The organism is Flavobacterium sp. KKT103 (assembly GCF_055640565.1).
The window spans coordinates 749,729-1,672,474 of record NZ_CM145766.1 but is presented as its reverse complement, the minus strand read 5'-3'; the positions used below and the strand labels follow the sequence as shown (position 1 = coordinate 1,672,474).

At 35.5% G+C, this 922,746-nt stretch carries 774 protein-coding genes, 13 tRNA genes, 3 rRNA genes, 9 pseudogenes and 2 riboswitches (2 of these 801 only partly in view); of the genes and pseudogenes, 322 read left to right on the top strand and 477 right to left on the bottom strand.

Features of this window, described 5'->3' with window-relative positions; all coding sequences use genetic code 11:
* Window positions 1–673, bottom strand: partial view of a TonB-dependent receptor gene (locus tag ACZ2G0_RS07215; RefSeq protein ID WP_470309659.1) — the beginning only. Its footprint begins 2,453 nt before the window's first position; only the first 673 of its 3,126 coding nucleotides appear in the window; its start codon is at window positions 671–673; its stop codon lies off the left edge, out of view.
* Between the two features lie 178 nt (window positions 674–851).
* On the opposite strand from ACZ2G0_RS07215, the gene ACZ2G0_RS07210 reads away from it, so the two are divergent.
* Complete coding sequence (locus ACZ2G0_RS07210) at window positions 852–1,184, top strand: ArsR/SmtB family transcription factor (protein ID WP_300288227.1); 333 nt, start codon at window positions 852–854, stop codon at window positions 1,182–1,184.
* 43 nt (window positions 1,185–1,227) lie between these two features.
* Here the strand turns inward: ACZ2G0_RS07210 and ACZ2G0_RS07205 are convergent, their stop codons facing one another.
* On the bottom strand, window positions 1,228–1,668 hold the full coding sequence (locus ACZ2G0_RS07205) for a VOC family protein (protein ID WP_470309658.1): 441 nt from the start codon (window positions 1,666–1,668) through the stop codon (window positions 1,228–1,230).
* Window positions 1,669–2,218: 550 nt separating this feature from the next.
* Here ACZ2G0_RS07205 and ACZ2G0_RS07200 point away from each other — a divergent pair.
* From ACZ2G0_RS07200 to ACZ2G0_RS07185, 4 genes are all read left to right on the top strand, one after another.
* Entirely contained in the window at window positions 2,219–3,325 is a 1,107-nt protein-coding gene (locus tag ACZ2G0_RS07200) for a hypothetical protein (protein ID WP_470309657.1), read from the top strand.
* Window positions 3,326–3,352: 27 nt separating this feature from the next.
* The gene (locus tag ACZ2G0_RS07195; protein WP_470309656.1) at window positions 3,353–4,084 is read left to right on the top strand and encodes a DUF2490 domain-containing protein; all 732 of its coding nucleotides are present in this window, start codon (window positions 3,353–3,355) and stop codon (window positions 4,082–4,084) included.
* A 208-nt stretch (window positions 4,085–4,292) separates the two neighbouring features.
* Complete coding sequence (locus ACZ2G0_RS07190; protein WP_470309655.1) at window positions 4,293–4,883, top strand: SOUL family heme-binding protein; 591 nt, start codon at window positions 4,293–4,295, stop codon at window positions 4,881–4,883.
* Window positions 4,884–4,984: 101 nt separating this feature from the next.
* Complete coding sequence (locus tag ACZ2G0_RS07185; protein ID WP_300288231.1) at window positions 4,985–5,377, top strand: DUF2721 domain-containing protein; 393 nt, start codon at window positions 4,985–4,987, stop codon at window positions 5,375–5,377.
* A 74-nt stretch (window positions 5,378–5,451) separates the two neighbouring features.
* Here ACZ2G0_RS07185 and ACZ2G0_RS07180 read toward each other — a convergent pair whose 3' ends face one another.
* Complete coding sequence (locus tag ACZ2G0_RS07180) at window positions 5,452–7,569, bottom strand: TonB-dependent receptor domain-containing protein (RefSeq protein ID WP_470309654.1); 2,118 nt, start codon at window positions 7,567–7,569, stop codon at window positions 5,452–5,454.
* 142 nt (window positions 7,570–7,711) lie between these two features.
* Here ACZ2G0_RS07180 and ACZ2G0_RS07175 point away from each other — a divergent pair, with 142 nt between their 5' ends.
* The 11 genes from ACZ2G0_RS07175 (at window position 7,712) to ACZ2G0_RS07125 (ending at window position 21,660) form a co-directional block, all read left to right on the top strand.
* Window positions 7,712–9,097, top strand: a complete 1,386-nt coding sequence (locus tag ACZ2G0_RS07175; RefSeq protein WP_470309653.1) for a DUF1800 domain-containing protein — start codon at window positions 7,712–7,714, stop codon at window positions 9,095–9,097.
* A 24-nt stretch (window positions 9,098–9,121) separates the two neighbouring features.
* A complete protein-coding gene (locus ACZ2G0_RS07170) occupies window positions 9,122–10,288 on the top strand; it encodes a DUF1501 domain-containing protein (RefSeq protein WP_470309652.1) in 1,167 nt (388 codons plus the stop codon).
* Between the two features lie 69 nt (window positions 10,289–10,357).
* Window positions 10,358–11,257, top strand: coding sequence for an EamA family transporter (locus tag ACZ2G0_RS07165; protein WP_470309651.1), 900 nt, complete (start codon window positions 10,358–10,360; stop codon window positions 11,255–11,257).
* 84 nt (window positions 11,258–11,341) lie between these two features.
* A complete protein-coding gene (locus ACZ2G0_RS07160) occupies window positions 11,342–11,701 on the top strand; it encodes a DoxX family protein (RefSeq protein WP_470309650.1) in 360 nt (119 codons plus the stop codon).
* A gap of 218 nt (window positions 11,702–11,919) precedes the next feature.
* Complete coding sequence (locus ACZ2G0_RS07155; protein ID WP_300287685.1) at window positions 11,920–12,198, top strand: DUF2805 domain-containing protein; 279 nt, start codon at window positions 11,920–11,922, stop codon at window positions 12,196–12,198.
* Window positions 12,199–12,302: 104 nt separating this feature from the next.
* A complete protein-coding gene (locus tag ACZ2G0_RS07150) occupies window positions 12,303–14,162 on the top strand; it encodes a M61 family metallopeptidase (protein ID WP_470309649.1) in 1,860 nt (619 codons plus the stop codon).
* Window positions 14,163–14,277: 115 nt separating this feature from the next.
* A complete protein-coding gene (locus tag ACZ2G0_RS07145; RefSeq protein WP_470309648.1) occupies window positions 14,278–14,988 on the top strand; it encodes a DUF4369 domain-containing protein in 711 nt (236 codons plus the stop codon).
* A 156-nt stretch (window positions 14,989–15,144) separates the two neighbouring features.
* Window positions 15,145–19,203, top strand: a complete 4,059-nt coding sequence (locus ACZ2G0_RS07140) for a response regulator (protein ID WP_470309647.1) — start codon at window positions 15,145–15,147, stop codon at window positions 19,201–19,203.
* The gene (locus ACZ2G0_RS07135; RefSeq protein WP_470309646.1) at window positions 19,204–20,016 is read left to right on the top strand and encodes a CheR family methyltransferase; all 813 of its coding nucleotides are present in this window, start codon (window positions 19,204–19,206) and stop codon (window positions 20,014–20,016) included.
* On the top strand, window positions 20,016–20,576 hold the full coding sequence (locus ACZ2G0_RS07130) for a chemotaxis protein CheB (RefSeq protein WP_470309645.1): 561 nt from the start codon (window positions 20,016–20,018) through the stop codon (window positions 20,574–20,576). The genes ACZ2G0_RS07135 and ACZ2G0_RS07130 overlap by 1 nt, the downstream gene beginning before the upstream one ends.
* The gene (locus ACZ2G0_RS07125; protein WP_470309644.1) at window positions 20,563–21,660 is read left to right on the top strand and encodes a sensor histidine kinase; all 1,098 of its coding nucleotides are present in this window, start codon (window positions 20,563–20,565) and stop codon (window positions 21,658–21,660) included. The genes ACZ2G0_RS07130 and ACZ2G0_RS07125 overlap by 14 nt, the downstream gene beginning before the upstream one ends.
* Window positions 21,661–21,766: 106 nt before the next feature.
* Here the strand turns inward: ACZ2G0_RS07125 and ACZ2G0_RS07120 are convergent.
* From ACZ2G0_RS07120 to idi, 7 genes are all read right to left on the bottom strand, one after another.
* Window positions 21,767–21,840 (bottom strand) — tRNA-Thr (locus ACZ2G0_RS07120).
* 139 nt (window positions 21,841–21,979) lie between these two features.
* A tRNA-Thr gene (locus ACZ2G0_RS07115) sits at window positions 21,980–22,053 on the bottom strand.
* 78 nt (window positions 22,054–22,131) lie between these two features.
* Complete coding sequence (locus ACZ2G0_RS07110) at window positions 22,132–22,398, bottom strand: hypothetical protein (protein WP_072944384.1); 267 nt, start codon at window positions 22,396–22,398, stop codon at window positions 22,132–22,134.
* Window positions 22,399–22,455: 57 nt separating this feature from the next.
* A complete protein-coding gene (locus ACZ2G0_RS07105) occupies window positions 22,456–23,418 on the bottom strand; it encodes a type I phosphomannose isomerase catalytic subunit (protein ID WP_470309643.1) in 963 nt (320 codons plus the stop codon).
* Between the two features lie 58 nt (window positions 23,419–23,476).
* Complete coding sequence (locus tag ACZ2G0_RS07100; RefSeq protein WP_470309641.1) at window positions 23,477–23,935, bottom strand: peroxiredoxin; 459 nt, start codon at window positions 23,933–23,935, stop codon at window positions 23,477–23,479.
* Complete coding sequence (locus ACZ2G0_RS07095; RefSeq protein ID WP_470309640.1) at window positions 23,935–24,345, bottom strand: 6-pyruvoyl trahydropterin synthase family protein; 411 nt, start codon at window positions 24,343–24,345, stop codon at window positions 23,935–23,937. Before ACZ2G0_RS07095 ends, ACZ2G0_RS07100 begins: the two co-directional genes overlap by 1 nt.
* Before the next feature lie 34 nt (window positions 24,346–24,379).
* On the bottom strand, window positions 24,380–24,907 hold the full coding sequence (gene idi / locus ACZ2G0_RS07090; protein ID WP_470309639.1) for an isopentenyl-diphosphate Delta-isomerase: 528 nt from the start codon (window positions 24,905–24,907) through the stop codon (window positions 24,380–24,382).
* A gap of 368 nt (window positions 24,908–25,275) precedes the next feature.
* On the opposite strand from idi, the gene ACZ2G0_RS07085 reads away from it, so the two are divergent.
* Entirely contained in the window at window positions 25,276–26,583 is a 1,308-nt protein-coding gene (locus ACZ2G0_RS07085) for an amidohydrolase (protein WP_470309638.1), read from the top strand.
* 65 nt (window positions 26,584–26,648) lie between these two features.
* Here the strand turns inward: ACZ2G0_RS07085 and ACZ2G0_RS07080 are convergent, their stop codons facing one another.
* On the bottom strand, window positions 26,649–28,226 hold the full coding sequence (locus tag ACZ2G0_RS07080) for an NAD(P)/FAD-dependent oxidoreductase (protein ID WP_470309637.1): 1,578 nt from the start codon (window positions 28,224–28,226) through the stop codon (window positions 26,649–26,651).
* A gap of 152 nt (window positions 28,227–28,378) precedes the next feature.
* On the opposite strand from ACZ2G0_RS07080, the gene ACZ2G0_RS07075 reads away from it, so the two are divergent.
* The 3 genes from ACZ2G0_RS07075 to ACZ2G0_RS07065 all read left to right on the top strand — a co-directional run bounded on the left by ACZ2G0_RS07075 (window position 28,379) and on the right by ACZ2G0_RS07065 (window position 30,534).
* Window positions 28,379–28,621 (top strand): hypothetical protein, encoded by a 243-nt coding sequence (locus ACZ2G0_RS07075; RefSeq protein WP_470309636.1) that lies wholly within the window; start codon window positions 28,379–28,381, stop codon window positions 28,619–28,621.
* Window positions 28,622–28,802: 181 nt separating this feature from the next.
* Window positions 28,803–29,558 (top strand): DUF547 domain-containing protein, encoded by a 756-nt coding sequence (locus ACZ2G0_RS07070; protein ID WP_470309635.1) that lies wholly within the window; start codon window positions 28,803–28,805, stop codon window positions 29,556–29,558.
* Window positions 29,559–29,595: 37 nt separating this feature from the next.
* The gene (locus ACZ2G0_RS07065) at window positions 29,596–30,534 is read left to right on the top strand and encodes a 1-acyl-sn-glycerol-3-phosphate acyltransferase (protein WP_470309634.1); all 939 of its coding nucleotides are present in this window, start codon (window positions 29,596–29,598) and stop codon (window positions 30,532–30,534) included.
* 1 nt (window position 30,535) lies between these two features.
* On the opposite strand, the gene ACZ2G0_RS07060 is transcribed toward ACZ2G0_RS07065, so the two are convergent.
* Genes ACZ2G0_RS07060 through ACZ2G0_RS07045 form a run of 4 tightly spaced genes read right to left on the bottom strand, consistent with a single transcriptional unit; the run spans window position 30,536 to window position 35,296 of the window.
* Window positions 30,536–31,564, bottom strand: coding sequence for a VOC family protein (locus tag ACZ2G0_RS07060; protein ID WP_470309633.1), 1,029 nt, complete (start codon window positions 31,562–31,564; stop codon window positions 30,536–30,538).
* 9 nt (window positions 31,565–31,573) lie between these two features.
* Complete coding sequence (locus tag ACZ2G0_RS07055) at window positions 31,574–32,368, bottom strand: SDR family oxidoreductase (RefSeq protein ID WP_470309632.1); 795 nt, start codon at window positions 32,366–32,368, stop codon at window positions 31,574–31,576.
* Window positions 32,358–33,062 carry a TIGR04283 family arsenosugar biosynthesis glycosyltransferase gene (locus tag ACZ2G0_RS07050; protein ID WP_470309631.1) on the bottom strand — a complete coding sequence of 235 codons (705 nt, stop codon included), beginning with the start codon at window positions 33,060–33,062 and terminating at the stop codon, window positions 32,358–32,360. Before ACZ2G0_RS07050 ends, ACZ2G0_RS07055 begins: the two co-directional genes overlap by 11 nt.
* A 38-nt stretch (window positions 33,063–33,100) precedes the next feature.
* On the bottom strand, window positions 33,101–35,296 hold the full coding sequence (locus ACZ2G0_RS07045) for a RecQ family ATP-dependent DNA helicase (RefSeq protein WP_470309630.1): 2,196 nt from the start codon (window positions 35,294–35,296) through the stop codon (window positions 33,101–33,103).
* 86 nt (window positions 35,297–35,382) lie between these two features.
* Between ACZ2G0_RS07045 and ACZ2G0_RS07040 the strand changes: the two genes are divergently transcribed.
* The 5 genes from ACZ2G0_RS07040 to ACZ2G0_RS07020 all read left to right on the top strand — a co-directional run bounded on the left by ACZ2G0_RS07040 (window position 35,383) and on the right by ACZ2G0_RS07020 (window position 38,670).
* Window positions 35,383–36,348 carry a KpsF/GutQ family sugar-phosphate isomerase gene (locus ACZ2G0_RS07040; RefSeq protein ID WP_470309629.1) on the top strand — a complete coding sequence of 322 codons (966 nt, stop codon included), beginning with the start codon at window positions 35,383–35,385 and terminating at the stop codon, window positions 36,346–36,348.
* Window positions 36,348–37,154 carry a twin-arginine translocase subunit TatC gene (gene tatC / locus ACZ2G0_RS07035; protein ID WP_470309628.1) on the top strand — a complete coding sequence of 269 codons (807 nt, stop codon included), beginning with the start codon at window positions 36,348–36,350 and terminating at the stop codon, window positions 37,152–37,154. The genes ACZ2G0_RS07040 and tatC overlap by 1 nt, the downstream gene beginning before the upstream one ends.
* Window position 37,155: 1 nt before the next feature.
* Entirely contained in the window at window positions 37,156–37,509 is a 354-nt protein-coding gene (locus ACZ2G0_RS07030; protein ID WP_300285260.1) for a carboxymuconolactone decarboxylase family protein, read from the top strand.
* A 159-nt stretch (window positions 37,510–37,668) separates the two neighbouring features.
* On the top strand, window positions 37,669–38,409 hold the full coding sequence (gene lptB, locus ACZ2G0_RS07025; RefSeq protein ID WP_300285257.1) for an LPS export ABC transporter ATP-binding protein: 741 nt from the start codon (window positions 37,669–37,671) through the stop codon (window positions 38,407–38,409).
* Between the two features lie 33 nt (window positions 38,410–38,442).
* Entirely contained in the window at window positions 38,443–38,670 is a 228-nt protein-coding gene (locus ACZ2G0_RS07020) for a DUF5808 domain-containing protein (protein ID WP_470309627.1), read from the top strand.
* A 157-nt stretch (window positions 38,671–38,827) separates the two neighbouring features.
* On the opposite strand, the gene ACZ2G0_RS07015 is transcribed toward ACZ2G0_RS07020, so the two are convergent.
* Together ACZ2G0_RS07015 and ACZ2G0_RS07010 are read right to left on the bottom strand one after the other, a co-directional pair.
* Window positions 38,828–39,454 (bottom strand): glycoside hydrolase family 25 protein, encoded by a 627-nt coding sequence (locus ACZ2G0_RS07015; RefSeq protein WP_470309626.1) that lies wholly within the window; start codon window positions 39,452–39,454, stop codon window positions 38,828–38,830.
* Window positions 39,455–39,665: 211 nt separating this feature from the next.
* A complete protein-coding gene (locus ACZ2G0_RS07010) occupies window positions 39,666–40,391 on the bottom strand; it encodes a CDP-alcohol phosphatidyltransferase family protein (RefSeq protein WP_470309625.1) in 726 nt (241 codons plus the stop codon).
* A gap of 194 nt (window positions 40,392–40,585) precedes the next feature.
* Between ACZ2G0_RS07010 and ACZ2G0_RS07005 the strand changes: the two genes are divergently transcribed.
* Window positions 40,586–41,656 carry a putative type IX sorting system protein PorV2 gene (locus ACZ2G0_RS07005; protein ID WP_470309624.1) on the top strand — a complete coding sequence of 357 codons (1,071 nt, stop codon included), beginning with the start codon at window positions 40,586–40,588 and terminating at the stop codon, window positions 41,654–41,656.
* Between the two features lie 13 nt (window positions 41,657–41,669).
* Window positions 41,670–42,815 (top strand): lipoprotein N-acyltransferase Lnb domain-containing protein, encoded by a 1,146-nt coding sequence (locus tag ACZ2G0_RS07000; RefSeq protein ID WP_470309623.1) that lies wholly within the window; start codon window positions 41,670–41,672, stop codon window positions 42,813–42,815.
* 39 nt (window positions 42,816–42,854) lie between these two features.
* On the opposite strand, the gene ACZ2G0_RS06995 is transcribed toward ACZ2G0_RS07000, so the two are convergent.
* From ACZ2G0_RS06995 to ACZ2G0_RS06820, 36 genes are all read right to left on the bottom strand, one after another.
* Window positions 42,855–44,246: an exopolysaccharide biosynthesis polyprenyl glycosylphosphotransferase gene (locus ACZ2G0_RS06995; protein ID WP_470309622.1), complete on the bottom strand. Its 1,392-nt coding sequence runs from the start codon at window positions 44,244–44,246 to the stop codon at window positions 42,855–42,857.
* A 103-nt stretch (window positions 44,247–44,349) separates the two neighbouring features.
* Entirely contained in the window at window positions 44,350–45,696 is a 1,347-nt protein-coding gene (locus ACZ2G0_RS06990; protein WP_470309621.1) for an O-antigen ligase family protein, read from the bottom strand.
* On the bottom strand, window positions 45,693–46,769 hold the full coding sequence (locus ACZ2G0_RS06985) for a glycosyltransferase (protein WP_470309620.1): 1,077 nt from the start codon (window positions 46,767–46,769) through the stop codon (window positions 45,693–45,695). Before ACZ2G0_RS06985 ends, ACZ2G0_RS06990 begins: the two co-directional genes overlap by 4 nt.
* Window positions 46,766–47,884, bottom strand: a complete 1,119-nt coding sequence (locus ACZ2G0_RS06980; RefSeq protein WP_470309619.1) for a glycosyltransferase family 4 protein — start codon at window positions 47,882–47,884, stop codon at window positions 46,766–46,768. The genes ACZ2G0_RS06985 and ACZ2G0_RS06980 overlap by 4 nt, the downstream gene beginning before the upstream one ends.
* Window positions 47,881–48,633, bottom strand: coding sequence for an FkbM family methyltransferase (locus tag ACZ2G0_RS06975; RefSeq protein ID WP_470309618.1), 753 nt, complete (start codon window positions 48,631–48,633; stop codon window positions 47,881–47,883). The genes ACZ2G0_RS06980 and ACZ2G0_RS06975 overlap by 4 nt, the downstream gene beginning before the upstream one ends.
* Window positions 48,634–49,626: a hypothetical protein gene (locus ACZ2G0_RS06970; protein ID WP_470309617.1), complete on the bottom strand. Its 993-nt coding sequence runs from the start codon at window positions 49,624–49,626 to the stop codon at window positions 48,634–48,636.
* A gap of 30 nt (window positions 49,627–49,656) precedes the next feature.
* A complete protein-coding gene (locus ACZ2G0_RS06965) occupies window positions 49,657–50,658 on the bottom strand; it encodes a glycosyltransferase family 2 protein (RefSeq protein WP_470309616.1) in 1,002 nt (333 codons plus the stop codon).
* Window positions 50,659–50,660: 2 nt separating this feature from the next.
* Window positions 50,661–52,196: a glycosyltransferase family 2 protein gene (locus tag ACZ2G0_RS06960; protein ID WP_470309615.1), complete on the bottom strand. Its 1,536-nt coding sequence runs from the start codon at window positions 52,194–52,196 to the stop codon at window positions 50,661–50,663.
* Window positions 52,197–52,199: 3 nt separating this feature from the next.
* Complete coding sequence (locus ACZ2G0_RS06955) at window positions 52,200–53,345, bottom strand: glycosyltransferase family 4 protein (protein WP_470309614.1); 1,146 nt, start codon at window positions 53,343–53,345, stop codon at window positions 52,200–52,202.
* A complete protein-coding gene (locus ACZ2G0_RS06950) occupies window positions 53,345–54,229 on the bottom strand; it encodes a hypothetical protein (protein ID WP_470309613.1) in 885 nt (294 codons plus the stop codon). The genes ACZ2G0_RS06955 and ACZ2G0_RS06950 overlap by 1 nt, the downstream gene beginning before the upstream one ends.
* 19 nt (window positions 54,230–54,248) lie before the next feature.
* Entirely contained in the window at window positions 54,249–55,682 is a 1,434-nt protein-coding gene (locus ACZ2G0_RS06945; protein ID WP_470309612.1) for an MBOAT family O-acyltransferase, read from the bottom strand.
* A 41-nt stretch (window positions 55,683–55,723) separates the two neighbouring features.
* Window positions 55,724–56,287 carry a serine O-acetyltransferase gene (locus ACZ2G0_RS06940; RefSeq protein ID WP_470309611.1) on the bottom strand — a complete coding sequence of 188 codons (564 nt, stop codon included), beginning with the start codon at window positions 56,285–56,287 and terminating at the stop codon, window positions 55,724–55,726.
* 2 nt (window positions 56,288–56,289) lie between these two features.
* Window positions 56,290–57,687, bottom strand: coding sequence for a UDP-glycosyltransferase (locus ACZ2G0_RS06935; RefSeq protein ID WP_470309610.1), 1,398 nt, complete (start codon window positions 57,685–57,687; stop codon window positions 56,290–56,292).
* 10 nt (window positions 57,688–57,697) lie between these two features.
* Complete coding sequence (locus tag ACZ2G0_RS06930) at window positions 57,698–58,531, bottom strand: GNAT family N-acetyltransferase (RefSeq protein ID WP_470309609.1); 834 nt, start codon at window positions 58,529–58,531, stop codon at window positions 57,698–57,700.
* A gap of 6 nt (window positions 58,532–58,537) precedes the next feature.
* On the bottom strand, window positions 58,538–59,371 hold the full coding sequence (locus ACZ2G0_RS06925) for a polysaccharide deacetylase family protein (protein WP_470309608.1): 834 nt from the start codon (window positions 59,369–59,371) through the stop codon (window positions 58,538–58,540).
* A 105-nt stretch (window positions 59,372–59,476) separates the two neighbouring features.
* On the bottom strand, window positions 59,477–60,598 hold the full coding sequence (gene neuC / locus ACZ2G0_RS06920) for a UDP-N-acetylglucosamine 2-epimerase (protein ID WP_470309607.1): 1,122 nt from the start codon (window positions 60,596–60,598) through the stop codon (window positions 59,477–59,479).
* Between the two features lie 608 nt (window positions 60,599–61,206).
* Window positions 61,207–61,548: a GIY-YIG nuclease family protein gene (locus tag ACZ2G0_RS06915; protein WP_470309606.1), complete on the bottom strand. Its 342-nt coding sequence runs from the start codon at window positions 61,546–61,548 to the stop codon at window positions 61,207–61,209.
* 956 nt (window positions 61,549–62,504) lie between these two features.
* On the bottom strand, window positions 62,505–62,846 hold the full coding sequence (locus tag ACZ2G0_RS06910; RefSeq protein WP_470309606.1) for a GIY-YIG nuclease family protein: 342 nt from the start codon (window positions 62,844–62,846) through the stop codon (window positions 62,505–62,507).
* A 790-nt stretch (window positions 62,847–63,636) separates the two neighbouring features.
* Window positions 63,637–64,674 (bottom strand): N-acetylneuraminate synthase, encoded by a 1,038-nt coding sequence (neuB, locus tag ACZ2G0_RS06905; protein ID WP_470309605.1) that lies wholly within the window; start codon window positions 64,672–64,674, stop codon window positions 63,637–63,639.
* Window positions 64,675–64,691: 17 nt separating this feature from the next.
* Window positions 64,692–65,354, bottom strand: a complete 663-nt coding sequence (locus tag ACZ2G0_RS06900; RefSeq protein ID WP_470309604.1) for an acylneuraminate cytidylyltransferase family protein — start codon at window positions 65,352–65,354, stop codon at window positions 64,692–64,694.
* A gap of 4 nt (window positions 65,355–65,358) precedes the next feature.
* A complete protein-coding gene (locus ACZ2G0_RS06895) occupies window positions 65,359–66,288 on the bottom strand; it encodes a glycosyltransferase family 2 protein (protein ID WP_470309603.1) in 930 nt (309 codons plus the stop codon).
* Between the two features lie 18 nt (window positions 66,289–66,306).
* Window positions 66,307–67,350: a glycosyltransferase family A protein gene (locus ACZ2G0_RS06890; RefSeq protein ID WP_470309602.1), complete on the bottom strand. Its 1,044-nt coding sequence runs from the start codon at window positions 67,348–67,350 to the stop codon at window positions 66,307–66,309.
* Window positions 67,341–68,483 (bottom strand): glycosyltransferase, encoded by a 1,143-nt coding sequence (locus tag ACZ2G0_RS06885; protein WP_470309601.1) that lies wholly within the window; start codon window positions 68,481–68,483, stop codon window positions 67,341–67,343. Before ACZ2G0_RS06885 ends, ACZ2G0_RS06890 begins: the two co-directional genes overlap by 10 nt.
* A 6-nt stretch (window positions 68,484–68,489) precedes the next feature.
* Complete coding sequence (locus tag ACZ2G0_RS06880; RefSeq protein WP_470309600.1) at window positions 68,490–69,419, bottom strand: class I SAM-dependent methyltransferase; 930 nt, start codon at window positions 69,417–69,419, stop codon at window positions 68,490–68,492.
* 104 nt (window positions 69,420–69,523) lie between these two features.
* A complete protein-coding gene (locus tag ACZ2G0_RS06875; RefSeq protein ID WP_470309599.1) occupies window positions 69,524–70,225 on the bottom strand; it encodes a class I SAM-dependent methyltransferase in 702 nt (233 codons plus the stop codon).
* A gap of 69 nt (window positions 70,226–70,294) precedes the next feature.
* Window positions 70,295–71,500 carry a hypothetical protein gene (locus tag ACZ2G0_RS06870; protein WP_470309598.1) on the bottom strand — a complete coding sequence of 402 codons (1,206 nt, stop codon included), beginning with the start codon at window positions 71,498–71,500 and terminating at the stop codon, window positions 70,295–70,297.
* Window position 71,501: 1 nt separating this feature from the next.
* On the bottom strand, window positions 71,502–72,428 hold the full coding sequence (locus ACZ2G0_RS06865) for a glycosyltransferase family 2 protein (protein WP_470309597.1): 927 nt from the start codon (window positions 72,426–72,428) through the stop codon (window positions 71,502–71,504).
* On the bottom strand, window positions 72,428–73,444 hold the full coding sequence (locus ACZ2G0_RS06860) for a glycosyltransferase family 2 protein (protein ID WP_470309596.1): 1,017 nt from the start codon (window positions 73,442–73,444) through the stop codon (window positions 72,428–72,430). Before ACZ2G0_RS06860 ends, ACZ2G0_RS06865 begins: the two co-directional genes overlap by 1 nt.
* A 7-nt stretch (window positions 73,445–73,451) precedes the next feature.
* The gene (locus tag ACZ2G0_RS06855; RefSeq protein ID WP_470309595.1) at window positions 73,452–74,390 is read right to left on the bottom strand and encodes a glycosyltransferase family 2 protein; all 939 of its coding nucleotides are present in this window, start codon (window positions 74,388–74,390) and stop codon (window positions 73,452–73,454) included.
* Window positions 74,391–74,470: 80 nt separating this feature from the next.
* Window positions 74,471–75,367 carry a glycosyltransferase family 2 protein gene (locus ACZ2G0_RS06850; RefSeq protein ID WP_470309594.1) on the bottom strand — a complete coding sequence of 299 codons (897 nt, stop codon included), beginning with the start codon at window positions 75,365–75,367 and terminating at the stop codon, window positions 74,471–74,473.
* A gap of 47 nt (window positions 75,368–75,414) precedes the next feature.
* Complete coding sequence (locus tag ACZ2G0_RS06845; protein ID WP_470309593.1) at window positions 75,415–76,560, bottom strand: glycosyltransferase family 4 protein; 1,146 nt, start codon at window positions 76,558–76,560, stop codon at window positions 75,415–75,417.
* Window positions 76,561–76,590: 30 nt separating this feature from the next.
* Window positions 76,591–77,586, bottom strand: a complete 996-nt coding sequence (locus ACZ2G0_RS06840; protein ID WP_470309592.1) for a glycosyltransferase family 2 protein — start codon at window positions 77,584–77,586, stop codon at window positions 76,591–76,593.
* Complete coding sequence (locus ACZ2G0_RS06835) at window positions 77,577–78,389, bottom strand: glycosyltransferase family 2 protein (protein WP_470309591.1); 813 nt, start codon at window positions 78,387–78,389, stop codon at window positions 77,577–77,579. The genes ACZ2G0_RS06840 and ACZ2G0_RS06835 overlap by 10 nt, the downstream gene beginning before the upstream one ends.
* A complete protein-coding gene (locus ACZ2G0_RS06830; protein ID WP_470309590.1) occupies window positions 78,386–79,132 on the bottom strand; it encodes a class I SAM-dependent methyltransferase in 747 nt (248 codons plus the stop codon). Before ACZ2G0_RS06830 ends, ACZ2G0_RS06835 begins: the two co-directional genes overlap by 4 nt.
* A gap of 184 nt (window positions 79,133–79,316) precedes the next feature.
* A complete protein-coding gene (locus tag ACZ2G0_RS06825; protein ID WP_470309589.1) occupies window positions 79,317–80,603 on the bottom strand; it encodes an ABC transporter ATP-binding protein in 1,287 nt (428 codons plus the stop codon).
* On the bottom strand, window positions 80,604–81,473 hold the full coding sequence (locus ACZ2G0_RS06820) for an ABC transporter permease (protein ID WP_470309588.1): 870 nt from the start codon (window positions 81,471–81,473) through the stop codon (window positions 80,604–80,606).
* Window positions 81,474–82,287: 814 nt separating this feature from the next.
* On the opposite strand from ACZ2G0_RS06820, the gene ACZ2G0_RS06815 reads away from it, so the two are divergent.
* Window positions 82,288–83,025: a tyrosine-protein phosphatase gene (locus ACZ2G0_RS06815; protein ID WP_470309587.1), complete on the top strand. Its 738-nt coding sequence runs from the start codon at window positions 82,288–82,290 to the stop codon at window positions 83,023–83,025.
* Between the two features lie 30 nt (window positions 83,026–83,055).
* Here the strand turns inward: ACZ2G0_RS06815 and ACZ2G0_RS06810 are convergent, their stop codons facing one another.
* The 50 genes from ACZ2G0_RS06810 to ACZ2G0_RS06565 all read right to left on the bottom strand — a co-directional run bounded on the left by ACZ2G0_RS06810 (window position 83,056) and on the right by ACZ2G0_RS06565 (window position 135,104).
* Window positions 83,056–85,029 (bottom strand): polysaccharide biosynthesis protein, encoded by a 1,974-nt coding sequence (locus ACZ2G0_RS06810; RefSeq protein WP_470309586.1) that lies wholly within the window; start codon window positions 85,027–85,029, stop codon window positions 83,056–83,058.
* Between the two features lie 287 nt (window positions 85,030–85,316).
* Complete coding sequence (rfbA, locus tag ACZ2G0_RS06805; RefSeq protein ID WP_470309585.1) at window positions 85,317–86,186, bottom strand: glucose-1-phosphate thymidylyltransferase RfbA; 870 nt, start codon at window positions 86,184–86,186, stop codon at window positions 85,317–85,319.
* 46 nt (window positions 86,187–86,232) lie between these two features.
* Entirely contained in the window at window positions 86,233–87,282 is a 1,050-nt protein-coding gene (rfbB, locus tag ACZ2G0_RS06800) for a dTDP-glucose 4,6-dehydratase (RefSeq protein ID WP_470309584.1), read from the bottom strand.
* A 99-nt stretch (window positions 87,283–87,381) separates the two neighbouring features.
* Window positions 87,382–88,239, bottom strand: a complete 858-nt coding sequence (rfbD, locus tag ACZ2G0_RS06795; protein ID WP_470309583.1) for a dTDP-4-dehydrorhamnose reductase — start codon at window positions 88,237–88,239, stop codon at window positions 87,382–87,384.
* Between the two features lie 50 nt (window positions 88,240–88,289).
* Entirely contained in the window at window positions 88,290–88,829 is a 540-nt protein-coding gene (gene rfbC / locus ACZ2G0_RS06790) for a dTDP-4-dehydrorhamnose 3,5-epimerase (protein ID WP_470309582.1), read from the bottom strand.
* Window positions 88,830–88,922: 93 nt separating this feature from the next.
* Window positions 88,923–91,271, bottom strand: coding sequence for a GumC family protein (locus ACZ2G0_RS06785; RefSeq protein ID WP_470309581.1), 2,349 nt, complete (start codon window positions 91,269–91,271; stop codon window positions 88,923–88,925).
* A 4-nt stretch (window positions 91,272–91,275) separates the two neighbouring features.
* The gene (locus ACZ2G0_RS06780; protein WP_470309580.1) at window positions 91,276–91,965 is read right to left on the bottom strand and encodes a polysaccharide biosynthesis/export family protein; all 690 of its coding nucleotides are present in this window, start codon (window positions 91,963–91,965) and stop codon (window positions 91,276–91,278) included.
* A 320-nt stretch (window positions 91,966–92,285) separates the two neighbouring features.
* Complete coding sequence (locus ACZ2G0_RS06775) at window positions 92,286–93,425, bottom strand: DegT/DnrJ/EryC1/StrS family aminotransferase (protein ID WP_470309578.1); 1,140 nt, start codon at window positions 93,423–93,425, stop codon at window positions 92,286–92,288.
* Window positions 93,426–93,431: 6 nt separating this feature from the next.
* Entirely contained in the window at window positions 93,432–94,040 is a 609-nt protein-coding gene (locus tag ACZ2G0_RS06770; protein ID WP_470309577.1) for an acetyltransferase, read from the bottom strand.
* Entirely contained in the window at window positions 94,030–94,632 is a 603-nt protein-coding gene (locus ACZ2G0_RS06765; protein WP_470309576.1) for a sugar transferase, read from the bottom strand. The genes ACZ2G0_RS06770 and ACZ2G0_RS06765 overlap by 11 nt, the downstream gene beginning before the upstream one ends.
* Window positions 94,625–95,776: a glycosyltransferase family 4 protein gene (locus ACZ2G0_RS06760; protein WP_470309575.1), complete on the bottom strand. Its 1,152-nt coding sequence runs from the start codon at window positions 95,774–95,776 to the stop codon at window positions 94,625–94,627. Before ACZ2G0_RS06760 ends, ACZ2G0_RS06765 begins: the two co-directional genes overlap by 8 nt.
* Before the next feature lie 28 nt (window positions 95,777–95,804).
* On the bottom strand, window positions 95,805–96,896 hold the full coding sequence (locus ACZ2G0_RS06755) for an acyltransferase family protein (protein WP_470309574.1): 1,092 nt from the start codon (window positions 96,894–96,896) through the stop codon (window positions 95,805–95,807).
* Window positions 96,893–97,765: a glycosyltransferase family 2 protein gene (locus ACZ2G0_RS06750; protein WP_470309573.1), complete on the bottom strand. Its 873-nt coding sequence runs from the start codon at window positions 97,763–97,765 to the stop codon at window positions 96,893–96,895. Before ACZ2G0_RS06750 ends, ACZ2G0_RS06755 begins: the two co-directional genes overlap by 4 nt.
* Window positions 97,762–98,877 (bottom strand): glycosyltransferase family 1 protein, encoded by a 1,116-nt coding sequence (locus tag ACZ2G0_RS06745; protein WP_470309572.1) that lies wholly within the window; start codon window positions 98,875–98,877, stop codon window positions 97,762–97,764. Before ACZ2G0_RS06745 ends, ACZ2G0_RS06750 begins: the two co-directional genes overlap by 4 nt.
* Window positions 98,878–98,879: 2 nt before the next feature.
* The gene (locus ACZ2G0_RS06740) at window positions 98,880–99,914 is read right to left on the bottom strand and encodes a glycosyltransferase family 2 protein (protein ID WP_470309571.1); all 1,035 of its coding nucleotides are present in this window, start codon (window positions 99,912–99,914) and stop codon (window positions 98,880–98,882) included.
* A gap of 16 nt (window positions 99,915–99,930) precedes the next feature.
* The gene (locus ACZ2G0_RS06735; protein ID WP_470309569.1) at window positions 99,931–101,028 is read right to left on the bottom strand and encodes an EpsG family protein; all 1,098 of its coding nucleotides are present in this window, start codon (window positions 101,026–101,028) and stop codon (window positions 99,931–99,933) included.
* Between the two features lie 49 nt (window positions 101,029–101,077).
* Entirely contained in the window at window positions 101,078–101,617 is a 540-nt protein-coding gene (locus tag ACZ2G0_RS06730) for a serine acetyltransferase (protein ID WP_470309568.1), read from the bottom strand.
* Window positions 101,614–102,708: a glycosyltransferase gene (locus ACZ2G0_RS06725; RefSeq protein ID WP_470309567.1), complete on the bottom strand. Its 1,095-nt coding sequence runs from the start codon at window positions 102,706–102,708 to the stop codon at window positions 101,614–101,616. The genes ACZ2G0_RS06730 and ACZ2G0_RS06725 overlap by 4 nt, the downstream gene beginning before the upstream one ends.
* Window positions 102,705–103,802: a glycosyltransferase family 4 protein gene (locus tag ACZ2G0_RS06720; protein WP_470309566.1), complete on the bottom strand. Its 1,098-nt coding sequence runs from the start codon at window positions 103,800–103,802 to the stop codon at window positions 102,705–102,707. The genes ACZ2G0_RS06725 and ACZ2G0_RS06720 overlap by 4 nt, the downstream gene beginning before the upstream one ends.
* A complete protein-coding gene (locus ACZ2G0_RS06715; protein WP_470309565.1) occupies window positions 103,799–104,962 on the bottom strand; it encodes a glycoside hydrolase family 88 protein in 1,164 nt (387 codons plus the stop codon). The genes ACZ2G0_RS06720 and ACZ2G0_RS06715 overlap by 4 nt, the downstream gene beginning before the upstream one ends.
* Before the next feature lie 34 nt (window positions 104,963–104,996).
* Window positions 104,997–105,557 (bottom strand): acyltransferase, encoded by a 561-nt coding sequence (locus ACZ2G0_RS06710; protein ID WP_470309564.1) that lies wholly within the window; start codon window positions 105,555–105,557, stop codon window positions 104,997–104,999.
* Window positions 105,558–105,573: 16 nt separating this feature from the next.
* Window positions 105,574–106,467, bottom strand: coding sequence for a glycosyltransferase family 2 protein (locus ACZ2G0_RS06705; protein WP_470309563.1), 894 nt, complete (start codon window positions 106,465–106,467; stop codon window positions 105,574–105,576).
* A 3-nt stretch (window positions 106,468–106,470) separates the two neighbouring features.
* Complete coding sequence (locus ACZ2G0_RS06700) at window positions 106,471–107,664, bottom strand: glycosyltransferase (protein WP_470309562.1); 1,194 nt, start codon at window positions 107,662–107,664, stop codon at window positions 106,471–106,473.
* The gene (locus ACZ2G0_RS06695) at window positions 107,657–108,853 is read right to left on the bottom strand and encodes a glycosyltransferase (protein ID WP_470309561.1); all 1,197 of its coding nucleotides are present in this window, start codon (window positions 108,851–108,853) and stop codon (window positions 107,657–107,659) included. Before ACZ2G0_RS06695 ends, ACZ2G0_RS06700 begins: the two co-directional genes overlap by 8 nt.
* Window positions 108,853–110,010, bottom strand: coding sequence for a polysaccharide pyruvyl transferase family protein (locus tag ACZ2G0_RS06690; RefSeq protein ID WP_470309560.1), 1,158 nt, complete (start codon window positions 110,008–110,010; stop codon window positions 108,853–108,855). Before ACZ2G0_RS06690 ends, ACZ2G0_RS06695 begins: the two co-directional genes overlap by 1 nt.
* A 4-nt stretch (window positions 110,011–110,014) precedes the next feature.
* Window positions 110,015–111,049, bottom strand: a complete 1,035-nt coding sequence (locus ACZ2G0_RS06685; protein ID WP_470309559.1) for a glycosyltransferase — start codon at window positions 111,047–111,049, stop codon at window positions 110,015–110,017.
* Between the two features lie 20 nt (window positions 111,050–111,069).
* Window positions 111,070–112,194, bottom strand: a complete 1,125-nt coding sequence (rffA, locus tag ACZ2G0_RS06680) for a dTDP-4-amino-4,6-dideoxygalactose transaminase (protein WP_470309558.1) — start codon at window positions 112,192–112,194, stop codon at window positions 111,070–111,072.
* A gap of 6 nt (window positions 112,195–112,200) precedes the next feature.
* Window positions 112,201–113,127 carry a glycosyltransferase gene (locus ACZ2G0_RS06675; protein WP_470309557.1) on the bottom strand — a complete coding sequence of 309 codons (927 nt, stop codon included), beginning with the start codon at window positions 113,125–113,127 and terminating at the stop codon, window positions 112,201–112,203.
* Between the two features lie 196 nt (window positions 113,128–113,323).
* Window positions 113,324–113,959: a NeuD/PglB/VioB family sugar acetyltransferase gene (locus tag ACZ2G0_RS06670; protein ID WP_470309556.1), complete on the bottom strand. Its 636-nt coding sequence runs from the start codon at window positions 113,957–113,959 to the stop codon at window positions 113,324–113,326.
* A complete protein-coding gene (locus ACZ2G0_RS06665) occupies window positions 113,960–114,967 on the bottom strand; it encodes a ketoacyl-ACP synthase III (RefSeq protein ID WP_470309555.1) in 1,008 nt (335 codons plus the stop codon).
* Between the two features lie 4 nt (window positions 114,968–114,971).
* The gene (locus ACZ2G0_RS06660) at window positions 114,972–115,721 is read right to left on the bottom strand and encodes an SDR family NAD(P)-dependent oxidoreductase (protein ID WP_470309554.1); all 750 of its coding nucleotides are present in this window, start codon (window positions 115,719–115,721) and stop codon (window positions 114,972–114,974) included.
* Between the two features lie 2 nt (window positions 115,722–115,723).
* Window positions 115,724–116,806 carry an aromatic ring-hydroxylating oxygenase subunit alpha gene (locus ACZ2G0_RS06655; RefSeq protein ID WP_470309553.1) on the bottom strand — a complete coding sequence of 361 codons (1,083 nt, stop codon included), beginning with the start codon at window positions 116,804–116,806 and terminating at the stop codon, window positions 115,724–115,726.
* The gene (locus ACZ2G0_RS06650) at window positions 116,796–117,857 is read right to left on the bottom strand and encodes a ketoacyl-ACP synthase III (RefSeq protein ID WP_470309552.1); all 1,062 of its coding nucleotides are present in this window, start codon (window positions 117,855–117,857) and stop codon (window positions 116,796–116,798) included. Before ACZ2G0_RS06650 ends, ACZ2G0_RS06655 begins: the two co-directional genes overlap by 11 nt.
* 7 nt (window positions 117,858–117,864) lie before the next feature.
* A complete protein-coding gene (locus ACZ2G0_RS06645; protein WP_470309551.1) occupies window positions 117,865–118,095 on the bottom strand; it encodes an acyl carrier protein in 231 nt (76 codons plus the stop codon).
* Between the two features lie 8 nt (window positions 118,096–118,103).
* A complete protein-coding gene (locus tag ACZ2G0_RS06640) occupies window positions 118,104–119,186 on the bottom strand; it encodes a DegT/DnrJ/EryC1/StrS family aminotransferase (RefSeq protein WP_470309550.1) in 1,083 nt (360 codons plus the stop codon).
* Window positions 119,187–119,207: 21 nt separating this feature from the next.
* A complete protein-coding gene (locus tag ACZ2G0_RS06635) occupies window positions 119,208–120,011 on the bottom strand; it encodes a GT-D fold domain-containing glycosyltransferase (protein ID WP_470309549.1) in 804 nt (267 codons plus the stop codon).
* A gap of 95 nt (window positions 120,012–120,106) precedes the next feature.
* On the bottom strand, window positions 120,107–121,024 hold the full coding sequence (locus ACZ2G0_RS06630; protein WP_470309548.1) for a glycosyltransferase: 918 nt from the start codon (window positions 121,022–121,024) through the stop codon (window positions 120,107–120,109).
* A gap of 29 nt (window positions 121,025–121,053) precedes the next feature.
* On the bottom strand, window positions 121,054–121,662 hold the full coding sequence (locus ACZ2G0_RS06625) for an acyltransferase (protein WP_470309547.1): 609 nt from the start codon (window positions 121,660–121,662) through the stop codon (window positions 121,054–121,056).
* Between the two features lie 2 nt (window positions 121,663–121,664).
* Window positions 121,665–122,969 carry an ABC transporter ATP-binding protein gene (locus ACZ2G0_RS06620; protein ID WP_470309546.1) on the bottom strand — a complete coding sequence of 435 codons (1,305 nt, stop codon included), beginning with the start codon at window positions 122,967–122,969 and terminating at the stop codon, window positions 121,665–121,667.
* A 52-nt stretch (window positions 122,970–123,021) separates the two neighbouring features.
* Window positions 123,022–123,873, bottom strand: a complete 852-nt coding sequence (locus ACZ2G0_RS06615; RefSeq protein WP_470309545.1) for an ABC transporter permease — start codon at window positions 123,871–123,873, stop codon at window positions 123,022–123,024.
* A gap of 82 nt (window positions 123,874–123,955) precedes the next feature.
* Window positions 123,956–124,906 (bottom strand): UDP-glucuronic acid decarboxylase family protein, encoded by a 951-nt coding sequence (locus ACZ2G0_RS06610; protein WP_470309544.1) that lies wholly within the window; start codon window positions 124,904–124,906, stop codon window positions 123,956–123,958.
* Between the two features lie 96 nt (window positions 124,907–125,002).
* On the bottom strand, window positions 125,003–126,007 hold the full coding sequence (locus ACZ2G0_RS06605; protein ID WP_470309543.1) for a mannose-1-phosphate guanylyltransferase: 1,005 nt from the start codon (window positions 126,005–126,007) through the stop codon (window positions 125,003–125,005).
* Between the two features lie 38 nt (window positions 126,008–126,045).
* On the bottom strand, window positions 126,046–127,329 hold the full coding sequence (locus ACZ2G0_RS06600) for a nucleotide sugar dehydrogenase (protein ID WP_470309828.1): 1,284 nt from the start codon (window positions 127,327–127,329) through the stop codon (window positions 126,046–126,048).
* Between the two features lie 293 nt (window positions 127,330–127,622).
* Window positions 127,623–128,093 (bottom strand): UpxY family transcription antiterminator, encoded by a 471-nt coding sequence (locus tag ACZ2G0_RS06595; RefSeq protein WP_470309542.1) that lies wholly within the window; start codon window positions 128,091–128,093, stop codon window positions 127,623–127,625.
* 64 nt (window positions 128,094–128,157) lie between these two features.
* On the bottom strand, window positions 128,158–129,549 hold the full coding sequence (locus ACZ2G0_RS06590) for a nucleotide sugar dehydrogenase (protein ID WP_470309541.1): 1,392 nt from the start codon (window positions 129,547–129,549) through the stop codon (window positions 128,158–128,160).
* Between the two features lie 42 nt (window positions 129,550–129,591).
* On the bottom strand, window positions 129,592–130,575 hold the full coding sequence (locus ACZ2G0_RS06585; RefSeq protein WP_470309540.1) for an SDR family oxidoreductase: 984 nt from the start codon (window positions 130,573–130,575) through the stop codon (window positions 129,592–129,594).
* Window positions 130,576–130,592: 17 nt separating this feature from the next.
* The gene (locus tag ACZ2G0_RS06580) at window positions 130,593–133,064 is read right to left on the bottom strand and encodes a polysaccharide biosynthesis tyrosine autokinase (protein WP_470309539.1); all 2,472 of its coding nucleotides are present in this window, start codon (window positions 133,062–133,064) and stop codon (window positions 130,593–130,595) included.
* Window positions 133,065–133,079: 15 nt separating this feature from the next.
* Window positions 133,080–133,871 (bottom strand): polysaccharide biosynthesis/export family protein, encoded by a 792-nt coding sequence (locus tag ACZ2G0_RS06575; RefSeq protein WP_470309538.1) that lies wholly within the window; start codon window positions 133,869–133,871, stop codon window positions 133,080–133,082.
* A gap of 72 nt (window positions 133,872–133,943) precedes the next feature.
* Window positions 133,944–134,564, bottom strand: a complete 621-nt coding sequence (gene recR, locus ACZ2G0_RS06570) for a recombination mediator RecR (RefSeq protein ID WP_470309537.1) — start codon at window positions 134,562–134,564, stop codon at window positions 133,944–133,946.
* A gap of 174 nt (window positions 134,565–134,738) precedes the next feature.
* Entirely contained in the window at window positions 134,739–135,104 is a 366-nt protein-coding gene (locus ACZ2G0_RS06565) for a CoA-binding protein (RefSeq protein WP_470309536.1), read from the bottom strand.
* A gap of 177 nt (window positions 135,105–135,281) precedes the next feature.
* Here ACZ2G0_RS06565 and ACZ2G0_RS06560 point away from each other — a divergent pair, with 177 nt between their 5' ends.
* On the top strand, window positions 135,282–135,911 hold the full coding sequence (locus tag ACZ2G0_RS06560; protein ID WP_470309535.1) for a MarC family NAAT transporter: 630 nt from the start codon (window positions 135,282–135,284) through the stop codon (window positions 135,909–135,911).
* Between the two features lie 53 nt (window positions 135,912–135,964).
* On the opposite strand, the gene ctlX is transcribed toward ACZ2G0_RS06560, so the two are convergent.
* The 37 genes from ctlX to rpsL all read right to left on the bottom strand — a co-directional run bounded on the left by ctlX (window position 135,965) and on the right by rpsL (window position 159,480).
* The gene (ctlX, locus tag ACZ2G0_RS06555) at window positions 135,965–136,900 is read right to left on the bottom strand and encodes a citrulline utilization hydrolase CtlX (protein ID WP_470309534.1); all 936 of its coding nucleotides are present in this window, start codon (window positions 136,898–136,900) and stop codon (window positions 135,965–135,967) included.
* A gap of 76 nt (window positions 136,901–136,976) precedes the next feature.
* Window positions 136,977–137,891, bottom strand: a complete 915-nt coding sequence (locus ACZ2G0_RS06550; protein ID WP_470309533.1) for a dimethylarginine dimethylaminohydrolase family protein — start codon at window positions 137,889–137,891, stop codon at window positions 136,977–136,979.
* A 74-nt stretch (window positions 137,892–137,965) separates the two neighbouring features.
* Complete coding sequence (locus ACZ2G0_RS06545; RefSeq protein ID WP_300283895.1) at window positions 137,966–139,249, bottom strand: citrate synthase; 1,284 nt, start codon at window positions 139,247–139,249, stop codon at window positions 137,966–137,968.
* 156 nt (window positions 139,250–139,405) lie between these two features.
* Window positions 139,406–140,698: a phosphopyruvate hydratase gene (gene eno, locus ACZ2G0_RS06540; RefSeq protein WP_470309532.1), complete on the bottom strand. Its 1,293-nt coding sequence runs from the start codon at window positions 140,696–140,698 to the stop codon at window positions 139,406–139,408.
* A gap of 313 nt (window positions 140,699–141,011) precedes the next feature.
* Complete coding sequence (carA, locus tag ACZ2G0_RS06535) at window positions 141,012–142,112, bottom strand: glutamine-hydrolyzing carbamoyl-phosphate synthase small subunit (RefSeq protein ID WP_470309531.1); 1,101 nt, start codon at window positions 142,110–142,112, stop codon at window positions 141,012–141,014.
* 192 nt (window positions 142,113–142,304) lie between these two features.
* The gene (rplQ, locus tag ACZ2G0_RS06530; protein ID WP_470309530.1) at window positions 142,305–142,793 is read right to left on the bottom strand and encodes a 50S ribosomal protein L17; all 489 of its coding nucleotides are present in this window, start codon (window positions 142,791–142,793) and stop codon (window positions 142,305–142,307) included.
* A 62-nt stretch (window positions 142,794–142,855) separates the two neighbouring features.
* Entirely contained in the window at window positions 142,856–143,848 is a 993-nt protein-coding gene (locus tag ACZ2G0_RS06525) for a DNA-directed RNA polymerase subunit alpha (RefSeq protein WP_187010088.1), read from the bottom strand.
* Between the two features lie 21 nt (window positions 143,849–143,869).
* Window positions 143,870–144,475, bottom strand: coding sequence for a 30S ribosomal protein S4 (gene rpsD / locus ACZ2G0_RS06520; RefSeq protein ID WP_470309529.1), 606 nt, complete (start codon window positions 144,473–144,475; stop codon window positions 143,870–143,872).
* 91 nt (window positions 144,476–144,566) lie between these two features.
* Window positions 144,567–144,950 (bottom strand): 30S ribosomal protein S11, encoded by a 384-nt coding sequence (gene rpsK, locus ACZ2G0_RS06515; RefSeq protein ID WP_024981527.1) that lies wholly within the window; start codon window positions 144,948–144,950, stop codon window positions 144,567–144,569.
* 8 nt (window positions 144,951–144,958) lie between these two features.
* On the bottom strand, window positions 144,959–145,333 hold the full coding sequence (rpsM, locus tag ACZ2G0_RS06510; RefSeq protein ID WP_470309528.1) for a 30S ribosomal protein S13: 375 nt from the start codon (window positions 145,331–145,333) through the stop codon (window positions 144,959–144,961).
* Window positions 145,334–145,335: 2 nt separating this feature from the next.
* Window positions 145,336–145,452 carry a type B 50S ribosomal protein L36 gene (ykgO, locus tag ACZ2G0_RS06505; RefSeq protein WP_072945378.1) on the bottom strand — a complete coding sequence of 39 codons (117 nt, stop codon included), beginning with the start codon at window positions 145,450–145,452 and terminating at the stop codon, window positions 145,336–145,338.
* Window positions 145,453–145,464: 12 nt separating this feature from the next.
* Window positions 145,465–145,680 (bottom strand): translation initiation factor IF-1, encoded by a 216-nt coding sequence (gene infA, locus ACZ2G0_RS06500; protein ID WP_007136545.1) that lies wholly within the window; start codon window positions 145,678–145,680, stop codon window positions 145,465–145,467.
* Window positions 145,681–145,684: 4 nt separating this feature from the next.
* Window positions 145,685–147,031, bottom strand: coding sequence for a preprotein translocase subunit SecY (gene secY / locus ACZ2G0_RS06495; RefSeq protein ID WP_470309527.1), 1,347 nt, complete (start codon window positions 147,029–147,031; stop codon window positions 145,685–145,687).
* A gap of 11 nt (window positions 147,032–147,042) precedes the next feature.
* A complete protein-coding gene (gene rplO / locus ACZ2G0_RS06490) occupies window positions 147,043–147,495 on the bottom strand; it encodes a 50S ribosomal protein L15 (protein ID WP_187010091.1) in 453 nt (150 codons plus the stop codon).
* A gap of 11 nt (window positions 147,496–147,506) precedes the next feature.
* Window positions 147,507–147,689, bottom strand: a complete 183-nt coding sequence (rpmD, locus tag ACZ2G0_RS06485; protein WP_026707002.1) for a 50S ribosomal protein L30 — start codon at window positions 147,687–147,689, stop codon at window positions 147,507–147,509.
* A gap of 12 nt (window positions 147,690–147,701) precedes the next feature.
* Window positions 147,702–148,229, bottom strand: coding sequence for a 30S ribosomal protein S5 (rpsE, locus tag ACZ2G0_RS06480; RefSeq protein ID WP_144256165.1), 528 nt, complete (start codon window positions 148,227–148,229; stop codon window positions 147,702–147,704).
* Window positions 148,230–148,235: 6 nt separating this feature from the next.
* Window positions 148,236–148,586: a 50S ribosomal protein L18 gene (gene rplR / locus ACZ2G0_RS06475; RefSeq protein WP_470309526.1), complete on the bottom strand. Its 351-nt coding sequence runs from the start codon at window positions 148,584–148,586 to the stop codon at window positions 148,236–148,238.
* An 11-nt stretch (window positions 148,587–148,597) separates the two neighbouring features.
* A complete protein-coding gene (gene rplF / locus ACZ2G0_RS06470) occupies window positions 148,598–149,140 on the bottom strand; it encodes a 50S ribosomal protein L6 (RefSeq protein WP_470309525.1) in 543 nt (180 codons plus the stop codon).
* A 15-nt stretch (window positions 149,141–149,155) separates the two neighbouring features.
* The gene (gene rpsH, locus ACZ2G0_RS06465) at window positions 149,156–149,554 is read right to left on the bottom strand and encodes a 30S ribosomal protein S8 (protein ID WP_072945389.1); all 399 of its coding nucleotides are present in this window, start codon (window positions 149,552–149,554) and stop codon (window positions 149,156–149,158) included.
* 71 nt (window positions 149,555–149,625) lie between these two features.
* A complete protein-coding gene (gene rpsN / locus ACZ2G0_RS06460) occupies window positions 149,626–149,895 on the bottom strand; it encodes a 30S ribosomal protein S14 (protein ID WP_026707007.1) in 270 nt (89 codons plus the stop codon).
* Between the two features lie 3 nt (window positions 149,896–149,898).
* Window positions 149,899–150,450, bottom strand: a complete 552-nt coding sequence (gene rplE / locus ACZ2G0_RS06455; RefSeq protein WP_470309523.1) for a 50S ribosomal protein L5 — start codon at window positions 150,448–150,450, stop codon at window positions 149,899–149,901.
* Between the two features lie 2 nt (window positions 150,451–150,452).
* Complete coding sequence (rplX, locus tag ACZ2G0_RS06450; RefSeq protein ID WP_470309522.1) at window positions 150,453–150,767, bottom strand: 50S ribosomal protein L24; 315 nt, start codon at window positions 150,765–150,767, stop codon at window positions 150,453–150,455.
* Window positions 150,768–150,778: 11 nt separating this feature from the next.
* Window positions 150,779–151,147: a 50S ribosomal protein L14 gene (gene rplN / locus ACZ2G0_RS06445; protein ID WP_007136556.1), complete on the bottom strand. Its 369-nt coding sequence runs from the start codon at window positions 151,145–151,147 to the stop codon at window positions 150,779–150,781.
* Window positions 151,148–151,149: 2 nt separating this feature from the next.
* Window positions 151,150–151,410, bottom strand: coding sequence for a 30S ribosomal protein S17 (rpsQ, locus tag ACZ2G0_RS06440; RefSeq protein ID WP_239868221.1), 261 nt, complete (start codon window positions 151,408–151,410; stop codon window positions 151,150–151,152).
* Between the two features lie 17 nt (window positions 151,411–151,427).
* Window positions 151,428–151,619, bottom strand: coding sequence for a 50S ribosomal protein L29 (rpmC, locus tag ACZ2G0_RS06435; protein ID WP_470309521.1), 192 nt, complete (start codon window positions 151,617–151,619; stop codon window positions 151,428–151,430).
* Window positions 151,620–151,632: 13 nt separating this feature from the next.
* On the bottom strand, window positions 151,633–152,058 hold the full coding sequence (rplP, locus tag ACZ2G0_RS06430; protein ID WP_016989325.1) for a 50S ribosomal protein L16: 426 nt from the start codon (window positions 152,056–152,058) through the stop codon (window positions 151,633–151,635).
* Between the two features lie 18 nt (window positions 152,059–152,076).
* Window positions 152,077–152,826: a 30S ribosomal protein S3 gene (gene rpsC, locus ACZ2G0_RS06425; RefSeq protein ID WP_470309520.1), complete on the bottom strand. Its 750-nt coding sequence runs from the start codon at window positions 152,824–152,826 to the stop codon at window positions 152,077–152,079.
* A gap of 6 nt (window positions 152,827–152,832) precedes the next feature.
* On the bottom strand, window positions 152,833–153,243 hold the full coding sequence (gene rplV / locus ACZ2G0_RS06420) for a 50S ribosomal protein L22 (RefSeq protein ID WP_470309519.1): 411 nt from the start codon (window positions 153,241–153,243) through the stop codon (window positions 152,833–152,835).
* Window positions 153,244–153,249: 6 nt separating this feature from the next.
* Window positions 153,250–153,528 (bottom strand): 30S ribosomal protein S19, encoded by a 279-nt coding sequence (gene rpsS / locus ACZ2G0_RS06415; protein ID WP_007136562.1) that lies wholly within the window; start codon window positions 153,526–153,528, stop codon window positions 153,250–153,252.
* A gap of 6 nt (window positions 153,529–153,534) precedes the next feature.
* Window positions 153,535–154,359, bottom strand: a complete 825-nt coding sequence (gene rplB, locus ACZ2G0_RS06410) for a 50S ribosomal protein L2 (protein ID WP_470309518.1) — start codon at window positions 154,357–154,359, stop codon at window positions 153,535–153,537.
* 9 nt (window positions 154,360–154,368) lie between these two features.
* Window positions 154,369–154,659, bottom strand: coding sequence for a 50S ribosomal protein L23 (rplW, locus tag ACZ2G0_RS06405; protein ID WP_264566653.1), 291 nt, complete (start codon window positions 154,657–154,659; stop codon window positions 154,369–154,371).
* A 6-nt stretch (window positions 154,660–154,665) separates the two neighbouring features.
* On the bottom strand, window positions 154,666–155,295 hold the full coding sequence (gene rplD / locus ACZ2G0_RS06400; protein WP_470309517.1) for a 50S ribosomal protein L4: 630 nt from the start codon (window positions 155,293–155,295) through the stop codon (window positions 154,666–154,668).
* Window positions 155,295–155,912, bottom strand: coding sequence for a 50S ribosomal protein L3 (gene rplC / locus ACZ2G0_RS06395; RefSeq protein ID WP_470309516.1), 618 nt, complete (start codon window positions 155,910–155,912; stop codon window positions 155,295–155,297). Before rplC ends, rplD begins: the two co-directional genes overlap by 1 nt.
* 153 nt (window positions 155,913–156,065) lie before the next feature.
* Window positions 156,066–156,371 (bottom strand): 30S ribosomal protein S10, encoded by a 306-nt coding sequence (gene rpsJ, locus ACZ2G0_RS06390; protein ID WP_011963470.1) that lies wholly within the window; start codon window positions 156,369–156,371, stop codon window positions 156,066–156,068.
* A gap of 10 nt (window positions 156,372–156,381) precedes the next feature.
* Complete coding sequence (fusA, locus tag ACZ2G0_RS06385) at window positions 156,382–158,538, bottom strand: elongation factor G (RefSeq protein WP_470309515.1); 2,157 nt, start codon at window positions 158,536–158,538, stop codon at window positions 156,382–156,384.
* 10 nt (window positions 158,539–158,548) lie between these two features.
* Complete coding sequence (gene rpsG, locus ACZ2G0_RS06380) at window positions 158,549–159,025, bottom strand: 30S ribosomal protein S7 (protein WP_173852647.1); 477 nt, start codon at window positions 159,023–159,025, stop codon at window positions 158,549–158,551.
* A 71-nt stretch (window positions 159,026–159,096) separates the two neighbouring features.
* Window positions 159,097–159,480 carry a 30S ribosomal protein S12 gene (rpsL, locus tag ACZ2G0_RS06375; protein ID WP_007136570.1) on the bottom strand — a complete coding sequence of 128 codons (384 nt, stop codon included), beginning with the start codon at window positions 159,478–159,480 and terminating at the stop codon, window positions 159,097–159,099.
* 181 nt (window positions 159,481–159,661) lie between these two features.
* On the opposite strand from rpsL, the gene ACZ2G0_RS06370 reads away from it, so the two are divergent.
* From ACZ2G0_RS06370 to rlmB, 6 genes are all read left to right on the top strand, one after another.
* Window positions 159,662–161,362: a BamA/TamA family outer membrane protein gene (locus ACZ2G0_RS06370; RefSeq protein ID WP_470309514.1), complete on the top strand. Its 1,701-nt coding sequence runs from the start codon at window positions 159,662–159,664 to the stop codon at window positions 161,360–161,362.
* A gap of 82 nt (window positions 161,363–161,444) precedes the next feature.
* A complete protein-coding gene (locus tag ACZ2G0_RS06365) occupies window positions 161,445–164,657 on the top strand; it encodes a SusC/RagA family TonB-linked outer membrane protein (protein ID WP_470309513.1) in 3,213 nt (1,070 codons plus the stop codon).
* 4 nt (window positions 164,658–164,661) lie between these two features.
* The gene (locus ACZ2G0_RS06360; protein ID WP_470309512.1) at window positions 164,662–166,119 is read left to right on the top strand and encodes a SusD/RagB family nutrient-binding outer membrane lipoprotein; all 1,458 of its coding nucleotides are present in this window, start codon (window positions 164,662–164,664) and stop codon (window positions 166,117–166,119) included.
* Window positions 166,120–166,590: 471 nt separating this feature from the next.
* Window positions 166,591–169,686, top strand: coding sequence for a SusC/RagA family TonB-linked outer membrane protein (locus ACZ2G0_RS06355; RefSeq protein WP_470309511.1), 3,096 nt, complete (start codon window positions 166,591–166,593; stop codon window positions 169,684–169,686).
* 10 nt (window positions 169,687–169,696) lie between these two features.
* Window positions 169,697–171,247: a SusD/RagB family nutrient-binding outer membrane lipoprotein gene (locus tag ACZ2G0_RS06350; RefSeq protein WP_470309510.1), complete on the top strand. Its 1,551-nt coding sequence runs from the start codon at window positions 169,697–169,699 to the stop codon at window positions 171,245–171,247.
* A gap of 75 nt (window positions 171,248–171,322) precedes the next feature.
* Window positions 171,323–172,057 (top strand): 23S rRNA (guanosine(2251)-2'-O)-methyltransferase RlmB, encoded by a 735-nt coding sequence (gene rlmB, locus ACZ2G0_RS06345; protein WP_470309509.1) that lies wholly within the window; start codon window positions 171,323–171,325, stop codon window positions 172,055–172,057.
* Window positions 172,058–172,101: 44 nt separating this feature from the next.
* Here rlmB and ACZ2G0_RS06340 read toward each other — a convergent pair whose 3' ends face one another.
* The gene (locus ACZ2G0_RS06340; protein WP_470309508.1) at window positions 172,102–172,848 is read right to left on the bottom strand and encodes a rhomboid family intramembrane serine protease; all 747 of its coding nucleotides are present in this window, start codon (window positions 172,846–172,848) and stop codon (window positions 172,102–172,104) included.
* A gap of 226 nt (window positions 172,849–173,074) precedes the next feature.
* Between ACZ2G0_RS06340 and ACZ2G0_RS06335 the strand changes: the two genes are divergently transcribed.
* Complete coding sequence (locus ACZ2G0_RS06335; protein WP_470309506.1) at window positions 173,075–174,352, top strand: replication-associated recombination protein A; 1,278 nt, start codon at window positions 173,075–173,077, stop codon at window positions 174,350–174,352.
* Between the two features lie 52 nt (window positions 174,353–174,404).
* Here the strand turns inward: ACZ2G0_RS06335 and ACZ2G0_RS06330 are convergent, their stop codons facing one another.
* From ACZ2G0_RS06330 to radC, 3 genes are read right to left on the bottom strand one after another with little or no spacing between them, the layout of a single operon-like run.
* Entirely contained in the window at window positions 174,405–175,178 is a 774-nt protein-coding gene (locus ACZ2G0_RS06330; protein ID WP_470309505.1) for a hypothetical protein, read from the bottom strand.
* Between the two features lie 2 nt (window positions 175,179–175,180).
* Window positions 175,181–175,870, bottom strand: coding sequence for a YjjG family noncanonical pyrimidine nucleotidase (locus ACZ2G0_RS06325; protein ID WP_470309504.1), 690 nt, complete (start codon window positions 175,868–175,870; stop codon window positions 175,181–175,183).
* Between the two features lie 11 nt (window positions 175,871–175,881).
* Window positions 175,882–176,574: a RadC family protein gene (gene radC, locus ACZ2G0_RS06320; RefSeq protein WP_470309503.1), complete on the bottom strand. Its 693-nt coding sequence runs from the start codon at window positions 176,572–176,574 to the stop codon at window positions 175,882–175,884.
* A 190-nt stretch (window positions 176,575–176,764) separates the two neighbouring features.
* Between radC and ACZ2G0_RS06315 the strand changes: the two genes are divergently transcribed.
* Window positions 176,765–177,319, top strand: coding sequence for a DUF1287 domain-containing protein (locus tag ACZ2G0_RS06315; RefSeq protein WP_470309827.1), 555 nt, complete (start codon window positions 176,765–176,767; stop codon window positions 177,317–177,319).
* Between the two features lie 39 nt (window positions 177,320–177,358).
* Here ACZ2G0_RS06315 and ACZ2G0_RS06310 read toward each other — a convergent pair whose 3' ends face one another.
* The 3 genes from ACZ2G0_RS06310 to ACZ2G0_RS06300 form a co-directional block, all read right to left on the bottom strand.
* Entirely contained in the window at window positions 177,359–177,817 is a 459-nt protein-coding gene (locus ACZ2G0_RS06310) for a GNAT family N-acetyltransferase (protein WP_470309502.1), read from the bottom strand.
* Between the two features lie 5 nt (window positions 177,818–177,822).
* Window positions 177,823–179,178, bottom strand: coding sequence for a UDP-N-acetylmuramate--L-alanine ligase (locus ACZ2G0_RS06305; RefSeq protein ID WP_470309501.1), 1,356 nt, complete (start codon window positions 179,176–179,178; stop codon window positions 177,823–177,825).
* A 76-nt stretch (window positions 179,179–179,254) separates the two neighbouring features.
* The gene (locus ACZ2G0_RS06300; protein WP_470309500.1) at window positions 179,255–179,968 is read right to left on the bottom strand and encodes a tetratricopeptide repeat protein; all 714 of its coding nucleotides are present in this window, start codon (window positions 179,966–179,968) and stop codon (window positions 179,255–179,257) included.
* Window positions 179,969–180,151: 183 nt separating this feature from the next.
* Here ACZ2G0_RS06300 and ACZ2G0_RS06295 point away from each other — a divergent pair, with 183 nt between their 5' ends.
* The 3 genes from ACZ2G0_RS06295 (at window position 180,152) to ACZ2G0_RS06285 (ending at window position 188,369) form a co-directional block, all read left to right on the top strand.
* Complete coding sequence (locus ACZ2G0_RS06295; RefSeq protein ID WP_470309499.1) at window positions 180,152–181,144, top strand: glycosyltransferase family protein; 993 nt, start codon at window positions 180,152–180,154, stop codon at window positions 181,142–181,144.
* Between the two features lie 200 nt (window positions 181,145–181,344).
* Window positions 181,345–181,806, top strand: coding sequence for an Mpo1 family 2-hydroxy fatty acid dioxygenase (locus ACZ2G0_RS06290; RefSeq protein WP_470309498.1), 462 nt, complete (start codon window positions 181,345–181,347; stop codon window positions 181,804–181,806).
* Between the two features lie 269 nt (window positions 181,807–182,075).
* On the top strand, window positions 182,076–188,369 hold the full coding sequence (locus tag ACZ2G0_RS06285; RefSeq protein WP_470309497.1) for an alpha-2-macroglobulin family protein: 6,294 nt from the start codon (window positions 182,076–182,078) through the stop codon (window positions 188,367–188,369).
* A gap of 76 nt (window positions 188,370–188,445) precedes the next feature.
* On the opposite strand, the gene obgE is transcribed toward ACZ2G0_RS06285, so the two are convergent.
* From obgE to hpt, 4 genes are all read right to left on the bottom strand, one after another.
* Entirely contained in the window at window positions 188,446–189,447 is a 1,002-nt protein-coding gene (gene obgE, locus ACZ2G0_RS06280) for a GTPase ObgE (RefSeq protein ID WP_300289031.1), read from the bottom strand.
* Window positions 189,448–189,588: 141 nt separating this feature from the next.
* Window positions 189,589–190,812: a hemolysin family protein gene (locus tag ACZ2G0_RS06275; RefSeq protein WP_470309825.1), complete on the bottom strand. Its 1,224-nt coding sequence runs from the start codon at window positions 190,810–190,812 to the stop codon at window positions 189,589–189,591.
* Between the two features lie 203 nt (window positions 190,813–191,015).
* Window positions 191,016–191,588: an adenylate kinase gene (locus tag ACZ2G0_RS06270; RefSeq protein ID WP_300289029.1), complete on the bottom strand. Its 573-nt coding sequence runs from the start codon at window positions 191,586–191,588 to the stop codon at window positions 191,016–191,018.
* Window positions 191,589–191,615: 27 nt separating this feature from the next.
* Window positions 191,616–192,146, bottom strand: coding sequence for a hypoxanthine phosphoribosyltransferase (gene hpt / locus ACZ2G0_RS06265; protein WP_470309496.1), 531 nt, complete (start codon window positions 192,144–192,146; stop codon window positions 191,616–191,618).
* A 112-nt stretch (window positions 192,147–192,258) separates the two neighbouring features.
* Between hpt and ACZ2G0_RS06260 the strand changes: the two genes are divergently transcribed.
* The 3 genes from ACZ2G0_RS06260 to purE are packed head-to-tail and all read left to right on the top strand — an operon-like array spanning window position 192,259 to window position 194,525.
* Window positions 192,259–192,789 (top strand): hypothetical protein, encoded by a 531-nt coding sequence (locus ACZ2G0_RS06260; RefSeq protein WP_470309495.1) that lies wholly within the window; start codon window positions 192,259–192,261, stop codon window positions 192,787–192,789.
* A 55-nt stretch (window positions 192,790–192,844) separates the two neighbouring features.
* The gene (locus tag ACZ2G0_RS06255) at window positions 192,845–193,996 is read left to right on the top strand and encodes a 5-(carboxyamino)imidazole ribonucleotide synthase (RefSeq protein ID WP_470309494.1); all 1,152 of its coding nucleotides are present in this window, start codon (window positions 192,845–192,847) and stop codon (window positions 193,994–193,996) included.
* A gap of 43 nt (window positions 193,997–194,039) precedes the next feature.
* Window positions 194,040–194,525: a 5-(carboxyamino)imidazole ribonucleotide mutase gene (gene purE / locus ACZ2G0_RS06250; RefSeq protein ID WP_470309493.1), complete on the top strand. Its 486-nt coding sequence runs from the start codon at window positions 194,040–194,042 to the stop codon at window positions 194,523–194,525.
* Between the two features lie 121 nt (window positions 194,526–194,646).
* Here purE and ACZ2G0_RS06245 read toward each other — a convergent pair whose 3' ends face one another.
* On the bottom strand, window positions 194,647–195,315 hold the full coding sequence (locus tag ACZ2G0_RS06245) for a hypothetical protein (protein ID WP_470309492.1): 669 nt from the start codon (window positions 195,313–195,315) through the stop codon (window positions 194,647–194,649).
* Window positions 195,316–195,519: 204 nt separating this feature from the next.
* Here ACZ2G0_RS06245 and ACZ2G0_RS06240 point away from each other — a divergent pair, with 204 nt between their 5' ends.
* From ACZ2G0_RS06240 to ACZ2G0_RS06220, 5 genes and pseudogenes are all read left to right on the top strand, one after another.
* A complete protein-coding gene (locus ACZ2G0_RS06240; protein WP_470309490.1) occupies window positions 195,520–197,547 on the top strand; it encodes a M3 family metallopeptidase in 2,028 nt (675 codons plus the stop codon).
* A gap of 121 nt (window positions 197,548–197,668) precedes the next feature.
* Window positions 197,669–197,892, top strand: a pseudogene (locus ACZ2G0_RS06235) (M3 family metallopeptidase); the annotation flags it as partial.
* 121 nt (window positions 197,893–198,013) lie between these two features.
* Window positions 198,014–198,238, top strand: a pseudogene (locus tag ACZ2G0_RS06230) (M3 family metallopeptidase); the annotation flags it as partial.
* Between the two features lie 124 nt (window positions 198,239–198,362).
* Window positions 198,363–198,584, top strand: a pseudogene (locus ACZ2G0_RS06225) (M3 family metallopeptidase); the annotation flags it as partial.
* A 124-nt stretch (window positions 198,585–198,708) separates the two neighbouring features.
* A pseudogene (locus ACZ2G0_RS06220) lies at window positions 198,709–198,930 on the top strand (M3 family metallopeptidase); the annotation flags it as partial.
* 98 nt (window positions 198,931–199,028) lie between these two features.
* On the opposite strand, the gene ACZ2G0_RS06215 reads toward ACZ2G0_RS06220, so the two are convergent.
* The gene (locus ACZ2G0_RS06215; protein ID WP_470309489.1) at window positions 199,029–199,841 is read right to left on the bottom strand and encodes a hypothetical protein; all 813 of its coding nucleotides are present in this window, start codon (window positions 199,839–199,841) and stop codon (window positions 199,029–199,031) included.
* Window positions 199,842–199,979: 138 nt separating this feature from the next.
* Between ACZ2G0_RS06215 and gcvP the strand changes: the two genes are divergently transcribed.
* The 6 genes from gcvP (at window position 199,980) to ACZ2G0_RS06185 (ending at window position 207,533) form a co-directional block, all read left to right on the top strand.
* On the top strand, window positions 199,980–202,823 hold the full coding sequence (gene gcvP / locus ACZ2G0_RS06210; protein ID WP_470309488.1) for an aminomethyl-transferring glycine dehydrogenase: 2,844 nt from the start codon (window positions 199,980–199,982) through the stop codon (window positions 202,821–202,823).
* Window positions 202,824–203,116: 293 nt separating this feature from the next.
* Window positions 203,117–204,175 (top strand): 3-oxoacyl-ACP synthase III family protein, encoded by a 1,059-nt coding sequence (locus tag ACZ2G0_RS06205; protein ID WP_470309487.1) that lies wholly within the window; start codon window positions 203,117–203,119, stop codon window positions 204,173–204,175.
* Between the two features lie 199 nt (window positions 204,176–204,374).
* The gene (locus ACZ2G0_RS06200; protein WP_470309824.1) at window positions 204,375–204,917 is read left to right on the top strand and encodes a methyltransferase; all 543 of its coding nucleotides are present in this window, start codon (window positions 204,375–204,377) and stop codon (window positions 204,915–204,917) included.
* A gap of 27 nt (window positions 204,918–204,944) precedes the next feature.
* Window positions 204,945–205,844, top strand: a complete 900-nt coding sequence (locus ACZ2G0_RS06195) for a glycosyltransferase family 2 protein (RefSeq protein WP_470309486.1) — start codon at window positions 204,945–204,947, stop codon at window positions 205,842–205,844.
* Window positions 205,845–206,025: 181 nt separating this feature from the next.
* Window positions 206,026–206,775 carry an MlaE family ABC transporter permease gene (locus ACZ2G0_RS06190; RefSeq protein ID WP_470309485.1) on the top strand — a complete coding sequence of 250 codons (750 nt, stop codon included), beginning with the start codon at window positions 206,026–206,028 and terminating at the stop codon, window positions 206,773–206,775.
* A complete protein-coding gene (locus tag ACZ2G0_RS06185) occupies window positions 206,772–207,533 on the top strand; it encodes an ABC transporter ATP-binding protein (protein WP_300287208.1) in 762 nt (253 codons plus the stop codon). Before ACZ2G0_RS06190 ends, ACZ2G0_RS06185 begins: the two co-directional genes overlap by 4 nt.
* Before the next feature lie 149 nt (window positions 207,534–207,682).
* On the opposite strand, the gene ACZ2G0_RS06180 is transcribed toward ACZ2G0_RS06185, so the two are convergent.
* The 12 genes from ACZ2G0_RS06180 to ACZ2G0_RS06125 all read right to left on the bottom strand — a co-directional run bounded on the left by ACZ2G0_RS06180 (window position 207,683) and on the right by ACZ2G0_RS06125 (window position 217,057).
* Entirely contained in the window at window positions 207,683–207,805 is a 123-nt protein-coding gene (locus tag ACZ2G0_RS06180; RefSeq protein ID WP_470309484.1) for a hypothetical protein, read from the bottom strand.
* A gap of 56 nt (window positions 207,806–207,861) precedes the next feature.
* A complete protein-coding gene (locus ACZ2G0_RS06175) occupies window positions 207,862–208,527 on the bottom strand; it encodes a hypothetical protein (RefSeq protein ID WP_470309483.1) in 666 nt (221 codons plus the stop codon).
* Between the two features lie 219 nt (window positions 208,528–208,746).
* Window positions 208,747–209,133, bottom strand: coding sequence for a hypothetical protein (locus ACZ2G0_RS06170; RefSeq protein ID WP_470309482.1), 387 nt, complete (start codon window positions 209,131–209,133; stop codon window positions 208,747–208,749).
* Between the two features lie 170 nt (window positions 209,134–209,303).
* Window positions 209,304–209,654, bottom strand: a complete 351-nt coding sequence (locus tag ACZ2G0_RS06165; RefSeq protein WP_470309481.1) for a bleomycin resistance protein — start codon at window positions 209,652–209,654, stop codon at window positions 209,304–209,306.
* Window positions 209,655–209,882: 228 nt separating this feature from the next.
* Window positions 209,883–210,395, bottom strand: a complete 513-nt coding sequence (locus ACZ2G0_RS06160) for a hypothetical protein (RefSeq protein WP_470309480.1) — start codon at window positions 210,393–210,395, stop codon at window positions 209,883–209,885.
* A gap of 233 nt (window positions 210,396–210,628) precedes the next feature.
* Window positions 210,629–211,186 (bottom strand): hypothetical protein, encoded by a 558-nt coding sequence (locus ACZ2G0_RS06155; RefSeq protein WP_470309479.1) that lies wholly within the window; start codon window positions 211,184–211,186, stop codon window positions 210,629–210,631.
* A gap of 180 nt (window positions 211,187–211,366) precedes the next feature.
* Window positions 211,367–211,819: a hypothetical protein gene (locus ACZ2G0_RS06150; protein WP_470309478.1), complete on the bottom strand. Its 453-nt coding sequence runs from the start codon at window positions 211,817–211,819 to the stop codon at window positions 211,367–211,369.
* A 155-nt stretch (window positions 211,820–211,974) separates the two neighbouring features.
* Window positions 211,975–213,009 carry a redoxin domain-containing protein gene (locus ACZ2G0_RS06145; RefSeq protein WP_470309477.1) on the bottom strand — a complete coding sequence of 345 codons (1,035 nt, stop codon included), beginning with the start codon at window positions 213,007–213,009 and terminating at the stop codon, window positions 211,975–211,977.
* A 171-nt stretch (window positions 213,010–213,180) separates the two neighbouring features.
* Window positions 213,181–213,732 carry a DUF695 domain-containing protein gene (locus ACZ2G0_RS06140; protein ID WP_470309476.1) on the bottom strand — a complete coding sequence of 184 codons (552 nt, stop codon included), beginning with the start codon at window positions 213,730–213,732 and terminating at the stop codon, window positions 213,181–213,183.
* A 172-nt stretch (window positions 213,733–213,904) separates the two neighbouring features.
* Entirely contained in the window at window positions 213,905–215,455 is a 1,551-nt protein-coding gene (locus ACZ2G0_RS06135) for an RNA-directed DNA polymerase (protein ID WP_470309475.1), read from the bottom strand.
* Between the two features lie 312 nt (window positions 215,456–215,767).
* The gene (locus ACZ2G0_RS06130; protein ID WP_470309474.1) at window positions 215,768–216,370 is read right to left on the bottom strand and encodes a SprT-like domain-containing protein; all 603 of its coding nucleotides are present in this window, start codon (window positions 216,368–216,370) and stop codon (window positions 215,768–215,770) included.
* Window positions 216,371–216,379: 9 nt separating this feature from the next.
* Entirely contained in the window at window positions 216,380–217,057 is a 678-nt protein-coding gene (locus ACZ2G0_RS06125; protein WP_470309473.1) for an SDR family NAD(P)-dependent oxidoreductase, read from the bottom strand.
* 120 nt (window positions 217,058–217,177) lie between these two features.
* Here ACZ2G0_RS06125 and ACZ2G0_RS06120 point away from each other — a divergent pair, with 120 nt between their 5' ends.
* Window positions 217,178–217,765 carry a GNAT family acetyltransferase gene (locus ACZ2G0_RS06120; RefSeq protein ID WP_470309472.1) on the top strand — a complete coding sequence of 196 codons (588 nt, stop codon included), beginning with the start codon at window positions 217,178–217,180 and terminating at the stop codon, window positions 217,763–217,765.
* Between the two features lie 18 nt (window positions 217,766–217,783).
* Here ACZ2G0_RS06120 and ACZ2G0_RS06115 read toward each other — a convergent pair whose 3' ends face one another.
* The 6 genes from ACZ2G0_RS06115 to ACZ2G0_RS06090 form a co-directional block, all read right to left on the bottom strand.
* Window positions 217,784–218,428, bottom strand: coding sequence for a hypothetical protein (locus tag ACZ2G0_RS06115; RefSeq protein WP_470309471.1), 645 nt, complete (start codon window positions 218,426–218,428; stop codon window positions 217,784–217,786).
* Between the two features lie 3 nt (window positions 218,429–218,431).
* Window positions 218,432–219,484, bottom strand: coding sequence for a D-alanine--D-alanine ligase (locus ACZ2G0_RS06110; RefSeq protein ID WP_470309470.1), 1,053 nt, complete (start codon window positions 219,482–219,484; stop codon window positions 218,432–218,434).
* Complete coding sequence (locus ACZ2G0_RS06105; protein WP_470309469.1) at window positions 219,471–220,205, bottom strand: NRDE family protein; 735 nt, start codon at window positions 220,203–220,205, stop codon at window positions 219,471–219,473. The genes ACZ2G0_RS06110 and ACZ2G0_RS06105 overlap by 14 nt, the downstream gene beginning before the upstream one ends.
* Window positions 220,193–220,681 (bottom strand): DinB family protein, encoded by a 489-nt coding sequence (locus ACZ2G0_RS06100; RefSeq protein ID WP_470309468.1) that lies wholly within the window; start codon window positions 220,679–220,681, stop codon window positions 220,193–220,195. Before ACZ2G0_RS06100 ends, ACZ2G0_RS06105 begins: the two co-directional genes overlap by 13 nt.
* Before the next feature lie 257 nt (window positions 220,682–220,938).
* Window positions 220,939–221,397 carry a YHS domain-containing (seleno)protein gene (locus ACZ2G0_RS06095; RefSeq protein ID WP_470309467.1) on the bottom strand — a complete coding sequence of 153 codons (459 nt, stop codon included), beginning with the start codon at window positions 221,395–221,397 and terminating at the stop codon, window positions 220,939–220,941.
* A gap of 210 nt (window positions 221,398–221,607) precedes the next feature.
* A complete protein-coding gene (locus tag ACZ2G0_RS06090) occupies window positions 221,608–222,744 on the bottom strand; it encodes an acyl-CoA dehydrogenase family protein (RefSeq protein ID WP_470309466.1) in 1,137 nt (378 codons plus the stop codon).
* Window positions 222,745–222,834: 90 nt separating this feature from the next.
* On the opposite strand from ACZ2G0_RS06090, the gene ACZ2G0_RS06085 reads away from it, so the two are divergent.
* From ACZ2G0_RS06085 to ACZ2G0_RS06055, 7 genes are all read left to right on the top strand, one after another.
* The gene (locus tag ACZ2G0_RS06085; RefSeq protein ID WP_470309465.1) at window positions 222,835–223,905 is read left to right on the top strand and encodes an anhydro-N-acetylmuramic acid kinase; all 1,071 of its coding nucleotides are present in this window, start codon (window positions 222,835–222,837) and stop codon (window positions 223,903–223,905) included.
* A gap of 68 nt (window positions 223,906–223,973) precedes the next feature.
* Window positions 223,974–225,200: a Glu/Leu/Phe/Val dehydrogenase dimerization domain-containing protein gene (locus ACZ2G0_RS06080; RefSeq protein WP_470309464.1), complete on the top strand. Its 1,227-nt coding sequence runs from the start codon at window positions 223,974–223,976 to the stop codon at window positions 225,198–225,200.
* Window positions 225,201–225,415: 215 nt separating this feature from the next.
* Window positions 225,416–226,120 (top strand): MotA/TolQ/ExbB proton channel family protein, encoded by a 705-nt coding sequence (locus ACZ2G0_RS06075; RefSeq protein ID WP_470309463.1) that lies wholly within the window; start codon window positions 225,416–225,418, stop codon window positions 226,118–226,120.
* 2 nt (window positions 226,121–226,122) lie between these two features.
* On the top strand, window positions 226,123–226,515 hold the full coding sequence (locus ACZ2G0_RS06070) for an ExbD/TolR family protein (RefSeq protein WP_470309462.1): 393 nt from the start codon (window positions 226,123–226,125) through the stop codon (window positions 226,513–226,515).
* Window positions 226,516–226,549: 34 nt separating this feature from the next.
* Window positions 226,550–227,347 carry an energy transducer TonB gene (locus ACZ2G0_RS06065; protein WP_300286012.1) on the top strand — a complete coding sequence of 266 codons (798 nt, stop codon included), beginning with the start codon at window positions 226,550–226,552 and terminating at the stop codon, window positions 227,345–227,347.
* A 31-nt stretch (window positions 227,348–227,378) separates the two neighbouring features.
* Entirely contained in the window at window positions 227,379–228,614 is a 1,236-nt protein-coding gene (locus ACZ2G0_RS06060) for a bifunctional folylpolyglutamate synthase/dihydrofolate synthase (protein WP_470309461.1), read from the top strand.
* A 157-nt stretch (window positions 228,615–228,771) separates the two neighbouring features.
* Window positions 228,772–228,846 (top strand) — tRNA-Val (locus tag ACZ2G0_RS06055).
* Between the two features lie 160 nt (window positions 228,847–229,006).
* Here the strand turns inward: ACZ2G0_RS06055 and ACZ2G0_RS06050 are convergent.
* The 3 genes from ACZ2G0_RS06050 to gldJ all read right to left on the bottom strand — a co-directional run bounded on the left by ACZ2G0_RS06050 (window position 229,007) and on the right by gldJ (window position 233,797).
* Window positions 229,007–230,461 (bottom strand): glycoside hydrolase family 30 protein, encoded by a 1,455-nt coding sequence (locus ACZ2G0_RS06050; RefSeq protein WP_470309460.1) that lies wholly within the window; start codon window positions 230,459–230,461, stop codon window positions 229,007–229,009.
* A gap of 304 nt (window positions 230,462–230,765) precedes the next feature.
* Window positions 230,766–232,049, bottom strand: a complete 1,284-nt coding sequence (locus tag ACZ2G0_RS06045) for a UDP-N-acetylmuramoyl-tripeptide--D-alanyl-D-alanine ligase (protein WP_470309459.1) — start codon at window positions 232,047–232,049, stop codon at window positions 230,766–230,768.
* A 65-nt stretch (window positions 232,050–232,114) separates the two neighbouring features.
* On the bottom strand, window positions 232,115–233,797 hold the full coding sequence (gene gldJ / locus ACZ2G0_RS06040; protein WP_470309458.1) for a gliding motility lipoprotein GldJ: 1,683 nt from the start codon (window positions 233,795–233,797) through the stop codon (window positions 232,115–232,117).
* Window positions 233,798–234,009: 212 nt separating this feature from the next.
* On the opposite strand from gldJ, the gene porU reads away from it, so the two are divergent.
* The 6 genes from porU to ACZ2G0_RS06010 all read left to right on the top strand — a co-directional run bounded on the left by porU (window position 234,010) and on the right by ACZ2G0_RS06010 (window position 243,074).
* Window positions 234,010–237,843, top strand: a complete 3,834-nt coding sequence (porU, locus tag ACZ2G0_RS06035) for a type IX secretion system sortase PorU (RefSeq protein WP_470309457.1) — start codon at window positions 234,010–234,012, stop codon at window positions 237,841–237,843.
* 39 nt (window positions 237,844–237,882) lie between these two features.
* Window positions 237,883–239,079 carry a type IX secretion system outer membrane channel protein PorV gene (gene porV, locus ACZ2G0_RS06030; RefSeq protein WP_470309456.1) on the top strand — a complete coding sequence of 399 codons (1,197 nt, stop codon included), beginning with the start codon at window positions 237,883–237,885 and terminating at the stop codon, window positions 239,077–239,079.
* A gap of 71 nt (window positions 239,080–239,150) precedes the next feature.
* Complete coding sequence (gene cdd, locus ACZ2G0_RS06025; protein ID WP_470309455.1) at window positions 239,151–239,633, top strand: cytidine deaminase; 483 nt, start codon at window positions 239,151–239,153, stop codon at window positions 239,631–239,633.
* A 143-nt stretch (window positions 239,634–239,776) separates the two neighbouring features.
* Window positions 239,777–240,775, top strand: a complete 999-nt coding sequence (gene pdhA, locus ACZ2G0_RS06020; RefSeq protein WP_300285996.1) for a pyruvate dehydrogenase (acetyl-transferring) E1 component subunit alpha — start codon at window positions 239,777–239,779, stop codon at window positions 240,773–240,775.
* 2 nt (window positions 240,776–240,777) lie between these two features.
* Complete coding sequence (locus ACZ2G0_RS06015) at window positions 240,778–242,433, top strand: dihydrolipoamide acetyltransferase family protein (RefSeq protein WP_470309454.1); 1,656 nt, start codon at window positions 240,778–240,780, stop codon at window positions 242,431–242,433.
* 260 nt (window positions 242,434–242,693) lie between these two features.
* Window positions 242,694–243,074, top strand: a complete 381-nt coding sequence (locus ACZ2G0_RS06010) for a RidA family protein (protein ID WP_470309453.1) — start codon at window positions 242,694–242,696, stop codon at window positions 243,072–243,074.
* A gap of 2,294 nt (window positions 243,075–245,368) precedes the next feature.
* Here the strand turns inward: ACZ2G0_RS06010 and ACZ2G0_RS06005 are convergent.
* A complete protein-coding gene (locus ACZ2G0_RS06005) occupies window positions 245,369–246,601 on the bottom strand; it encodes a glycosyltransferase (protein ID WP_470309452.1) in 1,233 nt (410 codons plus the stop codon).
* Window positions 246,602–246,912: 311 nt separating this feature from the next.
* Here ACZ2G0_RS06005 and ACZ2G0_RS06000 point away from each other — a divergent pair, with 311 nt between their 5' ends.
* Window positions 246,913–247,494 carry a MiaE family protein gene (locus tag ACZ2G0_RS06000; RefSeq protein WP_470309451.1) on the top strand — a complete coding sequence of 194 codons (582 nt, stop codon included), beginning with the start codon at window positions 246,913–246,915 and terminating at the stop codon, window positions 247,492–247,494.
* A gap of 79 nt (window positions 247,495–247,573) precedes the next feature.
* Here the strand turns inward: ACZ2G0_RS06000 and ACZ2G0_RS05995 are convergent, their stop codons facing one another.
* From ACZ2G0_RS05995 to ACZ2G0_RS05985, 3 genes are all read right to left on the bottom strand, one after another.
* Window positions 247,574–249,442, bottom strand: coding sequence for an OmpA family protein (locus ACZ2G0_RS05995; RefSeq protein ID WP_470309450.1), 1,869 nt, complete (start codon window positions 249,440–249,442; stop codon window positions 247,574–247,576).
* Window positions 249,443–249,460: 18 nt separating this feature from the next.
* Window positions 249,461–250,378: a PorP/SprF family type IX secretion system membrane protein gene (locus ACZ2G0_RS05990; protein ID WP_470309449.1), complete on the bottom strand. Its 918-nt coding sequence runs from the start codon at window positions 250,376–250,378 to the stop codon at window positions 249,461–249,463.
* Window positions 250,379–250,442: 64 nt separating this feature from the next.
* Window positions 250,443–254,804 (bottom strand): Ig-like domain-containing protein, encoded by a 4,362-nt coding sequence (locus tag ACZ2G0_RS05985; protein ID WP_470309448.1) that lies wholly within the window; start codon window positions 254,802–254,804, stop codon window positions 250,443–250,445.
* Between the two features lie 763 nt (window positions 254,805–255,567).
* Between ACZ2G0_RS05985 and ACZ2G0_RS05980 the strand changes: the two genes are divergently transcribed.
* Together ACZ2G0_RS05980 and ACZ2G0_RS05975 are read left to right on the top strand one after the other, a co-directional pair.
* Complete coding sequence (locus ACZ2G0_RS05980; RefSeq protein WP_470307583.1) at window positions 255,568–255,915, top strand: ISAon1 family transposase N-terminal region protein; 348 nt, start codon at window positions 255,568–255,570, stop codon at window positions 255,913–255,915.
* Window positions 255,908–256,891 (top strand): ISAon1 family transposase, encoded by a 984-nt coding sequence (locus tag ACZ2G0_RS05975; protein WP_470309823.1) that lies wholly within the window; start codon window positions 255,908–255,910, stop codon window positions 256,889–256,891. Before ACZ2G0_RS05980 ends, ACZ2G0_RS05975 begins: the two co-directional genes overlap by 8 nt.
* A gap of 100 nt (window positions 256,892–256,991) precedes the next feature.
* On the opposite strand, the gene rrf is transcribed toward ACZ2G0_RS05975, so the two are convergent.
* The 7 genes from rrf to ACZ2G0_RS05940 all read right to left on the bottom strand — a co-directional run bounded on the left by rrf (window position 256,992) and on the right by ACZ2G0_RS05940 (window position 265,529).
* A 5S ribosomal RNA gene (gene rrf / locus ACZ2G0_RS05970) occupies window positions 256,992–257,101 on the bottom strand.
* A gap of 155 nt (window positions 257,102–257,256) precedes the next feature.
* Window positions 257,257–260,141 (bottom strand): 23S ribosomal RNA (locus ACZ2G0_RS05965).
* 190 nt (window positions 260,142–260,331) lie between these two features.
* A tRNA-Ala gene (locus ACZ2G0_RS05960) sits at window positions 260,332–260,405 on the bottom strand.
* A gap of 91 nt (window positions 260,406–260,496) precedes the next feature.
* Window positions 260,497–260,570 (bottom strand) — tRNA-Ile (locus tag ACZ2G0_RS05955).
* A 140-nt stretch (window positions 260,571–260,710) separates the two neighbouring features.
* Window positions 260,711–262,224 (bottom strand): 16S ribosomal RNA (locus tag ACZ2G0_RS05950).
* The 16S, 23S and 5S rRNA genes sit together here with 2 tRNA genes alongside, the layout of an rRNA operon.
* 1,355 nt (window positions 262,225–263,579) lie before the next feature.
* On the bottom strand, window positions 263,580–264,815 hold the full coding sequence (locus tag ACZ2G0_RS05945) for an ABC transporter permease (protein WP_470309447.1): 1,236 nt from the start codon (window positions 264,813–264,815) through the stop codon (window positions 263,580–263,582).
* 216 nt (window positions 264,816–265,031) lie between these two features.
* Window positions 265,032–265,529, bottom strand: a complete 498-nt coding sequence (locus ACZ2G0_RS05940) for a YkgJ family cysteine cluster protein (protein WP_470309446.1) — start codon at window positions 265,527–265,529, stop codon at window positions 265,032–265,034.
* A gap of 87 nt (window positions 265,530–265,616) precedes the next feature.
* Here ACZ2G0_RS05940 and ACZ2G0_RS05935 point away from each other — a divergent pair, with 87 nt between their 5' ends.
* A complete protein-coding gene (locus tag ACZ2G0_RS05935; protein ID WP_470309445.1) occupies window positions 265,617–266,333 on the top strand; it encodes a class I SAM-dependent methyltransferase in 717 nt (238 codons plus the stop codon).
* A 98-nt stretch (window positions 266,334–266,431) separates the two neighbouring features.
* Here ACZ2G0_RS05935 and ACZ2G0_RS05930 read toward each other — a convergent pair whose 3' ends face one another.
* The 8 genes from ACZ2G0_RS05930 to ACZ2G0_RS05895 all read right to left on the bottom strand — a co-directional run bounded on the left by ACZ2G0_RS05930 (window position 266,432) and on the right by ACZ2G0_RS05895 (window position 272,920).
* Window positions 266,432–267,064, bottom strand: a complete 633-nt coding sequence (locus tag ACZ2G0_RS05930) for a 7-carboxy-7-deazaguanine synthase QueE (protein ID WP_470309444.1) — start codon at window positions 267,062–267,064, stop codon at window positions 266,432–266,434.
* Between the two features lie 126 nt (window positions 267,065–267,190).
* A complete protein-coding gene (locus tag ACZ2G0_RS05925; RefSeq protein WP_470309443.1) occupies window positions 267,191–268,858 on the bottom strand; it encodes a tetratricopeptide repeat protein in 1,668 nt (555 codons plus the stop codon).
* A 16-nt stretch (window positions 268,859–268,874) separates the two neighbouring features.
* A complete protein-coding gene (locus ACZ2G0_RS05920; RefSeq protein WP_470309442.1) occupies window positions 268,875–269,810 on the bottom strand; it encodes a PstS family phosphate ABC transporter substrate-binding protein in 936 nt (311 codons plus the stop codon).
* A gap of 3 nt (window positions 269,811–269,813) precedes the next feature.
* Window positions 269,814–269,963, bottom strand: a complete 150-nt coding sequence (locus ACZ2G0_RS05915) for a hypothetical protein (protein WP_470309441.1) — start codon at window positions 269,961–269,963, stop codon at window positions 269,814–269,816.
* 80 nt (window positions 269,964–270,043) lie between these two features.
* Window positions 270,044–270,841 carry an energy transducer TonB gene (locus tag ACZ2G0_RS05910; RefSeq protein WP_470309440.1) on the bottom strand — a complete coding sequence of 266 codons (798 nt, stop codon included), beginning with the start codon at window positions 270,839–270,841 and terminating at the stop codon, window positions 270,044–270,046.
* 40 nt (window positions 270,842–270,881) lie between these two features.
* The gene (locus ACZ2G0_RS05905; protein WP_470309439.1) at window positions 270,882–271,433 is read right to left on the bottom strand and encodes an ExbD/TolR family protein; all 552 of its coding nucleotides are present in this window, start codon (window positions 271,431–271,433) and stop codon (window positions 270,882–270,884) included.
* A gap of 19 nt (window positions 271,434–271,452) precedes the next feature.
* Complete coding sequence (locus ACZ2G0_RS05900; protein WP_470309438.1) at window positions 271,453–272,064, bottom strand: ExbD/TolR family protein; 612 nt, start codon at window positions 272,062–272,064, stop codon at window positions 271,453–271,455.
* A gap of 37 nt (window positions 272,065–272,101) precedes the next feature.
* A complete protein-coding gene (locus ACZ2G0_RS05895; protein WP_470309437.1) occupies window positions 272,102–272,920 on the bottom strand; it encodes a MotA/TolQ/ExbB proton channel family protein in 819 nt (272 codons plus the stop codon).
* 373 nt (window positions 272,921–273,293) lie between these two features.
* Here ACZ2G0_RS05895 and ACZ2G0_RS05890 point away from each other — a divergent pair, with 373 nt between their 5' ends.
* Entirely contained in the window at window positions 273,294–274,841 is a 1,548-nt protein-coding gene (locus ACZ2G0_RS05890; protein ID WP_470309436.1) for a helicase HerA-like domain-containing protein, read from the top strand.
* 1 nt (window position 274,842) lies between these two features.
* Window positions 274,843–275,205 (top strand): cupin domain-containing protein, encoded by a 363-nt coding sequence (locus tag ACZ2G0_RS05885; RefSeq protein ID WP_470309435.1) that lies wholly within the window; start codon window positions 274,843–274,845, stop codon window positions 275,203–275,205.
* A 63-nt stretch (window positions 275,206–275,268) separates the two neighbouring features.
* Here the strand turns inward: ACZ2G0_RS05885 and ACZ2G0_RS05880 are convergent, their stop codons facing one another.
* Window positions 275,269–276,606 (bottom strand): FAD-dependent oxidoreductase, encoded by a 1,338-nt coding sequence (locus tag ACZ2G0_RS05880; RefSeq protein WP_470309434.1) that lies wholly within the window; start codon window positions 276,604–276,606, stop codon window positions 275,269–275,271.
* A gap of 60 nt (window positions 276,607–276,666) precedes the next feature.
* Window positions 276,667–279,057 (bottom strand): penicillin acylase family protein, encoded by a 2,391-nt coding sequence (locus tag ACZ2G0_RS05875; RefSeq protein WP_470309433.1) that lies wholly within the window; start codon window positions 279,055–279,057, stop codon window positions 276,667–276,669.
* A gap of 103 nt (window positions 279,058–279,160) precedes the next feature.
* On the opposite strand from ACZ2G0_RS05875, the gene ACZ2G0_RS05870 reads away from it, so the two are divergent.
* A complete protein-coding gene (locus tag ACZ2G0_RS05870; RefSeq protein ID WP_470309432.1) occupies window positions 279,161–279,799 on the top strand; it encodes a flavin reductase family protein in 639 nt (212 codons plus the stop codon).
* Window positions 279,800–279,892: 93 nt separating this feature from the next.
* Here ACZ2G0_RS05870 and kynU read toward each other — a convergent pair whose 3' ends face one another.
* The gene (kynU, locus tag ACZ2G0_RS05865; RefSeq protein WP_470309431.1) at window positions 279,893–281,170 is read right to left on the bottom strand and encodes a kynureninase; all 1,278 of its coding nucleotides are present in this window, start codon (window positions 281,168–281,170) and stop codon (window positions 279,893–279,895) included.
* Window positions 281,171–281,462: 292 nt separating this feature from the next.
* On the opposite strand from kynU, the gene ACZ2G0_RS05860 reads away from it, so the two are divergent.
* A complete protein-coding gene (locus ACZ2G0_RS05860) occupies window positions 281,463–282,197 on the top strand; it encodes an SIMPL domain-containing protein (protein ID WP_470309430.1) in 735 nt (244 codons plus the stop codon).
* A 213-nt stretch (window positions 282,198–282,410) separates the two neighbouring features.
* Here ACZ2G0_RS05860 and queA read toward each other — a convergent pair whose 3' ends face one another.
* The 14 genes from queA to ACZ2G0_RS05790 form a co-directional block, all read right to left on the bottom strand.
* Window positions 282,411–283,460 (bottom strand): tRNA preQ1(34) S-adenosylmethionine ribosyltransferase-isomerase QueA, encoded by a 1,050-nt coding sequence (queA, locus tag ACZ2G0_RS05855; RefSeq protein ID WP_470309429.1) that lies wholly within the window; start codon window positions 283,458–283,460, stop codon window positions 282,411–282,413.
* 172 nt (window positions 283,461–283,632) lie between these two features.
* Window positions 283,633–284,862, bottom strand: coding sequence for a 3-phosphoshikimate 1-carboxyvinyltransferase (gene aroA / locus ACZ2G0_RS05850; protein WP_470309428.1), 1,230 nt, complete (start codon window positions 284,860–284,862; stop codon window positions 283,633–283,635).
* Window positions 284,863–284,981: 119 nt separating this feature from the next.
* Window positions 284,982–285,308, bottom strand: coding sequence for a nucleotide pyrophosphohydrolase (locus ACZ2G0_RS05845; protein WP_196851471.1), 327 nt, complete (start codon window positions 285,306–285,308; stop codon window positions 284,982–284,984).
* A gap of 42 nt (window positions 285,309–285,350) precedes the next feature.
* Window positions 285,351–287,429, bottom strand: a complete 2,079-nt coding sequence (locus tag ACZ2G0_RS05840) for a DUF3857 domain-containing protein (protein ID WP_470309426.1) — start codon at window positions 287,427–287,429, stop codon at window positions 285,351–285,353.
* A 3-nt stretch (window positions 287,430–287,432) separates the two neighbouring features.
* Window positions 287,433–289,445, bottom strand: coding sequence for a DUF3857 and transglutaminase domain-containing protein (locus tag ACZ2G0_RS05835; RefSeq protein WP_470309425.1), 2,013 nt, complete (start codon window positions 289,443–289,445; stop codon window positions 287,433–287,435).
* A gap of 3 nt (window positions 289,446–289,448) precedes the next feature.
* Entirely contained in the window at window positions 289,449–291,362 is a 1,914-nt protein-coding gene (locus tag ACZ2G0_RS05830) for a DUF3857 domain-containing protein (RefSeq protein ID WP_470309424.1), read from the bottom strand.
* Window positions 291,363–291,499: 137 nt separating this feature from the next.
* Complete coding sequence (gene dtd / locus ACZ2G0_RS05825) at window positions 291,500–291,952, bottom strand: D-aminoacyl-tRNA deacylase (RefSeq protein ID WP_470309423.1); 453 nt, start codon at window positions 291,950–291,952, stop codon at window positions 291,500–291,502.
* Window positions 291,949–292,929 (bottom strand): ribosome small subunit-dependent GTPase A, encoded by a 981-nt coding sequence (rsgA, locus tag ACZ2G0_RS05820; RefSeq protein WP_470309422.1) that lies wholly within the window; start codon window positions 292,927–292,929, stop codon window positions 291,949–291,951. Before rsgA ends, dtd begins: the two co-directional genes overlap by 4 nt.
* 123 nt (window positions 292,930–293,052) lie before the next feature.
* Window positions 293,053–293,682, bottom strand: coding sequence for a hypothetical protein (locus ACZ2G0_RS05815; RefSeq protein ID WP_470309421.1), 630 nt, complete (start codon window positions 293,680–293,682; stop codon window positions 293,053–293,055).
* Between the two features lie 102 nt (window positions 293,683–293,784).
* On the bottom strand, window positions 293,785–294,867 hold the full coding sequence (locus ACZ2G0_RS05810; RefSeq protein WP_470309419.1) for a chorismate mutase: 1,083 nt from the start codon (window positions 294,865–294,867) through the stop codon (window positions 293,785–293,787).
* A gap of 31 nt (window positions 294,868–294,898) precedes the next feature.
* Complete coding sequence (locus ACZ2G0_RS05805) at window positions 294,899–295,756, bottom strand: prephenate dehydrogenase (RefSeq protein ID WP_470309418.1); 858 nt, start codon at window positions 295,754–295,756, stop codon at window positions 294,899–294,901.
* 128 nt (window positions 295,757–295,884) lie between these two features.
* Window positions 295,885–297,042, bottom strand: coding sequence for a pyridoxal phosphate-dependent aminotransferase (locus tag ACZ2G0_RS05800; protein WP_470309417.1), 1,158 nt, complete (start codon window positions 297,040–297,042; stop codon window positions 295,885–295,887).
* 48 nt (window positions 297,043–297,090) lie between these two features.
* Window positions 297,091–297,924, bottom strand: coding sequence for a prephenate dehydratase (locus ACZ2G0_RS05795; RefSeq protein WP_470309416.1), 834 nt, complete (start codon window positions 297,922–297,924; stop codon window positions 297,091–297,093).
* A 330-nt stretch (window positions 297,925–298,254) separates the two neighbouring features.
* Window positions 298,255–299,502, bottom strand: coding sequence for a dicarboxylate/amino acid:cation symporter (locus ACZ2G0_RS05790; protein ID WP_470309415.1), 1,248 nt, complete (start codon window positions 299,500–299,502; stop codon window positions 298,255–298,257).
* Between the two features lie 166 nt (window positions 299,503–299,668).
* Here ACZ2G0_RS05790 and gldA point away from each other — a divergent pair, with 166 nt between their 5' ends.
* Window positions 299,669–300,565 carry a gliding motility-associated ABC transporter ATP-binding subunit GldA gene (gene gldA, locus ACZ2G0_RS05785; RefSeq protein ID WP_470309414.1) on the top strand — a complete coding sequence of 299 codons (897 nt, stop codon included), beginning with the start codon at window positions 299,669–299,671 and terminating at the stop codon, window positions 300,563–300,565.
* 114 nt (window positions 300,566–300,679) lie between these two features.
* Here gldA and ACZ2G0_RS05780 read toward each other — a convergent pair whose 3' ends face one another.
* The 11 genes from ACZ2G0_RS05780 to ACZ2G0_RS05730 form a co-directional block, all read right to left on the bottom strand.
* Entirely contained in the window at window positions 300,680–301,207 is a 528-nt protein-coding gene (locus tag ACZ2G0_RS05780; RefSeq protein ID WP_470309413.1) for a hypothetical protein, read from the bottom strand.
* Window positions 301,208–301,424: 217 nt separating this feature from the next.
* A complete protein-coding gene (gene metF / locus ACZ2G0_RS05775; RefSeq protein WP_300287784.1) occupies window positions 301,425–302,381 on the bottom strand; it encodes a methylenetetrahydrofolate reductase [NAD(P)H] in 957 nt (318 codons plus the stop codon).
* A gap of 80 nt (window positions 302,382–302,461) precedes the next feature.
* A complete protein-coding gene (metH, locus tag ACZ2G0_RS05770) occupies window positions 302,462–305,143 on the bottom strand; it encodes a methionine synthase (RefSeq protein WP_470309412.1) in 2,682 nt (893 codons plus the stop codon).
* A 664-nt stretch (window positions 305,144–305,807) separates the two neighbouring features.
* Window positions 305,808–306,809: a homocysteine S-methyltransferase family protein gene (locus tag ACZ2G0_RS05765; protein ID WP_470309411.1), complete on the bottom strand. Its 1,002-nt coding sequence runs from the start codon at window positions 306,807–306,809 to the stop codon at window positions 305,808–305,810.
* A 246-nt stretch (window positions 306,810–307,055) separates the two neighbouring features.
* Window positions 307,056–307,171: riboswitch (SAM riboswitch) on the bottom strand.
* 92 nt (window positions 307,172–307,263) lie between these two features.
* Window positions 307,264–308,316 carry an NAD(P)/FAD-dependent oxidoreductase gene (locus ACZ2G0_RS05760; protein ID WP_470309410.1) on the bottom strand — a complete coding sequence of 351 codons (1,053 nt, stop codon included), beginning with the start codon at window positions 308,314–308,316 and terminating at the stop codon, window positions 307,264–307,266.
* Window positions 308,317–308,463: 147 nt separating this feature from the next.
* Window positions 308,464–309,054 (bottom strand): precorrin-2 dehydrogenase/sirohydrochlorin ferrochelatase family protein, encoded by a 591-nt coding sequence (locus ACZ2G0_RS05755; RefSeq protein ID WP_470309409.1) that lies wholly within the window; start codon window positions 309,052–309,054, stop codon window positions 308,464–308,466.
* Window positions 309,041–309,835, bottom strand: a complete 795-nt coding sequence (gene cobA, locus ACZ2G0_RS05750; protein WP_470309407.1) for a uroporphyrinogen-III C-methyltransferase — start codon at window positions 309,833–309,835, stop codon at window positions 309,041–309,043. The genes ACZ2G0_RS05755 and cobA overlap by 14 nt, the downstream gene beginning before the upstream one ends.
* On the bottom strand, window positions 309,828–311,918 hold the full coding sequence (locus ACZ2G0_RS05745; RefSeq protein WP_470309406.1) for a nitrite reductase: 2,091 nt from the start codon (window positions 311,916–311,918) through the stop codon (window positions 309,828–309,830). The genes cobA and ACZ2G0_RS05745 overlap by 8 nt, the downstream gene beginning before the upstream one ends.
* Window positions 311,919–312,057: 139 nt before the next feature.
* The gene (locus ACZ2G0_RS05740) at window positions 312,058–313,302 is read right to left on the bottom strand and encodes a sulfate adenylyltransferase subunit 1 (RefSeq protein ID WP_470309405.1); all 1,245 of its coding nucleotides are present in this window, start codon (window positions 313,300–313,302) and stop codon (window positions 312,058–312,060) included.
* A 90-nt stretch (window positions 313,303–313,392) separates the two neighbouring features.
* Window positions 313,393–314,292 (bottom strand): sulfate adenylyltransferase subunit CysD, encoded by a 900-nt coding sequence (cysD, locus tag ACZ2G0_RS05735; RefSeq protein WP_173839282.1) that lies wholly within the window; start codon window positions 314,290–314,292, stop codon window positions 313,393–313,395.
* Between the two features lie 100 nt (window positions 314,293–314,392).
* Window positions 314,393–315,094 carry a phosphoadenylyl-sulfate reductase gene (locus ACZ2G0_RS05730; protein WP_470309404.1) on the bottom strand — a complete coding sequence of 234 codons (702 nt, stop codon included), beginning with the start codon at window positions 315,092–315,094 and terminating at the stop codon, window positions 314,393–314,395.
* A gap of 351 nt (window positions 315,095–315,445) precedes the next feature.
* Here ACZ2G0_RS05730 and ACZ2G0_RS05725 point away from each other — a divergent pair, with 351 nt between their 5' ends.
* On the top strand, window positions 315,446–316,228 hold the full coding sequence (locus tag ACZ2G0_RS05725) for a sulfite exporter TauE/SafE family protein (RefSeq protein ID WP_470309403.1): 783 nt from the start codon (window positions 315,446–315,448) through the stop codon (window positions 316,226–316,228).
* 78 nt (window positions 316,229–316,306) lie between these two features.
* Here the strand turns inward: ACZ2G0_RS05725 and ACZ2G0_RS05720 are convergent, their stop codons facing one another.
* The 6 genes from ACZ2G0_RS05720 to ACZ2G0_RS05695 all read right to left on the bottom strand — a co-directional run bounded on the left by ACZ2G0_RS05720 (window position 316,307) and on the right by ACZ2G0_RS05695 (window position 324,155).
* Entirely contained in the window at window positions 316,307–316,717 is a 411-nt protein-coding gene (locus tag ACZ2G0_RS05720; RefSeq protein WP_470309402.1) for an RrF2 family transcriptional regulator, read from the bottom strand.
* Window positions 316,718–316,937: 220 nt separating this feature from the next.
* Window positions 316,938–318,137: a hypothetical protein gene (locus ACZ2G0_RS05715; protein WP_470309401.1), complete on the bottom strand. Its 1,200-nt coding sequence runs from the start codon at window positions 318,135–318,137 to the stop codon at window positions 316,938–316,940.
* A 130-nt stretch (window positions 318,138–318,267) separates the two neighbouring features.
* On the bottom strand, window positions 318,268–319,440 hold the full coding sequence (locus tag ACZ2G0_RS05710) for a trans-sulfuration enzyme family protein (protein ID WP_470309400.1): 1,173 nt from the start codon (window positions 319,438–319,440) through the stop codon (window positions 318,268–318,270).
* Window positions 319,441–319,523: 83 nt separating this feature from the next.
* Window positions 319,524–319,973: an OsmC family protein gene (locus ACZ2G0_RS05705; RefSeq protein ID WP_470309399.1), complete on the bottom strand. Its 450-nt coding sequence runs from the start codon at window positions 319,971–319,973 to the stop codon at window positions 319,524–319,526.
* 226 nt (window positions 319,974–320,199) lie between these two features.
* Complete coding sequence (thrA, locus tag ACZ2G0_RS05700; protein WP_470309822.1) at window positions 320,200–323,463, bottom strand: bifunctional aspartate kinase/homoserine dehydrogenase I; 3,264 nt, start codon at window positions 323,461–323,463, stop codon at window positions 320,200–320,202.
* 201 nt (window positions 323,464–323,664) lie between these two features.
* Window positions 323,665–323,773, bottom strand: a riboswitch (SAM riboswitch).
* Window positions 323,774–323,951: 178 nt separating this feature from the next.
* A complete protein-coding gene (locus ACZ2G0_RS05695; RefSeq protein ID WP_470309398.1) occupies window positions 323,952–324,155 on the bottom strand; it encodes a hypothetical protein in 204 nt (67 codons plus the stop codon).
* A 692-nt stretch (window positions 324,156–324,847) separates the two neighbouring features.
* Between ACZ2G0_RS05695 and metK the strand changes: the two genes are divergently transcribed.
* Window positions 324,848–326,098 carry a methionine adenosyltransferase gene (metK, locus tag ACZ2G0_RS05690; protein WP_470309397.1) on the top strand — a complete coding sequence of 417 codons (1,251 nt, stop codon included), beginning with the start codon at window positions 324,848–324,850 and terminating at the stop codon, window positions 326,096–326,098.
* A 171-nt stretch (window positions 326,099–326,269) separates the two neighbouring features.
* Here the strand turns inward: metK and ACZ2G0_RS05685 are convergent, their stop codons facing one another.
* The 3 genes from ACZ2G0_RS05685 to ACZ2G0_RS05675 all read right to left on the bottom strand — a co-directional run bounded on the left by ACZ2G0_RS05685 (window position 326,270) and on the right by ACZ2G0_RS05675 (window position 330,585).
* Entirely contained in the window at window positions 326,270–326,782 is a 513-nt protein-coding gene (locus tag ACZ2G0_RS05685; RefSeq protein ID WP_470309396.1) for an outer membrane beta-barrel protein, read from the bottom strand.
* A gap of 128 nt (window positions 326,783–326,910) precedes the next feature.
* A complete protein-coding gene (locus ACZ2G0_RS05680) occupies window positions 326,911–329,646 on the bottom strand; it encodes a carboxypeptidase-like regulatory domain-containing protein (protein ID WP_470309395.1) in 2,736 nt (911 codons plus the stop codon).
* 42 nt (window positions 329,647–329,688) lie between these two features.
* Entirely contained in the window at window positions 329,689–330,585 is an 897-nt protein-coding gene (locus ACZ2G0_RS05675; protein ID WP_470309394.1) for a GLPGLI family protein, read from the bottom strand.
* A 111-nt stretch (window positions 330,586–330,696) separates the two neighbouring features.
* Between ACZ2G0_RS05675 and ACZ2G0_RS05670 the strand changes: the two genes are divergently transcribed.
* A complete protein-coding gene (locus ACZ2G0_RS05670) occupies window positions 330,697–331,488 on the top strand; it encodes a hypothetical protein (protein WP_470309392.1) in 792 nt (263 codons plus the stop codon).
* Window positions 331,488–332,102 (top strand): deoxynucleoside kinase, encoded by a 615-nt coding sequence (locus tag ACZ2G0_RS05665; RefSeq protein WP_300288479.1) that lies wholly within the window; start codon window positions 331,488–331,490, stop codon window positions 332,100–332,102. The genes ACZ2G0_RS05670 and ACZ2G0_RS05665 overlap by 1 nt, the downstream gene beginning before the upstream one ends.
* Before the next feature lie 96 nt (window positions 332,103–332,198).
* Here ACZ2G0_RS05665 and ACZ2G0_RS05660 read toward each other — a convergent pair whose 3' ends face one another.
* The 4 genes from ACZ2G0_RS05660 to ACZ2G0_RS05645 form a co-directional block, all read right to left on the bottom strand.
* Window positions 332,199–334,667: a sodium-translocating pyrophosphatase gene (locus ACZ2G0_RS05660; RefSeq protein ID WP_470309391.1), complete on the bottom strand. Its 2,469-nt coding sequence runs from the start codon at window positions 334,665–334,667 to the stop codon at window positions 332,199–332,201.
* 118 nt (window positions 334,668–334,785) lie between these two features.
* The gene (locus ACZ2G0_RS05655; RefSeq protein ID WP_470309390.1) at window positions 334,786–335,316 is read right to left on the bottom strand and encodes an inorganic diphosphatase; all 531 of its coding nucleotides are present in this window, start codon (window positions 335,314–335,316) and stop codon (window positions 334,786–334,788) included.
* A 117-nt stretch (window positions 335,317–335,433) separates the two neighbouring features.
* On the bottom strand, window positions 335,434–337,920 hold the full coding sequence (locus ACZ2G0_RS05650; RefSeq protein WP_470309389.1) for a DUF5686 and carboxypeptidase-like regulatory domain-containing protein: 2,487 nt from the start codon (window positions 337,918–337,920) through the stop codon (window positions 335,434–335,436).
* A gap of 76 nt (window positions 337,921–337,996) precedes the next feature.
* Window positions 337,997–338,974, bottom strand: a complete 978-nt coding sequence (locus ACZ2G0_RS05645; protein ID WP_187009510.1) for a pyruvate dehydrogenase complex E1 component subunit beta — start codon at window positions 338,972–338,974, stop codon at window positions 337,997–337,999.
* A 348-nt stretch (window positions 338,975–339,322) separates the two neighbouring features.
* On the opposite strand from ACZ2G0_RS05645, the gene ACZ2G0_RS05640 reads away from it, so the two are divergent.
* From ACZ2G0_RS05640 to ACZ2G0_RS05615, 6 genes are all read left to right on the top strand, one after another.
* Window positions 339,323–340,012, top strand: coding sequence for a GLPGLI family protein (locus tag ACZ2G0_RS05640; protein WP_470309388.1), 690 nt, complete (start codon window positions 339,323–339,325; stop codon window positions 340,010–340,012).
* Entirely contained in the window at window positions 340,012–342,660 is a 2,649-nt protein-coding gene (locus ACZ2G0_RS05635; RefSeq protein ID WP_470309387.1) for a carboxypeptidase-like regulatory domain-containing protein, read from the top strand. Before ACZ2G0_RS05640 ends, ACZ2G0_RS05635 begins: the two co-directional genes overlap by 1 nt.
* A 110-nt stretch (window positions 342,661–342,770) precedes the next feature.
* The gene (locus tag ACZ2G0_RS05630; RefSeq protein ID WP_470309386.1) at window positions 342,771–343,517 is read left to right on the top strand and encodes an electron transfer flavoprotein subunit beta/FixA family protein; all 747 of its coding nucleotides are present in this window, start codon (window positions 342,771–342,773) and stop codon (window positions 343,515–343,517) included.
* Window positions 343,518–343,617: 100 nt separating this feature from the next.
* On the top strand, window positions 343,618–344,586 hold the full coding sequence (locus ACZ2G0_RS05625; protein WP_470309385.1) for an electron transfer flavoprotein subunit alpha/FixB family protein: 969 nt from the start codon (window positions 343,618–343,620) through the stop codon (window positions 344,584–344,586).
* 164 nt (window positions 344,587–344,750) lie between these two features.
* Window positions 344,751–345,377 carry a bifunctional nuclease family protein gene (locus ACZ2G0_RS05620; protein ID WP_470309384.1) on the top strand — a complete coding sequence of 209 codons (627 nt, stop codon included), beginning with the start codon at window positions 344,751–344,753 and terminating at the stop codon, window positions 345,375–345,377.
* Between the two features lie 69 nt (window positions 345,378–345,446).
* Entirely contained in the window at window positions 345,447–346,271 is an 825-nt protein-coding gene (locus ACZ2G0_RS05615) for a thymidylate synthase (RefSeq protein WP_470309383.1), read from the top strand.
* A gap of 6 nt (window positions 346,272–346,277) precedes the next feature.
* On the opposite strand, the gene ACZ2G0_RS05610 is transcribed toward ACZ2G0_RS05615, so the two are convergent.
* Window positions 346,278–346,574 (bottom strand): isoamylase early set domain-containing protein, encoded by a 297-nt coding sequence (locus ACZ2G0_RS05610; protein WP_300285109.1) that lies wholly within the window; start codon window positions 346,572–346,574, stop codon window positions 346,278–346,280.
* Between the two features lie 236 nt (window positions 346,575–346,810).
* Here ACZ2G0_RS05610 and ACZ2G0_RS05605 point away from each other — a divergent pair, with 236 nt between their 5' ends.
* The 4 genes from ACZ2G0_RS05605 (at window position 346,811) to porT (ending at window position 349,661) form a co-directional block, all read left to right on the top strand.
* Complete coding sequence (locus ACZ2G0_RS05605) at window positions 346,811–347,146, top strand: 2TM domain-containing protein (RefSeq protein WP_470309382.1); 336 nt, start codon at window positions 346,811–346,813, stop codon at window positions 347,144–347,146.
* 9 nt (window positions 347,147–347,155) lie between these two features.
* Window positions 347,156–347,638, top strand: a complete 483-nt coding sequence (locus tag ACZ2G0_RS05600) for a dihydrofolate reductase (protein WP_470309381.1) — start codon at window positions 347,156–347,158, stop codon at window positions 347,636–347,638.
* 572 nt (window positions 347,639–348,210) lie between these two features.
* Window positions 348,211–348,942, top strand: coding sequence for a bifunctional demethylmenaquinone methyltransferase/2-methoxy-6-polyprenyl-1,4-benzoquinol methylase UbiE (ubiE, locus tag ACZ2G0_RS05595; RefSeq protein WP_470309380.1), 732 nt, complete (start codon window positions 348,211–348,213; stop codon window positions 348,940–348,942).
* A gap of 17 nt (window positions 348,943–348,959) precedes the next feature.
* Window positions 348,960–349,661: a type IX secretion/gliding motility protein PorT/SprT gene (gene porT, locus ACZ2G0_RS05590; protein ID WP_470309379.1), complete on the top strand. Its 702-nt coding sequence runs from the start codon at window positions 348,960–348,962 to the stop codon at window positions 349,659–349,661.
* Window positions 349,662–349,681: 20 nt separating this feature from the next.
* Here porT and ACZ2G0_RS05585 read toward each other — a convergent pair whose 3' ends face one another.
* Window positions 349,682–350,413 carry a TrmH family RNA methyltransferase gene (locus tag ACZ2G0_RS05585; RefSeq protein WP_470309378.1) on the bottom strand — a complete coding sequence of 244 codons (732 nt, stop codon included), beginning with the start codon at window positions 350,411–350,413 and terminating at the stop codon, window positions 349,682–349,684.
* A 37-nt stretch (window positions 350,414–350,450) separates the two neighbouring features.
* Here ACZ2G0_RS05585 and tamL point away from each other — a divergent pair, with 37 nt between their 5' ends.
* From tamL to accD, 3 genes are all read left to right on the top strand, one after another.
* On the top strand, window positions 350,451–353,015 hold the full coding sequence (tamL, locus tag ACZ2G0_RS05580; RefSeq protein WP_470309377.1) for a translocation and assembly module lipoprotein TamL: 2,565 nt from the start codon (window positions 350,451–350,453) through the stop codon (window positions 353,013–353,015).
* Between the two features lie 66 nt (window positions 353,016–353,081).
* Window positions 353,082–354,149, top strand: a complete 1,068-nt coding sequence (fbaA, locus tag ACZ2G0_RS05575; protein ID WP_300285130.1) for a class II fructose-bisphosphate aldolase — start codon at window positions 353,082–353,084, stop codon at window positions 354,147–354,149.
* A gap of 111 nt (window positions 354,150–354,260) precedes the next feature.
* Window positions 354,261–355,115, top strand: a complete 855-nt coding sequence (gene accD / locus ACZ2G0_RS05570; protein WP_470309376.1) for an acetyl-CoA carboxylase, carboxyltransferase subunit beta — start codon at window positions 354,261–354,263, stop codon at window positions 355,113–355,115.
* Window positions 355,116–355,231: 116 nt separating this feature from the next.
* On the opposite strand, the gene ACZ2G0_RS05565 is transcribed toward accD, so the two are convergent.
* On the bottom strand, window positions 355,232–356,482 hold the full coding sequence (locus tag ACZ2G0_RS05565; protein ID WP_470309375.1) for an ABC transporter permease: 1,251 nt from the start codon (window positions 356,480–356,482) through the stop codon (window positions 355,232–355,234).
* Window positions 356,483–356,679: 197 nt separating this feature from the next.
* Between ACZ2G0_RS05565 and purH the strand changes: the two genes are divergently transcribed.
* The 6 genes from purH (at window position 356,680) to rodA (ending at window position 363,891) form a co-directional block, all read left to right on the top strand.
* A complete protein-coding gene (purH, locus tag ACZ2G0_RS05560) occupies window positions 356,680–358,206 on the top strand; it encodes a bifunctional phosphoribosylaminoimidazolecarboxamide formyltransferase/IMP cyclohydrolase (protein WP_470309374.1) in 1,527 nt (508 codons plus the stop codon).
* Between the two features lie 54 nt (window positions 358,207–358,260).
* On the top strand, window positions 358,261–359,289 hold the full coding sequence (locus tag ACZ2G0_RS05555; RefSeq protein WP_187009493.1) for a rod shape-determining protein: 1,029 nt from the start codon (window positions 358,261–358,263) through the stop codon (window positions 359,287–359,289).
* Between the two features lie 93 nt (window positions 359,290–359,382).
* Entirely contained in the window at window positions 359,383–360,207 is an 825-nt protein-coding gene (gene mreC, locus ACZ2G0_RS05550) for a rod shape-determining protein MreC (RefSeq protein ID WP_470309373.1), read from the top strand.
* Window positions 360,200–360,706 carry a rod shape-determining protein MreD gene (locus ACZ2G0_RS05545; protein WP_470309372.1) on the top strand — a complete coding sequence of 169 codons (507 nt, stop codon included), beginning with the start codon at window positions 360,200–360,202 and terminating at the stop codon, window positions 360,704–360,706. The genes mreC and ACZ2G0_RS05545 overlap by 8 nt, the downstream gene beginning before the upstream one ends.
* Window positions 360,703–362,643 (top strand): penicillin-binding protein 2, encoded by a 1,941-nt coding sequence (gene mrdA / locus ACZ2G0_RS05540; RefSeq protein ID WP_470309371.1) that lies wholly within the window; start codon window positions 360,703–360,705, stop codon window positions 362,641–362,643. Before ACZ2G0_RS05545 ends, mrdA begins: the two co-directional genes overlap by 4 nt.
* Before the next feature lie 12 nt (window positions 362,644–362,655).
* Entirely contained in the window at window positions 362,656–363,891 is a 1,236-nt protein-coding gene (gene rodA, locus ACZ2G0_RS05535; RefSeq protein WP_470309370.1) for a rod shape-determining protein RodA, read from the top strand.
* 8 nt (window positions 363,892–363,899) lie between these two features.
* Here rodA and ACZ2G0_RS05530 read toward each other — a convergent pair whose 3' ends face one another.
* Together ACZ2G0_RS05530 and ACZ2G0_RS05525 are read right to left on the bottom strand one after the other, a co-directional pair.
* On the bottom strand, window positions 363,900–364,733 hold the full coding sequence (locus tag ACZ2G0_RS05530) for a DNA/RNA non-specific endonuclease (RefSeq protein WP_470309369.1): 834 nt from the start codon (window positions 364,731–364,733) through the stop codon (window positions 363,900–363,902).
* A 113-nt stretch (window positions 364,734–364,846) separates the two neighbouring features.
* Entirely contained in the window at window positions 364,847–367,102 is a 2,256-nt protein-coding gene (locus ACZ2G0_RS05525; protein ID WP_470309368.1) for a carboxy terminal-processing peptidase, read from the bottom strand.
* A 177-nt stretch (window positions 367,103–367,279) separates the two neighbouring features.
* Between ACZ2G0_RS05525 and surE the strand changes: the two genes are divergently transcribed.
* The 5 genes from surE (at window position 367,280) to ACZ2G0_RS05500 (ending at window position 372,106) form a co-directional block, all read left to right on the top strand.
* Window positions 367,280–368,059: a 5'/3'-nucleotidase SurE gene (gene surE, locus ACZ2G0_RS05520; RefSeq protein WP_470309367.1), complete on the top strand. Its 780-nt coding sequence runs from the start codon at window positions 367,280–367,282 to the stop codon at window positions 368,057–368,059.
* Window positions 368,052–368,324, top strand: a complete 273-nt coding sequence (locus tag ACZ2G0_RS05515) for a hypothetical protein (protein ID WP_470309366.1) — start codon at window positions 368,052–368,054, stop codon at window positions 368,322–368,324. The genes surE and ACZ2G0_RS05515 overlap by 8 nt, the downstream gene beginning before the upstream one ends.
* A gap of 80 nt (window positions 368,325–368,404) precedes the next feature.
* Window positions 368,405–369,520 carry a lipid-A-disaccharide synthase gene (gene lpxB, locus ACZ2G0_RS05510; RefSeq protein ID WP_470309365.1) on the top strand — a complete coding sequence of 372 codons (1,116 nt, stop codon included), beginning with the start codon at window positions 368,405–368,407 and terminating at the stop codon, window positions 369,518–369,520.
* A gap of 12 nt (window positions 369,521–369,532) precedes the next feature.
* Entirely contained in the window at window positions 369,533–370,030 is a 498-nt protein-coding gene (locus ACZ2G0_RS05505) for a C40 family peptidase (protein ID WP_470309364.1), read from the top strand.
* Window positions 370,031–370,069: 39 nt separating this feature from the next.
* Complete coding sequence (locus ACZ2G0_RS05500) at window positions 370,070–372,106, top strand: ComEC/Rec2 family competence protein (RefSeq protein ID WP_470309363.1); 2,037 nt, start codon at window positions 370,070–370,072, stop codon at window positions 372,104–372,106.
* Window positions 372,107–372,108: 2 nt separating this feature from the next.
* On the opposite strand, the gene ACZ2G0_RS05495 is transcribed toward ACZ2G0_RS05500, so the two are convergent.
* The 4 genes from ACZ2G0_RS05495 to ACZ2G0_RS05480 form a co-directional block, all read right to left on the bottom strand.
* Entirely contained in the window at window positions 372,109–372,600 is a 492-nt protein-coding gene (locus tag ACZ2G0_RS05495) for a thioredoxin family protein (RefSeq protein WP_470309362.1), read from the bottom strand.
* Between the two features lie 50 nt (window positions 372,601–372,650).
* Complete coding sequence (locus ACZ2G0_RS05490; protein ID WP_470309361.1) at window positions 372,651–374,192, bottom strand: peptide MFS transporter; 1,542 nt, start codon at window positions 374,190–374,192, stop codon at window positions 372,651–372,653.
* 31 nt (window positions 374,193–374,223) lie between these two features.
* Complete coding sequence (locus ACZ2G0_RS05485) at window positions 374,224–375,738, bottom strand: peptide MFS transporter (protein ID WP_470309359.1); 1,515 nt, start codon at window positions 375,736–375,738, stop codon at window positions 374,224–374,226.
* A gap of 92 nt (window positions 375,739–375,830) precedes the next feature.
* Complete coding sequence (locus ACZ2G0_RS05480) at window positions 375,831–377,999, bottom strand: S9 family peptidase (RefSeq protein ID WP_470309358.1); 2,169 nt, start codon at window positions 377,997–377,999, stop codon at window positions 375,831–375,833.
* Window positions 378,000–378,180: 181 nt separating this feature from the next.
* On the opposite strand from ACZ2G0_RS05480, the gene ACZ2G0_RS05475 reads away from it, so the two are divergent.
* Window positions 378,181–379,497 (top strand): hydroxymethylglutaryl-CoA reductase, degradative, encoded by a 1,317-nt coding sequence (locus tag ACZ2G0_RS05475; protein WP_470309357.1) that lies wholly within the window; start codon window positions 378,181–378,183, stop codon window positions 379,495–379,497.
* Window positions 379,498–379,644: 147 nt separating this feature from the next.
* On the top strand, window positions 379,645–380,565 hold the full coding sequence (locus ACZ2G0_RS05470; RefSeq protein WP_470309356.1) for a GYDIA family GHMP kinase: 921 nt from the start codon (window positions 379,645–379,647) through the stop codon (window positions 380,563–380,565).
* 70 nt (window positions 380,566–380,635) lie between these two features.
* On the opposite strand, the gene ACZ2G0_RS05465 is transcribed toward ACZ2G0_RS05470, so the two are convergent.
* The 8 genes from ACZ2G0_RS05465 to ACZ2G0_RS05430 all read right to left on the bottom strand — a co-directional run bounded on the left by ACZ2G0_RS05465 (window position 380,636) and on the right by ACZ2G0_RS05430 (window position 388,377).
* Window positions 380,636–381,181: a hypothetical protein gene (locus ACZ2G0_RS05465; RefSeq protein ID WP_470309355.1), complete on the bottom strand. Its 546-nt coding sequence runs from the start codon at window positions 381,179–381,181 to the stop codon at window positions 380,636–380,638.
* 14 nt (window positions 381,182–381,195) lie between these two features.
* Window positions 381,196–381,798: a hypothetical protein gene (locus tag ACZ2G0_RS05460; protein ID WP_470309354.1), complete on the bottom strand. Its 603-nt coding sequence runs from the start codon at window positions 381,796–381,798 to the stop codon at window positions 381,196–381,198.
* A 311-nt stretch (window positions 381,799–382,109) separates the two neighbouring features.
* On the bottom strand, window positions 382,110–384,209 hold the full coding sequence (locus tag ACZ2G0_RS05455; protein WP_470309353.1) for a peptidylprolyl isomerase: 2,100 nt from the start codon (window positions 384,207–384,209) through the stop codon (window positions 382,110–382,112).
* A 107-nt stretch (window positions 384,210–384,316) separates the two neighbouring features.
* Window positions 384,317–385,576: a hemolysin family protein gene (locus tag ACZ2G0_RS05450; protein ID WP_470309352.1), complete on the bottom strand. Its 1,260-nt coding sequence runs from the start codon at window positions 385,574–385,576 to the stop codon at window positions 384,317–384,319.
* 3 nt (window positions 385,577–385,579) lie between these two features.
* Complete coding sequence (locus ACZ2G0_RS05445) at window positions 385,580–385,774, bottom strand: hypothetical protein (protein WP_470309351.1); 195 nt, start codon at window positions 385,772–385,774, stop codon at window positions 385,580–385,582.
* A 19-nt stretch (window positions 385,775–385,793) separates the two neighbouring features.
* Window positions 385,794–386,348: an LPS export ABC transporter periplasmic protein LptC gene (gene lptC / locus ACZ2G0_RS05440; protein WP_470309350.1), complete on the bottom strand. Its 555-nt coding sequence runs from the start codon at window positions 386,346–386,348 to the stop codon at window positions 385,794–385,796.
* 51 nt (window positions 386,349–386,399) lie between these two features.
* Window positions 386,400–387,650: a hypothetical protein gene (locus tag ACZ2G0_RS05435; protein ID WP_470309349.1), complete on the bottom strand. Its 1,251-nt coding sequence runs from the start codon at window positions 387,648–387,650 to the stop codon at window positions 386,400–386,402.
* On the bottom strand, window positions 387,643–388,377 hold the full coding sequence (locus ACZ2G0_RS05430; protein WP_470309347.1) for a type III pantothenate kinase: 735 nt from the start codon (window positions 388,375–388,377) through the stop codon (window positions 387,643–387,645). The genes ACZ2G0_RS05435 and ACZ2G0_RS05430 overlap by 8 nt, the downstream gene beginning before the upstream one ends.
* 99 nt (window positions 388,378–388,476) lie before the next feature.
* Here ACZ2G0_RS05430 and ACZ2G0_RS05425 point away from each other — a divergent pair.
* The 10 genes from ACZ2G0_RS05425 to ACZ2G0_RS05380 all read left to right on the top strand — a co-directional run bounded on the left by ACZ2G0_RS05425 (window position 388,477) and on the right by ACZ2G0_RS05380 (window position 401,664).
* Window positions 388,477–388,552 (top strand) — tRNA-Phe (locus ACZ2G0_RS05425).
* 407 nt (window positions 388,553–388,959) lie between these two features.
* On the top strand, window positions 388,960–389,379 hold the full coding sequence (locus ACZ2G0_RS05420; protein ID WP_470309346.1) for an IS1/IS1595 family N-terminal zinc-binding domain-containing protein: 420 nt from the start codon (window positions 388,960–388,962) through the stop codon (window positions 389,377–389,379).
* Between the two features lie 104 nt (window positions 389,380–389,483).
* Window positions 389,484–390,863, top strand: coding sequence for a porin (locus ACZ2G0_RS05415; RefSeq protein WP_470309345.1), 1,380 nt, complete (start codon window positions 389,484–389,486; stop codon window positions 390,861–390,863).
* Between the two features lie 26 nt (window positions 390,864–390,889).
* Window positions 390,890–392,428 carry an MFS transporter gene (locus ACZ2G0_RS05410; RefSeq protein WP_470309344.1) on the top strand — a complete coding sequence of 513 codons (1,539 nt, stop codon included), beginning with the start codon at window positions 390,890–390,892 and terminating at the stop codon, window positions 392,426–392,428.
* Between the two features lie 9 nt (window positions 392,429–392,437).
* Window positions 392,438–392,662 (top strand): DUF6814 family protein, encoded by a 225-nt coding sequence (locus ACZ2G0_RS05405; RefSeq protein ID WP_470309343.1) that lies wholly within the window; start codon window positions 392,438–392,440, stop codon window positions 392,660–392,662.
* A gap of 292 nt (window positions 392,663–392,954) precedes the next feature.
* Window positions 392,955–395,660 (top strand): ATP-binding protein, encoded by a 2,706-nt coding sequence (locus tag ACZ2G0_RS05400; RefSeq protein WP_470309342.1) that lies wholly within the window; start codon window positions 392,955–392,957, stop codon window positions 395,658–395,660.
* A gap of 4 nt (window positions 395,661–395,664) precedes the next feature.
* Window positions 395,665–396,027: a response regulator transcription factor gene (locus ACZ2G0_RS05395; RefSeq protein ID WP_470309341.1), complete on the top strand. Its 363-nt coding sequence runs from the start codon at window positions 395,665–395,667 to the stop codon at window positions 396,025–396,027.
* A 14-nt stretch (window positions 396,028–396,041) separates the two neighbouring features.
* Complete coding sequence (locus ACZ2G0_RS05390) at window positions 396,042–397,940, top strand: acetate--CoA ligase (protein ID WP_470309340.1); 1,899 nt, start codon at window positions 396,042–396,044, stop codon at window positions 397,938–397,940.
* 13 nt (window positions 397,941–397,953) lie between these two features.
* Entirely contained in the window at window positions 397,954–399,861 is a 1,908-nt protein-coding gene (gene acs / locus ACZ2G0_RS05385; protein ID WP_470309339.1) for an acetate--CoA ligase, read from the top strand.
* Between the two features lie 237 nt (window positions 399,862–400,098).
* Complete coding sequence (locus tag ACZ2G0_RS05380; RefSeq protein WP_470309338.1) at window positions 400,099–401,664, top strand: hypothetical protein; 1,566 nt, start codon at window positions 400,099–400,101, stop codon at window positions 401,662–401,664.
* Between the two features lie 59 nt (window positions 401,665–401,723).
* On the opposite strand, the gene ACZ2G0_RS05375 is transcribed toward ACZ2G0_RS05380, so the two are convergent.
* From ACZ2G0_RS05375 to ACZ2G0_RS05360, 4 genes are all read right to left on the bottom strand, one after another.
* Window positions 401,724–404,603: an alpha-amylase family glycosyl hydrolase gene (locus ACZ2G0_RS05375; RefSeq protein ID WP_470309337.1), complete on the bottom strand. Its 2,880-nt coding sequence runs from the start codon at window positions 404,601–404,603 to the stop codon at window positions 401,724–401,726.
* 70 nt (window positions 404,604–404,673) lie between these two features.
* On the bottom strand, window positions 404,674–405,795 hold the full coding sequence (locus tag ACZ2G0_RS05370; protein ID WP_470309336.1) for a SusE domain-containing protein: 1,122 nt from the start codon (window positions 405,793–405,795) through the stop codon (window positions 404,674–404,676).
* Window positions 405,796–405,815: 20 nt separating this feature from the next.
* On the bottom strand, window positions 405,816–407,408 hold the full coding sequence (locus tag ACZ2G0_RS05365; protein WP_470309335.1) for a RagB/SusD family nutrient uptake outer membrane protein: 1,593 nt from the start codon (window positions 407,406–407,408) through the stop codon (window positions 405,816–405,818).
* Between the two features lie 17 nt (window positions 407,409–407,425).
* A complete protein-coding gene (locus ACZ2G0_RS05360) occupies window positions 407,426–410,365 on the bottom strand; it encodes a SusC/RagA family TonB-linked outer membrane protein (protein WP_470309334.1) in 2,940 nt (979 codons plus the stop codon).
* A 226-nt stretch (window positions 410,366–410,591) separates the two neighbouring features.
* Between ACZ2G0_RS05360 and ACZ2G0_RS05355 the strand changes: the two genes are divergently transcribed.
* The 12 genes from ACZ2G0_RS05355 (at window position 410,592) to ACZ2G0_RS05300 (ending at window position 426,002) form a co-directional block, all read left to right on the top strand.
* The gene (locus ACZ2G0_RS05355; protein ID WP_470309333.1) at window positions 410,592–411,623 is read left to right on the top strand and encodes a LacI family DNA-binding transcriptional regulator; all 1,032 of its coding nucleotides are present in this window, start codon (window positions 410,592–410,594) and stop codon (window positions 411,621–411,623) included.
* A 195-nt stretch (window positions 411,624–411,818) separates the two neighbouring features.
* Window positions 411,819–413,225: an MFS transporter gene (locus ACZ2G0_RS05350; protein WP_470309332.1), complete on the top strand. Its 1,407-nt coding sequence runs from the start codon at window positions 411,819–411,821 to the stop codon at window positions 413,223–413,225.
* 10 nt (window positions 413,226–413,235) lie between these two features.
* Window positions 413,236–413,895 (top strand): beta-phosphoglucomutase, encoded by a 660-nt coding sequence (pgmB, locus tag ACZ2G0_RS05345; RefSeq protein WP_470309331.1) that lies wholly within the window; start codon window positions 413,236–413,238, stop codon window positions 413,893–413,895.
* 86 nt (window positions 413,896–413,981) lie between these two features.
* A complete protein-coding gene (locus ACZ2G0_RS05340; RefSeq protein WP_470309330.1) occupies window positions 413,982–416,282 on the top strand; it encodes a glycoside hydrolase family 65 protein in 2,301 nt (766 codons plus the stop codon).
* 196 nt (window positions 416,283–416,478) lie between these two features.
* Window positions 416,479–418,338, top strand: coding sequence for a glycoside hydrolase family 13 protein (locus ACZ2G0_RS05335; protein ID WP_470309329.1), 1,860 nt, complete (start codon window positions 416,479–416,481; stop codon window positions 418,336–418,338).
* A 23-nt stretch (window positions 418,339–418,361) separates the two neighbouring features.
* Window positions 418,362–420,038: an alpha-amylase family glycosyl hydrolase gene (locus ACZ2G0_RS05330; RefSeq protein ID WP_470309328.1), complete on the top strand. Its 1,677-nt coding sequence runs from the start codon at window positions 418,362–418,364 to the stop codon at window positions 420,036–420,038.
* A 137-nt stretch (window positions 420,039–420,175) separates the two neighbouring features.
* On the top strand, window positions 420,176–420,733 hold the full coding sequence (locus ACZ2G0_RS05325) for an NfeD family protein (protein WP_470309327.1): 558 nt from the start codon (window positions 420,176–420,178) through the stop codon (window positions 420,731–420,733).
* Between the two features lie 13 nt (window positions 420,734–420,746).
* The gene (locus ACZ2G0_RS05320) at window positions 420,747–422,270 is read left to right on the top strand and encodes a flotillin family protein (RefSeq protein ID WP_470309326.1); all 1,524 of its coding nucleotides are present in this window, start codon (window positions 420,747–420,749) and stop codon (window positions 422,268–422,270) included.
* A 111-nt stretch (window positions 422,271–422,381) separates the two neighbouring features.
* Window positions 422,382–423,059: a glycerophosphodiester phosphodiesterase gene (locus ACZ2G0_RS05315; protein ID WP_470309325.1), complete on the top strand. Its 678-nt coding sequence runs from the start codon at window positions 422,382–422,384 to the stop codon at window positions 423,057–423,059.
* A 29-nt stretch (window positions 423,060–423,088) separates the two neighbouring features.
* Window positions 423,089–424,297 (top strand): BaiN/RdsA family NAD(P)/FAD-dependent oxidoreductase, encoded by a 1,209-nt coding sequence (locus tag ACZ2G0_RS05310; RefSeq protein WP_470309324.1) that lies wholly within the window; start codon window positions 423,089–423,091, stop codon window positions 424,295–424,297.
* Window positions 424,298–424,388: 91 nt separating this feature from the next.
* Window positions 424,389–425,117: a hypothetical protein gene (locus ACZ2G0_RS05305; protein WP_470309323.1), complete on the top strand. Its 729-nt coding sequence runs from the start codon at window positions 424,389–424,391 to the stop codon at window positions 425,115–425,117.
* A gap of 153 nt (window positions 425,118–425,270) precedes the next feature.
* Window positions 425,271–426,002 (top strand): carboxypeptidase-like regulatory domain-containing protein, encoded by a 732-nt coding sequence (locus ACZ2G0_RS05300; protein ID WP_470309322.1) that lies wholly within the window; start codon window positions 425,271–425,273, stop codon window positions 426,000–426,002.
* A gap of 113 nt (window positions 426,003–426,115) precedes the next feature.
* Here the strand turns inward: ACZ2G0_RS05300 and ACZ2G0_RS05295 are convergent, their stop codons facing one another.
* The 3 genes from ACZ2G0_RS05295 to ACZ2G0_RS05285 all read right to left on the bottom strand — a co-directional run bounded on the left by ACZ2G0_RS05295 (window position 426,116) and on the right by ACZ2G0_RS05285 (window position 428,443).
* Window positions 426,116–426,592, bottom strand: coding sequence for a TspO/MBR family protein (locus tag ACZ2G0_RS05295; protein WP_470309321.1), 477 nt, complete (start codon window positions 426,590–426,592; stop codon window positions 426,116–426,118).
* A gap of 76 nt (window positions 426,593–426,668) precedes the next feature.
* Window positions 426,669–427,394, bottom strand: coding sequence for a LytR/AlgR family response regulator transcription factor (locus ACZ2G0_RS05290; RefSeq protein ID WP_470309320.1), 726 nt, complete (start codon window positions 427,392–427,394; stop codon window positions 426,669–426,671).
* Window positions 427,391–428,443, bottom strand: coding sequence for a sensor histidine kinase (locus ACZ2G0_RS05285; protein ID WP_470309319.1), 1,053 nt, complete (start codon window positions 428,441–428,443; stop codon window positions 427,391–427,393). Before ACZ2G0_RS05285 ends, ACZ2G0_RS05290 begins: the two co-directional genes overlap by 4 nt.
* Before the next feature lie 203 nt (window positions 428,444–428,646).
* Between ACZ2G0_RS05285 and ACZ2G0_RS05280 the strand changes: the two genes are divergently transcribed.
* From ACZ2G0_RS05280 to ACZ2G0_RS05210, 15 genes and pseudogenes are all read left to right on the top strand, one after another.
* Window positions 428,647–431,046: an outer membrane beta-barrel protein gene (locus tag ACZ2G0_RS05280; RefSeq protein ID WP_470309318.1), complete on the top strand. Its 2,400-nt coding sequence runs from the start codon at window positions 428,647–428,649 to the stop codon at window positions 431,044–431,046.
* 112 nt (window positions 431,047–431,158) lie between these two features.
* On the top strand, window positions 431,159–432,265 hold the full coding sequence (locus ACZ2G0_RS05275) for a diphosphomevalonate decarboxylase (RefSeq protein ID WP_470309317.1): 1,107 nt from the start codon (window positions 431,159–431,161) through the stop codon (window positions 432,263–432,265).
* Window positions 432,266–432,307: 42 nt separating this feature from the next.
* Entirely contained in the window at window positions 432,308–432,526 is a 219-nt protein-coding gene (locus ACZ2G0_RS05270) for a hypothetical protein (RefSeq protein WP_300283768.1), read from the top strand.
* Window positions 432,526–432,822, top strand: coding sequence for a type II toxin-antitoxin system RelE/ParE family toxin (locus tag ACZ2G0_RS05265; protein WP_470309316.1), 297 nt, complete (start codon window positions 432,526–432,528; stop codon window positions 432,820–432,822). The genes ACZ2G0_RS05270 and ACZ2G0_RS05265 overlap by 1 nt, the downstream gene beginning before the upstream one ends.
* A gap of 32 nt (window positions 432,823–432,854) precedes the next feature.
* On the top strand, window positions 432,855–433,793 hold the full coding sequence (locus ACZ2G0_RS05260) for a mevalonate kinase family protein (RefSeq protein ID WP_470309315.1): 939 nt from the start codon (window positions 432,855–432,857) through the stop codon (window positions 433,791–433,793).
* Between the two features lie 142 nt (window positions 433,794–433,935).
* The gene (locus tag ACZ2G0_RS05255; RefSeq protein WP_470309314.1) at window positions 433,936–435,369 is read left to right on the top strand and encodes a sensor histidine kinase; all 1,434 of its coding nucleotides are present in this window, start codon (window positions 433,936–433,938) and stop codon (window positions 435,367–435,369) included.
* On the top strand, window positions 435,353–435,763 hold the full coding sequence (locus tag ACZ2G0_RS05250) for a response regulator (protein WP_470309313.1): 411 nt from the start codon (window positions 435,353–435,355) through the stop codon (window positions 435,761–435,763). Before ACZ2G0_RS05255 ends, ACZ2G0_RS05250 begins: the two co-directional genes overlap by 17 nt.
* 153 nt (window positions 435,764–435,916) lie before the next feature.
* Window positions 435,917–436,873 (top strand): geranylgeranylglycerol-phosphate geranylgeranyltransferase, encoded by a 957-nt coding sequence (locus ACZ2G0_RS05245; RefSeq protein ID WP_470309312.1) that lies wholly within the window; start codon window positions 435,917–435,919, stop codon window positions 436,871–436,873.
* A gap of 230 nt (window positions 436,874–437,103) precedes the next feature.
* Window positions 437,104–438,012 carry a pseudouridine synthase gene (locus tag ACZ2G0_RS05240; protein ID WP_300285665.1) on the top strand — a complete coding sequence of 303 codons (909 nt, stop codon included), beginning with the start codon at window positions 437,104–437,106 and terminating at the stop codon, window positions 438,010–438,012.
* A gap of 212 nt (window positions 438,013–438,224) precedes the next feature.
* The gene (locus tag ACZ2G0_RS05235; RefSeq protein WP_470309311.1) at window positions 438,225–439,991 is read left to right on the top strand and encodes a DUF885 domain-containing protein; all 1,767 of its coding nucleotides are present in this window, start codon (window positions 438,225–438,227) and stop codon (window positions 439,989–439,991) included.
* 5 nt (window positions 439,992–439,996) lie between these two features.
* Window positions 439,997–440,683, top strand: coding sequence for a hypothetical protein (locus tag ACZ2G0_RS05230; RefSeq protein ID WP_470309310.1), 687 nt, complete (start codon window positions 439,997–439,999; stop codon window positions 440,681–440,683).
* Window positions 440,684–441,153: 470 nt separating this feature from the next.
* A pseudogene (locus ACZ2G0_RS05225) lies at window positions 441,154–441,351 on the top strand (DUF885 family protein); the annotation flags it as partial.
* Between the two features lie 33 nt (window positions 441,352–441,384).
* A complete protein-coding gene (locus ACZ2G0_RS05220; protein WP_470309309.1) occupies window positions 441,385–441,831 on the top strand; it encodes a hypothetical protein in 447 nt (148 codons plus the stop codon).
* Between the two features lie 111 nt (window positions 441,832–441,942).
* Window positions 441,943–442,056 carry a hypothetical protein gene (locus ACZ2G0_RS05215; protein ID WP_470309308.1) on the top strand — a complete coding sequence of 38 codons (114 nt, stop codon included), beginning with the start codon at window positions 441,943–441,945 and terminating at the stop codon, window positions 442,054–442,056.
* Between the two features lie 228 nt (window positions 442,057–442,284).
* On the top strand, window positions 442,285–444,543 hold the full coding sequence (locus ACZ2G0_RS05210; protein WP_470309307.1) for a glycoside hydrolase family 3 N-terminal domain-containing protein: 2,259 nt from the start codon (window positions 442,285–442,287) through the stop codon (window positions 444,541–444,543).
* A gap of 162 nt (window positions 444,544–444,705) precedes the next feature.
* On the opposite strand, the gene ACZ2G0_RS05205 is transcribed toward ACZ2G0_RS05210, so the two are convergent.
* Window positions 444,706–444,787 (bottom strand) — tRNA-Leu (locus ACZ2G0_RS05205).
* A 113-nt stretch (window positions 444,788–444,900) separates the two neighbouring features.
* On the opposite strand from ACZ2G0_RS05205, the gene ACZ2G0_RS05200 reads away from it, so the two are divergent.
* Window positions 444,901–446,289, top strand: a complete 1,389-nt coding sequence (locus tag ACZ2G0_RS05200; protein ID WP_470309306.1) for a dipeptidase — start codon at window positions 444,901–444,903, stop codon at window positions 446,287–446,289.
* A 149-nt stretch (window positions 446,290–446,438) separates the two neighbouring features.
* Here ACZ2G0_RS05200 and ACZ2G0_RS05195 read toward each other — a convergent pair whose 3' ends face one another.
* Window positions 446,439–447,014 (bottom strand): hypothetical protein, encoded by a 576-nt coding sequence (locus ACZ2G0_RS05195; RefSeq protein WP_470309305.1) that lies wholly within the window; start codon window positions 447,012–447,014, stop codon window positions 446,439–446,441.
* A gap of 231 nt (window positions 447,015–447,245) precedes the next feature.
* On the opposite strand from ACZ2G0_RS05195, the gene ACZ2G0_RS05190 reads away from it, so the two are divergent.
* Genes ACZ2G0_RS05190 through ACZ2G0_RS05180 form a run of 3 tightly spaced genes read left to right on the top strand, consistent with a single transcriptional unit; the run spans window position 447,246 to window position 449,526 of the window.
* Entirely contained in the window at window positions 447,246–447,677 is a 432-nt protein-coding gene (locus tag ACZ2G0_RS05190) for a toxin-antitoxin system YwqK family antitoxin (protein ID WP_470309304.1), read from the top strand.
* Between the two features lie 11 nt (window positions 447,678–447,688).
* Window positions 447,689–448,063, top strand: coding sequence for a BlaI/MecI/CopY family transcriptional regulator (locus ACZ2G0_RS05185; protein ID WP_300285650.1), 375 nt, complete (start codon window positions 447,689–447,691; stop codon window positions 448,061–448,063).
* On the top strand, window positions 448,060–449,526 hold the full coding sequence (locus tag ACZ2G0_RS05180) for a M56 family metallopeptidase (RefSeq protein WP_470309303.1): 1,467 nt from the start codon (window positions 448,060–448,062) through the stop codon (window positions 449,524–449,526). The genes ACZ2G0_RS05185 and ACZ2G0_RS05180 overlap by 4 nt, the downstream gene beginning before the upstream one ends.
* 70 nt (window positions 449,527–449,596) lie before the next feature.
* Here ACZ2G0_RS05180 and ACZ2G0_RS05175 read toward each other — a convergent pair whose 3' ends face one another.
* A complete protein-coding gene (locus ACZ2G0_RS05175) occupies window positions 449,597–450,955 on the bottom strand; it encodes a saccharopine dehydrogenase family protein (RefSeq protein ID WP_470309302.1) in 1,359 nt (452 codons plus the stop codon).
* A gap of 160 nt (window positions 450,956–451,115) precedes the next feature.
* Between ACZ2G0_RS05175 and ACZ2G0_RS05170 the strand changes: the two genes are divergently transcribed.
* From ACZ2G0_RS05170 to ACZ2G0_RS05160, 3 genes are all read left to right on the top strand, one after another.
* The gene (locus tag ACZ2G0_RS05170) at window positions 451,116–451,502 is read left to right on the top strand and encodes a DUF423 domain-containing protein (RefSeq protein WP_470309301.1); all 387 of its coding nucleotides are present in this window, start codon (window positions 451,116–451,118) and stop codon (window positions 451,500–451,502) included.
* A 78-nt stretch (window positions 451,503–451,580) separates the two neighbouring features.
* Complete coding sequence (pckA, locus tag ACZ2G0_RS05165; RefSeq protein ID WP_470309300.1) at window positions 451,581–453,182, top strand: phosphoenolpyruvate carboxykinase (ATP); 1,602 nt, start codon at window positions 451,581–451,583, stop codon at window positions 453,180–453,182.
* Between the two features lie 156 nt (window positions 453,183–453,338).
* Window positions 453,339–454,439 carry a DUF4407 domain-containing protein gene (locus tag ACZ2G0_RS05160; RefSeq protein WP_470309299.1) on the top strand — a complete coding sequence of 367 codons (1,101 nt, stop codon included), beginning with the start codon at window positions 453,339–453,341 and terminating at the stop codon, window positions 454,437–454,439.
* Window positions 454,440–454,647: 208 nt separating this feature from the next.
* Here the strand turns inward: ACZ2G0_RS05160 and ACZ2G0_RS05155 are convergent, their stop codons facing one another.
* From ACZ2G0_RS05155 to ruvC, 6 genes are all read right to left on the bottom strand, one after another.
* Window positions 454,648–455,340 (bottom strand): PH domain-containing protein, encoded by a 693-nt coding sequence (locus ACZ2G0_RS05155; protein WP_470309298.1) that lies wholly within the window; start codon window positions 455,338–455,340, stop codon window positions 454,648–454,650.
* A gap of 71 nt (window positions 455,341–455,411) precedes the next feature.
* Window positions 455,412–455,777 (bottom strand): MmcQ/YjbR family DNA-binding protein, encoded by a 366-nt coding sequence (locus ACZ2G0_RS05150; protein WP_470309297.1) that lies wholly within the window; start codon window positions 455,775–455,777, stop codon window positions 455,412–455,414.
* A gap of 12 nt (window positions 455,778–455,789) precedes the next feature.
* A complete protein-coding gene (locus ACZ2G0_RS05145) occupies window positions 455,790–456,191 on the bottom strand; it encodes a GNAT family N-acetyltransferase (protein WP_470309296.1) in 402 nt (133 codons plus the stop codon).
* Complete coding sequence (locus ACZ2G0_RS05140; RefSeq protein WP_470309295.1) at window positions 456,188–456,940, bottom strand: cyclase family protein; 753 nt, start codon at window positions 456,938–456,940, stop codon at window positions 456,188–456,190. The genes ACZ2G0_RS05145 and ACZ2G0_RS05140 overlap by 4 nt, the downstream gene beginning before the upstream one ends.
* Before the next feature lie 93 nt (window positions 456,941–457,033).
* A complete protein-coding gene (gene hemW, locus ACZ2G0_RS05135; protein WP_470309294.1) occupies window positions 457,034–458,167 on the bottom strand; it encodes a radical SAM family heme chaperone HemW in 1,134 nt (377 codons plus the stop codon).
* A 72-nt stretch (window positions 458,168–458,239) separates the two neighbouring features.
* A complete protein-coding gene (gene ruvC, locus ACZ2G0_RS05130) occupies window positions 458,240–458,794 on the bottom strand; it encodes a crossover junction endodeoxyribonuclease RuvC (RefSeq protein WP_470309293.1) in 555 nt (184 codons plus the stop codon).
* Between the two features lie 54 nt (window positions 458,795–458,848).
* On the opposite strand from ruvC, the gene ACZ2G0_RS05125 reads away from it, so the two are divergent.
* Both ACZ2G0_RS05125 and ACZ2G0_RS05120 read left to right on the top strand, forming a co-directional pair.
* On the top strand, window positions 458,849–459,793 hold the full coding sequence (locus ACZ2G0_RS05125) for a hypothetical protein (protein ID WP_470309292.1): 945 nt from the start codon (window positions 458,849–458,851) through the stop codon (window positions 459,791–459,793).
* A complete protein-coding gene (locus tag ACZ2G0_RS05120) occupies window positions 459,790–460,887 on the top strand; it encodes a glycosyltransferase family 2 protein (protein WP_470309291.1) in 1,098 nt (365 codons plus the stop codon). Before ACZ2G0_RS05125 ends, ACZ2G0_RS05120 begins: the two co-directional genes overlap by 4 nt.
* Before the next feature lie 125 nt (window positions 460,888–461,012).
* Here the strand turns inward: ACZ2G0_RS05120 and ACZ2G0_RS05115 are convergent, their stop codons facing one another.
* Both ACZ2G0_RS05115 and ACZ2G0_RS05110 read right to left on the bottom strand, forming a co-directional pair.
* On the bottom strand, window positions 461,013–461,489 hold the full coding sequence (locus ACZ2G0_RS05115) for a hypothetical protein (RefSeq protein WP_470309290.1): 477 nt from the start codon (window positions 461,487–461,489) through the stop codon (window positions 461,013–461,015).
* Between the two features lie 43 nt (window positions 461,490–461,532).
* On the bottom strand, window positions 461,533–461,904 hold the full coding sequence (locus tag ACZ2G0_RS05110) for a hypothetical protein (RefSeq protein WP_470309289.1): 372 nt from the start codon (window positions 461,902–461,904) through the stop codon (window positions 461,533–461,535).
* Window positions 461,905–461,961: 57 nt separating this feature from the next.
* Between ACZ2G0_RS05110 and ACZ2G0_RS05105 the strand changes: the two genes are divergently transcribed.
* Window positions 461,962–462,459, top strand: a complete 498-nt coding sequence (locus tag ACZ2G0_RS05105; RefSeq protein ID WP_470309288.1) for a DUF456 domain-containing protein — start codon at window positions 461,962–461,964, stop codon at window positions 462,457–462,459.
* Window positions 462,460–462,630: 171 nt separating this feature from the next.
* On the opposite strand, the gene ACZ2G0_RS05100 is transcribed toward ACZ2G0_RS05105, so the two are convergent.
* The 19 genes from ACZ2G0_RS05100 to ACZ2G0_RS05010 all read right to left on the bottom strand — a co-directional run bounded on the left by ACZ2G0_RS05100 (window position 462,631) and on the right by ACZ2G0_RS05010 (window position 511,025).
* Window positions 462,631–481,191 (bottom strand): Ig-like domain-containing protein, encoded by an 18,561-nt coding sequence (locus tag ACZ2G0_RS05100; RefSeq protein ID WP_470309287.1) that lies wholly within the window; start codon window positions 481,189–481,191, stop codon window positions 462,631–462,633.
* A 112-nt stretch (window positions 481,192–481,303) separates the two neighbouring features.
* Window positions 481,304–484,642: a hypothetical protein gene (locus ACZ2G0_RS05095; RefSeq protein ID WP_470309286.1), complete on the bottom strand. Its 3,339-nt coding sequence runs from the start codon at window positions 484,640–484,642 to the stop codon at window positions 481,304–481,306.
* On the bottom strand, window positions 484,642–485,172 hold the full coding sequence (locus ACZ2G0_RS05090) for a DUF4402 domain-containing protein (protein WP_470309285.1): 531 nt from the start codon (window positions 485,170–485,172) through the stop codon (window positions 484,642–484,644). Before ACZ2G0_RS05090 ends, ACZ2G0_RS05095 begins: the two co-directional genes overlap by 1 nt.
* Window positions 485,173–485,228: 56 nt before the next feature.
* A complete protein-coding gene (locus ACZ2G0_RS05085; protein WP_470309284.1) occupies window positions 485,229–486,080 on the bottom strand; it encodes a fimbrial biogenesis chaperone in 852 nt (283 codons plus the stop codon).
* A 187-nt stretch (window positions 486,081–486,267) separates the two neighbouring features.
* Window positions 486,268–486,717, bottom strand: a complete 450-nt coding sequence (locus ACZ2G0_RS05080; RefSeq protein WP_470309283.1) for a DUF4402 domain-containing protein — start codon at window positions 486,715–486,717, stop codon at window positions 486,268–486,270.
* Window positions 486,718–487,811: 1,094 nt separating this feature from the next.
* Window positions 487,812–487,885 (bottom strand) — tRNA-Asp (locus tag ACZ2G0_RS05075).
* A 207-nt stretch (window positions 487,886–488,092) separates the two neighbouring features.
* A tRNA-Asp gene (locus tag ACZ2G0_RS05070) sits at window positions 488,093–488,166 on the bottom strand.
* Window positions 488,167–488,253: 87 nt separating this feature from the next.
* Window positions 488,254–489,180 (bottom strand): DUF58 domain-containing protein, encoded by a 927-nt coding sequence (locus tag ACZ2G0_RS05065; RefSeq protein WP_470309282.1) that lies wholly within the window; start codon window positions 489,178–489,180, stop codon window positions 488,254–488,256.
* Between the two features lie 161 nt (window positions 489,181–489,341).
* Complete coding sequence (trxA, locus tag ACZ2G0_RS05060; RefSeq protein ID WP_300285850.1) at window positions 489,342–489,659, bottom strand: thioredoxin; 318 nt, start codon at window positions 489,657–489,659, stop codon at window positions 489,342–489,344.
* A gap of 330 nt (window positions 489,660–489,989) precedes the next feature.
* Window positions 489,990–490,910 carry an outer membrane beta-barrel protein gene (locus tag ACZ2G0_RS05055; protein ID WP_470309281.1) on the bottom strand — a complete coding sequence of 307 codons (921 nt, stop codon included), beginning with the start codon at window positions 490,908–490,910 and terminating at the stop codon, window positions 489,990–489,992.
* Window positions 490,911–491,083: 173 nt separating this feature from the next.
* Window positions 491,084–495,622, bottom strand: a complete 4,539-nt coding sequence (gene dnaE / locus ACZ2G0_RS05050; RefSeq protein ID WP_470309280.1) for a DNA polymerase III subunit alpha — start codon at window positions 495,620–495,622, stop codon at window positions 491,084–491,086.
* A 207-nt stretch (window positions 495,623–495,829) separates the two neighbouring features.
* A complete protein-coding gene (locus tag ACZ2G0_RS05045; protein WP_470309279.1) occupies window positions 495,830–498,007 on the bottom strand; it encodes a tetratricopeptide repeat protein in 2,178 nt (725 codons plus the stop codon).
* Window positions 498,008–498,297: 290 nt separating this feature from the next.
* Window positions 498,298–500,658, bottom strand: coding sequence for a DUF2309 domain-containing protein (locus ACZ2G0_RS05040; RefSeq protein ID WP_470309278.1), 2,361 nt, complete (start codon window positions 500,656–500,658; stop codon window positions 498,298–498,300).
* 7 nt (window positions 500,659–500,665) lie between these two features.
* Complete coding sequence (locus ACZ2G0_RS05035; RefSeq protein WP_470309277.1) at window positions 500,666–502,090, bottom strand: proton-conducting transporter transmembrane domain-containing protein; 1,425 nt, start codon at window positions 502,088–502,090, stop codon at window positions 500,666–500,668.
* A 208-nt stretch (window positions 502,091–502,298) separates the two neighbouring features.
* Window positions 502,299–503,132 carry a hypothetical protein gene (locus ACZ2G0_RS05030; RefSeq protein ID WP_470309276.1) on the bottom strand — a complete coding sequence of 278 codons (834 nt, stop codon included), beginning with the start codon at window positions 503,130–503,132 and terminating at the stop codon, window positions 502,299–502,301.
* A 75-nt stretch (window positions 503,133–503,207) separates the two neighbouring features.
* On the bottom strand, window positions 503,208–509,153 hold the full coding sequence (locus ACZ2G0_RS05025) for a beta strand repeat-containing protein (protein WP_470309275.1): 5,946 nt from the start codon (window positions 509,151–509,153) through the stop codon (window positions 503,208–503,210).
* Between the two features lie 13 nt (window positions 509,154–509,166).
* Entirely contained in the window at window positions 509,167–509,766 is a 600-nt protein-coding gene (locus ACZ2G0_RS05020; protein WP_470309274.1) for a phage tail protein, read from the bottom strand.
* A 10-nt stretch (window positions 509,767–509,776) separates the two neighbouring features.
* A complete protein-coding gene (locus tag ACZ2G0_RS05015; RefSeq protein WP_470309273.1) occupies window positions 509,777–510,394 on the bottom strand; it encodes a phage tail protein in 618 nt (205 codons plus the stop codon).
* A gap of 31 nt (window positions 510,395–510,425) precedes the next feature.
* Entirely contained in the window at window positions 510,426–511,025 is a 600-nt protein-coding gene (locus ACZ2G0_RS05010) for a phage tail protein (protein WP_470309272.1), read from the bottom strand.
* A gap of 852 nt (window positions 511,026–511,877) precedes the next feature.
* Between ACZ2G0_RS05010 and leuC the strand changes: the two genes are divergently transcribed.
* The 6 genes and pseudogenes from leuC (at window position 511,878) to leuB (ending at window position 517,624) form a co-directional block, all read left to right on the top strand.
* Window positions 511,878–513,272 (top strand): 3-isopropylmalate dehydratase large subunit, encoded by a 1,395-nt coding sequence (gene leuC, locus ACZ2G0_RS05005; RefSeq protein WP_470309271.1) that lies wholly within the window; start codon window positions 511,878–511,880, stop codon window positions 513,270–513,272.
* Window positions 513,273–513,340: 68 nt separating this feature from the next.
* Window positions 513,341–513,694 (top strand): annotated as a pseudogene (locus ACZ2G0_RS05000) (four helix bundle protein).
* 60 nt (window positions 513,695–513,754) lie between these two features.
* The gene (leuD, locus tag ACZ2G0_RS04995) at window positions 513,755–514,351 is read left to right on the top strand and encodes a 3-isopropylmalate dehydratase small subunit (protein WP_470309270.1); all 597 of its coding nucleotides are present in this window, start codon (window positions 513,755–513,757) and stop codon (window positions 514,349–514,351) included.
* A 43-nt stretch (window positions 514,352–514,394) separates the two neighbouring features.
* Complete coding sequence (locus tag ACZ2G0_RS04990) at window positions 514,395–514,904, top strand: GNAT family N-acetyltransferase (protein ID WP_470309269.1); 510 nt, start codon at window positions 514,395–514,397, stop codon at window positions 514,902–514,904.
* Between the two features lie 40 nt (window positions 514,905–514,944).
* Window positions 514,945–516,462, top strand: coding sequence for an alpha-isopropylmalate synthase regulatory domain-containing protein (locus ACZ2G0_RS04985; protein ID WP_470309268.1), 1,518 nt, complete (start codon window positions 514,945–514,947; stop codon window positions 516,460–516,462).
* A 100-nt stretch (window positions 516,463–516,562) separates the two neighbouring features.
* Window positions 516,563–517,624: a 3-isopropylmalate dehydrogenase gene (gene leuB, locus ACZ2G0_RS04980; protein ID WP_470309267.1), complete on the top strand. Its 1,062-nt coding sequence runs from the start codon at window positions 516,563–516,565 to the stop codon at window positions 517,622–517,624.
* 385 nt (window positions 517,625–518,009) lie between these two features.
* Here leuB and ACZ2G0_RS04975 read toward each other — a convergent pair whose 3' ends face one another.
* Both ACZ2G0_RS04975 and ACZ2G0_RS04970 read right to left on the bottom strand, forming a co-directional pair.
* A complete protein-coding gene (locus ACZ2G0_RS04975) occupies window positions 518,010–518,681 on the bottom strand; it encodes a LytR/AlgR family response regulator transcription factor (protein ID WP_470309266.1) in 672 nt (223 codons plus the stop codon).
* Window positions 518,674–519,723 carry a sensor histidine kinase gene (locus ACZ2G0_RS04970; RefSeq protein ID WP_470309265.1) on the bottom strand — a complete coding sequence of 350 codons (1,050 nt, stop codon included), beginning with the start codon at window positions 519,721–519,723 and terminating at the stop codon, window positions 518,674–518,676. The genes ACZ2G0_RS04975 and ACZ2G0_RS04970 overlap by 8 nt, the downstream gene beginning before the upstream one ends.
* Window positions 519,724–519,902: 179 nt before the next feature.
* Here ACZ2G0_RS04970 and ACZ2G0_RS04965 point away from each other — a divergent pair, with 179 nt between their 5' ends.
* Genes ACZ2G0_RS04965 through ACZ2G0_RS04950 form a run of 4 tightly spaced genes read left to right on the top strand, consistent with a single transcriptional unit; the run spans window position 519,903 to window position 522,232 of the window.
* On the top strand, window positions 519,903–520,190 hold the full coding sequence (locus ACZ2G0_RS04965) for an EF-hand domain-containing protein (RefSeq protein WP_470309264.1): 288 nt from the start codon (window positions 519,903–519,905) through the stop codon (window positions 520,188–520,190).
* A 27-nt stretch (window positions 520,191–520,217) separates the two neighbouring features.
* A complete protein-coding gene (locus ACZ2G0_RS04960; protein WP_470309263.1) occupies window positions 520,218–520,997 on the top strand; it encodes a YHYH protein in 780 nt (259 codons plus the stop codon).
* 49 nt (window positions 520,998–521,046) lie between these two features.
* A complete protein-coding gene (locus ACZ2G0_RS04955) occupies window positions 521,047–521,613 on the top strand; it encodes a toxin-antitoxin system YwqK family antitoxin (protein ID WP_470309262.1) in 567 nt (188 codons plus the stop codon).
* A complete protein-coding gene (locus ACZ2G0_RS04950) occupies window positions 521,600–522,232 on the top strand; it encodes an SCO family protein (RefSeq protein WP_470309261.1) in 633 nt (210 codons plus the stop codon). The genes ACZ2G0_RS04955 and ACZ2G0_RS04950 overlap by 14 nt, the downstream gene beginning before the upstream one ends.
* Before the next feature lie 86 nt (window positions 522,233–522,318).
* On the opposite strand, the gene ACZ2G0_RS04945 is transcribed toward ACZ2G0_RS04950, so the two are convergent.
* Both ACZ2G0_RS04945 and ACZ2G0_RS04940 read right to left on the bottom strand, forming a co-directional pair.
* Window positions 522,319–522,666 carry an RNA recognition motif domain-containing protein gene (locus tag ACZ2G0_RS04945; RefSeq protein ID WP_300287934.1) on the bottom strand — a complete coding sequence of 116 codons (348 nt, stop codon included), beginning with the start codon at window positions 522,664–522,666 and terminating at the stop codon, window positions 522,319–522,321.
* A gap of 153 nt (window positions 522,667–522,819) precedes the next feature.
* Complete coding sequence (locus tag ACZ2G0_RS04940) at window positions 522,820–523,305, bottom strand: DUF6252 domain-containing protein (protein ID WP_470309260.1); 486 nt, start codon at window positions 523,303–523,305, stop codon at window positions 522,820–522,822.
* Window positions 523,306–523,502: 197 nt separating this feature from the next.
* Between ACZ2G0_RS04940 and ACZ2G0_RS04935 the strand changes: the two genes are divergently transcribed.
* The 7 genes from ACZ2G0_RS04935 to ACZ2G0_RS04905 all read left to right on the top strand — a co-directional run bounded on the left by ACZ2G0_RS04935 (window position 523,503) and on the right by ACZ2G0_RS04905 (window position 529,032).
* Complete coding sequence (locus ACZ2G0_RS04935) at window positions 523,503–524,063, top strand: 30S ribosomal protein S16 (protein ID WP_470309259.1); 561 nt, start codon at window positions 523,503–523,505, stop codon at window positions 524,061–524,063.
* Window positions 524,064–524,077: 14 nt separating this feature from the next.
* Window positions 524,078–524,602 (top strand): ribosome maturation factor RimM, encoded by a 525-nt coding sequence (rimM, locus tag ACZ2G0_RS04930; RefSeq protein WP_470309258.1) that lies wholly within the window; start codon window positions 524,078–524,080, stop codon window positions 524,600–524,602.
* 101 nt (window positions 524,603–524,703) lie between these two features.
* Entirely contained in the window at window positions 524,704–524,937 is a 234-nt protein-coding gene (locus ACZ2G0_RS04925) for a four helix bundle protein (protein WP_470309257.1), read from the top strand.
* Window positions 524,938–525,233: 296 nt separating this feature from the next.
* Entirely contained in the window at window positions 525,234–525,941 is a 708-nt protein-coding gene (locus ACZ2G0_RS04920) for a tRNA1(Val) (adenine(37)-N6)-methyltransferase (protein ID WP_470309256.1), read from the top strand.
* A gap of 145 nt (window positions 525,942–526,086) precedes the next feature.
* The gene (locus ACZ2G0_RS04915) at window positions 526,087–527,265 is read left to right on the top strand and encodes an acyl-CoA dehydrogenase family protein (protein WP_470309255.1); all 1,179 of its coding nucleotides are present in this window, start codon (window positions 526,087–526,089) and stop codon (window positions 527,263–527,265) included.
* A gap of 165 nt (window positions 527,266–527,430) precedes the next feature.
* Window positions 527,431–528,210, top strand: coding sequence for a DUF3050 domain-containing protein (locus tag ACZ2G0_RS04910; RefSeq protein ID WP_470309254.1), 780 nt, complete (start codon window positions 527,431–527,433; stop codon window positions 528,208–528,210).
* Window positions 528,211–528,273: 63 nt separating this feature from the next.
* Window positions 528,274–529,032, top strand: coding sequence for an SGNH/GDSL hydrolase family protein (locus tag ACZ2G0_RS04905; RefSeq protein ID WP_470309253.1), 759 nt, complete (start codon window positions 528,274–528,276; stop codon window positions 529,030–529,032).
* A gap of 30 nt (window positions 529,033–529,062) precedes the next feature.
* On the opposite strand, the gene ACZ2G0_RS04900 is transcribed toward ACZ2G0_RS04905, so the two are convergent.
* The 7 genes from ACZ2G0_RS04900 to ACZ2G0_RS04870 all read right to left on the bottom strand — a co-directional run bounded on the left by ACZ2G0_RS04900 (window position 529,063) and on the right by ACZ2G0_RS04870 (window position 533,498).
* Window positions 529,063–529,380 (bottom strand): 2Fe-2S iron-sulfur cluster-binding protein, encoded by a 318-nt coding sequence (locus ACZ2G0_RS04900; protein WP_470309252.1) that lies wholly within the window; start codon window positions 529,378–529,380, stop codon window positions 529,063–529,065.
* 167 nt (window positions 529,381–529,547) lie between these two features.
* On the bottom strand, window positions 529,548–529,787 hold the full coding sequence (locus ACZ2G0_RS04895) for a NifU family protein (protein ID WP_187009359.1): 240 nt from the start codon (window positions 529,785–529,787) through the stop codon (window positions 529,548–529,550).
* Between the two features lie 37 nt (window positions 529,788–529,824).
* Window positions 529,825–530,952, bottom strand: coding sequence for an Mrp/NBP35 family ATP-binding protein (locus tag ACZ2G0_RS04890; protein WP_300287925.1), 1,128 nt, complete (start codon window positions 530,950–530,952; stop codon window positions 529,825–529,827).
* 186 nt (window positions 530,953–531,138) lie between these two features.
* Window positions 531,139–531,474 (bottom strand): MGMT family protein, encoded by a 336-nt coding sequence (locus ACZ2G0_RS04885; protein WP_470309251.1) that lies wholly within the window; start codon window positions 531,472–531,474, stop codon window positions 531,139–531,141.
* 16 nt (window positions 531,475–531,490) lie between these two features.
* Window positions 531,491–532,123: a LysE family transporter gene (locus ACZ2G0_RS04880; RefSeq protein WP_300287922.1), complete on the bottom strand. Its 633-nt coding sequence runs from the start codon at window positions 532,121–532,123 to the stop codon at window positions 531,491–531,493.
* A 50-nt stretch (window positions 532,124–532,173) separates the two neighbouring features.
* Window positions 532,174–532,851, bottom strand: a complete 678-nt coding sequence (gene trmB / locus ACZ2G0_RS04875) for a tRNA (guanosine(46)-N7)-methyltransferase TrmB (protein ID WP_470309250.1) — start codon at window positions 532,849–532,851, stop codon at window positions 532,174–532,176.
* Between the two features lie 137 nt (window positions 532,852–532,988).
* Window positions 532,989–533,498, bottom strand: coding sequence for a nuclear transport factor 2 family protein (locus tag ACZ2G0_RS04870; RefSeq protein WP_470309249.1), 510 nt, complete (start codon window positions 533,496–533,498; stop codon window positions 532,989–532,991).
* A gap of 160 nt (window positions 533,499–533,658) precedes the next feature.
* Here ACZ2G0_RS04870 and ACZ2G0_RS04865 point away from each other — a divergent pair, with 160 nt between their 5' ends.
* On the top strand, window positions 533,659–535,248 hold the full coding sequence (locus ACZ2G0_RS04865; protein WP_470309248.1) for a L,D-transpeptidase family protein: 1,590 nt from the start codon (window positions 533,659–533,661) through the stop codon (window positions 535,246–535,248).
* 97 nt (window positions 535,249–535,345) lie between these two features.
* Here the strand turns inward: ACZ2G0_RS04865 and ACZ2G0_RS04860 are convergent, their stop codons facing one another.
* From ACZ2G0_RS04860 to ACZ2G0_RS04805, 12 genes are all read right to left on the bottom strand, one after another.
* A complete protein-coding gene (locus ACZ2G0_RS04860; RefSeq protein WP_300287917.1) occupies window positions 535,346–535,660 on the bottom strand; it encodes an HPF/RaiA family ribosome-associated protein in 315 nt (104 codons plus the stop codon).
* 302 nt (window positions 535,661–535,962) lie between these two features.
* Window positions 535,963–538,053, bottom strand: coding sequence for a prolyl oligopeptidase family serine peptidase (locus tag ACZ2G0_RS04855; RefSeq protein WP_470309821.1), 2,091 nt, complete (start codon window positions 538,051–538,053; stop codon window positions 535,963–535,965).
* A gap of 719 nt (window positions 538,054–538,772) precedes the next feature.
* Window positions 538,773–540,062, bottom strand: coding sequence for a DASH family cryptochrome (locus ACZ2G0_RS04850; protein ID WP_470309247.1), 1,290 nt, complete (start codon window positions 540,060–540,062; stop codon window positions 538,773–538,775).
* A 45-nt stretch (window positions 540,063–540,107) separates the two neighbouring features.
* The gene (locus ACZ2G0_RS04845) at window positions 540,108–541,643 is read right to left on the bottom strand and encodes a cryptochrome/photolyase family protein (RefSeq protein WP_470309246.1); all 1,536 of its coding nucleotides are present in this window, start codon (window positions 541,641–541,643) and stop codon (window positions 540,108–540,110) included.
* A 4-nt stretch (window positions 541,644–541,647) separates the two neighbouring features.
* The gene (locus tag ACZ2G0_RS04840) at window positions 541,648–541,749 is read right to left on the bottom strand and encodes a DUF2256 domain-containing protein (RefSeq protein ID WP_470309820.1); all 102 of its coding nucleotides are present in this window, start codon (window positions 541,747–541,749) and stop codon (window positions 541,648–541,650) included.
* Window positions 541,750–541,771: 22 nt separating this feature from the next.
* Window positions 541,772–542,506, bottom strand: coding sequence for a YqjF family protein (locus ACZ2G0_RS04835; RefSeq protein ID WP_470309245.1), 735 nt, complete (start codon window positions 542,504–542,506; stop codon window positions 541,772–541,774).
* The gene (locus ACZ2G0_RS04830; RefSeq protein WP_470309244.1) at window positions 542,506–544,059 is read right to left on the bottom strand and encodes a cryptochrome/deoxyribodipyrimidine photo-lyase family protein; all 1,554 of its coding nucleotides are present in this window, start codon (window positions 544,057–544,059) and stop codon (window positions 542,506–542,508) included. The genes ACZ2G0_RS04835 and ACZ2G0_RS04830 overlap by 1 nt, the downstream gene beginning before the upstream one ends.
* A 186-nt stretch (window positions 544,060–544,245) precedes the next feature.
* The gene (locus ACZ2G0_RS04825) at window positions 544,246–546,453 is read right to left on the bottom strand and encodes a TonB-dependent receptor (protein WP_470309243.1); all 2,208 of its coding nucleotides are present in this window, start codon (window positions 546,451–546,453) and stop codon (window positions 544,246–544,248) included.
* Window positions 546,454–546,665: 212 nt separating this feature from the next.
* Window positions 546,666–547,019, bottom strand: a complete 354-nt coding sequence (locus tag ACZ2G0_RS04820) for a hypothetical protein (protein WP_470309242.1) — start codon at window positions 547,017–547,019, stop codon at window positions 546,666–546,668.
* Window positions 547,020–547,118: 99 nt separating this feature from the next.
* Window positions 547,119–548,114, bottom strand: coding sequence for an aspartate-semialdehyde dehydrogenase (locus tag ACZ2G0_RS04815; RefSeq protein WP_470309241.1), 996 nt, complete (start codon window positions 548,112–548,114; stop codon window positions 547,119–547,121).
* 162 nt (window positions 548,115–548,276) lie between these two features.
* Window positions 548,277–548,699: a large conductance mechanosensitive channel protein MscL gene (gene mscL / locus ACZ2G0_RS04810; RefSeq protein ID WP_470309240.1), complete on the bottom strand. Its 423-nt coding sequence runs from the start codon at window positions 548,697–548,699 to the stop codon at window positions 548,277–548,279.
* Between the two features lie 92 nt (window positions 548,700–548,791).
* A complete protein-coding gene (locus ACZ2G0_RS04805; protein WP_470309239.1) occupies window positions 548,792–551,236 on the bottom strand; it encodes a bifunctional UDP-N-acetylmuramoyl-tripeptide:D-alanyl-D-alanine ligase/alanine racemase in 2,445 nt (814 codons plus the stop codon).
* A gap of 221 nt (window positions 551,237–551,457) precedes the next feature.
* Here ACZ2G0_RS04805 and ACZ2G0_RS04800 point away from each other — a divergent pair, with 221 nt between their 5' ends.
* A complete protein-coding gene (locus tag ACZ2G0_RS04800; RefSeq protein WP_470309238.1) occupies window positions 551,458–552,063 on the top strand; it encodes a hypothetical protein in 606 nt (201 codons plus the stop codon).
* Here the strand turns inward: ACZ2G0_RS04800 and ACZ2G0_RS04795 are convergent.
* The 13 genes and pseudogenes from ACZ2G0_RS04795 to ACZ2G0_RS04735 form a co-directional block, all read right to left on the bottom strand.
* Window positions 552,058–552,780 carry a porin family protein gene (locus ACZ2G0_RS04795; protein ID WP_470309237.1) on the bottom strand — a complete coding sequence of 241 codons (723 nt, stop codon included), beginning with the start codon at window positions 552,778–552,780 and terminating at the stop codon, window positions 552,058–552,060. The genes ACZ2G0_RS04800 and ACZ2G0_RS04795 overlap by 6 nt on opposite strands.
* Window positions 552,781–553,628: 848 nt before the next feature.
* Window positions 553,629–554,072: an SMI1/KNR4 family protein gene (locus ACZ2G0_RS04790; protein ID WP_470309236.1), complete on the bottom strand. Its 444-nt coding sequence runs from the start codon at window positions 554,070–554,072 to the stop codon at window positions 553,629–553,631.
* A gap of 18 nt (window positions 554,073–554,090) precedes the next feature.
* Window positions 554,091–554,789: an HNH endonuclease gene (locus ACZ2G0_RS04785; RefSeq protein ID WP_470309235.1), complete on the bottom strand. Its 699-nt coding sequence runs from the start codon at window positions 554,787–554,789 to the stop codon at window positions 554,091–554,093.
* Window positions 554,790–554,937: 148 nt separating this feature from the next.
* Window positions 554,938–555,093: a hypothetical protein gene (locus ACZ2G0_RS04780; RefSeq protein WP_470309234.1), complete on the bottom strand. Its 156-nt coding sequence runs from the start codon at window positions 555,091–555,093 to the stop codon at window positions 554,938–554,940.
* A gap of 490 nt (window positions 555,094–555,583) precedes the next feature.
* On the bottom strand, window positions 555,584–556,237 hold the full coding sequence (locus ACZ2G0_RS04775; protein ID WP_470309233.1) for an imm11 family protein: 654 nt from the start codon (window positions 556,235–556,237) through the stop codon (window positions 555,584–555,586).
* Window positions 556,238–556,376: 139 nt separating this feature from the next.
* A pseudogene (locus ACZ2G0_RS04770) lies at window positions 556,377–556,938 on the bottom strand (transposase).
* Window positions 556,939–557,030: 92 nt separating this feature from the next.
* Entirely contained in the window at window positions 557,031–557,435 is a 405-nt protein-coding gene (locus tag ACZ2G0_RS04765) for a hypothetical protein (protein ID WP_470309232.1), read from the bottom strand.
* A 911-nt stretch (window positions 557,436–558,346) separates the two neighbouring features.
* Window positions 558,347–558,431: transfer RNA gene (locus ACZ2G0_RS04760), tRNA-Ser, on the bottom strand.
* Window positions 558,432–558,487: 56 nt separating this feature from the next.
* Window positions 558,488–559,516: an asparaginase gene (locus tag ACZ2G0_RS04755; protein ID WP_470309231.1), complete on the bottom strand. Its 1,029-nt coding sequence runs from the start codon at window positions 559,514–559,516 to the stop codon at window positions 558,488–558,490.
* Window positions 559,500–560,642 carry a 1-acyl-sn-glycerol-3-phosphate acyltransferase gene (locus ACZ2G0_RS04750; protein WP_470309230.1) on the bottom strand — a complete coding sequence of 381 codons (1,143 nt, stop codon included), beginning with the start codon at window positions 560,640–560,642 and terminating at the stop codon, window positions 559,500–559,502. Before ACZ2G0_RS04750 ends, ACZ2G0_RS04755 begins: the two co-directional genes overlap by 17 nt.
* Window positions 560,643–560,703: 61 nt before the next feature.
* A complete protein-coding gene (locus tag ACZ2G0_RS04745; RefSeq protein ID WP_470309229.1) occupies window positions 560,704–561,471 on the bottom strand; it encodes a TatD family hydrolase in 768 nt (255 codons plus the stop codon).
* 140 nt (window positions 561,472–561,611) lie between these two features.
* A complete protein-coding gene (locus ACZ2G0_RS04740) occupies window positions 561,612–562,337 on the bottom strand; it encodes a tetratricopeptide repeat protein (RefSeq protein ID WP_470309228.1) in 726 nt (241 codons plus the stop codon).
* Window positions 562,338–562,339: 2 nt separating this feature from the next.
* Window positions 562,340–562,924, bottom strand: a complete 585-nt coding sequence (locus ACZ2G0_RS04735; protein ID WP_300284314.1) for an RNA polymerase sigma factor — start codon at window positions 562,922–562,924, stop codon at window positions 562,340–562,342.
* 434 nt (window positions 562,925–563,358) lie between these two features.
* Between ACZ2G0_RS04735 and ACZ2G0_RS04730 the strand changes: the two genes are divergently transcribed.
* The 6 genes from ACZ2G0_RS04730 to ACZ2G0_RS04705 all read left to right on the top strand — a co-directional run bounded on the left by ACZ2G0_RS04730 (window position 563,359) and on the right by ACZ2G0_RS04705 (window position 572,513).
* Window positions 563,359–565,236 (top strand): OmpA family protein, encoded by a 1,878-nt coding sequence (locus ACZ2G0_RS04730; protein ID WP_470309227.1) that lies wholly within the window; start codon window positions 563,359–563,361, stop codon window positions 565,234–565,236.
* Window positions 565,237–565,473: 237 nt separating this feature from the next.
* Complete coding sequence (locus ACZ2G0_RS04725) at window positions 565,474–566,106, top strand: hypothetical protein (RefSeq protein WP_470309226.1); 633 nt, start codon at window positions 565,474–565,476, stop codon at window positions 566,104–566,106.
* Window positions 566,107–566,175: 69 nt separating this feature from the next.
* Window positions 566,176–567,186, top strand: a complete 1,011-nt coding sequence (locus ACZ2G0_RS04720; RefSeq protein WP_470309225.1) for a hypothetical protein — start codon at window positions 566,176–566,178, stop codon at window positions 567,184–567,186.
* 188 nt (window positions 567,187–567,374) lie between these two features.
* Entirely contained in the window at window positions 567,375–569,333 is a 1,959-nt protein-coding gene (locus ACZ2G0_RS04715) for a DUF7849 domain-containing protein (RefSeq protein WP_470309224.1), read from the top strand.
* A gap of 55 nt (window positions 569,334–569,388) precedes the next feature.
* A complete protein-coding gene (locus ACZ2G0_RS04710) occupies window positions 569,389–572,076 on the top strand; it encodes a CHAT domain-containing protein (protein WP_470309223.1) in 2,688 nt (895 codons plus the stop codon).
* Window positions 572,073–572,513 (top strand): retropepsin-like aspartic protease, encoded by a 441-nt coding sequence (locus ACZ2G0_RS04705; protein WP_470309222.1) that lies wholly within the window; start codon window positions 572,073–572,075, stop codon window positions 572,511–572,513. The genes ACZ2G0_RS04710 and ACZ2G0_RS04705 overlap by 4 nt, the downstream gene beginning before the upstream one ends.
* 172 nt (window positions 572,514–572,685) lie before the next feature.
* Here the strand turns inward: ACZ2G0_RS04705 and odhB are convergent, their stop codons facing one another.
* Both odhB and ACZ2G0_RS04695 read right to left on the bottom strand, forming a co-directional pair.
* The gene (gene odhB, locus ACZ2G0_RS04700) at window positions 572,686–573,909 is read right to left on the bottom strand and encodes a 2-oxoglutarate dehydrogenase complex dihydrolipoyllysine-residue succinyltransferase (protein ID WP_470309221.1); all 1,224 of its coding nucleotides are present in this window, start codon (window positions 573,907–573,909) and stop codon (window positions 572,686–572,688) included.
* A 144-nt stretch (window positions 573,910–574,053) separates the two neighbouring features.
* On the bottom strand, window positions 574,054–576,828 hold the full coding sequence (locus tag ACZ2G0_RS04695; protein ID WP_470309220.1) for a 2-oxoglutarate dehydrogenase E1 component: 2,775 nt from the start codon (window positions 576,826–576,828) through the stop codon (window positions 574,054–574,056).
* Between the two features lie 117 nt (window positions 576,829–576,945).
* On the opposite strand from ACZ2G0_RS04695, the gene ACZ2G0_RS04690 reads away from it, so the two are divergent.
* Both ACZ2G0_RS04690 and ACZ2G0_RS04685 read left to right on the top strand, forming a co-directional pair.
* A complete protein-coding gene (locus ACZ2G0_RS04690; RefSeq protein WP_470309219.1) occupies window positions 576,946–577,491 on the top strand; it encodes a hypothetical protein in 546 nt (181 codons plus the stop codon).
* A gap of 302 nt (window positions 577,492–577,793) precedes the next feature.
* The gene (locus tag ACZ2G0_RS04685; protein ID WP_470309218.1) at window positions 577,794–578,399 is read left to right on the top strand and encodes a hypothetical protein; all 606 of its coding nucleotides are present in this window, start codon (window positions 577,794–577,796) and stop codon (window positions 578,397–578,399) included.
* 127 nt (window positions 578,400–578,526) lie between these two features.
* Here ACZ2G0_RS04685 and ACZ2G0_RS04680 read toward each other — a convergent pair whose 3' ends face one another.
* A complete protein-coding gene (locus ACZ2G0_RS04680) occupies window positions 578,527–578,880 on the bottom strand; it encodes a hypothetical protein (RefSeq protein WP_470309217.1) in 354 nt (117 codons plus the stop codon).
* 38 nt (window positions 578,881–578,918) lie between these two features.
* Window positions 578,919–579,893: a polyprenyl synthetase family protein gene (locus ACZ2G0_RS04675; protein WP_470309216.1), complete on the bottom strand. Its 975-nt coding sequence runs from the start codon at window positions 579,891–579,893 to the stop codon at window positions 578,919–578,921.
* A 206-nt stretch (window positions 579,894–580,099) separates the two neighbouring features.
* On the opposite strand from ACZ2G0_RS04675, the gene ACZ2G0_RS04670 reads away from it, so the two are divergent.
* From ACZ2G0_RS04670 to ACZ2G0_RS04650, 5 genes are all read left to right on the top strand, one after another.
* Window positions 580,100–580,621, top strand: coding sequence for a YceI family protein (locus ACZ2G0_RS04670; RefSeq protein ID WP_470309215.1), 522 nt, complete (start codon window positions 580,100–580,102; stop codon window positions 580,619–580,621).
* A gap of 131 nt (window positions 580,622–580,752) precedes the next feature.
* Window positions 580,753–581,346 (top strand): TetR/AcrR family transcriptional regulator, encoded by a 594-nt coding sequence (locus ACZ2G0_RS04665; RefSeq protein ID WP_470309214.1) that lies wholly within the window; start codon window positions 580,753–580,755, stop codon window positions 581,344–581,346.
* Between the two features lies 1 nt (window position 581,347).
* A complete protein-coding gene (locus ACZ2G0_RS04660; RefSeq protein ID WP_470309213.1) occupies window positions 581,348–582,688 on the top strand; it encodes a TolC family protein in 1,341 nt (446 codons plus the stop codon).
* A 1-nt stretch (window position 582,689) separates the two neighbouring features.
* On the top strand, window positions 582,690–583,757 hold the full coding sequence (locus tag ACZ2G0_RS04655; protein WP_470309212.1) for an efflux RND transporter periplasmic adaptor subunit: 1,068 nt from the start codon (window positions 582,690–582,692) through the stop codon (window positions 583,755–583,757).
* 90 nt (window positions 583,758–583,847) lie between these two features.
* On the top strand, window positions 583,848–587,018 hold the full coding sequence (locus ACZ2G0_RS04650) for an efflux RND transporter permease subunit (RefSeq protein ID WP_470309211.1): 3,171 nt from the start codon (window positions 583,848–583,850) through the stop codon (window positions 587,016–587,018).
* A gap of 83 nt (window positions 587,019–587,101) precedes the next feature.
* On the opposite strand, the gene ACZ2G0_RS04645 is transcribed toward ACZ2G0_RS04650, so the two are convergent.
* From ACZ2G0_RS04645 to aspS, 24 genes are all read right to left on the bottom strand, one after another.
* Window positions 587,102–589,732 carry a carboxypeptidase regulatory-like domain-containing protein gene (locus ACZ2G0_RS04645; protein ID WP_470309210.1) on the bottom strand — a complete coding sequence of 877 codons (2,631 nt, stop codon included), beginning with the start codon at window positions 589,730–589,732 and terminating at the stop codon, window positions 587,102–587,104.
* Window positions 589,732–590,550 carry a GLPGLI family protein gene (locus ACZ2G0_RS04640; RefSeq protein ID WP_470309209.1) on the bottom strand — a complete coding sequence of 273 codons (819 nt, stop codon included), beginning with the start codon at window positions 590,548–590,550 and terminating at the stop codon, window positions 589,732–589,734. Before ACZ2G0_RS04640 ends, ACZ2G0_RS04645 begins: the two co-directional genes overlap by 1 nt.
* Window positions 590,551–590,607: 57 nt before the next feature.
* Window positions 590,608–590,907 (bottom strand): hypothetical protein, encoded by a 300-nt coding sequence (locus tag ACZ2G0_RS04635; RefSeq protein WP_470309208.1) that lies wholly within the window; start codon window positions 590,905–590,907, stop codon window positions 590,608–590,610.
* A gap of 526 nt (window positions 590,908–591,433) precedes the next feature.
* The gene (locus ACZ2G0_RS04630) at window positions 591,434–592,150 is read right to left on the bottom strand and encodes a DsbA family oxidoreductase (protein ID WP_470309207.1); all 717 of its coding nucleotides are present in this window, start codon (window positions 592,148–592,150) and stop codon (window positions 591,434–591,436) included.
* A gap of 250 nt (window positions 592,151–592,400) precedes the next feature.
* On the bottom strand, window positions 592,401–593,771 hold the full coding sequence (locus ACZ2G0_RS04625; RefSeq protein ID WP_470309206.1) for an NADH-quinone oxidoreductase subunit N: 1,371 nt from the start codon (window positions 593,769–593,771) through the stop codon (window positions 592,401–592,403).
* Window positions 593,772–593,783: 12 nt separating this feature from the next.
* Window positions 593,784–595,226, bottom strand: coding sequence for a complex I subunit 4 family protein (locus tag ACZ2G0_RS04620; protein ID WP_470309205.1), 1,443 nt, complete (start codon window positions 595,224–595,226; stop codon window positions 593,784–593,786).
* 9 nt (window positions 595,227–595,235) lie between these two features.
* Entirely contained in the window at window positions 595,236–597,119 is a 1,884-nt protein-coding gene (nuoL, locus tag ACZ2G0_RS04615; protein ID WP_470309204.1) for an NADH-quinone oxidoreductase subunit L, read from the bottom strand.
* 6 nt (window positions 597,120–597,125) lie between these two features.
* Window positions 597,126–597,446 carry an NADH-quinone oxidoreductase subunit NuoK gene (nuoK, locus tag ACZ2G0_RS04610; RefSeq protein WP_300288012.1) on the bottom strand — a complete coding sequence of 107 codons (321 nt, stop codon included), beginning with the start codon at window positions 597,444–597,446 and terminating at the stop codon, window positions 597,126–597,128.
* Window position 597,447: 1 nt separating this feature from the next.
* Window positions 597,448–597,960 carry an NADH-quinone oxidoreductase subunit J family protein gene (locus ACZ2G0_RS04605; protein ID WP_300288011.1) on the bottom strand — a complete coding sequence of 171 codons (513 nt, stop codon included), beginning with the start codon at window positions 597,958–597,960 and terminating at the stop codon, window positions 597,448–597,450.
* Window positions 597,960–598,505, bottom strand: a complete 546-nt coding sequence (locus ACZ2G0_RS04600) for a NuoI/complex I 23 kDa subunit family protein (RefSeq protein WP_300288010.1) — start codon at window positions 598,503–598,505, stop codon at window positions 597,960–597,962. The genes ACZ2G0_RS04605 and ACZ2G0_RS04600 overlap by 1 nt, the downstream gene beginning before the upstream one ends.
* A 134-nt stretch (window positions 598,506–598,639) precedes the next feature.
* Window positions 598,640–599,692, bottom strand: coding sequence for an NADH-quinone oxidoreductase subunit NuoH (nuoH, locus tag ACZ2G0_RS04595; RefSeq protein WP_300288009.1), 1,053 nt, complete (start codon window positions 599,690–599,692; stop codon window positions 598,640–598,642).
* A gap of 3 nt (window positions 599,693–599,695) precedes the next feature.
* Window positions 599,696–600,745 (bottom strand): NADH-quinone oxidoreductase subunit G, encoded by a 1,050-nt coding sequence (locus ACZ2G0_RS04590; protein WP_300288008.1) that lies wholly within the window; start codon window positions 600,743–600,745, stop codon window positions 599,696–599,698.
* 51 nt (window positions 600,746–600,796) lie between these two features.
* Window positions 600,797–601,171, bottom strand: coding sequence for a four helix bundle protein (locus ACZ2G0_RS04585; protein WP_300288007.1), 375 nt, complete (start codon window positions 601,169–601,171; stop codon window positions 600,797–600,799).
* Between the two features lie 11 nt (window positions 601,172–601,182).
* Window positions 601,183–602,544, bottom strand: a complete 1,362-nt coding sequence (nuoF, locus tag ACZ2G0_RS04580; protein ID WP_470309203.1) for an NADH-quinone oxidoreductase subunit NuoF — start codon at window positions 602,542–602,544, stop codon at window positions 601,183–601,185.
* Window position 602,545: 1 nt separating this feature from the next.
* On the bottom strand, window positions 602,546–603,076 hold the full coding sequence (locus ACZ2G0_RS04575; RefSeq protein WP_470309202.1) for an NADH-quinone oxidoreductase subunit NuoE family protein: 531 nt from the start codon (window positions 603,074–603,076) through the stop codon (window positions 602,546–602,548).
* Between the two features lie 28 nt (window positions 603,077–603,104).
* Window positions 603,105–604,343: an NADH-quinone oxidoreductase subunit D gene (locus ACZ2G0_RS04570; RefSeq protein WP_470309201.1), complete on the bottom strand. Its 1,239-nt coding sequence runs from the start codon at window positions 604,341–604,343 to the stop codon at window positions 603,105–603,107.
* Between the two features lie 32 nt (window positions 604,344–604,375).
* Window positions 604,376–604,897 carry an NADH-quinone oxidoreductase subunit C gene (locus tag ACZ2G0_RS04565; RefSeq protein WP_300288002.1) on the bottom strand — a complete coding sequence of 174 codons (522 nt, stop codon included), beginning with the start codon at window positions 604,895–604,897 and terminating at the stop codon, window positions 604,376–604,378.
* A 1-nt stretch (window position 604,898) separates the two neighbouring features.
* Entirely contained in the window at window positions 604,899–605,447 is a 549-nt protein-coding gene (locus ACZ2G0_RS04560; RefSeq protein WP_300288014.1) for an NADH-quinone oxidoreductase subunit B, read from the bottom strand.
* A gap of 88 nt (window positions 605,448–605,535) precedes the next feature.
* On the bottom strand, window positions 605,536–605,901 hold the full coding sequence (locus ACZ2G0_RS04555; protein WP_300288001.1) for an NADH-quinone oxidoreductase subunit A: 366 nt from the start codon (window positions 605,899–605,901) through the stop codon (window positions 605,536–605,538).
* Between the two features lie 229 nt (window positions 605,902–606,130).
* On the bottom strand, window positions 606,131–606,325 hold the full coding sequence (locus ACZ2G0_RS04550; protein ID WP_007137066.1) for a cold-shock protein: 195 nt from the start codon (window positions 606,323–606,325) through the stop codon (window positions 606,131–606,133).
* A gap of 191 nt (window positions 606,326–606,516) precedes the next feature.
* The gene (locus tag ACZ2G0_RS04545) at window positions 606,517–608,874 is read right to left on the bottom strand and encodes a hypothetical protein (protein WP_470309200.1); all 2,358 of its coding nucleotides are present in this window, start codon (window positions 608,872–608,874) and stop codon (window positions 606,517–606,519) included.
* 163 nt (window positions 608,875–609,037) lie between these two features.
* Window positions 609,038–609,658 carry a response regulator gene (locus ACZ2G0_RS04540; protein ID WP_470309199.1) on the bottom strand — a complete coding sequence of 207 codons (621 nt, stop codon included), beginning with the start codon at window positions 609,656–609,658 and terminating at the stop codon, window positions 609,038–609,040.
* Between the two features lie 44 nt (window positions 609,659–609,702).
* Entirely contained in the window at window positions 609,703–612,417 is a 2,715-nt protein-coding gene (locus tag ACZ2G0_RS04535) for a sensor histidine kinase (RefSeq protein WP_470309198.1), read from the bottom strand.
* A gap of 197 nt (window positions 612,418–612,614) precedes the next feature.
* Window positions 612,615–614,366 (bottom strand): aspartate--tRNA ligase, encoded by a 1,752-nt coding sequence (aspS, locus tag ACZ2G0_RS04530; RefSeq protein ID WP_470309197.1) that lies wholly within the window; start codon window positions 614,364–614,366, stop codon window positions 612,615–612,617.
* Between the two features lie 192 nt (window positions 614,367–614,558).
* Between aspS and ACZ2G0_RS04525 the strand changes: the two genes are divergently transcribed.
* Window positions 614,559–615,554: a TlpA family protein disulfide reductase gene (locus ACZ2G0_RS04525; protein WP_470309196.1), complete on the top strand. Its 996-nt coding sequence runs from the start codon at window positions 614,559–614,561 to the stop codon at window positions 615,552–615,554.
* A gap of 220 nt (window positions 615,555–615,774) precedes the next feature.
* A complete protein-coding gene (locus ACZ2G0_RS04520) occupies window positions 615,775–616,122 on the top strand; it encodes a toxin-antitoxin system YwqK family antitoxin (protein WP_470309195.1) in 348 nt (115 codons plus the stop codon).
* Window positions 616,123–616,335: 213 nt separating this feature from the next.
* Here ACZ2G0_RS04520 and ACZ2G0_RS04515 read toward each other — a convergent pair.
* A tRNA-Leu gene (locus ACZ2G0_RS04515) sits at window positions 616,336–616,415 on the bottom strand.
* 288 nt (window positions 616,416–616,703) lie between these two features.
* Here ACZ2G0_RS04515 and ACZ2G0_RS04510 point away from each other — a divergent pair.
* The 3 genes from ACZ2G0_RS04510 (at window position 616,704) to pth (ending at window position 619,484) form a co-directional block, all read left to right on the top strand.
* Window positions 616,704–617,645, top strand: coding sequence for a ribose-phosphate pyrophosphokinase (locus tag ACZ2G0_RS04510; protein ID WP_470309194.1), 942 nt, complete (start codon window positions 616,704–616,706; stop codon window positions 617,643–617,645).
* 188 nt (window positions 617,646–617,833) lie between these two features.
* Window positions 617,834–618,448 carry a 50S ribosomal protein L25/general stress protein Ctc gene (locus ACZ2G0_RS04505; RefSeq protein WP_470309193.1) on the top strand — a complete coding sequence of 205 codons (615 nt, stop codon included), beginning with the start codon at window positions 617,834–617,836 and terminating at the stop codon, window positions 618,446–618,448.
* A 361-nt stretch (window positions 618,449–618,809) separates the two neighbouring features.
* Complete coding sequence (gene pth / locus ACZ2G0_RS04500) at window positions 618,810–619,484, top strand: aminoacyl-tRNA hydrolase (RefSeq protein ID WP_470309192.1); 675 nt, start codon at window positions 618,810–618,812, stop codon at window positions 619,482–619,484.
* A 52-nt stretch (window positions 619,485–619,536) separates the two neighbouring features.
* Here the strand turns inward: pth and ACZ2G0_RS04495 are convergent, their stop codons facing one another.
* Window positions 619,537–622,227, bottom strand: coding sequence for a zinc-dependent metalloprotease (locus ACZ2G0_RS04495; RefSeq protein ID WP_470309191.1), 2,691 nt, complete (start codon window positions 622,225–622,227; stop codon window positions 619,537–619,539).
* A 216-nt stretch (window positions 622,228–622,443) separates the two neighbouring features.
* Between ACZ2G0_RS04495 and ACZ2G0_RS04490 the strand changes: the two genes are divergently transcribed.
* The 3 genes from ACZ2G0_RS04490 to bioB all read left to right on the top strand — a co-directional run bounded on the left by ACZ2G0_RS04490 (window position 622,444) and on the right by bioB (window position 625,101).
* The gene (locus ACZ2G0_RS04490; protein ID WP_470309190.1) at window positions 622,444–623,373 is read left to right on the top strand and encodes a bifunctional riboflavin kinase/FAD synthetase; all 930 of its coding nucleotides are present in this window, start codon (window positions 622,444–622,446) and stop codon (window positions 623,371–623,373) included.
* A gap of 102 nt (window positions 623,374–623,475) precedes the next feature.
* Window positions 623,476–623,913 (top strand): hypothetical protein, encoded by a 438-nt coding sequence (locus ACZ2G0_RS04485; RefSeq protein WP_470309189.1) that lies wholly within the window; start codon window positions 623,476–623,478, stop codon window positions 623,911–623,913.
* A 102-nt stretch (window positions 623,914–624,015) separates the two neighbouring features.
* The gene (gene bioB, locus ACZ2G0_RS04480) at window positions 624,016–625,101 is read left to right on the top strand and encodes a biotin synthase BioB (protein WP_470309188.1); all 1,086 of its coding nucleotides are present in this window, start codon (window positions 624,016–624,018) and stop codon (window positions 625,099–625,101) included.
* Window positions 625,102–625,160: 59 nt separating this feature from the next.
* On the opposite strand, the gene ACZ2G0_RS04475 is transcribed toward bioB, so the two are convergent.
* The 3 genes from ACZ2G0_RS04475 to ACZ2G0_RS04465 form a co-directional block, all read right to left on the bottom strand.
* Window positions 625,161–630,194, bottom strand: a complete 5,034-nt coding sequence (locus tag ACZ2G0_RS04475) for a T9SS sorting signal type C domain-containing protein (protein WP_470309187.1) — start codon at window positions 630,192–630,194, stop codon at window positions 625,161–625,163.
* A 147-nt stretch (window positions 630,195–630,341) separates the two neighbouring features.
* Window positions 630,342–634,952 (bottom strand): GEVED domain-containing protein, encoded by a 4,611-nt coding sequence (locus ACZ2G0_RS04470; protein ID WP_470309186.1) that lies wholly within the window; start codon window positions 634,950–634,952, stop codon window positions 630,342–630,344.
* A 462-nt stretch (window positions 634,953–635,414) separates the two neighbouring features.
* Window positions 635,415–638,828: a hypothetical protein gene (locus tag ACZ2G0_RS04465; protein ID WP_470309185.1), complete on the bottom strand. Its 3,414-nt coding sequence runs from the start codon at window positions 638,826–638,828 to the stop codon at window positions 635,415–635,417.
* A 233-nt stretch (window positions 638,829–639,061) separates the two neighbouring features.
* On the opposite strand from ACZ2G0_RS04465, the gene ACZ2G0_RS04460 reads away from it, so the two are divergent.
* On the top strand, window positions 639,062–639,535 hold the full coding sequence (locus tag ACZ2G0_RS04460; protein ID WP_470309818.1) for a regulatory protein RecX: 474 nt from the start codon (window positions 639,062–639,064) through the stop codon (window positions 639,533–639,535).
* Between the two features lie 438 nt (window positions 639,536–639,973).
* Here ACZ2G0_RS04460 and ACZ2G0_RS04455 read toward each other — a convergent pair whose 3' ends face one another.
* The 14 genes from ACZ2G0_RS04455 to ACZ2G0_RS04390 all read right to left on the bottom strand — a co-directional run bounded on the left by ACZ2G0_RS04455 (window position 639,974) and on the right by ACZ2G0_RS04390 (window position 657,967).
* Window positions 639,974–641,128 carry a beta-ketoacyl synthase N-terminal-like domain-containing protein gene (locus ACZ2G0_RS04455; protein ID WP_470309184.1) on the bottom strand — a complete coding sequence of 385 codons (1,155 nt, stop codon included), beginning with the start codon at window positions 641,126–641,128 and terminating at the stop codon, window positions 639,974–639,976.
* A gap of 317 nt (window positions 641,129–641,445) precedes the next feature.
* Window positions 641,446–642,717 (bottom strand): adenosylmethionine--8-amino-7-oxononanoate transaminase, encoded by a 1,272-nt coding sequence (bioA, locus tag ACZ2G0_RS04450; RefSeq protein WP_470309183.1) that lies wholly within the window; start codon window positions 642,715–642,717, stop codon window positions 641,446–641,448.
* A 75-nt stretch (window positions 642,718–642,792) separates the two neighbouring features.
* The gene (gene bioD / locus ACZ2G0_RS04445; protein WP_470309182.1) at window positions 642,793–643,410 is read right to left on the bottom strand and encodes a dethiobiotin synthase; all 618 of its coding nucleotides are present in this window, start codon (window positions 643,408–643,410) and stop codon (window positions 642,793–642,795) included.
* Between the two features lie 52 nt (window positions 643,411–643,462).
* Window positions 643,463–644,077, bottom strand: a complete 615-nt coding sequence (locus ACZ2G0_RS04440) for a hypothetical protein (protein WP_470309181.1) — start codon at window positions 644,075–644,077, stop codon at window positions 643,463–643,465.
* Window positions 644,067–644,570, bottom strand: a complete 504-nt coding sequence (locus ACZ2G0_RS04435) for an RNA polymerase sigma factor (protein WP_470309180.1) — start codon at window positions 644,568–644,570, stop codon at window positions 644,067–644,069. Before ACZ2G0_RS04435 ends, ACZ2G0_RS04440 begins: the two co-directional genes overlap by 11 nt.
* Window positions 644,571–644,577: 7 nt before the next feature.
* Window positions 644,578–645,441, bottom strand: coding sequence for a TraB/GumN family protein (locus tag ACZ2G0_RS04430; protein ID WP_470309179.1), 864 nt, complete (start codon window positions 645,439–645,441; stop codon window positions 644,578–644,580).
* 187 nt (window positions 645,442–645,628) lie between these two features.
* Window positions 645,629–646,765 carry an aminotransferase class I/II-fold pyridoxal phosphate-dependent enzyme gene (locus ACZ2G0_RS04425; protein ID WP_470309178.1) on the bottom strand — a complete coding sequence of 379 codons (1,137 nt, stop codon included), beginning with the start codon at window positions 646,763–646,765 and terminating at the stop codon, window positions 645,629–645,631.
* A gap of 180 nt (window positions 646,766–646,945) precedes the next feature.
* Window positions 646,946–647,227 (bottom strand): FoF1 ATP synthase subunit delta/epsilon, encoded by a 282-nt coding sequence (locus tag ACZ2G0_RS04420; RefSeq protein WP_470309177.1) that lies wholly within the window; start codon window positions 647,225–647,227, stop codon window positions 646,946–646,948.
* Between the two features lie 81 nt (window positions 647,228–647,308).
* A complete protein-coding gene (gene atpD, locus ACZ2G0_RS04415; RefSeq protein WP_187009231.1) occupies window positions 647,309–648,820 on the bottom strand; it encodes a F0F1 ATP synthase subunit beta in 1,512 nt (503 codons plus the stop codon).
* A gap of 241 nt (window positions 648,821–649,061) precedes the next feature.
* Window positions 649,062–650,522 (bottom strand): G-D-S-L family lipolytic protein, encoded by a 1,461-nt coding sequence (locus tag ACZ2G0_RS04410; RefSeq protein WP_470309176.1) that lies wholly within the window; start codon window positions 650,520–650,522, stop codon window positions 649,062–649,064.
* Between the two features lie 27 nt (window positions 650,523–650,549).
* Entirely contained in the window at window positions 650,550–653,375 is a 2,826-nt protein-coding gene (locus ACZ2G0_RS04405; RefSeq protein WP_470309175.1) for a TonB-dependent receptor domain-containing protein, read from the bottom strand.
* 291 nt (window positions 653,376–653,666) lie between these two features.
* On the bottom strand, window positions 653,667–655,514 hold the full coding sequence (gene glmS / locus ACZ2G0_RS04400; RefSeq protein ID WP_470309174.1) for a glutamine--fructose-6-phosphate transaminase (isomerizing): 1,848 nt from the start codon (window positions 655,512–655,514) through the stop codon (window positions 653,667–653,669).
* 3 nt (window positions 655,515–655,517) lie between these two features.
* Entirely contained in the window at window positions 655,518–657,143 is a 1,626-nt protein-coding gene (locus ACZ2G0_RS04395; RefSeq protein WP_470309173.1) for a DUF4270 domain-containing protein, read from the bottom strand.
* A gap of 20 nt (window positions 657,144–657,163) precedes the next feature.
* Window positions 657,164–657,967 (bottom strand): glycogen/starch synthase, encoded by an 804-nt coding sequence (locus ACZ2G0_RS04390; protein ID WP_470309172.1) that lies wholly within the window; start codon window positions 657,965–657,967, stop codon window positions 657,164–657,166.
* Window positions 657,968–658,045: 78 nt separating this feature from the next.
* Between ACZ2G0_RS04390 and panC the strand changes: the two genes are divergently transcribed.
* From panC to ACZ2G0_RS04365, 5 genes are all read left to right on the top strand, one after another.
* Entirely contained in the window at window positions 658,046–658,924 is an 879-nt protein-coding gene (gene panC / locus ACZ2G0_RS04385; RefSeq protein ID WP_470309171.1) for a pantoate--beta-alanine ligase, read from the top strand.
* A 14-nt stretch (window positions 658,925–658,938) separates the two neighbouring features.
* Window positions 658,939–659,289: an aspartate 1-decarboxylase gene (gene panD / locus ACZ2G0_RS04380; protein WP_470309170.1), complete on the top strand. Its 351-nt coding sequence runs from the start codon at window positions 658,939–658,941 to the stop codon at window positions 659,287–659,289.
* Between the two features lie 176 nt (window positions 659,290–659,465).
* On the top strand, window positions 659,466–660,614 hold the full coding sequence (locus tag ACZ2G0_RS04375; RefSeq protein ID WP_470309169.1) for an alpha/beta hydrolase: 1,149 nt from the start codon (window positions 659,466–659,468) through the stop codon (window positions 660,612–660,614).
* Window positions 660,614–661,975, top strand: coding sequence for a DNA repair protein RadA (radA, locus tag ACZ2G0_RS04370; RefSeq protein ID WP_470309168.1), 1,362 nt, complete (start codon window positions 660,614–660,616; stop codon window positions 661,973–661,975). The genes ACZ2G0_RS04375 and radA overlap by 1 nt, the downstream gene beginning before the upstream one ends.
* Window positions 661,976–662,031: 56 nt before the next feature.
* Window positions 662,032–663,993: a biosynthetic peptidoglycan transglycosylase gene (locus ACZ2G0_RS04365; RefSeq protein WP_470309167.1), complete on the top strand. Its 1,962-nt coding sequence runs from the start codon at window positions 662,032–662,034 to the stop codon at window positions 663,991–663,993.
* Window positions 663,994–664,069: 76 nt separating this feature from the next.
* On the opposite strand, the gene ACZ2G0_RS04360 is transcribed toward ACZ2G0_RS04365, so the two are convergent.
* From ACZ2G0_RS04360 to ACZ2G0_RS04350, 3 genes are all read right to left on the bottom strand, one after another.
* Window positions 664,070–665,107: an aldo/keto reductase gene (locus ACZ2G0_RS04360; protein ID WP_470309166.1), complete on the bottom strand. Its 1,038-nt coding sequence runs from the start codon at window positions 665,105–665,107 to the stop codon at window positions 664,070–664,072.
* Between the two features lie 113 nt (window positions 665,108–665,220).
* Window positions 665,221–666,162: an OmpA/MotB family protein gene (locus tag ACZ2G0_RS04355; protein WP_470309165.1), complete on the bottom strand. Its 942-nt coding sequence runs from the start codon at window positions 666,160–666,162 to the stop codon at window positions 665,221–665,223.
* 26 nt (window positions 666,163–666,188) lie between these two features.
* On the bottom strand, window positions 666,189–666,953 hold the full coding sequence (locus tag ACZ2G0_RS04350) for an exodeoxyribonuclease III (RefSeq protein WP_470309164.1): 765 nt from the start codon (window positions 666,951–666,953) through the stop codon (window positions 666,189–666,191).
* 136 nt (window positions 666,954–667,089) lie between these two features.
* Here ACZ2G0_RS04350 and ACZ2G0_RS04345 point away from each other — a divergent pair, with 136 nt between their 5' ends.
* Window positions 667,090–668,892: a GNAT family N-acyltransferase gene (locus tag ACZ2G0_RS04345; RefSeq protein WP_470309163.1), complete on the top strand. Its 1,803-nt coding sequence runs from the start codon at window positions 667,090–667,092 to the stop codon at window positions 668,890–668,892.
* Between the two features lies 1 nt (window position 668,893).
* Here ACZ2G0_RS04345 and ACZ2G0_RS04340 read toward each other — a convergent pair whose 3' ends face one another.
* From ACZ2G0_RS04340 to serS, 10 genes and pseudogenes are all read right to left on the bottom strand, one after another.
* Entirely contained in the window at window positions 668,894–669,358 is a 465-nt protein-coding gene (locus ACZ2G0_RS04340) for a DUF2752 domain-containing protein (protein WP_470309162.1), read from the bottom strand.
* Complete coding sequence (locus ACZ2G0_RS04335) at window positions 669,333–669,716, bottom strand: DUF4234 domain-containing protein (protein WP_300283723.1); 384 nt, start codon at window positions 669,714–669,716, stop codon at window positions 669,333–669,335. Before ACZ2G0_RS04335 ends, ACZ2G0_RS04340 begins: the two co-directional genes overlap by 26 nt.
* A 28-nt stretch (window positions 669,717–669,744) precedes the next feature.
* Window positions 669,745–670,068, bottom strand: coding sequence for a VOC family protein (locus tag ACZ2G0_RS04330; RefSeq protein ID WP_470309817.1), 324 nt, complete (start codon window positions 670,066–670,068; stop codon window positions 669,745–669,747).
* Window positions 670,069–670,155: 87 nt separating this feature from the next.
* Window positions 670,156–671,049, bottom strand: a pseudogene (locus ACZ2G0_RS04325) (2-hydroxyacid dehydrogenase); the annotation flags it as partial.
* A gap of 659 nt (window positions 671,050–671,708) precedes the next feature.
* Window positions 671,709–672,485 carry a pyrroline-5-carboxylate reductase gene (gene proC, locus ACZ2G0_RS04320; RefSeq protein ID WP_470309161.1) on the bottom strand — a complete coding sequence of 259 codons (777 nt, stop codon included), beginning with the start codon at window positions 672,483–672,485 and terminating at the stop codon, window positions 671,709–671,711.
* Between the two features lie 50 nt (window positions 672,486–672,535).
* Window positions 672,536–673,888 (bottom strand): magnesium transporter, encoded by a 1,353-nt coding sequence (gene mgtE, locus ACZ2G0_RS04315; RefSeq protein ID WP_300283727.1) that lies wholly within the window; start codon window positions 673,886–673,888, stop codon window positions 672,536–672,538.
* Entirely contained in the window at window positions 673,878–674,657 is a 780-nt protein-coding gene (gene rsmA / locus ACZ2G0_RS04310; protein ID WP_470309160.1) for a 16S rRNA (adenine(1518)-N(6)/adenine(1519)-N(6))-dimethyltransferase RsmA, read from the bottom strand. Before rsmA ends, mgtE begins: the two co-directional genes overlap by 11 nt.
* A 106-nt stretch (window positions 674,658–674,763) precedes the next feature.
* A complete protein-coding gene (locus ACZ2G0_RS04305) occupies window positions 674,764–675,075 on the bottom strand; it encodes a DUF4286 family protein (protein WP_470309159.1) in 312 nt (103 codons plus the stop codon).
* A 71-nt stretch (window positions 675,076–675,146) separates the two neighbouring features.
* The gene (locus ACZ2G0_RS04300; protein WP_470309158.1) at window positions 675,147–676,925 is read right to left on the bottom strand and encodes a tetratricopeptide repeat protein; all 1,779 of its coding nucleotides are present in this window, start codon (window positions 676,923–676,925) and stop codon (window positions 675,147–675,149) included.
* Window positions 676,926–677,050: 125 nt separating this feature from the next.
* Complete coding sequence (gene serS / locus ACZ2G0_RS04295; RefSeq protein WP_470309157.1) at window positions 677,051–678,322, bottom strand: serine--tRNA ligase; 1,272 nt, start codon at window positions 678,320–678,322, stop codon at window positions 677,051–677,053.
* Between the two features lie 211 nt (window positions 678,323–678,533).
* On the opposite strand from serS, the gene ACZ2G0_RS04290 reads away from it, so the two are divergent.
* The 6 genes from ACZ2G0_RS04290 to ACZ2G0_RS04265 all read left to right on the top strand — a co-directional run bounded on the left by ACZ2G0_RS04290 (window position 678,534) and on the right by ACZ2G0_RS04265 (window position 689,684).
* A complete protein-coding gene (locus ACZ2G0_RS04290; RefSeq protein WP_470309156.1) occupies window positions 678,534–679,151 on the top strand; it encodes an outer membrane beta-barrel protein in 618 nt (205 codons plus the stop codon).
* Window positions 679,152–679,730: 579 nt separating this feature from the next.
* On the top strand, window positions 679,731–682,055 hold the full coding sequence (locus ACZ2G0_RS04285; protein ID WP_470309155.1) for a chondroitinase-B domain-containing protein: 2,325 nt from the start codon (window positions 679,731–679,733) through the stop codon (window positions 682,053–682,055).
* Window positions 682,056–682,067: 12 nt separating this feature from the next.
* Window positions 682,068–684,320, top strand: coding sequence for a heparinase II/III family protein (locus tag ACZ2G0_RS04280; RefSeq protein WP_470309154.1), 2,253 nt, complete (start codon window positions 682,068–682,070; stop codon window positions 684,318–684,320).
* A 531-nt stretch (window positions 684,321–684,851) separates the two neighbouring features.
* Window positions 684,852–687,668 carry a SusC/RagA family TonB-linked outer membrane protein gene (locus ACZ2G0_RS04275; RefSeq protein WP_470309153.1) on the top strand — a complete coding sequence of 939 codons (2,817 nt, stop codon included), beginning with the start codon at window positions 684,852–684,854 and terminating at the stop codon, window positions 687,666–687,668.
* Entirely contained in the window at window positions 687,669–688,022 is a 354-nt protein-coding gene (locus ACZ2G0_RS04270) for a hypothetical protein (protein WP_470309152.1), read from the top strand.
* Between the two features lie 57 nt (window positions 688,023–688,079).
* The gene (locus ACZ2G0_RS04265) at window positions 688,080–689,684 is read left to right on the top strand and encodes a RagB/SusD family nutrient uptake outer membrane protein (RefSeq protein WP_470309151.1); all 1,605 of its coding nucleotides are present in this window, start codon (window positions 688,080–688,082) and stop codon (window positions 689,682–689,684) included.
* 302 nt (window positions 689,685–689,986) lie between these two features.
* Here the strand turns inward: ACZ2G0_RS04265 and ACZ2G0_RS04260 are convergent, their stop codons facing one another.
* From ACZ2G0_RS04260 to ACZ2G0_RS04225, 8 genes are all read right to left on the bottom strand, one after another.
* Entirely contained in the window at window positions 689,987–690,658 is a 672-nt protein-coding gene (locus tag ACZ2G0_RS04260) for a bifunctional 4-hydroxy-2-oxoglutarate aldolase/2-dehydro-3-deoxy-phosphogluconate aldolase (protein WP_470309150.1), read from the bottom strand.
* 12 nt (window positions 690,659–690,670) lie between these two features.
* Complete coding sequence (locus ACZ2G0_RS04255; RefSeq protein WP_470309149.1) at window positions 690,671–691,693, bottom strand: PfkB family carbohydrate kinase; 1,023 nt, start codon at window positions 691,691–691,693, stop codon at window positions 690,671–690,673.
* Between the two features lie 237 nt (window positions 691,694–691,930).
* Window positions 691,931–692,695, bottom strand: a complete 765-nt coding sequence (locus tag ACZ2G0_RS04250) for an SDR family NAD(P)-dependent oxidoreductase (protein WP_470309148.1) — start codon at window positions 692,693–692,695, stop codon at window positions 691,931–691,933.
* A 12-nt stretch (window positions 692,696–692,707) separates the two neighbouring features.
* The gene (locus tag ACZ2G0_RS04245; protein WP_470309147.1) at window positions 692,708–694,006 is read right to left on the bottom strand and encodes an MFS transporter; all 1,299 of its coding nucleotides are present in this window, start codon (window positions 694,004–694,006) and stop codon (window positions 692,708–692,710) included.
* A gap of 177 nt (window positions 694,007–694,183) precedes the next feature.
* Window positions 694,184–694,891 (bottom strand): FadR/GntR family transcriptional regulator, encoded by a 708-nt coding sequence (locus ACZ2G0_RS04240; RefSeq protein ID WP_470309146.1) that lies wholly within the window; start codon window positions 694,889–694,891, stop codon window positions 694,184–694,186.
* Window positions 694,892–695,004: 113 nt separating this feature from the next.
* Window positions 695,005–695,868, bottom strand: coding sequence for a polysaccharide lyase family 7 protein (locus tag ACZ2G0_RS04235; protein ID WP_470309145.1), 864 nt, complete (start codon window positions 695,866–695,868; stop codon window positions 695,005–695,007).
* 286 nt (window positions 695,869–696,154) lie between these two features.
* The gene (locus ACZ2G0_RS04230; RefSeq protein WP_470309144.1) at window positions 696,155–696,505 is read right to left on the bottom strand and encodes a cupin domain-containing protein; all 351 of its coding nucleotides are present in this window, start codon (window positions 696,503–696,505) and stop codon (window positions 696,155–696,157) included.
* A gap of 10 nt (window positions 696,506–696,515) precedes the next feature.
* Window positions 696,516–698,777: a heparinase II/III domain-containing protein gene (locus ACZ2G0_RS04225; RefSeq protein WP_470309143.1), complete on the bottom strand. Its 2,262-nt coding sequence runs from the start codon at window positions 698,775–698,777 to the stop codon at window positions 696,516–696,518.
* Between the two features lie 305 nt (window positions 698,778–699,082).
* Here ACZ2G0_RS04225 and ACZ2G0_RS04220 point away from each other — a divergent pair, with 305 nt between their 5' ends.
* Window positions 699,083–700,618: an aldehyde dehydrogenase (NADP(+)) gene (locus tag ACZ2G0_RS04220; RefSeq protein WP_470309142.1), complete on the top strand. Its 1,536-nt coding sequence runs from the start codon at window positions 699,083–699,085 to the stop codon at window positions 700,616–700,618.
* Between the two features lie 82 nt (window positions 700,619–700,700).
* On the opposite strand, the gene ACZ2G0_RS04215 is transcribed toward ACZ2G0_RS04220, so the two are convergent.
* The 3 genes from ACZ2G0_RS04215 to ACZ2G0_RS04205 form a co-directional block, all read right to left on the bottom strand.
* A complete protein-coding gene (locus ACZ2G0_RS04215) occupies window positions 700,701–701,417 on the bottom strand; it encodes a ribonuclease activity regulator RraA (protein WP_470309141.1) in 717 nt (238 codons plus the stop codon).
* A gap of 665 nt (window positions 701,418–702,082) precedes the next feature.
* Window positions 702,083–702,622 (bottom strand): DMP19 family protein, encoded by a 540-nt coding sequence (locus ACZ2G0_RS04210; RefSeq protein ID WP_300283739.1) that lies wholly within the window; start codon window positions 702,620–702,622, stop codon window positions 702,083–702,085.
* 128 nt (window positions 702,623–702,750) lie between these two features.
* A complete protein-coding gene (locus ACZ2G0_RS04205) occupies window positions 702,751–702,912 on the bottom strand; it encodes a hypothetical protein (RefSeq protein ID WP_300283741.1) in 162 nt (53 codons plus the stop codon).
* 561 nt (window positions 702,913–703,473) lie between these two features.
* On the opposite strand from ACZ2G0_RS04205, the gene metG reads away from it, so the two are divergent.
* The 5 genes from metG (at window position 703,474) to ACZ2G0_RS04180 (ending at window position 709,470) form a co-directional block, all read left to right on the top strand.
* Window positions 703,474–705,570, top strand: a complete 2,097-nt coding sequence (gene metG / locus ACZ2G0_RS04200) for a methionine--tRNA ligase (RefSeq protein WP_470309140.1) — start codon at window positions 703,474–703,476, stop codon at window positions 705,568–705,570.
* A 751-nt stretch (window positions 705,571–706,321) separates the two neighbouring features.
* Window positions 706,322–707,227 carry a DMT family transporter gene (locus ACZ2G0_RS04195; RefSeq protein ID WP_470309139.1) on the top strand — a complete coding sequence of 302 codons (906 nt, stop codon included), beginning with the start codon at window positions 706,322–706,324 and terminating at the stop codon, window positions 707,225–707,227.
* A gap of 1 nt (window position 707,228) precedes the next feature.
* Window positions 707,229–707,918: an HAD family hydrolase gene (locus ACZ2G0_RS04190; protein WP_300286065.1), complete on the top strand. Its 690-nt coding sequence runs from the start codon at window positions 707,229–707,231 to the stop codon at window positions 707,916–707,918.
* 7 nt (window positions 707,919–707,925) lie between these two features.
* Window positions 707,926–708,555 (top strand): CatA-like O-acetyltransferase, encoded by a 630-nt coding sequence (locus tag ACZ2G0_RS04185; RefSeq protein WP_470309138.1) that lies wholly within the window; start codon window positions 707,926–707,928, stop codon window positions 708,553–708,555.
* A 15-nt stretch (window positions 708,556–708,570) separates the two neighbouring features.
* Window positions 708,571–709,470, top strand: a complete 900-nt coding sequence (locus ACZ2G0_RS04180) for a histone deacetylase family protein (protein ID WP_470309137.1) — start codon at window positions 708,571–708,573, stop codon at window positions 709,468–709,470.
* 56 nt (window positions 709,471–709,526) lie between these two features.
* Here ACZ2G0_RS04180 and ACZ2G0_RS04175 read toward each other — a convergent pair whose 3' ends face one another.
* Complete coding sequence (locus tag ACZ2G0_RS04175) at window positions 709,527–709,856, bottom strand: single-stranded DNA-binding protein (protein ID WP_470309136.1); 330 nt, start codon at window positions 709,854–709,856, stop codon at window positions 709,527–709,529.
* A 216-nt stretch (window positions 709,857–710,072) separates the two neighbouring features.
* Between ACZ2G0_RS04175 and ACZ2G0_RS04170 the strand changes: the two genes are divergently transcribed.
* The 9 genes from ACZ2G0_RS04170 (at window position 710,073) to ACZ2G0_RS04130 (ending at window position 723,448) form a co-directional block, all read left to right on the top strand.
* Window positions 710,073–711,599, top strand: a complete 1,527-nt coding sequence (locus tag ACZ2G0_RS04170; RefSeq protein ID WP_470309135.1) for a GNAT family N-acetyltransferase — start codon at window positions 710,073–710,075, stop codon at window positions 711,597–711,599.
* Window positions 711,599–711,946 carry a hypothetical protein gene (locus ACZ2G0_RS04165; RefSeq protein ID WP_300286053.1) on the top strand — a complete coding sequence of 116 codons (348 nt, stop codon included), beginning with the start codon at window positions 711,599–711,601 and terminating at the stop codon, window positions 711,944–711,946. Before ACZ2G0_RS04170 ends, ACZ2G0_RS04165 begins: the two co-directional genes overlap by 1 nt.
* A 40-nt stretch (window positions 711,947–711,986) precedes the next feature.
* Window positions 711,987–714,377 (top strand): M28 family peptidase, encoded by a 2,391-nt coding sequence (locus ACZ2G0_RS04160; RefSeq protein WP_470309134.1) that lies wholly within the window; start codon window positions 711,987–711,989, stop codon window positions 714,375–714,377.
* 39 nt (window positions 714,378–714,416) lie between these two features.
* Window positions 714,417–715,220 (top strand): SDR family oxidoreductase, encoded by an 804-nt coding sequence (locus tag ACZ2G0_RS04155; protein ID WP_470309133.1) that lies wholly within the window; start codon window positions 714,417–714,419, stop codon window positions 715,218–715,220.
* 1 nt (window position 715,221) lies between these two features.
* Window positions 715,222–716,166: a DMT family transporter gene (locus ACZ2G0_RS04150; protein ID WP_470309132.1), complete on the top strand. Its 945-nt coding sequence runs from the start codon at window positions 715,222–715,224 to the stop codon at window positions 716,164–716,166.
* Window positions 716,167–716,977: 811 nt separating this feature from the next.
* Window positions 716,978–718,888, top strand: a complete 1,911-nt coding sequence (locus ACZ2G0_RS04145; protein ID WP_470309131.1) for a hypothetical protein — start codon at window positions 716,978–716,980, stop codon at window positions 718,886–718,888.
* A gap of 7 nt (window positions 718,889–718,895) precedes the next feature.
* Window positions 718,896–719,375, top strand: a complete 480-nt coding sequence (locus tag ACZ2G0_RS04140) for a hypothetical protein (RefSeq protein WP_404761940.1) — start codon at window positions 718,896–718,898, stop codon at window positions 719,373–719,375.
* A gap of 1,672 nt (window positions 719,376–721,047) precedes the next feature.
* On the top strand, window positions 721,048–722,955 hold the full coding sequence (locus tag ACZ2G0_RS04135; protein WP_470309130.1) for a hypothetical protein: 1,908 nt from the start codon (window positions 721,048–721,050) through the stop codon (window positions 722,953–722,955).
* Window positions 722,956–722,959: 4 nt separating this feature from the next.
* Window positions 722,960–723,448 (top strand): hypothetical protein, encoded by a 489-nt coding sequence (locus ACZ2G0_RS04130; RefSeq protein WP_470309129.1) that lies wholly within the window; start codon window positions 722,960–722,962, stop codon window positions 723,446–723,448.
* Between the two features lie 565 nt (window positions 723,449–724,013).
* Here ACZ2G0_RS04130 and ACZ2G0_RS04125 read toward each other — a convergent pair.
* Window positions 724,014–726,077, bottom strand: coding sequence for a M13 family metallopeptidase (locus ACZ2G0_RS04125; RefSeq protein ID WP_470309128.1), 2,064 nt, complete (start codon window positions 726,075–726,077; stop codon window positions 724,014–724,016).
* Window positions 726,078–726,250: 173 nt separating this feature from the next.
* Entirely contained in the window at window positions 726,251–728,314 is a 2,064-nt protein-coding gene (locus ACZ2G0_RS04120) for a M13 family metallopeptidase (protein ID WP_470309127.1), read from the bottom strand.
* A gap of 134 nt (window positions 728,315–728,448) precedes the next feature.
* Here ACZ2G0_RS04120 and ACZ2G0_RS04115 point away from each other — a divergent pair, with 134 nt between their 5' ends.
* From ACZ2G0_RS04115 to ACZ2G0_RS04090, 6 genes are all read left to right on the top strand, one after another.
* A complete protein-coding gene (locus ACZ2G0_RS04115) occupies window positions 728,449–729,114 on the top strand; it encodes an SCO family protein (RefSeq protein ID WP_470309126.1) in 666 nt (221 codons plus the stop codon).
* A gap of 135 nt (window positions 729,115–729,249) precedes the next feature.
* Complete coding sequence (locus ACZ2G0_RS04110) at window positions 729,250–729,837, top strand: DUF6134 family protein (RefSeq protein WP_470309125.1); 588 nt, start codon at window positions 729,250–729,252, stop codon at window positions 729,835–729,837.
* A gap of 234 nt (window positions 729,838–730,071) precedes the next feature.
* On the top strand, window positions 730,072–730,311 hold the full coding sequence (locus ACZ2G0_RS04105) for a FeoA family protein (RefSeq protein WP_300286039.1): 240 nt from the start codon (window positions 730,072–730,074) through the stop codon (window positions 730,309–730,311).
* Complete coding sequence (gene feoB, locus ACZ2G0_RS04100; RefSeq protein ID WP_470309124.1) at window positions 730,311–732,410, top strand: ferrous iron transport protein B; 2,100 nt, start codon at window positions 730,311–730,313, stop codon at window positions 732,408–732,410. The genes ACZ2G0_RS04105 and feoB overlap by 1 nt, the downstream gene beginning before the upstream one ends.
* A gap of 121 nt (window positions 732,411–732,531) precedes the next feature.
* Window positions 732,532–734,760, top strand: coding sequence for a TonB-dependent receptor family protein (locus ACZ2G0_RS04095; RefSeq protein WP_470309123.1), 2,229 nt, complete (start codon window positions 732,532–732,534; stop codon window positions 734,758–734,760).
* Window positions 734,761–734,825: 65 nt separating this feature from the next.
* Entirely contained in the window at window positions 734,826–734,954 is a 129-nt protein-coding gene (locus tag ACZ2G0_RS04090; protein WP_470309122.1) for a FeoB-associated Cys-rich membrane protein, read from the top strand.
* Between the two features lies 1 nt (window position 734,955).
* Here ACZ2G0_RS04090 and ACZ2G0_RS04085 read toward each other — a convergent pair whose 3' ends face one another.
* The 3 genes from ACZ2G0_RS04085 to ACZ2G0_RS04075 form a co-directional block, all read right to left on the bottom strand.
* Window positions 734,956–735,363: a hypothetical protein gene (locus ACZ2G0_RS04085; protein ID WP_470309121.1), complete on the bottom strand. Its 408-nt coding sequence runs from the start codon at window positions 735,361–735,363 to the stop codon at window positions 734,956–734,958.
* Window positions 735,364–735,403: 40 nt separating this feature from the next.
* On the bottom strand, window positions 735,404–736,057 hold the full coding sequence (locus ACZ2G0_RS04080) for a metal-dependent transcriptional regulator (RefSeq protein ID WP_470309120.1): 654 nt from the start codon (window positions 736,055–736,057) through the stop codon (window positions 735,404–735,406).
* Between the two features lie 113 nt (window positions 736,058–736,170).
* Entirely contained in the window at window positions 736,171–738,042 is a 1,872-nt protein-coding gene (locus tag ACZ2G0_RS04075; RefSeq protein ID WP_470309119.1) for an Nramp family divalent metal transporter, read from the bottom strand.
* 110 nt (window positions 738,043–738,152) lie between these two features.
* Here ACZ2G0_RS04075 and ACZ2G0_RS04070 point away from each other — a divergent pair, with 110 nt between their 5' ends.
* The 7 genes from ACZ2G0_RS04070 (at window position 738,153) to ACZ2G0_RS04040 (ending at window position 745,091) form a co-directional block, all read left to right on the top strand.
* Complete coding sequence (locus ACZ2G0_RS04070) at window positions 738,153–740,405, top strand: TonB-dependent receptor (protein ID WP_470309118.1); 2,253 nt, start codon at window positions 738,153–738,155, stop codon at window positions 740,403–740,405.
* A 121-nt stretch (window positions 740,406–740,526) separates the two neighbouring features.
* Window positions 740,527–741,006 (top strand): thioredoxin family protein, encoded by a 480-nt coding sequence (locus tag ACZ2G0_RS04065; RefSeq protein ID WP_470309117.1) that lies wholly within the window; start codon window positions 740,527–740,529, stop codon window positions 741,004–741,006.
* A gap of 247 nt (window positions 741,007–741,253) precedes the next feature.
* Window positions 741,254–741,643: a hypothetical protein gene (locus tag ACZ2G0_RS04060; protein WP_470309116.1), complete on the top strand. Its 390-nt coding sequence runs from the start codon at window positions 741,254–741,256 to the stop codon at window positions 741,641–741,643.
* 82 nt (window positions 741,644–741,725) lie between these two features.
* Window positions 741,726–742,553: an HAEPLYID family protein gene (locus tag ACZ2G0_RS04055; protein ID WP_470309816.1), complete on the top strand. Its 828-nt coding sequence runs from the start codon at window positions 741,726–741,728 to the stop codon at window positions 742,551–742,553.
* Between the two features lie 27 nt (window positions 742,554–742,580).
* On the top strand, window positions 742,581–743,726 hold the full coding sequence (locus ACZ2G0_RS04050) for a lycopene cyclase family protein (RefSeq protein ID WP_470309115.1): 1,146 nt from the start codon (window positions 742,581–742,583) through the stop codon (window positions 743,724–743,726).
* Window positions 743,727–743,836: 110 nt separating this feature from the next.
* A complete protein-coding gene (locus ACZ2G0_RS04045) occupies window positions 743,837–744,247 on the top strand; it encodes a BrxA/BrxB family bacilliredoxin (protein WP_300288820.1) in 411 nt (136 codons plus the stop codon).
* Between the two features lie 235 nt (window positions 744,248–744,482).
* Window positions 744,483–745,091 (top strand): hypothetical protein, encoded by a 609-nt coding sequence (locus ACZ2G0_RS04040; protein WP_470309114.1) that lies wholly within the window; start codon window positions 744,483–744,485, stop codon window positions 745,089–745,091.
* Window positions 745,092–745,738: 647 nt separating this feature from the next.
* On the opposite strand, the gene ACZ2G0_RS04035 is transcribed toward ACZ2G0_RS04040, so the two are convergent.
* A complete protein-coding gene (locus tag ACZ2G0_RS04035) occupies window positions 745,739–747,628 on the bottom strand; it encodes a peptidase U32 family protein (protein WP_470309113.1) in 1,890 nt (629 codons plus the stop codon).
* Window positions 747,629–747,876: 248 nt separating this feature from the next.
* On the opposite strand from ACZ2G0_RS04035, the gene ACZ2G0_RS04030 reads away from it, so the two are divergent.
* The 9 genes from ACZ2G0_RS04030 (at window position 747,877) to ACZ2G0_RS03990 (ending at window position 760,216) form a co-directional block, all read left to right on the top strand.
* A complete protein-coding gene (locus tag ACZ2G0_RS04030) occupies window positions 747,877–748,572 on the top strand; it encodes a DUF6624 domain-containing protein (protein WP_470309112.1) in 696 nt (231 codons plus the stop codon).
* Window positions 748,573–748,720: 148 nt separating this feature from the next.
* The gene (locus ACZ2G0_RS04025) at window positions 748,721–749,506 is read left to right on the top strand and encodes a DUF6503 family protein (protein WP_470309111.1); all 786 of its coding nucleotides are present in this window, start codon (window positions 748,721–748,723) and stop codon (window positions 749,504–749,506) included.
* Window positions 749,507–749,894: 388 nt separating this feature from the next.
* Window positions 749,895–751,271, top strand: a complete 1,377-nt coding sequence (gene trhO / locus ACZ2G0_RS04020; protein WP_470309110.1) for an oxygen-dependent tRNA uridine(34) hydroxylase TrhO — start codon at window positions 749,895–749,897, stop codon at window positions 751,269–751,271.
* A 180-nt stretch (window positions 751,272–751,451) separates the two neighbouring features.
* Window positions 751,452–752,759: a PSP1 domain-containing protein gene (locus tag ACZ2G0_RS04015; RefSeq protein ID WP_470309109.1), complete on the top strand. Its 1,308-nt coding sequence runs from the start codon at window positions 751,452–751,454 to the stop codon at window positions 752,757–752,759.
* Window positions 752,743–753,222, top strand: a complete 480-nt coding sequence (locus ACZ2G0_RS04010) for a gliding motility lipoprotein GldH (protein WP_470309108.1) — start codon at window positions 752,743–752,745, stop codon at window positions 753,220–753,222. The genes ACZ2G0_RS04015 and ACZ2G0_RS04010 overlap by 17 nt, the downstream gene beginning before the upstream one ends.
* Before the next feature lie 8 nt (window positions 753,223–753,230).
* A complete protein-coding gene (locus ACZ2G0_RS04005; RefSeq protein ID WP_470309107.1) occupies window positions 753,231–755,534 on the top strand; it encodes a penicillin-binding protein 1A in 2,304 nt (767 codons plus the stop codon).
* Between the two features lie 127 nt (window positions 755,535–755,661).
* Complete coding sequence (locus ACZ2G0_RS04000; RefSeq protein WP_470309106.1) at window positions 755,662–756,360, top strand: CoA transferase subunit A; 699 nt, start codon at window positions 755,662–755,664, stop codon at window positions 756,358–756,360.
* Between the two features lie 65 nt (window positions 756,361–756,425).
* Entirely contained in the window at window positions 756,426–757,082 is a 657-nt protein-coding gene (locus ACZ2G0_RS03995; protein WP_470309105.1) for a 3-oxoacid CoA-transferase subunit B, read from the top strand.
* Between the two features lie 374 nt (window positions 757,083–757,456).
* Complete coding sequence (locus ACZ2G0_RS03990; protein WP_470309104.1) at window positions 757,457–760,216, top strand: M4 family metallopeptidase; 2,760 nt, start codon at window positions 757,457–757,459, stop codon at window positions 760,214–760,216.
* Window positions 760,217–760,436: 220 nt separating this feature from the next.
* On the opposite strand, the gene ACZ2G0_RS03985 is transcribed toward ACZ2G0_RS03990, so the two are convergent.
* From ACZ2G0_RS03985 to hemA, 14 genes are all read right to left on the bottom strand, one after another.
* Window positions 760,437–762,038: a fumarate hydratase gene (locus ACZ2G0_RS03985; RefSeq protein ID WP_470309103.1), complete on the bottom strand. Its 1,602-nt coding sequence runs from the start codon at window positions 762,036–762,038 to the stop codon at window positions 760,437–760,439.
* 417 nt (window positions 762,039–762,455) lie between these two features.
* Window positions 762,456–763,895, bottom strand: a complete 1,440-nt coding sequence (locus ACZ2G0_RS03980; protein WP_470309102.1) for a nucleoside recognition domain-containing protein — start codon at window positions 763,893–763,895, stop codon at window positions 762,456–762,458.
* Between the two features lie 100 nt (window positions 763,896–763,995).
* Window positions 763,996–764,709, bottom strand: coding sequence for a 3'-5' exonuclease (locus tag ACZ2G0_RS03975; protein ID WP_470309101.1), 714 nt, complete (start codon window positions 764,707–764,709; stop codon window positions 763,996–763,998).
* 106 nt (window positions 764,710–764,815) lie between these two features.
* Entirely contained in the window at window positions 764,816–765,286 is a 471-nt protein-coding gene (locus ACZ2G0_RS03970) for a methylated-DNA--[protein]-cysteine S-methyltransferase (protein WP_470309100.1), read from the bottom strand.
* 165 nt (window positions 765,287–765,451) lie between these two features.
* Complete coding sequence (locus ACZ2G0_RS03965; protein ID WP_470309099.1) at window positions 765,452–765,850, bottom strand: c-type cytochrome; 399 nt, start codon at window positions 765,848–765,850, stop codon at window positions 765,452–765,454.
* A gap of 89 nt (window positions 765,851–765,939) precedes the next feature.
* Window positions 765,940–766,938, bottom strand: a complete 999-nt coding sequence (gene hemB / locus ACZ2G0_RS03960; protein WP_470309098.1) for a porphobilinogen synthase — start codon at window positions 766,936–766,938, stop codon at window positions 765,940–765,942.
* A 93-nt stretch (window positions 766,939–767,031) separates the two neighbouring features.
* On the bottom strand, window positions 767,032–767,490 hold the full coding sequence (tnpA, locus tag ACZ2G0_RS03955) for an IS200/IS605 family transposase (protein WP_470309097.1): 459 nt from the start codon (window positions 767,488–767,490) through the stop codon (window positions 767,032–767,034).
* A gap of 251 nt (window positions 767,491–767,741) precedes the next feature.
* On the bottom strand, window positions 767,742–768,644 hold the full coding sequence (gene hemF / locus ACZ2G0_RS03950) for an oxygen-dependent coproporphyrinogen oxidase (RefSeq protein ID WP_470309096.1): 903 nt from the start codon (window positions 768,642–768,644) through the stop codon (window positions 767,742–767,744).
* Entirely contained in the window at window positions 768,644–769,024 is a 381-nt protein-coding gene (locus ACZ2G0_RS03945; protein ID WP_470309095.1) for a hypothetical protein, read from the bottom strand. The genes hemF and ACZ2G0_RS03945 overlap by 1 nt, the downstream gene beginning before the upstream one ends.
* Before the next feature lie 6 nt (window positions 769,025–769,030).
* Window positions 769,031–770,056, bottom strand: a complete 1,026-nt coding sequence (gene hemE / locus ACZ2G0_RS03940) for a uroporphyrinogen decarboxylase (protein WP_173851646.1) — start codon at window positions 770,054–770,056, stop codon at window positions 769,031–769,033.
* Between the two features lie 62 nt (window positions 770,057–770,118).
* The gene (locus ACZ2G0_RS03935) at window positions 770,119–770,811 is read right to left on the bottom strand and encodes a uroporphyrinogen-III synthase (protein WP_300285888.1); all 693 of its coding nucleotides are present in this window, start codon (window positions 770,809–770,811) and stop codon (window positions 770,119–770,121) included.
* Window positions 770,811–771,737 (bottom strand): hydroxymethylbilane synthase, encoded by a 927-nt coding sequence (gene hemC, locus ACZ2G0_RS03930; RefSeq protein WP_470309094.1) that lies wholly within the window; start codon window positions 771,735–771,737, stop codon window positions 770,811–770,813. The genes ACZ2G0_RS03935 and hemC overlap by 1 nt, the downstream gene beginning before the upstream one ends.
* A 466-nt stretch (window positions 771,738–772,203) precedes the next feature.
* Window positions 772,204–772,611, bottom strand: coding sequence for a GxxExxY protein (locus tag ACZ2G0_RS03925; RefSeq protein ID WP_470309093.1), 408 nt, complete (start codon window positions 772,609–772,611; stop codon window positions 772,204–772,206).
* 113 nt (window positions 772,612–772,724) lie between these two features.
* Complete coding sequence (gene hemA / locus ACZ2G0_RS03920; RefSeq protein WP_470309092.1) at window positions 772,725–773,981, bottom strand: glutamyl-tRNA reductase; 1,257 nt, start codon at window positions 773,979–773,981, stop codon at window positions 772,725–772,727.
* A 228-nt stretch (window positions 773,982–774,209) separates the two neighbouring features.
* Here hemA and ACZ2G0_RS03915 point away from each other — a divergent pair, with 228 nt between their 5' ends.
* From ACZ2G0_RS03915 to ACZ2G0_RS03885, 7 genes are all read left to right on the top strand, one after another.
* On the top strand, window positions 774,210–775,082 hold the full coding sequence (locus tag ACZ2G0_RS03915) for a helix-turn-helix domain-containing protein (RefSeq protein WP_470309091.1): 873 nt from the start codon (window positions 774,210–774,212) through the stop codon (window positions 775,080–775,082).
* Window positions 775,083–775,182: 100 nt separating this feature from the next.
* Window positions 775,183–776,214: a ferrochelatase gene (hemH, locus tag ACZ2G0_RS03910; protein ID WP_470309090.1), complete on the top strand. Its 1,032-nt coding sequence runs from the start codon at window positions 775,183–775,185 to the stop codon at window positions 776,212–776,214.
* Window positions 776,215–777,570 carry an MATE family efflux transporter gene (locus tag ACZ2G0_RS03905; RefSeq protein WP_470309089.1) on the top strand — a complete coding sequence of 452 codons (1,356 nt, stop codon included), beginning with the start codon at window positions 776,215–776,217 and terminating at the stop codon, window positions 777,568–777,570.
* A complete protein-coding gene (locus ACZ2G0_RS03900) occupies window positions 777,557–778,111 on the top strand; it encodes a CopD family protein (RefSeq protein WP_300285900.1) in 555 nt (184 codons plus the stop codon). The genes ACZ2G0_RS03905 and ACZ2G0_RS03900 overlap by 14 nt, the downstream gene beginning before the upstream one ends.
* Before the next feature lie 3 nt (window positions 778,112–778,114).
* On the top strand, window positions 778,115–779,587 hold the full coding sequence (locus tag ACZ2G0_RS03895) for a sensor histidine kinase (protein WP_470309088.1): 1,473 nt from the start codon (window positions 778,115–778,117) through the stop codon (window positions 779,585–779,587).
* A gap of 9 nt (window positions 779,588–779,596) precedes the next feature.
* Window positions 779,597–780,379 (top strand): enoyl-CoA hydratase/isomerase family protein, encoded by a 783-nt coding sequence (locus tag ACZ2G0_RS03890; RefSeq protein WP_470309087.1) that lies wholly within the window; start codon window positions 779,597–779,599, stop codon window positions 780,377–780,379.
* Window positions 780,380–780,538: 159 nt separating this feature from the next.
* Complete coding sequence (locus ACZ2G0_RS03885) at window positions 780,539–780,943, top strand: hypothetical protein (RefSeq protein ID WP_470309086.1); 405 nt, start codon at window positions 780,539–780,541, stop codon at window positions 780,941–780,943.
* A 49-nt stretch (window positions 780,944–780,992) separates the two neighbouring features.
* Here ACZ2G0_RS03885 and ACZ2G0_RS03880 read toward each other — a convergent pair whose 3' ends face one another.
* From ACZ2G0_RS03880 to ACZ2G0_RS03870, 3 genes are all read right to left on the bottom strand, one after another.
* A complete protein-coding gene (locus ACZ2G0_RS03880) occupies window positions 780,993–781,646 on the bottom strand; it encodes an HD domain-containing protein (RefSeq protein WP_470309085.1) in 654 nt (217 codons plus the stop codon).
* 83 nt (window positions 781,647–781,729) lie between these two features.
* The gene (locus ACZ2G0_RS03875) at window positions 781,730–782,716 is read right to left on the bottom strand and encodes an acyl-ACP desaturase (RefSeq protein ID WP_470309084.1); all 987 of its coding nucleotides are present in this window, start codon (window positions 782,714–782,716) and stop codon (window positions 781,730–781,732) included.
* Window positions 782,717–782,726: 10 nt separating this feature from the next.
* Window positions 782,727–783,461 carry a lysophospholipid acyltransferase family protein gene (locus tag ACZ2G0_RS03870; RefSeq protein ID WP_470309083.1) on the bottom strand — a complete coding sequence of 245 codons (735 nt, stop codon included), beginning with the start codon at window positions 783,459–783,461 and terminating at the stop codon, window positions 782,727–782,729.
* 125 nt (window positions 783,462–783,586) lie between these two features.
* Between ACZ2G0_RS03870 and rnpA the strand changes: the two genes are divergently transcribed.
* Genes rnpA through ACZ2G0_RS03850 form a run of 4 tightly spaced genes read left to right on the top strand, consistent with a single transcriptional unit; the run spans window position 783,587 to window position 787,262 of the window.
* A complete protein-coding gene (gene rnpA / locus ACZ2G0_RS03865) occupies window positions 783,587–783,970 on the top strand; it encodes a ribonuclease P protein component (RefSeq protein WP_470309082.1) in 384 nt (127 codons plus the stop codon).
* Between the two features lie 42 nt (window positions 783,971–784,012).
* On the top strand, window positions 784,013–784,819 hold the full coding sequence (locus tag ACZ2G0_RS03860) for a DUF4349 domain-containing protein (RefSeq protein WP_300285947.1): 807 nt from the start codon (window positions 784,013–784,015) through the stop codon (window positions 784,817–784,819).
* Window positions 784,819–786,456: a S41 family peptidase gene (locus ACZ2G0_RS03855; RefSeq protein ID WP_470309081.1), complete on the top strand. Its 1,638-nt coding sequence runs from the start codon at window positions 784,819–784,821 to the stop codon at window positions 786,454–786,456. The genes ACZ2G0_RS03860 and ACZ2G0_RS03855 overlap by 1 nt, the downstream gene beginning before the upstream one ends.
* Window positions 786,456–787,262 (top strand): OmpA family protein, encoded by an 807-nt coding sequence (locus tag ACZ2G0_RS03850; protein WP_470309080.1) that lies wholly within the window; start codon window positions 786,456–786,458, stop codon window positions 787,260–787,262. The genes ACZ2G0_RS03855 and ACZ2G0_RS03850 overlap by 1 nt, the downstream gene beginning before the upstream one ends.
* A 1-nt stretch (window position 787,263) precedes the next feature.
* On the opposite strand, the gene ACZ2G0_RS03845 is transcribed toward ACZ2G0_RS03850, so the two are convergent.
* The 4 genes from ACZ2G0_RS03845 to ACZ2G0_RS03830 form a co-directional block, all read right to left on the bottom strand.
* Window positions 787,264–787,710, bottom strand: coding sequence for a GNAT family N-acetyltransferase (locus tag ACZ2G0_RS03845; RefSeq protein WP_470309079.1), 447 nt, complete (start codon window positions 787,708–787,710; stop codon window positions 787,264–787,266).
* Window positions 787,711–787,752: 42 nt separating this feature from the next.
* Window positions 787,753–788,733, bottom strand: coding sequence for a DUF4837 family protein (locus ACZ2G0_RS03840; protein WP_470309078.1), 981 nt, complete (start codon window positions 788,731–788,733; stop codon window positions 787,753–787,755).
* A gap of 199 nt (window positions 788,734–788,932) precedes the next feature.
* Window positions 788,933–790,954 carry a lytic transglycosylase domain-containing protein gene (locus ACZ2G0_RS03835; RefSeq protein ID WP_470309077.1) on the bottom strand — a complete coding sequence of 674 codons (2,022 nt, stop codon included), beginning with the start codon at window positions 790,952–790,954 and terminating at the stop codon, window positions 788,933–788,935.
* Window positions 790,955–791,059: 105 nt separating this feature from the next.
* Entirely contained in the window at window positions 791,060–792,247 is a 1,188-nt protein-coding gene (locus ACZ2G0_RS03830) for a phosphoglycerate kinase (protein WP_470309076.1), read from the bottom strand.
* A 274-nt stretch (window positions 792,248–792,521) separates the two neighbouring features.
* Between ACZ2G0_RS03830 and ACZ2G0_RS03825 the strand changes: the two genes are divergently transcribed.
* The 4 genes from ACZ2G0_RS03825 (at window position 792,522) to recA (ending at window position 795,786) form a co-directional block, all read left to right on the top strand.
* A complete protein-coding gene (locus tag ACZ2G0_RS03825; protein ID WP_470309075.1) occupies window positions 792,522–793,670 on the top strand; it encodes a DNA polymerase III subunit in 1,149 nt (382 codons plus the stop codon).
* A gap of 5 nt (window positions 793,671–793,675) precedes the next feature.
* Window positions 793,676–794,059 carry a DoxX family protein gene (locus tag ACZ2G0_RS03820; RefSeq protein ID WP_470309074.1) on the top strand — a complete coding sequence of 128 codons (384 nt, stop codon included), beginning with the start codon at window positions 793,676–793,678 and terminating at the stop codon, window positions 794,057–794,059.
* 39 nt (window positions 794,060–794,098) lie between these two features.
* Entirely contained in the window at window positions 794,099–794,608 is a 510-nt protein-coding gene (locus tag ACZ2G0_RS03815; RefSeq protein WP_300284071.1) for an acyl-CoA thioesterase, read from the top strand.
* 170 nt (window positions 794,609–794,778) lie between these two features.
* A complete protein-coding gene (gene recA, locus ACZ2G0_RS03810; protein ID WP_470309815.1) occupies window positions 794,779–795,786 on the top strand; it encodes a recombinase RecA in 1,008 nt (335 codons plus the stop codon).
* 35 nt (window positions 795,787–795,821) lie between these two features.
* On the opposite strand, the gene ACZ2G0_RS03805 is transcribed toward recA, so the two are convergent.
* Complete coding sequence (locus ACZ2G0_RS03805; protein WP_470309073.1) at window positions 795,822–796,598, bottom strand: lysophospholipid acyltransferase family protein; 777 nt, start codon at window positions 796,596–796,598, stop codon at window positions 795,822–795,824.
* 121 nt (window positions 796,599–796,719) lie between these two features.
* On the opposite strand from ACZ2G0_RS03805, the gene trpS reads away from it, so the two are divergent.
* Window positions 796,720–797,694 (top strand): tryptophan--tRNA ligase, encoded by a 975-nt coding sequence (gene trpS, locus ACZ2G0_RS03800; protein WP_470309072.1) that lies wholly within the window; start codon window positions 796,720–796,722, stop codon window positions 797,692–797,694.
* A 502-nt stretch (window positions 797,695–798,196) separates the two neighbouring features.
* Here the strand turns inward: trpS and dprA are convergent.
* Window positions 798,197–799,297, bottom strand: a complete 1,101-nt coding sequence (dprA, locus tag ACZ2G0_RS03795; RefSeq protein WP_470309071.1) for a DNA-processing protein DprA — start codon at window positions 799,295–799,297, stop codon at window positions 798,197–798,199.
* A 103-nt stretch (window positions 799,298–799,400) separates the two neighbouring features.
* Here dprA and ACZ2G0_RS03790 point away from each other — a divergent pair, with 103 nt between their 5' ends.
* Both ACZ2G0_RS03790 and ACZ2G0_RS03785 read left to right on the top strand, forming a co-directional pair.
* Window positions 799,401–800,336 (top strand): HU domain-containing protein, encoded by a 936-nt coding sequence (locus ACZ2G0_RS03790; protein WP_470309070.1) that lies wholly within the window; start codon window positions 799,401–799,403, stop codon window positions 800,334–800,336.
* 1,175 nt (window positions 800,337–801,511) lie between these two features.
* Complete coding sequence (locus ACZ2G0_RS03785) at window positions 801,512–801,634, top strand: hypothetical protein (RefSeq protein ID WP_470309069.1); 123 nt, start codon at window positions 801,512–801,514, stop codon at window positions 801,632–801,634.
* A gap of 285 nt (window positions 801,635–801,919) precedes the next feature.
* Here ACZ2G0_RS03785 and ACZ2G0_RS03780 read toward each other — a convergent pair whose 3' ends face one another.
* The 10 genes from ACZ2G0_RS03780 to ACZ2G0_RS03735 form a co-directional block, all read right to left on the bottom strand.
* Window positions 801,920–802,228: an EthD family reductase gene (locus tag ACZ2G0_RS03780; protein WP_470309068.1), complete on the bottom strand. Its 309-nt coding sequence runs from the start codon at window positions 802,226–802,228 to the stop codon at window positions 801,920–801,922.
* Window positions 802,229–802,431: 203 nt separating this feature from the next.
* Entirely contained in the window at window positions 802,432–802,983 is a 552-nt protein-coding gene (locus ACZ2G0_RS03775; protein ID WP_470309067.1) for a carboxymuconolactone decarboxylase family protein, read from the bottom strand.
* Between the two features lie 74 nt (window positions 802,984–803,057).
* On the bottom strand, window positions 803,058–803,621 hold the full coding sequence (locus ACZ2G0_RS03770) for a TetR/AcrR family transcriptional regulator (RefSeq protein WP_470309066.1): 564 nt from the start codon (window positions 803,619–803,621) through the stop codon (window positions 803,058–803,060).
* 281 nt (window positions 803,622–803,902) lie between these two features.
* Window positions 803,903–806,173 carry a helix-turn-helix domain-containing protein gene (locus tag ACZ2G0_RS03765; RefSeq protein ID WP_470309065.1) on the bottom strand — a complete coding sequence of 757 codons (2,271 nt, stop codon included), beginning with the start codon at window positions 806,171–806,173 and terminating at the stop codon, window positions 803,903–803,905.
* Between the two features lie 47 nt (window positions 806,174–806,220).
* The gene (locus ACZ2G0_RS03760; protein ID WP_470309064.1) at window positions 806,221–807,993 is read right to left on the bottom strand and encodes an ABC transporter ATP-binding protein; all 1,773 of its coding nucleotides are present in this window, start codon (window positions 807,991–807,993) and stop codon (window positions 806,221–806,223) included.
* A 6-nt stretch (window positions 807,994–807,999) separates the two neighbouring features.
* The gene (cysC, locus tag ACZ2G0_RS03755) at window positions 808,000–808,620 is read right to left on the bottom strand and encodes an adenylyl-sulfate kinase (RefSeq protein WP_470309063.1); all 621 of its coding nucleotides are present in this window, start codon (window positions 808,618–808,620) and stop codon (window positions 808,000–808,002) included.
* A gap of 358 nt (window positions 808,621–808,978) precedes the next feature.
* Window positions 808,979–809,416 carry a lasso peptide biosynthesis B2 protein gene (locus tag ACZ2G0_RS03750; RefSeq protein WP_470309062.1) on the bottom strand — a complete coding sequence of 146 codons (438 nt, stop codon included), beginning with the start codon at window positions 809,414–809,416 and terminating at the stop codon, window positions 808,979–808,981.
* Window positions 809,400–809,678 carry a PqqD family protein gene (locus ACZ2G0_RS03745; protein ID WP_470309061.1) on the bottom strand — a complete coding sequence of 93 codons (279 nt, stop codon included), beginning with the start codon at window positions 809,676–809,678 and terminating at the stop codon, window positions 809,400–809,402. Before ACZ2G0_RS03745 ends, ACZ2G0_RS03750 begins: the two co-directional genes overlap by 17 nt.
* The gene (locus tag ACZ2G0_RS03740; protein WP_470309060.1) at window positions 809,659–810,540 is read right to left on the bottom strand and encodes a sulfotransferase domain-containing protein; all 882 of its coding nucleotides are present in this window, start codon (window positions 810,538–810,540) and stop codon (window positions 809,659–809,661) included. Before ACZ2G0_RS03740 ends, ACZ2G0_RS03745 begins: the two co-directional genes overlap by 20 nt.
* Window positions 810,530–811,444 (bottom strand): hypothetical protein, encoded by a 915-nt coding sequence (locus tag ACZ2G0_RS03735; protein ID WP_470309059.1) that lies wholly within the window; start codon window positions 811,442–811,444, stop codon window positions 810,530–810,532. Before ACZ2G0_RS03735 ends, ACZ2G0_RS03740 begins: the two co-directional genes overlap by 11 nt.
* A 57-nt stretch (window positions 811,445–811,501) precedes the next feature.
* Between ACZ2G0_RS03735 and ACZ2G0_RS03730 the strand changes: the two genes are divergently transcribed.
* Both ACZ2G0_RS03730 and ACZ2G0_RS03725 read left to right on the top strand, forming a co-directional pair.
* Entirely contained in the window at window positions 811,502–813,301 is a 1,800-nt protein-coding gene (locus tag ACZ2G0_RS03730) for an asparagine synthase-related protein (protein WP_470309058.1), read from the top strand.
* A 57-nt stretch (window positions 813,302–813,358) separates the two neighbouring features.
* Complete coding sequence (locus ACZ2G0_RS03725; protein ID WP_470309057.1) at window positions 813,359–814,594, top strand: nucleotidyltransferase family protein; 1,236 nt, start codon at window positions 813,359–813,361, stop codon at window positions 814,592–814,594.
* Between the two features lie 64 nt (window positions 814,595–814,658).
* Here the strand turns inward: ACZ2G0_RS03725 and ACZ2G0_RS03720 are convergent, their stop codons facing one another.
* The 5 genes from ACZ2G0_RS03720 to ACZ2G0_RS03700 form a co-directional block, all read right to left on the bottom strand.
* A complete protein-coding gene (locus ACZ2G0_RS03720) occupies window positions 814,659–815,234 on the bottom strand; it encodes an OmpH/Skp family outer membrane protein (protein ID WP_470309056.1) in 576 nt (191 codons plus the stop codon).
* A gap of 242 nt (window positions 815,235–815,476) precedes the next feature.
* On the bottom strand, window positions 815,477–816,325 hold the full coding sequence (locus tag ACZ2G0_RS03715) for a class I SAM-dependent methyltransferase (RefSeq protein ID WP_470309055.1): 849 nt from the start codon (window positions 816,323–816,325) through the stop codon (window positions 815,477–815,479).
* Between the two features lie 247 nt (window positions 816,326–816,572).
* Window positions 816,573–818,444, bottom strand: coding sequence for a tRNA uridine-5-carboxymethylaminomethyl(34) synthesis enzyme MnmG (mnmG, locus tag ACZ2G0_RS03710; RefSeq protein ID WP_470309054.1), 1,872 nt, complete (start codon window positions 818,442–818,444; stop codon window positions 816,573–816,575).
* A 220-nt stretch (window positions 818,445–818,664) separates the two neighbouring features.
* The gene (ybeY, locus tag ACZ2G0_RS03705; RefSeq protein ID WP_470309053.1) at window positions 818,665–819,084 is read right to left on the bottom strand and encodes an rRNA maturation RNase YbeY; all 420 of its coding nucleotides are present in this window, start codon (window positions 819,082–819,084) and stop codon (window positions 818,665–818,667) included.
* Entirely contained in the window at window positions 819,084–822,362 is a 3,279-nt protein-coding gene (locus ACZ2G0_RS03700; protein WP_470309052.1) for a hypothetical protein, read from the bottom strand. The genes ybeY and ACZ2G0_RS03700 overlap by 1 nt, the downstream gene beginning before the upstream one ends.
* A 153-nt stretch (window positions 822,363–822,515) precedes the next feature.
* Between ACZ2G0_RS03700 and gltX the strand changes: the two genes are divergently transcribed.
* A complete protein-coding gene (gene gltX / locus ACZ2G0_RS03695) occupies window positions 822,516–824,027 on the top strand; it encodes a glutamate--tRNA ligase (RefSeq protein WP_470309051.1) in 1,512 nt (503 codons plus the stop codon).
* A 36-nt stretch (window positions 824,028–824,063) separates the two neighbouring features.
* Here the strand turns inward: gltX and ACZ2G0_RS03690 are convergent, their stop codons facing one another.
* A complete protein-coding gene (locus ACZ2G0_RS03690) occupies window positions 824,064–824,705 on the bottom strand; it encodes an outer membrane beta-barrel protein (RefSeq protein ID WP_470309050.1) in 642 nt (213 codons plus the stop codon).
* A 77-nt stretch (window positions 824,706–824,782) separates the two neighbouring features.
* Here ACZ2G0_RS03690 and ACZ2G0_RS03685 point away from each other — a divergent pair, with 77 nt between their 5' ends.
* Complete coding sequence (locus ACZ2G0_RS03685) at window positions 824,783–825,763, top strand: SPFH domain-containing protein (RefSeq protein WP_300286437.1); 981 nt, start codon at window positions 824,783–824,785, stop codon at window positions 825,761–825,763.
* A gap of 25 nt (window positions 825,764–825,788) precedes the next feature.
* Here ACZ2G0_RS03685 and ACZ2G0_RS03680 read toward each other — a convergent pair whose 3' ends face one another.
* The 5 genes from ACZ2G0_RS03680 to ACZ2G0_RS03660 form a co-directional block, all read right to left on the bottom strand.
* On the bottom strand, window positions 825,789–826,043 hold the full coding sequence (locus ACZ2G0_RS03680; RefSeq protein WP_300286439.1) for a DUF6327 family protein: 255 nt from the start codon (window positions 826,041–826,043) through the stop codon (window positions 825,789–825,791).
* Between the two features lie 3 nt (window positions 826,044–826,046).
* A complete protein-coding gene (locus tag ACZ2G0_RS03675) occupies window positions 826,047–826,397 on the bottom strand; it encodes a competence protein (RefSeq protein WP_470309049.1) in 351 nt (116 codons plus the stop codon).
* Window positions 826,398–826,423: 26 nt separating this feature from the next.
* Window positions 826,424–826,753: a YtxH domain-containing protein gene (locus ACZ2G0_RS03670; protein WP_300286443.1), complete on the bottom strand. Its 330-nt coding sequence runs from the start codon at window positions 826,751–826,753 to the stop codon at window positions 826,424–826,426.
* A gap of 119 nt (window positions 826,754–826,872) precedes the next feature.
* Entirely contained in the window at window positions 826,873–827,355 is a 483-nt protein-coding gene (locus ACZ2G0_RS03665) for a hypothetical protein (RefSeq protein WP_470309048.1), read from the bottom strand.
* A 427-nt stretch (window positions 827,356–827,782) separates the two neighbouring features.
* On the bottom strand, window positions 827,783–829,906 hold the full coding sequence (locus tag ACZ2G0_RS03660; RefSeq protein WP_470309047.1) for a glutamine--tRNA ligase/YqeY domain fusion protein: 2,124 nt from the start codon (window positions 829,904–829,906) through the stop codon (window positions 827,783–827,785).
* A gap of 101 nt (window positions 829,907–830,007) precedes the next feature.
* Between ACZ2G0_RS03660 and folB the strand changes: the two genes are divergently transcribed.
* Window positions 830,008–830,367, top strand: coding sequence for a dihydroneopterin aldolase (gene folB, locus ACZ2G0_RS03655; protein WP_300286448.1), 360 nt, complete (start codon window positions 830,008–830,010; stop codon window positions 830,365–830,367).
* 126 nt (window positions 830,368–830,493) lie between these two features.
* A tRNA-Cys gene (locus ACZ2G0_RS03650) sits at window positions 830,494–830,564 on the top strand.
* Window positions 830,565–831,898: 1,334 nt separating this feature from the next.
* On the opposite strand, the gene ACZ2G0_RS03645 is transcribed toward ACZ2G0_RS03650, so the two are convergent.
* From ACZ2G0_RS03645 to rnr, 3 genes are read right to left on the bottom strand one after another with little or no spacing between them, the layout of a single operon-like run.
* A complete protein-coding gene (locus ACZ2G0_RS03645) occupies window positions 831,899–832,582 on the bottom strand; it encodes a LysE family translocator (RefSeq protein ID WP_470309046.1) in 684 nt (227 codons plus the stop codon).
* 37 nt (window positions 832,583–832,619) lie between these two features.
* Window positions 832,620–833,288 carry a head GIN domain-containing protein gene (locus ACZ2G0_RS03640; protein WP_470309045.1) on the bottom strand — a complete coding sequence of 223 codons (669 nt, stop codon included), beginning with the start codon at window positions 833,286–833,288 and terminating at the stop codon, window positions 832,620–832,622.
* Window positions 833,289–833,293: 5 nt separating this feature from the next.
* Window positions 833,294–835,483, bottom strand: a complete 2,190-nt coding sequence (gene rnr, locus ACZ2G0_RS03635; protein ID WP_470309044.1) for a ribonuclease R — start codon at window positions 835,481–835,483, stop codon at window positions 833,294–833,296.
* 121 nt (window positions 835,484–835,604) lie between these two features.
* On the opposite strand from rnr, the gene ACZ2G0_RS03630 reads away from it, so the two are divergent.
* The 3 genes from ACZ2G0_RS03630 to ACZ2G0_RS03620 all read left to right on the top strand — a co-directional run bounded on the left by ACZ2G0_RS03630 (window position 835,605) and on the right by ACZ2G0_RS03620 (window position 838,394).
* Window positions 835,605–835,844, top strand: a complete 240-nt coding sequence (locus ACZ2G0_RS03630) for a DUF2007 domain-containing protein (protein ID WP_470309043.1) — start codon at window positions 835,605–835,607, stop codon at window positions 835,842–835,844.
* Between the two features lie 684 nt (window positions 835,845–836,528).
* Window positions 836,529–836,960 (top strand): ribose 5-phosphate isomerase B, encoded by a 432-nt coding sequence (rpiB, locus tag ACZ2G0_RS03625; RefSeq protein WP_470309042.1) that lies wholly within the window; start codon window positions 836,529–836,531, stop codon window positions 836,958–836,960.
* Between the two features lie 291 nt (window positions 836,961–837,251).
* On the top strand, window positions 837,252–838,394 hold the full coding sequence (locus ACZ2G0_RS03620; RefSeq protein ID WP_470309041.1) for an ATP-binding protein: 1,143 nt from the start codon (window positions 837,252–837,254) through the stop codon (window positions 838,392–838,394).
* Here the strand turns inward: ACZ2G0_RS03620 and ACZ2G0_RS03615 are convergent, their stop codons facing one another.
* The gene (locus tag ACZ2G0_RS03615) at window positions 838,395–838,670 is read right to left on the bottom strand and encodes a DUF1294 domain-containing protein (protein WP_470309040.1); all 276 of its coding nucleotides are present in this window, start codon (window positions 838,668–838,670) and stop codon (window positions 838,395–838,397) included.
* A 54-nt stretch (window positions 838,671–838,724) separates the two neighbouring features.
* Here ACZ2G0_RS03615 and ACZ2G0_RS03610 point away from each other — a divergent pair, with 54 nt between their 5' ends.
* Complete coding sequence (locus ACZ2G0_RS03610; protein WP_470309039.1) at window positions 838,725–840,848, top strand: Tex family protein; 2,124 nt, start codon at window positions 838,725–838,727, stop codon at window positions 840,846–840,848.
* Window positions 840,849–841,003: 155 nt separating this feature from the next.
* Here ACZ2G0_RS03610 and ACZ2G0_RS03605 read toward each other — a convergent pair whose 3' ends face one another.
* From ACZ2G0_RS03605 to ACZ2G0_RS03575, 7 genes are read right to left on the bottom strand one after another with little or no spacing between them, the layout of a single operon-like run.
* Window positions 841,004–842,020: a hypothetical protein gene (locus tag ACZ2G0_RS03605; protein WP_470309038.1), complete on the bottom strand. Its 1,017-nt coding sequence runs from the start codon at window positions 842,018–842,020 to the stop codon at window positions 841,004–841,006.
* Entirely contained in the window at window positions 841,998–843,626 is a 1,629-nt protein-coding gene (locus ACZ2G0_RS03600) for an NAD(P)-binding protein (protein WP_470309037.1), read from the bottom strand. The genes ACZ2G0_RS03605 and ACZ2G0_RS03600 overlap by 23 nt, the downstream gene beginning before the upstream one ends.
* Window positions 843,601–845,121 (bottom strand): polyamine aminopropyltransferase, encoded by a 1,521-nt coding sequence (locus ACZ2G0_RS03595; protein WP_470309036.1) that lies wholly within the window; start codon window positions 845,119–845,121, stop codon window positions 843,601–843,603. The genes ACZ2G0_RS03600 and ACZ2G0_RS03595 overlap by 26 nt, the downstream gene beginning before the upstream one ends.
* The gene (locus tag ACZ2G0_RS03590) at window positions 845,114–845,329 is read right to left on the bottom strand and encodes a DUF350 domain-containing protein (RefSeq protein WP_300286662.1); all 216 of its coding nucleotides are present in this window, start codon (window positions 845,327–845,329) and stop codon (window positions 845,114–845,116) included. Before ACZ2G0_RS03590 ends, ACZ2G0_RS03595 begins: the two co-directional genes overlap by 8 nt.
* 16 nt (window positions 845,330–845,345) lie before the next feature.
* The gene (locus ACZ2G0_RS03585; protein WP_300286664.1) at window positions 845,346–845,528 is read right to left on the bottom strand and encodes a hypothetical protein; all 183 of its coding nucleotides are present in this window, start codon (window positions 845,526–845,528) and stop codon (window positions 845,346–845,348) included.
* A complete protein-coding gene (locus ACZ2G0_RS03580; protein ID WP_470309035.1) occupies window positions 845,516–846,715 on the bottom strand; it encodes a DUF4178 domain-containing protein in 1,200 nt (399 codons plus the stop codon). The genes ACZ2G0_RS03585 and ACZ2G0_RS03580 overlap by 13 nt, the downstream gene beginning before the upstream one ends.
* Before the next feature lie 3 nt (window positions 846,716–846,718).
* Window positions 846,719–847,081, bottom strand: coding sequence for an S-adenosylmethionine decarboxylase family protein (locus ACZ2G0_RS03575; protein ID WP_470309034.1), 363 nt, complete (start codon window positions 847,079–847,081; stop codon window positions 846,719–846,721).
* A 135-nt stretch (window positions 847,082–847,216) separates the two neighbouring features.
* Between ACZ2G0_RS03575 and ACZ2G0_RS03570 the strand changes: the two are divergent.
* Window positions 847,217–847,336, top strand: a pseudogene (locus ACZ2G0_RS03570) (S1 RNA-binding domain-containing protein); the annotation flags it as partial.
* An 81-nt stretch (window positions 847,337–847,417) separates the two neighbouring features.
* Here ACZ2G0_RS03570 and ACZ2G0_RS03565 read toward each other — a convergent pair.
* The 5 genes from ACZ2G0_RS03565 to tatA all read right to left on the bottom strand — a co-directional run bounded on the left by ACZ2G0_RS03565 (window position 847,418) and on the right by tatA (window position 850,744).
* A complete protein-coding gene (locus ACZ2G0_RS03565) occupies window positions 847,418–847,981 on the bottom strand; it encodes a hypothetical protein (protein ID WP_470309033.1) in 564 nt (187 codons plus the stop codon).
* Between the two features lie 170 nt (window positions 847,982–848,151).
* Window positions 848,152–849,489: an alpha/beta hydrolase family protein gene (locus ACZ2G0_RS03560; protein ID WP_470309032.1), complete on the bottom strand. Its 1,338-nt coding sequence runs from the start codon at window positions 849,487–849,489 to the stop codon at window positions 848,152–848,154.
* A gap of 32 nt (window positions 849,490–849,521) precedes the next feature.
* Window positions 849,522–850,109 carry a YIP1 family protein gene (locus ACZ2G0_RS03555; protein WP_470309031.1) on the bottom strand — a complete coding sequence of 196 codons (588 nt, stop codon included), beginning with the start codon at window positions 850,107–850,109 and terminating at the stop codon, window positions 849,522–849,524.
* Window positions 850,110–850,111: 2 nt separating this feature from the next.
* Window positions 850,112–850,378 (bottom strand): DUF2089 family protein, encoded by a 267-nt coding sequence (locus ACZ2G0_RS03550; protein WP_470309030.1) that lies wholly within the window; start codon window positions 850,376–850,378, stop codon window positions 850,112–850,114.
* A 192-nt stretch (window positions 850,379–850,570) separates the two neighbouring features.
* Complete coding sequence (gene tatA / locus ACZ2G0_RS03545; protein WP_300288067.1) at window positions 850,571–850,744, bottom strand: twin-arginine translocase TatA/TatE family subunit; 174 nt, start codon at window positions 850,742–850,744, stop codon at window positions 850,571–850,573.
* Window positions 850,745–850,960: 216 nt separating this feature from the next.
* Between tatA and ACZ2G0_RS03540 the strand changes: the two genes are divergently transcribed.
* The 8 genes from ACZ2G0_RS03540 to ACZ2G0_RS03505 all read left to right on the top strand — a co-directional run bounded on the left by ACZ2G0_RS03540 (window position 850,961) and on the right by ACZ2G0_RS03505 (window position 860,560).
* Window positions 850,961–851,467 (top strand): peptidase, encoded by a 507-nt coding sequence (locus ACZ2G0_RS03540; RefSeq protein WP_470309029.1) that lies wholly within the window; start codon window positions 850,961–850,963, stop codon window positions 851,465–851,467.
* An 82-nt stretch (window positions 851,468–851,549) separates the two neighbouring features.
* Complete coding sequence (locus ACZ2G0_RS03535; protein WP_470309028.1) at window positions 851,550–853,037, top strand: GH3 auxin-responsive promoter family protein; 1,488 nt, start codon at window positions 851,550–851,552, stop codon at window positions 853,035–853,037.
* A gap of 35 nt (window positions 853,038–853,072) precedes the next feature.
* Complete coding sequence (locus ACZ2G0_RS03530; RefSeq protein ID WP_470309027.1) at window positions 853,073–854,752, top strand: DUF6909 family protein; 1,680 nt, start codon at window positions 853,073–853,075, stop codon at window positions 854,750–854,752.
* Between the two features lie 7 nt (window positions 854,753–854,759).
* Window positions 854,760–855,737, top strand: coding sequence for a hypothetical protein (locus ACZ2G0_RS03525; RefSeq protein WP_470309026.1), 978 nt, complete (start codon window positions 854,760–854,762; stop codon window positions 855,735–855,737).
* A 50-nt stretch (window positions 855,738–855,787) separates the two neighbouring features.
* On the top strand, window positions 855,788–857,098 hold the full coding sequence (locus ACZ2G0_RS03520; RefSeq protein ID WP_300288062.1) for a lipopolysaccharide biosynthesis protein: 1,311 nt from the start codon (window positions 855,788–855,790) through the stop codon (window positions 857,096–857,098).
* Window positions 857,099–857,133: 35 nt separating this feature from the next.
* A complete protein-coding gene (locus tag ACZ2G0_RS03515) occupies window positions 857,134–858,216 on the top strand; it encodes a glycosyltransferase (protein WP_470309025.1) in 1,083 nt (360 codons plus the stop codon).
* Window positions 858,217–859,284: a hypothetical protein gene (locus ACZ2G0_RS03510; RefSeq protein ID WP_470309024.1), complete on the top strand. Its 1,068-nt coding sequence runs from the start codon at window positions 858,217–858,219 to the stop codon at window positions 859,282–859,284.
* A 109-nt stretch (window positions 859,285–859,393) separates the two neighbouring features.
* A complete protein-coding gene (locus tag ACZ2G0_RS03505) occupies window positions 859,394–860,560 on the top strand; it encodes an O-antigen ligase family protein (RefSeq protein ID WP_470309023.1) in 1,167 nt (388 codons plus the stop codon).
* Here ACZ2G0_RS03505 and ACZ2G0_RS03500 read toward each other — a convergent pair.
* The gene (locus tag ACZ2G0_RS03500) at window positions 860,529–861,608 is read right to left on the bottom strand and encodes a glycosyltransferase (RefSeq protein WP_470309022.1); all 1,080 of its coding nucleotides are present in this window, start codon (window positions 861,606–861,608) and stop codon (window positions 860,529–860,531) included. The genes ACZ2G0_RS03505 and ACZ2G0_RS03500 overlap by 32 nt on opposite strands.
* Before the next feature lie 235 nt (window positions 861,609–861,843).
* On the opposite strand from ACZ2G0_RS03500, the gene ACZ2G0_RS03495 reads away from it, so the two are divergent.
* Together ACZ2G0_RS03495 and ACZ2G0_RS03490 are read left to right on the top strand one after the other, a co-directional pair.
* Window positions 861,844–863,211, top strand: a complete 1,368-nt coding sequence (locus ACZ2G0_RS03495; protein ID WP_470309021.1) for an exopolysaccharide biosynthesis polyprenyl glycosylphosphotransferase — start codon at window positions 861,844–861,846, stop codon at window positions 863,209–863,211.
* 1 nt (window position 863,212) lies between these two features.
* Window positions 863,213–863,995 carry a glycosyltransferase family 2 protein gene (locus ACZ2G0_RS03490; RefSeq protein WP_470309020.1) on the top strand — a complete coding sequence of 261 codons (783 nt, stop codon included), beginning with the start codon at window positions 863,213–863,215 and terminating at the stop codon, window positions 863,993–863,995.
* Here ACZ2G0_RS03490 and ACZ2G0_RS03485 read toward each other — a convergent pair.
* Window positions 863,979–865,289 carry a phenylacetate--CoA ligase family protein gene (locus ACZ2G0_RS03485; protein WP_470309019.1) on the bottom strand — a complete coding sequence of 437 codons (1,311 nt, stop codon included), beginning with the start codon at window positions 865,287–865,289 and terminating at the stop codon, window positions 863,979–863,981. The genes ACZ2G0_RS03490 and ACZ2G0_RS03485 overlap by 17 nt on opposite strands.
* Before the next feature lie 151 nt (window positions 865,290–865,440).
* Here ACZ2G0_RS03485 and purD point away from each other — a divergent pair, with 151 nt between their 5' ends.
* Window positions 865,441–866,715, top strand: coding sequence for a phosphoribosylamine--glycine ligase (gene purD, locus ACZ2G0_RS03480; RefSeq protein WP_470309018.1), 1,275 nt, complete (start codon window positions 865,441–865,443; stop codon window positions 866,713–866,715).
* 21 nt (window positions 866,716–866,736) lie between these two features.
* On the opposite strand, the gene ACZ2G0_RS03475 is transcribed toward purD, so the two are convergent.
* Window positions 866,737–866,967 (bottom strand): DUF6341 family protein, encoded by a 231-nt coding sequence (locus ACZ2G0_RS03475; RefSeq protein WP_300288053.1) that lies wholly within the window; start codon window positions 866,965–866,967, stop codon window positions 866,737–866,739.
* Between the two features lie 133 nt (window positions 866,968–867,100).
* On the opposite strand from ACZ2G0_RS03475, the gene ACZ2G0_RS03470 reads away from it, so the two are divergent.
* On the top strand, window positions 867,101–868,030 hold the full coding sequence (locus ACZ2G0_RS03470; RefSeq protein WP_470309017.1) for a DUF6427 family protein: 930 nt from the start codon (window positions 867,101–867,103) through the stop codon (window positions 868,028–868,030).
* Here the strand turns inward: ACZ2G0_RS03470 and upp are convergent.
* Entirely contained in the window at window positions 868,025–868,678 is a 654-nt protein-coding gene (upp, locus tag ACZ2G0_RS03465; protein WP_300288050.1) for a uracil phosphoribosyltransferase, read from the bottom strand. The two genes, ACZ2G0_RS03470 and upp, sit on opposite strands and share 6 nt — an antisense overlap.
* Window positions 868,679–868,799: 121 nt before the next feature.
* Between upp and ACZ2G0_RS03460 the strand changes: the two genes are divergently transcribed.
* From ACZ2G0_RS03460 to ACZ2G0_RS03450, 3 genes are read left to right on the top strand one after another with little or no spacing between them, the layout of a single operon-like run.
* Window positions 868,800–869,405, top strand: coding sequence for a DUF4254 domain-containing protein (locus ACZ2G0_RS03460; protein ID WP_470309016.1), 606 nt, complete (start codon window positions 868,800–868,802; stop codon window positions 869,403–869,405).
* A gap of 1 nt (window position 869,406) precedes the next feature.
* The gene (locus ACZ2G0_RS03455; protein ID WP_470309015.1) at window positions 869,407–869,640 is read left to right on the top strand and encodes a hypothetical protein; all 234 of its coding nucleotides are present in this window, start codon (window positions 869,407–869,409) and stop codon (window positions 869,638–869,640) included.
* 31 nt (window positions 869,641–869,671) lie between these two features.
* Entirely contained in the window at window positions 869,672–870,679 is a 1,008-nt protein-coding gene (locus tag ACZ2G0_RS03450; protein WP_470309814.1) for a glycosyltransferase family 9 protein, read from the top strand.
* 130 nt (window positions 870,680–870,809) lie between these two features.
* Here the strand turns inward: ACZ2G0_RS03450 and ACZ2G0_RS03445 are convergent, their stop codons facing one another.
* Complete coding sequence (locus ACZ2G0_RS03445) at window positions 870,810–871,142, bottom strand: hypothetical protein (protein ID WP_470309014.1); 333 nt, start codon at window positions 871,140–871,142, stop codon at window positions 870,810–870,812.
* Between the two features lie 271 nt (window positions 871,143–871,413).
* On the bottom strand, window positions 871,414–872,463 hold the full coding sequence (locus tag ACZ2G0_RS03440) for a 2Fe-2S iron-sulfur cluster-binding protein (protein WP_470309013.1): 1,050 nt from the start codon (window positions 872,461–872,463) through the stop codon (window positions 871,414–871,416).
* A gap of 129 nt (window positions 872,464–872,592) precedes the next feature.
* Here ACZ2G0_RS03440 and ACZ2G0_RS03435 point away from each other — a divergent pair, with 129 nt between their 5' ends.
* The 26 genes from ACZ2G0_RS03435 to ACZ2G0_RS03310 all read left to right on the top strand — a co-directional run bounded on the left by ACZ2G0_RS03435 (window position 872,593) and on the right by ACZ2G0_RS03310 (window position 898,139).
* A complete protein-coding gene (locus ACZ2G0_RS03435) occupies window positions 872,593–872,934 on the top strand; it encodes a PadR family transcriptional regulator (RefSeq protein ID WP_300288041.1) in 342 nt (113 codons plus the stop codon).
* Window positions 872,935–872,944: 10 nt separating this feature from the next.
* The gene (locus ACZ2G0_RS03430; RefSeq protein WP_470309012.1) at window positions 872,945–873,616 is read left to right on the top strand and encodes a hypothetical protein; all 672 of its coding nucleotides are present in this window, start codon (window positions 872,945–872,947) and stop codon (window positions 873,614–873,616) included.
* Window positions 873,617–873,619: 3 nt separating this feature from the next.
* Window positions 873,620–874,276 carry a hypothetical protein gene (locus ACZ2G0_RS03425; RefSeq protein WP_470309011.1) on the top strand — a complete coding sequence of 219 codons (657 nt, stop codon included), beginning with the start codon at window positions 873,620–873,622 and terminating at the stop codon, window positions 874,274–874,276.
* A gap of 643 nt (window positions 874,277–874,919) precedes the next feature.
* The gene (locus tag ACZ2G0_RS03420; RefSeq protein WP_470309010.1) at window positions 874,920–875,231 is read left to right on the top strand and encodes a GIY-YIG nuclease family protein; all 312 of its coding nucleotides are present in this window, start codon (window positions 874,920–874,922) and stop codon (window positions 875,229–875,231) included.
* A gap of 202 nt (window positions 875,232–875,433) precedes the next feature.
* Window positions 875,434–876,102 carry a hypothetical protein gene (locus ACZ2G0_RS03415; RefSeq protein ID WP_470309009.1) on the top strand — a complete coding sequence of 223 codons (669 nt, stop codon included), beginning with the start codon at window positions 875,434–875,436 and terminating at the stop codon, window positions 876,100–876,102.
* A 200-nt stretch (window positions 876,103–876,302) separates the two neighbouring features.
* Entirely contained in the window at window positions 876,303–877,010 is a 708-nt protein-coding gene (locus tag ACZ2G0_RS03410; protein ID WP_470309008.1) for a hypothetical protein, read from the top strand.
* 48 nt (window positions 877,011–877,058) lie between these two features.
* The gene (locus tag ACZ2G0_RS03405) at window positions 877,059–878,528 is read left to right on the top strand and encodes a DUF5687 family protein (protein ID WP_470309007.1); all 1,470 of its coding nucleotides are present in this window, start codon (window positions 877,059–877,061) and stop codon (window positions 878,526–878,528) included.
* Between the two features lie 50 nt (window positions 878,529–878,578).
* Window positions 878,579–879,274, top strand: a complete 696-nt coding sequence (locus tag ACZ2G0_RS03400) for an ABC transporter ATP-binding protein (RefSeq protein WP_470309006.1) — start codon at window positions 878,579–878,581, stop codon at window positions 879,272–879,274.
* A 227-nt stretch (window positions 879,275–879,501) separates the two neighbouring features.
* Window positions 879,502–882,132, top strand: a complete 2,631-nt coding sequence (gene porW, locus ACZ2G0_RS03395; RefSeq protein WP_470309005.1) for a type IX secretion system periplasmic lipoprotein PorW/SprE — start codon at window positions 879,502–879,504, stop codon at window positions 882,130–882,132.
* A 4-nt stretch (window positions 882,133–882,136) separates the two neighbouring features.
* Window positions 882,137–882,544 (top strand): bactofilin family protein, encoded by a 408-nt coding sequence (locus tag ACZ2G0_RS03390; RefSeq protein ID WP_470309813.1) that lies wholly within the window; start codon window positions 882,137–882,139, stop codon window positions 882,542–882,544.
* On the top strand, window positions 882,513–882,740 hold the full coding sequence (locus tag ACZ2G0_RS03385) for an AtpZ/AtpI family protein (protein ID WP_470309004.1): 228 nt from the start codon (window positions 882,513–882,515) through the stop codon (window positions 882,738–882,740). Before ACZ2G0_RS03390 ends, ACZ2G0_RS03385 begins: the two co-directional genes overlap by 32 nt.
* Window positions 882,741–882,775: 35 nt before the next feature.
* On the top strand, window positions 882,776–883,168 hold the full coding sequence (locus tag ACZ2G0_RS03380; protein ID WP_470309003.1) for a hypothetical protein: 393 nt from the start codon (window positions 882,776–882,778) through the stop codon (window positions 883,166–883,168).
* Window positions 883,169–883,287: 119 nt separating this feature from the next.
* Window positions 883,288–884,445: a F0F1 ATP synthase subunit A gene (gene atpB, locus ACZ2G0_RS03375; protein WP_470309812.1), complete on the top strand. Its 1,158-nt coding sequence runs from the start codon at window positions 883,288–883,290 to the stop codon at window positions 884,443–884,445.
* A 100-nt stretch (window positions 884,446–884,545) separates the two neighbouring features.
* On the top strand, window positions 884,546–884,737 hold the full coding sequence (gene atpE / locus ACZ2G0_RS03370; RefSeq protein ID WP_470309002.1) for an ATP synthase F0 subunit C: 192 nt from the start codon (window positions 884,546–884,548) through the stop codon (window positions 884,735–884,737).
* Window positions 884,738–884,855: 118 nt separating this feature from the next.
* Window positions 884,856–885,356, top strand: a complete 501-nt coding sequence (locus ACZ2G0_RS03365; RefSeq protein WP_300288027.1) for a F0F1 ATP synthase subunit B — start codon at window positions 884,856–884,858, stop codon at window positions 885,354–885,356.
* Window positions 885,357–885,362: 6 nt separating this feature from the next.
* Complete coding sequence (gene atpH, locus ACZ2G0_RS03360) at window positions 885,363–885,896, top strand: ATP synthase F1 subunit delta (RefSeq protein WP_470309001.1); 534 nt, start codon at window positions 885,363–885,365, stop codon at window positions 885,894–885,896.
* 36 nt (window positions 885,897–885,932) lie between these two features.
* The gene (gene atpA / locus ACZ2G0_RS03355) at window positions 885,933–887,510 is read left to right on the top strand and encodes a F0F1 ATP synthase subunit alpha (RefSeq protein ID WP_187009041.1); all 1,578 of its coding nucleotides are present in this window, start codon (window positions 885,933–885,935) and stop codon (window positions 887,508–887,510) included.
* Window positions 887,511–887,583: 73 nt separating this feature from the next.
* Window positions 887,584–888,444, top strand: coding sequence for an ATP synthase F1 subunit gamma (gene atpG / locus ACZ2G0_RS03350; protein ID WP_470309000.1), 861 nt, complete (start codon window positions 887,584–887,586; stop codon window positions 888,442–888,444).
* 127 nt (window positions 888,445–888,571) lie between these two features.
* Window positions 888,572–888,976: a GNAT family N-acetyltransferase gene (locus tag ACZ2G0_RS03345; RefSeq protein WP_470309811.1), complete on the top strand. Its 405-nt coding sequence runs from the start codon at window positions 888,572–888,574 to the stop codon at window positions 888,974–888,976.
* Window positions 888,977–889,088: 112 nt separating this feature from the next.
* Window positions 889,089–890,546 (top strand): lipopolysaccharide biosynthesis protein, encoded by a 1,458-nt coding sequence (locus ACZ2G0_RS03340; protein ID WP_470308999.1) that lies wholly within the window; start codon window positions 889,089–889,091, stop codon window positions 890,544–890,546.
* A gap of 137 nt (window positions 890,547–890,683) precedes the next feature.
* Window positions 890,684–891,118: a dUTP diphosphatase gene (dut, locus tag ACZ2G0_RS03335; protein ID WP_470308998.1), complete on the top strand. Its 435-nt coding sequence runs from the start codon at window positions 890,684–890,686 to the stop codon at window positions 891,116–891,118.
* A gap of 233 nt (window positions 891,119–891,351) precedes the next feature.
* Entirely contained in the window at window positions 891,352–892,368 is a 1,017-nt protein-coding gene (locus ACZ2G0_RS03330) for a sugar phosphate nucleotidyltransferase (RefSeq protein WP_470308997.1), read from the top strand.
* 46 nt (window positions 892,369–892,414) lie between these two features.
* Entirely contained in the window at window positions 892,415–893,764 is a 1,350-nt protein-coding gene (locus tag ACZ2G0_RS03325) for a tetratricopeptide repeat protein (RefSeq protein WP_470308996.1), read from the top strand.
* A 1-nt stretch (window position 893,765) separates the two neighbouring features.
* Complete coding sequence (lolB1, locus tag ACZ2G0_RS03320; protein WP_470308995.1) at window positions 893,766–894,569, top strand: lipoprotein insertase outer membrane protein LolB1; 804 nt, start codon at window positions 893,766–893,768, stop codon at window positions 894,567–894,569.
* 23 nt (window positions 894,570–894,592) lie between these two features.
* Window positions 894,593–895,879: a murein hydrolase activator EnvC family protein gene (locus ACZ2G0_RS03315; protein WP_470308994.1), complete on the top strand. Its 1,287-nt coding sequence runs from the start codon at window positions 894,593–894,595 to the stop codon at window positions 895,877–895,879.
* A 181-nt stretch (window positions 895,880–896,060) separates the two neighbouring features.
* Window positions 896,061–898,139, top strand: coding sequence for a TonB-dependent receptor family protein (locus tag ACZ2G0_RS03310; protein ID WP_470308993.1), 2,079 nt, complete (start codon window positions 896,061–896,063; stop codon window positions 898,137–898,139).
* A 13-nt stretch (window positions 898,140–898,152) separates the two neighbouring features.
* Here ACZ2G0_RS03310 and ACZ2G0_RS03305 read toward each other — a convergent pair whose 3' ends face one another.
* Window positions 898,153–898,617 (bottom strand): c-type cytochrome, encoded by a 465-nt coding sequence (locus ACZ2G0_RS03305; RefSeq protein ID WP_470308992.1) that lies wholly within the window; start codon window positions 898,615–898,617, stop codon window positions 898,153–898,155.
* Window position 898,618: 1 nt separating this feature from the next.
* Entirely contained in the window at window positions 898,619–899,734 is a 1,116-nt protein-coding gene (locus ACZ2G0_RS03300; protein ID WP_470308991.1) for a PQQ-dependent sugar dehydrogenase, read from the bottom strand.
* A 272-nt stretch (window positions 899,735–900,006) separates the two neighbouring features.
* Here ACZ2G0_RS03300 and ACZ2G0_RS03295 point away from each other — a divergent pair, with 272 nt between their 5' ends.
* On the top strand, window positions 900,007–902,052 hold the full coding sequence (locus tag ACZ2G0_RS03295; RefSeq protein WP_470308990.1) for a tetratricopeptide repeat-containing sensor histidine kinase: 2,046 nt from the start codon (window positions 900,007–900,009) through the stop codon (window positions 902,050–902,052).
* Between the two features lie 74 nt (window positions 902,053–902,126).
* Here the strand turns inward: ACZ2G0_RS03295 and ACZ2G0_RS03290 are convergent, their stop codons facing one another.
* Together ACZ2G0_RS03290 and ACZ2G0_RS03285 are read right to left on the bottom strand one after the other, a co-directional pair.
* On the bottom strand, window positions 902,127–904,466 hold the full coding sequence (locus ACZ2G0_RS03290; protein WP_470308989.1) for a DUF2357 domain-containing protein: 2,340 nt from the start codon (window positions 904,464–904,466) through the stop codon (window positions 902,127–902,129).
* Window positions 904,467–904,472: 6 nt separating this feature from the next.
* Window positions 904,473–906,203: an McrB family protein gene (locus ACZ2G0_RS03285; RefSeq protein ID WP_470308988.1), complete on the bottom strand. Its 1,731-nt coding sequence runs from the start codon at window positions 906,201–906,203 to the stop codon at window positions 904,473–904,475.
* A 753-nt stretch (window positions 906,204–906,956) separates the two neighbouring features.
* On the opposite strand from ACZ2G0_RS03285, the gene ACZ2G0_RS03280 reads away from it, so the two are divergent.
* Window positions 906,957–907,376 carry a DUF2452 domain-containing protein gene (locus ACZ2G0_RS03280; protein ID WP_300284115.1) on the top strand — a complete coding sequence of 140 codons (420 nt, stop codon included), beginning with the start codon at window positions 906,957–906,959 and terminating at the stop codon, window positions 907,374–907,376.
* A 509-nt stretch (window positions 907,377–907,885) separates the two neighbouring features.
* Here ACZ2G0_RS03280 and ACZ2G0_RS03275 read toward each other — a convergent pair.
* The 5 genes from ACZ2G0_RS03275 to rseP all read right to left on the bottom strand — a co-directional run bounded on the left by ACZ2G0_RS03275 (window position 907,886) and on the right by rseP (window position 913,294).
* On the bottom strand, window positions 907,886–909,529 hold the full coding sequence (locus tag ACZ2G0_RS03275) for an amidase family protein (RefSeq protein ID WP_470308987.1): 1,644 nt from the start codon (window positions 909,527–909,529) through the stop codon (window positions 907,886–907,888).
* Between the two features lie 738 nt (window positions 909,530–910,267).
* Complete coding sequence (locus ACZ2G0_RS03270) at window positions 910,268–911,221, bottom strand: ISAon1 family transposase (protein ID WP_470309810.1); 954 nt, start codon at window positions 911,219–911,221, stop codon at window positions 910,268–910,270.
* 22 nt (window positions 911,222–911,243) lie between these two features.
* Window positions 911,244–911,591 carry an ISAon1 family transposase N-terminal region protein gene (locus tag ACZ2G0_RS03265; RefSeq protein WP_470307361.1) on the bottom strand — a complete coding sequence of 116 codons (348 nt, stop codon included), beginning with the start codon at window positions 911,589–911,591 and terminating at the stop codon, window positions 911,244–911,246.
* Between the two features lie 146 nt (window positions 911,592–911,737).
* A tRNA-Asn gene (locus tag ACZ2G0_RS03260) sits at window positions 911,738–911,811 on the bottom strand.
* A 139-nt stretch (window positions 911,812–911,950) separates the two neighbouring features.
* Window positions 911,951–913,294 (bottom strand): RIP metalloprotease RseP, encoded by a 1,344-nt coding sequence (gene rseP / locus ACZ2G0_RS03255; RefSeq protein ID WP_470308986.1) that lies wholly within the window; start codon window positions 913,292–913,294, stop codon window positions 911,951–911,953.
* 238 nt (window positions 913,295–913,532) lie between these two features.
* On the opposite strand from rseP, the gene ACZ2G0_RS03250 reads away from it, so the two are divergent.
* From ACZ2G0_RS03250 to ACZ2G0_RS03225, 6 genes are all read left to right on the top strand, one after another.
* The gene (locus ACZ2G0_RS03250) at window positions 913,533–914,600 is read left to right on the top strand and encodes an NADH:flavin oxidoreductase/NADH oxidase (RefSeq protein WP_470308985.1); all 1,068 of its coding nucleotides are present in this window, start codon (window positions 913,533–913,535) and stop codon (window positions 914,598–914,600) included.
* Window positions 914,601–915,167: 567 nt separating this feature from the next.
* Window positions 915,168–916,208: a Gfo/Idh/MocA family protein gene (locus tag ACZ2G0_RS03245; RefSeq protein WP_470308984.1), complete on the top strand. Its 1,041-nt coding sequence runs from the start codon at window positions 915,168–915,170 to the stop codon at window positions 916,206–916,208.
* A 170-nt stretch (window positions 916,209–916,378) separates the two neighbouring features.
* Window positions 916,379–917,593, top strand: a complete 1,215-nt coding sequence (locus tag ACZ2G0_RS03240) for an MFS transporter (protein WP_470308983.1) — start codon at window positions 916,379–916,381, stop codon at window positions 917,591–917,593.
* Between the two features lie 428 nt (window positions 917,594–918,021).
* Entirely contained in the window at window positions 918,022–920,859 is a 2,838-nt protein-coding gene (locus ACZ2G0_RS03235) for a carboxypeptidase-like regulatory domain-containing protein (RefSeq protein ID WP_470308982.1), read from the top strand.
* A 17-nt stretch (window positions 920,860–920,876) separates the two neighbouring features.
* A complete protein-coding gene (locus ACZ2G0_RS03230) occupies window positions 920,877–922,229 on the top strand; it encodes a DUF5689 domain-containing protein (protein ID WP_470308981.1) in 1,353 nt (450 codons plus the stop codon).
* A 79-nt stretch (window positions 922,230–922,308) separates the two neighbouring features.
* Window positions 922,309–922,746 carry the 5' portion of an FKBP-type peptidyl-prolyl cis-trans isomerase gene (locus ACZ2G0_RS03225; RefSeq protein WP_470308980.1) on the top strand. It continues 21 nt past the right edge of the window, so only the first 438 of its 459 coding nucleotides appear in the window; it begins with the start codon at window positions 922,309–922,311; its stop codon lies off the right edge, out of view.

The window sequence follows — 922,746 nt, the reverse complement described above, 5'->3', positions numbered from 1 at the left end:
CATCAAATGGTGCTGTTTTCACAGACAAAGCACTAATAGCTCCGAAACCAATTGGCTGCGTACCTGCTAAACCTCCAGGTGTACCTGAAGCTGAAGATCCTGCAGCACCACTAGCAGGCTCTTGAAACCCAAGAACATCGTTAGTAGCACTCCCATCAATGGACAAGTTATTAAAGCGGTAATTGGCACCACCAAAAGAATTCAAGTTTGCCTCAGGCAGTAATCGCGTTGCGTCTTGTATACTGCGGTTGGCGCTAGGAAGATTAGTAATTACATCTATTTTCAATCGCTTTTCATTGCCTTTCTTAGAAGCTGTATTTTTAATCTCGACGTTCTCTAATTCATTTAGAGCTGAAAGCATGGTAAAGTTCAGACTAGTATTTTTTCCAAGTTGAATTTGAATAGCAGAAACTATCAACTCGGTAAATCCTACATAGCTGACTTTGGCTTCATAATCAGAGGCCGGCTGTAATTGATTGAATTCGTAATAACCATCTTGTTGTGATTGCGTGTTATAATGAATGCCTGTCGACTTTTGCTGAATAAGAACGGTAGCAAAAGGAATTGGATTATTATTGGCATCCTTTACTACCCCTTTTAAGATACCGGTAGTCTCTTGTGCAAATAAAAATCCTGTGCAAAAAAGCAGGGCAAGCGTAAGTCTTAGTTTCATGTGGTTTGTGATATAGTTCTTAAAACTACGTAAGTTGTTGTGATGTAGTTTTAATTTATTATCGTACGTTTACGATTAATTACAACGATAAAATATTTAAGTCATTATTTATCACTATTTTACAAAAAATATTTAATTTAATTTTTGTAATTTAATTCATCTACTAATTACGATTAATATGAAAAAAGAAAGCAGTTTTCATTCCTTTGAAATAGAATTTGCACAAGCGGCCAAATGTTTAGCGCATCCTGCTAGAATACAAATTATAACACTACTATCTAAGCACAAGGATCGAACTTGTAAAGAGATAGTTGCGGAGTTACCGCTTTCGCAATCGACAGTTTCCAAACACTTGAAAGATTTACTAGAGGATCATTTTATTTGCCGGAAAATTAGTGGCACTCAGTCTCTTTATACCTTAGAGTGGAATAAAGTAGGAAGAGTTTTTGATTTATTTGAAAGGTACCAGGCCAAAACTATGATGAACCGACCTAAGAGAAATTGTTGTTAAACTATATTTTGACGCACTTTATAATTAAAGATTGCACAAAGACTTAGTTGATTTCAGCACGATAATTAGGATCATAATCAACCATCCACTCAATTCCAAACTGATCACGCAACATACCAAAATAGGATCCCCAAGGACTTGCAGCCAAAGGCATTTCGACTTCACCTCCTTCAGAAAGTCCTTTGAATATAGATTCTGCTTCTACTAAGTCCTTTGCACTGACTGCAATTTTAGATCTGTTTTCTTTTTCATCTACCACTCCTAGAATGGCGGGAACGTCATTCCCCATTAAAATATTGCTTCCAATCTGCAACGCAATGTGCATGATTTTGTTTGCTTCAGCAGCATCAAAGGAATGTCCCATCGCGGCCATATCTTTAAAGCGAACGACTTTTACAAATTCTCCTCCAAAAATCGCTTTATAAAAATTAAAAGCAACTTCAGCATTTCCATTAAAATTGATATGCGGGTTGATAAAAGCCATAATTAAAATAGTAAGGTAAATAGAAGGCCAAGTGACAATCAAAGATAGTATACTGTTTTATAAAAATTGATTTTAGGACCATAAGTTTCAGTTACTTTCTTTACTGTAAGCAAATAAGTTTTGATAGATGTTTACAAAACTGTTTTAACGGTCACACTGCCTATTTGTTTACTTTACTTAGTATTAGTGTAATAATCCTTACCAACATAACTTTAAATTTTTACAGAAGATAATCCGTCCCGTTTTTCTACTATCTAAAAAATTAATGCAGTGCTATTTAAAAGTAAAACATCCAAATCTATAACTATATTAATCGTATTTAATAGATTAATATTATTTGTTAAACTATTACGATATTCAAACACTAAAACACTACAAATCAGTTTATTAAATTTTTATCGAGATGGTATAATCGTAAATAAACGATTAATAAATAAAACCAAAAACCAATTACTTCGTATCTTCATATGGCGTTATTAAACTCCAATTGTGAAATAAAAAGTAAAAATTAATTTATCTAAAAAATGTATCCTAACTAAACACTAAAATTATGCAAACAACTACGACGTTAAATCCTTGGATTAGAACTCCCTTTTTTGATTACAGTCTTATAATGGGGGGCGCTTTTTTTACCTTATTAATTGCTGTATTGAGCTTTCAATTTCCAACTATGGTACCTATTTTCTTCTGGATTTGGGTTGTTTTTTTTGAAGGAAGTCACTTTTGGGCAACATACAGCCGAACCTATATTGATGATAAGTATAGGAGAGAAAATTCAAAAGTCTTATTTAATAGCTTAGTTTTTTTTATTTTCCCTTTAATAGCTATTATTCTGCAAAATCAATTTAAAACAATTTCTTTTACTGTTTTTTATGGATTCTTCATATTTGTTTGGTCACTGTATCACAATGCCAAACAACATTATGGTTTTTTATCAATTTACGCTGCAAAAATAAAAATGGAGTTTGATGAAAAAACAAAAATGAAAAATTCATTGTATGCGGTTATTATATTTTCACAAATTTATTTTTTGTTGAACTTCAAATTACAAGGAACATTTTCTGTTAGTTCAACACTTGAATGGTCACCTACCCTAAATTTTTTAGCAACTAAAATGTTTTATATTTTAACAGGCCTCGGAACCGTTTATTTTTTATTCCAAGCAAGTATCTTGTTCAAAAAGTACGGTAAAAATATTTTACCAATCCTATCTTATATTGTCACCTGCTTAATCTTTTATAGTACGATGTTTTATTATATCGCACAAACTGACCAATTTATTACAAAAGATGGCGTAAGTGTTTTAATTCTAATTGCCATTATGAATTCCCTATTTCACAATATACAGTACCATGCAATCGTGTGGCACTACGGTCAAGCTAGATATAATAAGGAAGAGAATGAAAAATATGGTATTGCAAAATTTGTAAATGGAAAAACTTTAAATTATTTGTGTGTAGCATTGCTATTAGGAATTGTTTTTGGATTTATTGTATGGAATGTTGGATCCTCACCCGATCTAAATGGAAGTTTTACCTCAAATGCAAACAATTGGGCTTATATTTTATTTTTTGGAATAATAGGACACCATTTTTACTTAGATCAAAAAATTTGGAGACCTAGTAAACAGACTGAGTTACAATCTTATCTTTCCTAAGCTGCAACTAAATTAATTTTTTCCCTTATGAATAGTAAACACAAATTAATGCTGTTGACATTTTTTATGTTTCAATTGAGTAATGCACAAGATACCAACCATATTGGTGTTTTTCCTACAATCGATCATAGTGGTTCGTTAACAGATAACTTAGAATATAGCTTATATTATTTTGGAGCTTTCCATTTACTAAACTCCAAAATCGATGGAGTGTCTGAACCCTCAAAATTATCTTTTTATTATGCTGAGCAAGCGCTTACCTATCATTTTAATTCAAATTTATCTTTTACTGGCAGCTATGTTTTTGAGAAAGTAAATCCTGGAAAAAACAATTATAGAAACGAAAATCGATTTTATTTGCAAACAGGGTATCAATATAATTTAAATAGATCTACTATCAAACATCGCTTGCGTTTCGATGGAAGATTTATTCAAGATAGAGTTACTAGCGAAAGACCTTTTACCTCACGATTGCGTTACAAAATTGGTTTAGACACACCCATAAGCAAAGATAACAACGTGTACTTATCATTGTACAATGAATTTTTCTTTAATCTTGACAAAAGCGCTACTGCTATTTACGGGGAGAACTGGGCCTATGCAGGTATTGGTTTTAAAATTGATAAAAACAATAAGATTGAAACTGGCCCTTTATACATATTTGGAGTAAGTAATAAACAAAATGATCTTGATAAATCATACTATTTACAACTAACTTGGATCAATCACCTCGATTTTAGAAAAACTAAAAAGATTTAAATTTAAAAAGTTCATATAGCCAAACAAATATTAATCCATCAGCAGGATAGTTTTTTTTTTAAATTATACTGCTGATTTTTTACATAAAATTAAGATGAGGGTTTAGTAGTACAATTACTGTTTAAATCAAATACGAACTGAATTCCCTAAACTAATTCATGATTGAGCTAAACTAATTTTATCGTACATTACTGCGTAAATTAAAACCATGAAAGCACTATACATTATTCTCGCCGTTGTTCTAGTAATTTTTATTGGAAGTCAAATTTTTGCTTGGAACAGTCAGCGCAACATAGAAACCTACGATTACAAAGTGGTAAAGCAATATGATAAGTTCGAAATAAGGACCTATGAACCTACTTTATTTACATCAGTTCAATTATCTACTAGTGCTTATAAAGAATCCTCGAGTAAAGGGTTTTCGATCTTAGCAGGATATATTTTTGGCGGAAATAACAAAAACGAAAAAATTGCAATGACTTCACCTGTGAGTATGTCATTGGACAGCACGATGACTATGATGTTTATGGTGCCGAAGAAATTTCAAAAAGAGACCTTGCCAAAACCCAATGAATCTAAAATTAAATTTATTGAAGAACCTGCTAAAACCGTTGCGGCAATCCGCTTTGGAGGTTGGGCAAACGAAGAAACCATTGCGAAATATAAAAAAAAATTAATCGCTGCGCTTGAGTCCAAAGGCATAAAATATACCAATCGCTTTTATTTCTTAGGATACAATGCTCCTTATGAGTTATTTAATCGCAAAAATGAAATTATAATTGAACTTAAAAAACAATAAAAATCGCACTATTCGAGATTCAATTGTTTTAAATTCTTAGAAGATAAAAGTAGATTGTGTGCTAAGTTTATCGAAATTTGTACTTCTAAACTTAACGACACATGACTTTACATATAGAAACTCCAGCTTTACTATTTTCAGCCACATCCTTAATACTTTTAGCCTATACGAATCGGTTCTTAACCATTGCTACTATCGTACGAAGCTTAAAAAAGACGTATGATGAACACGAAAATAAAAGTATTTTGATCGAAATTAAAAACCTCAACTTACGGTTAACCCTCATTAGATACATGCAACTTTTTGGAGTGCTAAGTTTGTTTTTATCGGTTTTTGCTATGCTGCTATTGTTCTTTGATATTCAGTTAGCTGGCTTGTATTTCTTTGGATTTAGCTTATTGAGTTTACTCATTTCATTAGCACTTTCTTTTTGGGAAATTAGCATTTCAGTCAAAGCGTTACAAGTCCATTTAAGCGACTTGATTCAAAAATAAGTATCAATAAAGTTTACAAAAAAAGAGCTGTGTATCAAATACACAGCTCTTTTTCGTTGATCTATTATAGAAAGTTATTGGTTTAAAAGACCGCCTTCTTCTTTCTTTTCATTATTTAATAAGTTAGGATTTTCTTTAGCTAACTTGTTCTTCGTCGGGATTTTATAATTCAAACTAAAACCAAATTTTCTTGTATCTTGTTTACTAGCTATTAAGAGTGGTGTCCCAAAAGAATTAAATCCGTTTTTATTGGTATTTAACAAATCATCTGCATAAATCGACAACGTTAATTGATCCTTCAAGAATTTTTTCGAGAAAGTAAAATCAAGTGAATTTCGTATTGGCTCCGTTGCAATAAAGTAAAAATAATTTCCTTTAGGAAAAATATAATTGTAATTCGCCACAAATTTTATCTTGGACGGAAGTACTATTTGAGACATCAAATTAATCATCCAAAAACCATTAGTATCTAAATTAGGAATTTGGTGGTACTGATACCCTCCGTATACATAAAGAAAATTCATTGTATCCGGATTTACATTCATTTTTAAAGTTTCTTCAAGACCTTTTGTAAATAACATATATGGTATTGGCATTCCTGCACTAAAATTATGAATCTTAACTGCCGGAATATTTTCATTCGTATTAACCACGACATTATTATCAAGAGAGACTCTATTAATCACTTGATTTTTAGCTGAGCTAATATTGTAGCTAATAAAAGCGTAATCAAAAGCGCTTAACTTCACTTCATAATTATTAAAAATGGTAGGCTGCAAGTTAGGATTACCTGAATAATCAACATTTGGGTTTTGGTAATTGGTATTGTTCGGGTTTAAAGCCGATGTACTTGGAAGCGTAATTTTTTTATTGTAATTCATATTAAAATTGACTGAATTACTAAAATTATATTGCGCACTGGCATTCGGAAAAAAGCGAAATTGCTTGAATGGAGACAAAGTAGCTACATCTGTAGTACCCGTAATATTATAATCCTCAGCTCGACCACCTAAGATAAAATTGAATTTATCAAATTTGGTTTGCACCTCAACATAAGAGGCTGCTGTTCGCCTTTTATAATCAAGATTCACAGTCCCTCTGCTTGCTGCTTCAAAAAGTAACTCTTCATACAAACTACCAAAACTTAACTTTCCTTCGTCAGAAAACTTCAATGGTTGTGAGTAATCAAATTTAAAATTATAAAAATTTTGATTAGAGGTGTTTGCTAAAGTTACAGTTGAATTACTAACTGGACTTAGCTCAAAATCGTTAGTATTGTTATTGTAATTGAATTTAAACTCTAACTTTTTAGCGCTGTTAGTAAATTTCTTTTGGTACGTAACCACAGCATCTTGGCGTAAGCCTACACTTGTAGATGCGTCATTATTCACAAAACCTGGCCCGGTACCTAGCGTAGTACTGTTGTTATTATTTTGAGTTATATCATAATTTAGTAGCAAGCGGTCTTTGCCTATGTCAAAAGTCAATGCCGATTTGATAAAATTATTTCTTCCCGTTCGATCCGTGTTAGTGCTTGACAGCAATGAGTTCATACCGTTTTCTTGCTTATCTAACGAAGTCCATGTTGCACTTTCTCGATAATTTTGCCCAACATTTAATTGCCATCCAAAATATTTATTCTTGGCACTCAATAAAAGGCTGTTATTTACTCTCATACGAAACGAATCATAATTCGTAAAACTTGTACTGTTGGTATACGTAGCACTCAAATAATTTTTAGCATTTTTATTGGTAATTATATTTAAAATAGCACCACCTGAAGTTGCTGGAAACTCCGCACCAGGTTGGGTAATAATTTCTATTTTTTCAATTGCATTAGCGGGCATTCCCTCTAAAAAAGCATTAAGCTCCGTAGTAGAAATATTAAGCGGTCTACCATCCATAAAAACATCCAGCTGTTTTCCTTGGTACATCATTCCAGCAATATCCGAAGCAATTAATCCCGGTAATTTTTTGATCCCTTCTAGAACAGAACCGGTGTTTAAACTCGGTTGGTCTGAAAAATTAAAAATAGTACGATCCGCTTTTTGCTCAATCGCTTTTTTAGTTTTCACGATGGTTACCTCATTTAACTCGGTAGATTTTTCCGCTGGTTTTTCGGGATTGGTTTGAGCGCTACTCGTAGCTATACTTCCTACAGTCAATAGCAGCCCTAAATAAAAATTTTTCATGTTGTTTATATCAGTTATCCCATAAGTACGCGTTAGAGTGAATATGTTACAATAGAACCCCAAACTTATCTTCAATACGCATTAAACCTTTACGCTTTTACCGCATCTAACCTTAAAGGTTGTTCACTTTAAAATAGTTGTCATGAATCAAAATACACTGTGGTCCATTCGATTGGGATTTTCGAATAAAGAGAGCCAAGCCATTGCTAAAAAAGGAATTTCAGCTTTTTTGACTGCTTCTTATCAGGTTCCCTTTGACGCTAGTATTCCCGATTTTCTAGAGCAAAGTCCAAAGACCATTCAAGAACTAAAAACGCAACGCCATCTCCTGAAAGACGGATCAGAGGAGGAAAAGAAAATGGCGCGAAAAGCTGAAAACACGACATCGCAAGCCATGAAACAATGGTGGATTGATCGTATGATCACAGCTGAATTCCCTTTACAAGAAAAAATGACATTGCTGTTGCACAATCATTTTGTAGCTACATTTCAAAAAGTAAAAGTGAATTATTGGGTTTTCCAACACAACCAAATTTTGCGAAAGAATGCTTTTGGTAATTTTAAAACGCTAACCAAGGAAATTTTGAAAAGCAATGCGATGGTCCGCTACCTTGATAATAATGATAATCGCAAAGGAAAACTTAACGAAAACTTAAGTCGCGAATTATTAGAGTTATTCACCTTGGGTATTGGAAACTATAGCGAAGAGGATATAAAAAATGGAGCCAAAGGATTAGCCGGACTCACTTTGGGAGAGAACGGCGCTGAATATCGTAGGTTTCTGCAAGATGATACACCAATAAGCTACTTTGGCAAAAATGGTGTTTTTAAAGCAGATGAAATGGTCGATATTATTTTTGAACAGAAAAACATTCCGTATCTAATGACGAGAAAAATTCTGGAATGGTTTATTTATGACAATCCAAACGAAGCACTTGTTCGCTATTATGGGGATTATTTCAGGACTGTGAATTTTGAATTCAAGCCCTTACTTACCAAAATTTTCACTGAAGAATTTGATAAAAAATCGGCGGGGTCCAAAATTAAAAACCCACTCGAATTCAGTTTGCAATTAGTGCACGAACTCCAGCTGCCTAATGTAAAAAGTAATTTAATCGCGCTGCTTTTGAAACAACAAAGTATGGACTTATTCAATCAACCCAATGTCAAAGGTTGGGAAGGCGGTCAATCGTGGCTTACTTCTCAAATTTACTTACAACGTGCTTCTGTAGCAGATGCTTTTTGTCAAGGTCGACGCTTGACAAGGGCTACCGATAACCAAGAAATGGAAGTAAGAAACACTAATGTAAAAGAAAGAGAAACCCAATTACAATGGCAAAAAGGAACTAATAAAGCAATTATTAAAGAACTTACTGATCGCCTACTCTTTGCGGTAAGCCCCGATATGCAAAAGGATTTTGAAACCGTTTTAAAATACGATTTCGATGCCAATGCGCCCAATAGCAACCAAGCCGTTGTACGATTATTCAACACCATTATAAAAGAACCAGAGTTTCAGTTAATCTAGTCCTACTATCCAACACGTACAATTATGAACAGAAGAAGCTTTTTATCCCTTACAGGTACATTAACAGGAGGTTCGTTATTATTACCTGATTTTCTATTTGCTTTTAGCAAACAAGAAAACTTAATTATTGGCGAGCAATCGGTGGTTTTTGTTCAGCTTAATGGAGGAAATGATGGTTTGAATACTTTTATACCCTATCTCGACCCACTCTATTATGAAATGCGACCTAAAATAGCACTGTCAAAAGAGGAAGTGATTGCCGGTGACAAAGAAATGGCCTTTCATCCTGCATTAAAAGGGTTTGCTCAAATGCAACAAAATGGTGACCTCACTGTGATTCAAAATGTGGGTTATCCTGAACCTAACCGTTCTCATTTTAGAAGTCAAGAGATTTGGCAAACCGCAACAGATTCTAATCAATACATCAACGAAGGTTGGCTGGGACGCTACCTGGACTTGCAATGCCACACCCACACTCCTACAGCGGGAATTAATATCGATACCATAGACAATTTAGCACTAAAAGGGAAAGAGCCAAATGCGATCACAATTAAAGATCCCGAAAAATTTAAAATTAAAAATGGAAAAGAAGAAAGCGCTCTTTTATCTGACAATCCCGAGTTAGATTTTGTTCGAAAAATAGCCAATTCTGCAATCGAAGGATCTGATTTGATTCAAAAAGCACTTGCGCAATCTAGCGCCGAAACAACGTATCCAACAACAGGCTTAGCAAAAAACTTAGCTTGGGTAGCTCGCCTCATTAAAGGTAATTTAAATTCAAAAGTATACTACACTTCTTTAGGTGGTTTTGATACGCATGATAATCAATTGGCCATTCACAAAAATAAATTAACCGAATTAAATGACTCCTTATTTAGTTTTTATACCGATTTAAAAAAAGCAAACCTATTGCAAAATGTAACCATAGTTGTTTTCTCAGAGTTTGGTCGCCGTGTAAAGGACAATAGAAACGGAACCGATCATGGCGCAGCAGCTCCAATGTTTATAATTGGCGGCAATAACAAAGGAAATGTAATTGGCGGCAATCCTAATTTAGCTGATTTGTATCAAGGTGATTTAAAGCACCAAATTGATTTTAGAAGTGTCTATGCCAACTTATTACAAAATAAATTAGATTTAAATCCTGCCTCAATTGGAATCAAAAATCCAGTACTGAACGGATTATTCTAAAAAAAAGTTCGCATATGAAGCCACCTTCAAGATGAAAGCCTATCTTTGCCCGCTTTAAAAAATAAAATAATGATTAAAAATAATGTCTTAAAAGGCGTTTTCTTAGTAGGATTAGGTGCAACAACTTATGGTATGCTTGCTACATTTGTTAAAATGGCATACACTGAAAACTATACAACCGCAGAGGTAACAAGTTCTCAATTTATATTGGGAATTATTGGAATATTACTGATCAATTTATTTCAAAAAATAAAAAATAAAAATACAACCAAAAAAGCGAGTTCTCGCAATATTTTTCAATTAATGCTTGCTGGAACATCTCTAGGAATGACAAGCGTTTTTTACTATTTAGCTGTAAAATACATTCCTGTATCCATAGGAATTGTTCTTTTGATGCAAACCGTTTGGATGGGCGTTTTATTAGAAATGATTTTGGAGAAAAAACTTCCTTCGAAACAAAAGGTACTTTCAGTAGGTATCGTTTTAATCGGAACCGTTCTTGCAACTAATTTAATAAACAACGAAGTTCAGTTAGATTGGCACGGCATTATGTGGGGAATGTTAGCGGCAGCCTCATTTACCACTACTATGTTCACTGCTAACAGTGTTGCTACTAATATTTCGTCAGCACAACGTAGTTTATACATGCTGCTAGGTGGTGCGATTATCGTATTTGGTTTTTCGATTGCTACTCAAGTGACACCTTTTAATTATGCTATTTTTGCAAAGTGGGGTATCGTTCTAGCGTTATTTGGAACCATCATTCCTCCTATGTTAATGAATGCGGGTTTCCCGCTAACAGGAATCGGACTAGGTAGTATTGTATCGGCTCTAGAATTACCCGTATCAGTGATGATGGCTTATGTATTATTAAATGAAGAGGTAAACAGCACACAATGGTTAGGAATCATCTTAATTATTGCCGCTATTGTGATCATGAATATAAATTGGAAAAAAAGCAAAGGATAATTTTTTATTGTTTGTTGGGAATTTATGGGCTACTTTTCAAGTATATATCGTTAATTTAGCGATTAACATTTAAACTTAAAAAACATGACACTACCGTGGCACCTCTATTTAATGGCTGTAATATATTGTGTTGCAGGACTAAATCATTTTAGAAACCCGAGGTTATACGTAAAAATTATACCTCCCTATCTACCCAATCCTAAAGCCTTAAATACGATTAGTGGTTTGGCTGAAATCATTCTTGGCATCGCATTAATGATTCCTATTTTAACCAATAGTGCTGCTTGGGGAGTTATTGCGTTATTAATTGCTGTTTTCCCAACACACGTTTATATGTATCAAAATCCTAAAGCAAGAATGGGTTTACCGCTTTGGGCTTTGATTTTAAGAATGCCGCTTCAATTGGTATTAATATTTTGGGCTTATCAATACACGTTGCTATAAGTTTAAAAAATGCTCTTCATTCCACTTCTTTATCGAATCGCTTATTAGATTTTACAGCACTGCAGCTACCTAATTAGACAAAATCTAAAAAAGAAGGATTTAATGAAAAAAAAATCTGTTTTATTCCAAAGTACTATTTTTTTTTATTAATATTGAAGTCTTATAAACAAGCTATTAGATTACTAATTATAAAACCTATTTGAATTAATTTTCACGTGATGAAAAAGAGTAACCGCAAAGAACTGACCTGGGAGCAAACAGAAAAACTTGTTACGCTAGCTTTAGAAGAAAAAAATCCTTTTGAAATTATTAAAAAGGAATTCGGACTAGCAGAAAAAGAGGTTCTGGAAATCATGAAAAAAAAGATGCCTGCTGAAAAATTTGAGATGTGGAAGAAAAAAGCAGCAGCTAACAAGCCAAAACCCAAACCAATTAAAATTGACGATTTTGACGAAGATTTGGATGGAAAATATTACATCAAAAACAAATTTGACTAAAATAGCAACACTCTTACTCAAGAGTGTTTTTTTATAACTAATTACCAACAAATAAAAAGCTTGTGCGATGTTGCAAGTTTAAAGAGCAAATCAATAGTAAAATAATGAAAAGAATTTTTTATACACTAGCCTTAGTGCCCTTTTTTTGGAGCTGTAAACCCACCAACTCAGCCATTGCACCTGCAAAAACAGAAATTGAAGTAGCCATTAATTTAAATGATATTAAAGAGGATAAAGTGATGGTAACCGTTAATGCGCCTACCATAACCACGGATCAAATAACGTATCATATCCCTAAAACAGTTCCTGGGACTTACTCTGAAGATAATTACGGCAGGTTCATTGAAGATTTAAAAGCTTTTGACAAAAAAGGCAACCCATTAGTTGTTAAAAAAACAGATGAAAACTCTTGGTCAATAGCCAATGCTAAAACTTTAGATAAAGTAACGTATTTGGTAAACGACTCATTCGATACTGAAAAAGGAGGTAGTTTTGGAGGAGATGATGTATTCTCACCAGCGGGATCCAATATATTGGCAGGCGAGAACATCATGTTAAACACGCACTGCTTTGTAGGTTACTTTACTAATTTCATGACCATTCCGTATAAAGTTACGATTTCACATCCTGAAACTTTATGGGGAAGCACATCAATGACTGATAGAGATGCTAGCGCTACCTCGGACACTTTTATTACCTCTCGCTATGCTGAATTAGTTGAAAACCCTATCATGTATTCAAAGCCAGACTATACTACTTTTAATGTAGATGGAATGGACATCCTAATTAGTGTTTACTCTCCTACTGGCAAAGTTACCGCTGAGAGTATCACTCCAGAGATGAAGACCATGATGACGGCACAAAAAACATTTTTAGGAAAAATTAATGCCACTAAAAAATACAGCGTTCTCCTATACTTATCGTCATTGACCCAAGAGGATGCTAAAGGTTTTGGTGCTTTAGAACACCCAACAGCTACAACAGTTGTTTTACCTGAAGTAATGTCAAAGGAAGAATTAGTAAAATCAATGATGGATGTGGTATCCCATGAATTCTTTCACATTGTAACCCCTTTGAGTATTCATTCCAAAGAAATTCAAGATTTTGATTATAACGATCCCAAAATGTCTAAACATTTATGGATGTATGAAGGTGTAACTGAATATTTTGCAAACCTTTTTCAAATCAACCAAGGTTTGATTGACGAGGAGGATTATTACTCCCGACTTTCTGACCAAATTGATCGCGCGAAAACCATGAATGACACCATGTCTTTTACGACCATGAGTGCTAATGTTTTAGAGCAACCCTACAAAGATCAATACATTAATGTATATCAAAAAGGAGCTCTTATTGGAATGTGTATCGATATCATCATCCGTGAAAAAAGTAATGGCGAGAGAGGAATTTTAGACCTGATGCAAAAACTTTCGAGTGAATATGGCGTTAACAAGGCTTTTAATGACGAAGAACTTTTTGATAAAATCACAGCCTTAACCTACCCTGAAGTGGGTGATTTTTTAAACACTTACGTAGCAGGAACATCACCAATACCTTATGATTATTATTTTGCAAAAGTTGGCGTAAGCCCTGCAGTTGTAAAAAGTCCAGCTGGCATATTTTTAAAAGGACAAGTACCTTACATCACCGTAAATCAAGAGACCAAAGAGATTATCGTAATCCCTAACATTGAGCTTAATTCGTTTTTTACTAGTCTTGGTTTAAAAGGAGGAGATAGTATCGAATCAATCAATGATAAAACCTACAATCTAGACACGATTTACGATATGATTAATGATAGTCAAAACTGGAAAGATAAAAGTGTTATGACCGTTAAGGTGAAACGAGATGGCGTTGTTAAGATACTTAAAGCTCCCGTTAGCCTTCCTCTTGAAGACAAGCAAGTCCTTAAAGCAACTGATGCTTCCAAAGCAAGCCTGCGACAAGCCTGGTTGAAAAATTAATAGCATAAACTACAATCCCAATTTAGAAATAGATTGGGATTTTTTTTTAAATAACCTTGATTAAGTACCCACACATTCCAACTATTTTCTTTATTTTGCGGCAAAATTGAAACCAATGAAAAAAACCATTCTCGCTCTAGTAACACTGGCGATCGTAGCATCTTGTAATAAAACGGATTCCAAAACAAACGTTCATATCACTGGAAATATCAAAGGATTAAAAAATGGAACTTTGTATATCCAACGCATTGTTGACACTGCGCTTGTAGCAATAGACACCATTACTATTGACGGTAGCTCTACATTTACTAGTGACCTTGATTTGAAATCTCCCGAAATGCTTTATTTATTTTTGGATAGAGGGGTGAGTAACTCAATGGACAATAATTTAGTGTTTTTTGCTGAGCCAGGAAACATTACTATTGAAACTAATTTAGACTCCTATATTACCTCTGCAAAGGTAACAGGATCAAAAAATCATGAGCTTTATGACGAGTACAAAAAAATAAATAGTCGTTTTAAAGATGAAAATCTGACTTTATTAGAACAAAAATTTAAAGCGATCAAAAGACAAAATGCAAAAGCAATTGACAGCTTGACATTAAAACAAGATTCAAATACAAAGAGAAGTTATTTATTTGCAACTAATTTTGCCATCAATCATAGAGATTATGAAATAGCACCATATATTGCCTTATCTGAAATTTATGATATCAACATAAAATATTTAGATACCATTCAAAAGTCGATGACTCCAAAAGTAGCTAACTCCTTATATGGTAAAAAGCTAACTAATTACATCAACGAAATAAAAAAACAACAATAAACAATTGACTAAATAAAAAGCAAGAGCATTTCAGCACGTCTGAAATGCTCTTTTTTTATGAAACAAAATCAAAGAGTGTTCAAATGTAAATTTGTTTAAATAAAAAGCTAATGTCAAATAAAATAAATATCTTAGCTAGATAACCTACCAAGAACTATGTGGAACAAATTACCATTTAAGAGACAGATTATTTTAATTTTATTAATTCCAATTTCTGGATTAATCTATTTTAATATTTCACATCTGATAACAACTTACACTGATTATCAAAGAATTGATCACAGTTTAAAAAACTTAAATACAATTGCACAATTATCTAAAATAAAAACTTTGGTTAATGACGAAAGAATCCTTTTTGAGTATTCAAAATTCAATACGTCTAAAATACCGGACTTTCATACTAAAATAGCCGAAACATCAAGTTGGTTTTCATCCTATCAATCAACAGACACGACGGCCACAAAAAATATTTTGGCTGCCAAAGAAATCTTAGACGATTTACACGTCAACAAAAACAATACGGCACTACCCACCATCGAAGTCTACCGAAAGTACACTGATATAAACTCCATCATTAATAATTTAATCGATCGAGAAATTATTTATTGTGAAGACGTAGAACTTGCCAAACTTGCCAATAATTTACGATGCTATATTGAGACAAAAGCAGCGGCAAATTTTTTAAGAGGAGTGATATTAGATAAATTAACTCAAGTAAACACAGCCACTACTGATGTTACCTTGTATTACGACAATGCAATAAACATTAATAAAAACGCTGACTTCAAGCTTACTCTTTTCAATTCAATTGATAACAACGAAGTAATATTAAAATATAAAAATAGTACCGAATTCAAGTTGTTTTTATCCACTGCAGCAGCCGTGATGAACAACTCCATCAAGATAACACCTGAATCATGGTGGAAAACTTCAACCGCAGTAAACGATAATTTGAAATCTCTGAGGGATAAAAAGGTGAATTATATAATCCAATACGCACATCAGCAAGAGAAGGTAGTTTTTAACAGAACGATTATAACCTGTTTTTTTCTGATTTTACTTTTATTGACAACCGCTCTTTTAGTTTACAAATTGATACGTAAAACTTCTACTGCCTTAAATGTAATCACGACCTCTATAAAAAAACTAGCAGTAGGTGACAGCAAATTAACCAACCAATTAACCGGAAACAAAGAATTCAATGCCATTAATTTCTCCCTAAACAGTCTTGTGCATGCTATAAAAGAACAAGTCGATTTGTCTGAGAAAATCAGTCATGGAAATTTTGGTGATCAAATTGGATTACGCAGCAAAGTAGATATTTTAAACAAATCACTAAATACCATGTCACTTGATTTGAAAAAATTTAATGACGAAGCTATTGAGAACAACTTGTTGAAAAAAAATATCATTGAAATCAATAAAATTATTATCGATTCTAAAACTATCAAAGAATTTGGATCAAATCTTTGCGAAGCATTAATCAATCAAACTAATTCGTGTCAAGCTAGTTTTTACATGACCGACTATTTGGAGAAGCAAGATCGCTTATTAAAGATGGGAACTTATGCAGGAAATAGTGACACGCCTGAAATAATAAAAATAGGAGAAGGTCTTATAGGAGAAGCTGCAAAAAACAACAAGCAAAAATATTTTAGTGACTTAGACTACACCTATTCTTCTATAAGTTCCTCTTTAGGCGCATCGGCAATTTACAACATTTTGATTACACCGATAGCCTATAAAAATAAGGTGATGGCAGTTATTGAACTTGGATCGTTACACCATTTTACTAATGCTGACCAATTGCTACTAGCTACACTCCAAGAAACCATTGGAAGCGCTCTCGAAGTATTCATCAGGAACGAAGAGTTGAAAGCTTCCGTCGAAGAGATTAACCGTAAAAACAGTATTTTAGTTGTCCAAGAAGAGGAGCTACGACAAAACAATGAAGAATTAAACAAAAACGCTCAATTACTACAACAGTCTGAGGAAGAGTTGAAAAATCAAGCAGCTGAACTAGAACAAACGAATGCTTATTTGGAGGAAAAAGGAAGAGAGCTCGAAAATAAAAATCATGAGATAGAGAAAAAAAATAGCGATTTAATTATCGCTCAAGAAGAATTAAACATCAAATCCGATGAAATCGCAAAAGCGAGTTCTTATAAATCAGAGTTTTTAGCTAACATGTCACATGAATTACGAACGCCATTAAATAGTATCCTTATCTTATCTGATTTATTAAAAGACAATACAGCTGGAAATTTAAGTACTGCACAAATTGAAAACTTATCCGTGATTAATTCCTCAGGAAAGGATTTATTGAATCTAATTACTGATATTTTAGACATCTCCAAAATAGAGGCTGGAAAAGTAGAAATTTATCCCGAAGAAACAGTCGTAGAGCGCATATTCTCTGACATGGATAGCTTGTTCAGGGTACAAATGCAGAAAAAGAATATTATCTTCACTACTAAAATTACTGATGATTGTCCAAAAGCATTGTTTACTGATATTGGAAAAATCGAACAAGTGCTGAAGAATTTTTTATCTAATGCAATGAAATTCACTCCAAATAGCGGGACAGTATCCATGACCTTTGGGCAACCGGATCAAGATTATCAATTCACCTCTTCGACTCTCGCTACACTACCAACTAATGCTATTTTAGCCATTACAATAAAGGACAGTGGTATTGGAATTTCCGAGGAAAATAAGAAAAAATTATTTCAAAGTTTTCAGCAAGCAGATAGCTCTACTAGTCGCAAATATGGCGGAACTGGGCTTGGGCTCTATATCTCGAAACAGCTCGCCTATTTAATGGGAGGAGAAGTCTTTTTTGACAGCATCCTTAATCAAGGAAGTACTTTTGGCGTTTTAATACCCGCTCGATATCCAACAACAACTTCCGAACATACAGAGATAGTGCTTCCGCAAAAAATGGAAGAAAGAACAATCGAAAGCGAATATCCTAATCCAAATGATGAATTTGTTGATCTATCAGCCGACATCGCAGATGATAGAAACAAAGCCGGTATTGACGACAAAACAATTTTAATTATCGAAGACGATCCATCATTTGCCGAGGTACTACTTCAGGTAGCACATAACAATGGGTTCAAAGCCATTATAGCGCATCAAGGTGAAACTGGTTTTCAATACGCCAAGAAGTACAAACCAAAAGCAATTATTCTGGATATGAAATTACCCGGAATAGATGGATGGACCGTTTTAAAATGGCTCAAAGACGACAAGGAGCTTCAACACATTCCCGTTCACGTAATGTCCGGAATGAAGAGAGAAAAATTAGCCAAGGAAATGGGTGCATTTGATTTCTTAGTAAAACCAATTACTCCCGAAAAACTAAAAGCGGCATTTGAATCTATTGACAACCAAATAAACAAAGTCTTTAAAAAAATACTAGTACTCGAAGACGACGAAAAACTCAACTATTCTATTAAGCAACTGCTGCATTCCAATGACAATAACGTAATTTGCTTACAAGCCTACTCTAGACAGGAAGCAGAAACCATTTTGAGAAATGATGATATAGATTGTGCCATTGTTGACCTTGGACTACCTGATTCTGATAACATCAAAGCAGTATCGCAACTTAAGTCTATTTCAAAAAACAGAGATATAAAAATTATTATTAATACCGGAAAATCATTATCGGAGCAAGAGCAATTAGAATTAGAAAAAAGTGTAGACAGTATCATTATTAAAACTAATAATGCGACGGAACGCCTCAAAGATGAATTGCTGCTGTTTTTAAATAAAATAGAAACCACCACTGAAACAAGTTACGTTGCAGCACCTAACCTTGCGGGAGGTGAAGTATTAAAAGACAAAAACATTCTAATTGTAGATGATGATATTAGAAACATTTACGCTTTATCAGCAGCGCTTACTGGCAAAGGCGCCAACATTACTACAGCATTTAACGGTATCGAAGCGTTAGAAGCTTTGGAAAACAATGGTAATACGGATATCGTTTTAATGGACATCATGATGCCCGAAATGGATGGCTTTGAAGCAACACGAAAAATCAGGGAAAATATACGCTGGAAAAACCTACCAATTATTGCTTTAACTGCTAAAGCCATGAAAGGAGATCGTGACGAAATCATAAATGCAGGAGCATCGGATTATCAATCTAAACCCATTGATATTCAAAAACTTATTTCATTAATTAGTATCTGGATTTATAAATAAATGCTACATTTATCTGACTTAGACGAATTGCTCTTTGCAATACAAAAGCGATTTGATTATGATTTTTCTAATTATTCTAAAGCGTCAATGCTTAGGAGAATTAATCGGTTTATGGACTTAAACGGAATGAAAAATAGTGTGGATTTGACATTTGAGCTTGTCAATAATCCCATCATTTTTAAAACGTTTATTAACGAAATTGTAGTGAATGTTAGTGAGTTTTTTAGAGACCCTAGTTTTTACAAATCATTAGTAGATAGCGTTTTTCCTTATTTAGACAGCTATCCTAATATTACTATTTGGAGTGCAGGCTGCTCTTTTGGTGAAGAGACCTACTCACTCAATATTTTATTAAAAGAAAACAACCTTATTCATAAAACACGATTATACGCCACTGACATTAGCAGTAATGCAATCGAAAAATCGCGCAAAGGCATATACTCTAATATCAACTTTAAAGAATACACTAAAAACTATTTTGACTGTGGTGGAAAAAACTCTTTAAACGATTATTTCGTATCTGATGGAAAGGATTCAATTATTAATTCAGAATTAAAGGAAAACATTCTATTTACCAATCATAATTTAGTTACTGACGGCGTGTTTAAGGAATGCCAACTTATATTATGCCGCAACGTATTAATCTATTTTGATAATGAATTGCAAGACAAAGTTTTAAAACTATTTTATGCTAGTTCACCTATTCATGGTTTCTTAGTGTTAGGTAAAAAAGAATCATTACGTTTTAGTAGTATTTATGCTAATTTTAAAGAGATCGATGCAAATGAGAAAATATATCAAAAAATAAAATAATGGCAGAGGTAATTCTTATTGGTGGATCAGCAGGCGCATTCAATTGTATACTCTCAATTTTAAAAGGAATTGACAGATCATTAGATATACCTATTGTTGTCATTTTACATCGATTAAAAAACGCCGAAACTAACTTTGAATCTATTTTACAAATGAATACCCATTATACTGTAAAAGAAATCGAAGATAAAGAACCCATTCAAAGGGGAATGCTCTACACAGCACCGCCAGACTATCACGTATTCCTGGAAGAGGATCGTACTCTTTCATTGGACGTTTCTGAAGCCGTAAATTATAGCCGCCCTTCAATAGATGTGATTTTTGAATCTTTTTCTTTAGTATTGAAAGAAAAATGCATGGGTATCCTTTTATCAGGAGCGAATGGTGATGGAGCAAAAGGTTTACAACTCATGGCTGAATTAAATGGTAAAACAGTCATACAAGATTGCATAGAAGCTGACTTTAATAACATGCCCAAAGCTGCAAAAGCTAGATACAAACAACACCAAGAACTAACCATAGAAAATATTATAAAATTACTTAATAATGAGTACAAGTAAAAAAAAGCACACTTTATTATTGATTGACGACATGCCAGCCAATTTGATTTCTTTAAAAAGTATGCTAGAAAATGAGAACCGAGAAATCATTTGTTGCTTATCTGCTAATGAAGGCCTACAAGTATTATTAAAAGAAAAAATTTCTTTAATTCTAGTAGATGTTCAAATGCCAGAAATGGATGGTTACGAATTTGTGGAAATTATAAAACAACACCCTAATACCTCTAATATCCCCACAATTTTTGTAACTGCAATAAGCGATGAACCAAAACATATTAATAAAGCATATGACTTAGGAGCTATTGATTTTCTATTTAAACCATTAGTAACTGAGGTAACTCGAAAAAAAGTAGATTCCTTCCTGAGAATTTGGGATTATGATCAAGAATTAAAGAAAGTAAACAATCAATTACTTGAAAAGAATAAAGAATTAGAGCAATTTGCTAATATCATCGCACACGATTTAAAAACCCCATTAGGCAACATTAAATCATTGATAGAGTTTATTGAGGAAGATCACATTCTAGACCTAAACGAAGGTGCTTCAGATTTATTTGAAATGGTAAAATCATCCGCATCTTCCATGTCAAAATTAATTGATGATTTGCTTTATTATTCTAAAAATGTAGAGAATAACGAAGGGAAAATGGATGTACAAATTCAAGCAGAAGTCGAAGCTGTCATTAAATTAATTCGTATTGATAACGAGATTCAAATTGATAAAATTAATTTAAATCACAGGATAGCGTTTCAACCCATCGCATTTAAGCAAATTATTCAAAATTTAATTTCGAATGCCATTAAATACAATGATAAGGAAGTAACTAAAATTACGATTACCTACTCCCAAGAAGAAAGAACGATTACAATCCAAGATAATGGACCTGGTATTCCAGCAGGACAAGAAACAAAAGTCTTTGACATGTTTTATACTTTAGGCCAAACTTCAAGAGGTGATTCTAGTACAGGAATTGGATTGAACCTAGTAAAAAAATTAGCGGAACGCAATAACGCAACAGTTCATTTTAACGCGAATAGATCAGAAGGAGCTGAAGTTGTTATATCCAATGTAGAGCAACGCTAAAAATAGCTTTAATCGCAAAAAAAGGAATTAGATGAACTCTAATTCCTTTTTTTATTTAGTAGCCTATAAAAAAAACCACCTAACAAAGTTAGATGGTTTTAGGATGAGCCGGCGGAGGGACTCGAACCCACGACCTGCTGATTACAAATCAGCTGCTCTAGCCAACTGAGCTACGCTGGCGTCTCATTTCGAGTGCAAATATAATGATGAATTTTAATTCTCCAAAGTAAAAGCTATTTATTTTAAAATTCTTTTTTCTCCTCTTAAAAAGAGCCAAAATAAAAAAACCACCTAACAAAAGTTAGATGGCTTTACGATGAGCCGGCGGAGGGACTCGAACCCACGACCTGCTGATTACAAATCAGCTGCTCTAGCCAACTGAGCTACGCTGGCGTCTCATTACGGGTGCAAATATACAGATCAATTCGTGTTTTCCAAATAAAATCTATATTTTTTTATCGTTTTTTTTGACTACAATTCGTTGATTTTAGCAATCAATTGATTTGCAGTTTGTTCCAATTCTACATTGATTTGTTTGAAGTGTGCTTTTTTGTTTTCAACATTTTTAGCATTCACTTTTGCGATCAAAACATCAAAAGCAGCGATAGCTTCGTCAATTAAATCATTAGTTTCTGTTGTTGGTTTTCCAGTTGTAGAAATTTCGAACAAGTAAACTGCTTCAATAATATCTCCAAGTACGTAGTTAATGTCTTTTTTTAAATTCTTAACGTTTGCCATTTTTATTTAAATTTTAATTTGCGTTTGCAAAAGTACATATAATCTTTCTATTAGCGACTATGAAATGTAAATTTCTAAAATTGAAGCTTTTCCATTTAAAAGATAGGATGGAATCGAAGCTGGAATCAAAACCGTATCACCTGTTTCGTAGCGATAACTTACAGCATCATAGTCAATTGAAAAACTTCCTGCTACACACATATACACTCTAAAAGAAGCAGTTGTTTTATCAACCGACAACTCCCCATCCAGCGGAATAAAATTAGTTATGAAATAAGGACAATCCACAATAGTGTTCGACTCGTTAACCAAATCCGTATATGGTTTGCGCGTATCTATTTTATTATAATTAATCGCTTCTAATGCTAAATCTATATGCAACTCTCTTGTATTTCCATTAGCATCTTTTCTATCAAAATCATATAAACGATACGTGATATCTGAGGTTTGTTGAATTTCGGCTATTACCAATCCAGCTCCAATAGCGTGAACGGTTCCTGTTTCAAGAAAAAAAGCATCTCCTTCCTTAACTTTTACAGTATCAAGAAGAGAAAGCAATTGTTTATTATTCAAATGCGCTACATACTCAGCTGCATTAGAATCTTTTTGAAATCCTACAATAATACGTGCATCCGCATCGGCTTGCATGACATACCACATTTCAGTTTTACCAAATGAGTTGTGTCTCTCTTGAGCCAAAGCATCATTTGGATGCACCTGAATAGATAAATCTTCCCTAGCATCAAGGAATTTAAATAATAACGGAAACTGTTTGCCAAAAGTCTCATATACTGAGCTACCCAGAACTTCTACTGGAGACGCATTGATAATATCTACAAGCGATTTGCCTTTAAGTGCACCATTTGACACCACACTTATATCACCTTCAACAGCAGACAACTCCCAACTTTCTCCCGTAGTATTTGAGTTGATGGATTTATTAAGAAGTGTTTTTAGCTTTTTTCCTCCCCAAATTCTTTCTTTTAAAATGGGTTCAAACTGTAAAGGGTATAAATACATGTGTACGATTTATTAGCACAATGCCAAGATTAAGGATGGCAAAGATAGGTACTGTTTTTTACTTTACAGCGCTTTTAATAGCTCTAAGTGCTTTTGGAATATGATTAGCGGCCATCATATTATTGAAAACCATAATAATGATTCCGTTTTTATCCGCAACGTACGTCACCCTACCTGGAAGCATACCAAACAAAGCTTTTGGTACTCCAAATAGTTTTTGGATTTTTTTGTTCTCATCAGATAGCAGAATAAACGGTAATTTATATTGCTTTTGGAATTTTTCATGAGAAGCTAGACCATCGCTACTGATTCCGATAACTTCAGCACCTAACACTTTAAAATCCTCATATTTATCTCTAAAACTACAAGCTTGAGCTGTACATTGAGAGGTGTTATCTTTGGGGTAAAAATAAATAACTACAGGCGTTTGACCAACTACTGATGAGCTGGAAAAAGTAGAACCATCTACTCGCAATGCTGAAAAATCAGGAATTTTATCTCCTACTTGTAGTGCCATTATAATCCTTTATAAGTTACAAAATTGCGTGGTGTTTCATAGAGAACAACTTCTAGATCAAATCTTTCTTCCATTTTGACCCTTAGTTTATTCCAAATCACAACCGCTATATTTTCAGCTGTTGGATTTAAATCTTGAAAATCAGGAACGTCTAAGTTCAGGTTTTTGTGATCAAATTTATTTTCTATTTCTTCTTTGATCAGATCAGCTAAGATTTTTACATCCATTACAAAACCAGTTTCAGGATCTATATCACCGGTTACATTAACGATTAATTCGTAATTATGTCCATGATAATTGGGGTTATTACACTTACCAAAAATAAGGTCGTTTTTTTCAAAAGTCCAATCTTTTCGATATAATCTGTGCGCTGCGTTAAAATGTGCTTTTCTACTTATTGTAACCCTCATCGTGATTTATTGTTATAAAAAATTATAGAAACCTTTAAATTTTGTGGTCTTCCAAGAAATGATAGAATTCATCAAAAATAATCTTGAACCACACTGTATATTGCTCTGGAGATGAAACCATATCTGCTTTGACGTCATCAATTCCCATCCATTTCCACGCTTCAACTTCTTCGGGATTTATTGACGGGGCTTCATTATAATAGCCAATCATCACATGATCCAATTCATGCTCTGTCAAGCCGTTATCAAATGGAGCTTTGTAGATAAAATGGAAAAGTTCTTTTAGTTCAGCTTTAAATCCCATTTCTTCAAATAAGCGACGGCTACCCGCCTGAATATTGGTTTCACCAGCGCGTTGATGACTACAACAGGTATTAGTCCATAACAAAGGCGAATGATATTTATGATGCGCTCTTTGCTGCAGCATGATTTCATTTTTACTATTTAAAATAAAAACAGAAAAAGCGCGATGCAAAACTGCTTTTTCATGAGCTTCCAATTTTGGCATAAGCCCAATTTGTTCGTCTTGCTCGTTTACTAATATTACGTTTTCTTCTATCATAGGATTGTTTAGCCCAACAAAAATACAAAAAAAAGGCAGACATCATTGTGCCTTTTAACGTTCTATTTCGAATTGTTCAACAGTTGCTATTTTGCTTTTTCGACCTATTTTGCAAAGTACAATCAATCAAATCTAAAATTTATTTCTACCATTTATCAAAGTTCAATTATTGCGTTTTACAAAGTTAAACGCCAAAATCATAGTTGGCAATTGAGTATTCAAGTCAATCCTCTTTTAGCTAGTACGACTTTACAGAAAAAACAAAACTAACTATCACAACTCCATAGCTTAAAAATAGTTTTTGCCTATATTTGTTTGATTGCCTTTAAGGTCAAACCGATAATAAAACGTTTCTAAACTAAACCAACATGAATAAAATTATAGCAAGCAGTATTCTTCTTTTAACACTTTATAGTGGTAATGCTCAAAATAGCGCATTAAAAACAAAGATCAGCACCAAAGCCGAGGCAATCGAATCCAAAGTAATTGAGTGGCGAAGAGACTTTCACCAGAATCCAGAATTGGGTAATCGCGAATTTAAAACTGCTGAAAAAATTGCTGCTCATTTACGATCACTTGGAATCGAGGTTCAAACTGGTGTTGCTAAAACAGGCGTTGTTGGAATATTAAAAGGAGGAAAACCTGGTCCTGTAGTAGCACTTAGAGCCGACATCGATGCCTTGCCTGTAAAGGAAAGAGTCAACATTCCGTTTGCGTCAAAGGTGGAGGGAGAATACAACGGACAAAAGGTTAGCGTCATGCACGCTTGTGGTCACGACACCCATACCGCAATGCTTATGGGAACGGCAGAAGTTTTAGCCTCGATAAGAAAAGACCTTAAAGGAACCGTGAAATTCATCTTTCAACCTTCGGAAGAAGGCGCTCCTGATGGCGAAGAAGGTGGAGCGGAATTGATGGTAAAAGAAGGTGTCCTTTTGAATCCTAAAGTTGATGTAATATTTGGATTGCATATCAATGCCCAAACCGAGGTGGGTACTATAAAATACCGTCCAGAAGGTACTATGGCTGCATCGGATTGGTTCAAAATAAAAATTAGTGGTAAACAAACGCATGGTGCGTATCCTTGGTTAGGTATCGACCCAATTGTTACCGCTTCACAAATTGTTCTCGGCTTACAAACAATCATCAGCAGAAATCTAAATATCGCCGAAACTGGTGCTGTAATTAGCGTAGGTAAAATTGATGCTGGAGTTCGAAGCAATGTAATTCCTGAGGAACTGACCATGAACGGAACAATTCGTACCCTCGATAGTAAGGTACAAGATATGATACATAAAAGAGTAAAGGAAGTAGTCAATGCTATTGCCGAAAGTGCTGGAGCCAAAGCAGATATTGTTATTACGAAACAAACATTGGTCACATACAATGACCCTAATTTAACAGAGAAAATGCTTCCTACCTTAAGAGGTTTGGCAGGGAAAGACAAAGTAGTGTTAACTCCTGCAGTGATGGGTGCTGAAGATTTTTCGTTTTACCAAGATAAAATTCCTGGTTTGTATTTCTTTTTAGGTGGCGCTCCAAAAGGAAAACCAATTTCAGAAACGGCACCTCATCATACACCCGACTTTTATATCGATGAAAGCGGATTTGTATTGGGTGTAAAAACAATGGCAAATCTTGCCGTAGATTATATGGAAATGCAATCAAAAAAATAACTACTTAAACTACTTTTCCAGCGCTTACCAAAACGTAAAAGCTGGAAAAGTAAAAATTGATTTGATTAGTGATTTAACACACTATCTCCTAATGAAGCAGCGATCATTTGTGCACATTTTTCTCCGTCAATAGCTGCAGAAATGATTCCGCCTGCATAACCCGCTCCTTCACCACAAGGATACAATCCTTTTATTTGCAAATGCTCATAAGTTATTGGATCTCTGGGGATACGAACCGGTGACGAAGTTCTCGATTCAGGCGCGTGTAAAATCGCTTCGTTGGTCAAATAACCACGCATTGATTTTCCAAACTCCGTAAATCCTTCGCGTAATATTTGCGTTAAAAAACCAGGGAAAACTTGACCTAATTCCACTGACGTGGTACCAGGAACATATGATGTTTTAGGAATATCAGTTGAAATTTTCGACTTTGTAAAGTCAATCATGCGCTGCGCAGGTACTTTTTGAGTTTCCCCTGCAAGCTGCCATGCTTTTTGTTCTATACTTTTTTGGAATTCCAAACCAGCCAGAGCACCATACTTCGCAAAAGGTTTATAATCTTCTAGCTTTAATTCAACCACAATTCCAGAGTTAGCAGTCGCTTGATCTCTTTTAGACGGCGACCATCCGTTAGTAACAACCTCGCCCGGACTTGTCGCACAAGGTGCAATTATTCCGCCGGGACACATACAAAAAGAGTACATTCCCCTACCTCCTACTTGCTTGACAATACTGTAAGGTGCAGGCGGTAATAATTCCCCTCGGTAATCACAACTGTACTGAATACTGTCAATCAAAGATTGTGGATGCTCCGCTCTAACGCCCAAGGCAAAGGGTTTCGCTTCGATAAAAACTTTTTTTCTGTCTAATAATTCAAAAATATCTCTGGCCGAATGTCCTGTGGCTAAAATCAATTTATTAGCAACTATCGTCTCTCCACGATTAGTTAGCACACCTTCAATCTCGTTATTTTTGATTAGAATATCAGTCACTCTCGTTTCAAACAAAACCACACCGCCACACTCAATTATTTTCTCTCGAATATCTTGAATAATTTGGGGCAGCTTATTTGTACCAATATGCGGATGTGCATCCACAAGAATATCTGGAGTTGCGCCATAAGCTACTAACAATTCTAAAATACGTGTGACGTCTCCTCTTTTTTTAGAACGGGTATATAATTTACCATCTGAGTAGGTTCCTGCTCCTCCTTCTCCAAAACAATAATTCGAATCCTCATTGACAAGGTGATCTACATTTATGGCTTTCAAATCACGACGACGACCTCTAACATCCTTTCCTCGCTCGATTACTATAGGCTTTAAGCCCAGCTCTATCAACTGCAAAGCTGCAAATAATCCAGCAGGACCAGCACCTACAACAATCACTTCCTGCTGACTAGCCACATTAGGATACTCAGGCAACCTAATTTTTGATTCCTCAATTGCATCTCCTACTAAGTAAATCAGTACTTTCAAATTGATCTTGATCGCTTTTTGACGTGCATCGATAGAGCGCTTCAAAACAACGACTTGTTGAATCGTTTTGGGAGCAACTTTTAGTTGCTTTCCAAGGTATTCTTTGAGCAAAATTTCATTTGCAGCTATTTCTGGTGTTACCTGTACTAAGAGTTCTTGAGCCATTCTCGTTCTTGTAATGCATTATTGTTTCAAAATATTCTAAAACAGGTTGCAAAAATACAGTTTTGAAGTGGATTTTATTCTTTGTTGACTGTCTTTTCAATTTAACACCATAAACTTTGTAACTTTGTTTACTAACTATTTATTATTTGAAGATGTCCAGACAAATAAAATTAATATGGGATTTTAGAGGTCCTGCAGCCGCAAAAACAGCTGAACACCATGAAATTCACTTAAAAGAATTTATAGCTATTGAAAAATTTCCTCTCACTATTACTGGATTTGAGGTAAAAGGCGAAATGCAAGCATTGGCATTCATGGTCGTTACTGATGAGTATATGATACAAGTTAGGGATACTTTAAAACCACATCGCGGTGAACTATACAATGAAAACTAACACGCATAACTGCTTAATAGCAAAACTATAAACTAAAAAAGCATTCCTTATCTCGGCAATTTTTATTGTAATATGTAAATGATAAACTGCTACTTTAAAAAAGTTAATGTTTTCCCATTTTCACTTTATCAAAAACTTATCAACGTAAATTACGTACATAGTTAAAACAAAACATATTATCATGAAAAAAATTCTCACAATACTTTTGCTGTTAACCATTCAGTTTGGTTTTTCACAAACAACAGACTACATCGCTATCTCAAAAAAACTAGTAGAGGCTGCCAAAACTAAAAACATAAAGGAGGCCACCAATTATATGGACCTCATTGCTAAGGCCGATGAAAACACATTAATTAAGCAATTAGAAGGTGATACTGCAAAAAAAGCTTTTTTTATCAATGTGTATAACGGTTTTACCAATATTTCGCTACGCAAAAATCCAGAGCAATATAAGGACAGAGGAGCATTTTTTAAATCCGAACAATTTGTAATTGCAGGAAATAAGGTGAGCTTAGATATTATCGAACACGGTTTTTTAAGAAGATCGAGCATTAAATGGAGTTTAGGAACTTTACACAAACTTTTCCCGTCTAAACTAGATCAAAAATTTCGAGTGAAAGATGTAGATTACCGCATTCACTTTAGTTTAAACTGTGGAGCTAAAAGTTGTCCTCCTGTTGGAATGTATGATGCGAAAAATTTAGAAGAACAATTGAATGCTTCAACAGACAAATACTTAAAAGGGAATACCACTTATAATAAAGAAAAAAACACCTTAGAAGTCCCTGCTTTAATGAGTTGGTTTAGAGGTGATTTTGGTTGCAAAAAAGGAGTCATCAAAATTTGTAAACAATTCAAAATAATTCCAAACGATGCAAAGCCTGATTTAAGTTACAAAGACTATGATTGGACAATAGCCTTGGATAACTTTTTATAAGCCTAAAATTAATTCAGACTCATAAATAACATATAATTTGTATTCATTTTTTAAATTAGGAGCACAATTAGCAATGCAAATTTATTGCAGTAAAACTGTTGTAAATTTTGATAAGAATACGACTTTTAATCATCCGAAAATAATTGGGGCTAATCACCCCAATTCTTTTTTTGACGCTATAGTCATTGCCGTCAGCTATCCTAAGCCTATTTATTTCCTGGCAAGAGGAGATGCTTTCGATAAACCCATTGTAGCTAAGTTTTTAACTGCACTACACCTCATTCCAATTTACAGACTTAGCGAAGGAAAAAGTAACCTAGGAAAAAATGAGGACACATTTAAACGCTGTTTGGATTTATTAAAGAAAAACCAAACCATATTGATTTTCTCAGAAGGCTTATGCGTTAATGAATGGAAATTAAGACCTTTAAAAAAAGGTAGCGGTCGATTAGCTTTAATGGCTATTCAAGAGGCAATTCCTAATGTAAAAATTCAACCTACAAACCTAAACTACTCCTCATTTAGTTCCAATCCAAAACAAGTTTTGGTGAATTTTAACGCTGAATTTGAAGTTACATTAAAGGACAAGGAATCCGAGTTTTACCATAACTTCAATCAAAAACTAAAAGAAGGTTTGACCGAAAATCTGATCATCCAATCAGAAAAAGAAAAGATTCACTTATTTACAAGACCTACATCGGTTCTAAAAAAAGTACTGTTATTCCTTCCTGCTGGTATAGGCTATGCCCTTAATTGGGGAATTTATCATGTTTTTAAAAACATTGCGTACAAAAAAACCAAAAATACCGTATTTTACGACTCGGTTCTTTTTGGCTTATTGTTGATTTTTTATCCTGTCATCGTACTACTGCTTTCAGTAATAGTTGGACTGCTTTTTAACGCTACGGTCGCAATAATCGTGTTTTTGAGTTTTCCGCTATCCGCTTGGTGTTACTCGCAGTACAAAGGAAATTAATTTATTTGACCTTACTTAAAGCTAGCATTTTAATCATCCATTTAGGCAATGGTTTCTCTTGATCTCGTTTTCGTAAATCTAAAAACCATCCTATTTTTTTCAAAATTGGAACTTTGTGGGTTTCGACTAATTCAATTAAGGTACCATCAGGATCTTCGACATAACAAAAACGACCTGAGGCGTTATCCATTTCAAAAGTATTATTGCTGTCAACGGTGAAGAAATAGTGATGGCTTTCGGCATGATTTTTTAAACTATCCATGTCTAAAACATCAAAACACAAGTGAATAAAACCACAATCGCCCCAAAAACGGTTTTCGTATATTTTTTTAGCGACTTTGCCTTTGACCTGCACTAACTCGATAGTTACATCGCCCAGTAATTTATTAAAAGCACCCTTTCCTGTGGCTTTTTTACTAAGACCAACTTTATGATACGAAAGTCCATCTTGTTTGTATTCAAAATCATAAAGAACCGTATCAATTCCAATTACATTTTGGTAAAAAAACAGCGACTTTTCCATGTTTGAAACACCAATAACACCACCTACTACACCACCTAAATCATGATTACCTGATTGAAACCAATCTTGTGAAGGGATTATTTTAAATGTATTTTTATTAGCATCCGTTGCCCAAAAATAGCTCCCACTATCTGGACAGTCTACGATAGCTGAAACTTCAATTTCTTTTGTATGCTGTAATCTTGCGTATGAGGTTTTTAGATTCGCTGATTTTAAAATCACAGCATTGATTCCTAGATCACCTACTTCAATTGGCTGTGATTCCGATGGTGTTCTGTTTAAATATTGCCATATTTCTAAGCCGCCACCACCTTGAAGATTCATCGTTAAAATGGCTCGGCGATTATAAACTGCCCCTCCTGTATACTGCGTCATCAAAGCAGCCTTGGCCTCATCGTCAAAGATTAAAACATCCATTCCAAATAAGTGCTTGTACATGTGCATTGCAGCTGGTGCATTAGCCACTCCTATTCCTACTTGTTGAATCCCTGATAAAAATTGATGCATCTGCTTTTTTTATTTGTTCTGTAATCCCTTGGCGTAAGCAATTTTATAATAGAGTGCCGGAATAAACCACCACAACCAAAATAAAATTCGCTCTGCTTTAACAATGATAATTGACTTTTGGTTCGTGCGTAATCCTTTTATAATTTTGCTGACACACACCTCTACCGCCATACCTACCTCATTATTTTCATCAGTAGCGCCATGTTGCTGTCCGTTACCAATAAGGGCATTTTTAGAAATATTAGTATTAATTCTTCCTGGATATACGAGAGAAATAGTAAGGTTGGTTTTATACAATTCGCATTGAAGCGTTTCAAAATAGCCTTTGATTGCATGTTTAGACGCTGCATACCCTGAACGCAAAGGGAATCCAATTAGTCCTGCAATGCTACTGATTACGGTAATATTACCCGTATTTCGCTCCTTAAAATGAGGTAAAATAGCTTGAGTAAGGGCTACAGGCGCAAAATAATTAATATCCATTAATTTTTTATAAACCTCCATCGACGTATCACTAGCCACTGCACGCTGACTGATGCCTGCGCTTTGAATAACACAGTCAATTTTTCCTTCCAAAGAAATAGCGGTAGTAACTAAATCAGGAATGGCATCTATATCTAATAAATTGAAAGGTAAAACATGAACTACTGTATTCTTTAGTTCTTGTTTCATTTGATTCAATACCAATTCGTTTGTGGCGGTCAGAATTAGAATTACGTCTTCTTTTGCTAATTGATAAGCTAGTTCTTGACCAATTCCAGAGGAGGCACCGGTAATCCAAATGATTTTATTTTTAAAATGCATTTTTTCTGTACCTTAGAAGTTCTTTGTATTTAGTGATCATTTCCATTTGCGAAGCGCCATTTTTATACATCCTAACTATTTTTAAATTGGCCAATTGGACCTTGAGCCAAGAGTTATCTTCATATTTACGGGCAGAAACTAGAGTGGCTTTTGGAATTAATTTAAAAACGCCCTCTTTCCACAAGCGAGCAATGTAGTCATAATCTTCCATGATGACCATTTCTTCCTTGTATTCTCCAATTTGATTCCATAATTTCTTAGTAACAAAGACACCTTGGTCTCCACCTCTAAAAAACAAGTAATTGAATCGCGTGAAATAGGCATTTATTTTTAAAAGGAAGCTGGGACTATCAAAGGTTGTTCTAAAACTACCACAGTTATATCCTTTTTCAATTGAACTTGCTATTTCAGTATAAAATGTAAGTACCGGACTGCTATCAGCGTGCAGAAAAAAATAAACATCGCCAATTGCATTCCTTACCCCGTGATTCATTTGTCCTGCACGTCCTTTCACGGGAGCAACAAAAACCTTCGCTCCAAGATTTTGAGCAATTTCTAGTGTTTGATCATTACTCCCACCATCAGAAACAATAATTTCGACATTATTGTCTACTACATTACATTGGAGAAATTGAATTAAATCACCAATTATTTTAGCTTCATTGTAAGTTGGAATAATAATACTTAACATCATAAAGGAAGAAGGAAAAGGATTTTCTTTTAAAGTTTTTTTTAGTTAGCGACTTCACTAATGAATTTTATTCGCATAAATCGTAATTCATCGATATCGTAATCTCCTTCAAATTCTTTCAAAGCATCCTCTATTTTATCCGTTACTGACTCCATAAAATAATCTTGAATTTCTTCTTGCTGATCGTCGTCTAGTAAGTCGTCAATCCAATATTTTATATTTAGTTTAGTACCTGAATAAACGATTTGCTCCATCTCTTTTATCAAGGCATCCATGGTAAGCCCTTTGGCTTTCGCAATATCATCTAATGATAATTTACGGTCGATATTTTGGATAATATATAATTTGTTTACTGAGTTTGTTCCAGTCGATTTCACAACAAGATCATCGGGTCTTACAATATCATTTTCCTCCACATACCTGTTAATCAAAGCAATAAATTCAGCACCATATTTTTTAGCTTTTCCTTCCCCTACACCGTGAATATTAATTAACTCTACTTGAGAAATAGGATATTTTAGGGCCATATCTTCTAGTGAAGGCTCTTGAAAAACAACAAATGGAGGGACACCTAATTTTTTAGCTACTTTTTTACGTAAATCACGCAGCATATCCATTAAAACTTCATCCACTACTCCCGAAGATTTAGCCGCAGTAACGATGGCTTCATCTCCAACTTCATTATACTCATGATCCTCAGACATCATAAAAGAGGTAGGATTATCAATAAAATCCAATCCCTTTTCAGTAATTTTCACAATACCATAAGTTTCGATATCCTTCGATAAAAAGCCTGAAACTAACACTTGTCTCAGCAAAGCCATCCAGTATTTCTCGTCATGTTTAATACCACAACCAAAAAAAGATTGTACATCTGTTCGATGTGCTTTTATGACAGCATTGACTCTACCAATTAAGGTAAAAACAATTTCTTTAGATTTATATAAATGTTTCGTATCTCTTACAACTTTTAGCAATTGAACCACTTGATCTTGTGCTTCAATTTTGGTTTTAGGGTTACGAACATTATCATCCATATCAGCGCCTTCTCCGTTTTCGCCATCAAATTCTTCTCCAAAATAATGGAGCAAGAATTTACGTCTAGACATGGAAGTTTCGGCATAAGCCACCACTTCTTGCAACAATGCAAAACCTATTTCTTGTTCAGCGACGGGCTTACCTGACATAAATTTCTCTAGCTTCTCTACATCTTTATAAGAGTAATAGGCTAGACAATGTCCTTCACCTCCATCACGACCTGCACGACCTGTTTCTTGGTAATAACTTTCGAGCGATTTAGGAATATCATGATGAATCACAAAACGAACATCGGGTTTATCGATCCCCATTCCAAAGGCAATTGTAGCCACAACCACTTCAACATCTTCCATCAAAAACATGTCTTGGTGTTTTGCCCGTGTTTTGGCATCAAGACCAGCATGATACGGAACGGCACTAATGCCATTCACCTGCAAAACTTCGGCAATTGCTTCTACTTTTTTACGACTCAAGCAGTAAATAATACCTGATTTCCCCTTGTGTTGTTTAATGAATCGAATAATATCTGACTCGATATTCTTAGTTTTTGTTCGGACCTCATAGTACAAATTAGGTCTATTAAACGAAGCCTTAAAAGTTTTGGCCTGAGCCATATCCAAGTTTTTTAGGATATCCTCTTGCACTTTTGGCGTAGCCGTAGCGGTAAGTCCAATAATTGGCACATCACCTAACTGCTTGATTATGTTTTTTAAATTTCGATATTCGGGTCTAAAATCATGTCCCCATTCGGAAATACAATGGGCTTCATCAATAGCAACAAATGAGATGGTTACATTTTTAAGAAACTGAACATTCTCCTCTTTGGTTAAGGATTCTGGAGCGACATACAACAGCTTGGTTAAGCCGGAGGTAATGTCTTTTTTAACCTGAGTAATTTCAGTTTTGGTTAACGATGAATTTAAAACATGTGCAATTCCATTTTCCGAAGACAAACTTCTAATGGCATCGACCTGATTTTTCATCAAAGCGATCAAAGGCGACACAACAATTGCGGTTCCTTCCTTAGTTAAAGCGGGTAACTGGTAGCAAAGCGATTTTCCACCGCCTGTTGGCATAATGACAAAAGTGTTTTGCCCTGCTAACAAACTTTGGATTACTTGCTCCTGCAATCCTTTAAATTGGCTAAAGCCAAAATATTTCTTTAATTCTTTATGGATATCAATTTCGTTTGAATTCATTCTTTATTATAATGGTATTTTGTATAAATTTGCACTACATAAAGATACTAAATTCTTTTACACACGCAAATTTTAAACATTCTGTTTTGATATCAAAAGAAAATATATTGGCGATTGCCAAAAAAACGATTCTAACTGAGAGTGAATCCATTATAAAGTTGGCCTCCTATTTAGATGAAAATTTCTCCAATGCAACAGAAGCAATTTACAAATCCAAAGGTCGATTAATTGTAACAGGGATTGGAAAAAGCGCCATCATTGCGCAAAAAATGGTTGCTACTTTTAATTCGACTGGAACACCATCCTTATTCCTTCACGCTTCAGAAGCGATACATGGCGACTTGGGAATGATGCAAAAGGAGGACATTGTAATTTGCATATCAAAAAGCGGGAATAGCCCCGAAATTAAAGTTTTAGTTCCCCTCTTAAAAAGATTTGAGAACACCTTGATTGCTATTACTGGAAACATGACTTCATTCCTAGCAAAAGGAGCGGATCACATCTTGAATACAACGGTTGATCAAGAAGCTTGTCCCATTAATTTAGCGCCTACGAGTAGTACCACTGCGCAACTTGTAATGGGAGATGCCATCGCAGTGTGTTTAATGGAACTTCGAAATTTTACAGCCGAAGATTTTGCCATCTATCACCCAGGAGGTGCATTAGGCAAAAAATTACTACTTCGCGTAAAAGACATGTTGGAACATACGTTAAAACCAATGGTTCCTCTTGATGCTCCAATTAAAAAAGTTATTTTTGAAATCTCAGAAAAAAGACTGGGAGTTACTGCAGTTGTAGAAAACGAAAAGGTAGTTGGAATCATAACTGACGGTGATATTCGTAGAATGCTGAATGACCGAGACACCTTCGCTGATTTGACTGCGAAAGACATTATGACCAAAAACCCTAAGATGATCGAATCGAATGACATGGTAATTGACGCCTTTAATATCCTCGAGGATAACGCCATCACTCAATTAGTAGTAGTCGATAAGGGAATTTATCAAGGCGTACTGCATTTACACGATATTTTAAAAGAAGGAATAGTATAATGGCTAAGAAAAACATAAACGAGATGTCCTTTTTAGATCATCTTGAAGATCTAAGATGGCTACTAGTACGAAGTACCATTGCTGTAATTGTAATGGCGATAGTAACTTATTTTATTAGTGACTATTTATTTGACACTATCATTTTTGGACCTACACGACCTACTTTTTTTACCTATACTTTCTTTTGTGAGCTATCGAGTTATTTAGGAATAGGTGACACGATTTGTATCACTGAAATGCCGTTTATCATTCAAAACACAGAGATGGAAGGCCAAGTAAATGTGTTTATTTGGATTTGTATTCTCGCTGGTTTCATCCTTAGTTTCCCATATATTTTATGGGAAGTTTGGAAATTCATAGGTCCTGCCTTGTATGAGAAAGAAAAGAAAAATGCTAAGGTGTTCATCTTTTTCTCGTCGATACTCTTCTTTTTAGGAGTGCTATTTGGCTACTTTGTGGTAATCCCAATGTCCGTTAACTTCGTAGCCACTTTTACAGTGAGTGATGTAGTTAAAAATCAGTTTACTTTAGACTCTTATATTGGTATGGTCAAAACATCGGTGCTCGCTAGTGGCCTGTTTTTTGAATTACCAATTATCATCTTCTTTTTGACAAAACTAGGTCTTGTAACACCTAATTTTTTAAGAACGTATCGAAAATATGCTATTGTATTGGTACTTATTATTGCGGCAATTGTTACGCCTCCTGATGTAGTAAGCCAAACGATAGTTGCAATCCCAATGTTATTAATCTACGAAGCAAGTATATGGATATCCGTATTTGTTTCAAAAACTAAACAAGAATAAAATGGCTGATATTATCGAAGAATTCAACGAATACCGTTCTAGAATGAACGAAAAACTTTTGGCAGACAACAATAAAATTGTCAAAAGAATATTTAATCTAGATACAAACGCTTACGCTGCGGGAGCTTTAGATGTTAAAACAAAAGAATTACTTGGTTTAGTGGCTTCGGCTGTTTTACGTTGTGACGACTGTGTAAAATACCATTTAGAAACTAGCCATAAAGAAGGTGTGACTAAAGAAGAAATGATGGAAGCTATGGGAATCGCCACCTTGGTTGGCGGTACAATTGTTGTGCCTCATTTACGTAGAGCTTACGAGTTTTGGGAAGCTTTAGAGGAAAATAGCTCAAAATAAACTTCCTTGTTGGTGCACTAACTAGTTTATTACCTAAGGTCTCAGAGACTAAAATAGTGTTAAGATTTTAAATAGTTCCTTTGTTTATTCGTTTATTTGTAACGACTAAGCAAAGGAATCTTTCAATTTAGTATTCCTTGCCCGTTTAAAACGAAAAACATGATATTAAGAGCAGACAATTTAATAAAAACATATAAAGGGCGAAGCGTCGTTAAAGGCATTTCGGTTGAAGTAAATCAAGGCGAAATTGTTGGTTTATTAGGACCCAATGGAGCGGGAAAAACTACTTCTTTTTATATGATTGTTGGATTAGTGAAACCGAATTCAGGAAATATTTATTTGGATGATTTAAATATCACTGATTACCCAATGTACAAACGAGCACAACAGGGAATAGGTTATCTTGCGCAAGAAGCATCGGTTTTTAGAAAACTGAGTATCGAGGATAATATTTTAAGCGTATTGCAATTGACCACTCTTTCTAAGGAAGAGCAGGTCGCTAAAATGGAAAGCTTAATTTCAGAATTTAGCTTGGAGCATATTCGTACCAATCGTGGGGATTTATTGTCAGGAGGAGAACGCCGCCGAACAGAGATTGCGCGCTGCTTAGCCACGGACCCTAAATTTATTTTACTGGACGAACCTTTTGCGGGTGTCGACCCCGTAGCGGTTGAGGACATACAGCGTATTGTAGCTCAGTTAAAAAACAAAAATATAGGTATCTTGATTACTGATCATAATGTGCAAGAAACCTTAGCGATTACTGATAAAACGTATTTGATGTTTGAAGGAGGAATCTTGAAAGCAGGTGTTCCGGAAGAATTAGTTGAAGATGAAATGGTTCGCCGTGTTTATCTAGGACAAAACTTCGAACTACGTAAAAAGAAGTTGGAATTTTAAATCAATCCTTACAAACTATTTAACAGCAAGGAAATGAGTAAACCCGAAAAGCCATCGAAAGAGACGCTTGAAAAATGGCACAAAGATCCTAACAATTGGAGATTTGGAATCTTTTATTTCAATAAAGAAGACAAAAGATTATTACCTCCTAAAAGACAAGAATGGATGGGCTGGACGGTTAATTTAGCTAATTTTAAATCGATTTTGTTATTAGTTGGAATAATCCTTTTTTTCATAATACTAAATCTGCTCATAGGATAAAGCACCAACCTTGCCTCGTTATTGCGTGAGGGATAGTAGTGGAAATCCTTTTTTGGGCTTTTTTCGCCCAAAAAAGATTGAATCGTATAGCCCGACACAACTGGAACGATAGTGGAAGTTGTGGCACGCCCAAAACACTAATTCCTTAAAATTACTTTTATTCCAGGGTGATAAACTGCAATTGCTGCAAATCGCCGTTGTAAATATTGACATCAACATTACCTTTTATTCCGGGAACAGTTCCTTTTTCGGTGAATTGCCAAAACAACCAATCGTCCTCTATTTTTTCGCGGTAAAAGTTATAATTAGCAATCCAAAAAAGATAATCGGAGAATTCCTCTTTTAAAAAATCATCATAGTATTTTTCGCCTGTATAAATGATTGGTTTCATTTTATAATGGCCTTCGACCGCCTCTAACCAGCGTCTTAATCCAATTTTTAAACGCGTCATGGACTGATTTTGGGATAATTTTTCGATATCTAACACCGGTGGCAAATCGCCTTTATGCAAATGCACCGTTTTTATAAACAATGCCGCTTGCTCCAATGAATTTTCATTAGGACGGTAGTAATGATAGGCGCCTCTGATGAGTTTATTTTTCTTGGCTGCAAGCCAATTTTCCTCAAATGCTTGGTCTACTCGATCCATCCCAACGGTGGCACGGATAAATGCAAAGCGAATGGCGTACTTGCTTTCTAGCGTATCTACCTGGGTCCAATCAATCGTTCCTTGGTATTCAGATACATCAATTCCTACTGCTTTGACCCCCTTGTTTTCTAACACTTGAAAATTTCGAACGTCGGAAATGCGTTTTTGTTCGGCCGATTCTCTGGCTATCTTATTGGATTTAAAGCTCAAATAATAGGCTAAACCATGACGATAGTGATAAGCAGCCGCAACCACAAAAACAACAAGCAGCGCGTATACGAGATACTTAATTACTATTTGCCGAAACGATTTTTTTTTAATTACCCTTCGAGCTTGCGGCTTTCGTCTAACGCTTTGTCTTTTCATCTAACGAGAACCGATTGCTGATTATAGATAATAGGACATAGGTAAGAATGATTAGCGGTATTGCCAAATACTGTAAAACGACTAGCAAAACCATCGCGAAGGTTAGAAACAGAATTTGAAGTGTATTGTCCTTTAAATTGAACTTTTTGATTTTTAATGAAAACAGCGGAATCTCAGCATTTAAAATATAAGCACTGAAAAGAGTAATGAGCAACAATACCCATTGATTGGTCAGTATCTCCAAAACCATCAAGGAATCTGAATACAAAACCACTAGCGGTAAGCTCATGATAAACAAGGTATTGGCTGGAGTTGGTAAGCCAATAAAGGAATTCGTTTGCCTGATATCTATATTAAAATTAGCCAGACGATAGCAAGAGCCTAAGGTTATAATGAATCCTAAAAATGGCAGATAGGGATTGGTTGAAATTTCGTGTTGACTATTTGACAATAAAAAATACATCACAAAACCGGGTGCTACACCGCTAGTAACCATATCAGCTAGAGAATCTAATTGCAATCCTAAGGGACCCGCAACTTTTAATAATCGAGCGAAAAAACCATCGAAAAAATCAAAAAATATTCCCAAACTCACAAAGTAAAAAGCCTTTTCAAAATCTAATTTAGCGATGAAAACAACTGCTATACAACCACAAAAAAGGTTAATAAGTGTAATAAAGTTAGGGATGTGTTTTTTAATATTCATAGTTTGTGTGCTTTAATAATAAGTTGACACAAATTTAGCATAATAAGTGAGTTTAATGTCCGTTTTGAATAGAGATTATTAACAGTCAAGCTGGTTTCTTATATATTCCCACAAATCACGATCTCAGCTCAATAAAAAATTATATTTTTGATAAAAATAGCAGTTTTAGCTGCCGACGATAAAAAACACCCGCTTTGAAAAAAAAGTTTTCTCTTATTTTACTTCTCCTTACTGGTATTTCTTACGGGCAAACCGCTAGGAAATACTCGAATGAGTTTATGAATATTGGTGTTGATGCGGCGGCGCTTGGTATGGCTAATACCGTTAGTGCCTCGACTGGCGACGTTAATTCAGGCTACTGGAATCCGGCTGGATTAATGCGATTAGAGGAAAAGCAAGTCGCTTTGATGCATGCCAGTTATTTTGCGAACATTGCTCAATACGACTATCTTGCCTATGCAAGTCCAATCGATGATCAATCGGCTTGGGGAATATCATTAATTCGTTTTGGAGTTGATGATATTTTAAACACCACTGAATTAATTGATAGCGAAGGCAATATTGACTACAACCGAATTAGTCTTTTCTCTACGGCTGACTACGGATTTACCTTTTCGTATGCTCGTAAACTTCCGGTTCAAGGATTTCAATATGGTGTTAATGCTAAAATAATCCGAAGAGTTATTGGAAAATTTGCTGATTCTTGGGGTTTTGGTTTTGATGTGGGTCTACAATTTGAAAAAAATGATTGGAATTTTGGTTTGATGTTACGCGATGTGACCACTACTTATAATGTATGGAATATTAATGAAAAGGAGTATCAAAAAATTGCAGATGCTGTTCCTGGACAAAACCAAGAATTACCAGAAAGCACCGAGATTACCCTGCCAAAAGTACAACTAGGAATTTCTAAAAAATTTATCATTCGGTACGACTATAGCCTTATGGCTGCTGCCAATGCTACGATGCGGTTTACCAAAACAAATGATATAATTGCCACGGATTACGTAAGTATCGATCCTGCTTTAGGTTTCGAATTTGGCTATACTGATCTTGTTTTTGTACGAGCAGGTGTTGGTAATTTCCAGAATGTACAACAACTCGATAATTCCGAAAAAATAGGCTTTCAGCCCAATATAGGCCTTGGTTTCAAATACAAAGGCATTCAAATTGACTATGCCTTAACAGACCTTGGAAATCAAAGTACTGCTTTGTATTCCAATATTTTTTCATTAAAAATAGATTTATCTCTTTTTACCAACTGATAAAAAACAAACAATGATTGCATCCAATTTTCGATTCACAAAAGTGTTCTACTTCATAGCACTATTTTTAGTAACATCTATTAGCTTTAGTCAAACTAGGTTGCTGTCTGAAAACAGTAAGGTTAGCGTATTAACCTGCGGAACCGGTAATGAATCCTACTCTCTTTTTGGGCATACGGCAATCCGAATTTCGGATCCCGATAATTTTATTGATGCCGTATTTAATTACGGAGCTTTTGATTTCAACACGCCGAATTTTGTTCCAAAATTTGCTAAAGGAGATTTAGAATATTTCGCAGTAGCGCATTCCTATGCTGATTTCATAAACGAATACACCTATGAAAAAAGATCGGTTTATGAGCAAGAATTAGTGATGCCTCAAGATTTAAGGCAACAACTATTTGACAACTTAACCACTTCATTAGCATCAGGAGAAAGCCATTACACCTACAAATTCATAGATAAAAACTGTACCTCAATGGTGGTGGACATGATAAATAAAACGCTTGGAAGTGCGATAATTACTAAAAAAGTAGACACTGACAAAACCTATCGGTCTATTTTATATCCTTATTTTGACAATCACTTTTATGAAAAGTTAGGCACAAGTATCATCTTTGGAACCAAAGTAGACGAAGTAGGAACACATATTTTTTTACCATTCGAATTGCTGACCAATTTAAAAGCAACTCGTTACAATAATCAATTATTGACCAAACAACCCATGACCTTATTACAGTATCAAGAACCGACTCCTTTTTCATGGTGGAATAATGGGTACAGCTATCTATTGCTTTTGTTGGTTGTTGTGACTTTAAACAAAAAAGCATTGAACCAATTTTATTTTATTATGATGGGATTGCTGGGTGTGTTCTTTGTTTTTATGGGTTTTTATTCCAATCATTTAGAATTAGCCAACAACTACAACGCTTTACTGTTTAACCCTAGTTTACTTTTATTAGCAGTCTTTTATTTTACCAATAACACCAGATGGACATATAAATTAGCTGTCTTTAACGTGCTATGTTTATTTGCTTATGTTTTACTTTTAATTAATAAAGCACACTTTTTAATTGTACTACCCCTAATCATATCTAGTGCGGCACTACTAATTCGAGTAGCGTTAAAAAACAAAAAGCGAATCCCTATTATTATTTAGGATTCGCTTTGGTATTTTAGTAGAAAATTAATGTAGGAACTATTGCCCTCTATAAAATAAAACGGTGGTAATTGTTTTAAGAGCTATGTTTAAATCTAGATAAAAACTTCTGTGTTTTATATAATACAAGTCGTATTGTAATTTTATCAAGCTGTCTTCGATCGTTTCTCCATAACTATAATTTACCTGAGCCCAACCGGTAAGTCCCGGTTTAATGATGTGCCTTGTTTCATAAAAAGGCATTCTATCCGCTATTTCTTTAACAAAATTAGGTCTTTCAGGACGTGGACCAATTACTGCCATTTCTCCTTTTAAGATATTTATACATTGCGGGATTTCGTCTATTCTCGTCTTTCGTAAAAAATTACCAAACAAGGTTATTCTGCTATCATTCACCGTTGCAAACACGGCTCCATTGGCTTCAGCATTTTTCACCATAGTTCTGAACTTGATAATATTGAAAACGACCCCGTCTCGGCCCACCCTTTTTTGACGGTAAAACAATTGACCTTTATTGGCGATAGCATTTCCAATAAAAACAAGAGGAATTAATAAAATACCAAACGCTATCCCTAATACTGCTAAAACGATCTCAATGATTCGCACGATAGTCAAATACAATTTATTTTGGTTGCTCCTACTAAACGGAAAAAATCCATAAAAATCTTTTGCCATGTAATGCACTGGAATGCGTTGGGTTTTACTTTCATACACTTGCGTATACTCTCTAATAATTTTACCTGACTCCAAGAGATGCAATAATTGTTGGTATAAAGTAGGGGTGATACCATTTGTTTTTTGGGTGGCAACCACTATTTCGGTTACTTTATTTTCTTTGACAAAAGTGGATAAATTATCGCGCTCAATTTGTTCTACATAATGGTTTCTAGAGTCATCTAGTTCAATAGTATCAATGCTTACATAGCCGATAATTTTATAATGTGGATCTATATTCTCTAAGCCCAATATTAGCTCTTCTACTTCACAATTTTCGCAAATCAAAACGGCATTTTGCATAAAACGATTTGAAGCTAAAAAACGAACATAAAAAAGTCTCCAAGAAATCAAACTAAAAAAAAGAACAAGAAAAAAGGTTAAAATTTGGAGTCGATTGGTTGGTAAAAGAGGAGAGAAAACGGGAGTAAGTAAATAGACCAGAGCTGTGGTAGTAGAAGTTAAAATCGTACTTCTTACAATTAAAAACTGATTGCTTGCCACTTGTAGTTTATACATCTCGAAAATAACACCCAAAACACTTAGATAAAGTCCAAGAACAAAGGCAGCTGAAAATTGAGTAGCAATGGTCTGTAGATATTCTAATTCGAAAAAATAAGATGCTAGGTACAACCACAACCAAACAAAAAAGAGATCGAATAGATAAAGAATCATCTTTCGTTCTGATATTTCAAAATGGATTTTATTGCTTGACATAGGTTTTGGGACTTGCTGCTGCAATGTAATAATTTTGATGCAAGTACCTTTATCCTTCGATTAAAACTATTAACTAATTATTAACATCCCACTGCCAAAATCACTAGACCTCCTTTTTTGGTGGTGTTCTAGGTGTTAATTGCACATTTAATAGCGACAAGGAATAAACAAAAGCAGGAATAGCAGTTCGCATCGCGGCATGATTGATGGTGAAAAACCAAAACGCGACAAAGCAAAGCATATACATGTTAAACTTATTTTCTAAATAAAGGACTAAAGGCGTTACAAACAATATTAGTAAACCTAGCGCACCTAAAGACCCATGCTCCGCTAACATTCGTGTAATTTCATCATGGGACAATACAAAAATACCGGTTTGTTTTTTACGTATTTCTACTCCCTTACCCACTCCTGCTCCAAAAATTGGATAAGCAAAAAAGGTTTCGATTTCATTTTGAGCAATATCCTCTCTACCTGTAAACTGACTTTGCTTAGCTCTACCTGCTGCGTCCTGATTGGCGTATCTTTTTTCTATTAACCCTCCCGTTTGGTAAGACGTATAACTCCAAATTGCAACCATGGCAACAACTATTACAGCGAAAACATAACTCAATTTTACCTTTCCTTTCAAATTAGATTTGAAATACAGAAAAGACAATAATAATAAGATCATCAAAAAACCAGTTACCATTCCTCCTCTTGAAAAAGTTACCATACCACGATAAGTCATATTAGTAGCAACGATCAAATTAATGATTAGGAGGACCTTTGACCGCGACTCTAAAATAATACGGGAAAAGAAGATAAACATTCCTAATCCTAAAAAAGTAGCTACTTGATTTGGTCCGAATCCACCCGAAGTTTCAAAATTTGACTCTGTCCCCGTTACAACATCCTGAACGCTTGGCGTGTAAAGAATGAGGTATGCAACACAGCTAATTATGGGTAAGCCTAAACAAAGTAAAATATTGTTTATTTGTTCTAATGTAATTTTTCTTCGGTAGGTGTATAAAGCAGAAAAAGCCAAACAAACCGGTCCCGAAATATTAAAAGCAATTGAATTTTTAATGTCTGAATCCAAATCCAATACAAACCCCGTCATAACCACTCCAGGAACTAGCAGAAGCAGAAAGATCCAATAAGGTACAGCTCCTTTTGAAAATCCTTTGTAAAACATTCCCATGAAGATAAAAATCAAAACTTCATATTTAGAGAATTCATAGGTAATATTCCCTCCTGTCATTCTAAGTAAAAGTTCACTACCCACCACATAACCGGCTACTAGTAAGCACTCGTCATTCCTGTTTTGTGATTTGATAACTACATAAATTCCTGTCAAGAAAATTGCATATCCATATAGAGAAGATAGCACCGGAAAAGCATAGATAAGTATTCCAATAAAAACATGGAATAGTATTAAATAAAAATATATTTGTTCCTCTTTTTTCATTTACAATTTCCTCTAATCCACTTTATATAGGATTGAATAATAAAATTTTCTCCAAATTTGTTTTGTATCGTAATAGCGAGCCTTTCGGCAAAAATAGCTTGTTTCTGTTTATCTTCCATAAGACACACTAATTTTTGGTAAAAGTGTTGCTCATCGACTGGCACTAGGTAACCACTATTATCATTTTCAATTACAGCTGGCAACTCACCTACATTCGTAACAACCACAGGAACCTTAGCCATACCATACTCCAACAACGCAAGAGGCAAGCCTTCAGAAGTAGACGTTAAAATACCAATGGTACTTTGAGTCAAAATATATTGGACATCGTCTTTACTCCCGTAGACATGAACAGTTTGCTGTAAACCATCGTTCCTAATTACGTCCTTGATTTGCTTGGAGTAGGCGTCACCAAAATCTTTTCCTACTAAGTGAAATGTCCAATCAGGATGAGAAATCTTAATTCTCTTTGCAATTTGGAGCAACATAAAATGATTTTTCTGAGGTCTCAAGTTGGCCAAAGCTAAAATACGTTTACCTTCTAGACCTTTCAACTTTGTGGTAACTAAAGTTGGTTGTATGGCAGTAGAAAAATTTGGTAAATAAATACCATTTTTAAAATGTAAATTGTGGACTGTCCAGTCTTTTAATTTTTGATTAACACTGATGACGCCTTCATAAAAAGGAAGACCAAACTTGTAAACCCACTTGCTCCTTGAGGACAGAAACTCACTGTCTCCATAGTGGTCGTGCCAAATTAGTTTTACCGACGGACACAACAATTTAAGTAAAACTGCCATAAAAAACGAAGTACTATGAACATGCAGCCACTCCACTTTGTTAACTCGAATGTACTTTCTTAATCTCCAAAGCGCCTTTAAATCAAAAGTACTTTTCTTATTTAAAAACAGATAATTAACCGTACTACTTAATTGTTGCTTTAATGGCCCTTGTTTACGTGTACTCACCAAACCCGAAAATTCGATTTGTTCAGCAAGAGCATTAGCGTAATTCACTGCCATACGTTCGGCACCACCTGCCTCGAGGGAATCTATAAGTTGCAGAATTCTCATGAGTGTAATAGCTGTTTAATTTCAGCTTCAAAACGCTCTAAAGTGTATTTTGTCGACCAATTATAGGCTTCGACTCTTTTTTCGTTCATCAGCTCATGGGAAGTTAGTAAATGACTTAAAGTTTGACTGTCTTTGTTTAAATTACCTTCTACTAAAACACCTCTTTTACCATAATCTAACATAAAAGGAACGCAAGAAACAGCAGTTGCAATAGGAACGCAACCCCAAAACATACCTTCGGCTATTGCTTTAGGCCAACCTTCACTATCAGAAGGCAGGATAACAAATTGACTTTCTTGATAAGCTGTCTTCAGGTCAGCTCTACTCGTATTACCTTTCAAGGAAATATAGGAATGCAATTTATTAATTGAAATATACTGTTCTAAATTATTTCTTTCAATCCCTTCTCCATATAACTTTAAAGAAACATCATGGCCTTTTTGCTTCAATTCTTGTATCAATTGAATCGCATAGAGCGGATTTTTACCTTTAACTAAAGTACCTACAAATACAAATTGAAACGGATTTTTCTCTATCGGATTTTGAAACGGAATAATCTCCTTTTGGGAATAGGTTGCTGTAAAGAAGGATTTTATGTTTTTGGTCTGCTGCTCCCATTGCCCGTAAACCAGTACTTGCATATTCTTGGTTATCGAGACATTGGATAGTATTTGCTGTTGCAATCGGTACGTCCAGGGTTTAGGCGCTTTGCTATCCCAATTTCCCGCATATTTTGCTGTCTTTATTTTTTTTGGAAACAGTAGTTGTACACAACAACCAATCAATCCCATATTGCCGGGACAACGCAGGTGAATGTGGTCGCAAGCTTTCATCGCCTTAAAAACTTTAAAGCTTATTACTGGTAGTTTAATCAAAGACTTAAAAGAGTTGGATACCGTTAATAAATCAAAATTTTCAACCGGAATAAACTCAATATTAGGGTGCGTGTATGCGCTATCAATTGCTGTTGTTTCACCCGTTATCAAAGGTGCAATAATCACTAATTTGTTGACATATGTTGCCCAAATATTCATCTCATTCACATACGGCGCATAGGCGCAGTAGTGATTGCCTTCCTTACGGTGGGGGACATGTGTGACAATTAGAAAATTCATAAATTATTATTTATGAATAATAAGTTTTCTCCTCTATTAAAAAAAGAAAAATCATACTTAGAAATAGCACTAAAGAAGCTTTTCGAACAGCCCTTATCTATACCATCATGCAATTCTATTATTATACACCTTGTTCTAGGCAACCAATTCTCATAATTACTTTTAAAAAGGTCTTTCTCTCCTCCTTCAATATCTACTTTAAGAACGTCCAAAATCGATAAATCATATTTAATTAAAATATCATCAATCGTAATTGTCTGAACTTTATCAAGTACTTCTTTTTTAATAGTAGTGGCTACTTTTTTAGCAACAAAACCCCAATTACCACAACCTCCATCTACTATGTCCATGGTAACATTTGATTGATTGTATAATGCTTTTTTTTCTAGTTTTATATTAGGATAAAATGCGGTATTTTTTTCTAATAATTTAAAATTGGATTGTTCTGGTTCAATTGCTACTATGTCAGCATCGGGGAATTTATTAGAAAAATAAACAGCTGACAACCCTATGTTTGCACCCGCATCTACTATAAAACTTGGACTAAAACCTAAATTCATACCGTACTCCTGAAATGTAAATATTTGATGAAAAGCCAAAACATCTGTAGATTTTGTTCGGAGAAATAATGGAAATTTTAATTCAGGAATACAAATTTTATCCTTCCCTAATGATGTAATTAGATTTATATACGCAAATCTAAACCCTTGCTTTAAGCGAATTTGAATTCTATTGATAATGTTTTTCATTTAGATAAGAGAAAGTATTCTTTTAATATAATTTTGGGGATGGAGGTAGTAATCACTCCATTCTTTATTTAAAATCCCCATCTCAAGATACCGTTTGTTTTTCAATAAATCTTCTATTTTTTCTGGTAGTTCTTCAAATGAAGAACGGCTGGACAAAACTTCATAGTTTATTGTTGGCTTAAAATTATCCAACACTATATTTATTGGCGTTGTAACTACTGCTTTACTGTACAGCAAATACTCTCCAATTTTCCATCCAGGATTATCTTTCAAACCATCGTCTGCAATTCCTATATCATGATTTTTTAAATTATTCAAATAGGCACTTTTGTTTGAATCCCTCTTTTTCAACAATAAATCAGGAGCCATTTGACTCGATAATTTATCTGCAAAAAGACCAACTGACGCATGCTCGAAATTATTTTTTATTACCCTACAAGCGTTTATTCTAAAGTCATTTTGAAGATATCTTCTTTCTTTCTCTTCATTATCAGGATGATTATCTGGGTTCCATAATCTTGTATGAAAAAGCACTTTCCCCCCATTGTCGCTGGTTAACTTTGGGTATCTGTCTATATCTAAAATATGATGAGATGATTTAAAAACTAATCCAAAAAAGTCTAAAGCTTTTAAAACTTCCATTCTACTCCACTTATCAAACAATAGGTCAGTCTTTAAGTTTAAAAGAAGCAAATGCGACTTGTACGATAAAGGGATATTAAAATTCAATGGCCTTACATTATCCTTAAAAGAATCAATACGAAGTGATCTTTTAAAGTAGTAATCAAATTTTTCAGCTTTGTCAATAAATGCAGAATCATCTGAGTAATCAAAAAAAACTAACTTGCCATCTACAATCAAAATTGCTCCATTGTGAACTACATTTTTGTCATGATAAATAGCTACCGTAAGATTTTCATTTTTACAAAAATATAAATACGAATAAATCAAATGATTTAAATGATGCGTCCAAGTAGATATAATTAATTGCATATTTCTTTTCCTGTATTGGTTTAAAGAAGATCAGTTACTTGATTTTGGTGTACTAATCAACAGACTCCACCAACCAATAGTACGTCCCACTGCTTCGGTCAAAGCCTCTTTTTTGTTTTGTGCAGTAAACATATTGGTAAATCGGATTAATATTAAAACGATCGTGATTGCATGCCATTTAAACTGATCCATAAAATTAGGATTCGGATTTTTTACCCTCCACACGTACCAACCGTTTCGAACTACCATTTTACCGTAATGGTATTGATTGGGACGACCCGAAGGCTCGTGGTTATGATACAATTGAGCTTTGGTATTAACATACAATTGGCCTGTTTTAGACGTCCTTAAAGAAAAATCGGCATCTTCATATAGTCCATAGCCTTCAAAATAGGTAGAAAATTGAACTGTTTTAAACACTGATTTCTTAAAGGACGAAACACCACCCATAAGCATCTCAACTTGATATGTTTTACCGCTAGGAGGTAAAAACCCCACACTTCGTCCATGCGAATACAACGAAGAATAACCTGGAGGACAATCACTATCTAATCCTAACTTTTTTCGAAGCACAAATCGACTTCCTTCTTTTTGTATCCAACCGTCATAATAAAACTCATTAACTGACGGTTGATATCCATCTCCTACATATTTCCATTCTTTTTCATTTACAATCGATCCTCCTACACCCAATGCTTTTGGATATAATTGGTACGTTTGTAGTAACTCCTTAAAATAATCCATTTCAAGAACTATATCATCATCTAGAAAACAGACTACCTCTATCTCCGTTCCCACACGCTCCACACCATAATTGCGTTGCTTGGTCAGCCCACGATCATTATCTAATACCTTAAAGTACTTAAGATTTTCAAAACTATGTTCCTGTAAAACAATAGCTGTCAACTCATTAGTAGAACCATCAACGATTAAAATCTCATCTGGATAAACGGACTGCTGTTTAACGGACTGTAATAGCTTGAGCAATGGTTGCGCACGCATGTAGGTACAAATTATTAGAGAAAATTTCATTATTATACATTTAATTTACCTGCCCAATAAAGGCTACGACTCCATTGCTTCTTGAAGGTGCTATAATATTTAATAGGATTTTTTATTGGTTGTTGACTGTAATATTTAAGAAATAAAATAGTTTGATATCCCCAGTTTTGCTCTTTTGTTTTGTATGACATTTGAAATAACATAACTGTAGGTGAAGGTTTGGGCTGAACTTCATCATTACTCCAACTTAAAAACGGCTTTGTCCTAAAACCGCCAATAGGAGCTTTTAAATGCAGTATTTCAGGTTGCGGAAAATACAAAACATCATGCCCTAGATTCCGTAATTGCATCCCAAAATCATTATCTTCTCCATAACCAAACTCGTAGCCTGTGTCGAAACGACATTGCATACTACTTTTAGCAGCTATCATACTACAGCCAGAACCAAAGGCACCCCATTGCATATAGGTATTTAATTGAGTTTTCTCTCCTTTTTGTAAACAACAGAAGGAAGCTGCTTCTGATCCATATTGTTCGATAGAATAGAAAGCATTCTCAAAAAAATTAGCATTAAAAACAATATCATCATCTGCGAGAAAAACCCATTCATGCTCTACTTCTTTTAGAGCCAAATTTCGAGCATTACAAGCTCCAGCTTGCCGTGTGAAAATATGTTTAATTTGAAAAGGCCAATTCTCATTGGTTAGATAATCTAATTCAGATATACTATTCTGTAAAGGGTTTTGTTCTACGACGATTACTTTTTTTGGAAGTAGTGACTGCTTCGCTAAGTCCTGCAAAACAGCATACAAATAGTCTTTGCGTCCGATGGTAGGAATAATTACGTCTATAGTTTTCTCCGCAATTACTTTTCTTGACGAAGCTACTTTTATAGAATCAATTTTTATACTATCTGCATTTCTTTTCGTATAAAAAATCGTATGTATAAATGGCAAAAGTGCCCATTTCTTTTCGTAAATAATAAAATTTAAAAACAACAAAAACACCCATCTCGTTTTGTAATGTTGTTTCACAAAACGGAAAAGAGTAAAAATGGATTGTTCATTAAAATCATTTACTTTATGCACTTTTAGAAGCTTGGGTTCCGAATAGCAAAAAAGTCCTTTTGGCATTAGTAATTTGGACAAAGAGTGTAAATAATAGTCGAAACTAGAATTAAATGAAATTTCCGCACCAACTTCTATTAAAACTGAAGCATGAATCATTCCTACAGTACTGCTCATTTGCCAAGTTGGAAAAGATACCTTTTTATTAACTTTTATAAAGAGTGATTCATCAACGTAACCAATACTATTTCCTAAATAAGTATCCTTTTTCGGATTGTAGGAGAGCATTAATCTATCGTGATGAAAAAGTGTATGTAGTCCTTCTACATTTAAATACTCCTGGTACTCTATCGCACACCAAACAATAGAACTATTAGGATACTTTAAAGCAATTTGTAGCAGTCCTTTAACAATCGAAACTTGTTCGTCAAAGAGCAGTGCGTTCCCTAATTGATCTTCAATTTTTAAAATTTTATTAGCGTTGTGAAAAATAAAAATCAAAGGCTACTGTATTAATGATTTATAAAAAAACACACTCTTTTTCGCCACAATATCGATACCAAACTTCTGAACTATTTGCCGTCTTGCAGCGGAACCTATTTTTAGTTGTTCCTTACTATTCTCAAGTAAAGAGTTAATTGCTTTGGCATATCTAACATGCTCCTTTGGATGTATCAAAAACCCACTTATTCCATTCTCTATAACATCAGTTGCCCAACCAATATTCGAAGCCACAACTGGCTTTTCCATTGCCATTGCTTCAATCCAAGAAACGGGTAATGCTTCGGCAAAAGAGGGAAACACACATACAGCAGCTTGATTTACATGTTTTTGAATCTCACTATAGGGAACACTACCTAAATATGAAACCTTAGATATTGCATCTTTACTAAACAAATCCTGCATCATTCCCCAGGTTGACTGACTGCCTGAAATGACATCAATCACATCTTTACCTACTAAAATTAATTGAGCAGACGGATTATCTTTTATGACTTCATTAAAAATAAGTGGCAGTTCTAACAATCCTTTTTTGCGAATTAAACTTCCAAAATATAAAATGGTATTGGGCACTATTTCTACTTGCTGAATTCTTCGAAAAGAGGCTACATTAATAGAATTAGGAATAATGGTAAAGCTTTTATTTAATCCAAAAACTTTATTGGTCATATCAGCCGTAAACTGACTTACCGCAAGCAGTCCATCTGCTTTTTGCAAAGCTCTTTTTTCATGGAATTTATTCTTCCATTTCACAGGACGGTCATCTAAATGACAAAAATAAGTGTCCGATCCATTCAATCGAATAACAATTGGACATTTTTTAGGGGAGATAAAAGAGGTTATTCCTGTCCAATCAGGCGCTTCAACTAACTCTATCTGATGACTGTCGTACAATTGGTTAATTATTCGTTCTAGTTTTTTTCTAGTAAAAAACCATGACAATCCTTTGATCTTAACATTCTTAATTCGTTGTACTGTAATACCGTTCTCTTCAAAAACCTCATCATACTCTTGGCCGTATACCAAAATCCTAACGGCACAACCTGCAGCAACAAGACCAATGGCTAGATTTTCAATACTAGTACCGATACCTCCCGAAGTACCCGTTCTAGGATGTGGATATTCAGGAGTTAAAAATGCTATTTTCATTATTTAGATTTAAAAAAGTCTTGAATGATCGCATTGGTAAAAATCCGAGCACCTGCATCGTTCATGTGTCCGCAGGACGAAAAGTATTTGTTTTGAATAACTACATTTTCATAATTATGAATCTCTGGGTACGATTTATGCACTTTTTCAAAATAATCCATACCTACTACATTTTCACACATAGGAGTCATAACGGCAATAAAATTGATATTATTTGCTTTGCAAACTGCTTTAATCTCTTCATAATATTTATTATTTGGTAAAGGCTTTAGCTTTGAAATATTATTTTTCATGTTCCCCTTGGATTTTATTCCTAAAGCATAGTAGCCTCCATTCGATGTCAAACTAGATTTTTTATGAATACTTGCAAAAAAAGTTTCTCTAAAGCCAATTCTTGTTTCGAACTTTAGATACCTATAAAACGGAATGTAATATAGTTCGACAAAATCTTTTTCATTTTTAAAGTGATTTTTAACTATTTGCGAACTGTGTAGGTAAGGCAAAAACTTAGCAGCTATACCATCTGCCCGCTTATCATTGGCCAAATTCAAGTCGGCTTCAAGAATCACATTTTTAATTTCGTACTTTCTTTCAATCATTAATTTAAGGATCAAGGAAGCTTCGTGTAAATGACCTCCACTCATACCGTAATTAAATGTTTTCAGTCCGTTCTTTTCAAATAATTCGGTTACAAAATGATTATTAGCTCTTGAAGAACCCAGAACAACCACATCATAGGTACGAGCGGTTGAGTTAAAAACATAGTCGATTTTTCCTCTATTTTTTGATCTTTCATAAACGATTGTGTAACCAAAGTCAAGCACTACCGCTAGAAATAGAACCAGAATAACTATTTTTAAAATAAAAAGCAGAAACTTTTTCATGATTGATTCACTATAATTTTTAAAACTGAAAGTAGATAAATTCCTTATAATCTGAGTAGGTTCCTAAGGCTAAAATTGCAGCAACGGCAAAACTAAGACGCAGCCAACTATTTTTGCCTGAAATAGGTTCCTCTTTCAATCTATTATTCCACTCTACTAATACAAACAACCCAATCATTAGTAACATCTCATAATTATAGCGTTCGTTAGTTAAGTATTGCGAACTAAAATGTCCTTCAGTAAAAATTCTTTTGATATATTGGACTGCATCCGTTATGGAATTCGCTCGAAAGAAAATCCATGCCAAACAAGCTAATAAAAAGGTATAAAAAATTTGGAAAACTACTTTTACAGAATCGAAGTTCCAATTTAATTGTACCATTTCGATATTGGACCTGTTTGTATTTAGCAATAATAAAGGCAAAAAATACAAGGCGTTTATAAAACCCCAAGCCAAATAAGTCCAATTCGCACCGTGCCAGAAACCACTAACTACAAATATGATAAAAGTATTCCGTACTTGTTGTGACTTCCCGCCTTTGCTACCACCAAGCGGAATATAAAGGTAATCCTTGAACCAAGATGATAGTGAAATGTGCCAGCGACGCCAAAACTCGGCGATATCTCTAGAAAAATAAGGATAATTGAAATTACGCAATAAATTGATTCCAAATAATTTTGACATCCCCAATGCCATATCTGAATATCCTGAGAAATCACCATAAATTTGAAAAGCAAAATAAACAGCTCCTAAAATTAGTGACCAAGAATTCATGCTGCTGTAATTGTCAAAAATAGCATTAGCATAGGTTGCACAAGTATCAGCAATAACTACTTTTTTAACCAATCCCCATATGAATTGAAACAAACCTTGCTTGGCCAGCTCAAAATCAAAGCTTCGTTTTACTTTTACTTGCGGTAGCAAGTGAGTAGCCCTCTCAATGGGACCAGCAACTAACAAAGGAAAATAGGATACAAAAAGGGAGTAATCAACAAAATCATATTCGGCCTTAATTCTTTTTTTGTAAATATCGATGACATAAGACAAACCGTGAAAAGTATAAAATGAAATGCCCACTGGTAGTACTACGTCCAGTAAAAAAGGAGAGGACTTTAAACCAAAATCATTTAGCAATTCAGTAAATGAGCTAGCAAAAAAATTATAATATTTAAATACTCCGAGAAAACCCAAATTAATTCCAATACTCAACCAAAACCAAAATTTCCTCGTTTTCTCTTTCTCACTTTTCTCAATTTGGATGCCTGTGTAATAATCCAAAAAAGTAGAAAAAACCAATAAAAACAAAAAACGCCAATCCCAACAAGAATAGAAATAATAGCTCGCCAAAATAAGCAGTAAATTTTGAGTCTTCTTTGTTTTATTAAAAACAAACCAGTACAGCAGAAATACAATAGGCAAAAAAACCGCGAAGGTCAAGGAATTAAAAAACATAGAAAGATGCGAATTTGAAGGTGCGAATTTAAGTTTTTTATTTACAAATTAGTGTTGTGAATATAAAAGGACGAAAGATCTTTCTCTATAACGATTACATCCGCACAAGTGACAGTCAAACATCTTGAAATACTTTTCGTTACAACAGCATTTGCTCCTATTGTCACATTATCACCAATGTTAATTGCTCCAAAAACGCAGGCACCGGGCCCAACAAAAACATTATTCCCTATGGTCGGAACCCCTTTTTTCTCTCCATAATTGCTTACCCCAAAAGTAATTCCTTGTGATATATTGCAATTATCACCAATGACTGTATCACCGTGAATTACAATACCACCAAAATGACCAATGTAAAATCCGCTTCCAATTTTTGTACGATATGAAATATCAAAACCATACTTGACTTTCAACCTTCGTAACCACATATAGAAAACATAAAATAACAATCTATTGCGTCTCCTATAATGCTGTGTTAAACGAAAAATGGTCATAAATTTTAAGCCTGGATTGGGCATGATTATAAAAGTTTTTAAAATTGCTGAAAAACTAAGCTTTTTAATACCACATCTTTTGTAATCCGATAGAATAATTTCTTTTAACATTTTTATTTATTACAAATTTCAGCTATTGCTTGCCAAATTCTCTTTGAAGCCTCATCAGCGGGATGCTGATTTATAATTTGAAACCATTTTTGAGCATTCTTTACTATTTTTAAGGCTTGATCTCCCAACATTATTTCAATTTTATCTGCCATTTCATCTGGAGAATCAAACCATACAACTGCATCATCAAGCATCGAACGAAAATGAACATATTTGTAGCATTCGTGTAAATCCCAATTAGTATTTGATCTGTTTTTTTGATTGTAATTAAAGTAGGCGCAAGGCTTTCCTTGAGTTGCAAAATCAAAAACCATCGATGATCCTAAGTTGACAACCAATTCAGAATGTGCAATAGTATTTGATAATAAAGCAACATCCTCTTTAGTTGGTAAAATGGTGTTCCACGCATTATCGATATTCTTCCATTGTGGTGCAATTTCGACAATTAAGCCTTTGTATTTATCGATAATAGATTGATACCTTCCCGAAATATCGACAGGACATCTTCTAAAGACAATTCCAAGATTATAACCTTTTAAATTTAATTGTGACACCGCTTGGGCAAAATCATTTAAATATGCTGGATCGTCTGGAGAAGTAGTGATGTCATCTCCAGAAAAACAAAGATATTTTTTCTCAACATCTAAATCATAAGTATTAAAAAAACTATCTTTAGTTTGAAAAGTATCTTTTTGAAAGTGATTTTCAAACTGAGGAGTACCAGTAACAATTACCTGACTTTCATTTACATAAGAACAATAATACAGTAGCTCTTTTTTCATAAAATCACTCCACACAAAGTAATAATCAGTTTCTACGACCATTGTACCTTTTGGCATATTATCCCAAGAAAAAACAAACGTAGCTGTTGGAATTTTTAAATCTTGAGCAGCTAGCAAAGGAGCTATAGCGGCACTTATTCTTTGATTCGTACAAAATACCATTTTAGGTTTCTCCTTAATCAGTGTAGCTAAACATTGTTCATAGTAAGGCGTTTTACGTTCTGTCCATACAATCATCTGCCTAACCTTTTTTAAACCACTTTTGGAGGAAAAAAAAGTGGTTACAAAATTAATAGCAATATTTTTTACAGTTGATTTGAAGGTTTTGTAAGAATTTGGAAATCGGTACGAATTGTAAACACCATCATTTGCCTTTTTAATATTTAAATTTAACTCAATACTTTTCCTTGCATTTTTTAAAACATCTGTTATCGGATGCGTTTTAGCATTCGAAATTTTAATTTCATCCAACCCTAAATCCGTTAAAGGAAATAGAGTATTATTCCAGTAAACGATTTCGAAATTTTCCTTTTTTCCCAAATCATAAAAATCAGAATACGCAAAATTTCGTAAGCCAATTCCATCGGGGAGTAATACTAATATTTTATTTTGATTCATTTACTAACTTTTAAATACTCCCAACTCTACCATGATCCGAAAAATTTCTTTTAACAACAAACTCCTTATCCAAAGGCTGCTCAGATAAAAAAGTAATATCACAAAAGTAATTTTCTTCGACAGGGTTCAATCGCCAAGGGACTACATTTTTGTAATCTAAAGTCCAATTATTTTTCTCTAAACTAACAATATGCAAATCGTTCCAAGAGGTCACATAATCAATCCAATTGTATCCTAAATGCCAAGCCTGAGTTTCTAGATCATTTAGATTTTCTATTTCGACTAATCGTAAGCCTCCAGCACTTTCTTGACTAACGGCTCTCGACCCATCTGACAATACAATTCCTTTTAATGAAGGCTGTTTAAAATAATGTGTATCAGCAACTCTCCATTTTTCTACATCAACACTTATATTTTTACAAACACTTTTAAAACTTTTATCTTCTAAATTTGGATTGACTTTAACATATCGCACTAAGTCAAAATACCTGAACCAACGCATATTTCTATACAGCCCCAAGCCAGCCTCATTTGCTGCAGTTGCTGCTAAGGGATAATAGTTTCTAGCAAGACTATAAAGTTGTCCTAAAACACCTTGACCACGATATTCCTTATCAAGGAAAACATTAATAATCCAGGAAAGTTCACCGGCAAAACTAGCTCCTACATGCCCAACAACCATTCCATCAGCATTCAAACAGATAAATGATCTGCCAAAGGCTTTATCCCCAAATTGCCAAGCCCAAAATTCTTTATTGTGCAACGGATGATGTGCCCTATAGATTTTCTTAAAAAAAAGCTCTAACACATCCCAATCTTTAAGCTCAGCTTCACGTATAATCATAAAAATTTATTTAAAATTCTTTCCGCCAATACTGTCATTACAATCAAATCGATTTAATAAAAGATAATCAACTTTGTTTTCATTTATTAATGGTTTAGTTGTAAAACCAAATTTATATCCTACTTCTCTTGCAGTACTCACAACAAGTTGTGAAACAGCTTCCGCCGTTCCATAGGGATAAGACACACATTCTATTTTTTTATTTCCTAGATTTTCCAGATACGTTTTTGATATGTTTAACTCTCTTTTTATTGTTTTTTCATCGTAAAGTCCTAAAGGTATATGAGAATGGGTATGGCTACCCACAAAACCTCGATCAATCAATTCCTTTAATTGATTTGTACTCATGTATAAATCCTCCACAACTAGTTTTTCGTCAAAGTAGTTGTTGAAAATTTGATTAATAAATGCTTCTTGGGTCTTATAATCTAATACAACATTTAAGAAATATTTAAATTCAGCACTTTCCTTACGATCAAAACGATAAAAATGCATTGAATCTTGAATTTGGTCATTGGTAAGTGTTCTATTTGTGAATTTTTTAATTCTATCATATAAAATAGCTGTAGATACCACTGATCTTACTAAATGTATTTTGTGTACGAGACTAACTTTTTTTTCGACATGATTCAGTGTATTGATAAAAAACAGAGCTGGAATTCCTAATTTTTCGAGTATTGGTAAAGCCAAATCAAACTGCTCCTTTAATCCATCATCAAATGTAATTAAAATATAATTTTCATTTGATGCTATTATTTTTTCTGGATCAAGTACTAATTCATTTGGATGTATGAAGGTGCCTGTTTTTTGTAAAGCATCTAATTGCTTTTCAAATTCCATAGGTTTGATCCCAAAAATACTGGGATAAGAGGCTTCAAAATTAGTCCGAATGTAATGATAGTTAGTTACAGAAAGCATTTGTTGACTTGATATAAAATCTAATAATTAAATTTCTCTAAATTGTTTTTGATGATTAATTGCCCACAAATTATCATTTTCGATGGCGTCTAAAAACAATTGTGTGCTATTTCCTTTTCCAAAATCACCCACAGCTTCATTTTCGCTATGGCAATCTATTGTTTTTAAAGCGTTGATTATAGCTGCTTTTTCGTAGTCAATATTAATAATATCAGCATGAACTGCTCTATTTTGTTGGCGTGTCCCAATATTAATAATAGGTATAGCGTAATAAGGTGCTTCTCTTATACCTGCACTACTGTTACCTATTATAAATTGTGCGTTTTTAAGTAAAGTCAAAAAATATTCAAAACGCAACGATGGAAAAACTCTAAAACGACTGTTATTTTTCAACCTTTTATATTGTTCTAGTATAAAGCCACTTCCTAGGTCATTGTTAGGGTAGATTACTACATAATTATGATTGTCTTCCAATAAACTACTAACAAAATTTGTAGCGTACTCCTTCATTTCACTTGCCTCAGTGGTTACGGGATGAAACATAACTATTGCATATTTTTCAAATTCAATTTGGTAATACTCCTTGACAACAGTTAGATTTGGTAGGTCTTCTGAGAACATAATATCAATATCAGGAGAACCAATAGTAAAAACAGAAGATTCTGTTTCGCCCATCTGCAATAATCGCTTGGCAGCATCCTCGTTAGAAACAAAGTGAATATGGCTCAATTTACTAACACTGTGCCTGATTAATTCGTCGACAGTTCCTGATAACTCACCTCCCTCAACATGTGCAACTAAAATATTATTTAAAGAGCCTACTATCGCGCCAGCCAAAGTCTCTACTCTATCACCGTGCACCACAATTAAATCGGGATTTATCTTTTTAGTAAAACCCGACAAACCTTCTATAGTCTTAGCTAAAGTCAAGTCCATAGTAGTTTCATGGGTATGATTTTCAAATGTATGAATGTTTTTAAAATCACAGCGTTGAATTTCTAACAAGGTATAACCATATTCTATTTGCAAATGCATCCCAGTGACAACCACATGCACTTCAAAATCGGGATGCACATCCAATACTGAAATTAGTGATTTTATTTTACCAAAATCAGCACGAGTGCCGGTTAAGAATATTATTTTTTTCATTGCTTTATTTGCTATCGTCAGGCTGAGTGAAGTCGAAGCCCTTGTTTTATTATTCACGTTTTATTATGAATAAATTCTCGACTCCGCTCGAATTGACAATCGTTGTTTTAAATACCACTGTCAGGCTGAGCGGAGTCGAAGCTCTTGTTTTATTATTCCCGTTTTATTATAAATAGATTCTCGACTCCACTCGAATTGACAATCGTTGCTTCAAGTATCTTCGTCAGGCTGAGCGGAGCCGAAGCCTTTGTTTTATTATTAATCTTTCACCATAACTAGATTCTCGACTCCGCTCGAATTGACAATCGTTGTTTTAAATACCACTGTCAGGCTGAGCGGAGTCGAAGCTCTTGTTTTATTATTCCCGTTTTATTATAAATAGATTCTCGACTCCGCTCGAATTGACAATCGTTGTTTAAAGTACTACTGTTCGGCTAAGCAAAGTAGAAGCTCTTGTTTTATTATGAATAGATTCTTGACTCCGCTCGAATTGACAATCGTTGTTTCAATCACCACTGTCAGGCTGAGCGGAGTCGAAGCCTTTGTTTTATTATTCATCTTTCACCATAAATAGATTCTCGACTCCGCTCGAATTGACAATCGTTGTTTTAAATACCACTGTCAGGATGAGCGGTGTCGAAGCCTTTGTTTTTTGAATGTGATTCGTTTTTACACTCTGATAGAAAAGGCAACAGATCAAAATCATCTTTTATAAGCGCTTCTTTCTTAGCTCTACTCCATTTTTTTATTTTCTTTTCAAACTCGATTGCTTGATTAGGATCTGTAAATTCTTGATACCACATTAACGCCACAGGTCTACGTTTAAAAGTATATGCATCAGGATAATTCCCTGCGTTGTGCTCCACTAATCGCCTATCTATATCTGATGTGATTCCTACATAATAAGAATCATCTTTACATTTTAATAAATAAACATAATAAAATTTCATTAGAGCACTTTTTATATTTTGAGATTCTCGACTCCGCTCGAATTGACAATCGTTGTTTAAAGTACTACTGTCAGGCTAAGCAAAATAGAAGCTCTTGTTTTATTATTCACGTTTTTACTAAAGTAGATTCTCGACTCCGCTCGAATTGACAATAGTTGTTTTAAATTCCACTGTCAGGGTGAGCGGAGTCGAAACTCTTGTTCAATTATTCCCGTTCTATCATAAATAGATTCTCGACTCCGCTCGAATTGACAATCGTTGTTTAAAGTACTACTGTCAGGCTAAGCAAAGTAGAAGCTCTTGTTTTATTATGAATAGATTCTTGACTCCGCTCGAATTGACAATAGTTGTTTTAAATTCCACTGTCAGGGTGAGCGGAGTCGAAACTCTTGTTCAATTATTCCCGTTCTATCATAAATAGATTCTCGACTACACTCGAATTGACAATCGTTGCTTCAAATATCATTGTCAAGCTAAGCGGAGTCGAAGCCTTTGTTTTATTATTCATCTTTCACCATAAATAGATTCTCGACTACACTCGAATTGACAATCGTTGCTTCAAATATCATTGTCAAGCTAAGCGGAGTCGAAGCCTTTGTTTTATTATTCATCTTTCACCATAAATAGATTCTCGACTCCGCTCGAATTGACAATCGTTATTTAAAGTACCACTGTTCGGCTAAGCAAAGTAGAAGCTCTTGTTTTATTATGAATAGATTCTTGACTCCGCTCGAATTGACAATCGTTGTTTCAATCACCACTGTCAGGCTGAGCGGAGTCGAAGCCTTTGTTTTATTATTCATCTTTCACCATAAATAGATTCTCGACTCCGCTCGAATTGACAATCGTTGTTTTAAATACCACTGTTCGGCTAAGCAAAGTAGAAGCTCTTGTTTTATTATTAATCTTTCACCATAACTAGATTCTCGACTCCGCTCGAATTGACAATCGTTGTTTTAAATACCACTGTCAGGATGAGCGGTGTCGAAGCCTTTGTTTTTTGAATGTGATTCGTTTTTACACTCTGATAGAAAAGGCAACAGATCAAAATCATCTTTTATAAGCGCTTCTTTCTTAGCTCTACTCCATTTTTTTATTTTCTTTTCAAACTCGATTGCTTGATTAGGATCTGTAAATTCTTGATACCACATTAACGCCACAGGTCTACGTTTAAAAGTATATGCATCAGGATAATTCCCTGCGTTGTGCTCCACTAATCGCCTATCTATATCTGATGTGATTCCTACATAATAAGAATCATCTTTACATTTTAATAAATAAACATAATAAAATTTCATTAGAGCACTTTTTATATTTTGAGATTCTCGACTCCGCTCGAATTGACAATCGTTGTTTAAAGTACTACTGTCAGGCTAAGCAAAATAGAAGCTCTTGTTTTATTATTCACGTTTTTACTAAAGTAGATTCTCGACTCCGCTCGAATTGACAATAGTTGTTTTAAATTCCACTGTCAGGGTGAGCGGAGTCGAAACTCTTGTTCAATTATTCCCGTTCTATCATAAATAGATTCTCGACTCCGCTCGAATTGACAATAGTTGTTTTAAATTCCACTGTCAGGGTGAGCGGAGTCGAAACTCTTGTTTTATTATGAATAGATTCTTGACTCCGCTCGAATTGACAATCGTTGTTTAAAATACCACTGTCAGGCTGAGCGGAGTCGAAGCCTTTGTTTTATTATTCATCTTTCACCATAAATAGATTCTCGACTCCGCTCGAATTGACAATCGTTGTTTCAAGTACCACTGTTCGGCTAAGCAAAGTAGAAGCTCTTGTTTTATTATGAATAGATTCTTGACTCCGCTCGAATTGACAATCGTTGTTTAAAATACCACTGTCAGGCTGAGCGGAGTCGAAGCCTTTGTTTTATTATTCATCTTTCACCATAAATAGATTCTCGACTCCGCTCGAATTGACAATCGTTGTTTTAAATACCACTGTCAGGATGAGCGGAGTTGAAACCCTTGTTCAATTATTCCCGTTCTATCATAAATAGATTCTCGACTACACTCGAATTGACAATCGTTGCTTCAAATATCATTGTCAAGCTAAGCGGAGTCGAAGCCCTTATCATTTAAAATCTTCAAAATTTAACTGCTCATCATTATCAATATCTCTACTTGCTATTTTCCCGATTAGGTCGTTAAAATGAATTGCTAATATTGCACCTGTTCCAGGTCGTTTTACCCAAATATTATCCATAGTCAGTAAATCTCCTTTTTTAATAGGTGCAATACTGCAAACCGTAGCAAAAGCAAAATCAATTGTAACCTGTTCCTCCTTAGCTGGTTCTTTACTACCACCTCGCATTTGCCAAATTTCATTTGAGGCTACAATTAAATTTGCGCAAGCATTTTCGTCCATGCTACACACAATATCTGGACCTGTACGTTGCATCGTATCCGTAAAATGACGCTCTAGAATACTAGCTCCCAAAGCTACAGCACCCAAACAGGCATTGTTATTTAAAGTATGATCTGACAATCCAAAAACTTTGTCTGGGAAAGCCTCGTGCAATTGTGTCATCGCTCCAAAACGAACTAAATTTACAGGTGTGGGATATAAATTAGTGGTATGTAAAAGTGCTACAGGAACTTTATGCTTATCGAAAATTGCAACTGCTTTGGCGACACTTTCAATGGTATTCATTCCGGTACTTAAAATTACCGGTTTTCCAAAAGAAGCGATGTGCTCTAACAAAGGATAATTATTGCACTCCCCCGAACCAATTTTATAAGCTTGAACTCCAAATTTTTCTAATCTATCAGCGGCAGCTCTAGAAAATGGTGTCGAAATAAAAATCATTCCTTTGCTTTCGACATACTTTTTTAATTCAAGTTCATCGCTTTCATTTAGTGAACAGCGTTCCATAATTTCATAAATAGAAACGGTAGCATTGCCCGGAATTACTTTTTTGGCAGCACCACTCATTTCATCCTCGACAATATGGGTTTGGTGTTTTACGACTTCTACCCCTGCACGCTTTGCGGCATCGACCATCTCTTTGGCTATAGCCAATGACCCTTCATGATTAATCCCTATTTCAGCAATTACTAAAGGTGGAAAATCGGTGCCTATTTTTCGTCCAGCTATTTCTATATAATTCATAAATTTTATTCTCTACGCTATTTAAGTTTCTCTATTAAATACTCTGCATACTCTAAATCATCTTGGGTATCGATATCGACTTTGGCAAAAACATGATCTACTTCAAATGGAAAACTGTTTTCAGAAATAATTGTTCCTTTACTTATCAAAACCGCTTTTGCAATATAAAGCAATCCATTTTCAAAAAACAAAGGTTCTAAATCTTGAGAACGCTGTCCAATTTCATAATTGAAAGGATGGAATCTATTTCCCGCAATTTTCCCCAACTTTTGATGACTTCGAGTTACTGAAAAAAGACTCTCAAGAGCGCCACTTTTGTATTTTTCAAAAGCTTCATTTAGTAAGTTTTCTGGTCGTAACGGATTTGTCGGCTGTAGTAAAATAACGGATTCGATTTTATCATCGATACTTTTTAAAACATGTTGCAAGGCACTAACCGTTGGTTCCAGATCACCCGAAATTTCGATCGGCCTATCAATAACTTTTGCACCGTAGGCAATTGCAATCTTCTTTATAGTAGCGTCATCTGTTGATACATATACCTCATCTATCACTTTGACATTTGCTTGGGCGTACAAAATGGAATGAGCAATAAGTGGCATACCATTTAGCAATATAACATTTTTATTTGGTAACCGTTTTGAACCTCCGCGAGCAGGAATTATAGCTATCGTTTTCATATCTCTACTGATTTTCAACCAAGTTAACTTCGTTCGGGATCCAATATATTTTAGTCTTAGGTAGTTGTTGATACAACAAAAATTCTTTTTTACTTAATCGATTACTACCTTTTAAAATTTTAGGTAACGCACAAATTAAATCAAAAATTGCCAGTAAAAGTGCCTTCAAAGCCATTTTGTCACCTTTAAAAATTTTTAATTGCACTTGCTTCCAAACAGAATAAATAAATTTTCTAGGAATTAAATAGATTGGTGTAAACATAAAAAGCAAATACCAACCTGAACTTAATGAGTTTCTTAAACGACTACTATAATCCGTTTTATCTTTACGTAATTGAAGCGCTACCCGATGCTGTACCAACACTTCAGGTAAGTAATGAACAAACCATTTTTTCTTAAATAAATGATAGGATGCAAAATCTTCCTCACCGTAGAACTCAAACCACTCTGGATAAGCAACTATACTATGCCATGCATCCATTCGCCAAACATGTCCACAGCCTACGAATCCTTGAACAGGGATTGCAACTTCATCACAAGTCCTATTTTCAGGCAAGTTCAATCCCCAAAAAATACGCAGAGCAATCACACCACAATTAGGATTTTGAGTAAAATGTTTTTTTATACACTCAAGCGGGTTTTCAGTAACAAAATGGGCGTCATCATCTAAAGATATCGCGTAGGCTGCAGTTGTGTGCTGTAGTAATACATTTCTACAATATAAATACCCTTTTGAATTTTCGTTTCTCTGCAGCTTGATTTGTGGGTAGTTATTTTTAACAAAATCAAATGTATCATCAATAGAACCGTCATCATAAATACAACATTCGACATCTTCACGTTGCAACAAATGTTGAATTTTACGCAACGTTAGCGACAGGTCTTCACGTCTGTTTTTTGTAGTTATTAAAATAGAAAATAGTATCGTTGCCATAATTAATATACAAATAACCTAAAGCTGTGATTTAGGAATGGCCGAAATAGTATTATAGTTCCTTACCATTTGTTTTGGCAACTTCTTGTAACTATAAAACCATTTTGAAATTAAGGAGTTAAGTAAAAAACTTTTAACGAACCTCCTCTTTAATAACATGATTACCTTACTTGATGGCAGACGGATAGGAAAACTGGAGGGTACTATTTCTTGGTGATTTAATTTGTCAAATTTAATTTCATGCATCCAGTTCTCCAAGGTATTACCCATGTGATATGCGTAGTTATCATAGGTCGTCACTCTCCAATAATCACTTTTTAAAGCAACCGTATCTAAATAATTCTCAGAGTTTCCTCCTAATTTAAAATTAAAATAGGTTGGTATTTGTTCGAACATTTGCTTCTTATAGGTCGCTGCAAAATGTCCAGAGCCAACATAAACTGTAGTTTTTTTATACTTTAATCCTAAACTGTATTCTAGGAAGTCCTTATTATAGTGCTCGTCCCATCCAATACTTTTGTAGAAGTTAATCAAACCTTCTCTGGACTTTACAGGAATAAATTGTAAAACAGAAGAGAATAGCTTATCGCAAATAATATTTTCACAATTGGCCTTAAACATATTAAACTGAGGCACGATACCCACGACTCCCACTTTAGGGATTTCTCTAAATACGGTTAGCGTTTCGTTTTGCCAGTTGGGTAAAAAAAGCACATCGGCATCTGTTATGGTAACTAACTCTATATTGTTTCCTGCGAGTCCTTTTAGTACTGAATTCAATTTACCTATACTTCCTGTATGAATAATTTCATGAATTTTATGCTGTTCGAATAATTGGTTCAAATAATTAATAACGGCATCGCAACTACCATTATTTACAACCGTAATAAATGTTCTATTGTGAATAGTAGCTAAAATTGAATCTAAACTAAGTTGTAAAATGGCATAACTATCCTTAAAATAACCCTCTAGATTTGGGATATAAACGGGCATAATAATTTGATGCACGTAAGCGGTGGCTTCGAGCAGTTGATCTTTATGTGGGTTTAAGCCTAGTCGCATTTTAAAACAGTATCGTATAGTAGATTTATTTTTGCTTTATTAACATTATAATCTAATTTTTGATTTGCTAAATGTAGATTGTAAATGTGAGCACTTTCGATAAGATTAATATCTCCTAAAGCATTACTAACTTTTAGCTTTATATCCTCAATATCTTCTGCATCTTGTATTAAAAAACCATTAACTCCATCCTCTATAATCTCGGATGAAGCATTACCAGGATTGGATTGGATAGGAAAAGCTCCCATTATTATCGCTTCTAAAAGCGTATTAGGCATACCATCAGAGATGTTGTTTCCTATATATAACAATGATTTACCCATAAGTTGCAAAAGTTCGTCATGAGGTAAATCATTTCTACCATAAACTTTAAAAGGTAAACTATTATTAATAACATAGGACATTGTAGCTTGATGTGCTCCAAATACAACAAATTCAAAAGATGGATAATTCAAATAAATAGACTCAATTGCTTTAATTACATTTATCGCTCTACCAAATACATGTTGATAACCTTTAATTAAAATTATTTTTCTGTCCTTGATTATTTGTTTATATAGTGATAATTTCGTCAAATCATAACCACCTCCTGTAGGAATAACTCCTAAAAAAGAACCATTAAATCCTAAATGTTTTGCAATTGTAAAATCTCTTAAACAATCTGCATGCATATAATCCACTCGGGTCAGAATTTGATTTATTTTGGATTGATGGTATTTGATTTTTCCGTAAAAATATAAGTCATTACCCCAACATGAATAAATCCATTTTATGTTGGGATGTTTCTTCATAGTATTAAGAATGGGATAAGAACATGCTTGCATTTCAAAACTATGTATACAATCTGGTTTTATTTCATTTATAATACTTTCTAACGATTCATTGGGAGTCACTTCCAGAAATTTCTTCAAGTAATTATATAAACCGGGAAATCTCCTTGACAAAAAGTACTCTCCCTTTAAATAGCTGACTTTACGACTGTTTTTAGAATAATATTGGGTCACTGCTGGAAATATTTTTAATTCCCCTCTATTTAACACATCGTACCAATATAACTCATGCTCGCTTTCCTTTAAATTTTCAATCCAACGAATAGCATGAATAGAAGGCATCGAAATAAAAAGTATTTTCATTTTTAATTAGTTTTTCTTTGCAACCATTAAAATATTTTTTCCTACATAATTATTTGCACTAAATAAAGTATAAAGCTTAAACGATCTATTTATTTTCTTTACAACCTTACTTATCAAATTAAGCTTTTTAGGATCACATAAAATTTTATGCTTGGGATTTACAAGATTAATTAAATTCGTAATTATTTTTTTTTCCAAATAATCCATGGAGCTTATTATTTCTTCATGAAAGACATATTCCAGAGTCAAGTCAAAAGTTTGACAGATGGCTTCAATTGTACATTTACTCCATCGTGTTGTGTGATGAGGTGGAATATTTAAAACATGATTATGGTTTTTAGTGTAATAAGAATCAGCACAGGGGAACGCACATATAAAATAGCCTCCTTTTTTGATAGTTTTAAGTGAACTTTCAATAAATGAATATGGATTTTGAACATGTTCTAATACATGAAAAGAACACACCACATCAAATTTCTGAAGTTCTAATTTCGAAAAATCTTCTATAGAAATTTTCTTTAATGTTATCTCTTTTAACTTTGCTTTAGCAATAGCCTCATCGTTAAATTCTAAACCAACGTAATTATTGTTATTCAATAATTTTGCAAATAAAGCGTCACCCGCTCCTATTTCCAGTACTTTATCAGTTGGAAGAATAAATTTAAAGGCTTCAAAAAATTCGGGTCTAACTGAAGAATAGTAAGATTTAGATGATTTCTGCAAATTTTCATAAAAAATTTCAGATCCAGCTATAGTAGGACTAAAAAACACAAGATGACATTTTGCACATTGGATTGCATCAATTGCTACCAAATCCTTAAATTCACTAATCACATCTATATTTAATTCTGATTTATATAAATCAGCAATCCATCTGACGGGGATTTTTTGTACTTTTTTTACCGATGTGCTTTTACAAAATAAACATTTGGTCATAAAAACTCGCTATTTCACTTTTTATTACTTTACCTGTACTTTTTAAGTAAAAACAGATAACTATTCAATTAAAAACTTTATTGATTCAAAGAGAAAATTCTCTTTTAAAACGGTTTTCTTACTGTACCAGTTAAACCAACTATCATTGTTGATTTTTTAAAGTTTAATGGTGGTTTGTCGTTCTTGTAAAGGATACTAATAATGGGTTGAACAATTATTCTCATTAATTTTTTCTTGTTACCCCACAAAAACATATTCACCCATAGACCAAGCATATGAGCAACAGCTGCATGGTAACCACCCATTGGTTTAATTTTTATGGTGTCAAATTCTACCTTTTTGAAAATACGATCTAATGCGTAAGGAGTGTATCTATAATAATCATGAGGAACTTCATGCAAAGACATTAAAAATGGAACCGTAAAAAAAAAAGATCCTCCTGGCTTTAAAACTCTTTTTACCTCATGTAAATATAAATAAGGATCTGCAATATGTTCTAGCACTTCAGTAGAAATAACGACATCAAAATGATTATCATCGAACGGCATTACTACGCCATCCCATAGTATATCCGGCTTTACATTACTGTAATTTAAGCCATATTCAATATCCATCCCAACGTACTTTTTAACTAGTTTGTTTTTCAAAACTAATTCTTTGTAAGGCATGCATCCACATCCTGAATCTAAAACTTCACCATGAAACGTTGGTATAGCGACTGAAATTGCTTTTAAAATTTCCGATCTAATAATAAATGATTCTAGGTTATTTTTTGATAATTTTAAATCGGTAAATTCGTTTATCATAGAAGATATATAAAAAATATTGTTTTGGTATTTGTATGGACCGATACAATAGTATATTTGGTGAATACACTATTGTAAATGAAGAACTTTATCTAACAACTTTGTGAAATTTTCGTCAGTAAAATAATCTCCAAAAGGATAAACTGGTTCATCAGTAGCCATTCGATTTACAATTAAATTTTCTAATTTTTCTTTAATTTCTTCTTTATCATCACACTGAGCAATAAACTGCTCGTCTTTTATTATTCTGCGCATTTCACTTCTTCCTGGCGATAGAGAAAATACGGGTTTATTAAAAGATGCCAAAAAGGGTGCTTTACCAACCAAAATATTACAATACAAAGGGCCATTTTCAAGAATAACATTTATATCTGTCAAATGAATTTGTTCATAAGCTGAATTTGAAAAATTTACAGTATCTAAAATTATAATATTTGGAACTGTTGCATAGCGCGCTTTTAAAAACTTTATATTTATTCCTTTTACTCTTAAAATAAACTCCGTTTCATCCTTGAATTTGGAATTAGTTTCTAGCAAAGCACGATAAGCATCTAGGAGAATCAAAATATCTCTACCAAATTGGATTGCACCGTGGTAAGAGATTGTAATTTTTTTTTCTTTTTTAAAGACTTGACTAATTTCTGTCAAATCAAAAATATCCTCAGAGTATTGGTGCGGTAATACATAAAATTTCTTTTTTGAGCCATATAAATAGGATAAATCTTCAGAGAGTAAAGCATTGGCCATACAGCATTTTGCCTGTGAAACCACTTCTTGCATTTTTTTTAATCTAAAAAGCTCTAAATTAGACAAGCTATTGTGGGTCCCTGCACACCAAAAAACAGGGTAAGGCTCATGAAAAGTGAGAACTGCCCTTTTTAAAATTGGTAAGTCTTTCGATCCTAATATGGTTTCATGCTCCAAACCTGCACTTCTAATGAATATATGTTCGTACTGTTCGAAATCAATTTTAGCAATGTAAGATCCATATGTTTTATGAATATATTGCTCTTTTAAAGAAACATGAAATAATCGCCAATATATTTTATTAAACCATTTAACTGTAAATGGAATTTTTAGATCTAAAATGTGCTCTTGAATTGAATTAACTGGTAATAATTCCAGTTGATCATCACTTACGTATTGTTTTAAATAAACCACATCGATTATCGAATGTGGTTTCGCCATTCTTAATTTCGATAAAAATGACCTTGATATAATACCTTGACTGGTCCCAGAGACACGTAAATCTTGTTCGATTATTAAAAATTTCATTTTATAACTTTGATCGTTTTTTAATACTGTATAATTTCAACCTAAGCGGTAAAGTTGCATAAAACAATTGCCATTTGCCCTTATAAAATCCAGTTAACGCTAGTTCTTTCATAATTCTGTGGTAAAGATTGTATTGTTTGTATCCAATAGAGAGTGAAATAAAATATCTTATAATCGAATTAGTGAGTTGTCCTTTCTCTTTCAAATTTTTGCAAGCCAATAAAATAGCCTCTGCATAAGATGAAGTTTGAACACTGTTGTAGCAGTAAAATTCTCCTGTAAGTGAATGACGGTGTTTGCGCCCGTAAAACAAACATTTATCTATAGAAACGCCTTCAAATCCGCAGGAAACAATCCTTGAATATAATTCCCAGTCCTCGGCATACATTAAAGATTCTACGAATCTATTGCTTTCAAAACATTCTCTCTTCCACATGATAGCACAAGAGTTAAAAAAAAGTTCATATTTCAATATTTTCTCAACATCTTTTACACCAATACTGAAAAACGAATAGGTTGTCCCGTAGTCAAAATTATAATGAAATTCACCAAAAAAAGCATCACGGATGTACCTGCAAAAAGAAATATCTTTTGTTTGTAATTCATGTACGCACAATTGCAAATTTTGAGGATGAGCAATATCATCATCATCAAAAAAAATAATATAATCGCCTTTAGCAAGATCCAAGCCGTAATTCCTGCTTCCTGGTAATCCTTTTTGATATTGATCTGGTCTTTTTAGATACTGAAATCGATCATCTTCTTGCAATAATGGTTGAATAATTTGTATTGTATTATCAGATCCACCATCATCTATTATCAAACACTCCCAATCATGAAAGGTTTGGTTTTGAATTGATTTTAGTGATTCAAGAATATAATCTGCCCTATTATAGGTAGCCAGAATTATGGAAACTATTGGCATCATTATTTTTTAAAAAAAGAATACTTGATCATTGTTTTTATGGCTTTCTTATCAAGTACCAAACCGTATTTTTTAATGATATAAAGTGATTTGAAAAAATTACTTTTATACCCTTTATCTTGAACCATTAGTTCGACTGCTTTATTCATAAAAACTTTGTCTATGGCAATTTTACTTTTAAAATTTTCATTTAAGGCCAGTTTCTCAGTGAACCTTTTAATCAATGCTTCATTTTCTATAATCCATTTAAAAGGAATTTGTTGATAGTTCAGCGATTTAGCTAAAAATTCTGCCATTGATTCTGCCTCTTTATCTAAAAAAATGGTGGTGAAAGCATTATACATCTTAGCAACACTGCTATTCCAAAGCTGTTTTTTATCGGGATTAACTGCAATTTGATGTGTTAAACTAGTATCATGTTTTCTATAACGGTACAGCTTTTTTTTGCATTGATAAAACAGGCTATGCTCTATGGATCTTAACCAAAAATCGTAATCCTCAACTAAAAAGCAATTTTCATCATATCCCTTATTTCTAGAAAAAACATCTTTTTTATAAAGGAAACAGTTTCCAAAGTAATTTCTAAAAAGAACATTTTCAAAATTAAGAAAAAGGTAGTCTCTGCATTTTTTTCCAGTATCGTCAATAATAATCATATCAGTGTACACGACATCCACCTTATTATCGATCATTGCTGACATCATAATCCTAAGGGCATCGTGTTCGTAAATATTGTCATCACTGGTCCATGAAAACAAATCACCTGTCGCAGCAGTATGCCCAATATTTAAAGCCGCTGGTAAGTTTTGCTTCTCCTCATTAATAATAATTTTAATCCTATTGTCTAGAGTAGCATATTTATTTATAATTGCTAATGTGTTATCAACCGAATGTTCATAAACAATAATTAATTCAATGTTTTTATAAGATTGATTTAAGCAACTTTCAATTGATTCAGAAAGAAACTTCGCTCCATTGTATACTGGCAGAATTATGGAAATAAGGGGAAGAGTGACCACTATTTAATTATTTATTTTTAATAAATTTTACAATATCCAAAGTCATATACGCCGAAACTTTCCATAAATTATACTTTGCGTTTTTAACTACACACTCGAAATACAATTTACTAGCAGTAAGAAAAGCTCCTTCATTAATTTTACTTTTAATTAATTTAAGTACAGTTTGACGGTATCTTTGATGAAATACGAAGGCGTATTCTTTTAAATTTATGCGATTGTAATACTTAAAAATTTGCCAAAAAGTATTTTTGTGTTGGTAATTTTTCTCTATGTCTGATATCATGCTGGTTACTCCTTTACTATGTTGCCTGTAAGAAGCGGGTATGATCTCATCTTGAAACTTGCTTTTACCAAAATGACCTAATAAACTGATATGAAAAATATCAAAATTCACAACGGAATAAATCTCTGGCGGTAGTGTTCTAATAACATTTCTATAACACATTGTTACCGGCATTATAAATGCGCCACTAATAAGCTTACCTTTTGAATAATCATTCTTTTGTAAGTCGTTAAAAATCGAATCTTTAATTTTTACTCCATTTTCGTTTACTAGATTAGTATCATGACAACTAATAACGTAATCCGGATTTGACTCTAAAAACTCTACTTGTTTTTGTAGTTTCGTAGGGTCATTCCAGAAGTCATCTCCTTCACAAGATGCAATATATTTTCCTTTGGATTTTTGTAGTACAAAATAGCAATTAGGGCCCATGCCTATATTACGTTCATGTCGAGTGTAAGAAATTATAGAGGCTCTTGAATCAGTAAGTAAAATATTTTGTATTACCGCATCTGTGTCATCAGGCGAACAATCATTGGCTATAATTAGTTCAATTGGAAAAGTACATTGTTGCATCAGTACACTTTTTATTGCTCTTTCAATAAATTTTTCGTGACCATAGGTAATCATACAAACACTTACGGTAGGATATTGTTCCATTTATAATTTTCTAATTCGCATCTGTTGGTAAATAAACCTATACACTAGTTCTGATTTAACAGTGCTCTTGGTTAGTAATTTTATCTTTTTTTAGCAATTTTATCTTTAAAATAAATAATAAAATTCCTTGGCACGATTAGCTTCAGTAGATATATAAATATTGGAGGTACAAAGCCAATTGTACTATATTTCGACACTCTTGAATTTACTGAATTACTTATTTCATTTTTAAGGATTGAGAATTCTTTGTCATATTCATATTCCAAATAAGCGTTGTAGCTATCTATGCAGTTAATTAGACTTTCCTTTTTTTTGTTTTCGGGCATTTTTGACCATTCGCCATTTCCATGAACTCTCCGTACTGAAGTGAGCTCTTTCAAAATTGCAATAAAACCGTTTTTACTTAAAACTAATCCCAGCATCCAATCTGCAATATCTAGCTCGTAAAAATCAGATTTTATTTTATTAATCTCTGATTTTCTGAAGACACATGCAGAAAGATTTCCTAATTTATTTCCACTTGCCATGTCTCTAGCAGTGATGTACTTATAATTATCCACTGAACTCCAACCGCTGTTTGTTATCGTATTTAACTGCTCATCAAATTGTAAATACCTATTCATAGACATAACGCATTCTCGATGAGTATCTAAGAAATCAACATGGGTTAACAAGCGTTGGGGACTGGTCCAGTAGTCATCGCCTTCCATCACCGCAATATATTCGCCTTGACAAGATTCAAAAGCTCTTTTATAATTTTTAGATATACCCAAATTTGTGGTATGATCTAGTATTTTTAAATTTTGAATACTACCTATAAACTTGTTTTTTACTATAGTAAGGGTATTGTCCATTGATGCGTCATCTGCAACAATAACCTCAAATTCAAACGGAATATTTTGAAATAAAATACTATCAAGACATTGATTAATATATTCCTCCTGATTGTAACAAATAAGTAAAATACTTAATTTCATTATCTATTTATATTATTAATTCAACTGAATTTTACCCAAGTCAAACTTTAAAGTTTTTTAATACAATTATATAATTCGGGTGCTAACCTGTCCGAAACAAATTCAGCAAAATTAACTTTATTAAGTTCTCCATCTTTAAGCCTCAATTCATCATTATTGTAATAGACCATCAGTTTTTCAGCCATTGCTGCACAATCTAAATAAGGCACTACAAAGCCTCCACCGTTAATAATAACCTCAGCAGTACCTGTTGCTTTTTCAAAACATATTATAGGCACACCCATTTTGCCTACCTCAATACAAACCAAAGGAAAGGGATCTTCGCGCGAAGTCATTAAAAAGACATCAAACTTCTCAAAATAAATTTCGGGCTCAACTTGTTCTCCAACAAAAAAAACAACCTCTTGTAAACCAGATTTTTCTAAATCTGCCTCAATCAATAATCTTTGCGGGTAAGAAATATAGCCTATCCAAGTGAATTTAATTTTTATATCTGGATATACTTTTTTTATGTGGTGCGCCACTTGAATAAACAAATCATAACCTTTTCTAGAAAAAACTACACCACAGGCGCCTACTTCGAAAATCTTTTCCTTTAATAGATTATCTTCTCTTGGTATATTTTTATTAAATTTCTTATCTGAAAACGCATAAACAAGTTGGTTCTTGGAAGGAGCTACCAGCCAGTTTGCTGTTAAGCTTTCTTTTACTATTTTAGAAACTGAGATAAACTGATCAACATGTGGAATATAATCTTTGAAATTTGGCAAAAGTCCCTTTATGGCGGTATTTAATTCATGAATATGAGCCACCAATTTCGGGTTGTTTGTACTGCTTTTTTTTATTTCGGTTGCAAGTGCAACTGAAGCTATTGTATTAGCGTAAATCAGGTCATAATTTTGATTTGCAATAGAATTAATAAAGACTTGCTTACGACTACCTTTTCCTAAAAGTTTTCTCTTTGTGTAAAAATACAGTTTTGGGAAGAGTTCTTTTTTTTCAGTAACATCAGCATAACTATAAACTGTATCAGTGAACTCAACAAAATCGTTTTCCAAATGTCCACCTTCTAAAAAAACTATATCTAAAATAAGATTCTTGTGTGTAACTTTTAGCCATTTAATGAATAAGAGTAAAACGTAGGGCGCACCTGTTAATGAAGCCGTATTAGAAATAAAAATAATTTTTTTCATAAAAATTTAAAAACAATTAAATCTAAATTATTATTTCCTCTTAAATAGGCGATCCATTCTTAAAATAAAATTTCTTCGGAATTGATACTTCTTCATAAACGTTGGTATTATAGTAATAAGGATTAATAACCCATTTACTTTTTGAGTATTTCTAAACAAATAAAACGCTTTATCATATTTTAAAGTATTGGTTATCTCTGAATTTATTTTTAAAATAGTTCCCAAATTATTGGGTTTTTTACTCCTCAAGAAAAAAGCCATCATTTTCCTAAGATTAATATCCATTCCATTATAGGACAAAAATTTACCTGTTTTATGCGCAATCGTAATAACACTTTGAGAATGATAACGGTAATAATTTAATTTTTTAGGATTGTAAGCGATTTTATTATTGGTAAGTAATTTTAAATACAATAACCAATCACCACAGTATTTAAGAAAGCTATGCACATCTAATGGCCCTAGCTCTTCCACAATACTTTTTCTGAATACAACTCCGCTTGCATTAGGAATTACATTCCAATAAATTAGGAAACGCTCAATAAATTTATTGCCATCCAAACAAAAATTTTCAAGAAATAATTTTGAGTCTAGACTATCTGTATGATTAAGCCAATCGCCCGTACAATTATTAAATTCGTCTACTCTATTAGATTGACAGTAGGACAAGGAAATTTTCTTATTTTCGATTAGTGGCTTAAGCACAACTTCTAAAAAATTGAGTTCACAAAAATCATCCGATTCAGCAATCCAAATATATTCTCCTTTAGCTAGACTAATACCTTTATTCCATTGCATAAAAGTGTTTCCTGAATTCACTTTATTTATAAGGCAATGACTGACTTTTTTATTGTGAGCATATTGCGATAAAATTGCTGCACTACCATCGCTACTACAGTCATCCAACAAAATAACTTCGATGTTACTATAACTTTGATTAAATATGCTTTCTAACCGCTGAACCAAATATTTTTCATGGTTGTAGTTAGGAACGATTACAGATATCAAAGGAAGTTTTATTTCCATAAACGTCTTTTTATCCTTCTCAATACTGTTTTAATTAAACTTTTTGAAGTTTTGTTTTGAATTAATTGAGAAAAAAAGCGTTGATTTTTCATCCATGAATCAGCATAATACTTGTGATATAATCTTGGGTATTTTTGAACTATGTAATCCTGATTTGCTAACATCATATCTTCATTAAATGTTGAAATCATTGATTCTCTTGAAACGAAATAACCAAACGTAACTTGATTTAAATGATAAAAATTAGCATTTAAAATTCCTGATGCTATCCAGAATTCCCAATCTTCATGACCTTGATACGGTAAGTTTTCATCATATCCTCCTACTTTTTCCCATAGATTTTTTCTATAAATTGCACAAGCGTCAATGTAGTTGTGAACTAAAATTTTATTTAAATCAAATGTATCAACTTGCCACAATCCGGTTTTTTCTCCAAAATATTTAGCGTGACCATGAACTACACTAATTTCTTTTATCGATTCTAAAATTTTAATTGCTTGAACACCAAAATTTTTTTCAACTAAATTATCTGAATCCAATGGCAATATGTATTTCCCAACTGATTTATTTATACCATAATTTCTTGCAGAACCTAGTCCACCGTTTTCTTTCTTAAAATAAACAAATCTCGAATCTTTATTTACGTACTCTAAAGCTATTTTTTCAAGATTATCTGGAGAGCCGTCATTTACTAGTATCCCTTCCCAGTCCTGATAATCTTGTTCTATAACTGACTTTAACGTTGCTTCTAATGTCTTTTCTGTTTTATAGCAAGGTATAACTATGGATAAAATTGGCTTCATAGTTTACTTACAAACCTTTTTATAATGCGTTTCAAATATTTTTTTGGACTTGTAGAACCTTTTGATGCCAAAGGTAATTTATCAGCCTTCATGCATTTATATGCAAACAATTCAGGGTGGATATAGGTATTGCGAAATTTATCTTTTGGAATTAAATCGTATATATTGTTTACCAATTCATCTTTCTTAATAAAAATTAATATATTTTGTCTGTACCACCAACTTATTTTTTGATTATTCCAAATTTCATGTCTTAAAAAATCAACACATTCAAAATTGTTTTGAGCAAATAAATTAACCCAATATTCATTATATTGTTCATTAAAATGTAAAGTTCCCTCCTGACCAGGAATAGCAGCAGAAAACAAAACTATATCTCCGTGCAAGCATAGAGAATCTATGAAATTCCTAGCATTTTCGGGTAGTATGTGCTCAGCGACTTCTAGTGAAGTAACTAAATCAAACTTTTTTTTCAGATTTAAATTAAGATTCAAATCATAATCTAAAAATTTATTTCTATCAATTATCAAATCCTCAACCTTAACATAATCGCCATCTACTCCAAAAATATCGCAATTATTTTCTTCAAATATTTTTAACCACGTACCTAAACCACAACCCACATCCAAAACCGTCTTAGCTTCAAAGTACCTAAGAAATAAAGGAACTACTTCCTTTGCAGAATTTAAAGATTCTTGAAAATGAACGTTATGAAAATTATCCTTATAATCAACTGGTGTCATATGTTTAAAATTTTTGTTCGCTTACATAAAGCACTTTCGAACAAAGTTTATTTGTTTTCTATTTTTTTATTAGCATGTTGGTTTGATACTATTTCTAAAAAAATATAAAATCTATTCTTATAGTAAATAAATCAAAATATAATTGCTTTTACAATACTTGAGACTGCTAATTCCCCAGTAAATACTAGTGAAATTTAATTTCTGAATCATAAAAAAAATTTAACTTTTCTTGTATCGGCTTCCTACCGTCCATCGTTTTTAAAACGTCAAAACTAAAAGCATCTACAATAGTATCCACATTGTTTTCTTCATCTCCAAAATAGATATCAACACTGTACTGATTTGATTTTATTAATCTAAAAACTGGAAAAGTTATGGTGATTACACCTTCTGTATATTCCAAATTCAATTGATCATTTGTATTTCTATTGTTCAATCCCACAATTTCCAAATCGTTGGAGTCTTTAATAACAATACCTAAAACACCTTCTTTATATTTGTAACTAGTTTTATATTTAAATTTGAACTCAACGAAGCTTCCTGTAACTAAAGTGCTTGTTCTTCTGCTATCACAAAGTATTTCAACAGATACAATTCCTTCATTTTTAATACTCTTATTTGGATGGTTACTAATGTCATAAAAGCCTGATTCCTTTAACCCGAAGACTTTTCTATTTAAATTTAGACTAAGATAGTAATCAACTGTATCATCAATTCCTCCTTCAAAAACAACTTTACCATGCTCCAACAATATCCCTCTCGTACATAAACTTTTTACAGCCACCATATTATGACTCACGAACAAAACCGTTCTCCCACCTTGCCTTGAAATATCTTGCATTTTACCAATAGCTTTTTTCTGGAACTCGGCATCACCGACTGCTAGAACCTCATCGATAATTAATATTTCAGGCTCTAAGAAAGCCGCAACAGCAAATGCCAATCGCACTGTCATTCCTGAGCTGTATCGTTTTACAGGAGTATCGATGTAACGCTCACAACCGGAGAATTCGATAATTTCATCAATTTTTGAGGCAATTTCTTTTTTGGTCATACCTAGTATAGCACCATTGAGGTATACATTTTCTCGGCCGGTCATTTCACCATTAAAGCCTGTTCCTACTTCCAGTAGGGAAGCAACTCGACCGCCAAACTTTATACTACCGGTTGTAGGCGCCGTAACACGGGATAATATTTTTAACAAGGTAGATTTTCCAGCACCGTTTTTCCCTATTATTCCTAATACCTCTCCTCGCTCCACCTCAAAATTAATATCTTGTAAAGCCCATACGTAGTCACTTTCGCCCTTAGTGGAGCGGTCATTCAACTCTCCAATTTTCAAATACGGATTTTCTTTTCCACGTATCTTATGCCACCAACGGTTTAAGTCATGACTCAATGTACCAGTACCAACTTGACCTAGGCGGTATTGCTTGGAGATGTTTTCAGCCTTTAAAATAATGTCTTTCATTTATACAGTGTCAATAAAACTTTTTTCTGTTTTGTTAAAAAGTAGTACGCCTACTAAAAATAAAACGATCGCCACTACTACCGTGTAAACCAATCCTTGTAATGAAATTTCACCTACATTCAATAGCATATAGCGGGTACTTTCAATTATATATGCCAGCGGATTGTATTGTACTAACCACGCATATTCTGGCATTTTTTCTTGTACCAAAGCAATTGGATAAACCACTGCCGAAACATACATTAAGAGCTGTACTCCAAAACTAATCAAATAACTAAAGTCTCTGTATTTAGTAACTAGTGATGATATTATCATTCCTAAACCCAATCCAAGTATACCCATTAAAACAATTAAAACAGGAAACAGTAAGCTCCAACTATTGAAACTGATTTGCGCTCCTTGAAAATAAAAGTAGAGATAGAAAGCGATAAAAATAAAGAATTGAATTCCGAATTTCAATAAATTAGAAACTACAATTGACAATGGGACAATAATACGAGGAAAATAAACTTTGCCAAAAATTCCTGCATTGGCACCAAAAGTATTGGAGGTTCCTGTAAGGCAGGATGTGAAATAATTCCAGATAGTAATTCCTGCTAAATTAAATAAAAAAGGAGGAACTGCCCCCGTATTGATTCCTGCCAAATTATTAAAAATGATGGTAAACGTAATGGAGGTAAACAAAGGTTGAATTAAATACCATAATGGCCCTAAGACAGTTTGTTTGTAGGCCGTTACTACGTCCCGCTTTACAAACAGCGTAAGTAAGTCACGGTACTGCCAGACCTCTTTAAAATTCAATGAAAAAAAGTTGTTTTTAGGAGTGATTTCAAACAGCCATTCGGTGTTTTTATCTTGGGATTGTTTCATTATGGGAAGGAAAAAAAGAAAATTCTTTCGTAATAAATTAGCTTGTGGTGTTTACGTTCACACTGAGTACCAATGCTCACGCCCTCTACCTCCCAAAGGAAGCGAGGCCGAAGCCAAATATAATAATTTAAAGGTAAAAAGGCCTTTTAACTAGAAGCCTTTTTTAAGTTCGATCAGGGTGGATATTTCAGTATAGGGTGAGGCTGTTGGTATTAATCTAATCATAAAGAAAAAGCAAATACCCACTAGACTGACAATTAGTATCCTATGTAATTATTGCGATACAAAAGGGCAGAAAATACTAAAATGAAATAAATCATAAAAAAGAGTAAGTAGGTACTAGTCTTTCTGTTTTTCTGAATTTAGTGCTTCAGCTACTTACTTGAGCTGAAAGTCTTACTACATTTCGTACTAAGTTGATTTCAATTGGATGTCGCTATCTTTAACTCATCTAAAAATAAAGTAATAACTGCATACGTAATTGCCAAAGGTAAAAATGTAGATTACTTTATTGGCGAAGGTAGAGACTTACCGCACATCTGTAAGAAGACGCTAAACTAAGTAGGTCTAAAATTTAAAAAAACAATTTCATTTAGGTGGCAATTACTTATCCCCCATTTTAAAACTGGATATAACGGAATGAACATACAAACCCTTCAATGAACCGTATCATTGGAACGATTCACAATACTAAAAAAAAGCATCGTTCCATTTGCCAATAAAAAAGGCAAGGAGAACGATGCTAAAAAGAATAAAACATGAAATAGCTCACAAATATTCTGTTACTTTGCAAACCAACTATAAAATATAAATTGTGTTTTTCTTCTCTAAAAATAAAGCGGTTTTAAAAGATTTGATTCCGGACAATCATGTGGATATCCATTCGCATTTATTACCTGGTATTGATGACGGTGCAAGGACATTTACAGATAGCCTTAGACTTACACAATCGTTGCAGAGCTTTGGAATTACTCAAATTATAACTACGCCACATATCATCCAGAACGTGTGGGACAATACACAAGAACAAATTCAAGCTTTGGAAAAAGAGACTGTGACAAAATTAGCTGCAGCCAACATAAGCATGCATTTTAAAGCTGCCGCCGAATATTTGATGGATGATCAATTCATACGCCTTTTTCAATCTCAAAATCTATTGACATTAAAAGATAATTATGTATTAGTAGAGATGTCCTACATCAATGCTCCAATTCAATTGTACACAATACTTTTTGATTTACAAGTGGCGGGATATATTCCGGTTTTAGCACATCCAGAGCGCTATTTATTTTATCAAAATAATTTTAGCGAATACAAAAAACTGAAACGAGCAGGTTGCCTGTTTCAGCTTAATTTGTTAGCAGTTGTGGGGTATTATGGTGGTCAAATTAGTAAGACTGCGGAGAAATTACTCGCTGCAGGCTTGTATGATTATGTTGGGTCAGATGTGCATCATGACAACCACATTGCTGCTTTTAGCGAGAAAATCACATTTAAAGATGTGCTGCCTTTACAAGAAATAATAAAGAATAATCAGTTTTTTAAACAGTAGCACTTTGGAAGTTAGTACATCTAAAATGAACTACACAACCTGAACCTTATCTAAAAGCTCGAAATTAGAATTCATACTTTTAAATTCAGGTACGATATCTTTCATAATACGCACGGTTTCATCATTATTATATTGCTTGGCGCTATGTAATAATTTATCAATACTACATTGCAAATTTATATACTCCTCTGAAATCTCCTCCGCAATCATGATTTTTTCGTGGTGAGTAGGTATTGTTTTAGAAGTATCGTTTAATAATTCTTCGTACAATTTTTCACCAGGTCGCAAGCCAACAATCTTGATTTTAATATCTACTTCAGGAATAAAGCCCGCTAATTTGATCATTTTGCGCGCCAAATCTATAATTTTCACTGGTTTTCCCATGTCAAAAATGTAGATCTCGCCTCCATTACCCATTACACCTGCCTCCAAAACTAGCTGACAAGCTTCTTGGATGGTCATAAAATACCTTATAATATCCGGATGGGTGATTGTAATTGGCCCTCCTGTTTCAATTTGTTTAGTAAACAATGGCACCACGGAACCGTTAGAACCTAAAACATTTCCAAAACGAGTAGTGATAAATTTAGTATTGTGTTGGTCTGGATTCAGTACACTTTGCAACTGCAAAGATTGGACGTACTTTTCAGCAATCCTTTTACTAGCGCCCATCACATTACTAGGATTTACTGCTTTATCAGTAGAAACCATGACAAATTTTTTGACTTTGTATTGGCAAGAAAGATCAGCTATAATTTTAGTGCCTTCAATATTAGTTAAAATTGCTTGCGATGGATTTTCTTCCATCAAAGGCACGTGTTTATAAGCAGCGGCATGAAAAACAACCTGTGGTCTATATGTGCTAAAAACATGGTCCATGGCTTCTTGATTTCTAATGTCAGCAACAACGAATTGCATTTTAGTTTTTGATTCGGTGGCATTCATTTCTAAGTACAAATGATGCAAAGGTGTTTCAGCTTGGTCCAAAACAACAATCTTCTTTGGATTAAAGAGCATAACTTGCCTAACAATCTCGCTACCAATGGAACCAGCAGCTCCAGTTACTAAAATTGTTTTATCCTTTAATTGTTTCGATATGGATTTAGTATTCAAAACAATTGGTTTCCGTTCCAGTAAATCTTCGATTTCTAACTTTTTTACCTTTTGTGAAATTTCTTTTTGATTTTCCCAATCGGTAATTAGCGGTACAATATATACCTTATAATTAAATTCTAGACATTGTTCTACGATCAGTAAGCGTTCCTCTTTTGACAAACTTTTATCCGCTATAATTACTCCTTCTGCCCCAATAGATCGCATGAGAGTAGGTAACTTTTTCTTTTGAGTTAAAATGGGCAAATCAAGCATCCTCTTTGAAGCATTCTGATTATTTTTGTCAACAAATGCTACAATTTTAAAACGAGTTGGAACCTCTAATTTTAATGCTTTGGCAACTGAAATAGCATTAGCATCCGTGCCAAAAATGATCGTTCTAATGAGTTCAACATTACTTTTTTCGGCAAAATAATGTTCGAATACCTGCTTAACCGCAACCCGATACAAAAACAACCCACAAAAAGCGAGTACCATATTGATAAACAAACCTGTGTTTAAAAATATTTTAGTACCATAAAAAACCTCATGTAAAAAATTAACTAACACTAGCGTGATTAATACTCCTACTTGAGAAAATAATAATTTTAATGCATCAATATAAGAGGAGTGTCTAATAATACCCGAGTAAGTACGAAACAACCAGAAGAAAAAAATATTGATTGAGAATAACATCCCAACAAATGTAAAGTTACGATTGGTTAAAATATAATCCAATCCAGTACCCTTAAACAATATATAAGTACCAAAAAATGCCAAAACTAGAACCGAAATATCAAAAAGCACAATTATCCAGCGCGGTAAATAGCTAAGATTTCGAATATTAAACCTTAAATTTTCACGAGAAAAAAAATCAGAAGTAAACGTTCTTAGGCTCATTATATGTTTCATTTAAATCTTTAAAATATTAGAAAACCCTACACGACTGTCATATAAAAGATCTTATATTTTACTATTTTAATAATTTTGATACCAGAAAGAAACAAATTATGATTTCTTATCTTAAAAACAAGAGTTTATTTGTACTTTCTAACTATTCGTTGGTAAGTGGACAACAAATATATGTAAAATACGGTACTTTACGCATCTAAATGGTTACCATCGTCAAAACTGCATTATTACCTAACTTGTTATCTTTGATACTAAAGCAGAACAAAATAAAAAAAAAGTATTGCACTTTAAATTCCAAATTTAAGCAACCCTACAAGATATTCACCGTAGCCTGATTTTTTTAATGGTTCAGCCAAAGCTTTTAACTTTTCGTCATTAATAAAACCCTGTCGCCAAGCTATCTCTTCAATACAACCTACTTTTAGGCCTTGTCGTTCTTCTATAACTTGTACAAATTGTCCCGCTTGCATTAAACTATTAAAAGTTCCCGTATCGAGCCAAGCTGTACCACGACTTAGTATACCCACTTTTAATTTACCTTGTTCTAAATACGCTTTATTGACATCGGTAATTTCATATTCCCCTCTAGCACTTGGTTGGATATTTTTTGCAATTTCAACTACCGAATTATCGTAAAAATAAAGTCCCGGTACTGCAAAATTTGATTTTGGAACAACAGGCTTCTCTTCTATAGAGACCGCATTCAAATTCTTATCAAATTCTACTACTCCATAACGCTCTGGATCAGAAACGTGGTAAGCGAATACCACCCCTCCCTCTGGATTACGATTGGACTGTAGGAGTTCATCCATGTTAGACCCGAAGAAAATATTATCTCCTAATACCAAAGCTACACTGTCTTTCCCTATAAATTCTTCACCAATTACAAATGCTTGTGCTAATCCGTTAGGAACAGCTTGCTCAGCATAACTAAATTTACAACCAAGATTAGCTCCGTCACCCAATAATTTTTTAAAATTAGGTAAATCGTGCGGCGTTGATATTATTAAGATTTCGTTAATACCTGCAGTCATAAGTGTCGACAATGGGTAATAAATCATTGGTTTGTCATAAACTGGCATCATTTGTTTGCTCATAGCGAGCGTTAATGGATGCAAACGCGTTCCAGAACCTCCTGCTAATATAATTCCTTTCATAAGATCTTAGTTTTAAGAGTTGCTTTTAAAATACGACTTAATGGGATTAATTTTCGTATTGCTTTAGATAATAGGTTGAATAGGCTCCCGAGGTCACATTGTCTAACCATGTTTGATTATCCAAATACCAGCTTACTGTTTTCTCTAGACCTTCCTCAAAAGTAACTGATGGTTTCCAGCCTAACTCTTTGTTGATCTTGCTAGCATCAATAGCGTAGCGCAAATCATGTCCAGGACGATCTTTGACGTAAGCAATCAATTTTTCAGATGTTCCTACTTCTCGACCCAACTTCTCATCCATTATTTTACAAAGCAACTTCACTAAATCAATATTTTGCCACTCGTTGAAACCTCCAATGTTATAGGTGTCATGATTGATACCTTTATGAAAAACCAAATCAATAGCAACAGCGTGGTCTTCTACAAATAGCCAATCACGAGTATATTTTCCGTCGCCATAAACAGGTAAAGGTTTATTTTGTATAATGTTATTTATAAACAAAGGAATCAATTTCTCAGGAAAATGAAAAGGACCATAATTATTTGAGCAGTTTGTAAGTACATAAGGCAGGCCATAAGTTTCTCCATACGCTCTAACAAAATGATCCGAACTTGCTTTAGAAGCGGAGTAAGGTGAATTAGGATCATAAGCCGTGGTCTCTGTAAATAACCCCTCTGAACCTAAGCTTCCATAAACCTCATCAGTACTAATATGGTAAAAACGTTTGCCTTCCATCTTATCTTTCCAGATGGTCTTTGCTGCATTTAACAAATTCATCGTACCAATAACATTTGTTTTCACAAAGGCCAATGGATCAGTAATTGATCGATCCACATGTGATTCCGCTGCCAAATGAAGTACCCCTTCAAATTGATGCTCTAGAAATAAAGCATCGATAAAAGCAGCATCAACAATATCACCTTTTATAAAAGTATAATTGTCGGCTTGCTCAATATCAGCAATATTTTCTAGGTTACCAGCATAAGTTAATGCATCTAAATTAACTATGTGGTAATCAGGGTAATTATTTACGAAACGACGTACGACATGCGAGCCAATAAAGCCTGCACCACCAGTAATTAGTATTTTTTTCATTTAAAAGCGTATTTAAATATTTGATTATAGCGAGAATGTAAATTAATACAGTACTCTTTTCGTTTTATGATTAAAGTTTCAATCAATTATGAATTAGTGTTAACTTAACAACTTAGCCATACATTTTTTCAAACTTATTTCGTATTGAGGTATGACTAAATGAAAAGTGTTTTTGATTTTACTTTTATTTAAAAGGGAGAATGCTGGTCTTTTAGCAGGCGTCGGATAACGAGCTGTTGGTATACCAATCACTTCACAATCAAACTTGCCATAAATTTTAATTGCTTTTGCAAAATCGTACCAACTGATGGCTCCTTCATTAGAATAATGATAGATACCCGGTTCCCATACTGAAGACTTAATTATCTTAATCATGACCTCAGCTAAGTCAGCTGCATAAGTTGGACTACCAATTTGATCATCGACAACGCTAATTTGTTCTCGCTCTTTCATCAAACGAATCATCGTTTTGACAAAGTTATTGCCAAATTCTGAGTACACCCAGGATGTTCTAATTATAATAGCATTAGGGTTATGAAGCATTGCCGCTTTTTCTCCTGCTCGTTTTGTTGATCCGTACACGTTGATAGGGTCAGTTGGTTCCTCTTCTAATAGAGGCCTATCTTCATTACCCTTAAATACATAATCAGTAGAAACATGAATAAACGGAATATTATTTAGGTATGAAAATTTAGCCAATATTCCCACTGCTAAATGGTTAATGGTATTTGCTAGATCATATTCTTCTTCGGCTTTATCAACTGCAGTATACGCAGCGCAATTCAATAAAAAATCAGGTTTTAAAAACTTTAACTGAGCCTCTAATCCCAATAATCCGTCTAAACTAAGTTGTGTTCTATCAGCAAATATCCATTCATACTCGGTATAATTGGCAGATATCAATTTTAATTCAGACCCCAATTGACCATTGGCCCCACTAACTACTATTCTTTTCATTGTTAAAAATACTTTATCAGAAAATTAAAGCTGAGAACACGACAGAAATTTTACTTTTGAGCACCCCAATAAGGTAGTACTACATCTTTTTCAGACACGATAATCTCACTGGCTTCAATTTGCCAATCGATATTAAGTATTGGGTCATCAAAACGAATTCCTCCTTCACTATCCTTATGATATACTTGATCCACTTTATACAATACAGATGCAGTTTCACTTAAAACAGAAAATCCGTGAGCAAAACCTGCAGGCACAAGTAGTTGCTTTTTATTTTCGGCACTAAGCACTACACTAAAATGGTGCCCAAAAGTTTCAGAATCAGGACGCATATCAACGGCAACATCAAGAATTTCTCCATGTAGAACACGTACCAGCTTAGTTTGCGCGTAAGGTTCTAATTGATAGTGAAGTCCTCTAATTACTCCCTTGGTCGAAAAAGACTGGTTATCTTGAATAAAATCATAAACCAAATCATTAACTAGAAATTGATCTTTGTTATAGGACTCAAAAAAATAACCACGATCATCTTTGAAGATAGAAGGGGTAATTACAGTCAAGTCTTTAATAGCAGTTTTTTCGAAAATCATCTTTAATTATAATTAAAAGCAAAAATAGCATCTTGATAATTTAAAGAAATACTTTGCTACCATTTGATACTACTTTAAATTTTTTGAAAGTGTTTATTTTTTAAATATGCTTCTATACCAAGGCTCGTTGACAACCTTACTTCCATAACCGTAACCATATCCGTAGCCCTTGCTCGAATCAGTATCATTAAGCAGCAAACACATATTCGGTAACTTTTGTTCTTTATAAAGACTGTTAGGGATATCTAACATTTTCTTTTCTAAAAAGTTAGCTCGTGCTACATAAATGAATGTATCTGCATTTTTCGCTATTAATAAAGTATCCGTTACTAAACTTACTGGAGCCGTATCTACGATAATATAATCATATTCTTTTTTTAAACTCTCGAATAAAGCATCTACTTTTTTATTCATCAAAATCTCAGCAGGGTTAGGTGGTATAACTCCTGCAGGCAGAATATGAAAATGCTCATAACCTGCATACTTAATTATTAAATCCTCTATTTTTAAAGTATTAGAAGAAAGGTAATTTGTAAATCCTCTTTCAGGAATAGAAAGATACTCATCTAAACGAGGATTTCTAATATCCATACCAATTAGTAATACTTTTTTTCCAGACAGCGCGAAAGTGGCAGCTAAATTCACAGAAACAAAGGTTTTACCCTCTTTTGGAAAAGTAGAGGTTAAAAATATAGTTTTAGCAATTCCCTCTGGAACCTTATTTAACATGAATTCTAAATTGGTTCGGATAATACGTAACGCTTCTGCTGAACTTGTACGGCTTTCCGATTGTATGATTTGGTTTGGAGTTTCTGATGTAGGAACGTCACCAATAAATGGAATCAACGTTTTACCCTCTAAATCCAAACGGCTTTTTATTTTAGTATCTAAAAAGTCTATTAAAAATATAATACCAAATGGAACCAAAAGACCTAAAAGTAATCCGCCCATATAGATAATACTACTTTTTGTAGATACTGCACCTGTAGATAATGCCGCATCAATCACTTTTGCATTAGGCTCGGTTGATGATAACGCCAAAGCTGTTTCTTCTCTTTTTTGAAGTAAATACAAATACAACTCTTCCTTCACTTTTTGTTGACGCTCTATCACTCTGAATTGACGCTCTTGAGATGGAATTTTTTGTATCTTTCCATTGAACATATTTTCATTTTGTTCAATATTTCGTTGTTGGATTGTTAAAACCGAACGACTATTTTCTAAACTTCGTAGGAGTGTCTGCCTTAAATTAGTGATTTGCTGGTCTAATTTAACCAAACTTGGGTTCGAAACTGTTGCCGATTTTAACATTCTCGCCCTATCTATAATCATCTCATTGTAAGTACTTATCAATGAAGAGACATCTCCAGAAACACCCGAAAAAAGATTGGCCGGTAACGAGGTTTCATTGTTACTCTTTTTTACATAATCTAAAACTGAGTTTAATATGTTTTGTTGTACCTGAATATCAATTGCTTTACTGCTAAATTCGGTAACACCGGTAACAAACCGTTGTCCCTCTGACTGCACATCAGTCAAGTTGTTACTAACTTTAAATTGCTCAACGTCTCGCTCAACTCCTTCGAGTTCTTTATTGATCAATTGTAACCTATTTGAAACAAAGACAGAAGTATTCTTTGAAATAAATTCTTTGTCACTGACTGCATTTTCATTGTAAGCCTGAACTAAAGCATCTAAAAAAATCACCGCTTTCTGCTCAACCTCATCAAACAAACTAAGTACTATCACACCGCTACCTTTAGTCAAGGGCGCTATGCTTAATCTTCCTCTAAAACTTCCAGCAACACTTTGTATTGGACTCACGACAATAGTTAATGAATTATCATTTGTTAAATCACCACCGTTAAGTTTAGTGATAATCATATCACCGTACTTCGTCTTTATATTTTGTCCGTATCTAAAAGAATTTGCCTTGGTTAGTAGTACACCCTCGTTAGTGCTAAGTGAAAAGAGTCCCGTAGGCAGTTCAGAGAAATTAAATACCATGTAACTTTCATCAAATCCAGCAACCTGGTTGATAAATTGAACTTTAATTGGAGAGTCCGCAAAAAGTTCTTTTTCCAACACCTTCCCTTTTGCAATAATAGATATATTGAAATTTAATTTCTTCACAACCTCTTCTAATAAGGTTCGTGAGCGCATTATTTCTATTTCATCATCTACGTTTCTAGCACCACTATTAATACCTAAATCCGAAAAAGCAGCAGCCTCCGAAAGCCTACCTCCTTTTTTAGTATCCTTCATCAGTATTGTTGAAGATGCATTATACACAGGCACTACATACCTCACCTTAAAAAAAGCGAAACAAAGCGCGATAAGAACACTAACTACAAACCATTTCCAATGAATTATGTATTTTTGAATTTCTGCTTTTAAATCAAACTCTTGTTCAAACTCTTCGCTCGAGCTATTCTTTTCCATATAATTATCTTGTGAATATTAAAATAAAAGATAGTAGTGTCAATGCCAACGATGTAAAAGTTGTAACTAATGTTACATCTGGGCTTATTGTTCTGTACTTTGGTTCAACGTAAACCACATCATTTTGAGCCATATAATAATAGGGAGAATTAATAAAGTCTGCCTTGGTTACATCCACTCTATGATGCGACTTAACTCCATCGATATCGCGTATAACTAAAATATTATCGCGTCTAGAAGTAGGCTTTAAATCACCCGCCATTGTTAGTGCTTCTATTAATGTAAAACGATCGGAGTTGACTTGAAGTACTGATGGACCTCCTACTTCTCCTTGAACTACCACCTTAAAATTTTCCAAACGAATGGTAATAATAGGATTTTTAATATAGGCAGAAATTTTCTTTTTAAAAAGGGCTAAAACTTCTGATCGAGTCATACCACTCAATTTCAATCTCCCTAATTCTGGAAAGTCAATATAACCATCAGCGTCTACTAAATAGTTTTTAATTGAAGAACTACTACCTCCAGCACCGCCGCCTGTTGACCCTACAATTGAAGGATTCAAATTAAAAGGAGCCGTAATCGATGGATCCTCTGCAGATATATTAATATTTAACAAATCATCAGGTTGAATTGTTATTTCGTAGGAGTTCAATTTTTCTTGAGCCAAAGTCTCAATATTTTGATAATACAAGATATCTTTTTTTGGGGTACAAGAAAAAACTAAGGCAAACAAAAAAAGCAAATAAGCTTTTTTTGACAAAAAATTATATTTCATAACAGTATAGATGTTGTTTTAAAGCGGTATTAAATAGGCTATTCTCAAGCTTCACAAGACATAAGATCAGCATTTTTTTACTAATTTTGCGTCAATATGGCGCAAATATAGGGATAAACTCCTAATCGTAACTACTTTTTTAAATAGAGAATATTATTTTGTTGTTTATCAAAAAGATGTCATACCATATTCGTGTCACTATTTAATATGATTTAGCACGTTAATCATTCTTTAATTTACGAAAGTAAAGAAACAAAAGCTTTTTTTATTCTTCGGCGATCATCGTCTGAAAGGTTAGAACCTGAAGGCAAACACAAGCCTGTATTAAAAAGTGTTTCTGACACGTTGCTGCCGTAATAGGGATATTTAGCAAAAACAGGTTGTAAGTGCATTGGTTTCCATAATGGTCTTGACTCTATATTTTCTTTATCTAAGGCAAGTCTAATCTCTTCCGAACTCAATCCATTCAATTTTATCGAATCAACTAAAATTGCAGACAACCACTGATTACTGTAAAAATCATCGTCTAAAGAGCTAAAAAGTGATATCCCTTCAATTTCTTGAAACAATTCTTGATAAAAGAAATGCATATTTCTTCTTAAACCAATATGCTTATCTAACACTTCCATTTGACCGCGACCAATACCCGCACAAATATTACTCATTCTGTAATTATAACCAACTTCAGAGTGTTGGTAGTGTGGTGCATCATCTCTGGCTTGAGTAGCAAGAAAAATAGCTTTATCTTTTAAAACTTGATTCGATGTAACAATAGCTCCACCGCCTGAAGTGGTAATAATCTTATTTCCGTTAAAGGATAAAACTCCTATATCTCCAAACGTTCCGCATTTTTGTCCTTTGTATGAACTACCCAATGCTTCTGCACTATCTTCTAAAATTGGAATATTGTATTTATCTGCAATAGCTCTAACGGCATCAACTTTATAAGGCATACCATATAAGTGAACTGCAATAATTGCTTTTGGTTTTTTACCTTTAGCCATTCGATCTAGAATTGCCTCTTCTAAAGCATGAGGGCATATATTCCACGTTTCTTTTTCACTATCAATAAAAACAGGCGTTGCACCTAGATATAAAATAGGATTGGCAGAAGCGGAGAAAGTCATACTTTGACAAATTACCTCATCACCAGCTTGTACATCCAAAAGAACAAGTCCTAAATGGATAGCCGCTGTTCCAGAACTTAAAGCTCCAACATGGCAATTACTGCCTAAATAATTTTGTAAATCTATTTCAAGTCCATTCACATTAGGTCCTAAAGGCGCTACCCAATTCGTATCAAAAGCCTCCTGTACAAATTTTTGTTCACTACCTCCCATATGAGGTGAAGAGAGCCATATTTTGGAATTATTCATTTATTTTTAATTTATTTTTATAATTCTGCCAGGATTACCTACCACAACAGCATAATCCGGAACATCTCGTATAATTACGGTACCTGCTCCAATTGTTGACCATTTCCCTATAGTAACTCCTTGAATGATAGAAGCACCTGCGCCTATGTGAGCGCCTTCTTTTACCGTTACCGCACCGCTAAGTGTTGCATTGGGAGAAATATGAACAAAATCCTCTAGCAAGCAGTCATGTTCTAAAACGGAAGCTGTATTGATAATACAATGTTTACCAACAGATACGCCTGCATTAATAACAACAGCTGGCATCACTACAGTGCCTTCCCCAATGGACGAATAAAAAGAAATAATGGATTTGGGATGTATCGCACTGTGGAAAAAGGAGTCGATTTTATCAACTACACCCTTTCTAATAAGATTATTCCCAATAGCCACTATCCATTTTTGGCTATCGTCCCTAACAAACGTATCAGAATGAATTACTGCAATTCCTAATAATTCTTTTTTAGCTAGATCGTCATCAATAATTGCACCGATACTTTCCTGATTTTCACGTAAAATATCAATTACCACCTTACCATGACCACTAGCGCCGTACAAATATATTTTATTGTCCATTAAATGGTTCAATTGTGGCAGCATTGGCTGCATTTATCCCTTCACTTTTTATCACTTTTAAAATCGTTTTAAGCAAAATTTTTACATCTAGTAAGAACGAAATATGATCTACGTACCATACATCTAGCTCAAACTTCTTGTCCCAGCTAATCGCATTCCTGCCATTCACTTGTGCCCACCCAGTAATTCCTGGTCTCACTTCATGACGTCTTTTTTGGCTGTCTGAATATAGATGCAGGTATTGCACCAATAATGGTCGAGGGCCTATTAAACTCATATCTCCTTTTATAACATTCAATAATTGTGGAATTTCATCCAGGGATGTTTTACGGACAAAACTACCAATTTTAGTTAAACGAGTTGCATCCGAAAGTAAAAGTCCATTTGTGTCCTTCTTATCGTTCATGGTTTTGAACTTGATAATCTTAAAAATTTTTCCGTTTTTACCCGGTCGTAACTGAAAGAAAAAAGGTCTGCCTTGGTTGGAAAAAAACAATCCCAAAGTAATTACTATAAAAACAGGGCTTAAGAGTATAAAACCCGAGATAGAACTGAGTAGATCAAATATTCTTTTAAAAAAACCTTTATACATTGTTAATCAAAATTTTATATTCTGCCATAATTGCATTCCACACTAAATTTTGTTCGTAACTCGATTCAATCATTTTCCTACTATTAACTTTCAACAGGTTTTGAAGAGTAGTATTTGAAACTAGTTCGTTCATGGCTTGATAAATAGCCTCCTGATCTTTACTGGGAATAATAATACCATTTTTCAAATCTACTATTATTTCATTACAACCGCTAATATTAGTGACAATGCTAGACAACCCCATCGCACCTGCTTGTAACACAACATTTGGAAATCCTTCGCGATAACTAGGAAAGACTAATGCGTCTGCAATTGCGTAATAGGAACGTACATCGGATTGAAAACCAACTTCAATAATTAATTTATTGGATTTTAGTATCTCTAAAGTACCTCCAAACAACGGGTCTAAGTCAACTTCTTGCGGACCTACTAAAAGCAATTTCACCTTCTGATTTACCTTTGAATATCGATTAAAAGCTGCAACTAACTCATTTATACCTTTGTCAGTTACAATACGGCCTACAAAAATAAAAACAAAATCATCTTGTAAAATCCCTAAACGCCTACGGAGTTCTTCTTTATCAGTTGTTGGAATAGTATTAGGATCAAAATAGGTAGTATCTATACCATTTACATTCCCATTAGCTAACACCTTTAGAGGCTTGCTAGTGATTTGAAAATCGACTAAATCTTTTTTAACACCTTCACCCTCTGGATAAATATTGGTTGCAAAAAGACAAAGCACTTTATCCATAAAAATTAACAATTGCTGCAATAGACCCGTTTTTGAGGGAAATATTAATCCGGTAAATGTGTGAATACGTATTGGAACTCCAGCAAAATAGGCAGCAGTCATTGATAAAAGACCAGCTTTAGGTGTAATTGAATGTACAATCAAAGGCTTTTCTTTACGAAACAACCTAAATAATTTCCACAAAGAGACCAAATCTTTAAGTGGACGTATCTGCCGTTCCATTTTGACAGCGACCGTTCTAACTCCTTCTCGATGAGCGACATTTTCTAAATGTTTATCAGGACCAGAAACGGCTACCAGCTCGAAATGTTTATCTAAAAATGCTAATTGTCCTTGGAGTAAATAATCTAAGGACATAGCGACAGTAGAAGTACGAATAATTTTCTTCAAATTAAATTCCATTAAAATCCACACTAAATTACTTAAACGAGAGAAAAACATTTATCTTACTGCTAATGAATCGATATGCTTTGATTTCTACCAAGTAAGAAAATAATACGCAAATTATCATGTACAATAACAACCTAAGCGAATCATTATCAAGAAACTCAAGATATTTAGCATCACAAACTAAAAACCAATGGGATATGTAAATCCCAAATGATATAGGAGCGACAGACACAAAAGGTTTAAATATGAAGTCAAAACCAATCCAATCTATTCTTTTCCATACAATAGCTAATATAACTAGCAATATAGTGAATAAAAAATGTCTTAATTCTATAAAAGGATATACACTAATCCAACCGGGTTTAAGATTCACATTTAATCCATTTTGATACAAGATATTAATAAATAAAATTACAGATATTAGAACTAATTGAGTGATTACTAACCTACAGTTTTTAAAATTAAAGTTTTTTTTACTAACATATAACTTCGCAACATCAACGCCTACCCACCAAATACCAAAATACATAAGCTCCCTATTTATAAAATTTGGATAAAAACAATATGAAATTGACGAAATAATAGCTATCACGTAAACAGCTTTAGAGGATTGATTTAACTTTTTAAAAACAAAGAAAAAAATCAGATAAAAATACCACTCAAAAGACAACGACCATAAAGGTATATTACCTAGAAAAGGGCTAACCAAAACATTAGGCCTTTTATCTGGTAAATCTTGCAACATCAAAATATTCCCAACCAATTGCCTTACATCTATTCCAATAAAGTACCCCGCATAATAACAAAGTAGCAGGTAATTGGTAATAAATACAATTATGAGAGGAATAAAAATCCGTAAAACTCTCTTTTTTAAAAAAAGTTTGAATGATTGGTCTTTTGATCTTTCAAATGAATAGTAAATCACAAAACCGGACAATACAAAAAATAATATTACCGCCTCTTGTCCAAAACGAAATAAGAAAGAAAAATTAAAGTTAAAAATCACAAACCCAGATGCAAATAAATGATGAAATACAACATAAATTGCTGCAAAACCTCGTAATGCCTCAAGTTTATATAATTTGTTACTAACTAATTCTACTTTTTTACTACCTGTCATCTTTTAGCTTTGTGTTTAATCAATAAATAAAGGGCGATCCCAAAAGGAATTGCTACTACCGTTAACAACTTTTCTGGAGAATCTTTTAAAAAATCTTTTTTCCTAGTAATAATACTACTAGAGATATAATGTATCGCTTCAATAAACTTACGTTTAGTAGATTTCGAATACTGCATTGTCGTAATGCGATTGTAAATAAATCCTTTGGGATATTTTAAATATTGAGCAAACATCGTATTACTAGAGCCCGTCGCTTGATAGTCTACTATCACCAAGACTTCATTGATCGTAGCTAGCTCGTAATCCTTATCAATAAACAAATATTTGGTACCAAGTCCCACATATTTTTCTCCTTCAAAAACAGGGTATTCGGGATATTTTTTTATGATATCCGTTCGGTAAACCATTTTTTTATCTCCCTTACCCCCTTTTAAATAAAAATCTTCTAAGGTGGTCAGTTCTGAAACAAATTTAGTCCCTATAATATTTCCCGTTGGAACAGCATCTAAACCTATAATACCTGCCACCTTATTGCTATCTACGGTTTCCCATTTTTTCAAAATAAGATCAACAGCATTAATAGGCATATAATCATCCGAATCGATACAGGTATTCAATTCAGTAATTATGTTCTTGTAAGCAGTATTGTGTGCTCCATGCATCCCTTGGTTTTCTTGATAGATATATTGGATTGCAATTCTCCCCTCCTTTATCCATCCATCAACTACTAGTTTAGTCTCATCAATAGATCCATCATCGATGATTAACCAATTAAAATTACTATTCGTTTGATCACACAAACTTTGATACAGTCGAGCTAATAAATGTGCTCTATTGTATGCAGGAGTAAAAACGGTTAACCTCTTCATAATTTTTCTTGTATAAGTGCTTGGTATTTTTGCTCTAGTAGTTTGATGTTAGTATTGATATCGTATCCTTTATTTATTATTTGTGAAGCAACATTTTTCTTTATCAACTCGCGATCTTTATAAATTGTAGCTGCCCATTTAGTTTTGTCATCACCTAATGAAAGTACTTTAATATTCTCGGTAACTATAATTGACTCTTTTGGAATTCCATCTGAGATGTAACATTGTAATCCTGCAGCCTGCGCCTCCACTAGAGCCACGGGTAGACCTTCAAAAAAAGAGGGAAACAAAAACACATCCATACCTTGCAAAATTTGATTAACATCACTTCTGCTGCCTAAAAAAATAACTTTAGCTTCAATTCCTAACTGTTTTACTTTAGCTTCAATTATTGGCTTTAATTCTCCTTCACCTACTAAAAACAATTTATAATTTGATTCTGTCTTCAAAAGTTCATTGAAAACTTCGATTAGAAAATCGTGATTTTTTTGTTCGTTAAAGCGACCAACGTGTATAATGTTTAGACTTTGTTCCGCATCCATTTCTTTCCGTACTAATTTTGAATCTTCACTATCGTATGCAAACATACTAGAGTCTATTGCATTGGTCATGGTAAATGCCTTGTGTGCATTTTTTTTACCAAAAAGCCAAACACTAGCTTCGTCTCCGCAGGTGAAATAGGTATTGACATATTGCATCATTTTTTTCTTTAACAACCATCGCATAGGAGACTTTAGGTCCCATTTAGGATTTGAATTGTGTCCATGAGCAATAATAACAGGTACACCTCTTCGACTGGCTTCTTTGTAAAAAAAATACCCCAATTCAGAACACTGCCCATGAATAACTAAATACTTATTTTCATCAAAAAAGACTTTGATTTTTTGTTGGTACTCGTTCAGATTATTCCAACTTAACGCTGGAAAACGAAAAATAGAAGCACCAAGTGAAATAGCCTCTGTTTCATAAGCTCCTTCGTCTGCCCTATGCACTGCAAAATCAAATTGAAATTTTGTTTTATCTAATTTCCTATAATAATTCATCACATTGGTTTCGGCACCTCCACGATTAAGAATAGTAAAAATCTGTAAAATCCTAATTGGGTTAGACATGTTTATTTTCTAATGATTCGTTTAATTACTACTAGCATAAAATACAGTGGTACTACCATGTGGTATTTTGCAAAAAAGAAAAATAGTTTCCAGTGGACTGGAAAATAATTCAAACTAAGTTTCGCTAGCGCTTCTTTATGATAACGAGAATTAAGTACTGCCTTTATATTTTTTAGCTTAACAAAGAAAGACGCTTTGTTATATGTTTCAATTATACCTAAACCAATTACACTCAGACATATTCTGTTGGAAAAAGCGTTATAAAATTCTTGGCTTTTATTGTTCAATTGTAGATTAGCACTCATCAAATCAAAAAGATGAAGCGTTTTATCTAAAAATCCTTCCTTATAATTGGACGTCATTGAAGCAGGATTGAATTTTCGGTAATTATAAAAGGGACTATCTAAAACATAAACTGATTCTGCCTGATTTAAATACTCCCAACTAAACAAACCATCTTCCCAGGCTCCAATTTCATTAATATTTTTAGCAAATATATTATTTTCTTTGATGATGGAAGTTTTATATATTTTACCCCAAGCGGTCACAAAAGTTTCTAAATGACTAGGATCATGCAACTCTTGTTTCATGAGGCCTGTAATTCTTCTTTGAAGAAAAGAAGCTTTATATTCACCACTAAGTTCCATAGAACGAACTACTTGATGACTAGGGTATTGTTTAATGAAAGAAAAACAGACTAAATCTACTGAATCCATAAACGGAAAAACAGTTTCTATGGTATTTAAAGCCAACCAATCATCACTATCTACAAAAAGCAAGTAGTCTGCCGTCGTGGTTTGGATTCCAGTATTTCTTGCTGCAGCAAGTCCTTTATTTTCTTGCGAAACTAATACAATTCTATTATCAAGGATCTCATATTCCCGACATATTGCAAGGCTATCATCTGTAGAGCCATCATTAATTAAGATAATTTCTAAATTTTTATAGGTTTGTCCCACAATGCTGTCCAAACATTGCCTCAGATATTTAGAGACATTGTAAACGGGAACGATAACACTTATTAATTTTTCATTCATATTTTAACAAAACTATTTAATTTTCAGGCAAAATTACTTCAAGCAGATACGTAAAGGCAAAATAGCCTAAAATCATGGTACCTATTATTTGATGTTGTTTCTTAAAAAATTCTTTTTTCAGTAAAGGATAAATAATGACCAAGCCCATCATAAACCAAGATAAGTAGGCGAAACGATTAGAAAAATTCGCTCGAATCACTAATATCCAAAACCCATTGCAAATCAAATAAACATTTAGTAATTGATTATATAGAGGATCCTTAAAATTCTTTTTGAACACAAAATACCAACCTGCATAAGTAGCTAGAGCACTATATAATAAGAAATCCCACCGAAAGCCCGTATTAATAACCTGGTCATTGATGTTTTCATCACTAAAATACTTTAATCGATCATCATCAAATCCTAGTCCAGCGAACAATGCTTCGAAACTCCCACCTGCAGCAAGAGACAAAGGAATACATAGCAACCAAAAATAAAAAAGTTTTTTGCTGTCCTTATAAAACAATGTAATGATGTAGGCTCCTATTGGTAGTAACATTGACTTATGAAAATTTACCGCCAAAAGCATCAATACTATCATAATATGCTTTTTATCCGTATAGGCAAGCGCTAGAAGCATAATAGAGGTAGCCATTCCATTACGTAGACCGTTTGTACCAAAAGACCAAAACATAAAAGAACAAATCAGAATAAAAAAAGAATAAAACCAATATTCCTTAAAAAGTCGCTTCGAAGCTAGGTACAGTGGTACGATATAGATGATTGCACAAACCAAAAAGAAAAAATTGACAGTCATGATCTGGGCACATTGATACATAAAATAATCAAAGGCAATTTCTCTACTCAAAATCAGGGGATAACCATCTGCATATTTCTGAAAAGAGGCAGCATACACCCCCATATCGCCAAAACGGTATGCACTCACAGGTCTTAAACCTATGTAAACGGTAATAATTAAAAGTATAAAGACACCTAACACTCCTTTATTATTTAGGCTTTTACTATTGGTTAGCTTCGATCTATTGGAACTCAACCAAACAACAAAAACCATAAACAACATGAAATTGTAATAAAATAATTTATAAAATTGAATAGGCACAAAATCAATCATAATCTCGAATAGTTTTTTTCTAAAACTTAACTTTTAAATATTTCCTAAATTAGCGGGCTAAATATCGATTTGTAGCGCCCACAACGACCGTATTGTCTGGCACATCCTTGGTAACAACTGTACCTGCTCCAATAATAACATTATTACCAATTGTAATTCCTCCTATAATAGTACAGTTTGCATGTAATTCAACATTATTACCTATTATTGGCTTTTTGCCATTTTTCTCACCGATGGTTACCAGATGATTGATATACAAATTATCACCAATACTCGCTGCATTTATAATCGTTCCGTAAGGGTGTGCAGCTGTTATCCCTCCACCAATAGTACTACTCCTATCTATTATAAAATATTTTTCTTTTGGATAAAACATTCTTAAAACATTTGTAAAAAAACCTCTAGTCCTGTGATAAAATATCGTTCGAAAGTACACATCAGTTCCTATCATGTATATAAATAGGGCATCAATGTTGTTTGTTGCCGAAGGATTTTTTGCAAACATATCTTTAATGATAAGATTTTTTTGCTGTGCCGTTTTAAATCGCATCAAAAGCGGAAAATAAAGCAGGTATCTCAATATAATCATTTACTAAAAACTTTATTGTTCCACAGATCCATAATATTTTGGATCGAATATTTTTGAGCTGTCAGTAGTGCATTTTCACGCCAGTGGGACTCCGTCGATTCGCTATCTGCAAACTTGTTTAATGCGATTGTAAATTCTTCCACATTTGTGTTTTCAATCAACCTGCCATCGTATCCGTCAGTTAAAATATTTCTAGGTCCAGTAGGGCAATCAAAACTAAAAACGGGTACACCCTGTGAAAGTGATTCTAAAATAACTAAAGGAAAACATTCTTGATGAGAGGTTAGGAGCATTATTTGTGCTGTATTGATCGCTTGTAAAACATCTTTAGTTCTTCCTTTAAAAATAATTGTATCACTTAAACCAAGTGACTCTACTTTAGCTTTAATCAATAAAGCATAAGGATCATTGTAGTCGCCATAAATCTCCAAAAACCAATCACTATGTTTTTTATGAAACAAAGACCAAATTTCGATCATCGCTTCTAGGTTTTTTACTGGTGCCAATCTCCCCATAAAAATAGCTTTCTTTTTTTTTTCTTGGTCTTTATCTCGTAGGAGAGGTTGACTCTCGACAGGATTAGGTAAAACAATAGTGTTATTTGATCTAAAAAAATTCTCTTCCTCAGTGCTTAAAACCGCTAAAAAATCATACTGCTTGTACATTTGATCTTCAAGTTTACCTCTTAGACCTGCTGGCTCGTTAAATTTTGTAAAATGAAATTCTTTAATCGTCTTAGCTTTACCTTTAAAAAAATTAATACAATAAGTAATGGGTATATGAGATGCTACAAGGATGAAATCAGGTTGCATCTTACGCAACTCTTTTTTTAGTTTCCAAATATTGGCTAGGAATTTAAATAGATTTCGAGACCCAAAATAGCTACTAGTTCGATCAAAGTCAATTTTTAAATCAATGAAGCTAACATTTTTTGATAAAGGATATGAAAAAGCTTTGTTCTGTTGTTCTGTGCTAATCAGCGTCACCGAATATCCAAAAACATCTGACCAGTAATTTGCTTTTAGAGCTACCAATCGCTCGATACCCCCAACACTATGTAATTGATCAATTAAAATTACAATTTGTTTCATCGTACTAAATTTTTAAACAAATTGTCCCATTCGTGTAAGACGATAGAAGGTAAATATCTTTTCACATTTTCCTTTGCCTTAGCACCCATAGCTTGACGCAAGGATTGATCCTCAATCAAAAAAATTATTTTTTCGGCCAATGCTATGTGATTTTGCTCTTCTACAATATAACCATCTTCATTATTTGTAATAATATCACTTGGCCCATAATTACAGTTAAAAGATACACAAGGCACTCCACAGGCCATCGCCTCTATTAAAACCATTCCAAAACCTTCAAAACGAGATGACATTACGTACATAGAAGATTCAAGATACTTTTGTTCAATCATTTGTTCCGGCTGATTAAAAGAAATAGCAGATTCTATATTTAAGTCTTTAGCTAATTCTTCTAGTCCCATTGCACTTTCTCTTTTCCCGTAAATCTCTAACGTCCAATCAGGGTGCTTTTTATTTACTAAAGCCCATGACTTTAGCAACAAATCATACCCTTTTTGATAACTGTGTTTACCTACACTAATAACCTTCTTGTTTACAAGACTACTAGAATCTTTTGGATAAAAGGAAAGGGGATTTGAAATTACTTTCAGATTTTTTAGGCCAAACCATTCTTTTCTATTTCCTTCAGTTAAAACGACAAAAGCATTAAATTTTTTTGCTAATGTATCCATCAAAAGCCATTTCAATTTAATTACGCTTTTTTTAATGAATGAAAAATCATGATGCATTTCAATTAACTTCGACACGTGACGTTCATACACTACAACCCTGCTCTTCTTAAAAATAATAGGAAGTAAAAAACCTTTTAATCCATCATCACATACAATAATGATATCAGGATTGCTTTTATTTACGACAGCTAATAATTCTTGTATGTAACGTTTTAAGTACACTATAGGTGCTCCGTAAACAGATACATCAGAGATCTTGATTTTTGGGCTAAAGTGATAAAACAAAGATTCTTTACTTGAATTTAAAGTCACTATTTCTACCTCATAGTCTAAGTTTTCAACTAAATAACTTGCTTTAATTGATAATACACGCTCTAAGCCACCAGAGCCATGAATGGCATTTGTAATATATAGCAGTTTCATAAATAAGTAGCCCTCAAAGCGAAACCTTGTGCAAAAGGTAAAATATCAAATTCCTGTGAATGAACCCCTATAGCTTTTGTATCTCCTTGAGAGAAATCAACGGCTCCGTCTCTTCTAGTAACCGTTTGTAAATAGGAAAGTGCTTTATCACTAGCTTCTAAAGCTAAAGATTTTATTTCAGGAATCTTAGCTGCATTTCTAAAAAACCATGCTAAAGTAGCCGTAGTTGAAGAATCAGCATTTGCCTCTTTAACAGAAACAATCCAATTCCAACTGCCATTTTCATTTTGAAATGACTTTGCCATCTCTGCAAATTTTGTAACGCTGGCAGTTAATACACCTTTATCCATGTGTTCCTCTGGCAAAGCGGTCCATGAATCGATAAGCCCAATAGCATACCAACCTAATCCTCTACCCCATCCAAATAGTCCTACGGGAGTAGTAGTATTAATTTGGTAGGCATGACAAGGAATAAACTTATCTGCTAACATACCAAATTCATTAAACTGTGTTATCTGTTTAATACTCAATTTTATCGCTTCCTCATTTTGAAACGTAACACCGTAACTAATCAAAAAAGGGCAAATAAAGCCAATCGTATCAACGAAACGATAATTACCACTGTATGCTTTATATGCCACCGTACCATCTGTTCCCTTTAGCCCGCGAACTAGCTCCCAAATACAATCGAAAGCTGGCTTGAATTTATGGTGATCAATGTCCTTTAAGTTAATAATAGCGTAGGCCAAAATCACTCCGTCAATTTCTTTCGGAGGTATTTTCCACATTCCTTTACTATCGATTTTCTTATCGAGGTATGTATTAATTTTTAATTTAATTTGTTCATTTTGCGTTTTATTGTACGCCTCTGTCAGTCCCAAAATTAAAGCAGCTTCTTGCCAATGCTGTATGGCAGCTCTTTTGTAGTTCCCTCTCAACATATCTATAAGTAGCAACCTTTTATTATCAGTAAGTTTGATCACTGGCGTCCTATGCAGCCAAGACAGCGCACGTTCTTGCATTTTAACCATCCAAATTTCTTTTGAATTAAAACGACCAATGTGAATGCGGCTTTGCCATGTGTAAAACTGTGGAAACAAATCCAAAGAGAGGATTAGTAAAAGTAAAAATATAAAAACGAAAAAAACGAATAAAAGCATAAATTGAGATCTTAACTTTTTTTTAAAAAAATAATTAGACGATGTAACCCGTCGTGTTCTTCAAGTCACTACTCATTTGATCACGCATTTCAGCCGTAATTCCTTCTTGCATTAACCAACTTTTGTCATATACAGGTGCAGTTTTCATTAATTCTTGATGTTTCATTTTATAGTCGCTAACAGTAGTAATAAATTTGGCGGGATTCCCTCCTACAACGGTATTTTCAGGAACAGACTTAGTGACAACGCTTGCAGCTGCAACTATAGAATTTTTACCTACAGTTACACCAGGCATAATCAATGCTCTTGCCCCTATAAAAACATTGTCTTCAATTACTACTTTCGCAATTTTAGTATAATCGACTAACTTTTGGGTACTAGCATCATGTGCTAGCAAGTATACTTCAGGTGCAAAAGTCACATTATCACCAATTTCTATTAACCAACAATGCGCATAATCAAGCATACAGGCTGCTACACCATGATTGTTTTTACCTAATTTCATTCCCATTTTTAAACAAGCCTCTACATTAAGCTCACCTGCGGATATATATCCTAATCGGAATTTAAGCGATTTTATAATTCTTTTGATCATTGCTGTTTTTTAAAATTTAATTTACAATTAATTTTTTCATGTTTAGATATGAATAATAAGCTCTCGGAAACACAATCCAACACCAAACCTTCTGATAAAATGACCCTAATTTACTAGTGTAATTCTGTCCTATTAAAAGGGAGTACATCATTAAATAAACATAGTTCCAAATAAATACTTTTGGATACTTTCTAAATGGATGTGTCTTATTTTTTACTAGTTGAAAATAGGAAAAAGCCATAGATTGAAGATACCATTTTTTATAAGAGCTGTCCGAAAGTCCTTTTGTTTGGTATTCGACAATTTGAGTGATTGTATTGATACAACGTACTTTGTACTTCTTAGCCATTTCATGCCAGACTACAGCTTCAAACACGAGTCGAATACCCTCTTGCTCAGGAAACGGGAATTCTTTTAAAGCGCTTGTTTTAAACGCCACTGATTTGTCGCCTGTTAGATTGTATTTATAATATATATCTGAAAAATATACATCCCAGTTTTCTTCTAAAAATCTTGTACCTACTATTTTTCCGTCTGTAAAACTAGACAATCCTACTATCCCGCAAATGAGATTATTGTCTTTAACCTGCACCCATTGTTTTGCTATGGCTTCTAGAGCGCCTTTAGCAAAAACATCGTCGCTATCGATAATAATAAATAATTCATAATTTGCCTTAGCAACCCCTACATTTATAGCAGTATGTTTACCTCCATTTTCTTTTACAAAATAACGTATTACCATTTCTCCTCTAGATATCAACTCTTGAACTACCTCATCAGTACCATCTGTACTGCCATCATCTACAATAAGCCATTCAAAATCGGTGATCTGTTGATCTAATAAACTTTGATAAATTAAGGGAAGGAACTTTTTTCTATTAAAAGTAGGAGTAAATATAGTGAAACTCATCTGTTAGTTTTCTAGAAATTCGTACAGTTTTTCAATCTCCTTTTCAGTCCCGTAATCATTACTACTCAAATTATGGCTAAGTCGATTTCTTAAACTATCATTATCAATAAGCTCCATTAAATTATCGGCTATGGACTCGGCTGTCAATTCGGCTATCATTCCTGTTTCGTTATTGGTAATCTGATCATTAACGGTGCTAAAATTGGTTACTAAAATAGGTTTGTTCAAAATTTTCGCTTCATCAATTGAAATCGATTTTCCTTCAAAACGGGACGTTTGCATAAATAAGTCGGCCTGTTTAACATACGGGTAATGATTTTCTTTTATTCCAACTAACTGAATTTCATCATGTAAGTTATTAGCGGTAATTTGTTTTACTAATTGCTCCTTTAACTCTCCATTTCCTAAGATTATCCATTGGAACTTATATCCCTTTTCTTTTATTATTTTAACGGCATCTATTGCTAAGTCATATCCCTTTTGATAACTAAATCTACCAACAGATACAATAGTAAATTTCTCAAAAGTTTCATTTATTTGCTCTAAAGCCAATTTCCTGATTAAAGTAGGAGAAACAACGTTATTGAGTACTTGAAATTTACCGTTAAACATTTCAAAATTATTCTCCAAAACAACCTTACATGCCTCTGAATCTGTAAAAATATAATCTAAAGCTGAAAAAAAAGGAATATCTATCTCTCTAGACATTTGCATTTTGTCATAATCATTATGAATCCAACCAAGCTTTTTGTTCGCATCTACTTTTTCGACACAAAAATAATTCGGTCCTTTTTCGATACATCCCACTGCGTAATCAAATTTCTTTTCTAATTTAGGGAGGCAATTGCTGATATACTTCCAAGTTAATTGTTCTTTCCGATAGACATTTTTCTCGTATTTCATTACTAAACTAGACGCAATTCGATTAAAAATAACATCAAATCTACCCAACTTTAAACAAGTAATAAAGACTTCTTTAAAAGGCATGTCAAAAAATTGAAATTCTATTCGCTCGGGAAGAATATGTACATTTTCATGTACTTGTTTTAAAAACAAACCCCGATTTCTAAAAAGCTGTAGATAAACATTGTACTTATCATAATCTATCACTTGCAATAAGGAAACTAATGCTTTCTCGGCTCCTCCACATTGCATTTCATGTGTAATAAATAAAATATCTTTTTTGCCGTTATTCATTTAAAATGGTGTAAAGCTTATTAATTTCATTTTCTGTACCTAAATCCTCATTGCCTAAATTTGAAGATAGCTGTAATTGCAGTGGCGTATCGTTTAATAAATTCTGAATCGCGGTTGCAAGACCCTTCGCGGTCATTTCAGCAATAATGCCGGTTCTACCTGATTTTATTTGATCTTTTGCTGTAGAAAAATCTGTAACAACTATTGGCTTTAGTAAAATTTTAGCTTCTTCAATTGCTATTGACTTTCCTTCATATCGAGAAGGCTGAACATAAATAGTACATCCACTAACATAAGGATAGGGGTTCTCTTTTAATCCAATCAAAAAAACATGTTCTCCTAAATGGTATTCATTAATTTTATTTTCTAGCTTAACCCGCTCACTCCCCTCACCAATAATGAACCACTTGAAAGCAATCGTATTCTCTTTCATAATCCTACTCGCCTCGATGGCTAAATCGCAACCTTTTTCCTGACTGAGTCTCGCTACCGTAACTAGAATAGGTACACCGTCGTTAAATCTACCATCTATATTTTCCGTTTTTTGCGATAACGAACGGATAATGTCTGGTGAGACAATATTGTAAATCGTTGCAATTTTCGAAGAAAACTCAGGGAAATTTAGTTTTAAATTGTCGTTGCATTCTGGCGAAACCGCTATTAAGGCTTTGAGTTGACTAAAGTATGGGCTGTCAAACTTAGAGCTCATACCTGAGCTAGAGTAGTTGGTATGAATCCAGCCTATTTTTAAAGGGGCATTTATTTTCTCAACAGTAAAATAAATGGATGATTTTTCTAAAAAAGCAATGGCTGCATCATACTTTTTTGGGAAACTTGGAATAGAACTACTTATATTGAGCCAAGAACATTGTTCTGCTTTTGCTTTATTTATAATCCGTTTGTTTTTGATATAAAACGATAACCTGTGCGCTAGCGAACGCATTTTAAACTTAATAAAAAAAGCAATTATAGATTGAAAAAGTCCCTTTGTAAAATCAATATAATCTCCTTGAATAGGTACAATTGTAACTTCTTTGGGTATTGAATTTAAGAAAATTCCCTGTTTTTTAAAAAGTATCAAATCAACATCGTAAAGGCTAAAATCTATACAATTCAACAAATTAACCAAACTTTTTTCACCACCACCTGCCGCTAAGCTAGGAATTACAAAAGCTATATTTTTCTTCATTAGTTGATTTCAAAAAGCAATTCTGCACCTTTACGAGACATATTTTTAATCTCTGGAATTCTGGCATTTAAAATGTTCTTAATATCCGTTTCCTCAGCAACCATTTCGTCAAACCTAGCTTTTAGTTTATCACTGTCCGATATCTCTTCAAGATGCAAGACCAACTTCTCTGAACCAAAAATATCTTTTGCAATTCCTTTCGACTTTACACTATACCCTAAAACCATTGTAGGAACACAATTAGAATAAGCTGCAATTGTTGCATGCGTTCTAGCTCCTATAAAAAAGCGCATTCTAGCGATATACCCTTTATACTGAATGGCGGTTAAATAATTTGGTAGTAGCAATACTCTTCCATTGTCTTTGAATTCATTATAAAATGCAAGTAAACCTGCATAGTCATCATTACCCTCCTCAATAACATGAGGGGTAAAAGCAATGGTCATGGTAGTGGTGTCTAAAATATGTTGGATCAATTTTTTTGCCGCCTCGTACGAATTTTTATTTTTTCGCTGAACTAAAGGACTATAATTAAATCCTATCGTATTTCCTTCCTGCCATCCTTCTGGAAGTGGTAACTCTTCTTTATCCATAGTAAAAGCCCCATCAGCGCAAAGCTTAACATTTTGCAAACCATTATTATTTAATATCTCTAAAGTTAAGCTCTCTCTTGCAAGTATTAAATCAAAATTTTGTAAGTCTTTTAATTTTTCAGCTGATAGATCTTCTGTTCCTATCGAAGCACCCCAGAGTACTAACTTTTTACCTGCCTTTTTGATGCAACGATCGATTTCATAAAATCCAGGTTGTTCTCCGTAACAATAATTATCTCCCCCAATTGAAAGAAAAATATCATAATTAGGTATTTTATCTATAATGTCTTTGTGAATCTGTCTGAAAGCAAAAGTATCGTCCTTGAATAACTTTAGTCGCAAATAACTTTGGAACCAGTTCAAAGAATATTTAGGTATTGCCCTTCTAGTATCTAGATAAATAGTATCTATAAGTGGAATAATAGTATCTGTTTCTGGGTGCAAAGAGATTAAATCAACCACTGCCTTTGGGTTTTGCTTTTTAATTAAGGCAACACCCGAGCGAACAATTGCTTCACATCCTCTATTACGACTACCGCCATGCAAAAACATTAATATTTTCATAATTTTATTTATTTCTCATCCTGCTATAGCTAGTTGCCAAAGCAAGCATAAGTACTGATTTATTTTTTATTGAACTTAAGATTAATTTTTCAAATCTTCCTTTATTTTGAATAACAACATCGTATTGCTCCTTCAAGACTGTCACTAAAATTGTATTATTTAGCATTTTTTTTACTAGTTTCAATCTCTTGAAAAATGAAACCTCAGGTCTTGGGATAAAATATAGATGAACTAGAGAGATCGTATTATTGATTAATTTCTCTCCTTTTATAATCGCAATTTGATCGTCAGTCAACTTTAAATCGAGATAAATTTTAAAGTTAAAATGATAAAGCGAAATTATATTTTCAAAGTAATTATGTCCTAGCATGTTTCTCATGGCACTACCGGCAACCTCTCGGTAATGATAACCCGCATAATCTAGGTATAGGAACTTATTTATTTTACCAAAATACTTAAGATTAAAAATATTATCCTCAGATAGTGCATTTCCCTCGGGAAAAGTTATTGCATAGTCTTGAATAATTGCATTTTTAAATAATTTGTTACAAGAAGAATACAAATCATCTTTCTCTATTAAATAAGGCCATAATTCATTTTGAATAAAGCTAAAGTCTAAGGATTTATCTGAAGGAAAATGATAATTGAGAACCGATTTTTTTCCGTCAACGTAACCAAACATATTGCATAAAACTAGATCGGCATCATTTTTTTGTATGCCTTCTAATAGTGTTTGATACATATCTAACTCTACCCAATCATCTGAATCTACGAAACCTATGTATTCGCCCTTAGCAACTACTAGTCCAGCGTTTCTTGCAACGCTTACTCCCTGATTGATTTGGTTTATAAGTGTAATTCGGGAATCGAGCGCTAGATAAGACTCAATTATAGCTTTTGAATTATCTTTAGACCCATCATTGACGAAAATAAATTCAATATCTCTAAACGTTTGATGTAGCAAGGATTCGATACATTCTTGAATATATAATTCAACATTATATACCGGGATGATAACACTAATTTTTGGAATGTACATTGTTTTAAAGTAATCAAATACTAGAAACAGCTAGTCACTAATCGTTCTACATCACTTACATCAAGGTCATAAAAAAGAGGTAATCGCAACAAACAATCTGTGAATTTATCGCTGTTTTTTAAGTCTCTACCATCGTGTTGACCTTCAAAATAATCGCTTTTGTGTAAGGATAAATAATGAAAAACAGAGTAGAATCCGTTTTGTTTTAATTTTTGAATGAGTTGATCTCTACTCTCAATATCTTTGGTAACTACATAAAACATATGTCCGTTTTTACTAGCATAAGTTGGGATTTCAGGCAAACGAATATTTAAATTACTTATTTTACTAAAGCAATCCTTGTAGGCGTTCCAAAGGGCAATTCTCTTGGACTGGATTTGGTCTAGCTGCTCTAATTGTGCCCATAAAAAAGCAGCAATTAGCTCAGAGGGTAAGAACGAAGAACCTGTATCTACCCAGCCGTACTTATTTACCTCTCCTCTAAAAAAACTCGCTCTATTAGTTCCTTTCTCCCAGATAATCTCTGATCTCTTAATGAAGCGATCGTCATTTATGGCTAATAATCCTCCTTCTCCGGCTACAATGTTTTTAGTCTCGTGAAACGAAAATGCTGCTAAATGACCTATTGATCCTAAAGCCTTTTTAACGCCTAACTTATCCGTGTAGAAACTATCAATCGCTTGGGCTGCATCTTCAATTACCAATATATTGTATTTTGCAGCGATCTCCATAATTTTGTCCATGTCACAAGCAACACCTGCATAGTGCACAGGAACGATTGCCTTTGTTTTTGGAGTGATTAGGGCTTCAATTTTATCTGCATCTATATTAGGATTGTCAGCATAGGAATCTGCAAAAACAATGGTGGCACCCTGTCTTACAAAAGCGATTGCTGTCGATACAAAGGTGTAACTAGGAACGATCACCTCATCTCCAGCCTTAATATTTGCCAAGATCGCACACATTTCCAATGCATCCGTACAGGAGGTGGTTAGCAAGGTCTTTTTAAAACCGTATTTGTTTTCGAAGAAGGATTGGCACAATTTAGAAAACTTACCGTTACCAGCAATTTTACCACTCGCTATTGCTTGATCGATATATTTTAATTCTTTCCCGGTGCTGTACACCTTATTAAATGGAATCATTTTGAACTATTTGTATATTGTTTTAACCGCTTTTTTAACATCTGATTTCACTCTGTTACCAATTGCAATTAGCTTTAATTTATTTGATAACTTGTACTTCTTGAAAAGGAATTTTAAAAATGTAGTATCTTGTAAATTATTATTGATAATCCTTACAAACAATAATTGCTTTAATTCATCTAAGCTAACACTTTCATCAATCTTTTCTCTAGCAATTGTATTTAGAAATTGTAAAGATTGGTCGATATGTAATGTTATTTTTTCTTGTTCGGAGAACTTAGACCATACACCGAGTCCATTGTGCCTGTAAACCGCTGTAATATCAGATATAGATTGTACTTTACCTTTTAAACAATAGAAATAGCCGATGATTTTATCAAAACCAAAACTATCTGGAAATAAACTAATGAATTTCATGAGTTCTACTTGATAATTCCTTCCTACCATGGTTTGCGTGGGAAAAACAGATCCATAGGCATAAATGTCATTTTTAGTCCAGAATCTATCCTGACAAATACTGTTTGTTTCACTCAAATCAGCTTCTTGTATTATTCGCGATGTAAAGGTCAAAACCACTTCTGGATTACTTATCAAAAGATCTATTTGTTTTTGAAGTTTAAATGGATCAATCCAGTAATCATCTCCCTCACACATTGCAATATAATCACCATTACAATTTTCTAAATTTAAAACTGAATTGCAGTAAATTCCTTTATTAACAGGTTGTCTTATGTATTTAATAATATCACCACGAGGATGCGATTGCATTTTTTTGACAACTGCTTCTGTATTATCTGTAGAACAATCATCTGTAATCACCAATTCCATATCGTAGTTGCACTCTTGGTTTAATACGCCTAGAATAGCTTCTTCTATAAATTGTTCATGATTGTAAGTAATCATGGAAACAGTTACTAAGGGTTTTGATATCATATAAATAATGTAAGTAGCACGGTGTATTTAGAATAAATTATTATCCGTTAGGTTGTCCTTTATTTTATGCAAAAGCAATTTAAATCAAGAGCTTTTGCCGTGTATAAATATTTTCTATTTTTTTCAAAGTAATATAAGTTAAACTATCAATCGATTATTTACTTTCTCTATTACTGCTAAAAGGTATAAGGTATTTTTAAAACTCTATTTTTTTTGCTGGATTACCAAATACCGTGGTATTTTCTTTAACATTACGTATTACTACACTTCCTGCTCCAATTATCGCTTTCTTACCTACACGTAATCTATCTAAAATTGTCGCCCTAACATGCACTGCTGCTTCATCTTCAATGACCGAAAAACCACCTAAGAAACAATGAGCGCCAATATTAACATATTTACCAATTTGTACATCATGTCCGAAATTTGTAAAAGGATGAATTGTAACAAAATCATTGATACTAATATCATTACTTAAAATTACATTTTCACTAATAATACAGCCTAAGCCAATACTTACGTTTTCATTTACTATGATTGATTTATCGATCAAATTTATAAATTCACCTCCACGAGAAAGCACAATATCTACGTAATACTTTTTCCACCTTGTTGAACCTAAGGCACAAATAAAAACATCAGACTCAGAAATAACAAAATCTTCAACGCTACCCAAAATAGGCGGATAATTTAAAAAACCATCTAAAGCATCAAGTTTATCGTCTAAAAAGCCCTTTATTTTGAAGTCCTTATTATACCCAATCGATCTTTTGGCCAATGAATAAATTTCTCTTCCAAATCCTCTAGCTCCAATAATCAATAACTCTTTCATTTACGATTGAATTAAATTACAACTTGCCCAAGAATAGCCAACACCAAAACCCGACAAAATGATATTTTTACAGCCTACGATTCTTTTGGATGCAATTGCTTCGTACAAGGCAATTGGAATCGTTGAAGAAACAGTATTACCACAATGCTCCATAGCTAGAAAAAACTTATCTTGTGGAATACCAATTTTTTTTCGTAAATGATTAAGCATGTATTTGTTAGCTTGATGAAAAACGAATAAATCGATGCCCTCTATTGTTTTACCAATTTTATCTAAAATAGCAGTATTTAATTGCGGTACTGACTCGCTTGTAAAGCTAAAAATTTCTGTACCGTTCATATATAGATTGTTGTCGTTGCGCACGTTTCCGTATTCATCGACCACATCAGCATTTTCTTGAATCTTGTTACGGGTTGCCCCATTCTTTACAATGAGATTTTCAGCACCTTTACCGTCTGTTCCAAAAACAAAATCTCCAATTTCTAAAGTACCTGAATCGGCACAAACTAATGTGGCTGCTGCAGCATCTCCAAAAATAGTTTTGTTACTTTTATCCTTAGGATGAATGAATTTAGAATAAGTTTCGGCTGTTATTAATAAAACATTTGTCGCCATATTAGCGGCGATTAATCCTTTGGCTAAACTTAGCCCATATACATAACCAGAGCAACCCAAGTTAAAGTCTAACGCTCCAATAGAAGTTTTTAATCCTAACTTATCTTGAAGAATACAGGCAGTTGTTGGTAAAAAGTAATCAGGTGATTGCGTACATAATAATAAAAAATCAATTTCATTTTTATCAATTAAATGCTCATCGAACAATTTATTAGCAGCATGTACTGCCATGTCTGATGTAAATTCATCATCGCTACTAATATGCCTAGCATTAATCCCCGTCTTAGAGCTTATCTTAGCTATATCCCAAACTGGAAACTCCTCGTGAATCAATTCATTCGATAAGATTTTTTCGGGTAAATAGTACGATATGTGTTTAATAAATGCTTTCATTTTTTTAAATTACTGCTGTTCTACCGCCATCTAAAACAATATTTTGACCTGTTATCCATTTACTTCCTTCAGACAATAAAAAAACTATTGGATTGGCAACATCTTCAGCGTCTCCATAACCAAGGGGATATTTTTTTTCATCTTCTTCAATAACTTCTCGAGATAAATCAGTAATTGATCGATTCGTAATTTCTGTTCTTACCATCCCTGGCGAAACACAATTTACTCTAATTTTCATAGAAGCAAATTCATTAGCCCACACTTTGGAGATTGCAATTAAAGCTCCTTTTGTTCCTGCATAAATTCCGTTTCCTTTCATGCCGAATAGACCTGCCAGTGATGCTACAAGTACAATTGAGCTGCCTTTATTAACTTTTTTCTTTTTAAATAATAGATTAACCAAGTTTAATATTGAGTCGTAATTGACAACTCTAATATCTTCCATTAGTTTTTGATTATAAAATTTTACAGGTGCTAAACTAACAATTCCTGCACAATGAACTAAACCGTCTATTTTATCAACAGAATTTATTATTGAAAGAATATCTTCTTCTTTGGTTAAGTCAGCAATAATAAACCTATTACTATCACTTGTTTTAGAGACCAACTCCAAGAGCAAATCCGCTCTTCTAGCAATTGCAATAAAATTTCCACCCTGTCTATTAATAGCCATACAAGTTTCATAACCAATCCCGGAGGAAGCACCAGTCACTAATATTATTTTATTAGCTAAACTAAATGAATCAATTTTCATAACTATATTAAGTTTTTGAATTCTTGCTTATAAAATTTGTAAAAATCAATAATTCTAAATTCTTCAGTTCCAAAAAGAGGATCTAAGTACTCTTCTTTTGATATGTTTTTTTGGATGTTCTCTAAAATATTTTTGTCTTCATTCAATACCAAATCCAAGGCCGATTTTGAACTTTCGTTAATGAATTCAATCAAATTAAGGTTAGATTCCTCGCTAATATTATGAAATTTAGAAGAAAAATAGCGAACCCTTAAATCCGTACTATTTTGATCATCCGCATTCATTAGCCCCATATAGAAGCCCTTTCCCTCAACCGTACTTATAAATGTACTTGGATAAATATAAAAATGTTTATACCCTTGAGTTTTATATGTCCTGTTCTTCAAGACCTTCTCTACAATTTTATTCTGAGCAACCTCTTCTGATCTTGGAAATTCACACCAACTATGAGCATTATATTTTTTAAAATTAATAGGAGTATCAAAACCATAACCAAGTTTAGCAAACGAATTTTGGTGGATGGAAGAACAGTGGTAACACTCAAGAACATTTTCAACTAACAATTTCCAATTTGCTTTGTGATGCTTACTATAATCTGTTATTCTGTCGCCGAAATTTAAACTAAAATCTTGCAAATCTTCAAACATATCGCCTAAAAAAGATTTTAGAGTAATGCTAGAATTCGAAAAATTTACAAAAATAAAATCCCCACAAAAGTTCAATTGATAACTTTTTAATTTCTTTTCTTTGACATCTACTCCATTAAAAGAATTCCTGCATTTAAAGCCGACCACATTTCCACTTTTACCATAAAGCCAATCATGATATAAACATGATGAAACTCTATTACCGTTCGCCTCTTCATGGATGGTGTTAAACCTGTGCAAACAAACATTTTCAAAACATCTAATTTCTCCATTATAATTTTGAATAAATACAGATTTCTCTAAATAATTAATTGTAATAAAGTCATTGTTATTTTTGACTTCATTCTTATGACCTAAAAGGATCCAGCAATTATCTAAAAAAGTAGCTTTTTCCTCTTCTAAAACAATTGGGTCTGAATATATATTTTTAATCTTCATATTCTACGATCTCTATGATCACTGTTTTTTTTAAGGTTAAAAATACACTACCCCATGATAATCCGACTCCAAAACCACAAAAGATAAAATTTAAATCTTTTTCTTTCAGCTGATTTTTTACTTCTGTAGCTACCGTTAAAGGAATAGTAGCTGAAGAGGTGTTACCAAAATATTTTAAGGAATAAGGTACTTTCTCTGCAGGTAATTTTAATTTTTTAGCAATCATTTTGTTCATCATCAGATTGGCTTGATGAAAAACAAAGTAATCAACTTGCTCTTTTTCAATAGCAAAAGCTTCCATCAACTTATTGACCGTTTTAGGTGCTTGAGAAATACCGAAGGAAAACACATCCATTCCCTCTAAAGCTAGTTGGCATTGATTTCTCGTAATTCCGGCGCCATACTCTACTTGCTCGAATGACGCATCAGTAATACTGTTTTTTGAACCACCGTGGGGAACAATGATTGCTTTATATCCTGAACCATCAGTACCCAAATCGAAATTAATGGTAGAATTTATAACATCTGTTTCAAATAGCGTTGCGGTTCCTGCATCGCCAAATAAAGGATAGGTACTTTTATCATTTTTGGAAACTAATTTACTACTGGTATCTCCTGCTAATAGAACCCCTCTATTAAGACCAAAAGCCTTCATCATACCTGTAATAACAGAGATACCGTAAACATAACCAGAACATCCTAGGGGAATATCAAATGCGATACAATCCTTAGAGAAGCCTAATCGATCTTGTAACATGGCGGAAGTAACGGGTAATATATAATCGGCTGTTTGTGAAACAAACACAAGTATTTCTATAGATTCTTTTTCCCATTGGACTGCGCTTAAAGCCTTTGTCGCTGCCTGCATACATAGATCAGAGGTACAAACATCTGCATCTGCTATTCGACGCTCTTCAACTCCTGTAACATCGATAAACTTTTGTATATCTTCTGCCGGTTGATTTTGAATATCAACATTACGTTCTACTCTAGCAGGTACGCAGCAAGAGATACCTTTTATAGAAATTCCGTCTACAGTTATAGTTGCCATAATTGTATTATAATTTAGTACTTACTTTTTCAAATAAGTCATTAATAGTCGTTGACGACTTAATATCATCACCGGCTAGTTTAACTGCATATTCATCATCAACCATCGCAATCAATGATAATGCTGTCAAAGAATCCCATTCGTCTAAATCTCTAAAAACCGCATCTCCAGTAATTAAAGCTGCATCAGTATCGTCTAACATGTCTGCAAAGTGTTGTAAAAAAGTTGTAATTTCCATATACTATTTTATTTAATATTTAATTTTATTGATTCTATGATCGTTTCAATTGCTTCCTGATTTAAACTATAGTACAAAGGTAAACATAAAACGCTACTTGCAATATTTTCTGAAATCTCCATATTCACATTAGTTACATAATTAATGGTATTTAGAGAAGGGTAAAAATACCTTCTAGGAAAAATTTGAACTTGGTTCAGAGATTTCTGTACTTGCAATAAATCCTCCTCACTTTCAAATAAAACAGGGTAATAGCTGTAATTCCAAATTGTTCCTTCGCGTAATTTCAATTTAGATAGTTTAGTAAAATCTAGATGAGTGTCGTAAAAGTCAGCAATTTTTTTTCGCCCCTTTAAAATTTCATTCATATACGGAAAAACAGCCAATCCCATGGCCGCATGCAGCTCTGATATTTTACCGTTAATACCTAATCCGAAAAAATCAACAGGCCCATTGTGTCCAAAATTGTGACTGTAAAAAATTTGATGAAACAATTCAGGATCCTTGCAAAAAACTGCTCCGCCTTCACCGGTATGAAATAACTTAGTAGCATGAAAGCTACAGGTACTTACATCACCATATTCAAAAATAGACTTACCGTTATACTGTACTCCAAAACAATGAGCAGCATCATAAATTACTTTTAAATTGTGCTTTTGAGCGATTTTTTCGATTGCTTCTATATTGCAAGCATTACCAAAAACGTGAGTAGCTAATATACAAGTTGTCTTGCTAGTGATTGCCTCCTCAATTTTGCTTTCGTCAATTGTTAAGTAATCCGGATGAATATCTACAAATACTGGTGTGCAATTTTCCCACACAATAGCGGCCGTAGTAGCAACATAACTAAATGGAGTTGTAATAATCTCGCCTCCTTTTCCTACCAATTTTAGGGCAATTTGTAATGGAATCGTACCGTTATTTGTTATTAATATTTTACTATTTTCAAGCTTCAAATAAGTCGTTAACTTATCTTCAAGTTCTCTTACTAACTCGCCTCTATTGGTTAGCCATTCGTTATCGTAAACACGCTGTATTTGCGCAGTGTACTCATCGATTGGTGGTAAAAATGTTTTAGTTACGTTAATCATAATTTAGTATAAAAGCATTAATTAGAGCGATAAATCTAATAGTATTGATTCTTTGTAAGGAGCCACAAATTCAGGATCTAGCTCGTATCCTTCGGTATTATGAGATTCGTGAACATACCTTCCTTTTACTGAAGTCCTGCCTTTGGAGTCCATCAACATCCACATGTATTCAACATCAATATGACCAATGTCAATTGCCCAATAGCCTAAATCACTAAGATCTGAACAAAGTACAGTAGCTGTAGGTCCTAAGGCACACAGAATTAATTTATTCTCTCCTAATTTTAATGCTGCGCTTTTAATTTGATCGTATTTATCAAAAGTATTTTTTCCTGGACAAATAATTCTTTTTAAACTAGTAGCGTTATCAAATAAATCATTCCCTACTCCTAATCGTGATAAATCACCCTCAACTATTAAAATATCTTGCTTTTCCCAAATGGCTCTCAATTTATCAAAAAGCAGTTTCGCTTGGGATTGGTCTACGGCACCTGCGTAAGGCCTAGTCATATTGGCATTACCATACTGATAATCTACACTTAAAAATTTTGAAAGCCTTTTACCGTGAGTATTTATAAACATCAACCAATGAACTTTGGCAAATCGTTTATGATTTTTAGTTGTAACAATACTATGTGGCACAGCAACCAATAATTTAGGATTGCGATTATTTAAAACCGCTGCTAATTTATCAGCTAATTGCACATCTAGTTTTTGAAAACCAAGATCCCTTTCCTTTAATAGCAGTAAAAATTCGCCATCACCAAAACGGGCGATACTTTTTTTATTATTTACTAAATCATTCACTGTTTCCTCAAAAGTCATGACTTTATACTTAGGAAAGTTCCAACGTAAAGGTAATGTCCTGTAAATCCAATAAATTAAGTAGAGGTAATTTTTCATAAAAGATAATAGCAGCTTTATTCTGGTTTTGAAACTAATTTGTGAAGTAAAGACTGTAGCTGTTTAACAGCATATTGAATTCCAAAATACTTGATTGATAGCTGCAATAAATAGCTACTATGTTTTAATTGTAATGAAGCTGATCTATAAATCAAGTTTTCATAAAGTGCAACGAAAAGCTTGATTTGCTCTCGACTCATTTTAGAGCTGTAATCCTTAAGTAAATCATGAGTACCCAACAGACGTCCGCTAATTTTTTCTTGAATATTATCCTTCCCACCAGAGATATTAAGATCTGACATTCTTACATACACTATAGCATCCGTCGAAAATATCGGTTTTCCACTAGAGAAATCGATAATAGCTCGGTCATCACTGCTCCAAGCTAATTTGTAATCTTTAAACCCGTATTTTTTGTAGGCACTTGTTCTAAAAATATGTTCAGACAACGAACTTCTGGTTTCATTATTCAATTTTCTGCAATAAGAAGCAATTGCCTCTTCGTATTGCGGATGTTTGTATACAGGAGAGATAGGATCACCCTCTTGATTTATTAAAAGGCTGGCATTACGAATTACAGTAGCATCGTTAGTGTCAACTGCAATAGCATTATAAAATTCCTCAACAACATTATTCCCTAAATAATCATCATCACCTAAGATCATGAACCATTCCTCCTTTGCCTTCAAACTAATACATCGATCCCATTGTTGTGTCAGAGCAGTACCTCCCATATTAGAAGTAAACCGATGGTACTTCAAGTTGAACCTATCTTTGTATTTAGCAATTAGAGAAGAGCAGTCTTCCGGACTAGCATCATCGCCTATGTAAACCGTAAACTCTTTAGACGTTTGATTAGCCAAAGAAACTAAAGTATCTTCGAAGAAAGTAAGCTTAAAAAAGGGGATTATTATTGCTAAATTAAATGATTGCATAATTTACCTTAAGAAGTGAAATTAAAGATTTACGAATACATTTTTATAACCTTTGCTGGCACTCCTGCAGCGACACTGTTTGGAGGAATACTTTTTGTTACAACTGCATTTGTTGCAATTATACTATTCTCACCAATAGTGACATTAGGCATTATAGCTACACCTTCACCGACCCAAACATTATTTCCTATAATAACTGGACCACTACTTAGCAAAGGCCTATCTTTCGGTGCTAATTTTACCATTTCTTTTGTAGCGTTTCCATGATAATGATCCGTGATGAAAATTCTACTAGCAAATAGGCAATCATTCCCTATTTCTACCTTATTTATACAACCAATATGAATATCTGTATGAAAAATTACATTATCTCCTATTATGACTTGTGGCGAAAATTTTTGTTCTCCAAAACTTTCTGCTACTTCCAATCTAAACCGACTAGAAGCTCTAAAATTTTGGCCGATTTCAACATAATTTGGATTTAAAATTCTAAAGTCAGAACCTAAATTAAAATTTTTACCTACTTTTTTCAGACTTCTCTTTACAGCTTCAATTTCTAAATCAAATTTATAGTCTTGCACTGAATTAAATACTTTGAGAAAGATTTTTATAAATAGATTATATATCCTATTTGCCATAACTAGGATTTAGATATTTTCCACTCTAGATCTGGTCTCACTAATCCAGGCCATTTACCAGTAGTGTCTTTTTTAACAGAATTCAAAACATCTGAAGATTCTACTACTGAAAATTTAAGCGCATCATCTAGCCGAACATGTATCATATTAGGATTGTAATTCCCAATTGCAATAAATACAGTGTAATCACCATCTGCAAGGAAGTTTCGCGGGATTTTACAAGTTGCTTTTATAATTCCCGTACCATCATGAAGTTCATTCCAATTCAAAGCACTAAACTCATTACTTGCAAAAAGCACTTGTTCATCTTCATTTGATACATGAACAATTGCAGTTGACTTAAATTGCGAATTAAAATCCCAGTATTCTATGTCTATAAAAATATCGTCAGTCGTAGAATATTCTCGTTGTGGAACAGCTCCTATTCCACTAACCATAATTTTTTTTAATTTGGTAAGATCATTCCCCGGAGCTTCATTACAATTTGTCCACTCTTGAATGATTTTAAAATGGTCTTTGTTTTTGATATAATTCTTTACTGCTTTTTCCGTATCACCATAGTAAACCAAATTTCCATTTTCCATCACCAAACAATTATCAGTCAATTTTCTAATTGCTTCCATGTTATGACTAACGAATAATACAGTTCGACCTTCTCCTTTTGAAACATCGCCCATTTTCCCTAAACATTTCTTTTGAAACTCGGCATCTCCTACTGCAAGAACTTCATCAACAATTAAAATTTCAGATTCAAGATGCGCTGCTACCGCGAAAGCCAAACGCACATACATACCCGATGAATACCGTTTTACTGGTGTATCTATGTATTTTTCCACACCAGAGAAGGCCACTATTTCGTCAAACTTACGAGTGATTTCATGACGACGCATCCCTAACATTGCACCATTCATATAGATGTTTTCTCTACCGGTCATCTCCGGGTTAAAGCCCGTTCCAACCTCCAACAAAGATGCTATACGTCCATTAATTTTAAAATTACCAGTCGTAGGTTTAGTAACCTTACTTAATAATTTCAACAATGTACTTTTTCCTGCTCCGTTTTTACCAATTATACCAACTGCATCCCCTTGCTCAATTTCAAAATTAATATCTTTTAGAGACCAAACATAATCACTACCACCACTTGCAGTACGGTCATTCGTATCACCTATTTTTGTGTAAGGGTCCTCTTTTCCTCTGAGCTTATTCCAAAATCGATTTAAATCATGAGTTAATGTACCTGTTCCTACTTCTCCAAGTCGGTACTGCTTTGATATATTTTCTGCTTGAATGGCTAATTGTTTCATTTTACGTTTTTCAATTTTGAGGTAATTTTCATGTAAGTTGCTTCCATTAGATTTAAACCGTATCCATGAAACTTTTCTCTACTTTATTAAAGATGATAATGCCAATAGTTAGTATTACAGAAATCAATAGGGTACTCATTCCTAGATTAAAGATCTCAAAACTTCCAGAACCTAAATAGCCGTATCGAAAGCATTCAAATATACCTGTTAGAGGATTGGCATTAATGATCCACATGTATTTTTCTGGCATAGCCGAAATAGGATAGACTACAGGAGTAGCGTACATGGCTAACTGTACCCCAAAGGCAAGTAAAAAACTTAAATCCTTATATTTAGTGGTTAGCGCCGAAAAAATCATCCCTAATCCAAGAGCGAAACCAGCCATTAACAAAATTAAAAAAGGGGTAGCTAGAACCCAAATATTAGGTCGAATAGTTCCTTCTACAAATGTATAGTACAATACCACGACAATAAACAAACTGAATTGAACTGCAAATTTCATTAATGCTGAACAGACAACTGACAAAGGAATTATTAATCTAGGAAAATAGACTTTACCAAAAACCGAAGCATTGTCTCTAAAAACGGTGGAAGTTTTAGTTAGGGCCTCAGAAAAATAGCCCCAAATGGTAATTCCTGCCAGATAGAAAGCTACTTGAGGTAATCCATCTGTAGACAACTTAGCAATTTGCCCAAAAAGCACCACATACATGACCATTGTTATTAGTGGCTGCACAAAAAACCAAAGTGGCCCCAATATAGTTTGCTTGTAAAAAGTAATGAAATCTCTTTTTATAAGTAAAAACAGCAAATCTCTATATTGCCATACTTCTTGTAAATTAACTGAAAACAAGGAATCCTTGGATTTAATTTCTTCCGTCCAAGTTTGTTGTGTATTATCCATCAATGCTATATTATTGTATTTGATTTAGAGTAAATCGTATTGTTTTAGTAACCTACTTGATTAGGTAAAAACTGACTTATTTTCATTTAACTTCTTGGTCGACAATCTGCTTAAAATAAGCAATCGTCTTTATCAAGCCTTCGTTCAATTGTACTTTTGGTTCCCAACCGTTCAACTTCGCTTTGGCCAAACTAATATCCGGTTGTCTTTGCTTAGGATCATCTTGTGGTAGCGGGAAGTGAATAATTTTTGACTTTGAATCCGTTAAAGCTATAACAGCTTCAGCCAATTCTAGCATAGTAAATTCATTTGGGTTCCCAATATTAACGGGACCTAAAAAACCATCCTCTGAATTCATCATTCGAATCATTCCTTCAACTAAATCGTCTACATATTGAAAAGACCGTGTTTGTAAACCATCTCCAAAAATAGTAATATCTTCTCCTCTTAATGCTTGCACAATAAAATTAGAAACCACACGTCCATCAGCAGGATTCATACTTGGACCATAGGTATTAAAAATTCTAATGATTTTAATATCAACTTGGTTTTGATTGTGGTAATCCATAAACAACGTTTCCGCACAACGCTTCCCTTCGTCGTAGCAGGAACGAATCCCAATAGGGTTTACATTACCCCAATAGGTTTCGGGTTGCGGATGTACCGTTGGATCACCATACACCTCACTGGTACTTGCCTGTAAAATCTTCGCTTTGACGCGCTTTGCTAGTCCCAAAGTATTAATCGCTCCCATAACCGATGTTTTAATCGTTTTGATAGGATTGTACTGGTAATGGACAGGAGAGGCCGGACAAGCTAAGTTATAGATTTCGTCTACCTCAGCATAAAAAGGCTCTGTAATATCATGACGAACTAACTCGAAACGGGGATTACCCATCAAGTGTAAAATATTTTTTTTGTCACCAGTGAAATAATTATCTAAACAAATCACATCATGCCCCTCGTTAATTAAACGAGTACATAAATGTGAACCAACGAAACCAGCTCCACCGGTTACTAATATTTTTTTCATATGATTATCTTGAGATCGTTTTTAGATGTAAGTTACTAGATAAGTTACTTGATTATTTTAAAACAATATATACTAGAAAACTAACCTTCTGAAGTGCTAATTTAACAAATCAGAATTTTGTCTTTCTAATGCCGTGTACACATTTTTTACATCCTGTGAATATTGCTTCTGCAAAATAAGGTTGGCAGTTGGAGTATAGACAAAAATAGTATCTCTTACTCCCACAAAAGCTGTATAATTATTAGTACCAATTACCATATTACCATGCTTGTCTACTGGATGCCCAATCGTTTTCAAATAATCATAAACGGATTCAAAAGAACCCAAATCTGACCATGAGAATTGTGCCGAAACTACTTTTATCTTTCTGCTGCGTTCCATTACAGCATAGTCAATACTGATGGAAGGAATTTCTAGTGAAAGTTCCAAGTTTAAATTACCATCCTTATTGTTTTCCCAAGCTATTTTTGATTTCTCATAAACCTCGGGTGTATATTTTTGTAATTCTTCAAGAAAAACATTTGCTTTAAAGCAAAACATACCGCTATTCCATAGAAAATTTCCTTTTTCTATAAAGTCAGTTGCTGTAACTTGATTCGGTTTTTCTCTAAAAGAAAGTACATTGTCTCCTTTACGTTCGATATAACCATAACCTGTTTCAGGCTTAGTAGGCACAATCCCAAAGGTTACAATAAAACCATTAGATGCCTTTTCGATTGCCTCTTGAATAGACTGTTCGTATAAATCAGCATCTCCAATAATATGATCAGAAGGAGTTACAATTAAAATGTCATTTGGTTGTGAAGCAAAAGCGGCAAATGCAATTGCTGCTGCCGTATTTCTAGGTGTTGATTCCACAATATCAATATAGGATGTATTCGATTTCTCAAATACTTTTTCGCTCAAATGACGGTTGTCAATATTCCCTACAACCATCACCTGATCAGCAATGTTTTTATTGCGTTCCACAGTCATTTCAAACAGGGACTTTCCGCCAAAAATATCAAGATATTGTTTGGGTTGGCTTTTGCGAGAAAGTGGCCACAATCGACTACCTACTCCTCCCGTTAAAATTACATGTGTAATGGATTTATTTTCCATAATAAGCTATACTTTTCATTTAGTTATAAAAAGAGACACTATAAACGTCCATCCGCTTGGTCCCCTAAAATTCCTTTGACGTCGTACAAAACACTCAAAGGCTTTAATAAAGTTGCGATTTCAAGCGATAAGAAAGCATTATGAGAAACACCTAGTACAACAGCGTCAAATGTTATAGTAGGCAAATTTGTCAGTGTAATAATCCCATATTCCTTTAATACCGCCTCAGGATTAGCAACAGGATCGTAGGTCGTAACACTAATTCCGTAATCGCTCAAAGCTTCGATTACATTAATTATCTTCGTATTTCTAACATCAGGACAATTTTCCTTAAAGGTCATTCCTAACATCAATAAGGAAGCTCCATTTATGGATATCCCTTTTTTAATCATCAATTTTACGATTTGTGAGGCGACATACTCAGCCATACTATCGTTTAATCGTCTCCCGGCTAATATAATTTCAGGATGGTAGCCAAATTCCTGAGCGCGTTGCGCCAAGTAATACGGATCTACTCCTATACAATGCCCTCCAACCAAACCCGGTTTAAAGGGTAAAAAATTCCACTTGGTACCGGCAGCTTTCAGCACTGCTTGGGTATCAATATTCATTAGATTAAATATCTTGGCTAATTCATTCACAAAAGCGATATTAATATCTCGTTGCGAATTTTCGATTACTTTCGCTGCTTCAGCTACTTTTATCGATGGTGCTAAATGTGTACCAGCCGATATTACCGAGCGGTACAATGCGTCTATTTTTTGTCCCGCTTCTTGTGTAGAACCAGACGTAACCTTTAGTATTTTATCAACCGTATGTTCTTTGTCTCCTGGGTTGATTCGTTCAGGTGAGTACCCGACATAAAAATCACTATTGTACTTTAGGCCAGAAATACGTTCTAAAACAGGAACACATTCTTCCTCCGTCGCTCCAGGAAATACGGTGGACTCATATATAACGATAGCTCCTTTTTTTACTACTTTCCCAACGGTCTCACTCGCTTTATACAAAGGTGTTAAATCTGGTCGGTTATTTTTATCAACTGGCGTAGGAACCGTAATAATATAGTAGTCACAATCTTTAATATCCGCTATTGCACTTGTCACAAATAGACCTTGAGTTGCGTTTAGATCTTGAACCAAAACCTTCTTTAAAGCACTAGAATCTATCTCTAAAGTAGCATCTACTGCTGATTGCAATTCTGACACTCTACCAAGATTGATATCAAATCCTACAACAGCGTATTTCGTTGCAAAAAGTCTTGCTAGCGGCAAGCCGACATATCCAAGACCAATTACTGCTATTTTTGAATTAGGGTTCATTAATTTCATGTTTTCGTAACAACTGTACACAGCTTCGCGATTCAAACTCACATAATTAAGTTCAAATTCACGCCTATTTTAGGGCAAATATAATGACAATTAGCCGTAATTCCCTCACTTTTGGAAAGTCAAAAATAAGAAAACTTTATACTTATATACTTTAAATCTATAACAGACTAACCTTCAAGACCTCTCTGTAAACAAACTACATAGTTGTCTTTTAAAAATCACTAATATTAGTGACCAAAATAAAATTGCCAACTGATTAGATTATTAATTAGTTGGCAATTATTTTATTCTTTATTAATTTTCATTTTTAGTACACATCCCAACGATTCCAACACCAAAATATAATTAGTATTAGTAACTTCCTGGACGATTGCTTTTTGAGATAAAAAAGGTCCTGACTCTACCTCGACTTCATCTCCAACTTTATACTTAGCGACAGAAATATCAGCATCAAAGCCCGTATTAAGCCATTTTTTAATAACATCAATTTCTTCTGACCGGACGATTGCGGGTTTACTTAACCAAAAAAGATAACGAACCACACCCGGAGAACTAAAAACGATATTCCTATCTGCCTCGGGTAGTTGAACAAAAACATACGAATTAAAAAGAGGTACTTCTACCTTTTTTTTACGATCTGACCATTGCCGTACCTTAATTACGGTTGGACAGTAGCATTCTATTCCATTCTTCGTTAATTGTTCAGCTACCTTTTTTTCCCATTTTGGTTTTGTATATAGCACGTACCAATTCATATTATCTTTTTTTCTAGAACTGTTATTATCCACCGTTGACCATTGAATATAATTTTCTTTTATTTCAAGAACCAATTGCTTGGTACACGAAACCAATTGCTTTTAAAGCCGGTCCGTTTAATACGTTTCTACCATCAAAGATAAAGGCTGGTTTTTGCATGGAATCATAAATCCCTTGCCAATCATAATCCGTAAATTCATCCCATTCTGTCAAAACAGCTATAGCATGAGCCTCTTTACATGCTTCATATGGAGCTGCAAAAGACTGAATACTTTTTTCATTAACAATAGCGTCTCTAGTTTGTAACTCATTCAAGTCAGCCAGTACTTTTTTTCTTGAAACTTTAGGGTCATAAACTGCTATAGTTGCATTTTCATTTATTAAGTCATCTGCAACATAAATTGATGCCGACTCTCTAGTATCATTAGTATCTTTTTTAAAGGCCCAACCTAGAAAAGTTATTTTTTTACCCGAAACCGTATTATATAATGTCTGCACAATATTGTTTGAAAAGCGTCTCTTTTGATGATCATTCATAATAATCACCTGTTCCCAATAATCCGCCACTTCATTTAAACCATACGATTTAGCAATGTACACTAAATTCAAAATATCCTTTTGAAAACAAGATCCTCCAAAACCAACAGACGCTTTTAAAAATTTAGAACCTATTCGACTATCCATTCCTATTGCTCTTGCCACTTCATTGACATCAGCACCAGTTTTTTCGCACAACTCTGACATTGCATTGATAGACGAAATTCGCTGCGCTAAGAAAGCATTTGCAGTAAGCTTAGAAAGCTCTGACGACCACACATTAGTCGTTAATATTTTATCAGTAGAAACCCAATTAGCATATACCTCCACCAAGGATTGCATTGCCTCTTGCCCTTCCTTAGAACTATCACCACCAATTAATATACGGTCTGGATTCAACAAATCATCTACAGCAGTACCTTCAGCAAGGAATTCTGGATTTGATAATATTTGGAACTGTACTCCGTTTCCTGTATTGTCTAAAATACTCTTTATTGCCTCGGCGGTACGAACGGGTAAAGTCGATTTTTCAACAACAATTTTGTCAGTTTTAGCTACTTTGGCAATTTGCCTAGCGCATAGCTCAATGTATTTTAAATCAGCAGCCATCCCTTTTCCTTTTCCGTAGGTCTTGGTTGGGGTGTTAACCGAAATAAAAATAACTTGCGCTTCGTCAATTGCTTTTTCAACATCCGTAGAGAAAAACAAGTTTCTGTTTCGAGCTTCGGCAACTACAGCTGCCAAACCTGGTTCATATATTGGAATATTATTGACATCTTTATCATTCCAAGCCGCAATTCGTTCTTCATTTAAATCAACGACGGTTACATCAATATGCGGACATTTTTGAGCGATGATTGCCATAGTGGGACCTCCAACATATCCAGCACCGATACAGCAAATCTTAGTAATTTTCATTTATTTATATTTTCAATTATTTAATAGTCCTTTCGAACTTTTCTATTTAAGATTATTCCAGTACCAATCAATAGCTTCCTTCAAGCCTTTCTCTAATGAAAACTGTGGGTCATACCCCAGTACTGTTTTTGCCTTATCGATACTTGCTAATGAATGCGGTATATCTCCCACTCTATTAGGACCGTACAAAATTGGAACATCAATTATTCTTGGGTCAAAAACAGCTAATTCCCGCTTTAAGTAACCAACCAAATCATTTAGCGTGTTACGGTCGCCGTAGGCTGTATTATAAACCGTATTGATTGCTGCCTTATCTTGGGTAAGTATAGCTAACTCATTCATTTGAATGACATTATCAATATAAGTAAAGTCACGAGAGTAGTTTCCATCGCCATTAATTTGAGGACTCTCATGATTCATTAATTGCATAACAAACTTAGGAATAACCGCAGCATAAGCTCCTTGCGGATCTTGCTTTCGCCCAAAAACGTTAAAATAACGCAAACCAATAGTTTCTAAGCCATATGTTCTACTAAAAATATCAGCGTACAATTCATTTACATATTTTGTAATTGCATAAGGCGATAGCGGTTTACCAATTACCTCTTCCACTTTAGGCAAACCTACTGAATCTCCATAAGTAGAAGAACTCGCTGCATAAACAAAACGCTTAACTTTAGCATCACTTGCTGCAACCAGCATATTTAGAAAACCCGACACATTAACCTCATTTGTAGTAACTGGATCTTTAATCGATCTAGGTACAGAGCCTAATGCCGCTTGGTGTAGCACGTAATCAACTCCTTGTACTGCTTTTTGACAGTCAGCTGAATTGCGAATATCACCCTCGATTAAAAGAAAATTAGGATTATCAATAAAGTCCTTTAAGTTATGAAGGTGCCCAGTTGCAAAATTATCTAAACAAACTACTTTGTTCCCTTTGGATAAAAAGTACTCACATAAGTTAGACCCAATAAATCCGGCACCTCCAGTTATTAAAATCGTATTTATTGTATTCTTCTCCATTTTCTTTTATTTATAATTTAAGCATTCTTCCACCTTTTAATCAGCTCTTTTTTTAATTTTTTATACAGTGATTTCGGCTTCTCATCTTCGTGGTATCCATTAGAATACGGACCATAACCATAACCGTATCCATACCCGTATCCATATCCTGCACCATATTTTGCTTTATTTTCAAAACCATTAAATATAATACTTGTATTGGCAATTTCTCCACGCTTAACTCTATTGTTAAGCAGTGTAATCATTTCCTTTTTGGAAAAGTTTTGCCTAACGATGTAAAGTGTAACATCAGCATATTGCGATAACTCCAAGGCATCAGAAACCAAGCCAACAGGAGGCGTATCTAGGATGATGTAATCATATTCTTTCTTTAACTGCTCCATTAACTCGCCCATTGCCTCGGTTAATATTAACTCCGAAGGATTGGGTGGCACTGGTCCCGAAAGTATCACATCTAGATACGGAATTTCAGTTGTATTAACGATATCTTTTAGCTCTTTTTGACCAATGAGGTAGTTTACAATCCCTATTTCATTTGTAAGATTAAATTCAGCAGATAATTTAGGCTTGCGCAAATCTAAACCTACAACCACCGTTTTTTTTCCGCTCAAGGCAAAAACTGTAGCGATGTTTAGGGAACAAAATGTTTTTCCCTCTCCACTAACAGAAGAGGTAATCATTAGTGTCTTTCCACCTTCAACCTTCTGTTTTTTATACAAAAATTGCAAAGAAGATCGAATTGCTCTAAATGACTCCGATAATGCTGATTTAGGCTTGTCAAAAACTGCTAATTCAGAGACTTCTTTATTTAGCCCCACAACCCCAATTAGCGGTATAGAGGTTAGCTTAGAAATATCCTCCGTGTTTTGAATCGCATTATTGATAAAGAAAATTGTAAAAACAAATATCAACGGAATCAAAATACCTAAAAACAACGCCAAGATGTAATTAACAGATGTTTTTGGTCCAACTAAACCACCTCCCACATCCTTTGCTGGATCAATAAAATGAATATCAGATAAATTGGCCGCTTTAACAATATCCGCTTCACTCCTTTTTTGCAAAAAAGTATTGTAAATATTATCACTTAAATCATATTTCCTTTTAATTTTAATCAATTCTTGCTGATCTTCGGGTAATTTTCTAATTACCCCTTCTGCTTGATTAATTTTACTCGCAATTATTCCCAAGTCGTATTGTAAGGAAGTCTTAACAGAAGCTATATTCTCCAACAACACGCTTTTTACAGCTTCCATTTGATTATCAAAATCTTTGAATATTTTTTCGCTTTTTACTGCATAAGCCATCTCTGACCTCTGAGTAGACAGCGCAATCAATCTCGAAACGTTACCTACGATATTAGGATCATCGATTCCCGCTACTGATGGTGCAGGCAACCTCGAGTAATCCACACTATTTTTTAAATAGGCTTTTAATGAATTACAATACGCTATTTTTCGGGCTATTTCATCTTTTTGAACATCGTAATCAGAAATTTTCTCCGAGTATTTAGCGCCTCCATCCTCAACATCAATCATGTTTCTATCCTTTCGGAACGACTTTAACTCATCACCTGTTTCTCTTAGTTGGGACTCCATGGCGACTAATGTACTATCAATAAAACTGATTGTATTGGTTGCAAATTGATTTTTGCTATCCAATTGTCTTTTGATCAACATTTTAACGGTGGCATTTAAATACTCTACCATTCTTGCTTTATTGGTGCCCTGCATCCCCAAGGTAATTATAGATACACCTCGATCATCTGAACTCACATTGATTCCCTTGTATTGCCCTACAGTACCGTCAAAATCATTAAAGCGAACAAAATATTCGTTGCCTTTATACATTCCAGGATTGTCTTTGATCTCCAACTTCCAGTTTAAAAAAGGCAATGCAACCTGTTGCCCTACCTTGTATCTTTTTACAAAATCTCCCGGTGCTACAGCAGTGCTTCCATATGAATTATCTGCGTAGGTTATGGTTGTAGCTGAGTTTCCTGCAAATGGTATTTTTAATTCATATTCTGAATCACTTATAAAAGTAATACTGATCAAACTACCCGCAATTTGTCCTCTAGTTTTATCTATATTGACATAAAAAGGCACAGCACCATATGCGTCAACTAAATTGTACTTTCCTTGCGATAAATAGTCAATGTAGTATTGCAATTTGTCCACTACTAATTCATTGTGAGATCGAGATTGAAGCGTTGTTGATATGGTTTGAACTTGATCTGAAGTACCTCCCCAGTTGAAGGTTAAACTGGTGTTAGAGGTGAACAATGGGTTACTTTCTTCCTTTACAGAAATCAGCGTCTCCATCGCATATATTTTTTCTTTACGAATATTAACTTGATAAGCAATTGTATAAGAAATGATTAAACTAACCAAAAACCATTTCCAATAACTCCCTATTTTAATTAAAAACCCTTTGAAGTCAAAACTTACCTGGTTTTCAAAAATTGAAAAATCTTTTATGTCCAACATGTTCTGAAAAGGTTTTTAATTTTTAAATAATAAAAAATAAGTTGTTGTTGCCAATGAAAGTAGAGAAACCAATGTGGTTAAAGATTCAATACCTGTTTTCCCCGTCCCCCAAGTCTTTTGTTTAAGAGGTTTAATATAAATATAATCGTTGGGTTGTAAGTAGAAATAAGGCGATTTCATGACATTAATATCTGTTAAATCAATATCATGCATTTCAGTACCCGTAGGAGTTTTACGGATAATAGTGACTGCTTTTCTATCACCAGTAATAGCAATATCTCCAGAGTTAGCTATAGCCTCTAAAATATTTACATGCTCTTGAAATAAAACCTTTGTTCCTGTACCACCAATCTCACCGTTAATGGTATACCTAAATCCTGCTAATTTTGCTGTAACAAATATATTTGCTTCTTTCCTGAAATAAGTCTCTAACAATTGTTTTTCAATATTAAGTCGCACTTCATCAAGTGTGTAGCCTATTACATTTATTTCGCCTAAAATTGGGAATCTAATATTCCCATGATCATCTACAGTAAAACCATCAAAGTACAAGGCACCTTCTGACTTCCCTGCTTCCCCTCCGTTAGTAGTGTTAAAAATCTCAACTAATTTAGGATCACTAGCTTTTATCGTGATGCTTAATACATCATTAGTTTGTAGTCGGTATGGTTTTGATACCACTTGAGTAATTGTACTTTCTGCTGCTGATTTGTCTTTATTTTGAAGATAAATTAAATCTCTCGTAGAAATACACGATGTTAATAAAACACTAATAGTTAGCACTACATATAATACCCTTTTGTTCATTTTTCTAATTTAGATAACAAATATAGCTTTTCATTTACTATATAAAAAGTTTAGTTTTTCATTTACTATTCATTAATTACTTTTTAATGATTTCTCAAAAGGAACTCTTTGCAATATACTTCGTCCCAATGTTACTTCATCAGCATATTCCAACTCATCCCCAACAGCAATTCCTCTTGCAATGGTCGAAACAATTATATTCGCCTCGGCTATTTGCCTATAAATAAAAAAGTTGGTCGTATCCCCTTCCATTGTTGAACTCAAGGCAAAAATAATCTCAGATATAGCACCTTGATTTACTTTACTTACCAAACTTGCAATCTTTAATTGACTCGGTCCTACGCCATCGATTGGAGAAATCTTACCACCTAAAACATGATATATCCCTCGAAATTGTCCCGTGTTTTCGATAGCCATTACATCACGAATATCTTCAACGACACAAACGAGTTGATGGTTTCTATTTTTATTTGCACAAATCTCACAAGTATCCGTATCCGAAATATTATGACAACTAACACAATATTTAATATCGTTGCGCATATCCAATAGGGATTGTGTCAAAAAACCAATTTGTTCCTTAGGTTGTTTTAATAAATGTAGTGCCAAGCGTAAGGCTGTCCTTTTGCCAATTCCAGGTAATTGAGCAATTTCGGCCACTGCTTTTTCCAATAATTTTGAAGAAAATTCCATAATTACAAATGTACTACTTTGATTAATTACCGTTTTTGTTGATTTCTAAATTCGAGTGCGGCAAAGCACTGCTTTTACTAGACCACAGTTTTCAGTTGCTGAACACTCTGCATGTAAAACAACTTCGAACAAGTCTACACTAAGCTTGTGTTTAATTTTAGTGCTAATTTAGATTTAGTATTGGTTTGTGCTCAACAAAACTAGAGTACAAGCTACTTCTGATTTAATATCATTCAACTCTAGTAATTGATAAAATTCAGGATTCTCAGTACCCGGATTGAAGATAACACGCTTGGGTCTAGCTTCAATGATGTAATTGTAATAATCGCGCTGACGTAATGGATTTAAGTATAAACTTATCGTATCTATATTTTTTAGCGGAATGGCCTTAGTTTGTATTTTAATGCCAGCAACTTCTCCTGAATTTTGTCCAATTGCAAGAACGGAATGTCCTTTTTCAACAAGCATATTCACTGCTTTGTAGGCATATCTATCTGATTTGGTACTAGCTCCTAACACTAAAGTTTTCTTATTTTTCATTTTAAATCTTATTTTTTACAAAAGTACTAAAATAGTGTAGTCCCATTTCAATTTAAATTAATATCTTTCGATGTGGTTTTAGTACACAGAGAACAAGCGGTTGCCACAAGTTAACTATTTCTTAATCGAAAAAAAGCCTTTCTCCTAGATACAAACTTTTAATTTCGTCAAAAAAACATGGAACTTTTTATTTACTTATTTGCTGCATTATTTTCTGTTTTAAACCCCATTGGAACGGTGCCTATCTTTGTGGGACTCACCATGGACGACAATGCAAAAGAACGCTCTAGAATTTCTTTATGGACTGCAATCAATGTGTTTATCATATTAATAATTTCATTCTTCTTAGGAGAATATGTTTTAACTTTTTTTGGAATTAGCATCGAAGCACTGCGAATTGCGGGAGGAATCGTAATTGCAACCTCTGGATTTTCACTACTAACAGGTAATTTCAACAAAAAAAGAGGGGTAAACAAGAAAGTAGAAAGTGATGCGCAAAAAAGAAACGACATTGCGTTAACACCATTAGCAATCCCAATGCTAGCTGGACCAGGTTCTATATCCTTGTTAATTGCATTTTATCACGAACACCATAGTATACCTGACATCATCTTCTCCATTTTAGCTATTTTTGCTGTAGCAGTAGCCATTTTTATTGTCTTAAAAAGCGCACACTATTTAGCTAAAATCCTTGGAGCCTCCGGAATTGTAGCAATTTCACGAATTGTTGGTTTTATTGTCATTGCAATTGGTGTTCAATATATCATTAGTTCCATTATCACCATCGTCAAGACTAATATTTTATAAATAAAATATCTAATAGTAAAGAAGACCTTCATCGCTGAAGGTCTTCTTTATTTTTATATTCTTGGCAAGAAAATCTCAGCCATCATGCATCGGGCACTTCCGCCCCCACAGGCTTCAATCGTATCCAAACTTGAACTCAATATAGTTGCGTGCTTTTCTAATTGCTGCACTTGATTAGCTGTCAAACTTTGATGAGCTGAAGCACTCATCACTAAATACCTTTTATCATTAGTTCCTTTTACCTCTAACATGTTTCCGGCAAAATTATTAACCTGATCTTCGGTAATTAAGATAATTTCTTTATTATCACTTTTTAAACTATCAAGAACCATTTTTCGTTCCTTTTTGTCATCAATGCAATCTGCACATATAACTGCAAAAGTCTCACCCAAGCACATCATAACATTAGTATGATAAATTAACTTACGTTCTCCATTTACGGTTTGAAAAGCTTCAAAAAGAACTGGTGCAAAATCAAAATCTTCACAAAACTCGATAAACAATTCCTCATCTGCCCTTGGTGAAAGCGCACAATAGGCTTTTTCATTGGCTCTATCTAAAAGTAAGCTTCCTGTTCCTTCTAAGAAAATACCATCTTGCTCCGCTTCGGTATAATCCATGATGCTATCGATCTTGAAACCTTGATCTTCCAAAACATCTAAAATTTCTTCACGACGCTCTGCTCTTCTATTTTCGGCAAACATAGGATATAATGCCACTTCTCCATTTTCGTGAAAGGAAATCCAATTATTTGGAAAAATACTGTCGGGAGTATCTGGATCTAAAGTATCCTCAATAACGGTAACCTCTACACCTACTGCTCTCAACTTCTCCACAAAAATATCAAATTCTTGTTGTGCCTTAGCATTAACAGTCTCAGGCAACAGTCCATCAAGGACTTTTTGATAGTAATTATTTACTGCTGTTTGCTCGTTCATCCTAAAAGCAACAGGACGAATCATTACGATTGCATTAGTAGTTTGTTTCATATATTATTCTTTTTAGTTCAAGTGATAACAATAAAATATTAAAAAACATTAAACTTTAATCACCTGCAACAATTATTTAATCTCTAATTAAAGGCAAGGTAGAACAACGCAGCAATCCTTCTTGTTTCGAAATTTCAGCATATGGAATCTCTTCAACTACAAAACCGTTCGCTCTTAACCAATTATTTAGCCTTGTAAAATTTCTTTCAGAAACTACCACATTAGTATCAATCGAAAAAACGTTAGAATTCATATGATACATCTCATCTCTAGTGATATGAAATAAATTTTCTTCACCAAAGAGTTCCACTAGATAGCGGTAATCTGCCTCTTCTCTAAAACCACTTTTATAGATTATTGCCTTATTGGTACCTACCGGTTGAAAACAACAATCCAAGTGCAATGCGTTATCTCTCGCTTCTAGCTTAGATTTTACTAAGTCAAACTCTTTCACAACTTTATTTGGAAACAAATCTTTGATATATTGCACTCCTTCTAAATTCGTTCTTGCTGTTATATAGTCTTTATAATCACTTCCTTTATAGGTCCCAATAAAAATATGATCGTTCCACAACATAACATCTCCACCTTCAATATGCACTTCCTCAGGAGGACGCACTACATTTTTAGGATTAATTTGATCAATTACAAATTGTATCGCATCCAATTCTAGCTCTCTTTCAGGTAGTATATTGGATTTGATAAAAATATCATCAATTACAAAACCAATATCACGTGTGAAAATTTGATTGCAACTTTCAATAAGTTGCGGTCTGTATACAGTCACATCATATTTTTGAAGCACTTTATTAAAAGCGTCCATCTCAACAACCATATCAACTTCTTTGGGATAGGTTCCCGCTAAAATATGCTCTAAGGATTTTGGATCGTAAGCTTCCTCAACAGTTGGTTCCGGACCATTATCGATTGCCGACCCTAAAACTACAGCCCGTAGCCTCGAAGTTTCGTTTTTTACATTTAATTCTAACATATTTTTATAAATTGGCTTTACAGCAAAGATAAAAAAAAGCTTCACTAATTTGTGAAGCTTTTACATTTTGAAAATTATCTTTTTTCTACAGATTGAAATTCTCTAAGAGGCGACCCAGTGTAGACTTGTCTCGGTCTTCCGATAGGCTCTTTATTTTCTCTCATTTCCTTCCATTGTGCGATCCAACCTGGTAATCTACCAATAGCGAACATAACAGTGAACATATCAGTTGGGATACCTAAAGCTCTATAAATAATACCTGAGTAAAAATCAACATTAGGATACAAACTTCTAGATTTGAAGTACTCATCTTCAAGTGCCAATGCTTCTAATTTCTTAGCAATCGCCAAAATTGGATCATCAACTCCTAACGTTTCTAGAACTTCATCTGCGGCTTTTTTAATGATTTTTGCACGAGGGTCAAAATTCTTGTATACTCTGTGACCAAATCCCATTAAACGGAATGGATCATTTTTATCTTTGGCTTTAGCCATGTAAACATCAGCATCTCCACCATTTTGATGAATTTCTTCTAGCATTTCAAGTACTGCTTGATTCGCTCCTCCATGTAATGGTCCCCAAAGTGCAGAAACACCTGAAGAGATAGAAGCAAATAAACCTGCATGCGAAGAACCTACCATTCTTACTGTAGATGTAGAGCAGTTTTGCTCGTGATCAGCATGTAATATGAATAATTTATCTAAGGCATCGATAACCACTGGATTAGCTGAGTAAGGACCTGTAGGTAATTCGAACATTAATTTCATGAAATTCTCTACATATCCTTTTGTATTATCGTAATAATTCAAAGGATAACCCATACTTTTTCTATACGTCCAAGTAGCAATTACAAGAAATTTACCCATTGTTTTACAAACAGCGTGGTACATCTCTTTTTCATTATCAACGTTTACTGATTTTGGATTAAACGCAGTTAGTGCGCTAGTCAAAGCAGCCAAAACACCCATTGGATGTGCTGTTCTAGGAAAACCATCTATGATGTTTTTCATTTCCTCGTTGACTAATGTATGTTTTCTAATATCGTTTTCGAACTGCTCCAACTGAGTTGCTGTTGGTAATTCTCCAAAGATTAAAAGAAAAGAAACTTCTAGAAAATCAGCTTTATCTGCTAAATCTTCAATTGCGTAACCACGGTAACGCAATATTCCCAATTCACCATCTAAAAAAGTAATTTTACTTGTACATGAACCTGAATTTTTATATCCTGGATCTAAAGTAATTACACCTGATAAATCTCTTAATTTGTTAATATCAATAGCCTCTTCGTTTTCACTTCCTTTAACTATCGGAAACTCATACTTTTTGCCATCAATGTCTAGTATAGCTGTTTTTGACATAATATTTTGGTAATAAATCTTAATATTTAATAATTTACCAAATCTAAGAATTAAAACATGAATTAAAAAGAGAAATCTACAATGAAGTTGTTAAATTTAAGCAAAAAAAGCCATCCAAATTAATGGACGGCTTTAAAGCACTACTTAATGTAGCAATTATTTTATTTTAAATGCTTTTTGACCTGGAAAATAGGCAGTATCTCCTAATTCTTCCTCGATTCTTAACAATTGATTGTACTTAGCCATACGATCAGATCGAGAAGCAGAACCAGTCTTAATTTGCCCACAATTTAAGGCAACTGCAAGATCCGCAATCGTATTGTCCTCTGTTTCTCCTGAACGGTGTGACATTACTGATGTGTAACCCGCATTTTTAGCCATATTTACGGCTGCTATAGTTTCAGTTAATGTACCAATTTGGTTTACTTTAATCAAAATAGAATTAGCAATTCCTTTTTCGATACCAGTTGCTAAACGCTCAACATTTGTTACAAACAAATCATCACCAACAAGCTGCACTTTATCACCTATTTTCTCAGTTAATAACTTCCAGCCATCCCAGTCATTTTCATCCATTCCATCTTCGATAGAAATAATTGGATATTTTGCTGCTAATTCTGCTAAATATTCTACTTGCTCTGCAGAAGTTCTTACTTTTCCTGTTTCGCCTTCAAATTTAGAGTAATCGTATTTACCATCTACATAAAATTCTGCAGCAGCACAATCCAAAGCAATCATGATTTCATCTCCAAAAGAATAACCAGCATTTTCAACTGCTTTTTTAATGGTATCTAAAGCGTCCTCAGTTCCTCCAGCTAAATTGGGAGCAAAACCACCTTCATCACCTACTGCTGTGCTCAATCCACGGTCATGTAAAACCTTTTTTAGACTATGAAATATTTCAGTTCCCATTTGCATGGCCTGCGAAAAAGAAGTTGCTTTTACAGGGAAAATCATAAATTCCTGAAAAGCGATAGGAGCATCAGAATGTGACCCTCCGTTAATTATATTCATCATTGGAACAGGCAAGGTATTCGCTGAAACACCTCCAACGTAACGATACAAAGGAAGTCCTAACTCATTGGCAGCCGCTTTTGCAACAGCAAGAGAAACCCCCAAAATGGCATTAGCACCTAAATTAGATTTATTAGCTGTACCATCTAAGTTAATCATTGTTTGGTCAATCAAGTTTTGCTCAAAAACAGAGGTACCTACTAACTCATCCGCAATAATAGTATTAACATTTTTCACAGCATTTAAAACTCCTTTTCCTAAAAAGGCTTTTCCACCATCTCGTAACTCAACAGCTTCATGCTCTCCAGTCGATGCTCCTGACGGCACTGCTGCTCTACCTAAAACACCATTATCAGTGATAACATCAACCTCGATAGTTGGATTACCTCTAGAATCAAAAATTTGTCTTGCGTGAATTTTAATTATAATACTCATATTACTTTAATTTTAAATTTGATTATACAAATATATTCTATCTTTTGGATTCCCATAATGAAAATCATGAATGTTATTAACGAAAACGATATAACTATCTGTTAAAAATTGCATTAAGAACTTTATATTAACACACAACCGAAAAACACACTTATTACAGTACCAGCTATTTTTATTTACATTGATTTAAAAATTAAACTTTACACCACTACTATCTATCAAAGAAAAACATGGAACCTTTACCAATTGAAAAAAACTGTTAAACAAAAAAAGGCGGACTATTAGTCCGCCTTTTACAATCACAATGCAAAATTTATGATCGAATACTTTCTATATACTGATCAAATAGATAGGACGAGTCATGTGGACCTGGACTAGCTTCTGGATGATACTGCACAGAAAAACAATTCTTATCCTTAACTCTCATACCCGCAACAGTACCATCATTTAAATGCACATGAGTAATTTCCATAGCACTATTGGCTTCTAATTCTTCTTTATTAACAGCGAAACCATGATTTTGTGAAGTAATTTCCCCTTTACCCGTTATTAGGTTTTTTACAGGATGATTAATTCCCCTATGACCGTTAAACATCTTGTAAGTAGAGATTCCGTTTGCCAATCCGATGATCTGATGCCCGAGACAAATACCGAATAACGGTTTATTACTAGCTAAAATTTCCTTTGCAACCTGAATTGCACTAGATAACGGTTCCGGATCACCAGGACCGTTAGACAGAAAATATCCATCAGGATTGAAAGCTGCCATCTCGTTAAAACTAGCATCGAAAGGAAAAACCTTAATATAACAATCTCTTTTAGCTAAATTTCTTAGAATATTAGTTTTTATACCTAAGTCTAATGCAGCGACTTTGTAAGTAGCATTTTCATCACCATAAAAATAAGCTTCTTTAGTAGATACTTTTGATGCTAATTCCAAACCTTTCATGTCTGGAACAGCCGCTAAAGCCTTTTTAAGATCTTCTATAGCAGTGCCATCTGTACATATAACCGCATTCATCGCTCCATTATCTCTAATATAACTTACTAATGCTCTTGTATCCACATCAGATATGCAAATTAAATTTTGCTTTGTAAAGTAATCCTCTAAACTTCCCGAAGCATCAGACCTTGAGTAATTGAAACTAAAGTTTTTACAAACCAACCCAGCTATTTTCACGCTATCTGATTCTACATCTTTGTCATTAACACCATAATTCCCAATATGAGGATTAGTGGCAACCATGATTTGACCAAAATAAGAAGGATCAGTAAAGATTTCCTGATATCCCGTCATTCCCGTATTAAAACAAACCTCTCCAAATGTAGTTCCACTGATACCAATTGATTTCCCGTGAAAAATGGTACCATCACTAAGTAGTAAAACTGCGCTATTTCTTGTTGTGTATTTCATGTGTAGTTAAATATGATACAAATTTAAATTATAATACCAGCGAAACCAAATTTTAAAACAGTATTCAATTTTAAAAGTTTGGTGTGCTAAGCACTTACTTGTTGTTGTTTTTCAAAAAAGAAAAAAACAAAAAAAAAAGGATAAACTATAAATAGTTTATCCTTTAATATTATTGAATGATTATTTTCATAATTACTCAGCAGCGTCAGTTGTAGTTTCAGTTTCATCAGCTGGAGCTTCAGTAGCCTCATCTGCTTTCTTAGCTTTACCACCACGACGGCTTTTTGCTTTCTTAACTTCTTTTTTACCTCCGTTGTAAAGTTCATTGAAATCTACTAATTCGATCATTGCCATATCAGCATTATCTCCTAAACGATTTCCAACTTTAATGATACGAGTGTATCCACCTGGACGATCACCTACTTTAGCAGCTACATCTCTGAATAAATCAGTTACAGCATACTTGCTACGTAAGCTAGCAAAACATAAACGACGATTGTGAGTCGTATCGTTTTTTGATTTTGTAATTAAAGGCTCAACAAATTGTTTAAGCGCTTTTGCTTTAGCAACAGTAGTATTAATACGTTTGTGCTCGATAAGAGAACAAGCCATATTAGCTAACATAGATTTTCTATGTGCTGTCTGTCTGCTTAAGTGATTGAATTTTTTTCCGTGTCTCATGACGTGTTTTTTTAAACCCTCATCTTGCTACTATCCTCTATGGAGAGCAAAATATGAGTAATTTATTCTTTATCTAGTTTGTATTTTGCTAAATCCATACCAAAATTAAGGTTCTTAACTGCAACAAGTTCATCAAGTTCAGTTAAAGATTTTTTACCAAAATTACGGAATTTCATTAGGTCATTTTTGTTGAACGATACTAAATCACCAAGTGTATCAACTTCAGCCGCTTTCAAACAATTTAATGCTCTTACAGACAGATCCATATCAACAAGCTTAGTTTTAAGCAATTGTCTCATATGTAATGATTCTTCATCATACGATTCTGTTTGTGCGATCTCATCAGCCTCTAGAGTGATTCTTTCGTCAGAAAACAACATGAAGTGGTGAATTAAAACCTTAGCAGCTTCAGTAAGTGCATCTTTTGGATTGATAGAACCATCAGTTTTAATTTCAAAAACTAATTTCTCATAATCTGTTTTTTGCTCTACACGGAAGTTTTCGATTGCGTATTTTACGTTCTTTACCGGAGTAAAGATAGAATCCGTAAAAATGGTTCCAATTGCAGCATTTTGCTTTTTGTTCTCCTCAGCAGGAACGTATCCTCTACCTTTTTCGATCGTTAAATCGAAATTCAGTTTGATTTTAGAATCTAAATTACAGATAACTAGTTCTGGATTCAAAACTTGGAAACCTGAAATAAATTTTTGAAAATCACCAGCTGTTAACTGATCTTTACCTGAAACAGAAATAGTAACTGCTTCGTTATCGATATCTTCAATTTGACGTTTGAAACGTACTTGTTTTAGATTAAGAATAATTTCGGTAACATCTTCAACAACTCCTGCTATAGTAGAAAACTCATGATCTACACCTTCGATACGAACAGATGTAATTGCATAACCTTCTAATGCAGAAAGCAAGACTCTTCTAAGTGCATTACCTACGGTCAATCCGTAACCAGGTTCTAAAGGTCTAAATTCAAATTTACCTTCAAAATCGGTTGAATCGATCATGATAACTTTATCGGGCTTCTGAAAATTAAATATTGCCATAAATTTCGACTAAGTCAATTATTATTTGTTGTACAACTCTACGATTAATTGCTCTTTAATATTTTCTGGAATCTGAAGTCTAGCCGGTACGGTTACAAAAGTACCTTCTTTAACGTCATTATTCCAAGTAATCCATTCATAAACTTGACTAGCATTAGATAAAGAACGTTCGATAGCTTCTAAAGATTTAGATTTCTCACGAACTGCAACTTTATCACCTGGCTTAAGGTGGTAAGAAGGAATATTTACAACTTCACCATTTACAGTAATGTGTCTGTGAGAAACTAATTGTCTCGCACCTCTTCTAGAAGGAGCTACACCCATTCTAAAAACCACATTATCCAATCTTGCCTCACATAATTGTAAAAGAACTTCACCAGTAACACCTTTAGTAGCTGATGCTTTTTTGAATAAACCTCTAAATTGCTTTTCTAAAATACCATAAGAGTATTTTGCTTTTTGCTTCTCCATCAACTGGACAGCATATTCAGATTTTTTACCTCTTTTTTTAGCCATCCCGTGTTGTCCAGGTGGGTAATTTCTTCTTTCGAATGATTTATCATCTCCGAAAATTGCTTCGCCAAATTTACGAGCAATTCTAGTTTTTGGACCAGTATATCTTGCCATTTCTAAAAAATTAATTAAGGTAGAGATTATGAATTCAGGTCATATCCTTCGATAATCGTTAATTCTACCTTGTTATACTTAAATTATATTATTAAACTCTACGTCTTTTTGGAGGACGACATCCGTTGTGAGGCATTGGAGTAACATCAATGATTTCAGTTACTTCAATTCCACCGTTATGTAAAGAACGGATAGCAGACTCACGTCCGTTTCCTGGTCCTTTTACATACACCTTAACTTTTTTCAATCCAGCTTCAAGAGCTACTTTACTACAATCTTCTGCTGCCATTTGGGCTGCGTATGGAGTATTCTTTTTAGAACCTCTAAAACCCATTTTACCAGCTGAAGACCAAGAAATAACTTCACCTTTTTTGTTTGTTAACGAAATAATGATGTTATTGAAGGTAGCAGAAATATGAGCTTCTCCCGTTGATTCAACGATAACTTTACGTTTTTTTGCAGTTGCTTTAGCCATATTACTTATTATTTAGTTGCTTTTTTCTTGTTAGCAACAGTTTTTCTTTTACCTTTTCTTGTTCTAGAGTTGTTCTTAGTTCTTTGTCCTCTTAATGGAAGACCAGTTCTATGACGAATTCCTCTATAACAACCAATATCCATTAAACGTTTGATGTTTAAAGAAACCTCAGAACGTAATTCTCCTTCAATTTTGAAAACTGATACTGCCTCACGAATTGCTCCGATCTCATCATCATTCCAATCTTGAACTTTTTTGTCTTGGCTAACTTGAGCTTTTTCTAAAATCTCAATAGCTCTACTTTTTCCTAATCCAAAGATGTAGGTAAGTGCTATAACACCTCTCTTATTTTTTGGGATATCTACCCCTGCTATTCTTGCCATAACTATCCTTGTCTTTGTTTAAATCTAGGATTCTTTTTGTTTATAACGTATAATCTCCCTTTTCTACGCACAATAATGCACTCGGGACTTCTCTTCTTTACTGATGCTCTAACTTTCATTGTGAATATCCTTTAATATCTATAAGTAATTCTTGCTTTTGACAAATCGTAAGGGCTCATTTCTAGTTTCACTTTATCACCAGGTAATAATTTGATATAATGCATACGCATTTTTCCAGATATATGAGCAATGACTATATGTCCATTCTCTAATTCTACACGGAACATCGCATTTGATAATGCTTCAATGATCGAACCGTCTTGTTCTATTGCTGATTGTTTTGCCATAAAATTAAGCTACTGCTTTTCTATTTTTACCACTTTTCATCAACCCATCGTAGTGCTTGTTTAGCAAGTACGAATTAATCTGTTGAATAGTGTCAATTGCTACACCAACCATAATGATTAATGAGGTACCCCCAAAAAACATTGCCCATGATTGCTGCACATCCATAAGACTTACTACAATCGCTGGGAACACAGCAATTAATGCAAGAAATAAAGATCCTGGAAAAGTAATCAAAGACATCACCTTATCTAGATAATCGCTAGTTTCAGCACCTGGCCTAACACCTGGTATAAAACCACCGCTTCTCTTCAGATCATCAGACATTTTATTAGTAGGAACGGTAATCGCGGTGTAAAAGTAAGTAAAAACAACGATTAAAGTTGCAAAAACTACATTATACCACAAACCGAAAATATTACTAAATGCACCAACGATTGATTGTGAAGCATCTGACTTTGATAAACCTGCAACAGCAGCAGGTATAAACATGATTGCTTGAGCGAAAATGATAGGCATAACCCCAGAAGCATTAAGCTTTAATGGAATCCATTGTCTATTACCTCCCATCATGTCTTGTTCAAAATCCCCTGATGCAGTACGACGAGCGTACTGTACCGGAATTTTTCGAATAGCCATGGTTAAAAGAACACAAGCAATGATCACTAGAAGCCAAATAATAATTTCGATAACCAATAACATTGGTCCTCCGTTATTGTTTGTCACTCTTGTTGTAAACTCTTGAATAAATGCTTGCGGAAATCTTGCAAGTATTCCAACCATAATTAATAGCGAAATACCATTTCCGATTCCCTTATCAGTTATCTTTTCTCCTAACCACATGGCAAAAATTGTACCTGTAACTAGAATAATTACTGAAGAAAATAAGAATTCAAAAGAATTAAACCCTAATAAAAATGCACTACTAGGTAAAGTTCTATAAAGATTGTAGATATACGTAGGACCTTGAAATAATGTAATAACAATAGTCAACCAACGCGTAATCTGATTAATCTTTTTTCTACCGCTCTCACCATCACTTTGTAATTTTTGTAGATAAGGAATAGCTATTCCCATCAACTGAACTACGATAGATGCCGAAATGTAAGGCATGATTCCTAGAGCAAAAACTGACGCTTTAGAAAAAGCACCACCAGTAAACATGTCTAAAATAGATCCAATACCACTTTTGGTTTGGCCTGCTAAAGAGTTCAACTGAGTAGCATCAATTCCTGGAAGCGTAACATGTGCTCCAAAACGATAAACTAAAAGCAGACCCAATGTAATTAGGATTCTGTTTTTTAGTTCCTCGATTTTCCAAACATTACTTATTGATTCAATAAATTTCTTCATAAATTGAAAAATTATATTGTTACAGCTTCTCCACCAGCAGCTTCAATAGCAGCTTTTGCAGTCGCAGTAAATTTGTGAGCAGTTACTTTTAATTTTGCTTTCAATTCTCCTCTTCCTAAAATCTTCACGATTTCATTTTTAGTAGCCAAACGATTTGCAACATAAGTTGTCATATCGATAGAATCAGTTACGATTCCATTGTCCACTAAAAGTTGAAGTGTATCAAGATTCACACCTTCGTATTCTTTACGATTGATGTTTGTAAAACCAAACTTAGGTACACGTCTTTGAAGTGGCATTTGCCCTCCTTCAAAACCAATCTTTTTAGAATAACCAGAACGAGATTTTGCTCCTTTGTGACCTCTTGCAGAAGTACCACCTTTTCCAGAACCTTCTCCTCTACCTAATCTTTTATTTTGATTGTGCGTTGACCCTTCAGCTGGTTGTAAGTTACTTAAATTCATAACAGTATTTGTTATTTAGCTTCTTCAACAGAAACTAAGTGTTTAACTTTGTTTATCATCCCAAGGATTGCAGGGTTCGAGTCATGTTCTACAACTTGACCCATTTTACGTAGACCTAAAGCCTCTAATCCTCTTTTTTGATCAAGTGGACAGTTGATTTTACTTCTAACTTGTTTTACTAATAATTTAGCCATAATTTCCTTGAATTAACCTTTAAAAACTTTTTCTAAAGAAACTCCTCTTTGTTTTGCAACAGTGTGAGCACTTCTCATTTGTAACAAAGCATCAAAAGTTGCTTTAACTACGTTGTGAGGATTTGATGATCCTTGAGATTTAGATAATACATCGTGAATACCTACTGACTCTAAAACTGAACGAACAGCTCCACCAGCAATAACTCCAGTACCATGAGAGGCTGGAATTAAGAATACACGTGCACCACCAAATTTACCTTTTTGTTCGTGAGGAACTGATTGACCATTCAAAGGAATTTTTACTAAATTTTTCTTAGCATCTTCTACTGCTTTCGCAATTGCTTCAGAAACATCTTTAGACTTTCCTAATCCATGTCCAACTACTCCATTTTCATCACCTACAACTACAATAGCAGAAAAACCGAAAGCTCTACCCCCTTTTGTAACTTTAGTAACACGATTAACACTCACCAAACGATCTTTTAATTCAAGACCACTTGGTTTTACTAACTCTACATTCTTGTATTTACTATTAGACATACTATATTAGAATTTAAGTCCAGCCGCTCTCGCGCCTTCTGCTAATGATTTAATACGACCGTGATATAAATAACCTCCTCTATCGAAAGTTACTACTTCAATCCCAGCTTTTAACGCTTTCTCTGCAACAAGTTTTCCAACTGCTGTTGCAACGTCTACGTTTGTACCTTTTCCTATTTCTTTTTCTCTTGAAGAAGCAGCTAATAAAGTAACACCGTTTACGTCATCAATAAGTTGTGCGTAAATTTCTTTGTTACTTCTAAATACAGATAGTCTCGGATTAGTGGCAGTACCACTAATTGATTTTCTAATTCTGAATCTAATTCTCTGTCTTCTTTCAGGTTTTGTTAATGACATAATGTTATTTTTTAAGCTGATTTACCTGCTTTTCTTCTTAATACTTCACCTACAAATTTAACACCTTTTCCTTTGTACGGCTCTGGTTTACGGAAACCTCTAATTTTTGCCGCAATTTGACCTAAAAGTTGTTTATCAAATGATGTTAGCTTTACAATTGGGTTTTTACCTTTTTCAGATATAGTTTCTAAAGTAACTTCTGGAGCCACTTCTAAAACGATATTGTGAGAAAAACCTAAAGCTAAATCTAATTTTTGACCTTGATTTGAAGCTCTGTAACCTACTCCTACCAACTCTAGTGATTTAGTAAAACCATCTGTAACACCGATAATCATGTTGTTGATTAAAGATCGGTACAAACCGTGTTTTGCTCTTTGGTCCTTATGATCAGATGATCTGTCTACTTGAACTATCCCATCTTCAACTGTAACAGTAACGTCCGAAAACTCCTGTGTAAGTTGACCACCTTTTCCTTTTACTGTAATAATACCATCTTTAACTTCTACAGTTACTCCAGCAGGGATTACAATTGGATTTTTACCTATTCTTGACATCTTATAGTCTTTTTATTAGTATACGTAACAAATTACTTCTCCACCAACGTTAAGTTGTTTGGCTTTCTTTCCAGTCATCAAACCTTTTGATGTTGAAACGATAGCAATTCCTAATCCGTTAAGGATTCTTGGAATAGAAGCTGAACTTGAATATTTACGTAAACCTGGTTTACTAATTCTTTGGATATCTTTAATTACTGACTCTTTAGTATCTTTATCATACTTCAAAGCAATTTTGATTGAACCCTGAACAGCGTTGTCTTCAAATTTGTAACTTAAGATATAACCTTGATCAAATAAGATCTTAGTTATTTCTTTCTTTAGATTAGATGCAGGAATTTCGACAACTTTGTGGTTTGCAGCCACAGCGTTTCTAACTCTTGTTAAATAATCCGCAATAGGATCTGTATACATATGTATAATTTTGCGATTATGGTTTTCTCCGGACTTTCCTTCGAACCTTTAACCAATTAAAATTCACTTTTTTACCAGCTGGCTTTCTTTACTCCTGGTATCAATCCGTTGTTTGCCATCTCACGAAATGTAACACGAGAAATTCCGAATTGACGCATGTACCCTCTAGGTCTACCTGTTAATTTACATCTGTTGTGCAAACGAACTGGTGAAGCGTTTTTTGGTAATTTCTGCAAACCTACGAAATCTCCAGCCTCTAACAAAGCTTTTCTTTTCTCAGCATACTTTGCTACCGTTTTTTCTCTCTTCACCTCACGGGCTTTCATTGATTCTTTAGCCATATCTTAATTCTTTTTAAAAGGTAACCCCAGTTCAGTTAATAACGATTTTGCTTCCTTATCTGTCTGAGCAGTAGTAACAAAAGTGATATCCATTCCTGAAATCTTATTTACTTTATCAATGTCTATTTCAGGAAAAATGATTTGCTCTAACACTCCAAGGTTATAATTTCCTCTTCCGTCAAAACCTGTAGCTTTAATCCCACTAAAGTCTCTAACACGTGGCAAAGCTGAAGTAATAAGTCTATCTAAAAACTCATACATTCTTTCTCCACGTAATGTTACTTTAGCTCCAATAGGCATTCCTTTTCTCAATTTAAAAGACGCAACGTCCTTTTTTGAAATAGTAGAAACTGCTTTTTGACCAGTAATTTTAGTTAATTCATCAACCGCATAATCGATTAATTTTTTATCTGAAACTGCTGCTCCAACTCCACGGCTCAAAACGATTTTTTCCAATTTTGGAACTTGCATTACGTTTGTGTATCCGTACTCCTCTTTAAGAGCAGAGATTACTCTGTTCTTATATTCCTCTTTTAGTCTAGGTATATACGCCATTACTATAGTACTTGATTAGATTTTTTTGAAAATCTTACTTTCTTATCTCCTTCAACTCTAACTCCTACTCTAGTTGTTTCCTTAGTTTTAGGATCAATTAAAGAGATATTAGATATTTGAATAAGAGCTTCTTTCTTTACAATACCACCTTGAGGGCTTTTTGCACTTGGTTTCGTGTGTTTTGAAACCATGTTTACACCTTCTACGATCGCTTTGTTTTTCTCACGGTCAACACGTAATACTTTACCTTCAGCACCTTTATGGTCTCCAGCAATTACTCTTACGATGTCTCCTGTTTTTATTTTTAGCTTTATCATCTTAAAACGAATTAAAGCACTTCTGGTGCTAATGATACAATTTTCATGAATTGTTTTTCACGAAGTTCTCTTGCTACCGGTCCAAAAACACGAGTTCCTCTCATTTCCCCTGCAGCGTTCAAAAGAACACATGCATTGTCATCGAAACGGATATAAGAACCATCGGCTCTTCTCACTTCTTTTCTGGTACGTACTACAACTGCAGTTGATACAGCTCCTTTTTTAACGCTTCCGTTTGGAGTTGTGTCTTTGATAGAAACTACAATCTTGTCACCAACAGAGGCATACCTTCTTTTGGTACCTCCTAAAACACGGATAGTTAAAACTTCCTTTGCTCCAGTATTGTCTGCTACTTTTAGTCTTGATTCTTGTTGTACCATAATTATTTAGCTCTTTCTAGGATTTCAACTAATCTCCAACATTTAGTTTTACTTAAAGGACGTGTTTCACTAATCCTTACTGTATCTCCAATGTTACAATTGTTCGTTTCGTCGTGTGCATGATACTTTTTAGTTTTCAATACAAACTTACCGTATAACGGGTGTTTTACTTTGGTAACTTGCGCAACAACAATAGACTTATCCATTTTGTTTGAAGTTACAACACCAATTCTCTCTTTTCTTAAATTTCTTTTTTCTTCCATCTTTCAGCAGATTACAATTATTGCAATTCTCTTTTAGTTAACTCAGTAGCTAATCTCGCAACTGTTCTTCTTGCGCTTCTAATTTGAAGCGGATTCTCAATTGGAGAAATAGCATGAGCCATTTTTAGGTCAGCATATGTTTTCTTAGCCAAGCTAAGGTTTTCTTGCAACTGCGCTGCAGAAAGATCTTTTATTTCTGATTGTTTCATAATATAATATAGATTATGCTTCGAAATCTCTAGCAACGACGAACTTAGTTTTTACTGGAAGCTTTTGAGCTGCAAGACGTAACGCCTCTTTAGCAACTGACAAAGGAACTCCTCCAACTTCAAACATAATTCTTCCGGGTTTAACAACGGCAGCCCAATACTCAACTGCTCCTTTACCTTTACCCATACGTACCTCAAGAGGCTTCTTAGTAATTGGTTTGTCTGGAAATATTTTGATCCATAATTGCCCCTCTCTTTTCATGAAACGAGTTGCAGCGATACGTGCAGCTTCAATTTGACGAGAAGTTAGGAACATACCATCTTCATGTACAGATTTAATACCAAACATTCCATTAGAAAGTTCATGCCCTCTTCCAGAGTTCCCTTTCATTTTACCTTTTTGTACCTTACGGTATTTTGTTCTTTTAGGCTGTAACATTTTTCTTTAATTTAAAAATTACTTTCTTTTACGAGCGTCTGGTTTTCCACCTTTATTAAAGTTAGATTTCCCACGAGGAGAATCTCCACCTTTTCCGCCAGATTGTTTCTTGTCCATTCCAGCAAGCGGAGAAAGATCTCTCTTTCCGTAAACTTCACCTTTCATGATCCACACTTTGATACCCATTCTACCATAAGTAGTATGCGCTTCAGCTAATGCATAATCAATATCGGCTCTGAAAGTTGATAAAGGAACTCTTCCTTCTTTGAAACCTTCCGAACGTGCCATCTCAGCACCATTCAAACGACCAGAAATCAAAACTTTGATACCTTCAGCGTTCATACGCATAGAAGCAGCAATAGCCATTTTGATTGCACGTCTGTAAGAAATACGGCTTTCGATTTGACGACAGATGCTTGTAGCAACTAGATACGCGTCAAGCTCCGGTCTTTTAATTTCAAAGATGTTAATTTGAACCTCTTTGTCAGTAACTTTCTTAAGTTCTTCTTTTAACTTGTCTACCTCTTGCCCACCTTTTCCGATAATAATACCAGGTCTAGCAGTAGTGATAGTAACGGTTACAAGTTTTAAAGTTCTCTCGATGATTACTTTTGATACACTAGCTTTTGATAAACGAGCATGGATGTACTTTCTGATTTTGTGATCTTCGGCAAGTTTATCACCATAATCATTTCCACCATACCAGTTTGAGTCCCATCCTCTGATGATACCAAGTCTATTTCCAATTGGATTTGTCTTTTGTCCCATCTTGTATTAAATTGCTTGTGTGTTATTAATAGATCCTAATACGATTGTTACGTGATTAGAACGTTTTCTTATTCTGTGTGCACGACCTTGTGGTGCTGGACGAAGTCTTTTCAACATCATTCCACCATCAACTGTAATCGTTTTAACAAATAAACCTGCTTCTTCGATACTAGCATCAGGATTTTTCTGCTCCCAGTTGTTGATTGCAGATAAAACTAATTTCTCTAATTTTCTTGAAGCTTCTTTAGAACTAAATCTTAAGATGTTTAATGCTCTCTCTACCTTCTGACCTCTTACCAAGTCCGCTACTAAGCGCATTTTTCTAGGTGAAGTAGGGCAGTTATTCAATTTTGCGAAAGCAATAGACTTATTAGCCTCTTTTCTCGCATCTGCTGTTTCTCTTTTACGAACTCCCATTGCTTCTTATTTTTTACCTTTATTTTTTGCTCCAGCATGACCTCTAAAAGATCTAGTTGGTGAAAATTCTCCTAATTTGTGACCTACCATGTTTTCTGTTACGTAAACTGGTACAAATTGACGACCGTTATGAACTGCGATAGTTTGCCCAACAAAGTCTGGAGTAATCATAGAAGCTCTAGACCAAGTCTTTACTACTCCTTTATTTCCACCAGCGATGTTTTCTTGAACTTTCTTGTCTAACTTATAATGAACAAAAGGTCCTTTTTTTAATGAACGTGCCATATCTTATTATTTCTTTCTACGTTCTACGATATACTTGTTACTCGGGTTTTTCTTAGAACGAGTTCTATAACCTTTTGCTGGTATTCCATTTCTTGAACGTGGATGTCCACCAGAAGAACGTCCTTCACCACCACCCATTGGGTGATCGACAGGGTTCATTGCTACAGGTCTTGTTCTTGGTCTTCTACCTAACCATCTTGTTCTACCTGCTTTACCAGATACAACCAATTGGTGGTCAGAATTAGATACTGCTCCAATTGTTGCTGAACACGTTAGCAAGATTAATCTTGTTTCACCTGAAGGCATTTTAATTGTTGCATATTTTCCATCTCTTGCCATTAATTGAGCAAATGTTCCAGCAGAACGAGCGATTACAGCTCCTTGTCCTGGTCTCAATTCGATACAAGAAATCACAGTTCCTAGTGGAACTCTACTTAAAGGCATTGTATTACCAATTTCCGGTTGAGCTTCAGCACCAGAAACTAATTTCTGACCCACTTTCAATCCGTTTTGAGCAATAATATACGTTTTCTCTCCATCAGCATAAGCTAATAAAGCGATAAATGCAGTACGATTTGGATCGTATTCGATTGATTTAACCGTCGCAGGAATTCCGTCCTTAGTACGTTTAAAATCAATAATACGATATCTCTGCTTGTGACCACCACCTACGTAGCGCATGGTCATCTTTCCTTGACTATTTCTACCTCCAGAGTTTTTTATCGGCGCTATCAAAGAGCGTTCCGGCTTATCAGTTGTAATAGCGTCATAACCATTCACAACTCTAAATCGCTGACCTGGGGTAATAGGTTTTAATTTTCTTACTGACATTTTTCTATCTTAGATATTGTTGTAAAAATCAATTGTTTCTCCTTCTTGTACTTGAACAATTGCTTTTTTGATTGCATTCGTCTTTCCACTGATTAAACCACTTTTAGTGTATTTTGTAGTTCTATCCGGTCTTACGTTCATCGTGTTAACACTCAAAATAGTTACTCCATAAGCAGCTTCAACAGCTTTCTTAATCTCAACTTTATTTGCTTTTTTGTTAACAACGAATCCGAAGCGGTTTAAAACTTCACTTTCTTTGGTTACTTTTTCCGTTACTATAGGTTTAATTATGATGCTCATATCCTATTATTTACTTAAATTTTCTTCAATTACTTCCAAAGAACTCTCCAAAAGCACTAAATTATTAGCATTTAATATAGCATAAGTGCTTAATTCTAAGCTACTTACAACATTAGCTGCCTTTAAATTGCGTGACGACAAATATACATTTTTATTTGAAGCACCCAATACAAATAGTGATTTTTTATTTTCTAACTCTAAAGCTTTCAAAACATTAATGAAATTTTTAGTGTTTGGAGTTTCAAAATTAAAGTCTTCAAGAACGATAATATTTGATTCTTTTGCTTTGATAGAGAAAGCAGATTTTCTTGCCAATCTTTTCAAGCTTTTATTCAATTTAAATGAATAACTTCTTGGTCTTGGTCCAAAAACTGTTCCTCCTCCTTTAAACAAAGGGTTTTTTGCACTACCCGCACGAGCAGTACCTGTTCCTTTTTGTTTTTTAATCTTACGTGTACTTCCCGCTACTTCAGCTCTCTCTTTAGCTTTGTGCGTTCCTTGACGTTGGTTAGCAAGATATTGCTTAACATCAAGATATACTGCGTGATTGTTTGGCTCTATACCGAATACTGAATCAGAAAGTTGAACTTTTCTTCCAGTATCTTTTCCATTGAAATCTAATACTTTTGCTTCCATTACTTCTGAATGATTACATAAGAGTTGTTATGACCAGGAACACATCCTTTTATAACTAGTAGGTTCTTTTCAGCAACTACTTTTAAAACTCTAAGGTTTTGAACTTTTACATTATCTCCTCCCATACGTCCAGCCATACGCATTCCTTTGAATACTCTAGATGGATAAGAAGAAGCTCCTACAGAACCTGGCGCTCTTAAACGGTTATGTTGACCGTGAGTCGCTTGTCCAACACCACCAAAACCGTGACGTTTAACAACCCCTTGGAAACCTTTACCTTTAGATACACCTTGTACATCTACAAATTCTCCTTCTGCAAAAATAGAAACATCAATAAGATCTCCTAATTTTTGTTCTGTTGCGAAATCTTGGAATTCAACGACCTTTTTCTTAGCTACAGTTCCCGCTTTTTTAAAGTGACCTAAAGCCGCTTTTGTGGAATGTTTCTCGTTTTTGTCATCGAAACCAAGTTGCAACGCTTCGTACCCGTCAACACCTTTGGTTCTGACTTGGGTAACAACACATGGACCCGCCTCAATTACAGTACAAGGAATGTTTTTCCCGTTCTCGTCAAAAAGACTAGTCATGCCGATTTTTCTACCAATTAACCCAGACATAAATATTAATTATTAATTATTAAATATAAAAATAGAACACAATCATTTAAGTGACCTATTTTTTTTAGTGGTGCAAAAGTATAACTTATTTACACACAAACCAAAAAAAACTTTTCACTTAAATGAAGTGCTCTTTTTACTCTTGAAAGATACTTAAACTTTGATCTCTACTTCAACTCCACTAGGCAATTCTAATTTCATTAAAGCATCAATAGTTTTAGATGAAGATGAATAAATATCAATTAATCTCTTATATGACATTACTTCAAATTGTTCTCTAGCTTTTTTATTAACGTGCGGAGAACGCAGTACTGTAAAAAGTTTCTTGTGAGTAGGCAATGGAATTGGTCCTGTTACTACTGCACCGGTACTCTTAACCGTTTTTACAATCTTTTCAGCAGACTTGTCTACCAACATATGATCGTAAGATTTTAGTTTTATTCTGATTTTTTGACTCATTTTCTTAAAATTAAGCGTTTCCTTTTGCTTTTTTGATTACTGCTTCTGAAATATTAGAAGGAGTTTCCGCGTAGTGTGAAAATTCCATTGTAGATGTTGCTCTACCAGATGACAATGTTCTTAATGTAGTTACATAACCAAACATTTCTGATAATGGCACATCTGCCTTAATAGTTTTAGCACCGTTTCTGTCTCCCATGTCATTTACCTGACCTCTACGACGGTTGATATCACCTACGATATCTCCCATGTTTTCTTCTGGTGTAATAACTTCCATCTTCATGATTGGCTCAAGAATTACAGCTCCAGCAGCTTTAGCTACTTCTCTGTATCCCATTCTTGCTGCTAATTCAAAAGATAAAGCATCTGAATCGACTGGGTGGAAAGATCCATCCAACAAAGTTACTTTTAAGCTATCAACTTGGTATCCTGCTAAAGGACCTGTTTTCATCGCTTCTCTAAAACCTTTCTCTACAGAAGGAATATATTCTTTAGGAACGTTTCCTCCTTTTACAGAATTAACAAACTGCAATCCAACTGGAGCTTTACCATCAACTTCATCAGCAGGCTCTAAAACAAACACGATATCACCGAATTTACCACGACCTCCAGATTGTTTCTTGTACGTCTCTCTATGTTGAGCACTTCTTGTAAACGCTTCTTTATATTCAACTTGAGGCTCACCTTGGTTCACTTCAACTTTAAATTCACGACGCATTCTATCAACTAGGATATCTAAGTGAAGCTCACCCATACCTGAGATAATTGTTTGCCCTGAAGCCTCATCAGTTCTAACTGTAAACGTTGGATCTTCTTCTGCTAATTTAGCTAAAGCCATACCCATTTTATCTACGTCAGCCTTAGTTTTAGGCTCAATTGCAATACCAATTACTGGTGCAGGGAATTTCATAGACTCAAGAATAATTGGGTGTTTTTCATCACACAATGTATCTCCAGTTTTAATATCTTTAAATCCAACTGCTGCTCCAATATCACCTGCCTCGATATACTCGATTGGGTTTTGCTTGTTAGCGTGCATTTGATAGATACGAGAAATTCTTTCTTTGTTACCTGAACGTGTGTTTAAAACATACGAACCTGCATCTAAACGACCTGAATAAGCACGGAAGAAAGCTAAACGACCTACGAATGGGTCAGTAGCGATTTTAAATGCTAAAGCAGCGAATGGCTCTTTAACATCTGGCTTACGCAAGATTTTAGTTTGATCTTCTTCTAACAACTCAGCATCATCAGGGTGAATTCCTTCAATTCCTTCTTTATCCATTGGAGATGGTAAGTACTTACATACTGCATCTAACATGAATTGAACACCTTTGTTTTTGAAAGAAGAACCAGCGATCATAGGAATGATAGCCATATCCATTACAGCAGCTCTTAAAGCAATATTGATTTCCTCCTCTGTGATAGAATCAGGATTTTCCATATACTTGTCAAGCAAATTCTCATCATAATCAGCAACTGCTTCGATAAGAATATCTCTGTATTCTTTTACTTCTTCAACCATATCAGCAGGAATATCAACAACTTCATAAGTTGCTCCCATTCCAGCATCATCCCAAACAATAGCTTGGTTTCTTACTAAATCCACAACACCTTTGAAATCATTTTCTTCACCAATTGGTAAAGTGATCGCAACTGCATTTGATTTTAGCATATCTCTTACTTGTTGACAAACCATCAAAAAGTTAGAACCTTGTCTATCCATTTTATTAACAAAACCGATACGTGGCACTCTGTATTGATCAGCTAATCTCCAGTTAGTTTCTGATTGTGGCTCAACACCATCAACAGCACTAAACAAGAAAACCAAACCATCAAGTACACGTAAAGAACGGTTTACTTCAACTGTAAAGTCAACGTGTCCTGGGGTATCGATAATATTAAAGTGATAAGGCAAAGTCTCAGGTAAAATTTTACCTTGAGTCGTTGGGAAATTCCATTCACAAGTAGTAGCTGCAGAAGTTATTGTAATACCTCTTTCTTGCTCTTGTGCCATCCAGTCCATTGTTGCAGCACCATCGTGTACTTCACCAATTTTGTGTGATTTTCCTGTATAGAATAATATACGCTCTGTTGTTGTTGTTTTACCAGCATCAATGTGAGCAGCAATTCCTATGTTTCTTGTATATTTAAGTTCTCTAGCCATTTCTTAAGAATTAAAATCTAAAGTGAGAGAAAGCTTTGTTAGCTTCTGCCATTTTGTGAGTATCCATTCTTTTCTTAACAGCAGCACCTTCTTCTTTAGCCGCAGCTAAACATTCGTTTGCCAATCTCTGAGCCATTGATTTTTCGTTTCTTCTTCTTGAATAAAGAATCAACCATTTCATAGCCATAGAAATTTTTCTGTCTGGACGAATTTGCATTGGAATTTGGAATGTAGCTCCACCTACTCTACGACTACGTACTTCTACGTGAGGCATAACGTTAGTTAAAGCATCTTTCCATATTTCTAATGATGGTTTTTCAGCATCTTGTTTCTTAGACTCAATGATGTCAATTGCATCATAAAATACTTTAAACGCTGTCGATTTTTTTCCATCCCACATTAAGTTGTTCACAAAACGTGTTACCAGTTGGTCATTAAACCTTGGATCTGGTAAAAGTGGTCTTTTCTTTGCCGCTCTTTTTCTCATGTCTTTTTTTTAAAAAAAGGTATAACCCCCAAACAAACAGTAACTATTTATTTACGAGTACACTTTTTAAATTACTTTTTTGCTTCTTTTGGGCGTTTAGCACCATACTTAGATCTTCTTTGCGTTCTTCCTGCTACTCCTGACGTATCAAGTGCACCACGAACGATGTGATATCTAACTCCTGGTAAATCTTTTACCCTTCCACCCCTAACTAATACTATCGAGTGCTCTTGTAAATTGTGTCCTTCACCAGGGATGTAGGCATTTACTTCGTTACCATTTGTCAAACGTACACGCGCTACTTTACGCATTGCAGAGTTTGGTTTTTTAGGTGTCGTAGTGTAAACACGCGTACAAACCCCTCTTCTTTGAGGACAAGAATCTAAAGCAACCGATTTACTCTTCTTAGTTATCTGAGTTCTTCCTGTTCTTACTAATTGTTGAATTGTTGGCATAATTAATACTAAAAATTTATTATGTATATTTAATTCCCGCTTTTTACGGGGTTGCAAATGTATAAATTATTTTTTACTCTACAAATGTTAATCCATTAATTTTCAATAAGATTATTTAGCTATTTGATTTTAACCGTAAAGATTGGATATTTGTATTCCAGTAACTTAAATCGAAACCCGTTTGAAAAAGATTAGCTTCCTCCTTTTAATAATCATTTCAAACTTGTCTTGTTTTGCACAAAAATACCATCTTACCATAGAAGGAAAGACCGTGAATGAAACAAAATCTATTGATTCTTTAAACTACCAAACGAAACATCAAGACATAGGTCACCTTTTGGCTGAAATCTCAAAAACGCAAAACTACCTCATACAAAAGGGCTTTCTTGAAACCCTCTTGGTCAACCAAGTTAAAATAAACGATAGCTCCTACATTGCTAACCTAGATCTTGGTAAAAGAATCACCACTATTAAGGTTACCAGCTCAATAAATCCTAGTTTAAAGAAAATTCTACAAATAACGCAGGATACAATGATTGTAAAGTACTCGCAAATCTCAAATTTTTTAAATAACAAAAAACAATTATTAAATAACGAAGGCTATCCTCTCGCGACTGTTAACCTAACCGATCTAAAAAAGGGAGCTTCTTCCCTGATCGCAACTCTAGTAATAAATCAAAACAGACAGAAACAAATAAATACTATAATTGTTGCAAAAAATAATGAAACCAAATTTCAATTCCCTAAAGGACATTTAAATCAAATTGTAAAAAAATTCAAAAATAATCTACTATCTGACAACACTATCAATAAAATCAAAGAAGAGTTTGATAAACACAACTTTGTTACGCAATCAAAATACCCGGAAACATTATTCACCAATGATTCCACCAAAATATACGTTTACTTAGAAAAACAACGCGCCAATACCTTTGACGGATTCATAGGATTTAACACTAATGAAAATCAAAAATTAACCTTAAGTGGCTATTTAGATTTACAACTTGAAAATATTTTAAATGCCGGTGAGGAATTTAGACTGAACTGGAAAAGCAACGGAAACAACCAAACAACCTTTAATAGCACACTAGAACTACCGTACCTTTTTGGCAGTCCAATTGGACTGAAAGCTCAACTCAACATTCTTAAACAAGACAGCACTTTTCAAAACACTAAAACCGCACTCGAAGCCAGTTACTACATAAAGTACAACACCCGAATTTATATAGGAAGAGAAACGACTAGCTCCAGCGACATCCAGAATATCAATAATGGCGAAATCAGCGATTTTAAAAGCACGTTTTACACAAGCTCACTTTCATTCAAGCTTAAAGAGCGAAGCAATTCAATGAACCCAATTAAAAGCTATATCGATTTAAAACTAGGAATTGGCAAAAGAGAAAACACAAATGAGTTTTCAGTCAACACTATAAATCAACAGAAATTCATAGCACTTAACGCTTCAAACACCTTTCACCTAAATCAAAAAAACCATTTTAACACCAAAGCACTTTTTCATTCACTGATCAGTACTGAATATAGTCAAAACGAACTGTATCGTTTTGGCGGCATGAACAGTATAAGAGGTTTTCAAGAAAATAGTATTTTAGCCAAAACTTATTTCGTCCTTGCAACAGAATACCGCTACCTGCTTAACGACAATTTTTACCTAACGACAGTTGCTGATTACAGCCATTTTAATTTACCAAATCAAAAAACCACAAACAAATACCAACAAAATTTATATAGTTTGGGGCTAGGAATAGGACTACGTACCAAAAACGGAATACTAAAATTTTATGCAGTAAAGAACTACAATTATGAAGTTAAAACAACCATTTACAACACATTAGTGCATTTAAGTTATAATATTACATTTTAAAAGAGCAAACAAAGACCACTTTTAATTAGGATTTTTAACGTTTTTTTATGATTTTTGTTATTACTAATCAAAACAAATAAAAATGAAACTAAAATTCAATGGAATCTTGGTACTACTATTAGTACTTGTAGCGCAATTGACTTTTGCGCAAGAAAGAACCGTTACAGGTGTTGTTTCTGATGAATCAGGGATGCCAATACCGGGTGTTAGTGTTCTATTAAAAGGAACAACTTCAGGCACGCAAACGGATTTCGATGGTAAATTCACTATCAAAGCTTCTGCTTCTCAAGTTTTAACATTCAGTTATATCGGAATGAAAACTCAAGAAATAAAAGCTACATCATCAACAATAAATGTTAAAATGATGGGTAGTGCCTTAGAACTAGAAGGTGTTACTATAAACGTTTTAGGTATTGAAGTAAAGAAAAACGAAACTGCATCAGCATTTTCAAAAGTAAAAGGTGATGTCCTTACGAATTCTGGAGAAACTTCATTACTAAAAGGATTATCTGCAAAGGCATCTGGTGTTAGCATCGTATCAAACTCTGGAGATCCAGGATCAGGAGCTTACGTACAAATTAGAGGTCAAAACTCAATAACTGGTTCGACACAACCATTATACGTTGTAGATGGAATCCCAGTATCAAGTGATGAGCTAGGAAGTGGTGTTGACGGTGTAGGACAACAAAGCAGAATGAATGACATTAACCCTAATGATATCGAATCTGTAAAAGTACTTAAAGGAGCTTCAGCAGCAGCATTATGGGGATATAGAGCCTCTAACGGTGTAGTTTTAATAACTACTAAAAAAGGAAAAAAAGGAAAAATTTCTGTAGATGTTAATTCAAGCGTTTCCTTTGATAAAGTAAACATTAAATTCAAAACGCAAGACATTTACGGACAGGGATCAGGTGGCGTTTGGAGCGGTGCTTCATTCAGATCAGGTTCATTTGGTGATAAAATTTCCACAAGATCAGGAGCAGCTGATGTATTTAACACCGCAGGACAATCATTTGTATCTGATAGCGGAAATACATACTTTCCAATAACAACCAAAAACAGTACCGCTAACTTTAATGATTCCAACTACAATGCCGTTGTAAACAATGGACAATCTATAAACAACCACGTATCTATAAGTGGTGGTAGCGAGAACACAAGCTTTTACCTTGGATTAGGAAGCAATGTTCAAGAGGGAATTGTTCGAGGTTCTGATTACGAGAGAACAAGTATCGATTTTACTTCTGACTCTAAAATTGGTGATAAATTATCTTTTAAAAGTAAATTTAGCTACTCTTCAAGTAACTCGAATAGAATTCAACAAGGTTCCAATTTATCAGGATTATTTTTAGGACTTTATCGTACTCCTGCTGATTTTGACAACAGCGACTTTAAAGGAACAAGCTTTACAAACGGGATTCCTTCGCTTAACAGCCAAAGAGCCTACAGACAAGCAGTTGGTACAAATGCAGGAGATAGAAATCCTAGTTACAACAACCCTCTATGGACGACTGACGTTCAAAAAAACCCAAATACAGTTGACAGATATATTGCTGGATTCGAAATTAAGCAAGAGGTATCTAGCTGGTTAACATTATTAGGTAGATTAGGACTTGACGGTTATTCAGACAAAAGATCAAGTATGTTTCCTATGAATTCATCGGAAAATGCTGGAAATGGATTTGCTACAGAAAGTGTAACTGACTTCAAATCATATAACGTAGATTTAATCGCTTTAGGAAACTTACAAATCAACGAAAGTATAGGATTAACTTATTTAACAGGTATAAACTTTTCATCAAGTGAATACGACCAAAGAGGGGGGTCTTACAAAAATTTCTTGATAGATAGTGATAAATTCGCTTATGATAATGCATTAATAGTAGATAAAACAACTTTCTTAAATAGAACCTATTCAAAACTAAGCGGAGGTTATTTTTCAGCAGCATTTGATTATAAGGATTACTTATACTTAACAGTTGGAGGACGTTTAGAGACTGCTTCAACGTATAGCCCTAACTTAAAATCATATTTTTACCCAACAGCTGAAGCAGCTTATAAATTTACTAAAAACTCCAATAGTGAAATTTTAACTAATGGAAAAGCAAGAGTTACTTTTGGTCAAATAGCATCTATACCAAGACCATACGCTGGAACAACCTATTTTGCTTCAGCAGCAGGTGCTGAAGGATACGGACCCGCATATGATTCAGGGGCTTACAACGGATCGTTTCAAAGGTCAGCTGGTAGAGGAAATCCAAACCTTAAACCTGAGATTAAAACAGAAACAGAATTTGGCGCTGACTTAGAATTCTTCCATAGACTATCGATCAACGCAACTTATTATGCAAATGAAACTAAAAACTTACTTGTCGATGTACCTTTAAATGGTTCTTCTACTTACTCTAGTATTTACGGTAATTTTGCAACGATACAAAACAGAGGAATAGAAGTTGAATTTGATGCTAATCTACTATCCTCAGCATCGGCTGTAAAATGGAATTTATTTGGTAACTGGAGTAGAAACCGAAATAAAGTAACCCAATTAGAAGGAACCGAATCTTTATTTTTAGATGGTTTTGCTGGCTCCTCTTCTCGTGCGGTACTTGGTCAGCCATTAGGAGTTTTATGGGGAGGTACATTTGCAAAAGATGCAAATAACTCTTTAATACTGGATTCAAATGGTTTCCCGACTGTAGCACCAGTTGAAGGAGTTATAGGAGATCCTAATCCAAATTGGAGAGGTGCAATTGGAACATCAGTAAGTTATAAAAACCTTACGCTTAGCACATTATTTGACGCCTCAATAGGTGGCCAACTTTGGGACGGAACAAATGGAGCCTTAAACAATTTTGGTAAAACAATAGAATCTGCTAATGAAGTAACATTAACAAGCCCGACGGTAAACTACGATGGAGATCTTATTCCTGCAGGAACAGTAAGAGGTAACTTGAGAGACTTTGGAGCTGGAAATGTATTGTTAGATGAGTCTTGGTACACACAATTAGGTGGTGGATTCGGACCTGTTAGTTCGCAATTCGTTAAATCTGCATCATGGGTTAAATGGAGAGAACTAAGTCTATCTTACTTATTAAAATTCAAAAATAAAAATGTAGGGTTCGAAAGCATTACTTTTACAGGAACTGGTAGAAATTTATGGTTATGGACTGAAGACAAAACATTAGGACAAGATCCTGAAACTAATCTTACAGGAGGATCAAACGGAAGAGGACTACAATACTTTAATAGTCCAAACTCTAAATCTATAATCTTTAGTGTTAATTTAAAATTCTAAGAAAATGAAAAATATAAATATAAAAATAGTAACATTCTGCGCACTGCTTGCTTCGATAGTTGGTTGTACCAGTTATGTAGATGATCTAAATGTTGATCCAGATCTTTTACTAGATTCTAATGCCAAAAACCTACTTCAAGGAGTAATGCTAGCCAATCAATTTTTTCAAACGAGCTCTAATACCAGAGACGTAATGATTTGGTTGAACCAAGCCAACGGTGAAGACAGACAGTACGTAGCCTTAAACAACTGGAATAATTCAGCAGCATCGTCATTTGATGATAGCTGGAACAATGCCTATGTTAATGTTATTACACAAGCTAAAATCACTTCTACTAAAGCACTGGCTGAAGGTAGCCCAAGAACTGCAGGAGTTGCACAAGTTTTAGAAGCTCATTGTATAGGAACCGTTACTTCGCTTTGGGGAGATGTACCTTATTCTGAAATAGATATATCAGGAAAAAACTTAACTCCAAAATATGATTCGCAAGCTAATGTTTACAAAAGTATTCAAGATCTTTTGGATAAAGCAATTGTAAACCTTCAAAAAACTACTGGACCTGCTATAAATACCGATTCAGATCTATATTACAAGGGCGATACGTCGAAATGGATAAAACTTGCATATTCTTTAAAAGCTAGATATTACTTGCATACTAAAGAATATATTCTTGCTAAAAACAATGCGACATTTGGAATCGACTCAGCCAGCGGAGATTTCGTTGCTAAATTTGGAACTAGTTCTGGTCAAAGTTTTAACCCTTACTATTCTTTTCTAATTTACGATAGAGATTCTTACATGTCAGGTGATAGCTACGCAGCAAGATTGCTAGATCCATCAGCAACCCTATATAGAGGAAATGCCAAGACAAATGAATCAGCGAGATTTGGTTACACCTACTCAACTGAAGAATTCTATTTCGCACCATACGAACTCAATTTCTTTAGTCAATTTGACTGGGGAGAAACTGATGGTAAATTTGGTACTGAGACTGGCATTCCTTTAGTAACATATGGCGAAATGCTATTAATAAAAGCTGAAATCGACGCTAGAACATCAGTAGCAACAGGTATAACATCTTACAATGAATACAGAGCATTATTAAATACGGGGTATTCTATAGGAATTGACAATACCGGATTTAACGGTCAAGCAATAAGCTACCTACCCTATGTGCTTGCTGATTTCACAGCGGGAGGAATGGAAAATCCAAGCCCAAGCATCTCACAACAAGAAGCACTATTAAGAGAGATTTTTCAAGAAAGATATATTTACTTCATGGGAACCTATGAAACATTAAATGATTTTGGAAGATCAAACAACATGGCAGGGATTCAATTAAAAACAGGATTTGCAGGTTCACCTCAAAGACTACTTTACCCACAAGTGGAGGTTAACTCTAACCCAAATACACCAAACCCAATACCAAAAATAACGGTTAAAACACCAGTTCATAACTAACGTTAATAATCAAACAAGAAAGCCACTCAATGAGTGGCTTTTTTTATATAAATTAATTTCAATCTTGCACAAGATAAAAATTCAACAACAAACGAAAGTCTATAAAAATAAATTCAATTAAAAGAATAATAAATAAATCACGACAAAATTTATTGCAAAAAGACTATCTCAAAATCATAAAATAAACACAAAATAAAACTGCCTACAACCAAAAGAAACACCATTAAGTACTTACAAAGCAACGAAATAACCCTAAATAAGACAATTAAAACATTATGAATTGTATTATATATTTTTCAAAAAAAGGAGTAAAAAACTACATCAGTAAACTTAAAACAGTTTTTTATAACAAATTGTTCCATATAGGTTAAAATGTTAAATTTCACTATTATTTTTGAATTTTAAGTTTTTATATTAGGTAAGTTAACAAATTATTAAGATTTTTGTTTCACTAATTAAAAATTTTAAAAAATGAAACTAAAGTTCAATGGAATCTTGGTACTACTATTAGTACTTGTAGCGCAACTAACTTTTGCGCAGGAAAGAACCGTTACTGGTACTGTTTCTGACAAAACAGGAATGCCATTACCTGGCGTAAGTGTTTTAGTTAAAGGGACAAAATCGGGAACACAAACTGATTTCGATGGTAAATATACCATCAAAGCAGCACCCAGTCAAATTTTGATGTTTAGCTACATTGGAATGAAAGGTCAAGAACTGACTGCAAATGCAACCACTGTAAATGTAAAATTGCAAGATGACTCCATCGAACTAGAAGGAGTTATTGTTGGAGCATTAGGTATTAAAAGATCAAAAGATGCAGTAACATCTGCTTCACAAATTGTAAACAAAAAGGAGCTTACACAAGCAGCAAATCCAAATGTTGTACAATCTTTAGTAGGTAAAGTATCTGGTTTACAGATTAACAGAACCTCAGGTGGAGTAAATGGAGGAACAAGAATCGTGCTTAGGGGATCTCGCTCTATCACAGGAAACAATGAAGCTTTAGTAGTAATTGACAACGCAATTTCTACAGCAGCAGCATTACAACAATTACCACCAGAATTAGTAGAAAGTCTTAACGTGTTAAAAGGTGCACAAGGTGCTGCTTTATACGGAGAGCAAGGTGTAAACGGAGTAATAATTGTAAATACAGTTAGAGGAGCACAAGATGGCGGTAAATTAACGGTAAGTGTAAACTCAGTTGTAGACTTTGAAACAATTGCTTACGTTCCTACTACTCAAAAAAAATACGGACAAGGTTGGTTTGGAGGACATGATCCTACAGAAAATGGTTCTTGGGGTGAATTATTTGACGGAACTATAAGAGACACCGGATTACCGCAAGCCGATGGAAATTCATTACAACTTCCATATTCGTATATAAAAGACAATGTAAAACAATTCTACCAAACAGGTACAACTTTCCAAAATGGTTTTTCATTGAACGCAGGTAGTACTGACTCTTACGTTGTGTTTTCAGCAAACAACTTGAAAACAGAATTTGTAGTTAATGGAGATAAATTAGAAAGAAACAGCTTTTTGTTTAAAGCAGGAAAAAAAGTTGGTAAATTTAGTATCGATGGTAACATCAACTATAACTATCAAAGTTCTACTGAAACTTCAGCAGGATTGCTAAGTGATTTAATTCAAACACCAGGAAACATTCCTATATCTCAATTTGCTAATTCAGGAAACGAAGGTCACTGGACTATTTATTACCAAAGCCCTTACTGGACTCAAGCTAATAATAGAAGCGATGCAACAAGATCATTTGTAAACGCTATAGCAGCATTAAAGTATGACATTAATAAAAACATTAATGTTAGCTACACTGGAAACTTACAGTTTACTTCTAGTGATGGACAGTCACATATAAATAGTTACAAAGAAAATGCATACTTAATCAGCCAAGGTGCGAACAGAGATCAAACTTCAGAGTACTATGCTAGCCAATCTTTTAATAGAAAATATTATGGAGATTTATTGGTTAACTTAAACTATGACTTGACAGATGATTTGAATTTGAAAGCAAACATCGGAAGCAATATGCAAGACAACTCTTATAGAGTTACTTCACAAGGTGGAACAAATTTAGACATCCCAGGTTTTTATAACATCAAAAATGTTTTAAGCCCTGCAAATCCCTCTACGCTTGACAATAGATATTTGAAGTCAAACAGAGCTTCAGCTTTGGCAAACGTTGATTTAGGATATAAAGACTTTTTATTCTTAAACTTAACAGGAAGAAATGATTGGTCATCAGTTTTACCAAAAAACAATAACAACTTCTTTTACAGCAGTGCTGGAGTTTCATTTATTCCTACACTTGCATTTGAGAACCTAAGAGGCAAAGCGCTAAACTACGCTAAGATTGCTGCCAACATTACCAAAGTAGGTAACTCATCAGCAGTAGGAACTTATGCAATAAATGAAATTGGAGTTTCTCCAACAGGTTTCCCTTATGGTAACCTAGGTTCATATATAGCTAATCAAAATCCTACTAACAAAAACATCAGACCTGAGTTTGTTACAACCGCTGAGTTAGATGTTAATTTAGGTTTTCTAAACAACAGAATTACTTTAGACGGATCTGTTTATAAAGCAAAAACTAAAGATTTGATTACTGCTGCAACAACATCTTCAGCATCTGGATTGTCAACTGCACAATCTAATATTGGAGACATGACAACTACAGGTTTTGAAATTGATTTAGGTTTAGTACCTTTCAAAACTGACAACTTCAACTGGAATTTACGCGCAAGTTACGCTACAAATAAATCAGTAATAAATTCATTAGCTCAAGGAGCTAGCGAAATTAACTTACTAACTAATGCGGCGACAGGAACAGGTATTTTTGCACAAGTAGGAGAAGAATTCCCTTTAATTAAAGGAACTACTTTTGTAAGAGACGCAAATGGTAGCATCATTGTAAACGCTCAAGGTTTACCTTCAAGAACATCTTCAAATTCAATTTTAGGAAAAGCAACTCCTGATTACATATTAGGGCTTACCAACTCTTTTGAATACAAAGGGATAAAATTAACTGTTGTTATGGATTATAGAACAGGACACTCTATAATTTCGGGTACTAAATATGCATTGACATGGCCAGGAAGATTAGAAGAATCAGCTAATTTCGATAGAGATGCAGGTTTTATACTTCCAAACTCAGTTATAGAAACTGCGCCAGGATCAGGAGTTTATGCTCCTAATACCACTGTAGCATCTGCAAAAGGATACGGAACTAATGGTGTAATTGACTATTATGATGCTTTAAGTAGAACAGGAGAACACAACGTAATTGACGCAACAGCATTCAAAGTTCGTGAACTAGCGTTAAGTTATACATTACCTACTACTACAATAAGTAAATTAGGCTTAACATCATTGAGAGTTGGTGTTAACGCTAGAAACCCATTTGTGGTTTTAGCAAAAGGAAACAAAGGATATACTGACCCAGAGGCCTCTTCTGCTGGATCTGGAAGTAATGCAGCAGGTTATTCAAGCACTGGTCAATATCCTACTACTAGAACCGTTGGTGGAAGCATCAATTTAACTTTTTAATACAAATAAGATGAAAAAAATAAGTTTAATACTAGCTATTTTCGCTATATCACTTACTTCATGTAATGATTACCTGGACGAGAATATCACACCTAACTCTGCACTAGCAGAAAATTTACCACCAAGATTGGTTCTTCCAGGAGCTCAAGCGCAAGCTTTTAGAGTTCAATCTATCACTATGAATAGATTAGGAAGTGTTATGGCAAACTCTTGGGGTGGAAACATTTATCAATTTACTAACCCGTTGCGTTTAGAGTATTCGTACAATTTTGACAATACTACATATTCAGCGATATGGGATGGATTATATAGAAGTGTAAACAATTTTCAACAAATAATTGAGACACCGCTACCTAATCAGCAAAATTATATTGCAATTTCAAAAATCATGAAAGCGCATTATATGCAATACATCGTTGATTTATATGGTGACGCTCCCTATTTTGAAGCATTTAAAGGACAAAATAACACTACTCCTGCTTACACAGACGATGCAGTTATCTACAAAGAATTAATTAAAGAGCTAGAAGAAGCTAGAGCATTAATTGCTAGTCCAACACCAACTACAGAGGGTGTTACAACTGATATTGTTTTTGCTGGAAACATGGCAAAGTGGACTAAATTAGCCAACACTATCGAATTAAGAATTTTATTGAGACAAAGTCAATTAACCGATGCAGCAACTGTAGCTTATGTAAACAGTAAATATGCAACATTACAAACTTTAAATAATTTTGTTGATGCAGACGTACTGATAAATCCAGGATATTCATCAGCTAACAACGACCAACAAAACCCATTTTTTGGAGCAAACGTTAGAGATGCAGCAGGATCAACATCAAATACAAACTACACATTTTTCACATCTTCAAAATACTTTGCAGACATATTAAATGGTGAAACAGGTAGTGCAACTGCAGGAGTTGTTGACCCAAGAGGTTTAAGATTCTGGCTTGCAGTAGGTGGAAAAGTAGTAGGTACAGATCAAGGACAAACAGCGCTTACTGGTCAAACTAATGCTACTAACCCTACATCAAGATTTGGTTTAGGAATCACCAATTATGTAGGAGCAAATACTGCAGAACGTACTGCTGCTGGTTCTTCAAAAGCAGGAGTACTAATGTTATTAGCAGAAAGTAAATTTTTACAAGCGGAAGCAGTAGAAAGAGGAAAATTAACTGGAGTTGCTAAGACGCTTTTTGATCAAGGTGTTACAGCTTCTTTTACTTATCTTGGAGCAACTATAGGAACGTATTTGACAGATATCAATCTTAAACCAGGATATGGATACGATGGAACTACAAATAAAATCCAAGCAATTTTATCTCAAAAATGGATTGCCTTAAGTGGTATTCATGGTGTAGAAAATTACATTAACTTTACGAGAACAGGTTTTCCAACAATTCCTGGTACTATAAATAATGCTAATATTCAACCAACAAGACCAAAAAGATTAATCTATCCATTATCAGAGTACAATGCCAACTCTGCTAACGTGCCTATTTTAACATCAGCACAGGTTACTACACAAGGTCCGTTTTGGTATGTTCCAACTCCATAATTATTTGGAATATCAAATTAATAAACTTAAAAACCATCAGTTAACACTGATGGTTTTTTTTTATATCTTTGCGCCATGGAAAAAGAACATCAGATATTTGGGATTAGAGCCATCATTGAGGCAATCCAAGCAGGAAACACAATAGATAAAGTATACATACAAAAAGAAGCTAGTGGCGAACTAATGAAGGACTTAATGAAAGTCATGAAAAGAGCGAACATTAACTTTTCCTATGTTCCTGTTGAAAAATTAAATCGTCTTACTCCCAACAATCATCAAGGTGCCGTTGCAAGCATCTCTCCTATTTCTTTTTTCGATTTAGAAACATTAATTGATACGGTTGTTGAAAACGGAAAAAAACCTTTGTTTTTAATTTTAGATCAAATATCAGATGCTAGAAATTTTGGAGCTATCATCAGAACAGCAGAATGTACTGGGGTAAACGGAATTATTGTGCAAAAAGCAGGATCAGCTCCTGTAAATGGCGATACTGTTAAGACTTCGGCTGGTGCAGTATTTAATATTCCGATTTGCAAAGTAGAACACATCAAAGACGCTATTTTTCTTTTACAAGCAAGCGGTATAAAAACGGTTGCTGCTACTGAGAAAACAGATCAAAACATCTATGATATTTCACTTAACGAACCTGTTGCTATCATAATGGGATCAGAGGACCGAGGTGTTAATCCATCAGTACTTAAAATAGTTGACGAAAAAGCAAAACTACCTATGTTTGGAACCATTGGATCCCTAAATGTATCAGTAGCTTGTGGTGCTTTTTTATATGAAGCAGTTAGACAAAGAAGCTAAATTAAAAAATACTTATTACAAAAAAACGAATTAAGACTTAGGTCCTAATTCGTTTTTTTTGTTTCAGTAATTTCATAATGTACATCCCAATCGCTATAAAAATAGGGATCAATCACCTCTTCCTCGATTGGTAAATTGAAAAAATTCCCGTTTTCGTCAAAGCGCTGCATGAATTTATCAGCAGATGCATCATAATCAGCTTGTTCCCAATCGTACTTAGGTTCCTTTTTATATTCTGTAGTCTTATAAACAAACGCTAAAAAGCAGCCAGCAATAAAGCCTCCTAAATGACCTTCCCAAGAAATAGCATCATCAACCTTTGGGAATACATACCACACCATCCCACCGTAAATCATAATAACGGCTAATGATAATGCCATCAAACGGTAATATTGCGTTAGCAACCCTTTAAAAAAGATAAAGCTAAATAGTACGTAAATAAGTCCGCTTGCTCCAATATGGTAGCTGTGACGACCTATCAACCAAGTAATCATTCCTGAAATTAATATTCCAAAAGTTATAACACCAAAACTTTGTTTAGGGTAAAAGAATTGCAAGGCAGCCAATAAAATCAATAAAGGAATTGAATTATTATAGAGGTGAACTAGATCACTATGAATAAAGGGACTAAACAACACTCCTTGCAAACCTGAAATGCTTCTTGGATAAATACCGTTTTCTACAAAGTCATAATCAAATCTGATTTCTAACCAATATAGAAACCAAAGCAGTAGCACAAAAAAAAGCGGGAGTCCAATGACTGCGTTAGTAAATTTAAAATGTTTATCCATTATGCTACTTTCTATGATTGAATCAAATTTGTGACCAAAACTAAATTAGTGCTATTTTGTCAGACTGAAACAAGGAATTGTGTTTGATTTAAAACTAAATCGTTTTTAGCCCAGATCGAAACGGCATCCTTTAGGCTATTGTCTCGATTTTTAAAATCGAGACAATAGCCTAAAGATATAGTGGAGAGCTGGAATAGCTTCAAATAAAAAACAGTAATTTTGTACTATGGAAGCACCATTAGCAGAACGCATACGACCACAAAAGCTAGAAGATTATATTAGTCAGGCACATTTAATAGGGCCGGATGGTTCATTGACACAACAAATTTCGAAAGGAATTATTCCGTCCTTGATTTTTTGGGGACCGCCTGGTACCGGTAAAACAACCTTAGCACAAATTATTGCACAGGAATCGCAACGTCCTTTTTTTATCTTGAGCGCTATTAACTCTGGCGTTAAGGATATTCGGGAGGTTATTGACAAAGCAAAACAAAGTGGAGGCATGTTTACTGCCAAAAATCCTATTTTATTCATTGATGAGATTCACCGATTTAGCAAATCACAACAAGATTCGTTATTAGCGGCTGTCGAAAAAGGCTGGATTACATTAATAGGAGCCACTACTGAAAACCCGAGTTTTGAGGTGATTCCTGCACTACTTTCGAGATGTCAGGTTTATGTATTAAATGCCTTTACAGCAGCAGATCTTGAAGCCCTATTACAAAGAGCGATGCATACAGATGCCTTGTTGAAAACTAAAAATATAGAACTCAAAGAAACAGAGGCTTTATTGCGCCTATCGGGCGGCGATGGACGTAAATTGTTAAATATATTTGAGCTGGTTATTAATGCATCAGCGGACGAAAGGGTTACAATTACTAACGAACGTGTGTTTGCTTTAGTACAGCAAAATACTGTTTTATATGACAAAACAGGAGAACAGCATTACGATATTGTATCGGCTTTTATTAAATCGATAAGAGGTAGCGATCCTAATGGTGCCGTTTACTGGCTTGCTCGCATGATTGAAGGAGGTGAAGATGTGAAATTTATTGCTAGGCGAATGCTTATCTTATCGAGTGAAGATATTGGTAACGCGAATCCTACTGCTTTTATAATGGCCAACAATACGTTTCAGGCAGTGGCTACAATTGGCTATCCTGAAAGCCGCATTATTCTTAGTCAATGCGCTATTTATCTTGCTACATCACCTAAAAGTAATGCTTCATACCTAGCGATAGGTACAGCACAACAATTGGTAAAACAAACGGGCGACTTATCAGTCCCGATACATTTGCGAAATGCACCAACGAAACTCATGAAGGAATTAGGCTATGGCGAAGAGTACAAATATTCGCATGATTACCAAAATAATTTTACTGATCAGGAATACCTGCCTGATGCTTTAAAAAATACTCCTATCTACATTCCGGGCACAAACGCTAGAGAAAATACGACCAGAGATTTTTTAAAAAATAGATGGAAAGACAAATACGACTATTAATAAAAAAAGCAAGTACGACCGTACTTGCTTTTTTTTTATTGTAGCCTAATTTTTAAAACTTAACGGCAACGGTTTCTGACATTAAGGTTTCTCCCTGATAATATTCAAAAACCCACATACTGTCTTTTTTATACATTACCCCATTTGTGTTTCCTTTTTGAGCTAGAAAATAATCGGCTTTGGCTGTCTTTTGAATTTTAAAAACAACAGTTGGCGTACTGTCTATTAATTGAAAACCACTTGCCGTAGGCTGAGCATATAAAACGGCTGAACTTGGAACTGTAACGGCAACCGCAGCAGCTGAACTCACAGCAGTTTGAGACTCCCCACTAACACTTTCGGCCCTTACATCTGCTACTTTAATAACATCGGATTTAGGAGTAGCACTAGTAGCCACAGCATTTCCATTATATTTGTAATTTAAAGCGGTTACTGATTCGAATGCATTATTTAAAGCCTCCTTATAAGCGGTTTCATAATTTTTTTCTCTACTTTTTCCGATTTCAGATGTAAATACGACTTTTCCGTAACAGTCTTTAAAAACAACATAAAGTTTTGTAGTTAAAAATGCATTCTCTTTCACCACATCAACATTCAATAAATTGCAACGATCTCCATATTCTAAAGGTTTATCCTCATTAGCATAATAAGCTTCAAAACCTGCGTTGTTTAAATTAACCTTCGTTAAAGTAGCGATACGGTATTGATTATCTGTCTTCATAAACTCATATTTTAATGGTATGATGACTGCTTTATAGTCGTTGATAGATTGGCCGATTGCTAAACCCGACAGTAATAGGGCGATAAAAACTAGTTTCTTTTTCATAATTATAAATATTTTTTTAATTCTAACAAATGACTCACCTGCTTAATGTGAGCCGCTGTTTGCAACTGACTCTCATTAAAGAAAATCGCTTCTAATCCAATTTCCAAAGCACCTTCTACATCGGCATCGAGCGAATCGCCAATCATGATACTCTGTTCCTTCGTAGCATTAGCCACACGCAAAGCGTGTTCAAAAATAATTGGATTTGGTTTTTTGACACCCGCAGTCTCAGAATTTGTCACCGAGATAAAATAATGCTCTAAACGGGAATTTTTTATTTTTCGATCTTGCACATCTGCAAAACCATTGGTTATAATGTGAAGTTGATATTTCTCCTTTAAATAGTCTAAAATTTCGAAAGCGCCTTCAAAAAGATGATTGTTATCCGGTAACATATCAATGTAATCTTGAGCTATTACCGCGATAGCCTCATCTGATATTTCATATTCGATTGCATCAAAGGATTGCTTTAATCGATTGTACCGTAATTCTTCATGCGTTATTTTATCGTATTGGTACAACTGCCAACAGGCTTGATTGATTGGAACATATTTTTCGATAAAAGCTGCAACCGCTATCTCGGGATGCTTTTCTGCAAATATTTTAGCAAAAGTTAATTCTGAATTTTTTTCGAAATCCCATAACGTGTGGTCTAAATCAAAGAATACATCTTTAATATTTTCAATTTTCATACATTTTTATTTTAAAAAATACCTTCATCTACAAAACTGAAATAGTTAGTTTCAGTAATAATAAGATGGTCGAGTACTTTTATTTCCAGGCTATCACCTGCAAGCTTTAATTTTTTAGTTATTTGTTTATCAGCATCACTAGGAACGAGCGTACCTGAAGGATGGTTGTGACACAAAATTAATCCCGTTGCTCCCATTTCCAGTGCTGATTTAAAAACAATTCTAACATCAACCAGTGTTCCTGTAATACCGCCTTTACTCAATTGAGATTTCGATAAAATTTTATTTGAATTATTCAGATAAACGATCCAAAACTCCTCATGAGGCAACTCCCCTATTAAGGGCTGCATAATCTCAAATACCACTTTACTAGAAGTCACCTTTGTCATCACAACCGCATCTTCTGTTCTTCGGCGACGCCCTAATTCCATTGCGGCAATTATCGAAATCGCTTTGGCCTCACCAATACCCTTAAACAGCATTAATTGCGCTATTGTTAATTTCCCTAAAGCATTTAAATTGTTGTCTACACTTTTTAAAATCCTTTTACTAAGATCAACCGCCGACTCATTCCTACTCCCCGAACCAATTAAAATAGCAATTAACTCGGCATCACTGAGCGCAGCCTTGCCTTTAAGCATAAGCTTTTCTCTAGGTTTGTCGTCCTCGGACCAGTTTGTGATAGGGAAATTAGTGTGTTCCATCTAATAAAATAAATCAGGAGCATATATATTTGAGCTAAATTACGTAAAAAATTAGAATACGATACCGATAAAAAATGCAAACCTCTCAAAAATTATTTATCTTAGATAAAAAAACATGAAGCATATTCTACTAATAGTCATGGCAATAGTAGCTATAAACTGTATAAAAAAAGAGGGAATCCAATCCTCTATGGCAGTTGAGCATATTACTCCTCCTCAAACCTTTGAAGAAAAACTTTCCTCAGCAGCGATTTCCATAATTGACCCAATGGTTGTTTATGACCCTTCCTACATTAGCATTAAGTACCCTAATGGCGATGTCCCAGCCACTAAAGGTGTTTGCACTGATGTAATCATACGTGCTTACCGCAAGCTAAATATCGATTTACAAAAAGAAGTTCATGAAGACATGAAAACTAATTTTGCCAAATATCCCAACTTAAAAAAATGGGGAATGAGCAAAACAGACACGAATATTGACCATAGACGGGTTCCAAACCTAGAGACATTTTTTGAACGTAAAGGACAAAAACTAGCTGTAACTACTAATCCCTTAGACTACAAGACGGGTGAAATCGTAAGCTGGATGATTAATGGTAAACTACCACACATTGGTATTATCACCTCTAAAAAATCAGCTGACGGAAAAAGAAATTTGATTGTACATAACGTTGGCGGCGGCCAAGTCTTATCAGACTGCCTTTTCGATTACGAAATTGTTGGACACTTTAAATACAAAAAGTAAAAAAACAGCACTACTTATCGCAGTTCTATTTTAATCCTTCTAAATCCCTTTTCTCATGCAAATGCTATCTGCATAACCAACATAAGGAGGATAATTATCCGTAATAACATAGCCTGCTTTTTTATATAAACTAATTGCCTCGTCTTGCTTATACAGTGTTTCTAAAACAATCACAGAATATTTCAATTCTTTCGCCCAACCTTCCAATTGGGTAATTAGCAATTTTGCAAAACCTAATCCGCGAGCACTTTCTAGAACAAACATTCGTTTTAATTCGACTGTGCTTTCATCTTTTTCTTTAAAACAACCACAGCCTACCGCTATTTCATCCTGATAGATTAAGACTACATGAGGATTGAATTCGATAATATTATTTCCCCAATAATCAGGACCTGCCTCCGTATATCGTTCCCATAATCCTTTATCAAGCTGAGCAATTAAACTTCTAAAATCAAGATTATCGCTGGTCGTTCTAACGACAGTTACATTATCTTCCATTCGTCCTATTTCAATAACTCCTTTACTTCGTCAAAATTCAAACCACCGTAATTTCCTGAGCTCATCAATAATAAAGCCGAATTATCTAAATTCTTATTGAACAGATAATCTTTAAATTCAGCCGGATTGGTATAGATAACCAAATCTTTTCTGTTAAAAGCAGTCGCTATTTGATCATAAGTAACCTCTTCAAGTTGTTTTATTTTAACTGCATCGGGTGAGTAAAAAACAACTGCTTCATCAGCATAGTCTAATGCTCCTTCGTACTCCTTCAAAAACTCCGCATTTAAACTACTATACGTATGCAATTCCAAACATGCCACAACGGTTCTGTCAGGATATTGCTCTTTTACTGCTTTTGTAGTAGCTGCCACTTTACTAGGCGAATGCGCAAAATCTTTGTATGCTACTGCGCTTTTCGATTCGGCAATTTTTTCTAGTCTTTTAGACGCGCCTTTAAAACTTGCAATTGCTTCGTAAAATTCGGCTTCGTCTACGCCCATATTTTGGCAAATCCATTTGGCTCCAGCCAAATTATTCAGGTTGTGAGCGCCAAAAACTTCAATTGGCATATCTCCTTCGGGAGTTTCTAACAAAGTAGTTCCGTTTTCAACCTTGTAATTAGGCGTGCTGTAGGGTAATTTCCGAATAGGTTTAGTCGCAGCTTCGGCAACACGTTTTACTTCAGGATCGTTCTCGTTGTAAACTAAAATCCCTCCGTTAACTAACTTGCCAATAAAAATCTCAAACTGTTCAACATAGTTTTCATAAGTTGGAAAAACATTGATATGATCCCATGCAATACCGGAAATCAAGGCAATATTAGGCTGGTATAAATGAAATTTTGGTCGGCGATCAATTGGTGACGATAGGTACTCATCGCCTTCAAGCACGATAAAATCATTCTCTTCCGTTAAGTGAACCATAGTATCAAATCCTTCCAACTGTGCTCCTACCATGTAATCAACAGCAATGTCGTGATAATGCATCACGTGCAAAATCATCGAAGTGATGGTTGTTTTACCATGAGAACCACCTATGACAACTCTAGTTTTTGATTTAGACTGTTCGTATAAAAACTCTGGATAGGAATATATTTTCAATCCTAATTCCTGCGCCTTAAGTAGCTCCGGATTATCCGCCTTAGCGTGCATTCCTAGTATTACAGCTTCTATGTCTTTTGTGATTTTTTCAGGAAACCACCCAAGAGTTGCTGGCAAAATGCCTTTTTTTTCTAATCTTGACTTCGAAGGCTCAAAAATAGCATCATCGCTGCCCGTAACTTGATATCCTTTGTTGTGTAACGCCAAGGCTAAATTGTGCATCGCACTACCACCAATGGCTATAAAATGAGTTTTCATATTCTATTTGTCTATTTAAAGCCCTTACTTTTCTGTATTATTCGTTTGCAATCCTTTTTCTATACCGTATGATTCCTTACATATTTTTCTTACCGCTAGCTACTGCATTTTTATATTGCAATAAAGTTTCGGATGCCTTTGCAGGATCGTTCATTTTATTTCGATATAAGTCGGCTAATTTTTGATAACTAACCTTAGAATTTCCAATAGCAATTGCTTTTTTATAATATTGTTCGGCCTTACTGTATCTATTAAAATATTCCTCAATGTGACCTCTAGATAAATTTCCATCTACAGGAGACAATCGCATTAATTCCCCTGAATACCTAATTGCCTTTGACTCACTACCTCCTACTATACCAGGAAGTTTTAAATACAATTCTATCAATGCCCACCTTGCATCTATATGCTTAGGATCTATTTTAATCGCTTTTTCAAACGAACCTTTAACCTCATCAATCATCCCTAAGGCTCTAAATTTATTAACCTCAAGCGCTTTCATTCCTAACGCACCACCATATTTATAAAAATAATCGGCTTCAGTAGGTTTCGCAATTTTCAATTTTCCATAGTAAACTACCGCATCATCCCAAGATTTGTTCTGACCTGCAATATCACCTAAGTACTCAATGGCTTTTAAATTGCTTGGTTCTGTTTTTAAAATAGATTTAAAAACAAGTTCAGCTTGATCTGTTCTCCCTTCATCAAACAAACGCTGTCCTCTCTCTAAGTTAGTTTGCGACATAACAAGTATAGGTAGTACTAAAAAGATGATTAAAAAATATTTCATAGTTCAAAAATAAGTAAATTTTAAAGGATAAGGGAAATTTTGCCTCACATAAAAAAGCCAAAATTATCAAAATCAAATTGTAATGAAATAGAAAACTTTAAACAACCTTCCCATAACATACAACCAATACCTTAGTGCAATAATGATACCCGTATATTACTACGTGAAAAAAAACTACTGTAAATGAAAATATTTTACGCAATCCAAGCAACCGGAAACGGCCACATCAGTAGAGCCATGCAACTCTATCCTTATTTAAAAAAATATGGAAATGTAGACTTTATGCTAAGTGGTAATAATGCCACATTGGACGTGAAACTACCTATTAAATACAAAAGCATGGGATGTAGTTTACACTATAGCAAATGCGGAGGACTTAATTATTGGGACATTTTAAGAAACATTAAACCGCGTCAAATCTTTAAAGATTCCGATTCCTTACCATTAAAAAACTATGACATTATCATCAATGACTTTGACGCTATAACAGCTCTGAGCTGCAAAATGCAAAAAGTACATTCTGTTCAGCTAGGCCATCAGGCGAGTTTTACCTCAGCAGCTACGCCTAGACCCGATAAAAAAAGTTTAGTTGGCGAAATGATTCTAAAACATTATGCATCATCGCCTAAAAACATAGGATTGCATTTTCAACCCTACGATTCGTTTATCCTGCCACCCATTATTAAAGATGAAATTATAAAAGCAATACCTCAAAATCTAAATCACATCACGGTTTACCTCCCATCCTTTGATCAGGATTGCTTGGAAATGGCCTTTAATAAGTTACCATCTGTGCAATTTCATTGGTTTTTACATGGCACCACTGCAAAACACACCATTAAAAACATAACGTATTATCCGGTACAGCAAAAAACATTCAATAAAAGTTTAATTCAGTGCAACGGTATTATAACCGGTGGCGGATTCGAAACGCCAGCTGAAGCGCTATACCTAAAGAAGAAAGTTTTAAGCATACCAATTCGTAATCATTATGAGCAAGAATGTAACGCAGCAGCCTTAAAAAAAATGGGAGTTCCAATTGCGTACTCAGTCGATAAAAATTTTGACCAAATCATCGAAAACTGGCTCAACAACAAAATCACATATCCCAACATCCAAGCAAATAACATACCGGAAACACTAGAATATCTTTTTGACACCTACCACCAATTCTGAGATTAGTTTGGGAATGTCCCGCCAAAAAGCGGGTCGGGCTATACGCTTCAATCTTTTTTCGGTAAAAACCTCAAAAAGGATTTCCGCTACTATCCCTCATTCAAAAGTACATTTGCATTAAAATCAGCACCAATTACTCCCAAATTAACCTTCATAGCTTGCATTTCAGTTTTTTTACTACATTAGTAAAAAATAAAAACATGAAAACATTAGCACAATGGTTTGAGGAATATGGCGTAAGTCATAAAAATCTAACAAACAAAAAAATTCATTACATCTGTGTTCCACTCATCTTTTTTTCAGTAGTGGGGCTTTTTATGAGTATTCCTAGTTCGGTTTTGACTCCCTTGGCGAGCCTGCACCCTATTTTTGCTAATTGGGCATTTATTGTACTCCTTTTTGTACTCCTTTTTTATCTTAGATTATCTCTAAAAATGGGATTGCAAATGTTAGTATTCACTACCATTTGCTTAGTTGGAAATTTTATCATTGCACAGTTCTTACCTTTGTTATGGTTCTCAATTGGTCTATTTACTGTTGGTTGGATTGGGCAGTTTTACGGTCATAAAATCGAAGGTGTAAAACCATCGTTTATTAAAGACTTACAATTTTTATTAATTGGACCAGCTTGGGTAATCCATTCGGTTTTCAAGATAAATTAACTACCGCATAGCGTTAGCTTACTCATAAAATGCAGTATAATTTAAAAGTGGTTCTCCTTTTTTATAGGAATGAACCACTTTTTTGTTTTTACAGTTACAGCTAGATATATTGCTCGCCATATTTACACCATTTACGTCGAGCTGTACAATGACTACTTCCAAAAAGTAAGAAAAAACAATATTTAATTAATAGATATCTAATTAAAAAATAGTAATTTGTTCCTCATTTAAAGAAGTTCACTGATTACCAATCTTTTGAAAGCGCTATTATGAAAAACTTATTTTTGCTGTTCCTTTTACTCTCAACTGCTGCTTTTTCACAACAATTTGATAAAAAATGGAGTGAGGTTGTGGCAAACGAAAAGCTAGGCAAAATAAAAACGGCTAATGCCATTGTTAGTAAAATTTACAGCAAAGCAATAAAACAGCATGACGAAGTAGCAATCATCAAATGCTTTTTCTATCGTTCCAAATTCAGGCAAGTGCTCGAAGAAAATGCACAAAATAAAATTCTTACTGATTTAAATCAACAAATAAGCACAACAACAGGACCTACAAAAGCACTGCTGAATTTAATTTATTACAGCAGTTTACGAGATTACTACAATGAAAACGGCTATCTAATACACCGACGAACTAATTTAATATCAGATAGCGAGGATTTTTTAACTTGGACTGTCGCTGACTTTGAAACTAAAACACAACTTGCTATTGAGGCCACACTAGCCGACGAAGCTGTGCTCAAGAATACCCCTTTAACTGCGTATGAAGCAATTTTTGATTTTTTTACCATTGAAAAATTTAAAACTGATAACCTATACCATTATCTTTTAAAGGAAAACATACAATACTATACCTCCAAACTCAGTACTTGGGAATTCCAAAAAGACACTTTTGAATATAGTAAAAACCAGCTACTAGGAACAACAGCTGCTTTTACTACTCTAAAACTCGATTTTATTGAAAATACCAAACTCCAAAAGGTGCTGTCTTATTATCAAAAATTAGAAAAAGAAGAACCAACCTTCAAAAACATTCTCGATAGGCTGCAATTCTGTAATGAATATTTGATTGAGTCAGATGAGGATTTGCTTACTAGCTTAGCACAATTTAAAAAACAACTACAACAGCCAGCCGAGAATCAAAGACTGAATTTAGAAATGGCTATTTTATATGCTCAAACCGCTTCCAAAGAAAAGCATCCGGATTACAATACAAAAGCAATGACGTTATTGGATAGCATCATAATGACAAAAGATCGCTCCAATACCTATAAAAGAGCCATTCAAAAAAAGGAAGAAATAGGCACCAAATCGGTAACCATTCAACTACAAAAACAGCTGTACAATAATGAAAACGCTAGAGCATTTATTCGTCATCAAAACACGGATAATATCATTATTTCCTATTACAAGATATCAAACGCTATCGCAACCGATTTAGGCATTTACAGGTCAAATAGAGATAGTATTGTAAAATCTATCAGAAAAAGCTACAAACCAATTGTCTCTAAAAAATATGATCTTCGAGATAAAAAAGATTATTTTGAGTACACTACAGAAGTACTTTTGCCACAATTAGAAACCGGAAATTACCTTGTTTATTTTGAAAGTGCTCTTAATGCGAATGAAACAAAAGGATTTGGATATGATAACATAACCATATCAAATTTATCTTTGCTAGCCAACACAAAGGAAAACACAGAATACTACACAGTTCTCGATCGAAAAACGGGAAAACCTCTTGAAAATGTTACCATCACATCAATGGAGTTCAAACTTAAAACCAATGCTAAAGGTGTAGTAAAGTACAAGAAAACAATTGCTAAAAACAACTACTACAACTATTCCTCATTACAACTTAGCACCGCTACAGATACGCTTACAATTAATAAAGATTATTTAATAACTGCAGAAGATTATGCGCTTGATAGTGAACGAAATTTTGACGGAAAAGTAGAATTCTTCCTAGATCGCGCTATCTACCGTCCCGGCCAAACCGTTTATTACAAGGGAATCGCTGTTCAAAAAAAGGACAACCAAACCACAATTGTTCCTAAAACTACTTTTACGATAATTATTGAAGACCCTAATGGAACCGAACTGAAAGAATTTAATGTAGTTACCAACGATTTCGGTTCTTTCTTTGGTGAATTTGTACTACCAACAACTGGTTTGACTGGGAATTTTACGATTCGAGCTGAAGAGCCCGACGAATATGAAAAAGACGCTACTTATGATGTAGACAAGGACGAGCATCCGTTTTGGGATAATGTCAATTTTAATTATTCGACCATTGGATTTAAAGTAGAAGAATACAAGCGACCAAAATTTGAAATTAGTATCGACCAAATAAAAGAAACGGTTTTAGTGAACCAAACGATAAAAGCAATTGGAAAAGCAAATGCTTTTTCAGGCAGTACCATCTCTAACGCTAAAGTAACCTACACCATTGAGAGAATGGTTTTTAATCCAATCGCCTATAGATACGGCAACTATGAAAAGCCAGAAATTATTACCTCTAAAACTACTGAAACCGATGCGAACGGGAAATTTGATATTGAATTCATAGCGGTACCTTCAACTCAATCTAAAAAAGCAGATCAACCTATCTTTAGCTATTTTATCGAAGCTGATATTACTGATAGCAATGGCGAAACGCGTTCGCTTCGTACATTAATTGCCAAGGCAGGTTATCATGCATTAGAGTTAAAAGCAACTTTAGCTGCAAAAATAGAAACCGCAGATGTAAACGAGATCAAACTATCAAGTCAAAATTTAAACGGTCAATTTGTCCCAACTAAAGGACAAGTTAAGTTGTACTTACTTAAACCTACCAGTCCTACTTTCAAGTCCAGAGTTTGGTCTTATCCTGATTATTCTACTATTTCAAGTACCGAATTTGCACGGTTATTCCCTTATGAAATAAACAATGATCCACAATTGGAGAAAGAACTAGTCCCAACATTATTGTTTACAAAAAACGTGGACACTAAAACAGACAAAGCTATTCCGCTGGACTTCATCAAAAACTATCAGTCAGGGTCGTATAAAATTGTCTTCACAGCTTTAGATGAATTTAAAAATGAAGTAGAAGGCGTAACCGAATTCCAAATTCACCAATCAACAGAAAAGACAACGACTAATGAGCTATTTACGCTCAAACAAATCAACAAAAACCCTAAAAAAGACGGTTTTGTTACCATTGAAATTCGTTCTGTAATCGATACGTTACATATGAAGGCGGTTGCAAACTATGCTAGCGGCACTTTTTATGAAAATACGGTAACGGTACAAAATCACATTGCCACAGTTACCATTCCGGTGCGAAAAGAATTTGAGAATGAATTCAAAATTGGCTTCGAAACAATTTTCGAAAATCAATTATTTACAAACCAAATTGCCATTGCATTGGAATCCATTGAAACCAAATTGGACTTTGAAGTAGAAAGCTTTAGAAACAAATTAGAACCGGGAAACCTAGAAAACTGGTCTTTTAAACTCAATGCCACCAATACCCAAAAAGAGACCGAAATCCTAGCCTCTATGTACGATAGTTCCTTAGATCAATTTACAAAAACAGATTGGCGTGGTGCCGAATTCCCCACCTATAATTACAATTATATTGAAAACAGAACGGCTTTGGGATTTGACGAGACTTATACGGATCTAGAATTCAATGACAGTAACTACACTGTATTTGATATCCAGGATGAATTAACTACACTCAAGTGGTTTGGCTTCAATATAAATGAATCTAATTATGAAAAGTTTGATACTAACCCTAATAAACTTAGTGCCGATGATAATGTAATTTTATCTGAAACATTAAAAGGAGACCCTGACGCTGTGCTTTCATTTGCACCAAGCGCAAAAGTTGATCAAGTGAAATTTGTCAAACCAGTTACTGCCAAAGCAGAAGAACTTAATGAAATAGTAGCAGTAGGCTACGGAACTAAAAGTAAAAAAGCGCTAGCAGGAAGTGTCGCAGGAGTGCAAATTCGCGGTGCTAGTTCTGGGAACGGCTCTGCATCTATTTTATATATTGTCGATGGAGTTGAAACTTCGGCTGATGATGCTGGCAGAATAAATCCAACTGACATTCTATCGGTCGAAGTCTTGAAAGATGCAAAAGCGACTGCTCTTTACGGAAGCAAAGGTAAAAACGGAGTCATCCTAGTGACTACTAAAAAAGCGCTCGAAGCACTAACGCAGGTAAAAGCCCGAACGAACCTCGCAGAAACTGCCTTTTTCTATCCTGATTTAAAAACGGATAAGAACGGAAAACTGAGCTTTAGCTTTACTTCACCTGAAGCATTAACGGCTTGGAAATTACGTTTGCTTGCACACAATAAAAATGCAGTGAGTGGCTATTTAGAAAAAACAGTTATCACACAAAAGGAACTGATGGTAACTCCTAATTTTCCTCGTTTTCTACGTGAGAAAGATACGATTATTATAATTACTAAAATTGCTAATGCAACTGCTACTCCTAAAGCGGGCATTGCCATTTTACAACTTTTTGATGCTTCAACAATGCAATCGATCGATGCAAAAATGTTAAATGTAAAAACCACCAAAAATTTTGCTATTGGCGCCTTTGGCAATACCACCGCTAGTTGGCAAATAGTGATCCCCGAAGGTTTACAAGGAGTACAATACCGCGTTTTGGCAAAAGCGGGAAATGTTTCTGATGGAGAAGAGAATATCCTACCTGTGCTTACCAATGCGATGCTGGTAACAGAAAGTATTCCGGTTTGGGTACGTGAAAACACTAAAAAGGAATACACTTTTGAAAACTTAAAAAACAATACCTCAACAACCTTACGCAATCACCAGTTTACTTTGGAATACACTTCAAATCCTACCTGGTTAGCATTGCAATCCCTTCCGTATTTGATGGAATACGAACATGAATGTGCTGAACAAACATTGGCTCGTTTCTACGCCAATGCTTTAGCGACTACCATCATTAACAGCAACCCTAAAATTGCAACTGTATTTGAGGACTGGAGAAAAAACGGAAAATTAACTTCTAAATTAGAAGTAAATGAGCAACTAAAGTCGATTATTCTAGCAGAAACTCCTTGGATAAACGATGCAAAATCAGAAGAGGAAAAGAAGCAAAAATTAGCGACTCTATTCGATCTAGATAAGATGAAACAAAGCCAAGATGCTACTTTCACTAAATTAAAACAAAAGCAAAAACCATCCGGTGCATTTAGCTGGTTTGACGGCGGCGAAGATAACGAATACATTACCAGACACATTGTTGCTGGTTTAGGCCATCTCGAAAAATTACAATCCGATACTCTCGCAAGTGCTACAATTAAAGCAATTACAAAGACAGCTGTGCCTTATCTCGACGCAAAGTTTTTGGACTATTACAAACGATCCCTTTCTAACCAAAATAAAAATGAGAAATTAGTTTGGATGAATCCGAATTCAGGACTGCATTATCTATACGCCCGCTCTTTCCAACTAAAGGCATACCCGCTATCAGACAGTTTAAAGAAAGTCACAACGGTATTCCTTACTAATATTAAAGAAAATTGGTTAGACTATTCCTTGTACGAAAAAGGAATGGCAGCTTTAGCACTGAATCGCTACGGAGAAGCAACTGCTGCTAAAAAAATTATCGAGAATCTCAAAGAAACTGCTTCTAGTAATGAAGATTGGGGCATGTATTGGATTGCCAATAATGCGGGCTGGTATTGGTACCAAGCACCTATCGAAACGCAAGCTTTGCTGATAGAGGCTTTTGCCGAAGTTAGCGCTGATACCAAATCAGTTGATGCGATGAAGGTGTGGTTATTAAAAAACAAACAGACGAAAAACTGGCCTACCACCAAATCTACTACCGAAGCGGTCTATGCCTTATTGTTGCAAGGCAGCGATTGGCTGAGCGTAAAAGACAATACGGTTATAAAGATAGGTGATGAAAAAATCCTAACTAAAAAACTATCCGCTGCTGTAAAGGAAGCAGAAACGGGTTACATCAAAATCAATTGGAAAGGGGACGAAATCAAGAAAGAAATGGCTTCTATTACAATCGACAATAAAAGTAAGGTTCCGGGATTTGGTGGGATTTATTGGCAATATTTTGAGGACCTAGATAAAATAAAGAACAATTCGGCTGCTAGTTTATCGGTTCAAAAAGAGCTCTATTTTAAAATCACCACCAACAAAGAAGCCGTTTTAGAAAAGTTCAGCACCAAGAAACCGCTGAAAATAGGCGATTTACTAACAGTACGACTAATTATTAAAGCTACCGAAAACATGGAATTTGTGCATTTAAAAGATATGAAAGCCTCTTGTTTTGAACCTGTTGATGTTTTATCTGGTTACGAATACACATCTGGTTTAGGATTTTACAAAAGCACTAGAGATGCAGCTACTCATTTCTTTTTTGACCAAATTAATAAAGGTACTTATGTTTTAGAATATGATATTCGAGTAAACAATCTAGGGGACTTCTCCAACGGAATCACGACCATACAAAGTATGTATGCTCCTGAATTCTCTAGTCACACGCAAGGCAAACGGGTACATGTAAAAGAATAAATACAACGAAGTAAACAATAAAAAAATCCGCTTCAAGAGACTTGAAGCGGATTTTGTATTAATAATGACTAACTAATTAGTCGTTCAGCATTTTCCAAAGTTTGTCTTTTAACTCCGTCAACCCAATTTGAGCTACTGAGGAAATAAACATATACGGAACCTCTTTGAATGACACATCCAACTCGGCTTTAAGTTCTGCTCTCAATTCATCATCAAGCATGTCAATTTTAGAAATCACTAGTAAACGTTCTTTATCCAACATTTCAGGATTGTACTTCGTTAGCTCGTTTACTAAAATATCATATTCACCTTTAATATCTGGTGTATCAACAGGAACTAGGAATAGCAAAGTCGAATTTCTTTCGATATGTCTCAAGAAATAGTGTCCTAATCCTTTTCCTTCGGCAGCACCTTCGATAATTCCAGGAATATCTGCAATTACAAACGATTGATAATCTCTGTATGCTACAATTCCTAAGTTAGGTTTCAACGTTGTAAACGGATAATCAGCAATTTTTGGCTTAGCCGAAGTCAATACGGAAAGCAAAGTTGATTTCCCTGCATTAGGAAAACCTACTAAACCTACATCAGCCAAAACTTTAAGTTCTAGAATAACGTCCATCTCGACACCCGGTAATCCCGGTTGTGAGTAACGAGGCGTTTGGTTAGTCGAACTTCTAAAATGCCAGTTTCCTAAACCACCTTTACCTCCTCTTGAAAGTACTTGCTTCTCTCCATCCTCAGTAATTTCGAATAAGATCTCGCCTGTTTCTTTGTCTTTTACTACCGTTCCTAATGGTACTTCGATGAATTTATCATCACCATCAGCTCCTGTACTTCTATCACCACTACCATCACCACCATTTCCGGCTTTGATATGACGTGCAAATTTTAAGTGAAACAAAGTCCAAAGCCCTTTGTTACCTACAAGAAAAACGTGTCCTCCACGACCTCCATCTCCTCCATCAGGACCTCCTTTTTCAATAAATTTCTCTCTGTGTAAGTGCGTAGATCCTTTTCCTCCTTTACCGGATGAAACAAATATTTTTACATAATCTACGAAATTCCCTTCTGTCATAACTCTTTATTTAATTGTAATAATCCCTAGCTAATCGCCTACTACTTTTTGCAATTCGGCTGTAAGCACTGATTATCATTTCTATGTTTGATTATAGCTTGGCAAATGCCTACTAGTAATCAAGTTGTATTCCTTATACTTTTAATTCCGTAGTGATTTCACAATCACTTTATCAATTTTGACACCATCCATATCGATGACTTCTAACTCAAAGTCATTCCAAAATAGTTTTTCACCTTGTTTTGGGATATGTGATAATTCAGTCATTATTAATCCACTTACTGTTGTAACATCGTAATCATTTATCAAATCATCTAACTCAAAATAGGTTAAAAAATCGTGTAATGAATAATGACCATCTACTAACCAGCTACCGTCTTCGCGTTCTACTAACTGAAAATCATCTTTGTAAAACTCAGCAGCATCACCCACTAAAGCTTCTAAAATATCATTTAGTGTAATAACTCCTTGAAAACTTCCGTACTCATCAGCGACAAATGCATAATGAATACCGGTTTTTTTAAATTGCTCTAAAGCCGTGTAAGCCGTAGTATGTTCCATTAAAAACGGCGCATCTGATGTGATATTTTTTAAACTAAAATCAGGATTGTCGATCGTTGCAAAAATGTTTTTTAAGTTCGCTACGCCAACAATATCATCATAATTTTTATTGTAAACGGGATAAATCGAATGCAGCTCTTCCAGCATCGATTCTTTTACCGCTTGCTTATTAGCGCCAACTTCTAAAAACACTACCGATTTACGGTGTGTCATTAAGGAGTTGATTTTTCGGTCGCCAATATGAAAAACACGTTCTACAATATCTTGTTCAATCTCTTGTACTTCACCGCCTTCAGTTCCTTCTTTTATAATGGCTTTAATTTCCTCTTCGGTTACTTTGCCGTCAGCCGAAGGGCGTATTTGTAATACCTTCAAAAGGAATTCCGTTGAGTGTGTCAATAACCAAATAAAAGGAGCTGTTACTATTGAAACAACCTTCATAGGCATCGCCACCGCTTTAGCAATAGCTTCTGGATGATTCAACCCAATACGTTTAGGCAATAGTTCCCCTAAAACCAAAGAGAAAAAAGTCAAAATCACAACTACTACACCTACAGCAATCGTGGGTGCATAGGGTTTTAAGATTTCAAACGAGCTAACAAACAATTGCACATCAGTCGTGATTTTATCACCACTATAAATACCGGTTAAAATACCAATTAGGGTAATCCCTATTTGCACTGCCGATAAAAACTTGTTTGGCGAATTAGCCAACTCTAAAGCAACTTGCGCACTTTTATTTCCTTTTTTTGCTGCGGATTCTAGTCTGGTTTTTCGAGCTGAGATCAACGCGATTTCAGACATCGAAAAGAGTCCGTTTAGTAAAATCAGAAAAAGTATGATTAGTATTTCCATATTTTTTTTAGCCCAGATGGAAGCAAAAAGTGCGAAACTTGTAAAACTCTATTTTTCTCGATAAAAAAGAGCGACCAACGGAAGCTCCTTTTTTATAATAGAAAAATAGTTTTACGAGCGAGAACTTGTCGCGTACAGCTGGAAATTGCTTCTTATAAATTATCAATAACTGCACTTAAACGAAGGGTGATTTCGTCGATCGACCCTATACCGTTTACGGCATGAAACTTTCCTTGCTCTTTGTAATACCCCATTAAAGGAGCTGTTTTTTCATTGTATTCTTGGTAACGATTTCTGATTTTCTCTTCGTCTTGATCGTCTGGTCTGCCTGATGTTTTTCCGCGATCTAGTAATCGTGCGACTAGGATCTCATCATCAGCTTCTAAGGCGATTGTTGCCGTAATACTTTGTTCTTTTGATTCTAAAAACACATCTAGCGCTTGGGCTTGAGAAAGCGTTCTTGGAAAACCGTCGAATAAAAAACCTGCTGAATCTGGATTGTTATCAACCTCAGCTTGTAGCATTTTAATGGTTACATCATCCGGAACTAACTCCCCTTCATTCATGAATGTTTGCGCTAGTTTCCCTAAATCGGTTCCATTTTTAATGTTGTATCTAAAAATATCTCCAGTAGAAAGATGTGTTAGATTGTATTTTCCTTTTAAAAATTCGGCCTGAGTTCCTTTTCCTGCTCCTGGTTTCCCAAATAAAACAATGTTAATCATAATGTTGTTGCGTAGTTATAATTGTAGTTATTCTTTTAGTTTGTATACTTCGGGTAAGTTGCGTCCTAGACCATCGTAGTCTAGACCAAATCCTACGATAAATTTATTAGGAATACGGATCCCTACATAATCGATTGGAAAGTCTTTTTTGTACGCTTCAGGCTTAAAAAAAAGTGTAGCTACTTTTAATTGCTTCACGTTTTGCTTGCTAAATATATGGTGTAATTCTTCGATCGTATTTCCTGTGTCTACGATATCCTCGATAATCACCACTGACCTACCTGCAAGATCTTGATTGATTCCAATAAGTTGCTTTACATCATTAGTGGAACTAGTACCTTGATACGAAGCCATTTTCACAAAGCTCAGTTCGCAATTTCCTTTATAATTTTTCATAAAATCAGAAACAACCATAAAAGAACCGTTTAGTACACCAATAAAAACGGGTACTTCATCTTTAAAATCAGCCTCAACTTGTGCGGTCATTTTTGCTATTGCATGACCAATTTCCTCACTAGAAAGAAATGGAACAAATTGTTTATCGTGTAGTTGAATCATTATTTTTGTGTTTAAAATAATGCGCAAAGATAGGGATTTCAAAATTTAGAATTCAGAATAAAAATCATAAGAATAGACTTCCAATGAAAATAAAAGGTATTTTTACTTCAATATGAATGAGGAGCTTTATAAAAAGATAGCAAATAGCAGTGCGTATCGTGCAAGTCGAGATGAGAATGCAAATGAAATTTTAAGTAATCCTCATTTATTCTGTGATTTAGTAGCCATAGCTTTAAACACCTCTGATGCGAATCACTTTAAGGCTTGCTGGATTATGGAAATTGTTTTAGAACAACAATTGTTTTTACTAACTGGCTTTTTAAACACCTTTTGCGATCAACTGCCCCATTATAATAACGAAAGTGCGTTGCGCTCGATTTCAAAGATTTGTTTATTTATAAGTCAGCATCTTGCTTTAAGTCCTCAACAAGAGGAACAAATTACCGAATCTTGCCTGGATTGGCTCATTGACGAAAAAAGAAAAGTAGCCACAAAGGCCTACGCTATTCGAACCTTATTTGAATTAGGCAAAACAAGAAAATGGATTTACCCTGAGTTAAAACGAATTTTAACTGACGATTATGGCAAATATTCTGCTGGGTACCAAGCAGTCGCAAAGGAAATCGTCAAGAAAATAAAATAGCGTTTTCGCATTTGATACAGAAAAAGTATCTTTACACGCAACAAACAACTACACAATGAATTATTTTTCTTCTGATTTCAAACTAGGAATTTTAGGAGGTGGACAATTAGGTAAAATGCTCCTATTTGAAACCCGAAAATTCGATATCCAAACCTACGTTTTAGACCCAAGCGACGAAGCTCCTTCAAGAATGGCTTGCAACCAATTTTACAAAGGCGACTTAATGAACTTTGAAACAGTTTACCAATTCGGAAAAATGGTTGATGTATTAACCATCGAAATTGAATTAGTTAATCTAGAGGCTCTGGAAAAGTTAGAAAGTGAGGGTTTAAAAGTATATCCATCACCAAAAACCTTAAAAGCCATTCAGAACAAAGGAAAGCAAAAGGATTTTTATGTTAAAAATAACATCCCTACTTCAAAACACCTTCGTTTTGTAGATTTAGCCGACTTGAAAATGGCGTTAGAAAAAGAAGAGCTTGAAATGCCATTTGTATGGAAGTGTGCCGAATTTGGTTATGACGGAAATGGGGTTAAAATTGTTCGATCGACGCTTGATCTAATTAACTTACCTGATGTAGAATGTATTGCCGAGGACATGGTTCCTTTTAAAAACGAACTTGCGGTAATTGTTTGTCGCAATCCATCGGGCGAAATTAAAACCTATCCTGTGGTCGAAATGGAATTTCATCCTGAGGCCAATCAAGTAGAATATGTAATTTGTCCCGCTCGAATCGATACTCAAGTAGCTGAAAAAGCAAGAGCGATTGCCCTGAATGTTTCAGAGCAATTTAATCATGTTGGCCTACTTGCCGTCGAAATGTTCCAATCGAAAGATGACGAAATTTTAGTGAACGAAGTAGCTCCTCGCCCACACAACTCCGGTCATTACTCGATAGAAGCTAGTTATACCTCCCAATTTGAGAATCACATTCGCGCCGTTTTAAATCTCCCCCTTGGAAATACAGATAGTAAGGTGGCAGGAATCATGGTAAACCTAGTGGGTGAAGATGGATTTACTGGAAATGTAATCTATAAAAATATTGAAACTATACTGGGATGGAATGGTGTAACACCACATATCTATGGTAAAAAACAAACTCGCCCTTTTAGAAAAATGGGACATGTTACCATTGTAAATGAAGACATGGCTACAGCTCGAAAAATTGCTGAAGATGTTAAGAATACTATTCGAGTAATCGCTTAAATAAATTGAATAATTAAAAGATTCAACCTTTAAATAACAAAAAATGAAAGTAGCCGTAATCATGGGAAGCATCTCTGATATGCCAGTCATGCAAGATGCCATCACTATACTAAAAGAATTTGGAATCGAAACAGAGGTAGACATTGTCTCTGCACATAGAACTCCTGAAAAACTATTTGATTTTAGTCAAAATGCACATACTCGCGGAATCGCAGTTGTGATTGCTGGTGCCGGTGGTGCTGCACATTTACCAGGAATGGTCGCTTCGATGTCACCGTTACCTGTAATAGGTGTGCCTGTAAAATCGAGCAATTCAATTGATGGATGGGATTCGGTTTTATCAATACTTCAAATGCCTGGTGGTGTTCCAGTAGCAACTGTTGCCTTAAATGGCGCCAAAAATGCAGGGATATTAGCTGCTCAAATTATAGGTTCGTCTAACAAAGACGTTTTAGATAAAATTATAGCTTACAAACTTGGACTGAAAGAAACAGTGCTTTTGGCTTCGGAAAGTCTGCATAAAAAATAGTCTCGCTTTCGCAGAGATTCGATAAGAAAAAAACAAAGATTCGCTAAGAAGATTTCGATACTACTCACAGAAAAATTTGTGAATTGTGGCGAACCCTTAGCGAATCTCTGTGTAAGAAAACCTAATCTTCTTCCTCGATTTCTTCCAATACCGCTTCATATTCAGATGCAATGATATCATCATTGTTAATCCAATTTTCAGAAGTAACTAAACTGTAATTCACATTATCAGTCGTATTTAATTCCCAAATAATGGCTGCTGCATTGGGAAACGGAATATTCTGAGTCATTTGGTCGTCGAATAAGCGCTTAATCAAATTACGGTCAGATAAACCGTTATTCAATAATTTCAAAACATTTTCGGCTGTTAATTCTTTTGGCTCACCATCTACCGGAGTCATTGCATAATGGACAACCGAGGCTTTTGCATTGGGAAATTTACCATTATAAGCTTTAAAAAGTAATTGATTGATATGAAACAATCGGCCTTGCATGTGAATTTCAGGATACTCCTCACATACTTTATCAATTAGCATATTATGAGATATCTGCTCGATTTGTCCTTCATTTAACTCTTCTCCCAACTTATAATCCAATATTATTGCAGCTGCTTCGTGTGGTTCATAATCAGAGATTGCCATGCCTAATAATTCTGGTAAATTCTTCACCTCAGCAGTAGCCGCATCAGGAAAATTAAATCGTTCACATAACTGAATTAAGTCTTCGGTAGACCAATATCCTTCCACTTCATTTACGGTATCAATTCTTTTTATTGCTATTTTGTAATTCATTTTTATCTTTTATGTTAGTAAATAAACGCTTCTTGTTCTATTTCGAAGCTTTGTTACAAGATAGTAAATTCGACTGCTTATTTGCTACGATTTTTGTTAAGTTTAACAGTAATGAGGTGGTAACTACCACTTGCTTTTTTAATTAATCCTTACCTTTGCAAGGATAACTATTTATTCTATTTAATGATTATTAAGAACAAAATAATGACTGTACTTACTCAAAAATTTACCACAAAATACGATACTGCCCCTTTTTCACAAATAAAAAACGAAGATTACCTTCCTGCTCTAAAAGAAGGAATAGCTTTGGCAAAAGCTGAAATCGATGCTATTGCAAATAATCCCGAACTGCCGACCTTCGAAAATACCATCGTTGCAATGGATTTCGCTGGTGACATCTTAGATCGTGCTTCAAGTATTTTCTTTAATTTGAACTCGGCAGAGACCAATGACGAATTGCAAAAAATCGCTCAAGAGATTTCTCCGTTATTATCAGAATTCGGAAATGACATCACGCTAAATCCAACTTTGTTCGCACGTGTAAAAGCGGTTTATGATTCGAAAGATTCACTTGCACTTACTCCAGAGCAAGCCACTTTATTGGACAAAAAATACAAAGGTTTTTCTCGGAATGGAGCTAACTTACCAGAGGACAAAAAAGACCAACTCCGTGCGATTGACAAAGAATTATCAAAATTAAGCTTGCAGTTTGGCGAAAATATTTTAGCAGAAACCAATGCTTTCGAAATGCATTTAACCGACGAAAAGGATTTGGCCGGACTACCAGAAGGAACTATCGAAGCGGCTCGTTCTTTGGCGAAAGCCCAAGACAAAGAAGGTTGGATTTTTACTTTGGATCACCCTAGCTACGTTCCGTTTATGACATACGCAGATAATCGTGAATTGCGTAAAAAATTGGCAATCGCTTTTGGAGCAAGAGGATTTCAAAATAACGAATTCGACAATCAAGAAATTGTTTTAAAAATTGCTAAACTCCGTTTTGAGCGTGCACAATTACTAGGTTATGCAACGCATGCTCACTTTGTATTGGAAGAACGTATGGCGCAAACTCCAGATCAAGTTTTCTCTTTCTCCAATAATTTATTAGAAAAAGCAAAACCAGCTGCCTTGAAAGAATTTGCAGAATTGCAGGCTTTCGCCAAAGAAACAGACGGAATCGAGACTCTAGAAAAATGGGACGGTAGTTACTATTCAGAAAAATTAAAGCAAAAATTATTTGATTTTGATGACGAAAAGTTGAAGCCTTACTTTCAATTAGAAAAAGTACTAAACGGTGCTTTTACAATTGCTCAAAAATTATACGGATTGACTTTTACCGAAGTATTTGACATTGACAAATACCATCCCGAAGTAATGACCTACGAAGTTACTGATGAGAAAAAAGAGTTAGTCGCTATTTTCTATGCCGATTTCTTCCCGAGAAAAGGAAAACGAAACGGTGCTTGGATGACTTCATTCAAATCGCAATATGTAAAAAACGGGATTAACGAAAGACCGCATGTGTCTAATGTTTGTAATTTCACTAAACCAACAGAAACCAAACCATCCCTATTAACATTTAATGAAGTGACCACTTTATTTCATGAATTTGGACATGGATTGCACGGCATGTTAGCCAATACAACTTACCCAAGTTTATCAGGAACATCCGTTTTTTGGGATTTTGTAGAATTGCCAAGTCAAGTGATGGAAAACTGGTGCTACGAGCCTGAGGCTTTGGCTTTGTTCGCAACGCATTACCAAACAGGTGAGGTTATTCCGCAAGAATATGTAGAGAAAATCAAAGCGAGCGCGAGTTTTCAAGAAGGATTGGCAACGATGCGACAGTTGAGTTTTGGATTATTAGACATGGGATGGCATGGTCAAGACCCAACCAACATAACAGATGTTAAGGCTTTTGAAACCGAACAATTTGAATCTACTCGATTATACCCAGAGGTTGCCGAAAATGCTATGAGCACTGCTTTCTCACATATTTTTCAAGGTGGTTATTCATCAGGATATTATAGCTATAAATGGGCAGAAGTATTAGATGCTGACGCTTTTGAATTGTTCCAAGAAAAAGGAATTTTCAATAGAGAAGTTGCTACAAAATTCAAAGACAATGTACTTTCAAAAGGAGGAACAGAACCACCAATGGAATTATACAAACGCTTTAGAGGACAAGAACCGAAGCCTGATGCTTTATTGAAAAGAGCGGGACTGTTGTAAACTTTAAAAGCATTTTTTTTACCATTAAGAAATTAAGATAATTAAGCAACAACTGCTTAACTAAACTTAATTCCTTAATGGTTTTTTATTTTATTTAGGTTTAAGTAAAGTACTTCAAGCTATTTTTTCATCAGGATATTACAGCTATAAATAGACAGAAGTATTAGATGCTGATGCATTTAAATTTTCCAAGAAAAAGAAATTTTCAATAGAGAATTTGCTACCAAATTCAAAGATAACGTACTTTCAAAAGGAGGAACTGAACCACCAATGGAATTGTACAAACACTTTAGAGGACAAGCACCGAAGCCCAATGTTTTATTGAAAAGAGCGGGATTGTTTTAAACTTTAAAAGCATTTTTTTAACCATTAAGAGATTAAGATAATTAAGCAACAACTACTTAACTAAACTTAATTTCTTAATGGTTTTTTATTTTCTGTAGGTTTAAGTAATGTACTTCAAGCTATTTTTTCATCAGGATATTACAGCTATAAATAGACAGAAGTATTAGATGCTGATGCATTTTAATTTTTCCAAGAAAAAGGAATTTTCAATAGAGAAGTTGCTACCAAATTCAAAGATAACGTACTCTCAAAAGGAGGAACTGAACCACCAATGGAATTGTACAAACGCTTTAGAGGACAAGAACCGAAGCCTGATGCTTTATTGAAAAGAGCGGGATTGTTGTAAACTTTAAAAGCATTTTTTTAACCATTAAGAGATTAAGATAATTAAGCAACAACTACTTAACTAAACTTAATTTCTTAATGGTTTTTTATTTTATTTAGGTTTAAGTAAAGTACTTCTAGCTATTTTTTCATCCGGATATTACAGCTATAAATGGGTAGAAGTGTTAGATGCTGATGCATTTGAATTTTTCCAAGAAAAAGGAATTTTCAATAGAGAAGTTGCTACCAAATTCAAAGATAACGTACTATCAAAAGGAGGAACTGAACCACCAATGGAATTGCACAAACGCTTTAGAGGACAAGAACCGAAGCCTGATGCTTTATTGAAAAGAGCGGGACTGTTTTAAACTTTAAAAGCATTTTTTTTTTACCATTAAGAGATTATGATAATTAAGCAACAACTGCTTAACTAAACTTAATTTCTTAATGGTTTTATATTTTCTGTAGGTTTAAGTAAGATACTTCAAGCTATTTTCATCAGGATATTACAGCTATAAATGGGCAGAAGTTTTGGATGCTGATGCTTTTGAATTATTCCAAGAAAAAGGAATTTTCAATAGAGAAGTTGCTACCAAATTCAAAGATAACGTACTTTCAAAAGGAGGAATAGAACCACCAATGGAATTGTACAAACGCTTTAGAGGACAAGAATCGAAGCCTGATGCTTTATTGAAAAGAGCGGGATTGTTGTAAACTTTAAAAGCATTTTTTTTTACCATTAAGAGATTAAGATAATTAAGCAACAACTGCTTAACTAAACTTAATTTCTTAATGGTTTTTTATTTTTAAAATCAAAAAAACACTACCATCAACCACCAAAAAATCGGAATACTTTCGACCCAAAAAGAAGTGTAGTATTTTGACCGTTTCTCGTTGGCGAAAGCCAAAAACAAAGCAAGTACTAGCACCAACACCGCATTGACAATTAACTGCTCTTGTATAAAATGATGCTTTAGAAATTCTAATGCATAAAAAGGAATAAGAAGTAGCAGACCAACCATTTTAGTGTTCTTCACCCCTATTTGCTGTGGAACGGTCTGCAAATGCGGATCATCATTGGACAAATCAATGATCTCAAAAACAAGGATAAGATTAAAAACTAAGATAAATCTTTGGATACATTTTAAGTAAAAATCGGCTTCAAGTGGAACACCTGCGTTTATCAGTGGCAGCACGAGCGTTACTCCCACCCAGCACAAAGCCACTATGTAAATTTTCACTCCAGCCCAATTCCGGGCGTTTTTCCTATTTGGGAAAGCGGGTAATGTATACAAAAGTGTCAAAGTCAAAAAAACAAGAGACACAATTTGCGTATGAAGCTGCAATTGAAAAAAATAATAACCTACGCCAAATAACGAAAACAAACTAAGAATAGCGATTAACTTTAACTCTGTTCGCATTTGCTTTTTTTTGGCTCTAGCCAAAGCATCATATTTCACAAAATTATATCCCACAATAGTACCCAAAAAAGCAAAATTAGCCATAGGGGTATCTTGAGAAATGTTGAACATAAAATGCGTCATTCGTACCAGTGCATAGACCGATAAAGCCACGTGAATACTGCTTCTGAGATAAAAATCAACTATTTTTTTGAAACTAACCATTAAACAAATTTAGTCAATTGTGAATAAACATACTTATTAGTTGATAAATTGATAAAAAATCACAACTAAAACGGGAATTAAATTATTATTAATACTTATTTTTGTGCCACTTAAAAAACACAACTTTAGTATACTTACATGAAAACAGACTCATTTGCTTTAAGACACTTAGGACCAAGGGAAAACGATTTGCCAAAAATGTTGGAAACCATAGGTGTTGAAACTTTAGATCAGTTAATATACGAAACTATTCCTACTGACATCCGTTTAAAAGATCCTTTGGAATTGGAGCACATTATGACCGAGTACGAATATGCGAACCACATTAGGTTGTTAGGTCGTACCAATAAAGTGTACAAATCCTATATTGGTTTAGGGTATCACCCAACAATAGTTCCTCCTGCGATTCAAAGAAATATTTTTGAAAACCCAGGTTGGTACACTGCTTACACGCCTTACCAAGCTGAAATTGCTCAAGGTCGTCTTGAAGCGATTTTAAATTTCCAAACGATGGTTATTGAATTAACCGGAATGGAAATCGCTAATGCTTCGTTACTTGATGAAAGTACTGCTGCTGCTGAAGCTATGGCATTGTTATTTGATGTTCGTTCAAGAGATCAGAAAAAAAATAATGTATGTAAGTTTTTCGTTTCCGAAGAAATTTTACCACAAACATTATCTGTTTTACAAACGCGTTCTACTCCAATTGGTGTGGAATTAGTTATTGGAAATCACCAAGAATTTGATTTTTCAACCGATTTTTTTGGAGCGATACTGCAATATCCAGGAAAGTACGGTCAAGTATACGATTACGCTGATTTCATTAAAAAAGCAGCAAATAGCGAGATAAAAGTAGCTGTTGCGGCTGATATTTTATCATTAGTTAAACTAACGCCTCCAGGAGAAATGGGCGCTGCAGTAGTGGTAGGAACTACGCAACGTTTTGGAATTCCAATGGGTTACGGTGGACCACACGCGGCCTACTTTGCTACTAAAGAGGAATACAAACGTTCTATGCCAGGACGAATCATTGGTGTATCGCAAGATGCTGATGGAAATCGCGCCTTACGTATGGCATTGCAAACACGTGAGCAACACATTAAACGTGAAAAAGCAACATCTAATATCTGTACTGCTCAAGTATTATTGTCAGTAATGGCAGGAATGTTTGCTGTTTATCATGGACCAAAAGGATTGCAATATATCGCTGATAAAGTGCACGGAATGGCATCTACTTTAGCAAATGCCTTAAATAAATTAGGAGTATACCAAACCAATACCGCTTTCTTTGACACGATTGTTGTTAAGGCCGATGCGCAGAAAGTAAAAGCAATTGCGGAAGGTAAAGAAGTAAATTTCTTTTACATTGATAACGATACCATCTCGATTTCATTGAATGAAACGATTTTGTTTAGCGATGTCAATGAAGTGATTGCCATTTTTGCAGAAGCAGTAGGAAAAGAAGCATTTGAAGTTTCGGAATATGTTTTAGAAAACAATTACCCGATGCTATTGAATAGAAAATCAGAGTTTTTGACGCATGACGTTTTCAACAAATACCACTCTGAAACAAGTTTGATGCGTTACATCAAAAAATTAGAGCGCAAAGATTTGTCATTGACACACTCAATGATAGCCTTAGGTTCTTGTACCATGAAATTAAACGCAGCTGCTGAAATGTTACCATTAAGTATGCCTTACTGGAACACCATTCACCCATTTGCACCATTGGATCAAGTACAAGGGTACACCAAAATGCTTAAAAAATTAGAGCACCAATTAAATGTAATTACTGGTTTTGCAGGAACGACTTTGCAACCTAACTCTGGAGCACAGGGAGAATACGCTGGTTTAATGACTATTCGTGCGTACCACCATTCAAGAGGAGATCAAAAAAGAACAATCTGTTTGATCCCAGCATCAGCACATGGAACCAATCCAGCATCAGCTGCCATGGCAGGAATGACGATTATCGTTACCAAAACAATGGAAAACGGTAATATCGATGTTGAAGATGTTCGTGAAAAAGCATTGAAATACAAAGACGAATTGTCTTGTTTAATGGTAACGTATCCATCTACACATGGTGTATTTGAAAGTGCTATTAGAGAAATCACTCAAATCATCCACGATAACGGTGGTTTAGTTTACATGGACGGTGCCAACATGAATGCACAAGTAGGATTGACAAATCCTGCTACTATTGGTGCTGATGTATGTCACTTAAACTTACACAAAACGTTTGCTATCCCTCACGGTGGTGGTGGACCAGGTGTAGGACCAATTTGTGTAAACGAAAAATTAGTTCCGTTTTTACCATCTAATCCTTTAGTACAAGTTGGAGGTGATCAAGCAATCACTGCCATTTCAGGTGCGCCTTACGGGTCCGCTTTGGTGTGCCTAATCTCTTACGGTTACATTTGCATGTTAGGTGCTGAGGGAATAACGAACGCTACTAAATATGCCATCCTAAACGCAAACTACATGAAAGCCCGTTTAGAGGAGCACTACCCTATTTTATACGTTGGAGAAAAAGGAAGAGCGGCACATGAAATGATTTTGGACTGTAGATCTTTCAAAGAAAAAGGAATTGAGGTATCGGATATCGCTAAGCGTTTAATGGATTACGGTTACCACGCACCAACTGTTTCTTTCCCGGTAGCAGGAACTTTAATGATTGAACCAACAGAGTCAGAAGATGTAGCCGAATTAGATCGTTTTTGTGATGCTATGATTGCTATTCGCAAAGAAATCGAAACCGCATCGATTGACGAGCCAAACAATATCTTGAAAAATGCGCCACATACGTTAAATATGTTAACGGCTGATACTTGGCTTTTACCATACACAAGAGAAAAAGCAGCCTATCCGTTAGAGTATGTTGCTGAAAATAAATTCTGGCCTAGTGTTCGTCGTGTAGATGAAACTTATGGTGACAGAAACTTAGTTTGCAGCTGTGCTCCAATTGAAGCATACATGTAAGACTAACAATAAATATTATTGAAAAAGCCTCGATTTACTCGAGGCTTTTTTTTTGATTAAAAAATTAAAATACAATTTCTTCAATACTAATCCAATAGTGCTTTTAGCAGTAAATTAAAAAAGTCCAAGCAAACCCTCTAGCTTCCCCACGGTATTTTAACATTTCATTGTCAAATAAGCAGTATTAAGGTTAAAAATCTACAATTCCATAATTATATGCACGCATAGTAAATATCATAGCTCGATTTATTTTATTATCTTTAAATTAGCATAAATTTTTGGAAAACAATTCGATGAAAATAAAAATAACTGGAATAGGGAGCTACATTCCTGAAAAGAAAGTAAGCAATACCGACTTTGGAAATCATGTTTTTTTAAATGAAGATGGAAGTCCTTTTGGACGCCCTAATGATATTATTATAAATAAATTCAAAGGGATTACAGGAATAGAGCACAGAAGGTATGCTGAGACGAACCAAACTTCATCTGATTTAGCATACTTAGCTTCCGTAAAGGCGATTGCTAATGCTGGAATCGACGCTGAAACTATTGACTATATTATTTTTGCTCACAACTTTGGAGATGTAAAAGCAGGGACTACCCAGTCAGATATGCTTCCCAGTCTAGCAACTAGAGTTAAAAATAAACTCCAAATCAAGAATCCTAAATGTGTAGCTTACGACATCCTTTTTGGCTGTCCAGGCTGGATAGAAGGCGTTCTACAAGCCAATGCCTTTATTAAATCAGGGATGGCAAAACGCTGCTTGGTTATAGGATCAGAAACTTTATCTAGAGTGGTAGATGATCATGACAGAGATTCTATGATCTATTCTGATGGAGCAGGAGTTGCAATTATTGAAGCATCAGAAGACGAAACCGGAATGTTGTCTTATGAAAGTGGGACTTATGCCGCAGATGAAGCTAATTATTTGTTCTTCGGAAAATCCTATAATACTGATTTGGATCCTGACACACGTTACATCAAAATGCACGGACGTAAGATATACGAATTTGCGTTAACTACCGTTCCAGCGGCTATGAAAAGCTGTTTGGACAAAAGCGGAATTGACATTGACGACGTGAAAAAAATCCTAATTCACCAAGCTAATGAAAAAATGGATGAAGCGATTATCGATCGTTTTTACAAATTATATGACCGTCCGGTACCGCAAGATATCATGCCAATGAGTATTCACGAGTTAGGAAACAGCAGCGTAGCCACCGTACCTACTTTATTTGATTTATTGATTCGAGGCGAAATAAAAGACCAAAGCATCAGCAAAGGAGACATTTTACTTTTTGCTTCGGTTGGAGCAGGAATGAATGTCAATGCATTTGTTTATCGATATTAAAACATAAAATTACATTTATACTAAATCCGCTAGGTTCTCCTAGCGGATTTTTTTATGCGACCTTTTCCTATTTGGTCCTATTCTATTTCAATACAGAGACAAACAGCATAAAATTCTGCTTTAGAAGAAATATATCTTTGTACATTTGCACTTTATAAACCAAAACGAATGAAATTTGTTTTCATTCCTCGCCATGACTATGTACGAAAAAACGTTTCCCAATAAAAGATTCAAGCATACCCTAGCCTTTTTAAAAAACCACGTTAAAACTAGCGAAACCATCTTCGATTTAGGTGTACCCAATCCGTTTTCAAAAATCATGATCGAAAATGGTTATACCCTAAAGAACACAACTGGAGAAGATCTAGACACGAATCAAACGGCCCTACAAACCGAATCCTATACAGTGTTTACCGCCTTCGAAATTTTTGAACATTTACTAAATCCGTTTACCATCCTAGAAAATGTAAAATGTGATAAATTGCTAATTTCTATTCCGTTGCGCCTTTGGTTTTCTCCCGCATACCGCAGTAAAACTGATATGTGGGACAGGCATTACCACGAGTTTGAAGATTGGCAATTGGATTGGCTTTTAGAAAAAACAGGGTGGAAAATTGTAGCCAGAGAAAAATTCACACATCCCGTTAAAAAAATAGGTTTCCGACCTTTATTGCGTTATTTCACACCGCGTTATTATATGGTTTACGCTGAGAGAAGCCCCCTAACCCCCACGGGGGAATAAAATAGATTACCAATAAATTTATTTAAAATGTCTGATAAAAATTCAAATAACATTTCAAACTCCCCTCTCAGGGCTTGGGGGGATTTTTATATCGTTATACCTGCGCATAACGAAGCAGCATTGATAGGTTTGACACTGGAGTCTTTAGTAACTCAAACACTTCTTCCTAAAAAAGTAGTGATTGTAAACGATAATTCGACAGACAATACCGCCGATATTGTTTTGGCTTTCGCCAAAGAGCATCCGTTTATCAGTTTGGTGGAGAAAAAATCATCTGCGATTCATTTGCCTGGAAGCAAGGTCATCCACGCCTTTAATGCAGGTTTAGAAACGTTAGATGAAGAATATGATGTATTAATGAAGGCCGATGCAGATTTAATTTTTCCAGCTAATTATTTTGAAACGATCAGCACGCATTTTCAATCTGATCCAACGATTGGAATGGTAGGAGGTTTTTGTTACATAGAAAAAAATGGAGATTGGATTCTTGAAAACCTAACTGACAAAGACCATATTCGTGGGGCTTTGAAAGCCTACCGAAAAGAGACATTTAAGCAAATAGGAGGTTTAAAAGCACAAATGGGCTGGGATACCGTTGATGAATTGCTGTGTAAATTTTACAATTGGAAAGTAGTAACCGATGCTTCTTTGCATGTAAAACACCTAAAACCTACGGGAGCTAATTACAACAAAACAGCGCGTTATAAGCAAGGCGAAGCTTTTTATACACTAGGTTATGGTTTTTTGATTACAGCCATTGCATCAGCTAAGTTGTCGTTCATGAAAAAGAAACCGTTTTTGTTTTTTGATTACATTCAAGGATTCCGCAAGGCAAAAGCTGCCAAAACTCCTTTAATGGTAACTACAGAGCAGGCAAAATTCATCCGAAGCTACCGTTTAAAGAAGATGAAGGAAAAGCTTTTTTAAGCCCTAAATTTTTTTCAACATGCAAATAGCGAGTTACTAGTAACTTTCACTAGTTACTAATTACTAATCACCAATTACTAGTTACTAGCTACCAATCACCATTAACTAATTACTAGTTACTAATCACTATTAACTAATTACTATTCACTAATTTTGTAATTTAGCCCATATTCACACAATTATGATGCTCATTCGATATATAACGCAGCTAGGACGCTATTTTTTAATGCTAAAAGAGGTTTTCAGCAAGCAAACCAAATGGTCTGTGATGCGCAATCTTATTTTCAAAGAAATAGACGATCTAATCATTGATTCACTTGGAATTGTAGCTTTCATCTCTTTCTTCGTAGGAGGTGTTGTTGCTATTCAAACGGCTTTAAACCTTACCAATCCTTTAATACCTAAATACCTTATTGGCTTTGCCACAAGGCAATCGGTTATTTTAGAGTTTGCGCCCACATTTATTTCGGTTATTATGGCTGGGAAAATGGGTTCCTTTATAACTTCCAGTATTGGAACGATGCGAGTAACGGAACAAATCGACGCTTTAGAAGTTATGGGTGTGAACTCTGTTAACTATCTTGTTTTTCCAAAAATTGTAGCCTTGTTATTATACCCTTTCGTCATAGGGATTAGTATGTTTTTAGGAATCCTTGGCGGATGGATGGCTGGAGTTTACGGCGGATTCACCTCTAGTGCTGAATTTATTGACGGAGCACAACGTGATTTCATTCCTTTTCACATTGCTTATGCTTTTATTAAAACATTTATTTTCGCCTTACTACTAGCAACTATACCTTCTTTTCATGGATACTATATGAAAGGTGGAGCTCTAGAGGTAGGTAAAGCCAGTACGGTAGCCTTTGTATGGACTTCAGTTTGCATCATACTCTTTAATTATATACTAACGCAATTGTTACTAGGATCATGATAGAAGTAAAAAACATCGAAAAATCATTTGGAGAAAGCAAAATTCTTAAAGGAATCTCAACTGTTTTTGAAACTGGAAAAACCAATCTTATCATTGGTCAAAGTGGATCTGGGAAAACAGTTTTATTAAAAAGCTTATTAGGAATTCACCGTCCTGAAGTAGGAACTATAGAGTTTGATGGTCGCGTATACGGTAATTTAGATGATGAAGAAAGAAGAGAGCTACGTACCGAAATAGGCATGGTATTTCAAGGAAGTGCCTTGTTCGATTCGATGACCGTAGCTGAAAACGTTGCTTTCCCTCTCAAAATGTTCACTCGCGACAACAAAGCAAAAATAAAAGAACGCGTTGACTTTGTACTGAACAGAGTCGCTTTGAACGACGCGCATCATAAACTGCCTTCAGAAATCTCCGGAGGTATGCAAAAAAGGGTTGCAATTGCAAGAGCCATTGTAAATAAACCGAAATATCTTTTTTGTGATGAACCTAACTCGGGTCTAGATCCTAATACGGCTACCTTGATCGACAACCTCATCAAAGAAATCACCGAAGAATATGACATTACTACCGTGATTAACACCCACGATATGAACTCGGTTATGGAAATTGGCGATAATATTCTTTTCCTAAAAAATGGTGTAAAGGCGTGGCAAGGAAACAAAGAAGAAATTTTTAGAACGGATAATGAAGCAGTAGTTGACTTTGTGTACTCCTCTAACCTGTTTAGAAAAGTGAGAGAAGCGTATTTAAAAGAGTAAGTTTATATATTAAGGTACTCTCGGCTCTTTCTACCATTTTTTCAATTATTATTCAAGCATAAAAAAAGTACAGCTAGTCTCTCAGACTACTGTACTTTTTTATTTACCCTATAAACTAGCATTAGCATCAAGCATGCTGCTAATTCAAATTACTGATACATATCTGGTTTAACACCAAATTGTTTTACAAACGCACCATTTTGATCAGAATAGTAGTAGTTTATCGTTACTTCGTTTTCTCTAAATAATTGCATACCGAGATTCGTCTTCACATTTTCTTTTATTCCTATTTTGTCTTTACGTCAGTAAAACAACTCACAGTTGACACTTAAAACTTTGTTTTAAACGTAACTAACGATTTATCGATAGCCTCTTGAATCGCATTGGTCAGGTTTGCATAGTCATCCCCTTTTTTCCAGTTGCCCTGCATTTTTGTCGCTGTTTGAAATGTTTCTAGTCCTAGCAGTGAATTATCACTCAAATCAACTAACTCACTAGTGATATTGGTATACCCTTGCTTATCTAATTCAATCATTCCATAATAGCTTACTAAAATCCCGTACTTAACTTTTACGTATAGAATTTCGTCTACATTATTTGTGGCTTTTAGCTTTCTGAAATCTCTCTTGCTGTATTTCTTATCCGAATTTGGTTTATCAAATTTATCCAAAGCTGTATAATTTACTGTTTCAGTAATGAATTGAAATTGTTTGTTTTTTGATTTCAAAATGGCTGCAACTTCAGCTTCCATTTTTTCTTGTAAATTAAATTTGGGCTCAATTTGTTTTAAAGGCTCCGAGAATCTATTCCCTGACGTTAAAGCAACATCCAATAAACCTTGCCCTCCAACTCTAGCCATTCCTATGCTATCAACTTGAACAATTACACCTACTTTCTTCGTATTGTAAAATTGTTGATTTAAAGGCATCGTCGTCACACAACTTGTAATTGTAGCTAGGAATAAAAAACAGATGGATAATTTTAGTAGTTTCATTTTTGATTAAATTAAGGGTTTGATTTGTAAACACATAAAGTTTCAAATTTATAATTTTCCCTTACTATTTACTACATTTTTCATTATCAATTTTAAAAAAAACTTCTAATTATATGCAGCACTAATTTTTAAGTACAAGATGAAACGGTATTATAAAAGATTTAGCGTATCGGTTAAACCAAAATTGTATTTTGGCCTAATTACAATACAACCCAAAGATTATATAGAAAGACATGCAAACAAGGCAACAATTACGGTTATCACACCAATCACAATTCTGAACTTTCTCTGTTGTTCCGCCTTCCTGATATAGCCGTCTTTGCGTAAATCCCAACTAATTAAAATTTCTAGGATTGTTTCGAATGGTTCTAAAATAAAATCACAATAATCATAGCTTAAGTTCGCTTTGGCTTTGGCTTCTAATCTGACTCTTTTTAGTGCTAAATATTTAGCTGTTTTTGTTTTTTGCGGATCAACATTTCTCCTTTGCAGCTCATTAGTAGCAATTACAACAGCTCTAGGATTCCACTTTGTAGGTGAACCAACTATTTCTAATAGTTCCCGTTCCGATCGATTATTTATAAGAGGAATAAACTCGTCTATCATTTTTTATTTATAAGTAGCAATCTTTCTAGATTCGGGCATTTAGGTCGCAAAACCTAACAAGGTAGCTACCAAGATTATTAAGCTAAGATATAATTTCCTACGAATTCTAAGAACATTTACAATCAAATTTGTAGACTTTTACTACTATTAATTACTAATCCTTTTATACTCTACACATTTTGACCAAATGTTAGCAAATTCTTATCTGGATCGAGCATTGAAAACTCTTTTTGTCCCCAAGGCTGCACTTTTAATTTCCCATTAGGGTAAATTGTGATTTTATTTTCTTGAACTTCTTGATATAGAGTTTCAATATCATTGGTTCGGATATAAACTTGACCGTAATTTTCAAAAACATTGAGCTCTTTAAATTCAAAAAAATGAATCTCTATCTGGTCCTTTTTTACCATTAAGTAACCATCATAATCACCTAATTGTTCAAAGCCTAACTGTTCAACATAGAATTCCCTAGTTGTAATTTTATTTCGCATCGCTAATTTTGGATGTACAGCTGTCAGCATATTGGGTCTTTTAAATTGTTATATTCTCATTCTTTAACAATAGTTTCAACCTCAATACTGTTTCTACTAATTCTTTCAGTTGTATTAGTTTTTCCTTTTAGCAAAACTACTTATAAAGTTAATACCTAATTTCATTAGAAGCTTATCAAACACATTCAAGTCAAATAACTAGCACTAAAAAGCACACTACAGCAGTCCTACTTTGCAAACCAATGGTAAGTATTGATTTCATTTTTCTTTTTGTCTATCAATAAATCTTGAAATTCCGTTACTATTCGTAATTAATAGGTATCCAATTAATGTATTAATACTGTGAAAAATCAGCCAAGCTACATCTCGATAATTTTTCAGTAGTTCATTTTGCTGTAGAAATTGAATAATTTCTCGCACTAAGTTTGGGAAACTATTAATTAAAGTTATGCCGCCAAATAATATTATAATAATTTTCAAGACGGTATTTTGTGAGATGGTGATGTCGATTCTACTTTCTGTAAAATGTCTTTCTAATTTTAATCTTGAAACAATCCATTCTGATTTAAAAAGAAAAAGTGATGAAATAAACAAATAGGAAATCAATGCAAATATTCCAAAAAGCATTTCAGGAATAAAGGTATTCCATCCAAGTCCGATTTGAGATGTTAAGAGTAACGAGGCAATTTGAGGAAATATATAGAGGCAATTCATAAAAAGCCAAAGTCCGATTCCTTTTAGCACAATATTCCAAAAAGTATTAATTTTCATTTATTCCCATTTAGTTTAGGTAAATCTATCGTTTATTGGCTTCTACTGTTTGAGGCAAAAGACTATTTTATTAAAAGCGATTGTGTAATAGTAGAAAAACCCTAATTATTTATTTTGGTAAAGAAATCGAGACACGAAAGATAAACTTATTTCGAGCACCTAATTACATCATTTTTGCAAAAGACTCATTAACACCTGGCTTTTCATACCTGGTTAGTATTTTTCAACAGTTGTCAAAATATATCCTTGTCTTTACCGTCAATATTATGATTTATTTTCTGTCCCATACTTGAAGTAACATATCCTGCAACCCTTTCTTCCTTTCGTTGACCGTTTGATAAATAGCCAACGTTTATGGAGCAGTCTCCTGTAATGTCAATCCAAACGGTTTTACTTTGTCCTATTTCTAATTTGTCAATCTGTCCGCCGCCACAGCCCACAATAGTAATGTCGGTCAAAGTTGTCTGCGTTGCGTTCGTAAATGTTATTCTCATGGTGCCAAGAAGAACAATTACAATCCAACAATAAAAAAACATAATTGGTATGTTCAATAACATTAGCCCACCAATTTTTAAAAGTTTCATTTCATTATTTTTATCCTTGTTCGCTTTTAACACTATTAAGATTAAAATTCCAGAATTTATTAGTCCAGCAAATACAATAAAGCCGAGACCAAGTAAAACTACGTCGAACGAAGATATCAAGAAGTAAAGTCCAAAAATAATTGTCCCGAGCAGGAATGAAACTAATGCAGTTAGTCGTCCAATTTTTATATGTTGTTCAGTTGTCATGCGCTTGGTGCTATGTTTTGGTGAGTGGAGTTGTTGGAAACTTATGAAACCGAGTATTTTTCAGCTTAACGAAAACTTGATGCGAAACATTAAAACAAGTAAACTACAGCTAGATCAGAATGGCAGCTAGCAGTTACCTTTTAGCATGCGTTTGATCTTTCCAAAGAAAGACAGTTTCCCTTATTTAAGTTTAATTTCTGATTTTTTGACAGGATTAAAACTACTTTCAAAAGCTGTTTCCATTATTGTTTTTTTCGGTTTATATATTTTTCGGGTTTCGTCTTCTAAATAAGGGTAACAATAAATTATCCGCGTCATATTTGTTGAGTCTATTGGGATTTCAAAACGCATTATTGCTTTTTTTATAAAAGACATTTCAAAGCCGTTATTTCTCAGTTCGGTTTGTATTATAAATTTTAGTTTTTCAATGTCTGCCAAAAGAGGTTTTATCTCAACTTCTTTTGGAATTACTTTTTTGTTTAAAATATCTATTTCAATTTCGGCTACATTTTTTTCTCTAGCAATATAGTTTATCCAGTCAGCCATGTAGCCACCGTCATAATATCCAAGTGTACTCAAATAACTAAGGGCTAAATTTCCAGGAAGTCCATTTAATTTTTTTGCTTTCGACATTTTTTCTTTAAGGTTACAAATTACGTTTTGCTGCTATAAGAAGTGGCAAACTACGGAACTTCCTACTTTCTGCTAAGATAAAATTCCTTACGGAAAATAAAGGTGAATTTTGAATTTTTTTCTTAATCTATTGTAAACGAAGTTACCAGCAATATTTATATCTCTTTTAACGTTTTTATTAATTCATCAATTGAAACGTCTTTTGCAACTATTTTTCCTTCTGGATTGATTAAGAAATTCATTGGAATTTGATCAACATTATATTTTATTGATGTTTTCCCTTCAAAACCTCTATTTTCATTTACGTTAATCCATTTAAGGTTTTCAACATCTAAAGCTTTTTTCCATTTGGTACTATCTTCATCAATTGAAACACCAATAATTTCAAAATTTAAATCCTTATTTGATTCGTATATTTTTTTTAATTCGGGTAATTGTTTTCTACATGGCCCACACCAACTTGCCCAAAAATCTATCAAAATCCATTTTCCTTTTAATGTTTTTGTATTATGAGTTATGTTATTTCTATCTGGAAGTTCAAAATCAATTATCATATCATTAATGTCTACAAGTAATTCGGGGAATAGACGATTTTCAATAACTCTTTTAGTTATTTTGTTTATTTTCGATTTGTCGAGTTTGCTGTATATATATTTTAATCTACTTTTATCTAAAGTATCATTCCCAGTTAGTCCACAAAGGATACCAGCACTAAAAGGGTTTTTAGGATTACGATCAACTATACTTTCTACCTTTTCAAGCATTTTTGTATAATAATTATTTTTATCTTGAAAATTCTTTTTATGATTTTCGTATTCTTCTTGGATGATTGCGGTTTTAGTTCCCTTAACTTTAGTTATGTCAATTATTGCTAATGTATAATCTTGAACTTTTCTGTCTTCAATAGTTAAGTCGATAAATATTTTAGATTTTTCTAAATATAAAGTTGGTATAGTATTCTTCTTATTCTTAAAAGAGAAACTAGCTTGAACAATTTCATTTTTAATTTTTCCTTTGAAAAGGAAATGATTATTTTTAATTAAACAACTATCAACTTTGTCTTCATAATTTAAATAGATGTAGCCTGAATAATTATTTTTAATACTACCATCTAAAGTAAAATTGTTTTGACCAAATAAATTGGATATCGAAAATAATGCAAATATACATATTGTATTTATTAGTCTCATTGATGCTTTTTTAGTTTTTTGAGGGGAAAGTGCTGGTAAAGTGGCGCAGCTTGCAGAAGTGGAGAACTTCGCAGCCGAGAATTTTCGTCTTAACTTAAATGTGGTAAAAAAATGCTAATTCCATAAAATCTCCAATCTTGGCAAACCACTGTTACCAGTAGTTTTTTTGATTTAGAATGATTTGTATGTTTTCCAATTTTCATCATTTTTATTGTAACTCGTAAGTTCGTATTGCTTATATTTTTCTTTTAGTTTCGAAAATCTGATTTGAAATTCAGATAAGTCTTTTGTATAAATTACATATTCTCTAAATCCAGAAGTTGTAATTACTATTGGTACAATTGAGTTTAAATCTGTTTCGAAAATTTCAAAAATATCATCTTCCAAAATATTTAATTCAGGTTCTTTTTCTGCATTCGGCAAGCCATTTTCATCAGGAAACTTTAATTCAAATGCAATTCCACAACTAGTAGGATAATTTTTATTTCCTGCAATTTTATCACAACCGACATTTTTTCGGATTAACATTAGTTTACCGTCATTTTCTGATTGTAAGATTGACCAACTTTCAGGAATATGTGTAATTTCTTCGTTATTTTCGGTTCCTTTCTTATTAAAAAGTTTGTCAAATATTCCCATTTTAGTGTTTTTTGAGTTTTCGCAACTTGTTAAAGTTAAGATTATTATAAGTATTAAATAGAGTTTTTCAATGTTTCTTTTCATCCGTTTTTCTGTTTTCTGAGGCAAAATTACTGGTAGCGTTTGGTCGCTTGGCGTTGTATCGGTTTAAGGAAGCAAAATCGTTCGGTTTAAGGTTAATTATTCCAAGTACAAAACCAACTTCAAATTAAACCAAATCTCGCCATATTGCCAAACGCCTTTTAGTGGCTGTATTTTATTCTTCAATTTCGTTTTTAAATATTGCTAAGTGTTTTAAAAGTAAAATATTTTTTGTTGGTTTCTTTATTGTGTCAAATAATTTTATGTCAGTTGGAATTGATTTAAAAAATTCTGGTCTATTACTTTTTAGACTTTTAATCAATTCTGAATTAACTTTTTTTGGAAATGTTACTGTAAATAAATCTAGTGATTTAACAAAGTAAATTAGCCAAAGTAAGTCATATTGATTGTCGTCAAAATTTTTAAGTTTTTCATTCAGTAAGTTTTCAATTAAAGAACTTATTTTTGAAATTATTCTTGCTTTTCCCTTATTCTGTTCAACAATTTGTTCAATAATTCCGAGTATTTGTGGAAATGATTTATTTCTTCTTTCTTTTAACATTAGCAAAAGACTGATTGCTTTTAATAAATCTTTGTCTTTAAAGTTGAATTTTAGCTCTTGGTTTTTTGTATAAAGTTCTGACAAGAATCGGTCAACGACTCCTGTCCCTTCAAATTTTTTATCCACTTTTAGAGTTCCACGAAAGGAATTTTCAAAGCGTTTATAGCTTATCTTTTTTCTGTACCTTAAGGAGAATGTTTGATATTCAGCAGTCCATTCCCTAAATAAACCTTCAGGAAGTTCAATTGCTTGTGATTTACTTTCGTTGAGTGTAAGGTTGAATAACGCCATTTGCTTTTGCAAAGTTTTGATAATTAACTTTGCATCTTCCTTAGAGTGACATAAAAAACGATAGTCATCTTTGAATCGAACTCCAATAAAATCTATTCCTTTCGCAGCTATAACTTTGGAGCATTCTGTATCAACAGCACTTAAAATAACTTCTGCAATTAGGTCTGAGATCGCTGGACCGATTGCAATACCGTTTGTGCAACCGTCATTTGAGTATTGAAAAAGTTTATCTAACACCAAGCCAACATAATCATTGAATTTATTTCTATTTCCTTTTTTTCTGATTGTTTCTTTTGTGTGAATAGCCCAAGCAATGCTATGAGTATAAATTGATGGATAAAAATTTTTAATGTCGGATTTTAAAATATATTTATAGTTATAAGCTTCAGCCACCAAATCATTCTCTGCCATTTCCAAATACTCATATATCATACGTCCAGCTCTCAGATTTCCTAATTCACCTTCACTTTTTGAAGTTATAGGAATAGGAAAACTGTATGAATGAATTTTGTTGTTAGTTCTGAACAAAGATTTCAAAATATTGTCCCAATCGTTTATTAAATACCAAACAATGTCGTGATAAATTTTGGGCGCTATAATACCAAATGTTCTGTCCGTGAGTTCTGTTTTTGGAAATGAAATATTTAATAATTCGTCTTTCTCAGGTTCAAATTTTGGTTGCGCAGCTATGCTGTTATCAATAGCAAAATATGGATTTGCCTTTAGATCAAATTTATTAACCTTAAAACTTGGCGGAACGATATATTGTTCTGGATAGTAACCTTCTTCCAAAAGCCATTTTGCAATTTTGTCTTTAGAAACCTTTTTAAGTAACCTTTTAGTTTCTGCTGTATGTTCTTTTGGTAAACTCACTTTGTTATATTTGGTTTGTCGATTTACGGTCGCGCTCTAAAATGGCTGCTAACTACTAAATAACCCAAATATATACAACTTTTCCTTATCCGAAGGAAACTGCAGCAAGTTTTTTCTGAGGTTTTGAGTCGTGACTAAACGTGAATAGGACTACACTCGTTCTGCCCCTGACAGTAGCGGCAACCCCGCCTGTAGCGCGCCTATTTTTTATGGAAGTAGCAAAGCGACCGGAGGAAGCTCTTGGTACGACCTAATAAAAAATGGCGCACAAAGGTGGGTTATAGCGTATGGCAGGATTAGGCCCTACAAAAATTAATGAGATGGCAAAAGTTCAACCTCGGCATTTGGGTTAAAAAGGTACAAGCGACCGGAACTAATTTCTAGGCACTCATAGCGCTTGGTGCGAACGGCGATTTTTTTGAATACTTTTCCGTTTTTGATTCTGAATACACTGCCGTACGGAATCTCGAATACGTAGTTTTTATCGTTTTGCTGATCGAATTGCTTTAAGGCAAGCGACAAAGTAGTATCGGTATCGCTACTGGCGCTGGGGTTTCTAAAATGCCTAGCGAGTAAGGGTAATAATTGGTTGGGGAAAATTTCGGGACGTATGTAAGGCACCATCAATTGCTGAAAGGTGTGTTTCCATTCGTGCCCATGGGGTTTGATGTTGCGACCGTACTTTTCGAAAGCGACTAGATGCGCAATTTCGTGTATGAGGGTAATCAGGAATCGGTATTTATTGAGGCTTCCGTTTACGGTTATTTCGTGCTTGCCACTGAGCCCTTTTCTATAATCGCCATGACGAGTTGAACGTTCATTTACAATTTTCAAATGGACGCCGTGTGTCACAATCAGCTCAAAAGCGGGCTTGACTGCGTGATCAGGAAGAAATTTAGCTAGGGTATCGCTCAAGTTGGTTGTTTAAGGATTTGTAGAAGACACTTGCAATACTTTTCCGTTGAAATAAGCATTTCCAGTTAGGGTGAAATCATAAATGTACTGCGCCATTCCTTCGGCTGAAATAGGTGCTTGGTATCCTGGAAAAGCTTCTTCGAGCATCTCGGTTTGTACGGATCCTAAGGCCAAAACATTGAAGGCAATGCCTTGCTCTTTGTACTCCTCGGCTAGTAATTCAGACAAGGTGATCACAGCGCCTTTACTTGAACTGTAGGCGGCTAAGCCCGGAAATTTTAAGCTTCCTTGAATACCTCCCATCGAACTAATGGTTACTACGTGGCTTCCCTTAGGTAAAAATGGAATGCAAACTCTGGTTAAGTTAGCTACTCCAAAGACGTTTACTTTGTAGACATTTTCAAAATCGGTTTGGGTAAGCTCCGTAAACGGTTTATTGACTAAACTTCCTGCGTTATGTACGATGGCATCTACGGTTTTCCAACTGCTAGTAATAAATTTTTCTACGGCTTGAACATCGGTCTCAACGGCTAAATCGACTGATAGGCAACTGATGTTGGCATGCTCTAAAAGTGCTTTGGGTGTTTTTCTAGAAATAGCAAGTACTTGATGACCTGCATTTGCAAATTTCAAGGCCAACTCAAAACCTATTCCCCTACTCGTTCCGGTAACTATAATGTTTTTCATACCACAAAAATAAGCAAAATCATTAAAAATACCGTCATGAAAAAGAGTTGGTTTAGGAAAAGGAAAAGGGTTCTTTTTTTCTGTTTTTTTTAGTACTATTACAATCTAAAGAGGAAGCTTATGAACACAGTCACCTTGCCTACAATTGCCTATAAAATTGCTGACGCAACTCATATTCCAGGTATACTCGCTTTGCAAGAATTGTACTTGGTCGATAATTTATCTCAAGAGGAAAAACAAGCGGGCTTTGTAACAACCCGGTTTTCAACGGACCAATTGACTACCATTATTGAGCAGCGCGGTTTATTTATTGGTCTTGATCAAAATCAAATCGTTGCTTATATTTTTGCGGGAGACTGGGAATACTACCGCCAATGGCCCATTTTTGAACACATGATTACCTATTTCCCGACTTTAGAATTCAAAAACTTTGCAATCAACACCGCCCAAAGTTTCCAATACGGTCCCATATGCATTCATGCTGCTTATCGGGGTCAGGGATTGATTGTTCCGTTTTTTGAATTTATGAGAAAGGAGATGGTGAAACGATTTCCGTTAGGATTGACTTTTATCAATCAGGCAAATCTCCCGTCTCTTCGAGCTCATACGGCAAAATTACATTGGACGGTTATAGGTGCATTTAAATACAACAACAATCAGTACCGTATTCTGGCTTATGACATGAGCGAAAGTGTGCTAGGCGGCTAACTCATAACTTAATAACACCTACGTTAGCAGGTACTTTTTTACCACTTTATACAGTTGGAATAAGGCCAAGAGAACAAAAATCGATGGAACAACAACAGGCATTAAGTAGCTAGTGAGTCCAGTCGTATTTTTTGAAATAGCCTGTAGAATGGTAACAAAGGCAATCATTCCTGAAAAAGTGCCAACGATAGTTCCTACCAAGTAGCACATTTTTAAGCGAAGGTTTGCCACCCTGATGTAATTATTGTTTAACAAATACAGGTTCCAGGCGGTCCAAAAGGGAAGTTGCAAGAAATTCAAACTACTTAATAGCACACCCAATAAAAAAGGACTGTAAGCAATATAGGCGTTAATATAACCTTTTTCGATAGTGGCTTTTTGCGAATGAGCATAAAATGAATAGGCTAAAAACAGTAGAAAGAAGATGCCTAAAACATCGATTACCTTCATTAATTTAGTGTTCTGAACTAGTGTACGAGCAAAAATTAAAGTGAAATAAATTACAACTGCTTCAATGATTACCACCCCTAATAAATACAAAAGCAAACTCTCTAACCCGAGACTATTATATGTTTCAAAACCAACAATATTTAAATACCCCAAAGGTATGGAGCCAACAAAACTTACTATAAAACCAACTATACTGTTTTTTAGTAGTTTCATTTTTTAAAAATTTGTGATTTTATTGCTTTGTTGTATGTGCAATTTATACTCTCGTACTCCATCTTTATGCTGTAAGTAGGCTGCACCATTTTTATGATTGATCACACTAATTTCATACATGTAGGTGATGTGTCTCATTAGTTCCTTCCATGCAAAAAACAAGGAATGCTTGGGGTCGTAAATGTGTGTTGGTTCGCTTCCGGCACCATTTAATTCAACAATTGAAAAGTTGTTCCCTTGTTCTAAATCGGCAAAGCTGTCATACATTATGTCTAGTCTTCCAAAATAAAAACCATCAATTTGCAAACAGATGGTATTCATCATCGCTTCTAATTTAGGCGTAATCCAATGACTACCATCTATAAATTTAGCACCTCTGGCATGATTGCCATAAGGTACCAAGTTTAACTTTTGGCCTTGAGCCAAAACGGTGTTTAACATGGAGCCATACTCTCTTTGTAAGGAAGGGAGTTGCATTTCGAATCGTGGATTGAGTCGCACTAATTGCTCAACTGTCAGCACTCCATCGCCTTCAACTATCAAAAACTCTTTGGAAACTATTCCGGTAATCTTGCCCGTCTTTTGATTTGGATAGCGAACATAAAAAATGCCAACTTCATTTGTATATGGAATCAGATTTTGAATAACATAATCAAAATTTGCCTTGGAAGCATAGGTTTCCAAATCAGTGCAATTCTCTATTTTTTTCACGCCTGAACCTCGTAATCCTATGTCGGGCTTTGCAATAAAAGGATACTTTATCCCTGCATCAATCGCTACTTTTTGAACTGCTGTCGCGGCATTGCCTTCTTTGATAAGTTCAGTTTTAGGATAAAATTGCGGCGGAATTAAATCATATATTTCCTTTTTAGATTCCATCATAAAACCGCCATTGGTGATGGATGGATTAGCAGCATTAAAAAAGAAAAGGGATTTTGCTTTTACTGCATAATAAAGCCATAAAAAATAAACAGGAATATAAACCACTTGAAATGGCCAATATTCCCAATGCAAAATTTTATGGACTGCTAACCTAATTTTTCTAAATACTATCACTTTGTACTTTTTTTTCGATTACAAATGATGAAGCATATTCTTGTTCCGCTATTAAATCAAAGTAGCGTAAATCTAACGCACTATCCTTTAAAACAGCTTGCGTAATACTCAATGTTTTTAATGCATCATTCCGGTTGATAATTAAACCATTCTCGCTGTCTTCGACATCAGTATACCTGTGAAATTGGTACATTGCTTGTGCATCAATGAACTCGTTTTTTTGCAAAAAGGAATAAAACAACTGCTCTCTTTCTTTTCGAATTGCGGCACTGTATAGGGGCGATGAGGACCAAATATGTTTTTTATTGGAATCTAAAACTAATTTTTCTTTTTCAAGTCCGTCCCAACGCAATTGATACAGCACCTCTTTTTCAAATAAAACAATAGTAAAGGGTTCTATCTTTTCTAATAAAATACCGTCCCATTCGAGTATAGGTGACAAGGCACTAATTAATTCAAGGACTATCAGACCTCTGCTTTTTCGATAAGGAGGATTAATGATATGCTTTTCACGTGCTCCATTTAAAAGAACGAGTACAGTGCCGTCATTGTCTACAACATACCAGGTACCTCCAGCTTGAGGATCCTTTGGGTACATTATTTTCTTACCGGCTAGCGCATAGACTAAAGGTGGCTCAGCACTTGGCCTAAGAACACGCTCGTCCCTGTTTGAGGTGATGATTACCGTATGGTTTGTTTTAACGAAGCTTACTGTGCACATGTCTTTTTATAATCGATTGTAGAACGTGCAACACCAAAATCAGCAGCTACGGAAACCGTATCGCTTTGCAAAACTGCCACTTTAATCAAGGCTTGATGATGAATGCAGTGTTCTAAATTATAAAGAAGTTCTCTATGATAATTGCTATCTATTCGAACTTCTTCCCCGTCTAAATAGTGTACGATGGCTATTTTTTTATTTTCTTTATCTAAAGCCTGTTGAATGGCATGAATTTGACTGATTGCAAATGCCGTATCCGTTTCAATACTTTTATTTCGTTTTCGATTATCGTAGTTTACAAGACCCAAATCATAATTTGCTTCTAAACATTGAAACATTTCAATTATATGTCTTGTGTGTTCTCCAATGGAGGAATTACTTAAAAAAGTACAAGGAGTCGCATATTCAGCATCTTCTAGTTCTTCGAGCAAACCTTTTAATTGGTTCAAACTACTTATTATGGAGGGTACAAGCATAGTAATATTCGGTTATGGTGAAGCTGTAGCGTTTTAAACTACGTAACAAAATGAACAACAAATAAAGTCAAATTAAATGAATTTAATCACTTCTGCTTCGTGTCACGATGCTAATTTTATGTTAAACAAAACAAAGACGGTTGGAACAGTAGTACTAAAAACCAAAAATAGATCTAAAAGTAAACTGGAGGTATTTAAAAAAATAACTGCTTTTCACTCTTACTAAATGCCTTTTTTAAAACTCTAAAACAGCCCGTTTATCGCATGATCTTCATCCAATTAGTATCTGCTTTTTTGTTTAAATCCGCTTGGTTTTTGTTCCACGTTTTTAAAGTATTGTTTAAAAACGAATTGTAAAAAAGGTATAATTTTCCGTTTACAATTTTAAAAGTTGTGGGATTTATTGCTACTTTATCCCCTGTTTCTCCCATCGCGTATGCGCACCAGCCACCATATTGCGGCTCGTATGCCAAAGGATTTTTGATAAAAGCTTGTTTGTTACTTTCACTAGAAAAATAATAAAGTACACCTTCCTGTTGTACCGATAGCTGCTTTTGTCCTTTTATTGCTTTTGCTTGTTTGAAATAGGCCACTGGATCGTATCCCTGAATAGCAATACCATTATCAATGTTAAGCTGCAATTTCTTAATCGTTTTGACCTGCGCTATCACTCCAACCGAAAGCAAAAGGCAGCAACTTATAATCCAGTTTTTCATTTTCAAACTTTTTTTAAATGTACAACATTTACTTTTCAAAATAGGAGGCAATAAACCTTCTAGACTTGGAAATTAGCAAGTTACTAATTTCTTTTTCAGCTCTTTAACCTTAAACAAATTCCGGCACCGATAAAGTGCAATTAGCTTCCAATAAAAAAAGCCCTTTCCAACTAGAATTGGAAAGGGCTTTTACCATATATTTTGATCTGACTATACTAAACCTCTAGAGATCACGATACGTTGTATCTCCGAAGTTCCTTCATAAATTTGAGTAATTTTTGAGTCACGCATCATACGCTCTACATGGTATTCAGCCACATAACCGTTTCCACCGTGAATTTGAACTGCTTCGTTAGCTACTTCTAAAGCAATTTCAGAAGCATATAATTTAGCCATTGCCCCAGAGTGTGCGATATCCATACCTGCATCTTTCTCACAAGCTGCTTTCATTACTAACAATTTAGCCGCAGTAACTTTTACATACATATCCGCTAATTTAAAAGCAATTGCTTGGTGCTTGAAAATTTCTTTTCCAAACGCTTTTCTTTCGTGAGCATATTTCAAGGCAGTTTCGTATGCTCCAGTAGCGATTCCTAAAGCTTGAGAAGCAATACCGATTCTTCCACCATTTAAAACATTCATAGCAAAAGCAAATCCGAAACCGTCTTCGCCAATTCTATTTTCTTTAGGCACTTTCACATCATTAAACATTAATGAATGTGTATCTGACCCACGAATTCCCATTTTCTTTTCTTTTGGACCAATATCGAAACCAGCCCAACCTTTTTCAACGATGAACGCATTGATTCCTTTGTGTCCTTTTTCAATATCTGTTTGTGCAATTACAATGTAAGTCGATGCGGTTGACCCATTAGTAATCCAGTTTTTAGTTCCATTTAAAAGGTAATGATCGCCTTTGTCAATTGCCGTTGTTTTCTGAGACGTAGCATCAGATCCCGCTTCTGGCTCTGACAAACAAAAAGCTCCAATCACTTCTCCTTTGGCAAGTGGTACTAAATATTTCATTTTTTGCTCTTCGTTACAGTATTTTTCCAAACCTGCACAAACAAGTGAATTATTTACAGACATAATCACCGCAGCCGAAGCATCAATTTTAGCTATTTCAGTCATTGCTAAAACATAGGAAATACTATCCAATCCTGACCCACCGTATTTAGGATCTACCATCATCCCCATAAAGCCTAAATCAGCCATCATTTTCACTTGCTCTGTTGGAAATTTTGAATGCTCATCGCGTTCAATAACTCCCGGTAATAACTCTGCTACAGCAAAATCTTTAGCAGCTTGCTGAATCATTAAATGCTCTTCGGTTAGATTAAAATCCATATTATTTTATTGTAAATTAAATGTTCTTAAATTTGTTCACAAAAGTAATTATTTTATCTCGGTTTTCAAACGATTTCGTAATTTTAGCCAATGTTTAAAGAAAAGTATACAGTAGTAGGAGTGATGTCAGGTACATCATTAGACGGAATTGATTTGGCACATATTGTTTTTACAGTACATGACAACCAATGGGATTTTGAGATAGCAGCATGTGAAACTGTCGCTTACTCGACTGATTGGTTAAACAAATTAAAAACTGCTATTACCCTTTCAGATGCCGATTTAGCCCAATTAAACCAAGACTACACGGAACTTTTAGCAACTGTAATCACCTCATTTATTGATAAAAATCAGTTAAAAAACTTAGATGCCATTTGCTCTCACGGGCACACGATTTTGCACCAACCCCAGAACGGATTTACCCTTCAAATTGGGAACTTAGCAGCGATTGCTACCTTGACTAATCAAACTGTTGTATGTGATTTTAGAGTTCAAGATGTTCAACTAGGAGGTCAAGGTGCGCCGCTAGTACCCATTGGAGACCAAATTTTGTTTCAAGAATACGACTATTGCATGAACTTGGGCGGGTTTTCAAACATTTCCTTCGTTGCAAATAAACAACGAGTTGCTTTTGATATTTCAGCAGTAAATACCGTTTTGAATCACTATGCATCTACTTTAGGATTTGATTATGATGACAAAGGAGCAATTGCTAAAAGCGGAAACTGCCATGATGAATTACTAACAGAGTTGAACGCACTTCCATTCTACCAACTACCCTACCCAAAATCGCTAGGTTTTGAATTTGTAAAGGAAATTGCACTGCCACTAATGGAGCGCTTTACTATTCCGATTCAAGATAAACTCAACACCTTTACACAGCATATCGCACAACAAATAGCGGCTGCACTACCAGAGAAAAAAGGTAAAATGTTAATTACTGGCGGCGGGACGTACAACACATTTTTAATCGAAAAGATAAAAGAAAATGTACCCGAAATGGAAATAATTATCCCTGATGCCAAAACAATTGAATTTAAAGAAGCCTTAATTTTTGGTTTGTTAGGAGTTCTAAAATTACGGAATGAAGTAAATGTTTTAAGCAGTGTTACAGGCGCAAAAACAGACCATAGTTCCGGGATTATTTACAGCCAAAAATAATCAGCGAATTATCTATTTCTCATTATTCTATTTTTTATATTTGCTAAAAATAAACATATCGCAATAAAATGAAAGATTTACTACATAAATTCGAAAATAAAGAGCCTGAAATTGTTTTTAATTGGAAAGATACCGAAACGGAAGCAGAAGGTTGGACCGTAATTAATTCCTTAAGAGGTGGTGCTGCCGGTGGTGGAACCCGTATGAGAAAAGGACTTGACATGAACGAAGTACTGTCTCTTGCCAAAACAATGGAAGTTAAATTTTCGGTTTCTGGTCCAGCCATTGGCGGAGCTAAATCTGGAATTAATTTTGACCCTAATGACCCGAGAAAAAAAGGAGTTTTACAACGCTGGTACAAAGCGGTATCGCCTTTATTGAAAAGTTATTATGGAACAGGAGGCGATTTAAATGTAGATGAAATTCACGAAGTAATTCCTATGACTGAGGAATGTGGTGTATGGCATCCGCAAGAAGGGGTTTTTAACGGACACTTTAAACCTACTGAAGCAGATAAAATTAACCGCATCGGACAATTGCGTCAAGGAGTAGTAAAGGTGATCGAAAATCCAAAATTCTCACCTGATGTTGCAAGAAAATACACAATCGCTGACATGATCACAGGTTATGGTGTTGCCGAAGCAGTTCGTCATTATTACAGCATTTACGGTGGTGATGTAAAAGGCAAAAAAGCAATTGTTCAAGGGTTTGGAAATGTGGGATCAGCAGCCGCTTTTTACTTAGCCGAAATGGGTGCTAAAATAATTGGTATCATCGATCGCGATGGTGGATTAATTAACGAAGAGGGTTTTACCTACGACGAGATCAAAACTTTATTTTTAAACAAAGACGGTAATAAATTAGTTGCTGAAAATATGATTCCGTTTGACGAAATCAATGAAAAAATATGGACAATTGGCGCGGAAATTTTTACACCATGTGCTGCCTCTCGTTTAGTGGCGCAATCGCAAATTGATAGCTTAATTGCCAATGGCTTAGAAGTTATTTCTTGTGGAGCCAACGTTCCTTTTGCTGATAAAGCAATCTTTTTTGGTCCAATTATGGAAAACGTAGATAACAAAGTGAGCTTAATTCCAGATTTCATTTCTAACTGTGGTATGGCTCGCGTATTTGCTTACTTCATGGAGAAAAAAGTTCAAATGACTGATGAGGCTGTTTTTCAGGACACTTCAGAAATCATCAAAAATGCAATCGAAAAAGCACACGCTATAAATAATTCCAAAACAAACATAAGTGCTACCGCATTTGAAATAGCTTTGAAACAATTAGTATAATATAAGCTCTCCTTTTGTTCGAAGCAAAAACAACAAATTGCTTCCTATGAATGCAACAATCAGTTTGATAAAAATACAGTACTGTAAATTTATCAAACTGATTTTTTTATTTCCTAACAACTAGACTGCATACTATCTAATTTCTTTAGGATTTTAATCTGAAAAACTAACAATTTTTATAATATATTAGCGTTTCAATAACAAAGAAAAATTATATGAGCCTATTGTTACAAGCAGATACTTTATCTGTTGCCAATGAAAACCTAGCGGACGCAGTTCCTGTTGAGAAAACATTATCCATCATTGAGTTACTAACTAGCGGAGGATTAGCCGGTCAAGTTATTATGGTCGCCTTGTTTTTAATGTTTTTCGTAGCACTTTATCTTTACTTTGAGCGTTTGATGGCAATCAATGCAGCATCACAGATCGATAGTAATTTCATGAGTCAAATTAGAGATAATATCAGAAACGGTCGTATCGACAATGCTAAAATAGCTTGCGCCCACTCTAAATCGCCTGTTGCACGATTAATCGAAAAAGGAATTTCACGCATCGGAAAACCCTTAGAAGATATCAATACCGCTATTGAAAACGCAGGAAAACTTGAAATCTATAAATTAGAAAAAAATGTAAGTATGCTTGCCACTATTTCTGGTGCTGGCCCGATGACAGGTTTCTTAGGAACAGTTGTAGGAATGATACAAGCGTTTCACAAAATGGCTAGTGCCGGTGGACAAATCGAAGTTGGTGCCTTGTCAGAAGGGATATACACCGCAATGACAACAACAGTTGTTGGACTTGTTGTAGGGATTATTGCTTACGTAGGATACAACCACCTAGTAGTGAAAACTGATAAAATCGTACATCAAATGGAAGCTAATGCTGTTGACTTCTTAGATTTACTTAATGACCCAGCCTAATTATGAATTTACGAGGAAGAAATAAGGTTAGTGCCGAATTCAACATGTCATCCATGACAGATATCGTTTTTTTACTTTTGATATTTTTCATGCTAACATCGACGATGGTAACTACGAACGCATTGGATTTAGTTTTGCCAAAAGCGAAAGGAAAGACCGATAGCAACAAAAATATCGCGGTAAGTATCAATAAAAAACTAGAATTTTTTATTGATAAAGAACCAGTTGCAGAAGGAGAATTAGAGTTAAAATTACTATCTCTTTTTACAGCTGACAACACTAAAGCTATTATTTTACGAGCTGAAGAAGGGGTACCAATTGAAAAAGCGGTGAATGTTTTAGACATCGCAAATAGAAATCAAATTAAAGTAGTTTTAGCCGTAAGGCCAAAATAATACCAACAGAAATTTAGCAACCGATTCCTTCTACATGAAATATTTAGATACAAAAGAAGAAAAGAAATCATTTGTCATCACATCAATAATTTTTGTGATTCTTTTTGTTTTGTTTTTCTATTTAGGATTAACATCTTTAGACCCGCCACCAGAAAACGGAATTGCCATTAATTTTGGTACCACTGAATTTGGCTCTGGAGACATTCAACCTACTGAACCCATTCAATCAGCACCGCAGCCAACCGCAGCTAAATCAGCCGCGTCAAGTGACGACGAAGTATTATCTCAAGATATAGAAGAGGCAGTTGTTATTAAGGAAGTAAAAAAAGCACAACCTACAAAACAGGTCGCGACTGAAGAAGTTAAACCCAAGCCTAAAGAAAACCCTAAACCATCTAAAAGCACCTCTGATGCGCTATCAAGCTTAATTAATGGTCCAAAATCAGATGGAAAAGCACAAGGTGGCGAAGGACCTGACAATACTGCTGGCGACAAAGGTAGCATAAACGGCAATCCATATGCCAATAGCTACTATGGATCCGGTGGCGGAACAGGAAATGGAAGCGGTTGGGGACTGAACGGGCGAAGCATTAGCTCGAGAGGAAAAGAAGTACAAAAGTGCAATGAATTCGGTACGGTTGTCGTGCAAATCACTGTAAACCGAAGCGGAAATGTGATTGCAGCTAAATACACAAAAGGAACAACCAATACTAATCCTTGTTTAGTCGAGCCCGCTTTGGCAACAGCCAGAAAGTATAAATGGCAACCAGACTCTAACGCACCCGAAACACAAATAGGTTTTATCACTGTGAACTTTAAACTAGGCGAATAAGTAAATCTCTTTGGACGTCAAAAACACTCAAATGAATTATCAAGAAACAACGGATTGGATGTTCAGTCAACTTCCAATGTACCAACTCCAAGGCGCATCGGCTTATAAAAAAGACTTGACAAATACCGTTCGGTTGTTAGACCATCTCAATAACCCACAACAAGATCTAAAGTGCATTCATGTGGCGGGAACCAACGGGAAAGGCTCAACTTCGCACATGCTAGCCTCCGTATTACAAGAAGCAAACTACAAAGTAGGCCTTTATACTTCACCACACCTTAAAGACTACAGAGAACGCATTAAAATTAACGGAATCGAAATATCGGAAGATTTTGTTTGTTCGTTTATCAATGAGAACAAGGCCTTTTTTGAAGCGAACGATATTAGTTTTTTTGAAATGAGTGTAGGATTAGCGTTTTCTTATTTCAAACATGAAAAAGTAGACATCGCTATAATCGAAGTAGGCATGGGTGGCCGACTTGATGCCACCAACGTAATTAATCCGTTGGTGTCAGTCATAACCAATATAGGATTGGATCATACGCAGTTTTTAGGAAACACCATCCCATTAATTGCTCAGGAAAAAGCCGGCATTATAAAACCAAATGTCCCAGTTGTAATTGGAGAGTACACAACGGAAACTAAGGACGTTTTTTTGGCCAAAGCCAAAGATAATACAGCATCGATTTATTTTGCATCCGATCTAATACAAACTTCATATGAATCCGATTTACTTGGTGACTACCAAGAACAAAATAAAAAAACAGTACTGCAAACACTTGTAATCCTTAACAAAACAACAGAATTCAAAGTTAATGAGGAATGCATAAAAACTGGTTTAGCACAGGTTGTTTCTAATACAGGCTTACAAGGAAGATGGCAACAAATAAACGCTAAACCTAAAACCATCGTTGACACTGCACACAATGCAGAAGGATTAACGATTGTTCTCAATCAAATTAAAAGAGAAAAATACCAAAAATTACATATCGTATTTGGAGTTGTTAATGACAAGAACCTAGACGAAGTATTGCCCCTATTTCCTAAAGAAGCCATCTACTATTTTTGCAAACCCAATATTCCTCGTGGATTAGATGCTACAGTTTTACAAACCAAAGCAGCGGAATTCTCCCTTATAGGCAACCTATACCATTCTGTTTCAAATGCCTACGAGGCCGCCATGGAAAACGCTTCCAAAAATGACTTTATATACATTGGTGGCAGCACCTTCGTTGTAGCAGAAGTACCGGTAAACACGCAGTTGTAATCGTATTTATTTTAGCAACTACAACTATTTACGATTCAGACACATATAAAAAAAGCAATACGTATTAGTAAAATAATTGCAAAAACATTTTGCAGAAACGAAAAACAACTATATATTTGCACTCGCAATCAGGAAATGATAGCAACCTAGTAAAATAGGGCGATTAGCTCAGCTGGTTCAGAGCACCTCGTTTACACCGAGGGGGTCGGGGGTTCGAACCCCTCATCGCCCACAAAAAACTCCTTAAGAAATTAAGGAGTTTTTTTTTGGAATAATTTCATTTTTTTTGAAATTCAAGAACTTTGTATTAATTCAAATTGAAGAATTACAAGAGCATAACCGAATTATCTTTATCGAACACACCTTATGCTACAGGTTTATAAAATTCCTATTTAGAACAGTATTGTTTGAATAGCATGTGGCTGAATTTTTATTGATGTCGCTTGAGTTCCAATACATAGCTTATAGTCTAGTTCTTTATCTGTTTTATTCATAACAATGGTTACCACCTTCCCATCTTGATTTAAAAAAGAGGTCGTAATTAACGCACTGCGGCTAGATACACTGCTAACTCTTTTAGCATCCTTCCCTATAAATTTTGAAAAATGACCAATATAATAATAGGAAGGCGTATAAATTAAAGCACCCGTTCTTGTATCTCCATGAAGCGGCGCAAAGCAAAAATTACCCACATGATTAGGACCTCCATTTTGATCTAGTAAAACATTCCAATCTGTCCAACCTACAGTACCATTATTAAAATCATGAATCATAGACTCACCATAACGTTCACCATTTGCCCAAAGCTGCAATTTGGGATAGTCAAACTTCTCAACACAACCTTCGGTAAACAATAAATTTTTGTCAGGATACATTTCATGAACTTTCCCAACATTTTCAAACATAGATGCTCCCCCACTCCAGCTTTCATACCAATGAAAACCAATACCCCAAACATATTTACTAGCCTCTGGATCATCAAGAATTGTAGACGCTCTTTGTGTCAATAAATCGCGATTATGATCCCACACGGTAAGCTTTCTATCCCCTAACCCCGCTTTTTTAAGCGATGGCCCTAAAAAGTTTTTTACAAAATCGCGCTCCTCTTCAGCCGTGTAAATACAAGACTCCCACGTTTGTTTTGCCATTGGCTCATTCTGAACCGTTAACCCCCAAATAGGAATCCCCTCTTTTTCGTAGCTCTTAATAAATTTTATGTAATAATTAGCCCAAGCCTGATAATACTCCGGAAGCAACTTACCTCCTTGCAGCATACTGTTAGTATCCTTCATAAATGCAGGAGGACTCCACGGACTAGCATAAACCGTAGCTTTACCACCAGCGGTAGCAATGGCTTTTTTAATCAATGGTATTCTATACGTCTTATCGTGATCGATATTGAATGTATTTAAATCTTTATCCCCCTCAGCTACATAGGTGTAACTTCCTGAACTAAAATCACAACTATGAATATTGGTCCTAATAATAGAATATCCGATCCCTTTTTCTTTATCGTAGTAGGCCTTTAAAAATTCTTGTTGATTTTCTTTGGTCAATTTAGCAAAAACTTCTGCACTGGCATCTGTTATAGCCCCTCCAATTCCAAGATAGGCTTGAAAGGTTTTAGTTGGATTGACAAAAACGCAAAGTTGCGTTTCCATTGGTTGCTTCAATTCTTTAAATTGCAAATCTACCTGCGTCTTTTGTAATCTTAAATTGGTGTTTTCCGCCGTTGTAAACACAGTAGCCGTTTTACCCTTCATACTAAAAACATCTACTTTTTTTAACGTTTGGGAGAACCCACTAAAACAAAAGAATATCAAAAAAACTGGACTTCCTATTTTCATAATAATGGATTTTAAAAGCTGTTTTATAATAAAAACGAGTATAACTTAACATGATCACGTCTACAACCATTTCCTTAGCTAAAATTACACTAAAAAAAATAAAAACCGATACCATCTTAGTAAAAAGGCAACTATCTTGAAACAGGTAGCAAAAAGCATTCTAAAGTAATTTAACAGAAACACCCCCTAGGCTGTTCGTTACCAAAGAGAAATTACTTGAGTAAAAATTGGATTTCTACAAAAAGAAAACACCCACTTCAAAAAAAGAAATAGGTGTTTAAAAATTTTAGTAAGCACTCATTAATTATAGAAAATCTAAAGTACGTTCCAGCGCCATACCTCTACTACCTTTAATTAAAATAATACTATTTTTAATAGCTAGATTCTTTAAATAAATTACAAACTCTTCAAAAGAAGGAAAGAATTTCAAATGAGCTTCTGCCACTCTATTCGAATAAAAATCAGACCCTATTAGATAACAATCACAGTCTTTTATTCTTGATAACCTATCAACAATCATCCTGTGTTCTAACAAGCTTTCTGTACCTAATTCAAACATATCACCCAGAACCATTACTTTATTAGGTTCACCCAATTGCACAAAATTATCAATAGCAACTGCCATACTGCTCGGGTTTGCATTGTACGCATCTAGTATGATTTGACTACTCCCTTTCTTCAACATTTGCGATCTGTTGTTTTCCGGGACATACGACTCTAGCGCTTGCTTGATTAGATAATCACTAACTTTAAAGTATTTACCAATTGCAATAGCCGCATTTAAATTATTCGCATTGTACAAACCTATTAAATGCGAAGCAATAGTAATCTCCCCATAGGAAATAACAACAAAAGGATTAGCTGTAACCGAATCAATTTTTAGATCAACATTGGTATTATTTAAACCAAATGAAAAAACATTCATTTGATTGGATCTATTAAGCTGAATCGCATCGTCACTGTTTACAAAAACTAATTTGTTATGTAGTTTCAAATTTTGATACATTTCACTTTTACCTTCAATGACACCTTCTACTCCTCCAAAACCCTCGAGATGCGCTTTACCAAAATTGGTAATATACCCATAATCTGGAAGCGCTAAATCACATAAAAATTCAATTTCTTTTTTATGGTTAGCACCCATTTCTACAATACCAATTTCAGTATCTGCTGTAAAGGAAAGCAAAGTCAATGGAACTCCAATATGATTGTTTAAGTTTCCAATTGTTGCTTTAGTATTGTATTTTTTAGCTAACACAACATGAATAAGCTCCTTAGTTGTGGTCTTACCATTACTCCCAGTTAATGCAATTATTGGAAGTTTTAAATAGGTACGATGAAACTTTGCCAGCTCTTGGAGTGCTTTTAGGCTATCGTTGACAAGAATTGTTCTTTCATCAATATAATAGGATTCATTATCAATAATAACATACAATGCCCCTTTCTCCAAAGCCTCTTTTGCAAACGTATTGGCATCAAAATTATCACCTTTAATCGCTACAAATAAAGAGTTTTTTTCAATTTTTCTTGTATCTATTGAAATGGAACTACATTTCAAAAACAAACCGTGAATAGTACTAATATCCATTAAAAAGTGATTTAAAAATAAAAAGCCCTAATGAAAGGGCTTTTTACTGTTATTTTATATAAAAATTAATTTCTAGCTGATTTCTTCTTTTCTGCTTTTGGACCAACTTTCGACATTGCACATCTAAATCCAATGTAATCTGTTGCCATATCCTGAGGAAAATATCTACGTTGTGCTGGATCTAACCAATACGCTCTGTCTCTCCAAGACCCACCTTTATAAACTCTTACTTCATCATTAATCAAAGTAGTTCTCTTGCTAGATCTATCGTACTTTCTAATCATTGCTCCCAAACTATCCGTAGTTACGTTATGCTTAGGCGAGTTGTACATTTTGTCAATCTTCTTGTCAGCATCATCTGATTCTGATTCTCCAAAGTTGTAATACTTAGAAGACTGCTTATCACCATCTCGATAATTAATGTTATTACTTTTATTAAAGTTTTGTCTTAAGTACGTTTCTTGTTCATCAACTGGAACTTGTGCGATTTGACCTGGAAAACTTCTAACAATGATTTTACCATTGCTCAATGTATCCCTTTTCATTGTCTCAAGAGTTACAATCTCCACTTTACCGTCTGCACCAATCTTATTTTTAGTGTATTTATTACCTCTAAAATAGTTGAAGTCATTTGCTTCGTTATCAATTATTGGACGATAAACATCGGCAACCCATTCCGCCACATTTCCTGCCATATCATACAAACCAAAGTCATTTGCTGGATATTTTTTCACTTCATTTGTGATATCAGCACCATCATCAGACCAACCTGCGATTCCACCATAATCACCATTCCCTTGTTTAAAGTTGGCTAACTGATCTCCTTTGGATTGTCTTTTTCCAGAACGAGTATAGCTCCCTGACCAAGGATATTTCTTTTGACCTTTGTAAATATTGTATTCTCTTTGACCTACATCCGCTGCAGCAGCATATTCCCATTCTGCTTCAGTTGGAAGTCTATATTCTGGCAAAAGAATACCAGATGAACGTTGCGCATAGACATTCTTTGGCTCCGTTACTTTACCATCTTTACCAGCCTTAGGTGCTTTTCTAGCTCCTTTTGGTCCTTTTAAAACAATATCTTCATTACCTCCATAAGTCATTGTTGGAGCAGCTAAATAAGTATCTGTATTAAAAGAACTTTCAGCTGTAACATCATTAGTTTTAGCATTTTTCTTCAAATACCCTTTCTTTTCAAGTATCGCTTCGTTTACACGATCCGTTCTCCATTTACTAAATTCATTAGCTTGAATCCAGTTCACACCTACAACAGGATAATAGGCATATGAAGGATGTCTTAAATAATTGTTAGTCATTGTTTCATTATAACCTAACCTATTTCTCCATACCAACGTATCAGGTGAAGCACCTTCATATATATGTCTGTAATTCTCTTCATCTGGGGGGAAAACACTTTTTAACCAATCTAAGTACTCCAAGTACATAAAATTAGTAACCTCAGTTTCATCCATGTAAAAAGATTGAACATGCTGCTGCGTTGGCGTATTATTCCAATCGTGCATCACGTCATCTTGTACTTTACCCATGGTGAATGTACCGCCTTCAACAAATACTAAACCAGGTCCAGCCTCTTGTTTTTTAGCAGCTTGTACTTTTTTGCTATCTACGTTCCACCCAGTTCCTCTAGATGTGTTATTAGAACTAGACTTTTTACTACAACTTGCAAAACCTATGACCATAAGCATTGACAACATCAATCGTAAGGCTATAACTTTGTTTACTTTCATACTGATTATAAAGTGAAATTTAGGTGACGCAATATAATAATTAACCATTACCCTGCAATACCAATTTTTAATAAATTTAGATTTTGAAATTATCTAATGACAATTATACAAAACAAACGCAAATTTATACTATTTATTATTTATTTTTATGGTAAAAGCCATATTTTTACCCAATTTACTAAATATAGTTTCATCTCTTTGCCCTAAAAAAAATGAAAAACCTGCTTTTATGTGCATTATTCTTACTTTCAATTACCTCTATTGCACAAAATAGTGGTGATGTTGTCATTGAATGGAATAAAAAAACAGCACTTCAGTACGGAAGCTACACCATAAATATCCCGCAATTCAATGGAGATTCATTCCAATATGACCCTGCCAAAAAAGCCATTTTATACAGCAACAAAATAACAAACATAACTACCTCAGAAGGAGCTTCCGTACTACTAGAAAACGTTGTTTACGAAAATATCGCCACAAATGACTTGGGAGACCTACTAAAAGAAAGCCTTCCTGGAAGCCCACAAGCTTTTGTCAAAACTGCCCAATCTAGAAACAAGTTCGAAACTTTTTTATCAGTAACTCCAATTGTAAATGATGAATTTGGACTTAGAAGAATTCGATCTTTTACCTACCAAATCGTAAATAACCAAAGCTCAAAAAACAACTTACAAAGCAAAACAACAAGTGCGATAACCAACTCCGTTCTTGCATCAGGTGATTGGTACCGATTTTACATTGAAAAATCAGGGGTATACAAGATTTCTAAAAAGTTTTTAGATGATCTAGGCATGAATACCAACTCCATAGATCCTAGACGAATTAGCTTGTATGGCGCAGGAGGCAGAATGCTTCCACTATCTAATAATATTCCGTATCCTACGGACTTAACCGAAAACGCAATAAAAATTATTGGAGAGCAAGACGGCACATTCAACAGCGAAGACTACATCTTATTTTATGGTGAAGGCATTGAAAATTGGAACTCTGAAAGCCAAACCAATCTAAACTTATATGACAGCAAGTCCTACTATTATATTAGCACATCATCAGTCAATGGAAAACGAATCCAAAATAATGTCCAACCCACAGTAAATAGCACACTTCAAATCGACAGTTTTGATGACCATCAGTTTCACGAAATTGACGCAATCAACATCAGCAGACTAGGAAGACAATGGTTTGGTGAAGCATTTGATTTTAAATCTGAACAAGAATTCAGTTTCAACTTCCCCAATATCGACGCTACTATTCCTCTCAAAATTAGTGCAACATTTGCAGCAGCAGCCTTTACCCAAACTTCTTTTACTGTAAATGTAAATGGGCAAAATAATGGCAGCGCCTCCATAGCTGCAATTACTGCCAACTCTGGAATCAACTTTAATGTCGGCTCCTTGCCCAATAACACCACCGCCACAGGAAGTGAAAATACTACAATTAAAATTACCTACAATAATAATGGTGTGCCCGGATCCAAAGGGTATCTGGACTACATTAACGTCATTGCTAAAAGAAAACTTCAAGGCTACGGAAAGCAGTTCCATTTTCAATACGATCTTGCAGCTAACAACTCAGGCGTTATTCAATACAATTTCAGCAACGCTGCCGGACTAAATGAAATTTGGGACATCACTGACCTAACCACCATCAGCACTATTTTAAATGATAAAAAAGATCTATTGTCATTTAAGGCTAATTTAGGTGCTCTAAAAAAATACATTGCGATTGATCCATCAGATTACTATAGCCCTTTACGAGAAAACAAAACTAAAATCCAGAATCAAAACATTAAAGGGACCGTTTTTAAGAATAATCAAGGCCAATTTACAGATGTAGATTACGTCATAATTACACCTACTAGCTTGAGTATGCAGGCCGAAAAATTAGCTAATTTCCATCGCTCCTATACGAATCTAAATGTAAAAGTGCTTACTACCGAATCTATTTATCAAGAATTTTCATCAGGTAAACAAGACATTGCAGCAATACGTAACTGCATAAAATACATATATGACAATGCCTCCGCTGCTGATAAAAAATTAAAATACGTTAATCTTTTCGGAGATGCCTCTTATGACTACAAAAACAGAATCCCAAACAATACCAATGTTGTTCCTATCTATCATGCTTTAAATAGTAATTCGATCGGAGAATCTTGTTTTGCTTCAGATGATTTTTACGGATTAATGGATACAAACGAAGGCAATATCATTTCTTTTTTTGGAGGAATTGATATTACAGTAGGACGCATGTTAGTTAATGACGCACTTCAAGCTGAGGAGATGGTCAATAAAGTGTTGCAATACCACGATACAAAAGCACTTGGCAATTGGAGAAATAACGTTGTGATTATAAGTGACGATTCTGACATCCCTTCTGATGCTAGTTTACAAGAGCGCCAAAATAATTTGGCAGATATGATTGCTACTAAGAAACCATTCTTAAATATAAATAAAATAATTTTGGACTCCTACGCCCAAGAGGCATCTGCAGGAGGATTTAGGTATCCCAAAGCTAGGACCGATATTTTCAATGCATTCGAAAAAGGGGCATTAATCTTTAACTATCTTGGTCATGGAGGTGAGGACGGATTGGCAGCTGAACGGATTTGGGAAAAATCTGATAGCCAAAACCTAAGTAACCAATACAAATACCCTTTATTTATTACGATAACTTGTGAGTTTTCTCGATTTGACAATCCATACAGACCTACAGCAGGAGAATACACCTATTGGAATCCAAAAGGTGGAGCAATAGCCATGATAACCACTATCAGAGAAATATCGCAGTTCAATGGCGAAAATTTTAATGACAGATTAAATGCTACCCTACTATCGTACGACTCCAACGAATATACTTCAATTGCAGAGGCATTGCGAATTGCTAAAAACAACAACCCCAACTCTTCGACTAACGTAGTTTTTTACATTGGCGATCCAGCCATAAAATTGGCAATCCCGAAACCAAAAATCAGGCTAACTAAGGTGAATGACGTACCTATTTCACAAACCATTGATGATTTAAAATCATTAGCACGGATTAAGCTATCTGGAGAAATAACAGATGAAAACGATACCGTACTAACTAATTATACCGGAACTGTAGCCACAGCAATTTTCGATAAAAATAGCACCCAAACCACCTTCAACAATGACAATAATAGTCCTCAAATTAATTTTACCACCTTAGGTGAAACAATCTTTAGAGGAAATGCATCTGTAACCAATGGGTTATTTGAGTTTAATTTTGTCGTTCCCAGAGACATTAGGATCCCTCTCAACAGTGGAAGAATTAGCTTTTACGCATCAAAAACGGGAACTACTGAAAACCAAACTGGATACGACACCACTATTAAGGTAGGCGGAATAAACCAAAATGCGGTTCAAGACAATATTAGTCCAAAAGTAAAGTTATATATGAATGACGAAACTTTTGTTTCGGGCGGGATAACAAACAGCTCTCCTTTTTTATTGGTTTTATTAGAAGATGAGAACGGGATAAACACCGCGAGCGGTATTGGTCACGATATTACCGCTGTTTTAGACGGAGATATTAACAATACCTTTAAATTAAATGACTACTATCAAACCAATAGTGATGATTTTACGAAAGGCAGCCTGAGGTTCCCTTTAAGAAATATTGCTCCCGGTTTGCACACCATAGTCGTCAAAGCATGGGATGTATACAACAACCCTACCACTGTAGAGATTCAATTTTTAGTGGTTTCCGATGAAGGAATTACGCTAACAAACGTTCTTAATTATCCCAATCCTTTTGTAAATTACACTGAATTTTGGTTTACACACAACCGACCATTTGAACCGCTCGAGGTACAAATTCAAGTTATAACAATCACAGGAAAAGTGGTTTGGACAAAAAACCAATTAATTACAACGGATGGTTTTTTATCGAGAGAGCTTACTTGGGATGGTAAAGATGATTTTGGAAGCAGAATAGGAAAAGGAGTTTACATCTATAAATTGACAGTGAAATCCAGCTTAACAAATAACAAAGCAGAAAAGTTTGAAAAACTTGTAATACTTTAAGAAAATACTATATTTGTCCAATGATTTTTAAATTATAAAATGAAAAAAACGCTATTTTTATTAATTTGCATTTACTCTATACAAAGCGTTACGGCGCAGGACAGAGTGATCACAACAGCCTTACCTTTTTTACTAGTAGCTGCAGATGCGAGAGCAGCCGGTATGGCCGATAATGGTGTAGCAACTTCAACTGATGCATTCTCCCAGCAGTGGAATCCTGCAAAATATGCTTTCTCTACCGAAAAGCAGGGATTTTCTGTGAGTTATACTCCATATTTAACAGGTCTAGCTAACGACATCTCATTAGGACAAGCAACTTATTTCAACAAAATAAGTGACCGAGCTGCTTTTGCGGGAAGTTTACGCTATTTTGGCTTTGGAGACATTGAACTAAGACAAACCAGTGACCCTACAGAAGACGTAAGAATTGTATCCCCAAATGAATTTGCACTTGATGGATCGTACTCCCTAAAACTGAGTGAGAAATTCTCAATGGCAGTGGCTGGTCGATACATTAGATCCAATTTAAAAGTAGGCACTGACACAGGAGATGGTACAGCAGCGAATACATTCGCTATTGACATCGCTGGTTTTTACCAGTCTGAAGAAATTGCATACAATGAATTTAATGGTAGATGGAGAGCTGGATTTAATATTCAAAATATTGGACCTAAAATTAGCTACGATAACGATCAGATCAACTCCAACTTCACTCCTGCGAACTTAAAATTAGGTACTGGATTTGATTTCATCCTAGACGATTACAATAAGGTGGCACTGAATGTTGAATTTAGTAAATTATTAGTTCCTACTCCTCAAGTTGGTTATAACGGAACTGCTTACACAGGAAAGGACTTCAACAATGACGGTACAGTTGATGCAACTGACTTTGACCTAGCAACACAAGAATATAAATCTATTGGTTGGGTTTCTGGAATATTTAAATCATTTGGAGACGCACCATCGGGAATTAAAGAAGAAATAAAAGAAGTAACCTATTCCGTTGGAGCTGAATATTCTTACCAAGATTCATTTGCCATGCGTTTGGGGTATTTCCATGAAAGTCCTGACAAAGGAGCTAGAAGATTTTTCTCTTTAGGAGCTGGCTTTAAATATACCTCAGTAAACATTGATGTAGCATACTTATTCTCTGCTTCAAAAATCCCTAATCCTTTAGAAAACACATTGCGTTTTTCTTTAACATTCAACTTTGGAGACAAATACGAAACGTATTAATTTAATAAATACTCAAAATAATCATCCAAATTTCAGCAATTGAAATTTGGATTTTTTTTCCTCAAAACATTATGAAAAACATAACAATTACAACTGAATTATCAGTTTATAATGCAGTAACAGAACTTCCTGTTGCTACTCAAGAACTTATGGCGCTAGCAGTAACTAGTAGAAAAAAAGCCTATGCGCCTTACTCAAAATTTAAAGTTGGAACAGCAATCCTACTGGACAATGGTGAAGTAATTTTAGGTTCCAACCAAGAAAATGCTGCCTACCCTTCTGGTCTATGTGCGGAGAGAGTAGCTATTTTCTATGCCGGATCTATGTATCCCGATGCCAAAATAGTTCAAATGGCTATAACAGCTGCTTCAGACACTAATAAAACAGAGTCACCAATTCCGCCTTGTGGAGCTTGCAGACAGTCTATTGCCGAATATGAAATTAAGCAAGAGCAACCTATCGAAATCTACTTCATGGGCGAATCAGGAGACATCTATAAATCATCTTCATTAAAAAACTTATTGCCTTTAATGTTCGATAAAAACTTCTTATAAAAAACGCTAAAAATTAGCTTTTAAATTTTAGTTCTCAGTTGGAATGTCTTATTTTTGCGTTTCGCAAACTTGGATGAGGAACTTTTTTGCGTTATAGGTACTAATTGATAACACAATAAAACTTTAGCAAAAGAACATTAGAGATGAAAGAAGTTACAAAAGAGGTTTATTTAAAGTGGTATGAAGATATGCTACTGTGGAGAAAGTTTGAAGACAAACTTGCAGCATTATACATACAACAAAAAGTAAGAGGTTTTCTTCACTTATACAATGGCCAAGAAGCGGTCCTTGCCGGAGCATTACATGCAATGGATTTAACGAAGGACAAAATGATTACAGCATACAGAAACCACGTACAACCAATTGGTATGGGTGTAGACCCAAAACGTGTTATGGCTGAACTTTTAGGTAAGGTAACAGGTACGTCAAAAGGTATGGGAGGTTCAATGCATATATTTTCGAAAGAACACCGTTTTTATGGTGGTCACGGAATTGTAGGTGGACAAATCCCAGTAGGAGCTGGTTTAGCTTTTGCTGATAAATATTTTGAAACGGGCGGTGTAACTATGACCTACTTTGGTGATGGTGCTGCACGTCAAGGCTCACTACACGAAGCTTTTAACATGGCAATGCTATGGAAATTACCCGTAGTTTTTATTGTAGAAAACAATGGATACGCAATGGGAACTTCAGTAGAAAGAACAGCAAATCATACTGATATCTGGAAATTAGGTTTAGGTTACGAAATGCCTTGTGGACCAGTTGACGGAATGAATCCTGTAAAAGTTGCTGAAGCCATGACAGAGGCAATTGATAGAGCACGTCGCGGAGACGGACCTACTTTCTTAGAAATGAAAACGTACCGTTACAGAGGACACTCCATGTCCGATGCGCAATTGTACCGTTCTAAAGAAGAAGTAGAAGAATACAAAAAAATCGATCCAATTACACAAGTTTTAGATGTAATCATGGAAAACAAATACGCTACCGAAGAAGAAATCGAACTAATTGAACAAAGAGTAAAAGATCTAGTTCAAGAATGTGTTGATTTTGCTGAGGAGTCTGATTATCCACCAGTACAGCAATTGTACGACGTGGTGTACGAACAAGAAAACTATCCATTCATCCCTCATAAACTATAATTATGGCAATCAAAGTAACAATGCCTCGATTGAGCGACACTATGACGGAAGGAACAGTAGCAACTTGGCTTAAAAACGTAGGAGATAAAGTAAGCGAAGGAGATATCCTAGCAGAAATAGAAACAGACAAGGCGACAATGGAATTTGAATCCTTTAATGAAGGGATCTTATTACATATCGGAATACCTGCTGGAGAAACTGCACCAGTAGACTCTTTACTAGCAATTATTGGTAAAGAAGGAGAAGATATTTCAGCATTATTGGCTGGAGGAGATGCTCCTGCAACTGAAAAAACAGAAGAGCCAGCAACTAGCGAAGCACCAAAAGAAGAAACTTCAACTAAATCAGCTTCTTTACCAAAAGGAGTTGTTGTAGTAACTATGCCGCGTTTAAGTGATACGATGACTGAAGGTACCGTAGCAACTTGGTTAAAGAATGTTGGAGACAAAGTAAATGAAGGAGACATCTTAGCTGAAATCGAAACGGATAAAGCAACAATGGAGTTCGAATCATTCAACGAAGGAACTTTATTGCACATCGGAATCGAAGCGGGTAGCACAGCTCCAATTGATAGCTTATTAGCAATCATTGGACCTGCAGGAACTGATATCTCAGGAATTGCATCCAACTTTAAAGCGGGTGCAAAAACAGAAGAAACTGAAAGCACTACAGAGTCTGCAAAAGCAGACAACGAAACAACTACAGCTCCAACTGTACAAGAAGAAAGTACTGACGGAAAAAGAATATTAGCATCTCCACTAGCTAAAAAAATTGCTAGTGACAAAGGAATACAATTAAACCAAGTTAAAGGTTCGGGAGAAAACGGACGTATCATCAAAAGCGATATCGAAAACTTCACACCAGCAACTAATACGACGCAACAGCCGGCTGCTGCACCAATTGCAGCTCCAACCCCTACTGAAACAGCTAGCGCAGCTGCTGCTCCTGCACCAAAAGTGTTCGTGCCTGCTGGAGAAGTATTTACTGAAGAGATCAAGAATTCGCAAATGCGTAAAATCATTGCGAAAAGATTGGCTGAATCATTGTTTACAGCACCTCATTACAACTTAACTATCGAAGTTACGATGGATGATGCTATGCAAGCAAGAACAGCTATCAATAGCCTACCAGATACAAAAGTTTCATTCAACGATATGGTTATCAAAGCATGTGCAATGGCTTTGAAAAAACATCCAAAAATCAACTCTCAGTGGAAAGAAGATGCAATCACCATTAATCACCATGTGAATATTGGAGTTGCAGTAGCTGTAGAAGATGGATTAGTTGTTCCTGTATTAAAATTCACCGATGCAATGAGCTTGTCTCAAATTGGTGGAAGCGTGAGAGATTTAGCTGGAAGAGCGAAAAACAAAAAACTACTACCTACTGAAATGGAAGGAAGTACGTTTACCGTTTCTAACTTAGGAATGTTTGGAATCGTAGAATTTAATTCTATCATCAACCAACCTAACTCAGCAATACTATCTGTAGGAGCAATTGTAGAGAAACCAGTCGTTAAAAACGGCCAAATTGTTGTAGGTAACACCATGATGCTTTCATTAGCTTGCGACCACCGTACCATCGATGGAGCCACGGGAGCACAGTTTTTACAAACACTAAAACAATACATTGAAAGCCCAGTAACTATGCTTGCGTAACTACTGCTATTTTATAAAAACCAAACCCGTCTTGAGTAATCTTGACGGGTTTTTTATTTTGGCATGACCCCACTTCCACTACCGTTCCAGCGAGGTCGGGCTTTACGCTAAATCTTTTATTTCGTTCTCACTTCATAAAAGGATACCGCTGCAATCCCTCATGCAAAAGAAACATACTACAGATTATATTTTTAACTTCGTCACTGACAATGTTACTTTTATTATCTTTAAAAAGAACATTATATAAAACCGCTATCTCTATGAAGAAATCTTTTATCGAGCCAAATGAAGGCTTCTCACAAGCAGTCATTACCGAGACCACATCTACTAAAACAATTCACATATCCGGCCAAATTGGAGACGGCAACAACCTCGAAAGCCAAACGTTTAGTACATTCCGAAACCTAGAACAACAGCTATTAAATTGCAATGCAACCTTTAAGGATGTGGTAAAAATGACAACATACATCGTCAACTTTAATCCTGAGCAAGACTTACCTATTTTTAGAAAAGTGAGAAAAGAGTTTTTAGGAGAAAGCAATTATCCTGCTAGTACATTAGTTGGTGTTTCCATACTAGGAAAAAGAGAATGGTTAATCGAAATAGAAGCAATCGCAATAATTGAAAAAACTAACCTCTAAGATTTCTAACTAAAAAGCGAAAAATGGAGTATTAATTATGCTTCTGCGCTACTTTAAAATGATAAAGCAATACTATAAACATCAACGACATGATCACTACTTAGTTGTTACTCTAACGAAGAAAGAATTCAAACAACGCGCTGACATAATAGAGATTCTTTATCAGTAAATACCATAAAATAATCATATAAAAACTCACAACATGCTACCTACTATTTGTCATTCTGACGAAGGAAGAATCTAAACAACACGCTCACATAATGGAGATTCTTCGTTCCTCAGAATGACAAAATAGCTAAATAACAAAAATTGTAGTTCCGACTTTAGAGAACACCAAACTATAAGAGCGCATAATGTAGTTTCTTCGTTCATCGGTAAACCAAAGTTGTGCTGGAATAAAATCATTGTAATCCATCCCCCAATATTTGTCATTCTGACGAAGGAAGAATCTAAACAACGCGCTCACATAATGGAGATTCTTCGTTCCTCAGAAAACCAAAGTATCCTCAAACAAACTAAATATCGATCATCCCCTACTATTTGTCATTCTGACGAAGAAAGAATCCAAACAAAGTGCTCACATAACGGAGATTCTTCGTTCCTCAGAATGACAAAATAAACGAATCATAATTCTAGACAATTTCAACCATATACACCCAATATTGTCATTCTGACGAAGGAAGAATCCAAACAACGCGCTCACAAAACGGAGATTCTTCGTTCCTCAGAAAAACAAAATAGCTTAATACCAAAAATTGTAGTTCCGACCTAAGAGAGCACTTAATAATAGGCTCACATAATGGAGATTCCTCGTTCCTCAGAAAACCAAAGTTATGCTGCAATAAAATCATTGTAATCCATCCCCCAATATTTGTCATTCTGACGAAGGAAGAATCTAAACAACGCGCTCACATAATGGAGATTCTTAGTTCCTCAGAATGACAAAATAGCTAAATACCAAAAATTGTAGTTCCGACTTTAGAGAACACTTAATAATAAATGCTCATAACGGAGATTCTTCGTTCATCGGTAAACCAAAGTTGTTCTGGAATAAAATCATTGTAATTCATTCCCCAAAATTGTCATTCTGACGAAGGAAGAATCTAAACAACGCGCTCACATAATGGAGATTCTTCGTTCCTCAGAATGACAAAATAAACGAATCATGATTCTAGACAATTTCTATCAAATACACCCAATATTGTCATTCTGACGAAGGAAGAATCCAAACAACGCGCTCACAAAACGGAGATTCTTCGTTCCTCAGAAAAACAAAATAGCTTAATACCAAAAATTGTAGTTCCGACCTAAGAGAGCACTTAATAATAGGCTCACATAATGGAGATTCCTCGTTCCTCAGAATGACAAAATAGCTAAATACCAAAAATTGTAGTTCCGACTTTAGAGAACACTTAATAATAAATGCTCATAACGGAGATTCTTCGTTCATCGGTAAACCAAAGTTGTTCTGGAATAAAATCATTGTAATTCATCCCCAACTATTTGTCATTCTGACGAAGGAAGAATCTAAACAACGCGCTCACATAATGGAGATTCTTCGTTCCTCAGAATGACAAAATAGCTAAATACCAAAAATTGTAACTCGGACTTTAGATAGCACCAAACTATAAGAACACATAATGTAGTTTCTTCGTTCATCGGTAAACCAAAGTTGTGCTGGAATAAAATCATTGTAATTCATCCCCCACTATTTGTCATTCTGACGAAGGAAGAATCTAAACAACGCGCTCACATGATGGAGATTCTTCGTCCCTCAGAATGACAAAATAGCTAAATACCAAAAATTGTAACTCGGAGTTTAGATAGCACCAAACTATAAGAGCGCATAATGTACTTTCTTCGTTCATCGGTAAACCAAAATTGTGCTGGAATAAAATCATTGTAATTCATCCCCCACTATTTGTCATTCTGACGAAGGAAGAATCTAAACAACGCGCTCACATAATGGAGATTCTTCGTTCCTCAGAATGACAAAATAGCTAAATACCAAAAATTGTAACTCGGACTTTAGATAGCACCAAACTATAAGAACACATAATGTAGTTTCTTCGTTCCTCAGAATGACAAAATAAACGACTCATGATTCAAGACAATTTCTACCATATACACCCAATATTGTCATTCTGACGAAGGAAGAATCCACACAACGCGCTCACATAATGGAGATTCTTCGTTCCTCAGAATGACAAATAAACAGGAACAAACTATTCATCATAAGAAACTTCAAATTAAAAAATAATAGAACAAAGCACATCAGCAATACTACTCTCTTGCTACTTATTCTTTTCCTCAATCCATTTAGACATGTACTTCGTGCTTCTTAACGTATGATGCTGCAAAAGCTCTCCCATAAAATTATTCAAACGATGTTGTGGTAGTTCCTTCAATAGTTTTTGAATCTGGGATTCAAAATTGACCTCGAACACGCTTTTTAAGTAGCGCTTCCTAACTATTTCTAAGCCTTTAATTTGAGCAGATTCCCATAGTTTTTCATTACCATACAATTCAACTGCTTTTTCAACAAAAATGAGAGGATCATCAGCGACTGCTCCATTCCAAGGCAACGCTCCATGCATGGATTCAGCACCTATGGAAGTAGTAACACTAGGCGTACCACATTGCATTGCTTCCAACAATTTACCTTTTATTCCGGCTCCAAATCGCAAAGGCGCGAGAACAATACGTGCCTTCATTACAACCTCTTTGGCATCAGCGGCACGACCGTGAATTAAAAATCCATTTTTTACATCGTGTAACTGCAACACCTTTTGCGAAGGATAAGCTCCATAAATATTTAAAATCGCATCCGGCAGCTGCTTTAGTATCAACGGCCAAATCACTTCTTTGAGATACTGAACTGCATTCCAATTGGGCTCATGAAGAAAATTACCAATAAAAACAAAACCAACCCTATCATTAAATTTCGGTAAACTATCGAGATTAAGAAAATCATGATCGTCCTGTAGTAATGGAAGATAAAATAATAATGAAGGATCAATCTTAAAGGTAGTTTGTAACAGCTCCATTTCGTATTCCGAAATCATTAAGGTTAAGTCGCAACGCAGAATACTTGCTATTTCCCGCTTGGCTACTTCCTCAATTAGTAGATCATTAATTGTAAAATGGCGGTTTTGCTTAACTGCTTTTTGTCGTGCTAAACGCAAACAATGTAAGTCTTCAGTATCTAAAAGACGGACTGCTGTAGGGCAACTGTCCGCAACACGCCAACCAAATTGCTCTTCGATCATAAACCGATCGAATAAAACTATGGAAGGATTCAATTCTTTCACAAACGAATCAAAGCTGTCAGAGTTCAGTACAATTGATTCTTTATGGACATCAAATGCACTCAAATCAATCATAAATTCGCTGTCCTGCGCTGGACTTGCAAAAGTAATGGTATACCCTTGTTTTTGAAACAATGCAATTAATTGCATCATTCGCCCACCCGCTGCAGAGGAATTAGGCTCAGGCCAAACAAAACCAATAATTAAAAGTGATTGCACGGTATAGCGATATAAATTAGTAGTGCAAAGTAAATGTATTTCCAATGAAATACGCTTGCCTTAAATTATATATTAAACAGCTAATTCAAATTATCATTTTTAAAAAAATATTCTAGTGGGGATTTTGCGTGAGGGACAGCAGTGAAAATCCTTTTTTGGGGCTTTTTTTAGCCCCAAAAAAGATTGTAGCGTATTGCCCGACCCGCGCTTTTTAGCGGGTCACGCCCTAAAGAACAAAATAGGATTGCGTTATGAAACTTTACTTATTTAGAAAGAAAACCTTAATTTTGTAAAAACTAAAAAGTTAGGAGATGCTTGGATTAAAATTAGTAACAGACCCACGATGGGTAAATATAGTGGAATCAAATATTGAAGAGATACTGACTGATCACGCATGGTGCGAGCAAAAAGCAGCTTCGAATGCCATAAGTTTGATCACCCAAAACTCTGAAAAAGAAGAATTAATAACCGAATTAATGATTATTGCTAGGGAAGAATTAGAGCATTTACAAATGGTTCACGACCTAATTAAAAGCAAAGGATTGAGTTTGGGTCGCGAACGTAAGGATCATTATGTTAATGAATTATTTAAATTCATGAAAAAAGATGGTAGCCGCAACGATGCATTATGTGAACGATTACTGTTTTCAGCTATGATTGAAGCAAGAAGTTGTGAACGTTTCAAGGTTTTGTCTGAAAATATTAAAGATGCAGAACTCGCTAAATTTTACCGTGATTTAATGATTAGTGAGGCGGGACATTACACCACATTTTTGGGTTTCGCCCGCAAATACGCCGACAATGTTGACGTGGACAAACGATGGAAAGAATGGATTGAATTTGAAACATCGATTATTACCAACTATGGTAAAAACGAAACCATTCACGGCTAATTTAAAGCAGTTAGACTTATTCTAATAAAAAAAAAGGATACCGTTTTTGAACCGTATCCTTTTTTTATTTGTTATGCTTTTATTTTACAATCATGAACTCGGAACGCCTGTTTAGAGCGTGTTCTTCTTCGGTACAATTCTCACCGCAATTCACTTTCGGCTCCGTTTCACCAAAACCTTTACCAGTTACTCTTTCGGCGGAGATTCCTTTTGAAATAATGTAAGCGATAGTGGAGTCAACTCGATGATCAGACAATCTCATATTGTAATCATCTTGTCCTCTAAAATCAGTATGCGATTTAACGAATATCTTAAGGTCATTATTTTGCCCCATGATGTATACCAACTTATCCAGCTCTTCAGCTCCTTGTGTGGTTATATTACTCTTATTGTTTTCAAAATAAATTGGATTTAAAACAATTTCCGTCTCCGTAACTACCACGTCAATTGGATCTACTGCTGCGTCAAGTGCGATTATTCCGGCTTGTAATTCGTCAAGGCTGAATTCCTTAGTAATATATCCATCCTTATAAACAGCCACTATATATTTTTTAGTACATTCTCCTTTGTACAAGTATTTACCTTCGGAATCAGAAAACTGAGTTTCTAACACATTTTTATTGGTGTCCATCACAACAATTTTGGCTCCAGCAATTAAGTCTAATGTTTTGGCATTTTTAACAATAGTCAACACTTGCACTTTACAAATTGCTGTCGTAGAATAAATGGCATCCTTTCCTAACCTATTACTAGAAACATAACCTGCTTTATTTTCGCTATCAATTGAAAACGAAAAATCATCCTTGTTCGAATTTATAGGAGATCCTAAATTAATAGCTTTAGATGGCCCATCAAGTTTAATAGCGTAAACATCTAAACCACCTAAGCCCAATAGCCTATTTGAGGAAAAATACAATGTATTATCATCTGCTATAAAAGGGAAATTCTCATCAGCTTCTGTATTCACTTCTGGACCTATATTTTCAGGAGTTCCATAACTACCATCAGCATTAACAGTCACTTTCCAAATATCGGTTCCACCTATGGAACCCGGCATATTGGAAGCAAAGTACAAGATTTTCCCTGTGGAATCAATAGAAGGATTACCTGTAGAATAGCTTTTGTCATTAAATGGCAGTGGAGTTATAGCGGTCCAAACGTTATTGTCCTTAACTGCTTTATATAAAGAAACTTGCCCAAACTTCAACTTCTTAACTTTGTCTTTCTCAAAAAGTTTATCTTTGAAACTTTCGCTTGAGAAATAAATGGTTTTTCCATCCTTAGTCATTGTTAAAGGCCCTTCATGATACACTGAATTCAATTCGGAAATACCCGTTGGAACTCCATACGTATTGTCTTGCTTGTTAAATTCTGATTGATATAAGTCTAAAAAAGGTTCTTCATTCCAACCATAAATTCTAGTTCCTTCTTTTTTTGCTGCTGCAAAATAAAGTGTGTTACCGTACAACACAGCTCCAAAATTAGAATTCTCAGCATTAAGATTGATTTTATTGACTTCAAAAAGTGGTTCCTTATTCTTGAGTATATTCAAGTAATCAGGATTACTTTTATAAGCCAAAGCTCTCGTATCGTTTGGAAATTGGTTAGCAAATGACTTCATTTGGGTGTTCGCTTCGTCATACTTCCCGTTGTATTTTAAAACTTGAATGTAGTTATAAAGCGTTTCTGCATCTTTAGATGATTTCACCGTCAAAGCATACCATTTTTCTGCTTCGGCAGTTTTTTCAATCTTAAAATAAGATTCAGCTAGCTGCTTATAAACATACTCACTTTTATTTCCTTTGTCAACCAAAGCCATATAGGCTTTTGCTGCACTTCCATATTCATACCTATCAAACAGTTGGTCGGCTTCTTTGGTCTCCTTCGTTTGTGCTGTACTAACAACACTAAAAAGAACAAAAAGTAGTATTTGGCTATATATCTTCATTACGATTATAATTAAATTTTAGAAAAATCTAGGAGAACGTGAAACTTTTTTAGGCGTAAACAAATCATACAATAGTATAAATTCATGTGAGGACGGAGCGCTAACTCTTAAATCAGAAATAGTGCGGTCATAGGCATACCCTATGCGTAACTCAGGAGTGACTAAAAAATTAACCATACCTCCAAAACTATCTTGTAATCTATAGGTTGCTCCTATTTCTATTTGCTCTTTGTATAGAAAATTAGCAGACAAATCTAGCGAAGGTCTTATATTCAATGCCGACTTAAGCATAAAAGAAGGTTTGAATTTAACATCATAATCAAGATCAAAAACATAACCTCCCGTCAAAAAGTAATGACTCACATCAGACCCATACTCTCTTCCGTTATAATCCAAATGAGCTGATTTTAACATATTAGGAACAGATAAAGCAACATAATATTTATCTGTGTAATAAAATGCTCCGGTACCAATATTTAGATTAACATCACTGATATCTTGCCCAAAGATTCCCTCGTTTGGATCTGGTAAACTTGACTGAATTGATCTCAATCCTACTTTATGGAATGTAGCTCCCGCTTTTATACCCAATGCTAAAGTTCGGTTTTCTCCCAATTGTAAAGAATACGAAAAATCACCGTATACATTTTGCTCAGAAATCGGTCCAATTTTATCCGATAAAAAAGACAATCCTATCCCAACGTTATTACCCACTGCTCCATGACCTGAAAAAGAGAAAGAACTTGGTGCTCCCTCAATATTAGCCCATTGTTTTCGATACAGCATTCCCAAAGAGATATTTTCTTTAGAACCTGCGTAAGCGGGATTTACAATATTCATGTTATACATGTATTGCGTATATTGTGGATCCTGTTGTGCCTTCATATCTGCAAATGCTAGGAGCACTAATAGAGTAGTCAAAAATATTTTATTCATATTTACTTAATTTTGGATTTATTGGCAGTTCAAAAACCATGAACCAATAAATTATATTGTTTTACTATTTTTCTCTGATTAAATAAATCCAACCTGTCTTAGTTTGACCATTGTTGAATTGAATCACATAGTAATATGTTGCACTAGGTAACTCCTCGCCTTTATTAGTTTGGCCTTTCCACTGATTCTTATAATTAGGCATGGAATATACTTTAAGTCCATATCTATTAAAGATTTCTAAATTGCGGACATCCATTAATGAAAGGTCTAAAAATTCATTTGAACCATTTCCGTCCGGCGAGATTCCTTTTTGAATATTACAGTAAATCCCATTAATAAGTACCGATTTTGTAGTCTCACAACCAGTTCCAACAGACTTAATAGTCAAAGTATAAGTAAGAGGAAAAATAGCTTGACTAGTTTTAGATGCAATTACGCTAGACACATTCAATTCACTAGCATTAGTCCCTACTTGCTGTCCATTTTCATCTTTCCAAATATATTCAACTGTGGCTGCATCATATGAATTTGCAACTGATTTTGCCGTAAGAATGTAATCATCCGAAACACATTCTCCAGCGACATCAAACTGAATAGTAGCTGGAACAGCATTAATTCGTTGTGCAGCAACTGCATTCACTGGGCATGCTGTATTATTTAAAAAGCGAACGCTAATCGTGTAGTTACCAGGAGCCACATTTTGGAAAACATTACTTTGCTGAAATCCATTTCCAATACTATATTCAGTATTAGCTTGTGGAGTAACAGTTATCCTACCCGAAGGAACAGAACAAGTTGGTTGCACTGCAGAAAGTACTGTGGGTACAGCTGGAATAGCTGAAATAGTTAGAACAACTCTAGTTCGGGCCGCGCTTGTACAATTCCCCACTGAAGATTCCGCATAATAAGTAGCACTTCCTACACCTACTTGAGTTGGATTCGCTACAATTGATCCGCCTGTTAAAGCTGTATACCAAGTTATGGTATTTCCAGAAGCTGTTGCCGTCAATGTTTGATTGCTATTCCCATTAGAACAAACAGTTTGATCTGCTGCTGTAGGATTTGGTACAACACCTACTATAGTTAAAGTTACGGCAGTTCTTGAAAAACTGGTACAGAGTCCATTGGACGCTTCAGCATAATAAGTTACAGTCCCAACACCAACTTGATTTGGATTAGAAACAAACGTACCGCCTGTAGCAGCAGTATACCAAGTAACAGAAGAGCCAAATGCTGTTGCTGTTAGTGTTTGTGTCGTACTGCCATTAGTACAAACCGTTTGATTCCCTCCACTGATTGGATTTGCTGGTCTAGCATTTATCGTTAAAACCACTGCTGTTCTTGAATTACTAAAACAACCTGTGGCATCATTAACTGCTTCCGCATAATAAGTAATCGTTCCAATTGAATTTAAAGTAGGATTAGCTACAACAGTTCCTCCGGTAGCGGCAGTATACCACTTAATAGATGACCCCACAACCGTTGTTGCTGTAGCAGTAAGTGTTTGAAGCGGGGATGCTTCGCATTCCGTTTTGTTCCCACCACTAACTGGCGCTAATGGAATTGGGTTTATCGTTAAAACAACTGCAGTACGAGAAGGACTAGGACAACTTGAAGCTGTATTAACCGTTTCAGCATAATAGGTTTTTGTTCCAATAACATTCAATGTTGGATTTGTAATCAGGTTTCCTCCTATTCCTGCATCATACCAAACTACCGTAGCACCCGAAGCGACCGTAGCTGTAGCCGTCAATGTTTGTAAAGGACTTTGCGCACATTCTGTTTTATTTCCACCACTTACAGGAGCTAAAGGTCTCGCGTTAATAGTTAAGACCACTGCTGTTCTTGAATTACTAAAACAACCTGTAGCATCATTAACTGCTTCCGCATAATAAGTAATGGTTCCTATTGAATTTAAAGTAGGAGTAGCTACGACAGTTCCGCCTGTAGCGGCAGTATACCACTTAATAGACAAACCCACAGCCGTTGTTGCTGTAGCAGTAAGTGTTTGAAGCGGCGACGCCTCGCATTCCGTTTTGTTGCCGCCACTAACTGGTCCTAATGGAATTGGGTTTATCGTTAAAACAACTGCAGTACGAGAAGGACTAGGACAACTTGAAGCTGTATTAACCGTTTCAGCATAATAGGTTTTTGTTCCAATAACATTCAATGTTGGATTTGTAATCAGGTTTCCTCCTGTTGCTGCATCATACCAAACTACCGAAGCACCCGAAGCGACCGTAGCTGTAGCCGTCAATGTTTGTAAAGGACTTTGCGCACATTCAGTTTTATTACCACCACTTACAGGAGCCAAAGGTTTCGCGTTAATAGTTAAGACCACTGCTGTTCTAGAATTACTAAAACAACCTGTGGCATCATTAACTGCTTCTGCATAATAAGTAATCGTTTCAATTGAATTTAAAGTAGGATTAGCTACAACAGTTCCTCCTGTAGCGGCAGTATACCACTTAACAGAAAACCCCACAGCGGTTGTTGCTGTAGCAGTAAGTGTTTGAAGCGGCGACGCCTCGCATTCCGTTTTATTTCCACCACTAACTGGTGCTAATGGAATTGGATTTATCGTTAAAACAACTGCAGTACGTGAAGGACTAGGACAACTTGAAGCCGTATTAACCGCCTCAGCATAATAGGTTCTTGTTCCGATAGCATTCAATGTTGGATTTGAAACCACGCTTCCTCCTGTTGCTGCATCATACCATTTTAATGTCGATCCCGCTACAACAGTTGCTGTGGCAGTTAACGTTTGTATAGGGTTTTGTGCACATTCCGTTTGGTTACTCCCTACTGGAGGCACAGGAGGTACATCAAAACGCACCGTAATATCGGCCGTTGAAGGATCGCAATTACCATTTGATATTGTCCAAGTAAAAACATAAGTACCCACTACATCAACTGTTGCAGTGCTACTACTACTATTGATGTTACTGAAAGTTACTGTACCTGGACCCGATTTTACTGACCATTTTCCGGTTCCAACAGTTGGTGTATTACCACCTAAGGAAGTACTAGTCAGCGAACAATTTATTTGATTACTACCTACAGTTGCAGTAGTAGGCTTCTCAACAATAGTTACAGAAAGTGTAGCTTCCTTGTAACAAGGTATAAAGGCATCAGCAGAAACTACAACCGCCTTCGCATCACTTAAATTAAAATTTATTGGTCCAGGCCCGAAATCTAAAGTAGATGCTCTTTCCGGACTAAGAAACGAATTTGTTATACTAAAAGCAGCTTCAGAATCATCTTTCATGGTAAATCCAAAAGATTTAATATCACCAGTAACATAACCAATTTGAGATTTCAAAACCGAAACTTCAAAACCCAACGACAAATCATTTATATCTGTATTACCGTTATTAACACCAAAGTTAGCAGACGGATTTCCATTAGAAGCAGTTCCTAAGCTAACTTTTGTCGAAGTACCAGTCTTAAGCTCTATAATATCAGCGAAATAGGTCAATCCACCATCTTTAGTAGATATTGCCAAGCAATAATCAGGTAAAAAATAGGAATCAAAAGTGCTTGGATTGTTATTGAAATAATTAAACCCATTAACCGAGGGATTAACGGTCACTTCGTCACCATAGTTTCCAATATTGAAACCACCAGGTTTCGTATCCAAAAACAACAATGTACTTCTATTTGCATTTAATTTACCAGTTATCCCAAAAATCAAATTATCTTCTGTACCACTAATCTTTATACTGGTCAGGTATCCATCAACTGCATTTGGCGATAGTGCAGCGCTCAAAGTATTATCTTCAAACGCACCCGTACCCCAAGCAGCTTCGGAAACTGTCCCATCAAAGTTAACAGCATACCTCGTTCTAACTTTAACAACTTGTCCCGAATTCAAAGTTGTGGTCGTATACACCTTACTACTTGACATAGGTTGAACCACAACATTATCGACTAAAAACTCAAACAAATCTCCACCACCCGTTGCAGTAAAAGTCAAAGGAACACCTTTACAAATTGGACTATTAGTAGGAGATACAGCTAAGGAAACATTTGGGGGAGCATTAAAAACTGAAGCCACAACAGGAACCCTTACACTTAAGTCACTTCCAGAACGACTTTGTACATAAAAAGTAGTTGTTTTACTGATAAACGGACTGTAAATAGACCCAGTACGTAAAACAGTAGTAGACTCCTGGCTGTCAAACCATTCTATAATATCTCCGCTATTTCCTGACGCAGTAACAAAAACCCTAACCGTAGCATCTGCTACTTCCTTACATGAACTTCCTGCAGTAGCCAAGGGTGCAGGAATAAGTGCCTTTGTTTTTGCTACTGATGTTGAAGAAGTATTTCCAGAATTTTTATTATTGACCTTACTATTTTGAGCGAGAATAGCATTTCCCAGAAATGAAAAGAATAACAATAAATAGAGTAATTTATGTTTCATATATGAATTTTTTATTATCAAATTGAGATTTGTATATACAACCACTAAAAGTAGGTAATATATACGACAATGAATACAATTTTTTAATATAAAATTAACAAATCATGTAATGACAGTCACCAACTTCTAAATATTCGAATCACTAAAGATACCTAGAGAAATTGACATCAGGCAACTTCTTACAATTTCAATACCTTACCAATCATTAAAATTAAATACTAGTACAGAGCGTAACCTAAAAGAAAACACTTTCTATGACCAAGACATACAATAATATAATTATATAAAAGCTTACTACTAAAATGACCAAGATTTAAATTAGTTTATACAAACTAAAAAAGCCAAAGTAAACGACACAAAAAATAACAACAAATAATTATCTCAAACAACTTAGTAAATAAGAAAACACTATAACAAAAACAATCGAAACAGGATAAGTTAAACGGATTAAGAATAACAAAAATGAGTTAACTAATTATTCCAAATTCATGGGCCTGCCGCTACTTCCACTGCGTTCCAGTACCGTCGGGCTATTCGTTACAATCTTTTTTGCGACTAAAAAAAAGCCTCAAAAAAGGATTTTCACTACTATCCCTCAGGCAAAAAATCAGTTTTCACAAGAAAATCAGCTGAAAAACAGAAGAAACTAACTCCGATGAATCAGGATTATAACAAAGAAAGGCAACGAACCAAGGGATCAGGAACAAAACCTGGGGAGGGATTTAATAAAAATATAGATATTTACAGAGTAAAACAATAACAAATGGATTCTGTCGAACTTTTAAAATTTGTTCTTCCCGATTTTCTAGTAGATAACTTTGAAATAGTTTCTGCTCTCAATTCTGAGGAAAACCTACATCTCTATTTTGAAGAAAAATCAAAACCTCCCAAAGAGTTTGATTCTTTAGAATTAGTATCCAAAGGGTTTTTGGATGAAATCACAATTCAGGATTTCCCGCTAAGGGGTAAATTTGTTTTCTTACACATTAAACGTCGTCGTTGGACAAATAAAACCAATGGCGAGATTGTTAAAAGAGATTGGCAGTTAGTTGCCAAGGGAACACGTATGACGCAAGAGTTTGCGACTTTTTTAAAAGAAATTAATAGATAATACCGCTATTAATTGTAACACTATTGGAGGGTTCTTTGGTGTTGATGGTAAAAAACTTCAAAGACAGTATAAAAATCACTTAAGTTCTTTTAATACTTGGGAACCTAGAAAACATGCCCATAACTGGATTATCTACCCCGAAAACATAGGTATTCACCTCGCTATAGACGAAGTTGCCTTATCCCAAGGAGAACTTTATACTATTGTCACCAATAAAAAAGCCAAAGGCAAAAAAGGATCATTAGTGGCTATTGTTGCTGGCACTAAAACAGAACAGGTAATTGAACAAGTCAGTAAAATCGACTTAAAAAAAAGACAAGAAGTTGTAGAAATCACTCTTGATATGGCAAATTCCATGAAGTTGATAGCTAAAAAATGTTTTCCAAAAGCCATACAAGTAACGGATCGCTTTCATGTACAGAAATTAGCCTTAGAGGCTTTACAAGAAATCAGAATCAAGTACCGTTGGGAAGCAATGGATAGAGAGAATCAGGCGATACTAAATGCTAAATCCCAAAACAAAACATACACTCCACAACTCTTAAACAATGGTGAAACCGTAAAACAGTTATTAGCCAGAAGTCGCTATTTACTATATAAATCAAGAGAAAAGTGGACTAACAGCCAAGTAGAAAGAGCACAGCTTCTTTTTGAAATCTATCCTGATTTAAAAACAGCATATATTTTGTCTCAGCAACTAAGAGCCATATACAACAGTAACAACGATCAAAATATTGCTATGCTAAAATTAGCGCATTGGTATAGAAAAGTAGAAGAATCGGGATTTAAAAACTTCAATATTGTACTTAATACGATAACAATTAACTATCAATCAATTTTAAATTACTTTGACAATCGTAGTACAAATGCTTCAGCAGAATCCTTCAATGCAAAAATAAAGGCATTTAGATCTCAATTTAGAGGAGTTAGAAAAATTGATTTCTTCTTATTTAGATTATCTAATCTTTTTGCTTAATCCCCAACTTTTGATCTTGATCCGAACCAAGCCGCTGTTTCAGTACGAAACAACTATAAAACAAAAAACCCTGATTCGATTGAATCAGGGTTTTTAAAAAGAAAGGCGACGACATACTCTCCCACATAACTGCAGTACCATCTGCGCAGGCGGGCTTAACTACTCTGTTCGGGATGGGAAGAGGTGAGCCCCGCCGCAATAACCACCTTAAGGTCGTTTTGCAATGGGTAAATTAGCTATTTGCTAATTAACATTACATAATATCTTAACACATTGAGATAAAGAAAAAAGTATTAATCTTGACTTGCCCTGAGCGAAGTCGAAGGGAGAAAGTTTCTCCCTGCGGGTTACCCCGCAGGAAAAGTGTACATAAGCTTACGGATTATTAGTACTACTCGACTATGACATTACTGCCTTTACATCTATAGCCTATCAACGTGGTCATCTCCCACGATCCTTAAAAGAAATCTCATCTTATGGTGGGTTTCGCGCTTATATGCTTTCAGCGCTTATCCCTTCCCAACGTAGCTACTCTGCGGTGCCACTGGCGTGACAACAGATACACTAGAGGTTAGTCCAATTCGGTCCTCTCGTACTAGAATCAGATCCATTCAAATTTCTTGCGCCCACAGTAGATAGAGACCGAACTGTCTCACGACGTTCTGAACCCAGCTCGCGTGCCACTTTAATGGGCGAACAGCCCAACCCTTGGGACCTTCTCCAGCCCCAGGATGTGACGAGCCGACATCGAGGTGCCAAACCCCCCCGTCGATATGAGCTCTTGGGGGAGATCAGCCTGTTATCCCCGGCGTACCTTTTATCCTTTGAGCGATGGCCCTTCCATGCGGAACCACCGGATCACTATGCTCTACTTTCGTACCTGATCGACCTGTATGTCTCTCAGTCAAGCTCCCTTATGCCATTGCACTCTACGCACGGTTACCAAGCGTACTGAGGGAACCTTTAGAAGCCTCCGTTACTCTTTTGGAGGCGACCACCCCAGTCAAACTACCCACCAAGCAATGTCCCCCGCAATCGCGGGGTTAGGCCTCAGATAAACAAAGGGTTGTATTTCAACAATGACTCCACAACGCCTAGCGACGCCACTTCACAGTCTCCAACCTATCCTACACATCATTTATCCAAGGTCAATACTAAGCTATAGTAAAGGTGCACAGGGTCTTTTCGTCCCACTGCGGGTAAACGGCATCTTCACCGTTACTACAATTTCACCGAGCTCATGGCTGAGACAGTGTCCAGATCGTTACACCATTCGTGCAGGTCGGAACTTACCCGACAAGGAATTTCGCTACCTTAGGACCGTTATAGTTACGGCCGCCGTTTACTGGGGCTTCAATTCAATGCTTCTCCGAAGATAACATCTCCTCTTAACCTTCCAGCACCGGGCAGGTGTCAGGCCCTATACTTCATCTTACGATTTTGCAGAGCCCTGTGTTTTTGATAAACAGTCGCCTGGACCTCTTCACTGCGGCCAGCATTGCTGCTGGCGACCCTTCTCCCGAAGTTACGGGTCTATTTTGCCTAATTCCTTAGCCATGAATCTCTCGAGCACCTTAGAATTCTCATCTCGACTACCTGTGTCGGTTTGCGGTACGGGTACTATTAACCTGAAGTTTAGAGGTTTTTCTTGGAAGCCCTTAGGTGCACTATCTCTTTGTCCGAAGACGCCGAGTACTATCGTATTTCCCCAAAGCCCGTGGATTTGCCTGCGGGCCTTATAGGTAGGTACTTCAACGAACTATTCCGTCAGTTCGCGGCACTTTCATCACTCCGTCACCCCATCACAGTTAACAGTAGTACGGGAATATTAACCCGTTGTCCATCGACTGTCCCTTTCGGGTTCGCCTTAGGTCCCGACTAACCCACAGCTGATTAGCATAGCTGTGGAAACCTTAGTCTTTCGGTGTGCGGGTTTCTCGCCCGCATTATCGTTACTTATGCCTACATTTTCTTTTCTATCCAGTCCAGCATGCTTTACAACACACCTTCTACCCTGATAGAATGCTCCCCTACCACTTACAATAAATTGTAAATCCATAGCTTCGGTAATATACTTATGCCCGATTATTATCCATGCTCGTCCGCTCGACTAGTGAGCTGTTACGCACTCTTTAAATGAATGGCTGCTTCCAAGCCAACATCCTAGCTGTCTATGCAGACAAACCGCGTTCTTTCAACTTAGTATATATTTGGGGACCTTAGCTGATGGTCTGGGTTCTTTCCCTCTCGGACTTGGACCTTAGCACCCAAGCCCTCACTGTTAGTGAACATTATATAGCATTCGGAGTTTGTCAGGAATTGGTAGGCGGTGAAGCCCCCGCATCCAATCAGTAGCTCTACCTCTATATAACTTTATAACTAACGCTGCACCTAAATGCATTTCGGGGAGTACGAGCTATTTCCGAGTTTGATTGGCCTTTCACCCCTACCCACAGGTCATCCGAAGACTTTTCAACGTCAACCGGTTCGGACCTCCACACTGTGTTACCAGCGCTTCATCCTGCCCATGGGTAGATCACACGGTTTCGCGTCTAACACTACTGACTAAAGCGCCCTATTCAGACTCGCTTTCGCTACGGATCCGTGGCTTAACCACTTATCCTTGCCAGCAACGTTAACTCGTAGGCTCATTATGCAAAAGGCACGCCGTCACCCCACGAAAGGGCTCCGACCGCTTGTAAGCGTATGGTTTCAGGATCTATTTCACTCCGTTATTCACGGTTCTTTTCACCTTTCCCTCACGGTACTGGTTCACTATCGGTCTCTCAGGAGTATTTAGCCTTAGCGGATGGTCCCGCCAAATTCAGACAGGATTTCTCGTGTCCCGCCCTACTCAGGATACCACTATCTATTATATTCATTACTTATACAGGGCTATCACCTTCTATGGCTCTACTTTCCAGTAGATTCTAATTCTTCATACATAAAATGTCGTGGTCCTACAACCCCAACATTGCCGTAACAACATTGGTTTGGGCTAATCCGCGTTCGCTCGCCACTACTTACGGAATCACTTTTGTTTTCTTCTCCTCCGCCTACTTAGATGTTTCAGTTCAGCGGGTTTGCCCACCCGTAGGTGTACTAGATCTTCAATCTAGTGGGTTGCCCCATTCAGGTATTTACGGATCATATTGTGTGTGCCAATCCCCGTAACTTTTCGCAGCTTATCACGCCTTTCATCGCCTCTGAGAGCCAAGGCATCCCCCATACGCCCTTATTTTGCTTATTGTACCAACATTCAGTTAAGAATGCCGTTCTTTCTACTTGCCTAATGATAAACAAGTAAAATGCTTTCTACTTTTTAATATTTTTCTTATCTCAATATGTCAATGAACTTTATTTAGTCTAAAATCGTAAAGTCAAATGTCTTAAAGTCTAGGACTTTGGACTATCGACTTTGGACTTTATGACCAAATTCGTGGAGAATAACGGAGTCGAACCGTTGACCTCCTGCGTGCAAGGCAGGCGCTCTAGCCAGCTGAGCTAATCCCCCATTTCATGAGTGACTAGTGAACAGTAATTAGTGACTAGCACTAATTTTTGTTGCTTTTCAACTCTAGAATTTCCTTATTTAAGGTAAATAGTTGTCTCGGACAGACTCGAACTGTCGACCCCTACATTATCAGTGTAGTACTCTAACCAGCTGAGCTACGAGACACTCTTATTCTTAAATTCTTTTATTCAATTTTTTTATAAATTAACAGCAAGAGTAATAAAATCTTAAAACTAAAAAACCTTTAGGTCTTTTCGTCTTTTTCCCTAACGTGTTGATAAATCAACTAACAATTAAGGCTCTAGAAAGGAGGTGTTCCAGCCGCACCTTCCGGTACGGCTACCTTGTTACGACTTAGCCCTAGTTACCAGTTTTACCCTAGGCAGCTCCTTGCGGTCACCGACTTCAGGCACCCCCAGCTTCCATGGCTTGACGGGCGGTGTGTACAAGGCCCGGGAACGTATTCACCGGATCATGGCTGATATCCGATTACTAGCGATTCCAGCTTCACGGAGTCGAGTTGCAGACTCCGATCCGAACTGAGAACGGTTTTGTAGATTCGCTCCTGGTTGCCCAGTGGCTGCTCTCTGTACCGTCCATTGTAGCACGTGTGTAGCCCAAGGCGTAAGGGCCGTGATGATTTGACGTCATCCCCACCTTCCTCACAGTTTACACTGGCAGTCTTGTTAGAGTTCCCGACTTGACTCGCTGGCAACTAACAACAGGGGTTGCGCTCGTTATAGGACTTAACCTGACACCTCACGGCACGAGCTGACGACAACCATGCAGCACCTTGTAAATTGTCTTGCGAAAAGTCTGTTTCCAAACCGGTCAATCTACATTTAAGCCTTGGTAAGGTTCCTCGCGTATCATCGAATTAAACCACATGCTCCACCGCTTGTGCGGGCCCCCGTCAATTCCTTTGAGTTTCAAACTTGCGTTCGTACTCCCCAGGTGGGATACTTATCACTTTCGCTTAGCCACTGAACTTGCGCCCAACAGCTAGTATCCATCGTTTACGGCGTGGACTACCAGGGTATCTAATCCTGTTCGCTACCCACGCTTTCGTCCATCAGCGTCAATCAATTAGTAGTAACCTGCCTTCGCAATTGGTATTCCATGTAATCTCTAAGCATTTCACCGCTACACTACATATTCTAGTTACTTCCTAATAATTCAAGTCTAGCAGTATCAATGGCCGTTCCACCGTTGAGCGATGGGCTTTCACCACTGACTTACTAAACCGCCTACGGACCCTTTAAACCCAATGATTCCGGATAACGCTTGGATCCTCCGTATTACCGCGGCTGCTGGCACGGAGTTAGCCGATCCTTATTCTTACAGTACCGTCAAGACTCTACACGTAGAGTGGTTTCTTCCTGTATAAAAGCAGTTTACAATCCATAGGACCGTCATCCTGCACGCGGCATGGCTGGATCAGGCTTGCGCCCATTGTCCAATATTCCTCACTGCTGCCTCCCGTAGGAGTCTGGTCCGTGTCTCAGTACCAGTGTGGGGGATCTCCCTCTCAGGACCCCTACCCATCGTAGCCTTGGTAAGCCGTTACCTTACCAACTAGCTAATGGGACGCATGCTCATCTTTCACCGATAAATCTTTAATTATAAAGTGATGCCACTCTATAATACTATGAGGTATTAATCCAAATTTCTCTGGGCTATCCCTCTGTGAAAGGTAGATTGCATACGCGTTACGCACCCGTGCGCCGGTCTCTAGTTCCGAAGAACTATACCCCTCGACTTGCATGTGTTAAGCCTGCCGCTAGCGTTCATCCTGAGCCAGGATCAAACTCTTCATCGTATATTATTTGCTTATTACTAAGCTATTTATTTTTGACTGAAGATCTATCGGTTCATTTTTTAATCTCTCGATCTCATTACTCTTATTCTTTTGTTTCAAGATTTCTCTTAAAACGGCTGTCAATTCAATATGTCTACGAACGTGTGTATCTTTTTTTTTCCACTCCTTGACTCACTGTGTGTGTCGCTGGAAGCGGGTGCAAAAGTAATAAACTCTTTTACTTCTCACAAGCTTTTTTGAAAATAATTTGAAAATAAATTTTCAACTCCCTTTTCGTTTGCTTGTCATTATGTAAAGAACTTTGTCGCTGTTGCGGGTGCAAAAGTAGTGAGTCTTTACCGTTAAACAATACTTTACAACACACTTTTTTTAATCTTTTTTTATCACTCGTTTTAAAACTCTGAAAAACAACATTGTTACTGTTTATTGAAATTTGGTGATTTTTACATTTGTAAGAAAAAAGTAAGTGAATTAGCGGGTTTGTTCTTGTGTTGCTAGTGTTTGGATGGTGTTCGAAAGCTAATTTTATATGTGAGTGACTTGTGCTTAGAACTATTGGCAGGGTGATTTAGCGGGTTTGCTGTTTTTGGTGTGTAATTTAGGTAACTGAGCTACTATATATGTAGGTTGTGATTGTGTTTAGAATTATTGGAACGCGGATGACGCGGATATAGCGGATTTATTGTTTTTGAAGTGTTTTGAATATGATTGCGTACATATATGTATGTATGCTATGATTGTGTTTGGATACATTAGCACGCAGATTTCGCAGATTCTAGCAGATTGACTGATCGTAGAAGGTTTTGTAAATAATAATGATACTATATATGTAAACTGTAATTGTGTTTCGAAATATTGAAACGCGGATGACGCGGATTTAGCGGATTTATTGTTTTTGGTGTGTTTCGAGATATTGGCACGCAGATATCGCAGATTCTAGCAGATTTACTAACCGTAGAGAGTTTTGGATATAATTACGATACTACATATGTAAGCTGTAATTGTGTTTCGAAATATTGGAACACGCATGTCGCGGACTTTAGCAGATTGGCCCTTATATCCTGGATTGCGCGCAGAAGCATTTTAATCGCTACTATATATAAGGTATCTATGAAAACAAGATAAGGAGAATAAATCAGTGTGGTTCAAATGGTACATAGATGTTCTTGAACACTACAACTCACCTAGCCCTGATAGAAGTGGAAATCCTTTTATGGGGATTTTTATCCCCGTAAAAGATTGAAACGGATAGCAGGACACGAGCGAAGCGAACTGACGAAGTAAATAGCTCCTAAGAAATACAATCTAAATACCTGACGCTTGCCTTTACGCGGATATTTAGTAAAAGCGCTAGATCAATCGTATCGAATTGCTTTAACGGGTGAAATTTTAGTAATGATATAAGATGGAATTAAAAGAACTAAGAAGCAAATCACAATGGTACCTAGGTTTAATAATAAGATGTACCAGATATTGAAATAAACTGGTGCTTGAGAAACATAGTAATTCTCGGGATTCAGGGTGACGACGCCGAAATATTTTTGAATTAACAAAATTGAAATTCCAATTAGATTCCCCCAAAATAATCCACGTGCAATCAGATAGGAGGCATTGTATAAAAATACTTTTCTAACAGTCCAATTAGACGCTCCTAATGCTTTTAATATTCCGATCATTTGAGTTCGTTCCAAAATAAGCACTAGCAACGCAACCACCATATTAATGGTAGCCACTATTATCATGACTATCAATATGACGATGATGTTGAAATCAAATAATTGAAGCCACTCAAAGATATAGCTGTATTTTTCAATTATGGTTTTAGAGTCTAAAGTGGATCCTGTTTCTTCATAGACCTGTTCGCCTATTTTTGAAATATTATCGAAGTCGTCTACAAAAACTTCAAAAGCACCAACTTGGTCTGACTTCCATTTATTGATGCGCTGCATGTGTCTGATATCTCCTAATATATAGGTTGCATCAAACTCTTGAAAACCAGAGTTAAATATACCAACCACTTTAAAGCGCCTGCTGTTAGGTAACTTGTTCTCTCCTTCTTTCATAAAAAAGGTATTGAACTTATCTCCTACTTTTAAATTCAACCGATTCGCAAGAAATTGAGAAATTAAAACATCTTCGTTTAATTTAGAGGAAAAATCAGGAAGAACACCCGCTACAAGATATTCCTTTATGTTATCCCATTTATAATCCGAACCGACTCCTTTAAAAACAATGCCTTCGAAAGCAGTTTCAGTTCTAATTATTCCCGCTTTGCTTGCTATTGCTTGAATATGACTAACCGCCGGAACAGCATTAAACTTAGGATAGAAGGATTGCTTTTTAGAAATAGGGGTTAATGTTGCATCTGACTGATTACTGTCGAAATTTGAAATAATAATATGACCATTAAAAGCAGCAATTTTTTCTCTGATCTTTTCCTGTAAGCCCACGCCTGTGGCCACGGAAACAATCATCATTATCATACCAATAGCAATAGCTGAAATTGCTATTTTAATAATAGGTGCTGATATGCTACTTTTATAATCCTTTGCAGTGATTAGTCTTTTGGCTATAAAATATTCTAAATTCAATTGTATTATTTTAAATAAGATGAGTACTATTTTGAGACTCCTTGTTTGCTTTTCAAAAATACAGCTAATAGACGACTTGCGTTAACCTATTTACAATAGTTTTAAGAAATAAAATGTATTTACGTTCTTTTAGCTAACTGGCAACTAACTAATTTTGATAAAATTCATCGCTTGCTAATTAGCTACTTAATACTGTGATTGAAATTAATTAGCTCCTTACAAGGGAAGCTTTTTCTTCATTTCTTCGACAATATTGTAGGCAGCAGGACAAACAGGAATATTTTTTAGTGTAAGGTCAGTAATTTGCTGGAATTTTTTTCTGTCCGTATGCGGGAATTCCCGACACGCCTTGGGACGAACATCATAGATAAAACAACTATTATCCGTATCTAAAAAAGAACAAGGAACAGACTGCAAGACATAATCTTGATCTTCGTCGATACGAAGGTACTGCGCAATAAACTGTTGTGGTTTTTGACGAAGGTGTTTTGAAATTCGCTCAATATCAGCTAAGGTAAACAATGGACCCGTCGTTTTACAACAATTAGCACATTCAAGACAGTTGGTTCGTTTGAACACGGCGTCATGAATGTCTTGCATTACATAATCTAAATTTTTAGGCGTTTTCTTTTTTAGCTTGTCGAAATACTTTTTAGTCTCCAGTTGATTATCTTTGGCAAGTTTTCCAAGTTCGTTTAACGAAGGTTTGAGCATTTTAATTTACGGTTTTAATGATTTACATTATCGAAACAAAATTACTCAATTGAAAGCAACATTTAATACATTACCCAATAAACTATCATGAAAGACCTATTTGGACAAGCTATCTTAGATTACCAAACTCAAAACGCGCCAGAAGATCTACTTACAGAGACTTCGATATCCGAAGAGGATGAAATGAGTGTTTCCTATTTATTTAGATCATTTGACGAAATGCCACTACTAGAACAAAAAGCACTTGCATTAACCAAAGGTAAAACCTTAGATGTGGGCGCTGGAGCTGGAAGTCATAGCTTGTACTTACAGAATGATAAAAATATTGCCATTACCGCCATTGATATCTCACCACAAGCAATTGAAACGTGTCGCTTACGCGGAATAAAGAATGCATTGGTAGCTGATATCTTGACCTTGCAGCCTGAAAAATACGATACCATTTTACTGCTCATGAATGGAACCGGTATTTTTGGCACCTTAAAACAAACCGCTACCTATTTACAAAAACTACAATCGTTACTACAACCGGGTGGACAAATATTAATCGATAGCTCTGACATCATTTATATGTTTGACCAAGACGAAGATGGTGCCTATGCCGTTCCTGCAGATCACTACTACGGAGAATTAGATTTCACCATTACCTATAAAGGAATAAAAGAAGAACCCTTCCCTTGGCTTTACATAGATTACAATACATTACAAAACATTGCTATGGATAATAATTTACAATGTGAATTAATAACTGAAGGAGAACATTATGACTATCTTGCTAGGCTAACGATCCAACCAAAAGCATAACTGGGTCTTTTGACATCATTATAATCATACTATTAGAACGCATAAAAAAAGACTAAACAACAACTGTTTAGTCTTTTTTTATATCATTAAAACGATTGTTATGGAATATTAAGGTATTTATGCGTTTGCAAGGATACTCTCCATTTTGGATTATTCATTACATAATCAACAATCAAAGGAGTCATCTCCTCTTTTTTACTCCATTCTGGTTGCAAAAATAAAATAGCTCCATCATTAACTAATTCAGCTTGCTCTTCAGCAAATATAAAATCGTGCTTGTTGTGAATGATTACCTTCAATTCATGTGCCGCCTCGTAAACTGTCTCAGTAGGTAGCTTATTTTTTTTAGGAGAAAGACAAATCCAATCCCAAGTTCCAGATAAAGGATAAGCACCTGACGTTTCTATATGAACCTTGCGCCCAACATTTTTTAATTTAGCAGTTAACAAACTCATATCCCACATCAACGGTTCGCCGCCGGTCACTACTACTGTTTCGGCATACTTGCTTGCATTTGCAACAATCACATCAACTTCTGTTGGAGGATGTAACTCTGCATTCCAACTTTCTTTAACATCACACCAATGACAACCAACATCACAGCCACCTATTCGTATAAAATACGCAGCGGTACCTGTATGGTATCCTTCTCCCTGAATGGTATAAAATTCCTCCATTAACGGGAGCATTGCTCCTTTATTAACTTCTAATTGTATTTCTTTTGATAACATTATTTTAATTTAAAGTGCAAAGATAGTTAATTTGAAAAGGAGTTAATTTATAAAGTTGAAAATGCTTCTAAAACAAAAAAACCGATAGCTTACAGCTATCGGTCCTATATTAATAAAACTTTGAAACTATTTAATAGTTTTCAATGATTGAGTAGCGTATCCATTTGCAGGATCAATAGCCAACGTTTTGTTGAAATACTCTCTTGCTTTAACTTTATCGAAGTTAACGTATCCAGCAGCCATTGTATTGTAAGCTTCAACTAATTTTGCCTTTACAGCTGGTTTAGCCATTTCTTCAGCCCCTTTTTCAGTTACTTTATCTACATACATTTGGTAATATTTGATCATTTCTTGATCATTATCCATCAATGTATTTGTTCTTGCACGATATACATAAGCATCAATAGTTTCTGGGGAAGCCTCTACAACATTTCCAAAAGCAATATCCGCTTTTGCTAAAGCTTCCATGTCTTTCACTGCATCAGCAGGAGCATTGTTGAAGTAAATAGAGTTACCTAGGTAAAAATTATCTAACAAATAGCTTTTAGATTCTTTGTTTGTAGTTGCAATTTCAAACACTAAAGCTGCTTCTTTATACAATCTTTGCTCGTATAATGATTTCCCTAAATCTCCTAATTGTCCAGCAAAGTAGATATCCATATCAACCGCTTTTTTAATAAAAGAGATCCCTTCTTTATATAAAACTGGTTCAATTGTAGTTCCATCAGCACTTGTTGCTTTTTTAATTTTGGCTTGACCTAAATAAAAATAATCCTGAGCAATAATTTTATTAGTTGGAGCACTAATATATTCATTCAAAGAGCTAATAGCTGCGTCTAAATTACCATTTTCATAAGCTGCATATCCCAAGTATCTTAAGATTCTTGGATTAACTTTATCCAACTCTTTCATTTTAAGAGCTTCTGCTTCTAATGCTTTATAATCTTTAGCTAAGATTAAGAAATCAGCATGACGCATACGAGAAGCAAGAGAATAATCTGTTAACTCCATATATTTCTCATAGTATGAAAGTGCTTGTTTAATATACTGATCGTATCTTCCAGGAACGTTATTTGCCCAGTAGTAATAAGTTTCAGCAAGTTCACGATATACTGGTCCATAAGAAGGGCTAGTAGCGATAACGTTGTCATATGCTGCAACAGCTTCTGTATAGGCTTTAGCTCCTTTTAAAAGAACTCCTAACTGCATTTTAGCTCTAATCAAAGAAGCATCAGCTTGAAAAGCGTTTCTGTAAGCAGAAAAAGCAGCATTTTGATTTTTATCACCATAATAAGCGTCACCCATTGCCAATAACACTTGTGGCTCCATTTCATTTTTTTCTTTAGCAAGTTCTAAAGTTGCTAAAGCACTTTTATAATCCGGTTTATTAGCGTTCATATAGGCTCTTGCGATGTACACATACTCTTCAAAATCCTTTTTACGCATTTCTTTTTTTGCTAACTCAAAGTTTGCTTTGGCGGCAGCCACATTATTGTTATCTAAATCTAATTGACCAAGACCAATGTAGTTCAAATGCGCTTCTTTCTTAGCATTTAAACCTGCTTTGTATGAAATTGCAGCTGAGTCAGCTACATTTTGAGCCAAATATACGTTTCCTAAAAGAAAGTAAGCTGCTCCATTAGATGAGTCGTCTTTTACTATTGATTTTAAAGATGTTTTAGCAGCCTGAAATTGTTCAGCGTCTATTGCTTTTTTAATTTGGTTGATATCCTGCGCTTGCACAGAGCAAACGGAAGCCAAAAAGGCAACACTTAAAAATTTAAATTTATTCATTGTAACTTTATTTGATTTATTCATTTTCTTTTTCTTTTTTCTTGTTTGTAATAAAATTAACTTTTCTACCAGGAGTTCTAATTGGAAGCAAACCTGATTTTAAAATTATTCGTTGCCCAATATCTCCTGCAACAAATGAAGCAAACCCCATTCCTAATCCAGAGTATCCCTGACAGTTTATTATATACAAATCACGTGCCAAAGGATACGTCCCTTCGGCTAGGTTATTTTGAGAGGGAGCAAAATATTGAGTCTTTCCTTTACCTTTAACACTCAAAACATTGATGTTCTTTAGATTACTAGCAACAACTTCTGATGGTTGATACAAATAATTTAGACCAACAAAACCAATCATCCCCTCATTTTCAGCGATAAATTTGACTACTTCTTCATTGGTTTTAACCGAATACACGTTTTTAGCAGGCAGAGCAGTCAACCCAGCTAATTCATTCATAATCCTAACTGTACTTGAGTTGGGATTATCAAAGACTAACCCTTTTAAACCTTTAATCTCTTTCCCTTGCATAAAACTAATAACATCTTCTAACGCGATCAAAGTATCATTATTGCCCTTGTTAGCAATAAGTGCAATAGCGTCTTTACCTATTGGTGTAACTTTAGGTTTAATTTTTAATTGCTCAAAATACTTATTTTCATTAGCTGAAAGCAACCTAGACAAAACAACAATTCTACTCGTGTCTTTTAAGAAAGACTGTATTAATTCATTTTCTGATTTGCCTTCGATTGTAATCTTAGCTTTGTAATTACTTTCAAATATAATAGCTTGATCCTCTATTAACGGTTGAAAAGTTTCATCAACTAAAATCGTTGTTTTCCCTTTCAGGATCGTCTCCTTAGTATCGTCCTTAGTTGACTGCTTGCACGCAACAGCAAAACCAACCAACAAGATAATAATAACCAAATACCTTAGATTTACAGCACTTTTTTTCATTTTCTAATCTTTATTTTCATTAATTAGACGTACACCACGGTAGGCCGAATACAACATCATAAGCAATCCAAAAGCCCATCGATATTCCGTTGCCATATCCAGCGGGAAGTTATCCATAAAGATAATCAATAATCCCAAAACGAAATAAAACATAAAAAACAAAAATGCTATAACGAGAAGAAATCGCTCTCTAAGCGATTTCTTCTGTATATTTCTATAAATATTTCCTAACATTAGTCCGCTGTTTGAATAGTAATTGGCAAAGAGTACAATACCCTTACTGGCTTACCATTTTGAACACCTGGATTCCATCTTGGACATTTTTGTAACACTCTGATTGCTTCTTTTCCTGTTCCGTATCCGATATCTCTTAAAACTTTAATATCAGTTAATGAACCATCTTTTTCAACAACAAAAGTCACATAAACTTTTCCTTTCAAACCTTCTTCTTCTGGTGCACGGTAATTCTTAGATACATATCCGTAGAACTTGTCCATACCACCAGGAAATTCTGGTTTTACTTCAATACCTGCGTTGTTATAAATTTGGTTATCCTCTTCAACAACTTGTTGCTTTGGACCGTTACCAACTGGAGCAACACTTAAAACAGCATCTGGATCTCCTTTTATAGTTTCAGCACCTAATTTTTTCTCCTTAATTTCCACGATTTTTGGCGGTTCTTCTGTTACTTCAGCTGCTTTAGCAACAACTGGCTTAACAAATTTTACCTGATCAACCTTTGGAGGAGGTGGTGGTGGTGGTGGAACGAACTTTTTAGGTTCTTCTTTTTTAGGAGGTAATTTTATTGCAGTGATTTTCACATCTCTAACAACATCATCTTCCTCTCCTTTAGGGATAAGGTCTAGGATAAGTGGAGCACCAACAGCCAAACTAAAGAATAAAGCACCAATAATCAATGCTTTAATCGTAGTACTTCTGTTGGTTTTTCTCAACTCATAAGCTCCGTACACTTTGTTACGGCCCTCAAAGACGATTTCCAACCACTGGTTTTTAATAATATCTAATTTCATATTTCTTAATTATTAGGTTATTGAGACAACAAGACAAGTCTTATTTTCCTTCTAACAATTTTAATTCCGCAGGAGTAATATCATTTACGATTGTGTACGTAGGAACGCCTGATATTGCCATTTCATCCAAAACATCAACCACATTTTTGTAGTTTGATTTTTTACCTGGTTTGATGATCACAATCATTCCTTGGTCTGGCTTCCCTTTAGCAGTTGAATAGGCAAGAACTTCCTCTTTTCTTTTCAACAATTCTTTACGAAGACCATCTTTAGAATACGCAATATCTTTTGGACCAGCAAGTGGAGTTTCTAACAATCCCATATAGAACGTCAATTTGTTATTGTCTCCTAACAATAAAGTTACCGTACGATTTTCATCAACTTTGATATCTTGATTGTCATCTTTTTCGTTTTTATCTGGCAATCCCAAATTCATCGATTGGGGTTTAGACAACGTGGTGGTCAACATGAAAAAAGTGATTAATAAAAAAGCCAAATCAACCATGGCAGTTAAATCTACCTTCGCATTCGCTTTTTTAGCTCTTACCTTACCACCTTTTTCGCCACCGCTGTCGGTATTTAATTCAGCCATTGTAGTATATTTTTTTTAATTAAAAATCTTTACCTCTCAAACCAGTAACCAAACTAAAACTGTTGATTTTCTGATCCTGACAAATATCCATTACCTTTCTGATTGCAGGATACTCTTCTTTTGAATCACCTTTGATAGCGATTTGCAATTCCTTGTCATTAACCTCGATATTAGCAATACGTGCATTGTATATCCAATCTTTCAACTGATTATCTGTTGAATCCATAGGTACACCTGGCTGCCCAGCTTTACTCCTATCAGGTGCTTTCATTTCAATGATTTGCTTAAGACTTGCCATTGGCACACCAAAGTCATCCATTAATGAAAACATTGTCTTATCTGCATCAGAAAAAGTTTCACCATACTTCTCAGCCATTAATTCTAATGTTCTGATACGTACTTGTCTTCCTTTTAAATCAAAGAAAACTTTTCCGTCACCAACAATTATCGTAGCTAAATCAGATTCAGGTAATTTAGTCTGAACTGTTGAAGCCGGCGTGTCTACAGGAAGTGCTTCCGGTATTTTAGCCGTTGAAGTCATTACAAAGAAGGTAAGCAAAAGGAATGCAACATCACACATAGCGGTCATATCAGTAGACCCCGGATTTTTCTTTATTTTTATTTTAGCCATTCTTTTTGTTTTTTAATTGATATAAATATCAATATAATTATTGCTTCAAACTTCCTCTGAATCTTCTGTAAGAGTTTACAATAGATACAGCAGCCTCATCAATAGAGTACGTTAAATCATCAATTTTAGATGTAAAGAAGTTGTAAGAGATAATAGCTACTGCTGAAGTTCCAATACCTGTTGCAGTATTAATAAGTGCTTCAGAGATACCTGCTGCAAGTGCTGCTTGATCTGGAGTTCCAGCTGCTGCTAATGCACCAAACGCTTTAATCATCCCTGATACTGTTCCTAACAATCCAATAAGTGTTCCTAAAGATACTAATGAAGAAATAATCGTCATGTTCTTTTGTAACATTGGCATTTCAAGTGAAGTAGCTTCTTCAATTTCTTTGTGGATAGTTTCTGCTGCTTCCTCAGAATTGAATCCTTCTTTTTTAACTGCTTGGTATTTAATTAAAGCTGATTTAATTGCATTTGCAACTGAACCTTGTTGTTTATCACATGTTGCGATAGCTTCTTCAATTTCTCCTTGTTTGATACTAGCTTGGATTTTAGTCATAAAAGTATCTAAGTTAGTTTTACCTGCTGCTTTTGAAATAACGAAGAATCTCTCGATTGAGAAAACAAGTACCATCAATAACATTCCTAATAATACTGGTACAACAGCACCACCATGATAAACTTGACCTAAAGTATTCAACGGAGTACCTGTTTCTATATTTCCTCCTTCAAAGTTTTCAGGATTACCCATGATAAATTTCCAAATTACAACACCTACACCAATACATGCAGCAATAATAATTCCTGAAACCATTCCACCACCGTTCGAAGTGCTTTCTTTTTTAACGTTTGCCATTTTCTTTAATTTTAATAGTTTTAAATAATTTCTTTTAGTTATAATAAACTTGTAGTCCCGCAAATTTATATGTTTAGTTCAAATAAAAAAATTTTTTTTAGTTTAATTCTAAATAATTTTAAAGAAAAAAAATTTTTAATTTTCAATAATATCACATTTCATTAAAATGCAGAACCAATTTACTTCTTTTCCCACTAATAAACTGTATTTTTAAGAGTAAATCTGTTTTTTTTTCAAAAAATCACCCTACAAAAGAAGTTAGCTTTTTTTCACAATTAGCAATAAAACACAAATTTTATTACACTTTAGGACTAATATCCACTGTTTCGGAAAATAATAATATATTGCATAAGAATTCAATACAGCAAAAACCATGAATAGTCAAGAAACCTTTACAAAACTCATTAATGAAGGCTACACCTCAAAAGGAGACAGCATCATACTTGGCGGTGCCATTTATAATGGAGAAGCAATAGCAGATACTTTAGTAAAAATACCATTAAAAACTTTAAATCGTCACGGTTTAATTGCAGGAGCAACCGGAACCGGAAAAACTAAAACTATACAAGTATTGTGCGAGCAATTGTCTGCCGCTGGAGTTCCTACTTTAATGATGGATATCAAAGGTGATTTTAGTGGGATTGCCAAAGAAGGAATCGAAAAATCATTTATAACTGAACGCCATGCTAAAATTAACCTGCCATATAGCGTTGCTAAGTTTCCAGTAGAATTATTAACGCTTTCCGAGCAAGGTGGCGTAAGACTTCGTGCTACGGTTTCAGAATTCGGACCTGTATTGTTCTCGCGAATACTAGACTTAAATGATACCCAAGCAGGAGTAGTTTCTATCATTTTTAAATACTGTGATGATAACAAGATGCCTCTTCTTGACTTAAAAGACTTTAAAAAAGTAATCAATTATATTACTGAGGAAGGAAAAGATGAAATCACTTCAGAATATGGACGAATATCTACTTCGACGACCGGAATAATTTTGAGAAAAATAATTGAATTAGAACAACAAGGAGCGGAATTATTCTTTGGCGAAATGTCATTTGATATTGATGATTTGATGCGTATCGACGAAAACGGAAAAGGATATGTCAATATTCTGCGTTTAACAGATATTCAAGATAAGCCCAAGTTATTTTCGACTTTCATGTTGAGTTTACTTGCTGAAATTTATCAGCAAATGCCTGAAAAAGGAGATGCGGAGCAGCCGGAACTTGTGATTTTTATTGACGAAGCGCATTTGATTTTCAAGGAAGCCAGTAAAGCCTTATTGGAACAAATTGAAACAATTGTAAAACTGATTCGATCTAAAGGAATTGGAATTTATTTTATCACTCAAAACCCAATGGACGTTCCTAGCGGTGTCCTTGCTCAATTAGGTTTAAAAATACAACATGCTTTGAGAGCGTTTACCGCAAAAGACAGACAATCCATTAAGCAAACTGCTGATAACTACCCTACATCAGAGTACTACGAAACTAGTGAAGTTTTGACAAGCCTAGGAATTGGAGAAGCTTTAGTCACTGCATTAAATGAAAAAGGAATACCAACACCATTAGTTGCAACTATGTTACGTGCTCCAATGAGCCGAATGGATATATTAAGCGAAAGCGAAATTCAAGAAATCAATATCAACTCTAAATTAGTTAAAAAATACAGTGAACTCATCGATCGCGAGAGTGCCTATGAACTATTGAATAAAAAAATTGCTTTGGCAGAAGCGGAAGCAACGAAAAAAGAAGTAGCCCTTGAAAAAGAAAAAGAAGCGGTAAAAACAACTAAAACGACCACTAAACAAGGACCAAGCACAGGTGAAGTAGTGGGTAAATCGGTTTTAAAAGTGCTCACGAGCGCTACTTTTATTAGGGGCGCTTTAGGCATCTTGTCTAAAATGCTAAAAAGCAAATAACATGAAGAAATACATTATTCAAAAAAGCCCATTTGTAGTTCCCACCACTGATGGTAAATTAATTGAAGAGCATCACGGCTTAGCAGCTACCTCTAATGCTGCGATTTCTATTGCTCATATGGTTGCCCCGCCTCATTGGAGTGAACCTTACCAAACGCCTGAATTTGAGGAATACACCTATATCATTAGAGGTAAGAAACAATTTATTATTGAAGATGAAATAGTGATTCTTGAAGCAGGACAATCGATTAAGATTGAAAAAAATACGCGTGTACAATACTCTAATCCTTTTGATCAAGAGTGTGAATACATCGCGATTTGTACCCCTGCATTTGATTTTACTAAGGTACATCGAGAACAATAATTTCATAAAAAAGCCAACTTAATCTATTGAATAAGTTGGCTTTTAAATTTTAGGTAATTGCTATTATCCTAGCAGTTCTAAGATTTTATCTTCCACCTCTTTACTATCCCAAATTTTTTCGATATCCTTGGTCAAGAGCACTTTTTGCATGATTTCATTCTGCAAATCACCTATGGCTAATGCTTCGCTATACGGCCTATCGCTAAAGGTTACACGACTGTATAACGGAATCCACTTATCAGGATGCCTATCTGAGAATACTTTTTCTATTTTTTTCTGCAAAAGAAATTTATCATCTGCCGTTTTTGAACTCATTTCAAGGAAATTACGATAAGACAACTCAGCAATAGCATCAGCATTCGGCTTACGCGATTTTTCATATTCAGAAAAAACCATTTCCCAATCTTCTCCGTATTTCTCCATCATTTCATACAAAATCGAAATATCTTCAAAGCCTGCGTTCATTCCTTGACCATAAAAGGGAACAATTGCATGACAAGCATCCCCTATCAGAGCTACTTTGTCGCCATAAGTCCAGGGAAAACATTTCATTGTTACCAATGTACTCGTTGGATTTTTAAAGAAGTCTTCGGCTAATTCCGGAATAACATCGATAGAATCTGGAAAATTCGTTTCGAAAAAAGACACAACGTCTTTCCTTTCTTTAAGCAAATCAAAAGAGTTCTCTCCTTCAAACGGCATAAACAAAGTACAGGTAAAACTTCCGTCTAAATTGGGTAATGCAATTAACATGTACTCGCCTCTAGGCCAAATATGGAAGGAGTTTTTATCTAATTTATGAGAACCATCTGCATTTGCTGGTATATTTAATTCTTTGTATCCAATATTTAAAAATTCTTGCGAATAATTGAACATGCTTTGGCGTTGCATTCTATGACGAATTCTAGAGAAAGCACCATCAGCACCAAAGACCATGTCATACTTTTTATCTTCCCACGCTCCTCGTTCTGTTTCGCCAATATGTAAGGTTGCATCTGCTAGAGTAACATCCCAAATTTTTTGCTCAAAGAAAAATTCAGCACCTGCTGCTTCTGCTAAATCAATCATTTTTCGATTTAAAATACCTCTAGAAATCGAATAGATACTCTCTCCTTCCTGACCGTAGTTTTGAAAATTGAGCTTATCAACAAGGTGAATTGCTCTTTTATCCATTGGGATTGCAATCTCACGAACAGCATCTCCTATCCCTACTCCGTCTAATGCTTTCCATCCACGGTTAGACATCGCTAAATTAATAGAGCGTCCTGAAAATTGTATTTGTCTAATATCCGGGCTTCTGTCATAAATATGAACGGTATGCCCTGCTTTGCGTAGGTAAATAGCCAAAAGGGATCCTACTAAACCGGAACCAACAACTGCTATTTGTTTTGAAGTTTGCATTGTAATGTATAAAAGTTAGGCTAAAATAAACATTTAATATTTCAAGGTGTCTTTTACACCCTAGTTTTTCGCCGGTTTAAAGATTAATTTTGTTCCTGATTTTATAATTTCTTCCTTGTTCATTTTCATCTTTCTGAACTTTCCAGCATTGTATAATTCCGCTTGATCCTTGTAATGAACACTAAACGGGTTACCAGATTGCCCAGTTGGCAATATGCTCCAACTATTTTCAATATCTGAAAAATCGACTATTCGTCTTGTTGATGGACCTCCTTTTACGGTATAATTAGGCGTATCTCCATAAGTATAAAACTGATTATCAATCACTTCATTTGCTCCCGCTGTCGCAAAAGGACCAACGTTAAACAATTGACGAAAAGCGGCGATCTTACCAATAGGGTGCTCAAATTCAACAAGGTGTACTTTGTCCCACGTCCAACCTTCAACCGAAGAACCTAACTGCTTTTCTAAAGATACTATAGTTTCCTTAAATGACTTTGTAATGATTTCAGCTCGCGTCTCCTTTTTATTTTTAGTATTGGTATTATCCCACCATACTGACTCTTCCTTGCTTATTTGATTTGCTATGACTTGTTTCATGATATGCGTATCTAAAAAACGCTTGAAACCTTCCGCTCCTAGCTCATCTTCAAAAGTATTCTTTAAATAAAAATACACCCATTTATTGTAAATAGTTGGAGCAACATCTTTTAGGTTATTTGTCCCTTGCCATTTTTTTAGTATCGCAATCGTGCTACGTTCCTTGTCTGAAAGTTTATTTTGATCTACAATCGCAACGAACTGCTTAACAACTTGAGGAGATACCATTGAGGTATTATCCACCATCATTTTGCTGACTGCTTCTTTATCCCAGTTCGGTTTCGCATCCAGTAAAGTTGTAATTCTCTTGGCTCTATCTTCTGGTAAGTAATAACCAGGATATAGAAACCCATCTACCGCTTCAGGCTGATTATTTGCTGAATAAACATAACCCCAGTCTGGATTTTCGGCTGAAGGATTTTTGGAGAAATCCAAAAACTCCGTAATATCATCATTGCCCGAGGCACCATTTAGAATAAAGTTAGGATTAACCCCTTCTTTGTGTTTGTATAATTTTCCAGTTGCCCACCATGCTACATTTCCTTTTGCATCACCATACATAACATTAAGTCCTGGAGCCGAAATTAACGAAACCCCATTTTGAAAATCAGCCTTGCTTTTAGCATGTGACAATTTATAAACCGCTTCTAAGATATGCAACGGCTGCTGCGTATAAATCCATGACATCGCCACTGGTTTTTTAGCATCCAAGCCATCAATTAAATCATTCATAAGGGGTCCGTGACGAGTCGTTTTTACATTCAAAACCACATCACTAGAATCCTTCACTTTAATTGTTCTTTCAGCCACAGCGTAATCATCAAAACCTGTTGGTGTTTTATACTGTTTGGCGTTGGCCGGATTATTCTCTTCTTGGTACAAATCGATATCATCGTTTTCGAACATGGTTAAACCATAGGCGTATTCCCGATTGTGACCTAAAAGCGGATAAGGTGTACCTGCTAAATAACAGCCGTATAACTCCATTTCAGGTGTGACGATATGCGCTTCATACCATGTTCCCGGTTGTGAAAATCCAATATGGGGATCGTTAGCAAAAATAACCTTACCGCTCTTGGTTTTTTGAGGAGCGATTACCCAACTATTACTACCTATAAAAGGCGGAATAGGGGAATTATCGAGCAGTGCAGCCACCGCTTTTGAAATAGCAGCATATTCTTGCTGCTGCCCTTTGGCATTTTTTATTTGTAAACTAGCAAAAGATCCATCAAGACCTAAATCCTTTAAATAATCCATTCCATACTTGTCACGGATATCCGTCATTAAAGGATCTGATTTTTGTGCCATTGCAAAACTAAAAGACATATAACCATATATATTGTAAACGTCTTCGATAGTAAATTTCTGTTTTGGCACTCCTATCAATTGAAATTCAATTGGAGTAGGTCCGTTTTCTAAAAAATCATTGATTCCGTCGAGGTAGGCCATCGTTAGCTGGTAGCTTTCACTATTTTTATCTAAAGCAGCGATCGCTTTTGCAGAAGCAGCTTCAATCCCCAAGCCACTAAAAAATTTATCGTTTTTGAGTGCTACATTTCCAAAGAGCTCAGAAAGTCGACCCGGTGCAATGCGACGCATTAATTCCATTTGCCATAAACGATCTTGTGCGTGTACATACCCAAGAGCAGTAATAGCGTCTTTATTAGAAGCGGCGTAAATATGTGGCACGCCAAAGTCATCAAAATATACTGTAGTCTCCTTTTGAATGTGCTGCAATGTTAGTTCTCCCTCGTATTTTGGCTTAAGATAAAATACATAAGATGCACCTGCTAATGCGCCGGCAACCAAAAGAACAACCAAGACTAAAACGATCTTTTTTACTATTTTCATTGAATTGGAAATTTATAGAACAAATATAATTTTTAAAACTGACTTAGGATTAAATAATATTGTTTATTATTTTTGTATTTTTGTTAAACAAAATTATCAAAATATGATTGCATTTGCAACCGAAGACTTAGAAAAGTTAGAAAAAGTAGCGCGACTCAATTTAATCAATTCCTGCACAGGATACAAATCAGCTAACTTGCTGGCTACTGTATCCAAAGAAGGCATCACTAATGTGGCTGTTTTTAGTAGCATTACGCATTTAGGAAGTAGTCCCGCCATGCTTGGATTCATTGTTCGCCCTACCACTGTCCCTCGTGACACCTATAAAAACATAAAGGAAACAGGTTACTTCACGGTTAATCATATTACAGTAAGTATGATTGCTGATGCACACCATAGCTCAGCGAACTACGATGACTCGGTTTCAGAGTTTGACAAAACTAACCTTGAAGCTGAGTTTAAAGAAGGTATCCCTACTCCCTTTGTTAAAGGAAGTCCCGTACAATTGCATTGCAAATACCTAAATGAATATTATATCGAAGAAAACAATACCATTCATATTATCGCTGCAATTGAAAAAGTATATTTTGACGAAGATCTTAAACACAAAGATGGCTGGCTGCAACTAGACAAAGGGAAGGTGATTGCCTTAAACGGTCTCGATGGGTATTGCCTACCTCAATTAGTAGATCGTTTTGAATATGCTAGAAAAGACACTCCAACGAAATCATTTTACAAGTAAAACTCCAATAAAATACTTAATCGCTTACTTGGCTACAAATAAAAACAAAAAACCCATTGTCTTATTATAAATAAATGACAATGGGTTTCTTATTTAATGTATAGAATGAATTCCTTCTTTCAATATTTGTCCAAAATCATACATATCTTCAAAAGAACAGTATAATGGCACAGGCGCTAACCGAATCACATTGGGTTCTCTCCAATCCGTGATTACACCATTTTTCATCAGGTAGTCGAACAAGCTACGTCCTTCGCCATGTAAAAAAACAGAAAGTTGACACCCTCTTTCGGCTGGATCAGCTGGAGTTATAATTTCAAAGGTACTATCGACTTCCTTATCAATTTCTTGGAGTACAAATTCAAGATAGGCTGTGATTTTATTTCTTTTTTCGATGATGGCATCCATTCCTACCTCGTCGAACATATCCACAGATGCTAAATAAGGCGCTAAAGATAATATGGGCAAGTTACTTATTTGCCAACCTTCGGCTCCTTTCACGGCATCAAATTGCGGCTCCATTTTAAAGCGACGCTCTTTGTTGTGTCCCCACCAACCTGCAAATCGTGGTAAAGAAGCATTGTGGTGTTTTTCGTGAATAAAGCAACCCGAAGCATTTCCAGGACCTGAATTCATGTATTTGTAACTGCACCAAGAAGCAAAATCAACGTTCCAATCGTGTAGTTCTAATTTTATATTTCCAGCGGCATGTGCCAAATCCCATCCTACGATAGCACCCGCTTTGTGACCTGCGGCAGTAATCGTTTTCATATCAAAAACTTGGCCTGTGTAATAATTCACTCCGCCTATTAATACCAAAGCGAGTTCATCACCTACCTCTTCAATTTTAGCCAAAACATCTTCGAGGCGAATGTTATGCTCTCCTTCTCGTCGTTTTATTTCAACTATGGCATCATCAGAAGCATAACCATGAAAATCTACCTGACTTTGAAACATATATTGATCCGATGGAAACGCTTTTTCTTCACAAATAATTTTGTATCTCGTTTTAGTAGGACGATAAAAAGAAACCATTAGTAAATGTAAGTTAACAGTCAAGGTGTTCATAACTGTAACTTCAGAAGGTAGTGCTCCTACGATTTTACTCAATGGTTTTGCAAAACGTTCGTGGTAATCCCACCAAGGTTTATCGGCATAGAAATGTCCTTCGACAGCAAGATTGGCCCAATCGTTCATGACTTCATCCACATAGCATTTAGTACGTTTAGGTTGCAAACCAAGTGAATTACCCGTGAAATAGATTACTTGTTTGTCATTTACTTTAGGGAAGTGAAATTCAGATCGGTATTTATGTAAGTTGTCTTGTGCATCAAGTTCTTGCGCAAAAGATCTCGTATTTTCGAATTGCATAATTTGATTTTTGTTTTGTAAAAATAACAATTATAAACGGCATGCCAAATCAATACCGGCTGCTTTAACAGAAATAAAAGTCGAAGTTGATCGTTAGGTCAAGAAAGGCAAACCTATAAAACAGAACGTGGGAAATTTATAAAGCAATTTAGTGGTCGTAAAGCTTTTTATAAAAAACGGCTTTCAAATCTCAGGTATACTAAAATAATGTAATTATCGTTGTACTATACGGAATACCATTGCTAAAAGTCTTACTTTTATACTAACACTTCTCAACATAAATAATTTACCCATGCTTAAAAACAATCTCAATGCTATTCTTTTTTCTTTTGCCTTGATAGTATCCGCCTATCTATTTTCTAATGCGTTCCAAAATCGCAATAAAAACACTGACACAATAAGTGTTACGGGTTTAGGTAAAATAGATTTTGTCTCGGACTTGATTGTTTGGAGCGGTTCATTCAGCCGTAAAAGCGCAACCCTGAAAGAAGCCTATGCACTACTCGATACGGACAGAGCAAAAATTAAAACCTATTTAAACGGAAAAGGGATTAGCGATAAAGACATCGTATTCTCAGCAGTTAACTTCAATAAAGATTTTGAAACTACCTATAATGAAAATGGCACTGTGAGACAGACCGTTTTTTCAGGATTTACACTGAGTCAGAATGTGAATATACAATCCAAACAAGTAAATGAAATCGAAGAAATATCACGCCAATCGAGTGAACTGATTAATTCAGGTGTCGAATTCTATTCCAATGCCCCGGAATACTACTATACCAAGTTAGCTGAATTAAAAATAAAGATGATTGCTGAGGCTACTAAAGACGCGAGTTCTAGAGCAAAAAGTATCGCTGAAAACGCTGATGCTAGTTTAGGCAACTTAAAAAAATCGGATATGGGAGTTTTCCAGATCATTGCACAAAACTCTTCAGAAGATTTTTCATACGGTGGATCATTTAACACTAACTCCAAAAATAAAACAGCCACCATCACTGTAAAACTGGTTTATCAAGTAAACTAGATCAGGCTAGGTGTTTCACGTGAGTGATTGCTTTGCTAATTCGCTATCGCTCGTGTGAAGTGAAAATCGATTTATAGTAAGTAGCGGAAAACTAAAAAAGATTGTAGCGTATAGCAGATTCGCCGCAGCGAAAACGCCCAAATTCAAAAATGGCAACTACAAAAAAACCTCGCCATTACTGACGAGGTTTTTAGAGAATTAACCTTATTTTTATTAGATGATCAACATGGCATCACCGTAAGAATAGAATTTATAAGATTCTTTGATTGCTTCTTCGTACGCTTTTTTCATTAAATCATGTCCGCAAAAAGCAGAAACCATCATTAACAAAGTCGATTTAGGTGTATGAAAATTAGTGATCATACAAGTAGGAATCGTGAAATCGTGTGGAGGAAAAACAAATTTATTAGTCCATCCGTCAAAAGGGTTTAAGGTATTTTGAGATGAAACTGAACTCTCTACCGCACGCATAGAAGTCGTTCCAACGGTACAGATACGTTTTTTCTTTGCTTTGGCAGCATTGACGATATCACAAGCTTCTTGAGTAATTTTAAGCTCCTCAGAGTCCATTTTGTGCTTTGACAAATCTTCTACCTCAACTGGATTAAAGGTACCTAAACCTACGTGAAGTGTAACCTCAGCAAATTTAATTCCTTTGATCTCTAATCTTTTTAATAAATGTCTTGAGAAGTGTAATCCTGCTGTAGGTGCTGCAACAGCTCCTTCTTCTTTAGCATAAATCGTTTGGTAACGGTCTGCATCTTCTGGAGTTACGTCTCTGCTTATGTATTTAGGAATTGGAGTTTCTCCAAGTTCCGTTAATTTTTTTCTGAATTCTTCATAAGAACCATCGTAAAGGAAACGCAATGTTCTACCACGAGAAGTTGTATTGTCAATAACCTCAGCTACTAATGAATCATCATCACCAAAGTACAATTTATTTCCAATACGAATTTTACGTGCTGGATCTACTAATACATCCCAAAGGCGTTGCTCAGCATTCAATTCTCTTAATAAGAAAACTTCAATTCTAGCTCCAGTTTTTTCTTTGTTCCCGTACAAACGAGCAGGAAAAACTTTAGTATTATTTAGGATTAAAACATCACCATCATCAAAATAGTCTATAACGTCTTTGAATAACTTATGTTCAATTGTTTGTTTTTTGCGATCAATCACCATTAGACGTGCCTCATCTCTATTCTCAGATGGGTATTCGGCTAAAAGTTCTTTGGGTAGATCAAATTGAAAATGTGATAATTTCATCTGTATTTTTTGTTTAAGTTTAAAGTTTCAGATAACGAGCACGTTACCTAAACTCAGCGAGTGCAAATATACGACTGTGAGATAGGCGATGTCAAGTGTTTTGCTATTTAATTTAAATATATTATCAATGTAGGAGATAGCAATACTGCTACGTGCCTATAAACATTAACAATTAGGAAATAATTTCGGATACTTTGAAGCCAAGTTTTTCCATATCGTCCCAAAAATCAGGGTACGATTTAGAGACTACATTTGCATCAGCGATAATAATAGGCACTCTTAAGGCTAATGGCGCAAAAGCCATCGCCATCCTATGATCATTATAAGTAGCTATTTTAATATTAGAATTGATTGTAGTGCCTGCTTCTAGTGTAAGTGAATCATTTGTAACGGTAATAGTTGCTCCTAATTTGGTAAGTTCCGTTTTTAAAGCCTCTAATCGGTCTGTTTCTTTAATTTTCAAGGTATGCAAACCTGTTAAATGGCAACCTATTCCAAGACCTAAGCAAGTAACAACGATGGTTTGTGCTATATCTGGTGTGTTATTTAAATCAAAATTGATATCTGTAGGCTGAAAACCCTTTTGTTTGGACAACACTAAAGTAGTATCTTCAAAAAAGGAATCCACTCCCATTTCTTTGTACAATGACACTAAAGCAGAATCTCCTTGCAAGCTGTTTTCTTTATAGCTTGTTAATTTAATAGCTGCTGTATCAGACAAAGCTACTAAACTAAAAAAGTAGCTAGCCGAACTCCAATCAGACTCTACTGTCATAACTTTGGGCAGCACCTCTTGCTTTGGAGTAACAGTAATTTTATTTCCAATAAAACTGGTTTCTATTCCTAAATCCGTTAGTAACGCTAACGTCATTTTAATGTAAGGAACAGAGGTGATTTCTCCTTCTAATGTTAACTCGATTCCATTTTCCAGCTTTGCAGCCACTAATAATAATGCTGAAATGTATTGACTGCTTACATTAGCAGCCATAGTAACCTTTGAATTTGTTATTTTTTGACCTTTAATTTTAATTGGTGGGTAACCAACCTCTTTTAAGTAACTAATTTGAGCTCCTAATTGTTCCAGCGCTTCGATTAAAATTTTAACGGGACGCTCTTGCATTCTGCTCGATCCTGTTAAAGTAACATTACGATCTTCCTGAACCGCAAAGTAAGCAGTTAGAAAACGCATGGCAGTTCCAGCATGATGAATATCTATCAATTCCTCGTTACCACTCAATGGCATTTGCATTACTTCACTATCATCAGAATTAGAGGTGTTTTCCAAAGTAATTGCAGGAAACAAGGCCTGCAACAGTAGCAATCTATTGGTTTCACTTTTTGAGCCTGTGACCGCTATTTGCGCTTGTAAGTCTTTATGAGAAGTTTGTAGGAGTAAATTCATATTTATCTTTATCAGTTGGAACCCGTGATTGTAAGTGTACGGTTAGCCAATATCAACTAACAATTACAAGCCGCAATTTAGCTATACCTGATTATATAACATAATTAATAGGTTGCAAATTATTTCAGTTTCTCGTTGTTTTTGTGACGATCCTTATCTCTAACAGACTTTAAATCCATCTTTTTATCAAAAGCAGCTTGAAGATCAATTCCTGTTTGATTAGCAAGACATAAAACCACGAAAACAACATCGGCTAGTTCCTCTCCTAGATCTTTGTTCTTATCACTTTCTTTTTCAGATTGTTCACCATAACGACGAGCGATAATACGAGCTACCTCGCCTACCTCCTCTGTCAATTGAGCCATATTAGTTAACTCATTAAAATAGCGAACACCATGTTCTTTGATCCAATTATCTACTTCTAGTTGGGAATTTTTTAAGTTCATTATCTTTATATTTTCTTCAAAGATACAAAGTTGGGGTTGTTCTTATATTTTTCTCAAAACAATTTTCTCGTTTTGTTTGTCTACTATTTTTTGAGTGAAATCTTTCAGAGTTTCATAAAATGAAGCAGGAAAATAATCACCATTTAATTCGTTCTTTATCGCAAACTGAATACTATTATCTTGGACCAAAACATTCATACTAAAAATAGCCTCTTTACCTTCTGTTGCAATTATCATTGGTTTTGGAATTGACTCTACTTGATAACCTTCAGGTATCACAAAATTGATATTATATCGTTCCTGTTTGGGATAATCTAAGCAAATTATCATCTCTCTACTGTCTTGCGTAAAAGGGTTTTTAGACTGTGCGAAAAAAAGCATTGGTTTGACGTACATCTTCTCCCCTATTACCTCACAAAAGTTATTTGTTGAAAAATCAAATCGTTCTACAACTGGTTTTTCTAAATTTGTAAGTTTATTTTCGACTTTATAATTAGAAATATCAACATTATTCAAATTATTTTCGAGCTTTTCGACATAACTTTCTTCGTTTAAAACACCATATTTTTCTCTAAAATTATAAGCGTCATAATCATTTCGTTGCAAGGATAACTGCCCTGATACATTTCCAGAAGCACTTATTTGAACAGAAATCGAATGATTTTTCACCGTAGACAACTTGGGTGACAAATTAACTTCTTCAGAAGTTCCGTCCTCCCTAATTAGCCTTCCATTTTGATTCAAGACCCTAATAGGCAATACATTAGAATTGGTATACTTATCTGTTGCATCTAATAAAACTTGCTTCCCATCAATTTCTGCAGCAGCTATTAAATAATTAAACGCAGTTCTATTTGGAAATTTAGCAATGCCATTGGAGCGTGTACTCAAAAGGACAGGATTAACTTTTATTCCTGCAAGTTTCAACATGTTGATCAAAACAATATTTATTTCAGCACAGTTTCCGGTGTTTTCAGAATAAGCCTTTTCAACACCCTTATTGGGATAATAACCTAATCTCCCATCCCATTTCAATTTTTGTTGCACAAATTTAAAAACCACCTCCATCTTTTCACTTTGCGACAGTTCACTATTGCCATCATTGTTCAATACTCTTTTAATATCTTGTAATAAATAACCTTGTTTCGTAAATTCATTCGCAAACTCTTTGTTGTCGAAAATTGATTTAACAACCCCTTCCCATGTTGATGAATAGTCTTTCACTGGCTGATCATAAAACTGGGTTTTTTCTAATTCATGATTTATATACGAACGATAATTTTCTAAATTATCCACGAATGGTTCTGGTTTTAGCGCTGGTATTAAATAGCCAGTGAACTTACTATTTACTTGTTTAAAGTTAAAACTGTTGGTTTTAGTACCATCATTTTCATTAGCAAATCTAAGTAAGCCATCTTCAATTTTTGATTCATTTTCTATTTTTATCAGACCTCCTAAAATTGCTTTATAAACAAAAAAACCTGGTATCTCAGTTTTATATTCGGAATAATTCACAGGAACATCATATTGGAAATTAAATCTTGGCAACTTTACTATATCTTCAGATTTTATAACATATTTAAACTCAATAACTGAGCCTACTTTTACATTCGGCATTGTTATCCCCTTTTCACTCCAGTACTTGTTAACCTTATTTGTAAAGACACCTTCACTTTTTAATTTTGTCTTTACTATTTGGTTATCCTCTAAATTGTAAGTTACTGCATTTGAAAACTCGACTATATCATCATTAAATGTTTCGTAACCTACATAATAACTTACCTGATGATTAGCCCATCTTAGACCTTCTTTTTTATAAATCTTAACACGCATCTCAAATTCTGTATTTATAGAATAACCATTGATTGCATTATAGGTGAAAAAAGTCCTTGCTTTATTGTAAAGAATAGATGCCACTGCTGTTGTGTCGTTTGCATTTACCAATTCCTTAAGTTCAGCCATAGAGACCTTCCCCAATTCATATTTTTGAGAAAATGAATTAGATATTGTTAGTGTAAAAATGATAGTCAGAATTATATTTTTCAATTGCTTTTTATAAAAATTACGATCTGCTTTTATAAAATTTATTCCAAACTGTAAAGCAGCTTTCTCGATTGCCAAAAGTTATATTTTTCTCAAAACAATTTTCTCGTTTTGTTTGTCGGTTAATTTTTGAAAATAATCTTTTAGCGTCGAATAGTATTCCGCCGCTACGATTGGCATATTAATTTGGTTAATTAACATAACTTGAATTGCGTTTCCAGAAATACTACTTAAACATTTAAAAACACCAATCTCATTCTCAAACACCAAATTAATAGGTTCAGGAATACTTTCAACAGTATAACCTTCAGGAATGGCAATATTTACGACGTACTTGTCCATAAATGGAAAACCAAAATCAACTGGATACAACCTGTTTTCTTGTTTAAATGGGTTTTGTGATCCAGCAAATGACAACAATGGTTTAATGTAAATCTTACCACCAATAATTTCACTAAAATTGGCTCCAGTAAAACTTAGTGACTCAGTAAGAGGTAAGTGCAGTTCTTTCTCATTAGTTCTACTGTACTCGTTAATTTCAATTTTATTATTATCATTTTCTAGTTTTTCGATATACGCCTCTTCTTTAAGATTCTTAAATGAATTTCTAAAAACAAGTGCATTATGTTCATCACGTTGACGTCTTAACTTTCCGCTTACAACCCCTTTTTCATCTATTTTATAAAAAATTGTTGTTACATCATTAGATAATTTCGATGGCATTAAGTCTATATCGACAGAGGTCCCGTCTTTTCTAATTAATCTCCCATACCAATTCAATGCTCTGATAGGCAACACATTTGGAGTAGAATACAAATCTGAGGCATCTAATAGAGTATATGTATCTCCATTTTCTACTGCGGCAATTACATAATTAAATGCAGTCCTGTTAGGAAACATCGCTATACCGTTGGACCTTGTACTAACTAAAACAGGGTTAGCATTTAAACCTGCATAACGCAACATGGCAGTTAGTATCAAATTAATTTCAGCTACATTACCAGTTCTATCTTTGTATGCCTTTCTCACACCTTCATTACAAGAATAACCATAATAATCATTCCATTTTATAGTTGCTTTAACGTATTTTAATATTGCTTGTATTTTATCCTCGGGGCTAGTTATACCAGTTAATAAGACTTTAAGATCGTCTTCAAAATAACCTGTTTTATTAAGTTCAGAACCAAAATCATCATTTTCATAAATTGTTTTCACAACAGAAGCCCAATCAGTAGAATAAAAGGTTGGTGGTTTATTAGGGTATTTAGTCATTGATAGTTCTTGAACAATCCTCGAAGTGTAATTTCCTGAATTATTAACAAACACTTCCTCTTTTACTGCTGGCAGGTTTTCTAAAACGTAGGTTGTTCTAGTCTCTAAATATTCCACTTTTTCACTTGAAAAAGAGGTTGTTACAGCTCTACCATCACTCACTCGCTCCTTTGAATTTAAAGTAAATGAGTTCATAACTTTTTCAACAGTTACTTTTGGATTATAAAACCCTTTCAAGTTTGTATTATAAGTAAAATATTCTGGTATATTGGATTTATATTCAGAGTAATTTACTGGGATACTTTTTTGAAAATACCAATCATGCGGACTTGAAATACTTTCTGTCTTATAAACATAAGTGTACTCAATTACAGACCCTTCTTTTACATTTGGCATTGTGATTTTTTTTTGCCCCCAATATTTATTGACTTCTTCATCAAATATTCCATCACTTTTTAATTTAGTTTTTTCAATTTTACCGTCAACCAAATTATAGGTTACTGCATCTGCAATGGAAAGCTTTTCTAAAGCTCCAGAGCCTATATAGTACCTTAAACTAATATTTGCCCAATCATATCCTTCTTTCTTGTAAATCTTTATTCGTGCTTTGACTTCAGTAGTCATGACAAAACCTTTGCTTTCTGAATATTCAAAACTATTTTTTCCTTTTTCAAAAAGAATAGCCGCTACCGCGTCTGATTCCCTCGGATGACTTTTTTCTTGAAGTTCAGCAATTGACACTTTTCCTAATTCAAAATTTTGAGCGTTTGTCTGTGCGACAACAACCAAGAGGATCACTAGAATTATTTTTTTAAATTTCATAGGTTATTTGTTTTGGGTTAAAATCATTTTGGCATTATCATTTTTGGCTACTTGTTCCATAAAGAGACGATAATCATCATACTCAGAGGCTAGATACATTCCTTTTTTAATCGAAAGAGAGCGTTTGTAAGTAACACTATTATTGGTCGTCTTTGAGAACTCTATTGAATACGCCCCAAACTTATTTTTTAGTTCATAATTTGTGGGCATATGTTCGATGGAAAACCCAGCAGGTAATTCAACAGTAATTTGATCCGTATCTAGATAACCTCTATGGATTTCAAAAGGGTTTTTTCTGTTTCTGATTCTTTTTACAGAACCCAAATATTGATTATAAGCATTAACTGCGAACATCATTTTTCCGCCCGAAAGATTACCGTAGTTAGCAGCGCTCAGTTCAACGTTTTCAGTAAAACTAACTTTAGCTTTATCATTGGTAAATGCTATTGATTTCATCTTCAAGTTTTGTATGTTTCTCCAATACCCCTTATAATGATCGTCTCTCTCCGATGGTTGCTCGTTTTCTAAAGTCGCTTTATTAACAAACTGAGAACCACGTGACACAATAGCTATCGACCCAATTAAATCACCGGTCGCAGAAATTGCGTATTTACCGGTACTTAACTGCGAGTTGGTATTATCATCATAAACATCTGTATGGACGATTTCGCCACCCTCAGGTTTCACTACAAGAACATCTCGATCATCTGTAAAACTACCTTGAAAACCAAAAGGATCATCTTGACTCGTGCATTCAAGCCAAGTATACTTGTTGCCGTTGGGAATTGCTAAGATCATATGATTGCCCTGCATGGAAACAAAATCAGTTTGTATGTTTTTTTTGGTAGTGTCTCCATACAATATCACGTTATAAGAAGGCACTTCTACCGCGGCTAATAAAGCTTTGGTATAATTAGTAAGTGCTTTACAATCGCCATAACCAAGGCGGTCTACATCAGTGGCTAGCATTGGTTTCCATCCTCCAATACCAACTTGAATACTAACATACCTTGATTTCTTTTGTACAAAATCGTAAATCAAACGCGCTTTTTTTATGGGGTCTTTTTCATCACCTACAAGTGCTTTCATTTTAGCTTTCGTCTCCTCTGGCAAATCAGTTGTTCCTGATAATATTTGACTAGAGTACCATTCTCCAAATTCTTTCCAAGATTTGGCTTTACCATCCACTCCTTCTAAATGAAACTGCTCTAGTCCCATCATTACTTTTGGGAAAATAGAGCTAAATACAGGAGTATAATCTTCCATCTTTTGTACTGGAATAGCAGTAGCACTGTAAGAAAGTTGTGTTGGAGTATCGACCGTTTTTTGAATAGTAAAGTCTCCAAAATTATATTCCATTTTCTTGAAACCCAAATTATCTGGGTAATTCACATTGAGAATACTTTTCTCGACGCTTACATAATAATTGGAAAAAGGATACCATTGCGGAATAAATGCTGTTGTAGAGGTTTGCAGTTCGCTCTTATAAACCACCGTAAAAGGATACTGAATGGGAGTATAATCCAAGTACAAATATCGACTATCTGAAAATAATGTACTGCCACCAGCAGCACTTTCATCCTTAAAATCTTTTCGTTTGATTTTTTTTATTTCTCGACCTAAAATATCATAAACCGTTGCTTCGATATCTTTTATAACGGTTCTTTTATTATAATTTTCGACCGCATCAATGGCTGACAATCCTTTTTCGTTAAGGACAGTTATGACTCTCAACGTGTTAATTTTCATTTCCCGCTGAGACGCTATTATAATATCAACCTGATTTAATCGCACTACAGCATTAGCGTTGTCTTTAAGACTATCTGCTATATTTAATGCACTGTATTCAATTTTTTGCGCTTTAGTTGCAATTGAAAAGAAAAGAATAAGAAGAAATACTATTTTTTTAAACACCATTTTTTTTAAGTAAAATTAAAGCCAAATAATTGGCACAAAATAACCAGATCAAGTTGCTTTGATCTTCTATTTTGTTTTTGGCATTTAATTATTTGTGGCTTCCAAAAATAAATAAAATCTTATGATAAACAAGAAATTTACTCTCTATTTTTACTATCTATCATTATAGTTACAGGACCGTCATTCACTAAAGCTACTTTCATATCAGCTCCAAAAACTCCAGTTTGAATTTGTTTACCTAGAGCAAACTGCATCTTTTGTACAAAATTCTCGTAAAGCGGAATGGCGATTTCAGGCTTGGATGCCTTTATATAGGAAGGGCGATTACCTTTTTTTGTGGCTGCGTGAAGTGTAAATTGACTAACAACGATAATATCTCCGCCTGCATCTAGGACTGATAAATTCATAACCTCATTAACATCTGCAAAGATTCGCAAATTGACAATTTTGCCCACCAACCAATCAATATCATTTTGGGAGTCGGCATCTTCAATTCCTACCAGCACCAGCAGACCTTTTTTTATATCGGCTACAATTTTTGAATCAATTGTAACGGATGCTGATACTACTCGCTGTAATACTACTCTCATAGACCTCTTGTTTTGTCACTCTCTTTTCGGTCCTCATCATAGTTATCTGTACGGTAGTTTTCGTCATCACCTTCTAATAATTTAAGGTAACTATTGTAGCGGGACCATGCTATTTCATCTTTTTCCAATGCATCCTTTACCGCACATTTAGGTTCGTCCTTATGTATGCAGTTATTGAATTTACATTGATCTTTTAATTTGAAAAACTCAGGAAAGTAACCGCTAATTTCAACTGGCTCCATATCGACTACCCCAAAACCTTTGATTCCGGGAGTATCAATAATTCGTGCCCCAAAAGCTAGATCATACATTTCAGCAAAAGTGGTGGTGTGTTGCCCTTGTTTACTAGCTTCAGATATAGTTTTAGTTTTAAGATGCAAGGTTGGCTCCATGGCATTCACTAAAGTTGACTTACCAACACCTGAGTGTCCTGAAAACATACTCACTTTATCTAGCATCATTTCTTTCAACTTTTCGATTCCCTTCATTTCAGTAGAGGAAACTCTAAGACATTTATATCCAATTTCTTGATAGACATGTTGCATGTATAACTGCTCATCCAAGGTCGCCTCGTCAAAAGTATCTATTTTATTAAACACTAAAATAGTTTCGATACCATAAGCTTCAGCAGTTACTAGAAAACGATCAATAAAGTTGAAAGTCGTAGGTGGATTGTTTATGGTAATCAATAAAAAAACACGATCAATATTACTGGCAATAATATGCATTTGATGTGATAAATTAACCGACTTGCGCACGATGTAATTTTTCCTTTCATGGATATTAAAAATAGTTCCCGTGATTGCATCCGAGGTCTCATCTATTTCATAATCTACAACATCTCCAACCGCGATTGGATTGGTGCTTTTAATTCCTTTTATACGGAATTTACCTTTTATACGGCATTCAATAAAATCCCCTTGTTCTGATTTTACGGTATACCAACTTCCTGTAGATTTATAAACGAGTCCTGTCATGCAGCAAAGGTAAAATTTTGTTTCAAGTTTAAAGTTCAAAGTTCAAAGTTTTTTAAACTTCGCTAAAAGCAAAATCCCCTCAACTTAATAAGCCAAGGGGATTTGTATCTTGAGATGCATACCTTATTTTTCGTAAGGAAAATTTCTAGACACTTTACGCATCATGCTTTCTACTATGTCATCAGTGGAAGAAGCCAAACCTTGATCCATAGTTTTGAAAAATCTCCATAGCAAATCTCCGTCCTTACCATTATTTATGGTCATCGTTAATGTTCCCGTTCCTGTTTTTCCTCCAAAACCTCCAAATAAAACTGCTGATGCGATTGCCCCTGCTTCAGATTTTGATTGTTCTGTTTCAAATGTCCCACCTATAATTCCATCAACTCCGAGAATTTTTGCAATTTCATCTTTTGTAAATTCATCAAGTTTATCTAAAGCTCCTGCCTTTTTTAATAGAATATTAGTTTTATCAACATCCTGAAAACCTACGCTGTAATTATCTACTTTTCGCAGTAAAAAAGTATACATACTTGATTGAATTGATTTAGACATTTTAGCTTCTTGCTCACTATTAGCTTCCGCATTAAAATTTTTAGGTTGTTTTTTGTAAGTAATCTTAACTGTAAAAGGAATAATAGCAACTGTTTTGTGCTCTTTAATTAATGTAGCCATTTGTGGATTTTCAAAAATTTGTTTTTGAGAATACCCAAGAAAACTTAAGAATAAGAATGATAATGCGATTAGTTTTTTCATAAAAAAAAGGTTGATGTAAATATTTGAAATAAATTAAGGTGCAATAGTACAAAAAAAACCTACACGAATGTAGGTTTTTTATTATTTTGCTAAAATATTTAATTAAGCGTTTAGCACCTTATCTTGATGACCAATACTTTCTTGGTGAATGGCTTTAAACATTCTGAGTACAAACTCTTCAGTAAGTCCTTTTTTCTCTCCTTCAAGAATCATTTTCCCTAAAATTTCATTCCAACGCTTGTTTTGCAATACAGCAACGTTAGCGTCTTTTTTTACCTGACCTATTTCATCAGCTACTTTCATACGCTTCCCAAGCAACTCCAACAAGTTAGCATCAAGCACATCAATAGTTGCTCGTAGCTTTGTCATTTTTGTAGTGTATTCATCTGAATCTACACTCACGTTACGCACTCTCAAATCCTTGAAAATTTGTTTTAACGCATCTGGAGTTACCTGTTGCGCAGCATCACTCCAAGCATTATCTGGGTCAATGTGCGTTTCGATAATCATACCATCATAATTCAAATCTAGCGCTTCTTGTGTTACCTCCAAAATCATTTCGCGATTACCTGTAATATGCGACGGATCGATAAGTAGCGGTAAATCAGGGAATTTATTTTGCAACTCAATAGGAATCTGCCATTCTGGAATGTTACGGTATTTGGTTTTTTCATACGTAGAAAAACCTCTGTGAATTACTCCTAAGTTTTTTATTCCTGCAGCGTACAAACGCTCTACACCACCTAACCATAAAGCCATATCAGGATTTACAGGATTCTTAATTAAAACAATCTTATCCGTCCCTGCGAGTGTATCTGCAATTTCTTGCACTGCAAACGGATTTGCAGTAGTACGTGCGCCAACCCATAAAACATCAATATCATGCTCTAATGCTAGCTTACAGTGAGCAGCAGTAGCTACCTCAGTCCCCATTAGCAAACCTGTTTCGGCCTTCGCTTTTTGCAACCATTTTAATCCTATCTCTCCAACACCTTCAAATCCTCCTGGACGCGTTCTTGGTTTCCAGATACCCGCTCTAAAAACACTTACATCTGAATTTTTTAACTCATGAGCAATTTTCAATACTTGATCTTCTGTCTCAGCACTACAAGGTCCTGCTATCACAAATGGGTGAGTTAAATTAAATTCATTCAACCAATTTCTCATTTCTTTCTTGTTTTCCATCTTTCTAGTTTTTATTCTTTAATTTTTAGTTTTATCTTTTTACGTTCATTCCGTTTAGTATTCCTTTTATCTTATTAACGCTCTGCATTTCTTGATAAATCGCCTCGTAATCATCATTGATTAACAAATCCTTGAATTGCGTCAAATTCGAGATGTATTCCTCTAGTGTTTCGACTACCTGTTCCTTATTTTGCTTAAAAATGGGTGTCCACATTGCTGGGGAACTTTTAGCCAATCGCACTGTACTTTCAAATCCGGAGCCCGCCATATCAAAAATATCTTGCTCGTGTTTCTCTTTTTCTATGACTGTTTTTCCTAACATAAAAGCACTAATATGCGATAAGTGTGAAACGTAGGCGATGTGCTTATCATGCGAGTTAGGATCCATATACCTAATGCGCATACCTAATGCTTTAAACAACTCTAATGCTTTTTCTTGTAGCTTAAAAGCCGTACGCTCTACTTCACAAATAATATTTGTTTTTCCTTCAAACAATCCCAAAATCGCTGCTGACGGACCTGAGAACTCAGTTCCCGCAATCGGATGCGTAGCAATAAAATTTCGGCGTTTCGGATGCAAGGCTACTGCTTTACAAATAGGCGCCTTAGTCGATCCAACTTCAAATACAATCGTCTCATCACCTATCGAATCTAAAACCTGTGGCAAAACAACTAGCGCCCCATCCACTGGAACGGAAACTATCACAAAATCCGCCATATGGAGCTCGTCCATTTTTCCTGCCAGGTCAACAACTCCCAAAGCTATTGCCTCTTGCAAATGTGTTTCATTTGTATCAACGCCATAAACAGTCGCTTCAGGATGCAGCCGTTTTATATCCAAGACCATTGATCCTCCAATTAATCCTATTCCTATAACAAATACGTTCATTTTTTATTTTTTAGTAGCCATTCCTGCTATCCGTTTCAATCTTTTTTGCCTCCCTAAACCTATCGGTTCGGCATAAAAGGATTTCCTCTACTATCAGGGCTAGGCCAATCGCTTATTACCGACTTTTATCATTTCACCACACTAAATCGATCAATAGCCTCTTGAATTTTTTCTTCTTTAACACAAAGTGCAAACCGAATATAACCCTCTCCATTACTCCCAAAAATTGTTCCTGGAGTGATAAAAATATGCTTTTGGTACAAAATGTCATTTATAAAATCTTCTGCTGATGTAATTCCCGCTGGTAGTTTCGCCCAAACAAAGAGTCCAACACCTTCTTTATACACTTGGCAACCTAACTTTTCGGCTAATTGCTCTGTCAGGACACGTCGCTTTTGGTAAATTGTATTCATCGATTCAAACCACGAAGCATCACTTTTTAAAGCTGCGATAGCTCCTTTTTGTACCGGATAAAACATCCCGCTATCCATGTTGCTTTTTACTTTTAAAACCGCATCAATCGCCTGAGCATTTCCAACCACCATTCCCACGCGCCATCCAGCCATGTTAAACGTTTTACTTAAAGAATTCAGCTCTAAAGCGACATCCATTGCACCCTTTACTTGCAATAAACTCATAGGATTATCGTTCAAAACAAAACTATAAGGGTTGTCGTTTACCAATAGAATATGATGCTTTTTAGCGAAAGCTACTAACTTTTCAAATAACGCTAAACTCCCTCTTGCACCAGTAGGCATATGAGGATAACCTATCCACATTAACTTCACTTTTGATAAATCTAACCTCTCAAGTGCATCAAAATCTGGTTCCCAATTGCTAGCTTCTGTTAGATCATAATATACAGGTACCGCTCCTACTAAATTCGTGACTGAGGTATAGGTGGGATAACCGGGATTCGGAATCAAAACGGCATCGCCTTCGTTTAAAAAAGCCATCGAAATATGCATAATACCTTCCTTAGATCCCATCAAGGGTAAAATTTCAGTAACGGGACTAACGGCAACACTATAATTATTTAAATAAAAATCAGCCATGGCTAGACGTAGCTCTGGCAAACCCTGATAACTTTGATATTGATGTGCACTATCATCTTGCATCGCAGCGGCAATAGCAGCAACTACTTTTTGTGGCGGATTCAAATCAGGGCTTCCAATTCCCATATTAATAATAGGATTTCCCTCAGCGGCAAGCTGTCGCACCTCTCTCAATTTACTTGAGAAATAATATTCTTCAACAATATCTAATCGTTTTGCGGTAGTAATCATGTGATGCTTTCTTTATTATTTTCCTTTTCAGGATTTTATTCTATTTAATTAAAGTAGTGGTTTACTATTTTTATACTCTCCCAAAACCTTTAAATACTCCGCCATAATTTCTAAAAGTGACTTGGCTTTTGCATAATCTTCATACTTATCAAAAGTAACATCGACAAAAAAGGAATATTTCCAGGGTGTTTCAATTTTAGGTAAGGACTGGATTTTTGTTAAATTCATCTTGCAATCACTAAGCACATTTAAAACTGCTGCTAGACTGCCTCTTTTATGATCCAATTCAAACTTTAATGATGCTCTATTAATCTCCTCTTTTGACACAAAGGAATTTTGTTTTTTCAAAATCACAAATCGTGTCATGTTGTGATTAATAGTTTGAATCTCGGCTGCTAAAATTGTCAATCCATACATTTTTGCGGCTGTTTTACTAGCAATCGCTGCAATTCCCTTAATTTCATTTCCTTGAATTCTTCGCGCTGTTTCAGCCGTATCCTTATCTTCAACCAACTTTATCGCCGGATACTTCTTTAAGAATTCCATACATTGCAGCAAAGCCATTGGATGCGAATGCACCTCCGTGATATCTTCCATTTTCTGTCCCTCTAAGGCCATTAAATTTTGATGAATTCGCAAATAATGTTCTCCAATAATGTGTAAATTATTTTTATCGATTAAAGCATAATTAGGAATAATAGGTCCTGCAATAGAGTTCTCAATTGCCATAACAGCCTGCTCTGTTTTTCCAGACAAAATACTATCTACAAGTTCATCAAAAGACAAACACTCATCTACCTCAACCTTTTCTCCAAAGTATTCTTGCGCTACTTGATGATGAAACGAACCTTTTATTCCCTGTATTGCGACTTTTACTTCCATTTATTCCAAAAAAAAATCCCGATTTTCATCGGGATTGTATATTTATAATTATGATTTAATTCTATCAATTAAATAACCATATAACAATCCCTATCCTCTTTCCAGAAGAAATAATAAGTATTGCTAAAATAAAATCGGTTAGTAGTCATTAGGACTTTTTTACTTTTAATTCTTTGCTAATGTATTAATTATTTTTAAGGCCATCAAAAAAAAAGTTCATTTTAAGTAACTAAAAAGGAATTCTCTAAAAAACTAGTTTTAAATTACATAATAAGTAAAAAAACACTCGTAAATCACTACCAATCAAAAGAGTTTAATAGTTTATTCGGTCTAATTTTTAAATTCAGCTGCTTCCAAAAGCCAATTTTTACCATTAGAAATCCTTGTAATCACCATAGCCGAGACAACATCTCCATTTGCATTTAACAAAGTCGCCATAGGATCAACCAAAGTTCCAACAATCATGGCTGCAGGTAGCGCTTGCTCCATAGGAAAACCATAAATTGTAATGGCCAAAATTTCTCCAATATAACCACCATTTGGAATCCCTCCTTCAACCACTGAAACAATTACTGTTATTCCTAATGCGGTAAGCAAGGTCATTGGGTCAGTAAAATCCTTGCCGAACATAGCAAAAATAACTGCTATCTTAATAATTGAAGACATACTTGAACCATCCTTATGCAGTGGCGCGCCTAACGGAATAGCCACATTCCTAATATAAGCTGGAACTTTCATCTTTTCTGCAGCTTCTAGGTTAGCGGGTATCGTAGCAATGCTACTACAGGTTCCTAAAGCCGTTAAAGCAGGTGTTATGTTATTGGTCCAAAATGTTTTCAACCCTAATTTACCTCCAGCTATAAAAGCATACAAGCTAAAAAATACCACAAAATAAAAGGCGCAAACACCATAATACAAACCTAATGGTTTTGCATAGGCACCAAATAATTGAGGCCCAAATATCCCTACTTGGTATGCAAAATAAGCACCTAGACCTATGGGAGCTGTTTTCATGATCAGATGCAATAACTGTTTCATAACCTCATTTCCTGAATTTAGAAAATTTCTAAAACTCTCCCCTTTTTCGGCTGACCTTAAACTAGAGAATCCAATAAGAAAGGAGAAAATTATTAAGGCAAGCATAGATTTTCTGGAAAGTAGTTCATAAAAATCGTTGGCAGTTAAAAGCTGTGTAATTTGAGAGCCTCCGTCAGTTGCTACCATATCTTCAACTGGCAGTGTCGAAATCACAATATCTTGATGAATTGGAAAAACCATTACGCCAACCATCATTAGCATGGCAGAAATTAATACCGTACCTAAAAAAACAATAATCACTATAAAAAAAAGTCTACCGAGCTTTTCCGACTTCTCTAAACTAGCGATCGAGGAAGCAATCGTAAAAAATATCAATGGAATAATTGCAGTAAAAAGCAAATTCAAAAAGATATCACCCAAAGGCTTAATAATTGCAACTTCTTTTCCAAAAACAAGCCCTAATATGCTTCCAACTGTAATACCGCACAAAAGCCAAATAATACTGCTATAGGTTTTAAATAAACTTTTACTTTCTTCCATGAGATGGTTTTTAATAGATTTAGGTTAAATATATCATTCTATTTTCAATTAACAATTTCAGTTGTCAATTATAAAGTAGATGGAACCCGGACCAGAATGCTAGTTTGTTTCATAAAAACTACAAATCAATCCTTTTTCTTTTTACTTTTGCTACAAATCGCGCATCATGTCAATCGAAGTTCAAAATATCTCTAAAAGTTACGGTGCTCAAAAAGCATTGGACAATGTTTCCTTTTCGATAAAAAAAGGAGAAATCGTTGGTTTTCTTGGTCCCAATGGAGCAGGTAAATCTACTTTGATGAAAATACTAACCACTTATTTAGCCGCAGATGAAGGAACTGCATTGGTTAATGACCATGATGTAAACGGTAATCCAAAAGCAGTACAGCAATCAATTGGGTATCTACCAGAGCATAATCCGTTGTATTTAGACTTATATGTTAGGGAATATTTGGCTTTTAATGCCGATGTTTATAAGGTTGCCAAAGAAAGAATTGAAGAAGTAATCACACTAACTGGTTTAACAGCAGAGAGTAATAAAAAAATCGGGCAATTATCGAAAGGATACCGACAAAGAGTAGGACTTGCCAATGCCTTACTTCACAATCCCGACGTACTGATTCTTGATGAACCTACCACTGGTTTAGATCCTAATCAATTACTAGAAATTCGTTCCGTGATTAAAAATGCGGGTAAGGACAAAACTGTTTTCTTATCGACACACATCATGCAAGAGGTTGAGGCGATTTGTGATCGTGTGATTATCATCAATAAAGGACAAATTGTTGCCGATAAAAAATTAGATCATTTGATAACGGCTGATAAGGAGCAAGTAATCGAAGTTGAATTTGATTATAAAATCGAAGAGGAAGCGATTGCCAGAATGCCTCATTTAAAGTCTTACAAAAATACACATGACTTCTCATGGGAACTAGTTTTTTTAGCTGATAAAGACATGCGTCCTACCGTTTTTGATTTTGCTCATGATAATGGATTAAAAACATTACAGTTAAATCAAAAAAATAAAAATCTAGAAGCTATTTTTAGAGAAATCACAAACTAATATTTTTTAGATCCGAAAATTGAAACCAAAAAAATGCCCTCTTCAAAACCTATTGAAGAGGGCATTTTTTTAATGTCGTTTTGCTTTACTGCAAAACTATTTTTTTTGACTTTTTTATTCTTTATAGGTAGATAATAAAGCAGGTAATGGAGTAGAGCCGTTTTGATCTTGCGGAGCATCCGGATTTTCAGTGGCTACTTTTGTATTCAGTGGCGCACCTACTGGAATATCACATCTATGATTTTTTTCTCCGTGTGGCGGATTCATCCCTTTGGCTGTGACCTGCTTGGGTGCTGAAGACACCACAGTTTGCTGTATTGGCGCGGCAGTTGCAGTGGTTGCGGTAGCCGATCCAGCCGAGTTCAGCGGTGCTCCTACGGGAATATCACACCTATGATTGGGCTGACCGTGAGCAGGATTTACGTTAATCGCTCCAGCTGAAGCTGTCGTTTCATTGTTTTCTCGAAATAAATTATGGCTTTGAGCCGTTGCTGCAGGTGTAGCTTGACTATTAAGACCTGAAGCTGTTTGTTGTGTAAAAGGAACTACTTGCCTTGAATCACTTACGGATCCAGTTTCTTCTTTCTTGCAAGAAGCTATTAAAAAAGTAATACCTAACAGTAAGCTAAGAGAATATTTCATTTTGACATTATTACGTTACTATCTTCAAATATAAGGTTTAAAAAGGAATCATCAAAAGTGTTGCAAATTCAATTACGTTCCCATGCGCTCTTCTCCTATTATTTCTGTACAAAACTAATCTTGTACAAACATTTGATTTTTAGCCCAGATGGCAGCGGCATCCTTTTTATTTTTTCTTTAAAAATAAAAAGATAAAGCGGACAGCTGGATCAAGCTCCTAAAAAAGAGCACTCGCAATTTGCCTGATATTCTCTGATTTCCCCATAGAATAATAATGCAATACCGGCACGCCGGCCGCTTTCAACTCTTTGGATTGCTGAATTGCCCATTCGATTCCAACTTGTTTCACATCGGCATTGGATTTACATGCATCCACCGCGTCAATCAAATCCTCAGGTAAATCAATACGGAAAATTTGAGGTAAGATTTGTAAATGTCTTTGTACGGCAAGCGGCTTGATTCCCGGAATAATGGGTACTGTAATTCCCATTTCGCGCGCTTTAGCTACAAATTCGAAATATTTAGCGTTGTCAAAAAACATTTGAGTAACTACGTAATCAGCGCCTGCATCGACTTTCTCTTTTAGTCTTTTTAAATCTGATAAAAGCGATGGAGATTCTAAATGTTTCTCCGGATAACCCGCCACACCTATGCAAAAATCAGCTTTATTATCCACATGAATGACATCATGCAAATACTTGCCCTCATTTAATAATTTAACTTGTTGCACAAGATCTATGGCATATTTATGACCACCATCTTTAGCTACAAAGGATTGTTCGTCCTTCATGGCGTCGCCTCGCAAAGCCATTATATTATTGATTCCTAGGTAATGACAATCTACCAATAAATACTCAGTTTCCTCCTTTGTAAAACCACCACACAATACATGAGGAACCGTATCGACATTGTACTTATGCGTAATCGAAGCACAAATCCCTAAAGTCCCAGGACGCATTCTGGTTAGTTTTTTATCCAACAAACCATTTCCTTTATCGACATAAATAAACTCCTCGCGAGAGGTAGTCACGTCAATAAACGGCGGCTTGAACTCCATCAAAGGATCAATATTGTCATATAATTCTTGAATACTCTTCCCCTTTTGAGGTGGTATAATTTCAAAGGAGAATAAGGTATTCCCGTTTGCTGCTGCTATATGTTCTGTTACTTTCATAGTAAAGTCTTAAAGTTTGAAAGCCGAAGGTCGAAAGTCATGCCCTTTGGACTTTATGACTTATGACTTTGCGACTGGTATTAATCTGCTATATTCGGGTTTAACCATTTAGTAGCCATATCTGTAGAGATACTTCTTCGCTTGGCGTAATCGATTACTTGATCTTCTTTTATTTTCCCAAGTCCGAAATACTTGCTTTCAGGATTCCCAAAATAATATCCCGAAACTGATGATGCTGGCCACATTGCCATACTCTCGGTTAAGGTTACTCCTATTTCTTTTTCGACATTTAGTAATTTCCAGATCGTCGGCTTTTCTAAATGGTCGGGACAAGCAGGATATCCTGGTGCAGGACGAATTCCTTTGTACTCTTCAGCAATCATCGCCTCCGTACTTATGTTTTCATCCGGTGCGTATCCCCAAATTTCTTTACGAATTTTCTCGTGTAAATATTCCGCAAAGGCTTCGGCAAAACGATCGGCCAATGCTTTAACCATAATCGAATTGTAATCGTCTAAATCTTTTTCGAATTCAGCCGCCCATTCATCAACTCCAAAACCAGTAGTCACACAAAAAGCACCCATGTAATCTGTTTTACCCGAATCTTTTGGCGCGATAAAATCTGCCAAAGCGATATTTGGAGCTCCTTTTGTTTTTTGTGATTGTTGGCGAAGCGTTAAGAACGTTTGTAATGGCTTTCCGTTTTCATCTGTCAGCTCAATATCATCATCATTGATTTGATTAGCAGGGAAAATTCCGTAAATTCCTTTGGCCGTCAATTTCTTTTCTTTCAAAATAACCGCTAACATTTCCTGTGCATCCTCAAAAACCGAAGTCGCTTGCTCCCCAACTACTTCATCCGTTAAAATCGCTGGATATTTACCAAACAATTCCCATGTTCTAAAAAAGGGCGTCCAGTCAATAAAAGGGACCAATACATCGAGCTCTACTTCAATAACTTGTTCACCAATTATATTTGGTTTCACAGGCGTGAAATTATCCCAATCTAATTGCAGTTTATTTTTACGTGCTTGTTCAATAGTCAAGAAGTTTTTGTCACGAGAACGGTTTAAAAACGTTTCTCTAAACGCATCATATTCCGCTCTTATATCGCTTGCATATATTTTTTTATCCTTGTTCAACAAACTTCCAGCAACGGTTACGGCTCTCGAAGCATCATTTACATGGATAACTGTTTCTCTATACTGAGGTGCAATCTTAACGGCGGTATGCGCGCGCGAAGTCGTTGCCCCACCAATCATTACCGGAATTTTCATTCCGCGTTTGTCTAATTCTTTAGCTAGATAAACCATTTCGTCTAGCGAAGGTGTAATCAAACCACTTAACCCAATAATATCTACTTCGTGTTCGATCGCTGCAGCAATAATTTTTTCAGGAGGCACCATCACACCCAAATCCACAATCTCATAATTATTACACGCCAACACCACCGAAACAATATTTTTACCAATATCATGGACATCTCCTTTTACAGTTGCCATTAATATTTTCCCATTCCCTTGTTTCTCTCCCGCTTGTTTACTCGCTTCGATGTATGGTAATAAATACGCTACCGCTTTTTTCATCACACGCGCCGATTTTACCACTTGCGGCAAAAACATTTTCCCCGAACCAAATAAATCTCCCACCACGTTCATTCCCGTCATCAAATTGATTTCGATTACCTCGATAGGTTTTGTGGCAGCCTGTCGCGCTTCTTCAACGTCTAATTCTATAAAAGCATCTACTCCTTTTACAAGCGAGTGCGTAATTCTTTCTTGCACCGTACCTGAGCGCCATTCTTGAATTGCCTTTTCATTGCTCTTTACATCGCCTTTTACATTTTCGGCAAAATCTAGCAAGCGTTCCGTAGCATCATCGCGTCTGTTTAAAATTACATCTTCAACATGCTCTAATAAATCTTTCGGGATATCATCATAAATCGTCAACATCTCTGGGTTTACAATCCCCATTGTCATTCCGTTTTTAATTGCATGATACAAGAAAACCGAGTGCATCGCTTCCCTAACCGTATCATTCCCTCTAAACGAAAACGACACATTACTCACCCCACCGCTTATGTGCGCGTGTGGTAAATTTTCGCGAACCCATTTGGTTCCTCTAAAGAAATCCAAGGCGTTCAATCGGTGCTCTTCCATTCCTGTAGCAACCGGAAATATATTTAAATCAAAAATGATATCCTGAGGCGGAAAACCCACTTTATCAACCAAAATATCATACGAACGTTGACATATTTCTACTCTACGATCGTAATTATCAGCCTGACCGGTTTCGTCAAAAGCCATGATAATCGCCGCAGCACCGTAACGCTTAATCAATTTAGCATGATGAATAAAAGCCTCTTCGCCTTCTTTTAACGAAATCGAGTTTACGACACTTTTTCCTTGTACGACTTTTAGTCCGGCCTCAATAATGTGCCATTTCGAACTATCGATCATAATAGGCACACGCGAAATATCGGGTTCGGCAGCAATTAAATTCAAGAATTTGGTCATGGCATATTCACCATCCAGCATCCCTTCATCCATATTAATATCGATGATTTGCGCGCCACCTTCCACTTGCTCCTTAGCAATACTTAGTGCTTCTTCGTATTTTTCTTCCTTGATTAATCGAAGAAATTTTCTAGAACCTGTTACATTGGTACGCTCCCCAATATTCACAAATACGCTATCTGGCGTAATGATCAAAGGCTCTAATCCCGCTAACACAAGGTTTCTTCTAGTTTCTTGTTCTGCCATTTTTATTTTTTATTTTTTCAACAGACTTAAAATCTGGTGCTATAAAATTCCTTTTTCTTTTGGGCGTGTCCCTCCGCTTCTCTTCGGGTCAGGCTTTACGTTTCAAGTCCTCGCTACGTTTCGCTATCGCTACACTTCACTGTGGGCTTTTCACTGCACACGAGCGGAGCGAACTGGCGAAGCAATCCTTCACGTAGATTTTTGAATTCGATGTCATTGCCATTTCAATTGTCATTCTTATTCCTGTTTGTCATTGCGAGGAACGAAGCAATCTTACTACTACCTCAACGGTATTAATTCTACAGCCTTGTCCTTTGACGAAAAAGAATCTCCGCTATTGGAGCAACTTGATGAGATTCTTCCTTCGTCAGAATGACAAATCCGGTTTTCTTGCTATTGCGAGGAACGACGCAATCGGATCCAACATTTCCTTTCATATAATCTCCTCTTTTTGATTCAAATTAAGAATCACCTCAGTTGCTCTCGTAATATGATTCCTTCGTTCCTCGGAATGACAAACGTGTGCTTTCTTGTCATTGCGAGGAACGACGCAATCTCACTCAGCATATCTCATCAACATTATTTCTATTATCTGACTTCCTTTAAGGAAGAATTACTTCAGTTACTATCGCTACGTGATTCCTTCGTTCCTCGGAATGACAAACTACATCACTGCCTCCGAAACTCTTGGTTTGTAATCCTTAGCGATATCTGCAATTAACCTAATATGTTCTGGTGTTGTACCACAACATCCACCTATGATGTTTACTAAATTATCGTCGAGATAGGTTTTTATTTGGGCTTGCATTTCTTCTGGGGTTTCGTCGTATTCTCCAAAAGCGTTTGGCAATCCTGCATTAGGATGCGCTGATACATTGAATGCGGTGTTTTGTGACAAGGTTTGTAAGTAGGGTTTCAATAAATCCGCTCCAAGAGCGCAATTGAAACCCACACTCAACAACGGAATATGCGACACCGAAACTAAAAAAGCTTCTACCGTTTGTCCAGAAAGTGTTCTTCCTGAGGCATCGGTAATCGTTCCAGAAACCATGATTGGAATATCGATATTGCGATCGTCTTTTACTTCTTCAATGGCAAAAAGTGCGGCTTTGGCATTTAGTGTGTCAAAAATAGTTTCGACTAATAAAATATCGCTTCCGCCGTCAATTAACGCTTCGACTTGCTGCTTGTACGCAATACGCAAATCATCAAAAGTTACTGCTCTGTATCCTGGATCGTTTACGTCTGGTGACATACTCGCTGTTCTATTTGTTGGCCCTATTGAACCCGCTACAAAACGCGGTTTGTTGGGATTTTTGGCGGTGAATTCATCGGCTACTTCGCGGGCCAGTTTAGCCGACTCATAATTCAATTCGTACACGTATTCTTCCAAGAAATAATCGGCCATACCGATGGTGGTTCCTGAGAACGTATTGGTTTCAACGATATCAGCTCCGGCTTCAAAATACGCAGCGTGCACCGCTTTTATGGCTTGTGGCTGTGTTAGTGATAGTAAATCGTTGTTCCCTTTTAGAGAATGTGGAAAATCTTTAAAACGTTCTCCTCTAAAATCTTCTTCAGAGAAATTGTAACGTTGCAACATGGTTCCCATGGCTCCATCGAGGATGAGTATGTTTTTTTTAATGGCTTCGTGAATGCTTGACATAACTTTTTATTTCTTGTAAATCACAATATGAATTGAGATAAATACTTTTGATTAATAGTTCTTAAAGTTCACTATTGTTTGTCTTTAGCCCTGATGGAAGCGGCATCCTATTGTGCCGGTGTTCGGCGCAATAGATATAGCGTACAGCAGGAGGGATCGTGGTTAAAATGCACCGTTGATCTGCTCTAAAAAAAATATCGATATGTTGTCAAGAAAATTGTTGAGAAATACGTGAGACGTATTCTTGTGTTATCTATCTTAGATACTGTGTTCAGCATTAAGTAGAATGTAGCACCTTCTTTATAAGATAAAGGGTTGCTAAGGTTTCATCGGGTCTTTCCCTCCGCCTTTCGTGATAACTTTCAATAAATATAGGAACACTGCAAAGAAAAGATAAAGCGCTAATACTCGCAAGTATTAGCGCTTAATTTTTTAACTTGTATAGGTAATTTTGTTAAACTATTGCTTTAACAACAGCTTTTGGAGCTTCTTTACGAGTTCCATCAAATCCGTCTACTCCTGAAACTGTAGTGTATTTCAACACATAACGTTTTCCTGGATTGATGATTTGGTAGGCCGCTTGGCACATTAATGTAGCCTCATGGAAACCACAAAGAATCAACTTTAATTTACCCGGGTAAGTATTGACATCTCCAATGGCAAAAATTCCTGGAATGTTCGTTTGGTAGTCTAAAGCGTTGTTTACTTTGATAGCGTTTTTCTCAATTTCAAGTCCCCAATTTCCAATAGGACCTAACTTAGGTGTAAGACCAAAAAGCGGAATAAAATAATCGGTGTCAATGGTACGGTTAGCTCCATTCTCGTCGATAACAATCGACTCGATGTGCTCTGCTCCGTTCAATCCTACTACCTCAGCTGGTGTAATCATGCGAATTTTTCCAGCATCTTTTAATTCTTGTACTTTTTCAACAGAATCTAATGCACCACGGAATTCATTACGACGGTGAATCAAAGTCACCTCTGAAGCGACATCTGTCAAGAAAATACTCCAGTCTAATGCTGAATCTCCTCCACCGGCAATAACCACTCTTTTATCTCTAAACTCTTCTGGATCTTTGATAAAATATTTGATTCCTTTATTTTCGTAGAAATTGATTCCCTCGATTAATGGTTTTCTAGGCTCAAAACTTCCTAACCCTCCAGCAATTGCAATTACCTTAGCATGGAATTTAGTCCCTTCATTTGAAGTCACAATAAAACTTCCGTCTTCTTGTTTATCGATAGTCTCAGCGCGTTCTCCAAGAGTAAAACCTGGCTCGAACTGCTTGATTTGTTCCATTAAATTATCTACTAAATCTCCTGCTAATACTTCAGGAAAACCTGGAATATCATAAATAGGTTTTTTAGGATATAACTCAGATAACTGCCCACCTGCTTGTGGCAAAGCATCTAATATATGGCATTTTAATTTTAATAATCCTGCTTCAAAAACTGCAAAAAGACCGGTTGGGCCTGCTCCTATTATTAGGATATCTGTTTCAATCATCTTATTTTGAATTAATCCCTCGCCATTATTTCAGGACTTTTGGGAACGTTTTATTTGTTGACAATTTACAAAGTAACGAATGAGTTTAGCTTAAACAAATGATAAAAATCATTCAATTCCTTGTTGTTTTTTTCTTAATTTTTTATTCTAATTCGCTTCCTTACTTTTAGATAAAGTAGCTGTAATTTCATTCATTTTTTGCACTTTCTCCTCAAAATCTCCTTTTAAGGTTTTGCGATATTCGTTTAGGTTTTCGACCATTTTATTAATATCCTCTGGAATTACCTCTTCAAAAAACTGGCGCAATCGCTTGGCCGTAGTAGGTGATTTTCCATTGGTTGAAATGGCAATTTTGACATTCCCTTTGGTAACAATTCCGCCTAAATAATAGTCACACAAAGGTGGAGTATCGGCAATGTTACAAATCAAATATTTTTTTCTGCACAAATCGTAAATCCGTTTATTGACTTTCAAATCATCGGTACATGCAATGACCATGTGGCGTTTGCGAAGCATCCAGCGATTGAATTTCCTTGACGTTAACTTTACTGAATCGTGCTTTGCTGCTAGTAACTCTAACTCAGGCAAAAAACGCGGTGCAACTACCTCAACATTAGCATTAGGACTGGATTTTAATAAAAACGATAGCTTTTCTAAACCTACATTCCCGCCTCCAACAATCAAGACATTCAGATTATTCAGTTTTAGAAAAATAGGATACAATTCATTCCTTTCCATAAACTACTTGTTGCTTACCAATCGCTTTTATTTCTTCATAAAATCGATCGATTTTCTTACTATCTCTTACTACCTCTCCTATTACAATAATAGCAGGAGAACTTAATTTTTGTTCAAAAACTACTTGCTGAATCGAGCTTATCGTTCCCATTCCTGTTTTCTCTTCAGGTGTGGTTCCGTTTTGAATGATTGCAACAGGCGTTTCTCCCTTTCCTTCCTTTTGAAAAATAGCAACAATTTCATCTAACTTACTCATGCCCATCAAAACTACTACCGTAGCAGATGATTGTGCTGCCAACGCTACATCAGTTGAAAGCTTGCGCGCCGAAGTAGTTCCGGTAATTACCCAAAAGCTTTCTGAAACCCCTCTTTTTGTCAAAGAAATTCCACTAGATGCAGGTACCGCGATTGAAGATGAAATTCCAGGCACGACAAAGGTAGGAATTCCAAAGCTTTCTACATAGTCAATTTCCTCACCACCTCTTCCAAAAATAAACGGATCACCACCTTTTAGACGAACTACATGACCGTAGGTTAGGGCGTTGTCTACTATTAGTTGATTGATTTGGTCTTGGGTATAGGCATGAAATCCTTTCCTTTTTCCAACAAATATTTTAAGTGCTCGTTTAGGAGCGTAGCTCAAAAGTTCTTCATTTGCTAAAGCATCATATAAAACCACATTGGCTTCAGCGAGTGCTTTTGCTCCTTTTATGGTCAGCAAGTCTGGGTCTCCAGGTCCTGCACCAACTAAAGTTACGATGGGTTTTACTATTTTATGCATTAGCTAGGTCGTTTGCTCTGTAGGCTTCAATATTTTGAAAGAATGCAATTGCCTCTTCTATATATTTTTTGGCGAAAGCCTCAGAAGGTTCGTTTTGATTTATTTGATACACCAAGTCTTTAAAAGTTGACTCTAAAGTTATTTTGTTAGTGTCGACAAAAACGGTGTCGAACAAATTGATGATTCCCGCATGGTGGTTTGTCTTTTCGTTCTCCGCTAGCAATAAAGCCTTGGCTCCATTTACGAAACCGGCATACGCCAAATAAATCGCGTCAGCCCAGTTTTTATCTTCGAATGCTTCTTGTGCAAACGTCAATTTATCTTTGGCCTCTAATATTAAAGTAGCTACCAAGTCAATTACAACTCCTGCGCATTCTCCAATACCAACGGCTTTAACATAATTATCAGCATTTCCCCAGTCGATGAAATCTTCGTCTGTCAGATTAGTCACATCTGCCAAAGGTTTCAAGAATTCATAAAAATACTTTTCGCCTTGCGCATCATAATAATCTAAGAAAGATTTCCCGTTCGCATTGGCTTCGAAATCATTTAAAATGTAACGCAATGCATCTGGTCCTCTACGACTTGGAATTTTGATTACTTTATCGGAAAAACGTCCTTTTCCATCACCTAAAACCCCACCACCAAGCAATACTTGTAAAGCCGGCGCTACTAGTTTACCAGAGTTGATCGACATTCCTTGAAAACCAATTGATGACATGTTGTGTTGACCACAAGCATTCATACATCCACTGATTTTGATGGTGATTTCACGATTGTCTTTGTATTGCGGAAACTCTAATTTCAATACGCGTTCTAGCTCCTCAGCAATTCCGGTACTACTTGCAATTCCAAGGTTACAGGTATCTGTTCCTGGGCAAGCGGTAATGTCATTAATTGTATCGTACCCTAAGGTTACAAAATCTAGTTTGGCTAATTCTTGGTAGAAGAAAGGTAAATTCTCTTCTTTTATATTTCTCAGCACAATGTTTTGCTTTAATGAAAAACGCAATTCATTGGCTCCGTAATTTTTAATTAATTCGGCTAAAGCTCTTGCTTTGTCTGTATAAAAATCTCCTAAAAGTACTTTGATACCAATCGCAACATAACCTACTTGTTTTTGAGCAATCACATTCGATTTTTTCCAAGCCTCGTAAGCTGCTACATCATCAATAGTTACTGAAGGCACTTCTAATAAAGTTGCTGGAATAGCACCATCAAAAGCGGTAGTGTCAATTTCGTATGACTGGTACGACAATGCTTTTTTCTCTTCGTCAACTAATCGTAAGAATTCCTCTTTTCCAATGTCTTTGATTAAGAATTTCATACGTGCTTTTAAACGCTTGGCTCTTTCACCATGACGGTCAAAAACTCTCAAAACTCCTTCGGTAGTTGGGATAATTTGGTTTACCGGAATAAATTCTGATAACAGCTCAGCGTGATGTGGTTGCGAACCTAATCCTCCACCTAACATTACTTTAAATCCACGTTCGCCGTTTACAATCTTTGGAATAAATCCTAAATCATGTAAATAACTCAAAGCAGTATCTTTATCCGAAGAAGAAAATGACATTTTAAATTTACGTCCCATTTCTTGCGAAATAGGATTCCTCAAGAAAAATTGAAACATAGCATGCGCATAAGGCGAAACATCAAAAGGTTCGTCTACATCTACACCCGCTAATTCACTCGCTGTGATATTACGCACGGTATTCCCGCAGGCTTCCCGAAGTGTAATATCGTCTTTGGCAAGGTTCGCCCAAAGCTCTGGAGTTCTGTCTAAACTCACATAGTGAATTTGGATATCCTGACGCGTTGTGATGTGCAAACGCCCTGTTGAGTACTCATCAGAAACTTTAGTAATACGCACTAACTGTTCGCTCGTCACCTTTCCAAATGGTAATTTAATACGAATCATTTGTACGCCTTCTTGACGCTGACCATAAACTCCACGCGCTAAACGCAGACTACGAAAACGCTCATCATCAATTTTACCATCCTTGAATAACGCAATTTTTCTTTCTAAATCGATTATTTCTTTTTGAACAATCGGATCTTCTATTTCGGTTCTAAAACTTTCCATATTTTTTGAGCTTTGAGCCATGAGCTTTGAGCTTTAGACTACTAGGTGATTTTTTATTATTAACTATTGATAAAAACGCAATGTTAATCTCTTCAAATTTATAAGCTCTAGGCACAAGGCCCAAAGCCGATAGCCTATACTATCGAATAAATCCTACTCCTGCTGTTGTATTGGTTGCTGCATCAATTAAGATAAAAGCACCATTTGATTTATTATCGTTGTAAGCATCAAAATAAATTGCTTTGCTAAGTTTGATGTTTACTTCTCCTATTTCGTTAATTGCTAATTGAGACGCTTCGGTAGTTCCTGAAAAATCAGTTGCGATCACGTTTTTTACGCTATCAATTTTAGCTAAAACTCTGTTGGTGTTGTGTTGTACAAAATACTTTGCCCCAGGAACTAGTTTTTTACTATCCATCCAACAAACGGTAGTATTGATATCTTTCTCTACTTTAGGTAATTCCGATGATTTTACAATCATGTCGCCTCTCGTTACATTGATATCATTTTCTAATTCGATAGTAACAGACGAACCTATTGAGGCTTCGTCAAATTGCTTATCAAAAAAGTGAATGTTGGTTATTTTCGATTCTGTTAAAGATGGCAATACTGTTACCACATCTCCTACTTTAATATTGTTTCCGTATAATTTACCAGCATATCCTCTAAAATCATGGTATTGCTCTGTTTTCGGACGGATAACGGTTTGAACTGGGAAACGTGCTTTTCCTATTTCGTAAACATCAGCAGGCTCTAAAGCCTCTAGGTGTTCTAGAATTGTTTGTCCTTCGTACCAAGGCATTCCGCCTAAAGATTCCACGACATTATCGCCCGTCAAAGCGCTCAACGGAATATAGCTTACGTTTTGTTCTTTGAACGTACTTTTAGCGTTTAACGCTTCAAAGTCGGCTTTGATTTTATTAAAAACTTCTTCAGAATAATCAACTAAATCCATTTTATTTATAGCAACAATTACCTCTTTTACTCTCAACAAATTATTGATAAAAAAGTGACGGTAGGTTTGCTCAATTACTCCTTTACGAGCATCAATTAAAATGATAGAAACTTGTGAAGTCGAAGCTCCTGTAACCATGTTCCGTGTGTACTCAACATGTCCTGGAGTATCAGCAATAATGTAACTTTTCTTAGCAGTAGAAAAATAAATATGCGCCACATCAATCGTGATTCCTTGTTCTCTTTCAGCCACTAAACCATCAGTAGCCAGCGAAAAATCAAGATAATCATATCCTTTTTGCTTGCTGCTTTTTTCAATTGCTTCTAATTTATCTGTAGTCAAAGATTGTGTATCGTACAATAATCTTCCAATTAAGGTGCTTTTTCCGTCATCTACACTTCCTGCTGTTGCTATTTTTAAAACTTCCATTATTATTTTGTTTAAAGTTTAAGGTTTAAAAGTTTAAACCCTAAATCGAACTGACTTAATACTTACTTCTTCTGACTTAATACTTTTTTCCTAAAAGTATCCTTGTTGTTTTCTTTTCTCCATCGCTGCCTCTGATCGTTTATCGTCAATTCGAGCACCTCTTTCTGAGATTGTAGAAGCTCTGATTTCGCCTACCACTTCAGAGATTGTTGCTGCATACGAATCAACTGCTGCAGTGCAACTCATATCACCCACTGTTCTAAAACGAACAATGCGTTCTTCAATTTCTTCGTTTTCTTCTTGGTACACATAAGGAGAGTGTGACCAAATCATTCCGTCTCTCAAGAATACTTTACGCTTGTGAGAGAAGTATATTGATGGAATCTCGATTTGTTCTTGTTCTATGTAACTCCAAACATCTAATTCTGTCCAATTCGAAATTGGAAAAACACGTACGTTTTGACCGTTTTCGATTTTACCATTCAATAAATCAAACAATTCTGGACGTTGGTTTTTTTCATCCCATTGACCAAAGTCATCACGTACAGAAAAAATACGTTCTTTTGCTCTCGCTTTTTCTTCATCACGACGCGCACCACCAATACAAGCATCAAATTTAAACTCTTCGATTGCATCTAATAAAGTGGTTGTTTGCAAACTGTTTCTACTCGAATATTTACCCGTTTCCTCAACTACTTTCCCTTCATCAATGGCGTCTTGCACATTACGAACAATCAATTCTAGACCTAATTCTTTTACTAATCGGTCTCTAAATTCAATGGTCTCCGGAAAATTATGACCGGTGTCAACGTGTAATAATGGAAACGGAATTTTTGCAGGGAAAAACGCTTTTTGCGCTAGGCGAACTAAGGTGATTGAATCTTTTCCTCCAGAAAAAAGCAGTACTGGCTTATCAAATTGAGAGATAACCTCTCTGAAAATGTATATTGCTTCGCTTTCTAATGCGTTTGTTTTTAATATTGAACTCATGTCTTTTGTTTAAAAGTTTAAGGTTTTAAGTTAGTGCAACCCAAAGAAATCCCTTAACTATTTATATTTTTTCTAATTACTCTTTACTTTTCACTAATTACTACTTCCCGTGCAAACCACATTCTTTATGACTGGATTCCCACCACCATCTTCCGGCTCTTATGTCTTCACCTTCGGCAATTGCTCTGGTACAAGGTGCACAACCAATGCTTACGAATCCTTTTTTATGTAAAGCGTTTTGAGGCACGTTGTTTTTTTCTAAATAATCTTCTACTTCTTTCAATGTCCATTTTAATAATGGATTGAATTTGATGATTTCAAAATTAGAATCGTATTCAAAAAGGTGCAAGTCGTTTCTATTCTCAGATTGCTCTGCTCTTAATCCTGTAATCCAAACTGAATTTCCTTTTAAGGCTTTAGTCAAGGGCGCTACTTTTCGAATAAAACAACATTCTTTTCTATTATCAACCGATTCATAAAAACTATTTGGTCCTTTTGAATTCAACAAATTCTGTACAGCTGTCGCTTCAGGAAAATAAACTTCGATCTGTTTTTTATACTTCTTCAATGTTTTATGAAAAACATCATAGGTTTCTTGGAATAACCGGGCCGTATCTAAAGTAAAAATAGTGATCGCAGCATTACTCTCTGCTATCATAGCTGTTATTACCTGATCTTCTTGCCCAAATGAAGTTGAAAAAACCACCTTATTAGGGAATTGATTGGTCAAAAAAGCAAAAGTTTCTTCGATTGAAAGGTCTTTTGTTCTAGCTATTAAGTCATTCGTTTGGCTGAGATTCATATTCTTTATACCTATTTAAAACTATTACCCTATCGGTTTAGTAGATTACTTCGCAAAAGTAAAACAAATATCGCTATTACAAAAATATTTAAACGGAAAATTACTTTAAATAGTTTAGTAATTGGAAAAAGGCGCCCTTTGGTTTAAAACCTAATAATCAGCAGCTGACAAAAATCAGAATAGAAGCAATTAAAAAATAAAATTCATACTAGTTTTAGTATAACTTTGTCGCTGCAACGACTGAGTAAAAACGCTATATTTGATTTTTTTTTCATAAAAATCATATAACCCTACTAAATCGATAGGATTATTATAAATTAGTTTATACTTTTGGCAAAAATTATTTAAGTTATGGATTTTCAATTAGGGTTTATAGTTGCTGGTTTAGTTGTTGGTTTTATTGTTGGATTAACCGGAGTTGGTGGAGGTTCTTTAATGACACCCATATTACTTTGGTTTGGAATCCCTCCTACTACTGCAGTTGGAACGGATTTGTTGTATGCCGCTTTTACCAAAATGGGTGGCGTTTTCGTACATCACAAGAAAAAAAACATCAATTGGTCAATTACCGGCTGGCTCAGTTTAGGAAGTGTACCTGCTGCTGTTGTCACGTTGTGGGTTTTAAACAGTATTAAAACTGATATATCATCCATTAATTCCATCATTAAGTATAGTTTAGGTTGGGCGCTCCTTTTTACTTCAATTGCAGTGCTTTTCAAAAAGAAGTTACTTGTTTTTTCTCAAAAGCACTCTGGTGATAAATTTCATTCAGAAAGTAAAACACAAAATTTACTTACTGTATCAATCGGTGTTTTACTTGGAGTAACTGTAACACTTACTTCAATTGGTGCAGGAGCTTTAGGCACCGTTACGTTATTTTTTCTATTCCCCTTACTACCAACACCAAAATTAGTTGGTACTGAAATTGCTCATGCAGTACCTTTAACATTGGTAGCAGGCCTTGGACATGCTTCTATGGGAAATTTAGATGTAACTTTGCTCGTTCAGTTACTTATGGGTTCACTTCCTGGTATTTTTATCGGTAGTATGCTAAGTGGAAAAGTGCCCGACTTACTGCTGCGCAATGCCATCGCAATCATGTTGTTCTTTGTAGGCTATAATTTAGTATTCTAAAAAATCTAAAACCATAAAAAAATCCCTTTTGATACCACAACGGTTATCACAAGGGATTTCTTAGTACTGGTCAGTCGACTAAACAATAATATCTGCTAAACTGTTATTCTCTAAAATTTTAAGCGTATTGTCTCTGACTTCAGTCATTAATTTTCGGACAGCACAGGCTGCCTCATCTTGACAGTCATCACATTTTTCATAAAAATTATGTGATGCACAGGGCAATAAAGCGATTGGACCTTCGAGAATGCGGTATACTTTAGCCATGTTAATATCCTTTGGCTCTTTGATTAGATAATAACCGCCTCCTTTTCCTTTTTTTGCACCCAAAAAACCAGAATGACGCAAAAGCAATAAAATACTTTCCAGAAATTTAACCGAAATAGTTTCGCTTTTTGCAATATCAGCAATAGACACAGGAGTTTGATCTTCTTGGCGCGCCAAAAAAGTCAATGCTTTTATTCCGTATTTGGTTTTCTTTGAAAGCATACATTTTACACTAATCATTAATTTATTAGTGATTCCAAAGCTACAATCAAAAATCGTTAATCACAAATCTTAGTACAACCTTACAACTTATAGTAAATGACTAGTATACCTTTTAATTATTTTCACTACACAACTATTACAACATTTAGATTTACTTTACGATAGTTTTATACCATATCTTAGGTAATATAAAACTACTCTTTTCTAAAACAGTTTACAGTTAAATAATTGTCATGCCATAAAATGAGACTTCCCATCCTTTATCAGTTTTTTTAATCAAATAAGTATGCGTAGACATGCATTCAAAAGTTTCAACTATATATACATTTTGTTCATTATCGCATAAAAACATTTTAGAATAATTTTTAGCTTTAAAAGAAAAAGGATATTTTAATTTATAAGTATTGTACTCTTTAGAAGTCATTACTATTAAAGTTTCATTATCTAGTTCAAGACCTTTTATAGTATCATCGTCCGTAACAAAAATAGCTATTGATTTATCTGTTTGTGGATAGTGATTCTTTAGTGGCTGTAAACTAGACAAATCAATTTGATAGTTGCTGTTATCTTTAAATGAGTATTTACCCATTAAGGCTTCATACAAAATAGATCTCGCCGTTTTCTTATTTTTAAATCTTGGATTTTTATCTTTTGAGTCAATAATCCCGTCTCCATCTGTATCAGGATTTTTAGGATCTAAAAGCATTCTTTCTTCAAAAATATCAGTCAAACCATCATTGTCAGAATCTAAAATGATTTTTGAGATATCAAACTCGATCGCTAAACCGTTACGTACTAGTCCGAATTCTTCCGATTTACTCGGAAGAATTCTATCTGATGTTTTCTTTACTTTTGCAGCTTCAACTTGAAGCACATTAAAATTTTTCCATAAAGGAATTTTAGAATTCTGTTTGAGATGATAATTTTTATTTACTGTAAGACCCGTAAAATAATGTTTCCAATGAATTCCCCTATCATTTGAAATGGTTATCCAATAATCACTTTCAAAACAGCCATTAAATTTGCTATCAACATATATAATAGCCTGATTGTTTTTTAAATTTCCATATTTAATGGCGTCCTTTTCAATAATTGGACCTACTTTAGTTTTTTCAACTTCGTTAAATAATTTAGTCAACCCGTTTTCATTTTGGAAATCAATTTTTTTTGCTTTTGCCAAAGAATCGTAATACTCATTTGGCGTTTTTAGAATAAAAATGGATGGATTTTTTATTGGAATAATAGAAATAAAATCACTTTCAATTTCGAAAGGTTTTTTCTCCCTGAATTTCTCTAATTTCCAACTTTTTGAAACACTATCAAAATAGGCATCACGAGCTGAACTCGTATAATTCCCTGGAAATTGCTTACAAGAAGAAAACTGAATAAGAAGTACAAAAAACAGAATCTGAGATTTCATGATATCATATATAAGAATTTAAAAATACAGATTTTTGATTGAAAATGTAAAAAACTTTTTAACCCTAAACACAAAACCCACGATTGAAACCGTGGGCTATTTTATAAATGAATCAATTATAATTTTGGTATTAACCTAAAGCCTGCTTCAAATCAGCAATCACATCTTCGACAGTTTCTAATCCAACTGAAACACGCACTAAACCATCTGTAATACTCACAGCAAGCCTTTCTTCCACTGATAATTTAGTGTGCGTTGTAGAGGCAGGATGTGTCACGATTGTTCTTGTGTCACCTAAATTTGGTGAAAGCGAACACAGTTTTATCTTATCTAAAAAGTTTCGACCCGCTTCTAAGCCACCTTTTATCTCAAAGGCAACAATATTTCCTCCAGCTTTCATTTGCTTTTTTGCAATTTCATATTGAGGATGCGACTTCAAAAAGGGATATTTCACCTTATTTACATTGGGATGCTGTTCTAAAAACTCTGCAACTTTCATTGCATTTTCGCAATGTCTGTCTAATCGAATAGCCAAAGTCTCCAAACTCTTAGACAAAACCCAAGCGTTAAACGGTGACAATGAGGGACCAGTTAAACGACTAAATAAATATATTTTTTGAATTAATTCCGGATCACCAACTGTAATTCCGCCTAAGACTCTACCTTGTCCATCCATTAACTTCGTTGCCGAATGCACTACTAAATGTGCTCCCCATTTTATCGGCTGTTGCAAATAAGGTGTAGCAAAACAATTATCGATTATTAAAATCAGATTATGCTTTTTGGCAATGGTACCAAGCAATTCCAAATCGATGATATCAACTGCAGGATTTGTAGGAGACTCGGCAAAAAGAATTTTAGTATTGGGTTTGATACAACCTTCTATGGTTTCTGGTTGGTTGATATCAAAATAAGTCGTTTCGATATTCCACTTGGGGAAATAATTAACGAATAAAGAATGTGTTGCTCCAAAAACACTACTTGAAGACACAATATGATCTCCCGATACCAATAAGGCAGCCATAGTCGAATAAACCGCAGCCATACCTGATGAGAAGGCAAAACCGGCTTGTGCGCCTTCCATCGCGCAGACTTTATTTATAAATTCATTGTTATTAGGATTGCTATAACGACTGTAAATATTGCGCTCTTTCTCTTCAGCAAAAGAAGCACGCATGTCTTCAGCATCCTCAAAAACAAAACTCGACGTTAAGTATAAAGGAACCGAATGTTCTAAATACTGTGTTCTTTCTAGTTGATTGCGGATGGCTTGGGTTTCAAAACCAAAATTATTATTTTCCATAAATAAGCCCCCTAACCCCCATAGGGGGAATTGTGTTGGGGTTGATTTGTTTGTTACTAAATTTAAAATTTATAACTCAACTATTAGTTACTAGTTCCCCCTTCGGGGGTTAGGGGGCTCCCGTTCAAAACCACTTTATAGTGAATTGTCGCTGTTGGCTCTAATGTTTTAGAAACCGAGCAATATTTTTCGAACGAAAGTTGTGCTGCTTTTGCCGCCTTGTCTTCTTTTATATTGCCTTCCAAATAAAAAACAACATGGATATCTTTGAATGGTTTGGCTTCACCAACTTGTACACGCTCGCCTTCGACCTCAGCCTTGAAAGAAGTGATTTCTTGACGTTGCTTTTTTAGAATCGAAATCATATCAATGGCGCTACAACCTGCAACACCCATTAATACCAATTCCATTGGGCTTGGTCCTTGATCATCGCCTCCAAATTCGGGACGGCTATCAACATTTACTATATGTCCACGTTCATTTTTTAATTCGAAATGGAAATTGTCGTTTACTCTATTTAATGTAATTTTCATGTTATTTGTGTTTATGAACGTTGCTTTCGCTTTTTATAGAACGCGGATAACGCGGATTTAAAAACGATCACAACGGATTTTTTCTTTTTTTTCTAGTACTATAAACTCATCACTTTTTTAGAATGCGGATAAAACGCAACTACTTTCGCAAAAATGCGGGTTTTAAACACCTATTAATTATTTAATTCCACTTTATTGCTATTCCCACTTCGGGGGTTAGGGGGCTTTATCCTTTATCCGATAATCTCAAAATATCTCCAAAAACACCTCTCGCAGTAACCGCTGACCCAGCTCCGGCTCCTTGTATTACAATTGGTCGGTCTCCGTAGGATTCTGTGTAGATTTCGAAGAAGGAATCCGATCCTTTTAATCCACCCAAAGCGGTATCCGAAGGTACGGAAACTAATTTTACTTCCAAAATCCCTTTCTCATTTTGCAAATCTCCGGACAACTCTCCTATGTATCTCAAAACGTGATTTGGTTTTTGGACTTTCTTTATTTTATCATAAATAGGATCAAACTCTTTTAGTTTCGTTAAGAAATCGGCAGCGCTACCTTCACGTAAGTGTTCCGGAATTAAATTCTGGATAGCTACCTCATCAAACTCGTTCTGTAAATCCAATTCTCTAGCTAAGATCAATAGTTTTCGACCTACATCATTCCCACACAAATCTTCTCTTGGGTCGGGTTCTGTGAATCCACTATCAATTGCTTCTTTTAATATTTCGCTAAACGGAACCTCTTTGGCAGAAAAATGATTGAATAAATAACTCAACGTTCCAGAAAATACTCCTTTAATTTTAGTGATGTTTTCCCCCGAAAGATGCAATAATTTAATCGTATCAATAAGCGGTAAGCCAGCACCAACATTAGTTTCGTATAAATAATTCTTTTGATTTTCGGCTAGTACATTTCGCAATTCTTTATAAAAACCATAGCTCAAGGTGTTGGCTACTTTATTGGACGAAATCAAATCAAAACTATGCTCTGCTAATGGAATATAATTTTCTACAAAAGTAGCACTCGCAGTATTATCAACTGCAATCAAATTTTCTAAATGGTGCTCTTTTGCGAAAGCAATCACGTCATCAATAGTATAGGAAACGCCGTTAGTATCAATTTGGTTTTTCCAGTCAGCAGCAACTCCGTTTTTATTTAAAAGTACTTTCTTAGAGTTGGCTATGGCAAAAACATTCAGCTTAACGTCTTTTCTTTTTTCAATTGCTTTTGCCGATTCCAGAATTTGGTTAATCAAAGTCCCGCCAACCAATCCATGTCCGAAAATAGCAATATTGATTTTCTTTGCTACGCCAAAAATCTCTCCGTGAATTACGTTTAAGGCTTTGTTGAGCTCAGACTTTTTTACCACCAAACTCACGTTTTTACCCGTCACGGTATTGTTGAACAAGATAGGAACGATTTTGTTTTTGATCAAAGCCGTATACGGTTTGTGAAACGTACTCAAATCTTGACCAATTATCGAAATCACCGATACATTATCAACTACAGTAATTTTATTGACATCTTTAGAATAGAAGTCATTCTCGAATTCTTTTTCTAATTCGGTTTTGGCTTTTGACGCTTTATCCGCAGCAACCACAAGACCAATTCCGCGTTCTGATGAACCTTGCGAAATAATACTTACGCTAATATCATTATCGCCCATAACTCTAAAAATACGCGCATCAACACCAGTTTTCCCCAACAATCCTCTTCCTTCAAGGTTAACCAAAGACACATTCTCAAGAACAGACAATGTTTTGATTCCGCTTTCGGATGAAGTAGCCGTAATTAAAGTCCCTTTGTTCTCATGATTGAAAGTGTTCAAAATACGCAACGGAATGTTTTTTTCTAACAACGGAATAATCGTTTTAGCGTGCAGTATAGTCGCTCCAAAATTCGCCATCTCATTCGCCTCATTATAGGATAAGGTTTCAATTTTTTTTGCATCGAGAACTAATTCGGGGTTTGCCGTATAAATTCCGTCTACATGCGTGAAGTTTTGCAATTCTTCGGCATTGATATAATTAGCGATTAAAGAGGCGGTATAATTGCTACCGTTTCTACCTAGCGTCGTAGTTTCGTTTTTACTGTTGGAACCAATAAAACCAGTTACCACTACCACTGCCTCTTTATTTTCATTAAAGAATTGGATACAATTCTTTTTCGAAATAGCCTCCAATGGCTGTGCATCTCCAAAATTTGAGTCGGTAATAATCAGTTCTCTTGTATCGGCTAGCTTTGCAGGAATGTTTTTTTGGTTTAACAAAAACACCACTAATTTTGCCGCAAGTACTTCGCCTTGCGCTAAGATTTGATCTTTGATTTTATTGCTATAATCACCAATCAAGCTTACGCCTTCCAATAATTTGTCAAGCTTATCAAATTCTGCCGAAAAATCGACTGCATCAAAACCATCTTTTTGATAGGATTTAAAACTCTCTAGCAAAGGCTTATAGTTTCCGTTTTTAGCAGCGATAGTCAAAATATCCTCTAATTCATCAGTTGCTTTGCCTCGCGCTGAAACGACCACAGCAATCTTTTCCTCTTGGTTTATTTTACTTTCAATAATATTTAAAACCGCATTAATTCCATCTCCATTTGCTAACGATTTACCACCGAATTTTACTATTTTCATCTGTTTTTTATTTTTGAAAACAACTTCTAATAAATTGTCTAATTGTTCGTATTCCATCAAAAAAGCGTCGTGACCGTGCTGCGAGTCAATTTCGCTATAAAATACATTACTTTTAAATTTCTTGATTTCGACATAGGTATCCCTATTTTCTTTGGCGGTAAAGAATAAATCTGAATTGATTCCCACGATATAGATGTTCGCCTCCACTTTCGCAATTATACTTTCCAGCGATTCATGATTTCGGGTAATATCAATCGTTTTAAGCAATTGATTCATCATTTTGTAGGCCGCTAGCTGAAACCTTTTTTCTAATTTTTCGCCATGGTAGTTCAACCAACTTTCCACTTTAAAAGTTTCTAATTCGGCATTGATATCGCGATTAAATTTTTCCTTGAATGATTCGGGCGTACGGTAACACAACATAGCATGTATGCGTGCATCTTCGATTGGCTTTTTAGAATTATTCAAGATTTGCTCTTGCAAATAACAATTAGCAATCAGCCAGTCAGTGGCTTTCCAATCAGTAGCAATGGGAATAAAATTTTGCGCTAGTTTAGGTTCTAAGGCCAAAATTTCCCAGGCGATACCGCCACCTACTGAACCTCCGATGAGAGCAAATAAAGAATCAATCTTGAGAACACCAAGTCCTTCGATAAATATTCGAGCGATATCTCTAGCAATAAAATCTCTGTAGTTCTCAATGGTATCCGAGTTAAAGCCGTTTCCAGGCACATCAAAAGATACAATGGTATATTTTCGGGTATCAATTGTTTTGTCTATGCCTACAATATCATTCCACCATCCTGATTCGCCAATTACTTGCGAATTTCCCGTTAAGGCATGATTAATCATAACAATTGGAGCGGTATGCAAAGGAGCTCCAAAAATTTGATAACTTAAGTTTAGGGAAGCATAAAAAGCACCATTGTGAGTGGTGAAATTGTGTAAGGTAAGCTGTGTTGGTTTTTTATCCAATGTCAAATCTTTTATTGTTTGATTTGTATTTGGAAATATTAAAAAGAAAAAACTAGGTGTATTCTAGAAAAATTCTTGTTGTTATCTTTCCACTTTTGGGAGTGGTAGAATGCAGCACCTTCTTCGATTACTCGAAGGGTTGCTAAGGATTCATCGGGTCTATTCCCTCTTCCTTTCTTTATAACATTTCAATACGTGTATGAACTACGAAAGGCAAATTAACTACTTATTTTTTTTATTTGCAACTATATTCAGCTTTGATTTCGTTTTAGTCTTAAGCTAAAATAAAAACGCAAGGAAAAAATGAAGTTCGAAATTCATTTCACCTTGCGTGTGTTAGACAAAAAAGTATAGCGTACATCACTTTAGATAAAAAGTGTATCATTCTCTTTTGAGTACATCAAAACCTGTAGAGAATTTGGTGTCTTACTGCTGTTTTTCACTTCAAAATCGTTGATTCCAAACCTTGGATTGATTAAATCATCTACTGTAAAGATAATTGGACTTTTCTTTGTTCTTAGGTTTTTAAAAAAACCTATTGCTTTAGATATGCTATTAATTGCTTTCATATTTTTATCGAATTAGTTGTTGTTTTTAATACTTACTGCTTTTGTCGAGTTTCCTTCAAGTTAAAAAAAAAGCCTCCCAAATATTGGGAGGCTGCTGCAAACTTATATATAGTGTAAGGCAATCACTTCCCAATGGATGATTTCGATTTCATTTTTAAACTAACAAGAAGAATTAAATTCATTTTTGGTATTTTATTTTCACAAATTTCAAGAATTTTTACATCTCTACCTAATGATTTACAGTATTTTAACATTGATTTAATCAAAATAGTATAATTTCATAACATAGACCTAAAATAGTATAACAATTACGCTTTGTATTCTGAACAAATTGTTAAAATCGCACACTGTTCTTTTAAAAAGACCCTACAATCGTACCTAAATTTCAACGATTACTCTCTTAAAAGTGCCTTGTACATAAAAATCATTCCAATTGAAAACTATAAAATCTACCCCAAAATATTTTTAGAACAAAAAAGAGCGGTTTAATTTGTAATTCAAAATGGTTTCCTACCTTTGCATTCGAATACAAGAGGAAAAATTTGAACTGATTGCAACCTCTTCATAATGAATGGAATTCATTATGACTACTGAAAAAAAATTCAGTAGAAAAAATGCTAAAGCAGAAACTCTCCTTTAGCCTTTGTAGTTGCATTGTTTTTTCCTCGCTTAATTTAAAAATACTATATATTATGGCTTATTTATTTACGTCAGAATCTGTGAGTGAAGGACATCCAGACAAAATTGCAGATCAAATTTCAGACGCATTAATTGACAACTTTTTAGCTTTTGATGCCAACTCAAAGGTAGCTTGTGAAACTTTAGTAACTACAGGTCAAGTTATATTGGCTGGAGAAGTAAAGTCTAACACCTATTTAGATGTACAACAAATTGCACGTGATGTAATCAAAAAAATTGGCTACACGAAGTCAGAATATATGTTTGAGGCAAACTCTTGTGGTATTCTTTCTGCTATTCACGAGCAATCTGCTGATATTAATCAAGGAGTTGATCGTTCTAGCCCAGAAGAACAGGGAGCTGGAGATCAAGGAATGATGTTTGGTTATGCTACTAATGAAACAGAAAATTTCATGCCATTAGCATTAGACCTTTCTCATAAACTATTGCAAGAATTAGCAATTTTAAGAAGAGAAAATAACGAAATCACTTATTTACGTCCTGACGCTAAATCACAAGTGACTTTAGAATATAGCGACGACAACAAGCCTACTCGTATTGACGCGATTGTTATTTCGACACAACACGATGATTTTGACGAAGAAGCAACGATGCTTGCTAAAATCAAAAAAGATATTGTAGAGATCCTAATTCCCAGAATCATTGCAAAAAATCCAACAAATGCTCATTTATTTAATGACGCAATTACATACCACATCAACCCTACTGGAAAATTTGTAATTGGTGGACCGCACGGAGATACTGGTTTAACTGGTAGAAAAATCATCGTAGATACTTACGGAGGAAAAGGTGCTCACGGTGGTGGTGCATTCTCAGGTAAAGATCCATCTAAGGTTGATAGAAGTGCTGCTTATGCTACACGTCACATTGCTAAAAACTTAGTTGCTGCAGGTGTTGCTGACGAAATTTTAGTACAAGTTTCTTATGCTATTGGTGTTGCAAAACCAATGGGGATTTTTATTGAGACTTACGGAACATCAAAAGTAGACTTGACAGATGGACAAATTGCGAAAAAAGTAGAAGCTATTTTTGACATGCGCCCTTACTTTATTGAGCAACGTTTAAAATTAAGAAATCCAATTTATAGCGAAACTGCTGCTTACGGGCACATGGGACGCACACCAGAAACAGTAACAAAAACATTTTCTGCACCAGGAGGATTAACTAAAACAGTTGAAGTAGAATTGTTTACTTGGGAAAAACTAGACTTTGTTGATCAAGTTAAAGCTGAATTTGGATTGTAATTGACCCTACCATTTATATATAAAGGCTGCTTTTAATTAAGTAGCCTTTTTTTATGTCTCAATTTTTGTTAGCACACAGCATAAAAGCAGCAATCACTTTAAACTAAAAGCTGATTATAAAGCATAAAAAAGGCTGCCTAAAAAGACAGCCTTTTAAATAGTTTACAAAACTTATAATTTATAGGTAATACCTAATTTAGCACCACTTACAACGTTACCGCCACCTAATTGAAGATTTACTCCAAAATTCTCATTGAAGAAATAACGACCACCAACTTGCAACCCTAAACCGAAATTATCAGCTCCTGCATAATTGTATGAATTTCCATTTTGCTTAGATGACCAATTGTAGTAATTTAAGTTAGCTCCTGCATAAAAATCCCACTCACTAGGAATATCTAATATTTCATTAAAATGGTAATTCCCATTTGCTTGGATTCCAAAAATTGAACTTTTTACATCTCCAAATCCACCACCAATACTTTGGTTATAAGACTGATAAGAAAGCTCACCACCAATAGTAAAGTTGGTCGCGATACCATAATCAAGTCCTGCATAAACAGGCGTTCCCCATCCTGAAGTTCCTAATCCAGCGTTTAATTGTAATCCACCTTCTTCTAGAGGTGCTTGCGCATTTGTAAATCCAAATGCAAAAAATGCTACTAATAAAGCAATTTTTTTCATAATCTGTTTCTTTGTTTGTTTGTTATTTCTTTGCCAGCAAACGCTATAGCATTCCAAATGCGAAAATAGTAATTTCCCTTCTACTTACGCCTCAGTTTTACTGAAAATTATAAGAATTTAGCAACAAATTACAAATTATATTTCAAACTAAATATTATATATCGAGGTTGCACCATATACTGCGAAGTTCTAAAACCTGTTTGGCTAAAACTATCGTCATTCAAGGTTTTAGTATTTAATAAATTGGTCGCCGCTACCGTATACTCCATTTTCGCATCTTTTTTACGGAAGTTTAAACTTGCATTAAGGAACTCGTACTTATTGTTGACTGTCCCTTGAGAATTAGAATAATTGTATTTATTATAATCAGCGGTAAATGAAAAACTTTTCAAGAAAAGGTAATCCACTTTAGCAAAAGGTTGCTTGGTTTTAAAAATCGTATTTTGGTAATCATTTAACGATAATGAATACCCTACTTCTAGGTTAGGCCAAACTTTAAACTGTGTTCCTAATGAACCTCTATAGCTTTGAGTAAAACTATTAGTCGTTTGCACAAAATCAATAGTAGGATTCGTTGGATCACTCGGATTCGCTCGTAAACTGTTGAATTTTGACCAATTTAAGTTTACATTAACCGATGCCTTGTAATATTTCAGAAAAGAACGTTGGTACCCTACTATTCCGTTTAAGCTCTCATTCTCAAAATCGGCATTCACTTTTTCACTAATTTGATTTATACCTGTAAAATAAGCTCTGTTTACAACAGGATTGGTTGTTTTACTGTAATTAATATTACCAAACATCGTAGTGAAATTATACAGATTGTATTTAAAATAACGCAAGGAATGTGTTTCTTGCAATGCGTTTTCTAAAAATCGATTTCCTCTACTAAAGGAGTTAAAGTTAGAAAAAACATATCCCTGTACAAATGAGCTAATGTCATTAAAAACATTGGCTTTTCTAAAGTTGTACGTGATCGATTCTGATTTTTTAATTTGATATTGTGCAAATAGATCTGGCAAGAATCTGCCAAAATTATCCTCTTGCTTGCTACCTAATTGCTGGTTGTTTGTATTGTATTGGTGAAAACTCACTCCTGGATTAATTGTAAATTTACCCGTAATAAATTTATAATGTGCTCCCAAGTAGGCGTCGTTAAAACGGTATTGTACATCGTTTCTATAATCTGGGTCATTTAACAGTGATTGTGTACCATTATCCAATAACTGATAGATTGACGAATTATAATCTTGAAACGAGTTTGTGTTTCCTACCGTAATGTTCACATTACTTTTAGCGGTCAAGGAATAATAGTAATCCGCTTTTACATCCAGCTTGTTTGTTTTCACAAAACGATCTTGATTGATATTAAAACTACTTTGATTGCCGTTAAAACCTAAAAAAGGAAAAGGATCTCTTAATAGATCTGGGTTATAAAACGGGTCTTCATCTTGATATAAATGTTGCATTTCTAGAGACCAAGTGCTTTTTTTGTTTTGTGTCCAAAACATATTCACACTTTGATTGACCGCTACTGGTTCTTGTTTTTTAAAGGATTTAATGATGTTATTTTGAGAAACATTCCCGTTAGGATTAAATGTAACCGAATTAGTAACGACATCATTGTCCTCTGTTTGGGTCGACTTTCGGTATGAAACATCATAATCGAATTGAAAATTGGTATTAGGCTTGAATTTAGAACCTAATTTAAAGATTGCTAAATTGTTTCTTAGATTAGAATTATCCGTTCTATTCTCTGTGGTACTGATGTCTGTTGAATTAGGTTGAAAAATACCACTTTTACTTTGGGTGTTGGTCAATGTTTTATTTGAAGAAAGCACTCCAAAAGCACTTAAACTCCATTTTTTAGACATTTGATGCGTCAAGTTCATTGCTCCAAATCTATTGTCGATATCCGCAGCTCTATTATCGCGAGCCGTAGATATTCCCAAATCATTCGTCGAAACATTAAAATTAGTTCCACTTTTACCAATCGTATTTCTTGACCCTCCAGTTAATCTAAAATAATCTCTAATGGAAAACGGCACATCTCCAATATTATTAAAATTAGTCAATACATTGACACTTGTTTTAGGGCTGTAGTAAAATAATTTTGGATTGATGATAAATCGCTCGCCAAAATCAGTTCCTGCTGAAATATCTCCAAACCAAAAATTCTTCTTTCCTGATTTTAACTTGATATTAATAGCTACATCATCGTTGTTGTTTTCTAGCCCTTTTAACTGACTTACATCGCTAAAATTTCGCAATACTTGGATTTTATCAACTGCATCAGAAGGGATGTTTTTAGAACCTAACTTTGTATCTCCTTCAAAAAATTTCTTCCCATCAACTAACAATTGAGTAACCTTTTTCCCTTCGACTTCGATTTCACCATCAGCATTTACCTCAACACCTGGCAATCTTTTTAAAACGTCCTCTAATTTTTTTTCAGTTCCTGTTTTAAAAGAATCGGCATTATAAACAATCGTATCTCCTTTTATTGACACTGGCATTTCACGTACAATTTCAACTCCGTCCAATTCGATTCCCCCTTCATCAAGAACTACCGTTTTAGTAATATTCTCGGCAGCGGTTGTTAATTGAATCTCTTTATTCTGCATTCCTAAAAAACTTACCTTAATCGTGTAAGCGGTATTAGCTTTCAAATTAAGAGAGAATTTCCCTTTGTCGTTCGTAATCGCATAGGCATCCATGGCCTTTGTAGTGGTGTTAACGGCCATGACATTTGCCATTTCTAGACCTGTTGCCTTAGAGTCTGTAATGACTCCCTCCAACTTAACAGATTGACTAAAAGAAAATAAGCTCGTGAAAAAGAATAAAAGAAGTAGTGATTTTTTCATAATGATTGTATTAAAAAAGATAGTATTATCGAAAGTTGCTGTTTAATTACCAATTCTAAATTGTCCACCGCCATTACCACCTCGGCCTTGGTACATCTCTCTCATTTCTTGCATCTTTTTTAAGTTAGTTTCATCAAATTCTTTTTGACTAATTACCTTACCTTTAGTTGGTGCTTTGATCTCAGTTTTAGTTTTTGGATTTAAAACCACCTTAGAACACAAGATAACCGTAGTACCATCATTTACTTCCAAAATCAATCCTGGTAATCCCCAATATTTGTCAGGACCTTGGTTTACAGGAATTTCTGGAGTGTACCAAGCGGTAACAATTTTATCTTTTGGCATTTCAAGGTTATCCATGAAATTGGTTTTCTTCTCTTTATCCTCTTTTTTGTCGGCAATTGCGGTTTTGTCATCGTCTTTTTTTGATCTCAAGTTTCTGAAATCACTTTGACTAACCGGAATAACAGCAGTTGCTTTAAAACAATTGTAGCCACCTATTACTCTAGTTTCGCTTTCCATTTTCCAATTTAAACTGGAAAGAGAATCCTTTACTAAAAACTCTTTACCCATCAAATCTTTATCAATAGAATAGTATTTCTCTTTAACATTTTTATACAAGGTACCTCCACCACCGGTCATAGACATAATAAATCTCATTCCACCTCCTTGTGTCGGACCTTCTAATCGCTCTTCTTCTTTATAAATAGATGCCGTTTTATCAAAATTTAACATGAAGGTTTTTTCAAACATGGCTTTCATACCTTCTTCCATGTTTTTTTGCATTTCAGGAGTCACATTCCTGTTTCCTGCCATTCTGTTTTTAAACTCAGCCGTACTGGTTTTAGACTCATAGACTGCCATACCCTGAAAAGATTGAGCATTAGCTCCCAAATAGGTTAAAAAAATCAACCCTAAAGTTCCCATTATTTTATACATAGCTTTATAATTTTTAAAGTAAGACTATTCGTAAACTGTTTTGTTACACTGCATCTAAAAAATAATAAGACTCTGTAAATGGTAAAAGGTTTAATTGTACTTTAGCTTTTGATGAAAAAAATAGTTTTACTCTTTACTATTCTCCTACCCTTTGGTGTTTTTGCTCAAAATAAAATGAGTGAAGTCACGCTACTAAATACTATGACATTAGTAGCTGACCAAATAATTGGCCAAGATCAATTTGGCTTTACCTATTATAGGACTAACAATGTTTTTTATAAAATGAAAGATGGTATATCCTTCGAGTACAAAAACATTTCATTAGGAACAATAACCAAAGTTGATATTAAAAATCCACTGAGGATACTACTGTATTACGAGAACTTCAACACGGTTATCCTGTTAGACAACCAACTGAACGAAATTCAAAAAATTAATTTTTCTGAAACTAACAATTCTCTTCTAGTAAGTAAAATTGGAATCGCTTCTCAAAATCAATTGTGGGTGTTTAATGAATTGTTGCAACAAATAGGGCTCTATGATTATTTAAAAAATGAATACAAATCGATTTCAACGCCCTTAACTGTTAAGATAAAAAAATACCAAACTAACTTCAACTCTTTTGAGTGGATCGATGAAAACAACATTTGGTATCGTTGTGATTTATTTGGAAAAGTAACGAAAGAAACCAAAGTGCCTGATTTTGATCAGTTGCTATTGCTTAGTGACAAGGAACTAATTTATGCATCAAATCAGCATTTGTATCATTTTGACGGAACTAAAAACGAAGTTAGCCCACTCAAAATTTTAGAAAAAAGCTTCACTAATTTTGATTACAAAGACCAAATTTTATCTATTTTTACAACCGAAGGAATTATCAATTATAAAATCACAAGACCGTAATGCACATAGCAGTAGCAGGAAATATAGGTTCAGGAAAAACAACATTAACACGCTTACTGGCAAAACACTTTAAATGGGAGCCTCATTTTGAAGACGTAGTAGACAATCCGTACTTGGATGACTTTTACCATCAAATGGAACGTTGGTCGTTTAATTTACAAATCTATTTCTTGAATAGTCGTTTTCGTCAGGTAATGCAAATTCGCGAAAGCGGTAAGAAAATCATTCAAGACCGAACCATATATGAAGATGCTCATATTTTTGCGCCTAACCTTTATTCTATGGGGTTGATGACAAATAGAGATTTTCAAAATTATTCGTCTCTTTTTGAGCTGATGGAATCTACGGTAAAAGCACCTGATTTGCTAATTTACCTAAGAAGCTCTATTCCTAATTTAGTGGGACAAATTCACAAACGAGGACGAGAATACGAAAACTCTATTTCGATTGATTACTTAAGCCGATTGAACGAGCGGTACGAAGCTTGGATTCATTCTTATGACCGCGGTAAATTACTAATTATAGATGTAGACAACATTAATTTTGTAGACAATCCCGAAGATCTAGGAAACATCATTACTAAAATTGATGGGGAATTAAACGGATTGTTTTAGTTTTTTCTGCTTCACAATTTTTCAAAAAGCACCACATAACAATAAAAAATGCCTCATTTTCATGAGGCATTTTTTTGTTATTACATAAAGATAGTATTACTTGAGTCCATCAATTTTAGACTGTACTTCAGCCTCTGTCCCTTCAAATTTTTGAACATCTTGTTTACCGTCTATAGTTGTTTTAACCGTTGCTGTAACTTTTCCATCAACATTAGTTTTTTCGATAGTAACTTCTTTAGACATTGTTTTAGTAGTTTCTCCTGTTGCATTCATAAACTTACAGGTAGCGCTTTTACATCCTTTCGCCATACACTCCTCTTTTGACATTGAAGTACATTCCTTCATAGACATACAACAAGATGCCATACCTTTATCAGTGATCGTGTGACTTCCACTTCCTAAAATTGGCGCCATTACTAAACCTATCAAACAGGTTAATTTGATTAAAATATTCATTGATGGACCCGAAGTATCTTTAAATGGATCACCAACTGTATCTCCCGTAACCGCGGCTTTGTGTGCATCTGAACCTTTGTAGGTCATCTCGCCGTTGATCATCACTCCTGCTTCGAAAGATTTTTTAGCATTGTCCCAAGCTCCTCCTGCATTGTTTTGAAAAACAGCCCAAAGCACTCCTGAAACCGTTACACCCGCCATATAACCACCAAGCATTTCAGCAATTAGTTGGTTATTATCTGCGTAAACTAGTTTGCCCAACAGTACAATAGCAATAGGAAAACCAATCGTCATAATACCTGGTAGCATCATTTCGCGTAAAGCGGCTTTAGTTGAAATATCTACACATTTAGCGTATTCAGGCTTGCCTGTACCTTCCATAATACCGGGAATTTCCTTGAATTGACGACGCACTTCATATACCATATCCATCGCTGCTTTCCCAACCGAATTCATCGCTAAAGCGGAGAAAACCACAGGAATCATTCCACCCACAAATAGCATAGCAAGAACGGGAGCTTTAAAAATATTAATTCCGTCGATTCCTGTAAACGTTACATAAGCCGCAAATAAAGCCAGTGAAGTCAAAGCTGCCGAAGCAATTGCAAACCCTTTTCCTGTTGCTGCTGTTGTGTTTCCAACAGAATCCAAGATATCGGTTCTGGTACGGACTTCTTTAGGTAATTCGCTCATCTCAGCAATTCCACCTGCATTGTCTGATATTGGTCCAAAAGCATCAATTGCCAATTGCATTGCTGTAGTAGCCATCATAGCTGATGCTGCCAATGCAACACCGTAAAAGCCAGCTAGTGCATAAGTAGACCATATTGCTGCTGCAAATAATAAAACGGTTGGGAAAGTCGAAATCATTCCGGTAGCTAAACCTGCAATTACGTTTGTCCCCGCTCCAGTTGACGATTTTTGAACAATGGCCATCACTGGTTTTGTTCCTAATCCTGTATAGTATTCCGTTACTGAAGAAATAGCTCCACCCACAAATAATCCAATTAAAGTTGCATAAAACACTCTCATAGAAGAAATGTCTTGGCTTCCTTCACCAAAGAATTCCATTTTCATAGTTTCTGGCAACATATATTGTACTAAGAAATAGCAAGCGATAGCTGTTAGACCAATTGAAACCCAATTTCCTATATTTAATGCTTTTTGAACTTGTGGTTCTTTAGCATTGTCATCTGTAATTTTAACTAACAGTGTTCCAATGATTGAAAATAAAATACCGAAACCTGCTATGGCCATGGGTAATAAAATAGGTCCTATTCCACCAAAGGCATCAGCAATACTACCTCCCATATCTTTAATCACATAATTACCTAATACCATTGCAGCTAAAACGGTTGCTACATAGGATCCAAATAAATCGGCTCCCATACCGGCTACATCTCCAACATTGTCACCCACATTATCTGCAATTGTTGCTGGATTTCTTGGATCATCTTCGGGTATTCCTGCTTCGACTTTACCTACTAAATCAGCACCTACATCCGCAGCTTTGGTATAGATTCCACCACCTACACGGGCGAACAATGCAATCGACTCAGCTCCCAATGAAAAACCAGCAAGTGTTTCCAAAACAACCGTCATATCTTCTGAGCTAGTCCAAACCCCGTTCATAAAATAATGAAAAAAGAAAATAAAGAAACCGGTCAAGCCAAGTACAGCCAATCCTGCAACTCCTAATCCCATCACCGTTCCTCCACCAAAGGATACTTTTAAAGCTTGCGGTAAACTAGTACGCGCAGCCTGAGTTGTTCTAACATTAGTTTTGGTGGCTATTTTCATTCCCATATTCCCTGCTAAGGCCGAGAAAAACGCACCAAAAACAAAGGCAATAACTATAAATAAATGCGTTTGAACGCCTTCGATTTGTGTAATTCCGGCTAACACAACACTTGCAATAACTACAAAAATAGCGAGCAACCGGTATTCGGCTTTTAAGAAAGCTAATGCGCCTTCATAGATGTAATCTGAAATCTCTTTCATCTTTCCATCTCCGGCATCTTGTTTTAATACCCACGATCGTTTCATCCACATGAAAAGCAGTCCTACCACAGCCATAACTATTGGCAAATAAATCATAATTGAATTCATAAATTTGGTTTTTTTTTGGTTGTTGGTTAATAATCAATAAAGTATGAAAACGAATTTAAACAAAAAAGCAACACTCTTCACAGAATGTTGCTTTTTTTATAAATTATCGGGGGATTTATTACTTAATACTGAATAATCCCTGTGGTTTATTTTCAATTTGATCAAAACGTTCGGTACATTTTTTAATAATGTCGTAAGCTTCATCAACATTTCCCCATCCGCCTACGTCAACCGTTTTATTTTCAAGGTCTTTGTACACTTGAAAAAAGTGCTCGATTTCTTTAAGTAAGTGCGGATTCATATCTGATAAATCATTCAATGAATTCCAAATAGGATCAGATACAGGAACACAAATTACTTTTTCATCTGGTCCTTTATCATCTGCCATATGAAAAACTCCAATTGGCTTAACTTCCATTACGCAACCAGGAAAAGTTGGCTCAGTCAATAAAACTAAAACATCTAATGGATCACCATCTAAAGCAAGCGTTTCAGGAATAAAACCATAATCAGCTGGATACATCATTGACGAGAATAACATTCTATCAAAACGCATTCTTTTGATTTCGAAATCGTATTCATATTTATTTCTGCTTCCTCTAGGGATTTCGATTAAGACATCGAAAGTTATTATTTTGTCTGTAGTCATTTTATTAATTATCTAAAGTTCATTTAATGTGGATGCAAAAGTAACTCAAATACCCTTTTATTACAAAAAAATTTATATTTAATACATATGGTGATTTTAACCTACCATTTTTAGCTGCTAAAAGTAGAAACCAAACGAACCTTTAACAGTGAAATTTTGCGCATCGGGATTGTTCAAATAATTACCTCTCCAAGCAAAATCAAGTCTAAAAACCTTAAAGATATTACCTATACCTGCACTATATTCCCAATACGCTTTCTCAGGAGCTACGTAGGTCAAGCCCGATGCATTAATTGCACGGTTTGCATCTGATATCGTTCCATAAACAGTTCGCGCTCCTATAATTTCTCTCCAATTCAACTTTCGCATAAACGGAATTCTAGCAAACAAACGCCCTCCAAAATTATGCTCCCATTGTAAAGTGGCATATTGATCTGTAACAAACTCATAGAAGTTTAGGTTACTAAAAGTGTTTTCGATACTAAAGTAGGTTTGATTTCCTGGTATCACATTCATCAACCCTAAAGGAATCGTCCCAAATGTTTTACCCAACTCTACAATAACATTTGATCGACCTAATGGCCCAATTATAATAGGTTGCTTGTAATATAATTGTATTTTTTCATATTGAAAATCACTATCTAGCAATCCCTTAAATCCTTGGCTATAATTAAGAAAAAAGCGACTATACGGACTATCAACAACGCTTCTCTCTACTCCATAACCTATCGTTTTACGATTAGGAGTATATTCGATTTGAAAATTAATTTCTGATTGCTTAACGTCACTTTTAGTAATAGTACGGGCAGCATCAGTAAAATAATCCAAACTAAAAATACTTGATGCCGATTGTAATGTGCGGTATGAAAATCCTGTTTGAAAAGTCAAATTTTTAACAGGCTCAATTTCAATCGCCACATTAGAAAGGTTAATATTAGTTAACTTCCCATTGCTTCCTGACGAAAACAACGATGACGATGCAAAACTTCGTCCTAACACGTCGTTAGTCGTGGTTAAACTAGCACCTATTTGTTCAATATCTCTGCGGTTACCTGCTGATAATATGATTCTCTTTTTCTTATCGACCATCCACTTACCTGACAAACCGTATTTGAATTTATCGTCATCAAACCCATATGCAGTATACCCTTGCAAACGCCAAGCGTCATTGGGACCAAAATACGTCCTACCTCCTACTCGTAACCTAATTCCCTCGACTACATTGTAACCAAAAGAGGAAAAAATAGGACCATAATCAAAATTACCAAACTGCACATATCCGCTTCCTAGTATAGAAACTGCACTATAAAGCTGCTTGAATTTTTTAACGGTTTGCAAGGTATCTAACATTTGGTACACACCTCGTTCGTCCTTATTTAAATTTTCAAAGCGATTCTCCTCCCAGAACTCCTCGCTTTTACTGTACACCTCGTTATCAATGTAATTGACTTCCTCTTTATATAAAGCGAGTGGCTGCTCGATATTGAATTTATGGTTTTGATATAAGGTGGTTCGTTTACCATAAACCCCACGAGATTCTTCTTTTTTGTTCAGCGCAAAGTCAGACATCATGTAATCTCTCGTTAGCAAGAAAACCGAGTCGTTTTGCACCTCAAATTCCTGCTCAATATAAATATCCTTTACCCAGTTAATATTAGCACTTTTGGTAACGGCCATATTAATTTTCTTGATCGCAAATGTGGTGTCGCTTACCCAAAAATCTCCTTTAAACGTAAGTTCGTTTTTACGACGTGGGTAAAACAAAATATTAAAACACCACTTGTTATCGATATATGCGCTATCTCTTAAAACATAGTTATATACATCGATTCCTGTTTTAGAAAGCGGACTCGTAAAACTCTTATCAAAAAAAGTAAGGTGGTTATTGTAAATATCATAATCAGAATAAAGATCTTTTACAAAAGACAAAATTTGCTGATTATTACTAAAACCAGAATTCTTGTTTGCTTTTAGCTTCTCTTTTACTTTATTGATTTTGTTGTTTCCATAAACATCAGCCAAAGATTCATTAATAAAAATGGGCAAATACGTTTTACCGGTAACATCTGAGGTATCTATATGCTGAAATACAAATTCCATTCCCTTAAAAAGTTTACTTTTCATGAAAGCACTATCAATAGTGTTCATATCAAATTCGACTTTCTCATACTTTTCCATTTGGTATTGATCAAACTGATACAAGCCATTCTTGCGTTTTCTCTCCCAAATTTTTCTCAAGATATCAAGTGCAGGATTGTCTTTTTTAGATGTTTTACCAGTAAAAATCACAACCTCATTCAAACTTTCAGCCTCGTTCAAAATCACCTTAAAATCGTAACTAACCAATTTAGTAAGCGTAATTTCTTTATCAGAAAAACCAACAGAAGTAACAATTAATACTTCATAATTATTTTTCGATTCAAGGTAAAATCGTCCATCTTCGTTTGACATAACACCTTGATTGGAACCCTTAAAAACCACATTGGCATAAGGAACAGGCTGGTTCATTTTATCTACAATGATTCCGCTTACTTTTGTTTGTGCATACAAAGAGGTAAGAGAAAAACTCATAAATAAAAGAAAATGTAAAAGCGTCTTGTTCATAGGATCTGTTTTAAAAAAAAGCTTCATCAAACTAACGTAAGATGAAGCTTTTATAGTATTTAGTAAACGTATTTAATTATTTATACATTACCTTTTTTACTGCCTTAATAACATCATCAGCATTTGGCAACCATTCCTTTAATAAAACAGGAGAATATGGCGCTGGCGTGTCAGCAGTAGTAATTCTTTGTATTGGCGCATCTAAGAAATCAAATGCACGCTCTTGAACGATATAAGTAATCTCCGAAGCTACACTAGCAAATGGCCAAGCTTCTTCAAGAACAACTAATCTATTTGTTTTTTTAACTGATGCAATAATAGCATCATAATCCATAGGACGTACCGTTCTTAAATCGATAATTTCGCATGAGATTCCTTCTTTTGCCAACTCTTCTGCAGCAATGTGAGCCTCTTTGATAATTTTACCAAATGAAACGATAGTAACATCAGTTCCTTCACGTTTGATATCAGCAACACCAAGCGGAATTACATATTCGCCATCAGGAACTTCGCCTTTGTCACCATACATTTGCTCTGATTCCATAAAAATTACAGGATCATTATCACGTATAGCAGCTTTCAACAAACCTTTAGCGTCATAAACTGTAGATGGAACTACAACTTTTAAACCTGGAGTATTAGCAAACCAGTTTTCTAAAGCTTGAGAGTGTGTTGCCCCTAATTGTCCTGCCGAAGCAGTTGGACCACGAAAAACGATAGGAACATTAAACTGTCCACCTGTCATTTGACGCATTTTAGCTGCATTATTAATAATTTGATCAATACCAACTAAACAAAAGTTGAAGGTCATGTACTCCACAATCGGACGGTTCCCGTTCATGGCTGAACCTACAGCAATACCCGTAAAACCAAGCTCAGCAATAGGAGTATCTATCACTCTTTTTGCTCCAAACTCAGCAAGCATCCCTTTAGACGCCTTGTAAGCACCATTGTATTCAGCAACTTCTTCACCCATTAAGTAAATGGACTCATCCTGACGCATTTCTTCGCTCATCGCTTCGCAAATAGCCTCTCTAAATTGTATCGTTCTCATATATATATATTATGTAAGTCAAGTTTTCGAAAAGCAAAAATAAATATTTAAAACCATTTACAAGCATAATTTTCTGTAAAATTACTAGGAGCTTTTTCCGGCTATTCACTATATCTTCTTGAGCCTAAAGAAGGCTCAAGAAGGATGCCGTTACTATCCGGGCTACGAAATCGTAATAGTTTAACATAAAAAATATTGAATATTTCTAAGTCGCAATCACAAATAACTAGTATCATGTTAAATAAAAGTGAATTCTAAACTACTTTATCCCTTTTTATTTTTACTTTACGAAAGATTTAAGTTACAAACAAAACACAAGAAACAGACCTATAAATACACAATACGACAATGAAAAAAAAATTACTACTTACATTGGTTTTTTTAATAGCAATCACCCAACTGCACAGCCAAACTTTAAAAGGAATAATTACGGAAACTCCACTAAAAGGTGTAGGAGATGAAACCGAATTATCTAAGAAAGCATCAAAACCCATGACGTTCTCGTATACCTACTCTCAAAACAAATCTATCCAAAACCTGATATCAATCGAAAAGTCATCTATTGACACAACCTATATTGAAAAATACGGAAATAAGTACCAAACCACATCTACGGTAAATAGGCCTTCTTCGATCACGTACTATAAAAATTTTGAAGCAAAAAAATACAAGGTGCTTTCTACTATGAATGATAAGGACACTAATGTAAAAGAAGCATTACCAACCTTCAATTGGACATTAGTAAACGAGAGTCAAACCATAAATGGTTACACATGCAAAAAAGCCACCACTACAAATACAACTTTTAATTCAAATCAATCTATTGTTGCATGGTACTGTGAATCAATTCCTGTAAACGACGGACCAGGACAATATTGGGGACTACCTGGATTTATCATACAAATCGAGATTAATAAAAACGCTATATTAACTTTTGATAAATTAGTTTTCAGTAAAGAAAATACGCAAATAGACGTGCCAAATAATAGTGCTCCTGAGCTTAGCTATAGTGACTATTTAAAACAAAATTCTCATTAATGACGCATTTAAAAAGCATTACAATACATTTAAAAAAGCAGTTATTCTGCTTTTTTTTATTTTGCAGTTTCCCTCTTCTAGCACAACATAGTATCACTGGAAAAGTATTTGATGCAATAGGCAAACCAATAAGCCAAGCAACTGCGGTTGTAAAAAACATAAAAACGGATCAAACTATCGCATTTACATACTCTGGAAAAGACGGGAATTTTAGCATTCCTTTGGAAAGCAAAGGAACATATATTCTTAAAATTAGTTATCTAGGTTTAGCAACTTATAATAAAGAAATCACCGTAATTACTAATTTACTAGACTTAGGAAAAATTACACTTAATGAAAGCAAAGTTGACCTAGAAACAGTAATCATCAAAAGTGAATCCTCTGGAATGACAGAAGTTGGCGACACCTTAAAATATCGCATAGAAAAATTCTTAAACGGCACTGAAGAAACCCTCAAGGATGTTTTGAATAAACTACCCGGTTTGGATGTTGATAATGAAGGTAAAATCAAAGTTAATGGTAAAGCGGTAGATAAATTTTTGATTGATGGCCAAGAATTCTTCATCGACCAACAAAAAATAGCGACTGATAATATCTCCGCTGAAATGATTAAAAACATTGAAATCATAAAAAACTACACTGAATTCAAACAACTTAAAAAAGAGCAAAAATCAGGATTAACCGCTATTAATGTCAAAATCAAAGAAAAATTTAAAAATAAAATCACTGGAAATATTGCCTTAGGAGTTGGTCAAGAGAAATTTAATCTACACACCAATCTCTTTAATTTTGGCAAAAAAATATACAGTAGTCTTATTAGCGATTCTAACAACACAGGGGAACTCGCTCTTACTATAAATGATTATATGTCGTTTGTCAACAAAAAAAATGATGCCACTAATGGCGAAGTTACGTTCTCTAAAAACAGTGACTTACCACGATTTTTAACATTAGGAAATAACGTTAAAAATCGTGAGTCTTATTTGACTGGACTAAATTTCAAATATTTCCCTTCAAAAAAAATGGAGGTAAACCTATATTCCTTATTTAATACCAATTATCAAACAGAGGAGCAAATAGTAGAACAAGAATTTTATGGTGCAAATTCTAATTTTTTCAATACCGAAAAAAGAAATACACAGGAAAACTCCGTATTCAACATCACTTCCTTAGATGCATCTTACAAAAACACTTCAAATTCACTGTTTACCTATAAATCCATTTTCTCCAACTTTTCTAAAAACAACTTTGTTGATTTAACCACATCCAATAACAAAATAGACAACGAAAACAATGCCGTAGATTTCAACTTCAATCATAACTTGGAGTACTCCTTAATTTTAAAAAGAAATAAGCAATTGCGAATAAAAGCAGCACAGGAAATCACAAACAAATCCAATGATCTAAATATTAGCGCTAATCAACCTATTTTAAATTTAAATTTCCCTTTTAACAACTATACTATCGCCCAAAATACTAATTATAAAAAACAAGTCTTACTGTTAAACTCAAATTTTGATTTTTATGTAAAAAACCACCCTTTTAGTATTTTTAATGAACTTGTCCGCAAAAGAGAGCAATTCGAATCTTTTGAGAAACAATTTTTGCAGTTCCAAAATGAGCTACTACTAGACAACAACTCCAACACAATAGGACTTACCTCTAAATTTGAATTAGGTTTAAAAAACACATTGACAACAAATTTATCGTACTCCGCTATATCCTTGAACACAGGTACACAAGAAGCCAAAAAGCAGCTTTTTACACCTAGTTTTGCCCTAAAAACATCTTTCAGCAAACAACATTACGTCAAGTTGAGCTATGCACTAAACAACAAATTATTTGGAGCTGAAAATTTAATTGAAAATCAAACTATTGGAGATTACCGAACTATTTACAGCAATAACGATGTTCAATTTGATGCTATCAATAAAAATAATCAGTTTGGGATGGAGTATTTTTACAATAATTTGAAAAGGAACATAACACTTATTTCAAATATATCCTACCTCGAAGCTACAAATCCAATAACCAATAATTCATTTGCAACTCAAAACAGCAATTTAATTCAATATAAACTAGCACCTTACGAGAGTTTCTTTAACTCGTTTGTATTTGCCGAAAAACAATTTAAAAATTTCCCGTTTTCTCTAAAAGGTAGTGCTTCCTATGCAATTAATAACAAAAACATCTTTTACGAAAATCAAAAAAATGAATTAAATACGATTTCATATAGTGGATACTTTGGAATCATTTCAAGATTAAAAAATAAAAAATTACAATTTGAAACTGGTATACAATACTCCAAAGACACCTATACTGACTCATTTGCCACAAACGAACTAACAATAACAAAACCTTACTTTAATTCAAGCTTACAATTATCAAAAAGCCTCTCCTTTACGTCCAACTTGAGTGTTATGAAATACGAATCCATATCCTCATCAAATACTATTACTTTTTTTAGTCCAAGGTTAAGATACAGTATTCCAAACTCCAAAATAGAATTGAGTGCAATAGGAAACAATATATTCAATATTAAAAACAACGAACAAATAACAATATCAAGCGCCGCTAATTACAATCAACAAAACAGATCACAAATCTTAGCGGGATATTATCTCTTTTCGGCAAAATTAAAACTGTAGCCACGAAATCGTAATAGTTTAACAAAAAAATATTATGCACGCATAGTATATTATCCAAATTATTATTTTAAATTTGTAGAACAAAAGAATATACTTAAAATAAATACATCATGAAAATACTAGTTTGCATAAGCCATGTTCCTGATACTACCGCAAAAATTAACTTTGTTAATGGAGATTCAGAGTTTGATACTAATGGCGTACAATATGTAATTAATCCTAATGACGAATTTGGATTAACACGTGCTATTTGGTTCCAAGAAAAACAAGGCGCAACGGTTACTGTTGTAAATGTTGGTGGACCTGACACCGAACCAACTTTAAGAAAAGCACTTGCAATAGGTGCTAACGAAGCAATTCGTATTAACGCTAATCCAACAGATGGTTTCTTCGTAGCAAAACAATTAGCCGAAGTAATTAAAAACGGAGGATACGATTTAATTATCGCAGGAAAAGAATCATTAGATTATAATGGTGGAATGGTTCCGGGAATGGTAGCTGGAATTTTAGGATACAATTTCCTAAACTCTTGTACAGAACTAACGGTTGATGGATCAGCTGCTACTGCAGTTCGTGAAATCGATGGTGGTAAAGAAACTGTTTCTACTTCATTACCATTAATCATTGGTGGTCAAAAAGGATTAGTAGAAGAAAAAGACCTACGCATCCCAAACATGAGAGGAATCATGACTGCTCGTACAAAACCTTTAACGGTTATAGAAGCTGTTGGTGCATCTGTAACAACAAAAGCGGTGAAATTCGAAAAACCAGCACCAAAATCAGCAGTAAAACTGATTAATGCTGACAACTTGGATGAATTAATCAATTTACTACACAACGAAGCTAAAGTAATCTAACAAATCGTCGAAAGCCACAAGTCGAAAGTCAAAAGATAAAAATAGAATTTACTTTGAGACAGTAGACATTCAAACTTTAAGACCTAAAAAATAAAATAGTATGTCAATATTAATATACGCAGAATCAGCTGAAGGGAAATTCAAGAAAGTAGCTTTTGAATTAGCTTCTTATGCGAAAAAAGTAGCTGAATCATTAGGAACTACCGTTACTGCTTTAACAATCAATGCAGGAGACGTTTCTGAATTATCAACGTACGGAGTAGATAAAGTATTAAAAGTTAGCAATGATAAATTAGCTGGTTTTACCGCTAAAGCTTATGCTGATGTAATCAAGCAAGCAGCTGAAAAAGAAGGTGCTAAACTAGTTTTACTTTCTTCTACCACTGATAGTATTTACTTATCATCACTTACTGCTGTTGCGCTTAACGCAGGTTATGCCTCTAACGTAGTAGGACTTCCTTTAAGCACTTCACCTTTTCAAGTAAAAAGAACAGCTTTCTCAAACAAAGCTTTCAATATTACTGAAATCGAAACAGAAGTTAAAGTATTAGGTCTTGCTAAAAACTCTTACGGAATTTTTGAAAATCCAACTGCAACTACTGAAGAAGACTTTAGCCCAACTATTGGTGACAATGACTTTGGTGTAAAAGTAGAATCAGTAGAGAAAGTATCAGGAAAAGTTTCTATTGCTGATGCCGAAGTGGTAGTATCTGCAGGTCGTGGTCTAAAAGGACCTGAAAACTGGGGAATGATCGAAGAGCTAGCAACCGTTATGGGAGCAGCAACTGCTTGTTCTAAACCAGTATCTGACTTAGGTTGGAGACCTCACGGAGAACACGTAGGACAAACAGGGAAACCAGTAGCAACTAACTTATATATTGCAATTGGAATCTCAGGAGCGATACAGCACATTGCAGGTATCAACTCCTCTAAAGTAAAAGTAGTAATCAACTCTGATCCTGAAGCACCGTTTTTTAAAGTGGCTGATTACGGAATCGTTGGTGATGCCTTCGAAATTGTACCACAATTAATAGAGAAAATGAAAGCTTTCAAAAGTCAGCAATCATAAATTAAACCTCTGTATTTAATTAATAGCTGTCTGAGAACAAGATAATCGTATCTTTGTTTTCAGACAGTTTTTTTTGTCCTATTTTTGCATTAAAATTGTACGCCAATTAACAACTACAATAAATCAACAAAACAAGGTATTTATTACCTTTCATTACAACAATTATGAGCTTAGTTAAATTATCTATAAAAGGAATTTCATACAGCCAAACACAAAACGGAGCCTACGCTTTAATACTAAATGAAGTCGATGGCGAAAGAAAGCTACCTATCGTAATTGGAGCATTCGAAGCACAATCTATAGCGATCGCTTTAGAAAAAGAGATAAAACCACCTCGCCCTCTAACGCACGACTTATTCAAGAATTTTGCCGAACGTTTTGAAATCGTAGTCAAACAAGTTATTATTCATAAATTAGTTGATGGTGTTTTTTATTCTAGCATTATTTGTGAGCGTGATAATGTAGAGGAAATTATCGATGCGCGTACATCAGATGCGATTGCACTAGCACTTCGATTTAGCGCTCCTATTTTTACGTACAAAAACATCTTGGACAAAGCGGGTATTTACTTAAAGACCAATAATCAGGATAGCGATAAAGATTCTCAAGATATTGACGATATTCTTTCTAATCCTGAAACCTTTGGAATAGAAGACGACCACAATTCTGATCGTATTTACATTAAACATAGTTTACAAGAACTAACAGAACTTCTAGAGCAGGCCGTTTCCCAAGAAGACTACGAGAAAGCAGCTCAAATTAGAGATGAAATTTCTAAAAGAGAATCCTAAAATTTATTTCACAATCGGTTAGTTATTCAATCGTTACAACCCTAAACCGATTAACTTGATCCTTAAAAAATGAAACAATATTTAGATTTAGTACAGCACGTTATGGAGAACGGTTACCAAAAAGGTGATCGCACTGGAACTGGAACAAAAAGTGTATTTGGATACCAAATGCGTTTTGATTTAAGCGAAGGTTTCCCCATGGTAACTACCAAAAAACTGCACCTTAAATCTATTATTCATGAATTACTTTGGTTTTTAAAAGGAGATACTAACATAGGTTACCTTCAAGAAAACGGTGTGAAAATTTGGGACGCTTGGGCCGACTCTAATGGAGACTTAGGACCGGTTTATGGCCATCAATGGCGCAATTGGAATAGTGAGGAAATTGATCAAATAAAAGATCTAATTACCGAACTAAAAACCAATCCCAATAGCCGCCGTATGATAGTTTCAGCATGGAATCCATCAGTACTGCCAGATACCAGCAAATCGTTTGAAGAAAATGTAGCCAACAATAAAGCTGCTTTGCCTCCTTGCCATGCTTTCTTTCAATTTTATGTCGCTGATGGCAAATTGTCTTGTCAGTTGTACCAACGTAGTGCTGACATCTTTTTAGGTGTTCCTTTTAACATTGCTTCCTATGCTTTGTTAACAATGATGATTGCCCAAGTTTGCGGCTTCGAACCTGGTGAATTCATTCACACCTTTGGTGACGCACATATTTACAACAACCATTTTGAGCAACTAGAATTACAACTGTCTAGAAGTCCAAAACCATTACCAAAAATGATCTTGAATCCAGAAATAACGGATATTTTTGATTTTAAATTTGAAGACTTTACACTTGTTGGATACGAACCACACGATGCTATAAAAGGAAGTGTAGCCGTTTAATCAGCGCTATAATTCCAAAACACTGTTTTCAGCACCAGCAAAGGAATTGTATTTGTAAGCATCTGCTTCAGATTCGTTTACATAAGCGCCGTCCACAAGGTATTTAAACTCGTAAGAAGCATCTTTATCGATATCAAAAACACCTTTAAAGGTTCCGTTTTTCAATTTATTAAGTTCGCCTTCCTCAGGATTCCATCCATTAAAATCACCAACTACCGCTGCTAACTTAGCTTCTTTTGCAACTACTGAAAAAGTCACTTTGCACACTGGTTTTGTTTTTACAAATTGTTTTTTAATTGCCATAACCGCTTAATTTATAGGTTTATAATTCAAAGTAAAAGAAATTAAATCAAACTACAAGGCATCCATTTCACTTTTGAGAGTATGCGAAAATTGTTGCTCTATTTAAATTGATACTTAAAAAACTTCCGTTAAAAATTATGGATTTAAAAAAGAAATTTATTTCACTCTAAATATCGCAACTATCATTTAGCGACTTTCCAATTTATATTTTATCTTTATAATCTAAAAACCAAACCATGGAAAAAGACCAACACGAATTATATGAATATGCCCGAAAAAGGCTAAAACAAAAAAAGAGATTATATTTTCACTTCGTCGTGCTTTTTTTAGCCAGCTTATTTTTATTCATTGCTACAAAAATTTTCAGTTTTAATCCTGAAACCAATTGGTATATATGGATAATCACTATCTGGTTTTTTATTTTTCTATTGCACTTTATAAAAGTTTTTATCACGGATCGCTTTATGAATAAAAATTGGGAACGGGAACAATTAGATCGTTTGATCAACTTACAGAAAAAGAAAATAGCCGAATTACAAGCAAAAGTAGAAGACGAAACCACCACTAAATAAAACAATTAAATGATTATAATGATTGCAGCCGCCGCAGAAAACAATGCGCTTGGCAAAAACAATGATTTAGTTTGGCACTTACCCAATGACTTTAAAAGATTTAAAGCTTTAACTTCTGGTCATCATATTATAATGGGACGAAAAACATTTGAAAGTTTTCCTAAACCCCTACCCAACAGAACCCACATTGTAATAAGCAGACAAAAGAATTATGCTCCTGAAGGCTGTATAGTGGTAAATAGCATGAAAGAAGCTATTGCTGCATGCCCTAAGGAAGAAGACATTTTTATAATTGGTGGAGGTGAAATCTATACTTTAGGAATATCCTTGGCAGATAAAATTGAACTAACTTTAGTCCACGAAACTTTTGAGGCCGATGCCTTTTTCCCTGTAATAAAAGAAGAAGATTGGAGGTTGGACCAAGCAGAGAAGCATTTAAAAGATGACAAACATCAATACGACTACACTTATCAAACTTATGTTCGCAAATAAAAAAACACCCAATCAAGGGTGTTTTTTTTCTAATTCAAAATCAATCAATGACGGGAAATAACGAACTACTCTTGAAACATTATTTGATAACATAAAATGAGAATAACAAATGCTAACAATACCCCCGAGATAAAGATGATAGCATTTGCTGTTTTTTGAGAGTACATCTCAAAGAAGCCTTTAATACCAAATACCACAAAGGCACTAAAGACAAAGAAAATTAAAATTTCCAAAAACAAATTTAATCCTAAGAACGTATTTCGCGTTGAGTTTAGGCAACTGCTTTGTAAAACAGTACCTTCCAAACTAGTTACCAGAACAAGTGAAATTAGTAACGCAAAACCTAACCACTTGATTTGGCCCATTAAATCCCTATTAATCATTGACTTTTTGATTTATGTAAAATTCTACATAATAAAAGAGATGCACAATACCCACTTTTAGTGATTTTTCATTTTTCTTATTTTCAATTATTACTACCTAGTTAGTTTGCCTCAAATTGCTTTGGTAGTGAATAGCGCTTTTAGCTTAATAATATATTGGATTATAGTATCTTTGTAAAAAAATAAAAAATGTCAAAAAATATTACTCCATATAAAGACTCAGGATTAGGAAAAAAAGAGCAAGTTGCTCAAATGTTTGACACTATTTCTGGAAATTATGATAATTTAAATCGTGTTATTTCATTTGGAATAGACATTAAATGGCGTAAAAAAGTACTCAAAATAGTTAACGATGCGAAACCTAAAACCATTTTAGACATCGCTACGGGAACAGGAGATTTAGCTATTTTAATGGCTGAAACCAAAGCACCAAAAATTATTGGGTTGGATATTTCAGCAGGAATGCTAGAGGTTGGTGTTAAAAAAATAGCTGATAAAAACTTATCAAAAACGATAGAAATGGTCTTAGGGGATTCTGAAAATATGCCTTTTGATACTGATTATTTCGATGCAGTTACTGTTGCATTTGGAGTAAGAAACTTTGAAAATCTAGAAAAAGGACTTACCGAAATTCTAAGAGTATTAAAGCCAGAGGGTGTTTTTGTGATTTTAGAAACCTCCGTACCGGATAAAACTCCATACAAACAAGGGTATCAGTTTTACAGTAAAAACATTCTTCCTCTAATTGGTAAGTTGTTTTCAAAAGACAATGCGGCCTACGGTTACCTATCCGAATCTGCTGCAGCATTTCCTTATGGTGAGACGTTGAACAATATTTTAAGAAAAGTTGGGTTTATAGATGTAGTTGCTATGCCACAAACGCTTGGTGTCGCTACCATATATGTTGCATCAAAAAAATAAACAAAGCTTTCGCAAAAATGAAAAAAATAGCAGTCTTTTTAGTTCTACTACTCTGCAGTTTCGGATATGGTCAAACAAAAGGCATGTTCAGCAAGGATCCTATCGTTAATTTAGAAAATTTTCAAAAACAAAAAGTGTATTTTGGATACTACCTTGGCTTTAACTCTTTTGATTTTAAAATCGATTATAAAACTGTAGGACCGGACATTCAAACCAAAAAATCAACAGGTTTCAACGTTGGAATTGTGGGAGATTTAAAACTGCAAGAATATATTAATCTGCGTTTTGAGCCGGGATTGTATTATACAAAAAGAGATTTGAACTACCCCAATTTTTCAAGAGAGATTGACCGAATTAGAGAGGTGAATAGTACTTATATCCATTTTCCGCTTTTACTCAAATTCTCTTCTTTACGAACGGGTAACATTAGGCCTTACCTCGTTGGCGGAGTTTCTGCAACATTAAACTTATCTAGCAATTCTAAATCGATAGACGACAACTCCCAACAACGATTTAGGGTAAAACCTTGGACTACTAATTATGAAGTAGGCTTGGGAATCGACATTTTTTCAGAATACTTTATTTTCTCTCCTTCTATTCGAGGTTTGATAAGCATTAATGATGAATTAATTCGAGATAACGACCCAAACAGTCCTTGGACTGGAAACATTCAATCCTTAAAATCAAGAGCAATTTTAATCAATTTCACCTTTCATTAATTTCACTTTCCAGAAAGTAATTACAAAGAAGCTCTCTTGAATTCACTCAACACAATTGCGGTCGCGGTGGCTACATTTAAACTTTCCGTCTTTTGAATGGAGCCAAAGCGAGGTATCGATAAACGGTGACTCACAATCGCTTCAATCTCTTTTGAAATTCCATTCGCTTCATTACCCATTACGATGATACCTTCTTTAGGTAAGGTAGTTTTGTATATAGTTTCGCCGTCCATAAAGGTACCAAACACCTCTAATTTAGCTGTTTCTAAATAGTCTTTTAAGTCTACATAGCTAACGTTGACCCTAGAAATAGATCCCATAGTGGCTTGTACTACTTTTGGATTGTAAACATCTACCGTTTCCTTTGAACATACTATTTGCTGAATACCAAACCAGTCACAAAGGCGTAAAATAGTACCCATGTTTCCCGGATCTCTAATCGAATCTAGCGCTACGATTAAACCAGTATTTGATAGCGGTTTTTCACTACCCATCTTAAAAATTGCCAAGCAAGTATTTGGGGTAGCCAAAGCCGTTATCTTTTTTAGGTCAGCCTGATCGATTATTGTTTTTTTATCCCTTGAAACAGATGGAAAGTCATTCTCGGTAGTGTACAAATGAATCAGCTCAAAGTTAGATAGTACCAATTCTTGAATCACTTTTATGCCTTCGGCAAAAAACATTTGATTGGCAATGCGATACTTTTTTTGCTGTAAACTAGTTATTAGTTTTATTTGGTTTTTACTAACCATAAAAATATGTACTTTTGAATTAAATATTTTGGAACACTTGAAAAAAATCTTAACAAAAATATCATTATTTATTCTAATAGGGATAATTATATCTGCATGTGACGCTGAAAAAAGAGTCCCTGCCGAAAAAAGACTTCTTACTAAAAATGAAATTCTAGTTAATGACAAGAAAATCAACGATGAAATCGTATTTAATCAACTGTATCAAAAACCAAATAGTAGTTTGTTTTTAGGATACAAATTACGTCTTCATTTGTACAACTTGGCCAATTTAAATCCGGATTCCACTTATCAAGCTAAATTCGACAAAAATCCAGGTAAATATGAAAGAAAATCGAAGTTGTTATCTGCGAAACAAGTAGACCGTTTAGGAAAATCATTCTGGTACCACGGTATTCACGACTTTTTAAAAAGAACAGGCGAACCTCCGGTCATTATTGATAGTGCAAAAACTACAAAATCACTACTGCGACTTAAATACTATTACTTTAACGATGGCTATTTTGATGTTGCCACAAAAGCTTCAGTAGACACAACAAGTCCTAAACGAGCTGCTGTAAAATATCTAGTTAACACGGGAGCGGCTTATTTACTGGATACCATTAAAGCAACAATTACAACACCCGCTTTAGATTCCTTGTTCCAATCTAAAAAAGAAAGTTCGGCCTTGAAATCAGGGCATCAATATAGGACTATAGATTTTGAAGAAGAGCGAACACGAATCGCAACGCAATTTAGAAATAATGGAGCCTATTATTTCCAACCCACTTATGTTAATTTTGACATCGACACTATTGGCAAAAAAAAGAAGGCTGATGTTAATTTAATCATTAATGATTACTCCTACCAAGACAAAGATTCCACTCGAACAACACCTTTTAAATTGTATACCATAAGTGACGTAAACATTTACACTGATTACAACTCGAACAAAGAGTCGCAACGCATTACAGATAGCCTAAGCTACAAGAACTTTAATTTGTACAGCCACAGCAAATTAAAATACAAGCCTGCTGCCATTACTGATGCTATATTTATTAGCAAAGGGAGTTTATTTGCCGACAATAAAACGGTGTTAACGAGCAGGTATTTAAATAATCTTAAAATTTTTAATTACCCTACAATTCAATACGAGGTCGATAGTCGAGATTCAACCGCTAGCTCCTTAATTGCTAAAATTTATTTAACGCCCCGCAAAAAATATAGTTTTGGAGCCTCTTTTGACATAACGCACTCGAACATTCAAGATATTGGAATCGCTTTTAGTCCCTCCATGACTGTACGTAATGTTTTCAATGGTGCCGAAACGTTGCAACTATCCGGAAGAGCTAATATAGGTTCGTCTAAAGATTTAGCCAATCCAAACAATCAATTTTTTAATGTTTCAGAATACGGGGTAGACTTATCCTTAAATATACCAAGAATTTTTCTGCCTTTCTCTACCGAAAAAATCATTCCTAAGAGTATGATTCCTTCATCAGTAATTTCATTGGGTATTGCAAGACAAACAAACATAGGTCTCGACAAAGAAAATTTTACAGGTGCGATCTCTTACAATTGGAATCCAAAAAAGAACAATACCGCTCGATTTGACCTACTTAATGCTCAATTCGTACGCAACCTAAATCCAAATAATTATTTCAATGTGTATCGATCTTCGTACGATGCCTTAAATGCTATTGGAAAAACATTCAACACGAACAACAATTATTTTGACAATACTACTGATAGAAACTTAATTATTCAATCAGGAACGACAGGGTTCACTAATGAGGTCCTCAACAATGCCACAGCATTAACATCAGGAGATGATGAGTATCAGTCCGTAAAAAGTATTGAAGAAAGAAGAGTGCGATTGACGGAGAATGACTTCATATTAGCTACAAGCTTTTCTTTTACGAAAACCACCAAAAAGGATCTACAAGACAAGTCATTCTATCAATTTAAAACCAAAATTGAGTCTGCTGGATCCCTACTTTCACTTATAGCTAATGTTTCCAATCAATCTGTAAATGCAAATGGGAATCGAGAAATATTCAATTTAGAATATTCGGAATATATTAAAACTGAGTTTGACTACATTAAACATTGGGATCTTTCTAAAGAAAAAGTACTAGCGATACGCAGCTTTTTTGGAATTGCAATTCCTTTCGGGAATTCTGATAATATACCGTTTTCTCGAAGTTATTTCTCAGGTGGATCTAATGATAATCGCGCATGGCAGCCATACAGTTTAGGACCTGGAAGCAGTGGAGCTCTAAATGATTTCAACGAGGCTAATATGAAAATTGCTTTTAGTTCAGAATTCCGCTTTCGATTATTTGGCGATCTAAAAGGGGCTTTATTTGCTGATGCGGGTAATATTTGGAACGTTAGCGATAATGTCACAGATCCAAAATCAACATTTAATGGATTTAGTAGTTTAAAAGACTTAGCGCTTGGTTCCGGATTTGGATTGCGGTATGATTTAACCTTTTTAGTGGTCCGATTTGACTTTGGATTTAAAACGTATGATCCTGCCAATGAATCGGGAAAAAAATGGTTTAGGCAGTACAACTTTGCCAACACAGTTTTAAATTTTGGAATAAATTACCCTTTCTAATGCTAATTAATTCCTATTTTTGCTGTCTGAAACTAAAAACAAAAGAACCAACTAAAAAAAATTAAAATGGGACACAATATCAAACCGGGCGTTGCCACAGGAGATCAAGTACAGGAAATTTTTAATTATGCAAAAGAAAAAGGCTTTGCACTACCTGCAGTAAATGTAACAGGATCTAATACGGTAAACGCAGTGTTAGAAACAGCAGCAAAGTTAAACGCACCAGTTATTATTCAATTTTCTAATGGAGGAGCACAATTCAACGCTGGAAAAGGATTGTCTAATGAAAACGAAAAAGCAGCTATAGCTGGAGGAATCGCCGGTGCCCTACACATTCATACATTGGCAGAAGCGTACGGAGCAACTGTTATACTACATACTGATCACTGTGCTAAGAAATTATTACCTTGGATCGACGGTTTATTAGATGCCTCTGAAAAACATTTCGCTGCTACAGGAAAACCACTTTTCAGCTCTCACATGATCGACTTATCAGAAGAGCCGATTGAAGAAAATATCGAAATTTGCAAAGGATATTTGGAGCGTATGAGTAAAATGGGGATGACCTTAGAAATCGAACTTGGAATTACAGGTGGTGAGGAAGATGGTGTAGACAACTCTGATGTTGACAGTTCAAAATTATACACGCAACCTGAAGAAGTATCGTATGCATACGAAGAACTTTCTAAAATAAGCCCAAAATTTACAATTGCAGCTGCTTTTGGAAATGTACATGGAGTATATAAACCAGGAAATGTAAAATTGACTCCGAAAATTCTAAAAAACTCTCAAGATTACGTTCAAAATAAATTCAACACAGGACACAATCCAGTTGATTTTGTTTTCCATGGAGGATCAGGATCTACACTTGAAGAAATTAGAGAAGGAATTAGCTACGGAGTAATAAAAATGAATATTGACACGGATTTACAATTTGCTTTTACAGAAGGTATTCGTGATTATATGGTTAAAAATCTTGAGTACTTAAAAACTCAAATTGGAAACCCAGATGGTGCTGATGTGCCTAACAAAAAATATTACGACCCAAGAAAATGGTTGCGTGAAAGCGAAATCACTTTTAATACTAGATTAGAGCAAGCGTTTGCCGACTTGAACAACGTGAATACATTATAAAATAGTGTACAGTAGGCAGTTTCTAGTAGACAGTTTAAATCATTTACACTGAACACTTCAACTAATTACAAACACTAAACAATTGATTACTGAACACTGAATACTAGAAAAATGGCTTGGTTTAAAAGAAAAGAAAAAGGAATTACGACTGCTACCGAAGACAAGATGGACGTTCCTAAGGGACTTTGGTACAAATCTCCAACAGGTAAAATTATCGATGCTGACGAACTAGAACGCAATTTATTTGTAAGTCCTGAGGACGGTTTTCACGTTAGAATTGGAAGTAGTACTTATTTTGAAATTTTGTTTGACAACAACGAATTTAAAGAGTTGGACAAAAACCTAACCTCTAAAGATCCTTTGCATTTTGTCGATACTAAAAAGTATGCAGACCGTTTAAAAGATGTAATGGAAAAGACCAAATTAAAAGATGCAGTGCGAACGGCTGTTGGTAAATCCAAAGGAAAAGATGTAGTGATTTGCTGCATGGATTTTGCCTTTATTGGTGGTTCGATGGGAGCTGTAGTTGGAGAAAAAATTGCTAGAGGAATTGATCATGCAATCAAGCACAAACTTCCGTTTGTAATGATTTCAAAATCAGGTGGAGCTCGTATGATGGAAGCCGCTTACTCTTTAATGCAGTTAGCAAAAACATCTGTTAAGTTAGCACAGTTAGCTGAAGCTAAATTACCTTATATCTCTTTATGTACTGACCCAACAACAGGTGGAACGACAGCCTCCTATGCCATGTTAGGAGATATCAATATCGCTGAACCTGGTGCGTTAATTGGATTTGCTGGACCTAGAGTTGTTAAAGACACTACTGGAAAAGATTTACCAGAAGGTTTTCAAACATCAGAATTTTTATTGGAGCACGGTTTCTTAGATTTTATTACACCAAGAAAAGAATTGAAGGACAAAATTAACTTGTACATCGATTTGATTCAAAATAACGATGTTAGATAATTAGTACTTTTATACCATATAAAAAGCCCAAGAAGTATCTTGGGCTTTTTTATGCTTGAAAATTAAGCTAACAACTTAAAAAGTCGAGTTGTTGTTCAACAAAAGTCGATTATATATTACATCCCCGTTCTAATTGCTTCAACAGGATCTAATTTTGATGCGGTAATTGCAGGTAAAATACCCGAAATCAAACCAATTAAAGCAGCTAAACTTGTTCCTAAAAGAATATTCCCCATTCCGAGTATAAATTCAAAGTCTAGTGCCTTAGTTAAGACAAAAGCTATTATCCAAACTAAAAACAGTCCGATTACCCCACCAATAACTGATAATATAATTGCCTCAAACAAGAACTGAAATAAAATAAACTTATTTTTTGCCCCTAATGACTTTTGAATACCAATTAAATTAGTTCGCTCTTTTACCGAAACAAACATGATGTTAGCGATTCCAAAACCACCAACCAAAAGTGAAAAACCACTAATCATCCATCCACCAAATTTCATGTTTAATATTATTCCATCAATTAGATCGGTAAAACCTGAGAAAACATTAATAAAGAAATTATCAATCTCACCTGCTTTTACCCCTCTATACATTCTTAGCTTTTGGGAAATCTCTTCTTTATAAGCCTCCATATCTACACCGCTATTGGGCTTAAAAACAATAACATTAGTCAGAGACGTGTTGTTATCTCCAAACGATTGACGGATGAAGTTTACTGGCAAATAAGCTGAAGTATCGTCACTATCACCAAAAAGCCCTGCTCCAGCCTTTTTCAAAACACCAATAACGGTTAACTTTTGTCCATAAACACGAACACTTTTACCAATAGGATCGATGCCGTCAAATAACGAATTAGCAATTTCATTTCCTAGAACGATAACCTTAGCTCCTGAGTTAGCTTCTGATTCGTTATAAAATCGACCTTTTTCAAATTCAAGTCCTTGAATATCGATGAACTCATAGGATACTGGAACCATATTTACATCTGAAACCACATTGGAATCGTATTTTATCGATTCTCTTTTAGTAAAAATTTGAAAAGCCAATTGCTTCGTATTTGTCATTGCACCTTTCAAGTAGGTATACTCATCATACTGCACATTAGGAAACTGTTCTCTTTTCCATTGCGGAATTTCTGATGGTCCAAATGAAAATTTCATTAAGTAAATGGTGTTTTTATCTAATGAACTTAAATCCTTAGTGATTTTTTGATCTAACGAATCAACAGCAGCAAGAACGGCAATGATTGAAAAAATCCCAATAGTTACCCCAAGCAAGGACAGCAAAGTTCTTAATTTATTGTTACGCAAGGCATTCATAGCAAACGTAAAACTCTCTTTCAATAATCGAAAATATAGTATCATAAAATCTTGATATGGGTTATTGTAAAATTCAATAAATAGTGTTCAAAAACCTAACGGATTCGATATTAGTTTTAAAAGCAAATTATAATTCAGATTTATACTTACAAAAAACCGAATATTTCTAAATTATCTCTTTTTCTAATAGCTCAATTTTAACTTTAAAAAACTATTTTTGCACTTCATAACTATAACTACACATGAGCACAACTAAAACAATTCAATCTGCATTAATTTCAGTTTTTTCTAAAGAAGGTCTTGAACCAATTGTAAGACTACTAAACAGTCAAAATGTTACACTTTATTCTACAGGAGGAACGGAAGAATTTATAAAAAACCTAGGAATACCTGTTATTCCAGTTGAAGACGTAACTTCTTACCCTTCTATTCTTGGAGGACGCGTTAAAACATTACATCCTAAAGTTTTTGGAGGAATACTAAACCGCCAAGACAATCCAAGCGATGTACAACAAATGGAGGAATTTAATATTCCGCAAATCGATCTTGTAATTGTTGACTTATACCCATTTGAAAAAACAGTAGCATCAGGAGCAAGTGAAGCTGATATCATCGAAAAAATTGACATTGGTGGTATTTCATTAATTCGTGCAGCAGCAAAAAACTTTAAGGATACGGTAATCGTTGCTTCAGTTAATGAGTACAGCAGCTTACTTGACATGATTACAGCTCAAAACGGTGCAACAACATTAGAGAACAGAAAATTATTTGCTACCAAAGCATTTCATGTATCTTCACATTACGACACCGCCATATTCAATTACTTTAACACTGACGAAACGGTATACAAAGAAAGTATAGCTGATGGTCAAATACTACGTTACGGCGAAAACCCACATCAAAAAGGATTTTTCTTTGGTAATTTTGATGCAATGTTCAACAAAATACACGGAAAAGAATTATCGTACAACAATTTGCTAGATGTAGATGCTGCGGTGAATTTAATTAATGAATTCAAAAACGACGGACCTACATTTGCTATACTTAAACACAATAACGCTTGCGGTCTAGCATCCAGAGACTCAATTAGCGAAGCGTACATTGCTGCTTTGGCATGCGATCCTACGTCTGCTTTTGGTGGAGTATTGATAGCTAACACTAAAATTGACGTTGCAACCGCAGTTGAAATTAACAAGCTTTTTTGTGAAGTAGTAATCGCTCCTGAATATGACAAAGAAGCTATTACAATTTTGGAAGAAAAGAAAAACAGAATAATATTGATCCAAAATGAAGTTGAACTACCTAACAAACAAGTTCGTACTTGTTTAAACGGTCTTTTGATTCAAGAAAGAAATAATATCACAGACAATAAAGCCGATTTAAAAACCGTTACAACTACAAGCCCTTCAGAACAAGAAATTGAAGATCTACTATTTGCTTCAAAAGTTTGTAAGAACACCAAATCAAATACTATTGTCTTCGCAAAAAACGGAACACTAATTTCATCCGGAACTGGACAAACATCACGAGTTGATGCACTAGTGCAGGCTGTGGAGAAAGCAAAAGCTTTTGGATTTGATTTAACTGGCGCATCGATGGCAAGCGACGCCTTTTTTCCCTTCCCAGATTGTGTACAATTAGCAAAAGAAGCAGGTATAACGGCAGTAATACAGCCAGGAGGGTCAATAAAAGACCAATTAAGCATCGATTATTGCAACGAAAATAAACTTGCGATGGTATTTACAGGAACCCGTCATTTTAAACATTAATTTGTTTAACTTTGTTGGCACTTATTTTTTAACTTTTAAACCCCTAAAAGACATATGGGATTTTTTGATTTCATGACCGAGGATATTGCGATAGATCTTGGTACCGCTAACACTCTAATCATTCACAATGATAAGGTAGTAATTGACAGCCCATCAATAGTTGCTCGCGATAGAATTTCGGGCAAAATCATCGCTGTTGGTAAAGAAGCCAACTTGATGCAGGGTAAAACACATGAAAACATTAAGACCATAAGGCCTTTAAAAGACGGTGTAATCGCTGATTTTGATGCTTCAGAAAAAATGATCAGTATGTTCATTAAAAGCATTCCTGCCTTGAAAAAAAGAATGTTTACACCCGCTCTTAGAATGGTTGTATGTATTCCCTCAGGAATTACCGAAGTGGAGATGAGAGCTGTAAAAGAATCATGTGAAAGAGTAAACGGTAAAGAAGTTTATTTAATTCATGAGCCTATGGCAGCAGCTATTGGTATTGGTATCGATATCATGCAACCTAAAGGAAACATGATTGTAGACATAGGTGGTGGAACAACCGAAATTGCTGTAATAGCACTTGGCGGAATTGTTTGCGACAAATCAGTAAAAATTGCTGGTGACGTTTTCACAAATGATATTGTGTACTACATGCGTACACAACACAATCTTTTTGTGGGAGAAAGCACTGCCGAAAAAATAAAAATCCAAATTGGAGCCGCAATTGAAGATCTTGAAACACCTCCTGAAGATATGTCTGTTCAAGGAAGAGACTTGTTAACAGGAAAACCAAAGCAAGTAGATGTATCTTATAGAGAAATTGCAAAAGCATTAGACAAATCGATTCAACGAATTGAAGATGCAGTAATGGAAACTTTATCACAAACACCTCCTGAATTAGCTGCAGATATTTACAACACAGGTATTTATCTTGCTGGTGGAGGATCAATGCTAAGAGGTTTGGACAAACGTATTTCACAAAAAACAGATTTACCAGTTTATATCGCTGAAGATCCGTTAAGAGCGGTTGTTCGAGGTACAGGAATGGCATTAAAGAATATTGGAAAATTTAAAAGTATTTTAATCAAATAAGATACTGCTATAACTAATCTGAACACATGAATAGTTATAGCCATAATATCCAAATACTTAGGTTTTTCCAGAACAAATTAATCAAATAAGAGAATGCAGCAAATATTTAATTTCATATTCAAAAACAGTAATCGATTACTGTTTTTGCTGTTATTATGCATTTCGTTGTTACTTACCATACAATCTCACTCCTTTCATAGAAGTAAAGTGATCAGTTCCGCTAACTTCTTGAGTGGCGGCGTATATCAACAAATAAATGATGTAAGTGAATATTTGAATTTAAGAACCGAAAACGAAGCATTAGCTCTTGAAAATGCGCGCCTAAAAAGCATTCTTTTTAACACAAAAGACACGACCCATCTTAAAAAAATGGATTCTATAATCGGCATACCATCAGATGATATTTTGGTATCAAAAGTCATACATAACTCCTACAACGTACATGAAAATTTCCTTACGTTAAACTCCGGATCTAACGACGGAGTGAAGCAAGACATGGGAGTAATAAACAACTTAGGAATAGTAGGTATAGTAGACAATACATCTCCAAAATACGCTACCGTGTTAAGTATTCTAAACGTAAAATCACAAATCAATGCTAAAATTAAAAAATCAAATCATTTTGGTTCATTAATTTGGGATGGTAAAAACACCGGTTTTGTACAACTTATTGATGTACCAAGACTTGCAGCTATTCGAAAGGGAGACACTATTGTCACCGGAGGTCAATCAGTTATTTTTCCAGAAAACATCAACATTGGTACTATTCATAAAGTAGAAATAGACAATCAAACGCACTACTACACTATAACTGTAAAACTATTTAACGACATGACTAATTTAGGTCATGTGTACATTATTAAAAGTAAAGATAGAGAAGAACTAAATAACCTAGAAAAACTTAATAAAGATGAATAGTACTTTATTATCTAATATTTTTCGGTTTATCTTGTTATTGACTGCACAAATCGTTATTTTTAACAATATGACTTTTTTGGGATTCATTATTCCATTACCATACCTATTATTTATCATACTATATCCCGTAAACGGAAACAGATCTGGATTGATTTTAGCAAGTTTTTCACTGGGGTTAATGATGGATATTTTTCTTAATTCAGGAGGAACTCATGCAACAGCTTGTTTAATTCTTGCATACATAAGACCCTCTATATTTAAATTCTCATTTGGTATTAGTTATGAATACCAAACTATAAAATTAAATGATGTTTTAACGCCAGAACGCTTTTCATTTATCTTGCTGTCTGTAATTGTTCATCATTTTGTTTTATTTCTACTAGAAGCTTTTCAAATCAGCTTCTTCTTAGACATCCTGATAAGAGCACTTTTAAGTGCTGTATTCACAATAATTAGTTGCATTATAATAATATACCTTATTAAGCCCAACAAAAGATGAGAAAACTTCTGCTGCCTTCTTTAGTAATCATTGCAGCATCATTGCTACTTATTCGGATTTTTTATTTGCAAGTTGTTGATGATACTTTCAAATTAAAATCAGAAAATAATGCAATCAAAATAAAATACGATTATCCAGAAAGAGGATACATTTTTGACAGAAACGGAAAACTATTAGTTGCTAACCAAGCATCCTATGATATAATGGTGATCCCTAGAGAACTTAAAGATATTGATACTTTAGAATTTTGTCAGCTACTTAATATCACCAAAGAAGATTTTATTACAAAAATAGCAAAGGCAAAAGTATACAGTCCTAGACTTCCCTCGGTATTTTTACCTCAATTAAACAAAAGTGAATTTGCTGCCTTTCAAGAAAAGATAAGAAAATTTGAAGGATTCTATTTCCAAAAACGTTCCTTGAGAGATTATGAGGTCGATTTTGGAGCAAACATATTTGGTTTCATTACACAAGTAAACGAAAAACTCATCGCTAAAAACCCATATTACAATAGTGGTGATTTAATAGGAATGCAAGGCGTTGAGCAAAGTTATGAAGAAATTCTACGCGGAATCAAAGGTGTAAAGTACATTCAAAAAGACAAATACAACAGAGAAATAGGCTCCTATAAAGATGGAAAATACGATACTATTGCTGTTCAAGGTGAAGATATAAACTTAACAATAGATGCCGAATTACAACGATACGGAGAGCAGCTAATGATTAATAAACGTGGAGGAATCGTTGCTATAGAGCCTAAAACTGGAGAAATCCTAGCTTTGGTTACAGCACCATCTTACGATCCCGGAATTTTAGTAGGAAGACAACGTTCTAAAAACTACACCTTATTATACCGAGACTCTATTGCAAAACCGCTTTATGATAGAGGTTTACTCGCAGAATACCCACCTGGCTCTCCATTTAAAATTTTAACTGGATTAATAGGACTGCAAGAAGGCGTAATTGACTTAAATACTAACTTTACTTGCTATAATGGATTTAGTTATTCACGTGGTCGATTTATGAAATGCCATAATCATTCCCCAAACCAACAACTAAACAACGGAATTTACAATTCATGCAACACCTACTTTGCACAAACTTACATGCGTACGATCAACAAATATTCAAAACCAGGATATGCGGTTGATGTATGGAGCAATCACGTAAAAAGTTTTGGATTAGGTGACTTCATGGGCTATGATTTGCCAACGGGAAAAAGAGGAAATGTTCCTTCTTCTAAAACCTATAAAAAAATATATCCTAACGGCGGATGGAGAAGCACAACAATTGTATCTAATGCTATTGGTCAAGGAGAAGTTTTGATGACTCCAATTCAATTGGCTAATATGATGGCAACAGTTGCTAATGAAGGATATTACTACACCCCTCATATCATCAAAAAGATTAAAGGAGGGAAAATAGATCCTAAGTTTACTGTAAAACATGAAACTACGATCGACAAGAAGTATTTCAAACCCATGATTAGCGGTTTATTTGATGTCTACAACTTTGGTACTGCTAGTGCTTTGAGAGTGGAAGGAATCGATATTTGCGGTAAAACAGGTACCGCTGAAAATTTTGCCAAAATCAATGGTGTTAGAACTAAACTAGAAGATCACTCTATATTTGTAGCTTTTGCACCAAAAGACAATCCGAAGATTGCTATTGCTATTTTAGTAGAAAACGGAGGATACGGTGCGACAATTGCAGGTCCGATTGCGAGTTTAATGATCGAAAAATACCTACGTAAAAAAATTACCCGAACTGATTTAGAAAAAAGAATCTTAGAAAGAAGTTTAAGAGATCGCTACGCTAAATTAGGCGGCATGAAGGAGGCAAGTGCAATTGAAACAACGCCAAAAGATACGATCAAAAAAGCGACACCAACCAAATTGAGAAGTAGCACCGTAATTGACACCACTAAAGAGAACTAATCAAATACTCCAATGAAAAACCAAAGCATAAAGAAAAATATTGACTGGAGTTGTGTCATCATTTACAGCCTTCTCGTTTTAATGGGATGGTTGAATATCTATTCCTCTTCGTTATCCTCGCTTGAGGGCACTTATGAAAAACAGTTTATTTTCATATTGCTAACGATTCCATTAATTTTTATCATTGTTGCAGTAGATAGTAAATTTTATGAAAAATACGCTACTATTATATTTGGAATCTCTTTACTAACACTTGCAGGCTTATTCCTTTTTGGTAAAACAATCGCGGGACAAAGATGCTGGTACGCGATTGGTAGTTTCACAATCCAACCTTCGGAATTTGCAAAAGCAGCTACAGCCTTAGCACTATCTAAATATCTTAGTGACTCACAAATTAATTTAAAGGACGTTAATAGACAAATACAAGCTTTGGCAATTGTATTTTTACCTGTCCTACTCATTTTACCGCAGCCCGATCCTGGAAGCGCATTGATCTATAGTATATTTTTGATCGTTCTCTATCGCGAAGGTTTACCCTCTTGGTACATTTGGACTGGATTTATTGCCATCACGTTATTTGTTATGACCTTATTAATAGAACCTCAATACGTAATTCTGATCGCACTAATCGTTTTATTACTAGTTCATTTTAAATCAAGATTAGCAGATAGAAACCTTGTTTTAAGTGGAATACTACTCGTTTTAATTTCTGGATTCGTGCTATCTGTAAACTATGTTTTTGAGAATGTGTTCAAACAGCATCACCGTGACCGTTTCAATATTCTACTAGGAAAAACAGTTGATTTGAAGGGAATTGGATACAACACCAACCAATCAGAAATCGCTATTGGATCAGGAGGATGGTTCGGAAAAGGCTTCCTGGAAGGAACACAAACCAAAGGTGGATTTGTACCGGAGCAACATACCGATTATATTTTTACCACTGTTGGTGAGGAATGGGGTTTTGTTGGATCCATTATCGTAATCGGACTATTTGTTACGTTATTCTTGAGAGTGATTTACCTCGCCGAAAGACAAAAAACAAAGTTTAGTCGCGTATATGGCTATTGCGTAGCCGGTATTTTATTCACTCACTTTTTTGTAAATATAGCGATGGTGATTGGTATATTCCCAACTATAGGTGTGCCATTACCATTTTTCTCCTATGGAGGATCAGGATTATGGGGATTCACAATCTTATTATTTATCTTTTTAAAGATGGATGCCAACAAGGTAAACGAATGGTAGGTTTCGACCTACCTAGTAAACCAAGGGTGCTTATCTACTTCTTTCTCTAGTTTATTTTCAATAGCATCATCAAGTGCTGGAAAGAAGTCTATACCCGTCTTTTTTTCGATTACATCTACTGGAACAGCATAATCAAACAAAGCTTTGTTACTAGCCTTATTTGGCATTAAAAAAGCAATCATTTTATAGTTACGACCGGATCGATACAAAATAATTTTATAAAATTCTTTAGGCACTGCGACACGATCTTTACCAATGGTTTGCAATGATGGTTCTAAAACACCTCCGGTTACAACGTAAACTCCATTATACTTTTCAGCCCAAAATCGCACCTTCTGCTCCAATCGATTCCAAATTCCTGCATTAAATTCATGATCTTGCGGAGAAATATTTGATGTTAAAAAAGTATCATTATAGCTGTCTAGGTTGAATTCCATATCAGCTGCGGGGACTAAATGACCCTTGTCGTAACCTGATTTTTTATAATTTCTCCAATCGGCTGAACCAGTAGATACCTTATTATCCTCAATAAAATAGGGTCTTTTGAAATCATTATTCTTAAGATTTTCTTTCTTTAATTCATAAGCGACCCATTCGGCCTGTTCGTACTCTTCATTATAAGACAATGAGTAATAAGTATGTTGAATGATTTGCTTTGTTGTAGAGGTAGGCGCTAAATCTAAATCAGACCTACTAGTACCAGCCTTGTCAAACTCCCATGAAGTTTGCTCTACACCACTACCTATTGCCACACTATCAAACGCAGCTGTATTGTTCTGTTTGCAAGACAGTAAACCCACTGACAAGCACAGAACGGTAAAAAAAGAATTTCTATTTTTCATATCAATAGCACCTATTACATTTTCAAACTTCTATACCTCTTAAAGAAAACGCCTCAAAATTAAGACTAATTTTGAGGCGTTACATCTTTCTAATTCAATAGCCTAAAACAACTTTACGACTTTGCTAATTTGTCTTTTTTAATAGTTGTAGTCATTGTTTTTTTAACCACTGGCTTTGTTTGCAAGTCATCCAATACATTCAAGGCTTCTTCTACATAGATATCCTTAGCTAATCCCTCATGCCATCTATCTCTTTTTTCCTTTAGCACATTATCTTTTGCCATTTGCTCCATTTCGTAAGGGAGAGAGGTGAATTGTAAACCATTTTTGTATTGCATAATTGGCTTGTACTTCTTAGCGGTTTCTTCAATTGCTTTTTGCTCTTTTTTAAACTTATCAATATTTAAGCTGTAATTATTTTCCTTGCTACGATTATCAATCCATTTTGCATTTTCTTCAATTAATTTGAATTGCGCATTGTTTTGAATTCTATTCTTGCTATTTACAATTGCTTTATTAAAATTAGCTGTTTTATCCCAAATAGTATAATCAGCAGCATCAATTTTATCCCAAGGCATCGCATTTTCGACATCGCGCTCACCCATTTTTAAATACGCATAACGATCCGGCATAACAACATCACTACTTACTCCTTCTAATTGCGTCGAACCACCATTGATACGGTAGAATTTTTGAGTAGTTGTTTTTAAAGCTCCTAAATCACCTACATCACTGTTGCGAACAAATTGGTTTAAATCTATTACATTTTGCACCGTTCCTTTACCATAAGTTTGTTTACTACCAATAATAATTCCGCGCTTGTAATCTTGAATCGCTGCCGCTAAAATCTCAGAGGCAGAAGCTGAAAAGCTATTTACCATAATTACTAATGGCCCATCGTATTCGATTTTTTTATCACGATCGTAAAGCACTTCTTTTTTTCTACCTGCTGATTTAATTTGAACAATTGGACCTTGTTCGATAAAAAGACCCGCAATATCCACTACAGTAGACAGAGATCCTCCACCATCATCACGAACATCTAAAACGATTCCGTCAACTTGAGCTTTCTTCAATCGTTCTACCTCAAGAGCAATATCTTTACCTGCGTCTCTACCATCTTTGTTTTCAAAATCGATGTAAAACTTTGGTAAGTAAATCACACCATACTTTAAACCATTTCTAGTAACAATACTAGTTTTAGCATAGGTTTCTTCAATCTCAACAATATCTCTAATGATGGAAACAATTTTGATGGTTCCATCTACTTTTTTAACGGTTAAACGAACTTCCGAACCTTTTGGTCCTTTTATCTTTTTAACCACATCATCTAATCGCATACCAACGACATCAACCGCTTGAGCATTTCCTTGTGCCACTTTCATGACCACATCTCCTGCTTCTAAATCTTTTCCTCTCCACGCTGGACCTCCTGAAATTAATTCAGATATCTCTGTGTAGTCATTCTTTTTTTGAAGCCTAGCACCAATACCTTCTAGTTTACCACTAATACTAACATCAAATCGTTCCTTTTCTTCTGGAGCAAAATAGTTAGTGTGTGGATCGAAACGAGCTGTAATAGAATTGATAAAAACAGAAAACCAATCGTTTCTATCCAAGTCATTCATAAACCCAAAATATTCGTCTAGTGATTTCTTAGCAGTTTCTCTAGTTTCAACCTCTAGCTCAGCAAAAGTTTTAGTTTTTTCATCATTTTTCACCACCTCTTTAGAAGTAAGATCTTCACTACCCGTCTTAACTTTAGTCAAACTGTCAGTAGAAGTTGCAGTGCTAATTCCCTTCAGTCTGTCTTCTTGTACTTTCAAACGATCCGTCAAAGAGGACAAAGTAGACAACTTCAATTGCTTGCGCCATCTATCTTTAAGCTCCGCTTCTGTTTTAGCGTATGGTGCTTTCTCATAGTCCGTATTAAAAATTTCATCAACATTGTAATCAAATGGAGTGTCTAAAATATTTTTATAGATTCCTTTACTCTCCTCCATTCTTTTCATCAACCTATCATAAGTCAAATTAAAGAAAGTCAAATCTTTATTAGCAATTTGATCGTCTATTTGTGTTTCATACGGAGCAAATTCATCAATATCCGATTGTAAAAAGAATCTCTTTGATGGATCTAAAGCTTGTATATAATCTTTATAAATTCCCTTTGAGAAATTATCGTCAATCACAGCGGGGTTATAATGGCCTTTTTCTATTACAAATGTTAGCAATTCTAATAGTAATTTATCTTTATCAGGGTCACCCTCATTCGAGGACTTCATCTTGAAAGCAAAAAGTGTTACTGAAAGTAAAACAAGTGCAAGAAGTATTTTATAATTTCTTTTCATATAGTTGATAATAGTATTCATCAAAATTTTTTAAACTAAGTTACGTCAAAAACCATCCCAATGACAGCAGGGCTTGCATAAATTTTTGTTAAAGATAGGAAATTGGTTTTTTTGTTTTGGCATTAATCCATCAAGTTAATAAAATTTAGTTCCTTTGTTATAAATTACTACTGTAGTACAGCCTAAAGATAAAAAAACATGAAAAAAGTAAAACCGCTGATCTTAATTACAAATGACGACGGAATCACTGCTCCTGGAATTAGAGCACTAATAGCAGTCATGGCAGAAATTGGCGAAGTAGTGGTAGTTGCTCCTGATAAACCGCAAAGCGCAATGGGCCATGCCATCACAATAAACAGCACCTTGTACTTAAATAAAACTTCCAAGGTACATGATAGTATTACTGAATATAGCTGCTCCGGCACACCTGTTGATTGTGTAAAAATAGCTGTAAATGAGATTCTGGATCGCAAACCTGACTTATGCGTATCTGGTGTGAATCACGGGTCGAACTCATCGATTAATGTGATCTATTCTGGCACAATGAGTGCAGCTGTAGAAGCTGGTATAGAAGGAATTCCTGCAATTGGTTTTTCGCTATTGGACTATGATTGGAATGCCGACTTTGAATCTATAAAGCCCTTTATTCGCAAAATAACGCTTGAAGTGCTCGAAAACAAACTCCCAAAAGATGTTGTTTTAAACGTTAACTTCCCCAAATTAAAAACAGCAGACATCAAAGGAATTAAAATATGTCGTCAAGCGAAAGCGCTTTGGATGGAAAAATTCGACAAACGACAAACACCCCAAGGAAAAGACTATTATTGGCTCGCAGGAGAGTTTGTCAATCAAGACAGCGGCGAGGATACTGACGAATGGGCTCTTGGACAAGGCTATGTTTCAGTAGTTCCCGTTCAGTTTGATCTTACAGCTCACCATGCCATGCAACAACTTAATACCTGGAAATGGAATGAATAAAAAACAATTCGCAGCAGGAGCGGTACTGGGGTTTGTAGGTACTTTTCTGGGATGTATCCTATACCTTTCTCTCTTTACAAGCTATGAAATAAAAACAGGTTTCGCAATCTTAGAGTCACAAGGAGCTTTGGGCAAACTAATTACGTTAGGTTCCGTTATCAACTTACTCCTTTTTGGGATCCTTTTGAAATTAAACCAAGAGATGATGGCAAGGGGCGTAATTTTGTCTGTTATAGTAATGGCAATACTCACCATCTTTATTTAAACAAAGACTTTTATTTGATTGCTAAAATTGCAATACTTAATTTTGAAATACAATCTCATTAATCCATTTAGAACCTAAAAATGAAATATTACATAATAGCAGGAGAAGCATCAGGTGATTTACACGGCTCTAATTTGATGAAAGCGTTGTACAACGAAGATCCGGAAGCAACCATTCGTTTTTGGGGAGGTGACCTAATGCAGGCAACTGGTGGAACACTAGTAAAGCATTACCGCGAACTTGCCTTTATGGGATTTATTGAGGTTGTTTTTAACCTAAAAACAATCTTAGGAAATATCAAAGTTTGTAAAAAGGACATCCTAGCTTTTCAACCCGATGTTATTATTTTTATTGATTACCCCGGATTTAATATGCGCATCGCTAAATGGGCAAAGGTTTTGGGGATGAAGACGCATTATTATATTTCACCTCAAATTTGGGCATGGAAAGAAAACCGAATTAAGGAAATTAAGCGAGATGTGTACAAAATGTATGTCATTTTACCTTTCGAAAAAGATTTTTATGAAGTGAAGCACAACTATCCCGTTTCCTTTGTTGGACATCCGTTGATAGACGCTATTCACAACCAGCCTCCTATTGACTCAAACGACTTTAGAAGCCAAAATGAGTTAGGAGATAAACCAATTATCGCTTTACTTCCCGGAAGCAGAAAGCAAGAAATCACTAAAATGCTTTCGATTATGCTAACGGTAGTCGATGACTTTCCTGATTATCAATTTGTAATTGCTGGTGCACCAAGTCAAGATTTTTCATTTTACGAAACTTTTATTACCGCAAACAACATCAAGTTCATCTCGAATAAAACCTATGATTTACTAAAGATAGCGACAGCAGCACTTGTCACTTCGGGAACTGCAACCTTAGAAACGGCGCTATTCAAAGTCCCTGAAGTGGTGTGTTACAAAGGAAGTTGGGCTTCTTATCAAATTGCGAAACGCATCATAACCCTAAAGTACATTTCGTTAGTTAATTTAATTATGGATGAAGAGGTTGTAACCGAATTAATTCAAGAAGACTTTAATACTAAAAACATTAAAACGGAGTTAACTAAACTATTAGAACCGAACTATCGCGAACAATTACTTAAAAAGTACGAGCTCCTAGAAACTAAATTAGGCGGAATTGGTGCCAGCGAAAAAACTGCACAATTAATTGTATCCGATTTAAGAAACTAACATAAAACACTTTTGAAATCAATTATCTCCCTTCTCCTACTTACCATTTTATTTGCTTCCTGCAAATCGTCATCTGTTTTAACCAAAAAAACAGACCGCAAGGAAACTAAAGAAAATCAGAAAATAGTAGATAACATAATTGATTCGGCAACAGAAAACTTAGGCGTAAAATATAAAACTGCAGGGGTAACTAAAAACGGCTACGACTGCTCTGGATTAGTGTTTTCTACTTTTGCCAAATACGACATTACACTTCCCCGTACTTCAATTGACCAATCCAAACAAGGAATTCAGCTTGGCACCAAGTTAGAAGAAGCTAAAAAAGGAGATTTAATTTTCTTTAAAACCAGTAGTAGGTCACAAATCAATCACGTAGGAATCGTAACAGAGGTAAGAGACGACGAAGTGCTCTTTATTCATACCTCTACTTCCAAAGGAGTCATCATCTCATCGACAAAAGAACCATACTACAAAAGAACTTTTGTACAAGTCAACAGAATTTTAAACTAAGAAAAAAGGTTTTCAATTAAAATTCAGTACTTTAGAGTAATGAAAGTACTACAGTTCCCACTAGCAAAGATTACTCTAGCCTTTATTTTAGGTATAGTAAGCACTTATTATTGGAACCCAGCTTTAACCTTCCTAATTGTAGGATTAAGTCTGTCGCTACTGCTTTTATCATCCTTTTTCATCTCCAAAGTACTTACACCCAACAAATCTTTATTATTTAGTATTGCGGTATGTTTTGCGGCCTATTTCCTTGGTGGCTTCTCGCTGTATTTGAATACTGATTCAAATCAAAAAAGTAATTATCTCCATTGTGGCAATGCCTTCACCAATTCTCACGAAATAACAATTGTCATCAGGGAGAAATTAAAAAACTCAAAAAATAATGATCGTTATATCGCTTTAATTCAAAATATAGATAAGGAATCGTACACAGGGAAAATAGTGCTGAATATAGCAAAGGACAGTTTGAATACGACGCTAAAAACGGGGAGTTACATCAAAGTACAAGAAAAACTGTATAAAAATAGTGCCACTACAAACCCTAATCAATTTGATTACGGTAATTACCTTGATAAAAAACAATTGTATGCGCAAGTTTACACTACTTCATCAGGTATTCAAATTGGCACTAAAATCAAAAAGGATCTTTGGTACTACACAGACCAATTACGATCGACAATCAAGAAAAATTTAGAGAAAAACAATTTTAATTCTAAGGAACTCAATGTAGCCCTAGCTTTGCTAATGGGCCAAAAACAGGAAGTTTCGCCAGATGTAATGCAAGATTATCAGTATGCTGGAGCCATTCACATCTTATCCGTTTCAGGTTTACATGTGGGTTACTTGATGTTGTTTTTAACCTTTCTCTTAAAACCGATTCCAAACACTAAAAAAGGAGCGATTATTAAATTAGTAATTCTGATTTTCATTTTGACTGCTTTCGCTATTTTAGCCGGCCTTTCTCCCTCAGTACTGCGTTCAGTAGTTATGTTTTCCTTTGTTGCTATTGGATACCATTTACGCAGAACGGTAAACATTTACCATACCCTATTAGTATCAGCATTTTTGATTTTACTATTTCAACCGTATTTTATATTTGATATTGGTTTTCAACTTAGCTATTTGGCACTGTTTTTTATTGTGTGGTTACAGCCGACTATCGCAAATGTATTCCGGCCTAAAACAAAAATCATTAAAAACTGTTGGACAATTCTTAGTGTTTCTTTCGCGGCTCAGCTTGGTACCTTACCACTATCTTTATACTACTTCCATCAATTTCCTAGTTTGTTTTTTATAACTAATCTAATAGTCGCACCCTTACTGACTTATATTATGATATTGGGCATCATCGTACTTTTTTTAGCCGCTTTTGCAATTGCCCCTCCTCTTTTAATTAAACCACTGGAATGGGGCATTTATGCCCTTAATTACAGCATTCACTACGTAGCCTCATTTGAGCAATTTTTAATCACGGATATCCCATTCAATTATCTCTTATTGATTAGTTCTTATGCTGCAGTAATAGCTTTAATTATGGGGTTGAAAAAACCAACATTTCAAAGAATCGCTGTCGCTTTTACATTCCTGATTGCTTTTCAATCTATGCTGCTCTATACCAAATGGCAAATTCAAAACGAACAAGAATGGATCGTGCTAAATTCGAAAAAAAACAGCATTATACTAGAACGGCAGGGAGATAAAGCGGTTGTTTTAACCAATGATAATTTTAATAAAACAGCGTATAGCAACACAATAATACAATCGTACTTGGTAGCTAATTTTAGCCAACTCGCAACCAAGAAGAAACTACCAAACCTACTTTATTTCAATAGCACCAAGATCTTAATGATAGATAGCTCCGGCATTTATAATATAAAACTAAAACCAGACGTAGTACTGTTGACCCATTCCCCTAAAATTAACCTAGACAGACTACTATCAGAAATGGAACCCAAGGTCGTGGTAGCGGACAACTCCAATTATCTAAATTTACAAAAACAATGGGAACGAACTTGCGCCAAAAGAAAAATCCCTTTCCATGCTACAGCCGAAAAGGGATTCTATAAGTTAAATTGATTTTATTGCTTGGTATGAATAATACCATCAGTTACTTCTAAAAAAGCGGTAGGTCCACCTGGTACATAACCGGTACTACCTAATCCTTGAAAATTTACCTGACCTTCTTTTTGCACTGCTTTAGCGATGTGAATGGTTGGAAAACCTTGCACTCCAAAAGCTTGCATTATTTGAGCATTCTGGTTTTGCATTTCAGGAGTTTGAAGATTCCTTCTTGGGAAATCTAATTCTACTAAAACAACATTTTCAGCAGCCCACTTTTTAAATTCAGGAGTTTTCAATACTTCCGTTTGAAGTTTGATACACCAACCGCACCAATCACTACCGGTAAAAAAGAGCAGCAATGGTTTATTTTTGGTGGCACTTACCACCATAGCCTCCTTAACGTCGGTATACCAAATTGAATTACCTTCTTGCTTAGCACTACTTGTACTTTGCGAATGCACCACCAACATATTGCCGAACAAGACGAGAATAAAAAATATTTTTTTCATGAGTAGTTTAAATTGATCATTTTAGAAACAAAAATGATACCATATCTTTTTTAGTTTACGCCGTGCATCAATTTCTTCATCAATGGAGTCAACAGTATCATTAGAAGTCCAATTCCGATTGATACAACTGTAAAAATCAAAAAGAAAGTAGACAGGCTATATTGTGTACTTATCGTTTCAATCATACCACCCATTAAACCTGCTATTTTGTTACCCATACCAATGAATAAATAATACACTCCAAACATTATTCCGATCCAAGTTGCTGGTACTAGCTTACTCACATAAGACAAGCCTACAGGAGAGATACATAATTCTCCAAGAGTGTGAAACAAATAAGCGGCTATTAACCAAAACATGCTTACACGTACAACAGAATCAGCAGTAATACCCATACTTCCGTACGCTAGAAAACCAAAACCTAAACCTAGTAAAGTCATTCCTAGTCCAAACTTCATTGGCCCAGAAAGATTGTATTTACTCTCCCACCATTTAGAAAAAACGGGAGCAAAACAAACAATGAATAGGGAGTTTAAGATACCAAACCAAGTTGCTGGAACTTCAGTACCGGTAGCAGCAAATTCTCTACCTACTTTCCAAAGTACAATTCCCCAAATAATCACAAAACTAGTCGCTAGAATTATATTTCCTGTTGCGTATTTTTTAAATGTTTGCTTAAACAATTTAAACAACACATAGGTGATCACTAAAAGTGGAATAATGGTCAATAAGGCATCTGCAATTTTAAATATCGAAGCGCTAGAACCAAACAATTCTCTTTGGGTGTATTTTTCAGCAAAAATAGTCATAGATCCACCTGCTTGCTCAAAGGCAGCCCAAAAGAACACTGTAAATACCGAGAATATTAAAACAGCAATAATACGATCACGAACTACATTAGGCGCTGTGTTTTCGGCAGCTGCTTTGGCTTTAGATGCTAACTTAGATTCAGCCGAAGGCTTTAAACCAATTTCTCCAAAAATGTTTTGAGTAAAATAGAATTGTAACATTCCAAAGAACATAAAGATCCCAGCTAATCCAAATCCCCAGCTCCAAGAGATTTTCTCACCAATGTAACCACACAACATAATTCCTAAAAACGCACCTGCATTCACACCCATGTAATAAAGGGAGTAGGCACCATCTTTTTTCTCAGGGTGCTTTTCATAAGCATATGAAATAATGGAGGTCATGTTTGGCTTGAACAATCCGTTTCCTACCATTAAAAAACCAATACCAATGTATAAAAACAAAGGTGTTTCAACTGCCATTGATGCATGACCTAAAGTCATTGCCAATGCACCTAAGATAACTGCCATACGATATCCTAAAAAACGATCCGCTAGTAATCCTCCAATCACAGGAGTAAAATAGACAGCCATAGTATACGTTCCGTACAATGCCAATGCGTCTTCAATAGTCCATGCCCAACCCCCTTTGGCTAAACTAGACGTTAGAAAAAGCACCAATAAAGCACGCATTCCGTAATACGAAAAACGCTCCCACATTTCGGTAAAAAACAATACAAAAAGTCCAGCTGGATGTCCTAAAACATTAGTTTTAAAAAAATCGTCGTTTGTGTTTTGATTCATTCTATTGTAATATATAATTTAAATTTATTTTTTATTTCTCGTTGTCTTCTGCACCGTGTGTCAACCTTTGAAGTGGCTTCAAAAGTAATAAAAACACGCCACCAATCAACAAGGTAAAAATTAATATCCCTAAGAAAACAGTATATTCTCCTAAACTACTAGCAGATTCTCCAATAATACCTGCTACTTTATTCCCCAATCCTGTTGCTGCAAAATAAACTCCCATCATTAATGAAGCATATTTTACGGGAGCTAACTTAGTTATAAAAGACAATGCTACTGGCGAAATACAAAGCTCTCCAATCGTGTGAAATAAATAGGCTAGCACTAACCAAATCATACTTGAAGTCCCCGATTTTTCGAATTGCATAGCCGCAAAAACCATGAATAAAAACCCAAAGCCCATAATGATGATACCAATTGCCATTTTGAAAATAGACGATGCTTCTTTACTTTTTAATTTACGTGTTGCCCAATATCCAGCTACCACGGTAGCTAAAAGTATGATAAAACCAGCATTTAGACTTTGGAACATTACTGTCGGAATTTCGAAACCTAGTAACATTCTATCCGTTTTAGTATCGGTATATAAATTCATTAATCCTCCCGCTTGTTCATAAGCACCCCAGAAAATAATTACCATGATAAATGATAATAACAATACCAAAAAACGATCTTTATCTTGTTGGGTCGAAAGCTCCTTATAAATCATCATCATTAACCCAATGATTACTGTTAGAAACAAAAATAACAATCCGTAACCCCATCCTAAACTGTACCATCCAAACAATGATAAAACTAAAAACAGTCCGGTAATCATTAATTGATTTGTCGATTTCATTAAATCACCAAAAAGCTGTCCGTATGAACTTTGTTCTTTGTCATTTACATCTTGCTTCACAAAATTCCCAACATGCACTAAGTATTTTTGTCCCCATAAGTACACAATCAAACCTAAAACCATTGCAATACCTGCTAGTCCAAAACCAGCATGCCATCCCCATTGTGCTACTACAAAACCAATTACCATTGTAGCCAAAAGAGACCCAGTGTTTATACCAATGTAAAAAATACTAAATCCTTTATCCCTACGAATATCCCCTTGACCATACAAACCACCTACCATGGTAGAAATATTAGGTTTTAGCAGTCCCACTCCTAGCACTACTAGTCCTAATCCGGTGTAAAATGCCCAAGTTTGGGTCAACACTAGTACGCCATGTCCAACACAGAGAACAATAGCACCCACTAAAACCGCCTTTTTTTGCCCTATTATTTTATCCGCAATCATACCTCCTGGTATCGACATCAAATAAACCAACATGGTATACCATCCATAAAGCGCTAAGGCTTCTTGACTTGTCCAACCTAATCCTGCACCTCTTGGATCATCTCCTAGTGTTGAGCTTGTAATATATAAGACTAACAGTGCTCGCATTCCATAATAGGAAAATCGTTCCCACATCTCTGTTAAGAACAAAATATACAATCCTGTTGGATGCCCAAAAAGAGTGGAATTATTAGGAGCTACAGCGGTTTTCGACATAATATTAAATTTGGTTAGTTTGAATTTAGTTTTGTTTAAAAAATAAGAAAAGCCATAGCGTAAAACACTATGGCTATAAGGGTGTGTTTTTATTAAAGATTGTCTTTAATAAAGTTTGTCATTTTAGTGTACAGCTGAATCCTGGTCATTCCTCCATAAATTCCATGATTTTTATCTGGATAAATTTGTGAGTCAAATTGTTTGTTAGCCTGAATTAAGGCTTCCATCATTTGCATTGAATTTTGAACATGCACGTTGTCATCTCCACTTCCGTGAATTAAAAGGTATTTCCCTTTCAGCTTATCGACATGATTAATTGGTGAGTTTTGGTCGTATCCGTTTGCATTTTCTTGTGGCGTTTGCATGTAACGCTCGGTGTAAATGCTATCGTAAAATCTCCAATTCGTCACTGGCGCAACGGCGATAGCCATTTTGAACACATCATTCCCTTTCAAGATGCAATTAGAAGCCATAAAACCTCCAAAAGACCATCCAAAAATTCCAATTCTGCTTTTATCAACATAAGGATAATTTCCAATAACTTTAGCAGCATCAATTTGATCCTCTACCTCGTATTTCCCTAATTCTAATTGCGTTACTTTTTTGAAATCAGCTCCTTTGTATCCCGTTCCACGACCGTCAACACAAGCAACGATGTACCCTTGTTGCGTTAACATCATAAACCAATAGTCATTAGAGCTAGACCATGCATTCATTACTTGTTGTGATCCTGGACCTGAGTATTGAAACATAAATACAGGATATTTTTTCGAAGGATCAAAATCTTTAGGCTTAATAATCCAAGCATTCAATTCATTTCCTTTTTCTGTTTTAAGAACAAAAAACTCCTTTGAAGGCAAGTCAAATGCTTTTAACTTAGTTGTTAACGCTGCATTATCTTGAATAACCTGCAATTGCTTTCCGTCTTTTGCTGCATTTAGAGTATACAATGTTGGTTGGGTAGCACTTGAAAAAGTAGTGATAAAATATTGGAAGTTAGGACTAAAAGCAGCTCCGTTCGTTCCTGTTTTCGTAGAAAGTCCTTTTTTGTTTTTCCCGTCTAAGCCAATACTATAAATAGCTCTATTAATTGAACCATTTTCGGTAGATTGATAAAAAACAGTTTTAGATTTTTCATCAAACCCATAGTATGAAGTAACTTCCCAATTGCCTTTGGTTACTTGATTTTTAAGTTTCCCTGATTTGTCATATAAGTAAATATGATTAAAACCATCTTTCTCACTGGTCCAAATAAAACTGTTGTCCTTTAAAAAAGTAAGGTTGTCAGTAACATCAACGTAGGCTTTGTCCTTTTCATTTAAAACTACTGTAGCTTTTCCTGAATTTCCATCAATAAAAAGCAAATCTAAATTATCTTGATGGCGGTTCAATACCTGAGCCGAAAGTACGTTAGCATCCTTCGTCCATTGCATTCTTGCAATATAAAAATCATTGTATTTCCCTAAGTCAACTTTTTTTGTTGCATTCGTGTTGATGTCGACTAAATGTAAAGAGACCACGGCATTTTTTTCTCCTGCTTTTGGATACTTAAAAGTCTCTACCGTTGGATAAAGATTTTTTTGAAACATCGACATAGAGAACTCTGGAACTTCACTTTCGTCAAAACGAATGTAAGCTAACTTCTTACTATCAGCACTCCAATCAAAAGCCTTCACAAAAGCGAATTCTTCTTCATATACCCAATCAGTAATACCATTTATAACAGCATTTTTCTTTCCGTCAGTAGTGATTTGCGTTGTTTTTTTAGTTCCTAAATCATATACAAACAAGTTGTTTTCTCTGGCATACGCAATTTTACTTCCATCAGGAGAAAAAGTAGGCTCTTGAATTTGAAAATCAAACAGTTTCGTTAACTGCTTCGAACCTATCTCATACAAATAGTAATCGGCAGTAAATGAGTGGCGAAAAATTTGATTGGAATTAGTAGCCAAAAGCATTTTCTTTTCACTAGCGTCAAAAGTATATCCGTCTATAGATGGTAATCCTTTATGGTCTTTTGTATCAATTAATGTAGCTGATTTTTTTAAAGTAGCAAAATCATATAAATCAATTTGCATACTTCTAGAAGCACGATCATAATTAAGTACCGTATATTGATTGGAGTTTTTCAAGGATTGCAATTCATCCATTCCTTGTGCACGAAAGGTGCCATTATAAATTTGTTCTACAGTAATTTTTTGCTGTGCAAAAATACTGACACATAAAAATAAAAATAAGACCGAAAAATGTTTTGACTTCATATTATTGTTTGATATGTAAAAAGTAGCCCAATTTTAGTGAAAATTTTACAATTATCTAACATTTGTTATGTTAAAAATTAAAATGAGCAACTTTAAAATCACTTTAATCTACTTGGTTTATTGCAAAAGAAAACACCTAAAAATGTATCTTTGCAACTAATTATACTATAATCTATTGACAATGAATAACGCCGTTGCAGGATTTTCAAAATTATCTAAAGAAGAAAAAATAAATTGGATTGCTAAGGAATACTTTTCCACACCCGATGAAGCGATACAGTTATTAAAAAACTATTGGAATTCAGACGAGAAAATCCAAAAACTACACGATGAATTTATCGAAAATACGATTACCAACTTCTATATTCCGCTTGGAGTGGCTCCTAATTTCCTCATAAACGGAAAATACAGCACCATTCCTATGGCAATTGAAGAAAGCTCTGTGGTTGCTGCCGCTTCAAAGTCGGCTAAATTTTGGTCTACCCGAGGTGGTTTCAAAGCAACGGTTCTCAACACCGAAAAAATAGGTCAGGTTCACTTTATGTACCATGGCGACCCTTCGAAATTGGCCTTGTTTTTTGTGGAAACGAAACAAAAATTCTTCACCGATACCGAGAGCATTACTAAAAACATGCAAAAAAGAGGTGGTGGAATCTTAGATATAACACTAGAGGACAAGACTAATTTACTTCCTAATTACTATCAACTGCATGCTACTTTTGAGACTAAAGACAGCATGGGAGCTAATTTTATCAACTCTTGCCTAGAACAATTTGCCAAGACTTTAAAGGATGAAGCTCTAAACTACGGACTCTTTTCAGAAACCGAGAAAGAGATTCAAGTTATCATGAGCATCCTCTCTAATTATGTACCTAATTGCATCGTTCGTGCCGAAGTTACTTGCCCAATTGAAGATCTTAAAGAAAAACACATTGACAATCCTCTTGACTTTGCCCATCGCTTTGTGCAAGCGGTTCAAATTGCCGAAGTAGAACCTTTTAGAGCCGTGACACACAATAAAGGCATCATGAATGGTATCGATGCGGTGGTTTTAGCTACCGGAAATGACTTTCGAGCAGTCGAAGCAGGAATCCACGCTTATGCCGCCCGATCAGGCCAATACAGCAGTTTATCCCATGCCAAAATAGAAAACGGAAACTTCCACTTTTGGATGGAAATACCCTTAGCTTTAGGAACCGTAGGCGGACTAACTTCTCTGCATCCTTTGGTTAAATTGTCACTAGAAATGCTTGAAAAACCGTCAGCACAGGAACTCATGCAGTTTGTTGCCGTTGCTGGTTTAGCTCAAAATTTTGCCGCTTTACGTTCCTTGACGACAACTGGAATTCAAGACGGCCACATGAAAATGCACTTAAACAATATACTAAACCAGTTCAACGCTACCGATGTGGAGCGCACAGCCATTAGGAATCACTTTAAAGACCAAGCCGTGTCGCACAGTGCGGTGGTGGACTTAATCGAGAACTTAAGAAAATAAAGCAATAACTACGTTGTTTTTCAGGAGCTAATCCCGCTATCCGCTCCAATCTTTTAAGACCTTGTTGTTTTACAACAACAAGGTCTTAAAAGGATTTCCACTACTATCGGGGCTAAAAAAACTGCTTCAAAACCAAATAAAGCGATAATGAAACAAACCTTCTACAGTAACGGAAAACTATTAATCACCGGTGAATATCTTGTACTTGATGGCGCAAAAGCATTCGCGTTACCAACTAAATTTGGGCAAAGTTTACAAATAGAACCGGGCTCCAATAACGAAATCCAATGGATTAGTTATGACAGTGATGAAAACATATGGTTTGAAGCAACAATTCCGTTTTCAGACATCAAAAAACCAATAGTAGCAACCATCGAAACGGTTCAATCAACCCTAATTACCATTTTACACCACGCGTATACGCTCAATCCAGCTTTCCTAAACAACAGTAAAGGTTTTAAAGTAGCCACCAAGCTTAGCTTTCCACGAAAATGGGGATTAGGCACCTCGTCTACTCTGATCAATAATATTGCACAGTGGACACAAGTTAATGCCTTTACGCTACTTAACACTAGCTTTGGCGGAAGCGGTTATGATATTGCTTGTGCACAAAACAACACGCCTATTCTTTACCAGTTAGAAAACAACCAACCCACCGTTACAGCGATTCCCTTTGCACCTGATTTTACTAAAAACATTTACTTTGTATACCTCAATAAAAAACAAAGTAGTAAAACGGCTATCAATACGTACCAGACCAACAAAACAACTGAACTACCTAAAAAAGTGACCGCTATAGATCAAATAACCGCCGAATTTTTACAAGCCACAACGCTGGAACAATTCGCCACAGCAATCGAAAAGCATGAGGCTACCATGAGCTATACACTAGAAACGGATACCGTTAAAGAAAGCTTATTTTCGGATTTTGATGGCGCAATAAAAAGCCTTGGCGCTTGGGGAGGCGACTTTGTAATGGCTGTATCTCAAGAAGATCCAACAGCGTATTTTAAAAGCAAGGGTTATGAAATTATACTGCCGTACGATGAAATGATTTTAAGGAACTAAAAAGCGTAAAAAACTCCCAAATATTCCTATTTGAATAGTTGGGAGTTTAAAATAAAGAATTGCAGCTTTTTTAAAATGAATATCCTATTCTTACATGTAAGTCAGCGGCTGTTTCCCACTCTTTTAAAACAGTATAGTATCGTTTACCAATGCCTAAACCCAATTCATAATTAAAGGAACTATTTGCAATTGCTCTTCTAATACCCCATTTAGGAATTACTGAAATTTGCTCAGCCACACTAAGATCATTACTATTACCTATTACAAACCAATCGGGATGGTACTCTATTCCTATGGCTAAAAAATTAGCACTGTTGTTTTTACTCTCTTTACCATTAACTTCTCTTTGAATGATATTGTAGTACCATCTAGGTTCGACTGCTAAAACTGGTGCTAAACCAAAGAGCGTTTTCCCTACCAAATCACCTCCACGAATACCTCCATCAAATCCTAATTCTGATCTTACAACAACCTCTTTTGAGATCCGAGCCTCTTGATTAAACCAAATCCCAAGAAAACCAGTTTGAATAGTATAAACTGATTTTTCAACACCTGCACTTTGCGCAGTTCCTATTTGACAAATAGCTAGTATTATTAGCGTAAAAAAACATTTCATTTTCATTTCTTATATTATTTGATTGTAATTGATTTTTTCATGAGTTCATTTATCATCCTTTTATAGGCTCCAAGAATTAAGGCATCATTTGATTTCGCAAAATGAATATCATCATTATCATTTCCTCTAGCCACAAAACCAATAATTCTTTGCGAATAAATGATGTCACTAGTGTTAAGATCATAAACTTCTAACATCACCTCACTTTCATTGACTCCTCCAGTATTAAAGCGATGACTAGATAAATTAACACTACCCAATTGCTTCTTAGTGTTCTGTGCTTTAATATTTATAAAATAATCAAAACCAGTTCCCTTTTTTAACTCATTAATCACCAATGGGGTGGGATTCATGTTGGTTTTTTTAGGGAGCAGCAAGCCAATCCCGTCTGCCACGTAGACAAACCTTTCGTTTAAAACTTTTGAAAAGTCCGAAATTGCCATTGTAGTAATCTTATTTTGAGTACCTGCTGTTGCATCAACAAAATTGAGTAACCATTTTCCTTTTGTGAAATCTAATCCCGTATTTAGTCCCGTATTGTCTACCATGTAACGTGGAACACTGCACGAACTAAATACTAGGGGAATTAAAAGAAAGAGCATTTTTAAATATTTCATACTTATACGGTTCTGAAAGACATTGAATTTGTTTTAACACTGATAATTATCTTGCTTATAAAAAACAATCATTTTTATGCTGAATACTTTATAAAACGAGTATTGATTACATACAGTTGTACTGAAACACAATAAACAAAAGATTTTCTAGTCTAAACTCCTCTAAATCCATCAATTCTTAACAGTGCTAAAATTACATAAAATAATTTTACAAAGAATATTTCTTACAAGAATTAATATCATTTAAAAGCATAAAAAAACTCGATACTAGGTATCGAGTTTTTTTGTGAATAATAATTAACTAGGTATTCTTAGTAGTTAAATTGTCTTCTATTGTCTTCAATTTTAGCTTTATCTTTTAATGCAGGTAAAACTCTGTTAACATCACCAGCTGTTTGACCTTTCAGTTTTCCAACATAAGGACTTATGTCTTTAACAGCAGGAGCTTTAGTAGTACTGATATTTTTTACTACATACACACCCGTTGCTCCTTCGATTGGCGCTGATAATTTGTTAGCAGCTAATGCAAATGCATTTCCTACTACTCTAGGCTCCATACCTACACCACCAGCTAAAACTGGATTAGCAAGAGTAACATCAGTTGCTTGTTCTACTTTTGATCCGGTAGCAGTAGCAATCGCTTCTAAAGAAGAACCTGTCATCTTAGCTTTGATTAATTCTGCTTTCTTTTTATTTTTAAGAATTGGCTCTACATATGATCTTGCTTGAGAAACAGCAACCAATCCTGAATTGTCAATACTTTTAACTCTTGCAATTACGTGACCTACATTAGCCACTTCAAATCTTTTAACAGCTCCAATTTTAGAATTATCTTCAAAAGCCCATCTTACAATCGTTCTTTGGTTTCCTAAAGGTCCAAAGTTTTCTTGCATTACTCCCACTGTTACTGGTCCAGAAACAGTTAGCTTCATTTCTTTTGCTAAAGCATTGAAATCTTTATCTACTGCTTCCATTTCAAACTTAGTCGCTTGTGTAAATACTCTATCAGCAGTCGCTTCTGAAGCTTCTAATTTTTGAGCCACAGTAGCTAAACGAATTCCGTCTTGCTTATCTGTAATCTTTATAATGTGGTAACCAAAGTCTGTTTCAACTAAACCAACTTTTCCAATTCCATTATTGAAAACAAAATCATTAAACGGTTTTACCATTTGGTTTGGACCAAAATAACCTAAATCACCACCTTGTTGTGCAGATGAATCATCAGAATTTTGGAAAGCTAACATTAAGAAACTATCTGGATTAGCATTTACTTGCGCTAAGATAGATTCTGCTTTTGCTTTAGCTTCTTCTTTAGTTCTACTTTCTTTTTGGTTTGGAACTTTTGTTCCTTCGTAACTAATTAAGATATGACTTGCTTTAGCATTCACTCCTAATTTTTTACCCATTGATTTAGAAATACAGTAGTAGTTTCCAAAAATGTAAGGACCATATACTTGACCTGGAGCTAAGTTATACAATTGCTCAGCATCAACAGCTGGTAAATCTTTTTTAGCTACATAACTAGAATCGTAAGGTACATCAGAATTTGAATTCACAAATTCAGCTACATTCTTAGCGGTTCTAAATCCAGCTAAAGTATCATTTTTACCAGTTGCTTGGTTGTAAACCACACTTCCAGTCAACAACTGATTAATTTTAGATTTTACCTCAGCCTCATCTTCTTTTGAAGCTTTGTCTTCGATTAAAACATATTCTACTTCACGAGTTTCATCTGTTTTAAATTTTTTCTCGTTTTTCTTCATGTAATCCAAGATCTCAGCATCTGAAACCTTAACATCACTATCTTTTATTGTAGAGTACAATCCAGCAACATAAGCAAAACTCACTTTGTTAGCTTCCATTTCATACTGTAATTTACCTTCTGCTTCAGTAGTGTAAAGCGCCGATTTTACTAACGTATTGTATATTTGATACTTTGCGTTAAGCTCAGCATCTTTCTCTCTGTCTTTCAAGAATTGCGCTTGCGCTGGATTTGACTTGAAAAATTCTTTGAATTTTGCAATATCAAACATCCCTGCAGAATTTAAAAACATTGGGTTTTTTCCAATATTTTGATCTGCTTTAAGCACTTCAAGAATATGTTTCTCACCAACTCTCAAACCTAGTTTTTCAAATTCAGAACTTAATAGAGCAATCGAAACCTCTTGATCCCAAACTCTAGTCGCTGCTGCGGTAGACGTGATACCTTGACCACTTTTTTCAACTTCACTTACTTTAATTCTAAAATCCTCAAAGGAGATATCTTTCCCATTGATGCTTCCTACATCCTTAGATGTGCTATTGAAACTACCACTTTTGAACAAATCACCAATGATAAATGCGAATAAAGCAAATGCGATTACTGCAATCATTAAAGCGGAACGTTGTCTAATTTTTGATAAAACTGCCATTTTTATTGTTGTTAATTTTATATTCAGTTTGCGAAAATACAATTATCTAATTAATAATTATACTCGTAGCGTTTTATTTTGCAAAAAAAAACTTTTTCGAAAAAAAATCAGTCTTTCACAGTCATTTTAACCAATTCAATCTTCTTATTTGTGGCTTCTTCGATAACAAAATGATAGGTTCCGATGGTAATAACCTCCCCTTTCAACGGAATATCTTTTGTGAAATCCACTATAAATCCTCCTAAAGTACCATAGGAATCACTTTCAGGTATTTGTAATTTATACGATTGGTTTAAATACTCTACATCAAATCGAGCCGAAAACAGATAAGTGTCGTCGCCCAATTCTTCCTCAATCAAGGTCTCACTAGAATCGTGTTCATCCTCAATTTCTCCAAAAAGCTCTTCGACAATATCTTCAACGGTAATAATACCTGACGTACCACCATACTCATCGATTACCACTGCTACACTTTTTCTTTTTTTAGTAAGTAAATCAAGAACGTCTTTTATGTATATGGTCTCAGGAACAAACTCCACCGGAATAACTACTGACTTGATGTTTTTAGGTTTTTTAAACAAATCAAAGGAATGCACATAGCCTATGATATCATCTAGCGAGTTTTCATATACCACTATTTTAGAATAGCCCGTTCGCACAAACAAGTCCTTCAATTCATCAACTGTATCGAACAAATCAATTGCTACGATCTCCGTGCGGGGTGACATAATATCCCTAGCCTTCACACCTGAGAACTCCAAGGCATTTTGAAACATTTGAATTTCAGAATCCACCTCTTCATTATCCTCCACAGTACTCATTTGCTCGGTTATGTAATTCCCTAACTCTACTTTGCTAAAAAAAAGTTGTGTTTGGTCTCCCGCTGTTCCGAAAAATTTTCTCAAAATAAAATCCGAAACCCAAATAAAAAAAGAAGAAATAAAATAAAAGAAAACATAAAAAAAATAGGCAGGAATAGCAAAAAACTTAATCAAGGAGTTGGCATAAATTTGAAAAAAAACCTTGGGTAAAAACTCCGCTGTCAATAAAACAATTAAAGTTGACAAAACCGTTTGCACCAGCAAATTCAGTAATTCAGAAAAATGAAAACCACACCTCTCTATCAATACCATAAGCAAGTCACCCATGAAAAAACCGTAGACAACAAGCGCAATATTGTTACCAATAAGCATGGCAGCAATAAATTTAGAAGGCTTTTCAGTAAGTTTGGTCAGTATCTTAGAAATAAATCCGTCTTGCTTTTTTTCTATTTCCAGATAAATTTTATTGGAAGAGATAAATGCTATTTCCATTCCAGAAAAAAAAGCACTTAGTATTAAACACAATATTATAATACTAATTTCCATAGATTAGGATTTGTTATTTCTGTTATGCAGTTTATTGGCAAAATTTCTCCTAAAGAAAAACATGAATACACAAACTGCGGCAAAAGCAATGCTTAAGTAAGGAGTTGCAGCAGGATCGCTCCATTTGCTGATGGCATCATATATAAAAGCGATGGCCACAATTAGGTATAAAAAAGGGGTATATTTTAAATAACTCATAATAAGTGTAATTTGATATTTATTCTGACGATTCAATTTCGCCCATAATTCGTTGCGAATTGATCACTTTAAAATCTTTGCTAAAATCAATTCCTTGACCGTTAGATGTTCCTTTAAGGTCTGTAAATTTAAACTTTTTCTCGGTATAAAACCATTCGTTTTTTTGGTCAAAATACAGTTGTTCTGTTTCTAGCTTCTGGCCATTTTCGGCAACAATTTTCACATTCCCTTGAAGATCAATAATTCCAGTTCCTTTATAAGAGACTGCATAATTAGAAGTTACTCTTGTTTTTTTTCCTTTGTCATCGTACAAAGTAACATCAACACCTTTAGGGAATTCTGTGAAAGGAAAGTCGACAGTAGCAAAATCCAACATTTTAGGACTTACCAAAACAACTTTAATCAATCCTGAATCGGTATATTTTAGATTAACCTTGTCCGCATCACCGCTAGGAGTAAACTCTGTAAAGTTTATTTTTTGAACCTCCTTAAAATTACTTTCGCACCCAAAAAAGAGAGTCACGGCAAGAGCCATGACTATCTGAACTGTTTTATGTTTATTAAATGAAATCATAGGTCAAAAATGACAAATTAAGTGCAATAACTAACCATCCCTGTTTTTTTATTACTGGAATTTTCTTTTTTCAAACCATCGGTCATTTAAAGATAATCCAACGCTAAAATTAGCATAATTCTCTTGAATTAAACCTGCAGAAGTTGTTCCTCTTTTTCCCATTTCAAAACCGAAGTTCACATTAGAGAATGTACCATTGATTGGCAAACCTAATCCTAATGTAAAGCCTATATCATTGATTGATTCTGAGTTCACGATAAGACCCGTTTTATCGTATTTCAAACCCGCTCTGTACACAATACGCTTTGCATAGCTGGTGAAAGAATTGTAATTAGGTACATAATACCCACCTAAACTATACTTCATAGACTTCTCATATGAAACAGCAGCAGACTGGTTGTATGTATTTACTAAATCACCTACACTTCCTAAAACTGCTTGAGCACCTATCATCCATTTACGTGACTCTCCAAAACCCGCTCCAACGGAAAGTTTACTTGGTAATTTTAATATCTTTTTGTCGGTTATTTGATCTTCGGAATCTACAGTAGTGAAGTTAAAATTGGCGTTGTAATTAACCGCAGAAATACTACTTGTATTATTAGATGTTAAGTTACCCTCCATTTTATAGCTTACACTACTAAAAAAACTAATTTTCTTACTGATTTTAGTTTGGAACATCGCTCCGATCGAATAGTCTACTCCTGACAAGTTAGCTGTACTTAGTTCTCTTGTCCCAACAGGCACATCGGTTACGAAAACCAATCCCGAAGTTTCTATTTTACCAAAATTGTAATGTACATCGGCTCCAAAACTAAACTTAGGAGATATTTTGTAGGCAGCTCCTAAAAAGGCTTTGTTAAGTCCACCATTTCCATCGTATCGACTATTGATTCCCCCATCGGCACTATTCAATGACTGGATTTGATAACCTACAGAAGAGTACGGAATCAATCCAAAACCTACTCCTAATTTCCCCATTGGTAAACCAACAGCTAAATAGTCAATTGCAGTACGCCTAGCGTTTTCAGTAACACTAGCGTTTTTCATTTTGGTAGTCAAATAAGAACCACCAACAGCAAAAGTGGTTAATTTTAGATTGGCATAACTAGCCGGGTTATCCATATTTATATGTATACTGTCTTGTTCAACAGCTATACCTGCCATAGAGCGTATTTCGGCAGTTCCTTTATATCTTACGTCACCAATACCATAATACGAATACGGCGAAGCAGTCCCTTGCTGAGCAAATGAAACTACTGACAAAAGCAAGCAAACAGCGATACTAATTTTTTTAATCATTGTCGATTTTATATTGAAATGTTTGGCTCAAGCTCTCTAAAAGAAAATTTGAATTGGCAAATATGGTATTTTTTAATCGTTTAGCCAAAAATTCTGTGTCGCCACCCGTTAAAATTATTATAAATTTTGAAGCCAACGTCCTATATTCATCTATAAAACCATCGATTTCATAGACCAAACCATTAATTACTCCGGAATGAATTGACCCCGCAGTGGACCTCCCTATTAAATCAGCAGATGCGGCAATCGTCAATAACGGTAGCTTGGCGGTAAAAGCATGGAGCGACTCATAGCGTAAGCGCAAACCAGGAGCTATGGCACCGCCTAAATAATTATCATTTGCATCAATAAAATCGTAGGTAACACAGGTTCCCGCATCAATAACGAGTCGATTACAATTAGGATATTGAATCACAGCTCCAGCTGCCAGTACCATTCGATCAATTCCTAAGGTCTTAGGCGTTTCATATAAATTACGAAACGGAAAAAGGTCATCGTGGGAAACAAAATGTATTTTCACCTCCTTTTCAAATTGCAAAAAGGATTGTTTTTCTAAAACACCAACGGAAGCGACCACCAGATGACCTACTTTTTGATATTTTTTTAAAATATTTAAAATATTTTTTTCCAAATCTGCCGGATCAAAAACAAAATATTCCACAGCGGTAGCGCCCTCAAATACAGCACCTTTAATTCTCGTATTTCCAACATCAATAGTTAAAATCATAAATCGTTTTTTGATTCGGCGAAGATACGAATCAATTTTTTTTAAAAAATGTTTTGCACAAACTAAAAAAGGTTATATATTTGCACCCGCAACAAGCACGGTACCTTAGCTCAGATGGTAGAGCAATGGACTGAAAATCCATGTGTCCCTGGTTCGATCCCTGGAGGTACCACCAAAACCCACTAAGCAATTAGTGGGTTTTTTGTTTTACATAAGATTTAATTCTACCCAAAAATCTAAATCTAAAACATCGGAAAAACCGGAATTCTCACTATCTCCCAAATTCACGGTTTTTTATTTTCAACACCTCTTTAAAAAACAATCAAGAAAATCTTTTAAGCCGAACCACGTTAAGTAACTTGTGTACTTATTTAACATAGCAAATGCTTGAGTATACCCCAAACGGGTACTTTGAGAATTGGAGCAACTAAAAAATCCAGCACGGATTAAAACGGTGTATTTTGATGATATGGCACCAATAATACCCAAAAAATAAAAGGTTCGTACTTTTTTACACTTAATAATGTGATATTCTTTATATAAATAATGCTAATTTACTATATTTATGCAAAATTTATATACATGGAGATTTTAGCCTGCCCAAAATGCCAACGAAATCAAATCATAAAAAGTGGTATCATCAACCACAAGCAAAGGTATTTATGTAAAAAATGTAACTATTTTTTCACGGTTAATAAAATTGGAAAAAAGATAGATGATTACTACGTAACCAAAGCACTTCAGCTCTATTTAGAAGGCTTAAGTTTTCGTGAAATCGAGCGCATCATTGGCGTTTCACATGTTACGGTAAGCAATTGGGTGAAATCTTTTAATATAAAAAAGCCTTCCCAATCAAACTACCATCCTACCTACAAGATAGTTAGTCATTTAGAGCTAATTGAGTACTTAAAAAACAAAGATTTATTATCCGGAGCTGGTATGATTATAACAGAACTAGGTGATAAATTTATGCTAATTAAATGGGAACGCTTTAAAGATTAACTATACCCTTTACAAATATATATATCATAATTTTTTTTATTAAATAAATAGTAGAATTTGGCTCCGTTATAACTAACCATTTAACTAACCAAACCTTATTAATTATGAAAGTAAAATATTTGATAGCAGTTGTACTGTTAATCAGTTTAAAAGGATTTACTCAAGGCTCCACCGACTATGGCGCTGGACTGAAATTCAATTTGAACGAAGATGGTTCTAAATTCATGCGTGTAATTGCATGGAACCAAATTTGGATGCGCTCAGCTCAAATGAATCCTGGAACCATGATTGGAGGCGAAGCAACTTCGACCGCAACCGACATTGGTAATCGACGTTTGCGTTTTTTAGCCTACGCACAAGTATCGAAAAGATACATGATTGTAACCCACTTTGGGATAAACAACCAAACTTTTATCAATGGTGGAGCAGCAGGAACCTCTGGTACAGGTGGCTATGGAGCCGGAAAAAAACCTGGTTTATTTTTTCATGATGCTTGGAACGAATATGCGGTTGTTTTACCACAAAAAGAGAAAAAATTTAGCATGTCACTGGGCGCTGGGTTGCATTACTACATGGGATTATCCCGCTTAACGATGGCTTCTACACTTAACTTCCTTACTATCGATGCGCCTATTTTTAACTGGCCTTTAATTGAAAACTCTGATCAATTTGCGAGACAAGTAGGGTTATTTGCAAAAGGGAAATATGGTAAATTAGAATACCGTTTGAGCTACAATAAACCTTATGCTACAAACCTAGTTCCTACCAATGTAACGACTGCTGAAAATGCTGTAGCCGTTGATAATAGCGGAATGACTAAATGGTCAAAAGCAGGTTATTTTGAATATCAGTTTTTAGAGCAAGAAGCAAACGTATTGCCTTTTAAAGTGGGAAGTTATTTAGGAACTAAAAAAGTATTCAATGTAGGTGCTGGATTCTATACTGCTCCTGACGCGACAAGATCATCTGTAAACGGAACTGTTAACAAGCATGATATAAAACTTTTTTCAGCTGACGTTTTTCTGGATTTACCGATTGGCAAAAAAGAAAACAAAATGGCATTAACCGCATACAGTGTATTGTACGATTATGATTTTGGACCTAATTACTTGCGCAATGTTGGTATCATGAACATTGGATCAGTAGATCCTAACTTCACAGGAAGTAGAGCAATTGCAGGAGCTGGAAATGCACAACCTACTATTGGTTCAGGAAACATTTGGTACACACAAGCCGGAATCTTATTACCGAATAAAGATGAAAAACCTAAAGTTCGTATTCAACCATTTGGAGCAGTTACTTATAAAAAATTCGATGCTTTGGAGCAATCAAGCACTCAATTTGATGTAGGGTCTAACTTTTTCCTAGATGGACATCATGCAAAAATAACAACACAATATTCAACAAGACCGGTTTATACCGCTGCAACAACTCGTTCTGGATCATTGGGAGACTTCATCGTTCAAATCCAAATTTACCTATAAACTAACCACCACAAAAAATAAATTTTATGAGTAATACATCAACAAAAGGCATCTGGAAAGTAATTTCTGCATCCTCAATGGGAACAATGATCGAATGGTACGATTTCTATATTTTCGGGAGTTTAGCCGTTGTAATATCAACTAAATTTTTTCCTGCTGACAACCCTACAGCAGCATTTTTAGCGACCTTGGCGACATTTGCCGTTGGTTTCGTAGTACGCCCTTTTGGAGCCCTTTTCTTCGGGCGCTTAGGTGATTTGATTGGACGAAAATATACCTTTATGGTTACCTTGCTTTTAATGGGTGGTGCCACCTTTTTAATAGGTTGTATTCCTAGTTATGAAACTATTGGCTTCATGGCTCCAGTATTAGTATTAATTTTAAGAATGTTACAAGGTCTTGCATTAGGAGGAGAATACGGTGGAGCAGCCACCTATGTTGCGGAGCATGCTCCTGTTGGGCAAAGAGGCTATTGGACTTCTTGGATTCAAACTACAGCGACTGTTGGTTTATTCATTTCGCTTATGGTTATTTTGGCAACAAGAAGCGTTCTTACACCAGAGCAATTTGATCTTTGGGGATGGAGAGTTCCATTTTGGGTTTCTATTGTAATGGTAGGAGTTTCGTATTTGATTAGAAAAAATATGGATGAGTCTCCCGTTTTTGCGAAAGCAAAGTCAGAAGGAAACACAAGTACAAATCCGTTAAAAGAAAGTTTTGGAAATCGTTATAATTTAAAATTTGTACTACTTGCTTTATTTGGAGCTACTATGGGACAAGGTGTGGTGTGGTACACCGGACAATTCTACGCAATGAGCTTTATGAAAACCGTAATGGCTATCGATTCCTCTCAGGTGGATACTTTATTAGGAATTGCTTTAGTAATGGGTACGCCGTTTTTTATTGTATTTGGTTGGCTGAGTGATAAGATTGGAAGAAAATACATTATGATGGGCGGAATGCTTCTTGCCATCTTATTGTACAGACCTATTTACAAGCAAATGTACGAAACAACGAATGTGAACAATAAAACAGAAATTGTTGCCAACACTAAAATTGTCTCTGCCTTAAAAGAGAATTCCAAACAAAGTATGGATTCAATTTACACCACTAACAAAGAGTTCACTGATGGAACTACATTAGTCGAAGTAAAAACTGTACCTTTAGAAAACGGAGCTGCAATGATTGTTGATGGAAAACCTCGAACAGATACCAAAACAACCATAAACATTAACTGGGATGATAAATGGGCTTTAATCTTATTGATCTTTGTACAAGTTTTATTTGTTACTATGGTTTACGGACCTATAGCAGCATTTTTAGTAGAAATGTTCCCTGCTAAAATTAGATACACGTCGATGTCGTTACCTTATCACGTAGGAAACGGAATTTTTGGTGGACTCCTACCGGCTATTTCCACTTATTTAGCAATTAATGGAAAGGACAATGGCGATCCAGAATTTTACCTAGAAGGTCTGTGGTATCCTATTATTATTGCGGCCATCTGTTTTGCAGTAGGTATGATCTACATTAAAAATAAAGATCTTAAAAACACTCACATTTAATCAAAAGCTATGAATCAATTAAAAAGAATTTTAGGATTAGTTTGGATTGCATTAGCATTAGCTGCGGCTTATTTTTGCATCTTCACTTTTGGATTACCCAAATTTGCATCGGGCAAACAAGATGACCTCGTATTTGGTATCATCATTTTATTTATACTCACACCATTAATCGTTTTAGGACTTGGTACTTTTGGGTACTATGCATTAATGGGTGATTATGACGATAACAAATAATAACCAAACCATTTTTTTACAAAGCAGTCTCTACTTTACAGGTAGAGATTGCTTATTTAAATTACAACACACTAAATTACGCTCCAAGGCGACTTGTATTTTCTTATGAAAAAAAGACATGAACAAAAGTTGGTTATTCTTTCAATGCTACTATTACTAGCTTTGAATGTGCCCCTTTTACTGTTATTTGATAGTTCGAAAGCTTTATTTGGATTTCCTATTACCTCTATTTATATCTTCTCAGTATGGCTTTTCTCCATCGCTATATCCTACCTAATAATAAAAAGATATTATGAATAGTTTAGGTCTCTTACTTATATTAGTACTTTACTTGTCGATACTTTTTTACATTGCCTATTGGTCAGAGAAAAGAAGTCATTCAAAATGGACTAATAACCCTTACATCTATTCGTTTTCTCTAGCGGTTTATTGCACAGCCTGGACCTATTATGGGAGTATTGGTGTAGCGGCAGAATCTGGGTTGAATTATTTACCTATTTATTTAGGACCCATTTTAATTATCCCAACTTGGATGATTATCCTAAAGAGAATTATCCGAATTTCAAGAGTCAATAAAATATCAAGTATTGCTGATTTTATATCATTACGATATGGAAACAGCCGATTTCTTGGTGCATTAGTAACATTGATTTGTGTTTTTGGAATTCTACCTTACATTTCGTTACAACTAAAATCAATTTCAGACACCTTTCATATTGTTACTAAAACACATGCTAGTTCTAATATTTTTGAAGACACCACAACCTATGTTTGTATAGCCTTAGCCTTATTTGCATCTTACTATGGTACCCGATATGTTGATGCTTCTGAAAAAAGACGTGGCATTGTTACAGCAGTTGCAATGGAGTCTATTTTAAAGCTTGTCTTCTTTTTAATTGTAGGGATTTATATAACCTACTTTGTATTTGATGGGTTTGATGATATTTATCAAAAGGCTGCTGTGCTGAAGGATTTTGACAAAAAAAACACCATTGGTGGGCTTACTAATGGCATAAACTGGTTCTTTCTTTGTGTAGTATCTATGTTTGCTATTTTTTTACTGCCAAGGCAATTCCATACTGCCATAATAGAGAACAACAAAGAAACCCACATTAAGACCGCTCTTTGGCTTTTTCCTTTATATCTTTTACTTTTTAACCTTTTTGTTTTTCCAATTGCTTGGGGAGGAAACATTCTTTTTGAGGGAAAAGGACATAACTCAGATACTTATTCTTTACTTATTCCGCAGCTTTATGACAATAATGTATTGACGATAATGGTTTTTCTTGGTGGTTTTTCGGCAGCAATCTCGATGATTATCGTGTCCTCTATCTCACTCTCGACCATGTTAAGCAACAACTTTCTTATACCTTATGGTTTTATTGGATCGTTACAAAACACCTCCCAAGAAAAAAACAGCAAACGCATACTCAATAGTAGAAAAATAGGCATATTTACACTAATAATTCTATCATATGCCATCTATCGTGTTTTTGTTTTAGATTACTCGTTGTTCTCTATTGGCTTAGTAGCCTTTGTTGTTATTGCACAATTAGCCCCTGCTTTTTTTGGCGCTATTTTTTGGAAAAGAGGATCAAAAAACGGCGCAATTACCGGGATTATCTTAGGGTTTTTAACTTGTTTTTACACCCTTTTAATTCCCTTTGCTATTGGTGTAACCAAATCAACTAGTCTTTTTATTCAGGAAGGACCATGGGGAATCACGTTACTGAGACCATTTCAACTTTTTGGCTTAGACTATTTAGATCCTATACCGCATGCTTTTTTTTGGAGTATGTTAGTTAACTTTTTAAGCTATGCAGCAGTATCTGTTAGTTTTAAAGGAAATTACAGAGAACGAAATTATGCCGAAATGTTTGTCGACATAGACAAGTACATCACCAACCACGAAAATGCATTTATATGGAAAGGAACGGCCTACATCTCAGACATACAAAAAGTACTATTGCGCTTTTTAGGCGAAGAACGTACAAAAAGAGCCTTGACAATTTTTAATTTAAAGTACAACATCGATAAAAACATTACCACCGCCGATGCTCGTTTTATAAAATTTGCCGAAAATTTACTAACGGGACACATTGGCACGGCTTCCGCCAAAATATTAATCTCAAGTGTGGTTAAAGAGGACAAAATTAGCTTAACCGAAGTACTTCGTATTTTGGAGGAATCCAAAGAAAACATCATCATTAATAAAAAGCTGACCGATACTTCGAATGAGTTAAAAAAAATATCCGAACAATTAAAAAACGCTAACTTAGAACTGGTAAATAAAGATATTCAAAAAGACGAATTTCTAGACACGGTAACACATGAGCTGCGCACACCCATTACAGCAATAAGGGCTGCAAGCGAAATCCTGCACGATGATGCCGACATACCCGAAGAACTTCGCAAACAATTTTTACAAAATATAATATCAGAGTCAGATCGATTGAACCGCTTAATTGATAAAATTCTAGATTTAGAGAAATTTGAAACTGGTAAACAAAAGATTTACTTGTCTAAAAACAACATTACAAAAACAATTAAAAACACATTAAATTCAGTCAATCAGCTACTTTTAAACAAGCAAATTAATGTTGTTTTTGAGGAAAGTCATAAAGAAATAAAAGCTTTTTACGATGAAGAACGCATCGTACAAGTAATTCACAATCTCCTTTCGAATGCGATAAAATTTTGTTCAGAAACCGAAGGCAATATTATAATTACTATCCAAGAAAACCAAGACCACATAGCTGTTAGTATCCACAACAATGGGAAAAGTGTAAAAGCACAAGATGCCGAAGCAATCTTTGATAAGTTTTATCAATCTAGAAACCAAAACATCAAAAAACCCATAGGAAGCGGATTAGGATTGGCTATTTGCAAACAAATTATTGAACATCATAAAGGAAGCATTAAAATTGATCAAACGGTAACTGATGGCGCAACTTTCATCTTTACGCTTCCTAAATACAATACAACAGAAAACAGTTAAAAACATGAAAAAAATTTTAATCGTAGACGACGAACCCAATATTGTAATGTCACTAGAATATACTTTCAAAAAAAATAATTTTGAAGTTTTCATAGCTCGTGACGGTCAAGAAGCCCTTGATATATTAAAACTACAGCTTCCTGATATTATCATTCTTGATATTATGATGCCTATGGTGGATGGTTTTGCCACCTTAGAGCAAATTAAACGAGATGCCCGATTACAACATTGCAAAGTCATTTTCCTGTCGGCAAAAAACAAAGAAAAAGATATTGAGAAAGGACTAGCATTGGGCGCAAATTTATATGTGGTTAAGCCTTTCTCGGTAAAAAAATTAGTTGAACAAGTGCAAGAATTAATTCAATAGAAAAATTTGCTGTTATGAAATATCAAGAAACATATAACCAAAGTATCCAACATCCAGAACAGTTTTGGGCAAAGCAAGCAGATCAAATTTCCTGGTACCATAAACCTGAAATTATTTTGTCAAAAGATGAAAACGACTACCCAATTTGGTATAAAGATGGGGAATTAAACATTTGCTACCTCGCCTTAGACAAGCATATTCAAGACGGATACGGAGACCAAATCGCTTTTATCTATGACTCTCCTATAACACAAACCGTAAAAAAATACACCTATTCAGAAGTAAAAACTGAAGTCGCAAAATTAGCCGGAGGCATGCAATCACTTGGCTTGAAAAAAGGAGACACTGCCATAATTTATATGCCTATGATTCCACAAACTGCCTTTGCAATGTTGGCTTGCGCCAGAATTGGAGTAATTCATTCGGTTGTTTTTGGTGGTTTTGCTCCGCATGAATTAGCAATTAGAATTGATGATTGCAAACCTAGAGCGATAATTACTGCCTCATCTGGAATTGAAATTGACCGGCTAATTGCTTATAAACCGTTAGTGGACGAAGCCATTGAACTAGCTTCGCATCGACCAAAAAAAGTCATTGTTTTCAACAGAAAATTAGGTGCGCGAATTCCGTTTAAAAAATATGATGTCGATTACGATGCCTTAGTTTACGGATCTGAAGAAATGCCTTGTGTTCCTTTGCAATCCAACCACCCGTTGTATATTTTGTACACTTCAGGAACTACGGGAAAGCCAAAAGGAATTGTGCGAGATACTGGTGGATATGCCGTGGCATTGAAATTCTCGATGAAACACATTTACAATGTAAAAGAGGATGAAACTTTTTGGGCAGCATCAGATATGGGCTGGGCAGTAGGACACAGCTATATTTTGTACGGTCCTTTATTAAATAGAAATACAACAATAATTTTTGAGGGTAAACCTATCAAAACTCCAGATGCGAGTACGTTTTGGAGAATCATTTCGGAACATAAAGTAGGTACCATGTTTACCGCTCCAACCGCTATTCGAGCCATCAAAAAAGAGGATCCTAATGGAGAATTCATCAAACAATACGATTTAAGTTGTCTTAAAAATCAATTTTTGGCGGGAGAGCGTTGTGACAATGCTACCTTAGAATGGTATCAGCAACACATTCCTATTCCCGTAATTGATCATTGGTGGCAAACAGAATCTGGATGGCCTATGATTGCCAATTCTCTTGGAATTGAAAAAATGCTTGTTAAACCAGGTTCTGCTACTAAAGCAGTTTGTGGTTACGACATTAAGATTTTTAATGAAAACGGAGAAGAATTAAACGCTAATGAAGAAGGTTTAGTTGTGGTAAAACTTCCGTTACCTCCAGGAAATATGCTGGGTATTTGGGCAAACGAAGCCCGTTTCAAAGCTAGTTATTTTAGTAAGTTTGACGGTTATTACCTCTCTGGTGACGGAGGCTATAAAGATGACGAGGGTTATATTTTCATCACTGGAAGAACAGATGATGTCATCAATGTGGCTGGACATCGCTTATCAACTGCAGAAATGGAGGAAGTGGTTGCTGCCCATATTTGCGTGGCAGAGTGCGCCGTTATTGGTATTGAGGACGAATTAAAAGGTCAAGTACCGCTCGCTTTAATTGTAACAAAATCAGGAACGGATATTAGTGCTTATCAACTAGAACAAGAAATCATAAAACTAGTTCGCCAGCAAATAGGTGCGGTTGCCTCATTACGAAATGTAGTGATAGTGCAGCGATTACCTAAAACACGATCCGGTAAAATTCTCAGAAAATTAATGCGAAGCATCGCTGATGGAGCCGATTTTCAGATCCCATCAACAATAGACGATGAATCCATCATAAATGAAATTATTCAGACATTAACCAAATATAAAATAGGCGTTTATAATCTATAAAAAATAGCACAACATGAGTTACTTTGAAATTAATACGTTAGAAGAATACTTTAAACATTATAAAAAATCAGTTCGCGAACCAAGAAAATTTTGGGATAAAATTGCTTCCGAAAACTTTACATGGTACCAGCAATGGGACAAAGTAGTGGATTTTAATATGGCTGAAGCCGAAATAAAATGGTTCACAGAGGCTAAAGTTAATATCACCAAAAACTGCATTGATAGACACTTGGCTAAGCGAGGAGATAAAACTGCAATCATTTTTGAACCAAATGACCCATCAGAAGAGGCCAAACACATTTCCTACAACGAATTGCATCAACAAGTAGGTAAAATGGCAAACGTTCTTCGCGACCAAGGCATTAAAAAAGGCGACCGTGTTTGTATTTATCTGCCAATGATTCCTGAATTAGCGATTGCAACCTTAGCTTGTGCTCGAATTGGTGCCATTCACTCCGTAGTATTTGCAGGCTTTTCAGCTTCAGCGGTAACATCACGAATAAATGACAGTGAATGTAAAATGGTCATCACCTCAGATGGTGGCTACCGCGGCAACAAAACTATTGATTTAAAAAGCATTATCGATGAGGCACTTGTTAATTGTCCTTGCGTAGAGAACGTTTTGGTTGTAAAAAGGATCCAAAGCGATATCCTAATGAAAGAAGGAAGAGACCAATGGCTGCAACCTCTTTTAGATGAAGCGTCAGACAATAATGTGGCGGAAATCATGGATGCCGAAGATCCACTTTTTATTCTATACACCTCCGGTTCCACTGGAAAACCAAAAGGAATGGTTCATACCACAGCAGGATATATGGTTTACACAGCGTACACTTTCAAAAATGTGTTCAACTACCGAGACAACGATATATTTTGGTGTACCGCTGATATAGGTTGGATTACCGGACATTCCTATATTTTGTACGGCCCTTTATTAAACGGGGCAACTACTGTTATTTTTGAAGGAGTACCTTCATACCCTGACTTTAGTCGTTTTTGGGAAATTATTGAAAAGCACAAAGTAACCCAATTTTACACTGCGCCTACCGCAATTAGAGCCTTGGCAAAAGAGAATTTAGATTATGTTCAAAAATTCCCGTTAAAGACATTAAAAGTAATTGGCTCAGTGGGCGAACCTATCAATGAAGAAGCTTGGCACTGGTACAATGACCACGTTGGAGATAAAAGATGTCCCGTAGTTGATACTTGGTGGCAAACCGAAACAGGCGGAATTATGATTTCACCAATACCTTTTGTAACCCCTACAAAACCAACTTATGCTACCCTACCCTTGCCTGGTATTCAACCCGTATTAATGGATGAAAAACGCAATGAAATAGAGGGTAATCAAGTCGTTGGTAGTTTATGTATTAAGTTTCCTTGGCCCGGAATCGCAAGAACTATTTGGGGCGATCACCAACGATATAAAGAAACCTATTTCTCGGCCTTTCCAGGCAAATATTTCACAGGAGATGGCGCTTTAAGAGACGAAGTAGGATATTATAGAATAACAGGACGTGTAGATGATGTTGTTATTGTTTCTGGTCACAATTTAGGGACGGCACCTATCGAAGACGCAATCAATGAACATCCTGCAGTGGCTGAATCAGCAATTGTGGGGTTCCCGCATGACATTAAAGGAAATGCTTTGTACGGATTTGTAATTTTGAAAGAAACGGGAGAATACAGAAATAGAGAAAATTTATCAAAAGAGATTAATCAACAAATTTCTAACCAAATTGGACCTATCGCTAAATTAGATAAAATTCAGTTTGTTACGGGTTTACCCAAAACAAGGTCAGGAAAAATTATGCGTCGTATCCTGAGAAAAATCGCCGAGGGAGATTATTCTAATTTTGGAGATATTTCTACGCTATTGAATCCTGAAATTGTTGATGAAATTAAGGAAGGAAAAATTTAATTGTTAGTTTTAAATTGTTAGTAAGCTGCTTCATTTATGGAGCAGCTTTTTTCATTTTTCAGTATGATCCTCTCAAGTTTCAAACTAGTAAGCCAATTTTAAGTGGTGTAAATTGAAGCGTTTTACATAAAAAAAATGTTGGTAAGCTAACTACAAGCTTACATCTGTCGCGACAGTTGTTTAATACAAGGTTAAAATATATTTTATTCTTATATTTAGTCCAAAGAGAACACTATCATGAAAAATAATTGTAAAAAATTAGGACTTATTTTAATCATAGTACTACTGCTTGGAACTGTTTTAAGTTTAGGTACAAATTGGTGGATCAACAACCAACTTCCTAAAATAATTTCAGAAAACAACGAAACCCCTTATCATATCAAATATGACAATATAGAAGTTTCAATACTTTCCAGAAAAATTGAAGCTACCGGAATCCAAGTAATACCAAAGGAAAGAGGCAAAGATAGTTTACGCAAAAATGGACTTTTTACCTCGGTAGAAAAAATTGTAATTGCCAACTACAGCATTTTACCATTACTCTTTAAAGACAAAATTGAAGCACATAGCATAACATTCTTCAAACCAAAAATCACACTATTTAAGGACAATGATAAGAACATAAACTCCTCTAAAGGCATTAGTAGTCGTATTGTAGCTCCTTTTCAACAGTTAATAAAAGTTGCTAATCTAGATTTAGAGCATGGCACGCTTAAGGTAATCAATCTTTCGAATAGTAAAATATTATTTCAAGCTAAAAATGTAAAAATTCAGCTCAATGAAATTGCAATTTCTAATGAAACTCTAAATAAAAAGATTCCATTTAAGTTTGAATCCTACGCTTTTAGTTGTGACAGTTTACTGTATGTCACTAATAATAAATATAAAATAGCAGCGCACCAAATTACAACCACTAATACTGGCTTAGAAATTAATAATTTCACCATGCTACCCGAATTAAACCGAAAACAATTCGTAAACCAGCTACCCTTGGAAAAAGATTTATACAATATAAAATCTGATAAAATTTCCATCAAAAATATGAGTTGGGGTTTCAAGGACGAAATCTTGTTTTTCTCAACAAATCGCATTGCGATCGACAGAGCAGATGCCAATATTTACCGCAGTAAAGTACCCGCTGATGACAAAAGCATAAAGCCTCTCTATAATAAACTACTAAGAGAGCTGCCATTTGATATGAACATCGATACCTTGTCTATCTCAAACACAACGTTAGTTTACGAGGAAGAGAAATCCTTCGATAAAGGACCTGGGATGTTAACCTTTAACGATTTTAGCTTACAAGCTACTAACATCAATAGCGGTTTAAAAAAAACAAAGTTACCTGATGTCGCTATTTTAGTAAAGTGTAAATTCATGAACCAATCACCTATGACTATTAACTGGCGATTTAACATAATGAATACTGCTGATCGATTTTCGATAAAAGGCAGTATTCACAATTTTAATTCGAAGGAATTAGCAGTATTTACAAAACCATATTTAAACGCAAGTTTCACAGGCGATTTTGATGCAATCTACTTTAACTTTAGGGGTGATCACAGCAAAGCTACTGGGGATTTTGCTGCACGATACACTAATTTAAAATTAAGTTTGTATCAGAAAAAGGATCGTACGAAAAAAAGCAAATTAAAAAGTTGGATCGGTAACTTATTACTGGATAAAGATTCTAACAATGAGTTAGTCGAAAATGAAATTGTTGTAGAACGCGACCAAGAAAAATCCTTTTTTAATTACCTATGGTTGTGCATCGCAGACGGACTAAAAAAAACATTGGTATAAAAAAAGGCCTTTCCGTTTGAAGAAAAGACCTTTAAACATTCAAAAATAACTAAAAAAAACTACTTCCTGATCAACTTCAATGAAGCCGTCTTATTGTCATCACCAACAACTTGAACGATATAATTTCCAGTTGTTAAATCATCAATCGCATAAGTATGATTACTGCTAAAATCACCTTTAAACTCTTTTATCAATTGACCCGCTAAATTATAAACCAGCACTTGCTTAGCAGTAGTATTAAGCAAGAAATAACCGGGTGCCGGATTAGGATATAAATTAACATCAGTACTGTTTTTTTCAAAATCAGCAATAGCCAGAGAAGCTGTTTTATTTCCATAAATCCTGTATTCACCAGCTGCTAAAGGAATTGGACTACTTGTATTGGTCACAGTAATAGCCGAATTATCCATCAAATTATACCAAGTTCCTGCATAGGGAAAACCGGTATTGACACTTTGTGTATTTACATCAAAATTAGCAATGATTAGCACATCCTTTAATTGGGTTGCTTGTAAATTACTATTGGTAATCTTAATATTAGGATAAAGAGAATTTGTGTTAGAGACTACAACACTGCCCGAAAACACAGGTTCTACTTGTTTCATAGTGATCATTTTGGCCCAGTTATTGTAAACTGCACTTCTTTCTGTCACTCCTAACCAATTGTTTGTCCATTGCGGCTGCGGTTTCATATCCAACTTACAATCACCACCAATGGCGTCAGTGGGTGTATTTACGCTACCGTTATTGCAGGTAAAGATCGAATACTCCCAGCCTAACTCTCCAAATTGCCAAATCATTTTAGGTCCAGGAATCAATAAAGAGACCGCGCCTATTGCTGACATTCTTGACAGGGCTACATTTAAATTTTTAACGTTATGCGATGAATTTGCACTGTTCCCAAACTGAAGATTTTTGTACATCAAACGCTCTTCATCATGACTCTCAGCATAGCCCAGCAAGCGATTCGCTGTAAAACCACGACTAGAACTAGTCATTCCAGATATATTTGATGGGTAACCCATCGATAATTCGTTATAATTATCCGTCATTTTACCCCACATCATTACACCTTTGCTTGGTGTTTCTGCAATTCTATAATTAGCCCATTGTTGTTCCTCAACATTACCACCTAAATGCTCAAAAATAGCATAGTGAGTTGGGTCTAAACTCCAGGAATAATCTGCATATTCTTTCAAAACATCGACTCTGTCTTGTTGATAGCTGTTGGTGCAATTTTCATCATTAGCAGTACAATTTTGCGTAAAGCCCTTAGTTAAATCCCAACGCAATCCATCAATTTTGTATTCTTGAATCCATTGCTTCACCACTCTTTTTACGTAATTTCTTGTAAGTGCAGCAGCATGATTAAAATCCTCTCCCACGCTATAACTATGTTTTGCCACTGTATTAAAATACGGATTCTCAGTTGTAGGTGAACCAAAGCCATCACCATCAGGATCGTTCATCCACATTCTAACCATTGGGTTTCTACCAAAAGCATGGTTTAAAGCCACATCAAAAATCACTGCAATCCCATTTTGATGACACAAATCAATAAATTCTTTCAACTTATTTGACGGACCATAAAACTTATCCAAAGCCATATGAAAGGACGTATTGTAACCCCAGCTTTCATTTCCTTCAAATTCCATAACTGGCATAAGCTCGATGGCATTGATTTTAAGATTTTTAAAATAGTCTATCTTATTAATCAGGTCTTGATAGGTGCGCTTAGCATCAAAATCACGAACTAAAAGTTCATAAACTACCAATTTTTCTTTTTCTGGCTTCACAAAATTAGTGGTTGCCGTGCTCCAAGCATAAGGAGTTTGTCCTGTTTGTAAAACAGTAACCTCGCGCTCCTGGCCAGCTGGATAAACCGGCATATTAGGATACGAAGCAGCTGAAATAAAAGGATCATCATAAGGTGACAAAACTAAAGTCGAATAAGGGTCGGCAGTTTTTACTAAAGCAGGAGAGTTGACAAGCGGTGTTGTTTCTCCAACCCAATATTGATAACTATAATTAACGCCTGAAACCAAACCAGTAAGCTCTAACCAAAACTTACCCGTCGTAGGGTCTTTTTTCATCGCATAAGCAGTTGTAGGCTGCCAATTATTAAAACTTCCAGCCACGTAGATAAAATCTTTTAACGGCGCATCTAATACCAATGTGGCTTTAGTGGCGTCAGTAGCATTGTAATTAATTCCATCTAAAAGACCTACCGGCAAGGCCGCAGTTAAAGTTCCGGGATTAACAATAACCGAAAACTTTTTTGAAATCACGGTTGTGCCTTGTGTAACTTCTAGTACATAATTCTGATTTGTAGTTAGACCAGTATGGTTATAACTATAACTTGCGGTACTTGCGTTTGTATTAATACTAACACCATTTGCTTTTAAATTGTAACTCGCATTTCCACCACTGTTAGTTGCAGCAATATTTAAATTCCCACCTGATGCAATTATGGTCGCGCCATTTTCAGTAGGACTATTCAGTGTTACCTGAAAAACGCCAACTTCAGCAAGAATATCCTGTGATTTTTTATCACCAGTACCGTCTTTAGCTTTAACTAAAAAACCGATTCTACCAATACTATTCCTGTTATAAAAAACATTTGGTGTAATGGTCTTAGTGTAGGTATCGGATCCTGCATTGTACGTAAAACGATTGGCTTCACTTGAAGCAGTCCAAACACCATTAGTTGGGCAATCAATAATATTAGTGTCATTGATATCATAAGACCAAGCCCACATATATAATGCATTTCCTGTTACTCCCCAAGCTGCCTCATTCACACTACTACCGTTGATGGTAATGGTTATAGAGGTCGTTTCTTCAAAAGTAGCAGGATTGATGCTGTAAGTTACGGTTTGCTGTTGAGCTGATACTACAATTGAAAAGAGAACCAAAAATAATAGTATAATTTTCTTCATATCACATTTTTATTTAATTATAAAAAAGGGCTACCTAATAGATAGCCCTTAAGGGTAATGTAACTAATTCTTAATTTTTAGTAAGCGTGTAAGTGTAGTTTCTTGGAGAGCTTAGGTCCAAAGTAATAGTATAAGTCCCTGCAGAAGGTACCTTAATATTATCTCCTCCATATTCTAAAGTTTTACCATCTGCTTTTACTTTTAAATTTCCAAGATTTAAATCCCATCCGTCGTTCGCTCTAAATTTAATTTCATTAGCAGACAAATTCAAGGTTACTGTCCAAACCTTAGTTGTTTTGTTGTAAGTCATATCATGATCTTCTCCTGCTGTTCCGGCAGGTCCTGATGGCCACCCCTTTGGAGTTCCTGAACCTGTAACCGCCCACGATGTGGCTACAACACTGTAAGTCAATGCCTTTGTGTCAGCATTAATTTTGTAATAACCAGCTGTTTTAGGTGCAGGTAATCCAGCATTAGATTCATTAGTTTGTAATAAAAGTCCCGTGAACGTTCCATCAGGTCCAGTAGCATTTCCATAATCACCATCAAAACTAGTGTTTTGTGGAAGAAACTTGTATTGTGAAGCAGCATCCGCAAAATTAATATATCCTTCAAAGTCAGTTTTACCATAACCCGAAGCTGCTAAAGCTGGCAAAGTAGTTGCTGTTGTCCAGTCTTCACCGTAACCGCTAGCCTTTAAAAAGTTACCAATAACATATAGCTTAGGACTTTCAGTAGTGTAAGGTGTAATTACAATCCCTACTACATTTGAAACCATGATATTAGTTCCTACTGTAGATTTAACTCTAACCTCAAACTCTGCAGGAGAGAATGGAGTAGCTTTTAATGCAAGTGCTGCACCATTCATTATTTCAACACTTACTGAAGCTTGATTTTCAGATTTTCGAGATGCTAATTCTTTTGGCGCCTTAAAAGCATTTCCTTTAACATCCATTTCTACGGTGTAGTTAATCTCTACATCACCACCATAGTTAGCTGATTTCCATGTAAATCGTTCCGCTTGTGCAGCTGCATTTTCTGGAATAAGTACGTAGCTAGCACCCGAAGTTGGAGCAGTTAAAACAGGTGAATCTACACTTTGAATAATAGGTCTGTCTTGAACATCTTCAACGCTACAAGACAAAGTAACTACTGCAAAAAGAGCAATTATTGATTTAGTTATATTTTTCATTTTTTTATACATTTAAATTATTAGTATCCAGGGTTTTGTTTTAGTTTATTGTTTGATGATAGAGCGGTTGCCGGAATAGGAAACAAATCTCTAAATGATTGTGTTGGCGATCCAGCAGCTACATTTCCTTTCCATGGCCATAAATAGCTACCTCCAGAAAATTTACCAAATCGAATTAAATCAGTTCTTCTATGTCCTTCCCAATGTAGCTCTCTTGCTCTTTCATCCAGAATAAAATTCAAGTTCAAATCACCTTGTGCTATTGTAGCTCCATTAGCTCTATTTCTTAAAGCATTTACATATTCAGTAGCGGTTACTAAACTTCCTCCTGCTCCTCTTACCACACATTCAGCATACATTAAATAAGCATCTGCTAAACGAAAAATTGGAAAGTCGGCATCTGAAAAATTTCCTGCTTTATCAGAACCTTGAACACCATTTACATCAACATTTCTAAATTTTTGAATCGCATAACCATCAGTAAAGCTACCAACATTAACGATCTCTTTACTTTGACCAGTTGTATAAAACTGTGCTCTTCTATCAGTTGTGTTTGGATCAAATTTATTTACGAAAGCAGATGTAGTTCTAATTCCACCCCAACCACCATTAATTCCAAATTCAACGGCTTTCATACTACCACCAACAGGTGCGTGCGTTAAGAAAGTTGTTCCTCCATAAGTTTGCGTACGCAAACCATCAAATGCAATCGCAAAAATAAATTCGTTTTGTGCACCGTTCTTGTCATTATCAGCTAAGAAAAGTTGGTTATAGTTTGTGTGTAATCTGTAGGTAGATCCGGTGATTTTAGTAATCAACGGAAGTGCTTTCACATATTGATCCGTTCCAGTATACACCTTAGCATTCATATACAAATTAGCTTGTAACATCCAAGCAGCTGCTTGATCTACACGGAAGGCTTCATTAGTTCTAGGTGCTTTTAACAAAGGTGTGATTGCTGTTAACTCCTCATCAACAAATTTGTACAATTCTGCTCTAGTCGCATAGTCTGGATAGAAAAAAGTACTTGGAGAATCCTCTGTAACTAATGATCCCCCTCCAAACATATCAAGCAAATGCCAGTACGTCATTGCTCTTAAAAAACGTGCTTCGGCTCTGTAAGTAGTGATTTCAGCTTTAAGGGTAGCGTCTACTCCTCGTGCAGCTAATTTCTCATCAGTAGTTTGTCGTAAAAACTCATTACAGTTTACAATTTGAAAAGAATAACGAGCAAATACTGCTGTTACAAAACGATCCAATGAAGTCCATGTTTGAGAATGCAGGTCTTTTATAGTCCCATCATTCCAAGCAATAATTGCCTCATCAGTTGTTAATTCTTGTAACAACCAATATCCTCTAATATACTGAGATTCTCCTTCGTCTATTCCTGAAATATCGGCAGACCCAGAAGGTCCTGATTGTCCAGAAGTAGCAAATCCTGCATATAATTTCGCCAAGTTTTGCTTGTATGAGGCCGCATCTGTAAAAAATTGATCTCCTGAGATAGCATTTGTGCTATCAGGCGCTTGGTTCAAATCATTAGTACATGACGGAAATAAAAACACCATCATTAACAATGAAATACCCAAAATTTTTATTTGTGTCTTTTTCATTTTTCTTGCTTTTTATATTAGAAATTAACGTTTAAACCTAACGTAAAAGTGATTGGTCTTGGATATAAATTATTATCAATTCCACCAGCAACCTCTGGATCTAAACCACTATATTTCGTGATCACTAAGACATTTTGAGCTGTAAGGACCAGTTTCATTGTAGAATTTGAATTTTGCTTTTGGTTAAAAGTGTAACCTACACTCACATTATCCAAACGAATAAATGACGCATCTTGAATATAATAATCAGATTCATATCGTTTTGTGTCTTGGCTTCTAAATCCTGTTTCAAGAAGATTGGCAACACCGTTTGAAAGATCTGTTTCTCTCAATAAAATATTTTGATATGATCCTCTATTACTATCTACATTGTTGTAGTTATAATTACCCCAAGATCCTCTCCAGTTCATACCAAAATCAATATTCTTATAGGTAAAACTTGTATTTAGACCGTAAAAAACATCTGCTGCTGGTTTATGGAAACGATACTTATCTTTTTCAGTAATGCTTCCGTCTTTATCACGATCGATATAAACGCCATCGATTGGTTTACCCGCAACATCATACGCTTGCTCGTATACATAAAATGAACTTGGTGCGTAGCCTACCTGATGATTTTGAATTGTATTCCCTGTTGCTCCGTCATATCCACCAACATTGATACCAGGTGTATCAGGTAAGGTTGTTGTTAGCTTCGTAATTTTTGAATTTTGAAAAGTAACATTTCCACCAATTCTCCATTCAAAATCATCTGTTCTAACCGGTACCACATCAGCAGCGATTTCAATACCTTTATTTTCGATCGAACCTACGTTGTAATTATCGAAGTTGCTAAAACCAAAGAAAGAAGGGTTTTGAGTGTACAATAATAAATCCTTGGTGTTTCTTTGGTAAACATCCACACTACCAGTCACTCTATTGTTGAATAATCCGTAATCAAGACCGGCATTAACAGTGCTTGTTTGCTCCCACTTTAAATTACTATTATACGGTTGTGGTCTAAAGGTGTTGAAAAAAGTGTTTCCAAATTGGTATTGAGCCGTACTATTAGAAATCAAGTACAATGGAATAGATGGGTAACTAACCCCAATATCTTGCTGTCCCGTAATACCATATCCTCCACGAATTTTGATACTGTTGATAGCAGAAACATCCTTCAAGAAATCTTCCTCATTTAATTTCCAAGCTAAAGCTACAGCAGGGAAATTAGCCCAACGGTTTGTCTCAGTGAACCTTGAAGTTCCATCTCTTCTAAATGATGCTGTAATCAAATACTTGTCAGCAATGGTGATATTTGTTCTCGCAAAAAACGACTGTAAGTTGACTCTCGAAGGAACAGGAACCGCTGGAACAGTTACATTATTTTGAAAATTAAAAGAAGAACCATCGTTAGCATCTCTAAAATCTTGGTAAGAGTAACCACCTGTCACATCTAATTGCGTATCAATTGCTGCTATTTTACTGTTGTAGTTCAAGAACAAATCCATCAACTTATTGTTTCTTGTTGCCGTATTTTCATATGTGTTCCCAAAACCTGATCCTGCTAATCCATTTAAAAATTTTGGCGATGTACCACCGTATGATCTACCACTTAATTGATCGTACCCTAAGTTAGCAACCGCTTTAAGTTCTGGTAAAAAATGCATTTTATATTCCGTTTGAATATTTCCAATGCTTCTATAAGAAGTTCCGTAATTGTCAAACTGCTCAATCAAAGAAAGCGGATTTCTACCTGCTAATTGATTAATAACAGTTGGTGAAGTATACCATTGAAAAAATGTTCCGTCAGCGTTTCTAACCGCTTGCGAAGGATCAAAACCTATCGCTGCTCCAATTGCTCCACGGTTACTGTAATTATTTTGCATTACAGAGGTGTTATTGTTCAGCTCAATTTTTAAATGATTGTCTAAAAAATTACCCGTAAGACCCACTCCTAAAGTCGTTCTTTGAAGGTTGTCACGTTTAAGAATACCATTTAAATTAGCATACCCTACAGAGGCGCGGTACACGATATTATCTGCACCACCGCTAAACGCAATATTGTGGTCAGTACCTACTGCCGTTCTATAAATTTGATCTTGCCAATTGGTGTTAGCAGTACCAACTAAGGCTTTTTGAGCTGCTGTACCATTTGCCGTGATAAACGCTTTAAATTGGTCTGTGCTTAAAGCATCAACCTTTTTAGTGATTTCCGAAACTTGCAAACTACCACTGTAACTCACTTGCATTTCACCTGCTTTTCCTTTTTTGGTAGTAATAATAATTACACCATTAGAAGCACGTGATCCGTAAATAGCAGTTGCCGATGCATCTTTTAAAACAGATATAGATTCAATGTTGTTTTGATTTATTGTAGTCAATGGGTTTCTACCTCCATTAATTCCTCCTGCCGCAACTGGAACTCCATCGATCACATACAAAGGATCGTTATTTGCTGAAAGCGACGACCCACTACGTATTCTAATGGTCGCTCCTTCACCTGGTGAACCTCCACCGTTTGTGATTTGTAAACCGGCTACTTTCCCTTGAATCATTTGATCTGCAGATGTTACTGGTCCTTTATTAAAGTCCTTGGCAGTCAAAACTGTGACAGCACCTGTAGCATCTTTTTTCTTAACGGTACCGTAACCTACTTGCACTACGACTTCTTTTAACTGATTTTGATCTTCCTCAAGAACAACCGTCAACGCTTTTTGAGCACTGTACGTAATAACAGTATTTTTGTACCCTATAAAAGAGAACACAATTGCATCTCCTTTTTGAATATTGGACAACTGAAACTTTCCGTCAAAGTCAGTTGAAACTCCTTTAGTTGTTCCTTGCACATTTACATTTACTCCGGGAATGGGTTGCTTTGTAACATTGTCCAAAACAGTTCCACTTAGCGTATTCTGAGCCAGAATACTAAACGGGAATAGCAGTACTAAAAATAACAACTTTTTATAAATTGTTTTCATACGTTTTGTTTAATTTAATTGGTTTTTATTGTGCTTTACCTTTACTTCGAGCGTTAAATTTATAGAAATAAATAAGCGTTCGACAAACCACATTCGAAATTGACTTACGAAAACGTGATAGTGTTGAAAACTTTCTATATTCAATACTTATTTTAACCTTAAATTGCAGAAAATTAAACCAAAACGTATTTTTTTTAGGAATACGATTTTTATTCACAAGATACTGATGAAAAGAAAGGTCACACTTAAACAAATTGCCAAAGAACTAGATGTATCGATTTCTACTGTTTCTAAGTCACTAAGAAACAGCTTGGAAATTGGAGAGGAAACCCGTTTAAAAGTCCAAGCTTTTGCTAAATTCTACAATTACAAACCCAACAATATAGCGCTGAGCTTAAAAAACAGAAAGACAAAAACAATAGGTATTATCATTCCTGAAATCGTACATCATTTTTTCTCGACGGTCATTAATGGTATTGAACATGTCGCTAATGAAAACGGCTATAGCGTAATTATTTGCCTATCTGATGATTCCTTTGATAAAGAAGTGCTTAACCTTGAAATGCTAGCGAATGGCAGTATTGATGGCTTTATTATGTCACTTTCGAAGGAAACACAATTAAAAGGGGATTTTCATCACATCACTGAGGTTATCAACCAAGGCATGCCTGTCGTAATGTTTGATCGGGTAACTAATGAAGTATATTGCGACAAGGTTATTATCGACGACAAATCAGCCGCCTATGAGGCGGTACAAAGTTTAATTGATAAAGGCCGACGCAAAATCGCACTAGTCACTACCGTTGATTATGTGAGCGTTGGTAAATTGCGAACTGATGGATACACCAAAGCCTTATTGGACAACAATATTGAATTTGACGAAAATTTAATTATCAAAATTGAAGATGTTGACAATTGCGAAATTATAATTGCACAACTACTAGAAGACAAAGCAATTGATGCAGTTTTTGCAGTAAACGAATTGTTTGCCGTTACCTGTATTAAAACAGCAAATAAATTAGGATTAAATGTACCTAAAGACCTTGCAGTAATTGCCTTTACAGATGGGATAATATCAAAATACTCTACTCCAACAATCACAACAGTAAGTCAAAGCGGAATCAAAATGGGAAATAGAGCTGCGAAAATTTTAATCAACCGTCTTGAAGCTCAAGAAGACGACAAGGAAGAAGAGGAAGAAAATTATAAAACTGAAATTATTGAGACGCATCTGATCGAAAGGGAATCAACCAATTAAAACTTTTTTGTTACAAAAGCATCAACTACAACGGTGTAGTTGAAAATATCTAAATATATTTAGATGCAAAAAATAAAAGTGTAGCAAAAAAAATTATATTTACAACCAATTCAAAGCTTCTACTTTTACTTCGAAAAAATAAGATTAGTTTTGATAAGCATCGCGCTTATCGTATCAATACAATAAATTACGATAATGGAAAAGCGAAAATTAAGTTTTTGGGAAATTTGGAACATGAGTTTTGGATTTCTCGGAATACAATTTGGTTTTGCCCTTCAAGGAGGGTTTATGTCTAGGATTTTTCAAACACTAGGCGCTAATGTAGACGACATTCCTGGTTTATGGATTGCCGCTCCCTTAACTGGATTATTGGTCCAGCCTATAGTGGGATATCTTTCAGATAATACTTGGAGTCCAAAATTCGGAAGAAGAAAGCCCTATTTCCTAATTGGTGCAATTTTAGCCTCTATTACTTTATTTATCATGCCGCACTCACCCGTTTTATGGGTTGCAGCAGGTTTGCTTTGGATTTTAGATTCCACCATTAATATCAGCATGGAGCCATTTCGTGCTTTAGTAGCTGATAAATTACCTGAATCACAACGATCTAATGGATTCGTAATTCAAACTTTAATTATTGGTATTGGAACATGGATTGCAAGTAACCTTCCTTGGTTGGTTACAAAGCTTGGGGTGACTAACGAGGCAGCTGCTGGGGTAATTCCTCCTTCGGTTGTTATTGCATTTTCAGTCGGAGCCTTTGTGTTTTTAATTAGTATTTTATACACGATTTTTACAACCAAGGAAGATCCACCAGCTGATTTAGTGCAGTTTAAGTTAGAGAAAAAAGAATCTCGTTTCATTACTGATCTAATCCAAAGTTTAAAAGAAATGCCAGCGACCATGAAAAAACTAGGTTTGATCCAGTTTTTTAGTTGGTTTGCCTTTTTTACTATGTGGAGCCTTTCTACACCTGCATTGACGGAGCACGTTTTTAATGCCCCTAAACCAGACAATAAGGAGTATGCTAAACTTGACTCGCAAGGAGACGCTTTAAAAAACGATGCTAGTGAGGTTGTTTTCCTTTCAGACCAAAAAGCAATGGAGTACAAACAAAAAGATAAGGAGTTTAATGATGCCGCTGATTTAGTGGGCTCCTCAACAGGAGTTTACGGTTTATCATCCATGGCATTTGCTTTATTACTCACCTTTTATACTGCCAAAAACAAAATTAACAGGAAGTTCATTCACATGGCGTCCTTGCTACTTGGTGGCTTAGGTTTTATTTACATGTTTTTTGCCACTCCAGCGACTTTAATGTACTCGTTTATATTAATAGGTTTTGCTTGGGGAAGCATTTTATCCATGCCGTACGCGATGCTTTCCAGCGCGGTAAATCCAAAAAAAATGGGAATGATGATGGGGCTTTTCAATATGTTTATTGTTATTCCTCAAATTATTGCAGCGCTAGGTGGAATCAACTTCTTTTATAAACTAATAGGAGAAGCACACATTAACGCAATGATTTTGGCTGGTATCTCACTTATAATAGCCGCCTTATGTAATTTATTGATTACTGATAAAAATGCCATTTCTGGATAAAAATTTTAAAATGACACACAAAAAAGCATTTATATTCGATTTAGATGGTGTTATTGTCGACACGGCCAAATACCATTTTTTAGCATGGCAAAAAATTGCCAACGAACTAAATATAGATTTCACTTTAGAACATAACGAACTTTTAAAGGGAGTAAGTCGGGTACGCTCACTAGACTTAATTTTAGAATTAGGAAAAGTAACCGTTTCACAAGAAGTAAAGAACAAATGGTTGACTCAAAAAAACGAGGAGTACCTTACCTACCTTGTTGATATGGATCAAAGCGAACTGCTACCTGGCGTTATAACTACTTTACAATTTCTTAAAGATAAAAATCAGCCTATTGCTTTAGGTTCAGCAAGTAAAAACGCTCGACCTATTTTAGAAAAAACAGGAATAATAAGTTATTTCGATGCTATTGTTGACGGTAACGATGTTACAAACGCCAAGCCTGATCCTGAAGTGTTTTTAATAGCTGCCCAACAATTAGGTATTACCCCTGAAAATTCAATCGTTTTTGAAGATTCAGTTGCCGGAGTTCAAGCTGCTAATATTGCTAAGATGACGAGTATTGGTATAGGTGACAAAAAAAACCTGCACGAAGCTCAGTTTATTTTTGATGACTTTACTCAAATACAAACGAGCTTTTTAGAAAACCTTATTAGCAAGTAAAACTGCTAAAGCAACGAAACACATAAAACGAAATCAAGAGTATAAACCAATCGTTTTACTTTTTTTTAGAACTTAAAAAGACAACAATGAATCAAGATTATATAAAACCAGATAATTGGTCGATCATCGAAGAGGGCTTTGATCGCGAAAGTGTCAAATCATCCGAAAGCTTATTTAGTATTGGAAATGGTGCCATGGGACAACGCGCTAACTTTGAGGAAAGCTACAGCAGCGAAACCTTTCAAGGAAGCTACATTGCTGGTATTTACTATCCCGATAAGACAAAAGTAGGATGGTGGAAAAATGGATATCCTGAATATTTCGCAAAGGTTTTGAATGCTCCTAACTGGATTGGGATTGACATTGAAATAAATGGCGAAAATCTTGATTTGAACCTATGTGAAAATGTGGCTAACTTTCGACGTGAATTGAACATGAAAGAAGGTTGGTACAATCGCTCTTTTGAAGCAACTTTACAAAACGGAACCGAAATAGCAGTAAACATTCGACGTTTTCTATCTTTAAATCTTGACGAACTAGGCTGTATTAATTATGAAATCACACCGCTTAATAAAGATGCTAAAATAGTTTACAAACCCTATATCGATGCTGGTGTAACCAATGAAGACGCCAACTGGGAAGAAAAATTCTGGGAACCATTAGACGTTAAAAAAGCGGGAAATGAAGCTTTTGTAACAGCGCAAACATTCAAAACGCATTTTAAGGTTACAACGTTCATGCAAAATACTATTTTGGAGAACGGAAAGAAAACTGCAATCTCACCAGCAAATATTGACACAACCACTGACCGAATTCAGTTTAGTTATGATGTGTTGGTGGCTCAAGGCCAAAAATCATCTATTCAAAAACTTGGAGGATACACCGTTTCTTTAAATCACAGCAATACTGTTTCAGCTGCTGAAAAAGTAATAAAAGAGGCATTATCCATAGGATATGACCATTTATTACAAGATCAAATAGATGCATGGGCAAAAATTTGGGAAATGTCAGACATCACTATTGAAGGAGATGTAAAAGCACAACAAGGTATCCGTTTTAACATTTTTCAGTTAAACCAAACCTATCTAGGAAAAGACAGCCGACTAAACATTGGTCCAAAAGGATTTACTGGTGAAAAATATGGTGGATCAACCTATTGGGACACTGAGGCCTATTGCATCCCATTTTATATGGCGACCAAAGACCAAGAAGTGGCTCGTAATCTATTGACCTATCGTTACAATCAGCTCGATAAAGCTATTGAGAATGCAGAGAAACTAGGCTTTACTAATGGCGCAGCCTTGTATCCTATGGTGACCATGAATGGTGAGGAATGCCATAACGAATGGGAAATCACTTTTGAAGAAATTCATAGAAATGGTGCTATTGCTTTTGCAATTTACAACTACCATAGATATACGGGTGACTATAGTTATATTCCTGAAAAAGGTTTGGAAGTTTTAATCGCTATCGCTCGTTTTTGGCATCAAAGAGCGACTTTTTCAACTCACAAAAACCAATATGTTATTTTAGGAGTAACAGGTCCTAACGAATATGAGAACAACGTAAATAATAATTTTTACACCAATTATATTGCTAAATGGTGTTTAGAATATACGTACGATCAAATTCAAAAAGTATCTCTAGAATATCCTTCGGATCATAAACGCATTACTGAAAAAGTAAAAATCACCGATGCAGAACTACAATCTTGGAAAAAAGTATCTGACAGTATGTACTTCCCTTTTAGTGAAGAGCACAATGTCTATTTACAGCAAGATGGATTTTTAGACAAGGAACTGGTACGCGTTGCTGATTTAGATAAATCACAAAGACCAATTAACCAAAAATGGTCTTGGGACCGCATTTTACGTTCGCCTTACATCAAGCAAGCGGATGTATTGCAGTGTTTCTATTTCTTTGAAGATCATTTCTCAAAAGAGGAACTAAAAAATAATTTTGAATTTTATGAATCTTTTACCGTTCATGAAAGTTCCTTATCGCCTTGCGTACACTCCATCCAAGCCGCATTGTTAGACAAAATGGATATGGCATACACTTTTTACTTACGTACTTCTAGGCTAGATTTAGATGATTATAACAAAGAGGTTGAAGAAGGGTGTCACATCACTTCTATGGCAGGTACTTGGATGAGCATTGTCGAGGGGTTTGGTGGAATGAGAGTAAAAGACAATCAATTGCACTTTTCGCCAAAAATCCCAAAAGAGTGGGAAGGATATTCCTTTAAAATAAACTTTAGAAATCAAATAGTAACTGTAAATGTCTCTCATGGCAATACGACCTTTACTGTTGATGGAAACAAGTCACTAGAAATTGTTTTGAATGGCACTACAACTACTGTAAATCCATTAGCAGTTTTAGCGTAAAACCACTCAGAATAATATTCTAACATCATACCTATAGCTTACCCAAACAATCCCAATTTCGGTTGGGATTGTTTACTTATACCAAGATGCAAAAGAAACAATTAACAAACCGAAAGAAGTTTTTTTAAAAACGATGATTGAAAATGGCTCCGCTCAAAGTTTTTATTACGCTTATTTTGGACTAAATTTGAATACTATGTTCGTACAACATGCATTATCGATACGAAGAATAACCCTATTCCTTTTCTTTATGTCATTAAGTCTAACCGCTCAAATCAATAAAATCGAACCACCCTTTTGGTATGCTGGAATGCAAAATCCTGAGCTTCAAATTCTTTTTTATGGAGAAAATATCGCAGCTTATGACGTTACGGTATCTAATGGAGTTCCTATTACCGATATTAAAAAAACCGACAACAAGAATTATCTATTTGTAACAATCAGTACCCAGAGCATTCCTGCATCAGACTTGTTGTTTACTTTTAAAAACAAAGACAAAGCAACAATTAGACAAAAATATTTCTTAAAGCAACGTCGCGCTAACTCGGCTGAACGCCAAAGTTTTGATTCGTCAGATATGATTTATCTACTTATGCCGGATCGTTTTGCTAACGGAAACACCAAAAATGATAGTGACGCTACAACCACCGAAAAATACAATCGGGAACTTCCCGGCGGTAGACATGGTGGAGACATACAAGGAATTATAAATAATTTAGATTACCTCTCCGCTTTAGGCGCCACTACGATTTGGAGTACGCCCCTTTGCGAAGACAATGACAAGGAATACTCCTATCACGGCTACGGTCAATCCGATGTTTATAAAATTGATCCTAGATATGGAACTAATGAGGATTATGTGAGGCTTTCGGCGGCATTGCATCAAAAAAACATGAAACTCGTAATGGATTATGTGACCAATCACTGGGGAATCAATCATTGGATGATCAAAGATTTACCCACAAAAGATTGGATCAATCAGTTTGAAACCTATACTCAAACGAATCACAAGAGAACAACCATAACAGACATTCATGCTTCTAAAATTGATGAAGAAACCTGCGTGAAAGGTTGGTTTGTACCCTCGATGCCTGACTTAAACTTATCGAATCCTTTAGTGCTAAACTACCTTACTCAAAATGCTATTTGGTGGATAGAGTATGCGAACTTAGATGGTTTCAGGGTAGACACTTATAATTATTCGGATCCACAAGGAATTGCAAAATGGACAAAAGCCATAACGACTGCCTATCCTAATTTTAATATTGTGGGTGAAGTATGGATGCAAAATACCTCACAAATGGCCTATTGGCAAAAAGACAGCCCAATTGGTAAAATCCAAAATTACAACTCGAACTTGCCTTCGGTAATGGACTTTACGCTTTTAGATGCATTGGGCAAAGTATTCAATGAAGATGATGGCAGCTGGGACAAAGGGATGATCAAACTCTATGATAATTTCACCAATGACTATTTGTATGCCAATCCCAACAATATTTTAGTCTTTGCCGAAAATCATGATACCAATCGTTTTAATGAAATTTATCAAAACGATATTCGAAAATACAAAATGGCTATGGCTGTACTTGCAACCGTTCGCGGTATTCCTCAATTGTATTACGGTAGCGAAATAGGAATGAGCGGGAATAAGGATAAAGGCGATGCCGATATTCGACACGATTTCCCTGGCGGATGGACTGCAGATGCATCTAATGCATTCCTGCCAGAGGGAAGATCACAAGATCAGAATGACTATTTTGATTTTACAGCCAAGCTTTTTCAATGGCGAAAAAAAACCAAAGCTGTTCACCTAGGCAAAATGATGCACTACATTCCTGAAAATAATGTGTACACTTATTTCAGATACGATGATGATAGTACCGTAATGATTGTTTTAAACAACAATAAGGAAACTACAAAACTGAGCACCAAGCGTTTTGCCGAAAATATTCAAAAACACACAACAGCAAAAGACATCCTTACTGACAAAATAATTGACATCAGCACTGAAATCGAATTAGAGCCAAAGTCGGTTTTAATTTTAGAATTACAATAAAACGCATAAAAACCTATTCAGCAATGAAAAAAAATATACTACTACTATCTACAATCGCAATTGCTCTCTTAGCTAGTTGTAATGCAACGAAAAAACCAACAGAAACAACAACTGCAGTTACGACCAAGAAAAAAGCACCTTTTGTTTGGGAAGCAGCCTCCGTGTATTTCTTAATGACAGACCGCTTTAACAATGGCGATAAACTAAACGATTTAAACTACAACAGAATTAAAACTGCAGGTAAACTACGTGGTTTTGAAGGTGGCGACATCAAGGGTATTTCCAAAAAAATTGATGAAGGCTATTTTGATAAGCTAGGAATCAATGCCATTTGGTTTACACCAATAGTAGAACAAATACACGATGCTGTCGATGAAGGAACAGGCCTGAGCTATGGCTTTCACGGTTATTGGACGAGAGATTGGACCGCATTAGACCCTAATTTTGGAACCAAAGAAGATCTAGCTAATTTGGTAAAAAAAGCCCATGCTCACGGAATCCGAATCGTACTTGACGGTGTCATTAATCATACCGGACCCGTAACTGATGTGGATACCGTTTGGCCTAACTATTGGGTTCGTACTAATCCACCATGCGACTATAAAAACTTCGACAACACCACTTTATGTACCTTGGTGGCTAACTTACCTGATATCCGAACAGAAAGTACACAAGATGTAGACCTACCTCCTTTTCTTGTAGAAAAATGGAAAAATGAAGGTCGATACGATCAGGAAGTAGCGGAACTGGATGCCTTTTTTAAACGAACTGGCTACCCAAGAACACCGCGCTACTATATCATAAAATGGTTGACTGATTACATTACGGACTACGGTGTAGATGGCTACAGAGCCGACACCGTAAAACATACCGAAGAAAGTGTGTGGGCTGATTTCAAAAAACAATGCGATTATGCCTTTACCAATTGGAAAAAAAACAACCCTACTAAAGTGCTTGATAACAATTCCTTTTACACCATTGCTGAGGTTTACAATTACAACATCAGCTCCGGTAAAATATTTGATTTTGGAGATAAAAAAGTAAATTATTACGCCAACGGATTCAACAATATGATCAATTTTGAATTCAAATGGGATGCTAAAAAAGACTACGAATTCATTTTCTCTAAATATTCTAACATCCTAAATGGTGAGTTAAAAGGTTCTAGTGTACTTAACTACTTATCCTCTCATGATGATGGCGCTCCTTTTGATGGCCTGCGTACACGAGGTATCGAAGCAGGTACAAAATTATTACTATCACCGGGTGTTGCACAAGTGTTTTACGGCGATGAAACCAATCGAGTTTTAGAAGTAGATGGAACGCAAGGCGATGCAAAACTCCGTTCCTTTATGAATTGGAACGCCATAAAATCAGATCCCGCTACTAAAGCCAACTTAGTGCACTGGCAAAAATTAGGGAAGTTCAGGAAAAACCATCCTGCAATAGGCGCAGGAATCCATGAGCAAATCTCAGCGACACCTTATTTGTTTAAACGAACCTTTACAAAAGCTGCCTTTACAGACAAAGTGCTCATAGGACTCGATCTTCCCGTAGGCAAAAAACAACTCGATGTATCAGCAGTGTTCCCTGATGGAACTAAAATTAAAGACAGCTATTCAGGGCTAACAACCGTAGTCAAAAATGGTCAAATAAAACTTAAAACCGACTATAACATTGTTCTTTTAGAAAAGAGATAAAAGTTATTTAAAGTGCAAATCATAAGCGATTTGCACTTTTTTTTGCGAAAAATTAATCCGACAGTTAAAAATAAATATACCCAAAATTGTAACTTTTTGTAAAAATTATCGTCTAATAAAGGAACCAAACCTTTACTATGAACTTTCTAGAAAACTACGAACCGTTGCTAAAAGCTTTCTGGTACATTGCGCTACCAGTAAGTTTATTTTTTGGGCTACAAACCATTATGACCTTCGCCGGCTTAAGTGATGGCGAGACTGACATGGACTCCGACTCAGGAGACACTGATATGCCTTTTGAGATTTTTACCTTGCGTAATTTAATCAACTTTTTATTGGGATTCAGCTGGACCGGCATCTCCTTTTACGATGCTGTTGCCAACAAAATGATCGTGATTGCTGTATCTGTTCTTGTAGGATTACTATTTGTTGCCATCTTCTTTTTGATGATCAAACAAATTTTGAAATTATCGGAAAACAATAGTTTTAAAATTGAAGACACCTTGCACAAAACAGCCCAAGTTTACCTCAGCATACCCGAAGGAAAAACAGGAAAAGGAAAAGTGATGATTAGTGTTAACGGCGCCTTTCATGAACTTGACGCAATGACCACATCCCCGGAAAAAATCCCAACCAATTCCTCCGTTATTGTAGTAGGTATTGAAAACAATTTATTGATCGTAGAAAAAAACTAAACCAAAATAAACCATGACTGAAATTATTATTATTGTTGTTGCAGTATTTGTTGTATTTGTAACCTTCCTAACGCTTATCTCGCGTTACAAAAGATGTCCTTCTGATAAAATCCTTGTCATTTATGGCCGCACCGGAGGAACATCGGCAAAATGTGTACACGGAGGAGGTGCCTTCATTTGGCCTGTTATCCAAGATTATCAATACTTAGATCTTAAACCACTATCTATTGAAGCCAATTTAACGAATGCCTTATCACGTCAAAATATTCGTGTCGATGTTCCATGTCGTTTTACTATTGCAATTTCGACAGAGACAGAAAGCATGAATACAGCAGCGGAGCGTTTGTTAGGACTTTCGCCAGAGCAAATTCAAGAATTGGCTAAAGATATTCTTTTTGGACAATTGCGTTTAGTTATTGCTACCATGACCATTGAAGAAATTAACTCTGATCGTGATAAGTTCTTAGATAATATCTCGAAAAATGTGGATTCAGAGTTACGTAAAATTGGTTTAAAATTGATCAACGTCAACGTTACGGATATCAAAGACGAATCAGGATATATCGAAGCTTTAGGAAAAGAGGCTGCAGCCAAAGCGATAAACGAAGCTAAAATCTCGGTTGCTGAACAAGAAAAAATTGGAGAGACTGGTAAGGCGATGGCTGATCGTGAAAAAGACGTTCAAATTGCTGAGACGCACAGAGATCGTGATGTAAAAATCGCAATCACTAATAAAGATAGAGAAGTATCTATTGCCGCTGCTTTTAAAGACGAAAGTATTGGTAAAGCTGAAGCACAAAGAGATACTCGTGTAAAAACATCAGAGGCAAATGCGATTGCCATCAAAGGGGAAAATGAGGCCAGAATTGCCATTGCACAATCGGAAGCGGCACGTCGTGAGCGTGAAGCAGAAGCATTAAGAACCGCTTTAGCATCTGAAAAAGTACAAAGCGCAAGAGCATTAGAAGAATCCTATGTTGCAGAGCAAAAAGCAGAAGAAGCCCGTGCCGAGAGAGAACGATCGACACAAAATGCGAATATTGTAATTCCAGCGCAAATTGCGAAGCAAAAGGCGATCATTGATGCACAAGCAGAAGCTGAAAAAACAAGAGAGTTAGCAAAAGGAGAAGCCGATGCTATCTTTGCAAAAATGGAAGCAGAAGCAAAAGGTTTGTATGAAATACTTACTAAACAAGCAGAAGGGTATAAAGAAGTGGTTGGCGCTGCTGGTGGTGATCCAACTAAAGCGTTCCAATTGTTGTTAATCGAAAAATTACCTGAATTGGTTAAAACTCAAGTTGAAGCGGTTAAAAACATCAAAATTGATAAAATTACCGTTTGGGATTCTGGAAACAATGGCGACAATGGCGCAGGCTCAACAGCTAACTTTGTATCAGGTATGATGAAAACGGTTCCGCCTTTGAATGACTTATTTAATATGGCAGGATTAAACTTGCCTACGTATTTAAAAGGAGAAGATAAAACCGAACCAACAACAACTGACACAACCGATGTATCTGATGTTGATTTAAAATAAAAACCAATTACTGTAGGCGAACTTGACCCTACCAGTGATACGATTGCAAAAGCACAAACCTATTTTGGTTTGTGTTTTTCTATTTTAATTACCTTTGTCAAAAAGTATCTTATGCTAAAAATTGGTCATCGAGGCGCTAGAGGATATGAACCTGAAAACACTTTAATTGGTTTTCAAAAAGCAATAGACCTACATGTCGATCGCATAGAACTTGATGTTCATTTAAGTACTGATGGCGAAATCATGGTCATACATGATGAAACTTTAGAACGGACTACGAATGGAAAAGGTCGAGTAAATGAGTTTTCTTTGCCTCAATTAAAACGCCTAAAAGCAGATAAATCGCAAGCAATACCGACATTAACAGAAGTCTTGGATTTAATTGACCAAAAATGTGACGTTAATATCGAATTGAAAAGTTTTGAAACAGCCGAAAAAGTCGTCCAGCTAATTGAAAAATACATTTCAGAAAAAAAATGGTGTTACGATCAATTTGTTGTATCGAGTTTTGACTGGAACGCCTTGAAGCAGGTACATCTTTTAAATACTAACATTCCCATTGGAGTATTAACCGAGACAGATGTAGACTTGGCTTTGGCTTTCGCCAAATTTATTCAAGCCAAATCAATTCACCCCTATTTTCATTTACTAACGGCTGAAAAAACCAAGCAATTGCAAGCAGAAGGATTCCAAGTTTTTCCGTGGACTGTTAACGAAATTGAGGACATAAAAAAAATAAAAAACTACAACGTAGACGGAATTATATCCGACTTTCCGGATCGATTATAAATTTTGCTTTAAGCAAAAACAAACAAAACATGAATCAAAATTTTGATATAATAATAGTAGGTGGTGGAGCAGCAGGTTTTTTTACAGCGATAAATATTGTCGAGAAAAACCCAAAATTAAAGGTGGCTATTTTAGAACGTGGCGCCGAAGTATTGCAAAAAGTACGCATCTCCGGCGGTGGTCGTTGCAATGTAACTCATGCTTGTTTTGAACCCAACGAATTAGTGAAATTTTACCCACGTGGAGAAAAAGAATTGCGTGGACCTTTTCATCAATTTTGCTCCGGAGATACTATTGAATGGTTTGAAAAGCATGGAGTAGCGCTAAAAATTGAAGATGATGGGCGCATGTTTCCGGTTTCTAATTCCTCACAATCGATCATTGATTGTTTTATGCAGGCAACTCAAAAGTTGGGCATCAAAGTACTGACGGGTCAAAGCGTACAATCTATTTTCAAGAAAGACAATTTATGGAAAATAGAAACGCAATCCGAAAATTACGTAGTCGAAAAATTAATTTTAGCTACGGGAAGCAATCCGAAAATTTGGGAAATGCTTCAAGCCTACGGTCATGCTATCGTGAACCCAGTTCCTTCTCTTTTTACTTTTAATATCAAAGATTCTCGCATTAAAGAATTGCCTGGAGTGGCTGCCTTAGCTACTGTAAAGGTAAAGGATACTAAACTAGAATCTACAGGTCCATTATTAATTACCCATTGGGGAATGAGCGGTCCAGCAGTTTTAAAATTATCAGCTTGGGGAGCCCGAATTTTAAACGATAAGAATTACCAGTTTACGATTTTCGTTAATTGGCTGAACGATGTTGATACTACCGATGCCGAGAAAAAACTAAAGGAATTAAAGCAGGAACACGCTAAAAAAGCAGTTTCTAAAAAATCTCCGTTTGAGTTCCCAAACCGTTTGTGGGAAAGTTTAGTACTCGCTTCAGGAATCGAAATCGAAACAAAATGGGCAGATCTATCCAAAGTGCAGTTGCAAAACCTAGCAAACCAATTAACAAACGGAAGTTTTCAAGTCAATGGGAAGAGTACTTTTAAAGAAGAATTTGTAACCGCTGGCGGAATCGATTTAAAAGAAATTAATTTTAAAACCATGGAAAGTAAACTGCATGAAAACTTATTTTTCGCAGGCGAAATCGTGAATATTGATGCGATTACTGGTGGTTTTAATTTCCAAAACGCTTGGACAAGTGGGTTTATATTGGCGAATTCCATTTAAAACAGCAACAACAATTAACAAGATTTTAGATATTTACTAAGTTTTCATTAAGAACACTCGTATAACTTTACTTTCAATATAACAGCTACTTATGAAAGTAAAACTACTTGTCGCAATCCTATTTATTTACTGTCAAAATAGTTTCTGTCAATCTATAAAAGGAAAAGTCATTGCTAACAAATACGCTGTGTCTAAAGTAGAAGTTATTAACAGCACTCAAAAAATAACCACCATATCTGATACTAACGGTGATTTTTATATTTCCGCAAAACCAAATGATATTTTAGTGTTCGTATCTACAGAGCACGAAATTAGAAAAATAACGGTCCCTACTCAAAATGGAAACACAGAGGTATTAGTTGTAGAATTGGCACTGAAAGCAGAAGAACTATCCGAAGTTCTAATAACCAATACTCCAAAAATCACCTTAGCTGCAACTCCAGAAGTGGAACAAATTATGAGAGATGAAATTGAGGCAGGTAGAGCTGATAAAAGCTTAAAACCACCAATGATTGATGATTTAAAAATTAACAAAGGGCTCAATCTAATCCGGATTGGAGGTTTCCTTGCAGATCTTTTAAAAAAGGATAAAGACGACGATCAAAAGGAAGCGCCCCTAAATTCTTTTACAACCGTAGCAAAAAATAGTTTCGAGAAAAAATTTTTTATGGAAACGCTAAAGTTGGAACAAGACCAAATTGATCTTTTTTTACAATTTTGCGAAAGAGATCCAAATTCCAAACTACTTTTAAAGGATAGTAATGAGCTTGCTGTTTTAGAATTTTTGCTCAAAAAAAACACCGAATTTAAAAAATTATAAGTACCGCTTTATTTTATCCCCCTTGGATTATTTACGGTTAGAATGCACTTTTTAACAACGTATCTTTAATTTTAAATTAACAAGACTTTACATATTTACTAAGTTTTCATTAAGAACAAACGAATAACTTTACTTCCAATACAACAGCTACTTATGAAAGTAAAACTACTTATTGCGTTATTTATTATTTACAGTCAAATTAGTTTCTCACAAACGATTAAAGGGAAAGTTTCTTTTAATAATTATCCGATTACTAATGCTGAAATAGTAAATACAAAAACAAAAAAGATTGTTATCTCTGATAAAAATGGTTTTTTCACAATTGATGCACAACCCGAAGAAACACTTGTATTTATGGCCAAAGGATACGAACTAAGAAGCCTTACAGTAACTTCAAATATAATCAACGAAAACAATTTAGATATTAAGCTAGTTTTAAAAGCTGAAGAACTCAATGAAGTGTTTATTAACAATCAGCCAAGTTTAAAAATGGGCTCAGACACTAAATGGGAACAAGGTAAAGTAGATCAATTCACGTTAGACAAAAATGCTCAAAGATTAAAAGTAGTCGGTGTTAGTACACACACAATCGAAAACGGAATGGATTTCGTAAGAATAGGAAAGATGATTGGCAGCTTATTTAAAAAGGAAAAAGATTCGGTAGCTGGAAAAAACAAAAGCAAGGATAGCTTCAAAACAATCGCAAGAAACAGCTGTGACCAAAGATTTTTCTTGGAAACATTAAAATTAAAACCAGATCAGATTGATCTTTTTTTACAATTTTGCGAAAACGATCCTAAATCAAGTACCCTTCTTAATGACTCTAATGAATTAGCAGTAATGGAGTTTTTACTGAATAAACATACTGAATTTAAAAAACTATAGGCTGCAATAAATACTAATTTACTACAACCTATTTATCTATTTAATTAAATTTCAATTTGCTCATGTTGTCATCCGCTGGAGCCCGACTCGACTTTTCAACTTTAGACTTACATTCATCTATTCAACCACCAAATACTTCCGTTTAAAACAGCTGCAAAACTTACCCAAGCAAGGTAAGGCAATAGTAAGTAACCCGCAATTTTATTGATTTTTACAAATTGAGAATAGGTTTCAAAAATCATTAACCATAATAGGATAATCTCGATTCCCGCTAGCATAGGGTTGTGAAGTCCGAAAAACAAATACGACCATAAAGCATTCAATGCCAATTGTATTGCAAAGAAAACCAATGCTTTTTTTACTATCTCCTTTTCGTAATCAATTCGAGCCCAAACTAATCCTGCGGCAACTCCCATCATGGCATATAACGCACTCCATACAGGCGCAAAAACCCAATTGGGAGGGTTAAAACTTGGTTTCACTAATGATGGATACCAATCTATGATACCCGCACGAGTCGAATTTCCAGATATATAACCAATACCCAGACAGGTCACTACAACAATAAGTATTTTTGTAATCTTGTTCATTTTTTTGATGTATTTGAATTTTCAAATTTAATCAAAACTTAGAGGATAATTATAAAAAACGGAATCAAATACCCTATTATAATTTTCGCTGTTGAATAATTTCAAAAAGTTCTTTTTTGTAGGTATCCCCTATTGGAATGCTATTACCATTGATGTAAACACTTAGAGAATCGGTTTTTGTGATATGGCGCAGCGACACAAGGAACGACTTATGGGTTTTGACAAATTCAGTAGCAGGTAAAAAATCCTCTATGCTCTTTAAGGTATTATTGGTAATTACTTGCTTGTCTTTTAGATGAATCGCAACGTAATTCTTTAAGCCTTCAATGTAACAGATGTCATTTACATATACTTTTTCAAAATTATTTTTACCATCAGTTTTAATAAAAAGGTAATCATTTAGCTCTTTTGAAACTTCCTTTTGCACCTCTTTCACTTCGGTTTGAAAAGTATTTTTTACTTTTAAAACTGCTTCATAAAAACGTTCAAATTCAAATGGTTTTAATAAGTAGTCAGTGGCATCGACTTCATAACTTTGAAGCGCAAATTGCGGATAAGCTGTCGTGAAAATAATATTTGTTTTTCCTTTAACAATCTTCGACAGTTGCAAACCCGTTAAATCTGGCATTTGGATATCCATAAATACCAAATCAATATTCCCCTCTTCTATTTTTGAAAGGGCTTCTAAGGAACTGGTTGTCGTTGCAATTAATTCTAAAAACGGAACCTTACTCACATATTTTTCTAAAAGTCGGATCGCTGGCGGTTCGTCATCGACAATAAGACATTTTAATAGTTTCATCTTTTTGATTGAATTGGAAGTTGTAAAAAAGTGCGAAACACATCCTCTGACTGTTCGTATCGCAATACATAATCGTTCTTAAAAATGGCGCTTAATCTTCGTTCTAAATTTTCTTTTCCTATTCCGCTTGCGCTGTATTGCTCAGCAACCGAAACTAGATTAGCAGTTTCCATACTAATACATTCTTCGGTAACAATAATATTTATTTTAGCTGGAAAAGCACTGTTGGTAACCACACCATGTTTAAAAATATTTTCGACAAAATGAATAAAAACTAAGGAAGGCACAGGCTGATCACTTATGGTTCCCGTTACATTATATTCTAAAAATAAGGTGTCTTCAAATCTTTTTCGGTGCAGGTAAATGTAATCCTCAATAAAATTAATCTCTTTGGACAACGGCATAAATTCGGTACCTGCTTCATAGGTTACGTACCGTAATAGTTGGCACAAACGCAGAATGTCTTTGGCAACTTTAGGCTGTTCATCAATTAAATCAGTATAAAAAGCATTAAGCGTATTGAATAAAAAATGCGGCTCTAATTGTGATTTCAGTAAACTTAGCTCTGCCTTATTGTAATCTATTTCTAGATTGTGAATTCTCGTTTGATTTGACGCAAACTCAAAGAAAAGATAAACCAAAGTACTGTACAATACTGCTTTTATGGCATAGAGAGAATTGTCAAAAGTATAAAACAAAAATTTCCTTGACTCTTCAAAATAATTGTGCTGCCCCGTGAAATGATATAAAATAACTTCCTCCAGTAAATAACGAACACGTCCAAAAACAACAATTAAAATAAGGACACCAATGGCAAACCTAAAATAGTATTTCTTCCCCAACGTAAACGGACTTACAATATAAAAGTTAACAGCATATGTGGTAAATGTTGCCGTGTATATAACTATTCGATTAAAATTTAAAGGCAACTGAAAGTTACTAAGCAGTTGCTTATCGCCGCCATACACATAATCCGAAAACAGATCCATCAATACTATTATTAGCACAACGATCAAATGAAAGTAACCTTGTTTTTTATTTATTTCCATGGGATGAAATTAAACATTATCTATTGATCTATTCTTTTTTTTACACCAACCACCCAAATTAATGGACCAACGCATTTTTTTTAGATAAAAAACAGATAAAAATCTGTTTTCAGCTTTTCATGTAGTAGAAAGTCCCACTGGTGTAAAATGAATTCGGGGGTTGAGACACTACCCTACATTTGCTACCAACAAAATCATACACCATGAAAACCGCTATCGCCCTTTTATTATTTTTCAGTCTGAATGTACTTTCTGCACAAAGCATTAGCATCTCAGGAACAGTTGAATCAAAAAACAATAGAGAAAAAATCGCCTTTGCTTCCGTTTCTGTTTTTGATGCCACTACTAAGTCATTTGTAAAAGCAACCACCACTGACGAAATAGGAAACTATAGTATTCCGTTGCCTAATGTAGCTTTTTTTGTTCAAATTGAAATGATTGGTTACAAAACCTTTCAGTCAAAAACGTTAACGCCTACAAAGGGCAACTTGAATCAAAACTTTGAATTAGAAGAAGATGTGCAAGCGCTAAAAGAAGTGGTTGTGATGCAAAATAAAAGTTTGATTAAATTAAGCCGAGACAAAATGATCTTTGACATCGACAAAGCCGGTTTTGGTAATGGAAACGATGCATTAGAAACCTTAAGCAAACTACCTGGTGTACAATTAGACAAAGACGAAAATGTTGTTTTTAGAGGCAGCAACAATCTTCAAATTATGATTGACGGCAAACCATCATTATTAACGGGTGAGGAATTGAAGCAATACCTTAAAACTTTAGATGGTGCTAATATCAAAGCCGTGGAAATTATCGCTAATCCATCGGCAAAATATGATGCGGCAGGAAGCGCAGGTATTTTTAACATCGTACTGAAAAAATCAGCTGCTACGGGATTAACTGGAAATGTGCGATCTTCCATTGGCTATGCCGAATTCATTAAAAATTATAACGGATTAAACCTGTACAACAATACCGAAAAATGGAACCTGAAATTTGGTCTGAACCAAGGTTATGCCGAGAGTATCAATCGCAGAAACATTGATCAAACGGTAATTACACCTGCACTTACAACGACGCTATTACAAAAAAATGATTGGTTACCAGTCTCTAATAGTTATTCGGGGAATTTTGGAGCATCGCATCAATTAAATAAAAATGCTACTGTGGGCGCTTCAGCAAATTACAGTATTTATAAAAGTGATGAAAAAACAAACGGTCGTACCGAAGAGTTTGACAATGCCATTTATGAGAGATATACCATTCTAGACACACAAGATGACAAGATAAATAAAACGTTAACCAGTACTTTGTTTTACAATTTTGCCTCAGATAGCTTGGATACTAAAATCGATGCGCAATTAAGCTATGCCAATTATCAAAATGACAGTGATCGTCTAACATCTAACGCTTACTTTAATGCCAACACCAATGCAATGTATAAAAATAGTGAAGCGGTCAAATTCCAAAACCCAACCAACTTCAATATTTTAAGTGCTAAGGTAGATTTTGAAAAAAAGATATCCAAAACATTCAATTTTGAAACGGGTTCTAAATTGAGCTATGTGAATAATGATTACACCATCAAACTGCAAGACAGAGACGATCAAGGTAATTTTGTCTTAAACACCAACCGAAGCAATCATTTGGTTTACAAAGAATCTATTTTGTCAGGTTACGGAATCACAAATTTTACTAATGGAAAATTTGATATTCAAGCTGGATTACGTGCTGAATACATCAACTACAATGCTACCTCTTTAACCTCAAACAGCAGCAATAAAGGCAACTATTTATCACTGTTTCCTTCATTTAGCGTTAATGGGAACTTCAACAACAATCAATATAAATTCTCTTACAGTCGACGCATCCAAAGACCGCGTTACTTAGCCTTAAACCCATATTACGAGTACATTGACACCTACAACGTTTCAGTAGGGAATCCAAATTTGACACCTCAATTCACCGATGCTTTTGAGCTGGTTTGGATTAAAAAGCAAAAAACATCCGTTTCTTTATATGCTAATTTTTCAAGAGATGAAATCTACCAAATTATCGATTACAACCCCGATACTAAAATAACTACGCTATTTTCTGACAACATTGGAAAATCTAAAAGCATTGGACTATCATTTAATACTAGTTATGCTGTGAAAAAATGGTGGGAAGTGCAACTAAATACTGAAGTTGCTTATGGTCAAGCAACATCTAATCTAGAAGGATATCAATTCAACAATAGCGGCGTTTCCTTTTCGGGAGCTTTAAATCAATCGTTCACTTTAGCAAAAGACTGGAGCGCTACTTGGAACAGCTTTTATAGCCAAAATGGTGACTACGGAAATACAAGTTTCAAACCGTCATACGATATGTCATTTAGTATGCGAAAAGACTTTTTAAGTAAAAAACTACGAATGAATTTAAGTGCTCAAAACGTATTGAAAAAAAGTCAATGGATCCAAAGCACGCAGCAAGACAACGTGACTACTAATTGGGTTAACCGCTGGGAAACGCGAAAAGTAACGCTATCGCTTACTTATAATTTTGGTACAGCTAAAAAGAAAGAAGTTAAGGATGCTGACCTAAACGAGGAACAGAACAGATTGTAATATTTTAAAATTACAATCTAGTGTAACCAACAAATTGACACTATAGTATTTGAACAAAAATCTGTGAATCTGTGGCCTAAAAATAATTATATTTGTGAAAATTTTACAATTCATGTCCACACTAAACGATTTTATTCCACAACCCTATTCTCATACTTTAGAAAGCGGTGAATTCCAATGGAGCGCACCAAGTAATATTGCTTTAGTTAAATATTGGGGTAAAAAAGACAATCAAATTCCGGCCAATCCATCGGTGAGTTTTACTCTAAATAATTGTAAAACGATTACTAAATTGGCTTTCGTCAAAAAGGATGTTTCGACCTCGCTTGACACTGTTGTACCGGGAAAATTTTCGTTTGATTTGCTTTTTGAAGGAAAACCAAAAGAAGACTTTAAGCCCAAAATCCAAAAATTCTTAGAGAGAATAGAAGTGTATCTTCCGTTTTTGAAAGACTATCACTTTACTATTGATACCGAAAACACGTTTCCCCATAGCTCTGGGATTGCATCATCGGCATCAGGAATGGCAGCTTTAGCGATGAACTTGATGAGTTTAGAAAAAGCACTAAACCCAGCCATGACCGATGCTTATTTTTATCAAAAAGCCTCTTTGTTAGCACGATTAGGATCAGGAAGTGCCTGTCGTAGTGTCAAAGGACAGGTGGTTGTTTGGGGAAACCAAGCAAATATAAAAGGAAGCTCTGATTTATACGGAGTAGAATTTCCAGGCGAAATTCATGACAATTTCAAGCAGTACCAAGACACTATTTTACTAGTCGACAAAGGCGAAAAGCAAGTTTCGAGTACGGTTGGCCATGATTTAATGCACAATCACCCTTATGCTGATCGACGTTTTGCCCAAGCGCATGACAACTTAGATGCCTTGATTACTATTTTTAAAAGTGGTGATTTAAATGCCTTTATAAAAGTGATCGAAAGCGAAGCACTGACCTTGCACGCCATGATGATGACTTCGATGCCCTATTTTATACTAATGAAACCAAACACCTTGGAGATTATCAATGCAATTTGGAAATTCAGAAATGAGACTAAAATCCCTGTTTGTTTCACCCTTGATGCAGGTGCAAATGTGCATGTTTTATATCCAAATAACGTTAGCGAAAAAGTTTTGCAATTTATTAAGAACGAATTAGTTGGCTATTGCCAAAATGGGCAGTACCTTTGTGACCAAATTGGAAATGGAGCTATGATGCTTTAATTGAATTATTTGTTTACCTTTAGCAAATAATGAATGAACAGTATGGATATTCAATTAGAAAAACAGAAAATCATTGAAAAGTTGTTGAAAACCAATGACGAATCAATTATTAAGTCTATTAAATCCCTTTTACAAAAAGAAAAGAAGGATTTTTGGGAGGAGTTGACGAAGGAAGAGAAAAAAGGAATCGAAGAAGGGATTGAAGATTTTAAAAATGGGAATACCACATCTTGGGATGACTTTATTGTCAACTATCTTTAATGAGAAAGGTGATTATTTCAAAAAGAGCAACTTATGAATTAGAAGATTTATTTGATTTTCTTGATTATAAATGGTCTGTAAGTATTCGTAAGAAAGTTGCACAGAAATTAAATAACCATATTGAAAAAATCAGATTAGACCCTGAGTTATTTCCAAAATCAAATATACGAAGTACACGAAAATGTGTTATTTCAAAACAGATTACCTTGTATTATGACTTTGACGACAAAAATTTAAATATTCTTCGTGTTTTCGATATAAGACAAGACCCAAATAAGATTAAAAAAATAGAATAATTACCAACCCCAAATTGATAATTTACAATACTATGAAAGGACCTTTATTTTACTCAAAAATATTACTATTTGGAGAATACGGAATTATTCGTGACTCTAAAGGATTATCTATTCCTTATAATTTTTACAATGGTGCCTTAAAAAGAGATGAAGATCCATCAGCAGAAGCAATTGCTTCTAACGAAAGTTTAAATCGTTTTACTGTCTATTTAGAGACTTTGCAAACAGAGCAACCTAATTTAGTTTCTTTTGCAATCGATGAACTAAAAAATGATGTAGCGACAGGAATGTACTTTGATTCCAGTATTCCGCAAGGATATGGTGTGGGTAGTAGTGGCGCATTGGTAGCCGCTATATATGATAAATACGCACACAACAAAATCACTGTTCTAGAAAATTTGACAAGAGAAAAATTACTTGAACTGAAAAATATCTTTTCGCAAATGGAAAGTTTTTTCCATGGCAAGAGTTCTGGTTTAGATCCTTTAAACAGTTACTTAAGCATACCAATCCTTATTAATTCTAAAGATAATATTGAAGCTACTGGAATTCCAAACCAAAGCTTTAACGGTAAAGGCGCTGTGTTTTTATTAGATTCAGGTATCGTAGGCGAAACGGCACCTATGGTTAACATTTTCATGGAAAACTTAAAAGATAAAGGTTTCCGAACCATGTTAAAAAACCAATTTGTGAAATACACGGATCTTTGTGTAGAGAACTTTCTTGGTGGCGACATGAAATCGCTGTTTCTTAATACCAAAAAATTATCTAAAGTGGTTTTGAGTAATTTCAAACCAATGATTCCAGAGCAATTTCATGCTATTTGGCAAAACGGAATTGACACTAATGATTACTACTTGAAACTTTGTGGATCAGGCGGTGGTGGTTATATTTTAGGCTTTACTGAAGACTTAGAGCGTGCTAAATTAGCATTGAAAGATTACAAACTTGAAGTTGTTTATCAATTTTAGAACATATTATTTACCTACTAGCGCTAATGTTGTGCCCTTATTACACAAAATTGTTGGCGAATTAAATCAACGGGTTTTCAAGGAGAATACTGAAAATAGTGAGTGAAAGCTTTCGTTTTTATTAAGCGACTAATAGACAAGTATGAATAACAAAGCTATCACTAAAAAATTTAGTCTCTATACTATTTTCACCCCATTAGTGATTGTGGTGCTTTCTTGCTCGTTTTTGATTTTTGTTAACTATTATACTATTAAAATACTCTCCTCTTGCCGTGCCTATGTTAATGGAGAGTCGCATTATTCTGAAGGTGAAAAGGATGGTACGAGAAATTTAATTACCTACCTATTTACTGGTGACCTAAAGGAATGGAATGATTTTAATAAACATTTGCTTGTCCCTCAAGGAGATCGCGTAGCCCGAATTGAACTACTTACAAGCAATAGAAAAAATATAATCAAAGACGGGCTTCGTGCTGGAAGAAATGACGAAAAAGACCTCAATGACATGATATGGCTTTTTAATAATTTCAAAAAAATTTCCTTTTTTAAAGCTGCTATAACCGAATGGGGAAAAGCAGACCGTCAAGTTGAAAAACTAACTAAATTAGGGCAAGAAATTAATACTCGAATGCAAAAAAAATCACTGTCAACAAGTGAAAAGAGATTGTTTCTAGACCAGATAAATAGCATATCGCATAAAATTAGTGTTAGTGAAAGTAAATTTTCGCAATCATTAGGAGAAGGAACTAGAGCGATGAAAACCTATCTTTTATTAATAAATATCGTCTTGACACTGATCATAATAAGTAGTGTTAGTGTATATTATAACGTACTATTTGGTAAATTAAAAAAATCTACTGCTGAAACCGATAAAAAGAACAGCAAATTAATTATTGCCAATAAAGAATTAGATAAGTTTGTTTATAGCGCATCGCACGATCTTCGAGCTCCTATTTCTTCGCTTCAAGGACTTATTGAAGTTATGAAATTAGAGCAGGATTCAGATCAATTTAACCTCTATTTAAACATGATGAGCGATAGTTTAATCAAGCAAGATCGCTACATTCGTGATATCATCGACTATTCAAGAAATAAAAGAAAGCAGATTACCATAACTAATCTTAGCTTGGCAGCATTGATAAACGAGAGTATCGCTCAAAATAAATTTACGAAGTCCTCTTATTCGATAAAAATAACCACGGACTTAGCGGTAGACCTAATTACTAATGATGAACTAAGATTGCGCATCATTATTAATAATTTCCTATCCAATGCCATCAAATATTCTGATCCCGAAAAAGAAAATCCATTTCTGCATATTAAAACATATCTTGATAAAAATGGTTTTATAATTGAATTTTCAGATAACGGTGTTGGAATAGACCTGGCGCATCAAGACAAAATATTTGATATGTTTTTTGTCACTAACTCAGCTAACAATGGCTCTGGCCTTGGTCTGTATATCGTTAAAGAAGCTGTAGAACACTTGAATGGATCCATAAAGGTAAGTTCCAAAGTTACTGTTGGAACCACTTTTACAATCACAATACCTAACAATCATGAAGCTCAATCATAAAATATTAATCATTGATGATAATGTCATTGACCAGATTGTTACCAAACAACTGCTCAAAAAAAAACTGAATCTCGAGGATATTCATGTGGTTAATAGTGGCAAAGAAGCATTAGAATGGTTACAACACTATAAGAAAGAGAAAGATGGTTTTTTAGTCATTTTACTGGATATAAAAATGCCTGAAATGGACGGTTTTGAATTTTTAGATGAATTCGACAACCCACACAATAGGATTAGTATTGCTGATTTTGTAATTGTAATGCTCTCCTCCTCCCTAGACCCTAACGACAAAAAAAGAGCTAAAAAAAATACGCACGTACATACGCTGTTGAGCAAACCACTTCAAGTTGAAGAATTTTCAGCAGTACTACTTGCAACCGAAACTAAAAGCTAGTCCACTTTTAATTCGTCTCAAATAGAGCCTATGAAATAAAGTGGGAACACTATGTTTTAAATATTTTGTAGGTTTTTACCAAAACAAAGCCTTAAATTTGATGTAAGATAAAGACACTTTTTATCAACCACTATTTCAAAACCCGTTTCCAGAATGTTAAGCAGAAAACACAAGCTTTTATTAATGAAAATCATCAGTTTGTTCTCTGTGGTTAGAGGGTACAACATTCCGGTGATCATCTTAGCGCAATACCTTTCTGCCTTATTTATTCTCGCTCCTGAAAAAGGAACATTAGCAAATCTATTGGACTTAAACCTGTTTTTATTGGTACTCGCTTCGTCGCTTTCCATTGCTTCGGGCTATATCATTAACAATTTCTACGACAGCCAAAAGGACTTAATAAATCGACCTAATAAATCGATGCTGGACCGATTGGTAAGTCAAAAAACAAAGCTTTCCGTTTATTTTATTTTAAATTTTATCGTTTCTTTTTTAGCATTAATAGTATCGTGGCGTGCTTTCTTGTTTTTTTCGACTTATATATTTCTGATTTGGTTTTACTCTCATAAAATAAAAAAGTACCCTATGATTGGGAATTTAACTGCGGCCGTTTTAGCAGTTATTCCGTTTTTTGCCATCTTGCTACACTATTACTTTAACTTAAGTTTTGAAGAAATAGCAAGTTACAAGAACAATTTAGCCGTTATCTTTTCGCATGCCTGCTTTCTATTTCTTCTTTTACTCATCAGGGAAATGATTAAAGACTTAGAAAACATCAAAGGCGATTTAGCTAACGGATATCAAACTGTACCGATATTATATGGAGAGATCATGTCAAAAAAAATTATTACACTTCTAGTAGGATTGACTATTGTGCCAGTTTACTTATTGGTTGACGTGTATGATGTGGGCATGATGGAAATCTACTTTTATGGTTGCCTTATTCTGTTACTTTTCTTCTTACTCTACTTATGGAAATCAGAACGTAAAGGCCAGTATTTACTACTTCACAATGTATTGAAATTTCTGATTGTGGCGGGTGTTTTTTGCATAATCCTCATTAACCCAAGTGCATTATGGAACAGTAAAAAAATACTGTTACTACTTTAAAACTGTTTTCATTCTGTTTTTTGATTGTACTACTAGCCTAGCCCTGATTGCAACGGCATCCTTTTACTTTTTTTTTCTAAAAGTAAAAGATACAGTGGAAAGCAGGAGAGTGCTCCTAAAAAAAATACCAGAGAATTGATTCTACTCTAAATTAAGGATTTAGCATTTTAATGTGGAGTTATTGATTGCCAATTATATAAATAGTATCTTTGCGCAAATTATCGATTATTATGAATAACAAGGAAGGCAATAATAAAAGTGGCGGCGGAAGAGCAAATAGCTCACGACCACACTCTAATAAGCCAAAACCTGCCATGCAGAAGCGCGCTCAAGGGCCTAAAAAAGTAAAAGTTACTACTAAAGTTGCAGAAGTTGCTACTGATAAAGTAGAGAAAAAAGCGAATCAGGCACCAAAAAGACCTAAGGTTAAAGACGAAATAAGATTGAATAAATACATCTCGAACTCAGGCGTGTGCTCGCGTCGTGATGCGGATATTTACATTCAATCAGGTACAGTAAAAGTAAATGGTGTTGCCGTAACCGAGATGGGTTACATGGTAAAGCCAGGTGATGTAGTTAACTTTGATGGTGCTACATTAACTCCTGAAAAAAAGGTTTATATCTTATTGAACAAACCTAAAAACTTTACCACTGCCATGGACGAAGGGCAGGAATTTCGTAATGTTTTAGAATTAGTAAAAGGTTCTACTACAGCAAAAATTGGTGCCGTAGGAAGAATGGATAAAAATACAACTGGATTATTGTTGTTTACTAATGATACGGATATGATTCGTAAATTTACGTTACCAACCAATAAATCATCTAAAATCTACCAAGTTTCATTAGATAAAAATTTGAAATTTGAGGACTTAGAAAAAATAAACAAAGGCCTTGTTCTTGATGGACACCGCGTATTTGTTGAAGATATAAGTTATATTGAAGGTGAAGCTAAAAGCGAAATAGGTTTAAAATTAAGATCAGCTAACGTAAAAGTGGTTCGTTCTATATTTGAACATTTTAGCTATGATGTATTGCGAATTGACCGTGTTTCATTTGCTGGTTTAACTAAGAAGAACCTTCCTAGAGGAAACTGGAGATTGCTGACGGAGCAAGAAATTATCAACTTGAAAAATGTGTAAATTTCATTTTTAAGCTATACTAAATCCTATTCGATATTGAATAGGATTTTTTTTGGTCTTTACTTTCCTTTCTGTAGTAGTTAACTAAAAAAGTTCTCGCCTACTTATGTTAAAAAAGCGATGAATAGGCTATTGCAGAAACTTACGAAGTTAATTAGCGCGCTTTTAATTAAAATTATCATAGCTTTACGTAAACTTAATTTTGATAAATAATGAAAAAAACTTCGGTATTTCTAACTGCAATTCTCTGTTCAGCCCTATTGGTGAATTGCAAATCAGAAAGTAAAAAAATAGATTTTTCGACTGTAACTAAGCAGTACTTTGATGATAAAAACGCACTAGATCCTTTAGGCGCAACACAAAACGGACAAAATCAATACAACGATCAGTTGCAATTTGAAATGACCGACAGCTTTAGAAAAGCTCAATTTGAGTTTTTTGATAAATATGATAAAACCTTGGACACAATCGATAGCAAAAACCTTTCGGCAGAGGAAAAAAACAGCTACGAGATAATCAAATGGGAAGTTGCCGTTGGGAAAGAGCTGCTAAACGAACCTACGAATTTAATGCCCGTACACCAATTTTGGGGGACACACCTAACCATGGGACAATTTGCAGGAGGAAGTAGTGCTCAACCTTTTAAAACGGAGAAAGATTATACTAATTTCTTGAAAAGAATGGACACGTATAGCGTATGGATTGACTCCGCTATGGTATACATGAAAAAAGGAATTGCGAAAGGTGCAGTTTTACCAAAATCATTAACTGTAAAAGTGATTCCACAATTTGACGAGATGGCAACCTCAAATATCGAAGAAAATTTATTTTATTCAGCTATAAAAATAATGCCCGACAGCTTTTCAGTAGAAACAAAAAAGGACATTACTGCTAAATATACCGCAATGATCAATGAAAAACTGATTCCGCAGTACAAAAAAATGGCTGCCTTTTTAAAAACCGAATACTTACCGGCATCCCGAGCAACAAGTGGGATTGGTAGTTTGCCTTTTGGACAAAAACTATACTCAACCTACGTAAAACAGTGGACTACGACAGCTATGACTCCCGCAGAAATTCATGAATTAGGACTTAATGAAGTAGCGCGTTTAACTGCCGAAATGGAAAAAGTAAAAAAACAAGTAGGATTTGAAGGAACACTTTTGGAATTTTTCGAATATGTTCGCAACAAGCCAGAGTTAAAACCATTTAAAAAACCGGAAGAAGTAATCGCAAATTTTGAGCGAATTTACAGTGTAATCAAGCCTAATGTAGATAAATTGTTCTCTCTACAGCCTAAAACAAAATTTGAGATTAGAAGAACAGAAGCGTTTAGAGAGAATACCGCAAGTGCTGAATACAATCAAGGAGCAGCTGACGGGTCAAGACCAGGTGTTTTTTATGTTCCAATTCCGGATGTAAAAGAATACAATATGTATGGCGATGAAGATTTGTTTTTACATGAAGCTATTCCGGGTCACCACTTTCAGATTTCATTGCAGCAAGAAAATGAGAACCTTCCTGATTTTAGAAAATACAATTGGTTTGGTGCCTACGGCGAAGGATGGGCGTTATACACAGAAAGCTTAGGGAAAGAACTAGGATTATATAAAGATCCTTATCAGTATTTTGGGATGTTAGGAAACGAAATGCACCGAGCCGTGAGATTAGTGGTTGACACCGGTTTGCACAGCAAAGGATGGACGAGAGAACAAGCCATTAAATACTCTTTAGCAAACGAAGCCGAAAGTGAAGCAAGTATCACGACCGAAATCGAACGCTACATGGCCATTCCTGGACAAGCACTATCTTATAAAATAGGACAGTTAAAAATCATGGAACTTCGCAAAAGAGCACAAGACAAAATGGGAAAACAATTTGACATTAAAAAATTCCACGAAAAAGTATTAGAATCTGGAGTAATGCCACTTGCTTTATTAGAGAGTAAAATTGATGGTTGGATAAAAAACAAAAATTAAATATCATGAAAAAATTAATGCTCACCACCGTTCTATCTGTATTTTCATTATCAGTAAACTCACAAGCTATATTGAACGCGCTAGAACCTAGTACAACAAGCTATTTATATCGAAGTGACATATTGACCAAGGGAGATTTGAAATCAGTAGAAGGCTCAACATATTTTATTGATGAATTTAGACCTGCAGTTGTCACCGGTGTAAAGGAAAAAATAATGGTACGTTACAATGCATTCACTGACATTTTTGAAGTTCAGTCGCCTACAATGGAAGTATTTCCGTTAATTAAAAAAGAACCGTTCAACACAATAACCATTTACCCATCCACAACTAAAATTAAGTTACTAGATTACCAAACAAAGCAAACCAAAGAATATGGGTACCTTGTTGAGTTATTTTTCTCCCAAAAAATAGCAGTTTACAGAAGAGATCGAATAATTTTACAAAAAGGAAGAGAAGCTTCTAGCACCTATACACAAGACGTACCCGCTACCTATGCAAAAGCAGATACAGAGTTTTTTATCAGTAAAAATAATGAAATACCTTTTCTATTTCCGCGGAATAAAAAGGACTTATTTGAGCTGTTCCCCGAAAAAACTACAGCATTAACTGATTATATTAAAAAGAATAACTTTTCCACCAAAGATGAAAAAAGCATTATAAATCTAATACGTTTTATCTCAGAATTGTAAAGGAGACCCAGAAGCGCCTTTATAATAAGGCGCTTTTTTGGATCAAACTTAAAAATTACATGGAAAGATATTTGTATTTAATAAATGAAATCCTGATCTAAGGCTCTTAAAACCAATTACTAAAATTAATACTAACAGCAACTGATTTTTGACTTTTTCGAATGGATATCCCACCGAAAATTAAATGAAGTTTTGCATTCATTTTTATAAGGAATTCAACCTATATGATATAAATACAGCTACAATAATCTAATTTTTAATAGATTACCTATCTTAAATACAAATCATAATTTTTAAATTCATGGAAACTAAGTTATATCATTTCACAAAACCTATCTTGATTAAGGTATGAGAAGAGTAGCTTTTAATACTGATAGCTATTGCAACTAATAAAGCACTAGAGTTTTTATTTTATTCAAAAACGAATAATAGATCCCTAACCACATAGTTGTGATGCTATTTTGTACTTCTACATGGCCATTCCTGGACAAGCGCTATCTTATAAAATAGGACAGTTAAAAATCATGGAGCTTCGCAAGAGAGCGCAAGACAAAATGGGAAAACAATTTGACATTAAAAAATTCCACGAAAAGGTTTTGGAATCTGGAGTAATGCCACTTGCTTTATTAGAGAGTAAAATTGATGGTTGGATCACCGAGAAAAAATAATTGAATCATTTAAATTGATATAAAAAATAACCTATGGATATTCCCAAAAAACTAATACAGGAAGCTTGCCTTCAAAAACAGAATGATTTAATTGATGGATTTACAACTCGATTAGAGCTCATGGAATCTGATGCCGTGGACCACGACCACTCACCAAGTCAATCTGAAAGTCGCACAGCAGGTAAAATGGAATTAATTAATGCTATTGGTAACGAACTTACCTTTGCACAAAGGGAAATGGAATTCCTAAAGAGTTTAGATCCTTCAAAAGTTTGTGATATAGTAGAACCAGGAGCAGTTGTTGTTACTGATAAAATGACTTTTTACATTTGTGTTTCTATTGAAAATTTTGAAGTTGCTGGAACAGCTTTTTTTGGAATGTCCTACAAAGCCCCACTTTATGCTGAAATGCGCGGTCTTAAAAAGGATTCGTCGTTCAAATACAATGAAACCGAATACAAAATCCTTGACATTTATTAGACCTAATTAAAAAAAATGCTTTATTCACCAAAACCTCTTTTGCACTGCCTAAGAGGTTTTTACTATTAATAAATAAAAATCAGGGAGCTTCGCAAAAGAGCGCAAGACAAAATGGAAAAACAATTTGACATTAAAAAATTCTACGAAAAGGTTTTGGAATCTGGAGTAATGCCACTCGCTTTATTAGAAAGCAAAATTGATGGTTGGATCGCTGAAAAAAAATAAAATTACCCATATATTCATTTTAAAAAGGTCTCCTTGCATTTTCAAGGAGACCTTTTTTTGTACCCTTATTGCTGAATTTTATTTAAAAAAAGAGGCAAAATCTGTTCAAATCATCATAATTTCAAAAAACGAAAACGTTAAAGTTATCCTATTCTTGTAAAAATGCGCTACAAAAAAATAATCCCTAAAAAAAGGAGTACTTTTAAGGACTAATAATCTAAGTACATTATGAAAAGAACAATCCTATTATTGCTTGCGCTATACTTAACTTCAGCTACTTCATTTAGTCAAACTAAAAAGACTGCAATTGACAAAAAAGTATCTGAATTACTTTCTAAGATGACGATTGAAGAAAAAGTGGGACAAATGACTCAGATGACCGTAACTGGTTTTGAAATTAAAGGGCAAGCTGGTGTTTTTGACATGGTTAAGTTACGAGAAGGAATTCAAAATTATCATATCGGTTCGATTTTAAACGTCCCAAATCCTGGTGCTCCAACCATTCAAAAATGGAAAGAAGTACTTACAACTATCAACAACGAAGCGAACAAAACTCGCTTAAAAATTCCTGTTTTGTATGGTATTGACGCCATTCATGGATCAAGTTACACAGCAGGAGCCACTTTATTTCCGCAACAAATAGGTATTGCGGCTACATTTAATACTGACATCGTTAAAAGAGCTGCTGAAATTTCGGCATATGAAACACGAGCTTCCTCAATCCCTTGGGTATTTTCTCCCGACTTAGATTTACCAAGGAATCCTTCGTGGTCTCGCATGTGGGAATCTTTCGGCGAGGACGCTTATTTATCCTCGCAAATGGGCGTAGCAATGGTTGAAGGATTTGAAGGCAAAGATGTGGGATCTAAATACAACGTAGCTTCATGCATGAAACATTACATTGGATACGGAAGCACCACCACCGGAAAGGACAGAACACCTAGTATTATTCCCGAACGTGTTTTGAGACAATTTGATTTAACTATTTACCAAGCCGCTATAAAAGCAGGGGCTAAAAGTATTATGGTTAGCTCAGGAGAAATCAATGGTACTCCGGTGCACGCCAGCAAACATTTAATCACTACTATTTTAAAAAATGAACTAGGCTTTTCAGGGGTTGTCGTGACTGATTGGAAAGATATTATTTACCTCTACACAAGGCATAAAGTAGCCGAGAATAACAGGGATGCCGTTAAAAAAGCTGTTTTGGCAGGAATCGATATGAGTATGGTACCTGAAGACTACAGTTTTTATACTGATTTATTGGATTTAGTTGCCAAAGGCGAAGTACCGATGTCTCGCATAGACGATGCGGTTACCCGAATTTTACGAATGAAATTCGAAGTCAATCTGTTTGAAAGCAATAGTGCTGATTTAAAGGACTATCCTAAATTTGGTTCCCAAGAATTCATAGATGTCGCTTATAATGCAGCTGCTGAATCTATCACATTATTAAAAAACAAAGCCGCAATCTTACCTTTGAGTAAAACAGAAAAAATTTTAGTAACAGGTCCAACCGCCAATAGCATGAAATACTTGAACGGTGGGTGGTCATATAACTGGCAAGGTGAAAACTCTGATAAGTATGCTGCAGATAAATTTACGATTCTTGAAGCAGTTGAAAACAAAATAGGAAAAACCAACGTACTTTACACCGCTGGTGCTGATTTAGAAAAAGAAGATGATGCCGAAATTTTAAAAGCAGTTGCACTTGCCCAAGATGCGAGCAAAATTATTTTGTGTCTGGGCGAAAAAAACTATACGGAAACTCCCGGAGACATTAGTAACTTATACCTAAGCCAACCGCAAATAAAACTGGCTTTAGCTTTATCAAAATTAAATAAGCCTATTGTTTTAATCTTAAACGAAGGTCGACCAAGAATAATAAGTGATTTCGAAGATAAAATGGAAGCTGTAATTCAGTGCTACTTACCCGGAAATGAAGGTGCAAGAGCACTTGTAGATATTTTGTATGGAGAGGTAAACCCAAGCGGAAGATTACCGTACAACTACCCTCGCTATACCAACTCTCTTGAAAAGTACAATCGAAAATATACCGAAAGTCTGGGAGACGAAGAACAAAATAACGATGCACAGTACCAAAAAAGCTATTCTCCACAATATGAATTTGGAACAGGATTATCTTATACTTCGTTTGAGTATTCGAACTTAACAATCGATAAATCCCAAATTAGCCATTCTGATTCAGTAACAGTAACAATTGATGTAACCAATACAGGAAAACGTGCCGGAAAAGAAGCAGTATTACTCTACTTATCAGATAAGGTAGCTAGCATCACGCCAGAGGTTAAAGCATTAAAACGTTTTGAAAAAATAAGCTTAGCTCCCTATGAAACTAAAAAAGTAACATTTACATTAAATCAAAAAGACCTGCAATTTGTGGGAGAAGATTTAAAATGGATTGCCGAGGACGGTACATTTACAATTCAAATTGGGAATCAAACCAAAGATTTCATTTTAAAATAATGATTGAACTCACAAAGACTTCTCTACAATGAGGAGTCTTTTTTTTTTGCAACAGAATACCAGAATCTTGTAGCTCCAACTTTTGAACTTGACCCCCGTTTTGGAGGGGGAAGTATGTGTTTTGGAAATAAAAAAAGCTTCTCGATTGAGAAGCTTTTTTAGTGCGGATAATAGGACTCGAACCTACACGCCTTGCGGCACCAGATCCTAAGTCTGGCATGTCTACCAATTTCACCATATCCGCGTGCAATTGTGGGTGCAAATATAACTATAAGTTTGAACTTTCAAAGGATTTTTTTAAAAAAAAATATAATTCTATTTTTTGTACTTTTGAAATAATAAAAAATGAGTCACTCAATGGAAAATATCAAGTCATACGTTCAAGAAAACAAAGATCGTTTCATCAATGAATTAATCGAATTATTAAAAATACCTTCGGTAAGTGCTGATACCGCTTACTCTCAAGATGTTATCGACACATCCGAAGCCGTAAAACGCAGCTTAGAGCAAGCAGGTTGTGATTTCGTTGAAATATGCGAAACCGATGGATATCCTATCGTCTATGGAGAAAAAATGATCGATCCTACCTTACCTACTGTTTTGGTTTACGGGCATTACGATGTACAACCGGCTGATCCAATCGAATTATGGACATCTCCGCCATTCGAACCTGTTATTAAAACAACCGATTTACACCCTGAAGGAGCAATTTTTGCACGTGGTGCATGCGACGATAAAGGTCAAATGTACATGCACGTGAAAGCATTCGAATACATGATCAAAAACAACAACTTGCCTTGTAATGTGAAATTCATGATTGAAGGCGAGGAAGAAGTTGGGAGTGTTAACTTAAAAACATTTGTAGAAAACAACACAGAGAAATTAAAGAACGATGTAATCTTAATCTCTGATACCGGAATGATTTCTAATCAGCAGCCGTCTATTACAACTGGGCTTCGTGGTTTAAGTTATGTTGAAGTGGAAGTAACTGGGCCTAACCGCGATTTACATTCGGGCTTGTATGGTGGAGCTGTGGCGAATCCAATTAATATTTTATCTAAAATGATCGCGTCGCTTCATGATGAGAACAACCACATTACTATTCCTGGTTTTTATGATAATGTAGAAGAATTATCACTTGAAGAAAGAGCTGAAATGGCCAAAGCACCTTTTAGCCTAGAACAGTATAAAAACGCGCTAAAACTAAACGATGTGTATGGTGAAAAAGGATATACTACTAATGAACGAAACTCAATTCGTCCAACGTTAGACGTAAACGGAATTTGGGGCGGTTATATTGGTGAAGGCGCGAAAACAGTTATTGCTAGTCAGGCTTTCGCCAAAATATCAATGCGTTTAGTTCCAAATCAAGATTGGGAGCAAATTACCGAACTGTTCACCAAGCACTTTATGAGCATCGCTCCTGCTGGCGTTACTGTAAAGGTAAAACCACATCACGGAGGTCAAGGTTATGTAACACCTATTGATAGTATTGGGTACCAAGCGGCTAATATGGCGTATACTGAAACGTTTGGAGTTCCAGCGATTCCGGTTCGCTCTGGAGGAAGTATTCCAATAGTAGCTTTGTTCGAAAAAGAATTAAAAAGCAAGACCATCTTAATGGGATTTGGACTCGACAGCGATGCTATCCACTCGCCAAACGAACATTTTGGAATTTTTAATTACCTAAAAGGAATTGAAACCATTCCTTTATTCTACAAGTATTTTGTTGAATTAAGCAAATAAAATCAAATGATCACTTAGAAAATCCGTTCAGAAATGAACGGATTTTTTTTGACATGCCTTATAAGTTATGGATCGCTTTCTCTATTTAAACGATGCTACTGCAACATAATAACCAAAAAAAATCTCCAACCTAAGTTGGAGATTAAATACTATCGTTTCAATTTTTCTAATTTCTGTTGTGCTGATCTTAGATCTTCTTCTAATTTACTTACTTTCAATTCTTGTTTAGAAACCTTCAAGTTTTCTTTTTGCAATTCAACGTCTGATAATTTTCCTCTTGAAACCGACTTGTCTAATTTAGATTTCATTTTATCTAACTGCTTCTCGGCTTTGTCAATTTTATCATTTAATTTCTCAACTGACCTATCTGCCTTCTCGATACGTTTGGCTTCTTTCTCTGCTTTTTTTATCTCCTTCTCTCTCGCTTTGATTGCTTTTTCCCTTGCTTTTTGCTCTCTTTGCTTTGCCTTCTCCGCTCTTTTCAAACTTTTCTCAGCTCTGTCTTGTTCTCTTTGAGCACTTTTTCGGTCTTTTTCAGCTTGCTTCAATGCCTTTTCCGCTTTGGCTTGTTCTTTAAAAGCTTCCTTATTCAGCATTTCCTGCGAAACGGGCGCTTGTACTGGCATAACCACAACCGAATCCTTAACAACTGGAGCTGTCTCCTGAGCATAACCAAACTGCATTCCAAAAAACGCTAAAGCACATACTACTAATTTAGTTTTCATTCTATTTTTCTTTTTAAAAGTCATACTACAAAATTAACAAATATTAAGCCAAAACCACTCGTTTCGCTACGCTATTTTACTTGTACACTAACAAAATTCAACACATTTTATTCCAACCACGATCAGTAACTACCGCTAAATCAATTTCTTTCGTTCAATTTTTCATGAAATAAATTTGGATATCCAAAATTTTACTCTACATTTGTAGAAGAACCTCTTATTTTGTAGAATATGAAAAGTAAATCCCTAGTACTGTATTGCATTGCGATAGTTTTCGTTTCATGTTCAACTACTGTGACGAATCAAACTCTAAATAAAAAAAGAGAAGGCCTTTGGGTCGAAAAATACGCTTTGGATACTTTGCAATATAAATCAATTGGGAATTATAAAAACAATGAGCCAACTAAAAAATGGCGTTATTATTTAGATGGGAAAATAATTAAAAAAGAAAAATACAAAGCTCGTTTTTGTAAAACCAAATTATATCATCAAAATGGACAATTGCAATCTAAGGGAAAAACTGTTTTAGACACAAGCGGCAAATACGCGCATTGGTTTTACCAAGGAGAATGGAAATTTTATGACAATAAAGGAAAGTTACTGTCCCGAAGTACCTATAATGAGGGAGAACTAATCGCTGAAAAGAAGAAACTAAAAAATTAAAACAACATACAATGCAACAATTAACAAACTCTGAAGAACAATTGATGGAGCACCTTTGGAAATTAGAAAAAGCTTTCATGAAAGACCTATTGGAGGCATTTCCTGAGCCTAAACCTAAAACGACCACTGTTGCCACCTTATTAAAACGAATGATCGATAAAGATTTTGTTGCTTATACTGAATTTGGGAATTCTAGAGAATATTATCCATTGGTCAAGAAAACAGATTATTTTTCTAAACATGTCAATGGGTTAATAAAGAATTTCTTTAACGACTCTGCTTCTCAATTCGCTTCCTTTTTTACTAACGAAACGAATTTGTCAGCAAAGGAATTAGAAGAACTTCGAAAAATAGTAGATAGTGCCATTTTAAAAAAGAAAAAATGATAGACTTTTTAATCAAATCAACCGCATCCTTAGCTATTCTCTTGGCCTGCTATCACTTGTTGTTAGAAAAGGAAAAAATGCACCAATTCAATAGATTCTTTCTGTTATTTGGTTTAGTATTCTCTTTCTCTATTCCGTTTTTTACGATTGAGGTAATTGAGGAAGTTACCACCAAAACGCTTCCGCTAGATGCATTTCAATTAATACAAAACCCAACTACATCGGTTCAAGAAGCAACTAATTACTGGATGGTTCTTTTGTACACCGTCTATGGCGTGGTAACTCTGGTGCTATTGATTCGATTTATTAAAAATGGTTTACAATTATACATCCAATCAAAATCACAGACCGCAATACCTTTTCAAAATGCTAAACTAGTTTTGTTATCTAATCCCACACTACCTTACACTTTTTTAAATACCATCTTCATCAATAAAGAAGACTACAACAACCGGAAAATCGAGCATGAATTGTATACACACGAGCTCATTCATGTTACTCAAAAACACACTCTAGACATTTTATTGATAGAAACCCTAAAAGTTGTTTTTTGGTTTAACCCATTATTTTATTTCTACAAAAAAGCCATTCAACTCAACCACGAATTCCTTGCTGATGAGCACGTAGTGCAATCCCATAACAATGTTCCGTTTTACCAAAATCTATTAATAAGTAAGGCAAACGCGAACCCAACCTATTACTTGGCCAGTAATTTGAATTATTCAGTAACCAAAAAAAGATTAATTATGATGACAAAAAACACCTCAACCACGAGAAGCCTTATTAAAAAAGGCCTAGTAATCCCAATTTTGACAGCAATCGTATTTTCGTTTTGCACGAAAGTGGTAGCGCAAGAAAAAACGACTTCACAAGAAAATGCTACAAAAAGACCACTTTCTATTTTTGAAAACTACTATCAAAAAACCATTTTCGAAATCAAGGATGAGAGCGGAAAAGTAGTTGCTACTAAAAAATATTCAGAACTTACCTCTAAAGAGAAGCATATTGTCCCTCCAGTAATTCTCGACAAAAAAGAAGACTTTACCACTGAAAATTTGGAAAAGGCACTATCTAAAGGCGGACCTGCTAAATTTGTAGTAGATCCATTTGACAAAAAAAATATCAAAGTAAAAAGCGCAGATGAAAACGCCGTTTATAATAATGCTGGACTAACCGAGAATCCTGAATTCGAAGGTGGAATGGAGTTTTTCTATAAATTTGTGGCAAAAAATTATAGAGCTCCAGAAAAACAAGGATTAAAAGGAAAAGTTTACATTACTTTCATTGTAGAAAAAGATGGTTCAATTACTGATGTAAAATCATTAAGAGACATTGGTTATGGAACTGGAGAAGAAGCCATAAGGGTAATGAATATTTGCCCAAAATGGACTCCAGGGAAGATTAATGACGAACCTGTTCGAACCTTGTATAGTTTACCTATCACAATACAAACAGCTGGATAGAAAACAGTATAAACAACAAATCCGCTGCACTACTAGCGGATTTGTTTAACTAAAACTAAACTAAAAAAACTCAATCTGGTTTATAACCAAAGTATGGCATTGCTTCCTCTTTAAAGACAACGCCATATGCTTCTAACTCCTTTAATATTGGTAAATACACTTCTTTGTTAATAGGAAGTTGCACACCGGGAGTTTTAATTTTTCCATTTAATATTTGCAAAGTGGCAATCGCAACTGGCAGCCCTACTGTTTTTGCCATTGCGGTATACGTTTGATCGTCACCTAGACACACCATCTTTGAATCGATTTGTTTTTTTTCTCCGTTAAGTTCATATCCAAACTTATGATACATCACAATCATATCCTTGTCATCAGCTTGCAAGGTCCATTTATTATTCAATATCCTTTCTAAAATTTGGGCTGGAGTAGCATTTTTAAGTCCTACGATTTTATCTTTGTTGAATAGATCGAGTTCCAATAATTTATCCCACATGATATCATCTTGATCAATTTTTAAAATTAATCTTGTTTTAATCTCTACGGAATCCGTTGGGTGATACGGCAAAAATGAATTGACAAAATCGCGGTAACTCATTGTATCTGAGTTTTCCATCACGTAGCTATCATCAGTCATACCAAGTTGAACAAACATGTTCCAAGCCTTAGAAAATCCTACTTTTCGAATCGTTCCTCTATATAAAGTGAGCACATCATCTAAACCATAGACCGAGCGGTATTTTAGCGAGTCACGGTTAGAATACGCTTCAAAACGACCATATCCTTCCACATCAAGGAATTCTGTTCGTCGAAATAAATTGCAGTACGGAATGTATTTATAGGTTCCTTCTTGAACAAATTTAGCCGCTCCGCCCTGCCCTGCTAATACTACATTGCGCGGTGCCCAAGTAAATTTATAATTCCAAAGATTAGTATCGGATTCTGGTGCAACCAATCCACCACAAAAAGATTCGAACAAAAGCATTTTACCTCCTTTATCCCGAATTTCATCAATAACTTTCATTGCACTCATGTGATCGATCCCCGGATCCAGACCAATTTCATTCATGAAAACTAAATTATTTTCTTTTGCAGCAGCATCCAATTCCTGCATAGCCTCGCTAATATACGAGGCTGTAACCAAACTCTTTTTATGGATAATGCAATCTCTCGCCACTTCAATATGCAAATGCGCTGGAAGCATACTAATTACAATATCGGCTTTACTTATAGCTTCACTTCTTTGTATTGTATCAAAAATATCCAACGCAATAGCGGTAGCGTTAGGATGCCCATTTGTTTTTTTTTCGGCTAAAGCCAAAGATAAATCTCCAATTACAAGATGTACATTCTCAGTATCCGATTTTTGCAGCAAATATTGAATTAACGAAGAGGCTGATCTTCCTGCACCAATAATTAAAATGTGTCTCATAATTTGTATTTATAACACAAACATACAAATTTGTTGCATTTATAACAATGTTCTTGAACCAAAAGATTGTAAAATTTTTAACGAGTGTAGAACCCGAGCAGCTACTCAAATTTTAGTACTTTTGATTTAAATTGTAAACCTGTTTGAATTTCAAAACTCAATGACAAAAAAAATACTAACTACCGCCTCGCTATTAGGTGCTCTTGCCATCATTCTAGGTGCTTTTGGGGCACATGCTTTAAAAAAAGTACTCTCTTTAGACCAATTGAGCACTTTTGAAACGGGAGTAAAATACCAAATGTACCACGCCCTATTTTTATTAGTGATTCCCTCCATAACTAGCCTATCAGACAAAGCCAAAAAATCCATTTTAATCTTAGTACAATTAGGCGTCTTACTGTTTTCAGGATCAATTTATCTATTAGCGACGAACGACCTTACTTCCTTTAATTTTAAAGTTATCGGTTTTGTAACACCTATTGGAGGAGGCTTACTTATCTCAGCTTGGTGCGTTTTAATTTATCAAAATTGGACGAAAAAGTTATAAAAATAGAAATTTCAAATCGTATCTAAAATATAATATCTACTTTTGCAATTATAAATTAAACCACTCAATCATAATTTTATGAATAATAACACACCGTTTACGAAATCGATTTCGCCAACTGACTTAGGAATCGAAAACGCAAAGATTCATTACCAATTATCGGCCAGCGAATTACAAGCCAAAACTGTTGCATTAGGACAAGGAGTAGAAAACTCTACAGGAGCTCTAGCAATCAACACAGGTGAATTCACAGGACGCTCACCACAAGATCGATTTATTGTAAAAGATGCAATTACTGCAGATAAAGTATGGTGGGGAAAAGTAAATATACCATTTGAACCTTCAGCATTTGATGCTCTTTATAAAAAAGTAGCCGCTTATTTAAGCAACAAAGAAATATATGTTAGAGATTCGTACGTATGTGCCGATCCTAACTACCGTTTGAATGTACGTGTTATTACAGAAACACCTTGGGCAAACTTGTTTTGCTACAATATGTTTTTAAGACCATCAGAAAGCGAATTAGAAAACTTTACTCCTGAATGGACCGTAATGTGTGTTCCTAGTTTTATGGCAGACCCCGCTGTAGACGGAACGCGTCAGGCTAACTTTGCTATTTTAGATTTTACTAAAAAAGTAGCTTTGATTGGTGGAACCGGTTACACAGGCGAAATGAAAAAAGGAATTTTTTCGGCCTTGAACTTCATCCTTCCGGTTGACAAAAATACCCTTCCAATGCACTGTAGCGCCAATGTAGGTAATGATGGTGATACTGCCATTTTCTTTGGTTTATCTGGAACGGGTAAAACGACCTTATCTGCTGATCCAAAAAGAAAACTTATTGGAGACGACGAGCACGGATGGACGAATGAAAATACCGTTTTCAATTTTGAAGGAGGTTGTTACGCTAAAGTAATTAACCTTTCAGAGGAAAACGAACCTGATATTTTTAGAGCAATTAAAAAAGGGGCTATCCTTGAAAATGTGATTTTCAAAGAAGGGACTAATGAAGTTGATTTTGAAGATGTCTCTATCACACCAAATACGAGAGTTAGTTATCCTATTGACCATATCGACAATATTCAACCGGGATCTATTGGTAACAACCCAAAAAACATTTTTTTCCTAACAGCAGATTCTTTTGGGATTTTACCTCCAATATCTAAATTAACGCCTGGACAAGCGGCTTACCACTTTATCTCAGGATATACTGCAAAGGTTGCGGGTACAGAAGCAGGAGTAACAGAACCACAGCCTAATTTTTCGGCTTGTTTTGGTGCACCATTCATGCCACTACATCCTACAAAATATGCTGAGATGTTGAGCAAGAAAATTCAAGATGCAGGCGTACAAGTTTGGCTTATCAACACAGGATGGACTGGTGGCGCCTACGGTACCGGTAGCCGTATGAAGCTTAAATATACTCGTTCTATGATTACAGCTGCCCTTAATGGAGAACTTGATAATGTAGCTTATAGAAATCATGTGGTATTTGGAATTGCTATTCCACAAGAATGTCCAAACGTTCCTAGCGAGATCCTAAATCCAAGAAACACCTGGGAAGACAAAGATTTATACGACCAAAAAGCAATTGAATTAGGAAAAAAATTCAAAGACAATTTTGCCAAATTCGAAGAGTTTGCTAATGCTGAAATCATGGCAGGCGCACCTAACGCATAAGTTAATTATAATTCCAATTTTTAAAAGAGCTGTTCCTCCTGGAGCGGCTCTTTTTTGTTTTATGAAAACCGTAACTGAAAACAAATCAATATAATACAACAATATCTCATTTTTGGCGTTACATTTGCACTCATCAATCAAATCAAATTCATCATCATGTTAAAACAATTTTTCATTCTTTATTCTGGAGCAGACAAAGATCTTCTTGAAAACTGCTCCGAAGGCGAGCAAACTAAATTCGTAGGTATTGGCGCTACTGTTTTCTTTACCGCCGTTATGGCTTTTGTAGCTAGTGCTTATGCCTTATTTACCGTGTTTGATAACGTCTATCCAGCAGTTGCTTTTGGGTTAGTTTGGAGTTTATTAATCTTCAATCTCGATCGATTCATCGTTTCAACCATTCGCAAACGAGAAAAAAAATCGAGCGAGTTGCTACAAGCGTTGCCCCGAATTATATTAGCCGTCATTATTGCCATCGTAATATCCAAACCATTAGAAATTAAAATTTTCGAAAAAGAAATCAATACGGTCTTGCTTAAAGAAAAAAATGCCATGGCCCTTGCGAATAAAAAGGAAGTAGCTACGTACTTCAAATCTGATTTAGACAAGAACAAAACGGATATAGCTGCTTTAAAATCTGAAATTAGCACCAAAGAAAAAGAAGTCAATACGTTATACGAAACGTATATCACCGAAGCAGAAGGAACTTCCGGAACTAAAAAACTAGGCAAAGGTCCCGTATTTAAGGAGAAAATTGCCAAACATGACTTAGCAAAAAAAGAATTAGATAGTCTGCAAAAAAAGAACCTAGCTAAAATTGCCGAATTGGACAAAACAGCAGCAACTTTACAAACAGATCTTGATAAAAAAGTTAGTGAGACGCAACCTATCATTGATGGATTTGACGGCTTAATGGCTCGCATCAACGCACTGAACAAATTGCCATGGGCACCGTCGTTTTTTATCATGCTTTTGTTTCTTGCTATAGAAACCTCCCCAATAATTGCAAAGTTGCTTTCGCCAAAGGGAGAGTATGATTTTAAACTAGAAGATTTGGAAACCGCTTTAAAAGCAACGATCGAGCAGGATAAATACCAACGCAACTTGTTGGTAAAAACAAGTGCGCAAATGCACGATAAAGTCTATCAAGATATTGCTCAGGATAAAAAACTATATGATTTACAACGCCAAAAAGTAACGGAACTTTTAGAACTACAGGCTGCTAATTTTGTAGAGAAACAGAAAAGGACGCTTTAGTGAGAAGTGGCAGAGTTACAAAGTGGCAAAGTTGCAGAGTTACAAAGTCTCTCAGTCTCTAAGTTTCTAAGTTTCTAAGTTCAGAGTAGCAAAGTTTTTACGTTTGTAGCTTTATAGGTCAGAGAGATTAAAGCCTTAAAGTCAAAAGTCTTAAAGTTAGAACCGCTGTTCCTTCTTTAAGACTTTTGACTTTCGTTTTTAAGACTCTTTACATATGGCTTAAAATCTCTTTTTTATAAGCATCATATTCGCCTTGTAAGATCAAGCCATTGTCAAGTAGCTTTTTATAATTTTGTAGTTTTTCAAATAATTCATCTTGTGACATACTCGAAAACCCTTCTGCTTTGATTGCTTCAAGACTTGTAGTATCATCCTCCATTTGAGTATTGAAATCAGTTGTAGCAGGCATTATTTCGGCAAAATTAACGACTTCTTCGGTTTCAATTTCTTCAACATCATCTTCAACCGCCGCAATTGGCTCTGAAGCTGCAGCTTGCTTAGCGCCATGTTTTAAAATATCTAACTGCTCTTTAGCATAAGTCGAAATTTTTCGGGCTTGCGTTTTTGGAATGTAATCAATCGATACGGTCATGTCTGTTTTAGTTGAAAACGAAAATTCAGACCCTAATATATTTTCCTTAACAAAGGTAGCTTCGATTTGATCCCAAGTATAATCTATAAAATCCATTGACAATCCTAGATTCCTAGGTTGGCAAATAATAATTCTTTTGTTGGTTAAAACAATGCTGTCCGGAAAAACAGTAATTGCGGGCTTTTTTTGAACCCCGATATATCCTATCTCCTCATTTTTCATCATCAAATCATTCAATTTTGAAGTGATTTTCTCGATTGCCTTTGGATCTTGCTCCTCGTTTAAAAACTTTTTAATTTGTTCTTTCATTTTTAATTTAATTTACAGCAATGCTTTCTAATTTAGTGAATTGACCTACACTGCAAAAGTACTACCAAATTTTATAACTTGCTCATCTCCTCTCGCATTTTCTTAGTCAAACTCTTAAATACAAGTTCATACGAATGATCAATAAGTTCCTTTACCATATTATCCGGCAGGTCATTATTAATCCTTACCGTATTCCAGTGCACCTTACTCATATGCCAGCCGGGTACTATATCATCATATTGTGCCCGCAACTCTTCTCCTCGCTCGGGATCACATTTTAAGTTAACGCTTGGCGTTCCTTCTTCCCATTTTTTCAAAGAGGACAAAGCAAACATTTTACCGCCTACCTTAAAAACGATGGTGTCCTCATCAAAAGGAAAATGCTCAGTAACACCCTGTTTGGACAGGCAATATTCATAAAACAATTCTAAATTCATTGCACTAACATTTTATTTAATCACTTTTTCCATCATTCGTTCCGGTCGAGCCAAAAGTGCAAAACCAAATTTCTCATATAAAAAATGAGCATCTGCAGTGGCTAGTCTCCATATTTTAACCTGTTGCAATTGTGGCTCCTCTAACATCGCACGAATTAAATCTGACGAATATCCTTTTCCTCTGTGTTTTTCATCAATAAAAACATCCATAACGTAAGCAAAAACAATATAATCCGTAATTACTCTAGCAAAGCCAATTTGCTGCTCATCTAAGTAAATTCCAAAACAAAAAGAGTGATCGATAGTAGTTTGCACCTCGGCTATCGTTCTACCGGCCGACCAATAAACATCTTTTAGGAAATTTTGAATAAAAGGAACGTCTAACTTACTTTTATCAGTAGCAATCGTTATCATATTTTATACAAAACCGGTTTACTAGGAGAAGCATCATTTTCAAAAGAAGCGATTTGAAGGTTTAATAGGTAACTACCGTCGCTAATAGTATCATCAACAAAAATCATCTCGGTAATCGTTGCCTTTTTCCTTGCCTCTTCATTCAAATCATTCACATCCGTGACATTCCAAAACGCTTTGTGCGCTAGCAACTTCCCTTCATCTTTTTCTTTATCCACACTAGGTAAATCAATTAGCAAATGCTGGATTCCGCTTTCGCAAATGAAACGTGCTGCCTCTTCCGCAAGATAAGGCGGATTGGTATGGGAATATTTTCTTGACTTTTTAGATTCTTCATTGGGAAGGGTGCGAATAACAATCGCCTCCGGAGTTTGACCGTTCAGCGCTTTTTCAATTGCCTCTTTGGTAATAACCAAATCCTCTCCTCTTTTCTCTAAAGTGACCGAAACCAATTCAGCCTTAAAAAAAAACTGTTGTAAGGCTTGATTGATGCTGTAAAATTCGCGCGTAATATGCCCCAAACACTCGGTATGTGTGCCGTGACCATGCGGATTAAAGAATATATTATTAAAATTAGTAGAAGACATGCCCGAAGACACTTTACCAATCCATTCCCCAAATTTCACGGGTTCGATTACGGGTTTTTCAATGTACCACGCAATGGGATTGGAGTCAGTATTAGAGATTGGAATCGAAATATCTAGTGGTTTCGATAGATCTACTTTAAAATTTTCTATAGTTGCAATCATAATTTTATACCCCAAAGGGCAGTAAGATTTACGCTAAGATTACAAAACTGGGTTTCCCTTGAGAACAGTTTGCGAACCTTGCAATTAATTCGTTTACTCCAAATTTAAGTAAAACAAATCACTTGCTATCCCATCTGTCAAGAACTTTCCTTTTTTAGTAGGTTTTAAAATATCGTTTTCAATTGAAAGTAAACCATCCTTGAGGAATTTATCGGTTTGCTTCAACAAATAATCCAAGTACGATTGACCAAATTCAGATTGAATTCTGTTTAAAGAAACACCCCAAATCGTACGTAATCCGGTCATAATATATTCATTATAGCGATCTGCTTCGGATAGGACTTCCATTTCATTGGGCAAGGCATCTGCAGCAATTGCTTTTAAATACATTGGGTTATTTGCAATGTTCCAACTTCTAGAAACCCCGTCATAACTATGTGCCGAAGGTCCAATACCTATGTATTTTTTCCCCAACCAGTAAGCCGAATTGTTTTTAGAAAAATAGTTCTCTTTACCGAAATTGGACAATTCATAATGAATGAAACCATTTGCTTCGAGCGCTTCTACTAGAATCATAAAATGTTCCTGAGCCACCTCGTCATTTGGCTCGGCTACTTTTCCCGTTTGGATTAGTTTTTTTAATGCTGTTTTAGGCTCAACCGTTAGCGCATAACTGGAAATATGCGGAATACCGAAAGACAAGGCCGTTTCAATATTATTTCGCCATTTTTCATTACTCATTCCGGGAACGCCATAGATCAAGTCAATCGAAATATTATCAAAGTATTTGGTGGCTTCAGTCAGGCATTTTTGGGCCTCCGCCGAATTGTGTGCGCGATTCATCATTGTTAAATCGTCTTCAAAGAAAGACTGAATTCCGATGCTTAATCGATTGACCTTGCTCTTTGAAAGTTCCAAAATTCGCTCTGTAGAAAGATCATCAGGATTGGCCTCTAGTGTGATTTCTGGGTTTGCGGTAACCGTATAATTTTCATACACTTCGGCAATTAAAAAATCAATTTCAGCTGAAGTCAATACGCTAGGCGTTCCTCCTCCAAAATAAATTGTTTCCACATTCTCATTAGCAGATTCACTTTTGCGTAAGCGAATTTCTTTGGCCAAAGCCAAAACCATGTCTTCTTTCTTATTCATCGAAGTCGAAAAATGAAAGTCACAGTAATGACAGGCTTGCTTGCAAAAAGGGATGTGTATGTAGATTCCGGACATTGCTTTTTAGTATTCAGTAATCAGTTTATTAGTATTCAGTCTTAGATAAGTTTTCAGTACAAAGGCCGGAAACTATTTCTTCACTCTTTCTTCATTTTGTTTCACAAAAGCATCCCAACCGGTATAACTTTTAGTTCCAATTACCTTTCCTGAATTGAAAAAATGACAAACAGCAGCTGCCAGTCCATCGGTTGAATCGAGGTTTTTTGGTAGTTCTTTCAATCCTAAAAGTTGTTGTAGCATTTTGGCAACTTGCTCTTTGCTGGCATTTCCGTTACCGGTAATAGCCATTTTAATTTTCTTAGGCTCATATTCGGTTATGGGAATATCTCTTGACAATCCTGCCGCCATAGCCACACCTTGCGCACGACCCAACTTTAGCATAGACTGTACATTTTTACCAAAGAAAGGAGCTTCGATGGCTATTTCATCAGGATGATGCGTATCGATCAACTCAATGGTGCGCTCAAAAATACGTTTCAGTTTCATGTAATGGTCGTCCATTTTATTCAACTGCAATTCGTTTAATTGAATGAATTCCATTTTTTTATTGATAACCCGTATCAACCCAAAACCCATAATTGTGGTTCCAGGGTCAATTCCTAATATGATGCGTTCGTTAGCCAAAAGATTTGTTTAAAGTTTAAAGTTCAAAGTTTAAAGTTTTGTTTCTTTGCACTCATGATCTCGATTCCTCACAAAACTAAGCATTTCCTTGTACTTCTACTCAAAGTTTTGATCGTAGGTGGCGCATTTTATTTTATATACAACCAGCTAGCCAACAATGACAAACTAGATTGGGGACAGTTTATAACTAAATTTAATAAAAACAAGTCGGTTTTAGGAATTGGATTCCTACTACTTTTAAGTGTATTGAACAGGTACTTTGAGATTCTAAAGTGGCAAAATTTAGCCTCGCATATCAAACCTATTTCTGTGGGAGAAGCCACAAAACAAGTATTAGCGGCATTAACCGCTGGTATTTTTACGCCGAATGGTGTAGGTGAATATGCTGGAAAAGCCTTGTATTATGACAAACAAGAAACAAAACAAGTGATTTTCCTGAACCTAATTTGCAACGGAATCCAAATGGTGCTGACGGTAATCATTGGTCTGTTTGGACTCGTTTACTTTAACGCTCAATTTCACGTCATCGCCACTCAAACAGTAGCTTTCCTGTTTGGAGCGCTTATACTGTTATTTGTTATACTATTCTTAATCAAAAAAATAACCATTAAAGGCTATTCGATAGCTAAATTAATTGATAAGATTAACGAAATCCCCAAAAGAATCCATCAAAAAAACATCTTGTTAGGCATTTGCCGCTACCTTGTTTTCTCGCATCAGTACTATTTTTTATTCTTAGCATTTGATATCGACATACCCTATTGGACTTTGATGGCCGCTGTTACTAGTGTTTATTTCCTAGCATCCTCCTTGCCTACTTTTCAGTTTTTAGACTTTGCTGTAAAAGGTAGTGTCGCGCTATTTTTCTTTGGTATATTAGGCGTAAACGAATGGATTGTGATCTTTGTATCGACTTTAATGTGGTTTTTAAATGTGGTTTTGCCTGTATTAATAGGCAGTTACTATGTGCTGAATTTTAAAACTCAAAAAAGCTCATGATCGTTTTCCTCCTCATCATATTTGCTCTTTATTTCGCTACCATAGCGCAATTAATTTATGGGTTTAGCAGCGTAAAAATCTATGATGAGATAGGCTTAAAGCCAAAGACAAAATTTACGATTATAGTTCCGTTTCGTGATGAAGAAAAGCACTTACCGCTACTATTAGAGAGCTTCTCCACGTTAAACTACCCATCAGAATTATTTGAAGTGTTTTTAGTTGATGATGACTCAAAACAAAAGTTTCAAGTTCCGAGGTTCGAGTTTCGAGTTTCGATAATTGACAATAAACGCACATCCAATTCTCCTAAAAAAGATGCCATTTTAACCGCAATGCAACAGGTTACAACCGATTGGGTCATTACAACCGATGCGGATTGTACGGTGAATAAAAATTGGCTATTGTCTCTGGACAATTACATTCAGACACATGATGTGTCCATGATTGCAGGCGCGGTGACCTATGATGGTAACGACTCTTTTTTGCATCAATTCCAGCAACTGGACATGGCGAGCTTGCAAGGTGCTACCATAGGAAGTTTTGGAATCCATAAAGGTTTTATGTGCAATGGTGCTAATTTTGCCTACACCAAATCATTGTTTCAAGAATTAAACGGGTTTGAAGGCAACGACAAAATAGCTAGTGGCGATGATGTATTTTTACTTCAAAAGGCAATTAATAAAGCACCCGAACAGGTCCATTATTTAAAATCCACGAACTCGATTGTTACTACCCAAGCCTTGAACAGCTGGAAAACATTGTTTTATCAAAGAGTGCGATGGGCATCCAAAACCAATTCCTATCAAAGTATTTATGGAAAAATGGTAGCCTTAACCGTTTTTACGGGAAATTTGGGTTGGCTTTGTGCTGTGATTTGGAGTTTAATCGATTTTGAATCGGCAGGAGTGCTGTTACCTACTATCATTTTAAAAATAGTTATTGATGGGGTACTGATTCGACAAGCTGATCGTTTTTTAAATTCAAAAAGAACCAATTACCTTTTTTTAGGCAGCCTATTTTATCCTTTTTTTAGTAGTAGTGTCGCGCTCTATTCGATTTTTGGGAAATACGAATGGAAAGGTAGACGTTTTTAAGTAAGACGGTTGAGCTATAGGAATACTATTTTTTCTTAGCCCAGATAGAAGTGGAAATCCTTTTCATCAGGCCTTTTCGGCTGATGAAAAGATTGTAACGTATAGCTGGAAATAGCTCCAAAAAACTATTCGACTTTAAGAATCACCGGAAGTACAAACTGCGTTTTTACGGGAATTCCGCGTTTAATAGCAGGGTTTACTTTTGGAAAATTAACCAATCGAGCATGTAAGATGCTATCAATTTTAACGGTATTGTAAGCCACGGAATCCTTGGGGAATTGTGGTTCAAATTGCATTTTAGCATTAGGAAAAATAGTGACTTTGACCTCGATTGTATCTAGCTCAGGGTACAATAACTGAATGGTATCTACACTTAATTTCTCTTGAATTAGTTGGGTTAAAAACTCGAAAAAGCATTTTTGTCGCGCCGGTTTATCATCGAGTTTATCACAATCTACGAATGAGGGATATTCATCTACTTCTTTCCAATTGATCGCTTTTAATTCTTTTTCCAACAATTCTTTTTCCGACGGCACCGGTTTTTCGAAATAGTGACACGAACTAAAAAAGAGGAGTACTATAAAAAAGTAAAAATGCTTCAAGAGATTATTTTTGAAATGAAATAATTAGGGTATAAAAATACAATTATTTTTTTGTAGAGGCTTTCGAAAGTAGATATTCTTCATAGCTTTCAGCAAACCACTTCTTTTTACTTTCTTCGGCTACTGCTTTCTCTTTGGGATAAAGCTTAGCCAATCGATCAGAGAATGCTGCAATTTTAATCGTATAGTTGTAGAACTCTTCTTTAGTCAAAATACTATTTGGATCACTTCTTTTATTAGAAAACTCAAAGAATAGGGCATCAAATTCTTTCATTGAATAATTGAGAACTACTTTTTTATTTGCGTTGTAAATTTGCTCTTTCAAGACCTCATCAGTAGTTTTTGATTGTTGCTGCTGCGCATAGGTAGAACCTGAAAGACATAGTATCGATAATAAGAGTAGTATTTTCTGCATCGGTATTACGGAAATAAAGGATTACTTTTATACATCAAATTTACTAAAAAATAACTTATGGACAGCTTGCTTTTACTTCTCGGGTTTATTTGTATGCTAATCGGAATATTAGGAAGCATTCTACCCGTTATGCCGGGGCCAGTAATAAGTTGGGTAGGAATCCTACTTTTATATTGCACTACAATCCCTATAAATTATTGGATTTTAGGCATCACCTTGCTGATTACAGTTGTACTTTCTATTTTAGATTATGTGATCCCTGCGAAAGGCACGAAGCATTTTGGGGGCTCTAAATACGGAATTTGGGGGACTAATATAGGACTTGTAGTAGGATTAATTGCTCCTATCCCTTTTGGTTTTTTAATCGGTCCGTTTCTTGGTGCCTTGATTGGAGAATTAGTATTCGATCCCAAAAATCAGTCAAGAGCTTTTAAAGCCGCAACCGGCTCTTTAGTAGGGTTTCTAGCCTCCACATTCATCCAATTCTTAATTTGTGTTACATTCTTGGGTTTGTTTATTAGCATCGTTTGGAAATATCGTACCGGTTTATTTTGATCCATCCACAGTACTCTTTCCACTTGCATTAGAAGTAGGGCGTGCCCCAAAAAAGGGTCGAGCTATTCGCTGTATCTTTTACTCCGCTATCGCTTTATAAAAGGATGTCGTTGCTATCTCTCACGCAATTGTATTAGGGTTCTAAAAAATCAGAATAGCCAAATAAGGCTTTTAATACACCAATACTTTACTACTAATCGATTTCTTGTTACTGCCCACTACAACAATATAAACTTGATTTTTTATACGCATATCAAATTCATGAATCATTTTGCCTTCAGCATTTTTCGTTACTAATAATTTCCCTGAAATATCATAAATAGTGATATTGGTCGCTTCATCAATAGCGCTTAAATCTACTTTAATATGATTCCCGTCATAATAAATAAACACAGGGAAGTTTACAGACTCATTCGCTATAGGTGAAAAGTGAATTACAAATCGATCGGTAGCATCTTTAGTTGAACTCTTAAAATCGTATGTTGAATTCAAATTTAAATCATGTATTGTTTTGGTCTTTTTATCTTCCAATAATAACACATCAAAATTAGTGGTTTTGCTATCTATGCTCACTGCATAACTGCCATCCTTACCTGCCTTAAAGCTTAAAGGAACTGCTGGATTTGCCACTACATCTGTTAAATAACGTACGGATAAATCGGTATTCAAATCCGTTAAATAAGCTGAAGGAGCATCAATATTACGACTAAACAGTTTTAAAGCACCAGGTTCATTGGTATTAAATCCAAACTGTAACAGTACCTCATCAAAACCACTACCGTCGTTTGCTTCAATTTTAACTTTTAAACGATTTTCTTTTTCGCCTTTTACCTTCATCCAGTTGTTTGCACCGGTATTCACTCGTACTGCATTACCCATAGTGATCGTACCTGCTGTGCTAGCACGTACAAAAAATCCTTGTGTAGGTGCTATATACTGCGTAACACTGTTGGTTCCTGTAGTACCGTTGGAGTTAAAAACTCCGTAATTATTGGCGGCTGGATTCCAAATATACATATCGTATCCACCTGCGGCAGTAACTAGAGCTGTACGTGTCCAACCAGTAACCGCTTTCCAGTCAATTGATGATGGGTAAGGATTTCCTATTAAGTTAAATCCTTTTACAGTCAAATCAGGGCTACTGTTGGTCAGTGGGTAAGTTACATTTCCGTTATTAAGTACACCAGCAAACTCTTTTGTAGGGTTGACCGCTTGAGTCGAATACAAATACCCTCTACCGGTTACAAAACTAGCCGAAGGATGAATGGATGGCCATGTTGGGGCTACAGATGTATTTAATAAATAAGTCCAACAAGGCGTTGGCTCATTCCATAAATACAAGTCGTAACCTGTACCGTTACCGTAGGTACCCGTTGGTGTCCATGATGTTCCTGAAATTGTTTGATTTGTTACTGGCGAAGCTATAAAATGCCACGCTTCTTTAGCACCGCTAATATATCTTTTTACAGTAGCTTGTACATTATTTGAATTGTGAATTAGTGAGGCGTTTCCAGAGCTATTCGATTCTAAAATCAAGCCTGCTGTTCCACCGTTATTGGTAATTGTACCTGCTACAGTCAATGTATTGTTAGCATCTACAATTAGTTTCTTACTGCTATTGATCAATAATGTTCCTGAAATTCCTATTTGCGCTGCACTAGTCACTGTTACTCCTACTCCATTATTGATGGTTAGATTGGTAAAGTTTCCAGCTACTGCATTTTGAGCCGCATCAACATTATAAACAACTGTTCCTCCCCAGTTTTTACCTGCAGGAAAAGGAGTCAAACTTTGGGCAGCAGGAACTCCTGTTAGGAGCGTACCTGTGTTTGAAATAGAATTACTAACAGACAATATAGAAGAACCCATATCAAGTGTTCCTGAGTTGGTAAAATCACCCGTACAAGTCAAATCTCTCGTTGTAGAAACGGTTCCTCCAGTGTTCGAAATCGTTAAGTTCTTCAACGATAAAGCTGTTGTAGCACCACCAATAGTTTGAGAAGTAGTTCCATTCATTTCTATTGTACTGCCTGTTGATGCTGTAAAGGTACCGTTACTAGTAAAATTACCTCCTACTTGATGCGTAAACGCTCCGGTGGTGAATGCAGCCGTAGAGTTAATAACAAAGTTCCCTTTTATTGCTAATGGGTTTACTGCTGTTCCAACAGCTGTTCCAGTGATAGTGAAATCTCCGTTTATTTTAAGCGCTGCTCCTCCTGTTGTTGCCATCATGGTTTTGGTACCGCTATTGCTGAAAATTAAATTGTGATACCCACCAGTACCTGCAACCAAATTAAGAATCGTTTGATTCGTTCCATTATACTCTATTGTATTTGGGAAAGCTGTTGCATTAAGTGGTCCATTATTAGTCATTGCTCCTGCAATTCTCGTAATGGCTCCCGTTTGTGGCGTAAGCATTCCGCCTGAGTTTATCGTTAAATTATTAAAATTAGTCGTTCCTGAAATTGTGGCTGTCGCTCCAGAAAAATATACGGTAGCCGTTCCTGCTGTGAATCCGCCATTATTCACCCAAGCATTTGCATTTCCGGCAACGGTAATATCGTAATCACTTGCCACAAGCGTTGCTCCAGAAGCAATTTCTAACGTTTTTGCAAAAGCAGGCGCTAGCAATGGTAGCAAATTACGGTAAGGTGCTAAGTCACCATTATTATCCGATGGCAAGCTAGACGGATTAGGGATTAAAACCGCATCATCTGCATTTGGCACACCACCATTCCAGTTTCCAGGCAAACTCCAATCTCCATCATAGGATGCAGATCCATTACCAGTCCACGTATGCACAGTCACATTCGAATAGCTTAAGCTCCATTGCTTCACATCTAATGAAGTGGACGTTGCCAAAAAGTCAATAGAAGGACCTGTTAATTGTAACCAGTTATTTGTTGCATCATTTGCATTTTGATTTCGTGGAAACGATTTTACGAAATTATTCACGCCTAAATTTGGATCGTAACCGTCCCAAAAAACAAGTTTTGTTTCATCTGTTTCTGTGCCATGCAATTCACTGTCTAAATAATGAAGTTTAACAATCATTCTATCGTTTCCACCAGATTGCGCAAAACTATACGATCTATTAATGGCACTCGATCTCCAAGAAGGCGCTGTACCTAACACAATTTTAGTACTAACCCAAGTAGGTTTTGTATTTCCTGGAACATTTAGAAAATTAATTGTTGTGTATGGATTTCCAAAATCATAGTCTTGTCCATTATTAAATATATGTTCTCTACGTACAATTCCGGATACGTCACCCATACCAGTAGTTGCTGCAAGCACACCCATGTTTAAGGTTGCTGTTCCCGTCATGTTCAAAGCTCCTTTCACCGCTGTAGGATTAGAAGAAAGTAAATTTAAGTTACCCTCCACTATTAGGTCGCTGCTACTGTTTAAACCTGCACTATTATTAACTGTTATATTTTTAAAATTAGTTGCAGCAGTACCCGAAATAGTTTGCAACGCTGTACCATTGAATAAAAATGTTGTTCCTACTATCGTAGTAAATGATCCATTATTAACAAAGTTACCGGCTATTTCATGATTAAATGAACCCGAATTGAAAAGCGATCCAGCACCGATTGACAAGTCACCTGCCATATCTAGTACATTATTAGCAGTGACGTTGGCCATGCCAGAAACACTTAAATTCCCTAAAATATCCATGTCTTGATTTGGCATTGTTTTAACGTCCGTACCACTTAAGGTCAGATTATAATAGCCAGGAATCGCTCCGTTTGGATATACTACATTTTGGGTAGCACCATTGTAATTAATCGTATTTAAAAATGACGTTGCATCTAGAACGCCACCATTTGTTAATGTCCCTGCAATACCCATTGTACTATTAGCCTGAGGTGTCAAACTAGCACCACTACTTACTGTTACATTATTGAAATTGGTACTACCACTAATTTTTAAATTAAGATCTGTAAAAATAACAGTACTTGTCCCCGCGTTAAAAGTACCTCCAGCATTTTGCCACACGACCTCAGCACTTTCATTATAAAAATACAATTCTGAGGCAGGACCTGCATTCAAGATACCTGCATTTTGAATAATTAATTGGTGCGACTCTGCCAATGCTGGTAAAGTCGGATCAAAGGTGGTTGTAGTTGCATCAGGAATGGTCATTCTAGTGAACTTACTAGGGTAACTATTCGGACTCCAGTTAAAAGGATTGTTCCAATCTGTAGATTGTGAACCATTCCAGGTGATATTTGGATTTTCAGATGGTGCCAAAGCGATTTCTGTTTGACCAAATGTAGATGGTCTAGCACCGATACTAACATTTATTAAATCAATACTATTATTAGCTTCATCTTTCGAATTGAATCCAAACTCCACTATGGTTGGTGTTGGTAATCCTATGGCACCAAAAAACACCAATTGCGATTCATCAGCACCATTAAGTTCCGAATCTAAATAATTCAGTTGTACGGTAGCAAAGTTGCTACTTGCACCTATTTGCGCTAAGTCATAAACCCTTTTTACAGCAGTAGATTTCCATGTTGGAGCTACACCAATTTTAGTTTTCACACTTACCTGTGATGCCTTTGTACCTGTAGGTCCAAAAATCATTAAGGTTTTGCTATTCCCAAAAGTATAGGTTTGACCTGTCACAAAGGTATGTGCCCGTTTTATTATTCCAGTTACATCTCCTACTCCCGTATTTACAGCGTTAGCCGTTAATGAAAGCGTTTTAGTACCCATATCCAAACTACCTAAAGTAGCAGTTGGATTATCACTTTGTAAGTCTAGAGCAGCATTTACGGTTATATCTTTGGCTGCTGTAACCCCAAAACTATTTAAAACCACCAAGTTGTTAAATTCTGTTGTAGTTGCTGTACCCGAAATAGTTTGTGCAGCAGTCAAGCCGTTTAAAACAAAAGTACTTGCCGCCGTATTCAATACACCATTATGGGTAAAATTCCCTCCAACGGTATGCGTTTTAGCACCTGCATCAAAGGTTGCACTGCTTCCTATGGACAGATCTCCTACAACAACCAAATTGTTGGGTGTAGTCACAGTTGCTGAACCTGACAAAGTTAAATTTCCTAAAATAGATAAATTGGTAGATGGTAAAGTCTTTACACCGCTTCCACTTAAAATCAGGGTCGAGTAACGATTTGTTGCAGCATACGGAATAACCACATTTTGATTGGCTCCGTTGTACTCTACGGTCGTAACATTTCCATCCCAAGCCGGACGCCAGACTCCGATATTATTCATTGCACCTGCTATTCGCATGGTACTTCCGGTCTTCATTAACAGGTTGGCATCTGTGTCTACCGTCACATTATAAAAACTAGTTGCTCCAGAAATATCTGCAGTATCGCTTTTAAATATAACCGTACTCGTACTTGGATTGAATACTCCACCTTCGTTTACCCAAACATTAGCGCCGTTTATTAACGTCATTTGCGCATTTGCAACAGCATTCAAAATACTATTATTCTGTAATTTTATTGCTTTTATTGTAGTAGCGATAGGCACAATAGGGTCAAATGTGGTTGTGGCTGCATCTGGAATAATGATGTTAACAAAATCAGATGGAGCACCATTTGGTGTCCAGTTATTCACAGTGGTCCAAGAAGTACTAACCGATCCGTTCCAGGTAAGAGTTTCAATTTCATTTGCACTAAACCCTAATTCTAAACTTCCAAAAGTAGAAGGGAAAAATGCCATATTAATATTAGAAAGTTTAACCCAGTTTTCAGTGGTATTAATGCTCGCTCTACCATGCTCAAATAAAATACCAGGTGGATTTCTATAAGAGAAATAGACTAATTTACTTTCGTCATTATTATTAAGTTCCGAATCTAAATAACCCGCTTTGATTGTGGCAGCAGTTGGACTTGATCCTACGGCTCCTGTTTGAATAAGTGAATAGACTCTTTTTACTCCACTTGTTTTCCATGATGGATTGGCACCAATGGATAATTTAAGACTAATTGAAGTAGGTAATGTACCCGTGTTTTCGAAATAAACAACCATATTTTTACCGTTAAAACTATAGTCTTTATTTGGCAAGAACACATTTCGTTGAACGATACCTGTTAAATCACCATCTCCTATAGTCACAGCATCTGGACCCATTGTAACAATTTTTGTCCCAGTATCCAAAGTTCCCTTCGTATCAGATGGATTAGCACTTAACAAATTCAGAATTCCTGTAACCGTTAAATCACTGTTTGAAGTCACCCCTACAATATTATTGATGGTTAGATTTGGAATTGTATTCGAAACAAATGCACCATTGGAAATAGTTTGCGTATCATCATTCTCAAAAACTACCGTTGAACCAGCTGCAGTAGCGTCCAGTTGCCCTCCATTGGTAAGGTATAAATCACCGTGCAGTGTCAATACTTTACCATTCACTTTAAATGTATAAGTCGCTTGCCCATTTACGATACTTCCAACAATGCGATCTTGATCAAGGATACAATCTCTAACAGGAGAAGCTGCAAAAACAATCGAAGCTTCTTCAAGCGGAACCGAACCAGCAGACCAGTTACCAGCAGTATTAAAATCTGTACTTATATTACCTACCCAACTGTTTGTATTGAACTCCCATGCTCCAATATTTGGCGGAATACCACGAGCTGTTTGAGCATAATCGAGAATGATACTCGTACCCGCAGTACCAGTTGTAGAAGTATTTACTTTATAATCAGCAGCGGTTAATCCCCCTGCATTTGAAAAACCTGGATTGCTATTGATACTGTTTGCGTCTTGCCCGCTTACAATTGGTAATGAAACCACATTGCTTCCATTATAATACCCTATCACTCCACCGGTTCCTGATGCCCAATAGATATTGTAATCCAAGGTCAAATTACTTGATCCGCTGTAGTTTAAAAAGGCAGCATAATGGGCATTTGTCCCTGCAGATGTTGTTCTAAAATTAGAAAAAATATTATTTCTAAGATCTCTAACTGCACCCGAAGCTGCTTCGTAAAAAGCATACGATTTATTTGTAATACCACTACCTAAAGAACCGTTGATGTAGACCGTATTAAAATACAAACTTGAATTATTACCGCTTGTTCCGCTGCTAAAGATTCCATAAATAGTAGTCGCCGTATTCCCTCCCAAAGTAACAATATTGTTTGCGAATGTAACTGTTCCTTGACCCATTCGAATACCATAAATACTCGCAGAGGTTGAACTAGAACTTACGGATAGATTTCGAATAAAATTTCGATTCACCAAATTAGCGCCTGTACTACCCGTAAATACAATCCCTGAAATGTAACCTGTTAAACTTGCATTCGTATTTGCTAGATTGTAGATCACGGTTTCCGTAACGGTATTTACTGCAGCAGTTCCGTTCATTTCCACACCACTTACCGTTGCTGTAGTTGTTCCTAATGCTGTACTATAAAGATCATGAATACTGTTTTTAAATAAAGTTGCTGTTCCAGCAGTAGTATACACACCCACCGTTCTCGATGCTTGTGTACCGGTGTAGGCATTAGTTAAGTTCACAATTGTATTACTCGTTAAGGTATGAGTACCTGTAGCTTGCAAGTATATTCCAATCAAGTTTTGTCCAACTGTAGCGGTGCTAGCAGTAGAATAGGTTGCAATACTATTTGGTGTTCCGTTACTTCCTATTATGTTTTGAACAATATTAATTGTACCTGCAACACCCGCTTTTTTGTAAATACCCGCAAAACTGTGTGCTGCAGTAGTGCTGTTCCCGTATAGTGCAATAGAACCTATATTATTTTTCGAAATAGAAACCGTATTGGCGCTACCAATATAGATTCCGTACGAATCTGCAGTCGTATTTGTCGTCAAATTAATAGATCCCGTTCCTGTTGCCGCTCCAATTACGTTGGCAGTTGAAGTACCAATATTCACCGCCCCTGCGTTTATTTCTATCCCGCGCCAAGGCGTTGTACTTGAACTCGTATAATTAAAATTTTGAATCAAATTGGACTGAATTGAACTTGCAGTAACTGCACCAACATTCAAATACATACCTCTAAAACTATGAGCCGTATTTGCGTTTACAGTCCAGGCTCCACCACCGTTCAAGGCAGCTTTACCTCCAATATAATTTCCTGTAATCACAAAATTATTTCCGTTCACATCATCAATTAAGATTGCTGTATAGACTTTTGTACCTGTTGTAGGTACCATATTATTTGTTTCGTAAAAGCTATTGTTCGAAATCGTCCAATCGGATGAGTTGGAACTTAAATTGATTCCGTTTGAAGAACTATTGTCATTCACAAAATCAAAAATAGTATTGTATCGAATGGTATTTGAACTGTTCTCCCTGCCGGCTGTTCCAAACGAATAAATTGCATTTATAGCTCTATTTCCTGTAGCATTTGTAATTGCATTGTATTCTAAAATAGTAGTATCATTACCATTACCAGTTGTTGCTGTAGCAAATTCAACTATTCCGTTTGTAGCACTACTGGAAGATCCACTAATATTCAAGTATTTTAAAGCATTTAATTCTGCTGAATTACTCAATCGAACCGTCGCTGTACCTACTGTACTTGAAGTGCTATTGTTTACAATACTCATACTTTTTGTTGTACCAGTTTGGTTTACACGCCCATCGATGGTTACATTATCCGCTCCGTTTAGATGCAATAGTGGCGCTCCAGCAAGATCTCCAGAAATATATACTCCCGCTTTTGTTGGATACATTTTTAACGAAGTCCATGTCCCTTGATTCAAGGTAGCGGTAACGTCTTCAGCAGTACTACCAATAAGGGTAACTGTTATATCTTTGCCCGTTTGATCATAGCTATTTATTGCTGTAAAGGCTCCAGAAACTTTACTGTAACTTCCGTTACTCAATGGATTGGCATTAGAGACAATAACATTTGGCAATTTTCCGTCAAATTCATCGGCACCTATGTCTGGCGCAGAACCCGCACCATTAGTCTGAACCGCATAACCCGTATTTCCGGCTCTAATTTGTCCTTCAAAATCGGTTGTGATTCCAGCAATATTGACTGCTCCGCTTTCGATAAAAGTAATATCATTATTCAATATTTTCAAAAAGTCAACGCTAGATCCTACTGTGCTTATAAACTGTGGGTTTTCAGATACTGATAATTGATCGCGAGGTGCAATAGTAGCTGCTGTAAAAATACCAGCTTTGTAGGCTGTAATATCTTGGGCTGAGTTCGTACTGTTAGAATAAAGCAGATTAGTAGTTCCTGGAACTCCAGCGTAAAATAAATTATTGTTTGACAATGAACTATAATTATTCAGCGCGAGTGAGGTTCCTGGACTTTGTCTAAAAGCAACTGATTGTCCCGTTCCTTTTGCTGTTGACTGGTTTACAATAATATTGTTTCTTAAATTCAACGCGCCAGTGCTGGTGATTGCATTTGCTGTATGAAATATCCCTGAAGACCCGAAATTTGTTCCTGTAGAACTAGCATTCAAATAAATACTATTAAAATACACATTGGTTATCGATCGTACACCCGTATTGGTCATACTAATTCCACGAACATTATCCACCGCACTTGCTGCCGTTGCATTTATCGCTGCAATTCGGTTGTTATAAATGGTTACAACTTGATCCGTTGTTCCTCCTGAAACGAGTATTCCGTTTACAGTTCCTGATGAAATACTAGACGATGATGATGAAATATCATAAATTTTATTTTGGTAAATTGAGGTACTAGAGCCTCCTGTAACTCCAATTCCGCTTACACTTCCTGTCGTGATATTATTCGCTTGAAGACCGTAAATAGTATTTTGATAAATATTTTTTTCTGTTCCACCAGTCACAGCAATACCATTTACAATGGGAGTTGTAGATACAGTTGCGACCAAAGAATTAATCGTGTTTGCATATACTTTATCATTTCCAACTCCGGTTATAATTCCGTAGATGGATCCTAAACTATTTATATTTCGAATAGTATTATTTGTGGTTGCATTGGCGGTGCTAGTAATATTAACGTTCATAGCTGTAAGCGTACCTAATCCTCCGTTCCAATTTTCAAAAGTATTTCCAGATATCGTTTTGGTTACTAATCCTGTACCAGCATCGGTGTTTATCCAACCCAAAATCGTAGCCGATCCATTTACTGTAATATTCGAAAAATTATTATTGTTATTATTTACAACCACATTACTATTATTGGTTGCTGCTGTGCTAGTAAACAAAGTTATGGCTCCACTAGCCGCAGCACGTGTAAAGGAGGTAACAATACTATTACTATTGACATTTTGAATACCGTTTGCAGGCATAATCACACTGTTTGAAATAAAAGTAATGGCTCCAGTAGTGTTTACATTTAATGCAGTAAAGGTATTTCCGCTAATCGTTTGAGATAATGTAGTTGCTGAGTTGGCTATGTAGGAATGAATATTGCTACCCGCAACTGTATAAGTAATTCCAGTTATGTCATTATTCTGAATCGACAAAGCACAATTTGCTGATCCACCACTATTGCTTATCCCTGTTAGAGTACCGGAATTGGCAACGGCATAATTAATAAGGCCACCCGAGGTATTCCCTAATTGATTATTTTCAATAGTGATTTGCGATAAAACCGCTCCACTGTTCGCAATTGTGGTAACAGCACCACCAGCAACAGATTTAGTTAAATTTCTAACTTTGTTACCTGTTATTGCTATCGTTGTAGCGATAGCCGTATTTGATATTCCTCCTAGTGCTCCTGTACCTGTGTTGTTAGCTGCAATAATAGAATTATTAGCAATTGATACCGCTCCAGAAGCCCCACCATTTAAAATACCGTATAAAACAGAGGTTGCTGTTCCATACGAACTAACATTTTGAATCGTATTACCGCTAATAGTGATTCCTCCTGTAGCCAAATTATATATTCCATTCAAGGTACAAACTCCCGATGTGGTTGTTGCTAAAGATCCGATTGCAATTGAATTTGCCGTACTTGTACTTCCAATTGTATTATCCGCTACTGTAAATTGTCCACCTCCAACGGTATTAATACCATGGAACGTATACCCTATTGCTGCAGCACCAGTTGTACTTATGGAACCAATCGTATTATTTCTAATATTTACTGTACTTGTTGACGTACAATAAATACCTGCAATATAATTAAGTGTTATGCTTGAGCTTAATGTAACGGAACCAGTTCCTGTGGTTTCCCCTATTGTATTTCCGGTGGTAGTACCGATATCTAGTTTTCCACCTAATATTGATATTCCGCTAAACATTCCAGGAGCTGTGGAAATGACGGCTCCAGCATACGATAAATTAATTCCTGCAATTTTGTTTCCTTGAACACTGGAAGTAGATAGCGTTCCAACGTTCATTTCGATACCAAAAAAACGATTATTCACTGCACCGGCGTAGGTTGTAGTTCCTGTAGCTGTCGCAGTAGCATATCCTATCGTATTGTTTAGTATCGAATAATCGACTCCCGCAGGAGTTGTAATATTAATCCCTCTGTGAACATTCCCCGTTGTCGCAGTTCGCGTTGCCGTTTGAAAAAGTTTGTTTCCCGAAATAGTCCAAGCGGAACTATTTGCTGCCAAAAATATTCCGTTCGAAGCGGATGCTGCATTGAAATAATCCTGAATGGTATTATTGCTAATAGTGATGTCGCTATTGTCAATCAATACCGAACTACCCGCAGAATAAATAGCATTAGTAGGCAAATTGGTTCCAACCGCTCTGATGATATTTCCTGTAATCGAATTATTACTATTACCCACCGACGCGGCTGTGGAGAAAAATACCGTTCCAGAAGACGTTAAAGTTGACGCTCCTTCGATCGTACAATTTCGAACTGTGTTATTGGTCGCATCATTTATAAAACGAATGGTACTTGTCCCAGCAGTACTGGCCGTACTCGCATTAGAAATTATCAAAGAGTTTCCACCTGTGTTTAAACCATCAATAACAACATAATCGGCACCATTAAAGTTTAGCAAGGCTCCACCAGCAACAGTTCCAGAAATTGTTCTAGCCGCGCCTCCACTTGGTGAAATGGTCAATGTGCTAAAATCCGTACAACCGTAAGTCAGTTGATTCAATGAAATAGTTCCTGGCTCTGTAATATCACTAATTATATTGGCAGTCAAATTAGCAGAAAGACCTTTAGTATTTAAGTCGGCAAATAAACCTCCCGCTCCTGTTAGCGTTGGATAGGTTCCGCCTGTACCTACTGTTACTGTTCCATTTAATCCTGCCAAAATTGTATAACTATTAATGGTACCTCCAATAGGGAAAGCCGTCGAAGTCAAAGCAACACCTGCAGGTGTAGCAGCGTAGACACCCGTATTGATACCTACGTAGGGCGATGGCGTAACAATATCTTGAGCTGTAACAAAATACTGAATCACATCTCCAGTGGTAACGCCACCGAAAATTAAATTATAATTAATCGAAAAACTAAACGGACTAGCAGTACTCGTTGTTTCGATGTATTTCCAGCCATTTGTGGTGTTGTCATTTGTAGTGGCCAGCGAAGTACTATTTGAAGACTTCTTGAAATAAATTCTTGGTCGCGTACCAGCAGTAACATTAACTCCTGTAGCATCAGTAATGGTAGCCGAGATTGTTTTATTACTCAAACAACTATTATTGGCTAAAGCAGTGTAGGTTATCGAAGGAGGCGAGGCATCAATAGCTACATAATCATTTTCATAAGCTCCCATATCTGGCGCAGTAGTACTCACACCTGCATATCCAGGATTTCCTTGACGAACTACTCCCAAATAATCGGTTGCATAGTCTGTAATATTAACCGCTCCACTTTCAATTTGAGTTGCTATCGAAGTATTTACTTTCAAGAAATTGGCACTAGAACCGGTCGTACTAATAAAATTCAAATTCTCACTAACAGACACTTGATCCCTTGGCGCAATGGTTCCTGCCGTAAAAACACCGCTTTTATATAGCGCAAAAGTTTGTGCACTACTCGTACCGTCACTATAAATTAAATTGGCTGTTCCGGGAGTTCCTGCATAAAACAAATTGTTTTTGGAGGTGGTAGCATAGTTACTCAAGGTACTCGCTGTACCTGCACTACGTCTAAAAGCAACCGTAGCTCCAGTTCCTTTGGGTGCAGAAACATTGATAATAATATTATTTCGAAGATTTAATGCAGCTGTTGTAGCCGTTGCATTTGCTGTATGATAAATAGCAGAAGAACCAAAGTTGGTACCACTGGAAGCCGCCGCGTTTAAATAAACGGTATTGTAATAGGCATTAGTCATAGAGGTCGCACCAGTAGTGATAAAACCCAAACCACGAATTAAGTCGGTTCCACTAGCTGCGCTTACTCTTAAATCGCCAATAATATTGTTAGTAACATTGGTCATTAATGATGCAGTGGTACCAGAAACCTGAATACCGTACACGCAACCAGTAACACCACTTGTTGTTGTAATTGCAGTACTTGATGATGAAATATCATAAATTTTATTTCGATCTACATTTACAGCCGATCCACCAGTTACCCAAATTCCTGAAATTGTACCAGTAGTATTGGCATTCGCAGACAAACCAGATATTTTATTTTCATAAACATTTACTGTACTTCCGGCAGAAACTAAAATTCCACGAACAGAACCAGTAGTAAATCCAGTTCCTACTAAATTTGAAATCGTATTTTGATACACATTTTTAGTAGTCCCTGCTGTAATATTGATACCCGAAACAATAGTTGAAGTTCCACCCGATGAACTCAAATTATTAATCGTATTTAGATAAATGTTATCACTTCCTACTCCTGTCGTAATTCCAGTAAACGTTCCTGACCCACTAATGTTTTGTATACTATTGCCATAGGTTTTATTCGTTTCACTAACAATATTGACGTTCAGCGCTGTAACAGTACCAGAACCAGCAGTCCAATTTTCAAATTTATTATTAAAAATTGTCTTGTCTACACTACCCGTACCAGCATCGGTATTGATCCAACCCGCTATAGAGCTTGTACCACCTTGAGTAATATTCGAAAAATTATTATTGTTGTTGGTAACAACTACCCCCGTATTATTGGTCGCTGTAGTACTTGTAAATAAGGTTATTGCTCCAGAAGTAGCTGCTGCATTTCGAACAAAACCCGTTACGATACTGTTATTATCAACATTCTGAACTCCATTTGCAGGCATAGCAACATTATTCGAAATGAAGGTAATTGCTCCTGTTGTATTTACATTAAGGTTTGTAAAAGTGTTGTTGCTAATGTTTTGTTTTAGTGTCGCTGCAGAGTTAATAATATAGGTGTGTGCATTTGATCCTGTGCCTCCAGTATATTCAATACCTCTTATATCATTATTTTGAATTGAAAGCTCAGAACTGGCAGCACCACCAGAGTTGCTTATACCTAAAAACGCAGCGCTATTTGCAACAGAATAACTTAGTAACCCTCCAGTTGCATTTCCTAATATATTTCCATTTATATTTATGGAAGACAGTGCTGCACCAGTATTTGAAATACCAGTAAAAGTACCTAATACTGCACTCTTGCTAAGACTTCTAATATTATTATTGTTCAAATTAACAATATTAACAGCAACAGAGTTTGTTATACCCACAAAAATCCCTGTTCCTGTATTACTGCCTGCAATTACATTATTAGAATTGATATCTAGAGTTCCAGAACCACTACTATTAATAATACCATTAAAAACAGATGCTCCCGTTCCATAAACAGTAGTATTTTGAATCGTATTGTTAGTTATCGAAATTAAACCCGATCCACTATTAAAAACCCCTCTAAAAGCACAAACTCCCGTCAAAGTCCCAGCATCACCAATAGTTATAGAATTTGCCGTTGTAGTACTTCCAATGGTATTATTTGCAATGGCAAAATTCCCACCCACGCCTAATGTATAAATCCCGTTAAACGTATAACCAATAGCAGTACTTCCATTTGTACTAATAGCTCCAATAATGTTATTACTGATTCCAACAGTCCCTACAGACGCAACATATATTCCATTTATTAGTCCCAAAGAAGTTGTAGATGAAATCTGAATAGCATTAATACCCGTGCTAGCTCCGACAGTATTTCCCGTAGTCGTACCAATATTCACATTACCTGCCAAAACTGATATACCTGAAAAAATACCAGCATTTGTAGTAGTACCTATTGTTGTAGAAAAATTAATATTGCTAATTGTATTCCCTTGTACAGTTGATGCTGTTGTTGTTCCCACAGTCATCTCAATCCCTCTATAGGAAGTAGATTGCCCTGTATAGGTACTTGTACCTGTTGCTGAAGCACTACTGTATCCAATAACATTATTATTTACAATAAAATTCACTCCCGAAGCAGTAAGAATATTAATAGCACGGTGGATTAAACTTGTAGCTGTAGTAGTACGAGTGGCCGTTTGATAAAATTTATTGTTCGAAATGGTCCAAGCTGAACTGTTTGATGCCAAGTAAATTCCGTTTGAAGAAGCAGTAGCACTAAAATAATTATTGATCGTACTGTTACTTACAGTGTTTGAACTATTATCTGCACTTACAGAAGACCCAGATGAATATATGGCATTGGTTGGAGTTGTTGCTCCATCTCGAATATCACAAAACTCAATAGTATTATTATCATTTCCTACAACATCTCCTGCTCCAAAAACGATCAATCCACTTGCAGCAGATGCAGTTGTACCTTGAATAGTGCAATATCTTACTGTATTTGCTGTTGCATCAGTAATAAATTGAATAACACTTCCAGCTGTATTCGTATTGGATAAGGTTAAACTTGTACTTCCTAACTGATTAACACGACCATCAAAAATTACATTATCAGCTCCATTCAAATTGATTAATTGACCGGAAACATTTCCTTCGATTTTTAAATTTGGTGCCGTAGGATATACTAGCAATGAAGAATACAAAGAAGCTCCATTTCCAGAATTATTCAGCGTAGCCGTAGCTGTTTCTGTCGTGTTTCCTCTTAATTTGATGGTGATATCACCTTGATGTGTTCCATCATTAATTTTATCGAAAGCCTCTTTGACTGTCGAATAACATCCGAAAATAGTTCCTGCACTTGCCGCAACTTCAACATTACCAGTACTAACGGTAGCGGTTACTTGGGTCCTTGTAGCTGTCGTACAACTTGTATTTGTAGCATCCACCCAGTAAGATGTTGTAGTTGACAACACAGGAGTTGTAAAACTCGTACCCGTTGCTAAAGATGTTCCGCCCATTGCTGCTGCATACCAATTAATGGTTCCTGCAGAAGCAGTTGCTTTCAAAACAATACTACCTACCCCACAACTTGAAGCACTTGTTACTTGTGTAATCGTAGGAATAGGATTTACCGTAAGCGTAGCCGTTGCTGTTGCTCCGGTAACATTGGCTTCATTAGTAAAATTTATTCGATAGCGGTTACCCGTCATACTAGCGGTTACAGCCGTAAGCGTTAATGTGACTGATGTTCCACTTGCCACCGTACCTGATTGACCAGAAATATTGCTGTAGGTACTACCATTGTTCGTACTTACTTGCCATTGATAACTTACAGTGGTACTTGCTGTTGTAGTTGGAGTAGTTGCTATAATAGCAGTTGTTGCAGTTGCCGAAAAAGTTGCAGTTTGTGCTTCGCAAACCGTTTTGTTTATAGGAGCAGTCGTCACATTAACACTTACTCCTTGTAGGTAGGTACTATTACCCCCAGCAGTCGTTAATGGAGTTGCATAGTTGGCAATTAGAACTCTACCCAACGCATCTACTTGTGGTGAACCTGTTATCCCACCGTAAGTTCCGTCGTTATTGGTGTCGACCACAGCTCCGTAGGCTTCATTCGCATCAAAACTACCGTCATTATCGCTATCGGTATCCAAGTAGTTTGGAATTCCGTCATTATCATTGTCACAACCTAATACAATTTTACTGATATCACTAGCTGATAAAACTGAAGGGTAATGCACGATATCATCGATCAATCCTCCATAATAATTCGCCGATGAAGCACCAAAAGCACCTCCATTGGAATAACCTATATGTTGTACGTCAGAATGTGCTGCCAATTCACCAAAACCAGTTGCCAAGGTTGTAGACGCTACGCCATCAAGATATAAAATAACATTTCCGTTGCTATACGTAATAGCTATATGATGCCACAAACCATCACCCGGATAGGTAAAAGTAGCCGTATTCAATTGAACATTTGATTCTCGAACTGCCGCTTCTAATGTCGCACCGTTTAAGCGAACAGCAATTCCATTGGTTGTACCACCTTCTTCAAAAATAGTTTGAATTCCGGTAAGCGAACTTGGTTTGATCCAAATAGAATAAGAAAAATTAGTTATGGCCTGATTTAAAAAAGTACCGTTACTGTACTGCAGATAATTAGAAGTCCCATTGAACAAAGCCGAATGTGTGCCCTTTTTACTATCGGTAGAAAAGGAAACACTGCTTCCTGATTGTGCATTATAACCATTCCCAGACAAATCATTAGAAGTATTATCAAGAGACCAATAGCCATCATAACCCGCTTTTGGCAAACAATTATTTTCAATGGCATTTAATATTCCGTCGTTGTCGGCATCTAGATCAAAAATATCACCTACTCCATCACCGTCTTTGTCGTTTGGAATGGTAACAAAAACATCAATACTCCCCGTTTGGGAACACACATTAGACAATTTTTCGGTAAGCGTGTAGGTATAACTTGTATTTGTAGTTGGGTTAACAGCAATGACTGCGGTATTTGCTCCTCCCGGACTCCACACTATTGTAGGATTCAAAGGAACATCATCATCATAGGTTGGATTCCCAGATAGCGCACCATCTTCGGCACTCGCCGTATTGGACAAATCCAAAACTGAATTATCAAAGTTAATATAGACATCCAAATCGGCATCGACTACAGGCGCATTGAGAACATGGTCCTTTTCGATAACAATTTCAGATTGTAACAACGAGCGATTCCACAGTTTGAAACCATCGACTCTTCCGTTAAAATAGTTATTGGCGCTAGTAGTGTTGTTGGCAAAACGGATATTAGAATTGGACCCTATAGCTACAGGTCCTGAATGTGCATTTAGGCCATTGCTGGCTTTCGTTCCTTCATTGAATGCACCAATGAGTGTACCGTTTAAATATCCTTTAAAATGAAAGCCATCTGTTGCATTTTGATCGAATACAAAAGCAACATGGTACCATTGTCCGGCAACAATATTTGCATTGGGTGCGTTCCAGGCTGCACTATTCTCCCAAGGCAAACAATATACTTTACCACCTTCAATATACATTGAAAAACCATTTGATGCACCACCTTCGTTGTATAAAACTTGACGTGTCGTTACATCATTAGCCTTAAACCATAACATAACGGTGCGGTAATCTGTTACTCCAAGATTTATTAAATTAGAATTGGAGATTCCAACATAATCCGATGTTCCATTTAATTTCAGGGATTTATTGGCAAAAGTAAGTCCGATATTTGTGGTTTGTCCAGCAACAATTGTTGGGTTTGCCGTAGGTGTAAAAGCCGCTTTTTGGTCTATATAAATCTTTTTCGAAACAACTCCTTGAGAAACACCACTTATAAATCCTTCAAACGTGATGGTTCCTCTATTACCATATCCCCATGTTACATTGATCGTTGACGAAGTACTACTAGAGGGAGTTCCTCCCGTTACGGTCCACTTATAAGTATCATAAGTGGTAGGATAACTATAGGTTACCTCTTCGTTTTGACACACAATATTCTGTGCTGGAGCTATTTGCGCCAACATAGAATACGAAACTAAGAATAGTGCCAAAAAGCAAAGTAATTTTGTTTTCAAAATCTTTTAAGATTTGGGAATTAAAAAAAAAATAAAAATCAATTCTCAATAAACAATAGTCCAATTATCATTACAAAAGCGCTAGGTATTACTTTTTACTGAAGTCATACCTGATACCTTCTTTATATTTTACAATGTAAGCATCTTTGATACCTTTATTGTTTATTTTAAATTTCATTTGTTTAGCCTCTTTAAATGTACTAAATTTTCCCGAAATGTACCTTATCAGGTCATCTTCAATCAACTCATAATACACTGGCTCAAAGTCCTCAAGACGGTTCGAAGGTACATAATTTTTAAACACCCCTATTTGTACACTGAAAAAATCCTCTTTGTTGTCAAATATCTTCCCGAATGATATATTCTTTTTAGTTACAACTTGATCATCAAACGTTTTTAAATCGCTATTTTCTTGTGGCTTATCTTGTTCTGCACTAGGAATAGAAGCATCCGAAATTTTCTTTCCATATTGATAGGTTACAATTGAAGTACTTAAAATCCCTCTGAATACCAAAGTATTTTTGGCAATAACAGCCCTTTCCATTGTTCGAAAAAAACCATAGTAATATTGTACTGTACCATCCGGTAAATCTTCATAAAAAACTTTATCAAGATTTTCTAACTTTTTCGGCAAAATATGATCTTTATAGACTCCTACTTTTATGCTATAAAACAATTCTTTAGTATCAGTAATCTTGTGAAGTGGCACGGGGCTCATCGAATCCAAATTTGTTTTCGCTTCCAATTGCACTATATTTTCTGGAACAACAATGGCATTATTTTGAGTTATTCCACTTGTTACCTTATCCTTTACTTTAAAGTTTAACCCTTCTATAATCGTTCCTTCTTCTGATATTTTAATAATAGTAGTGTGCACTAGTGGTAACGATTGATAATTTAGCTGTTCCAACTGTTCGCCGTCGATGCGAATTGTATAAACACCAGGTTTTAAACCTAGATAGTTAAAATACCCATCTGACTCACTCAAAGTTTCAGCAACTTTCACATTTTTGTCGTCATAAATATGAACTGTTATTCTACCTATACCCTTCAATTTATCCTCTGTATCCAAATAAACCATTCCACTTACTTCGCCCATAACCAAGATAGGCACCTCTACTTTTTTATATTGATTTGGATCAACTAAAACCTGATACGTGTGATGCTTAAATTTCCAAGAAATATTCTCTAAATCGGCATCTGAGAAACCAATATTATAATTCACAAAGGCATTTAGATCTGAAATCCTTACAATAGAATCTTTTTCACTGATTACAGCTTTACCTCCAGAAACTTTCACTTTACTTAATAACACTATTTTTTCGCCTTTATCACGTTTACCATTCTGATTAAGATCAAGAAAGGGATACATTAAAACACCACCTTTACTAAGAGCCGAATTATTCCCTTTATACACATAACCATTATCCCCACCAAACGTTAAACTTCCTTGTGCACCTTCCGTAAAGCTCATCATGTTATTGCTATTGGTGGCAGAAACATTAGTGCGCGCATAGGGTAAATCATACTTAAAGTTAAAAAACAGATTATTGCTCGCTTGCTGTACGTTCCGCTCAAAGGAAGCCGAAAAAGACATTTTGGTCAGACGCTTCTCAATATCTGCGCGGTATCTTATCATAGTAGCATCAGTTACATTGTATTGTAAGGAAGGGCGAACTGTGATTCCGTTGTGGAAACGATATGACAAGACAACAGTAGAACTAATAAATGGATCTTTATTGGAAATCCAATTGGATGATAAGGCAACGTTAGAAGAATAGTTTTTATAACGTCCAGAAAACACAGCATTAACCTGATTAAAATAAAAAGTATCATATCCATATTGGATAAAACTAAACTGAGTAGTACCTGAAATAGCATTTCTTTTAAAAGGTAGTGTTAACTGCACTTTTAATTCATCATTAGTAATATTGATAGTCGCTTTTTGACCCTTTACATAATCAATGTAATCAACCTCTAAAAAGGTACTTTGTCCAAAGTAATAATTCAACAATCCACTATAATACACACCGTTTGCATATTTCATTTTAAGAGACATTTTTGTAAATGGCTGAAATGCTACATTTGCAAAAGGGATTACAGGACGATCAATTATACTAGATACATATTCTACACCACCTCCAACAGTTAGTGACCTAGTAACACCATAATTAAATTCTCCACGTCCAAAACGACTTCCCTTATCATCCTCGACTACTGCTCCAGTAACATTATATTCCATGACATTAGCCGGCATGAAAGTATAGGGTGTGTTCATCGTTCGTTCTTCGATTCGTTCTTCACCTAATAATCCATAAAACTTTAGTCTCAAGGTGGTGTATCCGTATACAATTGGAACTTCAAAAACATATAAACCAGAAGCGTCAGCTGCAGTATAATTTACAAGCACATCATTTATATAGAGTTCAACAGTCCAATTGGGCTCAGTGTAATCTCTAATAATATAGGTTCCTTTGGCTTTCCTTAAAGTGTTTGGGGAATTATTAAAACTTGCTCCAACTAATGGAGCACCAAGAAAAGCAATACTTGGTGACGCTATTTTTCCAACTTGAGCTTGTTTTACAAATTTATTATCATTGTCCACCCAACGCCAGTTGTAATAAAGCTGTCTTCTATCAAATTTAGTTTGGTCAAAATAAGCAAAACCAACTTTGGCATCCCCATGCAATAATTCGGTACCAAGGCCAAGTGCATAATTATTTAATGACTTTTCTCCTGGTAGCTGATTTAAATTAACAGCCCAATCAACCGCCAAACCTTTTAGAAGATGGTAATTTCGACCTACGACAGTATCTGATTTTACTTCATTTTGAGACTGCAAGAGAGAGACATTTTGTCTAATTTTGTCAAGCCTTGCCTTTTTTACCAATGGCAGTTCAAAATTAGCATCCATTACAATGGACAAAGACCGATAATTAAACGCCATATTAAAACCAAATGCTTCGGCAAGAACAGTTGATTCAACATAGATAGCACCTGCTTCTCTAACAAAGCCATTCGGTGAATTAACACTGTTTTTTTCAACAGTAATTAGTCGTTCCTTAAAATCGATTATATAGGGACGAGTTTCATTTTCAATAAATCCTGTTAATTTGTCCCCGGCCTCACTTTTAACACACAATAGACCTAATTTACTAAACAAATCATTTACGTCAAGATAGATTCTATTTCTGTCTGTAATTAAAACATCAACTTCAATTTTTCCGTATCCTTTGATATAAATCTCAATAGGAATTTCATCCAAAGAGATAATCGGATCTAATTTTATTACTTTATTTATGGGGTTATCTGAAGCTTGAACAACGGCGCACATCATAAAACAAAAGAACAAAAAAACACCTGCTCGGATTTGATTACCAAACAAGCTATTGCTAGATTTTAATGTATTTAGCGTTTTTTGAACCATTATTGTTGGGTAAAAGTCATTGGAAAACTCCCAATATAAACTCCCTGAACAGCATTTGCAGGTACAATAAGAGTACCTCCCGCTCGGAGTATAGTAGTAAAGGTACAATTGGTGTCAACGGCAAAACTGCTTCCATTAGTTAACACATCACCTAATCCATCACGTTTAGCTTCTCCTATAAGAAGTTCTAACTGCCCTCCATTACTTCCGTTAATATTTACAGAGTAAACATTACTTAAAGTAACCGTTCTACCTTGACATAGTTTGATTTCAAATACAGCAGGAGTTACACTACTCGTATTTACAGAAACCACACCACCGGTTGTTGTAACATTTCCTTGAAAATCTACTTTTATTGTTCCCGCTCCAGTAACATAAAACGTACCAAAGTCAATGGGTTGCGTGGGAATAGCAGTTATCTCACGTTGTGGCAATCCGGGTTGCGCACTTGAAACATTTATAAAAAGAAAAAACATTGCTAATGAAAGCAACGTAAATAAGTAATAATTATTTCTTTCTATATTTATCATTTTTAACGCTATTTACTACACCATAAAAACAGAACATCTCTAAAGTATCTTTTTTTTTAAAATTTCAAATCAGCTTCGGCAAGTATTTTTTTACTTTCGTTTTCAGTAAAAACAACTTTAAACGAACCGCCTTTAGTGGTGACACCATCGGGCATATTTAACTTAATACTCATATTTCGAACAGCTCCTGGAACATAAAGAGCAATACCCTTTACAACACCTACCTCATAGATTTTTTTACTGGCTGTTATAAAACTTACAGTAAAATCTCCATAAGTAGACATATTGCCATTTCGATTCAATTTAAAATTCAAAAAATCTTCTTTGTCTTTATTTTTGGAATATACAAGATCCGAAACGGATAAAGTAGAAATATCTTGACCTTTTCGCACTATACACGGTATCGAAACACCAAAAATTGCTTCCAATTTTACTGAAACTACTGCTTCTTTGGCTTTACTTGCTTTACCTAAGGCCGTTTTTTCAGGTTCAGCTCTAAAATACAAATGAGAACGATACTCTCCATCAGCAAGACCATCTGTGTTATAGGCTTGAACCTTAAGGGTTTGCGACTCATTAGGCCCTAAGGTTACCACTCGAGGATAAATCCTAACATAGGGAGAGGCAAATTTTAATCCTGGCTCTTCGTCAGTTATTGATTCTAATTCGCCGCCTTCGTGCATCTTGTATTCTATAAATGATATATTGTATACAGCACTATCTTTACCCGTATTTGAGAGCACAAGTTTTTCTGTCCTTTTCTTTCCATCTAAAACTAGTCGCTTTGGGTATATTAACAAATTACCTTGAGCAAATACTGAAGTTCCAAACGACATTAAAAAAACCAAAAAAAGCAAGTACCTAAGTACTCGCTGAGATAGAAAACAAGATTCACCCTTTGCATTCATACTTTTATAATTTAAATTTTCGAGTTATGGATACAACAAAAACCCAAATGCACAACAGGTTGTAGCATTTGGGTTTCTAATTAGTAAATAACTTTTTAGTTGTAGTTGATTGTCACTTTCAAATCAGTGGTATTTGTGTATACACCAGGTAATTGCGCTCCAACTAAACTTAGCGTTCCGCCTACTGTTATATCTTGTGTACCACTCTACCAGAAGAAACAGTTGAAAGTGTTCCTGATGTTCCTGGTAACCCAATACTGTTTGTAATACTTGTAACTTGCATGACACTAGATGTATTGGTATGCGTTAGTGTAATAGCAGTTGGAATACTGATAGAATACCCGTATCCAGACATACCTGTAACCGTAAATTTTGCCGAAGTTACAGTACCAGCAGCTGCTGCTGAAAATGAAGCACCACCTGTTGCTGATCTTGTATTGTCAGTGGCCAAAATAACAGTACCATTCGTACCATTTGTTGAAATATCACCAAAGTTCATATCAACAATTTTTGTAATTGCAATTGGTGTAATAATTGTTGCAGTAGCAGTTGCAACTGGACTAACCACAGCTTGAGCATTTGTATTTGTAGTAAATGCTACTATTGCAACAAAAACTAATAAAGTAATTTTTTTCATAATAATTTAGGTTTAAAGGATATAATTGGGCTATGTTTTGTTTTTATGACAGTAATAATGTTCAAAGATTAGATATATAATTTCAATTAAAAAAAAATTAACTAAAAAAAGCATATTTTATCGACGAACGACACTAAATAATATTTTTTGAAAGTTATTTCTTTCTAATCAATACAATAAAAATAATAAAGCAAATAAATTTTAACAGTGTGAAAGAATAGATGCCTTTTTTAAAATTATTACTAATCTCAAACACACTTCCAAGTTGTTTCTGTTTTTAATTTCTATGAATCCAACCACTTATACGATAGAGCTTAGCTTGCGTCTTTTAATGCTGCTTACAAAACAGCATGAGTGATGCGATACACTATTTCTTAAATGGTAGCACATGGATGTTCTCAAAGAAAGACTTAAAAAAACGAATACCCAAATGAAACTAAATAAAATACAATACGCTACTATCTAAAAACGCTACTAAAGATAAATTAAGTAGTTGAGAACCCTACTTAATCCACTAGTAAAACAATACTAACAAACCTGACCTAATCCAAAATAAAAATCATTGGATTGCTTTACCATCTATATTCAATTGAAAGGAGGGCACGAGGAATCAAGAACTGATCAACTCCTTACCATAGTAAAGCCAAGTACCGACTACCATTTACAGCCTTTACAACTGATTAGGTTGTACTACAATACAAGTGCACAGAAAAAATGGTAAAAATTCGAAACTCTATAATTAACAACGCGAACTGCACCTACTCCCTACATCTAATTATAGGAGACTATCCACAAACATAGCAGTATTGATTTATACAAAAAAAGAAGTGAAAATTTGGATTGATCCCAACCATGGACAAAGAAAATCACTGATTGAACTAATACTAACACAGGGCTCAACGAAGCACATGATGCCCACTAATCAAAAAAGCCATCCATTTCCTGAATAAATTCAGAACACATGGAAAGCTTTTCATTGGTCTAACTACTAAACCCGCTACGAGTTACAAATTCGTAGCAAACAACACAACTAACGTTAAATACTTTTAGGGACAAAAAAGCGATTCATCACTGAATCGCTTTTCCCTATGTAGCGGTCTGGACGGGACTCGAACCCGCGACCCCCTGCGTGACAGGCAGGTATTCTAACCAACTGAACTACCAGACCCACTCTTTATTATGACTACAAATTTGTAGTTTGTATGAACTTAATTACTCTTTAAAAAAGCCATCCACCTTGTAGTGGAAAGCTTTTCATTGGTCTAACTACTAAACCCGGCTAGCTTACAAAGGCTAACCAAACAACACAACTAGCTTTAGATACTTTCTTGGGGCAAAAAAGCGATCCATTTCTGAATCGCTTTCCCCAATATTGCGGTCTGGACGGGACTCGAACCCGCGACCCCCTGCGTGACAGGCAGGTATTCTAACCAACTGAACTACCAGACCTACTGCTTTATTGCGGTGGCAAAGATACAATGAATTTCCGTTTACGCAAGTGTTTTGAGTAAAAAAAACAAAATATTTTCAAGCACTTTAGCCAAAGTTTTGTTTCTCAGCTAAATATGTCATTAGTATTTTCTCAAAATTATCACCTACATTAACAGGAACGTATTTAATTTTGTTTTGACTACACGTCATCGCCACTTTTTTAAAGTACAAAGCCGCTTGTTTTTCATATTCTTCCTGGACATTATCTGCGTAAATAGAGACTTCTTCACCTGTTTCCACATCTATAAACTTACGAGGCGCATTATCAAAATCAAACTTTAGCTCAGTTGCTCCATCAATCACATGAAACAAAATCACTTTATGCTTATTGTGTTTTAAATGCTGCAATGCCGTTAATAGCTTTTCATCATCGCCCGTTTGAAACATATCCGTAAACAAGATAATCATCGAACGGCGGTGAATTTTCTCCGCAATTTGATGTAAATAGGTGATCGTATCTGTTGATTTCTTTTCTTTTGACTGTGTTAACAATTGCTCGAGTGCATTGAGAATCATTCGGTGGTGACGATCACTTCCTTTTTCAGGAGCGTAATATTCGTAACTATCCGAAAAGACGCTTAAACCTATAGCATCACGCTGTTTCTTGAGCAGATTCATCAATACTGCTGATGCCAACACTGAAAACCCAATTTTACTTTCGTAAAAGTTCTGACTCCCTTTTAGTTTAGGATAATGCATCGACGAGGAATTGTCCACAATGATATGACAACGCATATTAGTTTCCTCTTCAAATCGTTTTGCATACAAGCGATCCGTCTTAGCAAATAATTTCCAATCGATATGCTTGGTACTTTCGCCAACGTTATACACCTTATGCTCTGCAAACTCTGCCGAAAATCCATGAAACGGACTCTTATGCATACCCGAAATAAATCCTTCTACTACCTGGTTTGCCAGTAATTCTAGATGCTGAAAACTAGCTATTTTTTCTACTTGCGATTCGATCTTCATAATCCAAATATATTAAAAGATTAAATGAATTAAAAGAGAGACGGCTGATATTACTGATAGCCACCTAAATAAAACCCACAGCATAAAAAAAAGGTTTGACTATTGCCAAACCTTTCATCTGAATTTAATTAAAAATCCTATAATAAATTATAATCGTACGATTACAACAAAGCGTCTAAACTATCTGCGTAGGTTTGCTTAGGAGCAACTCCTACTTGCTTCCCTACTACTTCACCGTTATGAAAAACCAATACTGTTGGTATGTTTCTCACTCCGTATTTTGCAGCAAATTCTTGGTTCGCATCAACGTCAATTTTACCAACTACGACTTTTCCTTCGTATTCCGTACTTAATTCGTCAATGATTGGTCCAACCATTCTACATGGTCCGCACCATGCTGCCCAAAAATCTACCATTACCGGTTTATCTGATTTCAAAACTACTTCTTCAAAAGTAGCATCTGTTATTGCTAATGCCATAATATCTTTATTTAATGTTTATTGTTTTATCAATTTGTAAAACAGTCTGACAAAGTTAAAAATTAAAAATAAACTAGCCACCATAGCCGAATTAGTTTTAATTATAAACTTATCATAAATAACTATCAAAATTGCAAATAAGGGCTTTGTTTATGACTTTTTGGAGCTATTTCCTGCTATTCGCTCTATCTTTTTACAAGATACTTAAAAAAGTATCTTGTAAAAAGGATGCCGCTACTATCAGGGCTATTACCCGCGATTACCAAAACTAGTTCACAAAAAAAAAGACCTTCTTTTCAGAAGGTCCCTTTATAAAAAATTTACTATTGATTATAGACTGTATTTCAATCCTAAAGTCAATCCTAATCCACTAATCCCAACGTAAGAGCTTAATTCATCTGTTGGTTTAGTACTATCTACACCATTTGGATTTGTTAATGAACTATTAGAGTTTACATCTAAGCGATCAACATAATTAGTATTAATTTGCGCATTAGTTCTTGTCGCTAAAGTACTTTGTCCATTTTGAGTGTACTCAATTGTCTCTTTACTTTTTCCATGAACAGTGAAATTACGGTACTCCAATTCTGCGAAAGCAGAAAGATTTGTAGTCAATTTATAAGATGTACCAAGAGTAGCCATGAATCCTAAAGTTGGATTTGGCTTCACCTTATCTACACTACGAACAGCTACAGTAGCTGGACTAGCAACTCCCGTTGGTGCTATAGCATCAGTTGTAATTTGTAAATCACCATGAATAGGAACAATAACACCTACTTTAGAATACGGTTCAAATCCATTATGCTCTCCTAAGAATAATACTAAGGCTGGAGCCACATCAAATGCAGTAATTTTACCAACAGATTTGAAATTGAAGACAGGTCTACCTCCTGACACAAATATAGCATCAGTAGTTGTTTGTGCCATAGTTTTATCAGTACTAGAGTAATAGTTCACACCCATTTCAACACCTATTCGTGTATTAAATCTATATCCTGCAGTCAATCCAGTTCTGAAACCTTCTCCGAAAGACCCAGTAACACTTTCTTCAGCAACTAATTTTCCACCTACGTATGTTCTGCTTAATGGCAAATTTCCTCCCACAGTAGGGAATTCAGTTGCAGCAGTTTGGGTAAAATAAGACCCTCCAACTTTAAAGTACCAGTTTTCTTTTTTTGTATCTTCTTTTGCTTGCCCTAGCATAGCCATAGAGCAAACCATCATTCCTGCTAGGATTAGGCTCTTTTTCATAATGTATTTTTTTACTTGTTTTTATACAAAGCTACTTATATTCCTAGTATTTCTGTAAGGAAATAAACCTATAAAGAACGATTTAATAAATCTGTAATTTTAAATACACATACCTTAATTTTGCACGATTTTTTAACTAAAAAAACACCAAAACCACCTCTTATTAACAAACACTAATTCAGCTTAAAGTTTATTTGCATTTTCTCTAGCTCGTGCAACAACTCATTTGATATTTTAATTTTTAATTTTCGGCTAGGCATCGTCACCTTTGTAACCACTTTGATTTCCTCTACTTCCGTTACTTGTACTGATTTTATTGGTTCTTCGTCTAACGAGTCCGTTTCGTCATCCGCTGTATCAAAAACAGCATCTTCATTTTCATCAACTTCAGAAACGGTTTCAACTAGTTTTTTTACTTTCTCTAATTCCATTATTTCAAAGCTAACTTGATTGTCTCCTTTGTTATCGAAAAACAAATGTCCTAATTTGTGGATAAAGCCTGTTTCTAGATCATTAATATTAAGTAAAACAATCAATTTTTTGGCAAAAGTCTCCAAAACATCTTGCAAGTACTGCACTAAGGCAAATTGAATTCGAGGCTCACTTTTTTTACCTGTATCTTGATTGACCCAACCGTCCTTGACCACAACCTTCATGAAGGTAAAATTGTTTTGAATGATAAAATGACGGAACTTCAGGTACTCTTCACCAAAAATCCTAAACTCATAACTCTCATCATAACCCTCTAAGGTAAACATTCCCCAACCTTTTCCGTTTTTGGCCACACGGTGCTGAACATTGTTAATGATCCCTCCAAAAGCAAGTGTTTTACCAACATATGCTTCAAGATTCTTTAAGGCTTCAAGCTTCGCATTACAAAAATGCTTCATCTCAAATTTATAATCATCCAATGGGTGTCCTGAAATATAAATTCCAACTACCTCTTTCTCCTTAGCTAGTTTTTCCATGGTGCTCCAGTCCTCGCAAGGCGGCACGATTGGTTCGGCGATTTGCACATCGCTACTTTCACCAAACAAACTCACTTGCGATGAATTTTCATTCTCTTGGTATTTCGCTCCATAGCGGATTGCTTTTTCATAAAAAGTAATTCCGTCTCCTTCATCATGAAAATATTGTGCTCTCGTAGTTCCTAAAAAGGAATCGAAGCCACCAGCTAATGCTAAATTCTCAATTGCTTTTTTATTCGCAGCTCTCAAGTCAATTCGCTTGGCTAAGTCAAATATAGATTTGTATTTACCGTCCTTTCTATTCTCTACAATAGTTGCCACCGCACCGGAACCAACACCTTTAATAGCGCCCATTCCAAAACGAACTGCATAATTATCATTAACCGTAAATTTATAAAAAGACTCATTTACATCCGGACCTAATACTTGTAACCCCATACGCTTACATTCTTCCATAAAAAACGATACTTGCTTAATATCACTCATATTATTGGATAGCACTGCAGCCATATATTCCGCAGGGTAATGCGCTTTTAAATAGGCTGTTTGATAAGCAATCCAAGCATAACAAGTTGAGTGCGACTTATTAAAAGCATAACTTGCAAATGCTTCCCAGTCCTTCCAAATTTTCTCCAAAATTTTAGCATCGTGCCCTTTGGCAGCAGCCTGTTCCACAAACTTTGGTTTCATTTTATCCAGAACCTCTTTCTGTTTCTTACCCATCGCTTTACGCAAAACGTCGGCCTCACCCTTAGTAAAATCAGCTAATGATTGCGACAAAAGCATCACCTGCTCTTGGTAAACTGTAATTCCGTAGGTCTCACCTAAATACTCCTCACAAGCATCTAGATCGTATTTGATTTCTTCCTCTCCGTTTTTTCTTCTAACGAAAGAAGGTATGTATTCCAATGGTCCCGGACGATACAAGGCATTCATGGCAATCAAATCTCCAAAAACCGTTGGTTTCAAATCCTTCATGTATTTTTGCATTCCAGCCGATTCGTATTGAAATATACCAACCGTTTCTCCACGCTGGAACAACTCGTATGTTTTGACATCATCGATAGGAAAAGTATCCGGATCCAATTTGATTCCGGTGCGGTATTTCACCAACTTAACCGTATCTTTTATCAAGGTAAGGGTTTTCAAACCCAAGAAGTCCATCTTTAACAATCCCGCACTCTCAGCCACGGAGTTATCAAACTGGGTTACATATAAGTCCGAGTCTTTTGCTGTAGTTACAGGTACGTAATTAGTAATGTCCGAAGGCGTGATAATTACTCCACAGGCATGAATACCGGTGTTACGCATGGAGCCTTCTAAAATTTTTGCTTGCTGAATAGTTTCTCCTGCTAAATCATCCTCCTTTGCGATAGCGATCAATTCTTTGACCTTATCGAATTCTTCTGATGACTTCAGGGATTTTTTAACATCATCTTCGCTCTCCGAAATAAAACGAGCTAGATTCCATTTAGACGGCATCATAGCCGGAATCAACTTCGCAATTCTGTCTGCCTCAAACAAAGGCAAATCCAGTACACGCGCCGTATCTCGAATAGCTGACTTGGTCGCCATTTTACCGTAGGTAATAATTTGTGCTACTTGATTAGCACCATATTTTTTAATTACATAATCCATTACACGACCTCGACCTTCATCATCAAAGTCAATATCAATATCGGGCATGGACACACGATCCGGATTCAAGAAACGCTCAAAAAGCAAATCGTACTTAATCGGGTCAATATTGGTAATTCCCAGACAATACGCAACGGCAGAACCCGCTGCCGATCCACGACCAGGACCTACCGACACATCCATTTCACGGGCTTTGGCGATAAAATCCTGAACAATCAAGAAGTACCCCGGATAACCAGAGTTGGAAATGGTCAACAATTCAAAATCCAAACGTTCTTGAATGGCTGGCGTTAATTCTCCATATCTTTTTTCGGCACCAACCATCGTTAGGTGTCGTAAATAGGCGTTTTCACCTCTTACTCCGTTGTCAACCTCATCCTCGGGATTAACAAACTCCTCTGGAATATCATATTTAGGAAGCAATACATCCCGATACAAAGAATAAATTTCAACTTTATCTACGATCTCCTGAATGTTGATAATTGCATCCGGCAAATCAGCAAAGAGTTTTTTCATCTCTTCATCTGATTTGTAATAATACTCCTGATTAGGCAAACCATAGCGGTAGCCACGACCCCGACCTATTGGCGTAGCCTGCTTTTCACCATCTTTTACACACAGTAAAATATCGTGTGCATTGGCATCTTCTTTATTTAAATAATAGGTATTGTTAGTGGCAATTAGTTTTACCTCATGTTTTTGAGCAAACTCAATTAAGGTTTGATTTACTCTATTTTCATCCTCTTGATTGTGGCGCATGATTTCAAGATAGAAATCGGCTCCAAATTGGGCTTTCCACCACAGCAACGCTTCTTCAGCTTGATTTTCACCAATATTTAATATCTTACTCGGAATCTCTCCATACAAGTTTCCAGAAAGGACCATAATATCCTCTTTGTATTGCTCTACGATTTTCTTATCGATACGAGGTACATAATAAAACCCATTAATATTGGCAATGGAGGCCATTTTAGCTAGATTATGGTAGCCTTTTTTATTTTTAGCCAGCAATACAACTTGGTAACCATTGTCTTTTTTAGATTTATCCAAATGGTTTTCGCAAATATTGAACTCGCAACCTACTATAGGCTTCATTTCGGTTTCCGTAGGTTCTTCTCCACTTTCGACTAGAGCTGCATTTTTGGCGGAAGCCGATTTGTTATGATTCATAACCGCACTCACAAAGTGAAAAGCACCCATCATGTTTGCCGTATCGGTCATGGCCACGGCTGGAAATCCGTTTTTGGCTGTAGCCGAAACTAAAGGACCAATACCAATGGTAGATTGTAAAACCGAAAACTGTGTATGATTGTGCAAATGTGCAAATTTGGCTTCCGCCAAAACTTTTTTATTCTCTAAAAGTTCGCTTTTAGATATTCCCGTGTTTTGGGTATCACCAAACTGTTGTCTGATCCTATCCGAAGCTTGTTTTAAATTGATATGTTTTAAACCAATAAGCTGAATCTCTCTTGGATTCTTTGATTGGAAATCTTGAAAGTAGGAAGCGGGAACATCCAACTCTTCTTTGGTAAAAATTTCTTTCCGAATCAGTTCTAAAAAACAGCGTGTAGTTGCCTCCACATCGGCAGTGGCATTGTGCGCTTCTGAGAATGGTTTGTTAAATAAAAACTGGTGCAACTCCGTCAAAGTAGGCAGTTTAAACTTACCCCCTCGACCTCCAGGTAATTGCAATAATTTTGCCGTCACCTCAGTACAAGTGTCTAAAACTGGCATTGTAGCCATGGGCGAATCAACAGCCATACGGTGAAATTCTGCTCCCATGATATTTACATCAAAACCTAAATTTTGGCCCACAATAAATTTTGACTTACTTAATGCGATATTAAATTTCTCTAAAACTTCGGCAAGCGAAATTCCTTCAGCAGCTGCTAATTCAGTCGAAATACCGTGAATACGCTCGGCATCATAAGGTATATTGAACCCATCAGGCTTAATCAAATAATCTTGATGCTCGATAAGGTTTCCCATCTGATCATGCAATTGCCATGCAATTTGAATACAGCGGGGCCAGTTAGCCGAATCAGTTATAGGAGCGTCCCAACGCTTTGGTAATCCAGTAGTTTCAGTATCGAATATTAAATACATAGTTGTAATTGAGCAGGTTGCAACTTTTAGTTTTTACTAAAAAGGAACTTCAAATTTAGGTTTTTTTAAAGCCAATGTAAAGGGGAAGTTATTAACAAATAGATTGAATTGCTAAGGCATGATTTTAAGATTGAAATCAAAAAAAGCAATCAATTATAATACCAGTGACTTTGCATTTCGAGCCTTACTATCAGTCTCCGGTTCAATCTACTTTTTTAATTGATTGAACTTGTCGATCATTTCCTCACTTTTAGTTGTTTGCCCCACTGTCTTCAAAGCAGTAGCAAATCTATAGTAATAGATTGGGTCTAGCTTCCCTTTTAAATCAAATAACTTTTCATACCAAAGTACCGCTGTTTCCATCTCTCCCTTAAAAAAATAGGAATCAGCTATTTTTTGAAACAAATCAGCCGATTTATATCCTTTTTTTGCTATTCTTTCATAGGTAGCAATGACATTTATTACCACCGAAGTTTGATTGATGGAAAGCGAATCCACTTTAATAATAGATATAGGAACCATAGTGCTTAACGAGAATAAGGTACTTGGCTTAAGAGCGTTTGCCTTCATGGTAATAACTGGGTTTCTAACAACAGTTTTAATTTTATTGACTTCAGTAACTAATTTAACTGGTTTAGCGGCGACTTCCTTTTTAGTAGCTGTTTCTTTTAATTTCTTATTAGTTATTGATTTAATTGCAAGAGAATCTGGCGAGACCACTTTCGTTTTCTTTTCTTTTTTAACTGTAACAAGCGGACTTTTTCTACTATCCATGCTTAAAGCTTCTTTTAAATTACGTTTTAAGTCCTCATCAGTTGGTTCACTATTTCGTACTTTATTTAAGTTAAAACTCTTAGTAGACAACGCTGTTTTTTTTCGTTCCGCTAGTTTTATACTGTCCTGTGCAATATTAATCCCAACGCTATCCTTTACAGCAGCTGTGTTAGCATTGTATTTTGTTTTGTCATACAGTACTCTCCTTAAATCAACACTTTCTTGTGCTACCTTAATTTTACCCCTTCTTCTAGACTTAACTTTTTGTCGGCTTCTTTTTTTAGATTCCTTCTTTGATTTGGTTTTTGGTTCTTTCTTAAGTGTTTCTTTTTTAAATGTTTTCTTATCTGCAGCTTCAACTGCAGAATCTTTATTGTTTTTTTCTTTTAAAGAGCGTGACCTTGAACTACTTTTAGGTTCGCTTTTATCTTCCGTGGCTTTGGAGTTTGTTCTCTTTTCTTTTTTTGCTTTAAGTTTAGCTTCCTTTCTAGCTTCGAAAATACTATCGTTCCTATCCGATTTCACTCTACTTGTCTGCCTTGGATTACGGTTTGGTTTTGTAGAAACTGCAATTTCTTTAATTCGCGCAATTGGTGGCTCTTTTTCTAACTTTAACCTAGGCTGTATATCAGCTCGGATGACAGTATCATTTGGATTGATTTGCGGTCTACCTGCTACATTAGAGATGCGCGATGGTTTAACAACTGCTTCTTTTTCTCGCATTACCCTCGCTTTTTTCTCTCTTTGCGCTTTTAAGAATGCCTCTCTTTTTTGAATTATTTTTTGTTTTTTATCGTTTTGCACTTTCAACCAAGCCTCTCTTTTTGATCGATAAATACTGTCTCTAGTATTCCGTTTCAATTGATCTGGAGCATTAGAAATGCGGGGGGTTTTAGCAACAACTACTCTTTCAGGAAGTATTCTCGGTTTTTTTTCAGTTGAATTACTTGCATTTAAGTTTTTTAATCCATTTTTTACCACAACTGATTTTGGCTGCGTTTCAAGCTGATTTCTAGTTGCATTTTTAACATTTACCAAAGGCGCGGGCGCTTTTTTGGAGTTTTGAGGTACTATCTTTTCCGTATTTACTTTTTGACTCGTTTTGATTTGTTGCTGCGTTCCATTTTGCCTTGGGTTTTTAGGTTGCGTTTTATCGTTAACCTCTCTATTATTGGGAATAACTTTTTTAAGAATGGCAAGAAGTGCCTCTGTTTCTGCTGAAGTAGCGTTTGGATTATTTACAATCTTAGTTTGATTATCATCAACAAGTACTTCAAAAACAGAATTTTGCTTTCGCTCCCTTGCGCGTCCCTTTATTGCACTCATTACCTCTACATACACTTTAGGACTCACCTTACCGTTTTTATATATAGGAGTTATGATTCTGATATTGCCGGGTCCGAGATCTAGCTTGCTAATCAATTTAATATTGGAAACATTATAGCGAGTTCTACTTCCTCCAAAGCGCATCTTAATTATTTCATCTACTTTATAGGACAAAACATTTTCAGTATCGATCGCACTATAGCCTGCACCTTTTTGGCTATAGCCACAAAAAGTACAACACAAATAAAGAGTTAAAGCAATCGCTACTAGATGTTTATAATTCATGGTGTGAAATCCCTACCCATTTCAAACTCAAGACAATATTGACTTTAATAAGTAAAACGGCAAAGATAAACCTCTCGATTAATATTTAACCCTAGAACCGAAAAAACAATGGTAGAATCGCATTGCTTTTAAATTTGAAAACTTTTGCTATGGTATTTATGATTTTATGCTAATAATTGTGCTTGAGAAGCGACTTTCCTAAAACAAAAAAAATATCTTATAGACATCGTATACTAAAAAAAAACCGCCTCCTTTTGGGAAACGGCTTTCTTACTAATTAAAAAACAGTATTAAACAGGTATCAACTCGACCTCTTTATTTTTACTCTCAAGCATAACATTGAACCATTTGCCGTTTTTATTGTACTGTTGCACTTTATTTGCTTCAAGTGGGTCCATAACTAACAAATAAATCCATTCGTTATTGAGTAGTTCTTGTAGATTTTCATTTCGCAGAATTATTTCGGAAACTCTTGAGACTGGCGCATGAATCACTACCGACAAACGCAATGGCTGGTGGTACATTTCAAGATCGGTCTGCATTAGAGACTGTAACGGTAATCCCATTTTAAGGTCGCCTCCATTACCCTGCACTACACCGAATTTACCCGTTAAATTGTGCGTTATTTTGGAACCTCCACCAAAAACAGCGTTATCAACAGTAGAGAAATAATAATGATTATTGATCCACTGAGTTACCACCATTGGTCCTTGCATAATTCCCTCTAGCGCTTTCCCTGTTTCATCCATTTCCCAATCATAGGAATGAAGAAAACAACGACCGTCTAAATTATTATGTTTAGTAAGTTCCCTTGAACCTATGACAAAAGCCGCGTTCTTCGCCAAGCCCCATTCAGGTCTAGTTTCGGCCCAATCATTTGCCTTGGCTTGTGCTTTTAACACACTATCCTTAACACTACCTAGACGCTCTTGAGTAGCGGTTTGTTGTGCTTGGTTTAAAGCTACTTTAAAATTAGAAAGTTCAGCTTCACGGTTTTTTGGAACTGCTGCATCAAATAATACGATTTCGTCCGTTGTGGTGTTGTGCTCACCGCCAATAAATAAAGTATTCACTGGTATTTCAATTCCATATTCTACTTTTAAGGCTAATTGAACCTCTGCTTGATTGGCTAATTTTGCTAGCATGCGCGCATTGTGTCTACCTGGGCTTGCCGCACAAGCACCACAATCCAAACTCGAACCAAAAGCATTATTAGCGGAATGACTACCGTGACCAATAAAAAGAACCAGAGGTGCAAATTGTTTCCACCCCATTAAATCGAAAGCTGATTTTACAATAGCCACTTTTTGGTTAAGCGGAATGCTTAGCTCAGATTCCTCACCTGAACAACTGCTAGTTATTTGAGGTTCACAAATCGTTTCTAATTCTGTACCTTGTTTTTGAGTAAATCGGTATAGCCAACCTGGTTGCAATGTTCGTGCTGTTAATGACAAGCCATAAAAAAAACCTGACCCTTCAACAAAGCCAAAAGCAGATGGCAGCATATTTTTCATTCTTTTCAAAAAATAGCTTTTGAATTTTAATAACTCCTTTTGCTTTTTGAAATCGTGGACTTTTGCTTTTTGGAACGGTTGTGCTGTTTCAGAAACGAGATAGGCGGAACCCACGATTGGCGGACAAGATTTTCTAGTAATTCCATCACCCAAGTTCTTATAATCCATGGCTATACCAAAGAATCCTGCATATCCAAAGGTCTCATAATTCCCTTTACTCTCTACATGTCTGCGTATTAGTTCAGAACGGGTATCAATACAAAATACCATTTGCGCCTCAGGAATTTTAGCATCCTCAGTTATTAATTCCTCTTGTTTTTGACTTAAGGTGGTTAACAACAGTTCTTGCCAACTTTTTTCCCAGGCTTGTAACCAAACATATTGCAGTTTTGAAATTGAAGTTGGTTCACCATGCGATTTGTTTTCAGCGTAAATCTCCATTTTTAACTTTTTTGCTATCCAAAGTCGTACGGCTAAATAATCAGTTAAACTAATTGGATATTCCTCCTGCCATTGAGAACCAGATGCTAGACGGTAGTTGATGTACCCCGTCCAACCCGGTAAAGCAGCCAAATGATTAGTAAATATTTTTTCATATTCAGTGCTAGTATATCCTTCTGTAGCGACTTTTAAAGCCTCTTCACTCGTTTTTGGGATTTCATGTAATGCTGTTTTTGGCAAATCCGTATCGTAGATTGCTAACTTTCGCCAAGATTTATAAAATCCGTCTTCCTTATTAGGCATTTCCCACTCAGCCAAGCCTTCATCCATAAAAGCAGCTAGCCATTTGGACATAATAGCATTTAAACGTTGATTTGTTTTCTTGTGATCAGGAGTAGTTGAAACTCCCATTTGTCGCAAGTAATCAGTAACTGGAGCTAAAAAATTATATTCTTTTAGTAGCGCTATTAGTATTTGCTCATTAATTTCTCCTTTTGCTAAAGCTTGCGCAAATACCGAAGCTTCTGGAAAAACATTTGCATTGAGCTGGTCCTTTGCTAGCAATACTGCCTTTTCAAATGACATTTTTTCGTAACCAGCTAAAGGATTTGAGGTAACAAAGGAATACAAAGGCCAGGTCTTACCAACAACTAGAGCTGCTGCATCGATACTTTTTTGAAATTTTGAATTCATCATGCTTGTTTTACTTGTTAAAAACCGTTTTTTTGTTAGGCTGAGAGCTATTTAATAATTGAACGTACAACCAAGGAAAATTGCGATATATGCCTAGTTTCATTATAAAAAAACCAGATAGGAATACTATTCCAAAAATTACTTCAATAGTAGAAAGAGCAATAGGTAAATCGATCATTGGCAAGTCACTCATTATAGCTGTAATTGCATTATAGAAAAAGGCGTAAATTACAATTCCAACAAAAAATAAAAGGGAGGGTAATACTATTTTTTGAACTACCGTTAAGTTATCCTCTTTTACAATATTGTAGGCCACCTGCCCAACAGTAATAGCAACAATTAGAACAAGAAACAATCCGCTATTGAGCGCCAATCCTTTTCCAGTTAAATACCCAAATAAAAGGGCTCCTAAAATCCCAAAGAAAAGTACAGCAACTGCCTGGACGGGTTTAATGCTACTATTTTTAGGCTTCGATGGTTGAGAAAGTTCTACTTCTTCTCCAGCAGATAAGAACAAATACGCTTTGTAAAATCCATGCAGAATTAAGTGTACTACAGCAGCATTGAAAAATCCTAAACCACATTGCATGATCATAAACCCCATTTGAGCGATGGTAGAGCAAGCAAGCTTTTGCTTTACATTAACCTGAAGTAACTTGGCAAATTGAGCAAAAATAGCAGTCACACCTCCAATTATTAAAAGAATAATTAAAGTATCCGCTGTAAATAGAACGGTAGAAAATAAGGTAAGTAGTAAACCAGATCCATTTACAAATCCAGCATGCATTAGAGCCGATGCTGGCGTAGGAGCAGTCATAGCAGAAAGTAACCATCTATGAAAAGGATAAATAGCCGATTGAATTATAGCCGCAGTTATAATACACAAAGCAGCAACTACAGTCAGATAGTGTGGGACATCCTTAACTTTCACACAGAGTCCGGTAAGTGTAAAGTCATCCGTTTGGTACGCTAATAAAATAACTCCAATACTCAAAAAAACACTTCCCGCTAAAAAATACTTTAGCGCGAATCCGGCTGCCGCTCTTGCTTCGGGCCAGTCTTTATCAACACCGATCAATTGGGACATGAAAACACCCATAGCAAGCCACATGGCTAGGATAAGGACTAAATGGTTAGCCATTACAAAAATCATGATCGAGCCGGTAAAACCCAAACACAACATTACAAATTTGTTATGATACCTAAAACCACTTAAATATTTTTTACCATAACTATTAACGATGGCACTAAAAAAAGTTACTAGTGTCCATATGAGAAGCGTAAAGCCATTTACTTTTAATAGATTCCCATAGCGCCACTCAGGAATACTGGGGAAGTAAATTATCAATGCGAAGAAGTTGACCAAAAACAAAATCCACAATAAATAATTGGTGATTTTAAAGGCTGGTAAGAGTTGTTGATTTTTTGCTAACATTAGATTTTTTGATTAGGTGTTATCAATTCTGTCGCAAATTTCACACTTTTAATACATAAATTTTTATTTATATTTGTTATGCAATACATAAACTTTATTTATGAAATACGGCGAAAAAATTGTGCGACTGAAATAAACTTGAAAATAAACCACAAAAAAAGGCCTTGATTTCTCAAGACCTTTTTAACTAATTCTATTACTGTTTTTTTTACAAAAAATTCAATCCTAAGGTTAACCCAAAAGCAACTGGTTTTATACTAGCATTTTTAGCTGTGCTGTATAATCCATTTGCTTTCCTGTCTGTTATTCCAGTTGGGTTATAACCTATAAAGGATTCCCCTTGTTTTTGGTCAATTACAGTTCCATAACCCGTATCTAAAAACATTGCTGTGTACACTGAATGCTTCATTCCCATTTCAAAAGTAAATCCAAGTTCAAACGTACTCATCACTATTCCTTTTGTTTGGTACTCGCCCGTTGCTTGATAATTGTTCTGACTTCCAAAACCATATTCAGGTAAGTCTTCAATGAACAAATTGACGTCTGGATAATACCCTATTCCTTTTACAGATGTCGCTGATGCTTCAATATTATATTTGAAAGGTAGAAAATATTTCACACCCGCTCTAAAATTAAAATCAACTCCTTTGTTTATGTTCCTTTTGTATTGTACAAATAGCGGAATTTGAATTGCATTTAATGTTTGCTTCTCATTATAATTTACTGTAGTTACCCTGTAATCAAAGGCCGAACCAGTTTGATCAACTTCAAAATTATTCAATGTAGCTGTTGATCGACCAAATGATACATTTTGATTGTATTGTGCAAACTCAACTCCTGATCCAATTCCGAAATGATCTGTAATTGAATAAACATAACCTCCTTTTATTGCTCCACTTAGTCTATGACCAGCAGTAGTGCCATTTACGTCTGATTGTAAATTTCCAATTCCTGACTGAATCCCTACATAAAATTGTCCGCGCATTCCTGTTGAGAACAAAATTATTACAATTCCTAAAATATATTTAATATCAAATTTCATTTGTATGTCTGTTTTTTAATACCAGAATAATCCATCCTCATTCTAATTGAATGAGGATTTCTTACTCTTCCTAAATTAATTTCTAACTAAAAGGTTAATTGTGAAATTTTGACCATTGGTCAATATCATCCTGACAATATACATTCCTTCAGTATTTGGTGCTATTAGGTCAATAACATTCTTATCTACGACCTTTTCCGTGATGCTAGCGCCTAGTAAACTAACCACTGTTACTCTTGCATTTACTAACTTAATTGCAGAAACATTTGTAATTAATTGGTAACTGGAATTACTGCGTACCGGATTAGGGGCAATCTTAATAAATTCTTGCTCAATAGATGGAGAAAAAGTTGCAGGACACGTCGTTACCACAATACCATCATTTCTTATAGCTTTAACATAATAAGTACCGTTTAAAGGGCCATTATCTTTAAAATACTGGCTAGTTTGATCGGCTACTACTAACCCATTTTTATACCATATATAAGATGTAAAAGCATCAGACCTGTTATCAAAGAAAATTACATTATTAAAGTGTTGTCTAAGTAAGTTAGGCTGTTTATTAACTACTACATTAGATATAGAAATCGCAGCGTTATAATTAGCACTACCTGATTGAACAGCAGTTATAGTAGCTGATCCAAAGCTTTTAAATATTAATAAGCCGTTAGTAACACTCACTACATTCGTATTAGACGAAATGTAGTTTACTGGTAATCCACTGGATGTAGTTGCTGATAATAAAACGGAATTCGCTGTGTCACATCCTAGCTCAACTGTTTGATTCCAAACAATACTTTGATTAGCTTTAGAAATACTAAAATTAGAACCTATGTAGGTGATTATATAATTTGAACCAGCATTTAAAGTTCCCAAAACAATAGGATATGCTCCTGAATTTTCTCCTGAAACTCTAACTAGATTTCCTGAAAAAGCATCCCCATTTACTAAACTTGGCACTACTGTGTAACTAAAAGTAGGGTCATTGGTACCAAATACTTTCGTTTGACCATTATTAACAGAAACTGTAATTGGCTTAGGAGTAACTACAAAGCTGTTACTAAAATAGTTGATAACATAATTTGGACCTGCGTTCAGCGTGCCTTGTCCAATCAAATAAGTTCCCACATTATTTCCAACTGCTCTGACCAAAGAACCGCTAAACGAGTCTCCCAATTCTAAAACTGGTAAAACAGTATACATCAAAATAGGATCTACTGAACCATAAACTTTCCCTTGAGCAGAGTTGGCAACTACATTAATTGATTTAGGAATAATCACAAAATTGCTAGCTAAGTAGGTTATACTATAATTTGAACCCGCACTTAGCGTTCCTTGACCGATTACATATGTTCCTGAATTATTTCCAGCTGCTCTAGCTAATGATCCACTAAAGGAATCTCCTGATTCTAAGTTTGGTAAAAAGGAATAGGTCAGATTGGGATCAACGGTTCCATAAGGCTTCGCTTGTCCTGCGTTTGCAGTTACAATAATTACTTTAGGAGTAATCACAAAATTGCTAGTTAAGTAGGTTATACTATAATTTGAACCCGCACTTAAGGTCCCTTGACCGATTGCATAAGTTCCTACAATATTCCCAGTTGCTCTAGTTAAAGAACCATTAAATGAATCCCCTACCTCTAATATTGGAGAAACAGAATACGTCAAACTAGGATCTATTGTACCATACACTTTCGTTTGACCAACATTTGCAACTATATTAATTAACTTAGGAGTAATTGTAAAATTGCTAGCTGTATATGTAATAGTATAATTTGAACCTGCACTCAAAGTCCCTTTTGCGATGGCGTAAATTCCAACATTATTTCCAGGAGTTCTAACTAGTGACCCATTGAAATTATCTCCGTTTACTAAACTTGGCACCACTGAATAAGTCAAAATAGGATCTACTGTACCATAAACTTTCGTTTGGGCAGTGTTTGCAATTACATTAATTGTCTTTGGAGTAATTGCAAAATTATTCGAAACATATGTAATTAAATATTTAGATCCAGCTGATAAAGAGCCTTGACTAATAGTATAATTGTTTACATTCTCACCCACTGCTCTTACCAGTCCACCAGTAAAACTATCACCAGCTAGCAACGCAGGACTAACAGTATAAGTTAGATTTGGATTAGGTTCTCCATAAATTTTGGATACTGCACTGGCTGTAACTGTTATCGGAATTTGGCTTAATTGTAAAATATAACTTTTAGAAATACTACAACCATTTGCATCTGTCATTGAAACTGTAAAGTTACTATCAGCAACCTGATTAGAACTTCCGGCTAAAATACCATTTGATGATAAAACAAAACCAGTAGGTAAGCTTCCCGCAGAAACTATATAGGTTTTGATTCCTGCACCACCCGTTACGCCAATCGTTTGAGAATAGGCAGTATTGTAGTCATACTTAGGTAAAGTGTTTGTTGTAACACTCAAAGCGGATGGTTCTGTAATAGTAAAACTTTGCGTTTTGGTACATGCATTCGCATCTGTAACAGTTACGGTATAAGTTCCTGCTCTAAGACCAGTTGCCGTTGCAGCTGTTCCTCCAGAAGGAAACCAAGAATATGTATACCCTGCTGTTCCGCCTGACACACTTACTGTTGCAGAGCCATTTGACCCACCGTTACAACTCACATTAGTTTGCGCAGATGCAGATGCTACTAGCACTGTTGGCTGAGTGATTGTAACTGTGATATTTTTGGCACATCCGTTAGCATCGGTGACAGTAACATTATAATTTCCAGCTATTAAACCTGTAAGGCTAGTAGTCGTTGCAGCAGTACTCCACAAATAAGTGTAAGGAGCTGTTCCGCCACTAGCAGCGACAGTTGCTGATCCAGTTGAACCACCATTACATGCAATATTTGTTTGTGAACTAATTGAAGTTAACAAAGCCGATGGCTGTGTTATGATAATCCCTGATACAGTTCCCGTACATCCATTTGCATCTATAATAGTTACTGAATAACTGCCAGCAGAGAGTCCAGTTCTATCTTCGCTCGTTATACCTCCGCTCCAATTAAAAGTATATGGTGCAGTTCCGCCTGTTGGAGTAAGATTAATTGCTCCATTTGCTCCACCATTACAGGCAACATTTGTTACAACTGCTGTTCCGCTAACTATGGCTGCAGGTTGAGAAATTGTTATACCTGATATAGTTCCCGTACATCCATTTGCATCTGTAATAGTTACTGAATAGCTACCAGCAGATAACCCAGTTCTGTCTTCAGTAGTTACACCGCCGCCCCAATTAAAAGTATAAGGCGCTGTCCCTCCTGTTGGAGTTAGGTTGATTGCTCCGTTAGCGCCTCCGTTACAAAAAACATTAGTGGTTGCAGTTGTTCCATTTACTGCAGCTAATGGTTGCGTTATGTTAAAACTTTGCGTTTTGGTACATGCATTCGCATCTGTAACAGTTACGGTATAAGTTCCTGCTCTAAGACCAGTTGCCGTTGAAGCTGTTCCTCCAGAAGGTGCCCATGAATATGTATATCCCCCTGCTCCGCCACTAGCGGCGACAGCTGCTGATCCGTTTGAACCACCATTACAACTTATATTAGTCTGTGAAAGAGCTGTTGCTACTACGGCACTTGGCTGGGTGATTGTAAAGCTTTTTGTTTTAGTACATCCGTTCGCATCCGTAACCGTTACAGTATAGAGTCCAGCAGAAAGTCCAGTTGCAGTTGCAGCAGTTCCTCCAGAAGGTGACCATGAATATGTATATCCCGCTGTTCCGCCACTAACGCCTACAGTTGCTGATCCAGTTGAACCACCATTACATGCAATATTTGTTTGTGAACTAATTGAAGTTAACAAAGCCGATGGCTGTGTTATGATAATCCCTGATACAGTTCCCGTACATCCATTTGCATCTATAATAGTTACTGAATAACTGCCAGCAGAGAGTCCAGTTCTATCTTCGCTCGTTATACCTCCGCTCCAATTAAAAGTATATGGTGCAGTTCCGCCTGTTGGAGTAAGATTAATTGCTCCATTTGCTCCACCATTACAGGCAACATTTGTTACAACTGCTGTTCCGCTAACTATGGCTGCAGGTTGAGAAATTGTTATACCTGATATAGTTCCCGTACATCCATTTGCATCTGTAATAGTTACTGAATAGCTACCAGCAGATAACCCAGTTCTGTCTTCAGTAGTTACACCGCCGCCCCAATTAAAAGCATAAGGCGCTGTCCCTCCTGTTGGAGTTAGGTTGATTGCTCCGTTAGCGCCTCCGTTACAAAAAACATTAGTGGTTGCAGTTGTTCCATTTACTGCAGCTAATGGTTGCGTTATGTTGAAACTTTGCGTTTTGGTACATGCATTCGCATCTGTAACAGTTACGGTATAAGTTCCTGCTCTAAGACCAGTTGCCGTTGAAGCTGTTCCTCCAGAAGGTGCCCATGAATATGTATATCCCCCTGCTCCGCCACTAGCGGCGACAGCTGCTGATCCGTTTGAACCACCATTACAACTTATATTAGTCTGTGAAAGAGCTGTTGCTACTACGGCACTTGGCTGGGTGATTGTAAAGCTTTTTGTTTTAGTACATCCGTTCGCATCCGTAACCGTTACAGTATAGAGTCCAGCAGAAAGTCCAGTTGCAGTTGCAGCAGTTCCTCCAGAAGGTGACCATGAATATGTATATCCCGCTGTTCCGCCACTAACGCCTACAGTTGCTGATCCATTAATCCCACCGTTACAAGTCACATTAGTTTGCGCAGCTGTTGTCAATACAATAGCCGTTGGTTGTGTAACTGTAAAACTTTTTGATGTGGTACAACCATTTGCATCTGTAACTGTACAAGTCCAAGTACCTGAGGTCAATCCAGTAACAGAGGTTGTGCCGTCACCAACAGGATTTCCTGGGGTCCAATTATAAGTATAACCGCCTGCGCCTCCTGTTGCAGCATTTACAGCAGCTGATCCAGTAACTGTACCGTTACAAGCTATGTTCGTTTGTGAAGCTTGTGTCATCGAAAGAACTGTTGGTTCTGTTATGGTGAAGGTTTTAGTGGCAGTACATGAATTAGCATCTGTAACAGTTACAGTATAGGTTCCTGCTCTAAGTCCAGTTGCCGTTGTAGCTGTTCCTCCAGAAGGAGACCATGAGTATGTATACCCCCCTGTTCCACCACTAGCGGCAACAGCAGCTGATCCGTTTGAACCACCATTACAACTTATATTCGTCTGTGAAAGAGCTGTTGCTACTACAGCACTTGGTTGAGTGATTGTAAAGTTTTGTGTTTTAGTGCATCCGTTCGCATCCGTAATTGTTACTGAATAACTACCAGCAGAAAGTCCGGTTCGGTCTTCAGTAGTTACACCGCCGCCCCAACTAAAAGTATAAGGGGCAGTACCTCCTGCTGGAGTAAGGTTGATTGCCCCATTTGCTCCGCCATTACAAGCGACATTGGTCAACGAAGCACTAGCACTTAATGTTGAACATAAGTCCTGCCATTGCATTGCATCTAAAGCAACATACTCAAACGAACCACTTGTTGAAACAACGTACTGATCAATTACAATATTAGAATTATCTGTTCCGCCGTAAGTAGTAAAATCAATTAGGGTAAAACCATTGTTGGTTGCGCTTGAATTAAAATTAGAGGCAGCAACTGCAGTAAATTTAGTTATTCCGTTTAATTTACCTATTATCGTACAATTACCTGTTCCTGCAGTCAAATCAGTTTGGGAGAGATATAAGTAAAGTGATTTTAACTTAAATTTCGCTTGCCCTGCACTTGAAATTGTGAACTGAACGGGTTCATAAAAAGCAGATCCCGAATTATCTATGAATCTATTATCAACAGTAGTGCCGTTCCACCCAGCACCAACTAGATTAAAAATAGAGAAAGTTTGGTTAGCAGTTTGTGTTGTAATATTGAAAACTTGACTGTTATCAGTAAAACTAGTACTCCCCACTGTTTCTGTTTCAAATGTCTCAGTAGTCTGTGAGAAACTAGATAAACCAAACAAGAAAAGCACCATTAAGTAAATATGTCTCATATGTTATTTTTTTTTAATTCTGTGTAGGAAATATTCCTTGAATTGCGATAATGTAGACTAAGCCTAAACTTGGCTGTTGTGTGTTAAAAGATACTGAACCACCAACTGTAGCTGTAGTTGTGGTTCCTTTTAATGCAACATCCGGTACATCAGAATTATACCCCAAGCCCGTACGAGGGATTCCATTTACTACTAACACCGGGTTTCCAATTTTAGAATTGGCAACAGGAACATTATTAACTCCTGAGGCCGAACTTATCGTTAACGGCACTTGATGTACATGTGCAGGCATATTAGCTTGAAGTACAATAGCAGATTGACTATTACTAGACTGACCTAATGTATAGGCGCCTCCGACCCCTTTAACCCCTCTACCTCGCAAATCAGGTAGAGCAAAAGTAGTTTGACCATTCCCTCCATAGGTCGTGCCTAGAATGGAAAACAAAGCTTGGTTTTGGTTAATTGGCAACATCTGACCATTGCATAAAGCCCAGCCTCTTGGAACAATTGTTCCAGAAAATAATTTTATCTCACCAATATAGGCCTCAGTTTGTGCAAAGGTAATTTTGGTAATTAAAAATAAAACTAGGGTAATAAAGTATTTTTTTTTCATAAGAATAGTTTTAAGGGCGAGATGGATAAATTCCTTGTAAAGCAATGATATAATTACAGACCAAATAGGGTTGTTCGATAGGTAGTGGTAATGAGGAACCCGTTACCCCTGTTTGCAAACTTCTAGAATTAGAAATAATATCCCCAGTTGCATTGTTGTAGGACAACATTAAGCGATCAACACCATTAAAGCTTTGCACGGGAGCTGCTAATGAACTAGTAGCGGTTGCTGAAGTCAAAGTACCCGGACTTGAACTCACCTTAATGTCTGCAACATGGGTATGTGGTGGTAAGTTTTCCGGCAATAATGTAACAACAGCCTGCCCGCCTGTTTCACCTAAAACCCGATCAGTTAATCCCGGACCTTGTCCTGGAGCAATAATTACTTTCTCTCGTAGATCAGGCAAAGCGAAAGTCGTTCTACCATCACCTCCATAAGTTGTACCTAATAAAGAGAACAATGCTGTATTTTGCGAAATCGACAATAGCTGCCCTTGACAAAATGCCCACCCTCGAGGTGCAAAGTTTCCAGCAAAGATTCTAACTTCCCCAACAAATGGATCTGTTTGGGCAGAAACTGAAGCTGTGGATAAAAATATTAAAAATAAAATAAAGTATTTATTTATCATGATTTTGTGATTTAAAGTAACGATTAAGCTATTATGGATTAGGATAAATACCAAACACGGAGATTATGTAATTTACACCAGTAAAAGGTTTCATTAAAGAAACAGGCACTGAGGCACCTACTGTAGCCGTTGTCATTACACCAATCGAGACATCTGGGTCAATACCATTATAGCTTTTTGCAGGAACAAATGTCCTACCTGATAAAGTACCCATTTTAGCAATTGTAGAAGTTGCAATTGGTGTTTTTACATTGGCATTAGCATTACTTACTGAAATTTGAGCGCTGTGCGAGTGGGATGGAACTTGATTTGACTGCAAAGTAACATTCTCTGCGCCATATGACTGACCAATTTGGACCGCTCCTAAGCCTACACCCTGGCCAATACCTACAGGAATACGCCCCCTTAAATCAGGTAATGCAAATGTACTTTGCCCATCACCTCCATAAGTGGTTCCAATTAGACTAAATAAGGTTTCATTTTCAGATATCGAAATTATAGACCCGTCGCAAAACATCCAACCCGATGGTGCAAAATTTCCAGCAAAAATTCTAATTTCTCCAATATATTGAGCAAAGGATGTTTTCCCTACAAAAAAAAGAAGTAGTACATAAAAAAAAGTTTTTTTCATAAAATGATATTAAAAATGAATATTTATTTCTGATTTATAGAAAAATAAATCAACAAAAGCCTTAAAAAAATTAACATGATACAAATTAACAAAAAATTAAGAATAATTACTAATTTATTTAACAAAAACATTTCCTTCTTTTTATTCGTATCATCGTTAAAAACATTAATACAATTGCTTTAAAACATGGTAAATAATCACCATTGCTACAACTATTCACCAGCCGTTAAAATATAATTATAAGTTTAAGGACAGAACTATGCAAATCTTAAAAATGATAAACCAAAAAATCCAATGAATTATAAAATATGTACAACAGAATTATTCTTGTTATTTACTAGTAATAAACCTAAAAAAACTACTATCCCTCCAAAAACTATAATAACTTAAACCTTTATTAAAAATCAATTATAATTTTGGATGTCGTAATATTTGTAGGCATAAAATAGTTGTTTAAGTCGATGTAATGACATTCTTTACCATTAAAAACTACTGAAATACGTTATTCCCAAAAACTACTCAATAAGCAATATTCACAACAAAAGTACTTAAAAAGTAAAAATCACACATTTAACAAACGTTATCAGACCAATAATTTACAAACAATGCAACACTTTATAGATGCGCCTGTTTAAAAAACAATAGCGTTTAGTCTAGAAATGACTTTAGCTCAAAAAGGCCGATCAATTAGCTTCGATTAAAAAACGAGCTATTTTAAACTAAATGTGTTTTTGGGTATCGTATAAAACCAAATACACAAATTGACGACTTCCCCTCTTTTTTTAATTTTGCTTTCTATTACAAGCGCTAGAAAAACTGGCATTGTAAAATTTAGAAATTAAAATCATTACAATGAGTAAGACATTATTTGATAAAGTATGGGATGCACATGTTGTTCGTAAAATTGAAGATGGACCCGACGTGTTTTTTATTGACCGCCATTTTATCCATGAAGTAACAAGTCCTGTAGCTTTTTTGGGATTGAAATCTAGAAATATTCCCGTTTTGTATCCCGAACGCACTTTTGCAACAGCAGATCATAACACACCAACTATTAATCAGCACCTTCCAGTTGAGGATCCTTTATCAGCTAACCAACTAAAAGCGCTCGAAGATAATGCCGCCGAATATGGTATTTCGCACTGGGGTTTAGGTCATGCCAAAAACGGAATCGTACACGTAGTAGGTCCTGAAAACGGAATTACCTTACCAGGAGCCACTATCGTATGCGGTGATTCACACACGTCAACACACGGTGCTTTTGGAGCGATTGCTTTTGGCATTGGAACTTCAGAGGTTGAAATGGTACTTGCTACGCAATGTATCATGCAACCGAAACCAAAGAAAATGCGCATCAACGTAAACGGAACCTTAAGTAAAGGTGTAGGTCCAAAAGATGTAGCATTATACATTATTTCTCAATTATCTACCTCTGGTGGAACAGGATATTTTGCTGAATACGCCGGAAATGTTTTCGAAGAAATGTCTATGGAAGGCCGTATGACCGTTTGCAACCTTTCTATCGAAATGGGCGCGCGTGGCGGAATGATTGCTCCTGACCAAAAAACATTTGATTTTCTTGAAGGCAGATTATACGCACCAAAGGGAGAAGAATGGACAAAGGCAGTGGCTTATTGGAAAACATTAAAAACAGATGCCGACGCAAAATTTGACGCAGAGCTACATATCGACGCAGCAGACATAGAGCCAATGATTACATACGGTACTAACCCTGGAATGGGAATAGGTATCTCAAAAAATATCCCGAATGCGAGTCAAGTGCAAGGTGGAGCTGAAACCTACAAGAAATCTTTGGCCTATATGGGATTTGAAGAGGATGATGTTATGATAGGAAAACCAATCGATTTTGTGTTTCTAGGAAGCTGCACTAATGGTCGTATTGAAGATTTCCGAGCGTTTACTGATATTGTAAAAGGTCGTAAAAAAGCTGATAACGTAACCGCATGGTTAGTACCAGGATCGCACGTTGTCGAAGCCCAAATTAAAGAAGAAGGTTTGCTTGACATTCTAACTGAGTCTGGATTTGTACTGCGTCAACCAGGATGTTCGGCTTGTTTAGCAATGAATGATGATAAAGTACCTGCTGGAAAATATGCGGTAAGTACCTCAAACAGAAACTTTGAAGGTCGTCAAGGTCCAGGTTCAAGAACGTTGTTAGCCTCGCCTATCATGGCAGCAGCAGCAGCGGTTACTGGAAAATTGACTGATCCGAGGGATCTATTTTAAGAAGCAATCAGCCGTGAGCCTTGGGCAATGGGCTTTATTCGTACTGCTTACACCCAAAAGCTAAGGAAATGAGAGATTTTAGAAAATACAATGTTTGGCAGGAAAGTCATTTGTTCACCCTTGAAATTTATCAGGTTACAAAAGAATTTCCAAAAGAGGAATTATTTGGATTAACAAGTCAATTGAGAAGAGCAACATCGTCTATTCCAACAAATTTCGCCGAAGGTTGTGGTTCTAATTCTGAAAAAGAATTTGCTTGATATTTGAATATTGCAATTGCATCCTGTTCTGAAGTTGAGTATTTATTATTACTAACTTCTGACTTGAAATATTTAAACCTTACTACATATCAAGGTTTGGGAAACAAAATAATTCAAATACGAAAACAAATTTATCAATTACGACTTAAGTTAAATCAATAATATTGCAGTCCCCGCCCAAAGCCCATAGCTCAAAGCCGACTGCTAAAAGCAACATAAAAAATGGCATACGATAAATTTAATATCCTAACTAGTAGTGCAGTGCCACTACCAATAGAAAACGTCGATACTGACCAAATAATTCCCGCTCGTTTTTTGAAAGCAACAGAGCGTGTAGGTTTTGGGGACAACTTGTTTAGAGACTGGAGGTACAATGGAGATGATACTCCTAAAGCGGACTTCGTACTGAATAACCCAACCTATTCCGGAAAAATACTTGTAGGCGGAAAAAACTTTGGCTCAGGATCATCTCGTGAGCACGCCGCTTGGGCCGTGTACGATTACGGATTTCGAGCAGTAGTTTCTAGTTTTTTTGCCGATATTTTTAAAGGAAACTGCTTAAATATTGGAGTTTTACCAGTACAAGTGAGCCCAGAATTTGCTGACACCATTTTTAAAGCCATCGACGCAGATCCTACCACGGAACTAGAAATCAATTTACCGGATCAGACCATTACTTTAAAAGTGACGGGGCAAAAAGAATCTTTTGATATCAATGGATACAAAAAAAATAATATGATCAATGGTTTTGATGATATCGATTATTTACAAAACATCAAAGAGGACATTGTAACTTTTGCTGAAAAGCAACTGATCTAATCCTTTAACCTACTGCTTTTGTAGCAACCCGATTACTGAAATTATGAAAATTGAACCCAGTTCCATCGCTAATATTGACACTGTTTTTGAATTTTATGATTTGGCAGTGGCCTATCAAAAGACCAAATTCAATAAGCATTGGATGGGATTTGATCGCGAACTGGTTGCAACCGAAATTGCCGAGAACAGACAATGGAAAATTATAATCGAAAGTGAAATCGCAGCTGTATTTGCCATCACTTTTCAAGATGAAAGTATTTGGAAAGAAAAAAACAAAGATCCAGCCGTTTATTTTCATCGCATAGTAACGCATCCTAGCTTCAAAGGAAGGCATTTTGTAAAACAAATTGTTCAGTGGGGCTTGGCTTTCGCCAAAGAAAAAAAACTGAAATACCTGCGATTAGATACTTGGGGAGACAACGACGAATTAATAAATTATTACCAGCAATGTGGTTTTGAATTCCTGGGAGTTATCACACCCGATTATAACGGATTACCTAAACATTACGACGGAATCACCCTGAGTTTATTCCAAATAAAAATAGCATACTAGCTGCATAATAGTACACCACTATTGGCATAGAAATAAAATAATGAAGAAAAGAACTATTGAAATAATGGATACCACACTTCGCGATGGGGAACAAACCTCAGGAGTGTCTTTTTCTGCCGCAGAAAAATTAACCATTGCCCAATTATTGTTAGATGAATTGAATGTCGATCGCATTGAAATTGCCTCAGCACGCGTCAGCGAAGGCGAATTTCAAGGAGTGAAAGGCATTATGTCGTGGGCACATGAAAAGGGCTATTCAAAACGTATCGAAGTATTGACCTTTGTTGATGGCGGTCTATCCATTGAATGGATGAACAATACGGGGGCCAAAGTTCAAAATTTATTGACTAAAGGCTCTCTAAATCACTTAATCCATCAATTAAAAAAAACACCCGAACAACATTTTTCTGAAATTGCTGCTTGCATTGCTTTGGCACAAGAAAACGGAATTGAAACTAATGTTTATTTAGAGGATTGGAGTAATGGAATGCGCAATTCACCTGAATATGTTTTCCAATATTTAGATTTTATAGTAACCCAACCCATAAAAAGAGTTTTACTCCCCGATACGCTTGGTGTGCTTATCCCCGAACATACTTTTGAGTATTTATCCAAGATTGTGGAGCAATATCCAAGTATTCATTTTGATTTCCACGCTCATAATGATTATGATTTAAGTATCGCTAACGTTATGCAAGCCCTAAAAGCAGGAGTTCATGGACTGCACGTTACGGTAAACGGAATGGGAGAACGCGCTGGAAATGCACCTCTTGAAAGTACCGTTGCCGTTATCAATGACTTTATGCCTGACATAACCATAAACGTAAAAGAATCGTCCTTGTATAAAGTGAGTAAATTAGTAGAGGCATTTACAGGATACCGAATTCCGGCTAACAAACCTATTGTAGGCGACAACGTATTCACTCAAACTGCAGGAATCCATGCTGATGGAGACAATAAAAACAACTTGTATTTTAATGACTTACTTCCGGAACGCTTTGGAAGAAAACGACAATATGCTCTAGGAAAAACTTCTGGCAAGGCCAATATTGAAAAAAACCTACAAGAACTAGGTTTGAAACTAAATCAAGAAGATTTAAAACTAGTAACCCAAAGAATTATTGAGCTAGGAGACAAAAAAGAAACGGTTACCAAAGAGGATTTACCCTATATTATTTCAGATGTTTTACACAGTAAAATATTCGAAGAAAAAATTGTGGTGGAGTCGTACATCTTGTCTCATGCGAAGGGAATGCGTCCGTCAACCACTTTGTCTTTAAAAATAGACGGAGAACTAATTGAGGAACATGCCCAAGGCGATGGTCAATTTGATGCTTTCATGAATGCCTTAGGCAAAATATACCAAAGCAAAAATCTATCCTTGCCCAAACTAATCGATTATGCTGTTCGGATTCCGCCCGGAAGTAGCTCTGATGCTTTGTGTGAAACGGTAATTACTTGGACGAATAATGGCAAAGAATTTAAAACAAGAGGATTAGACTCTGACCAAACGGTTGCTGCAATAGTTGCCACGCAAAAGATGTTGAATGTAGTTTAAAAAAGTACCAAAGCTACTTAGCCCCTTATTTTCTGAGCTTTAAGAAATTGTAAATGAAGTTTGGTACTTTTAAGAATAAAAAATAAATCAAAAAACAATCATGAAATTAAAAATAGCACTTTTAGCCGGAGACGGAATAGGACCTGAAGTAATCAATGAAGCCGTAAAAGTTTCGGATGCGATTGCCAAAAAATTCAATCATGAAATCACTTGGACACCTGCTCTTACTGGAGCCTGCGCAATTGATGCCGTGGGTGTTCCCTATCCTGACGAAACACATGAAATATGCATGGCAGCTGATGCGGTTCTATTTGGCGCTATTGGTCACCCAAAATATGACAATGACCCTACTGCTCCCGTGAGACCAGAGCAGGGCTTGTTATTGATGCGTAAAAAATTAGGCTTATTTGCTAACGTACGTCCCACTTTTACTTTCCCATCATTAATTGATAATTCACCTTTAAAAAGGGAACGCATCGAAGGAACTGATTTGGTTTTTTTAAGAGAACTTACCGGTGGAATTTATTTTGGAGAAAAAGGCCGAAGAGACGGTGGAGAAACTGCATTTGACAACTGCGTGTATACTAGAGCTGAAGTACAACGTTTAGCTAAAAAAGGTTTTGAACTGGCCATGACGCGTTCTAAAAAATTATGTTGCGTTGATAAAGCTAACGTTTTGGAAACCTCTCGTTTATGGAGAGAAACGGTACAAGCGATGGAAAAAGACTATCCTGAAGTAGAAGTTAGCTATGAATTTGTGGATGCCGTAGCGATGCGCTTAGTGCAATGGCCAAATTCCTATGATGTATTAATTACTGAAAATTTATTTGGAGACATCTTAACTGATGAGGCTTCGGTTATTTCAGGATCTATGGGATTAATGCCATCAGCTTCTGTAGGTGAGCACACTTCACTGTACGAACCTATTCACGGCTCCTACCCGCAGGCAACAGGGTTGAATATTGCTAATCCTTTAGCAACTGTGTTATCAGCAGCAATGATGTTTGAAGATGCCTTTGGTCTAACCGAAGAAGCAGCTGCAATTAGAGCGGTTGTCAACAAATCGCTAGAACAAGGAATCGTAACCGAAGATTTAGTGGCTAAGGGTACTAGATCTTATAAAACAAGTGATGTTGGAGATTGGTTAGTAGCTAATTTGTAACACCAAAAATAAATACTTTAAAAACTGTCTCAATTTTGGGGCAGTTTTTTGTTTAAGGCTGTTTCGCAAAGTTTCACAAAAGAGCTTATAAAAACCCTGAGCAACCTTTGCAAATATCTGTGTAATATCACCGCTTGAATAGCTTTCGCAAAGATTCGCAAAAGGGACACCAAGATTCACAAAAGAGCTTAAAAAAACTTTGAGAAACTCTGAGATACCTTTGCTAATCTCTGTGTAATATCATCGCTTAAGTAGGTATCGCAAAAAAGCTTAAAAAAAACTTTGAGAAACTCTGAGATACCTTTGCTAATCTCTGTGTAACACTATCGATTAAGTAGCTTAAAAAAACCTCCGAGAAACCTCAGCGAAGCTCTCTGTAATAAACCTACCCGAACAACTCCTTTTTCACTAACTCATAATAACTATCACTAACCGGAATTTGAATTGTACCTAGCGACAAATCTCTACTTTTAAGTCCCGTCACCTTGGTTCTATTTACAATAAAAGAGCGATGCACTCTAATAAAAACGGCTGGATCTAAGGATTTTTCTAAGGATTTCAGCGATTGCAAAGTCATTATTTTCTTTGCTGCTGTGTGAAAAATTGCGTATTCACTATCACTTTCAATATGAGTAATGTCGTCGTATTTTATTTTAAATAAGTCATAGCCGCATTTAACCGTTATGGTATCAGGAAAAACACTCGATGTATCTCTTTTAATTTTTTGAACTGCTTGTAAAAAACGCTCAAAGCCGATTGGTTTTAATAAATAATCCAAGGCACTTAGCTCAAAACCTTTGATTGCATAATCAGAATAGGCCGTTGTGAAAATAATCTTGGCAGAATCAGGTAACATTTTCACTAAATCTGTCCCTTTAATTTCAGGCATTTGAATATCTAAAAAAACAACATCAACAGGATTTCGTTGTATATAATCTAACGCCTGCAACGGATTTTCATAACTTCCAACCAATTCTAAAAAATCTAGTTTTTGAATGTGACTCTCAATCAACTTTCGAGCTAATTCTTCATCATCAATTACAACACATTTAAGCATTTGTATTTATTTTTAGTTCTACACTAAAGGTATTGTTTTTTTCGACAATTTCTAAGGAATGCGCATTAGGATACAACAATTCAAGACGTTTTCTAACATTTATGATTCCGATTCCACCAACGCTGTCTTGCACCTTCTGTCCTTTTGAAAAACTATTTTCAATCGTAAAATGCACACTATCGCTTGTAGACGACAATACAATACTAATAAACCCACCATCTAGACTTTCGACATTGCTATGTTTAAAAGCATTTTCTACAAATGGAATCAAGAGCATAGGAGCTATCTTTAAACTTTTATTACCTATCGAAAACTGCGTCTTGATAGGATATTTTTTACTGCTTTTCAGCAAAAACAAATTAATAAAATCCTCGATATAGGCGACCTCTTTTTCGATTGCAACACTTGATTTTTCGCAATCGTACAACACATAACGCAACATATCCGACAGATACAAAATACTCTCTTGTGCTTTAGTAGCATCAATTATGGATAAGGCATAAATATTATTCAAAGAGTTGAATAAAAAATGAGGATTAATCTGTGATTTTAAAAACTTAAGTTCGTTTTGGATATTTTCAGTTTTAACGAATTGTAATGCTTCTTCCTTTTTTTGTGCAAACGAAAATGTTTCTAAAAAAACAGACAAAATATACGAGACCGACAATAAGAGCAAATTAATCACAACAGGAGATGGCCCTTGCTTCATTCTTTCCCTCATAGGTGGTGGTCTATTGATACCCATATCACTAAGAGGTGGAGCTCCATCAGCCATTTGACGGTGATCCATAAAATGGCTAGACCCAAAGGCAAAGAAAAGTAAAAACACGATGGATACTACCCCAAACAAAAAGTACTTCTTCTTAAAAAGAAGTGTAGGTGCTAGCAGGTAAATAAGTCCAACTATCAAGACAATTTGCGAAAGATAGGCCGGATAATTATTTTGAAAAAAAAGAAGAAAATTCCTTTGGTTCATGCCGAGAATTACCCAAATACTACCCCACAAAACGAGCTGAAAAAGAGTTCTATTAAATTTATTCATGGTACAAATAAATGCAATAAAAATGAATCATTTCTTGAAAAAGGCAAATTTAAACCCCGTAAAAAGAACTTCTGTGGGCATAGTTAACCGATTCACTGAATACTTTGGCACCTTCATTGAATATTTTATTTGTAAATCGAAAATTAACTCACCTTTGTACTGAAATAAAAACTAAAGTCATGAAAAGCAACACATTCAAAAAAGCGAGTTACACTATTTTACTACTTGCATTAGGTACTGTCTTCACTTACGCACAACCACCTCGCGGACAAGAAGGAAAAAAACCACCTACGGCAGAGCAACTCATGAAAGAGATGGATGCTAATAAAGATGGTAAACTAGCCCTGGCAGAGTTGAAAGGCCCTATTAAAGAGGATTTCAAAAAAATTGACCTCAATAAAGATGGTTTTTTAAGCCTAGAAGAACTCAAAAAAGCACCAAAACCAGAGCGAAAAGAAAGACCCTAATACCATCCAAATTTAAATTATATTCTAATGAAAAACAGAAATCACAAAATCCAATTAAGTCTTGCTATTTGCGCCGTAATTAGCCTATACGCATGTTCGAAAGACGAAACAACGACCACTAATACGACAACAACGACGCCAGCAGCAGTAGGTGTATCTATTACAAGTGTAGTACAATCAAAATACAAAACCGCAGTAACAATTTCAACAAGCGGCAACAGTATCACATTAAAATCTAATGGAACACCAGACCACGTTTCACCCTATTATGGTGTTGGACATCCTTTGTATGAAGCACAAATGGCAGGTTCAACGCTTAATCCCGGAACTATTGGAGTTCAAAATTATGCAATGACAATCCCTACAAATCCTGTAGAAGCAACAACCAAAGAAGTTACAGCATTAGGAGCTATTGGTATGGCGTTGAATGGAGTTCCAATCTATAATGACCGTGAAGGTGGAAATGTACCTGTAGATGCAGGTGTACTTGGTTCTTTTGATAGAGCAGGTGCACACCCTGGACCAGGAAATACGTATCATTACCATTGTACTGGTGATTTTATGGGGAATGATGACGCAAAATTAATAGGATTTTTAAGAGATGGTTTTCCTATTTATGCAAGAAAGGATATGGACGGTAGTTACCCTTCAAATTTAGATGCAAATGGTGGTCATATAGGAGTAACAGCAGATTTTTCTACAGCTATTTATCATTATCACGCTAGCAACACAGCCTATTTAGGTAGTAGGTTTTACATCTTAAAATCAGGAAGTTACAATGGTACAAAAGGAACATTTACGCAATAAATTTATTATTTTATTGTTTTGCCAACTTCTATTTAGTTGTTCAGAAACAGTGAATAAAAAATCAAATAACGTTTTTGAAAAAGTTGATATTTCGCATGTGCCAAATACTACAATTTTTTTAAACGACAACAAACTGAAATTAGAGAACGGGGTTTATTATTTTAATAATAAGCCCTATTCAGGTTTCATAAAAGAAATGTATCAAAACGATACAGTAAAAAGTTTCGCCTCTTATTATCAAGGAAGGCAACACGGAACGACCAAAACTTTTTTTGAAAATGGAAAGCTGGAAACAGAACGAAATTATAAAAACGGTATTGGCTACGGACGACACTATGGCTATTGGGCAAATGGCAATATGAAATTTGATTTTTCTTATTTTAATGACAAACGTGAAGGCATGCAAAAACAATGGTATGAAAGCGGAAGTCCCTACTGTTTTTTAATGTATAAAAATGATAATGAAGACGGCATGCAAAAAGCGTGGCGCGAAAACGGAAAACCGTACATTAATTATGAATCCAAAGACGGACATCGCTATGGTTTGCAAAAATCAAATCTATGTTACACCTTAAAAAATGGCATCATTAAATCTACCTCCAATGAAAAAAAGTAAAGCGATATTATTTGTATTGATTTCCCTTGCCTTTTCCTGCAAAGACAAAGAAAACGTGAGAAAGCTACCCTATTACAACACCGCTGACTACTCACCGGTATGGACAGTAGATGATCCCGACACTTTTCATAAAATTCGTCCATTCCAGCTAAAGGATCAAGAAGGAAAAACATTTTCTGAAAAAGATTTAGATGACAAGATAACCGTAGTCGATTTCTTCTTCACCTCCTGCCCCGGAATTTGCCCTAAAATGGCCGATAGTATGACCAAACTGCAATCTGAATTTGAAAATAATGACGATATACAACTCGTTTCTCATACGGTAACTCCTGATATGGATTCTATTCCTGTTTTAGCGGCTTACGCCAAAAAGAAAAATGTGCAGTATAGCAAATGGAAATTACTCACTGGCCCCAAAAACGAAATTTATAATTTAGGTCGGAAATATTATTTCGTAGAAGAAGACTTGGGCGAGAACAAAGACAGTTCTATTTTTCTACATACAGAGAACTTCGTTTTAATCGATAAAAACCGAATAATACGCGGCATTTACAATAGTTTAGACCCAACCAGCATGACTGCACTAAGTGATGATATTAAAGTCTTACAACAAGAGTAAAAAAGAATAGCTCCAACTAAAGTAGACACAAACAAAAAAGGGAACAATTTACATTGTTCCCTTTTTTTATACTGTAGAAAAAAATATTAATATCTTCCTCCTCTGTCACCACCACCGCGATTGTTGCTTCCGTAACCTCCACGAGAGTCTCCTCCACCGCGGTTGTTATTAAAACTTCTTCTTTCGCCTTCTGGTTTTGGCTCAGATTTGTTAACCACAATTGCACGTCCTTGAACAGTCGCTCCGTTCAATTCGTCAATCGCTTTTTGAGCTTCATCATCATTTGGCATCTCAACAAAACCAAATCCTTTACTTCTTCCTGTAAATTTATCTGAGATAATTTTAACTGAATCAACTGCTCCATAAGCCTCGAAAGACTCTCTTAAATCTGCTTCCTCAATACTGAATGGAAGGCTTCCAACAAAAATATTCATATGTACTTATTTATAATAATTGCAACAAATGTACTCTAAATATTCTCTAATCTACTATCTATTAGCTTATTTATACTTTTATTTTGAAAAAAATAATTAAGCAAAATAACAGAAAACTACAAATCAATGAATTAGTATCCACTTACATAGCAGTTAATTAAGCACCGTAGCCGCTACAATAGGCACCTTATAAAAAACACCCTGCTGAAAATTTAGTGTTGTGCCACCTAACGGATTATTATTTACGTTTTCTAAATTAAACTTAAAGGTTCCTGAGATGGTGTTGTTTACTGCATCATATTCGGTTATAACAATTTGTCCATTTCCAATACCTGTTCCACTTGTAAAAGTTAACGTTCCTGAAGCATCAGTCAAAACGTAGGTCGCTGTTTTAGAATCGCTAGTTCCTATCGGGTAAAGCTGCGCCGTAGTCGAAGTCATTTTTAGAGTCACGACCTCATTACTGGTATAGGCTTTTACAACCACTGCACCATTTGCGTCAATTGTAGCTTGTGACTGAATGGCTCTCCAAAAAACATTATCTTTTAATCCTTGAAAAGAAGGATTATTGAATCGAACATCCTCTTGACACGAACTCAAGCAGATCAATAGCAATAGGGGCGCTAAATATTTTTTCATAAAAATGCACTTTAAGTAGCAAAAGTATGATATTTTGATGAAAACCACGTACAAGAACACATAAAAAGAGTATCAATAAGAAGCCAAATCACTATCATTCAAAATAATAAGTTGTTTTTAGTAAATTCGAAAAAATAGTATATCTTTGCACCCTTAATTAATCGAGGTCGAGTACCTCAAAATTTAATCACACGATTATGTCAGTAAAAATTAGATTACAAAGACACGGTAAAAAACAAAAACCTTTTTACTGGGTTGTAGCAGCAGATGCTCGCTCAAAAAGAGATGGTAAATACCTAGAAAAAATTGGTACTTACAATCCAAACACAAACCCAGCAACTATCGAGTTAAATCTTGATAGCGCAGTAAAATGGTTGCACAATGGTGCACAACCAACTGATACTGCTAAAGCTATTCTTTCTTACAAAGGTGCTTTATTGAAACACCACCTTGATGGAGGTATCCGTAAAGGAGCTTTGACTCAAGAGCAAGCTGATGCAAAATTAGCTGCTTGGTTAGAAGCTAAAAACGGAACAGTTGATGCTAAGAAAGATGGTTTATCAAAAGCGCAAGCTGATGTTAAAGCTAAAGCTTTCAAAGCAGAGCAAGAAGTTAACGCTAAACGTTTAGCTGCTGCTGCACAAGCTGAAGCTGATGCTATCGCTGCTGCGACTCCTGCTGTTGAAGAAGAAGTTGCTGAAGTTGAAGCTGAAGAAGCTCCTGCTGCAGAAGAAAACAACGAAGAGACTCAAGCATAATTTAGTAGGCGACAATGCGTAAAGAAGAATGTTTCTATTTAGGTAAAATCGCTAAAAAATTTAGTTTCAAAGGGGAAGTTCTTGCCTATTTAGACACGGATGAACCTGAGTTATACGAAAACTTGGAATCAGTGTTTGTTGAATACAACAAACACTTGGTTCCTTTTTTTATTGAAAGTAGCTCCTTGCATAAAAACGATTTTCTTAGAATTCGTTTTGAAGATGTAAAAACAGAGGAAGAAGCTGAAGCAATGCTAGGCAATCACTTGTATTTACCTTTAAAAATGTTACCTAAACTCTCTGGTAACAAATTTTATTTTCACGAAGTTATTGGTTTTGAAGTAGAAGACCAACGCCTTGGTGTAGTAGGAAAAATAGAATCTATAAACGACAGTACCGCGCAACCACTTTTTGAAGTTTTGAATGGCGATGTTGAAATTCTGATTCCTATGATTGATCATTTCTTAGTTAAGATCGATCGTGAAAACAAAAAAGTCATCATGGACCTCCCAGAAGGATTGATTGAAATGTATCTGTAATAGAAATTTCAATCTTCAAATTCCAAAATCCAAAAAAAGAAAAATTTAAATTCAGAAAAATCGACTACATTTGATATTGATCTGAAATTTAAAAATCATTTATGGAGAAGCCTTTCGATTTAGAAGAAAGAACGTATTTATTTGCTAAAGATTGTCGTAGCTATATTCGGGTACTCCCTAAAACCATTTCAAATATTGAAGATTGTAAGCAACTAGTTCGTTCCTCAGGATCTGTTGGAGCAAACTATATTGAAGCAAATGAAAAACTAGGTGAGAAAGACCTATCGTTTCGATTAAAGATAGCGAGAAAGGAAGCTAAAGAGAGTAAGTATTGACTTCGATTATTACAAGAACTAAATCCGGAACATATTAATCTATCCAATCCGCTCCTTTTAGAAATCGAAGAGTTAAGAAAGATTTTATCTGTAATCATTACTAAAACTCAAAAATAAAAAGAGAATTTATCCATTTTTACAATGCAATTCATGCTACGCAATTACCAATACAGAATCACATTTTCAAAAAAATGAAATGGAGATTTAGAAAATCACAATTTATTACAATAATCAAACATCATTTTAATTCTGGTTCTATTTAGAATTTGGAATTTAAAAAATTGGAATTTTAATTTATGTTTACATTCAAACAATTTACTGTAGAACAAGACCGTTGCGCTATGAAAATAGGCACTGACGGCGTTTTACTGGGCGCTTGGGCTCCAACAACCAGCCATCCGTTTAGTGTTTTAGATATTGGCACTGGAACTGGCATTATTGCTTTGATGTTAGCACAACGTACCAACGCTGAACAAATTGATGCTTTAGAAATTGACGAAGCAGCTTATGAGCAAGCGGTAGATAATTTTGAAAACTCTCCTTGGAGTGATCGTTTATTTTGTTTTCATGCGGGCTTAGATGAATTTATCGAAGAACCCGAAGACGAATATGATTTGATAATTTCCAATCCTCCTTTTTATTCCGAGGATTTCAAATCCGATAATGAGCAACGTGATTTAGCTCGTTTTCAAGACGCCATGCCTTTTGAAGATTTAATCGAAGCTGCGGATTTATTATTATCTGAAAATGGAATATTCGCAGTTATCATTCCGTTTAAAGAAGAAGAAAAGTTCCTAGCTCTTGCCACTGAATTTGAATTATATCCTTTCAAAATTACACATGTAAAAGGAACGCCAACTACTGAAATCAAACGCAGTTTATTGGCTTTATCTCGTAATGAAACAACCGATCTTGTAGTTGATGAATTGATTATTGAAATAGAAAGACATGTATATACTCCAGAATATATTGCGTTAACTAAAGAGTTTTATTTGAAAATGTAAACTTTAAATAGTGCAAACTTATTCTTGAAAGCAATAAATTTAATTTAAATTCACAATCTACACTTGATTTCAAAAATTATAACAATTGTTAATCGTTTTGTTATATTTCTTTGTGTAACTTTGTATCACTTAAATTAGCAAAACCATGAAACCAGACTTATTTCAATCTCCAGATTATTATAACTTAGACGATTTACTAACAGAGGAACACAAACTAGTTCGTGATTCTGCTCGTGCGTGGGTAAAAAAAGAAGTTTCTCCTATTATTGAAGACTTTGCTCAACGTGCTGAATTTCCAAAACAAATCATCAAAGGTTTGGGTGAAATAGGTGGTTTTGGTCCTTACATTCCTGAAGAATATGGTGGCGCTGGTTTAGACCAAATATCATACGGATTGATCATGCAAGAAATTGAGCGTGGTGATTCAGGTGTTCGTTCTACCTCATCTGTTCAATCATCCCTAGTAATGTATCCTATTTGGAAATACGGAAATGAAGAACAACGCATGAAATACTTGCCAAAGTTAGCGACGGGAGAATTCATGGGATGCTTTGGTTTAACCGAACCAAACTACGGATCGGATCCTGGAAGTATGATTACCAACTTTAAAGATATGGGCGACCATTATTTATTGAATGGTGCTAAAATGTGGATTTCTAACGCTCCTTTTGCTGATATTGCCGTTGTTTGGGCAAAAAATGAAGAAGGAAGAATACACGGTTTAATCGTAGAACGCGGAATGGAAGGTTTTACAACTCCTGAAACTCACAATAAATGGTCACTACGTGCCTCCTCAACTGGAGAGTTAATATTTGACAACGTAAAGGTACCTAAAGCAAACCTTTTGCCTAATAAATCAGGTCTTGGCGCACCACTAGGTTGCCTTGACTCGGCTCGTTACGGAATCGCTTGGGGTGCTATCGGTGCTGCAATGGATTGTTATGATACGGCTTTGCGCTACGCAAAAGAAAGAATCCAATTTGACAAACCAATTGCTGGAACGCAGCTACAACAAAAGAAATTAGCCGAAATGATTACTGAAATCACCAAAGCACAATTACTTACTTGGAGACTTGGAGTACTTAGAAATGAAGGCCGTGCTACTACAGCTCAAATCTCTATGGCTAAGCGTAATAACGTAGATATGGCGATTAACATTGCTCGTGAAGCCCGACAAATTCTAGGCGGAATGGGAATTACCGGTGAATACTCTATCATGCGTCATATGATGAACTTAGAGTCGGTGATCACCTACGAAGGAACACACGATATTCATTTACTAATTACTGGAATGGACATCACAGGAATCCCTGCATTTAAGTAGTAATAAACAACTATTAAAGTATCTATAAAATTGATAATGAAAGCTTCTTGGAAACAAGGAGCTTTTTTATCTTTGTACAAAATACCACTGCATCAAAATTTTAAGATTGTATCCAAAAAACAAAAGTGCAGCATTTCAATTACAACCTACTTTAAAACCATTACTATGACAATTGAAAGCATAAACAAAACTATTGCGCCCCAAAAAAATACCTTATTACAGCATTCTTTGTACCAAAAAGTACAAACTATAGATGATTTACACGTATTCCTTGAAAATCATGTCTATGCCGTTTGGGATTTTATGTCCTTACTAAAAGCATTACAATCTAAATTAACGTGTACTACCACACCTTGGTTTGCCACAGCAAATCCTGAAACAAGGTATTTAATTAACGAAATTGTATTAGCTGAGGAAACCGATTTAACGATTGACGGCCGTCGCCAAAGTCATTACGAGATGTACATTGAAGCAATGGAATCATGCGGTGCCAATACAACAGGGATTACTGATTTCTTGGCAGAGGTAAACTCATTACAAAACATCTTTGTTGCCATTAAAACAAGTAGCTTGCATCCTAACATCAAAGAGTTTTTAGACTTTACTTTTAAAGTGATTGACGAAGGGAAAACACATGAAATCGCAGCTGCATTTACTTTTGGAAGAGAAGACCTTATCCCGAGTATGTTTACTGCCATCTTGAAGAATTTTCAACAGAATTTCCCTCAAACTGATTTAAGTAAACTAATCTATTATTTTGAAAGACATATTGAACTCGATGCTGATGAGCACGGACCAATGGCTATGCAAATGATTACGGAACTTTGTGGAGAAGATCCTAAAAAATGGGCTGAAGTTGAGCAAGTATCTATTGCTGCTCTAGAAAAACGAATCGGATTATGGGATGCTATTGAAGCTAGTTTATTAAAAGAAGAGTTAGCTTAAGCATCCAAACTCTAGAAAACAACGTAACTGTTATTTAAAAACGATACCCATAATTGTAAACAAATGGTCAATCAATTGCGAATACTAGTTACGTTGTTCTTTTTGCTATCGGTTACGATAAGCTGCAGTGTTGAAAATTCGGCTACTAAAGCAGCTGTTATCGACACTAGTTCGACAGCACCACAAAACCTATCACTTCCTACTTTTACCAAAAAAGCAAACTACCTTGCAATTGGTGATAGTTACACTATTGGAGAAAGTGTATGCAGCAGTTGCCGATTTCCTGAGCAACTAAAAAAAGCCCTCGAGAATTTAAACTTAAAAAATAGTTTTGGCCTTGATATCATTGCCAGAACCGGCTGGACTACTACCGACTTAAAAGCAGCCATACAAAATCAAAATCCAGCAACTAATTACGATTTAGTAACCTTATTAATAGGCGTGAACAATCAATACCGAGGACAACCGTTTACGGTCTACGAAAAGGAATTTAAGGAACTGGTGGAAAAAGCAATTGTATTGGCTGGCAATGACAAAACCAATGTCATCGTTGTTTCGATACCGGATTATGCATACACTCCTTTTGGGAGCCGATCTGGTCGAGGCAGTATAATTTCGAAAGAAATCGCCTCCTACAATGAGTTGGCACGAAAATATTGTGAAGAAAATGGGATCGCTTATACCAACATAACTGATATTACGCAACGAGGGTTACAAGACCCTGAATTAGTTGCAACTGACGGATTACATCCTTCGGAAAAAGCCTATAGCTTATTCGTAAACCGAATCATTACAAAAGCAGTAGACGCTTTGCAGAACTAAAAAAAGCGAGAATTTCTTCTCGCTTTTCTATTAACTTTCGGGAGCTAATTCTAGTTCTAAACCTTCTAGACTCTCGGTAATTGGTATTTGGCAACCCAAGCGGCTGTTTGATTTAACATAAAAAGCTTCGGATAACATGGCTTCCTCGTCCTCTCCCATTTCAGGCAAAGCGACTTCATTTAGCACATAACATTGACAAGAAGCACACATGGCCATCCCGCCACAAGTTCCTTCAACTGGAAGCTCGTATGCCTTGCACAATTCCATTATATTCATGGCCATATCAGTTGGAGCTTGCAATTCGTGCACGACTCCTTCACGATCTTTAATTTTTATTAGTACATCCATTAGATTGGGTGTTGTGTTTTAGTTGTGGGTTTGATTACAGTAGTGGGTTGCATGAGGGATAGTAGCAAGCTACCGAAGTAGCGCGAATAGCCCGACGCTTATTGTAAAAAAGGCGACTCAATACAATAAGAATAAGCCTTTTTTACAATAAGGGTCATGCCCTAATCTTATAAAATATTTACAACAGTCTCTATTTGCGGGGCAAACTTTTTAATGGTCGTCTCTACGCCTGCTTTTAAAGTCATTTGGTTTACGCTGCAGCTCGTACAAGCTCCTTCGAGACGCACTTTGACATGCTTGTCATCTTCGATGGATATCAAGGTGATATCGCCACCGTCAGAATTCAAGAAAGGTCTGATTTCCTCTAGCGCTTTATGAACTTCAATAGTTAATTCTTCTGTTGTCATATGGTTTTTTTTAAAGTAATAGAAATTCTATTTCTTATTATTTTTTAACGGCAGAACATCCTGCCATAGTTGTAATTTGGATTGCTTCGGTAGCCGGTAAACTGTCATTTCTTCTTACGGTTTCCTCTACTACTTTACGCGTGATTTCTTCAAAAACAGTCGCTACAACCGAGCCAGTTTGCATCGCTGCCGGACGTCCGAAATCACCTGCTTCGCGTATTGATTGCACGATAGGTACTTCGCCTAGGAATGGCACTTCAAGATCATCTGCTAGGTTTTTAGCCCCTTCTTGACCAAAGATATAGTATTTGTTTTCTGGCAACTCTTCGGGTGTGAAATACGCCATGTTTTCAATAATTCCTAAAACTGGCACATTGATAGCTTCACTCAGGAACATAGATACTCCTTTTTTTGCATCAGCCAATGCGACCGCTTGTGGAGTACTTACTACAACTGCTCCTGTAACAGGCAACGATTGCATGATCGAAAGGTGGATATCTCCGGTTCCTGGAGGTAAATCGATAAGCATAAAGTCTAGTTCTCCCCAGTCAGCATCAAAGATCATTTGGTTCAAGGCTTTAGAAGCCATTGGTCCTCTCCAGATTACTGCTTGTGATGGTGAAGTGAAAAATCCGATAGAAAGCATTTTTATATCGTAGCTTTCTACAGGTTTCATTTTAGATTTTCCGTCCACGGTAACCGATACTGGTTTTTCGTTTTCGACATCGAACATAATTGGCATCGATGGTCCGTAAATATCAGCATCTAAGACACCTACTTTAAAACCCATTTTAGCCAATGATACGGCTAGGTTTGCCGTTACAGTAGATTTCCCTACTCCTCCTTTTCCTGAGGCAACGGCAATAATATTTTTTATTCCAGGAATAGACTTCCCTTTAATTTCAGTTTTCTCCGGCGCTTCGACCTTGCTATTGATTTTGATTTTAGCGTCAGGAGATACTTTCTCCAGAATGGTTTTTCTGATGTCGTCCTCTGCGCGTTTTTTGATGTGCATTGCTGGTGTGTGTAAAACTAAATCTACTACAACCTCATCTCCAAAAGTGATAACGTTTGCAATGGCACCACTTTCGACCATATTTTTTCCTTCTCCAGCGATAGTAATTGTTTCTAAAGCTTTTAGGATTTCTTTTCTATCTAATTTCATTATAATTGTACTGTTTTCAATTGAGGATTATCTGCTTAAATATTATGTTTATTTAAACTGATTTCAGATTACAAAGATAACAGATTAAGTTCTTAAAATAAAGAAATTAGATTGGATTTATTGATGGATAAATCAACGGTATTGATGGCAAAGAATTCCGAAAAAATTTATAAAAATTAAGCTAAATCAACCTTCTAACTCGGTCATTGGCGGTTGCCAAAAATGATTCTCGAAATCAATAATTTGATTATCAACTACCTTAACACCTTCGCTTTCTAGCAACTGCTGCATCAAGTTAGTACCATCAAAGTGGAACTTACCCGTGAGTAATCCTTTTCTATTTACCACTCGATGTGCCGGAATATCCTCCATATTGTGAGAGGCATTCATGGCGTAACCTACCATTCGTGCTGATCGTGCCGCACCAATAGATTTTGCAATAGCGCCGTAGGAGGTTACTTTGCCAAATGGAATTTGCCTTGCAATCACATATACTCTCTCGAAGAAGCTTTCGTCTGCCATTTCAAATTAGGTTGTATTACAAATAGAAACGAATAATATTAAATAACGTAACCAAAGCGATTAACCCTGTTATACTACCAATAATTTTATTCATATTCCGCAGCAGGTAATCGGCTTTTGATTCTATCTTTTGAAAAAACCGGATGTAAAAATAAAACACAATAGAAGATCCAAGAACCACTCCAGTCACAAAAGTCAGAACAGAGGACAGTTCAAAGGAAAACAAATCATAAGAAGAAAGTGTGATACTTACAAAAACATAATAGGGAATTGGAAAAAAGTTCAATGCCGAAAGCAGCATGCCTAGAAAAAAACGTTTCTTTTGACTGCTTTTTTTGATTTTTGCTTTTTTAATTTTAGGCGCTTTCGCGATCCACAGAAAATAAATAGTCAAAGCTCCAAAAAGAGCGAAGCCTACTTCTCGCAATAGGTTTACAATATCAGGGCGAACATTGATGACACGAGCAAAAAGTATGGCAACAAAGGCTTGAAAAAAAATAATGATGATGGCTCCAAAAATAAACCAACCTGCATTTCTTGTCCCTTCTTTCAAATTTACTTTAGCTGCCGTCATATTCAGTAACCCTGGAGGAGTTATCCCAATAAAAGCAGTGGCAAAGCCTGTAAGTAGCGAAATAAGTATATTCATAGACAAGAATGGAAATTGGAACAAGGAAACAGTTAGCGTACGATACTGATCTACTCTTTAATTTTAAATCTAATATACGTAATTGCCTTGTTAATTTCCAAATATTGTTTTTCGTAAAAGGTCTGAAAAGCAGTTACTTCCTCTGGACTTCCTTCGTTTACGTATACATTGTGATTCGCATACAACACCTCATGACCTTCTCCATGCAACAACCCTAGCGTGTAGCCGTGCATAAACTCACTATCGGTTTTTAAGTTCACTACACCGTCTTTCTTCAGGATTTTTTTATACAATTGCAGAAATTCTGAATTGGTCATACGGTGCTTCGTTCTCTTGTACTTGATTTGCGGATCTGGAAAAGTAATCCAAATCTCGTCTACTTCGTTTTCGGCAAAAATATGATTGATTAATTCAATTTGGGTACGGATGAAAGCCACATTCTGCAGTCCTGTTTCGACTGCTGTTTTAGCACCACGCCAAAAACGAGCTCCTTTGATATCTATTCCAACAAAGTTTTTATTAGGATATCTTTCGGCTAAACCAACAGAATACTCTCCTTTTCCACAACCTAATTCTAGTACTAGCGGATTGTCATTCTTAAAAAAGTCTTGGTTCCACTTCCCTTTTAATGGGAATAAATCACCTACTACTTCTTCTCTTGTTGGCTGAAATACATTAGTAAATGTCTCGTTCTCCCTGAATCTCTTTAATTTATTTTTGCTTCCCACTTTGTTTCCACTATTTTAATGAGGCCAATTCGACCTATTTTATTGCTTGGCAAAATTAAGGAAATATATGAAACCTCGGGACTGTCAGCAAAAATATAATCGGTTATAAGAGAAATTCGAAAAAAAAGGTTCCCCTTTTACTTTTTACTGAATTTTTCTAGTAAAGCATTTTCGATAGGAGATTTAATTTTGACAACTTCGTTGCTATTATCATTTGGAATCGTCATCGAAAGTACATAATGCTGAATTTTCCAGTCGTTCCCAACCTTAACTAACACACCTGAACCTCTACAAATTTTCATTTGAGTACTGAGCAATTCATCAAACCAAGCCGTTTTTCCCGATTTATCAAAAAAAATATGACGCTCGACCGCCGTAAAGCTCCACGCCTTTCCACGATCAAAAAACGGTTTTGCAAATGCCTGAAATTGTTCTTTGTTCCAATTCTCTGTAGCATCCGTTCCTATAAAAACAGCATCATTTGTCATCAAATTGAAATAGGCATCAAACTTCGCTTCGGCAGCAGCCTTATGCCATTGATCAAGAACCAAATTAATTTTTTGTTTATCCCTATCAGAATTCATAGAAAAAGAACTAAAAGAAGACAACAGAACAACAAGCAATACGCAGGCAATATTATTTTTCATGATGACAGAATTTGAATTTCGTAATTCAGAAAGTAACGATTTGATACTAATTTAGAAGTAAAGATAGTATTTTAACAATAATATTTAAAATAGGGTAATGAATAAGCTGACGGTGACCGTTTTTGTGTATTTTTACACCCAAAAAAATCAGATCTAGGGAATGAAGAAATCGATCACAACTTGCTTAATGCTTGCTAGTTTACTACTACTCATTTGTGCGTCATGTAAAAAAAACCATGCCGATGATTTAGCAGCATCTCAAAAGAAAGAAAAAGTAGATTTAAGTAAAATTCCTTTTGACAGCACCTTGGTGTCTTCTTTTTTCGAGAAACATCCGCTTTTGCAAAAATACCAACTCGATGTAAACAAACTGTATCGCAAATACGACTATCATTACTTATGGTATGATAAAAATGGATCTAATGAGTTTGCCAGTGTAGCGTACAACAAGATCATTAATCTTCCTGAAGAAGGGATTGAAACTGCGATTCCGTATAAAACCGAATTAAACTCCGTTTATGAAAACGCGATTGCATCTCAAAAACCCGATACCAATTCAGAATTACTTACTACCGCCCTATACTTTTTTTACATTGACAAAGTCTATCACGGTATTGAAGCGGCAAAATCAAATGAGATGGAGTGGTTTTTACCCCGAGAAAAACAGTCCTATACTACTTACACAGACTCTTTAGTAATTGATCCTGGATCGATCAAAAAACAGAAAAAAACCCTGTTTAGCCAATACTATTTATTGAAAAACCAATTAAAAAAGTACCGTGAGATTGAACAAAAAGGAGGCTGGGACTCTATTGCACTTCCTACCGGCTATAAAACCCTAAAAATTGGCGATAGTTTACCAGCAATTGCGCAGGTTCGTAAAAGACTCTTTCTTGATGGGTTTTTAAAAACTGATTCTAAAAGCTTAATTTATGAATCTGCTCTTGCGGAGGCTGTTGTGAAATTCAAAAAAACCCGCGGAATTGATGGCGACAAGTTATTGTATGGTTCTACTTTGAATTACTTGAGTACGCCTGTGAGCTCGCTAATCAAAACGCTTGTCGTAAATATGGAACGCTGCCGATGGGTATCGAAAGACATCAGTAAGGCCAAAGAACTTATTGCAGTGAATATTCCTTCCTATGAACTCTCTTATTTTAAAAACGGGAAAATTGTTTTAAAATCGAATGTGGTCGTAGGGAAAACACTTAATAAGACCGTTATTTTTAGCGCTCCCATGAAGTACATTGTATTTAGTCCGTATTGGAATTTACCCACAAGTATTATTCAAAAAGAGGTATTGCCGGCTATAGCCAAAGACCCAAATTACCTTGCCTCACATAATATGGAATGGAACAATGGAAATGTGCGTCAAAAGCCAGGGGTTAAAAACTCCTTAGGTTTGGTGAAGTTTTTATTCCCTAATTCGAATGCCATTTACTTACATGACACGCCTTCCAAATATTTATTTAGTAAAGATCAAAGAGCGTTCAGCCACGGTTGCATTCGAGTGGCAAAGCCAGCAGAACTTGCTTATAAAATCATGGAAAATGATCCTGACTGGAATCCTGAGAAAATAGACGAAGCCATGCATGCTGGAAAAGAAAAATGGTACCCGCTTAAAAACAAAATTCCGGTTTACATAGGATATTTCACCGCTTGGGAAGACACTGATGGAATACTACATTTCTATGATGATATTTACACAAGAGACGAAGCACTGGCTGCTTTATTATTTGATAACAAGTAAATTAGTTAATTAAACCACTACTAATAAATGTAAAGAAAAAGGACTAACACCTTCGTGCTAGTCCTTTTTTTATGCTGTATCCTGAACGGACGTATATCTAATGTGCTTTTTGCTTATCGAAAGTGGTGCTCAATGTTTTTTTAACTTTAGCTAAAGCATCATGAAATGCTTTTTCAACAGTATCCGCATGAGCAGTCACGACAACGGGTTGCAATTTGGCAGGACGAACTTCGATTAAACAACGTTTGTCGTTGATTCCTGGCTTATCACTATTTTCATCACCTACATGCACCTCGATGCGTGTTATTTTCTCTTCAAAACGAGCTAATTCTTTTTCTAATTCAGCAGAAAAATAAGCTTCTACTCTTTGATGTCCTTCTACATTTTTGTCTGTGTTAAATTGTATTTTCATAGTTTATTGTATTATTGATTGTCTCTCAAAGTTAACGAATGAAGACCCGAAAAACGAATGAATTAGCAAATAATTATGAAATAAAATGACGATTTTGCAACTGCAGCAAATGGATTGTGGAGCTAACTATTTAAGCATTATTTTGTTAGAAGCAAAAAAACGCTATCCCGAAGAATAGCGTTTTTTTTTGTAAATAGGTTTATTAACCGACTGTCCTAGCCCTGATGGAAGCGGCATCCTCTTGTGGCGGGGTTCGCCACAAGAGATACAGCGAACAGCAGGAAATAGCTCCTCATTCTTATTTATTTCGTAACAGGCAATTCCTTGATGCCCATATTGAATAAGGTAAAGGCCTGGATGTCTACATTTTCCTGAATCGTAGCCGCTACTGATTTTCCTGCTCCGTGACCTGCTTTGACATCAATACGGATTAACGTAGGATTTGGACCTGTTTGCTTTTCTTGCAACTCGGCCGCAAATTTAAAACTGTGTGCCGGCACTACTCGATCATCATGATCTCCTGTGGTTACCATCGTTGCTGGGTATTGTGTTCCTGCTTTTACATTTTGCACTGGCGAGTAGCCTTTGATGTATTCAAACATTTCCTTACTATCTTGCGATGTTCCGTAATCGTACGCCCAACCTGCACCTGCGGTAAAGGTATGGTAACGCAACATGTCCATTACACCCACTGCTGGCAAGGCCACTTTCATCAAATCTGGTCGTTGTGTCATCGTTGCTCCTACTAATAAACCTCCGTTTGATCCGCCACGAATGGCTAAGAAATTAGAGGAAGTATATTTTTGAGCAATTAAATATTCGGCTGCAGCGATGAAATCATCAAATACATTTTGCTTTTGCATTTTAGTTCCTGCATCGTGCCATTTTTTACCATATTCTCCACCTCCACGTAAATTAGGCACGGCGTAAACTCCTCCGTTTTCTAACCATACTGCATTAGCAATACTAAAACTTGGAGTTAAACTCACATTAAAACCACCATATGCATAAAGCATAGTTGGATTTTGTCCGTTTAGCTGTAACCCTTTTTTATAGGTAATAATCATTGGGATTTTTGTTCCGTCTTTAGAAGTATAGAACACTTGTTTCGACTCGTAATCATCGCTTTTAAAATCTACTTTGGGTTTTTCATATACAGTTGATTTTCCTGCGTTAGGATCAAAGGCATAAATTGTTCCGGGTGTAGTGTAGTTTGTAAACGAATAGTACAATGTTTTGTCTTTCTTCTTTCCGCCAAAACCGCCCGCTGTTCCCACTGCTGGTAACTGAATTTCGCGTAGCATTTTACCTGAATAATCATATTGTTTTACAACTGAAACAGCATCTTTCATGTAATTGGCAAAGAAATAACCGCCACCTGTTGATGGTGATAACACATTATCTGTCTCTGCAATAAAATCAACCCATTTATCTGGAGTAGGTTTACTGAAATCAACGGTTACAATACGTTTGTTAGGTGCTTTTAGATCGGTTTCGATAAATAGTTTTTTCCCTTCGGTCATAATCACACTGTTATCACTATTGAAGTTATCAACGATCGTTACAATTGGACTATTTGGCGTTTTAAGATCTTTGATGTACAATTCGTTTCCGTAAGTTGAATTTGCCGCCGAAATTACCAAATAAGCATCATCCTCGGTTACGTAACCACCAATGTATCTGCGTTTTTGGTCTGTGCCAAAGATTACCTTATCTTCTTTTTGAGACGTTCCTAATTTATGAAAGTACAATTTGTGCTCATCTGTTTTTGCAGAAAGCTCGCTTCCTTTTGGTTTTTCATAGCTTGAGTAATAGAAACCCTCGTTTCCTCTCCACGACAATCCACTGAACTTTACATCGACGATAGTGTCTTCGATTATTTTTTTAGACAGGGCGTCCATTATTATTACTTTTCTCCAGTCGCTTCCGCCTTCTGAAATGGCGTAAGCTACTTTAGAACCGTCTTTTGAGAAATCGATTCCTCCAAGAGAAGTGGTTCCGTCTTTCGAAAACGTATTTGGGTCTAAGAAAACTTCTTCTTTACCACTAGCATCTTTACGGTACATTACCGACTGATTTTGCAGTCCGTTATTTTTAGAAAAATAGGTAAAGTTTCCTTCTTTGGATGGAGCTCCTATTTTTTCGTAATTCCATAATTTTTCTAATCTTGATTTTAGAGCGGCACGAAACGGAATTTGGTTTAAATAACCATAAGTCACTTCATTTTGTGCTTTTACCCAAGCAGCGGTTTCATCTGATCGGTCGTCTTCCATCCATCGGTACGGATCGTTCACTTGCGTACCAAAATAGGTATCCACTACGTTTCCTTTTTTGGTTGCAGGATATTTAAGCGGACTTTGTCCGTAAGATGCGGTTGTTGCGGTAACTGCCATTATTAAAATTAATTTTTTCATTAGTCTTTTTTATTGGTTAGTACAAAAATAAGGAAAATCATTGGCTTCCTGTATAAATGAAAAGCGTTAGTAAGATTGGTCGTTAAATGTTGGTTTTTGTTACTGTGAATTTGTTTAACACATAAGTTTTTCTTTGGTTGAATGTGGGTAAAGGTTGTTAAGCAGAGGTGCACTGAGATTTCACGGAGAATCGCAAAACTCTTGTTTACCATATAAGTCATATAAGTTTTTTTTGGTTCAGTGTGGGTATAGGTTGTTGCGCAGAGAATCGCAAAGTTTTTTTACCATATAAGTCATATAAGTTTTTATTTCGTTGAGTATGGGTAAAGGTTGTTGCGCAGAGGTGCACTGAGATTGCGCAGAGAATCGCGAAATTTTTTTAACATATAAGCCATATAAGTTTTTTTGGTTCAGTGTGGGTATATGTTGTTACACAGAGACGCGCAGAGGCTTCACGGAGAACCGCAAAATTCTTTTTCACCATTAAGAAATTAAGGAAAATTAAGAATACTAAAACAACACTTAATGAATCTTAATGCCTTAATGGTTAAATATTAAACTAACGCAACACGTAAATGGTTAAAAATTTAGCGAACCTCTGAGTTAACTTTGTGGCTCTTTGCGAAAAAAAATCACATTAAAACGGTTCTTAAATTTAGAAGTTTCAAAAAGTTACTTTCAAATTTTAGATCATGCTGCTATTTCAACCATAAATCTCTAAAAACGCTATCCTTGTCGTAATCCTTTGCTTGCTTCTCGATATTGAAATAACGGTGTTTGCGAGGGTCATTACCAACTCCTGCCAGGTAGGCCCAATTGCCCCAATTGCTGCACACATCATAATCAATCAATTGCGATTCGAAGTAAGCGGCACCCAATCGCCAGTCCATATTGAGTTCGTTACAAAAATAACTCGCCACGTTTTGACGGCCACGATTACTCATAAAACCCGTTTCCTTCAACTCGATCATGTTGGCGTTAATAAAATGGGAATCTGTGGCGCCATTAATCCATTGCGAGAGTAATTTCTCGTTTAAGGATTTCGAATTAGGCTTATCAGTCTTTATACCCGCATATAGGAAAAACTTTGTCTGGTATTTTTTGAACATGAATCGGAAAAAATCACGCCATAACAACTCAAAAACTAACCAATAGGTCGATTCATTAGCTTCGTGCATTTCCTCATACTTTTTTACTTGGTCGTAAATCGTTCTAGGAGAAATACATCCTAGAGCCAACCAAGCTGAAAATTTAGAAGAATAGTCTTCTCCTACCATTCCGTTTCGTGTTTCTTTGTAAACTGAAAGGTTTTTAGTTTCATAAAAATAATGGTTCAATCTCGCTAGCGCTTCGGTTTCTCCCCCTTTGAATTGAATAGCTGCACGAAAATCGATAGGTGTATATTCTAAACCTAGCTCTTCCAACGTAGGCAAAGTTAGTTCAGGTATTTCAGGAGAAGCAATGCTGTCCGGTTTTGCAAAAACGGCTCTAACGGTCGCGTCTAATTCGGTTTTACGACGGAATTGCGTAAACACATCAGGAATATTTTTAATGGCAAACGGCAAATCTTCGGCATGATACATGGTGCTTGTACTTAAGGTCTCTAACTCGCAGCGTATTTTAAACAGCGCTTCTTGCACCTTGGCTTCCATTTTCTTTTCTTCATAAGCGACTTCTCTTTTTGCAAAAACCTTTTGGGCTTTGTATTGGGCTGCAACTTTAGGAATTTCAACTTCGGGATTTCCTTTCAAAATCAATAAGCCTGAACCTATTTTACGCAAATTAGCATCTAAATCAATTAAAGATTCCAATAGAAACTGCGCTCGGAAACTACTCGTTTTAGGATAGCCGTATTTTGTAATTCTGAACTCGGCATCGTCAAAGCAATACACTGGCAATACGGAATCACCATGCGCAATTGCTTTTAATAATGCTTCATTATCTTCTAATCGTAAATCGGTTTTAAACCAAACTATAGCTGTTTTCATAGTAATATAATTTTGCTGAATAAAAATTGGCAGCTAATTACTCTTTTATAATTCATTAATATTTTTCAAATAATAATCGGCTTGTTCTAGCAATGCAGTTTGCGCTTCGGGCTTCATTTTTCGCCATACATTGTACATCATTCCAATTCGGGGATTCTTACCTAGTTTATCTTCATTTTTATCGTAAAAATTCCAATACAAACTATTAAACGGACACGCCTTATCGCCCGTTTTAACCTCTTTCTTGTAAAAGCAACTGCCGCAATAATGACTCATTTTATCAATATAAGAAGCGGAGCTAACGTACGGTTTAGTACCTACAATACCTCCATCAGCAAACTGACTCATACCGCGTGTATTGGTGATTTCGACCCACTCAATAGCATCAATATAAATACCCAAGTACCACGCATCAATTTCATCCGGATGTACTCCAGCCAAAAGCGCAAAGTTCCCCGTGATCATCAGTCGTTGAATGTGATGTGCATAGGCGAAGTTTAGCGATTGATTGATGGCGTCTTTCAAACAATTCATTTTAGTTTTCCCCGTCCAAAACCAATCGGGTAATTTTTCTTGGTTGTTAAAAAAGTTCATACTGGCATATTCCGGCATTTGTAACCAATAAATACCTCGCATGTATTCTCTCCAACCTATAATTTGCCTAACAAAACCTTCCAATTGATTGTATTCAATTTTATCCGGGTTTGCCTGCCAAGCTTCAACTGCTTTATTGATCACTTCTTGTGGTGAAATCATTTTGATATTCATCGAAAAAGACAATCTGGAGTGATACAACGACCACTCATTTGGTGTCATCGCATCTTGATAACTCCCAAATAAATGCAGACACTCCTCGATGAAAAAGTCTAATAATTCAAGCGACTGCTCTCTATTCACTGGCCAAACAAAATTAGTAGCATCTATGGTCCCGATGGTTTGAATATCGGTTTTATTAACTTCTTTAAGAATTTTAGTAATGTTGTTAGCAAAAACTAAAGGCGCCGTAGGTTTGTGGTTTTTAGGTAATTTTTTTCTGTTTTCGCTATCGTAATTCCACTTCCCAGTCAACGGTTGACCTCCTTCCATCAGGACATCATGTTTTTTGCGAAGCATGCGATAAAAATTCTCTAAAATAAACGTCTTTTTACCTTCAAAAAAATCAGCCAATTCCGTTCGTGTCGTATAAAAATGCTCCGAATCTACCACTGAAGTAGTTATTGAAAGGTTATTGCACAACTCCTTCAATACTTCATCCAATCGAAACTCATCAGGTTGCTGGTACTCAAAATGTGTGAATTGGTGCTTTTCGATAAGACTTTTTATGTTTTTATCGAAAGATTGCAAATTATCCGCATCATTCAAATAGATATAAATTACTTGATGCTTTTTAGCCTTTAAGTCTGCATAAAAAGCTTGCATAGCAGCAAAAAAACCAACTACTTTTTGAATATGGTGCTTGGCATAATCGGTTTCTGATCGCACTTCCATCATCACATACACCACCGAATCATCCACGGTTTTGAACCAAGAATGATTGGAATTAAGTTGATCACCAAGAATTAATCGTACTGTTTTACTCATTGTATTATTTATTGCTTCTGCATTTATCACTGCAGTATTTTACCTCGTCCCACACTTTTTCCCACTTCTTTCGCCATGCAAAAGGGCGGTTACAAACGATACACATTTTTGAGGGTAGGTTTTGTTTTTTAACTCCTTTCATGTTCAAAATTTAATCGGTTTCGCTTCCATTCTATTCCTACTGATGATCCTTCGGCTATGAAAACGGCAGCGGGCTCCGTGTCATTCAAAACAGAAAAAGCTTCACCGTACATCGCTTTGAAATCACAATTTATCGTATACTTTTCTACTTTATTTACAAGCCAGCTCGGATGTTGTAATTTGTATTCTTCGCTGGTGTTTTCGTCAATTTTGGTATAACCGTAATAATGCTCGTAGATGAACTTTTCTAGACTATCAGACTGCATTGGCTTTGCAACTGTTGTCGCTTCCACGTAAATGTTATTCCATTTTTTATTGAGTAGCCATTCAAAATTTACTTTTTTAGTTGCTCCGTCCCCACTAATTTGATGCTTCGTAGGAACTACAGTATATTTCTCATTATATAGTTTATTAGCCATCCAAGCCACGATGGGATAGGGAATCGTCTCGTTGATAAATACTACGCCTCTTTTGAATGAATTGCCCTCTTTCCGAACTACATAAAAGCGTAAATTGATTTCCTCAAACGTCCCGAAATAGGGAATTTTAATATTAAACAGTTTGGTGTCCTTAAACATAAAACCAACCAAACTAATGTAAGCCTTACCATCGAACAAATCGAGTTCGACTCCTTTTGGTAAAAAAGGAATTAATATAGCAGGATCAATTTCATAATTGGCCATTATGATGTTTTCCCAATTTGCTTTTAAAAATAGTGTCATTAAGATTTTGTCTTTTTAGTTCTTGGACTTAGATCAGATTCCGAATCCAGTTCGGAATGAGTGATTCGCACATTTTTGCTTTGCAAATTTGGCTTTCTACTCACATGTTTTTTCAAAATTCGTTTTCCCTCCTCTTTCACTTCGTCTTTTTTGCGGAAGCTCCATACAATATCACTGGCAAATTTTCTGGTTTCATCAATGTTTACAATCGGCTCAGGATAATCTTTTCCTATTTCGCATTTATAAAATTGCTGTTCGATGGGATTTAACTTCCAAGGTTCATGAATTAAATTCACTGGTATTTCGGCTAGCTCCGGCACCCATTGTTTGATAAAAACACCTTCGGTATCGTGATCTTCCGAGTTTTTTATGGGACTGTAAATTCGGATCGTATTGATTCCCGTTGTCCCTGATTGCATTTGGATTTGCGGATAATGAATGCCTGGTTCATAGTCTAAAAATTGCCTTGCTAAAAAATGCAATTCGCGCCAATCCTGCCATAAATTAAAAGTAAAGAAAGACACTACCATGGCGCGCATTCTAAAATTAATATAACCGGTAGCCACCAAACAACGCATGCAAGCATCAACAATAGGCACACCTGTTTTCCCCTCTTGCCACGCTTTTATATAAGTTTCGTTCTTTGGTTTAACCAAAGTATCATAGGCTCTATTGACATTTTCGAACTCCATGCGACATTCGTCTTCAAACTTTTGAATAAAATGACAATGCCAATGCAGTCGCGAAACAAAATTGAGAATCGCTCTTTTATTTTTTGAATTCTCGTAATGCTGATTGGTGTATTGGTAAATCATTCGCATACTAATATTCCCGTAGGTCAAATAAGGCGATAAGCGGCTGCAGCCTTTTCGACTCAATGCGGGTTTAGAAATGTGCTTGCTGTAATTAACGTATCGTTCCTTTACAAAACTGTCTAGATAACGCCAAGCCCAATATTCCCCACCTTGCTGAAAATTGGTATTTCGAGTTGTGATGTCATCGGAAAGCGGTTCGCCTTTTAGTCTGTCGTAAAAATGAGCATCGAGAGCAACTAGATTCAGTTGTTTTTCATCGAGCATTTTTGGTTCGGCACGCATGACCTCTTCCCATCGCTTATCCCAATGCTGTCTTGATTTTAATCTCCTAATAACGCCGTGCATTTGCGACTCTTTCCAGTTAATATTATGTTGCTGAAAGAAAGATTGCATCGCAATATCTCGGTCATAGGTAACTTTATTTCCTATTTCTTGGTGTGAGAACACCGTCTTTATATCGTACTTTTTTACTAATTCAGTAAATACGTTGCTTACTTCATTATGAAAAAAATGCAGGGTAGCATTGATTGGAGCGAGCTTTTTTTGCAAATCTTGAATGGATTCATATACAAACCGCCAATGACGCACATCAGAATCGTCATAACTCATAACTGAAGGTTCAAAAAAATAGACCAGCAATAACGGCAATCCTGAATGGTATGCAGCATACAAGGCTTCGTTATCTACGAAACGTAAATCTCTTTTGAACCAAACGATATTTATGGGGGTTTTATTCACCGCTACTGCCTACTAGTTTTATTTTGTTTAAGCATTATTTACAAATGTTAAACAAATATACAAAACTTAGTTTTAAGTTGTATTAAAATATGCTTATATAAACGAATAAGGCGCAAAATCAATTGTGAAATTGACCTTGCGCCTTGGGTTCTTATTAAATAATAACGAGTCTTAGCTTGTGGTTTTTTAAAGTGTAAAATTCACACCTAAAACAACGTTTCTTCCTATATTAGGAATACCATCATTTTTTAATCGGGAAAGATGCGCGATGTATCTTTTATCAAATAGATTATTTCCGTTTAAGTTCACGTTAAAAATCGTTTTACCCAAAGTAACTTTTCCACCAAAACCTAAATTAACCAGCGTATACCCTGCTGATCTTGTTTCAAAACCGCTAACATTATTTTGATTAAAAGTAGAGCTTAAGTTTAGGGTTGCAAAACCTTGGTCCAACCATTTTTTGATTGAAAACTCAGTTCTAATAGTATTATTCCAATTATTAGCCGGAATCAATGGTAAGTATTCCCCATCTTGTTTTTTACCCGTTACGGTTTCAAAACTCGTTTCATAATGCAACCAGTCTAAAGGATGAGGATGGAAATGAAATCCAACTTCTCCACCGTATAATTTAGCATTGTCTTGTATGTAATCAAACACATCATTGTTGTCTAAAACGTAACCGGCCGGCGAAGTATAGATGTAATTATTAATGTGGTTGTAAAAACCATTTACAAAAAATTCAAAATGGCTGTTGTTGTATTCTAGGTTCAAATCCGTTTGTACGTTTTGCTCTGTTTTTAAATTTTCGTTTCCAATTTCATAGCGATTCGTCCCTTCGTGAACACCGTTAGATGTTAATTCAGCCAAGTTAGGCGCTCTAAATCCTGAAGCCACATTTAAACGCATCGTGAAATTATCAGCTAAACTGGTTTTGTATCCCACTGAAGCATTAAAACTATTAAACGAACGATCGATGGGTTTAAAATACCCTTCCTCACCAACTACACCATTTTCAATAGAAGTAATTTGGCGGTTATCAAATCGTAAACCTGCTTGAACAACGCTTGATCCCCATTCATAATTTCCAGTTCCAAACATTCCAAAGTCATTTGTAGTAGCATCAGGAATAAGGTATTCTTCGCCAGAGTTTACATTCGTTTGATGCATTCCTTGAACACCAATAATGGATTCAAAAGCGCCAACCTTAGGAAGATGGAATTTAGTATTGTAATTAAAAGTATTTAATTTCATTTGCAAACCAGCTACGTCACTATCTTCAAACTCAGAACGATCATTAGATACATATCCTAAATCGACATCTAGCTTGGTATTTTTAAAGTAAACAACTGAATTTAAACTTAGCAAGTGACTAAAAACACCTTGTCTCGGGAAACCGGTAGTTTTGCTTGAAGACTGCTCTGCTATTCCGTCTTCGGGAATTCCTAAATCTAGTTTGTTGTAATTGTATCGCAACGTACTTATAAACTTGGAGTTGCTATACCCAATTCCGGTTTTAAAGTCGGTTTCATTATATCGAGTGTTGGTTACACGCTCACCACCAGCAATTCGATAATCTGAATGCGTATTATAGGAACCTCTAGCAAGAAATTTCCAACTGTCAGTTGATGTTTTTAATCCAAGTGAAGAATTACTTCCTAACGTGTTTGAGAATAATTTTTGATTGAAATCAGCCTTGAATGTATTCGCGTCGGCAAATTTCTCAGGATTAAAATACAAAACACCCCCTAAGGCATCTGAACCATACAACAACGAAGCAGGTCCTTTTATAACCTCAACACTTTCGACACCAGCATCATTTAAACCGAGACCGTGCTCATCACCAAATTGTTGGTTTTCCATACGCACTCCTTGCGAATAAACCAAAACGCGGTTCCCACTTAAACCACGAATTACAGGTTTCCCTATGGATGTTCCTGTCGAAACTTGCGAGACACCTGGAATAGTAGCTAAACCTTCTATAAGCGTAGCCGTTCCTTTTTGTTGCAACTCTTTGATGGTGGCATGCTCGACTTTCATAACATTTTGAGACTGCAATTTATTAAAGGCAGTCGAAACAATTACCTCATCCATTTTAAAAATGGCTTGCTCCAAACTAATATTTAAAGTGTTACTATTTGCAGCAACTAGAATTGTTTTAGTTAGGTTGTTATAACCAACGTAATCAAAAACTACTTTTAAGGAACCCACTGGAACATTTGAGATCGTATAATTTCCGCTTCCATCTGTTGTAGTTCCCTTATGTAACTCAGGTGCGTAAACAGAGACACCTACTATTGGATTTTTATCTTTATCGGTTACTGTTCCCGAAACTGTATTTTGCGCTTGTAGCATTGCCGAAAACCCTACTAATAGGATTATAAATATATTTTTCATTGAAATGATTGTATGGATTGAACTAAATAGATTTTGCTTTTTACAATAAACAACACCAAAAGCTAATCAAGATAGAATCCGACTGACTTACAGCACCGATTTTATCTTGAATGCAAAAGAGAGTACTTCTTTATAAAAAGAAAACAGGAATTGATTTTGCTTTACTCCATAGAAAATTAGAATTGGAGCAACTTAATAAATGCAGCGTTTTATTAAGTATAAATTGCGGGCGGTCCTCTATGGGTGTATAAACTTCCCGAAAATATAAAAATTTGATTCTGGGAATTGAAAAGATAAGGTACTTTTTTAAAATTTGAATTAAGATCGTACGTGATTACTTTAGGGGCAATATAAGAACCAAAATTAAACTGACACACCTTACAATCGTCCTGTGAATGGTGTTGATGGGTGATCTCTGGTTCACCGTAATTGTTCTTTTTGTGATGACATTCTTTGTCCGCAAATTGCTGAACAAAATGCTCATAGGTATGCAGTGATTGAAACAGTATTGAAAACAATACCGTCATCACTAATGACATACTAATTAAGTATTTTTTATTTTGCATCACAAGCAAAGGTAACTAAAACACAAAAAAAAACCACTTTAAGTAACATACAATATCAAATGTTGCTTAAAATGGTTTATGTATAAAGATAAAAGAAGTCTAAACTAAATCGTGGCTTCTTAAATATTCTGCTATTTGAATGGTGTTTGTAGCAGCACCTTTACGAAGATTATCAGCAACTACCCACATGTTAAGCGTGTTAGGTTGTGATTCGTCTCTTCTAATTCTACCAACAAAAACATCGTTTTTACCCTCGGCATACATTGGCATTGGGTATTCAAATTCTTGTAAATTATCTTGAACAACAATTCCGTCTGTTGCTCGTAGAATAGTGCGAACCTCATCAACATCAAAGTCATTGCTAAACTCTACGTTCAATGCCTCACTATGTCCACCTACGATAGGTACGCGAACAGCAGTAGCAGTTACGGCAATTGTATTATCACTTAATATCTTTTTAGTTTCACGCACTAACTTCATCTCTTCCTTTGTATACCCGTTTTCCTCGAATGAGTCACATTGTGGAATGGCATTACGGTGAATAGGATATTTATAAGCCATCTCACCATCGATTCCAGCATATTCATTTTCTAGTTGCTGTACTGCTTTTACACCTGTACCCGTAATTGATTGATAGGTAGAAACAATGATTCGTTTTACATTGTATTTTTTATGCAAAGGAGCCAATGCTAGCACCATTTGGATCGTTGAGCAGTTAGGGTTTGCGATAATTTTATCTTCCTTTGTCAACTCAGATGCATTAATTTCAGGTACTATCAGCTTTTTTGTAGAATCCATTCTCCATGCAGAAGAGTTATCAATGACAGTTGTTCCTGCTGCAGCAAATTTAGGAGCCCACTCTAACGAAGTTTCTCCACCAGCAGAAAATAAAGCGATAGCAGGTTGCATAGCAACCGCTGTAGCAAGACCTACTACTGCATAGGATTTTCCGTTAAAAGAAATTTCCTTACCTACAGATCTTTCCGAAGCCACAAGAATTAATTCATCCTCATTACCAACAAAATTTCTCTCTGCTAAAACTTGTAACATCACTTCACCAACCATTCCGGTTGCACCTACAACTGCTATTTTCATTTTATATTTAATTTAGGACTGTTATTTTAATGGTACAAAAGTAAGTAATAAAGAAATAAAAATAATACCGTTCACAAAAAGTAACAAAATGTTACAATTGTAACAAAAAGAAAAACCACCCGCTTGAGCGAGTGGTTAAGTTGAACATATAATGTAGCGGTCTTATTTTTTTAACAAGTCTCTAATTTGAGTAAGTAATTCCTCTTGAGTAGGTCCAGCTGGTGCTGCAGGTGCTGGTGCAGCTTCTTCTTTCTTTTTTAATTTTTCAGCGGCTCTTAAAATAACAAACACAAAAAATGCTATAATCACAAAATTAATGATCGCCTGTACTAAATTACCATAAGTAATTACGGCTGCTCCTGCTGCTTTAGCGGCATCAAGATTAACGTAGCTTTCCCCATTTAATGCAATAAACTTAGTTGTAAAATCAACACCTCCCGTAAGCAAACCTACAACAGGCATTATAATATCGTCGACGGCTGAACCTACAACTTTACCAAAAGCACCACCAATTACTACGGCAGTTGCTAAACTTAATACATCGCCCTTCATTAAAGAGGCCTTAAAATCACTGAAAAATCCCATACTTTTATTTTTTTAGATTAATACTTTTCTTTAGAACTCTAAGATATGTTAAAAAAACCTTAACAATTTAAAATCTCGGTAATCATCAATTATCAACGATAAAATACACGTTTTACCCGTTGGGAAATACTAGTCAATACCTCATAAGGAATCGTATTCAGCTTTTTGGCAATGTAAGAAACCGTGGGTTTGTCCCCAAAAATAATAACCGAATCACCCTCAGTGCAGTCAATATCTGTAATATCCACCATCAGCATGTCCATACAAACACTGCCCAAAATTTTGGCTTTTTTATCTTTGATAGAGACAAATCCTAGTCCATTTCCCCAAGCTCTAGAGATTCCATCTGCGTAACCTATAGGAATAGTAGCCACACGAGTGGGCCTATCGGCTATAAATTTACGGCCGTATCCTACACTCTCGCCAGCAGCAATCATTCTTGTTTGTGAAATTACCGATTTCAATGTCCCTACGTTTTCAAGGTATTTCTGCTCCGCTGGATCATTGGAAACGCCGTACAAACCAATCCCTAACCGTACCATATTGTATTGCGCGTTGGGAAAATTACTGATTCCTGAGGTATTTAAAATATGACGAATTGGGTTGATCTCTAGTTCGTTTATAATTCTGGAAGATAATTTTTCAAATAGCTGTATTTGACCGTTGGCAAAATCCAAATGCTGCTGATCATCACTAGTAGCGAGGTGTGACAATATACTTTGAACCCTAACCGAAGACTCGTTTTTTAAGGTGGAAACTAATTCCTCTAAATTATTTTCCTCAAAACCCAAACGGTGCATTCCAGTATCGACTTTAATATGTATCGGAAACTGCTGTAGGTTTTTTTGTTTGGCAATTTTTAAAAAAGCATGCAATCCCTTTAAACAATATATTTCGGGTTCTAACTTGTAGTGAATAATGGCTGCAAAACTGGTATTCTCCGGGTTTAACACCATAATTGGCGTTTTTATCCCTCCATTTTTTAACGAAATGCCTTCATCGGCGAAAGCCACACCTAGATAATCAACCTTATGGTGCTCAAGTAATTTTGCGATTTCTAATCCTCCGTTTCCATAGCCAAAAGCTTTTACCATCACCATCGTTTTTACCTTTGGCGCAAGCTTAGACTTGAAAAAATTTAGATTATAACTAATGGCATTCAAATTAATTTCGAGCACCGTTTCATGCGTCTTCTCTTCGAGCATGTAAACAATTTCTTCAAATTGAAAAGATCGTGCTCCCTTAATTAAAATGGTTTCATTGCTAAAATCGAGTGTGTCAAATTTCGCAATAAAATCAGCAGTAGTTTCAAATGTGATACAGTTTATAAAGGACTCTTTAAAATTTGAAATGGTGTTACCTATTCCGATAACTCTCGTGATATTATTTGAAACTATGAGCTGCGCTACTTTAGAATACAACTCCTCTATCGATAAGCCACTTTGAAAAATATCCGATAAAATCAAGGTTTTTTTAGAAAATTGCTTTTGGCTTTCTAAAAAATCCAAAGCGATTTTTAAAGACTGAAAATCAGAGCTGTAACTATCATCGATTATACTACAATTGTTAATTCCGGTTTTCACTTTTAATCGCATTTCAACCGGAAACAGTAGTGCCATTCGAGACTGAATCGTTTCAAAATCGTATTTAAAATAGAGTAATACGAGAAAACACGAAATGGCATTTTCAATCGAAGCCTTATCTTGAAAAGGAATTTGTAGTTGATAATCGGTGCCTTGATAGTGGCAGGTCAAGGTGGTTTGTGCATTTACTGTTTCGGTTTTACTCACAAAAACAGCTGCTGTTTTATCTTTGTAGCTCCAAGAAAATAAATTTGTGCCTAACGGTATACAGGAATCAACTAACTTATTTTTCTGATAAATAAGAATTTCACAATGCTTAAAGAGTAGTAGTTTTTCTTTGATCTTTTGCTCCGTACTTTCAAAACCTTCATCATGCGATGATCCTATGCTGGTGAGTACGCCAATAGTTGGTTTGATAATCTCCTCGAGCTTAGCCATCTCAGCGACAGTAGAAATTCCCGCTTCAAAAATTCCTAAATTGTGCTTTTCGTTTATAGAAATAACAGACAAAGGCACACCCACTTGAGAGTTGTAACTTTTAGGACTGCGTATCACATTATAATCCGGACTTAATAAAAAATTAAGCCATTCTTTTACAATAGTTTTACCATTACTACCTGTTAGTCCGATTACCGGGAAATGGAATAAACTACGGTAATACCCTGCGAAAAGTTGGAGTGCCTGGAGTGTATCCTCTACAACCAAAAAATTAGCGCGATCTCTACATTCATCAGGAATATAACGAACAACAAAATTTTGTACCCCAATGTCTATTAAATCATTGATGTAACTATGTGCATCATTATTAGGTCCTACGATGGCAAAAAACAACGTACTCGAGCTGTTTTGCAAAGAACGACTATCGATAGAAACCGAATCGATCGTCGCAGCTGATTGAATGCCAATAAAACGAGATTGAAGAACCGGAACAATGCTTTTTATGGATATACTCATGATTAATTTTAACTGCTATTAAATTGGGTTTGTTACGTACCTACCCAACCTTACCCCCAAAAATAAGACTTCTTTTCAAAACAAGGGTAACTGCAAGCCACTATTTGCTTTAGCCAGTTTAATATAACTAGCTTTTAAAAAGTAGTAAACTACATGCTTTTACTGTTTTTCGTGTACACTATAATTGTTATATTTGTGAATCATATCAACACATTACCGCCTTGAAAAAACTACTAATTCTTGTCTCTTACTTTTTTCATCCCGTTTTTATACCGGTATACGCGACCCTATTTTATTTAATTTCTAAAAACACAACATTCGTATTTCAGGAACAGCTCTTTGTTTTGTTGCAAGTGTTTATTGTAACCTTAGTAGTCCCTATTTTGTTCTTCTTTTTATTGAAGGTGACAGGCAAAATTAGTTCGGTGATGGTGCCTGAAATTTCAGAACGCAAACTACCCTTAGTAATTCAGTCGTTTTTGATTATCATTTTAGTAAAGCAAAGTATCACCCTAGAACGCTATAGCGAACTGCATTTTTTCATGCTTGGTGCTTTAATGAGTACATTAATAGCTCTCATTCTTTTATTTTTTAAGTCAAAAGCGAGCCTGCACATGATGGGAATTACGGGACTAACGCTATTCTATTTTGGCTTAAGCATAGCATACCAAATACAAAACATCGTTTTATTTGCAATACTCATTTTCATTACTGGTCTAGTAGCCTCGTCTCGCTTAGAAATGAAAGCACACACTATTAAAGAAATACTAGTGGGAATGCTTTTGGGAGGTGGACCTCAGCTTTTACTGATGCCATTATGGTTATAGAATGTAAAAGATAACCCCTAATTGTAGTGATTTAAAATTGACAGTTTGCCCATCGACTATCGCTGATTTGAACAATGGATTGAGACCATAGTAGACATATAGGTTAATTGTATTGTACCCTCCTGACAAATAAACACCATATAAAAATTCATTAAAATCTTTATTGTTTATTACAACCGACTTCGTGCTGGCCGTAAATACGGAGCGATCATACAACAAGTAACTGAATTTTACCCCGCCATAAATTCTCCAAAATTTGTAGCTTTCAAATGTTGAAGAACGCCATCTGAATTCTAAAGGAACTTCAACCAGTAGCTGGGTAAATTTATTTTTACTGAAACCAGCGCCATTGTTATTTATCGAGTAATTGATATCCGCACCTAATTGAGAGATCGTTAAGTTTTGATTGTAATTGTTCAACGCAAACCCAATTCCTGTTGCAATCGCTATATTTCTGTTTTTATTAATAGGCATATCTCTTAAAAAACCAGCAGCGAGTCCCAAGGCAATTTTTTGTTGACTAACACCCGCAGGACTATCTTGTAACGTATTGTAGGTAAGTCCTAAATAAAATTGGTCTTCGCGATAAAGTGAATCAATTTTTACTGGAGCTTGCTCTTTTTGTGTTTCGAGTTCTTGTGCAAAAGTACTTGTAAACGATAGTAGCAAAATACCGTTTACTAGAATCGTTTTTATTGTATTACGAATTGTTGCCATAATCATGTTACCCTAATAATTAGCAGTAGTCTTATTAAAAAGGACCACTTGTACAAATATACTATTTTGACTGTCTTTTTGTACCAATAATTCCAAAAACACTAAAACCCCTTAGATTGCTCTAAAGGGTTCTAATTAGTAGGACTATAAAAAATTGGGGCTTTTTATAATTCGGGGAAATAATACAATTTTATTCTTGAAAACTAGAGTAACATAGAAACCAAAATCGCTATTGAGGAGCCAGCCATAATAATAAAAAAACTGCCTACATATAAGAACATTCCCTCTTTTTTATTTGCTGCTTTCATCTGATTACTGTTTTAGATTTACACTAGTATTACTTTTTTCTTAGAACAAACCTATACAAAAATCTGTTTAAAAACAAATATTACCGATAAAAAACACTAATTAACATATTTTGTATTATTTAACTTATATAAAATTGATTGATTATCAAAATAGTACTTACCTAAAACTATTATTAGAGCTTAAAATATATTTTTTCATTCGAACGTATCGCAATTAGTTCTAAAACAGTAATCTATGAAGAAGTGATTTAGCCGATCGCTCGGATATGATAGCGCAAATTGCTTGCTACACCTATTCCCATAGGTAAATAAAAAAACAATTTCTTCCTAAACAAAAAAGCTACACCTTTTTACAGCATGTAGCTTTATTGACTTGTATTGCCTGCTCAACTTTGTGGGCACAGAATGCAATTCTGCGCTAGCCGTAAAAGGAAATTATTGCATACCCGATAGATCGGGCTTCGTGCGGTAGAGAGGTGATCCACACGAAAGGATTCGTGCGGGAGCGGGGGAAGACTTCGTAGATCGGGAAAAGCTAGCTTAGGAGTTTTCTTCTTGCAAACCATTTATAAACTCTTCAAAGCTATCCGCAATTTTGCGTAAAATTTCATTATCTCCTAAACCAACTAAATCATAATAAATTACGCCTTCATCATTTCTTCCAATTGAGACATAAAAAGGTCTGCCTCCAGGGTCGGTAGCAAATGGTATCAAATCATTTCTTCCTATACCCTCATCTTCATCTCGTACAGCTGGTAAAATTAACTCAACTGAGGCATTCCGATTTTTAAGTAATGGAAGAAATGAATTTATAATATAATCAACATTATTATTGTATATGTACTCTTTAGTTGATGCTCCATTATATTTCACAAAAAAATCTTTCAAATAATTTGGTAATACAATATTGTTTGCTAATTCAAAACGCTCTATTTCATCTTTCTCCAATGGAATAAATGAACTGTCAATTGTTAAATGTCTCATTATATATTATTTTGCTGATTAGTAACCACTTCCATTAAATGTTTTGTATTGCGCTACACCTCCCGAATGTCCCATTCCTCCTACTTTTGTATGAGTAGATTGATCAACTAATTGTACAGTAACTTTACCGGTTGCAGGATTAAAATCATCTAAATGATGCCAAGTAAATTGAACCTCTCCTAACTTAGGAGCTTTATATCCAAAGCTTGAAAATCCTGCAGCTTCATTAGCAGCTTTAAAGTCTTTTGCCATATCACCAGTCATGGTAATTTCCACAATGTTTTTTTGCCCCGCTCCACGAAGTGTGCGTTTCTGCCCCCAGCTGCGCCAAGTCTCCTGACTTTGAGCTAAATTGTAAAAATATCTTCTGCGCAATCCCGAAAGCTTGCGGAACCCGACTTTGAGATAAATTATAAAAAATGATTGACTTAAATACTTGATAAATGAAGATTCTTTTAAAACATCTACTTTTGGAATTTCTGCTAATTCTACCTCAACTAATCCTTCCTTATTTATGTAATTACTGGCACTTGAATAGATATAATCTTCAATATTTTTGACTAATCCTGAACGCACAGGATTCATGTGTATATAATCTATTTTTGACCATAAGAATTTCTCAGAATAAACTTCTTCTGCATGATTACCATATTGCCAAAATTGATAATTTTTATTTCTTGTATGTGTTTCTGTAGCTTTTTGAAATCGTTCGAGCATCCATTCTCTTCAACTCTCTGATTCATTTTGAATTTTATCTAAAATTGTTATTGCAGTAAATTTTTTTAAAATCTCTTAATAAATCTGATAATTTACCGTCATTTGAGTGCACTACCATGTGTATGTGATTACTCATTATTACATAAGCTTATATTATCATTCCTTTGTTTTTTATGCAATAATCCATGCATTCTATAACGCTATCTCTATAATTTTGTCTTGTAAAAACATCTATCCAGTCTACAACTGTTGCTGTTATAAAATGTACTTTTTCTTGGTCTCTTATTACATAACCTTCTTTCATATTCTTTGATTTGAAATTAAAGATAGGGAAAAAATTGTTTCTTAAAGTTAGGTGACTATATTAAAAAGTAATATTTAGAGCTCAAAGTAAGGTCCCGAAAGCTTTCGGGATTGCGCAGCTTGATATTATATAGACCTCAAAGTCAGGAGACTTTGCGGAGCGGGCAATAATCAACTCTTTTAAATACGCCTTTCAAATTTATTGTTGCGAAACTCACAAAGTAAGCTCCTGTTTTTTCTCCAAAATTCTATTTTGTACTCATTTAATTAATATTGTGTTTACTTTGAGGGCACGAGCGAGACGCTCGCGCTAGCATAAGCTCAAGCCAGCGGAGGAAAAAGGAATACTCCTTAAACTCATTGTAACTTTTGTATCAAAAAAGAGATTTAAAGAGTATTTACAGAACAATATCGCCAACCTGTAAAAAAGACCTTTTAGTATCTTGTAAGACAAATTCATACATTATTTGGTACTTTTTGAAAAGTGGTTTTTAAACTGCTTCACTTGATAATTTAATATTTGGACATTCATCTATTTTAAGACCCGTTATTCCTTGTTTTTCAATTTCTACTTTCAATTGCGCACTTATTAATGTAAAATATTGAGCTCCTGCTACTTCAAATAAATCGTAATTTGGAAATTTTTCGTTTAATTTAATTGTTTTAAATCTTATTTTTGTTGAAAAAGAAAGTAATCTTTTAAAATTCATTATGCCATCAAATGAATTAAATGACCTTATATCTTCTACACTAAATGGAGGTAGATAATTATAAATTTCAATTTCCGTTCCTTTAAAGTCAATAAAATTATCAAATTGAGTAATATAATGAAACCAAAAATATTTAATATCAGTGCGTAAAACATCAATTGGATAAAATCTATGAGGTGGTAGATTGAACTTCTCTAATAAAATTTTAAACTTTTCACTAACTACTACTCCAAAATTCAAATTTGCGCTATCTAACACATCCGTAGCCTTACTTTTAGGATTTAAAGTTAAGCCATAACGTGGTTGGTAATCTGGGAAACTATTATCTAATACTTCTGTATAAAAATCTATATGATACCCATCCGTTCTTTTTGTTTGTGGGTAAAAACCTATTACTTCTAATTCATTAGTTTTTCCAATATTATAATACATCATAATGATATTATTTTAGCATATTTTGAATAGTAGAATTAACTACCTTTTTAAAATATTCATTCAAGTTTGATTTTGAGGCTTGTTCAATTAAACCATTCCCCTGCTAGCGAGAGCATCTCGCTCGTGACTACATTTTAAATCAATTCACATCTATCTCTAAAAGTGTTTGGTCATTATTTTCATAATTTCTAGAACTGCTGTAGTTCCAATCTATTGGATCAGTTACAAAACCTGACTCAACAGGATTTTGATGAATATCGTTAAGCTTTTGCTCAAAAACCTTTAGCGACCAAATCTCTATTGGATGATTATATTGTTGCCACCCGAGCCTGAACGTGAGAACTGGCGAAGCGAAATTGTCTACGCTTTACATTACTATTCTTTTTACCTGCTCGATCCATAATCCAAAGCATCCATTGGCTAGGCCGAATCACTTCGTTTGGTTTCTCTTCGGCTCTCTTGAACATTTTTTTCAATTGTTTTAAGCCTATTTTTGAAGTAAAACCTTTAATATCTCGGATCACTCCCGATGGATCAACATTTCCCGAACGAAAAATTAAATGTACTTGACTTGGCATAATGCAATATCCATATATTTTCATCCCCTTATTCTTTCTACAAAAATCCAATGATTCTATAATAATCCAAACATAAACATTTCTTGTAAATACGTCAATCCAATTTATTGTTGCGAAACTCACAAAGTAGGCTCCTGTTTTTTCTCCAAAATTTTATTTTGTAATCATTTAATTAATATTATGTTTACTTTCTGGGCACGAGCGAGACGCTCGCGCTAGCATGCACTCAAGCCAGCGGGGGAAATTGTTGATTCTATCTGTAAAACTCCATATATAGTAAAACTATAATAGCCTCTAAATTCATAAATATCAAATATAATAAGATAATTATTATTACACTCTTGAGAATGATATATTTGAAATCTATAGGGATATGGTCTTTTCTTATCTTCTAAATTTTGTAATGTATCAATATCATTTTGAGCTAGATCTTTGTTATCTATTTGACTGCTTTCAATTAAAGAACTTAACAAGTTAGAGTTTTCTAATGAAATTATAATTTTATGTTTAATCTCGCCATTTGCGCAGTAGAAATTAAAATGTAACTCAGAATACAGATTTTCAATAGGAAATGTCCTTTCTCCTAATTGTATTTTTTTTCTAATCAAAAATTTATTCATAATTATTTTTATTTACATAAAATTTCTGTTGGTAAATTTCGCCCCCGATCGCTCGGATGTGTGCATCGTGCAGCTGACAGAACAGAATTGCATGCTGTGCCTATTCCTATAGGCAACTAAAACAAATCTAGAAAAACAATTCCTTTATAAACAAAAAAGCTACACCTTTTTACAGAATGTATCTTTGTGACTTGTATGGCCTACTCAATTTTGTGGGCACATAATATCATTCCACGCTATCCGTAAAAAGAATTTTTTTGCCTATCCGAGCGATGGGGTTTCAATGTAATTGAGCTAAGAATTTATTTGTCATTCCGACGACGGAGGAATCTCTGTTTGTTGCTTGCGTTTGTTGAGATTCCTCCTCCGTCGGAATGACAACCTACTTACTTAAGTAACGAAAACAACCAGTTTACAACACGAATTACTAAGACAGGCGCCTGCAAAACAAATTTACTCCTGTTAATTTTTTTGCGTAAACAGTCTAAAACGTTTGCTATGAAATTGCTAGAGATTAACTTCGTTGATTCCACAAAGGGGCGTCTCACAAAGAAATAATGCTTGGCATTCCATGCCTGAGCCTTTTTTGTTTTATAGCTTAGCCAAACTAAAAATTTTGACACGCCATAAAAGGATTAACTTCGTTGATCCCACAAAGGGGCGTCTCACAATGAAATAATGCTTGGCATTCCATGCCTGAACCTTTTTTGTTTTATAGCTTAGCCAAACTAAAAAGTTTGACCCGCCTTAAAAGGATTAACTTCGTTGATCCCACAAAGGGCGTCTCACAAAGAAATAATGCTTGGCATTCCATGCCTGAGCCTTTTTTGTTTTATAGCTTAGCCAAACTAAAATGTTTGACGCACGCTAAAACAAAAAATGCTCCCCTTTCAGGAAGCATTATTTCTTTGCAGAGAGAAAGGGATTCGAACCCTCGATATGTTGCCATATACACGCTTTCCAAGCGTGCGCCTTCAGCCACTCGGCCACCTCTCTATTTTGGTTTGCAAATAACACGAAAAAAACTGACTTACAAAAGCAATTTCTAATTATTATATCATCTCACCTCGCAAAGGACTTTCAAAAACCTCCTTGAACTGCTCAGGTGCAATATCTTGTTGCAATAAATACATTAACTTGGTAATTGCAGCCTCCGTAGTGATGTCTTTTCCAGAGATAACTCCTATTTCTTTCAATGAAGTACTCGTTTCATATTGGCCCATATTAACACTGCCTCCGGAACATTGGGTTACATTAATAATGTGCAAACCGTTTTGAATGGCTTTAGTCAACAATGATATAAACCAATCCTCAGTAGGTGCATTACCCGAGCCATAGGTTTCCAATATTACTCCTTTTAAGTTTGCAATATTTAGTATTGCTGCCACCACCATTTGGCTTATACCAGGGAATATTTTTATGATGACAACATTAGAATCCAACACTTTGTGAACCATTAACTTGGCTGGATCTTTTTGTGGTAAAAATAATTCGGGCCACTTTTTTAAATGAACACCTGACTCTATTAAGTGTGGGTAATTAGGCGAGGTAAACGCTTTAAAATGTTCGGCATTTATTTTTGTAGTTCGGTTTCCTCTATACAGTTTGTATTCAAAATAGAGGCAAACTTCACTAATAACCGGCGCATTATTTTCTTGTAAGGAAGCAATTTGAATGGCGGTTATTAAATTTTCTTTAGCATCCGTACGCAAGTCTCCAATGGGCAATTGTGAACCCGTAAAAATAACTGGCTTGGCTAAATTCTCTAGCATAAAACTCAATGCTGAAGCGGAATAAGACATCGTATCCGAACCATGTAAGACCACAAAACCATCAAACCGCTCGTAATTAGATTCAATTGCCGTCGCTATCTTTGCCCATTCTGCAGGGTTCATATTCGATGAATCAATAGGATCTTCAAACGAAAGCGTCTCTATCTCGCAATCTAATTGTTTAAGTTCAGGGATTCGTTGTAACAACTTATTGAAATTAAACGCTTTTAGCGCCCCCGTTTCAAAGTCTTTACTCATACCGATGGTTCCACCAGTGTATAGCAGTAATATTTTAGCTTTTGAGCTCATTGCCGTACTTTAATTGATTAACTACTGGATTTGCATACATATCCAGTAAACCCTGTAAAGCAACTGGGTTTTCGGCATCAATTCGCATTTCGAGTCTACGCTCAAAAAGGGACTTTTCGCTTTCGGTATAGCGATCAGCGTAGGTTGTACCTTTATTGACTATATCGTAAGCGATATAATTCGTTGGCCATAATTTATACGATTGCAAAATCGAGTCGTCAATTACTTGCGCTAAGGCCTGAATTTGCTTATTATTATTATCTACCTCAGCTTGTATTTTGCTAATCTCCTGATCTAATACGTCACCAATGTGAATGTGAATGCGTTTTTTCGGGCCCATAATTCCACTTAGTAAGGTCATGAAATCCTCGTTTTTTTCTTTCACATAAACTTCGTTATTGGTCTCTGCAAGTAATTGTGGGATTTTCAAAACATCAGTAGGGTCATATTCGTAGGATATAGCAACAGGAACTATCTTCAGCTTTTTGAAATAGTCCATTAAATTTGCTTCATCAGATCCCATAGCGAGCATTTTTAATACTCCGGGATTAGTAGCGTCATTACCATCTTTAGTTCTTCCTTCGCGTTGCGCGATCCAAACAGAGCGATTTTCATGCTGAATTAAATGCCCAATGTATTCTGATAAAGTTTTTGAGCTTGTTAACATTTCCCTTGGTGACAAACCTCGTTGAACCAAGAAATTACGGTTCATTTTGGCCAATACATTCAAGAAATCTTTTTGTACTAGATTGTCTCCAATGGCTGATGCAGTCATCACTAACCCATGTTCAAATAAAGAGACATTTAATAAGGTGGTATCTAAAACGATATCCCTATGGTTGGAAACAAAAAGATAAGACTCCCCTTTTTCTAGTTTTTCGAAACCGGAGGTTGTTAAGCCATCCGAACTGTTCTCTAAAACTTTTTGGATGGTATGGTATATAAAATTACATTGGAAATCGCGAATGGAATGTGTTTTTGACAGCTGCTCTTTCCAAACCGACTCATCGACTTCAGGAAAGGTAAAACCCATCATCGCCTTCATCATCGGATGGTTTTTTACATTTAAAATGGCCTCATTTATTTCAGAATCATAAAAGGGTCTGATGGCATCAAATTTTTGCATTATTGGTTATTTTAGGTCACAAATGAACAAAAAAAATATTAATTTCTAGCTAATTACCCTCTCAAATGCCAAAAACGACTCTAGAGTTTTCGGTGGTAATTGCTGCGATTTCAGCAGGCGAAACACTGTAGATAGACGCTAATTTATCTATAACATTTACAAGGTAACTACTCTCATTGCGTTTGCCTCGAAAAGGAACGGGAGCTAAATATGGTGCATCCGTCTCTAACACAATGTGCTTCAAGTCGATTTGGTCCAAAAACTGATCTATCTTACCATTTTTAAAAGTTACAACACCACCAATTCCTAATTTCATATTATAAGAGATCGCTTGTAACGCTTGCTCATAGTTCCCTGAAAAGCAATGAAATATTCCGTATAAATCCGCCGATTTTTCTTCTTCTAAAATAGCGAAAATCTCATCAAAAGCGTCTCTACCGTGAATAACGATTGGTAATTTATATCTTTTAGCTAATTGGATTTGCTTTCTAAAAGCATCTTGTTGCTCTTGCAAATGTGTTTTATCCCAATACAAATCGATCCCAATTTCGCCTATTGCGTAGAATTTCCTTTTTGCCAATTCTGCCTCGACATGCTGTAATTCGTCAAGGTAATTGTCTTTTACATGCGTGGGATGTAATCCCATCATCAAGAACATGTTTTCTGGGTAATTACGTTCCAGTTCGTACATACTTTGTGTAAAAGTCGAATCGATCGCCGGAATAAAAAACCGTGAAACGCCAGCATCAATAGCTCTTTGAATCATTTCGCTGCGGTCTTCATTAAACTCTTCGGAATATAAATGGGTATGCGTATCGGTAATTATCATTATAGTGTATTTGAAGCGTCAAATTTACAACTATTACGCAAAAAATGCACCAAGACATCTAAAAGGAAACCTAAGAAAACTAACATTTCTTACGCAACTCTCTTAAGTCGTGGTGCATCCTAAATTGATGACTCTGAATTTTAATCTAACTTTTTCAATAATTTTTCAACCTGCTCATAATTTTCATAATCTTGAGGAATAGTCAATAAAATGGTCTTACATGCTGCATACTCTTTTTGTTTTAACTTCGACAGCGCCAAGCTCCAAATAGCTTTGTTTTTATAAATAGAGTTTCCTGATTTTATATCATTGAAGATAAGGTCGGCTTCTTTAATTTTATTTGTTTCTAACAAAGCAACTCCATAATAATACTGTAGCTCAACCGTGTTCTTTTGTTTTAAAACAGCTTCAAAAAGCGGAATTGCCTCTTCGTATTTTTTAGCATTAAAGGCTGTTTCTAACTGTTTCACTTTTACATCAGCATCAGCTCGCTCAGTAAAATAGGCGTTTTCGTATTGATTGTAATCCTCAAATGCTGGATGTGAATTAGAATTAAAAACATATACTCCAAAAAGCAAAGCAACAGAGGCTGCAGCCATGTACATCCAAGGTTTGAACTGTACTACTTTCTTTTTTGGTTCCTTAAAATGATCTTTGGACACCGCTTTTAAGGTCTCTACAAAAGCATTTCTATCCTTCTCAAGGCCAAACTTAACCTCCAACTGCTCATTTACTTGCTGGAAACTAGCAAATGCAGCAGCCAACTCCTGATTCTGGATTAGTTCTTTTTCAAAATTTATTTTGTCTGCGTCCGACAATTCCCCTTGTAGGTATTGATCGAAAACTAGGTAGTTCTCTTCGTTCATGGCTAGGTAAGTTTTAAAGATTTAAAGCGACTATTTTCCTGAATCCACTGCGTTAATTGCCCCGTACACAAAGATTTTTTCTTGCGCACATATCCGTAAGTAACGTTGAGTTTCTCGGCCACTTCTTCCATCGATTTAATGGTAAAACTAAGCTTTAATACTTCCTGGCATTTTTCGCCTAACTTCTGGAACATGGCATCAAACAATTGTTGCTTCTCTTCGAATAATTCAGTTTCGGCAACCATATCTGTAGTGGATTCATTAATAGATGGTTGATCCTCGTTTATTGTTACCCCTTTGTTAGACGCTTTTTTCAGTTCGTTCAGCCATTTCCTTTTGCACAATAAAAAAAAGTAGGCATCAAAAGGGCAAGTTAACTGTAAACTTTTGGCTTTGGCTTGATTAAATAACAAGATCATTATCTCCTGAACCACGTCTTGCGCTTGATCCTCATCGCCCGAGTTGTTCCTTATATAGGAAACCACCTTGGGAACAAACTTTTTATATATGGATTGAATTACTGCCGAATTATTGTTAGCAAGTCCATCAATATAGGATTGGTCGGGATGCAGTATCGTTTTGTCCATAGCAAAAATTTTATTGGCTAATGTAAAAAAAGAAAATCAAATATTTTTCTATTTAAGGGGTAACAATTCTAAAACCATATTGATATAGTACTATAAATCAAATGCATGTTCATTACAAAACTGAAAATATGAAATAGAAAATCAAAAAAGCAGCTACTCGTTCGCAGGTTGAATTCAAAAAATTATCACAATGTGAAAAAAAATAGAAAACAAGGGGTAACAATTCAAAACCAAAATTGATATAGTAGTATAAAACCAATACCAATTCATTATTAATAAAAACATGAAAAAGTATATCAAAAAAATTAGACGCTATTTCACAAGAGTAATTTGGAAAATTATCACCCGGTAAAAAAAACAAAAAAAAGGGGGTGACAATTCAAAACCAAAATTGATATAGTAAAAAAAACAACAACCAAATAAAAACGTACACCATGAAAACAAATTTCAAAATTATTTTAGCAATGCTTTTAATCGGAATGGGATTCCAAAACACAAAAGCACAAGTTTCAAAAGTAGCTGACAAAGTAGCTCAAAAAACAGAATGGCAATTTTCAACTAGAGCGGGATATGATTTCCCTTCCTATAATGAAGATTTTAAATACATTGATTATAAAGGAGGCGTAATGGGCGGTGTCTCTATAAACCATTATTGGAAATGGTTTGGATTACAAACCGACTTTGACTACATCAAAAATAGTCCCAAAAGCAACATCACTGATCCATTTTATATCAGCAACACGGCCACACCAGTAGCGGAACCGTACACAGATTTGACCGTTACAAAAAACGATATTACTAGAATGTTTGTAGGAGCAGGACCTTCTTTTAGACACCTAAGTAAAAACAATAAGTTTCAAGCTGAACTATCTTTACTTGCTGGTTTAGGAACTATTGACGGGGGAGAAATATTGGTCGAAGCAAAGAGAAAAACCGGAAGTGTAGATGTGCTTACCTACCACTCTGGATGGGACAAGCAAAATCTATTAGCCGGAAAAGGACAAGCTCGATTCACCTACTTCTTTAACCAACACTGGGGGATACATGCAGGAGCCTATTACATGCACTATTTTGGTGGCGCACAAGAATCAGCTAAAAACGAAATACTTGTAAGCAAAGGATATTTAGCTGCAGGAAGCACACAACAAGTTTATTATTATGAAGCTGGAACTACTGCGACACAAGTACAAACTTCAGGTGGTCAAAACAACACGATTAATGCGTTTAACAACCAGCAAATCATTCGTGACAACAGGCCGGGAACTGCCAACTCAACTGATTTGAGACAAAAAATCGATTTATCTTCTATTGGCGCTTTTGGTGGATTAACCTACCGTTTTGGACCATCAAAAAAAGCACCAAAAGAAATTGTTGAAGAAACTAAAATAGCTCCAGTAGAAAAGAAATATTGTATTCAAACTACGGCTAAAGATAAATTCACAAATGAGATTTTACCAAATACTGATGTATCGATCAAAGATTCAAAAGGAATCGTCCTAAAAACAGCTAAAACGGATGCCTTTGGAGTAGTACAATTCTGTGATCTTTTACCTAACGATTATACAATTGAAGGAATGTACAACGAAGTGGCACTTGAAGGTAACACGGCTAAGAAATCGGAATTTACAAATGACAAAACACTAATAAAAGATGTTTTATATGCTGACAGCAATTTTATCATCAAAGGAAAAGCAGTAATATGTAACACTAATATTGCTATCGATGGAGTAACTATTGTACTTAAAAACAACCAATCAGCAATACAGAAAAATAGTAATACCAATCAAAAAGGCGAATTTTCATTTCAAGCATTACAAAACACCAACTACAGTATTTATGGTAAAAAAGAAAATTATTTATCTCAAACGATGACTATCCTTACCAAAGACTATGATCGTAATAAAACATTATTCATTCAATTAGAAATATGTATGGATGCTGCTGATTGTGGAACTGCAATAGCATTAAAAAACATTCATTATGACCTAGGTAAATTCTTTATTAGAGAAGATGCAAAACCTGAATTGGATCGATTAGTACAATTTATGAATGACAACCCAGGGGTTAAAGTAGAGCTATCGTCACACACTGATTCAAGAGCTTCAAATGCTTACAATCAAACGTTATCACAAAACAGAGCTGATGCAGCAGTAGACTACATCACTTCTCAAGGAATCTCAAGAGCACGTTTAACTGGAAAAGGATATGGCGAATCTAAGTTACTAAACCGTTGCGCTGATGGCGTTGAATGCTCAGAAGCAGAACACCAAGCCAACCGAAGAACTGAGGTAAAAGTAATTTGCCCACAATAAAACAATAATAGAATTCAAATTAAAAAGCGGTGAAATTTCACCGCTTTTTGTTTTTACATAAACGTATAGTATTCCCTTTTTATAAAACACAAGCTGCTAAATTCTAGTACTCAAAAAAATCCCGGAAGCAAAAAATAAAAAAAACAAAATAATTCAAATTAAGGGGTAACAAAAAATAAGCATGATTGATATAACTATATAAATCAAGTTTAACCATTACTCTAAAAAATAGAAATCATGAAAACACTAAAAAACATTTTCGCAAAATTAAACAACGCTTCAAAATCAATTGTAGCACTGGGACTTCTTACACTTACTTTTAGCTGCACGCCGCCGCCAACACCACCAGCATGTAGCACTACTGGTTCTGATTTTCAAACGCTTTTCAACAACATCCTAACTAGTGTTCCCATGCACGATGATTATGTTACCATGGATCTAACCACACATGAATACACATTTACCATGTTAGCAAACAAAAATATTTGTAAAATAGGCTACCAAGGAAACGCGAACTTATTCGCTGCAAACGTTGCCTACACGATCGAAATTTATGACAATACTGCGAGCATGGTAGTTTACTCTGGTAATCATCTATTTAATTCGGCTTTTATTGATTACGTTACTCCAACTGGCGCTACAGTAGTTTTACAAAACGGCCATTCCTATACCATTAAAAGAATAGCTTCTAACTATTTAGGTAATATTGGAAACACTATTGGTAGAATATGTCGATACAATACTGGTGGCTTACCATCAACATCAGTCACGACAGGCGCCTTTATGCAAATTACTGGATCTAATTTTTACGGTACAGGCGGTCCACTACCTTCTTTTGGAATCCCTTACATCGACATCATCTTTCAATAATAACACAACATACTACCGATACCAACCCAAAAAATCAAGATAAAACAACGATCAAAAAAACTAGAAATCATGAAAACACCAATTTTAAATTACCCGATAAAAAATCTAAAAAATACGGCTCTTTTATTACTTATCACAATTGCCTTGGTAAGTTGCAACAAAGAGGACATTGCAACTATCGCCCCTACAGCTGCTGAATTCGCCACCCTGAGAGAAACAGCTTTAGATCAGCAAACACAAAACTTTAACGCCACTGCCGGAGCCGGAACAATCACTCTAACATCAGCAAAAGGAGTCATCATCACATTAAATGGTAACGCCCTTACTAAAAATGGAAATCCCGTAACTGGAGCCATTGATATTACTTATATTGAACTTTTCGATAAAGGAACTATGCTTGTCACTAACAAACCAACTATGGGACTTATGGCTAATGGCAATAAAAGCATATTGAAATCAGGTGGCGAATTTTTCATAAGCGCCTCACAAGCAGGAGTAGCTTTAGTTTCAACGGGAGTAATTCAACTTCAAATTCCTGCTAATTTAACAGGGACTGTTGACACCGGAATGGTATTTTGGACAGGCAACACGACTGATGAAGAAAATCTAGTTTGGGAACAACTTATACCAATACCCGCACACGTTGGGCTAGGACAACAAATCGGAAATGTTGGATTTAATCACACCAATTATAATTTGACTTTTGGAACTTTTGGATGGACAAATGTTGACCGTTTTATGAGCGACCCAAGACCCAAGACTACTATTTTAGTGGAAGCCCCTACAGGATACGACGATACCAACTCCGCTATTTACCTATCTTATGATGGTGAAGGTCAAAATGCATTAGCCAAATTAGACACCTACAACCCTACTACAGCACAATTTAGTGAGCATTATGGCCAAATCCCAATTGGATTAGCTTGCCATGTGATTTTCGCAACTGAAGATAATGGGCAATGGAGATACGCTATCAAAGCGGTAACAGTTCAAGCAAATGATGTATATACATTCACTTTAGCTGAAACAATAGTTGGAACCGAAGCTCAATTAGTAGCAGCAATCAATGCAATTCAATAAAAGAAATAACATATTTTTAACTAAAGCGGTGATTTGTTCATCGCTTTTTTTTACATTTAGTACTTTAATGTATTCGTATTCTCCTTTTTAGGAGCTAATCCTGCTATCCGTTATATCTTTTTATTGTATCGTAAAAACGATTCAATAAAAAGGATGCCACTACTATCAGGGCTAAAAACTATCTAGTTATGAAACAACTTTTAGTGCTTTTCATTTTTCTATATTGCCAATTTTCACCAGCACAATCAAAAGCCAAAGACACGATTACGCGTAGAGCAACTATCAATTACAATCAAAATAAAAATGTGGTTTCTTATAAACCAACTACGCCGCCTCTTATACCTATTTCAGGAGCACCAAAACCAAGTTATTCCTACTTATGGGAATTAGGCGATGGGCACTACAGTAAAGAAGCAGAGCCTAAACATGTATATAGAAACAAAGGGACTTATACCACCCAACTATCCGTGACTAATAATTATGACAACGGGAAACCTCCAGCCACACGTCCTAAAAAAGTAGTTGTAAACGAAATATCAGATGAGAAATACAATGAAATAGCGTCTATCGAAAATCAAAATGGATTCACCATCCAAAAAAATTGTGATCCCATACCTGATCAAGAAATAGTAGTCATTGTTAGCTACCAAAACCTAGAGAACTACGTATCCGACGGGAAACTGTATCTGTTTTACAACGAAAAACAATTTAAAAACAACAATTTTCAATTCTCCAGCGTTCGAACCTATGCAGGCGAAAGTGAAGTACAAGAAAACACTATAGCATCAGTGGATGCTGTCGAAGACTCCCATTCTTATTTAGCATCGAATGCAAGTTCAGCTTTGACTACAGCCAAAAAATATGAAACTACAACTACCCAAATTGATTTAGATGCGACCTTACGCAATTCGTATGCGATGTATAAAAATGTATCCATTTTAGAATTTGAAGGAGCCAACCCAAAAGAAACTCGTAATGTATTTTACACTTTAAAAACAACTCCTGAAATGATCAAAGACACCAGTGCCACCGTGACCATGCGCGGCATATTTGTCCCAAATCGAAGTTTTAAAAACCACAAAGTAGTTAATCTCGAAATGGAAATTGTAACCTCTCATGATCCCAACAAAATGGGATCTAATGGTAGCTTTTTAAATTACAGGCTTGTGCGTTTTAGAAAAGTGAATTTCAAAACACGATTTCAAAATAACGGCGAAGGTCCAGCGAGAATGATTCGGTTAGAGACGGATATTCCCGACATGTTCGACAAAAAAACTTTTAAAGTAGAGGATATGTATCCCAAATGTCCTATTTGTCCCAAAGACGAAGTGCCTACAGTAAGTTGCTTGGACACCATCATCAAACAAAAACAAATCTTCTTTACCTTTAAAAATATTTATTTACCCGGAAGCGAACAAAAAAATGTAACCGAAAAAGACAGCACGAAAGGCTTTGTAAAGTACTCCATGAAATTCAATAAGGACTTTCATAAAGTGAATACCAAAAGTAGAACTGCCATTATTTTTGATAAAAACGAACCCATAATAACCAATTACGCCACCACCCGATTCTTACCCGGAATTTCAATTGGCGCTAAAGCTGGCTACAACTACTTTCCCAAATTGGAAAGATCTACTAGCTATTTTGTAGGGGTTACTGTATCTCCATACAAATCATATCGATCTTATTGGCAAGCTGAATTTCAAAACAGTATTCATAACTACCGCACAGCGATTGACTCCACAGATCAGATTATCCAGAACACGGCGGGTATCAATCAACTGGTACGAACAACCAAATCAACTTCAAATAATACCATTAATATGGAAATCCCATTATTGTTGCGCTATAACTTAAATAATTTCATTGGGATAGGCGCAGGAATACAAGGAAATGTTGCAATATCCAATAAACAAAAACAAACAATTATTATTGATTTGTATGAAGATGATAAACCCACAAGATTAGTATCTAGCCAAGAAGATAAATCATCCACAACGACCACCTTTACTAATTTGAATGCTGGTTTATTATTTGATTTAACAATTGGAGCAGCACGTATAGGTCCCAGCTTTGGCGCAAGATATGTTGTGAATTTTAAACAAAACTTCAACTACTTACAGCTGTATGGGATATGGAAATTTTAAAATTTTTTGTTTTTCTTAGTGAGACTTATTGTGAAGCTGTGCGAAATAACCAATTATGACAAAAGCTCTTTTATCAGTCCAAAGAAGGAGTAGTAGTTCCATTTGGGATTCCTCGTTAGACAGCATAGCAAATGCTCTGCGGTACATTGTTGTTTTAGCTACAATTCTGTTCTCGTTTTCAGTTTCAGGTCAGCAATTAAAATCCACTACGGACAAAATTAACGATGCAATTGATAATTTGACTGCAAATCCAAATCTGGAAAGTTTAAAAAAAATAGAAGCCTTTAGTAAAACGATTGCTACTACTACTAAAAGCAAAGACGAACAGCTAGCAATGGTCATTTTATATTGCAACAAAGCGTATTATGAAAACACCTTTAGCAAAACGGTAAACGCCATAAAGAGCTATGAAACCGCCTGGAAAATTTACCAAAAAAACAAACTCTCTAATTACGATATAACCGAATATTGCTTAAAACCATTAGGGAATTTATACACCTATATTGGCGATTACAGCAATGCCGAAAACACGATAAAACAATATTATTTTGTTGCAAATCAGCAAAACAATGTACTGCAAAAGCAAGCTGCTGTTCTCAATTTATCGAATGTATATCAAAATACTGGCAGAATTGATCAAGCAATAGAGCTACTCGAAAAAACCCTGCTCGAGGGCAAATTGTCTTCTACCCAAAAAGGAATTTTATACACGAACCTAGGATCCAATTACTTTTTAAACACTAAGTCAAACCTAATGAAGCCGGATGCTTTTGAAAATGCTGAAAAAGCATTTATAAAGGCCATATCATTATTAGAAAAAGACCAAACACAACAGGAAGCATTAGCGAATGCCTATGCCAACCTTTCCAAGTTAAAACTGGAACGTAATGATCCTGCACTGGCATTACTCTATTTTAAAAAGGCCAAACTAGCTTTCTCAAAAAGCCCAAATCCTAATCCTCGACGACTTGCACAGCTTACCTATGATGAGGCCAATTTACTGTACCAACTCGGAAGCCTAAACGACGCAAGTGTAGCAATTCAAGATGTTTTTAAAGTATTACTTCCAGGCTATTCGATAAGTAAAAACAAGCTACCGCATCAAAATTCGCTTTATGCTGAAACCCTTTTGTTAGATGCTTTAGACCTGCAAGCAGCATTGTTTTTGGCACAAAACCAACCTAAAAAAGCACTAGACAGTTATACGCTTTCCTTTTACATTGAGGACTTGTTTGAATCTCTACTGGTTTACGAAAATTCGAAAATCATTACTCAAGTCAGAAACCGGAACCGAACCGAAAAATGCATAGCCATTTATCAATCGCTTTATCAAAGAGAAAATAAAATAAGCTATTTAGAAAACGCTTTTGTACTCGCTGAGAAGTCAAAATCAGTGGTATTGAAAGCAACTTTAAATAAAAACTCCAAGCGATCTCAACAACAAAAAACACTATCTGAACAACTTCAAAACTGGAACACCATCATTATCAAAGAACAGCAAAAAGGTGCAACTGCCGATATCTCCAAAATAAATAATGCGATAAAAAACCAGAATGAACTAATGCTGCTTTTGAAAGAAAATCAAGTAAATGAGAATACCTCAACCAAATTAGATCTAAACCTCAATGCTTTATATACCAAACTAGAAAGCGACAATGCTATACTGATCGAATATTTTTCAGGTATGCAAAACATGTACTTTTTTACTATTATCAACAAGCAAATAGCATTAGATTCTTTTAGTGCAAATGCGCAGAGCACTGTAAAAATTGCCCAATTTATCGATTATTTTAGAGAGGCAAATACTATTGCGAACGATATAAATGGCTTTAGTAAGTACAGCACAATTGCGTTTCAAACGTTAAAAATACCGGTTGATCCCCGATATAAAAACTTGCTAATTATTCCTGATGGTATTTTAAACTTTTTACCCTTTGAAGCCTTGACCACTCAAGCAACAGCAACCACGAATTTTGCTAAAATGCCTTTTTTAATTCACAATTACAGTATCGCGTACGATAGCTCAATTGCTTTTTACCTAAATAAGACGAAGGAAGAAAAGCATGAAAAAGCCGTATTGGGTATTTTCCCGATTTTTGACAAAACAGCCTACGAACTGACGTTTTCAAAACAGGAATTAAAATCGATTAAGGAGCAATATGATGGAACATTTTTCGAAAATTCTAATGCTACTTTTGATAATTTCAAGAAAAACGCAACTGATTATTCCATTCTACATTTATCTACACATGCAGCTGCAGGTGACCTTACAACACCTGCGAGTATAAAATTTTATGATCAAGATATTTTATATTCAGAATTATACAATTTAAATATCAACCCCGCTTTGGTGGTGTTAAGTGCCTGTGAAACTGGAATCGGAAAAATAGTTAAAGCAGAAGGCGCGATGAGTATTGCTAGAGGATTTCAATTTGCGGGAGCTAGCAATTTATTGTTCTCTCTATGGCGCGTAAACGACTATACTACCTCTCAATTTATGGATAAATTTTATAGTAATCTTAAAAAAGGATCAACCTTTATTGAAGCCAATCACCAAGCTAAACTTGATTATCTCGCTGATGACAGCATCTCGAACGTAAAAAAATCACCTTATTACTGGAGTGCATTTGTTTATTATGGTGGTTTGGATGCTAAAGCACCTACTACCAATTACACCTATTATATCGTTGGTTTCTTAGTTCTAATTAGCCTATTTTTGATTTATATCCGATATAAAAAATGAAAACATTACCTGACTTTCTAAAAAAAGAGAAGTACACCAAAATAAAATTTAAGATTTCAAAAACGCAGCACTTATTGGTTAGCGCCAAAATTAATGGGGTAAAAGGTGACTTTATTTTAGACACAGGAGCTTCTAATAGTTGCGTTGGATTCGAAAGTATCTCCCTTTTCAATTTGCTGCCTGAGGAATCGGCAACTAAAGCATCGGGAGCAGGAGCAACAGGAATGCATACTCAGATCGCACCTCGTACTGAAGTTACACTAGGCCGGTGGAAATGCAGCACTATTGAGTTAGTTATTTTTGATTTAAGCCACGTAAATGAGGCTTTACTCGCTCATAAGTCCAAACCTGTTCATGGCATCATAGGTGCCGATGTGCTGTTAAAAGGAAAAGCTATTATTGACTACTACAATCATTATTTGTATTTGATTAAATAAAAATCTGATTAAGGACAGCTGTCACTGTAGGTCAAATACTATAGAGAAACAGGAATCAATCTCGACTCCGCTCGAATTGACAAAACGAAAGAAATTGAGATCATCTAAACTAATAGTCAATAAAAAAGCCGCCTAGTATCTAGGCGGCTTTATGAATATATAGAAATGAATATTACAGTTCAAATGCTTTTTTAGGATTGTTGTCTAATAGCAATTCCATTGGGTTTTCTAACGCTTCTTTAACAGCAACTAAGAAACCAACAGACTCACGACCATCAATGATTCGGTGGTCATAAGATAAAGCTACATACATCATAGGATGAATTTCTACTTTACCATTTACAGCAATAGGACGCTCAATAATGTTGTGCATACCTAAAATTCCTGATTGTGGAGGGTTGATAATAGGAGTTGACAACATCGAACCAAATACACCACCGTTAGTGATTGTGAATGTTCCACCTGTCATATCATCTACCGTAATTTGTCCGTCACGTGCTCTAATTGCTAATCTTTTGATATCCGCTTCAACACCACGGAAAGTCAAATTCTCAGCGTTACGAACAACAGGAACCATTAAACCTTTAGGACCTGATACTGCGATAGAGATATCACAGAAATCGTAAGCGATTTTATAATCACCATCCATCATAGAGTTTACGTCTGGATATAATTTTAAGGCTCTAGTTACCGCTTTAGTAAAGAAAGACATGTATCCAAGACCTACACCACCGTGTTTTGCTTTGAATTCGTCTTTGTACTGATTACGGATAATGTTGATAGGCGTCATGTTTACTTCGTTAAAAGTAGTTAACATCGCTGTTTCGTTTTTAGCGGCTACTAAACGCTCTGCTACTTTACGACGCAACATTGATAATTTAGTACGCTCTTGACCACGGCTTCCACCTGTAGGAGTTCCCATTGATGGTACTGCATTTACTGCATCATCTTTAGTGATTCTACCATCTTTACCAGTTCCAGTTACAGTAGCTGGTGCGATATTTTTTTCGTCTAATATTTTTCTTGCTGCAGGAGACGGTGTTCCTGAAGCATAAGTTGGAGCTGGTGCTGCTGCTTTAGGCGCTTCGGGAGCCTTAGCTGCTTCAGGAGCTTTTGGTGCTGCTTCTGCCGCTGCTGGAGCTGAACCTTCTGGTTTAGCTGCTGCTGTATCAATTAAGCAAACAACTGCTCCTACTGCTACTGCATCGCCTTCTTCTGCTTTTAATGTGATAATTCCACTTGCTTCAGCAGGTAGTTCAAGAGTTGCTTTATCAGAATCAACCTCAGCAATTGCTTGGTCTTTTTCTACGTAATCTCCGTCTTTTACTAACCAAGTTGCAATTTCAACTTCTTTAATAGATTCCCCTGGTGATGGAACTTTCATTTCTAAAATCATGTCCTTATATTTTAAATTATGAATTTTAATTTTTTGTTTCTTCTATGCAATGAGTTCTAGCCCTGATAGCAGCGACATCCTTTTTCTTTTTTCTTTAAAAAGAAAAAGATATAGCGGATAGCAGGAAATAGCTCCTAATTATTTTTATCTAAATAAATCTTTATCAAATACCATTTTAATAGCATCGGCATGACGGCGTTTTGCTCTTGTATAACTTCCCGAAGCTGGCGCTGAATACGCTTTTAACGAAGCCAATCTCCATTTTACTAAATCAAAGTTCATTAACATAAAGCTATACGCTCCCATGTTTTTAGGCTCTTCTTGTGCCCAAACATAATCATCGGCATTAGGATATTGTGCAATAATTGCTTTTAACTGCTCTACAGGTAATGGGAACAATTGCTCGATTCGAACAACGGCTACATCTGTACGACCATTATTTTCTCTCTCAGCAGTAATATCGTAATAGAATTTTCCGGTTACGAAAACTAACGTTTTCACATCAGCTTTGTTTACCGTTGTATCATCTATGGTTTCTTGGAAACTACCTGTGGTAAAATCTTCGATTGAAGATACACATCTAGGGTCACGCAATAAACTCTTAGGTGTAAAAACAATTAATGGCTTACGGAACGTTGTTTTCATTTGTCGTCTTAACAAGTGAAAAAAGTTAGCCGGTGTAGTACAATCAGCTACATACATATTGTGTCTTGCACATAATTGTAAGTAACGCTCCATACGTGCTGATGAGTGCTCTGCTCCTTGCCCTTCGTATCCGTGAGGCAATAGCATTACAATTCCGTTTTGATTGTTCCATTTATCTTCTCCACAAGAGATGTATTGGTCAATCATAATTTGCGCTCCGTTAGAGAAATCTCCAAATTGTGCTTCCCAAATTGTTAAGGTATTTGGACTTGCTAATGCATATCCGTAATCAAAACCTAAAACACCATACTCTGAAAGTAAAGAGTTGTAAATATGAAACTTTCCTTTTGATCCTTCAAGGCTGTCAATTAAAGTTACCTCTTCCTCAGACTCTTCTACTTTAACAACGGCATGACGGTGCGAAAAAGTTCCGCGCTCTACGTCCTGACCAGAAATACGTACATCGTACCCTTCTTGTAGTAAAGATCCATAAGCAAGGTGCTCACCCATAGCCCAGTCTAGCTTATCGGTTTCGAAAAACATTGTTTTTCTATCGTTGATCAGCTTTTGAATCTTACTAATAAACTTTTTGCCTTCAGGCAAGTTACAAACCGCATTGGCTACTTGAGTCAATCCTTCTTTTGTATAGGCGGTATCTACTTTTAAAAGCATCTTATCGTTAGATACTTGCTCAAATCCTTTCCATTCGTTTTGCATGAATGGCGTAATGATTGTCAAGTCTTTTTTACGAGACGCTTCTAAATTTTGATCTAAATTATCTTTGTATTCTTTCTCTAATGTTTTTACTAAACCAGCATCGATTACCCCTTCTGACAATAGTTTTTCAGCATAGATGTCTCTTGGATTTTGGTGCTTAGCAATTAGTTTATAAAGCACTGGCTGCGTAAAACGAGGTTCATCTCCTTCGTTGTGTCCGTATTTTCTATATCCTAACAGATCAATAAATACGTCACGAGCAAATTTCATTCTGAAATCTAAAGCGAACTGCATAGCATGTACCACTGATTCCGCATCATCAGCATTAACGTGTAATACTGGCGACAAAGTTACCTTAGCCACATCAGTACAATAAGTCGAAGAACGAGCATCTAGGTAGTTAGTAGTAAAACCTACTTGGTTGTTGATTACAATATGGATTGTTCCACCTGTTTTGTAACCATCTAACTGTGCCATTTGTACTATTTCGTACAAGATTCCTTGACCAGCAATTGCAGCATCACCGTGAACTGCTATAGGCAATACTTTAGAGAAATCATCTCCAAAATGCTTGTCTTGCTTCGCTCTCGTGATCCCTTCAATTACAGCTCCTACTGTCTCTAAGTGAGATGGGTTAGGCGCTAAATTGATATTTATTTTTTTTCCTGTACTTGTGATTTTATCAGCTGTAAGTCCTAAATGGTATTTTACATCTCCATCAAAGTACTCTTTATCGTAATCTTTACCATCAAACTCTCCAAAAATATCTTGAGTTGATTTACCAAAAATATTAGCTAAAACATTCAAACGGCCACGGTGTGCCATTCCCATTACGAATTGTTCTACTCCTTGTTCAGCAGCGCTTTCGATTAAGGTATGCAAAGCAGGTATGATTGACTCACCACCTTCTAGTGAGAAACGTTTTTGACCTACATATTTAGTATGCAAGAAGTTCTCAAAAGATACTGCCTCGTTTAATTTAGAAAGAATCGTTTTTTTCTTCTCTACTGAAAAAGCGGGTTGATTATCGTTTACTGTTAATTTATCTTGAATCCATTGTACAATTTCAGGTTTCCTGATGTACATGTACTCAATACCTATGTGTTGACAGTAAATCGTATCCAAGTGTTTGATGATGTCCGCAAGTGAGCAAGGTGCAATACCAATAACTCTTGCTGCATCAAATACGGTACCTAGATCCGAAGATGAAAGTCCGAAATTCTCAATATCTAATGTTGGCGAGAAAGTTCTTCTATCACGAACTGGGTTTGTTTTAGTAAACAAGTGCCCACGAACGCGGTAGCCTTCGATTAATTTTAAAACATCAAATTCCTTTTGAAGTTTTGCCGAAACATCAGTGCTTTCAACTGCACCTGAAGCTACATTGGCTATATGAGTAACAGCATCTTGGCCGTTGTAAGATTCCTGTCCAAAGTCGAAACCTTGAAAGAAACTCCTCCAACTTGCTTCAACGCTATCTGGATTCTCAGTGTATTGATCGTATAATTGTGCGAAAAACTCGGTATGTGCTGCGTTTAAAAATGAAAACCTATCCATAATATTTAGTGAATATACTTTTTGTTAAAATAGTTTGGCAAAAGTACAATAATCCACTAAATTAGCCTTTATTTTAAGTTTCTTTTATATGTTAAAATGTTAAAAATCCAACAACTTATGAGTAAAAACAACTTTACTAGCCATTTAAAAGCAATTTTAATTGTTTTTATTTTATTTGTTTCGAATAATTTAACAGCCCAACAACGCACCTTTTCGTCTAATCCGCCTGCTGATTTTTGGAACAAAGTACAATTTGGAGGTGGTTTTGGCCTTAGCTTGGGTTCAGGTTATACCGATATCAGTATAGCACCCAGCGCCATATACAATTTCAATGAGTACGTATCCATGGGTGTTGGCCTACAATATACCTACGCCAGCCAACGAAATTTTTACACCTCTAACCTTTATGGTGGTAGTGTAATTGCTCTTGTTAATCCCATTCCTCAAATTCAATTATCGGCAGAATTGGAACAATTGCGTGTAAATGTAACCGGGACAAGTCAAAATGCTTTCACTAATAACTTTTGGAATACTGGGCTATTCGTAGGCGCTGGTTACCGCACTAATAATGTAACCGTAGGATTACGTTACAATGTATTATACAAAGAAAATCAAGGCGCTTACAGTGATGCTTTCATGCCTTTCGTACGCGTTTATTTTTAAGTCATAGGAGCTAATCCCACTATCCATTACAAGCTTTAACCCTATCAAGCGGTTTTTGTAAGCAGCGATAAGAGCTTCTTTTAGTCGCTCAATCGCTACAACAATAACTCGCTTTTTATGCTCAAAGGCTTTTCATTACTATTGGGGCTAACGAAACAGATTAGATAAAACTACTTCACCTCTGCTGCTTAAAACATCTATTTAAACTTCTATATAATTTTATTTTTAAAAAAAAACATTTCATGGAGTAACAAATCCCATTGCTTTCTTATCTATTGATATAACATCAAAAACGAAACAAGATGAAAGCAATTAAAACATTATCCCTAGCCTTAGTAGCAACAATTTTATTTTCATGTACTGCTACAGATCCATTTACACCAACTGACAACACATTTGCTATCAATGCAACCGAGTTCGAAACTCCAAATGCTTACCTAATACTAGACGACGGACCCCAATTTAAAGACGGATTTTTTTTAGTTCTGGCTAATGCTCCACTAATTCAAAACGGAACAAACGGAGCCGCAGCAGCGACAACAATGACTCAGGCTGCGATATTATTTGTGAAAAATAGCCCAAATCCAGTAGCCAGTGAACAACTTGTTCAAATCAACCCAACGTCCCATGTACTGAACACAGCTGACACTGAGATTTTAACAAACATGTCTGTTTTCACCAATACCTTCCTTGACAGCGGAATTTCCTACGGAGAACCAAGTCACCTAAATGCTAATTTTTATGAAATCCCAACAGGAGGAAATGGTACTCTAACAATAAACAACATTACAATTGATTATATCTTACGCACCGGTACAATTGACTGTACTTACCAAATGACTGCTAGCTCAGGAGAAATAATTACAGGTAATTATTCGGGCACTTTTGGAATTTTGAGTGGATATTAATACCAGCTCTAACACCTATACTTTAGAGTTACATCACAAAACACAAAAGCTTTCTTTTTAATGATAAAAAAGAAAGCTTTTGTGTTTTATATTTTTCTCAAGAGCAATAAATCAAACTGCTCTTTCCTTATTGGTATTTGTTTTTAAACCACACTTTTTGCCATTCTCTTTTCAAGATTAAAAAAGAAACTTGCTCGGACAGTAGGACAAGATCGGAACCATCGAGCTTTTTAACCTCTTCTTCAGCTACATCAATGATGTAAAGTAGATTTAAATATTCAGCGAATTTGTATTGGATCAGCCTGTATATTTTTTCGTGTAATTGTATGGTAAGTTCCTCGGGCTTGATGCTCATCGGGAAATCAATTCCTTCATTGGCCAGATTAAAATCTTTATTAATTTGAGCTATGAGTTTAGGATACAAAGACTCTTCCTGAGCCTCCTTAAACAACAAATCAGTATTTTTTGGGGCAACAAACATTGAAAAACATCTTTAAATTAATATGACAACCCTGCTAATTATGCTTTTCGACCCATTAAATTATCGCCAAAAGCTCTTAAAACCTCTTTTTTGGCCGAATCTAAATTCATTTTGTCTAAAGTTTCAAACGCTTTAAAAGTGAAATCTTGTATGGCTTCTTGCGTTGCTTTAGAACCACCTGAGACATTGAATATTTCTTTTACTGCTGTAATCTTAGCATCAACATCAACTGCTGGGTTCGTAAACCATTGTTTCAACTCAGCGGCTTGTTCTGCTGTTGAAAACTCCATTGCTTTCAGGTACAAATAGGTTTTTTTATTCTCGATAATATCACCACCAACTTGTTTACCAAAGGTTTCAGGATCCCCAAAAGCATCTAAATAATCATCTTGCAATTGAAAAGCAAGTCCTAGATTCAATCCAAAATCATAAATCAACTTAGCGTTTTCCTTAGAACTCTGTGCAATAATGGCTCCCATTTTCATAGCAGCAGCTACTAGAACAGCCGTTTTGTATTCGATCATTTTTAAATACTCCGGAATCGTAACATCGTCTCTAGTTTCAAAGTCAACATCCCATTGCTGCCCTTCACAAACCTGTAAGGCCGTTTTACTAAATAGCTTGGCTAGTTTTCTGAAAATTTTAGGCTGGTAACTCTCAAAATATTGATACGCTAAAATAAGCATGGCGTCACCTGATAATATACCGGTATTCAAATCCCATTTTTCATGAACCGTAGTTTGGCCACGACGCAAAGGCGCATCATCCATAATATCATCATGTACTAACGAAAAATTATGAAAAACTTCTACCGCAAGTGCTGCAGGCAACGCTTTTTTATAATCAGTCTCGAAGATTTCAGCAGTCATCAAAGTCAAAACGGGACGAATTCTTTTACCTCCCAAACCCAAAATATAATGAATAGGCTCATATAAATTCCGAGGCTCTTTCATTTTGCATTGGGACTCTAAATATTCTGAAACGTATTCTTGGTATTGATTTATGGTGTGCATGCGCTATTTTTTTGGCTAATTTACAGCATTCAAATCGCTTTACAAACTTCGAACTTATTGTAAATGTTAAATAAAACTTAAATACATTGGAAACTATTTTGGTATCCAAAGTTTCCTGCTTACCTTTGTACCCGAATTAGTAGTACAAACTAACTATACTATTGATTTTCAATTGGCATTAGTTTCAACAATCAGCAATCCCCAATATGACAACAACTTGGACCGTAGATTCGAATCAATCAGACGTTCTTATTAAAATGAGACATTCGATCATCGCATACATTGCTGGAACAGTTAATAAATTTAAAGGCAGTATAGACATCGCTGACAATCAAATCAAAGATGCAAACATTGAATTTTTATTGGATGTAAACAATACCGATAGTAAAGTAGAATTAATAGATACAAGCATGAAAATGAATGACTTATTTGACATTCAACAATATCCTATAATTAGCTTTAAATCAACTTCTTTTCAAAAAGTAAATAGTGATATTAACTTTCTTAAAGGAAATCTTACCATAAAAAATATTACTAAAGTAGTGGAGCTTGATGCCGCTTTTTTAGGAATAAATAATTACGACGGTGTCAATAAAGCGGCCTTTGAAGTAGTTGGTCAAATCAATCGAAAAGATTTTGGTTTAACCTACAATACCTTTGCGCAGGCTGGCGGAATCGCCGTAGGCCAACACATTAAGTTAATCGCTAATTTGGAGTTTATTACCTGATTAAACCAACATTAAACTAACGTTAAATTTAAAAGAAAAAAGAGGGGAAACTTTTAACGTATTCTAAGTTCCTATTATATTTGCCCCGTAAAAAACACTATTACAACCACAAAAAAGGCTTTTATCATAAAATGAAAGAGAAAATAATATCAAAAGCGAAAGACATGTTCATAAGCCTAGGCTTTAAGAGCATTACGATGGACGATATTGCCGGTGAAATGTGTATTTCAAAAAAGACAATCTATAAGTACTTTGCCAATAAGGAAATACTTGTCGAGGAAAGCACCAAATTAGTCCATTTGCAAGTGCAAGAAACAATGCAAAATATTACTGCAAAGAACTTTAATGCCATTGAAGAAAACTTTGAAATAAAGAGAACTTTTAAAGAAATTTTCAAATCAGCAGACAGCTCACCTATTTTTCAACTAAAAAAACATTATCCAGAGATCTACGGAAAAGCAATAAAAGGTCAAATAAACATTTGCCAACATTTTTTTAGACAAAATATCGAAAAAGGGATTGCACAAGGATTGTATCGCAGTACCATCAACATCGAAAACTACATCATGTTCTACTACACTTTGATTTTTAGCATCAACGAAACAGTTAGCTCAGAACGTGAAGCGTATAAAATGGAAACAGAAGCATTAGAATACCATACTAGAGCCATGGCTACAGCAGCAGGCTTAATCGAATTAGAAAAAAACTTATCAAATCTCAATTAAAATGAACAGAATAATCATAATAGCGCTCGTTATACTTACCACTGCAGGTAAAGCACAAGAGACACAATCGCTAACCCTAAAGGATGCGATTAAATATGCTTTAGAAAATAAAGCAGAAGCGAAGAAAGCAAAACTCAAAATCGAAAACAGCGAATACCAAATTCAAGAAATTAGATCAAGAGCTTTACCGCAAATAGCCGCTAACGGGAATTTAACACACAATCCTATCATTCAAACTACAGTTATTGACGGAGCGGGTTTTGGTGCACCAGGAACTACAATCCAAGCTGCTTTTGGGCAAAAATGGGTTTCAACTGCTGGAGTTTCATTAACACAAGCCTTGTTTGATCAAACGGTTTTTACAGGCTTAAAAGCAGCACGAACCACTCGTGAATTTTATCAGATTAATGATCAATTAACGGAGGAACAAGTGATCGAAAACGTTGCTAACAATTACTACCAAGTGTATGTATTGCGTCAAAAATTAGTTTTGGCCGAAAGCAATTTAAATACCACCACTAAAGTAAGAGATATCGTAAAAGGACAATTTGATAATGGTCTTGCCAAAAGAATAGATTTAGACCGAATGAATGTTAACCTTTCGAACATCAATACACAAAAACAGCAAATTATTAACGCTGTTCAATTACAAGAAAATGCTTTAAAATTTTACATGGGAATGCCTATGGAGTCCCAAATTAACATTCCACAATCGCAATTTGAATTAAGCCCATCTGCTCTAACGGATAGTCCAAACGTTTCAAACCGCAGTGAATACTTATTGATGAAAAAGCAACAAGAATTGCTCGAGTTGCAAAAACAATCCATTGTAGCGGGATACTATCCTACACTATCACTTTCGGCTAGTTACAATTATATTGGTCAAGGCCCTCAATTGCCATGGTTTGCAAAACCTTCTGATGGCGTATATTGGTCAGACTTTGCAGCAATCGGTTTAAATCTGCGTATTCCGATTTTCAGTGGTTTTGGAACTAGAGCCAAAGTAAGACAAGCTGATGTTGCCCTACGCACCATCGATGAGGATATCAAAGACACACAGTTAGCATTAGACTTAGACTTTAAAAATGCCAGTACGCAAATCGAAAACAGTTTAATTACTCTGAAAAACCAAAAAGAGAACATGAAACTGGCTGATGAAATTCTGAAAAACATAAACAATAACTATCTGCAAGGTCTAGCTTCGCTAACAGATTTGCTAGATGCTGAAAACGCATCGACTCAAGCGCAAAACAATTATACTGCTGCCATTTTAGATTATAAACTTGCAGAAATAAAATTAATCAAATCAAAAGGACAACTAAAAACTCTTATCAATAACTAAAATGAAAAAAAATATAACTATCGCACTTGTAATTATTGCTTCTTTAGCTTTAATCGCCTTTATTTTAATGAAAAATAAAGCTGCCAATGAGGAAAAAATAGCCATTGTTGCTGAAAAAAATGCTAGCGTTTCTGTGAAGGTAGCGGGAGTAAAAACTGAAGAAGTCAATTTGGATTTTATTGCCAACGGAAACTTTGAACCAAAACAACAACTTGCTTTCTCTGCTGAAAAATCAGGAAAAGTAATTAGTGTTCTTGCTAAAGAAGGTGATCGCGTAAGTGTAGGACAGACTCTAGCGATTATGAGAGGAGATGCCATCAACATCAATGCGCAAGCTGCAGAAGCGGCGTACTTAAACGCAAAATCGGACTATAATCGTTTTGAAAATGCCTACAAAACAGGTGGTGTAACAAAACAACAATTAGATCAATCAAAAGTGGCTTTAACCAATGCTGATGCTATGTACAAACAAGCTCGTTTGAATGTAGGCGATACTAGAATTAAAGCACCGATAAGCGGAATCATCAATAAGCGTTTTATTGAGCCTGGATCGATGCTTTCGGCTATGCCTCCAACACAACTTTTTGAAATAGTAAACGTGAACACGCTTAAACTAATCGTGAATGTTAATGAATCACAAGTAGCTACTTTAAAAACAGGAACAGCAGTAACCGTTACGTCAAGTGTTTATCCTAATCAAGAATTTAAAGGGAAAATTATCTTTATCGCAGCAAAATCAGATAGTAGCTTAAATTTTCCAGTTGAAATTGAAATTGCTAACAATGTAAATAATGACTTGAAAGCAGGAATGTACGGAACTGCTTTATTTAAATCAGCGCAGCAAACGCAAAGAATGACTGTAATACCACGAAACGCCTTTGTAGGTAGTGTTAGTAGCAACCAAGTATTTGTGGTTGAAAACGGTAAAGCTTTCTTGAAAACGGTAACTGCTGGTAGAATTTTAGGCGATAAAGTAGAAATATTAGCTGGTCTATCAGATGGCGAACAAGTGATTACAACAGGTCAAATTAACTTGCAAAACGGTAATCCAGTAGAAATTATCAAATAAAGTAATTAGTGAACTGTAAATAGTTAGTAACAAATAGCTTTTTACCGTATCGCTGTCACTAGTCACTAATCACTCTTATAAAATAAAAAAATGAAACTAGCAGAAATATCCATAAAACGTCCCTCGTTAGTCATTGTACTTTTTACAATACTTATTTTAGGTGGGATCTTCAGTTATAGTCAACTAGGCTATGAATTGATCCCTAAATTCGAGACCAACGTAATCACAGTAGCAACGGTTTACCCAGGTGCTTCACCGAGTGAGATTGAAAACACGGTTACTAAGAAAATTGAAGATGCCATTTCTTCATTGGAAAACATAAAAAAAATCGACTCTAAGTCATATGAAAGTCTGTCAATTGTATCGATTACCCTGACTTCTCAGGCTAATGTAGATAACTCTATGAACGATGCGCAACGTAAAATCAATGCTGTATTAAGCGATTTACCTAATGACGCTGATCCACCTTCATTGACTAAATTCTCGTTAAGTGATTTACCAATTATGACTATTGGTGCCAATGGTAAAATGGATGAAGTTGCTTTTTATGACTTGATCGACAAAAAGATTGCTCCCGTTTTATCCCGTGTGCAAGGAGTAGCACAAGTAAATATAATTGGTGGTCAAGAACGCGAAATCCAGGTCAATCTTGATGCAACAAAAATGCAGGGATACGGTCTTTCGATCCCGCAAGTACAGCAAATAATTTTGAGCTCTAATCTTGATTTCCCAACGGGAAATATTCAAACGCGAGAGCAAAAAATATTAATTCGTCTTGCTGGAAAATACAAGAATGTTGACGAATTAAGAAACTTAATCGTATCGTCTAAAAACGGAATTCAAATTCGATTAAAAGACATTGCTGATGTACAAGATGCACAAAAAATAGCGGAAAAAATTGCTCGAATAGACCAAAAAAGTGCAATTGTATTACAAATCGTTAAACAATCAGATGCAAATGCAGTGGCTGTTAGTGAACAGTTAGTAAAAACTATTGCAACCTTGGAAAGCGATTATAAAGCCAATGAGGTGAAACTAGAGATCGCCAAAGACAGTACGATTTTCACGCTAGAAGCTGCTGATTCAGTACTTCACGATTTATTAATAGCAGTTGTATTGGTGGCCTTGGTAATGCTTTTCTTTTTACATAGTATCAGAAACTCGTTGATAGTAATGGTATCTATACCTGCCTCTTTGATCGCTACCTTTATTGGTGTTTACCTTTTGGGATACACGCTAAACTTAATGAGTCTATTAGGATTGTCGCTAGTTGTAGGTATCTTAGTCGATGACGCCATTGTAGTATTAGAGAATATTTACAGGCACATGGAAATGGGTAAAAGCCGAATTCGTGCTTCGTATGATGGTACTGCTGAAATTGGTGGAACCGTAACATCGATTACCTTAGTAATTGTAGTAGTGTTTTTACCTATTGCTTTAAGTAGTGGTTTAGTATCTAACATCATTACGCAGTTTTGTATGACGGTAGTAATTTCTACTTTATTATCTCTTTTAGCATCCTTTACGATTATCCCTTGGTTGTCTTCTCGTTTTGGAAAATTAGAACACATTGAAGGAAACAACCTTTTTGGAAGAGTTATTCTTGGCTTCGAAAGCATGCTAACCCGCTTTACAAACTGGGTTACTAGCATCTTAAATTGGTGTTTGGATCACTACATCAAAACTATTTTAGTAGTTGTAGTATTGTTTTTCTCTTCAACTATCGGATTAGTGGGTGGTGGTTTTATTGGTGGTGAATTTTTCGCTGCATCGGATAGTGGTGAATTCTTAGTTCAAATCGAATTACCAAAAGATGCTTCGCTTGAACAAACCAACTTTATGACGCAAAAAGCAGAAGCTTTCTTGAAAACTCAAGAATATGTACAAAGCCAAATTACCACTGTAGGTCAAACCTCTGAAGGAATGGGTGGTACGCAAGCTACAGCTTACAAAGCAGAGATTGATGTGAAAATGATTGACCAATCCGAACGTACGGACGATGCCTCAGTATATGCTGCGAGAATGAAACGTAAATTGGAGAAAGTTCTTGTTGGTGCCAAAGTAAAAACGGTTCCTGTAGGATTACTTGGAACTGCCGAAGACGCTAAATTAGGATTGATTGTTACGGGTCCAAATGTGGAGAGCGCCATGAAATTTGCAAAATTAGCGGAAGCTGAATTACGAAAAATCCCAGGTACAACCGAGATAAAACTAACTGTTGAAGATGGTAATCCAGAAGTAAACGTACAGGTGGACCGCGATAAAATGGCTGCACTAGGTTTGACTTTGCAAACTGTAGGTATGACTATGCAAACGGCATACAGTGGAAATACAAACGGTAAATTTAGAGCGGGTGAATACGAATACGATATCAACATCAAATACAATGCTTTTGACCGCAAAAATATAACTGATGTTAGTAACCTTATCTTTATCAATGATATGGGGCAACAAATTAAATTATCACAATTTGCTTCTATAACCGAGGGATCTGGACCAAGTAAATTAGAGCGTAGAGATAAAACAGCCTCTGTAACTGTACAAGGTCAAAACATTGGAGTATCGGCCGGTACCATTGTAACCCAGTGGCAAGAAAAATTAGATAAACTAGAAAAACCAACAGGTGTAAGTTACATTTGGGGTGGTGACCAAGAAAATCAAAGTGAAGGTTTTGGTACTTTGGGAATTGCATTACTAGCAGCGATCATTTTGGTATATCTAGTAATGGTTGGTCTTTATGACAGTTTTATTCACCCGTTTGTAGTACTATTTGCTATTCCGTTATCGTTTATTGGAGCGATGTTAGCTTTAGCATTAACTAACAATTCATTAAATATCTTTACTATTTTAGGTATTATTATGCTTATTGGATTGGTGTGTAAAAATGCGATTATGTTAGTCGATTACACCAACCAACGACGTGCTGCAGGAGAAACGATTAGAACAGCTTTAATCCAAGCGAATCACGCTCGTTTGCGTCCAATTTTAATGACCACAATTGCCATGGTATTTGGTATGTTCCCAATTGCATTAGCATCTGGAGCAGGAGCAGGTTGGAAAAATGGTTTGGCTTGGGTAATTATTGGTGGATTGATTTCATCGTTATTCCTAACGTTGATTATTGTTCCCGTTATCTATGAAATCATGGAGAAAATCGTTGCTAAATTCTCTAAAGGAGAAAAAATTGACTACGAAAAAGAAATGGTTGCCGACTATGATCATATCGAATTAAATGAAAATGACTTTGGTTCGAAGCATTAATTAAATATCCATATATTAGCATATAAAAAACCCGTTCATTGATTTGAACGGGTTTTTGCTTTTAGGCATGTACTGAAGTATTATCAAAGCGAAAATCTAACTTTAAATAATAATTGCCTTGGTCTTAAATTAAAGTTGGTCGTAATAAAACTAAAATCATTATTGCTAATTGTTTGATAATTATTTGTACCAAAAATATTGGTGAGCTGCGCCTCAATATCAATATTTTTCTTTCCTATGGTGTACCGATAAATACAATCTGCAAAAACATTGCGATTGTTTTGATTGAAATAACTAGTACTAACATATTCCGATTTAAACCCTAAATATTGTTTGTTTTGCAAATGAAAGTTAAAATTCAACACATGATTTTGCTGCGTAATTTTTGGTTGGGTTTGCTTTTGAATTTCGTTTCTTGAAAATGTCCATGTACTAGCGTATTCAATATTGAACCAATCCGTAATGTCCGTATCTATTTTATTTCCAAAAACTATATTTTGATTTTTAATATTGGTTAATTGCGAATTTACAATTTGTTGAAAATCCTTTATTACAAAACTCCCATTCAGCGTAATGTTAGACTTAATATCGTAAAAGTACTTTCCTATACGCGTCGAGAAATTATGACTATTTCTACTGTTAGTTCTACTTAATGCCTCAACTGTCACCGCACCATTTGGTAAAACATTGGTTTGATAAAGTATATTATTTTCGCTTTTTAAATTATCATAGTTAACAGTAAAAAAGAGCGACTTTACTGGGTCTCTAAATGATAATCCAGCCCCATAATTATGATTTACTGATTGCGGTAAGGGAGAATCAACTCGCTTAATCGTTCGGTAATTTTGCAATATATACCCATAATGCAATTGGTTTATTACCCCAAACTGATTGTTAACACTAGCCGATGAATTAACTTTCCAATAGGAACTTATATCATAGTTCAGTGTCAGTCGCGGCTCAAAAGTAGTTTGACTTAGGTTTTCCGATTTTTGAAGTGGAGCGTCTTTTATTGAATACGAATGCAAATTAATTGGGGTTGACAATTCAATACGCCAATTAGCCTTTTTGAACTGCGTTTGGACATCAGCATAAATTTTAGAACGAAACCAATCTAATGTATTTGAAAACACCATCCCTAAACTTCTATCCGATGTAGTATAAATTTCACTGTTCAGCTTTTGATTTTCTAATTGCAAACCTACTTTTGACTCTATTGTAAAATATTTTATAGCTTTGGTTAAGGATAATGAATTGTTAGCATAATACGTCCGTAAAACTATATTCTGTTTTACTGCATCATAAGGTAAATTATTATTCAGCAAATTATCAAACTGACCTGGATTTACTTCAAGTACCTGCGGCGTGCTGTTTAAACCAATATAAGAATTAAGAGTAATTAATTGTTTTCCTACTGGGAAAATAGTTTTTAATTTGTTCGAAAAACGAAAAAATTCATTATTCAACGCTTGCTTAACTCCTTGATTATTTAAAATCACGTTCCCACGCTGACTATCCCAAAATCCTTGAAATTCTAAGCTATTTTTGAAATAGTTTTTAGCGGCATTTTTTTGAACTGTAAAATTACTTTGAAGGGAATTAAAAAAAAATTGATTGTATTTTTCTTCTAACAAATCAATTGTACCTGAAGGTGTAAAAAACTGGGTATTAGTAAAACCCTTTTGCTGCTGGTAATCGTTTAAATACGAAACATTCACACGTAATTCGTACTCCTTTTTTAGCTTTTGCAAATAATTTGTTGATGCTAAATGTATGGAGTTATCCAACCATCTTTTTTCTGAAAAGTTAGGAATGGTTACTTCTTGAATACCAAGCCAATCTGTTTTTTCAGCATTGTTTTCAAACTGATTAAGCAAGTCTTCAATTGTTAACTTTTTGAGCTGTAAAGCCACATTATCGCCCGTATTATTGGTTTGATAGGTGGTTACCATTTGCCTTTTTTTCGTAAAAAGCATTGGCGTGATATTTACATCTCGCAACAGCGGACCAAAACCAATACCAAGTTTTGCTTGACCTGTAAAAGTGTACTCTTTTTTTAGCTTTATATTAAGTGCAGTTCGATCCGAAAACTGCAAACTATCAAGAGCTTTTATGGGTTGGTGGTTTTCTAGAATTTGCACTTTACTGACCGCTTTAAAGGGCAAGTTATCATTGGCGAGATTGTATTTACCTTCTAACAAATCTAAGCCCTCAATATAATATTTATTAATGGCTTTGCCTTGATACAAAATTTTACCATCAGGCAATACCTCAATACCTGGCATGCGTTTTAATACGTCGCCAATACTCCTATCCTGCTCTTTTGAAAACGAACTTACTGAATAACTTAATGTATCACCTTTTTGAATTATTGGAGCTGCTTTTACGGTAACTTCTTTTAAAATAAATGACTTTTCAGATAAAACAAAGTCCTTTATTTGAGAGCTATTTTTGATGGTGCTCACCACCGTTTCATATCCCATAGAGCGCACTTCTAGATCTAGTACGGCATCTAAACTACTCAACGAAATACTGTAGAAGCCACTGCTATTAGTTAAGGCATAGGCTATAATTGAATTAGATGCTTTTTTTTGAATGGTGACACTAGCGCTAGCAATTCCTTTACCTCTTACATCTGTAACTTGACCTTTAATTACATTTTGAGCAAAAATACAGTTACCAATAAATAAGATGATCCAAAAAACATTTCTCATTAGTCGTTCAACTCCATGGGGTTGTTTTCGTATTTCATTTTGTCCTTCGCTCTTTGATCAGCTTTGTCCAAGAATTCCTGTGGAAAGGTCATACCACTAGAGTTCATAAATAGAGACGGTTTTTCTCTATATCTGTTTTTTAGCACTTTGTATTCTTCAAATGTGATTGGAGTGAATTTACGGGAGTACTCCTCAGTGTTACAAAAAACAGAACTATTTTTTATACTAGACACTGTAAATTGAAATTGCTTATTGTTGTCGTAAATAGATAAAATTAAGCCTGGTAAACCTTGAAATTTATATGGCCCATCAGGGACACTAATATCTGTAGTATACCAAGCAACATATTCTCTACCTGCAAATTTGGTGGTTGCTTTTCTACAACTATAGCCTAATATTTCTTTTTGCTCTTCTATAAGTTTCCATTCAAATCTTTCTAAATCCGTGGTGAAATACAAATAACTTTGTCCAAAACTGTCCCGGAAAATCATTTGATTCTCTGGGTACTCTTTTACAATGGTATAATATAATTTCGTTTTAGGTAATGACCTTCTATCGGGAAGACCATCGGACTCTTTCCAATTTTTTTCTAAATCCATTAATTTCGAGTTGTTCAAACTAGCATAGAAAGAAAAGTTCTTTGCAATTTTTAATACCATTTGCTCTTTTTGTTTGCTGAGAGTATCTTCTTTATTTACTTGATACGAGTAATCATAGATAATTTCATATCGTAAAGTATCTTTTGGAAAATTTTGAGCAAAAATAAAATTTCCTGTTAATAAGAAAATAATTGAAAGTAAAAGTGATTTTATATACATTTCTGTCATTTTAAATAAATATGGCTGATTACCAGCCATATCTACTTTTAATTAATACTAGCAACCAGTTGCCATAAATATCACTACTGATGCGGTCAGGAAAGCGGAGTATGGCGTATAAACTGAACTATCATATTTAACTATCCACTCATTTCCGCAGTCATCTAGAAATTTGAATGATTTGTCTAATTCTATAAAACTAACAATATTAAGTTTTCCACTACTTACCATATTTATAAAAGTAGCATAATCAAGTTTGTTAGTTGTTTTAAAATCTAATTTTTGTTCAGTAACTGGATTCCCAATCTTCTTTTCATTTAATTTGCTATTATTTGCAAAAGAAGACAATCCAATCATAGCAAAAGCTAAGGTAAAAATTAATTTTTCATAATCAATGGTTTTTTAATTGCTCTATTTAGGACTTGAGCGGTTAGTTAGCGTCCATACTGGTAGTTTATCGTGAATACCAAACACTATTTTATTTTAATTTTCTTTGGGATAAATAAACAAAATCCCGCAATTCGTAGCTACGGAATATCTTTAAAATACTTTAATTCATAACATTGAAATATTTTTTGTCAGACAAATATGAAAAAAAAGATGGATTTTTAAAAATAATTTTTAATGTTAACAAAAATTTAACAAGTGTTAAGCTGTTTATAATTCCAAAACTTTGCTTAATTTTTTAAAAAATTATAAAATCAGTACAGTAAGCCGTTAATATCTATTATGAATTCAGCTACAGTGGCTTCACACCCAAACATTAAATTTCGAATTCATACCTAAAAAGGGAAACCCGTTCAAATCAATGAACGGGTTTCCCTTTTTATGAGTTATTGCCAAAACTATTGACTAATAACTATAATTGAGTGACAAGATGGTATTAATTACAACCATCAATTCCACAGCTATCTCCTTCGTTGGCATTTAAGATCGTTAATTGTGGTCCAAAGCTTCCCTCTTCCCAAACTTTCTCTAAGGTTTTAACGAAAGTCTCCTCATGCTGAGCTCCTGACACTGCATATTTATTGTCAAACACAAAAAACGGTACGCCTTGCACTCCTATTTGCTGTGCCATTGCGATATCATTTTTAACTTCTTGACCATAAGCATCACTGTTTAAAACACCTTCTATTAACCCTTTTTCCATACCTACAGCTACACCTAAGGCAATCAAAGTATCAGTATCGTCTATATTCTTCCCTTCGGTCATATAGGCTTTAAAAAGCAGCTCTTTCAACGCGTCACCAGCATTATGTTTTTTTGCAAGATGTAACAAACGATGTGCATTGTATGAATTCGCTAAAATCGACTTTCCTAATTGAAAATCCAAACCTGAATTTTTAGCATTTTGCGTCATATTATCGACCATTTCGACAGCCCAATCTCTATCCTTACGGTACTTCTCGGCTAAATGATCGTATATATTGTCATCTGGAGAGGAAACAAAACTAGAATCTAATTGGAAACTTTTCCACTCGATTTCAATAGCATCATGGTGACCAAACTTAGTGATTGCCCCTTCAATACGTCGTTTTCCTATGTAGCAATATGGGCACATTACATCGGACCATATTTGTATTTTTAATTTGTTATCCATGATTTAATTTCTTTAAAAATCGTTATTTGTATATACAAATTTACAAAAACTAACCGGAAAGTAAGTCCTTTTAATGTTTTATTAAGATTTTGAAATCCAAGAAGACAAGCGAACATTTAAATTAACACATCAAAAAATAACAGTATACCATACTTTTAATATACCTAAGCTCAACCAACAACAACTCCTTTTAAAAAAAAAACCATCAAAATCACTCTTGATGGTTTACTATATATTGAAAGGTTTAGTCTTAAGCCAATAAATCCAATACAAACGATGGAAATAAACCTAACGCTATGTTTAATGCTAAAGCTACAATTGCTACCGCATAGATAACAAAAGGCGTACCTGTTCGTTCCTCGTTAGATTCTTTATTGTACATAGCTACTATCAATTTAAAATAGTAACCTACACTTATGATAGAGTTGATAACGGCTATGATAACTAAGGTTATAAAACCAGACTGAATCATTTCATCAAACAAAAACAATTTCGCAAAGAAACCAGCAAAAATAGGAATACCTGCCATTGATAACAATGAGCCTGTTAAAATTGCAGCTAACAAAGGATTCGTTTTTCCTAGACCATGAAAGTTAGTAATATCCTCGTTTTCATTATTTTTGCAAACGTATAAAACAACACTAAATGCAGCCATACCAGCTAAAGCATAAGCTGATGTATAATATAATAAACTTCCAGCAGCATTAGTAATGCTCAAAATTGTCATTAACATAAATCCTGCGTGCGATATTCCTGAGAACGCAAGCATTCGCTTAACATTTACTTGACGCAATGCCATAATATTACCCACCGTCATCGAGGCTATCGAAACAATCACAATCACTGTTTGGAACGATGGTGACAAGTCAGCATTTACCACTGTTAACAATTTAAATAAAGTAGCCATAGAAACTACTTTAGCTAGTGTACTCATTAAAGCGGTGGTCAATGCAGGAGAACCTTCGTAAACGTCCGGTGCCCAAAAATGAAAAGGAACAGCTGCTATTTTAAATAACATACCTATTGTAAGCAAGGCAATCCCTATTGGAAACCATACAGGCAACTCAGCTGAACGAGATAGATCACTAATATCTACCACATCAAAACTACCAATGGCACCGTAAATCAAACAAATTCCAAATAGAATAATTCCTGAGGCAAATGATCCCATCAAAAAGTATTTCAATCCCGCCTCATTACTTTTTATACTTGCTCTATTACTTGAAGCTAATACATACAAAGCAATCGAAAGTACTTCTAATCCTAAAAAGAACATCGCTAGATTCCCGAAAGAGACCATCGCTACAGCTCCCGCTAACAAGAAAATCTTAATGGCGATATAATCTGATAATTTAGACTGATGATTTTCGTAAAACTTGTGACTTAACGTAACAAGAAAAATAGTTAAGATGATAAACAATGCTGAAAAAGCAGATGAAAATTTACTTACCACAATCATGTTATTGTAATAAGAATCTGGAGAATTAAATTCAGATATATCCAAACCTAGAACCGCCAATAAACCAATTACAGTTATTGGAACAATTCCCTTTCTAAGGTTAAATATTTCAAATAAAAGGCATAAAACACCTAATCCTATTATAGCTATTAATGTATTCATTTTTTTATTTGACTAGTTAATTCTGTTAATTTGATTTAAAATACTTTCTAAACTTGGCGTAATCAAGTCTGTGATTGGCTTTGGATACATCCCAAAGAAGAACAATACAGCAATAATACTTACCAAAGCTACACCTTCTTTGAAGCTAACATCTGCGAAAACTTTTACATTAGTTTCTCCTAACATCACATGTTGGTACATTTTAAGCATATAGTAAGCTCCTAATATAATTGTCGTTCCACCTAATACAGCATACCATACATTAATTAAAGACAAACTATATAAAACGGTAAATTCTCCAACAAAGTTAAAAGTAGTTGGCAATGCCACTGAAGCCAATACCAATATTAAAAATAAGGAAGCGAATTTTGGAGCTTGTGTACGTATCCCTCCCATTTCTTCAATAACTCTAGTTTCATATCTTCTGTAAATAATGTCTGCAATAAAAAACAGACCTACAACTACAAAACCGTGCGCGATCATTTGTAAAACAGCACCACGTAATCCATCAAGCGTTAAGGTGTAAGCACCTGCGGCAATCAATCCTACGTGAGCAAGTGAAGAGTAAGCTAACAGTTTCTTTAAATCTTTTTGTCTTAAAGCTACTATCGATCCGTAAATCACTCCTGCAATCCCTAGTCCTAATAGTACAGGAATGTAGGTTTTAGCCGCTAATGGAGCAATTGGCAACTGCCAACGAATTACACTATACAATCCCATTTTCAACATAATCCCTGACAAAAGCATCGTTCCAACAGCTGGCGCTTTTTGGTATACTTTCGCTTGCCAAGTATGAAAAGGAATCAACGGAATTTTAATAGCATACGCTAAGAAGAAAGCCCAGAAAATCCAAAATTGTTCTGTTCTTGTTAATTCTACAGCATACAAATCTTTAATTAAAAACGATCCTGCTTTTTGATATAAATACACAAAAGCGATCAACATAAATAAGGATCCTGCTAGCGTATAGATGAAAAACTTAATTACTGCATTCTTACGCTCTTCGGCATCACCATTACCCCAAATCAAAGCGATGAAATAAATTGGTATTAATGCTAATTCCCAAAAGATGTAATACAACAACCCATCAGTAGCTAAGAAAGTTCCCGCCATAGCGAATGCCATGAACAAGATCAACGCATAAAACGCTTTCGCATTTTTATAGACATTCTCGAAAGAAGTAAAAATAATAATTGCCGTCAAAGCTGTTGTCAACAACAACATAGCTAATGATAATCCATCTGCGGTAAGCGCAATTGAAACTTGTGGTTTATTAATCCATTGGTTCAAGACACTTATGTTTTCCCCAGCGTTAAAATTGTTTAATAATACAATGGTAGTTGCTAATGCACCAAGGCCAAAAAGTAATGCTACTTTTGAAGCTAGTTTATCACCAGCTAAATAAGTTGCAAATGCGCCAACTAAAAGTATAATTAATATTAGAGATACGTTCATGGTATAAAATTATTGAGCTATAAATAAATAGGTTAATATGGCACACATTCCCAAAACAAATACAAAAAGATAAAAACCGATACTTCCTGTTTGTATTTTTTTTCCTTGATAACCTATTTCATTGGTTACTTTTCCAAATCCGAAAACTAAAGAAGATAATGCTGTTTCGACATAATCTCTAAAGAAAACTGACAAGCTGTTGGTCGTTTTAACAAATATAGCATTGTACACTTCATCAACATAATATTTATTGTAAAGTACTTTTGCAAAACCATTGATCTCTGAATCGGAAGCAGGCACTTGATTTTGTTTTATGTATTTACTAAATGCAATTCCTATTCCTACTAATCCACCTATTACAGCAATAGCCATAAGCGTATATTCTTGTGTTCCAAAATGATGACCCTCTGAAGCTACTTCTTTAAACAAGGGAGCTAAATAACCACTCAACCAACTATTCGTTGGGAAACTAATCAAACCACCCACCGCAGCTAAAATTGCCAAAACAATTAAAGGGAAAGTAATTAATGCAGGACTCTCATGTAAATGACTTTTTTGCTCAGCAGTACCACGGAAATCATTAAAGAACGTTAAGTACAACAAACGGAACATATAAAAAGCAGTCATTAACGATGCTAAAGAGGCGATTACCCATAAAACAATATTATGTTCAAAAGCAACCATTAAAATTTCGTCTTTTGAGAAAAATCCTGAAAACGGAGGAATCCCGGAGATAGCAAGTGATGATATTAAAAAGGTAATAAACGTAACACCCATTACTTTTTTCAATCCTCCCATATTACGCATGTCTTGTTCTCCATGTAAAGCGTGAATCACTGACCCTGAACCCAAGAACAAACAAGCTTTGAAGAAAGCGTGCGTGATTACGTGAAAAACAGCAACTTCATAAGCTCCCAATCCTAATGCTAAAAACATTAGTCCCAATTGTGAAACTGTTGAATAGGCTAATACTTTTTTAATATCGGTTTGCACTAGTGCAATAGTCGCAGCAACAAGTGATGTAACTGCACCAACGATAGCGATGATATTTTGTACCTCTGGAGCTAAATCAAAAATAAAGTTCAATCTAGTGATCATGAATATACCAGCAGTTACCATGGTAGCCGCGTGAATTAACGCAGATACTGGCGTTGGACCTGCCATCGCATCTGGCAACCAAGTGTACAACGGAATTTGTGCTGATTTACCACAAGCACCAATGAACAAACAAAAGGCAGCAAGCGATAGTAAACCAAGGTCTATATTAGCTGTTCCAGCGATAGCCGTTTTTAAAGTAGCGTAATCTAAAGTAGAGAACATTGAACCAAGGATAAAAATCCCGATCAATAATCCTAAATCACCTATTCTATTCATGATGAAAGCCTTTTTAGCCGCATCATTAAAGTCTTGATTTTTATGCCAAAAACCAATTAGCAAGTACGAACAAAGTCCTACACCTTCCCAACCGATGAATAAAACTAATAAGTTGCTACCTATAACAAGCGTAATCATAAAAAAGATAAACAAGTTTAAGTAAGCAAAAAACTTGTGCATGTTTTCATCGTCATGCATGTAGCTAATCGAGTACAAATGGATCAAAGAACCAATTCCGGTTACAAACAGCAACCATAAAATAGAAAGTTGATCTAACAAGAAACCAAAATCTACTTTAAAACCACTAATTTGAATCCAGTCGAATACCTGAATTTGGATCGCTTCCTTAGAAGACGATATAGCACTAAAGAAATAAAGTGTAACAGCAAACGACACAGCAACCATTAAAGTTCCAAGAACTCCTGACGCTGTTTTTCCAATACTTTTTCCGAAGAAAATATTAAATAAAAATCCTAAAAAAGGAGCTAATAATAAGAGTAAAGCTAAATTTGTATTCATTATAGTTTATCCTTTTAAGTTTTTTAATTTATTAATATCGATCGAACCTAAATTTCTAAAGATCGAAACCAGTATCGCTAATCCCACAGCTACTTCGGCAGCGGCAACAGCCATAGAGAAAAACACAAAAACTTGTCCCTGTGCATCCTGATGATACGTTGAAAAGGCAACAAACAATAAGTTAACTGCATTCAACATAATTTCGATTGACATAAATACGATGATAGCATTTCTGCGGTACAATACTCCAAAAACTCCAATACAAAAAAGTATTACAGAAAGGAAGATATAGTTCTCAATGCCTATTTCATTTAAAATATTATTCATTTTATTTCTCTGTTTTTTCTTTCTTAGACATAAGTACAACTCCTATCATCGCAACCAATAATAATATGGATGCAAACTCAAACGGAACCATGTATTCGTTCAACAATACATGTCCTAAAACTTTTATAGATTGGTAATCCTCACCTGTTCCTATATATTCTCCGGCGATAGGCTTAGAGTTAATAAAGATCAAGATCAAAACTACTGATATCAAACAAAAAGAAACAATAGCACCTAAACGAGTAATTCTTGGCTTGTGCACTTCGTTTTCCTTATTCAAGTTCATTAACATGATCGTAAACAAGAATAAAATCATAATCGCTCCTGAATAAACGATAATATGTACAATCGCTAAAAACTGCGAGTTCAATAATAAGTAATGACCCGCAATCGAGAAAAAACAAATTACTAAGTACAATGCACTGTGAATGGGATTTCTACTAAAAATGGTCAAAAATGCAGTTGCCAATGTAATAGCTGATAAAAAACAAAAAATTATAAGTATCGTAGACATTAGTTAGCGTTTTTAAGTTGAGCGTTTTTAATAGCCATATCTAAAGGCATTACTAATCTATCTTTTCCAAAAATAAAATCTTCTCTTTCATAACTTGAAGGAACCAATACTTTCGAAGTAGTCAAATAAATCGCGTCTTTTGGACAAGCCTCTTCGCACAATCCGCAAAAAATACAACGCAACATGTTAATCTCATAAATCGAAGCATATTTCTCTTCTCTATACAAATGCTTTTCGTCTGGTTTACGCTCTTCTGCTTTCATTGTAATCGCTTCAGCAGGACAAGATAACGCACAAAGCCCACAAGCCGTACAGTTTTCTCTTCCTTGCTCATCACGCTTCAACATGTGCTGACCACGATACACTGGACTCATCACACGCACTTGCTCTGGATACTGAATCGTAACTTTTCTAGTAAATAAATGCTTGATGGTAATCATCAAACCTTTTACAATCGCAACAATGTATAAACGCTCTAAAAAGGTCATCTCTTTATTAGAGACTTGCTTTTTTCTTCCCGATAAGGATATGGTTTCTAATGACATCTTTTTAATTTTTATTTGTAGCTAATCCTGCTATCCGCTTTATCTTTTATCCTGATAAAAATCAGGCTAAAAGGATGCCGCTGCTATCAGGGCTAGTGCCTTCTAAATCAATTTAACTTTTCTACTGCTTCGATTTACAATCCCAAGAAAGCAAAAATCTCTGCTCTTAAAATTACAATACCCGTGATAATGATATTTAAGATCGATAGCGGAATCAATACTCTCCATCCTAAATGCATCAATTGATCGTATCTAAATCTTGGAATAGTCCATCGTACCCACATATAGAAAAAGATGAAAAAACAAAGCTTAGCAAATAAAGCTGCAATACCTATAATATTCGCAATATTTACTCCCCAGTTTTCAACTGCCCAAGCCATTCCTGGATAATTGTAAGCTCCAAAGAAAAGAACCGCTAAAATAGTCGAAGAAATGAACATATTAGCATATTCAGCAAATAGGTAGAATCCCATTTTCATAGAAGAATATTCCGTATGGTATCCACCAATTAATTCACTTTCGCATTCCGCTAAGTCAAAGGGTGTTCTATTCGTTTCTGCGAAAGCACAAATTAAAAAGATAAAAAAGGAAAGCGGTTGGTAAAAAACATTCCAATGCATTCCTGATTGTTGCGCCGCAATTTCTCTCAAACTCAAGGTCCCAGTCATCATTAATAAAGCAATCATCGATAATCCCATGGCAACTTCATAAGACACCATTTGAGATGCTGCACGTACCGCTCCCATCAATGAAAATTTATTATTAGATGCCCATCCACCAATCATGATCCCATAAACCCCAATAGATAAAATAGCAAAGATGTACAATAAAGCATTGTCAATATCTGACACTTGCAAAACGATATCTTTACCAAATAAATGAAATTTATCTCCCCAAGGAATTACAGCACTGGTCATCAAGGCCGTACTCATGGCAATCGCGGGACCCGTATAAAACAAAAACTTGTTTGGTGTATTCGGTTCAAATTCTTCTTTTGAGAATAATTTCAAACCATCAGCCAATGGCTGTAAAATCCCTCCTTTACCTGCTCTGTTTGGACCAATACGATCTTGAAGCCAAGCCGCAATTTTCCTTTCGGCAAGCGTAGAGTACATAGCCATAAGCATCGTAACCGCAAAAACGACTAAAATGATTACACTCTTTTCTATTATAATTGTACTATCCATTGATTAAATATTACCTTGTTTAAAATTTTCCTCTTGTTCCTTGCTTAAAGGGAACGCAGGCATACTAATTTTTTTACGGTCTTGCTCTCTACCTTTCAAAATTCCTTCTTCGGTAGCTATCTGAACAGTATCTAATTCTCTAGTATAATTATTTTGGTTGATAACCGAGTCTTTGTCGAATTTTCTTGGTCCTTCAATGACCCAATCAGTCACTTCTTTGTGATCAAAACGACAAGAATTACAAATGAATTCTTCTACTTCGTGATACACATCTTTTCTTCCTGTCACACGCTGAATTTCGTTTCCAAACATCCATACGGTTGTTTTTCCGCAACATCCTGGCGTTGTGCATTCTCTGTGAGCATTGAATGGTTTGTTGAACCAAACTCTTGATTTGAAACGGAATGTTTTATCTGTCAAAGCTCCTACAGGACATACATCAATCATATTTCCTGAAAACTCATTATCAATTGCTTTAGAGATACAAGTCGAAATATTAGCGTGATCACCACGATCTAATACTCCGTGCACTCTATTATCAGTCAATTGATCAGCAACTTGCACACAACGCTGACATAAAATGCAACGGTTCATGTGTAGTTGAATATTCGGACCAATATCTTCTGGTTCAAAAGTTCGTTTTTCTTCTATAAAACGAGTTTTAGATTTCCCGTGCTCAAAGCTTAAATCTTGCAAATCACACTCTCCAGCTTGGTCACAAATAGGACAATCCAGAGGGTGATTAATCAACAAAAACTCCGTTACCGATTGTCTTGCTTCACGTACTCTATCAGAATCCTTGCTATTCACTTCCATCCCGTCCATGCATCCTGTTACACAAGAAGCCATCAGTTTTGGCATTGGGCGAGGATCAGCTTCACTTCCTTTTGCAACTTCTACTAAACAACAACGGCATTTTCCACCGCTCCCTTTTAGTTTAGAATAATAGCACATTGCTGGCGGTACTGATTCACCACCAATCATACGCGCTGCTTGTAGAATCGTTGTTCCTGGTTCTACCTCAATTGCTTGACCGTCTATTGTTACTTTCATATATTCTAAGTCTTAACGTCTTAATGTCTAAAGTCTTAAAGTCTATATACCTTAAATTTTCTGACTGATTCCTAAATATTTTATAAACCCGCTTAATAATTTTGATATTTCGGTGATATTCAAATATAATGCATCGAATTCGGTAACCGAAATATAATTCAAATCTAGTGCTAAATACAACTGAGATCTTACTTCTCCTGCCGAGGCTTTAGCGACATATAAAAAATATATAAATTCTTTATCTGTATTTCTTTCAAATCCTTCCGCAATATTGGATGAAATTGAAATGGATGCTCTTCTAATTTGTCTAACTAAATCAAAATCTTTTCTGAAATTTGAATTCTCGGTTATTTCATAAATTGACTTATTAAATACCCTTGCTTTTTGCCAAGAATTAATTTCTTCAAAAGAGTTGAACTTACCCATTGCGCCTACTTTTAGACTTGGGACTTTGAAACTTTAAGACTACTAAAAGGCTCCGCAACAAAGTGATCTCTATTTTTTATTCTCTCAGGAAAACGAACATGATATTCAAATTCTTCTCTAAAATGACGAATAGCTGCTGCCACTGGCCATGATGCGGCATCTCCTAAAGGACAAATCGTATTTCCTTCGATTTTTGACTGAATGCTCCATAGCAAATCAATATCTTCTTCACGGCCAAAACCAGTTTCGATTCGGTGTAATACTTTTTCTAACCATCCTGTTCCTTCACGACATGGCGTACATTGCCCGCAAGACTCATGGTGGTAGAAACGAGAGAAGTTCCACGTATTTCTAACAATACAAGCCGTGTCATCGTATACAATAAATCCTCCTGAACCTAACATCGATCCAGTAGCGAAACCACCATCACTTAAAGATTCATAGGTCATTAAACGATCTTCACCATTTGCTGTTTTAAAAATTAAATCAGCAGGTAAAATAGGTACTGAAGATCCTCCTGGCACTAATGCTTTCAAAGGTCTAGTAGTACTCATTCCTCCTAAATATTCATCCGAATTCATGAACTCATCTACGCTAAGACCTAATTCAATTTCGTAGACACCTGGGTTTTTAATATTTCCAGAAGCTGAAATTAATTTGGTTCCTGTAGACCTTCCAATTCCGATTTTTGCATAATCATCACCTGAATTGTTCACAATCCATGGCACTGAAGCAATTGTTTCTACATTGTTTACCACGGTTGGATTCGCCCACAATCCTGACACTGCAGGGAATGGTGGCTTGATACGAGGGTTTCCTCTTTTTCCTTCCAATGATTCAATCAAAGCAGTTTCTTCACCACAAATGTAAGCACCGGCACCACAATGAACGTATAGTTCTAGATCGAAACCTGAACCTAATATATTTTTTCCTAGGAAACCAGCCGCCTTTGCCTCAGCAATTGCTCTTTCAAGTATTTTATAAACCCACATGTATTCTCCACGAATGTAGATATACGATAGGTTTGCTCCCAAGGCAAAGCTAGAAGTAATCATCCCTTCGATCAATAAATGCGGAATAAATTCCATCAAATAACGATCCTTGAACGTTCCTGGCTCAGACTCATCAGCATTACAAACTAAATGACGTGGTTTTCCTGATTTTTTATCGATAAAACTCCATTTCATTCCTGCAGGGAAACCCGCTCCACCACGACCACGAAGTCCTGATTTTTTCACTTCTTCCACCACTTCGTCTGGAGACATCGCTTTCAAAGCTTTTTCCACAGATGCATAACCGCCATTTTTGCGGTACACTTCGTAGGTCTTAATCCCTGGAACATTGATTTTATCTAATAATATTTTTTTTGACATCTTATTTATCGTGTAATATTATTTTATTATCTCTACAATCAGTAATTAACTGATCGATTTTATCTTTAGTAAGGTGTTCTTTGTAAAAATCACCTAACTGCATCATTGGAGCATAACCACAAGCACCTAAGCACTCCACACCTCTTACTTCAAAAAGTCCGTCAGCAGTAGTTTCGCCTATTTTAACACCCAATTTTTCGCAGGTATAATCCATTAAATCTTCGGTACCGTTTAAGCAACATGGCGAAGTTTGGCAAAATTCAAACATGAACTTCCCTACTGGCTTCAAGTTATACATTGTATAAAAAGTAGCTACTTCGTAAACTTCGATTGGTAAAATATGCAGAATTTCGGCCACTTTATCCATCAATTCAACACTTAACCAATTGTCATGTGCATCTTGAACCTCGTGTAAAACGGGTAATAAAGCTGATTTTCTTTTATCTTCAGGATAATGACTAATCAATTCATTGATGCGATTCATCAATGCTTCGGTCATATTTATTTCTTGTTTGTGCTGTGTTCTTTCCATTTTCTTTTAAATCTGCAATCTAAAATTTTTAAGCGTCTAATTCTCCTGCGATAACATTCAAACTTGATAAAATCACAATAGCATCTGATAATAATGCTCCTTTGATCATTTCAGGATAGGCTTGGTAATAAATAAAACAAGGTCTTCTAAAATGTAATCTATAAGGAGTTCTACTACCATCTGTAACTAGGTAAAAACCTAATTCACCGTTTCCGCCTTCAACAGGATGGTAAATCTCAGCTACCGGAACTGGAACCTCACCCATTACAATTTTGAAATGGTAAATTAAGGACTCCATATTCGTGTACACATCTTCTTTTGGAGGAAGATAGTAGTCAGGAACATTTGCATGGTATTCGTTTCCTTCTGGCATTTTAGCCAAAGCTTGACGGATGATGCTTATACTTTCCCAAACTTCAGCATTACGAACGCAAAAACGATCGTAAGTATCTCCTGATTTTCCAACTGGAACACTAAATTCAAAGTCTTCGTATGAACTGTATGGCTGCGCTACACGCACATCGTAATCAACACCGGCAGCACGTAAGTTAGGACCCGTAAAGCCATAAGCCATAGCTTGCTCAGCAGTTATTGCTCCTACATTAACCGTTCTATCAATGAAAATTCTATTTCTTTCAAATAAGTTTTCGAACTCTTTCCAAGCAACTGGAAACTCTTCTAAAAAAGTATTTAATAATTCAAATGCTTTTGGAGACCAGTCTCTTTCAAAACCACCAATTCTTCCCATGTTCGTAGTCAAACGAGCACCACAAATTTCTTCATAGATTTCATATACCTTTTCTCTAAATTGAAAAACATAAAGAAAACCAGTATAAGCACCAGTATCAACTCCTAAAATCGAGTTACAAATTAAGTGATCCGTTATACGCGCTAATTCCATTACGATTACTCTTAAATACTGAGCACGTTTTGGCACTTCAATATTTAACAATTTCTCTAATGTCATCCACCATCCCATATTATTTATAGGAGACGAACAATAGTTCATACGGTCAGTAAGTGGCGTAATTTGGTAAAAAGGACGATTCTCAGCAATTTTTTCAAAAGCACGGTGGATATAACCAATGGTTGGTTCAGCCTCTAGAATTCGCTCCCCATCCATCAGCAAGATATTTTGAAAAATACCGTGTGTAGCAGGGTGAGTTGGACCTAAATTCAAGATAGAAAGCTCGCTTCCATCCTCATTAAGTCTCTCCTTCATTATTTTAGCATAGCGATGCTCTGGTGGTAATAATAGTTCTGACATTTATAGAATGTGAAAAATTATATATTGTTTTTTTAGCAATTGTCTACTGTTCTTCCAAAGAAACGGTCGTCCTTGTCTGTACGTCCTCCGTCTTCCATTGGAAACTCTTTACGCATGGGATGAGAAATCATTTCATCCATGTTTAAGATACGTTTTAATTGTGGGTGTCCAATAAAATCAACACCATAAAAATCAAATGTTTCTCTTTCCATCCAATTTGAACTTAAGAATATATTTGATATAGTTTTAATTTCTGGTTTCTCACCATTTAAAAACGCCTTAATTTTGATTCGCTTATTTTCATACCAATTGTGCAAATGGTACACTACTGCGAATTGCTCATTAACGTCACTGTCAGGGTAATGAATACCACATAAATCTGTTAAGAAGTGAAAACGCAAATCAGGATCGTTTTTCAAGAATAAGATAACCGCCGTATTTTGCGCCGCATTCATCTCAAAAGAGAAAATATCTCGTTCTTGTTGAAAGTTATACACTGCGTCACCAAAAGTGGCTACTAATTTATCTTGTATAGCTGTATTTTCTAATGCCATTTTATTTGATATTATAAGAAGCTAATAATTCTTTGTACTCTGGAGAACTTCTTCTTCTTACTGATTCTGTTTTCACTAGTTCTTGTAGTTTCATCACCCCATCCACAATTTGCTCTGGTCTTGGAGGACATCCAGGAACATAAACATCTACTGGAATCACCTTATCGATACCTTGCAATACAGAATATGTATCAAATATACCTCCTGAAGAAGCACAAGCACCTACAGCAATAACCCATTTAGGCTCTGCCATCTGCTCGTATACTTGACGTAAGATTGGCGCCATTTTTTTAGAAATAGTTCCCATAACTAGCAACATATCCGCCTGACGAGGAGAAAAACTCACTCGCTCAGAACCGAATCGCGCCAAATCATAGTGTGATGCCATTGTTGCCATAAATTCAATTCCGCAACAAGAAGTTGCGAAAGGCAACGGCCAAAGCGAATTAGCGCGAGCCAAACCAACAACATCGTTCAATTTTGTAGCAAAAAATCCTTCACCAGCAACACCTTCCGGAGCGGCAACCATATTTACACTTGAATCACTCATCATTTCTATTATTTTGAATTGTAAATTTTGAATTTGTATCTGTTAAGAATGCTATCTTAATTTTACATTTCAATATTTAAACTATTTTTTATTCCCACTCTAAAGCTTTCTTCTTGATAATGTAGAAAAAACCAACAAGCAATAAAGACATGAAAACAACCATTTTAATCATTCCTTCCATTCCAAGCTCTTTGAAATTAATTGCCCATGGATACAGAAAAATAACTTCGATATCAAAAAGGACAAAAAGGATCGCAACTAGAAAATACTTAACTGAGAAAGGAATTCGAGCGTTTCCGATCGATTCGATACCAGACTCAAAATTTTTGTCTTTATTTTCCGAAGATCTTTTTGGGCCTAATTTACCCGAAACTAATATAGTTCCAACAACAAACCCAACCGCTAGGATGAATTGCATTAAAATAGGAATATAATTTAATTGATCAGATTGCATAATAATTGTTTTTTTAAACTAAATAAGCAACAAAGATAGGTTTCAAGGATTTAAAACACAAGAGGAAGTTTGAATTTAGTACTATCAGATTCAGCCTAAAGTTCTAATTTTTATTCATTATAAATAACTAAAATAGATTGTATTTAGGTCACAATCCTTTCGGTTTAAACCAAAAAAAAACGTCCCGAAAAAATTCGAAACGTTTAAACATTCTTAAGTAAAAAAAATATTAGATAACTGCTACTTTCGCAGCAACTTTTCCTTTTCTTCCTTCTTCTTCTTCGTAACTTACTCTGTCACCTTCGCGTAATTCTTCTGCGTTGATTCCTGAAGCGTGAACAAAAATGTCTTTTCCTGTTTCTTCGTCTGTAATGAATCCGTAACCTTTTGACTCATTGAAAAATTTAACTGTACCTGTACGCATTGTAATTGTAATAATAATTTATAATAAGGCAAATGTAATATTTAATATCATACGAACGATATTATTCTGCATTTTTTTAATAAAATAATTGATTTCCAGCGTTTTCGTTAGAATTTTTAACTATTCTTGATATAAAATAAGCATCCACATAAAACAGATCGAATACTTATTTATTTTAGTTTAAATACTAATTATCTTAATAATGTCACATGACCAACATAATTATGTTTTTTAGGTTGACTAAATTCAATGGGTTTTGTAATTCCATTTAAAGAGGATGAGGCCGATTCAATTTTTATTAAATTCATATCACCGTTTTCTAAAATTTCTACTATTGATATTATACTTACTATTTCTTTAGTTGTAGGATTTGCAAAAGTAGAACTTAGTCTATGACCTTCTGGATCTTCCACCATCAAATCACTTTTGTTAATAGTACTTACAGTTGCCCAATCTCCCGTCAATTTTGGATTATGCGGAAGTAACGTAGCAAAAACACTATGACTTACTGAAATTGTTCCGATTGTTATACAGCTTATGTCAAATCTTCTATTATAAGATATACTATTAGTTACTACACCATTTATTGTCGTTGTAACAAATGGTAAGTGACTAGCATCTAACAATTTTACAGTGTAAGGTGGAGAATAACAAGCTGTAGAATTGCCTGGTACAAATGGTTCGTAAACAACTCCGCTTGGAGATGTGATTTCTAAAACCGCACCTACTGATGTTGTACCACCCATCATGAAATTTACTTGACCAGTAAGATCACCTGCATTTGGTCCAAACTTTACGTAACAGCATTTCTTGGTTAAAGTTATATTTGCAGTAGTAGGAAGTGGAGCAGCAGCTACATTAATTGTGATAGTACCTAATTCACAATCAGTTGTACCTCCATTACAAAATCCAATTATTTTTATTAAATTAATTCCTGTTACTAAGTTTGTGAATGGAATAACCATACTTCCACCAGTACCAGCGCCTAAGGTGTAATTATTTGTTGTACCTACAGGATTTGTTCTGGAATATATAGGAAATGAATCATTGCCATTTATTAAAACCTTTATTCTTGTTGTCCACGATCCAGTATACAAACTCATTAATGAATGAGGATTATATAATATTGTTAGGGTCTTAGAATTATTTGCAACATCATAAGGAATATTTAAAGTAGCTCCAATATTTGCACTTGTACCTGATCCACTAGGAAATTGAACAGAACCAGTTGGAGAAGCCACACATGAACAAGTAGAGGAAGTTTTACTAGAATTTATGTTTTCTGCAACTCCATTCCTGCCTTTTCTAATCGAAAACTGTGTAGTTTCGCTACTGCTCAATTCTTTTCCTGATTGATCAAGTGCTTGAACTGTCCAAACGAAATCACACATATAGGGCGGTTTACAAGGACCCGTTATTATATCCGAAGCAGTAAATTCAGTCAAGCCATCAACATCTTTAGTTATAATAGGCTGACCCTTTACAGCTTGCATTGCTGTTTGTCCCTGCATTAGTTGCCACACTTTTAATCTGTAAGAAATTGGAACTTGAGGTCTAGGTAAAATCGGTGTCCATTTAAAAGTCGGAGATTGACCTACATCCTCTCCATTGGTTGGACTTGTAATTTTTACACTTCCTTTTACGGTTCCATCCCAACCTTTTCTTCCTGTTCTTTTTTGAGGCCAATCATTTTTGTGTGAAAAAGAATAACTCACACCTACATTTACTCCCAAAGTAGAATAACTGGTGCTTTTGGTTTCTCCTTTTACATAAGTCCCATTGTCTAGTTGTTGTTGATTATATTGTCCGCCTTGGTTTGGGTTTCCTTCAGGTACTAAAGTTGTCAATTGTGTTTGTACTTTTGGACCCAAAATATAACTTCCATCAGCAAATAAACCCAGACTTTTAGTTACCATGTATTGGAATCTGATTTTTGGCGTAATTGCCAAGCCAGTGGTTTTGGTTTCGGGCAAGGTAATTAAATTATACTGCAAGGTTTGTCCATTGACCTGCGTAGTTTGAACGGCACTCAATTCTTTTCGGGTCATTGAAAAATATTCTGCTAAAACCATTGGCGAAATAATAAAAATTCCTCCTAAATTAAAATTAAATTGGGGCCCGGCTCCAAATCTAAAGCCTGGGCTTTTTGGATCTACACCTCTATAAGCTACAGAACTTGAAGTTTGTCCAGCAATTGCAAAAGCAGATGGTAATGGAGTAGTTGGGTTACCACTACCGCCAAAGTTGTATTGTCCGCCAACGTTTAAACTCAAAGTTGTTACATTACCTTTCCCATTCCACCCTTTTTTGATGAGTGGCAAAGCAAGATCTAAATTTACTCCTGATGAGTTGTTAACAAATGCGTCTTTGGTGCTGCTGCTTGGCATAGTATTGCCGTAACCAAAGGTTAACATTACTGGAGGCATAGCCGACCAGCTGCTTCTATCTCCTGAGCTTCTGGGTTTAATTGCGTTTTCTTGTGCATGCACATGAAACATTCCACCAAGTATTAAAGCGCTTAAAATTGTTTTTGTTTTAAAGTACTTCATGATTTTCTACCTTTTAATTTATTAGACCGTCGTTACAAATTAATTGTGAATCAAATTTCAGTATTAATACAAAACAAAAAATCCCTAAATGTTACGATTAGGGATTTTAACTAAAAGGTAAATTCATAAAAGTTGAGATATCTTCAGAATTACAAAATTGGTACTACTTTAAGTTTTTATAATAATAGGCAATCGCTTCGCCAAGTGATGAAATGTGTAGTTTTTCATAGATGTGTTTGGCATGAGTATTTACTGTAGAATAGGTAATTCCGAGTTTGTCGGCAACCATTTTATAGCTTAAACCTTCTGAAAGTAAAGCTAAAACTTCAGTTTCTTTACTACTCAAAGGTGATTTACTTTGGCAAGGCTGAAAATAATCCAAAACTTTTTGCGCAATTGCTGGGTTCATAACTGCGCCACCTTCATAAACTTCTTGAATGGCTTGAAGAATACGTAAAGGTTTATCATTTTTCAATATGTATCCATTGGCACCATTTTTAATGCTGGTGAAAATTTTATCACTATCATCAAAGGCTGTTTGCATCAATACTTTGACATCAGGATGATTTAATTTAATTATCCTCAGGCCTTCTAGACCATCAACTTCGGGCATGTTTACATCCATCAAGACTAGATCAGGAAAACAGTTCTCTATATCGCTTAAAACATTTACACAGTTGGAAGCTTCACCGACAAATTTAAAATCTTCATTTAGACTTAATAAAGACTTGAGACTATCGCGACGCTCTATGCTATCATCATATATAAAAATGCGAATTACCATTTGTCAAAGTTATTCTTTAATTAGCTATGATTTTGTCCCCTAATTTAGGGATATGTAATTGTAAGTTTAGTTATTGTACCCACATTAGGACCAGATACTATTGATAAAAACGCGTTGATTTCAGATGCTCGCTTTTGCATATTTGTTATACCGTTCCCTTTTACTTCGTTGCTATCAAACCCTACCCCATCATCTTGTACCATAAATACAATAGCGGTTGTGTACACTTCTAATTGAATCTCAATTCTTTTTGCTTTACTATGCTTTGCTGCATTATTAATAACTTCCTTAGCGATTAAAATTATATTTTTTCTCTGATTTATTTCTGACAGTAAGGAGTCAATTCTTGAATCAATAGCAATCGTATACTCAATAGTTGTGGCTCCTAAAATATCATTTGCAAAATTCTTAATTCTGCTACTAACAGTCATGAATTCCTCTTTTTTAGGTTTCATACTCCAAATAATGTCGCCTATTTTATCAGCCAAGTCTTTAGACTGATTCTCGATCTTCTCTAATAAAATCTGGGTTTTGAGAATGTCTTTTTTTAATAGTTGATTTGCAACAGCACTGTTTAATTGCAAACTGCTTAAAGTTGCCCCAATATCGTCGTGTAAATCCGCTGTAATTTGATTGCGTTGCTTTTCTAATTGTAATTGCTGATTAAAAATCGTTTTTTGGTAGTTTAATTTTCTTTTATTGATAATATAAAACAATAACGCTGTTAAAATGAAAGAGATCATTATCCAAAAAAGTATCGTTTTATAGTATGGTGTTGCTACATCAAATTCTAAATGAATGATTTTGCGCTGAATTTCATTATTTTCATCTAGCGCCCTAATAATTATTAAATTTTGCCCATCATTTAATTTTAAGTTTAAAAAATTACCTCTAATTGTTATAAATTTTGAATTATTAATAGTGTATTGGAAATTCTTAAAATGACCTGTAATATCAACACCTGCAATCTCTAAGGAAATATTGTTTTCATAATTTTTTAATTGATATTTACTTGCCAAGGGTACAAAATCATCATTAATTTTGATAGATATTAGTCTAGGAACAATTGCATGATTAAAAGATGAATTTTTGAAATTAATTTTTGAAACTCCATTATCGGTAGCAGCATAAAGTGTATCATTTTTAAAATCTAAAAAATTAATTGCGTCTGAAGTTAATCCGTCTGAAGTGGTAAGCTTTAAAACTTTACAATGCTTAGTGTCTTTATAATTCACAGTATAAAGACCTGATTTAGAAGCAATCCATAGTTCATGATTTATATTAAGTAAATTCGAGATGTTTATTGGAATGCGTTCGTCATTGAGGAATTGAACAACAACTTTATTGTTTTCAATTAGAAACAAGTTCCCTTTGTATGTACTTACCCAAATTGCATTGGAATTAGCTTTTTCAAAATACTGAATCTTATCACCTTTAAGTAATGAATTGGAGACAAGTAACGTGTACCTATTTAATTTTACATTATACTTATACAATCCATCATTTGCAGAAAAATAGAAAAAATCATCATTTATTCGTTTGATACTTATAATCCTTTGCTTAGGAAACGGCAATTCTTGATAGGTTTCACTATTTACATTAAAAGATACAAGACCAGAAACACAACCTAAAATTAAAGTTGAGTCATTAAGTTTAGCTGATGATTTTATATTTATATACTGTTTATGCTGATCGATTAGGTGAATAACTTTTTTAAAATTACTATTCAATCCTTGGTCAGTAACAACTATTGTTTTTTTAGGAAAAAAAACAATATTCCTAACCCATAAATTATTCTCTTTGATTTGGCTAAAGTTATTTTTCAACTCTTTGTTTCGATCTTTAACAACAATTTCCCCCTGATAATTACCTGCAAACAATTTTCCGCTGGAATCAACTTTAGCACATAAAAAATTTGAAACTACAGTATTAGAGAAGTTCTCCTTTTTTATTGCAGAATGAGTGTAATACATTAATCCATTGTTTAGGGTGGCTACCCAAACATTTTTTTGATTGTCTACATATGCAGTATTAACATTGAAAGGATTTGTAATCGTAGATACAAGCCGTAATGAATTACTATCATAAATTAAGATTGTACCATCAGTGCAACTAATGCTTAATTTGGAGCCTGAAAATCCAAACCATTTTAAATTTTTTGGTACTTTTTTATAAACAGTATGATACCTAAAAGGGTGAAGTTTTAAAATTTCAATTTTATATATGGCATTACTTGAGAATTTATAAATTGAATTATTTGTATAATATTCATTTATTAAAAGCGATCTGTTTTCAGTACTAAAATGGCCAATACTTTTATTTCGTATATAAAATTCACCTCTTGAAAACACTTTGCCATTTGCTATACTATCAAAATTAATAAGAGTAATCAATTCATTTAAAATATAAATTTTCACATAAGGTCTTGAAAGATTCTTAATCTTATGTGTTATTTTACCCTTATTGTAAATGAAACTTCCTAAATGATTTGAAAAAAACATCAAATTATTGCCTAAAGTATAATGGGTGTTAATAAGCTCATTACTTATCTCAGCCACATGCCTATCATTCTCTAAACAAATAAATTTATTGCGCTTTTCATCAAAAAAACTTGGCGGTCTCTTGTAGCAATTGGCCCAAATGGTTCCATCATCTTGTTTAAAGACTTGTATGACATCGTTTGAAGGTAAGCCGTTTTTAGTAGAATAATTCACAAAACGCTTACCATCAAATCTAGAAATTCCATTATCAGTTGCCACCCACAAAAACCCATTATTATCGGTAATGGTTTCGTAAATGAGGTTACTACACAAACCATCTTTAGTGGTAAAAGTATTGGTTAGATTATAGTTTTGACCATAGAGAGAGCTTCCGCAAAAAATTACGAAATAAAATAGGCAATATGCTCTTTCTTTAAAAATAATTTCATCAATTTACCTGCTAAGATAATGATTTATTACTTCAAATTTAACATGATATTCAGCTCTTTAAGTTGAGCTTCGTCAATATTAGATGGCGCATCAATCATTACATCTCTTCCTGAGTTATTCTTAGGGAAAGCAATAAAATCACGAATCGTTTCTTGTCCGCCTAAAATAGCAACCAAACGGTCTAACCCGAAAGCCAATCCTCCGTGTGGCGGTGCTCCAAATTGAAAAGCATCCATCAAGAAACCAAATTGTGCTTTTGCCTCTTCATCGGTAAATCCTAAATATTTAAACATCAATTGTTGGGTTGTTTTATCGTGAATACGAATAGAACCACCTCCTATTTCGTTTCCGTTCAAAACCATATCATACGCATTGGCTCTCACTTTTCCAGGATCAGTTTCTAGCAAATGCATGTCTTCTGGTTTCGGGGAAGTAAACGGATGATGCATGGCGTGGTAACGGCCACTCTCTTCATCAAATTCTAATAAAGGAAAATCAACAACCCATAAAGGAGCAAATACAGCTGGATCTCTTAATCCTAGTCTCGTCGCTACTTCCATTCGTAACGCTGATAATTGCGCTCTCGTTTTATCAGCTGGACCAGAAAGCACAAAAATCATGTCGCCTGCCTTAGCTCCAGTAACTTTAGCCCAATTAGCTAAATCTTCTTGATCGTAAAATTTATCTACTGATGATTTAAACGTTCCGTCGTCGTTACATTTAGCATAAACCATTCCTGAAGCTCCTACTTGTGGACGTTTCACCCAGTCAATTAAAGCATCTATTTCCTTTCGGGTATAATTTCCTGCACCGGGTACAGCAATTCCCACTACTAATTCAGCAGCATTAAAAACTGGGAATTCTTTATGTTTTGCAAATTCGTTTAGTTCCCCAAACTCCATCCCAAAACGAATGTCTGGTTTGTCATTTCCGTAGGTTTTCATCGCATGCTCGTAGGTCATACGCGGAAACTCCTCTACTTCGATTCCTTTTATCTCTTTTAGTAAATGACGGGTCAAACCTTCAAACACGTTCAATATATCTTCTTGTTCCACAAATGCCATTTCGCAATCGATTTGTGTAAACTCTGGTTGTCTGTCTGCACGCAAATCTTCATCACGGAAACATTTTACGATTTGGAAATACTTGTCCATTCCTCCAACCATCAACAATTGCTTGAACGTTTGTGGCGATTGTGGCAAAGCATAAAATTGCCCTGCATTCATTCGAGAAGGGACAACAAAATCACGAGCTCCTTCAGGTGTTGACTTGATTAAGTAAGGAGTTTCCACCTCACAAAAATCTAAATCAGACAGGTATTTACGAACTTCCATTGCTACTTTATGACGAAAAAGCAAGCTGTTTTTTACAGGATTTCTTCTAATATCCAGGTATCGGTATTTCATTCGAATGTCTTCACCTCCATCAGTCTCGTCTTCGATTGTAAACGGCGGAGTCAAGGCCGCATTTAAAATCGTCAACTCGCTAACCAAAATTTCGATATCTCCGGTAGCAAGGTTTTTATTTTTGGCTTCACGCTCAATAACAGTACCTTTAACTTGAATCACAAATTCTCTACCTAATGTTTTAGCTAGTTCAAAAACGGCTTTATCAGTACGACCCTCATCAAAAACAAGCTGAGTAATTCCGTAACGATCTCTTAAATCAACCCAGTTCATAAACCCTTTATCTCTGGATTTTTGTACCCAACCCGCTAGAGTAACTTCAGCATTTACGTTTGAGGCATTTAATTCACCACAGTTATGACTTCTATACATTATCAAAATTTTAGATTATCAAGTCTTCTATCCTTTTAGACTCGACTGCAAAAGTAAACACAAAATTCATATTATAATAATAAACTGCGGTACTAGATTGCTATAAAGTCCAATTTTTTTGTTAATCAATACGTATTATCAATCAAATTTATCTAGATTTGATTTTACAAAACAACGCTACTACTTATTATGATGAGAAAAGCACTTAACATTAGCTTGCTACTTTTTATGACCTTGAACTTAATCGCTCAAGTACCAAACAAAATAAAATTCAAAGCAGTTATAGAGAATAGAAAAAGTGACACATTGATCATTAGAGGTCAAAATTCATTTAATCAAATAATACCAATCAATTCTTTACAACAATTTGAAGCATCGATTGATGCCCCCCAAGGCTTTTATCAGTTTTTTGATGGACAAAGCGCATCAACTATGTATTTAAAACCGGAAGCAGAAATCGAACTGACTTATGATGCAAATAAATTTGAAACATCTGTCGTTTACAAAGGTAAAGGATCTGAAGAAAGTAATTTCCTAGCGCAGTACAGCATAAGAGAAGAGATTTTTACTGATATGGCTTTCGCCAAAGAACCGAATGAATTCAATGCACTGTTTGAACTTAAAAGAAAAGAGGATCGAGAAAGTATCTCAAAAGGAAATTTTGATCCCGAGTTTAAAAAAATCATTTTATCCTCATTTGACAATAATGACCGATACGTTACACAAGCATACGAAAACATCACAAGAGCTAGAAAATCGCAAGGAAAACCGTCTCCTGAATTTACGTATGAAAACCACAAGGGCGGCCTAACAAAACTATCTGATTTAAAAGGAAGATACGTTTATATCGACATTTGGGCAACTTGGTGCGCTCCTTGCCGACAAGAAATACCCTATTTGCAAAAAATAGAGAAAAAATACGAGGGCAAGAAAATTGCTTTTGTCAGTATATCTGTTGACACGAAAAAGGATTACGAAAAATGGAAATCCTTTGTTGCAGATAAAAACTTAGGCGGAATTCAATTACTAGCAGATAACGATTGGAATTCTGAATTTATGCAAAAATACGGTGTGACAAGTATTCCAAGGTTTATTCTTTTGGACCCTGATGGCAACATTGTAAACTCAGATTCAGCAAGACCGTCTGATCCAAAACTTCAAGAAAAACTAGACAAATTACTACTTTAGGTTAGTTGAACCAGCATAAATTATTTTTAAAATACTTATAATCAATATTTTAAATTTATTCTGGCAGAAATAATCCAAACCAAAAAAAGCAATGCGATGACTTAGTAGTACTTTCCAATGTTAAATTTTTACCCAATGTTACCAAATTGTTACCAAATTGTTTTTTTAATGTAAAAAACATTTATATATTTGTGAAACAAACACCGTAAAACTTTACATCATGAAAAAATATATAATGATTGCCGCAGTATTATTCTCAGGAATTCTTTTTGCACAAAACACAAAACCACAATTAGAAGTTGTTGGAAACCAAGTAAAAGCAACTTACCTATATGAAAACGGTAAAGTACAACAACAAGGTAATTTCTTGAATGGTAAACTACAAGGAGAATGGATTTCATACGATGCGGAAGGAAATAAAGTAGCCATTGGAGAATACAATAAAGGACAGAAAGTTGGTAAATGGTTCTTTTGGAACAACTCTGTACTTAGTGAAGTTGATTATTCTGAAAACAGAATTGCTTCAGTGAAAAACTGGAAAAAAGATGCCGTTGTTAACATTGACTAACATTGCAATACTATAAAAGAAAAGCTCCTATTTGGAGCTTTTTTTTGTTTATAACGATAATCAATTACCTCCTTTTTAGGTGCCACATAAAAGTAGATCCAAAAAATGAAGCAAACCATTTGATATAAAACAACGATACCTTTACATTTTAGAACATATAATACATCTAAATTAAACATAAAAAAAACCGCTTCTTTCGAAGCGGTTTTTAAGTACCCGGAGCCGGAGTCGAACCGGCACGGTTTCCCACAGGTGTTTGAGACCAGCGCGTCTACCAATTCCGCCATCCGGGCTTAGCAGACCTGAAATAGCGACAGCTATTTCAACGCAATAAAGAGATTCGTAGTGGTAGCCACAAATCTTTTCCTTTAACACGGTGCAAATGTAAAAAATAAAATTAAATCTTCAACTAAAAATACTTAAATTTTTCCTTTCAGAGTTGAATAAATTTTATAAATTTGCAGCTCGGTAAAACGAGACACACTAACTAACTACATCCTAGATAAATACACAAAATAAGTAACAGTTAAACGACTTAACTTATTCACACTAACTATCCAGGAACAAAAACAACAAATTAAATGTCACACCTAGAACCAGAAGCAAAAATTTTTGCGTGTTCACAAAGTGTCTATCTAGCTGAAAAGATTTCCGCTGAATACGGAATTCCACTAGGTAAAGTTACAATGTCACATTACAGTGATGGCGAATTTCAGCCTTCGTACGAGGAGTCAATAAGAGGCTTACGTGTGTTTATTGTTTGTTCTACATTCCCAAATTCAGATAATTTGATGGAATTATTACTGATGATCGACGCTGCAAAACGTGCTTCAGCAAGACATATTACTGCTGTAATACCGTACTTTGGATGGGCTAGACAAGATAGAAAAGACAAACCTAGGGTTCCGATAGGAGCGAAACTAACAGCAAAATTGTTAGAGACAGCCGGAGCAACAAGAGTAATGACCATGGATTTGCATGCTGACCAAATTCAAGGATTTTTTGAAAAACCAGTAGACCACCTTTTTGCTTCTACTATCTTTTTACCTTATGTGAAAAGTTTAGGATTAGACAATTTGACTATTGCTTCTCCTGATATGGGAGGTTCAAAAAGAGCCTATGCGTACTCTAAGTTTTTAGAATCAGATGTAGTAATCTGCTACAAACAAAGAAAAGCAGCAAACGTAATTGGCACAATGGAACTGATTGGTGAGGTAAAAGGCAAAAATGTGATTTTGGTAGATGACATGATTGATACCGGAGGCACTTTGGCGAAAGCCGCTGATTTAATGATGGAAAAAGGAGCATTAAGCGTTAGAGCTATTTGTACACACGCCATTTTATCAGGAGACGCCTACGAGAAAATCGAAAAGTCTCAATTGCTAGAATTGATCGTTACAGATTCTATTCCGTTAAAGAAAGAGTCTAAAAAAATAAGAGTATTAAGTTGTGCGCCTTTATTTGCCGACGTAATGCACATGGTACATCATAACAACTCGATTAGCGGGAAGTTTATTATGTAAATGACAGTGAATAGTGATTAGTAATAAGTGACTAGACAAAGTTTAGCACCAAATATACTAATACCTACTTAAAAATAAAGAAGTGATTAGCAAGCACTAACCACAGATTAGCAATCGCTAAATCTTAACTGGAAAAAGCTAAGCACATTTAGAAAAGAGTTTAATTAATAACTATATAAATATTTACAATGAAATCGATTACAATTAAAGGATCAGAAAGAGAAAGCGTGGGAAAAGTTGCGACTAAAGCCTTACGTAATGCTGGAGCGGTTCCTTGCGTGTTATACGGAGGAGATCAACCAGTACATTTTTCAGCAGAAGAAAAAGCATTCAAAAGCTTGGTTTACACTCCAAACGCTCACACAGTTGTGATTGAATTGGGTAACGGTAAGTCTTACAATGCAATCATGCAAGACATCCAAGTTCACCCAGTTTCTGACAAAATCCTTCACCTTGACTTCTTCCAAATCTTTGATGAGAAAGAAATCACTATTGAAGTACCTGTTAAAATCATTGGTAACTCTAAAGGTGTTATGGCAGGTGGAGATTTACGTTTGAACAACCGTAAATTAAAAGTAAAAGCATTACCAGCAAATCTTCCTGATTTTGTTGAGGCTGACATTACTCCACTTAACATGGGTAACAAATTATACGTTACTCAAGTTCCTACTCCAAACTTCAAAATCATGCACCCAGACAACACTGTTATCTGTCAAGTGAAGATTTCTCGTGCGGCTATGAAAGCGGCTCAAGAGGCTGCAAAAGCTGCAAAAGCAGGACCTGCAAAAGGAAAGAAAAAATAATATTTTTTTCTACACATATCAAAAGCATCAGTTTTATTACTGGTGCTTTTTTTTTGCCTTTCTTTTTTCTTAGGGTTTAGCTTCCTAACTAAATTAAGAACTTCCTTAGGAGCACAACAATCTACCTTTCAATCCACATCCCTCCCGCTATACGCTTCAATCTTTTTATCGCCAAAAAGGCGAATAAAAAGGATTTACGCTGCTATCGGGGCTAGTTTAGACGATCTGTCTTCAAAAGATAAGAAGATCATAGCAGTTAGACCTTATTTAGCCTTAGAATGAAACCCGAAATACCCAACTACAAACAAACTTTACCCTTTATCTAATTGACTATTTATCTAATTAAGTTTACTTTTGCAGCATGATACAATGGATAAAAGCACTGTTTTCAGCAACAAATAAAGAAGAAAACACAATAACCATCAAAAAAGAGGTTCCTGAAAACCCAAAAAACAATACAGAAAGCGTGAGTAAAAAATTTCTAATAGTAGGACTAGGCAACATAGGTGCTGAATACGTAAACACGAGACACAATATTGGTTTTAAAGTACTCGATCATTTTGCCAAAAAAGAATCGGTATCGTTTGAAACTGTAAAACTAGGCGCTCTAGCCGAATACAAATTCAAAGGTCGTACGTTTTTACTCTTAAAACCCAACACCTACATGAACCTCAGCGGTAAAGCGGTGCAGTATTGGATGGACAAGGAAAACATTCCAATAGAAAACATCATGGTTATTACTGACGACTTGAATCTGTCTTTTGGAACGATCCGAATCAAACCAAAAGGAAGTGATGGTGGTCACAACGGACTTAAAAACATCAACCTTATCTTAAACACCAATCAATACACTCGTTTTCGTTTTGGGATTAGCGACGAATTCAAAAAAGGAAAACAAGTAGACTACGTTCTAGGCGATTGGGACGACGCAGAAAAAGTCGCTCTACCGGAACGATTAGAACTAAGCTCAGAGATTATAAAATCATTTGGAACAGCAGGTCTTGAACTTACGATGACCAGTTACAATGGAAAATAAAAAAAGAGGAAACATGTATATGTTTCCTCTTTTTATTTAACGGCTAGTTTGCTTATTTAATAACTAACTTCTTAACTTGTTTGGCATTACCATCATAAACAGACACCAAATAAAGTCCTGCCTGCAAGTTGGGTAATTGAATATATTGATTAAAATCCCCTGTATTCTCGAAAGCTTTTTTATACAATTGACGTCCTAATAAGTCATGTACTACTATTTGTATTTCATTCCCAGTCTGGCTGGTAAATTGAACATTAAAATTTCCTTTATTAGGGTTTGGGTAAAGTGAAAAAGTATTCACCTCCAAATCGTTTGTACCTAAAGTAAACGTTTTGGTACATATTTGGATGGAAGCAGAGTCTACTGTTCCTGAATCATTCTTAAAATTATCGCGTATTCTAAACGTCCAAACTCCTTGCGCTAAATCGCCATTAAATGCGGTCAAAGGCTCAAAAGGAGTCACTGTTTGTGGTGTTGTAACAGTACAACCAAGGTCGGTACCAGAATCATCATACGTTAAGATTACACTGCCTCTTGTACTTTCACAACTTCTATCAAACAATCGCACTGTTTTACCAGTAGGACTCACGACTTCCATTTGCAAATCAGAAAAATAAGTATGTGTAAAGGCAACATTAAAATTAATATCCGAAACTAAAGCAGCTGAGTTAGGCACCGTTATTGTTCTAATCGTGTAAGCAGCTTGCTCAGGCACTGCAAACGGAGTTGCGAATGGATAGGTATCGCAAGAAGAAACCGATGAATACCCTATTGTGAAAGCTTTAGAATTCAAAGCGTAATAAATATTTCCAGTAGGAGCGATCATAATACGGCAATCCTTTCCTATAACATTAGGAACAAGAACCACTTCACTACCGTCATTAGGCGTACTAGCGGCCAAGATCGTTGGAAAAGTTAACCCTCCATCAGTGGATAATTTTATTGTAACGTTAGCAGATCCCGCCAATGCATTGGACCCGTTCACACTCCAAGTAATCGTTTGAGACTGCCCTGAATACCATGCTACAGCATCAGTACTTTGCGAGGTAACTACAAAAGGACCTATTGTTCCACTAACAGTAACTACCTTGGTTGCAGAATTCGTCTGAGCTGTTCCAAGCGCAGCATTATCTCTAGCTGTTAGTACAAAATTAAGTGTTCTACCTATAGATGGAACTGATTCCCATCTGCTCGTTAATTTATTTGCAAGTACATTACTGTAACTAGGCATGTATCGTATTGGACTGGTACTAGGATATAAGGAACGAAATAATGGTCCATCCGGTTTTGAGGCTATTGCTTCACTGTTCTTGAAGTTCGTTGTAATTGCGGAGTCATTTTGCTCCCAAGTATAGGTCAAATTATCTCCATTAGCATCGGTTCCGCTTCCTGTCAAAATAAAAGCGGTACCAAAAGGAATAGTATAATTTATACCTGCACTAACAACAGGTGTTGCATTACTAAACGTTGTGGAAACAGGGCAAGTCTTGGTTGCTAAGTTATTTTGAATTTGCAATATACTGGCATAAGAAAAATAATCATCTGAAGCAGCTTGAACGTCGTAATCATCAGTGATACCAGCATAACCCATGATAGTAGAACCACTTCCTGGTTCTACATTAACTCCAGCATCTTCAAGCTCAAACGAATAAGAATGATTAGCTCCTAACTGATGGCCAAATTCGTGAGCAACAAAATCGATATCAAAACTATCACCTTGTGGTCTACTATCAGAGGGAGAAGTATAAGCGCTTCCTTTTCCCAAAGGCACACCACCAGTTGGATTGACACATACACAACCAATACAACCTGCATTTCCACCACCACCACTAGCACCAAACAAATGTCCTATATCGTAACTACCATTACCAATAACACTTGTCAAGGTTTGTTGTAATTTAAGTCCCCAATTATTTGAATTACTAGGATCCGTACCTGCACTTGGATCAGCATAAGGATCAGTAACCGAATTTGTATAAACGATCAAACTATTATTTGCTATAATCTCCAACTTAACTGCTAAATCCTTATTAAATATACCATTGACACGAGTCATAGTTGCATTCATCCCTGCCAGCGCGCCCGCAACAGTCCCTCCATAATACTGCGCATATTCTCCTGTACATGATAAGGCAAGGCGCAATGTTTTAAAAACTCTATTATTTGCGGCTGTTTTAGCTGTTTTAGCTGATAGATTTTTAGCAATTGCAACAGCATCGGTCGTGCAATTTAATGGCAAACTCCCCTTACTCCTAGTTGAATTAGAGAAGACAATATATTTATTCTTATCACTAACACTTTGTTCTATAAATTCAGAGCCCGAATCAGCACGTAAAACCATTGATTGAATTCCTTGAGGCGAAACACTTATACTCAAGGTGGCTGTTGGATCTGAAATTCCTTGTCCACTATACGATCTAATATCAGGATATTGTTCTTGTAACTTTGGCTCAAAATTAGAATTTTCAACAACCAAAAACTTTTCAAAATCCCCTTTGGCATTTGGAACAGTTACCTCCACATTTCGCCCTTTGCCCGTTATACTAGAATTCGACTTACTTAAAGCAGCTTGTAACTGACCTTGGTCCAAAACAAATGATATAACATTAGTATGATTTGATCCAGCATTTTTCGCTGTTACGGTTGTGTTAGTATTAGTTACTCTCTTCCAAATTGTTCCGTCTTGTGCTTGAGAAAACGTAACATAAAGAAGTGCAAGTAATAAAGTGGTATTTTTTTTCATGACCTGAGGACTTTAAGTTATCAAAAATAGGGCAATTAATCCAAAATTGTTATTAGATCACTATCTTTTCAGTTGCTAAATAGTGTTAAAATCGATAATTGACCTAAAATAAGTGGCTTTAATCGAAATCGATCTAAAAAATATATCAAAAAAAGCTTTAAATACCACAACATTAAAATAGTTACCATAAATTTGCAGTATTATAAAAAACACGCTTTGAACATTTTTCACTCCATCGACGATTTTAGTACTGCAAAAAAAACGATTTTAACGCTCGGTACCTTTGACGGAGTTCATATTGGACATAAAAAAATACTTGACAAGGTAATTGCATCTACAGAGGAGGGGAAATACGAAAGTTTGGTTCTAACATTCTTCCCACACCCACGGATGGTTTTACAAGAACATTCAGAAATAAAACTTTTAAACACCATCTCAGAAAAAATTGATTTATTAGAAAAAATGGGGATTCACAATCTCGTAATTCATCCGTTTGATGAAACTTTTTCTAGATTGACTGCAGAGGACTTCGTAAGGACAGTTTTAGTCGACAAGTTTAACATTCAAAAAATCATAATAGGATACGATCATCGTTTTGGTAGAAATAGAACCGCAAATATTGATGATTTAATCGATTTTGGTGCCAAATACAATTTTGAAGTCGAACAAATATCCGTTCAGGAGATCGATGCTATATCGGTAAGTTCAACTAAAATCCGCAATGCACTGTCAGAAGGTGACATGACTTTAGCTAACAGTTATCTTGGCTATGACTACTTTTTTACTGGTACAGTCATCAAAGGAAAGCAATTAGGTCGCACTATTGGTTTTCCAACTGCTAATATCAAAATCGAAGAAGATTACAAGCTAATTCCTAAAAAAGGATCCTATATTGTTGAGAGTACAATCAACAATAAACGCATTCAGGGCATTATGAACATTGGTTTTAACCCTACCGTTGCAGGAGAAAGTTTGTCAGTAGAAGTTCATTTTTTAGATTTTGATGAGGATCTTTATGATAAAAAAATAGCAATCACTATCTTGGAATACCTTCGTCCCGAACAAAAATTTGAATCTTTGGAGGAGCTTAAAGCGCAATTAGAGTTGGATAAAAACAAAGCAATGTCTTACTTCAACAAACGTTAATGTTAGAATACTTTATCTAATATATCTTATTATTTTCCGTAAATTTGGTAGTAAACCACTTGTCTAGCGTTAGTTATCGGTAGACAAATTAAAACTACCCACATGAAACTATCAAAAGAACTACTTAATGGAATAATTATTTGGATTGGAATTAGTATTCTTTTTCTACTAATGAAAGCAGCTGATCTTGCTGATGTATTTTATTTAAGAGCCCTCAACATCTTATTCATTTACTATGGTGCAAATCGAACTTTAAAAAGCAATTTTGCCGAAGGAATAACGGGCCTACCCGAAAACGGAGTTTCGGCTTTGAAAACGGCTCTCATTGGTGTTTTTATTAGTATTGCTGGATTAGTATCATACAGTTACTTACAAGGAGGTGACAAATATGTAGAATCTCTCTCTGCTTCCTTTTTATTTGGCGGACAACCAACTGTTATGACCTATGGTGTGTCCTTACTTTTCGAAGGAATTGTATCCGCTGTAATTGTAACTTTCACTTTATTATTAATATGGAAAAAACGATATCCAACCGATTAGCAGTTGTGCAATATAATTATGTTAAAGCTAGTTTTTAAACTATTACACATTGCTTCATAAAAACAATTTAACTACTTTTGAAGCATTAAAAAACAGCTTACAATGAGTATTACAAAACATAATTGGACGAAAGACGAAATTATCGCTATATATAACAAACCTATGATGGATTTGCTTTACGAAGCAGCATCGATACATAGAGAACACCACGACCCAAATGTGGTTCAAGTTTCTACTTTATTATCTATCAAAACTGGAGGTTGTCCTGAGGATTGTGGCTACTGCCCACAAGCAGCTAGGTACCACACATCGGTAGAAGGAAATGATTTAATGACAGTAAGCCAAGTTAAAGCACAGGCTTTACGTGCAAAATCAGGAGGATCTTCGAGAGTTTGTATGGGTGCTGCTTGGAGAAACGTAAAAGATGGTCCTGAATTCGATCAGGTATTAGAGATGGTTCGTACCATTAATAAATTAGACATGGAGGTTTGTTGTACTCTAGGTATGATCACCGAAAACCAAGCGCAGCGTTTAGCTGAAGCTGGTTTATATGCTTACAACCACAACTTAGATACTTCTGAAGAATATTATAAAGAAGTGATTTCTACTCGTGGTTTTGAAGACCGTTTACAAACTATTGAAAATGTTCGTAAAACAAACGTAACTGTTTGTAGTGGTGGTATTATAGGAATGGGCGAAAGCATTGAAGACAGAGCAGGAATGCTTGTTGCGCTTTCTACTTTAAACCCACAGCCGGAGTCAGTGCCAATTAATGCTTTGGTAGCTGTTGAAGGAACACCAATGGAAGAGGAGAAACCAGTTGAAATTTGGGAAATGATTCGTATGGTAGCCACTACACGTATCATTATGCCTGAAACACAAGTGCGTTTGTCAGCAGGTAGAATGAACATGAGTAGAGAAGGTCAAGCGATGTGCTTTTTTGCGGGAGCAAATTCAATCTTCGCTGGAGATAAATTATTGACTACTCCAAACCCAGACGTGAATGAAGACATGAAAATGTTTGAAATGCTAGGTTTAAACCCTCAAAAGCCTTTTACTAAAGTATCACAACCCTCCACAGTTGAGGCAGCTGATTCTCAGTTTACACCATTAGGAGAAAAACCAAAATGGTCCCGACCAGATCATAAAATAGAAAGAAATTTAGAGGCATCTGCTAAAAGAAAATAACACAAAAAAACCATCTTGAATTTCAAGATGGTTTTTTTTTAAGGATGCTTTTCACTTTGCTAGAATACTACTTTTCTAGAGATCACCTCTCCAGAGGCTAAATAAACTTTTACCAAAGCGACTTGATTTTTTAGATTGCCAATAGCGATGGTATATTCTGTATTATCTATCGCTGTTTTTTCAAATACTTTTTTACCCAAGATATCAAAAATAATTACCTTTTGAATAGCTTCTAAACTTGATTTAATCTTCAGTTCATTTTTGTCTTTAGAAATAAAAACATCGTTACTTCCTTTTGAAAAATTAGTTGTACCTAACGTTTTACCCGTGTAGTTTAGCACAAACCGATTGTTAAAAGCTCCAGCCGCTGAGGCGAAAGTATATGCTTTCGCTCTTAAATCATGCATTACGCCTAACACTTTATCCTCTAAAAAAATAGGTTGATCACCCTCAAAGAGTCCATCTACTCTATTAATAGAGATCGTAATATTATCAGCCGTTTTCGTCGAATACCCAATAGAAAACGTATCCGAATCTACAAATGGAAGTACTTTACCATTTATCGCCAAAGCATCAGTCCCCAACATGCTGTAGATCAATAATGGCCTTGTACTGTCAAACAAGTAACTATCGTAACCAAAATCAAAATCATCAGTTGCATTTTCAATATACCCAACAAGTGCTTGGCTCCCTGTTGTTACAGCACTATCAACTATATCTAGCCAAATTCTGTGTCTTTCTAAATCATCAACAGCTTTACTTTTTTTAATTTTATAAAAATTAGTGTTGTTTTTAGTTTCACGCATCGTATTGTCGAACTTCAAATTACCTGCAATTTGATTTTCTACAAAAAACCCTTGACCTGAAGCAATGAAACCTGATGGAGGTGTATTGTTTCCTGTTCCGGATAAAGCAAATCCTGTAGGCCCAGATAAATTACAAGTATAATAATCATCTGAGCTAAAGTCATTCCCAATCAAACGATTGTTGTGAGTCCACAGATAATAGGTTCCCGACAAGACATTAGTTGGATTAGATATTGGATTGTATAAATTTTCGTTAATAAAATCAGCTACATTTAAAGACGAAGGATATGGATTTCCTATTAAACTTAGTCCCGTATCGCCTGGCGGAGTAGTAAGCGGAATTGTAAATGAGCCATTGTTAGGCACTCCTACAAATTGATACGGAACTATCGTTGGTACTGTAGTAGAAGTATTCACAGGGCAACGAATAACATATCCAATTCCTTTAGAAAAAACTGTTGTATTAGCATTTAAAATAGTATAAGTATCCGTTACACTATTGTATCCATTAAATCGGCTTAAATCAGTTTGCGGAGCAAAATCAAAAAGGGTTTGTGAACCCGTTGTTGGAGAAGACCAAAAAGTAGAATCAAAACGCACTACTGGAGTAGTATTCCTTTTAACGATCACATTACCAAAATTAGGTCCTGTATAGGTTGTTTGTAACAACGTTGCATTATTTTCGATGGTTAATGTACCTGGATTAGCTACTGTAACCGCATTATCTACTGATAATGTAAAACCAGATTGTAGCGCCACAGCTCCACCTATTACCTTTAACGTATTAGCCACATCGATATCACTTGCCATAGTGTAGACGCCGGTGGGTCCCGAAAACAAAAGATCATAATAATTTCCGCTCTTAACTGTTTGTGCGGTTCCATAGTATTCCACAGTTCCAGAAGTAAAATTCCTAGCGTTAGTAGCACCTGAAAAACGAACAGTACCTTCCATAGATACCAGTGTACTATAGCTCAAGGCACCCGCTCGCATGTCCAAAATAGCATTTGGAGCACCAATATTTAAAATTTGAGTATTTAAATTAAAACCGTTCGTATCAAAAATAGGGTTCCCACCACTGTTTATAGTAAATTGTCCACTAGTTGTAATATTTCCCGAGGCTTTTTGTATTCCTGATGTATTTTTTAATTCAATCGAAGGCATACCATTAAAGGTTCCCCCAACTATAGTTTGCCCTCCAGTAAGATTACTATAAATTACAGATCCACTCCATGTTTTCCCAGAAGGAATTGGAGCTATAGCGGTACTAGCGGTTCTAATTTGACCAGTACCGGTACTTGTAAACGTTCCTCCATCAATCAAAGCATAAATTCCCATATCCAGTGTGGAAGCGGTACTTGCCATACTTAAGATGTTTTTTACGGTAATCGCTGCTCCCGCTGTAACTGTTGCTGCTGTATTCGAATTGGTCAAATGATTAAAGGTAGTTGCGCTTGATCCTCCTATTAGCTGGCTAGTCGTTCCATTAAACTTTACTGTCGAAGAATTAGCAATAAAATTACCGTTGTTAGTCCAATTCCCGCTCACAGTTAGAGCATTGGACCCCGTAATTGTCAAGGTAGCCCCAATTTTAATTGTACTATTTTTACACAATCCTCCAGCAGAACCAATTACCGGCTGATTCGCAGTAGGCCCTATAATTACGTTACTTGTAGCCGAAGGAATTACACCATTACACCAATTCATAGCATTATTCCAATCAGTATTCACTAAACCTAACCAAGTCCCTGGAACGCAAGAATTAGTTACATTTATAGTTCCGGTAGTTGTAGAACCAAACCAAGTGCCATTGGTAACAGTAGCAGTAGAAGTCGTTCCTCCATAAGAACCCAAAGCGGTTTGTAACTCTCCCCCTAAGGTTAATGTACCTGTACTCGAAGCTGTGCTATTAAATAGTAAAGCAACTGCAGTATCATTAATTAAAAGATCACCACCAATTGTTGTTACACCAGCAAATGTTTTATTTCCTGAACCACTTAACAATAAATCACCGTAATTAACACTAGCGACGTTTTGCGCCGATCCCAAATAATCAACAGCACTATTTAAACCTAGGATTGTTGTAGTAAACATTGGAAAAGTACTCGTGCCACTTAATTGTAAGGTTCCATTATCTACGACCGTAATTGTAGAACTTCCTGAAAGTGCAAAACCTCCATTATCTAAGGTAGCTCCTGAGTCAACAAACAAAGGAGCAGCTGTACCAAAAGTCTTGGCACTATTTGCGGTAATTACTCCAACGTTTAACACACGCACACCACCACTTGCCGTAAAGGGGCTAACCCATTCTGGACCAGCGGCTTGATCACTAAATCTATTATACTGCAAGCTAGCACTTGATCCATAAACAGGAATGGCTGAAACTGTAGCTGTTCCTTCCATAGAAAGCGTTCCGTTTACGGTTGGTATTCCCGTTAGACTTTTTAATCCTGCATTGGAGAAGATTAAATTGTTAAACACTGCAGCAGCAGTCAACGTTTGTGCGGCACCTCCAAAACTAACGGTTCCGGAACCAGCTATGAAATTCGTTCCGGAACCCGTCCAGGCCGAACCTGTTGCATTAACATTTAACGTGCTTGAACTTGCATTAAGCGTTCCTGCAGTTAGAGCTACTGCTCCAGTAAAAGTGTGACTTAAAGCAGCCCCTAAATGAAGAGTACCTCCAGCCCCATTTATTGTTAAACCAGCTCCGTTTACGTTTCCGCTAAAAGTAGCTGTACCGCTTGTTTTTGTCATCGATACAAGACCAGTAGTAGCAAAACCAGCAATAGACTGATTGTCCATGGTATTAGATATCACAATTGGCCCCGTAGAAGTAAAGAAGCCTCCATTATTAATAAAATTCCCTCCGAACGTCAAACTTCTTACCCCTGCCGATAAATTTGCACCAGCATTAATCGTTAGTGGTATTCCAGCGTTAAAAATTTTATTACCATTTAAAGTTGTAATTGAATTTCCATTGATACTAACTCCACCACTAGCCGTAAATGGAGTAACCCATTCGGTACCCACAGATCGCGGATTTATATAAGAGTAACGCAAACTTGCTGCAGGACCGTACACTGTTGTTCCTGAGCCAACGGCAATACCTTCCATCGAAAGTATATTATTTATAGTTGTACCCGTTAGGGTTTTTGTTCCTGAACCAGAAAGCGTTAAATTATTATAAACTACAGGCGCAACTATTTGATTACCTGAACTATAATATTCGACTGTGCCATTACCTGCTACAAATGCAAATCCCGCACCTGTAGCAGCTGTACTACTTGATGCAATTCGTAACAAACTAGAACCACAGTCAACCACACCATTAGTTCTGGTCCATGTTCCCGAGAAAGTATGTGTCCCAGACACTAAACTTAAACTTCCTCCTACTCCATTTATTGTTAAAGCGCCACCATTAATATCGCCAGTTAGTGTTGCTACACCACCTGTTTTTAACATACTCACCGTTCCTGTGGTAGCAAAAGACGGGATAGTCTGATTGGCTGTACCTGCAAATTGAACTGCTGATGACCCTAATGAAAAAGTTCCTGAGTAGGTTAGGTTTCCACCCAATTTTAATAACCCTGTTCCGGTATAAGTTAATGAACCAGTACTAGAGGTACTTCCTGCTGTTACGTTAACTTGACCTGTAGAAAGAGTTATGACGCCACCATTTGTAAAACTACCCGCACTTACATTAATCTGACCTGAAGTAACTGTGGTCGTTCCATTATTTAAAAAATCACCACCTATTGTCAATATTCTAGAATTCGCATTTAAGGCAGCACCCGTATTAATTGTCAAATCTGTAATCAATGTTGTAGTAGCTGAAACAGTAACCGTATTGGCACTAATTCCATCCCCTATAACTACATTAGGCCTCGTTCCTGTTGCTGTTAAGCTTCCAAATGAAGCTCCCCCTGTAAATCGAATTGTTCCAGGTCCATTAACTCCATTAGTAGTTGTTCCACTATTCGTGAACGTTCCTGTAACTGTAAGTATTTGATTAGAATTGATAACTAATTTACTAGTAGTGGTACTTAAGGTAATATTAGTTATAGTAGTAGAAGTAACCACAGTTACAGTATGTCCTGTGGTAATAACCGCATTATCTGCAGCGGTTGGAGCTACTCCGCCCACCCAGGTTGTTCCAGCGGACCAATTACCACTTGTCGCACTAGTAATTGTAGCTGCAGTTGCGGCATTCGAAAAAAACAACATCATTAATCCTATAAAAAACAATAAACTATGTGCTTTTACAAAGGGTATTTTTTTATTCATATAAAGGAAATTAAATAACAACAAGGTTCAGAATATAAAAGTATACGTATTTTAACGCTAGCAGGTTTTCTAGCATTTTACACAAAAAGCAAAGACGATTTTACAAAACTAAAATCGCCTTTGCTTTCAAAATTATTTGTAATCACTTTAAAAAAGTATTTTTTTAGTAACAACTACGCCATCAATTAGAGTTATTTTCACAACCAAAACTTGATTAGATGAAATCACATTTGAAAGTAAAACTTCCTGTGAATCGATACTTGTCTTAGAATAAATTAATTTACCGGACAAATCATAAATTTGCACTTTATCAAACAACTTAATTGTAGAACTAACTTTTATTTGTTTGTTTTTTACAGATACATAAACTCCATCTTCAACTGGCACAACCTCATCAACTCCAAGTGTTTTACTTGTATATCTAATAGCAAAACGATCGTCAAAGGTTCCTTTTTCGGTATTAAATTTATACGTTCCTTTACTTAGGTCAAATTCGGTTCCTAAAAGTTTGTCCTCTAAGTAAACTTTTTGAGTTTCAAAAAAACCATCTTTCTCCCTAATACTAATTCCGAACTCTCCTTCTATTTCGGATTTATATCCTAGCGGAACTATTTCGGACTCAGTAAATGGCATCCCACGACCCTGAATGGTTAACTTCTTACCGCCGTTTATACTATAGAAATCAACATAGGCATTCCCATCAAAGGTTTCACCGTCAAAAGCACTTTCTATTTCGTTGGAAGCTTCTGAAATATATCCTAATAAGGTTTCTTTAAAAGCACCCTCTTCATTAGTTAAATCGAGCCAAATTCTATTCATTTCGACCTCTGACTTTGATTTTTTGGTACTGCTGAATTTGAAAAAATCAGCATTACTACCTGCTACAATAGCACTAAAACCAACACGCATGCTGTTATTAAAAACAACATTTCCTGCCGCAACACTTGTACCGAAAAAGGATTGTCCTGAGGCAATTTGACCAGTAGGTTTAGTACTTTTTACTGGACCTGGACTTAAAGTAGTGTTACTTGAGCTTGGTGCAGGACTAGTACCCACACCACCTGTCTTGTTATAAGCAGCGTAATCATCCGATGTATAGGCCAAAACACCTGACCCAGCAGTTCCAGCTGCAAGTGTAGAAGCCAAACGAATCGAAGTATTATGAGTCCAAAAGTAAATAGTCCCTTCCAGCACTCCTGCATTAGCGTCTAAAAACAAATTGGCATCTAAAGCCGATGGGTAGGGATTACCTATTAAAACAGAATTACCTAAAGGACCTATTGGCACAGAAACTACTCCATTATTAGGCGCTCCTGTAAACTTGTATAATTGAGTACTTGGCGGTTGTCCTGATTTTGGCTGTGGGCCCCTTATTATATATCCCGTCCCCTTACTCATGAAAGTTGTATACGCATTCTCATATTTCCAGTTATTCACAAAGGAATCAAATGAAAGGAACTTATCACCTAAAGTGTTAGGAGCAAAATCAATGAGCTTTTGACCTGCGACTGGTGCTGACCAATAGGTATAATCAAAATTAGTAATTGGTGTTGTTACTCTTTCGTAAGTGATCACTCCTGTGTTTACAGCTGCATTATTTATTTGAACCAAGCTGGAAGTATCTTTAAATGTAATTGATCCCGTACCAGTTACAGTTAATTCATTTTGAAGACGCATTGTTACGCCACTTGCAACCGTAGCTGTAACTCCGGTGTTTACGGTACAAGAACATAAATCGACATCCGAACTTATTGACCCTGTTGCAGCAATCACGCCTAAAGTATTTATAGTTGGAGTAGTTGTCCAACTCGTTCCATTGTAGGTAGTCGTAACAAGAGCAGTAATTGGAACATTTGCGGTAGCTGCAGAAACACAAGATGAAACTGAGACAGTAAAAGTATAATTTCCTGCCGCAAGTCCAGAGATAGCAGCAGTAGATCCGGTACCCGTCGTTGTGCCTGGAGATGGTCCTGACCTTGTTAGTGTCCAAGTACCAATTGAAGGTAAACCCCCTATATTAATGGTACCTGTAGGAATTGCGCAAGTAGGCTGCGTAACTGAAACTATAGATGGTGGAGCTGGAGCCGATGGAACTGGATTTATAGTAAAACTAGTATTTGCCGAAACACATCCATTATTTGTCACACTTAAAGTGTAATTACCAGGAGGTGCAGTCACATTTGCTCCAGATCGAACAACCCCTGCGGAAGGAGTGAAAACATAATTATAATTTGCCGCATCAAAATTTGTCAGAGCAAAACTTCCAGTTGGAGTGGAACAGGTTGGATGAGTGATCGTGCCAATTACCGGAGCAACTGTTCCACCTGCAAAAAAAGTAACGGTATTTGAGTTTACACTAACCCCACATCCCAAATTATTATTTCTAACTCTATAATAATAAGTATTACCTGGAGTCAATCCTGTAATTGGATATATAATGACATTGCCAACATTTAAATTTTCATAACCAGAAACAAATGTGCCTGCTGAGAAAGTACTTGTCGTGGCAACATCTAAAAAATAACCACTCACAAAAGTATCATTATTCCATTGAGCATACCAGGTTGAACAAGATGCGTAACCATTAGCTGCAGATGGAGTTATAGCAGCATACATGTTCACAGTATTAGATGTATTGTTAGTGCTTATCAAATTACTACAAGTTGAGGAAGCGATATTTGTAACCCTGATGGTTGTAGAATTATTTGCGTTTAATGGACCTAAGTTAGCCGTAAACTGACCAGAACCAGCAGTTGTAACTGTCATTGGAGCTGTGTAAACAACACTGTTCCCATTAAAACTTAAAGTATAACTCACGGTGTACGTACCTAATGGTAAGCCCGCAGCACTTGAAGAAAGTGACACAATTGATGATTTTGCAGTTGTGCAAGAAGTACTCGCTGCAGAAATACTTGTGAGACTGTATACTGGACAATACGAAAATTGGACTCTTGAGCTACCAGTAGTTTCAAAGTACTCCAATACAAAATTAGTACTACCACTTAAAGAAACAGAGTAATTAGTTTCTCGATAGGCATGGTTTGTATAATCATTTATGACAAAAGTGGCACCCCCATCTAAACTTAGTCGATATCCATCATCACCACCTACAGTAAACACATACGTACCCGCAGGCATCACCTTATTCATTTTGAAACGAATCGCAAAATTATCTGAGTAAGTATTACATAAATTAGGGCCTGATATTGCACCAGTACCTAGATTTAAATCAAAAATATCCGTTTGAGCTATATTACCTATATAGTTGGTGGTAAAAGCATTAGACGGAGGATTTCCACCATTCGTTACCGCATATACATAACCAATCCATGCACTACTTCCATAAGAAACTTGATCTCCAGGAGGTGCAGTAACTACGAAATCCGTTGTACTCGTACCGGTACCACTTGTTGTACTTACAGATAGAGGTCCAGTTGTTCCTGTAGTGGGCAAAACGGCAGTAATTTGTGCGTCACTATTAACCGCAAAAGATGCTGCATTAACTCCATTAAAACGAACTGCAGTTGCATTAGTAAAATTACTACCAGTAATTACAACGGTCGCTCCTGAAACAGAACACGCATTATTAGGTGTAAAACTTGTTATAACTGGAATTGGTCTCAAAACATTAACATAATAGTCTTCAACCTGACCATAACCACTACCTGAAAAACAAGGATTAGTTGAATTATTGTCCGACTGAATAATTCTCATTCGTGTATTTCCCAACAAAGCGTTTACTGGTACCACAATAGAACTATTCAAAACAATGGCGTCAACTCCATTGGAATTGGTAATAGTACCCAAATTAAAAATTTCATTTACATTGTTACCAAAAACTCCATTTTGATCCCAATCTACATATGCATATATAGCTTGTGGGAAGTTACCATCTGTATTTCCCTTCACTAAAATAGTATTTGTTGATCCCTGTAATACATTTCCCGTAATACAATATGACTCATAACTATTGCTTGAAGTTGAATTTGAGGAAGTATTATTTATTCCACCAAACGTTACTTGAGTTATTGGAGTAACATTACTAAATAAAGGAGTACAATATGATGTCAAAGAAGATGTGTAGGTAATCCTAACACGACCACTACCCCCATCTCCTCCTGATCTATTTGTATTATTATCTATATAGGCACCACCACCGCCACCACCGGGAGTTGATCCATCATTACCATTTCCCCCTCCAGTTCTTTGAACGCCACCAGAACCTCCACCGGGATTTGCGCCACCTCCACCAGCACCACCAACAGTTGCAGTCCCATTACTTCCATTGCTTCCCGCTGTTAAAGTGGTGCCAACAGATGCGGCCGTTGAACCAGAACCTCCAGCAACAGTTCCCCCATTGGGGGCCGCTCCTCCAGCTCCTCCTTGAGCAAAAACTGTACTAGTTGTAACTACCCATGATCCTTGTCCATTCGCACCAGCTGTTCTTGCTCCTGTTCCTCCACTACCAACAAAATATTGAATTGCTTGTCCAGGCGTAACAGTAATTACTGATGAAGCATAAGAACCACCAGCTCCTCCTGCTCCTCCTTTAATATTATTTGTACTTGATCCACCTCCTGCTCCACCACCACCCCAGGCCTCAACTGTAATAGAAGTGACATCGCAGGGAACAACAAAAGAATACGTTCCAGGCGTTGATTGCGTTACAGGCGATTGTCCAAAAGCAACGCAAGTAAAAAGCGCACTAATAGCTATAATAAAAAATCGGATGGTTTTTAAAAGTAAAGTTTTCTTCATGTGGTATTTTTAAAAATTTCGGGGAGAATTTTTAATGTATTTCTTATCGTTAAAATGTTCTTGTTTTTGTACTCTAAAAATAAAGTGCATTTATTGTGCAATATCGTTTGACATGTACAAACAATAACAAAAAAATCGTTTAAACGCATTAAAAAAACGATTAAGTACACAACTCTATAATTACAAAAGACTCTCTGTGAAGCTATTGATCAATTGCTAAGACTGCAGTACCTAAACTAATTTAATTTTTAACCTATTTGCTCATGAATGAAATAGCTGCTAGACTCGTTTTGAGTTATTTACGAGTAAAACAAAGAAATGGTTTCATAGAACCATTTCTTTGTTAAGAAAGCGATAATAATGTGCAGGAAATTGCACTTTTACCGAAGAAAAGTACTCAGATGATAGATATCGCAATTGTAATAGCTAAAATAAGGAGTTTAAGTTACAATTGAAAAACAATTAATAGATCACCTTTTGAGTTAGTGTTTGCCCATTATCCAATTTAATTTTAATGATATAAACAGTATTTCCTCTTCGCAAAGTACGAATAGCAAGTTCAGTACTATTAATTTTTTGGTTGTTATAGACTTGTTTTCCTCCAGAATCATACATCAGGACAGAATCTAATAATGCAAGTGAACTGACAAGCTTTATTTCTTTATTCGTTGTCGAGACTAAAACTGTCTTTTCATTTGCTGCGGCCTTAGTTGTTGAGGCAACTCCTGTTTGAGTGGAGTAAAACAGAACAAAACGATCATTAAATGTGCCTATTTCAGACTTAAAAACATACTCTTCCTTCTTCAAATCGTGTATGGTTTTTAATAGTTTATCTTCAATAAAAACTTGTTGCGTTTCAAAGAGACCATCAAATTGCTTTATTTTGATAGTGAACTCACCTGCTATAGTCGTTTTGTATCCCAAAACCACTTTGTCTTCTTGATTAAAAGGTATTGAGCGACCTTGAATAACTAAATTTTTATCATTTACAATACTATAAAAATCTACATATTCATTGGCATCAAAAGACACTCCGTCATATTGCCCATCTATACCGTTAGTTGCACCACTAACGTACCCAATTAAAGCTTGCTTATAGGCGCCTTGGCCATTATAAAAATCCAACCACAGTCTGCTTTTTTCATCCGTTACAATTTTAGTACTCGATTGATGCTTAAAAAACTGGCTATTATCCCCTGTATTAGTTCCAACACCTACTCGCATTGTATTTGTAAAATTAACTACTCCAGATCCTAGTGTTGTTACAAAAAACCCTTGTCCTGATCCAATTTTCCCAGTAGGAATTAATCCGGCAAATCCAGCGGCAGTACCGCCCGTTAAATTATACGAAGCATAGTCATCTGAGGTATACGCATAAAGTCCCGACCCTAAATTACCAGTACCCGCTCCTATGGCAGTTCCATGTGTCCAAAAGTATAAAGTACCATCTAAAATAGGATTATTGATAATAAAGTTGCTAGCATCCAGCGCAGAAGGATAAGGATTACCTAATAAGTAAGAGGCTTCACCTGTGGTTCCTATAGGAATAGTAATTGTACCATTATTTGGGACCCCTATAAATGTCGCTTGATAAAAATTTGGTGGATTTGGAGCTGCGAAGTTTTGTGGACCTCTAATAATATAACCCATTCCCTTTGCCATAACAGCAGATGGCGATTCTTGAACCCAATTATCTGTAGCGCCATTAAAAGAAAAATATTTGTCCCCTAGTGTTAAAGGCGATACATTAAATAATGTTTGTGGTGATACAGGAGACGACCAATAGGTGTAATCAAAATTACTAATCGCACTCTGTGTTTGTCTTCGGTATCGAATATCTCCTGAGTTAGCAACAGCATTAATTTGAACCAAGCTAGCTGAATCTTCAAAAGTCAAGCTACCACCTATCACTTTTAAATCATTTGTTAGGGTTAATTTTTTTCCGCTTAGGAATGTAATACTACCGGACTGTACCTCACAGGAACAACCTAACAAATCAGTTGCAGCAGTATAATTACCAGCAAAAACTATTTTTTCAGGACCATTTACAGTGAGACCTGATGGAGCGGATCCAGTAGACCAAGAACTACCATTCCATGTATTGGTAACCAATCCGTTGACTGGCACATTTACGGTAGGAGACAAGCATCCTCCTATATTTTTTATGACAATGGTGTAATTCCCTATTGAAAGTCCTGATTTAACATTACTAGCTTGATAATTTAAGCCATTATCAAAACTATAAACATCTGTTGCACTTTGAACAGCAACAGTTATGGCTCCTGTTGCCAATGAACAAGAAGCATTAGTCACTATAGTTTGTGGCACTGTTAATTCAGGTAAAAAGGTTAACAACCGAGTTCGTGTGCTGCTATCTACAGAACATTGGGTTGTACTATTATTAAAAGTAATATACACTCTATATTCAGCTGATTCCGCTGCTGTCCCATTACTGATTGTTAAGGTTGCCGTTGTAGCACCAGCATAATTACCACCGTTAATGACATTATTCCACACTCCACTAGCAACTGATTTTTTCCATTGATATGAAACAACATTAGCTGGGTAAGATGTGGTTACGGTATAGGAATTGCTCCCTCCATAGCACTTTACGATATTTGTGATTGATGGAGTAGCTGCAGGACTTGCAGTTAATCCCGTAATACTATTCACAGAGAGCGTAGCAGAATTAGAAGTTACACTACAACTCCCTTTCGAAACGACAGCCCTAAATTGAGTGCCATCAGGAAATTGTGCACTACCTACATTAGCAATTGTAACTTTACCTACGGTAGGATACGTAACATTTGTGGCTGGCATTGCAATATAGCTAACATCTGTCGTTTTTTTATACTGCCAGGTATACGTTAATCCGCTTCCCACTGCCACAGCTGTAAAACTAACAGAGGCTCCTTCACAATCCAATTGATTAATTGGCTGCGTAGAAATGCTGAGGCCACTACTTATGCTTAGAACTCCATAATTCCCGTTTTTTGTACAACCACCTATTGTAACTTTTGTTCTATATCTATAAGCGGTCATTAACGCGGTTACTCCTGTTATGCTTAAACTAGCAGTCGTAACACCAGAATAGAGGGCACCATTAACTAAATCAACCCATCCAGTACCATCATTAACTTGCCATTGAAATGATGGAGAAACACCTACAACTCCCGAAACAAATACTGCAGTTCCTCCAACACAAACGGTTAAATTAGCAATATCACTAATCGTAAAAGGGCATGTACCGCCATAAATCACTTCGTTCATTAAAGCCACTAAAGCAGGATCAGTGGGTAAAGTCCCCGCTGATTGTGCATTAGAAGTACCGGTTACTGTAACAACTGCAACGGGATTTACTGGATAAACAAATCCATTACCTGACCCGCTAATCGTTGCTATTACATTACCCCCAACTAAAATATCTCCATTATTTTGCAAAATAGTACTACTTGTAAATAAATCCCCAGCAATCACAACGGAACTCTTCCAAAAATTCGCTGTACCCTGATTACTAAAGTTTCCATATACTTTGATAGTTGCGCTTTCACTATTTCCTAGACCTGCATTAAACTGACCACCACTATTGACCGTTACGTTTCCATAAACGGTTAAAGTAATAGTATTGTTAATGGTCAAAACTCCCGTTGACATTACTGTGACACTCTTTGCAAATGCTGCTACTGAAACCGTAACAGTTTTCAAAGCAGGAATCACCACATCATGTGACGCTGTTGGAACAACACCTAAAGACCAATTGCTAGCCGTATTCCAACTACCACTAGTTCCTGTATATGTATTTATTTGGGCGACAACACCGAAAGTATTTAAAAATAATAATTTCGCAAAAACAACGAATTTGAGTAGATTTTTCATCATATTTGTAATTAATATGTTGTGAATAATACTGTAAACAACTGATAGCTAATACTAAGTTCAAACATATTTTAATAAAAAGACAACAAAGTCGTTTATTAGCGTTTTAATCCGATATAATGAGTATTTGCACCTTTTTGAATAGCAGATAGTTACGATTTAATACTAAGTAAATGATTACAAGTAGTTCCTTGTCTTTACAATCATCTATTATATTACTCACGGACTTTACAATGAAAGACCTATTTACTATCAAAGACGCCCTAAAAAAAATCGAACATTATTGCGCTTATCAAGAGCGCTGTCATGAAGAAGTGGAGGCTAAACTTCGCACCATGAAAATGGATCGTGACGAAATTGACCAAATAATTGCGCATCTCATTAAAGATAATTTCCTAAACGAAGAACGATTTGCATGTAGTTTTGCGAGAGGAAAACACCGCATTAAGCAGTGGGGAACTATCCGAATTACGAATGAATTAAAGTTTCGGAAAATAAATCAGCGCTTAATTACTACGGCACTAAAAGAAATTACTACTGAAGAATATTATGAAACCTTTGAGAAATTAGCGCTGCGAACTTGGGAAAATACTAGAGAGACAAACAGCTTGAAGAAAAGAAAGAAGGTTTGTGATAGCTTATTACGAAAGGGCTATGAAAGTAATTTGGTCTATGAAAAAGTGAAGGAGTTGGAAAATATGGATTGATTTATGTTTTGTAAATAGCAGTTGTCTACTTTAAATAATAGAACGCGGATAACGCGGATTTAACGGATCAGAAACGGATTTTTACTTTTTGTGAAAGGGTTTGGGATTTAAGATGTTACTATTTTTAACTTTAAATAATGGCACGCAGATTCCGCAGATTTAGCAGATCAAAAACGGGTTTGAATCTATTGTGAATGGGTTTGAATTTAAATCTTGACTGTTACTAACTTTGGCTAATGGAATGCGGATTTAACGGAGCAAAAACGGATTTTACCTTTTGTGAATCCGTTTGCAATTTAAAATGTTACCATTCCTAACTTTGGCAAATAGAGCACCTATAATGCGAATTATATATATTAAGTCCAATTTAGCATTTCAACTTCTCCAATAAAAGTTATTGCTTTGAAAAAGTAAGTAGTGCCAATCTTTTACTTGTTGTTATATCGAAAGCAGTATACTAACAGCATTACCGCCAAAACCTACTGCGTTTACTAACACTTTTTTAATGGGTTTGCTTTGTTGTTGTGCTTGCGCAAAAGGGACACTGATGAAGGTATTGTGTTGCATCATCATGATAGCCAACTCTAAGCTTAGTAACCCTGAAGCGCCAAAAGTATGTCCAATTTTCCATTTATTGGTGGTCAGTAAAGGCAGGCTTTCGCCAAAGACTTTTTGGATTGCTCTATACTCTGTTAAATCACCCTTGATGGTTCCGGGAGCATGCATGACAATGGCATCTACATCTGATAATTCAGTATCTTTTAAGGCCATTTTCATGGATTTTTGAAAACAAGTGGCTTCTGCAGAAATGGATATGTTGTGTTCCAGAACCTCTGTAGCATAACCAATGCCTTCGATAAATGCTAATGCATTTTCTTTTTTCCCTATTTCTAAACAACAAACTGCTGCGCCTTCACCAAGAATCATAGTGTTTTGCGTTTTCTCTAAATCTAATGCACGATTTGGATACGCTTCATCTGACCTTGAATAGATTTTTAAAGCACGCATTTGTGCGATTGTAAAATCGGTTAAAGGGGCTTCGCTACCACCTACTAAGAACTTATCGACCATACCTGATTTTAACCAAGCGACAGCGTTTAAAACAGCGTGCAATGCAGTAGAACAAGTAATAGAGTGTGAAATTTCGGGGCCAGAACTTTGTAAATCATGCGCTATCCAAGAGGAAATATTTCCTAGCGTAGTTGTAGGCGAAGCCAATGTTTGCGCTTTTCCCGTTTCTAGATATTCTTGATGGTGTTTTTCGAATAATTCAGTAGCTCCACGTGACGAACCAATATTGATTCCGAATACATCATCAGTTGTCCAAGCTGCTTGCTCAACCGCTTTGCGAGACGCTTCCATGGCATATAGTACCGAATTATCTAGAAACTTATATTTAGGATCTGAATGTTTTAGTACTTCAATTTTCGCAATTGAATCTCCGTTTAAAGGCGCTACAAACGTTGGAGCCTTATCAATGTTTTTCTGGGTAAAACAATGCTGGTCATTCAGGTAGTGCTCCCAAATTAATTTTGGGTCATTACCCAATGGAGATGTAGACGAGAGAGCGGTAATGGATATTATTTGTGACAAGGTGTAGTATTTTATTACACGAAGATTCGCAGAGAATTTTCGCAGAGATTCACAAAATTCAAAATAGAGAAATCAGCCTGACTAAACTTGACATTTTCTCCTAGTTTTATTTTGTGCAATTATTTTTAATTTAAAAGCAAAGGTCGCAAAGTTTTTCGCAAACTGCATAACGAATGCGACCAAATAATGCGTTTTTAGAATTCAAATCATTGGTTGACTTTCCACTTATTGCTTTTTAGCCCTGATAGCAGTGGAAATCCTTTATCGCCGTTCTTTAGGCGGTAAAGATTGCAACGGATAGCAGGATTAGCTCCAAATTAAACTATATCAAGTGCTTGTTCGACTACTTGATATATTTTTTCTAATTGTACATCACTGATGATATACGGTGGTAAAATGTATACGATATTTCCCACTGGTCGCAGGATTACGCCATTCTCGATGAAGAAATCGTAGAGTTTGTTTCGCAAGCTTCCATAGTAACTTGCTGCTCCTTCTGTCTTTATTTCTAAAGCAAAAATAGTTCCCAGAACACGAGTGGTTTTGACCTTAGCATGCTCCTTAATTTTTGTTTGAAAGGCCAAATGATTTGCATTGACACGAACTAAATTCGCTTGCATTTCGGGAGTTTTTAACAACTCTAAACTCGCTAATGCTGCGGCACAACCCGTAGGATTTGCTGTAAAGGTATGTCCGTGAAACAAGGCTTTATTGATATCTTCATCATAGAAAGCATCAAAAATTTCTTGCGTAAAAGTGGTAATCGCCATAGGAATAGTTCCACCAGTCAATGCCTTAGACAAGCATAACATATCGGCAGTTTCATTGACGTAATTCATTGCAAACGTCTTGCCTGTTTTTCCAAAACCAGTCATTACTTCGTCAGCAATGGTCAAAACATTGTTTTCTTTGCAAATGGCAATCAACTGCGCCAAAGCTTCCGGTTCGTGCATGACCATTCCGGCAGCACCTTGCACTAAAGGTTCAAAGATAAAACCAGCGCAATTGTTGTTTTTGATTTGTGATCGCAAAGCATCATAACTCTCTTGCTCTTGCCCCTTTATAGGAGCGGGAATACGCACCACGTCAATAAACATACCTTCGAATGCCTGTGTATAAAAGGAAATTCCGCTTGCCGCCATAGCAGCAAATGTATCTCCGTGAAAGGCATTTTCGAAAGCTATAATTGTGGTTCGTTTTTCGCCTTTGTTAAAAAAGAATTGCAAAGCAACTTTGATGGCCACTTCAACAGCCGTTGAACCATTATCAGAAAAGAATATTTTTCTTTGGTTATCAGGCAATATTTCGATTAGCTTTTCACCAAGTTCGATTGCTGGCTCATGCGTAAATCCACCAAAAAGCACGTGTTCTAGCGTAGTTAGCTGCTTGTAAATTGCATCGGCGATGTATTTATTACTGTGCCCATAGGGATTCACCCACCACGAAGCTATAGCATCAATATATTCTTTGTTGTTTTCGTCCCAAAGCAAAGCGCCTTCTCCTCTTTTAATAGCGATAGGAAGCGCAGCTGTTTTATGTTGGGTATAAGGATGCCAAAGGTATTCTTGGTCTCTTTCTGATAATGTCATGGTAAAATAAATTATGTCGCAAAGATACGCAGAGACGAACAGAGTGCCATACGCAAAGAATTAAATGCGTTATATTTATAGACTTAACAACTTTTCTCTAAATTGATCGGCGTAAACCTTAATTACATTTTGATCAAAGTAAGGTTCTTGTTCGATGCGCCCGATACAATTAATTCCAGTTTTGGATAAAATGATGGACTCAGTAGCTTGATTTTTTTCACCACTGAAAATAATTCCAGCAATATTGATCTTGCGGTTTTGCAATGCTTCAATCGTTAACAGGGTATGGTTGATACTCCCCAAATAATGTCTTGAAACAACTACTACTTTATAATCTGTAGCAATTAAATCGACAATAGTATCTTGATTATTTAAAGGTACAAATAAACCTCCTGCTCCTTCAATAACCAAATGATTGTCGGTTTCTGGTGCGACAATTTTAGTTAAGTCAATTGTTATACCATCAATTTCAGCTGCCAGATGTGGACTAGCTGGCGTGTTTAATTTATAGCTGTTGGGATGAATAATCGTTTTGTTATTACTAATGTAGCGTTCAATTTTATGACTATCCGAATTATCAAGGTCACCAGCTTGAATGGGTTTCCAATAATCGGCTTGTAGTGATTCTGTTATAATTGATGAGGCAATTGTTTTACCTACATCAGTTCCTATTCCTGTTACAAATATTTTCATTATTAAACGTTTTTACAAAAGTAAAAAACCCATCGTTAAGATGGGTCATTTATTAGTCTTCTTTTAATTCGTCGATTAATTTTCGAATTTCATTAGCATATCTTCCGTAGAAAAAATGCACCCAAACTTCTAGCACTAAGCCCATCAATAAAATGCTAATTATTAAAGCAACGACCGCTCCTATTATTTGCGAATTAGTTAAATTTAAAATATCAATTGCTACTTTATCTCCTAGTTTTTGATAGAAAAAGCCTATTAGAAAAACAACTAAGAATGGAGTGAGCGCAAAACCAAATGTTTTATAGAGTTCCATATTTAGTCGTATATCGAAATAGGTCTCATACAGACTATCTTTGGTACTTAAGGATACCGTATTCAGTCTCTTGTAAAATAAAAACAGCTTAGCCAAATAGTAAATGCAAACAGCCGCAAAAATAGCATAGAGTAGGTAAAAAGGGCTAAACAAAGTTTTTGGAAAATCGTACAGGAGTGGCACGAAGCCTATTCCTATTACCGCTAAAACTTGTGTTATAAGTTCCATTTTTAAATTCTGTTTTATCTTGTCCAATGGCGTGTTAGCCGATTGAATTTTTTCTAAATTAGCTGGCACAACTACCTTGTCTGTGTTTTCAGTGTTCCAAGCATTTTGCATATCGTTAAAATCCATATCCTTGCTTTTTTATAATTTCTTTTAATTTTTCTTTTGCTCTGTTTAATTTTACTCTGGCATTCCCCTCAGAGATTCCCAGATTGCTGCCAATTTCTTTATGTGAAAAACCCTCTAGTTGATAAAAAATAATTGCTTTATCAATTTTTTCTAGTTTCTGAATTGCCCTGTAAAAATGGTCCATCTGACTCTCTTTAATCTCTGAATCACCTTCCTCTTCTTTTATGTTTTCAGACGCTATTGGATATCTATCGACCTTTCTTTTTTCTTTTTTCAAGAAAACGATAGCTGTATTAATTGCTACCCGATACATCCAAGTCGAAAACTGACTTTCATTTCTGAACGAATCATACGATTTCCATAGTTGACAAATAATCTCTTGAAATAAATCTTGTTGATCGTCATGATTATCCATATACATCTTGGAAACTTTATATAAAATCCCTTTATGTTTTTCAATACGATTTAAAAATTCTGGCTCTTTTTCTTTCAAAATAGTACTATTTCATAATTGGTTTAACGGTGTATCCCGCTTTTCTTAATAAATTAATTACACCCAAATCTCCTCCCAAATGAGCTGCGCCAACAGCAATAAAAGCACTTTGATCTTTTACTACTTGGGTAAGATTTTGAACCCAATTAGCATTCCTCTTGTCAAGCATTTCGTTTTTGGCAATTAGATTCATGTTTTTTACATCCGTTAAATTGGTATAAACATCTTGAATATTTTCTTTTTTGTATTGTGAAACCAGCTTACTAGTTTCAGCAATATTCATATTTTCAAACATCGAGAGCATTTCATCATTGGTGTACGCTTTTTCGATAATTCCTAGTTGCGCTTTTACTGATTCAAAACCAGCGACCTCTATACCACGCTCCTTAGCTTTGGCAATAAAATCCATTTCATAAAATTTTAAATCCGCACAATTAAATGTTTTCATTGACATTAAACTCATTACAGTTGACAAACTATAACTATTCACTTGCTGCAGCGATAATCCTGCCTTTTCTTTCAAAATAGCCTCTAATTTAAAAAGCTGATCTGTGGTTAATGTTTTATCTAAGGTTTCTTTTCCCATAGCCATTTGTTGCATCACTGCCAGTTCTGCGGGATCGGACAAATTAACTTCTAGTACTAACTTATCTGATGATTCAAAAGCTTTTTTTACTTTCTCGGACAAAAAATAATCGTCGGCACATATCATGTGAATCGTTCCATATAGATAAGAAGTTTTGCTTAGTCCTTTTCCTGATATTTCCCATAAAAGGGAGTTTTCTAACGAAGTAGTTTTCGTTTGTGCTTGGCTTGACAAACTCATTAAAATTGTAAATGCTGCTACTGCTGATTTGAATAAATTTTTCATTTTTTTATTGATTTTGATTGTTGATGATTGAAACTCTTTTTGTTTTTCAATTGTTAATTTGATTACGAGTCGTAAGTAAGCAATCCATCAAAACGTTACAAAAAAAATTATAATTTATTTAAAAATAGAGTGATAGTAGGACCTAAGAGGATATTTTTTCTATCGAAATATGAATAACTTAAAAATACTAAAAAACAAAAGCAGTTAAAGAACGCAAAAGTTCCGTAATTTGATTTTTAGTGTTATAACTATGAATGCAAAAACGAAGTCGCTCTTGCCCTTCTGGAACCGTAGGAGAAAGAATCGCTTTTACATCGAAACCTTTTTCTTGAAATTGTTGCGCGATCCTTTTTACATTTTCATTACCGGGTATGATGGCAGATTGTATTGCCGATCTCGATTGTACAAACATTGGTTTTAAACCCAATAACATTTTTTGTTGGTTGAAATGTACGATGTTAGCTCTTAGTTCACCTAAACTATTGCTGCTTTGATCTAAAAATTGGTAAGCCGTTAGAATAGTCGCAACTGAATGTGGTGGCAATCCTGTTGTATAAATAAAACTACGCGTAAAATTTACTAAATATTGTTTTAACTCATTTGAACCTAAGACAGCTGCACTGTGACAACCGAGACCTTTACCGAAGGTCATGATGCGTGCAAAAACTTCTTCCTGCAATCCCAACATTTGAACCAAGCCTTCGCCTTTATCTCCAAAAACACCTAAAGCATGCGCTTCATCAACAACTAAATAACAATTGTGCTTTTTACAAACGTTTACTAACTCTTCGAGATTGGGCGTATCGCCATCCATCGAAAAAACACTTTCGGTAACGACGTAGATATTTGTTGTTTTATGACGTTTTATTAGTGTTTCAAGCTCTTCAAAATCGTTGTGAGTAAATTTATATGCTTTTGTATTAGAAAGCTTGATTCCGTCTCTAATTGAAGCATGGCAGAGTTCGTCGTACAGAATCAAATCCCCTTTTTGGGGCACACTACTAAAAAAACCAACATTTGCATCATAACCTGAATTAAAAATCAGTGCGCTTTCACATTGATGAAATTGAGCAATAAAATCCTCTGCTAATTGATACAAAGGGTGGTTACCGGAAATTAACCGAGAACCAGTCGCACCATTTTGGGTAAATTTATGATCAATTAAAAATTGATGCGTTTGGTTGAAAATCGCTTCTGATTGAGAGAACCCTAAATAATCATTAGATGCAAAATCAATTAGATCACTTTCATTAGGCAATTTTCTAAGTGCATTTTCGCTATTGCGAACATGAAGTTTTTTGAGAAGATTTTCAGGTAATTTCATGCCATCAAAGTTATGAAATATTGTGCACAATAAGCAGTTATCTTCTAGCCCAGATAGCAATGGAAATCCTTTTACTTTTTTCCTTAAAAAGTAAAAGATTGCAATGAATAGCTGGAATAGCTCCAAAATAAAAAAGCCAAACATTTCTGTTTGGCTTTCTTTCCTATTTTGATAATTGCATTAGTCTGCTAAAACAATTATTTTATTATCCTTCATTTCGATAGTTCCAGATGAAATAGCTAATGTATAATTTTGCTCATTAACTTTAGTAAACATACCAACCACTTCCTTACTGAATGTAAAGCTAGGTGCTACAATGCTCACAACTCCTTGCTGTAATAAAGAAACTATAGGTGCGTGATTATTTAACATTTGGAAATTTCCATCTACTCCAGGTACAGATACAGAGGTTACTTCTCCTTTAAATAATGTTGCTTCTGGTGAAACTATTTCTAATAACATATTTCTATTTAGTTTAAAAGTTTGAAGGTTAAAAGTTTAAAGTTACGAGTGAACCTTAAACCTTTAAACTTTAAACTAATTTTAAGCTTCTGCCAACATTTTTTCTCCAGCTTCAATAGCTTCTTCGATAGTACCCTTAAGGTTAAAAGCAGACTCTGGTAAGTGATCTAATTCACCGTCAATAATCATGTTGAATCCTTTGATAGTATCTTTGATATCTACTAAAACACCTTTTAATCCTGTAAACTGCTCCGCTACGTGGAAAGGTTGAGACAAGAAACGTTGTACACGACGCGCTCTAGATACCGATAATTTATCTTCTTCAGATAATTCTTCCATACCAAGGATCGCGATAATATCTTGCAATTGCTTGTATTTTTGTAAAATCTCTTTAACTCTTTGTGCACAGTCGTAGTGCTCATCACCAAGAATTTGTGGTGTTAAGATACGAGAAGTAGAATCTAACGGGTCAACCGCTGGATAAATACCTAGCTCAGCAATCTTACGAGACAATACTGTTGTTGCATCAAGGTGAGCAAACGTTGTTGCTGGTGCTGGATCCGTTAAATCATCCGCAGGTACGTAAACCGCTTGTACAGATGTAATAGATCCTTTGTTTGTAGATGTGATACGCTCTTGCATCGCTCCCATTTCGGTTGCTAATGTTGGTTGGTATCCTACTGCAGATGGCATACGACCTAAAAGTGCCGAAACCTCAGAACCTGCTTGCGTAAAACGGAAGATATTATCAACGAAGAATAATACATCTTTACCTTGGTCAGTTCCTGCTCCATCACGGAAATACTCAGCGATAGATAATCCTGAAAGTGCCACACGAGCACGAGCTCCAGGTGGCTCATTCATTTGTCCGAAAACGAAAGTAGCTTTTGACTCTCTCATTCCTGGCATATCTACTTTAGATAAATCCCATCCTCCATTTTCCATAGAGTGCATGAATTCCTCACCGTATTTTATAATTCCTGACTCTAACATCTCACGAAGTAAGTCATTCCCTTCACGTGTTCTTTCTCCTACTCCTGCGAATACTGAAAGTCCACCGTGTCCTTTTGCAATATTGTTGATCAACTCTTGGATCAATACTGTTTTACCAACACCGGCTCCACCAAACAATCCAATTTTACCCCCTTTTGAGTAAGGCTCAATTAAATCGATTACTTTAATACCTGTGAATAAAACTTCTGATGAAGTTGATAAATCTTCGAATCGAGGTGCTTGACGGTGAATTGACATTCCGTTTTCACCTGTCTTTGGCAAGTTTCCTAAACCATCGATAGCATCACCGATTACGTTGAAAAGACGTCCGTAAACATCCGCTCCAACTGGCATTTGAATTGGGTTCCCAGTACCTACTACTTCATAACCTCTACTCAAACCATCTGTTGAGTCCATCGAAATGGTACGAACTGTGTTTTCACCAATGTGAGATTGCACTTCAAGTACTAATAAAGTACCATCTTTTTTTGTGATTTCTAATGAATCATAAATTTTTGGAAGTTCAACATCTTTTCCGTTGAAAACAACATCAACTACTGGACCAATGATCTGCGCAACTTTTCCTATTACTTTTGACATTACTTATGTGTTTATTAAATAGCTATTTAGGTTTATGAAATATATCCAATCAAAAAATCAAGTTTGGATGCTTTTTTCAGAGTGCAAAGATAATTTTTTAAAATAAAAAATCAATAATTTTTTTGAATAAAAACGACACTACTTAGAATTAGTCCTTTTTCTGGTAAAGTACAGTAATTGAAAAAGGATAAAAAATTAAAACCACCCATATTACGGGTGGTTTTAATTTTAATACTGCTTACTATAAAATACCTGGGAATAGGATCCTATAATTCCCTAGATCAACTCCTTTTAAGTTAGAACCGTATTTTGAATTAATCGCTTCAATAAATTTATTTGCAATAACTGCGTAGCCTCTAGGAGAAGGATGAACTCCATCTGTTGAGAAACCACCACCAGTTATAAATGTAGATGTTACTGTAAATCCGTTTGCTGATACCCCACCTGTAGCTATAGTTGTTAAAAGGGCATTAGTATTTACAAGAGCTAAGCCTTTAGCAGTCGCCACGGCCTGAATTTTTGCATTATAAGCGTCAGTTGCGGTCTTTAACTCTGCTACCTCACCTTTGGACAGAATCCATTTATCAGCTAAAGGAAACTGAGTACCGTTGCCTAAAGGTAAAAAAGCTTGAGCACTAACTCCACCTGATGACAAAACTACGTAATCCGCTGAAGTTGTTTGTCTGTAAGAAGGCAAAACTAAACCTGGAACATTAACTGTGGTCAAGTATTCATCAACCATAACCAGCCCATTTGCACCAGCGACAAAGTTTATTGTTCTTGCAACTCTTTCTGACTCTGTGATAAGTCCGCCGTTTTTGGCAACTACTAATCCACCATTGTATCCTGCATAAGCAGAATTTAAAGCTGTAGCTTGTGCTAAGGTTAAAGTAGCTGCATTAAACGGAACTGTTGTAAAAAATGGAACCGTATTTACATATGGAATATTAGCTACAACACCTTTAGCTCCGCCAGCAGTAAGTGCGTTTACAATAGCTTCATAGGTAGCATCAAACCCTACACCTGCAGCACCTGCTGAAGGTGTAATTGGATTTGATCCATCTCCACCTGTAGTAGCATACCCTAAAACATCATTGTTCCCAATCCACAAAGAGAAGAAAGTAGGTGCTTGAGCCGCAGCATATGCAACAACCGAAGTAGTCCCATTAACTGGCGCAAAACGCACATAATATGGGTTAGCAGTTCCACCAGCTATTCCAAGTGGGCTTCCATAACTAGGCGACAACAAATGAAAACTTTTAGCCCCAGGTACACCGCAGTTGTTGTAAGGACCTGCACTTGCTATAGATGTTAAAATCTCCGTAGATGGGGTACCAGCAGCAGCAGCGGGCCCAGTACCATTAAAAAATAATCTTGCCCCAGAAACTACATTTCCTCCTATTTTAAAACCACCAACATTATCAGACATGAAGGGAATTTTAAACTCTCCTCCACCAACAAGTTTAAATTGCTCTGCCATAATATTTGTATAGGAAACTTTTTGACCTTCAACAAACAAAGCATTATCAGAATAACCAGCTGTTAACGAGTTACCTAAAGCAACGTATTTTGAAAAATTAGCAGTACCCGATGTCAAAGGCAAACCATCGGAGGAATTCAATTCAACTTGTACACTATCATTACTACTACATGCTACTACGGTCAAAGAAACCAATAACAGCCATTTTAAATTTTTTATCATTGTTTTAATAATTTTAGAATTAATAAATTAAGGATTGATTGTCCAAGAAGCAAAATACTGCTGACCTATCAAACCAGCTCCTAATACTTGCCCGTATTCCTTACCTGCAATGTTTGAAGCTCCTATTTTCAACGTTGATTTTAAAGATGGTATACCATAATTAATTTGAGCATCAATAACCGTAGCAGCATCGATTACACCATCAACCATTGAAGACTGCCATAAGTACGAAGTGTTATATCTACCACTAACATTGAAACCAAAGTTTTTGAATAATTTTTCATTACCAAAAGAAGCTTTTGCTCTATGCTTTGGTGTATTAAATCCAGCTTCGAAACTAGGATCTTTAGATTGATCGAAATTAAATTCAGCATAATTATAATTCACACTAACTTCAAAATCTTTATATACTTTTCTAGACAATCCAATACCAAAACCTAATGATTTAATTTCTAAAGGAGTATTCGTATACAACTGGAAAGTTCTAGTATTACCACTTTGCAATGCTTGCAATGCTTTTTGCCCCTCTACATTAGTCAATCCTCCACCGTCAATTGCTTGACCGTACAACGGAGCCACTACGTTTAAGTTACCAATAAAGTTATTATAGATATTGTAATACCCATTAATATCGATTGATGTTTTATTGATAAAAGACCTATAACCCAATTCAAATGCTTTAACCTCTTCTGGTTTCACAAGATTAGCTGTGGTTTTTCTAAGCAACGCCGGGTTTCCAGCTGCAGCGAAAGCAATAACTGAAGAAGCTAAGTAAGAATTATTGTAAGCTATAGTTCCATCAATGGTAACTGTAGCATTTCCATTATTAAATCCTTGACCTATAGTTCCATTTACTGGTCTAGTTTCTACAAATCGAGTCAAGTTATCAGGAGCTGATCCTAATAAAATAGCATTACCTACGTTGAAACCAATGTATTGATCCTGAGTAGTTGGATTTCTAAAGCCAGTTTGGAACGAACCTCTAAAATTATGTTTTCTGCTTTCACCACCTGAATACACTAAGGATACTCTAGGAGAATAATTTCCGTTAAAGTTTTGGGCTTTATCATAACGAATAGATCCTGTAAACTTTAATCTATCATCCATTAACTTTTTAGATAATTGCGTGTAGGCTCCATATTCATTATATCTAATCGGTCCATTAGCATCTGTGTAGATACGACCAAATGAATTAAGTGAATATTGTCTATACGATCCACCTACTTGGATTTCAGCAAACTCGATTAAATCTTTAAAATTATAGTTAGCATCAGAATGATAGATTTTTGAATTATCTACCAATTTTGAACCTTGCAATACATTAGCCTCACTAGTAACTGCAGCAAATGCAGATTTAAACTCTGGTGTACCAGGTAAAAACCTTCCTCTATCAGCAACCGCCCTTGCAGCATCATGCGCAGCTTGTGAATTAGGAGCTCCGGCTAATGTTGCTGTTACATATGCACCTGCATACTCACCAAACCAAGTATTATTATCCTTCCATTTATTATTAATATTTAAACCCGTAAAAAGCATATCATAAGACTGACCCCCATTTTCACCGGTAGTATAACCTCTTAAGAAGAAATTTTTCCCTTTGAACTCCAACTTGTGTTGTTGCATGAAGAAGTTGTTCAAATAATATCTATTAGCTCCTTGGTAAACAGCGTTACCAAAACCAAATTTAGATTGTACAATTACTTCTAAATTTTCGTTTCCAAACGGTCTGTAATGCAAAGACAAATCCATTTTAGTATTACTGGCTTTATTATCTGTCAAATCGATTTCGTTATAACCAGTTCTACTTACATTAGAATTAGGAAGAATACCTCTAAAGACATTATATTGAGCTGCAGAGATTTTATTTGCTGCTAGCAAACCATCAGCTACGTTTCTAATGTTAGTTGCAGCCTCATCTCCGTAAACGTTAATACCATCATAGCTAGGATTTTTTCTATCCAATCCTGCTCTAGTCTTGTCGTCATAATTTACCGCATACCAGTCAGTACCTTTCATATAAGTAAAGTTAGCCTTCATCGCTAGTTTTGGACTAAATGCTTTAGCCATACGAATTCCGTAATCAACATAATCATTGTTTCCAGCTGCCTTTTGACTTGTTTGACCAAACTTAGCGTAAGCGGTAATCCCTTCGCTGGTAAATGGACTTTTACTAGTCATAAATAAAATACCGTTGAAAGCGTTAGCACCGTATAAAGCAGAAGAAGCTCCTGGCAATAATTCTACGCTTTGCACGTCAATTTCAGATACACCAATTAAATTTCCTAATACGAAATTCAATAAAGGAGAGGAGTTATCCATTCCATCAACTAATTGCATGAAACGGGTATTCGCAACTGTAGCAAATCCACGGGTATTTACCGATTTAAAAGACAAACTACTGGTGTTCATTTGTACCTCTTTTAAGTTCTCCAAACCGTCATAAAAACTAGCTGAAGCTGTTTTCTTAATATCGGCTGTTCCCATTCTTTCAATGGTTACAGGAGATTCGATCACACGCTCCGGAGTTCTCGAAGCAGAAACTACGATTTCGTTAAGAAGATTGTCTTCCTCTTTTAAAATCACAGTGATTTTTTGATTGGCAGAAGTAACGTTTACCTCTTTCGACGAAAAACCAATACTAGTTACCTGTAGCTTAAACGGAAACTTTACAGCCGTACTTAAGGTAAATTTTCCGTCAATATCCGTGACTGCTCCACCAGCACCCCCGATGACTGTAATATTAGCCCCTATTACCGGAAGTTTGTTACTATCAGTAACTAAACCCGTAACAGAGTTTTGCGCAAAACTAATGCAACAAAAAAAGAAAGATAAAAAAAGTAAGTGCACTCTCATTTGGTTATGTTTTTATTGATTTATGGCACCAAAGTACAATTAAATTTACTATTAATAAAAAAAAGTGCTTTTTTTTTAATTATCATTAATTAAATATTTAAAAAATAAACTATTCAGCATTAATCATTTTTGCAGTAAAACCAAAAATTAAGTTAAAATTCAATAAAATACTATGCTTACATATAAAATTGGTTTTAAAAATGCATTTATGATAAAAATAAAGAATTTCAAAAAAAAGCAAAAAAAAAGCAAGACACTAGGTCTTGCTTTTGCATTATCTATAAAAACTGCTTATTCCACAGTTACTGATTTCGCTAAATTTCGTGGCTGGTCTACGTTACAACCTCTCAACACTGCTATGTGATACGACAACAACTGTAAAGGTATGGTTGTGATTAATGGCGACAATGCATCAGAAGTCTCTGGGATTTCAATCACATAATCTGCTAATTCTCTAACCTGAGTATCTCCTTTTGTAACAACAGCTATTATTCGACCGCTTCGCGATTTAATTTCTTGAATATTACTTACGATTTTATCATAATGACCCATTTTTGGAGCAATTACAACAACAGGCATGCTTTCGTCAATCAAGGCAATTGGACCATGTTTCATTTCTGCAGCTGGATAGCCTTCGGCATGAATATATGATATTTCTTTTAACTTTAACGCTCCTTCTAAGGCTACTGGAAAGTTATAGCCTCGACCTAAATACAAACAATTTGGCGCATCTTTAAAAGTAGCGGCAATTTCTTTAGTTATATCATTAGTTTCTAAAGCTTCTTTTACCTTTTCAGGAATTAAATCTAATTCTTGTAAGTACATGTGGAAATCAGATTGCGACAATGTTCCTTTAGCCTTAGCTAAACGCAATGCAATCATCGTTAACACTGTAATTTGTGTTGTAAATGCTTTTGTTGAAGCCACCCCAATCTCCGGACCTGCATGTGTGTATGCACCTGCGTGAGTTTCTCTTGATATAGAAGACCCAACGACATTACATACTCCAAAAACAAAAGCACCGTTTTCTTTAGCTAATTTAATAGCCGCCATGGTATCAGCAGTCTCTCCTGACTGAGATATGGCAATAACAACATCTTTACTATTTATAATAGGGTTTCTGTATCGGAATTCAGATGCATATTCAACCTCTACAGGAATTCTAGCAAACTCTTCAAATACATACTCCGCTACTAATCCAGCATGCCATGAAGTACCGCAAGCAACAATAATTATTCTGTCAGCATTTAGGAATTTTTCTAAATTATCCTCAACTCCTGCCATTTGAACAATTCCTTTGTTAGCATGCAATCTACCTCTATAGGTGTCTTTAATAACACTTGGTTGCTCGTAGATTTCTTTTAACATAAAGTGGTCGTAACCACCCTTTTCAATTTGCTCCAAGTTCATTTGAAGTTCTTGAATATAAGGATCAACTAAAGAGTCATCTTTTATGTTTCTGACCTTCATTGATTTGTGTAAACGGATAATGGCCATTTCACCATCTTCTAAATACACTGCATTCGAAGTATATTCTATAAACGGTGAAGCATCAGAAGCAACAAAATACTCTCCTTCTCCAATACCTATAGCTAAGGGACTACCTAAACGAGCAGCCACTAATTCATTAGGGTTTTTTTTATCAAAAACAGCAATTGCATAAGCACCTACCACTTGATTTAAAGCGATTTGAACTGCTTTACCTAACTTTGTTCCTTCTTGCTTTTGAATTTCTTCAATAAGATTAACCAAAACCTCTGTATCAGTATCTGATTGAAAGATATACCCTCTCTTTATCAACTCTTCTTTTAACGGAGCATAATTCTCAATAATACCATTGTGTATGATAACAAGATCTCCTGAATTAGAAAAATGTGGGTGCGAGTTAACATCATTTGGCACACCATGAGTAGCCCATCTTGTGTGACCAATACCAATCGTACCGTTCATAGCTACTTCCTTGATGGCCTTCTCTTCTAGATCAGCAACTTTCCCTTTTGTCTTGCAAAGTTTTATTTCGTTTCCGTCATATACCATTACTCCAGCACTATCGTAACCTCTATACTCTAAACGCTTTAGTCCTTTAATAACAATAGGATATGCTTCTCTATATCCAATATACCCAACTATTCCACACATATTTTAATTATTAGATTTAGTGTAATAAATTTCCAATTTTAATTTTTTAGCTTCATCAGCTACATTATTACCGTATAGCACTGTTCCTAACGGCGTAATTACAGCAGCTCTTGGCGCCTTAGTAAAAAGCGGCTTAGCTGTTCGCAAACTAGCAGAAGTGGAATTATTGATATCCCCCGTTACTACAAGTCCTAATTTCACGTTAGTGGAATCAGCATTTTTGATTAAATTACGAATTTGATTAGTCAACCTGACTTTGTAGGTTTGTCCGCGTCCATCAGTAACTGCCTCTTTCTTGATAATACCACTGTAAATAAACTTCCCGTTTTGAGCCTTTGTACCTGAAGAACCATCGACTTTATAATCTAGTATTGATTGACTATGTGTTAGATCGTATAAATACACTCTGTTTGGCTCTTTGGCTCCTGCCATCGATGTAGCATCAATATGAAAAATTAAATTTGCCTCATTGATTAGTAATTTCTTACCGTCTGCAGGATACCTTAAATCGTCTAGCTCATCACTAACACCATTTGGTACACTAGTAGGGTTTCCACTTGAGTCAAATCCACGCACATCAGTTTTACTAAAAAGTTCAATAACAGCTAGCGATCCTTCACCTCCTTTTAAATGTAATTTAGCATCACCAGTAGTTGAATTTGAGGTGGTAAACGCATTACTATAAGCTGCGCTATCCGCATCATTTAATAAATTTACAGTGGTTCCACTCAAATTAATGACAATAGATTTATCTACTCGAGTTTCGTCAGTAGTCGAAGTATTTTCCTTGTAATTGATAGTTATTTTTCCAGCAGAGAAATTCAACATTGCCATTTGACTTTCTACGCCACTAATTTTTTCAGCTTTGAAATACAATCCTCTAAAATAATTTCTAAAAACATCATTAGTGGCTAAATTTCCTGAGGCTGCTGCATCAATTATTTTAGTCTTAAAAAAAGCCTTATTTAAATTTAGACGCATCCCAGGAGCAGTGCGAGTTACCGTCTCTACATCATTAACTTTTGTAGACACTTTATGTTCCAATGGACTAAAAAAGAAAGCGTCGTTTTGTGCAGTATCATCATCATCATTCAGGCGAGATCCTACTTTATTCGAATCGAATGTCAGATTTTGATTCGTGTAATACTTTTGCGCTTGAAATGAATTACTAGGATCTAAACTTTGCATGGCAAATCCAGACTCATAAACGCTTAATTTAATTTTTCCACCACCATAAATAGAATCTAAGGTATAGGTATTATCGCCCGTTGCAGCATCAGTTGACTGTAAAGTACTAAAATACGGAATTGTTAAAACCACACTTTCAATTACTGGATTAATTCCAATTGTTGGTTTAACAGCTTCTAAAGTTAGCTGCGTTGCAAAGTTAGCAGTTGTGGTTCCAAATGGACCATTACTGTAAACACCTAAGGCATTAACGGCTAGATTACTGGATTCTATTGGCCCAATTTTTTGATTGTATGCAACCACTTGCGAGGTATATTTGCTTAAATCAAAATTATTACCACCAATTAAATCACCACCGATGGAGTTGTAATCCTTATCACAAGAATTTAAAAAAAGACCCGTTGCGACTAGAAGAATTGTCTTAAAAAATTTAGTATACATACTGGAAATAAAAGTTAATTTTAAAGCATTTCATTATAAAAAGCACTGTACGCCTCAGCGAAAGTGTCTTTAGGGACGAAAGGTAAAAAAGGTTTTCCTGAAGACTCTATAAATTTTGTTAAACTTGAAGAAAGCCCTTCAGAGGCTATTATAACTGCATCCGAATGATTAATAGTAGACTTCATTATACTGTCATAATCAGGAGTGGCAATGTATGGAACCACTTCTTCTGGAATACCATCTAACTTTATCTTATTTATCATTTCTACATCTAAAGTCCCTTCAAATGATTGACTGTAAACAGAAGTTACGATTTTAGTATCCGAAAATAAAGCTTCGTTTTTATAAAAATGCTTCATATATATCGGAAGCATAGCTGCCATCCATCCATGAACGTGAATAATATCAGGAACCCAATTTAATTTTTTCACTGTTTCAACCACACCCTTAGCAAAAAAGATAGCACGCTCATCATTATCAGGATACATTACCCCGTCTTCATCAGCGAATGTAGCTTTTCGTTTGAAATACTCGTCGTTATCAATGAAATACACCTGAATTCTTTCCTTAGGTATCGATGCTACCTTAATAATCAAAGGCATATCTAAATCATTTACAACCAAATTCATACCCGAAAGTCGTATTACCTCATGTAATTGATGTCTTCTTTCATTTATGTTTCCATATCTAGGCATAAAAATTCTAATTTGTCCGCCTTGATCATTTACCATCTTGGGTACGTCATAAGACATTAGAGAAACTTCATTTTCAGCCAAATAAGGCACCACCTCAGATGATACATATAATATCCTCTTATCTTTCATATTGTAATTTACTTAATTCATTGGTAATAAAAACCACGCAAAATTACAAAAATTTATGCAGTTATTAACTAATATATTATGTTTGCAGTCAATTTTAATAAAATGACCATGCCTGTTTTCTACGGAAAAGTAGCTTTGATAGACTTTTTAAACACTATTAAACCTCTTCGTTCTACTGTTGGTTTTGTACCTACGATGGGTGCACTACACGACGGACATCTATCGTTAATGCAACGATCACAGGCAGAAAACGCAGTAACTGTTGTTAGTATTTTTGTGAATCCAACTCAGTTCAATAATCCTGAAGACCTTTTAAAATACCCGCGAACATTAGAGCAAGATGTAGAAAAAATAGCTGCTTTAAATCCGGATATCTTAATTTACGCACCCTCTGTCGAAGATGTCTATGAAGGAAAAATACTATCCCAACCATTTAATTTTGACGGTTTAGAAAATCAAATGGAAGGTAAGTTCCGGCCAGGTCATTTTGATGGCGTAGGCACCATTGTTAAAAGACTGTTCGAAATCGTGAATCCCACTACCGCTTATTTTGGCGAAAAAGACTATCAGCAACTGTTAATAGTGGAAAAAATGGTAGAAAAAGCCCAATTAACCGTAAAAGTAATTGGTTGTCCTATTCACCGAGAAGCGAACGGATTAGCCATGAGTTCCAGAAACGAGCGCTTATCAAAATCCGAGCGAGAAGAAGCTAAAATAATCTTTGAAATTTTGACAGAAGCAAAAGAAAAATTCAAAAATACAACAGCTGAAGAAGTATCGCTTTGGGTAACCGAAACATTTAAAACGAATAAAATGTTCGAATTAGAATATTTTCAAATCGCAGACGCACACACTTTACTACCCTGCGAAAACAAAATAGCAAATCAAAAATACCGCGCTTTTATAGCTGTTCTTGTTAATAATATTCGATTGATTGATACCATTTCATTAAATTAATTTACTTTTGTAGCATGCAAATTCAAGTTTTAAAATCAAAAATTCATCGCGTAAAAGTTACGGGTGCCGATTTAAATTACATTGGTAGTATTACCATTGACGAAAATCTATTAGAAGCTTCTAATATCATCGAAGGAGAAAAAGTTTCAATTGTAAACATCAATAATGGAGAACGTTTTGACACCTACGCAATTAAAGGTGAGAAAAATTCTGGCACCATTACCTTAAATGGTCCTGCCGCTAGAAAAGTTCAAAAAGATGATATCATTATTATTATCTCCTACGCCAGCATGGATTTTGAAGAAGCAAAAACTTTCAAGCCATGGATTATTTTCCCAAATGAAAACGATAATTCTTTAACCTAAAGAATTGCAACTATAATTATCTTGCTCCAATATACAATCGTATGTTGGAGCTTTTTTTGTTTAAACCAGACATCCTTTAACGCTTGGAAATAATGGCTAGTTGTTTATTTTAGAAAATAAATAAGTATCTTGCTGTACTATTATAGCCCTACTAAACCCCAAAAAACAGTACTACTATGAAACACAGCCTACTCTTACTTTTTTTTTCGCTTTCAATATTTGCACAAAAGAGCGTTGAATCATTTGACTCTAAAAAACTTGGAGAAAAACGACAAATTACTATTGGCTTGCCTGCCTCCTATGAAAACAACACTTCCAAAAGATATCCTATCCTAATTTTATTGGACGGCGAATACTTATTTGATCCTTTTTACGGTGCTTTGAATTATGGTGCCTATTGGGATGATTTGCCAGAAACGATTATCATTGGCATAAGCCAAAATCGAAATAACGAAAGAGAAGAAGATTGTGCTTTTGACCCAACCGAAGGACTACCTACTAGAAGAGCTTCGCAGTTTTTTGAATTTATTGGCGGGGAATTAATGCCCTATATTGAGCAAAAATACCGTGTAGCTCCCTTTAGAATAATTGCCGGACATGATACAACAGCTGGATTTTTAAACTTTTATCTATTAAAAGAAAATCCTTTATTCAATGCCTACATATCCTTAAGCCCAGAACTAGCACCTGGTCTAACCGATCAAATCGCCTCTAGTTTAAACAATACCCGAAAACAGCTTTTTTACTATCAATCTTCAGCTGATGGGGACATTAGACAACTTCGCGAACCAGTTGAGCAATTGGATAAAAGTCTAAAAGCAATCACTAATCCATTAGTAGATTACAAATACAGTTCGTTCTCAAATGCGTCTCACTATTCCCTTGTTCTTTATTCGATTCCCGAAGCACTTTATCAAATCTTTGGTTCTTACAAACCAATCTCTTCAACCGAATTCTCAGAAAAAATTGTGGTGTTAAAAAGCGGTTACGTAGATTACTTAACCACAAAGTACAGCTTAATAGAAAATAAATTAGGACTAAAAATTCCGGTACGAATCAACGATTTCAAGGCAATCGAAGCCGCTATCTTAAAAAACAAAGCATACGATGAGTTAGACAAACTCGCAGATCTTGCTAATAAAAACTATCCCAAATCGATGTTGGCTTCGTACGAACTTGGACTTATGTACGAAAAGCAAGGCGATGCTAAAAAGGCAGCAGCGAAGTACCAACGCGCCTCTCAGTTAGAGGAAATAGGTGATTTAACCAAAGAAATGATGTACAACAAATATGATGACATGAAAGGTCAAACTATCAAAAAATAATGGCAAAAGTAAAAACTACCTTTTTCTGTCAAAGTTGCGGCACCTCCTATGCCAAATGGCAAGGGCAATGTAATGCTTGCAAAGAATGGAATACCATTGCTGAAGAAATTATTCAGAAGCAAGAAAAAGTCGCTTGGAAAAGCGAACCAACACCTTCAAGTCGTGCTCCAAAACCCTTGAAAATTACCGAAATTGACGCGACAGAAGAAATTCGAATGGACACTACTGACGGTGAGTTAAACCGTGTTTTAGGAGGCGGAATTGTACCCGGATCGCTCATCCTGCTTGGTGGCGAACCCGGAATAGGAAAAAGCACTCTTTTACTTCAAATATCACTAAAACTGCCCTATAAAACGCTTTATGTTTCAGGAGAAGAAAGTCAGAAACAAATCAAAATGCGTGCGCAACGAATTACTCCTTCGAGTGATAATTGCTATATTTTGACCGAAACGAAAACGCAAAATATTTTTAAACAAATCGAAGCCATTGAACCTGAGATTGTGATTATCGACTCTATCCAAACTCTTCATACAGATTATATCGAATCCACTGCAGGCAGTATTTCTCAAATTAGGGAAACTACCGCTGAGTTGATAAAGTTTGCCAAAGAAACCAATATACCAGTTATTTTAATTGGTCATATTACCAAAGATGGAACCATTGCCGGACCCAAAATACTGGAACACATGGTTGATACCGTGCTACAATTTGAGGGCGACCGAAATCATGTTTACCGAATTCTAAGGTCTTTAAAAAACCGATTTGGTTCCACTGCTGAAATTGGCATCTATGAAATGCTAGGCAGCGGCTTGCGCGAAGTATCCAATCCTTCAGAAATACTAATTTCGCATAAAGATGAAGAGTTATCAGGAACAGCCATCGCATCAACTTTAGAGGGAATGCGACCTTTAATGCTAGAAATTCAAGCACTAGTGAGCACGGCGGTTTATGGAACACCTCAGCGCAGTACGACCGGCTATAATGCCAAAAGATTAAATATGATTTTAGCTGTTCTTGAAAAAAGAGCTGGCTTTAGGCTTGGCGCCAAAGATGTGTTTCTTAATATCACCGGTGGAATCTCTGTAGACGATCCTGCAATCGACCTTGCCGTTGTAGCTGCTATTTTATCCTCAAATGAAGACATCCCTGTAAATAAAGATTTTTGTTTCGCTGGCGAAGTAGGTCTTTCAGGGGAGATTCGTCCGGTAAACAGAGTGGACCAACGTATTCAGGAAGCAGAAAAGCTTGGTTTTTCGACCATTTTTGTATCAAAATACAATAAAATTGCGTTGAAAAATACGGGAATAAAAATAGAACTTGTCACTAAAATTGAAGATGTAGCCAGCATGCTTTTTGGATAAACGAGCTGTTAGTACCAATAAAAAAGAGACTACTTTAGGCAAAAGAACCCTGATCAATGAGAAATTCAAAACAAAAGATACTCCTTTTTCTGAAAATTTTTATGGCACTGATTATTATTGCAATCATTAGCTTTTTTGTTTTTCGCGAATCGCTGTTACAACAAGCCATAGCCAAAACGAGTGCTACCATAAAAAGAGATTACAACAGCACTTTTACCATCAAGGAGGCGGCATTTGATGGTTTGACGGGAATTCAATTGTCAGGTATGACCTTAACGCCTCATCATGCAGATACCTTGTTCAATATAAACAAAATGAGCACGTCGATCAACCTGTGGAAATTACTCGTAGGTGACGTTCAATTGGGTACTTTACATATTAAAAATGGCTATGTACAACTCACCAAAAAAGGATCCGTTAAGAACTTTGCCGCCTTTTTAAAAAGAGACAGCAAGGAACCCGCATCAGATGGTAAGCGAGATTATGCTGATTTTACGTATCGGATTATTGCTAAGGTTTTAAATCTCGTTCCAACAGATATGAATATTGAAAACCTTACCTTCAAATTGGATGACAATGGAAAAAAGGCAAATATTGCTATTCAAAAATTAACGTTAGCCAATAAAGAGCTGGAGACAGCAATTAATGTAAAAACGAACACTTTTGCGCAGCGATGGAAAATCAAAGGCTTCGCCGATCCCCGCAATAAAAAGGCAGATATTCGTTTTTTTAATCGCGATACAGGCGCTATTAAAGTTCCGTATTTTGACGAACGTTACAACTTAATTTCAAGCTTTGACTCCATTCGATTAAATATCGAAAACATAGAAAAAAGCAGAGGTGAATTACATATTGATGGTTATACTTCAATAGCGAATTTAAAAATTAATCATAAAAAAATAGCAAGCCAGGACGTTGTTATTAAAAATGCACGATTTGATTATCGTTTGTTACTCGGCTCCAATTTTGTATCCATTGACAGCAGTTCAACTGTACAATTCAATAAGGTAAAATTTCATCCTTATTTGGAATATCAAACAGAGGAAGACACCATTTATAAATTAAAAGTGCAAATCCCCAATACGAAAGCACAAGACTTCATCAGTTCACTTCCTGATGGATTGTTTACTAATTTTCAAGGAATGGAAGCCGAAGGCACTTTTGCTTATCTGCTCCAATTTGAATTCAACAAAAACAATCCTAACGCGCTTATTTTTGATAGCAATCTAAAAAAAGAGAATTTAAAAATAACCAAGTACGGACAAGCTAACTTGACCAAATTAAATGGGGAATTTATCTATCGAGCGATTATCAATAACGTAGCGCAACGTCCCGTTTTAGTTGGAAATGGCAATCCTAACTATAGTACCATGGATCAAATAGCGCCTTATTTAAAAAAGTGCGTGCTTACTACAGAAGACCCTTCTTTCTACTCCCATCATGGATTTATTAACGAAGCGTTTAAGCAGTCGATCATAAAAAACATAAAGACTAAGAAGTTTTCTCGTGGTGCTAGTACCATCAGCATGCAGTTAATTAAAAACGTGTTTTTGACGCGAGAAAAAACAGTCTCCCGAAAATTAGAGGAGATCCTTTTGGTTTACATTCTGGAAAACAATCGCATCGTTAGTAAAGAGCGCATGCTTGAAGTTTATTTCAACATTATAGAATGGGGACCCAATGTTTACGGTATTGGTGAAGCGAGCCAGTATTATTTTCAAAAACGCCCTATTGATTTAAATTTTAATGAATGTTTATTTTTAGCACGCATCATTCCAAGTCCAAGGCGATTTATGTCTCAATTTAATGATGAAGGTCGACTCCGTGATTTTGCTGCAAAGCAAGTGTCGTTTTTGACTAATTTGATGATTCGACGCGGACTGCTCCCAATCGAAGACACTATTTATAAAACGCAACCCTTGTACATTACCGGTCAGGCAAAATCGCTAATTAGAGTAAAAGTACGCGATACTACAGCTGTAGACTCCCTCGGAATAAGTGATGAGTTTGATTTTTAACCGTTATAATGAGCATAAAAAAAGCTCCGTTACACTTAAATAACGGAGCTTTTTTAACAGTAACTATATTTTATAGTTAAGGTGCTGGATCCGGAATTATCGCTTGTACTCCATTTATCGCTTTTAAAACATCCTCCGAAAGGGTGACATTAATCGTATCGATATTCTCTTTTAGCTGCTCTAAATTAGTCGCGCCAATAATGGTACTTGTCAAAAAAGGTTGTTGCTCAATAAAGGCTAAAGCCAACTCCGTTAATGTCAAACCATTTTTTACTGCAATTTCATGGTACAGCTTTGTTGCCGCTTGAGATTGCTCACTGCTGTATCTTGAATACTGAGGAAACAAACTCAATCTCGCTTTAGGATGGCTTTCACCCGTTAGAAACTTACCCGATAAAACCCCAAAGCCCATTGGAGAATAAGCCAATAAGCCTACATTTTCGCGAGCACAAATTTCAGAAGATGCATTTTCAAACAAGCGGTTTAAAAGTGAGTATGGATTTTGAATTGTTTTGACTCTTGGTAGGTTATGGTATTTATTTTCTTCGAGAAAACGCATAATTCCCCAAGCATTTTCATTAGATAAACCAATGTGCTTTATCTTACCTTCCTTGATAAACCCATCGAGAGTAGTGAGCACTTCGTGAATGTTATCTTCCCATTCATCATCTTGCAAGGTGAAAGCACGCTGCCCGAAGGTGTTTGTTTTACGCTCCGGCCAATGCAATTGATACAAATCTAAATAATCCGTTTGCAATCGCTTTAAACTATTGTCTAAGGCATATTGAATACTTTTAGGTGAGAAGTCGATACTGTCCCGCATGTACGTAAAATTAGGATTAGGACCCGCAATTTTAGACGCTAATACAACTTCGTCTCTCTTTCCTGATTTTTTCAACCAAGTTCCTATAATTTTCTCGGTGCTTCCGTAGGTCTTTTCATTAGCAGGGATCGAATACATTTCGGCAGTATCAAAAAAATTGACTCCGCGCTCTAAGGCATAATCCAATTGAGCGTGTCCTTCAGCCTCCGTGTTTTGTTGACCAAAAGTCATTGTTCCCAAACAAATTTTACTGACTTTTATATCAGTATTGGGTAGTGTAGTATATTTCATTAGTACGGTTTCAAATTATTGAAAGCAAATTTACAAAGGTTCCCTTGAACTATTCCATAAAAAAAGGCTCAAAGCAGTACTTTGAACCTTTTTAACTTTTATTTAAAGAATGTCTAGTCGATATCGTTTAACATATCGGCAATTTCATCTAATCTTGGAGTCAAAATAATTTCGATTCTACGATTTTTAGCTTTACCCTCGGCCGTTTCATTTCCAGCTAATGGAGACCACTGCCCTCTTCCTGCCGCGGTTAAGCTCTTTTTATTAATCGCTTTATTTTCGCTTAAAATGGCAACGATAGCGGTAGCTCTTTTAGTCGACAAATCCCAGTTATCTGCAATTGGACCTGATCCTCCATACGGATCATTATCAGTATGACCTTCAATTAAAACAGCAATATCAGGATTTTCGCCTAATACTTTACCTAGTTCTACTACTGCTTTTTTACCCTCTGGACCAACAGACCAACTACCTGAATTAAAAAGTAATTTATTCTCCATTGACACATATACCTTTCCGTTTTTTTGTTCTACAGTAAGTCCTTTACCTTCAAAACCATTTAATGCATTTGATAAGGTTTCTTTCAATTTTCGCATTGTTGCTTCTTTAGCAGCAATTAAATTCTCTAATTCTTGCAAACGTTGTGCGCTTTTACTCAATCGCTCTTGTTCAATGGCTAAAGCTTTGGCTTTGGCATCCAACTGCGCGAGTAAATCACGATTTTTATTCATGTTAGACTGCAATGCCTCGCCACTATTTTTTTCTAGTGCTGCATAAGAGTCTTGCAATACTTTCATTTTGTCTCTTAAGGCAGCAGCTTCAGCCAGTGACTTTTCGCGCTCTGATTTTACTTTGCCTAACTCCGTTTTAAGTGCCTCTCTATCGAGCTCTAACTGATTTTTAGCCTTTTGCAAATTGGCATTTTCATCAGCTACACTTCTTGTTTCTTTCTTTAAATCGGCATACTTACTTTCTAAATCATTGTATATCTTTTTAGAAACACAAGAAGTACTAAGTGCCATTACTAATAATCCTAGAGAAATTTTCTTTATCATTTTTATATTTTTAATTGGAATATCTATTAAACTACTTCTACAAGAACGGGACAATGATCTGAATGTTTTGCTTCAGGTAAAATAAGTGCTCTTATTATTCTTTCTTTCAAAGGTTCACTTACCAAGCAATAATCAATGCGCCACCCTTTATTATTGAGTCTTGCTGATGGAAAACGCATGGTCCACCAGGTATAATTATCTGGTTCCTTGTTCAGGAAGCGAAAACTATCTATAAACCCATTATTTAAAAAGGCATCTAACCATGCTCTTTCTTCTGGTAAAAATCCGGATGTTTTTTTATTTCGAATAGGATCATGAATATCTATAGCCTCATGGCAAATATTATAATCCCCACAGATTACCAAATTGGGAATCTCTTTTTTCAATTCAGTAATATAATTCTGAAAATCATCCATGTACATGAATTTATGCCCTAGGCGCTCTGCATTCGTGCCTGATGGCAAATACAAACTCATTACCGATAAGTCATCAAAATCCAAGCGCACATTACGACCTTCAAAATCCATATGCTCGATTCCGGTTCCGTATACAACGTTATTCGGTTTGATTTTAGACAAAATCGCAGTGCCGCTATATCCTTTTTTAGTTGCTGGAAACCAGTAATGATAAGGATAACCTGCCGCTTCAAAATCGGCTAAGGGGATTTGCTCGGGCGTGGCCTTAATTTCCTGAAGGCAAATGACATCAGGATTTGCTTGTTGCAGCCATGATATAAATCCTTTCGAAATCGCTGCACGAATTCCGTTAACATTATAAGAGATAATCTTCATTTTAGCTTAATTTTTAATTCCAAAAGTACTAAAAATTAAAAAAGAAAAGGTATTAAAACGCGAAAATCCAAGACTACGATAGCCACTGCATGGAGTTTTTTTCTATCTTTGTTTTTCGCTCAAAAAACAAGAATAAATGGGTTTAGTTACCGCCAAAGAAGTTGCCAAAGCAATAAATGCTGATAAATATGGGGTTTTCGGAACCTTTTCGGGTTGGTTATTAATGAAAGTCTTGAAGATATCTACGCTTAATAAGTTTTACGACAGTAACAAACACTTAAAAGACATTGATTTCCTCAATGCTATCGTAGATGATTTACAAATAAAATTTGAGATCCCTGATGAAGATTTGAAGCGACTACCCAAAGAGGGTGCTTACATCACAATATCTAATCACCCACTTGGAGGAATAGATGGTGTTCTATTACTGAAATTGATGTTAGAAAGAGAGCCTAATTTTAAAATTATCGCCAATTTTCTTTTACATCGAATAGCCCCTTTAAAAGAATACATCATGCCTGTTAATCCTTTTGAAAATCACAAGGATGCTAAATCAAGCGTGGTAGGGATAAAAGAAACGTTGCGCCATTTAAGTGACGGTAAACCTTTAGGGATGTTTCCAGCAGGTGAAGTTTCTAGCTATAAAGACGGCCAATTAATGGTCGACAAACCTTGGGAAGAAGGTGCTATTAAAGTAATCAGAAAAGCACAAGTTCCTGTTGTTCCTATTTATTTTCATGCAAAAAACAGTAGGCTTTTTTACCTACTTTCAAAAATAAGCGGCACCTTGCGTACTGCTAAATTACCTTCGGAAGTTTTTAGTCAAAAGCATCGCGTGATTAAAGTGCGAATTGGTAAACCGATTTCTGTTGCGGAACAAAACGAACATGTTTCACTTGAAAGTTATTCTGAATTCTTAAGGAAAAAAACATACATGCTTGCCAATCCTTTTGAAAAAGAGAGCAAATTGCTGACGCCTCCTATTTTAAAACTTCCAAAGAGCCCTAAAGAAATTGCTACACCGGCCAATGTAGATCAAATGACTATCGAAGTAAATGCGCTACGAGATACGGATTGTAGGCTATTGCAAAGTAAAAATTACGAAGTATTTTTTGCGGAAGCTAAAAACATACCCAACATACTACACGAAATTGGGCGCTTACGTGAAATTACGTTTAGAGAGGTAGGAGAAGGTACAAATGAATCTATTGATTTAGACAAATTTGATCAGTACTACCATCATTTATTTCTTTGGGACGAGGACGCTAAGAAAATCGCAGGTGCTTATCGCATGGGATTGGGGTCAGAGATTTATCCTAAATATGGTATTGAGGGGTTTTACCTAAATGAACTGTTTCGTTTTGAGCCTGAGCTTCATGACATGATGAACAAATCGATCGAAATGGGTCGCGCTTTTATCATTAAAGAATACCAACAAAAACCAATGCCTCTTTTCTTGTTATGGAAAGGAATTATTCATACTACCTTGCGTTTTCCTGAACACAAATTCTTACTTGGAGGTGTGAGCATAAGCAATCAATTTTCTGATTTTTCAAAATCATTGATGATCGAGTTTATGAAATCTAATTATTACGATCCGTACATCGCACAATACATTCACCCAAAAAAGGCTTACAAAGTAAAACTTAAAGATGCTGATAAAGATTTCATTTTTAACGAAACTGAAGCCGATTTAAATAAATTTGACAAAATTATTGACGAGCTAGAACCAGGTGTTTTACGCTTACCTGTTTTGATCAAGAAATACATCAAGCAAAATGCTAGAGTGGTAGCTTTTAATGTAGACCCACTGTTTAATAATGCTGTAGATGGTTTAATGTACATTAGAATCGCTGATATTCCTGAAAGCACTATGAAGCCCGTTATGGAAGAGTTTCAAGCTGAATTAGAAAGAAAACTAGCAGATAAAGAGGATTAGTTTACCTCCAGATGGATTCCTTTACGATCTCATCGAGAGAATGCTGATGAATGAAGTAAATAATTCGAATTAAATGATATACGCCTAAGAAAATAGCCAAACCATCGGCTATTTTTTTGTTATACAACAAACTGTTAAAGTATTCTTTTTTAGTAATTAACTCTGTGCTTAGCACAAGTATCGTAACCACGCAAAATACTACTACAAAGGGACCCAAAATATGGTAATACAAACTTTTTAGAAGATCTCCTTCATAAAAATAAACAAGTGACTTGGTGATACCGCAGCCGGGGCAAGGAAAACCCGTAAGCATTTTTAAAGGGCAAAGTGATTGATCTGTTTCCAGATGCGCATCTTGATTAAAAAACAATAAAATTAACGGAACCATCAATGTGACTACTGCCGCGATAATTCCGTAAATTTTACGTTGTGCTTTTGTATTAATTGTAAAGTTTATTAATGTCATTTTGAACAATCATTGCTGCAGCCATAGGAAAGAAAAAACCTAAAACAATCAATAAGGTCGAATCATCCTTATGAGGATAACCAATACGTTTGTAAACTTGAGGTAATCCTTCGCGACCCGCTAAATAAAAGAAATAAATATTAATTGGAAAACAACAGCCCGAAAAAATAGCTATTGGCGACGAAATTACTTCTCTTTCCGCCACTGCGTTTAAAACTTCAGCGATTTTAATATTCCAATAAATATGATACAATCCGCAGGTTACAAATCCTAAGATTAATACCATGATCGGGTCTACTTTAAATACTGGGATCGGTTTATTGGATTGATTCCAATGTTCTGTTTTTGTGGTTTCCATTTTTTTGGTTTAGTTAATAAAGTGTCATTTATAGAAAAACTTTGTCGATTGGTTCCCAGAGTTCAATTTTATTTCCTTCAGGGTCTACAATCCAACCAAATTTTCCATATTCATAAGTCTCCATCTCACCTATTATTGTTACACCTTCATCAGCTAATTTTTTTAACAAATTCTCAAGGTCCTCTACGCGGAAGTTTTGCATGAATTGTTTTTCGCTTGGCGCAAAATAAGTTGTATCATTCGCAAAGGGAGACCATTGCGTAGAACAATCGTTCCCGCTTTTATCTTTCCACCAAAAAGTAGAACCGTATTCATCGGTTTTTAAACCTAAATGTTTGCCGTACCAAGCCACTAGCGCTTTTGAATTTGTAGATTTAAAGAAAAAACCACCAATTCCTGTTACTCGCTTATCCACTTTATCAACCTCGGGCTCACCGAAATACTTGCATTTAACTTTGTCGACAATCACTTGTGCAAGCCGCTCATGACTCTCAAAGGTCCAACCCGCAACATGCGGAGTTAAGATTACATTGGGTGCCTCAAGCAAATATTGAAATGCCTCAGGTGTGCTATCCTCTTGAAACAACGTTTCAAACGAAAGTTTTTCATATTCTAAAACATCAAGTCCAGCACCAGCTATTTTTCCGGTCTTCATCGCGGCCACGAGATCTTCGGTTACTATATTTTTACCTCTTGACGTATTGATAATCCATATTGGCTTGGCAAATCCAGCTATGAATTTTGCATCGACCATACGGTCCGTCTCAGGAGTCCACGGCAGGTGTAAGCTTAAAACTTCTACTTTTTGCTGGAATTCATGAAAAGCGACTTGCTTTGCATTAGCATCACCCACATTATCAAGAATATCGTAGCACAAAACTTCGACGTCAAAACCACGTAGTTTTTTTGCAAAAGCTTTACCCATGTTTCCATATCCGATGATACCAACCGTTTTACCATCAAGTTCATGACCCCGATTACTTTCGCGGTTCCACTGTCCGGAACGAATTTCTTTATCGGCTGTATTTAGCTTGTTAAAAAGGGAAAGAATCATTCCCAAAGTATGCTCAGCGACTGCATTCCTGTTGCCTTCCGGAGCAGCGATTAAGGTTATGTTTTTACTTGTAGCATAATCACAATCGATACTTTCGAGGCCAGCACCTACTCGTGCAATAAACTGTAAGTTTGTTGCTTTATCAAGAAAGTGCTTATCGATCTTAAAGCGACTACGAATAACGATTCCGTGATACTCGTGTATTCTGGACTCTATTTCTTCCTTAGACGAGCTAAAATCAGTTTCGTTTATACAACCTAAATCCTGTAGTCCTTGCATTAAAACGGGATGGTTACTGTCGATATGCAGCACTCTAATTTCTTGTTTCAAAATAGTTGTGTTTGATTAGATAATGGATCAAAGTTACAAATCTTAAGACTACCCAACAGTTGTTTGGCAAGTTTGATACTAAAATTTAGAAAAAAAGTCTTGTTTTGGGAAAACCAAGAAACCTTATTGCAGCAGTGAATTCTAAAAAATGGAAAATAGCACCATAAAAAAACCCATTTTTAAAACGAAGTTGTTTAAAAATGGGTTTGTCTTCAAATTAATACAAGGAGTACTTTTGCGTCATACTATTTACTTTATTGAGCAATTACTTGCTGATTAATAATTATAGTCGTGAAACGCTTTGACCACCGAATAAAAAATTTGAAATTGCGTCGTAAAAACTGTCAAATAACTTTTTCATGATAAGAGGTTTTAAATGTTAAGTTTAAAACATTAGGCAGTAAGGTAAAAGATAGGTTTGAGTGCTTAGCTAAGTTACAAAAAAAGAACCAAAATAAAAACACTTTAACGTTTTCTATGATCGCCCTGTTTTTTCGATAAACGACAACTTTCTCAAAATTTAATACGACTTAACTTATTGTTATGATGGGTCTTACAACTTATTCAACAAACTTAGAGCATTTACAATCCTGTAGAACAGTTCAACATTATCCTTTTATTTGATTCAAAGATGTTTTGATCCCTCTAATCAATGATGAGCTAAATCCATGCATCTCCATTTCGTTTAAGCCTGCGATTGTGCAGCCTTTTGGAGTGGTAACACGATCTATCAATTGCTCTGGATGCACCTGCTCTTCCATTATCATCGCAGCAGCACCTTTTACCGTTTGAGCCGAGATGGCTAAAGCAGTTTGCCAATCAAATCCAATTTCGATTCCCGCTTGCATGGAGGCACGAATATAGCGCAAAGCAAACGCGGTTCCACTAGCAGCAAGTACAGTAGCGGCGTCCATTAATTTTTCATCAATAACTGGCGCTGTCCCTAAATCCTTAAACAAGGCAACTAATTGCTGCCCTTGAACTGCATGCTGCTCTTGAAAAGAAATACAAGTAGCTGACTCTCCAAATTGCGCGGCGATGTTTGGCATAATTCGAATGGCTTGATTCTCCAAACCAATCTTATTTTGCAGTGATTCTATAGACAAACCACTAACTGCTGAGGCGATAATTTTATTTTTGATGAACGGCAAAATTTCGGCTAAGACCAAATCTACTTGATATGGTTTTATGGTTAAGATAATGATATCTGCCTTTTCAATTCCTGCCGTATTATCTGCGGAAAGCATCACGCCAACCGCTTCTAAATGCTGAATCTTACTAATCGTTCGTCTAGTTACTGTTATTTGATGACCGTGGGAGAACTTAGCAAAACCTAATGCTACTGAAGCACCTAAATTTCCGCCTCCTATAATGTGAATGTTCATAATCTTGGTTGTTAGTTGGTTGTAGTTGTTCAGTAGTAGTTGTGGATAAATTAAAATCCTAATATCATTCTTGCAATAGAGAAATAAATTAAGATTCCACAAATATCATTGCTTGTCGTTATAAAAGGTCCCGTAGCCAATGCGGGGTCGATCCCAAATTTATCTAGTAACAAGGGAACAAATGTTCCTATTAAGGATGCTATGATAATCACAGATATCAAAGCACAGCAAATCACGAACCCAATTATAGGCGGCTCACCCAATAAAAAATAGCTGCCCGTAAATAAAATAGCCGATAAAATCGCACCATTTAATAAACTCAAAGCAATTTCCTTGATTAGACGATTAAATAAAGAACCACTCAAAGTATTGTTTGCTAAACCTTGCACAATAATCGCTGAAGACTGTACCCCAACATTCCCTGCCATAGCCGCAATTAGTGGCGTGAAAAAGAATAAATTACCGTGTTCGAGCATCGCTCCTTCAAACAAACCTAAAACTCTAACCGTAATAAAACCTCCTAATAAGGCTAAAACCAGCCATGGCAATCGCGCCTTAGTTAATTCTAAAATACTATCATCGGCTTCAACGTCTTGAGAGATACCCGCTGCTAATTGGTAATCCTTATCGGCTTCATCTCTAATTACATCAATAATATCATCAATAGTAATACGCCCTACTAACCTGCCCATCGCATCGACAACAGGAATAGCTTCAAGATCGTATTTTTGCATGATACGAGCCACCTCAACATCTTCGGCATCCACATTAACGAAAGTTACTTTTTTAATGTAAATATCTGCTATTTGTGTTTTAGTAGAGGTAGTCAATAAGTCCTTTAAAGATAAGCGTCCTTTTAACCTGTTTTCATCATCAACTACATAGATCGAATGCACTCGTGAAACGTTTTCGGCCTGTGCACGCATTTCCTTTACACAAGTGAGTACGCTCCAGTTTTCGTTTACTTTTACTAGCTCTTTCCCCATTAAACCACCCGCCGAATCCTCGTCGTAGCGCAATAAGTCAATAATGTCCTTGGCGTGCTCTAAATCATCCAACTCTGAGATTACTTCCTCCTTTTTGGATTGCGAAAGCTCAGCGATGATATCCGCAGCATCATCGGTATTTAGCTCATCTAGCTCCTCGGCGATTTCTTTGGCAGATAAGCGTTTAAGGATATTCTCTCTTAAATCATCCTCTAATTCTAGTAATATCTCGGAGGTTTTCTCTGAATCTAATACCTTGAAAATATAAGTAGCCTCATCAAAATCAAGTTCATCCAGAATCTCTGCTATATCAGCATGGTGCATGTCATGAAGCAGGCGTTCTAACTCCCGATCATTTTTATTGACAATGTGCTGTTCTAATTCGAGTATTAAGTCTTTACTGATTTTAAATTCCATCGGCTTCTATTTTTTGGGTCAGTGCTATAAATTCGGCTACATCTAGCTGCTCTGGTCGCAAGTTAAAAACAAGGTCTTCTCGCAAAGCATCTGAAAGGTTCAATGTTTTCAAGCTATTGCGCAATGTTTTTCGGCGTTGCTGAAAAGCGGTTTTAACAACCGTATAGAATAACTTTTCGCCGCAAGGCAAACTAAAATCTTCTTTTCGACGCATGCGCATCACGCCAGATTTTACTTTCGGAGGCGGAATAAATACATTTTCATCTACAGTAAATAAATACTCTACGTCATAAAAGGCTTGCGCCAAAACAGAGAGAATCCCGTAAGCCTTACTACCTTTCTTCTCACAAATACGTTCAGCCACTTCTTTTTGAAACATTCCTGCAAACTCGGGAATTTGATGTTTCAACTCCAAAGTTTTAAACACAATTTGAGTCGATATGTTGTACGGGAAATTCCCAATAATAGCGAACTGTTTCCCTTGAAAGACTTCATTGATATCATAGCGAAGGAAATCCTTCGAAATGATTTTGTCTTTTAATTTTGGATAATTAGCATCTAAATAATCTACTGATTCTGTATCGATTTCAATTACATAGGTGTTTATAGGTTTGTCTAACAAATACTTCGTTAAAACACCCATTCCTGGGCCTATCTCTAAAACATCTTCGTACCCTTCAAGATTGATGGTGTCAGCAATTGCTTTTGCAATGCTTTCATCCTTTAAAAAGTGTTGTCCGAGGTGTTTTTTAGCTTTTACTTTTTCCATTTTCTTGTATTAAACACATCGGCTGTTAGGCACAATGTGTAATTATGATTCGAGCCCCAACCTAGTTTTGTCTCTAAAGCTAGCTTCGAACCGTTTGTAACAAATCTTAATGATCTGAAATCACTTGCAGCTCCGTTCTAAAAGCCAATACTTTTTCGCCAAATAATTTTTCAATCTCTGCTCTAAATCGAGGTGCATCTTCTTGATAATACCTTTCCAAAGTATCCTTACTGTCAGTTGTGTACTGTGCTGAGTAGGTTACACCGCCCATTTCTTCTTCGATTAAAACACGAACCAATCGCGCTGAAACAAACTTACCGGTTGCTAAAATTTCTGGAATATGCTTGTGCTGCATCCAAATCATCCATTGATCGTGAATACTTTCGTGCACATTACTGGTAACATTATATATGATCATTGTATTTTATTTATTGATTGTTATTCGTTTATTGACAGTAGTACTTTTAAAATACCTACCGTTCTACTCATTTATAAGTTTAGATCGCCGCGTAACTGCCTGAATTTCTTTCTAGCCTCGACAAAGTAAATACTATCTTCATGGTTAAAAATAATTTTCTCGTACAGTGGTTTGGCTTTTTCGGGTTCTTGCAGTTTGTTATTGTATATTTCTGCCGAAAAAAACAGCGCTTCATCAGTATAGATGCCATCATTATGATGGTCTATAATATTTTGATATTGGCTCAAGGCCAAATTGTATTCGCCCATTTTTTCGTAAACAGTTCCAAGTCGTAATAAAGTAACGCTTTCGATTTCTTGTCCTTTAAATTTTTGTAATATCGACTGGAAAAGTGCAATTGCCTCCGTGTTTCTATTTTGATATAATAAATAATCACCTTTTGCAAAAACACCTAAGGCGGTTTGCGTCGAATCCGCTACCGTATTATCATTAATGAGTAAAAAATACTCCAAGGCATCATTAGCGATAAGCTGCGTACTAGCTGACTTAAGTTCTTTAAACTGCTTTAAAGCCCAATCAAAATCAGTTTTAAAATAACTTGTTTTTGCTGCTTTCAATGTTGCTTCATGAGCCATAGCGTCATTTTTAAGATCCATTTCAATTTGAGAATAATAAATCAAAGCTTGATTGAATTTTTCTTCGAATAATAAAACATCCGCTAGTTCCATTTTTACCTGAGCCTGCTCATAATTACTTAAATTAAGGTCTAGTGCTCGCTTTAAAATTGTTCTTGCTTCCTCAGGTTTATTTAAATTGAAAGCAATAAAATGGGCTTGAATTAACTGTAAAGACAAAGTAAATGGACTAAGTTCGAATTCTTTAATCAAACCATCAATAGCTGTTGTAATGGCAGGATAATCCTTTGCTTTAGCATTTTGAATTTTAATTTTTAACAAATAAGAATGGGCTTGAACCAATAACTGCAAATCTTTGGTGTTTTCTAAAACAAATCCCAAAACCTCTGTAGCTGTCTCTTCATCATTTTCTTGAATAGCGAGCTGTGCTAAGTTTATAATATTGGATAGTGATTCAGGCACTCTTTTATAAATCGCCTTTTCTTGAACAAAAGCTTTACCATATTCTTTTCCTTGCACATAAAACCAACTCAAATAATGGTTCCAAAAAAGATCTTGCGATTTTTGGACTCGAACAATCAATGCTTTTCTTAGCGCTTCACTAAAACTAGTATCGCTGGCATCCGCCATAAAGCGCATGAACTGACTTTGAATCACTACTGAATTTTCTGGGTGTGCCTCGGCTTCATCCAAGAACATTTCAATCATTTTATCGGATTGCCCTAATTGTCCGTACAACAGTCCTTTTTGATAATTAAAACTAAAAGTGGGTAACATTTGAGTAGCGATATCATAAGCTTCCAAAGCATATTCTAATAACACTTTTTTTTCAAAAGCGGCAGCAACAGCGAAAACCTCATTTGGATTTTTCCGAATCTTATCTATAGCTTGGTCATAACACTCCTTTGCATTAGTATCTTTCTTTTGTAATTGATAATTATAGCCAAGCTCTACCAAAATATTACCTTGATGGTATTTATCAATTCTGCTTTGCAGGGCTTTGTCCGCAATTTCATATTGTTGTAGTTGCTGGTAACAATCGACAACTCTTAGAAAATATTGAGTGTTTTGCGGTACATTTTCAAGCAATTCCTCATAACTTAATTTTGCTTTTTCAAAATCTCCTTTTTCATAATAATATTGCGCTAATTGTTCGTTTTGAGCTTGAGCAAAAAACGAAAATGACAAAATAATAAGAAGAAAGAGCTTTTTCATAATTAATGCTTTTATTCACAAAAGCTTCGTTAATCGCAACCCAATTTAACCGCAAATTCGCAAATTTCAATTACTTTAAAAAAGAAAAAATTTGCGAATTCTCGGTTACTAAAAAAGGCTAAAATTTAATCAATAATATCAAACCCGCAATACGGTCGCAGTACCTCAGGAATTACAATTCCTTCCGGACTTTGATAATTTTCGAGAATTCCTGCCAGCACTCTTGGTAATGCCAATGAACTTCCGTTAAGGGTATGCGCTAGTTGATTTTTACCATCTTTATCTTTAAAACGTAACTTTAAACGATTTGATTGAAACGTTTCGAAGTTGGATACTGAAGAAATCTCTAACCATCGGTCTTGCGCTGTTGAGAAAACTTCAAAATCGTACGTCAAAGCCGAAGCAAAACCCATATCTCCGCCGCACAAACGCAGGATACGATATGGTAATTTCAACTCGTCTAAGATGTGTTTTACATGCTCCACCATTCCGTCTAGCGCTTCGTACGATTTATCAGGATGCTCTACGCGTACAATTTCGACTTTGTCAAATTGGTGTAAACGATTCAAACCGCGAACATGTGCTCCGTAAGAACCTGCTTCACGACGAAAACACGGTGTGTATGCTGTTGTTAGAACAGGTAATTCATTTTCAGATAAAATAACATCTCTAAATAAATTGGTCACAGGCACCTCAGCTGTTGGAATTAAATACAAATCATCGGTTGCATCATGGTACATTTGACCTTCTTTGTCCGGTAATTGTCCTGTTCCGTAGGCCGAAGCTTCGTTTACAAGATGTGGCACTTGCACTTCGTTGTAACCAGCTTCAGTGTTTTTATCTAAAAAGTAATTGATTAAAGCGCGTTGCAAACGTGCTCCTTTACCTTTATAAACAGGAAAACCAGCACCGGTGATTTTATTTCCTAGTTCAAAATCGATAATATCATATTTTTTCACCAACTCCCAATGTGGTTGTGCTCCTTCATGCAATACAGGAACCGTTCCTGCTTCAAATACATTTAGATTTTCCTCCGGTGTTTTACCCACTGGAACAATGTCGGCAGGAAGATTAGGTAAGGTATAAAGTTTGTCCGTAAGCTCTGCTACATAAGCATCTGCTTGTTCGGCTAATTTTTTACTTTTCTCCTTATTGATTACTGTCTTTTCTTTTAAAATTGCTGCTTTAGCTTTTTCACCCGATTTCATCAATTCACCAATGTCTTTGGCTAATTTATTAGATTCGGCTAGAATATTATCTAATTCAACTTGGGTAGCACGACGTTTTTCGTCTAATTCAACTACGGCTTCTACCACAGTTTTGGCGTCCATATTCTTTTTTGCCAAAGCTTGAATTACCTTCTCTTGATTCTCTCTAATAAATGCAATTTGTAACATAGTGTGATTTTTATAACTAGTATCTTTCTTATTGTGGTAGCAAATTTAAGTAATTGTTTGCTACTTACACGACAAAGTACAAATGAAAAGTGAGATATAAAGCTTCATTAAAGCAAAAAGCAAGCTAGCTTTAGAATTTTACACCTATTCCTGTTTTTTTCGGTTAAAACAGTAAATTTGCCTTTTAACTATTCAAAAACAATCTACCGTCATGAAAAAGCTTTTCCTTTTACTCCTTCTAGTTTTACAATTTAATTTAAGTGCGCAAGAATATAGAGGAGATTATCAGGAATGGTCGTTAGAGTTTAATGTTGGGGTGAATAAGCCCTTTAACACTATGAGTTCGGGCTATTTTACAACTAGTCCTAGTTTTTATCACGTGGATTTAGGAACTCGATATACCTTTACTCCTTACATAGGTATGAAAGCTGATATTGCTATTGACAAGTTCAAGAACAGTAGCGACTCTCAAGAATTTGAAACCAACTATAAAAGAATAAGCATCCAAGCAGTTACTGATGTGGGCTATGCACTTGGCTTGTACAATAGAGCCGAACGAGTTGGTATACTGTTTCATGCTGGAGCTGGAATTTCACAATTTAAAAATGATTCAAACAATAGAAAGGACAAATTGATTAATGTCATATACGGCCTTACTGCAACCTTAAAGATTTCGAACAATGTATCCCTGAGTGGCGATATTTCGAGTTTGATGCATGCGAAACAAATTTTAAATTTTGATGGAACATCTGAAACAGCTTCTCAGTCTGGCTTGAAAAACAATTTGCTTAACTCCTCTGTAGGTCTTATTTACTTTTTTAGAAAATAAGCCTTCCAAAAGAGACTTATCTTTATTCATTCACACTGTAAATTTCGGTTCCTTACAAACTAGTTTCTTCTTACTTAGTTTTATTTCCCTCCTTAATTTGGTTACTTTAACACCAGATAGCGTGCAGTTTGACAGGGGATTCTATAAGGACTACTATACTATTTTAAATTGAAATACCTCCGATTTTCGGTACGGTACAGCTACTAGTTTTTGTAAGCTTGAAGGGTTAGCTGCGAACCATTTCAGTAGTAGTCATCAATTTATAAACACCGTTAGCTATTTATACCGCTGCAATAAAATCAAGCATTTTTAGAACTTACATTTAAAGCTCTTGTTTAATTAAATTATATCCCTATATTTGGAAAACCAATTTGGAAAACCAATTTGGTTTTTGTGCCAAATTTAGTAAAAGCCTACTATAAAACCTCTCACAACTAGATTGAGAAGATTTTATAGGCGTGAATTAGTACGTAAACCGCATTCAACTCCAAATAGCACGGAACCTTTTTATTTGAATAACTTATAAAAATGGTCATCAAGCTTAAAAAAAAGATGAAACAATATTTAAAATACAAGTCCATGAAAAAGATTTTATCTGTCCTTAGTGTACTCCTTATACTATTTTTTAGCAATCACAGTATGCTTGCAAGTAGCAGTACTTCACCTACCAACATAAAGGTCAACAACCTAAACGAATTAAAAATAGCCATTAAAAATAGTGTTGCAGGAGATCAAATTATACTAGCAAATGGTACATGGAAAGATGCGGAAATAAAATTCTTTGGAAAAGGAACAAAAGAGAAACCAATTATTTTACGTGCCGAAACTCCCGGAAAAGTGTTTATCGAAGGCATCTCTAACCTTCAATTAGCTGGTAGCTACCTCGAAGTACGCGATTTGTATTTTAAAAATGGCTACACACCATCAAACAGTCTAATTCAATTTAAAATAAATAATGATTCTATTGCCAATAACTGTAAGGTAACGCAATGCGTTATTGAAGAGTTCACACAACCTGATCGTGATGTAAGTGATCACTGGGTAGAATTTTGGGGTAGAAACAATGAGTTAAGTAATTGCTACATCACGGGTAAATCAAATTTTGGCCCAACAGTACGTGTTTTCTTGGATGGAAACGAACATATTAATAACCACCATCAAATAATAAACAATCATTTTGGACCACGACCAAGAAAAGGTGGACCACATGGAGAAACAATTCAAATTGGGGATAGCGAAACATCGATGACACCCTCTTACACGAATGTTTATCATAATTTATTTGACCGCTGCAATGGCGAAGTTGAGATTATCTCCAGCAAATCGAATTTCAACCAATTCAGAAAAAACATTTTTTTTGAAAGTGAAGGATCTCTAGTCTTACGCCACGGTAACTATGCTATGATTGATAGTAATTTATTTATTGGTACTGACAACTCTAACCAAATGGGCGGAATTAGGGTTATCAATACCGGCCATTGGATCACCAATAATTATTTTTATAAAATCAAAGGAGAATCGTTTAGAAGTGCTATTGCCATCATGAATGGAATTCCGAAATCCTCTCTAAATCGATACAATCAAGTGACGGATGTGGTAGTTGCTTACAATTCATTTATTGATTGTATTTCTCCTTGGCAATTTAGTGTTGGTGCCAATTTAAGTCAAAAAGCGGTTTTACCCGCTTCGGAAATCCGTTCCGCTAGACCTGAAAGAGTATTGCTTGCCAACAACATTATTTACAATCAAGTACCCGACACCAATCCAATCGTGAATTTTGACAAAGTCGATGGTGTCACTTTTAAAAATAACAGTATCAATAGCGAAAATAAAAGTGAAATAAAACCAGCTGGTTTGGTTACAAAAACTATGGAAATGAAGCAATTTGGCAAAGCCTTGTTCGTACCTAAGGAAAATGACACCACGCTTTACAATGGTTTTGATTTTGAAACAATCACTACAGACCTTTTTGGAACTAAAAGAAACAGCAGTAGTAACAGTATTGGAGCGATTGTGAATCCCGTACAAGTAAACGAACCATTGGTTGATAAATCAAAATTTGGAACTAATTGGTTTCAGCCCGAAAAAACAAAAATGGCAGCAGCTTCTGTAACCGTTTCAACTTCAGAAGAGTTAGTCAAACAGCTTTCAATCGTTAGTCCCGGAACAACAATTTTGCTAAGAAAAGGAACTTACAAACTGAACCAAACGCTAGCTATAAATAAAGAAATCACTTTAAGGTCAGTTGATAAAAAAAACAAAGCCAAATTAATTTTCACTGCTGCCAAAACAGCTTTTGAGTTACAACCAAAAGCCAATTTAAGCCTTAAAGATTTGATTGTAAGCGGTGACAACTCTCAAAATGCCTTTACAACTCTCGATAAACTGATGAGTAAAGCGTATGATTTGCGTATTGAAAACACGGATATATCCAACTTCAAAACAGTTTTAGAAGTTTCAAAAGGCTCTTTTGCAGATACCATTTCAGTTATTAATTCAAAAATTAGCAATTGCGCTAATGGCTTTTTATTGAACAAAGAAACGAATGATGGAGGAGACTATAATGCCGAATTTGTGACGTTTACCAATTCTAAATTTGATGCCATACAAGGAAATGTGCTCGATTATTATCGTGGTGGATACGATGAATCAACCATTGGTGGAAACCTAAAAATAGAAGGCAATACTTTTACAAATTGTGGTAAAATGCAGCCGGAAAACCTACTGATCAAAAATAAGGGAATCGTTTACGTAACCATTTCAAAAAACACTTTTGAAAATAACCCTGTTAAACTAATTGCTATTTTGTGGGGAGCAAAAGGCCAAGCACCAGCAAACAATACGATCGTGAACTCGGGCAGGTTTGAAGTGGTTCAAAACTTAGAATTAAAATTAATGTATTAATAAAAAGTAGCAATGAAGCATTTACATATAATTGTCCTAACGTTTTATTGTTTCTTTTCGGTTTCAACATTCTCTCAAAATATACCTGACCAAACTATTCTTGCAAATGAAGCTTTAGTACACTATCTAAAACCAGCTGTAATCCAGGAATTAGGTAGTGGTAAATCGATATCAACTAAGCAACTTGCGCAGTATTTTCGACAAAAATTTTCTGAAAGATATTTTTACGATTATAAAACTAAAGATGCTCGCTTTCAAATCTATAAGCAGCTTTATCCTGATGCAAAACAAGGACATATTGAAGGCGCTAAAGATCATATGTCAAAATTTGCAGCAGCAGCTCCTTGGAAACTTCCGTTTAATTACTTGAACGGTGCGCCGGTAAATGCTTATGCAATGAGGCACCTAGCGCGACAACATAAAATGGTAGATGTTGCTTTCAACTATTACTATGATGGTAAAAAAGACGAATACCTTAACTACTTTAAAGATCAAGTACGCTCTTTAAATTCGGCATTAGTAGCCAACAAATATGAAACCATTGAAGATGGAAATGGCGTTTATGAAGCCTTTAGATCGGGTTATCGGGTTTTGAATTGGTTGCAAATTCACAACCTGTTTTTAGGAGAATCTAATTATACTGATGAAGATCAATTAGTAACGATTGCTACCCTTTTGCAGCATGCTTCTAATTTGTATGAAACCAATGCTGAATTTGTTCCTGGTAATCATCAAACCAGAGGGATGTCTGCTCTTGCCATGCTTTCTATTCTCTTCTCTGACTTTAAAGATGCTGATCAATGGAAAGCGCGTTCCATGTCATTATTAGAGCAACATCTCGCAAAAGAAATCAACAAAGATGGCTTTCAATTTGAGCGTTCGGTTCATTATCATATCAGCGATATAGACAATTATTACTACGTATACCAACTTGCTAAAAATAGTAATATACCGATTCCAGCCTTTTGGGAAAACAAATTAAAAGCTCTTTTTGAAACCCTTACAAAAATTGCGTATCCGGATAAGTCCGCTCCTGTTTTCTCAGATGACACTAATGAGGTTTGGGCTGAGAAAAACGATATTTCAGGCGCCTTGACTTTAGGTTATTTACTATTTGACGATTCACAAATGGGTTATTTTGCCAATAATACAGTAGCAGCCGATATGTTTTGGTATCTAAACGGTGATCAGTTGAAGATGCTCGATCTAATAAAAACAAATAAACCTGAATTTAAGTCGGTTGCATTTCCAGAAACAGGCTACTATATAATGAGAGAAGGTTGGGAAAAAGATGATGCAGTAATGGCAATATCTAACGGCTTGGATCCTTACAAACCTGATCATCAGCATGGAGATATGTTAGGAATACAAGCGATGGCCAATGGCAATATTATTCTTCCTAATTATCAGGTTCGTTACTCCCTTAAAGACTATGAATTGTTCAAAAATTCCTTAGTTAAAAACGTAGCTTTGGTAGACAATACCCTTCAAGGACAAGAATATGAAGGCAATCAAGGAGGAAGCGGTTTTGGGAAATTTAAAGTTTTACCGCAACCAAAAACAATCATTTGGAAAACAAATGAACAATTGGATTTATTTATTGGCAGTCACAATGGGTTTGAAAAAAACGGTGTTACGTACTCTAGACAAATCATTTACCTAAACCACGATTTTTGGATTGTAAAAGATAATTTTACATCAAATAGCAAGCATACCTACAAACAAGTTTGGCAAGGCCATTACAGTTTTGAAAAAGCTCCCCAACTACTACGCTCTAGTTTTAATTATGGTTCTGGTTTAGATATTTACCAACTCGTTGCAACGGACTCTGTTGCTAGCTCGGGTAAAAATGGAAAACAATGGTCTGTTGTCTCGAAAAAAGCAACTAACAACTACAGTTTTATAACTGCTTTAGTTCCGTTCAAAAAATTTGATGAACGAATAGATGAGGATAAAGCACAACCTGGTTTAAAAGAATGGAGGATAAACAACTCTATTTGGGCTGTTGAAGGCAGTTCGTACACCTCTTTAACCAAAGGAGATAGTACGCTTTTTTTCTCCGTCAAAAACCTAAAATTAAAAGAGCTTGAAATTTATTTTCCAGTTGATGGAGATGTGATGATTCAAAAAAAGGGCGCTAAAGTTGTGATCCAGTCTATAAATGTGAACGCTTTACCGCTAACTATCACCAACAAAAAGCGTAAAAAAATGCTTGTGCTCCAACCAGGTGAGCAATTGGAAGTGGACGTTAATAGTCAATTATGAAATTTCATACTTGTTTTCATTTCGTAAACTTCAATTTGGAAAATTGTTTTCTATAATTTAGTAGAATCTCCTATTGAATGGTTTGGTGCTTACTTCAACTCATTTTCAAATTAGATTTTTACAAACTGGTTAACCAGATGTCTACTTTTAACTTTTTTTTTCGGAAAAACAGGCTATTTTAACGCTATTTTACTACAAAAAACCGTTTAAAAAAAAGATTTTGTTAAAAAAAACGACCACAAATCATGAAAAAACAGTAATGAAAAGTTTAATATGATAAATATAATTTAATAAAAAAGCCGAATAATAACATAATGTGTTTTTTATTGCTGTTATTTTATTTTTTACACGGATAAGCATTTATATTTCATCAAAAAAAATTATGTTTGTTAAGTTGATTGGTTAACCAGTTTGGTTATTTAGTTTTTACCTCTAAATGCCTATACTTTTTCTCAGAAAACGAAATCGTTATCGTGTTACAACTAAATTGACTTTTTAAAACCACAAAATAACTAACAAAAGGACTAAATTATGAAAAAAACGATTTTAATGTTTCTCCTAGTTTTTTCGACTATTATCAATGCACAAACTGATAAAATCAAAATATCAGGAAAGGTAATTGACAATAGCGGTCTAGCTATACCCAACGCAACAGTATCCGTTGATGGTAATAATGCCGTAACTGATATGGACGGAAAGTACACCGTTGTAGCAAATAGCGCTAAATCTATTTTGAAAATATCTTTCATTGGATTTGAATCAAAGTCTGTTACAGTAGGAAAGAACACCACTGTAAATGTTACCTTGATGGAGTCAAACAATCAATTAAATGAGATCATCGTTGTAGGATACGGAACTCAAAAACGTTCTAGCGTAACAGGATCAGTTTCTAAATTAAAAAGTGAAAAAATTGAAAACGCACCTGTTTCACGATTAGACCAAGCCATTCAAGGAAAAATTGCTGGTGTACGTGTACAAAACATTTCATCTGAGGCGGGATCTGATACGCAAGTAAACATTAGAGGTGTAAGCTCTATTGGTTCTGGTACTGGACCTTTAATTGTAGTTGATGGCCAACCAATGCCTGATGGATTCTCGGCATTAAACAATGCTGATGTTGCATCGGTAGAGGTACTTAAAGATGCTGCTTCGGCTGCAATCTATGGATCAAGAGGAGCAAATGGTGTTATTTTAATCACTACTAAAAGTGGTAAAGACGGTAAAACCAAATTTAACTTCAGAAACACAATTGGTGTTAAGAGTGCCTATAAACTTTATGATATTGAATCATCTAAAACCTATGTTGAAAGATTGTATAGAGAGCGCGACTTGCGTTTAGCTGATCCATTATGGACTTCAGCATATGGTAATGCTTTCCCATCAGCTACCAAATGGCAGGCACAATACTTTATTGAAAATGACTTATTAGGTGGACAAGGAACTGATTATCAAAATGAAGCATTACGCTCAGCTGATTATCAAGACGTTCAATTTAATGTGTCAGGTGGAAGCAAAAAAAGTAAATTTTATGTATCTACAGGTTACCAAAATGATCAAGGTTTGATGCTAAAAAGTCAATACAAAAAATTAAACTTCAGAGTTAAATACGATGCCGAACTTTCGGACAAACTATCTTTGAATATAAATTTAAACCCATCTAATACTAAAACTAGTAAACCAGCAACAGGATTTATCGATTTTGCTAGATTTCCAAGTTTTATTCCTGTTTACCATACTGCAGCAACTGCTGCTTTTATCAACGCACAGCAACCAAGCAGAAATATAAAAGTAGGTGACTTTGCAGAGGATGATGATTTCGCTAGTTTGAACTATTCAGGAATTGGACCTGATGGATTACCATATACAGCAAATGGAGCAATCCCATTTACTACTAGTAACACCAACCCAATGCGTGCTTTGTTATTACAAGACGATAACAATAATGAATTCCGTTTTCAAGGAAGTGTGGCTTTAAACTATAAAATAGCAACAGGCTTGGATTTTAAAACAGCACAAAACATTTATTATAGAGATGGTAAAAGATTACAATCAGGAGCATCAAATGCTACACGATTTGGAAATCCTAACTATGCTACTTACACTAACAACAATTATTTTGATTTCTTAACTGAAAACACTTTAAATTACAAGAAGACAGTAGGGAATCATGACTTTACTGGTTTGGCAGGTTTCACGATGCAGTCAACTCGCACTAAATCATTAGTTACTGCGGGAACTACATTTCCGAGTGACTTTACTAAAAACTTAACCTTTGCAACAGTTATATTGCAACCAGTACAATCTGATATTACTGTGGGCTTATTATCCTTTTTAGGAAGAGTTAACTACTCATACAAAGACAAATATTTATTCATGGCAAGTTATAGAACAGATGGTAGTTCTTTATTTGACGAGGGTAAAAAATGGGGAGGATTTCCAGCAGCATCGATAGGATGGGTAGTTTCAAAAGAGGCTTTCTTGGCTGACGTAGAAGCAATTAATAGACTTGCATTTAGAGTTAGTTATGGAGCGACAGGAAACAATAATATTGCACCTTTCCTTTACCAAAATACTTTTGATAGTAACAATTACTTAAGCGGAGCAGGAACTGGAACGGTACAAAGTGGTTTAGCTAATACGAGCTTAATAAACTTTAACAGAGACATTTCATGGGAGAGAACTTTTCAAACGAATATTGGTCTTGATTTAGCGATGCTAAAAAATAGAATCAACTTAAGTGTAGATGTATATAATTCAGACACAGATAAGTTACTTTTAGAAAAAGCTAATTTATTAATTACAGGATCTAATTCCATTATTGTAAATGCTGGAAGTTTAAATAATAAAGGTATCGAGGTAGAATTATCTACAGTAAACATTAAAACTAAAAACTTTACATGGAGAACTGATTTCAATATTTCACATGTTAAAAATAAAATTACTGATTTAGGTGGTTTAGACCAACTAGTTTCTCCAACTATCGATGGAAGAAACGGTTTGAATAATTATGCTATTGTGGGTCAACCTTTAATTAGCTATTTTGGATATAGAACTAATGGTGTTTGGAACAGCATCGCTGATATAGCCGCTTCAGGTTTAACTACTACCCTAACTAATGGACTAAAGGAAGGTGGTTTGAAAATAGTAGATATTAATAACGATACAGTTATCGATACTAAAGACAGAGAAGTACTTGGAAACCCATTTCCTGACTATACATGGGGAATCTCTAACAATTTAACTTATAAAAATGTCGATTTAAGTTTTACGTTCCAAGGATCACAAGGTGGTAAACTAATCAATGGTGATGTAAACTATAATGAAACTAAAGAAAGAGTATTGAACTAAATGGATAACAGATGGGTTAGTCCAAGCAATCCTGGCGACGGGCAAACACCTTACACCACCAATGGATTCAACTGGTTGTTTACTGATAATGCGATTGAAGATGCCTCTTATTTAGCCTTAAGAGAAATTTCGTTAGGCGTTAATCTTAGTAAAGACGTACTAAAAACGATAGGACTATCTAGTTTTAGATTTTCAGTAACTGGACAAAATTTACTGTTCATCAACAACAAAACGTATCGCGGAATCAACATCGAAGCCCGTACTTCTAGAACGAGTCCTTTAATTGATGGGTACCAAAGAGGAGCCTTCCCAATGCAAAGAACCATTCTTGCAGGAATCGAGGTAGGATTATAAAAAACACTAAAATTATACAGGAAGACCTATAAAGCGAATTTCTAAAAAAATGAAAAAATGAAAAATAATAGCAATAAAAAGTACCTACTAATTTTATTTTCGGTCCTATTCCTATCGAGTTGTACCGACTATATCGAAACTGAAAATCAGGATAAAATAAGTGCTGACAACTTTTACAGAGATGAAACTGAAATCAATTTAGCATTAAATGGCTCGTATGCTAGTTTAAGAGCTCCGATTGCATTTGAATGGATGCTATCAGAAATTAGATCCGATAACACCTTCATGAACAATGTAGGAACTACAAATGCTCAAAACCTACAAGTTTACAGCAATGACGTTTTTCAAGCTCCTTCGTTTGATTTATTCATCGAAAGATATTGGGCAACAACCTACCAAAGTGTTCGTAGCATCAACGGATTATTAAATGGACTAAAAACCTCATATGACCCTGCAGCGGGAGTTATTACTTATAATGATGGCTTTACAGCTTCTGTTGACGGTGCTACAAGAAGAAGAATTGCAGGTGAAGCTTCTTTTATGCGTGCGTACCACTACTTTAATTTAGTACGACTTTATGGTGGTGTCTTTTTAATTGACAAACCTATTTTGTCCAGTGAGGCATTAGATATTCCTAGATCAAGCGTTGATGATATTTATAAGTTTATCATTGCTGATTTAAAAAATGCTTCGGCAAATTGTATATCGAGCACTTTCGCAGGTACTGCTGCAGCAGATAAAGGTAAGGCAACCTCATGGGCAGCAAAAGCTTTATTAGCTAAGGTGTATCTAACACTAGGCCAAAAAGCAGATGCATTACCTTTATTAACAGATGTAATCACTAGCAGTGGTCACTCTATTTTAACAGGAACAACAGGATATTCAAATGTATTTAGTGCAGCAAATGAGCTAAATGCTGAGATTTTATTCGCTATTCGATTTAAATCAGGCGGTTTAGGATACGGTTCTTCTTTAGCTAATTTATTTGGACCTATTGCTACCAATGTGTTTTCACCAACAGGATTAATCAATCCTGCAGGAACTGAAGGTGGATATAACAACCCTACTGCCGAATTGTACAATTCATACGGAGCGACTGATATTAGAAGAAATTACAATGTCAAATTATACAAACCAACTACTACAGCAGCTGCAACCTTATGGACGTATTGGTCTGGGAAACACAATGGTACTGCCGCAGTTCAAAATGACTCTGAATTAGATTGGCCGGTATTGCGATTTAGTGATGTATTACTGATGTATTGTGAGGCAGTAGGAAGTGCTAACACGACGACATTAGGCTACTTAAATCAAGTGCATGTAAGAGCAGGTTTAACGGCTTTCACCTTGGCAAACATTAGCACAACTGCTAGTTATGAGTTAGCCGTAGCTAATGAACGCAGATGGGAATTTGCAATGGAAAATCAAAGATGGTTTGACCTATTACGTTTTGACAAAACATTCACCACTATAAGGGCAAAAACCGTTATGGATAATCACTTTAGTGCTATGATTAGTTTTTATTCGCAATATGATAATCCTTTTACACTAGCGCAGTTACAAGCTAATACATCAGACCCAAAATTTTTATTATTGCCAATACCGAATATTGAAATAATTACAAATACAAAAAACAGAATACCACAAAATGCTGGCTATTAAATCGAGCATTTTATAAGTAACAATAATTTTTAGAATTGGTTTTTTTAATCCCTAGTAGTACTTGTTTTCCTCGACAAGTAAAACTAGGGATTTTTGTTTACAGTCAATAATAAAGAATCCATCACCCTTAGTGTACCTAGTAATACGTTATCAGCATCACATATCTCGATATGCATCTAGTTTCTTATCTCTTGCATTACAATTGGCTAAGACGCCGAAATATTATTTCAACAAAAAAAAGCCCCAAACAAACGTTTACCGTTTACTTGAGACTTACTGTTGTTTGAATAAAGAAATACGCTTTAAGACCTTCTAAAACCTTTAATAATGGTTATACATTCTTGCGTTAAAGACTGAATTTTTGAGTAATCAAAATTACCTTCTGCATCAGCACTGATGAGTTTTGACCCTAAACCTACGCAAGTAACTCCAGCATCGAACCATGACTTTAAACTCTCTGCTGTTGGAGACACGCCACCTGTTGGCATAATAGAAGTCCATGGTTGTGGTCCTTTGATACCATTTACAAACTGAGGCCCATAAATATCTCCGGGGAACAGTTTTACAATTTCGCATCCTAATTCTTCCGCTCTTGCAATCTCGGTAAGTGAACCACAGCCCGGAGACCATAACACTTTACGACGATTACAAGCGATTGCAATATCTTCTCTCAAAACGGGTGTTACAATAAAGTTAGCTCCTAATTGCATGTACAAAGAGGCCGCCGCAGCATCAGTAACCGACCCTACTCCTAGAATCATCCCAGGCAATTCTGCAATCGCATACTTGTTCAACGCAGCAAAGATTTCGAAAGCAAAATCTCCCCTACTAGTAAATTCTAACAAACGAGCACCTCCATCGTAGCAGGCTTTCAATACTTTTTTACTTACTTCAATATCTTTATGATAAAACAAAGGAACAATTCCCGTTTCTTTCATTATTTGTGCTACTTGTATTCTTGTATATTGCGCCATAATATTCCTTTTTTATCTTGATACTTTTCCTGAGAAATCTCCTGAAAGTAACTTTTCTATTTCTGGTTTCGTTACTAAATTATAATCCCCTGAAATGGTATGTTTCAGGCAACAAGCTGCTACAGCAAAATTCAATGCTCTTTGCTTATCAAGTGGTTCTTCGTTTAATCCGTAAATTAATCCACCCATAAAGGCGTCACCACTACCTACTCTATCTACAACGGGAGTTACCTCCTGCACTGCTGCATTAAAAATGGTGGTACCATCATACATAACGCCACCTATGCGTTGGTGCGATGCACTAACAGAATATCTTAATGTTGTTGCGGCGAACTTCATATCAGGACATAATTTAAAAATAGTATCATATAACTTAGGCAACGTTTCTCCTTTGGAATAATCTGGATCTACTTTATCTAATCCTAACATAAAATAAGCAGTATCAATATCCCCTAAAATTACGTGGCTGTATTTCAACATTTCGGGCATTACCTCTTTCGGTTCTTTTCCGTAGTTCCAAAGCTTTGCTCGGTAATTTAAATCAGTAGAAATCGTCAATCCCATTTCGTGTGCAACCTTAATAGCTTCTAAACAAGCATCGGCTGCATTTTGCGAAAGCGCTGGTGTGATACCACTCCAGTGAAACCAAGTTGCACCCGCTAGAACTTCATGCCAATTAATCTCTCCTTTTTGTAAAGTTGCCATCGCACTGTTCTCACGATCGTAGATTACATTGCTAGCACGCGTACTAGTTCCTGTTTCTAAAAAATAGATCCCTAAACGATCACCACCAAAAAGTACATGATCACAGCCAACATCTAATTTCCGCATTTCTTTTAAAGCACTAATTCCTAATTCATTATTAGGTATTTTAGTAACATATTCAGCATTCATACCATAATTGACTAAGGATACCGCTACATTGAACTCTCCTCCACCATAAGTAGCTTTAAAGGATTCTGCTTGAGAAAATCGCAAATGTCTTTCTGTTGACAAACGGAGCAAAATTTCACCAAATGTGATTACTTTTTTCATCTTATTAAATTTTCGATGGTAAGCCATCTTACCTAATTATAAAAAAACCTTCTATCCGATTGGATAGAAGGCTCAACTATTGCTTTGTAAAATTAAACATGCAAGAACCTTTTCTTACGCTCATAAAACGACTCCTACTTCTTAGTGTACGAATTGTAAATATACCTGAAAACTAGTAAAAAAAGACAATAGGATTTGATTATCAACAAACAATCAAAACCTAACTTGCAAATGTTTTTATATACCTAATGCTTGTCCTCCTCCAATTTGGATTGTTTCAGCAGTTATAAAAGAGGCATCAGTACTTGCTAAGAAAGCAACCACATTAGCAACTTCTTCTGGCTCTCCCAATCTGCCTAATAAAACGCTACTTTTCCATGAAGCAAAAACTTCCGGCTTAGTTGCTTTAATTTGTGCATGAAACGGTGTATCAATTGTACCAGGTGATACCGCATTAACTCTAATTCCGTACTCAGCTAAATCTTTTGCTAAAGCTCTTGTGATAGACTGAACACCACCTTTAGAAACAGCATAGATTCCTGCACCAGGTCCAGCACCATTCCAAGCGGCATTAGAAGTATAATTAATGATGGATGCATTCTCTCCTTTTTTCAAAAAAGGAATAGCAGCTCTTGAAGCGTAAAAAACAGAATCAAGATTCAATGCCATAACAAACTTATATTCTGCAGTAGTCATTTCCTCAAAACGAGCTCTTACACCAATTCCTCCTGTATTATTAACAAGAACATCAATTTTACCATATTTTTCACCTATTGCAGTGATATTTGCAGTGACCTCTTCATCATTAGTCATGTCAAAACCGTAGTATTCTGCTTTGATACCAGCAGCAGTTAGTTCTGCCACTTTTTCAGCACCAACCGTATCTTCAATACCGTTTAATATAACTGTATATCCATCCTTACCTAGTCGTTTCGCTACTGTAAAACCGATACCTCCGGTAGCTCCAGTTATAATAGCTACTTTCTCATTTGAATTGCCCATATTCTCTAATTTTTAATTATTTTTCTTTTTAATTGCTATTACTTTCGGAATAAAAACCCACACACTTGCTAAGGTTAATATTGCTAATGCTGCACCTATGATAAAAGCAGGTGTATAATTACCGCCACTTGTTAACCACGGTACTAAATAGGTCAGTCCCGCTGCAGTTAGCTTAGCCGCCATTCCTGAAAAACCAGAAAGCGTTCCAATCGTTTTACCTGAAAACAAGTCACTTGGCAGCGTTTGTACATTACCTATAACGGTTTGAAAACCAAATAAGATTACCGCCATTATAATTACCGCTTCTGTTGGTCCTCCTGGATTTAACATGGCCAACAAAGCAGGCAACATGATTAAACATCCTAATGTAATGACCATTTTACGGGTCTTATTGATATCCCATCCTTTTTTAAGACGGTTTTGGGCTAGTAATCCTCCAAACCAGGCTCCAAACATAGCTCCAACATAAGGTACCCAACCATACAAACCGATGGATTTAACATCCATTCCATATACTTCATTTAAGTAAATTGGAATCCAAAAAACGAATAACCACCAAACAGGATCAATAAAAGCCGAAGCTAGTATTACTCCCCAGCTTTCTTTGTGTCTTAATAATTCCTTCGTGCTAGGATTATACTCTTGCTCTTCAAGTCCGTCAACACTTTCACTTTTTTGGCCTGTTAAAATATACTCGCGTTCTTCATCAGTAATCCAAGGGTGATTTTTAGGTGGTGCTTTTACTAATATCCACCAAGGTATTAACCAAAGTAAGCCCGTAATACCAATTATAATAAAAATTGATTTCCAACTAAAATAGACGGTAAGAAAAGCAATTAGCGGAATCGAAATAATTCCACCTATGGCAGCACCTGAATTAAAAATTCCTTGCGCAAGCGCTCTTTCCTTGGTAGGAAACCATTCAGCATTCCCTTTAGTTGCTCCAGGCCAGTTACCTGCTTCAGATACACCTAGTATAGCTCGAAAGATTCCAAAACTTAACACCCCTTGTGCAATGGCATGCAAAGCTGTCGCAATTGACCAAACTCCAATTGAAAGTACAAAACCAAATCGGGTACCCACCCAATCAAATATTTTTCCAAAAATAGCTTGTCCAAAAGCATAGGAAAACACAAAAATGATAGAAATGAAGGCATAAATTTCCTTAGTTTCGTCAGGCGAATGTCCTGGATACAATTCCTTAGCTATATCTGGCCACAACACACTTAGTGATTGGCGGTCTATATAATTTATAATAGTCGCCAGCGCAATCAACGTTACCACCCACCACCTTAATCCATTTATTTTCATGTTTTTAGCTTTTATTTTAGTGATTTAGTGCCGTTATGTTAAGGCAACACCATCCCTAGACCTCTTTTTTTAGAAGAAGTACAAATTATAATTTAACTTAAAAAAGTGTCTGTTATTTTTTAATCCTGCGGCAAATAGATCCTGTTCAATACTACCGAGCTCGAGTAGTAAATCAATTTAAATATTATAACAATACTCGTATAAAGCTTTAAAATGTTCCTTCATTTTCTGTTTTGCTAATTGGGGATTCTGGGCTACAATTGCATCAAAAACCTCGGTATGCTCCTTAATTAATTTCAATCCTTCATTTTCAGATTTATCACAAACATGGTATTTTTCAAAATTGGTCAAAATTTCAGGCGTAATTAGTAGCATTAAGTTGTTAATCGTACTATTTCCGCTGGCTTTGGCTATAGCCAAATGAAATATTAAATCCTCCTGAACAGCGTCTTCACCTTTATGTACCTTTTCAGAATAGGCATCTAAAGCAGCTTTAATTTGTGCAATATCGTCTTCTGTTCTCCTAGTTGCTGCTAAGCGAACCGTTTTTAACTCAATTAAAATTCTGGTTTCCACCAACGATTTAAAATCAGAAGATCCTAATCTAAGGATATCATCTATTATTCCGTTGATAGCAATTTTACCAATATCAGCAACAAAAGTTCCGCTTTGAGGAATCGATTTTAAAATTCCGTAAAATTCTAATTTTTGAATTGCCTCACGTACACTACTCCTACTGGCTTCGAACTTTTCAGATAGCATGCGTTCTGAAGGCAATTTATCTTGTGGTTCTAAATTTTTATAATTGATATAATCCCTAATCTTTGCAATAATTGCATTTAATGAATCCTTATTATCTTTTCTAGCGATTACTTCTAATTTCATACTACTTACATTAAAATTGAAAACTCTGGTTTACCAGATTGGTTGGTAAAATTACGAAAAAAAACAATAACGGAATTTAAAAGAAAATTCGATCTATCATTCCTACAATTCTGCTAGTGAGTCACTTCAAGCGAATAAATCTTTACCGCCCCAAATGATTCAGGATTTTTTGACTGAAAATAATTTCCTGCTTTGAAATAATTTTCAAAAACGCCCCATTTCTTTATATTGATATCATTATAAACAAATGATTCCCCGTCATTTAAGATCACTTCTAAACGACCATCAGAAACTTTAACTTCTAATGTAAAACGGTTAAAATCTACTTTTTCCTTAAAATTTCGACCCTCATCATCAATCCAAGCTTCTGCTGGGAGCAATTCAGCAAGACTCGCTTTTGGGTTTTTCAATACTTTTGTTTTTACTCTAATTTTCCCGTTGTCCCAATATATTTTTAATATTGGAGCAGCATTATTATCTTTTTGACCTATTAAGTCACGTTGTTCATTTGACAACCTACCGTGAATTTGCGCAATTATAATACGGCTGTATTTCCCGTCTGGCTCTTTGGAAACCTTGTCAATAGCATAGGTACCTCTCATGGTTCCGCCTTGAGCGAAAGTCCAATTTGCGTTTTTATCACCTACTACCATAGTCTCTCTTAATTCAGATCGAGAAAAATGACTATTGGCTGTTGAAGTACCAGAAGGAAAGGCGTAAAAAACAATTGATCTGTCTTTAGGATCTTCGTACATGTACTTTTTAACTGCTTCGTTAGAGGCGAAGTCTAAAATTTCAGGATAATCTAAATCCAACGTTTTACCCGCTTTGTCTGGATCAACGGCAGGCGTCGTCACTGTCCAATGTGATAAATCAATTTTCGCTCCCTTTTTCTTGGCCTTAGTATCCTGACCGTAGGTAGTAGCCACCGTTGCGATAGCTGTAAAAAGTAGAATTTTGCAAAAAGTATTAGCCATATAAAATTTTTATTTGAGCACTATTAATAACAAAAACCAAGGTCTTTTTTGAATGAATACCAATTTGGTAAACCAATTTGGAAAACCAAATATAGAAACTAATTTTAATTAAAAAAATTAAATGCAAGTTTATTTTAACAAACCACCTAAAAACACCTTCAACTTACCTAATTCGAGCGATTTAACATAAAAGTATTGACAACTATATGCTTGGTAATGCCGATAGTTGTCAACAACTTTTACTAGAACTACTTGAATAGGATTCCTATTTATAGAACAGAGAATCTTAGGCTTTCATAAAATCTTCTCGAATTGGGCTAAAAACGTCAATTAAAACTCCATCAGCCAAGCAGATTGCACCGTGAAGTACGTGAGGCGCTATATAAAAGCAATCACCACCTTTCAACACTTTTTTATCATCCCCAATAGTTACCTCGAACTCACCACTTACAACATAGGTTACTTGTGCGTGATAGTGTTCATGCATCGGTCCGATACTTCCTTTTTTAAAATCGACATTAACTAACATGATTGTGTCATCGTAACCCATTATTTTACGCTTTACACCTTCACCAACTACTTGCCACTCTATTTCATCTCCTATTAAAAACGCTGCACTAGCTCCAAAACTTTCCATATTGATTTATTTATTTACTATTAATACTATATTTCGCTCCTGTCCAGGAATAATTTTTTCCGTTTATATTTAAACTGTGTTTTTTATCTTTAGCACTATCCTTTGTTGCCATAATAAAGAGACTTTCGCTATCCTTTTTAGTAACGATAGACACCGCTATATACTCTTGATCCTCATAGGCAATTGCAATTTTTTTTATGGAACTGCTGGCATTAATTGCATTTTCAGTTACGGGACTATAACTACCATGCGTTTCAATTACATTCACAAAAGTAGCATCTTGACTATTTTTCTTTCGAAGGATGATCCCAGCATCTCGACGTAAATTAAAGTTAGGGTCATTAGCTCCTAAACGAGCAAGTACCACTTCATCATCGACAGCTGTTACAGCTGTTAAAGTATAAAAACTACCCGCTGACAACCAAGAGAACTGTATGTTTGTACTACCCGCTTTTCCACTACCTTCCTTCCATAGGTGCTCATATCCAAAATCTTTGCCTAGTGGCTCCAGTGTTTTCGGCGTTTCATATTTAAAACTAGCGGACATCATTTGCCCTAAATAATAAAAGGGAAGATCATATTGATTGGCTGTTTTTGAAGCTACTTGTAAAATATCGAGTAGTAATGGATTTTCAAATCCCTCGACATCCCATACAGCCATGGTTCGGTGCATTTTGGTTCCTGGATAGGCATTTTCATCGGTCGCGCTAATGACTTGTACTTTAGGATCTGTAACATCATACAAATACTTGTGAGAGGAATACAAACTACCCTTTTCAAAATCCCCGTCAAAATGGGATCTTTCATTCTGCACCAACGTATTGTGTGCGAGCGTTTGCTTCGCCCAACTACCATTTTCTTTCAAATAATTCCCACCTCCTTTTTGTTCAATATTCACAAACCGCGCTAATCCATAATCTTGTAAAACCTCAACACTATTATTGTAAAACGAGAAAGACAATTTATCAAAATGTCCGTGGCTAGAACCTTGAGCAGCGTATTTAAGCACTAGGGTAAGTTCTTTGTCATTTTTATTAGTTCGTATAATCGCTACACCACCTTCATCACCATTGGAACCATCAGCTAAATCAATTGATTTTTTAACAAATGGCTTTGCTAATTTATTTTTAATCCCAAGAGCTACCGCCATTCCTGAATTATCAAGTTGCACTCGCCCTTGTTTCTCAGCAATCGAAAGTAACGAAGCATCTCTACCTCCATATAAATAGGCAATATCTACCGCCGAAACTAATTCTCTTGAGTAATAGGACATCCCTTTTTGACCATCATTTAAAGGGAAAAACTCTCCTGCTGTATTGGTCAAATTCAATAATGCGTAAACCGATTTGATAAGAATCCCATTCTTGTAATCAAATATTTTTAAGTCGGGTTTTGTGTTTTGAAGCGCTTCCGCAAAAACCATAAAAGGGTACATAGCGTATCGTTGGTAATAGGGTCCTTCATTGTAGTATCCATCAGGCGAAAAAGGTTCGTCTACATTAGCTAAAAAACCTGTTTTCTGACCTTCTTTTTTAATCAAACCACCGTCATTATCTTTTAATCCTACGGCAAGTCCATCATCCTTCAATCCGTTCAACGCACGATCTAGCAATTCCGCATCGTTCATAACTAAAGCAATCATACCTACTCCTACATTACCCCAAGTACTATGATTGTGTACTCTATTGAAAAATTGCGGAGAACCTATAGATATAAAATCAGCAAAAGGCTTGAAAAGATCTTTTTCTAAAATCCCTCGGTCTTTAGGTCCAATAAAATCATATACACAATCATAAGCCTGACTCATGTATACTAGCCAATTCGAATCGTTAAGCGCTTGCCAAAACAATTTCCCTCTGGCATAAGACCGCTCTTGCGGATGTAAAGGCAAAGTAGGATACAATTTAGCATACGCCATCAGCATATCTTTGACATAAATCGCGTACTTTTTATCTCCTAAAATTTGATATAAAACAGCCGCTTTTTGGGCAATCAAAAAGTTCTTTTTATGACGTTCGTGCGTGTAACCACCTGAAAAATCCTTTGGAACGGGAACATCAATACCCAAAGTCATTTCGGCTTCCACTTCCTTTTTTACTTCTAAAACCGAAGCATCAAAGAGTGGCACTTTTCCTAAATGGGATTTAATTTCCTGAACGCCTTTCTTGGTCAGCACCAAGCTAGGGTGTGTTTGTGCTGCTGTGTTGAAACTAATCAATAACAACAACCCAAAAAGGATGGTGTGCATCCAACTATTTTTAATCTTATTCATTTGCTCTACTTTAAATTTTAGCTCAAAATCGAATTATACTATCTTACAAAATAAAAAACCATCCCAATCCTATCCTTTTATATCGGTTAACACAACACTTATACTACTACTTTTAAGGCAATTATCAGCCCAAATAGCTATAAATATTGAATTAGTTGGATGGTAAACTTATTAATTCTATATTTGGTTAACCAATTTGGTTTGCCAAATATATCTATTTTTTTAAACAAATATAAATCTAACGTACTCTTTTACTGTTTTATTTTCAGCAATAGGCAGCGTAAACCCTTTACAATCGAAAAACAATGACTAACCTAACTACATTTCAAGCCATAAATCCAGCTACTAACACCGCAATAATTGGTGAATTTACGACGACGACTAAAAATGAAATTGACTTCATCGTACAAACTGCCGCACAGGCTTTTGATGAATATCGCAAAAAAAATTCTGCTGAAATCGCTACTTTTTTAGACACAATCGCTGACGAAATATTAAATCTAGGTGATGCCTTACTTGAAAGATGCCACCAAGAGACTGCCTTACCGCTAGCACGATTACAAGGCGAAAGAGGAAGAACAATGAATCAGCTAAAATTATTTGCCACAACTGTTCGCGAGGGCTCGTGGGTTGATGCTCGCATAGACACCGCAATAGCTGACCGTTTACCTGTACCAAAACCAGACATTAGACATATGTTGATTCCGTTAGGGCCTGTAGCAGTATTTGGCGCTAGTAATTTTCCGTTAGCTTTTTCGGTAGCAGGTGGCGATACAGCATCGGCCTTAGCAGCTGGCTGTCCAGTAATAGTAAAGGCACATCCTGCACATCCCGGTACATCACAACTAATTGCATCAGCAATTGAAAAAGCAATCGAACTGACAAAGATGCCAAAGGGTGTATTTGCCATGATACAAGGAAACACCAATGAGGTAGGCGCTACTTTGGTACAACATCCTGACATCAAAGCCGTAGGGTTTACGGGTTCATTTAACGGAGGTAAAGCGTTGTTTGATTTGGCTAACGCAAGACCGGAACCTATTCCTGTATTTGCAGAAATGGGAAGTACTAATCCCGTTTTTATATTACCTACTATTTTAGAACAAAAAGCTTCAACTATAGCAACTGGCTTAGCGAATTCAATTACAATGAACGCTGGACAATTTTGTACCACACCTGGTCTGACTTTCATTCCACAATCGACGTTTGCCACAGCATTTACAACTGATTTAGTTAAAGCGATTGCAGCGATTCCGGCTACAACCATGTTAACGGAGGGAATACATAAAGCCTATCTGAATAGAATAAACGACACAAAGCAAACACAAAAGTTGCAGTCTATTGCACAAGGTCAAGAAAGCACATCGCCCAATCAGGCCACTGCTCATATCTTTACAACAACTGTAGTTGAATACCTATCAGAAAAAGCCTTAGAAGAGGAAAACTTTGGACCCTCTAACATTGTGGTGGAAGCTACTTCTAAATCAGAAATCCTAGCTGCTGCTAATAGCCTAAAAGGACATTTAACTGCGACGGTTTTTGGCACCGATGCTGATTTTGAAGAATACTCCGATTTATTTGCTATACTTGAGAAAAAAGTTGGCCGAATCATCCTTAATGGTTACCCAACAGGAGTCGAAGTTTGTCCATCAATGGTGCACGGCGGACCGTTTCCTGCTACAACTGCATCGCAATCAACATCCGTAGGGACAAACGCCATTAAGCGCTTTGTGAGACCTATTTGCTTTCAAGATTATCCAGAAGCTTTACTTCCTGAGGCATTACAAAATGATAATCCATTAGATCTATGGAGATTAGTAAACGGAGCGTTTACCAAATAATACTTTCATCAACGCAAAAAATCACCCTAAAACAGTTTGCTTTAGGGTGATTTTTTTTGTGTTTTAAAAATTAAGTACTCACTTATTCTTGCTCTTTTTTCCAAGCTTCAAATAATACAAGGTTTTGCTCATCGGTTGCGGGATACAACCCTATGATTGACTTTCCTTTATTGACTTGTTCTAAAACAAAATCTTCGTACAGTGTCATTTTGATACATTCATCGGCTACCTCATCAGCAATTGCGGCAGGAATCACCATTACACCATCGTCATCTCCTACGATTACATCTCCCGGAAAAACAGCTACATCGCCGCAACCAATAGGGACATTGATATCTATTGCTTGATTTAAAGTTAAATTAGTTGGTGCCGAAGGGCGTTGATGGTAAGCAGGCATGGCTAGCTTTGCAATTCCTGCCGAATCTCTAAAACCACCATCGGTTACAATACCAGCACCACCACGAACCATAAGTCTGGTCACCAAAATATCACCAGCTGAGGCAGCTCTAGCGTCTTTACGACTATCTATAACCAAAACAGCTCCTACAGGGCATTGCTCTATAGCAACACGTTGTGGATGTTTGGGATCTCTAAACACGTCCATCGGATTCAAATCCTCGCGAGCAGGAATATATCGTAAAGTAAAAGCCTCACCCACCATCGTTGGTTTTCCCAACTGCAATGGTTTTACATCTTGAATAAACTGGTTTTTCAATCCTCGTTTAAAAAGACAACTAGCTATTGTAGGTGTACTTACCTTTTTTAGTTTTTCTCTGGTTGCATCTGATAATTGACTCATAGCTGTTTGGATATTTTGTGAAGTACAAATATACAGTTAAGTGGTTAACCAATTTGCACAACGACTTAATTTTCTTAACGTATCTCCGCGTAAAAATTGCAAATAATTGTTTCGCAGAGAACCACAAAGGATTCGCAAAGCGTCGCAAAAACAAAAACTTTTTTGATTTTTCTTAGCGTATCTCCGCGTAAAAATTGCAAATAATTGTTTCGCAAAGCACCACAAAGGATTCTCAGAGCGTCGCAAAATCAAAAACTTATTTAATTTTTCTTAGCGCATCTCCGCGCAATAGGTTGAAAGCAGTTGTCTCGCAAAGCACCACAAAGGTTTCGCAGAGCGTCACAAAATAAAGGTCCTCTTTGCGCATCTCTGTGGGTATTTCTTAGCGTATCTCCTCGTAATAGATTAAAAATAGTTGTTTCGCAGAGAACCAAAAAGAATTCTCAGAGCGTCGCAAAATCAATATCCTCTTTGAGTATCTCTGTGTTTTTTTCTTAGCGTATCTCTGCGTAAAAATTAAAAATAGTTATCTCGCAGAGAACCAAAAAGAATTCTCAGAGCGTCGTAAAATAAAGGTCCTCTTTGAGTATCTCTGTGTTTTTTTCTTAGCGTATCTCTGCGTAATAGATTAAATAATTGTTTCGCAAAGGATTCGCAGCCAATAACTAAGCTCTTTTGATTTCATGACCCACGAACTCTTCCAAAGCAGCAAACATCTCATCTACCGAAAGTACCTCGGTATCAGGATGCGATTGTAAGAAAGCGGCATTTAGGTGTACTAAATTTTCTTCGATTTCGTAAAAGGTATCACTATTCATCAAGTCTCTAACGGGGTTTACGCCTTCTAGTTTCCCTTTAAAAAACTTATCACGCTTAACTGAACTCATTAAACTCACTTTTTTGCACTGCTCTTTAAATAATGCCAAGTGTTTTTCGGCGCCTAATAATTGCAAACCCTCTTCAATTAGTTCATTAAGTTCTTTATTCCAACGTGAATTGTAGACAAATTGTGCAAAATTACCCTCAGTGTATTGTGAAGTATAGTAGTCAAGGTAGTAACTCATTAACGCATCTTCGTGAATCAAATCATCATCGATTTTTTCCTCACGCATTAAGTTGATTACTGATATATTTGAGTTGATAATATCTTGTGGGTTTTCGCTAGCGGCCGCTGTTTCTGAAATAATTATTTTACCGAATTCCATGAAGTTTATTTTTAAGGAGTTTATGGCAAATTTCGGGGAAATAATTGAGTTGCGCCTATTTTTAAACACAAATTAATTACAGCTAATCTTATCGACGAATAGTATTTGCCACAGTTTCATAGCTTTTTTTAAAATTCCTCGCTCTTCTTTTGTTGGTTCATTTTCGTAACCAAAGCTTTTAAGCGCAAGGCTTTTTCCTTTTTCTCTTCCTGTACTTTAGCCTTTTTACGATTTAATAATTTGGTGTGTAAGGCTTTGTTTTTGGTATTTTTTTCGGGTCCTTTAGGCATGGGAGATGGATTGAAATAGGCTGTAAAGATACGTATAAAATGTGCATTTATTTGTATTCACTATTTACGCAAACTGCAACCAAAAGATCAATTATTGCATATCCGCAATTCGTATTTTTTGAAGAAGTAGCAATAAAATTTTTCATCATAGATTTAATTAGACTTTTATCCGCTTTTTTTAAGATAGCCACCAATTTCAATATAAGATTAGTCGAGAAAGACAAAACCTAACAGATATGGACTTATGGACTTATTCTAGTTCTGCAAACAGCATTTTTCTCTTACAAAAACCATTCTTTCTCCATTTATCTTTTCGAGGAACGAAGCAAACCCATTAACAGGAGTACTAATCTAGATGGAATTACTAGATGCGATTGCTTCGTCCCTCGCAATGACCTATTAAACGAAATCCCTAGCCCCGATAGCAGTGGAAATCCTTTTACTTTTTTCTTTAAAAAGTAAAAGATTGAAACGTATAGCGGGAAATAGCTTCAAATAAAAATTCTATTCCTTATTTTTGCACCGCGTTCTGAATTAATTTCAGAATCTAAAAATAATTTTATGATACAGAATCCAAAAAGATATACGATTACGGCGGCTTTGCCTTATACTAACGGACCTATTCACATTGGCCATTTGGCGGGTGTTTATGTTCCTTCTGATATTTATTCTCGTTACCTGCGATTGCAAGGTAGAGACGTTTTGTTTGTTTGCGGAAGCGACGAGCACGGTGTGGCGATTTCTATGAAAGCCAAGAAAGAAGGGATTAGTCCGCAAGAAGTAATTGATAAATACGATGGTATTATTCGTAAATCGTTTATTGATTTCGGAATCTCATTTGATAATTACTCGAGAACTTCGGCTAAAATTCATCATGATACTGCCCAAGATTTTTTCAAAAAATTATACGAACAAGGTGACTTTATAGAGCAAGTAACCGAACAATTGTATGATGCAAAAGCAGATCAGTTTTTGGCTGACCGTTTTGTAACTGGAACTTGCCCTAAATGTGGCAACGAAGAAGCATATGGTGATCAATGTGAAAAATGTGGATCAACCTTGAACGCTACCGATTTAATTAATCCAAAATCGACAATTACAGGTGAAACGCCAATTATGAAATCAACGAAACACTGGTTTTTACCTTTGGATCGTTACGAAGATTTCTTGAAAGAGTGGATCCTTGTTGGACATAAAAGCGACTGGAAACCCAATGTTTACGGTCAAGTAAAATCATGGATCGACGGCGGACTAGAGCCTCGTGCAGTAACACGTGACCTGGATTGGGGAATTGACGTTCCTGTTCCTGGTGCCGATGGAAAAAAATTATATGTGTGGTTTGATGCGCCTATTGGGTACATCTCAGCATCTAAAGAATGGGCTGCTCGCGAAGGAAAAGAATGGGAGCCGTACTGGAAAGATCAAGACACTAAGTTGGTTCACTTTATAGGAAAAGACAATATTGTTTTTCACTGTGTGATTTTTCCAGCGATGCTAAAAGCCGAAGGAAGCTATATTTTGCCAGACAACGTGCCTGCAAATGAGTTCCTGAACTTAGAAGGAAATAAATTATCAACGTCTAAAAACTGGGCAGTTTGGTTGCACGAATATTTAGAAGAATTTCCAGGCCAACAAGATGTTTTGCGTTATGCATTGACATCAAACGCACCTGAAACAAAGGATAACGATTTTACTTGGAAAGATTTTCAAGCTAGAAACAACAATGAATTAGTGGCTATTTACGGGAATTTCATTAATCGTGTAGTAGTTTTAACTAACAAATATTACAACGGAATTGTTCCTGCTCCAAACGAATTATCAGAAGTTGACGAAGCGACTTTAACTGAATTAAAAGCCTATCCTGCAGTTATTTCAAGCTCTGTTGAAAGATATAGATTTAGAGAAGCTTTAGGGGAATTGATGAATGTAGCTCGACTTGGAAATAAATACTTGGCTGATGAAGAGCCTTGGAAAATGATAAAAACGGATGAAGCACGCGTGCAAACACAAATGTATGTAGCATTACAAATTGCTGCTGCTTTGAGTTCACTTTGCGAGCCGTTCCTACCATTCACAGCAACTAAATTATCTCGAATATTAAAAATCGAGAGTCCATTAAATTGGAACACGATTTCAGAAACTTCGGATTTATTGCCAGCAGGTCACCAAATAGGAGAAGCGGAGTTATTGTTTGCCAAAATTGAAGATGAAGAAATTCAGAAACAAATTGACAAGTTAGAAGCTACGAAAACAGCTAATAAAGAAGAGATTGCTTCGGCCCAAGCAACAATTGAACCACAAAAAGAAGCGATTCAATTTGATGATTTCGCCAAGATGGATATTCGAGTAGGAACAATTCTTGAAGCTGAGAAAATGCCAAAAGCAAACAAGCTTTTGATATTAAAAGTAGACACAGGTATTGATGTTCGAACCATTGTTTCGGGAATTGCAGAGAGTTTTAAACCTGAAGATATTATTGGAAAACGAGTAACTGTTTTAGTCAACCTAGCTCCCAGAAACTTACGTGGTGTAGAAAGTCAAGGAATGATTTTAATGACCACGAATGCCGATGGGAAATTAGTATTTGTAAATCCAGATACTTCGACTTCGCTTAGTACAGGTTCTGATGGTGTTTCGAATGGCGAGACTATAAATTAAAAATAGGCAACCGCAAATTCGCGAATTATTTTACTTTTTAGAATTAAAATTTACGTATTAGCGGTGATCAATGATACTGTTAAATTATCACCAAATCGTTAGTAATAATTTATGCTGAATAAAATAATAGGTAACCGCAAATTCGCGAATTAACTTCCTATTTAGAATTAAAATTTGCGAATTTGCGGTGACCAATGGTACCGTTAAATTAGCATCAAAACGTTAACAGTAATTTATGCTGAATAAAATAATAGGTAGCCGCAAATTCGCGAATTAACTTCCTATTTAGAATTAAAATTTGCGAGTTAGCGGTGACCAATGATGCTGTTAAATTAGCATCAAAACGTTAGTAATAATTTATGCTGAATAAAATAATAGGTAACCGCCAATTCGCGAATTAACTTGCTATTTAGAATTAAAATTTGCGAGTTAGCGGTGACCAATGATGCTGTTAAATTAGCATCAAAACGTTAGTAATAATTTATGCTGAATAAAATAATAGGTAACCGCCAATTCGCGAATTAATTTACTATTTAGAATTAAAATTTGCGAATTTGCGGTGACCAATGGTACCGTTAAATTAGCATCAAAACGTTAATAGTAATTTATGCTGAATAAAATACTAAGCAACCGCCAAATCGTGAATTATTTTACTTTTTAGAATTAAAATTTGCGAATTTGCGGTGACACAATGATACTGTTACATTAGCACCAAATCGTTAGTAATAATTTATGCTGAATAAAATTGAGGATGACGAATGCAAAACCTAGATTGGCGCTCTTTTTTGGAATACTATGTATTTCGGTTTTTCCTATATTAGTAAAACTCAGATTGACTCCAGGATTGATTTCGGCATTTTACCGCATGGCATTTGCCATTGCAGTACTATTACCGTACATGATTTTCTCTAAAAAATTTAAGCTTCCTGAGAAAAAATACTTATTATTAGCCGTTTTATGTGGTGTATTATTTGCCTCGGATGTTGCAGTTTGGAATATTGCGATTCAAGAATCAAGTGCTACTCAAGCATCCTTACTTACCAATTTATCGCCGCTTTGGGTGGGAATTATATCCTATGTTTTTTTGAATATTAAACCCGCAACTAACTTCTGGATAGGAACAGCTGTCGCCTTATTTGGAATGGCGATGCTAGTAGGATTCCAGTTTTTCTTAGAGCTCAATTTCGATCACGCTTTTATCCTAGCGGTACTATCCGGAATATTCTATTCTATCTATTTATTAGTGAGTAAAAAAGCACTTGGACAAATTGATGTACTCTCGTTTATGACTATTAGCTTACTGGCTTCTTCCCTATACTTAGCGATAGCTTGCGTTATAGTAAACGAACCATTTACAGGTTTTTCTAATATGGGTTGGTTTGTCCTATTTCTTCAAGCCGTAGTTTGCCAGTTGATGGCTTGGTTGTCTATCAGTTACGCAACGCAGCACATGCGCGCCACACGAGTTTCATTAAGTTTATTGAGTCAAGCCGTTTTGACTGCTATTCTCGCTTGGCTATTTTTAGATGAAAAAATTACAATTAACATGATTATTGGTGGTTTGATTCTTCTTTTAGGAATCCGAATCACATTTTACACCAGTACACTTTGGTCAAAAACACCTAAAGAAGCGGCTTCTTTAGAACTAAAAAAATAAGATGAAAAACATAAAAGTAATTGCCTTCGACGCAGATGATACGCTATTTATCAACGAAACGTATTTCGATGAGACAGAGCAAAAATTTTGTGGATTAATGCAAGATTACCTGTCCAAACAAGGGATTTCACAAGAACTATTTAAAGTCGAAATCGACAATTTGAAATTATACGGTTACGGTATTAAAGGCTATATCCTGTCAATGATTGAAGCTGCGATGACCATTTCGAATAACACCATTCCAATTGAAATTGTCGAAAAAATTATTCAGTATGGCAAAGAGCTACTTCAAAAACCAATTGTTTTACTCGACGGCGTCGAAGAAACTTTAGATGCCTTGTATGGCAAATACAAATTAGTGGTTGCCACCAAAGGGGATTTACTTGACCAAAGACGCAAATTGCACAATTCTGGTTTAGGACATTATTTTCACCATATCGAGGTGATGTCTGACAAACAAGAAAAAGATTATACGGATTTAATCAAAAGACTCGAAATTGAACCTTCGGAGTTTTTCATGATTGGAAATTCCTTAAAATCAGATGTATTACCTGTTTTAGCTATTGGCGGACACGCCGTTCATATTCCGTTTCACACGACCTGGGCACATGAAAAAATTGATCATAAAGTGGTACATGAAAACTTTAGCACGCATGAAAACATTGTCGAAGTATTGAAAAAACTAGTCTAACAATCCAATGAAACAAAAATTAGACATAGCCAATTGGAACCGAAAGGAACATTTTATGTTTTTCAAACAATTTGAAGAACCGTTTTTTGGTGCTACAGTCACTATCGATTGTACTAAGGCTTATGCTGCTGCAAAAGAGAGAAAGACATCTTTTTTTACCTATTACTTGCATAAAACATTAGTCGCTGTTAATCATATCGAATGTTTTAAATACCGCATTGCTGACGATTCGGTTTATATTTACGATCAAATTAATGCCTCTGCTACTATTGGTAGAGAGGATGGTACTTTTGGTTTTTCTTTAATCGAATACAATCCTGACTATCTAGTTTTTGAAACAAAAGCTACTGCTGAAGCGGCCCGAATTCAAACGACAACTGGCCTTTTTACTCGTGAATTTAGTGACGATAATTTGATTCATTTCTCGGCCATACCTTGGCTTAATTTCACCTCGCTTTCTCATGCAAGAAGCTATACTTTCCCGGATAGTTGTCCTAAAATCTCTTTTGGAAAAATGATAACCACTGAAGAAGGAATAAAAACAATGGCTATGTCAATTCATGTACATCATGGTTTAATCGATGGATTACAGCTCGGTCAATTTGTCGATTATTTTCAAGAGATTATGAATAAATAAATTCGATTATTTTTTATGTTCCCGATAGCATTTCATCCTATATACCAGCATCCTTTACCCGAGGGACATCGGTTTCCTATGCTGAAATATGAATTGCTACCACAACAGCTACTTTATGAAGGAACGGCAACAGCAACTGATTTCTTTGAACCTACCATAGCTGATTTAGCTCCAGTCCTAGCCATTCATACCCAAGAGTACGTAAATGATTTATTGCAACTCACCTTGAATGCCAAAGCGGCTAGAAAAATTGGATTCCCATTGTCTCGTGAATTAGTGCAACGCGAATTGATAATTGCGCAAGGAACGATCACAGGCGCTCAAAAAGCTTTTGAAGCTCAAGTATCTTTTAACATTGCTGGAGGAACCCATCATGCCTATTCTACTCACGGAGAAGCCTTTTGTTTATTGAACGATCAGGCTATTGCAGCGCAATTTTTATTAAATCAAAAATTAGCTAAGAAGATTTTAATCATCGACCTCGATGTACATCAAGGCAATGGAACAGCCGAAATTTTCCAAAACAATAGTTCTGTTTTTACCTTTTCAACGCATGGGAAAACGAATTATCCTTTCAAAAAAGAAACCTCTGATTTAGATATTGCTTTTGATGATGGCACTTCAGATTCTGAATTTTTAAGCACTATTGCGACAGTGATTCCGCAATTGATTGAAACCCAAAAACCAGATTTCATTTTCTACTTGGCTGGAGTAGATATTCTAGCTACCGATAAATTAGGAAAATTAGGTTGCACAGTCAACGGCTGTAAAAAAAGAGATGAACTGGTTTTTGAATTATGCTCAAAATACCAAATTCCAGTCCAGGTTTCTATGGGTGGTGGTTATTCTCCCGATATTAAAACCATTATTGAATCACATGCTAATACCTACCGTGCAGCCAAAAATATTTTCTAAAAAAAAGCACGAACTGCTTCAATAGCAATTCGTGCAATTCATAATTGATTATTTCTTTATTGTGCTTTTCCTAATAAAAGCAACTCATTAGCAACGACTTCAGTTATGAATCGTTTCACTCCGTCTTTATCATCATAGCTGCGATGTGTCAATTTGCCTTCTATAGCAACTTCTCTTCCTTTGGTTACGTATTTCTCAATGATTTCGGCCGTTTTTCCCCAGGCTGTTACGCGGTGCCATTCGGTTTTTTCTACTTTATCTCCGTTTTCTTTGTAATACACTTCATTTGTGGCGATAGAAAGGTTCGCTAATTTTTTTCCACCTTCTAAGTTTTTTACTTCTGGATCTTGTCCTACATGTCCGATTAATTGTACTGTGTTTTTCATGGCGTATAAATTTAATTGTTAGTATCTGATTTCGTATCAGACTTTGTTATGGTTTATAATCGTGTCGGTTTCTTGTTGTTTGATTTCGACATTGCAAAGATTAGACAGGAGCAAGAACTTATTCGGTTAACGTTCAATTACTTTCGGTTGTAAATAATTGTAAACGTTTGTAAACGGCTATTATTTTTCGTATCTTGCCAAAAATAAAAATCATTTATGCCAGCAAATATTAAGACAATTGAGTTACGCAACTTACAAATTGAAGATTACAAAGAATTAAAAAAATCAATGGTGGAATCCTATCCAGAAATGGCCGATTCCTTTTGGAAAGAAGATCAAATCGAACTTTTACTGAAAAAATTCCCCGCAGGACAATTAGTAATTGTTGTAGATGGAATTGTTGTTGGCTCCGCATTATCCTTATTAGTTACCGAAGATTTCGCCTTTAAAACCCGTACTTACAAAGCCATTACTGGCAATTTTACCTTCTCGACTCACAATCCTGATGGAGAAGTTTTATACGGAATAGATGTTTTTATTAACCCGCAATACCGTGGTTTACGATTAGGTCGCCGTTTGTATGATGTTCGAAAAGAACTGTGTGAGCAACTGAACTTAAAGTCCATCATTTTTGCTGGTAGGATTCCGAATTACGCCAAATTTAAAGACGAAATCACTCCTAAAGTATATATTGAAAAAGTAAAGAAAAAAGAAATTTATGATCCCGTTTTATCGTTTCAGTTAAGCAATGACTTTCACGAATTACGCGTACTCAAAAATTATTTATTGGGTGATGTCGAATCGCAAGAGTTTGCCGTTTTACTCGAATGGAATAATATTTACTACGACGATAGTCCTAAATTAATCAACACAACCAAAAGTGTGGTTCGATTGGGATTGATCCAATGGCAAATGCGTTCGTTAGGAAATTTAGATGCACTTTTTGAACAAGCCGAATTTTTTATAGACGCTGTTTCAGGCTATGGTAGTGATTTCGCCTTGTTTCCTGAGTTTTTTACGGCACCTTTAATGGCCGATTACAACCATTTATCAGAGGCCGAAGCCATTAGAGAATTGGCACGTCATACCGAAGCGGTGAAATTGCGTTTCCAAGAATTTGCAATTTCGTATAACATCAATATCATCACGGGAAGTATGCCTTTTATAGAAAACGGACATGTATATAATGTTGGTTTCCTATGCAAAAGAGACGGTACAAACGAAATGTATCGCAAAATTCACATCACTCCAAACGAAGTGTTCCACTGGGGAATCACGGGCGGAGACGTAATTCAAACTTTTGATACCGACTGTGGGAAAATTGGAATTGTAATATGTTATGATGTCGAATTCCCGGAACTTTCTCGATTAATGGCGGATGAAGGAATGAATATTTTATTTGTCCCTTTCCTGACCGATACACAAAACGGTTACACACGTGTGAAGCATTGTGCACAAGCAAGAGCGATCGAAAACGAGTGTTATGTTGCGATTGCAGGTTGTGTTGGAAACTTACCTAAGGTAAACAATATGGATATCCAGTATGCACAAGCAGCTGTTTTTACGCCTTCTGATTTTGCTTTCCCAAGTAACGGAATCAAAGCTGAAGCTACACCCAATACAGAGATGACCTTAATTGTTGATGTCGATATGAACTTGCTAAAAGAGTTACACGAGCATGGAAGCGTGAACACCATGAAGGACAGAAGACACGATTTATATAATTTAACCCGTCTTAAATAATGAAAAGTTGTTTAGAATGCGAAGAGAAAATTATAGGACGTGAAGACAAAAAGTTTTGCAGCGACGGCTGTCGCAATGCCTATAACAACAAAATCAACAAAGACAGTACTAATTTTATGCGCAACATTAACAATAAGTTGCGCAAAAATTACCGCATTCTAACCTCTTTAAATACCGAAGGCAAATCAAAAACCACCCGCGCTAAACTTTTAAGCAAGGGATTTGATTTTGAGTTTTTTACCAATATTTTACAAACCAAAACAGGTAACACCTATTACTTCCTTTATGACCAAGGGTACCTGCTTTTAGACAACGATTTTTATATGCTTGTAAAAAAAGATATCTAACAATACCACCACCAACTATCCAAAAACCAACCATCCCCGAATGAAAAAAGACTACTCATCCCTCTTTGCAGTTTTGTTTTTCCTATTAACCACAGGATTTATTTATTTCACCATGATGCCACAAATGACATCAGAAGACGAAGGACCACTATCTGAATTCTCAACTGCTAGAGCCTTTAAACAAGTAGAAAATATTGCAAGGCAACCCCATTATGTGGGTTCTAAAAACCACGACCAAGTAGGGAACTATTTGCAAGGAGAACTGCAAAAACTAGGATTAGAGACTAGCATTCAAGAAGGCTATACCTTGACAGATTGGGGAAACTTGGTCAAGTCTAAAAACATTATGGCCCGAATCAAAGGGACTTCCAACTCTAAAGCACTCCTTTTATTATCTCATTACGATAGCGCACCGCACTCCTTTTCGCCAGGTGCTAGTGATGCAGGATCAGGAGTTGCAACGATACTAGAAAGCGTCCGTGCTTTTATTTATGACAAGCAAAAACATAAAAATGACATTATTATTCTTTTCTCAGATGCAGAAGAATTAGGTTTAAACGGTGCTGCTTTGTTTGTAACGCAACATCAGTGGGCTAAAGATATTGGACTAGTCCTTAATTTTGAGGCAAGAGGTTCATCAGGACCTAGCTATATGTTAATGGAGACTACTAAAGGAAATGCTGCTCTTGTAAAAGAGTTTGCTGCTGCAAAAGCGACTTTCCCAGTTTCCAACTCCTTAATGTACAGCATTTATAAAATGCTTCCCAATGACACCGATTTAACGGTATTTAGAGAAAAAGGAGCGATCCAAGGGTACAATTTTGCTTTTATCGATAGCCATTACAATTACCACACCGAACAAGATACTCCAGCGCATCTAGCTAAAAACACCTTGGAACATCAAGGAATTTATTTGATGCCTTTGTTGAAATACTTTTCTAATACCGATTTAAACGCAACCGAAGCAACCGAAGATTATGTTTATTTTAATGCTCCATTTACTTTTATAAACTATCCGTTTAGTTGGGTAGTTCCTATGGTAATCATAGCAGGTTTAGTATTTTTACTTTTAGTTTTTATTGGTATAGGAAAACGCATTCTGTGCCTGCCTGAAATCTTCAAAGGTTTCGTTCCTTTGTTAGGTTCTTTATTAACCACAGGTGTAATTTGTTTTCTAGGTTGGAAATTAGTATTGCTTATATACCCACAATACAATGATTTGCTCAATGGTTTCACTTACAACGGTCACGCTTATATAGCTGCTTTTGTACTTTTAGCGTTAGCAATAAGCTTTGGGTTTTACCAGCTGTTTTCTATTAAAAAATTAGCGATGAACCACTATATCGCTCCTCTATTTTTATGGATTGTGATTAACGCCTTGATAGCGATACATTTGCCGGGAGCAGGTTTCTTAATCATACCCGTTTATTGCGGTTTACTTGCATTGGGAGTTTTTGTCATCACTCAAAAATCAAATAAGTTTCTTAACCTACTGCTAAGCATTCCCGCTTTCATTATTATTGCGCCTTTTATTCAAATGTTCCCTATTGGTTTAGGCCTAAAAATGCTATACGGTAGTGCCGTATTAACAGTTTTAACCTTTGCACTACTGTTACCTACTTTTGGCAGCTTTGCTAAAAAAGGAAAATGGGGCTTCGTATTTCTTTTGGCTTCCATTGGCTTTTTTGCGCAAGCACATTACGAATCAGGTTATGAAAAAGGGAAAGCTAAATCCAACAGCCTTTTGTATCTCTACGATGCGGAAAGCAAATTAGCATACTGGGTAACCTATGACACCAATTTAGACTCTTGGACTAAGGCTTATTTAGGCGAAAACCCAAAAGCACCACAGGCACTTAACGCGACGCCGTTATTTAGCAAGTACAATTCTAAATTCACATACGCTACAGCTACTACTCCTAAAGCAGTTGCTTTGCCTACCATTCAGTTTTTACGCGATAGTATCGCTGGAAACCAACGTTATTTGAAAATCAAAATTAGTCCTAACAGGAAGGTAAACCGTTATGATATTTTTGCAAATGAAAAAATGGCTATTTCCAATTTTAAAGCCAATGGTGCTCAAAATTTAGAGCAAAAAGGAGCTTTGTTGCCTCGTCGTGGTTCAAAAATAGTGAGTTATTATGTGGTTGATAATGAGCCACTTCTTTTGGATTTTAGCATCAATCGTTCTGATGTTTTTGATATGCAATTACTGGAAAGCTCCTTTGATTTGATGCAAAACCCATTGTTTTCAATGCAAAAAAGAGCCGATTGGATGATGCCAACACCGTTTATCCTAAACGATGCCGTGGTTATCAAACAACGCATTAAACCAACGCCACCAATTGCGGCAGAACCACAAATAGTGCCCGTGCAACAGTCAAAAAAAGCAAGCAGAATTATTAAAGTAGATAGCTTAAAAGTCGAATAATTATCCCGAAATTTGCCAGCAGTTAAAACGATCATTGCAATGAAACAAATTAGTATTCTGGGTTGCGGCTGGCTGGGTTTGCCGTTGGCGAAAGCCTTACTTCAAGACGGCTTATCGGTAAAAGGCTCTACCACTTCAACAGAGAAACTAGCTGTTTTAGAAAGTGCTGGAATTATTCCGCACCAAGTTGTAGTGGAAAGTGATAACGTGTCAGGACCTTTAGCAGAATTATTGACAGGAAGTAGCATTTTAGTAATTGATATTCCACCCAAGTTGAGAGGCAATCAATCAGGAGATTTTGTAGGCAAAATAAAAACAATACTTCCGTTTATTGAAAAATCGACTGTAGAAAACGTCCTTTTTATCAGTTCAACTTCGGTTTATGGAGATGATAATGATCAAGTGAACGAGGAAACAACACTGAATCCCGATACCGAAGGCGGTCGACAACTCCAAATTGTAGAAGCCCTTTTGCAGAATAATTCGCAGTTCAAAACTACCATTTTACGATTTGGCGGCTTGATTGGCGAAGATCGTAATCCGGTGCGATTCCTGGCAGGAAAAGAAAACCTAGATAATCCTAATGCTCCAATTAACTTGATTCATCAAGCCGATTGTATTGGTATCATTAAGCAAATCATCGCTAAAAATGCTTGGGACACTAGTTTTAATGCTGCTACACCTTACCATCCTTCACGCGAAACCTACTACACACAAAAAGCTGTGGAACTAGGATTAACTGCTCCAACATTTGACCACACTAAACCTTCGATTGAGAAGACCATTGTTGTTGATAAAATAGAAAATACACTCGAGTACACCTTTCAAATAATACCTCTTTAAATTGAAATCAAAAATAGTAAGTGCATTGGCATCGCCAAAAAACGCCAACGGTTTAGCAATCGTAGCCTTGTGTTTTGTTTGTTTTTTTTGGGGAACGACTTGGATAGCCTCTAAGGAAGGTGTTCGCCACATGCCAGCGTTGCAGTTGGCAGGAATCCGTCAGTTAATAGGTGGATCGCTTTATGTAGTTTACTTTCTCCTTAAAAAAGAACCATTACCCAAAGGCAAACAGTGGAAAACCATTATTATCTTGAGTATTTTAAATTTTGCCTTGAGCAACGGTTTAAGTACTTGGGGTGTAAAATATATCAGTAGCGGACTAGGTGCGATTATCAATGCGATTTTCCCTATTTGGATCGTGATTATCACCTTTTTTAGAGGCGAAAAATTAGCCAAGCTGGCCATAGCAGGATTATTCATCGCTTTCTCAGGAGTGTGCGTCATTTTTTATGAGCACTTAAATGATTTATTGATTCCTGATTTCCGTTTTGGGATAATATTACTTACGCTTTCTACGATTAGTTGGGCTTTTGGCAGTTTGTACACCAAGAAAAAAGCAGCTACGTTTAACCCTTATTTTAGTTTGGGAATTCAAATGGTAATCTCGAGTATCTTTTTATTGACTATTACAGAAACTACAGGTATGGCGGTACCTCTAAGCACCGTTCCTGCCATTTCGTGGTGGGCCATTGCCTACTTAGTAATTATTGGGTCCATCATTTCCTTTATTGCTTATATCTATATGCTGCAAAAACTTCCTCCAGAAATTAATAGTATTTATGCCTATGTCAATCCTATTGTAGCTGTATTACTAGGTGCTATTATTTTTGGTGAATCGTTAACCTTAGCCATCGGAATAGGCGGTTTGATCACTTTGAGCGGTTTGTATATGGTGAATCACTCGATTAAGAAAAACAAGCGCATCCTTGCTGGGAATAAGGTGTAATAGATTAATTTTTGGTTCTGGAGAACTTACTGAGTACGTTTATTGAGCAACTTGATTTGATTCTTCCTTCGTCAGAATGACAATTTTGGGGGTGATTCGTATACGGTTAGTTTGTCCTTCTGAGTGACTATTAACCTTTGTTTGAGGAGCAACTTGTTTAGATTCTTCCTGCGTCAGAATGACAAAGTTGAGGTTGGTTCGTAAGTGGCTAGTTTGTCTTTCTGAGGAACGAATAACCTTTGTTTCGTGAGTAACTTATTTGGATTCTTCCTTCGTTACAAGGACAATTTTGGGTTCACATTATGAAAATATTTGTCATTCTGAGGAACGAAGAATCTCTACTTATTTAGCAAATTTCGGAGATTCTTCCTTTGTCACAATGACAAATTTACGGTTAATGATATGTAGCTACTTTGCCTTCAAGAAAAACAAGCGTATTCTCGCTGGAAATAAGGCGTAATTATTACTAAAAACAGTAATTTTTGTAACCATGAGTCTGACTATTTTTATGGTGTAAATTGGTAATAAATAATTTTCATAGGTAATCGTGCAAAATCACTAAAAGTGGGTATTTCTTCGATCGTGCAAATTTTATATTTTTGATAAGCTAATAATCAGAGAATAGCACTAACTTTATCATTTAAATTTATGAAAAAAACCACAAACCACAAACCACAAACCACAAACCTTAATTTGTAAGATAATTATTTTTGCCATTTTTATGATGTCTTTAAATGGCTGCAGCGACGAACTACATCCAGAACTTACAAATATTGGAACGATGGATTACTCGTTTAAAAAAATTAATCTAATGGAGCTGCAAAAAATTAACAGTAAAGCATTTACTGAATCCACAAAACTCCAAAAAATTACTAATAGTAAAAACAAGTCCATAGGTTCGAATAATAATTATGATCTAGACTTACAAAATATTCAATACACGATACGAGACAACCAAGATGAAACTTTTTCATTTAGAATTTATCAAGATGCAACAGCAACATTTCAACAAAATATTGTTGTAGACTGCAAAGTAAACAAAACCCCGCAAACCTACTTAATAACCTATTATCTGAACAAACCACTAAATCAAATTAACAACAATATCGATTTTGCACAATCTATTAAAAATAGTAAAGTCGTAAAAATAGACAACATTTTAAAAACTAGTAAAAATGATACGGGTGGTTGTTTAACAGTCGAAGTTTATGATCATGATGTAGATTTTTGTGAAGGTGAAAATGGCCGGGCCAATGACCCTAGTTGCTATGAAAAAGATGGTAAGACACCTAAAAAAAATCAAGTATATAAAATTGTAGCCGCGAGTTGTTCAACTGCAGGAAGTTCTGGCTTCACCCCAATAGGAGGTCAATGGAGTAATAATAGCCCCGCAGGCAATTCTACTAACCCCGAGGCCATTGGGAACAGCGATGGTGTTAGCATAGGTGAAGAAAGTAATAATCTAAACATCTTTGTTCCTAACTATTTTGTAAGTTATGATTTGAGTGACCCTGCAGTTCAAAACAGACTTCAAATTAACCAATTTATTAATGACTTGTATATAGCAAATAGCAGTACTAAAAACATAATTGACACGACAGAATGGCTTATCGGTTACACAAACTATTGGATCGCTTCAAACGGAGGGTTAATCACCGCTAATAAAAACGCTTTAACGTACGCCTTAACAAAATTACCTATAGTAGTTGATCAATTTATACCAACTACTTACACTCTTGAAAGTCTGGCTGCATTCAAACTAACTGCTTATCAATTTTTACTTAAACATGGCGAAAAGTTAGCTCAACAAGATTTGCAAACTCAACAGAATATTTTACGAATTTGTACTAATTTTGAAAATATTGAATTCGTTAACGAAACCATTCAATATCAAATTAATAATAATTGGTCAAGTGAAAGTGCAATAATCGCTAACTCATTAAGAACAGCAAAGTTTGAAAATCCAAATTTAAACTTTGATGTAGAGGCCTCAATTAAATCTCCTTTTAATATTGATCGATCATCAATAAAAGATGAAACTACTGAGGGAGCAAAATTTAATGAAGTTTACAATGCATTGACAAAATCACCTGAGTTTAAAAAATTATTTTTGGATTTATTTGATAATAACAACAAGCGATTTAATGTAAAGTTTGAGATAGCTGAACACCTATATAAAGATAATGATCCCACCAAAAAAGAAGTAAATGGAAAAACTTATTTTGACGGTACGCCAAACTTAATAATTAAAATTAATAAACAAATATTATCCTCAACTGGAAGTATTCCAAAAGTTGATATTGAAATTGCGAAAACGATTATACATGAATGCATTCATGCGTATCTTTCGATCAAGGGAGGGCACATTAATGCTGGTATGGACATTGCAGGAGTCATCAATTTTGAATACAATACCAAAAATGGACAACACGATTTTATGTACAAACATATGCTACCAATTATGTCAAAAATATTGGCCGAAATAAGAGATTTAGTAACATATCAAGCAGGTAGAACCGAAGTTGAATCATTAATAATGATCCCCACCAAAACCCCACTTACAAGAGAAAAGTGGTTATGGACCAATTATTATAAATTCATAAGTATTAACGGTCTAGACGAAACAACTTTTTTTACAAATGATTTTCCACAAGATTCTGATTCTTATAATTTTTATACCCAATATAATACATACGGTCATGAGTATCTAAACAAGAAATAAAAAAATTATGAAAACGATCTACTTACTAACGTTACTCTTTTTAACAAATGTAACTAATGCGCAAGACTTTGAAAAATTAAAAAAACTAGATACTATATATATTAAATATGAAAAAAAAGATACTAAAAGTAGAATAATATTCCCCCAAGATGAAAATGGACTCATAGTTAGAAACTATATATATGAAGGTAGTAAAGATAACGCAAAAATTAAAATTACTTTTCAGCATGGTACACCAAGAGCTAAGGGAAATGAAAAATTAAATAATGAATTCAAGCACTTTTTTGTTAAGAAAGACTTTTTAAATAAAAATAGTAATAAAACTATAAACTCACTTTTTATCAAACAGTATCAGGCATGCGAAATATATCTTAAAATCTTAAATCCTAATAAAATAATTTATGTGATTGATTACACCGAGTGCAAGGATGGGAAAACACCAATTTACGAAGTTTACCCTTGGGCAATATGTAATTATGAAGATTAATATAAAATCCTCCCTTTATTCACGTTAACTTGTATGTGATGATAAATCTTAAGAACTGATTAATTCCAGTTTGCACTATAATTTAGCTTTCTTGGGTAGTTTTAGAATAATTTATATTCAAAAGTTAAACTCTTTTATAAATTGAACGCATCGGAGATTACCTATTATTTTGCGACACAAAGAACTTTGGTTTTATTGAGAAACTTGTGGAGGTTCTTCCTCCGTCAGAATGACAAAGTTGAGAGGTTGTTGAAGATAATTTTAAAACAATTATACGCGGTTAGTTTGTCATTCTAAGGAACGAACACCCGAGCGTAGCGAATTGGCTTAGCAATCTTCGTTTATTGAGCAACTTGTTTGGATTCTTCCTGTGTCAGAATGACAATTTTGGGGTGATTCGTATACGGTTTGTTTGTCATTCTGAGGAACGAAGAACCTCTGTTTCGTGAGCAACTTGTTTGGATTCTTCCTGCGTCAGAAGGACAATTTTGGGGTGATTCGTATACGGTTTGTTTGTCATTCTGAGGAACGAAGAATCTCTGTTTCGTGAGCAACTTATTTGGGTTCTTCCTTCGTCAGAAGGACAAAGTTGAGATGTTGTTGAAGATAATTTTAATACAATTATACGCGAATAGTTTGTCTTTCTGAGGAACGAAGAACCTCTGTTTCGTGAGCAACTTGTTTAGATTCTTCCTTCGTCAGAAGGACAAAATTGAGAGGTGGTTAAAGATACTTTTAATACAATTATACGCGAATAGTTTGTCTTTCTGAGGAACGAAGAACCTCTGTTTCGTGAGCAACTTGTTTAGATTCTTCCTTCGTCAGAAGGACACAGTTAAGAGGTTGTTCAAGATAATTTTAATACAATTATACGCGAATAGTTTGTTCTTCTGAGTAATGAAGGCCCGAGCAATAGCGAATTGGCGCAGCAATCTCTGTTTCGTGAGCAACTTGTTTGGATTCTTCCTGCGTCAGAAGGACAAAATTGAGAGGTGGTTAAAGATACTTTTAATACAATTATACGCGAATAGTTTGTCTTTCTGAGGAACGAAGAACCTCTGTTTCGTGAGCAACTTGTTTAGATTCTTCCTTCGTCAGAAGGACAAAATTGAGAGGTGGTTAAAGATACTTTTAATACAATTATACGCGAATAGTTTGTTCTTCTGAGTAATGAAGGCCCGAGCAATAGCGAATTGGCGCAGCAATCTCTGTTTCGTGAGCAACTTGTTTGGATTCTTCCTGCGTCAGAAGGACAATTTTGGGGTGATTCATATACGGCCAGTTTGTCATTCTGAGGAACGAAGACCCGAGCGATAGCGAATTGGCGAAACAATCTTCATAAATAGAGTGTCATTTTAATACTAATCAAATTTAACCGCTATTTATTTTAACTACTTGATTTTCATTAATTCTATCGAAAAATCACTAAAAGTGGGTATTTCTTACTTCATTTTAAAAGTATAAATTTGACAAACACTAATACAAAAAATAGTGCTATCTTTAACACTTAAATTATCAAGCAAACCAGCAAACCAGCAAAATTTCAAGCTTAATTAGTAAAATACTACTTTTAAGTATTTATGTCTTTTTTATTAGTGGTTGCACTGAAGATTTACATCCAGAAATTATTACTACCAAAAGACCTGATTACTCGTTTAAAAAAATTGATCTAATGGAGTTGCAGCAAATAAATACTGATGCGTTTACAGCATCTATAAAACTCCAAAAAGTCAGTAATACTAGAAGCAAATCTATTCTAACCAATAATAATTATGATCTAGATTTACAAAATATTCAACATACCATACGAGATAATCAAGACGAAACATTTTCTTTTAGAATTTATCAAGATGCAACAGCAACATTTCAACAAAATATTGTTGTAGACTGCAAAGTAAACAAAACCCCGCAAACCTACTTAATAACCTATTATCTGAACAAACCACTAAATCAAATTAACAACAATATCGATTTTGCACAATCTATTAAAAATAGTAAAGTCGTAAAAATAGACAACATTTTAAAAACTAGTAAAAATGATACGGGTGGTTGTTTAACAGTCGAAGTTTATGATCATGATGTAGATTTTTGTGAAGGTGAAAATGGCCGGGCCAATGACCCTAGTTGCTATGAAAAAGATGGTAAGACACCCAAAAAAATTCAAGTATATAAAATTGTAGCCGCGAGTTGTTCAACTGCAGGAAGTTCTGGCTTCACCCCAATAGGAGGTCAATGGAGTAATAATAGCCCCGCAGGCAATTCTACTAACCCCGAGGCCATTGGGAACAGCGATGGTGTTAGCATAGGTGAAGAAAGTAATAATCTAAACATCTTTGTTCCTAACTATTTTGTAAGTTATGATTTGAGTGACCCTGCAGTTCAAAACAGACTCCAAATTAACCAATTTATTAATGACTTGTATATAGCAAATAGCAGTACTAAAAACATAATTGACACGACAGAATGGCTTATCGGATACACAAACTATTGGATCGCTTCAAACGGAGGGTTAATCACCGCAAATAAAAACGCTTTAACGTACGCCTTAACAAAATTACCTATAGTAGTTGATCAATTTATACCAACTACTTACACTCTTGAAAGTCTGGCTGCATTCAAACTAACTGCTTATCAATTTTTACTTAAACATGGCGAAAAGTTAGCTCAACAAGATTTGCAAACTCAACAGAATATTTTACGAATTTGTACTAATTTTGAAAATATTGAATTCGTTAACGAAACCATTCAATATCAAATTAATAATAATTGGTCAAGTGAAAGTGCATTAATCGCTAACTCATTAAGAACTGCTAAGTTTGAAAATCCAAATTTAAACTTTGATTTAGAGGCCTCAGCTAAATCTCCCTTTAATATAGATCTATCTGCAATAAACGATGAAACTACTGAGGGAGCAAAATTTAATGAAGTTTACAATGCATTGACAAAATCACCTGAGTTTAAAAAATTATTTTTGGATATTTTTAAAGTTAGCACAAGAGATAATGTTAAATTTGAAATAGACGACCATGTTTTTGAAGACAATGATCCAGCAAAAGAGGAAGTTAACGCAACTACAAGCTTTGACCAAGGGACAAAAAGTATTATTATAAAAATAAGCAAACAAATTTTGATATCAGGAACAACTCTGAGCCAAACAAAGATCGAAAATGCCAAAACCATTTTGCATGAGTGTATTCATGCCTATCTTTTTGTCAAAGCCAATTATCCCGCTACAGGAGTCGATTTTGTTAAGATTTTAAACAGTATGTATCCAAACGCTAAAGAGCAACACGATTTCATGTATGATCATATGATACCTACGATGCAAAAGGTACTTTCTGAAATCAGAGATTTAGTAACAACCGCGACACAAAGAACAATTATAGAGGAATACACAATGTATCCCACGAGAATTCCTCTGACGTCTACTGCTTTTAATTGGAATGATTTTTATAAGAATTTAAGTTTAAGTGGATTAGACAAGACAAGCTGTTTTAAACAAGATTTTCCGACCGGATCAGACACGCTTTCCTTGTTTGTTCAATATATTACGGCAGGACAAAGAGAATTAGAACCATAAAGTTATGAAAAAATTACATTTTTTTTTACTAATATTTACAACTAGTGTATATTGTCAAGATATTTCATATATCAAAACACTAGATACCATTTTTGTGAGTTTTAAAGTAGATAAGTTCCATACTAAAATAGAGCTTCCAAAAAATAATTTTGATTTCTATGATAGATGCTTTACAATTAATTTTGAAGATTCGGCAAATAAAAACAACACTAGTGTAAGTTTACAATTCGATTATACCATCTATCCTTCATCTTTGAGAAGAAAGATGGATATAAAATCAGATTTCCGATTGGTAAGAAAAGCATACTTAAAAAAACATAAAAAGAAGATTATTTCAATTGATTTTTTCAAAAAATATGGTATTTATAGAAGTACATTTGAGGCTTTTGAAAAATGTAAAGTAATTTACATTATTGACAAATCGGAATGCAAAAACAGACTTATCCCAATTTATGAGGTTTCAAAATTTAGTTCATTTATAATAGGAGAATAAAATTAAAAGCAGTTTTGGAAATATTCTAAAACTGCTTTTAAATCTCTACATGAGCTGAACCAAGGTAGAAAATGCTAAAACCCAGAAACAACCAGTAATTGTAGCTATTGTAAACGCTACCTTCTCGCACGTAAAGACTAAAATTAAAAAACTGTAACAAGAAAATGAGTTAGGTAATAATTTTAATTATAGTTAAATAAATAACTGTCGATGTTGATAAAAGCAAAATGCTAGCGCAGGTTCATAGAGGTTGGAATTAGATTGTCTTTCTGAGGAACGAAGACCCGAGTGATATCGAATTGGCGTAGTAATCTATGTTTCGTTAGCAACTTGTATGGATTCTTCCTGCGTCAGAATGACAAAGTTAAGAGGTTATTAAAGATGATTTTAATACAATTATACGCGGTTAGTTTGTCATTCTGAGGAAAGAAGAACCTCTGTTTATTGAGCAACTTGTTTGGATTCTTCCTGCGTCAGAGGGACAAATCAAGAAACTAGTAATTCGTATACATAAAAAAATCCCAAGCTTTCACTTGGGATTTTCTATAGTATATTATTTAGTTGACTACCAGATTTTAACTCTGTTTTCTGGAGCGATGTACATACCATCGCCTTTTTTAATATCAAACGCTTGGTAGAACGTATCCACATTCTGCAATGGTACATACGCACGGTACATTCCTGGAGAGTGTGGGTCTGTTTTTACTTGGTTTTTAATCGCTGCATCACGTGCTTTAGACCTCCAAATTGTAGCCCAAGACATAAAGAAACGTTGCTCTGGTGTGTAACCATCGATTAAACCTGGGTTTCCGTTTTCTTTCAAATACAATTGTAATCCGTCGTAAGCGGCATTAATACCACCTAAATCACCGATGTTTTCTCCTAATGTAAATTTACCATCTACAAACGTTCCTGGTAAAGGCTCAAGTGCACTATACTGTGCGGCTAAAGCACCTGTCAAGGCTGAGAATTGTTTTAAATCATCAGCGGTCCACCAGTCTACTAGGTTACCATCTGCATTGTAACGTGATCCTGAATCATCAAAACCGTGAGAGATTTCATGTCCAATAACACCACCAATTCCACCGTAATTCACCGCTTCATCTGCTTGGTAGTTGTAAAAAGGAGGTTGTAGGATCGCTGCTGGGAAAACAATCTCGTTATAAGACGGGTTGTAATACGCATTTACCGTTTGTGGAGACATTCCCCATCTTGTTTTATCAACTGGTTTATTCAAATCAGCCAAATCTTCTTGAAAACGCCATTTGGCCATATTCAAGGTGTTATCAAAATACGTTCCACCTTCTTCTGGACTCTTAATCACTAAAGCCGAATAATCTTTCCACTTGTCAGGATATCCAATTTTAATTTGAGATTTGTGTAACTTCTCTACTGCACTTACTTTGGTTTCTGCTGACATCCAAGGCAAGTTGTTGATGCGGTTTTCAAAAGCAATAAAAATGTTTTTGATCATTTTCTCCGCTTTTACTTTTGCTTCAGCTGGGAATTTTTTCTCTACATATAATTTACCCAAAGCTTCTCCAATACGACCATTAATTACTTGCAACGCACGCTCGTCACTAGGACGTTGTTTGATTGCTCCTGTTAATGTTTTTCCGTAGAAATCAAAGTTAGCATTCTCAATATCCGTAGATAATTGACCTGAAGCTCTGTTTAATAATGACCAACGCATATACGCTTTCCAGTCGTCTACTTTATTCTCTTTTATCATCGACTCTAAATACGTCATATATTTAGGCTGCGAAACGATTAAAGAATCGGCATTAGTGAAACCTACTTTAGTAAAATAATTTTTCCAATCTACTGATGGTGTCAATTTTTGCAAATCAGCTACCGTCATTGGGTTGTACGATTTTCTTCTGTCTCTTCTTTCTACACGGTCAAATCTCGGTTTTGACATTGCAATTTCAAGAGCCAAGATTTTTTCTGCATGCATCTTAGCTTCTGCTGGTTTTTCACCAATAAAACCTAGCATTTTTGCAACGTGAAGAACGTATTTTTCTCTTTTTTCTTTTGAGTCAGCATCGTCAGACACATAATAGTCTCTGTCAGGCAAACCTACTCCACCGGGACCTACGCTCAAAACGTTTCTGTTACTGTTTTTAGCATCTGGACCTACGTTCGCTCCAAAAAAACCGATTCCGCCTAATGGCTCCATCTCGATTAATAAGGCTTGTAAATCTTTGGCATTTTTTACCGCATCAATTTTTTTTAAGTACGGTTTGATGGGTGCAATTCCCATTTTGTTACGACCTACCGTGTCTAAAATAGACTTGTACATGTTGATCGCTTTACCTTGATCTGTATTCGATTTGTATTTTGGATTGTTTACAGCTTCTTTTAAGATTGCTAATGCATCTGCATCTGTGCGTTGTCTTAATTCATCAAAACTTCCCCAACGGGTTCTATCACCCGGGATTTCGGTTGTATTTAACCAAGTTCCATTTACATAGCGAAAAAAGTCATCACTAGGTTTTACTGATTTATCCAAATACTGGATATTGATTCCAGGCTCTTTAGCTGGCTTCGCATCTTGTGCTTGAGCTGCTGTAACTGCAAAAAGTGCAGGTAGTACTAACAGTAGCGGTTTTTTTAAATTCATATTCATCTTTATTTCGGTTTAGTTATTATTCGAATCTACTTTTGCACTTCTTATCCTTTTTCTAAAAATAGTATTGAAAGTAGCAGGTCTAGATTAGTAATTTTATTGTAGAATCTGTTACATAATTTAACAGCAAAATAGCCTAAGAATTACTTCTTGAACTATTTGTACTACTCTTTTTACCAGATTTTTACTCTTTTGGAAGGTTCAATGTACATTCCGTCGCCTTTTTTAATTGAAAATGCATCGTAGAACGCATCTACATTCTGAATTGGAACATACGCTCTATACATTCCTGGCGAATGCGGATCCGTTTTTACTTGATTTTTGATTGCCTCGTCACGTGATTTCGTTCTCCAAACGGTTGTCCAAGAAATGAAGAAACGTTGTTCAGGCGTGAAACCGTCAATTAGTTCTGGTCGTGGATTGTTTTTTAAATACAATTGCAATCCTTCGTAAGCGGCATTAACGCCACCTAAATCCCCAATGTTTTCACCAAGCGTAAATTTACCATCAACATGCACGCCAGGCAATGGCTCTAATGCACTATACTGATCCGCTAGTGCAGTACCCAAAGTAGTGAATTGCTCAAGATCAGTAGCGGTCCACCAATCAATTAAATTCCCATCGGCATTGTAGCGCGCTCCAGAGTCATCAAAACCGTGTGATATTTCGTGACCTATCACCGCTCCGATTCCGCCATAATTTACCGCTTCATCGGCTTGGTAATTGTAAAAAGGTGGTTGTAATATCGCTGCTGGAAATACAATCTCGTTGTATGATGGGTTGTAATACGCATTTACGGTTTGTGGTGACATGTACCATTCGGTTTTATCCACCGGTTTCTCTAGCTTATCTATGTCTTTTTGAAAACTCCATCTTGATAGATTTTTGACGTTTTCAAAATAGCTTCCACCTTCAGCAACGCTTTTTATTTCTAGCTTAGAATAATCTTTCCATTCATCAGGATAACCTATTTTAATGGTGATTTTATTTAACTTTTCGATGGCTTTCGTTTTTGTTTCTGCCGACATCCATGTTAAATTAGAAATGCGATTTTGGTACGCCAAAATAATATTCTGAATCATCTTCTCTGCTTTTTCTTTTGCTTCAGCAGGGAATTTCTTTTCTACGTACAATTTCCCTAATGCTTCTCCAATAGCACCGTTAATCGTTTGCAAAGCTCTATCCTCTCTAGGTCTTTGTTTGATAGCTCCGGTTAAGGTTTTACCATAAAAGTCAAAACTAGCTGCTTCAATAGGCGTAGAAAGTAAACTAGTAGCGCCGTTTAATAAACTCCATTTTAGATATTCTTTCCAAGAGCTAACATCATTTTTAGCGAATATCGTTTGCAAGGCAGCCATGTATTTAGGTTGTGATACAATCACCTCGTTTAACTTGGTATAACCTAAACCATCAAAATACGCTCTCCAGTTTATTGCAGGAGTTACTTTTTGTAATTCGGCAATTGTCATTGGATTGTATTGTAATCTTCCATCACGCTGGTCAACTCTATTTAATCTCGGTTTTGATAATTCGATTTCTAAAGCCAAGATTTTACTAGCGCTTACCTTAGCTTGCGCTGGGGTTTCGCCAATAAACTGAAGCATTCTAGCGATATGCTTTTCGTACTGCTCTCTTTTTTCTTTGGTATCTTTTTCTTCAGACAGGTAATAATCTTGATCCGGCAATCCTAAACTACCTACTCCAAGATTCAAAGAGTTTTTAGAACTATTTTTATCATCGGCTCCTACTCCAACATTAATAAAACCAATACCTCCGATTGGTTCCATCTCAATCAATAACTGCTGTACGTCCTTGATTGTTTTTACTTTGTCAATTTTGGCCAAATACGGAAGCAATGGTTTGATTCCCATCTTGTATCTAGCAACGGTATCCAGAATTGTTTTGTATAGGTTTACCGCTTTACCTTGATCCGTATTAGATTTATAAACCGGATTTTTGGCTGCTTCTTTTAAAATATCTAAGGCATCCTTGTCGGTTTTCTTCAGTAATTCGTTGAAACTTCCCCACGAAGTACGATCTGTTGGAATTTGAGTCTGGTCTAACCAACTTCCGTTGACAAACCTAAAAAAGTCATCTTGAGGTTTCGTTTTGGTATCAAAAAAGGCAACATTGATACCCGGTTCTTTTGGAGCGACTTTAGTTTGGGCCTGCATTGCTGTCAAACCCATTATTGCAGGAACCGCAAATAAAATGCGTTTATTTAAATTTAATTTCATTATTCTGAGATTTTAGTTAGCTACACAAATTTATCGATAAATATGATACCATTCACATGTCCTACTTCCAATAGATTGTTAAAGTTTTAATGTCTCATTTATCTTTTTTGTATTTTTGCAAAAATATTTTTCTTATGAAATCTGTGCTCTACAAATACCGCGTTTTTCTTGGTATTTTTATTATATTTTCCTGTGTCACCCTGTATCTTTTTTATAGTGCTTTAAAACCTACGAAATCACTACCTATCTACAACCCATCTGATGTAAATCCAGAATTAGTGGATAGTACTGTACAATATATTAGTAAGTACCATACCATTGCTGATTTTTCGTTTACCAACCAAAATGGGAAAACCATTACCCAAAAGGATTACGAAGGAAAGATTTATGTGGCCGATTTCTTTTTCACTACTTGCACTTCTATCTGTCCAAAAATGACAAGCAACTTAGTGGAGGTTCAAAAAGCCATTCGTACTATGCCTGATGTACTGTTACTTTCGCATACCGTTTTCCCCGAAGTTGACAATGTTGCTGCCTTAAAAGCGTATGCTGTTGAAAAAGGAGTGGATGATAAAAAATGGAACTTAGTGACCGGTGACAAGAAAGAAATTTATGCCATGGCTAGAAAATCGTACCTAGCAGTAAAAATGGGAAAACCAGATCAATTGTATGACATGGTTCACACTGAAAATTTTGTTTTAGTTGATGCTAAAAAAAGAGTGCGCGGTTTTTATGATGGAACTAAAAAAGAGGATATTAAAAAGTTGATTGAAGACATTACTTTTTTATCTAAAGAGTAAGTTCTGTTTGCTACCTTCACAATACACAATTGTTGCCTAAAGTAAGCTATCGAGAAAATTATTGGAGGAACGGAATGAGTTTCTGCGCTACTATTGCTTTACTATCCACACTTACGAATTAACAGTTACTATTTCATGAAGAAAATTTACACATTGGTGCTTTCGCTACTAAGTTTGTTAATCAATGCACAAAGCCAAGAACACGTCTATGATATTTCGGTTAATGGTACTACTGTTGGCGAACTAACTGTTTCGAAACTTGTGGAAGGAACTAAAACAACCTATAAGCTCAATAGCAGATCTGTAATTACTCTACTAGGAAAAACGACTATAACAACCTCATTTGTGGGTGTATTCAAAAACAGTATTTTGGAATCTAGCACTTACAACTCACAAAAAAACAACAAACCCTACGACAATTGCACCCTGACAGAGAACAATGGCATCTACACAATTAATAGAAAAGGAAAAAAATCCACCATCAATAAACCTATTAAGTATGTGACTTGCATGCTGTACTTTGAGAAACCAGTTGTAAGCGAACCTTATTTTGATGTCCTAGAAGCCGTTTTTAGTCCTATTACAATCGTAGATACTAATAAGTACCTCTTTATCGATTCCAGTAATAATGAAAAGACAACTTACAATTACATCAATGGTACCTTAAGCCAAGGTAGCACGACTCATGTGTTATATGATTTCACCTTTACTTTGCGGAGATAAAATTTGATTCCCAAAAGGGATATTAAAAACGACTTCGTGATTTTTATGTTGGCAGAAAAAAGTAAGATATATCTAAGTTTTTAAAGCTTTCATTTTTTTAACTAGCGAAATAATTGATTAGTCCCCAAAAATCAGGCTTGAACTTTCTCTAAAAAAGTCATAAAATTGACAATTATCATTCTATTTACTATTTAAATCTGTATTTTTGCAATCTTAATTCAATCTAAATAAGACTTGCGAACCACTATAAATTCTCTGAAAAAAGGCGAAAAAGCGATCATCAAAGATTTTGATATCGACATTGTTCCGTTAAAATTATTGGAAATGGGATGTTTGCCAGGAAACACCGTTGAATTATTGCAGATAGCTCCTTTTGGAGATCCTTTGTATTTAAATGTTAATGGTTCACACCTCGCAATTCGGGTAGAAACCGCTCGAGAAATTGAAGTGGAATTAATTAAAATTACACTTTAATGATTAATCAAAACATCAACGTCGCTTTAATAGGAAATCCTAACACTGGTAAAACTTCGGTATTTAACCAGCTAACTGGTTTAAACCAGCAGGTTGGAAATTATCCCGGAATCACAGTTGAAAAGAAAATTGGTTTTTGCAAACTGCCTAATAACGTAAAAGCAAATATTCTAGACCTTCCTGGGACCTACAGCTTAAATGCGAGCTCGATTGATGAAAATGTGGTAATTGAATTATTACTGAACAAAAACGATAAGTTGTACCCTGATGTGGCACTAGTTGTAACCGATGTGGAAAACTTAAAAAGAAATTTACTGCTTTTTACACAAATAAAAGACTTAGAAATTCCGACCATTTTAGTCATTAACATGGCTGATAGAATGGAGCACAAAGGAATTTCACTAGACATCCCCTATTTAGAGGAACACCTAAAAACTAAAATAGCTTTAATCAGTTCTAGGAAAGGTTTTGGAATCGAAGAGTTGAAAAAACTAATTGTTACTTACAAAACCATTTCATCAGAGCCTTGCTTAAATGCATCGAGCATTGACCCTGATTATTTTAATAGCTTACGCAAAGCATTTCCGAACCAATTACTGTACAAATTGTGGTTGGTTATTACGCAAGACGTTAACTTTTTGAATTTAGAAAGAAACGAAATCTATGGTTCTTTCACTAAATCACATTCCGACTTAAAGCGCTTACAGCAAAAAGAAACCATTAAAAGGTATCAGTTTATTAACGACGTTTTAAAAGTAGGTTTAAAAGTAGATACAACCATTGCCAAGGATTTCAGAAGCAAGCTGGATCGTGTATTAACCCATAAAGTATGGGGTTACGTTATCTTCTTCGCGATTTTGTTTATCATTTTTCAATCGATATTCAACTGGTCTGAAGTACCTATGGATTTTATTGATAGCAGTTTTGCGTCATTAAGCGCATTCGCTAGCGACACTCTTCCAGCTGGAGTTTTAACTGACTTGATTTCCCAAGGAATTATACCCGGAATTGGTGGAATATTAATCTTTATACCTCAAATTGCTTTCTTGTTTTTGTTTATTTCGATATTAGAAGAAAGTGGTTATATGAGCCGCGTCGTTTTTTTGATGGATAAAATCATGCGCAAGTTTGGACTATCAGGAAAAAGCGTAGTGCCTTTAATTTCAGGAACGGCTTGTGCGATTCCAGCAATTATGGCCACTCGAAATATCGAAAACTGGAAGGAACGCATCATCACAATTTTAGTAACACCTTTTACGACTTGTTCCGCAAGACTCCCTGTTTATGCAATCATCATTGCACTTGTAATCCCTGATACCCGAGTGCTAGGCATTCTTAATTTACAAGGGCTTACCTTGATGCTGTTGTATTTGCTAGGTTTTGGAATGGCAATATTTTCGGCTTACGTTTTAAACAAAATTTTGAAGATCAAAGGAAAAACATTTTTTGTAGTCGAAATGCCAAATTATAAGTTGCCTCTGTTCAAGAATGTAGCAATCAATGTAATCGAAAAAACGAAGGCCTTCGTAGCTGGTGCGGGGAAAGTCATCTTGGCAATATCCATAGTTTTATGGTTTTTAGCTTCGTACGGACCGGGGAAAAAATTCAAAAATGCAGAAACAATTGTGCGCTCTGAGGTTGTTACAACGCCTATGACCGAAAACGAAATCAACAATAAAATTGCAGCCTATAAACTAGAGAATTCATATATCGGGATTATGGGAAAAACTATTGAACCTGCAATTTCACCTTTAGGTTATGATTGGAAAATAGGAATTGCGATTATCAGTTCGTTTGCCGCTCGCGAAGTATTTGTGGGAACCTTAGCAACAATTTATAGCGTAGGTGGAAGCGATAATGACAATACCATCAAAAGCAAAATGGCAGCCGAAATTAACCCTGAAACAGGCGAAAAAGTGTTTAATTTTGCTTCTGGTATCTCCTTACTGCTTTTCTATGCCTTCGCCTTACAATGTGCAAGTACACTTGCCATCACACGCAAAGAGACTAACACATGGAAATGGCCTATAGGTCAACTAATCTTCATGAGCGGTTTTGCCTATATTGTAGCGCTACTTGCGTACCAAATTTTGAAATAAGATACTTTTTGTTGCACAATAAACACTAAACAAGCGTTAATTTTATCAATAATTCTATTTTTAATTTGTCTAAATAAGGATTGTGTTCTACTTTTGCATCGTAGAATTAATCTAAATAAAAATGAAAAATAGTTTAGTTGCAACGGCAATTTTAATTACGGCAGCAGTATCAGCACAAAACAAACCAATTTCTCAAACAGAGAAAGACAGCCTTAACAACCTTAATGAAATCGTAATTACTACTGATGCCATTGTGGGTAGTAAATTCAAGGCCAAAAACAAAGCAGGATCTACTTATTTCATTTCTCCAAAAGAATTAAAGGCATTCAATTACGATGACGTTTCTAGGATACTTAGGACCGTACCTGGAATTACAATTCAGGAGGAAGATGGTTTTGGTCTACGTCCAAACATTGGAATGCGAGGAACAAGTCCAAACAGAAGTGAAAAAATCACCTTGATGGAAGATGGTGTTCTTATTGCTCCAGCCCCTTATGCAGCACCCGCAGCTTACTACTTTCCTACAGTAAACCGCATGCAATCATTCGAAATCTTAAAAGGAGGTAGTCAAATACAGTATGGCCCCTACACCACTGGAGGAGCAATTAATATGGTTTCAACTCAAATTCCAAATAGCTTTTCAGGACGCGTAATTGCAAGTATAGGAAGTTTCAATACCAAGAAAACCTATGTAAATCTTGGTGACGATCATAAAAACTATGGTTACGTTCTAGAATACAACAACCGAAACTCAGACGGGTTCAAGACAATTGATAACAGCTCTAAAAATACGGGTTTTGAAGGTAACGATTATGTTGCTAAATTTAGAATTAATACGAACGCTGACGCAAAAGTATACCAATCCTTAATGGCAAAAGTGCAGTTTAGCGAAGATTTAGCTAACGAAACTTATTTGGGTTTAACTGATGCTGACTACGCTGCTAATGCATATAGAAGGTACGTAGGTTCAAATGAAGATTATATAGAAAGTGAGCACAAACAAATTATGCTAACCCACTTAATTAAGCCTACTGCGAACTTTACCATCACGACCAAAGCCTATAAAAACGATTTTAGTAGAAACTGGTACAAACTAGATGCCCTAAAATTAGGTGCTAATAGGGTGAGCATTAATAACATCCTTACAAATCCTACGACTTTCAATGCAGAATATCGTGCCGTAACAGGGCAAGACAATACCGTAGACAATGCTTTATTGGTAAAGGCGAATAACCGTGTGTACGGAGCAAAAGGGATTCAATCCGTGGCTAACTACCGTTTTGAAAGCGGTAAACTAAAACACGATATTGATTTTGGAATTCGCTACCACGAAGATTATGAAGATCGTTTCCAATGGGTTGACGGTTACAAAATTCAAAATGGTGTCATGAATAGAACGAGCAACGGAACTCCTGGAACTGATGCGAACGCTATTGTGAAAGCCGAGGCTGTTGCAGCACACATTCTGTACAATTTACAAGTTGACAACTTTACGTTTACACCAGGTCTTCGCTATGAAGATATTAAAGTAAGCTCCTTAAATTACGGCACTGCTGACTTAAACAGAGCAGGAACTAACCTAGTTCAAGCGGTTAACAAAACAAATGTTTGGATTCCAGGAATGGGAATTCTATATAAAATCAATGATGATTATAACGTATTTACCAGTATCCACAAAGGGTTTTCACCTCCAGGTGCCAAAGTAGGCGAAGATGCTGAGAACAGTTTAAACACCGAGTTAGGTTTCCGCTTCCGCAAAAATGCCTTACAAGGAGAAATTATTGGATATTACAATGACTTCTCAAACTTGCAAGGGTCCGATTCAATGTCTGGTGGAGGAACAGGTACAGGAGACTTATTTAATGCCGGAGCTGCAATTGTAAAAGGTATTGAGTTACTCGCTACTTATGATGTGATCGATAACAGAGAAAAAGGGTTTAAACTACCAGTAACTTTATCGTATACCTTGACGGATACCGAATTAAAAAGCAACTTCAATAGTAGTATTTGGGGAACCGTAAAAAGCGGAGATGAAATACCGTATATCGCAAAAAATCAATTTGCACTTACAACTGCATTTGAAACAGCAAGATTGAGCATGGCCTTGAGCGGAAAATATGTTGATGCTTTTAGAACATTAGCAGGCTCAGGTACAATCGCAGCAAGCAATAAAGTAAACTCAAATTTTATTGTGGACTTCTCAGCAAGATACCACCTCAACCAACACATTAGTTTAATGGGTAACATTGTGAACTTATTTGATAAAGAATACGCTGTATCGAGAGTTCCAGCAGGTTTAAGACCAGGACAACCTTTTGGGATTAACTTTGGGATAATGGCTCAACTATAAAAAATTGTAATTAGTTTAACTGAAAAAAGCAACCACTAACGGTTGCTTTTTCTTATTTTTGCACTATGGATATTCAAGAAATTATCGCCTTCGTAATTCTCGCATTAGCAGTGGCTTATCTCCTTAGAAAATACTTTTTTAAGAAGAAAAAAGCAGCTGGAAATTGCGGTACTGATGACTGTGGCTGTCACTAAATTACTTCCTATATTCTATTTTTATAGTGTACTCTTTGGGTTTTATTTTGACATCCTTTTTAGGATATGGAACTAGCGAAACATTTTGCACCTTTTTGTACTTTTCCTTGCCGTATTTCGCAAAAAACGCATTGTTTTCTATGGTGTTTTTTGGCGCAAAAGTTATTACAACCTCCTCGACCAACTTTTTATCGCTATAAACCGCTACTAAAGCTTGGGCTTCTCCCATCCAGATGCAATTCAACCCTTGAGGACAGCGCGAATCAGTAGTTACCTTTTTTAAAACTAAGGTATATCCTGACTTATTCAAGCACTCTTTTTGAGTTACAGAATAACTTTTTAGATTTTCAACCTGCGCTGCGCAGCTCCAACTACAAATAAGTACAAAAGCTAATATGCTATTTTTCATGTTGATCTGATTTTGATTCAAGGCTAAAGATAGTAAGTTATTAACTCGTCTTGACAAAGAGATTGCTTGCGATTTTATTAGAAATAGTAATTTCAGTAGCGCCTACCTTAATCTTCAAGGATAAATCAAAGCTTTCCTTACTAACAATACTAATGGCTGACCCAAGCGAAATACCTTGTTTGTCTAGATACTTCAAAAAGTCTGAAGAGGTGTCCTTTACGCCCACGCAAATACCTTTTTGATTAATTGTGAGTTCCGATAGCAATTGCTTGTCGATTTTAAAAATCTCACCTTTAGCATTGGGTATTGGGTCTCCGTGCGGATCTTCGGTTGGATTTCCTAAAAAATCATCTAGTTTGTTAATTAGCTTTTCTGATTTGATGTGTTCTAACTGCTCTGCGATATCGTGTACCTCATCCCAAGAGAAATCTAATTTTTCGACCAAGAACACTTCCCAAAGTCGGTGTTTTCTAACAATCATTTTGGCAGCTAACTTTCCTGCATCAGTGAGGGAAACTCCTTGGTATTTTACATAATTTACTAAGTCCTTTTCGGCCAATTTTTTAAGCATGTCGGTGACTGACGAAGCTTTGGTTTCCATCATTTCGGCAATGGCGTTCGTACTTACATCTGCATTAGAAACTACAGTGAGATGGTATATGCCTTTTAAATAATTTTCTTCTGAAAGTGTCATGTTGTTTTTTTTAGCCCCGATAGTAGCGGCATCTCCCGCTGTAAAACAAGGTTTTTTAACCGCAGTTTTACAAAGCGGGAATATAGCGAATAGCGGGAAATAGCTCCTAATTATTAGTCTTTAACGATTAACAGTGGAATCGAAATTTTATGTCTTAATTTATCTACGGTGGTACCAAAAAGCAAGTCTTTGAAACCGGTGTGACCATGTGTTCCCATGACTAAGATATCAAAATTCCCTTTATTAACAAGCTCCGGAATCACTTTATCCGGACGGCCAAACCCCAATTGAATTTCGACTTGAAAGCCTTTCTCAGTTAACATTACTTGGTATTCTTTTAATAACTTCTCATCGACTAAGGTTTCGTGATCATCAATGTTTTCGCCGTACATCATGGCACCAACGGTTTCTACAACGTGAATTAAGGTGTACTTCGCATCCGTACCTCCAAGTTCAAAGGCACTGTTTAATGCAACCTCATCAGCATGTGAGAAATCAACAGAAACGGCGATGTTTTTCTTGGAATAACTTTCGGATTGAGAGAAACGAAGCTGTAAGCTGTGTGGCGAATGATTGTGAAAAGCATCTCGGGATTTAGTTATAAAGGGTTTAAAAACGATATACAGTAGTAAAACCAAGAAACTAAACGCCAATGGCACAACCGTGAGCCATAAAACAAGTGGATTTTCTGAATTTTCTAACCAACCTTGAATTTCGTCATACACTAATTTCCCGTTTAGCACTACGATAACTAAAGCGACAATCCAGGACGCTATTTGTGTGATTTTACCAATCTGAAAACCGTTCATTTTAGTTTTATCGCTAACGAAATGTATTAGCGGAATGATAGCGAATCCTAACTGTAAACTCAATACTACTTGGCTAAAAATCAATAATTTTCCAGTCACGCCTTCACCAAAAATAGTAATTACGATGACGGCAGGCACGATTGCAATTAATCTCGTTATGATACGACGTACCCAAGGCTGAATTCTGAGATTCAAATAGCCTTCCATTATAATTTGGCCTGCCAATGTTCCCGTTATGGTAGAACTTTGACCGGCAGCGATCAAGGCAACTGCAAATAAAATAGGTGCCCATTTAGTGCCAAGCAGTGGTTGTAAAAACTTATGCGCATCTTGAATTTCGGCTACCTCATGCATCCCAACTTTATAAAATGTAGCTGCGGCCAAAATAAGAATGGCGGCATTCACAAAGAAAGCTAGGTTTAAAGCAATTGTAGAGTCGATGAAATTGTACTTTAAGGCTTGTTTGATTCCTTCTTTGGTACGATCGAATTTTCGTGTTTGTACTAATGAAGAGTGCAGGTATAAATTGTGCGGCATAACCGTCGCACCTATAATACCAATGGCGATGTACAATGCAGCTTGGTTAGGCATCGTTGGAATAAGTCCCGTTAGCACCTGATCGATTTCAGGTTGTGCAAATATCATTTCGAAAATAAAGGAAACACCTATTACTAGGACCAAAGCAATGATAAAGGCTTCCATTTTTCGGATTCCCTTATTAATTAAAAATAGAAGCAAAAAGGTATCTAGTACGGTTATTATAACCCCGTCAATCAGTGAAATCCCAAACAGCAGGTTAAGTCCTATTGCCATACCTAGCACTTCGGCAAGGTCACAAGCGGCGATGGCAATCTCGGCTAGGAAATACAAAATATAATTAATAAAAGGCGAATAGGTTTCACGAGAAGCTTGCGCTAAATCACGCTGGGTTACAATTCCCAAACGAGCGCTTAAACTTTGCAATAGCAACGCCATTAAATTACTCATTAATAAAACCCATAATAAGGAATACCCAAACTGGCTTCCACCGGCTAAATCAGTAGCCCAGTTTCCGGGATCCATATAACCCACACTAATTAAGTAAGCGGGACCAAAAAAGGCTAATATCTTTTTAAATATCGACTTTTTATTCTCTGTCGAAACCGACTCATGTACTTCTTCTAATGATTTTCCCATTACGATATGCTAACTATTTGAGCCAAATATAATTATATTTTTTTGTTATCTAAAATAAAATTTTTAGATTTGTCTAAATTTATATTTAAACAATAACTAAACACTTCCTTGTGAAAAAAATTATACTTGGTATTATCCTTATTAGCACGACCTTTTGTTTTGGACAAGCGACTTTAAAAGGAAAAGTATCTGCTGAGGGCTTACCGTTGGCACAAGCCAATATTTTGATTAAAAAAGCCAATAAATCAATAGTTACAGATGATGAAGGCAACTATTTATTAAAAAACGTAACGGCCGGAGATTATGAAATTGCAGTTTCCTACACGGGTTTTAGAACCGAGAAAAGGAGCATTACGCTTATTGATAGCACGGAAACCACCCTTGATTTTACGTTGCGGGAGAACAACACGCTAGACGAGATCGTAATCACTGGAACATTAAAACCGGTTAGTCGCTTAGAAAGCCCTGCGCCTGTTGAAGTATACAAACCAACGTTTTTCAAGAAAAACCCAACGTCCAATATATTTGAGGCTTTGCAAAATGTAAATGGTGTGCGTCCGCAACTCAACTGTAATGTTTGTAATACGGGAGACATTCACATTAACGGTCTTGAAGGTCCGTATACCCTGGTGTTGATTGACGGAATGCCAATTGTAAGTGGATTGTCAACCGTGTACGGACTGTCAGGAATACCGAATTCACTTTTAGAACGCATCGAGATTGTGAAAGGTCCGGCCTCATCGCTTTACGGTAGTGAAGCGGTAGGTGGATTGATCAATATTATTACCAAAAATCCAACTAATGCTCCCGTGTTTTCAGCCGATTCGTTTATAACAGATTATGGCGAACTCAATTTAGATCTAGGTTTTAAAGGAAATATAGGCAAGACTGCATCAGTGTTAACAGGTGTGAATTATTTTAATTACAGCAATCCTGTTGACAACAACAACGATAATTTTACGGATTTGACTTTACAAGACCGCATTTCGGTTTTTCAAAAGTGGAATTTTAATCGAAAGAGTAACAAGCAACTATCAGTAGCCGGACGCTTTTTTTATGAAGACCGCTGGGGTGGTGAATTGCAGTGGAATAAAAGCTTTCGAGGAGGCGACCAAGTATATGGAGAAAGTATTTATACCAAACGATGGGAGTTATTAGGTGCCTACGAATTACCAACAGTAGAAAAAATGTTGTTTTCGTTCTCTTATACGGATCACGACCAAAACTCGGTTTACGGAGACATTCCGTATCTAGCCCAACAGCGCATTGGTTTTGGACAATTGACTTGGGATAAAAAAATAAGTAATCACGATTTGCTTTTTGGAACTGCTTTACGCTACCAATACTACAATGATAATACCCCTGCAACAATAACCGAAGATGTAAACTGGATTCCGAGTTTGTTTGTTCAAGACGAAATTGCTTTTAACGACAACCATAAAATATTGCTAGGTGCCCGTTACGATTACAACGACAATCATGGAAGTATATTTACTCCTAGGTTTGCTTATAAATGGAAAATCAATGATAACAATATATTGCGCTTCAATACCGGAACAGGTTTTAGAATCGTGAATCTTTTTACCGAAGAACACGCCGCACTAACAGGGTCGAGAGACGTTATTGTTCTTGAAACCTTAAAACCAGAACGTTCTATTAACGCCAATATTAATTATCTAAAAAAGATTTACACTAGCAACGGAAACTTCATTGGTCTAGAAACCTCAGCCTGGTACACTCGTTTTAGTAATTCGATCATCCCCGATTATGATACCAATCCAAACCAAATTATCTATCGGAATTTAGACGGAAAAGCAGTCACTAAAGGAATTAGCACTAATATTGACTTTGTTTTTAATAATGGATTAAAAATGATTCTGGGTGCTACTTATATGGATGTTTCCAAAACAGAAAATGGCATCACTACTAACCAAATACTAACCGAAAAATTCTCGGCTACTTGGGCGATTTCGTACCGCATCAATACAATATTTCTTGATGTTGATTATACCGGAAATATCTACGGCCCAATGCGTTTGCCATTATTGGGAGACTTAGATCCAAGACGGGAATATTCGCCTACATGGAGTATTCAAAATATTCAGTTTACCTTTAACAAACTCAAAAATATTGAAATTTACGGCGGTGTAAAAAACCTATTGAACTGGACACCTAACAGAGGGAATCCATTTATTATCGCAAGAGCAAACGATCCATTTGACCGAAATGTACAATTTGACGGAAATGGAAATGTCCAAGCTACGCCAGATAACCCTTATGCTTTAAGCTTTGATCCCTCTTATGTGTATGGACCCAATCAAGGCATACGTGGATTTTTTGGATTGCGTTATACTTTGAAATAATTGTTTACTTATCTAGTTCAATAATTTTTAAAACATATAAGTCATTTAAGTTTACTTATTTGATGCACAATTGAAGGGATCGTACTTAAAATTAACCGTTTATAAAAACATCAGATCGCATATGCTTTACTTCTATACTAAAAAAACTGCGCTTACATTTTTGTTTCTGTTGACCGTTATCACTTCTGGTTTTGCGCAATTAAAGAGGTATACTTTTGCGGAAGCAGAGCAATTATCAAAACAGAACCCAAAACCTATTGCGGTTTTCGTCCATACCTCATGGTGTACCTATTGCAAGCTTATGGAAAACAGTACGTTTAAAAACAAAGAGGTCGTTGCGGCCTTGAATACTAATTTTTACTTCGTGTCCTTTGACGCCGAGACTAAGGAGCCAATTACCTATCAAGGCCACAGCTTTTACTTTAAGCCTAACGGAACCAATACCGGAATTCATGAGTTGGCAACAGCACTGGCTACCATAGATAATCAAGTTGTTTACCCAACTTTAACCATTTTAGGAACAGATCAATCGATACTATTTCAGCAGCATTCGGTTATTCGCGCTCAGGAAATGCTACCGATACTTCAAAAGCTTAAATAATTACTTGTTTTTAAAATACCTTAGGTTTCACATTATAAAAATCATCATCAATACTATTGAGACACTATAAACAACAAATTATAAGAGCCTAACACCCTTTTCTAATGCAGAATACGGCACTATCGGTAAAAAAATAATTTAATTAAAACGATTACAACAAATTGTATTTTTAACTTTCCTTTAAATATCTGCTCTTATATTTCTGTTATTTTTGTTGCAGTATTCAAATTTCATAAGAAAAACTGAAATGATTGCCTTGATTAGAAAAAGTACATACGTACGTTATTTTTGGACAGTAATTGGAATATATATATTGAACATATCTGTAGATGTTACAGATAACTTTTGTATTAATAAAACAGAAAGGATAGCTCTAAATAATCAGGAAAGCATCATCGAGATATTAGTTGAAAAGGTACTTGGATATGAAAATGCAATCACTGAAAAAGACAGTCCTGATACTGAAAAAGGCTTTACATTAAAAAAATTCAAATCTCTCGAGTTTATTGTAAATAATCCTCAAGATTCATCTACTTCATTTTTATCTACAATTTCTTCTCAAAAGCATCATAAGTTTCTTAGCTCGAATATTAAAGAGACATTTATAGGCATAACCTACCCACCACCGGAATTGTAATTTTAATTATTTTAAGTCTTTGTATACCAACAAAGAAATTTAATCACTAACAAAAATTACAACAATGAAAAAAACAATTTACATGGTTTTCTTTTTCATGCTTGTTTTTGTATGCTCTAATGCGCAAGATAATCAAGAAAAAGATAGCCTTTACATCGCGGAAACAGAACAAAAAATAATACCAACTAAAAACTTACATGCTGAACCATTATTTATAGATTTAATTAGAGATCTAGGTGCTCGAAAAGGGGAACAGGAATGGAACATTGGATTTGGAATCACGGACAATAAAAACTTCGATAGTTACAACGCTTTAGTTGAATACGAATTTGCACCAGTTGATAGATTAGGTTTTGAAATTGAGCTACCTTTTTCATTTTACTATCCAATTGAAAAAGATACCCAAGCACCCAGAAGTCAATTAAACAGTTTAAAACTGGCGGGGCAGTATACTTTTTTAGTGGCTGAAAAATCTAAAATATCTCTAGCGCTTGGCTATATACACGAATTTGAATTAAATACACCCAAAAATTTTAGTACCGAGACTATTTTCAGAGGGAATGTATATAATCCGTTTTTTGTAGCGGCCAAACGATGGGGGCAAAATTTCCATACCTTATTGTATTCAGGACCCTTAATTGAGCATCATTTTAAGGATAATTTTAGAAGCACTTCGTGGCAGATAAACTCCAATTTTCATTACATGATCAGCGGGACACGCGATTTTATTGGTATCGAATTTAACAAGGAGCTTAGCCACTCTAATTTTGAAATGACCATAAGGCCTCAAATGAGAGTTGGTGTGACTGAAAATGTACTAATAGGCATCGTCACCGGAATCCCTATAAGTCGTGAGACCGAAAGATTTAGTACGTTTTTACGATTGATATATGAACCAAAACACAAATAAAAGTATCTTTGATTGGAAACAACAACAATGAAACACTACGATTACATTTTTACTGGCTCCGGTTTAGCCGCTTTGATGACAACCTACAAAATGGTGCTGTCAGGAAAATTCAAAAACAAAACTATTTTGCTATTGGATGAAAACAGTAAAAAAACGAATGATCGTACCTGGTGTTTTTGGTCGAAAGAAAAATCCATTTGGGAACCAATCATCTCTAAAAAATGGGATTCGGCTTTGTTCGCTGATGAAAACTATCGTCGTGATTTGACGCTACAACCCTACCAATACAACCGCGTTTTAGGATTGGATTTTTACAATTATGTGTTTAATACCTTATCAAAAGAAAACAACATTACTTTTTTAAACGAAAAAGTAACCGACATTAACGAGCTAGAAAACCATGTGTATGTTGCAACGAACAAAGCAGAATTCACCTGTTCCACCGTTTTTAATAGTATTTACAGCAAGGCTGCCGCCGAAACACAAACTAAGTTTCCCGTTTTACAACAACACTTCATTGGGTGGTTTGTAAAAACAGAGGAAGCCGTTTTTAATCCAGCCCAGGCTACATTCATGGATTTCTCGGTTGCCCAAAAAGGGAACACACGCTTTATGTATGTACTACCTACTTCCCCAACCGAAGCGTTACTCGAGTACACCTTGTTTTCACATGACCTTTTGGCGAAAGCCGAATATGAAAATGCCATCAAAGAATACCTCGAGAAATTAGGAGTTACTAACTATGAAATCATCGAAAAAGAGCAAGGAAGTATCCCCATGACCTGCTACCCTTTTTGGAAAAAAAACACGCAAAAAGTATTGAATATTGGAACCGCTGGAGGTTGGACCAAAGCAAGCACAGGCTACACTTTTAAAAACTCCGACAAATACTCAACGCGATTGGTGGCATTCCTAGAACAAGGTAAAAACGTGCAACAGTTTCATCGCAAAACAAAGTTTTGGTTTTATGATTTGTTACTTTTAGATATCCTTGATCGAAAAAACGAATTGGGTTCTAGTATCTTCTCGGCAATGTTTAAAAAAGGAGGTCCGGCGGTAATTTTTAAGTTTTTAGATGAAGAAACATCATTTTTAGAAGACCTAAACGTAATTATACGCTGTCCAAAATGGCTTTTTATAAAGGCATTGTTTCATTCTAAACGGTACTTTTAAACAGTACAGCAGTTATCGAACTATAACAAAACTTTATAATCCAAAATAAGTAATTGAGTAGATTCTTTGTAACTTTGTCCTTTCAAAATTAATATTTAAAATATAACGATATGTATCCACAAGACATGGTACTCCCAATGCAAGCTGAATTAACAACTGCAGGGTTTCAAGATTTACATACTGCTCAAGAAGTAGAAAACGCAATAAAAGCAGAAGGAACAACATTAGTAGTAGTAAACTCGGTTTGTGGTTGTGCAGCAAGAAACGCACGTCCAGGAGCTAAAATGAGTTTAGATGGTGCTAAAAAACCAGATCATTTAATTACTGTTTTTGCAGGAGTTGATAAAGAAGCGGTTGATGCAGCAAGACAACAAATGTTCCCTTTTCCTCCATCATCACCATCTATGGCGTTGTTCAAAAACGGAGAATTAGTACACATGTTAGAGCGTCACCACATTGAAGGTCGTCCAGCTGAAATGATCGCTGAGAACCTACAAGACGCTTACAACGAGCACTGTTAAAACTTTTATTTAAAAGTAAAGAACACAAAATTTATTTACCGCAAATTCGCAGATTATCCCTGTGAGTTTGCGGTTTTTTTGGAGCTATTTCCAGCTATTCGTTACAATCTTTTTAGTCGCTAAAAAACGCTCCTAAAAAGGATTTTCACTGCTATCTGGGCTAAGGATACTACATATAGGAAAAATAAGTATATTTGATTTACATTACTAACAATATACCTATCAGTAAATAAAAATGAAACTTAGCGACATCATACAAAAAATTATTCCATTTGGGTATACATACTTAGTAGTTCTTGGAATAATGAAAGAGAGCATTTACTATTACCAAGTGGGAATAAATATTTTGAAATATTCAAACATCATGGATATTTTAATCAGTCCAATTGCTGATCTGACTTCAACACCACTTCTTCTTATAGCGGTCATAATACTTATTTCTTTATTTTTATTAATAGGTTTATATATTTCCAAAAACTTTCATAAAGATAGTATCAAAGCAAAAGTGAATTCTAAAAAACCTTTAGCTGATATAACCGAAGAAGAAGTAAAAACATATTACAGCAAGGTTTTTATTGGAATGATCGCAGTTAATTTGTTATGCTTTTTTGTAGGAATAGGCTGGGGAGAAGGTAGTAAAGTGGCAAAAAAAATTTCCAACAATGAATTAACGTATAATTATAAAATGACCTTTGGCGATGACCAAACAAAAGAAATATATTTAATTGGCTCAAACAGCTCTAATTATTTTTATGTAGAAAAAGGAAATAAAAATATAACAATATCTCCTGTAGGATCAATAAAATCTCTAGAAATAACTAAAAATAAAAGACTGAATAAGTAATCAGTGAGTAACGAAAAATGGTACAAACTAGTTTAATTCATCCTGCACCATAGCAAATCAAACCACAAAATAAAAACATGTTAGAAAAACTATATTCAAACAAGACTGAAAAAGAATTAAAATCGTTCCTGAATATATATGCTGCAATTTTGATTGTATCCATCGTGCTCCCAATACTATTTAGTAGCATTAGTTATTTCATAAGTGGAAAAATACATTTAACAAGTTTTAAACTTCTTATTGTTGTAATTCCTTGGAGCTTATACAATGCCGTTTACTTGAAAAACAGAGTTAAAATAAATAATAAATTTTAAAATTCTATCTGGTATAGTCTAACCATCAAAACTAAAAATTATCATTCTGACTAAGGAAGAATCCAAACAACAGAAGCAACAAAAAGAGATTGCTGCGCCAAATCACTAGCGCTCGGGTTTTCGCCCCCAGAAAAACAAACTAAACGCATAAAAGCGCAACCAAAACACTACCTTGATATTTGTCATTCTGACGAAGTAAGAATCCAAACAACAGAAGCAACAAAAAGAGATTGCTCCATCCTCATAAAAACAAAAAAACCACAACATTGCTGCTGTGGTTTGCCTATAATATACTTGTTTTCAAATCATTTTATAGTTCAAAAACGCTATCAACTACCGTTTCTTCACATAATCCAATTGTTCATCCTGATCTACAATTTCAAATTCGGCATCTTTTTCCCAAATTTCCATTTCACAAGGCTTGCAATTGAATTTTAACTTATACTCGTTATCGCCATGCTTTAAAGTCAACGGCTCTACAACCTTTTCTCCCATTGTTGCTCTTTGAAAACGAGCACATTTTCCTAATTCGTACTTCACGCAGTACTTGGTAGTCATGACACGAGCTTTTCCAGGATCCCATTGCAATTCGAATGCTTTTTCAATCTCGGTTACACCATGTCTTTTATAAAAAGCACGAGCTAATTTATTAGAAACGTTAAAGGTGAAATCTAATTTTTCAGTTGGATACGGAATATCTGATTTGGTGATTTGAAACTCCTCTCTATGGTAGTCTTTTATTCGAATATCTATCAATTGCTCTAGTGCAGTTCTTCGAACCTCATTTACTTTCGAGATCGGTAAGAACCAGTTGCTTTCGAATTCAACTTGAATATCATCTACAATAAAAGGCGTGTTACCTACTTTAGCTAAATTTTTACTGATATTAGGAATAACTGATTCTTCACTTTTCGCAACTTCTTTTTCAGTGACTAACGAAGCAACGCTCTTATGTCCGTCTTCATCAACTACGGTAAGCTCAAATCCGGTTGGTGTTTCCGAAAAACGAAGACTAACTCCAATTTTACGAACTGCTGCATTTTCTTTTTCAACAATGCGATTGAACTCGGCATCAGAATTACGATAAATCACCGTTCCAACAGCAATATTTTTAAACGAATTAGGAACGACAATATCATTAACAATAATATTTATTTGTACTCCATCAGCAACACCTTCCTCGTTTATAAAATACAATCCGTCACCGTTGTTCAAAAGCTCATGATTTTCGATCACGTATCCATTCGCTTTTATCTCCGTAACGGCACCAATATATTGTCCTTGTGACTTTGGGCTTTCCCAATTCCCTATTTTTTCTTTTCGTTGATTAACGAAATAATCGGTGTATCCGCGGTTAAAACTTCGGTCCATTTCAGGTTCAAAGTTATAAAAGGTTCTTCCTGAAGATGCTTTTTGGAAACTATCATTGTTTTCTAGAAAAGCATCTAATTTTTTACGTAGAAACGAAGTGTTGTTTTTTACGTAAACAATGTCTTTTAAGCGTCCTTCGATTTTAAAAGAAGTAATTCCTGCTTCGATTAAACTAGGCAGTTGATTACTTAAATCTAAATCTTTTATGGAAAGTAAGTGGCTTTCGGTCAACAAAGTGGTTCCGTTTCCATCAATCAAATTATAAGGTAAACGGCAGTTTTGAGCACATGATCCACGGTTGGCACTGCGTTCTCCACCTGCAATACTCATGTAGCAGTTCCCGCTAAAGGAAACACATAGTGCTCCAGAAACAAAAAACTCTAATTCTACATCAGTAGCAGCGGCGATATCTCTTACTTGGTCAAGGTTTAGCTCTCTTGCAAGTACTACACGCTGCATTCCAATATCCTTTAAAAACTTGACGTGATTTGGTTCACGATTATTCGCCTGGGTACTCGCATGAATAACAATTGGTGGTAAATCCATTTCCATAATTGCCATATCTTGCACTATTAGTGCATCGACTCCAATGGCATACAATTGATGAATTAATTTTCGGCAAGGCTCCAATTCATTGTCATACAAAATGGTGTTGATTACAACGAAAACCTGTGCTTTAAACAAGTGAGCATATTTTACCATTTCGGCAATATCCTCAACAGAGTTTGTAGCATTAGTACGAGCACCAAACAAAGGTGCTCCAATATAAACCGCATCCGCACCAGCGTTGATCGCGGCAATTCCTTGTACTAAATTTTTAGCGGGAGCAAGAATTTCTACTTTCTTTTTCATATTCAAAGTTCTTCAATTCCCTAATTATTGGAATTAAAGTGCAAAAGTATAAAATACTTCTCAAACTAATAGGGTTTTAGATTGATTAAGCGCCACTATGATAAAACACGCACCATAAAGCATTTACACATTCATTTCTAACCCAAAACAGACAGGCTACTGATGCCGGTTGCCCTAAACTGCGTTAATTATTTTATAAACTACCGCAATTCGCTTGGACTTGTTTTAAAAACTAATAATTTTATAAAATGAAAAAAAAGATCCTTATCCTTTCTGTTTTAGCAACCGTTAGTTTTTCTTGTGTGATTAACAAAAACAATTCCAATGATTTGAATAAAAACGAACTAGAACATAAAATTACAATGGAACTAGAATCAATTTTAGTTAAAGATCAAGGAATACGTGAACTTCTAAACAATAGTATAACTCCAGAAAGAAAAGCACAATTAATTGCCGAAATGAAAATCACAGCAAATGATTTAGAAGGCAATAAAAGGTTCAATTTAATGAAGCAAATTGATAGTACCAATTTAAAAACTGTAGAATCTATTATTGCTGCAAATGGGTATCCAAGCAAACTAATTAATGGCGAAAAGGCCAACAAAGCGGTCTTTTATGTCCTACAACATTCACAAAAAGTAGATCAATATCTTCCACTGATTAGAAAAGCTGTTAAAAACGGTGACTTAACCGCCGTTTCATTAGCTCTTATGGAAGATCGAAACATGATGTATAAAGGAATTGAGCAGAAATACGGAACCCAAATAAAGGGTATGGCAAATAAAGAAGGTAAGTGGATTTATTTTATATGGCCAATTAAAAATGCTGAATCTGTAAATATCAGAAGGCAAAAAGCAGGTTTCAAACAAACAATCGAGGAATATGCTAAGGAGATGGACGTCGAATTCAAACTCTATAAAATGAATGAAATAGACGAATTATAACTACTATTTCCCTGTTACCGTTCGAATCCTATCTCCTCATTTTTTTTAAAAAACAGAATTGGCAATCTATCAACTTCTCCAAAGTTAAACTTTACACAAAAATCAGCATCTGTTTTTGGTTCCCTACAAAAAACAATATTTTTATAAAATGAAAAAATCGATACTTACACTTTGCGTTTTAGCGGCCGTTATTATTTCTTGTAATTCTAAAAAAGAAAATCAGGACGACATTGTTAAAAAAGAAACTACCGAAATGGCTAAACCGCTCTCAAAAGCAGATTCGATTGTAAATCTTGCGATTGAAGCGCATGGTGGTGATTTATACGCTAAAGCCGATTATTCATTTACTTTTAGAGATAAAAAATACCGTTTTAAAAATGACGCCAACAATTACGAATATTCATCTGAAGTACAAAAAGGGGATTCACTAGTAAAAGATGTACTGATCAACAATGATTTTAGTCGTTTTATCAACTCAAAGAAGCTGAATTTAAGTCGAGAAGAGGCTGCAAAATACGGCGAATCGTTAAACTCCGTTATTTATTTTGCTACACTACCTTACAAATTACAGGATGCATCTGTAAACAAAGAGTTTATTGAGGAAACGACAATAAAAGGGATGAGTTATGATGTGATTAAAGTAACCTTTGGTCAAAACGGCGGTGGAAAAGATTTTGATGACGAGTACCACTATTGGATCAATAAAGCCACTCATAAAATTGATTATTTAGCTTATAACTACCAAGTTAATGGTGGTGGCGCCCGATTTAGAGCGGCATTCAACACCCGAGTAGTTGATGGAGTAACTTTTCAAGATTACATCAATTATGAAGCTCCACTAAAAACTCCTTTAAAAGATTTAGCAGCTTTATACGAACATGGAAAACTAAAAGAAGCTTCTAAAATCCTGACTGAAAACGTGGTTCGTAATTAAAAACTAAAAAAATAGCTTATTAGCAGTAGTCGTCGAAAGTAGCCCAGATAGCAGCGGCATCCTCTTGTGGTAGCGATAGCGAACACAAGAGATAGAGCGGATAGCTGGAAGTAGCTCCTGAAAAATACCGCAAATTCGCAAATTAAAAATCTTTAAGGAATTACTTTACTCTGAAACTCTGACGCTCTGAAACTCTGACGCTCCCAAAAAAGACTTACCAGCTTTATACGAACAAGGAAAACTAAAAGAAGCTCCTGAAAAATACCGCAAATTCGCAAATTAAAAATCTTTAAGGAATTACTTTACTTTGAAACTCTGCTACTTTGAAACTCTGCTACTTTTCCCTACTTTTGCAAAAATAATTTTTTACACTTAAACCGTTTATAGCATGCAACTGTATAACACTTTAAGCGCAGAAGAAAGAGCCATCATGATTGATGATGCGGGAAAACAGAGACTTACTTTGTCGTTCTATGCTTATGCGCAAATTCAAGATCCAACACAATTTCGTAACGATTTATTCCGCGCTTGGGACCCGCTAGTGGTTCTTGGTCGAATTTATGTAGCCAAAGAGGGAATTAACGCTCAGTTATCACTTCCGGCAGATAATTTCTATGCTTTTAAAGATACAATCGAAGCCTACGATTTTATGAAAGATATTCGACTGAATATTGCGGTGGAACATGACGATCACTCGTTCTTGAAACTGACGATTAAAGTACGTGACAAAATTGTTGCCGATGGTTTGAATGACGATACTTTTGATGTGACCAACATTGGCGTGCACTTGAAAGCGAAGGAATTCAACACTATTCTAGACGACCCCAATACGATTGTAGTTGATTTTAGAAATCACTACGAGAGTGAAATAGGCTATTTTAAAGGGGCTATCACTCCTGATGTGGATACTTTTAGAGAATCATTGCCAATTATCAACGAACAACTAAAAGATTTTAAAGAAGACAAAAACTTGGTTATGTATTGCACCGGAGGAATTCGTTGTGAAAAGGCTTCGGCTTATTTTAAACACCAAGGTTTTAAAAATGTATACCAACTGGAAGGCGGAATTATTAATTACGCCAAACAAATCAAGGAGGAGAATTTAGAGAGTAAGTTTATTGGTAAAAACTTTGTGTTTGACCACCGCTTAGGCGAAAGAATCACGGACGATATCGTATCCCAATGCCACCAATGTGGTAAACCTTGTGATGTACATACCAATTGCATTAACGAAGGCTGTCATTTATTGTTTATTCAGTGTGAAGACTGCGCTCAAGCGATGCAAGGATGCTGTTCACAAGACTGCGTAGACGTGATTCACTTACCAGAAGAGGAGCAAAAAGCGATTCGTCGTGGCGTGAAAAACGGGAATAAAATCTTCAAAAAAGGAAAATCAGATGTGTTGACTTTTAAAAATAGAGAAGCCAACCTTGATCCGTTAGCATCAGTTCCTAATTTGGTGGACTTAACCAAATCGAAAGCTTTGGCTAAAAAAGCACCAAAAATCAAAAAACAGTACATTGGTAGTGGTACTCATTTTTATCCAAAACCAAGCATTGGTCAGTTCTCTATCGAAGAAAACGAAATCAAAGTAGGAGACACGATTATGATTAAAGGAATGACTACTGGTGAACAACAATTAGTCATTACTGAAATGCAAGTAAATGACGTAAAGGCTGATAAGGCAGTTGCAGGAGATGTTTGTACGTTTCAATTACCATTTAGAATTCGGTTATCAGATAAGTTATATAAAGTTTTAGATTAAATTTAAAATCTTAAGATGTAAAATGCCTATTTCAATTCATTGTAATAGGCATTTTTTATTTAAAAGTTTAAATATGAGGCCATCCTAAGTTTTGCAACTTTCGGTTAAAAAATACTATCTTTACGGATTAAACGTTTTAAGAACATAAGTTGTGCTAGTCACAACACTATATATAAAATTATGGCATGTACAAGTTGTTCAACTTCTGATGGTGGCGCACCTAAGGGTTGTAAAAATAATGGGACTTGCGGCACCGATAGCTGCAATAAATTAACGGTTTTTGATTGGCTTTCGAATATGAGTTTACCTAACGGCGAAGCTCCGTTTGACTGTGTTGAAGTTCGTTTTAAAAACGGAAGAAAAGAATTTTACCGAAATTCCGAAAAGCTTACGTTATCCATGGGAGATATTGTTGCGACAGTCGCTTCACCTGGACATGACATTGGAATTGTAACCCTAACCGGAGAGTTAGTTCGCATCCAAATGAAGAAAAAAGGAGTGAATCCGACAAGCAATGAAGTAGCAAAAATTTACCGAAAAGCATCCCAAAAAGACATTGACATTTGGTCAGCAGCGAGAGAGAAAGAAGAGCCAATGAAAGTGCGTGCTCGTGAATTAGCAATCGCACACAAACTGGAAATGAAGATATCTGATATTGAATTTCAAGGTGATGGATCGAAAGCTACTTTTTACTACACCGCTAATGATCGTGTCGATTTTAGAATGTTAATTAAAGATTTTGCTAAGGAATTCAGCACAAGAGTAGAGATGAAACAAGTAGGTTTCCGTCAGGAAGCAGCTCGTTTAGGCGGAATTGGATCTTGCGGTCGCGAATTATGTTGTTCTACTTGGTTAACTGATTTCAGAAGTGTAAACACCTCTGCAGCGCGTTACCAACAATTGTCTTTAAACCCTCAAAAGTTAGCGGGACAATGTGGTAAACTAAAATGTTGTTTGAACTATGAACTAGATACTTACTTAGATGCGTTGAAAGGTTTTCCTGATTTTGAAACTAAATTAGTGACCGAAAAAGGAGATGCTATTTGTCAAAAACAAGATATTTTTAAAGGATTAATGTGGTTCGCTTACACTAATAATTTTGCTAACTGGCATGTGCTTAAAATCGACAAAGTACAAGAAATCATTGCCGAGAATAAGTTAAAGAAAAAGGTATCTGCACTGGAGGATTACGCTATTGAAATCATTCAAGAGGTCGAAAAAGACTTTAATAATGCAATGGGACAAGAAAGTTTGACTCGTTTTGACCAACCTAAGAAAAGCAAACGAAACAATAAAAAACCTAAAAAGTCTGGCGAAAATGTTATTGTAGCCAACGCTAAAAAACCTTCAGTTAACAAAATTGTTCCTAATAATAAAAAATCAGGGAACAGAAAACCTAACAACCCAAACGATAAAAAACCAGCTGCTACAGAGCCTGCAGCAGTAAGAAAACCTATAATTATTAAAAAAAATGAGACTAAAAAATAGTGTTTTAGTTTTTTTGATAGCGATTACTCTTTTTTCATGTGATAAAAAAAGAGTTTTTGATGAATACAAATCAGTGGGCGATGCTTGGCACAAAGACAGTGTGGTAAGCTTCAACTTGCCCGATTTAGATTCTACAAAACGTTACGATCTTTTTATAAACGTTAGAGACAATAACAACTATCCTTATAACAACTTATTCTTGATTGTTTCCTTAGAATTACCCAACGGTTTTACCAAAGTAGACACTTTAGAATACCAAATGGCCGACCCTGATGGCAACCTCCTAGGTGATGGATTCTCTGACATAAAAGAAAGTAAATTGTTTTATAAAGAAAATGTACGATTTAGAGGAAAATACAAAGTAAACATCAAGCAGGCAGTAAGAGAAAGCGGCAAAGTTCCCGGCGTTACTAGCTTAGAAGGTATTACGGATGTAGGTTTACGAATTGAAAAAAAAGACTAGAATAAAATATGGCTACGAAAAAAAATAACAATCAAGGCAATACCCAAAAAGATTTTGCACATTACACCAAGACTTTTTGGAAATTTTTCTCCTATGGTATGGGGGGTATCATCGTTTTTTTCCTATTTGCCTCATGGGGACTTTTAGGATCTATGCCTTCTTTTGAAGACCTAGAAAATCCAGATTCTAACTTAGCGACAGAGGTAATATCATCTGATAACGTAGTTATTGGGAAATTCTTTAGAGAAAACAGGTCTCAACTAAAATACTCGGATCTCCCTAAAAACTTAGTCGATGCTTTAGTGGCTACTGAGGACGAAAGATTTTACGAGCATTCAGGTATTGATGGTCGCGGAACGCTAAGAGCGATCGCTAGCCTTGGAACAAGTGGAGGAGCAAGTACGTTAACGCAACAATTAGCCAAGCAATTGTTTCACGGTGAAGGTTCTAAGTTCTTACCCTTTAGAATTATTCAAAAAGCCAAAGAATGGATTATTGCTATTCGACTAGAAAGACAATACACTAAAAATGAAATCCTTGCGATGTACTGCAACGTATACGACTTTGGAAACTATTCAGTTGGTGTTAGCTCTGCGGCACAAACTTATTTTTCTAAAACACCTAAGGAACTAACGGTTGATGAATCAGCTATTTTGGTAGGTATGTTTAAGAACTCCGGTTTATACAATCCTGTTCGTAATCCGCAAGGAGTTAAAAATCGTCGAAATGTCGTTTTAGCGCAAATGCAAAAATCTAAAATGATCAGCGAAGAGCAAAAATTAAAATTACAAGCCTTACCAATTGCCTTAAAATTCAAGCTAGAAAGCCACCGTGAAGGTACCGCAACTTACTTTAGAGAATACCTGCGTGACTATATGAAAAAATGGGCCGAAGAAAATAAAAAACCAGATGGCTCTGATTACGATATTTACAAGGATGGTTTAAAAATCTACACTACGATCGACTCTAGAATGCAGTTGCATGCTGAGGAAGCGGTAAAAGCACACATTGCCAACTTGCAAGAAGAGTTTTTTATTCAATCTAAAACCAATAAAAATGCTCCTTTTGTTAATATTTCAGATGCTGAAACCCAACGCATTTTGAAACAAGCCATGAAATCCTCGAATCGTTGGAACGTAATGAAAGGCATGGACAAAACAGATGAAGAAATCATAGCTTCATTCAACCAAAAAGTAAAAATGACCGTTTTTACCTGGAAAGGTGAAAAAGATACGACTATGACTCCAATGGATTCCATTCGCTATTACAAATCCTTTTTACAATCAGGTTTAATGGCCATGGAACCACAAACTGGGAATATCAAAGCATGGGTTGGTGGAATCAACTACAAATACTTTCAATACGACCACGTAGGACAAGGAGCGAGACAAGTAGGATCTACTTTCAAGCCCTTTGTTTACGCAACTGCTATTGAGCAGTTGAACATGTCGCCTTGTGACTCCATCATTGATGCGCCATTTACCATGCCAGCAGGACGTCACCACGCCACTGAGGCTTGGACACCAAGAAACTCTGACAACCAATACCGCGGAATGGTGACTTTAAAAAAAGCATTGGCGAACTCAATCAATACCGTTTCGGCCAAACTAATGGATAAAGTAGGACCTGAAGCCGTAGTAAAACTGACCAATAAACTAGGAATAAAATCTGATATACCTCTTCAAGCCTCGATAGCACTTGGAGCAGTAGATATTACAGTTGAAGATATGGTTGCTGCTTACAGCACTTTTGCCAATCAAGGAGTGTACACTAAACCTCAATTTTTAAACAGAATCGAAGATAAAAGCGGTGTGGTAATTTACGAGCCAATTCCAGAATCGCATGATGTTTTAAATAAAGATATCGCCTTTGCAGTCATCAAATTACTTGAAGGAGTTACTGAAGGAGGTTCGGGTTCAAGGCTACGAACTGAATATGGTGGAAGCGGTGATAATAGATGGACCGGTTACCCGTATATGTTCAAAAACCCAATTGCAGGTAAAACGGGTACAACTCAAAACCAGTCCGATGGTTGGTTTATGGGAATGGTCCCAAATCTAGTTACAGGTGTTTGGGTAGGTTGTGAGGATCGTTCCGCACGATTTAAAACAATTACCTACGGACAAGGAGCAACTGCAGCCTTACCTATTTGGGGTTATTTCATGAAGTTGTGTTACGCAGACTCTGAATTAAAAGTTTCAAAGGAGAATTTCGAAAGACCCGCAAATCTATCTATTAAAGTAGACTGCTATACTGCGCCTAAAGTAAAAGACACTACCGAAGTTCAAAATACAGATGAGTTTGAATTTTAATACTAGTTTCTAGGAGCTTTTTCCAGCACTACGCTTTATCTTTATAGCTGAACACCAGCTATAAAGGATGCCGCTTCGGTCTGGGCTAAAACACAATCATTCATTACATTATTTTAGATATAAAATTATGATTAATAAAAAAGTAAATACGGTACAAAAAGCATTAGAAGGTGTACAAGACGGAATGACCATCATGTTAGGCGGTTTTGGTTTATCAGGAATTCCTGAAAACTCCATTGCCGAACTAGTAACTAAAGGAACGACCAACCTAACTTGTATTTCAAATAATGCAGGAGTAGATGATTTTGGACTTGGATTGCTTTTGCAAAAGCGCCAAATCAAAAAAATGATCTCATCTTACGTGGGGGAAAATGCCGAATTTGAACGCCAAATGCTTTCAGGAGAACTGGATGTCGAATTAACGCCACAAGGAACCTTAGCCGAAAAATGTCGTGCTGCGCAAGCCGGAATTCCTGCTTTCTTTACTCCTGCCGGATATGGTACAGAAGTAGCCGAAGGAAAAGAAGTACGCGAATTCAACGGAAAAATGCATATCATGGAACTGGCTTACAAAGCTGATTTTGCCATTGTAAAAGCTTGGAAAGGTGACGAAGCCGGAAATTTAATTTTTAAAGGAACCGCTCGTAACTTCAATGCCTGTATGGCCGGTGCTGCTAAAATCACCATTGCCGAAGTAGAAGAACTTTTGCCGGTAGGCGCGCTAGATCCTAACCAAATTCATATTCCGGGAATCATGGTACAACGCATTTTTCAAGGAGAAAAGTTTGAAAAAAGAATCGAGCAACGAACAGTTAGAAAAAAATAATTGAATCATAATTCAATACAACACTTAATTATCCTTAACCACTTGCTGGTCTAAATATAAAATTTATGTTAGGAAAAGAAGAAATTGCAAAACGAATTGCCAAGGAAGTACAAGATGGGTATTACGTAAACTTAGGAATTGGTATTCCCACATTAGTAGCAAACTATGTTCGAACTGATATCGCTGTGGAGTTTCAAAGTGAGAACGGTGTTTTAGGCATGGGTCCTTTTCCTTTTGAAGGAGAAGAAGATGCTGATATTATCAACGCAGGAAAACAAACGATTACCACTTTACCAGGCGCTTCGTTTTTCGACTCGGCTTTGAGTTTTGGAATGATTCGTTCTCAAAAAGTAGACTTAACTATTCTTGGTGCTATGGAAGTAGCCGAGAATGGTGATATTGCCAACTGGAAGATACCAGGGAAAATGGTAAAAGGAATGGGTGGCGCAATGGACTTGGTTGCCTCTGCTGAGAACATTATCGTTGCAATGATGCACGTTAATAAAGCTGGAGAATCAAAAATTCTAAAAAAATGTAGCTTGCCTTTAACAGGTGTAGGATGCGTTAAAAAAGTAGTTACTGAACTTGCCGTTATAGAAGTGACTTCGAAAGGTTTTAAACTACTAGAAAGAGCTCCTGGAGTATCAGTAGAACATATTATAGCTTCCACTGAAGCTACCTTAATCATTGAAGGAGATATTCCTGAAATGATTATAGATTAAGCACCACTATATATCATTTAAAAAAGCGAGTCGTTTGCATAACATTTAAACGATTTAAAGCTAAAAATAAATCATCCCAATCGGACTAGACCATTTTCTAGTCCGATTTTTTTTGTCCAGTTTTAAAATTTGACTTTTTTTTCTTACTTACCGATTCTAGGAAAAAATTGGTGTCCTTTTACCCTTTTGAAAAAAAAGCCCTTATAGCCCGTATAATCCAGTAAATGTTAAAATTATATTGTTTTATTGTTGGCTATAATGTAAAAAAACAACAATAGCCAAAATATTTTTCTAAATTTTTAACAGATATCATAAATAATATTACATTTGATCGTGGAAATTTAACTTTTCATTAACCAAAAACAAACCTTTTTATGCAAAAAAAATTACTCGGAAAAATGGGTGTCATTGCGACTGTCTCATTATTTACACTTACAGGAAATGCCCAAGATGCTGCAAAAAATGTAAAGCAAAAAATTGTTAATGATAACGGAGCACCCTCTCTTATCTCTTTTAATGAGCAATCAACTTACAAATCCACTGATTCTCAAAAAGTATTCACAGAACAATTGGGTTTAAAAAAGACCTCAAACTACTCTAAAACCAAATCCGAGACAGACAAATTAGGATTTTCACATGACAAATTCCAATTGTACCATGAAGGGCTAAAAGTAGAATTTTCTACTTACACGCTGCACTCTAAAGAAGGTAAATTAGAATCGATGACTGGAGATTTCTACTCATTGGAAGACACTAAAACAACACCAACATTAAGCAAAGAACAAGCATTTAAGGCTGCAATAAAGTCAATAGGTGCTAAGAAATACCTTTGGGACGCACCACAAGATGCTCAAGAAATGAACTATGAAAAACCTACGGGTGAATTAGTTTTACTTCCTACAGTACAAGGCGCAACTTCAAAACAAAAAGACAATAAATTACACTTAGCTTATAAATTTGACATTTACGCCACTTACCCATTAAGTCGTGGCGATGTATATATTGATGCAATTACTGGCGAAGTATTACTTTACAATGCTACCATCAAACACCTTGGTGAATACAGCCATGGAGGACACGCTAAAACAACTGTTGAGACTAAAAGTGCAGCTTTGGCTCCAGTAGTTGTCGCTGCTAATGCTGCAACACGCTACAGTGGTACGCAATCGATTCAAACTCTTTTAAGTGGTTCAACTTATATTTTGTCTGATAATACACGTGGTTCAGGAGTTCAAACTTACAATTCAGCGCGAACAGCTACCTATCCAACTACTAATTTCACGGATGCAGATAATAACTGGACCGCAGCTGAATTTAACAATACTAATAAAGACAACGGTGCCTTAGATGCACACTGGGGAGCTGAAAAAACATACGACTACTTTAGTACTAAACACGGTAGAAACAGTTATGATAATGCAGGAGCAAAAATTAAAAGTTATGTACATTATAACCTAATAGCAGCAGGATATCCTGATAACAATAATGCATTTTGGAATGGTTCAGTAATGACTTACGGCGACGGAAGCGGAACTGGAGGATTTGATGTATTAACAGCCTTGGATGTTGCTGGTCACGAAATTGGACATGCCGTTTGTAGTAATACAGCGAATTTAACCTACTTAAACGAGTCGGGAGCGATGAATGAAGGTTTCTCAGACATATGGGGAGCTTGTATTGAATTTGCTGCAGCACCTACTAAAGCAACTTGGTTAATTGGAGAAGACATTGAAAAAAGAGCAGGTCATACCTCTTTACGTTCTATGAGTGATCCTAATGCCGAAGGACAGCCCGATACTTATAAAGGAACGTACTGGTACAGTGGAACGGCAGACTCAGGAGGTGTGCATACCAACAGTGGGGTTTTAAATCACTGGTTCTACATTTTATCCGTAGGTAAATCAGGAACAAACGACATAGGAAGCGTTTATAATGTTACAGGAATTACTATTGCCAAAGCAGAAAAAATAGCATACCGCCTAGAAAGCGTTTATCTATCAGCAAGTTCTACTTATGCTAATGCAAGAACTTATGGTATTCAATCAGCAGTAGACTTGTACGGAGCGGGTTCAGCTGAAGTGATAGCAACTACTAATGCTTTTTATGCTGTTGGTATTGGAGCTGCTTACGCAGGAACTGCTGACACAACTGCGCCAACTACACCAACTTCTTTGGCTGCATCTGGAACAACATCTACAACAACTAACTTGGCATGGACTGCTTCAACAGATAACGTAGGCGTTACTGGTTATAATGTGTACCAAGGAACTACTTTAAAAGGTACTGCTACCGGAACAACTTTCGCAGTAACTGGATTAACAGCTGCAACGGCTTACACATTCTCTGTAAAAGCAAAAGATGCTGCTGGAAATTTATCTGCATCAAGTAACACGGTCAATGTAACGACAACTGGAAACACCGTTACATACTGTACATCAAAAGGAAATAATGCAGCCTCAGAGTTCATTGACTACGTGAGCATTGGTGGAGTATCAAATACATCGGGCGCAAATGCTGGTTATGGTAATTTTACTAATTTAACTGCTAATGTTCCTTATGGTTCTAACACCATCATTTTTAGTGCTGGGTTTACAGGAACGGCTTACACGGAATATTGGAAAGTTTGGATTGACTTCAATAAAAATGGTGTTTTTGAAACTAATGAACAAGTAGTATCAGGATCGTCTTCAAGCAGTGCTAACTTATCAAGTACGTTAACAGTACCAACTACTGCATTATCAGGTTTAACTCGTATGAGAGTTTCTATGAAATACAACGCAGCTCAAACGGCTTGTGAAGCTTTTGCTTATGGCGAAGTGGAAGATTATACGGTTAATATTGGAAATGCGGCAATTGCAGAATTTGCAGCAATCAAACCTGGTAATTCTCTTGGTGATGAAGCTTCAATTTCAGATATCGTGATGTACCCAAATCCAACTGATAACATTTTACATGTTAGAATGGTAGATAACAGAGAAGGAACCTACAGGTTAATTAATTTCCTTGGTCAACAAGTTGATGCTGGTACACTTACTGAAAGCGGAATAAACGTTAGTAAATTAGGAACTGGAGTGTATATCATCGAAGTAAGTGATGGTCAAAAAACCTCATCAAAGAAATTTGTTAAAAACTAATACTGTTTAGATTAATTGAAAAGGCCTCACGATTGTGAGGCCTTTTTTTTTTTGATCTATTAAAACGATAACAAATAATGAACTTATAGCCTTTGTGAACTAAATAATGGTCTTTTTTACAAAAGCAATAACGCAAAAAAAGACCGCAACATACATTGCGATCCTTTTTGTAATAAATCTACCGTCCCAACTAAAATGGTAGTCTACAATAGAATGTCTTTTATAAATTCTCGAAAAAGTCATTCCCTTTATCATCGGTAATGATGAAAGCTGGGAAATCTTTAATCGTGATTTTACGAACGGCTTCCATTCCTAATTCTTCAAAATCTACAACTTCCACTTTTAAGATATTGTCTTGCGCCAAAATCGCAGCAGGACCTCCAATGGAACCTAGGTAGAAACCACCGTAGGTTTTACAAGCATTCGTTACTTGTTTTGTTCTATTTCCTTTGGCAAGCATAATCATACTTCCACCTTGCTTTTGAAATTCCTCTACATATACATCCATACGACCAGCGGTTGTTGGTCCAAAACTACCTGATGGCATTCCTTCTGGCGTTTTAGCAGGACCTGCATAATAAACCGGATGATTTTTAAAGTATTCTGGCATTGGTTTTCCAGCATCTAACAACTCTTTGATTTTAGCATGTGCAATATCACGAGCTACGATCAAGGTTCCGTTTAATTTTAATCGCGTTTTGATTGGATACTTCGATAATTCAGCCAAAATATCTGCCATCGGACGGTTCAAATCAACATCAACTGCTGGTTCTAAATGAGGAGCTGTCTCTGGCAATAAACGTCCAGGATTCACCTCTAATTGCTCCACGAATATGCCGTCTTTGGTAATTTTACCTTTAATGTTTCTATCAGCTGAGCAAGAAACTCCTAATCCTACTGGACAAGAAGCCGCATGACGTGGCAAACGAATCACACGCACATCATGGGTAAAATACTTCCCTCCAAACTGTGCTCCAATGGCACTTTCTTGGCAAATAAGCTGTACTCTTTTCTCCCACTCTAAATCTCGAAACGCCTGACCTGCCATGTTACCTGTTGTGGGTAAGTTATCAAAATAACCTGCCGATGCTTTTTTAACTGCTGCTAGATTCGCTTCCGCAGAAGTTCCTCCAATTACAAAAGCTAAATGGTAAGGTGGACAAGCAGAAGTTCCTAAATCCATGATTTTAGCACGAACAAAAGCATCCATTGATTTCTCGTTCAATAAAGACTTCGTTTGTTGGTACAAATAGGTTTTGTTAGCAGATCCTCCACCTTTGGCTAAAAACAAAAATTCGTAAGTAGCTCCAGTTTTAGAATAAATATCGATTTGAGCAGGTAAATTAGATCCCGAATTTTTTTCTTCAAACATACTGATGGGTACAATTTGAGAATAACGAAGGTTGCGCTCTTGGTAGGTATTAAAAATCCCCTTAGAAAGCCATTGGGCATCATCGACACCTGTATATACATTTTCGCCTTTTTTAGCCATTACAATCGCTGTTCCGGTGTCTTGGCATGACGGCAACTGTCCTTCGATGGCTACAGCTGCATTTTGCAATAGATTATAAGCCACAAATCGATCGTTATCCGTCGCTTCAGGATCATCAAGAATCGCTCTTAATTTTTCCAAATGCGAAGTACGTAACATAAACGACACATCTCTCATCGCCTCTTGTGAAAGCAATTCGAGTCCCCTTGGGTCAACCGTCAAGATTTCACGGTCGCCTAGTTTTTCTACTTTTACAAAATCAGATGATATTTTGCGATATTGGGTATCGTCTTTTAAAATAGGATAAGGATCCTGGTATATAAAGTCCATATTTAGAAGTTTGATTTAGAACCTCAAATATAAGAATTGTAGAAGGAATTTTGAATTATAATTCCGTTAATCTCCTCTAAAAGTTAGAGGATTGAAAGATGCAAAAACAAATTAGAAGTAAAAATAACAACCCTTCCCTTTTGAATCTGAGTCCGAAAACGCTGTGATGCAAAAGCAATGTTTTGAAAAGCACAAAACCACAAACGAGTTATACCTAAATAAAAAACGTTGTTTCACAGTAGGAAACAACGTTGAAGCGATTAAAAGACTAGCAGGCTACTAACCCATTAAACTCGTTACTAAAAATAAAATAACAAAAGCAATTGCGATGTATTTAGCGTATTTTGACATTTTTTAATTTTTTACTTATTGATTATATACTAATTTATTGATTTAACTCTTCCTAAATATACTTCCTTAAAAAAACCAGCTTGCCACAAAAATGGCAGTGATCACACAAATTACGTCTACTAACAGCATGGTCGTTAAAGCATAACGGGTGTTTTTAATATTCACCGATCCAAAATAAACGGCGATCACGTAAAAAGTACTCTCGGCGCTACATTGGAAAATACTACTCAAACGCCCTGTTAGAGAATCGGCGCCGAAGGTATTCATCGAATCGATTAAGAAACCACGTGATCCCGCAGAGCTAAAAGGTCGCAATAAAGCAACTGGCAAAGCATCGACAATTTCTTTATTGACACCCATATTTGAAAATACAAACCCTAGACCGTTACTTATAATTTCGAATAAGCCACTGTTTCTAAACAAGGATATCGCCACTAACATTCCTAAAACATAAGGAAAAATAACTACTCCTGTTTTTACTCCATTATTGGCTCCTTTTACAAAAGAATCAAAAACGGTGGTATTAGCCTCACTGAATTTTTTCTCTTTTCTGAAAGAGAAGATTAATGTAAATGCAACAATTCCAATCAAAATTAATCCCGAAAGGTTATTCGTAAAATAGTTTTTACCAATCAAGTCCAATTGATTCACATACATCAACAAACCTACGATAGCTCCAATTAATCCCATTAAAGCAGCAACTAAAGAGGCACTTTTAAAGTTAATTTTCTGTTTTACTCCTACAATTAAAAACGCAGCAATTGTTCCAATAAACGAAGTGATTATACAAGGCAACATCACATCGGCTGGGTTTGCAGCACCAGCAGCGGCACGATAACCGATAATTGAGGTAGCAATCAAAGTTAAGCCCGAGGCGTGCAAACACATGAACATAATTTGGGCATCACTGGCTCGGTCTTTATCTGGATTGAGTTCTTGTAAACTCTCCATTGCTTTTAGTCCAAAGGGTGTTGCAGCCGAATCCAATCCTAAGAAATTAGCAGCGAAATTCAAGGTCATGTACGATATCGAAGGATGGTTTTTTGGAATACTTGGAAACACTTTTACAAACACCGGACTCAAAACAGTAGCTAATTTTCCGGAAGCTCCAGAGATAATTAACAACTCCATCAATCCACAGAAAAAGGCTAAATACGCGATAAGAGGCAAAATCAAATCTACCAATGTACTTTTACAAGTAGGTAGCAAACCATCAGACTTTTGGATTCCGCTAAAAATTTTTACTGTTTTATTAGAGTAAACATAGGTAGTATCCGCATTGGTAAGGTCGCGGTTCATTACAAATGTCTTTTCGGGCGATGCGTTGATACTGTCTTTTATAAAAACAGGAAGCTGCTCTAAATATTTTTCAGAAACAAGCACTGGATCACCTTTAACTCCATTCAAAACAAAATCAATGGTATACGTATTGGCGGTGAACAAACTCACAACTATAAAAATGATAGATGAAATAAAAATAACCAACCAAAATCTACTTAAAACCATAATTTATATTTTTTGTAAATGTAAAAATTTTAACCATAAAGTAAACAGCGTAATGTGTAAAGTACAAAAAGCATTTTCTAGCTAGCGATTAACACCTCTATCACACATGAATTATTTCATCCTCAATAAGCAAGTCTTCACGGCGTAAACGCAAAAATATTTGCGCTACGGCAATGGTGTCTTTTTCGCAATAGGTTACAATACGGTCAATATCCTTATCAACATAATACACATGTCCTACTTGGGTGCCATCGATATCACCTTTTGGAGAGGGGATTCCTAACACTTTACACATTAACTTTAAGGAGGTATAATGTTTGTAGTCGCCAAATTTCCAGAGTTCCAAAGTATCTAAATGCGGAATCTCCCATGGCTTTTTGCCAAATAAATTCAGCTTATCCGGAATCGGAATTTGGTTGATGATCATGCGACGCGCTAGAAACGGAATATCGAATTCCTTCGCATTATGTCCGCACAAAACATATTGAGGACCACTAAAATGATTGGTAAGTAGGTTATTAAAATCTTTTAGAAGTTTAGGCTCTTCGCCAAAGAACGAAGTAACGCGAAAATTACGAACATCGCCTTTGATCACAAAGTAACCGACTGAGATACAAATAATTTTTCCAAACTCGGCCCAAATGCCGGCACGATCGTAAAACTCCGCCGCAGTGAACTCGTCTTTGCGTTGGTACTGTGTTTTTTGCTCGTACAACCCTTGCATATCCGCATCTAATTCGCTGTAATTAGCGGCTTCAGGAACGGTCTCTATATCTAAGAAAAGAATATTATTGAGGTTTATTTTTTCTATCATAAATTATGGCACACGGATTTTATGGGTCTTACCCATTAAAACAGATTTTTTAAAACAAAATACTTAGATACGAATGTAAAGAATATTACTGATTTTAGTATCTACTCTAGAATAAACTTTGTTGACTGCTAGGACTTTCGTGTTCCAGCAACCACTTTTTGCGCCACAACCCACCAGCATAACCTGTAAGCGAACCATCTGACCCTATAACGCGATGGCAAGGAAGCACAATCCACAATGGGTTTTTACCATTGGCTGTAGCCACCGCCCGAATCGCCTTGACGTCTCCTAGAACCTTGGCTTGCTCGAGATAGGTTCTTGTTTTACCAAAAGGAATATCTTGTAAAGACAACCACACCCTTTGTTGAAAAGCAGTTCCTTGAGGATTTAGTTTGAAATCGAAATCGGTTCGTTTATGATTAAAATAGTCTGTTAGTTGTGTAACCGCTTCTTGTAAACTTTCTGGTATTACATCACTAACAACTCCTTCATCACTAACGGAAACAAATGAAACCCCATCGTGATTACCCACAATTGTTGCAATTCCTAATGGTGTTTTGATGTGAACTGTTTCCATAAAATCAGATTAAGAGTTGCAAAGTACTCAAAATTTTAAAATGTGCATTAAAAATAAAAACCACTCGCAATACGAATGGTTCTTGTTTTTTAGCCTTGATAGTAGCGGCATCCTCTTGTGGTGGTGTTCACCACAAGAGATATAGCGGATAGCGAGAATAGCTCCTTATTTTAAAGTCGAATATGTATATGCCTCAATTGCTTGTAGCTCGGTATCGGTAAAGGTTTTAGTGAGGGCCAAATTAGCCGCCATAACCTCGTACTGCGATGGATCTACAATCGCTTCGCTTTCGCCTTTTAAAAACGAAATAATGTTTCCGTTTTTCTCTTTGTATATCTTGGCGATATCTTGCAAACTAGGTCCGATTAACTTTGAATCGACGTTGTGACAAGTAACACATTTTCCTTTTCCCTCGAAGATAATTTTCCCAACTTCAGCTGGAGTAAAATCATCTGCGGAAGCGACTTCTTTCTTTACTTCTACTTTCTCTGATGCTTTATCATCCTTGTCCTTGCATGAACTTAAAGCACCTATTGCTAAGGCTATAACTATAAATTTTTTCATCGTTTTGTTGTTTTTGATCTACTCAAATTTACGAAATTATCAGTAGATAAAGTAGCACTGAACCATCAAATTGTCTTTTAAAAACAATATTATTTTGCGTTTAACAAAATAGCAGCTTCTTTGGCAAAATAAGTTGAAATTAAACTTGCTCCTGCTCTCTTGATGCACATTAGTTGCTCCATCATAATCTTGTCGTGATCCAACCACCCTTTTTCGGCTGCCGCTTTGATCATAGCATATTCACCCGAAACATGGTAAACCGTTACCGGAACATTTACTGCGTTCCTCACTTCGCGAACGATGTCTAAATAGGCAATTCCGGGTTTTACCATGACCATATCGGCACCTTCTTCAACATCCCAAAGTGCTTCTTTGATCGCTTCAATGCGGTTGGCATAATCCATTTGGTAGGTTTTCTTATCTTTTGGTACGACAACATCAGCTTCCCTTGGTGCACTATCTAATGCATCACGAAAAGGCCCGTAAAATGCCGAAGCGTACTTTGCTGAATAGCTCATGATCCCCACATTATGGAAACCTGCAGCATCAAGACCTTGGCGCAAACGCAATACGCGTCCGTCCATCATATCGCTTGGCGCTACAAAATCGGCTCCTGCTTGCGCATGTGAAACTGCCATTTTTACTAAGGCTTCGTTTGTTGCTTCGTTCTCCACGTCACCATTAGCTATGATTCCGTCATGCCCGTAAATAGAATAGGGGTCTAAAGCTACATCAGGCATCACGATCATCTCTGGACAAGCAGTTTTAATGGCACGAATAGCGTTTTGCATCAATCCGTTATCATTCCACGCTTCTTTTCCTGTATTGTCTTTTAAGTCTTCGCTGACCTTTACATAAATGTTTACAGCGCGAATGCCCAAATCAAATAATTCTTTAACCTCTTTTACCGTTAAATCTATCGAACGACGAAAGATTCCGGGCATAGAAGCAATTTCTACTTGTACGTTTTCTCCCTCTGCAATAAACATGGGAAACATAAAATCTGACGGACTTAATGTCGTCTCGCGAACTAATGAACGAATAGATTCGTTGGTTCTTAATCTTCTACCTCTTTGTAATGGGAACATATGTTTTAAGCTTTTAGCTCCATGGGAGCGGTATAATTATAGAAATGTGTGTCAATTTACAAAAACCAAACCCCAGCGGGGTGGCATATTATTTTAAACATCATCAAAGATAAATTCATTTTTAAAATCAACATTGAATGCTTTCAAAAAATCAACATATTCTTCTTTGAAGGTTTTCTTTTTATGATGCTCTTCTTGTTTTTGGATATAATTTATAACATTTGTCAGTTGAGAATGGCTATACGAAAAAGCACCAAATCCAGTTTGCCATTCAAATTTTCCGTTAATCCATCTTTTCTCTTTTATAAAACGTGAGGAATTAGCTTTGATTGCTCTAACCAAATCAGACAATGATTTGTCAGGTTTTAATCCAATCAAAATATGAATATGGTCTGGCATTCCATTAATAGCAATTAATTTTTGACCTTCGTTAGTGACAATTCCTGTGATGTATTTATATAATTCATCCTTCCAAATTGTGGAAACTAGATTTTGCCTGCCTTTAACGGCAAAAACAATTTGGATATATAATTGCGTATAGGTATTTGCCATTTGAAATTGATATTATTTAAAATATTTCATCCCTATGGGATTTAATAAAACCGCATTGAATATTGTCTATAAATATTTCATCCCTATGGGATTCAATAAAAAACGCATTGAATATTTTGCCTATAAATATGTCATCCCTACGGGATTTAATAAAATCGCATTGAATATTGTCTACAAATATGTCATCCCTATGGGATTCAATAAAAAACGCATTGAATATTGTCTACAAATATGTCGCTCCCTTGGAGCTTTTATAGCCAATCCCTTGGGTTTTCTAACACTTGAATTAATTTCTCTTCCTCACTGCCTGCTTCCGGATGATGATCGTACACCCATTGCACATGCGGTGGCAAACTCATCAAAATTGATTCAATTCTTCCATTGGTTTTTAGACCAAATAAGGTTCCTTTATCATGAACCAAATTAAACTCCACATAACGACCACGACGAATTTCTTGCCATGTTTTTTGGGCAGCAGAATACTCCAAATCTTTTCTTTTTTCTACAATTGGAACATAAGCTTGCAAGAAACTATTTCCGACTTCAGAAACAAAGTCAAACCAATTCTCCATGCTCATGTCATCAGTCGCTTTACAATAATCGAAGAACAAGCCTCCAATTCCACGTGCTTCGTTTCTGTGTGCATTCCAGAAATAAGCATCACATTGTTTTTTATATTTTGGATAAAAATCTGGATTGTGTTTATCACAAGCCGTTTTACACGTTTCATGAAAATGAATTGCATCTTCTTCAAACAAATAATAAGGTGTTAAATCTTGTCCACCACCAAACCACTGTTGGATTACACTTCCGTTCTCATCATACATTTCGAAATAGCGCCAGTTCGCGTGCACCGTAGGCACCATCGGACTCTTTGGATGTAAGACCAAACTTAGTCCGCAGGCAAAGAAATCAGCTTCTCCTACGCCAAACATTTTTTGCATGGCTTCAGGTAATTTGCCATGTACTGCTGAGATATTAACACCTCCTTTTTCAAAAACTTGTCCGTTCTCGATAACGCGGGTGCGTCCGCCACCACCTTCAGGGCGATCCCACAGGTCTTCTTTAAATTTGGCTTGACCGTCAACAGCTTCTAATCCTGCAACGATTGTATCTTGTAAGTTTTGTATGTATGCGTAGAATTGTTCTTTCATTACTTATTTGATTTCGCAACAGCTATTTTATTGCTAATTCCAAACGAAAAGGCTTTACTTTCTGCCTGGATATGAACATAAATAGCAATCGCTTTTGCTATAAAATCGACCGAATTACCTTTAGAATAGTCTACTAAAAAATCAGCAAATCTTTCTTTGTCTTCCCAATCAAAGCCGTATCCACTAAGTAGTGTGATTAAGTCTTTTTCTGAGATTTCTTGTAGAATAGTAGAACTTAATTGTATTTCAGTCAACTGATCGTCGATTAAATTCGTGTCTTCTCTATTCCAAAATTTGGGTACAAAAACCAAAGAAAGTAAAGTGGTCAACATGTTGTCGATCTTTACTTTCTTCTCGTCTCTTAATCCTTTATTTAGCATTTACTATTATTGATTGTATTCCTTCACTGCGTCAATGAACGCTTTTGCGTGATCTACAGGAATATTTGGTAAAATACCGTGACCTAAGTTCACGATGTATTTGTCTTTTCCGAATTCGTCAATCATTTCATGAACCATTTTCTTGATCACTGGAATTGGCGATAACAATCGTGATGGATCAAAATTTCCTTGCAAAGTGATGTTTCCACCTGAAAGGTATCTTGCGTTTCTAGGCGAGCAAGTCCAGTCTACTCCTAATGCAGAAGCACGGCTTTTTCCCATTTCGCCAAGCGCGAACCAACATCCTTTTCCGAAAACAATAACCGGAGCATCATCAGCAAGTGCTTCAACGATTTGGTTGATGTATTTCCATGAAAATTCTTGATAGTCTACAGGTGATAACATTCCACCCCATGAGTCAAAGATTTGAACGGCATTTACTCCCGCTTTTACTTTTTCTTTTAGGTATAAAATAGTAGTATCGGTAATTTTTTGTAATAAAACATGCGCTGCTTCTGGGTATTGAAAACAGAATCCTTTAGCTTTATCAAAGCTTTTTGATCCTTGCCCTTCTACTGCGTAGCACATAATTGTCCAAGGCGAACCTGCGAAACCAATTAATGGCACCTCATCATTCAACATTTCCTTAGTCAATTTGATAGCATCAAAAACATAACCTAACGTTTCATGAACATCAGGAACAATTACGTTCTCAACATCTTGAATCGTACGAATAGGATGTGGCAAATACGGACCAAAATTAGGTTTCATCTCTACATCAATTCCCATTGCTTGTGGAATCACTAAAATATCTGAGAACAAAATCGCAGCATCAGGAGCGATTCTACGAATGGGTTGTACCGTAATTTCGGCAGCCAACTCTGGAGTTTGACAACGGGTAAAAAAATCATATTTATCACGCAAAGCGATAAATTCTGGTAAATACCTACCGGCTTGACGCATCATCCATACCGGCGGACGCTGTACTGTTTCTCCTTTTAATGCTCTTAAAAATAAGTCGTTTTTTATCATTTTCTTGCTATTGGCTAGTCGCTTTTGGCTATTAGCTTATGGTTTATCTTGTTTTGTTTGTTCTAATTACCTTCTTCAGGCATTGGCGTGTAATGCTGAATTACCTCTATAATTACTTCTTCGATAGTAGGTATTTCAGGAATTACTATGTTTTTAATTTTCTTTTCTTCTAAAGCCGCAGCGGTTGTGCTGCCGATACAGAAACAGAACTCTTTTTTGATTTTGTTATTCGATAAATAACTCTCCACCGCCGAAGGGCTGAAGAACATAATTCCGTCAAAATTCTCTTGATCTGAAATTTTAAAAGGAGCCAATTTTGTTTGGTACACCTCGATTTCGTTAAACGTAATTCCAGCTTCTTTTAAAGCTTGTGGCAACGTCTCTTTTCTCAGGTTTCCGCTAAAAAAAGTATAGCTTTCCTTGTTATAAATAAGCGTAATGATCTCCGCTAATTCGGATGCGTAGTCTAGGTAAACATCTACAGTAAAACCATTTGCCTCTAGTAATTCTTTGGTTTTGATACCCACGCAAAAAACAGGCTTGGTTTTTAAAGCTTCCCAACCGTTTTGTTCCATTAAACTCAAAACTGCATTCTGACTACTGAAAATAAGATTATTATTAATTTTATCTAAATCAAAAAGGTTGTTTTTAATCTCGATAAAGTCTTGTTCTAACAAATCAAAGTCGGCATCGATAAATACTTGTCTTTGTTCTACAGAAAGTGTCTTGGTGGATAAAATACTTATTTGAGTCATTATTTTTTCAATTTGTTTTTGATTTCTGCCATCAGTTTTGTTCCTCCATTATTCAACACTTCTTGAGCCGAAAAGAACCCCAATTTCTTCCATTCTTCAATAGGAACAATTTTGTCAACTTCTATCTTTTCTTTTCCGTCAAGCGAAAATAAAACTCCTTGAAAATGGATGGTATCTTCTTGTTCATCGTATTTAGCCAAAGCACCAATTGGCGCCGTGCAACCACCTTCCAATGTTTTTAGAAATTGACGTTCGATATAAGTACAAATTTCTGTTTCGATATCATTTAAATGTGAAAGTGCATCTTGTGTAAACGCATCCTCTTGCATTGCCACCACAAGCATAGCGCCTTGAGCTGGAGCAGGAATCATCCAATCTAAGTTAATGTAATTCTCTGGTTTCAAATTGATTCTTTCCAGTCCTGCTGCTGCAAATACAGCTCCGTTCCAGTCGCCTTCATTGAGCTTTTTCATGCGCAAATTTACATTTCCGCGTAAATCAACTACATTGTGAGTAGGATATTTGTTCAACCATTGTGCTTGACGACGCAAACTTCCGGTTGCAATAGTTCCAGATGCATTTAGAAAATCCAGATTTCCTTTGTGTACTAAAATATCTAGGGTATTGGCTCTTTCAAGAACGGCTGCTTGCACAATTCCCTTTGGTAGCGCTGTTGGAACATCTTTCATGGAATGCACCGCTATATCCACATCACCGTTTATCATGGCAACATCTAGTGTTTTAGTAAAAATTCCTGTGATGCCTAATTCGTAAAGTGGCTTGTCCAAAATCACATCACCAGTTGATTTTACAGCAACAATCTTGGTTTTATAACCCAAATCGTTCAACTTTTTTTCGACGGTATGCGCTTGCCAAAGTGCTAATTCACTGTCTCTGGTACCAATTCGTATTGTTTTTTCAGCCATTTTTATTTTTCACAAATGATCTAAAGCATTTGATTTTTTAACAATTTATTGTTTTCTCTCTTGAACCATTAAGAAATTAAGATGCATTAAGTTTAAATTATACGCAACATTCTAAATATTCAACTTCTAAGGCTTCATCCTTGACTTTCTACTATTTTAATCTATAAACCAAAAACACAAACTTCTTCACTAGTAAGAAATTTAAATGCATTAAGTTTAATTTTTACGTAACATCCTAAATATTCAATTTGCAAGGCTTCATCCTTGAATATTCTTGTATTTTAATCTAGTAACCAAAAACACAAAGTTCTTCACCATTAAGAAATTAAGATGCATTAAGTTTAATTTTTACGTAACATCCAAAATATTCAATTTGCAAGGCTTCATCCTTGACTTTCTTCTATTTTAATCTATAAACCAAAAACACAAACTTCTTCACTAGTAAGAAATTTAAATGCATTAAATATCACACCATCGCCAGCCTTCTAAAATACTCATTTACAAAAGGTTTCATTGTCTTTGTAATATTTGTTGTGTTGAAATTAATTAGCAAACCTTGCGGTTTCTCTAGCAACTTCATATAAGTTAATAATTGTGCTTCGTGTATTGGCAAAATATTTTCAATTGCCTTCAATTCTATTACCACACAATCATTTACCAAAAGGTCTATTCTTAAATCTGACTCTAATTCTAGACCGTCGTATTCAATTTTAACTACTAATTGTTGTTTGACATCAAATCCATTCTTCTCTAATTCATATTTCAAACACTGCTCATAGACACTTTCTAGAAGTCCTGGCCCTAAAGCTTTATGAACTTTTATTGCCAAACCAGTAATTTGATACGATAAGTTAGTAACCTCTTTTTGTGTCATTAAACGCTAGTTTATATCAGTTAGCAACTAAATTTAGTATTACTCTTCAAATATAAACTCTTAATGCTCCTTAATTTCTTAATGGTTTAAAAAAAGTTACATTTTATCAGGGTTTACTTCGCCGCCAGTCCTATTTTAAAAACCTTCTCAATCCATTCAATGCTTTCATCTACCATAGTGTCATCATCTTTTAAATGGTTCGCAAATTGAGTTGTGATTTTTTGAATGATTCTAGCACTGATGATTTCGGCTTGTTCTTCGTTAAAATCAGCTATTTTTTTGCTTTGAAAGTTTAATTCTGATACTTTCATTGCATTCAGTTTTTCCTTTAAAGCGTGAATAGTTGGAGCAAATTTGCGTCCTTTTGTCCAAACATTAAATTCTTCTTTGATTTCTTCGATGATCGCTTCGGCAGCTGGAATATGATTTTTTCGATTCTCTAAAGTTTCATCGGTTAACTGAGACAGGTAATCCATATGAATTAGAGTTACTCCTTCTAACTCTTCAACGTCAGCGTGTACATTTTTAGGAATCGACAAATCTAAAATCAGTAAGGGTTTCTTAAGATTCAATATTGCTTTGTCTACAGTAGGATTTTGAGCACCCGTAGCCACCACAACGACATCCGCTTTTTGTAATTCTAAATGCAGTTCCGAGTAGTCTTTTACAATTAGATTCAATTTTCCAGCTAATTTCTCTGCCTTATCTTTGGTTCTATTGATAAGTGTGATGTGTTCGTTCTTAGTATGTTTTACTAAATTCTCACACGTATTACGACCTATTTTACCCGTACCGAACAAAAGAATGTTTTTATTACCAACATCCTCAACGTTCTTCATGATGTATTGTACGGCTGCAAAAGAAACTGAAGTGGCGCCTGAGCTTATCTCTGTATCGTTTTTTATCTTTTTACTGGCTTGAATCACAGCATTCACTAGCCTTTCCATGAAATTATTTGCTAATCCCATAGCTTTAGACTGAGTGAAACTAGAACGGATTTGAGATATGATTTCAAAATCGCCCAGAATCTGACTATCTAGACCAGTTCCTACTCTAAAAATATGTGTGATTGCTTCTTGATTTTTATAAACAAAACCAACTTTTTGAAATTCTTCAACACTACCATTACTGTTCTCACAAATCAATTTGATCAATTGAAAAGGATGTTCAGCGAATCCATAAATCTCCGTACGATTACAAGTAGATGTAACGATTAAACTCTCGATTCCCTCGGTTTTTGCTTGTTCCAGCAAACGTGTTTTTGCTAAAGTATCTAAGCTAAACTTACCTCTCATTTCGGCATCTGCTTTTTTATAGCTGAGTCCTACTGAATAAAAATAGTGGTGTTTAGACTGGGTATTATTTTCCATAGTATTACTTTTCAAGAAAGTGGTACAAAATTATTACTAACATACCTTTAAAAGTAACGCTAGAAGTACTATTTGTGTCGCTGGATGTTTTTTTGATTCTAAAAGATGAAAAATAGCTAAAAAACGCTATTTTTGTGGAGCAAGCGAGGGATTTGTACTCCTTAAATTAGAACCGTTCTAAATTAAAGAGAATATTTTATAAACCTTTGCCATTAAAAAAATATCGCTATGAGTTCACAAGAAATTATAAAGATAGAAGACGATTTTACCTTAATTCGGTTTCAAAACGATAGTTCTGAGGTGTTCAATGCACAACGGGAAGTCAGTAGTGGACTGATTCAGTTTCATTTTGGCTTGAAAGGAAGTGCTAAATTCATTTTCAATCAAGGGAATTACGCCTTAGAGCTTAAAGAGGAGAAATCATTATTATTGTACAACCCTCAAAAAGAACTTCCTTTAAATTTAGAGTTAGCGCCTAGCTCTTGGGTGATTTCTGTTATCATCTCCATAAAAAAATTCCATGCTTTATTTTCAACCGAAGCTGATTATATTACTTTTTTAAGTGGCGAAAACAAGGACAAAAAGTACTACAATGAGGGGAATATTAGTCCGTCTATGGCTATTGTTTTGAGCCAATTGTTTCATTACAACTTACATCCTTCTATAAAAAACCTCTATTATAAAGGTAAAGGTTACGAATTACTAAGTTTGTATTTTAACCGTACAGAAGATCCCAATGCAGAGCAATGTCCGTTCTTGATTGATGAGGACAACGTCATGAAAATCAGAAAAGCAAAGGAAATTATTATTGCCAACATGGCCGAACCACCCGGATTACAAGAACTCGCTGATGAAATTGGCCTAAATTTAAAGAAACTTAAAATGGGTTTCAAACAAATTTATGGCGATACCGTTTACGGATTTTTGTTTGATTACAAAATGGACTTTGCTCGCAAATTACTCGATAGCGGCTCTTATAATGTCAACGAAGTAGGTTTAAAAATAGGATACAGCACCGGAAGTCATTTTATAGCTGCATTCAAAAAGAAATTTGCAACCACTCCTAAAAAATATTTGATGTCAATCAATCCTAATGCATAACAGTAATTGATTTTACATATTAAACAATAAATAAAAAATAGTTAATCGTAATTTAGAGAAAACCATCTTTAAGTACTTTTACAAAATAAAAACAAGCAAGATGAAAGGTGTATTATTAGTTAATTTAGGTTCTCCTGAAAGTCCTACTCCCAAAGATGTAAAACCGTATTTAGATGAATTTTTGATGGATAAATATGTAATTGACGTTCCGTTTTTATTACGAGCATTGCTTGTACGCGGAATCATTTTACAAACCAGACCTAAAAAATCAGCTGCTGCTTACGCAAAAATATGGTGGGACGAAGGTTCGCCGCTTGTTGTTATCTCAAGAAGAATGCACGAAAAAGTACAAAAACTCGTGGATGTACCGGTTTCATTAGCGATGCGTTACGGGAATCCATCTTTACTTTCTGGTTTGCAAGAACTACACGATAAAGGCGTGACCGAAGTAATGCTTTTCCCTTTGTATCCGCAACACGCGATGGCTTCAACCACGACAATTTTAGAATTGGCCGAGGAACACAGACAAAAGTATTTCCCGAATATGAAATTTACTATCGTCCCTGCTTTTTACAATAAACCAGACTATTTAAAAAATCTTGCCGACTCTATAAAAGGTCATTTAGAAGGATTTGATTACGACCACCTTTTATTCTCGTACCACGGAATTCCGGAACGACACATTCGTAAAACAGATATTACTAAATCGCACTGTAAAATTGACGGTTCATGTTGTAATACGCCATCACCAGCACATGAATTTTGCTATCGTCACCAATGTTACGAAACCACGAAACAAGTAGTGAAATTATTGGGTATTCCAGAAGGGAAATACAGCCAAACATTCCAATCGCGCTTAGCGGGTGATAAATGGTTAACTCCTTACACCGATGTTGAAGTTAATAAAATGCCTGAAAAAGGAATTAAAAAATTAGCCGTTGTAACTCCAGCCTTCGTTTCTGACTGCTTAGAAACCTTGGAAGAAATCGCAATGGAAGCCAATCACGAATTCAAAGAGCATGGCGGTGAAGAATTCATGGCTATCCCTTGCTTGAATGATGGTGACCAATGGTGTCAAACAGTAGGTAATTGGGTTAACGAATGGGCAACGGTAGAAAAACCAGTAGTTTAAATGGCGGTTTCTTCGGAAGAATTAGGAACACAAGATATTAAAAAGCTGCTGGTTAAGCAGGCGGTACCTGCCTCGATTGGGATTTTATTCCTATCGGTTAACATCTTAATTGACACTATATTCGTAGGCCAGTGGATAGGCTCGTTAGCTATTGCAGCTGTCACTGTTGTGTTACCTATAACTTTCTTGATTTCATCGCTGGGTATGGCCATTGGCGTAGGCGGAGGTTCCGTTTTATCCAGAGCTTTAGGAGCAAAAGACCATGACAAAGCAAAGAGCACTTTTGCGAATCAAATCATGATGACGCTTGCATTGTCTTCTGTTTTTTGCCTTCTAGGAATTTTTTTTAGCGAAGAAATGCTTCTGCTTTTTGGAGCCAAAGGAGCTATAATTCAGCCCGCAACCGAATTCTTTAAACCGATTATATTATCCGTTCCCTTTCTGGCTCTTTGCATGATGGGGAACAATATTATCCGAGCCGAAGGCAAACCTAAATTTGCGATGATTGCAATGATTGTCCCTGCTTTCTTCAACATTGCCTTAGATATTGTGTTTATTAAAATTATGAATCTGGGTATGACAGGTGCGGCTTATGCAACATCCATATCCTATTTCATGTGTTTTGTATTTGTACTGTGGTTTTTTCTTTTTAAAAGCGAAATTAAACCAAAAGCAATTCATTTTAAATTCAACTATGACATCTTAAAGGAAATTAGCACACTTAGTTTTGTTACTTTCTCGAGACAAGGCGTCATCGCGATATTATCTATTATTTTAAATCACACGCTGTACACTTATGGCGGTGAACATTCTATAACCGTTTATGGAATCATTAGCAGAATGTTGATGTTTGCGCTCTTCCCAATTCTAGGCATCACTCAAGGTTTCTTGCCCATTGCGGGTTATAATTACGGTGCCCATAACTATGACAGAGTCAAAGAAAGTATTGGCATCTCGATAAAATATGCAGCACTTTTAGCTAGTATCATATTTATACTCATTTTACTTTTTGCTACACCCATTGTAGCAATTTTCACTGATGATCAAACGGTTTTAGACGAAACTCCTAATGCGCTACGTTGGGTTTTTGCAGCCTCACCTATTATTGCAGTACAACTCATCGGGTCAGCCTATTTTCAAGCGGTTGGAAAGGCGAAAAAGGCACTTTTGCTTACTTTGAGCAAGCAAGGATTTTTCTTAATTCCGCTTGTACTTATTTTACCTAATTTTTTTGGTATTTTTGGTGTGTGGGTTGCTTTTCCAATTTCTGATGTACTATCAACTTTACTTACTGCCTTTTTTCTGAAAAGGGAAATGAATACAACACTAATTCAATCAACTGATGGACTATTATAACTACCTCAAGTCACTACACCTTATTTTCGTAATCACTTGGTTTGCAGGTTTGTTTTACATTGTACGCCTTTTTGTTTACCAAATTGAAGCAGCAGACAAGCCTTCACCAGAAAAAGAAATTTTACAAAAGCAATACAAAATAATGACCTATCGATTATGGTACATCATTACTTGGCCATCAGCAGTTTTAGCTAGCTTTTTTGCTTTTTGGATGTTGTTCTTTACTCCAATGGGACAAGCATGGCTGCAAATGCCGTGGATGCACGTAAAACTTGGCTTTGTTTTTGTGCTGTACTTGTACCATGCTAAATGCCAACAAATTTTTAATCAATTACAACGGGATGAAGTAAAATACACTACGAACTACATGAGGCTGTGGAATGAAGGTGCTACATTGATTCTTTTTGCGGTAGTGTTTTTAGTTATTTTAAAAAATGCTGTAAATTGGATTTATGGAGTCGTGGGGATTTTTATGTTTTCCATAATAATTATGTTAGGATTTAAATTTTACAAACGAATAAGAGAGAAAAATCAATCTTAAAATATGCTAAAAAACTTCAAATTATCAATGCTTTCGTTACGAGTTCGAATCTTCCTTTCGATGATCGTTTTGATAATTGTTGCATCCATATTATTAGCTTCCATTTCGATTATCCAATTTAAAAATGAAGCCAAAGAATACCATCAAGAACGTTTAGAGCGTAAAGAAAATGCGGTCAAAGAACACATTAACTATGTTCTTTCGACTACAACTTACCCTTTAACAACCGAGAATTTAGACCTGATTTTTAAAGATAAAATTCATGAATTAGCTCAAATTCACAACATCGAAATCAACATATACGATCTGGATGGTAAACTCTTAAAATCATCAAAGGAATCCTTTTCCGTAGATAAAGTTTCGCCTCCAATTCCAAAATATATATTGAAGCTCGTACGCTCCTCCATCGAAAAGCGCTACGTTGACATCAAAACGATCGATGGGGTCAAAAATAGATCTTCTTTTACCCAAATTAAAGATGATCGCTTCAAACCATTAGGTGTTTTAAATTTACCCTATTTAGAAGATGATGGCTTTTATCAGAAGGAATTGAGTAGTTTCTTGATCAGGCTAGGGCAAGTATATTCGTTTATGCTTTTGGTGGCATTTGCCTTAGCTTATTTCCTATCCTCTTATATTACTAAGTCCCTAAAAACGATCTCTGACAAACTAAATGAGACGAGTTTAAATCAGAAAAACGAAAAAATACATTTAGAGGCCAACAGTAAAGAAATTAATTTACTGATAAAAGCCTACAATCAAATGGTTGATGAACTAGAGAAAAGCGCCCTAAAACTAGCTCAAAGCGAACGAGAAGAAGCTTGGCGCGAAATGGCAAAGCAAGTCGCTCACGAAATTAAAAATCCGTTGACGCCTATGCGATTAACGGTTCAAAGTTTTCAAAGAAGGTTTAGTCCTGACGATCCTAACGTTAATCAAAAAATGAAGGATTACTCAGAAACTTTGATTCAGCAAATTGATACGATGAGCGCAGTTGCCTCGGCATTTTCAAATTTTGCATCCATGCCTGCCCAACAAAACGAAACTTTAAATGTGGTAGAAGTGGTTGAATTAGCTTTAGATATCTTCAAAGAAAATAATATCATCTTCGAGCCCGAATTCCCAGAAATTATCTCTAAAATAGACCGAACACAATTGGTTCGCATCATCACCAATTTAGTTAAAAACGCGATTCAATCCATTCCAGAATTGCAAGAGCACAAGCAAATAAAAGTAGTGGTGAAAAAGGTTTTGAACAACGTTTTAATTACTGTAGAGGACAATGGCGTTGGAATTAATCCAATTGATATCAATAGAATATTTCAACCCAAATTTACCACTAAAAATAGTGGAATGGGCCTTGGACTAGGTATTATTAAAAACATTATTGAAAATTACAAAGGAACAATTACCTTTGAAACAGAATACGGAAAAGGAACTCGTTTTATCGTTTCGCTTCCAATAATTAACTCTTAAACAAGCATTATGACTTACGAAAACATTCTAGTTGCCTCAGAAAACAGCATTGCAACTATTACCATAAACCGCCCAACAAAATTAAACGCATTAAACACGAAGACGATTAAAGAGCTACATCATGCCTTTGAAAGTTTAGAAAAAAACTACGATACTCGTGTTATTATATTAACGGGAAGCGGTGAAAAAGCATTTGTAGCAGGAGCCGATATCGCTGAGTTTGCACAGTTTTCAGTTGAAGAAGGTGCCCAATTAGCAGCACAAGGACAAGACATCCTTTTTAACTTTGTTGAGAACTTAAAAATACCTGTAATAGCTGCCGTTAACGGATTTGCATTAGGAGGTGGATTAGAATTGGCAATGTCTTGCCATATTAGAGTAGCTTCGGACAATGCCAAAATGGGACTTCCAGAAGTTTCATTAGGAGTCATCCCAGGTTACGGAGGAACACAACGCTTACCACAATTAATTGGTAAAGGTCGTGCCATGGAAATGATTATGACTGCGGGTATGATTGGAGCTGACGAAGCCTACCGTAACGGTTTAGCGAATCATGTGGTACCTCAAGCAGAACTTTTAGATTTTTGCAACGGTATCGCAACTAAAATCATGAAAAACTCACCCGTAGCAATAACTAAAGCCATTAAAGCAGTAAATGCCAATTTTAAAGATGGTGAAAATGGTTATGAAACCGAAATAAAATCGTTTGGAAAATGCTTTGGTACTGAAGATTTTAAAGAAGGTACAACCGCATTTTTAGAGAAAAGAAAAGCCGTTTTCCCAGGGAAATAAAGAAACAATAGCTTGGATTATTTACAACCACAGTGTTAATTACCTTTACTAATTGCACTGTGGTTTTTGTTTTCTACACTAAATTTTATCTAATTAATCCCTAAATACCATTAACAAAAGCTAATTTTGCAGTTAGAGATCTTCAAAAAAACGAACACAATGTCATACGAACCTATATTTGCCCTTTTTTGGGAAAGAGTAAAACAAAGTATTATCGATAAAACCTACTCTAAATTAACTTTGGCAAAGACCATAGGCGATACCGAAATTAAAAATATCTACGTACGTCCCGTTCTTTTAGAAGATGATGTATTCATGCTCTCCTTAAGCACTAAATACAAAACGGAAGAAGTAGAAAGTTTTCATACGATCGACGATGCCTACCCTATCTTGGCCTCGTACATGAATAATCCGTTTTTAACCGCTTTGCTGTTTACTACTGAAAACGATATTACTTTTAAACTCAATAAAAAAAGAGTAGGCACCATTATCGAACAAGCGCCAACGTTTAAAAGCGCATCAGATGTGATTATTGAAATGCAAGAAAAAGGCATTTACAACTAAAAAAGGTTTAAAAAGTGCTGTTAACTTCGTGAAAACGGCATTGTAACTTCTATTTTTCACCCTCCCATTCGGCATAAAATTGCGAGAGAAAGCCTTCCATGTAGCGGTGTCGCTCTTGTGCGATTTTTTTTCCCGTATCCGTATTCATTTTCTCTTTTAACAACAATAGTTTTTCGTAAAAGTGATTAATTGTTGGTGCATTGTTAGTTTTATATTCCTCCTTAGTCATTGACGTGTTAGGCGCAATATTAGGGTCATACAGCGCTCTATTTTTAAAACCGCCATAATTAAACGCTCTAGCGATACCAATGGCTCCTATGGCATCTAAACGGTCCGCATCTTGCACAATATCTAATTCTATTGAACTAAAATCACGCGCTACCTTCCCGCCTTTGAAAGAGATGTTTTCAATAATTTTAATCACGTGATCAATTGCTCCCTTATCGATAGCAATCGATTCTAAAAAGGTTCTAGCGGTTTTAGGGCCAATGGTTTCATCTCCGTTATGAAATTTACTATCAGCAATATCATGAAGTAATGCCGCTAATTGTACTACAGTTGTGTCGCACTGCTCTTCGGCACCAATTAACATAGCGTTTCTATACACGCGTTCTATATGAAACCAGTCATGTCCACCCTCTGCTCCCGCTAATTGTTCTTTTACAAAAGCAATTGTTTTTACGATACTATCTGTCTGTTGCATTTTTATATACTTTAAAAAAAATGTTGATTCTCAAAGCTTTCACTTTAAAAATCAACATCTATATTATTTGAATTGGTAGAAACTTACAATCTTGCTGGCTCTACCCATTTGAAAATATGAGTTTCCTGCGGTATAACGATTCTTTCAGAGATTCTAGCCATTCTTCCTGGTAACTTCATCAAGTAATCACGCGCTTTCTCAGCTTCATCTGTTAATCCTCCAATCTTATCAATTTCCCATTTACTGATTAGCTTTTGCATAATCTCCACATAATCATTGGCAGTATACACCCCAATACGTTGTGCAGAATCAGAAAACAACTCAAAAGCCGAACTAATTTTAGCTCCTGACTCTCTCAAGAAGTGTGCTGGCATCACAATTTTAGCTTTCATCATGTACTGGAAAGCTAGCATCATTTCGCTTGGATCAATTTTGAAAATTTGGTTAACAAATTCACTGTAAGCATGATGATGACGCATCTCGTCGCCAGCAATCATTTTACACATTTTAGCTAATTTTTTATCACCATAACTTTTAGCTAATTGCGAAACTCTGTTATGAGAAACATAAGTAGCTAATTCTTGAAAACTAGTGTACACAAAGTTCTTGTAAGGATCTCTACCGGTACCAATATCGAAACCATCATTGATTAAGTGTTGTGTCGTCATTTCGACTTCACGCATATTCACACGACCTGACAAATACAAGTACTTATTTAAAAGATCACCATGACGATTTTCTTCACCTGTCCATTGGCGCACCCATTGTGCCCAACCGTTGCGTTCCAAATTATCGACACCTTCAACCTCCATCAACCAGTTCTCATAGGTTGGCAACGCTTCCTCAGTAATCATATCACCTACCATAGCTACCCAAAAATCATAAGGTAAGTCTTTAGATATTTCACGTAATTCTTTAACTTCTTCTAAAAAGTTATCACTTTCAGAATTAGGTAAAAAATCAGATGGCTGCCATATTTCTTCAACAGGTATTAGATACTGATCCACATAGCTTGATACGTTTTTTTCCAAAAACTGCATTACTTCTAAACGAATGTTTTTTATTGACATTTTATATATATTAAAATTTTATTCCTTCTACAACGGCCTTTTCAGCCTTTTCAATTAAATCCTCAAAATCATATTCACTCACCTTTAAAGGCTTGTGCATTACAAAGGTAAGCCGATTTCCTAAACCAAGTGGAAAAAAACCAAATTTAACCATTTTCCAACTATTGTTTATGCTTACAGGAACGACATAAGCCGAGGGTGCTGCCTTGCATAAAATCTTTAATCCAGTTTGAGAAAATGCCTTTGGTTGACCCGTTTTACTTCTCGTTCCTTCCGGAAAAATTACAGCCGAACGATTGTTAGCCTCAATATAATCACCCAACTTTTTAATCTCAGGAATGGCTTGTTTAGGGTCTTTTCTATCAATTAATGCGGAACCTCCATGACGCAAATTATACGAAACACTTGGTATTCCTTCACCTAACTCCTTCTTACTAACAAATTTACAATGAAAATCGCGTAAAAACCAAATCATGGCAATAATATCATACATGCTTTGATGATTACTAACAAAAATGATTGGAACCCCTTTAGGAATAGCCTCTACGTTGCTAAATTTATAAGTGGTTCCCACAATATTAGTACATCGCACTAAGAAAAAATTCAAATAATCAACACTTTTTTTATGTGCTTGATACCCAAAAAACCTAAAACACACCCACTGAATTGGGTGAAAAATCACTAGCGTAAGTCCAAAACACAAATAGTAGATAATGGAAATAGGATACGAAATTAGTTTTTGCATTCTTTAAAAAATTAGCCCCAAAAGTAACAAATAATTTTTTAGTGCTAATTAATTGGCAAATAATAATAGATTTATCGTTTAATTGTACCTTTGTCCCCCTTAATCATTGTTCACTACCTCATCAAATGAATTTCACTTATCCAAAAAACGAAAAACTCAAAAGTAAAATCAGCATTGGATTATTATTCACCGAGGGTAAGTCAGTTTCTAAATACCCCTTGCGACTCGTTTACCATTGCAGTTCCGATAATGAGGGCGAGAAAATAAAAATGGGCGTTTCTGTTTCTAAAAAAAACTTCAAAAAAGCGGTCGATCGCAACTATTTCAAACGCGTATTGCGCGAAACGTACCGACTCAACAAACACCTACTACTCGACGTAATTGACAAACCGTATTGCTTCATGTTGTTCTATCAAACCAAAGACCGTTTATCGTACGAGGAAATCAATACAAAAACAATCCAACTCTTCGAGAAGTTTATTGCTCAAACCACAAAAAAAGAAGAGTAGCAAACCAATTTTTTGTATTTTTAGCAGGTAAAAAACAGTTCGATGAAGCTAAAAGTCCTTTTAATAATTTTTCTATCTTGCTGCATTAGCTGTAAAAAAGCTGATGAAAGTCTAGATTCTAAAACTCAATCCATTGTACTACCTGCAAAAATAAAAGTGGATCCGTCTAAAACCGACGGGAGCCAATCCATTGAACAAAAGATAATCAAAGAGGCCAACTTGCGTTTTGAAACCTCAGAACTAGAAAGCACTTACAACCAAATTGTAACTAATACCAAAGAAGCAGGCGGCACAATTCAAAATGATTCAGAAGGAAAAGACTACGGTTCCATCTACAAAAAATTAATAATTCGCGTTCCCAACCAAAACTTTGATGTCTTTATAAAAAATATCTCTAAAGGAGTCGCATACTTCGAAAACAAAGAGATAACGGCTCAAGACGTCACAGCAGAATACATTGATATTGATGCTCGAATTAAAGCTAAAAAATCACTTGAAAATAGATACATTGAGCTCTTAAATAAAGCAAACAAAGTATCAGAAATGCTAGAAATCGAAAAAGAACTGGCTACAATTAGAGAAGAAATTGAGGCGAAGCAAGGAGAATTGAACTACTTACAAAGCAGAATATCAGAAAGTACAATAACCATCTATTTTTATAAAAATGTAGCTGCTGATGGCGGTGTAACAAATTCTTATGGCTCTAAAATATGGAATGCCATAACATCAGGTTTCAATTCCTTATCTAGCTTTTTAATCGCTTTATTATCAATTTGGCCATTCTTAATCATTTTAACTACTATTATTTATTTCATCAGAAAAAAAATAAAACAAAAAAATAAAAACTAATGCGTTCCTTCCTCAAAAAAAAATACCTCATCCCCGTTGCTGCTTCTGCATTTCTATTTGTAGGTGCTAGTTTTAAAAATGACTTTTTTGAAATAGCCAAGCAAATAGAGATTTTCACGACCTTATTCAAAGAAGTAAACAACAACTATGTCGATGAATCCAACCCCGGAGAATTAATGGACAAAGCCATCAAAGGCATGCTTGCTAGCCTTGATCCTTACACGGTGTACTTTAATGAACAGGATGTGCTGCGTTTTAAAATTAATAATACTGGAGAATATACAGGAGTAGGAGCATTGATTTCACAAAAAGACGGACAACTACTCATTCGTGAAGTTTATAAGAACTTCCCTGCTGATAAAGCGGGATTAAAACCGGGTGATTTAATTACGCAAATTGGGGATGTTCCTATCACTGATTTAAAAGAAGATGCCTCTCAATTACTTAAAGGAGTTAAAAATACTAAAATCGCACTTCAATTTATTCGCCAAGGCAAGCAAAAAACAGCCGAGATTATCCTTGATGAAGTAGGTATTAAATCGGTTCCTTTTTACGCTAAAATCGATGATAAAACAGGCTATATCGTCCTTGCTCGATTCAATCAAAAAGCATCAAATGAAATGAAGCAAGCATTGGAGGACTTAAAAAACCAAGGAGCGGAGCGTATTGTTCTAGATTTACGTGACAATCCAGGTGGTTTATTAAACGAAGCGGTGAATATTTGTAATTTATTTGTTCCAAAAAACGAAATTATAGTAACGACCAAGTCCCAACACGAAAAATACAATAACACTTATAAAACTCAAAACGAACCTGTTGACACTCAAATTCCGTTAGTTATTATTGTAAATGATAGAAGCGCATCGGCTTCGGAAATTGTATCGGGCGCATTACAGGATTTGGATAGAGCGGTGATTGTAGGAAGTCGCAGTTTTGGTAAAGGTTTGGTTCAAAAACCAATAGACTTAACATACAGCACCCAATTAAAAGTCACGATTTCTCGTTACTATACTCCTTCGGGACGTTGCATACAAGCATTAGATTATGCTAAAAAAGATAAAAATGGAGTTGCCACACGCACGCAAGAAAAAAATTATAATGCCTATAAAACCCGAAAAGGAAGAACCGTTTATGACGGTGGTGGAATTTTACCTGATGTGCAGCTAGATGAAACTAAATCAAGTGTTATTGCCAATGCGTTAGAAAAAAATGATGCGATTTTTGACTATGTTACTAATTACTATTACAAAAACGCAAGCTTGGGCAATCAAATACCCAATTTTTCGGCTGCTGACTATCAAGACTTCAAGCAATTCATTAAAGCTCCTAAATACGCCTTTGAAACCGAAACAGAACTCGCCTTAAAAAACACTTTGGCTGTTGCCAAAAAAGAAAAATTAGACGAAAGTATTACTGCAGAATATCAGCAGTTGCTTACTGCTTTGCAAAAAAGTGAAGCTACTCAACTCGATAAAAACCAGCAAGAAATTAAAAACATCATTGTAGATGCAATTATAAAACGGTTCCAATACGAGGAAGGTTTTTATCAATATTATCTGAAAACCAATTCAGAGATTAAAAAATCAGTAAGCATTTTAAACAACCCTACAGAATATAAAACGATTCTAAAAAATTAATGTGCAAGCACTGCTACATATTATTTCTCTTCTTCTTTTTGGGCTTAAACGCTCAGGACAAAAAAATAGAGACGGTCTATTTTGAATTTGATAAATATTCATTAGATGCTGATCAAGAAAAATTAATATGGGATTTTGTGATACAATCAGACACTACTCGTATCGAATCCATACAAATTTATGGCTATTGCGATGATCGTGGAGACAATGATTACAACTATAAATTATCTGAGAAACGGGTTAATACCGTCCAACAGATATTGATGGCAAATGGTTTTAATAAAAACAAAATAGTGATTATTGAAGGCAAAGGAAGGGTGCTTTTAACAAATAATCCATTTGAAAATCTAACCGAGATTCGCTCAAAAAACAGACGTGTAGATATTTTAATTGTCCGAAAAAACAGTTTTGGAAAAGGAATTTATACCTCCTTTCAAGACAAACATGAAGTAGGAGATCGCATCTTTCTTGAAAACATTCTTTTTAATTTAGGAAGTAGTCAACTAACTCCAGCCTCCCAACAAGAGCTAGACAAGATTGCTAAATTGTTAGAAAAAAACAAAACCATTGAATTCGAAATTATTGGTCATGTTTGCTGTACTCCAAACTACTATCGTGATGCTATTGATCGTGCAACTAATGAACGAAAACTGTCTGTCAACAGAGCTAAAACCGTGTTTAGATACTTGATTAATAAGCAAATTAACAGTTTACGAATGTCTTATAAAGGTGTAGGAAATCGATTCCCACTAGGGAAAGGAGAAGATTTTGACCGCAGAGTAGAGTTTTTAATAACTAAAAAATAACTTACTCCTTAGTCATCTCAATGTGCGGAATATCATCTTCAAGGTACATTTCACTCGTTTGCACAAAACCATGACTTTCATAGAATTTTTTCAAGTACAATTGAGCTCCAATAGTGATAGCAGTTTCGTTGTAATGTGCAGCTACTGCGGCAATCGCCTCACGCATTAAATCGTGTCCCCATTTTTTAGAACGGTAATTTGCGTCAACCACTACTCGGCCTATGGATGCATTGTCAAAACTAATTCCGGGTTTAAAAAGGCGTGCATGTGCTACTGTTTTACCCTCGAACTCTCCTATTAGGTGTAAGGCTACTTTATCCTTACCGTCTAAATCAAGATAAACGCAGTTTTGTTCGACTACAAAGATCTCGCTTCGCAAACGCAACAAATCATATAACTCATGAACAGATAGTGCATCAAAAGCCTTTATTTTCCACTGTAAACCCATCTCAAAATATATTGTTTGATTATCGAGAGCGAATTTAGCTAATTATCCCTTAATTACCGCTACTGACCTGATAATTGCTTCTAACTCTAGCATCAAATCACGCTTTTCCTTGGAGGGCGAATAGCAAAAACCTTCCAGTACTAAAACCCGATCGTTTGCTTTATCAATTATGGCATAATTTATAAAAGGTCCCGACATGAAATCATCACGCAGTTCCCATGTTCCTTTGGTCTCATAGGTTAACTTACCATCTAAATTAACTACAAAAAAATAGGGTGCATACGCCTCCTCAGTAATCATATCAGTATTGGGTTCTTTTCCATGAATATACAAGCTCCCTATAGAATCTCGCATGGTAATGATATTGGCAACAATACTATTTTCGTTGTTTATGACTGAAAGCGGAACTTGGTATATTAAAACGCTGGTGTTGCCACTAATAATTTCTTTTTTAAGCCAAACAAAATTAGCATCTTGAACCATTAATTCATAGCTAGAAGGTATTTGAAGCGAAATTTTGAATTTATTCTCAAAAAAATCTTTCTTTAAAAGTGATTTCTTTGCTAATCTTTGGCTTTCATCGATTTCATTTTGATGAATTGTTTTAATGATTTGGGGTGCTCTTTTCTCAATTAAATCCAAAATAGAATGTACTGATTTTCCTGTGATATGAAAGACATTTTGAGGCGAGGCATATTCATCTTTTTTTACGTTAAATTGATCAACATCACCTTTTTTAATTACGATAACATTACGACTATCGGTCATAAAGCCTTCCATTAACTTGATTGGATATTGATTGATATTAAAAAGTGGTTCCTCTTGTGGCAATCCTAATACTGGGGCAGCAAACTTATTTCTGACACTGTCTCCCACCTCTCCATTCCATAGCGCATCATCGACTATTATGGCAATATTGTTAATTTTTCCGTTTGCAATTCTAGGCAGACTAAGCTCCTCTTTTTTACAAGAAAAAAGCAAAAAAAAGCTAGCTATAAGTGCTATAAAAATCTTTTTATTCATTTTGGTACAGTTAAATAAGCACTAAATTTAAAGAAATAATGACTAAAATCGTTCATTTATCAAGATAGTGTTGCTTGGGCAATTAACCACGAATATCGTTCCACTTTTTAAAAATTGATAAAAAACTGTTCCAATTGTAAAAAAATAGGGTTTGTCCCTTTTGGAACAAACCCCATTTAAGTCATTATGCTTACCAATGTTATCCGTTAATTTTAAGCTTCATACCTGGCTTAATGTTTTCTCCTTTAATACCATTCCATTTTATAATATCAGATACCGAGATTCCTGGGTATTTCTTGGCTATGCTAAAAAGAGAATCTCCTTTTTTAACGTAATAATCAGCTGCTTCTTTAACCGTTGTTTTAGATGTGTTTTTGACCTTAAAAGCACTTACTGCTACCGCATTGGTGGTTATGGCAATCTCATCTTTGGCAACTATCAATTGGCTCCCTAAATTAATAGCGGCTGTTGGTAAATCGTTCCACTCCTTCAAACTTTCAACTGAGGCACCAAATTTTTTCGCAATATTAGAAAGATTATCTCCTTTTTGAACGGTATAAAAAATCTCTTTAAGTTCTGGTGATTGTGCTACTTCCATCTTGATGGCCTCTTTTCCGCCATTTGTGATTTGTAAAGCCAGACCTTGGCGAAGGTTAGAATCAGTCAGGTTATTCCACTCTTTTATTTGAGCTACTGTTACTTGGTATTTTTCGGCTATGGTGTTAAACGTATCCCCATTTTGCACTACATAAACTCCCGCTTGATTGCCAACCAAACTATCCTTTAGATTTTCTTTTTTATTCTTTTCTTCTTTTGGTGCTCTATTATTTGCAGCTACAGCGGTTGCAGTTGCAGCACTAGTCTTTTGAACAACCGTCTCGTCACTAACAATTTTTAGGTTTTGACCGTAGGCTATGGTATTGCTTCGAAGTCCATTCCATTTTTTCAAGTCTGCTACAGAAACTTCATTTTCAGTGGCAATACTACCTAGATTGTCTCCCTTTTTTACCTTATAATATTTCGTTTTTACTCGGCTTTCGCGCTCAATGGTTTTGCTATTTGTTGTTGATGCAATAGCGGTGTTGTTTCTAAAAGGAGCTTCTTTTTCGTCCAATTGATATTGAACGTAGGCATACAATTTATCCTCATTAGATGTAAATAGTGCTATTTTATCATTTGGCAAACGCAAAAAATGTTTCTCATCACGGTAGGCCGGAACGATATTAAGCTTATACGATGGATTAAGTAATTGTAATTGTGCAACCGGAACATCTAGCAAATCCGAGATTTGTTTAAACGACATTTCTTTTTTGATCATTACTGTATCAGTAGCAAAATGTTGCACAACAGCACGATCAGGAATTATTCCGTGTTCTTTACGATACTCATACAAATACATTGTAGCTAAAAAAGCGGGAACATAACCCTGCGTTTCTTTGGGTAGATTGTTCCTAATACTCCAATAATCTTGCTTTCCACCAGAGCGTCTTATCGCTTTAGATACGTTACCTGGTCCTGAATTGTATGAAGCCAAAACGAGCTCCCAATCACCAAAAATACCATACATATTCGACATGTATTTTGCAGCAGCAGCAGTAGCCTTGAGCGGATCACTGCGTTCGTCTATGTATGAATCGATTTTTAGATTGTATTGCTTTCCGGTTTGATACATAAATTGCCAAAGTCCGGTAGCGCCCATTCTAGAAACTGCTTTCGGGTTTAAAGCCGATTCCACAACCGCCAAATATTTTATTTCTAGAGGAACATTCTGCTTAGCGAACTCTTCTTCGAAAAGTGGAAAATAATATTCTGAAATAGCCATTAATCGGCCAAACGCTTTTTTTCTATTTTTTAAAAAAGACTTAATAACGTTTTCTAAGCTCTGATTGTACTCAATCCTAAAAGGAGATTTCGCGTTCATTGCCTCGAGTCTTGCTTTTAATAAATCCGTAGACAATTCATAATCTACTTTCACATCGGTATTGATATTTGTTATATCGCTAGTGATGTCATTATACAAGTCTAAATCAGTCAATTCCTTCATCCAGAGGCTATCAACGCAGGAAGCCATGGCGTCTTTAACAAAACTTTTTTTGATAGAATCAAGATAGGATTGGCTTTTTTCTTTAATAAAAATTCCTTTGCTCTCGCTATTCTGTTGCGAAAACAAAGGAATTGTTATTAATAATAGTGCAGTTACGATGGTATTTTTTACGCTCATTTTCACAGTCAACTTACTTAATTATAAATGATTAAAAAATCATTTTTTACAAACTTAATAGGTTACAACTGAAAAAATCAATAAATATTGTTAAAAATGCAATATTTAATCTAAAATTGCAGCAATACCGGGTAAAGTTCTACCTTCTAACATTTCTAACATCGCGCCACCTCCAGTAGAAACATAACTCATTTTATCTTCAAGATTAAATTGTTTTACGGCAGCAACTGAATCACCTCCGCCTACAAGAGAAAAAGCCCCTTGCTCAGTAGATGCCGCTATAAAGTTCCCTAAAGCAATAGTACCCTTAGCAAAAGATTCCATTTCGAAAACACCAAGTGGACCGTTCCATAAAATGGTTTTAGACTCCATAATTACCTTTTCAAAATTTTCTAATGATTTAGGACCAGCGTCAAGACCTTGCCATCCATCAGGAATTTCATTTACATCTACGATTTTAGTATTAGCCGTGTTCGAAAAAGCATCTGCTGCAATAACATCCACAGGTATATGAATTTGAACCCCTTTTTCTTTCGCTAATTTTAAAATCTCTAAAGCCAACTCCATTTTATCATCTTCACAAATAGAATCTCCAATTTTTCCACCTAACGCTTTCACAAAAGTAAAAGTCATTCCACCACCAATGATCATGTGGTCTACTTTATCAAGAATGTTCTCAATAACCGTAATTTTAGAAGACACTTTTGATCCACCTAAAACTGCAGTAACTGGTTTTTCACTATTTTTAAGTACTTTATTTAAACTTTCTATTTCTTTAGCCAATAAGGTTCCAAAACACTTTTCAGTTGGGAAAAATTGCGCAATAATTGTTGTCGAGGCATGCGCTCTGTGAGCTGTACCAAAAGCATCATTCACATAAATATCTCCTAATTCCGCTAGTTTTTTTGCAAAAGCAACATCGCCCGCTTCTTCTTCAGGATAAAAACGTAAATTTTCAAGTAGTAAGACCTCTCCTGCCTTTAAATTGGCTGCCGCTGTTTTCGCTTCTTCACCAATACAATCAGAAGCAAACTGAACCGGTACTCCTAAAATTTGCGCCGTTGTTGCTACAATTGGTCTAAGGGAATACTTCTCCTCTACTCCTTTAGGTCTCCCCAAATGTGACATTAAAATTACGCTACCACCTTGAGCAAGAATGGCATCAATAGTAGGTTTCGCAGCCTCGATACGCGTCGCATCAGTTACCATTAAGTTTTCGTCAAGAGGTACATTAAAATCAACACGTATGATTGCTTTTTTATTTTTAAAATCAAAGTCGTTTAAAGTCTTCATCTAATCCTTATTTTAAGTTAGTTTGTTGTAAAAGAACAACAAATATAGAACTTTTGTACTAGTATTAAATTTGCAAAAAGCATTAAAAAAACGGAAAACACAGCGAAATCGATGTAAATCGTGCTAACTATTGTTATTTTAACTTTTACAACTACTAATTGCTAATTTAAGTACAAAAACAACTCTTTCAGCCTCAGCTTACTTTTCGTATGCTCGCAATTGAAATTTACGGCTCAAAATTTCACACTACGTCATTTTCTGTTATCTTTGCTTTATGCAATTTTCTGAAATTTTAGGGCAAGAACACATCAAAAATCACCTGACCCAAAGTGCTAGTTTAGGCAGGATTCCTCACGCACAATTATTTGTAGGTCCTGAGGGTAGTGGTACGTTACCCATGGCAATTGCTTACGCACAATACATTTTATGCGGAAACCAAGCAGGGGAAAACAATGGCGAAAACCAAGCTTGCAACTTAAAATTTCAAAAACTATCTCATCCTGACTTGCATTTTGCTTATCCTACTGTGTCCACAGATAGTGTAAAAACCAAACCCAAAAGCATTGATTTCATTACAGAATGGCGCGCTTTTTTTACGCAAAATCCATACGGAGGGTTATTTGATTGGTATGCTATTCTTGGTGTTCAAAACAAGCAAGGGGAAATTAGAGTTGATGACGCTACCGAAATTTTAAAATCGCTATCGCTAAAATCCTATGAAGGTGGTTATAAGATTATGATTGTTTGGATGGCCGATAAATTGAACATTGCCGCTTCTAACAAGCTTTTAAAACTGTTGGAAGAACCGCCTGAAAAAACAGTTTTCATTCTGATTTCTGAAAACGAAGAAGATATTATTCAAACCATACGTTCTCGCTGTCAAATTCTGCACTTTAATGGCTTAAGTGAGGCTGCTATTGCAGACGCTTTGGTTAATCGCGATCAAATTGATCCTAAACTGGCTGCAAAAATCGCGCATCAATCGCAAGGTAATTACAATGCTGCTTTGCACTTAATACACGACGACAGTGATGAATATCCTTTTGAAGAATGGTTCGTGACTTGGGTAAGAGCCGCTTTTAAGGCCAAAGGAAATGCCGCTGCCATTCAAGATTTGATTTTGTGGAGCGAAAAAATTGCCAGTCTAGGTCGCGAAGCGCAAAAGAAATTTTTACAGTTTTGTATGGAAATGTTCCGTCAAGCTTTGCTTCTTAATTATGAAGCGCCAAGCTTGGTTTATTTTGAACCCAAAGTAGATAAGTTTAAATTAGAGAATTTTGCTCCTTTTGTAAACGGCAATAATATCAATGACATTTTCAAAGAGCTATCAGATGCGATGTACCATGTGGAACGCAACGGAAATGCTAAAATAATCTTAACCGATCTCTCTATTAAGCTCACCCGATTAATCCATAAAAAATAACCACTATGAACAACGTTGCTTCTATTTTAATTTTGGCTTTTTTAGCCATTTCTTTCATTCAATCTGGATATGATAAAATTTTTTATTGGAAGGACAATTTAGATTGGCTAAAAGGACATTTTGCTAAAACACAGTTGAAAAACCATGTACCACTCGCTTTAATGAATATTTTGGTGCTCGAATTAATCTCAGGTATTTTGTGTGTGGTTGGCGCTATACAATTAATCATAAACAACGGTAGGTTATTTGGATTTTACGGAGCTGTTTTTTCTTGTATTACCTTGCTAATGTTACTATTTGGACAACGGTTAGCCAAGGATTATGACGGCGCTAGAACAATTGTCATCTATTTTATACCCGCAGTAATGGCGGTTTATTGGTTAAATTAAAAATTAAAGTTATTAAACTAAAAAATATTCTTTCCCTTTATGAGAGCTAAACATCCATCAGAATCTTTAACTACACTAACAGACCTCGTTTTACCCAGCGAAACCAATCCCTTGAACAATCTTTTTGGGGGTGAATTATTAGCTCGAATGGACCGTGCAGCCAGTATTGCAGCCAGAAGACATTCACGTCGAATAGTAGTAACAGCATCAGTGAATCATGTAGCTTTTAATCGCGCTATTCCACTAGGAAGTGTGGTAACGGTTGAAGCTAAAGTTTCCAGATCCTTCAAAAGTTCGATGGAAATTTTCATTGATATTTGGGTAGAAGACAGAGAATCGGGAAACAAGACCAAAGCAAACGAAGCCATTTATACCTTTGTAGCTGTTGACGATACCGGAAGACCTGTTGAAGTTCCCCAAATCATACCTGAAACCGAATTGGAGATTCAGCGATTTGACGCTGCCTTGCGACGTAAACAATTGAGTTTACTTCTTGCTGGCAAAATAAAACCAGAAGAAGCAACAGAGCTAAAAGCTTTGTTCCTTTAAAACACATTGTTAAAAACTATTTTATTTTGAACTTTAAAAATTACGTCAAAATAAAGTATTTTTACAAGCACTACAATTTGATACAATAGGAATTAGGCAACGATCATTTAAACACCTAAACTCCTGAAAGCCATAAAACAATACAAATGAAAGAAAAGGTAAAAGAGAAGATGAGTACAGAAAAAGAAGCAAAATTAAAAGCGTTACAATTAACGCTAGACAAACTAGATAAAACCTACGGTAAAGGAACAGTAATGAAAATGGGGGACAAAGCCATTGTTGAAGTAGAAACTATTTCATCAGGGTCTTTAGGAATCGATTTAGCATTAGGTGTAAACGGTTACCCAAAAGGAAGAATAATCGAAATTTACGGTCCAGAATCATCAGGAAAGACCACTTTAACATTACACGCTATCGCCGAAGCTCAAAAAGCAGGTGGAATTGCAGCTTTTATTGATGCAGAGCATGCTTTTGACAGAAACTATGCAGAAAAATTAGGTGTAGATATCGAAAACCTAATCATCTCTCAACCAGATAATGGAGAGCAAGCACTTGAAATCGCTGAGAACTTAATTCGTTCAGGAGCAATTGATATTGTTGTAATTGACTCGGTAGCGGCTTTAACGCCAAAAAGTGAAATCGAAGGAGAAATGGGAGATTCTAAAATGGGTCTTCACGCTCGATTGATGTCACAAGCATTAAGAAAATTAACTGGAACGATTAGCAAAACTAATTGTACCGTTTTCTTCATCAACCAGTTAAGAGAAAAAATTGGAGTTATGTTTGGAAATCCAGAGACAACTACAGGAGGAAATGCATTGAAGTTTTACGCTTCGGTACGTTTAGATATTCGTCGTTCTACTCAAATTAAAGATGGAGACAACGTAATTGGAAACCGAACTAAAGTAAAAATTGTTAAGAACAAAGTAGCGCCACCGTTTAAAGTAGCTGAATTTGACATCATGTATGGCGAAGGAGTTTCTAAAACTGGAGAAATCTTAGATCTAGCGGTAGAATTTGAAATTATCAAAAAATCAGGATCTTGGTTTAGTTATGGCGAAACCAAATTAGGTCAAGGACGTGACGCAGTTAAATCTTTAATAAAAGACAATCCAGAACTAGCTGATGAATTGGAAGTTAAAATTAAAGAGAAAATTAAAGAATTAGCAGAAGCATAAAACTTAAAAGAGTTGACTAACGTCAACTCTTTTTTTTATTTGGTTAAGAAGCCAAATCGCTTTTTAGCATCCTTATTTTCATACTGTAACAATTGTGTATGAATCACTTCACGCACCTTTTCTCTCAAAGGTTTTCTATCCAATAGAGTCAAACCTGTAGTACTAATTTCGGAATGCACCTTAGCGCGCATCAAGCCAGGACTTCCGCTGAAGAACGTGTACGAAAGCCTTTTTTTATTATCCCCAAAGGTAATGGGTACGATCGGAATTTGATGTTCAATTGCTAATCTAAAAGCACCGTCTTTAAAAGTATCTAAAAGTATCGATTCGTCATCAGGAACGCCACCTTCGGGGAAAATACAAACACTTAAACCGCGTTTAATTCTTTTTTGAGCTTCGTTAAAAACCTCCATTCGGCTTTTAGAATTCCCACGATCGACTAAAATGCAAGTTCGTTTGTAGAAAAAACCAAAAAGCGGAATCTTAGCGAGTTCCTGCTTGCCTACGAATACAAAAGGATTTTTAATAATAACAAGCATCAACATAATATCAGCCATCGAGGTATGATTGGCAACAATCATATAACTTTTGTGGTTGTCTAAAAGCTGTTCTCTTTTTACTTTATAATAAAAACCCATCCCAAAAAGAATGAATTTAGACCATATCCGAGCCATTTTAAAGAAATAAGGATATCCTTTCTCTGAAAATATAGAAAGCACTAAAAACGGAAACATAATCACTATAGGAATAGTCATTAATACATAAAACCAAACGCGCCAAACGATCCAAAAAATAAGTTTTACTGCTCTCATGGCGCCAAAAGTAAGTAAAACTATGCTATTATTTATAAAAGCATTAAATTTGAAAACTTTAAAAAATAAAAACAACTTAATATAGAGGATGCGATTGCTTCGTTCCTCGCACTAACATACAATGGCAAAAATACTAACGGGTGTTCAAAGTACAGGAACACCTCATCTTGGAAATCTTTTAGGAGCAATCATGCCCGCAATCGCATTGTCTAACAAACCCGAAAATGAATCGTTTCTTTTTATTGCTGATTTACACTCGGTTACCCAAATAAAGAACGGTGAAACTTTAAGAACAAATACCTACAGCACAGCAGCTGCATGGCTCGCTTGTGGACTTGATATTAATAAAGTTGTTTTTTACAGACAATCAGATGTTCCACAAACAGCAGAATTGTCTTGGTATTTAAGCTGCTTTTTTCCGTTTCAACGGTTAACATTAGCGCACTCGTTCAAGGACAAATCTGACCGTCTCGATGATGTAAATGCTGGATTATTTAGTTACCCAATGTTAATGGCTGCTGATATTTTATTGTATGATGCCCAGTTGGTTCCTGTTGGAAAAGACCAGTTACAGCATTTAGAAATCACTCGTGATGTTGCCTCACGTTTCAACCACCAAATGGGCGAAACTTTTGTAATTCCTGAAGCTAAAATACAAGAAGATAGCATGTTGATTCCCGGTACCAATGGTGGAAAAATGAGTAAATCAGCCAATAATATTATCAACATATTCCTTGATGACAAAGCGCTGCGCAAGCAAATCATGAGCATCGAAACCGACAGCACACCTCTTGAAGAGCCTAAAAATCCCGATACCTGTAATGCTTTTGCTATCTATTCTTTATTAGCTACTGAAGAGCAGTTGGCAACAATGCGTGCAAATTATCTAGGAGGAAATTACGGCTACGGGCATGCGAAGCAAGCGTTGTTTGAGTTAATTTGTGATACTTTCAAAAACGAAAGAGAAAAATACAATTACTATATCAATAACCTTCCTGAGGTAGATGCTTTACTAAAACTTGGCGCTGAGAAAGCTACGGCTGTAGCCAATAGTGTGCTAGCAAGAGTGAGAGAGAAATTAGGCTTTGAGGTGTAATTTTTTTTTTTAAACATATAAGTCATTTAAGTTTTACACCATTCGTAAACATCTCGATTACAAATAAATGATATTGCAATAATCCTTTTTTAGTTTAGATACTAGAAAAGGATTTTTTTTGAAATTCCGCTCAGTAAAGAGTTAAGTAGTTATCCAAGCTAGCGCGAGCGTCTCGCTCGTCACTTGATCATGCGAATATTTCACTACAAACGATAGCGCGTATTTGCAATCACTGCCCACAAAATAGAGCAAAATAATCAAAATCAGGTCAGCAAACTATAAAACCTCAACTAGAAAACAATCCGTTTTTTACCCTTATCAACTGAAAATTAAACGCCTCTCCTAGCCCCGAAAGCAGTGAAAATCCTTTTGAGGTAGTCCCTTGAAGCTTGGGACTACCTCAAAAGATTGGAACGAATAGCGGGACAAGTCGTGTGCTTGGCAACGAGCTGCTGCTACCAATAATAATTACTCCTACAGTACGAAATAAATAACGACAATATCATATCGCCTCAAACAACTTACCCGGTAATGGCCGTACTACGCCTTTCAATTCCATATTGAGTAATATTCCTGAGATTCTGTAAATAGGGAAATCGCAGCGCAAGGCAATGATATCCATTAATTCCTTGCCCGTTTTTAGGAGGAAGTCATATACTTTTTGCTCCTCGTCGTCGAGAGTCACAAAGAGTTGTTTTTGCACAGGCTTAGCTTCTTTTTGAATATCCCAATTGAGAATGTAAACCAAATCAGCAGCGCTACTGAGCACATTAGCTTTTTGAGTTTTTATCAAGTTGTTGCAGCCTTGCGAGTACTTATCGGTCACGCGACCGGGAACCGCAAACACATCTCGGTTGTAATCATTAGCCAAGTTTGCGGTGATTAAGGAACCTCCACGATCCGCAGATTCTATAACAATCGTTGCCTCGGTCATTCCGGCTACAATGCGGTTCCGGCGAACAAAATTTTCTTTATCCGGATTAGATGCACTCCAAAACTCGGTCATGAAACCACCATTCTCCTCCATTTTGGCAACGTACTTTTTATGGGGTTTAGGATAAATTTGGTTCAGACCATGTGCCACAACGCCTATCGTTTGTAAATTATATTCCATGGCCAGTTGGTGCGCGACAATATCGACACCATAAGCAAATCCGCTAACGATAACCGGATCCAATGGTGCTAGATCCTCGATTAGCTTGCGACAGAATTCGGTTCCGTAGGATGTGATTTGACGCGTACCCACGATACTTATTATTTTGCGGTTTTTGAGATCGATATTCCCAGAAGAAAACAGTAATACGGGACCATCAATACAATGCTTCAAACGTTTTGGATATTCATCATCTTGAAAATGGGCTACTTTGATCGCATTCGATTTAATAAACTCCAGTTCCCTATTCGCCTTATCAAAAACCGATTGGTCCTTTAAATTTTTAAGTAAATGAGTCCCTACTCCATCAATTGCGGCTAATTGTTGCGTTTTGGTTTTAAAAACCGCCTCTGCCGACCCGCAATGCGTGAGTAATTTTTTGGCCATAATATCGCCCACACCTTCTACGCGTTGCAAGGCTAAAAGGTAGAATAAATCTTGATTTGTCATGCTAAATATTTGTAAGTGAAATATATGGTTTTTTATTTTGAATTGTTAATAAAAATTGTGAATAAAATTTTGATAACTATTTTCATTGTATAACTTTGTCAACATGAACATCGAAAGCTACATCTCGCAATTATTATATCGTTATCAGTGTGTTACTGTTCCTGGTTTTGGTGCTTTTTTGACTGAAATCAAATCAGCACAGTGGAATGAGAACGCAAACTCCTTTTTTCCACCAAAAAAACAAGTTTCGTTCAATGCCCATTTAAAAAACAACGATGGTTTACTAGCGAATCACATCGCTAGAGCTGAAAAAACATCGTACGAGTACGCCGTAAGCGCTATTCAGTACGAAGTAGTACAGTGGAAAAAAAGCTTAGAAGAAAATGGTGTTGTACAACTTAAAAACATTGGTGAACTTAGTTTGAATAGCGATAGTTACATTGTATTTAAACCAAGTGATCAAACAAATTATTTGACAACCTCTTTTGGTTTAGCATCGTTCGTTTCACCTATGGTTAAAAGAACTGTAGTTGAAGAAACCAAGGTTACAAAAGTAGAAACAGAAACAATCACTCTAGAAACTGAGGAAAGAACAACTCCTGCCTACCTAAAATATGCAGCAGTACTTGCTCTTGGACTAGGAATTACTGGCGCTATAGGGTATCCAGTTTATCAAAACCAAATAGAATCACAAACGGTTCTTGTTGAAACTGCCGTTCAGAAAAAAGTGAATGCTAAAATTCAAGAAGCTACTTTTTTTATTAAAAGCCCAATACCAGCAGTTACCTTAGCCGTTAAAGAAAACACGAAGCCGTACCACATCATGGCAGGCGCGTTTAGAGAAGAGGCAAATGCCGACAAAATTTACAAACGCTTGACGGAGCAAGGCTACAAAGCCAAACGTATTGCCATAAACAAGCACGGACTCTATCCTGTTTTATATGGTAGCTACGCGACTTATGCCGAGGCAGAAAAAGCTCAAAAAGAAATTCAGAAAAATGATAATCCACAAGCTTGGATTTTGATTGAATCATTATAAAAGTTTAAAAATTTAGTTACAAATACCTCCAAAGAGCATCAGTCTTCTTGGAGGTGTTTTTTTTTGGAGCTTTTTCCAGCTATCCGCTTTATCTCTTGTGGTCTCAAAAAAAGGAGACCACAAGAGGATGCCGCTGCTATCTGGGCTAAAAAATGAAGTAGCGACGGCTATACCTTTTAAATCGGGCCTTTTTTAGCGTCGTTTTGCGACGAAAAATAAAAATACTACATTGGTTTAAATTGTTGTTTAATAACTGCTTAAAAGGGAAATTTATACGCTTATTTTGTCTTGCTGAGGAACGAAGCATCTCTGCTAATTGAGCAATTTACGTCGGAATGATACATTTTGTCTATTGATAAAATACAGAGTGTGTTTGTCGAGCAACTTGGGGAGATTCCTCCTTTGTCGGAATGACAAAAAGAAGGGGATTACAAAATACTGAGCGTGATTATGGAGCAACTTGTGGAGATTCCTCCTTCGTCGGAATGACAAAATAAGACGGAATGACAAAACGAAGAGGATGACAAAATAATGGGTTTGGCGAATAAAAACGGAAGGACAAATGAAAACGAAATTACTATTTTAAACCATAAAGTCATACGCCTACTTTGTCTTGCTGAGGAACGAAGCATCTCTGCTGATTGAGCAATTTACGTGGGAATAACAAAATACTGAGCGTATTTGTGGAGCAACTTGTGGAGGTTCCTCCTTCGTCGGAATGACAAAGGAATGGAATAACAAAACGAAGGGTATGACGAAATAATGGGTATAACGAATGAAAACGGGAGGACAAATGAAAACGAAATTATTATTTTAAACCATAAAGTCATACGCCTATTTTGTCCTGCTGAGGAACGAAGCATCTCTGATAATTGAGGAATTTAAGTGGAAATGACAAAATACTGATTGTGTTTGTGGAGCAACTTGGGGAGGTTCCTCCTTCGTCGGAATGACAAAATAAAACGGAATGACAAAATACTGAGCGTGATTATGGAGCAACTTGGGGGGATTCCTCCTTTGGCGGAATGACAAAAAAAAGGGAATGACAAAATACTGAGCGTGTTTGTGGAGCAACTTGTGAAGATTCCTCCTTCGTCGGAATGACAAAAAGAAGGGGATGACAAAATACTGAGCGTGATTATGGAGCAACTTGTGGGGATTCCTCCTTCGTCGGAATGACAAAGGAAAGGAATGACGAAATAATGGGTTTGGCGAATGAAAACGAAATTACTATTTTAAACCATAAAGTCATACGCCTATTTTGTCCTGCTGAGGAACGAAGCATCTCTGCTGATTGAGCAATTTACGTGGAAATGAAAAAACTACTGAGCAACTTGGGGAGATTCCTCCTTTGGCGGAATGACAAAAAAAAGGGAATGACAAAATACTGAGCGTGATTATGGAGCAACTTGTGGAGATTCCTCCTTCGTCGGAATGACACAGGAAAGGAATGACAAATGAAATGACAATGTAAAGAGAAGAAACTGCTGTAAAAGCATAAAAAAAGCAACTCTTTTTGGAGTTGCTTTTTGCTTATAACCGTTTTGCGATTTCAATCGTGTACTGTGTTTAACTTTTAGACCTTAAATGATCTCGCTAATTTGCAGTTCGCCTTTTGTGTTGGTGTAATTGGGTACATCAGCAGCGAAGGCTTCAGCATGCGGACCAAAAGAGGCTTGAAAACTAGCAACACTATCGAATTTTAAATCGACTACAGCGAAATATGGAGCGGGTTCGCCTGGAATGCGACCAGCTATTCCTACTGAAAACTCCAATCCTTTTAAAGCATCACCTAGTGCTTTTGCAATCATAGGAAGGTGACTGTTTTTGTAGTAATCGACATCAAATTGAATGTCGGCACTATTAGGGTACATTACGCTTACTTTTATCATGATCTGATTTTTTTGAAATTTTGTTTAAAAATACAAACCTTATTTTAATTACTAGAACTTTCGCCTGTTACGTATTCCCGCAGCCCGACTTAAGTGGAGCTCTTTTTTATGTAGCGTAGCGCAGTAAAAAAAGCGGGAACGGAAGGCGGAATAGCTGCCCAAATAATTAAAATAAGGTTGTATGGAATCTATCTAGTGATGGATTATTTTTTTGACCAAGCAAATTTTTGGAATGCTGCGTCAACAGGTGTATTTGCAATGTGATTGGTGTAGTTACTAATCACTTTTTGAGATAAACCTAAGATGATATCTAGTACTTGTTGTTCCCCGTATCCTGCAGCATAAAATGCATTTAATTCTTCTTCAGAAACGTTTCCACGGTTGCGAACCATGCTTAATGTAAAAGTACGTAAAGCTTCTAACTTCGCATCAGCTAATGGAGTTTCGTTACGTAATGATTCGATAATATCGTTGTTTACTTTCATCATATGAGCGATTCCTGTGTGTGCGGGAACGCAGTAATGACAAGCGTGCTCTACGTTGATTGCTTGCCAAACTACAGTTAACTCATCGTTGTTAAAAGACGAAGCAACAAATAATTCATGTAAAACTTGGTATCCTTTTAAAGCGCTTGGAGATGCAGCTAGTACACCGTGCAATCCTGGAATCATTCCGTATGCTTTTTGAGAATCTTGTAATAATGCTTTGCTTTCTTCTGGAGCAGACTCGATAGAGTGAATTTTTAAAGTTGTCATAATTGTAAATTTTTATTTTTATTATTTTAATACTAGATTTCTAAGCATTCGCTTAGAAATAGGACAAAAAAAAGCTAGAGGTTATTGAAGGTAAGTTCGATATAATCTTCGATTTCTTGTTTACTATTTACTCGAGATGCAGCAGCTAAACCATGTTTGGCAAGCAATAAATAATTGGCTTGTTTGGTTACCGTAGCAGCATCTTTTGTTTTATCTTGTTGTAGCTTTTCTATAAATAACTCTTTTACACCATTCATAAAATCGCCCATTTGTGTATTAATAACTTGATCCTCGGCTTCGGCAAATTCATTGTAGGTATTGGTTAAAAAACATCCTTTATAATTGCCTACTTCGATAGGAATTTGAACAGAATCATAGAAAAATTCTTTGATGTCTTGGACGCCATTATTTGAATTTTTGAATTTTTCAAACATGCCACTAATCTTGCTTTTGTAACATTGTAAACTTTGCAAGAACAATTCTTGTTTGCTTCCAAAACTAGAGTAAATAGAGAACTGATTGATTCCCATTTCCTTCTCTAACATACGAACAGAGGTGTTTTCATACCCATTGCGCCAGAATGCAGCCATTGCTTTTTCTAGTACTTCATGTTCGTTATATTGTTTACTTCTGGCCATTACTATTTTAATACGGTACAAAACTAAGCAGATGCTTTGAAATAAAAAAACAATTAACAATGTTTAACGTTTTGATTTTACAATGTAAGGGTATGTTTAAGAACATTTTTTGAACAAAAGTAATTGATTATCTTTTAATTATTATTATAAAAAATAAGTCTTATAATTTACTAATTATCTAATCGTTATTCCTTATCTCACAAAAAATTATTAAAATCTTCAATGTGTTGCGGGAGGATTCGTTCTTGAAAACTACTCTCGTACTGCTCCTAAAAACAAAACTAGTTCAAGCTCGCTTTGAACATGCGTAACTCGTCCCAGCTGTATTTTTCGCCAAATTGCTCTTTCATTCCGTTTAGCGATTCTTCTTTGTAGTGTTTGAAGGCTTCACTAAGTTCGGTAATTTTATCGTTTGGTAAAATATCCTGTACTTTGACTTTTTTAGACTGAATCAGTTTCACTAAATGCCCTTCGATGGTGGCTGTAGTCAACTTACGAATGGTGGCAATGTCTTGAATAGAATTTTTGGCAACCCAAAGCTCGTATGTTTCCTCAACCGTAGATTTCTTAGGCGCTTTTTTATCCTTAGTTTTCTTGGTGTAGCGTTCCGCATCGGCTTCGTCCTCGATTAGGGTAACGTGTGTCTCTTTGAATTGATTTTGAATCGATTCGGTTTTGCGACTGAGGTATTTTTTGATTTCATCTGAGGTTAGTTTTTCCTTAGAAATGGTTTCACCTGCCACTACGGTTTCGATTAGCAGCTTGGCTTTCATCAATCGTAAAACGGCTTTGGATTGCATCTCCTCGAGAATACTTAGCTCATCAAAGTAGGCTTTCCCTTTTTTGATGCGTTTGACCTCTTCAATTTTCCAAATGGTCTCAAAAACGAGCTCGTCCATGGGTTTAAAAAAGTAATCATAAGCCGCTTGAATGCGGTCCGAAACATGCATTAAGTCCACTGTTTCGCTGGCGAATATTTTGTTTAATTGGTGTATGAATTTTTTGGATGGGTCCAAACCGCCTTCGATTGCATCCAATTGCTTGGCTGCCCAATTCGCATGATTGGCTTTGGTAGTGTTTTCCGACTTATCCCCATAACTGAATTTATGATTGCGCCACTCTTGGGCTAAATCATACCAGTCAAAACTGTTAATAAGATAGTTATGAATAAAATTCTTAGTTTCAAAATGTAAGGAGTTTTTTAATAGTTCGTCAGTTGCTTTGTTGAGCGCATAATCCATCACATCTTGATCATTCGAGATTCCGTTCATACGCAACGGAGAAAGCAAAATAAGACCTTCTAGCGAACGCAAACGTGATAAAGCAACATAGGCTTGTCCAGGCATAAAAACCTGCGAAACATCAATCGCAGCTTTGTCAAAAGTTAATCCTTGGCTTTTGTGCACGGTGATTGCCCAAGCTAATTTGATGGGATAATGGACAAAAGTACCTAGCACCTCCTCCTCTACTTCCTTTGTAAACGCATCCACTTTATAGCGAATATTTTGCCACTCATATTTATCGACTTCAATGGTTTTATTTTCCTCAGGGAAATGAACTAGGATTTCTTGGCTAGAGAGGGATTTGATTACACCCATTTTACCGTTGAAATAATTTTTTTCGAAAGATAAATCGTTTTTTACAAACATGACTTGGGCTCCAACTTTGAGTTGTAGTTTTTCTTCGACCGGGAAAATTTTATCTGGAAAATCACCCACAATTTCAGGAGAATACGTAATTAATTCCCCTTTCAAATCTTCTAAAGCTTGTGCATTCATTGCATCGGCTTTGTTGTTGTGCGTGGTAAGTGTGATGTACCCTTTGTTGGCTTTTAAGTCAAAATCAGGTTTGACGTATTTATTAAGAGCCGCCACATCAGCCGCTGTGATTTTATTGTCTCGTAAATTATTAAGTACCGAAATGAATTCGGTATCCGTTTGACGGAAAATTGTAGATAACTCAATGTACAAAGGTGGGCTTTGCTGTACCACATGCGAATGAAAAAAGAATTTCCCTTTGTAATAATTGCGCAATGTTCGCCATTCCTCGTCTCTAATGACCGGTGGAAGTTGTAACAAATCGCCTATATAAAGCACTTGCACACCTCCAAAAGGTGTAGTTTTTTTTCGTACCGTTTGCATCATATAATCCATGGCATCAAGCAAATCCGCACGCAACATACTAACCTCGTCGATCACGAGCAGCTCCATATTACGAATAACCGCCTTTTTAAGACCGTTCATTTTGAAATGCCTGCGCAAAGTATCTTTAGACTCGAACTTTACCGTTTCTGTAAACTGAGAATCCACATTGAACGACGGAATAAATCCTCCAAATGGCAATTGAAACATAGAATGAATCGTGACACCTCCTGCGTTCAAGGCAGCTATTCCAGTTGGTGCTACAACAACGGTATTTTTGTGGGTTGTTGCAATAATTTCTTTCAGCAACGTAGTCTTTCCGGTTCCCGCCTTACCCGTTAAAAAAACCGATCGTTGCGTTTGATTGATGAATTGTAAGGTGTAAGCAGCAGCTTCAGAAATAGTTTGCATTAGGCGTGTAGGTTATAAATTGCATTGAATGTAAATCTAATACCGATTTACAATTGATCCTCGAACATATCACAAAAATAGCTTTTCTGATTTAGTAAAGTATCAAAATCTCCTGTCTCAACGATACGTCCGTTTTTCATGACGTAAATAACATCGGCTTTCTTGAGTTGGGACAAACGATGGGAAACTAAAATAATCATTTTTTCTTTACCCCAAACACGCAAGGAATTGTACAGTTCGCTTTCGGAAAAAGCATCTAAGGCACTCGTAGGTTCGTCCATTACCACCAAATCCGCATCGCGATAAAACAAACGAGCTAAGGCTAATTTTTGCCATTCACCGCCACTTAGTTGCTCTCCCATCCAAAAAGTGCGGCCTAATTTAGAGTCAAATCCATCTTTCATTTTATCGATAAATGTCGATGCGCCACTGTTGACCACTGCTTTTTGTAATTTATCTAAATCAATACTTTCCTTAGATCCTAAACTAATGCTTTCTCCAACGCTTAAAAAATATTTTTCGAAATCTTGAAAAAGAAAAACGCTTTTCGTTCTGAATTCTTCATTATCGATTGTATTCAACGGGATGGAATCAATGGTAATTGATCCTTGCTGGTAAGTGTACAATTTTCCTAAAAGTTTGACTAAGGTTGATTTGCCTGATCCATTTGCACCAACGATAGCAATGATTTGACCTTTGTCACAAGACAAAGATATGTCATGTAAAACCTCTCTATCGGTATCCGGATACGTAAAATTTAACTCCTTTATCTCTAGTTTGGAAGGCTTTGCAGGAAAAGGCACTGTAGTCTTACTCGCATTACTCTCTGGAATATCTAAAAACAGAAATAAGTGATTGATAAACATGCGGTGTTGGAATAACTGCACCAAAGCAGTCAAAAAACTTTTAGTACCTGACTGTAACTTTTGGAAACCTTGAAGGTAAATCACAAAAAGTCCAGGTGTTATTAATTGTTCCCAGGTGTTTTTCGCCAAGGATAAAAAGATGAAACCTACTAAAATAATTTCGCCAGCCTCGATGATAACACTGTAGAAATTTTGCTTGTTTTGAATACTTTTTCGTTTTTTAAACAGATACTCCCTTAAAGCACTATACCTCTCAATAAATTCTTTTCCGTATCCAAACAGACGTACCTCTTTAGCATAGCTTAATCCAGTTAAAACTTGCTGCAAATAATTAGACTCTCTCTCAGCAGTCGCTAAATTTTTCTCCTCACTGAAACTCTTTCTAGAAAAAAACCATTTGACTGCAAATAAGGGCAACGATAGCAAAACGATGATTACGGCATACTGCCAATAATAATAAGCTAGCATGATGGCAATCATGATCACACTACTAAACTGCATTAACAAAGTACTGAAACTATTGAGTAATTGTGCTGCTTTGAATACTGCTTGTTGTTGTGCTAAGTGTAGTGTATCGTGGTAAATAGGGTTTTCGTAATAAGCGAAATCAACCGTAATGGCTTTTTCTAGCACTTGCTTGGAAAGGTGATCTCCTACTTTTTGCTGGTAAAGTGAATTGACATAGGTTGCCATTTGGGCACATACAGAAGCAATAAGTTGTAATACACAAAATCCAAGTACGAGCAGAATCACTTCCTGGAAATCATGTCCTTTGGGGCTTGTAATAATGTCAATTATCTCCTTGGTAATGTACAAGGACAAGACCGGAACAACGGATTGCAACAAAACCAATACAAAATAAACTACCGCATTCGCTGGCGAAGCCTCGTATATTACTTTTAAAATCTGGATGTAATCCTTTAGAATTTTTTTTATTTGCAATTGCTTTTTCACGATCCGTTACAAGGTTAAGGGTTTATTAACTTGTAATTTATTTTGCAAAAGCCAATCTGTAATAAGCTTCAAAGAGCCATCAATAGAATCCGAAGAGGTGTCTACGGTTATATGAGGATTGGTAGGCGGTTCGTAAGGACTGTTAATACCGGTAAAGTCTTTTATTTCACCTTTAATCGCTTTTTCGTATAACCCTTTGGTATCGCGAGCGACACATTTTTCTATGGGAGTAGAAAGGTATAACTCGATATAATTGTCAGCACCAACTATAGCTTTTGCAGCGGTTCGGTCTTCTTCAAATGGGGATATAAAAGAACTAATAACAATAATCCCAGCATCATTAAAAAGTCTCGCAACCTCAGCTACTCTGCGGATGTTTTCTTTACGTCCCTCTCTGCTAAAATCCAAATCACTGTTTAAATGCATGCGCGTATTGTCGCCATCAGTAATGTACGAGCGAATTTGACGCTCATGGAACCATTGGTCTAAAGCTGCTGCTAAAGTTGATTTCCCAGAACCCGAGAAACCGGTTAGCCAAATGGTGAAAGCAGTGTGGCCATTCAATTCTTCGCGCTCTTTTCTAGATACGGAATAGTTTTGTTGGAATAAATTGGCCTGATCTTTCATACGGTAACTATTGTTTTGAGTCCAAATTTAGTCTTTTGAACTTAATTGGTAAAAAAACAAGCATTTTCTTTGAAGAAGAAAGAAATTTTAAAAACTTTTACATTTTTTTTTAACAGAAATTTTTTTTAACAGAAAAAAAGAATACTTTTGTAGTATTATTTGTAAACAACTAAAAAAACAAGATTATGAACATAGCAAAAAAACAATGGATGGCTCCTGTAGCTACTGAAATAGCAATAAATAATGGTCCTCAGGCTGGTGCTGATGAAGTGTATGTTGCAACCGATGGGGATTCTTAGTTGAGTAATCATTTTTGACACAAACATATAAAAAAAGCTCACTGTTCAGTGAGCTTTTTTTATATGTTTGTTTTATGCTTTAACACAATATAGTCTTTTATATTGTATCTGCCACAAATAAATTTATTCTGTACTTTGACCCAAGAATGTCCTTCTCTACCATTATCTACCTTTTTCACACCTATAAAGTATTGAAAAGGTATTTGATATTTAATAAGTAAGTAGACTGCCTGCCAAGATTGGTGGCGGCAAACATTCTTCCAAAAAATATATTTGTTGCAAATAGCAATTGCCAAAGCAATATCCTTTGCTATAGCTGTTTTTTCAGCTGTTAAATTCTCCTTAACTAGTGAATTATTGATAATCTGTTCAGCAAAAGCACGTTTTGAACTTATTAGTAAAAGTAAATTTCTATGAATTGACAATAGAAAAACTAGTAATACTAATTTTTTTTGCCGCCTAGTTAAAACGAAAACATTTCTAAGCAACCTCTTCATTTATATATTTTTTTTCTATCAGATCTGCAATAGTCCTCTTTAATTGAAGAGAACATTCCTTTTCTTCTACATCATATTCCATCATTAGCCGCTCCACAATAGTTTTAAATGTAAGGCCTTCAGCAATGAATTTCAAAATTGAGGTATAAGTTTCATTTAAACTAATGTACTTGTTCTCTTCTAAAGCATACAAAACCCCTTCTTCTTCCAAAGGTGTAAATACTACTTTATCCGTATTTAATCTATATTTTCTGTTTTCCATTTTTATTTATTTGCTTTATTGCTTCTTCCCAATAACCAAAACGCTTCATCATTGATTCGTTTACGGTCATTATAATTTCTATTTGTTCATTAGTTAACTCTTTTTTCCAGCGTCCTGATTCTCCTTTGTAAAAGAAACTTGACGCAGTTATTTGCTTTTCTTTAAATCCTTTATTAACTTCTTGTTCCTTTAATTTATTAAAATCACAGGAATTGATTGCTTCTTGTATTTCATTATCACTATATTTCAATTGCATTTGCACAACTGCTTCTTTAAAAGTTGCAAAAGGATTTTCTTTCATATCTTCATAACGAACAACATGCACTGGTATATTTTCTTGATTAATCCAACTTAAAGCATGCATTTCCCATGTGCCCAACAACTGATAATATTGCCCATATGATTTACCCTTTTTCACAAATGCTGCTCCTTCATTATTTATATAGTTATTTATAGTTTCTTCGACATTTAAACCAGTATGGTTGGCTAAAGAAAGAACTACATCAAGAGGGTTTCTTACGAAATAGAGGGCTAGTCTACTACCCATTCCTGAAATCAATGGTAAACCAGTCCAATTAGTAAAAGTGTATGCGTCATGAATTTTTATATAAGTTTCTATTTTAATTTCATTTGCAGTGTAATTATATGCAATATTTCTAAACAATTCAAACTCCCTTGGTCTTAAATCATCGCATGATAAATCTAAAATATTCTCTACAAATGATTTAGACGAAAATATACCGTCGGTTTGCATAGTATTAATATCAACTTTTCCATCGTTTTGAAGAGCTGTTAAAAAACTACGAAACCAAGTGTTTCCTGATTTAGGGTAAGAAGCTAACCATATAATATTATTTTCCATTCGATTCTATAATTTGTTCGATTATAGCATCCGCAAAACTATCAAAACTAAGTTTATTTTTTGGCCGTATTGCTTTCCAAAAAGGAACTTGTTGTGAAATAGCACTAATGGTTTTAAATTGTAATAACTGTTTATTCATGCCTTCTACCCACCTATTTCGGTAAATATTATCTCCAAGCAATTTCATGCCTTCAATAGCTTTCATTTTTTCAATATAAACGCAATCACCTTTCATTTCTAAAAAAACAATTCCTCTTACTTGTTGGGCAGTAGAAACAAAGTCATCGTGAAATGCAATTCCAAACTTATTAATTTCGGCACGCAATTGTTTTGCATCTGAGTAAGAATAAACTTGTTGATTATCCAAGGTGTTTTCCCATGCTCTTAGAACGGGATAAGAGGCTATAGCTACACATGAATTATTTTCAACTTTTATTAAGGCAGTATCATCTGTAAACAAGGTGTAGCCCTTTTCTTTTAATTTTAAAGCTGTGGTGGATTTTCCGGTTCTTGAAGGTGCCGCAAATAACCAAAGTCCTCCACTAGCATCCATAACTCCTGAAACATGAAATGGCATTAAATTATTTTGAAAAAGTACAGCCGCAATACAGTTAGAATAAAAAAACAATAAAATTGTGTCCCAATCCTCACAAAGCGGCTCAATAACTACTTTTTTTCCGTCAGAAACAAAATATTTGGCAACATTAGGAATTTGATAAAAAAATTCATTCTCGTTAAAGTGAGTAAATGGTTTTTTAATAGTCGGTTCTACTTTAAAATCTGGCCCTACTACGCCTATAGTCACTTCAAAATCAGGCTTAATCTCCTCCTCAACTACTGTAAAAGAGGGTAGTTGTATTGAAGAAGAACATATTAGATTAAAAACCTTGTAATAGTATTGCATTAGCGCGCTTTATTTTGATATTTTATTAACTTAGCAAATGTAAAAAAATACAACGAAATGAAAGGGTTTTTTGGAATTTTAAACTTAAAAGAAGCTGCTTTTACCGAAGCAAAGCAAAAATATATTCATAATAAATTAAAAACAAAGGAACTTTTTCATCTTGATACAGATGAAATTTTACTGACTGATTTTAATTCTTCTTTTGAAAATAATACTGAATTTAAAAATTTACATTACACTGGCTGGTGCAGGCTAGATAACATTACCGAATTGCAAAAGCTTTTAAATCTTAAAACTACTACCATAGAAAAAGAAGTAATTATAGCATCTTACGCAAAATGGGGAGAAAGATGTGTAGATCATTTTATAGGTGATTTTAGTTTTGCTATTTGGAGTAATGATCAAAAAACGCTTTTTCTTGCCAAAGATCAAATGGGTATACGTCCACTCTTTTACATGGAGCAAAATGGATTATTTTACTTTGGGACAACTATATCTGAAATAAAATCAGCATTGTTAGAATCTCCACAATTAAGCGAAGAATACATTGCCAAGGAATTACGAAATTTTCCACAGAATGTTGAGGATACTTTTTTCAAGGATATTAAAAGGTTAAAACCTGCACATTATGTTTCAGTAGGAAAAGGAAAAAAAATAGAAGAAAAAAAATACTGGGAACTCACAAAAATTGATTTGATCCAATGTAAAAGTAACGATGACTATATTACTCTATTGCGAACTTGTTTTATTGAAGCTGTTCGGTGTAGAATTAAAGGCAAGAAAAAAGTAGGGTGCCAACTCTCTGGCGGCATGGATTCATCAGCTATCGCTGTAATCTTATCTCGTGAAATGGACAAGGATGACTTACACACCTATTCCTTTGTACTTAATGAAAAGACCATAGCCTATTCTGATAACGGAATAGATGAGCAAGATACACAGGAAGAAATTATTAGGTATGCCAATTTAAAGAGAGAAAATCACCATCCTATTACTTCTTTTTATTTTCAAGATACTTTTGAAGAGTTGGAGATAAGAAATAAAGTTATGGGTGGTATTGCTAATAGTGATGCCATTTGGCAGGACACCATTTACAAATTTTCTTCAAAGAATCAAGTTGATGTTTTATTCAGTGGGTTTCCTGGTGATGAAGGAATTTCACAAACTGGAAGCAATTATTTCTATGATTATTTAAATGAATTTAATGTAACCGGATTATTTGATTTAATTACTAGTTTTAGAAGAGCTGCAATAAAGAAGATTATTAAGTATTACAAACAAAAAAAAGAAAACACAACCTATTTCGGCTTTACGGAAATACAAGAAAAAAGAAATCTACTGAACAAGAAATCAAAATTTTATACAGAACTACAAGATACTTCTTTTACATTTAATCCTAGCTTTAAAAGCTGGCAAAAAGAACAAATTTGTAGAGCACATACTACATTAAGAGCAGAGTCAGAAGGAACATATGCTAACCAATATGATTTGGAGACCGTATATCCTTTGGCAGACATCAGACTTTTAACAATCATGTACAGCTTACCTACCAAATTATTCAAACCAATCCCGTATTCTAGAGCCTTATTTAGGAATATTTGTAAAGGAATTTTACCTGACAAGGTGCGGTTACAAACTAAAAGCAATGGCGCAAAAACACTAGCTTTTGCGGACTATTGGATCTATAATAAAGCTGAAGAATTAAAAGATTACAAACTTAGCAACAGCACTGGTTTATTAATATCACTGGAAGAATACCAACTTAAAGAAGCTGAAAACGAATTCATGAAAATGAGACGATTAAATCAACTTAAGGAAATCGATTATTTGATAGAATTAAACTTACCAACAAAATAATTTTAAAATAAGTTGTTATTTTAGTCCTCTAAATACTATTTAATCCAATTTCTATAAATGCTCGTTATATCAGATATTAACAAAGAATACGACTCTTCTATAGCCTTAATTGTCTTATGCTGTAGAATACACTTTAAATCATCGAATTTAGATGATTTACGGACCTTTATAAACACAAACGAGGTAGATTGGTCGGTCTTTTACAAAAGTAACCTTAAACAAAAGGTTAGGCCTATTGTTTATCGAATACTATTAAAAATCGAAATACCTGAAAGTGTAAAAATTAAACTTACTAGCGAGCTAAACAAGCTAACCTTGCAAAGTTTTGAACAAGCAAAAGAAACAGAACGCATTATCTTTTTGTTTAAAGAGCATAATGTTAATTTGATTCCCTACAAAGGAACTGCATTTTCAAAGCAGTTTTTTGGTAATATTGGTATGAGGGAGTCCAGTGATATTGATCTTATTATAGCTCCACAGGACATTCCTAAAGCTATTATTTTACTAGAAAATGACGGGTATTCTCCCTATAGTAAAGAGTATTATGATTGGGTGGGTCATGAAAATTTTGTTCAGTTTCATAAAGATTTTAGCTTTGACAAACACGTGGGCTCGAAAAGATTGCATCATGTAGAATTACATTTTAATATTATAAGCAAAACAACCTACTTACCGGATCACCGAAATACATTTGCAACACAGCAAACGACTAATTATCAGTTATTTCAAAAGCAAGTTGACTGTTTGCTTCCCGTGGAACATTTTAGAGCGGTTGCCTTACACCATATGCTTATGGACACTATGGGCTACATGAAGACAGTGGTTGATCTTGCTCAAATGTGGCTTACAATAGAAGAAGCACAAAGCAAAAATGAATTAAGCACTGCAGAAATAAACGTACTACAAACGGTAGCAGAAAGCTATAACTTACCGCTGGTGCACAACACCATGAGCAAATTATTAGGTATTACAGTTTTGCAGCCAAGAACAAAAAAAACTAACGGAATCATTAACAGGATTTTAAGTGGCTCTTATAGAAAGGTAAGAGAAAATAAGTCACCATTTTTTGATACTATTACTTTTACGTATACGCACCTTAAGTATAGTACTTGTTTTTATGCAAAAACAATAGATCGGCTAAAATATTTAAGTAAAAGTTTTCTAAATATAATGCACCCACAACCTGAGGATTGCATGTCGATTACCTTACCTAAGAATCTGTATTTCCTATACTATATCATACGCCCCTTTAGGCTCCTCTTTTTTCCTGGAGATCCGACCAAAAGACTATAGCAATAAAAAAAGCCTTCATTTCTAAACTAGAAATGAAGGCTCTACCTTTTATATTAAAAGAAAATCATTTCTTTTCATCTGCTTTAACTTCCTCTTTATCATCTGATTTAGCTGCAGATTTGTACTTGTCATTCAATGCTTTTATCACCTCTTTAGTGATATCATACTTCTCTTCAGCATATAATACAGTCGCTGCATCACCTGTACCGTATATGTATGAGTATCCTTTTTCTTTTCCGTATGCTTTTATGAATTTCTTTACTCCTGAAACTAATGAATCCATTTCAGCTCCACCTTCTTGCTGCAATTGTTGTGCTAATGCTTGTTGTGCATAGCCTAATTCTTGCTCTCTTTTTTGCAATTCAGCTCCACGTTTTTGTGCCCATTCTTGACCATTTGCTTGTGCCTGTGCTTGAAAGTTAGAGGCATCTTGCTTGAATCGGTTGATTTCAGCTTCTAATTGTCTTCCTTTTTCGCTCGATTGTGCTTTGTATTTCGCTTCAAGATCCTTTGCCTCTGTATATTCTTTCATTAATACCGAAGTATCTACATAAGCAGTTTTTACCTCTTTAACTTCTGATGGCTTGTTACAAGCAACTACTGAAATAGAAATTGCGATAAATAATAATACTTTTTTCATTTTGGTTTATTTGTAATTTAAGTGTGTAAGCAAAAATATGAAAAAATAGGTAGTAACCTAAAAAACTTTAAAAAACAGCTATTTTTAACACTATAAGCTAATATTATTCAATTCAAAAAATCAATAAGAAATAATTATTAAAACCACCTCTTTTAATTGCGTTTTAAGGCTTAAATAAAAATTAGCAATGAATTTATATGCCAAAAGGGTAAAAACAACTTAAAAAGGGCTTAAAATTCGGTTTAGCTTTGTTTCAGAACATAAATATGTGATGAATATTCGAAATTGTGCTTTGCTTTTAGATTAGATTTCAATCCTACCAAAAAAGCACTGATAAAATTCATTTTTCCGTTTTTGTATTTTTCAGATAATAAACTAACATAAAACGAATCGAACTTCATAGGAAGCACTTTTTCCAATTTCATATTTTCTTTTTCGAATAACACTTTAATTGCTTTTTTAGAGAAATGCCAAAAATGGATAGGCACATCATACGCTGCCCAAAAAGCTCCATAATGTTTTGCGTCAAAAGATTTGAAATTTGGAACCGCCACAATCAAAGTACCTGTTGGTTTCAACAAACGTTTCAATTCTTTTATTTGGTAATCTAAATCAGGAACATGTTCTAATACGTGCCACATACTAATAACATCAAAAGAGGCATCGGCCAACTCTTTTGTACTTTCTACAAAAGAGATGCCTTTGCTTACTGCAATGGCTTTAGCTCTATCACTTGGTTCAATTCCCACTGTTTTCCAACCATTTTCCTTAGCTACCGTCAAAAAATCACCCGTACCTGCCCCAATATCCAATAGCCTGCCCTTGGATACTTGCTCACTGTTTATTAGTTGTAATTTATTTTTGAGTGCAATATTTTTAACAAAATGATATGCTTTTTCAAATAAGGATCTTTTACTGTCCGTATGTGAAATATAGTCTTCACTTTCATAGTACTTACCCAAAGTATCCAAACTGGGTTGTGGTGACGTAATTAACATATCTAAATCAGCATCATGATACAATTCAAAAGTTTCTTTTGAAACAGAATGATCTTTAACCGTAAGAAAATGTTTTTTATTTGAAATATTCATTTATAAGTATTTTTAAATAACCTGATTTTAACTGATAGCCGCAATTACTATTCAGCAATGCTGGCCCTTTTAACTTTTAAAAGGAGCAAAAGACATTAATAGCCATTACTCCTTCTTTTTATATTTTATAAAAAATCCAATGATAATAGGCCTTAGCAACCTAGTTTCACGTGGAACAAACTTTATTAAATACTATTTACTAGCACTTTTGTTCTCAAATTAACGAAGCCACGTCCGCAACAATTAGTTATCTGCCCATATAAATAAGCAGCACTGAAATATCACTTGGTGAAACTCCACTTATTCTAGAAGCTTGCGAAATCGTCACTGGGCGAATTTTGGTTAACTTTTGTTTCGCTTCAATTGACATCGACTTTATTTTATCGTAATCAAAATCAACCGGAATCTTTACATCTTCCAAACGCGTCAATTTATCAGCATTATTTCTTTCCTTCTCAATATATCCAGAATATTTCACCTGAATTTCGGCTTGTTCTAAAATTTCTTGATCTAAATTGTTTTCAGACACGTAATCCTTAACCTTATCAAATTTTAAAATATCTTCTAAATCAATTTGCGGACGAGAAAATACCTTAAACATTTTATCACCTTGCGAAATTGTAGCAGTTCCTTTAGATTCGAGGATAGGATTTGCTTCAGCAACCGAAACACTTGTTTCTTTGAAAAAAGCAACCATTTTTTCAGATTCATTTAATTTATGCTCCATTCGGCGTAACCGCTTTTCCGAAGCTAAACCAATTTCATAACCCATAGGAGTCAATCTAAAATCAGCGTTATCTTGACGTAGTAATGTTCGGTATTCAGCACGAGAGGTAAACATACGATAAGGCTCTTCAGTTCCTTTGGTAATTAAATCATCAATAAGGACTCCAATGTACGCTTCATCTCTTTTCAAAATTAAAGGCGCTTTCTCATTTACCTTCAAGTGTGCATTAATACCAGCCATCAATCCTTGAGAAGCGGCTTCTTCATATCCTGTCGTACCATTAATTTGTCCAGCAAAATACAACCCTTCTACTAACTTAGTTTCTAAAGTATGCTTTAATTGTGTTGGCGGAAAATAATCATATTCGATTGCATATCCTGGACGGAAGAATTTCACATTCTCAAATCCAACAACCGAACGCAATGCTTTAAATTGAATATCCTCTGGCAAGGATGTAGAAAAACCATTAACATATACCTCACATGTTTTCCAACCTTCGGGCTCAATAAATAACTGATGTCTTTCTTTATCAGCAAAACGATTTATCTTATCTTCTATCGATGGACAATATCTTGGGCCAAGACTTTTAATACGTCCATTAAACATTGGAGAGCGATCAAAACCTTCTCTTAAAATATCATGGACATCTAACGAAGTATAAGTCATATGACATGACCTTTGATGCACTAACGGAGAAGTAACATCAGAATAGGAAAATTTATCTGGGCGAGCATCTCCCTTTTCTTCATTCATTTTAGAATAATCTAAAGAACGACCATCAACACGTGGAGGCGTACCTGTCTTCATTCTTCCAGCCTCGAAACCAACTTTAATTAAATCCTCGGTAATTCCGTAAGCAGCACTCTCCCCTGCTCTACCACCGCCAAATTGTTTTTCACCAATATGAATCAAACCATTCAAAAAAGTTCCATTCGTTAGCACAACGGATTTAGAACGAATTTCAACACCCAAAGAAGTCTTCACCCCTTTGATCTCTCCATTCTCAATTATCAAACCACTCACCATTTCTTGATAAAAATCAAGATTTGGAGTACCCTCTAACATCATCCGCCATTCTTCGGCAAAACGCATACGATCTGATTGCACTCGTGGTGACCACATCGCAGGACCTTTGGACTTATTCAACATCTTGAATTGAATAGCAGTTCTATCCGATATGATACCTGAATACCCACCCAGCGCATCAATTTCACGTACTATTTGACCCTTGGCTATTCCGCCCATTGCCGGATTACATGACATTTGCGCAATATTTTGCAAACTCATTGTAATCAATAAAGTTTTGGAACCCAAATTAGCTGCTGCCGCTGCAGCCTCTGAACCTGCGTGCCCCGCACCAACAACTACAACATCGTACTCTTCTTGAAACATTTTTATAAAAATTAACCCAACACAGTTGGGAATAGTATTAAACCTAAAAAACAAACAACAAACTGAAAAAATTAAAAACTAAACAGCAGTTGTTTCACGTGGAACAGCTAAACAATTTAAAGAACTACTGATGTGTTGTTCCACGTGAAACAAAAATCAAAAAACAGCAAAGACAAACAAAAAATGTTTCACGTGGAACACAAATTGAAAGATGTTTAAACTACTGTTTCACGTGGAACATAGCTAATTTTTCATCCTCTTTTGAACGCATTAAAGCCTCATCCATTTCGTCCTTATCTTTGTAACCGCAGTAGTGCAATAAACCATGAACAATAACACGCTTCAACTCTTCATCAAAACTTACGTTAAAATCATTAGCATTGTCAGCAACACGCTCCACAGATATAAAGCAATCACCGCTAATTTCATTACCCATAGTGTAATCAAAACTGATAACATCTGTAAGCGTATCATGGTCTAAATATTCGACATTTAGTTTGTGTAAATAGTCGTCATCGCAAAAGATGTAATTAATCTCCCCCTCTGACTTGCCTTCAGATACTAATACATTCGATAGCCATTCAGATATGCTGTTTTCGTCGGCTAAATTAAAATCGCTCTCGTAATTAAAATTGATCATTATTTGCTAAAATATTCTTGAACCTTACGGTTTAAATTGGAGCGCAAAGGTAATGATTGTCTGTTTAATATCTCTATGCTATTTAAATAATCTATTAAAGCATCTGGCAAGGGCTTATTCGTACTAGAAGTACGCTTACTACCAACCTCAGACTGCCTTGCGCTGTCCTCTCCCTGAGTTTGAAGTGCTGATTTAAGTTTTAATAATTCTTGCTTAACTTCTAAAACCTTTTGAAGCGTTTCTTTATTAAATCCTTTATTTAACAATTCTTTCTCGATTTGCTTCATCTTATCAATTGCACTTTTCCCTTGACCATCTACACCTTGGCGTTTCAACTCTCCCTCGAGCGCCTCCCTTAATGCCTTTTGTTCCTTGTAGATTTCTAGGATATCCTTAGCTTCGCCTTCACCATCACTTCCTTCGCCACCCTCTTTGTCTCCACCGTCCTTCTTACCGCCAGCTTTACCGTCCTTCTTACCACCTTCTTTCATTTTATCGCCCAACCCTTGCTGCTTAGAAATAATGTCAGGTAATTGCATTCCATGACCTTCTCCCTTTTGAGGTTTACCCGAACCCATTCCGCTTAATTCGTTTTGCATATTACTTAAAATACTACTCAAGAAATCACCCAATTTGTTAGAAGCAGCTATAGCATACTGTTGATGAGATACCCCTTTAGCAATTCTTGACTCAACAAGACTCTCTAAGGCCTTGTCCAAATTATACTGCGTATTACCAATTTCTTTTGTAACCTCGTCAGTAAACTTGGGATTACGTATAGACATTGCAAAAATACTATCATCAATATGCTTAAACTGCAACCTTAAATCCTGTTGCTTTTTAATGTTTTTATTATAGGAAAGCGAACTAGAATTAAGCGTTCTGACATCCAACATAACTACTTCTTCAGCCAAAGAAAAAGCGAGAACATTGTCCAAAATTTGCCTCAGCATCTTTACATCCTCTTGCATTTGTTCCGACTCAGAACTAGACAAACTATCTGACATCCTTCTTGATAAAGACTTCATCTTGCTCGCTGCACTCTTTTGATTGGGTTTAGCCTTACTTTCATTACCCTTTTTTAATTCCTCAGCGGCTTTATTCAAATCATTATCGATAGATTTGGTCGCAGCTGCATCGTCACCAATGTCAAGCGGCTTTTTTAAATCGGCATTATCCTTCTTTAAACTCGCTAACTCTTCTTCAATATTTTTGAAAGCATCATTAATATCCTTCTGCTTTTCACTCGAATTTGCTTTATCTGAATTCGCTAACTCTTCTTGTTTTTTACTCAGCTTGTCTAACTTATCAGCAATTTGCTCTGCCTTTTTCTTTACATAAAATTGTTTAGTCAGTTCAACTAACTGCTGCAAATTCTTAACCTGATTCTTACCGTTTTGCTTAAACTTTTCAATTTTTTCAGTAAGTTCTTCACTTTTAATTTTGTCATTTAACGCTTGTAATTCGTCTAACAACTTCTTGTTTTTATCCAAGTCTTCGTTAGCATTATCAACCTTCTTCTCCAAAGCTTCCTTGAACTCGTCCTTTTTACCTGCAGCTTCCTTACCTAAATTCTCTTTTAACTTGTTGGCAAAATCCCGCATCATTTGATCTTGCTTCTTTTGCTGTTGAATAAAATCTTTGACATTTTGCTGCTCTGCATAACTAAAATTTTCTTTTTCCTTTCCAAGTTTTTGCAGCTTACCCAACTGTGATAATTGTTTTTCTTGCTTCGTTAATGACTGTTGCAAGCCTTTAATATTATCAGACTGCTGGTCAAAGATCTGATCTTGTACTTCCTCTTCCGTACTAATACGGGAACTAAACACAGACGATCGCGCACTCTTTAAACCATGCAATAAATCATTGTCAAAAACTTCAAAATAATAATTGTAAACAACACCTTCCTTAACTGGTAGGTTCCCTGGAAAAGCAAAAACAAATTGATCAAAAACACCATTTTTAATAGGTAAAGCAACACGTTGACCGATTGTGGGATTCTTAACATCATAATATACGATTTGTAATCGTGATAAACCATAATCATCACCAACTTGACCAACCACATAATTACTGCTAACCTTTAAACTATCAGGACTTTTAGCAACCTCAATTGTAGGAAACTGATCTTTTATAACGGTAATTTGATATTTAAGTTTTTCATATCGCTTTGCGTTGTAATTACTAGTAACAATTTGATAATCTGTGTTTTGACTAATGCTTTTCTTGAGAATAAATTGATTATCAATTTTATTAAATGACTGAACCTTGCCTCCTGCCTCCAAATCGACTGACGATGTTGCAGCGGCCGTAAGCACCCATTTAATAATTGTTCCCTCTGGAACAATAGCATTTCCAGCACCCTTAACAATTTCACTTTTCCTACCTAAGAACGATGGAAAAACCAACTGCATTTCAAAGTTTTTAATGGAGGGAACAGCTAAAACGTTCAAATTTAAATCTCCAGAAGTAACCTCATTTGCCTTCAAATTAAAAGGAATGTCTTCCTTAACATTTGAAAAGCGGTAGGCAAATTCTCCAACCTTAGTCTGCTCCAAGAAATAACTTTCTCCATCCATAACAATAACAACCTTTTCAGGCACCACTGTTCCTACGGTACGCACACGCAACACAAAATCATCGTTCTCCTCCACCACTAACTTTGCATTAAGCACTTCAAACTTAAAAGGAGCCGGCGGTAAATATTCGGTATTAAAATGCACCACCCGATTAAAACTTTGAGCAATAAACTTATTATCATCTGAAATATAAAATAACCCAATAACAATTAATGGAAGCGCTGCTAAAGGTATCCACTTCTTATTGGCTTTAAAATCGACCGCATTAGAAAAAACAATAGGCTTTAGTGCTACGGCCTTCTGCTCGATTGATGCCACTAAAAGATCCGAATTTGAGCCTTCTTCAACATCCTGATTTAGCTGGATAAAATTCAATAATTTATCTTTCACTTCAGTAAAGTGACTTCCTATGATACCCGCGGCAGTATTGTAATCTATACCTTTTTTAAGTTTCAATAATTTAAAAATTGGGAAAACGATAAAACGGGCCAGTAAATAACCTTCAATCACAACAAATAACCAAAATAAAACGGTTCTGCCTTTCGGCTTAAGCCAAAGAAAATGTTCCACGACTATAATGAACAAGAAATACAGTAAACCTAAACCAATAAAAAGCAGAACGCCTCTTATAAGCTCATTTACATAATACTTCCTGATAAAATCTTCTAACTTTCTAAAAATCAAATTGGATCCCTTCACTACATTTAGCTTGTTTAATAACCAATAAAAGTACAAATTTTAATGTTTGTATACTTCCTAAAATTAAATAAAGGCCATAACCACCTAAATAACTGATTTCTATATTCAACATTTCCACAATTGAAATTGTATCTTTGCACCAAAATTAATAGAATGTCACAAAAAGTACGCGTGCGATTTGCACCAAGTCCTACTGGACCATTACATATTGGAGGTGTTAGAACCGCTTTATTTAATTATTTATTTGCAAAAAAACACCAAGGAACTTTTTTCCTTCGTATTGAAGATACAGATCAAAATAGATTTGTACCTGGTGCAGAAGAATACATTATGGAAGCATTAGAGTGGTTAGGAATTGCACCTGATGAAACAATAGGCAAAAACGAAAAACTTGGACCTTACCGCCAAAGTGAACGAAAACACATCTACGCTGATTATGCTAAACAATTAATAGATAGTGATTGGGCATACTATGCTTTTGACACTACTGAAGCATTGGAACTAGCCAGAAAAACACAGGAAGAACAAGGAAAAACCTTCATCTACAACCATACGAACCGCGAAACCTTAGACACCTCACTTTCATTAACTGCAGAACAAACTGCCGCAAGAATTGCAAAGGGAGATCAATACGTAATCCGATTTAAGACACCGGTTAACGAAACATTACATCTCAAAGACATCATAAGAGGCGATGTCAAGTTTGAGACTAGTTTATTAGATGATAAAGTTTTATTCAAGAGTGACGGAATGCCAACCTATCACTTAGCCAATATCGTTGATGACCATTTAATGGAAACCTCACACGTGATCCGTGGTGAAGAATGGCTACCATCTATGCCTTTACACGTTTTATTGTACAGAGCTTTTGGATGGGATGCACCTCAATTCGCTCATTTACCTTTAATATTAAAACCGGTAGGAAACGGAAAATTATCTAAACGCGATGGAGATAAATTAGGCTTCCCTGTATTTCCATTAGAATGGACAGATGCTTCCAACATGACAAAATCATCCGGTTACAGAGAAAAGGGATTTTTTCCAGAAGCAGTAGTAAACTTTCTAGCCCTACTAGGCTGGAATGACGGTACTGAAAAGGAGTTGTTTTCACTTGAAGAATTAGCTGCTTCATTTGATTTGAATAGAGTACACAAATCAGGAGCAAAATTTGATCCTGAAAAAAATAAATGGTTCAACCACCATTATTTAATGCTTCAAAAGGATGAAGATTTAGCAAAAACCTTCTCTTCTACCCTATCAGATAAAAACATAGAGGCAGCACAATTCAATCTAACAAAGATTGTTTCACTAATAAAAGAACGCGCTAATTTCGTTTCAGAATTTTGGGAATTAAGTGATTTCTTTTTTGTTGCACCATCAGAATATGATGCCAAAGCGAGCAAAAACTGGAAAGAAGAAACACCAGCCTTAATGCAACAATTAGTTACTGTTTTAGATTCAATCGATGACTTTAGTTCCATAAACATCGAAACCATAGTTAAGGATTGGATGACGACAAACGAAATAGGAATGGGTAAAGTAATGCAACCTTTCCGTTTGAGTTTGGTTGGTGCTTTAAAAGGTCCTCATCTATTTGATATCGTGGAACTCATTGGGAAAAAAGAAACGATTGCAAGAATCGAAAAAGCAATAGCTACTTTATAAAAACAGAAAAGCCTCCATTAGAATTGGAGGCTTTTTTTATAAATACAAAATAACATTACCATTTACTATTCCTGCATTTCCTTTAAAATTAACTCCAGAACTATTTTTATTTAGATTCCCTAACATGTTATTGATACCATATTGATATGATACATTTAATCTAAAATGTTTGAGTCCAGCTGTTAAGCCAACCGTTGGATAAAAGTTAAATTTAGAAATGTCTACAATGTCTTTAGCTAAAAGAGTTGTTCCAGATATCGTATTATTTTCATTCGACTTATCGATTTGAAGTTTACCATTTACTTGCAGTAACGGACCAATTTCAATACTAAGATGATTCTCGACCAAAATGTAGCTAAGAGATAAAGAAATTTGAGCAGATGATAGCTTATAATTCACGTCTTCTTTACCACTAATTAAACTAGTCGTAGCAACTGAAAAATTGTTTTCACTAAACTGTAAGGCATAAACCATATCCCAATTATCATAAAAATTACCTCTAACTGATAAACCAGCATTCCAACCTAAATCAGGTTTAGAACTAAAATTAGAAGTGTTTAAAGTGAATTGATTAGCGCCTAAAGTAATTCCAATTCGGTTAGAATCTCTATACCCATATTGAGCGGAACTGCTAGTATAGCTCCAAACAAACATCAGTAACAAGACTAGCTTTTTCATATAGTTGATTTAAACAACGACAAACCTAAAGTTTTTTTGTAATTTAACCCTAATTATTTAACTAAATATATAATATCATGAACATTGCATTAATTATCATTCTTGTGTTAGGACTTTTTATCTTAATGTCGTCCTTTTTCACGGTCAAACAACAATCTTCGGTTATCGTAGAGCGATTTGGTAAATTTCATAGCGTAAGACAGTCTGGATTACACTTAAAAATTCCCTTAATAGATCGAATTGCAGGGCGTGTCAATTTAAAAATACAACAACTAGACGTTATCATTGAAACAAAAACTAAGGACAACGTGTTTGTGAAACTGAAAGTATCTGTTCAATTTATGGTGGTAAAAGATACTGTATACGATGCCTTTTACAAATTAGAATATGCGCATGACCAAATTACATCTTACGTATTTGACGTGGTACGTGCCGAAGTACCAAAACTGAAACTTGATGATGTATTTGAAAGAAAAGACGATATTGCCATTGCTGTAAAAAGAGAATTAAATGAAGCAATGACAACTTATGGTTATACGATTATCAACACCTTAGTTACTGATATCGATCCTGATATTCAAGTAAAAAATGCCATGAATAGAATCAATGCCGCAGATAGAGAAAAAACAGTTGCTGAATTTGAAGCAGAAGCGTCTAGAATTAGAATTGTCGCTAAAGCAAAAGCAGAAGCAGAAAGCAAACGCTTGCAAGGACAGGGTATTGCAGACCAAAGAAGAGAGATTGCAAGAGGTTTAGTAGAAAGTGTAGATGTACTGAACAGAGTGGGTATTAATTCACAAGAAGCATCGGCGTTAATTGTGGTTACACAACATTATGATACTTTACAAGCCATTGGAGCAGACACAAACTCTAATTTAATCTTACTTCCTAATTCTCCACAAGCAGGAAGTGACATGCTAAACAACATGGTGGCAAGCTTTACTGCTAGCAACATGGTAGGTGAATCGATGAAACAAGGCCGATCAACCACAGCGAATAAAATGTCCAACCCCACTCCTATTGCTCCTCCAGTAGACGAAGAAGAAGATACGGAATAGGTTATAAACCAATAAAAAAAGAGGCTTAATTGCCTCTTTTTTTATTAAAAAACCTTTTTATAATAAAAGGTAACGCCAAGTTAAATATCGTTCCTAAAGAGCTTGGAAAATTGCTCAAAGTGGAACTAACAAATCCCTTTATGAGTGTCATTGGTTCCAAACCTTCTTTGGTCTTTTGAACGTTATAGATTAGTCTTTGGTAGTGAATGTCCTTTTCAATTTTTAAAATTTCCAATTCTCTATCAATTTCGGCGAATGAAGAATATTTTTTTTGCTCCATAGTTTAGTTGTTAAAAAATAGTTTGGAAAATTTGTTTAATAAAGGACCTTCAATAATCTTATCTCTTACTATAACTAAGACTATAGTTACAAGTACATACAATCCTCCAACACATAGAAAACCAAGAGCATAATTTGACAGATAGCTACCAATGTAAAAAGCCAGTGCTATGGATAGGAAAAGTAATACCATTAAAACACACATGGCGATTAATGCTAATTTCAAAACCATGGTTGTTGACTTCATAGCCACCTTAAAAACTCGCAACCTATAATAGGCTACATTGCTTTCAATAATTGCCTGAGCTTGTTCCCGAATTCCTTCCGTACTTTCTTTTAAATCTTCAAAAGCCATATATTACTTGGTTATAATTATAAAATCTATTTTTGAAGTTTAGCATTTTTAGCTTTCAATTCCGCTAATTTATCTTCAAGAAATAGAATAACGTCTTCAGTTTTATGACTCATGTTGTCTAATAAATCATCGTAACTTCCTTCAAAATCAATTTTAGCTGTTGATAATCTCGATTTTACTTCCTCAGAAAGTTTCTCGTATTTCTTAACTAAATCTTTTTGAGCATCATTGTACCCTTCTTTGATTTTTCCTCTAGTTTTTGATCCTTTGTCTGGTGCAAATAATATTCCTACTCCTGCTCCAATTGCAGCTCCAGTTAATAAAGCTAATAATGTTGTTCCTGTGTTATTTGACATAATTTTGTTTGTTTTAATATTAATATAAAGATATAAACTATTTACTATTAAATATTTACAATATTATCTTTTTCATTTATAATATTGTAGTAGTAACCTACCCTTCTCAAATAGTAAAGCTAGTAGTTGTAAGCGATTGCCTTGAAGCTACCATTGGCATTTTTAATTATAAAAACAAAAGGATACCCTTTTGCGGCAGCGCGATAACGAACAGCTCTCTCGGTATTTTCAAACTGTTCCCATTTCGAAATTCCTTTGGCTTTATTTAAATAGCCATTAAATGAATCAACTTCTTTCAAACCTTGGACTTGGTCTTCATGATCGACAAGAGTAACTTTCAAATATTCTTTTTTATCATTGATTACCGTTTTACTAGTAATATCAATTTGTTCCTCAGTTTTTAGATTTTTTAAATAAGCAACTGCATGAGCACTAATTAGTTTTTGTTCTTGACTATCAGAATCTGAATAAAATAAAAGACTGTCATTTTGTTTAATAAAATTCACATTCTGAACGATTCCGTTATGAAGCACCAACTGATGTGTTTGTGCTGATGCTACAATTCCAAAAAATAAAAAAGTTGCTAAAAATATATTTTTCATAATAAGAGTAAAAAATGTTTAAAGAAAAGTATTGAAATTGAATTTGTGCTTAAATCACAATTCTATTAAAATTTAATTCTACTTGACTATTTTTAAAAAACCTTTAGTCAAAAAATTTATTTAGTACTTACTAATTTGAATTAGATAGAAAATGACTGAAATAATTCATTTATACAATAATACGACAATTTTTCGACTTTACCTATTAACAAATCGTTAAACAGTGCCAAAAAAACCAAAAAACTTATTTTAAGCGTTGTTATTAACTGTAAATAATAAAAACATATACTTAATCCAACTTTTAAAAAAAATGCTTTAAAATAGCTGAAAAAATGTCATTTTTAATAATAAAAATCTATTAAAAAAATATTTATAATACTATTTATATATAATAAGAAAAAGCACTTGTTACAGCGCTTTTTGATAATTAAAATTGATTTACTATTTTTTCTATAATTTTACTTTCTTCCTCAGTTACACTTTTAGGAGGATTAGCTTGTAGTTTTACAATTTCATCTTTAAAGGTATTTACGAAGCTAGCCTCGAATCCACCATCCAATAAGTTTGCAATAATTTGAACTCTAACAAATGTTGATTCACTTCTAAGTGACATCATCACTAATTTAGATAATTCTTCTTTATCAAAATCTGCAAAAACTAAAGAGCTATATTTCAAAATATAATTTGCAAACAATAATGAGCTTTTGTTGTTGTTGATATTCTTTTTAAAAGAACTCAACAGCAAGCTATAGTTAACAATCTCTTTTAGGGTTCCTCCTATTGCTTCGCGAATCGTAGTTCGTTCCTCATCCGTAGCTACCTTAAAAAACTTATTGATGTCTTTCAACGCATTATTGATAGCATTCGTGTCTTTTTTACCTTTTTCTTCCCAAGCATCTTTTAGTCCTACTGTTTTGTTAAAGACTAATTTTGAAGTAGTTGAATCTTTATCTACGGCAAAATACCCCAAACGTTGAAACTGAAATTGATCACCAATACTTACTGTTGCAAGACTTGGTTCTACATAGGCAGTAATCACTTGTAATGAATTAGGATTCATGAAATCCAAGAAATTTTTCTCTTTATGAGAGTCTGGAGCTTCATCAATAAACAAACGGTCATACAAACGTACTTCTGCCGGAATAGCTTGTGCAATAGAAACCCAATGTAAGGTACCTGCTACCTTACGCTGTGATGCTTCACTCCCACTTCCGCTACGGCTATCGGGATCATAACTAACTTGAATTTCAGTTATGTTTCCGTCATTATCCTTAGTAACTGACTCTCCTTTAATAATATAACCGTTCTTTAAACGCACTTCATTACCAATACTTAATCTAAAAAACTTTGGTGGTGCTACTTCTAGAAAATCTTCTCTCTCAATATAAAGTTCTCTCGAAAAAGGTACTTTTCTGAAACCAGCAGACTCATCTTCTTGATTATTTTCAGCATCCAATAACTCTACTTTATCAACAGGATAATTCGTAATAACGACTTTAACAGGATCTAAAACTGCCATTACTCTTGCAGCAGATTTATTTAAATCATCACGTAAGCAGAACTCCAATAATGAAAAATCAATAATATTTTCACGCTTAGCTACTCCTATGCTTTCGCAAAATTTACGAATTGAATTTGGAGTATACCCTCTTCTTCTTAATCCAGAAATAGTAGGCATTCTCGGGTCATCCCAACCGTTAACTATATTTTCTTGAACCAACTGTAGCAACTTACGTTTACTCATCACAGTATAGTTCAAATTCAAACGCGCAAATTCATATTGATGCGGTCTAACTTTTGAATCGTCATAAATTTGGTCCAGGAACCAATTGTATAATTCTCTATGCATCACAAATTCAAGTGTACAAATCGAATGTGATATTTGCTCAATATAATCGCTCTCTCCATGCGCGAAATCATACATTGGATAAATTTTCCAATCGTTACCAGTACGATGATGATGACGGTGTAAAACTCTATAAATTAAAGGATCACGCATTAACATATTAGTCGAAGCCATATCAATTTTAGCACGTAAAACATGACTTCCTTCTGGATAATCTCCATTCTTCATTCCTTCGAATAAAGCTAAATTTTCGTCAATGGAACGATTTCTATACGGACCATCTACTCCTGGTTGTGTTGGCGTACCTTTTTGGGTAGCCATATCCTCTGAAGATTGACTATCAACATACGCTTTTCCGTCCTTGATCATCTTCACAGCCCACTCGTACAATTGCTGAAAATAGTCTGAAGCATACCGTTCTTCGGCCCATTGAAAACCCAACCATTGTAGGTCTTCTTTGATAGCATCTACATATTCTTGCTCTTCTTTGGCAGGATTAGTATCATCAAAACGAAGGTTAACCGGCGCATTGTATTTCAATCCTAAACCAAACTGTAAACAAATAGATTTTGCATGCCCAATATGTAAATATCCATTAGGCTCAGGAGGAAAACGAAAACGTAATTTATCCTGTTCAAAACCGTTCGCTAGGCTATCTTCAATAATTTGTTCTATAAAATGGAGTGACTTTTCTTCAGTTGACATTATGATAATTTATTTTAGCAAAGGTAAAAAAAAGTTTAAGGTTTAACGTTTAAAGTTAACACAAGAAAACTTAAACTCATAACTTTGAACAAAAAGAAACTATGGGAACAATAAAACTAAAAAACATACGCACTTTTTCCTATCACGGTTGTTTGATTGAGGAAGGAAAAATTGGATCAGATTACGCTGTAGACTTAGAAATAAAGACTGATTTACGAAAATCCTGTCTGTCTGATGACCTAAATGACACGGTCGATTACGTACTTTTAAACAAAATTGTAGTCGAAGAGATGGATATTAGATCCCAACTGCTGGAACATGTGGGACATCGCATTATCGCTAGGATTTTCAATGAAGCACCTGAGGTTTCTAGAATTTTGTTAGGTGTTTCTAAACTGAATCCTCCTATTGGTGGTGATGTAGAATCAGTTACGATTGAACTAGAAGAGTACAGAAGTTAATACTTTCATCAAGTAGTAGGTTTACTGATTACAAAAGCATCTATAAATTAAATATTTTTTTAAATTTTCAGGTTTAAACTTTTAATCTACCAACTTTTTAAGTACTTTTGCCGTCCATTCAATTATGGCGTCGTGGCCGAGTGGCTAGGCTGGGCTCTGCAAAAGCTCCTACTGCGGTTCGAATCCGCACGATGCCTCTAAGACCTTCAAAGCAATTTGGAGGTTTTTTTTATGTCTAATTTTTAAGAAAAATTAAGTAAATACAACTGCGGTTCGAATCTGCAAGAAAGCCTGAAACCTTCAAAGCAATTTGGAGGTTTTTTTTATGTCTAATTTTTAAGAAAAATTAAGTAAATACAACTGCGGTTCGAATCTGCAAGAAAGCCTGAAACCTTCAAAGCAATTTGGAGGTTTTTTTTATGTCTAATTTTTAAGAAAAATTAAGTAAACACAACTGCGGTTCGAATATGCAAGAAAGCCTGAAACCTTCAAAGAAACTTAGAGGTTTTTTTATTTACCAAACTAACCCAAAATTGACATTTCGACGAAGGAGAAAACTCTAGTAATTATATCAATTGTTAGTGTATCGTAATAGAGATTCCTCCTCTGTCGGAATGACAAACTATGTTAAAATGGAATTACTCTACTATAAAAATACTTAATACAACTTGAAGGTTTTTTAATATGCTAACCCAAATTTGTCATTTCGACGAAGGAGAAAACTCTAGTAATTATATTAATTGTAAGTGTATCGTAATAGAGATTCCTGCTCTGTCGGAATGACAAAGTAGTGGAAAATCAGATTTTTATATAGTAAACCTTGAAAGCAATTTGGAGGTTTTTTTATATACCAAACTAACCCAAAATTGACATTTCGACGAAGGAGAAAACTCTAGTAATTATATCAATTGTTAGTGAATCGTAAAAGAGATTCCTCCTCTGTCGGAATGACAAAGTAATAGTGAATCAGAGTTTAATATAGTATACCTTAAAAGTAATTTGAAAGATTTTTTATTTACCAAACTAACCCAAATTTGTCAATTCGACGAAGGAGAAAACTCTAGTAATTATATCAATTGTTAGTGTATCGTAATGGAGATTCCTCCTTTGTCGGAATGACAAAATGAAAGAAAACAAGAGTTTAATATAGTATGTCTCCAAATTGCTTTTAAGTTTTTTTTATGTCAAACCCACCTATAATTGTCAATTCGACGAAGGAGAAAACTCTAGTAATTATATCAATTGTTAATGAATCGTAAAGGAGATTCCTCCTCTGTCGGAATGACAAAGTAATAGTGAATCAGAGTTTAATATAGTATACCTTAAAAGTAATTTGAAAGATTTTTTTATGTCAAACCCACCTATAATTGTATTTTCGACGATGGATATAAAAGCTACTAGACGCTAATTAAAAGTGATGGCAATCCCGCATTTTTCAAAACGATAACTACATAATTAGCACTGTTTTTAAAATAGGAACACAAAAAAAACCACTCGATTAGAGTGGTTTACTTCTATTTTTTGAAAAAATTTATTCTTTATTTTCTATTTTTTGAAAGGCATTTTTAACCATTTCCTTCTCTTTTGGAAACCAACCTTGAGTAATTAACACTAACCCAAAAACCATTAGAACAATACTTATTCCTTTTTTAATCTTTAAAATATTGGTTGGAGTCATCTTAGATTTTAATTGCTTTGCTAAAAGTATTTTGATACAATCAACTAACAAATATGTAATAATTACGGCAGCAAAAAAGGTTAACATTCTGCTATTTTGCATTTCTAATTTGGGTCCAACTGATATAATAACAGCCATCCAAAAACCCAAAACTCCTATGTTTATAACGTTTAATAAAAAACCTTTAATAAATAAACTAAAATAGTTTTTCTTGATGATTTCCTTATCAATCTCGGTTGTATTTACTTTCTTTTCCTTTCTTAAACTTAAAAAAGAAATAACACCATAGGCTAGCATTATAATTCCACCAAATATAAAAAGAGCTGGCTTATCTTGTAAACTTTGAATTAATCTGTAACTTCCCAAATAGGCTACTGCGATAAAAAAAACGTCTCCTAAAACAACACCTAAGTCAAATACTAATGCAGCCCTAAAACCTTTTATAATACTAGTTTCTAGTAAAATAAAAAATACAGGACCAATCATAAAACTTAAAAAAATTCCCCAAGGAATACCTGATAAAATATCGTTTATCATCAAAAATTACAATTTAGATACCGAATAAAAGCACAAGTTAATTTTTTTCTTCGATTGTACCTCCTAGAACCGTCTTTTTATTGATTTGTTTCGGCTTTCCATAAACCCAAACTGAACCTCCAGCCTTTACTTTTGCATCCACTAAAACAGTTGCATTAACTTCGGCATTTCCACCTGCAGATACACTTACCGTAGTTTGATTGGTTATTAAATCTTTGGCTTCTAGCTCACCACCAGTCATTATCGTAATATCTTGATTGGTTGCTTTACCTTCAAGCACAATGATACCGCCCGTAACTGCTTTTACATTCACTTTGTTTACATCTAAATTCAGGTGAACTTCAGCTCCTTCACGTGCACTAATATCCATAATGGTAGCATCAAAAGTTTCTTCACTTGAAACATAAGCGCCCTCATTAGCATCTACTCCATCAATATTTTTATAAAATAATTGAATAGTAATATCATTCCCGGATAGTAACTTAGGAAAAGGCATTCTTAACTTCAATTCCCCATTATTGTTAACAACCTCTACTTCTTTTTCTCTAGAACCTGTAATGATAATTTTGTTTTCTGAACTAGCGATTAATTTTACATTTAGCTTATCATACACTTTTACAGTATTAAAATCACCTAAGTTTTTAGATACTTGTGCAACAGCAGATTGCATTGCAAATGCTATTGCGATAATAAATACTTTTTTCATTTTCTTTAATTTATTGGTTCATTTACTCTTCTTAAAAAATTAAAATCTAATTGTTTTTTAACTAGATCGGCATTTTTAACTTTAACGTAAATTTCATCTCCTAATTGTAATAATTGATGTGAGGTTGCACCAACTAAAGCATATTGTTTTTCATCGAAAGTGTAATAATCGTCTTTTATATCACGAATTCGTACCATTCCTTCGCACTTGTTTTCGATAATTTCAACAAAAATTCCCCACTCTGTAACACCAGAAATAACGCCCAAGAACTCTTGATCTTGGTGATCTTGCATGTATTTTACTTGCATGTATTTGATCGAATCTCTTTCGGCATTTGTAGCAAGTCCTTCCATGGTTGAACTATGTAAACACTTTGTTTCATACAATTCCTCATCAGCAGATTTACCTCCGTCTAAGTAATGTTGTAGCAAACGGTGTACCATAACGTCCGGATAACGACGAATTGGCGAAGTAAAATGAGAGTAATAATCAAATGCTAGTCCGTAATGACCAATATTATCAGTCGAATACTTAGCTTTACTCATCGAACGAATTGCAAGAGTATCTATTAAATTTTGTTCCTTAGTTCCGTTTACATCAGCCATTAATTGGTTTAAAGCTTTAGAAACATCCCCTTGTCTAAAATCGATTTTATACCCAAACTTAGAAATCAAAGCTTGCATGGCAAACAGTTTATCTTCGTTAGGTTCATCGTGAATTCTATAGATAAAAGTTTTCTTTTGTTTACCAATGAACTCTGCAACTTTTCTATTGGCTAATAGCATGAACTCTTCAATAAGATGGTTGGCATCTTTAGAAACTTTAAAGTAAACGCCTTCGGGTTCCCCTGCTTCACTCAAGTTAAACTTCACTTCTACTTTATCAAAAGAGATCGCTCCATCGTTCATCCTCTTTCTACGTAAAATTTTAGCTAATTCATCCAATTTAAGCGTCGCTGCGACAATTTCTGGAGCAACTTTATAAGAACTACCCGTTATAGAAGTTTCTACCGGAATCGTATCGTCTTTAGTCTCTATGATGTATTGTGCTTCTTCGTATGCAAAACGTTGATCCGAGAAAATAACAGTTCTACCAAACCATTGGTTAATAACCTCGGCTTTTTCTGAAATTTCAAAAACAGCAGAAAAGGTATATTTTTCCTCCTGTGGACGCAAAGAACACGCAAAATTAGAAAGTACTTCGGGTAACATGGGTACTACTCTATCTACTAAATAAACAGAGGTAGCTCTTTGATACGCTTCGTCATCTAAAATAGTTCCTTCTTCCAGGTAATACGAAACATCAGCAATGTGAATACCAATTTCGTAATTTCCATTTTCTAATTTTTTGAATGACAACGCATCATCAAAATCTTTAGCATCTTTAGGGTCAATCGTAAACGTTAACGTATCACGCATGTCTCTACGATTAGCTATTTCTTCTGGAGTAATTGATGTATCTATTTTTTGTGCAAACGTCTCCACCTCTATCGGAAACTCGGATGGCAAACCATATTCAGCTAAAATAGCATGAATCTCTGTATCGTGTTGTCCTGGTTTACCTAACACTTTTATAACTGATCCAAATGGACTATCGGCTCTTTTTGGCCAATCTTCGATATGAACTAAAACAACATCACCTTGCTCCGCTTCTCCTAATTTATCCTTTGGAATAAAAATATCGGTATACATTTTTGGATTGGCTGTAGAGACAAAAGCAAAGTTCTTTTGAATGTCAATTACACCAACAAAGTCGGTTTTATGTCTTTCTACAACATTAATAACTTCTCCTTCTGGACGTTTACCTTTTCGTCTATTGTACACATAAACCTTTACAATATCTTTATCCAGCGCTCGGTTTAAATTAGCTGTTGGTATAAAAACATCATCGTCTAAGTCAGGACAAACAAAAAAAGCAGTCTTACGACCTGTCATATCTATTTTTCCTTCGTAGTAATCTTGACTTGCAGCTTTTATTAAATATTTCCCTGGTTCACTCTCAATAATTTTGTTTTGAGCAGCTAATATTTTGAGATCTTTTATAATTTGATTTCTACTTTCGGTATCATCAAGTTCTAGTTTAGCACCTATTTGTTTAAAATTGAATGCTTTATTGGCACTTTTCGATAATATTTTTATAATTTTTTCAGAGAAATCTTTCTCTTTCTTGATCGGCTTTCTTAATCTTTTTCCCATAAATCGTTTCTTAAAAGCCGAAAATTACAAAATAGTTAACAGTTATAAGAAAATAGCAGGCAGTTTTAAAGAAAATATAACTTTCAATAGTAAGTTGTATATTTATGCAAAGAAACAAAATATGGAAAAATTTATTACAATAGCAGTCTTCGACTACGTCCATGAAATACAAATTTTAAAACATAGATTAGATCAAGAAGAATTACAGTATTTTTTTGAAAACGAAATCATGTCTTCTTTTGCTCCAATGTATTCGAATGCACTGGGAGGAATCAAACTTAAAATTCATCCTAACGATTTTGAAACCGTTAAAACAATTCTACAAGAAATGAAATACGATAACAAATTGAAAATCGTTTAATTTTTTGAAAGTTGTCAACATATATTTAAATAAACAAAAAGAAAAATTAAATTTAAAATCCTTTTTAATGGTTATTATAGTCTGTTAATAGTTACTATAAATTTAGTAGAAAAAGGTTTGAATAGAAGTTATGCTCTTTTATATCGAGTTATTAACATAGTTGTTTATTCTTAAAGTTCTTATTTTCAAACGATATTCAATTTTAATTAACAATGGTTGATAAACTAAAATTAATAGAAAATGTAAATAAGTATTTTTTTAAAAAATGTTGACAAACTACTTTCTAGTATTGATAACTTTTCTAAAAATTAGCCAAACTAAATTAGGTTTTTAAAAGTGGGTTTTGGATTACTCTTTTTAAGTTAAGAACCAAAAAATACTTCTAATATTCTATCCGAACTTATTAACACTGTATGTTAATTTAAAGTTAACTGAATATCAAGCATTTGCGTTTTGCTATTAACAATGCAAAATATTAACATTTTATATTCGAATTATATACTGATTTACAAGGCTTTATATATTTATCATATTTGTTAATAACCTCATAAATTTCTGTATTAGTGGTACTTAAGAGGTTAAAAAAAGAGAATGCATATAATTTAAAAAACAAACAAAAAGCAGACCTATAATATGTAGTTATCTTTTGGTAAATTTGCAAAACACAACTTAACATAATAAAAAATGAAAATTTCAATAGGAAACGATCACGCTGGTCCAGAGTATAAAAAAGCAATTGTTAAAATGCTTGAAGCAAAAGGATACGTAGTTACTAATTACGGTACTGACTCAGTAGATTCAGTAGATTATCCTGATTTTGGGCATCCTGTAGCTACAGATGTTGAAACAGGTAAAGCTGATTTTGGAATTGTTATTTGCGGAAGCGGAAACGGAATTGCAATGACGGTTAACAAACATGCCGGAGTACGAGCTGGTTTGTGTTGGACTAAAGAAATTGCTTATCTAACACGATTGCATAACGATGCCAATGTGGTGAGTATTCCAGCACGTTTTACGTCAATAGAGCAAGCTCTTGAAATTGTAGATACGTTCTTGAACACCGCTTTTGAAGGTGGAAGACATCAAAACAGAGTGAATAAAATTGCTTGTCAATAAGTAGTTTTTTTATAAAGATTATAAGTCGCTGAGTTTCTAAGTTTTTTAAAAGTTGGTTATTTCAATTCTAAACCAGAAGCTATAAAACAATTGAATAACTTGGTTTCATAAATAAATTGAACCGCAAATACATGAATTATAAAAATGTATTTGCGGTTTTTTTATTTTCTATTGACTGAATTAACGTTAATTTAGTCAGTCAACTGACGGTATTAATGTAAATTGAGTCAGTTGACTGACGGTATTTACATTTTTTAAAGTATATTTGATCTATATTTTAATTAGAATGTGATGAAAAGTTACTTAACGAGAGCCATTTTTGACAATTTTAGTAAAAAAGTTTTACCTAATAAAGTATTGATTTTGTTGGGCGCAAGGCGTGTTGGTAAAACAGAATTGATTAAAAATTATCTCAAAACGGTACGCGAGGGAAGTTATCTGCAATTGAATGGTGAAGATATTCAAGATGCTAATTTATTACAAGAGCGTTCTGTAGCTAATTATAAACGTCTATTAACTAATATTGATTTATTAGTAATTGACGAAGCACAAACCATTCCTGAAATCGGTTTGATATTGAAATTGATAGTAGATTCCATTGAGGGTATTAAAATTATTGCAACAGGATCTTCCATATTTGATTTAAACAATAATTTAGGTGAACCATTGGTAGGTCGAAAAAACACAATGTATCTTTTTCCGTTGGCACAAATGGAATTTTCGACTCACGAAAATTTCAAAAAAACCACTGAAAATTTAGAAGAGCGTTTACTTTTTGGAGGTTATCCTGAATTAATGCAATATCAAGACTGGGAGGAGAAGAAAGAGTACTTATTCGAAATTATTAACTCGTATTTACTCAAAGATATTTTAGCTTTTGAAGGCATTAAGCAAGCGGATAAAATATATAATCTCTTGCGATTGATTGCTTATCAAGTAGGTAAAGAAGTTTCAGTGCAAGAATTGGGTAATCAATTGCAAATTTCAAAAAATACGGTGGCAAATTATCTAGATCTTTTGTCTAAAGTTTTCATTTTATTTAAAGTGGAGGGTTTCAGCCGAAATTTGAGAAAAGAAATTGTAAAATCAAGTAGATGGTACTTTTATGATAATGGCATTCGAAACGGAATAATTAATAATTTTAATCGATTGGATGCTCGAAATGATGTTGGTGATTTATGGGAAAATTATTTAGCCGTAGAACGAATTAAAAAACAGCATTATCTTAAAATTCAAACCAATAATTATTTCTGGCGTACCTACGATCAACAAGAACTTGATTGGTTGGAAGAAAGGGGAGATATGCTCACCGGTTTTGAGTTTAAGTGGAATGAAAACAAGAAAGTTAAAGTTCCTACCGCTTTCGCAAAAGCGTATCCAGAGGCAGGATTTGAAGTAATTAATAAGTCTAATTATTTGGATTTTATTCTATAATTATCTTCTTAAATCAAAATGATAAAAGGCATATAATAGTAGCATTTGCAAAATAACTATTCCCAAAAACTTTAGTAAATAACTCCTCTTTGCTGTTTTATGTCTAAAAATTTGCATCGCTACTCCAGAACCAATTGTACCTCCAATCAATACAAAACCTAAAAGTGTACGTTCAGGAATGCGACTTTTTTGGTTTTTGGCTAAGTTTTTATCGTAGCCAATTAGTATAAAAGCAATTGCATTAATAATTAAAAATAGGTAGAATAAAAATGTCATTTAACTTAATTTAAGTTTCAAAGATATTATTTTAGCTGTTCGAAAAAAACTAAAATGACCAACATACAATACATATCCAAGTCGGTTGCTACAGCGGCAATCAATATTCAAAAAACCGTTCAATTATTACAAGAAGATTGTACAGTTCCATTTATTTCTAGGTATCGAAAAGATACTACCGGAAATTTGGACGAAGTGCAAATTGAAAACATAGCCAAGCTTCAAAAAGAGTACGAAGTAGTCGTGAAACGTAAAGAGGCGATTTTGAAATCCATCATGGAGCAAGGCGCGATGAATGAAACTTTGTTTGCAAAAATTGATAAAAGTTTTGATTTACAAGAGCTAGAAGATTTCTATTTACCTTATAAAAAGAAGAAGAAAACCAAAGCCGATGTCGCTCGTGAAAACGGATTAGAACCTTTGGCTAAACTCATCATGGCGCAAAACAACGATGATGTTGATTTTCTTTCGACTAAATATCTAAACGAAAATGTGATCAACGAAGATGCTGCTTTGCAAGGAGCACGTGATATTGTAGCCGAATGGATCAATGAAAATATTTATGTTCGGAAGCAATTGCGTCGCTTATACGAGCGTAAAGCAACGATTACAACCAAGGTTGTTAAAACCAAAAAAGACGACGAAGCAGCCCAAAAATTCAATCAATATTTTGAGTGGTCAGAACCGTTGACCAAAGCGCCTTCGCACCGCTTAATGGCCATGTTACGTGCCGAAAATGAGGGATTCATCAAGTTTAAGGTCGAAGTAGACATTGATGATGCCTATAATATTATTGATGAAGTGATTTTAAAAGGTCAAAGCGCGAGTACGCCACATGTACAATTAGCCATTGAAGACAGTTATAAACGTCTACTAAATCCAGCAATATCCAACGAAGCCTTGCAAGAAGCAAAAGCTAAGGCCGATGCTAATTCGATTCAGGTATTTGCTAATAATTTAGGGCAGTTACTTTTGGCGCCACCCTTGGGAGAAAAACGTATTTTGGCTATCGATCCAGGATTTAGAAGCGGTTGTAAAGTGGTTTGTTTGGACGAAAAGGGAGATTTATTGTACAACGAAAATATCTATCCGCACGCGCCACAGAATGAAACAGCCATGGCGATGAAAAAGATAAAATCGATGGTCAATGCCTATAAAATTGACGCCATATCAATAGGAAACGGAACCGCATCTCGTGAAACCGAATTCTTCATCAAGAAAATTGCTTTTGATAAGCCAGTACAAGTTTTTATCGTTTCAGAGGCTGGAGCTTCGGTATATTCAGCTTCTAAAATTGCTCGTGAAGAATTTCCGGATTATGATGTAACCGTACGTGGCTCGGTTTCGATAGGAAGAAGGCTTTCAGATCCATTGGCAGAGTTGGTAAAAATTGACCCAAAAGCCATTGGAGTAGGGCAGTACCAGCACGATGTGGACCAAAATAAACTAAAAGAAGAATTGGATAACACCGTAATTCGTTGCGTGAATTCCGTTGGAATCAATATTAACACAGCAAGTAAACATTTACTAAGCTACGTGAGTGGAATAGGAGAGAAACTGGCCGAAAATATTGTGAACTATCGTTCTGAAAACGGTCCTTTCGAAAATAGAAAACAATTGAAGAAAGTGCCTCGCTTGGGCGAGAAAGCCTATCAACAAGGAGTCGCTTTTATCCGAATTTCGAATGCTAAAAATCCGTTGGACAACTCAGCAGTGCATCCGGAAGCCTATCCAATTGTTGAAAAAATGGCAAAAGATTTGAAACTAACTGTTAATGATTTAATTGCTAATAAAGAGAAAACGGCCTTAATCAAACCCGAGAAGTACATCACTCCAGAAATAGGTTTACTGACGCTAAAAGACATTATTAAAGAATTAGAAAAACCCGGATTAGACCCGAGAAAAGCAGCTAAAGTTTTCGAATTTGACCCGAATGTAAAAACCATAAAAGACGTAAAATCAGGAATGATTTTGCCTGGAATTGTGAACAACATCACCAATTTTGGTTGTTTTGTAGATATTGGAGTCAAAGAAAGTGGTTTGGTTCACATCTCTCAACTCAAAGCAGGCTTTGTAAGCGATGTTAACGAAGTAGTGAAGTTACACCAACATGTAACCGTAAAAGTAACCGAAGTCGATGAGGACAGAAAAAGAATTCAATTGACGATGGTGATTTAAGAAAAGTACTTGATAAAGTTAAGCCACAATAAAACTCTCTGCAGTTTGTCTCGCTGAAAGCGTCTCAGCAATTGTGAATAGTAAGCGTAGAGACTCTTTCAGAGTGACAAGATTGGGATTGGATCACTTAAAAAAGGCATATGTTTTTGAATAATTTAAGCTTTCTTACTTTTCCAAATAAAACCGTCTAAAAGGTAATGCGTAAATTGAGGCACCGTAAGCAAAGGAACAATCAAGAAATACCAATTTGAAAAGTTATGTTTTGTTCCCGAAAATTGTTCATTCCAGACCATGAATTCCCATAGATATTCTTCGGAAAAAGCTATAACAGCTAGAATGAATAGAAAAATAAAAACACCTTGAAAGTTCTTCAAAAAATGCATCCAGCCCAAATCTGAGGTTGGTTTTTTCTCAATTTCGCTAAGGTAGATCAATGCGATATACGGAATTCCGTGAGAAACAACGTTGAGTAGTGTAAAAACCAAATCGTTATTAAAATATACAATTCCAAAATACCAGGACAGTATTGTACCTAAGATAATAGCGTTTTTTGGTATGTTGAACGATTTGGTTTTTAGGGTTAAATAAATTGTTCGAAGAATATAAAATAACAGGATTCCACCATAAATCCATGCTAGGATTTCAAGCAAAAAGGGATTTTCAAATTGGAAAAATTCATTTGCTACAAACCAGTTGAATTTTCGCGTAGGCGACAAAAACCAAAACAACATGGGATAGATCGTCGCGGTATAAATAATTAAATTATCGATCCAAGCCCATTTTTTCGGCTCGTTGCGAGCATACAATCGCATGAAGCCATATTGTTGTCGAATGAAATGGAATACGGCGATATACGCTAAAACAGACCAGAAAACCGCACTGCCAAATGAGAACAAAAGCATACCAATAACAAAACAAATTATAGGCAGTCCTATTAAAAGTTTTCTTCTTTTTTGGAATTCTGATGCTACGAAATAGGTTTTAAACAAGGTTGCATATACATGTGCGACATCAATAAAAACAATTAGAAAAAGCCACGTATAAAAAGAATAGTGTTCTTCAATAACCTTGAGTTGATTTTGAAACAAAAACACTATTGCTACCACCAAAAAGGAGGGAAGCAAGATAAAAACGCTATCAGTTTTGGCTTTATGAATCCATGGTTGTTCCATCAATCATTTGGTTTACGGCGTTAATTCCTTGGTGAAAAGCTTCTTCAAAAACTGAAATTCCGGCCAAGTCGGTATGAGCAAAGTAGATTTTATTGTCGATGGGTTTGGCTGCTTCTTTTTTGGCTTGACCATAAATAAAACCAGGAACAGGACTTACCATTCCGTGACCTAAAAGGTGAATTTCGATGCTTTCTGTGTTTTCTTCGATAGTTGGATGGGCAATTTTTAGATCATTAAAGACCACTTGTTTCCAATATTCTTTTGGTTTTTTGTACAAGTCTCGTCTTGTCTTTTTTAAATCAGAGGACGAAAAACTATAATAATACGTAATCACTTTTTTATCCTGAATTTGCTGCAAGGACTGGTGTTGGTCATACACATAGCCCAAGCCTTTTGAACCATAAATCACATTGTCCCAACAAAGCGGAAAGCTATTATTATCAATAAGATCAGACACAACCAGAGTCGCCAACATCCAAGGCGTGTAATTAAACTGTGCGGCTAAATTTTTTCTGTTTTCTAAAAGGTATTGATTGACAAATTGTGGAGTTGCCAGCACAATTTTATCTGCAGTAATGGTAGTTGATGTTTTGGTTTTATTGTCAAAAACAGTGGCTACGGCTTTTTTTCCGTCAATTTTGATGTTGTACACCAAATGATTTTTCAACGATTTTGCAACCACATACTTCTGTAAATGCTGTGCCAATCTCGCATTTCCTTCGGGCCAAGTAAGTACGGTATCGCCTTTGTTTGGACTTGCATTTTGCTTTCGACCTGCAAAATAATGGATTCCGGCGTAGGCAGAAACATAGTCAATTCCCAATCCAAAATCGTCTTTGCAGCAGTAATCGATATAATCAAATAGCGGTTTTGAAGTAAAATTATTCGAGACAAACCATTGTTGCATTGTAACCGAATCCAATGCTTTTACTGTTTCATTTGTTGCCGATTGCGAAAGCGGAATCATAAACCAAAACTTTCCGTTGGGGTCTTTTTTTGTTCGAAAATCATCCATTAATTTGAAAAAACGAATGAGTTCTTCATCTTCTAGAACTGAATTTCCTTGTTTTGGAACCAAACCTTCTTGCCAATTATTTTTATAAAATAGTCGTTCATCGGGAGCGAAAGTGAGTTGGGTTTCATCAAATTCAGGGTAACCGTTGGCATCATAGCCCAAAATAATTTTCTCTTCGGCAAGAAATTGTAATAATTCTTTGTCCTCCAAATTTGGCAATGGTAAATAGTGCGCGCCCAAGGGATATTTGGAGTATTTATTTTCGCCATGAGACGAATTTCCTCCTAAATGGTCTTCCAATTCGACCATCAAAAAATCGGTTATTCCTTTTTTTGTCAATTGTCTGGCAGCGCTTAAACCCGATATTCCGCCACCTACAATCAAATACGGAATCGAAATTTCCTTGGTTGGTTTCGGGAAATTTTGAACTCTCAATTTATGTCCCAAAATATGATTGGTACCCGATAAACGAATCAACAAAGTGATGGCTTTTTCTTTGCACGCATCCAAAAACGGAATAATAAGCAAAGAAGCGGCTATCGATTTGAAGAACGTTCTTCTCGAATTATTGTAATTTTCCCCATTCTTCATCAAAATAGCGTACTAGGATTTGGTTGTCTAATCGGTTGATTTCGATATTTTTCGAAAGCATATCTTCGGAGAAATAGTTGAATTTTTCGAACTGATAATTGTAAAATCGAAGGCTATCTACCTTTCGATTCACAGTGTTAAAGGTACTGCCAAAACCGTTGATAGCTATGGTATATCCCCATTCTCCAAACGAAGGTACATAGGCATGATACGCATCAACCTGTGGAAAAACCTGCATCACAGTTTTGTTGATACACCAAAACGATTTAGGGGCAAAGTAAGGTGAAGTCGTTTGTATAACGACAACAGCATCTGGATTCAATGATTTTTGAACGGTTGCATAAAAGTTGAGTGAGTACAACTTTCCCAAACTATAATTAGACGGGTCTGGAAAATCGATAATCACTACATCAAATTTTTCGGTGCAATTTTTTGACCAGATGTAGGCGTCTTTGTTGTAAACGGTAACCTTAGGATTGTTCAAGGAATTTTGATTAAAACCTTTCAAAATTGCGTTGGTTTTGAACATTCTGGTCATGCCTTCGTCCAAATCGACTAGGGTTATTTTTTTAACCTCTTTGTATTTTAAAATTTCTCTAGCAGCAAGACCGTCGCCACCGCCTAGAATTAGTACGTTATCTACTTTTTTGGCCATCGACATAGCAGGATGTACCAAAGCTTCGTGATAGCGGTATTCGTCAGCAGAACTAAATTGTAAATTGTTGTTCAAATACAAGCGATAATCGCTTTTGTTGTGCGTCAAAACAATGCGTTGGTATGCCGTAGTGTTGGTATAAATGATGTTTTCGCCGTACAATTTGCCTTCAGAATAGGCCAATATTTTATCTGAGAATATAAAAACCGTTAATAAAATCAAGAACGATACAATTGCTTTACTCTTTAAGAAATAAACTTTTTTCAGTTCTTTTTTCAATAAGAAACATAAGGCAATGGCGATAGAAATATTGATCATTCCGAAGAATAGGGACGTACCCATAATACCTAATTTGGGCACCAAAAACAATGGAAAAAGAACTGATGCCAACAAAGCACCAATGTAATCGAAGGTAAAAACATTCGAAACCAAATCTCTAAATTCGACTTTGTCCTTGAGAATATTCATCAACAACGGAATCTCTAATCCTACCAAACAACCGGTTACGAAAACCAAGAAATAGAGCAGGAGCTGAAACGAATACACACTTTCAAACAATAAAAATAAAACTACCGAACTTAGTCCACCAATCAGTCCGACTAGTATTTCGATTTCGACAAAAGTATTGAGTAAGTTCTTGGTCAGGAATTTCGAAAAATAAGAACCCACGCCCATCGAAAATAGATAAACACCAATGATAAATGAAAATTGCTTGACCGAATCGCCCAATAAATAACTCGCCAAAGTACCCGCAACAAGTTCATACACAAGTCCGCAGGTGGCAATGGTAAATACGGCAAATAGCAGTAAATATTCGAATTTCAGAAAATTTTTACCCATGAATCGCGGCACTAATAATCATTGAAATTCCAATGATAAAGGCAGCAAAAACAATTGCTAGTGCCACATTATTGTTTTTTGAAATTTCGTTCCAAGTATTCTCTGGAGTAAGTTTTTCGATAATAAAATACGCAATCAAAAGAATTACGATTCCTAAAAGTGAGAAAACAATAGAAGCTAAAACGGGTTTCATTGTCAATATTTCCATGATGTTGCGGTTTTAATTATTTATGATAAAAATGGTTGATAGAACTACGGTTTCCTTGAGTAGGTCTATAATTTTCGGTTGTTTCGCAATCGCATATTTGGTTTCCGTTTGTATTATAGTACATGTAAATACCATAAAAGCACAAGCCAATAAGTAGCGAAAGGTAATTTGTTTTGATAAAATCGGTTATTCTTCCCATCGTTTGTTTTCAAAATTTTGGTTGAGGTAATACATTCCAATAACAAATACAATCATAAAAATAAAGGTCATATAGACATTTCTATACGATGGTTTAGACCATGATGCGCTTATTTGTAAGGATTGATTTTGCACATCTTCTGGCGCCTTCATAGGTGTAATGGTCAAATGGTACTTTCCTGCGGCTACACCACAAATATTAAACTCATTTGTTTCACTTCCTTCAGTCCAGTTTTCACCATCGGTATAACCGTGATAATACTCAATATCCTTGTTGGCATAAGTTTCTTCGCCCGTATTTTCATTAATCAAAGCTAGTTGAACATTAGCCCACGAATTATTAACATTGGTATGAACTCTTACAGACAAAGGTGCTGAACTTCCTTTTAAATTAAAGGCTGGCGTTACATATTCTTTGTTGGTGTATTGGTCAAAGGACATTTCAGTATTCAAAACATTTTGTTCTACACGACCCAAATTCATGTACCAATGGCTCACTAAAATCACCATTGCAACCGAGGCGCAGATCAATCCCAAATTGCGAATATTGAATATAAAAGGCTGTACTTGACCAATACCCGTTTTTTTATCTAGATCAGTTGTATTAAATGCTTTTTTGATCGCGCTTCTAGAGATATGTTTTCCATAAAAGCAGGTTTGCTCTTTGCCTAATTTTTCGAAAGAAAGCATTAAGGGTGGATTTATATATTCGATAATTTCGAATTTCGAGTAAATATCAAAGTCAAAAAATCCTTGAGCGGCAACTAGTGTTGGGTAACAATAATTGTAGCGGTCATAAATTATATCTTGATATTCCACTGTTTTCGGGTGATTGCCAACTTTTTTATCAAAATCAATTTGGTTTAAAAGTACCCAATGTCCGTTTGATTCCGATAGGTACAAGTACTCTCCTTTTTTACTTTCAAGAATGTATTCCGTCCACTCGTATCCGTTGCTTGATTTTATTAGTAGACCAGTAACTTGATATTCGATACCATCAAAATTTGCCTTTGAACCTACTTTAAATTGGTATTCATAGTAGTAAGGTTTTGATTTGTTAAAGTATTTTAATCCTTCGCTGCGGGTGTTCTTATACGTGTACACGCAATGCGGACATGCGAAAGATTCGACCTCAAAAAGAACCTCTAATGTTGTTGTGTTATTGCAATTAAAGCAAGTTACTTTCATACCCTATCTATTAATTTCGAAATCTTTAAGTACCACTGCTTCAAAATAAGCAATATAATCTGCCGTAATATCCTTTACTTTTTGTGTGTTGTCCTGCAAATAATTGCACAAATACACATCCAAAGTCAGTTGTCCAAACTCAGGCCAAGTATGAATGCAAATATGAGATTCCTTCAAGCAAATGGCAATGGTAAAACTATCATTATCAAAATCATGCACACTGATGCCTACTTTTTCCAGTTCGTATTTCAACAACAAACCTTCAGAAAAAGCTATAAATTTTTGGCTCGAAGTAAGGGTATCCAACTTTGTTACCTCGAGGGTAACCAATTTGTGTAAACCAGGAGAATACGGAATTTGATTCATTTATAAAGTTATAACAGCAAAAATATTTTGGGTACTAAAATACTGTATTTTTTGAGAATGCAAAGCGTATTTTTATTGTTTCATTAATTAGCTCTAGTTACTTGACTAGGTAAGAGCTCTCGACTGTTTTGATCACTCAAAGCAGGCTTTGTAAGCGATGTTAACGAAGTAGTGAAGTTACACCAACATGTAACCGTAAAAGTAACCGAAGTCGATGAGGACAGAAAAAGAATTCAATTGACGATGGTGATTTAATAATTGAGTCACTACAAGTATAAAAAAAACCATCTTTAGTAAAGATGGTTTTTTTGTTCTATATCAGTATTAGAAATCTATTTACAAAAACAACATAATCAATGTCAACACAATTCCAGCGGCTGTAAAATACATTCCTTTTTTGAAAATGGTCGTTTTTGGTGTAAACATCCAGAAGGTTGAAATCACAAAGAAAAATAGCGACAAGCCAAAAAATACGTTCAAAAAGAAAAGCGGTTCACCAGTTTTTGCTTTGTGCAAATGGTTCATTTTTTCGATTATAAAAGGTTGGCTTGTGGTTTTGTAATCGGTAGCTCCTGTTTTTTTATTGTACGTTCCTTCTTTGAAAAAGACGATATCTCCTTCTTCACGTTCTGCTTTTAATTTTTTAAGATGCAATTCTTTTCCTAAATCTTCCTCATTCAAATTGGGAGCTATGGTTTTTACAATATTCTTTTCTTGTTTTAGAAAATCGGTATCTCTAAAAATTAAGATAATCCCACTTAAGGCATAAACGGCCATTATTCCCGCAAGAAAAAAGCCCAAATATCGGTGTATGATGCGCATTAAATTACTTGATTTCTTCTTTTTTGTCATGGCTGCTACAATTTTAAGTATTATTTTGCTTTTTTGAAGTGCAAACATACATAATTAAGATTAATTCTAAATAAGAGTTTTGTAATTTTTTTGAGCAATGTTTAATTTTTTTAATGACCATTAAATTAAGAATATGATTCGTGGTTTTTTTAGAGTCCTTTTTCGAATTACCATGCGATTAAAAATAAAAAAGTCTCGATTTGCTCGAGACCTTTAGGTTATAATTTCAAAATCCAGTTACTCATTTTATCAAGTACTTTAGGTGAAATGGTTTGTTCTATTTCTCCATATTCAGAGAATGCACCCGTTTTAGATTCTTGAAACAGATGGTTCATACCCTCGAATTCGTAGGTTTCAAAGTTTTTATTTTTAGCTTTAGTTAGTGAATTTTTAATGGCAGCTAAGTTTTCTTTAGCTGGTACTTGAAAATCCAAACTTCCGTTAATTGCTAATACAGGTATTTTAATTTTTGATAAGTACGTATCAGGGTTAAAACTTATAAAGTATCGGAACCAAGAATTTTTCAATTGATTAACTAAATCTTCGTTTGCTTTTTGACCGTCACTTTTTAAAAACGATCGTAAGTCTTCTTCATAAGTAGTTCCTTTGTAATTTTTTATAAAATTATAAATTGTAGCGTTCGTTTTTTTATTTTCTTGTAAATCAGCTTCGTTCATACCGGCTAATTTCCCCGCTAAATAATTTTGCTGCAACAACAATTCATCAACAGCTGCGCCTGGACCAGCCATTAAAACCAAAAACTTTACCTCTTTAGAATTAAGAGCAACCATGGGTGCAATCATGCCGCCTTCACTGTGACCTAATAAACCAATATTAGTAAAGCCCTTATCTGTTAAAAAATGTACTGCAGCTGTAATATCAGTGGCAAAATTAGCCGAGGTATCATTCTTAGTTCCTTTGCTAGAACCACCAATACCGCGATCATCAAGACGTAGTGTAGCAATTCCTTTTTTTGCAAAATCATCAGCTATTACCGCAAATGGTTTGTGGTCAAAAAGTTCTTCATCGCGATTTTGACTTCCAGAACCCGTTATCATAATTACAACTGGATTTGATTTACTAAAATTTTTTGGTGTTGAAAGTGTTCCAGCTAGACTGTTTTTGTCAGTTGAATTTACAAAACTAACTTCCTCAGTTTGGTAATTAAAAGGTGCTTTTGGAGTTTGCGGCCTCATAACGGTAGGAACATTTTCACTTTGTCGAGTTAAAGTCATTGGAAATTCCATTCCACCTTGTTTGAAGGTTCCTTCGATAATAGTAGCATTCAATTTTCCTGAATAACTCAAACCCAGTGCGGGTGCATTTATTGTTACTAAATTATCGACAAATGTTGTAGTACCGAGTGGTATGTTTTTCGCCCCTTGTTTTGGGCTATCCATTGTAGACACTAGTCCGTTTGAATCTTTTTTAATATGAAAGCTAAGTGGTAACGTCATTCCTTGAACGCTAAGTTCTCCTGACCACGAACCGGTTATTTCTTGAGCAAAAAGGATTTGCATACTTAGGAGCGCGATAATTAATAGTTTTGTTTTCATAATGATAGTTTTTGTTTGTTAAGGCGGCTGAATTAAAGATTTAAATAGTGAATATATATCTGGTGAAATAAAGTAAATAAGAACAGAAATAGGATAAACAAGCCAATATGAAGCCCCTTTTTTAAGTTGGTCGCTGTTTTAAAACCATTGTAGATCAGCACAAAACCATATACTATTAGGGTAAGCATTAAAATGATTCCAATTAAAAAAGGAACGATGGCAATTGTATTAAAATCTAAAGAGGGAACCGCTTCATTGCTGGTATTAACGGTTTTGGCCATTGTTTCAAGTCCGCTAAATTTGATGCACAGCAACACTAAAAAGTTAGGTGCTTGCGACAATAAAACGGTGTTAACGATATCTACAAAACGCGTTTTTTTATTAAAGAGTAGCGCTAGTAAAAAAAGAAATAAAGTTGTGGTTGCCATGCTAATGGTCACATAGATAAATGCATTTGCCAACAAAAGATCTGGTTGCGGAGAAAAATGAAAAATACTATCCATTTTTGTGGAAGTATAAAAACAGACTACTGAATTAACAATAAAAGACAGGATTCCAATTGCGAGTAATTGCTTTTCGGAAAATTTTGAAAACGGATTAAAAACGGTTTGCCAAGTCATGATTACGATTTTAAATTTTTTATTTTTTCAATAAGGTCGTCCATTTTATTTCGTATTGTGGGGTAGGAGTTGCCCGCTTGCTTGGCCATTTCCTTAATACTACCACTGCTTAGAAAAAATTCTAGGACAAAATCTTGCTCCTCTCGCTTTAATTTTAAATACAAGGGTAAATCGTAATTTCCGTTAACTTCGGTTTCGCATTGGTCACATTTCATTTGGCTTACACGCAATGAATTCTCGCAGCTGGGACAAACAATTGGTAGTTTCATTTTAATAAAGTTAAAATTATTTTAAACAAAGTTAAATATAATTTTCTTTTATTCGTGTTTTTTTGCCTTTTTTGATATTATTATTTTTTAGAAGCTAAAAATTGGGCACAAAAAAATCCCAAACACCAGTATTTGGGATTTGGGATTAACTTACTTAAACCGTTAAATGTGTTTAAATAGAATCGTTAGATTTTACTCTTTAGTATCTTCTTTTTTATCAGCAGGCTGATCTTCCTTTGCGGCATTTTTGAATTCTTTAATTCCGCTTCCTAAGCCTTTCATCAATTCTGGAATTTTTTTACCTCCAAAAAGTAATAAAACCACTGCCAAAATAACTAGGATTTCTGTAACACCAAATCTTCCCATGATTGAATAATTTATTGCCGAAGCAAATTTGTAATTAATGTAGGGACAAAGGTAAATAGAATAACGATACCTGCATTCATTTAACCGTAAATATTTAAAGCGTGTAAAGTTAAAAATATATTAAAAACAACTTATTATCGCTGCTCCTAGGCAAACTATGGTACTAAAGTACTACGCTTGACTTAAATTATTATATTTGTCATATAAAGAAAAATTATGTCCAAGAAACGATTAAAAAGAAAGAAACTTCACAGTAAATTATTCACTAAAAACCGCTTGGTTATCTTGAATGAAGACACTTTTGAGGAAACCTTTTCTTTAAAGTTGACCTTGATGAATGTTTTTGTAGTCGCTACTCTAGGAGCAATTTTACTTATTTCGATCACTATTTTTATTATTGCCTTTACTCCTTTACGGGAATATATTCCTGGATATTCCTCTACCAAACTAAAAAAGGATGCCACTATTTTAGCATTAAAATCCGACTCTTTAACGAACGCCTTAAAGAAAAACGAAGCCTATATTCAATCTATTCAAAAAGTATTAAACGGACAGTTGGAGTATGCTAAATTCAATAAAGATTCGATTTTAGCTGCTTCTGAAGAACCGGTACCACCATTGAAATTGACCGCATCTGAGGAAGAATTACAATTAAGAAAAGAAGTGGAAATAGAGGAAAAGAAAGCACTTACCACTAAAAGCAAAAAGAAAAACACTAAATAATTTTTGACGTAAAAAATAGCGCTAGCGCTCCCATTGATTAAACCTTATTTTGTGTTACGCACGTTACAAATCAACAACCATCATGTCTATAAAAGCAATAGCAGCAAAACTCTTTGCTAATCATATTTACAAAAAAACACAATCCTGGGCCAATAATCCTGTAGCTACGCAGCAGGCTGTTTTTAATCAGTTGATTAAAGAAGCTAAGGAAACTGAATTTGGTAAGGATCATAATTTTGGTACTATTACAACCTATGCTGATTTTGCAAATCAAGTTCCTATTAGAGATTATGAAGATCTAAAACCATATGTTGAAAAGGTGGTTGCCGGGCATGAAAATGTGTTATGGAAAGGCAAACCACTTTATTTTGCTAAAACCTCAGGAACAACCTCAGGAGCAAAATACATTCCGCTTACTAAGGAATCGATGCCCTATCATATTCAAGCCGCTCGAAATGCAATCTTACATTATATCCATGAAACCGGAAAGGCAGATTTTGTAGATGGCAAAATGATTTTCCTTCAGGGAAGCCCCATTTTAGAAGAAAAAAACGGAATTCAGTTTGGCCGCTTATCGGGTATTGTGGCGCATTTTGTTCCTAAATATTTGCAAAAAAACAGGATGCCTTCTTTAGAAACCAACTGTATTGACGATTGGGAAGCTAAAGTAGATGCAATTGTAGGCGAAACTTTCAATGAAAACATGACCGTAATTTCAGGAATTCCGTCTTGGGTACAAATGTATTTTGAGCGCTTAGAACAAAAAGGAGGGAAGCCTGTAGGTGAGATTTTCAAAAATTTCAACTTGTTTATCTATGGTGGTGTCAATTATGAGCCGTATCGCGCCAAGTTTGAAAATCTTATTGGACGAAAAGTGGACAGCATCGAATTATTTCCTGCTTCGGAAGGATTTTTTGCCTATCAAGATTCACAGCAGGAAAAAGGAATGCTGTTGCTATTGGATGGCGGTATTTTTTATGAATTTATCAAAAGCGATTCTTTTTTCACAGATAACCCTAGACGGTACACCATTGGCGAGGTAGAGCTTGGCGTTAATTATGTTTTAATCATCTCGACAAATGCAGGACTTTGGGGTTATAACATCGGAGACACGGTTCAGTTTACCTCATTAAAGCCCTACCGCATTATCGTATCCGGAAGAATTAAGCATTACATATCAGCCTTTGGCGAGCATGTGATTGGTAAAGAAGTCGAAAGTGCTTTGCAAGAAGCCATGGAGGGAACTACTGTTCGTGTGAACGAATTTACGGTGGCACCGCAAATAAATCCAGCTAGCGGCTTGCCTTACCACGAGTGGTTTATAGAATTTGAGCAGGAACCGGAGAACATATCTGCTTTTGCAGAAGCGATAGATACTGCCATGCGCAAACAAAACATCTACTACTACGACCTGATTGTAGGTAACATTCTGAAAAAAGTGGTTATTACGGCTGTGGCCAAAAATGGTTTTCAGGATTACATGAAATCAATTGGTAAACTTGGCGGACAAAATAAGATTCCAAGACTGTCAGACAATAGGAAAATCGTAGATTTATTAAACTTGAAATAAAACACCTACCTTTGCAGGTTAGAAAATTATAAGAAATGAAAGAAACTAAAAACATATCACGCTCTAGAGCGCAAGAATCATCAGCAGCAATTGAGAAATTATACATTACCATGCGTCATTTATTTAACCGTGGATTTTATAAACCAATGGGAATCTCGGGTGAAACTTTGCGCGAAGCATTATTAGCGTTACGCCCTGAAATTTACGGGAATATAGCCGAAGAAAAAGTAGAATTAAACGGATTATTATACGTTATAGAAAGACTACCGGTAGGAATTGAAGAATGTCGTTTTATCAATTTAACTTCTGATGAAGGGTATTCTAGATCGCACTTTAAAGCGATTGTCCCTCCTAAGAGAAGACGTAATTGCTATAGAATTGACGAGGAGCAAATGAATGTTGAAATTACTCGTGGTCGATCAGACATTTACGATATTTTAACGCATTTAACATTTATCTTTATTGAGTCTCACAAAATACGAAACAGAGTTTTGTTAGATGATGCAGGCGAAGTTTCTCGTGATTGGATGAAACTAGAGCAGGCTGTCGCTCAAACCAAAAAACTGCCTTTAATCGAAAAAGAGAAAGCAATTTCTCATGCAGCAAATATTTTAGGTAGAACTTTTGAAGAGGTTTTAAACATTTATGACGCTTTTGGGTCAGAGGCTGCTCCTGATCGTTTTTTACACGTTATTTATTGGTTAGGGAAATTAGCGATTGATGAGATTGTAGATAACAACAAGCGTACAATTACTTTTAGTCCTATTTTAAGAGAACGTTTGGGACACCACATTCACGGAGAGATTTGGGCTACCAATATCAAAGAAGTTTTAAAAGAAAACGGTTTATTAGAGCGACCTATACATGTTATTAGTGCCAACATGCACTCCGTTATGAACTCTATTTTTGCTACTACGGTACTAAAAACGCAGTTCAAGGACAAGCCTGATTTCTTTATTTACGAAGAGTTAAGTAAGTCAGGCGCGCATGAGGTGCGAAACAAAGTAGAAGAAGTAGCGCTGAAACACGGTATGATCTCCATACCCGATGCGTCAGGAACCAATATTGATGTGCAAATTTTTGACACTGCTAAGATTAACTGGGCGAAGTCGTCGTTTCCTAATGCAAAATTCGAAGGACAAGAACCAGTGTTAATTGTAATGGATTATGCCTTTGGTGAGCAAGCTTATGAAACCATTGATGAGCTGCTTAAACCATTCAAGAAAAACATCTTGTTGAATGTCGAATCAGTATCGATCATGGGTAAAGCCGGAATTCTAGAAGGTGGAAAAGGGGATATCATGATTCCTAATGCCCACATCAACGAAGGAACAGCTGATAATTATTGCTTCGAAAATGAATTAAGTGCAGAGATGTTCGAAGGCAATGACATTGCGGTTTTCGCGGGTCCGATGGTTACGGTTTTGGGAACTTCATTACAAAATAGAGATTTACTTAAATTCTTTCACGAGTCAACTTGGGGTGTTATTGGATTAGAGATGGAAGGATCTTATTACCAAAAAGCAATTCAGTCGGCTTCGAAAATCAGAAAAAGTGTTCCTCAAGATATTAAGGTTCGATATGCCTATTATGCATCAGATAATCCTTTAGAAACGGGAAGTACATTGGCTTCAGGAGGTTTAGGAACGACAGGAGTAAAACCTACTTATTTGATTACCATTAAAATATTGGAACAAATTTTCAATTCTAAATAACTAAAGAATGAGTACAAACGAACCCCAAAACCAAGACAATCAAGAGATTGATTTATTCACGCTTTTTACTAAAGTGGGTGATTTTTTTCAATGGATCAATCGGATGTTGTTTCTTGCAATTCATTTTTTTGTAAAAAACATCATCGTTGTCATTGTTTTGATTTTGCTAGGTTTTGGGGTGGGATTGTATTTAGACAAAACCAAACAATTGTATGATCACCAAATCATAGTCGCACCTAATTTTAAATCGACGGATTATCTTTATGCCAAAATCGATTTGTTAGCGACCAAGATTGCTGAAAAAGATTCCGTTTTTTTTAAAGGAATGGGAATTTATAACTACCAAAATTTACTGCGAATTAAAATTGAACCTGTTGTAGATATTTATAAACTCATTAGTAGTAATGAGCAAAATTTTGAATTACTTGCATTACTAGCGCAAAACGGAGATTTAAAATCAGTTGTTAAAGAGACCACTACTAGCAAAAACTACAATTTTCATACGATAATCGTCTCAACTAATGGGAAAACCAGTCAAAAACAGCTAATAGATCCTTTATTAGTTTATTTAAATACAACCGCCTACTATAAGGATATCCAAAAAATTGCCATTGGAAACATTCAGGAAAAAATTAAAGTAAAAGAGAACATCATTGTACAAATTGATGAAATAATTAATTCCTATTCTACAAATAAGGCCGTGGTCAGTAAAAATGATAAGATGATTTATTACAACGATAATAATCAGCTAGACAATATCATTAAAACTAAGGATACGCTCGCGAGCACAATGGCGGCTTTAAAAATTGAATTATTCAATTCCAAGAAAATTATCAACGATAGTTCGACAGTTTTAAACGTCAAAAACGACAAATTCACTAACGGAAAATTCAAATTTTTGCTACCCTTGTTGTTTATAGGACTATTTATAGTATTGAGACTCTTTTTATCTTTTTATAAAAGTCAATCAGCCAAATACGCCTAAAACTAATTGATTCGTGTAGGGCCTAGTAATACAGATTAATAAACGTAGATATGTTAAAAACAATTGGCTACTATTTTCAAAAAATCAAACAAAATTCGTTTATTCATCAAAGTATAATAACGTTAATTTTGAGAGTTTTTGGAGTGCTAATTTTGTTTGGTTTTACTTTATTTCTCACTAAAAATTTCTCACCAAAAATTGTAGGTCAATACGATTTTGTACGATCCTATTTATTTGTCATCGGTAGTATTTGTTTGCTAGGGTGCGATCAGTCGATTCTTTACTTTCGAGGCCAACTTAAAGGAACTTATTCCTTGATTGGCTTAAAGGGTATTTATGTAAAAATGGTGGGCATCCTACTAGTAATGTCCATTCTGTTATGTTTGCTCGTTTCAGTCATTAATGAACCCTTTATTGACTCTTTTTTTAGCGATCAGGGAGTATACAAACTACTTTATCAGGCCACATTATTATTGATTTTTTACGCTCTGACAACACTAAACATTGAAGTGATTAGGGCTTTAGATCATTTATATGTCGCAGAGTTATTTAGAAATTCTATTAAGTACGTTCCTGTGATAGTTGGCGCTGTTATCCTAAAGTATACCGATAATGAATCCTATTTACCAGATGTTTTTTTGGGAGGATTTATATTGCTTGCGTTGGTAACGACAGTGATTGTATGGTACTATTTTTCAAAAAACAAAGTGGATGCTAGTAGTAGTATTACTTCATATAAAGAGATTATTACTAAGTCCTATCCTATTGCAGTTAGCGGAATGGCGTTGTTTTTACTAATTAGTTTTGACATCATGTTTTTAAAAAAATATAGGGGAGATGCAACAGTTGCCTTTTATGCTTTGGCAGTAAAATTAATGACAATTTTATCGATGATAATCGTGACAGTTAACATTACAGTCTCTACAAAAATAGCCGAATTTCATTCTGCCGGAAACCTAGAACAACTTAAAGGAGTTATCAAAAACAGCTCCCGATTAATTTTAGTTTTAACACTTCCAGCCGCTTTATTCTTATGTTTATTTGCGGACCCTATTTTAGGTTTTTTTGGGAAAGAATATGTTTTGGCTAAAGATGCCCTACTTATTTTAACAATTGGTCAAGTAATTTGTTCCGCCTTTGGTTCTGCGCCCGTTTATTTAAATATGACAGGTAGGCAGCATATATTTCAAAGGATAGTGGTTGTAGCAGTTTTACTTAATTTGGGTTTTAATAGGTGGTTGATACCTATCTACGGCATGACAGGTGCTGCTAGTGCTTTTGTGATTAGTTCACTTTTTTGGAACTTATGCTCTGCAATTGTAATTTATAAAAGAGATAAGATTGTTGTTTTTTTAAATTGATTTCATTTTTCGAAAGCAAGCGGTAAAAAGTATAAATGAGGATAGTACACATAATAAACAGTTTAGAATCAGGCGGTGCTGAGAAGCTATTGCTTGACACCTTACCGTTATACAAGAAAAAAAAGGTAACTGTAGATTTGCTTGTGCTAAATGGATTTAATTATTCCTTTATGAAAGCACTACGATCTTTAAATTGCTGTTCTATTTATTCTTTAAATTTGGGTTCAGCATACAATCCTCTTGCTATACTAAAGATTATTCCTTTTTTAAAGAAATATGATATTGCACATGTGCATTTATTTCCTACTCAATATTGGGTAGTGATTGCTAAACTGCTTTCGGGTTCAAAAATTAAGCTAGTTTATACGGAACACAGTACCTCTGGAAGAAGAATCAATAGCCGTTTTTTTCAAAGATTAGATCCCTATTTTTACAAACGTTACAACAAGATAATTGCAATTTCAGAAGCAGTAGCAACAGTTATTCACAAGCATACTGGCTTGGGCCACGCTGTTGAATTAATACCTAATGGCGTACTTTTGGAGACGTTTAGGAACAGTAAACCCACTCATCGGTCAACTTTGTTCCCTGGTAGCGATTCTTCTTTAAAAACCATCATTCAAATTGCTAGTTTTAAGGAACCCAAAGATCAAAAAACGGTCATTAAATCGCTCTTGTATTTACCTACTAAAGTGCAATTAGTGTTAGTTGGAGACGGAGAATTGAAGAATGATTGTATTAAATTAGTCAATGAATTGAAATTGGCCCAAAGGGTTGTATTTTTAGGAATACGCTTGGATGTACCCGAATTGATAAAAATGGCCGACATTGTAATCATATCGTCAAAATACGAAGGGTTTTCCCTTGCTGCGGTAGAAGGTATGGCTGCTGGTAAACCGGTAATCGCAACTAATGTGGCTGCCGTAAATACCTTGGTTGATGGAGCAGGAATTTTATTTAAAGAAGGCGATGCTGAACAATTGGCGGCTGAGGTAATAAAGCTTGTGGACAATGAAATGTATTACCAAGCTATCGCTAAAAAATGTAGTTTAAGAGCAAAGCAGTATGACATTGATAGTATGGTAGATAAACAGATTGAATTGTATAAAAAATTGTAAATGATTAATCAAAAATTATCTAAAAATAAAGCTACTTTTTTGCTGTTGTTTCTCTGCAATCTAATTGTTGCGCTACTGGCATTTTATGTTTTACCTAAAAAGTTTTTTTACGATGCGATGCTTATTGCTTATGATAAGGGCAACGAAATTGGGTTTTTAGGTAGTTACCCGCTTACGATTTTATTTTACAAAATTACTTACTTACGGTATTTGTCTTTTCCAATTGTAGCTTTAATTCAGTATCCGATTTTGATTTATGTGTTATATAAAGTAGGGATTCCTAAAAACTTTAACCTACTTACAATCAAAAACCTGTTAGTTTACTTAGGCTTTTTTATGATAGCTGTATTTATGTCTATGCCTTCTAAGGAATTCATTACGTACTTGTATCTTGCTTTGATTGTTTTTATTTACAAAAGTGATCGATTTAGTTTTAAAAAATCGGTTGTTTATTCGATGCTTTTACTGTTACTATTTGGTGCTTTTTACCGCCCCTACTTTTTATTAATTCCCATTATTTCGATAGGAATGTATGGATTGCGCTATGTACAATTCAAAAATAAAACAATGATGACTTTGTTTTACGGACTATGTATAGCCTTTTTTCTTTCATTGAGTTACGGCCTTGTCAAGGGGCAATACCTATCAGAAAGCAGTAGGGAAGTAGTCAATTTAGACCGATTGAATTCGCAGGATGCCAACTCTATTATTGTATCTCCAATTAAGCCTGATACTTGGTATGGCGAAGCTATTGGAATCGCTTACGGTTTTTTTACGGTTAACGTTCCAGTAAATGGCTTAAAACATGTATTATCTCCTCAAATTTTAGCTTTTGTAATTTGGCAACTTCTTTTGTTCTCTCTACTTTTAGTTCGGTTTTCAAATTGTTTAAAAAGTAGACGAAAAGAGAATTATGAGTTGTGGTTATTGCTTATATTGTTCTCTTACTTCATTGTTCAAGGTGTTTTTGAACCTGATTTAGGAACTGCCATTAGGCATAAAATAGGGGTTTTTCCTTTAATTTATTTCGCGTTATACTATGACAATTTCCGAGAAAAACTTCGATAGCATATTCAATTTGTTTTTACTGCTAATTGGTGCAGGAATTATTTTTAGAATTCCTTGTACCTGGCTGCTGCTTGTTTTTGCAGCTTTCAATCTGTTTTTCTTAAAAAAGATGAAAACAATTAAAAAGGCTAATGGCTTACGGCTATTTATTGCCTTGCCTTTACTGTTAGAATTACTGTTTTTTTTTAACACAGACTCCTACTATAATGAAGTGAAAATTTTAGAAAAGTATGCTGCCTTGCCCGTATTTGCCTGGTTTATAATTGGCAATTACCACAGAGTTCATTTCTATAAATTGCTAACTAGTTATGCCTATTTAACCTTACTGATAGTTCTTTTTTATTGGTTTCTTTTTATAGGTACCAATCCCATTTTAATAGCTAAATATCAAAGTGGCATTGATTTATGGGAAATGGGTTATGTGTTTTCACAAAGTATGGGTTTGCACGCACCAGCATTAAACATGCACATGGCTTTTGTTACAGTTATTTTTCTCTATTTGATCTTACAATCGTTCCAAAAACGCAGGGGACTTAAAAATCATATTTTCCGAATTAGTGGTTTTGTGATTTCATTTTTTATGGTATTGTTTATCAACACCCGAATGGCCTTGGTTAATGTGTTTTTAGGAATTTTGATTGTTTTTTTCTATGCCTTAAAAGAGCAGGTTAATGTAAAGAAAACGATTAAAGTAAGTTTAATTTCTATTATAATTTCAGTAGTTGTTTTAATTGTCTTTGTCAAAAACAACAATTATATGACCTATAAATACCAAGTGGTAACCTTTGCTTATATGGACAAAGTGGGTAAATTGGACGAGATTAAAAATCCAGAGGCAAAGATTTTTAATTCTATGGTTACACGGCTATCAATTTGGAAATCAGCTTGGGAGTTATCACTTCAAAATCTACCTTTTGGGACAGGAGCTTCTCAATCCAAAACAGCTTTGATTGCTTATTACAAACAAACAAATCAACAATTTTTAGCTAAGTATGAGTTTCCTACCCATAACCAGTTTCTAGATTACTTCCTCAAATACGGTTTTTTGGGTCCTATCGTTGTTTTGATTTATTTATTAGGAATTGCTTATTTGGGACTCGATTTGAAGCAGCCGGTGGTATTGTTTTTCTTCGTTTCTTTTTTTACCTCTAACTGTATCGATGATTTTTTAATCCGTTTTGATGGAATCGTGTTTAGTAGCTTTTGGTTTGCTGTATTTGGCAGTTATTGGCTTCAGCAAAAGGCTATTGCCGATAAAGTGCAACAAGTTCTTTAAATTTACGGTCATTGCTAAAAAGTTTTTGGCAGCGAACGTATCCGTTTTTCCCCATTTGTGCTCGGGTATTTTTATCCTTGAGAAGGTCTAGGTAATCCTTTACTTCAGCGATAGAGTCAAAGAGAAAGCCGCTTTCATTTGGCACAACCACATCTCTATTTCCTGGAATGTTTGTCGCGATAACTGGTTTTTGCATCGCCATAGCTTCTAAAACCGCAATGGGTAAACCTTCCCAAAGCGAAGTTTGGATGTAAACATCAATTTTATCCAGTTCTTGAAGTACGTTGGGATGGTTTAAAAACCAACCGCTAATACGAATGTTGGTGGCGGTAAGTGTTGGTCTTAGTTCTCCATCACCTATCCAAACAAATTGATACTGTGGATTTTCTAAAGCAATTTTATTGAATAATTCAGGGTTTCTTGCAGCTGTAATTCTTCCTACGATACCGATGGTTAAAACCGAATTAGTATGTGCAGTACAATACGTTTGAATTTCATCAACATTAATGCCGTTGCGAACTAGGTAAGAAGGTCCTATTTTTTTTGCAATTGTATATTCTGCGTCACCGCAGGCAATAGTGGTATTTTTGAATAACTTTTGAAAAACAAGCTCGATTGCTCGGTATGTTACTTTTTTGAAAGCTGAAATATCAGTTCTAAGAAAAGCGTAGCCATGTGGTGTGTAAAAGACCTTTACTTTCTTAAATAGAAAAAAACATGCAATCCTGCCAAGAACGCCTGCTTTAGAGGAATGTAAGTGTACTACATCAGGATCGAGTTTTCGAACTAATTTCAGGAGTTCTCTAGTGGCTTTGAGATCTTTTATCAGCGAAAATTCACGCTGCATACTCAACTCAATTAAGGGCACGGTATCCGAGAAAGAAGCTTTTATTTGAGCACCATCAACCTCCTTACGGTTGGCGCTATAAATAATTGTAGTGTTGATTCCAAGTGCTGTTTGTTCCGCACCAAAATAGCAGGAAAGGTCCTTGAAGTACGAATTGACTCCCCCAGCTAAAGCCTCAACAACATGAACTACTTTTAACATGAATAATTATAATTTTTGTAAAAATACACAAAATTGATTAGTTGAGATTGTACATTTTCTTCTATTAAGCGCAAATAGTTATGGCTTATATGCCTATGGGTTGCTTGTTTTTTTATACCTTGCATAGTCAAACGGTAGGTGAGCGAACTTGACAAATAGATCGATATAAGTCATGTAATTTGCCAACTACTAAAACCCAAAATGCTGCCCATAATTCAAGAATTGTACCTACTACATGACTGCAAACCAAATAGGAAGATATTCAAAATTTATACGCCCCATAGCTGTTTTTACAGATGTGTTAATCATTGCCGTAAATTGTTTTTTCTGGTTCAATCAATTCGGATTGGACAATGTGTATTACTTTGGATACTTACTAGCAGGGTGGTTTGTATTAGCCTTTATACTAGGTTTTTATAAAGTATATCGTTTTACTACTCCCATTGAAATCATTTCTAAAATCGTAAAGCAAGGATTTCTTTTCTTGCTGTTGGTGGTTGCCTATTTTCCTTTTCTGGATAATTTCATGTTTGATGTTGAGGTAGTATTACAGTTTTGCTTAAGCGTTTTTATATTAATTACGCTGTCAAAATTTTTCTTATTTTATTGCTTAAAGCAATACCGTATCATAACAGGGAATAATTTTAGAAGTGCAATTATTATTGGTTACACTGCTGAGGCGATTCGGCTTAAAGAGGTTTTTGAAAGTAGGAGGGAATACGGTTATGTTTTTTCGGGCTTCTTTTCAAATAAAGTGGTAAATCAAAATATAAAAGGGAATATCAATAGCGTTAAAACATTTGTAGTCGAAAAAAAAATAGACGAAATCTATTGTTCCTTGAATGAGGTCTCGAACGAACAGTTAAAAGATTTAATCGATTTTGCTGACGAAAATTTTAAAACTATTAAGTTTATTCCGGATACAAAAGAGGTTTTTACCAAAAATTTAAAAGTTGATTATTACGATTTTTTCCCTGTATTATCCTTGCCAAAGACAGTCTTAGACGAGCCCGTAATTAAATTTTTTAAGCGCACTTTTGACATTGTTTTTTCTTTGGTTGTAATTATCGGCATCTTATCATGGTTAACCCCAATTTTGGCTATTTTAATTAAGTTAGAGTCAAAAGGAGCTGTGTTTTTTAAGCAAGGACGTCCAGGGATTAATGAAAATGAATTCAATTGTTATAAATTCAGATCGATGCGATTGAATGAATCAACTGAAACTGAGACCTATAAAAATGATCCTCGAGTAACAGTTATAGGCCGTTTTATGCGCAAAACCAGTATGGACGAGCTACCTCAGTTTTTAAATGTTTTAATTGGAGACATGTCAGTTGTTGGTCCAAGACCGCATTTATGGTCACAAAATATTACGTACGGGAATAAAATTAAAAAATACATGAAGCGCCATTTTGTAAAACCAGGCATCACAGGGCTAGCGCAAGTAAGTGGTTATAGAGGCGAGATTCTAAAAGATACAGACATGATTAACAGAATAAAACTCGATGTTTTTTATATCGAAAATTGGTCTTTGATTTTAGATTTAAAAATTATTTATCAAACACTCGTGAACATTTATAAAGGAGAAGATAAAGCCTATTAACATGGAGTCAGCATTAGTATCCGTTATCATTCCTACATTCAATTCAGCTCCGTTTATAGCTGAGGCGATTCAGTCTGTACAATTGCAATCCTATGCGAATTGGGAGATTATTGTAGTTGATGATGCTTCTCAGGATACCACAGTTGCGATCGTATCAGAACTGATAAAAGCAGATGCCAGAATTCAGCTGTACCAATTAGCTCAAAATTCCGGTACGGGTATAGCCCGAAATTTAGGTGTAGAAAAAGCCAAAGGGAAGTATTTAGCCTTTTTAGATTCGGATGATTTATGGAAACCGCATAAATTAGAGAAGCAGCTGCAATGGATGCACATACATCAATTGCCTTTTACTTTTTCGTTTTATGACTGCATGGATGAAAATGGACAACCCTTGGGGAGAGAAATTCAAGCACCAAAAAACTTGACATACAACCAACTATTTTTTTGCAATTATATCGGTAACCTAACCGGTATCTATGATGTGGCTTTTTTTGGAAAAATTCCGATTTCGCCCAATAGAAAAAGACAAGATTGGATGCTATGGCTTACGATTTTAAAAAGGATTAGAACATCCCAACCAGTGCCTGAAAGCTTGGCTTATTATCGCATTAGATCCAATTCTATTTCAACTGCTAAAGTCAATTTGCTTAAGCACAATTACGCCATTTACAGGAAGCATCATGGCTTGACTAGTATAAAGGCTTCACTATGTATGCTCCTGTTTTTGTGGAAGCAATTAGTAGTTAAACCCAAGTATGTTAAACCGACTAAAGTAACGAGCTAAATTGTTTGAGTTTGCCTCGATTGGATCGTTTTAGGAAATCTTTTTTAGTAAAAGTAAAATGCAAGCCCGGTTCTAAATACAAGGCAATGGCTTTTTCAATTTTCTCAATTTGTTCGAAAGTTATTTCGGTTGTACTAACGTAATCAATCTCAAAACTGTCCAGTTTAGTTTGTATGATCACAAATTCTTGAACGTTGCCATCATCTTCAATAATACTTTTGGTCACATAATAAAAAGTCAGTCCAGGCGATTTTTTTCCGCTAGGCAGCAAAGCAACATCATTTGTTCGACCAATTAATTTTTTCAGAATGGGTTTTTGTACTGTGCTATTTTCGTCTAAAATACCAATATCGCCAATATCATAACGTATAAACGGATGCGCTTTATTAAACAATGAGGTGATTACAATACGTCCTTCTTGGCCGTGGGGCAAAATAGTATTGTTGTCGTCTAAAATTTCTATATAAAGCGTTTCAGCATTCACTTGCCATTCGCCTTTTGGGTTTTGAAAAGCTATTAAATCCAGCTCTGAGGCGCCATATTCATTAACAACCGGGATCCCGAATTGCGTTTCTAAAAGTAATTTATCCTCTTCAAAAAGCATTTCGGAGGTTACCATAACTACTTTTAAGCTCGGACAAATTGTTTTTAAAACAAGGTTTCGTTTTCTCAAATATTTAGCAAAAAGCACAATCGAACTCGTGTAGCCATTGATGTAATCGAATTTTTCTGTTCGAAATTTTTCAACAATAGTTTCTAAAACAGCATCGGATAAATCAAAAATCGGAAACCGATAGCGCTTGCCTAAAAAATCTTTGAATCGTTCTTTCTTATACCCAATAAAATCCAGTGGAATGCCATAAAAACGTGCTTGATAGGAAGTATTGAAATCGATACCAAACCAACCAAAACGGTACATGTTTGAAGCCCAAGTAAGGGCATGGGAATACTTATCTTTGGCAAAACTAAAGGGTGTTCCGCTTGAACCTGAAGTTTTATTGGTATAACAATTGGTTTTTGTAAATCCTTCTGAAAGCCTATCAGTTAGTGGTATTTGGAGGTCCTTCTTGGTCAAAACAGGTACATCACTCCAGTTTTCAAAGGATTGTTCTTTGGCAAAATCACGGTAAAATGAATTGTGATTCAAATGAAAATCGAGAATTTCTCTTTTTTGATTTGCTACAAAAGTGATACAGTCAGTCTCAGAAAGGTTGATTATAGAATGCAACTGTGTCTTCGCCTTTTTTATAGGGAAGCCATTGAGCCGCAAGGTTAAATCAAATAGAGAAAGCATCTAAAGTTATGTTTCTTCAAAAATAGCGTATATCGGGGTCGAATGGAAAGGGTTGGACAACTTTTTAAAAATTAATTATTTTTTACGTCCAAAAGCAATTATTTTTGCAGCATTCCTTACCAAAGGACACACAACTAAACACACACTACAGATGAATATTTTACTATTAGGATCAGGAGGAAGAGAACATGCTTTTGCATGGAAAATGGTTCAAAGTCCGCTTTGCGATACCCTTTTTATGGCTCCAGGAAATGCAGGAACGGCAGAGATTGCAACCAATGTTGCTATTGGAGTTACTGATTTTGAAGCGATAAAAGCGTTAGTAATCGAAAAAAACATCGAGTTGGTGGTCGTAGGTCCAGAAGATCCTTTAGTAAACGGGATTTATGATTTTTTCTTGAATGACGCCCAATTGAATGCTGTTCCAGTTATTGGACCTTCAAAATTAGGTGCACAGCTAGAAGGAAGTAAAGAGTTTGCCAAAGAATTTCTGGTAAAACACAACATTCCAACAGCTGCTTACGATAGTTTCACGGCCGAAACTGTAGAGCAAGGTTGTGACTTTTTAGAAACCTTACAACCTCCATTTGTGCTTAAAGCAGATGGATTAGCTGCTGGAAAAGGCGTATTGATCATTCATGATTTGGCGGAAGCCAAAGAAGAATTACGAAATATGTTAGTAGGGCAAAAATTTGGAGCAGCTAGTTCAAAAGTAGTAATCGAAGAATTTTTAGACGGAATTGAACTTAGCTGTTTTGTATTAACTGACGGTAAGAATTATAAAATTTTACCAACGGCCAAAGATTACAAGCGCATAGGCGAGGGTGATACTGGATTGAATACAGGCGGAATGGGAGCGGTTTCTCCGGTACCGTATGTTGATGATGTGTTGATGCAAAAAATCGAAACGCGTATTGTAAAACCTACGATCGAAGGGTTTCAAAAAGACGGAATTCCATACAAAGGATTTGTGTTTATTGGACTAATTAACGTAAATAACGAGCCAATCGTAATCGAGTACAACGTGCGAATGGGTGATCCTGAGACCGAAGTAGTGATCCCGAGATTAAAAAATGATTTAGTCGAATTGTTTTTGGCTGTAGCCAATGAAAAACTAGATACGATTATACTTGAGGTGGATGAACGCAGCGCAACTACAGTTGTTGTTGTTTCAGGAGGTTATCCTGAAGCTTTTGAAAAAGGGAAAGTCATTACAGGTTTAGAAAACATCACTGATTCTATTGTTTTTCACGCGGGAACAAAACTAGAAAACGGACAAATAGTTTCTAATGGCGGACGTGTTGTAATGGTTACTTCCTACGGAGATAATTTTGAACAAGCCATAAAAAAATCTTACCAAAACATAGCAAAGCTAAATTTTGATAAGATGAATTATAGAAAAGATATTGGGAACGACTTAAAATAGTTCCCAATACTTTTTATGCTATTATTTTAAAAATGAATGAGCAGTAGTATCTTGATTTTCTGTACCTGCATCATCAAAAATTCTAAGTTGTTTGATCCAATAAACCATTGCGGCAGTGCAAATGATCATGAAAATCCAGTTAATTGTATTTGCCACAAACCAAGATGAAAGTTCTAAAGAACGTAAAAAATCAAGAGGAGCAAATAAAATGTTTACAAATAGGTATTGAATTCCTTCAAAAAATGCTTTCATATCGCTAAAAATTAGTTTGTTGTGTTTATTCCTCAAAACCTATAAAACTCTTTTATTGAGAATCTTTTCAACTTGAGGGTTTACTTTTTAAACAAGTATTATATTTACAGTCACAAAAGTATAAAATATCCTTATGATTACAAGTGTTTTTAAAAAATCTACACCGTTAAATTTCTCTTTAGTAGTATTTTTGATATTAGTTTTCTTCTTTGTCTTTCAAATGCAAGATTCAAGTTGGACGAATTCACTTGTTTTACTTGGACAAAAGTTGGGATTACTAGCTGTTTTACTCGGCTCTGTATTTATGACAAATTTTATTTCGAAAAAAAATGGCTTAAGTAAAGACAGCGGATTTACGGTTTTTTTCTACTTTTTGTTATTGATTTTCTTTCCATCGGTCCTAGACAATGTCAATTTAATTTTGGCTAACTTTTTTATTTTGTTAGCCCTTCGTAGGCTGTTATCTCTCCAATCTCTCAAATCGTCCAAAGAGAAGATTTTTGATGCTTCGTTTTGGATATTTGTAGCTGCTTTGTTTCAGTTTTGGTGTATACTGTATCTTGTTTTAGTGTTTATCTCTATTATTTTTCACGTTTCGAGAGATTATCGCAATTGGTTTTTACCATTTATCGCCTTTTTTGCGGTAGCTACTTTGTTCTTACTAGCGTCTCTGTTGTTTCATTTTAGTATAATTGAATACCTAGAGCAAGCCGTAAGTACTAATTTCGAAATCAATTATTTTACCAATAATTATCAAAATGGTGCTTTATCAATTTATGCTACAGTAGCATTATTTTTTGTTAGTTCTATGGTCCTAAGTTTGTCTAACAGGCCTCAAGTTTTACATAGCTCATTCAAAAAGGTGGTAGCTGCTTTTTTTATAGGCGTAGTGCTATTTGTTGTTTCGGCTAACAAGAGCAATGATTTGCTCCTTTTTACCGTTGCTCCTTTAGCTATTATGGCTACGAGTCATATCGAAATCCCACAGGTGAAATTAAAGCAAGAAATGGTGCTTTTCGTACTCATTGCTTGTAGTTTCTTTGCTTTTTTCTCGCAATTATAGTTTAGTTCCGTAAGCTAAATCACCTGCATCACCTAGTCCTGGGACAATATAACTGTGTTCATTCAATTTTTCATCTAAATCAGCAATCCATAAATGGCAGTGATCGGGTAAATTTTCTTCAAGGTAGGCTATGCCTTCAGGCGCAGCAATTACTACGGCAATATGAATTGCTTTAGGCGTTCCTCGTTCCATCAATTGATTAAAAACAGCTACTATCGATTGTCCTGTAGCAAGCATTGGATCTACAATTAGTAAGTACTTATCGTTAAAGTCAGCAATGGCTTGGTAGTCTACCTTTATTTCAAAATAATCATCATTGTTAGGATGGTATCGAAAAGCCGATACAAAACCATTTTCGGCTTGATCAAAATAATTTAAGAAACCCATATGCAAGGGCAACCCTGCGCGTAAAACCGAACTAATAACCAGCTGATCTGAAATTTCAGTAGTGTTTTTGACTCCAAGTGGCGTTTCAATTGATACTGCTTTATAATGCAATTCCTTGCTCATTTCATACGCCATGATTTCGCCAATGCGTTCAATATTACGTCTAAAACGCATGCTGTCTTTATGGACGTTTACATTGCGTATTTGACCTAAAAAATGATTAAGCACACTGTTGTTTTCAGATAAATGATGGATTTGCATGATGGTATTTGTTGTTATTTTTATTTTAGTAGTTGATTATCAAGCACTAAAGTAGATTTTATAGGTGTAATTTTTTTATAAAAGTATAAAAAGTATCTTTGTATCTATAAAAATATAAAAGATGTTTTCAAAATTAGCCTATTCTGTTTTCGAGCAAAGTATCAAAGATTATCATCAGTTTGATAATGTAGATCAACCGATAAACAATCCTTTTCCTAAAGATAAATTCGAACACTTGTTATATGTTAAGAATTGGATCGATACCGTACAATGGCATTTTGAAGATATTATTCGGGATCCTAATATTGATCCTGTGGCTGCATTGACTTTAAAAAGAAGAATCGATGCTTCTAATCAAGAGCGTACCGATATGGTCGAATACATCGATAGTTATTTTTTACAAAAATTTAGCGATGTTAAAGTTAGTGCCGATGCTAAAATCAATTCCGAAAGTCCTGCTTGGGCTTTTGATAGATTGTCTATTTTAGCTTTAAAAATTTATCACATGAACGAAGAAGCAACTCGTGCAGAAGCTTCAGTTGAACACAGAGATAAATGTCAGGAAAAACTAAATATTTTGCTAGAGCAAAGAACCGATTTATCAACAGCTATTGATGATTTATTGTTTGCAATCGAAAACGGAGAAAAATTCATGAAGGTGTACAAGCAAATGAAAATGTACAATGATGATGATTTAAATCCTGTACTGTACCAAAACAAAAAGTAATATGGCCAAGCCTTCTTTTTTTTCTACTGAACCCCTTTTGTTCAAGATTATTTATGTGCTCTCTTTCATAGGAACGCTGTACGTTTTTTATGAAATTCTGTTTGTTGATGAAAAGCAGCATTCGGGAATCGCTATTTACTTGGTGGCTTTATTTGGTTTCTTTTTTTTAAGAATTGCTTTAAGAAAGAACAGAGATAGAAGAGCTTTAGAAAACGCAAATGCTAAAAAGAAGTAGTTTGCCAACAAAATCTACACATATAGCCGTCATGCGATTATCTGCCATGGGCGATGTTGCCATGACGGTTCCTGTTTTACGCGCCTTAGTGCAGCAGTATCCAGAGGTAAAACTCACGGTTATCTCGCGACCTTTTTTCAAACCTTTTTTTGATGGAATCCCTAATCTTACCTTTTTTGCTTTCGATGAAAAAGAAAGGCATAAGGGTTTTTTAGGCTTAGTTCGGTTATTTAAAGATGTGAAAAAGCTTGATATTGACCTTTTTGCGGATTTTCATAATGTACTACGATCTAAGGTTGTGCGATCTCTTTTTGCCTTGAGCGGAAAAAAAGTAGCTTTTACGGATAAAGGAAGAGCAGAAAAAAAGGCATTGACAAGAGCAGATAATAAAGTTTTTAAACCTTTGCCTAGTATGTTCGACAGGCATGCAGCGGTGTTGAAACAGTTAGGATTCCCTATCGATTTAGCGCATCCTCAGTTTCCTCAAAAAGCGTCTTTAAGTCAAGAAATTCTTCAGATTATTGGAACTCCAAAGACCAAATTAATAGGAATAGCACCGTTCGCACAGTATGATTCTAAGGTGTATCCACTTGATTTAATGCAAGAGGTAATTGATCAATTAGCCATGAAAGCGGATGCTACCATCTTACTTTTTGGTGGTGGAAAAAAAGAAGGAGAACTATTGAATGCATTCGCAAAAGGGAAACCGAATGTGGTTAACATGGCTGGCAAAATCAAGTTTCAGCAAGAGTTAGCACTCATTAGCAACCTAAACCTTATGCTGTCTATGGACTCAGGTAACGCACATATTGCGGCGATGTTAGGCGTAAAGGTTATTACGCTTTGGGGCGCGACGCATCCGTATGCGGGTTTTGTACCTTTTAACCAACCAATCAGCAACTCTTTAGTTTCGGATAGAGAAAAGTATCCTTTATTACCCACTTCAGTCTACGGCAATAAGAAAGTAGCTGGTTATGAAGATGCCATGCGAACGATTACCGTTGACTCAATTGTAAAAAGGGTAAATAGTAGTTTCTAGTTAGCTTAATATGTTTTAAAATTTAGTGTTTACTAACTAGTATTGTGATTTTTTATCAGCTTTAAAATGGTTCAACAGTCACTTAACAATTAATGCAACCAATTCAAATAATTTTATTGATCTAGTATTTCTAAGTTAAAATGTAGTTTCCTTGCGAATCTACGACTGCATAACCTATTATTTTTTTCTTATTTCTATTTACAATTAACGATACATAGCTATTTTCGTTTTCAGTCGCTAGCAGGATATGCTCAAATTGTTCGTTAGCGTAGCGATATACTTTATAGACCAATTCATTTTCTTTGATTTTATTCGAAAGTATTTTGGCCGATTTTAGTTCGCTAACGTATGGCCAAAAATTAAAAATAGCATCGTCTGTGGTTGCTATTTCTTTCACCACCGGACTAAGGGTAGCGTCGAATTTTTCTTTTTCAAGCTGTTTTGGCCTTTTTTTTCTGGACATCTTTAGTATAATAATCAGTGCACAGAGCGAAGCAGTAATTCCAAAAATGATAAAAAAAGTTAAATGTACCGGATGTATTTTAGTGAAGATTGTCATAATAAATAATGTTTTAATTCAGATTAACAACAAGGTGATGAAAGCGACAAATCAATGATAAGGAAATAGCATAGGTAAAAGTGGAATTCTTTCACTAAGGTACTGAAAAAAAGACTTTTCAGGCCAAAAAAAAACTTCCCTTTTCAGAGAAGTTTGCTTTATAATTGAGATGATTTTAAACATCATCAAAATCCACATAAATTGATTCGGATGTTGGGTGCGCTTGACAGCTTAGTATTAAACCATCGGCGATTTCTTTATCGGTCAAAATTGAATTTTTCTTCATTTCAGCCGTTCCTGATGTTACTCTACACAAGCAACTACTACATATTCCGCCTTGGCAGGAATAGGGAGCATCGATTCCTTGTTTTAAAGCTGCATCTAGAATGGTTTGTTTTTGAGACATTTCAAAAGTAGTTTCCTCATCATCGACCATAATCGTGATTTTGGAGTGTCCGCCTAAGTCTTTAATCTCAGCAACTTGAGTTGAACTAGTAAAAAGCTCAAACTTGATAGCAGATTCTTTTACATTTTTCTCTTTTAAAGTAGCCGAAACCGTATTGATCATGTCCTCAGGACCACACAAGTAGAATTTATCAAATTCTAATTCCTTGTGTTTGTTGCCTACCACAAAGTTCACCACTGATTTGTCGATACGACCAAAAAGTGCTTCATCAACTTTTACTTGGCTGTACACATAATGTACAAACAGACGATTCACATATTCTAAATGTAAGTCATGAAGCTGTTGATGAAAGATAGTGTCTTCGGGTGACTTGTTTCCGTAAACCAAAACAAAAGTGCTTTTCGGTTCGCTTTTCAAAACCGACTTTAAGATTGACAATACAGGAGTGATTCCGCTTCCAGAAACGAAGGCTGCATAGTTTTTTTGACGGTCGGCATCTGCTGTAAAAGTGAACTTTCCTTCCGGCGTTCCTACTTCAAGGACATCGCCTGCTTTTAGTTTTGAGTTAGCAAATTGAGAGAAAACACCATTTTTCACAGCCTTTACTGCAATGCGTAATTCACCACTTTCAGGCGAAGAACAAATAGAATACGCACGACGAATCTCTTGGCCATCAAGCGTTAATTTTATGTTTACGTATTGTCCAGCAATGAAGGTATAGTTGGGTTTTAATTCTTCGGGTACATTAAAAAGTATAGAGATTGCGTCTTTGGTTTCTCTTTTTACTTCTTTTATAATTAATTTTAAAAATGAAGCCATATTTTATTTTTTGTACAAATATACTAAAGAGATTAGGTTTCTTAAATCAAAGACTTTGAAAAATTTACATACCTAAAACTGTTATGTATAAGAATCTTATGTATATTTGTAATTCAAAATGAAATCGAAATGAAAAATTCACAATTATATAAGGGGAGTTTAAACACCATTATCATGAAATTACTGGAAGAAAACGGTAAGATGTACGGTTATGAAATCACTCAAAAAGTAAAGGCGATTACGCAAGGCGAACTTAATATTACTGAGGGTGCTTTGTATCCAGCTTTGCATAAACTGGAAGCCGAAGGAATTCTAGATGTTGAAATCGCTAAGGTTGATAACCGAATGCGTAAATATTACAAACTCACTGAGGCAGGCACGAAAGAAACGGTAAACCGACTAGCTGAGCTGGAAGATTTTATTAAAAACATGCAGAGTTTAGTGAACCCAAAGCTGAGTTTAGAATTTTAATTTTTTGAAGATGAAATTAACAATCGAACAAATTGATCTTATCGAAAAAACTTTAGTTTTAAACGGTTTTATTTATGATGATTTAAAACTTGAAGTTTTAGATCATATTGCTACAGAAATTGAAGTACTACTAAATAAAAATAATACGTCATTTGATGAAGCTTTAGTTGCCGTATTTACAGATTGGCAGGAACAATTAAGACCGAGTACTTCTATGTGGATATGGGGGACAAATCCTATTCCTAAAATGGTCATTCTAAAATGCAATAAAATGATGCTTGACGTTTTTAAGATGTCTTTAAGTTTAGGTTTAGTTTTTGCACTTATAGCTACATTACTTATTAAAAATGCAGCCAATAACGAAATTATTGAGAACCTAAACACCGTTTTAAAAGGTTGTGCAATTACGGCTATTGTTTTTCTGCTATTGGCCAAGTATAAACTATTGAAATCAAAACAATATTCATCCTTCCGCTATTTATTTGATCGAAATGGTTTGATCCAAATATTTAATCTTATTGCTATTGCTGCTGGCATATTACAATTTAAGGCAAATGAGGAATTATCTAATTTTAATTTTATGACTATTTTTTTGCCTGTTGTAATGATACTTGCATCAGGATTTTATGGGATGCTTGCGGTCAAACATTTTCAATTTGAAAAAAAATTAAAAATTCAATAAACCATGCAATTAACAACCGAACAAATTGACTTTATAGATTCAATTTTAGTTTTAAACGGACTTAAGTTCGACGACACTAAACTGGAAATCATGGACCATATTGCTACTGAAGTAGAAGTTAAAATGGATGAAAATAAGCTTTCATTTGATGACAATTTTAAAATAGTACTTGATAAATGGTCGGAAGAATTACAACCAACCAGTTCATTTCTTACTGGACTAAGCGTGAAATATCCAAAGATTGTCTTAGAAAAAAAACTAGTTCTTGTAAAAAAACAGATATGGATTGGATTACTATCATCGGTAGTTGTTTTGATCGTTTTCTATGGTTTGGCTTCATTTTTTGACGCTAAAGCAATCACACAGAATGTTCAAGTTGGAACTCGTTTTTTATACCTTCTTGGTGGCTTACTCCTTGTTGCAAGTAACATTAAATTTTTAAAGGCAAAGCACAAAACTTCATTTCAACATAATTTTAAAGAGCGACAAATCGCTTTTTTGATGTTTGTTTATCCAATTTGCTTTTCTCCAACACCTAACGAATTACGAAATCAAATACTACTTGTTATATCTTCTTTTTGGATGCTATTCAGTATGTTTTTAGTGTTACAATTGGTCTTTAAGCATTTTCAATTCGAAAAAAAACTATCATTTCAGTAATTCATATGCTGAGTTAAACTCCTAAGTGTAACAAACAATTTGTCTTGCTGAGGTGCGAAGCATCTCCTCAAATTGGGCAAAAAAATAAAGGGAAGTAAGACTTATAAGTTGACTTAATTGCAATAATTAAAAGGAACAACAAGCAGGGATGCTTCGTTCCTCAGCATGACAAAACAAGCACAAAGGATTGAACCTCAATTAGAACATAAACTCAAATCAAAACAATTAAATGCAACATTACTTAACCACAAATTTGTCTTGCTGAGGTACGAAGCATCTCCTCAAATCGGGCTAATAAATAAAGGGAAGTAAGACTTATTAGTTGACTTAATTGCAATAATTAAAAGGAACAACAAGCAGGGATGCTTCGTTCCTCAGCATGACAAAACAAGCACAAAGGATTGAACCTCAATTACAACATAAACTCGAATCAAAACAATTAAATGAACTATTAGTTAACCACAAATCTGTCTTGCTGAGGAACGAAGCATCTCATCAAAGTAGGCAAAAAAATAAAGGGATAGCGTAATTATAAATTGACTAAATTGAAGTAACTAAAAGTAGCAGCAAGCAGGGATGCTTCGTTCCTCAGCATGACAAAAGCAAGAAGAAAGATAAAAAGTAAACAAAATTAAAAACAGTTATGATAGAATTTCAAGAAGGGTATCATACGTATTACGTTTACATTTTAACTAATAAAGCGAAATCAGTTTTGTATACCGGTGTTACCAATAATTTGAAAATTAGGTTACAACAACACAAAGAGTCCCTGAATCCGGAGTCGTTTACAACCAAATATAATGTTCATTATTTACTGTATTACGAAAAATTCACTTGGATACAACTTGCAATTGCTAGAGAAAAAGAAATCAAAGGATGGAAAAGAGACAAGAAAATCACACTTATAAAAACCATTAATCCGGATCTGAATTTTCTTGATTGTTTGTTTGAATAATAGCGCCATCACACAAATTTGTCTTGCTGAGGTACGAAGCATCTCCTCAAATTAGGCAAATAAATAAAGGGATAGCATAATTATAAGTTGACTAAATTGCAATAATTAAGTGGAGCAACAAGCAGGGATGCTTCGTTCCTCAGTATGACAAAATAGAGGAAAAATATAAATACAAAATAACCACCTTTCATAATATCTAAATATGAAACTAACCAACGAACAAATACAATACGTCTCAAATTATATTGAATCCAAAGATATCAAATGGTATGAGTTACAATTAGAACTCACCGATCACATGGTTTTGAGTATGGAGGAATTTTGGGAACAGAATCCAAACTTATCTTTTGAGCAAGTAAAAGAAAACACGTTTAAAAAATTCACAAAGCCAGAATTAAAAGCGATTGAAAAAGAACGCGCCAAAATTTTAAGTAAAGAACTAGCTAAAGAACACAGAAAAATGATTGCTGAATATTTAACGTTTCCAAAAATCGTTGGTAGTCTTGTGCTCGTTTATTTTGTATATACCATTTCAGCATACTTTGTTAGTCCACAAAAATACATAGCAGTGCTATTTTGTAGTTCATTGATTATTACTTTACCTCTTTGTTTTTATTGGTGGAAAAATAAGGAAATTGATGGCAAGAAGTTTTTAATGGTAAATAGATTAACTTATAGTGGATTGATTATATCTTTTTCAAATTTAGGGATGAGTTCTTCGAGCTATTTAAGAAACGAATTACTCCGGTATCAGTGGTTGGTTTTACTATTTTGTTGTATTTGGGTATTTACAATTTTGTTCTCTATTACTGCAATTTATCTTAGTAAAAAGACAATTAAGAATATCAAAAAACAATACCAACTAACATAACACCGTCATCACACAAATTTGTCTTGCTGAGGCACGAAGCATCTCCTCAAATTGGGCAAATAAATAAAGGAATAGCGTAATTATAAGTTGACTAAATTGAAGTAACTAAAAGGAGCAACAAGCAGGTATGCTTTGTTCCTCAGCATGACAAAATAGAGAAAAATATAAATAAAAATAACCACTTTTCATAATATTCAAACATGAAACTAACCACTGAACAAATAGACCAATTATTCCTTTTTACCCGTCAGCATTATGTCGAATGGTACGACTTGCAATCAGAGCTTGTGGATCATTTAGCGAACGCGATAGAAACAGATTGGGAACAAAACCCAACCCTTTCCTTTGAAGATGCTCTGCAAAAAGAATTCAAGAAATTTGGTGTCTTTGGTTTTATGGATGTGGTCGAAAAACGACAAGCTGCTTTGAGTAAAAAGTACAATCATATCGTTTGGCAGCATTTCAAAGACTTTTTTAGTATTCCTAAAATTATTTTGACCGTAGCATTGACATTGGCTTTGTTTACTATTTTACAATGGAGTGCTGCTAGGGAATATATTTTCTTTGGGGTTTATATTGTATTGATAGTAGGCATGTTTTACGAAATCTTTAAAGGGTATCAAACAAGGAAAAACAAAAAACAAAGCGGAGAAAAGCGCTGGCTATTTGAGGAAATAATTAGTCATTATGGGAATTTTGCTGGAATTATAATTTTGCCTTTTAATATGATGACACGAATTTTTAATGATCACGAGAGATTACTAGGGAATTCATATTGGACAATGGGTTTAAGTTTCTTTTTAGTATCACTCAGTTTATTCTTTTATATCATTTTCAAGATCATTCCGTCTAAGGCCGAGAGTTATTTATTAGCCACTTATCCTGAATATAAACTAGAAAAGCTGTAACGTTTTCTTACTTTAGTATACTTACCCTACAACCAAAACAATCAAACCATGATTAAAAAATTTCTCTACCTCGAGTGGAAAGCTTTTTTTAGGTCGGCTTCCTTCGCAACCAACTTGGCATTAAAAATCCTTATGGGTTTTGTAGCCGCTTATTTTATTGTAATATTCCTAGCATTGGGAATAGGTGTGTTTTTTATTTTAAAGAAAGCAAACCTGGATCCTGTAGCAACGGTCAATAAATTCATGATCTATTACTTAATTATCGATTTAATTTTCAGGTTGCTTCTTCAAAAAATCCCTGTGATGAACATTCGACCGTTATTGATTTTTCCAATCAAGAAATCGACAATTGTCCATTTCTCCTTAGGAAAAACAGCCTTGTCATTTTTCAATATCATTCATGCTTTTTTCCTGATTCCGTTTAGTGTTGTGCTTATTGTTCAAGGGTATGATCCAATTGCAGTGGTATTGTGGTTTATCTCGATTCTATCATTAGTGTACCTGAATAATTTCATCAATATTATATTAAGCAATAAGGATAACTTGTTTGCTATTTTTGGCGCAGTAGCGGTTTCGCTTGCCGCCTTGCATTACTATGGTTATTTTAATGTAACGGATTATACAGCACCATTTTTCGATGCGCTTTTCAATACCTATTGGGCAGCAGCTATTCCAGTAGCGGCATTAGGAACAATGTATTTTCTAACGTTTCAGTTTTTCAAAAAGAATTTATACCTCGATGCAGGACTTTCTCAAAAACAGGATGTGGCTAAAACCGAGGATCTTGTATGGTTAAACCAGTTTGGAACCATTGGGACTTTCTTAAAAAACGATATCAAATTAATCAAGAGAAACAAGCGTTCTAAAACTACAGTTGGACTAAGTGTAATGTTTCTGTTTTACGGTTTTTTATTCTTTACCAACAGTATCGAGGCGTACAATAATCCAATCATGCATATTTTTGCTGGAATCTTCGTTTCAGGAGGTTTCTTAATCACTTTTGGGCAATTCGTTCCTAGTTGGGATAGTGCTTATTATCAATTAATGATGACACAAAACATTCCCTACAAAGGCTATTTAAGTTCTAAATGGTATTTAATGGTCATTGCAACTATTGTAACCACATTAGTAGCATCGTTCTACCTTTATTTTGGATGGCAAACCTATTTAACAATTGTCGTTGGCGGAATTTATAACATTGGTGTCAACTCCCAACTCGTTCTTTTAGGCGGTGCGTACACTAAAACCCCAATCGATTTAAGTTCAGGTAAAGGTGCCTTTGGAGACAAAAAAGCATTTAACTTCAAAACCATGATCATCTCTATTCCGCAATTGGGCTTACCCGTATTTTTATATTGGATAGGGTCTACTTATGGCGGAGCGAACATCGGTTTAGCACTAGTTGCGGCAGTAGGTGTGTTAGGTCTAGCCTTAAAAGGCAAGGCGTTTTCACAAATAGAAAAAATCTACAAATCAGAGAAATACGCGACCATAGCGGCTTACAAACAAAAAAGCTAAGAAGCATCCAGTCACACTAAAAAATCAATCCAACGATAAAACTTATAAAGATGATTAAAGTAAACAATCTTTCAAAAAAATACAACGGTACCACCGTATTAAAAATCGATTCATTAGAAATTAAAAAAGGCGAAAGCTTTGGTTTAGTAGGAAACAACGGAGCGGGAAAAACAACCTTCTTCAGTTTGCTTTTGGATTTAATCCAGCCTACAACCGGTACTATCGCCAACAATAGTGTACAAGTAAATACCAGCGAGGCCTGGAAACCATTCACGGCTTCTTTCCTAGACGAGAGTTTCCTTATTGGTTACCTAACTCCTGAGGAATATTTTTATTTCATAGGCGATTTACGCGGTCAAAACAAAGCCGATGTGGATGCATTATTAGCCAAACACGAAGAATTTTTTAATGGCGAAATTCTAAAAAACAAAAAATATTTACGTGATTTATCTAAGGGAAACCAAAAGAAAGTAGGGATCATCGCCACTCTTATTGGTAATCCTGAGGTGATTATTCTCGATGAGCCTTTTGCTAATTTAGACCCAACTACGCAGTTCCGCCTTAAAAAAATCATCAAGGAACTAGCGGCTGATCCTAACGTGACTATTTTAGTTTCGAGCCATGATTTATTGCACACCGTTGAGGTAAGCGACCGTATTGTTGCTATGCACAAAGGCGAAGTGGTTAAGGACATCCAAACTTCACCAGAAACACTACAAGAACTAGAGCAATTTTTTGCAGTTTAATTTTATTTTTTAGGGCATGACCGCGCCAAAAAAGCGCGGTCGGGCTTTCATTCCCAATCTTTTTTATTTTGAAAAAAAATAAAAAAGGATTTCCATTACATCCCTCATGCGAGTAGCCGCATTCAAATAACTTCATATAATTTTCACTTTCTCAAAAAGAAACGTATTTTTACCCGTTAGTATACTAAAAAGCTTTTTTAAAAGTTTAATGTTAAAAACGTTTATCATTGAAAACCAATAGATTTAAATTCTCAATTCCATGTGTAGGACTGCTTCTTTTGGTGGCTTGTTCTACCAAGAACAATACTTTTTTGTCGAGAAACTCACACGCCTTAAGCACCAAATATAATATTCTATATAATGGTCAAATTGGCCTTGACAAAGGCATTAAGTCTATAGAATCAGCTGATAAAGACGATTTTTGGCACCGGCTTCCTGTCGAGAGTATGGTAATCAATGAGGAAGTAGCAGGAGCCCAAAAAACTAAAAACCCTGATTTTGAATTGGCAGAGACCAAAGCAACCAAAGCCATTCAAAAACATTCCATGAATATTGACGGTCGCGAGAAAAATTATCAAATTGATGAATCGTACCTTTTATTAGGTAAAGCACGATATTACGACCAGCGTTTTATTCCCGCTCTTGATGCCTTCAATTACATTTTATACAAGTACCCCAATAGTAGTACTATTTATGAGGCCAAAATTTGGCGAGAAAAAACAAATATGCGCCTTGGTAATGACGGCTTAGTGATAACCAATATTTCAAGATTATTAAAACAAAGAGCTTTGAGCAATCAAGTCAATGCAGATGCGCATGCGCTATTGTCTGAAGCTTTTTTAAACTTGGAGGAAAAGGATAGCGCCGTAGCTAAATTAAAAGTAGCCGCCGAGTTCACAAAGCACAACAAGGAGCGAGCGCGTTATAAATTCATACTTGGACAACTGTACGAAGAGTTAGGAAAAAAAGATAGTGCGCGTTACAGCTATGAGCAAGTCATAAAAATGAATAGAAAATCCGATAGGAAATACGTAATTCAATCACAGTTTCGAAAAGCACAATTATTTGATTATCAAAAAGACGATACCTTAGCTTTTGTAAAAAAATTCAAAAAATTGCTAGCGGACCGCGAAAACCGACCTTTCCTTGATCTTTTAAATTACCAAATGGGTGTTTTTTATGACACCCAAAACAAGCAAAAACAGGCCTTAGCCTACTACAATACCTCTCTGAACAAGGCAACTACTGACGATTACTTGGTAGCATCGAACTATAGAAATATAGGAAACATGTATTTTAAAAACGCAAAGTATCCTGTTGCGGCCCAATACTATGACAGCACCTTGGTTAAAATGAATCCCAAGACTAGGGAATTCATACACATTCAAAAAGTACGAAAGGATTTAGATGATGTTATTATCTATGAAGCCTTAGCTAATCGTAACGATAGTATTCTCAATGTGGTAGGTATGTCTACTTCAGGCCGCGTTGCTTATTTCGAAAACTATATCGAAAAACTCAAAGCCGCTGATGCGATTAAAAAAGCCGCTGAGGAAAAGCTAATGGAAAAGCAAGCTAACATTGATCGCAACAATCAAGCTGCAAATACTAATATTGCTGTTGCGCCTCAAAGTCCAGGAGGATCTTCTAAAAAACCACCACTAGCACCACCTTCAATGGCAGGGGTAAATGCAGGAGATAATTTATTTTATTTTTACAATCCAACTACAGTAGCTTTTGGTAAAGTAGAATTCAAGAAAAATTGGGGAAACCGCAGTCCAGTGGGCAATTGGAGATTATCAGCTACGGCCAATACTAATTTTGATGGTAATGACGGTGCTGAAACTGATACTGCCACCAAGGGAGATACTAATAGCAGCATTGATCCATCAAGTATCGCGGAGTATACCGCCGATTTTTATATAAAGCAATTACCAACAATTACTACTGCTATTGATAGTATAAACAAGGAACGCAACACGGCTTATTACCAATTGGGTTTAATTTATAAGGAAAAATTTAAAGAGTATGCATTGGCTACTACGAAGCTAGAAAAACTTTTGGAAAACAAACCAGAGGAGAAATTAGTGTTGCCAACCTTATATAACTTGTATAAAATTTACCAAATTACGGATGCTGCTAAGGCGATAGCCATTAAGGAAAGGATCAATAGCCAATATCCTAATTCGCGCTATGCAGTGATCATAAACAATAATAATTTAGATGACAAAGCATTGGCTGATAGTCCTGATAACTTGTACAATAAACTGTATAAATTGTATAGTGATGAAAAGTTTACCACTGTTCTAGAGCAGATTGATCCATTAATCAATCAACTGTCTGGAGAGGAGATTGTGGCTAAATTTGAGTTGCTAAAAGCCAATACGCTTGGAAAACTAAAAGGATTAGCTGCCTATAAAAATGCACTCCAATTTGTTGCCGATAGTTATTCGAATACGGAGGAAGGGAAGCAAGCATTAGCGATTTTAACAGATCAAATTCCGACACTTGAAAAAATGGAATTCAGCACAGCCGAAAGTCAAAATTATAAAATTTTGTACCAGTTGAACTCTCGTGACAGTGGGGCAGCTAAAGCGATTGAAGAAAAATTGAAGAAATTTTTAGCAGCCGAAAACTTTCAAAGGTTGACTATTTCATATGATAATTACGCTAACAATGAGGTGTTTATCATTTTACAAGGAATCAAGTCAAAACAATACGCTACTGATATTGCAATTACACTGCAAGAAAACAAGGATTTTAAAATAGCGGAGCCTGCAATTATAATTTCAAATGAGGATTATAAAGTGGTGCAAATCAAGAAAAATTTAAGCGATTATTTAGCATTAAAAAAATAAGATGATGTTTAATAAACAGAAAAAACCATACACGGATTTATTGGGTAAAACCAACCGAATTGTGGAAGGAACAGTGATAAAAGGCGATATCATTTCTCAAGCTGATTTTAGATTAGATGGTGAGTTGATTGGCAATTTTCAATCTGAGGGTAAATTAGTTATTGGTCCATCCGGCAGTGTGGTTGGAGATGTGATTTGTAACAATGCAGATATCGAAGGAAAGTTTAGTGGAACTATTCAGGTGGTAGAAGTATTAAACGTAAAAGCAAAGGCAAGTATTCACGGAGAAGTTACCGTTGGTAAACTGGCTGTGGAGCCGGGTGCTGATTTTAGTGCAACTTGTATCATGAAACCGATTATCAAAAAACTCATGCTAACTGATGGAAAACAAGCCCAACAAAAAACAAGCTAGTAAGTGGTTGGCGCTAATTAATATTCCCATTCAAATGGGAGTTATTATTTTTCTTTTTGCCTATCTCGGAACTTGGCTCGACGAAAATCACCCTAGTCCTAAAGTATATTATAGTAAGATTTTAGTAATGGTGGGAGTTGCTCTCGCTTTATATAATGTGTACAGGCAAGTTAACGAAATTAATAAAATAAAGTAATTACGTTTTTAGGACGTTCATTATTTAAAATTCCCATGCTGAAACAAAGTTCTAGGTCACTACTTTATTTAACAGGTTTAGCGACCTTTTTTTATGTAGTACACAAAATAGTTTTTCATTTTTTAGTCATTGACGACCAAGATTTTTATTATGCGCTAGAAACACTCTATGCAGTTTTCTATGTATTGTCTTTAATTGTATTCATAATCTTATTAAAGGTAAAAGAGAAAAGTTTTGATAATGTAGGAATGTCTTTTTTGTTAAGTACAAGTGTAAAAATGATTTTCTGTTTTTTACTTTTGAAACCAATATTAAAATACGCATCGCCCGAAAATACATTGGAGAAAATGAATTTTTTTGTGATTTTTATGCTATTTTTAGCAATTGAGACGATTTTAACAATCCGTTTATTAAATGAAAAGCAATAAAAGGCCATTCGTACTCAAAACAAATGAAAATAATTTTTCATATGCTTTTGCGTATAAATAAAAAATGTACCTTTGCACCAAATTTTAGAAACGTTAAAAAATTAAGATATTTAATAGATATGGTAATTTCAAAAAAACCGCTTAGATTTATAATTGCAACTTTTGTTGCTTGTCTTCCATTGATGAGTTTTGCTAATCAAGAAGTTGACTCTACGCAAGTGCAGGTAGAAGCAAGTCATGAGCAAGTTGCTGAAGGACATCATGAGGGAGCTCATGCGGAACCAACAGACGTAAAATCTAAAATAAAAGCGTTTATCAACCACCACGTTTTAGATTCTCACGATTTTTCATTCACACAAGATGATGTGACTGGAGAAGCTTGGAGCGTTGCCTTACCAGTTATTTTATGGGATGAAGGTTTACATACTTTCTCTTCGGCTAAATTTCACCACGGTAAAGAGGTAGCAGAATCTGACGGAAAATTTTATGCAATCAATCATCATGATGGTAAAATTTATAGAACCGATGCTGCGGGAACAATTACTGAAAACGAAGAAACAGGTTTTCCTTCTAACATAAGACCAATAGATTTTTCTATTACTAAAACAGTAGTTTCTATTTTAATCGCTGCTTTCTTAATGGTTTTATTATTTAGTTCTTTAGCTAGATCATATGCTAAAAACGGAGGAATTGCTAAAGGACCAGGACGTATCTTCGAACCATTAGTAGTTTACATTCGTGACGAAATTGCTATTCCTAATATTGGAGAGAAAAACTACAAACGATACATGAGTTATTTGTTAACGATATTCTTCTTTGTATTGTTCTTAAACATCTTCGGATTAACACCGCTAGGAATTAATGCAACAGGTAACTTAACTATTACTTTTGCTTTAGCTTTAATTACATTTTTAATTACAAACCTTACTGCTAATAGACATTATTGGGGACACATTTTCTGGATGCCAGGTGTACCAAAACCAATGCGTATTATCTTAGCACCAATTGAATTGTTAGGGGTTTTTATTAAACCATTCTCTTTGATGATTCGTTTGTATGCTAATATTTTTGCAGGACACATTGTATTAATGAGTATCATTGGTTTAATGTTCATCTTCAAAAGTTGGATCGGAAGTAGTTTATCATTCGGTTTGTCATTCATGCTTTCTATGTTAGAAATCTTAGTAGCGTTTTTACAAGCTTATATTTTTACAATGTTATCAGCACTTTATTTTGGTTCGGCTGTTCAAGAACACCACCACGACGAGGCGCACTAAGTCAAATTTTCTAAAACGAAAAGCAATAAAGTCACATACGATTTTTGACCTTTAACTTTTAGACACTTAAATTGAATGTTTAATTTTTAATATATATATCATGGAAGGTTTAAATTTCGTAGGAGCAGGATTAATCGTTATTGGAGCAGGTTTCGGTATTGGAAAAATTGGTAGTTCAGCAATGGACGCAATTGCTCGTCAGCCAGAAGCTTCAGGAAAGATCCAAACAGCTATGCTTATCGCAGCTGCACTTATTGAAGGTATTGGTTTTGCAGCGTTATTCGCAGCTTAATTAAAAACACAAAGACAATAGTTGCAACGGTTGGTTGTAACTATTGTTTTTAAAATTAAAACATTACTATTGTAGCAATACAATCAAAATTAGAGTATAAAATTTATAATCATATATAATGGAAAAGTTAATAAATCAGTTTGAGTTTGGTTTGTTTTTTTGGCAGATTTTAATATTTGTTGGATTAATTTTATTATTGAAAAAATTTGCTTGGAAACCAATTCTTGACGCGGTAAACGAAAGAGAAGACGGAATCAAAAATGCATTGCTTTCTGCTGAAAATGCAAAGAAAGAAATGTTAGACCTTCAAGCTGACAACCAACGTATTTTGCAAGAAGCAAGATTAGAGCGTGACACTATGCTTAAAGAAGCGCGTGAAATGAAAGAGAAAATGGTTGCTGATGCTAAAAACGAAGCACAAGTTCAAGGAGCTAAAATGATCGAGCAAGCGAAAGCAGCTATCGAGAGTGAAAAAAATGGAGCTGTTGCTGAATTAAAAGCGCAAGTGGCTACTTTATCTTTGAGTATTGCAGAGAAATTATTGAAAGAAGAATTATCTAACAAAGAGTCTCAAACTAAATTAGTAGAGAAATTGTTAGGGGATGTAAAGTTAAACTAAGCAATTATGGCAGGTACAAGAGCGGCAATTCGTTATGCAAAAGCAATTCTAGACTTAGCAAACTCAAAAGGAGTTGCTGAAGCTGTTGATACAGACATGAAATCAATTGCTTTGACAATTAGTTCAAATGAGGAATTAAATACTTTTATCCAAAACCCAACGACTAGAGTTGAAGTTAAGGAAAAAGCACTTCTTGAAGTTTTTGCTAGCGTTAATGGAGTTACTAAAGGTTTGTTTCATTTATTATTTGAAAACAAGCGTTTTGAAATCCTAGAAGCAGTGGCATCAGAGTATGTAAAATTATTTGATGAAAGCAATGGTATTGAAGTAGCTAAAGTAACTACAGCGTTTCCAATGGATGCAGCTTTAGAAGCACAAGTTTTAGCTTCGATAGCAAAGTTGTCAGATAAGAAAATCACAATTGAAAAGCATATAGATCCTTCAATCATTGGAGGTTTTATCTTAAGAATAGGTGACAAGCAATACAATGCTTCTGTTGCTAACAGATTACAAGTATTAAAAAAAGAGTTAAGTAATTAGTTTTATCACACATTAGTGTCTAAATTATAAATTAAGATGGCAGAAATTAAACCAGCTGAAATTTCAGCAATATTAAGAAAGCAAGTAGAAGGTTTTGAATCTGGTGCTACGCTAGAGGAAGTAGGAACAGTACTTCAAGTTGGAGATGGTATTGCTCGTATCTACGGGTTATCTAATGTACAATACGGAGAGTTAGTAGAATTCGAAAATGGTCTTGAGGCTATTGTTTTGAATCTTGAAGAAGACAATGTTGGTGTGGTACTTTTAGGACCATCAACAGGAATCAAAGAAGGATCTACTGCAAAAAGAACACAACGTATCGCTTCTCTTAAAGCAGGAGAACAAATGGTTGGACGTGTAGTAAACACACTTGGTTTTCCTATCGACGGAAAAGGACCAATTGGAGGTGACTTATACGAAATGCCATTAGAAAGAAAAGCTCCTGGAGTTATCTTCCGTCAGCCCGTTACTGAGCCATTACAAACAGGAGTAAAAGCAGTTGATGCTATGATCCCAGTTGGTAGAGGACAACGTGAGCTAGTTATTGGTGACCGTCAAACAGGTAAATCAACTGTTTGTATCGATACTATCTTAAATCAAAAAGAATTTTACGATGCAGGGAAACCTGTTTACTGTATATATGTTGCAATTGGACAAAAAGCGTCTACTGTAGCAGGAATCGCTAAAATGTTAGAAGAAAAAGGAGCAATGGCTTACACCATTATTGTTGCTGCTAATGCTTCTGATCCGGCTCCAATGCAAGTGTATGCTCCTTTCGCAGGTGCTGCAATTGGTGAGTACTTTAGAGATTCAGGTCGTCCAGCTTTAATTGTTTATGATGATTTATCTAAGCAAGCTGTTGCTTACCGTGAGGTTTCTCTTTTATTAAGAAGACCACCGGGACGTGAGGCATATCCTGGAGACGTTTTCTACTTACACTCTCGTTTATTAGAGCGTGCTTGTAAAGTGATTGCTGATGATGGAATTGCAAGAAATATGAATGATTTACCAGATTCTCTTAAAGGAATCGTTAAAGGTGGTGGTTCATTAACAGCTTTACCAATTATCGAAACACAAGCAGGTGACGTTTCGGCATACATCCCAACAAACGTAATTTCGATTACAGATGGTCAAATTTTCCTTGATGGAGATTTGTTTAACTCAGGAGTTCGTCCAGCAATTAACGTAGGTATCTCGGTATCTCGTGTTGGAGGAAATGCACAAATTAAATCAATGAAAAAAGTATCTGGAACTTTAAAGTTAGATCAAGCACAATTCCGTGAATTGGAAGCGTTTGCAAAATTTGGTTCTGATCTTGATGCGGTTACTTTGAACGTAATTGAAAAAGGAAAAAGAAACGTTGAGATCTTGAAACAAGGTTTAAATGATCCTTATACTGTTGAAGATCAAGTAGCAATTATCTATGCAGGTTCTAAAAACTTGTTGAAAAATGTTCCTGTGAACAAAGTAAAAGAATTTGAGAAAGATTTCTTAGAATTCTTAAATGCTAAACACAGACCAACATTGGATGCTTTAAAAGCAGGTAAGTTAACAGATGAAATTACTGATGTAATCCAAACTGTAGCAAAAGAAGTTTCAGCGAAATATAACTAATAGAAGTGATAAGTGATTAGTAACTAGTGAAGAGCTAGTTACTAATCACTATTTACTAATTACTAAAAATACAATGGCAAATTTAAAGGAAATCCGTAATAGAATTACTTCCGTTTCATCTACGATGCAAATTACATCGGCAATGAAAATGGTTTCTGCTGCAAAGCTGAAAAAAGCACAAGATGCAATTACAGCAATGCGCCCTTATGCCGAAAAGTTAACTGAATTATTACAAAATCTTTCTGCTACACTTGAAGGTGATGCAGGTGGAGAATTTACGACACAACGTGAAGTAAAAAAAGTATTAGTTGTTGCCATCACTTCTAACAGAGGTTTGTGTGGTGCTTTTAATAGTAATGTAATTAAGGAAGCTAAAAATCGTGTTTCTTTTTATGCTGGTAAACAAGTGGATATTTTCGCTATTGGTAAAAAAGGAAATGATATTTTAACAAAGACAAGTAAAGTTATCGAAAATCAAAGTGGTGTTTTTGACAACCTTACTTTCGATAATGTTGCTGCAATTGCGGACACATTGACTGCTAAATTTGTTAGTGGTGAGTACGACAAAATCGAATTGATCTACAATCAATTTAAAAATGCTGCTACTCAAATTGTTCAAACCGAACAGTTTTTACCATTAGCACCAATCAAGTCTGATGTTCCAGTTACTGCAGGAGACTACATCTTTGAGCCATCAAAAGAAGAGATTGTATTGACTTTGATTCCTAAATCATTGAAAACGCAATTGTACAAAGGAATTCGTGATTCATTTGCTTCTGAGCATGGAGCACGTATGACGGCAATGCACAAAGCAACAGATAACGCAACAGAATTGAGAAATCAATTGAAGTTAACATACAACAAAGCACGTCAAGCTGCTATTACGAACGAAATCCTAGAGATCGTTGGTGGAGCAGAAGCTTTGAAAGGATAAGAAAAATTCTTTACAATATATTTAGAGTCTCGCAATGCGAGACTCTTTTTTTTGATTAATTTTATGCTTCTATAATAATTTAAAAATATACATCTTGTTACTAAAAGAACTCACTAGAATAGACGAAATGCTGGGGGAAATTGAAATCCTTAAGCATTTGTATCCAACCTTCACTATCGAAAAATACCAATCCTATCTTGAAGAAATGGTTCCTCATAATTACAAGCAATTGGCTATTTATGAGAACGGTGTTTGTGTCGCTCTAACCGGTTTTTGGACAGGAGTAAAGCTATGGTCTGGAAAATATATTGAAATTGATAATTTTATTGTCGACCCTAATCATCGCTCTAAAGGTTTAGGTAAAATGCTAACGGATTATATAGATGCTAAAGCTGTAGAATTGGGTTGTACTATGACTGTTCTAGATGCTTACACAGGTAATTTTACGGCGCATCGCTTTTATTACAATCAAGGTTTTGTGCCTAAAGGGTTTCACTTTTTGAAAATCTTAAACGAAGAAGGATTGTCTTAACACCCCCTTTTTTGTGTTTTAAACCAACACTATTGGTAAACGATCGATCTATCCATCTATTAAACCAAAGAATTAGTTATTTTTGTTTTTAATATAAATCACACCTCTTATTTTGGGATTATACAAAAGCCTTTTTAAACAAACAGCCATTTACGGACTAGCTACGGTTTTACCGCGAATGTTTAGTTTTATTTTGGTGCGTCTCTACACTGATTTACTTCCAGAAGTAGAATACGGAAAAGTATCTATCATTTTCGCGTGGATGATTTTTTTCAATGTAGTGCTTGCCTACGGAATGGAAACTACTTTTTTTAGGTTCTATAACAAGGAAACCGATAAAAACAATGTCATTGAGACTGCGACAGTATCGCTATTTTGGACCTCCATAAGTTTTTTATTCATTGCCCTATTATTTCGAAACCAGTTAGCGTTGTTCCTCCAAATAGATGTGCAATACGTTACCTATGCGATATGGATTTTAGTATTTGATGCCTTGGTTATTATTCCGTTTTCTAAATTACGAGCAACCCAAAGACCCATTAAATACGCTATAATCAAGATAGGAAATGTACTCGTATTTCTGCTGCTCAATGTCTTTTTTCTATTGTATTTCCCCAAAATTGCCAAGTATTACCCGGATAGTTTTTTAGGAACAAACTATGTGCCTGACTATCAAATCGGCTATATATTCATGGGAAATATCATTGCTAGTTTCTTGACTTTTGTGGCTCTATCCAACAACTATTTGTTTCTTAAATGGAAATTTAATTTTGCTTTGTGGAAAAGCATGATGCGCTACGGTTTGCCCATTATGATTGCCGGTATTGCTTTTGCTATTAACGAACAGTTTGACAAAATCCTTTTAGGACGCTTGCTACCCGCTAACATTGCCGAAGCCGAAGTAGGAGTTTATTCTGCTTGTTACAAACTAGGACTGTTCATGGTTTTGTACCGCACCGCCTACACCTTGGGGATCGAGCCTTTTTTCTTTAGCCATGCTTCTGATAAAAATGCACCGCAAACCTATGCCATGATCACCAAGTATTTTGTCATTTTTGGTTCGTTTATATTGTTATCGGTAATTGTTTTTGCTGATTTGTTTAAAATGCTAATGATTCCTAACGACTCTTATTGGGTCGCCATGAAAGTAGTTCCTTTAATTATTCTGGCGAACTTCTTCCTGGGAATTTATACCAATTTATCGGTTTGGTACAAACTAATCGACAAAACCTATATTGGCGCCTATATTTCAATCGCGGGAGCTGTAATTACCTTGGTTTTAAACTTTTTATTAATCCCAAACATGAGTTATTATGGCGCAGCGATAGCGACGTTGGCTGCCTACGGTAGCATGATGTTCATTTCGTATTACCTAGGAAATAAATACTATCCTATTCCGTATGATATGAAAAAAATTGGAGGCTACCTCTCTTTATCAGTGTTTTTCTCAGCAATATCCTTTTATGGATTTCGCGAAAATTATTTTGTAGGAATCGGACTTTTGATCGTTTTCCTCTATTTTATTTATCACAACGAAAAAGAAACTTTATTAAAAATTATAAAAAAATAGTTTTTCAGGAGCTAGTTCCTGCTATCCGCTGTATCTTTTTATTCGCCGCGGCGAATAAAAAGGATGCCGCTACTATCAGGGCTAAAATAAAACAGAAGTACCATTGATAAATTGTACTTTAAAACAAACACATTATTATGAAAGTAAATATTATCAATAAATCGCAACATGCCTTGCCACACTATGAAACCATAGCATCAGCAGGAATGGATTTAAGAGCTAACCTTACGGAGAGCATCAGCTTACAACCCCTAGAAAGAACCATAATTAAAACCGGTCTTTTTATCGAATTACCTATCGGATACGAAGCACAAGTACGACCACGTAGTGGCCTGGCTTTCAAAAACGGAATCACAGTGCTTAATTCACCAGGAACTATTGATGCTGATTATCGTGGGGAAATTGGTGTGATTTTAGTAAATTTATCCAATCAAGCTTTCGAAATCCAAAACGGAGAACGAATAGCGCAACTTATCATTGCTAAACACGATCGCGCTGAGTGGATCGAAGTACAAGAACTATCCGAAACCGCTAGAGGTGAAGGGGGATTTGGTAGTACGGGGGTTAATTAAGTAGTGATTAGTAAGTAGTGAATGGTAACTAGTAAATAGTGAATGGTAATTAGTAAATATTGAATAGTAATTAGTGAGTAGTAAACAGGATTCTTTTGTGGAAAGCAAATAAAAAAATGCAAAATACAAAGTTCTAGAAATCAGTTAAATCCGTTTAATCTGTGGCCTAATAAAAAATATAATAATCTAACAACACGGAATGAGATTGCTTCGTTCCTTTCAATCATATAAAAATGAAAATAATAGTACCTATGGCAGGACGTGGTTCTCGCCTTCGCCCACATACCTTAACAATACCAAAACCATTAATTCCTATTGCCGGTAAATCAATCGTACACCGTTTGGTTGAGGATATTGCTAAAATCTTAAAAGAGCCCGTAACCGAAGTGGCTTTTATTCTTGGTGACGAAGCTTTTTTTGGAGAGCAAGTTGTCGCTGATTTAGAGACTTTGGCTAAAAGCTTGGGTGCAAAAGCATCTATTTATAGACAAGACCAACCTCTTGGAACGGGTCACGCTATCATGTGTGCACAAGATTCTTTATCGGGTCCGGCAGTTATCGCTTACGCAGATACTTTGATTAGAGCTGATTTTGAATTAGATCCACAAGCCGATGCTGTGATTTGGGTAAAACAAGTAGACAAACCGGAAGCTTTTGGTGTGGTAAAATTGAACGCTACTAATGACATTATTGAATTAGTCGAAAAACCAACGACTTTCGTTAGTGACCTAGCTGTTATCGGGATTTATTATTTCAAGGAAGTAGGAGATTTAAAAACGGAGTTGCAAAAAGTATTGGATAACAACATTCAAAATGGTGGCGAATACCAAATTAATGATGGTATCAAAGCGATGATGGCTAACGGTAAAGTTTTTAAAACCGGTAGCGTAGATGAATGGATGGATTGCGGTAACAAAGAGGTAACCGTGGAGACCAATAGCAGAATGCTTGGGTTTTTACATCAAGATGGAGCGCCACTAGTTGCTGATTCGGTTCAACTAGAAAACGCAACGATTATTCCACCTTGTTATATTGGTGAAAATGTAGTTTTAGTAAATGCAACAGTGGGACCTAACGTATCGTTAGGAAAAGGATGTCGTGTCGAAAATGCTACAGTAAAGAACAGTTTGATTCAGACGAATTCAGTTATAAAAAATGCGACTTTAGACAACGCCATGATCGGGAATCATGCTCGTTTTGATGGCGCGTTTACTAGCGTTAATATTGGTGATTATTCGGTTTTAGAGTAGCGTTACTCTTCCATAAATTGGCTGCCAATAAATTTATAAAAATAGGATGAAAAAAAGATCGCTTATTGTTTTACTTTTTGTTTTGCTATGCAATGCTGCTGCGCTATGGGCGCAACCAGAGGCAGTAGAGACGAAAACCAATGCCGACAAATTTCAAGATTATTTTTATGAAGCACTCAAGCAAAAAGGAATTGAAAACTACGATAAAGCGATCGTTTCATTGCAGCAATGCTTAAAATTAGAACCGCAAAACGCCGTGCTTTATTTTGAATTAGGTAAAAACTATCTGGCTCAAAAGGACTACCGCAATGCATTTACTTCTTTTCAAAAAGCAAGTGAAATTGATCCTACCAACAAATGGTTTTGGATTGGCATGTACGATGTTAATTATGCTACTAAGGACTACCAAGGTGCTATAAAAACCATCGATAAACTCATTACATTTGACCCTAAATTCAAAGAGGATTTAACATCACTCTACATGAACACGGGACAGTTTGATGCGGCGCTAGATTTAATTAATGAGCTCAATGAAACCGTAGGGAAATCAGATCGTAGGGAATCCTACAAGCTACAAATCCTCTCTCAAGGAAAATATCAGAATGCTGAAATTGCCAATTTGCTACAGCAAATTAGTAAATTCCCGCAAGAGGAGTCGAACTACATTTCGCTGATTTATTATTACTCAAAAAATGACGCGATAGATAAAGTGTTGGAAACAGCACAAAAACTAGAAAAAGCCATTCCCACTTCGGTCTGGGCGCAGGTGAGTTTGTTCAAGTTTTATTTAGACAAAAATGACGGTGCAAAGGCAGTAACGGCAATGAACACAGTTTTGGCAAGTCCCAAAATCGACAATAAAATCAAGCACAGGATTTTAAATGAATTCTTGATTTATGCGTATGCCAATCCGCAATACATGCCCGATGTCGAAAAGGCCGTGCGTTATTTTGACTCTGACCCCAATGTAAATGTGGCTAAGGAAATAGGGAAGTACCACCAAAATAAAAAGAATTATAAAGAAGCGATTCGGTTTTATGACTTGGCCAATGAAAAAAGCAAAACAGTCGATATCGAAACCAATTTGCTTTTGCTTCAAGCGCAAACAGAGCTAGGTCAATTTGACGCTGTAGTGAAAAAATCGAATGAACTTTTAGAGTTGTTTCCGGCGCAACCACAGTTTTATTTTTATGCAGGTTTAGGATTTAATCAGCTAAAGCAATTTAAAAAAGGAAAAGACGTTTTAGAAATGGGCATGGATTATGTAGTAGAGGATATACCATTAGAGGCCAATTTTTATATTCAGTTAGGAGAAGCCTATAATGGACTCGGCGATGTAAAGAAAAAAGAATTTTATTTCGGCAAAGCCAATCAATTATTAAAACAAAAAAATTAAAATGAATCTATTTTCAAGAACTATAGTGATGCTTTGTATTGCGGGTATTAGCTCCGTTTCGCTGGTGTCTTGTAAAGCTAAGGCCAAAGCAATTCCCACAGCTGTCGCTACCGAGCCAATAGACGAAATGAAAGCTTCTAAAATTATAGCCAACCATTACAATATCAAAAGCAATTATTCATCGGTATATATTAGAGCAAATGCCAAGTATGCAGATGATAAGCAAACACAAAACGTAACGGCTGAAATCAAGATCAAAAAAGACGAGCAAATTTTAGTGAGTATCCGTTTTCTAGGGATTACCATGGCAAAAGCTTCGATTACTCCAACTTCAGTAAGCTATTACGAAAAAATAAAAGGAACCTATTTCGAAGGCGATTTTAGTGCATTAAGTCAGTGGTTAGGAACCGACTTGGATTACAATAAGATCCAAAATCTTTTAGTAGGGGAAGCACTTGACGATTTGAAAAAAGGAAAATACACAGAAGCATTGGTTGATCAATTGTACCGCTTAGACGATGCAAAAACAGGAAATACCAAGAAAACATTTTACCTTAATGGAGCTGACTTTACGGTAAACAAGCAAGAAATCACGCAAACTGCGGAGTCTCGCATGATTCAAGTCGCTTACGCTGATACCAAAGTGTTTCCAGAAGCTACAATGCCTGCTAATGTGAATATCAAAACATTTCAGCCCAAAGGAAAGTCTGAAATTAATTTAGAGTACACTACCATTACCTTTAATGAAGAACTTTCTTTTCCTTATAGTGTTCCAAATGGTTATAATCGAATTATAATTAAGTAAATTCGCGAAAATATTTTTTTAAGATGCAAAAATTTCTCCTAAGCCTACTATTTATCTGTCTGACTTCCCTGTCATGGAGCCAGTCGCAACAAGAAAAGTTAGAACAACGTAAAGCTGAAATACAAAAAGAGATTAGAGAAAACGAAAAGATGCTGCTTAACGTAAAGTCGAAGGAGAAATCAGCAATGAACGTTTTCTTGATCCAAAAAAATAAAATACGCCTTAAAGAAACCTTGATCAATACAACCGAAAAGCAAATGAAGCTTTTGGCCAATGATATGTATATTAATCAAATGAAGATTAATAAACTCAACAAGGAACTAAAAATCCTGAAAGAAGATTACGCTAAGATGATCGTGAAATCGTATAAAAGCCGATCAGAACAAAGTAGGGCCATGTTTATTTTATCGTCTGAAAATTTCTTGCAGGCTTACAAGCGCGCGCAATATTTAAAACAATATACCAGTTTTAGAAAAAACCAAGGTATTGAAATTAATGCGAAATCAGTAGAACTTGTTGACTTCAATGCCAAATTGAACGTTCAAAAAGTAGCAAAGAAAAAACTATTGGTTGAGAATGAGAAAGAACGTGTTGCTCTTGTCAAAGAGAAGGAAATTCAAGAACAATTGGTAAATTCGATTAAAAAGGATAAAAACCGAATCGTATCTGACATTCGCAAAAAGCAAAGAGAATCCAAATCGATCGACAAACAAATTGACCGTTTAATTAGAGAGGCAATTGCCGAAGCGAACAGAAAAGCCGCTTTAGAAAGAGCCAAAGCACAAGCCCTTGCTTCTAAATCCAATGACACACCTAAGGAAGTCGCTGCCAAAGCCGCCAAAGCACCTGTTTCGTCTTCTAGAATCGAGTTAACACCGGAGTCAAAAATTGTAGCTGATAATTTTAGAGCCAATAGAGGAAGTTTGCCATGGCCCGTTGAAAAAGGGTTTATTTCCCTAGGGTATGGAGACCAAGCGCATCCAATTTATAGTACACTTGTTATTCACAACAGTGGAGTCGAAATCACAACTAATGAAGGTGCAAGCGCTAGAGCCGTTTTTAGCGGTGAAGTAGCGAGTGTAATCGTGTTGTCACCAATAAACAAAGCGGTAGTCATACAACACGGAGATTTCTTTACGGTCTACCAAAACCTTAGCTCGGTATCGGTTAGTCAAGGAGAAAAAGTGAGTGGTAAGCAAACGATAGGTAGAGTTCGAACCAATGGAGATACTGGTAAAACAGTGATCAAATTCTTATTGTCTCAAAACACAGTGTACACCAATCCGCAACCTTGGTTGTCACCAAAATAAAACAGTAGAAAGAGTATATAGAAAGCGAATCCTTTAGTTGATTCGCTTTTTTTTGCTGTTTTTTTTAAGACAAATGGTTTTCTAATAGCTTGAAAGGAGTCCGAAGGATGTCTGTTTTCGAGTTGATAAATACAGATTAAAAGCCTATTTTTAATCCTTTAATCGCGATAAAAATAAGACTGTGTTTTTACTTAAATATGTTACCCTTTTTACCTTGCTCCTTTGCACTTGTTCCAGTATGGGTCAAGCCCAAAAAGACACCACGGCCTTATCAGAAATAAAAATTAGTGCGGCACCTATTGCTACGCGATTGCAAGTGGCTGCAGCAGCCATAGCGGTTATCGATAAAGTCGCCATCAATACTAATGACGGCGCCATTCTTACACCAGTTTTAAATAAAATTCCCGGCGTGTACATGCAACAGGGTGCGCTAAACACCAACCGAATAACCATTCGTGGTATGGGGGCACGAACGCCTTTTGGTACCACCCGAATCAAAACCTATTTAGATAACATTCCGCTAACTACTGCCGAAGGGGAATCGACCATCGAAGATATCGATCTAGAATCCATTGGTTCCATCCAAATTATAAAAGGTCCTAATGCGACTAGCTTTGGTGCGGGATTAGGCGGAATTATCCACCTTTTAACCAATCCGGGAGGTAATCAAAAATCGTTTGTAAAATCCAACAGTACGTATGGAAGTTTCGGACTTTTGAAGCAAAGTTTCTCGGGCGGGTACGCTCAAGAAGGCGCCAATGGATATGCTAATTACAGCCATTTGCAAAGTGACGGCTTTCGCCAAAATTCTTCTTACGACCGAAAATCACTGCATTTGCAGGCCAAAAAGCAAATTACAACAAGCGCGAGCTTAAGTTTTTTAGCAGTTTACACTCAACTCAAAGCGTTTATTCCAAGTTCAATCAACGAAACGGATTTTACAACCAATCCACAAAAAGCAGCAGCTAATTGGTTAGCGGCCCAAGGCTTTGAATCCTACGACAAAGTACTGGTAGGAGTTGGATACGATCAGGAATTAGGAAATCATTGGACATTGAAAGCTGCGGTCTTTGGTAATTATAAAAAAGCATTTGAACCACGACCTTTCGATATTCTTGACGATCAATCGGCTTCGGTGGGGATTCGTTCTAGTTTGAATTATAAAAATACTTTTTTAGCGGTTCCGTTTGAGATGAGTGTCGGGACTGAAATGGCATTTGACACCTATCGCTTTTCACTATTTAGAAACCTATACCTCACGCAACCCAATCAAGGCAGCGTGCAAGGAGCCGAGTTTAGCACTAAAAAACAAAATAACAACTACCAGAATTACTTTGCTCAAATGGATTTTTCGCTTTCGACCAACTGGCATTTGGAAGCCGGATTGGCTTTGAACACGACGCATTATGCCTGGGAGAATCTTTTTGGCAGTGGTACAGCACCTGCGTTACAATATAGTTTTGGAACCATTTTGTCACCGCGTGTAGGGCTTTCCTATAGTTTTACCAAAAATCAAACTCTTTTTGCAGCGGTAAGCAAAGGGTTTTCGACGCCAACAGTGGCCGAAACACTAACGCCAACAGGACAAATTAATACGAACTTGCAACCAGAGATTGGGTGGAATTATGAATTGGGCTGGAAAGGAACTACTTTAGGCAACAAGCTGCATACCGAGATTAGTTTTTTTAGTACGCAAATCACGAATTTATTGGTCGCTAGACGAACGGCCGAGGATCAATATATTGGTATTAACGCCGGCTCAAGTTCCCATGTAGGACTCGAAGCACAACTCAATTACCAATGGATTAAAAGCAATAATTGGGAGCTAAGCACGAATTTTTCGGCAGCAATAAACCATTTTAGATTCAAGGATTTTGTAGATGATGCAAAGGATTATTCTGGAAATAAATTAACGGGAGTGCCTAATACACAATGGAATTTTGCACTAGATGCCGTTTCAAACTCAGGTTTTAGTTTTAGTACATCCTATTTAGGTATCGGTAAAATCCCGATCAACGATCAAAACTCAAAATTCACTTCGGCTTATAAGCTACTTGATTGTAAAACAAGCTACGCTTTTACTATTTTAAAAAGCATAAAAGCGACGCTAAGCGCAGGAGTTAACAACCTGACGGATGCCCGTTATGCTGCGAGTATTGTACCTAATGCGGTAGGTTTTGGAACCGCGCAACCGCGAGCCTATTATCCAGGAAACCCCCGCAATTACTACGGAGGTTTCGCTGTTAATTATCTTTTTTGATAGGTGTTTTGTTTTATTTTTTGACTGAGGCTACCTCTGTTGCAGTAACCATTTTAGACTGTTTGTTGGTCCAGCTATTCATAATGTAATTCATCACATCAGCGACTTCTTCGTCACTTAATCCCATGGCGGGCATCATGCTGTTGAATTTTTTTCCGTTAACTGTAATCGCTCCTTTTTGACCGTATTTGACAGCATGAATGCTTTCCGTTCGTTTGTTTTTTAGCCAATCGGATCCGTCAAGAGGCGGAAAACTAGAGCCACTGCCTTTTCCAGTTGCTTGATGGCACTGCATGCAAAAATCGGCATAGACCTCTTTACCGGCAGCAATGCTTTTTTGCAAGTCGGTTTGTTGGTCGGTTTTCACCAAAAAAGGGATATAATCGGTAGTAACGGTAGTAGTAGTGTGACGGCTAACGAAAGTAAAAGCAGTGGAAGCCATAACCAATAGCGCTAGTGTCGTTTTTGATAGTATCATTTTAGTTTGGTATTATTTTTAGAATTCCTTTTCCTTCCACACCCAAATATATGTAGCCGTCCGGTCCTTGCATAATGTTACGTAAGCGTCCTACATCAGTAGCGATTTTTTGGCGTCCAGTAATTTTATCATCCGTAAAAGTCAGCATTTCTACATATTGAAATTTCAAAGAACCTACGAGTAAATTTCCTTTCCACTTAGGGTAAATGTCACTGCTTATAAAAGCCATTCCGCTTGGAGCGATAGAAGGCGCCCAGTAGTATTCAGGATCTTGAATTCCCTCTTTTTGTTGGATACTACTAATGATGGTATTGTCGTAATCGATGCCGTAAGTAACCACTGGCCAGCCGTAATTGGCTCCTTTTTTAACAATATTGATTTCGTCACCCCCTTGCGGTCCGTGTTCGTGTTCCCAGATGGCTCCTGTTATAGGATGCTTCGTCATTCCTTGTGGATTTCGATTTCCATAGGTGTAAATTGCTTCTTTGGCATTAGCCATACCTACAAAGGGATTGTCTTTTGGGATGCTGCCATCAGCGTTGAGGCGGTAAATTTTTCCGTTGTCGCGGCTAAGGTCCTGCGGGTTCACAAAGTGAGCACCACGCTCTCCTGCTGAGAAAAATAAATAACCGGCATTGTCAAAAACAATTCGGGATCCAAAATGTTGCCCTTTGGTGGTGTTAGGACCACATTTGTAGATAGACTCGATTGACGTTAAACTTTCATTTTCGAGCTTGGCGCGAATAATTTTGGTGTTTCCACCCGTGCCTTCTCCTTCTGTAGAAGCGTAGCTAATGTAAATCCATCCGTTTTTAGTGTAATCAGGATGTAAAACAATATCCAATAAACCACCTTGTCCACGATTGTAGACTTCCGGTACATTTTTAACCTCGGTTTTTTTGCCATTAGTTACATGGTACAAAACACCGCTTTTTTCAGTTACTAAAAAAGAGCCATCGGGTAAAAAAGCCATTCCCCACGGAATCGGAATCCCATCGACAACCGTTTCCAGTGTATAATTTAAAGGCGCTGTGGTAAGCGGAATATCATTTAGTTTTACTTGAGCAGTACAACCAAGAACGCAGCAGGTAAAGAAGCTAAGAATTATATTTTTCATGTTTTTAATTTTTAACGAGGTTTAAAGATAGTAAAAAAGGATCAAATTAGGGTAGAAAGCCGTACAGGCCTTTTATTGCGAAGAGTGAGGATTTAGAAAAAAATGATTCGGACTAATTATAATCTAATTGCTGTTGTTGCCCTTTTGAGGCGTTTGAGAAGCCTATTTAAATTTCTTACAATTATTTTTAAAATCTCTAGCCAAATCATTTTAAATTTATGATTATTAGTTTTATATTCGCATTCTGATTTTCAAGATATTAATACGATTTAATGAAAAAAATACTCTGTATTCTCTTACTTCTTATTTTTCCTTATGTAACGTTTGGTCAGCATATAAAGGCTTTACCTTATGATCAAATTAAAATTACCAAAGCATTTATTAAAGACACTTTAAAAATAGATGCCTACATTAAAAAAGCAATTCAACTTCCGTTTAGTGAAGAAAAAGAGGCTAAATTTTATTATCAGAAAGCGCTTGATCTAGCGTATAACCTGAGTTCGCAAGAACAAATTGCCAAAGTGTTTTTAGAAAAAGGGCTTTACTACAGAGAAAATTTCAATTATTTTGAATCGATTAAAAGTTTTAATAAAGCGCTTCCTTATTTTGAAAACACAAAAGAATCCAAGCTTTTAAGCAAGTTGTATTTTTTCTTAGGGCAATCCTATTTTTTTGTGTATTCCGAAGATATTTCTTTTAAGTATTATCTCAAGGCTTTGAATTTATACAAGAAGAACCAAAACGAAATTGGAGTGGCTTACTGCTACAATGGTATTGGAACTATTTATAGCAATACGAATCACAAAGTGGCTTTGAACTATTTAAATAAATCATTAGCACTATTTAAAAAAAATAATTATTACAAAGGAATTGCGACCTGTTACATTAACATTGCAAACGCAACAGAAAAAACAGAGGAAAGTGTTGTACTATACAATAAGTCTATCGCTGTTTTAAAATTGCAAAATGACAATTATACCCTTGCCGTAAATTATAATAACTTAGGGGATAGCTATATACATTTAGAAGAGTTTGACAGAGCGATTGCCTATTTTCAAAAGGGGTTAGCTATTTCTGAACAAATGGATGCAAAACCATTGCATGCGCTACTTTACCTAAATATTGCAGAAGTAAAGTTAAAGCAGAAGTTGTATGATGACGCCATTTATTATTCGAATCTGAGTTTAGACTTTGCTACTAAAAAAGGGGATGTTGAGCTTCAGGCCGCTAATATTTTAGCACTCTCCACCATTTACGAAGAGCAATCAGATATTAAGAAAGCGTTAGAATATAAGAATGAATATATCGCTGCTCGTGACAGGGCCTTAAAATACAAAGACCAGAAAAAAGTACAGCTGTACCAAAGTTTGAATGAGTTAGACCGGTCGCAATATGAGCTACAGAAGTTGAAGATTGAAAATGAAAATGCGGACTTGAAATTACAGTCTAAAAACAATCAAACTTATTTTTTTATTTTTTTGACACTGGTGCTTGTAGCTATAGTGGTAATCTTGTTCTTGCAGAAAAAAGCCAAAAACAAAATCAATGCCGAGCTCCAATTTCAAACGCAGCAAATTAGTAATTTGAAAGACAATGTTCAGGTGCAAAATGACCACCTAAACGACATCAATAACACTAAAAACAAACTATTCAAGATCATCGCTCATGATTTAAAGAATCCGTTGAGTTCGATTGAAGCCTTGTCTGATTTGATGTTACAAGATCAAGGAGGAGCTGATGAGGAAGAGAAGGTACTCTTTTTAAACCTTATCAAAGAATCCGCGACTAAGGCTTCTGAAATCTTGAATGATGTGCTTATTTGGGCTTTGGACCAAGAGAAACCGGTTGAAAACAAAAAATTATCAATCAAGACCTTAATCAATGAGGAGCTGAAACTACTGGAGATTCAAGCTTCGCAAAAAGAGATCAGCATTCACAACACTATAGCTGCTGACCTAGATGTTGTAACCGATAAAAACAAAGTCGCGACGGTACTGCGAAATTTAATTTCGAATGCCATTAAGTTCTCGTACACCAAAGGCGCGATAACCATAAGTGCCGCTGTAGAAAAGAAATTTATTAAAATCAGTGTTAGTGACCAAGGAATTGGAATGACGACTGAGGAAATGCACAACCTTTTTATCGTTGACTATAAGAAATCAAGACTTGGCACCAGCAACGAAGAGGGTACAGGCCTAGGCTTAGTACTTTGCAAGGATTTTGTGCAAAAACTAGGTGGCACCATTACCGTTAGCAGTGAGCTCAATAAAGGAAGCGTCTTTAGCTTTACTTTGCCTTATGATGGGGGAGTGGTTTAGGTGATATGAGTTAAACTTCATTTAGTAAGAGTATTTGTAGAAAGGTAAAATAGTTGTGGGTCAGAACATTTGGACTATTTAGCAACTTCTTTAGCTTCCATTAGTTGTTTTAGCGATACAGTAATTGGCTTCGCGGAATTGCGGAAACTACCATAATTATTTAATTTTCTTAAATCCCATTTTTGATTTGCAAACTCTTTACTCATTTCTTTCTCAATTTCAAACATTATATATAATTCTCCGCTAGGGATAGTTGGATATTTCTGATCGATTAGATTTTGTTGTGAATAGATTTTTGGACCTTTATTTTTAAGTTTATAGATTTTGTCCGTAATTGATTCTTTTGGACCATGTAAGACTAAAAAAGTAGCACCCATTTCTTGTGGTCCCAATGCTAACGAACCATTATTTGTTCCTGTTCTGAAATTATAAAGACCTTTCTCTAAAATCCATTTTAATTGTTCAGTAGTTTTATAGTAGCCAATAAGTACATATTCTTCCGCAGGAATAAGTTTTATATTATTAATATATTCCGGTAAAGGCTCATGCAATAATTCATTATCACTTTTATTGAGTTTATATATTTGATGCGTCTTATAATTCACATTTTCTCTTTGAGATGCTCGGTCTAGCAAGTGGTCAATGACTAAGTCTATAAATTTAGATAATGCAGAAACGTCATTATTATGCTCTGAAGGGTTAATTGAAAACGCTCCTAGACCTGGAATGATTTCATGAAAACCGCGCACTTCTTTTTTTTCGGTACCGGGATATAGAACATAAGCACCAGCAGATCTCCTGATTGCATCTTTATATGCGTGCATTTTTAATAAATCTACATTTTTATAGATTCCTTTTCGTTCATTATTTTCTTCTTCTTCTAATAAATCTGGATCGAGTTTAGTTTCAATTGCAAACTGTGTTACTTTATATTTTGCATCAAAATGGATATGTACAATAAGTTCTTGTTGTTCAGCCTCTTTTTCTTTCAGCATTGCAGGCCAAACTGAAAGTGTGTAATCAGGACGAAGTGTTGTCGTATAACTACCTGCTTTATTATCAATATAGTTGGTCCCTCCTTGGAAAGAACGATTGTATGAGAACTTCACTTTTAATGTTCTGTTTTCTGTGAAGAAATCACCATACAATGCAGTATGCTTTCCCTGTTTGACCATGATATTCAATCCATCTTTAGTTGGTTGAAACAGATGGTTATAGGACTGTTCTTCATGCTCTAAATTATTTATTTTGAATTTTGATTTGAATAGATCATATAAGGTGAAAAATAACCAATACTCATATAACGTAGCAATATCTCTTTTTCCTGCTTTGTAAACATCGTCACCACCTTTCCAAACTAATTTGGCAGCCAGATCAAATTGTAACCAAGCGCTTAAAACTTCTCGATAGCCACTTTTACGTTGTAAAACGGGACTATTTAGTTTTAAGGAAACAGGTCTTGAAATTCCCTTAAAAAAAGATTGACTCAAATAGCCATCTAAAATTGTAGCCAAATTTGTAGCTTCAATTAGGGGTCGCGCATACCCTTTATTCTTTTTAAAATGTTCCTGACAATCTTCAGCAAATCTTAAAAAAATTTCTAATGCATGTTTTACAAATCGATTTTCTGGCGTATCTGTATGTTCAATCTTTCTAAAACTATTTATTTTGTTTGGGATAGATTTGATGCCTGCTTTGTATAAAGAATGTGATGAAGGTAAAGGGATTCTATTTGAACCAGATGTTATTTGTTTAGTTGCTGCATTATTAAATCTATTAATTTTACGAATATCAACTATTTCTTCTTCAGTATCCCAATTTGTCTTTGGTGAAGCTATTATTTTATGTACTGCTTCTTCAAAATCTTTATTTTGAATAATCGACTGAATGAAACTAAAGCGTTGATAAATAGTTTCATTGTCTCTCGAAAAATCTGTTTCAAAATTTTGCCCTACTGGAGAATTGATTTGCATTAAAAGTTCGGTACACTTATCTGTTATGTCTTTTAACATGAAACGGTAGTTTTCACGGTAACTTTTATCGACTTCGGTATTAAATTTTGTCGCTAAAACTTCAATAGTTATTGCAAATTCTTTATTTTCTTGATTAGTATCAGTAACAAATAGTGTAAGTGTACCAACGTAAATATTAGGTACAATCCTTCCTAGAGATGGATCCCGTTTTGATGCGGTAACAATCCCTTTAATATTGCAACTTAAACGGTGGTTTTGATTCGAAAAAGCATATTCATAACTATTTCCTTCCAAAATTTGAAAGATACTTTCACCGTTTTCATTTGCTTCGTCTTCTTCTATTTCAAAAAGTCTTGCGCTGTTTTCAGGATACATTTCTAAAACATCGGTTGCGTTGAAAAATGGTAATGGTATTGCAATAGGCTGATTGATTAGCTCCATATTTCTTTATGCTTCAGCATAACTAGTAAAACCATTAGCTAATACATTTTTATACATTCTGATTAGCTTTTCAAATGAAATAGGATATTTAATAGAAATACCGTCAAAATTGTTTTTATAATATTCATCAAACTTCTTTTCAAACTCTTCTGTGGTCAGACCTTCCACACACAAACTTGATAAAGCAATTAATACTTTTACTAGCTTACTTCTACTACCATGCAATTTTGGTAACAACTTTTGCATAATGGCAATATCCAAACATTCATTATCTGTGATTGAAGGTTCGAGCATTTTTAGCTTCGTTGCTAGTTGTATAATTTCTGATGCGGAACGATAACCAAATTCGGCGCCGACCAGTTGTAATTGGCTAAAAAACGAGCTCAATTCTTTTGCTACATAATCATTTTTTACACTGTTTTTTTGTGAAGAAATAGTTAAGAAACTTTCTGCCATTGCTACTCCTTGTCTTTTTAGTTTGTCTAAATCTGGAATGCCTGGGTTTTCTAAAAAAGATTGGATTTCATCGTTTGTTATTCTGAATTCAATAACATTGGATCTGTCTAATACTTTTGGACTAAACATATAAGTTGTTTCGTCAATGTTTACCGTACCAATGATGAACACATTTTTTGGCCAACTAATTATTGGCGGAATTTCTAAACCGTCTAAACTTGTTCTTTTAGATCCTGTGTAGAGTTTTATAGTATCGTTAGATTCCATTATGCTCAAAAAGTCAGCAAAATAGCGCTCTACATGGCTCAGGTTCATTTCGTCTAAGATTAAAAAGAATGGTTTTTTTACGTTTTCTTCTTTTACAGCGTCAAGTAGTAAATGAATTACGCCACTATCAGGTGTTATGTATTGTTTTGCATCTAAACCGTTTGGATAACCTACTAAAGGTTCACGGTTAGTCCAATCAGCACCAACAGGAACAATTTTATACTGTGTCTCACTTTCACAAATCCATTGTACGAAGCTTTGTGCAATTTTAGTTTTTCCTGAACCGGATAATCCGCTTAGAATTAGAAAAGGCTTTGCAGTAAGTGATGCTATGAAACGAAGTATTAATGTCTTATTAAAGTTTAAATATGATTTACGTATACTTTCTTCAAATTGTTTACAATTAAATTTTGTGTTTAATTCTATGTGAGCTTCATGGGATTGGTTATCCAATTTTACAAAACTTAAAAATTCTTTATATTTTTTTAGACTAGCTGAAAAAAAACCTTTGTCACCGTAAGAGGGTGTTTGTGCACGGTACAAATAAGAGCTTTTATCTCTCTGTAATAATATAGCTTCGTTGTATAGCTTTTCTATTAATACAATGTCTCTTATTTCAAAAATTGAATTCACAAAAATTTTCCCATTATCCTTAAAACTTTCTGAAAGTAGTTCCAGCGATCTTATGTAAGATGAAATTGCACCTGATTTTTCTTGTAAAATTTTAATTAGCCAATCTTCAAATTCTTGTTTTAAAGAATTATTTTTTTTTGAAATTTCAAAGCCATGATCTCTTAAGATTTTAAAAGGAATATCAATATTATTATTAAAGTCTGACAATAGTAATTCTTTATCCCCTTTTAATTGATTTGCAACTGACAAAACTAAAATTGGAGGGTACTTTTTATTATTGTAAATTAAGTCGTAAGTTGATGATGTTCTTCCCGCAAGTAGTGCTGGATTTGTATCGATTTCATCGATAGCGTCTAGAATTAACCTTTTTGAAATATCCATGTTTTTTAATCAGTTGTGTATTTAATCAAATTAGAATTCGATTTTCACAAATATATAAGTTTATTCTCAATTTTATCTGATTTTCTGTGTACAGTTCTTTTTTTTGAATAATTTTCGATTAGTATTTATAAAGTTAAATATAGTCTGTTTTATGATTTAGTTGTATACAGTTACTCTAGGAATAGAAGTGCGTTTTGAAAGATAAATTCCCCTAGCCCCGACCCTAGCGAAACTCCTGTTGCAGGGCGGCTGTAGTTTTTTTGGGCTGCAAGAGCGACTGTAAGAAGCTCCTTGCGGTCCTTAAAAAACAAAGCGGTACAAAACAGAGTGGAGCGGAGGGCGGGAATTGCTCCTAAAAACTAAAATGTTGAGCATAAAAAAAGACCACCCGGTGAAGGATGGTCTTAACTGCAAATGCATTAACTAAATTGCGGTTTTGGTATTGTATTTTATTTCAACTACTGCTGCAGTGAGCCGATTTGCCTTATTATAGGATTATTTGTAAACACCAAAAGGTTTTTTACGGCTATTAAAATTTTAAGATAGGTGCAAAAGTAGTAAAATTTAGGCTAAATAAATGATAATATGCTATTTTTTGATACTAAAATATGCGACTTTGTTGAATATCACGGCTTTTAACTGTTTTTGGTTTTAGAGAGTAACACCAAAATTATATTTTAGGTACTGAAAATGGTAAGATTGGGTTTCGGTTTTAATTTTTTGTTTAACTTTGCAATGTAAATGATAAACAAAATGGAAAATAAAAAACCAGATAACATTGTGTACTCTGCAGAGGAGGGATACAATGCTAATGTATTGCCTTATGCTACAACGGTGGGTGCGCCTGTGATTAGGGTGGATGATTTAGTGTCGTGGAAGAGTAGAGGGATTACTACGGTGAATAAGGAACTGGAGTTGAAATTTAACGAGCTGAAGTTGCAATACCAGCAGCTGATGGAGGAGTACGAATGGAATGAGTTGGTGTACAGCGCTAAGTTTTCGTTTGAGCCGGTCATAGGCGAGATTTATCATTTGTACCGCGATGCGGCGGGTGTGAACTTTTTATCCTTGATTTCGCCCCAAGAATGGAACCGCGAACACATAGGTACTTTTAAACTGAATAGTGATAAAAAATGGATTCATTTGAAAGCTGAGGAGCGTTCTGTTTTTTAAAAATATAAAATTAGATTGTGCTTTGGGCACTGCATAGTTTTAGTTTATTGATTTGTTTGTAAAACGGTTGTGCTTTAGGGTGGAGCCGTTTTTTATTTTACCTATAATCGCAAACGGATTGTCTAGGGCTAGCTTTGCCGGTTTTGTGGATAAGTGGTTTATAGAGTCGGATTATATAGAAGTACATTGATGCCATTGGTTTAGTGGATTTTTAGAATCCAAAGCAGCAATGATTCTCATTATGGCTAATTTTTTACCTGAAGTATTTAAAAGCAAAAAAGACTTTACACAGCTGTAAAGTCTTTTTTAATTTAAGCGAATCCTGATTATTGGTAGTTGTGGTGCGATGCTCCACTTTCTGTTTTTTTAGTCATTGTAAGTCGATGCGGGATGATGCAGTAGTTTTTAGGCAGCAATGTAACTTGCTTTTTCCTGCTTTCGAGCGGAGCTGTAATTACTACAAGTAGGATCTATTAGCTAACAGTTTTATAGTTGAGACAAATGCAAACCTAATTGTAAGCTTGAGGTGCCTTTCGGATTTTGGTTGCTTTTTCAAAGGCAATTCCCATTTGTAAAAGGCGCTCTTCCTGGTAGGGTTTAGTTATAAAGGTAAGTCCCCAAGGTTCACCCGTAGTTTTGTATCCCATAGGAATAGTTAAGCAAGGGTAATTGGCCGCTGCGGCTTGACCTGCGTTGTTATTGTTTATGGATAAGATGGCATCGAGCTGGTATTTTACCATGGGTGTTTCAAAAAATGTAACGCCTTCTTTTCTGACTTTGGCTTTGATAAGTACTAATTCTTCGGCAGAAGTGGTGTCTGTTAACATGCCATCAAAACGACCTTGACCATAAGGAATTTTCAGTGCTGGATCGCTGTTATTGTAGGCGATGATTGCAGCAATCGATTTGCTAGTGATGTCTGCAGCTGCATATTTATTGAGGTAAGCAGGGAGATCTACTTTCATGTCGGCAGTAAGGATGGTACCAAATCCGTCAAAATTCATAGGTTCAGGTTCATACTCAACCACTATACCGCCCAACTTGATTATGGTATTGATGCTTTGCTTGTAGATAGAATCGCTTAAAAAGTTTTTAATGGCGCCAAATCGCATTCCTTCGAGCGAACCCTTCTTTAAACTCTCGAGGTAGTTTGTGTTTTTTGGATTGTTCTTGCTAGCAGAATCATTCAGGTCTTGCCCACTCATGGCCGAAAGAAGGATGGTGCTATCCGTTGTGTTTTTTGTCATGGGTCCTGGCGTATCCAGTGTGCTCGATATGGGAATAATACCGGTTCGACTTAGTAAACCCGTAGTTGGTTTTAGACCAATAACTGAATTTTGCCAAGAAGGAGAAATAATAGAGCCCGAAGTCTCAGTTCCCACAGCGGCTGCGGCATAATTAGCAGCTACAGCTACACCACTTCCTGCGCTTGAACCACCGGTATCGAATAGTTTACGTCCATAGGGATTGAGTGTTTGTCCTCCTACGGCGCTATAGCCATTAGGGCCCGAAAGGTGAAGGAAATTGGCCCATTCGCTCAGGTTTGTTTTTCCTAAAATAATAGCGCCTTGACTTTTTAGTTGCGTAATGATGAAGGCATCAGCAGCGATGTTGTTGCGCAGCAAGTGTGTGCCAGCGGTGGTAGGCATGCCTGCGACGTTTACATTATCTTTTACGAGTATGGGAATACCGTATATGGGATGGTTTGTATTGGATTTGCTTTTATCTCTTTTTCGTGCTTCCTGAACGGCATTTGGGTTAATGGCAATGATGGCGTTGAGCATTTTGTCTTTGTCATTCTCAAATTTCACGATTCGGTATAAATACCATTGTGTTAATTGTTCGTAGCTCAAACTGCCTGATTGAATATGGGATTGAATGGTAGGAATGTTTTGTTCTAAAATAAGTGGTTTTAGCCTTTGATAATCGGCTTCCGAAAAAGAACCTAGTTGTTGTGCTATGTTTTTCCAAATTGCATTTTTATCCAAAATTTTAGATTGGATCAACTTGTATTGCATTCTCGTGGATGCGTGGGTGGCGCTTTTAGCAAGCTCTTCGGTTTCGTCATACGGAGTCCAAGCTGGAATAACCGTTTTTTGAGTTGGCTTACAAGCCAATATAAAAAATAGGGAGAGGAAAAGAATTTTCTTCATAGGATTTAAATGTTAGAATTATAGTTTGGTTGTTTTTGCTTTAGTTCGGGTTCGTTTTTACAATAAGTACTACAACGAAGCTAATTTAATCAAAGCGGTTAGCTATTTTTTATAGAAATGAAAGCAAATTCATTTAGTACGAGCAAAAGCACTAGCCTTTAGTTGTTGTTAAAAATAATGAAACCGTTAGAGGATTCATAGTAACTCAAAGATAAACTTTTATTGTGCTATTGTAGCAGAGTGGCTGTAAAAGCAGAAGTAGTATTTTGAAAAATTAATTAGCCTAGAGTAAATAAAACTTCTTTTAAAATTGCGATTACCTAGCCCTGACTGTAATGGAATTCCTTATGCAATAGGCCGCTGTTTTTCGCGGTATACAAGAGCGACTAAAAGAAGCTCCTTGTATGCCTTAGAAAAGCAAGGACTATAAATAAGAATGTAATGAAAGGCAGGAATGGGCTCCTAGAAATTAGATTATGATTCGATATAAAACAAAAAAGACCTTACATTGCTGATAAGCTATTAAAAATCGCTCCGACTTTTTGCAGTAAAAACTTCTTTTAAACCGAGATTCCCTAGCCCTGACTGCAATGAAATTCCTTATGCAAGAGGCCGCTGTTTTTCGCGGTATACAAGAGCGACTAAAAGAAGCTCCTTGTATGCCTTAGAAAAGCAAGGACTATAAATAAGAATGGAATGAAAGGCAGGAAGTAGCGGATCAGGAACAAAACCTGGGGATTAAGCAAAAAGATTAGACAATCTAAATAGGAAAAAATCAATTTTTCTTACGCCTCTAAATTGCGATCTAAATGCCTTTATTTTTGCATTGAAGGATTCTGCTGAAGCATTTGTACTACGATTGTCAAAGTAATTTAAAATTGATTGATAGTTAATTGTTATCGTATTAAGTACAATATTGAAGTTTTTAAATCCCGATTCTTCTACTTTTCTATACCAATGCGCTAATTTTAGCATAGCAACATTTTTATCGTTGTTACTGTTGTATATGGCTCTTAGTTGCTGAGACAAAATATATGCTGTTTTTAAATCAGGATAGATTTCAAAAAGAAGCTGTGCTCTTTCTACTTGGTTGTGCGTCCACTTTTCTTTTGATTTATATAGTAAATAGCGACTTCTGGCTAATAACTGTTTTACGGTATCACCATTGTTTAAGAGTTGTGGAGTGTGTGTTTTGTTTTGGGATTTAGCATTTAGTATTGCCTGATTCTCTCTATCCATTGCTTCCCAACGGTACTTGATTCTGATTTCTTGTAAAGCCTCTAATGCTAATTTCTGTACATGAAAGCGATCCGTTACTTGTATGGCTTTTGGAAAACATTTCTTAGCTATCAACTTCATGGAATTTGCCATATCAAGAGTGATTTCTACAACTTCTTGTCTTTTTTTTAAGTCGATTTTACTGACTTGTTCGATAACCTGTTCTGTTTTAGTGCCAGCAACAATAGCCACTAATGATCCTTTTTTGCCTTTGGCTTCTTTATTGGTGACAATAGTATAAAGTTCTCCGTGGGATAAGGCAACTTCGTCAATGGCGAGATGAGTACCAATATTTTCAGGGTAAATAATCCAGTTATGAGCATGTTTTCTAGGTTCCCAAGTTTTAAAAGAACTTAAGTGATTTTTATACTGCCTTTGGAGTTTTTTACCGTCAACGCCAAAGAACCCTCCAATGGTGTTACAGTTAATAGCGGTATTATCTATTAATTTCTTTTAAAAAAGCCGCAAACTCTTGCGTCATACGTGTTCCCTTGGCAACTAACTGCCAATCTCTTTTAACAATCTCGCCATTGGTTTTATTTGTCCAACGACGTCGTTTAATGTGTAAGAAAACAAATTTACCCCTTAGCGGAAAATCTTGAATTGTAATTTCATCCAAAAACCCTTTGGATACTAATTCTAAAGAATCAAACTCTTTGGGAGGTTTTGATTTTTCTTCAAAATAGAGATGTAGGTTTTCCTCAGAATTGAGAGCAGAAACTATTTCAAAGTTATCTACTAGAAAATCGGGAAGAACAAATTTTAAAAGTTCGACAGAATCCATTTGTTATTGTTTTACTCTGCAAATATCTATATTTTTATTAAATCCCTCCCCAGGTTTTGTTCCTGATCCGAAATAAATTCGGGATAAACTTCTCGCCACAATAGGCCACAAAAAAACCCGATACTTTCGTATCAGGTTTTAAAAAGCTCCCTCTCTTGGGCTCGAACCAAGGACCCTCTGATTAACAGTCAGATGCTCTAACCAACTGAGCTAAGAAGGAAACTGTATATTGTTATTTGTATGAACTTTTAAATCTTTGTTGTTGCTTTATTCTGATATTCGTTTCAGTTGTAAAGCGGTGCAAAGATAGGCTATCATTTGATTTGTGCAAATAAAAATTCAACTTTTTTTTATTTTTTTTACTTCCCGATAATCGATTTGTAAATATCGTTTCCGTTGGCAAATAGTAACAGTGTGATAAGTAAAACAAAACCAACCATTTGTGCGTTCTCTAGGAATTTATCAGATGGTTTTTTACCTGAAAATATTTCGTATAATAAAAACATTACGTGACCACCATCAAGTGCCGGAATAGGTAATAAGTTCATAACTCCTAGCATAATCGATAGCAAAGCCGTGATTCTCCAGAAAGTTTCCCAACTCCAAGTCTCCGGAAAGATGTCGAAAATCGCTTTGAATCCACCCACTTGTTTGTACGCACCGGTGCTTGGACTAAAAATCATTTTTAATTGTTTTCCGTATCCTATCAGTTGGTCTTTACCTTTGATAAGTCCTACGGGAATCGCTTCGGCAAAGCTGTACTCCTTAGTACTTACTTTATAATAGCCTAATTTCTCTAGTGATTCTAGACTTACCCCTCCTGGCTGAACCTCTAATTTACCTTCTTTAGTAACTGTTAGCGTTATGTTTTCTGTTTTTTGATTTCGAATAATTGTTGCCGGAATGGTTTTACCTTTGTTACTCTCTAAAATGGCAGCAGCTTGATCAAAGTAGCGAGTAGATTTACCGTTTAAAGAAGTAATGATGTCTTTAGGTAGTAAATTAGTGTTGGGAGAGTTTTCAGCAACAGCACCAACTACAAAAGGCGTACGAGTAGCAATCAAGGAACCTTTTTCATATTGAGACAATTGATCTACTAAATCAATAGGCATCGTAATTTCTTGTTGGATTCCGTTGCGTTCCACCAACACTTGTTTAGCCATGATGATGGTCATGTTGATGTCATTATCAAATCGTTCGATTGGTTTGCCATCAGCAGCAAGAAATTTGTCACCGGTTTTAAAACCTGCTTTAAGCATTACTGGATTTTCGATTAACATCCCGTCTTTAAAATCGGTACTAGCCACATAGGTATCGCCGTAGGCAAAAGCCATTCCGATGTAGATAATAAAAGCCAAGATAAAGTTAACCGTAACACCACCAAGCATGATAATCAAACGCTGGTACGCTGGTTTAGAGCGGAACTCCCACGGTTGTGGAGGCAAAGCCATTTGCTCTTTGTCCATACTCTCGTCGATCATACCTGATATTTTTACGTAACCACCCAGTGGTAACCATCCAATACCGTATTCAGTTTCTCCAATTTTCTTTTTTAGTAGGGAATATTTAACGTCAAAAAACAGGTAAAATTTTTCGACTCTAGTTTTAAACAATTTAGCAGGAATAAAATGTCCTAATTCGTGCAAGATAATAAGTAATGATAAGCTCAATAAAAATTGAGAAAGCTTGATAAATAGATCCATTTTTTAATTTTAATTCTTATACAACTCACAAAAGTAAGGTTTTCTATTTGTTTATTTTGCAATAATTATTCCACAAGAGTTTAAATGTTTGTTAATTAATGAATTTTGAATGATCCTTTGCGGATTGTCTACTAACTTTACTTTTTAAATTTTTAAAGCACGAACGCGTTTGTTTAAAATGGTATAAAGCTTTTTGTTTAAGCCAGGTCGTGCCTCACGCTATTAATCACAATACAATATGAGTACTACATTATTTACTTCCCTTCAAATAAAAGACATTACTTTTAAAAACCGCATCGCTATTGCACCCATGTGCCAATATTCGGCCATAGATGGTTTTGCCAATGATTGGCACCTTGTTCACCTTGGAAGTCGCGCTATTGGAGGTGTAAGTTTAATTATTCAAGAAGCAACAGCGGTTTCGCCAGAAGGTCGTATTTCGCCAGAAGATTTGGGGATATGGAAAGACGAACATATTGAAAAGCTGCAACAAATCAATCAGTTTATTAGTGGTCAAAACTCGATTCCCGGAATACAACTAGCGCATGCTGGTCGTAAGGCGAGTGTTTCGGCTCCGTGGAATGGCAATAAAAAATTAGATGCCACTCAAGGTGGATGGCAAACGGTGGCCCCATCAGCGATTGGGTACCATGATAACGAAGCAATGCCAGTTGCCATGGATAGCGAAGCGATTCAAAAAGTGATAACCGATTTTACAACCGCGACCAAAAGAGCAGTACAAGCGGGTTATAAAGTGGTAGAAATTCATGCCGCACACGGTTATTTACTGCACCAATTTTTGTCGCCTTTATCGAATGTACGCACAGACAACTACGGAGGGAGTTTTGAAAACCGCATTCGCCTTACGCTAGAAGTAGTAGAAGCGGTACAAACGGAATGGCCGTCTAACTTACCTTTATTCGTACGTATATCGGCAACGGATTGGGCTGAAGGTGGCTGGAACGCCGAAGAATCGGTAGCACTTTCTAAAATTCTAAAAGAGATAGGGGTGGATTTAATTGATGTTTCTTCAGGTGCGTTGGTTTCACACCAAAAAATACCTGTTGGACCAAACTACCAAGTTCCTTTTGCAGATCAAATAAAAACAGAAGCCGGAATTTTAACGGGAGCTGTTGGTTTAATCACCGAAGCCAAACAAGCCGAAGAAATAGTTGCGTCAGGCAAAGCCGATATGGTTTTGTTTGCCAGAGAATCATTGCGCGATCCTAATTTAGCCCTGACTTTTGCACATGATTTAGAAGCTGAAATTACTTGGCCAAAGCAATACGAACGCGCTAAAAAGTAGGTTCTAAAAGATTTTTTTTAACATATAAGTCATTTAAGTTCTCTTGTGTAAGTTGTTTTTGAACCATGTAAGTCATTTAAGTCTTATGGTGTAAGCTGTTTTGAACCATATATATCACTTAAGTTTTATGGTGTAAGTTGTTTTTTAACATATAGGTCATTTAAGTTTTATGGTGTATGTTGTTTTTGAACCATATAAATCACTTAAGTTTCTATTTATACCGGTTTTTAATACACCCAAGAAATCTATCACAAATAGCTTATATGACTTATATGTTTTAAGATTTAAATACAGCAACACTTATATGTTTTAGATTTAAATATAGTAACACGATCACAATAACTGAATTAGAAAACTTATATGGCTTATATGTTTTAAGATTTAAATACAGCAACACTTATATGACTTATATGTTTAAATTTTAAGTACAGAAACACTAGCAAGAAAACTTATATTACTTATATGTTTTAAAATTTAAATACAACAACACTGGCAAGAAAACTTATATAACCTATATGTTGAAATTTCATGTACAGCAACAACTTCGCACGCACTAAACAACCTCATATGCAAAAAATAAAAACAGCACTTTTGTCCTACGGAATGTCAGGCAAGGTTTTTCACGCGCCTTTTTTAGAACTACATCCTGGTTTTGAACTTATGGGTTCGTGGGAGCGGTCTAAAAAACTAATTCAACTGGATTACCCAACTGTTACAAGCTATCCTACACTAGAGGCCATCCTGGATTCAGGTGCTGATTTAGTGATAATCAATACGCCTGTCGCTACTCATTACGAATATGCCAAGCAAGTGCTGCAAGCAGGCAAACATGCCATTGTTGAAAAAGCATTTACGACCACTGTTGCAGAAGCTCAAGAACTAGCCGATATCGCTAAGGCCAAAGGGGTGAAGCTCGCCGTGTTTCAAAATCGCAGGTGGGACAGCGATCTTAAAACGGTCCAGCAAGTCTTGGCGGATGGTCTTTTAGGAGAAATTGTAGAAGCCGAGTTTCATTTTGACCGTTACAATCCTAGCTTGAGTCCTAAGCAACACAAAGAATCCGCCAATGATGGCGCCGGAATTCTAAAAGATTTGGGTCCGCATCTCATCGATCAAGCGCTCTACTTATTTGGATTCCCCACAACGGTTTATGCCGATATTCGAACTACAAGAACAGGTTCGGTAGTAGATGATTGGATCGATATTATTTTGTACTATCCTGACTTTAGAGTGCGCCTTAAAGCAGGTTTTTTTATACGCGAAGCCAATCCAGCGTATGTTGTACACGGAAAAAAAGGTTCTTTTTTAAAGCACCGTGGCGATGTACAAGAAGACGAATTAAAAGCAGGTAAAAAACCAAATTTAGACGATTGGGGAACGGAGCCAATAGCCAAAGAGGGACTATTGCACACGATCATAGATGGCGAAGTTGTACGCAACAACATACGGACGCTTCAAGGGAATTATTACGGCTTTTTTGACGGCATGCATCAGGCAATCGTTAACGATAGCATAGAACCTGTGACCGCGCTAGAAGGCGTACAAGTCATGCGCGTAATCGAAGCCGCTATTCAAAGTAGCTTGCATAAAAAAGGTATCGATTTGTAATACATACAATTAACTCACAACTGCAAAGCCTGTTTTCGGATTAGACAACGGGCTTTTTTCGTACAAAACCAAGAGCGATAACGATGTATGTACATGGAGTTAAACAAGGTATAACATACTTCCCTAATGGTTTTTGTACTTTTGCCCTTCACAATATATAATCACAGCCTTTGTTACGTTTAAATTTTATAGGAAGCTTTACCGCTCAAGGAAAAATCAAAAAAAGTTTTAGAAAAGCGAAGCAGTCGTATCTCAATCGGATACGCCTTGCGGTCTCAGCTTTCTATTTTGGGATGGGATTGTGTTTTGCCACTTGGGCCAGCAGAATTCCAGATATCAAAATGACATTAGCGCTTAGCGATGCGGATCTAGGGAGTATTTTATTTGCACTTCCGGTTGGACAATTGGTCATGATGCCATTCTCCGGAAAATTAGTTACTCGCTATGGCAGTCATCGTTTAGTGGTTTTTTCGGTTATAATGTATGCCATTTGCTTGTCTAATTTAGGACTTGCAACTTCGGCTTGGCAACTGGCCTTTGGCCTTTTTCTCTTTGGAATCTTTGGCAATATGAACAACATCGCAGTCAATACCCAAGGTGTTTATACTGAGAAACTTTTTAATAAAACGATCATGGCCTCCTTTCATGGGGTATGGAGTTTTGCCGGTTTTACGGGAGCACTAATAGGTTTGGGAATGTTGTATTTAGAGTTAACGCCTCACGAGCACTTTTTAATCGTAGGGACCGTTGTAATCCTTTTGGTAGTGCTCAATTACCAATATTTAATCAAAGCCAAGGAACTTCCTAAAGCAACCCAAAAAACAAAATTATTTTCTAAACCTGATGCCGCTTTGTTGTGGCTTGGAGTCATAGGATTTGGTTGTATGGCCAGCGAAGGAATCATGTTTGACTGGAGCGGTGTTTATTTCAAGGATGTCGTTAAAGCACCAGGTGAACTTATTGTTTTAGGGTATATCTCATTCATGATAATGATGGCAACCGGACGTTTCTTAGGTGACGGTATGATCAATAAATTTGGTCGAAAAGCAGTAATACAAGGAGGAGGTATCCTTATTTCAACCGGACTTTTTACCGCTGTATTTTTCCCTTATTTGGTTCCGTCAACCATAGGATTTATGATCGTAGGATTGGGCGTATCGACTATCGTTCCTACTTTATATAGTCTTGCGGGTAAGCACCCAACAATCCCGCCAGGCGAGGCACTTACAGCTGTTTCGAGCGTTAGCTTCCTTGGTTTTTTAATGGGACCACCGGTAATTGGATACATAGCCGAACTTTTTGGACTGCGTTTTTCGTTTGCTTTTATTGGAATATTCGGACTTGTAATTGCAATTTTAGTTTCCAGAATCAAGGCCTTTCGATAATTTTTAGGAGCAGATCGTTTCTTTTTCCAGGACACATTTACACCCGCTATACGCAGTATCTTTTTATTTTGAGCTAAAAAACAGCTCAAAATAAAAAGGATACACGCTCCTATCGGGGCTATTACTCCCGTTTTTCAATCCTCCCCACGTTTTTGAAATATTTTTTTACCAAAATGTTTTTCAAATAGTTTTTTTCTTACTTTAGCATTGCTAAGTACAAGATTAAAAACTAGTTATACTAAAAATACCACTGTATAATTAATTGTATGTAAAGCCGCTTCCGCTTTTGAATGCATTTCCTAAAAACACCTTTTCCTAAAGAACAGCTAATAATCTCAGTAGTAATATTGAGAAATCATACTCTTTTGTTGCCCTACAAAAAAAGTATGCGAAGTTCGAAACCTAAAAACAATTTATAAATGGTTTTTATGAGAAAAGGTATTTTTGCACTCTTTTTTGTTTTGCATTTTAGTCCACTCTTGTCGCAATCTATCGCAACCATTTCGGGAAAGGTATTGGATTCCAAAACAATGCAACCCCTTGCTTTTGTGGTGGTGAGTATCCAAAACACAAGTTTTACCCAAATTACCGAAACAGATGGAAGTTTTAATTTTACAGCTATTCCCGCAGGTGAACAACTACTACTTTTTAAAAATCAAAGCTACAAGGAAGCTTTATATCCCGTAACGATTGCATTAAATGAAACGATAGACTTAGGCATAATTTTGCTTGAAGAGGATCAGTTTAACGACCAACAAAATACTGTAGTGCGCCTATTCGAAAACGACCTAACCGATGACAATAGCGGATCCGAAAGTACTTCGGGCTTACTGCAATCCTCCCGAGATGCTTTTCAGCAAGCCGCTGCATTTAATTGGGGACAAGCCCGTTTTCGAATGCGGGGATTAGATAGTGAAAACGCAACTACAATGATTAATGGCGTTACCATGAACAAACTTTTTGATGGTAGGCCACAATGGGGCAATTGGGGCGGACTCAATGATGCGACTCGCAATCAGGAATTTTCTGTGGGTACGGCGCCATCTGATTATGCTTTTGGAGGTATCTTAGGAACCCAAGAAATCAACACAAGAGCTTCAATTTATAGACCTGGAGCCCGCATCACTTTCTCGGGAACCAATACTAATTATACCTTTCGCATAATGGCGACCTATGCCTCAGGCACGAGTAACAGTGGCTGGTCCTATGTGTTATCAGCTGGAAAGCGCTATGCGCAAGAAGGCTATTTTGAAGGAACAAATTACGATGGGAATTCGGTTTTTGCGAGTATCGAGAAGAAGCTAAATGACAAACACGCCATCAATATCAGCGGATTTTATACGCCTAATACTCGAGGCAAAAATTCACCAAACACGGATGAGGTTACGCAATTAACATCGGAAACCTATAACTCTTACTGGGGATTTCAAAATGGTAAAAAACGAAATGCAAGAGAAAAAACAATCGCGGAGCCTATTGTAATGCTCAATCATTATTATAAAATTAATGACCGCACCAACCTGAACTCAAGTGTGATGTATCAATTTGGTAAAGTAGGAAACACCAATATCGATTACCAAAACGCCAATAGTCCGGATCCAACCTACTTTAGGAATTTGCCAAGCTATTACAGTTCGCTTTTTGAACGCGATAAGGGAGAATTCTCAGGAGCTTTTGTACCTGATTTTGAAAATGCAGAGAAAAGTCGATTAGCATTTTTAGCCAATCCGCAAATAGATTGGGAGGCAATGTACCGTGCCAATCAAAATCCTGTCCTGGGAACCAATGGTCAAATAACCGGTTACGAGCCGGCTCAAAGTCGCTATGTTTTGTACGAAGACCGAACCGATGACCAAACGCTAGTAGCAAATTCAAATTTCAACACACAATTTAGCGACAACCTTATTATCAATGCAGGTGCTTCCTTTAGAGATTTTAAATCGCACAATTATCAAAAAGTAGTAGACTTACTAGGTGGAACTTTCTTTGAGGATATCGATGGTTTTTATACGGGAAATCAGTCCCAATCGGATTTAAATAACCCCAACAGGCAAGTGGTAGTGGGCGATGCTTATGGTTACAATTATAAATATGCAGCCCAAACTTTGGACGCTTTTATGCAATTTAAGTTCAGCTACAATAAAGTCGATTTTTATGTGGCGCAGTCGTACAGCAATACGACCTACCAACGTGACGGCTTGTATAAAAACGGAATTTATGAAACAATTTCATTTGGTAAAAGTGAGGCGATTAATTTTGAAAACTTTGGATTTAAAGCGGGTATTACCTTTAAAATTTCGGGTAAAAAATCTTTGAATTTCAATGCCGCTCACAGTACTCGAGCCCCTACAATTCGCAACACATTTCCCAATGCCCGCTTAAACAACGCTATTGTCGATGGGTTACAAAGTGAAGCGATCAATAGCCTTGATGCAACTTATGTATATCGTTCACCAAAGCTAAAATCAAGAATAACGGCCTACTATTCGACTATAAAAAATGCCACGCGAACTGCTTTTTATTATGCCGAAGGGATATTTGACAACGGTGCAGGCTATACGAATACCAACGGATTTGTAAGTCAGACCTTGACGCATTTAGATCGAAAAAATATAGGTGCTGAGTTGAGTTTTGAGTACCAATTGACAACTACTTTAAAAACCACCTTCTCTGCTGCTTATGGTAAATTTACTTATGATAATAATCCGAATGTGACCATTAGCAATGATGCGCTAGCCACAGTTGATAACACCAAACCCTACTTTGATTTTGGTACGGCATTATTAAAAAACTACAAACAAGCCGGTGCGCCACAGCAAGCGTATAGCCTTGGTTTAGAGTATCGCGATCCTACTTATTGGTGGATTGGGACTAATGCCAATTATTTAGCGGACACCTATATTGATGTTTCTCCTATAACGAGAACAAATAGTTTTTATACCAATCCAGCGAGCGGTTTTACTTTTCCAGAAGCCACCGAGGAACGCGCAGCCACGTTGTTGAAACAAGAAAAATTTGACCCTATACTATTAGTCAATCTTATTGGTGGTAAATCCTGGCGCATTAAAACCAAGACGTTGGGACTTTTTGCAAGTGTGAATAACGTACTTGATACCAAATACAAAACAGGTGGTTATGAGCAAGCTCGAAATGCAAATTTCAGACAATTAAATCAGGATGTCTCTAGCGGAACACCCTCTTTTGGTAATAAATATTTTTATGGGTATGGACGAACCTATTTTGTTAATCTCTATTTCAGTTTTTAAATTTAAAAGCAAGTGTTATGAAAAATACAAAGTGTGCCTTTTATGTGTTGGTAGTTGTTGCTAGTTTTTTTACTAATTGTGCAAGTGACGAAACCGCGATTCCTAAATTAGTCTGTTCCCAACCTGATTTTGTTGTCAATAAATCAGTAGAGGCAATTCAAGCTACCGCTGGAGCGATTGTTACTAAATATGCCTATGATGATATTATCGAAGCCTATGTTGTTTCGAGTGATGAAAATGGCAATTTTTTCAAGACGATTTCCCTTCAAACTTTGGCCACAGCCAGTAAACCAGCAATGGGTTTTAGCGTTCCTGTAGATGCTACTAATTTGTATGTGGATTTTAGAGTAGGGAATAAGGTTTACCTGAAATTGCTCAATCAATACACTGACATTAATTATGGTAGTTTGCGCATAGGCAGTATTTATGTAAACTCCTATAATGAAGGCGCCGTGGGAAGGCTAACTCAAAACGATTACAAAAAAGTACTGAATGCTTCGTGTACCAATGTAAAAGAAGAAGTTCTAGTTCGGTCGCTGTCTATAGGTGAATTAGTTAAGGACAGTAATTTAAATACTTTAGTTGAAGTGAGTGGAGTGCAATTTACAGAGGCGGCAGTAGGCAGACACTATTTTGAAGAAGCGAATAATATTGGGGGTGCAACCAACTGGAGTCTAATAGATAAAAATGGAAATCAACTTATTTTTAGAACCAGTAGCTATGCTGATTTTTCCAAAAGTGTAGTTCCAAGTGGCAGCGGAAAAGTGAGAGGCGTACTAACTAAATTCGGTACTGATTATCAATTAGTGGCTCGTTCCGAAAAAGATGTGGTGATGACAGGTACCAAAGCAACTCCTTTTTTTATTCAAAACTTTCAAACGGTAGTCGACAAGTCTAATTTGAGTTTACCCGGTTGGACGAATATTGCCGTAAGTGGCACACCTGTTTGGAAAGGGGGAGTGTACTCGGGTAATGGTTATGCCGAATTTGTGATTAGCGGCACCAAGGTAAATTCAAATATTGCTTGGTTAATTTCACCAAAGATCGATATGGATGCACATAAAAACGAAATTCTAACTTTTCGTGCAGCACAACACCACCTCGATATTGATTCGCCGCTAAACGCATTGGAAGTTTTGGTTTCAACTAATTTTGACGGTTTAAATGTGACTAAAGCAACCTGGGTATCCCTAAAAGCGATCCTGCCTACACAAGCAACACCCTGGTACCAGTTCGTGGGTTCAGGAGGAATTGATTTGTCAAAGTTTAGTGGTCAAATTAATATTGCTTTTAAATATACGGGTTCAGGGAAAAATACGGCTCTAGACGGTGCTTTTCAGGTTGATGACGTTCAGCTGTTTGGAGATTAAAAAGCTAAAAAGGCACTTTAAAAACTAATGGTATGTTGAGGCTAATTTATATATTTGTAGACATACAAAATACCATCTTATGAAATCTACAGTATTAGCGCTCGTTTCTTTATTATTTGTTTCTTGTTTTTCTGACCCTACAACTGATCAAGTTGATTATACCGTTCAAAACGAAAAAGAGATTAAAGACTACCTTACCGCCAAAAAGTTAATTGCTGTAAAAAGCGATACCGGTTTATACTACATCATCAACGAGCCGGGGACTGGAAAACAACCAACGGCTAGCTCTAATGTTACAGTTGCTTACAAAGGTTATTTTACAAATGATAAAGTATTTGATCAAAGTACTGAGGCTGGAATTTCTTTTGGTTTACAACAAGTAATTCAAGGATGGACTGAAGGTATTCCTTATTTTAAAGAAGGCGGAAGCGGTGTTTTATTAATCCCTTCGTCTTTAGGTTATGGAAGCAGTACTAGAGGACCAATTCCAGGTGGATCCGTACTTATCTTTGATATT

Coding starts and splice junctions, on each gene's coding strand:
- ACZ2G0_RS05045 (WP_470309279.1), bottom strand. CDS start 498,007: ATGAATTATAAACATCTAGTAGCGATTGCTTTAACTCTTTATTTGTGT.
- ACZ2G0_RS04230 (WP_470309144.1), bottom strand. CDS start 696,505: ATGGAAAGTTTTGGAGCTAGTGCAGCGTTTTTAATAGGAGATGAAATA.
- ACZ2G0_RS05235 (WP_470309311.1), top strand. CDS start 438,225: ATGAAAAAAACTTCGGTATTTCTAACTGCAATTCTCTGTTCAGCCCTA.
- ACZ2G0_RS05730 (WP_470309404.1), bottom strand. CDS start 315,094: ATGAATCTCAGCCAAACGAATGACTTAATAGCTAGAACAAAAGACCTT.
- ACZ2G0_RS03620 (WP_470309041.1), top strand. CDS start 837,252: ATGAAAAGTTACTTAACGAGAGCCATTTTTGACAATTTTAGTAAAAAA.
- ACZ2G0_RS03405 (WP_470309007.1), top strand. CDS start 877,059: ATGATTAAAAAATTTCTCTACCTCGAGTGGAAAGCTTTTTTTAGGTCG.
- ACZ2G0_RS03895 (WP_470309088.1), top strand. CDS start 778,115: ATGCTAAAAAACTTCAAATTATCAATGCTTTCGTTACGAGTTCGAATC.
- ACZ2G0_RS05370 (WP_470309336.1), bottom strand. CDS start 405,795: ATGAAAAATATAACTAAATCAATAATTGCTCTTTTTGCAGTAGTTACT.
- aroA (WP_470309428.1), bottom strand. CDS start 284,862: ATGAATTTACTCCTACAAACTTCTCATAAAGACTTACAAGCGCAAATA.
- leuC (WP_470309271.1), top strand. CDS start 511,878: ATGAGTAAGACATTATTTGATAAAGTATGGGATGCACATGTTGTTCGT.
- secY (WP_470309527.1), bottom strand. CDS start 147,031: ATGAAGAAATTTATTGAATCAATAAGTAATGTTTGGAAAATCGAGGAA.
- ACZ2G0_RS06065 (WP_300286012.1), top strand. CDS start 226,550: ATGAAATATTTAGATACAAAAGAAGAAAAGAAATCATTTGTCATCACA.
- ACZ2G0_RS05275 (WP_470309317.1), top strand. CDS start 431,159: ATGTCCACACTAAACGATTTTATTCCACAACCCTATTCTCATACTTTA.
- ACZ2G0_RS04135 (WP_470309130.1), top strand. CDS start 721,048: ATGGAGTTGCAGCAAATAAATACTGATGCGTTTACAGCATCTATAAAA.
- ACZ2G0_RS05920 (WP_470309442.1), bottom strand. CDS start 269,810: ATGAAAAAAAGTGCTGTAAATCTAAGGTATTTGGTTATTATTATCTTG.
- ACZ2G0_RS03305 (WP_470308992.1), bottom strand. CDS start 898,617: ATGATACTATCAAAAACGACACTAGCGCTATTGGTTATGGCTTCCACT.
- ACZ2G0_RS03535 (WP_470309028.1), top strand. CDS start 851,550: ATGTCTATAAAAGCAATAGCAGCAAAACTCTTTGCTAATCATATTTAC.
- ACZ2G0_RS07185 (WP_300288231.1), top strand. CDS start 4,985: ATGACTTTACATATAGAAACTCCAGCTTTACTATTTTCAGCCACATCC.
- ACZ2G0_RS06975 (WP_470309618.1), bottom strand. CDS start 48,633: ATGAAAAACATTATCAATAGAATTCAAATTCGCTTAAAGCAAGGGTTT.
- ACZ2G0_RS03610 (WP_470309039.1), top strand. CDS start 838,725: ATGACCAACATACAATACATATCCAAGTCGGTTGCTACAGCGGCAATC.
- ACZ2G0_RS05040 (WP_470309278.1), bottom strand. CDS start 500,658: ATGATGAATTCAAAATTTCAAAAAAGTATCGATGCAGCAGCTCTAGTT.
- ACZ2G0_RS05625 (WP_470309385.1), top strand. CDS start 343,618: ATGTCAATATTAATATACGCAGAATCAGCTGAAGGGAAATTCAAGAAA.
- ACZ2G0_RS05900 (WP_470309438.1), bottom strand. CDS start 272,064: ATGGCTAAAATAAAAATAAAGAAAAATCCGGGGTCTACTGATATGACC.
- ACZ2G0_RS03985 (WP_470309103.1), bottom strand. CDS start 762,038: ATGGACTTTATATACCAGGATCCTTATCCTATTTTAAAAGACGATACC.
- pdhA (WP_300285996.1), top strand. CDS start 239,777: ATGAAAGAAGTTACAAAAGAGGTTTATTTAAAGTGGTATGAAGATATG.
- atpB (WP_470309812.1), top strand. CDS start 883,288: ATGGTAATTTCAAAAAAACCGCTTAGATTTATAATTGCAACTTTTGTT.
- ACZ2G0_RS05020 (WP_470309274.1), bottom strand. CDS start 509,766: ATGAAAAAAAAATACTTTATTACCCTAGTTTTATTTTTAATTACCAAA.
- ACZ2G0_RS06090 (WP_470309466.1), bottom strand. CDS start 222,744: ATGGATTTTAATCTAACCGAAGAGCATTTAATGATTCAGCAAGCTGCT.
- ACZ2G0_RS04395 (WP_470309173.1), bottom strand. CDS start 657,143: ATGTATACTAAATTTTTTAAGACAATTCTTCTAGTCGCAACGGGTCTT.
- ACZ2G0_RS03550 (WP_470309030.1), bottom strand. CDS start 850,378: ATGAAACTACCAATTGTTTGTCCCAGCTGCGAGAATTCATTGCGTGTA.
- recR (WP_470309537.1), bottom strand. CDS start 134,564: ATGGAATTTTCTTCAAAATTATTGGAAAAAGCAGTGGCCGAAATTGCT.
- ACZ2G0_RS04795 (WP_470309237.1), bottom strand. CDS start 552,780: ATGGCAACAATTCGTAATACAATAAAAACGATTCTAGTAAACGGTATT.
- ACZ2G0_RS03745 (WP_470309061.1), bottom strand. CDS start 809,678: ATGGAAAACAGAAAATATAGATTAAATACGGATAAAGTAGTATTTACA.
- ACZ2G0_RS05655 (WP_470309390.1), bottom strand. CDS start 335,316: ATGACTACAGACAAAATAATAACTTTCGATGTCTTAATCGAAATCCCT.
- purD (WP_470309018.1), top strand. CDS start 865,441: ATGAATATTTTACTATTAGGATCAGGAGGAAGAGAACATGCTTTTGCA.
- ACZ2G0_RS04005 (WP_470309107.1), top strand. CDS start 753,231: ATGGCTACGAAAAAAAATAACAATCAAGGCAATACCCAAAAAGATTTT.
- ACZ2G0_RS06625 (WP_470309547.1), bottom strand. CDS start 121,662: ATGGCAAATAGGATATATAATCTATTTATAAAAATCTTTCTCAAAGTA.
- ACZ2G0_RS06695 (WP_470309561.1), bottom strand. CDS start 108,853: ATGAAGAAAAATATAGCTTTTGTAATTCCTAGCTTAGCGGCAGGTGGT.
- bioA (WP_470309183.1), bottom strand. CDS start 642,717: ATGACATTATCAGAAAGAGACCAAGAATACCTTTGGCATCCTTATACC.
- ACZ2G0_RS04590 (WP_300288008.1), bottom strand. CDS start 600,745: ATGAAAGTAACAATAGACGGTCAAGCAATTGAGGTAGAACCAGGAACA.
- ACZ2G0_RS06830 (WP_470309590.1), bottom strand. CDS start 79,132: ATGACACCAGTTGATTATAAGGATAATTTTCATAACGTTCATTTTCAA.
- ACZ2G0_RS04015 (WP_470309109.1), top strand. CDS start 751,452: ATGGCATGTACAAGTTGTTCAACTTCTGATGGTGGCGCACCTAAGGGT.
- ACZ2G0_RS06900 (WP_470309604.1), bottom strand. CDS start 65,354: ATGAAAACGATAGCTATAATTCCTGCTCGCGGAGGTTCAAAACGGTTA.
- ACZ2G0_RS05410 (WP_470309344.1), top strand. CDS start 390,890: ATGAGTAATACATCAACAAAAGGCATCTGGAAAGTAATTTCTGCATCC.
- ACZ2G0_RS05845 (WP_196851471.1), bottom strand. CDS start 285,308: ATGAACTTAAAAAATTCCCAACTAGAAGTAGATAATTGGATCAAAGAA.
- ACZ2G0_RS04270 (WP_470309152.1), top strand. CDS start 687,669: ATGGATAACAGATGGGTTAGTCCAAGCAATCCTGGCGACGGGCAAACA.
- ACZ2G0_RS06060 (WP_470309461.1), top strand. CDS start 227,379: ATGAATTATCAAGAAACAACGGATTGGATGTTCAGTCAACTTCCAATG.
- ACZ2G0_RS04250 (WP_470309148.1), bottom strand. CDS start 692,695: ATGGGCAATTCAAATGAGAAAGTAGCTATTATAACTGGAGCTACCGGA.
- ACZ2G0_RS06710 (WP_470309564.1), bottom strand. CDS start 105,557: ATGATCAAAAGAATTATAAAATCGCTTAAATTCCGATTAGGATATATA.
- ACZ2G0_RS03520 (WP_300288062.1), top strand. CDS start 855,788: ATGTTAAAAACAATTGGCTACTATTTTCAAAAAATCAAACAAAATTCG.
- ACZ2G0_RS05880 (WP_470309434.1), bottom strand. CDS start 276,606: ATGCAAACTTCAAAACAAATAGCAGTTGTTGGTTCCGGTTTAGTAGGA.
- rplX (WP_470309522.1), bottom strand. CDS start 150,767: ATGATAAAGCTAAAAATAAAAACAGGAGACATCGTAAGAGTAATTGCT.
- ACZ2G0_RS05360 (WP_470309334.1), bottom strand. CDS start 410,365: ATGAAAACAATTTATAAAAAGTTGTTATTTTTAGTACTGCTATTCCCG.
- ACZ2G0_RS05250 (WP_470309313.1), top strand. CDS start 435,353: ATGAAGCTCAATCATAAAATATTAATCATTGATGATAATGTCATTGAC.
- purH (WP_470309374.1), top strand. CDS start 356,680: ATGAGCACAACTAAAACAATTCAATCTGCATTAATTTCAGTTTTTTCT.
- ACZ2G0_RS03390 (WP_470309813.1), top strand. CDS start 882,137: ATGTTTAATAAACAGAAAAAACCATACACGGATTTATTGGGTAAAACC.
- hemH (WP_470309090.1), top strand. CDS start 775,183: ATGAAAGGTGTATTATTAGTTAATTTAGGTTCTCCTGAAAGTCCTACT.
- ACZ2G0_RS03980 (WP_470309102.1), bottom strand. CDS start 763,895: ATGGTTTTAAGTAGATTTTGGTTGGTTATTTTTATTTCATCTATCATT.
- porV (WP_470309456.1), top strand. CDS start 237,883: ATGAAAAAAACGCTATTTTTATTAATTTGCATTTACTCTATACAAAGC.
- ACZ2G0_RS06690 (WP_470309560.1), bottom strand. CDS start 110,010: ATGAAAATATTAATGTTTTTGCATGGCGGTAGTCGTAATAGAGGATGT.
- ACZ2G0_RS06100 (WP_470309468.1), bottom strand. CDS start 220,681: ATGCTTGTACCCTCCATAATAAGTAGTTTGAACCAATTAAAAGGTTTG.
- metK (WP_470309397.1), top strand. CDS start 324,848: ATGGCTTATTTATTTACGTCAGAATCTGTGAGTGAAGGACATCCAGAC.
- ACZ2G0_RS05455 (WP_470309353.1), bottom strand. CDS start 384,209: ATGGCAGTTTTATCAAAAATTAGACAACGTTCCGCTTTAATGATTGCA.
- ACZ2G0_RS07210 (WP_300288227.1), top strand. CDS start 852: ATGAAAAAAGAAAGCAGTTTTCATTCCTTTGAAATAGAATTTGCACAA.
- ACZ2G0_RS05710 (WP_470309400.1), bottom strand. CDS start 319,440: ATGGAAAATAATAATTTTGGTTTTGAAACCCAAGCCATCCGCAATCAA.
- ACZ2G0_RS03455 (WP_470309015.1), top strand. CDS start 869,407: ATGGCCAAGCCTTCTTTTTTTTCTACTGAACCCCTTTTGTTCAAGATT.
- ACZ2G0_RS05980 (WP_470307583.1), top strand. CDS start 255,568: ATGGATTCTGTCGAACTTTTAAAATTTGTTCTTCCCGATTTTCTAGTA.
- ACZ2G0_RS04050 (WP_470309115.1), top strand. CDS start 742,581: ATGAAACACTACGATTACATTTTTACTGGCTCCGGTTTAGCCGCTTTG.
- lptB (WP_300285257.1), top strand. CDS start 37,669: ATGATATTAAGAGCAGACAATTTAATAAAAACATATAAAGGGCGAAGC.
- hemE (WP_173851646.1), bottom strand. CDS start 770,056: ATGATAAAAAACGACTTATTTTTAAGAGCATTAAAAGGAGAAACAGTA.
- cobA (WP_470309407.1), bottom strand. CDS start 309,835: ATGCATAAAATAGTAAAACCCATCGTAACTTTAGTTGGTGCAGGACCT.
- ACZ2G0_RS06560 (WP_470309535.1), top strand. CDS start 135,282: ATGGAACTTTTTATTTACTTATTTGCTGCATTATTTTCTGTTTTAAAC.
- ACZ2G0_RS05195 (WP_470309305.1), bottom strand. CDS start 447,014: ATGAAAACTAAATTAGTAGTATGTGCTTTAGCGTTTTTTGGAATGCAG.
- ACZ2G0_RS04045 (WP_300288820.1), top strand. CDS start 743,837: ATGTATCCACAAGACATGGTACTCCCAATGCAAGCTGAATTAACAACT.
- ACZ2G0_RS05035 (WP_470309277.1), bottom strand. CDS start 502,090: ATGTTAGCAAAAAATCAACAACTCTTACCAGCCTTTAAAATCACCAAT.
- rpsM (WP_470309528.1), bottom strand. CDS start 145,333: ATGGCAAGAATAGCAGGGGTAGATATCCCAAAAAATAAGAGAGGTGTT.
- ACZ2G0_RS03605 (WP_470309038.1), bottom strand. CDS start 842,020: ATGGAACAACCATGGATTCATAAAGCCAAAACTGATAGCGTTTTTATC.
- ACZ2G0_RS03515 (WP_470309025.1), top strand. CDS start 857,134: ATGAGGATAGTACACATAATAAACAGTTTAGAATCAGGCGGTGCTGAG.
- trhO (WP_470309110.1), top strand. CDS start 749,895: ATGCAACTGTATAACACTTTAAGCGCAGAAGAAAGAGCCATCATGATT.
- ACZ2G0_RS04495 (WP_470309191.1), bottom strand. CDS start 622,227: ATGAAAAAAAATACCACTTTATTACTTGCACTTCTTTATGTTACGTTT.
- ACZ2G0_RS05870 (WP_470309432.1), top strand. CDS start 279,161: ATGATTGCATTTGCAACCGAAGACTTAGAAAAGTTAGAAAAAGTAGCG.
- ACZ2G0_RS04420 (WP_470309177.1), bottom strand. CDS start 647,227: ATGTTATTAGAAATAGTTTCACCAGAAGCAACATTATTTAAAGGAGAA.
- porT (WP_470309379.1), top strand. CDS start 348,960: ATGAAAAAAATAGCAGTCTTTTTAGTTCTACTACTCTGCAGTTTCGGA.
- ACZ2G0_RS05140 (WP_470309295.1), bottom strand. CDS start 456,940: ATGATTGCAACTATAGAAAATTTTAAAGTAGATCTATCGAAACCACTA.
- ACZ2G0_RS04375 (WP_470309169.1), top strand. CDS start 659,466: ATGAAACACAGCCTACTCTTACTTTTTTTTTCGCTTTCAATATTTGCA.
- ACZ2G0_RS04865 (WP_470309248.1), top strand. CDS start 533,659: ATGAAGAAATCGATCACAACTTGCTTAATGCTTGCTAGTTTACTACTA.
- rfbB (WP_470309584.1), bottom strand. CDS start 87,282: ATGAAAAAAATACTAATTACTGGTGGTGCAGGCTTTATTGGCTCGCAT.
- ACZ2G0_RS04215 (WP_470309141.1), bottom strand. CDS start 701,417: ATGAGTCAATTATCAGATGCAACCAGAGAAAAACTAAAAAAGGTAAGT.
- ACZ2G0_RS05860 (WP_470309430.1), top strand. CDS start 281,463: ATGCTTAAAAACAATCTCAATGCTATTCTTTTTTCTTTTGCCTTGATA.
- odhB (WP_470309221.1), bottom strand. CDS start 573,909: ATGATTTTAGAAATGAAAGTTCCATCACCAGGGGAATCTATTAAAGAA.
- ACZ2G0_RS05260 (WP_470309315.1), top strand. CDS start 432,855: ATGAAAGGACCTTTATTTTACTCAAAAATATTACTATTTGGAGAATAC.
- ACZ2G0_RS03825 (WP_470309075.1), top strand. CDS start 792,522: ATGCAATTTTCTGAAATTTTAGGGCAAGAACACATCAAAAATCACCTG.
- dnaE (WP_470309280.1), bottom strand. CDS start 495,622: ATGTATTTAATATTCGATACTGAAACTACTGGATTACCAAAGCGTTGG.
- rnr (WP_470309044.1), bottom strand. CDS start 835,483: ATGGGAAAAAGATTAAGAAAGCCGATCAAGAAAGAGAAAGATTTCTCT.
- ACZ2G0_RS05930 (WP_470309444.1), bottom strand. CDS start 267,064: ATGTTATCAAAAGAAATACAATTAGAAGTTAATAAAGGAGCAATGCTC.
- ACZ2G0_RS04680 (WP_470309217.1), bottom strand. CDS start 578,880: ATGTTTGTTGCCCCAAAAAATACTGATTTGTTGTTTAAGGAGGCTCAG.
- ACZ2G0_RS04255 (WP_470309149.1), bottom strand. CDS start 691,693: ATGAAAAAAGTAATCACATTTGGTGAAATTTTGCTCCGTTTGTCAACA.
- ACZ2G0_RS04870 (WP_470309249.1), bottom strand. CDS start 533,498: ATGAAAAATAATATTGCCTGCGTATTGCTTGTTGTTCTGTTGTCTTCT.
- ACZ2G0_RS05760 (WP_470309410.1), bottom strand. CDS start 308,316: ATGATTGAAACAGATATCCTAATAATAGGAGCAGGCCCAACCGGTCTT.
- ACZ2G0_RS05320 (WP_470309326.1), top strand. CDS start 420,747: ATGACTGAAATTATTATTATTGTTGTTGCAGTATTTGTTGTATTTGTA.
- ACZ2G0_RS03430 (WP_470309012.1), top strand. CDS start 872,945: ATGAAATTAACAATCGAACAAATTGATCTTATCGAAAAAACTTTAGTT.
- ACZ2G0_RS06330 (WP_470309505.1), bottom strand. CDS start 175,178: ATGAAAAAGAAACTAGTTTTTATCGCCCTATTACTGTCGGGTTTAGCA.
- dprA (WP_470309071.1), bottom strand. CDS start 799,297: ATGACAAATCAAGATTTATTCTACCTTTTAGCCTTGCAACGCGTAGAA.
- ACZ2G0_RS04160 (WP_470309134.1), top strand. CDS start 711,987: ATGAAAAAAGACTACTCATCCCTCTTTGCAGTTTTGTTTTTCCTATTA.
- ACZ2G0_RS06240 (WP_470309490.1), top strand. CDS start 195,520: ATGACTGTACTTACTCAAAAATTTACCACAAAATACGATACTGCCCCT.
- ACZ2G0_RS04525 (WP_470309196.1), top strand. CDS start 614,559: ATGAGAAAAGCACTTAACATTAGCTTGCTACTTTTTATGACCTTGAAC.
- ACZ2G0_RS04975 (WP_470309266.1), bottom strand. CDS start 518,681: ATGCTTAAATGTGTTGTAATTGATGATGAAGAATTAGCTCGAAAGTTG.
- rplB (WP_470309518.1), bottom strand. CDS start 154,359: ATGTCAGTAAGAAAATTAAAACCTATTACCCCAGGTCAGCGATTTAGA.
- ACZ2G0_RS07080 (WP_470309637.1), bottom strand. CDS start 28,226: ATGGCTCAAGAACTCTTAGTACAGGTAACACCAGAAATAGCTGCAAAT.
- ACZ2G0_RS04815 (WP_470309241.1), bottom strand. CDS start 548,114: ATGAAAATAGCAGTTGTAGGTGCAACCGGAATGGTTGGTGAAGTGATG.
- ACZ2G0_RS04075 (WP_470309119.1), bottom strand. CDS start 738,042: ATGGGAAAATCATTAGAAGAAGTACATGAGTCGGTTTCGACAGAGAAT.
- ACZ2G0_RS03935 (WP_300285888.1), bottom strand. CDS start 770,811: ATGACTCAAATAAGTATTTTATCCACCAAGACACTTTCTGTAGAACAA.
- rplE (WP_470309523.1), bottom strand. CDS start 150,450: ATGGCGTATATACCTAGACTAAAAGAGGAATATAAGAACAGAGTAATC.
- ACZ2G0_RS03330 (WP_470308997.1), top strand. CDS start 891,352: ATGAAAATAATAGTACCTATGGCAGGACGTGGTTCTCGCCTTCGCCCA.
- ACZ2G0_RS05615 (WP_470309383.1), top strand. CDS start 345,447: ATGAAACAATATTTAGATTTAGTACAGCACGTTATGGAGAACGGTTAC.
- lptC (WP_470309350.1), bottom strand. CDS start 386,348: ATGATTTCATTTAATAAACATAAAACAGTTCAGATAGTCATGGCTCTT.
- rfbC (WP_470309582.1), bottom strand. CDS start 88,829: ATGATTTTCGAAAAAACTGCTATTAAAGACTTGACTGTAATTACCCCT.
- ACZ2G0_RS05875 (WP_470309433.1), bottom strand. CDS start 279,057: ATGAAAATAGTAAAAAAGATCGTTTTAGTCTTGGTTGTTCTTTTGGTT.
- ACZ2G0_RS03530 (WP_470309027.1), top strand. CDS start 853,073: ATGAAAGAAACTAAAAACATATCACGCTCTAGAGCGCAAGAATCATCA.
- ACZ2G0_RS06685 (WP_470309559.1), bottom strand. CDS start 111,049: ATGTACATTCCAAAAATTAGTGTTATCATCCCGGTATATAATGTTGAA.
- purE (WP_470309493.1), top strand. CDS start 194,040: ATGAAAGTAGCCGTAATCATGGGAAGCATCTCTGATATGCCAGTCATG.
- gldJ (WP_470309458.1), bottom strand. CDS start 233,797: ATGAAAGTAAACAAAGTTATAGCCTTACGATTGATGTTGTCAATGCTT.
- ACZ2G0_RS05180 (WP_470309303.1), top strand. CDS start 448,060: ATGATAGACTTTTTAATCAAATCAACCGCATCCTTAGCTATTCTCTTG.
- ACZ2G0_RS04675 (WP_470309216.1), bottom strand. CDS start 579,893: ATGCACACCATAAATCAATACCAAGAATACGTTTCAGAATATTTAGAG.
- ACZ2G0_RS05200 (WP_470309306.1), top strand. CDS start 444,901: ATGGAAAATATCAAGTCATACGTTCAAGAAAACAAAGATCGTTTCATC.
- ACZ2G0_RS04390 (WP_470309172.1), bottom strand. CDS start 657,967: ATGAAAGATAAGAGGATATTATATGTATCATCTGAGGTGGTGCCTTAT.
- neuC (WP_470309607.1), bottom strand. CDS start 60,598: ATGAAAAAAATAATATTCTTAACCGGCACTCGTGCTGATTTTGGTAAA.
- nuoH (WP_300288009.1), bottom strand. CDS start 599,692: ATGGATAGTACAATTATAATAGAAAAGAGTGTAATCATTTTAGTCGTT.
- ACZ2G0_RS04835 (WP_470309245.1), bottom strand. CDS start 542,506: ATGACACTATTTTTAAAAGCAAATTGGGAAAACATCATAATGGCCAAT.
- ACZ2G0_RS03285 (WP_470308988.1), bottom strand. CDS start 906,203: ATGGATATTTCAAAAAGGTTAATTCTAGACGCTATCGATGAAATCGAT.
- mnmG (WP_470309054.1), bottom strand. CDS start 818,444: ATGTTTCAAGAAGAGTACGATGTTGTAGTTGTTGGTGCGGGGCACGCA.
- ACZ2G0_RS04440 (WP_470309181.1), bottom strand. CDS start 644,077: ATGGATTTTAACGATATGCAAAATGCTTGGAACACTGAAAACACAGAC.
- ACZ2G0_RS05620 (WP_470309384.1), top strand. CDS start 344,751: ATGAGCTTAGTTAAATTATCTATAAAAGGAATTTCATACAGCCAAACA.
- ACZ2G0_RS04660 (WP_470309213.1), top strand. CDS start 581,348: ATGAACAGAATAATCATAATAGCGCTCGTTATACTTACCACTGCAGGT.
- ACZ2G0_RS06010 (WP_470309453.1), top strand. CDS start 242,694: ATGAAGAAATCTTTTATCGAGCCAAATGAAGGCTTCTCACAAGCAGTC.
- ACZ2G0_RS05415 (WP_470309345.1), top strand. CDS start 389,484: ATGAAAGTAAAATATTTGATAGCAGTTGTACTGTTAATCAGTTTAAAA.
- ACZ2G0_RS03485 (WP_470309019.1), bottom strand. CDS start 865,289: ATGCTTTCTCTATTTGATTTAACCTTGCGGCTCAATGGCTTCCCTATA.
- ACZ2G0_RS05665 (WP_300288479.1), top strand. CDS start 331,488: ATGCACATAGCAGTAGCAGGAAATATAGGTTCAGGAAAAACAACATTA.
- ctlX (WP_470309534.1), bottom strand. CDS start 136,900: ATGAAACAAACTACTAATGCAATCGTAATGATTCGTCCTGTTGCTTTT.
- ACZ2G0_RS04720 (WP_470309225.1), top strand. CDS start 566,176: ATGAAAACACCAATTTTAAATTACCCGATAAAAAATCTAAAAAATACG.
- ACZ2G0_RS07110 (WP_072944384.1), bottom strand. CDS start 22,398: ATGGCAAACGTTAAGAATTTAAAAAAAGACATTAACTACGTACTTGGA.
- ACZ2G0_RS05985 (WP_470309448.1), bottom strand. CDS start 254,804: ATGAAACATAAATTACTCTATTTATTGTTATTCTTTTCATTTCTGGGA.
- ACZ2G0_RS03420 (WP_470309010.1), top strand. CDS start 874,920: ATGATAGAATTTCAAGAAGGGTATCATACGTATTACGTTTACATTTTA.
- bioD (WP_470309182.1), bottom strand. CDS start 643,410: ATGAAAATATTTGTAACAGGAATAGGAACTGATGTAGGTAAAACAATT.
- ACZ2G0_RS05695 (WP_470309398.1), bottom strand. CDS start 324,155: ATGAAAGCAATTAATAGCATATCTAAAGCAATAGGTTTTTTTAAAAAC.
- ACZ2G0_RS03640 (WP_470309045.1), bottom strand. CDS start 833,288: ATGAAAAAAGTATTTATTATCGCAATAGCATTTGCAATGCAATCTGCT.
- ACZ2G0_RS05720 (WP_470309402.1), bottom strand. CDS start 316,717: ATGCTTTCAAAGAAAACCAAATACGGAATAAAAGCATTGACTTTTTTG.
- ACZ2G0_RS05010 (WP_470309272.1), bottom strand. CDS start 511,025: ATGAAAAAAACTTTTTTTTATGTACTACTTCTTTTTTTTGTAGGGAAA.
- tnpA (WP_470309097.1), bottom strand. CDS start 767,490: ATGGCAAATACCTATACGCAATTATATATCCAAATTGTTTTTGCCGTT.
- ACZ2G0_RS05530 (WP_470309369.1), bottom strand. CDS start 364,733: ATGAAAAATAGAAATTCTTTTTTTACCGTTCTGTGCTTGTCAGTGGGT.
- ACZ2G0_RS05500 (WP_470309363.1), top strand. CDS start 370,070: ATGAAAGTACTACAGTTCCCACTAGCAAAGATTACTCTAGCCTTTATT.
- ACZ2G0_RS05630 (WP_470309386.1), top strand. CDS start 342,771: ATGAAAATACTAGTTTGCATAAGCCATGTTCCTGATACTACCGCAAAA.
- tatC (WP_470309628.1), top strand. CDS start 36,348: ATGGCTAAGAAAAACATAAACGAGATGTCCTTTTTAGATCATCTTGAA.
- ACZ2G0_RS05080 (WP_470309283.1), bottom strand. CDS start 486,717: ATGAAAAAAATTACTTTATTAGTTTTTGTTGCAATAGTAGCATTTACT.
- ACZ2G0_RS03740 (WP_470309060.1), bottom strand. CDS start 810,540: ATGGAAAATAATATTATATGGTTAGCTTCTTACCCTAAATCAGGAAAC.
- rpsS (WP_007136562.1), bottom strand. CDS start 153,528: ATGGCACGTTCATTAAAAAAAGGACCTTTTGTTCATTATAAGTTAGAC.
- ACZ2G0_RS06165 (WP_470309481.1), bottom strand. CDS start 209,654: ATGCTGACAGCTGTACATCCAAAATTAGCGATGCGAAATAAAATTACA.
- idi (WP_470309639.1), bottom strand. CDS start 24,907: ATGATAGAAGAAAACGTAATATTAGTAAACGAGCAAGACGAACAAATT.
- ACZ2G0_RS04180 (WP_470309137.1), top strand. CDS start 708,571: ATGTTCCCGATAGCATTTCATCCTATATACCAGCATCCTTTACCCGAG.
- ACZ2G0_RS06085 (WP_470309465.1), top strand. CDS start 222,835: ATGTTTAAAGAAAAGTATACAGTAGTAGGAGTGATGTCAGGTACATCA.
- ACZ2G0_RS03780 (WP_470309068.1), bottom strand. CDS start 802,228: ATGATAAAAGTAAGCGTAATGTACCCTAATAGTGCCGACATTCAATTT.
- ACZ2G0_RS04705 (WP_470309222.1), top strand. CDS start 572,073: ATGAAAACATTACCTGACTTTCTAAAAAAAGAGAAGTACACCAAAATA.
- atpA (WP_187009041.1), top strand. CDS start 885,933: ATGGCAGAAATTAAACCAGCTGAAATTTCAGCAATATTAAGAAAGCAA.
- ACZ2G0_RS05015 (WP_470309273.1), bottom strand. CDS start 510,394: ATGATAAATAAATACTTTATTTTATTTTTAATATTTTTATCCACAGCT.
- rpiB (WP_470309042.1), top strand. CDS start 836,529: ATGAAAATTTCAATAGGAAACGATCACGCTGGTCCAGAGTATAAAAAA.
- ACZ2G0_RS04130 (WP_470309129.1), top strand. CDS start 722,960: ATGAAAAAATTACATTTTTTTTTACTAATATTTACAACTAGTGTATAT.
- fusA (WP_470309515.1), bottom strand. CDS start 158,538: ATGGCTAGAGAACTTAAATATACAAGAAACATAGGAATTGCTGCTCAC.
- ACZ2G0_RS07050 (WP_470309631.1), bottom strand. CDS start 33,062: ATGATGTTAAGTATTATTATTCCAACTTACAATGAAGCTAAAATAATT.
- nuoF (WP_470309203.1), bottom strand. CDS start 602,544: ATGTCAAAAAAAATATTATTAGATAAAATCAATGTTCCAGGGATTAAG.
- ACZ2G0_RS06875 (WP_470309599.1), bottom strand. CDS start 70,225: ATGATAAACGAATTTACCGATTTAAAATTATCAAAAAATAACCTAGAA.
- ACZ2G0_RS07155 (WP_300287685.1), top strand. CDS start 11,920: ATGAAAAAGAGTAACCGCAAAGAACTGACCTGGGAGCAAACAGAAAAA.
- ACZ2G0_RS06275 (WP_470309825.1), bottom strand. CDS start 190,812: ATGTCTGAAATCGCGTTGATCTCAGCTCGAAAAACCAGACTAGAATCC.
- ACZ2G0_RS07030 (WP_300285260.1), top strand. CDS start 37,156: ATGGCTGATATTATCGAAGAATTCAACGAATACCGTTCTAGAATGAAC.
- ACZ2G0_RS06295 (WP_470309499.1), top strand. CDS start 180,152: ATGAAAATATTTTACGCAATCCAAGCAACCGGAAACGGCCACATCAGT.
- ACZ2G0_RS06990 (WP_470309621.1), bottom strand. CDS start 45,696: ATGAAAAAAGAGGAACAAATATATTTTTATTTAATACTATTCCATGTT.
- ACZ2G0_RS04750 (WP_470309230.1), bottom strand. CDS start 560,642: ATGCAAAAATTTGATGCCATCAGACCCTTTTATGATTCTGAAATAAAT.
- ACZ2G0_RS04165 (WP_300286053.1), top strand. CDS start 711,599: ATGAAAAGTTGTTTAGAATGCGAAGAGAAAATTATAGGACGTGAAGAC.
- ACZ2G0_RS06190 (WP_470309485.1), top strand. CDS start 206,026: ATGATGCTCATTCGATATATAACGCAGCTAGGACGCTATTTTTTAATG.
- ACZ2G0_RS04360 (WP_470309166.1), bottom strand. CDS start 665,107: ATGAAATATACTACACTACCCAATACTGATATAAAAGTCAGTAAAATT.
- ACZ2G0_RS03880 (WP_470309085.1), bottom strand. CDS start 781,646: ATGCAACAGACAGATAGTATCGTAAAAACAATTGCTTTTGTAAAAGAA.
- ACZ2G0_RS04575 (WP_470309202.1), bottom strand. CDS start 603,076: ATGGAAAGAACACAGCACAAACAAGAAATAAATATGACCGAAGCATTG.
- ACZ2G0_RS06565 (WP_470309536.1), bottom strand. CDS start 135,104: ATGAAAAATAAGAAAACTTTAGTGTTAGGAGCTAGTACCAAATCAGAT.
- ACZ2G0_RS06645 (WP_470309551.1), bottom strand. CDS start 118,095: ATGGAAATTACAACTTTTTTACAACACTTTGCAGACATGTTAGACGAT.
- ACZ2G0_RS05525 (WP_470309368.1), bottom strand. CDS start 367,102: ATGAATACTATTATCAACTATATGAAAAGAAATTATAAAATACTTCTT.
- ACZ2G0_RS04405 (WP_470309175.1), bottom strand. CDS start 653,375: ATGAGAGTGCACTTACTTTTTTTATCTTTCTTTTTTTGTTGCATTAGT.
- ACZ2G0_RS04920 (WP_470309256.1), top strand. CDS start 525,234: ATGTTTACATTCAAACAATTTACTGTAGAACAAGACCGTTGCGCTATG.
- ACZ2G0_RS06285 (WP_470309497.1), top strand. CDS start 182,076: ATGAAAAACTTATTTTTGCTGTTCCTTTTACTCTCAACTGCTGCTTTT.
- ACZ2G0_RS05335 (WP_470309329.1), top strand. CDS start 416,479: ATGTTCGTACAACATGCATTATCGATACGAAGAATAACCCTATTCCTT.
- ACZ2G0_RS06715 (WP_470309565.1), bottom strand. CDS start 104,962: ATGCTTTTATTCGTTTTTTTCGTTTTTATATTTTTACTTTTACTAATC.
- ACZ2G0_RS04175 (WP_470309136.1), bottom strand. CDS start 709,856: ATGAAAAACACAGTACAATTAATCGGACATGTAGGACAAGATCCAGAA.
- ACZ2G0_RS07195 (WP_470309656.1), top strand. CDS start 3,353: ATGAATAGTAAACACAAATTAATGCTGTTGACATTTTTTATGTTTCAA.
- ACZ2G0_RS05430 (WP_470309347.1), bottom strand. CDS start 388,377: ATGATTTTAACTATTGATGTTGGAAATACGAGAATTAAAGGTGCTGTA.
- ACZ2G0_RS03735 (WP_470309059.1), bottom strand. CDS start 811,444: ATGCAATACTATTACAAGGTTTTTAATCTAATATGTTCTTCTTCAATA.
- nuoK (WP_300288012.1), bottom strand. CDS start 597,446: ATGAATAATATTTTAAATGAAATAGGCATTGAGAACTATATCTTCCTT.
- ACZ2G0_RS03235 (WP_470308982.1), top strand. CDS start 918,022: ATGAGAAAAGGTATTTTTGCACTCTTTTTTGTTTTGCATTTTAGTCCA.
- infA (WP_007136545.1), bottom strand. CDS start 145,680: ATGGCAAAACAATCAGCAATAGAACAAGACGGTTCGATCATTGAAGCA.
- lolB1 (WP_470308995.1), top strand. CDS start 893,766: ATGAATCTATTTTCAAGAACTATAGTGATGCTTTGTATTGCGGGTATT.
- ACZ2G0_RS07095 (WP_470309640.1), bottom strand. CDS start 24,345: ATGAGGGTTACAATAAGTAGAAAAGCACATTTTAACGCAGCGCACAGA.
- obgE (WP_300289031.1), bottom strand. CDS start 189,447: ATGACAGAAGGGAATTTCGTAGATTATGTAAAAATATTTGTTTCATCC.
- ACZ2G0_RS05090 (WP_470309285.1), bottom strand. CDS start 485,172: ATGATAAATATAGAAAGAAATAATTATTACTTATTTACGTTGCTTTCA.
- ACZ2G0_RS04225 (WP_470309143.1), bottom strand. CDS start 698,777: ATGAATAAGATTAAAAATAGTTGGATGCACACCATCCTTTTTGGGTTG.
- accD (WP_470309376.1), top strand. CDS start 354,261: ATGGCTTGGTTTAAAAGAAAAGAAAAAGGAATTACGACTGCTACCGAA.
- ACZ2G0_RS05295 (WP_470309321.1), bottom strand. CDS start 426,592: ATGAACAAGATTACAAAAATACTTATTGTTGTAGTGACCTGTCTGGGT.
- ACZ2G0_RS05285 (WP_470309319.1), bottom strand. CDS start 428,443: ATGGAAATAAATAAAAAACAAGGTTACTTTCATTTGATCGTTGTGCTA.
- feoB (WP_470309124.1), top strand. CDS start 730,311: ATGATTAATCAAAACATCAACGTCGCTTTAATAGGAAATCCTAACACT.
- ACZ2G0_RS03965 (WP_470309099.1), bottom strand. CDS start 765,850: ATGAAAAAATTTATAGTTATAGCCTTAGCAATAGGTGCTTTAAGTTCA.
- ACZ2G0_RS05155 (WP_470309298.1), bottom strand. CDS start 455,340: ATGAAAGAACAAATTAAAAAGTTTTTAAACGAGGAGCAAGATCCAAAG.
- ACZ2G0_RS04540 (WP_470309199.1), bottom strand. CDS start 609,658: ATGGTAATTCGCATTTTTATATATGATGATAGCATAGAGCGTCGCGAT.
- ACZ2G0_RS04900 (WP_470309252.1), bottom strand. CDS start 529,380: ATGGATGTACTAATAAAAATTAAAGATCGTGAAGGAGTCGTGCACGAA.
- ACZ2G0_RS05895 (WP_470309437.1), bottom strand. CDS start 272,920: ATGGCAAACGTTAAAAAAGAAAGCACTTCGAACGGTGGTGGAATGGTT.
- ACZ2G0_RS06825 (WP_470309589.1), bottom strand. CDS start 80,603: ATGAAAGACATTATTTTAAAGGCTGAAAACATCTCCAAGCAATACCGC.
- ACZ2G0_RS07200 (WP_470309657.1), top strand. CDS start 2,219: ATGCAAACAACTACGACGTTAAATCCTTGGATTAGAACTCCCTTTTTT.
- atpG (WP_470309000.1), top strand. CDS start 887,584: ATGGCAAATTTAAAGGAAATCCGTAATAGAATTACTTCCGTTTCATCT.
- ACZ2G0_RS07150 (WP_470309649.1), top strand. CDS start 12,303: ATGAAAAGAATTTTTTATACACTAGCCTTAGTGCCCTTTTTTTGGAGC.
- ACZ2G0_RS05780 (WP_470309413.1), bottom strand. CDS start 301,207: ATGAAATATTCTCTTAGCTTACTGTTAGGTATTACTTTTTTAATAGCT.
- rplP (WP_016989325.1), bottom strand. CDS start 152,058: ATGTTACAGCCTAAAAGAACAAAATACCGTAAGGTACAAAAAGGTAAA.
- ACZ2G0_RS03275 (WP_470308987.1), bottom strand. CDS start 909,529: ATGAAGAAAATTCTTTTCCTCTCCCTATTTTTTATATTGGCTTGTAAG.
- rplC (WP_470309516.1), bottom strand. CDS start 155,912: ATGTCTGGGTTAATTGGTAGAAAAATCGGCATGACTAGTCTTTTTGAC.
- ACZ2G0_RS07170 (WP_470309652.1), top strand. CDS start 9,122: ATGAACAGAAGAAGCTTTTTATCCCTTACAGGTACATTAACAGGAGGT.
- ACZ2G0_RS06045 (WP_470309459.1), bottom strand. CDS start 232,049: ATGGATATTAGTACTATTCACGGTTTGTTTTTGAAATGTAGTTCCATT.
- ACZ2G0_RS03765 (WP_470309065.1), bottom strand. CDS start 806,173: ATGCAAACTATTTCTGAAGCTGCTGCTTACACCTTACAATTCATCAAT.
- ACZ2G0_RS03685 (WP_300286437.1), top strand. CDS start 824,783: ATGAACATTGCATTAATTATCATTCTTGTGTTAGGACTTTTTATCTTA.
- ACZ2G0_RS06915 (WP_470309606.1), bottom strand. CDS start 61,548: ATGAAATTTTATTATGTTTATTTATTAAAATGTAAAGATGATTCTTAT.
- ACZ2G0_RS03435 (WP_300288041.1), top strand. CDS start 872,593: ATGAAAAATTCACAATTATATAAGGGGAGTTTAAACACCATTATCATG.
- ACZ2G0_RS05765 (WP_470309411.1), bottom strand. CDS start 306,809: ATGTCAAGCATTCACGAAGCCATTAAAAAAAACATACTCATCCTCGAT.
- ACZ2G0_RS03595 (WP_470309036.1), bottom strand. CDS start 845,121: ATGGGTAAAAATTTTCTGAAATTCGAATATTTACTGCTATTTGCCGTA.
- ACZ2G0_RS05940 (WP_470309446.1), bottom strand. CDS start 265,529: ATGCTCAAACCTTCGTTAAACGAACTTGGAAAACTTGCCAAAGATAAT.
- ACZ2G0_RS05805 (WP_470309418.1), bottom strand. CDS start 295,756: ATGAACGTATTTGTTATAGGAATAGGATTAATTGGAGGATCAATGGTC.
- ACZ2G0_RS06310 (WP_470309502.1), bottom strand. CDS start 177,817: ATGGAAGATAATGTAACTGTCGTTAGAACGACCAGCGATAATCTTGAT.
- glmS (WP_470309174.1), bottom strand. CDS start 655,514: ATGTGTGGAATAGTTGGGTATATTGGATATAGAGAAGCATATCCTATT.
- ACZ2G0_RS03300 (WP_470308991.1), bottom strand. CDS start 899,734: ATGAAAAATATAATTCTTAGCTTCTTTACCTGCTGCGTTCTTGGTTGT.
- ACZ2G0_RS06155 (WP_470309479.1), bottom strand. CDS start 211,186: ATGACAACTGAACAACATATAAAAATTGGACGACTAACTGCATTAGTT.
- ACZ2G0_RS04055 (WP_470309816.1), top strand. CDS start 741,726: ATGGTTTTCTTTTTCATGCTTGTTTTTGTATGCTCTAATGCGCAAGAT.
- ACZ2G0_RS04625 (WP_470309206.1), bottom strand. CDS start 593,771: ATGAATACATTAATAGCTATAATAGGATTAGGTGTTTTATGCCTTTTA.
- ACZ2G0_RS05915 (WP_470309441.1), bottom strand. CDS start 269,963: ATGTTTTATTTCGTTTTGGGATTATTGATTATCTTTATGGATAACTTC.
- ACZ2G0_RS06145 (WP_470309477.1), bottom strand. CDS start 213,009: ATGAGACTAATAAATACAATATGTATATTTGCATTATTTTCGATATCC.
- rplW (WP_264566653.1), bottom strand. CDS start 154,659: ATGAGCATCATAATTAAACCTATAGTAACGGAAAAAGTAACCAAAGAA.
- ACZ2G0_RS05400 (WP_470309342.1), top strand. CDS start 392,955: ATGAATAGTTTAGGTCTCTTACTTATATTAGTACTTTACTTGTCGATA.
- ACZ2G0_RS04080 (WP_470309120.1), bottom strand. CDS start 736,057: ATGACACTTTCAGAAGAAAATTATTTAAAAGGCATATACCATCTCACT.
- ACZ2G0_RS03720 (WP_470309056.1), bottom strand. CDS start 815,234: ATGAAAAAAGTATTATTATTTATCGCAATTTCTATTTCAGTAGTTGCT.
- ACZ2G0_RS04545 (WP_470309200.1), bottom strand. CDS start 608,874: ATGAAGTACTTTAAAACAAAAACAATTTTAAGCGCTTTAATACTTGGT.
- rpsD (WP_470309529.1), bottom strand. CDS start 144,475: ATGGCAAGATATACTGGTCCAAAAACTAGAATTGCTCGTAAATTTGGC.
- ACZ2G0_RS04645 (WP_470309210.1), bottom strand. CDS start 589,732: ATGAGAAATGTTTTTTGGATCATCTTATTTATTGGTAACTGTATTTTT.
- ACZ2G0_RS04630 (WP_470309207.1), bottom strand. CDS start 592,150: ATGGATAACAAATTAAAAATACAAATATGGTCCGATGTAATGTGCCCA.
- ACZ2G0_RS03845 (WP_470309079.1), bottom strand. CDS start 787,710: ATGGGTTTACAGTGGAAAATAAAGGCTTTTGATGCACTATCTGTTCAT.
- ACZ2G0_RS03875 (WP_470309084.1), bottom strand. CDS start 782,716: ATGTCAATAAAAAACATTCGTTTAGAAGTAATGCAGTTTTTGGAAAAA.
- ACZ2G0_RS06765 (WP_470309576.1), bottom strand. CDS start 94,632: ATGTATAAAGGTTTTTTTAAAAGAATATTTGATCTACTCAGTTCTATC.
- ACZ2G0_RS05030 (WP_470309276.1), bottom strand. CDS start 503,132: ATGAAATTTGATATTAAATATATTTTAGGAATTGTAATAATTTTGTTC.
- ACZ2G0_RS05300 (WP_470309322.1), top strand. CDS start 425,271: ATGAAAGTAAAACTACTTATTGCGTTATTTATTATTTACAGTCAAATT.
- ACZ2G0_RS06350 (WP_470309510.1), top strand. CDS start 169,697: ATGAAAAAAATAAGTTTAATACTAGCTATTTTCGCTATATCACTTACT.
- ACZ2G0_RS04465 (WP_470309185.1), bottom strand. CDS start 638,828: ATGAAAAATCTACTCAAATTCGTTGTTTTTGCGAAATTATTATTTTTA.
- ACZ2G0_RS06525 (WP_187010088.1), bottom strand. CDS start 143,848: ATGGCAATATTTAATTTTCAGAAGCCCGATAAAGTTATCATGATCGAT.
- carA (WP_470309531.1), bottom strand. CDS start 142,112: ATGAAATACACAACAAGAAATAGCGCAGTTTTACTACTTAGTGATGGT.
- ACZ2G0_RS05340 (WP_470309330.1), top strand. CDS start 413,982: ATGAATCAAGATTATATAAAACCAGATAATTGGTCGATCATCGAAGAG.
- ACZ2G0_RS04905 (WP_470309253.1), top strand. CDS start 528,274: ATGGTCAATCAATTGCGAATACTAGTTACGTTGTTCTTTTTGCTATCG.
- ACZ2G0_RS06140 (WP_470309476.1), bottom strand. CDS start 213,732: ATGAAAAGAAACATTGAAAAACTCTATTTAATACTTATAATAATCTTA.
- ACZ2G0_RS06705 (WP_470309563.1), bottom strand. CDS start 106,467: ATGAGTTTCACTATATTTACTCCTACTTTTAATAGAAAAAAGTTCCTT.
- ACZ2G0_RS03945 (WP_470309095.1), bottom strand. CDS start 769,024: ATGCTAAATAAAGGATTAAGAGACGAGAAGAAAGTAAAGATCGACAAC.
- ACZ2G0_RS05480 (WP_470309358.1), bottom strand. CDS start 377,999: ATGAAGTCAAAACATTTTTCGGTCTTATTTTTATTTTTATGTGTCAGT.
- ACZ2G0_RS05170 (WP_470309301.1), top strand. CDS start 451,116: ATGACAAAAAAAATACTAACTACCGCCTCGCTATTAGGTGCTCTTGCC.
- ACZ2G0_RS03770 (WP_470309066.1), bottom strand. CDS start 803,621: ATGGCCAGAAGTAAACAATATAACGAACATGAAGTACTAGAAAAAGCA.
- acs (WP_470309339.1), top strand. CDS start 397,954: ATGAGTTACTTTGAAATTAATACGTTAGAAGAATACTTTAAACATTAT.
- recA (WP_470309815.1), top strand. CDS start 794,779: ATGAGTACAGAAAAAGAAGCAAAATTAAAAGCGTTACAATTAACGCTA.
- ACZ2G0_RS06000 (WP_470309451.1), top strand. CDS start 246,913: ATGCTTGGATTAAAATTAGTAACAGACCCACGATGGGTAAATATAGTG.
- ACZ2G0_RS06995 (WP_470309622.1), bottom strand. CDS start 44,246: ATGTCAAGCAATAAAATCCATTTTGAAATATCAGAACGAAAGATGATT.
- ACZ2G0_RS03675 (WP_470309049.1), bottom strand. CDS start 826,397: ATGGCTTTTGAAGATTTAAAAGAAAGTACGGAAGGAATTCGGGAACAA.
- ACZ2G0_RS04945 (WP_300287934.1), bottom strand. CDS start 522,666: ATGAATATTTTTGTTGGAAGCCTTCCATTCAGTATTGAGGAAGCAGAT.
- ACZ2G0_RS05025 (WP_470309275.1), bottom strand. CDS start 509,153: ATGAGACATATTTACTTAATGGTGCTTTTCTTGTTTGGTTTATCTAGT.
- ACZ2G0_RS06105 (WP_470309469.1), bottom strand. CDS start 220,205: ATGTGCACAGTAAGCTTCGTTAAAACAAACCATACGGTAATCATCACC.
- ACZ2G0_RS05420 (WP_470309346.1), top strand. CDS start 388,960: ATGGAGATTTTAGCCTGCCCAAAATGCCAACGAAATCAAATCATAAAA.
- ACZ2G0_RS04210 (WP_300283739.1), bottom strand. CDS start 702,622: ATGGAATTCGGTAAAATAATTATTTCAGAAACAGCGGCCGCTAGCGAA.
- atpE (WP_470309002.1), top strand. CDS start 884,546: ATGGAAGGTTTAAATTTCGTAGGAGCAGGATTAATCGTTATTGGAGCA.
- ACZ2G0_RS04095 (WP_470309123.1), top strand. CDS start 732,532: ATGAAAAATAGTTTAGTTGCAACGGCAATTTTAATTACGGCAGCAGTA.
- pgmB (WP_470309331.1), top strand. CDS start 413,236: ATGACACACAAAAAAGCATTTATATTCGATTTAGATGGTGTTATTGTC.
- leuD (WP_470309270.1), top strand. CDS start 513,755: ATGGCATACGATAAATTTAATATCCTAACTAGTAGTGCAGTGCCACTA.
- ACZ2G0_RS06580 (WP_470309539.1), bottom strand. CDS start 133,064: ATGTTGGACATAAAAGATTTTTCAATTTTTGAAAACCAGGTAAGTTTT.
- ACZ2G0_RS05405 (WP_470309343.1), top strand. CDS start 392,438: ATGAATCAATTAAAAAGAATTTTAGGATTAGTTTGGATTGCATTAGCA.
- ACZ2G0_RS04355 (WP_470309165.1), bottom strand. CDS start 666,162: ATGATAAAGAAAATTTCTCTAGGATTATTAGTAATGGCACTTAGTACT.
- ACZ2G0_RS04410 (WP_470309176.1), bottom strand. CDS start 650,522: ATGATAAAAAATTTAAAATGGCTGTTATTGGTTTCTTTGACCGTAGTA.
- ACZ2G0_RS06910 (WP_470309606.1), bottom strand. CDS start 62,846: ATGAAATTTTATTATGTTTATTTATTAAAATGTAAAGATGATTCTTAT.
- rpsH (WP_072945389.1), bottom strand. CDS start 149,554: ATGTATACAGATCCTATTGCGGATTATTTAACAAGAGTTAGAAACGCT.
- ACZ2G0_RS03265 (WP_470307361.1), bottom strand. CDS start 911,591: ATGGATTCTGTCGAACTTTTAAAATTTGTTCTTCCCGATTTTCTAGTA.
- ACZ2G0_RS07135 (WP_470309646.1), top strand. CDS start 19,204: ATGCTACATTTATCTGACTTAGACGAATTGCTCTTTGCAATACAAAAG.
- ACZ2G0_RS03805 (WP_470309073.1), bottom strand. CDS start 796,598: ATGAGAGCAGTAAAACTTATTTTTTGGATCGTTTGGCGCGTTTGGTTT.
- ACZ2G0_RS04060 (WP_470309116.1), top strand. CDS start 741,254: ATGATTGCCTTGATTAGAAAAAGTACATACGTACGTTATTTTTGGACA.
- ACZ2G0_RS03565 (WP_470309033.1), bottom strand. CDS start 847,981: ATGTTTGCACTTCAAAAAAGCAAAATAATACTTAAAATTGTAGCAGCC.
- ACZ2G0_RS06755 (WP_470309574.1), bottom strand. CDS start 96,896: ATGACAGGTAGTAAAAAAGTAGAATTAGTTAGTAACAAATTATATAAA.
- ACZ2G0_RS07125 (WP_470309644.1), top strand. CDS start 20,563: ATGAGTACAAGTAAAAAAAAGCACACTTTATTATTGATTGACGACATG.
- ACZ2G0_RS03230 (WP_470308981.1), top strand. CDS start 920,877: ATGAAAAATACAAAGTGTGCCTTTTATGTGTTGGTAGTTGTTGCTAGT.
- ACZ2G0_RS03615 (WP_470309040.1), bottom strand. CDS start 838,670: ATGACATTTTTATTCTACCTATTTTTAATTATTAATGCAATTGCTTTT.
- ACZ2G0_RS03400 (WP_470309006.1), top strand. CDS start 878,579: ATGATTAAAGTAAACAATCTTTCAAAAAAATACAACGGTACCACCGTA.
- ACZ2G0_RS04710 (WP_470309223.1), top strand. CDS start 569,389: ATGACAAAAGCTCTTTTATCAGTCCAAAGAAGGAGTAGTAGTTCCATT.
- rpsJ (WP_011963470.1), bottom strand. CDS start 156,371: ATGAGTCAAAAAATCAGAATAAAACTAAAATCTTACGATCATATGTTG.
- ACZ2G0_RS05350 (WP_470309332.1), top strand. CDS start 411,819: ATGGAAAAGCGAAAATTAAGTTTTTGGGAAATTTGGAACATGAGTTTT.
- ACZ2G0_RS03525 (WP_470309026.1), top strand. CDS start 854,760: ATGAGTACAAACGAACCCCAAAACCAAGACAATCAAGAGATTGATTTA.
- ACZ2G0_RS03575 (WP_470309034.1), bottom strand. CDS start 847,081: ATGAATCAAATTCCGTATTCTCCTGGTTTACACAAATTGGTTACCCTC.
- ACZ2G0_RS04665 (WP_470309214.1), top strand. CDS start 580,753: ATGAAAGAGAAAATAATATCAAAAGCGAAAGACATGTTCATAAGCCTA.
- ACZ2G0_RS03585 (WP_300286664.1), bottom strand. CDS start 845,528: ATGGGAAGAATAACCGATTTTATCAAAACAAATTACCTTTCGCTACTT.
- ACZ2G0_RS03470 (WP_470309017.1), top strand. CDS start 867,101: ATGATTACAAGTGTTTTTAAAAAATCTACACCGTTAAATTTCTCTTTA.
- ykgO (WP_072945378.1), bottom strand. CDS start 145,452: ATGAAAGTTAGAGCATCAGTAAAGAAGAGAAGTCCCGAGTGCATTATT.
- rpsN (WP_026707007.1), bottom strand. CDS start 149,895: ATGGCTAAAGAATCAATGAAAGCCCGTGAGGTGAAGAGAGAAAAAACG.
- ACZ2G0_RS03325 (WP_470308996.1), top strand. CDS start 892,415: ATGAAAAAAAGATCGCTTATTGTTTTACTTTTTGTTTTGCTATGCAAT.
- ACZ2G0_RS04220 (WP_470309142.1), top strand. CDS start 699,083: ATGACTAACCTAACTACATTTCAAGCCATAAATCCAGCTACTAACACC.
- ACZ2G0_RS06770 (WP_470309577.1), bottom strand. CDS start 94,040: ATGGACAATAAAATATATTTGTACGGCGCTAGTGGTCATGGTAAGGTG.
- ACZ2G0_RS06355 (WP_470309511.1), top strand. CDS start 166,591: ATGAAACTAAAGTTCAATGGAATCTTGGTACTACTATTAGTACTTGTA.
- ACZ2G0_RS04470 (WP_470309186.1), bottom strand. CDS start 634,952: ATGAAGAAAACTTTACTTTTAAAAACCATCCGATTTTTTATTATAGCT.
- rpsG (WP_173852647.1), bottom strand. CDS start 159,025: ATGAGAAAAAGAGCGGCAAAGAAAAGACCACTTTTACCAGATCCAAGG.
- hemA (WP_470309092.1), bottom strand. CDS start 773,981: ATGGAAAATAATACCCAGTCTAAACACCACTATTTTTATTCAGTAGGA.
- ACZ2G0_RS06675 (WP_470309557.1), bottom strand. CDS start 113,127: ATGATATCAAAACCCTTAGTAACTGTTTCCATGATTACTTACAATCAT.
- ACZ2G0_RS03630 (WP_470309043.1), top strand. CDS start 835,605: ATGGAAAAATTTATTACAATAGCAGTCTTCGACTACGTCCATGAAATA.
- ACZ2G0_RS03475 (WP_300288053.1), bottom strand. CDS start 866,967: ATGAAAGCATTTTTTGAAGGAATTCAATACCTATTTGTAAACATTTTA.
- ACZ2G0_RS06120 (WP_470309472.1), top strand. CDS start 217,178: ATGAACACAGTCACCTTGCCTACAATTGCCTATAAAATTGCTGACGCA.
- ACZ2G0_RS04260 (WP_470309150.1), bottom strand. CDS start 690,658: ATGGCGCAATATACAAGAATACAAGTAGCACAAATAATGAAAGAAACG.
- ACZ2G0_RS06070 (WP_470309462.1), top strand. CDS start 226,123: ATGAATTTACGAGGAAGAAATAAGGTTAGTGCCGAATTCAACATGTCA.
- ACZ2G0_RS06270 (WP_300289029.1), bottom strand. CDS start 191,588: ATGATTAACATTGTTTTATTTGGGAAACCAGGAGCAGGAAAAGGAACT.
- ACZ2G0_RS06325 (WP_470309504.1), bottom strand. CDS start 175,870: ATGAAAATTGAAAATATTAAAGATGTATTCTTTGATTTAGACCACACG.
- ACZ2G0_RS04195 (WP_470309139.1), top strand. CDS start 706,322: ATGACGAATGCAAAACCTAGATTGGCGCTCTTTTTTGGAATACTATGT.
- ACZ2G0_RS04335 (WP_300283723.1), bottom strand. CDS start 669,716: ATGGAAACCACAAAAACAGAACATTGGAATCAATCCAATAAACCGATC.
- ACZ2G0_RS07020 (WP_470309627.1), top strand. CDS start 38,443: ATGAGTAAACCCGAAAAGCCATCGAAAGAGACGCTTGAAAAATGGCAC.
- ACZ2G0_RS05110 (WP_470309289.1), bottom strand. CDS start 461,904: ATGCAGAAAATACTACTCTTATTATCGATACTATGTCTTTCAGGTTCT.
- ACZ2G0_RS06630 (WP_470309548.1), bottom strand. CDS start 121,024: ATGCAATCATTTAATTTAGCAATAATAATCCCCTTTTTTAAGCTTACT.
- ACZ2G0_RS03975 (WP_470309101.1), bottom strand. CDS start 764,709: ATGATAGAAAAAATAAACCTCAATAATATTCTTTTCTTAGATATAGAG.
- ACZ2G0_RS05390 (WP_470309340.1), top strand. CDS start 396,042: ATGAAATATCAAGAAACATATAACCAAAGTATCCAACATCCAGAACAG.
- ACZ2G0_RS05150 (WP_470309297.1), bottom strand. CDS start 455,777: ATGAATTTAGAATTGTTTTATGAATATTGCCTGTCCAAACAGGGTGTT.
- ACZ2G0_RS06965 (WP_470309616.1), bottom strand. CDS start 50,658: ATGAAATTTTCTCTAATAATTTGTACCTACATGCGTGCGCAACCATTG.
- ACZ2G0_RS06730 (WP_470309568.1), bottom strand. CDS start 101,617: ATGATTATATTGAGATACCTGCTTTATTTTCCGCTTTTGATGCGATTT.
- radA (WP_470309168.1), top strand. CDS start 660,614: ATGGCAAAAGTAAAAACTACCTTTTTCTGTCAAAGTTGCGGCACCTCC.
- ACZ2G0_RS06660 (WP_470309554.1), bottom strand. CDS start 115,721: ATGAAAATTGATTCATTTAGTTTAGCTAATAAAATAATATTAGTGACT.
- ACZ2G0_RS04290 (WP_470309156.1), top strand. CDS start 678,534: ATGAAAAAGCTTTTCCTTTTACTCCTTCTAGTTTTACAATTTAATTTA.
- ACZ2G0_RS05645 (WP_187009510.1), bottom strand. CDS start 338,974: ATGAGAACGATACAATTTAGAGAGGCTATTTGCGAAGCGATGAGCGAA.
- ACZ2G0_RS06095 (WP_470309467.1), bottom strand. CDS start 221,397: ATGAAAAACTGGATTATAAGTTGCTGCCTTTTGCTTTCGGTTGGAGTG.
- ACZ2G0_RS04730 (WP_470309227.1), top strand. CDS start 563,359: ATGAAAACAAATTTCAAAATTATTTTAGCAATGCTTTTAATCGGAATG.
- ACZ2G0_RS03670 (WP_300286443.1), bottom strand. CDS start 826,753: ATGTCAAATAACACAGGAACAACATTATTAGCTTTATTAACTGGAGCT.
- ACZ2G0_RS04235 (WP_470309145.1), bottom strand. CDS start 695,868: ATGGCTAATACTTTTTGCAAAATTCTACTTTTTACAGCTATCGCAACG.
- ACZ2G0_RS04635 (WP_470309208.1), bottom strand. CDS start 590,907: ATGATTGGATTGTCTTCTTTTGCAAATAATAGCAAATTAAATGAAAAG.
- metH (WP_470309412.1), bottom strand. CDS start 305,143: ATGGCAGAACAAGAAACTAGAAGAAACCTTGTGTTAGCGGGATTAGAG.
- ACZ2G0_RS05085 (WP_470309284.1), bottom strand. CDS start 486,080: ATGAATGCAAAGGGTGAATCTTGTTTTCTATCTCAGCGAGTACTTAGG.
- ACZ2G0_RS06360 (WP_470309512.1), top strand. CDS start 164,662: ATGAAAAATATAAATATAAAAATAGTAACATTCTGCGCACTGCTTGCT.
- ACZ2G0_RS04840 (WP_470309820.1), bottom strand. CDS start 541,749: ATGTGTATCGTTTGTAACCGCCCTTTTGCATGGCGAAAGAAGTGGGAA.
- ACZ2G0_RS04605 (WP_300288011.1), bottom strand. CDS start 597,960: ATGTCTACGATACTTATAATTTTTTGTTTTTTATCAGCTATTACATTG.
- hemF (WP_470309096.1), bottom strand. CDS start 768,644: ATGAAAGAACAATTCTACGCATACATACAAAACTTACAAGATACAATC.
- ACZ2G0_RS03925 (WP_470309093.1), bottom strand. CDS start 772,611: ATGACACAAAAAGAGGTTACTAACTTATCGTATCAAATTACTGGTTTG.
- ACZ2G0_RS04780 (WP_470309234.1), bottom strand. CDS start 555,093: ATGAAAGAAGGTTATGTAATAAGAGACCAAGAAAAAGTACATTTTATA.
- ACZ2G0_RS04120 (WP_470309127.1), bottom strand. CDS start 728,314: ATGAAATTAAATTTAAATAAACGCATTTTATTTGCGGTTCCTGCAATA.
- ACZ2G0_RS05925 (WP_470309443.1), bottom strand. CDS start 268,858: ATGAATAAATTTAAATTTTTAAGTGTTGCCTTTTTGGCTTCCGTTTGC.
- ACZ2G0_RS05465 (WP_470309355.1), bottom strand. CDS start 381,181: ATGAAATGTTTTTTTACGCTAATAATACTAGCTATTTGTCAAATAGGA.
- ACZ2G0_RS06885 (WP_470309601.1), bottom strand. CDS start 68,483: ATGAAAATACTTTTTATTTCGATGCCTTCTATTCATGCTATTCGTTGG.
- mgtE (WP_300283727.1), bottom strand. CDS start 673,888: ATGGAATTTAAAATCAGTAAAGACTTAATACTCGAATTAGAACAGCAC.
- ACZ2G0_RS06700 (WP_470309562.1), bottom strand. CDS start 107,664: ATGAATAACGGCAAAAAAGATATTTTATTTATTACACATGAAATGCAA.
- pth (WP_470309192.1), top strand. CDS start 618,810: ATGATACAATGGATAAAAGCACTGTTTTCAGCAACAAATAAAGAAGAA.
- ACZ2G0_RS04825 (WP_470309243.1), bottom strand. CDS start 546,453: ATGAAAAATATATTTATAATCCTATTAGTAGGGTTTTCGGCAATGCTA.
- ACZ2G0_RS03250 (WP_470308985.1), top strand. CDS start 913,533: ATGAGTACTACATTATTTACTTCCCTTCAAATAAAAGACATTACTTTT.
- lpxB (WP_470309365.1), top strand. CDS start 368,405: ATGAAATATTACATAATAGCAGGAGAAGCATCAGGTGATTTACACGGC.
- ACZ2G0_RS03445 (WP_470309014.1), bottom strand. CDS start 871,142: ATGTCCAGAAAAAAAAGGCCAAAACAGCTTGAAAAAGAAAAATTCGAC.
- rplR (WP_470309526.1), bottom strand. CDS start 148,586: ATGTCATTAACAAAACCTGAAAGAAGACAGAGAATTAGATTCAGAATT.
- ACZ2G0_RS05835 (WP_470309425.1), bottom strand. CDS start 289,445: ATGAAATTTAAAAAAATAATTCTAGTGATCCTCTTGGTTGTTGTCGCA.
- mrdA (WP_470309371.1), top strand. CDS start 360,703: ATGAGAAAACTTCTGCTGCCTTCTTTAGTAATCATTGCAGCATCATTG.
- aspS (WP_470309197.1), bottom strand. CDS start 614,366: ATGTATAGAAGTCATAACTGTGGTGAATTAAATGCCTCAAACGTAAAT.
- eno (WP_470309532.1), bottom strand. CDS start 140,698: ATGAGTATTATAATTAAAATTCACGCAAGACAAATTTTTGATTCTAGA.
- ACZ2G0_RS06185 (WP_300287208.1), top strand. CDS start 206,772: ATGATAGAAGTAAAAAACATCGAAAAATCATTTGGAGAAAGCAAAATT.
- queA (WP_470309429.1), bottom strand. CDS start 283,460: ATGAAATTATCACATTTTCAATTTGATCTACCCAAAGAACTTTTAGCC.
- hemB (WP_470309098.1), bottom strand. CDS start 766,938: ATGTTCCCATTACAAAGAGGTAGAAGATTAAGAACCAACGAATCTATT.
- ACZ2G0_RS03690 (WP_470309050.1), bottom strand. CDS start 824,705: ATGAAAAAGCTAGTCTTGTTACTGATGTTTGTTTGGAGCTATACTAGC.
- ACZ2G0_RS05935 (WP_470309445.1), top strand. CDS start 265,617: ATGAAAGACCTATTTGGACAAGCTATCTTAGATTACCAAACTCAAAAC.
- ACZ2G0_RS05290 (WP_470309320.1), bottom strand. CDS start 427,394: ATGAAACTATTAAAATGTCTTATTGTCGATGACGAACCGCCAGCGATC.
- ACZ2G0_RS05660 (WP_470309391.1), bottom strand. CDS start 334,667: ATGAATTCAATTATGATTTATTTGCCAATAGTTATGGCTGTGGTAGGA.
- ACZ2G0_RS04265 (WP_470309151.1), top strand. CDS start 688,080: ATGAAAAATAATAGCAATAAAAAGTACCTACTAATTTTATTTTCGGTC.
- ACZ2G0_RS04485 (WP_470309189.1), top strand. CDS start 623,476: ATGAAACTATCAAAAGAACTACTTAATGGAATAATTATTTGGATTGGA.
- ACZ2G0_RS05640 (WP_470309388.1), top strand. CDS start 339,323: ATGAAAAAAAAATTACTACTTACATTGGTTTTTTTAATAGCAATCACC.
- ACZ2G0_RS04970 (WP_470309265.1), bottom strand. CDS start 519,723: ATGAATAAATTTAATAGAACTCTTTTTCAGCTCGTTTTGTGGGGTAGT.
- ACZ2G0_RS04245 (WP_470309147.1), bottom strand. CDS start 694,006: ATGAAAATAAATGGATTAAGGTGGTGGGTGGTAACGTTGATTGCGCTG.
- rpmD (WP_026707002.1), bottom strand. CDS start 147,689: ATGGCTAAATTATTAGTAAAACAAGTTAGAAGTAAAATCAACTGTCCA.
- ACZ2G0_RS04010 (WP_470309108.1), top strand. CDS start 752,743: ATGAGACTAAAAAATAGTGTTTTAGTTTTTTTGATAGCGATTACTCTT.
- ACZ2G0_RS05310 (WP_470309324.1), top strand. CDS start 423,089: ATGAATCAAAATTTTGATATAATAATAGTAGGTGGTGGAGCAGCAGGT.
- ACZ2G0_RS06835 (WP_470309591.1), bottom strand. CDS start 78,389: ATGAAGCCAATTTTATCCATAGTTATACCTTGCTATAAAACAGAAAAG.
- ACZ2G0_RS05230 (WP_470309310.1), top strand. CDS start 439,997: ATGAAAAAATTAATGCTCACCACCGTTCTATCTGTATTTTCATTATCA.
- ACZ2G0_RS04350 (WP_470309164.1), bottom strand. CDS start 666,953: ATGAAGATTATCTCTTATAATGTTAACGGAATTCGTGCAGCGATTTCG.
- ACZ2G0_RS04065 (WP_470309117.1), top strand. CDS start 740,527: ATGCTTTACTTCTATACTAAAAAAACTGCGCTTACATTTTTGTTTCTG.
- ACZ2G0_RS04035 (WP_470309113.1), bottom strand. CDS start 747,628: ATGAAAAAGAAAGTAGAAATTCTTGCTCCCGCTAAAAATTTAGTACAA.
- ACZ2G0_RS05725 (WP_470309403.1), top strand. CDS start 315,446: ATGGATTTTCAATTAGGGTTTATAGTTGCTGGTTTAGTTGTTGGTTTT.
- ACZ2G0_RS05120 (WP_470309291.1), top strand. CDS start 459,790: ATGATCGTTTTCCTCCTCATCATATTTGCTCTTTATTTCGCTACCATA.
- ACZ2G0_RS07205 (WP_470309658.1), bottom strand. CDS start 1,668: ATGGCTTTTATCAACCCGCATATCAATTTTAATGGAAATGCTGAAGTT.
- ACZ2G0_RS04910 (WP_470309254.1), top strand. CDS start 527,431: ATGACAATTGAAAGCATAAACAAAACTATTGCGCCCCAAAAAAATACC.
- ACZ2G0_RS06940 (WP_470309611.1), bottom strand. CDS start 56,287: ATGTTAAAAGAAATTATTCTATCGGATTACAAAAGATGTGGTATTAAA.
- radC (WP_470309503.1), bottom strand. CDS start 176,574: ATGGAACACACTAATTTCCCTATCACAAACTGGTCCGAGGACGACAAA.
- ACZ2G0_RS03295 (WP_470308990.1), top strand. CDS start 900,007: ATGAAAAAAATACTCTGTATTCTCTTACTTCTTATTTTTCCTTATGTA.
- ACZ2G0_RS03505 (WP_470309023.1), top strand. CDS start 859,394: ATGAAAACAATTAAAAAGGCTAATGGCTTACGGCTATTTATTGCCTTG.
- ACZ2G0_RS05605 (WP_470309382.1), top strand. CDS start 346,811: ATGGAAAAAGACCAACACGAATTATATGAATATGCCCGAAAAAGGCTA.
- ACZ2G0_RS03450 (WP_470309814.1), top strand. CDS start 869,672: ATGCGATTATCTGCCATGGGCGATGTTGCCATGACGGTTCCTGTTTTA.
- dut (WP_470308998.1), top strand. CDS start 890,684: ATGAAAGTAAATATTATCAATAAATCGCAACATGCCTTGCCACACTAT.
- ACZ2G0_RS06590 (WP_470309541.1), bottom strand. CDS start 129,549: ATGAAAATTACTAAGATTTGCTGTATCGGTGCTGGATATGTTGGAGGT.
- rpsC (WP_470309520.1), bottom strand. CDS start 152,826: ATGGGACAAAAGACAAATCCAATTGGAAATAGACTTGGTATCATCAGA.
- kynU (WP_470309431.1), bottom strand. CDS start 281,170: ATGCAATTCGAAAATACGAGATCTTTTGCGCAAGAACTTGATGCACAA.
- ACZ2G0_RS05890 (WP_470309436.1), top strand. CDS start 273,294: ATGAATAGTCAAGAAACCTTTACAAAACTCATTAATGAAGGCTACACC.
- mscL (WP_470309240.1), bottom strand. CDS start 548,699: ATGGGATTTTTCAGTGATTTTAAGGCCTCTTTAATGAAGGGCGATGTA.
- ACZ2G0_RS03365 (WP_300288027.1), top strand. CDS start 884,856: ATGGAAAAGTTAATAAATCAGTTTGAGTTTGGTTTGTTTTTTTGGCAG.
- ACZ2G0_RS04620 (WP_470309205.1), bottom strand. CDS start 595,226: ATGAACGTATCTCTAATATTAATTATACTTTTAGTTGGCGCATTTGCA.
- ACZ2G0_RS04725 (WP_470309226.1), top strand. CDS start 565,474: ATGAAAACACTAAAAAACATTTTCGCAAAATTAAACAACGCTTCAAAA.
- ACZ2G0_RS03380 (WP_470309003.1), top strand. CDS start 882,776: ATGCTGAAACAAAGTTCTAGGTCACTACTTTATTTAACAGGTTTAGCG.
- ACZ2G0_RS05990 (WP_470309449.1), bottom strand. CDS start 250,378: ATGAATAAAATATTTTTGACTACTCTATTAGTGCTCCTAGCATTTGCA.
- ACZ2G0_RS06775 (WP_470309578.1), bottom strand. CDS start 93,425: ATGAATAATTCCAAAATATGGCTCTCTTCACCTCATATGGGAGGTAGT.
- ACZ2G0_RS06125 (WP_470309473.1), bottom strand. CDS start 217,057: ATGAAAAACATTATAGTTACCGGAACGAGTAGGGGAATAGGTTTTGAG.
- rplO (WP_187010091.1), bottom strand. CDS start 147,495: ATGAATTTAAGTAACTTACAACCAGCTGAAGGGTCAACGCACAATCAA.
- ACZ2G0_RS06620 (WP_470309546.1), bottom strand. CDS start 122,969: ATGAAACAATTAGCCATTCAAGCAGAAAATATATCAAAGCAGTACCGA.
- ACZ2G0_RS04305 (WP_470309159.1), bottom strand. CDS start 675,075: ATGATCATATATAATGTTACCAGTAATGTGCACGAAAGTATTCACGAT.
- ACZ2G0_RS06335 (WP_470309506.1), top strand. CDS start 173,075: ATGGAAGCACCATTAGCAGAACGCATACGACCACAAAAGCTAGAAGAT.
- ACZ2G0_RS03775 (WP_470309067.1), bottom strand. CDS start 802,983: ATGACAACTTTAAAAATTCACTCTATCGAGTCTGCTCCAGAAGAAAGC.
- ACZ2G0_RS04190 (WP_300286065.1), top strand. CDS start 707,229: ATGAAAAACATAAAAGTAATTGCCTTCGACGCAGATGATACGCTATTT.
- ACZ2G0_RS05215 (WP_470309308.1), top strand. CDS start 441,943: ATGGAAAAACAATTTGACATTAAAAAATTCTACGAAAAGGTTTTGGAA.
- ACZ2G0_RS05210 (WP_470309307.1), top strand. CDS start 442,285: ATGAAAAGAACAATCCTATTATTGCTTGCGCTATACTTAACTTCAGCT.
- ACZ2G0_RS04600 (WP_300288010.1), bottom strand. CDS start 598,505: ATGTCATTAGAAACCATATCCTTATCGGGAAGAAAAAAGCAAGTCTCT.
- ACZ2G0_RS03890 (WP_470309087.1), top strand. CDS start 779,597: ATGACTTACGAAAACATTCTAGTTGCCTCAGAAAACAGCATTGCAACT.
- ACZ2G0_RS06855 (WP_470309595.1), bottom strand. CDS start 74,390: ATGGAACAATATCCTACCGTAAGTGTTTGTATGATTACCTATGGTCAC.
- ACZ2G0_RS06545 (WP_300283895.1), bottom strand. CDS start 139,249: ATGTCAAAAACAGCTATACTAGACATTGATGGCAAAAAGTATGAGTTT.
- ACZ2G0_RS06950 (WP_470309613.1), bottom strand. CDS start 54,229: ATGAAAAAGTTTCTGCTTTTTATTTTAAAAATAGTTATTCTGGTTCTA.
- ACZ2G0_RS03995 (WP_470309105.1), top strand. CDS start 756,426: ATGTTAGGAAAAGAAGAAATTGCAAAACGAATTGCCAAGGAAGTACAA.
- ACZ2G0_RS04030 (WP_470309112.1), top strand. CDS start 747,877: ATGAAAAAAAAGATCCTTATCCTTTCTGTTTTAGCAACCGTTAGTTTT.
- gltX (WP_470309051.1), top strand. CDS start 822,516: ATGTCACAAAAAGTACGCGTGCGATTTGCACCAAGTCCTACTGGACCA.
- ACZ2G0_RS05105 (WP_470309288.1), top strand. CDS start 461,962: ATGGACAGCTTGCTTTTACTTCTCGGGTTTATTTGTATGCTAATCGGA.
- ACZ2G0_RS04140 (WP_404761940.1), top strand. CDS start 718,896: ATGAAAACGATCTACTTACTAACGTTACTCTTTTTAACAAATGTAACT.
- ACZ2G0_RS05670 (WP_470309392.1), top strand. CDS start 330,697: ATGAAAAAAATAGTTTTACTCTTTACTATTCTCCTACCCTTTGGTGTT.
- ACZ2G0_RS05355 (WP_470309333.1), top strand. CDS start 410,592: ATGAAAAGAAAGGTCACACTTAAACAAATTGCCAAAGAACTAGATGTA.
- ACZ2G0_RS06850 (WP_470309594.1), bottom strand. CDS start 75,367: ATGAAATTAAGTATTTTACTTATTTGTTACAATCAGGAGGAATATATT.
- ACZ2G0_RS04505 (WP_470309193.1), top strand. CDS start 617,834: ATGAAATCGATTACAATTAAAGGATCAGAAAGAGAAAGCGTGGGAAAA.
- ACZ2G0_RS03410 (WP_470309008.1), top strand. CDS start 876,303: ATGAAACTAACCACTGAACAAATAGACCAATTATTCCTTTTTACCCGT.
- ACZ2G0_RS05240 (WP_300285665.1), top strand. CDS start 437,104: ATGAATAACAAGGAAGGCAATAATAAAAGTGGCGGCGGAAGAGCAAAT.
- ACZ2G0_RS03900 (WP_300285900.1), top strand. CDS start 777,557: ATGGACTATTATAACTACCTCAAGTCACTACACCTTATTTTCGTAATC.
- rplF (WP_470309525.1), bottom strand. CDS start 149,140: ATGTCAAGAATAGGTAAAAATCCAATTGTAATCCCTGCTGGAGTAACT.
- ACZ2G0_RS05485 (WP_470309359.1), bottom strand. CDS start 375,738: ATGTCGAAAACCGCTGTAGCTCCTAATAATTCCACTCTTTTTGGGCAT.
- ACZ2G0_RS04125 (WP_470309128.1), bottom strand. CDS start 726,077: ATGAATATGAATTTAAAAAAACCGCTACTGTTAGTACTACCTGCACTT.
- rpsE (WP_144256165.1), bottom strand. CDS start 148,229: ATGTCTAATAGTAAATACAAGAATGTAGAGTTAGTAAAACCAAGTGGT.
- ACZ2G0_RS04170 (WP_470309135.1), top strand. CDS start 710,073: ATGCCAGCAAATATTAAGACAATTGAGTTACGCAACTTACAAATTGAA.
- upp (WP_300288050.1), bottom strand. CDS start 868,678: ATGCAAATCCATCATTTATCTGAAAACAACAGTGTGCTTAATCATTTT.
- ACZ2G0_RS04820 (WP_470309242.1), bottom strand. CDS start 547,019: ATGCAAAATAAAAAATACTTAATTAGTATGTCATTAGTGATGACGGTA.
- ACZ2G0_RS05800 (WP_470309417.1), bottom strand. CDS start 297,042: ATGATTACTACCGCAAAACGATTAGATATTGTTGAAGAATATTATTTC.
- ACZ2G0_RS03315 (WP_470308994.1), top strand. CDS start 894,593: ATGCAAAAATTTCTCCTAAGCCTACTATTTATCTGTCTGACTTCCCTG.
- ACZ2G0_RS05145 (WP_470309296.1), bottom strand. CDS start 456,191: ATGATAACGATTGCTACTGATAAAAGTAAGTTAGACGTTCCTTTTATT.
- ACZ2G0_RS06245 (WP_470309492.1), bottom strand. CDS start 195,315: ATGAATTACAAAATAGCAATAAAAAGAATTGATACCGTAAATGAAGTG.
- ACZ2G0_RS03660 (WP_470309047.1), bottom strand. CDS start 829,906: ATGTCAACTGAAGAAAAGTCACTCCATTTTATAGAACAAATTATTGAA.
- thrA (WP_470309822.1), bottom strand. CDS start 323,463: ATGATTAATCATGCCTTAACGGGAAATTCGCAAGTAATTGGCGAATCA.
- ACZ2G0_RS03600 (WP_470309037.1), bottom strand. CDS start 843,626: ATGAAGAATGGGGAAAATTACAATAATTCGAGAAGAACGTTCTTCAAA.
- hpt (WP_470309496.1), bottom strand. CDS start 192,146: ATGATTCAACTACACGATAAACAATTTGTTCCATTTCTTTCTAGTGAG.
- rimM (WP_470309258.1), top strand. CDS start 524,078: ATGCGTAAAGAAGAATGTTTCTATTTAGGTAAAATCGCTAAAAAATTT.
- ACZ2G0_RS04205 (WP_300283741.1), bottom strand. CDS start 702,912: ATGCCTAAAGGACCCGAAAAAAATACCAAAAACAAAGCCTTACACACC.
- ACZ2G0_RS03500 (WP_470309022.1), bottom strand. CDS start 861,608: ATGTTAAAAGTAGTTCATGTTGTTGAGGCTTTAGCTGGGGGAGTCAAT.
- ACZ2G0_RS07160 (WP_470309650.1), top strand. CDS start 11,342: ATGACACTACCGTGGCACCTCTATTTAATGGCTGTAATATATTGTGTT.
- ACZ2G0_RS06740 (WP_470309571.1), bottom strand. CDS start 99,914: ATGAATGAAAAATTAATAAGTGTTATCGTTCCCGTTTACAATGTCTCT.
- ACZ2G0_RS05065 (WP_470309282.1), bottom strand. CDS start 489,180: ATGAAGATCGAATCGCAAGTAGAAAAAATAGCTAGTTTTCAGCATCTA.
- ACZ2G0_RS04775 (WP_470309233.1), bottom strand. CDS start 556,237: ATGATGTATTATAATATTGGAAAAACTAATGAATTAGAAGTAATAGGT.
- ACZ2G0_RS04425 (WP_470309178.1), bottom strand. CDS start 646,765: ATGAAATTACCTGAAAATCTTCTCAAAAAACTTCATGTTCGCAATAGC.
- ACZ2G0_RS05245 (WP_470309312.1), top strand. CDS start 435,917: ATGTTAAGCAGAAAACACAAGCTTTTATTAATGAAAATCATCAGTTTG.
- ACZ2G0_RS06340 (WP_470309508.1), bottom strand. CDS start 172,848: ATGGATAAACATTTTAAATTTACTAACGCAGTCATTGGACTCCCGCTT.
- ACZ2G0_RS04365 (WP_470309167.1), top strand. CDS start 662,032: ATGAGAAATTCAAAACAAAAGATACTCCTTTTTCTGAAAATTTTTATG.
- ACZ2G0_RS03915 (WP_470309091.1), top strand. CDS start 774,210: ATGAGTTCACAAGAAATTATAAAGATAGAAGACGATTTTACCTTAATT.
- ACZ2G0_RS05745 (WP_470309406.1), bottom strand. CDS start 311,918: ATGGAAAGTTTTAGAACCGAAATAGAAGATCCGATTGTTCAAAAAGAA.
- ACZ2G0_RS06605 (WP_470309543.1), bottom strand. CDS start 126,007: ATGGAAAATAAATCCATTACACATGTAATTTTAACGGGAGGAGTAGGT.
- ACZ2G0_RS06935 (WP_470309610.1), bottom strand. CDS start 57,687: ATGAATCAAAATAAAATATTAGTATTACTCCCCGATGGAATTGGCTTA.
- ACZ2G0_RS05475 (WP_470309357.1), top strand. CDS start 378,181: ATGAATAACGCCGTTGCAGGATTTTCAAAATTATCTAAAGAAGAAAAA.
- ACZ2G0_RS05565 (WP_470309375.1), bottom strand. CDS start 356,482: ATGATACTATATTTTCGATTATTGAAAGAGAGTTTTACGTTTGCTATG.
- ACZ2G0_RS06015 (WP_470309454.1), top strand. CDS start 240,778: ATGGCAATCAAAGTAACAATGCCTCGATTGAGCGACACTATGACGGAA.
- ACZ2G0_RS04145 (WP_470309131.1), top strand. CDS start 716,978: ATGGAGCTGCAAAAAATTAACAGTAAAGCATTTACTGAATCCACAAAA.
- ACZ2G0_RS04965 (WP_470309264.1), top strand. CDS start 519,903: ATGAAAAGCAACACATTCAAAAAAGCGAGTTACACTATTTTACTACTT.
- ACZ2G0_RS04715 (WP_470309224.1), top strand. CDS start 567,375: ATGAAACAACTTTTAGTGCTTTTCATTTTTCTATATTGCCAATTTTCA.
- rsmA (WP_470309160.1), bottom strand. CDS start 674,657: ATGGAAAAAGTAAAAGCTAAAAAACACCTCGGACAACACTTTTTAAAG.
- ACZ2G0_RS04950 (WP_470309261.1), top strand. CDS start 521,600: ATGAAAAAAAGTAAAGCGATATTATTTGTATTGATTTCCCTTGCCTTT.
- ACZ2G0_RS05650 (WP_470309389.1), bottom strand. CDS start 337,920: ATGAACAAGACGCTTTTACATTTTCTTTTATTTATGAGTTTTTCTCTT.
- ACZ2G0_RS04745 (WP_470309229.1), bottom strand. CDS start 561,471: ATGATAATTACCGATACGCATACCCATTTATATTCCGAAGAGTTTAAT.
- rnpA (WP_470309082.1), top strand. CDS start 783,587: ATGAATTTCACTTATCCAAAAAACGAAAAACTCAAAAGTAAAATCAGC.
- ACZ2G0_RS04990 (WP_470309269.1), top strand. CDS start 514,395: ATGAAAATTGAACCCAGTTCCATCGCTAATATTGACACTGTTTTTGAA.
- ACZ2G0_RS06615 (WP_470309545.1), bottom strand. CDS start 123,873: ATGGATAATACACAACAAACTTGGACGGAAGAAATTAAATCCAAGGAT.
- ACZ2G0_RS06170 (WP_470309482.1), bottom strand. CDS start 209,133: ATGATAGACGAGTTTATTCCTCTTATAAATAATCGATCGGAACGGGAA.
- ACZ2G0_RS05610 (WP_300285109.1), bottom strand. CDS start 346,574: ATGGCAATTAAAAAACAATTTGTAAAAACAAAACCAGTGTGCAAAGTG.
- ACZ2G0_RS03725 (WP_470309057.1), top strand. CDS start 813,359: ATGCTCGTTATATCAGATATTAACAAAGAATACGACTCTTCTATAGCC.
- ACZ2G0_RS04510 (WP_470309194.1), top strand. CDS start 616,704: ATGTCACACCTAGAACCAGAAGCAAAAATTTTTGCGTGTTCACAAAGT.
- ACZ2G0_RS06200 (WP_470309824.1), top strand. CDS start 204,375: ATGTACGAAAAAACGTTTCCCAATAAAAGATTCAAGCATACCCTAGCC.
- gcvP (WP_470309488.1), top strand. CDS start 199,980: ATGAAAACAGACTCATTTGCTTTAAGACACTTAGGACCAAGGGAAAAC.
- ACZ2G0_RS04555 (WP_300288001.1), bottom strand. CDS start 605,901: ATGCAATCTGATCAATTAAATTATATTCCTATTTTAATGCAATTCATC.
- ACZ2G0_RS06255 (WP_470309494.1), top strand. CDS start 192,845: ATGAATTATTTTTCTTCTGATTTCAAACTAGGAATTTTAGGAGGTGGA.
- ACZ2G0_RS06640 (WP_470309550.1), bottom strand. CDS start 119,186: ATGATTAACGTAACTAAAACATTTTTACCACCAATCGATGAGTACACT.
- ACZ2G0_RS06575 (WP_470309538.1), bottom strand. CDS start 133,871: ATGAACAAAAGGGTATTATATGTAGTGCTAACTATTAGTGTTTTATTA.
- ACZ2G0_RS05740 (WP_470309405.1), bottom strand. CDS start 313,302: ATGGAAGTTTTAAAAATAGCAACAGCAGGAAGTGTAGATGACGGAAAA.
- ACZ2G0_RS04655 (WP_470309212.1), top strand. CDS start 582,690: ATGAAAAAAAATATAACTATCGCACTTGTAATTATTGCTTCTTTAGCT.
- trpS (WP_470309072.1), top strand. CDS start 796,720: ATGGCAAAAATACTAACGGGTGTTCAAAGTACAGGAACACCTCATCTT.
- ACZ2G0_RS06585 (WP_470309540.1), bottom strand. CDS start 130,575: ATGGAGAAGAATACAATAAATACGATTTTAATAACTGGAGGTGCCGGA.
- ACZ2G0_RS04650 (WP_470309211.1), top strand. CDS start 583,848: ATGAAACTAGCAGAAATATCCATAAAACGTCCCTCGTTAGTCATTGTA.
- panC (WP_470309171.1), top strand. CDS start 658,046: ATGTTTGCAGTCAATTTTAATAAAATGACCATGCCTGTTTTCTACGGA.
- ACZ2G0_RS04345 (WP_470309163.1), top strand. CDS start 667,090: ATGGGTTTAGTTACCGCCAAAGAAGTTGCCAAAGCAATAAATGCTGAT.
- ACZ2G0_RS03645 (WP_470309046.1), bottom strand. CDS start 832,582: ATGATAAACGATATTTTATCAGGTATTCCTTGGGGAATTTTTTTAAGT.
- ACZ2G0_RS03440 (WP_470309013.1), bottom strand. CDS start 872,463: ATGGCTTCATTTTTAAAATTAATTATAAAAGAAGTAAAAAGAGAAACC.
- ACZ2G0_RS03790 (WP_470309070.1), top strand. CDS start 799,401: ATGAACATCGAAAGCTACATCTCGCAATTATTATATCGTTATCAGTGT.
- rplN (WP_007136556.1), bottom strand. CDS start 151,147: ATGGTACAACAAGAATCAAGACTAAAAGTAGCAGACAATACTGGAGCA.
- ACZ2G0_RS03560 (WP_470309032.1), bottom strand. CDS start 849,489: ATGAAAACAAAACTATTAATTATCGCGCTCCTAAGTATGCAAATCCTT.
- ACZ2G0_RS03990 (WP_470309104.1), top strand. CDS start 757,457: ATGCAAAAAAAATTACTCGGAAAAATGGGTGTCATTGCGACTGTCTCA.
- ACZ2G0_RS04895 (WP_187009359.1), bottom strand. CDS start 529,787: ATGACAACAGAAGAATTAACTATTGAAGTTCATAAAGCGCTAGAGGAA.
- ACZ2G0_RS07010 (WP_470309625.1), bottom strand. CDS start 40,391: ATGAATATTAAAAAACACATCCCTAACTTTATTACACTTATTAACCTT.
- ACZ2G0_RS06735 (WP_470309569.1), bottom strand. CDS start 101,028: ATGATTGATTTTGTGCCTATTCAATTTTATAAATTATTTTATTACAAT.
- ACZ2G0_RS03415 (WP_470309009.1), top strand. CDS start 875,434: ATGAAACTAACCAACGAACAAATACAATACGTCTCAAATTATATTGAA.
- ACZ2G0_RS04915 (WP_470309255.1), top strand. CDS start 526,087: ATGAAACCAGACTTATTTCAATCTCCAGATTATTATAACTTAGACGAT.
- ACZ2G0_RS05395 (WP_470309341.1), top strand. CDS start 395,665: ATGAAAAAAATTTTAATCGTAGACGACGAACCCAATATTGTAATGTCA.
- ACZ2G0_RS03750 (WP_470309062.1), bottom strand. CDS start 809,416: ATGAAGAGGTTGCTTAGAAATGTTTTCGTTTTAACTAGGCGGCAAAAA.
- ACZ2G0_RS04940 (WP_470309260.1), bottom strand. CDS start 523,305: ATGAAAAAATATTTAGCGCCCCTATTGCTATTGATCTGCTTGAGTTCG.
- rlmB (WP_470309509.1), top strand. CDS start 171,323: ATGGAAAAAGAACATCAGATATTTGGGATTAGAGCCATCATTGAGGCA.
- ACZ2G0_RS06595 (WP_470309542.1), bottom strand. CDS start 128,093: ATGAATTGGTACGTGCTATATACAAAACCAAAATGGGAAAAAAAGGTA.
- rpsK (WP_024981527.1), bottom strand. CDS start 144,950: ATGGCTAAAGCAACTGCAAAAAAACGTAAAGTTATCGTTGAATCAACG.
- ACZ2G0_RS06745 (WP_470309572.1), bottom strand. CDS start 98,877: ATGTCTAACCCAATTAGGATTTTACAGATTTTTACTATTCTTAATCGT.
- ACZ2G0_RS05600 (WP_470309381.1), top strand. CDS start 347,156: ATGATTATAATGATTGCAGCCGCCGCAGAAAACAATGCGCTTGGCAAA.
- ACZ2G0_RS06205 (WP_470309487.1), top strand. CDS start 203,117: ATGAAAATAAAAATAACTGGAATAGGGAGCTACATTCCTGAAAAGAAA.
- ACZ2G0_RS07145 (WP_470309648.1), top strand. CDS start 14,278: ATGAAAAAAACCATTCTCGCTCTAGTAACACTGGCGATCGTAGCATCT.
- ACZ2G0_RS07045 (WP_470309630.1), bottom strand. CDS start 35,296: ATGAATTCAAACGAAATTGATATCCATAAAGAATTAAAGAAATATTTT.
- cysC (WP_470309063.1), bottom strand. CDS start 808,620: ATGAAAGATCAGGCCAATTTATTCCAACAAAACTATTCCGTATCTAGA.
- ACZ2G0_RS04855 (WP_470309821.1), bottom strand. CDS start 538,053: ATGGCAGTTACCGCAACAACCGCATCTTACGGACAAAGTCCGCTTAAA.
- ACZ2G0_RS04185 (WP_470309138.1), top strand. CDS start 707,926: ATGAAACAAAAATTAGACATAGCCAATTGGAACCGAAAGGAACATTTT.
- rplQ (WP_470309530.1), bottom strand. CDS start 142,793: ATGAGACACGGAAAAAAATTCAATCACTTAAGCAGACAGACAGCACAT.
- ACZ2G0_RS06970 (WP_470309617.1), bottom strand. CDS start 49,626: ATGCAATTAATTATATCTACTTGGACGCATCATTTAAATCATTTGATT.
- ACZ2G0_RS03490 (WP_470309020.1), top strand. CDS start 863,213: ATGGAGTCAGCATTAGTATCCGTTATCATTCCTACATTCAATTCAGCT.
- ACZ2G0_RS05675 (WP_470309394.1), bottom strand. CDS start 330,585: ATGTATAAAATAATGGGAACTTTAGGGTTGATTTTTTTAACCTATTTG.
- ACZ2G0_RS04960 (WP_470309263.1), top strand. CDS start 520,218: ATGAAAAACAGAAATCACAAAATCCAATTAAGTCTTGCTATTTGCGCC.
- leuB (WP_470309267.1), top strand. CDS start 516,563: ATGAAATTAAAAATAGCACTTTTAGCCGGAGACGGAATAGGACCTGAA.
- ACZ2G0_RS05190 (WP_470309304.1), top strand. CDS start 447,246: ATGAAAAGTAAATCCCTAGTACTGTATTGCATTGCGATAGTTTTCGTT.
- ACZ2G0_RS05055 (WP_470309281.1), bottom strand. CDS start 490,910: ATGAAAAAGAGCCTAATCCTAGCAGGAATGATGGTTTGCTCTATGGCT.
- ACZ2G0_RS04155 (WP_470309133.1), top strand. CDS start 714,417: ATGAAACAAATTAGTATTCTGGGTTGCGGCTGGCTGGGTTTGCCGTTG.
- ACZ2G0_RS07130 (WP_470309645.1), top strand. CDS start 20,016: ATGGCAGAGGTAATTCTTATTGGTGGATCAGCAGGCGCATTCAATTGT.
- ACZ2G0_RS06610 (WP_470309544.1), bottom strand. CDS start 124,906: ATGAAAAAAATATTAGTAACCGGTGGAGCTGGTTTCGTTGGTTCACAT.
- ACZ2G0_RS05495 (WP_470309362.1), bottom strand. CDS start 372,600: ATGAAAAAAATATTTTTTATTCTCGTCTTGTTCGGCAATATGTTGGTG.
- ACZ2G0_RS06930 (WP_470309609.1), bottom strand. CDS start 58,531: ATGATTATACGTGAAGCTGAGCTTAAAGATTGGGATGTGTTAGAGCTT.
- ACZ2G0_RS06600 (WP_470309828.1), bottom strand. CDS start 127,329: ATGAACCCTAATTCAAAAATAGCAGTAATTGGTCTTGGATATGTCGGC.
- ACZ2G0_RS07175 (WP_470309653.1), top strand. CDS start 7,712: ATGAATCAAAATACACTGTGGTCCATTCGATTGGGATTTTCGAATAAA.
- ACZ2G0_RS04570 (WP_470309201.1), bottom strand. CDS start 604,343: ATGTCAGAACTATTATTACCACCAGAGCATCGCTATGCTAAAATAATG.
- ACZ2G0_RS06840 (WP_470309592.1), bottom strand. CDS start 77,586: ATGGAAATAAAACTTCCTTTGATATCTGTAATCGTTCCTAACTACAAC.
- ACZ2G0_RS03855 (WP_470309081.1), top strand. CDS start 784,819: ATGCGTTCCTTCCTCAAAAAAAAATACCTCATCCCCGTTGCTGCTTCT.
- pckA (WP_470309300.1), top strand. CDS start 451,581: ATGAATAATAACACACCGTTTACGAAATCGATTTCGCCAACTGACTTA.
- ACZ2G0_RS03715 (WP_470309055.1), bottom strand. CDS start 816,325: ATGAATATTTCAAATAAAAAACATTTTCTTACGGTTAAAGATCATTCT.
- ACZ2G0_RS06650 (WP_470309552.1), bottom strand. CDS start 117,857: ATGGCAACTATAACTGTAGACGGAATTTCTATAAAAGGTATCTCTTGC.
- ACZ2G0_RS03580 (WP_470309035.1), bottom strand. CDS start 846,715: ATGAAAGTAACTTGCTTTAATTGCAATAACACAACAACATTAGAGGTT.
- ACZ2G0_RS06175 (WP_470309483.1), bottom strand. CDS start 208,527: ATGAAACTACTAAAATTATCCATCTGTTTTTTATTCCTAGCTACAATT.
- ACZ2G0_RS07060 (WP_470309633.1), bottom strand. CDS start 31,564: ATGCATCAATTTTTATCAGGGATTCAACAAGTAGGAATAGGAGTGGCT.
- ACZ2G0_RS06160 (WP_470309480.1), bottom strand. CDS start 210,395: ATGAAAATTAATACTTTTTGGAATATTGTGCTAAAAGGAATCGGACTT.
- ACZ2G0_RS04280 (WP_470309154.1), top strand. CDS start 682,068: ATGAAGCATTTACATATAATTGTCCTAACGTTTTATTGTTTCTTTTCG.
- ACZ2G0_RS03820 (WP_470309074.1), top strand. CDS start 793,676: ATGAACAACGTTGCTTCTATTTTAATTTTGGCTTTTTTAGCCATTTCT.
- ACZ2G0_RS05755 (WP_470309409.1), bottom strand. CDS start 309,054: ATGGAAAGGAATGAATTGTATCCTATTTTTCTAAAACTGAATAATCTG.
- ACZ2G0_RS04475 (WP_470309187.1), bottom strand. CDS start 630,194: ATGAATAAAAAAATACCCTTTGTAAAAGCACATAGTTTATTGTTTTTT.
- ACZ2G0_RS03815 (WP_300284071.1), top strand. CDS start 794,099: ATGAGAGCTAAACATCCATCAGAATCTTTAACTACACTAACAGACCTC.
- ACZ2G0_RS05280 (WP_470309318.1), top strand. CDS start 428,647: ATGAAAACCGCTATCGCCCTTTTATTATTTTTCAGTCTGAATGTACTT.
- ACZ2G0_RS05680 (WP_470309395.1), bottom strand. CDS start 329,646: ATGAAAAAATCACTACTTCTTTTATTCTTTTTCACGAGCTTATTTTCT.
- rfbA (WP_470309585.1), bottom strand. CDS start 86,186: ATGAAAGGAATTATATTAGCAGGAGGTTCTGGAACGCGTTTGCATCCA.
- ACZ2G0_RS04110 (WP_470309125.1), top strand. CDS start 729,250: ATGAAGAAAATTTACACATTGGTGCTTTCGCTACTAAGTTTGTTAATC.
- rffA (WP_470309558.1), bottom strand. CDS start 112,194: ATGATTCCATTTAATAAGGTGTACAGCACCGGGAAAGAATTAAAATAT.
- ACZ2G0_RS03425 (WP_470309011.1), top strand. CDS start 873,620: ATGCAATTAACAACCGAACAAATTGACTTTATAGATTCAATTTTAGTT.
- ACZ2G0_RS07070 (WP_470309635.1), top strand. CDS start 28,803: ATGAAAAAAATTCTCACAATACTTTTGCTGTTAACCATTCAGTTTGGT.
- ACZ2G0_RS05220 (WP_470309309.1), top strand. CDS start 441,385: ATGGATATTCCCAAAAAACTAATACAGGAAGCTTGCCTTCAAAAACAG.
- ACZ2G0_RS06820 (WP_470309588.1), bottom strand. CDS start 81,473: ATGAAACAATCCCAAGATAAAAACACCGAATGGCTGTTTGAAATCACT.
- ACZ2G0_RS05380 (WP_470309338.1), top strand. CDS start 400,099: ATGAAAAATAATTGTAAAAAATTAGGACTTATTTTAATCATAGTACTA.
- ACZ2G0_RS07100 (WP_470309641.1), bottom strand. CDS start 23,935: ATGGCACTACAAGTAGGAGATAAAATTCCTGATTTTTCAGCATTGCGA.
- ACZ2G0_RS06300 (WP_470309500.1), bottom strand. CDS start 179,968: ATGAAATATTTTTTAATCATCTTTTTAGTACTACCTATACTTGTTATG.
- hemW (WP_470309294.1), bottom strand. CDS start 458,167: ATGTCCGGAATCTACATACACATCCCTTTTTGCAAGCAAGCCTGTCAT.
- ACZ2G0_RS03290 (WP_470308989.1), bottom strand. CDS start 904,466: ATGGAGCTAATCAATCAGCCTATTGCAATACCATTACCATTTTTCAAC.
- ACZ2G0_RS05325 (WP_470309327.1), top strand. CDS start 420,176: ATGAACTTTCTAGAAAACTACGAACCGTTGCTAAAAGCTTTCTGGTAC.
- ACZ2G0_RS05315 (WP_470309325.1), top strand. CDS start 422,382: ATGCTAAAAATTGGTCATCGAGGCGCTAGAGGATATGAACCTGAAAAC.
- ACZ2G0_RS06655 (WP_470309553.1), bottom strand. CDS start 116,806: ATGAAGATTAAAAATATATATTCAGACCCAATTGTTTTAGAAGAGGAA.
- ACZ2G0_RS03850 (WP_470309080.1), top strand. CDS start 786,456: ATGTGCAAGCACTGCTACATATTATTTCTCTTCTTCTTTTTGGGCTTA.
- ACZ2G0_RS05375 (WP_470309337.1), bottom strand. CDS start 404,603: ATGAAGAAAATTATACTATTATTTTTGGTTCTCTTTTCAATTGTAGTA.
- panD (WP_470309170.1), top strand. CDS start 658,939: ATGCAAATTCAAGTTTTAAAATCAAAAATTCATCGCGTAAAAGTTACG.
- ACZ2G0_RS04670 (WP_470309215.1), top strand. CDS start 580,100: ATGACAACAACTTGGACCGTAGATTCGAATCAATCAGACGTTCTTATT.
- ubiE (WP_470309380.1), top strand. CDS start 348,211: ATGTCAAAAAATATTACTCCATATAAAGACTCAGGATTAGGAAAAAAA.
- ACZ2G0_RS03590 (WP_300286662.1), bottom strand. CDS start 845,329: ATGGAAATATTGACAATGAAACCCGTTTTAGCTTCTATTGTTTTCTCA.
- ACZ2G0_RS06665 (WP_470309555.1), bottom strand. CDS start 114,967: ATGAAAGCATTTATTAAACACATATCGTACTATTTACCCGAAAAAATC.
- ACZ2G0_RS07140 (WP_470309647.1), top strand. CDS start 15,145: ATGTGGAACAAATTACCATTTAAGAGACAGATTATTTTAATTTTATTA.
- ACZ2G0_RS03510 (WP_470309024.1), top strand. CDS start 858,217: ATGATTAATCAAAAATTATCTAAAAATAAAGCTACTTTTTTGCTGTTG.
- ACZ2G0_RS03835 (WP_470309077.1), bottom strand. CDS start 790,954: ATGAGCGTAAAAAATACCATCGTAACTGCACTATTATTAATAACAATT.
- ACZ2G0_RS03870 (WP_470309083.1), bottom strand. CDS start 783,461: ATGCAAAAACTAATTTCGTATCCTATTTCCATTATCTACTATTTGTGT.
- ACZ2G0_RS06080 (WP_470309464.1), top strand. CDS start 223,974: ATGAAAGATTTACTACATAAATTCGAAAATAAAGAGCCTGAAATTGTT.
- ACZ2G0_RS05790 (WP_470309415.1), bottom strand. CDS start 299,502: ATGGAAGAAAGTAAAAGTTTATTTAAAACCTATAGCAGTATTATTTGG.
- ACZ2G0_RS05905 (WP_470309439.1), bottom strand. CDS start 271,433: ATGGCTGAATTAAATACCGACAGCGGTGGCGAAAAAGGTGGTAAGGTA.
- folB (WP_300286448.1), top strand. CDS start 830,008: ATGGGAACAATAAAACTAAAAAACATACGCACTTTTTCCTATCACGGT.
- ACZ2G0_RS03840 (WP_470309078.1), bottom strand. CDS start 788,733: ATGAATAAAAAGATTTTTATAGCACTTATAGCTAGCTTTTTTTTGCTT.
- ACZ2G0_RS05515 (WP_470309366.1), top strand. CDS start 368,052: ATGAATAAAAAACAATTCGCAGCAGGAGCGGTACTGGGGTTTGTAGGT.
- ACZ2G0_RS05460 (WP_470309354.1), bottom strand. CDS start 381,798: ATGAAATATTTAAAAATGCTCTTTCTTTTAATTCCCCTAGTATTTAGT.
- ACZ2G0_RS07165 (WP_470309651.1), top strand. CDS start 10,358: ATGATTAAAAATAATGTCTTAAAAGGCGTTTTCTTAGTAGGATTAGGT.
- ACZ2G0_RS03495 (WP_470309021.1), top strand. CDS start 861,844: ATGACTGCAAACCAAATAGGAAGATATTCAAAATTTATACGCCCCATA.
- ACZ2G0_RS06845 (WP_470309593.1), bottom strand. CDS start 76,560: ATGAAAAAAATTATTTTTATTTCTAATACGGCTTCATTAACAGGTGCG.
- ACZ2G0_RS06305 (WP_470309501.1), bottom strand. CDS start 179,178: ATGAAAACTCATTTTATAGCCATTGGTGGTAGTGCGATGCACAATTTA.
- ACZ2G0_RS04765 (WP_470309232.1), bottom strand. CDS start 557,435: ATGAATAAATTTTTGATTAGAAAAAAAATACAATTAGGAGAAAGGACA.
- ACZ2G0_RS06810 (WP_470309586.1), bottom strand. CDS start 85,029: ATGAAACATATAATGAGCCTAAGAACGTTTACTTCTGATTTTTTTTCT.
- ACZ2G0_RS05555 (WP_187009493.1), top strand. CDS start 358,261: ATGGGATTTTTTGATTTCATGACCGAGGATATTGCGATAGATCTTGGT.
- ACZ2G0_RS06880 (WP_470309600.1), bottom strand. CDS start 69,419: ATGACCAAATGTTTATTTTGTAAAAGCACATCGGTAAAAAAAGTACAA.
- ACZ2G0_RS04585 (WP_300288007.1), bottom strand. CDS start 601,171: ATGGGTAAGTTCAACTCTTTTGAAGAAATTAATTCTTGGCAAAAAGCA.
- ACZ2G0_RS04285 (WP_470309155.1), top strand. CDS start 679,731: ATGAAAAAGATTTTATCTGTCCTTAGTGTACTCCTTATACTATTTTTT.
- ACZ2G0_RS03460 (WP_470309016.1), top strand. CDS start 868,800: ATGTTTTCAAAATTAGCCTATTCTGTTTTCGAGCAAAGTATCAAAGAT.
- gldA (WP_470309414.1), top strand. CDS start 299,669: ATGTCAATCGAAGTTCAAAATATCTCTAAAAGTTACGGTGCTCAAAAA.
- ACZ2G0_RS04430 (WP_470309179.1), bottom strand. CDS start 645,441: ATGAAAAATTTATTCAAATCAGCAGTAGCAGCATTTACAATTTTAATG.
- ACZ2G0_RS05685 (WP_470309396.1), bottom strand. CDS start 326,782: ATGAAAAAAATTGCTTTATTAGTAGCATTTTTTGCATTTGGATTTACA.
- ACZ2G0_RS03885 (WP_470309086.1), top strand. CDS start 780,539: ATGTCATACGAACCTATATTTGCCCTTTTTTGGGAAAGAGTAAAACAA.
- ACZ2G0_RS04000 (WP_470309106.1), top strand. CDS start 755,662: ATGATTAATAAAAAAGTAAATACGGTACAAAAAGCATTAGAAGGTGTA.
- trxA (WP_300285850.1), bottom strand. CDS start 489,659: ATGGCATTAGCAATAACAGATGCTACTTTTGAAGAAGTAGTTTTGAAA.
- ACZ2G0_RS06635 (WP_470309549.1), bottom strand. CDS start 120,011: ATGACTTTTGAGGAAACAGTGAATGATTTAGTAAATAATAAAAAAAGT.
- ACZ2G0_RS06985 (WP_470309620.1), bottom strand. CDS start 46,769: ATGAGAATTCTGCAACTTATAGATTCCCTCGAGGCAGGTGGTGCCGAA.
- cysD (WP_173839282.1), bottom strand. CDS start 314,292: ATGAGTTCAATATTAAAAACAAACGCATTAGAAAGCGAAGCAATATAC.
- ACZ2G0_RS05815 (WP_470309421.1), bottom strand. CDS start 293,682: ATGAAAAAACTAATCGCATTATCATTCTTATTCTTAAGTTTTCTTGGG.
- ACZ2G0_RS06315 (WP_470309827.1), top strand. CDS start 176,765: ATGGCAGTTGAGCATATTACTCCTCCTCAAACCTTTGAAGAAAAACTT.
- ACZ2G0_RS04785 (WP_470309235.1), bottom strand. CDS start 554,789: ATGCTCGAACGATTTCAAAAAGCTACAGAAACACATACAAGAAATAAA.
- rsgA (WP_470309422.1), bottom strand. CDS start 292,929: ATGACAGGACTCGTTTATAAATCTACAGGAAGTTGGTATACCGTAAAA.
- hemC (WP_470309094.1), bottom strand. CDS start 771,737: ATGGCTGAAAAAACAATACGAATTGGTACCAGAGACAGTGAATTAGCA.
- ACZ2G0_RS07180 (WP_470309654.1), bottom strand. CDS start 7,569: ATGAAAAATTTTTATTTAGGGCTGCTATTGACTGTAGGAAGTATAGCT.
- ACZ2G0_RS03785 (WP_470309069.1), top strand. CDS start 801,512: ATGACAAAGGAAAGGAATGACGAAATAATGGGTTTGGCGAATGAAAAC.
- ACZ2G0_RS06925 (WP_470309608.1), bottom strand. CDS start 59,371: ATGGAATTTGAAAAGCAATTAGATGCTTTACAAAAAACAGGCACCTTC.
- ACZ2G0_RS04845 (WP_470309246.1), bottom strand. CDS start 541,643: ATGAGTAAAACAGTACGATTAATTCTTGGTGATCAACTTAATTCCAAT.
- ACZ2G0_RS05305 (WP_470309323.1), top strand. CDS start 424,389: ATGAAAGTAAAACTACTTGTCGCAATCCTATTTATTTACTGTCAAAAT.
- ACZ2G0_RS04735 (WP_300284314.1), bottom strand. CDS start 562,924: ATGGACAAAACGATACTGCATCCCGACCAATCCTATATTGATGGACTT.
- ACZ2G0_RS04985 (WP_470309268.1), top strand. CDS start 514,945: ATGAAGAAAAGAACTATTGAAATAATGGATACCACACTTCGCGATGGG.
- ACZ2G0_RS04340 (WP_470309162.1), bottom strand. CDS start 669,358: ATGACATTAATAAACTTTACAATTAATACAAAAGCACAACGTAAAATT.
- ACZ2G0_RS07055 (WP_470309632.1), bottom strand. CDS start 32,368: ATGCATTTTAAAAATAAAATCATTTGGATTACCGGTGCCTCCTCTGGA.
- cdd (WP_470309455.1), top strand. CDS start 239,151: ATGAAAAACATAACAATTACAACTGAATTATCAGTTTATAATGCAGTA.
- ACZ2G0_RS05490 (WP_470309361.1), bottom strand. CDS start 374,192: ATGAATCAAAACACAAACGACGATTTTTTTAAAACTAATGTTTTAGGA.
- ACZ2G0_RS05255 (WP_470309314.1), top strand. CDS start 433,936: ATGAATAACAAAGCTATCACTAAAAAATTTAGTCTCTATACTATTTTC.
- ACZ2G0_RS05270 (WP_300283768.1), top strand. CDS start 432,308: ATGGATATTCAATTAGAAAAACAGAAAATCATTGAAAAGTTGTTGAAA.
- ACZ2G0_RS07190 (WP_470309655.1), top strand. CDS start 4,293: ATGAAAGCACTATACATTATTCTCGCCGTTGTTCTAGTAATTTTTATT.
- ACZ2G0_RS03970 (WP_470309100.1), bottom strand. CDS start 765,286: ATGGAAACAGTTCACATCAAAACACCATTAGGAATTGCAACAATTGTG.
- ACZ2G0_RS03730 (WP_470309058.1), top strand. CDS start 811,502: ATGAAAGGGTTTTTTGGAATTTTAAACTTAAAAGAAGCTGCTTTTACC.
- ACZ2G0_RS03385 (WP_470309004.1), top strand. CDS start 882,513: ATGGAAAACAAGCCCAACAAAAAACAAGCTAGTAAGTGGTTGGCGCTA.
- ACZ2G0_RS04275 (WP_470309153.1), top strand. CDS start 684,852: ATGAAAAAAACGATTTTAATGTTTCTCCTAGTTTTTTCGACTATTATC.
- rfbD (WP_470309583.1), bottom strand. CDS start 88,239: ATGAAAAGAATAGTAGTTAGTGGGGCCAATGGTCAATTGGGGTCTGAA.
- ACZ2G0_RS05705 (WP_470309399.1), bottom strand. CDS start 319,973: ATGAAAATTACATTAAATAGAGTAAACGACAATTTCCATTTCGAATTA.
- ACZ2G0_RS04740 (WP_470309228.1), bottom strand. CDS start 562,337: ATGAACGAAGAGAACTACCTAGTTTTCGATCAATACCTACAAGGGGAA.
- ACZ2G0_RS04550 (WP_007137066.1), bottom strand. CDS start 606,325: ATGCGTACAGGTACAGTTAAATTTTTCAATGAGTCAAAAGGTTACGGA.
- rodA (WP_470309370.1), top strand. CDS start 362,656: ATGAAAAACCAAAGCATAAAGAAAAATATTGACTGGAGTTGTGTCATC.
- ACZ2G0_RS03860 (WP_300285947.1), top strand. CDS start 784,013: ATGAAGCTAAAAGTCCTTTTAATAATTTTTCTATCTTGCTGCATTAGC.
- ACZ2G0_RS04300 (WP_470309158.1), bottom strand. CDS start 676,925: ATGAAAAAGCTCTTTCTTCTTATTATTTTGTCATTTTCGTTTTTTGCT.
- ACZ2G0_RS04850 (WP_470309247.1), bottom strand. CDS start 540,062: ATGAAAACAGCTATAGTTTGGTTTAAAACCGATTTACGATTAGAAGAT.
- fbaA (WP_300285130.1), top strand. CDS start 353,082: ATGGGACACAATATCAAACCGGGCGTTGCCACAGGAGATCAAGTACAG.
- ACZ2G0_RS04085 (WP_470309121.1), bottom strand. CDS start 735,363: ATGAAAAATAGCATATTAGCTTTTGTACTTATTTGTAGTTGGAGCTGC.
- ACZ2G0_RS06365 (WP_470309513.1), top strand. CDS start 161,445: ATGAAACTAAAATTCAATGGAATCTTGGTACTACTATTAGTACTTGTA.
- rseP (WP_470308986.1), bottom strand. CDS start 913,294: ATGGATCTATTTATCAAGCTTTCTCAATTTTTATTGAGCTTATCATTA.
- metG (WP_470309140.1), top strand. CDS start 703,474: ATGATACAGAATCCAAAAAGATATACGATTACGGCGGCTTTGCCTTAT.
- ACZ2G0_RS04115 (WP_470309126.1), top strand. CDS start 728,449: ATGAAATCTGTGCTCTACAAATACCGCGTTTTTCTTGGTATTTTTATT.
- dtd (WP_470309423.1), bottom strand. CDS start 291,952: ATGAGAGTAGTATTACAGCGAGTAGTATCAGCATCCGTTACAATTGAT.
- ACZ2G0_RS05160 (WP_470309299.1), top strand. CDS start 453,339: ATGTTAAAACAATTTTTCATTCTTTATTCTGGAGCAGACAAAGATCTT.
- ACZ2G0_RS05450 (WP_470309352.1), bottom strand. CDS start 385,576: ATGGAAATTAGTATTATAATATTGTGTTTAATACTAAGTGCTTTTTTT.
- ACZ2G0_RS05995 (WP_470309450.1), bottom strand. CDS start 249,442: ATGAAGATATATAGCCAAATACTACTTTTTGTTCTTTTTAGTGTTGTT.
- ACZ2G0_RS05365 (WP_470309335.1), bottom strand. CDS start 407,408: ATGAAAAAGACACAAATAAAAATTTTGGGTATTTCATTGTTAATGATG.
- ACZ2G0_RS04560 (WP_300288014.1), bottom strand. CDS start 605,447: ATGAGTGATTCAAGTGTAAATATGGTTGCCGCTCCGGAAGGTGTTGCT.
- ACZ2G0_RS06050 (WP_470309460.1), bottom strand. CDS start 230,461: ATGAAAATAGGAAGTCCAGTTTTTTTGATATTCTTTTGTTTTAGTGGG.
- rplD (WP_470309517.1), bottom strand. CDS start 155,295: ATGGAAGCAAAAGTATTAGATTTCAATGGAAAAGATACTGGAAGAAAA.
- ACZ2G0_RS05435 (WP_470309349.1), bottom strand. CDS start 387,650: ATGATTAAAAAAATTAGTATCGCTGTTTGCTTGCTTTTGTCAGTAGTT.
- ACZ2G0_RS05910 (WP_470309440.1), bottom strand. CDS start 270,841: ATGAAATTAGATATTATTAAAAACCAGTGGTTGGAAATCGTCTTTGAG.
- ACZ2G0_RS04890 (WP_300287925.1), bottom strand. CDS start 530,952: ATGAAATTAGATAGAAAAGAAATCCTAAAAGCTTTAGAAACAATTACT.
- ACZ2G0_RS05795 (WP_470309416.1), bottom strand. CDS start 297,924: ATGGAAGTAAAAGTCGCAATACAGGGAATAAAAGGTTCGTTTCATCAT.
- ACZ2G0_RS07075 (WP_470309636.1), top strand. CDS start 28,379: ATGTCCAGACAAATAAAATTAATATGGGATTTTAGAGGTCCTGCAGCC.
- ACZ2G0_RS05445 (WP_470309351.1), bottom strand. CDS start 385,774: ATGAGTTATTTAAAATATACCCCTTTTTTATACCTAATTGTGGCCATC.
- ACZ2G0_RS04640 (WP_470309209.1), bottom strand. CDS start 590,550: ATGTATATAAAATCACTTTTACTTTCAATTATTTTCTTATTAACAGGA.
- serS (WP_470309157.1), bottom strand. CDS start 678,322: ATGTTACAAATTGCATTTATTAGAGAGAATCAAGAGAAGGTAATTCAA.
- ACZ2G0_RS04860 (WP_300287917.1), bottom strand. CDS start 535,660: ATGAAAATACAATTTAACACAGACAAAAATGTAGAAGGACATCAAAGA.
- ACZ2G0_RS05885 (WP_470309435.1), top strand. CDS start 274,843: ATGAAGAAATACATTATTCAAAAAAGCCCATTTGTAGTTCCCACCACT.
- ACZ2G0_RS04025 (WP_470309111.1), top strand. CDS start 748,721: ATGAAAAAATCGATACTTACACTTTGCGTTTTAGCGGCCGTTATTATT.
- ACZ2G0_RS03555 (WP_470309031.1), bottom strand. CDS start 850,109: ATGACTTGGCAAACCGTTTTTAATCCGTTTTCAAAATTTTCCGAAAAG.
- ACZ2G0_RS03345 (WP_470309811.1), top strand. CDS start 888,572: ATGCTGGGGGAAATTGAAATCCTTAAGCATTTGTATCCAACCTTCACT.
- nuoL (WP_470309204.1), bottom strand. CDS start 597,119: ATGAATACAAATTTAGCTTTACTCTTATTATTAGCTCCTTTTTTAGGA.
- rpsL (WP_007136570.1), bottom strand. CDS start 159,480: ATGCCAACAATTCAACAATTAGTAAGAACAGGAAGAACTCAGATAACT.
- ACZ2G0_RS04925 (WP_470309257.1), top strand. CDS start 524,704: ATGGAGAAGCCTTTCGATTTAGAAGAAAGAACGTATTTATTTGCTAAA.
- ACZ2G0_RS06215 (WP_470309489.1), bottom strand. CDS start 199,841: ATGGTTAGTTTCAAAAAAATAGTTGATTTTTATCTCAGAAGCAGTATT.
- ACZ2G0_RS06720 (WP_470309566.1), bottom strand. CDS start 103,802: ATGAAACTGCTATATATTACAAATGCCATTCATGGCTCTGGTGGCTTA.
- ACZ2G0_RS04935 (WP_470309259.1), top strand. CDS start 523,503: ATGTCAGTAAAAATTAGATTACAAAGACACGGTAAAAAACAAAAACCT.
- ACZ2G0_RS03830 (WP_470309076.1), bottom strand. CDS start 792,247: ATGAAGACTTTAAACGACTTTGATTTTAAAAATAAAAAAGCAATCATA.
- ACZ2G0_RS04090 (WP_470309122.1), top strand. CDS start 734,826: ATGGATATTCAAGAAATTATCGCCTTCGTAATTCTCGCATTAGCAGTG.
- ACZ2G0_RS05830 (WP_470309424.1), bottom strand. CDS start 291,362: ATGGTGTTTAAAAAAATAGTATTTCTTCTTATTCTTTTCTTTTCAATT.
- porU (WP_470309457.1), top strand. CDS start 234,010: ATGAAAAACCTGCTTTTATGTGCATTATTCTTACTTTCAATTACCTCT.
- ACZ2G0_RS05125 (WP_470309292.1), top strand. CDS start 458,849: ATGATCTCGATTCCTCACAAAACTAAGCATTTCCTTGTACTTCTACTC.
- ACZ2G0_RS05715 (WP_470309401.1), bottom strand. CDS start 318,137: ATGAAATCTCAGATTCTGTTTTTTGTACTTCTTATTCAGTTTTCTTCT.
- ACZ2G0_RS06945 (WP_470309612.1), bottom strand. CDS start 55,682: ATGTTTTTTAATTCCTTGACCTTCGCGGTTTTTTTGCCTATTGTATTT.
- ACZ2G0_RS04880 (WP_300287922.1), bottom strand. CDS start 532,123: ATGAATATACTTATTTCGCTACTTACAGGCTTTGCCACTGCTTTTATT.
- ACZ2G0_RS06260 (WP_470309495.1), top strand. CDS start 192,259: ATGAATGAGGAGCTTTATAAAAAGATAGCAAATAGCAGTGCGTATCGT.
- ACZ2G0_RS06895 (WP_470309603.1), bottom strand. CDS start 66,288: ATGGCAACGATACTATTTTCTATTTTAATAACTACAAAAAACAGACGT.
- ACZ2G0_RS06955 (WP_470309614.1), bottom strand. CDS start 53,345: ATGAAAATAGCATTTTTAACTCCTGAATATCCACATCCTAGAACGGGT.
- ACZ2G0_RS06750 (WP_470309573.1), bottom strand. CDS start 97,765: ATGAAGAGGTTAACCGTTTTTACTCCTGCATACAATAGAGCACATTTA.
- ACZ2G0_RS03905 (WP_470309089.1), top strand. CDS start 776,215: ATGGCGGTTTCTTCGGAAGAATTAGGAACACAAGATATTAAAAAGCTG.
- mreC (WP_470309373.1), top strand. CDS start 359,383: ATGCAGCAAATATTTAATTTCATATTCAAAAACAGTAATCGATTACTG.
- ybeY (WP_470309053.1), bottom strand. CDS start 819,084: ATGATCAATTTTAATTACGAGAGCGATTTTAATTTAGCCGACGAAAAC.
- ACZ2G0_RS06980 (WP_470309619.1), bottom strand. CDS start 47,884: ATGAATTTTCTAATTGTCACACATGTCCCCCACCGTAAGGAAGGCAAT.
- ACZ2G0_RS04040 (WP_470309114.1), top strand. CDS start 744,483: ATGAAACTTAGCGACATCATACAAAAAATTATTCCATTTGGGTATACA.
- ACZ2G0_RS05265 (WP_470309316.1), top strand. CDS start 432,526: ATGAGAAAGGTGATTATTTCAAAAAGAGCAACTTATGAATTAGAAGAT.
- ACZ2G0_RS05585 (WP_470309378.1), bottom strand. CDS start 350,413: ATGGTTAGTAAAAACCAAATAAAACTAATAACTAGTTTACAGCAAAAA.
- ACZ2G0_RS06150 (WP_470309478.1), bottom strand. CDS start 211,819: ATGTCGAAAGCAAAAAAATTAAATGGACTTCCTGGAAATTTAGCCCTT.
- ACZ2G0_RS06670 (WP_470309556.1), bottom strand. CDS start 113,959: ATGAAAGAGTTATTGATTATTGGAGCTAGAGGATTTGGAAGAGAAATT.
- ACZ2G0_RS04565 (WP_300288002.1), bottom strand. CDS start 604,897: ATGGCATTAGAAAATACAGCTATACAAGATAAATTAGTAGCCACTTTT.
- ACZ2G0_RS04685 (WP_470309218.1), top strand. CDS start 577,794: ATGAAAGCAATTAAAACATTATCCCTAGCCTTAGTAGCAACAATTTTA.
- ACZ2G0_RS04460 (WP_470309818.1), top strand. CDS start 639,062: ATGAAAGACCTATTTACTATCAAAGACGCCCTAAAAAAAATCGAACAT.
- surE (WP_470309367.1), top strand. CDS start 367,280: ATGAAAAAAGTAAAACCGCTGATCTTAATTACAAATGACGACGGAATC.
- ACZ2G0_RS05545 (WP_470309372.1), top strand. CDS start 360,200: ATGAATAGTACTTTATTATCTAATATTTTTCGGTTTATCTTGTTATTG.
- rpsQ (WP_239868221.1), bottom strand. CDS start 151,410: ATGGAAGAAAAAAGAAATTTAAGAAAAGAGAGAATTGGTGTTGTAACT.
- ACZ2G0_RS04520 (WP_470309195.1), top strand. CDS start 615,775: ATGAAAAAATATATAATGATTGCCGCAGTATTATTCTCAGGAATTCTT.
- ACZ2G0_RS05185 (WP_300285650.1), top strand. CDS start 447,689: ATGCAACAATTAACAAACTCTGAAGAACAATTGATGGAGCACCTTTGG.
- ACZ2G0_RS03540 (WP_470309029.1), top strand. CDS start 850,961: ATGTCCAAGAAACGATTAAAAAGAAAGAAACTTCACAGTAAATTATTC.
- ACZ2G0_RS06865 (WP_470309597.1), bottom strand. CDS start 72,428: ATGATGCCAATAGTTTCCATAATTCTGGCTACCTATAATAGGGCAGAT.
- neuB (WP_470309605.1), bottom strand. CDS start 64,674: ATGAATTATATAGAAATAGCTGGACGAAAAATAGGCACCGATTTTCCA.
- proC (WP_470309161.1), bottom strand. CDS start 672,485: ATGAACATTCACATTATAGGAGGCGGAAATTTAGGTGCTTCAGTAGCA.
- ACZ2G0_RS04790 (WP_470309236.1), bottom strand. CDS start 554,072: ATGAGACATTTAACAATTGACAGTTCATTTATTCCATTGGAGAAAGAT.
- ACZ2G0_RS07085 (WP_470309638.1), top strand. CDS start 25,276: ATGAATAAAATTATAGCAAGCAGTATTCTTCTTTTAACACTTTATAGT.
- ACZ2G0_RS06785 (WP_470309581.1), bottom strand. CDS start 91,271: ATGGAAAAGAATAGCTCGAGCGAAGAGTTTGAACAAGAGTTTGATTTA.
- ACZ2G0_RS05635 (WP_470309387.1), top strand. CDS start 340,012: ATGACGCATTTAAAAAGCATTACAATACATTTAAAAAAGCAGTTATTC.
- rplV (WP_470309519.1), bottom strand. CDS start 153,243: ATGGGAGTTCGTAAAAGAGAAACAGCAGATGCGAGAAAAGAGGCTAAT.
- tatA (WP_300288067.1), bottom strand. CDS start 850,744: ATGGGAAGATTTGGTGTTACAGAAATCCTAGTTATTTTGGCAGTGGTT.
- atpD (WP_187009231.1), bottom strand. CDS start 648,820: ATGTCAAAAGTAATAGGAAAAGTTGCGCAGATCATTGGTCCAGTAGTT.
- ACZ2G0_RS03245 (WP_470308984.1), top strand. CDS start 915,168: ATGCAAAAAATAAAAACAGCACTTTTGTCCTACGGAATGTCAGGCAAG.
- ACZ2G0_RS05330 (WP_470309328.1), top strand. CDS start 418,362: ATGAAAAAAAATATACTACTACTATCTACAATCGCAATTGCTCTCTTA.
- ACZ2G0_RS06870 (WP_470309598.1), bottom strand. CDS start 71,500: ATGAAATTTTTAATAATCGAACAAGATTTACGTGTCTCTGGGACCAGT.
- ACZ2G0_RS05175 (WP_470309302.1), bottom strand. CDS start 450,955: ATGAGACACATTTTAATTATTGGTGCAGGAAGATCAGCCTCTTCGTTA.
- ACZ2G0_RS05470 (WP_470309356.1), top strand. CDS start 379,645: ATGAAACAAACCTTCTACAGTAACGGAAAACTATTAATCACCGGTGAA.
- ACZ2G0_RS06290 (WP_470309498.1), top strand. CDS start 181,345: ATGAAAACATTAGCACAATGGTTTGAGGAATATGGCGTAAGTCATAAA.
- ACZ2G0_RS04755 (WP_470309231.1), bottom strand. CDS start 559,516: ATGAGCTCAAAAGCTAAAATATTACTGCTATACACTGGTGGAACCATC.
- ACZ2G0_RS06115 (WP_470309471.1), bottom strand. CDS start 218,428: ATGAAACTACTAAAAAACAGTATAGTTGGTTTTATAGTAAGTTTTGTT.
- ACZ2G0_RS04805 (WP_470309239.1), bottom strand. CDS start 551,236: ATGAGTATATCCATAAAAAGCATTGTTCCGGTTCTTCAATCTCGTTTT.
- ACZ2G0_RS04695 (WP_470309220.1), bottom strand. CDS start 576,828: ATGGATAGGTTTTCATTTTTAAACGCAGCACATACCGAGTTTTTCGCA.
- ACZ2G0_RS07105 (WP_470309643.1), bottom strand. CDS start 23,418: ATGTATTTATACCCTTTACAGTTTGAACCCATTTTAAAAGAAAGAATT.
- rpmC (WP_470309521.1), bottom strand. CDS start 151,619: ATGAAACAATCAGAAATAAAAGATCTTTCTGCAGCGCAGTTGCAAGAA.
- ACZ2G0_RS04885 (WP_470309251.1), bottom strand. CDS start 531,474: ATGGCAGACGAAAGCTTCTTCGAGAGAGTATATGTGATTGCAAGGCAA.
- ACZ2G0_RS06725 (WP_470309567.1), bottom strand. CDS start 102,708: ATGAAACAAATTGTAATTTTAATTGATCAATTACATAGTGTTGGGGGT.
- metF (WP_300287784.1), bottom strand. CDS start 302,381: ATGAAAGTAACAGAACATATAGCAGCAGCAAACGGGAATACCTTATTC.
- ACZ2G0_RS03665 (WP_470309048.1), bottom strand. CDS start 827,355: ATGAAAAATATATTTTTAGCAACTTTTTTATTTTTTGGAATTGTAGCA.
- ACZ2G0_RS04240 (WP_470309146.1), bottom strand. CDS start 694,891: ATGAAATTAGAAGTAATCGCTAGAAAAGATAATAAGGATTCATTAAAT.
- bioB (WP_470309188.1), top strand. CDS start 624,016: ATGAGTATTACAAAACATAATTGGACGAAAGACGAAATTATCGCTATA.
- ACZ2G0_RS04690 (WP_470309219.1), top strand. CDS start 576,946: ATGAGTAAAAACAACTTTACTAGCCATTTAAAAGCAATTTTAATTGTT.
- ACZ2G0_RS05810 (WP_470309419.1), bottom strand. CDS start 294,867: ATGGAAAACAAGAAAGAAATGAGAAATTGGTTGAATGAATTTAATTTA.
- atpH (WP_470309001.1), top strand. CDS start 885,363: ATGGCAGGTACAAGAGCGGCAATTCGTTATGCAAAAGCAATTCTAGAC.
- ACZ2G0_RS05095 (WP_470309286.1), bottom strand. CDS start 484,642: ATGGTTCAAAAAACGCTAAATACATTAAAATCTAGCAATAGCTTGTTT.
- ACZ2G0_RS03280 (WP_300284115.1), top strand. CDS start 906,957: ATGGAAAATAAAAAACCAGATAACATTGTGTACTCTGCAGAGGAGGGA.
- ACZ2G0_RS03680 (WP_300286439.1), bottom strand. CDS start 826,043: ATGGAGCAAAAAAAATATTCTTCATTCGCCGAAATTGATAGAGAATTG.
- ACZ2G0_RS06075 (WP_470309463.1), top strand. CDS start 225,416: ATGAGCCTATTGTTACAAGCAGATACTTTATCTGTTGCCAATGAAAAC.
- ACZ2G0_RS06195 (WP_470309486.1), top strand. CDS start 204,945: ATGTCTGATAAAAATTCAAATAACATTTCAAACTCCCCTCTCAGGGCT.
- ACZ2G0_RS07000 (WP_470309623.1), top strand. CDS start 41,670: ATGATTGCATCCAATTTTCGATTCACAAAAGTGTTCTACTTCATAGCA.
- ACZ2G0_RS06890 (WP_470309602.1), bottom strand. CDS start 67,350: ATGCGACTAGGCTTAAACCCACATAAAGATCAACTGCTCGAAGCCACC.
- ACZ2G0_RS06550 (WP_470309533.1), bottom strand. CDS start 137,891: ATGTTAGAATTAAATGTAAAAAACGAAACTTCGAGGCTACGGGCTGTA.